General features: G+C 70.5%; 703 protein-coding genes, 2 tRNA genes, 3 pseudogenes and 1 riboswitch (2 of these 709 cut by a window edge). Of the genes and pseudogenes, 376 read left to right on the forward strand and 332 right to left on the reverse strand.

What is annotated here, in order from left to right; all coding sequences use genetic code 11:
• From VZQ01_RS02345 to VZQ01_RS02425, 17 genes are all read left to right on the forward strand, one after another.
• Positions 1–156 carry the 3' portion of an AMP-binding protein gene (locus VZQ01_RS02345; protein WP_426746828.1) on the forward strand. The gene continues 1,566 nt to the left of window position 1, outside the view, so 156 of the gene's 1,722 nt are visible here — the last part of the coding sequence; its start codon lies beyond the left edge, outside the window; it ends in the stop codon at positions 154–156.
• A gap of 183 nt (positions 157–339) precedes the next feature.
• Positions 340–726 carry a DUF4280 domain-containing protein gene (locus VZQ01_RS02350; RefSeq protein WP_223746858.1) on the forward strand — a complete coding sequence of 129 codons (387 nt, stop codon included), beginning with the start codon at positions 340–342 and terminating at the stop codon, positions 724–726.
• Positions 719–1,768, forward strand: a complete 1,050-nt coding sequence (locus tag VZQ01_RS02355) for a type VI secretion system protein IglI family protein (protein ID WP_267696676.1) — start codon at positions 719–721, stop codon at positions 1,766–1,768. Before VZQ01_RS02350 ends, VZQ01_RS02355 begins: the two co-directional genes overlap by 8 nt.
• A gap of 4 nt (positions 1,769–1,772) precedes the next feature.
• Positions 1,773–2,666, forward strand: a complete 894-nt coding sequence (locus tag VZQ01_RS02360; protein WP_223782948.1) for a type VI secretion system baseplate subunit TssG — start codon at positions 1,773–1,775, stop codon at positions 2,664–2,666.
• Between the two features lie 63 nt (positions 2,667–2,729).
• A complete protein-coding gene (tssB, locus tag VZQ01_RS02365; protein ID WP_141325432.1) occupies positions 2,730–3,320 on the forward strand; it encodes a type VI secretion system contractile sheath small subunit in 591 nt (196 codons plus the stop codon).
• A 46-nt stretch (positions 3,321–3,366) separates the two neighbouring features.
• Positions 3,367–4,857 carry a type VI secretion system contractile sheath large subunit gene (gene tssC / locus VZQ01_RS02370; RefSeq protein WP_141325434.1) on the forward strand — a complete coding sequence of 497 codons (1,491 nt, stop codon included), beginning with the start codon at positions 3,367–3,369 and terminating at the stop codon, positions 4,855–4,857.
• A 54-nt stretch (positions 4,858–4,911) separates the two neighbouring features.
• Positions 4,912–5,490, forward strand: a complete 579-nt coding sequence (locus tag VZQ01_RS02375; protein ID WP_248541569.1) for a hypothetical protein — start codon at positions 4,912–4,914, stop codon at positions 5,488–5,490.
• 23 nt (positions 5,491–5,513) lie between these two features.
• Positions 5,514–6,764 carry a type VI secretion system baseplate subunit TssK gene (gene tssK / locus VZQ01_RS02380; RefSeq protein ID WP_141325437.1) on the forward strand — a complete coding sequence of 417 codons (1,251 nt, stop codon included), beginning with the start codon at positions 5,514–5,516 and terminating at the stop codon, positions 6,762–6,764.
• Between the two features lies 1 nt (position 6,765).
• On the forward strand, positions 6,766–7,167 hold the full coding sequence (gene tssE / locus VZQ01_RS02385) for a type VI secretion system baseplate subunit TssE (protein WP_141325439.1): 402 nt from the start codon (positions 6,766–6,768) through the stop codon (positions 7,165–7,167).
• Positions 7,164–8,813: a hypothetical protein gene (locus VZQ01_RS02390; protein ID WP_426746829.1), complete on the forward strand. Its 1,650-nt coding sequence runs from the start codon at positions 7,164–7,166 to the stop codon at positions 8,811–8,813. The genes tssE and VZQ01_RS02390 overlap by 4 nt, the downstream gene beginning before the upstream one ends.
• Before the next feature lie 24 nt (positions 8,814–8,837).
• Positions 8,838–9,440, forward strand: coding sequence for a hypothetical protein (locus tag VZQ01_RS02395; RefSeq protein ID WP_223746851.1), 603 nt, complete (start codon positions 8,838–8,840; stop codon positions 9,438–9,440).
• Between the two features lie 13 nt (positions 9,441–9,453).
• A complete protein-coding gene (locus VZQ01_RS02400) occupies positions 9,454–11,100 on the forward strand; it encodes a type VI secretion system baseplate subunit TssF (protein WP_141325443.1) in 1,647 nt (548 codons plus the stop codon).
• Between the two features lie 5 nt (positions 11,101–11,105).
• Complete coding sequence (locus VZQ01_RS02405) at positions 11,106–11,738, forward strand: DotU family type IV/VI secretion system protein (protein ID WP_223746849.1); 633 nt, start codon at positions 11,106–11,108, stop codon at positions 11,736–11,738.
• Positions 11,739–11,745: 7 nt separating this feature from the next.
• The gene (locus VZQ01_RS02410; protein ID WP_223746848.1) at positions 11,746–12,054 is read left to right on the forward strand and encodes a hypothetical protein; all 309 of its coding nucleotides are present in this window, start codon (positions 11,746–11,748) and stop codon (positions 12,052–12,054) included.
• A 4-nt stretch (positions 12,055–12,058) separates the two neighbouring features.
• Positions 12,059–15,934: a type VI secretion IcmF C-terminal domain-containing protein gene (locus VZQ01_RS02415; RefSeq protein ID WP_223746847.1), complete on the forward strand. Its 3,876-nt coding sequence runs from the start codon at positions 12,059–12,061 to the stop codon at positions 15,932–15,934.
• Complete coding sequence (locus VZQ01_RS02420; protein WP_408890807.1) at positions 15,931–16,452, forward strand: hypothetical protein; 522 nt, start codon at positions 15,931–15,933, stop codon at positions 16,450–16,452. Before VZQ01_RS02415 ends, VZQ01_RS02420 begins: the two co-directional genes overlap by 4 nt.
• Positions 16,453–16,554: 102 nt before the next feature.
• On the forward strand, positions 16,555–17,808 hold the full coding sequence (locus tag VZQ01_RS02425; RefSeq protein ID WP_223746846.1) for a hypothetical protein: 1,254 nt from the start codon (positions 16,555–16,557) through the stop codon (positions 17,806–17,808).
• Between the two features lie 47 nt (positions 17,809–17,855).
• On the opposite strand, the gene VZQ01_RS02430 is transcribed toward VZQ01_RS02425, so the two are convergent.
• Both VZQ01_RS02430 and VZQ01_RS02435 read right to left on the reverse strand, forming a co-directional pair.
• Positions 17,856–19,463 carry a phage tail family protein gene (locus VZQ01_RS02430; RefSeq protein WP_426746830.1) on the reverse strand — a complete coding sequence of 536 codons (1,608 nt, stop codon included), beginning with the start codon at positions 19,461–19,463 and terminating at the stop codon, positions 17,856–17,858.
• Between the two features lie 46 nt (positions 19,464–19,509).
• Entirely contained in the window at positions 19,510–21,444 is a 1,935-nt protein-coding gene (locus VZQ01_RS02435; RefSeq protein WP_223746844.1) for a hypothetical protein, read from the reverse strand.
• Between the two features lie 286 nt (positions 21,445–21,730).
• Here VZQ01_RS02435 and VZQ01_RS02440 point away from each other — a divergent pair, with 286 nt between their 5' ends.
• Both VZQ01_RS02440 and VZQ01_RS02445 read left to right on the forward strand, forming a co-directional pair.
• Complete coding sequence (locus VZQ01_RS02440) at positions 21,731–23,119, forward strand: OmpA family protein (RefSeq protein WP_223746843.1); 1,389 nt, start codon at positions 21,731–21,733, stop codon at positions 23,117–23,119.
• Positions 23,116–31,035: an Ig-like domain-containing protein gene (locus VZQ01_RS02445; protein WP_426746831.1), complete on the forward strand. Its 7,920-nt coding sequence runs from the start codon at positions 23,116–23,118 to the stop codon at positions 31,033–31,035. Before VZQ01_RS02440 ends, VZQ01_RS02445 begins: the two co-directional genes overlap by 4 nt.
• Before the next feature lie 56 nt (positions 31,036–31,091).
• Here the strand turns inward: VZQ01_RS02445 and VZQ01_RS02450 are convergent, their stop codons facing one another.
• The 8 genes from VZQ01_RS02450 to VZQ01_RS02485 form a co-directional block, all read right to left on the reverse strand.
• Complete coding sequence (locus VZQ01_RS02450) at positions 31,092–31,727, reverse strand: hypothetical protein (RefSeq protein ID WP_223746841.1); 636 nt, start codon at positions 31,725–31,727, stop codon at positions 31,092–31,094.
• Between the two features lie 156 nt (positions 31,728–31,883).
• The gene (locus VZQ01_RS02455) at positions 31,884–32,306 is read right to left on the reverse strand and encodes a hypothetical protein (RefSeq protein WP_223746840.1); all 423 of its coding nucleotides are present in this window, start codon (positions 32,304–32,306) and stop codon (positions 31,884–31,886) included.
• Between the two features lie 30 nt (positions 32,307–32,336).
• Positions 32,337–33,008 (reverse strand): STAS domain-containing protein, encoded by a 672-nt coding sequence (locus VZQ01_RS02460; protein ID WP_426746832.1) that lies wholly within the window; start codon positions 33,006–33,008, stop codon positions 32,337–32,339.
• A 21-nt stretch (positions 33,009–33,029) separates the two neighbouring features.
• Positions 33,030–33,518, reverse strand: a complete 489-nt coding sequence (locus VZQ01_RS02465; protein WP_223782960.1) for an STAS domain-containing protein — start codon at positions 33,516–33,518, stop codon at positions 33,030–33,032.
• The gene (locus tag VZQ01_RS02470) at positions 33,515–34,090 is read right to left on the reverse strand and encodes a SpoIIE family protein phosphatase (protein ID WP_426746833.1); all 576 of its coding nucleotides are present in this window, start codon (positions 34,088–34,090) and stop codon (positions 33,515–33,517) included. Before VZQ01_RS02470 ends, VZQ01_RS02465 begins: the two co-directional genes overlap by 4 nt.
• Entirely contained in the window at positions 34,081–34,770 is a 690-nt protein-coding gene (locus VZQ01_RS02475; RefSeq protein ID WP_426748920.1) for an ATP-binding protein, read from the reverse strand. The genes VZQ01_RS02470 and VZQ01_RS02475 overlap by 10 nt, the downstream gene beginning before the upstream one ends.
• Positions 34,767–35,225 carry an ATP-binding protein gene (locus VZQ01_RS02480; protein ID WP_223782962.1) on the reverse strand — a complete coding sequence of 153 codons (459 nt, stop codon included), beginning with the start codon at positions 35,223–35,225 and terminating at the stop codon, positions 34,767–34,769. Before VZQ01_RS02480 ends, VZQ01_RS02475 begins: the two co-directional genes overlap by 4 nt.
• Positions 35,226–35,496: 271 nt before the next feature.
• Positions 35,497–36,333, reverse strand: a complete 837-nt coding sequence (locus VZQ01_RS02485) for a class II glutamine amidotransferase (RefSeq protein ID WP_426746834.1) — start codon at positions 36,331–36,333, stop codon at positions 35,497–35,499.
• Positions 36,334–36,533: 200 nt separating this feature from the next.
• On the opposite strand from VZQ01_RS02485, the gene dnaK reads away from it, so the two are divergent.
• The 3 genes from dnaK to VZQ01_RS02500 all read left to right on the forward strand — a co-directional run bounded on the left by dnaK (position 36,534) and on the right by VZQ01_RS02500 (position 41,111).
• Positions 36,534–38,141: a molecular chaperone DnaK gene (dnaK, locus tag VZQ01_RS02490; protein ID WP_046712988.1), complete on the forward strand. Its 1,608-nt coding sequence runs from the start codon at positions 36,534–36,536 to the stop codon at positions 38,139–38,141.
• Positions 38,142–39,560: 1,419 nt separating this feature from the next.
• Complete coding sequence (locus VZQ01_RS02495) at positions 39,561–40,322, forward strand: J domain-containing protein (protein WP_426746836.1); 762 nt, start codon at positions 39,561–39,563, stop codon at positions 40,320–40,322.
• Positions 40,323–40,343: 21 nt separating this feature from the next.
• Entirely contained in the window at positions 40,344–41,111 is a 768-nt protein-coding gene (locus VZQ01_RS02500; RefSeq protein WP_267696685.1) for a CvpA family protein, read from the forward strand.
• Here the strand turns inward: VZQ01_RS02500 and clpX are convergent.
• On the reverse strand, positions 41,101–42,177 hold the full coding sequence (clpX, locus tag VZQ01_RS02505) for an ATP-dependent Clp protease ATP-binding subunit ClpX (RefSeq protein ID WP_046712986.1): 1,077 nt from the start codon (positions 42,175–42,177) through the stop codon (positions 41,101–41,103). The two genes, VZQ01_RS02500 and clpX, sit on opposite strands and share 11 nt — an antisense overlap.
• A 227-nt stretch (positions 42,178–42,404) precedes the next feature.
• On the opposite strand from clpX, the gene speA reads away from it, so the two are divergent.
• Positions 42,405–44,411 (forward strand): biosynthetic arginine decarboxylase, encoded by a 2,007-nt coding sequence (gene speA / locus VZQ01_RS02510; RefSeq protein WP_046712985.1) that lies wholly within the window; start codon positions 42,405–42,407, stop codon positions 44,409–44,411.
• 78 nt (positions 44,412–44,489) lie between these two features.
• Here the strand turns inward: speA and VZQ01_RS02515 are convergent, their stop codons facing one another.
• The 4 genes from VZQ01_RS02515 to VZQ01_RS02530 all read right to left on the reverse strand — a co-directional run bounded on the left by VZQ01_RS02515 (position 44,490) and on the right by VZQ01_RS02530 (position 46,401).
• Positions 44,490–45,017: a hypothetical protein gene (locus VZQ01_RS02515; protein ID WP_223746832.1), complete on the reverse strand. Its 528-nt coding sequence runs from the start codon at positions 45,015–45,017 to the stop codon at positions 44,490–44,492.
• Between the two features lie 105 nt (positions 45,018–45,122).
• Positions 45,123–45,557, reverse strand: a complete 435-nt coding sequence (locus VZQ01_RS02520; RefSeq protein WP_223746831.1) for an OsmC family protein — start codon at positions 45,555–45,557, stop codon at positions 45,123–45,125.
• Positions 45,558–45,648: 91 nt separating this feature from the next.
• On the reverse strand, positions 45,649–45,918 hold the full coding sequence (locus VZQ01_RS02525) for a hypothetical protein (RefSeq protein ID WP_426746837.1): 270 nt from the start codon (positions 45,916–45,918) through the stop codon (positions 45,649–45,651).
• Positions 45,919–45,930: 12 nt separating this feature from the next.
• A complete protein-coding gene (locus VZQ01_RS02530) occupies positions 45,931–46,401 on the reverse strand; it encodes an RrF2 family transcriptional regulator (protein ID WP_223746829.1) in 471 nt (156 codons plus the stop codon).
• An 82-nt stretch (positions 46,402–46,483) separates the two neighbouring features.
• Between VZQ01_RS02530 and VZQ01_RS02535 the strand changes: the two genes are divergently transcribed.
• From VZQ01_RS02535 to VZQ01_RS02545, 3 genes are all read left to right on the forward strand, one after another.
• Positions 46,484–47,302: a PHP domain-containing protein gene (locus VZQ01_RS02535; protein WP_426746838.1), complete on the forward strand. Its 819-nt coding sequence runs from the start codon at positions 46,484–46,486 to the stop codon at positions 47,300–47,302.
• A 133-nt stretch (positions 47,303–47,435) separates the two neighbouring features.
• The gene (locus tag VZQ01_RS02540; RefSeq protein ID WP_426746839.1) at positions 47,436–49,109 is read left to right on the forward strand and encodes an arylsulfatase; all 1,674 of its coding nucleotides are present in this window, start codon (positions 47,436–47,438) and stop codon (positions 49,107–49,109) included.
• 122 nt (positions 49,110–49,231) lie between these two features.
• Positions 49,232–49,456, forward strand: coding sequence for an amphi-Trp domain-containing protein (locus VZQ01_RS02545; RefSeq protein ID WP_426746840.1), 225 nt, complete (start codon positions 49,232–49,234; stop codon positions 49,454–49,456).
• A 3-nt stretch (positions 49,457–49,459) separates the two neighbouring features.
• On the opposite strand, the gene VZQ01_RS02550 is transcribed toward VZQ01_RS02545, so the two are convergent.
• The gene (locus VZQ01_RS02550) at positions 49,460–51,025 is read right to left on the reverse strand and encodes a methyl-accepting chemotaxis protein (RefSeq protein ID WP_223782967.1); all 1,566 of its coding nucleotides are present in this window, start codon (positions 51,023–51,025) and stop codon (positions 49,460–49,462) included.
• Between the two features lie 248 nt (positions 51,026–51,273).
• On the opposite strand from VZQ01_RS02550, the gene VZQ01_RS02555 reads away from it, so the two are divergent.
• Positions 51,274–51,645 (forward strand): NADH-quinone oxidoreductase subunit A, encoded by a 372-nt coding sequence (locus VZQ01_RS02555; protein WP_046712976.1) that lies wholly within the window; start codon positions 51,274–51,276, stop codon positions 51,643–51,645.
• A gap of 6 nt (positions 51,646–51,651) precedes the next feature.
• Complete coding sequence (locus VZQ01_RS02560; protein WP_046712975.1) at positions 51,652–52,215, forward strand: NADH-quinone oxidoreductase subunit B; 564 nt, start codon at positions 51,652–51,654, stop codon at positions 52,213–52,215.
• Positions 52,216–52,298: 83 nt separating this feature from the next.
• On the opposite strand, the gene VZQ01_RS02565 is transcribed toward VZQ01_RS02560, so the two are convergent.
• Together VZQ01_RS02565 and VZQ01_RS02570 are read right to left on the reverse strand one after the other, a co-directional pair.
• A complete protein-coding gene (locus VZQ01_RS02565; protein ID WP_141326249.1) occupies positions 52,299–52,775 on the reverse strand; it encodes a PaaI family thioesterase in 477 nt (158 codons plus the stop codon).
• Positions 52,657–54,795: a sulfatase-like hydrolase/transferase gene (locus VZQ01_RS02570; protein WP_426746841.1), complete on the reverse strand. Its 2,139-nt coding sequence runs from the start codon at positions 54,793–54,795 to the stop codon at positions 52,657–52,659. Before VZQ01_RS02570 ends, VZQ01_RS02565 begins: the two co-directional genes overlap by 119 nt.
• Before the next feature lie 124 nt (positions 54,796–54,919).
• On the opposite strand from VZQ01_RS02570, the gene VZQ01_RS02575 reads away from it, so the two are divergent.
• The 7 genes from VZQ01_RS02575 to VZQ01_RS02605 all read left to right on the forward strand — a co-directional run bounded on the left by VZQ01_RS02575 (position 54,920) and on the right by VZQ01_RS02605 (position 62,852).
• Complete coding sequence (locus VZQ01_RS02575) at positions 54,920–56,146, forward strand: adenylate/guanylate cyclase domain-containing protein (protein ID WP_426746842.1); 1,227 nt, start codon at positions 54,920–54,922, stop codon at positions 56,144–56,146.
• 180 nt (positions 56,147–56,326) lie between these two features.
• A complete protein-coding gene (locus VZQ01_RS02580) occupies positions 56,327–56,845 on the forward strand; it encodes an NADH-quinone oxidoreductase subunit C (RefSeq protein WP_223746920.1) in 519 nt (172 codons plus the stop codon).
• Between the two features lie 10 nt (positions 56,846–56,855).
• Positions 56,856–58,115 (forward strand): NADH dehydrogenase (quinone) subunit D, encoded by a 1,260-nt coding sequence (gene nuoD, locus VZQ01_RS02585; RefSeq protein ID WP_223746825.1) that lies wholly within the window; start codon positions 56,856–56,858, stop codon positions 58,113–58,115.
• On the forward strand, positions 58,112–59,998 hold the full coding sequence (locus tag VZQ01_RS02590) for an NADH-quinone oxidoreductase subunit G (RefSeq protein ID WP_223746824.1): 1,887 nt from the start codon (positions 58,112–58,114) through the stop codon (positions 59,996–59,998). Before nuoD ends, VZQ01_RS02590 begins: the two co-directional genes overlap by 4 nt.
• Before the next feature lie 2 nt (positions 59,999–60,000).
• Positions 60,001–61,425: a complex I subunit 1/NuoH family protein gene (locus tag VZQ01_RS02595; protein ID WP_223746823.1), complete on the forward strand. Its 1,425-nt coding sequence runs from the start codon at positions 60,001–60,003 to the stop codon at positions 61,423–61,425.
• A 29-nt stretch (positions 61,426–61,454) separates the two neighbouring features.
• Positions 61,455–62,234, forward strand: coding sequence for a NuoI/complex I 23 kDa subunit family protein (locus tag VZQ01_RS02600; protein WP_141326255.1), 780 nt, complete (start codon positions 61,455–61,457; stop codon positions 62,232–62,234).
• Between the two features lie 249 nt (positions 62,235–62,483).
• Positions 62,484–62,852, forward strand: coding sequence for a (2Fe-2S) ferredoxin domain-containing protein (locus tag VZQ01_RS02605; protein WP_223746821.1), 369 nt, complete (start codon positions 62,484–62,486; stop codon positions 62,850–62,852).
• Between the two features lie 15 nt (positions 62,853–62,867).
• Here the strand turns inward: VZQ01_RS02605 and VZQ01_RS02610 are convergent, their stop codons facing one another.
• On the reverse strand, positions 62,868–65,405 hold the full coding sequence (locus tag VZQ01_RS02610) for a CHASE2 domain-containing protein (protein ID WP_426748921.1): 2,538 nt from the start codon (positions 65,403–65,405) through the stop codon (positions 62,868–62,870).
• 167 nt (positions 65,406–65,572) lie between these two features.
• On the opposite strand from VZQ01_RS02610, the gene VZQ01_RS02615 reads away from it, so the two are divergent.
• Complete coding sequence (locus tag VZQ01_RS02615) at positions 65,573–66,442, forward strand: hypothetical protein (RefSeq protein ID WP_223782968.1); 870 nt, start codon at positions 65,573–65,575, stop codon at positions 66,440–66,442.
• Between the two features lie 7 nt (positions 66,443–66,449).
• Here VZQ01_RS02615 and VZQ01_RS02620 read toward each other — a convergent pair whose 3' ends face one another.
• From VZQ01_RS02620 to VZQ01_RS02655, 8 genes are all read right to left on the reverse strand, one after another.
• On the reverse strand, positions 66,450–67,343 hold the full coding sequence (locus VZQ01_RS02620) for a hypothetical protein (protein ID WP_141326256.1): 894 nt from the start codon (positions 67,341–67,343) through the stop codon (positions 66,450–66,452).
• Positions 67,344–67,490: 147 nt separating this feature from the next.
• On the reverse strand, positions 67,491–67,784 hold the full coding sequence (locus VZQ01_RS02625) for a YtxH domain-containing protein (protein ID WP_223746819.1): 294 nt from the start codon (positions 67,782–67,784) through the stop codon (positions 67,491–67,493).
• Between the two features lie 46 nt (positions 67,785–67,830).
• Entirely contained in the window at positions 67,831–68,283 is a 453-nt protein-coding gene (locus VZQ01_RS02630) for a hypothetical protein (protein WP_046712965.1), read from the reverse strand.
• Positions 68,284–68,318: 35 nt separating this feature from the next.
• Positions 68,319–68,519, reverse strand: coding sequence for a hypothetical protein (locus VZQ01_RS02635; RefSeq protein WP_046712964.1), 201 nt, complete (start codon positions 68,517–68,519; stop codon positions 68,319–68,321).
• A gap of 62 nt (positions 68,520–68,581) precedes the next feature.
• A complete protein-coding gene (locus VZQ01_RS02640) occupies positions 68,582–68,803 on the reverse strand; it encodes a DUF3618 domain-containing protein (RefSeq protein ID WP_046712963.1) in 222 nt (73 codons plus the stop codon).
• A complete protein-coding gene (locus tag VZQ01_RS02645; protein ID WP_223746816.1) occupies positions 68,793–69,254 on the reverse strand; it encodes a phage holin family protein in 462 nt (153 codons plus the stop codon). Before VZQ01_RS02645 ends, VZQ01_RS02640 begins: the two co-directional genes overlap by 11 nt.
• A 140-nt stretch (positions 69,255–69,394) precedes the next feature.
• Positions 69,395–70,162, reverse strand: coding sequence for an endonuclease/exonuclease/phosphatase family protein (locus tag VZQ01_RS02650; protein WP_223746815.1), 768 nt, complete (start codon positions 70,160–70,162; stop codon positions 69,395–69,397).
• 10 nt (positions 70,163–70,172) lie between these two features.
• The gene (locus VZQ01_RS02655; protein WP_141326261.1) at positions 70,173–70,718 is read right to left on the reverse strand and encodes a hypothetical protein; all 546 of its coding nucleotides are present in this window, start codon (positions 70,716–70,718) and stop codon (positions 70,173–70,175) included.
• A 306-nt stretch (positions 70,719–71,024) separates the two neighbouring features.
• Here VZQ01_RS02655 and VZQ01_RS02660 point away from each other — a divergent pair, with 306 nt between their 5' ends.
• A complete protein-coding gene (locus VZQ01_RS02660; RefSeq protein WP_426746843.1) occupies positions 71,025–72,014 on the forward strand; it encodes a M23 family metallopeptidase in 990 nt (329 codons plus the stop codon).
• Between the two features lie 10 nt (positions 72,015–72,024).
• Here the strand turns inward: VZQ01_RS02660 and VZQ01_RS02665 are convergent, their stop codons facing one another.
• From VZQ01_RS02665 to VZQ01_RS02715, 11 genes are all read right to left on the reverse strand, one after another.
• Positions 72,025–72,819, reverse strand: coding sequence for an enoyl-CoA hydratase/isomerase family protein (locus VZQ01_RS02665; RefSeq protein ID WP_223782973.1), 795 nt, complete (start codon positions 72,817–72,819; stop codon positions 72,025–72,027).
• The gene (locus VZQ01_RS02670) at positions 72,756–73,469 is read right to left on the reverse strand and encodes a TetR/AcrR family transcriptional regulator (protein WP_223746813.1); all 714 of its coding nucleotides are present in this window, start codon (positions 73,467–73,469) and stop codon (positions 72,756–72,758) included. The genes VZQ01_RS02665 and VZQ01_RS02670 overlap by 64 nt, the downstream gene beginning before the upstream one ends.
• 107 nt (positions 73,470–73,576) lie before the next feature.
• Complete coding sequence (locus tag VZQ01_RS02675; protein ID WP_228557133.1) at positions 73,577–75,028, reverse strand: hypothetical protein; 1,452 nt, start codon at positions 75,026–75,028, stop codon at positions 73,577–73,579.
• Between the two features lie 245 nt (positions 75,029–75,273).
• Positions 75,274–75,624 carry a helix-turn-helix domain-containing protein gene (locus tag VZQ01_RS02680; RefSeq protein WP_141329836.1) on the reverse strand — a complete coding sequence of 117 codons (351 nt, stop codon included), beginning with the start codon at positions 75,622–75,624 and terminating at the stop codon, positions 75,274–75,276.
• Between the two features lie 58 nt (positions 75,625–75,682).
• A complete protein-coding gene (locus VZQ01_RS02685; RefSeq protein WP_426746844.1) occupies positions 75,683–78,340 on the reverse strand; it encodes an LPS-assembly protein LptD in 2,658 nt (885 codons plus the stop codon).
• 46 nt (positions 78,341–78,386) lie between these two features.
• Positions 78,387–79,760, reverse strand: coding sequence for an AMIN domain-containing protein (locus VZQ01_RS02690; protein WP_426746845.1), 1,374 nt, complete (start codon positions 79,758–79,760; stop codon positions 78,387–78,389).
• 90 nt (positions 79,761–79,850) lie between these two features.
• Positions 79,851–81,125, reverse strand: coding sequence for an alpha/beta hydrolase (locus VZQ01_RS02695; RefSeq protein ID WP_141329830.1), 1,275 nt, complete (start codon positions 81,123–81,125; stop codon positions 79,851–79,853).
• Positions 81,126–81,299: 174 nt separating this feature from the next.
• Positions 81,300–82,583: a bifunctional folylpolyglutamate synthase/dihydrofolate synthase gene (locus VZQ01_RS02700; RefSeq protein ID WP_426746846.1), complete on the reverse strand. Its 1,284-nt coding sequence runs from the start codon at positions 82,581–82,583 to the stop codon at positions 81,300–81,302.
• Between the two features lie 25 nt (positions 82,584–82,608).
• Positions 82,609–83,460 (reverse strand): acetyl-CoA carboxylase, carboxyltransferase subunit beta, encoded by an 852-nt coding sequence (accD, locus tag VZQ01_RS02705; protein ID WP_223782975.1) that lies wholly within the window; start codon positions 83,458–83,460, stop codon positions 82,609–82,611.
• An 81-nt stretch (positions 83,461–83,541) separates the two neighbouring features.
• The gene (locus VZQ01_RS02710; RefSeq protein ID WP_141329826.1) at positions 83,542–84,297 is read right to left on the reverse strand and encodes an MBL fold metallo-hydrolase; all 756 of its coding nucleotides are present in this window, start codon (positions 84,295–84,297) and stop codon (positions 83,542–83,544) included.
• A 1-nt stretch (position 84,298) separates the two neighbouring features.
• Positions 84,299–84,955: a Crp/Fnr family transcriptional regulator gene (locus tag VZQ01_RS02715; protein ID WP_426748922.1), complete on the reverse strand. Its 657-nt coding sequence runs from the start codon at positions 84,953–84,955 to the stop codon at positions 84,299–84,301.
• Between the two features lie 152 nt (positions 84,956–85,107).
• On the opposite strand from VZQ01_RS02715, the gene purM reads away from it, so the two are divergent.
• The 3 genes from purM to VZQ01_RS02730 are packed head-to-tail and all read left to right on the forward strand — an operon-like array spanning position 85,108 to position 87,427.
• A complete protein-coding gene (gene purM / locus VZQ01_RS02720) occupies positions 85,108–86,145 on the forward strand; it encodes a phosphoribosylformylglycinamidine cyclo-ligase (RefSeq protein WP_426746847.1) in 1,038 nt (345 codons plus the stop codon).
• Positions 86,142–86,807 (forward strand): phosphoribosylglycinamide formyltransferase, encoded by a 666-nt coding sequence (gene purN, locus VZQ01_RS02725; RefSeq protein ID WP_223782977.1) that lies wholly within the window; start codon positions 86,142–86,144, stop codon positions 86,805–86,807. Before purM ends, purN begins: the two co-directional genes overlap by 4 nt.
• Positions 86,804–87,427 (forward strand): 2-thiouracil desulfurase family protein, encoded by a 624-nt coding sequence (locus tag VZQ01_RS02730; RefSeq protein WP_223782978.1) that lies wholly within the window; start codon positions 86,804–86,806, stop codon positions 87,425–87,427. Before purN ends, VZQ01_RS02730 begins: the two co-directional genes overlap by 4 nt.
• A gap of 230 nt (positions 87,428–87,657) precedes the next feature.
• On the opposite strand, the gene VZQ01_RS02735 is transcribed toward VZQ01_RS02730, so the two are convergent.
• Positions 87,658–88,131, reverse strand: coding sequence for a MarR family winged helix-turn-helix transcriptional regulator (locus VZQ01_RS02735; RefSeq protein WP_223746804.1), 474 nt, complete (start codon positions 88,129–88,131; stop codon positions 87,658–87,660).
• Between the two features lie 95 nt (positions 88,132–88,226).
• On the opposite strand from VZQ01_RS02735, the gene VZQ01_RS02740 reads away from it, so the two are divergent.
• Positions 88,227–89,036, forward strand: coding sequence for an alpha/beta fold hydrolase (locus VZQ01_RS02740; protein ID WP_426746848.1), 810 nt, complete (start codon positions 88,227–88,229; stop codon positions 89,034–89,036).
• 4 nt (positions 89,037–89,040) lie between these two features.
• Here the strand turns inward: VZQ01_RS02740 and VZQ01_RS02745 are convergent, their stop codons facing one another.
• The gene (locus tag VZQ01_RS02745) at positions 89,041–90,120 is read right to left on the reverse strand and encodes an enoyl-CoA hydratase/isomerase family protein (protein ID WP_408890820.1); all 1,080 of its coding nucleotides are present in this window, start codon (positions 90,118–90,120) and stop codon (positions 89,041–89,043) included.
• 85 nt (positions 90,121–90,205) lie between these two features.
• On the opposite strand from VZQ01_RS02745, the gene VZQ01_RS02750 reads away from it, so the two are divergent.
• The 6 genes from VZQ01_RS02750 to VZQ01_RS02775 all read left to right on the forward strand — a co-directional run bounded on the left by VZQ01_RS02750 (position 90,206) and on the right by VZQ01_RS02775 (position 96,129).
• Complete coding sequence (locus tag VZQ01_RS02750) at positions 90,206–90,892, forward strand: HAD family hydrolase (protein ID WP_267696703.1); 687 nt, start codon at positions 90,206–90,208, stop codon at positions 90,890–90,892.
• Between the two features lie 76 nt (positions 90,893–90,968).
• On the forward strand, positions 90,969–92,492 hold the full coding sequence (locus VZQ01_RS02755; protein WP_267696704.1) for a phytoene desaturase family protein: 1,524 nt from the start codon (positions 90,969–90,971) through the stop codon (positions 92,490–92,492).
• Positions 92,493–92,597: 105 nt separating this feature from the next.
• Positions 92,598–92,789, forward strand: coding sequence for a 50S ribosomal protein L28 (gene rpmB / locus VZQ01_RS02760; protein WP_043403428.1), 192 nt, complete (start codon positions 92,598–92,600; stop codon positions 92,787–92,789).
• Between the two features lie 16 nt (positions 92,790–92,805).
• On the forward strand, positions 92,806–93,780 hold the full coding sequence (locus VZQ01_RS02765; protein ID WP_426746849.1) for an N-acetylmuramic acid 6-phosphate etherase: 975 nt from the start codon (positions 92,806–92,808) through the stop codon (positions 93,778–93,780).
• Between the two features lie 10 nt (positions 93,781–93,790).
• Positions 93,791–94,945: an anhydro-N-acetylmuramic acid kinase gene (locus VZQ01_RS02770; RefSeq protein ID WP_223782983.1), complete on the forward strand. Its 1,155-nt coding sequence runs from the start codon at positions 93,791–93,793 to the stop codon at positions 94,943–94,945.
• Positions 94,942–96,129, forward strand: coding sequence for a GTP-binding protein (locus VZQ01_RS02775; RefSeq protein WP_426746850.1), 1,188 nt, complete (start codon positions 94,942–94,944; stop codon positions 96,127–96,129). Before VZQ01_RS02770 ends, VZQ01_RS02775 begins: the two co-directional genes overlap by 4 nt.
• Positions 96,130–96,141: 12 nt before the next feature.
• Here the strand turns inward: VZQ01_RS02775 and VZQ01_RS02780 are convergent, their stop codons facing one another.
• Positions 96,142–97,227, reverse strand: a complete 1,086-nt coding sequence (locus VZQ01_RS02780) for a DUF4388 domain-containing protein (protein WP_141332905.1) — start codon at positions 97,225–97,227, stop codon at positions 96,142–96,144.
• A gap of 32 nt (positions 97,228–97,259) precedes the next feature.
• Here VZQ01_RS02780 and VZQ01_RS02785 point away from each other — a divergent pair, with 32 nt between their 5' ends.
• The 3 genes from VZQ01_RS02785 (at position 97,260) to VZQ01_RS02795 (ending at position 101,144) form a co-directional block, all read left to right on the forward strand.
• Positions 97,260–98,195, forward strand: coding sequence for an alkaline phosphatase family protein (locus VZQ01_RS02785; protein ID WP_223746796.1), 936 nt, complete (start codon positions 97,260–97,262; stop codon positions 98,193–98,195).
• A 20-nt stretch (positions 98,196–98,215) separates the two neighbouring features.
• Complete coding sequence (locus tag VZQ01_RS02790; RefSeq protein WP_426746851.1) at positions 98,216–99,142, forward strand: hypothetical protein; 927 nt, start codon at positions 98,216–98,218, stop codon at positions 99,140–99,142.
• 145 nt (positions 99,143–99,287) lie between these two features.
• Complete coding sequence (locus tag VZQ01_RS02795) at positions 99,288–101,144, forward strand: hybrid sensor histidine kinase/response regulator (protein ID WP_426746852.1); 1,857 nt, start codon at positions 99,288–99,290, stop codon at positions 101,142–101,144.
• Positions 101,145–101,155: 11 nt separating this feature from the next.
• Here VZQ01_RS02795 and VZQ01_RS02800 read toward each other — a convergent pair whose 3' ends face one another.
• From VZQ01_RS02800 to VZQ01_RS02815, 4 genes are all read right to left on the reverse strand, one after another.
• A complete protein-coding gene (locus VZQ01_RS02800) occupies positions 101,156–102,085 on the reverse strand; it encodes an OmpA family protein (protein WP_426746853.1) in 930 nt (309 codons plus the stop codon).
• A gap of 117 nt (positions 102,086–102,202) precedes the next feature.
• Positions 102,203–103,888: a TldD/PmbA family protein gene (locus tag VZQ01_RS02805; protein WP_426746855.1), complete on the reverse strand. Its 1,686-nt coding sequence runs from the start codon at positions 103,886–103,888 to the stop codon at positions 102,203–102,205.
• Positions 103,889–104,062: 174 nt separating this feature from the next.
• On the reverse strand, positions 104,063–105,382 hold the full coding sequence (locus tag VZQ01_RS02810; protein ID WP_305070650.1) for a nucleotide sugar dehydrogenase: 1,320 nt from the start codon (positions 105,380–105,382) through the stop codon (positions 104,063–104,065).
• A 67-nt stretch (positions 105,383–105,449) separates the two neighbouring features.
• On the reverse strand, positions 105,450–107,525 hold the full coding sequence (locus VZQ01_RS02815) for a heparinase II/III domain-containing protein (RefSeq protein ID WP_426746856.1): 2,076 nt from the start codon (positions 107,523–107,525) through the stop codon (positions 105,450–105,452).
• A 204-nt stretch (positions 107,526–107,729) separates the two neighbouring features.
• Here VZQ01_RS02815 and VZQ01_RS02820 point away from each other — a divergent pair, with 204 nt between their 5' ends.
• Positions 107,730–108,740, forward strand: coding sequence for a histidine kinase dimerization/phospho-acceptor domain-containing protein (locus VZQ01_RS02820; RefSeq protein ID WP_426746857.1), 1,011 nt, complete (start codon positions 107,730–107,732; stop codon positions 108,738–108,740).
• A 195-nt stretch (positions 108,741–108,935) separates the two neighbouring features.
• On the opposite strand, the gene VZQ01_RS02825 is transcribed toward VZQ01_RS02820, so the two are convergent.
• Genes VZQ01_RS02825 through VZQ01_RS02850 form a run of 6 tightly spaced genes read right to left on the reverse strand, consistent with a single transcriptional unit; the run spans position 108,936 to position 116,109 of the window.
• Positions 108,936–111,482: a hybrid sensor histidine kinase/response regulator gene (locus VZQ01_RS02825; protein WP_223746789.1), complete on the reverse strand. Its 2,547-nt coding sequence runs from the start codon at positions 111,480–111,482 to the stop codon at positions 108,936–108,938.
• 9 nt (positions 111,483–111,491) lie between these two features.
• Entirely contained in the window at positions 111,492–112,052 is a 561-nt protein-coding gene (locus tag VZQ01_RS02830; protein ID WP_141323265.1) for a chemotaxis protein CheW, read from the reverse strand.
• Positions 112,053–112,059: 7 nt separating this feature from the next.
• Positions 112,060–112,467 carry a response regulator gene (locus tag VZQ01_RS02835; RefSeq protein ID WP_141323264.1) on the reverse strand — a complete coding sequence of 136 codons (408 nt, stop codon included), beginning with the start codon at positions 112,465–112,467 and terminating at the stop codon, positions 112,060–112,062.
• On the reverse strand, positions 112,464–114,068 hold the full coding sequence (locus VZQ01_RS02840) for a methyl-accepting chemotaxis protein (protein ID WP_370640331.1): 1,605 nt from the start codon (positions 114,066–114,068) through the stop codon (positions 112,464–112,466). Before VZQ01_RS02840 ends, VZQ01_RS02835 begins: the two co-directional genes overlap by 4 nt.
• A 29-nt stretch (positions 114,069–114,097) precedes the next feature.
• Positions 114,098–115,549: a CheR family methyltransferase gene (locus VZQ01_RS02845; protein ID WP_426746858.1), complete on the reverse strand. Its 1,452-nt coding sequence runs from the start codon at positions 115,547–115,549 to the stop codon at positions 114,098–114,100.
• Positions 115,546–116,109 carry a chemotaxis protein CheW gene (locus tag VZQ01_RS02850; protein ID WP_074957366.1) on the reverse strand — a complete coding sequence of 188 codons (564 nt, stop codon included), beginning with the start codon at positions 116,107–116,109 and terminating at the stop codon, positions 115,546–115,548. Before VZQ01_RS02850 ends, VZQ01_RS02845 begins: the two co-directional genes overlap by 4 nt.
• Before the next feature lie 246 nt (positions 116,110–116,355).
• Between VZQ01_RS02850 and VZQ01_RS02855 the strand changes: the two genes are divergently transcribed.
• Entirely contained in the window at positions 116,356–118,398 is a 2,043-nt protein-coding gene (locus tag VZQ01_RS02855) for a protein kinase domain-containing protein (protein WP_223746787.1), read from the forward strand.
• A gap of 74 nt (positions 118,399–118,472) precedes the next feature.
• Here the strand turns inward: VZQ01_RS02855 and VZQ01_RS02860 are convergent, their stop codons facing one another.
• The 3 genes from VZQ01_RS02860 to VZQ01_RS02870 are packed head-to-tail and all read right to left on the reverse strand — an operon-like array spanning position 118,473 to position 120,837.
• Positions 118,473–119,378 carry a myxosortase-dependent metalloprotease, MXAN_2677/MXAN_2678 family gene (locus VZQ01_RS02860; RefSeq protein WP_408890830.1) on the reverse strand — a complete coding sequence of 302 codons (906 nt, stop codon included), beginning with the start codon at positions 119,376–119,378 and terminating at the stop codon, positions 118,473–118,475.
• Complete coding sequence (locus tag VZQ01_RS02865; RefSeq protein WP_426746859.1) at positions 119,375–120,274, reverse strand: myxosortase-dependent metalloprotease, MXAN_2677/MXAN_2678 family; 900 nt, start codon at positions 120,272–120,274, stop codon at positions 119,375–119,377. The genes VZQ01_RS02860 and VZQ01_RS02865 overlap by 4 nt, the downstream gene beginning before the upstream one ends.
• Positions 120,271–120,837, reverse strand: a complete 567-nt coding sequence (locus tag VZQ01_RS02870) for a hypothetical protein (RefSeq protein ID WP_223746784.1) — start codon at positions 120,835–120,837, stop codon at positions 120,271–120,273. Before VZQ01_RS02870 ends, VZQ01_RS02865 begins: the two co-directional genes overlap by 4 nt.
• 89 nt (positions 120,838–120,926) lie before the next feature.
• On the opposite strand from VZQ01_RS02870, the gene gltX reads away from it, so the two are divergent.
• The 5 genes from gltX to VZQ01_RS02895 all read left to right on the forward strand — a co-directional run bounded on the left by gltX (position 120,927) and on the right by VZQ01_RS02895 (position 123,899).
• Entirely contained in the window at positions 120,927–122,366 is a 1,440-nt protein-coding gene (gene gltX / locus VZQ01_RS02875) for a glutamate--tRNA ligase (RefSeq protein WP_408890832.1), read from the forward strand.
• Positions 122,367–122,443: 77 nt separating this feature from the next.
• Entirely contained in the window at positions 122,444–122,830 is a 387-nt protein-coding gene (locus VZQ01_RS02880) for a hypothetical protein (RefSeq protein WP_223746782.1), read from the forward strand.
• Positions 122,831–122,906: 76 nt separating this feature from the next.
• Positions 122,907–122,977, forward strand: a tRNA-Gln gene (locus tag VZQ01_RS02885).
• Positions 122,978–123,087: 110 nt separating this feature from the next.
• A tRNA-Glu gene (locus VZQ01_RS02890) sits at positions 123,088–123,159 on the forward strand.
• Between the two features lie 59 nt (positions 123,160–123,218).
• Positions 123,219–123,899 (forward strand): DUF2625 family protein, encoded by a 681-nt coding sequence (locus VZQ01_RS02895; protein ID WP_426746861.1) that lies wholly within the window; start codon positions 123,219–123,221, stop codon positions 123,897–123,899.
• Positions 123,900–123,908: 9 nt separating this feature from the next.
• Here VZQ01_RS02895 and VZQ01_RS02900 read toward each other — a convergent pair whose 3' ends face one another.
• Positions 123,909–124,880, reverse strand: coding sequence for a response regulator (locus VZQ01_RS02900; RefSeq protein WP_194869019.1), 972 nt, complete (start codon positions 124,878–124,880; stop codon positions 123,909–123,911).
• Between the two features lie 58 nt (positions 124,881–124,938).
• Between VZQ01_RS02900 and VZQ01_RS02905 the strand changes: the two genes are divergently transcribed.
• A complete protein-coding gene (locus tag VZQ01_RS02905) occupies positions 124,939–125,535 on the forward strand; it encodes a hypothetical protein (protein ID WP_141323249.1) in 597 nt (198 codons plus the stop codon).
• Here VZQ01_RS02905 and VZQ01_RS02910 read toward each other — a convergent pair.
• A complete protein-coding gene (locus tag VZQ01_RS02910) occupies positions 125,507–126,664 on the reverse strand; it encodes a sensor histidine kinase (RefSeq protein WP_141323248.1) in 1,158 nt (385 codons plus the stop codon). The genes VZQ01_RS02905 and VZQ01_RS02910 overlap by 29 nt on opposite strands.
• Positions 126,665–126,902: 238 nt before the next feature.
• Complete coding sequence (locus VZQ01_RS02915) at positions 126,903–127,205, reverse strand: DUF2795 domain-containing protein (protein ID WP_223746780.1); 303 nt, start codon at positions 127,203–127,205, stop codon at positions 126,903–126,905.
• 178 nt (positions 127,206–127,383) lie between these two features.
• Between VZQ01_RS02915 and VZQ01_RS02920 the strand changes: the two genes are divergently transcribed.
• Positions 127,384–127,629, forward strand: a complete 246-nt coding sequence (locus VZQ01_RS02920) for a hypothetical protein (protein ID WP_408890836.1) — start codon at positions 127,384–127,386, stop codon at positions 127,627–127,629.
• Between the two features lie 70 nt (positions 127,630–127,699).
• Here VZQ01_RS02920 and VZQ01_RS02925 read toward each other — a convergent pair whose 3' ends face one another.
• The 7 genes from VZQ01_RS02925 to VZQ01_RS02955 form a co-directional block, all read right to left on the reverse strand.
• On the reverse strand, positions 127,700–129,325 hold the full coding sequence (locus VZQ01_RS02925) for a pyruvate dehydrogenase complex dihydrolipoamide acetyltransferase (RefSeq protein ID WP_267696720.1): 1,626 nt from the start codon (positions 129,323–129,325) through the stop codon (positions 127,700–127,702).
• A gap of 5 nt (positions 129,326–129,330) precedes the next feature.
• The gene (locus VZQ01_RS02930) at positions 129,331–130,317 is read right to left on the reverse strand and encodes a pyruvate dehydrogenase complex E1 component subunit beta (protein WP_046712917.1); all 987 of its coding nucleotides are present in this window, start codon (positions 130,315–130,317) and stop codon (positions 129,331–129,333) included.
• Between the two features lie 51 nt (positions 130,318–130,368).
• Positions 130,369–131,493, reverse strand: coding sequence for a pyruvate dehydrogenase (acetyl-transferring) E1 component subunit alpha (gene pdhA / locus VZQ01_RS02935; RefSeq protein WP_223746916.1), 1,125 nt, complete (start codon positions 131,491–131,493; stop codon positions 130,369–130,371).
• Positions 131,494–131,627: 134 nt separating this feature from the next.
• Positions 131,628–132,374 carry an HAD family hydrolase gene (locus tag VZQ01_RS02940; protein WP_267696721.1) on the reverse strand — a complete coding sequence of 249 codons (747 nt, stop codon included), beginning with the start codon at positions 132,372–132,374 and terminating at the stop codon, positions 131,628–131,630.
• Positions 132,375–132,429: 55 nt separating this feature from the next.
• The gene (locus VZQ01_RS02945) at positions 132,430–133,995 is read right to left on the reverse strand and encodes a hypothetical protein (RefSeq protein ID WP_141323242.1); all 1,566 of its coding nucleotides are present in this window, start codon (positions 133,993–133,995) and stop codon (positions 132,430–132,432) included.
• Between the two features lie 72 nt (positions 133,996–134,067).
• A complete protein-coding gene (locus VZQ01_RS02950; protein ID WP_223746776.1) occupies positions 134,068–135,528 on the reverse strand; it encodes an MFS transporter in 1,461 nt (486 codons plus the stop codon).
• Positions 135,529–135,603: 75 nt separating this feature from the next.
• Positions 135,604–136,284 carry an NUDIX hydrolase gene (locus VZQ01_RS02955; protein WP_141323239.1) on the reverse strand — a complete coding sequence of 227 codons (681 nt, stop codon included), beginning with the start codon at positions 136,282–136,284 and terminating at the stop codon, positions 135,604–135,606.
• Between the two features lie 141 nt (positions 136,285–136,425).
• On the opposite strand from VZQ01_RS02955, the gene VZQ01_RS02960 reads away from it, so the two are divergent.
• The 3 genes from VZQ01_RS02960 to VZQ01_RS02970 all read left to right on the forward strand — a co-directional run bounded on the left by VZQ01_RS02960 (position 136,426) and on the right by VZQ01_RS02970 (position 142,554).
• Complete coding sequence (locus VZQ01_RS02960) at positions 136,426–138,939, forward strand: bifunctional metallophosphatase/5'-nucleotidase (protein WP_426746862.1); 2,514 nt, start codon at positions 136,426–136,428, stop codon at positions 138,937–138,939.
• Entirely contained in the window at positions 138,936–140,942 is a 2,007-nt protein-coding gene (locus tag VZQ01_RS02965; protein WP_426746863.1) for a hypothetical protein, read from the forward strand. The genes VZQ01_RS02960 and VZQ01_RS02965 overlap by 4 nt, the downstream gene beginning before the upstream one ends.
• 79 nt (positions 140,943–141,021) lie before the next feature.
• Positions 141,022–142,554 (forward strand): hypothetical protein, encoded by a 1,533-nt coding sequence (locus tag VZQ01_RS02970; protein WP_141323235.1) that lies wholly within the window; start codon positions 141,022–141,024, stop codon positions 142,552–142,554.
• 251 nt (positions 142,555–142,805) lie between these two features.
• Here VZQ01_RS02970 and VZQ01_RS02975 read toward each other — a convergent pair.
• Positions 142,806–143,152 (reverse strand): annotated as a pseudogene (locus tag VZQ01_RS02975) (IS30 family transposase); the annotation flags it as partial.
• Between the two features lie 899 nt (positions 143,153–144,051).
• Positions 144,052–151,155, reverse strand: a complete 7,104-nt coding sequence (locus VZQ01_RS02980) for a polymorphic toxin-type HINT domain-containing protein (protein WP_426746864.1) — start codon at positions 151,153–151,155, stop codon at positions 144,052–144,054.
• Positions 151,156–152,691: 1,536 nt separating this feature from the next.
• Between VZQ01_RS02980 and VZQ01_RS02985 the strand changes: the two genes are divergently transcribed.
• Entirely contained in the window at positions 152,692–154,137 is a 1,446-nt protein-coding gene (locus VZQ01_RS02985; protein WP_426746865.1) for a DUF7481 family protein, read from the forward strand.
• 52 nt (positions 154,138–154,189) lie between these two features.
• On the opposite strand, the gene VZQ01_RS02990 is transcribed toward VZQ01_RS02985, so the two are convergent.
• The 7 genes from VZQ01_RS02990 to VZQ01_RS03020 all read right to left on the reverse strand — a co-directional run bounded on the left by VZQ01_RS02990 (position 154,190) and on the right by VZQ01_RS03020 (position 162,216).
• Entirely contained in the window at positions 154,190–156,034 is a 1,845-nt protein-coding gene (locus VZQ01_RS02990) for a GspE/PulE family protein (protein WP_426746866.1), read from the reverse strand.
• Positions 156,019–157,815, reverse strand: a complete 1,797-nt coding sequence (locus tag VZQ01_RS02995; protein WP_426746867.1) for a zinc metalloprotease — start codon at positions 157,813–157,815, stop codon at positions 156,019–156,021. The genes VZQ01_RS02990 and VZQ01_RS02995 overlap by 16 nt, the downstream gene beginning before the upstream one ends.
• Before the next feature lie 118 nt (positions 157,816–157,933).
• On the reverse strand, positions 157,934–158,668 hold the full coding sequence (locus VZQ01_RS03000; protein WP_426746868.1) for a uroporphyrinogen-III synthase: 735 nt from the start codon (positions 158,666–158,668) through the stop codon (positions 157,934–157,936).
• Positions 158,669–158,710: 42 nt separating this feature from the next.
• Positions 158,711–159,652, reverse strand: coding sequence for a hydroxymethylbilane synthase (gene hemC, locus VZQ01_RS03005; protein ID WP_141323224.1), 942 nt, complete (start codon positions 159,650–159,652; stop codon positions 158,711–158,713).
• Complete coding sequence (gene hemA / locus VZQ01_RS03010; protein ID WP_223746766.1) at positions 159,649–160,983, reverse strand: glutamyl-tRNA reductase; 1,335 nt, start codon at positions 160,981–160,983, stop codon at positions 159,649–159,651. Before hemA ends, hemC begins: the two co-directional genes overlap by 4 nt.
• A 2-nt stretch (positions 160,984–160,985) precedes the next feature.
• Entirely contained in the window at positions 160,986–161,801 is an 816-nt protein-coding gene (locus VZQ01_RS03015; protein WP_141323221.1) for a cytochrome C assembly family protein, read from the reverse strand.
• 34 nt (positions 161,802–161,835) lie between these two features.
• On the reverse strand, positions 161,836–162,216 hold the full coding sequence (locus VZQ01_RS03020) for a hypothetical protein (RefSeq protein ID WP_194869015.1): 381 nt from the start codon (positions 162,214–162,216) through the stop codon (positions 161,836–161,838).
• Positions 162,217–162,395: 179 nt separating this feature from the next.
• Here VZQ01_RS03020 and trxA (VZQ01_RS03025) point away from each other — a divergent pair, with 179 nt between their 5' ends.
• Both trxA (VZQ01_RS03025) and VZQ01_RS03030 read left to right on the forward strand, forming a co-directional pair.
• On the forward strand, positions 162,396–162,725 hold the full coding sequence (trxA, locus tag VZQ01_RS03025; RefSeq protein WP_223746765.1) for a thioredoxin: 330 nt from the start codon (positions 162,396–162,398) through the stop codon (positions 162,723–162,725).
• 471 nt (positions 162,726–163,196) lie between these two features.
• On the forward strand, positions 163,197–163,526 hold the full coding sequence (locus tag VZQ01_RS03030; protein ID WP_046712903.1) for a hypothetical protein: 330 nt from the start codon (positions 163,197–163,199) through the stop codon (positions 163,524–163,526).
• A 116-nt stretch (positions 163,527–163,642) separates the two neighbouring features.
• Here VZQ01_RS03030 and VZQ01_RS03035 read toward each other — a convergent pair whose 3' ends face one another.
• From VZQ01_RS03035 to mreC, 5 genes are all read right to left on the reverse strand, one after another.
• Positions 163,643–164,329: a PilZ domain-containing protein gene (locus VZQ01_RS03035; protein ID WP_408890842.1), complete on the reverse strand. Its 687-nt coding sequence runs from the start codon at positions 164,327–164,329 to the stop codon at positions 163,643–163,645.
• Positions 164,330–164,466: 137 nt separating this feature from the next.
• Positions 164,467–165,618 carry a rod shape-determining protein RodA gene (gene rodA, locus VZQ01_RS03040; protein WP_223746763.1) on the reverse strand — a complete coding sequence of 384 codons (1,152 nt, stop codon included), beginning with the start codon at positions 165,616–165,618 and terminating at the stop codon, positions 164,467–164,469.
• Positions 165,602–167,641 (reverse strand): penicillin-binding protein 2, encoded by a 2,040-nt coding sequence (mrdA, locus tag VZQ01_RS03045; protein ID WP_223746762.1) that lies wholly within the window; start codon positions 167,639–167,641, stop codon positions 165,602–165,604. The genes rodA and mrdA overlap by 17 nt, the downstream gene beginning before the upstream one ends.
• Positions 167,638–168,138 (reverse strand): hypothetical protein, encoded by a 501-nt coding sequence (locus VZQ01_RS03050; protein ID WP_046712899.1) that lies wholly within the window; start codon positions 168,136–168,138, stop codon positions 167,638–167,640. Before VZQ01_RS03050 ends, mrdA begins: the two co-directional genes overlap by 4 nt.
• Positions 168,135–168,995 (reverse strand): rod shape-determining protein MreC, encoded by an 861-nt coding sequence (gene mreC, locus VZQ01_RS03055; protein WP_141323211.1) that lies wholly within the window; start codon positions 168,993–168,995, stop codon positions 168,135–168,137. The genes VZQ01_RS03050 and mreC overlap by 4 nt, the downstream gene beginning before the upstream one ends.
• 218 nt (positions 168,996–169,213) lie before the next feature.
• On the opposite strand from mreC, the gene VZQ01_RS03060 reads away from it, so the two are divergent.
• A complete protein-coding gene (locus VZQ01_RS03060) occupies positions 169,214–170,782 on the forward strand; it encodes a peptidylprolyl isomerase (protein WP_174816718.1) in 1,569 nt (522 codons plus the stop codon).
• A gap of 83 nt (positions 170,783–170,865) precedes the next feature.
• On the opposite strand, the gene VZQ01_RS03065 is transcribed toward VZQ01_RS03060, so the two are convergent.
• On the reverse strand, positions 170,866–171,960 hold the full coding sequence (locus VZQ01_RS03065) for a sensor domain-containing diguanylate cyclase (protein ID WP_141323208.1): 1,095 nt from the start codon (positions 171,958–171,960) through the stop codon (positions 170,866–170,868).
• A 50-nt stretch (positions 171,961–172,010) separates the two neighbouring features.
• Here VZQ01_RS03065 and VZQ01_RS03070 point away from each other — a divergent pair, with 50 nt between their 5' ends.
• Both VZQ01_RS03070 and VZQ01_RS03075 read left to right on the forward strand, forming a co-directional pair.
• On the forward strand, positions 172,011–172,610 hold the full coding sequence (locus VZQ01_RS03070; protein ID WP_223746760.1) for a Maf family protein: 600 nt from the start codon (positions 172,011–172,013) through the stop codon (positions 172,608–172,610).
• A complete protein-coding gene (locus tag VZQ01_RS03075; protein ID WP_426746869.1) occupies positions 172,607–173,278 on the forward strand; it encodes a YggS family pyridoxal phosphate-dependent enzyme in 672 nt (223 codons plus the stop codon). The genes VZQ01_RS03070 and VZQ01_RS03075 overlap by 4 nt, the downstream gene beginning before the upstream one ends.
• Positions 173,279–173,293: 15 nt before the next feature.
• Here VZQ01_RS03075 and VZQ01_RS03080 read toward each other — a convergent pair whose 3' ends face one another.
• Entirely contained in the window at positions 173,294–173,503 is a 210-nt protein-coding gene (locus VZQ01_RS03080) for a hypothetical protein (protein WP_141323204.1), read from the reverse strand.
• A 330-nt stretch (positions 173,504–173,833) separates the two neighbouring features.
• Between VZQ01_RS03080 and VZQ01_RS03085 the strand changes: the two genes are divergently transcribed.
• The 6 genes from VZQ01_RS03085 to VZQ01_RS03110 all read left to right on the forward strand — a co-directional run bounded on the left by VZQ01_RS03085 (position 173,834) and on the right by VZQ01_RS03110 (position 181,416).
• Complete coding sequence (locus VZQ01_RS03085) at positions 173,834–174,640, forward strand: DUF3108 domain-containing protein (RefSeq protein ID WP_223746759.1); 807 nt, start codon at positions 173,834–173,836, stop codon at positions 174,638–174,640.
• A gap of 25 nt (positions 174,641–174,665) precedes the next feature.
• On the forward strand, positions 174,666–176,357 hold the full coding sequence (locus VZQ01_RS03090) for a DUF4091 domain-containing protein (protein WP_426746870.1): 1,692 nt from the start codon (positions 174,666–174,668) through the stop codon (positions 176,355–176,357).
• Between the two features lie 22 nt (positions 176,358–176,379).
• Complete coding sequence (locus VZQ01_RS03095; RefSeq protein WP_223783017.1) at positions 176,380–177,294, forward strand: DUF3108 domain-containing protein; 915 nt, start codon at positions 176,380–176,382, stop codon at positions 177,292–177,294.
• Between the two features lie 136 nt (positions 177,295–177,430).
• A complete protein-coding gene (locus tag VZQ01_RS03100; protein WP_408890848.1) occupies positions 177,431–178,903 on the forward strand; it encodes a hypothetical protein in 1,473 nt (490 codons plus the stop codon).
• A gap of 44 nt (positions 178,904–178,947) precedes the next feature.
• Complete coding sequence (locus VZQ01_RS03105) at positions 178,948–180,051, forward strand: imelysin family protein (RefSeq protein ID WP_223746755.1); 1,104 nt, start codon at positions 178,948–178,950, stop codon at positions 180,049–180,051.
• A gap of 27 nt (positions 180,052–180,078) precedes the next feature.
• Entirely contained in the window at positions 180,079–181,416 is a 1,338-nt protein-coding gene (locus tag VZQ01_RS03110; protein ID WP_408890851.1) for a di-heme oxidoreductase family protein, read from the forward strand.
• 32 nt (positions 181,417–181,448) lie between these two features.
• On the opposite strand, the gene VZQ01_RS03115 is transcribed toward VZQ01_RS03110, so the two are convergent.
• Positions 181,449–182,342 (reverse strand): LysR family transcriptional regulator, encoded by an 894-nt coding sequence (locus VZQ01_RS03115; RefSeq protein WP_223783020.1) that lies wholly within the window; start codon positions 182,340–182,342, stop codon positions 181,449–181,451.
• Positions 182,343–182,450: 108 nt separating this feature from the next.
• On the opposite strand from VZQ01_RS03115, the gene VZQ01_RS03120 reads away from it, so the two are divergent.
• Both VZQ01_RS03120 and VZQ01_RS03125 read left to right on the forward strand, forming a co-directional pair.
• Complete coding sequence (locus VZQ01_RS03120; RefSeq protein WP_223783021.1) at positions 182,451–183,350, forward strand: SDR family oxidoreductase; 900 nt, start codon at positions 182,451–182,453, stop codon at positions 183,348–183,350.
• A gap of 64 nt (positions 183,351–183,414) precedes the next feature.
• Positions 183,415–183,777 carry a hypothetical protein gene (locus VZQ01_RS03125; RefSeq protein WP_426746871.1) on the forward strand — a complete coding sequence of 121 codons (363 nt, stop codon included), beginning with the start codon at positions 183,415–183,417 and terminating at the stop codon, positions 183,775–183,777.
• A gap of 153 nt (positions 183,778–183,930) precedes the next feature.
• On the opposite strand, the gene VZQ01_RS03130 is transcribed toward VZQ01_RS03125, so the two are convergent.
• From VZQ01_RS03130 to cysS, 6 genes are all read right to left on the reverse strand, one after another.
• Complete coding sequence (locus VZQ01_RS03130; RefSeq protein ID WP_426746872.1) at positions 183,931–185,418, reverse strand: hypothetical protein; 1,488 nt, start codon at positions 185,416–185,418, stop codon at positions 183,931–183,933.
• 71 nt (positions 185,419–185,489) lie between these two features.
• Positions 185,490–186,008 (reverse strand): DUF507 family protein, encoded by a 519-nt coding sequence (locus VZQ01_RS03135; protein ID WP_046712884.1) that lies wholly within the window; start codon positions 186,006–186,008, stop codon positions 185,490–185,492.
• A 136-nt stretch (positions 186,009–186,144) separates the two neighbouring features.
• Complete coding sequence (uvrC, locus tag VZQ01_RS03140) at positions 186,145–188,085, reverse strand: excinuclease ABC subunit UvrC (RefSeq protein ID WP_141325214.1); 1,941 nt, start codon at positions 188,083–188,085, stop codon at positions 186,145–186,147.
• Positions 188,086–188,097: 12 nt separating this feature from the next.
• Positions 188,098–190,200, reverse strand: a complete 2,103-nt coding sequence (gene uvrB, locus VZQ01_RS03145; RefSeq protein ID WP_223746748.1) for an excinuclease ABC subunit UvrB — start codon at positions 190,198–190,200, stop codon at positions 188,098–188,100.
• Between the two features lie 84 nt (positions 190,201–190,284).
• Positions 190,285–191,982, reverse strand: a complete 1,698-nt coding sequence (locus VZQ01_RS03150; RefSeq protein ID WP_223746747.1) for a M28 family peptidase — start codon at positions 191,980–191,982, stop codon at positions 190,285–190,287.
• Positions 191,983–192,026: 44 nt separating this feature from the next.
• Positions 192,027–193,463, reverse strand: a complete 1,437-nt coding sequence (gene cysS / locus VZQ01_RS03155) for a cysteine--tRNA ligase (RefSeq protein WP_426748923.1) — start codon at positions 193,461–193,463, stop codon at positions 192,027–192,029.
• A 228-nt stretch (positions 193,464–193,691) separates the two neighbouring features.
• Between cysS and VZQ01_RS03160 the strand changes: the two genes are divergently transcribed.
• Complete coding sequence (locus VZQ01_RS03160; protein WP_426746873.1) at positions 193,692–195,527, forward strand: FHA domain-containing protein; 1,836 nt, start codon at positions 193,692–193,694, stop codon at positions 195,525–195,527.
• Here the strand turns inward: VZQ01_RS03160 and VZQ01_RS03165 are convergent.
• Positions 195,490–196,155, reverse strand: a complete 666-nt coding sequence (locus tag VZQ01_RS03165; protein ID WP_426746874.1) for a hypothetical protein — start codon at positions 196,153–196,155, stop codon at positions 195,490–195,492. The genes VZQ01_RS03160 and VZQ01_RS03165 overlap by 38 nt on opposite strands.
• Before the next feature lie 72 nt (positions 196,156–196,227).
• Positions 196,228–196,722 (reverse strand): CarD family transcriptional regulator, encoded by a 495-nt coding sequence (locus tag VZQ01_RS03170; RefSeq protein ID WP_013939202.1) that lies wholly within the window; start codon positions 196,720–196,722, stop codon positions 196,228–196,230.
• 191 nt (positions 196,723–196,913) lie between these two features.
• On the opposite strand from VZQ01_RS03170, the gene VZQ01_RS03175 reads away from it, so the two are divergent.
• Together VZQ01_RS03175 and VZQ01_RS03180 are read left to right on the forward strand one after the other, a co-directional pair.
• Entirely contained in the window at positions 196,914–199,373 is a 2,460-nt protein-coding gene (locus VZQ01_RS03175) for a DNA internalization-related competence protein ComEC/Rec2 (RefSeq protein WP_426746875.1), read from the forward strand.
• Between the two features lie 4 nt (positions 199,374–199,377).
• On the forward strand, positions 199,378–199,632 hold the full coding sequence (locus tag VZQ01_RS03180) for a hypothetical protein (RefSeq protein WP_426746876.1): 255 nt from the start codon (positions 199,378–199,380) through the stop codon (positions 199,630–199,632).
• Positions 199,633–199,650: 18 nt separating this feature from the next.
• Here the strand turns inward: VZQ01_RS03180 and VZQ01_RS03185 are convergent, their stop codons facing one another.
• The gene (locus VZQ01_RS03185; protein WP_426746877.1) at positions 199,651–200,847 is read right to left on the reverse strand and encodes a carbohydrate-binding family 9-like protein; all 1,197 of its coding nucleotides are present in this window, start codon (positions 200,845–200,847) and stop codon (positions 199,651–199,653) included.
• 152 nt (positions 200,848–200,999) lie between these two features.
• Here VZQ01_RS03185 and VZQ01_RS03190 point away from each other — a divergent pair, with 152 nt between their 5' ends.
• From VZQ01_RS03190 to VZQ01_RS03205, 4 genes are all read left to right on the forward strand, one after another.
• Positions 201,000–201,608: an LppP/LprE family lipoprotein gene (locus VZQ01_RS03190; protein ID WP_426746878.1), complete on the forward strand. Its 609-nt coding sequence runs from the start codon at positions 201,000–201,002 to the stop codon at positions 201,606–201,608.
• Between the two features lie 19 nt (positions 201,609–201,627).
• Positions 201,628–202,341, forward strand: a complete 714-nt coding sequence (locus tag VZQ01_RS03195; RefSeq protein ID WP_426746879.1) for a hypothetical protein — start codon at positions 201,628–201,630, stop codon at positions 202,339–202,341.
• A 64-nt stretch (positions 202,342–202,405) separates the two neighbouring features.
• Positions 202,406–203,161 (forward strand): YqjF family protein, encoded by a 756-nt coding sequence (locus VZQ01_RS03200; RefSeq protein WP_426746880.1) that lies wholly within the window; start codon positions 202,406–202,408, stop codon positions 203,159–203,161.
• Between the two features lie 110 nt (positions 203,162–203,271).
• Positions 203,272–204,096 (forward strand): FHA domain-containing protein, encoded by an 825-nt coding sequence (locus VZQ01_RS03205; RefSeq protein ID WP_223746738.1) that lies wholly within the window; start codon positions 203,272–203,274, stop codon positions 204,094–204,096.
• Positions 204,097–204,100: 4 nt separating this feature from the next.
• Here VZQ01_RS03205 and VZQ01_RS03210 read toward each other — a convergent pair whose 3' ends face one another.
• The 7 genes from VZQ01_RS03210 to VZQ01_RS03240 form a co-directional block, all read right to left on the reverse strand.
• Entirely contained in the window at positions 204,101–204,532 is a 432-nt protein-coding gene (locus tag VZQ01_RS03210) for a PH domain-containing protein (protein WP_141325203.1), read from the reverse strand.
• 63 nt (positions 204,533–204,595) lie between these two features.
• Positions 204,596–206,221, reverse strand: coding sequence for a tetratricopeptide repeat protein (locus tag VZQ01_RS03215; RefSeq protein WP_426748924.1), 1,626 nt, complete (start codon positions 206,219–206,221; stop codon positions 204,596–204,598).
• A 104-nt stretch (positions 206,222–206,325) separates the two neighbouring features.
• The gene (locus VZQ01_RS03220) at positions 206,326–207,636 is read right to left on the reverse strand and encodes an adenylosuccinate synthase (protein ID WP_046712872.1); all 1,311 of its coding nucleotides are present in this window, start codon (positions 207,634–207,636) and stop codon (positions 206,326–206,328) included.
• A gap of 12 nt (positions 207,637–207,648) precedes the next feature.
• The gene (locus VZQ01_RS03225) at positions 207,649–211,314 is read right to left on the reverse strand and encodes a UvrD-helicase domain-containing protein (RefSeq protein WP_426746881.1); all 3,666 of its coding nucleotides are present in this window, start codon (positions 211,312–211,314) and stop codon (positions 207,649–207,651) included.
• A complete protein-coding gene (locus VZQ01_RS03230) occupies positions 211,311–214,550 on the reverse strand; it encodes a PD-(D/E)XK nuclease family protein (RefSeq protein ID WP_223783036.1) in 3,240 nt (1,079 codons plus the stop codon). The genes VZQ01_RS03225 and VZQ01_RS03230 overlap by 4 nt, the downstream gene beginning before the upstream one ends.
• A gap of 195 nt (positions 214,551–214,745) precedes the next feature.
• A complete protein-coding gene (locus tag VZQ01_RS03235) occupies positions 214,746–215,549 on the reverse strand; it encodes a GNAT family N-acetyltransferase (protein ID WP_223746734.1) in 804 nt (267 codons plus the stop codon).
• Positions 215,550–215,581: 32 nt separating this feature from the next.
• Positions 215,582–216,577, reverse strand: coding sequence for a LysR family transcriptional regulator (locus VZQ01_RS03240; RefSeq protein ID WP_223783037.1), 996 nt, complete (start codon positions 216,575–216,577; stop codon positions 215,582–215,584).
• Positions 216,578–216,685: 108 nt separating this feature from the next.
• On the opposite strand from VZQ01_RS03240, the gene VZQ01_RS03245 reads away from it, so the two are divergent.
• Positions 216,686–217,747 (forward strand): SMP-30/gluconolactonase/LRE family protein, encoded by a 1,062-nt coding sequence (locus tag VZQ01_RS03245; RefSeq protein ID WP_426746882.1) that lies wholly within the window; start codon positions 216,686–216,688, stop codon positions 217,745–217,747.
• Between the two features lie 47 nt (positions 217,748–217,794).
• Here VZQ01_RS03245 and VZQ01_RS03250 read toward each other — a convergent pair whose 3' ends face one another.
• Both VZQ01_RS03250 and trxA (VZQ01_RS03255) read right to left on the reverse strand, forming a co-directional pair.
• Entirely contained in the window at positions 217,795–219,387 is a 1,593-nt protein-coding gene (locus VZQ01_RS03250; RefSeq protein ID WP_223783039.1) for an FHA domain-containing protein, read from the reverse strand.
• A gap of 3 nt (positions 219,388–219,390) precedes the next feature.
• Positions 219,391–221,697 (reverse strand): thioredoxin, encoded by a 2,307-nt coding sequence (gene trxA, locus VZQ01_RS03255; protein ID WP_267696753.1) that lies wholly within the window; start codon positions 221,695–221,697, stop codon positions 219,391–219,393.
• 72 nt (positions 221,698–221,769) lie between these two features.
• On the opposite strand from trxA (VZQ01_RS03255), the gene VZQ01_RS03260 reads away from it, so the two are divergent.
• Both VZQ01_RS03260 and VZQ01_RS03265 read left to right on the forward strand, forming a co-directional pair.
• Positions 221,770–222,687, forward strand: a complete 918-nt coding sequence (locus VZQ01_RS03260) for a phosphatase PAP2 family protein (protein WP_223746728.1) — start codon at positions 221,770–221,772, stop codon at positions 222,685–222,687.
• Between the two features lie 44 nt (positions 222,688–222,731).
• A complete protein-coding gene (locus VZQ01_RS03265; RefSeq protein ID WP_223746727.1) occupies positions 222,732–223,910 on the forward strand; it encodes a dienelactone hydrolase family protein in 1,179 nt (392 codons plus the stop codon).
• 6 nt (positions 223,911–223,916) lie between these two features.
• Here the strand turns inward: VZQ01_RS03265 and VZQ01_RS03270 are convergent, their stop codons facing one another.
• The 3 genes from VZQ01_RS03270 to VZQ01_RS03280 all read right to left on the reverse strand — a co-directional run bounded on the left by VZQ01_RS03270 (position 223,917) and on the right by VZQ01_RS03280 (position 229,149).
• The gene (locus tag VZQ01_RS03270) at positions 223,917–224,828 is read right to left on the reverse strand and encodes a metallophosphoesterase (RefSeq protein WP_426748925.1); all 912 of its coding nucleotides are present in this window, start codon (positions 224,826–224,828) and stop codon (positions 223,917–223,919) included.
• Between the two features lie 194 nt (positions 224,829–225,022).
• Entirely contained in the window at positions 225,023–227,968 is a 2,946-nt protein-coding gene (locus tag VZQ01_RS03275; protein WP_426746883.1) for a choice-of-anchor D domain-containing protein, read from the reverse strand.
• A 275-nt stretch (positions 227,969–228,243) separates the two neighbouring features.
• Positions 228,244–229,149 (reverse strand): DMT family transporter, encoded by a 906-nt coding sequence (locus VZQ01_RS03280; RefSeq protein WP_426746884.1) that lies wholly within the window; start codon positions 229,147–229,149, stop codon positions 228,244–228,246.
• 181 nt (positions 229,150–229,330) lie between these two features.
• On the opposite strand from VZQ01_RS03280, the gene uvrA (VZQ01_RS03285) reads away from it, so the two are divergent.
• On the forward strand, positions 229,331–232,231 hold the full coding sequence (gene uvrA, locus VZQ01_RS03285) for an excinuclease ABC subunit UvrA (RefSeq protein ID WP_223746725.1): 2,901 nt from the start codon (positions 229,331–229,333) through the stop codon (positions 232,229–232,231).
• 474 nt (positions 232,232–232,705) lie between these two features.
• Positions 232,706–234,154, forward strand: coding sequence for a POT family MFS transporter (locus VZQ01_RS03290; protein WP_223746724.1), 1,449 nt, complete (start codon positions 232,706–232,708; stop codon positions 234,152–234,154).
• Positions 234,155–234,272: 118 nt separating this feature from the next.
• Here the strand turns inward: VZQ01_RS03290 and VZQ01_RS03295 are convergent, their stop codons facing one another.
• The 4 genes from VZQ01_RS03295 to VZQ01_RS03310 form a co-directional block, all read right to left on the reverse strand.
• Positions 234,273–235,667, reverse strand: a complete 1,395-nt coding sequence (locus VZQ01_RS03295; RefSeq protein WP_223746723.1) for a peptide MFS transporter — start codon at positions 235,665–235,667, stop codon at positions 234,273–234,275.
• 177 nt (positions 235,668–235,844) lie between these two features.
• Entirely contained in the window at positions 235,845–238,763 is a 2,919-nt protein-coding gene (locus VZQ01_RS03300; RefSeq protein ID WP_426746885.1) for an ATP-binding protein, read from the reverse strand.
• On the reverse strand, positions 238,760–239,548 hold the full coding sequence (locus VZQ01_RS03305) for a methyltransferase domain-containing protein (RefSeq protein WP_194869298.1): 789 nt from the start codon (positions 239,546–239,548) through the stop codon (positions 238,760–238,762). The genes VZQ01_RS03300 and VZQ01_RS03305 overlap by 4 nt, the downstream gene beginning before the upstream one ends.
• Positions 239,539–241,962, reverse strand: a complete 2,424-nt coding sequence (locus VZQ01_RS03310) for a PilZ domain-containing protein (protein ID WP_426746887.1) — start codon at positions 241,960–241,962, stop codon at positions 239,539–239,541. The genes VZQ01_RS03305 and VZQ01_RS03310 overlap by 10 nt, the downstream gene beginning before the upstream one ends.
• A gap of 369 nt (positions 241,963–242,331) precedes the next feature.
• On the opposite strand from VZQ01_RS03310, the gene nadA reads away from it, so the two are divergent.
• The 3 genes from nadA (at position 242,332) to VZQ01_RS03325 (ending at position 244,761) form a co-directional block, all read left to right on the forward strand.
• Positions 242,332–243,264 carry a quinolinate synthase NadA gene (gene nadA, locus VZQ01_RS03315; protein WP_046712852.1) on the forward strand — a complete coding sequence of 311 codons (933 nt, stop codon included), beginning with the start codon at positions 242,332–242,334 and terminating at the stop codon, positions 243,262–243,264.
• Positions 243,265–243,341: 77 nt separating this feature from the next.
• Positions 243,342–243,941 carry a zinc ribbon domain-containing protein gene (locus VZQ01_RS03320; RefSeq protein ID WP_046712851.1) on the forward strand — a complete coding sequence of 200 codons (600 nt, stop codon included), beginning with the start codon at positions 243,342–243,344 and terminating at the stop codon, positions 243,939–243,941.
• Positions 243,942–243,948: 7 nt separating this feature from the next.
• Positions 243,949–244,761: a class I SAM-dependent methyltransferase gene (locus tag VZQ01_RS03325; RefSeq protein ID WP_223746721.1), complete on the forward strand. Its 813-nt coding sequence runs from the start codon at positions 243,949–243,951 to the stop codon at positions 244,759–244,761.
• Here VZQ01_RS03325 and VZQ01_RS03330 read toward each other — a convergent pair.
• The gene (locus VZQ01_RS03330) at positions 244,754–245,140 is read right to left on the reverse strand and encodes a metallothionein (RefSeq protein WP_223783045.1); all 387 of its coding nucleotides are present in this window, start codon (positions 245,138–245,140) and stop codon (positions 244,754–244,756) included. The genes VZQ01_RS03325 and VZQ01_RS03330 overlap by 8 nt on opposite strands.
• A gap of 202 nt (positions 245,141–245,342) precedes the next feature.
• Between VZQ01_RS03330 and VZQ01_RS03335 the strand changes: the two genes are divergently transcribed.
• Together VZQ01_RS03335 and VZQ01_RS03340 are read left to right on the forward strand one after the other, a co-directional pair.
• Positions 245,343–246,878: a hypothetical protein gene (locus VZQ01_RS03335; protein ID WP_426746888.1), complete on the forward strand. Its 1,536-nt coding sequence runs from the start codon at positions 245,343–245,345 to the stop codon at positions 246,876–246,878.
• Positions 246,879–247,338: 460 nt separating this feature from the next.
• Positions 247,339–248,562, forward strand: a complete 1,224-nt coding sequence (locus VZQ01_RS03340; protein WP_223746718.1) for a hypothetical protein — start codon at positions 247,339–247,341, stop codon at positions 248,560–248,562.
• A 22-nt stretch (positions 248,563–248,584) separates the two neighbouring features.
• Here the strand turns inward: VZQ01_RS03340 and VZQ01_RS03345 are convergent, their stop codons facing one another.
• From VZQ01_RS03345 to VZQ01_RS03355, 3 genes are all read right to left on the reverse strand, one after another.
• Positions 248,585–249,391, reverse strand: a complete 807-nt coding sequence (locus VZQ01_RS03345) for a hypothetical protein (RefSeq protein ID WP_141332795.1) — start codon at positions 249,389–249,391, stop codon at positions 248,585–248,587.
• 156 nt (positions 249,392–249,547) lie between these two features.
• Positions 249,548–252,286, reverse strand: a complete 2,739-nt coding sequence (locus tag VZQ01_RS03350) for a serine/threonine-protein kinase (protein WP_426746889.1) — start codon at positions 252,284–252,286, stop codon at positions 249,548–249,550.
• A 204-nt stretch (positions 252,287–252,490) separates the two neighbouring features.
• Positions 252,491–253,363: a hypothetical protein gene (locus VZQ01_RS03355; protein ID WP_426746890.1), complete on the reverse strand. Its 873-nt coding sequence runs from the start codon at positions 253,361–253,363 to the stop codon at positions 252,491–252,493.
• A 357-nt stretch (positions 253,364–253,720) separates the two neighbouring features.
• On the opposite strand from VZQ01_RS03355, the gene VZQ01_RS03360 reads away from it, so the two are divergent.
• From VZQ01_RS03360 to VZQ01_RS03370, 3 genes are read left to right on the forward strand one after another with little or no spacing between them, the layout of a single operon-like run.
• Positions 253,721–254,539 carry a glycerophosphodiester phosphodiesterase family protein gene (locus VZQ01_RS03360; RefSeq protein WP_223783048.1) on the forward strand — a complete coding sequence of 273 codons (819 nt, stop codon included), beginning with the start codon at positions 253,721–253,723 and terminating at the stop codon, positions 254,537–254,539.
• A gap of 11 nt (positions 254,540–254,550) precedes the next feature.
• Positions 254,551–255,309 carry a deoxynucleoside kinase gene (locus VZQ01_RS03365; RefSeq protein WP_426746891.1) on the forward strand — a complete coding sequence of 253 codons (759 nt, stop codon included), beginning with the start codon at positions 254,551–254,553 and terminating at the stop codon, positions 255,307–255,309.
• A 55-nt stretch (positions 255,310–255,364) separates the two neighbouring features.
• On the forward strand, positions 255,365–255,883 hold the full coding sequence (locus tag VZQ01_RS03370; RefSeq protein ID WP_046712842.1) for an acyl-CoA thioesterase: 519 nt from the start codon (positions 255,365–255,367) through the stop codon (positions 255,881–255,883).
• 87 nt (positions 255,884–255,970) lie between these two features.
• Here the strand turns inward: VZQ01_RS03370 and VZQ01_RS03375 are convergent, their stop codons facing one another.
• Positions 255,971–256,360: a HesB/IscA family protein gene (locus VZQ01_RS03375; RefSeq protein WP_223746714.1), complete on the reverse strand. Its 390-nt coding sequence runs from the start codon at positions 256,358–256,360 to the stop codon at positions 255,971–255,973.
• Between the two features lie 134 nt (positions 256,361–256,494).
• On the opposite strand from VZQ01_RS03375, the gene moeB reads away from it, so the two are divergent.
• On the forward strand, positions 256,495–257,655 hold the full coding sequence (gene moeB / locus VZQ01_RS03380) for a molybdopterin-synthase adenylyltransferase MoeB (protein WP_426746892.1): 1,161 nt from the start codon (positions 256,495–256,497) through the stop codon (positions 257,653–257,655).
• An 8-nt stretch (positions 257,656–257,663) separates the two neighbouring features.
• Positions 257,664–257,996, forward strand: a complete 333-nt coding sequence (locus tag VZQ01_RS03385) for a rhodanese-like domain-containing protein (protein WP_223746712.1) — start codon at positions 257,664–257,666, stop codon at positions 257,994–257,996.
• Positions 257,997–258,023: 27 nt separating this feature from the next.
• Here VZQ01_RS03385 and VZQ01_RS03390 read toward each other — a convergent pair whose 3' ends face one another.
• Complete coding sequence (locus VZQ01_RS03390) at positions 258,024–260,354, reverse strand: serine/threonine-protein kinase (RefSeq protein ID WP_223746711.1); 2,331 nt, start codon at positions 260,352–260,354, stop codon at positions 258,024–258,026.
• 91 nt (positions 260,355–260,445) lie between these two features.
• Between VZQ01_RS03390 and VZQ01_RS03395 the strand changes: the two genes are divergently transcribed.
• The 14 genes from VZQ01_RS03395 (at position 260,446) to VZQ01_RS03460 (ending at position 276,101) form a co-directional block, all read left to right on the forward strand.
• The gene (locus tag VZQ01_RS03395) at positions 260,446–261,087 is read left to right on the forward strand and encodes a hypothetical protein (RefSeq protein ID WP_426746893.1); all 642 of its coding nucleotides are present in this window, start codon (positions 260,446–260,448) and stop codon (positions 261,085–261,087) included.
• Between the two features lie 312 nt (positions 261,088–261,399).
• Positions 261,400–262,629 (forward strand): putative porin, encoded by a 1,230-nt coding sequence (locus VZQ01_RS03400; RefSeq protein ID WP_420715314.1) that lies wholly within the window; start codon positions 261,400–261,402, stop codon positions 262,627–262,629.
• 15 nt (positions 262,630–262,644) lie between these two features.
• Positions 262,645–263,358 (forward strand): VTC domain-containing protein, encoded by a 714-nt coding sequence (locus VZQ01_RS03405; RefSeq protein WP_267696766.1) that lies wholly within the window; start codon positions 262,645–262,647, stop codon positions 263,356–263,358.
• 5 nt (positions 263,359–263,363) lie between these two features.
• A complete protein-coding gene (gene tmk / locus VZQ01_RS03410; protein ID WP_426746894.1) occupies positions 263,364–265,076 on the forward strand; it encodes a dTMP kinase in 1,713 nt (570 codons plus the stop codon).
• Positions 265,077–265,091: 15 nt separating this feature from the next.
• Complete coding sequence (locus tag VZQ01_RS03415; protein ID WP_223746706.1) at positions 265,092–265,796, forward strand: DUF4956 domain-containing protein; 705 nt, start codon at positions 265,092–265,094, stop codon at positions 265,794–265,796.
• Positions 265,793–266,575 (forward strand): hypothetical protein, encoded by a 783-nt coding sequence (locus VZQ01_RS03420; RefSeq protein ID WP_223746705.1) that lies wholly within the window; start codon positions 265,793–265,795, stop codon positions 266,573–266,575. Before VZQ01_RS03415 ends, VZQ01_RS03420 begins: the two co-directional genes overlap by 4 nt.
• Positions 266,576–266,707: 132 nt before the next feature.
• Positions 266,708–268,333, forward strand: a complete 1,626-nt coding sequence (locus VZQ01_RS03425; RefSeq protein WP_426746895.1) for a metallophosphoesterase — start codon at positions 266,708–266,710, stop codon at positions 268,331–268,333.
• 133 nt (positions 268,334–268,466) lie between these two features.
• On the forward strand, positions 268,467–269,900 hold the full coding sequence (locus VZQ01_RS03430; RefSeq protein WP_426746896.1) for an RsmB/NOP family class I SAM-dependent RNA methyltransferase: 1,434 nt from the start codon (positions 268,467–268,469) through the stop codon (positions 269,898–269,900).
• Between the two features lie 25 nt (positions 269,901–269,925).
• A complete protein-coding gene (locus VZQ01_RS03435) occupies positions 269,926–271,704 on the forward strand; it encodes a M61 family metallopeptidase (protein ID WP_426746897.1) in 1,779 nt (592 codons plus the stop codon).
• Positions 271,705–271,812: 108 nt separating this feature from the next.
• On the forward strand, positions 271,813–273,168 hold the full coding sequence (locus VZQ01_RS03440; protein ID WP_426746898.1) for a tetratricopeptide repeat protein: 1,356 nt from the start codon (positions 271,813–271,815) through the stop codon (positions 273,166–273,168).
• Between the two features lie 89 nt (positions 273,169–273,257).
• Positions 273,258–273,602 (forward strand): carboxypeptidase-like regulatory domain-containing protein, encoded by a 345-nt coding sequence (locus tag VZQ01_RS03445; RefSeq protein ID WP_408890881.1) that lies wholly within the window; start codon positions 273,258–273,260, stop codon positions 273,600–273,602.
• A gap of 282 nt (positions 273,603–273,884) precedes the next feature.
• On the forward strand, positions 273,885–274,769 hold the full coding sequence (rnhB, locus tag VZQ01_RS03450) for a ribonuclease HII (RefSeq protein ID WP_223746699.1): 885 nt from the start codon (positions 273,885–273,887) through the stop codon (positions 274,767–274,769).
• Positions 274,766–275,401 carry a hypothetical protein gene (locus VZQ01_RS03455; protein ID WP_141326561.1) on the forward strand — a complete coding sequence of 212 codons (636 nt, stop codon included), beginning with the start codon at positions 274,766–274,768 and terminating at the stop codon, positions 275,399–275,401. Before rnhB ends, VZQ01_RS03455 begins: the two co-directional genes overlap by 4 nt.
• Positions 275,402–275,462: 61 nt before the next feature.
• The gene (locus VZQ01_RS03460; protein WP_223783054.1) at positions 275,463–276,101 is read left to right on the forward strand and encodes a histidine phosphatase family protein; all 639 of its coding nucleotides are present in this window, start codon (positions 275,463–275,465) and stop codon (positions 276,099–276,101) included.
• A gap of 268 nt (positions 276,102–276,369) precedes the next feature.
• On the opposite strand, the gene VZQ01_RS03465 is transcribed toward VZQ01_RS03460, so the two are convergent.
• From VZQ01_RS03465 to VZQ01_RS03475, 3 genes are all read right to left on the reverse strand, one after another.
• A complete protein-coding gene (locus VZQ01_RS03465; protein ID WP_223746697.1) occupies positions 276,370–277,725 on the reverse strand; it encodes an aminotransferase class I/II-fold pyridoxal phosphate-dependent enzyme in 1,356 nt (451 codons plus the stop codon).
• 274 nt (positions 277,726–277,999) lie between these two features.
• Positions 278,000–279,955 carry an acetate--CoA ligase gene (acs, locus tag VZQ01_RS03470; RefSeq protein ID WP_426746900.1) on the reverse strand — a complete coding sequence of 652 codons (1,956 nt, stop codon included), beginning with the start codon at positions 279,953–279,955 and terminating at the stop codon, positions 278,000–278,002.
• Between the two features lie 67 nt (positions 279,956–280,022).
• Entirely contained in the window at positions 280,023–280,502 is a 480-nt protein-coding gene (locus VZQ01_RS03475) for a hypothetical protein (RefSeq protein ID WP_426746901.1), read from the reverse strand.
• 70 nt (positions 280,503–280,572) lie between these two features.
• On the opposite strand from VZQ01_RS03475, the gene VZQ01_RS03480 reads away from it, so the two are divergent.
• The 3 genes from VZQ01_RS03480 (at position 280,573) to VZQ01_RS03490 (ending at position 283,543) form a co-directional block, all read left to right on the forward strand.
• Positions 280,573–280,995, forward strand: coding sequence for an NUDIX domain-containing protein (locus VZQ01_RS03480; protein WP_223746694.1), 423 nt, complete (start codon positions 280,573–280,575; stop codon positions 280,993–280,995).
• A 15-nt stretch (positions 280,996–281,010) separates the two neighbouring features.
• Positions 281,011–282,729, forward strand: coding sequence for a M50 family metallopeptidase (locus VZQ01_RS03485; RefSeq protein WP_426746902.1), 1,719 nt, complete (start codon positions 281,011–281,013; stop codon positions 282,727–282,729).
• A gap of 145 nt (positions 282,730–282,874) precedes the next feature.
• The gene (locus tag VZQ01_RS03490) at positions 282,875–283,543 is read left to right on the forward strand and encodes a hypothetical protein (protein WP_426746903.1); all 669 of its coding nucleotides are present in this window, start codon (positions 282,875–282,877) and stop codon (positions 283,541–283,543) included.
• 8 nt (positions 283,544–283,551) lie between these two features.
• Here the strand turns inward: VZQ01_RS03490 and moaD are convergent, their stop codons facing one another.
• From moaD to VZQ01_RS03545, 11 genes are all read right to left on the reverse strand, one after another.
• A complete protein-coding gene (gene moaD, locus VZQ01_RS03495; protein WP_426746904.1) occupies positions 283,552–284,226 on the reverse strand; it encodes a molybdopterin converting factor subunit 1 in 675 nt (224 codons plus the stop codon).
• Entirely contained in the window at positions 284,223–286,085 is a 1,863-nt protein-coding gene (locus tag VZQ01_RS03500) for a PKD domain-containing protein (RefSeq protein ID WP_223783058.1), read from the reverse strand. Before VZQ01_RS03500 ends, moaD begins: the two co-directional genes overlap by 4 nt.
• A gap of 6 nt (positions 286,086–286,091) precedes the next feature.
• Positions 286,092–286,820: an MXAN_2562 family outer membrane beta-barrel protein gene (locus VZQ01_RS03505; protein WP_223746690.1), complete on the reverse strand. Its 729-nt coding sequence runs from the start codon at positions 286,818–286,820 to the stop codon at positions 286,092–286,094.
• Positions 286,817–287,713, reverse strand: coding sequence for an MXAN_2561 family MXYO-CTERM-anchored protein (locus tag VZQ01_RS03510; RefSeq protein WP_426746905.1), 897 nt, complete (start codon positions 287,711–287,713; stop codon positions 286,817–286,819). The genes VZQ01_RS03505 and VZQ01_RS03510 overlap by 4 nt, the downstream gene beginning before the upstream one ends.
• Positions 287,714–287,838: 125 nt before the next feature.
• On the reverse strand, positions 287,839–288,867 hold the full coding sequence (locus VZQ01_RS03515) for an aspartate-semialdehyde dehydrogenase (protein ID WP_141326581.1): 1,029 nt from the start codon (positions 288,865–288,867) through the stop codon (positions 287,839–287,841).
• Between the two features lie 56 nt (positions 288,868–288,923).
• Positions 288,924–289,658, reverse strand: a complete 735-nt coding sequence (gene tsaB / locus VZQ01_RS03520) for a tRNA (adenosine(37)-N6)-threonylcarbamoyltransferase complex dimerization subunit type 1 TsaB (RefSeq protein WP_426746906.1) — start codon at positions 289,656–289,658, stop codon at positions 288,924–288,926.
• Positions 289,659–289,667: 9 nt separating this feature from the next.
• Entirely contained in the window at positions 289,668–290,159 is a 492-nt protein-coding gene (locus tag VZQ01_RS03525) for a septal ring lytic transglycosylase RlpA family protein (protein WP_141326585.1), read from the reverse strand.
• Between the two features lie 7 nt (positions 290,160–290,166).
• Positions 290,167–291,807 carry an RIP metalloprotease RseP gene (gene rseP, locus VZQ01_RS03530; RefSeq protein ID WP_141326587.1) on the reverse strand — a complete coding sequence of 547 codons (1,641 nt, stop codon included), beginning with the start codon at positions 291,805–291,807 and terminating at the stop codon, positions 290,167–290,169.
• 84 nt (positions 291,808–291,891) lie between these two features.
• Entirely contained in the window at positions 291,892–292,722 is an 831-nt protein-coding gene (locus VZQ01_RS03535) for a phosphatidate cytidylyltransferase (RefSeq protein WP_223746685.1), read from the reverse strand.
• Positions 292,719–293,510 carry an undecaprenyl pyrophosphate synthase gene (uppS, locus tag VZQ01_RS03540; RefSeq protein WP_223746684.1) on the reverse strand — a complete coding sequence of 264 codons (792 nt, stop codon included), beginning with the start codon at positions 293,508–293,510 and terminating at the stop codon, positions 292,719–292,721. Before uppS ends, VZQ01_RS03535 begins: the two co-directional genes overlap by 4 nt.
• Positions 293,511–293,664: 154 nt before the next feature.
• Positions 293,665–294,624, reverse strand: coding sequence for an SDR family oxidoreductase (locus VZQ01_RS03545; RefSeq protein WP_267696780.1), 960 nt, complete (start codon positions 294,622–294,624; stop codon positions 293,665–293,667).
• Positions 294,625–294,740: 116 nt separating this feature from the next.
• On the opposite strand from VZQ01_RS03545, the gene VZQ01_RS03550 reads away from it, so the two are divergent.
• The gene (locus VZQ01_RS03550; RefSeq protein ID WP_426746907.1) at positions 294,741–295,712 is read left to right on the forward strand and encodes a helix-turn-helix transcriptional regulator; all 972 of its coding nucleotides are present in this window, start codon (positions 294,741–294,743) and stop codon (positions 295,710–295,712) included.
• A 243-nt stretch (positions 295,713–295,955) separates the two neighbouring features.
• Entirely contained in the window at positions 295,956–296,561 is a 606-nt protein-coding gene (locus VZQ01_RS03555) for a putative metal-binding motif-containing protein (RefSeq protein ID WP_426746908.1), read from the forward strand.
• A 34-nt stretch (positions 296,562–296,595) separates the two neighbouring features.
• Here the strand turns inward: VZQ01_RS03555 and VZQ01_RS03560 are convergent, their stop codons facing one another.
• Positions 296,596–298,668, reverse strand: coding sequence for a serine/threonine protein kinase (locus tag VZQ01_RS03560; RefSeq protein ID WP_426746909.1), 2,073 nt, complete (start codon positions 298,666–298,668; stop codon positions 296,596–296,598).
• A gap of 130 nt (positions 298,669–298,798) precedes the next feature.
• On the opposite strand from VZQ01_RS03560, the gene VZQ01_RS03565 reads away from it, so the two are divergent.
• Positions 298,799–299,926 (forward strand): serine/threonine-protein kinase, encoded by a 1,128-nt coding sequence (locus VZQ01_RS03565; RefSeq protein WP_223746679.1) that lies wholly within the window; start codon positions 298,799–298,801, stop codon positions 299,924–299,926.
• Positions 299,923–300,897: an RluA family pseudouridine synthase gene (locus VZQ01_RS03570; protein ID WP_141332995.1), complete on the forward strand. Its 975-nt coding sequence runs from the start codon at positions 299,923–299,925 to the stop codon at positions 300,895–300,897. The genes VZQ01_RS03565 and VZQ01_RS03570 overlap by 4 nt, the downstream gene beginning before the upstream one ends.
• Here the strand turns inward: VZQ01_RS03570 and VZQ01_RS03575 are convergent.
• Positions 300,878–302,554, reverse strand: coding sequence for a serine/threonine-protein kinase (locus VZQ01_RS03575; RefSeq protein WP_408890889.1), 1,677 nt, complete (start codon positions 302,552–302,554; stop codon positions 300,878–300,880). The genes VZQ01_RS03570 and VZQ01_RS03575 overlap by 20 nt on opposite strands.
• Before the next feature lie 146 nt (positions 302,555–302,700).
• On the reverse strand, positions 302,701–303,114 hold the full coding sequence (locus VZQ01_RS03580) for a secondary thiamine-phosphate synthase enzyme YjbQ (protein ID WP_223746677.1): 414 nt from the start codon (positions 303,112–303,114) through the stop codon (positions 302,701–302,703).
• 275 nt (positions 303,115–303,389) lie between these two features.
• On the opposite strand from VZQ01_RS03580, the gene VZQ01_RS03585 reads away from it, so the two are divergent.
• On the forward strand, positions 303,390–303,986 hold the full coding sequence (locus VZQ01_RS03585; RefSeq protein ID WP_426746910.1) for a terpene synthase family protein: 597 nt from the start codon (positions 303,390–303,392) through the stop codon (positions 303,984–303,986).
• Positions 303,987–304,155: 169 nt separating this feature from the next.
• Here the strand turns inward: VZQ01_RS03585 and VZQ01_RS03590 are convergent, their stop codons facing one another.
• Both VZQ01_RS03590 and VZQ01_RS03595 read right to left on the reverse strand, forming a co-directional pair.
• Complete coding sequence (locus tag VZQ01_RS03590) at positions 304,156–304,452, reverse strand: hypothetical protein (RefSeq protein ID WP_223746675.1); 297 nt, start codon at positions 304,450–304,452, stop codon at positions 304,156–304,158.
• Between the two features lie 117 nt (positions 304,453–304,569).
• Positions 304,570–305,172, reverse strand: a complete 603-nt coding sequence (locus VZQ01_RS03595) for a hypothetical protein (protein WP_426746911.1) — start codon at positions 305,170–305,172, stop codon at positions 304,570–304,572.
• 458 nt (positions 305,173–305,630) lie between these two features.
• On the opposite strand from VZQ01_RS03595, the gene rpsD reads away from it, so the two are divergent.
• Positions 305,631–306,263, forward strand: a complete 633-nt coding sequence (gene rpsD / locus VZQ01_RS03600; protein ID WP_223746673.1) for a 30S ribosomal protein S4 — start codon at positions 305,631–305,633, stop codon at positions 306,261–306,263.
• A gap of 58 nt (positions 306,264–306,321) precedes the next feature.
• On the opposite strand, the gene VZQ01_RS03605 is transcribed toward rpsD, so the two are convergent.
• Together VZQ01_RS03605 and VZQ01_RS03610 are read right to left on the reverse strand one after the other, a co-directional pair.
• Positions 306,322–306,951 (reverse strand): HAD hydrolase-like protein, encoded by a 630-nt coding sequence (locus VZQ01_RS03605; protein ID WP_267696788.1) that lies wholly within the window; start codon positions 306,949–306,951, stop codon positions 306,322–306,324.
• A gap of 64 nt (positions 306,952–307,015) precedes the next feature.
• Positions 307,016–307,936, reverse strand: a complete 921-nt coding sequence (locus VZQ01_RS03610; protein ID WP_426746912.1) for a LysR family transcriptional regulator — start codon at positions 307,934–307,936, stop codon at positions 307,016–307,018.
• Between the two features lie 81 nt (positions 307,937–308,017).
• Here VZQ01_RS03610 and VZQ01_RS03615 point away from each other — a divergent pair, with 81 nt between their 5' ends.
• Together VZQ01_RS03615 and dinB are read left to right on the forward strand one after the other, a co-directional pair.
• Entirely contained in the window at positions 308,018–309,001 is a 984-nt protein-coding gene (locus tag VZQ01_RS03615; protein WP_223746670.1) for an aldo/keto reductase, read from the forward strand.
• Positions 309,002–309,059: 58 nt separating this feature from the next.
• Positions 309,060–310,268: a DNA polymerase IV gene (dinB, locus tag VZQ01_RS03620; RefSeq protein ID WP_223783067.1), complete on the forward strand. Its 1,209-nt coding sequence runs from the start codon at positions 309,060–309,062 to the stop codon at positions 310,266–310,268.
• Positions 310,269–310,277: 9 nt separating this feature from the next.
• Here dinB and VZQ01_RS03625 read toward each other — a convergent pair whose 3' ends face one another.
• The 8 genes from VZQ01_RS03625 to VZQ01_RS03660 all read right to left on the reverse strand — a co-directional run bounded on the left by VZQ01_RS03625 (position 310,278) and on the right by VZQ01_RS03660 (position 320,594).
• A complete protein-coding gene (locus VZQ01_RS03625; RefSeq protein WP_223746668.1) occupies positions 310,278–311,210 on the reverse strand; it encodes a DMT family transporter in 933 nt (310 codons plus the stop codon).
• On the reverse strand, positions 311,207–312,919 hold the full coding sequence (gene pcnB / locus VZQ01_RS03630) for a polynucleotide adenylyltransferase PcnB (RefSeq protein ID WP_426746913.1): 1,713 nt from the start codon (positions 312,917–312,919) through the stop codon (positions 311,207–311,209). The genes VZQ01_RS03625 and pcnB overlap by 4 nt, the downstream gene beginning before the upstream one ends.
• Positions 312,920–313,431: 512 nt before the next feature.
• Positions 313,432–314,481, reverse strand: coding sequence for a phosphatase domain-containing protein (locus tag VZQ01_RS03635; protein WP_046712794.1), 1,050 nt, complete (start codon positions 314,479–314,481; stop codon positions 313,432–313,434).
• On the reverse strand, positions 314,478–315,524 hold the full coding sequence (plsX, locus tag VZQ01_RS03640) for a phosphate acyltransferase PlsX (protein ID WP_194869621.1): 1,047 nt from the start codon (positions 315,522–315,524) through the stop codon (positions 314,478–314,480). Before plsX ends, VZQ01_RS03635 begins: the two co-directional genes overlap by 4 nt.
• A gap of 1 nt (position 315,525) precedes the next feature.
• Positions 315,526–316,806: an MFS transporter gene (locus VZQ01_RS03645; RefSeq protein WP_426746914.1), complete on the reverse strand. Its 1,281-nt coding sequence runs from the start codon at positions 316,804–316,806 to the stop codon at positions 315,526–315,528.
• A 115-nt stretch (positions 316,807–316,921) separates the two neighbouring features.
• The gene (gene gltC / locus VZQ01_RS03650; protein WP_426746915.1) at positions 316,922–318,994 is read right to left on the reverse strand and encodes an adventurous gliding motility protein GltC; all 2,073 of its coding nucleotides are present in this window, start codon (positions 318,992–318,994) and stop codon (positions 316,922–316,924) included.
• Complete coding sequence (locus tag VZQ01_RS03655; RefSeq protein ID WP_223746665.1) at positions 318,991–319,773, reverse strand: outer membrane beta-barrel domain-containing protein; 783 nt, start codon at positions 319,771–319,773, stop codon at positions 318,991–318,993. Before VZQ01_RS03655 ends, gltC begins: the two co-directional genes overlap by 4 nt.
• On the reverse strand, positions 319,770–320,594 hold the full coding sequence (locus VZQ01_RS03660) for an outer membrane beta-barrel domain-containing protein (protein WP_141333108.1): 825 nt from the start codon (positions 320,592–320,594) through the stop codon (positions 319,770–319,772). Before VZQ01_RS03660 ends, VZQ01_RS03655 begins: the two co-directional genes overlap by 4 nt.
• 263 nt (positions 320,595–320,857) lie before the next feature.
• Between VZQ01_RS03660 and cglC the strand changes: the two genes are divergently transcribed.
• Both cglC and VZQ01_RS03670 read left to right on the forward strand, forming a co-directional pair.
• Positions 320,858–321,391, forward strand: a complete 534-nt coding sequence (gene cglC, locus VZQ01_RS03665; RefSeq protein WP_141332137.1) for an adventurous gliding motility lipoprotein CglC — start codon at positions 320,858–320,860, stop codon at positions 321,389–321,391.
• Between the two features lie 86 nt (positions 321,392–321,477).
• Positions 321,478–322,893 (forward strand): vWA domain-containing protein, encoded by a 1,416-nt coding sequence (locus VZQ01_RS03670; RefSeq protein ID WP_426746916.1) that lies wholly within the window; start codon positions 321,478–321,480, stop codon positions 322,891–322,893.
• A gap of 92 nt (positions 322,894–322,985) precedes the next feature.
• On the opposite strand, the gene VZQ01_RS03675 is transcribed toward VZQ01_RS03670, so the two are convergent.
• On the reverse strand, positions 322,986–324,092 hold the full coding sequence (locus tag VZQ01_RS03675; protein WP_223783069.1) for a hypothetical protein: 1,107 nt from the start codon (positions 324,090–324,092) through the stop codon (positions 322,986–322,988).
• A 318-nt stretch (positions 324,093–324,410) separates the two neighbouring features.
• Here VZQ01_RS03675 and purE point away from each other — a divergent pair, with 318 nt between their 5' ends.
• The 3 genes from purE to ybaK are packed head-to-tail and all read left to right on the forward strand — an operon-like array spanning position 324,411 to position 326,528.
• Positions 324,411–324,908, forward strand: a complete 498-nt coding sequence (gene purE, locus VZQ01_RS03680) for a 5-(carboxyamino)imidazole ribonucleotide mutase (protein ID WP_046712787.1) — start codon at positions 324,411–324,413, stop codon at positions 324,906–324,908.
• On the forward strand, positions 324,905–326,047 hold the full coding sequence (gene purK, locus VZQ01_RS03685) for a 5-(carboxyamino)imidazole ribonucleotide synthase (protein ID WP_223783070.1): 1,143 nt from the start codon (positions 324,905–324,907) through the stop codon (positions 326,045–326,047). The genes purE and purK overlap by 4 nt, the downstream gene beginning before the upstream one ends.
• 4 nt (positions 326,048–326,051) lie before the next feature.
• Positions 326,052–326,528: a Cys-tRNA(Pro) deacylase gene (gene ybaK, locus VZQ01_RS03690; protein WP_223746661.1), complete on the forward strand. Its 477-nt coding sequence runs from the start codon at positions 326,052–326,054 to the stop codon at positions 326,526–326,528.
• A gap of 13 nt (positions 326,529–326,541) precedes the next feature.
• On the opposite strand, the gene VZQ01_RS03695 is transcribed toward ybaK, so the two are convergent.
• Positions 326,542–327,570: a zinc-binding dehydrogenase gene (locus VZQ01_RS03695; RefSeq protein WP_174816724.1), complete on the reverse strand. Its 1,029-nt coding sequence runs from the start codon at positions 327,568–327,570 to the stop codon at positions 326,542–326,544.
• 73 nt (positions 327,571–327,643) lie between these two features.
• Here VZQ01_RS03695 and VZQ01_RS03700 point away from each other — a divergent pair, with 73 nt between their 5' ends.
• Positions 327,644–328,849: a hypothetical protein gene (locus tag VZQ01_RS03700; protein ID WP_223746660.1), complete on the forward strand. Its 1,206-nt coding sequence runs from the start codon at positions 327,644–327,646 to the stop codon at positions 328,847–328,849.
• 135 nt (positions 328,850–328,984) lie between these two features.
• A complete protein-coding gene (locus VZQ01_RS03705; protein WP_426746917.1) occupies positions 328,985–330,187 on the forward strand; it encodes an EAL domain-containing protein in 1,203 nt (400 codons plus the stop codon).
• A 281-nt stretch (positions 330,188–330,468) separates the two neighbouring features.
• Here VZQ01_RS03705 and VZQ01_RS03710 read toward each other — a convergent pair whose 3' ends face one another.
• The 4 genes from VZQ01_RS03710 to plpQ all read right to left on the reverse strand — a co-directional run bounded on the left by VZQ01_RS03710 (position 330,469) and on the right by plpQ (position 335,635).
• A complete protein-coding gene (locus tag VZQ01_RS03710) occupies positions 330,469–332,139 on the reverse strand; it encodes an Aq_1262 family (lipo)protein (protein ID WP_426746918.1) in 1,671 nt (556 codons plus the stop codon).
• 30 nt (positions 332,140–332,169) lie between these two features.
• The gene (locus VZQ01_RS03715; protein WP_426746919.1) at positions 332,170–334,527 is read right to left on the reverse strand and encodes a PhoX family protein; all 2,358 of its coding nucleotides are present in this window, start codon (positions 334,525–334,527) and stop codon (positions 332,170–332,172) included.
• 155 nt (positions 334,528–334,682) lie between these two features.
• A complete protein-coding gene (locus VZQ01_RS03720; RefSeq protein WP_267696798.1) occupies positions 334,683–335,237 on the reverse strand; it encodes a DUF192 domain-containing protein in 555 nt (184 codons plus the stop codon).
• Complete coding sequence (gene plpQ / locus VZQ01_RS03725; protein WP_046712779.1) at positions 335,234–335,635, reverse strand: motility regulator PlpA; 402 nt, start codon at positions 335,633–335,635, stop codon at positions 335,234–335,236. The genes VZQ01_RS03720 and plpQ overlap by 4 nt, the downstream gene beginning before the upstream one ends.
• A 25-nt stretch (positions 335,636–335,660) precedes the next feature.
• On the opposite strand from plpQ, the gene VZQ01_RS03730 reads away from it, so the two are divergent.
• The 3 genes from VZQ01_RS03730 (at position 335,661) to VZQ01_RS03740 (ending at position 339,154) form a co-directional block, all read left to right on the forward strand.
• Entirely contained in the window at positions 335,661–338,021 is a 2,361-nt protein-coding gene (locus tag VZQ01_RS03730; protein WP_426746920.1) for a hypothetical protein, read from the forward strand.
• A gap of 65 nt (positions 338,022–338,086) precedes the next feature.
• The gene (locus VZQ01_RS03735) at positions 338,087–338,614 is read left to right on the forward strand and encodes a hypothetical protein (RefSeq protein ID WP_223746654.1); all 528 of its coding nucleotides are present in this window, start codon (positions 338,087–338,089) and stop codon (positions 338,612–338,614) included.
• Positions 338,615–338,686: 72 nt separating this feature from the next.
• Positions 338,687–339,154 (forward strand): nuclear transport factor 2 family protein, encoded by a 468-nt coding sequence (locus VZQ01_RS03740; RefSeq protein ID WP_223783075.1) that lies wholly within the window; start codon positions 338,687–338,689, stop codon positions 339,152–339,154.
• Positions 339,155–339,158: 4 nt separating this feature from the next.
• On the opposite strand, the gene VZQ01_RS03745 is transcribed toward VZQ01_RS03740, so the two are convergent.
• A complete protein-coding gene (locus VZQ01_RS03745; protein WP_426746921.1) occupies positions 339,159–340,130 on the reverse strand; it encodes a homoserine kinase in 972 nt (323 codons plus the stop codon).
• Positions 340,131–340,222: 92 nt separating this feature from the next.
• Here VZQ01_RS03745 and VZQ01_RS03750 point away from each other — a divergent pair, with 92 nt between their 5' ends.
• Positions 340,223–341,803 carry a tetratricopeptide repeat protein gene (locus VZQ01_RS03750; RefSeq protein WP_426746922.1) on the forward strand — a complete coding sequence of 527 codons (1,581 nt, stop codon included), beginning with the start codon at positions 340,223–340,225 and terminating at the stop codon, positions 341,801–341,803.
• A 241-nt stretch (positions 341,804–342,044) separates the two neighbouring features.
• Here VZQ01_RS03750 and VZQ01_RS03755 read toward each other — a convergent pair whose 3' ends face one another.
• From VZQ01_RS03755 to VZQ01_RS03765, 3 genes are read right to left on the reverse strand one after another with little or no spacing between them, the layout of a single operon-like run.
• Positions 342,045–342,539, reverse strand: coding sequence for a hypothetical protein (locus tag VZQ01_RS03755; protein ID WP_046712773.1), 495 nt, complete (start codon positions 342,537–342,539; stop codon positions 342,045–342,047).
• 7 nt (positions 342,540–342,546) lie between these two features.
• On the reverse strand, positions 342,547–343,878 hold the full coding sequence (locus VZQ01_RS03760) for a cyclic nucleotide-binding domain-containing protein (RefSeq protein WP_223746651.1): 1,332 nt from the start codon (positions 343,876–343,878) through the stop codon (positions 342,547–342,549).
• Positions 343,879–343,915: 37 nt separating this feature from the next.
• Positions 343,916–345,934: an FHA domain-containing protein gene (locus VZQ01_RS03765; protein WP_223746650.1), complete on the reverse strand. Its 2,019-nt coding sequence runs from the start codon at positions 345,932–345,934 to the stop codon at positions 343,916–343,918.
• A gap of 254 nt (positions 345,935–346,188) precedes the next feature.
• Here VZQ01_RS03765 and VZQ01_RS03770 point away from each other — a divergent pair, with 254 nt between their 5' ends.
• The 18 genes from VZQ01_RS03770 (at position 346,189) to VZQ01_RS03855 (ending at position 368,146) form a co-directional block, all read left to right on the forward strand.
• A complete protein-coding gene (locus VZQ01_RS03770; protein ID WP_426746923.1) occupies positions 346,189–347,667 on the forward strand; it encodes a TldD/PmbA family protein in 1,479 nt (492 codons plus the stop codon).
• An 18-nt stretch (positions 347,668–347,685) separates the two neighbouring features.
• Complete coding sequence (locus VZQ01_RS03775; RefSeq protein WP_426746924.1) at positions 347,686–349,032, forward strand: TldD/PmbA family protein; 1,347 nt, start codon at positions 347,686–347,688, stop codon at positions 349,030–349,032.
• Between the two features lie 125 nt (positions 349,033–349,157).
• Positions 349,158–350,168, forward strand: a complete 1,011-nt coding sequence (locus tag VZQ01_RS03780) for a ParB/RepB/Spo0J family partition protein (RefSeq protein ID WP_426746925.1) — start codon at positions 349,158–349,160, stop codon at positions 350,166–350,168.
• 33 nt (positions 350,169–350,201) lie between these two features.
• Positions 350,202–351,593 carry a sigma-54-dependent transcriptional regulator gene (locus tag VZQ01_RS03785; RefSeq protein WP_141323066.1) on the forward strand — a complete coding sequence of 464 codons (1,392 nt, stop codon included), beginning with the start codon at positions 350,202–350,204 and terminating at the stop codon, positions 351,591–351,593.
• Positions 351,594–351,788: 195 nt separating this feature from the next.
• Positions 351,789–352,691, forward strand: coding sequence for a type II secretion system protein GspC (gspC, locus tag VZQ01_RS03790; RefSeq protein ID WP_046712766.1), 903 nt, complete (start codon positions 351,789–351,791; stop codon positions 352,689–352,691).
• 24 nt (positions 352,692–352,715) lie between these two features.
• Positions 352,716–355,328: a type II secretion system secretin GspD gene (gene gspD, locus VZQ01_RS03795; RefSeq protein WP_223746646.1), complete on the forward strand. Its 2,613-nt coding sequence runs from the start codon at positions 352,716–352,718 to the stop codon at positions 355,326–355,328.
• A gap of 5 nt (positions 355,329–355,333) precedes the next feature.
• Positions 355,334–357,148: a type II secretion system ATPase GspE gene (gspE, locus tag VZQ01_RS03800; protein ID WP_223746645.1), complete on the forward strand. Its 1,815-nt coding sequence runs from the start codon at positions 355,334–355,336 to the stop codon at positions 357,146–357,148.
• A 40-nt stretch (positions 357,149–357,188) separates the two neighbouring features.
• On the forward strand, positions 357,189–358,445 hold the full coding sequence (gene gspF / locus VZQ01_RS03805; protein WP_223746644.1) for a type II secretion system inner membrane protein GspF: 1,257 nt from the start codon (positions 357,189–357,191) through the stop codon (positions 358,443–358,445).
• Positions 358,446–358,671: 226 nt separating this feature from the next.
• Positions 358,672–359,100 carry a type II secretion system major pseudopilin GspG gene (gene gspG, locus VZQ01_RS03810; RefSeq protein ID WP_223746643.1) on the forward strand — a complete coding sequence of 143 codons (429 nt, stop codon included), beginning with the start codon at positions 358,672–358,674 and terminating at the stop codon, positions 359,098–359,100.
• 37 nt (positions 359,101–359,137) lie between these two features.
• Entirely contained in the window at positions 359,138–359,584 is a 447-nt protein-coding gene (locus tag VZQ01_RS03815) for a type II secretion system protein GspG (protein WP_223783084.1), read from the forward strand.
• A complete protein-coding gene (locus VZQ01_RS03820) occupies positions 359,581–360,309 on the forward strand; it encodes a prepilin-type N-terminal cleavage/methylation domain-containing protein (protein ID WP_223783085.1) in 729 nt (242 codons plus the stop codon). The genes VZQ01_RS03815 and VZQ01_RS03820 overlap by 4 nt, the downstream gene beginning before the upstream one ends.
• Positions 360,306–361,220 carry a type IV pilus modification PilV family protein gene (locus tag VZQ01_RS03825; protein WP_223746640.1) on the forward strand — a complete coding sequence of 305 codons (915 nt, stop codon included), beginning with the start codon at positions 360,306–360,308 and terminating at the stop codon, positions 361,218–361,220. The genes VZQ01_RS03820 and VZQ01_RS03825 overlap by 4 nt, the downstream gene beginning before the upstream one ends.
• Positions 361,217–361,888 (forward strand): type II secretion system protein GspJ, encoded by a 672-nt coding sequence (locus tag VZQ01_RS03830; RefSeq protein WP_223746639.1) that lies wholly within the window; start codon positions 361,217–361,219, stop codon positions 361,886–361,888. The genes VZQ01_RS03825 and VZQ01_RS03830 overlap by 4 nt, the downstream gene beginning before the upstream one ends.
• Positions 361,888–363,273 (forward strand): type II secretion system minor pseudopilin, encoded by a 1,386-nt coding sequence (locus tag VZQ01_RS03835; RefSeq protein WP_223746638.1) that lies wholly within the window; start codon positions 361,888–361,890, stop codon positions 363,271–363,273. The genes VZQ01_RS03830 and VZQ01_RS03835 overlap by 1 nt, the downstream gene beginning before the upstream one ends.
• Position 363,274: 1 nt before the next feature.
• The gene (gene pilM / locus VZQ01_RS03840) at positions 363,275–364,879 is read left to right on the forward strand and encodes a pilus assembly protein PilM (protein ID WP_223783087.1); all 1,605 of its coding nucleotides are present in this window, start codon (positions 363,275–363,277) and stop codon (positions 364,877–364,879) included.
• A 2-nt stretch (positions 364,880–364,881) separates the two neighbouring features.
• Positions 364,882–365,436: a type II secretion system protein M gene (locus tag VZQ01_RS03845; protein WP_223746636.1), complete on the forward strand. Its 555-nt coding sequence runs from the start codon at positions 364,882–364,884 to the stop codon at positions 365,434–365,436.
• A 4-nt stretch (positions 365,437–365,440) separates the two neighbouring features.
• A complete protein-coding gene (gene gspN / locus VZQ01_RS03850) occupies positions 365,441–366,412 on the forward strand; it encodes a type II secretion system protein GspN (protein ID WP_046712754.1) in 972 nt (323 codons plus the stop codon).
• Between the two features lie 93 nt (positions 366,413–366,505).
• Positions 366,506–368,146: a sigma 54-interacting transcriptional regulator gene (locus VZQ01_RS03855; protein ID WP_426746926.1), complete on the forward strand. Its 1,641-nt coding sequence runs from the start codon at positions 366,506–366,508 to the stop codon at positions 368,144–368,146.
• 53 nt (positions 368,147–368,199) lie between these two features.
• On the opposite strand, the gene VZQ01_RS03860 is transcribed toward VZQ01_RS03855, so the two are convergent.
• Positions 368,200–368,646: a DUF7919 family protein gene (locus VZQ01_RS03860; protein WP_426746927.1), complete on the reverse strand. Its 447-nt coding sequence runs from the start codon at positions 368,644–368,646 to the stop codon at positions 368,200–368,202.
• A 135-nt stretch (positions 368,647–368,781) separates the two neighbouring features.
• Here VZQ01_RS03860 and VZQ01_RS03865 point away from each other — a divergent pair, with 135 nt between their 5' ends.
• Positions 368,782–369,291 carry an RNA polymerase sigma factor gene (locus VZQ01_RS03865; protein ID WP_141323075.1) on the forward strand — a complete coding sequence of 170 codons (510 nt, stop codon included), beginning with the start codon at positions 368,782–368,784 and terminating at the stop codon, positions 369,289–369,291.
• Positions 369,292–369,296: 5 nt separating this feature from the next.
• Here the strand turns inward: VZQ01_RS03865 and VZQ01_RS03870 are convergent, their stop codons facing one another.
• Both VZQ01_RS03870 and VZQ01_RS03875 read right to left on the reverse strand, forming a co-directional pair.
• Entirely contained in the window at positions 369,297–369,959 is a 663-nt protein-coding gene (locus VZQ01_RS03870) for a DUF8685 domain-containing protein (protein WP_426746928.1), read from the reverse strand.
• The gene (locus VZQ01_RS03875) at positions 369,959–372,136 is read right to left on the reverse strand and encodes a S46 family peptidase (protein WP_426746929.1); all 2,178 of its coding nucleotides are present in this window, start codon (positions 372,134–372,136) and stop codon (positions 369,959–369,961) included. Before VZQ01_RS03875 ends, VZQ01_RS03870 begins: the two co-directional genes overlap by 1 nt.
• A 140-nt stretch (positions 372,137–372,276) precedes the next feature.
• Between VZQ01_RS03875 and VZQ01_RS03880 the strand changes: the two genes are divergently transcribed.
• Together VZQ01_RS03880 and VZQ01_RS03885 are read left to right on the forward strand one after the other, a co-directional pair.
• Complete coding sequence (locus VZQ01_RS03880) at positions 372,277–373,014, forward strand: M50 family metallopeptidase (RefSeq protein ID WP_046712749.1); 738 nt, start codon at positions 372,277–372,279, stop codon at positions 373,012–373,014.
• Positions 373,015–373,605: 591 nt separating this feature from the next.
• The gene (locus VZQ01_RS03885; protein WP_223746631.1) at positions 373,606–374,328 is read left to right on the forward strand and encodes a hypothetical protein; all 723 of its coding nucleotides are present in this window, start codon (positions 373,606–373,608) and stop codon (positions 374,326–374,328) included.
• A gap of 67 nt (positions 374,329–374,395) precedes the next feature.
• On the opposite strand, the gene VZQ01_RS03890 is transcribed toward VZQ01_RS03885, so the two are convergent.
• On the reverse strand, positions 374,396–375,052 hold the full coding sequence (locus VZQ01_RS03890) for an MBL fold metallo-hydrolase (RefSeq protein ID WP_141323050.1): 657 nt from the start codon (positions 375,050–375,052) through the stop codon (positions 374,396–374,398).
• A 96-nt stretch (positions 375,053–375,148) separates the two neighbouring features.
• Here VZQ01_RS03890 and VZQ01_RS03895 point away from each other — a divergent pair, with 96 nt between their 5' ends.
• The 18 genes from VZQ01_RS03895 to VZQ01_RS03980 all read left to right on the forward strand — a co-directional run bounded on the left by VZQ01_RS03895 (position 375,149) and on the right by VZQ01_RS03980 (position 400,369).
• Positions 375,149–375,820: a hypothetical protein gene (locus tag VZQ01_RS03895; protein ID WP_223746630.1), complete on the forward strand. Its 672-nt coding sequence runs from the start codon at positions 375,149–375,151 to the stop codon at positions 375,818–375,820.
• 208 nt (positions 375,821–376,028) lie between these two features.
• On the forward strand, positions 376,029–376,544 hold the full coding sequence (locus VZQ01_RS03900) for a TlpA family protein disulfide reductase (RefSeq protein WP_426746930.1): 516 nt from the start codon (positions 376,029–376,031) through the stop codon (positions 376,542–376,544).
• A 35-nt stretch (positions 376,545–376,579) separates the two neighbouring features.
• Positions 376,580–376,885: a hypothetical protein gene (locus VZQ01_RS03905; protein WP_426746931.1), complete on the forward strand. Its 306-nt coding sequence runs from the start codon at positions 376,580–376,582 to the stop codon at positions 376,883–376,885.
• Positions 376,886–377,044: 159 nt separating this feature from the next.
• The gene (locus VZQ01_RS03910; protein ID WP_426746932.1) at positions 377,045–377,317 is read left to right on the forward strand and encodes a hypothetical protein; all 273 of its coding nucleotides are present in this window, start codon (positions 377,045–377,047) and stop codon (positions 377,315–377,317) included.
• Positions 377,318–378,862: an efflux RND transporter periplasmic adaptor subunit gene (locus VZQ01_RS03915; RefSeq protein ID WP_426746933.1), complete on the forward strand. Its 1,545-nt coding sequence runs from the start codon at positions 377,318–377,320 to the stop codon at positions 378,860–378,862.
• 3 nt (positions 378,863–378,865) lie between these two features.
• The gene (locus VZQ01_RS03920; RefSeq protein WP_426746935.1) at positions 378,866–382,000 is read left to right on the forward strand and encodes an efflux RND transporter permease subunit; all 3,135 of its coding nucleotides are present in this window, start codon (positions 378,866–378,868) and stop codon (positions 381,998–382,000) included.
• Between the two features lie 375 nt (positions 382,001–382,375).
• Positions 382,376–384,748, forward strand: coding sequence for a DNA gyrase/topoisomerase IV subunit A (locus VZQ01_RS03925; protein ID WP_223746624.1), 2,373 nt, complete (start codon positions 382,376–382,378; stop codon positions 384,746–384,748).
• Positions 384,749–384,760: 12 nt separating this feature from the next.
• The gene (locus VZQ01_RS03930) at positions 384,761–386,692 is read left to right on the forward strand and encodes a DNA gyrase/topoisomerase IV subunit B (RefSeq protein ID WP_223746623.1); all 1,932 of its coding nucleotides are present in this window, start codon (positions 384,761–384,763) and stop codon (positions 386,690–386,692) included.
• Between the two features lie 104 nt (positions 386,693–386,796).
• Positions 386,797–388,320 (forward strand): PEGA domain-containing protein, encoded by a 1,524-nt coding sequence (locus tag VZQ01_RS03935; protein ID WP_426746936.1) that lies wholly within the window; start codon positions 386,797–386,799, stop codon positions 388,318–388,320.
• Positions 388,321–388,376: 56 nt separating this feature from the next.
• On the forward strand, positions 388,377–389,588 hold the full coding sequence (locus tag VZQ01_RS03940) for a PEGA domain-containing protein (protein WP_267696829.1): 1,212 nt from the start codon (positions 388,377–388,379) through the stop codon (positions 389,586–389,588).
• Between the two features lie 48 nt (positions 389,589–389,636).
• Entirely contained in the window at positions 389,637–392,114 is a 2,478-nt protein-coding gene (gene sppA / locus VZQ01_RS03945; protein WP_426746937.1) for a signal peptide peptidase SppA, read from the forward strand.
• Between the two features lie 262 nt (positions 392,115–392,376).
• Positions 392,377–393,936 carry a transcription termination factor Rho gene (rho, locus tag VZQ01_RS03950; RefSeq protein ID WP_223746619.1) on the forward strand — a complete coding sequence of 520 codons (1,560 nt, stop codon included), beginning with the start codon at positions 392,377–392,379 and terminating at the stop codon, positions 393,934–393,936.
• A 51-nt stretch (positions 393,937–393,987) separates the two neighbouring features.
• Entirely contained in the window at positions 393,988–394,257 is a 270-nt protein-coding gene (locus VZQ01_RS03955; RefSeq protein WP_223746618.1) for a hypothetical protein, read from the forward strand.
• A 3-nt stretch (positions 394,258–394,260) separates the two neighbouring features.
• Positions 394,261–396,150, forward strand: coding sequence for a DUF4129 domain-containing protein (locus VZQ01_RS03960; RefSeq protein ID WP_223783096.1), 1,890 nt, complete (start codon positions 394,261–394,263; stop codon positions 396,148–396,150).
• Positions 396,151–396,239: 89 nt separating this feature from the next.
• Entirely contained in the window at positions 396,240–397,523 is a 1,284-nt protein-coding gene (locus VZQ01_RS03965) for a DUF4350 domain-containing protein (RefSeq protein WP_267696834.1), read from the forward strand.
• Positions 397,520–398,518 (forward strand): AAA family ATPase, encoded by a 999-nt coding sequence (locus VZQ01_RS03970; protein WP_046712731.1) that lies wholly within the window; start codon positions 397,520–397,522, stop codon positions 398,516–398,518. Before VZQ01_RS03965 ends, VZQ01_RS03970 begins: the two co-directional genes overlap by 4 nt.
• Positions 398,515–399,822 (forward strand): DUF58 domain-containing protein, encoded by a 1,308-nt coding sequence (locus VZQ01_RS03975; protein WP_223746615.1) that lies wholly within the window; start codon positions 398,515–398,517, stop codon positions 399,820–399,822. Before VZQ01_RS03970 ends, VZQ01_RS03975 begins: the two co-directional genes overlap by 4 nt.
• Positions 399,823–399,829: 7 nt before the next feature.
• A complete protein-coding gene (locus VZQ01_RS03980) occupies positions 399,830–400,369 on the forward strand; it encodes a GNAT family N-acetyltransferase (protein ID WP_223746614.1) in 540 nt (179 codons plus the stop codon).
• Here VZQ01_RS03980 and VZQ01_RS03985 read toward each other — a convergent pair.
• Both VZQ01_RS03985 and VZQ01_RS03990 read right to left on the reverse strand, forming a co-directional pair.
• Entirely contained in the window at positions 400,326–400,766 is a 441-nt protein-coding gene (locus VZQ01_RS03985) for an inorganic diphosphatase (protein ID WP_223746613.1), read from the reverse strand. The genes VZQ01_RS03980 and VZQ01_RS03985 overlap by 44 nt on opposite strands.
• Before the next feature lie 39 nt (positions 400,767–400,805).
• Entirely contained in the window at positions 400,806–401,822 is a 1,017-nt protein-coding gene (locus tag VZQ01_RS03990; RefSeq protein WP_223746612.1) for a stage II sporulation protein M, read from the reverse strand.
• A 132-nt stretch (positions 401,823–401,954) separates the two neighbouring features.
• Between VZQ01_RS03990 and VZQ01_RS03995 the strand changes: the two genes are divergently transcribed.
• Positions 401,955–403,406, forward strand: a complete 1,452-nt coding sequence (locus VZQ01_RS03995; RefSeq protein WP_223746611.1) for a hypothetical protein — start codon at positions 401,955–401,957, stop codon at positions 403,404–403,406.
• Between the two features lie 114 nt (positions 403,407–403,520).
• Here VZQ01_RS03995 and VZQ01_RS04000 read toward each other — a convergent pair whose 3' ends face one another.
• On the reverse strand, positions 403,521–405,080 hold the full coding sequence (locus VZQ01_RS04000; RefSeq protein WP_223746610.1) for a bifunctional metallophosphatase/5'-nucleotidase: 1,560 nt from the start codon (positions 405,078–405,080) through the stop codon (positions 403,521–403,523).
• Between the two features lie 204 nt (positions 405,081–405,284).
• Between VZQ01_RS04000 and VZQ01_RS04005 the strand changes: the two genes are divergently transcribed.
• Positions 405,285–407,249 carry a hypothetical protein gene (locus tag VZQ01_RS04005; protein WP_426746938.1) on the forward strand — a complete coding sequence of 655 codons (1,965 nt, stop codon included), beginning with the start codon at positions 405,285–405,287 and terminating at the stop codon, positions 407,247–407,249.
• A gap of 247 nt (positions 407,250–407,496) precedes the next feature.
• On the opposite strand, the gene VZQ01_RS04010 is transcribed toward VZQ01_RS04005, so the two are convergent.
• Positions 407,497–410,625 (reverse strand): cyclic nucleotide-binding domain-containing protein, encoded by a 3,129-nt coding sequence (locus VZQ01_RS04010; protein WP_426746939.1) that lies wholly within the window; start codon positions 410,623–410,625, stop codon positions 407,497–407,499.
• Positions 410,626–410,776: 151 nt separating this feature from the next.
• Here VZQ01_RS04010 and VZQ01_RS04015 point away from each other — a divergent pair, with 151 nt between their 5' ends.
• Positions 410,777–411,580, forward strand: a complete 804-nt coding sequence (locus VZQ01_RS04015) for an RDD family protein (protein WP_370640325.1) — start codon at positions 410,777–410,779, stop codon at positions 411,578–411,580.
• Here the strand turns inward: VZQ01_RS04015 and VZQ01_RS04020 are convergent.
• On the reverse strand, positions 411,577–412,095 hold the full coding sequence (locus tag VZQ01_RS04020) for an outer membrane beta-barrel protein (RefSeq protein WP_223746608.1): 519 nt from the start codon (positions 412,093–412,095) through the stop codon (positions 411,577–411,579). The two genes, VZQ01_RS04015 and VZQ01_RS04020, sit on opposite strands and share 4 nt — an antisense overlap.
• 100 nt (positions 412,096–412,195) lie before the next feature.
• Between VZQ01_RS04020 and VZQ01_RS04025 the strand changes: the two genes are divergently transcribed.
• Both VZQ01_RS04025 and VZQ01_RS04030 read left to right on the forward strand, forming a co-directional pair.
• Positions 412,196–413,257, forward strand: a complete 1,062-nt coding sequence (locus tag VZQ01_RS04025) for a tetratricopeptide repeat protein (protein ID WP_223746607.1) — start codon at positions 412,196–412,198, stop codon at positions 413,255–413,257.
• Positions 413,258–413,291: 34 nt separating this feature from the next.
• On the forward strand, positions 413,292–414,341 hold the full coding sequence (locus VZQ01_RS04030; protein WP_223746606.1) for an FHA domain-containing protein: 1,050 nt from the start codon (positions 413,292–413,294) through the stop codon (positions 414,339–414,341).
• A gap of 66 nt (positions 414,342–414,407) precedes the next feature.
• Here VZQ01_RS04030 and VZQ01_RS04035 read toward each other — a convergent pair whose 3' ends face one another.
• The 28 genes from VZQ01_RS04035 to VZQ01_RS04170 form a co-directional block, all read right to left on the reverse strand.
• Entirely contained in the window at positions 414,408–414,929 is a 522-nt protein-coding gene (locus tag VZQ01_RS04035; RefSeq protein WP_370640324.1) for a tetratricopeptide repeat protein, read from the reverse strand.
• 44 nt (positions 414,930–414,973) lie between these two features.
• Positions 414,974–416,056 carry a DUF1521 domain-containing protein gene (locus VZQ01_RS04040; RefSeq protein ID WP_223783100.1) on the reverse strand — a complete coding sequence of 361 codons (1,083 nt, stop codon included), beginning with the start codon at positions 416,054–416,056 and terminating at the stop codon, positions 414,974–414,976.
• Positions 416,057–416,218: 162 nt separating this feature from the next.
• Positions 416,219–418,342, reverse strand: coding sequence for a type III secretion system export apparatus subunit SctV (sctV, locus tag VZQ01_RS04045; RefSeq protein ID WP_223746603.1), 2,124 nt, complete (start codon positions 418,340–418,342; stop codon positions 416,219–416,221).
• Positions 418,343–418,440: 98 nt separating this feature from the next.
• Positions 418,441–418,923, reverse strand: coding sequence for a tetratricopeptide repeat protein (locus tag VZQ01_RS04050; RefSeq protein WP_223746602.1), 483 nt, complete (start codon positions 418,921–418,923; stop codon positions 418,441–418,443).
• An 88-nt stretch (positions 418,924–419,011) separates the two neighbouring features.
• Complete coding sequence (locus VZQ01_RS04055) at positions 419,012–419,470, reverse strand: hypothetical protein (protein WP_223746601.1); 459 nt, start codon at positions 419,468–419,470, stop codon at positions 419,012–419,014.
• Positions 419,471–419,634: 164 nt separating this feature from the next.
• The gene (locus VZQ01_RS04060) at positions 419,635–419,850 is read right to left on the reverse strand and encodes a hypothetical protein (protein ID WP_223746600.1); all 216 of its coding nucleotides are present in this window, start codon (positions 419,848–419,850) and stop codon (positions 419,635–419,637) included.
• 155 nt (positions 419,851–420,005) lie between these two features.
• Positions 420,006–420,599, reverse strand: a complete 594-nt coding sequence (locus tag VZQ01_RS04065) for a hypothetical protein (protein WP_223746599.1) — start codon at positions 420,597–420,599, stop codon at positions 420,006–420,008.
• Between the two features lie 122 nt (positions 420,600–420,721).
• On the reverse strand, positions 420,722–421,186 hold the full coding sequence (locus tag VZQ01_RS04070; RefSeq protein WP_074957228.1) for a SycD/LcrH family type III secretion system chaperone: 465 nt from the start codon (positions 421,184–421,186) through the stop codon (positions 420,722–420,724).
• 4 nt (positions 421,187–421,190) lie between these two features.
• Positions 421,191–421,670 (reverse strand): hypothetical protein, encoded by a 480-nt coding sequence (locus VZQ01_RS04075; RefSeq protein ID WP_141323022.1) that lies wholly within the window; start codon positions 421,668–421,670, stop codon positions 421,191–421,193.
• Between the two features lie 53 nt (positions 421,671–421,723).
• Complete coding sequence (locus tag VZQ01_RS04080) at positions 421,724–422,005, reverse strand: EscU/YscU/HrcU family type III secretion system export apparatus switch protein (RefSeq protein WP_141323021.1); 282 nt, start codon at positions 422,003–422,005, stop codon at positions 421,724–421,726.
• Positions 422,006–422,051: 46 nt separating this feature from the next.
• Positions 422,052–423,134 (reverse strand): type III secretion system export apparatus subunit SctU, encoded by a 1,083-nt coding sequence (gene sctU, locus VZQ01_RS04085; RefSeq protein ID WP_223746598.1) that lies wholly within the window; start codon positions 423,132–423,134, stop codon positions 422,052–422,054.
• Between the two features lie 22 nt (positions 423,135–423,156).
• Positions 423,157–423,975: a flagellar biosynthetic protein FliR gene (locus tag VZQ01_RS04090; protein ID WP_046712712.1), complete on the reverse strand. Its 819-nt coding sequence runs from the start codon at positions 423,973–423,975 to the stop codon at positions 423,157–423,159.
• Complete coding sequence (fliQ, locus tag VZQ01_RS04095) at positions 423,972–424,235, reverse strand: flagellar biosynthesis protein FliQ (RefSeq protein WP_223746596.1); 264 nt, start codon at positions 424,233–424,235, stop codon at positions 423,972–423,974. Before fliQ ends, VZQ01_RS04090 begins: the two co-directional genes overlap by 4 nt.
• Before the next feature lie 13 nt (positions 424,236–424,248).
• Positions 424,249–425,076 carry a type III secretion system export apparatus subunit SctR gene (gene sctR, locus VZQ01_RS04100; protein WP_223746595.1) on the reverse strand — a complete coding sequence of 276 codons (828 nt, stop codon included), beginning with the start codon at positions 425,074–425,076 and terminating at the stop codon, positions 424,249–424,251.
• 13 nt (positions 425,077–425,089) lie between these two features.
• Positions 425,090–425,743 (reverse strand): FliO/MopB family protein, encoded by a 654-nt coding sequence (locus tag VZQ01_RS04105; protein ID WP_223783101.1) that lies wholly within the window; start codon positions 425,741–425,743, stop codon positions 425,090–425,092.
• 87 nt (positions 425,744–425,830) lie between these two features.
• Positions 425,831–427,255, reverse strand: coding sequence for a type III secretion system cytoplasmic ring protein SctQ (gene sctQ, locus VZQ01_RS04110; protein ID WP_223746593.1), 1,425 nt, complete (start codon positions 427,253–427,255; stop codon positions 425,831–425,833).
• Positions 427,252–428,148, reverse strand: a complete 897-nt coding sequence (locus VZQ01_RS04115) for a flagellar hook-length control protein FliK (RefSeq protein WP_223746592.1) — start codon at positions 428,146–428,148, stop codon at positions 427,252–427,254. The genes sctQ and VZQ01_RS04115 overlap by 4 nt, the downstream gene beginning before the upstream one ends.
• A gap of 33 nt (positions 428,149–428,181) precedes the next feature.
• Entirely contained in the window at positions 428,182–428,670 is a 489-nt protein-coding gene (locus tag VZQ01_RS04120) for a flagellar assembly protein FliH (RefSeq protein ID WP_046712706.1), read from the reverse strand.
• 86 nt (positions 428,671–428,756) lie between these two features.
• Positions 428,757–430,070 carry a type III secretion system ATPase SctN gene (gene sctN / locus VZQ01_RS04125; RefSeq protein WP_141323014.1) on the reverse strand — a complete coding sequence of 438 codons (1,314 nt, stop codon included), beginning with the start codon at positions 430,068–430,070 and terminating at the stop codon, positions 428,757–428,759.
• Positions 430,071–430,095: 25 nt separating this feature from the next.
• Complete coding sequence (locus VZQ01_RS04130; RefSeq protein WP_141323013.1) at positions 430,096–430,770, reverse strand: FliH/SctL family protein; 675 nt, start codon at positions 430,768–430,770, stop codon at positions 430,096–430,098.
• A 24-nt stretch (positions 430,771–430,794) separates the two neighbouring features.
• Positions 430,795–433,173, reverse strand: a complete 2,379-nt coding sequence (locus VZQ01_RS04135) for a hypothetical protein (RefSeq protein WP_426746941.1) — start codon at positions 433,171–433,173, stop codon at positions 430,795–430,797.
• A 75-nt stretch (positions 433,174–433,248) separates the two neighbouring features.
• Positions 433,249–434,064, reverse strand: a complete 816-nt coding sequence (locus tag VZQ01_RS04140; RefSeq protein ID WP_141333049.1) for a type III secretion protein — start codon at positions 434,062–434,064, stop codon at positions 433,249–433,251.
• A gap of 103 nt (positions 434,065–434,167) precedes the next feature.
• Positions 434,168–434,719, reverse strand: a complete 552-nt coding sequence (locus VZQ01_RS04145; RefSeq protein ID WP_223746590.1) for an EscF/YscF/HrpA family type III secretion system needle major subunit — start codon at positions 434,717–434,719, stop codon at positions 434,168–434,170.
• Positions 434,601–435,437 carry a sigma-70 family RNA polymerase sigma factor gene (locus VZQ01_RS04150; RefSeq protein WP_223746589.1) on the reverse strand — a complete coding sequence of 279 codons (837 nt, stop codon included), beginning with the start codon at positions 435,435–435,437 and terminating at the stop codon, positions 434,601–434,603. Before VZQ01_RS04150 ends, VZQ01_RS04145 begins: the two co-directional genes overlap by 119 nt.
• Positions 435,438–435,444: 7 nt before the next feature.
• Positions 435,445–435,837 carry a hypothetical protein gene (locus tag VZQ01_RS04155; protein ID WP_223746588.1) on the reverse strand — a complete coding sequence of 131 codons (393 nt, stop codon included), beginning with the start codon at positions 435,835–435,837 and terminating at the stop codon, positions 435,445–435,447.
• A 19-nt stretch (positions 435,838–435,856) separates the two neighbouring features.
• Entirely contained in the window at positions 435,857–436,291 is a 435-nt protein-coding gene (locus VZQ01_RS04160; RefSeq protein ID WP_046712699.1) for a tetratricopeptide repeat protein, read from the reverse strand.
• Between the two features lie 92 nt (positions 436,292–436,383).
• Positions 436,384–436,953, reverse strand: coding sequence for a hypothetical protein (locus VZQ01_RS04165; RefSeq protein ID WP_223746587.1), 570 nt, complete (start codon positions 436,951–436,953; stop codon positions 436,384–436,386).
• A gap of 135 nt (positions 436,954–437,088) precedes the next feature.
• Positions 437,089–437,370, reverse strand: coding sequence for a hypothetical protein (locus VZQ01_RS04170; protein WP_426746942.1), 282 nt, complete (start codon positions 437,368–437,370; stop codon positions 437,089–437,091).
• Between the two features lie 275 nt (positions 437,371–437,645).
• Between VZQ01_RS04170 and VZQ01_RS04175 the strand changes: the two genes are divergently transcribed.
• From VZQ01_RS04175 to VZQ01_RS04210, 8 genes are all read left to right on the forward strand, one after another.
• Positions 437,646–438,278 carry a S1 domain-containing protein gene (locus VZQ01_RS04175; protein ID WP_223746586.1) on the forward strand — a complete coding sequence of 211 codons (633 nt, stop codon included), beginning with the start codon at positions 437,646–437,648 and terminating at the stop codon, positions 438,276–438,278.
• 234 nt (positions 438,279–438,512) lie between these two features.
• On the forward strand, positions 438,513–439,013 hold the full coding sequence (locus VZQ01_RS04180) for a GbsR/MarR family transcriptional regulator (RefSeq protein ID WP_223746585.1): 501 nt from the start codon (positions 438,513–438,515) through the stop codon (positions 439,011–439,013).
• On the forward strand, positions 439,010–439,759 hold the full coding sequence (locus VZQ01_RS04185) for an ABC transporter ATP-binding protein (protein WP_223783105.1): 750 nt from the start codon (positions 439,010–439,012) through the stop codon (positions 439,757–439,759). Before VZQ01_RS04180 ends, VZQ01_RS04185 begins: the two co-directional genes overlap by 4 nt.
• A 1-nt stretch (position 439,760) precedes the next feature.
• Positions 439,761–441,869, forward strand: a complete 2,109-nt coding sequence (locus tag VZQ01_RS04190) for an ABC transporter permease (protein ID WP_223746584.1) — start codon at positions 439,761–439,763, stop codon at positions 441,867–441,869.
• A 3-nt stretch (positions 441,870–441,872) separates the two neighbouring features.
• On the forward strand, positions 441,873–443,174 hold the full coding sequence (locus VZQ01_RS04195; protein WP_223746583.1) for an ABC transporter permease: 1,302 nt from the start codon (positions 441,873–441,875) through the stop codon (positions 443,172–443,174).
• A 5-nt stretch (positions 443,175–443,179) separates the two neighbouring features.
• Positions 443,180–443,962 carry an outer membrane lipoprotein-sorting protein gene (locus VZQ01_RS04200; RefSeq protein WP_141330679.1) on the forward strand — a complete coding sequence of 261 codons (783 nt, stop codon included), beginning with the start codon at positions 443,180–443,182 and terminating at the stop codon, positions 443,960–443,962.
• Entirely contained in the window at positions 443,959–445,602 is a 1,644-nt protein-coding gene (locus tag VZQ01_RS04205) for a hypothetical protein (RefSeq protein WP_223746582.1), read from the forward strand. Before VZQ01_RS04200 ends, VZQ01_RS04205 begins: the two co-directional genes overlap by 4 nt.
• 165 nt (positions 445,603–445,767) lie before the next feature.
• Positions 445,768–447,186 (forward strand): hypothetical protein, encoded by a 1,419-nt coding sequence (locus VZQ01_RS04210; protein ID WP_426746943.1) that lies wholly within the window; start codon positions 445,768–445,770, stop codon positions 447,184–447,186.
• Between the two features lie 71 nt (positions 447,187–447,257).
• Here the strand turns inward: VZQ01_RS04210 and VZQ01_RS04215 are convergent, their stop codons facing one another.
• Positions 447,258–448,724 (reverse strand): LVIVD repeat-containing protein, encoded by a 1,467-nt coding sequence (locus tag VZQ01_RS04215; protein WP_248541385.1) that lies wholly within the window; start codon positions 448,722–448,724, stop codon positions 447,258–447,260.
• A 188-nt stretch (positions 448,725–448,912) separates the two neighbouring features.
• Between VZQ01_RS04215 and VZQ01_RS04220 the strand changes: the two genes are divergently transcribed.
• Positions 448,913–452,464: a TolB family protein gene (locus tag VZQ01_RS04220; protein ID WP_426746945.1), complete on the forward strand. Its 3,552-nt coding sequence runs from the start codon at positions 448,913–448,915 to the stop codon at positions 452,462–452,464.
• A gap of 51 nt (positions 452,465–452,515) precedes the next feature.
• Here VZQ01_RS04220 and VZQ01_RS04225 read toward each other — a convergent pair whose 3' ends face one another.
• Positions 452,516–452,983 (reverse strand): YgaP family membrane protein, encoded by a 468-nt coding sequence (locus VZQ01_RS04225; protein ID WP_223746578.1) that lies wholly within the window; start codon positions 452,981–452,983, stop codon positions 452,516–452,518.
• A gap of 340 nt (positions 452,984–453,323) precedes the next feature.
• Here VZQ01_RS04225 and VZQ01_RS04230 point away from each other — a divergent pair, with 340 nt between their 5' ends.
• Entirely contained in the window at positions 453,324–455,111 is a 1,788-nt protein-coding gene (locus VZQ01_RS04230) for a CotH kinase family protein (protein WP_426746946.1), read from the forward strand.
• A gap of 24 nt (positions 455,112–455,135) precedes the next feature.
• Here VZQ01_RS04230 and pbpC read toward each other — a convergent pair whose 3' ends face one another.
• Together pbpC and VZQ01_RS04240 are read right to left on the reverse strand one after the other, a co-directional pair.
• Positions 455,136–457,508 carry a penicillin-binding protein 1C gene (gene pbpC, locus VZQ01_RS04235; RefSeq protein ID WP_426746947.1) on the reverse strand — a complete coding sequence of 791 codons (2,373 nt, stop codon included), beginning with the start codon at positions 457,506–457,508 and terminating at the stop codon, positions 455,136–455,138.
• Position 457,509: 1 nt separating this feature from the next.
• Positions 457,510–463,263, reverse strand: coding sequence for an alpha-2-macroglobulin family protein (locus tag VZQ01_RS04240; protein WP_426746948.1), 5,754 nt, complete (start codon positions 463,261–463,263; stop codon positions 457,510–457,512).
• Positions 463,264–463,514: 251 nt separating this feature from the next.
• Here VZQ01_RS04240 and VZQ01_RS04245 point away from each other — a divergent pair, with 251 nt between their 5' ends.
• Positions 463,515–464,228, forward strand: coding sequence for an RNA methyltransferase (locus VZQ01_RS04245; protein WP_141330634.1), 714 nt, complete (start codon positions 463,515–463,517; stop codon positions 464,226–464,228).
• Here VZQ01_RS04245 and VZQ01_RS04250 read toward each other — a convergent pair.
• Together VZQ01_RS04250 and VZQ01_RS04255 are read right to left on the reverse strand one after the other, a co-directional pair.
• Positions 464,225–464,467, reverse strand: a complete 243-nt coding sequence (locus VZQ01_RS04250; protein WP_426746949.1) for a hypothetical protein — start codon at positions 464,465–464,467, stop codon at positions 464,225–464,227. The genes VZQ01_RS04245 and VZQ01_RS04250 overlap by 4 nt on opposite strands.
• Before the next feature lie 116 nt (positions 464,468–464,583).
• Positions 464,584–465,567 (reverse strand): DUF1028 domain-containing protein, encoded by a 984-nt coding sequence (locus tag VZQ01_RS04255; protein ID WP_426746950.1) that lies wholly within the window; start codon positions 465,565–465,567, stop codon positions 464,584–464,586.
• Between the two features lie 480 nt (positions 465,568–466,047).
• Between VZQ01_RS04255 and VZQ01_RS04260 the strand changes: the two genes are divergently transcribed.
• The 6 genes and pseudogenes from VZQ01_RS04260 to VZQ01_RS04285 all read left to right on the forward strand — a co-directional run.
• Positions 466,048–466,698, forward strand: coding sequence for a hypothetical protein (locus VZQ01_RS04260; protein ID WP_426746951.1), 651 nt, complete (start codon positions 466,048–466,050; stop codon positions 466,696–466,698).
• A 32-nt stretch (positions 466,699–466,730) separates the two neighbouring features.
• A protein-coding gene (locus VZQ01_RS04265; protein ID WP_426746952.1) for an IS5 family transposase occupies positions 466,731–467,536 on the forward strand; the annotation gives its coding sequence in 2 pieces (ribosomal slippage) (positions 466,731–467,070 and positions 467,070–467,536; 807 coding nt in all).
• A gap of 101 nt (positions 467,537–467,637) precedes the next feature.
• Positions 467,638–468,552, forward strand: a complete 915-nt coding sequence (locus VZQ01_RS04270) for an ATP-binding protein (protein WP_426746953.1) — start codon at positions 467,638–467,640, stop codon at positions 468,550–468,552.
• Entirely contained in the window at positions 468,549–469,163 is a 615-nt protein-coding gene (locus tag VZQ01_RS04275) for a response regulator (RefSeq protein ID WP_426746954.1), read from the forward strand. The genes VZQ01_RS04270 and VZQ01_RS04275 overlap by 4 nt, the downstream gene beginning before the upstream one ends.
• A 15-nt stretch (positions 469,164–469,178) precedes the next feature.
• A protein-coding gene (locus tag VZQ01_RS04280) for an IS3 family transposase (protein ID WP_426746270.1) occupies positions 469,179–470,365 on the forward strand; the annotation gives its coding sequence in 2 pieces (ribosomal slippage) (positions 469,179–469,461 and positions 469,461–470,365; 1,188 coding nt in all).
• A gap of 44 nt (positions 470,366–470,409) precedes the next feature.
• A pseudogene (locus VZQ01_RS04285) lies at positions 470,410–470,610 on the forward strand (hypothetical protein); the annotation flags it as partial.
• 167 nt (positions 470,611–470,777) lie between these two features.
• Here VZQ01_RS04285 and VZQ01_RS04290 read toward each other — a convergent pair.
• The gene (locus VZQ01_RS04290; RefSeq protein ID WP_426746955.1) at positions 470,778–471,107 is read right to left on the reverse strand and encodes a YnfA family protein; all 330 of its coding nucleotides are present in this window, start codon (positions 471,105–471,107) and stop codon (positions 470,778–470,780) included.
• A gap of 114 nt (positions 471,108–471,221) precedes the next feature.
• Positions 471,222–472,226 carry an alpha/beta fold hydrolase gene (locus tag VZQ01_RS04295; protein ID WP_426746956.1) on the reverse strand — a complete coding sequence of 335 codons (1,005 nt, stop codon included), beginning with the start codon at positions 472,224–472,226 and terminating at the stop codon, positions 471,222–471,224.
• 98 nt (positions 472,227–472,324) lie between these two features.
• On the opposite strand from VZQ01_RS04295, the gene VZQ01_RS04300 reads away from it, so the two are divergent.
• From VZQ01_RS04300 to sthA, 4 genes are all read left to right on the forward strand, one after another.
• Complete coding sequence (locus VZQ01_RS04300) at positions 472,325–473,125, forward strand: pseudouridine synthase (protein ID WP_223746568.1); 801 nt, start codon at positions 472,325–472,327, stop codon at positions 473,123–473,125.
• A 48-nt stretch (positions 473,126–473,173) separates the two neighbouring features.
• Positions 473,174–475,003 (forward strand): right-handed parallel beta-helix repeat-containing protein, encoded by a 1,830-nt coding sequence (locus tag VZQ01_RS04305; RefSeq protein WP_426746957.1) that lies wholly within the window; start codon positions 473,174–473,176, stop codon positions 475,001–475,003.
• An 80-nt stretch (positions 475,004–475,083) separates the two neighbouring features.
• Positions 475,084–476,880, forward strand: coding sequence for an alpha/beta hydrolase family protein (locus tag VZQ01_RS04310; protein WP_426746958.1), 1,797 nt, complete (start codon positions 475,084–475,086; stop codon positions 476,878–476,880).
• 43 nt (positions 476,881–476,923) lie between these two features.
• Complete coding sequence (gene sthA / locus VZQ01_RS04315; RefSeq protein ID WP_223746565.1) at positions 476,924–478,330, forward strand: Si-specific NAD(P)(+) transhydrogenase; 1,407 nt, start codon at positions 476,924–476,926, stop codon at positions 478,328–478,330.
• Between the two features lie 6 nt (positions 478,331–478,336).
• On the opposite strand, the gene VZQ01_RS04320 is transcribed toward sthA, so the two are convergent.
• Complete coding sequence (locus VZQ01_RS04320; RefSeq protein WP_223746564.1) at positions 478,337–478,675, reverse strand: encapsulin nanocompartment cargo ferric reductase EncD; 339 nt, start codon at positions 478,673–478,675, stop codon at positions 478,337–478,339.
• A gap of 21 nt (positions 478,676–478,696) precedes the next feature.
• Positions 478,697–479,059, reverse strand: coding sequence for a nuclear transport factor 2 family protein (locus VZQ01_RS04325; protein WP_223783118.1), 363 nt, complete (start codon positions 479,057–479,059; stop codon positions 478,697–478,699).
• 213 nt (positions 479,060–479,272) lie between these two features.
• Here VZQ01_RS04325 and fusA point away from each other — a divergent pair, with 213 nt between their 5' ends.
• Together fusA and VZQ01_RS04335 are read left to right on the forward strand one after the other, a co-directional pair.
• Positions 479,273–481,387, forward strand: coding sequence for an elongation factor G (gene fusA, locus VZQ01_RS04330; RefSeq protein WP_223746562.1), 2,115 nt, complete (start codon positions 479,273–479,275; stop codon positions 481,385–481,387).
• A gap of 83 nt (positions 481,388–481,470) precedes the next feature.
• Complete coding sequence (locus VZQ01_RS04335) at positions 481,471–483,402, forward strand: ABC-F family ATP-binding cassette domain-containing protein (protein ID WP_426746959.1); 1,932 nt, start codon at positions 481,471–481,473, stop codon at positions 483,400–483,402.
• Positions 483,403–483,590: 188 nt separating this feature from the next.
• Here the strand turns inward: VZQ01_RS04335 and VZQ01_RS04340 are convergent, their stop codons facing one another.
• Positions 483,591–486,047: an ABC transporter permease gene (locus tag VZQ01_RS04340; RefSeq protein ID WP_426746960.1), complete on the reverse strand. Its 2,457-nt coding sequence runs from the start codon at positions 486,045–486,047 to the stop codon at positions 483,591–483,593.
• 297 nt (positions 486,048–486,344) lie between these two features.
• Between VZQ01_RS04340 and VZQ01_RS04345 the strand changes: the two genes are divergently transcribed.
• On the forward strand, positions 486,345–487,256 hold the full coding sequence (locus tag VZQ01_RS04345; RefSeq protein ID WP_426746961.1) for a flagellar motor protein MotB: 912 nt from the start codon (positions 486,345–486,347) through the stop codon (positions 487,254–487,256).
• A gap of 3 nt (positions 487,257–487,259) precedes the next feature.
• On the opposite strand, the gene VZQ01_RS04350 is transcribed toward VZQ01_RS04345, so the two are convergent.
• From VZQ01_RS04350 to VZQ01_RS04360, 3 genes are all read right to left on the reverse strand, one after another.
• The gene (locus tag VZQ01_RS04350) at positions 487,260–489,161 is read right to left on the reverse strand and encodes an OPT family oligopeptide transporter (protein ID WP_426746962.1); all 1,902 of its coding nucleotides are present in this window, start codon (positions 489,159–489,161) and stop codon (positions 487,260–487,262) included.
• Between the two features lie 126 nt (positions 489,162–489,287).
• Entirely contained in the window at positions 489,288–489,773 is a 486-nt protein-coding gene (locus VZQ01_RS04355; RefSeq protein ID WP_223746557.1) for an FKBP-type peptidyl-prolyl cis-trans isomerase, read from the reverse strand.
• Between the two features lie 67 nt (positions 489,774–489,840).
• Positions 489,841–491,118, reverse strand: a complete 1,278-nt coding sequence (locus tag VZQ01_RS04360) for a dicarboxylate/amino acid:cation symporter (protein ID WP_223783123.1) — start codon at positions 491,116–491,118, stop codon at positions 489,841–489,843.
• A 105-nt stretch (positions 491,119–491,223) separates the two neighbouring features.
• Between VZQ01_RS04360 and VZQ01_RS04365 the strand changes: the two genes are divergently transcribed.
• Positions 491,224–491,862 carry a hypothetical protein gene (locus VZQ01_RS04365; RefSeq protein ID WP_223746555.1) on the forward strand — a complete coding sequence of 213 codons (639 nt, stop codon included), beginning with the start codon at positions 491,224–491,226 and terminating at the stop codon, positions 491,860–491,862.
• A gap of 191 nt (positions 491,863–492,053) precedes the next feature.
• Here VZQ01_RS04365 and VZQ01_RS04370 read toward each other — a convergent pair whose 3' ends face one another.
• The 5 genes from VZQ01_RS04370 to VZQ01_RS04390 form a co-directional block, all read right to left on the reverse strand.
• Positions 492,054–492,836: a DNA-methyltransferase gene (locus VZQ01_RS04370; RefSeq protein ID WP_223746554.1), complete on the reverse strand. Its 783-nt coding sequence runs from the start codon at positions 492,834–492,836 to the stop codon at positions 492,054–492,056.
• A gap of 55 nt (positions 492,837–492,891) precedes the next feature.
• Positions 492,892–493,797, reverse strand: coding sequence for a DUF2381 family protein (locus VZQ01_RS04375; RefSeq protein ID WP_223746908.1), 906 nt, complete (start codon positions 493,795–493,797; stop codon positions 492,892–492,894).
• A gap of 10 nt (positions 493,798–493,807) precedes the next feature.
• The gene (locus VZQ01_RS04380; RefSeq protein WP_267701093.1) at positions 493,808–495,802 is read right to left on the reverse strand and encodes a serine/threonine protein kinase; all 1,995 of its coding nucleotides are present in this window, start codon (positions 495,800–495,802) and stop codon (positions 493,808–493,810) included.
• 800 nt (positions 495,803–496,602) lie between these two features.
• Entirely contained in the window at positions 496,603–497,760 is a 1,158-nt protein-coding gene (locus VZQ01_RS04385) for a TfuA-like protein (RefSeq protein WP_426746963.1), read from the reverse strand.
• Complete coding sequence (locus tag VZQ01_RS04390) at positions 497,757–498,866, reverse strand: YcaO-like family protein (RefSeq protein ID WP_426748926.1); 1,110 nt, start codon at positions 498,864–498,866, stop codon at positions 497,757–497,759. The genes VZQ01_RS04385 and VZQ01_RS04390 overlap by 4 nt, the downstream gene beginning before the upstream one ends.
• A gap of 255 nt (positions 498,867–499,121) precedes the next feature.
• On the opposite strand from VZQ01_RS04390, the gene VZQ01_RS04395 reads away from it, so the two are divergent.
• Complete coding sequence (locus tag VZQ01_RS04395) at positions 499,122–499,598, forward strand: peroxiredoxin (protein ID WP_141333400.1); 477 nt, start codon at positions 499,122–499,124, stop codon at positions 499,596–499,598.
• 1 nt (position 499,599) lies between these two features.
• Here the strand turns inward: VZQ01_RS04395 and VZQ01_RS04400 are convergent, their stop codons facing one another.
• Positions 499,600–500,178, reverse strand: a complete 579-nt coding sequence (locus VZQ01_RS04400; RefSeq protein WP_223783126.1) for a TIGR02265 family protein — start codon at positions 500,176–500,178, stop codon at positions 499,600–499,602.
• A gap of 175 nt (positions 500,179–500,353) precedes the next feature.
• Between VZQ01_RS04400 and VZQ01_RS04405 the strand changes: the two genes are divergently transcribed.
• The 5 genes from VZQ01_RS04405 to VZQ01_RS04425 all read left to right on the forward strand — a co-directional run bounded on the left by VZQ01_RS04405 (position 500,354) and on the right by VZQ01_RS04425 (position 503,981).
• Entirely contained in the window at positions 500,354–500,989 is a 636-nt protein-coding gene (locus VZQ01_RS04405) for an RNA polymerase sigma factor (RefSeq protein ID WP_223746550.1), read from the forward strand.
• Positions 500,989–501,519: a zf-HC2 domain-containing protein gene (locus VZQ01_RS04410; RefSeq protein ID WP_408890947.1), complete on the forward strand. Its 531-nt coding sequence runs from the start codon at positions 500,989–500,991 to the stop codon at positions 501,517–501,519. Before VZQ01_RS04405 ends, VZQ01_RS04410 begins: the two co-directional genes overlap by 1 nt.
• Positions 501,520–501,524: 5 nt before the next feature.
• A complete protein-coding gene (locus VZQ01_RS04415) occupies positions 501,525–502,034 on the forward strand; it encodes a hypothetical protein (RefSeq protein ID WP_255652834.1) in 510 nt (169 codons plus the stop codon).
• A gap of 117 nt (positions 502,035–502,151) precedes the next feature.
• Positions 502,152–502,733, forward strand: coding sequence for a DUF4136 domain-containing protein (locus VZQ01_RS04420; RefSeq protein WP_223746548.1), 582 nt, complete (start codon positions 502,152–502,154; stop codon positions 502,731–502,733).
• A 105-nt stretch (positions 502,734–502,838) separates the two neighbouring features.
• The gene (locus VZQ01_RS04425) at positions 502,839–503,981 is read left to right on the forward strand and encodes a chemotaxis protein (protein ID WP_223746547.1); all 1,143 of its coding nucleotides are present in this window, start codon (positions 502,839–502,841) and stop codon (positions 503,979–503,981) included.
• A 149-nt stretch (positions 503,982–504,130) separates the two neighbouring features.
• Here VZQ01_RS04425 and VZQ01_RS04430 read toward each other — a convergent pair whose 3' ends face one another.
• The 3 genes from VZQ01_RS04430 to uvrA (VZQ01_RS04440) all read right to left on the reverse strand — a co-directional run bounded on the left by VZQ01_RS04430 (position 504,131) and on the right by uvrA (VZQ01_RS04440) (position 511,298).
• The gene (locus tag VZQ01_RS04430) at positions 504,131–505,132 is read right to left on the reverse strand and encodes a DUF5996 family protein (protein ID WP_223746546.1); all 1,002 of its coding nucleotides are present in this window, start codon (positions 505,130–505,132) and stop codon (positions 504,131–504,133) included.
• A gap of 197 nt (positions 505,133–505,329) precedes the next feature.
• Positions 505,330–505,926, reverse strand: coding sequence for a glutathione peroxidase (locus VZQ01_RS04435; RefSeq protein ID WP_223783129.1), 597 nt, complete (start codon positions 505,924–505,926; stop codon positions 505,330–505,332).
• A gap of 62 nt (positions 505,927–505,988) precedes the next feature.
• The gene (gene uvrA / locus VZQ01_RS04440; RefSeq protein ID WP_426746964.1) at positions 505,989–511,298 is read right to left on the reverse strand and encodes an excinuclease ABC subunit UvrA; all 5,310 of its coding nucleotides are present in this window, start codon (positions 511,296–511,298) and stop codon (positions 505,989–505,991) included.
• Between the two features lie 182 nt (positions 511,299–511,480).
• Between uvrA (VZQ01_RS04440) and VZQ01_RS04445 the strand changes: the two genes are divergently transcribed.
• Positions 511,481–512,518 carry a S1 family peptidase gene (locus VZQ01_RS04445; protein WP_223746543.1) on the forward strand — a complete coding sequence of 346 codons (1,038 nt, stop codon included), beginning with the start codon at positions 511,481–511,483 and terminating at the stop codon, positions 512,516–512,518.
• Here VZQ01_RS04445 and VZQ01_RS04450 read toward each other — a convergent pair.
• Positions 512,511–513,134 carry a DUF2378 family protein gene (locus tag VZQ01_RS04450; RefSeq protein WP_426746966.1) on the reverse strand — a complete coding sequence of 208 codons (624 nt, stop codon included), beginning with the start codon at positions 513,132–513,134 and terminating at the stop codon, positions 512,511–512,513. The two genes, VZQ01_RS04445 and VZQ01_RS04450, sit on opposite strands and share 8 nt — an antisense overlap.
• 128 nt (positions 513,135–513,262) lie before the next feature.
• Between VZQ01_RS04450 and VZQ01_RS04455 the strand changes: the two genes are divergently transcribed.
• The 4 genes from VZQ01_RS04455 to mdoH all read left to right on the forward strand — a co-directional run bounded on the left by VZQ01_RS04455 (position 513,263) and on the right by mdoH (position 520,006).
• Positions 513,263–515,551: a PAS domain S-box protein gene (locus VZQ01_RS04455; protein WP_426746967.1), complete on the forward strand. Its 2,289-nt coding sequence runs from the start codon at positions 513,263–513,265 to the stop codon at positions 515,549–515,551.
• A gap of 360 nt (positions 515,552–515,911) precedes the next feature.
• Complete coding sequence (locus VZQ01_RS04460) at positions 515,912–517,468, forward strand: OpgD/OpgG family glucan biosynthesis protein (RefSeq protein ID WP_223783175.1); 1,557 nt, start codon at positions 515,912–515,914, stop codon at positions 517,466–517,468.
• The gene (locus tag VZQ01_RS04465) at positions 517,465–517,959 is read left to right on the forward strand and encodes a hypothetical protein (protein ID WP_223783132.1); all 495 of its coding nucleotides are present in this window, start codon (positions 517,465–517,467) and stop codon (positions 517,957–517,959) included. Before VZQ01_RS04460 ends, VZQ01_RS04465 begins: the two co-directional genes overlap by 4 nt.
• A 22-nt stretch (positions 517,960–517,981) precedes the next feature.
• Positions 517,982–520,006 (forward strand): glucans biosynthesis glucosyltransferase MdoH, encoded by a 2,025-nt coding sequence (gene mdoH / locus VZQ01_RS04470; RefSeq protein ID WP_426746968.1) that lies wholly within the window; start codon positions 517,982–517,984, stop codon positions 520,004–520,006.
• A 52-nt stretch (positions 520,007–520,058) separates the two neighbouring features.
• On the opposite strand, the gene VZQ01_RS04475 is transcribed toward mdoH, so the two are convergent.
• From VZQ01_RS04475 to VZQ01_RS04490, 4 genes are all read right to left on the reverse strand, one after another.
• Positions 520,059–520,343 (reverse strand): hypothetical protein, encoded by a 285-nt coding sequence (locus VZQ01_RS04475; protein WP_426746969.1) that lies wholly within the window; start codon positions 520,341–520,343, stop codon positions 520,059–520,061.
• Between the two features lie 378 nt (positions 520,344–520,721).
• Positions 520,722–521,699, reverse strand: a complete 978-nt coding sequence (locus VZQ01_RS04480; protein WP_426746970.1) for a spermidine synthase — start codon at positions 521,697–521,699, stop codon at positions 520,722–520,724.
• Between the two features lie 49 nt (positions 521,700–521,748).
• Positions 521,749–523,059 carry a M18 family aminopeptidase gene (locus VZQ01_RS04485; protein WP_426746971.1) on the reverse strand — a complete coding sequence of 437 codons (1,311 nt, stop codon included), beginning with the start codon at positions 523,057–523,059 and terminating at the stop codon, positions 521,749–521,751.
• A gap of 45 nt (positions 523,060–523,104) precedes the next feature.
• A complete protein-coding gene (locus tag VZQ01_RS04490; RefSeq protein WP_408890953.1) occupies positions 523,105–523,911 on the reverse strand; it encodes a hypothetical protein in 807 nt (268 codons plus the stop codon).
• A 197-nt stretch (positions 523,912–524,108) separates the two neighbouring features.
• On the opposite strand from VZQ01_RS04490, the gene VZQ01_RS04495 reads away from it, so the two are divergent.
• Positions 524,109–524,834: a hypothetical protein gene (locus VZQ01_RS04495; RefSeq protein ID WP_223746535.1), complete on the forward strand. Its 726-nt coding sequence runs from the start codon at positions 524,109–524,111 to the stop codon at positions 524,832–524,834.
• 299 nt (positions 524,835–525,133) lie between these two features.
• Positions 525,134–526,882: a mediator complex subunit 15 domain-containing protein gene (locus tag VZQ01_RS04500; protein ID WP_223783135.1), complete on the forward strand. Its 1,749-nt coding sequence runs from the start codon at positions 525,134–525,136 to the stop codon at positions 526,880–526,882.
• Between the two features lie 113 nt (positions 526,883–526,995).
• On the opposite strand, the gene VZQ01_RS04505 is transcribed toward VZQ01_RS04500, so the two are convergent.
• Complete coding sequence (locus VZQ01_RS04505) at positions 526,996–527,937, reverse strand: acyl-CoA dehydrogenase family protein (RefSeq protein WP_426746972.1); 942 nt, start codon at positions 527,935–527,937, stop codon at positions 526,996–526,998.
• Between VZQ01_RS04505 and VZQ01_RS04510 the strand changes: the two genes are divergently transcribed.
• From VZQ01_RS04510 to sitI6 (VZQ01_RS04530), 5 genes are all read left to right on the forward strand, one after another.
• Entirely contained in the window at positions 527,927–528,607 is a 681-nt protein-coding gene (locus VZQ01_RS04510; RefSeq protein ID WP_426746973.1) for a transposase, read from the forward strand. The genes VZQ01_RS04505 and VZQ01_RS04510 overlap by 11 nt on opposite strands.
• Positions 528,604–528,885: a hypothetical protein gene (locus VZQ01_RS04515; RefSeq protein WP_267696884.1), complete on the forward strand. Its 282-nt coding sequence runs from the start codon at positions 528,604–528,606 to the stop codon at positions 528,883–528,885. The genes VZQ01_RS04510 and VZQ01_RS04515 overlap by 4 nt, the downstream gene beginning before the upstream one ends.
• A 253-nt stretch (positions 528,886–529,138) precedes the next feature.
• Positions 529,139–529,372, forward strand: a complete 234-nt coding sequence (locus VZQ01_RS04520; RefSeq protein WP_426746974.1) for a hypothetical protein — start codon at positions 529,139–529,141, stop codon at positions 529,370–529,372.
• 874 nt (positions 529,373–530,246) lie between these two features.
• On the forward strand, positions 530,247–530,933 hold the full coding sequence (gene sitA6 / locus VZQ01_RS04525) for a SitA6 family polymorphic toxin lipoprotein (RefSeq protein ID WP_434223586.1): 687 nt from the start codon (positions 530,247–530,249) through the stop codon (positions 530,931–530,933).
• Positions 530,933–531,691 carry a SitI6 family double-CXXCG motif immunity protein gene (gene sitI6, locus VZQ01_RS04530; protein WP_426748927.1) on the forward strand — a complete coding sequence of 253 codons (759 nt, stop codon included), beginning with the start codon at positions 530,933–530,935 and terminating at the stop codon, positions 531,689–531,691. Before sitA6 (VZQ01_RS04525) ends, sitI6 (VZQ01_RS04530) begins: the two co-directional genes overlap by 1 nt.
• 306 nt (positions 531,692–531,997) lie before the next feature.
• Here the strand turns inward: sitI6 (VZQ01_RS04530) and VZQ01_RS04535 are convergent, their stop codons facing one another.
• Positions 531,998–532,645, reverse strand: a complete 648-nt coding sequence (locus VZQ01_RS04535) for an SET domain-containing protein (protein WP_408890958.1) — start codon at positions 532,643–532,645, stop codon at positions 531,998–532,000.
• A gap of 96 nt (positions 532,646–532,741) precedes the next feature.
• Between VZQ01_RS04535 and VZQ01_RS04540 the strand changes: the two genes are divergently transcribed.
• Positions 532,742–533,116, forward strand: a complete 375-nt coding sequence (locus tag VZQ01_RS04540) for a DUF423 domain-containing protein (protein WP_141326455.1) — start codon at positions 532,742–532,744, stop codon at positions 533,114–533,116.
• A 10-nt stretch (positions 533,117–533,126) separates the two neighbouring features.
• On the opposite strand, the gene VZQ01_RS04545 is transcribed toward VZQ01_RS04540, so the two are convergent.
• Positions 533,127–533,435 carry a hypothetical protein gene (locus VZQ01_RS04545; RefSeq protein WP_141326453.1) on the reverse strand — a complete coding sequence of 103 codons (309 nt, stop codon included), beginning with the start codon at positions 533,433–533,435 and terminating at the stop codon, positions 533,127–533,129.
• A gap of 165 nt (positions 533,436–533,600) precedes the next feature.
• On the opposite strand from VZQ01_RS04545, the gene VZQ01_RS04550 reads away from it, so the two are divergent.
• A complete protein-coding gene (locus VZQ01_RS04550) occupies positions 533,601–534,878 on the forward strand; it encodes a metal-dependent hydrolase family protein (protein WP_426746975.1) in 1,278 nt (425 codons plus the stop codon).
• Here VZQ01_RS04550 and VZQ01_RS04555 read toward each other — a convergent pair.
• Complete coding sequence (locus VZQ01_RS04555; protein ID WP_223783138.1) at positions 534,866–536,182, reverse strand: glycosyltransferase 87 family protein; 1,317 nt, start codon at positions 536,180–536,182, stop codon at positions 534,866–534,868. The genes VZQ01_RS04550 and VZQ01_RS04555 overlap by 13 nt on opposite strands.
• 91 nt (positions 536,183–536,273) lie before the next feature.
• Positions 536,274–537,221: a 1-phosphofructokinase family hexose kinase gene (locus VZQ01_RS04560; protein WP_223746528.1), complete on the reverse strand. Its 948-nt coding sequence runs from the start codon at positions 537,219–537,221 to the stop codon at positions 536,274–536,276.
• 127 nt (positions 537,222–537,348) lie between these two features.
• Between VZQ01_RS04560 and mug the strand changes: the two genes are divergently transcribed.
• From mug to sitI6 (VZQ01_RS04575), 3 genes are all read left to right on the forward strand, one after another.
• Entirely contained in the window at positions 537,349–537,906 is a 558-nt protein-coding gene (mug, locus tag VZQ01_RS04565) for a G/U mismatch-specific DNA glycosylase (protein WP_426746976.1), read from the forward strand.
• 144 nt (positions 537,907–538,050) lie between these two features.
• Positions 538,051–538,674 (forward strand): SitA6 family polymorphic toxin lipoprotein, encoded by a 624-nt coding sequence (gene sitA6 / locus VZQ01_RS04570; protein WP_434223587.1) that lies wholly within the window; start codon positions 538,051–538,053, stop codon positions 538,672–538,674.
• Positions 538,675–538,680: 6 nt separating this feature from the next.
• A complete protein-coding gene (gene sitI6 / locus VZQ01_RS04575; RefSeq protein ID WP_426746977.1) occupies positions 538,681–539,403 on the forward strand; it encodes a SitI6 family double-CXXCG motif immunity protein in 723 nt (240 codons plus the stop codon).
• Between the two features lie 47 nt (positions 539,404–539,450).
• On the opposite strand, the gene VZQ01_RS04580 is transcribed toward sitI6 (VZQ01_RS04575), so the two are convergent.
• Positions 539,451–540,284: a 3'(2'),5'-bisphosphate nucleotidase CysQ family protein gene (locus tag VZQ01_RS04580; RefSeq protein WP_426746978.1), complete on the reverse strand. Its 834-nt coding sequence runs from the start codon at positions 540,282–540,284 to the stop codon at positions 539,451–539,453.
• A gap of 199 nt (positions 540,285–540,483) precedes the next feature.
• Here VZQ01_RS04580 and VZQ01_RS04585 point away from each other — a divergent pair, with 199 nt between their 5' ends.
• Positions 540,484–540,981 carry a DUF3592 domain-containing protein gene (locus VZQ01_RS04585; RefSeq protein ID WP_223746525.1) on the forward strand — a complete coding sequence of 166 codons (498 nt, stop codon included), beginning with the start codon at positions 540,484–540,486 and terminating at the stop codon, positions 540,979–540,981.
• A gap of 63 nt (positions 540,982–541,044) precedes the next feature.
• Here VZQ01_RS04585 and VZQ01_RS04590 read toward each other — a convergent pair whose 3' ends face one another.
• Both VZQ01_RS04590 and VZQ01_RS04595 read right to left on the reverse strand, forming a co-directional pair.
• Entirely contained in the window at positions 541,045–541,611 is a 567-nt protein-coding gene (locus VZQ01_RS04590) for a hypothetical protein (RefSeq protein WP_223746524.1), read from the reverse strand.
• Positions 541,612–541,826: 215 nt separating this feature from the next.
• Complete coding sequence (locus tag VZQ01_RS04595; RefSeq protein ID WP_223746520.1) at positions 541,827–542,390, reverse strand: hypothetical protein; 564 nt, start codon at positions 542,388–542,390, stop codon at positions 541,827–541,829.
• Positions 542,391–542,718: 328 nt separating this feature from the next.
• Here VZQ01_RS04595 and VZQ01_RS04600 point away from each other — a divergent pair, with 328 nt between their 5' ends.
• Complete coding sequence (locus VZQ01_RS04600) at positions 542,719–543,201, forward strand: GNAT family N-acetyltransferase (protein ID WP_426746979.1); 483 nt, start codon at positions 542,719–542,721, stop codon at positions 543,199–543,201.
• Positions 543,202–543,213: 12 nt separating this feature from the next.
• Here VZQ01_RS04600 and VZQ01_RS04605 read toward each other — a convergent pair whose 3' ends face one another.
• Positions 543,214–543,846: a response regulator gene (locus VZQ01_RS04605; protein WP_223746518.1), complete on the reverse strand. Its 633-nt coding sequence runs from the start codon at positions 543,844–543,846 to the stop codon at positions 543,214–543,216.
• Positions 543,847–544,016: 170 nt separating this feature from the next.
• Here VZQ01_RS04605 and VZQ01_RS04610 point away from each other — a divergent pair, with 170 nt between their 5' ends.
• From VZQ01_RS04610 to VZQ01_RS04635, 6 genes are all read left to right on the forward strand, one after another.
• Positions 544,017–544,676, forward strand: a complete 660-nt coding sequence (locus VZQ01_RS04610; RefSeq protein ID WP_223746517.1) for a hydrolase — start codon at positions 544,017–544,019, stop codon at positions 544,674–544,676.
• Between the two features lie 103 nt (positions 544,677–544,779).
• Entirely contained in the window at positions 544,780–546,636 is a 1,857-nt protein-coding gene (locus tag VZQ01_RS04615) for an amidohydrolase (RefSeq protein WP_408890964.1), read from the forward strand.
• Complete coding sequence (locus VZQ01_RS04620; RefSeq protein ID WP_426746980.1) at positions 546,626–548,281, forward strand: MFS transporter; 1,656 nt, start codon at positions 546,626–546,628, stop codon at positions 548,279–548,281. Before VZQ01_RS04615 ends, VZQ01_RS04620 begins: the two co-directional genes overlap by 11 nt.
• The gene (locus VZQ01_RS04625; protein ID WP_046712631.1) at positions 548,278–548,505 is read left to right on the forward strand and encodes a DUF1427 family protein; all 228 of its coding nucleotides are present in this window, start codon (positions 548,278–548,280) and stop codon (positions 548,503–548,505) included. The genes VZQ01_RS04620 and VZQ01_RS04625 overlap by 4 nt, the downstream gene beginning before the upstream one ends.
• Positions 548,502–548,660 (forward strand): XapX domain-containing protein, encoded by a 159-nt coding sequence (locus VZQ01_RS04630; protein WP_046712630.1) that lies wholly within the window; start codon positions 548,502–548,504, stop codon positions 548,658–548,660. The genes VZQ01_RS04625 and VZQ01_RS04630 overlap by 4 nt, the downstream gene beginning before the upstream one ends.
• Before the next feature lie 108 nt (positions 548,661–548,768).
• On the forward strand, positions 548,769–549,365 hold the full coding sequence (locus tag VZQ01_RS04635) for a tRNA-uridine aminocarboxypropyltransferase (RefSeq protein ID WP_141327100.1): 597 nt from the start codon (positions 548,769–548,771) through the stop codon (positions 549,363–549,365).
• A 1-nt stretch (position 549,366) separates the two neighbouring features.
• On the opposite strand, the gene VZQ01_RS04640 is transcribed toward VZQ01_RS04635, so the two are convergent.
• Complete coding sequence (locus VZQ01_RS04640; protein ID WP_223746514.1) at positions 549,367–550,122, reverse strand: class I SAM-dependent methyltransferase; 756 nt, start codon at positions 550,120–550,122, stop codon at positions 549,367–549,369.
• An 82-nt stretch (positions 550,123–550,204) separates the two neighbouring features.
• Complete coding sequence (locus tag VZQ01_RS04645) at positions 550,205–550,795, reverse strand: DUF4291 domain-containing protein (RefSeq protein ID WP_426746981.1); 591 nt, start codon at positions 550,793–550,795, stop codon at positions 550,205–550,207.
• 386 nt (positions 550,796–551,181) lie between these two features.
• Between VZQ01_RS04645 and VZQ01_RS04650 the strand changes: the two genes are divergently transcribed.
• From VZQ01_RS04650 to VZQ01_RS04660, 3 genes are all read left to right on the forward strand, one after another.
• The gene (locus tag VZQ01_RS04650) at positions 551,182–553,362 is read left to right on the forward strand and encodes a M4 family metallopeptidase (RefSeq protein WP_426746982.1); all 2,181 of its coding nucleotides are present in this window, start codon (positions 551,182–551,184) and stop codon (positions 553,360–553,362) included.
• A gap of 115 nt (positions 553,363–553,477) precedes the next feature.
• Complete coding sequence (locus tag VZQ01_RS04655; RefSeq protein ID WP_223783148.1) at positions 553,478–553,696, forward strand: hypothetical protein; 219 nt, start codon at positions 553,478–553,480, stop codon at positions 553,694–553,696.
• Positions 553,697–553,720: 24 nt separating this feature from the next.
• The gene (locus VZQ01_RS04660) at positions 553,721–553,873 is read left to right on the forward strand and encodes a hypothetical protein (RefSeq protein WP_223783149.1); all 153 of its coding nucleotides are present in this window, start codon (positions 553,721–553,723) and stop codon (positions 553,871–553,873) included.
• A 15-nt stretch (positions 553,874–553,888) separates the two neighbouring features.
• On the opposite strand, the gene VZQ01_RS04665 is transcribed toward VZQ01_RS04660, so the two are convergent.
• Positions 553,889–555,571 carry a glutamine--tRNA ligase/YqeY domain fusion protein gene (locus tag VZQ01_RS04665; protein WP_426746984.1) on the reverse strand — a complete coding sequence of 561 codons (1,683 nt, stop codon included), beginning with the start codon at positions 555,569–555,571 and terminating at the stop codon, positions 553,889–553,891.
• Positions 555,572–555,621: 50 nt separating this feature from the next.
• A complete protein-coding gene (locus tag VZQ01_RS04670) occupies positions 555,622–556,725 on the reverse strand; it encodes a glycosyltransferase (protein ID WP_223746510.1) in 1,104 nt (367 codons plus the stop codon).
• A gap of 220 nt (positions 556,726–556,945) precedes the next feature.
• Between VZQ01_RS04670 and VZQ01_RS04675 the strand changes: the two genes are divergently transcribed.
• Positions 556,946–557,842: an alpha/beta hydrolase gene (locus VZQ01_RS04675; protein ID WP_426746985.1), complete on the forward strand. Its 897-nt coding sequence runs from the start codon at positions 556,946–556,948 to the stop codon at positions 557,840–557,842.
• A gap of 10 nt (positions 557,843–557,852) precedes the next feature.
• Here VZQ01_RS04675 and VZQ01_RS04680 read toward each other — a convergent pair whose 3' ends face one another.
• Positions 557,853–558,626, reverse strand: a complete 774-nt coding sequence (locus VZQ01_RS04680; protein WP_223746508.1) for an arginyltransferase — start codon at positions 558,624–558,626, stop codon at positions 557,853–557,855.
• Between the two features lie 192 nt (positions 558,627–558,818).
• Between VZQ01_RS04680 and VZQ01_RS04685 the strand changes: the two genes are divergently transcribed.
• From VZQ01_RS04685 to VZQ01_RS04695, 3 genes are all read left to right on the forward strand, one after another.
• Positions 558,819–559,073 (forward strand): hypothetical protein, encoded by a 255-nt coding sequence (locus VZQ01_RS04685; RefSeq protein ID WP_141327083.1) that lies wholly within the window; start codon positions 558,819–558,821, stop codon positions 559,071–559,073.
• A 148-nt stretch (positions 559,074–559,221) separates the two neighbouring features.
• Entirely contained in the window at positions 559,222–560,073 is an 852-nt protein-coding gene (locus tag VZQ01_RS04690) for a glycosyltransferase family 2 protein (RefSeq protein WP_223746507.1), read from the forward strand.
• Complete coding sequence (locus VZQ01_RS04695) at positions 560,070–561,518, forward strand: type III PLP-dependent enzyme domain-containing protein (protein WP_223783153.1); 1,449 nt, start codon at positions 560,070–560,072, stop codon at positions 561,516–561,518. Before VZQ01_RS04690 ends, VZQ01_RS04695 begins: the two co-directional genes overlap by 4 nt.
• 56 nt (positions 561,519–561,574) lie before the next feature.
• Here the strand turns inward: VZQ01_RS04695 and VZQ01_RS04700 are convergent, their stop codons facing one another.
• Together VZQ01_RS04700 and VZQ01_RS04705 are read right to left on the reverse strand one after the other, a co-directional pair.
• Positions 561,575–562,891, reverse strand: coding sequence for a carboxylate--amine ligase (locus VZQ01_RS04700; protein ID WP_223746505.1), 1,317 nt, complete (start codon positions 562,889–562,891; stop codon positions 561,575–561,577).
• Positions 562,892–563,024: 133 nt separating this feature from the next.
• Positions 563,025–563,843, reverse strand: coding sequence for a methylase (locus tag VZQ01_RS04705; RefSeq protein WP_426746986.1), 819 nt, complete (start codon positions 563,841–563,843; stop codon positions 563,025–563,027).
• Positions 563,844–564,036: 193 nt separating this feature from the next.
• Here VZQ01_RS04705 and VZQ01_RS04710 point away from each other — a divergent pair, with 193 nt between their 5' ends.
• The 4 genes from VZQ01_RS04710 (at position 564,037) to thrS (ending at position 568,993) form a co-directional block, all read left to right on the forward strand.
• A complete protein-coding gene (locus VZQ01_RS04710; RefSeq protein WP_426746988.1) occupies positions 564,037–565,047 on the forward strand; it encodes a hypothetical protein in 1,011 nt (336 codons plus the stop codon).
• Positions 565,048–565,098: 51 nt separating this feature from the next.
• Positions 565,099–566,961: an OPT/YSL family transporter gene (locus tag VZQ01_RS04715; protein WP_426746989.1), complete on the forward strand. Its 1,863-nt coding sequence runs from the start codon at positions 565,099–565,101 to the stop codon at positions 566,959–566,961.
• Positions 566,962–567,142: 181 nt separating this feature from the next.
• Positions 567,143–567,523, forward strand: a complete 381-nt coding sequence (locus VZQ01_RS04720; RefSeq protein WP_426746990.1) for a hypothetical protein — start codon at positions 567,143–567,145, stop codon at positions 567,521–567,523.
• 267 nt (positions 567,524–567,790) lie between these two features.
• Entirely contained in the window at positions 567,791–568,993 is a 1,203-nt protein-coding gene (thrS, locus tag VZQ01_RS04725) for a threonine--tRNA ligase (protein ID WP_426746991.1), read from the forward strand.
• A 61-nt stretch (positions 568,994–569,054) separates the two neighbouring features.
• Here the strand turns inward: thrS and VZQ01_RS04730 are convergent, their stop codons facing one another.
• Positions 569,055–569,471, reverse strand: coding sequence for a CBS domain-containing protein (locus VZQ01_RS04730; RefSeq protein WP_426746992.1), 417 nt, complete (start codon positions 569,469–569,471; stop codon positions 569,055–569,057).
• Positions 569,472–569,682: 211 nt separating this feature from the next.
• Between VZQ01_RS04730 and msrB the strand changes: the two genes are divergently transcribed.
• The gene (gene msrB, locus VZQ01_RS04735) at positions 569,683–570,105 is read left to right on the forward strand and encodes a peptide-methionine (R)-S-oxide reductase MsrB (protein WP_141327068.1); all 423 of its coding nucleotides are present in this window, start codon (positions 569,683–569,685) and stop codon (positions 570,103–570,105) included.
• Between the two features lie 146 nt (positions 570,106–570,251).
• Here msrB and purL read toward each other — a convergent pair whose 3' ends face one another.
• The 5 genes from purL to VZQ01_RS04760 all read right to left on the reverse strand — a co-directional run bounded on the left by purL (position 570,252) and on the right by VZQ01_RS04760 (position 579,166).
• Positions 570,252–574,163, reverse strand: a complete 3,912-nt coding sequence (gene purL / locus VZQ01_RS04740; protein WP_426746993.1) for a phosphoribosylformylglycinamidine synthase — start codon at positions 574,161–574,163, stop codon at positions 570,252–570,254.
• A gap of 163 nt (positions 574,164–574,326) precedes the next feature.
• Positions 574,327–575,184, reverse strand: coding sequence for a Rossmann-fold NAD(P)-binding domain-containing protein (locus VZQ01_RS04745; protein WP_426746994.1), 858 nt, complete (start codon positions 575,182–575,184; stop codon positions 574,327–574,329).
• 393 nt (positions 575,185–575,577) lie between these two features.
• Positions 575,578–576,837, reverse strand: coding sequence for a phospholipase C/P1 nuclease family protein (locus tag VZQ01_RS04750; RefSeq protein ID WP_426746995.1), 1,260 nt, complete (start codon positions 576,835–576,837; stop codon positions 575,578–575,580).
• A gap of 11 nt (positions 576,838–576,848) precedes the next feature.
• Positions 576,849–577,688: a metal-dependent hydrolase gene (locus VZQ01_RS04755; protein WP_141327062.1), complete on the reverse strand. Its 840-nt coding sequence runs from the start codon at positions 577,686–577,688 to the stop codon at positions 576,849–576,851.
• A gap of 38 nt (positions 577,689–577,726) precedes the next feature.
• Positions 577,727–579,166, reverse strand: coding sequence for a hypothetical protein (locus VZQ01_RS04760; protein ID WP_426746996.1), 1,440 nt, complete (start codon positions 579,164–579,166; stop codon positions 577,727–577,729).
• A gap of 881 nt (positions 579,167–580,047) precedes the next feature.
• Here VZQ01_RS04760 and VZQ01_RS04765 point away from each other — a divergent pair.
• From VZQ01_RS04765 to VZQ01_RS04790, 6 genes are all read left to right on the forward strand, one after another.
• Positions 580,048–581,313, forward strand: coding sequence for a hypothetical protein (locus VZQ01_RS04765; protein WP_141332117.1), 1,266 nt, complete (start codon positions 580,048–580,050; stop codon positions 581,311–581,313).
• 92 nt (positions 581,314–581,405) lie between these two features.
• Positions 581,406–582,233, forward strand: a complete 828-nt coding sequence (locus VZQ01_RS04770; protein ID WP_141332116.1) for a hypothetical protein — start codon at positions 581,406–581,408, stop codon at positions 582,231–582,233.
• Positions 582,234–582,322: 89 nt separating this feature from the next.
• Positions 582,323–582,655, forward strand: coding sequence for a hypothetical protein (locus VZQ01_RS04775; RefSeq protein WP_426746997.1), 333 nt, complete (start codon positions 582,323–582,325; stop codon positions 582,653–582,655).
• Positions 582,652–583,809, forward strand: a complete 1,158-nt coding sequence (locus VZQ01_RS04780; RefSeq protein ID WP_267696915.1) for a hypothetical protein — start codon at positions 582,652–582,654, stop codon at positions 583,807–583,809. Before VZQ01_RS04775 ends, VZQ01_RS04780 begins: the two co-directional genes overlap by 4 nt.
• A 161-nt stretch (positions 583,810–583,970) precedes the next feature.
• Positions 583,971–586,208 carry an RCC1 domain-containing protein gene (locus VZQ01_RS04785; protein ID WP_426746998.1) on the forward strand — a complete coding sequence of 746 codons (2,238 nt, stop codon included), beginning with the start codon at positions 583,971–583,973 and terminating at the stop codon, positions 586,206–586,208.
• A 62-nt stretch (positions 586,209–586,270) separates the two neighbouring features.
• A complete protein-coding gene (locus VZQ01_RS04790; protein WP_426746999.1) occupies positions 586,271–587,233 on the forward strand; it encodes a VWA domain-containing protein in 963 nt (320 codons plus the stop codon).
• 754 nt (positions 587,234–587,987) lie between these two features.
• Here VZQ01_RS04790 and VZQ01_RS04795 read toward each other — a convergent pair.
• A pseudogene (locus tag VZQ01_RS04795) lies at positions 587,988–588,377 on the reverse strand (vWA domain-containing protein); the annotation flags it as partial.
• 327 nt (positions 588,378–588,704) lie between these two features.
• Here VZQ01_RS04795 and VZQ01_RS04800 point away from each other — a divergent pair.
• Together VZQ01_RS04800 and VZQ01_RS04805 are read left to right on the forward strand one after the other, a co-directional pair.
• Entirely contained in the window at positions 588,705–589,265 is a 561-nt protein-coding gene (locus VZQ01_RS04800; RefSeq protein ID WP_223783162.1) for a DUF2378 family protein, read from the forward strand.
• Positions 589,266–589,286: 21 nt separating this feature from the next.
• The gene (locus tag VZQ01_RS04805; RefSeq protein WP_223746485.1) at positions 589,287–590,381 is read left to right on the forward strand and encodes a hypothetical protein; all 1,095 of its coding nucleotides are present in this window, start codon (positions 589,287–589,289) and stop codon (positions 590,379–590,381) included.
• Between the two features lie 6 nt (positions 590,382–590,387).
• On the opposite strand, the gene VZQ01_RS04810 is transcribed toward VZQ01_RS04805, so the two are convergent.
• Positions 590,388–591,080, reverse strand: a complete 693-nt coding sequence (locus VZQ01_RS04810; protein ID WP_223746904.1) for a hypothetical protein — start codon at positions 591,078–591,080, stop codon at positions 590,388–590,390.
• Positions 591,081–591,430: 350 nt separating this feature from the next.
• Complete coding sequence (locus VZQ01_RS04815) at positions 591,431–591,868, reverse strand: DUF2383 domain-containing protein (RefSeq protein ID WP_046712600.1); 438 nt, start codon at positions 591,866–591,868, stop codon at positions 591,431–591,433.
• A 270-nt stretch (positions 591,869–592,138) separates the two neighbouring features.
• On the opposite strand from VZQ01_RS04815, the gene VZQ01_RS04820 reads away from it, so the two are divergent.
• The 12 genes from VZQ01_RS04820 to cysI all read left to right on the forward strand — a co-directional run bounded on the left by VZQ01_RS04820 (position 592,139) and on the right by cysI (position 639,078).
• Positions 592,139–593,566 (forward strand): MFS transporter, encoded by a 1,428-nt coding sequence (locus VZQ01_RS04820; protein WP_267696922.1) that lies wholly within the window; start codon positions 592,139–592,141, stop codon positions 593,564–593,566.
• 49 nt (positions 593,567–593,615) lie between these two features.
• Positions 593,616–627,200 carry a non-ribosomal peptide synthase/polyketide synthase gene (locus tag VZQ01_RS04825; protein ID WP_426747001.1) on the forward strand — a complete coding sequence of 11,195 codons (33,585 nt, stop codon included), beginning with the start codon at positions 593,616–593,618 and terminating at the stop codon, positions 627,198–627,200.
• Between the two features lie 99 nt (positions 627,201–627,299).
• Complete coding sequence (locus VZQ01_RS04830; RefSeq protein ID WP_223751316.1) at positions 627,300–627,791, forward strand: Cif family virulence factor; 492 nt, start codon at positions 627,300–627,302, stop codon at positions 627,789–627,791.
• Between the two features lie 15 nt (positions 627,792–627,806).
• Positions 627,807–628,910: a serine hydrolase domain-containing protein gene (locus VZQ01_RS04835; RefSeq protein WP_223751315.1), complete on the forward strand. Its 1,104-nt coding sequence runs from the start codon at positions 627,807–627,809 to the stop codon at positions 628,908–628,910.
• A gap of 84 nt (positions 628,911–628,994) precedes the next feature.
• Positions 628,995–630,218, forward strand: coding sequence for an alpha-hydroxy acid oxidase (locus tag VZQ01_RS04840; RefSeq protein ID WP_426747002.1), 1,224 nt, complete (start codon positions 628,995–628,997; stop codon positions 630,216–630,218).
• 586 nt (positions 630,219–630,804) lie between these two features.
• On the forward strand, positions 630,805–631,443 hold the full coding sequence (locus VZQ01_RS04845) for a phosphoadenylyl-sulfate reductase (RefSeq protein ID WP_426747004.1): 639 nt from the start codon (positions 630,805–630,807) through the stop codon (positions 631,441–631,443).
• 14 nt (positions 631,444–631,457) lie between these two features.
• On the forward strand, positions 631,458–632,114 hold the full coding sequence (locus VZQ01_RS04850; protein WP_223751312.1) for a precorrin-2 dehydrogenase/sirohydrochlorin ferrochelatase family protein: 657 nt from the start codon (positions 631,458–631,460) through the stop codon (positions 632,112–632,114).
• Entirely contained in the window at positions 632,111–632,911 is an 801-nt protein-coding gene (cobA, locus tag VZQ01_RS04855; RefSeq protein ID WP_223751311.1) for a uroporphyrinogen-III C-methyltransferase, read from the forward strand. The genes VZQ01_RS04850 and cobA overlap by 4 nt, the downstream gene beginning before the upstream one ends.
• Positions 632,904–633,821: a sulfate adenylyltransferase subunit CysD gene (cysD, locus tag VZQ01_RS04860; protein ID WP_223751310.1), complete on the forward strand. Its 918-nt coding sequence runs from the start codon at positions 632,904–632,906 to the stop codon at positions 633,819–633,821. The genes cobA and cysD overlap by 8 nt, the downstream gene beginning before the upstream one ends.
• Positions 633,821–635,539 carry a GTP-binding protein gene (locus tag VZQ01_RS04865; protein ID WP_223751309.1) on the forward strand — a complete coding sequence of 573 codons (1,719 nt, stop codon included), beginning with the start codon at positions 633,821–633,823 and terminating at the stop codon, positions 635,537–635,539. The genes cysD and VZQ01_RS04865 overlap by 1 nt, the downstream gene beginning before the upstream one ends.
• Complete coding sequence (locus tag VZQ01_RS04870; RefSeq protein ID WP_426747005.1) at positions 635,536–637,371, forward strand: assimilatory sulfite reductase (NADPH) flavoprotein subunit; 1,836 nt, start codon at positions 635,536–635,538, stop codon at positions 637,369–637,371. Before VZQ01_RS04865 ends, VZQ01_RS04870 begins: the two co-directional genes overlap by 4 nt.
• 21 nt (positions 637,372–637,392) lie before the next feature.
• On the forward strand, positions 637,393–639,078 hold the full coding sequence (gene cysI / locus VZQ01_RS04875) for an assimilatory sulfite reductase (NADPH) hemoprotein subunit (RefSeq protein WP_426747006.1): 1,686 nt from the start codon (positions 637,393–637,395) through the stop codon (positions 639,076–639,078).
• A 3-nt stretch (positions 639,079–639,081) separates the two neighbouring features.
• Here the strand turns inward: cysI and VZQ01_RS04880 are convergent, their stop codons facing one another.
• From VZQ01_RS04880 to VZQ01_RS04890, 3 genes are all read right to left on the reverse strand, one after another.
• The gene (locus VZQ01_RS04880) at positions 639,082–639,660 is read right to left on the reverse strand and encodes an HD domain-containing protein (protein ID WP_223751306.1); all 579 of its coding nucleotides are present in this window, start codon (positions 639,658–639,660) and stop codon (positions 639,082–639,084) included.
• An 80-nt stretch (positions 639,661–639,740) separates the two neighbouring features.
• On the reverse strand, positions 639,741–640,799 hold the full coding sequence (locus VZQ01_RS04885) for an SDR family oxidoreductase (protein ID WP_426747007.1): 1,059 nt from the start codon (positions 640,797–640,799) through the stop codon (positions 639,741–639,743).
• Entirely contained in the window at positions 640,796–641,983 is a 1,188-nt protein-coding gene (locus VZQ01_RS04890; protein WP_426747009.1) for an MFS transporter, read from the reverse strand. Before VZQ01_RS04890 ends, VZQ01_RS04885 begins: the two co-directional genes overlap by 4 nt.
• A 106-nt stretch (positions 641,984–642,089) precedes the next feature.
• On the opposite strand from VZQ01_RS04890, the gene VZQ01_RS04895 reads away from it, so the two are divergent.
• On the forward strand, positions 642,090–642,995 hold the full coding sequence (locus VZQ01_RS04895) for a LysR family transcriptional regulator (RefSeq protein ID WP_267696935.1): 906 nt from the start codon (positions 642,090–642,092) through the stop codon (positions 642,993–642,995).
• Positions 642,996–643,004: 9 nt separating this feature from the next.
• Here VZQ01_RS04895 and VZQ01_RS04900 read toward each other — a convergent pair whose 3' ends face one another.
• A complete protein-coding gene (locus VZQ01_RS04900) occupies positions 643,005–643,868 on the reverse strand; it encodes an NAD-dependent protein deacetylase (RefSeq protein WP_426747010.1) in 864 nt (287 codons plus the stop codon).
• A gap of 406 nt (positions 643,869–644,274) precedes the next feature.
• On the opposite strand from VZQ01_RS04900, the gene VZQ01_RS04905 reads away from it, so the two are divergent.
• Positions 644,275–644,742, forward strand: a complete 468-nt coding sequence (locus tag VZQ01_RS04905; RefSeq protein ID WP_248544868.1) for a GNAT family N-acetyltransferase — start codon at positions 644,275–644,277, stop codon at positions 644,740–644,742.
• Between the two features lie 12 nt (positions 644,743–644,754).
• On the opposite strand, the gene VZQ01_RS04910 is transcribed toward VZQ01_RS04905, so the two are convergent.
• Positions 644,755–647,013, reverse strand: coding sequence for a zinc-dependent metalloprotease (locus VZQ01_RS04910; protein WP_426747011.1), 2,259 nt, complete (start codon positions 647,011–647,013; stop codon positions 644,755–644,757).
• 111 nt (positions 647,014–647,124) lie between these two features.
• Here VZQ01_RS04910 and VZQ01_RS04915 point away from each other — a divergent pair, with 111 nt between their 5' ends.
• Complete coding sequence (locus tag VZQ01_RS04915) at positions 647,125–648,693, forward strand: DUF1570 domain-containing protein (protein WP_426747012.1); 1,569 nt, start codon at positions 647,125–647,127, stop codon at positions 648,691–648,693.
• A gap of 3 nt (positions 648,694–648,696) precedes the next feature.
• On the opposite strand, the gene coaA is transcribed toward VZQ01_RS04915, so the two are convergent.
• Positions 648,697–649,647 (reverse strand): type I pantothenate kinase, encoded by a 951-nt coding sequence (coaA, locus tag VZQ01_RS04920; RefSeq protein ID WP_267696938.1) that lies wholly within the window; start codon positions 649,645–649,647, stop codon positions 648,697–648,699.
• A 67-nt stretch (positions 649,648–649,714) separates the two neighbouring features.
• Positions 649,715–650,446, reverse strand: coding sequence for a M90 family metallopeptidase (locus VZQ01_RS04925; protein ID WP_426747013.1), 732 nt, complete (start codon positions 650,444–650,446; stop codon positions 649,715–649,717).
• A gap of 175 nt (positions 650,447–650,621) precedes the next feature.
• Here VZQ01_RS04925 and VZQ01_RS04930 point away from each other — a divergent pair, with 175 nt between their 5' ends.
• The 3 genes from VZQ01_RS04930 (at position 650,622) to VZQ01_RS04940 (ending at position 656,240) form a co-directional block, all read left to right on the forward strand.
• The gene (locus VZQ01_RS04930; RefSeq protein ID WP_223751297.1) at positions 650,622–651,986 is read left to right on the forward strand and encodes a BamA/TamA family outer membrane protein; all 1,365 of its coding nucleotides are present in this window, start codon (positions 650,622–650,624) and stop codon (positions 651,984–651,986) included.
• A gap of 137 nt (positions 651,987–652,123) precedes the next feature.
• The gene (locus tag VZQ01_RS04935; RefSeq protein WP_426747014.1) at positions 652,124–655,222 is read left to right on the forward strand and encodes a poly(A) polymerase; all 3,099 of its coding nucleotides are present in this window, start codon (positions 652,124–652,126) and stop codon (positions 655,220–655,222) included.
• Positions 655,223–655,319: 97 nt separating this feature from the next.
• Positions 655,320–656,240 (forward strand): hypothetical protein, encoded by a 921-nt coding sequence (locus tag VZQ01_RS04940; RefSeq protein ID WP_223785109.1) that lies wholly within the window; start codon positions 655,320–655,322, stop codon positions 656,238–656,240.
• 9 nt (positions 656,241–656,249) lie between these two features.
• Here the strand turns inward: VZQ01_RS04940 and VZQ01_RS04945 are convergent, their stop codons facing one another.
• From VZQ01_RS04945 to VZQ01_RS04960, 4 genes are all read right to left on the reverse strand, one after another.
• Positions 656,250–657,032, reverse strand: coding sequence for a nucleotidyltransferase domain-containing protein (locus VZQ01_RS04945; protein WP_426747015.1), 783 nt, complete (start codon positions 657,030–657,032; stop codon positions 656,250–656,252).
• Complete coding sequence (locus VZQ01_RS04950) at positions 657,029–658,324, reverse strand: DNA polymerase beta superfamily protein (protein ID WP_267696943.1); 1,296 nt, start codon at positions 658,322–658,324, stop codon at positions 657,029–657,031. Before VZQ01_RS04950 ends, VZQ01_RS04945 begins: the two co-directional genes overlap by 4 nt.
• 64 nt (positions 658,325–658,388) lie before the next feature.
• Positions 658,389–661,172, reverse strand: a complete 2,784-nt coding sequence (locus VZQ01_RS04955; protein WP_426748929.1) for a PAS domain-containing hybrid sensor histidine kinase/response regulator — start codon at positions 661,170–661,172, stop codon at positions 658,389–658,391.
• Between the two features lie 136 nt (positions 661,173–661,308).
• Positions 661,309–661,929, reverse strand: a complete 621-nt coding sequence (locus VZQ01_RS04960) for an EF-hand domain-containing protein (RefSeq protein WP_223751291.1) — start codon at positions 661,927–661,929, stop codon at positions 661,309–661,311.
• Between the two features lie 469 nt (positions 661,930–662,398).
• On the opposite strand from VZQ01_RS04960, the gene VZQ01_RS04965 reads away from it, so the two are divergent.
• Positions 662,399–664,609: an RIO1 family regulatory kinase/ATPase domain-containing protein gene (locus VZQ01_RS04965; RefSeq protein ID WP_426747016.1), complete on the forward strand. Its 2,211-nt coding sequence runs from the start codon at positions 662,399–662,401 to the stop codon at positions 664,607–664,609.
• A gap of 64 nt (positions 664,610–664,673) precedes the next feature.
• On the opposite strand, the gene VZQ01_RS04970 is transcribed toward VZQ01_RS04965, so the two are convergent.
• On the reverse strand, positions 664,674–665,687 hold the full coding sequence (locus tag VZQ01_RS04970; protein ID WP_223751289.1) for a zinc-dependent alcohol dehydrogenase family protein: 1,014 nt from the start codon (positions 665,685–665,687) through the stop codon (positions 664,674–664,676).
• A gap of 157 nt (positions 665,688–665,844) precedes the next feature.
• Here VZQ01_RS04970 and VZQ01_RS04975 point away from each other — a divergent pair, with 157 nt between their 5' ends.
• Positions 665,845–666,762 (forward strand): multiheme c-type cytochrome, encoded by a 918-nt coding sequence (locus VZQ01_RS04975; protein WP_426747018.1) that lies wholly within the window; start codon positions 665,845–665,847, stop codon positions 666,760–666,762.
• Positions 666,759–668,285 (forward strand): NADase-type glycan-binding domain-containing protein, encoded by a 1,527-nt coding sequence (locus VZQ01_RS04980; RefSeq protein ID WP_267696947.1) that lies wholly within the window; start codon positions 666,759–666,761, stop codon positions 668,283–668,285. The genes VZQ01_RS04975 and VZQ01_RS04980 overlap by 4 nt, the downstream gene beginning before the upstream one ends.
• Here VZQ01_RS04980 and VZQ01_RS04985 read toward each other — a convergent pair.
• Positions 668,261–668,734 (reverse strand): putative toxin-antitoxin system toxin component, PIN family, encoded by a 474-nt coding sequence (locus VZQ01_RS04985; protein ID WP_223751286.1) that lies wholly within the window; start codon positions 668,732–668,734, stop codon positions 668,261–668,263. The genes VZQ01_RS04980 and VZQ01_RS04985 overlap by 25 nt on opposite strands.
• A gap of 53 nt (positions 668,735–668,787) precedes the next feature.
• Here VZQ01_RS04985 and VZQ01_RS04990 point away from each other — a divergent pair, with 53 nt between their 5' ends.
• The 5 genes from VZQ01_RS04990 (at position 668,788) to VZQ01_RS05010 (ending at position 674,503) form a co-directional block, all read left to right on the forward strand.
• Positions 668,788–669,807 carry a serine/threonine-protein kinase gene (locus VZQ01_RS04990; RefSeq protein ID WP_426747019.1) on the forward strand — a complete coding sequence of 340 codons (1,020 nt, stop codon included), beginning with the start codon at positions 668,788–668,790 and terminating at the stop codon, positions 669,805–669,807.
• Positions 669,808–669,846: 39 nt separating this feature from the next.
• Positions 669,847–670,839 carry a vWA domain-containing protein gene (locus VZQ01_RS04995; RefSeq protein WP_267696950.1) on the forward strand — a complete coding sequence of 331 codons (993 nt, stop codon included), beginning with the start codon at positions 669,847–669,849 and terminating at the stop codon, positions 670,837–670,839.
• Positions 670,836–672,230, forward strand: a complete 1,395-nt coding sequence (locus VZQ01_RS05000; protein ID WP_426747021.1) for an adenylosuccinate synthetase — start codon at positions 670,836–670,838, stop codon at positions 672,228–672,230. Before VZQ01_RS04995 ends, VZQ01_RS05000 begins: the two co-directional genes overlap by 4 nt.
• Before the next feature lie 97 nt (positions 672,231–672,327).
• On the forward strand, positions 672,328–673,194 hold the full coding sequence (locus VZQ01_RS05005; protein ID WP_223751282.1) for a VWA domain-containing protein: 867 nt from the start codon (positions 672,328–672,330) through the stop codon (positions 673,192–673,194).
• Between the two features lie 58 nt (positions 673,195–673,252).
• The gene (locus tag VZQ01_RS05010) at positions 673,253–674,503 is read left to right on the forward strand and encodes a DEAD/DEAH box helicase (RefSeq protein ID WP_223785101.1); all 1,251 of its coding nucleotides are present in this window, start codon (positions 673,253–673,255) and stop codon (positions 674,501–674,503) included.
• Between the two features lie 177 nt (positions 674,504–674,680).
• Here VZQ01_RS05010 and VZQ01_RS05015 read toward each other — a convergent pair whose 3' ends face one another.
• On the reverse strand, positions 674,681–675,559 hold the full coding sequence (locus VZQ01_RS05015; RefSeq protein WP_223751280.1) for an alpha-ketoglutarate-dependent dioxygenase AlkB: 879 nt from the start codon (positions 675,557–675,559) through the stop codon (positions 674,681–674,683).
• Between the two features lie 98 nt (positions 675,560–675,657).
• Between VZQ01_RS05015 and VZQ01_RS05020 the strand changes: the two genes are divergently transcribed.
• From VZQ01_RS05020 to VZQ01_RS05030, 3 genes are read left to right on the forward strand one after another with little or no spacing between them, the layout of a single operon-like run.
• Positions 675,658–676,143, forward strand: a complete 486-nt coding sequence (locus VZQ01_RS05020; RefSeq protein WP_141328153.1) for an RNA polymerase sigma factor — start codon at positions 675,658–675,660, stop codon at positions 676,141–676,143.
• Positions 676,140–676,889, forward strand: coding sequence for a hypothetical protein (locus tag VZQ01_RS05025; RefSeq protein ID WP_426747023.1), 750 nt, complete (start codon positions 676,140–676,142; stop codon positions 676,887–676,889). The genes VZQ01_RS05020 and VZQ01_RS05025 overlap by 4 nt, the downstream gene beginning before the upstream one ends.
• Entirely contained in the window at positions 676,889–678,703 is a 1,815-nt protein-coding gene (locus VZQ01_RS05030) for a caspase family protein (protein ID WP_267701099.1), read from the forward strand. Before VZQ01_RS05025 ends, VZQ01_RS05030 begins: the two co-directional genes overlap by 1 nt.
• Before the next feature lie 88 nt (positions 678,704–678,791).
• On the opposite strand, the gene VZQ01_RS05035 is transcribed toward VZQ01_RS05030, so the two are convergent.
• The 5 genes from VZQ01_RS05035 to VZQ01_RS05055 form a co-directional block, all read right to left on the reverse strand.
• A complete protein-coding gene (locus VZQ01_RS05035) occupies positions 678,792–680,369 on the reverse strand; it encodes a LysM peptidoglycan-binding domain-containing protein (protein WP_426747024.1) in 1,578 nt (525 codons plus the stop codon).
• 267 nt (positions 680,370–680,636) lie between these two features.
• Positions 680,637–681,362, reverse strand: coding sequence for a purine-nucleoside phosphorylase (gene deoD / locus VZQ01_RS05040; RefSeq protein ID WP_141328160.1), 726 nt, complete (start codon positions 681,360–681,362; stop codon positions 680,637–680,639).
• A 22-nt stretch (positions 681,363–681,384) separates the two neighbouring features.
• Positions 681,385–685,311, reverse strand: coding sequence for a coiled-coil domain-containing protein (locus VZQ01_RS05045; protein WP_223751277.1), 3,927 nt, complete (start codon positions 685,309–685,311; stop codon positions 681,385–681,387).
• 35 nt (positions 685,312–685,346) lie between these two features.
• Positions 685,347–685,748 carry a TonB family protein gene (locus VZQ01_RS05050; protein WP_046712560.1) on the reverse strand — a complete coding sequence of 134 codons (402 nt, stop codon included), beginning with the start codon at positions 685,746–685,748 and terminating at the stop codon, positions 685,347–685,349.
• Between the two features lie 313 nt (positions 685,749–686,061).
• Positions 686,062–686,973: a hypothetical protein gene (locus VZQ01_RS05055; RefSeq protein ID WP_426747025.1), complete on the reverse strand. Its 912-nt coding sequence runs from the start codon at positions 686,971–686,973 to the stop codon at positions 686,062–686,064.
• A gap of 253 nt (positions 686,974–687,226) precedes the next feature.
• Between VZQ01_RS05055 and VZQ01_RS05060 the strand changes: the two genes are divergently transcribed.
• Positions 687,227–687,898: an abortive infection system antitoxin AbiGi family protein gene (locus tag VZQ01_RS05060; RefSeq protein WP_223785097.1), complete on the forward strand. Its 672-nt coding sequence runs from the start codon at positions 687,227–687,229 to the stop codon at positions 687,896–687,898.
• 6 nt (positions 687,899–687,904) lie between these two features.
• Here VZQ01_RS05060 and VZQ01_RS05065 read toward each other — a convergent pair whose 3' ends face one another.
• Together VZQ01_RS05065 and VZQ01_RS05070 are read right to left on the reverse strand one after the other, a co-directional pair.
• Positions 687,905–689,206: a hypothetical protein gene (locus VZQ01_RS05065; protein ID WP_426747026.1), complete on the reverse strand. Its 1,302-nt coding sequence runs from the start codon at positions 689,204–689,206 to the stop codon at positions 687,905–687,907.
• 2 nt (positions 689,207–689,208) lie between these two features.
• Positions 689,209–691,968, reverse strand: a complete 2,760-nt coding sequence (locus tag VZQ01_RS05070; protein ID WP_426747027.1) for a TonB-dependent receptor domain-containing protein — start codon at positions 691,966–691,968, stop codon at positions 689,209–689,211.
• A gap of 371 nt (positions 691,969–692,339) precedes the next feature.
• Here VZQ01_RS05070 and VZQ01_RS05075 point away from each other — a divergent pair, with 371 nt between their 5' ends.
• Positions 692,340–694,319: a hypothetical protein gene (locus tag VZQ01_RS05075; RefSeq protein ID WP_426747028.1), complete on the forward strand. Its 1,980-nt coding sequence runs from the start codon at positions 692,340–692,342 to the stop codon at positions 694,317–694,319.
• Positions 694,320–694,494: 175 nt separating this feature from the next.
• Entirely contained in the window at positions 694,495–696,216 is a 1,722-nt protein-coding gene (locus tag VZQ01_RS05080; protein WP_426747029.1) for a CotH kinase family protein, read from the forward strand.
• Positions 696,217–696,240: 24 nt separating this feature from the next.
• On the opposite strand, the gene asnS is transcribed toward VZQ01_RS05080, so the two are convergent.
• Positions 696,241–697,641 (reverse strand): asparagine--tRNA ligase, encoded by a 1,401-nt coding sequence (gene asnS / locus VZQ01_RS05085; protein ID WP_223751270.1) that lies wholly within the window; start codon positions 697,639–697,641, stop codon positions 696,241–696,243.
• 262 nt (positions 697,642–697,903) lie between these two features.
• Here asnS and VZQ01_RS05090 point away from each other — a divergent pair, with 262 nt between their 5' ends.
• Complete coding sequence (locus tag VZQ01_RS05090) at positions 697,904–698,932, forward strand: coiled-coil domain-containing protein (RefSeq protein WP_223785091.1); 1,029 nt, start codon at positions 697,904–697,906, stop codon at positions 698,930–698,932.
• Between the two features lie 78 nt (positions 698,933–699,010).
• Here VZQ01_RS05090 and VZQ01_RS05095 read toward each other — a convergent pair whose 3' ends face one another.
• Entirely contained in the window at positions 699,011–702,277 is a 3,267-nt protein-coding gene (locus VZQ01_RS05095; RefSeq protein ID WP_426747030.1) for an RCC1 domain-containing protein, read from the reverse strand.
• A 141-nt stretch (positions 702,278–702,418) separates the two neighbouring features.
• Positions 702,419–702,850 (reverse strand): RCC1 domain-containing protein, encoded by a 432-nt coding sequence (locus VZQ01_RS05100; protein ID WP_426747031.1) that lies wholly within the window; start codon positions 702,848–702,850, stop codon positions 702,419–702,421.
• A 321-nt stretch (positions 702,851–703,171) separates the two neighbouring features.
• Between VZQ01_RS05100 and VZQ01_RS05105 the strand changes: the two genes are divergently transcribed.
• From VZQ01_RS05105 to VZQ01_RS05115, 3 genes are all read left to right on the forward strand, one after another.
• Positions 703,172–704,281, forward strand: a complete 1,110-nt coding sequence (locus VZQ01_RS05105; RefSeq protein WP_223751266.1) for a Kelch repeat-containing protein — start codon at positions 703,172–703,174, stop codon at positions 704,279–704,281.
• Positions 704,282–704,321: 40 nt separating this feature from the next.
• Entirely contained in the window at positions 704,322–705,131 is an 810-nt protein-coding gene (locus VZQ01_RS05110; protein WP_223751265.1) for an SAM-dependent methyltransferase, read from the forward strand.
• A 153-nt stretch (positions 705,132–705,284) separates the two neighbouring features.
• Positions 705,285–705,995, forward strand: coding sequence for a hypothetical protein (locus VZQ01_RS05115; protein WP_267696962.1), 711 nt, complete (start codon positions 705,285–705,287; stop codon positions 705,993–705,995).
• Positions 705,996–706,031: 36 nt separating this feature from the next.
• Here the strand turns inward: VZQ01_RS05115 and VZQ01_RS05120 are convergent, their stop codons facing one another.
• From VZQ01_RS05120 to VZQ01_RS05130, 3 genes are all read right to left on the reverse strand, one after another.
• Positions 706,032–707,486 (reverse strand): hypothetical protein, encoded by a 1,455-nt coding sequence (locus tag VZQ01_RS05120; protein ID WP_223751263.1) that lies wholly within the window; start codon positions 707,484–707,486, stop codon positions 706,032–706,034.
• Between the two features lie 216 nt (positions 707,487–707,702).
• Complete coding sequence (locus tag VZQ01_RS05125; protein ID WP_223751262.1) at positions 707,703–709,511, reverse strand: DUF4215 domain-containing protein; 1,809 nt, start codon at positions 709,509–709,511, stop codon at positions 707,703–707,705.
• 204 nt (positions 709,512–709,715) lie between these two features.
• Entirely contained in the window at positions 709,716–711,176 is a 1,461-nt protein-coding gene (locus VZQ01_RS05130) for a M20 family peptidase (RefSeq protein ID WP_426747032.1), read from the reverse strand.
• 199 nt (positions 711,177–711,375) lie between these two features.
• Here VZQ01_RS05130 and VZQ01_RS05135 point away from each other — a divergent pair, with 199 nt between their 5' ends.
• Entirely contained in the window at positions 711,376–713,136 is a 1,761-nt protein-coding gene (locus VZQ01_RS05135) for a glycosyl hydrolase family 18 protein (RefSeq protein ID WP_223751260.1), read from the forward strand.
• 55 nt (positions 713,137–713,191) lie between these two features.
• Here VZQ01_RS05135 and VZQ01_RS05140 read toward each other — a convergent pair whose 3' ends face one another.
• Entirely contained in the window at positions 713,192–715,408 is a 2,217-nt protein-coding gene (locus VZQ01_RS05140) for a M3 family metallopeptidase (RefSeq protein WP_223751259.1), read from the reverse strand.
• A 201-nt stretch (positions 715,409–715,609) separates the two neighbouring features.
• Here VZQ01_RS05140 and VZQ01_RS05145 point away from each other — a divergent pair, with 201 nt between their 5' ends.
• The 5 genes from VZQ01_RS05145 (at position 715,610) to VZQ01_RS05165 (ending at position 720,949) form a co-directional block, all read left to right on the forward strand.
• Entirely contained in the window at positions 715,610–716,680 is a 1,071-nt protein-coding gene (locus VZQ01_RS05145; RefSeq protein WP_223785082.1) for a hypothetical protein, read from the forward strand.
• Positions 716,681–716,755: 75 nt separating this feature from the next.
• Complete coding sequence (locus VZQ01_RS05150) at positions 716,756–718,285, forward strand: acetyl-CoA hydrolase/transferase C-terminal domain-containing protein (RefSeq protein ID WP_223751257.1); 1,530 nt, start codon at positions 716,756–716,758, stop codon at positions 718,283–718,285.
• Between the two features lie 107 nt (positions 718,286–718,392).
• The gene (locus tag VZQ01_RS05155; RefSeq protein WP_223751256.1) at positions 718,393–719,163 is read left to right on the forward strand and encodes a tetratricopeptide repeat protein; all 771 of its coding nucleotides are present in this window, start codon (positions 718,393–718,395) and stop codon (positions 719,161–719,163) included.
• Positions 719,164–719,377: 214 nt separating this feature from the next.
• Positions 719,378–720,433, forward strand: a complete 1,056-nt coding sequence (locus tag VZQ01_RS05160) for an isoprenoid biosynthesis enzyme family protein (protein WP_426747034.1) — start codon at positions 719,378–719,380, stop codon at positions 720,431–720,433.
• A gap of 123 nt (positions 720,434–720,556) precedes the next feature.
• Positions 720,557–720,949 carry a hypothetical protein gene (locus tag VZQ01_RS05165; protein WP_426747035.1) on the forward strand — a complete coding sequence of 131 codons (393 nt, stop codon included), beginning with the start codon at positions 720,557–720,559 and terminating at the stop codon, positions 720,947–720,949.
• Positions 720,950–721,009: 60 nt separating this feature from the next.
• Here the strand turns inward: VZQ01_RS05165 and VZQ01_RS05170 are convergent, their stop codons facing one another.
• Positions 721,010–722,596, reverse strand: a complete 1,587-nt coding sequence (locus VZQ01_RS05170) for an amidohydrolase family protein (protein ID WP_267696966.1) — start codon at positions 722,594–722,596, stop codon at positions 721,010–721,012.
• 252 nt (positions 722,597–722,848) lie between these two features.
• Between VZQ01_RS05170 and VZQ01_RS05175 the strand changes: the two genes are divergently transcribed.
• Positions 722,849–723,247: a GFA family protein gene (locus VZQ01_RS05175; protein WP_223751252.1), complete on the forward strand. Its 399-nt coding sequence runs from the start codon at positions 722,849–722,851 to the stop codon at positions 723,245–723,247.
• 78 nt (positions 723,248–723,325) lie between these two features.
• Here the strand turns inward: VZQ01_RS05175 and VZQ01_RS05180 are convergent, their stop codons facing one another.
• A complete protein-coding gene (locus VZQ01_RS05180) occupies positions 723,326–723,952 on the reverse strand; it encodes a hypothetical protein (RefSeq protein ID WP_426747036.1) in 627 nt (208 codons plus the stop codon).
• Positions 723,953–724,374: 422 nt separating this feature from the next.
• Here VZQ01_RS05180 and VZQ01_RS05185 point away from each other — a divergent pair, with 422 nt between their 5' ends.
• From VZQ01_RS05185 to VZQ01_RS05200, 4 genes are all read left to right on the forward strand, one after another.
• Positions 724,375–725,304: an arginase family protein gene (locus VZQ01_RS05185; protein ID WP_426747037.1), complete on the forward strand. Its 930-nt coding sequence runs from the start codon at positions 724,375–724,377 to the stop codon at positions 725,302–725,304.
• A 9-nt stretch (positions 725,305–725,313) separates the two neighbouring features.
• Positions 725,314–725,868 carry a CGNR zinc finger domain-containing protein gene (locus VZQ01_RS05190; protein ID WP_223751249.1) on the forward strand — a complete coding sequence of 185 codons (555 nt, stop codon included), beginning with the start codon at positions 725,314–725,316 and terminating at the stop codon, positions 725,866–725,868.
• Between the two features lie 152 nt (positions 725,869–726,020).
• Entirely contained in the window at positions 726,021–727,973 is a 1,953-nt protein-coding gene (locus tag VZQ01_RS05195; RefSeq protein ID WP_223785077.1) for a hypothetical protein, read from the forward strand.
• 175 nt (positions 727,974–728,148) lie between these two features.
• Positions 728,149–729,042: a Vgb family protein gene (locus VZQ01_RS05200; RefSeq protein WP_426747039.1), complete on the forward strand. Its 894-nt coding sequence runs from the start codon at positions 728,149–728,151 to the stop codon at positions 729,040–729,042.
• 183 nt (positions 729,043–729,225) lie between these two features.
• On the opposite strand, the gene dusA is transcribed toward VZQ01_RS05200, so the two are convergent.
• Positions 729,226–730,224 carry a tRNA dihydrouridine(20/20a) synthase DusA gene (gene dusA, locus VZQ01_RS05205; RefSeq protein ID WP_223751318.1) on the reverse strand — a complete coding sequence of 333 codons (999 nt, stop codon included), beginning with the start codon at positions 730,222–730,224 and terminating at the stop codon, positions 729,226–729,228.
• A 152-nt stretch (positions 730,225–730,376) separates the two neighbouring features.
• On the opposite strand from dusA, the gene VZQ01_RS05210 reads away from it, so the two are divergent.
• The 6 genes from VZQ01_RS05210 (at position 730,377) to thrA (ending at position 738,041) form a co-directional block, all read left to right on the forward strand.
• The gene (locus VZQ01_RS05210) at positions 730,377–731,279 is read left to right on the forward strand and encodes a LysR family transcriptional regulator (RefSeq protein WP_426748930.1); all 903 of its coding nucleotides are present in this window, start codon (positions 730,377–730,379) and stop codon (positions 731,277–731,279) included.
• A 124-nt stretch (positions 731,280–731,403) separates the two neighbouring features.
• Positions 731,404–731,730, forward strand: coding sequence for a thioredoxin (gene trxA, locus VZQ01_RS05215; RefSeq protein ID WP_141330114.1), 327 nt, complete (start codon positions 731,404–731,406; stop codon positions 731,728–731,730).
• A gap of 190 nt (positions 731,731–731,920) precedes the next feature.
• Positions 731,921–732,547 (forward strand): DUF47 domain-containing protein, encoded by a 627-nt coding sequence (locus tag VZQ01_RS05220; RefSeq protein WP_223751244.1) that lies wholly within the window; start codon positions 731,921–731,923, stop codon positions 732,545–732,547.
• Between the two features lies 1 nt (position 732,548).
• Complete coding sequence (locus VZQ01_RS05225; RefSeq protein WP_141330118.1) at positions 732,549–733,574, forward strand: inorganic phosphate transporter; 1,026 nt, start codon at positions 732,549–732,551, stop codon at positions 733,572–733,574.
• 76 nt (positions 733,575–733,650) lie between these two features.
• Positions 733,651–735,228: an adenylate/guanylate cyclase domain-containing protein gene (locus tag VZQ01_RS05230; protein WP_426747040.1), complete on the forward strand. Its 1,578-nt coding sequence runs from the start codon at positions 733,651–733,653 to the stop codon at positions 735,226–735,228.
• Between the two features lie 359 nt (positions 735,229–735,587).
• Positions 735,588–738,041 carry a bifunctional aspartate kinase/homoserine dehydrogenase I gene (gene thrA / locus VZQ01_RS05235; RefSeq protein WP_426747041.1) on the forward strand — a complete coding sequence of 818 codons (2,454 nt, stop codon included), beginning with the start codon at positions 735,588–735,590 and terminating at the stop codon, positions 738,039–738,041.
• Here the strand turns inward: thrA and VZQ01_RS05240 are convergent.
• A complete protein-coding gene (locus tag VZQ01_RS05240; RefSeq protein WP_426747042.1) occupies positions 737,963–740,089 on the reverse strand; it encodes a sensor histidine kinase in 2,127 nt (708 codons plus the stop codon). The genes thrA and VZQ01_RS05240 overlap by 79 nt on opposite strands.
• Positions 740,090–740,386: 297 nt before the next feature.
• On the opposite strand from VZQ01_RS05240, the gene VZQ01_RS05245 reads away from it, so the two are divergent.
• Both VZQ01_RS05245 and VZQ01_RS05250 read left to right on the forward strand, forming a co-directional pair.
• Positions 740,387–741,991: a hypothetical protein gene (locus tag VZQ01_RS05245; protein ID WP_223751240.1), complete on the forward strand. Its 1,605-nt coding sequence runs from the start codon at positions 740,387–740,389 to the stop codon at positions 741,989–741,991.
• 38 nt (positions 741,992–742,029) lie between these two features.
• A complete protein-coding gene (locus tag VZQ01_RS05250) occupies positions 742,030–742,536 on the forward strand; it encodes a hypothetical protein (RefSeq protein WP_223751239.1) in 507 nt (168 codons plus the stop codon).
• A gap of 413 nt (positions 742,537–742,949) precedes the next feature.
• Here the strand turns inward: VZQ01_RS05250 and rsgA are convergent, their stop codons facing one another.
• Positions 742,950–744,038, reverse strand: a complete 1,089-nt coding sequence (rsgA, locus tag VZQ01_RS05255) for a ribosome small subunit-dependent GTPase A (RefSeq protein WP_223751238.1) — start codon at positions 744,036–744,038, stop codon at positions 742,950–742,952.
• A 329-nt stretch (positions 744,039–744,367) separates the two neighbouring features.
• Between rsgA and VZQ01_RS05260 the strand changes: the two genes are divergently transcribed.
• Positions 744,368–748,411 (forward strand): serine/threonine protein kinase, encoded by a 4,044-nt coding sequence (locus tag VZQ01_RS05260; protein ID WP_426747043.1) that lies wholly within the window; start codon positions 744,368–744,370, stop codon positions 748,409–748,411.
• Between the two features lie 11 nt (positions 748,412–748,422).
• Here the strand turns inward: VZQ01_RS05260 and VZQ01_RS05265 are convergent, their stop codons facing one another.
• Both VZQ01_RS05265 and VZQ01_RS05270 read right to left on the reverse strand, forming a co-directional pair.
• On the reverse strand, positions 748,423–748,932 hold the full coding sequence (locus VZQ01_RS05265) for a hypothetical protein (protein WP_426747044.1): 510 nt from the start codon (positions 748,930–748,932) through the stop codon (positions 748,423–748,425).
• Positions 748,933–749,004: 72 nt separating this feature from the next.
• A complete protein-coding gene (locus tag VZQ01_RS05270; protein WP_426747045.1) occupies positions 749,005–750,570 on the reverse strand; it encodes a sigma 54-interacting transcriptional regulator in 1,566 nt (521 codons plus the stop codon).
• Positions 750,571–750,784: 214 nt separating this feature from the next.
• Here VZQ01_RS05270 and VZQ01_RS05275 point away from each other — a divergent pair, with 214 nt between their 5' ends.
• The gene (locus VZQ01_RS05275) at positions 750,785–751,552 is read left to right on the forward strand and encodes an RNA polymerase sigma factor (RefSeq protein ID WP_267696976.1); all 768 of its coding nucleotides are present in this window, start codon (positions 750,785–750,787) and stop codon (positions 751,550–751,552) included.
• On the opposite strand, the gene VZQ01_RS05280 is transcribed toward VZQ01_RS05275, so the two are convergent.
• Together VZQ01_RS05280 and VZQ01_RS05285 are read right to left on the reverse strand one after the other, a co-directional pair.
• Complete coding sequence (locus VZQ01_RS05280) at positions 751,488–752,849, reverse strand: TAXI family TRAP transporter solute-binding subunit (protein WP_223785068.1); 1,362 nt, start codon at positions 752,847–752,849, stop codon at positions 751,488–751,490. The two genes, VZQ01_RS05275 and VZQ01_RS05280, sit on opposite strands and share 65 nt — an antisense overlap.
• A 60-nt stretch (positions 752,850–752,909) precedes the next feature.
• Positions 752,910–754,352, reverse strand: a complete 1,443-nt coding sequence (locus tag VZQ01_RS05285; RefSeq protein WP_408891022.1) for a hypothetical protein — start codon at positions 754,350–754,352, stop codon at positions 752,910–752,912.
• A 395-nt stretch (positions 754,353–754,747) separates the two neighbouring features.
• On the opposite strand from VZQ01_RS05285, the gene VZQ01_RS05290 reads away from it, so the two are divergent.
• Positions 754,748–756,754 (forward strand): COG1470 family protein, encoded by a 2,007-nt coding sequence (locus tag VZQ01_RS05290; protein ID WP_223752213.1) that lies wholly within the window; start codon positions 754,748–754,750, stop codon positions 756,752–756,754.
• Positions 756,755–756,821: 67 nt separating this feature from the next.
• Here the strand turns inward: VZQ01_RS05290 and VZQ01_RS05295 are convergent, their stop codons facing one another.
• From VZQ01_RS05295 to VZQ01_RS05310, 4 genes are all read right to left on the reverse strand, one after another.
• Entirely contained in the window at positions 756,822–757,748 is a 927-nt protein-coding gene (locus VZQ01_RS05295; protein WP_426747047.1) for a TolB family protein, read from the reverse strand.
• A 147-nt stretch (positions 757,749–757,895) separates the two neighbouring features.
• Positions 757,896–758,708 (reverse strand): LytR/AlgR family response regulator transcription factor, encoded by an 813-nt coding sequence (locus VZQ01_RS05300; RefSeq protein WP_223785066.1) that lies wholly within the window; start codon positions 758,706–758,708, stop codon positions 757,896–757,898.
• 275 nt (positions 758,709–758,983) lie between these two features.
• The gene (locus VZQ01_RS05305) at positions 758,984–760,114 is read right to left on the reverse strand and encodes a sensor histidine kinase (protein WP_426748931.1); all 1,131 of its coding nucleotides are present in this window, start codon (positions 760,112–760,114) and stop codon (positions 758,984–758,986) included.
• Positions 760,115–760,277: 163 nt separating this feature from the next.
• Complete coding sequence (locus tag VZQ01_RS05310; protein WP_408891025.1) at positions 760,278–761,936, reverse strand: M14 family zinc carboxypeptidase; 1,659 nt, start codon at positions 761,934–761,936, stop codon at positions 760,278–760,280.
• Positions 761,937–762,015: 79 nt separating this feature from the next.
• Here VZQ01_RS05310 and VZQ01_RS05315 point away from each other — a divergent pair, with 79 nt between their 5' ends.
• Positions 762,016–762,474, forward strand: coding sequence for a YaiI/YqxD family protein (locus VZQ01_RS05315; protein WP_141325926.1), 459 nt, complete (start codon positions 762,016–762,018; stop codon positions 762,472–762,474).
• Between the two features lie 10 nt (positions 762,475–762,484).
• On the opposite strand, the gene VZQ01_RS05320 is transcribed toward VZQ01_RS05315, so the two are convergent.
• From VZQ01_RS05320 to VZQ01_RS05330, 3 genes are all read right to left on the reverse strand, one after another.
• Positions 762,485–763,942: a glycoside hydrolase family 6 protein gene (locus tag VZQ01_RS05320; protein ID WP_426747048.1), complete on the reverse strand. Its 1,458-nt coding sequence runs from the start codon at positions 763,940–763,942 to the stop codon at positions 762,485–762,487.
• 196 nt (positions 763,943–764,138) lie between these two features.
• Entirely contained in the window at positions 764,139–765,812 is a 1,674-nt protein-coding gene (locus tag VZQ01_RS05325) for an amidase (protein WP_426747049.1), read from the reverse strand.
• A 26-nt stretch (positions 765,813–765,838) separates the two neighbouring features.
• A complete protein-coding gene (locus VZQ01_RS05330; protein WP_426747050.1) occupies positions 765,839–766,576 on the reverse strand; it encodes a lysophospholipid acyltransferase family protein in 738 nt (245 codons plus the stop codon).
• 113 nt (positions 766,577–766,689) lie between these two features.
• Between VZQ01_RS05330 and VZQ01_RS05335 the strand changes: the two genes are divergently transcribed.
• From VZQ01_RS05335 to VZQ01_RS05345, 3 genes are all read left to right on the forward strand, one after another.
• A complete protein-coding gene (locus tag VZQ01_RS05335) occupies positions 766,690–767,586 on the forward strand; it encodes a PilZ domain-containing protein (protein ID WP_223752206.1) in 897 nt (298 codons plus the stop codon).
• A 57-nt stretch (positions 767,587–767,643) separates the two neighbouring features.
• A complete protein-coding gene (locus VZQ01_RS05340) occupies positions 767,644–769,425 on the forward strand; it encodes a leucine-rich repeat domain-containing protein (RefSeq protein ID WP_426747051.1) in 1,782 nt (593 codons plus the stop codon).
• A 223-nt stretch (positions 769,426–769,648) separates the two neighbouring features.
• Positions 769,649–770,476, forward strand: a complete 828-nt coding sequence (locus VZQ01_RS05345) for a mechanosensitive ion channel family protein (protein ID WP_426747052.1) — start codon at positions 769,649–769,651, stop codon at positions 770,474–770,476.
• 66 nt (positions 770,477–770,542) lie between these two features.
• Here VZQ01_RS05345 and VZQ01_RS05350 read toward each other — a convergent pair whose 3' ends face one another.
• Positions 770,543–771,484 carry a hypothetical protein gene (locus VZQ01_RS05350; protein WP_223752203.1) on the reverse strand — a complete coding sequence of 314 codons (942 nt, stop codon included), beginning with the start codon at positions 771,482–771,484 and terminating at the stop codon, positions 770,543–770,545.
• A 2,274-nt stretch (positions 771,485–773,758) separates the two neighbouring features.
• On the opposite strand from VZQ01_RS05350, the gene VZQ01_RS05355 reads away from it, so the two are divergent.
• From VZQ01_RS05355 to VZQ01_RS05365, 3 genes are read left to right on the forward strand one after another with little or no spacing between them, the layout of a single operon-like run.
• Positions 773,759–774,958: an HlyD family secretion protein gene (locus VZQ01_RS05355; protein ID WP_194869212.1), complete on the forward strand. Its 1,200-nt coding sequence runs from the start codon at positions 773,759–773,761 to the stop codon at positions 774,956–774,958.
• A gap of 3 nt (positions 774,959–774,961) precedes the next feature.
• Positions 774,962–777,658 carry an ATP-binding cassette domain-containing protein gene (locus VZQ01_RS05360; protein WP_426747053.1) on the forward strand — a complete coding sequence of 899 codons (2,697 nt, stop codon included), beginning with the start codon at positions 774,962–774,964 and terminating at the stop codon, positions 777,656–777,658.
• Complete coding sequence (locus VZQ01_RS05365; protein ID WP_426747054.1) at positions 777,655–779,844, forward strand: ATP-binding cassette domain-containing protein; 2,190 nt, start codon at positions 777,655–777,657, stop codon at positions 779,842–779,844. Before VZQ01_RS05360 ends, VZQ01_RS05365 begins: the two co-directional genes overlap by 4 nt.
• Positions 779,845–780,942: 1,098 nt before the next feature.
• Here VZQ01_RS05365 and VZQ01_RS05370 read toward each other — a convergent pair.
• Together VZQ01_RS05370 and VZQ01_RS05375 are read right to left on the reverse strand one after the other, a co-directional pair.
• Complete coding sequence (locus VZQ01_RS05370; protein WP_426747055.1) at positions 780,943–782,742, reverse strand: hypothetical protein; 1,800 nt, start codon at positions 782,740–782,742, stop codon at positions 780,943–780,945.
• 263 nt (positions 782,743–783,005) lie between these two features.
• Positions 783,006–784,526: a cytochrome-c peroxidase gene (locus VZQ01_RS05375; RefSeq protein ID WP_267696984.1), complete on the reverse strand. Its 1,521-nt coding sequence runs from the start codon at positions 784,524–784,526 to the stop codon at positions 783,006–783,008.
• A gap of 739 nt (positions 784,527–785,265) precedes the next feature.
• On the opposite strand from VZQ01_RS05375, the gene VZQ01_RS05380 reads away from it, so the two are divergent.
• Together VZQ01_RS05380 and VZQ01_RS05385 are read left to right on the forward strand one after the other, a co-directional pair.
• Positions 785,266–786,087, forward strand: coding sequence for a hypothetical protein (locus VZQ01_RS05380; protein WP_223751549.1), 822 nt, complete (start codon positions 785,266–785,268; stop codon positions 786,085–786,087).
• 102 nt (positions 786,088–786,189) lie between these two features.
• Positions 786,190–787,584, forward strand: coding sequence for a di-heme oxidoreductase family protein (locus VZQ01_RS05385; protein WP_426747056.1), 1,395 nt, complete (start codon positions 786,190–786,192; stop codon positions 787,582–787,584).
• Positions 787,585–787,718: 134 nt separating this feature from the next.
• Here VZQ01_RS05385 and VZQ01_RS05390 read toward each other — a convergent pair whose 3' ends face one another.
• Together VZQ01_RS05390 and VZQ01_RS05395 are read right to left on the reverse strand one after the other, a co-directional pair.
• The gene (locus VZQ01_RS05390; RefSeq protein ID WP_223751547.1) at positions 787,719–788,234 is read right to left on the reverse strand and encodes a hypothetical protein; all 516 of its coding nucleotides are present in this window, start codon (positions 788,232–788,234) and stop codon (positions 787,719–787,721) included.
• A gap of 4 nt (positions 788,235–788,238) precedes the next feature.
• Positions 788,239–788,826: a hypothetical protein gene (locus VZQ01_RS05395; RefSeq protein ID WP_267696987.1), complete on the reverse strand. Its 588-nt coding sequence runs from the start codon at positions 788,824–788,826 to the stop codon at positions 788,239–788,241.
• A 220-nt stretch (positions 788,827–789,046) separates the two neighbouring features.
• Here VZQ01_RS05395 and VZQ01_RS05400 point away from each other — a divergent pair, with 220 nt between their 5' ends.
• A complete protein-coding gene (locus tag VZQ01_RS05400) occupies positions 789,047–789,805 on the forward strand; it encodes an RNase H family protein (protein WP_223751545.1) in 759 nt (252 codons plus the stop codon).
• Here VZQ01_RS05400 and VZQ01_RS05405 read toward each other — a convergent pair.
• Positions 789,790–790,767: a class I SAM-dependent methyltransferase gene (locus tag VZQ01_RS05405; protein ID WP_267696989.1), complete on the reverse strand. Its 978-nt coding sequence runs from the start codon at positions 790,765–790,767 to the stop codon at positions 789,790–789,792. The two genes, VZQ01_RS05400 and VZQ01_RS05405, sit on opposite strands and share 16 nt — an antisense overlap.
• A 152-nt stretch (positions 790,768–790,919) precedes the next feature.
• Between VZQ01_RS05405 and VZQ01_RS05410 the strand changes: the two genes are divergently transcribed.
• Positions 790,920–791,783, forward strand: coding sequence for a hypothetical protein (locus VZQ01_RS05410; RefSeq protein ID WP_223751543.1), 864 nt, complete (start codon positions 790,920–790,922; stop codon positions 791,781–791,783).
• Between the two features lie 37 nt (positions 791,784–791,820).
• Here VZQ01_RS05410 and VZQ01_RS05415 read toward each other — a convergent pair whose 3' ends face one another.
• A complete protein-coding gene (locus VZQ01_RS05415) occupies positions 791,821–792,717 on the reverse strand; it encodes a DMT family transporter (protein ID WP_267696990.1) in 897 nt (298 codons plus the stop codon).
• Positions 792,718–792,841: 124 nt separating this feature from the next.
• On the opposite strand from VZQ01_RS05415, the gene VZQ01_RS05420 reads away from it, so the two are divergent.
• The 5 genes from VZQ01_RS05420 to VZQ01_RS05440 all read left to right on the forward strand — a co-directional run bounded on the left by VZQ01_RS05420 (position 792,842) and on the right by VZQ01_RS05440 (position 797,356).
• Positions 792,842–793,765: a LysR substrate-binding domain-containing protein gene (locus VZQ01_RS05420; RefSeq protein ID WP_223751541.1), complete on the forward strand. Its 924-nt coding sequence runs from the start codon at positions 792,842–792,844 to the stop codon at positions 793,763–793,765.
• Positions 793,766–793,780: 15 nt separating this feature from the next.
• The gene (amaB, locus tag VZQ01_RS05425) at positions 793,781–795,313 is read left to right on the forward strand and encodes an L-piperidine-6-carboxylate dehydrogenase (RefSeq protein ID WP_426747057.1); all 1,533 of its coding nucleotides are present in this window, start codon (positions 793,781–793,783) and stop codon (positions 795,311–795,313) included.
• A 64-nt stretch (positions 795,314–795,377) separates the two neighbouring features.
• Complete coding sequence (locus VZQ01_RS05430; RefSeq protein ID WP_223751539.1) at positions 795,378–795,992, forward strand: PH domain-containing protein; 615 nt, start codon at positions 795,378–795,380, stop codon at positions 795,990–795,992.
• A 270-nt stretch (positions 795,993–796,262) separates the two neighbouring features.
• Positions 796,263–796,481 carry a hypothetical protein gene (locus VZQ01_RS05435; protein WP_141331497.1) on the forward strand — a complete coding sequence of 73 codons (219 nt, stop codon included), beginning with the start codon at positions 796,263–796,265 and terminating at the stop codon, positions 796,479–796,481.
• Positions 796,478–797,356 (forward strand): hypothetical protein, encoded by an 879-nt coding sequence (locus tag VZQ01_RS05440; protein WP_223751538.1) that lies wholly within the window; start codon positions 796,478–796,480, stop codon positions 797,354–797,356. The genes VZQ01_RS05435 and VZQ01_RS05440 overlap by 4 nt, the downstream gene beginning before the upstream one ends.
• A 49-nt stretch (positions 797,357–797,405) precedes the next feature.
• On the opposite strand, the gene VZQ01_RS05445 is transcribed toward VZQ01_RS05440, so the two are convergent.
• The 4 genes from VZQ01_RS05445 to VZQ01_RS05460 form a co-directional block, all read right to left on the reverse strand.
• Positions 797,406–798,842 (reverse strand): glycoside hydrolase family 43 protein, encoded by a 1,437-nt coding sequence (locus tag VZQ01_RS05445; RefSeq protein ID WP_426747058.1) that lies wholly within the window; start codon positions 798,840–798,842, stop codon positions 797,406–797,408.
• A gap of 97 nt (positions 798,843–798,939) precedes the next feature.
• Complete coding sequence (locus tag VZQ01_RS05450) at positions 798,940–799,212, reverse strand: DUF2277 domain-containing protein (RefSeq protein WP_046717748.1); 273 nt, start codon at positions 799,210–799,212, stop codon at positions 798,940–798,942.
• Positions 799,213–799,361: 149 nt separating this feature from the next.
• Complete coding sequence (locus VZQ01_RS05455; RefSeq protein ID WP_426747059.1) at positions 799,362–800,633, reverse strand: RNA polymerase sigma factor; 1,272 nt, start codon at positions 800,631–800,633, stop codon at positions 799,362–799,364.
• 117 nt (positions 800,634–800,750) lie between these two features.
• Positions 800,751–802,085 (reverse strand): replication-associated recombination protein A, encoded by a 1,335-nt coding sequence (locus tag VZQ01_RS05460; protein WP_223785054.1) that lies wholly within the window; start codon positions 802,083–802,085, stop codon positions 800,751–800,753.
• A 234-nt stretch (positions 802,086–802,319) separates the two neighbouring features.
• Here VZQ01_RS05460 and VZQ01_RS05465 point away from each other — a divergent pair, with 234 nt between their 5' ends.
• Together VZQ01_RS05465 and poxB are read left to right on the forward strand one after the other, a co-directional pair.
• On the forward strand, positions 802,320–802,676 hold the full coding sequence (locus VZQ01_RS05465) for a YciI family protein (protein WP_223751534.1): 357 nt from the start codon (positions 802,320–802,322) through the stop codon (positions 802,674–802,676).
• Between the two features lie 115 nt (positions 802,677–802,791).
• The gene (gene poxB, locus VZQ01_RS05470; RefSeq protein WP_426747060.1) at positions 802,792–804,519 is read left to right on the forward strand and encodes a ubiquinone-dependent pyruvate dehydrogenase; all 1,728 of its coding nucleotides are present in this window, start codon (positions 802,792–802,794) and stop codon (positions 804,517–804,519) included.
• Between the two features lie 12 nt (positions 804,520–804,531).
• Here the strand turns inward: poxB and VZQ01_RS05475 are convergent, their stop codons facing one another.
• Positions 804,532–804,996, reverse strand: coding sequence for a cupin domain-containing protein (locus tag VZQ01_RS05475; protein WP_223785052.1), 465 nt, complete (start codon positions 804,994–804,996; stop codon positions 804,532–804,534).
• Between the two features lie 103 nt (positions 804,997–805,099).
• Between VZQ01_RS05475 and pdxR the strand changes: the two genes are divergently transcribed.
• Positions 805,100–806,527 carry a MocR-like pyridoxine biosynthesis transcription factor PdxR gene (gene pdxR, locus VZQ01_RS05480; RefSeq protein ID WP_223785051.1) on the forward strand — a complete coding sequence of 476 codons (1,428 nt, stop codon included), beginning with the start codon at positions 805,100–805,102 and terminating at the stop codon, positions 806,525–806,527.
• 6 nt (positions 806,528–806,533) lie between these two features.
• Here pdxR and VZQ01_RS05485 read toward each other — a convergent pair whose 3' ends face one another.
• Positions 806,534–806,917, reverse strand: a complete 384-nt coding sequence (locus tag VZQ01_RS05485) for a VOC family protein (RefSeq protein WP_426747062.1) — start codon at positions 806,915–806,917, stop codon at positions 806,534–806,536.
• 106 nt (positions 806,918–807,023) lie between these two features.
• On the opposite strand from VZQ01_RS05485, the gene VZQ01_RS05490 reads away from it, so the two are divergent.
• From VZQ01_RS05490 to VZQ01_RS05505, 4 genes are all read left to right on the forward strand, one after another.
• Entirely contained in the window at positions 807,024–807,623 is a 600-nt protein-coding gene (locus tag VZQ01_RS05490) for a DUF998 domain-containing protein (protein ID WP_426747063.1), read from the forward strand.
• A gap of 173 nt (positions 807,624–807,796) precedes the next feature.
• Positions 807,797–809,137 carry a hydroxymethylglutaryl-CoA reductase, degradative gene (locus tag VZQ01_RS05495; RefSeq protein ID WP_426747064.1) on the forward strand — a complete coding sequence of 447 codons (1,341 nt, stop codon included), beginning with the start codon at positions 807,797–807,799 and terminating at the stop codon, positions 809,135–809,137.
• Positions 809,134–811,365, forward strand: a complete 2,232-nt coding sequence (locus VZQ01_RS05500; RefSeq protein ID WP_426747065.1) for an MMPL family transporter — start codon at positions 809,134–809,136, stop codon at positions 811,363–811,365. The genes VZQ01_RS05495 and VZQ01_RS05500 overlap by 4 nt, the downstream gene beginning before the upstream one ends.
• Positions 811,362–812,561, forward strand: a complete 1,200-nt coding sequence (locus VZQ01_RS05505) for a glycosyltransferase family 2 protein (RefSeq protein ID WP_426747066.1) — start codon at positions 811,362–811,364, stop codon at positions 812,559–812,561. Before VZQ01_RS05500 ends, VZQ01_RS05505 begins: the two co-directional genes overlap by 4 nt.
• Here the strand turns inward: VZQ01_RS05505 and VZQ01_RS05510 are convergent.
• Positions 812,558–813,919, reverse strand: coding sequence for an FAD-dependent oxidoreductase (locus tag VZQ01_RS05510; RefSeq protein WP_223785047.1), 1,362 nt, complete (start codon positions 813,917–813,919; stop codon positions 812,558–812,560). The two genes, VZQ01_RS05505 and VZQ01_RS05510, sit on opposite strands and share 4 nt — an antisense overlap.
• Positions 813,920–813,965: 46 nt before the next feature.
• Between VZQ01_RS05510 and VZQ01_RS05515 the strand changes: the two genes are divergently transcribed.
• Both VZQ01_RS05515 and VZQ01_RS05520 read left to right on the forward strand, forming a co-directional pair.
• Positions 813,966–815,012 carry a phytoene/squalene synthase family protein gene (locus VZQ01_RS05515; RefSeq protein WP_426747067.1) on the forward strand — a complete coding sequence of 349 codons (1,047 nt, stop codon included), beginning with the start codon at positions 813,966–813,968 and terminating at the stop codon, positions 815,010–815,012.
• The gene (locus tag VZQ01_RS05520; protein WP_426747068.1) at positions 815,009–816,979 is read left to right on the forward strand and encodes a 2,3-oxidosqualene cyclase; all 1,971 of its coding nucleotides are present in this window, start codon (positions 815,009–815,011) and stop codon (positions 816,977–816,979) included. The genes VZQ01_RS05515 and VZQ01_RS05520 overlap by 4 nt, the downstream gene beginning before the upstream one ends.
• Before the next feature lies 1 nt (position 816,980).
• Here VZQ01_RS05520 and VZQ01_RS05525 read toward each other — a convergent pair whose 3' ends face one another.
• Complete coding sequence (locus tag VZQ01_RS05525; RefSeq protein WP_426747069.1) at positions 816,981–817,355, reverse strand: hypothetical protein; 375 nt, start codon at positions 817,353–817,355, stop codon at positions 816,981–816,983.
• Positions 817,356–817,534: 179 nt separating this feature from the next.
• Here VZQ01_RS05525 and VZQ01_RS05530 point away from each other — a divergent pair, with 179 nt between their 5' ends.
• Positions 817,535–824,560: an RHS repeat domain-containing protein gene (locus tag VZQ01_RS05530; RefSeq protein WP_426747070.1), complete on the forward strand. Its 7,026-nt coding sequence runs from the start codon at positions 817,535–817,537 to the stop codon at positions 824,558–824,560.
• A 33-nt stretch (positions 824,561–824,593) separates the two neighbouring features.
• Here VZQ01_RS05530 and VZQ01_RS05535 read toward each other — a convergent pair whose 3' ends face one another.
• Positions 824,594–826,636 carry a lipoxygenase family protein gene (locus VZQ01_RS05535; RefSeq protein WP_426747071.1) on the reverse strand — a complete coding sequence of 681 codons (2,043 nt, stop codon included), beginning with the start codon at positions 826,634–826,636 and terminating at the stop codon, positions 824,594–824,596.
• A gap of 230 nt (positions 826,637–826,866) precedes the next feature.
• Here VZQ01_RS05535 and VZQ01_RS05540 point away from each other — a divergent pair, with 230 nt between their 5' ends.
• The 4 genes from VZQ01_RS05540 (at position 826,867) to mxcH (ending at position 833,943) form a co-directional block, all read left to right on the forward strand.
• On the forward strand, positions 826,867–828,897 hold the full coding sequence (locus VZQ01_RS05540) for a lipoxygenase family protein (RefSeq protein ID WP_426747072.1): 2,031 nt from the start codon (positions 826,867–826,869) through the stop codon (positions 828,895–828,897).
• A 15-nt stretch (positions 828,898–828,912) separates the two neighbouring features.
• The gene (locus VZQ01_RS05545; protein ID WP_223751519.1) at positions 828,913–830,355 is read left to right on the forward strand and encodes a cytochrome P450; all 1,443 of its coding nucleotides are present in this window, start codon (positions 828,913–828,915) and stop codon (positions 830,353–830,355) included.
• On the forward strand, positions 830,352–831,197 hold the full coding sequence (locus tag VZQ01_RS05550; RefSeq protein WP_223751518.1) for a fatty acid desaturase family protein: 846 nt from the start codon (positions 830,352–830,354) through the stop codon (positions 831,195–831,197). The genes VZQ01_RS05545 and VZQ01_RS05550 overlap by 4 nt, the downstream gene beginning before the upstream one ends.
• A 229-nt stretch (positions 831,198–831,426) precedes the next feature.
• The gene (mxcH, locus tag VZQ01_RS05555; protein ID WP_426747073.1) at positions 831,427–833,943 is read left to right on the forward strand and encodes a TonB-dependent siderophore myxochelin receptor MxcH; all 2,517 of its coding nucleotides are present in this window, start codon (positions 831,427–831,429) and stop codon (positions 833,941–833,943) included.
• Positions 833,944–833,996: 53 nt separating this feature from the next.
• On the opposite strand, the gene VZQ01_RS05560 is transcribed toward mxcH, so the two are convergent.
• From VZQ01_RS05560 to VZQ01_RS05605, 10 genes are all read right to left on the reverse strand, one after another.
• The gene (locus VZQ01_RS05560; RefSeq protein ID WP_223751516.1) at positions 833,997–835,226 is read right to left on the reverse strand and encodes a DUF4374 domain-containing protein; all 1,230 of its coding nucleotides are present in this window, start codon (positions 835,224–835,226) and stop codon (positions 833,997–833,999) included.
• A gap of 36 nt (positions 835,227–835,262) precedes the next feature.
• Positions 835,263–836,813, reverse strand: coding sequence for a PepSY-associated TM helix domain-containing protein (locus VZQ01_RS05565; RefSeq protein WP_223751515.1), 1,551 nt, complete (start codon positions 836,811–836,813; stop codon positions 835,263–835,265).
• Positions 836,810–837,067, reverse strand: coding sequence for a hypothetical protein (locus tag VZQ01_RS05570; RefSeq protein WP_223751514.1), 258 nt, complete (start codon positions 837,065–837,067; stop codon positions 836,810–836,812). The genes VZQ01_RS05565 and VZQ01_RS05570 overlap by 4 nt, the downstream gene beginning before the upstream one ends.
• 2 nt (positions 837,068–837,069) lie before the next feature.
• Positions 837,070–837,246 carry a hypothetical protein gene (locus VZQ01_RS05575; protein WP_426747074.1) on the reverse strand — a complete coding sequence of 59 codons (177 nt, stop codon included), beginning with the start codon at positions 837,244–837,246 and terminating at the stop codon, positions 837,070–837,072.
• A 533-nt stretch (positions 837,247–837,779) separates the two neighbouring features.
• The gene (locus tag VZQ01_RS05580) at positions 837,780–839,066 is read right to left on the reverse strand and encodes a DUF2515 family protein (RefSeq protein ID WP_426747075.1); all 1,287 of its coding nucleotides are present in this window, start codon (positions 839,064–839,066) and stop codon (positions 837,780–837,782) included.
• Positions 839,067–839,161: 95 nt separating this feature from the next.
• Positions 839,162–841,252, reverse strand: coding sequence for an FUSC family protein (locus VZQ01_RS05585; protein ID WP_223785038.1), 2,091 nt, complete (start codon positions 841,250–841,252; stop codon positions 839,162–839,164).
• Between the two features lie 156 nt (positions 841,253–841,408).
• Positions 841,409–842,089 (reverse strand): leucine-rich repeat domain-containing protein, encoded by a 681-nt coding sequence (locus tag VZQ01_RS05590; RefSeq protein ID WP_426747076.1) that lies wholly within the window; start codon positions 842,087–842,089, stop codon positions 841,409–841,411.
• A 48-nt stretch (positions 842,090–842,137) separates the two neighbouring features.
• On the reverse strand, positions 842,138–842,710 hold the full coding sequence (locus VZQ01_RS05595) for a hypothetical protein (protein ID WP_141332636.1): 573 nt from the start codon (positions 842,708–842,710) through the stop codon (positions 842,138–842,140).
• Between the two features lie 90 nt (positions 842,711–842,800).
• Positions 842,801–844,615: a hypothetical protein gene (locus VZQ01_RS05600; protein WP_408891056.1), complete on the reverse strand. Its 1,815-nt coding sequence runs from the start codon at positions 844,613–844,615 to the stop codon at positions 842,801–842,803.
• Positions 844,616–844,711: 96 nt separating this feature from the next.
• Complete coding sequence (locus VZQ01_RS05605; RefSeq protein ID WP_426747077.1) at positions 844,712–846,253, reverse strand: ELWxxDGT repeat protein; 1,542 nt, start codon at positions 846,251–846,253, stop codon at positions 844,712–844,714.
• A gap of 211 nt (positions 846,254–846,464) precedes the next feature.
• On the opposite strand from VZQ01_RS05605, the gene VZQ01_RS05610 reads away from it, so the two are divergent.
• The 18 genes from VZQ01_RS05610 (at position 846,465) to VZQ01_RS05695 (ending at position 870,967) form a co-directional block, all read left to right on the forward strand.
• A complete protein-coding gene (locus tag VZQ01_RS05610) occupies positions 846,465–847,955 on the forward strand; it encodes a hypothetical protein (RefSeq protein WP_426747078.1) in 1,491 nt (496 codons plus the stop codon).
• Between the two features lie 436 nt (positions 847,956–848,391).
• Complete coding sequence (locus VZQ01_RS05615; protein ID WP_223785034.1) at positions 848,392–849,921, forward strand: phage tail sheath family protein; 1,530 nt, start codon at positions 848,392–848,394, stop codon at positions 849,919–849,921.
• 15 nt (positions 849,922–849,936) lie between these two features.
• A complete protein-coding gene (locus tag VZQ01_RS05620) occupies positions 849,937–850,464 on the forward strand; it encodes a phage tail protein (protein WP_046712457.1) in 528 nt (175 codons plus the stop codon).
• 14 nt (positions 850,465–850,478) lie between these two features.
• Positions 850,479–851,207, forward strand: coding sequence for a T4 family baseplate hub assembly chaperone (locus VZQ01_RS05625; protein WP_426747079.1), 729 nt, complete (start codon positions 850,479–850,481; stop codon positions 851,205–851,207).
• Between the two features lie 926 nt (positions 851,208–852,133).
• A complete protein-coding gene (locus VZQ01_RS05630; protein WP_408891058.1) occupies positions 852,134–852,550 on the forward strand; it encodes a hypothetical protein in 417 nt (138 codons plus the stop codon).
• 202 nt (positions 852,551–852,752) lie between these two features.
• Positions 852,753–853,955 carry a Pvc16 family protein gene (locus tag VZQ01_RS05635; protein ID WP_426747080.1) on the forward strand — a complete coding sequence of 401 codons (1,203 nt, stop codon included), beginning with the start codon at positions 852,753–852,755 and terminating at the stop codon, positions 853,953–853,955.
• Complete coding sequence (locus VZQ01_RS05640) at positions 853,952–855,934, forward strand: ATP-binding protein (protein ID WP_426747081.1); 1,983 nt, start codon at positions 853,952–853,954, stop codon at positions 855,932–855,934. The genes VZQ01_RS05635 and VZQ01_RS05640 overlap by 4 nt, the downstream gene beginning before the upstream one ends.
• A complete protein-coding gene (locus VZQ01_RS05645) occupies positions 855,931–856,203 on the forward strand; it encodes a hypothetical protein (RefSeq protein WP_141328751.1) in 273 nt (90 codons plus the stop codon). The genes VZQ01_RS05640 and VZQ01_RS05645 overlap by 4 nt, the downstream gene beginning before the upstream one ends.
• The gene (locus VZQ01_RS05650; RefSeq protein ID WP_223751502.1) at positions 856,200–856,841 is read left to right on the forward strand and encodes a hypothetical protein; all 642 of its coding nucleotides are present in this window, start codon (positions 856,200–856,202) and stop codon (positions 856,839–856,841) included. The genes VZQ01_RS05645 and VZQ01_RS05650 overlap by 4 nt, the downstream gene beginning before the upstream one ends.
• A 26-nt stretch (positions 856,842–856,867) precedes the next feature.
• Positions 856,868–857,158 carry a hypothetical protein gene (locus VZQ01_RS05655; protein WP_046712450.1) on the forward strand — a complete coding sequence of 97 codons (291 nt, stop codon included), beginning with the start codon at positions 856,868–856,870 and terminating at the stop codon, positions 857,156–857,158.
• Positions 857,159–857,165: 7 nt separating this feature from the next.
• Positions 857,166–858,308, forward strand: coding sequence for a hypothetical protein (locus tag VZQ01_RS05660; protein WP_426747083.1), 1,143 nt, complete (start codon positions 857,166–857,168; stop codon positions 858,306–858,308).
• The gene (locus tag VZQ01_RS05665; RefSeq protein WP_141328757.1) at positions 858,305–858,853 is read left to right on the forward strand and encodes a phage baseplate assembly protein V; all 549 of its coding nucleotides are present in this window, start codon (positions 858,305–858,307) and stop codon (positions 858,851–858,853) included. The genes VZQ01_RS05660 and VZQ01_RS05665 overlap by 4 nt, the downstream gene beginning before the upstream one ends.
• 2 nt (positions 858,854–858,855) lie before the next feature.
• Positions 858,856–859,179 (forward strand): hypothetical protein, encoded by a 324-nt coding sequence (locus VZQ01_RS05670; RefSeq protein ID WP_141328759.1) that lies wholly within the window; start codon positions 858,856–858,858, stop codon positions 859,177–859,179.
• 2 nt (positions 859,180–859,181) lie between these two features.
• Entirely contained in the window at positions 859,182–859,538 is a 357-nt protein-coding gene (locus tag VZQ01_RS05675) for a GPW/gp25 family protein (RefSeq protein ID WP_223751500.1), read from the forward strand.
• A 1-nt stretch (position 859,539) separates the two neighbouring features.
• Complete coding sequence (locus tag VZQ01_RS05680; protein ID WP_426747084.1) at positions 859,540–862,140, forward strand: putative baseplate assembly protein; 2,601 nt, start codon at positions 859,540–859,542, stop codon at positions 862,138–862,140.
• Positions 862,137–864,716, forward strand: coding sequence for a putative baseplate assembly protein (locus VZQ01_RS05685; RefSeq protein ID WP_426747085.1), 2,580 nt, complete (start codon positions 862,137–862,139; stop codon positions 864,714–864,716). The genes VZQ01_RS05680 and VZQ01_RS05685 overlap by 4 nt, the downstream gene beginning before the upstream one ends.
• On the forward strand, positions 864,713–866,902 hold the full coding sequence (locus VZQ01_RS05690; RefSeq protein ID WP_223751497.1) for a hypothetical protein: 2,190 nt from the start codon (positions 864,713–864,715) through the stop codon (positions 866,900–866,902). The genes VZQ01_RS05685 and VZQ01_RS05690 overlap by 4 nt, the downstream gene beginning before the upstream one ends.
• A gap of 9 nt (positions 866,903–866,911) precedes the next feature.
• Positions 866,912–870,967, forward strand: coding sequence for a DUF6519 domain-containing protein (locus VZQ01_RS05695; RefSeq protein ID WP_426747086.1), 4,056 nt, complete (start codon positions 866,912–866,914; stop codon positions 870,965–870,967).
• A gap of 57 nt (positions 870,968–871,024) precedes the next feature.
• Here VZQ01_RS05695 and VZQ01_RS05700 read toward each other — a convergent pair whose 3' ends face one another.
• Together VZQ01_RS05700 and VZQ01_RS05705 are read right to left on the reverse strand one after the other, a co-directional pair.
• A complete protein-coding gene (locus VZQ01_RS05700) occupies positions 871,025–872,392 on the reverse strand; it encodes a tail fiber domain-containing protein (RefSeq protein ID WP_426747087.1) in 1,368 nt (455 codons plus the stop codon).
• An 87-nt stretch (positions 872,393–872,479) separates the two neighbouring features.
• Positions 872,480–873,211: a hypothetical protein gene (locus tag VZQ01_RS05705; protein ID WP_426747088.1), complete on the reverse strand. Its 732-nt coding sequence runs from the start codon at positions 873,209–873,211 to the stop codon at positions 872,480–872,482.
• An 86-nt stretch (positions 873,212–873,297) separates the two neighbouring features.
• Between VZQ01_RS05705 and VZQ01_RS05710 the strand changes: the two genes are divergently transcribed.
• The 4 genes from VZQ01_RS05710 to VZQ01_RS05725 all read left to right on the forward strand — a co-directional run bounded on the left by VZQ01_RS05710 (position 873,298) and on the right by VZQ01_RS05725 (position 878,546).
• Positions 873,298–874,560 carry a GAF domain-containing sensor histidine kinase gene (locus tag VZQ01_RS05710; RefSeq protein ID WP_267697024.1) on the forward strand — a complete coding sequence of 421 codons (1,263 nt, stop codon included), beginning with the start codon at positions 873,298–873,300 and terminating at the stop codon, positions 874,558–874,560.
• Between the two features lie 31 nt (positions 874,561–874,591).
• Positions 874,592–875,971 (forward strand): hypothetical protein, encoded by a 1,380-nt coding sequence (locus VZQ01_RS05715; protein WP_426747089.1) that lies wholly within the window; start codon positions 874,592–874,594, stop codon positions 875,969–875,971.
• A 60-nt stretch (positions 875,972–876,031) separates the two neighbouring features.
• Complete coding sequence (locus VZQ01_RS05720) at positions 876,032–876,877, forward strand: head GIN domain-containing protein (RefSeq protein ID WP_267697026.1); 846 nt, start codon at positions 876,032–876,034, stop codon at positions 876,875–876,877.
• A gap of 85 nt (positions 876,878–876,962) precedes the next feature.
• Positions 876,963–878,546: an SDR family NAD(P)-dependent oxidoreductase gene (locus VZQ01_RS05725; protein ID WP_426747090.1), complete on the forward strand. Its 1,584-nt coding sequence runs from the start codon at positions 876,963–876,965 to the stop codon at positions 878,544–878,546.
• A gap of 9 nt (positions 878,547–878,555) precedes the next feature.
• On the opposite strand, the gene VZQ01_RS05730 is transcribed toward VZQ01_RS05725, so the two are convergent.
• The 3 genes from VZQ01_RS05730 to VZQ01_RS05740 all read right to left on the reverse strand — a co-directional run bounded on the left by VZQ01_RS05730 (position 878,556) and on the right by VZQ01_RS05740 (position 883,012).
• Positions 878,556–879,143, reverse strand: coding sequence for a prolyl hydroxylase family protein (locus VZQ01_RS05730; RefSeq protein ID WP_426747091.1), 588 nt, complete (start codon positions 879,141–879,143; stop codon positions 878,556–878,558).
• A 110-nt stretch (positions 879,144–879,253) separates the two neighbouring features.
• A complete protein-coding gene (locus VZQ01_RS05735; protein WP_426747092.1) occupies positions 879,254–880,819 on the reverse strand; it encodes a mucoidy inhibitor MuiA family protein in 1,566 nt (521 codons plus the stop codon).
• Positions 880,820–880,834: 15 nt separating this feature from the next.
• A complete protein-coding gene (locus tag VZQ01_RS05740) occupies positions 880,835–883,012 on the reverse strand; it encodes a mucoidy inhibitor MuiA family protein (RefSeq protein ID WP_223751487.1) in 2,178 nt (725 codons plus the stop codon).
• Positions 883,013–883,143: 131 nt separating this feature from the next.
• On the opposite strand from VZQ01_RS05740, the gene VZQ01_RS05745 reads away from it, so the two are divergent.
• Positions 883,144–883,971: a polyphosphate kinase 2 family protein gene (locus VZQ01_RS05745; protein ID WP_223751486.1), complete on the forward strand. Its 828-nt coding sequence runs from the start codon at positions 883,144–883,146 to the stop codon at positions 883,969–883,971.
• 247 nt (positions 883,972–884,218) lie between these two features.
• Complete coding sequence (locus VZQ01_RS05750; RefSeq protein WP_426747093.1) at positions 884,219–886,099, forward strand: EGF domain-containing protein; 1,881 nt, start codon at positions 884,219–884,221, stop codon at positions 886,097–886,099.
• A 108-nt stretch (positions 886,100–886,207) separates the two neighbouring features.
• Here VZQ01_RS05750 and VZQ01_RS05755 read toward each other — a convergent pair whose 3' ends face one another.
• From VZQ01_RS05755 to VZQ01_RS05765, 3 genes are all read right to left on the reverse strand, one after another.
• A complete protein-coding gene (locus tag VZQ01_RS05755; RefSeq protein WP_426747094.1) occupies positions 886,208–886,930 on the reverse strand; it encodes a hypothetical protein in 723 nt (240 codons plus the stop codon).
• Positions 886,931–886,942: 12 nt separating this feature from the next.
• Positions 886,943–889,600 (reverse strand): eCIS core domain-containing protein, encoded by a 2,658-nt coding sequence (locus VZQ01_RS05760; protein ID WP_426747095.1) that lies wholly within the window; start codon positions 889,598–889,600, stop codon positions 886,943–886,945.
• A 473-nt stretch (positions 889,601–890,073) separates the two neighbouring features.
• Positions 890,074–892,461: a sensor histidine kinase gene (locus VZQ01_RS05765; protein ID WP_426747096.1), complete on the reverse strand. Its 2,388-nt coding sequence runs from the start codon at positions 892,459–892,461 to the stop codon at positions 890,074–890,076.
• A 244-nt stretch (positions 892,462–892,705) separates the two neighbouring features.
• On the opposite strand from VZQ01_RS05765, the gene VZQ01_RS05770 reads away from it, so the two are divergent.
• The 3 genes from VZQ01_RS05770 to VZQ01_RS05780 all read left to right on the forward strand — a co-directional run bounded on the left by VZQ01_RS05770 (position 892,706) and on the right by VZQ01_RS05780 (position 897,124).
• The gene (locus VZQ01_RS05770) at positions 892,706–894,322 is read left to right on the forward strand and encodes an NADP-dependent glyceraldehyde-3-phosphate dehydrogenase (protein ID WP_223748970.1); all 1,617 of its coding nucleotides are present in this window, start codon (positions 892,706–892,708) and stop codon (positions 894,320–894,322) included.
• 207 nt (positions 894,323–894,529) lie between these two features.
• Positions 894,530–895,924 (forward strand): hypothetical protein, encoded by a 1,395-nt coding sequence (locus tag VZQ01_RS05775; RefSeq protein ID WP_248544747.1) that lies wholly within the window; start codon positions 894,530–894,532, stop codon positions 895,922–895,924.
• 198 nt (positions 895,925–896,122) lie between these two features.
• Entirely contained in the window at positions 896,123–897,124 is a 1,002-nt protein-coding gene (locus tag VZQ01_RS05780; RefSeq protein ID WP_223785016.1) for a hypothetical protein, read from the forward strand.
• 17 nt (positions 897,125–897,141) lie between these two features.
• On the opposite strand, the gene VZQ01_RS05785 is transcribed toward VZQ01_RS05780, so the two are convergent.
• Both VZQ01_RS05785 and VZQ01_RS05790 read right to left on the reverse strand, forming a co-directional pair.
• Complete coding sequence (locus tag VZQ01_RS05785; protein ID WP_223785015.1) at positions 897,142–897,804, reverse strand: lysoplasmalogenase; 663 nt, start codon at positions 897,802–897,804, stop codon at positions 897,142–897,144.
• Between the two features lie 48 nt (positions 897,805–897,852).
• Positions 897,853–899,502, reverse strand: coding sequence for an alpha-amylase family protein (locus tag VZQ01_RS05790; protein ID WP_426747097.1), 1,650 nt, complete (start codon positions 899,500–899,502; stop codon positions 897,853–897,855).
• Between the two features lie 133 nt (positions 899,503–899,635).
• On the opposite strand from VZQ01_RS05790, the gene VZQ01_RS05795 reads away from it, so the two are divergent.
• Complete coding sequence (locus VZQ01_RS05795; protein WP_426747098.1) at positions 899,636–900,607, forward strand: TIGR03885 family FMN-dependent LLM class oxidoreductase; 972 nt, start codon at positions 899,636–899,638, stop codon at positions 900,605–900,607.
• Between the two features lie 118 nt (positions 900,608–900,725).
• Here the strand turns inward: VZQ01_RS05795 and VZQ01_RS05800 are convergent, their stop codons facing one another.
• Positions 900,726–901,274 (reverse strand): outer membrane beta-barrel protein, encoded by a 549-nt coding sequence (locus tag VZQ01_RS05800; protein ID WP_426747099.1) that lies wholly within the window; start codon positions 901,272–901,274, stop codon positions 900,726–900,728.
• A gap of 199 nt (positions 901,275–901,473) precedes the next feature.
• Complete coding sequence (locus VZQ01_RS05805) at positions 901,474–903,930, reverse strand: helicase-related protein (protein ID WP_426747100.1); 2,457 nt, start codon at positions 903,928–903,930, stop codon at positions 901,474–901,476.
• A 162-nt stretch (positions 903,931–904,092) separates the two neighbouring features.
• On the opposite strand from VZQ01_RS05805, the gene VZQ01_RS05810 reads away from it, so the two are divergent.
• Positions 904,093–904,617 (forward strand): DinB family protein, encoded by a 525-nt coding sequence (locus VZQ01_RS05810; RefSeq protein WP_223748962.1) that lies wholly within the window; start codon positions 904,093–904,095, stop codon positions 904,615–904,617.
• Here VZQ01_RS05810 and VZQ01_RS05815 read toward each other — a convergent pair.
• The 4 genes from VZQ01_RS05815 to VZQ01_RS05830 all read right to left on the reverse strand — a co-directional run bounded on the left by VZQ01_RS05815 (position 904,610) and on the right by VZQ01_RS05830 (position 909,284).
• The gene (locus VZQ01_RS05815; protein WP_223748961.1) at positions 904,610–905,128 is read right to left on the reverse strand and encodes a DUF4334 domain-containing protein; all 519 of its coding nucleotides are present in this window, start codon (positions 905,126–905,128) and stop codon (positions 904,610–904,612) included. The two genes, VZQ01_RS05810 and VZQ01_RS05815, sit on opposite strands and share 8 nt — an antisense overlap.
• Positions 905,125–906,243 (reverse strand): NAD(P)-dependent alcohol dehydrogenase, encoded by a 1,119-nt coding sequence (locus tag VZQ01_RS05820; protein ID WP_223785012.1) that lies wholly within the window; start codon positions 906,241–906,243, stop codon positions 905,125–905,127. Before VZQ01_RS05820 ends, VZQ01_RS05815 begins: the two co-directional genes overlap by 4 nt.
• 53 nt (positions 906,244–906,296) lie before the next feature.
• Entirely contained in the window at positions 906,297–907,883 is a 1,587-nt protein-coding gene (locus VZQ01_RS05825; protein ID WP_426747101.1) for a hypothetical protein, read from the reverse strand.
• A 192-nt stretch (positions 907,884–908,075) separates the two neighbouring features.
• The gene (locus VZQ01_RS05830) at positions 908,076–909,284 is read right to left on the reverse strand and encodes a J domain-containing protein (RefSeq protein WP_426747103.1); all 1,209 of its coding nucleotides are present in this window, start codon (positions 909,282–909,284) and stop codon (positions 908,076–908,078) included.
• 278 nt (positions 909,285–909,562) lie between these two features.
• Between VZQ01_RS05830 and VZQ01_RS05835 the strand changes: the two genes are divergently transcribed.
• A complete protein-coding gene (locus VZQ01_RS05835) occupies positions 909,563–910,567 on the forward strand; it encodes a hypothetical protein (protein ID WP_223748957.1) in 1,005 nt (334 codons plus the stop codon).
• Between the two features lie 186 nt (positions 910,568–910,753).
• Here VZQ01_RS05835 and VZQ01_RS05840 read toward each other — a convergent pair whose 3' ends face one another.
• The 3 genes from VZQ01_RS05840 to VZQ01_RS05850 all read right to left on the reverse strand — a co-directional run bounded on the left by VZQ01_RS05840 (position 910,754) and on the right by VZQ01_RS05850 (position 915,843).
• Positions 910,754–912,049, reverse strand: coding sequence for a hypothetical protein (locus VZQ01_RS05840; protein WP_426747104.1), 1,296 nt, complete (start codon positions 912,047–912,049; stop codon positions 910,754–910,756).
• A gap of 61 nt (positions 912,050–912,110) precedes the next feature.
• Positions 912,111–915,386 (reverse strand): RCC1 domain-containing protein, encoded by a 3,276-nt coding sequence (locus VZQ01_RS05845; protein ID WP_426747105.1) that lies wholly within the window; start codon positions 915,384–915,386, stop codon positions 912,111–912,113.
• A gap of 154 nt (positions 915,387–915,540) precedes the next feature.
• A complete protein-coding gene (locus tag VZQ01_RS05850; protein ID WP_426747106.1) occupies positions 915,541–915,843 on the reverse strand; it encodes a hypothetical protein in 303 nt (100 codons plus the stop codon).
• 415 nt (positions 915,844–916,258) lie between these two features.
• Between VZQ01_RS05850 and VZQ01_RS05855 the strand changes: the two genes are divergently transcribed.
• Positions 916,259–916,591: a MazG nucleotide pyrophosphohydrolase domain-containing protein gene (locus VZQ01_RS05855; protein WP_046712414.1), complete on the forward strand. Its 333-nt coding sequence runs from the start codon at positions 916,259–916,261 to the stop codon at positions 916,589–916,591.
• A gap of 37 nt (positions 916,592–916,628) precedes the next feature.
• Here the strand turns inward: VZQ01_RS05855 and VZQ01_RS05860 are convergent, their stop codons facing one another.
• Positions 916,629–918,188, reverse strand: a complete 1,560-nt coding sequence (locus VZQ01_RS05860) for a M57 family metalloprotease (RefSeq protein WP_426748932.1) — start codon at positions 918,186–918,188, stop codon at positions 916,629–916,631.
• Positions 918,189–918,452: 264 nt separating this feature from the next.
• Here VZQ01_RS05860 and VZQ01_RS05865 point away from each other — a divergent pair, with 264 nt between their 5' ends.
• The 3 genes from VZQ01_RS05865 (at position 918,453) to ahcY (ending at position 922,474) form a co-directional block, all read left to right on the forward strand.
• On the forward strand, positions 918,453–920,084 hold the full coding sequence (locus VZQ01_RS05865) for a peptide-N4-asparagine amidase (RefSeq protein ID WP_426747107.1): 1,632 nt from the start codon (positions 918,453–918,455) through the stop codon (positions 920,082–920,084).
• Between the two features lie 80 nt (positions 920,085–920,164).
• Positions 920,165–920,701, forward strand: coding sequence for a hypothetical protein (locus VZQ01_RS05870; RefSeq protein WP_426747108.1), 537 nt, complete (start codon positions 920,165–920,167; stop codon positions 920,699–920,701).
• 184 nt (positions 920,702–920,885) lie between these two features.
• Positions 920,886–920,953: riboswitch (S-adenosyl-L-homocysteine riboswitch) on the forward strand.
• Positions 920,954–921,043: 90 nt separating this feature from the next.
• Positions 921,044–922,474, forward strand: coding sequence for an adenosylhomocysteinase (gene ahcY / locus VZQ01_RS05875; protein ID WP_267697058.1), 1,431 nt, complete (start codon positions 921,044–921,046; stop codon positions 922,472–922,474).
• Positions 922,475–922,540: 66 nt separating this feature from the next.
• On the opposite strand, the gene VZQ01_RS05880 is transcribed toward ahcY, so the two are convergent.
• Positions 922,541–922,746, reverse strand: partial view of a hypothetical protein gene (locus VZQ01_RS05880; RefSeq protein WP_426747110.1) — the 3' end only. 868 nt of this gene lie beyond the right edge of the window; 206 of the gene's 1,074 nt are visible here — the last part of the coding sequence; the start codon falls outside the window, past its right edge; the stop codon is at positions 922,541–922,543.

Genomic DNA, 922,746 nt, shown 5'->3' on the forward strand with positions numbered 1-922,746 from the left:
CGCATCGACGAGGCCTGGTGCCGCGCCCAGTACCTGATCGGCGCCCTCCATCAGAAGTCCACGGATCCGATGTTCCAGGCCCTCACCGCGCTGCGCGGCCGCCTGCGGGAGAGCGTCCGGGCCCCGGGCGAGGACGAGCGTACAGGCTCGCGGTAATCCACGCGTACGCGCCGGACGCGCCCGCGTTCGTCGACAACGCGCACCGCCAACGCGCCGCAGCCCCCGACGGGAATCCCCAGAGGGAAGCGCGGCTGTCCACTGGCTGGCACGACTCGCGCAATGGGGTGGCTCCGCGTCAGGCGCTCCATCCCGGAGCCCGGGACGCGCGCGAGGTGGACCATGGGTGCCCAGGTCGTCATGGGAGCGATGCTGCAATGCAGCTTCGGCGTCGCCCCCTCGTCGCTGGTGGTGCTGCCCGCCAACAAGGTGGTGGGCCCGACGCCCGCGGCCAACATCCTCGACAGCAAGCCCCTGGTGAACATCCTGCCCTTCGGGATGTGCCAGTCGCTGGCCAACCCCACGGTGGCGGCGGCGACGGCGGCGGCCCTGGGCGTGCTCACCCCCATGCCCTGCATCCCCGCCACCGCGGCGCCGTGGGTGCCCGGCTGCCCCAAGCTGCTGCTCGGCAGCGCCCCGGCGCTGGAGAGCAACTCGAAGCTGATGTGCTCGTACGGCGGCGTCATCCAAATCGTCTCCCCCGGACAGGTGAAGGTCATCGATGGCTGACGCGGCCCTCACCCTGGCGCCCTTCGACGGCACCCTCCTCGAGAAGCTCCTCGAGGGAGCTCCTCCCGCGCCCGCGCCGGACGGCGAGCCCGACGCCCGCGTCGAAGCCGTCACGGAGGCGGTCGCCAGCGGCGAATACGCCCAGGCCGCCCGCGGCGCGGAGGCGCTGCTGCGCGAGGGCCAGCGCGACACGCGGCTCGTCGGCATCTACCTCTTCGGCGGGTTCCAGGAGCGCGGCCTCCTGGCGATGCCGGGGATGTTCCACTCCATCCACCACCTGCTCACCGACAGCCTCCCCGCGTTCGGCCCGGAGTCCAAGCGCGACATCTTCCTGGAGAGCGGCCTGCGCTGGCTGTTGCGCTCCATCAACAAGCACCTGGCCCACCACGAGAAGAAGCAGGACGCCACGTGGCGGCGCTGGTGCGAGGCCGACATCCGCGCGCCGCTCGAGGAGGCGCTCGCACTGGGCGACGCCATCCTCACCGCCATCCCCGCCACGCTGCCCAAGAACGGCTGCGAGGAGCCCTTCCGCAACCTGACGCACTGGCTGCGCCGCCACATGGAGGCCCTGCCCCCGCCCGCGCCCGTCACGCTCGTGCCCCCGCCCGCTCCGGAGCCCGTGGCCGTCGCCGCGCAGCCCGTGGCCGTCGCGCCGCCGGCAGCCCCCACGCAGCCCGCGCCCGTCGCCGTCGCCGCGCAGCCCGTCGTCGCGCCGCCGCCCGGCGTGCCCATCTCTCCGCAGCTCGCGCTGCTCATCCGCAAGCTGGAGGCCTTCACCCTCCTGCTCGAGAAGGGCGAGCTGCCCAAGGCGGGCGTGGTGGCCTCGGACGTCATGGCCACGGTGGAGCGGTTCGACCCGCGCGTGTTCCTGCCGTCGCTCTTCACCCGCTTCTTCGCGGGCCTCAGCAGCCACGCGCACCAGCTGGAACCCTTCCTGCAAGAGGCCGACTCGCTGTCGATGCGAGCGCTCGAGCAGCTCTACCGCGTCGACCTGGACGCGTTCATCGCGCAGCAGCCGCCCGGCGGCGGAGAGGAGGACTGACGTCATGCAGCAGCACCCACCCCAGCCCCCCGTCCGCCTCGCCCCCGTCGAGGAGCGCATCCGCGAGCACGCCGGCGCGTTCGACATGCCGGCCCTGCTGGAGCTGCTCTCGAAAGAGGGCTACGGCCCGGACGACGTGGAGCTCAAGAGCCACCGCGGCACCGTGCACGCGCCCCGGCTCATCCAGTCCGTCGACTTCGCGCGCAACCCGCGCCGCGCCATCATCACCGTCCACCTGGGACTGCTCAGCGTCCAGTCGCCCCTGCCCTCCTTCTTCCTGAAGGCCATGGAGTCGCTAGAGCACGACGCCATGGAGAGCTTCCTGGGCTACTTCGACCACCTGCTGCTCAAGGCGCGCTTCGCCGGCCTGTTCCCCGAGCGCGACGGGGCGCTGCTCCCCGGCTGGGAGTCCGCCGCCGCGCACCGCCTGCGCCTCTTGCGCCCCGGCTGTCCCTCCACGCTGCACTGGCTGTTCTCCCAGGCATATCCGGAGGCGGAGGTCCGCGTGCGCCGCGCCACCCGCCGCCAGCGCATCGACACGCGCGGCATCCGCCTGGGCGGCGCGGCCCTGGGCGACGGCACCGCGATGGGCGGCTTCGCCACCGTGCCCACCGGCGGCCTGGAGGCGTGGCTCCACGTCAACGAGTCCTTCTGCGGCACCGGCGCCGCCTGGGCCGTGGAGGCGCGCCGCCGCCTGCGCTCGCGCGTGCTGCCGCACCTGGTGGACACGCCCGTGTTCCTCACCGTCGCGCTGGTCATCAGGGATCAGCACGGCCACGCGCGCGTCGAGGACACCAGTCACCTCGGCTACGAGCCCATCATCGGCGGCCCCGAGGAGGACCGGCAGGTCGTCCTGTTCTCCGGCGACACCGCCCCCAGAGCTTCACCCCCGCAGTGACGTGCAGCACCCCGGCACGTCGCCGGGCAAGAAAGGCCTTCAAACCGAGGGAGTAACGTAGCCATGTCAATCCAGGATCAGTTGCCCAAGTCACGAATCACGCTCACGTACCGCACCACCATCAACGGCGAGCAGGAGACGGTGAACCTGCCCCTGCGTCTGCTGATGCTGGGTGACTTCTCGCTCGGCTCCTCCGAGGACCGCAAGGTGGACCTCGAGGCGCGCAAGCTGCGCTCCGTCAATGGCAAGAACCTCGACGAGCTGATGAAGGACATGAAGATGTCCGTCAGCTTCCAGGTGCCCAACCGCATCAACCCGGATGTGGAGGCGGACCTGAACGTCGAGCTGCCCATCGACCGGATGAAGTCCTTCCACCCGGACGAGATCGTCAACCACGTGCCGAAGCTCAAGGCGCTGCGGCTGCTCAAGAAGCTCTTGCTGGAGATGCAGTCGAGCATCGACAACCAGAAGGCGCTGCGCAGCATGGTCTACGAGCTGTTCTCCAACAAGGACGCGCTCAAGGCCGTGCTCGCCGAGCTCAAGGACTACGAGTCGCTGCGTCTGCCGGGCAAGCCCGCGCTCTCCTCCGACGCGACGCCCGCCGCCGCCACCCAGCCGGCCACCGTCTCCGAGCCCGCCACCGTGAAGGCGTAAGGGCCCGCTTCCTCAACCCACCCTTTTCCATCTCAAGGTAACCGTCATGGCTGAAACCTCATATCTGCCTGGGTTGTTCAAGAGCGTGCGGCTGGAGCGTCCCACGGACGCCAAGCCGATGATCTCCGAGAAGTTCGTCCCCACGCTGGACGAGAAGGAAGTCACCATCGAGGCGCGCTTCATGTCCGCGCTCGCCGCCCTGGTGCAGAACGTCACGCCCGCGGAGACCGACTCGGGCGACGCGCTGCGCTTCGACAAGGGCAAGGTGCTCGACGTCGTCAGCCGCATCGACTCGATGATCGACGACCAGATGAACGAGATCCTCCACCACGAGCGCTTCCAGCAGATGGAGTCGGCGTGGCGCGGTCTGGACGACCTGGTCGCCAACACCAACTTCAAGGCGAACATCGCCATCGACCTCCTGGACGCCGCGCGCGACGAGCTGGGTCAGGACTTCGAGAACAACTCCGCGGACGTGTTCGCCGGGGCGCTGTTCGACAAGGTCTACATCCAGGAGTACGACCAGTACGGCGGCCGTCCCTTCGGCGCGATGATTGGCCTGTACGAGTTCTCCTCCTCGCCCGGCGACATCAAGTGGCTGCGCGCGATGGGCAAGGTGGCCAACGCCGCGCACTGCCCCTTCGTCGCCGCCGTGAGCCCCAAGTTCTTCGGCTGCGAGAAGGTCGAGGAGATGGAGGCCATCAAGGACCTGGAGGGCGCGCTCGCCCACCCGCGCTACGGCAAGTGGAACGAGCTGCGCGACAGCGAGGAGGCCGCGTACCTGGGCCTGACCTTCCCGCGCTACGTGCTGCGCCTGCCCTGGCACCCGGACAAGAACCCCTGCGACGACCTGCACTTCACTGAGAACGCGCAGGGCGACTCCAGCAAGTACCTGTGGGGCAACTCGTCCGTGCTCTTCGCCCGCAACATGGTGAAGGCGTTCGAGAACTCCGGCTGGTGCCAGTCCATCCGCGGCCCCAAGGGCGGCGGCCTCATCACCGGCCTGCCCGTGGACACGTTCTTCCTGCGCGGCCAGGAGGAGCTCAAGGCCCCGGTGGAGATCGCCATCCCGGACTACCGCGAGTTCGAGTTCGCGCGGTGCGGCTTCATGCCGCTGGTGTACCGCAAGGGCACCAGCGAGGCGACGTTCTTCAGCACCCAGTCCGCCAAGGTCTCCAAGCGGTTCAAGGACCCGAAGGACTCGGAGAACTCGCAGCTCGTCACGAACATGGCGTACACGTTCTCCATCACCCGCCTGGCGCACTACGTGAAGTGCATCATGCGCGACAACATCGGCTCCACGGCGGATGCGCCCTACATCCAGCGGCAGATCGACGCGTGGCTCGCCGGCTACGTCACCACGGTGGCCAGCCCCGACGACCTGACGGTGCGCCGCTTCCCGTTCAAGGCCACCAACGTGATGGTGGAGCAGCGCACCGGAGAGATCGGCTGGTACGACTGCAAGGTCGCCGTGCTGCCGCACATCCAGTTCGAGGGCCTCAACGTGGAGCTCATGCTGGAGTCCCGGCTCGGCTGAAGTCCCCCCGCTGCAAACCCACCAAGCAGTCCCACCCAAATGCAGGAGTGAGTCATGCCTCAGTTCGCCCGAGACCTGGATGTGTACCAGGGCTACAACTTCAAGAAGGACAAGCAGTCCCCCGTCGGCTACATCCTGTCCATCTCCATCGGCGGTGAAGCGCTGGTGGCGGACCAGGAGACGCTGAAGGACCCGGAGCAGCCGGACAAGGCCCTGGCCTCCAAGGCCGTGGCGGTGCTCAACAACTACCTGTGGGAGACGGGCGTCACCGACGCGCTGTACTTCTCCGGGCAGATCTCCACCGCCAACAAGCAGAAGATCTCCGAGATGCTGCTGGGCAGCTTCTCCAACATCGAAGTGGTCGTGAAGTACGTCATCTACGAGTACGACCCGCTCGCGAAGAAGTACTTCAAGTCCAACTTCGTGGACGCGGACCTCAACGGCCTGCTCGAGAAGAACGGCGACGCGCTGAACATCGCCGTGGCGGAGAACGAGTCGCGTGAGGTGCAGTCGCCCAAGAACTTCACGTTCCAGATCGGCGTGAAGCCCAAGACGCTGGAGCAGTCCATCAACGTCGCGGCGGCGTCCTCGAAGAACATCGTGAAGAAGTGGGGCGTCACGGAGACGGCCTAGTCGTCCTGCGGTAAGAAAGTCCCATGCCCCCCTTCAAGCTCGCCCGGGTCCGGTGGCACGTCGGTCAGACGCTGCTGCCGGAGCACTTCGAGGCCCAGGAAGAATCACTGGAGGCCCAGGTCCGCCTCCAGGCTTCGCTGTCCGGTACGCCGAGTCATGGCGTGGCGGCCATGGCCTGGAGCGAGCCACTGCTGGCGGGTGGAAGCCTGTCCATTGCCACGTTGACGGCGGTGACCCCCGCCGGCTTCGTGGTGGATGTGCCGGGCAACGCGGTGCTGCCGCCCTTCTCGCTCGAGGGGACCGGCCGCGCCGAGGCCACCGTCTACCTGCACGTGCTGGGGGGCAGCCAGGGCGCGGCGGGGGTGCGGCTGTACGCGGAGGACCCGCCGGTGGTGGAGCGGGTCATGCGTCGGCTGCGCCTGTCCGCGGAGCCCGTGCTGGACGGAGCCATCGACACGCTGCCGCTGGCCGTGTTCCGGCGGGACACCGAGGGCGTGTGGGGACTGACGGAGGACCTGGTGCCTCCGCTGCTGCTCGTCGGTCCCCACCCGTTCCTCTCGGCCCTCCTCGTCAGACTCGATGACCTGCTGGAGCAGGCGCGGCTGCAGCTCATCGCGCGCCTGTCCGACAGCTACCTGCGCTCGGACCGGCTCACCAACGCCCGCCGCGCGCTGTGCGAGGTGCAGCGGCTGCAGGCGCTGCGCGGCGACATGAGTCGCCACATCTCACCCCACCCGTACGTCTTCTTCGACGCGCTCCGGGACTTGTACTTCGAGTCCTGCTGCTACCTGGAGATGATGCCGGACGCGGACCTGCCCACGTACCAGCACGACAGCCCGGGCAAGGGCCTCATCCGCTGGGTGGAGCTGCTCACGCGCGCGCTCCAGCCGGAGTCCACGCGCGCCACCCATCGCTCGTTCACCGCGCGCGACGGGCAGTTCATCTTCTCGCCGCTGCCGCCCGAGGTGCTGGAGAGCGGCGAGCTGTACATGCTGGTGCAGCGCAAGCGGGCCGGAGAGCCTTTGGTCGTGGACGGCGTGAAGCTGGCGGGGCCCTCGCGCCTGGCCACGGTGCGGCGCATGGCCCTCAAGGGCATCCCGTTCCACCACGTCCCGCACCCCTCGTTCCCGCATGCGCTGGGACCCGAGATAGACTGGTACCAGCTCGTGCAGGGCGAGGAGTGGCAGTTCGCGCTGCGCGAGAATGGCCTGGCCTTCTACGCCACCCCGGCGTTGCAGGGAGCCCAGGTGTCCCTCTTCTGGCGCAGGGCGTGACATGGGCCGAGCCTCCTTCCTCGACAAGTTCGCCACCCGCGCCGACTCCGCTCGCGCGTCCGGCAAGAAGGGCCACAGCGAGCTGGAGCACGTGGTGCGCAACCTGGAGGCCGTGCTCAACACCAAGGAGGGCTACGGCTTCTTCCGCCGCGACTTCGGCCTGGGTGAGTACACGGAGAAGTACGGCACGCGGGAGCTGGTGGAGACGCTCACCCGCGAGCTGACCGAGGAGATTTCGCGCCACGAGCCGCGCCTGTCGGACGTGGAGTTGACGATGCGCGGGCGCGACGCGGGGCTGTGGCTGCACTTCGGCCTGGTCGGCACGGTGGGCCAGGAGCGCCGCAAGCTGCGCCTGCGCTTCGACACCCTCAGCGGCAACGTCCGCGTGGAGGAGGAGCCATGAAGGCCGACAGCTTCGCGGACCGGCTCAAGGTCGCCGTCACGCTCACCGCCGGCGGCACCGCGCACGTCATCCCTCCAGGGGACGTGAAGTCCTTCGCGCTGACCCTGCGCTCGTTCGGCTTCGAGGGCCGCGTGGCCTTCGACCTCGCGGACAACACGTCCGCGGGCGGCCTGGAGAAGGACCAGCTGAAGGCGGCGTTCCTGGAGCAGGACCTGATGGAGGTCCAGCTGGAGCTGACGGCGGTGCACACCGACGCGGCGCCCCAGCCCGCGCTCACGTCGCTGAAGGTGAAGGGCCTGGTGTCGGAGCGCTCGCTGGTGGAGATGCCCGGCGTGCCCCGTCCCGGCGCCCCGCTGCTGCACCGGCGCTACGAGGTGACGTTCCAGGACGCGGCGGCGCTGCTGTGGAGCCAGCACTTCCCCTGCGTGCTCTACACGCAGAAGACGATGAAGGACGTGCTGGACGCGCACAAGGGCACGCACATCCCGCTCGTCTACGACTGGAGCGCGGGGCTGGACGCCACCTGCCCGCAGCTGTTCCTGGGCCTGACGCCCGAGCACGGCGCCAGCTTCTACGACTTCCTGCTCTGGTACGTGGACACGCGCGACGGCGTGCTCGCGTACGACTACACGGCGGCGAAGTACAAGCTGTCCGCCGCGAAGGCCGCGGAGGGCACGCCCGTGAAGCTGTGGGGCCCGGACGTGGACCAGGTCACCGTGCGCTTCCCGGAGGTCCCCCGCCACGAGGTGACGGTGCTCAACGCGGTGGCCGAGGGCCCCGCCACCCGGCCCATCAACCAGCAGAGCGCCGTCACCGGCATCCGGCACGACGTGCTGCTGCGCACGCCCATCACCAACGAGGTGGACGCGCGGGTGACGCTGGAGACCGCCCGCCTCAAGGTCCGGGGCAAGGAGGTGGAGCTCGGCTGGAAGCGCTTCCCCGCCACCGCCCTGGTGCCCGGCTCGCTCGTCAAGCTGCCCACCACGGAGGCGTGGGCCGCGGCGGGGCTGGCCGGCGGCGAGACGTTCCGGGTGCGCACCCTGGCGTTGCGAGGGGACGCGCTCGCGTCCACCCCGGACGCGGAGCACCTGTCGAAGAACGGGGGCTTCGAGTTCCAGATGGCCACGCTCCTGGAGCCCCAGGCGGAGAAGTGGGTGGACCTGCCGCCCTACCTGGCGCCCACCTGGCCCCGGTACGTGGAGGGCCTCATCGTCAGCGAGATGGGGGACGAGCCCCACGAGACGTGGCAGGCCTACACCGACTCCAAGACGTCGCAGGACGGGTACAAGGTGAAGATTCCCCTCTGGGCGAATCAAATCGTCACCCTGCCCTTCAACCCGAACCTGCTGCCCGGCCACTTCTACTTCCCGGCCTACAAGGGGGAGCGCGTGCTGGTGGGGCTGGACTTCCAGAAGGCCTGGCTCAAGCGCTTCCTGGACTGGCGCGACACGGCGCGCATGCCGGCCGACGGCCAGGGGACGCATCTCTTGGTGGGCAAGACGCCGGAGAACGGCACGTCCATGAAGCACTCCTACGTGGACGGCAAGCCGGTCTTCCTCTTGCAGAGGACGAACGCCAAGGACACGGCCCGCATCGAAATCAAGGAGGGGACGCTGGTCATCCGCGTGAAGGAAGAGCCCGCTTAAGGCGGCTGGAGGCGTGAAGGAGCCATGGGAACGCTGGTCTGCACCATCGAGCTGGACAAAGTGAAGGGCATCACCGTCACGGTGGACAATGCCGACGCGAACATCGTCCAGACGGTGACGATGGACGGCACCGCCATCACCCTGAAGGTCGCCGGGCAGAGCGACACCAGCACCGTCGTGCAGAAGGCCGACAGCATCGTCGTCACCGTCAAGGACTTCAAGGTCGACGCCCAGACGATAACGCTCCTGTCCAAGGGCACCTCGGAGTGGACGAGCCAGGACACGCTGAAGGTGACGAGCACGAAGGACATGAGCCTCACCACCCAGGCGAAGCTCACCCAGACGGCCACCCAGGACGCGAGCATCAGCTCCTCGGCGAAGGTCAACGTGGAGGCCACCCAGGCGCTGGCGCTCAAGGGCCTGACGGCTTCCATGGAGGCCACCGGCGGCGAGGCCAAGATTGAAGGCCTGACGCTGAAGGCCGCGGGCAAGACGGACACGCAGGTGACGGGGCTGAATGTCAAGGTGGCGGGGCAAGCCGCGCTGGACCTGGAAGCCCAGGGAATGGCCAACCTCAAGGCATCCGGTATCACCAGCGTCTCGGGCGCGCTCGTGAAGTTGGGGTAAGGAGTCATTCAAGATGACCCGCCCGAAGGACCGGCTGCACCAGGACTTCCTCGAGGAGATGGCCTCCCTCGAGCGCTTCCGCCAACGCTTCCACGAGCGCTACCCCGCCGCCCCCCTGGAGCGGGAGGACCCGGACGTGCGCCGCCTCATCGAGGCGATGGCGTTCTTCTCCGTGCAGACGCGCCACGCGACGCTGCACAACCTGCGCTCCACGTGGCGCCGGCTGTTCGCCGGCTTCTTCGACTTCCTCCTGGAGCCCCTGCCCACGCGCGCGGTGGTGCAGGCGCAGCCCATGGGGAAGATGGGCGAGGCGGTGCTCCTGCCCCGCGGCACCGAGCTGCGGCTGTCGCCCGCCGAGGGTGAGCCCGGCGCCTTCCGCCTCCAGCGCGACCTGCGCGTGCTGCCCATCACCCTGGAGTCCACCGAGGTGCGCCCGCTGGTGAGGGGTGGCCACCGGCTGATGCTCCACTTCGAGTCGCGGCACGAGCGCGCGGACGCCATCGGCACGATGAGCCTGCACGTGCGCCACCTGGACGAGTACCTGCCGTCCCTGGCGGTGTTCCACGCGCTGCGCCAGCACCTGCGCGAGGTCAGCGTGGTGTACGGGCCGCCCGCGGACGAGCACGTCACGGGCGAGCGGTGCGAGGTGTCGTTCGACCGGGAGCCGCCGGCGCCGGACGACTCGGAGACCTTCACCCACCCGCTGCAGCGGCTGCGCTCGTTCTTCCTCTTCCCGGAGACGGAGCTCTTCCTCCACGTCGCGGTGCCGCCGTCGCGCGGCGGGTGGCGGCGCTTCAGCCTGTGCTTCGACCTGGCGCAGGCGTGGACGGTGGGCCGCTCCCACCGGCCCGACTTCCTGGTGCCCTTCGCGGTGCCGGTGGAGAACCTGCGCGCGGAGCCCGCACAGGTCATCACCACGGACGGCACCCGCTCCGAGCACCCCATCCGCAACATGAGCGCGGGGCGGGAGCTGGCGCTGCACTCGGTGACGGGCGTGTTCGAGATGACCAAGACGGGGCTCGCCCCGCTCAGGCCCGCGCACCTGCCCGGCAGCGGCCCCGGCTACGAGGTGGAGGAGGTGCCGTCGGAGAACGGCCCCTCCCCGCACCTGGTGCTGCGCATGCCGGAGGCCTTCACCACGCCGCGCAAGCTGGTGGTGGAGGCGCTGTGGCACCAGCCGCGCTTCGCCTCGGAGGCGTCGGGGCGGATGACGGTGAGCGTGCCGGCGCGCCACATCGAGGGCCTGGAGTGGCGGCTGGTCGGCCAGCTCCAGCCGGACCGGGAGAGCCCCCTGAGGGATGACCTGACGGCGCTCACCCAGCTGCTCGCCTGGAAGGCCCAGGCCACGCTGGGACTGGACGAGCTGCGCTCGGTGCTCCAGCACCTGGGCACGCCCTCCGAGGGCCCCTTCCGCCGGTGTCTGCCGCTGTTGCGGGAGATGAGCGTGTCGCGGGTGCCCGACAGCGCCATGAAGGGCTCCGGGCTGAGGAACGTGTACGAGGTGGTGCTGGAGCCCTTCGAGGAGGGCTTCGAGCCGCTGGTGGTGACGTTCCTGACGCGGGTCCGAGATTTGCTGGATGCGTGGAACCACGAGGCGACGGTGGAGCTGAAGGCGACCATCGCCGGCCAAGGTCCCCTCGCCATCCCTGGAGCCTCCTGATGAAGATGACGCACTGGAAAGCCATCCTCCTGGCCTACCGCCACGTGGAGGAGCTGCTCGAGCGGGAGCTGGGCACGGTGAATCTGGACCCCGCCCTGCGCGAGCACCTGTCCGAGGGCGCCCTGGACGCGATGTCCCGCACGCTGATGGCCGAGGTGGACGCCCTGCGCGCGGCGCTGGAGACCGACCTGCGCCACGACGACGTGGAGAAGGTGCTCCAGCCCTTCGCCTTCCTGGTGGACGAGAAGGTGCTCGCCCGCCTGTCGAACGAGGACGCGCAGCACTGGCCGCTCCTGCAGCTGCGTGCGTTCGGCGTGGACGCGGGCGGCGACCTGTTCTTCGAGCTGGCGGACACCGCGCTGAGGCGCCCGGACACGGCGCCGCTGCTCTTCGAGATGCTGCACTTCTGCCTCACCGCGGGCTTCATCGGCCGGCACGTGGGCCACCCGGCGCGGCTGCGCGACTACCGCGAGCAGCTGGCGGCCCGCATCCCCCGGCCGGAGACGCAGGTGGGCGAGGCGCACACGGAGGCCGCGCCCCCGCCTCCCACCCTGTACGACTTCCCCTGGCGCTACTACGCCGTGACGGTGTCCATCATCATCGCGGTGCCGGTGGTGCTCTGGCACCTGTCCAACTGAGGCCCGCGTGACGACTCCCCCCGGCGTCCGGAAGGACGCGAGTGCGTCCCGTCAGAACGTGGCCGAGCTGGTGGAGCGGCTCCAGAAGGCCCTGACCTCGTCGCTGGGGAGCCTGGCCGAGGGGACGGTGCCCCTCGTGGACGTGCTCCGCGAGGGGGCGAAGGCCCTGGAACCCGGCCCCGGAGGCAAGCGGTTGTCACCCAAGGAGCGGGAGGCATGGGGTGTGCAACTGGAGGCCACACTGGAGCGACTGGAGGACGTGATGGAAGGCCTCCAGCTCGCGGTCCGCGCGCAAGCGGGCGGGAAGAGGGACTAGAGCCATGGCGGGCGAGAAGAACCCCGTTGCCGCGGCCGCGAGCGCGGCGACGACGACAGCGGACGCGGCGCGACCCTATCTGACGTGGATATTGATAGGGCTCGGGGTGCTGCTCGCCTTGGCGCTCGTCGTCGGGCTGGTGTGGTGGTGGAGGAAGCGCCGGCGGGTGGCGCCGAAGGTGGAGACGCGCAAGCGGCTGGACACCGGCGCGCTGGTGCGCATCCGCAAGCAGTTCCTGAACGCGCTGCCGCTGCGCTACCGCGTGGCGGTGCTGGACTTCCCCACGGTGGTGGTGCTCGGGCCGGCGGGCGCGGGCAAGACGACGCTCATCGACCTGGAGGTGGACTGGCGGCGGCAGGAGCGGCAGTTCATGCCCAGCCACACCTCGGACCCGCTGCTCCAGATGTTCCTGGGGCCGGACAAGGTGGTCCACGAGGTGTCGGCGTCGCTGCTGGAGGACGACTCGCAGGAGGCGCGCCGCGCGCTCAGCCGGCTGTGGAAGTCGAGCTTCCGTCGGCAGAAGGGGCGCGTCGTGGTGGCGCTGGACGCGCGGTGGCTGGCGGAGACGCCGCCGGACGAGGTGCGCCGGGTCATCCAGCTGGTGCGCGGGAAGATCAACCTGCTGTCCGAGGCGAGCCGGGGCTCGGTGGAGACGCGCCTGTGCCTGACGCACATGGACTCGCTGGTGGGCTTCTCGGACTTCGCCCAGCTCTTGCGCAGCCATGGCATCCCCCTGCACTGGGACGTGCCGCCCTCGGGTGAGGAGGGCCGGCTGGCCGCGGGGCTGCAGCCCCTGGAGCAGTACTTCGCGCTGGGCCTGGTCTCGTTGTCGGTGGACGCCTTCGGACGGTTGGAGGAGTTCTACGCGCGCGGCGGTGAGTCCTTCGCGGCGCTCGCCAGGTTCGTGACGGGGCTGGTGGAGGGCGGCACGCTGTCCTACCGCCCGGAGCTGACGCGGGTGTACGTGTCGTCGCCGGCGGCGGACGCGCGCTCCGCGGGGGTGTTCGCCATCGCGGCGGAGAAGCGCAACGTGGAGCTGCGCGCGCGCTACCGCGGCAAGCACCTGCGCAGGTGCGCGGCGCTGCTCGCGCTGGGCGTGCTCCCGGTGGTGGCGGCGTACGGGAACTTCTACAACCGCCTGGCCGAGGCCCAGCGGCACATGGAGGACTTCGAGTCCACGGTGCAGCGGCTGGGGCAGCAGCACCTGACGGCGTCCGGCGAGGTGGTGGTGGACAAGGGCCAGGGCGCGATGCAGGCCATGGACGCCCTGCTCTCCGCGGCGCGCTACTTCCCGCTCCTGAGCAACAGCTTCCAGGACGAGCAGGAGGTGCTGCGCGCGCAGCTGTCCAACACGGTGCGCCTGTCCTATCTCAAGCCGCTGCTCGAGTCCTGCCAGGAGCAGTGCCAGCGCTGTGGCCCGCTCATCCCGGGCTGCGCCTCGACGGAGCTGGTGGGCAGCCGCTCGCTGTGGGCGGCGTCGCACGCGGAGGAGCGCTGCGAGCGCGAGACGCTCTGCCGTCCCGAGCAGATGCTGCACCTGATGGCGGTGGCGCGCGCCTCGCGCACCGACGACATGGGGCGCTTCATCCTGTCGTACCTGGATGGCCAGTACCGCAAGCGCTGGAACTGGGCGGCGGACGCGCTGAGCCTGCTGGGGACCCGCGCCACGGAGAAGGGCGGCGACTGGATGGAGGCCACGGGGCTGCGCGAGGAGGTGGTGGGCGACTACATCATCTCCAGCGACCAGGCGTGGCGCACGGGCCTGCAGACGCAAGGCCAGGTGCCGTGGATGCGCTGGCCCTACGAGTGGCTGTCCGAGGAGAGCTACCTGGGCCCGTGGAGAGACCACCTCATCAAGCTGCAGCTGGTGCTGAGCGCGCGGGAGATGGACCTGGAGCGGTGGCGCTCGCTGGCGAGCGAGCGGCAGCGGCTGAAGCTGACCTTGGCGCAGAGCATGGCGTACACGTCCGCGCACAAGGTGCTGGCGCTGCTGGACGCGTCCGGCGCGCCGGAGAGCCAGGCGACCCTCAAGGGCGTGGACAACACGCTCGTCGCGCTCGACTGGCTGCGCGAGCACGAGCCGATGCTGTCCGCGGTGCTGCGCATGGAGGATGAAATCGACGCGGGCCTGAAGGCCGCGGCGGAGATGTCCACCGCGGAGCTGCTCACGCGCACCGGTGGCCTCTTCGTGCCCGCCAACGGCGACGCGCGCCTGGAGGTCCGGGTGATGCAGCAGTCCTTCGAGTTCCGTCCGAAGGAGCTGTCGCGGTCCCTGCTGGACAAGCTGCTGCGGCAGATTGAGCAGGGCCAGCGGCCCTTCAGCCGGACCTCGATGGGGCTGCCGCCGGGCGCGGTGGCGTCCGCGGCCGAGGCCGGGCTGGGGCTGTCGATGGAGGACGCGCTGGACGTGGGCGCGGTGGACGCCCTGCCCTCGCGCCGCGGCGTGGAGTGGCTGACGTTCGAGACGGACATCAAGCCGCTGGTGGACGAGTTCACCCTGCGCATGGCGGACTCGAAGCTGTCGCGCGCGGAGGCCGCGCAGCGCCAGGGCTACGTGCTCAAGAAGGTGGCCAACTTCGGGCAGCGCTACCGGCAGGACCTGCTGGTGAAGTACCGCGACTACCGCTTCACGGCGCTGACGACGACGCTGGCCTCGGAGCTGTCCTCGGTGACGCAGCCGACCTCCGAGCTGGTGGCGATGCTGCGCGAGGTGGCCACGGGGGCGGGAATCGGCCCCATGGAGGGTCCCTACTACGAGCCGCTGCGCCAGGAGCTGTCGCTGTTCCGGCCCATCGTGCAGCTCATGACGCCGGACAAGGACGGACAGACGGCGCAGCTGGCGGCGTACCTGCTGCTGGTGTCGCAGCTGCACACGGAGGTGTCGGGGTTCAGCGCGCCGCCGGCGGCCGGGGCCGCGCGCACCATCGTCCCCGCGTCCCTGCGCTCGGGCGCGGAGGAGACGCCCGCATCGAACGAGGACGGCGGACGCCAGCTGACAGACCTGCTCTCCCCGCTGGGCCGCGTGGGCCTGTCCATGCTGCTCGACGAGGAGGGCTCGTACCTGCGCCGCGTGGACGAGTGGCTGGACAAGCAGGGCATCCTCGGCGAGCTGCGCCGGCCGTTCCGCGAGCCCTTCCTGATGACGCGGGAGCTGGGCCGGGCCGAGCTGGAGCGCGTGCTGGAGGAGCAGTGGGAGTGGCGCTTCCGCACGCTGCTGACGCCGCTCTTGCGTCGCTACCCGTTCGCGGTGGAGGCGAGCCAGGAGCTGGACCCGACGGAGCTGGAGGTGCTCAAGCGCAAGGACGGCGCCTTCTGGCAGTTCGTGGCGCAGGTGCTCTCGCCGGTGGTGGAGGAGCGCGGCACGGAGTGGATGCTGCGCCGGCCGCTGCGTCAGCAGCTCGCCGTCCCGCCGCGCATGCTGGTGATGCTCGGCCGGCTGTCGAAGCTGGCGAAGCTCTTGTGGACCGAGGAGGGCAAGCCGCAGCCGCTGCAGTTGCAGGTGCGCCCGCTGCCGCTGCCGCCGTCGGGTGAGAACGGCTTCGTCACCATGTCCTTCCTGAAGTGCGGCGAGGCGGCGGCGTTCGGCTTCAACCAGACGCCCGCGTGGCAGGACTTCGCGCTGGCGTGGTGGGAGCCGCGCTCGGCCTCCGTCGGCGTCGAGCTGCGCGTGCCGGGCCGAGAGGCCAAGCGCTACCGCTCCACGGAGCTGTCGCGCTCGTCGTGGAACTGCTTCCGCATCCTGGATGCCGCCACGTTCGACGCCGAGCAGAACGCCATCTGGCCGCTGCCGGGCCCGGATGGCTCACAACACTCGGAGATTCGCTTGCGCTTCGGCATGCGTGGCGGCCCCTGGACGCTGTTCCAGGAGGTGACGCGATGAGGTTCCCCTGGCTGTTGATGCTGGCGCTGGCCCTGGGGACGGTGGCGTGCGCGCCGACGCACCTGTCCATCCACGTGAACTCGCCCCAGGGGACGAACCAGGGGCGGCCGCTGCACATGGTGGTGCGCGCGGTGGACTCGCAGCGGTACATGACGGAGTTCTACGCCGACGTGGCCGAGCGCGTGGTGCACCCCGATGACTCGGTGGTGCAGACGCTCGTCATCTACCCGGGCGAGAAGACCCAGACGCGGGTGAAGATTCCGGAGGAGTCTCCGCTGGCCATCTCCTTCCTGTTCACCACGCCCGACGGCGCGTGGCAGGTGTTGCTCGACTCGCCCATCCCGGGGCGCGTGGACATCGAGCTGGAGGAGAGCCGCATCCGCACGGATGCGCCGTCGAAGCGCAAGAAGCCCAAGGGTGAGCCCAAGAAGGAGGAGCCACCCAAGTTCGAGCCGCCCAAGGTCGAGGGTCCGAAGGTCGAGGGTCCGAAGGTCGAGGCCCCCTCCGCCGGGAAGTAGCCGGGCCGCGCCAACGAACCACCAGCCCCCCTCCGGCGAGAGCCATGGCTCTCGCTGCTGGGAGACGTGTGTCGCACGCAGTCCCCTCCAGGAGCGGAGTCCATGCCCTACACTGACGTGCAGTTCATCGGCTACCACCACCAGCTTGGCTATGACGTGAAGAACGGAGGTGGTCCCCACCGCATCTGGGGAGGGGCGTATCACCTGCTCCCCGGAGGGGGCCCCGTCTTCACCCTCTGGCAGGGCAAGGGGACGCAGTCCTACAAGGGACACCCCAATGACCGCACGGACCTGACGCACCGCTGCTCCTTCGTCAAGTCGGCCATCATGAGGGCCTCCAACAGCCCGCACCTCGACGACAGGGACTCCACGCTCAAGGTGTTCTTGATGCCGGAGTTCTTCTTCCGGGGCGCGAAGGGCGGCTACCAGTTCGACCTCATCAGCCAGGTGCTCTCGGACTTCCGTCGGTGGACCTTCAACGCGCGCAATGATCGCTTCCGCGGCTGGGTGTTCGTGCTGGGGACCATCATCGGGTATCTGGACGAGTACGACGCCGTCGTCACGAATCGGAAGACCGGCGTGGAGGTCTTCAACATCGCCCTCATCCAGCAAGGCGGATACCTGAACTCCGACGGCAAGCATGATCGGCTCGTCTACAAGGAGCAGGTCTCCGGCATCGACTACATCAACGACAGCTGGATGCAGGTCGACGGACCGGGGAACGTGCTGGGCCGCGGCGACAACCGGGGCCGTATCCTCCTGGGCAACAAGAACAGGTACCGCCCCACGATTCCGACGCGGGGCTCGCATGATCCCATGTCCCAGGTGGCCACCCGGAGCGTGAACCGCAGCGAGTGGTCCACCAACCCGTTGCAGGGCGGATGCAACTTCCGTCTGGGCGCCCGTGGAGAGGCCATCAACGAGGTGAGCTTCGGCGTGGAGGTGTGCCTGGACCACCTGTCGGCCCGGATGAAGAACACGGACGAGGCCGAGACCATCGGAGAGATTGAGCCGATGATCCAGCTCATCCCCTCCGCGGGCATGGACATCAAGGACAACGCCGTCGCCGTGACGGACACGGGCTATGTCTTCAACGTCGACGGGCTGAGGACTCCCGGGAGCACGCCCCCCGCCATCGAGCTGAAGCGATGGGACGCGGGCACGAGCACCACGGCGGCGCTGGAGGGCCTGGGGAGCTTCGCTGTCCACAGCGTCCCCAACCCCGTGGTGGGTGGAGTGCCGCTCAACCCCCTCACCTACTTCGCGTCGGCGGGCAATCTGAAGATCTACCGCGCCCGCCCCATGCCGCCCCAGGTCACCGTCGAGAGCCCGCTCGCCGCCCTGTTCGGCCCCTGAGGTCCGCCCGAGCCCCCCGGTGTGCCGCGCCAGCGGGGCTCGGAGGCTCAGGCCTTCGACGGGCGCTTGAGGCCCGGCGCGGTGGCCGTCCTCGCGCCGAGCTCCGCCTCCGCGCGGCCCTCGGCCTCGGACTTCAGCGCGGCCTCGGACGTAGGAGCCCGGGCCTGGGCCTCCGCTTCGGCCTTCGCCTGGGTGGACTCGACCTGGGCCTTGGCCTCCGCCTCCGCCTTCGCCTGGGCGGACTCCGCCTGCGCCTTCGCGGACTCGACCTGGGCCCGCGCGGCCGCCTCGCCCGCGGCCAGCTTCTGCTCCACCGAGGACGCCGTCGGAATCGGCCGCGCCTCCAGCGCATCCAGCTCCGCGTTCACGCTGCTCGTCGTCGCGTCGACCTGGGACTTCAACGTCGCGCGCGTCGAGATGACCTGGTCCTCGGCCGAGGCTCGCGCGGTCTCCACCTGCGCCTGCGCGGCCTGCGCGCCCGCGTCCACCTGCTCCTGCAGCGTGGGCAGTTGGGACTTCACCTGCGTCTTCACCGCGTCCACGCGCGCGGCCATCTGGTCCTGCACCGTCGTCACCTGGGCGATGGCCTGGTCCTTCGCCGTGCCCACCTGGGTGACGGCGGCCGCGACGGCCTGGTCCATCTGCGCGCTGACGGGCTCGACCTGCTGGAGGACGGTCTGCTTGAGCGTGTCCACCTGCTGGACCAGCTGCTTCTGCACCGTCTCCACCTGCGCGAGCGCCTGCGTGCGCACCTGGTCCACCTGGGTGAGCACCTGGTCCTGGAGCGTGCCCATCTGCGTCGTCATCTGCGTGGAGAACGTGCCCAGCTGCGTGGTGATCTGCGTCACCACCTGCTGGATGGCCTGCACCGCGGGCGTCACCAGGGGCTTGGGCAGGTTCGCCGCGGGAATGGCATCCAGGAGCGTGTTCACCTTGGTGAGCAGCGCCTCCAGCGAACCAACGAGCGTCTGGTACAGCGTCTGGAGTTGCTCCAGCACCGCGGGCAGCGGCGTGAAGAGGGCCAGCACCTGCTCCTTGAGCGCGGCGAGCTTCTCCACGACGGCGTCCAGCGTCGCCATCGCCGTGTCCACCGCCATCTTCAGCGGCTCGCGGATGGCGGCGACCGAGGCCAGCGCGCCCGCGACCAGCGTCTCCAGCGCCTCGTTGGCCTGCTTGATGAGCGAGTCCACCTGCGCCTGCGCGGGGACGATGGCCTTCTCCACCGCCTCCACCTGCCCCGTCAGCGACTGCACCTGCGTGGACAACGTCGCCTCGAGCGCTCCCAGTGACGTCGCCGCGCCGTCCTTCGCGGACGTCAGCGAGCCCCCCGCCCCACCCTCCAGGCTCGCGAGGCTCGACGCCATCGACTGGGACGTGCCATCCACCCGGGAGCGCAGCGGCGCCAGCTGCTCGCGCATCCGCTCCGCCTCCGGATGCTTCGTCGCCGCGAGCTTCGCGTCGAGCGCGTCGATGCGCGCGAGCAGCCCCGTCAGCGGAGGCTCCAGCTCCGGACGAATCGAGGCGATGAGCGCGGTGACGCCCTCCGCCATGGACTCGATGGCCGAGCGTGCGTCACCGATGCGGGCCACGCCCCCCGAGCCCGTCGTCTCCAGGTCTCCCCGCAGCTCCGCCAGCGTGCCCAGCAGTGCCTTCACGACTCGACCCCCATTCCCGGAGAATCACCCCATCGCGCGAGTGTCGTCACTTGAGCTGCTCCAGCGCCGCGCGGGCCTCGGAGGCCGCGCGGGTGAGCGAGGACGTGCGTCCCTCCAGCCCGGAGAGCGCGCCCTTGAGCTCGGCCTTCGCCTCGGAGACCTTCGCGGAGACCTCGGCCTGCGCGGACTCGAGCGCCGCCTGCGTCTCGGACGACGCCCCGTCCAGCTTCGCCTGCGAGCTGCCCGAGGCCACCCGGTACGCGGCGGTCGTCTCCCCCATCGCGCCGCCGACCCCCGCCGAGAGGTCCGCGCGCGCGGTCTCCACCTGCGGCGAGACATCGAACGTGGGCGTGACGGACGCGGCGCCGGGCAGCTCCTTCGTCCGGAACATCATCGTGCCCTCGGCCATGCGCACCGTCTCGGTGTCCGGCCCCGAGGTGCGCTCCAGGTGCCACACGGGCTTCATGTCCTGGAAGTCGTGGACGATGGACGTCTGGCTGGTGTCGTTCTTCCCCAGGAGGATGCCGTCCCCCTGTCCGTCCTGCGGCAGTCGCGCCGCGTCCGCCCAGTCCAGGTGACGGTGGAGCTCCGCCCGGTCGAAGTGCAGCGCCACCAGCACGCGCGCGTTCTTGTACGGCGGGAAGTAGAAGTGGCCCGGGAAGAAGCCCGGCTCCGCCGGCACGCTCACGTCCTTGTTCCACAGCGGCACCGTCACGCGCCACGTGAGCACCGACGTCTTCTTGTCCTCGGACAGCAGGTAGATGCGGTCCTTCTCCCCGCCTCCGGGGCTGAGCACCTTGCCCTCGACGTGGATGGGATAGCGAGGCGCGTGGTGCGCGGGCAGCGACACCGTCGTGTCCGAAGCGCGCTCCGCCAACAGCGACATCTCCACCTCGAACCCCGTGTCCTTCAGCTGCAGCCCCGCGTGTGGCCCCTCATCGAGCGTCCGCGCCGACAAGGAGAGCTCCACCACGCGGAGGTCCTCGCCGCTCCCCACCACCGAGGCGCCCCACAGCGGCCCCTCCAACCGCAGCCCGGCCCACGGGCTCACCGGCACGGTGGGAAAGTGGCCGAACGTCATCCGGTACCTGCGCTGCGGGACGCGCAGCCGGTTGACCTCGAGCGCCTGGCGCTGCTCCACCACGGACACGATGGGCGTGCGCACCAGGTGGTCCTGATGGATGCCCGCGACGCCCGCGCCCTTGCTCGCGGGGACCTCCAGCGTGGAGGACTTGAGCGTGGAGGCGTTGAGCACCCGCGCCGCGTTGCGAGGGATGGCGGGGAGGACCACGTCCAGCCGCTCCACCTTCGTGCGCGACAGCGGCTTCGCGCCGCTCACCGGAGGCTTGCGTCCCCACAGCCCGTACTGGTCCTTCACGCAGTCATAGGCCCACACACCGCCCCGCGTGTCCGCGAGCCACGCGACGAAGTCGTACAGGCCCACGCCCGGCGCGTCCTCGCCCAGCGCCAGGCACACCAGGGGCCGCTTCTCGTCGAGCACGTCCCAGTCGAAGTCGAAGGTGAACGCCCCCGCGGTGTGCTCCGTCAACAGCGTCTTCAGCGCGAAGTCCGTGCGCAGCTCCGTGGGGCGGTGCTGGCGCCAGAGCACGCGCGCGGCGTCCTCGAACACCACGGTGTAGCGCCGGAAGCGCACCGGCGCGCCGCCCACCGGGCCATGGGTCCGGGCCTCCAGCGAGCGCTCCCGGGCCAGGCCATGGAGGATGAGCGGCTTGGGTGGGGGCTGGGGGACGGGGTAGCCGCCGGAGATGGACAGCTTCACGTCCAGGAGGTCCGGGGTGGCGAAGGCCGTGAAGAGCGGCCCGTCGTCCTTCTCCAGACCGGTCCAGAAGCTCACCTCCGCGGTGAACCCATGGGGCTGGAGGTCCACGGAGAAGGCCTCCACCTGCCCCCCCGGGATGACGAAGGACTGCCCGCCCAGGGTCAGGGTGAGGGACAGCGCGAGTCGTTCCTGGAAGGCCATGCGCCGGCCTGCACTTGCCCTTTCCGTGCCAGCGCTTCCCCTGGGGAGGACCCCGCCTGGCCGACGCTCCTGCGGTCCTCCCGGACGCAGCCGCGTTCCGCCGGTACGCAGCCCGGACCCTCCCCCGGGGTGCTCGCGACACGCCCCCTCCCGCGTGCCTCCTTGGTACGTGCCTTGCTCTCAGGCCGAGCCGGCGTGTGGCCGCGGGCTGTCTCCCGCATGAGCACCAATGTCGGTCATGCGCCATGGGACGCGGATGAGTGGGTGGTGCCTCACGTGGCAACGGATGGGGACGCTGGCGCTGCTGCTGCTGGCGCCCGGCGCGTTCGCCCAGGAGCCGGCGGCCCTGCCCGCCTTCTTGATGGAGCGGCTGGAGATCAACCCAGGTCCTGGCCCCCTCGCGACGGGCGGTGGCACCGTGCTGCGCGCGGCCGAGCTCCGGGTGCTCATCCTGGGGCACTACCAGCACGAGCCCATGACCCTCAACGCGAAGGGCGAGACGATGCCCATCCTGACGAGCCGCACGACGGGCGTGCTCGCGGTGGCGCTCGGCTTGAGCTCGCGGCTGCAGATCGACGCGCGAATCCCGGTGCTGACCCAGCGCGAGGGAGACGACCTGGCCTCGCAGGGGCTGCTGGGGCCCACGCGGCACGGCGTGGGCTCTCCGCGCGTGGGCGCGCGGGTGGGCCTGTTGCGCACGGAGGAGGACGACGCGGTGGACCTCGCCTCGGAGGTGAGCGTCTATCTGCCGTTCGGGACGCAGGGCGCGTTCGCGCGGGGCGCCGACACGAGCATCCTGGCGCGCGTCATGGTGGGCGGCATGCTGGGCTCCATCCTGGCGCCGTCGTTCGAGCTGGGCGTGCTGGTCCGGCGCGGAGTCACCATCGAGGTCCCCACGCTGGAGGCGCGCGAGCTGGGCAGCGAGCTGCGCCTGGGCGCGGGCCTGATGACCACGGGGGCGCCGCTGCGCGCGGAGGTGGCGATCAACGCGGCGCTCTCCTGGAAGCAGGCGCGGGGCGCGGTGGAGGTGCTGGGCGGCGCGCGCTATGCGCCGCGCGAGGGCGTGGAGCTGTTCGCGCTGGGGGGCCTGGGCTTCGGCTCGGAGCCGGGCATCCCGCTGTTCCGCCTGGTCGCCGGCGTGGCGTTCAACTCGCTGCTGGGCGAGGACACGCGGCCCGACAGTGACACGAGCATCGTGCACGAGTCCGTGCCGCTGCCCACGCCCGCGCCGAACCGGCGCGTGTCGGACATGCAGGGCTCGATGATTCCCAACCCCGGCGAGGCCTCGCCCGTCGCGAACGTGTCCCGGGACAAGTTCGTGCTCGACGGCCGCGTGTACTTCCGCGTCGGGAGCGCGGAGCTGCCCGAGTCCTCGCCGGACCTGGAGCGCGCCGTGGAGCTGATGCTGACCAACCCGTCGGTGAAGCTGATGACGGTGGATGGACACACGGACGACTCGGCCACGGAGACCTTCAACCCACGGCTGGGTCGCGCCCGCGCGGAGGCCGTGTGGCGCTACCTGGTGGAGCGTGGTGTCTCTCCCCAGAAGCTGCGATTGCGGAGCTATGGCCCGGAGCATCCCGCACAGAGCAACGGAACCGTCGAGGGGCGCGAGAAGAACCGCCGGGTCGAGCTCCTCCTCATGCTGCCGACGAACCTGGAAGCCACGCCATGAAATCACTGAGATGGTTGCACCTTCTGACCTGCGTCGTGGCGTTGGGCGCGCACTCCGCGTTCGCCGAAGCGGATGTCTTCGGCCTGGGCGAGGCGCGGGACGAGTCCCTCACGGTCCCCGCCAACTCGAGTCAGGTCGTCAATCACTACGCGGCGGTGACGGGCCCGGTGCGCAAGGGCGACCGCCAGCTGCGCGTGGAGACGCTCGAGGGCTTCGCCGCGGGCGACCTGGTGATGGTGTTGCAGAGCGCGGACGCGGGTCCCGTGGCCGCCCTGTCGCTCTCCACCTTCACGTACGGTCCGCGCGAGGAGAGCCCGCTGGGCCAGTGGGAGCTGGCGCGGGTGTCGCGCGCGAAGGACGGCGTGCTGCTGCTCGCGCGTCCGGTGCTCAATGACTTCGCCTTCCCGGGCACGCAGGTCATCCGCGTGCCGGAGTTCCAGGCCGTCACCATCCACCCCACGGGCGAAGTGAGGGCGCGCGCCTGGAATGGTTCGTCCGGCGGCGTGGTGGCCTTCCTCGTCGCGGACACGCTGCACAACAACGGCGTCATCACCGCGAGCGGCGCGGGCCCGCAGAGCGGCTCGACGAGCGGCGGCGGCGTGGTCTTCTTCCGCGCGCGCAAGCTCACGGGCGCGGGGCGCATCGAGGCCGACGCGCGGGCCTGGCCGTGGGAGCTGGAGGGGCTCACCCAGGGCGGCGCGGGCGGCAGCATCTCCGCGCGGCTGGTGGAGAGCGCGGACTGTGAGGCGCTGCTGGCGAGGAGCGCGGGCAGCGTGCTGCTGCAGGCCGCGAACCTCCGGGGCTGCCCGGTGTTCGTGGCGTCGGAGGTCTCGGGCGCCAAGGCCTCGGCGGCGCGCGCCGGGGAGGAAGGTGGCGCGACGCTTCTGGAGCACGGGCTCGTCATCCCCGCGCGTCCGGTCATCACCGCGCCGGGAGACGGCGCCAACGTGAAGGCCCAGTCCCCGCGCGTCACGGGCATCGCGGACCCGGGCGCCACCGTGCACGTGAAGCTGGGCAACACCGACCAGCCCACCACGCCCGAGCGCGAGCTGCCCGCCTCGGTGGTCAGCGAGTCCGGCGCGTTCTCCATCGAGGTGCCCGGCCGCCTGGAGGATGGCCTGTACGCCGTCACGGCGCACACGGAGCTGGAGGGGCTCGCGAGCCCCACGAGCGACCCGGTCTACTTCTCCGTGGAGGCGCTGCTCGCCCCCGCGGCGCCCGTCATCGAGGTGCCCCTGGCGAACGCGAAGGTGGGCGTGGCCGGCACGGGCTTCTCCGGCACCGCGGAGACGGACAGCACGGTGACCGTCACGATCGGCACGCTCGAGTGGCAGGCCCTCACGGGCGCGGATGGCCGGTGGTCGGTGCCGACGACGACGGACCTCGATGACGGCACGCACACCGCCTCCGTCACCGCCACGAACGAGGACAACGAGACGGGGCCGGCCGCGACCGTCACCTTCACCGTCGACACGACGCCGCCGGTCGTGCCCGTCATCTCCACCCCGGCCGCGAACGCCCAGGTGGGCACCGCCGGCACGGGCTTCTCCGGCACCGCCGAGGCGGGCAGCACGGTGAAGGTCACGGTCAATGGCATCACGTGGACCACCACGGCGGCCGTGGGTGGGGCCTGGTCCATCGCCGCCCAGACGACCATCGCGGAGGGCAGCCGCACCGCCTCCGTCACCGCCACCGACGCCACCGGCAACATCAGTCCGGCGGCGACGGTCACCTTCACCGTCGACCGGACGCCGCCAGGCGCGCCCGTCATCTCCACGCCGCTCGCGAACACCCAGGTGGGCACCGCGGGCACGGGCTTCTCCGGCACCGCCGAGCCGAACAGCACCGTGACGGTCACGGTCAATGGCACCTCGTGGACCGCCACGACGACCGCGGGCGGCACCTGGTCCGTGCCGACGAAGACGACCATCGCGGAGGGCAGCCGCACCGCCTCCGTCACCGCCAGGGACGCGGCGGGCAACACCAGCACCGCGGCGTCCGTCAGCTTCACCGTCGACACCACGGCTCCGGACAGGCCCGTCGTCACGACGCCCGCCGCGGGCTCCACCGTGGGCACGGCCGGCACGGGCTTCTCCGGCACCGCCGAGGCGGGCAGCACCGTGACGGTCACCGTCAGCGGAGAGTCGTGGACGGCCACCACCACGGCCGGTGGCGCCTGGTCCATCCCCACGCAGACGACCCTTCCGGCGGGCAGCCAGACCGCCTCCGTCACCGCCACCGACGCCGCGGGCAACGACAGCACCGCGAGGACGGTCACCTTCACCGTCGACAAGACGCCCCCCGCCGCGCCGGTCATCAGCGCGCCCGCCGAGGACGCCGTGGTCGGTCCGACGGGGCTGACCTTCTCGGGAACGGCCACCGCCACCCATCAGGTGCGGGTGAGCCTGGATGGAAACGCGGTCGACACCGTCACCGTGCCCGCCAACGGGCGCTGGAGCGTGCCGGCCAACAGCACGCCCGCCAACGGAAGCCACGTCGTCACCGCCACCGCCACCAACAACATCGGCAACACCAGCGCCACCACCACGCGCAACTTCACCGTCGATGCGACGCCTCCGGCGGCGCCCGTCGTCACCACGCCCACCGCGGGTCAGGTGGTGGGCACGGCCGGCACGGGCTTCTCCGGCACCGCCGAGGCAGGCAGCACGGTGACCGTCACGGTCAACGGCACCTCGTGGACGGCCACGGCCGCGGCCAACGGCGCCTGGTCCGTTCCGACGAAGACGACCATCGCGGAGGGCAGCCGCACCGCCTCCGTCACGGCCACGGACACGTTCGGCAACGTCAGCGTGGCGACGACGGTCGCCTTCACCGTCGACCTCACGGCGCCGGCGAGGCCCGTCGTCACGACGCCCGTGGAGGGCTCCACCGTGGGCATGGCCGGCACGGGCTTCTCCGGCACCGCCGAGGCGGGCAGCACGGTGACGGTCACGGTGGGCGCCCAGACGTGGACGGCCACGGCCGCCGTGGGGGGCGCCTGGTCCGTCCCCGTCCAGACGGACATCCCCGCGGGGTCCCGCGTCGCGTCCGTCACCGCCACCGACGCCGCGGGCAACGTCAGCGCCGCGAGGACGGTCAACTTCACCGTCAACAAGACGCCCGCCAGCGCGCCCACCATCACCACGCCCACCACCGCGACGCCCGTGGGTCCGGTGGGGCTGACCATCTCGGGGACGGCCACCGCCACCAACCGCGTGACGGTGAACCTGGACGGCAACCTGGTCGACACCGTCACCGCCGCGGCCAACGGGCTGTGGAGCGTGACGGTCAGCAGCACCCTCAGCGAGGGCCAGCACACCGTCACCGCCCTCTCCACCGATGGGATTGGCAACACCAGCTCCACCACCACGCGCACCTTCACCGTCGACGCGACGGCTCCCGCCGTGCCCGTCGTCACGACGCCCGCGCCGGGCACCCGCGCGGGCCGGAGCGGAATCAGCTTCTCCGGCACCGCGGAGGTGGGCAGTCAGGTGCGGGTCACCGTCGGCAGCGCGTCGTGGACGGCCACGGCCGCCGCCAACGGCGCCTGGTCCGTCCCCGCGCAGACGACCATCGCGGATGGCAGCCAAACCGCCTCCATCACCGCCACGGACACCGCCGGCAACGTCAGCGAGGCGACGACGGTCAACTTCATCATCGACACCACGCCTCCCGGAGTGCCCGTCGTCACGACGCCCGCGGAGGGCGCCGTGGTGGGCACCGCCGGCACGGGCTTCTCCGGCACCGCGGACGCCAACAGCACCGTGAGCGTCACGGTGGGCGCCCAGACGTGGACGGCCACGACCAGCGCCGGTGGCACCTGGTCCGTCCCGGTGAAGACGAACATCCCCGAGGGCGCGCAGAGCGCCTCCGTCACCGCCTCCGACAGCCTGGGCAACGTCAGCGCCGCGAGGACGGTCACCTTCACCGTCAACAAGACGCCCGCCGTCGCGCCCACCATCACCGCCCCCGCCAACAACGCCGTGGTGGGCCCGGCCGGCACCGCGTTCACGGGAGTGGCCACGCTGGGCAACCAGGTGACGGTCCACCTGGATGATGTGCTGCTCGGCACCGTCACCGCGGCGGCCAACGGGCAGTGGACGGTGAGCTTCAGCGGAACCCTCACGGAGGGAACGCACAAGGTCACCGCCGTCGCCACCAACGAGCTGGGCAACAGCAGCTCCACCACCACGTCGAACTTCACCGTCGACCTGACGCCTCCGCCCGCGCCAGTCATCGAGACGCCCGCCACGGGCGCCCGGGTGGGCACGGCCGGCACGGGCTTCTCCGGCACCGCGGTCGCGGGCACCCTCGTGAGGGTCTCCGTCGGCAGCGCCTCGTGGACGACCACCACGGCCGCCAACGGCCGCTGGTCCATCGCCGCGCAGACGAGCCTCCCCGATGGCAGCCGCACCGCCTCCGTCACCGCCACGGACCCCGCGGGCAACACCAGCGCGGCCACGACGGTGACGTTCATCGTCGACACGGTGCCTCCGGCCGCGCCGACCATCGAGACGCCCGCCGCGGGCGCCCGGGTAGGTCCGGCGGGCACGGGCTTCTCCGGCACCGCCGAGCTGGGCACCCTGGTGACGGTCAACGTCGGCGCGCTCGCCTGGACGGCCACGACGGGCGCGGATGGCCGCTGGAGCGTCGCGACGACGACGGCCATCCCGGATGGCGCGCAGACGGCCTCCGTCACCGCCACCGACGAGACCGGCAACGTCAGCGGAGCGACGGAGGTCCTCTTCAACGTCGACACCCAGAGGCCGGCGCTGCCCCTGGTGGAGATCCCCGCCGAGGGGGCCCACGTGGGCCCCGCGGGGACGGGCTTCTCCGGCACCGCCGAGGCGAACAGCACGGTGAAGGTCGTCGTGGGCGCGCTCGAGTGGACGACCACCGCGGCCGCCAACGGCCGCTGGTCCATCCCGACGAGGACGGACATCCCCGAGGGCGCTCGCACCGCGTCCGTCACCGCCACCGATGCCACCGGCAACGTCAGCGACGCGCGTGAGGTCCACTTCACCATCGACAAGACGGCGCCGAGCGAGCCGGTCATCGTGACGCCCGCCGCGGGCGCCCGGGTGGGCACGGCTGGCACGGGCTTCTCCGGCACCGCCGAGGCCGGCAGCACGGTGAAGGTCGTCGTGGGCGCGCTCAACTGGAGCACCACGACCAGCTCGGATGGCGAATGGGCCATCGCGCCGGTGACGACCCTCGCGGATGGAAACCGCACCGCGTCCGTCACCGCCACCGACGCCGCGGGCAACGTCAGCGCCGCCGTGACGCGCTCCTTCACCGTCGACACCACGCCGCCCGCCATCCCCGTCATCGAGACGCCCATCGGAGGCGCCCAGATTGGCGTCGCGGGCACGGGCTTCTCCGGCACGGCCGAGGCCGGCAGCACGGTGAAGGTCGTCGTGGGCGCGCTCAACTGGAGCACCACCGCGGGCCCTGACACCCGGTGGACCGTCTCCGTGCAGACGAACATCCCGGATGGCAGCCGCACCGCCTCCGTCACCGCCACCGACGCCACCGGCAACGTCAGCAGCGCCGCCCAGGTCACGTTCAACGTGGACACGACGAAGCCCGACGTGCCCGTCATCGTGACGCCCGCCAACGCGGCCCGGGTGGGCGTCGCCGGCACGGCCTTCAGCGGCACCGCCGAGCCGGCGAGCCGGGTGGACGTCGTCGTGGGCACGCTGTCGTGGACGACCACGACCGCCGCCGACGGGCAGTGGACGATCCCGACGAAGACCAACATCCCGGACGGCGAGCACACCGCGGTGGTCACCGCCACCGACGCGCTCAACAACAAGAGCGACCCGGCGACGCGCATCTTCTCCGTCGACACCACGCCTCCGGCGAAGCCCATCATCACCACCCCCAGGGCCGACACCGTCGTGGGGACCGCGGGCACGATCATCGAGGGAGAGGCGGAGGCCGGAAGCACGGTGGTCGTCACCATCAACGGTGTCGCGTCCCCCGCCGTCCAGGCCGGCGCCAGCCGCATCTGGACCCTGCCCACGCAGGTCTTCACCACCAGCGGCATCTACAACCTGAGCGTCACCGCCACCGACGCCACGGGGAACAAGAGCGACGCCACCGTCGACACGTTCCGGGTGGACGTCACCCCGCCGAACCCGCCCGTCATCCTGCTGCCGAACTCCGGCATCCTGGTGGGCAGCGCGGGCGTGGACTTCTCGGGGACGGCCGAGGCGGGAAGCACCGTGGAGCTCTTCATCGAGGGCAACCTCCGCGTCAACGCGCGGGTGGTGGCGGGCTCCAATGGGACGTGGATCATGACCAGGGTCACCACCATCCCCGGGGGCGAGCACACGGTGACGGCCAAGTCGACGGATGCCGCGGGCAACATCAGCGCCGCGTCCAATGGCATCGACCTGGAGGTCGACGTCACGCCCCCCAACCGCCCCACCATCACCTATCCCGTGGACGGGACGGCCATCACCTCCGCGCGCCCCACCATCACCGGCACGGGGGACGTGGGAACCACCATCATCCTCGCCATCGACGGTGACGAGCGCGGCAGCACGCTGACCACGACGGTGGGAGAGGGCGGGACCTGGTCCTTCACCTCGCCCTCGCTGTCGCAGGGCCCCCACGACCTCACCGCAAGGGCGCGGGACACGGCGGCGAACCTGAGCGAGCCGTCCCTCCCGGTCCGCTTCACGGTGGACTCCGGCTTCAACCCTCCGCTGGTCGTCGCGTCGCCCAAGGAGGGGGATGTCCTCACCCTGGCCAGGCCGCGCTTCATGGGGACCTCGGAGCCGAACAGCATCATCACCATCACCCTGGACGGCAAGCCGCTGCCGAGCGTCACCGCGGACGCCGCGAACAACTGGAGCTACGAGCCCCTGGAGCCCCTGGCCAACGGCGTCCACGAGTTCTCCGTGGAGGCGCGGGACGCGGCGGGCAACACGGCGCGGATGGCCGTGCGCAGGTTCACCCTGGACCTGGAGGACCCCACGCCTCCCGTGCTGCTGTCGCCGGCGCCGGGCGCGCTGCTGCGCTCCCGCCGGCCCTCGATTCGAGGCACCGCCCAGCCCCAGTGCCGGCTCACCGTCCACCTGAACGACCAACCCCAGACGCCCACCATCACCGTCAACGGCGCGGGTGAGTGGTCCTTCACCCCCACCGCCGACCTGACCGAGGGCGCGTACACCGTCACGGCGGACTGCCTGGATGCGTTCGACCGGCGCGGAGAGAAGGCCGAGGCGCGCACCTTCACGGTGGACGCCACCGCGCCGGGAGCGCCGCTCATCATCACGCCGACGGAGGGCAGCATCCTCGGCCGGAGCTTCGATACCGTCACCGGCACGGCCGAGGCGGGCACGACGCTCACCGCGGAGCTCAACGGCCTGGTGGTGGGCACCGCCATGGCCAATGATAGAGGCGAGTGGACGCTCGTCGTGGACAAGGCCACGGTGCACGGAGACCAGGCCCTGCGCGTGTACTCGGTGGATGCCGCGGGCAACACGGGCACCCGCTCCGACCCGCGCCTGTTCCGGTTGGACTTCATCCCCCCCGTGACGACGTTGACCGGCGGCCCCACGGGCACCAGCACGCTCGCCAACGTCACCTTCATCCTGGACACGTCCGAGGAGGTCGCCAGCTTCCGGTGCTCGGTGGATGGCAAGGACCCGGAGCCCTGCGCGAAGGAGCTCACGCTGCGCAACCTGGCGGAGGGAGACCACACGCTGGACGTCTGGGCGACGGACTTCGCGGGCAACGTGGAGGTGGCGCCCGCCCATCGCGCCTGGCACACCATCCGCCCCAGTCTGGTGGAGGGCGGCGGCGTGGGCTGCGCGTCGACGGGCGGCAGTCCCCTGGAGGTGTTCGGGTGGCTGTTGTGCGTCGCGGCGCCGGGCTTGGTGGCGATGTTCCGCCGCCGGCGCTGAACGGACGCGCGAGGCACGAGGCGCTCGCCCCAACGCACAGGGGCGAGCGCTTCACGTCACTGGATGACGAACGAGCCCACGTAGTCGTTCGTGTACCCCAGCGGGCCCTGGCCGCCGTTCATGTACCAGCCGTCGTTCAGGTAGATGCCGATGAACCAGTACGACGCGTAGACCAGGTAGGTGCCCGCCGACAGGCCGTACGTGTGGGTGACCTCCTGCTCGTGCGCGATGACGCAGTTGTCGTGCGAGTGGTGCGTCTGGTGCGTCTTCACCAGGTTGCCCAGCGTGTCGTAGATGTAGAAGTTCACCTTGGTGCTCGGCGCGACGACGCCGCTGAAGGTGAGCGAGCCACCCGGGCTCAGCGGGCTGGTGTAGCTCATCGAAACGTAGCTCGACTGCCGGCACCAGTCCCTGGGGCGCCCGTAGGCCAGCGGGTACAGGGGGATGTTGGCGTTGATGTAGACGGGCGGCGTGGTGTTCTGCACCGTGCTGATGGTGACGGGCGTGGAGCCTCCGCCGCAGCCACCGCAGCCACCTCCCCCCGGCTCCTCCTCTCCGGGGTCCGGGAGGGGCGGGAGCTCCTGCACGCTCGTGTCGAGCGAACCGGGCGCATCCTCCGGCGGGGGCTCTCCGCACGCGGTGAGCAGGGAGGCGAGGCACAGCGAGGCAAGGGCCGTACGCAACAGCTTCATGGGGTTCATCTCCGGGCTGACGCTGGCGCGCCTGTCGCGCCAGGACGCGGGACAGGCTCGGCGCCTTCGCGCCGCTCCCCCCTCGTTCACCTGGAGGTCGGCACCCGGGGATTTTCTTTGCATCGAGGGGTGACGATTTCTTCCCCCCTGCCCCGCTCAGGAGGCGCGGGAGACCGCCTGCGCCCGCGCGCGGAGGTCCGCCACCCAGGCGCGGGCCTGGTCCTCCGTGTCCACCATGCCGAACGGCGCGCTCCGCGTCCGCCCCAGCAGCAGGGAGGCGCGGCCCATCATGTTCGCCATGGTGCGCAGCGAGAAGCTCGCGCCGAAGATGACGGTGCCGGCGAAGGGCATCACCTCCGGCGTCTCGCTCAAGATGCGGCGCGCCTCGGAGGTGATGCTCGAGGTCCGCCGCGAGTCATTGATGAGATAGAGCGTGGGGTGCGTCCCGCGCAGCTCCTCGGCCACGCCGGCCAGGTCATGGATGAGCTTGACGTCGAACGGGCCCACGTTGACGAGCCGCACGATGTCCGGCGACTCGAGCCACACCTTGCTGTCACCGAACGTCCACATGCGAACCATGTCGTGTCTCCTCCAGCGGTCGCGAGGGCTTCAGCGGTGGGGGCCCGCGCCGCGGCCATTCAGGTGCAGGAAACAGTCGCGCAGGCCTTCCTTGAGGCTGCCGAGCGTCTTCACCTCCCGCAGGTCCACGCCAATCTGGACCAGCGTCTGCGCGATCGCCGGGCGGATGCCCGTCACCACGCAGTAGGCGCCGAGCAGCCGCGCCGAGCCCACCATCTTGATGAAGTGGTTGGCCGTCATCGTGTCCACCACCTCCACGCCGGTGATGTCGATGATGACGCAGCGGGCCTTGCCCTGGACCACGCGGTGCAGGAGCTGCTCGGTCATCTCCATGGCGCGCTGGGTGTCCACCACGCCGACGATGGGCAGCGTGAGGATGTCGTCCCACAGCTCGATGATGGGCGTGGACAAGTCCCGGATGGCGTCGCGCTGCCGGTCGATGGTGGACAGCTTCTCCTCCAGCTCGCGGTGGCTCGCCGCCAGGCGCGTGAGCGCCTCCTCGTGCTCGCGGCGGGTGGAGGCCAGCTCGCGCACGAAGATGTTGAGCGTCTCCTCCAGCGCCGCCAGCTCGTCCTGCTCGCGGATGTCGATGGTGGTGCGCGCGGAGGAGAACTCCCCCACCGAGATGAGCGACAGCACGTCGATGATGCGGCCGATGCGCTCGGGGGCGATGGACAGCGGAGCGGACGGGGTGTGGCTCATGGCGCCTCCTTCGGACGACGGTCAGACGACGGTGCGCGGGGACGCCGGGGCGACAAGGCCGAGCATCTCGTCGGCCAGCCGCTGCGCCTGCTCCCGCTCGGACTCCTCCGTGCGCGCGCCCACCGCCCGGACGCCGAGCAGCGCCAGGCCCTCCTCCAGCCCCAGCGCCGTCTCCACGCCGTCCAGCTGGATGCCCATGCTCTGCAGCGTGAGCGCCACGTCCGCGCCCATGCCGCACAGCACGGTGCGCGTGCCCATCAGCCGGGCCGAGCCCGCCAGCCGCGCCAGCACCGCGCACAGGTGGCTGTCCACCAGCCACAGGCCGGAGATGTCCACCACCATCCCCCTGGCGCCGGTGCGCTGGATGTCGCGCAGCACGTCCGAGCAGAGCTGCGCGGCCTGCGCGTCGGTGATGTCGCCCTGCAGGGGGACGATGAGCTGTCCCCACAGGGGGATGATGGGGATGCGCGACAGGTCACGCGAGGACAGGGGGGATTCGGGGTGGCTCATGAAGGCTCCACGTCCGCCACCAGCACGGTGGCGTCATCGGTGGCGCGGCCGAAGCGCTCCAGGAGCACCGCGCAGGCCGCGTCGGGGGGCTGGCCGCGGACCTGCTCCAGGTCCAGGCGGATGCTCAGCCCGTCTGAGAAGAGGACCAGCCGGTCCTTGGGCAACAGCGGCGTGGACACGGTGCGCAGCGTCCGGAACGACTGGCCCAGGATGCCCGGCGTGGGGAGCACCGGCACCCGCGTGCCCAGCGTGCGCAGCTCCACGTTGCCCACGCCGGCCGCGTGCAGGACGCTCCCGTCGAACAGGGCCAGCATCACCGCGGAGCCCCGGCCGTGCTTGAGCGCCACGTGCAGCGCGGCCACCAGCTCCTCCACCGAGGACGTCAGCGGCATCCGCGTCAGGCACTGCGTGGCGGCCGCCGTCGCCAGGGCCGCGGCGGGCCCGTGGCCCAGCGAGTCCACCACCGCGAGCAGCGTGACGCCCGACCCGGAGCGCACCACCACGCCGTCGCCGTTCTCCACCTCGCCCGGCTTGGGCCGCGTCAGGTGGGCGACGGCGAGCCTCACAGCCACACCTCGAACTCCACCTGCGTGCCGGCGGGGCCCGTCTTCACCTCGAACCTGTCCGCCAGCCGCTTGACGCCCAGGATGCCCAGGCCCATGCCCGTCTTGCTCCGGTAGGTGCCGGACAGCACGCGCTCCAGCTCGGGGATGCCCTTGCCCTGGTCCTCGGCGCGCACGCGCAGCAGCTTGCGCGGCGCCTGCACCGGGATGAGCTGGATGGTGCCGCCGCCGGCATAGGACACCTGGTTGCGCGCCAGCTCGCTCACCGCCGTCGCGACCTTCTGGCACTCGTAGCCGCGGCCGCCCATGGCCTCGCACAGGGCGCGCGCCGCGAGCCGCGCCTGGCTGGCGTCCGCCTCCGTGCGCACCTGATACGTCGTGGGCCGCGCCTCCACCGGAGCGCTGGACGTCGCCGAGGGCTGGCGCAGCCCCAGGCCGCTGGGCACGGTGGCCGTCGCCAGCAGCGCCTTGAGCCGCGCGGACAGGTCCGGCCGCCTCGACGGGTCCACGAAGTGCCGCGTGGCCGGCTCCAGCGCCTCGATGACCCGGGGCAGCTCCGCCGTGCCCAGCGTGTCCGCACTCAACCGCAGCGGCTCCAGCGTCCCCCTGAGCACGAGCCTCGCGGCAGTCTCCGACATGAAGTGCTGGAGGACACCGAGCAGCTGCGAACTGGTCCCACCACGACTCACCACGGCTTGCTTGCCTCCAGCTTCATGCGCTTTCGAGCGAACACTTCCAGGCCCCCGCCCTCGCGGTTGGACACACGGACCTCGTCCGTCAGTCGCCGCACCGCCGCGCCGCCCTCACCCAGGCTCTCTCCGGGCAGCGGCCCGGGCCGGCCCGCGCGCCCCAGGAAGAGCCGCTCCGGCTCCGCCATGCCCGGGCCCCTGTCGCGCGCGCGGATGCACAGCCAGCAGTCCTCGCGCCACAGCTCCACCGTGCCGCCCACCCGCGTGTGGCGCACCAGGTTGGTGGCCAGCTCGCTCACCACCACCGCCACCTCCGCGCTGGACGCCGCCGACAGCCCCGACTCGCGCGCGAAGCGCCGGCTCAAAGAGGCCGCCACCACCGCGTCCACGGGATGTCGGACGGTCACCGACAGGTGCGGGTCCAGCGAGGCGGAGGCAGGCAGAGGCGACGGCAAAGGGCTCGTTCCCGGAGTAAATCCCTTGGGATTACGCGGGTATGAGGCAACGAATCCCGAAGCCTTGTAAAGCGGTTCACAATCCACCCATGGATTGGGCTTCCGTTCTCTGGAAGAGGTGTCTAGAATCCAGGGTTTTGCTTTTTCGCTTCTGGGCTTCACCGGCTTCGGCCAGGAAGCGCTGGGATTTCCCCGCTCGGCCCCATCGCGACGGGGCGCGGAGGACCCACGCGCCCCGAGCGGGACTGCGAGCGGGAGGGCGACTCCGGGCTCAGTGGCCCTGGAGCAGGTGGACCTGCAGGTCCAGGCCCACGGCGAGCGTGGTGCCGCGAGGCAGCTCCACCCAGCTGCCGGGGCGCTGGAGGTGGCTCGCCACGATGACGGTGCGACGACGGCGGTGCGCGCCGACAGCGGGCTGGCTCTCCGGGGTGCTCGCCGTCACGCCGCAGGGCTCGCACTCCGCCCCGCCCTCCAGCCGCGAGTAGTAGAGCGGCTCCTCGCCGCAGCGGCTCGCCACGAGCAGGAGCCCGTTGGTGGCCACCAGGTTGAGCGTGGAGGCGCGGGGGATGCCCAGCTCCATGGAGCGCTTGACGACCTCGCGCGCGGTGTCCGCCAGGAGGCGTCCGGCGACCTGGGGCTCCAGGCGCGGATCATCCGTGCGGCCGACGTCGCGCAGCTGACGCAGGAAGAGCGCGAAGAGGACCTCGCTGTCGGTGCCGCCGCGCACCTGACGCTGGAGGTGCTCGGGGAGCGAGGCCATCAACGGCCCCCGGAGCTGCTCGAACCCGCTGATGGCGCCCTGATGGGCGAACAGCCACCGGCGCGAGCGGAAGGGTTGGGTGTTCTCCTCGAGCGACGCGCCCAGGGGCAGCCGGCCCGCGTGGAACAGGAGCGCTTCGGACTCGGTGGGTGGGGCGAGCGACTCCAGCGAGGGAACCTCCTCCACGTCGGCGAGCCGCCGCAGCAGGACCTCGTCCTGGGCATACGCGCCCACCCCCATCGCGTTCGCTCGAGGCTCCGTCTGGACGAGCACCTGCCCGGCGAGCCGGGAGAGCTCGCACCTCAGCAGGTTCGGGTCGGACGTGAGGGCGGCGAGGACGACGGACATGAGGGAGAACTCCTTTGCTTCATAGATAATGACGTCCCCTCCCCCCCTCAAGCCAGCGAGCCCGTCCCCTTAACAGCCCGCTAAGTGCCTGAAATGGCTGGGGTTTACATTGAACGAACATTGACACGTCGTTGGGAGGCTCCTAACCTCCGGGCGCTTCACCGACGGCCTCGGGCTTCGAGACCTTCACCGGAGATGGAATGTCGGACGACATCGCAATCGGCATCGACCTCGGCACGTCGTACTCGTGCGTGTCGGTGGTCCAGGACGGGCAGCCCATCGTCATCCCCAACGAGTGGGGTGAGACGACGCATGCCTCCTGCGTGTCCTTCCTCGAGGACGGCTCGGTGCTGGTGGGCAACGCCGCCAAGAAGAACATCATCACCAGCCCCGAGACGACGGTGTACTCGGCGAAGCGGCTCATCGGCCGGTACTACTTCTCCGATGAGGTGAAGAAGGCCCAGGCGGTGATGCCGTACCGTATCGTCGAGGGCGAGAACAACTCGGTGCGCATCGGGGTGCGCGAGCGCGCGTACTCGCTGCCGGAGATCTCCGCGCTGGTGCTCAAGGAGATGAAGGCCGTCGCGGAGACGTACCTGGGCCGCGAGGTGACGAAGGCCGTCGTCACGGTCCCCGCGTACTTCAACGACAACCAGCGCCAGGCGACCAAGGACGCGGGTCGCATCGCGGGGCTGGAGGTGCTGCGCATCCTCAACGAGCCCACCGCGGCGGCGCTCGCGTACGGCTTCGGCCGGGACGTCAACCAGCGCGTCGTCGTCTACGACCTGGGCGGCGGCACGTTCGACGTGTCCATCCTGGAGATCGGCAAGGACGTCTTCGAGGTGCTGGCGACGGCGGGTGACACGTACCTGGGCGGCGACGACTTCGACGACCGCATCATGACGTACCTGGCGGACGACTTCCTGAACAAGACGCGGCTGGACCTGAGGCAGAACAAGTTCTGCCTGCAGATGCTCAAGGAGGCCGCGGAGAAGGCGAAGATCGACGTGGGGCAGACGGGCTCGGCGGACATCCTCTGCCAGGGCATCTGCCAGGACGCGCAGGGCAACGTGATGGACCTGCGCAACACGCTCAACCAGGACCAGTTCAACAAGATGGTGATGGACCTGGTGCAGCGCACGTTCAAGGTCTGCGACGAGGCGCTGCAGAGCGCGCGGCTGACCGCGGCGGACATCGACGCGGTCATCCTGGTGGGCGGGCCCACGCGGCTGCCCATCATCCGCAACTCGGTGAAGCACTACTTCCAGAAGGCGCCGCTGGAGGGAATCAACCCGGACCAGGTCGTGGCGATGGGGGCCGCGCTCCAGTCGCACGCGCTGCTCGACAGCAAGACGGAGACGTTCCTGGTGGACGTCACGCCGCTGACGCTGCGCATCGGCACGGTGGGTGGGTACACGGAGAAGATCATCGACAAGAACACGCCGGTCCCCATCGACCGCTCGAAGGCGTTCACCACCAGCCGTGACGGGCAGGAGAAGGTGAAGATCCGCGTGTACCAGGGCGAGTCCAACCGGGCCGACGAGTGCGAGATGCTCGGCGAGTTCGAGTTCGCGGGCTTCCGCATCGGGTATCGCGGTGAGGTGAAGATCGAGGTCACCTTCGAGATCAACACCGACGGCCTGGTGAACGTGTCCGCGTGCGACACGGAGACGGGTCAGAAGACGTCGACGACGATCACGCTGTCCTCGGGCATGTCCGAGGCGGACATCCAGAAGTCCATCCAGGCGAACCGGAGCACGCGGCTGGCTGGGCACAACAACTCCGACCTGCCCGCCGTGGCCCAGTAGACGAGCGCGATGTCCGAGCCTACCGATCCCAGCTCCGGCAAGCCGCCGGGAAGCCCGCCCGGGACACCGGCGGCTCCCTCGCGACCGGCCATTCCACGGATGACGGCGGCCTCGCCGGTACCGCCCACGCCCGCCCCCGTGGCGAAGCCTCCGGCGGCGCCTGGCGCGCCGGTGCCCCCGGGTGCGAAGCCTCCGGGCGTCGCGGCGCCGGCCGTGCCCCAGGCCCAGCGGCCCACCGTGTCCATCCCCGCCGTCACCGCGCCGGTGCCCCAGCGGATGAGCGCCACGGGGATTCCCGCGGTGGGCGCGCCCGCGTCCACGACGTCCGCGGGTGCCCGGCCCACCGTGGCCGCGATCCCCGCCATCGGTGCGCAGCCCGCGCGCCCGGCCACGCCCCCTGCCCCCGGCGTCCCTCCACCGGCGCCCCGCGTCCCGGGTGTCGCGCCCATGACACCGGCGCCCGTGGCGCCACCTCGCGCGCCGGGAGCCGGCCCTGCCTCGGGTGCCGTGCCGACGGTGGCGCCCGCTGGCGTGCCCGGCCTCGGCACGTCTGCCGTGCCGACGGTGGCGCCCGCTGGCGTGCCCCGTGCTCCGACAGGCACTCCGCAGCCCCCCGCGCCCGTGGCTCCTCCTCGCGCGCCCGGCGTCGGGACGGGTGCCGTGCCGACGGTGGCGCCCGCGGGAGTGCCCCGTGCCGCGGTCGGCACACCGCCGACGCCCGCGCCCATCGTTCCTCCTCGCGCGCCTGGCATCACGGCCGGTGCCGTGCCGACGGTGGCGCCCGCGGGAGTGCCTCGTGCTCCGGTCGGCACTCCACCGACGCCCGCGCCCGTCGCGGCATTGATCCCTCCTCCTCCGCCCGTCCAGGCTGTTGCCTCGTCTCCCGGAGCCATCGTTCCGCCGCCTCCGCCCGTCGCAGCCGGAATGCCTCCGCCGCCGCCGGGCTCAGGCCCCGCGCCGAGGGCCACTCCGGTCGGACTGACGCCGCCGCCTCCTCCAGGCTCGGGTCCCGCTCCGAGGGGAACCCCTGTCGGGCTGACGCCTCCGCCGCCCCCCGATTCTGGCTCCGCGCCGCGAGGGACTCCCGTCGGACTGACGCCGCCGATGCCCCCCGGCTCGGGCCCCGCTCCGAGGGGAACTCCGGTCGGACCGACGCCGCCGACGCCAGCTCCCGTCGCGGGCGCACCTCGCGCGGCGCCCGCGAACCGTCCTCCCTCGGGAGCCGTTCCCGCCATCTCCCCGGTCGTTCCGCCCATCGCGCCGGCGGTGCCCTCCATCGCTCCGGCCACGGGCGCCCCGGCCGCGCCGCGCGGTCCGGCCCTGACGCCGCGCCCGCCTCCGACGCTCGCCGTCGGGCAGGTCGCCCCACCGCCGCCTCCACCCTCGGTCCCCGCGAATCGCCCCGGCGCCCGGCCCACCATGTCGCTGCCGGCCATCGCGCCGTCGGACCTCTCGCCGCGGCCTCCCGTCCCGGGCATCCCGCCGGTCACCGCGCCCCGCGTGCCCGCCGTCAGCCCTCTGGTCCCGTCCGTGGCGCCGATGACGCCGCCGCCCCCGCCACCGGGCGCGCTGTCACCGCCTCCTCCGCCGAGCGCCGCCAAGGGCCCGGGTCTCGACGCGCACCAGCTCGCGGACCTCGCGTCGCGCTGCGCGAAGCTGGAGCAGCTCGACTACTTCGAGGTGCTCCTGCTGGAGCGCACGGCCACGCCCGCGGACATCAAGAAGGCGTTCTACCGGGAGAGCCGCACCTACCACCCGGACCGCTTCTTCCACATCACGGACAAGCAGCTCAAGGAGCAGGTCCACGAGCTCTACAAGCGCGTCACCGAGGCCTACTACGTCCTGCGCGACGACACGAAGCGCAAGAAGTACGTCACCGACGTGACGGGCCCCGAGCGCGCCCAGAAGCTGCGCTTCACCGAGGCCTCCGAGGCGGAGACCAAGGCCGCCGCCAAGAAGGAGCAGGAAGAACAGATCGGCACCCACCCCAAGGGCCGCCAGTTCTACCAGCAGGCGCAGAAGGACATCGACGCGGGCAACTGGTCCGCCGCCGAGCGCAACCTCAAGATGGCCCTCACCTACGAGCCCTCCAACGCGCGCTACAAGGAGAACCTCGCGGAGGCCCAGAAGCGCCTCCAGGAAGAAGCCAAGGGCAAGGGCGACTCGTTCAAGATCCGCTGACGCCCCGCGCCCCGACTCGCCATGGTCATCGACCTCGTCATCCTGGGCCTGGTGCTGTTCTTCGGCATGATCGGCGCCTTCACCGGCGCCTCCCGCCAGGTCGCCAACTGGGTGGGGCTGGCGCTGGGCTACTTCGCGTCGCGCAAGCTGGGGCCCCTGCTCGCCCCCCGGTTCGCCGAGGCCGTGGACGGCCCGCTCGTCGTGGGCCTCGTGCTGGGCACCGCGCTCCTGTTCGTCTGCGTCTGGCTCACGGTGCGCTACGCCCTGGGCGCGCTGCTCGCGCGCTTCCTCGCCACCGGAAAGGACAACGAGGACCGGAGCATCGACCGCCTCCTGGGCTTCATCCTGGGCGCGGCCAAGACGGCCGCCTTCGCGTGGTTCGTCCTCAGCGCCATGTCCTTCTTCGAGCAGCACGTGGTCATCGCCGGCAAGCGCGTGGGCGTGTCCCCCAAGGACTCGCTCGCCGTGTCCGCCGCGCGCCGCTACAACCTCTTCGAGATGAGCCAGTTCGCCCCCATGGAGGACATGGTGGCGGTGGCCCGCGCCAGCACCGACCCGGAGCGCTCCCAGAAGCTCAAGAACGACCCGGCCTACAAGGCCCTGCGCAAGGACCCGCGCTTCCAGCGCCTGCTCCAGGATGACCAGGTGAAGCAGGCGCTCGCCCGGGGTGACACCGCCGCGCTGCTGCGCAACGACCTAGTCCTCCAGCTCATCCAGGACCCGGACATCGCCGCGAGGCTGGGCGCCGCCGCCCAGGCCTCGGAGCGTGACGCGGACGTCACACGTTGAGCTCCACGGCGTCCAGCGTCGCCAGCCTCGGGCGCACGTAGTCCGCGTCCACCTTCACCTGCCGACGCCGCCGCTCGGGGGCCTCGAACATGATGTCCGCCATCACGTGCTCCAGGATGGAGCGCAACCCGCGCGCCCCCAGCCCGCGCGCCACCGAGTAGTGCACCACCTCGCGCAGCGCCCCGTCGTCGAAGTCCAGCTCCAGCTCGTCCATGGCGAGCAGCTCGCGGAACTCGCGGATGATGGAGTCCGGCGGCTCGGTGAGCACGCGGATGAGGTCCGCCTCGCCCAACAAATCCAGCTGCACCACCACCGGCAGGCGCCCGAGGAACTCCGCCAGCATGCCGAACTCCACCAGCTGCTTGGTGCCGATGCGCTTCTTCGCGCGCCGGAAGCTCTCGTCCGCGCCGAAGCCCAGGGGCCGTCCCCCGCCGGGCTCGTCCCCGTAGTCATGCAAGTCACTGAACGTGCCCGCGCAGATGAAGAGGATGTCCCGGGTGTCCACCTGGACGAAGTCACTCTTGTTCCACGCCTGCGTGACGTTCAGGGGGACATAGACCTCGCGCCCCTCCAGGAGCTTGAGCAGGCCCTGCTGGACGCCCTCGCCGCCGATGTCGCGGCTGCCCGCGCCGTTGCGAGCCCCCTGCGAGCGCCGGGCGATCTTGTCCACCTCGTCCACGAAGATGATGCCCCGCTGCGTGTCCTCGACGGAGTGGTTCGCCTTGAGCAGCAGGTCGGAGATCATCACCTCCACGTCCTTCCCGTAGTAGCCGGCCTCCGTGTACTCGGTGGCGTCCACCGTGGTGAACGGAACGTGGAGGATTTCCGCCAGGTTGCGGGCGATGTGGGTCTTCCCGCTCCCCGTGGGGCCGATGAGCAGGATGTTGGATTTCTTGATGAGGGACTGACGGCGCAGGCGTCGGGCCTGCACCCGCTTGAGGTGGTTGTGGGCGGCGATGGCCACCGCGCGCTTGGCGGCGTCCTGGCCGATGACGTACCGGTCCAGTCGCTCGTAGATCTCCCGAGGGGTCAGCGGCGCTTCTTCCCTACGTGCGGACGACTCCATGTACCCTTCCCTTCTATCCACGCGTCCTCCCGACACTCCGGACAAAGGGTAGGAATCGGATGGAAGGTCCGCCCGCCAGGACAGGGGCCCCAGCGGGACGTCTGCCTGGCCGCTCGCTCCACTTTCAGGCGGCTGTTGAATGCCGGGGGGCTTTCCTATAGTTCCCGCGCCCCTCCACTGTTGACTGGAGTCCACCCTCTCTCTTCCCAGGGAGCCTCGAACCGCCGATGCCCGCAAACGCCCCTCCGCACCGCTGGACCCTCGCTGACGCGCACGAGCTCTATGGAATCCGGAACTGGGGCTCGCCCTACTTCGGCATCAACGACAAGGGTCACGTCTGCGTCCACCCGGACGGGCCCCAGGCCCCCAGCATGGACCTGAAGGACCTGGTGGACGAAGTGCGCCGCCGCGGCATCGGTCTGCCGCTGCTGCTGCGCTTCACGGACGTGCTGCGCCACCGCGTCGTCCACCTCAACGAGGCCTTCCGCAAGGCCATGGCCGACCAGGGCTTCAAGGGCGGCTACCGGGGCGTCTACCCCATCAAGGTGAACCAGCACCGCTACGTGGTGGAGACCATCATCGAGGCGGGCAAGGGCTACAACTACGGCCTGGAGGCCGGCAGCAAGCCCGAGCTGATGGCGGTGATGGCGCTGTTGGAGAACGAGGACGCGCTCGTCATCTGCAACGGCTACAAGGACGAGGAGTACATCGAGACGGCGCTGTTCTATTCGCGCCTGGGCCGCAACGTCATCCTCGTGGTGGAGAAGCCCAGCGAGCTGCCCCTCATCGCCGAGGTGGCGCGTCGCACGGGCATCACCCCGCGGCTGGGCATGCGCGTGAAGCTGTCCACGCGCGGCGCCGGCAAGTGGGAGGCCAGCGGCGGAGACCGCTCCAAGTTCGGCCTGTCCTCCTCCGAGCTGATGAGCTGCATCGCCTTCATGAAGGACACGGGCCTGTTGCCCGCGTTCGAGCTGTTGCACTTCCACCTGGGGAGCCAGATCTCCAACATCCGCAACGTGAAGAACGCGCTGCGCGAGGTGGGCTGCTTCTACGTGGAGGTGGCGCGGCAGGGCGCGCCGCTGAAGTACCTGGACGTGGGCGGCGGCCTGGGCGTGGACTACGACGGCTCCCAGACGAACTTCGCCTCCTCCATGAACTACACGACGGAGGAGTACGCCAACGACGTGGTGTTCGGCGTGATGGAGGCGTGTGACCGGGCCGGCGTGCCGCACCCGACGCTCGTCTCCGAGTCGGGCCGCGCCGTCGTCGCGCACCACGCGGTGCTGGTGGTGGACGTGCTGGGCACCAGCGAGTTCGACCCGGCGCAGCTGCCGGACAAGGTGGACGACAAGGCGCCCTCCGTCGTGCGCAACCTCCTGTCCACCTTCCGCGAGGTGACGAACAAGAACCTGCTGGAGGCGTGGCACGACGCGCAGGACGCCAAGGAGGAGAGCCTCACCCTCTTCTCGCTGGGGCACCTGTCGCTCGAGCAGCGCGTGGCGGCCGAGAACATCTACTGGGCCACCTGCCACAAGATCATGCGCATCGCGAAGGAGGCGGGCGAGATCCCGGAGGAGCTCGAGTCGCTGGAGAAGGCGCTGAGCGACACGTACTTCTGCAACTTCTCCGTGTTCCAGTCGCTGCCGGACTCGTGGGCCATCGACCAGCTGTTCCCGATGATGCCCATCCACCGTCTGGCGGAGAAGCCGACGCGCCGCGCGACGCTGGCGGACATCACCTGCGACTCCGATGGGAAGATCGAGCACTTCATCGACAAGCGCGAGGTGAAGGACGCGCTGGAGCTGCACGCGCTCAACGACGACGACTACTACCTGGGCATCTTCCTGGTGGGCGCGTACCAGGAGATCCTCGGCGACTTGCACAACCTCTTCGGTGACACGCACACCGTGCAGGTGTCGCTGGCGCCCAACGGGGGCTACCTCATCGACCACGTCGTCGCGGGCGACACGGTGACGGAGGTGCTCAACTACGTCAGCTACAACAAGGACGACCTGGTCGCCCGGCTGCGCAAGTTCACGGAGATGGCCCTGCGCCAGGGCCGCATCTCCCTGGACGAGTCGCGCACCCTGCTGCGCATGTACGAGGACGGCCTGTCCGGTTACACGTACCTGGAGCGCGGCGTGGACGCGAGCTTCGCGGGCAGCGCCAGCCAGCTGCGCCTGGTGCCGCAGCCGGACGCCACCCGGCCTCCGGTGTCGCCCTCGGGCACCTGACGCCCCTGCCGTGACAGGTGACTGAAGCCCCCACGCCCTCCGCCGCGAAAGCGCCGGGGGGCGTGGTGTCCGCGGCCCTCAGTAGCTGGCGATGGGCGTCTCGCCCGAGCCGAACGCCATGGGCTCGTCGGCGAAGGCCACGTCCGAGGCGCGGGCCCTCAGGCGCTGGAGCGCGGCCTTCTGCAGCTCGCCTCGGGCGATGAGCGACTCGAAGTCGAACGGCGCGAGCCGCGTGTCCTTCCGCTGGAGTCGCGCCAGCGTGGTCCACAGGGACAGCCGCCCCTCGGTGGCGGTGCACAGCCCCTCCAGCTCCACCAGCCGACTCAACGGCGAGTAGCGCACCCAGGAGCCGTTGAGCTTCAGCCGGGCGGCCTTCTCCACCACCCACGCGACGCGGGACTTGAGTGGATCTCTTCGCAGCTCCAGCGCGCCCATCACCGCCTCGAGCATGCGCTGGTCCTCGCGCAGCTCCGGGACGAGGGTGGCCAGGAAGTGGCCCACGAGGTTGCTGTGGTTCTCCGACTCGGTGCGCCGGGCCAGCTCGATGCCGGCCACGGAGCCCGCGTGGTGGTCGTTGAGGTAGATGCCCAGGCGCTTCGCGTCCATGCCCCTCTCCGGGTTGGGAGTGCCGTCGTGAAGACTCTTCACGACGAAGCCCCCTGGCAGCGAAGGCCAGGAGGCTCCCGTGTACACCGAGCGGGCGGGCGCTCTTCAGTCCGGGTAGCTGAACGTCATCGGCAGCTTCAGCTCGGGGTGGAGGCTGCGCGCCACCGGACACTCGCGGCCCACCTGCTCCAGCCGGGCGCGGTGCTCGGCGGACAGGCCCGCGGGCATCTGCAGGTCCACGACGAGCTCACCGATGCGACGCGGCGGCGGCGTCATGCGCTTCTCCACGCGGCCGCGAATCTCGCCCAGGGAGATGCCCTCTCGCGAGGCGAACAGGTGCATCGTCGTCACCGCGCAGGCCAGCAGCGCGGCGCCCACCAGGTCCGTGGGGGAGAAGCTGCCGCCGGTGCCGCCGTTGTCCCGGGGGGCCTCCGTCTGCAGCTCCGTGGTGGACGGGCCGTGGGTGAGCTTCGTCTTGAACTGGGGGTGGCTGACCAGGGTCATCACCACGCCGGTGGCGGGGGGCTGTTGCTGGCTCATGTCGGTCTCTCCTCGGGCCGGGTGACTTCGGGGGCGCTCCACTCACGGGGCGCTCCAGCAGCTTCATCATCCACGGCGCGAGGGGGCGCGCCTACTTGTTCCGCTTGCCGCGGCGCGCGGACTTCCGCGCGGGGGCGGGCGCGCTCAGCAGCCGCTCCCGCACGGCCTCCGGGGACAGGTCCCCGGTGTCCGCCACCACACAGGAGACGTACGCCAGCTCCGCGAGGGCCCGGCGGGCGCGCTCGCGCTCGGCGGAGTCCTTGGAGCCCAGCGCGTCCGAGGCCGCGGCCACGTAGCTGCTGGCGAGCGACTCGAAGAGGTACACCCGGTTCTCGATGCTCGACTCGGATTTCTTGGCCATGGGCCGGGCAGTCTAGGCCCGCGCGGCCAGGGACAGCGAGTCGGCGGGCGGCGAGCCCTTCAGCTCTGTCATCGCCAGACGGTCCAGCGTGGTGGAGCGGTACACCTCCAACATCCGCTGCTGGCCCAGCTTCCACACGCCGTACATGGTGCAGCTCCCGGTGGCCCGGCAGCCGTCATGCTGTGTGTCCTGGCAGACGTTGACGTTGACGGGGCCTTCCACCGCCTCGATGACGTCCAGGAAGGTCACCTCCCGTGCGGGGCGCGCCAGGGCGTAGCCACCGTGGGCGCCGCGGGTGGAGCGCACGAGCTTGCGCGAGAGGAGGACCTTGAGGATCTTGGCGAGGAAGTCCTCGGGCACGTCCATGCGCCGGGCAATCTCCCGGAAGGGGACCATGCGCTCCAGCGGCTGAGAGGCCAGGAAGGTCATGGCCCTCAGTCCGTATTCAATCTTCCGGGAGATCTGGAGTGGGTGCTGCGGCATCGCCCTTGACGTGGCTCGTGGTTTGAAGAAGAGCCTAGGTCGCGACAGTGCGGCTTTCAACCGCTCGCCTCTGGAGACCGATGTGATCGACCTGCACTCCCACACCACCGCCAGCGACGGGCAGTACACGCCCACGCAGTTGCTCGAGCGCGCCCGGGCCGCGGGCGTGACGGTGTTGTCGGTGACGGACCACGACACGGTCGCGGGGCTCGCCGAGGCGAAGGCCGCCGCGCTCGCGAACGGCGTGGAGCTGGTGCCCGGCATCGAGATCTCCGCCTTCGTGCTGGGCCGCGAGGTGCACATCCTCGGGCACTTCGTGAGGCCGGAGGACGAGGACCTCGCGCGCTTCGCGCAGCGGCTGCGTGGTGAGCGCGAGCAGCGGATGGAGGCGATGGTCGCGAGGATGCAGCAGCTGGGCTTCCCCGTCCGCATGGAGCACGTGCGCGCCATCGCCGGTGACGCGCAGCTGGGGCGGCCGCACCTGGCGCGCGTGTTGGTGGACCAGGGTTGGGCGGTGGACATGAAGGCCGCGTTCGACCGGTTCCTGGGGACGCGGGGCATGGCGTGGGTGGAGCGCTTCAAGCTGGACGGCGCGGACGCCATCAGCCTCATCCGCAAGGCGGGCGGGACGGCGACGCTGGCGCATCCGGGCTCGTCGAAGGTGGAGCGCATGGAGCTGCGCGAGCTGGTGAAGGCGGGCCTCGCGGGGCTGGAGGTGCTGCACGCGGACCACAACCCCGCGCTGAAGCAGAAGTACCTGGCGCTGGCGAAGGAGCACGACCTGGTGCCGACGTCGGGCAGCGACTTCCACGGCGAGGCGGTGTCGGCCGACCACAAGCTGGGCAGCGCCGCCATGCCGCCGGAGCTGTTCGCGAAGCTGCGCTCGCGCGCCACGGCCTGAGCCCTCGGGCTGAAGCGCCGCTCGCTCGCGCGCCTGGGCCAGCCCCGCGGACGACGTCGGCCTCCACCCTCCTCCTCACCTTTGCCACGGGCCGGACGGAGTCCACCGACGGCGGGCGATGGGGAGCAGGCACATGGCATCCAGCGGGAAATCCAAGAGCAACGGCAATGGCAACGGCAACGGGCACGGCAAGCAGCCGGCGCGCAAGCCCAACATCCTGGTCATCTGGGGCGATGACATCGGCCTGTGGAACATCAGCGCCTACAACCAGGGGATGATGGGCTACCGCACGCCCAACATCGACCGCATCGCCCGTGAGGGCGCGCTGATGACGGACTGCTACGGGCAGCAGAGCTGCACCGCGGGCCGGGCCGCCTTCATCACCGGCATGAACCCGCTGCGCACGGGCCTGACCACCATCGGCATGCCGGGCGCGGACTACGGCCTCCAGGACTCCGACCCGACCATCGCGGAGATGCTCAAGCCGCAAGGCTACGTGTGTGGCCAGTTCGGCAAGAACCACCTGGGGGACTCGAACCGCTACCTGCCCACGGTGCACGGCTTCGACGAGTTCCACGGCAACCTCTACCACCTCAACGCGGAGAACGAGCCCGAGTGCCCCGACTACCCGAAGGATCCGGCGTTCAAGGAGCGCTTCGGTCCGCGTGGCGTGCTGCACTGCTGGGCCACGGACCGCGATGACCCGACGGAGGACCCTCGCTGGGGCCGCGTGGGCCGCCAGAAGATCGAGGACACGGGCCCGCTCACCAAGAAGCGCATGGAGACAGTGGACGAGGAGTTCATGAAGTCGTCCCTGGCCTTCATGGAGCGCGCGGTGAAGGACGACAAGCCGTTCTTCATCTGGCACAACACCACGCGCACCCACGTGTGGACGTTCCTCCAGGAGAAGTACCGCAACAAGACGGGCAAGGGCCTGTACGCGGACGCGATGACGGAGCTGGACGACCACGTGGGCATGCTGCTCGCGAAGCTGGAGGAGCTGGGCATCGCGGACAACACCATCGTCGTGTTCTCCACCGACAACGGCGTGGAGAAGATGAGCTGGCCCGACGGCGGCAACGCGCCCTTCCGAGGCGAGAAGGGCTCCACGTGGGAGGGCGGCGTGCGCGTGCCCTGCGTGGTGCGCTGGCCGGGCGTCATCGAGCCGGGCACCGTCATCAACGACATCTTCGCCCACGAGGACTGGATGCCCACCTTCGTCGCGGCGGCGGGCGGCCCCGAGGACCTGGTGGAGAAGTGCAAGGCGGGTCACACGGTGGGCAAGAAGAAGTTCCGCGTCCACCTGGACGGGTATGACCAGCGCGGCCTGCTCGCGGGCAAGGAGCCGGGGCGGCGGCACGAGTTCATCTACGTGCTCGACAGCGGCAACCTCGCGGCGGTGCGCTACGACGACTGGAAGGTCATCTTCAGCTACCAGGACGGCCGGGGCCCGGACATGTGGTTCAGCGGCAAGCGCTTCAATCCGGCGTGGCCGTACCTCATCAACCTGCGCTCGGACCCGTTCGAGGAGGGGCTCTTCTCCGGCCTGTACACGAGCTGGTACGGCGAGCGCATGTTCCTCTTCGTCCCGGCACAGGTGCTGGTGAAGTGGTTCGCGGAGAGCCTCATCGACTACATCCCGAGCCAGGCCCCGGGCAGCCTCAGCGTCGGCAACTTGAAGGACCGGGTGAAGGAGAAGATCAAGGAGGCCCAGCGCGACGACCGCACCGAGGTCGGCGACCAGGTGATGTCGCTCGCCAACGAGGTCGAGCAGGCCCTGCACCGCTTCCAGCAGAGCCACGCCTGAGCGGACGCTCGCCATGAGGGCCCGTGAAGCCGCCGTGCTTCACGGGTCTTCCCGCGTCGCGAGCCCGCGTGCCGACAGGCCCGGAGTTCGACGGTGCGGGGTCTCGCTGGCAGGATGACGTGATGGCCAAACGACCCGAGCGAGACATCGAGAAGACGTACCCGCGCGCGCAGTTCGTCGCGAAGCTGCGCCGGCTGGCGGACGCGCTGGAGAAGGGCAAGGCGTTCAGCATCCAGGTGGCCGGCGAGCGGCTGCACGTGCCCGCCGACGCGCACTTCAGCGTCGAGCACGAGCGCGAGGGCGCCGTGGACGAGCTGGAGCTCCAGGTCCGCTGGAAGCGCGAGTAGCCCTCAGCCGCGCGTCGTCTTGAAGCGGGTGGTGACGGTGGTGAGCCCCTCCGCCACCGCCTGCAGGTCCTGGGCGATGCGGGTGGTGCGCCCGGTCGCGTCCACGCCCTGCTTCACCAGCTCCGCCACGTTGCGCGCGCCCTGCACGGCCTGCTCGCTGGACTGACGCTGCTGCCGCGTCGCGATGGTGATCTGGCGCGCGGCCTCGCTGGTGCCACGCGCCAGCTCGACGATGCGCTGGAACACCGAGGACGCCTGCTCCGCCACCTCGACGCCGCGATCACTCGTCGCCATGCCCACGCGGGCCTTCGACGCGGCCTCCTCGCCGGAGTCCTGCACCTTCTCGACGATGCGGCCGATGTCGCGCGCGGACGCGGACACGTTCTCCGCCAGCTTGCGCATCTCCGCGGCCACCAGCGAGAAGCCCCGCCCCACCTCGCCCGCCTTGGTGCCCTCCAGCGCCGCGTTGAGCGCGAGCAGGTCCGAGCGCTCCGCCACCTGGTTGATGACGTGGGCGATCTTCGACACCTGCTGCAGGTCCTGGTTGAGGCCGACGATGGCGTCCGCCACGCCCTTGGACTCGGTGCGGATGTCGTTGATGCCCGCCACCACCTGCGCGACCACGGCCATCGCCTCGGCCACCGCCTCGTGCGTGCGCCGGGCGCTCGACTCCACCACCTCCGTGGAGGAGGAGATCTGCTCGGCCGTGCGGCTCAGCTCCTCGAACGTCGCGGCGATCTGCTGCGCGTAGGCCGCCTGCTGGCTGATGACGTGCTCCTGGTCCGCGGATGCGCCCAACAGTCCCCGCGACGCACCGGAGAGCTGCTCGGTGCGCGACACCAGCTCCAGCACCGTGATTCGCAGCGTGCCGAGCATCTTGTTGAAGGACTCCGCCATCAGCCGGACCTCGCCCGTCGCGGGCACGTCCAGCTCCATGCGCGACACATCGCCCCGTGCCACGTCCCGCACCACCTCCGTCACCTGCGACACGGGGTCGACGATGGTCCTGCCGATGAGCACGGCCAACAGGAGCCCCAGGCCCAGCGCGCCCACCAGCCCCACCACCACGGAGCCCTTGAGCTCCGTGACGGACGCCGCCGCCTCGTCCAGCCCCAGGCCCACGACATAGGTCCGCTCGCCGCTCGCGCACCGCAGCGACACCTCGCGCAGGCCGATGAGCGACGTGACGCAGCCCTCGAGCACCCGGAGCGTCGGCCCCCGCGCGTGCTCCGGCAGCCGCGCCAGCGACGCGTACACGGGGCGACCGTCCGGACCGAGCAGTCCCTGGTAGCTCACCGTGAAGCCCGCGTCGCCGTCCGCGTCACGCGCCTCCACCCGCGCGAGCACCGTCTCCAGCCGCGCCTGCGCCTCCCGCGAGCCGTCCCACTGGAGCACCGCCGGATGCTGCGCCACCAGGGAGCCCAGCACCCGGGCGCGCTTCTGGAGCAACTCCAGCGACACCTCGCGCTGTCGGGCGGAGAAGTTCCAGATGCACAGGCCCATCACCGTGAGGCAAGGCACCAGCACCGCGATGGCCACCTGCATCCGCAAGCCGAGCCGGCCCCACATGCCCTCTTCCTCTCCCCAAGTGCAGCGCTGATCGCCCGCCTGCGCGGGCCGCACGACGGTAGGCGTCCGTCCCCGGGAGCGTCAAACGCGCCTCCCGCCAGGGCCACCCGAGGGGACATCCGCCAGCCCCCTGCCCGCCCCGGCGGGGACAAGCCGCGCTTTTCGTCGTCATCTCAAGGGGTTGCGGCGCCCAGCAGGGGACTTTCCCTTTGACATGCGTGAGCGGGTGTCATTAGGTTCCGCGCGCGATGACTCCCTCTCCCCTCTCGCCCTATCTGCCCCTGGCGGTGGTGCTGCTGCTGGCCGGCATCATGGGCGTCGCGATTCCTTTCATCACCTCGCTGCTGGGCCCCAAGCGCCCGAGCGCCATCAAGTCGACCGCCTTCGAGGCCGGCTCCGAGTCGAGCGGCCCGGCACGTCAGCGGTTCGCGGTGAAGTTCTACGTCGTCGCGCTGTTGTTCATCGTGTTCGACGTCGAAGCGGTGTTCATGTACCCCTGGGCGGTGAACTTCCAGGCGCTCGGTTGGTTCGGGTACATGGAGATGCTCGTCTTCGCGGTGACCCTCGTGGTGGGGCTCATCTACGTGTGGAAGAAGGGCGCCCTGGATTGGGAGAGCTGAACCATCATGGCTGATGCAGACATCGCTCCAGTACTGACGACCCGCCGCGACGAGGCCATGGGCTTCTTCCAGCGGATGGTCTCCAAGGGCCTGGGTTGGGCCCGCAAGTACTCGCTGTTCACCTACCCGTACGCCACCGCCTGCTGCGGCATGGAGTACATGTCCGTGGCGGCCAGCCGTCACGACATCGCGCGCTTCGGCGCGGAGTTCCCGCGCTTCTCGCCCCGGCAGGCGGACCTCCTGATGGTGGTGGGCACCATCAACCTGAAGCAGGCGCCCATCCTCAAGCGCGTCTACGAGCAGATGACCGAGCCCAAGTGGGTCGTGTCGTTCGGCGTGTGCGCGTCCTCGGGCGGCTTCTACGACAACTACGCGGTGCTCCAGGGCATCGACCGCATCCTCCCGGTGGACGTCTACATCCCCGGCTGCCCGCCCCGCCCGGAGCAGGTGCTGGACGGTCTCATGCTGCTCCAGGACAAGATCGCCAACCAGGTCCACCGCATCGCCGACCGCGAGCAGCCCAACCCCACCGCGGCCCGGCACGACCTGCTCATCTCCATGGGCAAGTAGTCCACCCGAAGCCCACGAAGTACCCCTGGGGCCCCGCGTGCCACCCTCTCGAAGGGCGGCGTCGGGGCCCCTGGTGTTTGCGCTCACCAGCGGTGGTACGCGGGGTGGCCCTCCTTCACCGCGACGAAGGTGCCCCGGCACAGCGCCGTCACCTTGCCGCCCGCGGTGAGGGTGCCCTCGATCACCGCGCGGTCGCCCTTGATCTCGACGGGCTTCGCCTCCAGCCGCACCGGCCCCGACATGGGCGTGGGGCGCTTGAGGGTGATGGTGTAGTCGGCGGTGACGGTGCACGGCGGAGACGCCGCGCCCTGCGCCTTCATCAGGTGGTACGCCGCCGTCCAGTTGCAGTGACAGTCCAGCAGCGCGCCGATGATTCCGCCGTTGAGCACGCCGGGGAAGGCCTGGTGATGCTCGGAGGGCGTCCACTCGGCGACGACGAGCTCACCCTCCGCGCGGCTGCGGATGCGCAGGCCCTGGGTGTTGGCCGGGCCGCAGCCGAAGCAGCTGTTGTGAGGGGCGTACTGTTCCTGAAGGGACGGGGTGTCTGGGGTCGTCGACATGGCCCGCCACCTTACGCGAGTCCCCCGCCCCCGTCCGTCCCTGCACCGCGTCCAGCCACGCCTCCAACGCCAGCGCGTCCAGCCCCTCACAGTCCCCCGTGCAGACGCGCAGCACGGAGCCATCCGCCCGAGGACGGTCCACCCACCAGCGCTGCCCGTCGTACGCGCCCCGGTCCTTCTCCAGCACCACCGCCGTGTGCGCCGTGTCGCTCAGCTCCACCACGCCATCCGGACGGATGCGGTACGCGTCGAACGCGCGCGGCGCCCCGGGCCAGTGCCCCTCGTCGAAGACCTCCGGCGATACGTGCGTGAAGCCCGTCTCCGCGTACAGCGCGAGCGGCGCCGCCGTCTCGCCACGGAGCAACGGCCCGAGCGACACGCCATCCGCGCCGCTCAGCGCGGGCAGGCCCGACAGCTCCAGCAGCGTGGGCCCCACGTCGACCAGACGCACCAGCGAATCGAGCGTGGCCGGCGTCGCGCCTCGACCTCCCGCGGGCTTCACCGCGAGCAGGATGCGGTTCTCCAGCTCCGACAGCCGGGCCCCGTGCACGGGCGTGGCGCCGGCGAGGTCCGGCCGGTCCTCGTGGAAGCTCTCGCCATGGTCCGACACCAGGACGATGAGCGCGTCGTCGTAGCGGCCCGAGCGGCGCAGCGCCTCCAGCATCAGCCCCACCTGCGCGTCCGCCTGGGCGATCAGCTCGTCGTAGAGCGCCTCCGCGCCCTCGCGGCTCCAGCCGCCCTTGGCCCCGGGCGACACGGGCGCGAAGTGCATGCGCAGCCGCCGCTCCAGCGGCTCGGACGCGGACACGAAGCGCCGATAGAACGGGTGCACCGGGTCCCCGGGGAAGTGCGCCGCGGTGGCGTGGAAGGCGAACAGCGTGGGCCCCTGCCCCGCCTCCTCGAGCAGCCGCGACGTCAGTCGCTCCGCGTAGCCCATGGGGTCGTGGATGCCCGCCAGCGCGCGGTTGTCGATGAACTCCGGCACCCACGCGGCGCCCAGCGCGTGGTCCGCGAACACACCCAGCGCCCGGTAGCGCAGCTTCTCGAGGAGGAAGTTCACCGCCCCGCGCGGCGGCTGCAACCGGGTGGCGAAACCGGAGGACGGCCCCTCGGCGTGGAAGCGCGAGCAGTCGGTGGCAAACACCGTGCGCCAGCCCGCGCGCGCGAAGGTCTCCGCGAAGGTGGGCTGCAGTTGCATCCGGGATTCCGCCGTCAGCGCGTAGCGGACCCCCGTCTCGTGCGGCCAGCGCGCGGTGAGCAGCGAGCGCCACGCGGGCTCCGTCTGCGCCACCGGCGTGTACGCCTTCGTGAACAACGTGGACTCCGCCACGAAGCGGTCCACATGCGGCGCCACCGCTCGCGTCCCGCCGAGGCTCGCGAGCCGGTCCGGCCGGAACGCATCGATGCCGATGAGCACCACCAACGGATGCTTGTCGCTGGCCACCCAGCCGCCCGCGCGCGTCGCCACGAACAGCACCACGCCACCCGCCAGCACCGCGCCGCCCAGCCGCGCCCTCCGCCGCCACGTGTCCTGCCGGTAGAGCCACACGCCGACGTGCAGCAGCGCGAGCAGCCCCGCCGCGAGCCTCGGGTGCCAGGGCTCGCCATGGTCCACCAGCCACGCCAGCACCGGCCTCACCGCCGGCAGGTCATCGAACAACGCGGGCCGGGCGATGGCGCGGTCCCACGCCAGCAGCAGCGCGAGCCCGAGCCACCCCGCCAGCGTGGCCAGGACGCCACCCCGGCCCAAGACGCGCGCGAGCGCCCAGGCCACCGCCGCGAGGCCCATGCCCGCCACGACGTAGACGGCCGCCACGCGCGCCAGGAGCCCCGGGAGCACGGGTCGCACCGCCGCCGACAGCGCCGCATACGGACCGTCCACTGGGATGTCCACGCCCACGAGGCCGGAGCGCAGAAGCCACCAGGTCTCCCCGGCGAACAGCGCGAGTCCCAGCCCCAGGCCCAGGGCGAGGCGCCAGACGAGCGGGCGGAGGGGGTGCGAGGAAGAGGACTCGACCATGCAGGGCGTGTATACCGCAATGAGAGAGGCCCGCGAGCCATGGCCCTTTCCGGCCCGGTAGGCGCAGCGCTCGCGGATGGGGGGAGCCCTGCGGCCCAACGCGCCAGAAGGCATCGAGGACTCGGTGAACCGCGCCCTCGACGGCGAGCGCCACCGCAACGCGCGCCAGCTCGCGTGGATCCGCTTCGTCGCCATCACGGTGATGTTCGGCATCTCCGCCACCCTGGGCCTCTTCGTGGGCAAGACCGACTGGGCCGAGTACCTGGCCCCCCTGAGCGTGTACTGGCTGTGCACCGCGGGCGTGCTCGTCGCGGTGGCCCGCTCGCCCCGGGCCGTGCGCTGGGCGGGCCTGTCCGTGGCCTTCATCGACGTGCCCGCGGTGTACTGGCTCCAGAGCCACGCCATCCCCGTGTCCCCCTCCCCCGGGGGCGTCGCCGGCTTCACGCTCGGCATCTACGCGGTGCTGGTGCTGCTGGCCGCCCTGTCCCTGCGCAATACGGTGACGCTCGTCGTCACCGCCTTCGCCGCCGTCGCCGAGACGGCCCTCCAACATCAGGCCGGCATCGGCATGGGCGCGCAGTTGGCCGCCGTCGTCATGCTCGCCGTGGCCGCCGCCGGCGCCCGCCACCTGCTCAACCGCATCCGCGCCCTGTCCGCCGCAGTCTCCGAGGAGGAGCTCAAGCGCGCCCGCCTGGGCCGCTACTTCGCCCCCGCCGTCGCCGAGCGCCTCCAGCGCCTCGCCTCCCCCGAGCTGCGCGAGGTCACCGTCCTCTTCGCCGACATCCGCGACTTCACCGCCATGAGCGAGCACCTGCCCCCGGGCGAAGTGGTGAAGCTCCTCAACGCCTACTACGGCCGCATGGTGGAGGTGGTGTTCCGCCACGGCGGAACGCTGGACAAGTTCATCGGGGACGCACTCATGGTGTACTTCGGCGCGCCCCTGGCCGACGCGGAGCACGCCTCCCGGGCGGTGCGGTGCGCGCTGGACATGGTGAGCGAGCTGGAGGGGTTCAACGCGGAGCGGGCCCTCCAGGGCGTCCCGGCCCTGCGCATGGGGGTGGGCATCCACACGGGCCCCGTGGTGCTGGGGAACATCGGCTCCACGGCCCGGCGCCTGGACTACACCGCCATCGGCGACACGGTGAACCTGGCCAGCCGCATCGAGGGGCTCACCAAGAAGGCCGGGGTGCCCGTCCTCGTGTCCCAGGCGACCCGGGAGCAGGCGGGAGCCCGGTTCGGCTGGGAGCCGGTGGGACAGGCCCTGGTGGCCGGCAAGAGCCAGCCGGTGGCCACCTTCGTCCCCCTGGCGGCGGGCCCCTCGCTGGCCCGGGGACCGGGCTCGGCGGCCTGATTTCCGCCCCGGCGGACGATCCGTGAGCCTCCCCGGACGCCGCGTGCGCAACGCTGGCTTCTGGGCTTCCTAAGTGGCCTACATGGTTGAGGGTTTACGTTGACGCCCCCCTTCTGGGCTCCTTATAAAGCCGCGGATTCTTCTCCCTCAGTCATTGGGTCCCCCTTGAGCACTTTCGCGTTGGACAGGGTCTCCGCCCACTTCCCCGAGGCGGTGGTGGAGCGCTACGTGGACCGGGCCGGTGGCGCCTGGGCCGTGATCCATGCCGACTCACTGCCGAAGGTCGCCGCGTTCCTGAAGAACGACGAGGAGCTGCAGTTCAAGCTGTTCGGCTCCGTCGACGCCGTGGACCGGTTGCACCTGGCGGAGAACGACCCGCGCTTCGAGGTCGTCTACTTCCTCTACTCCCTCAAGCGTCACGAGCACGTGCGGCTCAAGGTGCGCGTGAGCGAGCACCAGGCCGTGCTGCCCTCGCTGGTCCCGCTCTACCGCGGCGCCAACTGGTGGGAGCGCCTGGTCTGGGACTTCTACGGCATCCGCTTCGACGGGCACCCGGACCTGCGCCGCATCCTCCTGTACGAGGAGTTCCAGGGCCACCCGCTGCGCAAGGACTACGCGCTGAGGGACCGCCAGCCGCTCATCCCGGAGCGCCCCATCAAGGACATCTTCCGCGGTCCCGGCACCAGCGGGCACTCCTGAGGACGACACCATGGCCGACAGCCACAACGTTGAAGTGAAGGGCCACAATCCGGACACGGACGGCTCGCTGCCGCCCGAGGGCTCGGAGCTGGAGGCGCACCTCCAGGCCAAGCACATGGTCATCAACATGGGCCCGTCCCACCCCGCCACGCACGGCACCGTGCGGCTGAAGGTGGAGCTGGACGGCGAGACCATCGTCAAGATCGACCCGGAGATCGGCTTCCTCCACCGCGGCTTCCAGAAGAGCTGCGAGAACGTCACCTGGACGCAGTGCCTGCCGTACACGGACCGGCTCAACTACCTGTCCGCGATGATGAACAACTTCGGGTTCCTCAACGCCGTCGAGAAGCTCATCGGCCTGGAGATTCCGGAGCGCGCCCAGTACATCCGCGTCATCGGCAGCGAGCTGCACCGGCTGACGGACCACCTGACGTGCGTGGGCGCCACCGGCCTGGAGATGGGCGGCTTCGCGCCGTTCCTCTACGGCATGGAGGCCCGCGAGCTCATCCAGGACCGCGTCACGGAGCTGACCGGCGCGCGCCTCACCACCAGCTTCGGCCGCGTGGGCGGCATCAACCGCGACCTGCCGGACGGCTGGGCGGACAAGGTCCGCAAGACGCTCACCCGCACGGAGGAGCTCTTGGTGGAGATGGACGGGCTGCTCACGCGCAACCGCATCTTCGTCGACCGCACCAAGGGCACCGGCATCATCAGCGCCGACGACGCCATCGACTACGGCTGGACGGGCCCCGCCCTGCGCGCCTGCGGCGTGGACCACGACCTGCGCAAGGCGAAGCCGTACTGGGTCTACGACCGCTTCGACTTCGACATCCCGGTGGGCGAGCACGGCGACAACTACGACCGCTACCTCGTCCGCATGGAGGAGATGCGTCAGTCCATCCGCATCCTGCGCCAGGCGCTCGACACCATCCCGGCGGGTCCCATCATCGTGGATGACTGGCGCATCGCGCTGCCGCCCAAGCCCGAGGTGTACGGAACCATCGAGGGCGTGATGGCGCACTTCAAGCTCGTCATGGAGGGCATCCAGGTGCCCCCCGGCGAGGCCTATGACGCGACGGAGGCCTCGAACGGCGAGCTGGGCTGGTACCTGGTGAGCGACGGGCGCGGTCGCCCGTACAAGGTGCACGTGCGCGCGCCGGGCTTCCCGGTGCTCGCGGCGGTGCCCCACATCATCGAGGGGAAGATGCTGGCGGACCTCATCCCCACGTTTGACACCATCAACATGATTGGCGGCGAGGTCGAGCAGTGAGCGACAACGACACGAAGAAGCCGACCGGTGACGCGCAGCCGCCCCCCAAGGGCGCGCCCACGGACACCCCCGCGGCGAAGATCGGTCCCGAGCCCTCCAACCCTCCGGCCGGTCCGAAGATGGACACGCCCCCCGCGGCGGCCAGCAGCGTCACGCCGCCCCCCAAGGCCGCGGCGCCCGCGGGCCCGCCGCCCAAGCCCGCGCCGAAGAACCCGGGCTTCGTCACCTGCACCATCGACGGCAAGGAAGTCGTGGTGAAGCCGGGGACGAACATGATCGAGGCGGCCAAGACGGTCGGCTCGGACATCCCCTACTACTGCTACCACCCGCGCCTCTCCATCGCGGCCAACTGCCGCATCTGCCTCATCGAGGCGTCCAACGCGCCGAAGCTGGTGCCCGCGTGCCAGACGCCGCTGGCCGAGGGCGTGGCCGTCAAGACGACGACGCCCAAGGTGAAGGAGCAGCAGCGCGCGGTGATGGAGTTCCTGCTGCTCAACCACCCGGTCGACTGCTCCATCTGCGACCAGGCCGGTGAGTGCAAGCTGCAGGACTACTACATGAAGTACGACTACCGCCCCTCGCGGCTCGAGGGCGGCAAGACGCTGAAGAACAAGCGCAAGGTCCTGGGGCCCCGCGTGGTGCTGGACCAGGAGCGCTGCATCATGTGCACCCGCTGCGTGCGCGTGATGAACGAGATCGCCAAGGAGCCGCAGCTGGGCGTGTTCGGCCGCGGCAGCCACGAGCGCATCGACGTGTTCCCGGGCAACGAGCTGGACAGCGACTACTCGATGAACACCGTGGACGTCTGCCCGGTGGGCGCGCTGCTCAGCCGCGACTTCCGCTTCAAGGCGCGCGCGTGGTTCCTGTCCGCCACGCCGTCCATCTGCACCGGCTGCGCGAAGGGCTGCAACACGTACGTGGACTGGATGTCGCAGGACACCTACCGCATCCGTCCTCGCGAGAACGAGGAGATCAACAAGAGCTGGATGTGTGACCAGGGCCGGCTCATGTACAAGTCCTTCAACCTGGGCCGCGTGCTCCAGGCGAGGGTGGGCCGCGCGACGGGCCAGTCCGGCTCCGAGGCCGTGCCGGTGGTGACGCGCAAGGAGGCCGCTCAGGCCGCCGCCAAGGCGCTCAAGCCGCTGGTGGGCTCGGGCAAGCTCGCGGTGCTCGCCTCGCCGGTGTCCTCCAACGAGGAGCTCCTGGCGGGCCTCACGTTCGCCAAGGCGACCTTGGGCCTCACCACCGTCTACGTGGGCGGTCGTCCGGCGGGCAAGGCGGACCACTTCCTGAAGACGGCGGACAAGAACCCCAACCGCAAGGGCCTGGAGTGGATCGCCAAGGGCCTGGGCCTGAAGGTGGAGACCTACGAGTCGCTCACCCAGGCGCTCTCCAAGGGCCAGGTGAAGGGGCTGTACGCCATCGGCACCGAGGTGCCGGGTGACGTGGAGGCCTTCGCCAGCGCGGTGGCCTCACTGGACGTCTTCGTGGTCCAGGAGAAGAACGAGTCGCCCATCACGGCGCAGGCCACGGTGCTCCTGCCCGCGTCCATCCACGTGGAGGACGAGGGCTCGTTCACGCAGATGGACGGGATGACCCAGCGCTTCCGCAAGGCGTACCCGCCCAAGGGCGACGTCATCCCCGGCTGGAAGTGGGCCGCGGAGCTGACGCGCGAGCTGGGCGGCGAGGCGCCGACCTGGAGCAGCGCGCGGGACGTGTGGCGCGAGCTGTCCGGCAAGGTGGCCGAGTTCGCGGAGTTCAACTGGGACAAGGCGTCTCCGCCGGACCGGGAGAAGCCGGGTATCAATCCGCTGCCGACGGGCGCCGACGGGCGTCCTCCGGGCTACCGTGAGTTCGGTGCTCCCCGGGTGAGGGGTATCTAGCGATGAAGCGCGTTCTGACTGTCCTCTTCGCGATGGGCTTCATCGTCGCGACGCTCGCGGGAGTCTCGGCGGCGGCCTATGCGGTCGGAGGCCTGGCCGAGAAGTATTGGTTCGCGGGCGCCAGCCGCCTGTCGAACATCCTGTTCCTGATGCTCGTCTTCGTGATGATCATCGCGACGCTGCTCACCATCGCCGAGCGCAAGTGGAGCGCGCTCATGCAGGACCGCGTGGGCCCCAACCGCGCGCGCATCAACCTGCCCGGCATCCGCAACCGCTCCCTGGCCGGTCTCCCGCACATCCTCACGGACGTGCTGAAGATGCTGACCAAGGAGGACTTCATCCCGGGCACGGCGAACACGTTCATGTTCAAGCTGGGCCCCATCCTCGCGTTCGCGCCGGTGTTCGCGCTGTTCGCGGTGGTGCCCGCCGGCCCCTCCGTCAATGTGTTCGGCCACAACGTGGACATGGTGGTGGCGACGCCGGACTTCGGCGTGCTGTACCTGCTGGCCATCGCGTCGCTGGCCGTCTACGGCACGGCGCTCGCCGGCTGGGCCTCCAACAACAAGTTCGCGCTCCTGGGCGGCGTCCGCGCCTCCTCCCAGATGATCTCCTACGAGGTCGCGCTGGGCCTGTCGCTGGTCGGCCTGTTCATGGCGTTCTCCTCGCTGCAGCTGCCGACGCTGGTCGGCACGCTGGGGCTGGACGGCGCGCAGGCCACGGGCCAGGCGCAGTACCTGTGGCGCACCGAGGGCGGGTTCGACCTGGGCATCCCGGCGTGGGGCTTCCTCTTGCAGCCCATCGGGTTCATCGGCTTCTTCGCCGCGTCCTTCGCGGAGACCAAGCGCGCCCCGTTCGACGTGCCGGAAGGCGAGTCGGAGATCATCGGCTACTTCGTGGAGTACTCCGGCATGAAGTTCGGCCTGTTCATGATCTCCGAGTTCGTGGAGGTCGTGGTGCTGGCCGGCGTGACGACGGCGCTGTTCTTCGGCGGCCACCACCTGCCCTTCGGCAACGAGTGGCTGGCGAGCCAGCCGCTGATGCAGGAGCACGGGTGGCTGTACGGCACCATCCTGGGCACGGTGTTCTGGGTGAAGGTGGTCTTCCTCATCTGGATCCAGCTGGTCATCCGCTGGACGTTCCCCCGCTTCCGCTACGACCAGATCCAGACGCTGGGCTGGAAGATCCTCCTGCCGCTGGCGCTGGCCAACGTGTTCATCACGGGCGCGCTGGTGCTGTGGGATCCGTCCCTGCGGGCGCTGGCCATCTTCGGCATGCTGGAGATTGGCGTGTTCGTGGTGCTGACGATGACGAAGAAGGCAGACGCGGCGGAGGGTGGTGCGCACGGAGCGCACGGCGCCCACGGCCATGACCACGGGCACGACGCGCATGGGCTGCCGTCCCACGCCAGCGCGGCGTCCTCGCACTAGCTCCCGGCCCGACCAAGGTAGACACCATCATGGCCATCAAGGTTACGAAGGTCACCCAGGACCCCCGGACGGACATCCGCGAGCGGATGTACATCCCGGGGCTGCTGCACGGGTTGGCCATCACCACGAAGCACTTCTTCCGCAACCTCTTCGGCACGCGTGACACGAACACGCAGGTGCAGGACCGCACGGGCACCAGCCTGATGACGACGGTCGAGTACCCCGAGGAGAAGCCCATCTACCCGGAGGGCTACCGCGGTCTGCACCGGCTGGTTCCGCGCGAGGACGGCAAGCCGCGCTGCGTGGCCTGCTACATGTGCGCGACCATCTGCCCGGCGCAGTGCATCTACATCGAGGCGGGCGAGTACGAGGAGTCGGACGCGGACGGCGAGTCGCGCGTCATCGAGAAGTACCCGACCCAGTTCGTCATCGACGAGCTGCGCTGCATCGTGTGTGGCCTGTGCGTGGACGCGTGCCCGAAGGACGCCATCCGCATGGACACGTACATGCACACGCCCTCCGAGTACACGCGGCAGAACTTCGTCTACGACATCCCGAAGCTCTTGAAGGGCCCGGCGGTGTCGCACCCCTCGGACCCGTGGAACAAGCGCGACGGCTCCGAGGAGCCGCACCACGTGCACAAGGAGGCCCACACGCGCATCGGCGAGGGCCTGGTGCAGCTCAAGACGCCGCACCACCTGGGCGCGGGGCATGACCACCACGCGCCGCACGGCAAGGGCGCGGTGGCGCACGGGCAGACGGTGGTGACGCAGCAGGGTCCCATCCAGGTGACGAAGTTCCTGAAGTAGATCCATCCAGACGTCCCGCGCGTAGGGACTGGTAGCAAGCACGGCCCGCCTCCCGCTCCTCGAGCGGCAGGCGGGCCGGTGTCATTTCGGGGCGCGGGTGATGACGTTGCAGCTCTTCAGTGGACCTGGCGTCTGGCGTCCGGGCGGCCGTCCCGTGGGGCGGCGTGGAGTGCGTTCAGGCGCACAGAGGCGGGGGCTGGTGGCTATCGCCCGACGTGGGGCCTGCGTAGGGTGGGTGCTGTCTTGGCGATGAAGCGCTACCGCTTGTCGGTGTGCAAGGGGTCGACCTGCAAGGCCGGCGGCGCGGATGACGTGTACGCGACGGCCCGCGCGGAGCTGGGCGCCCAGGGACTGGTGCCACGCTGCGAGCTGTACCGGGGCGGCTGCTACGGCTTCTGCCACATGGGGCCCAACGTGGTGGTCCGCGAGGACACCGGCCGACGCAGGGACCCGCTGTCTCCCGAGGACTACCAGCTCATGGGGTGGGACGGAGAGGTGTACTACTCCGAGATGACGCCCGAGAAGATGCGCCGCGTGGTGAGCGAGCACATCGCGAAGGACGCGCCCGTCGTGGAGCTGTTCGGGCAACCGGACACGCCGGCGCCAGACGACGGCTGAGCGGCCCGCGCGGGCTCAGGCGGCGATGGCCGGCGCGTCCCCTTCCTCCAGGCCGTGCACGCCGTCCCACTCCGCGGGCGGCGGCGTGACGAGGAAGCGCGCGCAGCGGGCCGCGTACACGGCGGAGACGGAGTCCTTGAAGTCGGTGGCGGAGCGCTCGAACAGCGCATGCGCCTCCGGGAAGCGGCGCTGGTGGTACGCCGTCAGCGCGCGCTCGTAGACGGCGAGCTGCTCCTGCTGGGGCGTGGTGATTTCACCCTTGCGCCCCACCAGCTCGTGCACACGCAGCGGCTCCGCGCGGCCCTTGAGGCGCACCCGGTCCACCACGCGGAACACGTAGTTGTCCCCCGCGAGCGTCACCGTGCCGTCGCCCACGAGCACGTAGGTGCCGTACACCTTGTTGAGCGACTCCAGCCGCGCGGCCAGGCCCACCGCGTCACCCAGCACGGTGTAGTTGGACTTCAGCTCGCTGCCCATGTCTCCCACCACGACTTCGCCCGTGTCCACGCCGGCGCGGAAGCTCAGGCGGCGCCCGTACTTCTTCTCCCAGGCGTCCTGCCGCGCCGCGAGCACCTCGCGCATCTTGAGCGCGGCCTCACAGGCGAGGTGCGCATGGCGCTCGGTGCGCACCGGCGCGCCCCAGAACGCCATCACCGAGTCGCCGATGTACTTGTCCATCTGCCCCGCCGTGGAGCGCACCACCGCCGCCATCTCCAGCAGGTACTCGTTGAAGAGCCCCACCAGCTGCTCGGGCGTCATGCCCTCCGACAGCCGCGTGAAGCCCTCGATGTCGCAGATGTACACCGACATCCGCCGGCGCTCCGGGCGCATCAGGCTCAGGTCACGCGTCACCAGCCGCGCCACCTCCGGGCTCACGTACCGGCCGAGCGCCGCCTGCACGAAGTCGCGGATCTGCTGCTCGTTGCGGAAGGCGTAGACGGTGGTGACGGCGAACGCGCCCACCATCGCCAGCAGCGGCCCCGCCATGGCCACCCACAGCCGCTGCTCGATGAACACGTAGCTAGCCGCCGCCGTGTAGCCCGCCCCCGCGAGCCCCAGTCCGCTCACGTAGAGCAACGCGCCCCGCAGCGAGCGCAGCAGGAAGCTCAGCGACAGCGCGAGGAAGGCCCCCAGGAAGGCCAGCCCCATGGTGAGCGCCAGGTCGTGGTCCGCCGGGGCGCGGGAGATGCCCTCGGAGCGCAGGATGTTCGCCAGCGCCTGTCCCAGGATGGCGCCGCCCGGCGTCTCCGGACCGATGGGCGTGGCCCGCATGTGCCCGGACTCGCCCGCCGTCCGCGTGAGGACGACGGTGCGCCCCTCCAAATCGTTGTCGAACCGCGCGGGGCGCTCGTCCGCGACGTCGAACACGTTGAGCAGCACGTTCCACGCGCGGATGGAGCGGGACAACGAGCCGCGTGAGCCCCGCCCCGCCGTCGGCGCATCCCAGCGCATCAGGCTGAAACCCGAGTCATCCATGGGCACCGAGTACTCGTCCCCCACGTGCAGCCGCCCGTTCGCGTAGCGGAGCGTGCGCGTGTTGGCCAGGCGCATCGCGGCGGCGAGCGGCAGCGATGGCAGCACGTGGCGACCATCCCTCGCCGTGTAGACCACCAGGTGCGGGATGCCGCGCACCACTCCATCCGGGTCCGCCGTCAGCGTGACGGCGCCGTACCCCGCACCTCCACCCAACAGTGGCGCCACCGGGTGCTGGAGCTGGCGCACCTCCAGGAGCTTCGACGTGTCCAGCCCGTCGACCTGGACCTCCGCCAACGAGACGAACAGGTCCGTGGGGCCCACGCGGAACGTGTCGTCCGACGCGCGCCGCTCGGCGATGACGGCCCCGGGAGCGCCCAGCCGCGAGCCCAGCGACTTCGCGTCCGCCTCGTCCGTGGCGCCGCCCCAGACCTCCACCTGGTTGCCCGCGGGGATGACGAAGGCGGGCCGCTGCACCGCGAGCACCGTCTGCGTCCGCTCGCGGGCCTCACTGATGCCGGGGAACGTGCCCACCTTCACCCGGTACGGCCACAGGCGGCTGGCCGGCGGCAGCACGCGCGCGCCCTGGCTCTCCCAGGAGAACGACAGCAGCGCCTTGCCCGGGTCGCGCTCGAGGAACTCGCGGAAGGACGCGTCATCGCTCGACGTGGCGCCGAGCGACAGCTTCGGGTTGACGCAGGCGTTGGGACTCAGCTCCGGGAAGGGCAGGTCCAACAGCACCAGCAGGGCCCCCTCCTCCACCAGCCGGTGGGCCATGGCGCCGACGAGCTGCCGGGGCCAGGGCTGCGTGGCGACACCGGGACGGTCGTCCTGACGGGCCTCGGCGAGCGTCTCGTCGTCGATGGCCACCACCACGGCCTCGTCCGGCCGCTCCGAGCGCGCGCCGAGCTCCAGCACGCGCCAGTCGTAGGTGCGGCGCTCCAGCCCCTCCAGCCAGCCCTGCGCCGCCTCCACCGCGCCCGAGGGAACCCACGTGGGCGAGTCCTCGCGCGGCGCCGCCAGCTGGGGCGCCCGCAGGTACACGAGGATGCCCAGCACGCAGCCGAAGAAGACGGCCATCGCCAGTGAGAAGCCGAGCCGCTTGAAGAAACGCCAGCTCGCGAAGTGTACGCGGTGTGCTTGCACGGGTGCGCGGGAGGATACCCCGAGATTCCCCAGCGCGCGGGGTCTGTCACGAGCCCCTGCTATGCTCGCCGCCCCCGTCACACACCCCAGGAAGACTCCTGATGAAACGCATCCTCATGTCCGCCGCCGTCACCGCCCTCTTCCTCGCTCCCCTGGCGTGCGACCTGGAGAAGACGGGGGCCCAGCTCACCGCCGAGCACGTCATGGTGGGCACCCTGCTGGCCACGCCCGAGGTGGAGGTCTCGGCCCTGGCGCTCGCCGGCGTCGACGGAGGGGTCTTCGTCCCGGATGGGGGCGACAACATCGTGATTCCGGCCCAGACGGCCGCGCTCGTGTTCTTCGGCACGCGCTCCGGAGAGAACTCGCAGCCCTCGGGCGTGACGGGCGCCACCGCGACGCTCCAGCCCCAGGGTGGGCAGGCGACGGTGCTGAACGAGGACGGCTCGGGCAGCTACAGCCGCACCAACGTGGGCGGGAGTGACTCGGGGCTGACGTACGCCTCCGGCGCCACCTACCAGTTCATCGCCGCGCGCAACGGCACGCGCTACGTGGGCCAGGTGGACGACGCGCCCGTGCAGGAGGCCATCACCCGGTTCCATCCGCCCGAGGGCTTCGTGCGCCACACGTCCGGCACGGCGCTCAGCTTCGAGCGCGCCGCCGTCTCGGGCGGCAAGGAGCGCACGCTGGGCTTCGTCACCGTGGTGCCCCTGGGCTCGGACGGCTCCAAGGGCGAGCCCACGTACTCCAACGTGCCCACCACGCCAGTGGAGTTCCTCCAGCTGGTCGCGGTGCCGGGCTCGTACCGCGAGGCCCAGGTGACGATTCCGGGCTCGGCCTTCCCGCAGTCCAACAAGACGTACCTGGTCATCTTCCAGGCCGTGCGCCTGGGCGGCGCCGAGTCCGACAACCTGTTCATCGGCAGCGCCCTGCTCGCGGGCACCGCCGACGTGGGCGTCATCCGGACGAACTGAACGCGCTTCAGCCCGCTTCGATGTCCAGCTCGATGCGCCCCGACAGCTTGAGGCGCAGCAGGTGGCCGGCGAAGCGCTCCGACTCCTCTCGCGAGAGCACGTTGCGGAAGCTCGCGCCGTCCGCCACCTCGACCTCCAGCACCGCGCCCCGCTGGAGGAGCCGGAAGAAGTCCTCGTCGCCACCGGGTCGGGGGATGGACAGCGGCAGCATCCCCTTGAGCGGGAGGACCTCCTCGCCCGCGCGGACCCGTGACACCAGGGCCGCCGCGTCGGGCCGCACGTCGCCCGGGGCCACGCCCTCCTCGGGATAGAGCGGCGCGGGCGGCAGCGCCACGTCCTCCGTCGAGTCGTCGAGCAGGAAGCCGTACCGCGACGGAATCCGGCCGGTGAAGAGCATGCACAGCAGCACGGGTGTGTCGCCGGACACGCGCTCCAGGTGGAGGATGGAGCGCTCCGCGCCCACGCGACGCAGGAGCAACGTCAGCCGCGGGCGATGGACCGACAGGTGACGCAAGGCCCGGTCCTTCAGCGTCGCGCGGATCTCCGCGAAGGCGGACGCATAGCCCGCCTCCGTCTCTGCCTCGCGTGCGGACAGGGCCTCGCGCGTCCTCGCGAGCTTCTCCTCCGCGTCGCGCAGGAAGTCCCCCGCGGACGCGGGCGCGAGTCCCGGCTCCGACGAGGCCGAGGGTTCGAGCCCCGCGGCGCGCACCGCGCCCAGGAGGAACGAGCCTTGTTGCGTCAGCCGCTCGCGCTCCTCGCGGAACCGCGCGATGGACGCGGCGTGCTCCAGCTTCAGCTCCAACCACGCTTCGTATCCGGACTCGAGCGTCTCCAACGCGCGCAGCCGCGCCAGCGCCGCCTCCGGTCCCACCGCCCCGTCACCCTTTGCCAGGTCACTCACGAGGGCGGAGTCTACACCCGCTTCACGCCCGCCCCGCCGTCGCTCGGCCGCCGCCCTGCAACGACGAAGGCCCCCACCCGCCTTCGCGGATGAGGGCTCTCTCGTCGAGCACACCGTCCACGTGGCGCGAAGCCACGGGACACGGGCTCACGCCGTGCGAGACACGGACGACTGCGTGCCCTGCGCCGGAGCGCTCTCGCCGCGGTTCAGCTGGTTGGTCAGGTACTCCTGGCCGGTCTGCAGCTTCTGGCGCAGGTCGTCCCGCAGCTGGGTGCCCGGCTTGGGGGCCAGCAGCAGCCCCAGGCCCGCGCCCACCAGCAGGCCGGCCGCGAAGGCGCCGATCACCGGCAGCACGTCCTCCGCCGCGCTGCGACGGCTCTCCAGGCCGATGAGGTTGAGCAGGTCGTCCTTGTCCATCTTCTTCAGGGCGTTCAGGTTCATGCGCGACTCCAAAGGAAAGTGAAACGACGGGGGAATGAAGATAACCCTAGTAGGACGGAGGACGGGGCGTGCCCGCGACCGACGCATCCGCGGACGCGGCGCCAGGCTCCCGCGACACGGCGGAGCTCACCGCGCCGCGACCCGCCTGGTAGCCCTGGAACGCCGTCTCGGCCATGCCCAAGAGCTCGTCCTTCACGAAGGGCAGCGCCGCCAGCCGCACGCCCAACCGGAGCATGCGCGCCGTCAGCGGCGTGAACAGCCCCCCGCCCAGCACGTAGCCCACGCCCAGCGCGGCGGCGATCATCCCGTACGGGTTGCGCTCCACGCGCCCGCGCAGGTCCAGCGACTGGCCCAGGTCATCGACAGCGCCCCTGGCATCACTCCAGAGCTGCTGCGCCTCCGAGCCAATCTGGTCCACCCGCTGGCCGAACCCCGCGTCCGTGCCCGAGGGCCGCGACGAAGGGTTGCCATTGCCTGAAGCCCCTGGATAGTTCGTCATGAGTGTCCTCTCTCGTCTGCCGTCCCAGGACGGCTTCAGCGGCGGGAAGCGATGCGGCCGACCAGGAAGCCCACGGCCACCGCGCCCAACAGACACGTGCCGGGGTTGGCGCGGATGAAGCTCACCACGCGGTGGTTCATGTCCACCAGGTTCTGCCGGGCCTCGTCGAGCTGCGGCAACACCTGGTCCTGGAGCTGCCGGGCCCGGTCGGCCACCTGCTGCGGATTCATGTCCATGAACGTGCTCTCCTCGATTCGAAAAGTGGAACTGCGAAAGTCCGGGGGGCCCACGCGCGCCGTCAGCGACGCGAGCCCAGCAACATCCCCACCGCGAACGCCGCCCCCACGCACGCGTAGGGATGACGGCGCACCCACTCGCGCCAGTCGGCGGCGACCGCCACCTCCTCGCGCAGCGCGCTCACCGACGTGGCCAGCTCCGCGCGCGTCCGCTCGATGTCCTGACGGAGCATCGCGCTCGTGCGAGGCCCCATCGGCTTGGGATGTCCATTGCTAGCGCCCATGCGGGGGCTCCTTGAAGAGTTGACCGTCCCCGCCCTGGAGCGCGTTGCCCAGGGCCACGGGGGCCGGCGCGGTGAGCGCCGCCATGCTGCGCGACAGCTCGTCCGTGGTGTCGTCCATCATCCGTCGTGTCTTCAGCTTGTGCAGCGCCCAGGCCACGCCGCCACCACCCGCCACCAGGTTGAGCAGCGCCACCACGCCGAACGCTCCCGCCCACCCCAGCCAGGGGACCAGCACCGCCGCGAGCGCCGCGCACGCGAAGGCATAGCCCACCAGGATGAAGGGCACGAAGGCGGCGATCATCGCCACGTTCATGCTCGCGGACTTCAGGTCCTCCTCGAGCTCCAGGCGCGCCAGCTGCAGGTGCTGGGTCACCAGCCGACTGAAGCTGTCCGCCATGCGGCCGACGAGCGCGGTGAGCCCACGCTCCGTCTGTTCGCTCCCCACGTGCATTCACTCTCCGGCCGGCGCTCGCGTCCTCACAGAAGTGGCGCCAACCTAGGCACCCCTGCCCTTTGGGACAACCTCCCCGAGGCGTTTCTGTCCGGCGTTCACAAGCGTCAGCCACTCAACGTGACGCCGGCTCCCGCACGCTAACCGATGAGCTGCACCGGATGAGAGTCGGACGTGCGCGTCGAGAGAATGGGCGCCTGGAAGCGCAAGACGAGGGGAAGGTGGTCCGAGGCCACCCGGCTGAGTTCGGTGCGGTGCGGAAAGATCCGAAGCGGCCGGACGCCCGCGTCCACGTAGATGCGGTCCAGCCTCAGCATGGGCCACCGCGTGGGATAGGTGCGCGCGGGCGTGCCCAGCTCCAGCGCGGCGTCGTGGATGGCCTTGCGCACCAGCGAGGGCACCGCGCCGTTGCCCCAGTAGTTGAAGTCCCCGCACACCACGGCCGGGTCCTTGCGCACGGCGTCCCTCAGGATGTCCGAGCCGAGCAGCAGCGCCTCCTGCCGTCGCCGCTCCGACACCCGCAGGCCCAGATGGAGCGAGAACACGTGGAGCTGCTGACCCGCGCCGATGTCCAGGTCGCACCGCAGCGCGCCCCGGGGCTCGCGCCGCCTCACGCTCAAGTCGTAGTTCTTCGAGTGGAGGATGGGCAGCCGGGTGAGGATGGCGTTGCCGTAGCGGCGGCCGTTGCGCACGACGTTGGGGCCGAAGGCCATGTGCATGCCGAGCATGTCCGCCAGGTGCTCGGGCTGGTCATCGCGCGAGGTGCGGCCGCGGAAGTCGCCCACCTCCTGCAGGGCGACGATGTCCGCGCCCACCTCGCGCAGCACCTCACCCACGCGGCCCAGGTCGAACCGGCCGTCCGTCCCGATGCCGCTGTGGATGTTGTACGAGACGAGCGTCAGCTCCACGCGCGCGGGCTCAGCCGTGGAGGGGATTGAGGCGCCGCGCCGCCAGCCGCACCACCTCCAGCGGCAGCGCCGCCAGCCGGGCCACGGCCTTCGCCGCGTCCCCCAGTCCGCCCTTGAGCGTCTGGAGCTGCCGGCCCGCCTCGTCGAGCAGGTCCGGGAGCCGGCCACGAGGAGGCTGCTCGCGCGTGGGCGGCAGCGCGCCGATGGGCGTGGTGCTCCGGATGACGGGCTCCTCCGCCGCCTTGCGCTGCTGCGCCTTCTCACGCGAGGCGCGCTTCGTCGCGCGCTGCGCGGGCGCCGAGGTGCCGTGGGAGAACTTCCCGTCCGGCTCCAGGCGGGCCAGCTCCTGGAGCTGCGCCTCCATCTGCCGGGCGTTGTAGAGGTCCTCCGTCTCCGCGAAGGACTTGCCGTAGTGCACTCCCTCGCGCGCCGCCAGTTCCTCTGGCTGCGCACGGGACTGCGCCAGGTGCGCCTTGTCCCGTCGACGCAGGCTGCGGCTCTGCTTCGGCAGCGTCTTCGGAACCTGGAAATGGTCGAAGCTATAGGGACGAGGCATCCGCGAATCTCCGAAAAGTAATTGGGTCCGAGCAGAAGCTAGGAAGCCTGGAGGCGCGCCGGTACGGCTTGACGCCACGACGTGCAGCCGGCTGCCTGCCCTCCAGCCCGTCGGGCCGCGATTCCGCGCCCCTGCGTCGCTCAAGTGCCGACAAATCCAGGCGCGTCCCGCTGGCCCGGTGAGCAGCCGACGAGGCAGTGTTCAGCAGGCGACCCGCCGGGCGCTCCCGGGCAGAGAAGCAGGCATCCGACGCGCGGATTTCTCACCCTGGGAAGAGTCCGGCCATCCGTGGTGTAAAGAACGCCCATGGCTCCGCACCCCGCCCGCTGGTTTCATTCCGCGCCATCCCACCTGCTGCTCGCGCTGCTCGCCCTCGGTGCGAAGGCCCAGGCCTCCGAGCCGACGCCCACGTCCGCGGCCCTCTCCTCCTCCGCGTCGACGACGGCCCAGGTCCAGCCGCTGCTGTCGCTCCAGCCCGGCTCGGCGCGTCCGGGAGACCCCGTCATCGTGACGGTGCGGGGCATGGCGGGGATGCCCACGGGCACGCTCGCGGGACGTCCGCTGCGCTTCTTCGCGTGGGGAGACGGCTTCCTCGCGGTGACGGGCCTGCCGGTGGAGCTGACGCCGGGCACCGCTCCCGTGCTCGTGGTGGGCCCCGGCTCGGCCGAGGGCGCGCCGCTGGAGCTCACGGGCACGCTGGACATCGTCGAGCCGGGCTACCCCTCGCGCGAGCTGAAGGTGTCGGGCAAGTACGTGGCGCCGCCTGCCTCCGTGAAGGCGCGCATGGCCGCGGACCGACGCGCCTTCGCCGCCGCCTTCGCGCAGCCGTTCAGCGCGCCCCACTTCGCCCAGAACTTCGCGTGGCCCCGGCAGGACCGCATCACCGCGCCCTTCGGCGACCGGCGCACGTTCAACGGCAAGCTGTCCAGCCAGCACTTCGGCGTGGACATCGACGGAGACCCGGGCGCGCCCGTGCTGGCCAGCAACGAGGGCACCGTGGTGATGGCGCGCGACAACTACTCCGCCGGCAAGACGGTGCTGGTGCACCACGGCGGAGACCTCTTCACCGCGTACTTCCACCTGTCGCGCATCCAGGTGAAGCAGGGCGACAAGCTCCAGCAGGGTCAGCAGCTGGGACTGGTGGGCAGCACCGGCCGCGTCACCGGCCCCCACCTCCACTGGGGCGTGAAGGTGGACGGCATCTGGGTGGACGGCGAGTCGCTGCTGCGCCTGGACTTCTTCCCGCCCGCCCTCCCCGCCGTCGCCAGCGGGGAGACGCGGCTGGGCACGCCCTGACGTCGCGTGGCTAGCGGTCGTTCCACTTCGGCGGGCGCTTCTCCAGGAAGGCGGAGACGCCCTCGCCCGCGTCGTCCGCGAGCACGTTGAGCGACAGCTGGGACGCGAGGAACTCCAGCGCGGCCGGCAGCGGCAGGTCCTCCGCGGTGAAGAAGGCCCGGCGCCCCAGCGCGAGCACCGCCTGGCTCTTGCCGGCGAGCTTCCCCGCCAGCGTCGCCACCGCCCCGTCCAGCTCCGCGGCGGGCACCACGCGGTTGACCAGCCCCAGCGCGAGCGCCTCGCGCGCGGGCAGCTTGTCCCCGGTCAGCACCAGCTCCAGCGCGCGCTTGCGGCCCACGTGACGCTGCAGGAGCGCCATCATCATCATCGGGAACAGGCCCACGTCGATCTCGGGCGTGCCGAAGTCCGCGCCCTCCACCGCCACGGCGAGGTCACACGCGAGCACCAGCCCCAGCCCGCCCGCCAGCGCGTGCCCGTTGACGCGCGCCACGGTGGGCTTGTGCGCCTCCTGGAACCGGGCCAGCAGCTTCCCGTAGGAGCGGCGGCCATCGTGCGTGGCGAGGAAGCCGCCGTCGCCGGCCATCTGCCCCAGATCCCCGCCCGCGCAGAAGACCTTCTCGCCCGCGCCGGTGAGCACCACCACGCGCACGGCGGGGTCCGCGTCCGCGCGGTCCAGCCCGTCCATCAGCGCCTTCACCACCGTGGGCGACAAGGCATTGCGCGCCCGGGGCCGGTCGATGGTCAGGTGCGCTTGGGGACCTTGGACTTCGTAGCGGACTTCTCCGACGACTTCTCCGGCTTCCATGCAGGGGACTCCGCGCCTGGCGACGCGTCGGCCAGGACGCCGTGAAGGAAGGTTTCGGCGATCTGCGCCTTCGCGCGCTCCAAAGCCTGGGTGTCGCGCGCGTCGGCCAGCCCCGTGACGAAGGCCGTCAGCCCCATCTCGATGGCGCCGAAGAGCAGCGCGGACGACAGCAGCGGGTCCGTGTCCGAGCGCAGCTCCCCCGCCTCCTTCGCCCGGGTGAACAGCTCCGAGGAGAGGCGGATGGCGTCCACGAAGGCCGTCTGCCGGTTGATGCGGGAGCCCGCGGGGCTGCGGGCAATCTCCAGGATGAGGACCTTCACCGCGCGCGGGTCCACCCGGTACGCCTCGAAGGCCACGTCCACCACGCCGCGCACCTTCTGCGCCAGCGCCCCCTCGCCCTCCACCACCGCGCGCACGCGCGTGACGAAGCCGCTCCAGCCCGTGTCGAACACGGTCTCCAGCAGCTCATCCTTGTTCTTGAAGTAGTGGTACACGAGGCCGTAGGCGACGCCGGCCTCCTTGGCCACGTCCGCGATGCGGCACCCGTGATAGCCCTTGCGGGCGAACACATCGATGGCCGCCCGCAGGATGGTCCGGCGGCGTTCGCTCTCGCGGTTGCCGTTGTCCGCCGCCGACTTGCTCTGGCCCACGACGTCCTCCACCGGCCGGTTGATTCTTCAATCAGCCGAGGTGGACCCTACGGACGTGGGCTCCCGGGGTCAATGGGTACTTCACCGGGAGCCCGCGTCCACCGCGTCTAGAGCACGGTGCCCGTCACGGTGGGGGCGACGACCTGGACCTTGTGGCCGTCGAGCTGGGCGGCCGTGTACGTGCAGACCGCGTCCGACTTCCAGGGGATGGGCTGGGGGAACGGCCCCGGCTGAGGCTCCTGGGAGACGTCGTGCTTGTCCTTGATGAGGTAGCGCACGACGGCGTACGACGGGTAGGTCAGCGGGATGGCGCCGGTGATGGCCGGCTCGATCTCAATCGGGCCCTCCGCGCCGGAGTTGCAGCCGTCACCCTGCGAGTTCTGGGCGATCATGTTGAACCACGGGTCCGCCACCAGGAACGTGGCGCTGGCCGAGCCGAAGTGGTCGATGGCGACGTTGGTGGCCGGAGGCGGCGGGGAGATCTGACGCACCGTGTCCGGACGGTCCAGCGAGTGCGGCACGCCGGTCCAGAGGATGCGCTCCTGCACCCAGATGAGCGTGCTGGTGTCGTGGACGCCGTTCTTGCCATCCCAGCGGCCGTTGCCGTTGGTGTCGACGAAGCGCTCGCCCGCGTCCCAGGTGCCGTTGTCGTTGTTGTCGACGAAGGGCTCGGTCAGGTCCACGAAGGCCTCGCCCGTGTCCCACTGGCCGTTGTTGTTGTCGTCGCTGAAGGCCTCCTCGCCGGAGGTGACGGCGATGAGCGAGACCAGGTTGTCGCGCGGGTTGTTGATCTTGTTGGGGCGGATGGGGTCGGCGCGCTGGGGCTCCGGCCGGTTCGACTGCGGCTGCGGCGGGGTGCCGTGCGCGGCCAGCGGGTTCTGCTCCCACAGGAAGGGCTGCATCCACAGCGGCGCCAGATACTCACCCGTGTGGGTGGCGTCGTTGGTGGGGTTCCAGGTGAACTCACCCGGGTCCACGTCCTGCGGCAGGGGCAGCGAGGTCTTGTAGAGCACCTGCGCGTTGCCCACGACGTCCGTGAGAGACGTGGCGGTGGGGCCGATGGTGCCGGCCTCCGTCAGGAAGGACACCTGGGCGCCCTCGATGCCGTCGCCGTTGCGATCACCCACGTGGGCGATGCAGTTCACCTTCACGCCGGCGATGAGCGAGCGGGCCTCGTCCCACGCGCCGATGGCGTGGTGCAGACCGGAGGCCTCACCGGACCACGAACCACACTGGAAGGTGAGCTGGCGGGAGCTCGAGTTGGTGCCGGCGAAGCTGATGACCGGGGAGATGACCGACTTGGCCTCCGCTCCCTCACCCGCCGAGGCGACCACCACCACGGAGGTGACACGGCCTCCCGTGGCCGTCACCTGCATGGACACGATGCCGTCCCCGGGGTTGGTCGTCCCCTCGGCCGGCGACAGTTGGACCCCCGGCACCTCCGACTGCAGTGAGAACCGCACCTGCGTGCCGGCCTGCGGCATGCCACGCGAGTCCACCGCCCGGAAACGCAGGGTGGTGATCTCACCCAGACGCGGCCTGGCCGGATTCTGATCCACGAATTCAAGCGTGGCGGGAGCTGGCGAGGAACACGCCAACAACACCATGCTCGTGAGGGCCATCCACGAGGCAAGACCCGGACGCATCAGCGAAGACTCCTTGGACGAAGAAGGAAGCACGCTGTGCGCACGCGGCGCACAGCGCATTTCCGCCATCTTCCCGGTCTACCTACCGTCCAGTCAAGGACAGGACAGGAGGACCGAGGGGCCCCTTGCGTCCGGCCAGGGACCCCGAGGGGTGGGATTCAGGCGATGGTGCCGCTGAACATCACCCGGGCGACCCCGAGCAGGCGGTCCACGTCCCGTGCGGTGAGGCCCCGGGCGCGCGCGAAGTCAGACAGGGGACGCAGCAGGTCCTCCGTCTGGGCAAGGGTCTGCTCCGTTCCCGTGAACAACTCTCCCAGGCTGACGCCAAGGGCGTTGGCCAGGGCGGCGAGGGTCTCCACATGAGGGACACGCTCGCCGCGTTCGATCATGGAAAGGAAGGAGACGCTGATCTGAGCCCGCTCCGCGAGCTCTTCCTGCGTCCACCGCTCCGGCCTCTGCGTACGAAGCTCGCGGATGCGCTGGCCGATTCGTTTTCCGAGGTCCGACACGAAATACTTCTCCTGGCTGCTTGGGGGTTGTGGAACCACCATTCACCTTCGGTGATTCCTAGCCGCCCGAACCGAACGATCCCAACCCAGTGACGCTGAAATTCACACCGGAAAATTCCAGTCCGATATCACGTCTGAGGGTCACCACCCCTTCAATGCGCCAGCAATTACACGCTGGCCCATATGACACGCCCAGTGTCTGCTGGGCGAAGGGCTTCAACGCCTCTTGGTTTGTTGGATCCTGGTAGAGGGGCTGCACCAGGGCTTCGTACCGCACCCCGAGGCCAAATCCGAGCGTCAAACGCGTACCCGCGATGAGAGCCTGGGCCCGCTCGGCCGTGGGGAGGCCGGGCGTTTCTCGGGATACGCTGCCTACCAGGGCATCCAGGGGGCGGCGGATGGAATCCGGGCCCAGGGCGTTGGGGATTTCACCCCGGTCGATGGCCGCCTGGGCGGTGGTGAGGATGTCGTCGTAGCGCGCGTAGAGCGCCTGGCCCTTGCCGTTGTCGATGTTGAAGTCGCCGGTGATCTGGGTGACGCGCCCCGAGTTGGGGTCGAAGCGAACCATCCCACCGGCGGTGAGCATTCCCAGGCTCGTCGTCAGGCGCGCGAAGGTGTCACGGAGGATCGGCTCGGGATCTCCGAGCTTGTTCGCGGCGGGTGCGTAACGCGTCAGGTCGAACCCCTGGCCGATGCGCAGCCGCAGCGGCTCGCGGTAAGCGTTGCCCACCTTGACGCGCAGCGTCTGGTCCACGGCGAAGACGCCCTGGAGGAAGCCCCGCGTGCGGCCATCCAGGTCCAGGGGCACGGCGGCGTCGACCTCGTCGTAGGGTTGGGCGAACCCAGGCCCCCGCTGAGCGCCCGCGGACGGCACGTGGCCCCAGCCGCCCGGCACGTAGCGCAGCTCCAGCGAGGGCGCGAAGGAGTGCCGGTAGCGGTTCTTCTCCCCGTCCCACGTGCGCGTGAGCTGGGTGTCCACGAGCAGGCCCGCGATGGGGTAGCCGCGCTGCCACGTCCTGCCCGAGTACTCGCCGGCCCAGACGTCCTGGCGCACGCCCAGCGACGGCGTCACCCGCGCCACGTCGCCCAGGGGGATGGACGTGGCGAGCCGGGAGGTGAGGTCGATGCGATCTCTCGCCTCGCGGTCTCGTGTGTCGAAGAGGCCGTTGCCCTGCCCCGGGTCCACCGGGTACGTCGGGTCCGTGTAGTGGTAGCCCAGCGGGAGGTAGATGCCATCGCGGCGGAAGATGCCGTCGACGCCCTCGTCCCCGAACCCGCCCGTCATGGGGGCCAGGCGGGTGAACTCGGCGCGCAGCCCTCCGACGATGCCGCTGAACAGGGGGCGCTCCGGCAGCGCGTAGACGACGCCGGGCAGGCGCTGGAAGGTCACCGGCGAGGGCAGGTCCGGCCGCAGCGGGTCCACCTGGGACGGCACGCGGTTGTCCTGGAAGAAGCGATAGGGCCAGCGGATGTCCTGGCGCAGGGACACATCCAGACCCGCGTACGAGTCCTCCTGGCGGCGGAACACGGTGGCGGTGCTGCGCAGGTAGTCGAGGCCCTGGAGGATGACGTCGGCGGTGAGGTCGCGCGTGTAGTTGCCGTCCGACACGAACGACGCGTCCACCCGGTCGTACCAACCGGAGCCCAGGTCCTGGAAGTGCTGCCAGGACGCCTCGCCGCGCCAGCCCCGGGGCACGTCGACGTAGGTATAGGCGTCGGGCGCTCCTTCTGGGTACAGGTAGAAGTCACCAGTCCGAGGGTCTCGCAGAGGGCGGGAGTCGTGCAGCACGCCGAGCGACACCCGGCCTCGGGCCGTCTCGCTGGGCACATAACGGAACTCCGTGCGCAACCGCGGGCCCTTCACGCCAAACAGCCGAGGCTCCTTGGTTTCGAACCTGGCGCCCTCCGGCCCCCGCAGCACCGTCTGGTCCGACGAGCCGAAGAAGTAGCCCGGGGTGAAGGTCATGTCGTAGCTGCGCCCCAACGTGAGGAAGAACGGCTGCTCGAGGCTGAAGCCGCTCTGCCCCGAGAAGTTCGGGTTGGGGATGAGGAAGCCCGTGCGGCGCTCGGCCAGGGGCAGGTACACCCAGGGCAGCGCGAAGATGGGGACGGACTCCACGTACACCACGGGCCACGACAAGGTGGCGCGCTCGCCGAGGATGACGTTGGCGGACCGGGCCTCCATGCGCCAGGTGGGCTCCCCCGGGCCGCACTCGCACGGGGTGAAGGCCAGGTCGTCCACGGTGAAGGCGTTGGGCCCGGTACGGCGGATGCGGGTGCCGCTGAGGATGATGGGCGTCTCGCCCATGGAGCGCAGCTCCTCGGGCGTCTTCGCCGCGAGCATCGCCTCCTGGGTGACGCCCTTCTTCTGCATGAAGAGGCCGCCCTGGAGCGTGGCCTCGAAGGAGCGGATGTCCACCCTGACGTCATCCGCGACGGCCGCCATGCCGCCGGGGCCCACGAACATGACGTTGCCGGTGGCGGTGGCCACCTGGTTCGCCTCGTCGTAGGTCACCTCGTCCGAGCGCAGCAGCATCTCGCCGGTGCGCAGCTCGCAGTGGCCGCGCGCGGTGAGGACCTGCTTGTCGGCCTCGTAGGTGAGGAAGTCGGCGGCCAGCTCCACCGTCTCGCCGGAGGGGAGCTGGACCTGGGTGGCGAGCGGAATCTGCGCCGAGGAGACCAGCAGCGCGGCGGCGAGCGGAACGAGGAGGCTCATTCAGGGGTGCAAGGTATGCCGCGCCACGGCCGCGCGGGGGCCCTTATCACCGAGCGGTGCGCTGAAAATCCAACGAAATGACGTTCCCGTCCTGCTGAGCCTGCACCGGGGCCTGCTGCCGCAGCTGCACGGTGACGCGCACGTTGCGGCCTTCCGCGTCCGCGTCCACCCGGGTGACGGGCGAGTTGAAGTAGGACGTGTCCAGCGGCCGGGTGTTGTTGCTCAGGTCGATGCGGCTGTTCTCCAGCTCCAGCACCACCGCGTTGCCCGTCTCGCTCACGCTGTAGCGCACCGGCTCGTTGGTCCGGATGAAGACGCGCGACACCCCACCCTGCTGCTGGAAGCCCACCAGCGTCATCGTCTTGCGACGCGAGGACACCTCGGCCGAACCGCCGCTCGACACCTCGCGGCGCTCCCGGGGCTGGGCCATGGCGACGCGCTCCTGCTGGCGGCGCTCACGCTCGGCGCGGGCCTCCTCCTCGCGCTGACGGCGGGCCTCGGCCGCTTCCTCCTTCGCGGCCTGGGCGGCGGCGCGCTTCTCCTCGGCGGCCGTCTTCGCGGCGGCGCGAGCGTCCTCTTGTTGACGCTTCTTCTCGTCGGCGGCGGCCTGGGCGGTGGCGCGGCGCTCATCGGCGGCGGCCTCGGCGGCGGCACGGGCCTCCTCCTCCTGGCGCTTCCTGTCGTCGGCGGCGGCCTTCGCGGAGGCCTGGGCCTCGGCCTCCTGGCGCTTCCTGTCGTCGGCGGCGGCCTGGGCGGCGCGCTGCTCCTCCTCGCGCTGGGCCGCGGCGCGGGCCTCGGCCTCCTGCTGGCGCTGGCGCTCGGCGTCGGCGTCCTGCTGGGCGCGGGCCGTGGCCTCGGCGGCGGCCTTCTCCTGGGCCTGGCGCTCGGCCTCGGCGCGAGCGGCGGCCTCGGCGGCGGCCTTCTCCTGGGCCTGGCGCTCGGCCTCGGCACGAGCGGCGGCCTCGGCGGCGGAGCCATCCGTGGCGGGCTGGGCGGCAGGCTGGGTGGGCGCGGCCTGGGCCACGGCCTGACCCGCGCCTCCGACGACCTTGATGACGAGCTGGCTGTCGGTGGCCTGGATGTCGGTCTCCACCTCGCGCTCGAAGCCGATGAGCACGCGGGCGATGGAGGAGTCATCCGAGCCGTAGCTGGCGGTGCGGATGCCCGTCACCGTGCCATTGCCCACCTGCGTCTCCTCGGGGACTCCGTTGAAGACGGCCTCCGCGATGTCGATGACGAGCCGGGGCGGGTCGGTCATCGTGAAGGTGGTGAAGTTCGCCTTCTTCGAGCCGGAGATGGTCACCGTCCCGCCATTCACCTGCACGCTGGTGATGGTGTTCAGGTTCGCCGCCGGAGCCTGCGCGAGCGCCATGCAAGGCACGAGCACCACACCGAGCAGCCACACCGCTGAGGCCTTCATCGACCACTCCCCTTCACGTTGACAGTGGGCTCGGATGCTAGCACGCGCCCATCACCCTCCAACTTTCCAGCCACACCGCCGCGCGAAGGGCTAGCGCAGGCGAGGCAGGGACGGCGCGCGGTTGCGGTGCGTGCGCGCGTACTCGATGAGGTTCTTGATGTCGTAGCAGATCTGCCGGATGTCGTGCCCCATCGTCAGCTCGATGTGGCTGTTGCCCTTGACCGGCCGCCAGAGCAGGTACTCGCTCTTGGCCGCGCGGTACACGCTCCGGGTGGACTCCACCGAGGCGAGCGGATCCATGTCCCCGAAGATGATGGCCATGGGGATGTGGATCTTCTCGAAGCCGCGCTTGAAGTCGTAGCCGGTGCGGTAGCAGACCATCTCCCCGCGGCGGATCCACCGGGCGAACTGCTCGATGACCTTGCGAGGCTCGCGCTCGCCGCCCTCGCGCAGGAGCCACCGGATGTCGTCGGCGCCCACGCGCTCCGGGTTGATGAGCCGGTTGAGCCGCGTGGTGAGCTGTTGATACAGCGGCGAGTCCTCCGCCTTGCCAATCTGCCGCTCGACGAACTTGAGGATGAGGTCCACGGGCACCGCGTCGAAGCGCAGCTTGCGGCGCTCCTCCGGCACCAGCTTGCGGCCCAGCTTCGCGTTGAACGCGCCCACGCCGCGCGACAGGAGCTTCTTGCCCAGGCCGTTGACGTCCCCGCCCAGGTTCACCCCCGCGAGCGTCATGTCGATCATCCCCGCGAGCATGGGCGCGCCGTGCGCGAGCATGCGCAGCGCCATGAAGCCCCGCCCCAGGTCCGCGGGCGAGCCGATGGTGATGAGGCCCTCGAAGTCGTCGTGGATGCCCGTGTAGCCGTAGCCCAGCATCCCGCCCATGGAGTGGCCGCAGTAGAAGATGCGCTCGCGGCGGGTGATGCGCTTGACGCCCGACACGGCGGCCGGCAGGTCGTAGAGGAAATAGCTGTCCAGGTCCCAGCCGTAGTCCAGGTCCGGCGGCAGCGGGCGCTTGAAGCGCTCGGCGCGCTCCTTCTGGAAGGCGATGGAGCTCTTGCCGTGGCCGCGCAGCTCCAGGATGTGGATGTCCACGCCGAAGAAGAGCAGGTTCTTGACGAACTGGCCGCTCGTCCACGTGTGACGGTTCTGCGAGAAGCCATGCACCAGCAGCAGCGGCTCGCCGAACAGCGGCTGGGCGAACGGTTGCTTCACCGGACGGTAGCGCGTGATGACCAGCGACCAGCCGTCCGCCGTCTCCACCACGTACTTCGTCTTCGTGTAAAGCGCCCGGAAGTCGACTTCGTCGATGGACGGGATGGCGGGTCCCGTGGTGGTCGCGGCTCTCCAGTCCGGCAGGCGCATGCCTTGAATCTACGGCGGCTGATGCAACGCGCCAAGGATTCCCCCTCGGCCCGTGTGTCTTGCCCGTCCTGGACGCGAGGCCCATCCTGGAAGGTCACCCGCTGCAGGCGGGCCTCGGCGCGCCCTGCCCCGCTGCCCCAGGTCCCTGTCGGGAAGGTGGCGCGAGCCGACCCCTCAGGGAGTCCCCAGTCGCGCCCGCACCATGCCCACCAGGAACAGCGAGCCGGTGCACAGCACCAGTCCCTCCGGGCCCGCGCGCCGCCGGGCCTCCGCGAGCGCCGCGTCCACGTCCGGCCAGGCGGTGACGTCCGGCACCAGGGCGCGCGCCTCGTCGAGATAGGCCGTGGGTGGAAGCGAGCGGGACGTCTCCAGGGGCGTCAGCTGCACGGAGGCACACGCGGGGAAGAGGGCCCGCATCATCGGCCCCCGGTCCTTGTCCGCCACCACGCCGAAGACACAGTGGACCGGGCGCCCCGTGTACAGCGCGCGCAGGGACGCGAGCAGCACCTCCACCCCCGCCGGGTTGTGAGCGCCATCCAGGAGCACGACCGGTCGCTCGCCCACCTCCTCCAGCCGTCCAGGCCAGCGCGCCGAGCCGAGCCCCGCCTTCGCCTCCTCGCTCGAGACCGCCACGCCACGCGAGGACAGGCTCTCCAGGCAGGCCAGCGCCACCGCCGCGTTCTGGACCTGATGGGGGCCTCGAAGCGACACACGCAGCCGCTCCAGCCGCCACGCCACGCCCTGGTACGTGAGGCTCCCGTCAGGCTGCCGCCGCGCCTCGAAGTCCCGCCCCTCCACGACGAGGGGCACGCCGAGCACCCGCGCGCGGGCCTCGATGGCCTCCATCGCCTCGGGGGCCTGCCGGGCGACGACGCAGGGCACGCCGGGCTTGAGGATTCCGGCCTTCTCGCCGGCGATCGCGGCCAGGGTGTTGCCCAGGTACTCCATGTGGTCGAACGAGACGGGGGTGATGGCCGTCACGGTGGAGGGCGCGGCGGTGGTCGCGTCCAGCCGGCCGCCCAGCCCCGTCTCCAACACGACGACGTCCACGCCCACGCGCGCGAAGTGCCACAGCGCCACGACGGTGCCGAACTCGAAGTACGTCATCGGCTCGGCGACGGCGGACGGGTAGCGCTCCAGCACGTCGAGGATGGCGCGGCCGAAGTCCTCGTCGGAGATGTCCTCGCCGCCCACGCGGATGCGCTCGTTGACGCGCACCAGGTGCGGGGACGTGTAGAGGCCCACGCGGTGGCCCGCGGCCTGGAGCGCGGTGGCGGCGAAGGCGCAGGTGCTGCCCTTGCCGTTGGTGCCGGCGACGTGCAGCACCGGATAGCGGCGCTCGGGGTGCCCCAGGGCCTCGAGCGCCTCGCTCACCCGCTCCAGCCCCAGCTTGATGCCGGAGGGGTTGAGCCGCGAGAGGAAGGCGAGTGCTTCCTCCGGTGTCCTGGGCGCGCTCATGAGGGATGCCGATGAGCGCGCGGGCTCAGCCCAGCAGGCCGAGGATCTGCCCCAGCCGGACGCGCAGGTCCTTGCGGTTGACGATGTTGTCGATCATCCCGTGCTCCAGCAGGAACTCCGAGCGCTGGAAGCCCTCGGGCAGCTTCTGGCGGATGGTCTGCTCGATGACGCGCGGACCGGCGAAGCCGATGAGCGCCTTGGGCTCGGCGAGGATGACGTCCCCCAACCAGGAGAACGAGGCCGCCACGCCGCCCGTCGTCGGGTGCAGCAGCACGGAGATGTAGGGCTTGTTGCCGGTGCGGAAGCGGGCGATGGCCGCGGAGGTCTTCGCCATCTGCATCAGCGAGAAGATGCCCTCCTGCATGCGCGCGCCGCCGGACGCCGAGAAGATGAGCGCGGAGCACTTCAGGTCATGCGCGCGCTCGAAGGTCCTCGCCACCTTCTCGCCCACCACCGAGCCCATGGAGCCGCCCATGAACTCGAAGACGAACGCGCCCACGGACACCGGGTGCCCGCCGATGCGGCCCACGCCGGAGATGAACGCGTCGTTCTCCTCCAGGCTCTTGCGCGTGGTCTTCAGCCGGTCCTTGTACTTCTTCGAGTCACTGAACCCGAGCGGGTCCTGCGGCTCCAGCTCCTTGTCGAACTCCTCGAAGCTGTCCGGATCCAACAGCGTCGCCAGCCGCGCGCGCGCGTTCCAGGGGTGGTGGTGGTCGCAGTGCGGACACACCATCCAGTTCTTCTCCAGCTCCTGCCGGTAGATGATTTCGTCGCAGCTCTCGCACTTGGCCCACAGGCCCTCCATGCGAGACGGTCCGGGCTCGGGCTGCTGCTGGGTGTCGACGGCGATGCGCGGCTTCTTCGAAAACCAGGCCATGAGAACGGCGGGGGTTAATCCGCCCGTCCCCGCCCGTCAACCGTTCCGTGTGGCGCGATGCGTCGCCGCCCGGGGGACGGGCTAGAACTCGAACACGTCGTTGAGCTCCAGCACCTCCACCGGCATGCTCGCCAGTTCCTTCTTGAGCTGGGCCACGAAGGCCGGCTTGAGGTGGTAGAGCATCACCGAGGCCCCGTTGCGCTCGAACTTGCGCAGCTCCAGCCCCAGGGTGTGGGGCGTCAGGTGGCCGGAGATGTCGGCCAGCGACTGGAGGGCGTTGGGGAAGGAGGTCTCCAGGAGGAGGGCCTTGAGGTTCTTCGTCTCGTTCAGGGCCTTCCAGAGCTTGTCGGTGGGCCCGGTGTCCCCGCTCATGGCGAGCGTGCTCTTGCCGTTGGAGATGATGAAGCCGCAGGACTCCACGGGGTGGCTCACCGGGACGCTGCGCACGGTGTAGGGCCCCACCTGGAAGGTGCCGCCGGCGCGGAAGGTCTGGATGCGCAGGACGGGGTTGGCCTTGGTCGGGATGCGGGTGAAGTCCGGCCACAGGGCGTTGTTGAACATGTTCTCGCGCAGGGCCTTGGCACACTCGCGGGAGGCGTGGATGGTGACGGGCTTGTCCCGGCGACCGATGACCAGGTCCGCCATCAGCGGCAGGTCCTTCACGTGGTCGAAGTGGCTGTGGCCCACGAGCACGTGGTCCACCCGGCACAGCTCGTCCAACGAGAGCGTCCCCGTCAGGGCGCCCGCATCGAGCGCCAGCACGTCATCGACGAGGAAGCACGTGCTCTTGCACGTGGGGAGCTCGCCACCGTGGCAGCCGAGGACGCGGAGCTTCACGCTAGAGGTCTCCGAACTTCCACTTCATCTCCAGGTATTGGAGGAAGTCGTGGAGTCTGGCCGTGTCATACACGGTGATTCTGTCACCACTGCGTGAGATGAGGCCCGCGCGGACCAGCCGGTCCAGCACGTTGCGCACCGCGGGCTCGCCCACGCCAATCTGCCGGGGCATCTCGCGGACGACGAAGTCGATGTCCGTCCCCGTCCCCTCATCCGAGGGGCGGCCGCGCGACTGGGCGGTCTGGATGAGCTGGTGCACCACCCGGCTGGCCGGATCATTGTGCAGCAGGTTCTCGATCTGGGCGTCCGCCTCCGACAGCCGCTCGGCCAGCTTCTTGATCATCCGGACGGCGATCTCCGCGTTGCCGCGGATCATCGCCTCGAACGTCTTGGGGTCGATGACCAGCAGCCGGGCGTCCTCGTTGACCACCGCGGACGCGTTGCGCGGCTTGTTGGAGATGATGGCCATCTCCCCGAAGAACTCACCGGGCCCCAGCACGGCCAGGACCTTCTCCACGTCGCGCACGCGCTTGGAGATGGAGACCTTGCCCGCCTGGATGACGAACATCTCCCGGCCCGCCTCTCCCTCACGGAAGAGTTCGGTGCCCTTTGGGAATTCCTTGCCGAAACGTTGAAAGAGGGTTTCCTCGGCGCCCATCCTGCGAGGAGTCAATCAGCCCCTCCCCCCCTGGTCAAATTACCTTTTGTACGGACCGGTGGGACACACCGTGCGTCCGGGCTCGCCGCAAACCCGACACCGGGGTTTCGGAGTCCGAGACAACGGACGTCGGGGCCGATAGAAGGCCGCCCGTGGGAACGACCTACAAAGACTCCGGAGTGGACATCGAGGCCGGCGACGCGTTTGTCGACCGAATCAAGCCCTACGCCGCGCGCACGATGCGTCCGGAGGTCGTCGCGGGAGTCGGCGGCTTCGGGGGGTTGTTCGCGCTGCCGCCCGGCAAGTACCGCGAGCCGGTGCTGGTGGCGGGCACGGACGGGGTGGGCACCAAGCTGAAGGTGGCCTTCGCCGCGGGCCGGCACGGCACGGTGGGCATCGACCTGGTGGCCATGTCGGTGAACGACATCCTCACCTGTGGCGCGGAGCCGCTGTTCTTCCTGGACTACTTCGCCACGGGCCGCCTGGAGGTGGACGCGGCGGCGGAGGTGGTGAAGGGAATCGCCCAGGGCTGCGAGCAGGCCGGGTGCACGCTGCTCGGCGGCGAGACGGCGGAGATGCCGGGCTTCTACGCGCGGGGCGAGTACGACCTGGCGGGCTTCTGCGTCGGCGTGGTGGAGCGCTCGGCCATCATCGACGGCAAGGGCGTGAAGCCCGGGGACGCGCTCATCGGGCTGACGTCGTCGGGGCTGCACAGCAACGGCTACTCGCTGGCGCGCAAGGTGCTGCTGGAGGACGCGAAGCTCGCGCTGGACGCGACGCCCGAGGGGCTGGGGCGCTCGTTGGGTGACGCGCTGCTGGAGCCCACGCGCATCTACGTGAAGGACGCGCTGGCGCTGACGCAGGCGGTGAAGGTGAAGGGCATGGCGCACATCACCGGCAGCGGCATCCCGGGCAACCTGCCCCGGTGCCTGCCGGACGGGACGCGCGCGGTGCTGAGCGAGAAGTCCTGGGTGAAGCCGCCCATCTTCGACCTCATCGCGAAGCTGGGGAGCGTGGCGCGCGACGAGATGTTCAGCACGTTCAACATGGGCCTGGGCCTCATCGTGGTGGTGGCGAAGGAGGACGTGGCGCAGGCGCTCGAGGTGCTGCGCGCGCGCGGCGTGGAGGCGTCCGAGGTGGGCCGGGTGGAGGCGGGCTCGGGCGAGGCCACGGCGGTCATCGAGCCATGAGCACAGCGCGGGTCCGGCTGGGCGTGCTCGTCAGCGGCGGCGGGAGCAACCTGCAGGCGTTGCTCGACGCGTGCGCGCGCGAGGACTTCCCGGCCGAGGTGGCCTGCGTGGTGTCGAACGTGCCCACGGCCCATGCGCTGGAGCGGGCGCGGGCCGCGGGCGTCCCGGCGGTGGTGGTGGACCACAAGGCGCATGCGAGCAAGGCCGCGTTCGAGGCGGCGATTCTCGAGGCGCTGGGCGCGGCGGGCGTGCAGTGGGTGTGCCTGGCGGGGTTCATGCGGCTGCTCAGCGCGGACTTCCTGGGCCGGTTCGCCGGGAGGGTGCTGAACATCCACCCTTCCCTGCTGCCGTCGTTCCCCGGGCTGCATGCGCAGCGGCAGGCGCTGGAGCGGGGCGTGAAGGTGGCCGGGTGCACGGTGCACTTCGTGGACGCGGGCACGGACACGGGGCCCATCATCGGACAGGCCGCGGTGCCGGTGCTGCCGGACGATGACGAGAAGAGCCTGAGCGCGCGCATCCTCGTCGAGGAGCATCGGCTGTATCCGTTCGCCGTGCGGCTCGCGGTGACGGGACAGGTGACGCTGGATGGGGTGAGGACGCGGGTGGCCGCGGCGCCGACCATGGGCGAGCTGGCCCTGCGCAGCCCTGGGGCGACGAAGTGAAGCGTGAGGACGCGCGGGCCGGTACGCGCCTCGCTGCCTCGGTGGATGGTGACGCCGACGGTCCGCGCCAGGAACAGACGGACGGGGGCGGCGTGGCCCACTCCGCGAGCGCGGGCTGTCACGAACGTGCACGCGAGGTTCCGTCCCAGGAAGCGCGCCGCGCGGCCCTTCGCGAGGCCCCCGTGGTGATGGTGAGCGCGTGCCTCCTGGGCGAAGCGTGCCGCTATGACGGCCGCTCGCAGCGCTCGGAGCGAGTGCTCGCGGCCCTCGAGGGCAAGGCGGTCGTGCCCATCTGTCCCGAGGTCGCCTCGGGGCTCCCCATCCCTCGTCCTCCCGTCGACCTGCGAGGCGGCACGGGCGTCGACGTCTGGGCGGGACAGGCTCGCGCGGTGGAACGCGAGGCGAGAACGGACCGCACCGAGGACTTCCAGCGGGGAGCCCAGCTCGCGCTCGAGGCCGCGCGACGCTTCGACGTGACGGTCGCGCTGCTCAAGGAGAAGAGCCCCTCCTGCGGGAGCCAGCGCGTCTACGAGTCCGGAGTGCTGCGCTCGGGAGAAGGCATCACCACGGCCCTGCTTCGCGCCGAGGACATCACCGTCGTCAGCGACGAAGAGCTGTAGCCAGCAACCTCCGGAGGGCACCCACCGGCTTCACTGGCGAGGCTCGCGCCACCGAAGCCCGGCTGCGAGCCCTCACATCGCCTGACGAGGCGCGGCTGTCGGCTCCGTGCGCGCATCCCGACGCCGAGACTGGCCCAGCGGGTCCGCGCCACCGACGTCGGCAACGAGGCCCTCTCGTTCGCCGCCGCCAGGCATCACGGCCCCCATTCACGAGGAGCATGCCACGCGCCTCAATCCTGCGCCTTGAGCACCTCGAGCAGCCGGGTCAACAGCCCGTGCAGCTCCCGCGTCTCCTCCGCGCCCAGGCGCTTCGCCACGCGTCGGTCGATCTCCACCAGCTTCGTCGTCCCGTGCCGCATGGCCGCGATGCCCTTCTCCGTCAGGAGGACCCGCCTCGCGCGGGCGTCATCGGGGTCCGGTTCAATCCGCACCGCGCCGAACTCCGCGAGCTCCGCGATGACGGGCTGCACCGCCTGCTTCGTCACCCCCAGGCTGCGCGCGAGCTCGGTGATTCGCACGCCGTCCGGATTCTCCAGGTACGGGAGGATGCGCGCGTGCACCTCGCGCATCATGGGATAGCCGGCCTCGCTGTTGACCGCCTGCATCCCCAACTCGTTGAACAACTGCCCACATCGGATGAGCACGTAACCCAGGCTGCTGGCCTGAAGCTTCTTCACGTCCTCGAGCGCGTCCTTCCTCTTCATCCAGTCAAGTGTACTTGACTTTATTGGTCAAGAACCATTGACTATCTGCCATGCAAGTTCCCGCATGGGTCGACCGAGAGGCGTTTCCCTTCAGCGTGCGTGAGGTGGCAGGACTGTCCGTGGTGGACGTGGGCCAGGGGCCGCCCATCGTCTTCGTGCACGGAACGCCCACCTGGTCCTTCGAGTGGCGCGCGCTCATCCGCGCCTGCTCCGCCACGCACCGCTGCATCGCGGTGGACCACCTGGGCTTCGGCCTGTCGCCCCGACCTCCGGACGCGGACTACTCGCCCGAGGCCCACGCGCGCCGCTTCGCCGCGCTCATCGAGGCGCTGAACCTGCCCCGCTTCACCCTGGTGGCCCACGACTTCGGCGGCCCCATCTCGCTCGACTTCGCGCTCTCCCATCCGGAGCGCATCGAGCGCGTGGTGCTCATCAACACCATCGCCTGGCCCTTCATCGACGAGCCCTCGCTCGCCCGGGGCGCGCGAATGGCAGGGGGCGGGCTCTTCCGCTGGCTGTACCGGAACCTGAACCTGTCCTTCATCATCGCCAAGTCGGCCTGGGGCAAGGGCCCGCGTCCCGCGAAGGTGTGGAACCAGTACACCTCCGCGTTCCCGGACGCCGACTCGCGCGAGCGCGTGCTCTGGGCCCTCGCCAAGAGCCTCAGCGCCTCCACGCCCTTCTTCCAGTCCCTCTGGGAGCGGCGTGAGCGGTTCGCGAAGACGCCCATCCACTTCATCTGGGGCCTGCGTGACGCCGCCTTCCCGCCCGTGGTCCTGGAGCGGTTCCGGAAGGCCTGGCCTCACGCCACCGTGGACACGCTCCCTGACGCGGGCCACTGGCCCCACGAGGAGTCGCCGGAGGCCTGCATCGACTTCCTGAAGCAGGCCCTGGAGCGGGCTTGAGCGCTCAGCTTCGCGACAGCACCAGCTCATCCCCCTCCGGGGACGCGAAGCACGCCTCCACGTCCGCCTCGGAGACGTCGCCCAGCGTTCCCGGGTGCCAGCGCGGCTTGTGGTCCTTGTCCACCAGCACCGCGCGGATGCCCTCGCGGAAGTCGGCCCGCGCCGTCATGGCCTGGCTCAGCCGGTACTCCACCGACAGCATCTCGTCATAGTCGCGCGTGCGGCCCATGCGCAGCTGACGCAGCGTCACCTTCAGGCTCGTGGGGCACATGCGCACGAGCGTGGCCCACGTCTCCTGCGCCCACGCCGTCCCTTCCGCCTCCAGCGCCTGCTGGATGTCCTCCACCCGCTCCGCCGCGAAGCACCGGTCCATCGCCACGTGCTGCGTGGCCAGCACCGACGTCCCCGCGTCCGCGTGGAAGTCCTTCAGCACCCGCTCCACCACCGCGCTCGCCAGGCCCTCGCCCCACTGCGCGCCCACCAGCGCCTCCAGCACCGTCTCCAGCCGCGCCGACTCCACGAAGTGCGTCCCGTACCCGAGCCACATCGCGTCCGCCGCGCCGCACCGCGCGCCCGTCAGGCCCAGGTACGTCCCCGACTCGCCCGGGAAGCGCGGCAGGAACCAGCCGCCGCCCACGTCCGGGAACAGGCCAATCCCCGTCTCCGGCATCGCCAGCACCAGCTTCTCGGTGACGACGCGGTACGCCCCATGGATGGACAGGCCCAGCCCGCCACCCATGCAGATGCCGTCCACGAGCGAGATGTACGGCTTGCCGAAGTGGTGGATGAGGTGGTTCAGCGTGTACTCGGCGCGGAAGAACTCCCGCGACAATCGCTCCGCGCCGGCCGGTCGGGGCTCCGCCTGGGAAGCCGCCACGGCGCGCACGTCCCCACCCGCGCAGAAGGCCCGCCCGCCCGCTCCCCGGACGACCACGGCCTTCACCGCGGGGTCCGCACGCCAGGCCTCCAGCTGGGGCAGCAGCCGCCGGCACATCTCCAGATTCAACGCATTGAGCGCCTTGGGCCGGTCCAACGTCACCACCCCCACCGCGCCTCGCATCTCTGTCCGCACGCCGTCGCTCATGTGAGGCCCGAATATCAGTCCTCCCGAGCAGGCGCGCACGATTCGGCCGCTCACCGCTCCAAAGCCGCGCTATGGGTGGGAAACCATGACACCTTCCGACGCGCCCCTCCGAGCCGCCGTCTTCGACATGGACGGCACCCTCGTCGACAACATGGTGTTCCACAACCAGGCGTGGGTGGCGCTCGCGCGCAAGCTCGGCCTGTCGCTCACCGCCGAGGACTTCCAGACGCGCTTCGCGGGCCGGAAGAACGAAGAAATCCTCCCCGAGCTCCTCGGCCGCGCCCTGGACGCGGAGGAGCTCCAGCGCCTGGCCGACGAGAAGGAGGGCCACTACCGCACCCTCTACCGGCCCCACCTGCGGCTGCACCGCGGCGCGGAGGCGCTCCTGTCCCGACTGCGCGCGGCGGGCATCCCCATGGCCATCGCCACCGCCGCGCCGGAGGGCAACCGCGCGCTGGTCATCGACGGCCTGGGCCTGCGCCCCGTCTTCCAGCGCATCGTCGGCGCCGAGGAGGTCTCCCGGGGCAAGCCCTTCCCGGACATCTTCCTGGCCGCCGCGCGCGGGCTGGGCGTGGACCCTTCCGAGTGCCTCGCCTTCGAGGACGCCATCCTCGGCGTCATGTCCGCCCGGGACGCGGGCATGCCGGTGGTGGGCATCACCACCACGACGACGGCCGTCCAGCTGCGCCAGGCCGGCGCCCAGTGGACGCTCCCGGACTTCACCACCTTCCCGCCCGAGCTGGAGGCCCGCCTCTTCGGCGCGGGAGGCTGAGGGCTCCGAGCACCCACCCTCTTGCCTCGTCAAAAGGGAGCCAGCCGGGGGGACGTTGTGTAGTGTTGCGCGCCGCATGACGTCCGCAGCCAAACTCAAGCTTCCCTCGGGCCCGTCTCGGCACGTGTACGACGTCATCGTGCTGGGCAGCCAGCTCGGTGGCGCGCTCGCCGCGGCGCTGCTGGCCAAGCGCAGCCACCGCGTCCTCTGGGTCGAGCACGACGGCATGGGCCCGGGCTACGAGCACGGCGGCTACGTGCTCCCCTACGCGCCCTTCGTCGCGCCCCCGCTCAAGGCCATGCCCGCGGTGGAAGAGGCCCTCACCGAGCTGGGCCTCACCACCACCGTGCAGCGCGCGCTGCGCCCCCACACGCCCGAGCTCCAACTGGTCCTGCCCAGGAACCGCATGGACCTGCACGCCGACGCCGCCCGCCGCAAGGCCGAGGTGACGCGCGAGCTGGGCGAAGAGGGCGAGGCGCTCCTGGGCGCCCTGGCCGGAACCACCGCCCAGCACGAGGCGAGCGATGCCTTCTTCAAGGCCCAGCCCGCCCTGCCCCCGGACGGGTTCTTCGAGGGCTGGGGCCTCAAGAAGCTCATCAAGGCCCACCCCGGCCTGGAGAGCGCGCCCCGGCTGACCTCGGACACCCCCGCGGCCGCGTTGCTCCGCGGGCTGCGCCCCTTCATCAACCACCTGGACAAGCCCGAGTCGCCCCTGGCGCTCACCCGGCCCCTGTCCCAGGTGCTGTCGGCCCCCTCCTCCTTCCAGGGCGGCCACGACGGCCTGCGAGAGCTGCTCACGCGGCGCCTGGCGGAGCTGGGCGGAGACGTGCTCGGCCGAGACAGCCCCTCGGGCTTCATCGTCGATGAGCTGTCCTTCGACGGCAGCAAGTTCGCGGGCGTGAAGCTGGTGCGCTCGGACACGCTCTACCGCGCCTCCTGCCTCGTCGCCGCCACCGACTCCGGCGCGCTGCGCAGGCTGGTGACGGACAAGAAGCACCACCGCGGCCTGCTCGAGCACCTGGACCAGTCCACCACGAAGTCCCTGCTCTTCACCGTCAACTGGGTGGTGCCCGAGTCCGCGCTCCCCCGGGGCATGGGGGAGCTGACGCTCGTGGACACGCAGGACGCGGAGCTGGGCCCCATGCTGCTGCAGCTCCACCCGGCGCGCACCACCGCCTCGGGCGGCAAGGAGGGCAAGGACGTGGAGGGCGTGCGCGTGGTCTGCGCCGGCGTCTTCGTCCCCGCGTCCGCGCGGGAGCTGGGCGACGAGCACCTGCAGGGGCTGGCCGTGCGCATCGACGGGCAGCTCGACGCGCTCATGCCCTTCACCGCGCCCCATCGCCTGCTTCGCTCGGTCCCCTACCTGGACGCCAGCGGCTCCCGCGGGACGCGGCTGATGCCCCATCCCCTCTACAGCTTCGAGTCGGAAGCCTTCCTGGGCGTCACCGGTTTGCCCCAGCGCACCCCGGTGAAGAACCTGCTGCTCGCGGGCCGCGAGGTGCTCCCGGGCCTGGGCCTGGAGGGCGAGCTGCTCGCGGGCGTCCGGGCCGCCAGGCTCGTCCAGGACATGTTGAAGAAGAAGGATCCGCTCAAGGGCTGATCCAAAACGGCTGAAAGGCTGGATTTCCAAGCGGCTTTCTGGCAGGTTCCGCCGCTCTTTAATCGGCAGGCGTCCAACGCCCCAGTTTTCAAGGAGTTAGAGGTCATGGCGTGGAAGTGTGACATCTGTGGCAAGCGTCCGCTCGTCGGCAACAACGTCAGCCACGCGAACAACAAGACCAAGAAGCGGACCCTCCCGAACCTCCAGAAGATTCGGGCCAGCGTCGAGGGTCGCACGGAGCGCGTTCTGGCCTGCACCCGCTGCATCAAAGCGGGCAAGGTGACCAAGGCAGCTTGAAGTCTGGCGCTCGGGGGTGGGTTCCTCTCGCGCTTCATTCACGAAACTCCCTCCCACCGAGCGGCTTCACCCCCGCGCGGACGGCCTGGATCTGCTTTCTCTCGGGTCGGTCGTCCGCCGGTTACATGACGAGGACGTTGTCGCCGTCCGTGCGGTTCGCCCCGCGCTGCCCGCTGTCGCCCAAGCCGCGACGGCCGTGGTCGCCGCGTTGCGGGCGGGCGGACGGCTCCTCTACATCGGCGCGGGCACGAGTGGACGTCTCGGCGTCCTCGACGCCAGCGAGTGTCCTCCGACCTTCGGCAGCGCCCCCACCCAGGTCCAGGCCCGCATCGCGGGTGGACGCCGGGCGATGACGCATGCCGTGGAGGGCGCCGAGGACGACGTCGAGGCGGGCGTCCGGGACGTGGCGGACTTCGCCGCGAGCCCCCGGGATGTCGTCTGCGGCATCTCCGCGAGTGCTTCCACTCCCTATGTCCGCGGCGCGCTGCGCGAGGCGAAGCGGCGAGGTGCCCACACCGTGCTGGTGTGCTGCAACCCGCCTGGCACTCGCGCGGACGTGGACACGCTGGTGCTGGCGCGCACGGGGCCGGAGCTGGTGGCGGGCTCCACGCGGCTGAAGGCCGGCACTGCGACGAAGCTCCTCCTGAATGCCATCACCACCGCGGCCTTCGTGGCGCTGGGCCGGGTGTACCGGGGACGGATGGTGGGCATGCGCCCCGTCAACGCGAAGCTGCGGGCCCGCGCCGCGCGCATGGTGGCCGAGCTGACCGGGCTTCCCGGCGAGGACGCGGAGGCGCTGCTCGCGAAGGCCCGGGGCGAGGTGCGGGTCGCGGTGGCCATGGCCTTCACGGGCCTGGGCGCCCGGGAGGCCCGGAAGCGTCTGGCGGAGAACGGCTTGCGCGCGCTCGGCCGCTCCGGACGTAAGGGCGAGCACGCATCGGCCGCCCGCCCGCCCGCTCCCCGAAAGCGGCGTGTGGGGACCGGGCCTTAGACTTGGAGGCATGCGCCTTCCGCCTCCCCTCTCCGATTCCGAGCGCCCGCGCCTGTGCATCGGGCTTTTGTCCGGCACCAGCGCGGACGCGGTGGAGGCCGCGCTGTGCGAAGTGACTGGAACGGGCGGCGGCGCTCGGCTGCGGCTGTTGTCCCACGTCTCGGCGCCCTTCCCTCCGGACGTGGTGGCGCGGATGCTGGGGCCCCAGGACGCGCACTCGCTCAGCCGGCTCGACTTCGAGCTGGGGGAGTACTTCGCCCGCGCCGCGCTCCAGGTGATGGAGCAGGCGGGCGTGGCGCGCTCGGACGTGGCCGCCATCGGCTCCCACGGCCAGACGATGGCCCACCATCCCCCGGGCACCACCGAGGTGCCCTCCACCCTGCAGATCGGCGAGCCGTCCGTCATCGCCGAGCTGACGGGCCTGCCCGTCGTCAGCGACTTCCGCACCCGGGACGTGGCCGCCGGGGGCCACGGCGCGCCGCTGGTGCCCTACTTCGACTGGGTGGCCTTCCGCGGGCTCCAGGCCCCGCGCGCGCTCCAGAACCTGGGCGGCATCGCCAACGTGTCCGTCGTCGGGCCCCTCCTGGACGACACCTTCGCCTTCGACACCGGCCCCGGGAACATGGTGCTGGACGGCCTGGCCCGGCGCGCGACGCACAACCGGCTGGCGTGTGACCTGGACGGGACGCTCTCCGGCCAGGGCCGGGTGATTCCGGAGCTGCTCGAGGAGCTGCTCACCGACGACTTCCTCGCCCGACCGCCTCCGAAGAGCACGGGACGTGAGCGCTACGGAGATGCACTGGTGGAGCGGCTCTGGACGATTCACCCGGACCGGGCGAATGACCTGCTGGCCACCGCGTTGGAGCTCACCGTGGAGAGCACCGCGCGCGCCTACGAAACCTGGGTTTTTCCCCGAGCGCCGGACCTGGAGGCGATGTACGTCTCCGGAGGCGGTACACGGAATCCCCGGCTGATGGCGCGGCTCGAAGCGCGACTGGCTCCCCTCCCCGTGCGCCGGCTTGATAGCCTTGGATTTCCAGAAGGCGCGAAGGAAGCGGCCTTGTTCGCCCTGCTGGCCGCCGAGTACCTCGTGGGAACCCCCGCGAATGTCCCGTCCGCAACTGGCGCGAAGCGTCGAGTCGTTCTAGGAAAGCTGACACCGTGAGCAGCGTGAACCTGATGGCCCGCGAGGTGGCCGCCAAAATCGTCTTCTATGGACCTGGCTTGTCCGGGAAGACGACCTCGCTGCGGAAGATCTACGAAACCGTCCGGCCCGCGCACCGGGGCGAGATGATGTCCATCGCCACCGAGGGGGACCGGACCCTCTTCTTCGACTTCCTCCCCGTGAAGGTGGAGCGCGTCGGGGACTGCTCGGTGCGGCTGGCGCTGTACACCGTGCCCGGCCAGGTCTTCTACAACGCGACCCGGAAGCTGGTGCTCCAGGGCGCCGACGGCGTCGTCTTCGTGGCGGACTCGCAGCCGGAGGCCATGGACGCCAACCGCGAGTCGCTGGCGAACCTGGAGGAGAACCTCTTCGAGCACGGCATCCGGTTGGACCGCTTCCCGCTGGTGATGCAGTGGAACAAGCGCGACCTGGACCACGTGCTGCCCGTGGAGCAGCTGCGCCAGGAGCTCAACCCGCGCGGCGTGCCCGACTTCGAGACCGCGGCCACCAACGGCCGGGGCGTGCTCGACACGCTCAAGGCCATTACGCGGCTGGTCATCAAGGACCTGCGCGCCAAGCGCATCGTCCCGCCGCCCCGCCCCGTGGCGCCCGCCGGCGGCGCGCAGCCCGCGGGCCTGGAGGCCCAGCTCGCCCAGCACCTGCAGCACCGCCAGCCCCCCGTCGCGATGTCCGGCGGACACGCGCCCGCGATGGCGGTGGTGCCCAACACGCCCGTGCCTCATCGGCCGTCGGGCTCGTTCCCCGCCATCGCCCCGCCGCCCCGCGTGGAGCCGGTGACGCCGCCGCCCGTGGCGCCGGCCGTCTTGGCCCCCGCCGTGGTGGCCCAGCCCGCGGGCCCCAAGCTGCTGGGCGCCGCGAGCGCGCTGGCGCCGGGGGACTTGTTCGACCACGCGCGCGCCGCCGAGGCCGCGTTCATGGCGGGCAACTACTCCACCTGCGTCACCGCGTGCACGGACGCCATCCGGCGCGCGCTGGCGTACGCGGGTGAGGGCACGCTGGCGCAGCAGGCGTTCCTGTTGCGCATGGATGGCGCGGACCTGCTGCGCGTGCAGGGCCTCTCCACCCAGTCGCACCTGCGCGTGGACGACGCGGCCTTCGCGCTCTACGTGCTGATGCAGTCCTTCGCGCGGCTCAACGCGGTGGGCCTGCCCGCGTCGGAGTGACGCCTCCGCCCCTCAGCGAGGGGCGGTGAGCTGGAGCAGCCCCATCCGGAGCAGCTTCGCCAGCGTCTTGAGCGTCTCCAGCTCCCGCGAGGGGCTGGCCAGGACGATGGTGGACACATCCCACGTCCCGCTCACCAGGCCCGCGATCTGCCGCTCCTCGGGCTTGAGCAACGCCATGCCCTGAGGGTCGTGCACGACGACGGGAATCAGGAGCGGCGGCATGTCCGAGTAGAGCGCGGCCACGTGCTCGCGCTGCACCAGCCGGGCGAACTCGCGCACACGCCGGTCCGCGGGGTCGCTCGCGAGCAGGGACGCGCAGACGATGCCCGCCGCATCGTACTGGCCCTCGCGCATCAGCACCGCGCCCTTCTCCAGCATCTCCGCCACCGGGTCCGCCTCCACCTGCGGCGCGCCCTCCACCTCCACCAGCTTCGAGCGGAGCAGCTCGTACACCCGCCGCGTCACCGACGAGCGCGACACGCCCATCGACAGCCGCAGCCGCCCCAGGTTCTGCGGCGTGGCGCACAGCCCCAGGATGATTCGGTGCATCAGCGGCTGGCTGGGGCTCGGCGGCGCCAGCGCGCGCACGCTGAGCGCGTCGATGGGCAGCGCCTTGTCCACGTCCGGCTGCTCATCCACCCAGCGCAAGGACTCGAAGAGCAGCTCGCGGATGCCCATGTCCGACGGCACCCAGTCCTCGCCCGAGCGGTCCGCGTCCTCCGTCCAGTGGAACGTGCCGCGCCCTGCAATCGTCAAGTCCGTCATCGCCGCGAACAGCTCCTCGCGGCCGAGGTCGCGAATCCACCGGGCCTGGATGCCGTGCACATCGAAGGCGGCGTCCACGTCGGGCGTGCGCGACAGCTCATCGAAGGCGGCGAGCACCTTGGTGCCCGAGGCCAGCTTCGCCAGCGCGAGCAGCCGGGCCACGCGGCCGCGCAGCCCCTCGGAGGCGGTGGCCCCCACCTGGCCGGAGAGCAGGAAGAGCTTCCGCTCGCCGGCCTCCCAGGAGAGCTGGAGCGTGCCCGTCTTGCGGGAGCTGTCCAACCATTGAAGGAACTCGGGAAGCGGGTAGCTGAAGAGGTCGCCGTGGAGGGCCATGCGGTATGCGTTCGAGGATACAGTCACGAGCCGTGCGCGTCGCGCTCCTCTTCATCGATGGCGTGGGCATCGGCCGGAAGGACCCGGCCATCAACCCGCTCGCCCACCGCGAGCACCTGCTTTCCCGCTTCCAGGACGCCCCCAGCCCCCCGCTGCCCGACGGCGGCCTGTGTATCCCGGTGGACACGACCTTCGGTGTGTCGGGTCGGCCCCAGTCCGCTTCCAACCAGACGGCCATCCTCACCGGAGAGCCCGCGCCCGCGCTCCTCGGCCAGCACGTGCTGGGCTACCCCAACGCGGCCCTGCGCGCGCTGCTCGCCGAGCGCTCCATCGTCAAGCGCCTGCGCGTCGCCGGCCGTGAGGCCACGTTCGCCACCGCCTACCCCGCCGCGTACCTGGACGCGCTCGGGGTCCCCCGGCGCCCCACCACCTCGCCCCCGGAGTTCACCCCGCCCCCCGAGGCCCGCCGCCGCATGAAGCCCTCCGCCGCCAAGCTGGCCTTCGCCGCGGGCGACGTGCCGCTGCGCACGCTGGAGGACGCACGCGCGGCGGACGGCCTCACGCCCGACATCACCGGCGCCCACGCGCGCGCCTTCGGACTGCCCGCGCCCGAGCGCACGCCCGAGCAGGCCGCGGACATCTTCTGGCGCGTGGCGATGGGCGCGGACTTCACCTACTTCGAGCACTACCTCGCGGACGAGGCCGGACACGCCCAGGACTTCACCGCCGCCCACACCGCGCTGGACACCTTCGACGCCTTCCTGCGCGCCGTGCTCGCCACGCGCCCCGCCGACGCGCGCCTCATGGTGTGCAGCGACCACGGCAACGTGGAGGACCTGTCCACGCGCGGACACACGCTCCACCCCGTCCCCGTGCTCTACTTCGGGCCTCCATCGCCAGAGGTGGAGGCGCTCTCCACCGTCGCCGACGTGGGACGCACGGTGATGCGCTGGCTGGCAGTGGAGTGACGCTCGTGACGAGGGGATGGATGCGCGGACAGGGACGAGCGGGCCTCTTCGTCGTGGGGGCGGCCCTCATGGCCATGCTCGCCGGATGTCAGGCCCCGCGCCGCAGCACGGTGGACATCTCCCCCGCCGCCGCGCCGGGCGCCCTCGCGAAGACCACGGCCCTGCCCACCTCCAGCGGCGCGCGAATCACCCTCGAGTTCCAGCCGCGCGACACCGCCGCCGCGGACCAGGTGCGGCTGGCCGTCGAGCGCGCCCTGCCCCGGATGGCGCGCTGGGGCACGTTCGATGACTCGGTCTCCATCGTCATCCACCCGAACCACGCCGCCCTCGAGCGCGCCGCCAACCGCCCCAACCACGACTTCCTCAGGGCGTGGGCCCGCTACGAGCAGATTGAACTGCAGAGCCCGCGCACGTGGACGCTCCTGGGCGCCAGCCAATCCCAGGTGGACGAGCTGCTCCTGCACGAGCTCACCCACAGCCTGATGTACCAGGTTGCCTCGGACCGGCTGGGCTGGACGCGCAAGCGCATCCCCCTGTGGTTCCGCGAGGGCATGGCCTCGTACACCGCCGAGCAGGGCTACCGCACCGCGTCCCTGGAGGACCTGGCCCGCTACTACGGCCTCCATCCCCAGGCGGACCCGCTGGCCCAGGCGGACTCGCTCTACCGACGCGAGAGCGACATCGTCTACAGCGCCGCCCACCACGCCTTCACCTTCCTGGTCCGCCGCTACGGCGAGCCCGTGGCCCGGGGCATCCTGCGCGTCATGAGCCAGGGCCCCGACTTCCCGGAGGCCTTCGCCCAGGCCGTGGGCCTGTCCCAGGAGGCCTTCCTCCGGGACTTCCGCCGCTACGTCCAATGGCGCGGCTTCAAGGGCGGCCGGCTGCTCCGCCCCTACTCCTTCCCCACCCCGGACCACCTCACCCTCCCGCCCCCTCCCTCCCTCTGAGCCCGCATCACCACCTTTCGCCCGGTTGAAGTTTTCAAAACTGCACACTGGATGCAGATAACAAACCAGTGGCACTATTCCGGCGCGACTGAAATCCACGTGACGGGTTGGGGAAGCCCGTGCGGGGAGTGTGGAGGGGGTATCGATGACGGAGCAGCCGCGGAACAGCCCGGAGCTGTCCGCCGATGCAGCGGACTCGAAGACCTTGCTGGAGCGACTCCAGCGGTCCGCCGACGTCCTGGAGAACCTCAGCGGAGCGCGGGCCCCGGAGCTGTCCGAGGGCACGTCCGCGGCGTTGCGGCAGGAGGCCGCGGCGCTGCGGCGCATGCGTGGGGAGCTGGGGCTCTTGCTCAAGAGCTGGTCGCTGCTCACGGACACGTCCCAGAAGCTGCTCAACCTGCCTCCGGACGAGCTGGAGTCGGGGGTGCGCGCGGCGCTGGAGGTGCTGGGGCGGAACATCGACGCGCAGCGTGGCTACGTCACCCTGCTGTCGGATGACGGCGAGCACCTGTCGGAGGCGTATGAGTGGTTCTCGCCCGGCATGAAGGCCCATGGGCTCGCGCAGCACCGCGGGCGCTCGCTGGTGGGCTTCCCCTGGTCGCTGGATGAGCTGCGCGCGGGGCGCATGGTGACGGTGACGGACGCGGGCCGGCTGCCGCCCGAGTCCGTCGAGGAGAAGCGCGTCTGTGCGCTGCTGGGCGTGCGCTCGTACATCACCGCGCCGCTGCTGCTCGCCGGAAGGCTGCTCGGGTGGATGGGCTTCGACTCGGTGGACGCCGCGCGCGAGTGGACGCCCGAGGAGCGGCACCTGATGCGACTGACGGCCCACGTGGTGGTCAGCGCGGTGGACCGCAAGCGCCGGGACGCGCAGCTGTTGCAGGAGAAGGAGCGTGAGCAGCGCGCGCAGTCGCTGGGCATCCTCGCGGCGGGGCTGGCGCACGAGATCAACAACCCGCTGGCGTACGCGACGGGCAACCTGGAGTACCTGCGCGAGCGGCTGCCCGACGTCAGCGAGCCGACGGACGCGGAGTGCCTTCAAGTCCTGGACGAGGCGCTCGAGGGCACGCTGCGCATCCAGCGCATCGTCGCGGACCTCAAGGCGCTGTCCTCCACGCAGGTGGAGGCCACGGAGCCGGTGGACCTCAAGGCCGTCACCGAGAGCACGCTGCGGATGGCGGCCAACCAGCTCCGCCACAAGGCGCAGGTGGTGAGGGACTACGGCGAGGACGAGCCTCGGGTCCGGGGCACGTCGACGAAGCTGGGCCAGGTGCTGCTCAACCTGGTGCTCAACGCGGCGCACGCCATCCCCGAGGGCCACGTCTCCGAGCATCGCATCACCGTGAGCCTGCGCACCGACGCCACCGAGGTGCGGCTCGCCGTCTCCGACACGGGCTGCGGAATCGCTCCAGACGTCCTGCCGCGCATCTTCGACCCGCTTTTCACCACGCGCCGCGCGGGTGAGGGCATGGGCATGGGGCTGGCCATCTGCCGCGACATCGTCACGGTGCTGGGAGGACGCATCGACGTGCGCAGCGAGCCCGGGCGAGGCACCACGGTGGAGGTCACCCTGCCGCGCGCCGAGGCCCCCGTGCCGCTCGCCCCGAGCCTCCAGTCCCTCGCCCGCTCCGAGGGCCGACGGGTGCTGGTGGTGGACGATGAGCCGCGCGTGCTGGACCTGATGCGGCGCTTGTTGCGCGGCCACGAGCTGGTCACCGTGCCGGATGGACGCGCGGCACTGGCGCGACTGCGCGGGGACAGCGCCTTCGACGTCATCCTGTGTGACTTGATGATGCCGGAGCTGACGGGTGTGGACGTGTACCAGGCGGTCCGCGACTCCTGGCCGGGCCTGCACGAGCGCATCGTCTTCATCAGCGGCGGCGCCTTCACGCCGGAGACCAAGCGCTTCCTCCAGGAAGTGAAGAACCCGGTGCTCGCCAAGCCCTTCGATGCCCGGCACCTGCGCGACGCGGTGATGGCCGTGGCCCTCCCCCCTCGGGACTGAGGGCCTGGGCGTCAGGGCGGCGACGACTCCACGAGCAGTTCCACCCGGCGGCTGCGCGCCATGCACCCCGGGGTGCCGTCATTGCACGGAGGCAGGTCCGCGCCCTGGGTCTCCAGGACGAGCCGCGCACCCTCGATGCCAAGCGCCTGGAGCTTCGCGGCCACGGACTGCGCGCGGCCCAGGCCCAGCGAGGCGTTGACGGACTCGGGACCGAGGATGTCCGCGTGTCCGCGCAGCCGGACGCGCAGCCGCGGCCCCCGGTGGAGACACTCCGCCGCGCGCAGCAGCGAGGCCTCCCCTTCCGCCGAGAGCCGGGTGTCGAAGAAGGCGAAGAAGACGGGCTCGAGCTCGCACGTGACGGGCGGCCCGACGGGCTCCGAGATGGACGCGGTGGCGGGACGCTCGGGCGAGAGTCGACGCGCCTCCGCGAGCACCTCGTCGACGACGCGCGCGGCCACCTCGTCGGGGAGCGGCGTGTTCACCACAGGGCCGTACTCGATTCCGACGATGGCCTCCTGCGGCTGGCCCAGGAGCATGAAGGCCGGGCGCTGCTGCCACTGCACGGTGACTCCGTCGCGCTCGTAGGCCGTCGAGGTGACTCGCACCGTGTCCCCGGGACGCGCGTCGATGGTGACCCGGCCGCGCATCACGAAGCGGTACGCATCCACGTACGAGAAGACCGACGAGCGCCCCTCGTACACCACCGACACGTCGAGCCAGCGCAGCCCGAGCGGCAGCGAGTGACGAGGACCCGCGGCCCCCGTGGACGGCAAGGTCCGCCCATCCAGCGTGTAGTCCACGGAGACGAGCTCCCAGAATCCCTCCTGGCTGAGCCGATCATCGTGCGCCAGTTCCAGCCACGCATCGCCCGTCGCCACGGGCTCGGCCCCCGCGCTCCCCGATACGAGGCTGGCGAGCAGGAGGAGACACGTCGCGAGCACGCGAGCCCCTGAGCCCGGGTCCTCGAGATACCGGGCCCGTGACACCGGACTTCGCCTCTCGCGCAGCGGATTGCCCACGACGTGCCCCCCTTCTGGACCCTCGAACCGGAGCGTGCCTCAGGGTTTCTGGACAGGCGGCGGAGCCTGCTGCGCCGCGGGGCTCGGGAGGAGGGGCGGACGGTCCTTGCCCTCCACCGCGCGCTGCAGCTCGATCTCCTGCAGCAGCGCCGCCGGCGCCACCGTGGACACCGGCACGTTCCCGCTCTCCGCGCCGCAGAAGCCGTTGAAGATGCCGCGCTTCTGCCCCGTGGCGATGATGCGGTTCACCGCGGACAGCGGCGTGCCGACGATCTCCACGCCACGCACCAGCGTCTCCTTCCCTGTCTTCACGTCCACCCGGTACACCATGCGCGGCACGCCCTTGAAGGCCTGGTAGCCATAGCTGGACGTGTTCGTGTTGCCACCGGTGATGTCGCGGATGATGAGGCCGTACGGCTTGCCCTGCTTCTTCGCCTCGTCGATGAGCATCTGCTTGAGCTTCTCGTCGCTCACCTGACGCGTGCTCTCCACCATGAGGTTCGCCATGCGCGCCACCGGCTTGAGCGTGCCCTGGCTGCGACCGTGCCCGTTCGACCGGAGGAAGCCCTCCACCGGCCGGCGTCCCAGCAGGTAGTTGCGCAGCACGCCCTTCTCCACCAGCGTCACCCGCTGCCCCTTCACGCCCTCCTCGTCGTAGAGGTAGTAGCCGTTGAGCGGCTCCCCCGCGAGCGAGCGCTGCGAAGGGTCATCATGGATGGACAGGAATGAGGGCAGCACCAGCTTGCCCACCTGCCCCTTGAAGGTCTTCCCCTCGTTGTCGCCGTCCTGCCGGTCTCCCTCCAGCCGGTGGCCCACCGTCTCGTGGAAGAGCACGCCGGAGGCCTCGGGCGCGAGGATGGCGGGGCCCGTGTACGGGTCGATGGCCGGCGCCTGCCGCAGCGCCATCAGCTCCTCGATGACCTTCGCCGCGGACTGACGGATGCGCTCGTCGTCCGGCAGCCCCGCCTCCGTGGGCGCGTAGAAGTCCCGCGAGTCATCCAGCAGCTGTCCGTCCGGCGCCCGCGTCACCGCGGAGACGTGGAGCCCGTACAGCGTCTCCTCCGTCACCAGCCGCGTGCCCTCCGTGGACACGAACAGCCGCGTCACCTTGTCGGCGGTGATGCGCACCTCCGAGTCGAACAGCTCCGGATGCGCGTTGAACTGCGCGGACACCTCGCGCGCCACCTTCACCCAGCGCGCCCGGTCGAACGGACGGGCCACCGGCGGCTGGACGAAGGTGCTCGGCTTCTCCTTCGTGAAGGAGGCGGGCCGCTTCGGGTCCTCCACCGAGTACACGTCCTCGCCCTTCTTCTTCAGGAACTGGAAGAGCGCGGACTTGTACCTTTCGTCCGTGAGCAGCCACAGCGACGTGCGCAGCGCCAGGGGCGAGTCATCCAGCGGCCCCTCCTTGCGCGCCGTGTAGCTGGTGCCCTTGGTGGAGAAGGAGAACTCCAGCCCTTCCGCGACGGAGCTGTCGAAGGCGTAGTCGCCCACGCGGGCGTCGACGTACAGCCGCCGCTCCCGGTAGCCGTCGTCCATGAAGATGGCGCCAAAGCGCGCGGCCACGACCTCCTGCTCGTAGTCCTTGAGCTGGTAGCTCATGAAGTACGGTGGCTCGTGGCTCTGCAGCTTGAGCTGTTGTTGGTTGCGCGAAAGCTCGCTCGACATGGCGTCGAGGAGCACCTGGCGCGAGTCGGTCTGCGCGGGTGCCGCCGCCAGCAACATGGCCGAGGCCACCAGCAGGGGGAGAACGGGTCGGGTGAGGGCTGTCACGCCCCCCACTGTACCCAAACCACCCCGCAAGACGAGCAGGTCCGCTGACTCCAGGTGCCCCTCCCGACACCTGGAGTCGCGAACCCCTGCCCGGAGGGTCGACTTCCGGGCCCAGGCTCGTCTGCCTTACGCCTTCGTCACCTTCTCGCGGCCCTGGGGCACGCCCTTGGTGGCGTTGCGCGTGTCAATCACACACGTCGCGTTGGCCACCACGGCGGCGTAGTCGATGTTGGTGTGGTCCGTGAGGATGAGGACCGCGTCGTACTCGCCGAGCTTCTCCGGCTCGAGCGGGACGGACTTCATCTCCATGTTGAAGCCGTGGCCCTTGTGCAGCTCCGGCACGTACGGGTCGTGGTAGCTGAGCTCCGCGCCCTTCTCCGCCAGCAGCGTCATGATGCGCAGGGACGGACTCTCGCGCATGTCGTCGATGTCCTTCTTGTACGCCGCGCCCAGGCACAGCACCTTCGCGCCGTTGAGCGTCTTCTTCGCCTTGTTGAGCGCCTCCATGGTGCGCTGCACCACGTAGTACGGCATCTGCCAGTTCACCTCGCCGGCCAGCTCGATGAACTTGGTGTGGAACTCGTACTCGCGCGCCTTCCACGTCAGGTAGAACGGATCGATGGGGATGCAGTGACCGCCCAGACCCGGGCCCGGGTAGAACGGCTGGAAGCCGAAGGGCTTGGTGCTCGCGGCCTGGATGACCTCCCACACGTCCACGTTCATGCGGTCGCAGAGCATCTTCATCTCGTTGACCATGGCGATGTTGACGCAGCGGTAGATGTTCTCCAGCAGCTTGGCGAGCTCCGCCACGCGCGTGGAGGACACCGGCACCACTTCCTTCAGCGCGCTGCCGTACAGCGCCGCCGCGACCTCGGAGCACTCGGGCGAGTAGCCACCGACGATCTTCGGAATCGTCTTGGTGTTGAAGCTCTTGTTGCCCGGGTCCTCGCGCTCGGGGCTGAAGGCCAGGTGGAAGTCCACGCCCGCCTTGAGGCCGTTCTTCTCCAGGATCGGCTTGAGCACCTCCTCGGTGGTGCCCGGGTACGTGGTGGACTCCAGGATGAAGAGCTGACCGCGGCGCACGTGTGGCGCGAGCGACTCACCCGTCTGGATGATGTAGCTCATGTCCGGCTCACGCGAGGCCGTCAGCGGCGTGGGCACGCAGATGATGACGCAGTCCAGCTCCTTGGACCGGGAGAAGTCCCCGGTGGCCTTCAGCTTGCCCGCCTTCGTCAGCTCCGCCAGCGGCGCGCTGGGGATGTGCTTGATGTAGCTCTCGCCCTTCTCGATCTTGTCGAGCTTGCGCTTGTCGACATCGAGCCCCACGACCGGGAAGCCGGCCTCGGCGAACGCCATGCCCAGGGGAAGACCCACGTACCCCAGCCCCACCACACCGACCTTCGCCTCCCGCCGACGAATCCGCTCCAGCAGCGGGCTGCCCACCATCACCCTCATCGTCCTCACCTCTCCTGATGCGACGTGCCGCTGAGCGGTCACGCCCCGACCCGAACACTCACCTGAAGACAACCACCCACTTCAAACTCGACGGAGGCTTCACCTGCCCCCGGAACTCCACCGTCACCGCGGGCACCACCCGCCCATAGCCGGGCGAATAGCGCGAGGGCACCACCTGCGACTCCAGGCCCTCTTCCAGCAGAATCCATGCGAGCGGCGCCCCCTCCGGGCCCAGCTCCACCGCGACGGGCGAGAACACCAGCGGCTCCTCCGCCGCGCGCTGCGCCCGCGCGAGCACCTGCGCGTCCGGCGTCACCCGCCGGGCCTGCTCATCGGGAAGATGAAAGCGTCCAATGACCTCGTGAGACCCGGTGCCGATGAAGGAGTCCCGCCCCGCCAGCGAGCGCTCGCGCCGGTCCAACCGGAACGTGCGCTCGATGCCGACCGGTGCCGGCAGCAGGCGGTAACCATCATGGCGGACCCGCAATCTGTCCACGCTGGTGCCAGGAAGGAAGGCCACCACGCGCGCTTTGGCTTCCTCGGGCAGCGCGAACAGCCGGGCCTTGTCCAACGTGGCCTGCTCCGCGCCATCCACCTGCACGGTGTTGTGCGCGGCGGTGCCACGCAACGCGTTGCGCATCGCCGGGTCGCGCGTGTACGAGCCCGTGCCCGGGTCGACGATGACGGGACGGCCGCCCAGGTGCAGCTCGAAGGAGAGCTTGTCGTTGTGGCTGTGGCCGCCCACCCCGCGCTGGCCCTGCTTGCCCGCGCTCACGGTGACGACGGCGCCCGCGCCGCGCAGCACGTGGAAGCCGCCCTCCGGGAAGCTGATGGACTGCGGCGCCGCGCCGGGTGACAGGCGCTGGTAGCGCTCCAGGCCCACGTGCCCGAGCAGCCACGCGGCCTCGTCCGGGAGCTCGCCGCCCGCCAGGGCCGCGTCTCCGAAGAGCGCCGCGCCCAGGCCCACCAGGTAGCCCTGCTCCAGGTCGCCGCGGTCTCGCAGCGGGAAGACGCGGCCGGAGTCGTTGTCGCCAATCTGCGGCGCCAGGCCCGTCTCGGAGGACCACGCGCGCACCGCGTGGAACATGCGCTTGAGCCGCGTCTCGTAGGCCGTGCCCAGCGCCACGCCCGCGCCCCGCGCCACCAGCAGCGCCAGGGTGAACAGCTCCACCGAGAGACGGTGGTAGGGAATGGAGCCCTCGAAGGAGGTGCCCTCGACGTGGACCTGCGCGGACATCTGCTCGCACAGGCCGGCCACCGCCAGCGCCACCTGGCGCGAGGCACCGGGCAGCTCCGGGAACAGCAGGCCGACGACGAGCAGGCCCACGTGGTTGGAGACCAGGTGGTTGTTGGGCACCGCGCCCCGGTCCTCGAGGTGGGCCTCCACCCAGGACATGTGGTCCGCGAGCGAGCCGAGCAGCGGCACCAGGAACTCCGCGCGGCGCACCTCGGGCGCGTCGGCGAACATGGCCAGGGCCTGCGCCAGGTTGGCTCCACGCAGCGCCACCTCCATGGCACAGGACCACTGCACGCCCTGCCCCACGGGATTGGCCTGGAGGAAGTCGAGCACCTGCATCACGAAGGCGGAGGCCAGCCGCGAGCGCTCACGGCGAGAGGTCTCCACCCAGTAGCCCTGCGCCAGCGCGATGGCGCTGTCGAGCCGCCCCATCACCCAGGGGTACTTCGGGTCATTCCCCTTCGACAGGAGCGGCATCCGCTCCACCGGCGCCAGCGGATAGCGGTGGCCGCTGAGCACGTCGAGCGACCAGTCCACCGGCTTGCCCTCGCCGAAGACCACGCGCGTGCCGAAGACGTCCCACTCCTGACGGAGCGCGGCCTGGGCCCGGGCGAGGGCACGCTCACGCGCGCCTGGAATCGTGGAGAGCGCGGCGAGCACGGACTCGCGCTGGGACACCTCGCACCATGCGCGCGAGGTGCGGCTGTTGAGCGCCTTCTGGGCCAGCTCCTCCGCGCGAGTCACGCCGAACGCGCTCAACAGCCGCACCTCATCGGTGCGCTCACGCCGTCGGTATCGCGCCTGCCGTGCCACGCCCTGCACACGCCGCACGGCGCTGAGGGCCAAGGCCCCCGGAGCCAGTCTGGCGATTGCCGCGTAGTAGTCGAGAGTCCCCATCAGTCCCTTCCGCCGCCCGTCGCAGAGGCCGTTAGCAAGGGTCCGGCCAAGGGGGCTCTCCGAGGAGTTGAGCGGGTTTGGGCGATCATCCCGCCCCGCGGGACGGTAAAAAGTCGGGAGGTCGCCGAGGGGCATGGGTAAAGGATTGCCGGGTGGCGGCGCCTTGTTTGCCCACCCTGGGCAGTGTTGCGCCCTGGAGGTGCCGTGCCCATACCTCTGCGCGTGCAAGTGGGTGCTCGGAGTGGGCGGAGCGTCGACCCGGATGTCGACGCGGGGGTGGAACAGGCGCTCGTGGCGGTGGCCGAGCGGGCCCTGTGCCGTGGTGCCCACGCGGGCATGGAGCTGTTGCTGCGCGAGACGCTCCGATTGACGGGGGCCTCCGGCGCGGCGCTCTTCGATGGACGCGTCTGCGTGGCGCGCGCGGGCACGGGCATTCCGCTTCCCATGTCCGGTGGTGGACGGATGCTCAAGGTCTGGCCCGAGCGCGCGGACGGCGCAGTGCTCGAACGGCTGTCCGCCTTCGGGAGCGCGCTGCTCGCGGCGCGTGCGCGGGAGTCGGCCGCGAACGCACGTCATACGAAGCTGCTGGCCCAGCGCAGGGAGCTGGAGCGCGAGGTGGCCCGGTGGGAGCAGCGCCGCTCACACGCCGCCCATGACCTCAGGACCCCCTTGATGGTCATCAAGGGCTATCTGGACATGATGATGAAGGGCATCGCCGGGCCGATGAACCCGACGGTGCAGCGCTACCTGGACCGGATGATGCGCGCGGCGCAGGACCAGCGGGCGCTCATCGACCATCGACTGGGACGCGGAGCAGTCACGGACCTGCGGCCCTTCTTGCACACGGCCTTCGGTCCCGCGTCGCGACACGCGCAACGGTGCACGGTGACGATGGCGCTGCCGGAGCGTCCCCTGCTGGTGAAGGGAGCCCGCATCGAGGTGGAGACCTGGATGCGGGCGATGGCGCGCGGGCTCGCGTCGACGCGCGCCACCGCGATGGACCTCCAGGTCGAGGCGTTCGAGCCGACGAGCAGCTGGCGGGTGCTCGCGATGACTCGGGGCGGAGAGACTCCCTCGGCCAAGGCCCTCACACGGATGAGGGAGCTGACGCGCCGGCTCGGAGGAACCCTGGAGGTGCCGACCGACGAGGAGCCGCGCTGGGTCGCGCGACTTCCGGCGGAGCTCGGACCTCCCGGCGCCGCCGTCACGGGCTGAGCGATTCGCGGGCCCGCCCGCTCCCAGCATCGCGCCTCCACCCGACCATCTCGCGAGTCGCGCGTCGGGCCTGCCTGGAACGGCCGGGCGCGACGCCCCGGCCGCTGCTCGGCAAGAGCGTCTTTCCATTCCGACGCGGGGCTCACCGCCACGGGTCGGGACAGGCCACCGAAGCCGATTCCCCGACTCGAGCCGCTACGCCGCGTTCGCGGGCAGGAGCTGTCGCACCAGCTCCAGCAGCCTGCCGCGCTCCACCTCGCGCTTGACGAGGTAGCCATCCGCGCCCGCCTCGAGTCCCGCGGCGCGGTCCTCGGGGCTGTCGAGCGAGGTGACGAGGATGATGGGCGTGGAGTGCAGCGTCGGGTGTGACTTGATGCGCCGCGCGAGCCCGACACCATCCAGCCGAGGCATCTGCCAATCGCTCACCACGAGCTGGCACGACGTGCGCTCCAGGATGCCCCAGGCCTCCTCGCCGTCCGCCGCCGTCACCACCGGGAAGCCGGCGATCTCCAGCAGCGACTTCATCGCGAAGCGCGTCGTGAGCGCGTCGTCGCACACGAGGATGCGCGGACGACGCGACTCCGTCGCCATCGAGCGCGTCTCCGGCCTCGCCGCGCGCACGAGCTCCGGCGCGTTGAGCACCGGCACCACGCGTCCGTCATCCAGCACCGCCGCGCCAGCCAGATGCCGCACGCTCTGCAGATGCTTGCCCAGCGAGCGCACGACAATCTCCTGCTGCCCCACCACCTCGTCGATGGCGTACAGCACCTTGTCCCCACCCACGACGACCAGCGCCGCCGTCTGCACGCGGCCCGACTCGATGGCGAGCGGCAGCCGGGGCAGCCCGATGGCCTCCGCCAGCGGGAGGAACGTGAGCTGCGAGCCATCCACACGCGCCACCACGCGCCCGGCCACCGTGCCCACGTCGTCCGGCGTGAGGCGCATCACGCGCTCCACGCTGTCGGACGGAATCGCGGACACCGTCGTGCCCGTGCGCACCAGCAGCCCCAGCGCCGCGGCCAGCGTCAGCGGCAGGTCCACGGTGAAGCGCGTCCCCCGCCCGGCCCAGAACTCCACATCCACCGAACCCTGGAGCCGCGCCGCCGTGGCCTGCACCACGTCCAGCCCCACGCCCCGGCCCGACGTCGCCGTCACCTGCTCACGCGTGGAGAAGCCCGGCTGGAACACCAGCCGCGCGGCCTGCGCGTCGGACAGCTTCGCGGCCGCGTCCTCCGTCAACAGGCCCCGGCGCACGGCCGTGGCCCTCACGCGCTCGGGAGACAGCCCGTAACCATCGTCCTCCACCACCACGGCGATGCGCGCGCCCCGGGGCTCCACGCGCACCGTCAGCCGCCCCGTCTCGGACTTGCCCGCCTGGCGGCGCTCGTCCGGCGTCTCGAGCCCATGGTCGATGGCGTTGCGCACCAGGTGCAGCAGCGGGTCCTTGAGCGCATCCAGGATGCGCCGGTCCAACCGGACCTCGCCGCCCGCCAGCTCCAGCGCCACGTCCTTGTTCAGCCGCGCGGACACCTCGCGCACGGTGCGACGCAAGGGCTCCAGCAGCTGCGAGGCGGGCACCATGCGCAGGTCCCGCAGGTCATCGCGCGCCACCTGCGCCACCAGCGCGAGCTGCTCGCTGTCCCGGTGCGCCTCGCGCGACACCTCCAGCAAGCGCTTCTGCATGCTCCGCATCAACGTCACGCCCGAGCGCAGTGAATCCAGCGCCGCGCCACCGCCTCCCGCGAGCGTCAGCTCCGACGCGGCGCGCTCCAGTTGACGCAGCACCTCGTGCGTCCCATCCGACAACGCGCGGTAGCTCTCCGAGCGCCGCGCCTGCTGGGAGCGCCCCGCCACGAGCAGCTCCACCTGGAGCGCCAGCGAGTCCAGCGTCTTCACCGCCACGCGCACCGTGTGGTCCGTCGAGGCCCGGGCCTCCTGCTGCACGGGCGCCTGCTGCGCACCGGACGCGCCGTTCTCCACGGCCACCGGCGCCGCGCGCAACGTCTCCACCGCGCGCGCCACCGCTTGCGGCGGCCGCTCGTGCTCGAGCTGTCCGCGCAGGTCCACCAGCGTGCCCGCGACCTCGGAGGCCGCGAGACTCGCCGCGTCGCCTCCCGGCTCCATGCGCGCGAACCCCAGCGCGGCGGACTCGGACAGCGTGGCCAGCCGCGCGGAGCCGGCCTCCAGGGCCTGCACCTTCAGCCCGCGCGCCCGCTCCATCGCCTTGCGCACCACGGCCGCGCGGTCCGGCACGTCCGGCGAGCACAGCGCGCCGAGCGCGGCCTCCAGGAACTCCAGCGCCTCCAGCCCCTTCGCCGCGAGCCCGGACAGCACCGCGGCCGACTCGGGCAGCACCACGTCGCGGCCCAGCGACTTGAGCAGCCCGGCCAGGCCATCCACCTGGGGCGCCTGTCCCGCGTCGCCCCGGGCCATGGCGGCCTCGATGCCGGACAGGCCGCGCAGCATGGACTCCACCGCGTCGCGAGGAAGGCCGTCATCCGTGCGGATGTGGGCCAGCCCGTCCTCGATGGCGTGCACCACCTGCTCGATGTCGTCGAGCCCCAGGCTCGCCGCCGAGCCCTTGAGGCTGTGCACCAATCGCTTGAGCGAAGGCAGGAGGTCCGCCTCGCGCTCGTTCGAGGGGCCCTCCAACCCGAGCACCTTCGCTCCGATGGCTTGGATCTGCTCACGCGTCTCCGCGGAGAAGACCGGCCAGATGCTGCGCAAGAGCTGCGGATCCATGTCGCGCCCCTATTCCTGCGCCTGCCGTCCCGCGGCCGGGCCCCCGAGCTGCTCCAGCTCCAGCACCGTCAGCCGGTCCGGAGTCAGGTACAGGAAGGGTCCCGGCGGGGGCTGCGAGAGCTCCGACTTCGGCAACTCCTTACGCCCCTCCACCGTCTCCGCCGCCAGGCCGAAGCACTCCTCGTCCACCTCCACCACCACGATCTTGCCCAGGTCCGACATGCCGCCGCCCTCCAGCCCCAGCAGCTGGCGGAGGTCCAGCACCGGCACCACGCGCGAGCGGCTGGCCAGCGCGCCCAGCACGTGCCGCGGCGCCCCGGGCAGCGAGGAGATGCCACGCGCCTCGAGCACATGGTCCACGTGCTCGATTCGGACCGCGTAGCGCTCCCCGCCCACCTGGAAGGCGAGCACGGACAGCACCTCTTGATGCTCCTCGTGACGAGACTCGGCCAGGGCGCGCGCGCGCGCGCCGAGCACCTCGCGGCGCTTGTCCACGCTCACCCCGGTCGTCCCGAGCTGGGGCCTGGGCCCCGTGGAGTCCTTGCTCACCTTGACCTCGTCACCCGGCATGGGCTCGTCACTTCGTCGCGGGCAGCTTCAACATGTCACGCACCTTCGAGCGCAGGTCGTCCACCGACACCGGCTTGTTGAGGAAGGCGCTCGCACCCACCAGCTGTCCCTTCTTGCGACTCGCGTCGTCCTTCAGGGAGGTGAGCAGCATGAAGGGCGTGTCATGCAGGTTGGAGTCGGCGCGCACCGCCGCGCACAGGGCGAAGCCGTCCATCTCCGGCATCTGCACGTCGGAGATGATGAGGTCCGGCCTGTACTCGCGCGCCTTGTTCAGCCCCACCGCTCCGTTGGGGGCGTCGACAAACTCCAGGCCCCAGCCCATCAGGTAGACCTGGAGCAGATTGGTGATGGTCTTCGTGTCCTCCACGATGAGGACCTTCAAGGACTTTCGTTCCGTCGCCACATTCACATTCATAGCTGGTACCTACCCACCAGGTCCGAGAAGCGCTTCGAGAGATTGGTCAGGTTTCCAGCCACCTGTTCGATGCGTCGCGTCCCGATGACGGAGTCTCCCATGGCCGACGTCAGCTCGCCCATCGCCGCGGCGATCTGCTCCACGCCAATCGTCTGCTGCCGGGTATTGCCCGCGATCTGTCGCGCCGCACCGGACGATTCGCGAATGACTTCGGACAGTCCGAGGATGGCGTTGCCCGCGCCGCGCGCCAGCTCCATCGCCGCCTGCGCCCGGCGGCTGCCTTCTTCCGTGGCCGTGACGGCCGCGCGCGTTCCCTTCTGCACTTCGTTGAGAAGTCCGCGCACCTGCTCCGCGGCCAGCCGGGACTGCTCCGCCAGCGTGCGCATCTCCGTGGCCACCACCGCGAAGCCCCGCCCGTGCTCGCCCGCCTTCGCCGCCTCGATGGAGGCGTTGAGCGCCAGCAGGTTCGACTGCTCGGCCACGTCCTTCACCGTGCTGATGATGTCGCCAATCTGGAGCGTGCGCTCGTTCAAATCCGTGATGGAGAGCGCGATGGCCTTCACCTGCTCACCCAGCTTCTCCATGCCGGACACGCTCTCCGACACCACCTTCTGGCCTTCGGCGCTGAGCGTCTCCGACTTCTGCGTCTGGGAGATGACCGAGTCCGCGTAGGCCGTGGCCTGCTTGGATGTCTGGGCAATCTCCGCCACCGTGGTGCTCGTCTCGCTGATGGCGGACGCCTGCTGGTGCGCCATGGCGGACTGCTGCGAGGACGTCGTCAGCACACCCGCCGCCTCCTTCTCCATCTCCGCCGCCGCGCCCTTCAGGTCCTCGAGCAGGTGCGCGAGCCCCTCCGACATGGCCGCGAAGCTGCGCGACACCGCGCCAATCTCGTCGTTGGCCTCGGTGTCGAAGCGCTGGCGCAGGTTGCCCCCGGCGATTCCCGCCGCCGCGTGCGACAGTCGCTCCAGCGGCACGACGAGCAGCCCGGACAAGAACCACGACGCCACCAGGCACGCGGCCAGGATGAAGACGCCGAGCACCAACGTGAAGCGCGTGGTGCCTCGCAGCGCGTTGGTGAGCGCCTCCTCGTGGAGCGCCACCTGCACGGTGCCCACCCGGCGCGAGGCGCCTGCCTGCGGCGCCACCACGGGGGTGGAGGACTCCACCACCGCCTCGTCGTTGATGACCAGCCGGCGCTCCACCGCGGTGTCTCCCTCGGCGGACGGCTGATCCGCGCCCGCGAAGCGCTCCGCGGCGACCTCCGCGAGCAGCTCACCCTTCGCGTCGCGGACCAGCACGTAGGCCACGTCCGGGACATGGCGCAGGACACCGTGCGCCGTGGACTGCAGGCGGCTGGCGTCCGGGCTGGCCGACAGCATGGGCGTGAGCGTCTTCGCCAGCTCCTCGCTCACCGCGTGCGAGCGCCGGGACAAGTCCTCCCGCTGCGCGTTGCTCATCTGCATCCAGAAGGCGAGCACGAGGATGCCCGCCACGAGCACGCCCGTCACGCCCGTGACGGCGACAATCTTGAAGCGCAGGCTGAGGCGGCCCATCGCGAGCAGCCCTGGCAGCGTCAGCTTCGTCTTCTCGAGGTCCACGTTGACTCCCACGGGCGAAAGCGCGCGCGCTAGCGCGCGCCCTGCCATCCAGCCTGAGTTCTGGGTACCAGGGCCTGTCGCAGGCCGCCGGCGGTCATCGTCTCCACCCCACGCAGCGGGTGTTCATCATCCAGCCCGTCGAGCGAGCGCAGCGCGTTCTGTCGCGCGCGCTCCGCGTCCTCGGGCCGGTCCATGCGTCCGTAGAGCGCCACGAGCGTCGCGTGACCGAGCGCCAACCGGGGCTCCAGGTACAGCGCCTTGCGCACCGCCTCCACCGCGCCGTTCAAGTCCCCGCGCCCCTCCGCCACCATGGCCAGCAGCAGGTACGCCTCCGGCACCAACGCCTTCGCCGCCTCGCGCGCGAGCGCCTCGGCCTCCTCGAAGCGGCCCGAGCGGGCCGCGTCCAGCGCGCGCTCCATGGGCCCCGTGGCGCTCCCGCTCGAAGCGGGCACGGCCTGCGGGCCCCGCGCCTCTCCCGCGCCCTGGGGTTTGTGCGGGCCCGTGGCGACGGCGGACAGGCTCACGACGGGCGTCTCGGTCCCCGAGGGCGTGCGCGCCGGTTGGGTCGAGCCCCCCTCCCCCAGCGCCGAGGGACGCGCCGCGGCCCGCGCCGCCGTGCGAAGCAGCGCCTGGGCCGCGTCGCGCACGGCCCGGGGCGTGGGCGGCGCGGGCCGCGTCCAACCCGGAGGCGGCACCCTCAACGCCACGCTGCCCTCGGCATCCACCGTCTCCAGCCCCAGCCCGTTGGTGAGCGGCACCTCGGCGGGCGACACGAACAACAGCCCGCCCGGCGCGAGCACGGAGACGAAGTGCGTGAGCACCTGGCGCACCAGCTCGGGCGGGAAGTAGATGAGGACGTTGCGGCAGAAGATGGCGCTCGGCGCGCTCACGGGCGGCGGCTCGTTGGCCAGGTTGTGGCGGCGGAACTCCACCGAGCGGCGAACCTGCGCGACGACGGAGAGCTGCTCGCCCTGCGGCTCCAGGAAGCGGCGCTCCAGCTCCGGCTCGATGTGCCGCAGCGACCACGGGCCGTAGAGCCCCGCGCGCGCGCGGTCCAGCGCCCGGTTGGACACATCCGTGGCGAGCACCCGGAAGCGGCCCTCGGGTACGCCCGCCGCGAGCAACGCCATGGCGATGCTGTACGGCTCCTCGCCCGTGGCGCAGCCCGCGCTCCACACCTGGAAGAACGGCCCCGCCGGCGGCACGGCCAGCCGCGCCAGCGTGCGCAGGTGCTCGGGGTGACGGAAGAAGTACGTCTCGCCGATGACGGCGTGCTCGATGAAGGTCTCCACCGCCTGCGCGTCGCGGCGCAACAGCCCGCGCAGGAACGACGCGGGCGCAAGGCCCCGCGCCTCCGACGAGCGCGCGAGCGCCGTCTCCAACGTGCGCCGCAGGCTGTGCGCGAGCGTCAGGCCGCAGGCGGCCCGGAGGACCTCCTCCACCTGGATGAGCGTCGCGTCATCGAGGACGGCCTCGCTCACGCCCCCTCCGACCCCACCAACACCGCCGAGACGCGCAGCAACGGCCGCACCCCTTCGGGCGTCCGGCACAGGCCCGCCATCAACCCCGTCCGGTCCCACGGCAAAGTCACCGTGCCATCGGGAGTGCCCTCCACCAACGTGGGCGCCTCCACCAGATCCCTGACACGGTCCACCAGCACGGCCACCGGGCGCGCGCCCTTGCAGATGACCAGGTGCGCATCCAGCTCCGGCTGCCGCGTCACGCCCAGCAGCACCGCCAGGTCCACCGCGACGGCCGGGTTGCCTCGATAGATGAAGGTGCCCGCGACATGGGGCGGCGCCCCCGGCAGCGGCTCCAGTTCCACCAATCGCACCACCTCCTGCACGGCGTCCGCCGCGAGCAGCGCGCTGGTGCCCGCCGCGTCCAGGGTGAGGAAGAGCCCCGGCAGTCGCAGCTCTCCCGACAGGGAGATCAACTCCTGACGCAGCCGCGCCTGCTCGAGCTCCAGCGCACCCAGTCGCTCCTCGACGGAGGCCCGGCGCACCTGTGTGTCCACGGGGTTGTTGGGGGTGTCTGCCATGGGGACGGCCCCGCCCGCTTCAGCCCTGGCGCGCGGGTCGACTCACGCTAGTCCGGGCCAGGAATAACCGTCAATGCGGGGTCAAACTGACCGTCCCCCACAGGACGCGGCGGATGTGTGTCCTCAGCCGCCTCGACAGGTCGGGTGTCCACCAGGCGGGGAGTGCGTCCGGAAGTGAAGATATGGTTTGATGCGGACCCGGCACACTCCTGGAGAATCCATGTTGCTTGTTGTCAGGGGGTACGAATGATCAAGGGCGACTCGCCGAACCCCGAGACGCCTGGCGCGCCGGGCGCGGATCCGCTCATCGGTCGCACCCTGAACGGCCGCTTCAGCATCCTGGAGCCCCTGGGTGTCGGAGGAATGGGCAAGGTCTACCGCGCCCTGCAGGCCCCCCTGGAGCGAGTGGTCGCGCTCAAGGTGCTCAACCCCAGCTTCCCCAGCAGCAGGGATCCAGGCTTCCAGAAGCGCTTCCTGCGCGAGGCGTCGCTGACGTCGAAGCTGCGCCATCCCAACACCGTCACCGTCATCGACTATGGCCAGACGGACGACGGCATCTTCTACATCGCCATGGAGTACCTGGACGGTCGCACGCTGGCCCAGGTGCTCGGGCAGGTGGGGCCGCTGTCCTGGTCGCGCTCGGTGGCCATCGCGCAGCAGATCTGCCGCTCGCTGCGCGAGGCGCACAGCCTGGGCATCGTCCACCGCGACCTGAAGCCCGCCAACATCATGCTGCTCAACGAGCAGGATCAGGACCTGGTGAAGGTCCTGGACTTCGGGCTCGTGAAGTCGGTGGCGGCGCCGCAGGAGGGGCAGATCTCCCCGGAGATCACCCAGAACGGCACGTTCCTCGGCTCGCCGCAGTACATGGCGCCCGAGCAGGCGCGCAACGCGACGGACGCGCGCAGCGACGTGTACTCGCTGGGCATCGTCCTCTTCCAGATGCTGATGGGCCGGCCGCCGTTCATCGCGCGCGACCACATCGAGCTCATCTTCGCCCACTACAAGGAAGCCCCGCCCACCTTCCAGCAGCTGCGTCCGGACCTCGCGATTCCGCCCGAAATCGAGGGCGTGGTGCGCCGCTGCCTGGAGAAGGACCCGGCGCGCCGCTTCCAGACGATGGACGAGATGCTGGAGGGCCTGCGCGAGGCGAGCATGTCCGCGGGCGGCAACAGCGGCATCTTCAAGCGCCCCGGCGGCGCGACGACGACGGGCCCCTACCCCTCTCCGTTGTTCTCCAGCGTCGGCAGCGCGTCCACCGAGTCGGGTGACACCCTCGCCGTGGACATCAGCGTCGAGGTGCCGGTGGCGGTGCAGCGCGCCCGGCAGCGCACGCTGCTCATGGGCGGGCTCGGCGGCGTGGTGGTCGCCGGCCTCATCGCGGGCGGCGCGGTGCTCTTCATGGGCAACAAGGAGACACCCAAGCCCGCCGAGCCGACGCCCGCCGCCGTCGCGCAGGCGCCGGCGCAGGTGGCTCCCGCGGCGCAGGCGGCGCCCACGCCCGCGGGCAACCAGAAGGTCCGCTTCAAGCTGATGAGCCAGCCCAGCGGCGCGCGCGTGTTCTACCGGGGCAAGGAGCGCGGCGTGACGCCGTTCACCCTGGAGCTTCCGCCGGGCGAGGATGGCACCATCACCGTGGAGCTGACGTTCGCGCTCGAGGGCTACCAGATGGAGACCGTCGTCACGGGCGGCTCCGGTGACGTGGTGCTGTCGCAGAAGCTGCAGAAGCGCCGCGGCGGCCGGGGCGGCGGAGTGGAGGTGGCGACCGCCTCCTCGTCGTCCTCGGATGACGTCGACGTGCCCGAGCCCGTGGCCACGCCCGGGGGCATGTCCGCGCCGGTGATGCTCGCGCCCACGCAGGCGCCCTCGGAGCCGGCCGTTCCCCCCACGGCGGGCGCGGTGGGCGCGGCGGCGGCCACGCAGGCCAAGGGCGTGTCGGGCGGACTGACGGTGCCCGTGCTGCCCACGGCGGCGCTGGCCTCCGCGCGCGGCGACGTGCTGCCCTACAACGAGGACATGCCCCGGCCGGAGATGATCGACCAGAGCAAGGACCTCATCTACACGCGCGAGGCGATGGCGGCGAAGGCGGAGGGTGTGATGATCACCCGCTGCACCATCACCACCAAGGGCCGCGTGGAGAAGTGCCGCGTCATCAAGACGGTGCAGTACATGGAGAAGGCCGTGCTGGACTCGCTCCAGTCGCGCACCTACAAGCCCGTCATCTACCAGGGCCATCCGGTGAACGTGGACTACACCTTCAGCATGCGCCTGGTGGCTCCGCGCCGCTGAGGTCCGTCAGGCCCTTCGAGGACGTGAGCGCCGCCCCCGGCCTTCCGGCAAGGGCGGCGCTCCTGTCTCGGGCCTCAGCCGCGCCGCCGCCGTGTACGCACTAGCGCGAGCGCCGCCAGCCAGCCTCCGGCCACGACGGCGCCCGGAGCCGAGGCGCAGCCGGTGCCGCGCCCGTCTCCCAAGAGGGCCAGCCCCGTGTTCTTCATGATGCACTGATTGGGCGGCAGCCCCTTCGGGTAGATGGAGCAGAAGCCCTCGGCGGAGCCCGCGTCGATGATGCGCTTCTGCGTCTCACCGAGCGGCGCGGTGCGCTCCATCGTCGCCCCTGGATAGGGCACGTGGTCCAGCCCCACCACATGGCCAATCTCGTGCGTCATGGTGTTCTGCAGATCCATGGCCACGCAGTCGACGGACTCGGAGCCCTCCACGCACGGCGGAGCGTCCACCGTGGTGAAGAGGTACCCCGCCGCGTTGACCTCGATGTCCGCGTCCCACACCCGCCCGCTCTCGACGCCGTGGGAGGAGATGGTGATGGCCAGCGTGCGCGAGTCCTCGTCCCAGCACGCGTACTTGTTGCCGCAGGTCATCTCCGTCCAGCACGCGTCGTCTTCAGGGGCGACGTCGAAGCAGTACGTCTCACGGAAGGTGATGATGTTGTAGTTGAACGCGGGGTCCTCCTTCACGTACCCCACCTCCACCTTCCCCTCCCAATCCCTGCCCCGGCGGAACGTGTAGTCGCTGCACGTCGCGGCCACGCGCCGCCACGACTCGAAGGAGGCCTCGATGGCGGCCACCTCCGTGTCGCCCGGCGTGCGCGCGCTGCCGGCGGCATCCAGGTGGTAGACGTACTCGGGGGCGGGCCAGACCAGACACATGCGGCCGTTCCCGTTCGCCGTGGTGCGGCGGTAGGGATACGTGTCCTGAGCCACGGCGGGCGCGCTGGCGACGAGCGTCAGCGCGAGCACCAGGGGCCTTCTCACGGGCGGCCCTCCGCCGCGCCGCGCCTGCGCCGACGCAGCCACGCCCACGCGAGCAGCGCCGGCCCCATCGACGTCGCGGTGGCGCCCGTCGCGGAGCAGCCCTTGTCGCCCACGGGGCCGCCCACCAGCGTGTCCATCGCCGGGTGGAAGTCGGACTGGCTGGGCTTGCCCTTCGGATAGACGTCGCAGACGAAGTCGCGCGAGCCCGGGTCGATTTCGCGCTTGGACACCTCGCCCGGCGGCGCGCTCGGGAACATGGTCGAGCCCGTCACGCGCGTGTGGTCCAACCCGATGAAGTGGCCAATCTCGTGCGTGGCGGTGTTCTGCACGTCGGTGGCGACGCAGTTGCTCTGCCCCTGCGCCGTGCACGGAGGCCCGTCCACCGCGGTGAAGAAGTACCGGCTCGCGTTGAAGGAGATGTCCGAGTCGTAGATGATGCCCGAGCGCTTGTCGTACGTGGTGAGGGTGATGGCGAGCGTGCCGTCGTCGTCATCCCAGCAGTCGTGCTGGTTCGCGCACGTCTCCTCTTTCCAGCAGGGGTCGGTCGACTGCACCAGCCCGCTGCAGTTCTGGGTGCGGAAGAGCACCACGTTGTGGTTCGTCTTGCCGCGCAGGTAGCCCACCTCCCGCGAGTCCACCAGCGGCCCCTCCCGCAGCGACAGGTTGCCGCAGGAGGCGAAGATGTCCTGCCAGCTCTGGAAGGAGGCGCGGATGGCCTGGAACTCGGTCTCCCCCGGCGTGACGGGGTTGCCGTCGCGGTTCAGGCTCCAGGTGACGAGCGGCACCGTCCAGTACAGCGCCTGGGTGGATGGGTCTCCCGCCGTCACCCGGCTGCGCACGTACGGGTCGAACTGACCGACGGCCATCAGCGTGAGCAGCGTGGCCACGGGCATCACGGCGTGGACCCCTTCTTCAGCGCGGCGCGCACGGTGGCCTTCAGCTCCTCCAGCGTCCGGGGCTTCTGCGTGGCCGTCGTGGGCTTGCGCGTGACGGGGTCCAGGAGGAGCGCGTCGGAGTGCTCGGGGATGACCATGGCGGGCTTGCCGGCCTCGTCGCGGCGCACCTGGAACTTGCCCTGCGCCATGCCGGCGACGCGGAAGGCGGAGGCGCCGCGCTTGCGCAGGAAGACGACCACCTCCTCGTCCTTCTTGAAGGTCGCCAGGCCATGCACCGTCTGGCCGACGTCGCCCACCTCGCCTCCGGGCTGCGTGACGAGCACCGTGTTGCCCGGCTGGCCCTTGAGCGGGTCGGTCACCTGGACCTCGATGTCGGTGACGATGCGCCGACCATCCCCGCTCCAGCGGCTCTCCACGCGGCGCACGACGCCATGAACGACGGCATCCGCTTCCTGGGAGAGCTGCGTCACGTCCACGCGAAGCTGCGTGGTCGCGGACGCGGTCCATCCCCCCAGGAGCGCCACCGTCAACATTCCCAAGCGAAATCGCTGACGAATCGACATACGCGTTATCTCCCTCGGGGCGCACCATACCTCAGCGCGCCCATCCGCGTTGACCCCTCGACCGCCTCCCTGCTAATCCGCGCGCCCGTATGACTTCCGCCCCTCGCGTCCGCTTCGCTCCGTCTCCCACCGGATACCTCCACATCGGCGGTGCCCGGACGGCGTTGATGAACTACCTGCAGGCCCGCCGCTATGGCGGCACCTTCATCGTCCGCATGGAGGACACGGACCGCGTGCGCTCCACGGAGGCGTCGGTGCAGGCCATCCTCGACGGCCTCGAGTGGCTGGGCATCGACTGGGACGAGGGCCCCGGCAAGGAGGGCCCTCACGCGCCCTACTTCCAGACCCAGCGCCTGGACACCTACCGCGAGCACTCCCAGCGCCTCCTGGCCGAGGGCAAGGCCTACCGCTGCTACTGCACCCGGCAGGACCTGGAGGCGCAGCGCGAGGCGGCCGAGAAGGCCGGCGCCTTCTACAAGTACCCGGGCACGTGCCGTGAGCTGAAGGGCCCGCCCGAGGGCCGCCGCGAGGAGGAGGCCGTCATCCGCTTCAAGATGCCCTCCACCGAGGGCACCGTGTCGTTCGACGACAAGGCGCTGGGCGTCATCACCAAGCCCTACTCGGACCTGGACGACTGGGTCATGCTGCGCGCGGACGGCATCCCCCTCTACAACTTCGGCTGCGTCATCGACGACCACCTGATGGACATCACGCTGGTGGCGCGCGGGCAGGAGCACGTCAACTCCACCTTCCCCCAGCTGATGCTCTACATGGCGCTGGGCTGGAAGCCGCCCGAGTTCGCGCACCTGCCGCTCATCCTCGGACCGGACCGCGAGAAGCTCTCCAAGCGCAAGCACCCCGAGGCGGACGTGATGCTGCACAAGCGCACGGGCATCCTGCCGGAGGCGCTCAACAACTTCATCATCCGGTTGGGCTGGAGCCACGGCAACGACGAGGTCATCAGCCGCGAGCAGATGAAGGAGTGGTTCGACTTCTCCGGCGTCGGCACCACCTCCGGCGTGTGGAACCCGGAGAAGCTGCTGTGGCTCAACCAGCAGTGGATGAAGGAGCTGCCGGAGGCCACCGTCGCGGAGCGGCTGGTGCCCTTCCTCGAGGCCAAGGGCTTCCAGGTGAAGGGCGACTCGCGCCTGGTGCCGCTGGTGCACGCGCTCAAGGAGCGCTCGCGCACGCTGGAGGAGATGGCGACCACCGCGTCGCTCTACTTCCGCTCCGGCGTCACGCTGGACGAGAAGGCCGCGGCCAAGCACCTCACGGGGGACTCGCTGGGGCTCTTGCGCAAGGTGCGCGACGGCATCGCCGCGCTGCCGGAGTGGACGGTGGAGGCGCTGGACGGCGTGGTGAAGTCCGTCAGCGAGTCCTCCAGCGTGGGCATGGGCAAGGTGGCACAACCCGTGCGGGTCGCCATCACGGGCAACACCACGAGCCCGGGCATCGGCGAGACGCTGCTGCTCGCGGGTCGTGACGAGGCCCTGCGCCGCATCGACGCCGCCCTGGCGCGCGGCGCGTGACCTCCGCCTCACGAAGCGGTGGACGTTCCCCGCTTCGGCCCCTATCTTCGCGAGCCATGATGCGAGCGCTTGACACCATGAGACAGCGTTTTTATAAGGCGCGCCCGCTCGGCGCGTTGATGTGTGCGCTCTGGGCGGTGGTGGCGAGCGCCGAGGTGGTCAGTGGCGCCCAGCTCCCGGACGGCTCCCAGAAGGTGGGGGAGAATCGGTACCGGGCGCCGAAAGACTTCGAGGCGACGTTGGATTACTACCGCTCGGTCTACTCGACGAGCAGTTATCCTCGGAGGCAGATCGTCAACCAGCCGGGCGTGAAGGCGGTCCACATCACCAACCCCTCGGGGAAGAACTTCGCGGGGCTGAATATTTACGAGGCGAACGAGGAAGTTCGCATCTACATCGTCCCGACGCAGCAAGCGGCCAAGCCGGCGAAGAAGCCGGAGCCCAAGTCAGGGAAGAAGAAGTAGAGCAGTCAGCAGGAAACGCCCACCGAAGTTGTTGCAGTCGATGGGCGGTGTTGGTAGTAGAGGCAGCCGCAGTGATTGGGGAATCGTCTAACGGCAGGACAGCAGACTCTGACTCTGCTTATCTAGGTTCGAATCCTAGTTCCCCAGCTCGCAGCACCGCAGTCCGCAGCAAAAAAGCTCGAATCAAGATGGTTGACGAGAGCTGAAGCAGGATGTAGGAAGCAGCAGCAGAAACACGGTGGCTGCAGCGAAATGTCGGCCCTGTCGTCTAGCGGTTAGGACGGTGCCCTCTCACGGCACAAACTCGGGTTCGAATCCCGGCAGGGTCACTCAGACGCCGCCTTCTGAAAAGAAGGCGGCGTTTTGTTTTTCCGGAGTGGGGTGACGCATGCGGCCGCTCGAGGCGTTGCTCGAAACCGAGGACCCCGCGTGGCCGTTGGTGCGGGAGTGGTTGGGCTCGGCGAGCCACCCGGTCGAGGTCCTGCCTCGCGACGAAGCCGCCGCCGGAGCTGTGCTCCACCTGCTTCAGGTGACGACGCGCTCTCCCCTGGGCGCGGTGGCCTACGAGACAGGGGGCCTGCTCGTCGACGGGGGCTGGCTCCGAATCCTGGGCGGCGGAGGCCCGCGCATGCGCGGCAGTCTGGCGACGTGGAATGCGCTGGGCCCGCATCCCGCGGTGGCTGCGAGCCGGGGAATGCTGCTCGTGGCCCATGATGTCCTCGGCGGCTTCTTCGCGCTCGACGGCGGGGCACTCGGCGAAGGGCGAGGCGGCGCGTTCTACTTCGCGCCCGACACGCTCCGCTGGGAGGACCTGGGGCGCGGCTACTCGGACCTGCTGGCCTTCTTCCTCTCTGGAGACCTCGCCGGGTTCTATGGCGCGTACCGCGCGGCCGGCTGGAGCGAAGAGGCCTCGAGGCTCTCACCGGATCAGGGCTTCTCCCTCCACCCTCCCCTCTGGACGGCAGAAGGCAAGGACCTCACCCAGGTGTCTCGACGGGCTGTGCCCATGACGGAGCTGCTGGCGCTTCAGCTCGACCTCGCACGCCAGCTCGACGCCGGCGAGGCCTGAAGCACCGGCTCAAGCCGACGGCGCGAGGATGCTCTGGCGGAACGCGGAGAGCGCGGCGGCCAGTCGGTCCTGGGCTCGCTGGACACCCCGGCGCAACAGCAGCATCCGCACCTTCTCCGGCAGGACGCTGGCGCCCTGCGTGGTGCCGAAGCCCACCAGGTCCATGCGCAGGGTGATGGCCTCCAGCAGGTCACCCAGGTCCGCCTCGGGACTGGCCAGCAGCAGCACATCCGGCGGCCGGCTCTGCAGGCGCTCCGCCAGCGTTCGCCACTGAGGGTCCCCCGTCTCCACCACCACGACGTCCACCTCTTCGAGCTCCGGCGCGTACGGCGGCAGCTCCCGCACCTCGAACCCGGACTCGCGCAGCGACTCCAGTGCCTCGGCGCTGCCCACCACCGCCACGCGGCCCGCCTGGACCTGGCGTGACGACTCCTCGTAGGCCCGGAGCTCCTCCTCCAGCGCCACGTGCGCGGGCTCCGGCGCGTCCTGCCCGGCGGCCAGCAGCGCGGCGGCCTCCCGGGCCACCTCCCGCGCCTGCTCGCGGACTCGCGTCCCGGACGTGCGCCGCTCCAGCGCCGCGCGCACCTTGGCGCGCAGCACCCGCAGGTCATCGAAGGGCTTGAGGATGTAGTCGCTCGCCCCCGCCGCGAAGGCCGCGATGACGGACTCGCTGCTCGCGTAGGCGGTGATCATCAGCGCCTCCAGCGTGGGCTGCAGCGTCCGCGCCTGCGCGACGAGCTCCACCCCGCCCATGCCGGGCAGGTTCTTGTCCGTCACCAGCACGTCGATGCGCTGCTCACGCAGTATCGGCAGCGCCTCCTCCGCGCTCGCCGCCACCAGCACCACGAGGTCCGACTCGCGCTCCAACAAGCGGGCGCAGATGTCGAGCACGACGGGCTCGTCGTCCACCACCAACACCGTCGAGGCGAGCGTTCCCCCCTCCCCACCGTCGCCCTCACCGGTCTCGAACGGGAGATCCATGGCTTTGGAGATTCGCACAGCTTCACGCGGACTTCGAGGCTCGCATGCGGGGACCGGTATGCTTATGCCCGTGGCGAGCTTCGAGGACGCGTTGCAGGAGAATCGGGTGCCCCCGCTGTTGGGCGACGTGCGCCTGCGTTACGACGGGGGCCGGCTGGTGGGGGAATCCCGCCCGCCCCGGTGGGATGCGCGCATGCTGCCGGGCCTGTGTGTCGGTGTCGCCGTGGGCTGCGCCCTGGGCGCCGCCGTCCTGGTGGGACAGGAGAAGGGCTCGCTCCCGGCCGCCTCCGCCACCCTGGCCCTGGTGGCCGCGGCCCTGGTGGGAGCCGCCCTCCGGCTCGAGTCGAAGCTCGGCCGCCGCCGCTTCGTGCTCCACTTCCGCTCGGAGACCCTGCGAGTCGAGCGACTGGCGTGGACTCCCGGCGCCACCCGCACGGAGCTCATCCCCTTCGACGAGGTCCGCGCCGTGCACATCGTCGAGCGCACCGGCTCCGGCTACGCGCTGGTCGTGGAGTACGGCCCCCAGGGCGCCCAGGCCCGGCGCGCCGTGCTGGTGGAGAAGGTGCGCCACGCGGAGGGAGAGACGCTCCACCGCGTGTGGCGCATGCTCAGCAACGCCTTCGGCCTCAGAGGGGCGGGGCTCGCCGGAGGGTGATTTCGATGTCCGTGCCCTCGCCGGGCGTGGACGACAGCCGCAGGTTGCCTCCCGCCTGCGCCACCAGCTCGCGGCAGATGGACAGGCCCAGGCCCGTGCCGATTCCCACCGGCTTCGTCGTGAACAGCGGCTGGAACACGCGCTCCTGCAGGTCCACGGGGATGCCGCAGCCGTTGTCCGCCACCGTCAGCACCACGTCGTCGGGCCGCACCGCCCAGCGCACCTCGATGCGCCCCTGCCGCCCCGTGCCCGACATGGCCTGCGCGGCGTTCACCACGAGGTTGAGCAGCACCTGGCACAGCTTCACCGGCCCGAAGATGACGCGCACCGCCTCGCCGTTGCTCGTCAGCCGTGCCCTGTCCCGCACCTCCGCCCGCGCCAGCTTCACCGCGAAGGAGACCACCTCGGCCACGTCCGCGGTGGCCTCCATGTCCTCGCCGCGCGCCTGGGCCCTCAGGCCCAGCGCCACCTGACGCAGATGCTCGGCGCCGTCCGCCAGGTCCTTGATGAGCGCGGGCAGGTCCTCCACCGTCTCCGCCACCGACGGGTTCGGGTCCGAAGACAGGTGCTTGGACACGTACTGGATGACGCTCGTCAAATCCCGCTGCAGCGAGGACACGTTCTGCGACAGGTAGCCCACCGGGCCCATCAGCTCGTGCGCGATGCCCGCCGTCACCTGCCCCAGCGTGGCCAGACGCTCCGACTTCATCATCCGCCCTTCCACCTCGCGGATGCGCAGCTCCAGCCGGGCAATCTTCAGCGCGTCGTCCAGCGCCGCCTGCAGCTCCGAGCGGTCCCACGGCTTGACGAAGTAGCGCGTCACCTGGCCGCGGTTCACCGCGTCGATGACCGCCTGCATGTCCGCGTATGCCGTGACGAGCATGCGCTTGGCGTCGGGGGCAATCGAACGCGCGCGCTCCAGCAGCTCCACGCCCGTCATCCCCGGCATCCGCTGGTCGGAGAGGATGACGCCAATCTCGCCCTTGCGCTGCTCGAGCAACGCCAGCGCCTCGCTGGGAGACGCGCTGCGGAAGATGCGGAAGCGCTGTCCGAAGTTCGCGTCGAAGACCCGCAGGTTCAGCGCGTCATCGTCGACGTACAGCACCGCGGGTAGTTCAGACGGGTTCATGACGCTCCTCCTGGCCGGCTATCCCTCAAAGAGGCCAGGCTGGTGCCGCCTAGAATAGCGCCTCCTCCGACTCCCTTTCTGCTGGGTGCCGACGGAACCGTCCCCCCGGGACGTAATGCCTCGCGAACTCTAGACCAACCAGACAGGTTTGACCCCCAGGAAAATCCAGACGAGTGCCCGTCACCCTGCCCGTTCACCGGGCATGCCGGCGACGGGAGGGCGCAGGAGGAGTGAGGGTTCAGCGAGTGGAGGTGAGGACGGGCGCGGGTGTGTCCGGGGACGCCAGGGCATCACCGGTGTCCTGCTCCAGGGCCACGGCCACCGCGTCCACGGAGGCGAAGCGGCCCCTGGGGAGGGCGCCCAGCAGCGAGAGCACCGTGGGCGGGGCCTCGTTCTCACGAGCCACCCAGGTGAGCTCTTCCGCGGTGAGGGGGAACACCGCGCCGAGCAGGGCCTGGTGCAGCGACTGCGCGAGAGGCAGCGGCGGGCCCACCCGCTCCTCCAACTCCGACACACCCTGGACAAGCCGTTCGCGTGTCATGTCGTCGTTCATTTGGACGAAGTTAAGCAGCGAACCGATTCGGCTGCCGGCCTTTTTTTCGTGCCCGCCCAGCAACCGGGAGAGCGGGCCACGCAGCGGGCCCCGGGTGGCCACCTTCCGCGGGGCGCCCCACCGTTAATCGCGCAACTTCACACGCACCCTCAGGAGGGACTTCGTCATGGCGCACCAGGACAAGCCCGACGACAAGCCGCGCAAGGCGGGCAGTGACGCGGATTACGCCGAGCGCATCGACCACGTGGAGGCCACGCGCCCCGAGCCCTGGCCCGGAATCCGCGGACGCTCGCACGAGGATGAGCAGGAGCTCCCCACCGGCACGCCGCGCGAGCAGCAGGCCCGGGTGACGGAGGCGCAACGCAAGCTCGAGGAGGAAGAGGCGAGCGAGCGCGAGCCCACCCGCGAGTAGAAACGAGAGGGCCCGCTCCCAGCCGCTCCGGGGACGGAGCGAGGAAGCGGGCCACTCACCTGCAAGCAGCCTAGAAGAGCAGCCGCGTGGGGTGCTCCAGCAGGCCGCGCAGCTCGCGGAGGAACTCCGCGCCGATGGCACCGTCGACGATGCGGTGGTCGCACGACAGCGTGGCCGACATCATCTTGCGGATGACCATCTGCCCGTCGCGCACCACGACCTTGTCCGTCACCGCACCCACCGCGAGGATGGAGGCCTGCGGCGGGTTGATGATGGCGGCGAAGTTGTCGATGCCGTACATGCCCAGGTTGCTCACGGTGATGGAGCCGCCCGTGTACTCCTCGGGCTTGAGGGCCCGCTTGCGCGCGCGCTCCGCCAGCTCGCGAATCTCCGTGGACAGCGCCTGCAGCCCCTTGGTGTCCGCGTCGCGGACGATGGGGGTGATGAGGCCCTGCTCCAGCGCCACCGCGATGCCCACGTCCACCGAGCCGTGGTGGATGACCTGGTCACCCTGCAGCGACACGTTGACCTTCGGGTAGCGGCGCACGGCCATGGCCACGGCCTTCACGATGAGGTCGTTGACGGAGACCTTGAGGTCCATCGCCTTCGCCTCCTCGCGCACCTTCACCGCGGCGTCCATCTCCACCTCGATGGTGAGGTAGAAGTGCGGCACGCCGGGCTTCACCTCCGTCATCCGCTGCGCGATGACCTTGCGCATGGAGGACAGGGGCTCGGTGCGGGACTCCGCGCGCGCCACCGTCGGCGCCGAGGGGCCCTTCCTCGCGGCCGGCGCGGAGGGCGCCTGCGCGGGGGCCTTCGCTCCACCCTTGGCCAGCGCCTCCTCGATGTCGCGCTTCACCACGCGACCCGAGGGACCCGAGCCCTGCACCTGCGCGATGTCCAGCCCGCGCGCCTGGGCAATCTTCTTGGCGAGCGGACTGGCCCGGACCCGGCGTCCCCCACCGGACGCGGAAGGCGCCTGGGGAGCGGGAGCCTGGACCGGCTGCGCGGCGGGAGCGGCCTTGGGGGCCTCGGGCGCGGCGGCCTTCGGCGCGGGAGCGGCGGCGGCCGCCTTGCCCCCCTTGGGCGTGAGGTACGCGATGGGCGAGCCGACCGGGGCCGTCTGGTTCTCACCGACGACGATCTCCGCCAGTGTCCCGTCGTCGTAGGCCTCGATCTCCAGGTTGGACTTGTCCGTCTCCAGCTCGGCCAGGGCCTCGCCGGAGGAGACCTTGTCCCCCACCTTCTTCAACCACTTGACGATCTTCCCCTCCGTCATCGTCGGGGACAGGCTCGGCAGCTGGATGGCGATGCGGTCCCCACCACCGGACGCGGCGGGCGCGGCAGCGGGCTTGGGGGCCTCGGGCGCGGCGGCCTTCGGCGCGGGAGCGGCGGCGGGCGCGGGAGCCGGCGCGGCGGCCTTCGGCGCGGGCGCGCCTCCGGCGGCGACCTTCTCGCCCTTCGCGCCGACATAGGCGATGGGCGCGCCGACGGGGGCCGTCTGGTTCTCGCCGACGACGATCTCCAGCAGGTAGCCGTCGTCGTACGCCTCGATCTCCAGGTTGGACTTGTCCGTCTCCAGTTCGGCGATGGCCTCACCGGAGGAGACCTTGTCCCCCACCTTCTTCAGCCACTTGACGATCTTCCCCTCCGTCATCGTCGGGGACAGGCTCGGCATCTGAATGGGCGTGGCCATACGGGTCAGGCTCCCTCGCGGTACAGCACCTTCTTCACCGCCGCGATGATCTTGGGCGCGTCCGGCTGCGTCGCGTTCTCCAGGTTCGCCGCGTAGGACATGTTCACGTCGAGTCCCGTCACGCGCTCCACCGGCGCATCCAGGTCGTCGAACGCCTTGGACTGGATGATGTCCACCACCGAGGCGCCCACACCCGCCAGCGCCCAGCCCTCCTCCACGATGACGGCGCGGTTCGTCTTGCGCACGCTCGCGAGGATGGCCTCCTCATCCAGCGGCCTCAACGTGCGCAGGTCCAGGACCTCCGCGTTGATGCCCTCCTTCGCCAACTCCTCGGCCGCCTGCATGCAGAAGTAATACATGCGGCTCCAGGTGATGATGGTGACGTCCGTGCCCTCGCGCTTCACGTCCGCCTTGCCCAGCGGCACCACGTGCTCGCCCTCGGGCACCTCGCCCTTGAGCGCGTAGAGCCGCTCGCCCTCGAACATGATGACCGGGTTCTCGTCCCGGATGGCCGCCTTGAGCATGCCCTTGGCGTCCGCGGGCGTGGCCGGAGCAATCACCTTCAGGCCGGGGAAGTGCGCGTAGTTGGCCTCCAGCGCCTGGCTGTGCTGGCTGGACAGCCGGCCGCCGGCGCCGCCCGGGCCCCGGAACACGATGGGGCAGCGCAGCTGGCCGCCGGACATGTGGCGCAGCTTGGCCGCGTTGTTGACGATCTGGTCCATCGCCAGGATGGCGAAGTTCCACGTCATCATCTCCACCACCGGACGCAGGCCCACCATGGCCGCGCCCACGCTCATTCCACCGAAGCCCAGCTCGGAGATGGGCGCGTCGATGATGCGCGCGCTCCCGAACCGGTCCAGCAGTCCCTGCGACACCTTGAAGGCGCCGTTGTAGCGGCCCACCTCCTCGCCAATCAGGAAGACGTTGGCGTCGCGCTCCATCTCCTCGGCGAGCGCCTGGTTCAGGGCCTCGCGGTACATCAACTCGGGCATCGTCGGCTCCGACTCGAAATCAAAAAGGGTTGGGGTGTGACGGGCCGGGCACTAGTTGCTCAGGCCCGCCTTCTTGTCCGCGGCTTCCGCCTGCTCGCGCGGCTCCAGGTCCCAGGTGACCTTCAGCTCCTGGCCGCTCGGGTACTTCGGCCAGTTCGTCACCTTCACGCCCAGCACGCGCTCACGCGGGCGAACGTCCTCCTCGCCCGGCTCGACGATGGTGTCGCGCCACAGCTCCTCCAGGCTCGGCTCCGGGGACTCGTCCGCGAACTTCACCGCGGCGTCCACCTGCGCCTTCACCTCTTCCTCGATGCGCTCGAAGTCCGCGTCCGCCCCCAGGCCATTCTTGATGGCGTAGTCGCGCAGCTTGGGGATGGGGTCGTTCTTGCGCTCCTCCTCCACCTCCTGCTTGGTGCGGTAGTTGGCCGGGTCCGCCATCGAGTGGCCACGGAAGCGGTACGTGTTCGCCTCCAGCAGCACCGGGCCCTTGCCCGCGCGGCACCACGCGGCCGCGTCCTTCACGGCCTCGTACATCTTCAGCACGTCCATGCCGTCCACCGGCTCGCCGCGCATGTCGTACGCCGCGGCGCGCTTGTAGATCTCCGGCACCGCCGACGTGCGCGCGATGGCCGTGCCCATGCCGTAGCGGTTGTTCTCGCAGATGTAGATGACCGGCAGCTTCCACTTGGACGCCATGTTGAACGTCTCGTGGAGCGCGCCCTGGTTGGCCGCCGCGTCGCCGAAATAGCAGACCGTCACGCGGTCCTCGTTGCGATAGCGGCTGGCGAAGGCCATGCCGGCCGCGAGCGGAATCTGCCCGCCGACGATGCCGTAGCCCCCGTAGAAGTGGTGCTCGATGTCGAAGATGTGCATCGAGCCGCCCTTGCCCTTGCTGTAGCCGGAGCCCCGGCCGAACAGCTCCGCCATCACCATGCCCGCGTCGCTGCCGCGCGCCAGGGGCTGGCCGTGGTCGCGGTAGGCGCTGAGCATGTAGTCGTCCTGGCGGATGGCCTCCACGGGCCCCACCGCCACCGCCTCCTGCCCGATGTACAGGTGGCAGAAGCCGGCGATCTTCCCCAGCGTGTACTGCTGACCCGCGCGCTCCTCGAAACGGCGGATGAGGTACATCTTCCGGTACATCGTCAACAGCTGTTCTTTCGAGTACGGGCTGGCCACCGCGGGTGCCTCCATGCAGGCCGTCCCTCCTCACCCGGGGACGGCGAATGCCGTGCGCCTCATAGCGCGCGGACCTGGGACTTCAAAGCCTTTCAAACCCCGCGCCCTTCCCCCGAAAATTCAGGCGCGGTGCGTCAGGAAACGAGCGTGAAGTGCGGCACGCTGATGATGCCGTCCAGCAGCGTCACGGCCCGGCCGGAATGATCCGTGGCCAGATGAATGACGGTGGCGTCGGGGAAGCGGCGCCGGTAGTCGTTGGCGTGGGTGGGCTCGTTGTCGAAGGCGGCAACCACGGTCCCCAGCCGGCCCAGTTGCGCGTGGGCCTCGCGCTTGAACGCATCGTCGTCGTCGTAGGGCGCGGGCTTCATCACGAGCATCACCCGCTCCCCATCCGGCACGGCCATGCCGAGCCGGCGCATGCAGGCGACGGAGCCCCCGCGCATGCCCTCGTGACGGCCCGTGACGTAGACGAGCCGGGCGCCGGTGCCCACCACCGCGTGCGTGAAGGCCGCCGCGCCGTCGATGGCCTCGTCCACCGCGCAGTACTCGCTGGTGAAGAAGCGCTCGCCCCAGAAGTGGCGCGCGGGCTCGAAGTGCCGCTCCACCAGGGCCGCCTCCAGGCCGCACGCGCGCATCGCCTCGCGCATGTCCCAGCCGGAGTTCCAGTGGTGGGCCTTGCACGTGGACAGCGGCTCCACCGCGTGCGCCGTGCCGTATTCCCGGAGGATGCGCGCCTGGCGCTCCCGGTTGTCGAGCAGGGTGGAGTCCAGGTCGAACGCCAGCACCGCCTGCTCCCCGAGCGAGCGGGCCTTGGCCAGGATGGCGTGGAGGCTGTCGCGCCAGTCGTCGCGGATGCGCTTCTTGAAGTCTTCGTGGGCCATGAGCGCGGCGAACATTACCCGCGCGGGCCGCCGAGCGCCGCCGAAACCGCCCGACTCAGGCGGCCGACTGCCAGGGCATGGGGCCAGGGGGCGCCCCGGCCGCCGTGTCCGCGAAGCGCAGCATGCGCTGGATGCCGTTGCGGTCCAGCACCAGCCGCACCAGCTGCGTGCTCTCCTGGCGCCGGTCCGTCTCCTCCTCCTCGACGGTGAAGCGCAGCACGACGTCCACCGGATAACGCTTGGCGCCCCGGATGTGACCCACGGACAGGTCCGCCAGGTCCACGTACTCGAGCGCCAGCTCCGGCTCGTCCATGTCGCGCAGGAAGCGCTCCACGTTGAAGCGCAGGATGTCCGTCACGCCCGACAGGCCCCGCTCCGTGCGAGGCAGGAGCCGGGCGTCCAGGATGATGTGCTTCTGGTAGCGGATGACCGTCTCGGTCAGCTCGCCCTGGGACACGGTGAGGAAGTCGTCCTGGTGGCGCAGCGAGGCCACCGAGTCGGGGACCTTGGGCGCGTAGTCCACGCGCTCCTCGCACGTGCCGATGGTCCGCCCCGTCACCGGGTCCACCAGGTCCGCGGTGCGGTCCGACAGGTGCGTGGCCGCCACCCGGCTGAGCACCCGGCGCAGGCCCTCCTTGATGCGGTCCTTCATCATGTAGCCGACCACGGCGATGAGGAAGAAGTTGAGGCTCACCTGCGTGAAGCGGATCTGCGCCCACAGCGCCACCGCCGTCGCGAAGGCCATGGCGATGCCCGCCGCCAGCGCGAAGAGCACCTCCTCCCAGCCCTGCCGCTTCTGCCGCCGGCGCGAGGACAGGAAGAGCACGTTCATGCAGAACTTCTTCAGCATGCCCAGCCGCTGGATGTACTCCTCGTTGTCCCCCGTGGGGCTCAGCACGCTGCGAAGCCGGTGCTCCTTGCGGTAGGACTCCTCGCGCAGCACCGCCTCCATCAGCCCCTTGCGAAGCTGCAGCCACGGCTCCCCACGCGGAAGCGCCTTCATGTCCGCCACCGCGCGCCGGAAGCCGTTCTCCACCAGCAGGCTCACGTACTCGTCCACCAGCCGCAGCGACGCGCGCGAGCGCTCCTGCAGCCGCAGCTCCCCCACCGAGCGCAGCCACTGCCGGAAGCGCGCGAGCACCTCGCTCACCCCCGCCTGCATCGCCACCACGTCCGACTCCAGCGTCGCGCACGCCTCCGTGGGCAGCGCCACCGGCCCCTCGCAGCGCGTCTCCACGCCCGTGGCGAAGCGCCTGAGCGCCCCGCGCAGCACGCACGACAGGAGCTTCGCCTGGTAGACGATGTCCTTCTCCGAGCCCAGCCCCGTGCGCAGCCACGCCTCCAGCCGCACCAGCGGCGAGGCGTCCGACGTGAGCAGCTCCTGCACCGCCATCACCGGCGTCTTGAAGCGCACGTAGTTGTGGATGTCCGCGTAGAAGTCCGCGCGGGGGTACGTCTCCGCGTCGATGTTCAGGCTCCCCGGGAGGAACAGATGCGCCTCCACCAGGTAGCGCGTCTCGTCCGCCCCCGAGGGCTGGTACTCGAGCTTGATCTCGAACTGCTTCCGGTCGTGAACCTCGAAGCGGCTCTGCAGTGGCAGTGGGGCGGGTACCTGGGACACGTCCACACTCTACGTCACAACCCTGTCACGGGGGAGTGACGCCCCCGTGACGTCCTGCGGTCCACAGCGGCCTCAGCCTCCCGTACCGGTCTTGGGAGTCGCAACCGGCTGGGTGACCACCGAGGCCCCCCCGACGGGCGCCGTCTTCGGCTGCGGGCGGGCATTCCACACCCGCGTGGCCAACAGCAGGCCCGCGAAGGACAGGGGCAGCATGGCCAGGGGCCAGTTGCCCCAGTTGTTGGGGTCCTTGGCCACCTCCCCCGCCGGGAGGATGCGCCCCAGCAGGATGGATTGGAGGGCGGTGCCCGCGTACACGGCGCCGTCGATGATGCCCACCGCGAGGCCCGCGTTCTTCTTGCCGCCGAAGTCCATGCTCGCCGTGCCCGACAGCATGCCGTGCACGCCGATGACACACAGGGACATGAAGATGACCGTCCAGCCGAGCGCCGGGCTGTTGAGCAGGAACAGCGTGGCCACCGCGCCCAGGCTCATGCCCGCGTAGAGCACCGCCGACACCGGCCCGCGCCGCGAGTCGAACACGCGGTCGCTGATGACGCCGGCGAACATGCCGCCGGTGATGCCCGCGACACACAGCAGCATGCCCCAGTTGGCCGCGACGAACGCCTCCGACAGGCCCGTCGCCTTCGCGAACTTGGGGTACCACTGCATGATGGCGTTGCGCATGAAGCCGCTGCAGAACTCCACCATCAGGATGATGATGATGGTGCGGTTGCTGATCATCTTCTTGAACACTTCCCACACGCTGCTGGACGCCGCCTCGCCGCTGGACGCGTCCGCGGTGTCGAAGTCCGGGTGGCCCGTGTGGCTGGGCGTGTCGCGGATGACGAAGAAGTCCAGCACCACGAAGGCCGCGAGGATCGCCGCCGGCACGAAGAACACCCAGTACGTGGGCGCCGCCTTGGCGATGAAGCGGCTCCAGTCGTAGGCGAAGTAGACGCCCAGCGAGATGAGGATGCCGAAGACGCCGCCCAGCTGACCGCGCTCGCGCACATGGAACCAGGACGCGTTCACCTTGACGATGGAGACCGCGCCGAAGCTCTGGAAGTACATGTTGACGGCGTAGAGGAACGACAGCGTCCCCACGATGCCGCCCGGCGGCTGCCAGCCCTCGGTGAGGACCTTGTAGACCACCACGCCCATCAGCACGTTGGCCACCGACGAGCCCGCGGCCGACAAGAGGATGGTCTTGCGGCCCCCGAGCCTGTCGGTCAGCGGTCCGTTGAGCAGGAACGCGCAGCCGTAGACGAGCGTGCCCCAGAAGAAGATGGTGCCGAAGTCCGCGTTGGACGTGTGGCCCTTCATCGCGCTGGTGGCTTCGTTGAGGTTGTAGCGCCCCATGTAGAGGAACGCGTACGTCATCCCCAGCGGGAACCAGTTGAAGAAGCGGCGTCGGCGGAAGGCGTCCGTGTGGCCCAGTTCCACCTTGGGCAGCCGCGCGAGCACGAGCGCGATGGCTCCCAGCAGGATGAGAATGGGCAACAGGTTGGCCAGCCACGGGGGCAGCGACGACATGCAGCGACCTCGGCAGTGGAGTGCGAAAACGCCGCGCACCCTACCCCGGCCGCCGCCCCCGGAGAAACTCCGTGCTCATCCCAATCGGGCGAGCAACCTCGTGAGCGCCACCTCCGTCTTCGCGTCCGGGATGTCCCCGCGCCGGCACGCCTCCAGCACCTCCCCCAGCGGGCGCCAGTGCAGCTGCGTCCCCTCCTCCAGGGGCGAGCCGTCTCCCTCGGGCTCCTCCTGCGACACGTCCGTGACGTCCACCGCCGCGGGGAAGACCTTCTCCGACAGGATGCCCGGCGCCAGGAAGAACGAGCCGCCCAACAGCTGGATGTCCTCGGGCCGCACCGGATAGCCCGCCTCCTCGTGGACCTCCGCCGCCGCGCGCTTCTTGAGGCCCTCCTCGCCCTTGTCCTCGGGCTCGAGCAGGCCGGCGACGATCTCCTCCACCCGCAGGTAGCCCGTGCCCGGGTCCGGCACCGTCATCGCGTCGCGTTGATCCTTCCGGAAGTACGCCGCGGGCCGGAGGTTCATCCGCGTCAGGACCTCGAGTCCCGCCGCACCGCGTCGATAGACGAGCACGGCGACGGCATCCAACCGGGGCCGGTCCACCACGTCGACGCGGTACACGGACGACGAGGAGCCATCCGCGCGTCGGTTGCGACACCGCAGCCGCTTCACTCGGAGGAAGCCCTCGTCGCAGCGCGCCGTAGACGAGAAATCCTCGATGATCTCGATGTCAGTCACACTGGAATGACGCTGCCGCATGTCTGCTTGCTCTCCGTGAAGGGGGCCCTGAATGGGGGGACTGTACGAATGCCATGGCGGCGTTGCTTGCCCGCCCGTGTCCGATACCGTACCTTGCGCCCGCTTTACTCCCGACGTCCTACCGAAACACGGAATCTCCTGATGCGTCGCCTCCTGCTCGGCCTCTTCTGCGCCCTGGTCTCGGCCTCATGCATGCCAGTGATGGAAGGCCAGGACTACAACCTCGAGGGGCAGGAGGTGCGGCTGACGCTCCTTCATACCTCGGACATCCACTCACGCCTCATCCCCTACGACTTCGCGCCGCTGAAGACGGACCAGGACCTGGGACTCATCCCGGAGGCCGGCCCGTTCGGTGGCGCCACGCGCATGGCCGCGGTGCTCAAGCGCGAGCGCGCCAAGGGTGAGCGGGTGCTGCACGTCGACTCGGGCGACTGCTTCCAGGGCGCCCCCATCTTCAACCTCAACAACGGTGAAGTGGAGTTCCGCTTCCTGTCGCAGGCCCGGCTGGACGCCGCGGTCATCGGCAACCACGAGTTCGACGCGGGCGCGCTGAACTTCACCAACCAGGCCAAGCAGTTCGCGACGTTCCCGCTGCTCGCCGCCAACTACAACTGGAATGACTGGCGGCAGAACGGCAGCAACGAGACGGCGCTGGAGGCCGCGCCGTACACCATCCGCAACGTGAAGGGCCTGCGCGTCGCCATCATCGGCATGGCGAACATCTCCTCGCTCAACTCCATCGTCGAGGGTGGCAACAGCCTCCAGGTGACTCCTCTGGAGCAGAACGAGGTGGTGCGTGCGTACGTGGACCTGCTGCGGCCGGTCTCCGACCTCATCGTCATCGTCAGCCACCTGGGCCTCACCGAGGACCAGGACGTCATCCAGGGCTACGAGGCCTATTACGAGTACGGCCGCGCCCGCTCCTTCATCCGCCGCGAGAAGAACCCGTGGCAGGTGCTCGAGTGGTTCGGCCCCGAGGGCAACGACAAGTCCGTCGTTCGCGTCCAGATTCCGGGCGTCAGCGGCGTGGACGTGGTGATGGGCGGCCACCTGCACGTGGTGCTCAACCCGCCGCAGCTGCTCGCGGACCCCAGCGGCCGCAAGGTGGTGCTCTCGCACTCCGGCGCGTTCGCCAAGTACGTGGGCCGGCTGGAGCTGGTCGTGAAGATGCCGACGGAGCTCGGCGCCGGCGAGGGCGGCGAGGTCGTCAGCCAGGACTACCGCGTGTTCCCGCTCGACCGGCTCTGGTGCGACGAGGCCATGCGCAAGTACCGGTATGACCCGAACATCTTCTGGGAGGATGGCCAGTTCATCCAGACCCCCGAGGTCCGCGCGGCCATGGAGGCCTGCGAGGCGCAGGAGGACCGCCAGACGACGCATCTGCTGCAGCCCTACATCATCGGCATGGACATGCGGCTGCAGCTCACCAACATCTTCTCGTACGCGCCCACGGACGTGACGCGCCGGAACAACTCCACGGGTGGTGACTCGCCGCTGGGCAACATCGCCGCGGACTCGATGCGCAAGCGTCGCCGCGTCGACGCGCAGATGGCGCTCACCAACTCGCTGGGCATCCGCGACAACCTCTACGCGGGCGTCATCACCCAGGAGTCGATGTTCAACGTGTTCCCGTTCGAGAACACCATCAACATCATGTACCTCTCCGGCAAGGAGATGCAGGAGATGTTCAACTTCGTCGCCGAGCGCTCCGCGGAGCGCGGCTGCGTCAGTCAGGCGCAGATCTCCGGCGCGAAGTTCACCATGGACTGCGCCCAGGTGCAGATCAACGACCTGCGCACCCCCTGCAACCTGGCGCTGAAGGGCGCCGACTGCCCCGCCCAGGACCGCACGGGCCACGCGCCCTGGCAGTGCATCCAGGACGAGAGCAGCTCCTCGGACCGGGGCCGCTGCTACGCGAATCCCGGCACGGACATCTCGGTGGGCCCCGAGCCGCTCAACCCCTTCGGCACCTACCGCGTGGCGGTGAACGACTACATCGCGAAGGGCGGCTCGGGCTTCAACGTGCTCAAGCGCAACACCACGCGCCAGGAGACGGGCATCTCGCTGCGTGACTCGCTCATCGGCTACATGCAGGACTTCTGCACCTGCGACGACATCAACGCGGGCTACGAGACGCGAGGCAACAAGCAGGGTGCGCAGAGCTGCGGCAACCTCGTGAACGGCAAGTGGGTGGTCAACGACCGACTGCGCGCCGCGTGCCGCGAGATGCAGGACTACAAGAACGAGCTGGAGGTGCGCGTCGGAAGCTGCACGTGCGGTGACCTGCTGCGCAACGGGTTCGATCCGTCGGGCTGTGGCGTGGACACGGTGACCAACCCGGACCAGGCTCGCGCGGCCTGTATCTCCGGCAAGCAGGTGGGAACCTGCACCTGCGGAGACCTGGCCGCCCGCGGCTACAATCCCGCGGGCTGCAACATCCCCGACGTGGACGAGCCCGAAGAGGCCATGGCCGCCTGCGCGGTGTCGCCCGGTCCGTTCACCGGCCGGTGTGACTGCCGGGAGATCATCAGCGGCAGCAACCCTGTCTGCGGCACGGTGACCCAGCAGCTTCGCAACTTCTGTGACAACCCGACGGCGATGCCCATCGCCGACGCGGTGGATGACGGCCGCATCGGCCGGAGGGTGGAGCAATGAAGCGATTCGCGTTCCTGTCGGCGGTGGCCCTCGCCGCCGCGGGCTGTTACACCGACGAGACGCCCCAGCCCACCGGCCTCTCCTCGTTCAAGGTGACGGTGAAGGGTTTCTACGTCGCGGACTCAAACCCGCGCATGGCCGTGCCGGTGGTGGCGGAGTGTGCGACCGCGCACGGCGGAGGCAACCAGGCGGCGGTTCCCCTGGAGCTTCGCGGCACGAAGGACTGTCGGCTCTCCATGCCCCGCAGCGCGGTGGACGTGGACATCGACATCCAGGCGCTGGACGTGAAGGGCCAGCCCATGGAGTCGTTCAACGGCCCCGTGTCCTTCCGCACCGTCCCCGGCAACCTGACGGGCCCCTACCGCTACCGCTGGGTGCAGCTGACCAATGGCGTGGGCTCGGGCACCGTGCGCTCCTCCCAGCTCTACGGTGAAGCCCACGTGTGGGTCGAGGACGATCCGGTCGAGGTCGACTACGCGGACGGAGCCGTGGTCGACGGCGAGCTCCCGGTGGAGCCCGCCCAGCGCACCGCGGCAACGGGCCTGTCGCGCTCGGTGTTCTTCGAGGAGCCGACCATCTCCACGGTGCAGGTACCGCAGAACAGCGACCAGCTCACCGCGTACGCCGGCACGTTCATGCGCATCGGCCGCGCGCCGGAGGCGGGTGCTCCCCTCCTTCAGAACTGCGAGCCGGATGATCCGAACCACAACCAGCCGGTGACGCTGCTGGTGACGGGCATGGACCCCAGCGGCTTCTTCGTGACGGACCTGACGGCCTGCCGCGTGCGCGAGGGCAGCATCCCCGGCGCCAACACCCAGACGGCGGAGCCTTCCGGCTTCTTCCCGGGCCGCTTCAACTCCATCTACATCTACAACTACTCCTACCCCGAGGGCCTGGACACCGGTGACCTGCTCTGGTCCATCGCGGGCTCGGTGCAGGAGTTCACCGCCACCACGCAGCTCACCTTCCCCTCGTGGAGCATCCGCGAGAAGGTCCGCCTGCTGCCGCAGTCGGAGTGGAACAAGTACCTGGCCCTGGCGCCCCCGACGGAGATCAACGGCCGGCTGTGTGGTCTCAGCGGCTCGCCCTACATCTCGGACGTGATGTGCGGCTACAGCTACGGCAACTACAAGATGGAGGGCCTGGAGTCCTCGCTGGTGAAGGTGCGCCGGGTGAAGTTCCCCACGGTGTTCCGCAACTGCGACGCCAACGGCAACGGCACCGTGCCCTTCTTCTGCCCCGACGCCCGCAATGGCGTCTTCGGCGCCTGCGGCGCGGACACGCCCAATGATCCGGACGTCCCCGAGCGTCAGTGCAACGTCGACTGCACGCTGGGCATGGGCCAGTACCGCAACCAGGTCTGCGCGGAGAAGAACACGTACGACAGCTTCGGCCAGTTCGTGGTGGAGATGGTCCCCATGGGCGCTCCCGAGGCGGGGCTGGACGACTCCGTGCCCGGCCGGCTGCACACGATCAACGCCGCGCCGCCGGTGGCTCCCGCCACCGAGGCCTGGACGCGCTCGACCAACACCTACAGCATCGGCGTGACGCTCAACATCTGGTGTGACAAGGCGACGAACGTGCGCTTCGGCAGCACGAGCGCCCCGGGCCCCGCGAGCAACGTGGCGCTGCCCGCGGCCACCCGCCTGGAGCACCTGATGGGCGACAACCAGATGGTGGTGTGGGTCTCCGTCGCGGACCCTGCCAACGGCGCGGCCCGCTGCACGGTGAGCCAGAACCAGAAGGCTCGCATCAACCTGGTGACGAAGGACGCGGTCCCCGACCTGGTGGTCAACTGCAACGAGCAGGACCCGGACGCGGAGCTGGCTCGGCAGTGCAAGCTCTTGCACGAGGCCACCTTCGACATCGTGGGCCACATGCGCCACGTGAGCGCGGCGCGCCCCCGGTGGATCATCCTGCCTCGGAACCAGGACGACCTCTGCTGCTATCCCGGCCCAGGGCTGGAGTGCCCGAAGCCCATCAAGCCTTGCGTGAATCCTTAGACTTTTGACGAGCTCGTGCCCCGGTTCCACCGGGGCGCAGGGAGGAGCGTTCCAAGCGGGCGCTCCGTGGAGAGGGACATTGAAAACGCTGCAGAAGCTGGCCCTGTCGGGGCTTATCTCCTTGAGTGCGCCCGCCTGGGCCAGTGACTTCGTGGACACGCGTCTGTCGTTCGTCTTCGCGGACGACAACGTGCTTGCGGGTTCGGGTGAGACGACGCCCAACAGCCCCAATGCGCGGTTCGGCGCGGGCAATCAGAACACCCAGTTCTACGACAACTTCAACACCCGATTCTCCGGCTTCGAGTCGCTCTCGAACGTGGTGCTCTACAAGAAGGCGCCCGCCTTCTTCGAGGGCCTGACGACGGAGGCGGCCCTGACGCTGCTGGTGCTCGAGCGCCCCAGCGGTCAGGTGGCCATCCAGGACAACTCCAGCTACATCCGGCTCAACTACCAGCCGCCGGGCTGGGGTGAGAAGGAAGGCATCTCGCTGGTGGGATTCCCGGTGTCCGCGGATCGCTTCCGTCTGGGCTATGCGTACCGCATCTCCTGGGGTGGCAGCGGCGCGTTCACCACGCGCTCGGCGACCAACGGCGTGCCTGGCGCGAAGCTGCAGATCACGCGGGACCGGTGGTACGCGTACGTCGGCGGCAAGACGGCGCTGGTGCAGAACGAGCTCATCCTCGAAGAGGAGACGCTCTACGGTGTGATGGCGGGCGCGGGCTGGGACATCCTGGACACGCTGCGCATCGAGGCGGGCGGTGGCTACTTCCAGAAGGGCCTGGTGCCGGGTCTCGCCACGCTGGGCGTGGAGGCGCCGGTGAACGCGGCCGGCGTGTCCGGTCAGGTCGTCTACCACGTGGGCGTGCCGGTCGGCACGAGCGTGGACTTCCGGCTCTACAAGAACGACCCGGAGATCTACGAGCGGTTCTTCGCGCCCGAGCAGTACCCGGGTGGCCTGTCCTACTCCGTGTCGCTCGAGGGCAGCTACCTGTCCCAGACGCTGGAGAAGCCGGACACGTTCGGTGCGACGCAGCCGCAGGGCGCCACGGCGCTGGCGCTGCAGGCGCGCGCGAAGCTGGGCTTCCTGCGCATGAGCCTGCTGGGTCTGTACCGCAGCCTCTCGTTCATCCAGTTCGACGTGCCGGGCTTCCCCCCGTTCCAGGACTTCCCCGAGGGTACAAAGCTGAACCCGGAGATGTTCCTGGCGCTGGGCGCGGACTACCACCTGCCCGAGCTGCACTTCACGCCGGGCTTCATCGTGGGCGTGCAGCGGCCGGCGTCGTTCCGCAGCCCCACCCCGCTGCTGGGTGGCAACGACACGCCGCCGAGCCTGGCGGGGACGCGCACGGTGGTGGTGCGTGACGTGAACATGCTGAGCATCCTGCCGGAGACGTGCGGTGGCTCTGGCTCGTGCGAGGCGGAGCCCATCTACTCGGCGAAGGCGACGTTCCGCTGGGATCTGTCCGACTCCGTCGCGGCGGTCGGCGAGGTCTACTACACGTACGACACCAACCGGACCACGTTCCGTGACGACATCACGGGCGTTGCGCAGCCGACGTTCGAGAAGCCGCACGCGCTGGGCTTCAACACGCTGCTGCAGGCGCGGTTCTAGGACTCACTCGCGATGAAGACAGACAGCCCGGTTCCCTTCCCTGGGAGCCGGGCCGTTGTCGTTCCGGAGGATGGCGCGCGAGCACCGGCCTTAAGGGCTCCTGGGGCTGGGCCATTGGGTGCACTCTCTCGATCAGGGCACGGCAGCCCACTCTGCCAACATGAGTGCGACACGCCCCCCCCCGCAGGAGGTTTCCAGCTCCTAGCGAAAGTCAGGGATGGACTGGCCACAGGGAAGGACCATCTCAAGCGCCTGGCCAAGTCTGTGCCCTTGGGGAAGTACTGGCGCAACAGCCCATTGGTGTTCTCGTTCGTGCCGCGCTGCCAGGGACTGTTCAGGTCACAGAAGAAGACGGCAAGACCGGTGTCGCTACTCATCTGGGCATGCTGCGCTGTCTCGGTGCCCTGGTCCCAAGTCTGTGAGTGGCGAAGCTGTTCGGGCAGGGTGGTGATGGACGTTGCAATGGCGTTGCGACTGCCAAGGCGCAATGTCCAGCGAGCGCAGGGCCGTTCTTCACCCGCGGCTGCCCGTAGGTGCCCAAGCGGGGCAGATGCAGTTGCATCGTGAAGCGGGTGGTACGCTCCATCAGGGGACCAATGCCTAGGCCCGGTCCATCCTGCGACCGTACCCTCGGCCTTTCCAGCCCGCAGTCGGGCCCGGCACGTCCGCCCCGTCGGCGGCGCAGAGTGTGCCGGCGAGACCGTCCTGCAGGTGCCGACGCAGCATGTCATTCACCGCGAGTTTCTCTGGTTTCGGGCGTCGGGTGCGTCGGTCAGCGTGCCATTGAGCGGCAATGGCGAGGTATGGCATCGGCCCAGCCGAATTCGAGCGAGTGGCATCAACGAGTAGGCTTGCCGCATAACCGACCTGTCTACGGAACCCGGCCAGGCCCACATCTCGGACGCTCAAGGAGGCGGGTGACGCTCACTCAGCGGTGTTCGGATGCAATCTGTCATGCGGCGACTGCCACGGGCGGCACTCGCTGGGGGCGGGGCGGCGCCCAGGCGGAACGTGAGCATGCGCCCCATGGCGGGGCAATCCACCACGGGACGCAGCTGGGCGAGTGGCCCAGGTTCTACGTGTGCCCAGGCTGACACCTGGGCGCTGAGTTGGAAGGACGCCGCAACGCAGAGTCGACCTTCTCCTATCGAGCAAACTCCTCTGGAAGCTCCCAAACGAAAACAGCAACACACTCAGGATCGCGATTCACCACCACGCGATACCTGCCAGCAGGAAATTCTGCGACATCCCCAGTGGATAGCTGGGCGACCTGCGTGCCGAATTCAATCTGGCAGTGCCCAGCCAACACGTAGCACGTACCGGCTCGCAGTGTGCCAGCGACATCTGCCCCCGGCGAATATCGATCAACGCTCACCCGATGCTTCCTCGCGGGCAAGTGCAGAGCACGCACACTCTCTTCCGAGAGTGGTTTGCTGGAAAGTTCGGACCAGCGTCGCACCGTGAACTGTTTCGGTTCCATCATGCACCTCATGGCAATTACGGGGACGGGAAGGTGATGCCAATCTTGGCGAACGCATCCCGAGCATACATCACGCTCTCCTCAGTCGGCCTGAAATGACCGCTTGTGTTGTTGATCCTGAGGCCAAAGTACGTGTCGCCGCCACGAGCAATCATAGCCTCGCCCGCGGCAAGAACTGGGCGCCCACCGGATAGCACTGAGTGCTTGATCTCCACCCCCAGGTAAGTGTGAGGAGCGACGATGAGCTTACCAGCCGACGTCACTACGTACTTTATCACCTCACCACTGTCGACAAGCTCTTGGAAACCACGAGCGCCCGCCTCCATGATGGGGGCCTTCACTCTCTTCGCGTCTGCTATCTCCCTCGCGAGTGCACCGGGCATCGTATTTGGGAACACTCGACTCGAAATCATCGAGTTGTTGTGCACCCACGAAGAGAACGCGCCGACGAAGTACGTGTGCGCGCCACCAACCTCGAAGTTGTAGACGGTCTCCCGCCCTGGCACGGTCTGAAGTGAGGCCACCATGATGCGATTCCCCGTCGCGGTCTCGAACTCGTCTCCGGGCACAAGCCCCTGTGCCTCGACCCACCCCCGGCCAGAAACCCAGAACGGGTGCTCGGCGGTGACGCCCAGGACATCGATGGAGTCCGCCCCCTCTGAGGCGACCTCAACCATGAACACGGCGCGCATTGGACGAACGAAGGTTCGCGTCACCTGATGCCAGCCAGGTGCCTTCGTCTCCTCGTCCCACGCCCAAACCCAGTCACCCTCGCGTACTTCCTCGATGGGCGCCAGCCCGGCCAACGTGAGCACGGGAGTCCCCGCGACGAAGCACCCGCCACCAAGCAAGACACCTTCAAGCCCTCTCAGGGAGCTACGCCCCGCAGCCCGTACCGTCAACGCGCCATCGGTGATCGCCGCACGAAGCGCGACTCCCCCCACACGCGCCACGCCTCGCGTGAGCAAGTCAATGAGTACGAACTCCAGGCCCAAGACGAGCCCGTCACCCGCGAGGAGACGCCAGTGATTGAACTCGGCCATCTGCCGTTCATGCTCGGTGCCATAGAACACAGAAAGGGCGGGCGAAGCGGCGAGAGGCTGCACCGACCCCTTCGTGGCGCGCTCCATAACGAGTCGCTGGGTCTCGGCGCCCTGCGCTCTTGCCCTTGCCCCGTTCTGGTCGGCGGATTGAGACGCTTCGAGAGGCAACGTTCCCCACTGCGCGGCGCCAATGCCATCGTCCCCGAACATCGCGGCGGGCTCGTACCGAGGCGCGGTTACCACGGTCTCGCCACCCGAAACCGGGTCCGCAGCCCCCTCCGCCTCGAATCCTGTCGGATCGGTCCACTTCAGCGGGTTGTTCAGTGTGTACGCATACCGATTGTAGGACTGACCATCCTGCGGGAACTGAATGAACGGATCGGGCGTGAGGAACCGTGCGGTCTCCGGGTCGTAGATGCGCCCGCCCATGTTCACCAAGCCGAACTCGTCATCATCCTCGTGCCCGGTGAAGCCCTTCTTCACCATCCCGGTGGCCACGGAAGCAGCCACGGGCAACGCATGAGGCAGACGTCCATCCCCGAAGGGCTCGAACTTCATCCGCTCGCCATCGAGCACGTTCCCGAGGGCATCGACCACACGCTCGGTGGACCCCAGGTGGTCTCCCAGCAAATAGAGCGTCTGGTCGGCACCACCATCCGCCCAGTGGACCTGCGCCACAGGTCTCCCACCTCCTGTGACATGGAAGATGTGCTGCGCCTGCCCTCCTTGCTGGCGCTTCTCGTAGAGACTGCCAACGTAGGTCGTCACGCCACCGATGCTGCTTCGCTTGAGGACGCGGCTCTGCCCACCGTCGTACTTGAAGCTCACCTCCCGCCCAGGACCCGTGATTTGCCTGGGAAGAGCAAACGCTGTGTAGCTCACGGCCCGACCAGGCCCACTCACCTGGTTGCCACTGGCATCATAGGTGTAGCTCCCCGCCTGGGTCTGCTTCACCGCATGGGGGCCAGCCCCTGCTCCCGTGTAGATGCCCGTCGTTGCCGTTCCGCTGCCCTCCAGCACACGACGCTCCAGCAGGTTTCCCAGGTCGTCATAGCGATACTCCAACACGGACCTGCGGCAGTTCTGGAAGACGCTCCACTTCGTCAGGCGGTCCAGCGTGTCGTACTCGAAATCCTCAGTCGTCCGGGCAAGCGTGTCACCTCGGCTCTTGAGATTCCCCTCCAGGTCCCACTCGTAGGCCAATCCCTGCAGCACGGTGCCAGCACGGCGTGAATCGATGAAACGCAGGCGCCCCCGAAGGTCATGGCGGCGAGAGGTCACCACATCGTTGCCAAGCTGCTCGGACGTCAGCTGCCCGAAATCATCGTGCGCTTGCGCCACCCAGAACGCCTTCGTCGCGGAGGGCGCGCGGACGTCCTTCAGGAAACCGTAGTCCGTATAGGTGTGAACCAGGGAGAAGCGCCGCGTCCCGACCTGAGGATAGAGCAGCGTCGAAAGCCTTCCGTTCACGTCATAGGTTCGATTGACGGTGTACGCTGTCCCCTCAATGATCCACGTGCTCTGCTCCAACAGGCCCTGCCCATTGTAGAGGTGCGAGACTGTCACCCCATCCGGGCTGGTGGAACTCGTCAACGCGCCCTTCAGCTCCGTGTCCCACTCCAGGGTATACACTCCATCCTTCGTGGTCACTCGCAGCTGTCGCCCGAGCGCGTCGTACGTCTCGAAGACCGTCTGATGGCCATTGCCATCGGTCTCGACGCGCGGCTCACCGAAGGCGTTGTAACCGACGGTGGTCACCCCTGAGTCGGGGTCTGTCACCTTCGTGCGACGTCCTCGAACGTCATGTTCCAGTGAGATCACGTTGCCCTGGGAGTCCCTCACCCGGCGCAGGACGCCGAAGGGACCATACTCATAGGTCGTTCGGATCTCCCGACCACTCGCGTCGTAGGCACTGCTGAACACCAGCTGCCCTACCGCGTTGGCCACCTGCGTGGTCTTGTTCCCACGCTCGTCCAGGGTGGTAGTCGTCATCCCAGTGTAGGACTGAGTCACGTCTCCACCCTCGGGAGCGCTGAGCTTCAGGCGCCGGCCCAACAGGTCATGAGTCGCCACCAGATAACGTGGCGAAGCCTGGCCCGAGAAAGGACGCGACATCCGCGTCTTGTATCCCAGGTCGTCGTACTCGCTCAGCACCGTGATGACACGCCCGTCGAAGCCCCGCGTCTCCTGGCGAATCTCGCGTCCATAGTTGTCGACAGTCGTCGCGACCTCCTGCCCACCGACTGTGCGGGTGGTGACGCGCATCCATCCCAGCGCGTCCGCGCCGTAGCTGACGAGTTCGGTTTCCCCCGAGGGAGACACTGTGCCGCGAAGACGTCCAAAGCCGTCTCGCTGATGATGCGTCAGCAGCCCGTTGGCGTCCTCGACGACCAAGGGGGTGCCGAGCCCTGGATGGTAGGCGACACGACCACGATGCCCCGCGGCATTGAAGGTCGTCACCGCGAACATATGCTCGGTCGGCTCGAATTGGGTCGTCTCCACCCGCGTCGTCCCCGAACCCGATAGCTCCACTCGCTCGACGAGGCCAAACGCGTCGCGCCCATAAGAGGCCGTGAGCATCTCGTCGACGCTCCCCGAGGGCTCCTGGACGGTGCGGGTCAACAGGCCGCGGCTGTCGTAGTCATGCGTCTCGACCCTTGCCCGGGACAGTCCATCGGTCGTGGTGCTCGTCGTGACCACTCGACGAGGGAGCCCTATGAGCCAGGACGCCGCCAGGTTGTCGATGACCGGCACTTCCTTCCGGACAGACCACGTGCGTCCGGACACAACCCCGCTGACGACTTCGTCCTCGAGCGCCTCGGACACCGTGTCGTTGCCGTAGGCGTCATTCGTCCGTGTCTGTCGGCTTCGCCGGACCAGCGCGAGCGTCGTCCCGCTCCCCTCGCGATACTCGTCCGTCACCATGCTTGTGTAGAGAAAGGGGCGCTGCGCCGCGCTGGTGGAGACGGTGTACTGGAATGAGCGCCGGTGCTGGTGCTTCAGGCCTGACGCAAGAGTGACGTCCGTCGTCTCCGCCAATGGAAGTCCCCCGCGAAGGTAGAGGCCACCATCTCTCGTCTGGTTGTCGTAGGTGGTGACCGTCGTGGCGCTCGTCCGCGGGTTGATGACCGTGCGCTTGGCGAACCCCAGCCAGCCGAGGCCCTGCACGTCCGAGCGGGCTGCCTCGTAGGCGTAATAGAGCGTGTTGAAGAGGTTGCGTTGCGTCCCGTCATCGAGACCCGACTCGACGACGACCCACATGTTGTTCAGACACCGCTGTGGGTAGAGGCACGTTCCGGACGTATAGACAGCAGGCTGGCCAGCCTCCGCAGCCTGCTGAAGGAACTGCTGGTATCGCACCGTCACGGCCTTGCCATGCCTGCCCACCCGAACGCCGGTCAGCGCATCGGGAAGCTCACCCTGGCGGACATACAATTTGAGCAGGCCGTAGTTCCGGCGATTCGTACCTTGGAAGCTCGGGTCATCTTCCATCTGGATGATGTCCGCCAAGCCATCACCGTTCGCATCCAACACTTGGGTGAACCGCTGCCCATACCCATAGATCTCCGCCGTCGACGTTCCCCCCGTGGACTGTCCCACCGGGATGTCCAGTTCTCGAGGCTCGAAGTGGTCGTCGCGACTCAACAAGACCCACATCTTCGCGCGAGTCACGCCATTACCGTTGGTTTCCCCGGAGTCCGTCAACAAGAGGTCCTGCCGACCATCTCGGTCGAAATCGAGGATCCGCACCCCCGGATCGAGCCCTCGTTGCGTGGCAGAAATCCATGAAGGGCTGAGCTCATGCAGGTTGGCCAGGTCCTGCCACACGGGAGGAAGAAAGCCGTTGCCCGAGTTGATGGAGATACTCACGTCTCCCGGGTACTTCACCCCCTGATCTGTCTCGTTCTCACGCCGGGTACTCACCGCATCGGCAAGCCCATCCCCATTCACATCGAGGAACCAGGTCCGGGGGTAGATCTTCCTCGCCCCCATCGTCGGCCCACTGGTGATAGGCACCGCAGGAAGCGCCGTCGGCGAGATCCTGGACTCGCCAGGAGCGCTGAGCCCCACCGCGAGATACTGAGAGGAATACCCGTCGCTGGTGGGGTGTGCTCCCGCGCGAACCAAGACTTCGGTGGTGCCGTCACCATCGACATCGACGGCGTACCCGGCATGGTCGATTCCCGATGAGAGTGGGACCTGCGTATAGGATGAAAGAGACAGCCCACCGAGGTTCATCCGATACGCCCATGTAAAGGGCTGCGGGGCCTGTGTGGACCGAAAGAGTTCCGGCTGGCCGTCTCCATTGAGGTCCGCCACATGCATCACCGGAATGCGGGACCTTGAGCTGCTGAGAGCCTCCCACCAGAACTGCTGAATTTCCGGAGCCTCGATACCCGCCGGCACGAACTTCGTGCCATCGAAGGAGTAGAGCTGGAACTTGCCATTCTGACCTGTCCAGTCCACGCGCTCGACCGCGATGACCTCAGGGACCCCGTCCCCATTCATGTCGGCAATCCGGAGGTCGTCGTCGCTGTTTCCTACTTTGGAGACCGGCAACTTCGCCTCGGTCGCCGGCCCGTACATCGCCAAACCGATCGCCAGCCGGTAGTACCAGACCGAGTCGCCCAGTTCGATCCTCGAACCGTTCGCATCGGTCACTGGCCTCGCTGTGTCATTGCGACGATAGAGCAGGTCGTCACGCCCATCTCCATTGATGTCCAGGGTGTGCAGCGTCCAGAAGTCCTGGACGCCCTGGACGAGCCCGCCCAGCTCAGTGTGAACAGGATGTCCTCGGGTCTTCACATCACGGACCGGCACCAGCGTACTTCCCACCCACTCCACGGCGGTCTTCGGCTCGAAGTCCCGGAGCGACACGACCGGATCGTCGCAGTCATTGTCGGGATTTGCATGGCAGTCAAGGCCGTGCGTGTAGTCGAACTCGAAGGGATCCCGACAGACGCCCTGACCATCGCACTCGATGACTCGATCGAGCACGCTTCGACGGGTCACGCGTGCAGTGTGATAGTTCAGCCGGAAGGAGCGCAGCAGGACGTCGTCCACGGTGGACGGCGACGACGCGAGTCCTGGGCCATACATGTTGATGCGCGATAGACGCTGGGCCGATCGGAGCTTGAGCCCCGACACGTAGCGGACCTCGGCATCCGGGCGAGTGGTCGTGTCGTAGACGAAGCGGACACTGCGCCGCCTCATCGCCCCTGTGACGTCGCTTGTGTGGCCGGTGTAATCGATGCGATCCGGAACGTGCTCATAACCGGCGGTGGCGCTTCCACTCAGGAGGTAGCGGATCCGCAAATCGTTGCCAGCCCGGTCGCGAATCTCAGACAGCGCCCAGCCCAATCGGACCGGCGTCGCCTCCACACCTTGCGTGACGACTCCCGTCACGGGGTCCGCGCTAACACTCAGTCGTTGTCCTTCCAGCCGGGAATGCGTCTCCGCATACCGTCCGTAGGACATGATGCGCCCGTCCTTCTGGTGCGCCTCGAAGTAGTCCGGAGCCCCCGTGCCATCCAGGTAGGCCAGGACCTTGGTGAAGGACTCGATCTCCGTCCTGTACTCGATGAGGTTCGCGCTGCTGGAGATGACCACCAACCGCTGACCATCCAGACAGAAGGCATCCGTCGGGAGGAAGCGAACGGGCGCCGTCAGCCCATCCTGTGCGAAGGTCCTCCGGCAGCGAGAGATTCGGGAGAATCCCTTCAGCTCCCAGCCCACTCCGAGCAGGCCGTTGTCGGCACGGCTGTGATAGGCCAGCGAGAGCCGGGGCTCCACTCCGCCTCGCCCCGAAGGGCTCCAGAGCGGAATCGAATAGGTTGCCGCACCGTCCGAGGTCACCTCGAACTGGGCATCCACCATCATCGCTGTGGTACCCATCGACTTCTGCTCGGTGGGCAAGACGGACGAGGCGGGAATACTCAGGGGGGCATCACTGAGCTGGCGAGCGACCCGCGACGCGCGAGCGTCCTTCGGGTCCGACGACTCCGTCGGTGTTCCGCAACCACTCAGCCCCAGAACCAGGCAGAGACTCAAGACGAATGACGACGTGACGCGCTTCATGGCCAACGTCCTTGTGGGTCCGAAGACCCGGATTGAAGCTCGAAAGAGAGAGCGCCTCGGCATCCACTACCCGAGTGGGTGGAGACGCCGAGACCGCGGATTCAGGATGTCCGTCAGGGCGCGAAACTCGCGCCGCAGGGGCCGCAGTCGAGGGGCCCTCCGCATCCATTCGTGATGACGCCGCAGGTGACGGACTGCTGCGCGCAGGTCCTGGGAACGCACGCCCCGACACACACGTTGTTGTTGCAGAACTGCCCGGTCCCGCAGGTGCCACAGTTCAGCGTCGCGCCACAACCATCTGGAATGCTGCCGCAGCTCTTGCCCTGGGCCGCGCACGTGGTCGGCGCGCACGTGCACGCCCCTGAGTCCATGCGGCAGATTCCATTTTCGTCGATGGCGCCATCACAGTCGTCATCCAGGCCATTGCAGGCCTCCGCGGGAGCAGTGCAGACACCGGACCAGAAAACGGAGAGGCAAGCCTCCGTCGACCCCGGACAGGCGCCCCCAGGGCCCACACAGCTCCGAGTCAGAGTATAGGGCCCCTTGCCTGGCGCGTTGTTGATGATGCCGTCCTGGTTGTCGTCGCAGCCATTGCACCGCTCTTCGGTGGGCGTGTCGCGCGTGCACGGACCAGCCGTCCCATCCTCGGCGCACCACCGCCTCGCGGCATGCCCGTCACAGTCGTCTGAGCAGGAGAGGAACTGGGTGCCCACTTGCACCTTGCAGACCAACTGGCCGCCGACACAGTGCATCTTGCCGAAGCAGCCGTTCTGCTTGGCGTCACAGATGATGGTCGGGACGTAGTCCTCGTCGATCAAGCCGTCGCCATCGTCGTCGCAGCCATTGCAGTTGTTGTCCTGCGCCAAGTAGGCCGTGCAGGAGTTGGAGATCACGGAGCCTTCCGCAGTGCACCGGCGCGTTCCTGTACGTCCACAGACAGAACATGTTGCGGTGGAGGTGCCGTCGAACATCTCGCAGTCGCTCCAGTACAGGTCACAGGTCATCCTGCCGTTGCAGGAGTTCGCCGTGCAGGCCTTGGTGCCACCAGGAGGAGAGCATGCGCCTCTCGCATCCGACGCCAACACTCCGACGAGGAGCATGCCCAAACACGACAAGGCTTGAATGATGCGCTTTCCGATCCTGACGCCTCCTCTCCTCCGCGTGGTGGGCGCAATGGTTGGAGAGCCAATAGAGGACGTAACCGCGAGAGCTGTCGGAGCAGACATGATCGGTTTTCCGTCCTACAAGTTGAAACGCTCAAAAGTCAACATTTGCGGTCAGGCCGCCCTGGATTCCAAACGAGAGTTCAGTGCAGGCAAGCGTCAAGGCAGACTCTCAATCACAGTGCTCCCTGACGGAAAGTCACCCAGGGACACAGCGCCAACACGCTCCGGCGTCGTCCGAAGCCGTTCCATGAGTCGCCCGACCAGACTGTGCCCCTGGCCCCGTATAGGTCGCGGGCGCGCATCCGCGTCCCGGACGACCAGGGGCAGCGTGGGGGCTGTTCCAGGGTCGCGCCGCCTCGTGAGGAGTGTCATGCGTCGCGTCTGTGCAGGGTTGGTGGTGGTGATGTTGGGGGGAGTGGGCTGTGGGAATTCGACGGAGAGAGGTGCGGGTCCCAAGGAGGAATCGGACTTCACGTCTCAGGAGTCCTTCTTCAAGGGAGGCTCGCGCATCAAGGTCCAGCAGATGACGACGACCGAGGGCCTGCGCTGGGCGGAGGCCACCTACGACGCCGCACGCCTTCGTCCCTGCACCTGGCAGCCCGTGGCTCCCGACGGAGACCTCTACTGCCTGAGTGACAACCTCCACCGAATCACCCGGAACGAGACACCCTTCTACCTCGACGCGAGCTGCACCGAGGAAGGTGTCATTTCCGCCAACCCGCTGCCCGCGGGGACCATCCTCTCGAAGGAAGCACCGCCTCCCGCGGGCCTCCAGCAACTGTTCCATCTGGGCGCTCGTGTCACCGGCTCCGTCTACCTCCGTGACACGTCCGGGGGCTGCCACGCCCTCCCGGACAGCCCCTCGCGAGCGGCCTACCGTTTCGGAGGCGAGGTCACCGGCAACACGTTCGTGAAAGGCGTCTTGCGCCAGCACGTGTCCCAGGACGGCATCGCGGCCCACTTCGTCGAAGGCGAGGATGGCTCCTTCAGCCTCCATCATCTCGAAGCCACCGAACACGGCGTCACCTGCGCTGTTCAGCGGGCCCAGGACGCGTCACAGCGGTGCCTGCCCTCGGGGCAGGACGTCGCCATCGCGGCCCTCGGTGGACTGTCCTCGGACGCGAGCTGCAGCGAGCCCGTCTTCATGGCGGCCTCCTGCAATGCGCCCCGCTTCGCCGTCGAGCACCCCGCGAGCCGCTGCGAGACCGGAGTCAGCGTGTTCTCCACAGGCCCTGAGACGACGGAGCTGTATGCCAGGTCCGAGAACGGGACCTGCATGGAGTCATCCCTCGGCCCGAACGGCCCCTGCCTCCATCGCGCCGGACAGGAGATTCCCTCCACGAGCTGGCCTGAAGCCAACCCTGTCGACATGCAGACCCATGGCCGCCTCGTCGTGCGCGGAGCCCGAATGAATGACTCGCTCCATGTCCCGATGGGTTTGTTCGACACCCGGTTGGACGCGGCCTGCCACTTCGCGGCGGACACGAACGGGCAGTTGCGCTGCTTCCCTTCCACGCCCGCCTTCAACCTCGGGCTCTATGCCGATGCCTCGTGCACCCAGCCCCTGGCGCAGACCTACGAGGAGCACTGCTACACGGGCCCCTATGCCGTCGTCACGGCCACCACCGAAGGAGACGCGCACCGCGTCTTCCATCTGGGAGCCCCCCACCTGGGCCCCGCCTACGCGAAAATCACACTCACGGGTCAGCCGACCCGCTGCGCCGAGGTGGGCCCCCCCGTCACCAGCAAGCGCTGGTTCATCGGCGAGGAGCTCCCCGCCAGTGAGCTGGTCCCCGGCAGGGCCACCCTCGACTGAGGCCCGTTCGTCTCGTGGCCCAGGCGCACGGTGAAACACCGTGCGCCCGTCCTCACGCGGACGTCATCCGCACCACCTCATCGAACGCGGTGAGCCCCTGCGCGAGCTTCCGCACGGCGGCCTCGCGCAGCGTCCGCATCCCTCCGAGCCGAGCCACCTCCACGAGCTTCTCGTACGGAGCCTCTCGGGAGATTTGATCCCTCAGCTCCCTGCCCGTGGTGACGATTTCGAAGACACCCGTGCGGCCGATGTAGCCCGTGTTGCGGCAGCGTACGCAGCCCGCGCCCTTGAGCAATCGCACGCCCCCAGGCAACAGCGGCAGCGGCGCCTGGAGCGCCAGGAGCTCGTCGGGCGTCAACGACGTCTCCTCCGCGCAATGACTGCACACCCGCCGCAGCAGGCGCTGGGCCATCACCCCGAGCAGACTCTGCGCCAGCAGGAAGGACGGCACGCCCAGATCCCGCATGCGCGCCACCGCGCCGAGCGCGTCGTTGGTGTGCAGCGTGGACAGCACGAGGTGGCCGGTGAGCGCGGACTGGATGGCGTTCTCCGCCGTCTCCGCGTCGCGAATCTCGCCCACCATGATGACGTCCGGGTCCTGACGCAGGATGTGCCGCAGCGCCCCGGCGAAATCCAACCCCACCTTGGGCTGCACCTGCACCTGGTTGAACGCGTCCCACACCATTTCGATGGGGTCTTCAATCGTGGTGACGTTGACGTCCGGCCCCGCCAGCGCCTTGAGCGCGGAGTACAGCGTCGTCGTCTTCCCACTGCCTGTCGGCCCCGTCACCAGGATGAGCCCGTGCGGCTGGTCGATCCACGACTCGAAGCTGCCCTTCTCGTCCGGCTCGAAGCCGAGCTGGGCGATGTCCTGCACCAACGTCTCCGGGTCGAAGATGCGGATGACCACCTTCTCGCCGAAGGCCGTGGGCAACGTGCTGACGCGCAACTCCACCTCGCGCCCGTCCCGCTCCGTCTTGATGCGCCCGTCCTGCGGCCTGCGCTTCTCCGAGATGTCGATGCGCGAGAGCATCTTCACGCGCGACACGATCGGCGGATGCACCTGCGCCGGCAGCGAGTACACCGGATGCAACACACCATCGATGCGCAGCCGCACCACGCTCGTGGCGCGCTTGGGCTCGATGTGGATGTCCGAGGCGCGGTTGTCGAACGCGTAGCGCAACAGGTAGTCCACCGCCTGCACCACCGGCCGGTCCGACGCCTCCAGCTCCTGTGTCCCGCTGAGCGAGACGAGCTGCTCGAAGTTGGAGACCTGCGCCCCACCCGACGCCGCGCTGAAGTCATCCGCCGCCCGCGCGAGCGTCTTCTTGAAGCCGTAGATGTCGGAGATGGACTTGAGGATGTCCGCCTTCGAGCTGAGCACCGGCTCCACCGGCAGCCCCGTCAGCCGGTGGAAGCTCTCGAACAACTCCCGGTCGAACGGGTTCGCCACCGCGACCACCAGCCGCCCCTGCGGCGTGCGCTCCAGCGGCAGCAGCACGTGCTTCTGCGCATAGGGCCGCGACACCGTGCGCGTCGCAAGCCCCATGTCCAGCTTCAGCGGGTCGATCTTCCGGTACGTCAGCCCCGAGGCGCGCGCGGCCGCCTCGGTGACGCGGTCCTCGTCCAGCACGCCGCGGCCATTGGCCAACGGCACCTGGAACGCGGCCACCACCTCCACCGGGGACACGTCGTAGCGCGCGGCGTCCTTGCCGCTCGCCGCGGTCTGCGCCTTGAGCACACGCGCTCGCGCGGCGGGCTCCTTCGCGAGCACCTCCTGGGCCTGCTGGGGCGTCAACAGCCCCTGGCCGACGAGCGCCTCCAGCACGAAGAGCGTGGTGAAGTCCACCCGGCTCCTCACGGCAGACGCATTCGGGCCGCTCACGGCTTGTGCCACGTCCTTCTCCTTCCAGCCACCAGCAGCAACAGGACCAATCCACCCAGGAAGGCCGCCGCCGACACGGGCGCGCCCTGGCAGCCACAGCCGTCCGGACCACCCGGGCCCTTCGGCGGCCCCGCGTCCACGGGCGGCGGAGGCGGCGTGCCCGCGTCGTTACACAGCGTGCACGAGCCCGCGTCCGGCTTGGCCAGCGGATCGTAGCAGGTGCCCGCGGCCGAGCAGAGCATGGAGGGCGCGCAGTCCTTCTCCGTCCGGCAGACAGGCAGACAGGCGGAGCTGCCCTGCTCCACCGTGCCGCACCTCAGCGTCGCGTCACACGACGTCGCCGAGCAGGCCCGGACACACGCCCGCTCACCCTCCTTGTTCACCACCTGGCACGACGTCCCACCCGGGCACGCGCACGCCGCCACCGAGCACGGTTGCGCGCAGACGCCCTCCGTGCCTCCCTCCGCGAAGAGGCAGTACTGGTTGGTGCCGCACTGCGCATCCGCCGTGCACGCATCCCCCACCTGCCTGCCCGCCGTCTGCCGAGGCACGCAGACGCGGTCGCACGTCCTGCAAACGGAGTTGCTGTCGCAATCCGCATCACCATAGCAACCGGGGACGCAGAGGTTCCCCTCGGGGCGCGTCTCGCAGGTATAGCCGGGCCGACAGTCGCTCCCGCCGGGCGTACAGGTCTTCAGACAGATGGAGCCCTGGCCGGGGACGTCCGAGCACTCGGCGCCCGCGGGGCAGGAGCCCTCGCCGCTGCACGTCTCCGTGCAGTAGCCCAGGTCCCACCGGTCGAACTCCCCATTGCCCGAGGGCGGGTCCACCGGCGCGATGCAGACGCCGTTGGTGTTGCCACAGCTGCGCGGGCCCGGCGTGCACTCACGGCCTACGGGCGTGACACCGTCGGGCAGCGCCGGAAGACAGGCCTTCGTATAGCCATTCACCAACGAGGAGTCGCGGCAGACATAGGGCGCGGGGCACTCGCCGGAGGTGTTGCCGAAGCAGCCCTTCGCGCAGACCTTCAGGTCCTTGCCCGACACCGTGGACGGCGCGGTGACACACGTCAGGCCCGTGGTGCACGTGCCGCTCTCGCACGGGGAGCCGACCGCCCCCGTCTTCGGATAGAAGCGGCACAGCGCCGTCCTGTCGTAGTCCGCCAGCTGCCGCCGCGTCACGCCCGTGGGCAGGTCGAAGAACATCACCGCGCCAATGGCCTCGAAGCTGTCACCGAGCCCCAGGCAGTGGCCGATCTCGTGGGTCAGCACACTCTGGATGTCCATGCGTCCCGCCGGCGTGGGCGTCAGCGTGGACCAGGCGTAGTTCACCGCGTTGAGATAGACATCACACTGGTACACGTAGCCGCCGAAAGTCAGCGCCCTCGCGGCCGCGGGCCTGTCGCCTCCGTTGAGCGTGTCCTGAAAGTGAATATCGGTCGCGCTCGTCACCCAGATGGGAACGACGTTGAAGCGGTCCCCCGGGTCATCGACGTTCGCCATGGGCGAGCCCGTCGTCGCCACGCCGCCGTCCGCCGGGAAGGAGAACGTGGGCCACGCGCAGGTCGTCCCCTGCCAGGTCTCGAAAGCCGCGCGACTGGCCGCCGTCACCAGGGCCAGGTCATTGCCGGCGGGCTGGGCCGCACGCCCGTCCACGTAGAAGACGAAGGGGTCCGACGGCGTGCTGAGCACCCGGTACCCCAGGTCCCTGTATTCCAGCACCTGCTGCGCCGCCGCCGTGGCGGCCAACAACAGCCCAAGTACGACAGCGCTCCGCTGCGAACCCCGATTCATCGATGAGACCCCTCCCACGTCGCCTGACTCCCGGCATGCGGCCGGCAGGGCGATGGGACGGCCAGTCTACTCGCGAACGATTCGCCTCGTGGCACCCACGCCACTTTCCGCCAGGGACTCAGTTCCCCCGGACGGCGCGCACCGTGGCGTCCACCAGAGACTCGGGCGTGGGCCGCTCGGCGACGGCCGAGGCCGGCAGCCCCAGCTGCTCCAGCGCCGAGGCCGTCGTCGGACCGATGGCCACCACCCGCGCGGCGCCCAGCCGCTCGCGCCCCGCGGCCTCCAGGAAGGCCTCCGCCGTGCGCGGCGAGGCGAACACCGCCACGTCGGGCGGCGAGGCCCCCAGCAGCTCCAGCGCCTCCAGCGGCAGCTCCGCCGGCAGCGAGCGGTAGGCCGTCACCCGCGTGACGAGCACCCCGGCCTCCCGCAGCGCGTCCTCCAGCTCGCGCCGACCGTCCTCCGCCGCGGGCAGCAGCACCTCGTCTCCGGACTGCAGGCCGTCCTTGAGCATCTCGAACAGCGCCTGCCCCGTGCCCTCCTCGGGCTCCGCGGCCACGTCCAGCCCATAGCCCTTCACCGCGCGCGCGGTGCGAGGCCCCACCGCCGCCAGCTTCACGCGGGAGATCCTGTCGGCCGTGCCCGCCTCCCGGAGCGCGTCCAGCAGCGCGTCCACCGCGGACGGGCTGGCGAACACCACCCAGCGGTAGCGCTGGATGTGCTCCGCGGCCGACGCCAGCGGGCGCGGGTCCTCCGGAGGACGCAGCTCCAGCAGCGGGAGGCTGAGCACCTCCGCGCCCTCGTCCTCCAGGAGGAAGCACAGCTCTTCGGCCCGCTCACGCGGGCGCGTCACCAAGACTCGGATGCCTTCCAGTCGCCGTTCCACGCGCGCGGCAGTCTAGGGCCGCGCGCCCGGGCGGCGAGCGAAATCACGCAGGATGTCCGCCGCGCCACGCGACAGCAGGTCGTCCGCGAGCGCCTCGCCCAGCTCGGCCGCCTTCGCCACGGGGCCACGCACCTCGCCCCGCACCACGTGTGCGCCATCCGGCCGGCCCACGAGTCCTCGCAGGTGCACCTGGCCCTCCGACACCGTGGCATGCCCCGCCAGCGGCACCGTGCAGCCGCCCTCCAGCTTCGCCAGCAGCGCCCGCTCCGCCGTCACCGCCACCCGCGTCGTCGCGTGCTCCAGCGGCGCGAGCAGACCGCACACCCGCGCGTCCGCCCCGCGGCACTGGATGGCGAGCACCCCCTGCCCCACCGCTGGCAGGCTCACGTCGGTGGACAGCACCTCCGTGATGACGTGCTCCAGCCCCAGTCGCTTGAGCCCCGCGTGCGCCAACAGCGCGCCGGCGAGCCCCAGCTCCTTCGTCTTCGCCAGACGCGTCTGCACGTTGCCGCGCACGCTCACGATCTCGAGGTCCGGCCGACGCGAGCGCAGGATGCAGCTGCGGCGCAGCGAGGACGTCCCCACGCGCGCGCCCTGGGGCAGCGCGTCCACCGTCGTCTGGCCCGCGGTGCCGCAGAAGGCATCCCGCGGGTCCTCGCGCTCGGGCACGGCCGCGAGCACCAGCCCCTCGGGCAGCTCGGATGTCATGTCCTTCAGGCTGTGCACCGCGACGTCGGCGCGCCCGTCGATGAGCGCCTGCTCAATCTCCTTCACGAACAGGCCCTTGCCGCCCACCGAGGACAGGGGCGCGGACAGGAAGCGGTCCCCCTCGGTGGTCATCTCGACGAAGGACACCTCGAGGCCCGGGTGGTGGGACTTCAGGAGCGCGCCCACGTGTCGCGCCTGCCAGAGCGCCAGCGGGCTCTGCCGGGTGGCGATGCGCACGGACGTCATCGCTTCGCCCCCGTGGCCACCTGCGCCGGGCCCTGCGCGGACAGGGCCTGCGGCTGCTGCTCCGCCGCCTCCAGCTCTGCCTCGAGCAACCCGAACAGCTCCGCGGCCGCGCCCGCCAGCCGGTTGCCCTCGCCCTCCGGCCCCACCGCGCGCAGGCGCGAGGTCGGCTCGTGCAACAGCTTGTTGACGATGGCGCGCCCCATGGCCTCGATGCTCTTGCGCTGCTTGTCCGTCAACCCATCCCCCAGCGACGTCAACGTCCGCTCCACCTCGGCGCGGGCAATCCCCTCCGCGCGTTGCCGCAACCTCGCCAGCACCGGCATCCCCTCGCGCAGCGCGCGCTCCTTGACGAAGCGCGCCACCTCCTGCGCCACCAATACCCCGGCCTTGTGCGCCTCCTCGGCGCGCGCGGCCGCGTTGTCCGCGACGAACTTCTGGATGTCGTCCACGTCGTAGGCGTGCACCCAGTCCAGCGTGCCCACCCCGGGGTCGATGTCGCGCGGCACCGCCAGGTCCACCATGAACAGCGGGCGGCCACGGCGCGCCTTGCCCACCGCGCCCACATTGTCCCGCGTGAACAGCGGCACCGGCGACGCCGTGCTGCACACCACCACGTCCGCCGCCGTCAGCAGCGTGAAGAGCTCCTCGAAGGGCCGCGCCGTCCCGCCCACCTCGGCCGCCAGCGCCTCCGCGCGCGCCAGGGTGCGGTTGGTGATGAAGAGCTTCGTCGCGCCCGCCTGCTGCAGGTGCCGCGCCGCCAGCTCTCCCATCTCCCCCGCCCCCACCACCAGCACCGTCTTGCCCTTCAGCCCGTCGAACACCTTGCTCGCCAGCTGCACCGCCGCGGACGCCATGGACGTCGCCGCGCGGCCGATGGCCGTCTCGGTGCGCACCCGCTTGGCGCAGCCGAACGCCGCCGCGCACGCCCGCGTCAGCTCACCCCGCACCGCGCCCGCGCCCTGCCCGCGCTCGAACGCGTCCTTCACCTGGCCGAGGATCTGCGCCTCGCCCAGCACCATGGAGTCCAGGCTGGACGCCACGCGGAACAGGTGGATGAGCGCGGCCTCGCCCCGGTGCTCATACAGGTGCTCGGCCGCCTCGGGCCCGCCCAGCGCCTGCAGCTCCGACACGGCGCGCTCCCGGGCCACGCCCCCATCCGGCGCGGACAGATACACCTCCACCCGGTTGCAGGTGGAGACCCACAACACCTCCACCGGGGCCTGCGCCAGCTTCTGCAGCACCTCCACCTGACGCGCTTCGGACAAGGCCAGCCGCTCGCGCACCACCAGGGGCGCCGTGCGGTGGGACAGGCCAATGCAGACGAGCTCCATACTCAGGGAATCCTCATGACGGCGGCCGCGGTCGGCGTCGCGTCATACGAGGTGAGGAAGGACACCAGCACCAGGCAGAAGCCCGCCATGGTCAGCAATGCCACACGCCTCCCACGCCAGCCGGCGAAGATGCGCGCGTTGACCAGCGCCGCGAACACCGCCCACGCCACCACCGTGGCGATGGACTTGCCATCCCACTGCCAACCCACCGTGGTCGTCACGAAGAAGGCCCCCGTCGCCAGGGTGATCGACAGCGCGATGAAGCCCCACACCACCAATCGCCGGTTGAGGGTGTCCAGGAACTCCAGCGACGGCAGCCGCGCGAACAACAGCCCGAAGCGCTTGGCCCGCACCTGCCGCTCCATCAGCAGGTACATGACCCCCACCCCCGCGGCCACCGCGAACGCCGCCAGCCCCAACAGCGCCAGCGAGATGTGCAGCGGCAACAAGGGCTGGCGCACGCCGGGAGGCAACGGCGACTGGCCCCCGTGCAGCAGCAGGCCGGGCAGGAGCACCGTCACCGCCAGCGGCGTCAGGAACGCGCCGATGACGGGCCTGCGGTAGCGCACGTCCAGCGCCAGGAAGATGGCGAGCAGCAGGAAGGCCAGCGCGGAGAAGCCCTGCGCCAGGCCCACCGGACGGCCGCCCTGGGCGCCCAACAGCTCGAACAGGGCCACGCCGTGGAGCACCAGCCCCCCGCCCACCAGGACGCGACCGGCCATGGCCAGCCCTTCCGACTGGCGGACGAGGTAGGCGAGGTAGGCCACGGCGGCGATGCCGTAGGCGTGGCAGGCGAGCGATACGAGCGTGTGGCTCATGGAATCAGGCTCATAACCGCGGCAGACAGGCGAATCAGCCCATCTTGTTGAGGAGGAACGCCGCCAACAGGTCCGTCTCCGAATCGGGTTTCTTCCCCGCCGCCTCCGGCTTCGGAGCGCCGGAGGGGACCTCCGTCACATACCCTGGAACGACCTCGTAGGCGGACTCCCCCACCAGCACCGAGTCGGCCATCTGCTCGGCCCCCAGTCGGGAGAGCTGCTCCTCGGTCTTCACCTTGGCCACCAGGCCGTGGGTGTCCTCGCCCGACACCAGTTGCAGGAAATGCACGGCCGGTGAGACGGCGAAGGCCGTTCCACCCTCGGCCATGACCACCAGCCGGCCGTCACGCAGGTCCGCTTTGTCAGCCAGTGCCCACTCCTCGAGCTGGGCCTGGGGCAGGAAGAGCTTCGTCACGCCCGCCAGCCTACACCAGCGCCGCGCCCGGGGGGCGGATGATCCTTCCAGGTGAAACCCCGGGCTGCCGGCCGCATCATTGCGGGCGGACTGGCCCCGGCCCACCGGTTCTTGCAGCCCCACGAGGCGCGTACTAGACGACGCGCCATGCAGGCCACAGAGGGCCCCAAGGAGACATCATGGCAGGCGACAACGTGACGAATGTCGGAGATGGCGACTTCAAGCAGCAGGTGCTGGACTCCGAGCAGCCCGTGCTGGTGGATTTCTGGGCGACCTGGTGCGCGCCGTGCCGCGCCATCGCGCCCTCCATCGACGCGCTCGCCGAGCAGTACAAGGGCCAGGTGAAGTTCACCAAGCTCAACATCGACGACAACCAGGGCACGCCGCAGAACTACGGCATCCGGTCCATCCCCACGCTGCTCGTCTTCAAGGGCGGCCAGGTCGTGGAGCAGATCGTCGGCGCCGTCCCCAAGGCGCGCATCGAGGACGCCCTCAAGAAGGCGCTGTAGACCTCCGAGCGCCGGGCACGGGCCTGGCGGGTCGAGGCCAATGCCTCCCGCCCACGCCCTGTCCGGCGCTTCGTCGTACGGCCAGACGCCCCACCCCGTTTCGTTTCCGGGACGAATCAACCCGCGCTCCGCTCCTTCGCGTGACGCGCTTCGTCTCGCACCCAGCGTGAGTCCCTTGCGCGGCCCCGCCAATCCCACGCCACGCGCACGCAAACTTTTCGTGCCCTCTCAGCGATTTCTCAGACTTCGCGCCATTTTCACCCGCGCGGACAAATCCACCGCGATGCGCAAATCAGCACGCATGGCACGTGTGGAAAACACGTATCCCTTTGCAGTCGTGTCACCAATTTTTCGGGACGACTTGCGAGTCATGAGAGACCCCTCCCAGGCTGTATTGACAACGTTGACATCCACCGCCAAATAAGCGCATTGGGAGTCTTGCTTTGTTTGACTGTTTTCACGGGAGTTTTCATGGCACGACCACGTAAGGAGTTGTCGAAGGTCCCCCTGACCCCCGCCATGGTGAATTGGGCGGAGGCGCTGGGTGACGCGATTGGCCGAGGCGTCCTCCGAGCGATGAACCAGGGCATGCCGCTGTCGAGCGGCTCGGGGAGCAGCAATGCGCTGTCGGCGAGCCGTCGGCGCGGCCGTCCGCCCAAGGCCCTTGCGGGCAACATGGTGGCGGCGGACCGGCGTTGCACGATGCCGGATTGCACGCGCGAGCAGCGCTCGAAGGGGCTGTGTTCAGCCCATTACCAGGCGGAGCGGCGTCGCTTGTTGGCGGGTGGCAAGCCCGCCTGAGACACGGCGGTACGCGGTGGCGCCCACGGCCCTGGGCGAGCCACCCGCCGTCAATGCGTGTCAGGGGTGGGCATTCCCTCGCATGACGGGCAGGCTCGCGAGGGAGGGACGATGGGTCACTTCGCCTGCCAGGGGTCCGCTTCCGTGCTCGTCGCCTTGAGCAGCTCCCAGGCCGAAAGCACATCCACCACCCGCTCCAGCTCATTGGGCAGCGAGCGCGCCCGCTGCGAGCGCAGGTAGTCCTCCGCGAAGGCCCGCAGGCGGTTGCCCACGAAGAGCCGGGCCAGGGCCACCTCCGTCTGTCCACTGAAGTCGAGGAAGCGGATGCCGAAGCCGCTGCGGCCCCCGGGGCCGTCCTCGCGCTCCTCGCGGACGATTTCGGCCCGGGCCCGCACGGGCGCGGCGCCGGGCTCCAGCGAGAAGCTCACGCCCAGCACCGTCCCCAAGGGCAGGTAGAAGGTGCTCTCCAGGAAGGCGCCGCTGACGCTGACGTTGATGGACGCCAGGCTCGCCGCGAACCGGCGCCCGCCCTGGTCGTCATCCACCCAGACCTCGAAGCGTGTCGTCAGCTGCGCCCGGGGGAACTCCCGGTGCTCGGGCTCCCCCTGGTTCTTCTCGATGACGGGCAACAGCGCCGCCACGGGCGTGGGGGCCACCGAGGGAGGCCTGCGCGGCTCCTCCTTCACCGGAGCGCCCGGCCTGGCCACCACCGTCGCCGCCGGGGGCTTCACGTCCCTCGCCGCATGGGGAAGCTCCGCCACGCGGACACTCCCCGTCGCCTTCTGCCCACCCTTCCTCTGCATGCCTGACCTCCACCGGCCCGGGAGGGCTTCACCCTCCCCCCGGAATTGGTGGGTTGATTCATACACCACCCTGGGCCGGGCGCCGAGCGCTCGTGACGACCTCGTGAGTCTCCCGTCGTCGCGCGGCTCGCGATGTCTCAGAACATGTGACGACGCATGCTGATGTTCACCAGCAATCCAATGCTGAGCATCACGGACATCATGGAAGACCCGCCATAACTCATCAGCGGCAGGGTGATGCCCGTCACCGGCAGCAAGCCGATGACCATGCCGATGTTCTCGAACACCTGCCAGAAGAGCATGGCCACGACGCCCACGGCGACGAAGGCGCCGAACCTGTCTCGGGCGCTGAACCCCACCCCCAGGCCGAAGATGAAGATGGCGCCATAGAGCACCAGCAGGAGGGTGCACAGCACGAAGCCGTGCTCCTCCGCCCACACCGAGAAGATGAAGTCGGTGTGCTGCTCGGGCAGGAAGCGCAGGCCCGTCTGGGTGCCCTCGCGCCAGCCCTTGCCCGACACGCCGCCGCTGCCCACGGCGATCTTCGACTGCGCCGCGTGGTAGCCGCTGCCGCGCAGGTCCGCCTCCGGATCCAACCACCCGGAGATGCGCTGGCTCTGGTGCTTCTTCAGGTGGTGCCGGACGATGGTGGGCCGGGGCTCCGGCACCTCGCGGATGTAGTCGTTCCAGATGACGATGGCGCCCGCGAGCACCCCCGCCACCAACGTGGCCACCAGGTACCAGCGCACCTTGCCGAAGAGGATGACGGTGAGCGACGACAGGCCGATCATCAGCGCGGTGCCCAGGTCCGGCTGCACCAGCACGAGGATGAAGGGCACGCCCACCACCACCAGCGGCTTCCACAGCCGCACCAGGCCGTAGGACGGCTCATTGGGGCGGAAGTCGTCGTGGTAGACCTTGGCCAGCATCAGCACGACGCCAATCTTCATGAACTCCGCGGGCTGCAGGCGGAACGGGCCGATGGCGAACCAGCTCTCGGCGCCCTTGGCGGTGTGGCCGACGAAGCGCAGCGCGATGAGCGCCAGGATGTTGGCGACGTAGATGGGCATCGCCATGCGTTGGATCCAGCGGTAGTCCACCAGGCACACCACCAGCACCGCGACGATGCCCAGGCCCAGGTACAGGGCCTGGCTGGACCACACCGGCGCCAGCGGAGGGCGCGACGCGGAGGCCAGGTTCCAGATGCCCAGCAGGGCCACGGCCAGCACGCAGAAGATGAGCCCCCACGGCACGTGGGGCACCATCCGCCGCTCAATCCTGAGTTGCATGCCTGTCCTCGGACTCCTCGTCGCCCGGAAGCTGCGTGGGGGGGCGCACGCCCCGCGTCATGGCCGCCTCGTCGGGAGACGGCGGGCGGAACATCGACGGGGTGTAGGGCTGGTTGGGACGCGGCGGCGGCGCCGTGGCGTCCAGCTTCTTCAGGTCCAGGTACTTCTGGATGACGGCCAGCGCCGTGGGCGCCGCGTCCGAGCCGCCGTGGCCGCCGTGCTCGTTGAGCACCACCACCGCGATTTCAGGATGGTCCGCCGGGGCGAAGCCCGCGAACCAGGCATGGTCTCTCTCGAAGAAGCTCATCTGGTGCGTCTTCAGGCGGATGGCGCCCAGGCGCGCCACCTGCGCGGTGCCCGTCTTCGCCGCCACCTTCACGTCCAGGTCGCGCATGTACTTCAGGCGCGAGCGGTACGACGTGCCGCCCGGCTCATGGGCCACCTTCACCAGGCCGTCGATGACGGCCTTCAGGTGCGCGGGCGGCAGGTCCACCCGACGGACGACCTCCGGCTTGAACTCCTCGATGACCTGGCCGTCCAGGTTCTCCAGCCGCTGCACCATCTGCGGCTTGTACAGCGTGCCGCCGTTGGCGATGGCCGCGTACATCAGCGCGAGCTGCAGCGGCGTGACGTTGTTGTCACCCTGGCCGATGGCGCTGTTGAGCGCCATGCCCTTGGTGTAGCCGCCGGGCGAGGCTTTGTCGTGGTACGCGCTGGTCGGCATGATGCCGGGCACCTCCGCCACCACGTTGATGCCGGTGGGGCTGCCCAGGCCCAGCGACTTGCCCATCTCGCCAATCGGGTCCAGGCCGATGGTGTCCGCCACCTTGTAGAACCAGGTGTCGCAGGAGCTCTTCATCGCGTCCAGGCCGTCGACGTGGCCGTGGCCTCGGTCCAGGTGGCAGCGCCAGGTGCGCGCGCCCAGCCGGTAGCCGCCGGGGCAGTTCACCACCGTCTCCGGACGGAACGCGCCGGACTTGAACGCCGCCAGCGCGGTGACGACCTTGAACGTGGAGCCCGGGCTGTAGTGCTCGGCCGCCACGCGGTTGACCATGGGCTCCAGCGGATCGCGCGACAGCTGTGCCATCTGCGTGGGCGTCACGCGGCCCGTCAGGAGGTTGGGGTCGAAGCCGGGCCGGGACACCAGCGCGCGGATGAAGCCCGTGTGCACGTCGATGGCGACCACCGCGCCGGTGACACCGGGGAAGGCGCGCTCGGCCTCCTCCTGCAGGCGCATGTCGATGGAGAGCACCAGGTTGCTGCCCGCCTTGGGCTGCACCACGGCGTTGTCGCCCAGCTTGACGTTGAGCTCTTCAATCTTCTGGCCGCGCGCGTTCACCACTTCCTTGCGCACGCCGTCCTGGCCGCGCAGGCGCTGCTCGAAGTAGCGCTCCAGGCCGCGCCGGCCGATGTAGTCCCCCAGCGCGTAGCGCGCGCCGTCGCCGTTGAGCCGCTCGAGCTCGTCCTGGGTGATTTCGTTCATGTAGCCCAGCACGTGCGACAGCACCGTGTTGGTCCGGTAGAAGCGGTGCGGGACGGGCGCCACCTCCACGCCGTCCAGGATGTCCCGGCGCGCCGCCAGCCGATCATACTCGTCGCGCGTCAGGTCCACGCGCACCGGCACCGGCTGGAAGGGCGCGTTGCGGCGGCCCTGGCGCACCAGGTCCTCCACCTTCTTCGCCTGGTCCGCGTCCCACTGGAGCAGCTCCGCCAGCCGGGGGATGACCTGCGCGAAGCAGTCCGTGCAGAACGCGGGCGTGACGACGGCGTCGAAGGACGGGCGGCTGTCGACGAGGATGGTGCCGCGCGCGTCCTTGATGACGCCGCGGTCGGCGCGCAGCCGCACCTCCTTGACGAAGTTCGCCACGCTCTTGGCGGAGTACTCCTCGCCGCGGGTGATCTGCAGCCGGTAGAGCTGGATGGACAACAGGGCCAGGCCCGCCGTCATGGCCAGGCCCAGCCACAGGAAGCGCCGGCGCAGCTCGCGGCCCGGCGTCGTGTTGCCCAGCGTGGGGGGCGTCACCTCAGCAACCCCGCCGGACGGTCCTGCGCGGCCTCGAAGCGGCGCAGGAGCGGGAAGAGCGCCAGCGCCGCCAGCCCCGTGAGCGCCACCTGCAGCGGCAGCCCCGCGAGCGCCGGCGCCGTGCCGCCATCCTTCACCGTCAGCCAGGTGAAGAAGGCCGCGAGCAGGCCATGCCCCACGTCCGCGCCCATGGCGAACAGCGCGAACGACAGCCCGCCGCGCACGTCCACGAAGGTGGACACCAGCCGCCCGACGAGGAAGGTGAACACGGCAAGGAAGGTGAACAGCCCCGTGGGCTGGCCGCTCATCAGGTCCAGCAGGTAGCCCACCGCGAACGCGGAGAAGGCCCCTTCGAGCAGCGTGGCGCGCAGCGCGAGGAACGCCACCAGCACCACGGTGACGTCGATGCGGCCCAGCACGAGCCCCGCCTGCTTGACGACCACGGACTCCAACGTGAGCAGCGCCAGCGCGATGCCCACCGTCACCAGGAACTTCATTTCGACGCACCCTCCGCCGCGCTGCCCTGCGCCATCGCCTTGTAGGGACTGCCCACCACCAGCACCTCCTCCAGCTTGCTGGTGTCCACCGCCGGCACGATGTCCGCGCCCTGGAACATGCCGTGCTCCTTCTTCTCCAGGTTCGTCACCCGGCCCACCACCAGGCCCGGAGGATAGATGCCATCCGTGCCGGAGGTGATGATGAGGTCGCCGTTGTCCACGTCCTCGGTGCGCAACATGTTCTCCAGCTTGAGCGGCCCGCTGCCCGCCCCCGACGCCGTGCCCCGCGCCCGGGAGCGCTGCACCAGCACCGCCACCCGGCTCTGCGTGTCCGTCACCAGCGCCACGTCCGAATAGCTGGAGGTCGCCCGGATGACCTGCCCCACGATTCCGTCCGGCGTCACCACCGACATGCCCCGGAACACCCCGTCCTTCTCCCCGCCGCTGATGCGCACCGACAAGAGCTTCGCCACCGGGTTGACGCCCACCACCCGCGCCGGAATCTCCGGCCCCGGCGCCACCTCCGCGTACCCCAACAGCTTGCGCAGCCGCTCGTTCTCCGTGCGCGACTCCCCCAGGGCCTGCACCGAGGCGCGCAGCTGGAGGTTCTCCAGCCGCAGCGCGTCATTTTCCTGCCGGACCCCGCGCAGATCGAGGTAGTGGCGCACCGCGGACACCGAGCCCTCGATGGTGGCGGTGAGCGCCTGCTGCACGGGCGAGGTGATGGCGATGACCGCCCGGTCGATGGGGTTGGGGTCCCTGCCCTTGCGCCCGCTCAGCAGGAAGGCGACCAGCGGGTAGAGGAGCAGGACGCCGACAATCAGGGGACGCCGGTATCGCTTGAGGAGCGACAGCACAGAGGGGAATTCCGGGGTGGGAGGAGGAAGCGGAGGGAGGGGGTGCGGCTAAACTCTCTAAATCGCTTGCATTTTCTGGTGCAGTGTCCTAGGCAGTCAAGGCCCGCGAGGGGGGTGGTCGCTGGTCCGCCACCCTTCAGCCGGGCTACCAACAACACCGCGTCGCGAGTCCTTCCGCACGACTTTTCTCGGCGCGTTTGCTCTCCGAAGTGACGACAATGGACGGTCTGAACCCCCGGAAGGTCCTCTCCCTGCTGTTCATCATCGGCATCGCGGTGGTGTTCACGCTGCAATTCGGGCCGGGCAGCACCGGCTTCGGCGCCTCGGGTCCGGTGACGGCACCCGGCTCGGTGGCCACCGTGAACGGCAAGGAGATCCCGCTGCGCGACTTCGCCACGGCCTGGGCCCGGCAGATGAGCTTCCTGCGAGCGCAGGGCAGCCCCATCCCCGAGTCCGTGGCCCGCCAGTTCGGCATGCACAACCAGGTGCTCGACAGGCTGGTGAACACGGAGTTGCTCGCCCAGGCGGCCGAGCAGCGCGGCATCACCCCCTCTGATGAAGAGCTGCGCAAGCTCATCCATCAGAACACGGACTTCCACGCCAAGGAGGGCGGGTTCGACTTCGCGCGCTACCAGCAGGTGCTGCGCGACTTCTACCGGAAGACGCCGCCGGAGTTCGAGACGGAGCTGCGCCGGCAGCTGGCCGCGCAGAAGATGATGGAGGTCGTGCGCGCCAACGCCACCGTGTCCGACGACGAGGTGCGCGCGCGCTACGAGAAGGACGGCAACCAGGCCAAGGTCGTCTTCGCGCGCTTCCTCCCCACCATGTACGCGGACAAGGTCGCAGCCCCCACGCCCGCTCAGCTGACGGAGTGGAAGAAGGCGCACGAGAAGGAGATCAAGGACTACTTCGAGGCCAACCGCTTCGTGTACCAGCAGCCCGAGCGCATCCGCGCGCGCCAGGTGCTGGTGAAGCTGCCCCCGGAGGCGACCGCCGAGCAGAAGGCGGAGGCCCTCAAGAAGGCGGAGGCGCTGAAGAAGGAGATCGACGGCGGCAAGGACTTCGCGCAGGTGGCGCGTGACTCCAGCGAGGACCCGGGCAGCAAGGCGCGCGGTGGCGACCTGGGCTGGGTGGAGCGCGGCAGCTGGGAGCCGGTGCTGGCGGACGCGGCGTTCGCGCTCAAGGCGGGCGAGGTGACGGCGCCGGTGGAGACGAAGTTCGGCGTGCACCTGGTGAAGGTGGAGGAGAAGCAGGCGGCCCAGGACAAGAAGCTGGAGGAGGTCCAGGACGAGATCGCCACCACGCTCTTCAAGCAGGAGCGCGCCAAGGAGACGGCGAAGGCGGAGGCCCAGAAGGCGCTTGCCACGGTGCAGGGTGGCAAGACGCTCAAGGAGCTCTTCCCCGCGGAGAAGGAGCAGCCGGCGCTCCTGCGCTTCGAGACGGAGACCCGTCCGGAGGCGGTGGAGACCGACAGCTTCACGGCCGAGGGTGAGGCCGTGCCGCACCTGGGCCCCGCGCCCGCGCTGGTGAAGGCGGCCTTCGCGGTGAGCGCGCCCCAGGTGCTGGGCGAGGTCTTCCCGGTGGGCGAGGGCTTCGTGGTGGCGCAGGTGGTGGAGCGCCAGAAGCCGGACACCGCGGGCTTCGAGCAGAAGAAGGACGCGCTGCGCGTGCAGGCCCAGCAGGCCAAGCAGATTGAAGTGACGGAGTCCTTCCTCAAGGCGCTGAAGAAGGGCGGCAACGTGGTGACCAACCCCGAGGCCATCGACTCGGTGGTCGGCGCCGGGTAAGTCACCCGCTTCAGCTGACAGCACGTGAGGGCCGGGCCGAGGGACTTCCCTCCCCGGCCCTCTCGCTTTTGCAGGGCCCGTGTTCAGCGCACCGGGAAGTCGGAGCCGCCGGAGGGCGTGTCCGGGCCCGGAGGCTCCGCGACGCAGAGGGCATCCCGGCCCCGGGCCTTGGCGCCGTACATGGCGAAGTCCGCGGAGCGGATGAGGTCCAGCGCGGAGGTGGCGTGGTCCGGATAGGTGGCCACGCCGACGCTGGCGGTGACGCGCACGTCCAGGCCGTGCTCCTGGAGGAAGGAGCGCCCGCGGAAGGCCTCACAGACCTTCTGGCCGATGTGCGCGGCGCCGTCCTGGTCCGTCTCCACGAGGAGGATGGCGAACTCGTCGCCCCCGTAGCGGAACACGGCGTCCAGCCCGTTGCGCCCCAGGGACATGAGCAAATCGCCCACCTCCTTCAGCGTGGCGCTGCCCATGAGGTGGCCGAACCTGTCGTTGACGCTCTTGAAGTGGTCCAGGTCCAGGAACACGAGCGACAGCGGGTGGCGGAAGCGCGCCGAGCGCTTCACCTCCGTGTCCAGGAGCGCGCGCAGGTGCCGGGCGTTGTAGCAGCCGGTGTGCTCGTCGGTGATGGTGAGCTCCTGCACCCGGCGGAAGTTGCGCGCGTTCTCAATCGCGATGGCCGCGTAGTCCGCGATGGCCGTCAGCGTGGTGAGGTCGTCGTTGGAGAACGGGGGGTCCGTGGGGCCGTTGACCAGCTCGATGACGCCCAGCACGTGTCCACGCGACAGGAGCGGCACGGCGAGGATGGAGCGGGTGTGGAAGGCGGAGGCCTCGTCGAAGCGGGGCGCGAAGCTGGGGTCCCCGCCCACGTCGTGCACCAGCCGGGCGACCCCGGAGGAGAACACGGCCCCGGCGATGCCCTCACCGGGGTTGAGCTGCAGGCCCTTGAGGACGCCGGCGCCCTCGCCCACCGCGATTTCGAAGTAGAGCTTCCCGGTGCGCTCGTCCTGGAGGATGAGGGACCAGTTGCGAGGCAGCAGCAGGCTGCTGACCTTCTGCATGACGAGCGCGAGCACCTCGCGCAGCTCCAGCGTGGACGTCAACGCCTTCGCCATCTCGTTGTAGGCGGCCAGTTGCTCCACCGTCCGCTTCATGGCCGACAGGAGGTCCGCGGGATTCATCCGTAGAGTCCACTCCGAGGCGCAAGTCTGCTAAGGCCTGGAGCCGTAACATGCACACGCACGCTGATCAAACGTTGCTCGTCCTGGCCTCCGGTTCTCCCCGCCGTCGGGACTTCCTGTCGCAACTGGGGCTCACTTTTACCGTCTCCGCGGCGGACATCGACGAGACACCCCACCCAGGCGAGGAGGCGGCCGCCTACGTCCTGCGGCTGGCGCGAGAGAAGGCCCGCGTGGTGGCCGGGCGCTCCCCTGGCGCCTTCGTCCTCGCGGCGGACACCACGGTGGCGCTGGGCATGACGCTGTTGGGCAAGCCCCAGGACCCGGCCGAGGCTCGCGCCATGCTCACCCGCCTGTCCGGCAAGACACACGATGTGTACACGGGCGTCGCGCTCGCGGGGCGGCATGAAGAGGCGCTCGCGGTCCACACGCGCGTCACCTTCCGTGAGCTGAGCGCCGGAGAAATCGACTGGTACGTGGGCACGGGCGAGCCGGTGGACCGGGCGGGCGCCTACGCCATCCAGGGCAAGGGGGGCTTCCTCGTCGCGCGCATCGAGGGCAGCCCCACCAACGTCGTCGGCCTGCCGCTGGGCGAGACGCTCGCGCTGCTGACGCGCGCCGGCGTGCCCCTGGCCTGGAAGCCCGCGCCATGAGCACGGGCCTCGCGGAGCGGCTGGCGTCGGTGAAGGCGCGCATCGCGAAGGCGTGCGAGCGCGCGGGGCGTCCGGTGGAGTCGGTGACGCTGGTGGCCGTGTCCAAGCTCAAGCCGGCGGCGCTCATCCGCGAGGCATACGCCGCGGGTCAGCGCGACTTCGGGGAGAACTACGCGCAGGAGCTGCGCGACAAGGCCCAGGAGCTGTCGGACCTGGAGGGCCTGCGCTGGCACGCCATCGGTCCCCTGCAGACGAACAAGGTGAAGTACGTGGCGAAGGTGGCCAGCGCCTTCCATGCGTTGGACCGGCTGGAGGTGGCGCGCGAGCTGTCCAAGCGGCGCGAGGGCACCTCTCCCCTGCCCTGCTACGTCGAGGTCAACGTGGGCGGGGAGTCCACCAAGTCGGGCCTGGAGCCCGCCGCCCTGCCCGACTTCCTGGGCCAGGCGCGCGCGCTGCCGGGCCTCACGCTGGTGGGGCTGATGTCGCTGCCGCCGCCCACGGACGACGTGGCCCGCGCGCGCGGTTATTTCGACGCGCTGCGCGAGCTGTCGCGGACCCATGGCCTGCCCGGGCTGTCCATGGGCACCACCCACGACTTCGAGCTGGCCATCGAGGCGGGCGCCACGCTGGTGCGGGTGGGCACCGCCCTCTTCGGCGAGCGGGACTGAGGGCCGGCGCGCGGGTCAGATCTCCTTGAACTTCGCGCGGCCCTCCGCGCTGATCTTCACCTTGTACTCGCAGCCGCAGTAGTTGCAGCGCAGCTCGTCCCCATCCCCGAAGCCATCGTGCACGGGGTTGTTGGCGTCGCAGCCCGGACAGTCGAACTCCTTGAGGCGGCCGCCCTTGGTCGTCTCCTTGGCGTCGTCGTCGTCGAAATCGTAGTCACCGGCCATGTTCCCGCGTCTCCAGGGCAAGGGGGCGACCTCCAGCCGGGGCCGCCTTCTCTTCGGGAGGCTAGCAGCGGTGTCGGCCGGTGGACACGCCCGGCGCGCCGCAGGGCGGCCGGGTTCAGGGGGCCGGGAAGCGCCGTGGGGCCCCTCCGTGCGAGACTCATGTCCCCTTCCGCCCCTCAGGTCGCCCCCACGACGAGGGAGCGGGCGTCCATTGAATGCCCGCCGCATAGGCACGTCGATGGGAAATGTGGAGTGGCGGGAATGGTTCGGGGGCATGGCCTGGCGAGTAGCAGGCGGGCTACTTAACTTCCTTGCGATGGAGCTCACTCGATGCGTGCGCAGTCCAATTGGGGGTTCGCGGCGGTGGTTGCGGGCCTGGTCTGGTCGGCGGCTGCCCTGGGCCAGGAGTCTTCCGCGAACCCGGCGTTCGGCCCCGGTGAGCAGGCGCAGTATCGCGTGAAGTACCTGGGCATGACAGCGGGCACCGCGCAGGTGACGGTGGGCGCGCCCATGAAGCAGTGGGGCGAGGACGTGTGGCCCATCGTCGCGGTGGCGCGCTCGGACGCGCTCATCGGCGTGTGGCCCATCAAGGACAAGTTCGTCTCCTACTGGAAGGCGGACACCCAGCGCGTGGTGGGCAGTGACTTGCACGCGGACGAGAACGGCAAGCGCCGCCGCCAGCGCATCAAGCTGCAGCCGGATGGCAAGAGTGTCTTCGTCGTCAAGCAGAAGGAGGGCGAGGCGCCGCGCGAGTCCACCGCCGAGGTGGCCGAGGGCACGCTCGACGTGACGGGCGCGACGTTCGCGCTGCGCAACCGAGAGCTCGTCGTGGGCGGCGAGTACGCCTACCCGGTGTTCACCGGCAGCAAGAGCTTCACCATGCGCGCCAAGGTGGAGTCGCGCGAGACCTTGAAGACGGAGCTGGGGACGCAGGAGGTCTTCAAGACGCGGGTGCAGGCGGAGTTCGGCGGCAGCCTGACGTCGAAGCGGGACATGTTCGTCTACCTCACCACGGACGCGCGGCATGTCCCGGTGCGAATCGAGGCGGACTTCGCGCTCGGCACGGTGGTGGCGGAAATCACCGACTACCAGCCGGGGCGGACGATGGCGGTGGCGAGCGCGGAGAGCGGTGGGTAGCACCGCTGGAGAGTGAAGGGGGCGGATGGGCGCGGGATGGGCGTGGGTGGTGATGGCGGCGCTGGCCGCCACGCCGGAGCCGAGGGTGGTGTCTCCCCTGGTCAAGGTGCGCCCGGGCTCCGCCTTCGCGTCGCGCCCCGTGGCCCGCCTGAGCGTGGCCCGCGGCGAGTGCGAGGGCACGCAGGTGGTGCTGCCCGACTCGGCCCGTCGCCTGAAGGTGAAGCCGCTGCTGCTCGGCGGTCCGTCGGACGCGCTGCGCGCGGACATCTGGCGCGTGGGCTACCTGGATGTCGAGGTGCCCTCCAACTCGGAGGGGGACGTGGGCCCGTGGCCCGATGCCCTGTTGCCGCTCGGCGCGCCCGAGCGTGACGACGCCCCACCCCGCCCCGTCGTGCTCTACGTGGAGGTCTGCGCGAAGGAGGACCAGACGCCGGGCACCTATCAGGGTCGCCTGCGCGCGAGCTTCAACAAGCTGGAGCACGTGAGCGTCCCCTTCACGGTGGAGGTGCAGCCCTTCGCGCTGCCGGCGACGTCCTCGCTCGCCACCAGCTTCGGCATCTCCCTGTACAGCATCGCCCGGGGCCACGGGCTCACCCCCGAGTCACCGGAGGCCCGCGAGCTCTTGCGCGACTACGCGCGCGTGCTGCTGGAGCACCGCGTGAGCGCGCATGGCATGAGCATGACGCCGCCGTCCGTGCGCTTCGAGGGCGACACGCCCATCATCGACTGGAGCGACTACGACGCGGAGATGGCGCCCTTCCTCGACGGGAGCCTGCTGGCGTCGGGTGCGCGCTTCACCACGTCGGACGTGCGCGACAGCCGCAAGGCGGACACCGAGGAGCGCAAGGTCGCGTACTACCGCGCGTTCGCCGAGCACTACCGGACGAAGGGCTGGCCCGCGCAGCTCTTCTTCTACGCCAAGGACGAGCCGAAGCCGGAGGACGTGCCGCTCGTGCTCGCGCAGTCGCGCCGCGTGCGCGCCGCCGGGGGCAGCCGCGTGCTCATCACCACGCCCATGGAGGAGCCGCTCGCGAGCGCCGCCGACATCCTCGCGCCCACGCTCAACTGCTTCTTCCCTCGCCCCGGCCCCCAGACCTGCCGCGCCGTGCACACCATTGCCCAGATGCGCGAGCAGCTTCCCGAAGGCACCCGTATCTGGTGGTACCAGAGCTGCAACTCGCATGGCTGTGATGGGGGCCCGTCCCAGAAGCGTGCCCAGGAGAAGAGCTACAGCGGTTGGGCCTCGTACATGGTGGACCACCCCGCCGTGCTCAACCGCGCCATGGGCCTGCTCGCATTCACGAGCGGCGTGGACGGTGAGCTCTATTTCGACACCGTCTTCGCCTACAACACCAAGCACGACGTCTGGACCGACGTGTTCGAGTTCGGTGGCAACGGCGACGGCACCCTCTTCTACCCAGGCACGCCCGGCCGCCTGGGAGGTTTCCGACACCACCCCGTGGCGTCCCTGCGCCTCAAGCACCTGCGCGACGGACTGGAGGACTACGAGTACCTCCGGCTGCTCTCCGCGCTGGGGGACGAGGCCTTCGCGAAAGACGCGGCGCGCAAGCTCGTGAGGTCCGGTTGGGACATCCGCCGGGATGCGCGAGAATGGACGCAGGTCCGCCAGCTCGTGACGGCGAGGCTCCGGCAGCGGTGGTTGGCATCAGAATTCGCGAAGCGTCCGGGCCGTCACACGCCCAAGAGCACCCCGTAGTTTCTCTCTGGAAGGAAGAAGGATGAGCACCCTGCGCACCCTCCTGGCGACCTGCCTGATGCTGACCTCCGGCGGTGCCGCCTGGGCCCAGCTCCCCGACACCGAGGCCGACAAGCCCGAGGGTGAGAAGCCCGCCGAGGCCACCGAAGCCAAGCCCGACGAAGCCCCCATCACCGTGGAGCCCTGCGCGCAGGCGCTGCCCGCGCTGCGCATGCCGCTCACGTTCATGCCCGGCGAGGTGCTCGAGTTCGACCTGGACGCCATGGGCGCGCAGGCCGGCAAGATGACCCTGCGCGTCCAGAAGCCGCAGGACGGCCAGATTCCCGTGCTCGCGCAGGCGGAGACCAACTCCTTCTTCTCCAAGGTCCGCCGCGTGCGCGGCAGCGCCACCACCTGGCTCAACCCGCGCACGCTGCGCCCCAAGCGCTACGTCGAGGACGCCACCGAGAACGAGATGCGCCGCAAGGTGGAGGTCGCCTTCACCCACAAGGACCGCGCCATCAAGGTGGACTACCAGATCGGCCAGCGCCCCAAGGGCCAGTACAACTACACCTACGACAAGGACGGCCTGGACGTGGCCGGCTCCATCTACCTGCTGCGTCAGCTCCCGCTCGAGGAGAACCTCTCCGTCTGCTTCGACGTGTACGGCGTGCGCCGGCTGTGGCGCATGCAGGGCCAGGTGCTCAAGAAGGAGAAGGTCACCACGCCGCTGGGCCAGTTCGACGCCTGGCACCTGGTGGGCACCGCCGTCCGCCTGGACCGCCCCAAGCAGAAGCGCGAGGTGCACGTGTGGCTCTCCGACGACGCGCGCCGCCTGCCGCTCGCCGCCGTGGGCACGCTGGACCTGGGCGCCGTGCGCGCCACCCTCACCTCCGTCAGCCGCCCCGGCGAGAAGCGCCAGGAGGCCGGCCCCGGCAAGGAGGAGATGAAGTGGTGATGTCCAACTGCTGAGAAAAGAAGACACGGCTCGAGGAGAGGCCCGGTGGACGGAGTTCCCGGGCCTTTCTCTTTGAACCGAAATTGATTCTGGTTTGCAAAATCAAAATCATGAGCGTAGGGTGCGCGCCGCTCCGATGCGCCCACGCTCTTGTCTTGTCTCGTCGTCGTTCCTGCTCTGTTCCACCCTGCTGCTCTCCACGACGGTCGCCCGCGCCCAGGATTCGGCCGGTGCTCCGGTGGTCTCCGCCGCACCGCCGAGTGATTCGCCCGAGGGGCCCGTCGCCTCGGCTCCATCCGCCGAGCAGCCCGAGCAGCCCGCGCCGTCCCCCGCCGCCCAGGAGCCCGCGCCCGTCAGCGCGGCGCCCGCTCCCGCGGCCCTGAGTCGGGCGCGGCCGAACATCGACACGTTCGTCACCGCCTACGGCGAGCTGCTGTTCGGCTATCACAACTACGGGTTGAACCAGAACCGGACGGGTGGCGCGCAGCGCGACTCGCGGCTGGAGTTCGACACCACGCGCTTCGTGCTCGAGATGAAGGGCGCGCTGCCGGACTATGGGCTCGAGGTGGAAGTCGAGGTCGAGTTCGAGCACGGCGGCACCGGCACCGCGATGGAGCTCGAGTACGAGGAGTTCGGCGAGTTCGACCAGGAGCTCGACAAGGGTGGAGAGATCCTCGTCGAGGAGCTCTACATCTCGAAGAAGCTCGGCGACCACGCGGCGCTCGCGGTGGGCCGCTTCTACGTGGCGGTGGGCACGCTGAGCGAGTTCTCGCGCCCCACCGACTACCTGGGCACCCTCCGCGACGAGGCGGAGACGGGCATCATCCCCAACACGTGGGACGAGATGGGCCTGCGGCTGCGCTACAAGTTCCCCTGGGGCCTGCGGCTGACGGGACAGCTGGTCAACGGGCTGGACTCCACGGGCTTCAGCTCGCAGCTGTGGGCGGTGGGCGGCCACCAGCGCCGCTTCGAGGTGCAGCGCGCCACGGACATGGCCCTGGTGTTCCGCGCGGACGTCACCCACTTCGACGGGTTCATCTTCGGCGTGTCCGCCTACCACGGCGACACCACGCGCAACCGTCCCAAGGCGGACCTGGTGAAGAGCTGCGAGGAGGCGAATGATCGCGAGGTCGCCCCGTGCGGCTACGTGTCCGCGCCGCTGACGCTGCTGGACGTGCACCTGTCCGTGTCCAAGGGCCCGTGGAGCGCGAAGGGCATGGTGATGTACGGCCACCTGAAGAACGCGGAGCTCGTCTCGCAGCGCAACGCGCGCCTGTCGAACCTGCTGGGCGTGATGCGCACGCCGGTGTCCGACAACGCGTTGGCCGCGTGGGGAGAGCTCGGCTACGACATCGCGTCGGTGGTGGGCCTGAGCAACTCGCACCACCTGTTCCCGTTCGTCCGCTACGACTACGTGGACACGCAGTTCAAGCCGCGCGCGGAGCTGTACGACAACCCCCGCTTCCGCCGCACCGTCTACACGGTGGGCGTGGCCTACAACCTGCTGAACACGGTGTACGCGAAGCTCGACTTCGGGCACCGCCGCATGGGCTCCAACGCCTTCCGGCCGGAGAACACCCTGCGCCTCGCCACCGGCTTCAACTACTGACGCGGCCCTCCCCGTGTCCCCTCCCCCCCAACGAAAGGTCAGTCATGAAGCGTACGTCCCTGCCCCTGCGTCTGGCGCTCGCGCCCGCGCTCCTCACCGGCTCGCTGTTCCTCGCGGCCTGCGGCGATGATGATTCCGACACCCCCAACGAGGGCGACTCCAAGGTCACCTCGGAGCTGGTCGTCACGTTCGCGGACAAGGTCGTGGTGCCGACCTATGCGCGGCTGGCCACGCGGCTGACGGAGCTGGACGCGGCCTGCGTCGCGCTCGCGACGGCGCCCACGACGGAGAAGCTGACGGCGGCCAAGGCGGCCTGGCGCGCGGCGCGCATCCCCTGGGAGCAGAGCGAGGGCTTCCTCTTCGGCCCCGTGGACAGCTTCGGCTATGACCCGGCGCTGGACAGCTGGCCGGTGAGCCACACCGAGTTGGAGGCGGTGCTGGCCAACAACGCCGCCCTCACCCAGCAGTACGTGAGCAACCTCAAGAACGAGCAGAAGGGCTTCCACACGCTGGAGTACCTCATCTACGGCGATGGCGGCACCAAGACGGTCGAGCAGCTGACGCCCCGCGAGCTGGAGTACGTCACGGCCCTGTCCGCGGAGCTCAAGGCCGTGGGACAGCTGCTGCACGGCGCGTGGGCGCAGGCGCACGACGGCAACCCGCCGTTCCGTGACACGCTCGCGACGGCGGGTCAGTCCGGCAACACCGCGTATCCGTCCGTGGAGGCCGCCGCCCAGGAGATCGTCGGTGGCATCACCACCATCCTGGACGAGGTCGCCAACGGGAAGATCGCCGAGCCCTACGACACCAGGGACCCGGACGTGGTGGAGAGCCAGTTCGCGTACAACTCGCTGGAGGACTTCAGCAACAACATCCGCAGCGTGGAGAACGCGTACCTGGGTCACCTGCAGGGCGAGGCCAAGACGGGCATGTCGCTGCGTGACGTAGTGGGCGTGGACAGCGCGCTCGACGCGAAGATCCGCCAGCAGATCGCCGGCTCCATCAGCGCCCTGGCTGCCGTCCGCGAGCCGTTCCGCGACTCCATCCGTGACGAGACGGAGCGCCCGAAGATCGCCGCCGCGCAGGAGGCCATCCGCGCCCTGCACGACACCTTCCAGGGCGAGGTCCTGCCCCTGCTGTCGAAGTGATGTAGGAACTCGGGCCAGGTGAACGCCATGCGACGTGCGGTGATGCTGGGAGCCCTGCTGCTGTGGTCCGCCGGTTGTGGCGAGGAGGCGCCGATGGTGCCCCTGGAGCCACCGAGGGCGGGCGGGGCCACCACCGTCGACAACCGCACGTCGCAGGCGTTCGCGCAGCCGGCCGCGAACCTGCGTCCCGAGTACGACCGGCTGCACCGTGCGGGCGACGCGGCGTTCGCGGCCATCTTCGTCCCGGCGCCCTCGCGGGTGAACCCGGGGCTCGGGCCCACGTACAACAACGTCTCCTGCAACGGCTGTCACCTGCGCAACGGGCGCGGCATGCCGGTGATGGGGCCCACCGCGCAGCGCACCCAGCTCCTCGTGCGCGTGAGCCTGCCGGAGGGCGTGCCCGACCATCCCCACGGCGCGGTGCCCGTCCCCGGACTGGGGCTCCAGGTGCGTGACCAGTCCATCTACGGCCAGGTGCCGCCGGCCTCGCTCACGCTGTCGTGGGTGGAGCGCACCGGACAGTACCCGGATGGCACGCCGTACACGCTGCGCTCGCCGAGCGTGCGCATCGTCAAGTCGGATGGCTCGGCGCTGCCGGAGGACATGATGATGTCGCTGCGGCTTCCTCCGCCCGTCTTCGGACTGGGGCTGCTGGAGGCCGTTCCCATCGAGGCGCTGCGCGCGCTCGAGGACCCGGATGACCGGGACGGTGACGGCATCTCCGGACGGCTGAACGAGGTCTGGGACGTGGCGCTGCGCACGCTGTTGCCCGGGCGCTTCGGCTGGAAGGCGAACAGCCCGCACCTGCTGCAGCAGTCCGCGGAGGCGTACTTCAACGACATGGGCATCACGAGCCCGCTCTTCCCGGAGCCGGACGGGACGCACGAAATCACCGCCGACATCCTTCAGGCGGCCGTCTTCTATTCCGAGTCGCTCGGCGTCCCCGCGCGCACCGCGCTGGAGGACCCCGTCGTCCAACGCGGCGAGAAGCTGTTCCGCGCGCTGGGCTGCGAGTCCTGCCACCGCGAGACGCTGGAGACGGGCGAGGCCGCCTACGAGGAGCTCGCCTTCCAGCGCATCCATCCGTACACGGACATGCTGCTGCACGACATGGGGCCGGAGCTCGCGGACGGACGGCCGGATGGCGCGGCCACGGGCACGGAGTGGCGCACGCCCGCGCTGTGGGGCCTGGGCCTGACGCACACGGTGCTGCCCTACTCCGGCTTCCTGCACGACGGCCGGGCCCGGACCATCGAAGAGGCGGTGCTGTGGCACGGCGGCGAGGCGCGCACCGCGCGCGACGGCTTCCACCGCCTGTCCGCCGATGACCGCGCCGCGGTGCTCAAGTTCCTCGGCTCGCTCTGAGGTGAGCGCGGCGGGAGTGTCCGCTCCCGGCCTCACATCGGGAAGGAGCGCTGCTTCAGCGTCTCGAGGAGGAAGTCGCGGAAGGCGGCGACCTTGCGAGGCATGTGCCGCTCCGCGGTGGAGACGAACCACACGCTCCCCGCCGGCATGCTCCACTTCGGAAGCAGCGCGACGAGTCGCCCCTCGGCGACCTCCGGTTCCGCGAGCATCGTCGGCAGGAACCCGATGCCCGCGCCCTGACGAAGCACCTCCCGCATGAAGAACATGTCGTCGCAGACGATGGCGCCATCCTGCGGCATGACGAGCGTCTCGCCGGGCCCCACGAGCCGGAAGGGCATGGGGGAGCGGAAGGACACCCAGGTGTGGCTGGAGAGTTCGCGAGGATGGCGCGGCATGCTCCGGCGCGCGAGATACGCCGGCGACGCATAGAGCCGCAGGGAGAGCGTCCCGAGGCGGCGGGCGCGCAGCGACGAGTCCTTCAACGGGGCGATGGCCAGTCGCAGCGCGGCATCGAAGCCCTCCGCGACCAGGTCCACGACGCGATTGTCCAGGTGCAGGTCCACCTTCACCGCGGGGTAGCGCGCCACGAAGCGGGTGATGACCTCCGCGAGCACCGTGGTCCCCCAGTCCACCACCGACGTCAGCCGCAGCACGCCTGACGGCTCCTCCTCCAACTCCGGCAGCTCCCCCACGGACTTGCGCAGCGCGAGCAGCATCGGGGACACCCGCTCGTAGAGCGCCTGTCCCGCGGTGCTGAGCGACACCCGGCGCGTGGTGCGGTGGATGAGCTGCACACCGAGCGAGGACTCCAGGCGGGCGATGCCCCGACTCACCGACGACTTGGGCAGGCCCAGCTTCTTCGCCGCGCTGGAGAAGCTGGCGCCCTCGGCGACGGCGACGAAGAGGGTGAGCTGGTTCAGGTCCATTGTTCCTCCCGTGGAACAGTATGCTCCAGCGGGCCGCATTGTGCAGGACGCCGGGCGGCGCTACCCATGAGCCGGAGCCAATGTCGCTCCCTCGCTCTGGAGATTCACATGACGGCCACATCCCCCACCCTGCTCGTCACCGGCGCCTCCGGCCATCTGGGCCGCCGCGTCGTGGAGCTGCTCCTCGAGGCCAGGAAGGGGCCTCTCATCGTCACCACGCGCGAGCCGTCGAAGCTCGCGGACCTGGCGGCGCGCGGCGTCGTGGTGCGCAAGGCGGACTTCGATGACGCGTCGACGCTGGACGCGGCGTTCGCCGGCGCGGAGCGACTGTTGCTCGTCAGCACGGACTCGCTCGATGTTCCTGGCCGCCGAATCACCCAGCATCGCCATGCCGTGGAGGCCGCGCGGCGCGTGGGGGTGAAGCACGTCGTGTACACGTCGCTGACGCGGCCGGAGCCCGACTCGCCCATCACGCTCGCCAAGGACCACTGGGCCACGGAGCAGGCGCTGGCGGCGAGCGGACTGGGCTTCACCGTGCTGCGCAACAACGTCTACATGGAGATGCTCTTGCACAGCCTGCCCCAGGCCGTCGCGCAGGGGCGGCTCGTCACGGCGACCGGGACGGGGGCCACGGCGTATGTCACGCGCGAGGACTGCGCCCGGGCGGCGGTGGCGGCGCTCGCCTCCTCGTACGAGGGACAGCGCGTGCTGGAGATCACCGGGCCGTCGGCGGTGACGCAGGCGGAGCTGGCGCGGTTCGCGGGTGAGCTGTCGGGGCGCCCCGTCGAGTCCATCGCCGTGGACACCGCGAGCCTCGCCGCGGGCCTGGTGGCGCACGGGTTGCCCGCACCGATGGCGGAGGCCTACGCATCGTTCGACGCGGCCGTGGCACAGGGGCGCATGAGTGGAGTGAGCACGGCCATCGCCGACCTCACCGGGCACGCGCCCGTCGACATCCGCGACTTCCTGTCGGCCCATCGCGCGGTGTTCGCGGCGAAGGGACACTGAGGGGCGGAGGCCCCGCGGGGGTGGGAAAATTGACGGGGTGCTACGGGCCTGTAGCGTCGAGCCCATGCCCCCTCTCGCCCTCGCCGCCCCCGTGCTCTCGCGCCAGGCCGACCCGGTCCGAGTGGCGACCGAACGCCTCGCTCGCGCGCTCCCCGCTCGCACCGACGCGGCGGTGCTCGTCGACCTGCTGGAGGACGATTTGAGGGAAGGGCTGGACGCGCTCGGTGACGTCGAAGCGCACTTCTACGACGTGTTGAGCACGCTGCGCGGCGCGACGTTGTCACCGGGGAACCTCATCAACACCGGGGATGACCTTCGCGTCCTCGAGCGGCTCGACGAGCTGCACGACGTCGTCGTCCAGCTTCGCAAGCGATTGGCCCAGGCGGCCGCGATGGCGCATCAGGGCGCGCCCTCGCGGGTTCGCTGACCGCCGACACCATTCGCGCTGTCACGTCGACACCGGGCCGTCGCCCGCCTGCGCCGCGAGGCGGATGCACAGACGATGACGGCTCTCGCGGAGCGGCACCGCGAGCAACGAACGCTCGCGGCGCGCCCTCTCATGTCTCTACAGACCCGTGCCTCAATTCGCCGGAGCCGCGCCGCCGGGTGCTGACGTCGCGGGCACGGCGCTGGCCGGGGCAGGCGCCGCATTGGCCGGAGCAGGCGTCGCGGGCAGCGTCGTGGCGGACCCCGCGTTCAACGGCGTGGGAGACCCGAAGAGCGGCGGCGCGGGCGCGGCATTCAGTGGCGTGGGCGTTCCGAGCAGCCCCGGCGGCGGTGAGCCCGGCGCCGCATTGAGCGGCGGCGCCGTCGCGAGGATGCCCGGACTCACCTGCGACGTGCCCAGGAACGCATCGAAGCTCGGCGACGTCACCGAGGGCACCGGCACCGAGAACGACCCCGTGGTCGCCAGGCTCGACGTCGTCCCCGAGGAGCCGAAGAACCCAGGCGCCGTCCCCACCGGCGACGCGCCCGTCGTCAGCACCCCCTCCGCCGCGAGCGTCGGGCTCGTCGTCGGTGTCCCCAACGTCACCCCCGAGATGTTCACCGGCGGCTCCGCCACCACGCTCGTGGGGAAGCCGCCACTCACCACCGCGGGCGACTCGGGCGCCGTCACATCGGCCGTCCCCGTCCCCACCGTGGCGCCTCCCCGCACCACCGTGCCGCCCTGCCCCCCGCCCACGAACACCCGACTGCCCCCGGGCGTCCCCACCTCCGGCGCCGACACGGACGTTCCCGTCGCCAGGCCACTGCCACCCGTGGCCGTCGGCTGCGGAAGGATGGGCGGCAGGCCAGGCGCGACGTTCGCCGGCACGGGCGTCAGCCGCGTCGGGTCCACCGTCAGATTCCCCGTGTTCTCCACCACCGCCACCGAGCGCACCGGAACCCCGGCCACCTCGATGGCCACGTCCTCGAACACGAACTGCACGAAGCCCCGACGCTCGACGTCCGTCGGCAGGTTGTACGCGAGCACCACCAGCTCCGTGTCCCCCGCCCGCGCCTGACGCAGCATCCGGTGCGTCGAGTCATCCGCGAACGCCCCGGCGTCCAACGCCGCCACGTGGATGAGCGCCGTGTCCGTCAGCAACCGGCCATCACGCCACACGCTCCCCACTCCCCACACGGCCACCGCCGCATGGGAGCGGGTCATGACCGACCACCCCAGCCCGCTGTCCCCGTAGATGGGCACGTTCAGGAGCACGCCGCCGCCCACCGTGTGGCGGGGTGCCGGGGGCACGCTGGACGAGGCCTGGGAACGGGCCTGGGCGGGCGGGAAACCGGCCTGGGCGAGCTCCACCCGGTACTCGGTGTTCCCCAGCCGGAACGTCGCCTGGAAGGCCGCCTTGTCGCCGTACGTGGCCTGGGCCAGGTCCACCCGGTCCTCCACGGTGAGCTCGGCGCTCCCCGTGCCGGATTCGGCCAGGTCCGTGAAGGGCAAGGGTCCTTGGATGAAGAAGCCGTCCGGTCGCTCGGTCCCCGCGCTGGCCTCCCGGCCCTCGAACGTGAACCCGCCTGGCCCGGCGGCCAGTACTCCGGACAAAAGAAGCGTGGTGAGAGGTCCCGCCATCGACGCTGCCTCCTTGTGCAACAAGGTAGGCAGCGGAGCGGGGAACGACAGTCCCCTCTCTCCAAAGAAGACTAGATGAGGCCCCGCGCGCGGCGGATCTGCTCCACCGTCTTGTTGTACTCGATCTCGAAGCTGCTCGTTCCCTCCTGCAGGTGCTTCAGGCGGGAGCGCGCCTCCTTGTCGATGTCCTCGTCCACGTCCAGGTGCTTCTTCATCACCACGTGGATCTTTTGACGCAGCGAGTTATCCGCCGAGAAGACCTCTTCGACGTTCCGGCTGATGAGCAGGAACTCGATCATCTGGTTGATGACGTATTCGATGCCCTCGTCGCCCATCTTGAAGCCGCGGACGTCCGCCATCTCGCGCTTCACCTGGTTGAACTTGGAGGGGTCGTATCCGCGACGCTCCAGCGCCTCGCGCGTCGCCTGGTTCACACGCTCTTCGTTCGCGAGGTACTCACGCATGATGGCCGAAAGGTCCATCTCGGCGTCCGCCACGCGCATCGGCTCCACCTCGATGTCCCCATCCTGCATGAGCCGTTGAATCGTCTCTCGCGAAATGATCGGGATCACCTTCGGATACAGCCTCATGTCGGTCCCTCGCCCTCTTTGGAGCTGCTCGAATCGTCAACCGCTATAAATCAGCGCGGAGCCCAGTCGCAATTAAAAACCCCAGGAACGTCGCGGTTCCAGCGCGCTTCCCCCCGCAGTCTGCAGCGGAAATTAATCACGCCGCACCGGGTGGCGACCCTCCCCGTGATTTTTCGTGGGAGGGTTCGGTGGCGTCATCCAGGGAAGCCTCCCGGACGGGGTCCTCGGCCTCTTCGTCGGGGTGTCCATGAAGCCCCGCATGGACCCGCTCCGCCACCGCCGGACCGACGACTTCCGCCAGCTCCTCGATGCTCGCCTCACCCACGCGCTTGAGCGAGCCGAAGTGCTTGAGGAGCGCCTTGCGCCGCACCTCCCCCACCCCCGGGATGTCCTCCAGCGCCGAGCGCACCCGGCTCTTTCGCAGCACCTGTTTCTGGAAGGTGATGGCGAAGCGGTGCGCCTCGTCCCGCATGCGCGTCAGCATGAACATCTCCGCCGAGTTCTGCGCCAGCACGATGGGGTCCTTTCGCCCCACGACGAACACCCGCTCGGGGCTGCGAGCGCTCTCCGCGTCCCGGTCGAAAACCTCCAGGTCACGGCTCTTGGCCAGGCCCACCACGTCCACCGTGTCCACGCCCAAATCCTTCATGGCCGCGTGCGCGCTGGCGAGCTGGCCCTTGCCGCCGTCGATGACGAGCAGGTCCGGCAGGTCGCCGTCCTCCTGGCCGCGCTTGAGCCGGCGCGTGACGACCTCGTACATGCTGGCGAAGTCGTCCTGCTTCTCCAGCGTCTTGATCTTGTACTTCCGGTAGCGGGACTTGTCGGCCTCGCCATCCGTCACGGCCACCTGGGAGGCGACGATGGCGGAGCCCTGGAAGTGGGAGATGTCGAAGCACTCCATGCGGCGCGGGAAGTTGCGCAGGCCCAGCCGCTGCTGGAGGCGGGAGAGCACCTGGTCGGTCTCGTCCTTGGTGCGCCGGCGCTCGATGAAGGCCTGCTCGGCGTTCTTCTCCGCCATCTTCACCAGCTCGTGCTTCTCCCCTCGCTTGGGGACCATGACGCGCACGCGCTCGCCCTTCCGCTCGGTGAGCAGGCCCTCCAGCCCCGCCAGGCCGTCCTCCGGCTCCAGCGGCAGCAGGACCTCCTCCGGCACGAAGCTGCCCTGGTCGTAGTAGAGGTTCACGAACGAGGCGAGCAACTCCTCGTTGGGGAACTCCTGGCTGCCGAAGGGGAACGCCTGCCCGCCGTTGAGGCGGCCCTGCCGGACCCAGAGGACGTAGAACAGGATGCGGTCCCCCTCGCGGTAGAGGGCGAACACGTCCTGGTCCTTGAAGTCCGTGGTGGCGACCTTCTGACGCTCCAGGCTTCGTTCAATGGCGAGCAGTTGGTCGCGCACCCGCGCGGCCTCCTCGAACTTCAGGTCCTGCGCCGCGCGCTTCATGCGCAGCCGCAGGCCCTCCACCAGCTCGCTCGCCTTGCCCTCCAGGAACATGACGACCTCGTCCACGCTGCGACGGTAGTCGTCCTCGGGGACCGGGTAGACGCAAGGGGCCGGGCAGCGGCCGATCTGGAACAACAGACAGGGGCGCTTGCGGTTGGCCAGCACGTGGTCCGTGCAGGTGCGCAGCCGGAAGTAGCGGTTGATGATGCGCAGCGTCTCGCGGATGGCGCCGGCGCTGGAGTACGGGCCGAAGTAGCGCGCGCCGTCGCGCTCGTACTTTCGGACGACCTCCAGGCGCGGATACGCGTGGGTGCGGTCCAGGCGCAGCGAGATGAACTGCTTGTCGTCCTTGAGCAGGACGTTGAAGCGCGGGCGGTGCTTCTTGATGAGCTCGTTCTCGAGGAGCAGCGCCTCCTTCTCGTTGTGGACGAGCACCGTCTCCAGGTCGCCGAGCAGCTCGTCGAGCAGCGACACGAAGACGCGCGTGTCCCCCGTGCGCGTGAAGTACGAGCGCACGCGGCTGCGCAGGTTGATGGCCTTGCCCACGTAGATGATCTGCCCGCGGCGGTCCTTCATCAGGTACACGCCGGGCTCGGTGGGAAGGGCGTCGAGCTTCTCCTGGAGCTTCACGTCCATGACAGGCGCCTCCTAGCGGCGCGGCTTCGCCCGTGACGAACGACCCCGGCCCCGGCCCTTCTTCGGCGCGTCGTCCTCCTTGGCCTTCGCCGGGCCCTTGAGCAGCGAGCGCGACGCGGGCTTGAGGCCCAGGTCCATGTCCTTGAGCAGCTGCACCTTGTCCCGGTACTCGGCGGCCTTCTCGAACTCCATCGACTCGGCGGCCCGGTGCATGTCCTGTGTGAACTCCTCGATGAGGCGCTTGAGCTCCTTCGACTCGAGCACGTCGTCCTCGCCCTCGGCCGCCATGGGCAGCGCGCCCGCGGACTCGGCGTCGTAGAGGTGCTCGGACAGGTCCGTGATGTTGCTCTTGACGGAGCGCGGGGTGATGCCGTGCTCCTTGTTGTACTGGCGTTGGATCTCCCTGCGACGGGAGGTCTCCTCCAGCGCCTTCTTCATCGAGTCGGTGACGGAGTCCGCGTACATGATGACGCGGCCATTCAGGTTGCGCGCCGCGCGGCCGATGGTCTGGATGAGCGACACGTGGCTGCGCAGGAAGCCCTCCTTGTCCGCGTCGAGGATGGCCACCAGCGACACCTCGGGGATGTCCAGGCCCTCGCGCAAGAGGTTGATGCCCACCAGCACGTCGAACTCGCCCTTGCGCAGGTCGCGGATGATGGCCGTGCGCTCAATCGCGTCGATGTCCGAGTGCAGGTAGCGCACGCGCACGCCCACGTCCGCGTAGTACTCGGTGAGGTCCTCTGCCATGCGCTTGGTGAGCGTCGTCACCAGGACGCGCTCGTTGCGGCTGACGCGGACGCGCACCTCCTCGAGCAGGTCATCGACCTGGTTGCCGACAGGGCGCGTCTCCACCTCCGGGTCCGTCAGGCCCGTGGGGCGGATGATCTGCTCCACCACCACGCCCTGGGACTTCTGCAGCTCGTACTCGGACGGCGTCGCGGAGACGAAGACGGCCTGCGGCACCAGCTCCTCGAACTCGCCGAACTTCAGCGGCCGGTTGTCCAGCGCGCTGGGCATGCGGAAGCCGAAGTTGACCAGCGTCTCCTTGCGCGCGCGGTCTCCCCGGTACATGGCGCCAATCTGCGGCACCGTCTGGTGGCTCTCGTCGATGAGCACCAGGAGATTTCGCGGGAAGTAGTCGATGAGGCACGGCGGCGGCTCACCCGGGGCCCGCCCCGAGAAGTGCCGCGAGTAGTTCTCGATGCCGTTGCAGTAGCCGACCTGCTCCATCATCTCCAGGTCGAACATGGTGCGCTGCTCCAGCCGCTGCGCCTCCAGCAGCTTGCCCTCGCGCTTGAAGATGCCGAGCTGCTCGGCCAGCTCGTCGCGGATGGTCTGGATGGCGCGCCTGCGCGAGTCCTCGCCGGCGACGTAGTGGCTGGCGGGGAAGATGACGACCTTGTCCAGCACGCCGAGCGTCACGCCGCGCAGCGGGTCGAACTCGGTGATGCGCTCCACCTCGTCGCCGAAGAAGCTCACGCGGATGGCGCGCTCCTCCTCGTAGGCGGGGAACACCTCCACGGTGTCGCCGCGCGCGCGGAAGGTGCCGCGGTGGAAGTCCATGTCGTTGCGCTCGTACTGGGACTCGACGAGCCGGCGCATGAACGCGTCGCGCTCCATCTCCCCGCCCTGGTCCACCCGCACCGCCAGGTCCACGTAGCTGCGCGCCGTGCCCAGGCCGTAGATGCAGGAGACGCTGGCGACAATCACGACGTCGTCGCGCGTGCGCAGCGAGTGCGTGGCCGAGTGGCGCATGCGCTCGATGTTGTCGTTGATGGACGAGTCCTTCTCGATGAAGGTGTCCGTCGACGGGACGTAGGCCTCGGGCTGGTAGTAGTCGTAGTACGAGACGAAGTACTCGACGGCGTTGTTCGGGAAGAGCGACTTGAACTCGCCGTAGAGCTGGGCGGCCAGCGTCTTGTTGTGCGCGATGACCAGCGTGGGCCGCTGCACGTTGGCGATGATGTTCGCCATGGTGAACGTCTTGCCGGAACCGGTGACGCCCAGGAGCGTCTGGTAGCGGTCGCCCCGCTGCACGCCCTCCGTGAGCTCGCCAATGGCCCTCGGCTGGTCGCCCTCGGGCTGGTGGTCGCTGACGATCTGGAACTCAGGCATATCCGCGAGGTTTAACACCCTCGCGGAGGGAAACACTGCACATTTGTACCCGCCCGTCGACCGGCGGACGGAGCGCCCCCTGCCCTACTTCGAGGCGCCTTCCGACGGGGGCGTCCTGGGCGCCTCCAGCGCCTTCAAGGCCGCGAGGCGGGCCGCCTCGAACTCGTCGCCCTTGTTCCAGCGCGGCAGCTCCGGCACGCGGGCCACGTGGGCCCCCAAGAGGAAGAACAGCCGGGCGTCCTCCACCGCGCCGGACATGTCCCAGTCCGCGCGCAGCTCGTCGGAAGGCTGGTGGTAGTGCTTGGCCTCCCACGCCTCTCGCTGCTGGCGGCCCCAGCCCTCCGGCTTGCCGATGAAGTCCATGCCGCTGCCGAAGTATGCGGCGGGGATGCCCTGGCGCGCGAAGTTGAACTGGTCCGAGCGGTAGAAGAAGCCCCGGTCCGACAGCTGGTCCGCCTTCACCACGCGGCCCTGCGTCTTCGCCAGCGCCGTGATGACCGCGTCCAGGTTGGACTTGCCCAGGCCGATGACGGTGATGTCGCGCGTGCGTCCGTGGATGTTGGCGCCGTCGATGTTGACGTTGGCGGCGATGCGGCCCGCGGGCACGGGCGGGTGCTCGGCGAGGTACTGCGAGCCCAACAGCCCCTGCTCCTCCGCGGCCACCGCGGCGAAGAGGATGGAGCGGCGCGGGGCCTTGGGCAGCGAGCGGTAGGCACGCGCCACCGACAGCATCGCGGACACGCCCGCCGCGTTGTCGAGCGCGCCGTTGTAGATGGTGTCCTCGCCCGGCTTGCCGCCCTCCTTCCTGCCCAGGTGGTCGTGATGCGCGCTGTAGAGCACCACCTCGTTGGACAGCTTCGCGTCGCTGCCGGGCAGCAGCGCCAGCACGTTCGCGGTGGGCCTGCGGCGCACCTCGTTGGCGAAGCGCGTGGACACCGTCACGCCCAGCGGCACGGGCTGGAAGTCGCGCGACTGGGCGGCGGCGCGCAGCGTCTCCAGGTCGCGCCCCGCGAGCTGCAGCACCCGGCGCGTGGCGTCCTCCGTCGTCCACGCCTTCACCTGGAGGCGGGGGCCGGTGGTGGCGGGCAGCTCGAACTGCTCACCCGTCCACGACGACTGGACCACCTGCCACGGATAGCCGGCGCTCTGCGTGGTGTGCAGGATGATGGCGCCCGCCGCGCCCACCTTCGCCGCCTGCTCGTACTTGTAATCCCAGCGGCCGTACCACAGCCGCGTGCGGCCGCCGAAGATGCGCGGGTCATCCTCCGGGTCGCTGTTGAGGATGAGCAGCGTCTTGCCGCGCACGTCCATCCCCTTGAAGTCGTCCCACTCGTACTCGGGCGCCTGGATGCCGTAGCCCACGAAGACGAGCTCGGAGGCGTCCAGCCGCGCCTCGGGGCTCTGCACGCCCGACACCGCGATGAAGTCCTCGTGGAACTTCAGCTCCGCGCTGCCCAGGGGCGCGCGCACGGAGATCGCCTGGGGATGGCCGGTGACGCCCACCAGGTCGAAGGGCTGGAAGAACGTGCCGTCCGAGCCCGCGGGCTTCAGGCCCAGGGCCTCGAACTGCGAGGCGATGTACGCCTGTCCCAGCGCGTCGCCCCGGGTGCCGGGTCCGCGTCCCTCGAGCAGGTCGTGCGCGAGGAAGCGGATGTGCGCGCGCAGCACGTCCGGGTCGATGGTGCCCGCGGCCGTCTTCTCGGCGGGCGTGACGAGGGGCGCGCGCTGGGCGAGCGCGGGAGCGGAGGCCAGGGCCAGCAGCAGTGACAGCAGGTGCTTCATGGTGCCCCGAGCCCTAACACGAAGGCCCGGGGCACCGCAGCCCTTCAGCCCTGCGCGGCCGCCACCTTCCACGAGGTGCCGGCGGGCGTATCCATGATTTCCACGCCCTTCTCCTTCAGCGTGGTCCGCACCCGGTCCGCGGCGGCGAAGTCCTTGGCCGCCCGAGCGGCCGTCCGCTCACCGAGCAGCCGCTCCACCTCCGCCACGTCGATGCCCCGCTCGCGCACGGCGCGCTCACGCCGGCGCAAGAGCCACGCGCTCGAGTCGTCCTCGAACAGGCCGAGCACGCCGGACACCTTGCGCACGTCCTCGCGCAGCGCGCGCAGCGTGCGCCCGACGAGCGCCTTGTCCTTCACCGGCGGCTTGTCGGTCAGCTCGTTCATCAGGCCGAACAGCCCCGACAGCGCGCCCAGGCCGCCCGCGCTGTTGAAGTCGTCGTCCATGGCGCACTCGAACTCGGCGAGGAAGCGGTGCGGGTCGCCGTGCACCGGCCCGTCGCCGAAGTCCTTGCCGGCGAGCCGCTCGTCCACCTTGCGCAGGGTCTCGTAGAAGTACTCCATGCGCGCCTCCGCGTCGGCCAGGGCCTTGTCGGAGAAGCTGAGCGGGTGGCGGTAGTGCGTGGAGAGGAAGAAGAAGCGCAGGGCCTCCGCGTCCACGCGCTGGAGCGCGTCGCGCAGGCGCACCACGTTGCCCAGCGACTTGGACATCTTCGCGCCTTCCAGGTCCAGGAAGCCGCAGTGCATCCAGTACTTCGCGAACTCCACCCCGTTGGCGGACTCGCTCTGGGCGATTTCGTTCTCGTGGTGGGGGAAGATGAGGTCCAGCGCGCCGCCGTGGATGTCGAACGTCTCACCCAGGTACTTCGCGCTCATCGCCGAGCACTCGATGTGCCAGCCCGGACGCCCCGGGCCCCAGGGGCTCTCCCACGCGGGCTCGCCGGGCTTGGCCGCCTTCCACAGCGCGAAGTCGAGCGGCTCGCGCTTCTGGTCGCCGGGCTGCACGCGCTCGCCCACGCACAGGTCCTCCAGGTGGCGCTTGGACAGCTTCGCGTAGTCCTTGTCCGCGCTGACGGAGAAGTACACGTCGCCCTGGGACGCGTAGGCAAAGCCCTTGTCCACGAGCTTCTGGATGATGCCGATGATTTCCGGCAGGTGGTCGCTCACCTTGGGCGCCACGTCCGGCTCCAGCATGTGCAGCGCCTTGGCGTCCTCGCGGAAGAGCTCGACGTAGCGCGCCGCCAGCGCCACCGGGGCCTCGCCCGTCTCCTGGGCGGCCTTGATGATCTTGTCGTCCACGTCCGTGAAGTTCCGGACATAACGAACCTGGAGCCCCCGGTACCGGAGGTAGCGGACCACCACGTCGAACGACGTGAAGGTGCGAGCATTCCCGATATGGATGTAGCTGTAGACCGTGGGCCCACAGACATAGACCCCCACGCAGCCCGGGACAGAGGGCTGCAAGAGCTCCTTCTGCATGGTCATCGTGTTGAAGAGCCGGATGGTGGGGGGAGTCGTCACTTGCGCCATTCCTCCTGGAGGTCCGTCTTTGTGCGTGTGGCCGCCACTCTAGATTCCCGGTCCCTGTACAGGCCAGCATTCACGGGGTCTTGAATCCGGAAGGGCTGGGGGAAACCATCGGACCTGGACAACTTCGGACGCCCAGGGCCTGAGAACCTTCCAGCCGGTCCTCAATCAGCGAGAATGGTGTTCATGGCTCCACCGAATCCCAAGCGCCCGCCCCGCCCTCCCCGCCCGCCGGGTTCGCAGGCGCCGAAGGAACCCGAGGTGGAGCTGCCCTTCGACGACGACGAGGTGGCGCCCCTGCAGGCCGATGACCCGCGTCCCCAGCGCGTGCCCCAGTACCCGGCGGGCCCGCGCAAGGCGCCCCGTCAGGGCTCGGGCAAGGGCCGCGACAAGGCGGACCGGGAGCTGTCGGCCAGGTTCGACTGGGGCCGCGAGTACTCGAACCCCGGTCACCCGCCGGCCTTCCTGTACGTCGAGCGCGGCCCTGGCATCGGGCAGCTGGTGCCGGTGCAGCAGGGCTCGCTGGTGTTGGGGCGGTCCTCGTCCTCGGACCTGAGGCTGCAGCACCCGTCCATCAGCCGGCGGCACGCGCAGGTCATCCGCACCGGGGACCAGTTCCTCCTGAAGGACCTGGGCAGCCAGAACGGCACCTTCCTCAACCGCGTCCGCGTCACGGGCGAGGTCGAGGTGATGTCGGGCGACGAAATCACCCTGGGCAACGCGCTGCTGCGGCTGCGCGGCCCCGGAGGCACGCCCGCCGCGGGTCTGCCTGCCATCTCCCAGGCCCTGCCTCCGCCCGTGCCTCGCAAGCGAGGGCTGGGGCCGCTGGGCGTGGGGCTCGTCGCCGCGGGCGTGGGCTCCACCGTGGCCGCGCTGGTGACGGTGCTGGCCGTGGGGCTGAGCTCGAGTCGCGCGGTGAATCCCACCGAGGGCGCGACGACGAACGCGGGCGCGACGACGGCGAGCGGCGATACGAATGCCGAGCCGCCCCTGCTCGTGGACCCGGGCAATGCGCGCGCCGTGACGGGACGCGCGGTCGACGAGGGTCCTGGCGGAGAGCACGCTGGCACCGCGAAGGTCGAGCGGACCGCCTCGGACGAAGGCTCGGGCACGAAGCGCCCCTCGTCGCCGGCTGGACTCAGCGCCCGCGACATCGCCGGGAATGGCAACCGGGGCGCACAGCAGGACACCGGCTCGCGGGGTTCGCGGACCGATGACGTCTCGGACGGACAGGGCGCCGCCGGCTCCGCCAACACGGTCGCGGCCACCGGCATGAGCGCCCGGGACATCGCCTCGGGAGCGGGCCGCTCGCCGTCGAGCAACACGGTTGCGTCTCCAGCCCCGAGCGCCCGGGACATCGCCTCGGGTGCGAGCCGTGGCGCATCCCCGGGCAGCTCCGTTGCATCCTCGAGCCCGAGCGCCCGGGACATCGCCTCGGGCGCGAGCCGGGGCTCGCCGCCGGCCAGCACCGTTGCATCGCCGAGTCCGAGCGCTCGCGATATCGCCTCGGGCGCAGTCCGGCCGAGCAGTGCCAGCGCGGACGTGGAGGTGGCGGCCTTCCCCGAACCCACCGCCCCCAAGGCCGCGCCGTCGAAGCCCACGGGCCCCGTGACGGAGGCGGACGTCCTGCGCCTCTACGAAGCCAATGACCTGGCTGGCGCGATGGACCTGGCCAAGGGCGCCCGCCTCAACACGCTCCACGCCCAGCTCGTGCGCTTCGAGGCCACCAGCGCCGAGTCCCGCAAGGCGCTCGCGAAGGGCGACACGGCGCGCGCCATCTCCCAGCTCGCGCTGGCGACGCAGATCGACCAGGAGCTCTCCAAGGGCTGGAGCCTGCAGGGGCCGCAGCTGCGCAAGCAGCTCTCCATCCTGTACGTCCGCTCCGGCGTGGACCACGTGAAGGCCCACGACTCGAGCGCCGCGCGGGCCGCCTTCCAGCAGGCCCTCAAGTACGACTCGGGCAACCGCAGCGCCATCGAGGGCCTCAGGCGTCTGGAGACCACCGCCGAGTCAGCCCCCTGACCAGCAGCACCGCGTTCAACACCGCGAACGCGAGCAGCGCCAGGGCCACCAGCACCCGCCCCCGGTCCTCACCGGGGCGCTCCCCCTCGATGAGAAGCCACAGCCGGCCCTCGTGGGGCTGAAGCTCTCCCATGCCCTTCAACAACGCGAGCGCGTCCCGGTAGCGAGGCGCGTCCTCCTGCGCCAGGAGCCGCCCCCGGATGGCGAAGGGCCGCGAGTCCGGTGAAGGCGGAGGCCGGCCCTCCACCCAGTCCTCCCCAGGCAACGCGAGCCTGCGCACCACGAACGGAGACTCGCGCAGGCCCACCAGGACGAACGTCGCGCCGCCCTCGCGCTCGTAGGCGCCCCGCGCGGTGGGGATGCCATGCACCTGGGCGTAGCGGTTGGAGACCAGCGCGTCGAACCGGTAGTCCCCCTCCACGCCCAACGTGAGCGGAGCGGCCGGGGAGAAGACATACGCCAGCTCCCGACGCTGCATCGCCAGCAGCGCAAGGCTCACCATGATGCCCAGCACCGCGGCCAGCGGCCTGACGCCCACGCGACGGCGCGCGAGCCTCGCCTCCAGCTCGGCGATGCGAAGGTCCCGCTCGGCCCGCGCCGACGCGGAGGAGGATGACGGCTCAATCATGACGCACAAACACGAAGCCCCGAGCTCCCTGCGAGGGAACCCGGGGCGGGAGTGTCGGGCTGGAGGCCCGGCTCAGGCCAGGTTGAAGATCTTCTTCAGGTCCGACTCGATCTCTTCCTCGGAGCAGTCCTTCGCCAGCGACAGCTCCTTGATGAGCAGCGAGCGCGCGGTGTCGAGCATCTTGCGCTCGCCGAACGACAGGTCCTTGTCGCCCTTCAGGAGGTAGAGGTCACGCAGCACCTCGGCGATCTCGAAGACGGAGCCCGTCTTGATCTTCTCCATGTACTCCCGGTACCGACGGTTCCAGGTGGTGGAGTCGACCGAGATGTCCTTCTCCTTGAGGATGGAATAGACCTGCTTCACATCCTCCTCGCTGATGATCTCCCGGAGGCCGACCGACCCGACCTTGTTGATCGGGATCATGATCCGCATCCCGTTCTCCAGGATGCGCAGCACGTAGAACGACTGGCGCTGCCCGGCCACTTCGGTGTGCTCGATACCCATCACCTCACCGACGCCCTGGCCCGGATAAACCGCCTTGTCACCAGTCTTGAAGCTGGTCTGCACTAACTGCCTCCTTGAAAGACTCGCAACCGGCCTTCCATCAACAAGCCGGGCACTACTACCACAAACCACATCAACGGGCAACGATAACGCCTTGACCACCCAGAACGCGTCCGACTACGTTGTCGGTTTTCGTACGCGATGACGCTCGGTGTGCGAGCTGGCGTGACGGACGGTGCAGGTCGGGGTGGTGGGTGGAACGTTACGCTTGGCGCGACCTGGGGACGCGTCCCCTCTTCTTTCCTTCGTTGAGCCTGCTGCTGGGCGCTCTCTGGTCACCCGGAACGGATGGCTCGGCGGAGCTATTTCTGGTCTGCGGGGTTTTGCTGGGACTGGTCGGCCTGGCGCTCGCCCGGCTGCCTGGTGCTCACCTGGCGGTGTTGGGGGCACTCTGGATGGCGGGAGCCGGCCTGTCGCACTGGGAGGCCCGGGTGCGGGTGCCCGCGTCCCTCCAGGGCGGCGGCGAGGCGGTGCTGGAGGGCGAGGCGGAGCGGGTGGACGCCGTGGAGGGCGGCACGCGCGTGCGGCTCGTGGTGGCCCGGGCGGGACCCTCGGAGACGGCGCTCGAGCCGGCCCGGTTCAAGGTGAACCTGACGTTGCGCGGCGCGCCCGTGGAGTTGCTGCCGGGCCAGCGGCTCCGAGCGCGGACGCGGCTCACCCCGGACGCTCCGGCGGCCAATCCCGGTGAGAAGGACTTCTCCTCGGTCCGGCGGCGACAGGGCGTGGCCTTCACCGGGTCCACGAGCGCGGAGCGGGTGCTGGTGTTGTCGCTCGCGTCGACGTGGCGGTGGAGCCTGGAGGACACGCGCGAGCGGCTCGCGGAGCAGACGCACCGGGTGGCGCCGTCGCGGGACTCGGCGGCCCTCTTCCTGACGTTGGCGGCGGGACGCCGGGCGGAGCTGGCTGCAGGGTGGGAGGACGCGTTCTCACGCGCGGGCCTCGCGCACGTGCTCAGCGTGAGCGGGCTGCATGTCGCGGCGCTCGCGTTGATGACGCTCGCGGTGCTGCGGCGGTTGCTGGTGAGAGCGGGCGCGCGGTGGCGGATGGTGGATGCGCGTCGGGTGGCGGCTCCGGCGGCCGTGCCCTTCGTCTGGGCCTACGTGCTGTTCACCGGGAACCAGCCTCCGGCGGTGCGCTCGGCGGTGATGGCCACCGTGGTGCTGTTGGGGCTGGCGTGGTGGAAGCGCGCGGATGGACTCAACGGCCTCAGCGCCGCGGCCCTGGTGCTGGGCTTGTGGGCGCCCTCCAGCGTGGAGGACCTGTCCTTGCGGCTGTCGTTCCTGGCGGTCTTCGGCCTGGTCGTGCTCGTGCCCGCGCTGAGGCTGGCGCTCCCCCTGGCGCCCGCGGACCCTCGCGAGCCTCGCCGATGGGTGCGGTGGTGGCACCAGTCGCGCGAGGCCATGGCGCAGACGCTGTGCGCGAGCGGCGCGGCCACGCTCGCGGGGCTGCCCGTGGTGGCCTCGGCCTTCGGACGGGTGAGCCTGGCGGGGCTCCTGTCCAATGTCGTCGCCCTGCCCCTCTGTGGCCTGCTCACGGGGCTGGCGGCGGGAGGGGCGGCGCTGTTCGTCATCTCGCCCGTGGTGGCCACGCCCGTGCTGTGGGCGGGCGCGTGGGCGTCGGAGGCGCTGCTGTGGGTGACGCGCGTGTTCGCGGCCATGCCCCTGGCCGCGGTGGAGGTGCCGTCGCTGGGCCTCTGGGCCGCGCCGTATGCGCTGGGATTGCTGGTGTGGGCCCTGGGCGCGGGGCGGTGGAGACACGGCCTGTGGCTCACGCCCGCGGCGCTCGTCGCCACCGTGCTCGTGCCCCGGGTGATGCCGCAGCCGGGCCTGCGCGTCACCTTCCTCTCCGTGGGGCAAGGAGACGCCGTGGTGCTCAGCTCGCGGGGACACCATGCGCTGGTGGACGGCGGCGGCGCGCCCAACGGCGCGGACACGGGCACGCGCTTCGTGCTGCCCTACCTGCGCCACCAGGGTATCTCCGCGTTGGATTTGACGGTGCTGTCCCATCCGCACCCGGACCACGCGCTGGGATTGATATCGACCCTGGGACAGGTGCCCACCGCGCGCCTGTGGCTGCCCGCGGGTGACGAGGGCGGTCCCCTGTCACGGCAGGTGGTGAAGGCGGCGGGCAGCGCACGTGTCGAGGAGGTGGAGGCGGGCCATCCGCCGCTTCGCCTGGGAGACGCGACGGTGGAGGTGCTGGGGCCACCCGGCCCGACGGAGCGGGAGCTGCTGGAGGGCGTCAATGACCGCAGCGTGGTGCTGCGCGTGCGCCATGGCGACGTCACGGTGCTCCTGCCCGGCGACATGGAGCACGACGCGGAGGAGCTGCTGACGGAAGGCCTGGGCCCGGTGACGGTGATGAAGGCACCCCACCATGGCTCCCGGACGTCCTCCACCCAGGCGCTGCTGGAGCGGGTGCGCCCCCAGCACGTCGTCTTCTGCGTCGGCCGGCGCAACCGCTTCGGCTTCCCCCACCCGGAGGTCGAGGCGCGCTACCGCGCCCTGGGCAGCGAGTGTTGGCGGACGGACATCGACGGCGCCGTCACGGTGGAGAGTGATGGGCGGGAAGTCCGGCTGGTCCCTCACCTGACGCGCGAGCCGGAGCCCTCCGCGCCACGACTTGCCGCGGGGGAGCGTCATTCCCATCGTTGAGTCGATGATTCCCGAGGACATCGACCTGCGGCAGTTGACGGCGGACCTGAAGTCCAAGCTCGGCCCTGGAGAGCCCGTGGGCTACCTGCGCGGCAAGTCGCTCATGCGCGACCTGCTCGTGGACCTGAAGGGGTACTCGCAACAGGAGGCCGAGGAGCTCATCGACACGCTCGAGCTCCAGGGCTTCCTCCGCTTCCTGGGCGACACCTCCGAGCGCTCCGTCGCGGATGCCCAGTGGGACATCAGCCCGCACGCCTGAGCGCGGGGGCGCGGCCCCTCACTGGAACGTCAGCCACCCGAAGCGCGGCAGCGCGTGGAAGTCACCGACGAAGAGCGGTGAGAAGGCCTGGCCTTCCACCGTCTTCCGGCCGTGGTGCTCCAGCCGATAGAGATTGAAGCGCCACTTGTCCCCAGGTTGCGGCGGCACCCGGGGCACCTCCGCGAGCTTCGCGAAGGGGATGCGCATCTCCACGGACCAGCCCTCGTCCTTGTCGGAGGCGTCATCCAGCGTGCCGCGCACCTTCACGGCGGACGTCAGCCCCGAGTCCCACGACAGGTCCATGCCCTGCCGACGCGCGGGGAAGTACGCGTCGAACTGGACGTTGTGCGGTGACACCTGCAGCTCGTTGTACGTGCGCCCGTCCGCGTTGGCGTCGAGGAAGATCTCCACCACCTCCTGCTCGTAGATGGGGTCGTCGCGCTTGCGCAGCGTGCCCCAGACGTCCGGGTCCTCGCAGTCGAAGGCCACGTACAGGTACGCGTCGTCGTAGGCCAGGTGCGCCTCGGTGCGCAGCCGCACCGCGCGCCCGTCGAAGCTGCCCTTCAGCACCACCGGCGTCGCCGTCTTCCAGACCGCGTCATCGAGCACGCCGTCCAGCTTGGGCGCCGTCTCGGCCCGGCGCACGACGTACTCGGGGAGCGCCGGCGCGGCGCCGCCGAGCTGGGGCCCGAGCATCCGGTTCGCGCCGTCCTGGGCGGAGGCGTCGTCCACGGCCAGCCGCTCGTCGCCGCGCCAGAAGCCCAGCATGACCCGCGCGGGGGCGTTGGGCATGGGCACGACGTGGACATCCTCGATGACCTTGCCCACCGGCCACGTGGCCAACGGCGCGGCGCCGTCCTGGATTTCGTGGTCCGCGTTGACGACCATGCCGCCGCTCGCCACGTCCACCACGTGGACGAAGAAGCCGTAGCCCTGGGGCGGCTGCGCGCGCGCCTGGAAGTAGTGCGAGAGCTGGACCTGCTGCCCCGGGGCGGCGTTCGCGGGCGTCACCTTCGAGCCCAGGTACACCACCGAGCCGCCGGCGAACGTCGTGCCCGCGCGGAAGGTCAGGTCCGAGGGCGCGGCGTCCAGGATGCGGGCGCGGGCAGGCTCCGGCAGACGCTGCGTGCGCGGCTTGGGGCCCGCCTGTTCATCGCGGCACGCGGCCACGGAACACGAGAGGGTCAGGAAGAGGACGATGGAGGAAGTGCGCATCGGCGGCGGGCATCCTAGCGGCCTTCCCGCGGCGAGGTGGGCTCCATCGCGCCTGCGTTCGACCCGGGCGGCCCTCCGCTCACCTGCCCGCCCGCGCGTCCCACGTCCCATTCGCGCGCGACAGGGCCATCTTGCTTCCGGAGGTCTCGCCCATGTCGCGACGTCGAGTGCTCATCCCCGCCGTCCTGCTGCTCTGGGCGGCCCCCGCCCTGGCCGCGTCGCCCGCCGCGCCCCAGGCCAGCGGCTCCGCGTGGGTGGACAAGCAGCCCCTGGCGTCATGGAACGTGTCGGGGGCCACGCTGCCCAAGGCGCCTCGTGGCGATGGCCAGTCCCTGCGCACGGGCCCCTGCGCGAAGCTCGCGCGAAAGCCCACCACCGCGTCGGACCGGGCCGTGGTGAAGGCGGGCTGGACGCTGCTGGGCGCGCTGCAGGTCTACGACACGACGGAGGTCATCACCGCCGCGGCCGAGGGGGACGGCCAGTGCCGCGCCATGGGCTACCAGGTGTTCGTCTTCGTCGACGGCCGCTTCGCGGGCACATTGTCGCCGGAGCCCATGTCGGACCGGTTCGACGGAGCGCTCGGGGACGTGCGGCTGGTGGACGCGAAGAGCCTGTCGGGCGCGGTGCGCCGCTACTCGGACGAGGATCCGCTGTGCTGCCCCTCCCGACAGGCCTCCGTCGACTACGAAATCCGGCCCGGACCCAAGGGGCCCGTGGTGACGGCGACCTCGGCCACCACACAACCGACGTCCTCGCCGTGACAGGACCTGGAGGCCCCGCATGAGCACGTCATCCCCGGCTCCCCACGAGTTCCACAAGGAGCTCGCCGACGCCATCCTCCACCTGCGCCCCGCGCGCGAGCGCAGGCGTGAGTACATGGTGGAGCTGCTCGCCACCGTGCTGCTCGCGCTCGCCACCGTCGGCTCCGCGTGGAGCGCGTACCAGGCCACCCGCTGGAGCGGCGAGCAGTCCTACGAATACAGCAAGGCGAACGCGCTGCGCTCCGAGGCCGTCCGCGCCGCCAACGAGATGGCGCTGCTCGTCGAGGTGGACACGAGCACCTTCGGGAACTGGGCCGCCGCGTGGAGCGACGGCGACGAGAAGCGGGCGCGGTTCTTCGAGCAGCGCTTCCGCGAGGAGTTCCGCCCCGCCTTCGAGGCGTGGCGCGCGGAGGGACTCGAGCAAGGCGTCGCGCCGCCGGACACGCCCTTCACGCGGCCCGAATACTACCCGGCGCCTCGCGAGCGCAGCCGGCTGCTGAACGAAGAGGCGTCAGCGACCTTCGACAAGGCGCGGCAGGCCACCCAGAACGGCGACAACTTCACCTTCTGCGTCGTCCTCTTCGCCTCCGTCCTCTTCTTCGCGGGCGTGGCCACGAAGCTCGACCACCCGTCGCTGAAGCTCTCGCTGCTCGCCCTGGGTGTGGTGATGATGGTGGCCGCGAGCGCGTACATGTTCTCGCTCCCACAGAACATCGGCTTCCGACTCCGGTAAGGCGGAGTTCGGGGCCCGCGACGGCGGCCCGGACACGCGGGCCCGGCGCGGATTACGAAGGGACATGAGCCCCTTCCTGACAGCCACGTGGCGCTACCTCGTGATGCTCAACTACGAGGTGGACCCGAAGGTGCTCGCGCCGCTCGTCCCCCGAGGCACGGAGCTGGACACGTGGCGAGGCAAGGCCTTCGCCAGCATGGTGGGCTTCCGCTTCCTCGACACGCGCGTGCGCGGGCTCGCGGTGCCCTTCCATCGCGACTTCGACGAGGTCAACCTCCGCTACTACGTGCGCCACCGAGGACCCGAGGGATGGCGACGGGGCGTGGCCTTCGTGCGGGAGCTCGTCCCCCGGTGGGCCATCGCGACGGTGGCGCGCGTCGTCTACAACGAGCCGTACCTGGCGCTGCCCATGCGGCACCTCGTGGAGATGGACGGCGCCGAGCAGGGCGCACCGGGCCGCCTGGAGTACGGCTGGAAGCACGCGGGCCGCTGGCATCGGCTCGCGGCGCGCACGCGGGGCGCTCCCCTGCCCAGCGCTCCGGATTCGCAGGAGGAGTTCATCACCGAGCACTACTGGGGCTACACACCCCAGCGCGACGGAGGCAGCGCGGAGTACCGCGTGGAGCACCCGCGCTGGTCCGTGTGGCGCGCCGAGGACACCGTCTTCGAGTGCGACGTGGCGAAGCTGTACGGCGAGCGCTTCGTGCCCTTCCTGCGGGGCACGCCCGCCTCCGCGTTCGTCGCGGATGGCTCCGCGGTGGCCGTCCATCCTGGCGCGCGCGTGTCGGAAGTGGACACTTCACTCGACCCGGCCGCCTGAGCCGTCTCGCGGCGAGGACGGGCCGGGCCAGCGCCCGGGACGCACCCAAGCGCCAAGCACGCGAATCCCCGTGCGCCAGGGCGGTCCACCCGTTGCTCCAGCCCCGGGTCATGCGCTTCGAATTCCAGCACCTGGGCACCACCACGCCCTTCGAATTGCCCGAGGGCCATCACCTGCTGGGCGGCGGTCCCGAGGACCATGTCCGCCTGGAGGCCCTGCCGCCCCACCTCTTGTCCCTGCACATCGAGGGGCAGCGGCTCATGGTGGAGGCGACCCGGACCTTCGACGTCAACGGGGTGCTCGTGCCTCCGGGCGTGTCCAGGCTGGTGCTCCCCGGCGAGGTGGTGGGCCTGCCCGACACGATGCGCCTGAGTGTCCTCCCGGAGACACCCGAGCAGCGCGCCCAGGGCACTGTCGCCGTGCTCAAGGGGCTGCTCACGGGCCTGGACGCGGCCCCTTCCCGCGCGGCCACCCTCACCTGCCTGACGGGACTGGACGTGGGCCGGATGCACGCGCTCGCGGACGCCCGCACGGACCTCGGTCGGGGACAAGAAGCCACGCTGCGCCTTCGCGACAGGTCCGTGTCCCGCAATCACGCGCGCATCCACCACGAAGAAGGTGTGTTCGTCCTGGAGGACCTGGGCAGTCCCAACGGCGTCTACGTCAACGGGGAGCGCGTCCAGGAGCCCGTGACGCTGTGCGATGGCGACGTGCTGGAGCTGGGGCGCACGCTGCTGCGCTTCCAGGCGGCCCTGGACGAGGCGCCCGCGGAGCCGGCCGCCCCGGAATCCCCCGAACAGAGCCTCTCGGACACGGGGCCGGCGCAGACGGCGCCTCCTCGGCGGAAGGCTCGCGCGGAGTGGTGGTTCATCGGGCTGGGAGGCACCGCGGCGCTGGCGGGACTGCTCGTCACCTACCTCCTGATGACGACCTAGCGCGTCAACCCGGCAGCGGCGCCAGCCCAGCGCGTTCGACGAGAATCCGGGCGAGCTTCTGGTGATGCAGGAAGAAGCTGGTGAAGTGGACGAATCCCCACTGTCCCCGGATGGCGTAGACGGTGACGGGGCCCGGCAGCACGTCCACGTTGCGGATGTCCGAGAACGCGAAGCGCCGGGTGCGGACCATGCCCCGGTAGGTGATGCCCCGGGCGTCCACGACGATGAGCGTGCGCGCGTAGTACGCGAGCGAGACGCCGAAGAAGAGGATGAAGAAGCCCGCTGAGAGGAAGGTCTTCAGCGGCACCCCTTCGAACTTGAAGAGGTAGAGCAGCACCGCCACCCAGAGCAGACCCGCCGCCGCCATCGCAGCCGAGAGGCTACGACGAGGGCGAAAGACCTGCCGTCCGTTCATCTCCGCGTCGCGCCCGGTCATGCCTCCAAATTAATGCTTGGGGCTGACAGGATCCACCTGCCCCCCGGCCCGCCTGGCCGCCGGTCAACGCAGCTTCACGGCCTTCTGTCGAGATTCCTCCTGGAGCTGGGGACGGACGTCCGCGGCCGACGAGGCGGCATAGCGCTCGTAGAGCCCCCGTGCCTCCGCGTTGCGCCCCAGGGCACGGTAGGACTCGGCCAACCCGTACAGGGGGGACGCCGCCTGGGGCTCCAGCTCCATCGCGAACTGATAGTCCGCCGCGGCCTCCGCGTAGCGCCGCAGGCCGATGTTGGCGCTGCCGCGCGCGGTGTAGGCCACCGCGAGCATGGGCTCCAGCTGGATGGCCTGGGTCAGGTGCGTCAGCGCCGTGGCGAAGTCGCGCGAGCCGATGCGCTGCACGCCCTGCTCATAGACCCTCCGGGCCTGCGCCCGTGTCGTCTCCGCGACAGGTCCGGAGCCCGGGGCCTGTCCCGCCGCCTGCGGCGACGCGCCCGACTGCGCCATCTTCGTCCGCGCCCGCGCGATGTTGTCCTGCGCGCTCTGACGGATGGCCGCGTCCTTCGTGAGCTGGATGGCGGACTCCCACTTCTCCACCGCCTGCCCGTAGTAGCCGAGCACCGCCAACGCGTTGCCCAGCTTGAACAAGGCCTCCACATGGCCCTCGTCCGCGTGCGACGCATCCAGGAACGCGAAGGCCGCCTCGCGGTAGCGGCGCTCCTTCATCAGCGCGTCGCCGTCCCGGATGCGCGCCGCCGCCAGCGCGGGGTTCGGCGTGCGCGCCTGCGCGACCTCGGCCGAGGGCTTCGACGGGAAGGGCACCGGCTCCTGCGCCGAGGGCGTCGAAGCCGGCGAGGCCACGGCGGTGCCCGGGGGCGTCCCCTTCTCGCGCAGGTCCGCGCCGTCGGCCGTCGCCACAGCGGGAGGTGTCACTGGGGTGACGCCCGGGGTGCTCGTCGTCGTCGGCGCCTCGGCGACGCGCGGGAGCGGCTTCGGAGTCTCGGGCGAGGCGCCGAGGGTGCTCGTCGGAGGCGGCGCCTCGGCGACGCGGGGGAGCGGCTTCGGGGACTCGGGCGAGGCGCCGAGGGTGCTCGTCGGAGGCGTCGCCGCGACGCCGCGCGGGAGCGGCTTCGAAGACTCGGGCGGCAGGGGCGAGGCGCCGAGCGACTTCAGGTAGCCGCGCGCCTTCTGGACCCAGATCTGCTCCGAGGGCCGGTTCTCACGGGCGATGTAGCCCTGATACGCGGCGATGGCCTGGGCCTTGTCGCCGAGCCGGCGGTGGCTCTCCGCGAGGCCGTAGTAGCCGTCCGCGTCGTCCGGCTCGAGCTCGACATAGCGCCCGTAGGCGCGGGCGGCGGTGGCGGCGTCCCCGGCCTTGCGCGCGGCATAGCCCAGGTTGAAGTGCGCCATCTTGTGCAGCGGGTCCGCCTGCGTGGCCTCGCCGAAGCGCGCGATGGCGTCCTTCAGCTTGCCCTGGCGGAAGGCCACGCTGCCCAGGCCGTTGAGCGCGGGGGCATAGCCCGGAGTGGCGGCCAGTGCTTCGCGGTATGCGGCGGCCGCCTCGTCCAGACGGCCGGCGCCCAGGGCGGACTCGCCGCGAGCAAAGGCGGCCCGGGCGGGCTCGGAGGGCTCCGCGGCACCGAGCAGCAGCACCGCGGACAGGACGACGACGGACTTGCGCACCAGGTGCATGACGTCCCCCAAGGGGTTGCACCGGTTGCCGTAGCAGAAACCGGGGACGACGTCACGATGCGCCCACACCCCCGGTGGGAGTTTCTCCGAGGGTGTGGCCCGTCTCAGCTGCGGAAGGGGTTCTGCAGCAGCACCGTCTCGCCGCGGTCGGCGCCCACGGAGACGCACACCACGGGCACGCCGCTGACCTCTTCCACGCGGCGCACGTAGCGCTTCGCGTTCTCCGGCAGCTCGTCGAAGCTGCGCACGCCGGCGAGGTTCTCCTCCCAGCCGGGCAGCGTCTCGTAGATGGGCTTGACGCGCGCCAGGTCCTCGTAGTCGCCGGGCAGCTCGGTGATCTTCTCGCCGTCCAGGTCGTACGCGTTGCAGATCTGCAGCGACTTCAGGCCGCTGAGCACGTCGAGCTTGGTGAGCGCCATGCCCCACAGGCCGTTGACGCGCGCCGCGTAGCGCAGCACCACGCCGTCCAGCCAGCCGCAGCGGCGGGGACGACCGGTGGTGGCGCCGAACTCGTCACCCACCTTGCGCAGCTGGTCGCCGATGGCGTCGCTGAGCTCCGTGGGGAACGGACCGCCGCCGACGCGCGTGGTGTAGGCCTTGCTGATGCCCATCACCTTGTCGATGGCCGTCGGGCCCAGGCCCGAGCCCACCGCGGCGTTGCCCGCCACGCAGTTGGACGACGTGACGAAGGGATAGGTGCCGTGGTCCACGTCGAGCAGCGTGCCCTGCGCGCCCTCGAAGAGGATGCGCGCGCCGCGGCGCACCTGGCCGGCGAGGTACAGCGAGGCGTCGTGCACGTAGGGCTTGAGCCGCTCACCCAGCCCGGAGAACTCCGCGAGCACCTGGGGCACCTCGAGCTGGGGCACCGGCACGCCCGCCTTGCCGCACAGCTCCCGGAGCTCCTCGAGGGCCTGGGGCAGCCGCTCCTCGATGCGCTTGCGCAGGCGCTCGGGGTTGAGCAAGTCCCGCATGCGGATGCCCCGGCGCGCCACCTTGTCCTCGTAGGACGGGCCGATACCGCGGCCGGTGGTGCCGATGGCGCTGCCACCGCGGGCCTTCTCGCGGAAGCTGTCCAGCAGCTTGTGCCACGGGAAGATGACGTGGGCATTGTCGGAGATGATGAGCTGCGAGTCCTCCTTGAGGAAGCCGCGCGCCTTGAGCGCGTCGATCTCCCCCACGAGCACCGCCGGGTCCACCACCACTCCGTTGCCAATGACACACGTCTTGCCCTGGTGGAGGATGCCCGAGGGAATCAGGTGCAGGACCGTCTTCTGGCCCCCCACCACGAGCGTATGCCCCGCGTTGTTGCCGCCCTGGAAGCGGACGACCAACTGGGCATGCTCGGTGAGCAGGTCCACGACCTTGCCCTTCCCTTCATCTCCCCACTGCGCTCCGATGACGACGACGTTCGGCATGGTGCCCGCCGCTTAGCACGCGGGAGGGGCCGGGTGACAGTGTTCCGAGAAGCCACAATGCAGGGCCTGGCAGGTCGCCCTCTCTCGTCCCACCCAGGCGCCACGCACCTCCCCTCGGGCCAGGGCCCGCGTCGCGTCCGCGAGCCGCCTGGCGGCCTCCTCGGGGCGCGCCGCGTCCGCCCGCCACTCGGGCTCCGGGCGCTCCTCCCCCAGGAAGACGACGCCCACACGCACGGGGACGCCCGCTCGCACCATCCGTCGCGCCGCCAGCTCCAGCGCGTCCAGCTCGTGGGCGTACGCGGCCGCTCCCAACGGATGCCGTCCGCCCGACTTGTAGGTCACCACCACCGCCTCGCCGCGAGGTGACTCCCAGAGGACATCCATCTCACCCTCCAGGGAGATGCCCTCGTCCACCACCAGGCTGAAGGCCAGGCCCCGGTGCACGCCGCGCGGCGGGGACTCCGCCAGCATCCGGGCGAAGTCGGTGGCGAGCCAGCGCTCCGCCGTGCCCAGGACCGCCTCCATGCCCGGGTCCTCCGCCAACGCGCCCGCCTCGCGCAGCAAGGCCTCCAGGTGCGCGCGGCGCTCCGTGACGTCCACGTCACGGGCCGAGCACAGTCGCAAATCAGAGGTGCTCAGCAGATGGCGCACCAGCTCCGCGGGGCTGCGTTCAGGGAGCCAGCCCTCCGGCTCGACGACGAGCGGGGTCTCTCGCGGCGCCACCTCCCACGGCCACGGCGCGCCGCGCAGTCCCAGGCGGTGCACGTAGTGGAAGCGGCGTGGACAGGTGATGAAGTCCTGCACGGCGCTCACGGACGCGCTGAGGGACGCCGCGGACTCGGGCAGGTCCAGCGTGCCGCCGCGCACGCGCAGCAACGCGGCCTCGACACGGGCCTCCGCGCGCGCCAGCGCCTCGGGCCCCGGCGGCTCCGGGTCCCTGGGTGGAGGCAGCTCGTCCACGTCCACGTCCGTGACGAGCTCGCGCGTGGTGACGTCCTCCAGCCGGGCGTCGACGAGGTGCCACCACGAATCCTTGCCCGCACGTGGCTCTTCTCCACCGGAGAGCACCAGCAAGTCCCTGGCGCGGGTGAGCGCCACGTAGAGCAGGCGGCGATACTCGGCGTCCTCGCGGGCCTTGAGCTCCTGGCGCACCGCCTCGAAGCGGTTGGACGTATAGCCGTCCAGCGAGTCGGGCACCCAGGGGCGCAGGGCGATGCCGTGCGAGCGCTCGAAGTGCGCGCGGGCGGAGGTGCTCCGGCGTCGACCGCCCATGCCGGGCACGACGACGATGGGCCACTCCAGGCCCTTGGCGCGGTGGATGGTGAGCAGTTGCACCGCGCGCGGGTCTCCGGCGTCGAGCAGGTCCGCCTGGGCTTCGTTCGGGGAGGACTCGGCCAGCATGCGCAGCTCGCGGGCGAAGGCCACGCACCCGCCCGAGCCCCGCTCGTCGCGACGCGAGGCCAACGCGAGCAGCTTCTCCACGTTGGCGCTCGCCTGCTCCGCATAGGGAGAGCCCGCGAGCGCCTCGCGGTAGCCCGTCAGGTCCAGCGCGGAGAGCAACAGCTCCCTCACGCCCAACCGGTCCCGCTCCCGGCACAGCGCGGGCAAGGCCTCCAGGAAGGTCTTCAGGCGCTGACGTTCACGCTCCGGCAGGGTGGCGAGCACCTCGTCGTCCGTCAGTCGAGGTGACGCCAGCGACAACGGCTGCTCCCCGGCGAGCAGGAACAAGGTCGCGTCCGACAGGCCCACCAGCGGCGAGCGCAGCACGGCGGCGAAGGCGAGCGCGTCCTCCGTGTCCGCCAGCAGCGCCAGCAGCGAGGCCAGGTCGAGCACCTCCTGCGCGCCGTAGAACCCTCGTCCACGCAGCACCCGATGAGGCACACCGTGGCGGATGAGCGCCTGCCGGTACACCTCCAGGTGCGTGAAGGTCCGGAAGAGCATCGCCACATCGCCACCACGCGCGGGACGTGAGCCCTCTCCATCCTCGCGAGCCACCGTGGGGAGCGCACCGGGCGCGAGCAGGATGCGCAGCCTCCTCGCGGTGCAGTCCGCGTCCAGCCACCGCAGGTCTCCGGCGGTCTCCTGCTCCTCCAGGTGGAGTCGCTCCACCACGGGGGCCTCGGTGAGCGAGGCGCGCACGGGTGACAGGTCGTCCTCCTCGGGGACGTAGACGACCTCGAACGGACGGGGCGCGTGTGCATCCGCCGCCACCAGCACCCCGGCGAAGGCGTGGTTGAAGAAGGACAAAAGCCCTGGCACCGAGCGGCGGTTGTGCTGGAGGAAGCCGCGGGTGCCGCCCTCCTCCTCCACCTTCTTCGACAGCAGCGTGAAGACGGAGACGTCCGCGCCACGGAACTCGTAGATGGACTGCTTGCGATCTCCCACCGCGCAGAGGAACGCGGGCTCCAGCGTCAGCGCGGACGGCAGGTCCATCTCCGGCGTCAGCTCGCGAGGCCCACCCTCGCGCTTCTCCGCGAGCAGCAGCACCAGCTCCAACTGGAGCCGGTTGGTGTCCTGGAACTCGTCCACCAGGAGGGCGCCCACGCGCTCCTGCACCTGCCGACGGAACTCGGGATGGTCTCGCAGCAGGTCGCGCGCCTTGACGAGCAGCGAGGTGAAGTCGAACACGTTGCGGCGGGCGAACTCCGCGTCGTGCCGGGTCTCCACGCGCCCCAGCAGCTCGCGGAAGGTCTCCTCGAAGGGCGCGGTGTGCCACGCGGCCCACGCATCGACGAGCATGCGCACCGAGCCGTCCGTCTTGCCCTTGTAGATGCGCCAGTACAGCTCGCGCACCGGCCCCGCGGCGCCCTTGCTGAGCCGCGCGATGTTGCGCGTGTCCGTCGCGAAGCAGGCGCGCAGCCACGGGTAGCGGTCTCCCTTCTGGAAGTTCTCCGCCGTCATCCCGTTGAGCGCCTTCTCCAGCGCACCCACCAACTGGCTCCACTCGCCCTTGGCGTCCAGCGCTCGCACTTCCATGCACAGGCGCAGGCACTCCTTCAGCGCGTCGTCGAACTCCTCGCGGGCCTGCGCCACGTCGGCCACCGCCGCGGAGGCCGCGCGCAGCCCTTCCTCGCGCAGCTTGCCGTAGACCGACACCAGCGCGGCGACCAGACCATCCGAGAACCCGGAGCCGGAGAACCCCAGCTCCTGACACAGCTCACGCACGCGCGCGTCGCCCGCCTCCAGCGCATCGAGCACGACGCGCTCGCACACGTCCTGCACGAGACTGGACGCCTCGAGTTCGTCGAGCACCTCGAAGCTCGGGTCGATGCCCACCGCCGGTGGCGCGCGTCGCAGCAACTGACCGCAGAGCGAGTGGAACGTGCCCACCGTGGCCGCGCCCATCTCCTCGCGCAGCTGGCGCCACGCCTCGGGCAACGGGAACGGGCGGTCCAGCCGGGAGAGCGAGGCGCGCAGCTCCACCTCCTGGTCCAGCTTCGCCTCGCCCTGCGCCAGCCCGTCCAGACGCATCCTCAGGCGCGCGCGCATCTCCGCCGCGGCCTTGTCGGTGAAGGTCAGCATGCACAACCGCGCGGGGCGTAAGGGGCCCCCCGCCTCGCGCGCGCCCGCGAGCAGGTGCAGCGTCATCGTCACCAGGCTGTACGTCTTGCCCGCGCCGGCGCCCGCCATGAGCGCCAGGTTGCGCTCCAGCGCGAGGATGGAAGGGGCCGTGCTCAACTCCCCTCCTCCGTCATCCGCCGCTCGGTGATGCGGCACACGGCGCGGAAGCCGCAAGAGCCACAGTCCTGCGGCCGCGCGGCGAACTGGCCCTCGCGCAGCGTGCGCACCAGCGACTCCACGGCGTTGGGCAGGTTGCGCCCGCCTTCCTTCTCCGCCACCTTCGCGCGCACCTCGGGGTCCGTGGACAACAGCTCGTCCAGCTCCTGCGCGGGGACCACCTCCGACAGGTGGATGGTGTTGCCCGTGCGCAGCGAGAACCACGCGGCCTGGCTCGCGTTCTGGTGGCCGCTCTCGCGCGCGGCGAAGAGGTACAGCGGCAGCTGGAAGTCGGATGTGAGCAGCCGCTTCTTCAGCTCGTTCTTGTCCAGGCGCCCGGACTTGTAGTCGATGACACCCACCTCCGAGCCGGACACGTCGAGCCGGTCGATCTTCCCCTCGAAGACGATGGCGTCACCGTCGATGGGCAACATGACGTGGCGCCACCGGTCGTCCTCGGCGGCGGGGCCGAACTGGAGCTCGAAGCCCTCCGGCACCATCCGCTCGAAGGGCAGCCCGCGCCGCTCATCCACCAGGATTCGACGCGCCATCGCCCGCGCGCGCTCGTGCGCCAGCTTCCACAGCGCGGGGTGCCCCACGTGGTGGAACTTCTCGAAGTGCGCCACCGCGGACTGGAGCGCGGAGTCCAGCACCTCCTCGGGGATCTCCTCCGGAGCCTTGCCAAGCAGTTGGTGCTGCTTGAGCGATTGGAAGACCTCCTCCACGACGCGGTGCCAGAAGGTGCCGCGCCCGCGCGCGTCGAACTCCTCGCCCGGGCGGTCCGGCTCCGTCACCTTCAGGCCGTACGTGAGGAAGCCCTGGAAGCCGCAGTTGCCGAAGCGCGCGAGCGCGGACGCGGACAGGGGCCGCGTCAGGTCGAAGCGGAAGGCCTCGCGCAACGACGCGCGCATCGTGTTGGCATCCACCGAGCCCGTGTACTTCCCGGGCTTGCGGTCCGGCTCCCCGAAGAAGTGCAGCCGCTCCACCTCCACCAGCGATAGCTCATGTGCGCCCGAGTACCAGGCCTCCCGGTCGAAGCGATGCTTGAGCCGAGACGCCGCCGGGTCCGGCTCGGTGACGCGCAGCTTTGGATGCGCCAGGACCTCGAGCGCCACGCAGCGCCGCAGCTCCGACTCGGTAAGCACCTCGTCTAGCGGCGGGATGGGCGGCAACGAGCGCGGCGTCCACTTCAGCGCGGTGAGCCGGCGCACCTCCTCCAGGAACGAGGACGGCACCTGCTCCTGTCCACCCGCTCCCTCCACCGCGAAGGACAGGCTCAGCGTCTCCTCCGCCGCGGCGAGCGCGCTGGCGAACAACAGGCGGTCCTCGGTGAGCCGCCACGCCGCGCGGTCCTCGAACTCGCCGCCGGTCAGTCGGAACACGTCACGGCCCAGGTGCTGATTGAGCGCCGAGCGCTCCGCGTCCGCGAGCAACGGCGAGGGCACATCCCGTCCCGGGAAGCGTCCCTCGGTGAGCCCCGCGATGAAGAGATGACGGAAGGAGCGTCCAGGAACCTCCGCCGCCTCCAGCACCTCCACCGCAGCGCCCCTGGGGCCTCGCGCGGGCAGGTACGCCTCCGACATCGCATCGCGCAGCCATCGACCGAACGTGCGCCGACGCAGCACCGGGCCACCGCCCACCGCCTTCATCGTCCGCAGCAGTCCCTGGACGCGCTGCCGCAGCGCCTCGCGCGCGGCCTCGTCTCGCGACCGCGCATCCAGCGCCCGCTCCGCCAGTCCACCTTCCGCGCGGGACTCCAAGGGCCCCTCGGAGTCCATCAACCCCAACTGCTCCACCACGTGCCACCACGCGGCCAACTGTTCAGCAACGGGCGCCTTCTCGGGAATGCGCCGGCAGGCATTCAGCAACAGGCCGCAGCGTTCACGCAGCACCCGCACCGACTGGATGCGCGCGCTGCCGTCCTTCTTCTGTGCGCCCTGGAGCGCCTGGAGACGACGCGCGAGGCCTTCGAGGCGCACGTCGTAGGCACCGCGTCCTCGCAGCGCGCCCAGGCGGTCGTCCCGCACGGCGGCCAGCGCGAAGAGGCTCGCCGGCGACTCCGGACCTCCGCGCGACAGGAGGTGCGCGTAGCGACTGCCCACCAGCTCCGCCACGCGCTCGGCGGGGAAGCCGTCCTCCACCAGCAGCGGCAGGTCCAACGCCAGACGCACCGGCCCGGCCAACGAGAGCGGCTCGCCCCAGGGCAGTCGCACCGGCACGCCCAGCTCACCGAGCGACTCGGCGAGCCACCCCGCCTCCGCCCCCAGCTCACGGTATGCAATCGCGATGTCCGACGGCGCGGCCCCTTCCGCGATGAGCCGGCGCACGTCCCTGGCCACCAGTCGCGCCTCCTCGCGCGCCGTGGCCGCGCTCCACACGCGAGGCTGGGTCTTCGCGTCCTCGAGCACATTGCGCGGCGCCCGGGGCGAGAAGGCGAAGCGCCCCAGGTCGATGAACGGCCGGGACTCGAAGGTGACGTCCGCCTTGAAGAGGTCCACGTGCGGCATGGACTCGCCGCGGTTCTCGAAGGCGCGGAACAGCGAGGCCAGGGCCGCGTCCGCGACCGGCGAGCCACCCACCGGCGTCTCCACCCGGAGCGTCACGCGTCGCGACTCACACGCCGCCGCCAACGCCAGCAGGAGCTCCAGGCCGGACGGGCGCACGTCGTAGACCCCGTGCAGCACCAGCGTCCCCACGCCGTCCCAGCTCACCGGCCATGCACCCCGGCCCAGCGCCTCGCGAGCCCCGCGCAGCACGTCCTCGCGGTCCGCGAGCCCCAGCTCCGCCAGCTTCTGCTCGTACAGGTGATACAGCCGGGCGAGCACCCGCACGTGCTTCTGCCGCTCGGGCGGGAGGACCTCCACCGCGTCCTGGAGCTCCCGGGGTGACAGGCGCCCGGCCTTCAGGTCCAGCACCACCTCCAGCCCCGCGCGCGCGAAGGCCGGCTCCCGGACGTACTCTCCGAAGTGCGTGTTGCCCAGCTGCGGCCCCAGCGAGGACATCACCGCGCGCGCCAGCACCGCCGGGCACGGACGCCGGTTCAGCTCGCGAGCCCCGCCCAGCGCGACGAGCAGCTCCTCCCAGGTGAGCAGGTCCCGGCCCACCGCCAGCCCCCGGGCGTTCCCTTCCGCGCGCAACGCGGCCTGACGCCGGCCGGCGTCGGGGAACACATGGAGGGTACGGACGGGGCGGGCCATGGATGCGTGGAGTCTAGAACGACCGGACGGGTCGCTTTCATGCTCGATTCCTCACTCCGCGCCCAGTGTGTTCGTGAGCCCGCCTGCCTGCCCACCTGTTTCCCACGGTTGGCCCGCGAACCGGACCTCCTTGACCGGCTTACCCAGAAGCCCTGGAGCTTCCGGGTGGCCCTTGCGCCCTGGAGCGGGTGCGCGTCAGAAGGTGTGCGCCAGTTCGAGCTGCGAGAGCGCCGGGTAGGTGAAGCCCTCGCCCAGGAAGAAGCGGTCACACAGGCCCTCGGGGACGATGGCGCTCACCGCCAGGGGCTTGCCGGGATGCGCGGCGGCCAGGGCCCTCAGCAGCCTCCTCCCGGCGCCCTTTCCTCGGGCCGAGGGCTCCACCACCAGCGAGCGCAGACCGAGCGTGGGCGCGGCGACATCCGCCACCACCGCGAAGGCGGGACCGAGTCGGAAGGCCTTCGCCGGGGACGACAAGCCCATCACCGTCGCCGCGTCGAGCTGCCATGGCAGGCCCGCGGGCAGGAGCTTCGCACACTCGCGCGGGTCCACTTCCTCCAGCGCTCCGGGCTCAGGCGTCGGCGTCCCCGTGAAGCCCACCAGTCGCCGCATGCGTCGGAAGCCCAGGCGCTCGTAGAGCTTCACCGCGGGCGCGTTCTGCTCGATGACCTCCAGCACCATCCGCGCATCTCCGCGCGCTCGTGCGGAGTCCAGCAAGGGACGCAGCATCTCCCCGCCCAGTCCCTGCCCTCTCCGGCTGGGAACGATGCCCATGCCCGCGACCCGGCTGACGTTGCCCCGTCGCGCCATCAGCACGAGCCCCACCGCCTCACCACCCACGCGAGCGACCCGGCTCTCCGTCAACGAGATGTGCTCGCTTCGCACGCGCGCATCGAAGGCTTGCGGCGCATCGGGCACCGGGACGAAGTAGCCCTCGAAGGCGCGCGCGAACAGCGTGGACAGCGACAGGAAAGACCCCTCGGACGCGGGAACGAGGTCCATGGCAATCGGCTCCGAAGCCTGAGGCTCGCGATTCATTCCACGCCACGCTGCCGCAGCGACACCCCGCCGGCAACCCCTTGCTTCCGCGCCCGACGGGGCCTCTTTGCTCCCGAGCGCTCCCAGGGTTCACCCGCCAGTCGCTCCGCGAGGAAGTCGACGAACACACGCGCCTTGGGCGCCACCAGTCTGCTGGGAGGATGCACGGCGAACAGGCCCACCTCCGGCAGGGCCCAGTCCTCCAGCATGCGGATGAGCCGGCCCGTCCGCAGGTCCTCATCCACCAGGAACGTGGCGAGCGCCGCGACACCACAACCGCCGAGCGCGGCCAGCCGCAGCGCCTCCGCGTTGTCCGTGCGCAAGACGGGATGGATGCGCACGGTGGTCCGCTCCACGCCACGCACCAGGGTCCACGTCTCTCCGTCCTGGAAATGGGAGAACTGGAGACACGGATGCGACGCGAGGTCAGCGGGCTGGGCCAGCGCCTCGCGGCCCCTCGGATAGCGCGGAGCCGCCACCAGGAATCGACGAATCGTCGCCAGCCGTCGAGCCACGAGGCTCGAGTCCGGCAGCGCGCCAATCCGAATGGCCACATCGAACTCCTCCTCGACGAGGTTGACGTAGCGGTCCTGGAAGGAGAGCTCCAACGTGATGCGCGGATAGCGGCGCATGAAGTCCGGAACGAGCGGCGCGATTTGACGCTGACCGAAGAGATTGGGCACGGCCACGCGCAGTCGCCCTCTCGGCGCTCCTCCGTAGCCGGACACCAGGGCATCCGCCTCTTCGAGGCGCTGGAGGACATCCGTGCATCGCTCCAGATACAGGGCGCCCGCCTCCGTGAGGGAGACCCGGCGCGTCGTGCGTCTCAACAACGCGGCGCCGAGCGCGGCCTCCAACCGAGCGACCCGTCGACTCAGCGTGGACGCGCTCACCCGCAGCTCCCGCGCCGCGTCCGCGAAGCTCAGCGCGCGCGCCACGGCCGAAAAGGCCAGCATGTCCTCCAGCCGATCTCTCAACTCCAAGCGCTCCACGCCTCCCTCCGATTGTTGCATCTCGCGCACGAGTGTCGTGCCCGGCGCCCCGATGATGCCGGGTCGCTCGCGGGCTATGCACCACGCGTCCTCCTGGGAGTCCATCTCATGTGCCCACTGCCGCTCGCGAGTGTCTTGTCGACGCTGCTGCTCACCACCTCCCCCGCGACCCCGCCGCACTCGAAGGCCCGCGCTTCGGGTGCCGTGACACCCGCCTCCGCGAGCACCACGCCCGGCCCGCATGGCTTCGAGCGCATGTCGCTCCCCTCGGGCTTCACGGTGCCCAACGGCATCGCCGTGGATGACCAGGGGACGCTCTATGTCGGCTCCGTGGCGGATGGCCGGGTGCTCCGACGTGTCGCTGGCGGTGACTGGACGGAGTTCTTTCCGGGCTCCGAGCAGGTGTTCTCCGTGACGAGCCTCCGTCTGGACGCGCCTCGAAACCTGCTGTGGGGGACGTCTCCCGACGCCATGGGACTGCTGAGACCCCAGGGCGTCGCGGGTGGACGGGGGGCTCGCGTCTTCGCGCTCGACGCTCGCTCGGGCGCGCTGCTCAAGGTCATCCCGCTTCCCGCGGGCGCGCTCGGCAATGACCTCGCCGTGGCTCCGGATGGCGGCCTGTATGTCACGGATAGCCACCGCGCCGCCGTGCTGTACCTGCGGCCCGACAGCGAGGCGTGGGAGACATGGGTGATGGATCCACGCTTCAGCGCTCGCGGCCCCGGGATGAGTGCGGTGGGGCCAGCGGGGATCGCGCTCGCGCCCGATGGAAGCACGCTCGTCATCAACACCTTCGGCCCAGGTCGGCTCTTCGTGATTCGTCCTGGAGCCAGGGGACAGGGTCCGAGCGTCCGTGAAGTCTCGCTGCCGCGCCGCCTGGAGAATCCGGACGGCATGCGCTTCGCGCCAGACGGACGCCTGCTGCTCGTCGAGGGCGCGACACAGAGCGGCGACGGGCGGCTCGTCCGTATCGACGTCCTGGGCAAGTCCCGGGGCGCGAAGGTCCTGGAGGTGCTCGCATCGGGGATGGAGTCCCCGGTGAATCTCACCGTGTCCGCCGAGGGGACGGTCTGGGTCACCGAAGCGAGACTCCGCGACCGCATCCTTCGAGGTCCGGAGGCCGCATTGCCCCAGGTCTTCTGGGTCGCCTCGCTGCCCCTTCCCCGCTGACACCGCCTCCACGGACGTGACGTCCGTGGAGGCGGAGAGGGTCCGCGTTACGACTCGGTGGTCAGCGAGAAGGTGATGCGGATGCCGCCCAGCAGGTACTCCTCGCCATCGGAGACCTGACGGCGCGCGATGCGCGTGTTGTCGAACCAGGTGCCGTTCGAGGACTTGAGGTCCTCGATGAAGACCTCGTCGCCGTCGCGCAGGATCACCGCGTGCTCACGCGAGACCCTGGCGGACTTCACCATCAGGTCCGCGCTGGGACCCCGGCCGATGATGAACCGCTCGCGAGCGACCAGCACCGGCTCGCCATCGTCGAGCTTCACGTGCACCTTCAGCTCCGGCGGAGCCTGCACGATGATGGTCTTGTCCGGCTTGCCCGCCGGCGCCTTCGGCTCGGGCTTCGCCTCCGTCACCAGGTCGGAGGAGTCTTCGTCCACGAACGCTGGCTCGGCGGAAGCTGCTGCCGCCTTGCCGACGGCGGGCTTGCCGACCGCGGCCTTGCCTGCGATTGCATTGGCTGGGATTGGCTTGCCTGCCGCCGCCTTGCCTGCGGCCGGCTTCGCATCCTCGTCTGCATCGGAATCGTCGTCCGAATCCCCGTCCGCATCGGAATCGTCGTCCGAGTCCTCGTCGGAATCGTCGTCGCCGGAGTCCTTCTCATCCGCGTCGCCATCCGAGTCCTCGTCGGAATCGTCGTCGCCGGAGTCCTTCTCATCCGCGTCGCCATCCGAGTCCTCGTCATCGTCCGAGTCCTCATCGGAATCGTCGTCCGAGTCGTCATCGGAACCATCGTCCGAGTCCTCGTCGGCATCGTCATCGGAATCGTCGTCCGAGTCCTCGTCGGCATCGTCATCCGAGTCGTCATCGGGCTTCGCGTCGACGGGCTCGACCAGACGGTCGACGTCACCCACGATGTCTCGGACGCGCGCGGCGACAGCTTCGCGCAGTTCGGCCTCGTCGACCGTGGGCTCCTTCTCCGTGGCGGGCTCGTCCTCGGAGTCCTCGGAACCCTCCGCTTCCTCGTCGTCGGAGTCCTTGGCGCTTCCGGCGGCCTTCGCCTCGGCACCCTCCGCGTCGTCGGCCCCGGGAGTTCCTTCGTGCTCCCCGGTCTTGGACTCTTCTTCGTCGGTGTCCGCGAGCGCGACGACCGGAGGCGGCTGAACCTCCACCGACTGGTCCACGGCGCGCACTACTTCGCGAACACGCTCGGCGACCGCTTCGGACTCGGCGCCCTTCGGAGCCTCTACCTCAGCGGACTCATTGGCCACGTCCGCGACCTTCGCGGAGGCAGGTGCCTTCATCGGAGGCACCGTCGCGGGAGGTGTGGCCACCGGCTCCGCTGCCGCTGGAGCAGCAGTCACCGCGGGCACTGAGACGGGGGCGCTGACCGCGGGCGTCGCCACTGCCGCTGGCGTCGCCACGGGCGTCCGCGCGACCACAGGCGCGGCCACCACGGCCGGCGCGCTGCCCGTCTCGGTGAGGCTCACCTGCGTGGGCTGGATGAACCCGAACTGCCGCGCGAGCGAGAAGAGCGCCTGATTGACGAGGACATCGCGGTCCACGCCCATCTCGCGGCTCATCGTCTCCAGCGCCTTCCACAGCGGGTCGGCGATCTCGACCTGTCGAGGCGTGCGGTTCATGGCTCAGCTCCCCCTCAGGTTGTCCTGCCAGGGCGAAACGTTGTGGCTGTCCGTCAGCCAATAGAACATCGCCTGCATCTCCGCGTAGTGCTGCTCCGCGATGCCCAGGAGGTTCGGGTGCAGGGCGTCGATCTCCACGCCCGCGAACTCGAAGCCCGCCGCGCCCGACGCCTGCGCGCCACGGCCGCCCGTCACCTTGCGGTCCCGCACCCGCCAGTGACGCTGGCTCGACATGCCCGCCGCCTGTCCGAAGTCCGCCGGAGGCGCCACCTTCTTCGGCAGCACCACCTTCGACTCCCCACAGGCCCACAACAGCCACGTGAGCGCGTTCCAGTCTCCACGCGCCAGCCGGATGAGGTCCGGCAGGCCCATGCCCGCCACGCTCAGCGTCTCGTCGACGGAGACCGAGTCCTCCCCAATCTCCACCTCCTCCTCGGCCAGCTCCACCGGCCCCGCCGGCAACAGGGCGGACACGTCCGGCGGCATCCACGGCAGCACGGCGCCGGGCTTGAAGCGCCCCAGCAGCGCGGCGCGGACGAGCTGCAGCCGCGTGGCGTACTTCTGGACGATGCGCACGATGGCGTCGAGCGTCTGCGCGGGCTTCTCCGGCAGGTCCTCGTAGGTCGACACCGGCTTCTGCTTCGCCGGCCAGAAGTCGAACACCGGGAACAGCGCCCGCGCGTACGTCCCCAGGAACGTGGCCGTCCCCGGCTCCGCCTTCGCCAGCGCCTCCGCGTCCTTCAACGCGTGCGCGTCCATGCCCATGTTCAACAGGACCAGGCCTCGGGTGAAGAGGAACGCCGTGCGCTCCGGAGCGACCAGCAGCGCCGCGTTCACGAAGTCCAGCGCCGCCCTCGGCCGGTCCAGCTGGTCCAGCCGCACCGCATGGGCCCGCAGCAGCATGCCCGCGTCACCACCGCGCACCAGCGTCTCCGCCAGCGCCGAGCTGGAGTCCGCCGCGTTCTGCAGCGCCTCGCCCGCCGTGGCCTTCGCGTTGTCCGGCGTCCTTGGCAGCGCCACGCGCTCCATCAACTCGAGGAACGGCGCCACCTGCTGGTCCATCGCCACCGAGCGCGCCAGCGCCAGGAGCGCCTCGCGGTGCTTGCGCGCCGCCACGCACGTGGCCGCGTACTCACGCCAGGCCTCCGCGCTCCGGGGCACGTTGGAGAAGACCGGCGACGCCGACAGCTCCGCCTCCTCCTGCGCGACGCCCAGGTCCCGCGTCAACACCACCTGCCGGTCCGCGTCCAGCAGCGTCCACGTCCCACAGGCCACGTCCTGTTCGTACCGGCCCTCGTCGAACCTGACACGCGGGTCCAGGTACTCGTCCTTCGCCAGCGAGCGATAGGCGCCGTGGCGCTGCCCCTCGACGAACTCGCCCTCCCACAACAGCTGGCCGTCCTGGAGCCAGAAGCGCGCGAGCCCGTGGCGCTCGCCGTCGGTGTTCAGCTCGACGTGGGACCACTGGTTCAGGTCCTCGCGAAGCTCCGCCTCCAGCGGGATTCCCTCGGGACGGTCGGGGTACGGCTCGCCGGTGGACGGCACCACGCGGCGGTCCTGGCCGTCATAGTGCGTCACGCCGGTGACGCGGCCGTGCTCGTACACCATCACCGTCTTGCGAACGAGCGTGGAGACGCCGTTCTCGTGCATGCGCTCCGTGGTGAACTTCTCGGACGCGTACCAGGTGCGCGGCCCGTGAAGCTCCCCCTTCACGAAGTCGCCGTCCTGGGAGACCTCGCCGCTCTCGTGGAAGCGCTTGAAGGGGCCGTGGGGCTTGTCGTTCTCGAAGCTGCACTCGTTGCAGAGCGTGCCGTCCGCGCGCCAGTACTTGTAGGGCCCCTGCTTGCGCCCCTTGGGGTCCGTGGCGCCGTACACCCATTCGCTGTCGCCCTCGTCCCACGTCGCCTCGGGGTGCACGCCGGGCGGGACGATGCCCTGCTCGGTCAGCTTCTTGTTCTCCTCGGCCTGCTTCGCGTAGGCGACGTCCAGCGTCTTGAGCGACTTGACCAGCGCGTCCAGCCGGCCCGGCGACATGGCTCCACTGGAGCGGTGCACCACCGTGCCATCCTTGAACGCCATCAGCGTGGGGATGGACTGGATCTGGAACCGGCCCGACAGCTCCTGCTGCGCCTCCGTGTCCACCTTGCCGAACACGACGTCCGGGTGCTTCTCCGCGGTGGTGGCATAGGTCGGCGCGAAGTTGCGGCACGGGCCACACCACTCCGCCCAGAAGTCCACCAGGACCAACCCTGGCTTGCCAGTCATCTGTTCGAAGGTCTCGGCCGTCAGGTCGACGGGGTGCGTACTCACGATGAAGCCTCGGATGCGAATGGGAGTCGGACGCTTGTAGTCAAACCCTTCGCGCCGCGCCAGCGTCGCCCTATGCTGCGCGCCGTGCGCCCGTCCTTTCCCATTCTCGCACTCACTGCGATCCTCGCGCTCTTTCCGCTGACTCCGGCCCTGGCCCAGCCCGCGGAGGACGCCCCTCGTCTGCACGAGCTGAAGTTCGACTGGGCTCGCGACGGCGTCATCACCGGCTCGGCCGCCGTGCTCTGGATTTCGAGCGAGGTGCTCTTCAAGAGCGACCTGGCGCCCGCGACATGCCGCTGGTGTGACCGGGCGCCGGACGGGACGGACCGACTCAACCAATTGGACCGCTGGGGCCGGGGACTCGCGGGGAACACGGAGGCGTCCCGGCACCGCGCGGGGCACTGGAGCAACATCATCGGCTTCGGCGTGCTGCCCGCCGGGGTCATGGGTCTGCAGTACGCGGTGGGGCGAGGCTCGGACAGCCCGAACCGGTTCTTCGCGCAGGACGCGACCATCATCCTGGAGAGCGCCATGCTGGCGACGCTCGCGAACCAGACGGTGAAGTTCCTGGTCGGCCGTGAGCGCCCCTTCGTCCACGTGCTGCCCGAGGACCAGAAGCGCCTCACCGACCAACCCAGCGACAACAACCTGTCCTTCTACAGCGGGCACACCAACCTGGCCTTCTCGCTGGTGGTGTCCGCGGGCACGGTGGCCGCGCTGCGCGGCTACGAGAACCAGGCGTGGATCTGGGCCGTGGGACTGCCGCTCGCCACCTCCGTGGGACTGCTGCGCATGGGCGCCGACAAGCACTACCTCACCGACGTGGCCACGGGCGCCGTGATGGGCGCGGCCTTCGGCGTCGCGGTGCCCCTGCTGTTGCATGGCCGGACCGGCGGCGTGGAGTCCAGCGCCGCGCGCCGCTCCCCGACCGCCGCCCGGCTGATGCCCGTCGCCGGCGCGCGCATGGCTGGCTTCTCGGGCGTGTTCTGAGGCCCGCCATCCGCGGGCGTCTCGGGCGGGCGTGGCGCGCGGGCGTGCTGGCGCTGGTGCTCGTCGCCGGCTGCAACTCCGCGAGCCGCTTCGCGCCCAGCTACCTGCTCGTGCCGCCCCAACCCTTCATCACCGCGCCGCCCATCTGGGGCCCGGTGGAGGCGGGGCATTGGAGCGTCGGGATGCGCGTGCAGGCCATCGCCGCCACGCCGGAGGACCCCTCGGCGCTCCAGCTCACGGTCTGGTACCCGACGCGGGAGAGCGACGCGGCGACGCGCCTGCACTATCGCGACTACGTGGGCCTCATGGGCTTCGAGTCCGAACCCGAGACGCCTCGCGACGAGGCGCGCGCCACCCAGGCCGTCACCCTCTACGAGCAGCAGCTCATCGACCTGGGCGTGCCCGAGGAGAGCACCGCCGCGTGGCTCGACACGCCCATGACGGCCACGCCCCACGCGCCGCCCGCGCCGGGACGCTTCCCGCTCGTGCTGGTGGCGCAGGGCCGGCACCACTCCGCCCACCATCAGGCCGTGCTGGCCGAGTACCTGGCGAGCCACGGCTACGTGGTGGCCACCACGCCCTCGCCCACTCGCGCAGAGCCGCCCGGGCCGCTCGTCGACGTGCTCGCCACCGCGAGACGGCAGGCGCGGGAGCTGGAGCGCGCGCTGCGCGTGCTCCGCGCGGATGCGCGCATCGACACCTCGCGCGTGGCCGTCATCGGGCACAGCCTGGGTGCTCGCGCGGCCTTCCTGTTCGCGCTCGCGCATCCCGAGGCGGGCGCGCTGGTGAGCCTGGATGGGGGCATCGGGACCCGGCGCGGCAAGGGGTGGTTGAAGGGCCTGCCGGACTTCCAGCCGGAGCGGGTCCAGGTCCCCCTGCTGCACCTGTTCCAGGAGGACGACGCCGTGGTGGTGCCCGACTTCGAGCTGCTCGAGTCGCTGCGCGGCGCGCATCGGTGGATGGTTCGAATCCCCGGCATGCGCCACGTGGGCTTCACCAGCGTGGGCGCCGCCGCCACGCTGGCGCCGGGGGTGGTGTCGGCGGAGACGGCGAAGGCGGTGGCCCGGGGCTGGGCCACGACGGCGGACGTGACGCGCAGGTTCCTGGACGCCACCGTGCGACGCAGGCTCGTGCGGCCCACCGCGCCGCCTCCGTCCGCCAGCGCCCTGCTCACACCGGACGCGGACGCGCTGCTCGAGCACTGGGAGCCCGGCCAGCCCTGAGCCGCGCTACATCACGCCCGCGGGAGCCTCGTCGCCGTCGTGCCCTCCCTCCACGACGGGCAGCCGGGACAAATCCCAGCGGCGCCCCGGCTCCCAGGCGACGGCCCCGGACACCCCCCAGCCGACGCGCACGACCTCTCGGCCCTCGTACTCCAGCCAGAAGACGGACTCCTCGGGGCGCGTGGCCTGGTCCAGGCAGGCGATGCGCGTCGCGGGGCGGCCCGCGCCCTCCAGCGTCACCGCGAAGGCCTTGTGCGAGTGTCCACACAAGAGCCACTTCGGCTGCACCGTGTCCACCAGGCGGCGCGTCACGCCATTGCCAATCCAGTACGAGGGCAAGGGCCGGGGCGGCGAGGGGTTCTCCTCGCGCGCGCGCTGGACGATGCCCCGGGGCCACTCGTGCACGAGCATCAGGTCCACGTCCCTGAGCGACATCACCCGCTCCACCTCCGCGGTGCGGAAGTAGCCCGCCTGCTTCATCAGGTCCTGTGTGACGGGGCGCTTCAAGGGCTGGTCGATGAAGCGCGGCGCGTGGATGCCGGACAGGTAGCCCACGCGCAGCCCCGAAAGCTCGCGCACGCCGGCGCGGCCCAGGTAGGTGACGCCCGGCGCCAGCTCGCCCCCGTCCTGGAAGTCGTGCAGCGCCTCGAAGTCCTCGTTGTTGCCGCCGATGAAGTACAGCGGCCGCTTCACGCGGCGGACGCCGTCCGCGTACTCGGCGAACTCCGCGGGCATGGTCCGCTTGGCGGCCTTGCGCCGATGGTCATCCGCGCGGCGGAACGCCTCCACGTCCCCCACCGCGAGCACCATCGACACCGGCCGACCACGCGACTGCTCCAGCGCGTCCAACCACGTCTCCACGCGGTGGAAGCGACCGTGGACGTCACCCAGGGCGGCAACCAGGAGGGGCTCCGGCATCACCCCGGAAGGCTGCACCCGCGCATCCACCCTGTCGAGTCATCCCTGTCCCATGGGACGCAAGGCTGACAGAAAACCCACACTTCAGCTCAACGCAGCCATGAAGGAAGCACTCGCCAGAATCAATCACAGACAAACGCCGCGCCCCTCCGAGGAGAAGCGCGGCGCCGTCACACCTTGGACTCACGTGAGCGCTAGTTGCAGCCCAGCGGGTACGTCACCTCCACCAGCGAGCCCGGCGCGGGAGCGGAGTCCCGGTCGAAGATGATGCTGTTGGTGCGCGCGTCGTACTCCCAGCCCGACAGCACCTGCACGCCGTCCACGTGGACCACGATTCGCGTGGTGTCCGCGGGCTCCTCGGACAGGGGGAACTTGCGGTTGGGGCCGAAGGCGCTGTTGGAGAGCTTCTCCAGGGACGCGGCCCAGTTGGGCGTGCAGATGCTCTCCACCACGCCGCCCGTGGTGTTCGCCAGCTGGATGTAGCGGCTGCCGGCGCTGCTCGACGTGGGGCAGGTGGCCAGGTCCATGGGGCCGACAATCGCGTTGATGCTGAGCTTCGCCTTGTCGTTGCCCTTCAGCGCCAGGAAGTACGTCTCGTAGAAGGACACCGGCTGCGAGCTGAAGTCCTCCTCGTCCGACAGGAAGATGATGGCCAGCTTCGCGTCCTCGCGCAGGAACCCGCCGTTGCCGTCGTTGGGCAGCGGCGTGCGGGCGTCATCCAGGTTGTAGAGCAGCGGGTCCGACAGGGCGCGGTGCGCCGCGTCCAGGCCCTGCTCGTTCCAGTGACACACCCCCACGCGGGTGTTGTCCGCGAACACCGCGGCCGCGTTGGGCGTGTCCGGCGTGATGATGCGGGGGCGCGAGCCGTCCACGGGGAACAGGCGCCCGTTCTCACCGCCCTGCGCGCCGCCCGGGCACTCGGACCAGCCGCCCGGAGACTCGTCCAGGCCCGTCGTGGTGACGCCGATGCGGTAGTCCACCGCCGCCGCGCTCGCCGCGCTCAGGAAGGCCGCGAAGTTCTGCCCCAGGCTCTGCTGCTCCTCCATCATCGAGCCCGAGTTATCCACCACGAACAGCACGTCCACCTTCGCCTTCGACTCCTGGAAGAAGCGGTCCGTCTGCTCCGCCTTCGTCACGCCGCGGCCCAGCAGGCCCGCCGTGTACTCGCTCCCATCCTCCAGCCGGAAGCGCACCGCCGCCGCGTCGTCGCCGTCGTCCGTCGGCGTGTAGCGTGCCGTCAGCTTCACCCGTCCGCCCGCGGCAATCGAGGACGGGAAGGCGCTCGCCGACTCCACCGAGAACTCCTCGCCCGCCTGCTCCAGCGTCATGCCGGCCACCTTCACCGGGCCGATGCACTCGTTGATGGCGACCAGTTCCCGGGTGCGCGGTCCACACGACAGCTTGGTGACGCCGAAGTCCACCGTCGTCGGCTGCAGCGCGAAGCAGCCCTTCACGCCCTCGCCCACGAGCGACACCAGCGGGTGCCCCAGCGTCGGGTGGTTCACCCACGCCTCCGCGAGGCCCTCGAAGGGCCCCTCCTCCTCCGGCTTGAAGCGCACCACCAGCGTGGCCTTCTGGCCCGGCTCGAGCACGTGGTTGGGCACCGACTGCGCGAGGAAGGACGGGTCCGAGCCCGCCACCAGCTGCATGGACGCCAGGTAGCACGCCTCCGTGCCGGTGTTGCGCAACGTCACCCCCAGCCCCACCTCCGCGCCCACCGGCACCTTCCCGAACTTCAGCTGCTGCGGCAGCGAGTACTGGCACGGCTTGAAGGCGCGCCCCTCGCCCTTGAGCGTCACGCCCTCCGTGGACGTGGTGCTCCCGGCGCGCACGCTCACCGCGAGCTGCCCCTCGCTCCGACCCGCCGCGCCCACACGCGGGCTGAAGGTGATGCCCACGAAGGCGGACTGGCCCGCGGGCACCGTCACGCTGGCCGGCGCCTGCGCCAGGGTGAAGTAGCCGCCCTGCGCCGTCGTCAGGTTCAGGTTGTTGACGAGCACGCTGTCACGGCAGCGGTTGATGACCTCCACCGGCCGCGTCGCCGTCATGCCCTCGGCCACCACGCCGAAGTCCAAGTCACGCGGCTTCACCGCCACGCAGGACGTGCCGCCCTCGCCCGCGAGCGACACCTTGGGGCCCGGCGCCGAGGAGCCCTGCTCGCGCACGCCCACCTCCACGCGCCCCTCGCCCGCGCGCCCCAGCACCACCGGGGTGAAGGCCACGCGCACCTCCACGCTCGCGCCCGCCGCCAGGAGGCCGCCGCTGAGCACGGGCTCGCTCACCACGCGGTACACGCCGCCCGGGTTGAGCTGCAGCTCCACGCCGGACCAGCGCAGGGACTCGGTGCCCTGGTTGCGCACGGTGATGGACTGCTCCGCGCTGGCGCCCAGCGCCACGCGCCCGAAGTCCAGCCGCAGCGGCGTCACCTCCAGCTTGGACGCCACGCCCATGCCCTTGAGCGGCACCACCGCCGGCTCGCAGCCGTCGCACACGGCGATGTGCAGCTCCGCCGCGGCCGCGCCCAGCCGCCGGGGCGCGAAGGCCACCGACAGCACCCGCTCCTCGCCCGGCGCCAGCGTGGGCGCCTCGCCATGCTCCGCGGTGAACTGGTCCAGGTCCGCGCCCTGCACCGACACCGCCAGCGGCGTCTCCACGTCGGAGGGGTTCTTCACCGTCACCTGGCGCATCTCCACGAAGCCCATGGCCACGTTGCCGAAGTCCAGCTCCGTCAGCGGCACCTCCACGAAGGCCTTCACGCCCCGGCCCGACACCGGCACCTGCCCCTGGGCGTCCGCGTCCGTGATGAGCTCCAGCGAGCCCTGCACCGAGCCCTCGACCTCGGGCTTGAAGTGCACCTCGATTTCGCGCTCGGCGCCGGCGCCCAGCGTGAAGGGCTCGAACGGCGGCACCGTGACATTGGGGATGGTGGAGGTGGCGCCCTCCACGCGGTAGGACGCGCGGCCGCCGTTGGTCACCTTCAGCTTGAAGCTCTTGGTGCGGCCCAGCGCGGCGGGGCCGAAGTCGATGGTCTCGGGGCGCACCACGAAGGCGCTCTTCGCCCGCTGCGACGATGGGCGCTCACATCCCGTCCCCACCACCAACGCCACCGCCACCCACGCCACCCAGAACAGACGTCTCATCGTTGCTGCCTCCCCACGACTCCCGAGCCCGGATTCCGCACGGCCTCGCACCCGCGCGATTCCGGCGGAGGGGGCGCTTTGCAACCCAGGTGCCCGACGCATGGCGGCGACAGACGTCCACCGGCCAACGTGGCAACTCTTGGGCGTGGCTGGGAAAAGGGGTTCTCCGCCGTGGGAAGAACGTTTCCCTGGGGGCGGGTGGGACTGGAATTACTTCAGGAACGCCAGGTGACAGTCGGGACAAACCACCAGCCCGCCGTGGGCACCCGAGCGCCTCAGGGCGCGGGCTTCGACTGCGGGGCGCGCCAACGCTCCAGCACGCCCGTTCCCCAGAGGACGCCCACCATGCACACCAGGGCGCCCGTCACGGCCAGGGGCGAGACGGCCTCATCCAACAGCAGCGCCGCCAGCACCCACGAGAAGACCGGCGTCGACTGGGTGGCGACCCCGCCGGCCACCGCGGTGACGTAGCCCAGGGCATACGTGAAGGCCATCTGCGCCACCACGGAGGAAACCCCCACGCCCAACAGCGGAAGCACGACATCCCAGCCGAGCGGCCTCCAGTCCGCGAGCGCGAAGGGCAGGCTGAAGAGCAGGCCGAACAGACAGAAGGAGAGGAACACCGTGGCCGCGTCCGTCTCGTGCCTGAGCGCGCGGATGACCACCACGGCCGCGCCGCCCAGCACCGCCGACGCCATGCCCGCCCACGCGCCCAGCCCCAGGGTCAGCGACACGTCCTGGGCCACCGTGCTCCACATGACCAGCCCCGCGCCCGCCGTGGTGAGCACGAGGCCCGCCAGCAGCGCCCCCGTCACGCGCTCGCCCAGGAACATCCAACCGATGATGGCCGCGTAGATGGGCCAGCACGCGTTGAGCAGCACCGCGGGCCCCACCGACATCCGGTCCAGCGCCACGAAGTAGAGGTAGACGGCCGCGCCGCCGAAGATGCCGCGCAGCGCCCACAGGTGGACGCGCCCGAAGCGGGGCCTGCGCCGCATCAGCGGGAAGAACAGCGCGAGGAACAGCAGGCCGATGGCGAAGCGCCCGGACGCCACCTGCCCCGGGGACAGGCGGCCGGCCAGCAGGCGGGTGCACAGCGCCATGACCGCGAACAGCACGCTCGCGAACACGAGCAGCGGCGTGCCGCGGTAGCGCACGGGGAGGACCCAGCGAGAGGACATAGGAGGAGGCGCCCCTCTACCGGAATCCCGGTCGGGGCTCCAGCGGCCCCGGGTCGCCCGCTCGGGCGGCCGGCGCGGGTGGGAGTGGGCGCGCAACGCCACGCGTTGAGGACCATCCACCCTCCTCTCCAGGTTTTTCCACTACCGGAACACCTATTCAGTGGTAGATCGCCCGCCCATCATGTCCGAGCCCGACGTCATCTCCCTCCGAGGCGCCAAGGAGCACAACCTCAAGAACGTCTCCCTGGACATCCCCAAGAAGAAGCTGGTCGTCTTCACGGGGGTCTCCGGGTCCGGCAAGAGCTCGCTCGCCTTCGACACGCTCTACGCGGAAGGCCAGCGCCGCTACGTCGAGAGCCTCTCCGCCTACGCCCGTCAGTTCCTGGGGCAGATGGAGAAGCCCAAGTACGACACCATCCGGGGCCTGTCGCCCACCATCTCCATCGAGCAGAAGGCGGCCAGCAACAACCCCCGCTCGACGGTGGGCACCGTCACCGAGGTGCACGACTACCTGCGCGTGCTCTACGCCTCCATCGGCGTGCAGCACTGCCCCAACTGCGGCCGCAAGGTCGGCAAGCAGAGCGCGCAACAGATTGTCGACGAAATCCTGAAGATGCCCTCGGGCAGCAAGCTCCAGGTGCTGGCACCGCTGGTGACGAACCGCAAGGGCGAGCACAAGGACCTGCTCACCGAGGCGCAGAAGCGCGGCTTCTCCCGCGCGCGCATCGACGGGGCGCTCAAGAGCCTGGAGGAGCGCATCGAGCTGGACAAGAAGTCCAAGCACGACATCGAGCTGGTCATCGACCGGCTGGTGCTCAAGGCGGACATCAAGACGCGGCTGACGGACTCGGTGGAGACCGCGCTGCGCGAGGGCAAGGGCACGCTCATCATCACCAACGAGACGGGCGCGGCGAGCGCCGACCGGGTGATGAGCGAGCTCAACGCGTGCCCCGCCTGCGGCATCTCCTTCGGGGATTTGACGCCCGCGTCGTTCTCCTTCAACAACCCGCTGGGCATGTGCACGGACTGCAACGGCCTGGGCACCCGGCCGGAGATGGACCCGGACCTCATCGTGCCGGACCCGTCTCGCAGCATCCGCGACGGCGCCATCGAGCCCTGGGCCAACGGGATGAACCGCGGCGAGGGCTGGACGGCGGACTTCGTGGAGAGCCTGTCGAAGGCGTTCAAGATTGATCTGGACGTGCCCTACGGGAAGCTGTCGAAGCGCGAGCGCGACACGCTGATGAACGGCGCCAAGGGCAAGAGCTTCACCGTCGAGTGGGGCGACAACGGCAAGTACAAGATGGAGTGGGAGGGACTCGTCGAGCGCATGATGCGCAACTTCAAGACGACGACGTCCGAGGCCCGCCGCACCGAGCTGCAGAAGTACTTCAGCAACAAGCCCTGCCCCACCTGCAAGGGCGAGCGCCTGCGCCCCGAGAGCCGCGCGGTGAAGGTCCACGCGCACTCGATTGTCGAGCTGAGCCGGCTGACCATCGCGGACGCGCTCGCGTTCCTGGGCGCGCTGGCGCTGTCCGAGCACGAGCGGAAGATCGCCACCGAGCTGCTCAAGGAGATCCGCAGCCGCCTGTCGTTCCTGGTCGACGTGGGCCTGGGCTACCTGATGCTGGACCGCACCGCGTCCACGCTGTCGGGCGGCGAGAGCCAGCGCATCCGGCTGGCGTCGCAGATGGGCAGCGAGCTGACGGGCGTCATCTACATCCTGGACGAGCCCTCCATCGGCCTGCACCAGCGCGACAACGGCAAGCTGCTCACCACGCTCAAGCGCCTGAGGGATTTGGGCAACTCCGTCATCGTCGTGGAGCACGACGAGGAGACGATGGAGGACGCGGACTGGCTGGTGGACTTCGGCCCGGGCGCGGGGGAGCTGGGCGGCCAGGTGGTGTCCCAGGGCACGCCCAAGCAGGTGATGGCGGACGAGAACAGCCTCACCGGCGGCTACCTCTCCGGGCGGCTGGAGATTGAAATCCCCGAGCAGCGCCGCGCGCCCAATCCCAAGCACCAGCTGGTGATTCAAGGCGCGAAGGAGAACAACCTCCGGGACGTGGACGCGGTGATTCCGCTGGGCATCTTCACCGCCGTCACCGGCGTGTCCGGCGCGGGCAAGTCCACGCTCATCAACGAGATCCTCTACCCCGCCCTGGCCAGGCACCTGTACGACAGCCGCGAGTCGCCCGGGAAGCACAAGGCGGTGCTGGGCTTCGAGCACCTGGACAAGGTCATCGACATCGACCAGCGGCCCATCGGCCGCACGCCGCGCAGCAACCCCGCCACGTACACCAAGGTGTTCGACGCCATCCGCGAGGTGTTCGCGATGACGCCGGAGGCGCGCGCATTCGGCTACGGGCCGGGCCGCTTCAGCTTCAACATCAAGGGCGGCCGCTGCGAGTCGTGCGAGGGCGACGGCGTCAAGCTGGTGGAGATGCACTTCCTGGCGGACGTGTACGTGCCCTGCGAGGTCTGCAACGGCAAGCGCTTCAACGAGGCGACGCTGCGCGTGCGCTACAAGGGCAAGAACATCGCGGAGACGCTCGACATGAGCGTGCGCGAGGCCCAGGAGCACTTCGGCGCGCACAAGGACATCATGCGCGTGCTGCAGACGCTGGGCGACGTGGGCCTGGGCTACATCCGCCTGGGACAGCCCTCCCCCACCCTGTCCGGCGGCGAGGCCCAGCGCATCAAGCTGGCGCGCGAGCTGGCGCGCGTGGCCACCGGCCGCACGCTCTACATCCTGGACGAGCCCACCACGGGCCTGCACTTCGAGGACATCCGCAAGCTCTTGTCCGTGCTCAACCGGCTGGTGGCCGCCGGCAACAGCGTGCTCGTCATCGAGCACAACCTGGATGTCATCAAGAGCGCGGACTGGCTCATCGACATGGGCCCCGAGGGCGGCGCCGGCGGAGGCCAGGTGCTGGCCGTGGGCACCCCGGAGAGCGTGGCCAAGGTGCAGGCCAGCCACACCGGCCGCTACCTGGCGCACGTGCTGGGCAAGTCCCGGCGCGCCCGCGTGGGCAAGCGCGTGGCGGACACGAGGCCCGCGCAGCCCGGCGCGACGGGCTGATTACACACACCGGCCGCTTCCAGAACATGGAGCGGGGGGCGGGGGTGCCTTCATTCACCCCCTACCCCCCGTCCACCTTGGAGGAAGACTTCACAGGTGGGGTGTGAGACGCGAAATCAGTTTCAGCCGCGTGTCATATGATAGGGCCTCATCAATTCCTGTCAAACAGGCCCAGCCCGCTTAAGTTGCATCGATCAACACGCACTCGCATCGGAACGCGCGGGGCAAGCTCGCAGGAGAATTCCGGTGCGACTGCGCCGCGGGCGCGGGGCACGCGACGCACGCCGCATCGCGGCAGGGCAAGGCAGGCAGCCCGCGCCAAGGCCGCCCCACCGTGTGGGGAGGGGCCGCTCGGGGTGGCGGAGTGACGTGGGACGCGGGCCTTCGGTGGAGTCCGGCGCGCGCGTTGGGTAGGGTTGGGCCCCTTGCCTTCCAGGCGCCCCCACCTTTCGCCACCAGGGAGCACCCCGACTCATGGCTGAGAGTCCCGCGGTACCGCAGAACAACAAGTTCCCGCCGCAGATACCCTTCATCATCGGCAACGAGGCGTGTGAGCGCTTCAGCTTCTACGGGATGCGGAACATCCTCACGGTGTTCCTCATCGACTACCTGCTGCGCAACGCGGTGCCCGACACGGGGCTGCGCGAGGCCCAGGGCAAGAGCCTGATGCACACCTTCATGGCGGGGGTGTACTTCTTCCCGCTCATCGGTGGGTACCTGGCGGACCGCTTCTTCGGGAAGTACCGCACCATCCTCTGGCTGAGCATCGTCTACTGCATCGGCCACGCGCTGCTGGCCGTCTTCGAGAACAACGCCACGGGCTTCTACACGGGCCTGGCGCTGATCGCCGTGGGCAGCGGCGGCATCAAGCCGTGCGTCGCGGCGATGGCGGGAGATCAGTTCAACGAGTCCAACAGCCACCTGGTGAAGAAGCTCTTCGCCATCTTCTACTGGACCATCAACTTCGGCTCGTTCTTCGCGTCGCTGTTCATCCCGCTGTTGCTCAAGAACTTCGGCCCGTCGGTCGCCTTCGGAATCCCGGGCGTGCTGATGTTCATCGCGACGGTCATCTTCTGGGCGGGCCGGCGCCACTACGTGATGGTGCCGCCGACGGGGGCCAACCCGCACTCGTTCCTCAAGGTGGTGAGCAGCGCGCTGAAGAACCGGGGCCAGGGCGGCCACTGGCTGGACGGCGCCAAGTCCACGCACCCCGACGAGGCCGTGGAGGGCGCCAAGGCGGTGTTCCGGGTGAGCGGGCTGATGCTGCCCTTCGTGCCCTTCTTCTGGATGCTGTTCGACCAGAAGGCGTCCACGTGGGTGGTGCAGGCGCGCTCCATGGACCTGAACGTGGCCGGGTACGAGTTCCAGCCCAGCCAGATGCAGTTCGTCAACCCCATGCTGGTGATGCTGCTCATCCCCTTCCTGACGGCGGTGGTGTACCCGCTGTTCCAGCGCTCGGGGTGGGAGCTGACGCCGCTGCGGCGCATGCCGCTGGGGCTCGTCTTCGGCGCGGTGTCGTTCATCATCGCCGGCTTCTTCCAGGTGGCGATGGAGGGCGGCACGACGCTGAACATCGCGTGGCAGATTCTGCCGTACGTGGTGCTGACGCTCGGCGAAATCCTGATGTCCACCACGGGCCTGGAGTTCGCGTACACGCAGGCGCCCCGGCAGATGAAGGGCACCATCCAGAGCGTGTGGCTGGTGACGAACACGCTGGCCAACGTGGCGGTGGCCATCGCCGCGGCGCTCAACGTCTTCTCCGGCTCCGGCCAGTTCTTCTTCTACGCGGGCATGGCCCTGGTCGCCGCCGTGGGCATGGCGCTGGTGGCCCGCCGCTACGTGGTGCGCGACTGGTACCAGACGTCCGCGCCGCTCCCCACCGAGGAGCGCAGCGCGGCGGGAATCACGGCGAAGTCGGCCTGAGAAAAACAGCGACGCCGGAGCCCTCCACCTGAGAGGCGCTCCGGCGTCGGGTGCATCGTCGAAGCCAAGGGGCGCGCTTCTCCTTTCCAGGGAGGCGCGCCCCTCGTCGTTTCCGGACTCAGGCCGCGGCCACCGAGGAGCCGCCCTGGGCCTGCTCGTGGGTGGCGGAGGCGGGCTTCACCTCGTCGGTGCCGTGCATCATCTTCTTCAGCACCGGCGAGACGACCAGGAGGATGAGGCCGGCGATGCCCGTGCCGATGGAGATGTAGAGGAACACGTCGAACTCGCCCAGCTTCTCCGAGTAGCCGCCGATGACGCCGGACAGCTTGTTGGCCGCCGCGTTCGCCAGGAACCACACGCCCATCATCGCGGAGACGATGCGCTGGGGCGCGACCTTGGTCACCATGGAGAGGCCCACCGGGGACAGGCACAGCTCGCCCATGGTGTGGAACAGGTACGCCAGGATGACCCAGTACGCGGCCGCCTTGCCTGCGTCCGCGCTCTGGTTGGAGGCGCCCAGCATGAAGACGAAGCCGACGGAGAGGAACACCAGCCCCATGCCCATCTTCACCGGGATGCTCGGGTCCTTGCCGCGCGCGGCCAGCCACCCCCACAGCCCCGCGAACACCGGCGCCAGCGCGACGATGAAGAGCGAGTTGAAGTTCTGGAACCAGGTGGTGGGGACCTCGGCTCCGAACAGGTGACGGTCCACCTTCTCGTTCGTGTAGAGGTTCATCAGACCGCCGGCCTGCTCGAAGCCCGCCCAGAAGGCGACGACGAAGAGGGCGATGATGAAGATGACGATGATGCGGTCGATTTCATCGCGGCTGAAGCCCTTCTTCTCCCCGCCGCCCTGCGCCGCCTGCGCCTGCGGCGTGGGCTTCACGGGCGCCAGGCCCACGTCGCCCAGCAGCTTCTTCTGCAGCGCGAGGAAGGCGATGAGGCCCAGGAACATGCCCACGCCCGCGGAGCCGAAGCCCCAGTGCCAGCCGACCTTCTCACCCAGCGTGCCGCAGATGAAGTTGCCGAGCATCGCGCCCAGGTTGATGCCCATGTAGAAGATGGTGAAGGCACCATCCCGACGGCCGTCACCCGGCGCGTACAGCCCGCCCACCATGGTGGAGATGTTCGGCTTGAAGAAGCCGTTGCCGATGATGAGGAAGCCCAGGCCCACGTAGAACATCATCACGCTGGGGAGCGCGAGGACCAGGTGGCCTATCATCATCAACACGCCACCGAGCACCACCGCCCGGCGCTGCCCCATGAAGCGGTCCGCGATGAAGCCGCCGACGATGGGCGTCAGGTACACCAGGCCGGTGTACGTTCCGTAGAGGCTGAGCGCTTCGCTCTTGGTCCACCCGAAGCCCCCGTTGACCTGGCTCGTGAGGAATAGGACGAGCAGGCCGCGCATGCCGTAATACGACATGCGCTCCCACATTTCGGTGAAGAACAGGAGGTACAACCCTCGCGGGTGCCCCTGACGGGCAGCGCCCGCGGCTACGGTTCCTTGCATGCCGAGGTTTCCTTCGGTGGGTGGATGGGGGTGTGACGTAAAGAGCACTTGACTGTAGCAGACCCAACGACAGCCGTGCGTGAGTGGACAACGGGGACGGCCGAGAATTCCCCCGCCCCCCGCCCCGCCCTCCGGACGTCACGCCGCGCCGAGTCGAGCCTCCGCCCGTGAAGGGGCTCAGCCCAGCCGGCCCACGCGGGGCTCGGACTGTCCCTCGGCGCCGCCGTTCGACGAGGAGCGCCCCGGCGGACGCAGGGGCAGTCGCACCTCCACCTGGGTGCCCTTGCCCGGCGCGCTGCTCAAGTGGATGCGGCCGCCGTGGCGCACGACGATGCGCCGGCTCAGGGCCAGCCCCAGCCCCGTGCCCTCCCCCGCCGCGCGGGTGGAGAAGAAGGGCTGGAACAGCCGCTCCATGTCCTCCTGGCGGATGCCCACGCCGTTGTCGCTGATGGTGACGACGGCCTCGTCCCCCTGGCAGGCCGTGGCCACGCGCACCCGGCCGTGCTCGCCCACCGCGCGCAGCGCGTTGTCCAGCAGGTTGAGCCACACCTGGTTGAGCGAGCCCGGGTCGCCCTGCACCGGCAGCGTGCACTCGTAGGCGCGCTCCACCGTCACGCCCGAAGGCACGCGCCACATGAGCACGCCCAGCGTGGAGTCCAGCAGCGTGTCCAGGGACAGCATCACCGGCGTGTCGGTCGTGCGGGTGAAGGACAGCAGCGACTCGGCGAGGTGGCGGATGCGCTGGCCGCACTCCTCCATCACCTCCACCATGGCGCGGCTCATCTGCGCGTCCGGCGTGTCGGCCACCAGCACCTCTTTCAGCGGCGTCAGCGCGTTCATCAGCCCGTTGAGCGGGTTTCTGACCTCGTGCGCGAAGCCGGAGGTGAGCAGGCCGATGGCCGCCAGCCGCTCGTTCTCCGCGGAGCGGATGGCCGCCTCGCGCAGGCGCAGCTGCGTCTCGATTCGCGCCAGGAGCTCGCGCGGGCTGAAGGGCTTGCCCAGGTAGTCGTTGGCGCCCGTGCCCAGGGCCTCCACCTTCGCGGAGACCTCCTGGCGCGCGGTGAGGAGGATGACGGGGATGTCCACCGTCTGGGAATGCGAGCGCAGGGCCTCGAGCATCTGCAGCCCCGAGAGCACCGGCATCATCACGTCCGACACGATGAGCTCCGGCCGCTCGGCCAGCGCGCGCTGGCGGCCCTCCTCGCCGTTGACGGCCTCCATCACCCGGTAGTGCTGCTTGAGCAGCCCCGCGATGAAGCCGCGAATCTCCGCGTCGTCCTCCACCACCAGGATGCGGGGCGCGTCCGGCCCCGGCCCGGCGTGATCCCTGGCCGGCAGCGCGGAGGCGTTGCGCCCGTTGTCCGGCACGCCCGCGTCCAGCGAGGGGTACGAGCCCGAGATTCGCCGCTCGCGCCGCACCGGCATCTCCGCGCGGCGCCGCTCGCGCAGCTCCTCGCGGATGTGCGCTCTCCCCTTGGGCAGGCGCACGTGGAAGGTGGAGCCCTGGCCCAGCTCGCTCGTCACGTGGATGCCGCCCTCGTGCAGCTCCAGCGTCTCCTTCACCAGCGCCAGGCCGATGCCCGTGCCGCCGAAGCGGCGGGTGCCGCTGTTGTCCGCCTGGGCGAAGCGGTCGAAGATGACCTTCGTGTCCGGGGCGGAGATGCCCTGGCCGGTGTCCACCACGTCCACCCAGACGTCCTTCTCGTCCTCGTGCACGCGCACCGTCACCCCGCCGGCCTGGGTGAACTTCAGCGCGTTGGACAACAGGTTCTGGAAGACGATGTCCATGCGCTCGTGGTCCACCTCCACGGGCGTCACCGTCTGGCCCTCCAGCTTCAGCCACACGCCCTGCCGCTCCGCCATCGCGAGGAACGGGGGCAGCACGGTGCTCAGGAAGGCGTGCAGCTCCAGGGGCTGGTAGCGCAGCCGCGCCTTGCCCGACTCGAGCTGGGCCAGGTCCAGCAGGTTGTTGATGAGGCGCAAGAGGCGCTGCGCGCTGCGCTCCATGGTGGCCACGTGCTGCATGACCACCTCCGGGTTGTTCTCCTCGCCCCGGCGCTCCAGCGACTCGAGCGTCAGCAGGATGAGCGTGAGCGGCGTGCGCAGCTCGTGGCTGACGTTGTCGAAGAACTCGCTCTTGAGCCGGTCCAGCTCCTGCTGGCGCACCAGCGCGTCACCCAGCTTGCCGTTGGCCTCCTTCAGCTCCTGGGTGCGCTCGGCCACGCGGTCCTCGAGGGCCACGTTGGCGCGGAAGATCTCGTCGTAGCGCTGCTGCAGCTCCGACAGCGAGCCCATGATGGCCTGGTTCTGCGAGCGCAGCGCCTCGTCCTTGCCCTTCAGCTCGCGCCGCCCGTCCAGCCAGCCGCCCACCGCGAAGCCCGCCGTGGCGAGCGCCCCCACGCAGAACACCGGGTGGCCCAGCCCCACCGCCGTCGCGGCCAGGCCACACACCGTGCCCAGCACCAGGCCCAGGTGGTGCCCCCACAGCGACGGAGGGTCCGTCCACGTCAGGTGGTAGCGGCACGCGGACGCGCCGTGCACCTGGCACTCCAGCTCCCGCACCTCCGCGGGCGCCAGGCCCCAGATGGTGGGGAACGAGGCGAACTGGCCCATGCGCAGCTCGCAGATGTTGCGGTCCTGCTCGACGATGCTGCTGCGGTACGTCAGGTCCAGCCGCTCGCGCTCCAGCCGCTCCACGGTGAAGTGGCCCACGCGGTTGTAGCTGGGGGAGAACTCAATGGTCTGCCGGTAGCACATGCGCGGCGAGCCGACCGCGCGCAGCATGTAGAAGACGAAGCCGAGCGCCTGGGGCGACGCGGTGAACAGCCCCGCCTGCCGCATGAACTGCGGGTCCCCCGACTCCTGCTGGAGCATCGCCGCCACGCGCTCCAGGAAGCGCAGCGAGACGAAGTTCGTCGGCGTGCGCATGTACTCCAGCGGCAGGCCGAAGCCGTGGCGCGCCCAGGCGCGCTGGAGCCGCTCACCGCCGTAGCGCTGCTCGAAGTACAAGAGCAACGTGGAGGTGGCGCGGGTCCCCACCTCGGGCGCGTTGTCGGGCGTCTGCGCATCCTCCCGCTGTGGGGCACTGTCACTCAAGGCCGGGTTCCCTCCGTCACCAGCGTCACCGCATACTTGAGTCCGGCGGGGTCCGCCAACATGGCCAGGAAGTCGCGGCAGTGGGCCTGGTACGGCTCCAGGCCTCCGAAGGCGGGCGCGGCCACCGGGGCCAGCGCGGCGAAGCGCACCTCCCAGTCCCGCATCAGCCGGGCGTCCGCGGCCCCGGCCACCAGGTAGAACGGCAGCAGGTGCACCTTCACGTCCACGAGCCCCGCCTCGCGGAACTCCGAGAAGAGCTTGCGCCCGACGTGCAGATCGAACCCCCTCGTGGCCAGCGCGTCGACGATGCGCTGGGTGCCGTCACGCAGCGCGTCGGAGAAGGGCCAGTTCTGGAAGCCCAGCCCGTCGATGTCCGACACCACCACCTTGCCGCCCGGCCGGGTGACGCGCATCAGCTCCGCGAGCGCCACGGGCCGGTCCGGCAGGTACTCGAAGACGTACTGGCTCCAGACGTAGTCCACCGACGCGTCCGGCAGCCCGGTGCGGCGGATGTCCGCCTGATGGAAGCGCAGCCAGGGACGGTGGGCGTTGCGCAGGGAGGCCTCGCGCAGCCGGTCCTCGTTGAGGTCCACGCCCGTCACGTGGCCGGTGGGGCCGACCAGGTCCGCCATCGTCTCGGAGATACCGCCGGGGCCGCAGCCCGCGTCGAGCGCGCGCGCCCCGGTGCCAAGCCCCGTGGCGCCCAGGAGGGTCCGCATGTTGTCGGACGCGCCTTCCTGCGCGAGCAGCCGACGTCCCTCTTCCGTGGACTCCATCAAGTACATGAAGGGTCCTCGGGTGACGGCTGGGCGGAGGCGCGGCGCGGGCGGCTGAGCCGCTCGAAGAGCGAGCGCCACAAGTCACACCAGCGGCGGACCATGGAGCGGTGGAAGATCCACTCGCAGAAGCGCCCCTGCCCCACGAAGCCCATCGACGCGAGCAGCGGCGCGTCCTCGTCCGCCACCAGGCCCACCGCCGAGGGCCGGCCCCGCGCGCGGGCGTGGGCGATGCACCGGTGGACCAGGGCCTCCAGCGCCTGCCTCGCCAGCGGATGCGAGCGGTCCGCCACCTCCAGCCAGAAGCCGTTGGTGACCTCGATGTAGCTCAGGCCCGGGGAGGCCTCCTCCACCAGCGCCAGCGCCAGGGGGCCGTGCTCCCCGTCCACCACGAACATGCGCCGGTCCCGGTACAGCCCCGCGGCCGCGAAGCGCGCGCGCATCTGGTCCTCCGCGTCCGGCTCCGCCTGGAGGTCCTCCGCCAGCACGCGGACCACCTCGCCCCGGGCGCGCAGGTGCGCCTCCAGCCAGGCGCGGTCCGCCTGCGTCCCCTCGCGCACCGTCAGCGTCGTCGCCGGGGCCTGGGGCGCCAGCTCCAGGGGCAGCCGCATGTAGTGGAAGGCGCGCAGCATGCTGAAGCCGCGGTTCTCCATGACGCGGGCCAGCCACGTGCCCAGCCGGTTGGGCCACCGGTTGTCGCTGCGCCACATGTAGCGCAGGAACTCCACGTCCTCGATGGCCTCGCCCATCTCCACCGCGAGCGCCGTCAGGTCGTTGGCGATCTGCTCGTGCCGGTGGTAGCCGGGCCGCACCGCCAGGTGCTGCACCAGCCACGAGCGCGAGTGCATCCGCAAGCCGCCCACGTGGCCCATGATGGCGCCCGCGTCCGCGTAGAGGATGGAGCGGCCCAGGTCCTTGGCCTCCGCGAGCCGCCGGTGGGTGTGCTCCAGCGCGTCCAGGTAGCCCGCCTCGCCGCCGAAGGGGTAGTCCGGATGGAAGGTGTAGTGGGACTCCTCCATCATCTTCCAGATGTCCGCCAGCTTCTCCTGACCGCCGTCGCGCGAGGCCCCGCTGCGCGACGCCATGAAGGCGTCATGGATGGCGTCGCGAATCTTCGTCGGCACCTCGAGCAGCCGCACGCCGCAGCGGTACGGACGCAGGCTCCGGTCGAACCGGCTGTCGGTGTTGACCGCGTCCACCGAGCGGACCTCCGCGCGGCATGGCACCTCCGAGCCGTCCGGCAACAGGAGCGACACGTCCAGCTGGGAGCCGGCGGGCAGCACCTCGCAGGACGCGTCGAACGGGAACGCGAAGCCGCGGCCGCTCAAATCCAACACCGAGCGGGTGATGCGCTCGCCGTTGATGGGCGCGTGGAAGGTGACGAGGAAGCGGTGGTCGGGCCCCAGCCGGAAGCGCTGCAGGCCGCGGCGGTTCTGCAGCCCCACCGAGCGCGGCACGCTCAGCGCCACGTCGTTGTCGCCCCGGCGCAGCACGCTGGTGGCGCCCGAGTAGCTCTGTCCGCCGACCTCGAAGGAGAGCTGCAGCACGTCCCCCACATCCGCGGGGAACGCGCCATCATTGAAGCCGCGCAGCACCGCGCGTCCGTCCTGAAGCTCCACCACGGGCGCGTCCAGGCGGAAGTGCGAGGACGGGGTGTCCAGGTAGTGCAGCCAGATGGGCGTCTCGCGGCGCACCGCCTTGCGCAGGAGCGCCAGGACGATGACCGGGTCCCGCATGCGCGAGGACGGCGCCGTCACCGGCTCGTCCAGGCCCTCGCCCCAGGTGATGCCCAGGCGCAGGTAGGGCTGCTGGGTGGCGTGGACCTGCTGGGCGTGGCGGATGAACGCGCGCGGGACCTGGAGCACCGTCTTGCCGTGGCGCTCGAAGACCAGGTCCTCCAGCGCGGTGCCCTGGATGAACGCGCCGATGGACGCGGTGAGCGGCACGCGCAGCGCGGCGCCGAAGTTGCCCACGTCCAGGCAGCCGGCGGGGTACGTCACGCCGTTGAGCCGGAAGCGCACCGCCAGGGTGCTGGCGGGCGTCACCCGGGCCGAGGAGCGGTGCTGGAGGATGCTGGTGAGCCGGCGGCCCAGCTCCGACACGGTGAGGCTGTCATCCAGCGTATTGAAGACATGCCCTTCGGCCGCGGTCTCCACGAGCTCCTCGAGCCCCTGGCGGTCCGACTGCGAACAGACGAAGACGCGCACGGCCTCGGGCGCGGCCCGGTCGACATGTCTCAAGAAGCGCCGCGCGTTCTCCGGAGGAGCGATGATGAGGGTGGGCGCCGTGGACTCCATGCGCCGCGTGGCTTCCACCTGGGACTCCACCGCGACAACCCGGTGGACGCCCAGGACCTCGGCCAGCGCGGCGCGCCGGCCCTCGTTCGGATGCACAATCAGGACGTCCTGAGTGGGGACACTCATGCTCTCTCCTCGACGGGAAAGGCGTTCAAATGGAGAAGGGGCAGGGCCATTGCCTGCCCACGGCCACGGGTCCGGTGCCGCCCCCTCTCCACCAGCCGATCGCGTGTTCTCGACCCCGAATGTGTGGCTTGTCCAAGCTCGACAGCAAGGCGACTGCTCCCCCGGGCCGACCCGGAGGATTGCGCGCAGTCTACCCTCTCCGCGCCGTCAGGTGATGCGGGCATGCGCCTCGCTTGCACGAAGTGGGACGGTGGCAGAGTCGACCCAGGGAACGCCAGCGCCGGCCATCCGTCCGCCCGGCAGCCAACTTCCGACGATGTGGCCCAACCCCGCCGGGCGAGTTAAGTGTCGACCAGGCAAGGAGGTGCCATGGGCACCGAGGTGGATTACGCGCGGGAAATCGAGGAGCTCAAGCGTTCCATGAACGCTGTGATTCTTGCGCACTACTACCAGGAGAGCGAAGTCCAGGACGTGGCGGACTTCGTCGGGGACAGCCTCGCGTTGGCGCAGGCGGCGGAGCGCACCCAGGCGGACGTCATCGTCTTCTGTGGCGTGCACTTCATGGCGGAGACCGCGAAAATCCTGAATCCCTCGCGGCAGGTGCTGTTGCCGGACCTGAAGGCGGGCTGTTCGCTGTCGGACCGGTGTCCGCCGGCGGCCTTCAAGGTCTTCAAGGAGAAGCATCCGGGCGCCTTCGTGGTGAGCTACGTGAACAGCTCCGCCGCGGTGAAGGCGATGAGCGACGTCATCTGCACGTCCTCCAACGCGGTGAAAATCGTCAACCAGGTCCCCCGCGACCGGCAGATCCTCTTCGCGCCGGACCAGCACCTGGGCCGCCACGTCATGAAGCAGACGGGGCGGGACATGGTGCTGTGGCCGGGCAGCTGCATCGTCCACGAAATCTTCAGCGAAAAGAAGCTGGTGGAGCTGAAGGTCCTCCACCCGGACGCGGAGGTGGTGGCCCATCCGGAGTGCGAGGCGCCGGTGCTGCGGCACGCGGACTTCATCGGCTCGACGAAGGGCATCCTCGACCACGTCATCAAGAGCCCGAAAGAGAAGTTCATCGTCGTGACGGAGGCGGGCATCCTCCATCAGATGAAGAAGGGCGCGCCGCACAAGCACTTCATCCCCGCGCCGCCGGACAACGGCTGCGCGTGCAACGAGTGCCCGTACATGCGGCTCAACACGATGGAGAAGCTCTGGAAGTGCATGAAGGAGCGCACGCCGGAGCTGACGATGCCGGAGGACCTGCGGGAGGCGGCCCGCGCTCCGTTGCAGCTCATGCTGGAGTGGTCCAGATAGAGCGGAATCTGTCGTCACAGCGGACATTTGCCAACTCGCGTCTTGCGCCGGGAAGGCCAGGGTGCAATGGAGCATCCGTGGCCTTCCGATTTCTCGCAGTTCCGTCGCACCGACTGGTGGAGCATCCCCAGTCGCTGCCGGTCGATGAGCGCCTCGAGCCGGACCTGCCGCCGGTCCATGAGGCGGTGGAGCGCGCCCTGTCAGGCGCCGAGTTCCGTGACATGCGCGCGAAGGACCGCCTGCGCGCCCTGCTGCAGGGCGACAAGCCTCCGAAGCTGGGCGCGCCCGAGGCGGGGTTCGGCGCCTCGGCGGTGTTCGCGCAGCCTCCCCAGGATCTGCCGGCGCTCTTGCGTCTGGCGGATGAGCTGGAGGGCCTGGCGCGGCGCGAGGCCGGTGAGCGCGCGCTGGTGTGGAAGTGCGGCGACTGCGGCGCCCGGTACGCGGTGCCGGTGGCGCTGGTGCGCCAGGTGTCCATCCGCTGTGAGCGGTGCGGCACCCCGGTGGAGCTCAACGCCACGCGCAGCCTCGGCGAGGAGTCCCTCATCGACCCCTTCCAGGGCGCGGTGAACGACAGCCGCAGGGAGCTGGCCGCCTTCTTCCGCGAGGCGATGGCGCGGGGCTGGCCGGTGCTCGTGGCCGAGGACCGGCGCGTCACCCCTCCGCCGCCCCAGGCCTGACGTCCGGGTGCGGCACGCGCTCGTCCAGCTCCTTCGATGCCCCCGCTGTCGCAAGGGCGCGCTGCGTCCCGAGGCGCCCGCGCCGGTGTTGCTCTTCGGCCCGCTGCGTTGTCCGGAGTGCCGCACCAGCTACCCGGTGGCCGAGGGCGTCGCGGACCTGGTGCTGGAGCCTCCCGCCTCCGCCGGCCTGCAGCGCGGGCTGGAGAACCGCTGGGTGGCGCGCTCCTACGAGCGCTACGTGCGCCCCACCCTCCAACGCGCGCTCCTGCGTCAGCCGCTCGACGCGGACAGCGAGTACCTGCTCTATCGCAGCCTGCTGGGCACGCCCGACGGGCCGGTGCTGGATCTGGGCTGCGGCACGGGGCTGGTGGCGCGCAGGCTCGCGCGTGAGCCGGGCTTCCCGCCCGTCGCCGGACAGGACGTGAGCCCCGCGATGCTGGAGGAAGGCATGGCGCAGGCGCGCGAGGCGGGCGCGACGGTGGACTTCCTGCGAGCCCAGGCGCCCTACCTCCCCTTCCAGGACGGAGCGCTGGGGGCGGTGTTGATGGTGGACTCGCTCCACTACGTGGAGGACCTGGGCCGGCTGATGCTGGAGGTGGCGCGGGCGCTGCGGCCCGGGGGACGCTGGGTGGCGAGCACGTATGCGCCGCCGGGGTCCGCGTCGGGGCTGCTTCACCGTCGCGCGGGGCTCCACCCCAGGACCGAGGCCACGCTGCGCGCGGCGGCCGGGGCGGCGGGGCTGGTGCGCTTCGAGCGCGTGGCGCTGCCGCCGCTGCTGGTGCTCAAGGCGGAGAGGGCCTCCGCCGAGACGCTCAGATGAAGATGCCGGCGGACGCGTCGGTGCGGCGCGCCTCGTCCAGCTTCAGCTCCGCGGGCTGGCCGCGCAGCGCGTCCATCACCTGCCGCTTGGGCTTGCAGCGGGCGCACTCACACGTGCCCTTCTTGCACGTGCAGTCCGCCTTGCTGCCGCACTGACACTTCGCGGCCATCAGCGAGTCGAGCGCGTCGAGCGGCCGCTCCTGCTCGCCCGTGGCCGGACGGGCCTCGGCGGCCTTCGTGTCCGGGGCGGGCGTCCGGGCCTTCTCGGCCTTGGCTCGCGCGGCCTGGGCGTGGGCCTCGCAGGCGCTCGCCGCTCGGGGCGCGAGCATCAGCAGACCGCTGGCCAGCGCCGCAACCATCATCGTCGCGTTGCGTGTCATGTGCGCGCTCCTCGAGGGGCCCTCGCCCCCCGTGCTCCGGCGCCTATAGCGCAGGCCCCAACGACTGCCAAGGTCGACGGCCATACCTTTGTCTACCTCGCCGCGTCACGTCGAGCGTCTCTGTTGGCTGCTCGCCGGGCAGGGAAGCGGCGCGTACAGTCCTGCCCCTCTCGTGACGAACTCCAACGCTCGCTTTATTCACGTGACGGCCCTGGTGCTCGGCGCCCTGCCCCTGTGGGTGTCCCGCCACCTGCCCATGGTGGACCTGCCGCAGCACCTGTACCTCATCTCGGTGCTCCACCGGCTGGATGACCCGAGCACGCTGTACCCGCAGCTCTTCGAGGCGCGGCACGCGTTGACCCCGTACCTGGGGTACTACTACCTGGTCAGCGCGCTGAACTGGCTGCTGCCGCTGGATTTGGCCAACCGCGTCTTCCTCACCGCCTACGTGGTGGGCCTGCCGCTGAGCCTGGGCTTCCTGCTGCGCTCGCTGGGCAGGCCCACGTGGCCGTCGCTGCTCGCGCTGCCCTTCGCGTACGGAGACAGCTTCGGCTGGGGCTTCATCAACTACTGCGCCGCGCTGCCGCTGACGTTGCTGTGCTGTGGCTTCTTCGTGCGCGCGCTGGAGGACGCGCCCCGGCGCAGACGCTGGGCGGCGTGGCTGGCCGGGTGCCTGGTCGCGGTGCTGCTGTTCCATGTGCAGGCCTTCGGGTTCCTCGCCTTCGGGCTGCCCTGGCTGCTCGTCACCACGGCGGTGCCGGAGGACGCCACGGCGCGGGGACTCGTCGCGAGGCTGAAGCCCCGGGTGCCGGCGCTCCTGGGCGTGGTGCCCGGGGTCGCGCTGTTCCTCGGCTGGGTGGTGCTGCGCTTCGGTGAGCCGCCCGACATCCAGCCGGGGGCGCCGTGGAAGGCGTGGGGGCCGACGTTCTCGCCGCAGAACCTGGGGTGGAAGAGCTTCGCGCAGAACCGCGCGGAGCTGTTCGACGTGCTCGCCAACACCCTGCGGGATGGCTCGGACCGGTGGGCGATGTACGCGGTGGGCGCGGTGGCGCTCGTGGGTTGGGTGGCGGGGCTGGTGCGGCCGGAGGCTGGGAGCTCTCGGGGCTGGGTGACGCGCTCGCGGCTGCTGGGGTTGGGCGGGCTGGCGCTGGCCCTCTACTTCCTGCTGCCGTTCGACATCCGGGGATACGTCTACTACCTGAACACGCGCTATGCGCACCTGGCGGCCGCGCTGCTGGTGGCCACCGCGCCGGCGACGGTGGCGTCGTGGCGGGTGCCGCTGCGATGGGCCGCGGGGGCGTGCGCGCTGGTGCTGGCCGTCACGCTGGGCCGGGGCTTCCGCGCGTTCTCACGCGAGGCGGCGGAGTGGGAGGGGCTGGTGTCGGCGACGGCGTCGAAGCCCCGGGTCATGGGGCTCGTCTACGACCCGGGCTCGCGCGTGGTCCGCTTTCCGGTGTTCATCCACTCGGCGGCGGTGCTCGCGCGTGAGCGCGGGGGTGTGCCCAACTTCACGTTCGCGTCCACGCCGCACTCGCCGCTGAAGTATCGCGGCGAGGTGCCGCCCACCTTCCCTTCCGAGTGGCGGCCCCAGGACGTGGATTGGGACAGGCAGGGCGCCTGGTACGACACCTTCGTGGTGCGCGGCGCCCACCCGTCCCAGGTGTTCGGCGCGAGGCTCCAGTCGGAGTTCGCCATCGTCGGGCAGTCGGGCCGCAGCTGGCTGGTGCGCAGGCGCTGAGCGCGGGGTCCGAGGTGTTCGGCGCGAGGCTCCAGGTGAGGCGCGCCACCACCAGGTCGCGGCCCACAGGTGCGCTGGCGCGAAGCGCGGATTTCGAGTTGGTTGGCAGAGGGCTCCGCCTCGTGCTCACGCGCATCAGCTCGACGGGCCGCAGTCGGCGGGTGCGCAGATGCTGAGCATGGCTTCCCAGGTGGGTGGCAGAAGGCTCCGCCTGGCGCTCACGCGCATCAGCTCGACGGGCCGCAGTCGGCGGGTGCGCAGATGCTGAGCACGCCTTCCGAGGCGTTCAGAGCAAGGCTCCGCTCGACGCTCACCGACGTCGGCCCGGCGTCGGGCGTCGACACCACCACGACACTCGCACCCGAGCGCCGCGTCCCGCGCCGTCCCGAGTGTGGGCCAGTGGTCGCGCGCCCCGCACGGGCGATGCCCCGAGACACACGGCGCGCGGTACAAGGCCCCCATGAAATCCCCCGCCTCGGACCCTCGCTCCCTGCTGGACGCACTTCGCGCCGGCACCGCCCTGCCGGACCTCCCCGCCGACAAGGTGGAGGCCGCCCGCGCCCTCGCGCGCGAGGGCCACGTCGCCACGCCCGCCGAGGTGGAGGCCCTGCCCGAGCCCCTCGCCGCCGCCCTCCTCGAAGCCTCCGTGCTCGCAGGCCAGCCCGCGCTCGCGGAAGCCCTGTCCGCCTCCTCGGTGAAGCCGCTGGCCAAGCTCGCCAAGAAGGCCCTGTACCGCCTGCGCTCGCGCGGTGTCGCGGTGGCCGAGGCCCCGCGCGCCGCCCCCACCGAGTCCCCCACCCCCGCTCCCGCGAGCGACGCCCTCCCCGCCCTCGCCAGCATCATCACCGGCCGGGGCGAGCGGGCCCTCGTCCTGGGCCGCGCCATTCGCGGCGGCGGCATCGAGGTGGTGCAAGCCCTGCTCACCGACGAGCACGGCGTCATCCAGCTCCAGTTGGGCGAGAAGGGCCGGGGCGCGTGGCGCCGCGTCATCAAGGAGGGCCTGGAGCAGGGGGGCACCATGGAGCTGCCCGTGGATGAGGCCGCCGCCCTGCTCGCCGAGGCCGCCGGACTCAACCTGCGCACCCACACCCCGTTCCCCGAAGGCCTGGACGTCGCCTTGCGCCACTTCGGCGTCCAGCCGCAGCTCGAGCCCACCACCCTCCCCGCTCCCGAGCCCGACGATGTCCGCCGCTCGCGCGAGGGCGACCTCCTGCACGAGACGGCCGAGATGGCCGCGTGGCTTCCGCCCGAGCCCGTGGTGAAGCGCCTGCTGGCGAAGCTGGACGAAGTCGTCGTCAGCCCCCTGGCCCTCAGCGACGTGCAGCGACAGGACCAGCTCCAGTCCGCCGTGGCCTCCGTGGCGCGGGACTTCTTCTCCCCGGACATGGCCCGGCGCTACGCCCTGCGACTGTGGAGGATGGCGGACTTCTTCGAGCGCACCGAGCGGACCCGGGAGGCCGACGTGGCCCGGGGAGAGGCGCGGCGCCTGTTCCACGGCGCCGACCAGCCCTTCTCCCGCTTCGCCGAGCGCCTCTTCGAGAAGGTCGTCGGCCTGGTGGCGGCCGCGGGAGCCCGCGCCGAGACCGCCACCCAGCGAGCCCCCGGAGCCCGGGAGCCCACCGCGTCCGCCGAGGCCGCCCCCTCTCAGGAGCGGCGCAGTCCAGGCGGACTCATCCTCCCCTGAAGCCCCGGGGAGGCCCCGCGCCTCACTCCGGTGAGACGCGGGCGCGCAGCAGCAGGTCCAGGTTCTCCTGCTCCCAGGCCTGGGCCCGCGAGTAGTCGTGGAAGCGCTTCTCGTGCTCCATGAGCTCGGGCGGATGGATGCACCGCCGCCCGTCCTCACCCCGCCGGGTCCGGTAGATGTGGTGGAGCATCTCGTGGAAGACGATCCACTCCACGAAGTAGCGGGGCACCACCGGCTGGTCCAACGCCGGGTGGATGCGGATGACCTTCGAGTCCGCCGAGTAGGAGCCCATCTTGATGCTCTTGCGCGGCCCCTTCACCCGGGGCGCCGGCCCGTAGGTGATGGCCGCGTCGATGCGCCGGCCGAAGTACCGCTCGTTGAGCCGGTCGAAGATGCGCTCCAGATCGTGCGTCCGCCCCGTCGGCTCCAGCCGGATGCGCTTGCGCATCTGCGCCGGGGACAGCCGCCGGATGTAGCTGCGGTTGCGCTCGATGTAGCGGTCCAACAACGCGCTCGCCTCCGGGTCCCCCTTGCGCACGAAGCTGGCGAGCGCCTGCACCACGTCGTCGGGCGCCGCCAGGAACATGTGGTGCAGCCGAAGCCGCCACATCGCTCGCTGACGTTGGAAGGTCAGCATCGTGTGCGTGTTGTCGTGGACCTCCACCGCCACCTTCGCGCGCAGACGCGTGCGGAGGCGGCGTTCGAGCACGCGTCTCCAGACCTTCAAGAGCCGGTTCGGTTCCGGCGCGACAGGAAGCTGTCGCACTACCCGCCCGGCCGTGTAACTCCTCTTCGTCACGATGTTTTTCTGCTTCTTGAGGCGCGCCATGGAGCGCCGGATTCTACGGCCCCGTCTGACATGCGCAATGCGCTCGCCAAGCGGAAAACCTAGGAAATCCAACGACTTAATGGCACTCAAGCCCACCCGGTCCCACTTGTCCGCTCCTGGGGGAGGCCCGCCCATACGGGCAAATGCCCGTCCCGACTAGCGACGCGGTTTGCAGGGCACCGGGAGGACGAGCGGACCCGGGTTCGCCTGCTCGATGAGGTAGGATTTCGTCCCCCGTCCGGTCCTCCGGCCGGGGCAGTCAAAATCGACCCGGAGCGGGCCGGGGGGCAGGCTGACGAGCCGATTGACGGGCAGCCGCTCGCCCCCCTCCTGGCGCAGGACCGTCTTCGGGGGCCCCTCGAAGCGGACCTCCACCAGCGAAGGCGGTGCGGGCTCGACCTTCGCGGGGAGCTCGGGCGCGGCGGCGACGCCCGGTGTCGGGGCCGGCGCCTCGGGCGTCGAGGGCGCGGGGGCGATGCCCGCGGCGGGATGCGCGGTGACCACCGGGGCGGCGGCTACGGGCGGCGGATTCGCGGAGCGCACCGGCACCGTGACGGCCGACGGCTTCTCCTCGAGCGCCTTCTGGGAGAGGTCCCGCGGCGGGATGGACAGGGGCGTGGGGCCCTTGAGCCGGGTGTAGAGGCCCCAGCACACCAGGCTCAGCAGCACCAGCAGGAGCAGCCCGCCGACGACGACCAGCACCAGCCCTCGCGAGCCGGTGCGCGCGGGGGTCGCGCTCGTGTCGGAGTAGTCGTAGCCACCGCCGTACCCCATGGTGGACTCGTCGTCCTCGCCATCGCGCAGCGAGGCCGTGGGGCTGGTGAGCGCGCCCGACATGCTGGAGTCGGTGTGGAAGTGGTCGTCGTCGTCCCCCACGGCCACGGCCGAGGCGCGCGCCGCGGGCATCAGCGGCCGGGAGGCGGCGCGGTGGCTCACCGTCGCCGGGGTGATGGACACCGACGGCTCCAGCTCCACCGAGGACATGCGCCGCATGGGCGTCGTCAGCGACACCGACTCGGACGTCTCCACGTCCACCGAGGACATGCGCCGCATGGGCGTCGTCAGCGACACCGACTGCGAGGCCTCCTCGTCCAGGGGCGACAAGCGCCGCATGGGCGTGGTGAGCGACACCGAGGCCTCCGCGTCCACCACCGACTGACGGCGGATGGGCATCGTCATGTCGCCGGGGCCGTCCTCCAGGTCCCGCGGAACCGGCGTGGGCGAGCGGCGCGGCGGCGCGGCCACGGGCGGGGAGGACAGGCGACGCGCGCGCGCGTCCGTGGGCGTGCGGGGGACGGGCCCTTCCGCGAGCGCCGCCGCGCGCGGCGAGGGAGGAGGCTCCAGCGGCGCGACGGCGCGAGGCGGCGGCTCCACCGGCAGCGGCCCCGACGCCGCGCGCCTGGCGGGCGTGGGCGGCGCGGTGAGCGGCTCCGGGGTGATGGGGCCTCGCTGCGCGGAGGACACCTCCGAGTGCGTGCTGGAGCGCCGCGCGGGAGGAGGCGGCGTGCGGCCCCGGCTGCGCTGGGGAATGGTGGACTCGCCGTCACCGGCGTCCTCGTCCTCCTCGTCCCGGAGCTGCGACAGCACCGAGTACCCCGTGGGCGCCGTGCGCACGGCGGTGGACATCTCCGAGTCCACGTCCTCGTCCACGGGAGGCGCGCTCCGGGCGCCGCTCGGCAGCTCGCGCGGGCGCGCCATCTGCGTGGCCGGCTCGGGCTCGTCCCGGTAGCTGGCGGCGGGCAGCCCGTCCGCGGAGTTGCGGCGCGGCGTGGGGCGCGCGGTGAGCCCAGGCGCGGAAGCAGGCGCCGGCTCCGCCATGGGCGTGGTGGAGGACAGCGTGGGCCCGGTGACCTCCAGCGGCGGCAGGCGCTGGGGCATGGACGAATCCAGCACCCGGTTGCCCGCCATGTGCACGGTGGCGTTCATGCGGCCCGCGGGCTTGGACACCGGGATGTGGAGGATGGTGCGCTCCTCCTCCTCGCCCATCAGCCGCGCGATGTAGTCGGCCACGTCCAGGCTCTGCTGCAGCGAGCCCGACGCGAGGAACGCCTCCAGCTCCGCGTGCACCACTGACGCGCGCGGGTAGCGCTGGTTGCGGTCCTTCGTCAGGCACCGCATGACGATGCGCGACAGCTCCAGCGGATAGTCCGGGCGCAAGAGGTGCGGCGGCGTCGGGTCCTCGAAGCGGATGGCGTAGAGGATTCCCTCCGTCGTCGGCTTGGAGAAGGGCTGCTTGCCGGTGGTGATTTCGTACAGCATGGTCCCCAGCGCGAAGATGTCCGCGCGGTGATCCAACCGCTCCTGCGACACCTGCTCCGGCGCCAGGTAGAGGAACTTTCCCTTGATGACGCCCGGCTTGCTGCGCTCCATGAACGCGCCGGCCTTGGCGATGCCGAAGTCGACCAGCTTGACGCGCCCGTCGTAGCCGATCATCACGTTCTGCGGGCTGACGTCCCGGTGGATGAGCTCCAGCGGGCGGCCGTCCACGCCCCGGCTCTGGTGCGCGTAGTCCAGCCCCGACGCCACCAGCGAGCAGATGCGCGCCGCCACGCCGCACGGCACCGTCGCCCCGAACTTGAACTCCTCCAGCACCACGTGGCGGAGGTCCACGCCCTCCACGAACTCCATGGCGATGAAGATGTTGTCGCCCTCCTTCCCCAGCTCGTGCACCTGCACGATGTTGGGGTGGTGCAACTGGGCGGCGATGCGCGCCTCGTCCAGGAACATCTGGACGAACTCCGGCTCCTCCGACAGGTACGGGAGGATGCGCTTGAGGACCACGAGCTCCGGATCCGGCGGACGCTGCGCCAGGAACAGCTCCGCCATCCCACCCACGGCGAGCCGCTTGATCAGCAGGTACTTTCCGAACGGGATGGCCGTCTGGGGCGAGCTCACGGAGGGAACGAGGCGTCTGACAGGGTGGGACAGGTTGGACTTTTCCCGAGCTTACCCACAATCAAAGGGTTGGGGGAGCCGGGGGCCCACATCGACCGGTAGCGGACACCGTCCTGGGGCGCCCGTCCAAAAAGAAGCCGCCCCTCCCGGCACGGGCGAGGGGCGGCGACTGCGCGGATCATCCCCGGGGGGATGGGCCTGGAACTACGGCGCCGCGACGGTGCCGACCATGTCCGGGTCGCAGTTCATCGGGTACAGCACGTAGGTGAACTTGTTCTCCGTGCCGGGGATGACGCCGTCGCCGTAGTCGTTGCACGTGAAGCGGGTGCCGGCGTCGGTGGTGGTCGTGCCGCCGTCCACGCACGGGGTGTTGGTGAAGGTCTCCCAGACGCCGCGGATGCCGTTGGGGAACGTCACCGTGCCGCCGTCATCCGCGGACACGCGCAGGTCGCAGGTCTGGTAGGTCTTGTAGTTCGCCACCAGCACGCCGCCGGTCACCTCGAAGCCCAGGTAGTTGTCGTTCGTCGGATCATCCGGGTACTGACGGAAGGCCGGGGGACGGGCGTTGGTGATGGTGATGGGGCCCGGGATGTGGACGCGCGAGCCGGCGTACTCGGGGTTGGGCTGGGCGGTGCCGCCCTCGGCGTTGCCGAAGTTCGCGGGCGCCTCGTTGTCCGCCAGCACCTGGCCGGAGCCGCGCTTGTTGAAGGCGATCTTCCCGGTCGCGCCACTCACGTTGAGGCGGAAGTCGTTCTTGATGACCGGACGGTACGCGTCACGGCCGGCGGGCACGTTGTCGTCCCCGTCCGGGAGGAACTCACGGTACAGGCCCGTGATGTCCAGCACGTCGCCGACCACGGGCTCGTACTTGCCCGCGACGGTGGTCTCGTGGTCGGTGTAGTACTTGTCGACGTAGATGCCCTCCTTCGGGAAGCACGGACTCACCACCCAGAAGCGGGCGATGATGTCACCGGAGCTGCCCTTCGAGACGTTGCTCACCGCCGTCACCACCACGTTGTTCAGCGAGACCCGGTCGCCCCGCCCCGCGGTGGTGCGCAGCACGCCGATGGGGCCCATGCCATTGACCGGGGCCGGACACGAGGACGGGCCCGCGTCAGGGGGGCCCGCGTCAGGGGGGCCCGCGTCGCCACATGCCCCTGTGCAGCCAGGACCGGAGTCGGGCGTACCGTTGTCGTCATCGTCACGACCAGAGCAGCCCGCCACGGAGGCCAGTACAGCCGTGGCGACCAGCGCCGCCGCGCCAAGCGTCTTGCGCAGTTGCATTTCTCGTTTCTCCATTCTTGTCGCGGCGCCAGGGGTTGATGTCGACGCCGGTCGGTCCGAGGATGTCGGCCTTATACCGGCGCCCGGAGGGGGCCGGCAAGGAACCCCCTCCCCCGCAGGTGACACCCGCGTGAAATCAGGGAACAACCCATGAGAGCCCCGCCCGCTTTTCTCCGAGGACTGCGGCCCACGCTGCACATCTCGCACCGCGGCGGCGCGCTGCTCGCGCCCGAGAACACGTTGGAAGCCTTCCGTCAGGCCGTGGAACGGTTCCGCACGGACATGCTGGAATTGGATGTGCACGTGACGCGCGACGGCGAAATCGTCGTGGCGCATGACGACACATTGCAGCGCTGCACGGATGGCATCGGACAACTGGCCGCGCTCTCGCTCTCCGAGCTGAAGCGATTGGACGCGGGGTATGGCTTTACCCCGGATGAAGGCCAGACGTTCCCGTTCCGGGGCCGGGGCGTGCGCATCCCCACACTCAGGGAGGTGCTGCGGGCCTTCCCGGGCCTGCGCCTCAACGTGGAGCTCAAGCCGGACGTGCCCGGGCAGGAGGAGCTGCTCGCCCGGCTGCTCGAGGACGAGGGCGCCGTGGACCGCGTCTGCCTGGGCAGCGAGCAGGACGCCGTGGGGGAGCGGCTCGCGGCGCGGCTGCCGGACGCGTGTCACTTCTATCCGCGTGAAGCGCTGGCCGCGCTGGTCATCGGGATGCGGAGCGGCGAGCCGCCGCCGGAGGACCCGCGCTACACGGTGCTCGACATGCCGCTGTACTTCGGCGAGGTGCGGCTGGTGGACGCGCAATTCCTGCGCGAGTGCGCCGAGCGCGGCAAGTGGGTCAACGTCTGGACGGTGGACGATGCGGCGGAGATGACCCGCCTCATCGAAGAAGGGGTCGGCGGCATCATGACCGACCGGCCGGACCTGCTGAGGCAGCGAATGGACGCCACCACCAAGCCGGGTTAAGCCCCGGTTCCATGCCTCGTTCCAGCTCGCGCCCGTCCCCCTCCCCGGCCGCTGCCCCGAAGCCCTCCGCCCCCCCCGCCGAGACGTCCGCGCCGCGCGCGAGCAACGCGGTGAAGACGGCGGCGAAGACGAAGGTGAAGGCCCCCAAGGGGCGGCGCTTCGTGGCGCTCGCGGGCAACATCGGCGCGGGCAAGACGACGGCGGCGAAGATGCTCAGCCAGAGCTTCGGCTACGAGCTGTTCGACGAGCCCGTCATCGACAACCGCTTCCTGCGTGACTACTACGCGGACATGTCGCGCTGGTCCTTCACGCTCCAGCTCGAGTTCCTCATCCGCCGCGTGGAGCACCACGAGCTCATCCACTCGTACCGCCGCAGCTGCGTGCAGGACCGCACGCTGTACGAGGACCCCGAAATCTTCGCCAAGTACCTGCACGGCCTGGGGCACATGACGAACGCGGAGCTGGACCTGTACTACGAGTACTTCCAGCGGCTGTCGCGCCACATCATCCGCCCGGACAAGGTCATCTGCTTCGAGGTGGGCAGCGTGGACGTGCTGCTCGAGCGCATCCGCACCCGGGGCCGCGAGGAGGAGAAGGGCATCCGTCCGCAGTTCCTGCGAGGGCTCAACGGCTACTACGCCTCCTTCCCCCAGGTGCTGCAGGAGAAGTACGGCGTGGAGACCCTGGTGATGGATGTCTCACGCCAGGACATCCGCAAGGGCCGCGGGCGCGAGGAGTTCCTGGACCGCATCTCCACCTTCCTGGCATGAGACGCGGCGGGGCCTTCGTCATGGGCCCGTCGTCTCTGTCTGGAAGGTGTGAGTGATGTCGGATTTGACGCCCAAGCGAGCCAAGGACACCGAGGTGGTGATGACACAGCTCATCCTGCCTCCCGACGCCAACAACCTGAACGCCGCGTTCGGCGGGAAGGTGATGGAGTGGATCGACATCTGCGGCGCGGTGGCCGCCCAGCGCCACTGCCGGCAGGTGGTGGTGACGGCCTCCATGGATGACCTGCACTTCCACGCGCCCATCAAGGTGGGCTGGGTGGCGCTGCTGCACTCGCGCGTGCTGGCCGCCTTCCGCACGTCCATGGAGGTGGGCGTCACGGTGCACGCGGAGAACCCGCTCACCGGCGAGCGCACACTCACCACCAGCGCGCTGCTCACCTTCGTGGCCATCGACAAGGACGGCAAGCGCGTCCCCGTGCCGCCGCTCCTGATGGAGTCGGACACGGAGAAGGAGGCCTTCCGCGAGGCCGAGGCCCGCCGCGCGCAGCGGCTCGCGCGTCAGAAGGAGAACCAGTCCTGGTTGAAGGTGATGCAGCCCATCGCCGGGGCCTGAGGGCCCGCTCGGCGAAGCGGCGGACTCGACGAGGGCGGCGGTGCTGCCACCGCCCTCGCCGTGAGGCCGTCGAGCAACGGATGCGGCTCAGGTCGTGAACGACGTGCCGCAGCCGCAGGAGGACTTCGCGTTCGGGTTGTTGAACTTGAAGCCCGCGCCCGTGATCGCGGAGACGTAGTCGATCTCCGTGCCGGCCAGGTACTGGCTGCTCATGCCGTCGGTGGCGAGCTTCACGCCGTCCTGCTCCCAGACGCTGTCGCCGGCCTTGGTCTCCTTGACCAGGTTCAGGTCGTAGCCCAGGCCGCTGCAGCCGGCGGGGACGACGCGGATGGAGAAGAAGTAGCCCTCGAAGCCCTGGGCCTTGATGACCTCCTTCACCTGCCGGACGGCGGCCTCCGTCAAACGCACCGCCGTCGGGGGCGCGGACTGGGGGGCCGTCGAGGTGGCGGAAGCGGGGGTCGTGGTCGTCGTATCCATGTCGGAAAAATCTCCTCTCAAACCGACCTTTATAACGCCCGGGGCCGGAAAATCCATGGGAGCGGCCGCTCGTCCGCCCCGGGACACTTCATCCCGCACGGGCCCGCCCCCAGGCCTCGGGTTATACCGGCCCCATGGCGCCCACCTTCCGAGAGCTGCTGGCCGGAGTGAAACAGGAGATTCGCGAAGTCACCGTGGACGAGGTGAAGCGCCTCCTGGACGCCCGGGCCCCGGTGAAGCTCGTGGACGTGAGGGAGGCGGACGAGTACGCGGGCGGCCGGCTGCCGGGCGCGGTGCACATCCCCCGGGGCTACCTGGAGCTGCGCATCGAGGAGCGCGCGGGCCGGGACGAGGAGCTCATCGTCTACTGCGCGGGCGGCACCCGCTCGGCGCTGGCGGTGAGGACGCTCAAGGAGCTGGGCTACACGCGCGTGGCGTCGCTCGCGGGCGGCTACAACCGCTGGAGCGACGCGGCCCTGCCCGTGGAGAAGCCCTTCGTGCTCTCCGCTGAACAGAAGGAGCGCTACCGCCGCCACCTCATCCTCCCGGAGGTGGGCGAGGAGGGTCAGGCGCGCCTCTTGAAGTCCCGGGTGCTGCTGATGGGGGCGGGGGGCCTGGGCTCCCCGGCGGCGCTGTACCTGGCGGCCGCGGGCGTGGGGACCCTGGGCATCGTCGACTCGGACGTGGTGGACCTGAGCAACCTGCAGCGGCAGGTGCTGCACACCCAGGAGCGCCGGGGCCAGCCCAAGGTGGTCAGCGCCCGCGCCGCGATTGAAGCCCTCAACCCGGACGTGAAGGTGGTGCCCTTCCAGGAGCGCCTGACGTCGCAGAACGTGCTGCGCGTGCTGGACGGCTTCGACCTGGTCCTCGACGGCGGCGACAACTTCCCCACCCGCTACCTGCTCAACGACGCGTGCCTCATGCGCGGGCTGCCCAACATCCACGGCTCGGTGTTCCGCTTCGAGGGCCAGGTGACGACCTTCGTGCCGGGACAGGGCCCCTGCTACCGCTGCCTCTACCCCGCCCCGCCGCCGCCGGAGCTCGCGCCCTCGTGCGCGGAGGCGGGCGTGCTCGGCGTGTTGCCGGGCCTCATCGGCCTGCTCCAGGCCAACGAGGCCCTCAAGCTCATCCTCGGGAAGGGAGAGCCGCTCGTCGGCCGGCTGCTGACGTTCGACGCGCTGGGCACCCGCTTCCAGGAGCTCAAGCTGCGCCGCGACGCGCAGTGCCCCGTGTGCTCGCCCGGCGCGAAGGTGGAGCTCATCGACTACGAGCGCTTCTGCGCCACCGCCCACTGACACCCGCCATGCCCATCCCCGAAATCACCCCCGCCCGTCTCGCCCAGCTCCTCGAAGGCCCTGTCGAGACCCGCCCCGCCCTGCTGGACGTGCGCTTCCCGCATGAGCACGAGTACGTGGCGCTCCCCGACTCCGTGCTCATCCCGCTGCCGGAGCTGGACGAGCGCGCCGATGAGCTGGAGGCGCTGCGGGGCCGCCCCGTCGTCGTCTACTGCCACCACGGCGTGCGCAGCCTGGATGGCGCCGCGTACCTGCTGTCACGGGGACTGGAGGCGGTGTCGCTGCGCGGGGGCATCGACCTGTACTCGCTCCAGGTCGACCCTTCCCTGCCGCGCTACTGAAGTCCGGGGGCGCCCGCGAGCGAGCCGCTACCCGATGAAGGCCGACAGGTCCTGCGTCTCCTTCTGGACCGAGTTCGGCTTGATGTCGACCTCGAACAGGAAGGGCTCCTTGAGCGGCCCGCCGATGAGCTCGAGCTTGTGCTTGCCCTCCATGAGGTCGATCTTCAGGCCCTTGCCGCCGCCGCCCTGGTACAGGCCCACGTCCTGCCCCCGGCGGCGCACGGTGATGCCGCGCACCGTCTCGGGCTTGAGGAGCAGCTGCAGCGAGCCGCGGCGGAACTCCTGGGTGAGCACCTTGGCCTCGCCCGGCACGCCGAAGGCCAGCGTGTCCGTGTCCTCGGTGTAGATGCCCTGCTGCTCGTTCTCCAGGATGAGCGTGTCCTGCAGGTGCGCGCCCGACACCAGCGTCAGCGGCGTCAGGCCCAGCTCGGTGACGGGCTGCGAGCTGCCGCAGCGCTCCGTGTGCCGCACGGACACCTTCACCCGCTCGTTGGTGTTGACGGTGAGCCGCACACCCTGCCCGTCCGACGCCGTGGCGCTGAGCACCGCGAGGATGGGCTTGTGGAAGATGGCCACCACCGCGAGCATGCCCACGATGAAGCCCACCATGGCGATGTTGCGCCGGGCCACCGGCTGACCCGCGTGGCGGCGCGCGTCCTTCGCCAGCGCGCGGTCCACCTCGTCCTCCTCCCGCACCGCGGGCGCGGAGGCGAGCGAGACGCGGGAGCGTGACGGCGGCGGCGGCGAGGGCATCTCCGCGCGGCTGGAGGTGCGCCGACGCGGCGGGGCCTCCGGCGCGGACACCTGCGACTGCATCCCCGTGCGGCGGCGCGGCGGCGGCGAGGGCTCCGGCGGCGGCAGCATGGTCCGCTCGTCGTCGTCCTCGTCCTCCATCCGCGTGCGCTCGTCCAGGTCCAGCGACGCGGAGGTGCGCGAGCGGCGCGGCGCGGGCGGCTCCACGTCCACCACCGGCGCGGCGCGCGTCATGGAGCGGCGAGGCGGAGGCGGCGCGGGCTCGGGGGGCTCTCCCGGATTCGTCGTGGCGCTGCGCAGGTCCGAGCGCGAGCTGGTGCGGGCCACCTGCGTCACGTTGGCGCTGCTCGGCCGGCGCATCGAGTCCGACGTCCCACCCCGGCGGCGGTTCGGCGCCTCCATGACGCCGGACGGCGCATCCCACTCGCCCGGGTCCTCCTCCACCACCGGCTGCGGCACCGCGCCCGTGCGACGCGCGGGAGGCGGCGGCGCGGAGCGGGACGGCGCGGCGCGGCCCCGCTCGCGCGGAGAGGACGACTCACCCGGAGGCGCCTCCCAGCTCATGTCCGACGACGACGCGCGCCCCCGGCCCCGCTCCTGCTGCGGCGGGGGCGGCGCGGACGGGCCCGAGCTGCCGGACTCCTCGTCCGCCAGCACCACCTGGCCCTGGGCCTTCTCCTCGTTCAGGCGGTCCGCGAACAGCGTCTCCATCAGCTCGGAGATCTGCACCGAGCCCGCCACCCAGCGCTGGCCGACGAGGATCTCCTCGAGCGCCGTCTGGAACTGGCGCGCGTCCCGGTAGCGGTCATCCGAGCTCTTGGCGACGGCCCGCATCACCACCGGATCCATCTCCTCCGGCACGTCCGCCACCTGCGACGGCGGCTGGATGGCACACTCCATGGCGGCCTGGAGCGTGGCCAGCTCCGACTCCCGCTTCAGGGGACGCACGCCGGTGAGCAGTTCGTACAGCACCAGGCCGATGGCGAAGATGTCCGCGCGCCCGTCCAGGGGCTTTCCGGCCGCCTGCTCCGGCGCCATGTACGCGAACTTGCCCTTGATGGCGCCCGACTTGGTGAGCGACGCCTGATCCGCCGCCTTGGCGATGCCGAAGTCCACCAGCTTCACCGAGCCGTCGAAGCTGATGAGGATGTTCTGCGGCGAGATGTCCCGGTGCACCACGCGCAGCGGCCGGCCCGCGTCGTCCGTGCGGCTGTGCGCGTAGTGCAGGCCCTCGCACGCCGCGGCGACGATGCGGATGGCCAGGGGCCGGGCGATCCACTGCCCCGCGCTGGCCGCCTTGCGCATCACCCGGCCCAGGTCCTCGCCGTGGATGAACTCCATGGCGATGTAGTAGGTGCCGTTCGCCTCGCCGAACTCGTAGACCTGGGCGATGTTCGGATGGTTGAAGCGCGCCGCGATGAGCGCCTCGTTCCGGAACATCTCCACGAACTCACGGTCCTCCGCCAGGTGCGGGAGGATGCGCTTGACGACGAGGTTCTTGTGGAAGCCCTCGATGCCCGTCTGGCGCGCAAGCCACACCTCGGCCATGCCGCCGGTGGCAAGCTTCTTCAGGAGCTGATATTTCCCGAAAGATTGAGGGTTCATCCCGGGTCTCTGGCCGGGGGAGTTGGCTCAGGTGGAATGCGTCAGGGCTCGGCATCCTAGAGGACAGCGGTCGCCGAGGCAAAGGTGGCATGTGTGGAGATCGACTGGCGCGCTGATTGCCTGCCTGCTCACGACGGGTGCGGTCGCGGCCACTCCGGGTGCGGATCAACTCCGCACCGAGCGCCGCGGTGACGTCCTGGAGCTGCGCTGGGCGGACGCCGAGGAGCGGCTGCAGGGTACGCTTCACCCCGCCCTGCCCCGCGAGGGCGAGCCCGCGATGCTGTCCCTGCACGTGGGCGCCTTCCAGGGCGCGGAGTTCACCGGGCCGCTGACGCTGACCCTGCACCTGAAGGACTCCCCCTCGCAGCTGACGCGCACGCTGACATACGACGGGGTCAACTGGCACACGCCGCTGGAGTTCGACGAGCCGGGCCTCTACGAACTGGAGGTCCGCTACCAGAACACGCGGCTCAAGGTCCTCACGGGCCACATCACCGTGGCCTCCACGCCCCTGCCCCGCGGCCTGAGCTGGGCGCTGGTCTTCGGCGGCTCGGGCCTGGTGCTCGCGATGGGCGTGAGGGGCGCGCTCAAGCGCCTGCGGGGTACGCCCCCGCCCACCGGAACGTCCGACGTCGGCGCTCCGCCCGCCGTCATCCCGCCGGTGCAGGCGTCCTCGTCCACCGAGCCCCCCGACGCCACCGCACCGGCGCCGGATGCGGCGTCCAACCGGTAACTCCTTCCACCGGCTGATCGACATTCGTACAGGGATGGGTGCCCACGAAGTGGAACTTTCGTTCCCACCGAGGGCTTCGTAACGCCCGCGTCACGACGTTTTCGAGCCCTCTGACGGGCTTGCGTCGCCCACCGCCGTCCGCCACCCGACGTTGTCCAGTCGGGCACCGCTGTTGCACAAGCGCTCTGCCGGCTGCGACGGGGAGGCGGGGACATGGGTGGGTGGCGGTTGGATGATCTGGGGAGGCGGGGTCTCCTCGTCGCGGTCCTCGTGGGTGGACCGGCGTGGGCGACCCCGGCACCCGAGGGTGGCGTGGAGGCAGCGGCCTCCGGTTCCGCCGCCTCGGTGGACTCGCTCTCGGGCGGCGTGGTGGATGGCGTGGAGCCCGTGGACGCGGGGCCCCCCGAGGGCTCCGAGCCGCTGGAGCCAACGCCGGGCCTGACGGAGGGCGCGCTGGCGCAGGCGCTGCCGCCGCGCATCCAACCCGGTGACTCACCGGACGCGGCGCCCCCGACGCCGACCACGAGCGCGGCGCCCACCGTCGAGCCCGCCAAGACGGCGGCGGAGCAGAAGAAGAAAAAGAAGAGGAAGCCCGGCGCGCAGCAGGAGGACTCCATCGGCGAGGACGCCACCGCGCTGGACGACACGCCGGACGACGAAATCCAGACGGTGCGCGTGTTCGGCCGCGTCTATGCGCAGGCCAGCGCGGACCAGCGCGAGAAGTACGCGCGCACGCTGAGCATCAACTCGGCGCGCGTGGGCGTGGCGACGTCGCTGCCCAACCTGGAGGCCGAGGTGAGCGCGGACCTGGCCGACTCGAACATGCTCAAGGACGCCTTCGTGCGGCTGTCCGACGACAACAAGCGCTTCCGCCTCTATGGCGGCCAGTTCAAGTCGCCCTTCCTCCAGCGCCGGCTGGAGGGCGCGTGGAGCCTGCCCATCCAGGGGCGCGGACTCGTGGAGGACTACCTGGGGGACGTGCACGAGCTGGGCGGCCGTCGGCTGGGGCTGATGGGCGAGGTGCGCTTGAAGGGCCTGTGGGACCTGCGCGTCTCCGCGGGCGCGTTCCAGGGCTCGCGCGACGAGCTGGGCGTGCGCACCAAGGAGGACCTGGCCGGACGCATCACCGTGCGTCCGCTCAAGAAGATGCTCACCCTGGGCGTCAGCACGTACGTGGCGGAGGCGCTGGACCGCGCGCGCAGGCACGCGATGGCGGCCGACGCGGAGCTGAAGTTCGGCGCGTTCCACGTCACGGGTGAGGTCGTCACGGGCCGGCTGCCGGTGGGGCCGTTCACCGCGCAACTGCTGCTGGCGAGCTGGACGCTCCCGGTGACGACGGAGTGGGCCCTCCAGCCGGTGGTGGGCGCGGAGGGACTGCAGCTGCGGGGGGATGTGGAGGGCAGGGGCCACTCGTTGCTCGGGGGTCTCAACCTGTTGTTGGGGAGTCGGTTCCGGGGGCAGTTCCAGGTGGAGCGCGCGCTGCGGCCGGGGGACGAGGCGCCGGGCCTCGAGTACTCGCTGCAGCTCGCCACCCGCTTCTAATCACGGAGACACGCCATGCTCTCGTTCGCCGAGGGGGAAGTGACCAGGCTCCGGCGTGAGTTCAAGCTGGTGCTGGAGGAGGAGACGGCGCTCGCGCTGTGCGCGCGCCTGACGCGGGAGTTGAAGGGACAGGTGCCCGAGCCCACGCGCATCGTGTCCGTCTACTTCGACCGGCCGGGCTGCCCTTTGGCGTCGCGCGCGCTGCGCACGCCGGAGGACTGCCTCAAGGTCCGCACGAAGGAGTACTCACCGGACGTGGGCGCGGGGGGCGTGGAGCGCGTGGTGCTGGAGGTGAAGCGCGAGCGCCATGGACTCACACAGAAGCGGCGCGTCTGGGTGCCGCGCTCGGACCTGGGGCGCGTGCTCAGGGGCGGCGCGCGGCTGTTGCCGCTCATCACCGGAGGCAGCCTGCAGCCGGTGCTGGCGGTGACGTATCAGCGCCACGTGTATCAGGCGTCGCAGGCGTGGCGGGTGACGGTGGACCGGGACATCGGCTACCACCAGATTGCCCCGGAGCTGGCCATGTCCCAGCTTGCGCTGACGAGCGAGCGGCTGGGGCCGCCCTTCTTCCGCGAGGGCCGCGTGGTGGTGGAGGTGAAGCACCTGGGGGAGGAGCTGCCCGACTGGCTGTCGTCGCTCAATCCGGGCGGCGCGCCGACGTACAGCAAGTTCGCAGAGGGGATGGCGAGGGCACATGCCTTCGCCGTGGATGGGGTCGCGAGGGGATAGGCACCGTGTTCATCGACTTCGAGGGGATTGACGGCAGCGGCAAGACGACGCTCTCCAACCTGTTGGCCGGGAGGTTGAAGAAGCTCGGCTACCGGGTGGCGCACGCACGGGAAGGAGGCGAGCTGCGCTCGTCCACGGCCCGGCGCGTGCGGGAGCTGACGCGGGACGCTCGCCTGTTGGAGATGTCACCGCGCGCGGAGTTCTTCCTCAACCTGGCGCGCGACGCGCAGCAGTTGGAGGAGGTCGTGGCGCCCGCGCTGTCGCGGGGCGAGGTGTGCATCACGGACCGCTACCTGTACTCGCAGCTGGCGCTGAGCGGGGGAGGCCGGGGGCTGCCCATGTCGGAGCTCAGGCCCGCGTGCGAGCTGGCCTCGCAGGGCCTGTGGCCTGATTTGGTCATCCTGGTGGACGTGGACCCGGACCTGGCCCGCTGGCGCAAGCGGCTGGGCAAGGCGCTGACGAACAAGAGCGAGGCGGGCGACAGCCGCAAGGGCATGGTGGGCGCGGGCCTGGCGGTGCGCGTGCGCGAGTCCTTCCTCGCGCTGGCGAAGGAGGACCCGCGGCGCTGGCTCATCATCGAGAACAACGACGCGCCGCTGCACGTGCTGGAGCAGCGCCTGGTGGACGCGGTGGTGGCGCGGCTGGAGGGTCGGGACACGCCCGTGCAGCGCATCGTCCCCGCCCCCGCGTCGGTGCCCACGGGCCCCGTCGAGGTGGAGAACGTCGAGGCCCGCTTCTTCCAGGCGCTCGACACGGTGGAGCCGCGCGAGCCGGCGCTGGCGGTGTGGATGCTGGGCGGCCTGCCCGGGCTCGCCGCGCATCAGCGACGACTGGACTTCGTGGAGCGCTTCCCCGCCCTCACGGCGCGGGGCCTCCAGGGCCTGGATGACGCGCCCGCGTGGACGCTGCGCGAGGTGCTCGCGCCGCTGGCGCCGGCCCAGGTGGCGGCGAGCCTCCTGGGCCAGACGGGCGCCCGCGCGGCGATGCTGCGGGAGCGGCTGTATGCCCAGGCGCCCGCGGAGGCGCTGCAGGGCCTCAAGGGCGACAGCTCGCCCCAGGCGTGGAGCCTGCGCGAGCGCGGCGTGCGCGACGGGAAGCTGAGCGACGTGCTGCTGGGCCTCTCCGGCGTGGACGGCGAGGAGTCCTGGGTGGTGCGCGAGGCGGGCATGCAGCGGGGGCTGTACGCGGAGGTGGCCCGCAGCCTGGGGGGACTCTCCGACGCCCGCGCGGACGCGCTGCGCGAGGCGCTGCTGCCCCACGACAGGCTCGCGGTGCTGCGCGGGACGCAGGGACTGGACACGCCGGTGGCCCGCGGCCTGCGCGAGGCGCTGGCGGACAAGGCCACCAAGCTGGTGATGCGCTCCCTGACGGGGCTCTCCACCGAGGAGGCCTGGGCGCTGCGCGAGCGCGCCGCGCCGAAGACGAAGGAGGCGCTGGACTCGGTGGACGGGATGAACGACCCGCGGGCGTGGCGCCTGCGGGTGACGCACGCGAGCCGCTGGCCGGCCACCGTGCTCTCCTCGCTCAAGGGCCTGCCCGTGGGACCCGAGGCGCGCGTGCTCATCCAGCGCGTGCTGGAGGCCCATCCCCGGAAGCTGCCCGCGCTGCGCAACGCCTACGCCGTCATCGCCACCGCGGCGGCGCTCGATACCCGGGCCACGCAGGCCCGCGCGAGCCGCCCGGCGGTGGATGCACCCACGCAGCAGGTCGAGCTCTGAGGGAACACACACACCATGGAGGCCTCCATTCCGGCGTTCCTCGAGAGCGCCAAGTCGGAGCTGAACAGCCTGTCCATCACCGTGATGCTGCCGCGGATGCTCGCGGCGGCGCTCATCGGCACGGTGCTGTCGCTGCGGCCCTGGCGGCTGGTCATGCGCCGGGCCCTGCCGAAGGCGGACATGATTCAAGCGCAGGTGCTGCTGTGCGCGGCGGCGGCGGTCATCACCGCCGTCATCGGTGACAGCGTGGCCAAGGCCTTCGGCCTGGTGGGCCTGGGCGGCTTCGTGCGCTTCCGCTCCGGCCTCAAGGATCCGCGCGACGCGGCCATCCTGTTCCTGATGATTGGCCTGGGCATGGCGTGCGGCCACGGCAGCCTGGGGCTGGCGGGCGTGGGCACCGTGTTCGTGGCAGCGCTGCTGTTCGTGCTGGACCTGTTCAACCGCGAGGCGCCCTCGGCGCCGAAGCAGCGGCTGCTGGTGTCCGCCCAGGCCGATGACCTGGTGGGCGCGGAGGCGTCGCTGAGGAGCGCGCTCGGGGAGCGCAACGTGATGGTGAAGAGCTGCGCGCTCGACTTCGACGGGCGGCGGCTGGAGCTGGAAGTGGAGGAGCCCGTGCCCGGCTCGCTGACGGCGGCGCTGGGACGGACGGAGGGCATGCCCCTGCGGGGGCTGCGGTGGACGGCGGTAGGCCCCAAGGGGACACGGGAGGAGCTGACATGACGCGCAGGTGGGTGGTCGCGCTCGCGGCCGGATGGTTGCTCGTGGGATGTGGTGGTGGAGGGAGCCTGCCGGGCGCCGGCCCTGGTGCGTCCAACCCGGACGGAGACGTGGGCCTGCCGGGGGACTCGCAGAACCCCGACCCGTCGAACCCGGACCCGGCGGCCACCACGCTATGGCCGCTGTCGACGGGCTCCGTCTGGGTCTACGACATCCAGGACCCGGTGCACGGCAGGTTCCAGAAGCGGGTGGAGGTGCTCGGCCCGCGCGACGTGCCGGGCGCCCCGGCGGGGACGACGGGCGTGCTGGTGCACAGCCGGCAGGACCGCGTGGCCACGGGCATCCTCTACGAGGAGTACTCGTGGCAGCTCGAGCAGAGCAACGGCCTCGTCGTGCGCCTGCGCGAGGAGGACCACCGCGACGGCGTCCAGGTGCGCACCACCACGTGGAGCCCGGCGACGGTGAAGTCGCTGGCGCGCGCGCCCACGACGGTGCCCTGGGCCTACACCAGCGCCGTGCAGGAGTTCACGGTGCTGGGTGACGGCAGCAAGGACGACAGCGACCCGACCTACACGTGGCGCGTCCTGGAGGTGGGCGTGACGGTGCAGACGCGCGCCGGCACCTTCACCAACGCCGTGAAGGTCCGCCGCGACAAGCTCAACGACGCGGGCGAGGTGAAGGAGGGCAAGGAGCGCACGTACTGGCTGGTGCCGGGCATCGGCAAGGTGCGCGAGGAGGGCGAGCGCACCGAGGACCTGGCCTCCTACGACATCAAGAAGTAGCGCCTGTCCGCTGTCCCAGTGACGGGCGTGCGAGGGCTCGCCTCGCCGCCCGCTCCTTGGCGGGAAGGTTGGATGAAGGTCGCGGAGTGAACGGTTGGGCCTCCGTCCCGAGATGGTTCGGGAGGAGGCTGCATGCATCGGAAGAACCGCTTCACCCCACTTCCCCTCGCCGTGGCCCTGACGTTGGTGTCGGGCATGGCCTCCGCGGGCGTCCTCGCTCGCGACCCTTATCTGCAGAAAGTCGGTCCCGACACGGCCCTGGTGGCGTTCCGCCTGGCGGCCAACTGCTCGCCCGAGGTGCGCTACGGCGTGGGAGCGACCAATGAGGTCGCCCGCTCGAACGACTCGGGCAAGGCCCACGCGGTGGTGCTCACGGGGCTCAAGCCCGGCACCGAGTACACCTATGAGGTCAGCGCCTGCGGCCTGAAGACGCCGGCCAAGAGCTTCAGGACGGCGCCCGTGCCCGGCACGCGCCGCGTGCACTTCGCCGCCATGGGTGACTTCGGCACGGGCGGCTCGGACCAGCGGCGCGTGACGGCCCGGATGGTCCAGACGAAGCCCGAGCTCTTCGTCGCCCTGGGCGACAACGCCTACCCGGACGGCACCGAGGCCGACTTCCAGGAGCACCTCTTCGTGCCCATGGCGGAGCTGCTCTCGCAGGTGCCGCTGTTCGCCTCGCCCGGCAATCACGAGTACGTGACGAACCAGGGCCAGCCGTACCTGGACAACCTCTACATGCCCACCAACAACCCGGAGGGCACGGAGCGCTACTACTCGTTCGACTGGGGGCACGTGCACTTCGTGTCGCTCGACTCCAACTGCGCCATCGGCCTGTCGTCCGCGGAGCGCTGCTCGCTGGCCAGGCAGAAGGCGTGGCTGGAGACGGACCTGGCCGGCACCACGCAGCCGTGGAAGGTCGTCTTCTTCCACCACCCGCCCTGGTCCAGCGGCGAGCACGGCTCGCAGCTCACCATGCGCCGCCAGTTCGCCCCCCTGTTCGAGAAGTACGGCGTGGACCTGGTGCTCACCGGGCATGACCACAACTACGAGCGCAGCAAGCCGATGAAGGGCGACGACGTGGCGTCCTCGGGCGGCATCCCCTACCTGGTGGTGGGTGGCGGCGGCGCGACACTGCGCGCGTTCGACACCAGCCAGCCGGCCTGGAGCGCCATGCGCGACAACAAGGCGTATGGCTTCCTGGACGTGGAGGTGGTCGACGGGCTGCTCACCGCGAACCTCCTGACGACGGACGGCAAGGTGCTCGACAGCCTCACGCTGCGCAAGGACCTGCCGCCCGTGGAAGAGCCGCCCCCGGCGGACGCGCTGAGCGTCACCGTGGAGGGCGAGCGCGGCGTGGCCCCCCACCGCGCGCTCTTCCTGGCGACCACGACTCCGGACGTCCCGGTGAGCTGGGACTTCGGCGACGGCGGCTCGGCCCAGGGCCGCTCCGCGGAGCACACCTACGCCAAGGCGGGCCAGTACACCGTGACGGCCACCGCCACGTTCGGCGCGGTGACGCGCACCGCCACGTCCGTGGTGACCGTCACCTCCGCGTCCGGCGGCGGAGGCGGGGGCACCGACGCGGGCACGCCCGACGAGCGCCCCACGCCCACCCTGCCCGGCACGCCCGGCACCGAGGATGAGCCCGGCGGCGGCTCCGGAGGCTGCGCCGCGGGCCCCGCCGCCACCCTCCTCCCCCTGGCGGGGCTGCTGTTCGCCGGGCTGATGCGTCGGCGCCGGCCCGGCCGCTCCGACTGAAATCCCCCCGCCCTCCCCCCAGGCGCGGGCATCCCCGGGTGTGTCGGCGGGCGCGAAGGGCGTCCGGCGGCCACCCGGGTTTGCTTTCCCCGCTTGTCAACCCGCCCCGGGGATGCAAAGGCCCCTGCACGTCATGGCTCCCCCATCCAAGTCCCGCCGCTTCGCGCGGCCGTCCACGAAGAAGAAGTCCCCCTCCCCTTCGTCCGGAAAGAAGAAGCTCACGGCCGCCGAGCGCGAGCGCTCCACGCGTCCGCTGCGCGAGGACCTGGTGCTCCAGGCCTGCCTGGAGGCATACGCGCTGGTGCGCCACGAAGGCCGGCTGTCGGACCGGGCGTTGGACTTCACCCTGCGCCGCAAGGCCAACCTCTACTCGTCGGAGCGCCGCGCCGTCGCCGAGCGCGTCTATGCCCTGCTGCGCCGCCAGCGCACCGTGGACTTCCTCCTGTCGCGCGCCCACCCGCGCTTCGACTCGCTGGACGCGACGCGGCAGGACGTGCTGCGCCTGGCCACCTCGCGCGTGCTGCACGGCGAGCCCCTCGCCGACGTGGCGCGCACCTCCTCGCTGGCGCCCGGTGACGCACAGGCCCTCTCCGCCCTGCCCCAGGCCGCCGCGGCGCTGGAGGCCCTGCCGGAGAAGAAGCGCTTCCCCATCGCCGCGTCGCTGCCGGACTTCCTCGCCGAGCGCTTCCTCGCGCTGTACGGCAAGGACGCCGCCCGCGCCGCCGAGGCGATGAACGAGCGCGCCCCGCTCACCGTGCGCGCCAACCTCCTGAAGGAGGACCGGGACGCCTTGGCGAAGCGACTCGCCGCCGCGGAGGTGGAGTCGAAGCCCACGGCCCTGTCGCCCATGGGCCTGCACCTGGAGACGCGCCTCAACGTCTTCGCGCTGGAGAGCTTCCGCGAGGGCTTCCTGGAGATCCAGGACGAGGGCAGCCAGCTGCTCGGCATGCTGGTGGACGCGCCGCCCACGCGCGTCGTCGATGCGTGCGCGGGCGCGGGCGGCAAGACGCTCCAGCTGGCCGCGCAGATGAAGAACCGCGGTGACCTCCACGCGCTCGACATCGACGAGCGGCGGATGGAGGACCTCAAGAAGCGCGCGCGCCGCGCGGGGGTGCACAACGTGCGCGCCCAGCTCATCCCCGCGGAGGGGCCGGAGGTGGACACCGCGCTGGAGGCGCTGGTGGGCAAGGCGGACCGGGTGCTGGTGGACGCGCCCTGCAGCGGCACCGGGACGTTCCGCCGCAAGCCGGACGCGCGCTACCGCCTGACGCCGGAGGATTTGGAGACCCACGCCGCCCGGCAGAAGGCGCTGCTGGAGCGCTTCTCGCGGATGGTGAAACCCGGCGGCCGGCTCATCTACGGCACGTGCAGCGTGCTGCGCGAGGAGAACGAGGCCGTCGTCGAGGACTTCCTCGCCCGCCACCCCGAGTACAGCGTGCGCCCCGTCACGGAGCTGTTGGGCGCGGAGCTGGGAGCAAAGCTCGGCCCCGGCCCGTTCCTCAGGCTGGCGCCCCACACCCACGGCACCGACGGCTTCTTCGCGGCCGTCCTCGTCCGGGCGAAGTAGCCTGCCCGGGAAGAAAGGCCCGGCCATGTCCCCCACCGTCGTCCGCTACCGCGTCAGCCTGCCCAGGCCCCACACCCACCTGCTGGAGGTGGAGGCCACCTTTCCCGAGGCAGAGGCCACCCTCGACGCGCGGATGCCGGTGTGGACGCCCGGCAGCTACCTGGTGCGCGAGTTCGCGCGGCACGTCCAGGACGTCACCGCGTCGACGGGGGACGGGACGCCCCTGCCGGTGCGGCGGGTGGACAAGCAGACGTGGCGGGTGGACGCCCAGGGCCAGGCCATCACGCTGCGCTACCGCGTCTACTGCAACGAGCTGACGGTGCGCACCAGCCACGTGGACGGCACGCACGCGTACCTCAACGGCGCCTGCGTGTTCCTCTACACGGACGCGACGCGCGAGCTGGAGCACCACGTCACGGTGGAGGCGCCGGCGGGCTGGACGTCGTTCTGCGCCCTGGGCCAGCGCGACGGGGCCTTCGTGGCGAACGACTACGACACGCTGGTGGACAGCCCCATCGAGGTGGGCCCGCACACACCGCTGACCTTCACCGTGGCGGGCGTGTCCCACGAAGTCGTCGTCTGGGGCGACACGCCGGCGGACCCGGAGCGGTTGTGCTCGGACTTCCAGCGGCTGTGCGAGGTGCAGGCGCGGCTGTTCGGCGGGCTGCCCATGCCGCGCTACCTGTTCCTCCTGTACCTGACGGACAAGGGCCGCGGCGGCCTGGAGCACCAGGCCAGCACCGCCCTGCTCTTCCCGCGCACGGGCCTGTCCACGGGGCGCGGCTGGGAGGACCTGCTCACGCTGGCCGCGCACGAGTACTTCCACCTGTGGATGGTGAAGCGGGTGAAGCCCCGAGCGCTGGTGCCCTTCGACTACTCGAGGGAGAACTACACCGCGCTCCTGTGGGCCTTCGAGGGCACCACCGCGTACTACGACAACCTCATCGTCCGCCGCGCGGGGCTGATGTCCGCGCAGCGCTACCTCACGCGCCTGGGCGAGACGCTCACGGCGCTGCACTCCACGCCGGGCCGACGCACGCAGACGCTCGCGGAGGCGTCGCTGGTGAGCTGGGTGAAGCACTACCGGCCCGACGAGAACTCGCCCAACAGCGCCATCTCCTACTACCTGAAGGGCGAGGTGGTGTCGGCGCTGCTGGACCTGGAGATTCGCCGCGCCACCCGCGACGCGCGCGGGCTGGATGACGTGATGAGGCTGTTGTGGGAGCGCCACGGCGACGGCTCCGGAGTGGGCGAGGACGGCGTGGAGGCGGCCGCGAGCGAGGTGGCGGGCGTGGACCTGTCGACCTTCTTCGAGCGGGGGCTGCGCACGACGGAGGAGCTGGACTACTCGGTCCTCTCGCACGTGGGCCTGGAGGCGAACTTCCGCCCGCGAGAGTCCGCCAGTGACAGAGGCGGCACGCCGCCCAAGGGCAAGGCCACGGAGGCGCGCCCCAAGGGGTGGCTGGGCCTGACGCTCAAGGGGAGCGCCACGGTGGCCACGGTGCTGGACGGCTCACCGGCGCAGGACGCGGGGCTGTACGCGGAGGACGACGTGGTGGCGCTGGACGGCTGGAAGGCGGACGGCGCCGCGCTCGTCGCCCGGTGCGAGGACAAGCGCCCCGGCGAAACGGTGCACGTGACGGTGTTCCGCCGGGACAGGCTCCTGGAGGTGCCGGTGGTGCTGGGCGCCAAGCCCGCGGAGGCGGTGTGGCTGTCGCGCGTGGACAGGCCCACCGAGGCCCAGAAGGCCGCGTACCAGTCCTGGCTCGGCGCCCCCTGGGACGAGGCCCCCGGCGCGGCATAGGCTGCGGGGGACATGTCCTCCGCCTCCATCGCCTGTCGCCAACATCCCCGGGAGCTCGCCGGTTGGCAGTGCCAGTCCTGCGGCGCATCCCTGTGTCCGGAGTGCGCCGTGGGGCGCCGCGTCCAGACGGTGGAGCTGGTGGGGTGCGGCCTGTGCGGAGGCGACACGGAGGTGCTCCACCTCCACCGCGACGTGGTGCCCTTCACCCGTCGGCTGCGCAAGGCCTGGCGCTACCCCTTCTCCGCCGCGGGCCTGCAGCTGCTCGTCGCGCTGAGCATCTTCCTGGGCATGGTGGGGTGGCTGGCGGAGAACTCCTTCCTCGTCATGCGGCCGCCGCTCATCGCCTTCTATGGCGGCCTGTTCTGGGCGACCTTCTTCGGGCTCGTGCGCGAGACGGCGCGCGGCGACACGTCGCTCGACATCCCGGACTTCAGCGACATCTTCCGTGACGCGCTGCTGCCCGGCCTGCGCGGCCTGCTGGTGTTCCTGGTGGCCGGGTTGCCGTCGCTCGTCTACGGGCTGTGGGCGCACCCGGGTGGCAGCGCGAAGCTGGACATGTTCGCCTGGTTCATCCAGTGGCGGATGCCGCCGGGGCTGACGGCGGACCCCGTGTTCTGGCTGCTCGTGGGGGTGGGCGGTCTGTGGCTGCCCATGGGGCTGTTGCTCGCGGCGTCGGAGCACCCCGTCTCGCACATGCTCAACCCGGCCATGGTGCTGCGGCTGGCGCGCGGCCTGGGCTCCGACTACCTGGTGGCCTGCGCCGCGCTCGCGGGGCTGCTCGTCGTCCATGGCGCCGCGCACGTGCTCGCGGCGGCCGTGCGCGCGCTGGGCCTGGTCTTCATCTCCCGCTTCCTCGCGGAGGCCATCACGCTGGTGGTGCCCTTCCTGGCGGCGCACGTGCTGGGCCTCTTGCTGTACGTGCGCGGAGACCGCGTGGGCTACGGCGAGCCGAGCGACTACGTGGCGCCCGTGCTGGGGAACGCCCAGCCCACCCGGGGATCCGCCCCGCTGGGGGGAGCCGGCGTGCAGCGGGACACTCCCACGCGGGAAGCGGAGTCCCCCGGAGAGGAAACACCCGGCGCACCCGTGGGCGCCGACGAGCGGCTCGCCGCCCTCGCGCTGGCGGTGGGTGGGCGCGACGTGGCCCGGGCGCTGGAGCTGTATGCCGCGCTGGAGCAACTGCCCGCCGCGAGGGTGCCCTCCGAGCACCACCTGTTCATCGGCCAGGCCGCGGCGGTGGAAGGAAACTTCCCACTGGCTGTCACCGCGCTGGAACGCGCCGCGGACGTGGCACCGGATTCGCCCACCGCGCCCAGGGCGCTCGTCATGCTGGCGCGCGTGCTGGGTGAGCGGATGAATGACGCGGCGCGCGCGGAGGAGGTCTACCAGTACGTGCAACACCGCTATCCGGATACCCAGGCCGCGAGATTCGCGAGCGAGCGCAGCCGGCCCCGGCCTGATTGAACCGGGCATTGCCGCGCGCGGGCATCGGCATCACCTTCCCGTGCATGATTCGGGCGTGTGGATGGGTGGGTGGGCTCCTCGGACTCGGCATGTTGCTGTCCGGCTGTGACGACGCGCCTCGCATGTCGCGAGGCCATGACGAGTGCGAGACGACGCTGATGGCCGTGCGCGTGGCCGTCGTCTCCGCGGACGGCGCCCGCGTGCGCGGCGCCACCGTCACCGCCACCAACGTGGCCTCCAACGTCAGCATCTCCGGCGTCACCGGCTCCGACGGCGTCACCACCGCCGTCAACGAGACGCTGGCGCCCAGCCCGGTGCGAGTCACGGCCACCGCCGGCTCCAAGGTGTCCCCCGCCTCCCACGTGGAGTGGGTGTGTGACACCTGCAACTGCGTCCCCGAGCCGTCCGAATTGACCCTGGAGTTGAGCCCCTGACAGGCCCTCGGGCCTCCAACTTCCCGGACATCTCACGGATTTCCATGTGAGATGGCACCGCAGAGGTTGTGTTCGGCCGGTCCGATGCGGTACGGCTTGGAGCCATGCGTCAGACCCGCATGCTCGCCACCTCCCCCCTCTTCCTCGTCCTCGGAGCCTCCCAGCGTGCGGGCGCTCCCGTGTGTACGGCGGTGGGGACGTGTTGTGGCGGGAGCCGCGTTCCCCCCCTGGGGAGCCCCGCGTGGCGTCCTACCGTTCCGGTAGCTCTTCGGGTCCGCCAGCATGTCCATCGATAGCCGGGAGCAGTGGCTCCAGTGCGCGCTCGGCGAGCTGACCGAGCGCTTCGTCAACCAGGCACACCCCATCCCCTCGGGCCTGCTGGAGGCGCTGGACGCGGACCCGCGTCGAGGCGCCCAGTCCCTGGCGCGGCGCATCCGCGCGAGGCAGGAGCGCAACCGCTCGGAGGGCCAGCGGCTGCGGCACCTGCTGCGCTTCGAGACGGAGCTGTGGGAGCAGGGGCTCGTGCACGTGGCGGGGGTGGACGAGGCGGGCATGGCGCCGCTCGCGGGCCCCGTCGTGGCGGCCGCCGCGGTGCTGCCCAGGAGCTACCGGCTCAAGGGCCTGGACGACTCCAAGAAGGTGCTGGACGCGCAGAAGCGCGAGGCGCTGGCGGAGTCGCTCAAGCGCGACGTCGTCGCCTGGGCGGTGGGCCGGGCGGAGGTCGAGGAGATCGACCAGCTCAACATCTACCACGCGGGGCTGTTGGCCATGCGCCGCGCGGTGGAGGGGCTGGGGCTCAAGCCCGACTACGTGTTGGTGGATGCGCGGACGATTCCGCAGTGCCCGGCGCCGCAGCGAGGCATCATCAAGGGTGACTCGCTCTCGATGAGCATCGCCGCGGCGTCCATCCTGGCCAAGACGACGCGCGACCGGCTGATGGCGGAGCTGGACCAACGCTACCCGGGCTACGGCCTGGCCGACCACAAGGGTTACCCGACGGCGCGCCACGTCCAGGCGCTGCGGGAGAAGGGAGTGCTGCCCATCCACCGACGCAGCTTCGGTCCGGTGAAGGAGGTGCTCGGGCTGGTGGAGCCCGGTGAGCCGTCCCCTGCTCAGGCGGAGCTGTTCCGCGTGGAGCCCATCGCGACGACGAGGCGCAAGTCATGAGCACGGACCGAGACATCGACGGTTGGCTGTCGGAGCGGGGCATCACCCTCACGGACGCGAAGCTGCGCGCGCGAGCGGTGCTGGAGGAGGCGGGCCTCACCCGTCCCGGCAAGGCGCGGATGAGCGAGCCCAAGCTGCTCAAGGCGGCCCAGGTGCTGGACGGGCGGTTCTTCCCCGTGTGCTCGGATGGGGCGTGCGTGAAGGTGGCCCAGGCGAGCGGCCGGGAGCCCTTGCGCGTGGAGCCTCGCAGCCACTGCGCCAGGTGCGGGGGTTCGGCGAACCACCGGGCGGAGGTGGCCTTCGTGGAGACGTGTCACCGGCTCGGCGTGAGCAAGGTGGTGGTGGTGGGAGGCTCGCCCGCGGTGCGCGAGGAGCTGGAGTCGAAGCTCGGGCCGCACATCGACCTGCGCATGGTGGACGGCACGGAGCGGCGCACGTCGGACCGGGCCCGCAGTGACTTGGAGTGGGCGGACCTGGTGCTGGTGTGGGGCGCCACGGAGCTGCACCACAAGGTGAGCGGGCACTACACGCATGGAGGCCCGGCCTACAGTCGCAAGGTCGTCCACGTGGTGCGTCGGGGAGTGGCCGCGCTGCTCGAGGAGGGCATGACGCACCTGGAGCGGGCACGCTGATCCGCCAACAGTGCCGCACGGAGCCCTTGCCCCGTGCGGCCGGCGCCGTCAGTCTTCCGGGATGAAGACCGAGCTCATCCTGCTGCGGCACGGCGAGACGGAGTGGAACGCGAAGGGGCTCTTGCAGGGCCACCAGGACAGCCCGCTGAGCCCCGAGGGCGTGCGGCAGGCGGACGCGCTCGCGGCGCGGCTGGTGACGGTGTCCTTCAGCGCGCTGTATTGCAGTGATCTGGGCCGGGCGGTGCAGACGGCGAGGCGCATCGCCGCGCGCACGGGGCACGACGTGCGCCCGGATGCCCGGCTGCGCGAGCGGGGGCTGGGCGTCCTGGAGGGGCTCACCCGCGAGGAGGCGAGCCGCCGTCACCCGGAGGTCTTCGGCGCGTACGCCACCAACGCCCCGGACTTCGTCGTCCCCGGTGGGGAGAGCACGTCCCAGCGGCTGGGCCACGCGGTGGAGTGCCTGGGCGAGGTCGGCACCCGCCATGCGGGCGAGCGCGTGGTGGTGGTGATGCACGGCGGCGTGCTGAGCAGCTTCTTCCGCCACAGCCTGGGCATTCCGCCGGCCACGCCCCGCGCATTCTCGGTGCTCAACGCGTGTTGGAACCAGTTCGACTACCACCAGGGCGCGTTCCGCCTGGTGACGTGGGGCGACATCACCCACCTCAAGGAGCTGAGCGCGGACGACTCCTCCGCGCGCTGAGGAGAGGTCCCCACGCCACGGAGGTGTCGCGCGACCTGGCCGCCACGCGGCACCCGGACGCAGTGGAAGGCGCACGGCGCCTCATCAACACGGGGCCTCGCGCCCTCCACGCGCCAAGATGCGGGCGGTGGAAGGTGCGCTGCGCCTCATCAGCACGGGGGCTCGCGCCCTCCACACGCAACGACGCGGGCTCTCGACGAGGGGAGCGTCAGCCCAGGACCGCGCCCCGCGCCCTCCAACTGGAACGGCGCGGGGCCTCGTTGACGCGTCAGACCTCGGCGCGCTTGCCCGACTCGGCGCGCGCGGTGCGCAGGGGACTCTGCTGCGGCGCCTCCACGAACTCGCGCGCCTCCGCCACCGCGCGCAGCACCACCTCGGCGCCGAGCTTCATCTGCTCCACCGAGTGCGACGACATCACCTGCATGCGGAAGCGAGACTCGCGGATGCGCACCGCGGGGTACTCCACCATGTTGGGGAACACGCCGCGCTCGAACACGAGCCTGCCCGCGACCCTCGCGACCTTCGGGTCGCCCACCGGTACGGGCACCACGTTGGAGGGCTCCCCCAGACACTTCACCCCGCCCTCGGCGAACGCGGCGCGCAGCGCGAGGATGTTCTCCATCGCCTTCGCGCGCAGCACCTCGCCCTCGTCCGAGCGGACGATGCGCAATGACTCGAGCGCCACCGCCGCCTGCACCGGAAGGATGGCATTGGAGAAGATGTGCGGCCCGCCCATGACCCGCACGAACTGGCGCACCGCCGGCGAGCGCGTCGCCACGAAGCCACCGTTCGACGAGAACGTCTTGGAGAACGAGCCCACCACCAGGTCCACCTTCCCCAACAGCCCCTGCGCTCCCAGGCTGCCCGTGCCGCGAGGGCCCAGCGCGCCCAGATCATGCGCCACGTCCACCAGCAGCGTCGCGCCGAACTCGTGACAGAGGTTCTGCAGCTCCTCGATGCGAGGAATGTCCGAGTCCATGGAGAACAGGCCCTCGGTGACCACGAGGATGCCATTGGCCGTGTCGTGGGCGCGCAGCTCCTGGAGCTTGCGGCGCATCGCGCGGTTGCTCAGGTGCGGCACCCGGCTCACCTTCTGCGTCGCCGCGCTGGCGCCCTGCTGGAGGCTCGCGTGCGACAGCGCGTCCAGCACCACGTGGTCCTCCGGACGCACCAGCCCCGCGATGGCGCCGAAGCCCGCGCCCCACCCCGTCGCGAACAGCGCCACGTACGGCATCTCCAGATGCTCTCCGAGCGCCTGCTCCAGTTGGAGTCCCGGCGTCGTGTTGCCACCGAACATCCCGGAGCCGGCGCTGTGCACGCCGTAGTCCCGGATGGACCGATGCGCCGCCTCGACCACCGCTGGATGCGTGGACAATGACAGATAGTCCTGCGAGCCGAAGTTCACCCCGTGCCGCGCCACCCCACCCTCGCTGCGCACGCCACACTCAGCGGTCGGCGCGCCCTCCAGGCTGCGCGAGTACGGCCACAATCCTGTCTGTCGCCGTGACTCCTGCCATTGGAAGAACGCCTCCGTCCGAGCCAGCAGATCAGGGCCGGTCGGATGCGTGTAATTGGCGATGAAATGGGTGAACAACGGCGAATCGAGCTGATCGCGTAGATTCATGAACACATCCGAGGGGGAGGGGGAACGACGCTGGAACAGGACCTGGCACGTCGCGCTCGGGGGGGTGAGCGCGGCCTTTAATGCCCCTGCATCTTTCCAGTGTCAACAACTCCCCAACACCCGGATATTTCGAATTATGAGTGCGGACCAACCTTCATACGTTGGGTGAAATCCGATTGCGTTTCAAACCCTCGGAGTCCTGTCGTTGTAACACGACGTGACACATCCATCTTGAGAAGCGGAGGGCCCATGGGACCCTCCGCGCCTCCATGCGCTACTCGTCGTTCTGCTGGAGCGCCGCGAGGACATGGAGGTCCTCGAGCGTGGTGGTGTCTCCCGATGCCTGCTTGCCCGCGGCCACGTCGCGCAGGAGCCGCCGCATGATCTTCCCGGAGCGTGTCTTGGGTAGCGCCTCCGCGAAGCGGATCTCATCCGGCCGCGCGATGGCGCCAATCTCCTTGGAGACGTGCTGGGCCAATTCCTTCTTCAGCTCCGGTGAGGGCACGTTGCCCTGCTTGAGCGTGACGAAGGCCACGAGCGCGGTGCCCTTGAGGTCATCGGGGCGGCCCACGACGGCGGCCTCGGACACGAGCTTGTGGGCGACGAGCGCGCTCTCCACCTCGGCGGTGCCAAGCCGGTGGCCCGCGACATTGACGACGTCGTCCACGCGGCCCATCAGCCAGAAGTAGCCGTCCATGTCCGTGCGCGCGCCGTCGCCGGTGAAGTACTTGCCAGGCAGCTCGCTGAAGTACGTGCGCACGTAGCGGTCCGGGTCGCCGTACACGGTGCGCAGCATGGAGGGCCACGGCCTCGTGACGAAGAGCAGGCCGCCCTGCCCCTTCGGCACCGCGTTGCCCGCGCGGTCCAGGATCTCCGCGTGGATGCCGGGCAGCGGCAGCGTGGCCGAGCCCGGCTTGGTGGGCGTCGCGCCCGGCAGCGGCGAAATCATGATGCCGCCCGTCTCCGTCTGCCACCACGTGTCCACGACGGGGCAGCGGCCCTGACCGATGACGTCGCGGTACCACATCCACGCCTCGGGGTTGATGGGCTCGCCCACGCTGCCCAGCAGGCGCAGCGAGGACAGGTTCTTCTTGCGCGGGTGCTCGTCGCCCAATCGCATGAAGGCGCGGATGGCCGTGGGCGCGGTGTAGAGGATGGTGGCCCTGTAGCGCTCGATGATGTCCCAGAAGCGGTCCGGCCCCGGGTGCGTGGGCGCGCCCTCGTAGATGACGGTGGTGGCGCCGTTCATCAGCGGCCCGTAGACGACGTAGCTGTGGCCCGTCACCCAGCCCACGTCGGCGGTGCACCAGTAGACGTCATCCTCGCGCAAGTCGAACACCCAGCGCGTGGTGAGCGAGGCGACCACCGCGTAGCCCGCCGTGGTGTGCAGCACGCCCTTGGGCTTCCCGGTGGAGCCGGACGTGTAGAGGATGAACAGCGGGTGCTCGCTCTCCACCCACTCCGGCTCGCACGTGTCGGACTGGCCGTTGACCAGCACGTCCCACGCCACCATGCGCGGGTCGGTGAGCGCCAGCGCGTCTCCCGTGCGGCGCGCCACCACCACCTTCTCCACGCTGGGCATGTTCTCCAGCGCGGCCTCCACGTTCTTGAGCAGCGGCACCACCGCGCCCTTGCGCCAGCCGCCGTCCGCGGTGAGCACCACCTTGGCGCCCGCGTCCTTCATGCGCTCCTGGAGCGCCTCCGCGGAGAAGCCGCCGAACACCACCGAGTGCACCGCGCCGATGCGCGCGCACGCCAGCATCGCCACCGCGGCCTCGGGCACCATGGGCAGGTAGATGCCCACGCGGTCCCCCTTCTTGACGCCCAGGGACTTCAGCCCGTTGGCCAGCCGGTTCACCTCGACGGCGAGCTGCCCGTACGTGAGGGTGCGCCGGTCTCCGGGCTCACCCTCGAAGAGGATGGCGGGCTTGTCGCGGCGCGTGGCCAGGTGCCGGTCCAGACAGTTGTAGGCCAGGTTGGTGCGCCCCTCGACGAACCAGCGCGCGTGTGGCGGCTTCCAGTCGAGCACCGTCTGGAAGGGCTCCTTCCAGTAGAGCTCCTCGCGAGCGCGCTCGCCCCAGTACTTGTCCGGATCTCGAGCGGCCTCGTCCCACAGCCGCTGGTAGTCCTCCATGCTCTTCAGGTGAGCACGCTGGGAGAACTCCTGGGGCGGTGGGAAGACGCGGGTCTCGGTCAGGACCGAGGAGATTTCTTGCTGCGTTTCAGCCATGGGCTCCTCCGCAGAGTGGGCGACAACCCCTCTGTTCTAGGAACCCCGGAGGCCGGGCTCAAGCACGCTATTCGCAGCGGTTCGCTTCCTTGACGGCTTCAAAACGCATCCACAGCTCGCACGCGCACTCGGCGGGCCGCTGCTCGGAGGCGTAGCGCACCCGCATCGCCCCGTCGAAGCGCGTCTCGCACTGCGTCGTCGCGTCGATGTGGATGCTGGCTTCATCCAGCAGACAGCCCACCCCGCGCACGGGCGTGGCGGCGTTGATGGTGGTGCCGTCAATGGCGAAGTCGTCGCCCTCGGCGAGGAAGTAGCCGATGAGCTGCGTGTCGAGCAGCCCGAAGTTCAGGCGCACCACGCGGCCGGTGACCTGCAGGCTGCCGCGGAACAGGTCGCGGTTGGCGTCGTAGAGGCCGCAGTCGTCGCGGAAGATCTCCACGGGAGTGAACTCGTAGTCGCCCGCTTCCTGGACGAAGGGCAGGCAGCCCGACATGGCGCTCACGAGGAGGGCGGGCACGAGCAGGCGGAAGCGTCTCGGGGTGGACACGGGGCGCACCATACCCCACGAATGCATCGAGTGCAGTGCGCTCGTGGCGGTCGGGGTTAGAGTGGCCCCCATGCCCGAATACCGCAACCCCAAGCCCACCGTGGACTGCATCATCGAGCTGGCCGGTGGACGCATCGTCCTCATCCGCCGCGCGAACCCGCCCATCGGCTGGGCGCTGCCGGGGGGATTCGTGGACGAGGGCGAGCCCCTGGACGCGGCGGCCATCCGGGAGGTCAAGGAGGAGACGGGGCTGGAGGTGAAGCTGGTGGAGCAGTTCTTCACGTACTCGGACCCGAAGAGGGACCCGCGGCAGCACACGCTGTCGACGGTGTACATCGGCACGGCGGACGGTGAGCCGAAGGGCTCGGATGACGCGGCGGAGGCGCGCACGTTCGCGCTGGACGCGCTGCCGTCGGACCTGTGCTTCGACCACGGCACCATCCTCTCCGACTACCGGACGTACAAGCAGACCGGGCAGCGGCGGAAGCTGTAGGGAGCGCCGTCCAGGATGCACTACGCGCTCGTCCTGCTGGCCCTCGGAGGGCTGTTGGCCCTGCATGAGCTGGGGCACCTCGTCGCCGCGCGGCTGCTCGGGGTGCGGGTGCCCCGCTTCGTGTTCGGCTTCGGTCCGCCCATGGCGTCCTTCCGGTTGGGGGGGACGCAGTTCGTCGTGGGCGCGGTGCCGCTGGGCGCCACGGTGCACATCCAGGGGATGAATCCCCACCGCTCGGAGGTCGCGGAGGCCGCGAGCTTCCGGACGCTGGGGCCCCTGCGGCGCGCGCTCATCATCCTGGCGGGGCCGCTGTCCAACTACCTGTTCGCGCTGGGCGTGCTGTTCGCGCTCTACACGTCGGGCACCCACGTCGTGGTGCCGCTGACGGTGGGCACGGTGCGGCCGGGCTCGGAGGCGGCGCGGGCGCAGTTGCTGCCCGGGGACCGCATCGACTCGGTGAACGGTCAGGCGCTGCGCAGCTGGACGGAGTTCGTGGAGAAGGTGGCGGTGGGCGTGGGCAGCACGCTGGAGCTGCGGGTGGACCGGCACGGCGAGCAGCGCACGGTGACGGTGCGACCGCGCGCGGACGAGCGTGGCGAGGGACGCATCGGCGTGAGCCAGCAGTACGTGTACCGCACGCATGCGCCGGGCGAGGCGCTGAGGCACGCGACGGTGCACACGATGAACCTCGCGGCCGAGGGCGTGACGATGTTCACGCGGCTGGCGAAGGGAGAACAGGCGCGGGGTGGACCGACGGGCCCCGGGGCGCTGGTGCGGCAGGAGTCGTCCGATGCGGCGTCGTCGGGGCTGGACTCGGTGCTGCGAGCGCTGGTGGCCGCGTCGCTGGCGCTCGCGCTGCTGACCTTGCTGCCGATTCCGGGGCTGGATGGCGGGCGCGTCGTGCTGTTGCTGGTGGAGGCGGTGAGTGGTCGCAAGCTGCCGCCTCGCGTGGAGACGGTGGCGCAGACGGTGGGGTTCCTCGCGAGCGCGACGGTCATCGTCGCGGTGGCGTTCGCGGAGATTCGCGGGGCGCTCCCCGAGCGGTTCAGGTCGGAGTCCGCGTCACCCGCGACGACGGGACCCGGTGGCACCACGGCCGGAGCGCCCCCCACGACGGGAGCGAGTGCACCTCCCATCGGAGCGTCCTCGGGAGCGACGGCCCCCGGCGGCGGCGCACCCGCGGGAACGGCGCTTCCCACCACCGCGACACCGGGCGGCACGGGCCCTGGAGGACCTGTGGCTCCGCCTGTCGCCGGCTCGGGAGCAGCAGCTGCGACGGGAACCAAGGCAGCACCCGCTGCGCCAACGCCAGTGACAGGCGCACCGGCAGGAGTTGATTCGCGCGGCGTGACGGTCCCCGCCTCCGGAGCCGCGAGCGCGCTCAATCCAGCCGGGAGCAGCGGCGGGGGAGCATCCCCCACGACGAGCGCGCCGCCATCCACGGGCTCCGCGACGCCCACGAACGTGGGAGCCACGGCAACGCCCGCCACGGCAGCCGGGGCGACGGACGCACCCGCGAACAGCGCGGCGCCAGCAGGTGCGCCGTCGGGCCTTCCGACAACCACGCCTGCGCCACACGGCGCGGACACACAAACACCCGCGGCGAGCCCATCGTCCACGCCGCCTCCCGCGAGCGCTCCACCCGCGACGCCACCTCCGCCACCCGCCGAGTCCGGGACGAAGGACACCCCCTCATCCGGCGGTCCCTCGGTGATGGGCAGGACGACGGCCTGAAATCCCCTGCCCCGGAACCCGCGAGGGGAACCGCGAGCCTCCCCTGGTTGTCGGGCAAGCGGGCGGACGCTTCCTGTCCACCTGTGGGCTTCCGGCCCCGATGATGCGGCCGACAGGCGGCGGGACGCATATGCTTACGCGCGAGATGAGCACCAAGGCCAAGGCGGACGGCGGGCTGTACTTCGAGCTGTACTGGGGCGAGAACCTGGCCGAGGCCTGGAGCTACGGGCGCGAGCAGACGCGGGTCCACGCCGCGCCGGATGAGAAGGCGCCCCTGCCCCTCTACGGCTTCACCCTCCCGGAAGAGCCGTTCCTCATGGCCGAGCGCACCGAGCGCGGCTGGCGCATCCACCTGCCCCCCAAGGTCCAGGTCGAGCACAAGCAGCGCGGAGACGCCTTCGCCGCCCTCCCCGGCGCCCAGCTCGTCCAGGACCAGGGCCGCGCCTCCGTGACGCTCGCGGACGGCATGACGCTGCGCCTCACCGAGGGACAGCTGTCCCTGCTCGTCCAGGCCTCCGTCGTGAAGGAGCGCGTCGGCCCCCTCCAGTGGAAGGACATGGGCTGGCTCGCCATCGTCGGCCTGCTCTTCCTGAGCCTGCCCGTAGGCTTCCTCATCGCGGGCCCCACGCCCGAGCGCGCCGCCGAGTCCAACGCCCGCGCCCTCCAGCTCGCCGCCGAGAAGGAGGCCGCGCGTCGCAAGGCCATGGGCCTGGACACGCCCATGCGCCCCATCACCGACGCCGAGCGCGAGCAGCAGCAACCGGCGGACGCGGGCCCCGAGGTCAACATCCCCGCCAGCTTCCGGATGCGCTGACGCAGGCCTCACGGCCCCAGGCCGACCCACACCTCCCCATCCTCGAAGAACTCCTTCTTCCAGATGGGCACGTCTTGCTTGAGCCGCTCGATGGCGTGCTCACAGCCCCGGAAGGCCTCCTTGCGATGCGGCGCCGCGGCGGCGATGACCACCGCCAGCTCCCCCGGCACCAGCACGCCCACGCGGTGCACGATGGCCAGCCGCACGCCCGGCCATGACGTCGCGGCCTCCGCGCCAATCTCCGCCAGCTTCTTCTCGGCCATCGGCGCGTAGGCCTCGTACTCCAGCCGCAACACGCGCCGCCCCTTCGTCGCGTCGCGCACCGAGCCGCTGAAGGTGACGAGCCCGCCGTACGCCTCGCCCCCCACCGCCTCCACCACCTCCTCCAACCGCAGCGGCCGCTCCAACACGCGGAACAGCCCCGGCGAGCCACCCGCCACGGGAGGAATCAACGCCACCTCCGCGCCCGCCCGCACCGGCGCCTCCGCGCCCACGAACTCCTGGTCCACCGCCACGCGCAGGTGCGGCAGCAACGGAGCAAGCCCCGGATGCGCCGCCGAGAGCAGCTGGAGAACCACCTCCACCGTCGCGCCCTCGGGCACCTCCACGCGCTCCCGGGCCGTCCCCGCGCGCTCCCTCGCGGCGGCGAAGTACAGCACGGTGACAGCGCCGCCCGGGCTCACTTCCACTCCTGTCCCGCGCGAGCGTTCTCCCTCAATCGCAGACTCCCCTTCAGCCTCGCGCCGCCCTCGGCCAGCGAGAAGTCCAGGAAGCCCGAGTCCAGCGGCGTGAAGCCCTCCAGCACCGCCTTGATGAGCGCCTGCGCCGACGCCAGTCGCTCCGCGGGCACGCCCGGCAGCGACTCCTGCGCATCCAGCTCCGCGCGCAGCCGCCCCAGGTCCGCCATCACCGACAGGTGCCCCGCACCGAACGCCTCACCGCCGAAGCGCTCGCGCAGCGACTTGCCGACATCGCCGCGAGGACGCCCCTCCAAAGGCTCACCGGCGATCAACGTGGCGCGCTCGGGGCCGATGCGCAGCTGCACCGGCTGTCCCCACAGGAGCGTCTTGTAGAGCCGGCCGCCGGGAATCTTCTCCATCGCGAAGCGCAGCGACGAGCCCTGCGCGCGCTCATCGAGCAGCCGCAGCACCGGCTCCACGGAGGTGAGGCCCGCGTCGATGAGGACGGTGCCCCGAGGCTCGGGCCGCTGGTTGCGCACGAAGTTCCGCAGGAAGCCCGGTGCATCGAAGTACACCAGCATCGCGACGTCACCACGCAGCGCCTTCAACAGCGCCTCCGCGTCCAGTCCCCGCGCGCGCCACCGCTCCACCATCCGCTCGCGACGCGGCGAGCCCGGCGCACCGAACGCCAGCTTCGCCAGCTCCTCGGGGGGCACGGACAGCTGCGCGGCGGCCACCGGCCCCAACCCGCTCTCCGCCATCAGCGCGGAAGGAGGCGCGCTCGCCCCCTGCAACAGCGGCCGCGTGGACGACAGGAACCCATCCAGCGACACGTGCTCGGGGCGCACCGTCATCGAGGCGAAGAAGCCCCGCACCGGCCCCTCCTCCTCCCCCTCGTCGAGCCTCGGTGCGCCCGTGTACAGGTAGACATTCCCCTCGCCCACCTTGGGACGCAGCTCGTTGAGCAGCGCCACCTCGGACATCCCGGGCCCCGTCAGCTCCGTCACCGCCCGACGCACCAGCTGCACGTCCGCGACGGCCGGCCGCGGCGGCTCCACCGCGAGCACCTCCAGCGGCACGCCCTCCTCCCCCTCCTCGTCGTCCTCCGCCTCCGGCCCGTCGGGAATCGCCAGGTACAGGTAGCCCCGATCAACGAACAGCAGCATCGGCTCGCTGCCATCCTGCGGCACCACGCGCATGGCGCCATCATCGGTGGGCATCACCTGGTGGCCGGAGCTCTCCAGCTCGCTCGCCACCGCGGACATCGCCGCGTCGGGCTCCGTGATGCCCAGCACCGCCACCACGCCGTCGAACTCCGGCAGGATGAACAGGCCGAAGCCCTCCTCGGGGTCCACGACGCTCGAGCCCTGCGTCAGGCTCTGCAACACGAGCGACACCAGGGGTGCCTCGCGCAGCGCCTCCTCCGCCTCCTCGGGGCCGATGAGTCGCTCGTGGAAGTCCACCAGCGGCTCCACGTTGCCCTGGAGCCGGGGCATCCACAGCACCGTCTGCGCGTCTCCCGGCACCGCGCGCAGCAACGGGCGCGGCACCACGGTGAGCCGCACGCGCCCCACCTCCTGGCCCTCGTGCAGCGCGCGCACGGTGTACGCGCCGGGCCGGGCGAAGGCGTGCGACAGCTGGGCGCCCTGCTTCGTGGGAGTGCCGTCGCCGACATCCCAGGAGAGGGCCTGCGCGCCCTTCTCCCCGGAGCCCAGTGTCACGGGCACGCCCGCCTCCACCGTGCGGTCCTCACCCAGGTCCGCGCGCACCGCGCGCCGACAGCCGGGGCCCGACAGGCCCACGGCGGTCAACAGGAGGAACAGCGTGACGGACCGAAGGACGGAGCGCGGGGAGTGCGGCATGAGCCGCTAATAGTCCAGCGCGAGTCCGAACATCCAGCGCCGGCTGGACAAGTTCAGACCCTTCCCTCCGAAATCGTCCACATCCGCGTAGGTGTACTCAGCGAACAGGTAGCTGTGGTTCACCCCCAGCCCCGAGTCGAAGTCGCGAGCGAAGCGCGGCTGCAGCACGTCCAGCAGGAACGCCAGGCCCGCCGTACCGCCCCAGCCCCACTTGCCGCCCTTGCCGGTGACGCCGCCGGAGACCTCGGTGTCGCTGCCCTTCGTCACCCACCAGGGCGAATAGATGAGGCCCAGCTTGCCGTACGGCACCAGCGGGATGCCCCACTCGAAGGCCGCGTAGTCGAACTTGTAGAAGAGGTTGAACGCGAGCGGCACCACCTTGATGGCCGTTCGCTCCGCCGCGTCCCCACCGCCGTCCGCCAGCTTCGCCGCGCCGTACTTCTCGCCGTAGCCCGCCGACACGCCGACGCCCGCGGTGCCGATGCCCTGGTAGAAGTAGCGCTGGAACTCCAGCTCCACGAGCAGCAGCGACGAGTCACCGAAGGTGTCCTTGTAGGGCGTGCCGCCCAGGCCCTTCTCCTCGTCGATGAGCGGCTTGTAGCCCCCCAGGCGGAAGATGATGCCGCCGGTGCGGGGGGACTCGACCAGATCCGGAGACACCACGCCTGCGTCCTGCGCCCACGCGGGCAGCGCGGCGAACGCCACGGCCACACCCAGGCCCCATGCCCGACTCATGACTGCTTCCTCCTCGACACCGTCCAGAAGCCCAGGGCCGCCACCACGGCGCCCACGGCAAGTCCGCCACCTCCCGCCCCACACCCGCCCGTCTCCGCGCCCTGCGCACCCCGGTACGCCGCCCAGAAGCCGTTGCTCGCGATGGGAGTCCCCGTCGCCAGCGGCGACGACTCACTCTGGTTGCCCGCCTTGTCCAGCGCGAACACCCGCACGCCGTACTCCACGCCGTTCTCCAGGTTGTCCATGCGGAACAGCGTGTTCGACGACGTCTGCTCCTTGGAGCGCACCACGTCGCCCGGCGTGGCGCTGCCACCGTCCTCACCGGCCACCAGCTTCACCACCTCCACCTTCATCTGCGACGAGTCGCTCGGCGCCGTCACGTCCACGCTCAGCGCCGTGTCCAGGCCCGTCACCGTCGGCAGGATGGGCGCCGCGGGAGGCTTGGGGTCCAAGGTCAGGGTGATGGCGGGCGTGCCCACGCTCGTCGCGGTCGCCTCGCACGTCGTCCCCGTGCTGTTGAAGGGCCGCACGGACGCGCACAGCTTGAAGCTCTTGTTCTCTGTCTGGGCCTCGCACGTCTGGCCGGCCTTGGTGAGCGCCTCGCTGACGTTCAGGCTCACCGTGCCCGTCGTCACCGACGAGGAGCGCTCGATCTCCTCCAGCGTCACCTCGCTCGAGCTCGGCGTGTCCGAGCACGTGTCCGGGGACAGCCAGATGTAGAGCGTGTCGCACTGGTTGGTCGCCTGACGTTGCCAGGTGACCTGGGTGACCTTGGCGCAGTCGGCCTTGGAGACGACGATTTCGTTGCCCTGGCTTCCCGAGACCGAGAAGGTCACGGTCTGCCCCAGGGCGGTCGACGCGGAGAGCAAAAGCAAGGCGAGTGTGAGGCGCATGGGTAGCCGGACGCTAGCAAGCGGGGGGCCACACACAACGCCTTCCGACAGGCCCTTTTTCGGACGTTTCGAGCCAACCTGGCGCGCCAAACAGGCAGGACGGCCCCCGGGGCCGTGCCAATTTGTCAGACGGGACGCTCGACCAGCTTCAGGCCGGCCTCCACCAGGTTGAGGGCGGCGCCCCGGGTGGCGTTGTCCACCGCGGCGAAGAGCGTCACCCACTCGGGGGCCTGGGGGAAGGCGCGCACCCGGCCCACGTGGACCGTGGGGTCCGACGTGACGAGCATGGGCATGGGGTAGATGCGCTCGCCGGGGGCGTCCAGCACCTTGAGGGCCGGGGACGTCTTGAGCGCGGCGCGCACCTGCTCCACCGGGCCCGCCTTCTTGAGCTGCACGTGGAGCGACAGGCCGTGGCCGTAGAAGCTGGGCACCTGCACCGCGGTGCCGGCCAGCACCGGCGCCTCGCCCCGGGACGCGAACAGGCGCGCGGCCTCCAGCGTCCAGCCCGCCTCCTCCTCCGTCCAGGGCGAGTTCACCATGAAGCCGCCCACCTGCGGCACCAGGTTGAAGCCCACGCGGTGGGGGAACGCGTGCGGCTCCGGCTCGCGCCCGGACAACAGGTCCGCGGTCTGCTTCTCCAGCTCCGCCACGCCGCGCACGCCCGCGCTGGACACCCCCATCATCGCCGTCACCTGCGCGCGCACCACGCCGAAGGCCCGGCGCAAGGGCTCCACCACGTGCACCGCCGCGGTGGTGACGGCGCCCGGCAGGCACACCACCCGGCCCTTCGTCACCTGCGCCAGCGCCTCCGTGTTGAAGCCCGGCAGCACCAGGGGCACGTTGCCGTCGCTCCGGAACGCGGAGCTGATGTCCACCACCCACGCGCCGGAGGCCTGCGCCGCGGGCGCCAGCGTGCGAGACACCTCCGCGGGCGTGGCCAGCAGCACCAGCCCCACGCCGCGGAAGACGTCCGGCGCGGCGCGCTCCACCTCGATGGAGTCCTCGCCGTACTCCACCTCCAGGCCCTTCGAGCGCTCGGAGCCGAAGGCGCGCACCTGCTCGGCGGGCACGTCCCGCGCGTACAACGCGGCCAGCACCTCGCGGCCCACCACGCCGGTGGCACCCACCACGGCAATCTGCAAGTCGTTCTTCATGACGCGTCCTCGTGCGTGACTCCTCCAGGCGCAAGCCGCGTCCCGGAAGGAGGGCCTCAGTCGTCCTTCAGCCGCGCCGTGGGCACCGGCCCCGGCAGCGGAGGGAACTTCGGATTGCGCTCCGGCTCGGAGGCGCGCACGTAGTGCGGCTCCATGGAGAAGAGCGCCTCCAGCGAGAAGGTCTCCGGCATGCGGGCAAGCCGCACCAGCTCCACCGCCGACGGGAAGTCGTGCCCGGACAAGAGCCGCTCGGGCGCCACGCCGTGGGACTCAAGCGCCGCGCGGTAGTCCACCAGCGCGGGCCCCAGCGCCACCGCGCGGGGCTCGGCGGCCATGCGCTGGGCCACCTCCTGGGGCGACATGGCGGTCTCCGGCTCCAGCGCCTCCACCGTCCCGCCGCGCCGCACGTAGACGCCCAGGTACAGGTCATCCTTGCGCGCCACGGCCAGCACGTGGAGCGGCACATCCTCCGGCCCCTCCATCGCCACCGCCGCCAGCGACGACGCGCCCGCCACCTTGAGGCCCGCCGCGTACGCCAGCGACTTCACCGTGGCCAGGCCGATGCGCAGACCCGTGAACGAGCCGGGCCCCAGGCCCACCACCAGCCCCTCCAGCGCCGCGAGCTTCACGTCGTGCCGCGCGAGCAGCTCCCCCACCACGCCGGGCAGGGCCTCGCTCTGCTTGATGGGCGGACGCACCACATGGTGCTCCACGACGCGCACGCCGTCCGGCCCCTGCTCCACCAGGGCGAGCGACATCGTCAGCGTGGAGGTGTCCAGCGCGAGGAACATGGGCGCTCCCTACACCGGCGCGGCCCACATTGCTTGGGGAATCTCCGACACGGTGTCATCGGGGCAGCGATACAGCCGCACGCGCACCACGCCCTTGTCCAGCATCCCCAGCTTGGACGCGGCGGCCTTGGACACGTCGATGATGCGGCCCTCGACGTAGGGCCCCCGGTCGTTGATGCGCACCTGCACGGAGCGGCCGTTCTCCATGTTGACCACCTTCATGCAGGAGCCGAAGCGCGCCTTCTTGTGCGCGGCCGTGAGCGCGTTCTGGTTGAAGCGCTCCCCGCTCGCGGTGGGCCGGCCGTGCAGCCCGGGGCCGTAGAACGACGCCAGCCCCTCGCCCAGGTAGGAGCGCGGCATCTGCTCGCGCCGAGTCACGCCCGGAGTCGAACCGGAGCGCGTCCGGGTCTCCTCGTCGCGAGAGTCCGGCTTCGCCGCGCGCGAGGCGCACGCGGTGGAGAAGCCCAGCGCCAGCAGGAGGACGACGGTGCTCGCGCGCATGGGGCCTCTATCGGGTGATGTCGTTGGTGAAGACCAGCAGCATGAGCAGGAAGAGCAGCGCCAGGCCCACCATGTTCGCGGCCTCGCGGACCCGCGTGGGGATGGGGCGGCGGCGGATGCCCTCCCACGCCGCGGACAGCAGCGCGAAGCCATCCAGCACGGGGATGGGCAGCAGGTTCATCACGCCCAGGTTGATGGAGATGATGGCCATCAGGTGCAGGAACGAGTCGAGCCCCTGCTCGGCGCTCTTCGCCGCCAGCTGGTACATCATGATGGGACCGCCCACCGAGGACAGCGGCACGTCGCGCGTGAACAGCCCCGCGAGCACCTTCACCATCTGCCCGACAATCTTCGGCACCACGACGGCCGCCTGCTTGAACGCGGCGGCGGGCCCCAGGTGCACCGTCACCTCGTCCACCTTCGGCGCGTCCGCGTCCATCAGCGCCCAGCCGCGCGCCCCCAGCGCCAGCCGCGAGGTCTCCTGCCCCATCGCGTCCTCGCTCTTGAGCGGCGCCTGCGCCAGCTTCTCGGTGTGCTCGCCGCCCTTCGCGTCGCGCCACGTCAGCGTGAAGGGCTGGTCCTTCAGCTCGGTGAGCTCGTTCTCCATCATCCGCAGCGACTGCACGGGCTTGCCGTTGAACGCGACGATGAGGTCTCCGGGCGCAAGGCCCGCCTTCTGCGCCACGCTGCCAGGGGCCACCGTCGCGACGTACGTGTCCGCGGCCTCCGCGCCCACCGCCGCCAGGCCCACGCCCGGCTGCCGGGGCACCGTCACCTCGACGAGGGCGGGCACCTGGCCCGTCACCACGCCGGCCTCCACCGTGGACATGCGCCGCACCACCAGCTTCAGCGGCTCACCCTCCGGATGCCGGCCCAGCTCCTGGTACAGCCGCGCCTCGTCCGGCACGTGCACGCCGTTGACGCTCAGCACCCGGTCGAAGGTGCGCAGGCCCGCGGCCTCCGCCGGCGAGCCCGCTCGCACGCCCACCAAGGGCGGCTTGGACACCGGCGCCACGCCGATGAGGCCCCGCTCCACCGTGTCGATGGGCGACGTCTCCGTGCTCTTCTTCGGCGTCACCGTCAGCGTCACCGGCTGGCCGCCCCGGTCCACGACGATGGGGATGGGCCGCTCGAAGCGCCCCACGAAGGTCTCCCGCATGTCGTCGAAGGTGCGAACCGACTCGCCCTCCACCGACAGGACGCGGTCGCCGGGGCGCATGCCGGACAGCTCCGCCGGGCTGCCGGGCTCCACGAAGCCCACCAGGGTGGACGTGGCCTGGTGCGGGCCCAGGAAGACGAAGAAATAGACCAGCACCGGGAAGATGAGGTTGAAGGCCGGCCCCGCCAGGACGATGAGCCCCCGCTTCCAGGGCGGCTGTGCCAGGAAGCCCCGCTTCGCCTCGTCCGGGCTGAGCTCCTCGTGGGGCAGGTCCCCCGCCATCTTCACGTACCCGCCCAGCGGCAGGATGGCGATCTGATACTCCGTCTCACCCTTGATGAAGCCGATGAGCTTGGGCCCGAAGCCGATGGAGAACTTGAGGACCTTCACCCCGCAGGCCTTCGCCACGAGGAAATGGCCGAGCTCGTGCACTGTCACGAGCACGCCGAGCAGCAGGATGAAGAACCCCAGGTTCTGAAGTGAGGGCATGGCGGCAAGAGTAATCGTGTACCCCCGGACGGACAACGCACATCCGGGGCCGCCAGCCAGCCAGCCGAGCGAAATCTCACGCTTCTACGGCAGGAGCCCTCGCACGAACTGCACGTAGACGAACACCAGGGGTGCGTTGAAGAGCAAGGCGTCGATGCGGTCCAACACCCCGCCGTGCCCCGGGATGAGGAACCCCGAGTCCTTCACGCCGTACGCCCGCTTGAGCATGGACTCGCACAAGTCACCGACGGGGCCCAGCAGGCCTCCGGCGATGCCCAGGATGACGCAGTCCCACACCGTGAAGACGGGGAAGAAGAAGCCCCGGGCGATGAACATGCCACCCACCGAGCCGAGCATGCCGCCGAAGAAGCCCTCCCACGTCTTGTTCGGGCTCACCTCGGGGTAGAGCTTGTGGCGCCCCATGAAGCGGCCGAAGAAGTAGGCGGCGGTGTCGTTGGCCCAGGTGATCGTCAGCGCGCAGATGACCCACGCGAGGCCATGGTCGGGCAGCAGGCGCAGCGCCGACAGCGCGGTGAGGCCCACGGCGCCGTACAGGAAGCCGTTGACCAGGTGGGCCGTGCGCGTGGGGGCCTCGGCGAGCGGGCCCTTGAAGAGGTGGAAGATCCACGCGAAGAACGCGAAGACGATGGTGAGCCAGAAGGCCGTCTCACCCGTGCGCGCTGCGTCCCTCAGGGGCAGGAAGGGCAGCACCGCCGCGAAGGCCATGCCCACCCACGCGGCCGCGTTCAGCCGCTTCTGCACGATGAGGTAGTACTCGCCCACGCACGCGGCGGCGGCGAGGCCGAGCAGGCCCGCGCTCCACACACCGCCCAGGAAGAGCAGCACCAGCACCAACGGCAGGAGCGTCAGCGCCGTCACGATGCGGATGACGAGGTTCTTGTTCTTGTCGTTCACGCCTTGGCCCGCTGAGGGGGGTCTTCCCGCTTCACCTGCGCCGTCGTCAACCCGAAGCGCCGCTCACGCTGCTGGTACTGCGACACGCAGCGCAGGAACTCGTCGGTGCGGAAGTCCGGCCAGAGCGCGTCGGTGAAGCACAGCTCCGCGTACGCCATCTGCCAGAGCAGGAAGTTGGACACGCGCAGCTCGCCGCTGGTCCGCACCATCAGGTCCAGGGGCGGCAGGCCGTTGGTCCAGAGGAAGGACTCGAAGTCGGCCTCCTCGACGCGGTCCGCCGCCAGCTCCCCCCGGGTGATGGCCTGGGCCATCCGCTGGGCGGCGCGGAGGATCTCCTCCCGGCCGCCGTAGGACAGCGCCAGCGACAGCACCATCCCCGTGTTGTGGCGGGAGTCGGCGATGAGCCGCTCCAGCGGGTCCTTCACGAACCGGGGCAGCCGGTCCACGTCCCCCACCGCGTTGAGTCGGATGCCGTTGTCGAGGATCTCGGCGCGCTCGCGCTCCAGGTAGTCGCGCAGCAGGTCCATCAGGCCCGCGACCTCCTCGGCGGGGCGGGCCCAGTTCTGCGAGGAGAAGGCGTAGAGGGTCAGGGCCTGGATGCCCAGGCGGCGGGCGGTGCGGGTCACCTCACGCACACTGGCGCTACCCTCGCGGTGCCCCTCCAGTCGGTCCAGACCCCGCGACTCCGCCCACCGACCGTTGCCATCCATGATGATGCCCACGTGGCGCGGCATGGGCCGGGCCTTGACCTGATTTTCGAGGGCGGAAACCACTAGGGGGCGTTCCATTCGAGCCGCGCACCCTACCGGCGACACCGCGCCGCGTCCACGCCAGCGTGGTCCAACCGTCACCCCCGGCCCCTGGTCGGTCGCCCGGCCCCGGTGAGCGGCCTCGGGGCTCGCGCGCATGTGGGCACAGGTGCGCGAGCCCGGGGATGGGAGCTCAGGATTCGGGCCAGTTCGGGCGGAGGGCCTCGATGGGACTCTGTCCCCAGGTGGCGTACCGGGCCTCGTCGGCGACGGGGTAAGGCAGCCCGTGGGTGCGAGTGAAGTGATCCACCCAGTGCGGCTGGGAGCCGTCCACATCGGTGAAGCCGTACTCGCGGGCCAGGGCCCAGGAGCTGTGGACGCGGCCGGCCTTGGAGGCGACGTTGGGGTCGGCGGCGAGCGCGGCGACGGCGCGCCCCACGTAGGCGGGCGTCTCGGAGGCGATGAAGTCCGGGTCCACCTTCGTGCCGTCGCGCCAGTTGGCCTCGGTGACGCCGAAGTGCTCGAGCATCTCCTCGGAGCGCAGGAAGCCCGGCGTCACGGCGAGCGCGGTGAGGCCCGTGCGGCGCAAGTCCCGGGACATGGCGAAGGCGAGCCGGATGACGGCCATCTTCAGCACGTCATAGAGGACGTGGCCCCGGTAGGCGAAGTGGTCTCCGTCGGTGATTTCGACGATGAGCCCCTGGTTGCGCGGGAGCATGAGGGGGACGGCGTGGCGGCTGGTGATGACGTGCGTGAGCACGGCGCGCTCCAGCATGGTGCGTGCGTCCGGGATGGACTGCTTCCAGAAGGGCTGGCCGAAGTGGGTGAGCCGGTCGCAGCCCCAGATGTCGTTGACCAGGATGTCCAGGCGGCCCTGCTCCTGCTGGATGCGCTCGCACAGGGAGATGACCTCCTCCTCCACGGTGTGGTCGCAGCGCACGGGGATGCCGTGGCCACCGAGCGCCGTGACCTGCTCGGCGGTCTCCTCGAGGGTCTCCGGGCGGGAGTCTCCCGAGGCGGGTCGGCCCCGGACGCTGCGACCGGTGCAGTAGACGGTGGCGCCGGCCTCGCCCAGGCGGGTGGCGATTCCGCGTCCCGCGCCTCGGGTGGCGCCGGCGACCAGGGCGATGCGGCCTTCGAGTGGCTTCTTCATGGGGTGTCTCCTCACGGACCGACCGGGGTGGCCGGCGATGGGGCGCACCGTACGGGGGGTAATATGACAACCTCTGTCATGTTGGTTCCGTAACGTTCACGGCGGAGGTCTTTCCGATGCGCGCCGACCGACTCGTCAGCCTGATGATGCTGTTGCAGAGCCGCCCGAAGCTGACCGCGGGCGAGCTGGCGCGTGAGCTCCAGGTCTCCGCGCGGACCATCCACCGAGACCTCGACGCCCTGTCTGCCTCGGGCGTGCCCGTGTATGCGACGCGCGGCTCGGAGGGCGGAGTGGCGTTGCTCGAGGGGTGGAAGACGCAGCTGACGGGCCTGACGCGCGCGGAGCTGCACGCGCTGGCGGCGATGAGCGCGGCGCCGGGAGGGTTGGGGGACATCGGGTTGAGCGCGCCGCTGCGCAGCGGGTTGGTGAAGCTGGCGGCGGCGCTGCCCGCGTTGCAGCAGCCGGCGCTGGAGTACGCGCGGCAGCGGCTGCATGTGGACGCATCGGGTTGGTTCGCGGAGCGGGAGTCGGTGCCCCATCTGGAGGAGCTACGCGAGGCGGCGTGGGAGAACCGGCGGGTGTCGCTGAGGTACCGGGACTTCGATGGGAAGCGTGGCCGGCGACAGGTGGAGCCGTACGCGCTCGTGTTGAAGGCGGACCGTTGGTACCTGGTCGCGGGGACGGAGGCCGGTACTCGGGTGTACCGGGGCTCGCGCATCGACGGGGTGAAGGTGCGTGCGGAGACCTTCGAGCGCCCCGCGCGGTTCGACCTGCCCGCGTTCTGGAAGGAGTGGTGCGCGCGCTTCGCGCAGAAGCGGGCACAGTACGAGGTGACGCTGCGATTGACGCCGGAGGCGGAAGGCCTGCTGCGGCGGATGCGCCCTCCGGTGGATGGCGTCCGGTTCGACGCGGGGGATGCTACCCACGGACGAAAGACAGTCACCGTCGACTTCGAGCGTGAGGCCATCGCGATGGACCAGCTGTGCGCGGTGGGCCAGGGATTCGAGGTCATCGAGCCCCGGGCGCTCCGGGTGCGGTTCATTGCCTTGGCGAAGGCGGTCCTGGAAACCCATCAAGGCGAGGGATGAGGGCTGGGAGGCATGTTAGCCTCGCAGGGACATGAGCAGTCATTCGGGTCCAGGGGTACCTCCCTGGCATCGGTTGCGCGGGCCTCGCATGTGCCCTCGCGTGGGGAGTCTCACCCATCCTTCTGAACGTCACGAGGTCTCGCGGCCATGAGATGTGCATCCATCCTGTCCCTGTTGCTCGCCTCTTCCTGCTCCGCGCCGAGCCTTTCCGAACCCAACTCGGACTGCGACAGGAAGCCCGATGTGACCCGAGTGTTCGAGGTAGGCACCACCGAGGCGGTGCTGGGCGACGGCTCGGGTTGTCGGGTGGTGGCCGTCTCCACCGCGCTCCTCGGCTTCACGCCAGGCTGTCTGAGATTGCATGCGAGGGACGCCGCGAGTGACAAGGAGTTCATCGCGGATGTGACCGACCTCCGTGCGCGCCAGGCGAGGGACCTCCGCCTGGCGTTCCTCCCTCCTGACTCGTGGTCCTCCGACATCGGCGTCACGGTCCGCTCGTTCGAACAGCGCTGCGACGGAGTCCAGATCGGCGTCTTCCACCAGGGAGTCACCGTGCGACCCGGGCAGGTGGTCCCAGCGTCCATGACCCTCGATGGCCGGGATGCCGACAATGACGGGTTCGTCGCCAGGAACTTCGGAGGCTCCGACTGCCGGGACGACCTGGCCACCGTCTTCCCCGGCGCCCCCGAGCTGTGCAACGGCCAGGACGACAATTGCGACAGCGTCCAGGACGAGGGTTACCCCAACCTCGGCTCCGCGTGCCTGGATGCCAGCACCCAATGCGCGGGCACCTACCAATGCTCCCCGGAGCAGGACTCGACCGTCTGCGTCCCTTCGGGTTCGTGCTGACGGAGCGGCCCCAGGACCTCGAAGCGGCGTGAGCCTACTCCGCTTCGAAGTTGTGCTTGATGACCTTGGTCTCCCCTGCCCCCACCTCCACGGTGACATGTTGTGTCTTCTGGAGGTCGGGGTTGTGCAGCTTGATGCGGTGCTTTCCCGCCGGGACTTCCTTGGGGGCGAACGGCGTCGGCCCCAACTCCTGGTCATTCAGCGTGACGACGGCATAGGGCCGGATGCGGAACTCCAGTGTCCCCTTGCCCACGCGCACCGGAGGCTTCGCACGGGCCGCGGGCTTCGCTTCGAACACGGGAATCTGCGAGGGCTTCTGCCCCACGGGGCTCGCGGCCCCTTGCGCCGGCCGAGGAGCGACGGCGGCCGGCGGCTCCACGTTGGCGCCTCCCGCCTGAGCCACCCTGGGAGGCTTTGCCTGCGCCGGCTCCGTTCCCTTCACGACCTCCACCGGATTCCCAGCAGGCGCGCCGGAGGGCGGAGCGACGTGTGCACGCTCGGGCAGAACCTCCTGCCCATTGGGGGCCTGAACCACCGGGGCCGCCACCTCGGGTGACTTCGCGACCTGGGCCACGCCCTCGCGCACAGGCGCCGTCACCGACTCGCGCTTCGTCGCGACCGGCAGCGGCGGCGGGTTCACGAACTTCGGAGACTCCTCGCGCGTGGCCAGCACCAGACCGCCGCCCACCACGAGCACCACTCCCGCCGCCATGACTCCGAGCAACCACCCACGCCCCGGGCCCATGGGCGCGGAGACCTGCACCCCCGTGGAGATGTGGTCCTCATCCGACGCCCCCGCGTCCGTCCGCACGCGGTCATTCGCATCCCGCTCGGCCTCGGCGCCCTGGGCCACGTCCGTGGCTCCCGCGAGCGAAGCGGCCTTCCACCCGTCATCCGCCCCACGAACCTGCCCCGCCATCCCCGCCTGCGCCGGCAAGGCATGCCGCGAGCTCCCCCGCTTCCCCTTCTCCCGCGCCTCCACCGGAACAGGCCGGGCCTGCGCCACCTCGCCGCCCATCACCCCGCGCACCGACAGCGGCATGGGCGTGGTCGGCGACGTCGAATCCACCACCGCCGGCAGCGGCGTGGTCTTCATCGGCCGCTCCTCCACGGGCGCGGACATCGACCGGGGCGCGCTCGCGGGCTTCGGCGGCGTCATGCCCACGGGCGCCACCACCCCCGCGGCGGGCGTGCCCCCGACCTCCGCCATCACCTTCGCCACGAACTGCGAGAGCTGGTACGCCCCCACCGGCTCGCCCGACGACAGCAGATAGCGCTCCAGGTCCGACTGGAGCGCGCGGCAGTCCGGATAGCGCGCGTCGCGCTCCTTCATCAACGCCAGCTCGAGAATCCTGCGCAGCGGCTCGGGCACATCGGCCCGGCGCGCCTCCACCGGCACGAAGGGCTCGAACAGGATGGCCTGCATCGTGCTCGCCTCGGTGGTGGCCTCGAACGGGCGCTTGCCCGTGAGCAGCTCGTACAGCACCACCCCCAGCGCATACACATCCACGCGGCGGTCCAGGGGACTGGCGCGCAGCTGCTCCGGCGGCATGTACGCCACCTTCCCCTTCACCACGCCCGTCTGCGTGCGATGCCCCTGCCCCGCCACCTTCGCCACGCCGAAGTCCACCACCTTCACCGCGCCCTGCCGAGACACCAGGATGTTGTCCGGGCTCACGTCGCGGTGGATGAGCCCCAACGGCTCCCCCGTCGCCGCGTCACTGAACTCGTGCGCGAACGCCAGCCCCTCCGCCGCCTGCGCCACCAGCTTCGCGCACACCACCGGCGGCAACGGCTGCTCCGACGCGCGCTTCACCAGCCGCCGCAACGTGGGCCCGTCGATGAACTCCATCGCCAGGAAGTAGCTGCCGTCCGCCTCGCCGAAGTCGAAGATTTGAACGATGTTCGGGTGCTCGAGCTGCGCGGCCAGCCGCGCCTCGCCCAGGAACATCTCCACGAACGCGGGGTCCTCCGCCAGATGCGGGAGGATGCGCTTCAAGACGAGCGTCTTCTCGAACCCCATGGGGCCAGCGGCCTTCGCGAGGAAGACCTCCGCCATGCCCCCCGAGGCAAGCTTCCGGACGAGTTGATACTTCCCGACTTGCATTGAGCTGAAGGTTCTCCCAGGTTTTCCCGGAAAAGTGAAATCCCTCCGCGAGTGTTCTGCCCAGGACCATGCAGCCGAGCGTCAACGAGTTTGCCCTGGCGCGACCGGCTCCGTAGGATCCGCGCCACGCATGCCCCCGAAGCTCATCGGTCCCTACCGCGTCCTGGAGACGCTCGGCAGCGGCGGGGCTGGCACCGTGTACCGGGCCCTGGACCGCCGCAGCAACGACGAAGTCGCCCTGAAGCTGCTCTCGGCCGGCCCGACGCTGGACGAGCGCGCGGCGCGGCGGCTCGCGCGCGAATTCGAGACGCTGGCGGACCTGTCCCACCCCAACGTGGTGAAGGTCTTCGAGGCGGGGGTCCACCAGGGCTGGCCCTACCTGGCCATGGAGCTCATCGAGGGGCTCACGCTGCGCCACTACCTGGAGATTCGCGGGGACGACCTCTTGTCGCCCAGCAGCTCCAGCGCGCCCCGGAGCCTGTTGTCCGTGCGGCGCACGGCGGATGACGACTTCGGGGTGGGCAGCGACTCGGACCTGGACCTGCCGGGGGACTCGCGCTCGGGGCACGAGGGCCTGTTCAGCATGGACGCCTTCAACGAGGAGCCCCCGAGCGAGGATTTGCGCAGCTACGGCGCGGAGGACAACCAGGACGCGCTGGACTCGGACGACTCGCTGGAGGGATTTGACGTGCCCGCCCCCGCGCCCCGCAAGCCCGCGGACGACGCCCGGGCGCCGCGCGTGGAGGACCTCAACCGGCCCGAGCGCATGGGGCGGCTGAAGGACACCATGCTCCAGCTGTGCGAGGCGCTGGCGTACATCCACGGGCACGGCCTGGTGCACCGCGACCTCAAGCCCTCCAACGTCATGGTGGACGAGGACCGGCAGGTGCGGCTGATGGACTTCGGCCTGGCGAAGTTCCTCGCGGACGACGTGGCGATTACAGAGGCCGGCAAGATGGTGGGCACGTACCGCTACATGGCGCCGGAGCAGATTCTCGGAGAGCCGCTGGATGGACGCTCGGACCTGTACAGCCTGGGCGTCATCCTCTATGAGCTGCTGAGCGGGCGGCCCCCCTTCGACGCGAAGACGCCGCACGAGTTGTGGCGGCAGGTGTTGGAGACGGAGCCTCCGCCCGTATTGGCGTTGAACCTTCATGGGGACCCGCAGTTCGCGCGGGTGGCCCACCGCCTCATCCGCAAGGAGCCGGACGACCGGTTCCAGACGGCCGAGGAAGTCTACGAGGCACTTTCCGAGTGAGCACCTCCCAGCTTCACACCTTCACGGTGGCCGCCGACAAGGCGGGCCAGCGCGTGGACCTCTTCGTGGGCGAGGCGCTGAGCCTGTCGCGTGCCCGCCTCAAGCGACTCTTCGAGTCCGGCGCGGTGAAGGTGAACGGCCGCGCGGCGAAGAAGGGCCTGACGTTGGTGGAGGGCCAGGCCGTGGCCGTCGTCCTCGAGGAGGAGACGCGCGAGGCGGTGCCGGACCAGGACTTCCCGCTCACGGTGCTGCACGAGGACGCGGAGCTGGTGTTCGTGGACAAGCCCGCGGGCCGGCCCTCGCACCCGCTGCAGTCGGGGGAGACGGGCACGGTGGCCAACGCGCTCGTGGCGCGCTACCCCGAGTGCGCGCAGGCGTCGGTGGACCCGCGCGAGGGCGGGCTGTGCCACCGGCTGGACGTGGAGACGTCGGGCGTTGTGGTGGCGGCGCGCACGAGAGCGGCCTGGAACACGGTGCGCGAGGCGTTTGGTGAGCGCGCGGTGGACAAGCGCTATCTGGCGCTGGTGACGGGGCCGCTGGTGGACGAGGGCGACATCGAGCTGCCGCTGCGTCACCACCCGCGCCATCCGGACCGGGTGGAGCCCGCGCCGTACGGTGCCGAGGACGCGCGCGAGGCGGTGTCTCGCTTCCGGGTGCTGTCGCGCGCCGGAGAGCACAGCGTGGTGGAGGTGCGCATCCTCACGGGCGTGCTGCACCAGGTGCGCGCGCATCTGGCGGGCATCGGCGCGCCCATCGTCGGGGACACGCTGTATGGCGGGCGCGAGGCGCCGGAGCTGGGGCGCTTCTTCCTGCACGCGCGGGCGCTGGGGCTGTCGCATCCGGTGACGAAGAAGCCCCTGCATGTGACCAGTCCCCTGCCCCCGGAGCTGCGCGCGGAGCTGGAGCGGCTGGGATTGCCGCTGCCGCGTGGCGAGCACGGCGACGCGAGCGTCAGTTCCCCAGCGACTTGAGCATCGCCCTGACTTCATTGGCGGAGGCCCCGGAGGGCTCCAGCTTCAAGTACTGGTTGTAGGCCCGTGCCGCCTCGGAGTTCTTGCCGATGGACTGGTACGCCATGCCGAGCGACAGCCAGGCCCGGGCGTTCTTCTCGTCGTCCCGGACCACGTCCGCCAGCAGCTTCGTGGCCTCGCGGAAGGCGGACTCGGACTCGAAGCCGTTCGTCAGGGCGATTCCCAGTCCGGCCTTGGCCTCCGTGGAGTCGGGCTTGAGGCCCAGCGCCTTGCGGTAGCTCGCGGCCGCGGACTTGAAGCGATTGCCCACCGTGGCGCTCTTCGCCTGCTTGATGAGGTTGGCGTATTCGCCCTCCGAGTCCACGGAAGCCTGGGCGACCGCGGGGAGCGGCACCGCGGGCGCCTCCGCGACGGGGGCCTCCGTGGCCCGGGGCTTCACAGGACGAGCCTCCACGACGCGAATGGGCGCCGTCGGCGTCACCGGCATGGACGCTGGCGCTCGTTCGGACAGACGCCAGACCGCGAACCCGAGCCCTCCCAGGAGCAGACAGGCCGCGCCGAGCCCGATGCCCGACAGACGTCGGACACCCCGAGGAGCCTGGGTGGATGCCCCCGTCTCCATCAAGGCCTCCGGCGCGGTGTTGATGGCTCGCGGAGATGTGGGGCGGGCCAGCGCTTCGCTGAATGCGGCGGGAACCTGGGGCGGGCGCCCCTCCTCACGCAACTCCCGTGCGAACAGCGTCTGGACGAGCCACGCCACGGACATCGGGGAGAAGCGAGGTGTGGTGGCATAGAGAAAGCCGGAGAGCGCTTCCGCGAAGGCGTGCGCTGACTCGAAGCGCTCCTCACGATGCACCGCGAGGGCCTTCTGGAGGATCTCCTCCAACTCGACTGGCAGCTCCGGCCGCAGAGAGCGCGGCGACGGGAACCGGCCCTCCTGGAGCTGGTGCATGACGACGTACGAGGGCCCTTCGAGCGGAAGCCGACCGCACAGCAATTGATAGAGCACGACTCCGGTCGCCCAGACATCCGTGCGAGCGTCGACCTCCTCTCCGCGCGCCTGTTCCGGGGAGAAGAAGAGGTACTTGCCCTTCACGACGCCGGGCTCCGTGTTGAAGCCTCTCAGCTCCCGCGCCTTGGCGATACCGAAGTCGACGATCTTCACCTGCCCTTCGTAGCTGACCAGGATGTTCTCGGGAGAGATGTCGCGGTGCACCAGGTCCAGGCTGACGCCGCGATTGTCCACACGGGTGTGCGCGTAATGCAGCCCCCGACAGACCTCCAGCGTGATGAAGACAGCCTGGGCGATGGGGATGGACGCCAGTCCCGGCTGATGCGAACGCTTGAGGATCCGGTCGAGGGGCTGACCATCCACCAACTCCATCGCCAGGAAGTGCTCGCCGTCCGCCTGACCGAAGTCGAAGACCTGGGCGATGTTGCCATGAGAGAGCGAGGCGGAGATGCGCGCCTCGCTGATGAACATCTGGAGGAAACCCTCATCCTGCGCGTATTCGGGCAGCACCTTCTTGATGAGCACCGACTTCGTCACGCCGGCCTCGCCCACCAGACGCGCACGCCACGTCTCCGCCATGCCGCCCTTGCCCAATCTCGACACCAACGTATAGCGCCCCAACGCCTTGGCAGTCACGGAGTCCATGGGAAGGCAATGTAGTCGTTGAGCGCGCGTCCTCCCAGTCCCCGCAATGGAATACAGCTCAGAACGGAGACTCGCGGGAGCCGCGCGCCAAGAGGCATCTTCTCCGGGCTGCGCGACCGGATGCGCGACAACCAGGCCCACCCCCACTACTCGCCCATCACCTTGACGATGACGCGCTTGCGCCGCTGTCCATCGAACTCCGCGTAGAAGACCTGCTGCCACGGGCCCAGGTCCAGCTTGCCCGCGGTGACGGGGATGATGACCTGGTGGTGGACGAGCATCGACTTGAGGTGCGCGTCACCATTGTCCTCGCCCGTCCCGTGGTGGCGATAATCCGGTCCGAAGGGCGCGAGCTTCTGGAGCCACTCCCAGATGTCCTCGTGCAGCCCGGACTCGTCGTCGTTGACGAAGACTCCCGCCGTGATGTGCATGGCGGAGACCAGCACCATCCCCTCCTGGATGCCGCTCTTGCGCACCAGCGAAGCCACGGTGTCCGTCAGGCGCACCAGCTCCCGGCGCTGCTTCGTCTCGAACCACAGGTACTCGGTCAGGGTCTTCATGCGCCACACGATAGCCGAGCCTCCCAGGCCTCGCTGCGGGGAGCACCCCGGCCCGCAGCACGAAGCAGACTTCCCCGCAGCCTCCTCGCTCCGCCCGAGAAGCATGCAACACATTGCGAATCATTCAAACCATCCTCATACTGACGACACCCCGCCTCAAACCCTCCCTTTTCCAGGAACGCACGCGCGCCCCTTCCGCGTCCCTGCGAATGGGTCGCTGAAGCGGCCTGGAGGGCAAGCAGGGTCTGCGAAGCGGGACTCCAACAGTCCGTCCGTTGCGAGCACGGCTCGACCCAGAGCACTTCGAGCGCTTCGCTCACGGGATTCGGCTGTGGGGCTCCGCCGCAGGACTCCAGATTCCATGCAACCTCATGAAGGAGCCCTTGGCCCAACGCTCTTATGAGGCGCTCCGCCGATACGTCGGCGGCGTGTTGCCCTGCCTCGCCTTGTGCGATGCGGCGAACGCCGGGAAGGTCTCCGCCGCCGAGTACCATCAGTTCGGCGTCCAGCGACTCATCCACCACACCATCAACACCGTCATCTGGAACAATGACATCCACAGCATGGCCGTGGAGACGCTGCACCCAAGCCAGGTCCGGAACATGGTCAGCCTCCACGTTGCCCGAGGACATACGCTCCAGGAGGGCGTCGACTTCACCGCCCGAAAGGTCCGCGAGGAAATGCTTCTGTTCCAACAGCGGGCAAACCAGCTGGAGCAAGGGGCGAGCAGACAACTCCAGGGCTTCATCTCCGGCTTGCGCGATTGGCTCCACGGCTACAACGAATGGGCGGACGTCGACACCCAGCGCTATTCATTGCACCACGCGGAGCAGGACCCCGACGACAACGGCGTCCTGCTCGCGGCCCGCTGACACGCCGCTACGGGCTCAGAGACAATCGAACACGAGCGTATCGGGCAACAGCCTACCCCAGATGACGCTCGCCTTCATTCGACTCTCCAACAGGCTTCGGGTTGAGCAACACGACAACGGCCCGCCCAGGAATCACCGGACGGACCGCCTTCGACTCACACGCGCTTCCTCAGTCTTCCGGGATGCTGACCGGCGGGATGCAGGCATTCGTGGACTGGGAGTAGGTCGAGGTCGTGCCCCAGCTCGTCCAGGAGCCACAACCGCATCCCCGGTAGCCCACGATGCGCAAGCGCGTCGAGGAGGTGTAATAGACGGTCCCCGCCGACGTGATGCTGCAGTCGGGAACCAGGCCCTCACGTGACGTGGACTCCTGCTCCCCGAGGTCTTCCTCCAAGGGGCCACCACAACCCGCCAGCATCAACCCCACCGCAAGCAACGCACCGCTGACGAACCTTCCAGCCTGCATTCGTCCCTCCAGGGACTGTTTTTCGGGGGGTACGGCCCCTCTACCCTAACACACCCTGAGTGCGCCCTGCCCATGCGGGCCCACGGAGCCAGACACCCCGCGGGCCCACCGCCTGCGTCAGTAGGCGTAGTAGACGGGCGGCGTCGTGCTGGTGAAGTAGTTGTAGTACGTGGCCACGTAGTTGCTGCCGCTGCCCGTCTCCCCCGGGAGCGGGCCCGTCTTCGTCCCGTAGACCACCAGCGTGGCGCCGGCGTCCGTCTTGTCCAGGTTGCAGGCATTGACGTTGCCCGCGCCGAAGTTCACCACGATGGTGTCGTCGCGCACCTTCCCGAGCGTCGCCACGTCGATGTGATTGACGCGGCACTGCGTGTTGGCACTGCCGCTCGGGGAGCCCTTCGTCGAGTAGGCCGTCGCCAGCCCCACGCCCGTGCCCAGCACGGCGATGTGCGGCGTGTTGTAGGAGCGACCCAGCTCCACGCTGCCCGCCGCGTAGGGACACGTGCCGGACGCGGCGCGCGTCAGGGTGATGGCGTAGCGCGGAGGCAGCTCCCCGGGAATCACCGCCGAGGAGATGGTGAAGCTACAGCCCCCGAAGGAGCTGGTCGTCAGCGCGTCCTCACGCGCGCCCAACGACTCCTCGGGCGAGGACTGCTCGGGACCACCACAGGCGGACAGGGACACAACGGCGCAAGCCCAGACAAGCTTCTTGAAGACAGTCATTTCTTGAGTCTCTCCGGGAAAGGGAGGACCGCGACTCTATGCCCTTCCCGCAACCCCTCACAACACAGGCCGCTGCAACCCGTTCCGACACACCCGCGTCAAGAATGACCAACCCCACGCAAATCGCAAGACACGGTGTCTCGACGGACCACCCGTCCGCTGTCCTCGAAAACCTCTACAAAGGCAGACACGTCTCGCGGCAGCCCGCGTCAAGACCGGGTCAACCTCAACCACGGCGCCACCCGCCAACCTCGGCGAATCCGCCGGCACCACCGCCCAACCCGCCACGCCCCACGCCGCACGCCCTCCCCTCCACATCCTCCGCGAAGCGCCCACACACGGAGTCCACGCCCCCCCTTGACCCACGGACCGGTTTCACGGTACTGATCTTGATATTGATACTGATTATCAAAATCAACTGAGCCTGACAGCATCGGGCCGGACGTGGAGGACACGACGTGGCGCGTGACTTGGGACCAAGGGGCAAGATGTGCCGGCGACTGGGGATTCCCCTGTCGCGAATCACCGCGAAGGATCCGGACAAGGACCCGGTGCTGCGCAGGCCCTACCCGCCCGGCCAGCACGGCGCCACGGCGCGCATGGGCAACAGCGACTTCGCGCGCCGCCTGCGTGAGAAGCAGAAGCTGAAGCTCTACTACGGCCTCCTGGAGAAGCAGTGCCGGCGCGCGTTCATGGAGGCGCGCCGCTCGCCCGGCAACACGGGCACGGTGCTGCTGCAGCTGCTCGAGAGCCGGCTGGACTCGCTCATCCTGCGCGCGGGGCTGGCCACCAGCATCCGCCAGGCGCGCCAGTTCGTGCGCCACGGCTACTTCCAGGTCAACGGCGCCGCGACGGACATCCCCAGCTTCCGCGTCAAGCCGGGCAGCGAGGTGAAGTACCACGCCGCGCACCTGAAGCTGGCCATCGTCCGGGAGTCGTTCGAGCGCATGAAGGGCCGCAACGTGCCGCCCTACGTGCAGGTGCTCGGCGATGGCGAGGGCGTGCGCTACGTGCGCCTGCCCGAGCGCGAGGAGATCCCCGTCGACGTGAACGAGCCGTTCATCGTCGAGTTCTACGCGCAGCGCAGCTGACCGGCGCAATCCCCGAGCGGGGGGCGGGCCCCGCGGGCCGTCCCTCCGCCCGTGTGTTTCAGCCCAGGAGCGCGGCGCGCAGCTCGTCCAGGGTGCGGAACAGCCGGTCCGGCGAGTGCCGGGCCAGCGCCTCCGGCAGCGTGTAGCCCCACGCCACCGCCGCCGCGGGGATGCCCGCCTCCCGGGCCGCGTCGAGGTCGCGAATCTCGTCGCCCACGGAGAGGACCTCCCCGGGGCTGACCTTCACGCGCTTCACCATGCGACGGAACTTGGCGGCCTTCCCGAAGAGGGCGGCGCCACAGTCGAAGTGCGCCACGGCCCGGGTGCACTCCCCCAGCACCGCGCGCACGGAGGCCTCGCTGTCGGAGCTGATGATGGCCACCGTGACGCCCGCGGCCTTCAGGTCCGCGAGCAGCTCCGGCACCCCGGGGAACAGCGGCGTCGACGACGCGGCCGCCAGCTTCTCCTTGCGCATGTGGCTGACGATGGAGGGCAGCCGCCACAGGGGCACCTTCGCCTTCGCCAGGATGTCGTGGCCGGACAGCCCCCGGAGCGCCTCCAGCTCCTCGGGCGACAGGCGCTTGAACCCGAAGCGGTCGGCCACGTCGTTCAAGATGGAGCGGAACCACGGCAGCGAGTCCGCCAGGGTGCCGTCGAAGTCGAAGATGACCAGTCGAAAGGGCGTCATGCGGGGCGCTCCGTCGGTGGGCGGGGGTCCACCGGGGAGCGACGCGAAGTCATAGCAGAACCGCTCAGGTCGAGGGCCCCTGGCTCCGGGCAATCCGGACCACGTGTTCGCGGATGAAGCGCAGGGCCTCGTCGTCCTCGGACGTGACGCGCCAGAACAGCTCCAGGGGCGAGCCCTCCACCGAGAAGGGAAGCTTCACCGTCCGCAGCGCCGGGCGCAACGCCACCACCTGGCGCGCCACCCTCCCCGGCACCGTGGCCAGCAGCGCGCTCCCCTCCACCAGCTCCCCCACCCCGTGGAACGAGGGAATCGACACGCGCACCTTGCGCTGGAGTCCCAGCGCGTCCTCCACCACGCCGCGCAAGTCGCCGTTGTACGAGACGATGACGTGCTCGTGCTCCAGGTAGCGCTCCAGCGTGAAGCGCTTGCCGGGCCGAGCGTGGCGTGGGTCGTAGAGACAGACGAAGCCCTCGTGGAAGAGCTTCAGCCTGCGGATGTTCGGCGGCAGCTCGTCCGCCACCGTCATCGCCACGTCCACCGCGGACGTGCTCAACAGCGCCCCCACGTTCCGGAACTGCGCGGGCAGCACCACCAGCCGCATCCTCGGCGCCTCGCGCGCGAGGACCGCCAGCAGCCGGGGGAGCAGCCACGCCTCGCTCGCGTCGGAGAGCCCCAGGCGCACGGTGCGCTCGCTCGTGCCGGGGTCGAACGCCGCCGGGGATAAGGCCGCCTCCACCAGCGCCTCCAGGTGGGGCCTCGCCGTGGCGAGCAGCTTCCGGCCCCGCGCGCTCAACGCCAGTCCCCGTCCACTGCGCACGAACAAGGGAGCTCCCACGGCCTCCGTCAGCCGCCGGAGCGCCGCGCTCACCGCCGGCTGGGTGAGGTACAGCCGAGCGGCCGCCGCCGTGACACTGCCCGCCTCCGCCACCACGACGAAGACTCGGAGAAGGTTGAGGTCGATCGACTTCTCATAGAGGGCGTTCATGTGAGGAATCCATCCTATTGATTGGATTCAATCATGGCGATGCCTCACCTTTGCCGTGTCCCAACGAACCAGGAGGCGCACATGGACACGAAGCACACGGTGAAGCTGGGGAGCACGGGACCGGAGGTCTTCCGGCTCGGACTGGGCTGCATGGGCATGTCCGGGATGTACGGAGCGGCGGATGAAGCGGAGAGCCTCCGCACCATCCACGCGGCCCTGGAGCGCGGCGTGACGCTGCTCGACACCGGGGACTTCTACGGCATGGGCCACAACGAGCTGCTCGTGGGCCGCGCCATCGCCGGCCGCCGCGAGAAGGTGCAGCTCTCCGTCAAGTTCGGCGCGATGCGTGGACCGGACGGCAGCTGGGGCGGCATGGACCTGCGCCCCGTGGCCGTGAAGAACTTCGCCGCCTACTCACTCAAGCGCCTGGGCGTGGACGTCATCGACATCTACCGGCCCGCCCGCCTGGACCCGAACGTCCCCATCGAGGAGACCGTCGGCGCCATCGCCGAGCTGGTGAAGGCCGGCTACGTGCGGCACATCGCCCTGTCGGAGGTCGGCGCGGAGACGGTGCGGCGCGCCCAGCGCGTGCATCCCATCGTCGACGTGCAGCTCGAGTACTCGCTCGCCAGCCGAGGCCCGGAGGCGAACCTCTTCCCCGCGCTCAGGGAGCTGGGCGTGGGCGCCACGCTCTACGGCGTCCTCTCGCGCGGCCTGCTCACCGGCAGCAAGCCCACCGGCGCGGGAGACTTCCGCGCGCACCTGCCCCGCTTCAGCGGCGAGCACCGCGCGACGAACGAGGCCTCGGTGCAGGCGCTGCATCGCTTCGCCCAGGAGCGGGACCTGTCGCCCGCACAGCTCGCCATCGCCTGGGTCCTCGCGCGTCAGCCCGGCTTCGTCCCCATCATCGGCGCCCGGCGCGTCGCCCAGGTCGAGGACGCGCTCGCCGCCCTGGCACGTCCGCTGTCCCGTGAGGACGTCTCCGCCCTCGAGTCTCTGGTGGCTTTCACCGGCGAGCGGTATGGGGCCGAGCAGATGCACATGCTCGACAGCGAGCGCCCCTGACCTGGAGCGTCCTACGAGTCCGGAAACGTCAGACAGAGCCGGTAGAGTGGCTCCTGCAATGAGAGCCATCATCCACGTGGACATGGACGCTTTCTATGCGTCCGTGGAGCAGCGGGACAACCCGGCCCTGAAGGGCAAACCGCTCATCGTGGGCGGGCATGCGCAGCGGGGCGTCGTCGTCGCCGCGTCCTACGAAGTCAGGCCCTTCGGCGTGCGCAGCGCCATGCCCATGGCCCGCGCGGTGAAGGCCGCGCCGCACGCCATCGTGGTGAAGCCTCGCTTCCCCGCGTACGCGGAGGCCAGCGAGCAGGTCTTCGCCATCTTCGAGCGCTACACGCCGCTCATCGAGCCCTTGTCGCTGGACGAGGCCTTCCTGGACGTCACCGCCTCGGTGGGCCTGTTCGGCGCGCCCTCGGACATCGCGCGGCGCATCCGCAAGGACATCGCGGACGAGCTCCAGCTGCCCTCCTCCGCGGGCATCGCCACGGTGAAGTTCGTGGCGAAGATCGCCTCCGACCTGGCCAAGCCCAACGGCCAGCGGGAGGTGCGCGCCGAGGAGACGGTGGCCTTCCTCGCGGGGCTGCCGGTGTCGCGGCTGTGGGGCGTGGGGCCCAAGACGGAGGAGGCGCTCCAGCGCGCGGGGCTGAAGACCATCGGCGACGTGTCCACGAAGGACGTGGCCTGGCTGGAGCAGCGGCTGGGCACCAGCGGCCGGCACCTGTGGGAGCTGGCCCAGGGCATCGACGCGCGCGACGTCGTGCCGGACCGCGCCGCGAAGAGCGTGGGCGCCGAGGACACCTTCGAGGAGGACCTCGTCGGCGTGGAGGCCTTGAAGCCACACATCCACGCGCAGGCCCTGCGGGTGGCGCGGCGACTGAGGCGCGCGGGCGTGCAGGGGCGCGTGGTGCAGCTCAAGCTGAAGCTGTCCGACTTCACCCTGCTCACCCGCCGCACCACGCTGCGCGAGGTCACGGATGATGGACAGACGCTCTACCGCGCGGCGCTGGAGCTGCTGGAGCGCGCGCACGAGGGCAAGCCCATCCGCCTCACCGGGGTGAGCGTGCAGCTCGACGAGGCCCCACCGCAGCTGGGCCTCTTCCCGGCCGCGCCGCCGCGCACCGCCAAGCTCAACGCGGCGATGGACCGCATCGCGGAGCGCTTCGGCAGCAAGGCCATCACCATGGCGGACATCGCGGGCAGCGACGCCCCGAGCGACGACGCGCACCGCTCCGAGCGCCCCGTGGACAAGACGCCCCCGAAGCGCTGAGGCCTCGCCTCAGTCCGCCGCGGGCACCATGTCCGGAGGAGGCGGCTGCCGCGCGGCCTCGTCCCGCGACATCACCAGCACGCCCACCAGCGCGAGCCCTCCCCCCACGAGCTGCACCCAGTCCGGCGTCTCGCCGAGCAGCGGCACCGCCCACAGCGTGGACAGCACGGGCTCCCCCAGCGACGCCACCGCCACGAAGGGCGCGGACAGGTGGCGCACGGAGGCGTTGAGCAGCGAGTGGCCGATGAGCTGCGGCACCAGCGCCAGCCCCAGCAACACCCACCACGTGCGCGACGAGAAGCCCGTCAGCGGCGAGTCGACGAAGCCGTGCGCCAGCATCAGCGCCGCCGCCGCCACCGCGTAGACGACGCCCACGTACGTGCCCAGCGACATGGACTCGCGCACGCGGCGGCCCACGACGAAGTACACCGCCGCCAGGATGGCCCCGGCCACGGCGAGCAAATCCCCCCACAGCGCCGTGCCGCCGGCCGCGAAGTCCCGCGCGCCGATGAGCACGCTGCCCGACAGGCACAGCACCAGCGCCGCCACGCCCCGCGAGCCCACGCGCTCCGACAGCGCGAGCCACGCGAACAGCGTCACCCACACCGGCTGCGTGGTGACGAGCGCCACGGAGCTGGCCACGGTGGTGTACTGGAGCGACGCAATCCACGTCGCGAAGTGCAGCGCCAGCGCGAGCCCCGACACCAGGAGCCAGCCCCACGTGCGCACGGAGAAGGACGCCAGCTCCGAGCGCCCTCGCACCAACGCCAGCGCCAGGAGCGGCGCCGCGGCGAAGGTGAGGCGCCACGCGGAGATGGCCAGCGACGGGGCCTCGGCGAAGCGGATGAGCGGCGCGGCCCAGGACACGGCCACGACGCCCAGCACCAACCCGCCGTAGACGCGCGCACGGGAAACGTCCGCGCGCGGCGCCTGGATGCTCACGCCTCGCCGGCGCCCGAGCCGGAAGAACCCGCCGAGGCGGCCCCTTCACCGGAGGAACGACGGCGACGACGACGACGGCGGCGCTTGCGCTGACCACCAGGCTCCGAGCCACCCTCGCCCTCCGAGGACTCGGCGCGCGGCGGCGGCACCTCGCCGGCCTTCCACGCCTCCAGCTGCTCACGGCCCTCGCCGGTCGCCTCCACCGACATCTCGAACACGGTGAGCGCCTCGCCGAACAGCGGGTGCCGACGGAAGGCCGCGCTCTTGCGACGGCGCTCCCCCGACAGCGTGCGCTGGGCGAGCAGCAGCATGCGGCAGCGCTCGGCGATGCGGCGCGGCAGCCGGGCCGACTGCACGAAGCCCGCGAGCAGCTCCTCCACCACCTGCGACACCGACGGACGGCCCCCATCCTGCGGCTCGGCCGGAGGCCCGGAGTGGCTGATGGGCACCAGCAGCGCGGCCAGGAGGATGGCGTCGTCGAGCGGCTCGCCCGCGGCCACCCGGCGGTCCAGCGCCTGGGCGAAGGCGTAGAAGGTCTTCTCGCCCTCCTTGCCGTGCTGCTTGAGGTACGCGTTGACGGGCGGCAACAGCAGCTTCAGCGCGTCGAGCGCGTCCAGCAGCTTGAGCGCGGGCGCGGACACCCCGCCGCGGATGAGGCGGAAGGTCTCCTCCAACAGGCGCGCGGGCGCGCAGCGCGGCAGGTCCTCCACCGCGCCCTCCATCGCCGCGTACGTGCGCGACTCGATGTCCAGGTCCAGCTTCGCCGCGAAGCGCACGGCGCGGAGGATTCGCACCGGGTCCTCGCGCATGCGCACCTCGGGGTCGCCGATGGTGCGGATGAAGCGCTCGTCCAAATCACGCCGGCCGCGGACGTAGTCGATGACCCGCCCCTCGCTCACGTCGTAGAACAGGCCGTTGATGGTGAAGTCGCGGCGGCGCGCGTCCTGCTGCGCGGTGCCGAAGACGTTGTCGTGGGTGATGAGCAGGTCATCCCCGCCGTTGTCGCCCTCGTCCTCCGGCGCGGCCGGCGAGGCGGCCTCCAGCTCCGTGGGGTTCGCGCGGAAGGTGGAGACCTCGATGATCTTCCCACCCTTGAAGTAGACGTGCGCCAGCCGGAAGCGCCGGCCGATGAGCCGGCAGTTGCGGAAGATGGCGCGCACCTCGTTCGGGTGCGCGCTGGTGGCCACGTCGAAGTCCTTGGGCTTGCGGCCCAGGAGCAGGTCGCGCACGCAGCCGCCCACCAGGTACGCCTGGTGCCCGTGCTGATGCAGCCGCAGCACCACCTTGAGCGCGTCCGGGTCCAGTTCGTCCGGGTCGATCTCCGCCGGCTCGCCGGTGGAGCGCACGTGGGGCGCGTGCAGCTCGCGCTCGTAGGGGGTCGGCTCGGGCTCGGGCTCGAGCACGGTGGGCACCTGCTCCACCTCTTCGTCGGCGGCGGCCTCGGCCGCGTCCTGCGCCTCGGCGGCGGCGAGCACCTCCTCGACGGCGCCCAGGCCCGTGTCGTCGAGCGAGTCCGCCTCGTCGTCGTCATCCTCGTCGTCGTCCGCCTCGTCCTCCGACGGGGGCTCCGGCGCGCGGGCGGTGGGGGCCGACTGGGCCAGCAGGGGGGATGGGGACTCGACCTCGGAAGGGGCTGAAGCAGTGGCCTCGTTCTCGGGGGCGGTCGCCTGTTCCGAGGGGGCCGCCGTCAGCTCCAGATTGGAAGACATGTAGGAAACCTCTTGGTCGCCGCGCCTGGAGCCCACTGCCGCCTCGAAGGAGGCAACCTCGCGCGCGTCAAAATCGGGCGCAGGTGGCAGTGGACCGCCGGCAGGCGGCGGTTCAGTCAAAACTCGCGTCATCGCCTTGGACACCCCGCATGGGGCGCTTCAGGGGCAGCCGTCTATAGCGCATCCGCCCCGGGAGGGAGTAGCGCCCTTTCAGCGAGCCCACCGGGCAGGTGGAGTGACAGTGCCCCACCCTCCGCTCGTCCGGCGAGAAGGGGCTCATCCGCGCATTCGAAGCAGCGTCGAAGGACATCCGGTTCCAGTTCGCTCCAGGCCGTCAATAGGGTCCGCCACGAGTATCGACCTGGGAGCCGGACACCGGCCCCTGGCCCGAGGCCCGCCCACGGACTCTGCCTGGGTATCAACACTGGTACGGACCGAAACGTTCTGGAAACGTCCCAAGCACCGGGCGCCCGGCCCCCTGGACAGAGGGCGGGCGGGCAACCCGGGCGGCCCTACCCACCAGGTGAGGGCCGGGTGCGCCCCTTGTGGTTGCGGGGCAGCGCGTGGTGGATGAGGGACACGTAGTCCACCGCCTGCACCGGCGGCGGGGGCGGCGGGGTCCCCAGGGCGGCCAGCCGCTTGCTGAAGGCGGACAGGATGTCCGGCATCGGACGCATGGCGGCCAGGAGCTTGTTGGGCCCCTCCAGCGCCTGGGACAGCGCCACCGCCGCCTGCTGCAGCGGCAGGCCCCGGCGCAAGAGGTCCTGGAAGGAGTTGGAGAGGGTGATGATGTTGTGCCCGGCCGTCTGCACCATCTCCACGGCGATTTTCAGCACCTGGGGCGCGGACAGGTGGCCGTCCGCCAGCAGCACCAGGGCCGCCTGGAAGTAGTTGAAGATGGGCACCACGCGCGGCCCGTAGGGCGTGAAGTGCGCGGGCGGCGTCAGCTTGTCCAGGTGGATGAAGATGCGCCGCACCGGGTCCGCCACCGGAATCTGCTTCCACGCCGCGCGCACCCGCTCCGCGTCGTCCGGGTACACCCCGCCCGCCTCCAGCACCTGGGACAGCACCCGCTCGTCCACGCGCCCCGCGATGAGGTCCGCGAAGAGCGAGTAGATGAACGCGTCCGCCTCCGCGTCGTCCCCGAAGAGGACCTCCTCCGCCTCCGCGGGCGCCTTCACCCGGCTCTCGAGAATCGCCGGCAGCTTGTAGCCCACCTGCCCGCGCAGGGCCCGGAAGCGGCCGCGCAGGAGGTTGCCCACGTTGTCCTTGAGGACGAACTCGTCCCAGCGCACGCCGTCCAGCTTGAGCTTCTCCTCCAGCACCGCGCGCATCTGCTTGGGGCTGCCGGAGACGATGCACAGCCGCGAGTCGCCGCTCTCCGACAGCTCGCGGATGAGCGCGCTCGCCCCCGGGACGGCGACCTTCTCGTGCGCCTTCTGGAACGCGGTGCGCAGCAGGTCGCGGAGCGAGTCGAAGTCGGTCTGGAGGTACGTCTTGTCCAGGTCCCAGCGGTAGATGCGCCGCGGAGGCCGCGGATCGATACGGTCCGGCAGACTCACTTCTGGAGGCCTTCCCGGATGGCGTTGCCCAGGTTGTTGGCCACCACCTTGGCGGCCACCTTGCCCGCGTTGGCGATGGCGTGCGCCTTGGAGCGCCCGTGCGCCTTGATGAAGATGCGGTCGAACCCGAGGATGGGCGCGCCCCCGTACTGGTTCCAGTCGGTGATGTCCTTGATGCGCTGGATGCCGCTGGACAGCATGGCCAGGCCCGCGCGCCAGCGCAGGCTCTCCTTGTAGGCGTACTGGGCCAGCTCCACCACGGTCTCGTGCACGCCCTCCAGCATCTTCAGGCACACGTTGCCCACGAAGCCGTCCGTGACGATGACGTCCGCGGTGCCCTTCGGGATGTCGATGCCCTCCACGTTGCCGATGAAGTGGATGTCCTTCATCTCCGACAGCCGCGCGTGCGCCTCCACCACCCGGGGCGGGCCCTTCTGGGGCTCCACGCCGTTGGACAGGAGCGCCACCTTGGGCCGCTCGTTGCGGGAGATGATGCGCGCGTAGTTCGAGCCCATGACGGCGAACGTCACCAGGTCATCCGCGGTGGCCTCCACCGTCGCGCCCACGTCGAGGATGAGGGAGAACGGGTCCTCCTTCGCGCCGCGCACCGAGCGCGTGGGGTACACCGTGGCGAGCGCCGCGCGGCGCACCCCGGGGATGAGCTGGAAGTGACGCGCGCACGCGAGCACGCCCGCGCCCGTGTTGCCCGCGGACACCAGCGCCTGCGCCTCGCCCTCGGCGACGAGCCGGGCCGCCACCGCCACCGAGGCGTTGGGCTTGCGCGCCAGCGCCTCGCCGGGCTTCTCGTCCATGCCCACGAAGTCCGAGGCGTGCTGGACGGAGATGCGCTCGCCGTTGTGCTTCGTCTCCGCGAGCGCGTTGTCGATGAGGGTGCGGTCCCCCACCAGCAACGCATGGATGTGCGGTGAGTCCAGGGAGAGCTGCGCGGCGCCGCGCACCACCTCCGCGGGCCCATGGTCCGTCCCCATCACGTCGAAGGCAATCGTCACGGGCTGCGGCTGCTTGACCACCATGGCCTCCATCTTACGACCTTTGTTGGGCCCTCGCGCCTGCCATTCTTGCCTGCCCCACCAACGAGGCGGCCACCAGGGCCCCCACGACGAGCATTCCCGCCGCCGTGCCGTACGGCGCCCCGGGCCCCAAACGGGTGAAGAGCCACCCGCCCAGCGCCGGGCCCACGATTCTCCCCAGCGAGCCCGCCGCCTGGAAGCCCCCCAGGGCCGCGCCCAGCCGGTCCGCCGGCGCGTGGAGCGACACCAGCGCGGACAGGCACGGGTTCGTCAGGGCCGAGCCCACCGCCAACAGCCCCATCACGGGGAACAGCCACCCGTACGTGGGCGCCACCGGCAACAGCGCCAGCCCCATCGCCGTCACCGCGAAGCCCACCAGGGCCACCCGCGCCTCCCGCCCGGAGCCGCCCCCCTCCTTGCCCACCAGCCGGCGAACCACCCCACCCTGCACCAGCGCGCTCAGGATCCCCACCACGGCGAAGAGCCAGCCGGCGCGAAGGCTCGCCTCCCTCAGCACCGCCGCGTCCGTGCGCACCGCGTGCAGGAACAGCCCTCCCTCCTCCAGCGCCACCGGCCCCGAGGAGAGGAAGCGCGTCAGCAGGTAGACGGAGAAGGTGCCCTCCATCTGGGCGAAGGCCGTGGTGAACAGCAGCATCAGCACCAGGCACTTCGCGACGACGGGCAGCCGCAGCGCCTGGGAGACGCCCTTGAGCGTGCGCGCGTGGCCCTCCGGCCCGCCCGGCGCGCGCGACTCCGGCAGGAACAGGTACGTGCAGACCAGGTTCACGGCCACCAGCCCCGCGGCGAACAGGCCGATGGCCAGGTTGCCGCCCCACGCGCCCAGAAAGCCCCCGAGCGCGGGCCCCAGCACGAAGCCCAGCCCGAAGGCCGCGCCGATGACGCCCATCCCGCGCGCCCGCTCCTCCGGCCTGGTGATGTCCGCCACCACCGCCTGCGCCGTGGCGATGTTGCCGCCGGAGATGCCGTCGATGACGCGCGCCAGGAACAACAGCGGCAGCGAGTGCGCCACGGCGAACAGCAGGTAGCCCAGGAGCGAGCCCACCTGGCTGGCCAGGAGCACGGGCCTGCGGCCGTACCTGTCCGACAGCCGCCCGAGCACCGGCGCCGCGATGAGCTGCATCAACGAGAAGACGGAGATGAGCAGCCCCACCGTGAACGGCGACGCCCCGAACTTCACTCCGTACACGCCCAGCTGCGGAATCAGGATGCCGAACCCGATGAGGTCCAGCGACACGATTCCGAAGACGACGCGCAGTGACGCCGTCCGGCTCACCCGTAGCTCCCTTTGCCTGAAATGAAAAACCGCCGGAGCGCGGAAGATAGCGCTCCGGCGGTCGAAAAGGCGCTCCGTGCGAGCCCCCCGCGACGATTCGACGCGGGGCCTCCCGCTACTGGGCCTCCGCCGACTGGACGTTGCGGTTCGCCGAGTCGCGGTCGATGCAGCCCTTGGTCAGCGTGTACTGGTACGTGCCCAGCTCGTCGCGCCAGTACTCACCCTCGTACGGCCAGTAGAGCTGGTCGTCCGCCACCGCCACGGAGAAGCGGTACTTCTTGACGATGGCCGTGCGGCCGCCCGCCTTGAGCTGCTCCTCCAGGAACTCCTTCTCCTTCGTGGTGGTCTCGAACTTGATGCGCAGGCCGTTGGCGAGCAGCTGCTTGAGCGCCACGAGCTCCGTCTCCAGCTTGCCCTTGGCCATGATGCCGGCCTTGGAGATGAGGCTCAGGCGCTGCACCTTCAGCTCCTCCAGGAGCTGCTTGGACAGCTCGGAGTACTTGAAGGTGTCGCCGCGGCTGGCGAAGGCGTCCATCTCCCCCTCCAGCTCGAGGATGGAGTCGTTCGTCTTGCGCAGGTCCTGGTCCGTGAGGGCCAGGCGGAGGATGCGCTCCAGGATGAGGTCGGTGTCGTTCTTCTCCAGCCCCTCCTTGTTCTTCTTCTGCACGTCCGCCAGCACCGAGTAGTAGGCCGAGGCCTCCATGTCCTTCTTCACCAGGCCCTCGAGCTGGTCATGCACCGGCAGGTACGTGCGCTCGAAGTCCTGGAGGATGATGTTCGACTCGCGGTAGCGGCAGTTCTCGTAATAGATGACCGCCTTGAGGATGAGCGCCTCCGGGAAGTACTCCTCGCGGAAGAAGGGCGACGACAACGTAATCAGGTTGCCCAGCGCCTGCTCGTACTGGCCCACGCGGTAGTTGGCCCAGCTCGACTCGAAGAGCGACTCCAGCCACTGCGTGTTCCCGCGCTCCACCTTGCCCAGGTAGAACAGCGCGTAGCGGTTCTGCTGCATGCCGTAGTGCGTCCGGGCCAGCTGCATGAACGCCAGCTCGCGCAGGGACTTGTCCGCCTTGGCCTGGTCCGCGGACTTGCCGGCCACCGGGCGGGTGAGGCGCACCACCTCCTTCATCGCCTCCACCGACGCGAGCATCTCGCCGTTGCCGCGCTTGGACGCCGCGTCCTTCTGACGGCTGCCGTTGCGGAAACTGGCGATGCCGTCCAGGTAGCGCGCGCGGGGATAGAACGCGTCCGTCTTCGGGATGAGCAGCGTCAGCCGCTTCACCTCGGCGAAGCTCTTGTCCGCGTCCGCCGTCTGGCCCACCTGGTCCAGCGCGCGGCCGCGCACGAAGTGGTAGCGCGCCAGCAGGTACCGGAACTCGTTGCGGTACTTCTCCGGGAACTCCTGGTTCGCGTGCCGGGCAATCTCATCGAGGATGACCGTCTCGTTCTTCGTCTTGCGGCTGATGAAGAACAGCCACTCCAGGCTCGTCTTGAAGAACTTGGTCGAGGGCCCCAGCGAGAGGATCTTCGAGAACTCGCCGAGCGACGAGTGGTACATGCCCATGCGGTAGAGCGACTTGGCCAGCACGTAGCGCGCCTCGGTGTGCAGCCCCGCCAGCTTCGGGTCCGCCAGCAGCTCGTGGGCCGCCATGGAGGCCTTCTCGTACTCGTCGTTCTTGAAGAGGCTGACCGCCACGTCCAGGCGCTGACGGTCCGCCGTCTTGCCCGACACGTCCACCGCGTCGAACGACATGGTGGGCGCGGGCGTCTTGGGAGCCTCCTGCTGCGTCAGGTCCAGCCCGAAGCCACCGGCGCTGTCCTGCGCCGGGGGGGCCGCGGGGGTGGGCGCCGGAGGCGGCGTCGCGGGCGTGGAGGTCGTCGCGGCGGGCGTCGCCGCCGCCGGAGCCGTGACGGCCGAGGGAGCGGCCTCCACCGGCGCGGGGATCGGCTCGTCTTCGGGAGCCTCCACCAACGCGGGAGCGGTCTTGCCGCGCCCGTTCTTCTTCTTGCCCTTGGCGGACTTGGAGCCCTTGGCGGACTTGGAGGAGGTCGCGCCCTTCTTCTTCTTCTTGGACTTGGACTGACCGCCCAGGTCCAGACCCTCGAAGCTCTGGGCGTAGGATGGAGCCGTCCACGCGAGCGCGAGCCCGAGGACGGCGAGACGGATGAGCCTGAAGGAACGCATCATGACTCGGGGTTGGACGAGGGGAAGAAGAAGGACACACCCAGCTCGAACATCAGCTGGTTGCGCAGGTAGCTGTCGGAGGTGCGGCTCTTCTCCACGTAGATGAGGTCGCGCACCTCGGTGCGCAGCGACACCCAGCGGTTGAAGAAGAAGCGCAGGCCCACGCCCACGTTGCCGCCGGGCGTCAGGTAGTCCTTCGCCAAGAGGCCCGTGGTGTCATCCAGGTCCGGGCCCCGGTACTGGACGACGGACGCGCCGACGACGCCGTAGAGGTCGAAGTGGACGAACTTCTCGGCGAGCAGCGACAGCTTGCCGTAGATGGGCGCCCACTGGAGGTCCACGCCCCCCATGAGCTTGAGCTGCCCGGGCGCCTGACCGTCCAGGTCCTTCATCGTCGGAGACGAGCAGCCCCGCGTGGAGCCGTCCGTGCCGTCGGAGAAGGTGCAGATCTGCGCCGCGCCCGCCACCGACGTCAACGCGTAGCCCAGCCGCAGGCTGACGCCGAGCGTCTCCATGGGGTGGTAGGTGAGCGTGCCGCCGAAGATGTACTTGGTGAAGAAGGCGTCGCGCAGCGACACCGTCGCGGACGGGCTGAACTCGAAGCGCCCCTTCTTCAGGAACACGTGACCGGACACCGGACGCACCCGCTCACGCAGGGGCCCCAGGCGGTCCTTGTCCACTTCCGACACGTCGCCGGCCTCCTCCTCCTCGGAGGCCTGCGCGTGCGCGAGCACCGGCGCCGTCAGACACAGCGCGAGCAGCCAACGGAAGACGGGCTTCATTCCGCGTCCCTCCCCGTCGAACGGAAGGGCAGGAACAGCGAGATGCCGGCGTTGAGGGTCATGACGTTCTGCACGGCGCCCTTGGCGCTACCCAGGGGCTGATCCACGTAGGAGGTGTTGATGAGCGCCACGTTCACCGCGATCCAGTCCTGGGCGACGAAGCGCATGCCCAGGCCCAGGTCCGCGGCCGGGTTGAGCCCGCGGCCCGGCAGGGACGAGGTCTCCGTGTTCACCACGCCCGCGCCCGCCAGCAGGTAGCCGTCGAAGTGGAGGATGGAGTTGAGGAACGCCACCTTGCCGTACAGCGGGCTCCACTCCACGTCGCCCATGGCGGACCACTGGGGCACCGAGTTGTAGATCTTGCTGTTGAAGGTGCGCTTGGCGGTGCGCACGTCGTCGGACGGCACCACCTGCATCACCGAGCCGCGCGCGGAGATGGCCAGCGTGTCCGCCAGGTAGTACGCGCCTCGCACCGACGCGCCCACCTTCGAATAGAACGGATCGTTGACGGAGATGCTGATGAGCGGCGTCAGCTCGAACCGGCCCTTCTTCCGGTACACCTTGCGCTGGACGCTCTTCACCCGGTCCTCCTGGGTGATGTCCGTCAGCGGCATCAAGGCCTCGGGAGGCGGAGCCTCCTCCTCGACGGGGCGCGTGGCCGTGCTCGCGGGCGCGGCCTCCTCCGCCGGCGGTGGCGTGGTGGACTCTTCCGACTTGGGCTGGGTCTCTTCCGTGAGGTCGAGTCCCATGCCCTCCTGGCTCTGCGCGGATGCCAGACCAGGCACCAGGCACAGCGCGAGCAGCAACGTGTGGCGATTCAAACCGGGGGCTCCGTGGGGGAGGGGGGAAAGACTCCACCGGGGGGTTCAGCGCGACTCTTTCTGCTTCGCCATCCTATCGGTCGTATTCCCGAGCGGCAACCGCCCTTGTGATGCCTGTCTGCCCTGTATCTCTCCGGTATTCCTGCACAATTCCAGGGCGGACAGTGCGACTCGAGGGTCGTTGGCACGGGGAGGTGCTGTGCTACCCTGGGGAGCGCTGAGCGTGGCCCCTCCACGCCCCTCCCCCCTTTTGAAGAGGTCTCATGAAGATGTCCGTCCGAGCCGCGTTCCTCGCGACCACCGTGTTCGTGCTGGCGGGATGCAAGGTCAGCAGCGAAATCGGCAAGCCCTGCACCCTGGTGCGCAAGGCGGCCACGCCGCAGGAGGAGGCCGAGTATCCGACGGGTGCGGTGCCGGTCCTGGAGAGCGAGGTGGCGGATCGCCAGGACTTCATCTCCTTCGGCTCCGTGGAGTGCGAGGACCTCATCTGCGTGCGGGATCAGGAGTACCCGCGAGCCCGCACGGAGGAAGGTGAAGTGAACCTGACGGCGCCGGCGCGCGGCTACTGCAGCAAGCCCTGCATCGACGGGGCGAGCGCCAGCGCGTGTGAGGTGAAGGACACCACGGACGTGGAGCCCAACCTCCCCAAGCGCATGACGTGCCGCTCGCTGCTGCTGGACCAGGAGACGCTGGAGGCGCTGCGCTCCGCGGACGAGGACTTCTATCGGAACACCTTCGGCGAGAACAACTCGCCCTTCTTCTGCGCCGGGCGCCTGGGCACCTCGCAGGGTGGGTGACACTTTCCGGCGCGGGGGATAGACCTTTTCCCCGCGCTGGTTCGTAAAGGCAGGGCCCGCGTCCTCACGCCCAGGAGCCCTGCCACATGAATCGAACGGTCCTCTTCCTCTCCCTGGCCGGAGTCCTGGCCCTCACCGCGCTGGTGTTGGGCCTCCCCCAGGTGGGCGCTCCGAAGACGCAGCCCGTGGTGGTGGTGGAGCCGCCGCCCAGGCCCCCTCCCCTGACGGGCGCGCCCGGCTCGCTGACGATGACCAGCCGCCTGTCGCACCCGTACGTCCCCGCGGGCAGCTCGGAGCTGTTCGCCACGGTGGACCTGATGGGCGCGGAGGTGCCGGGGGCGAAGCGCAGCCCGGTGAACCTGGCGCTGGTCATCGACCGGTCGGGCTCCATGAGCGGCTACAAGCTGGCGCAGGCGAAGCAGGCCGCGCGGCACCTCATCGGGCTGATGCGGGAGGAGGACCGGCTGGCCATCGTCCACTACGGCTCGGACGTGAAGAGCCTGCCGGCGGCGCTCGCCACGCCCGCGCAGCGCGAGCGGATGCTCCAGTACGTGGACGGCATCTGGGATGACGGCGGCACCAACATCGCCGCGGGCCTGTCCGCGGGCCGCTTCCAGTTGTCCACCGCGCAGTCCTCGTTCCGCGTCAACCGCCTCATCCTGATGAGCGACGGGCAGCCCACGGAGGGAATCACCGACGACGAGGGCCTCGAGCGCCAGGTGCAGGAGCTGCGCGCGTCCGGAATCACGGTGAGCGCCGTCGGCGTGGGCACCGACTTCAACGAGGACCTGATGCAGGCCTTCGCCGAGTACGGCGCGGGCGCGTACGGCTTCCTCGAGGACGCAAGCCAGCTGGCCGCCCTCTTCCAGAAGGATTTGCAGCAGGCCTCCACGACGGTGGCGCGCGGCGTGACGCTCACCTTCACGCTGCCGTCCGGCACGTCGCTGGGCGAGGTGATGGGCTACAACGCGCGGCAGTCCGGCAACCAGGTGACGGTGTCGCTGCCGGACTTCTCCGCCGGCCAGCTGGAGCGCGTCGTCGTCAGGCTGGTGACGACGGGCCAGGCCGTGGGCAGCACCGTGCGCGTGACGGACGTGTCCCTGAGCTACTCGGACCTCATCCGCCAGGCGCCGGTGGAGGACAACGCCGCGCTGTCCGCGGTGGTGACGGACCGGCAGGAGGAGGTCCTCGCGCGCCAGGACAAGGACGCCACGGTGTACGCGGTGCGGGCACGCAGCGCGGCGAACCTCCAGAAGGCCGCCGAGGCCCTGCGTGACGGCCGCCGCGAGGAGGCCAAGGGCTACATCCAGCAGAACCAGGTGATGCTGCAGGAGGCCGGCGCGGTGGCCAGCCCCGCCGCGGTGGCCGCGGACCTGGCCGAGCAGCAGGCCACGCTGGACGAGTACAGCAGCGCCGGCAGCGAGGAGGAGCTGCGCTCGGCGGTGAAGAAGTCCAAGGTGAAGGCCCTGAAGGGCTTCGGCAAGGTGGGCTCCACGTACTGAAGGGCCCACGCATCGCCACCCGGGCAAGCACCCCACCCCGTCCCGCCGCGCGCACGTGGCGAGGCGGGGTGTGTCGCTTCAGGGCGATGGACTCAGTAGCAGAGGTACGAGTCCATCCAGTGGGCGTGCGGGTCCGCGCTCTCGTCGAAGGGCACGGAGATCTTGTTGGCGCAGCGGCCCATCGGCGACCAGACGAAGTTCAGGGCGGAGGTCGGCGGCAGGCAGAGGTAGTTGTCGTTCCACCCCGTCGCCACGCCCTCCCCGTTCATCCAGATGCGCGTGCAGCGCATGCCCGAGATGGGCCCGCCCAGGCTCCAGCGAATCCCGACGTCGCGCTGGGCGCACAGGTAGTTGTCGAGCCACGTGCCCGCCACGTCGGACGTCTCCGTGAGCGCCGTGCAGACCTTCCCCGGCATCTGCCCCGCGGAGGAGAACTCCAGGTTCACCGGCACCTCGTGGTAGCAGAGGTAGTTGTCGTCCCAGGTATAGGGGTCGTCCGCCTCCAGCAGCTGGGTGCACAGGCGCCCCGGCAGCGGGCCCGCCGACGAATAGGAGAACATCGCTTCCGCCTCCGGGGGCACGCACAGGTAGTTGTCGTGCCACGCGTTGTACGCCGGCTCCGCGGACTCGTGGATCTGGGTGCAGCGCATGCCGGGCAGCTCGCCGTTGATGCTCCAGCGCAGGCCGATGTCCTTGTTCGTGCACAGGTGGTTGTCCGTCCATCCTCCCGCGGCGTCGGCCGGCTCGTTCATCGACGTGCAGCTCATCCCCGCGATGGGGCCCGACGCGCTGAACGCCATCACCAGCGGCGCCTCCAGGCAGAGGTAGTTGTCGCTCCACCCGTAGGGGTCCTCGGGCTCGTGGAAGCGGATGCACTCCTTGCCCGGCAGCGGCCCCGTGCTCGACCAGGTCATGGTGAGCGGCGAGTCGTGGGGGACGCACAGGCGCTTGTCGAACCAAAGAGCGGGGTCCCCTCGCTCGGTCATCTCGATGCAACGCAGGTCCGGCCAGGGGAACGTCGTGTCCCCGTCGTACCAGAAGAACCCGAGGTCCGTCGGAGAGCACAGGTAGTTGTCGTCCCAGCCGTGCGGGTCGAAGGTCGCGGCGATGCGCAGGCAGTGCATCCCGGCGATGGGGCCACTCGCGCTGAAGACCACGCCGTGGAAGCTCGTGAACCCGGAGGTCAGGGGCGAGCCCACCGAGCGCTCTGCGGGCGCCGACGGCTCGGGTTCTCCACGCCCCGCCTGACACCCCGGGCCCAGCCAGACACAGAGAAGTCCGAGAGCGAACGCGCGATGAACCAGCACGCGATGCAAGGCTCTTTTCATCAGAATAATCTGACATGCCTGTATTACAGGTGGCCAGTCGGAGACTTGGGACGGAACGAAGCGAGCGAGCGCACCCACCGTGCGCACGGGCGTGGCCGGGTCAGTTCCAGGTTGACCGTCGGAATCGCCCGGCCCTATCTCCGCGTTCCTCCAGCCTTCGGCCGGAGAGCGCATGGAGGCGTGGACCGAATGGCGAGCGGCAACACCCCCTGGGTCGGGGTCATCATGGGCGGCAAGAGCGACCTGGAGTACCTGCAGCCGGGCATCGACGTGTTGAAGGAGCTGGGCATCCCCCACGAGGTGCGGGTGGTCTCCGCGCACCGCACGCCGGACTGGATGATGGAGTACGCGTCCACGGCCGAGTCACGCGGGCTGTCGCTCATCATCGCCGCCGCGGGGGGCGCGGCGCACCTGCCGGGCATGGTGTCCGCCAAGACGCTCCTGCCGGTCATCGGCGTGCCCATGCCCACCACGCTGCTCAACGGCATCGACGCGCTGCTCTCCATCGTGCAGATGCCCAAGGGCGTGCCGGTGGGGACGCAGGCCATCGGCAAGCCGGGCGCCGCCAACGCCGCGCTGCACGCCGCGTCCATCCTGGCGCTGAAGTACCCGGAGCTGCGCGAGCGGCTGGCCGCGTGGCGCAAGGCGCGCACCGACGAGGTGCTCGCGCACCGGGAGCTGTCATGAGCCCGCGCGTGGTGCTCCCTGGTGGGACGATTGGCATCCTCGGCGGAGGGCAGCTGGGGCGGATGATGGCGCTGGCCGCGCGCACGCTCGGCTTCCAGGTGCAGGCGTTGGACCCGGACCCGACGTGCCCCTCGCGCTCCGTGGTGGACCGCTGCCTCACCGCGTCCTTCGGGGACATCGCCGCCGCGGAGGAGCTGGCGAAGGGCTGCGACACGGTGACGCTCGAAATCGAGAAGGTGCCGCTCGCCACGCTGGAGGCGGTGGCGCGCCATGCGCCCATGCGGCCGGGCGCGTCCGTGCTGAACATCATCCAGCACCGCGGCCGGCAGAAGGGCTGGCTCGCCAGGGGCGGCTTCCCCGTGGGGCCGTGGCGCGAGGCGCACTCCGCCGAAGAGCTGGCCCAGGCCATCCAGGCGCTGGGCGGGCGGTGCTTCGTGAAGTCCAGCGAGGGCGGCTACGACGGGCGCGGGCAGGTGGAGGTGAAGACCGCGGGTGAGGCCGCCTCCGCGTGGCGTGAGCTGGGTGAGCGCTCCGTCGTCGTCGAGGCCGCGTTGGAATTGGAGTCGGAGCTGTCCGTGCTGGTGGCGCGCAGCCCCAAGGGTGAGCTCGCGGTGTACCCGCCGGCCTTCAACCACCACGAGGAGCGCATCCTCGCGTGGTCGCTGCTGCCGGGCCCCCTGCCGGAGAAGGTCTCCGCGAAGGCCACGGAGCTGGCGCGCGCCATCACCGACGCGCTGCAGGTGGAGGGCCTGTTGGTGCTGGAGCTGTTCCTGCTGCGCGACGGCACGGTGCTCGTCAACGAGCTGGCGCCCCGTCCGCACAACAGCTTCCACTCCACGGAGGTCGCGTGCCTCACCTCGCAGTTCGAGCAGGCGGTGCGCGCGGCGTGCAACCTGCCCCTGGGCTCGGTGGAGGTGGTGCGCCCGGCGGCCATCGTCAACCTGCTGGGCGACCTGTGGCTGCGCGAGGGCGGGCCGCGCTTCGAGGACGCGCTGGCGCTGCCCGGCGTGCGGCTGCACCTGTATGGAAAGCGCGAGGCGCGCAAGGGACGCAAGATGGGGCACCTGTCCGCGGTGGGCACCACGCCCGAGGATGCCCTCGCGCGGGTGAAGGCCGCGGCCGCCGTACTCGGGGTGTGACGCGATGAAGACGAACGCCGCCCGGCTGCTCGACTCGCTGGGCGTGAAGTACTCGCTGCGCGACTACGAGGTCGACCCGGAGGACCTCTCCGCGGAGACCGTGGCCGCCAAGGTGGGCATGCCCGCCGAGCAGGTCTTCAAGACGCTCGTCGCGAGAGGAGACCGCACCGGCGTGTTGATGGCGGTGGTGCCCGGCAACGCGGAGCTGGACCTGAAGGCGCTGGCCCGGCTGAGCGGGGACCGCAAGGTGGACACGGTGCCGCTCAAGGAGCTGCAGCCGCTCACCGGCTACGTGCGCGGCGGCTGTACGGCCATCGGCGGCAAGAAGGACTACCCGGTCTTCGTCGACGAGACGCTGGAGCTGTTCGACGAGGTGGCCGTCTCCGCGGGCGTGCGAGGCACGCAGCTCGTGCTGGCCCCGGCCGACTACCTGCGCGTGACCAAGGGCAAGGTCGGCCCCATCTCGCGCGACAAGGCCTGAGCGCGGGCCTTCGTCAGGTCAGCGAGCCCTGCGCGGGCATGAAGAGCACCTTGCCGGATGTCATGTCCGCGGAGGCAATCTTCACCGCCTCGCCCGCGGACTCGAGCGGCAGCCGCGCGCGCACGGGCGTCTCCAGCTCGCGGCCCACCAGCGCGGGCACGCCCATCAGCGCCTTGAGCTGCTCGCGGCCGAAGCCCCGGCGCGCCCACTCCGACAGCGCGAAGCCGTCCACCGTCTTGCGTCCGAAGATGACGTCGCCCGGGTCGAACCGGCACTCCTGCTCCGACAGCGCGCCGTACACCGTGACGTGCCCGCCCTCGGGCAACGCGCTCAGCAGTTGCCCCGTCAGTCGCCCCGCCACCGCGTCGAAGGCGAGCGTCACCTTGAGCTCGTGACACATGAGCCGCAGTCGCTCCTGGAACTCGGGCTCGTCGCTGCTCAGCACGTGCTCGACGCCCAGGCCGCGAAGGAGCTCCACCTGCTCCTTTCGCCGCACCACGTGCACCATGGCCACGTTCCGACGACGGGCCAGCGAGCCCAGCATCCGACCCACGCTGCTCGCCGCGCCCGTCTGCGCGAGCGCCACGTGGCCGCCCTCCTTCGCGCGCTCCATCAGCACCCACGCGGTGAAGGGGTTGACGAAGAGGCTGGCGCCCTGCTCCACGGAGATGTGGGCGCGCAGCGGGATGCACTGCTGCAACGGAACCACGGCGTACTCGGCCCACAGGCCATCCCCGCCCACCGGGGCCACGCACGCCACGCGGCGCCCCACCAGCAGCTGCCCCGCGAGGCTCCCCGCGGACACCACGGTGCCGCTGCCCTCGAAGCCCGGCACCACGGGCAGCGCGTTGCGCACGCCGTACTGGCCCCGCACGAACTGGAGGTCCGCGGGGTTGATGGGCGAGGCGGCCATGCGCACCAGCACCTGCCCCGCGGTGGGACGCGGCACGGCGCGGGTCTGGACCTGGAGGGACTCGGGGCGCCCGTCATAGGCGTGGAGGACCAGCGCGCGCATCGCCACGGGGACCGGGGGGGTTCTCATTGCGGCAGACCTTTTAATTCGGCCGTGCGTGAAAGGGGGAGCCCCTTGCCCTGCCCCCACGCTCGGAGTGTCGATGAACGCCACCATTTTGCAGTTGCACCACCGCGAAGCCTTCGAGCGGACCGTGACGAGGGCGCTGGCCGCGGGCGCGGGCGCGGGGCTGGTGCAGCTCGTCACGGCGAGGCTGGGGGTGCCGTTGCCGTTGGCGTGGCTGGTGCCGGCGGCCGTGGTGCTGGCGTGCGCGCAGGGCGACAAGTGGGACCGCGTGCTGTTGGGAGGACTGGGCGTGTTGCTGACGTCGGTGCCGTATGCGCTGGGGATGGCGCCCGCGTGGACGGTGGCCTGCAGCGCGGCGGCGGCAGGCTCGCTGCTGGTGCGTGCGCGGCTGAGCGAGAAGGGCGTGGAGGGACAGGTGGCGGAGGCGCGCCCCACCCTCGTGCACCTGGGCCTGGGGGCGCTGTTGGGCGCGGGGCTCACGCTCGCGGGCTCGGAGATTGCCCGGGTGTTCTCCGCGCGGCTGGCGGACCTGGCCACGCCCGCGCTGCTCGCGGCGGGGGCGACGGGAGCCATCCTGGGGCTCTTCGTGGGACTGAGCTCGGTGGCCGCGCACCTGGCGCTCACGGCGGACCCGGTGGAGGCGCGCGCGGAGGAGCTGATTCCTCGGCTCGCGGGGGACTTCCGGACGCAGTGCGAGCGGGCGCTCGCGCTGTATCGCCAGTGCGGGCAGTCGCTCGCGTTGTTGCCGCGAGAGCCCGCGCGCGAGGAGCTGGCCCGAACGCTGGCGCGCATCACCCGCGACGCGGTGGAGCTGGCCTCCGAGTGGGCGGGCGTGGAGTCCCAGCTCGAGGAGCGCGCGCAGGCGGAGCTGCGGGCCGAGCGTGAGGAGCTGGAGCGCGCCGCGCGCGCCACCACGGACGCGGTGGCCCGCAGGCAGCTGGAGGCGGCCGCCGCGTCGCTCGCGGAGGAGGTGGAGCGGCTGGGGGAGCTGAAGGTGCGGCGTGAGCGAATCCTCGCGAGGCTGCGCTCCGAAGTGGCGTTGCTGGAGCGCGCGCGCGTGGCGCTGTTGTCGCTGCGCAGCGGACAGGCGCAGCTCAAGGCCGCGGAGCTGTCATCTCTCGCGCGACGCTTCCGCGCGCTGTCCTCCGTGCAGTGGGAAGAGGGGCAGGGACTGGACGCCGTGGCCTCGCAGGCCACCCTCGCGCATGTCCCGGAACCCGTCCAACCTGTCGGGGAGGAGGCTCCTTCGGAGGCCCGAACCGCTCGGATTCGTACGTCCTGAGCGTGGAATTCCCGGATATCGAACACGGGTAGAGGGGGGAACGGGCGCTGTCTCGCACGCTGAGTGGTGGTTGTGGTGGTGGTTCGCAGGCATGAACTGTAGACGTGGGTAGCGTCAGGTAACATTTGCCCCGTCATGACCCACCCCCTCGTCCGACAGCCCGGTCTGATTCCCCTCTGGTTGTGGAACGGCACCGAGCCTGGGGTGACCTCCGCGTTCCAGCCCATCGTGGATCTGCGCACGGGAGAGGTCATCGGGTACGAGGTGCTGTCGCGCGGACAGGGCACGCTCGAGTCACCGCACGAGCTGTTCACGCACGCGCGGGTCTCCGGCTACACGTGGGAGCTGGAGCGCGCGTGCTGGACGTCGGCGCTGCGCTGCATCTCGAAGCTGCCGGAGGACCAGCGGCGCGCGCCGTTCTTCTTCAACGTGAGCCCGGATGTGTTGAGCGACCCGCGCTTCGGGGATGGCTCGACGCTGGCGCTGTTGGAGCGGCATGGGTTGGGGCCTCGGCATCTGGTGCTGGAGATCACCGAGAAGGCGGTCATCGAGGATGGCGCGCTGTTGCAGCGGCTGACGCGGGAGTGCGCGGCGCAGGGCTTCGGGCTCGCGCTGGATGACTTCGGCGCGGGGCACTCGGGGCTGGTGACGCTGGTGCACTGCGTACCGCGCTTCATCAAGCTGGACCAGGCGCTGGTGCGGGACATCCATCTGCACGCGTACCGGCAGCACCTGGTGAAGTCGCTGGTGGACTTCTCGTCGAGCGTGGACGCCATCCTCATCGCCGAGGGCGTGGAGACGTGGGAGGAGATGACGGTGCTGCTGCGGCTGGGCATCCGTCACGCGCAGGGCTACCTGCTCGCGCGTCCGACGCCGAGCCCCATGCGTCCGGCCGAGGCGTTCGAGTCGCGGCGGCGCGAGGCGATGCGCGCCCTGCTCCTGCGTGAGCGCGCGGATGACACGACGGTCGGAGGACTGGTCATCCGGCGCGCGACGGTGGATGTGTCCGCGACAGTGGACACGGTGAACGACGTGTTCCGCGATGCGCCGCAGGCGGACCATGTGGTGGTGCTCGAGGGCTCACGTCCCCGCGCGCTGGTGACGCGGCGCAACCTCGCGTCATGGGTTCCCGGCAGTGCGGTGCATGCGCCCTCGCTCATCATCGAAGACCAGGTCGCGGTGACGGCGCTCGTGGGGCTCGCGATGGCGCGGCCTCCGGAGGCGGTCTACGAGCCGGTGGTCGTCACGGATGCGCAGGGACAGTTCCTGGGCACCGTGACGATGAAGCAGTTGCTGCTGCGCGCTACGGAGCTCGCCGAGCGCCCCGCCGCGAAGTAGCAGCGGGACTGCGCGGACACATGGAGTCCGACGCGCCAAAGCCGCGACCGCGCGTCGCAGCGCGACAAGGCGACGCCGCTCGCGAGGCGTCACCACCTGAAACCAGATGCTCGACCCTCGGTAGCACCGGCGCGTGTTCGCGCCTCGGCGCGTCTTCGGAGTTCAGCGGTCACGAACTCGATGGAGCCCCTACGCTCCGCCGAGGTGAAGGACCTCCGTCCGCGTGAGCGTCACCCGCCTTCGCCGATGACGCTCACGCGTGAGGCCACGAGCCCCGCGACTTACTCCCACGCGAGGTGCAGCCGGCCGTCCTCGAAGATGAGGCCCGCGTCCTCGAGCCCCGTGGAGCCGTTCTCCACCGAGGGCAGCACGTTCGTCGGCGGCGACAGCAACGTGTCGCGCCCCTTCGTGAAGCCCTGCTCGCGAACCAGCGCCATGTACGCCCGCCCCAGCGCCAGCGCCCGCTCACGCGACGGCGTCAGCAGCCACGCCAGGTCCTTGTCTCCCCCCACCGAGGCCCGACGCACGGAGGTCTCATCCACCTTCCCGTCCGCGAAGAAGCGCGCGAGCAACTCCTCGTTGGCGCGGAACTCGTCGCCGCCCTTCACCCGCTCGAAGTACGTGATCACCTCCGGCTTCGCGTGCCCCGCCTGCGGCACGTCCGCGATGCCACGCAGGTCCTGGTGCCGCCACCCTTCCCTCCCCGGCACCTTGCGCGGGAAGCCGAAGGTCTGGTCCACCGTCACCCCCAGGTTCGTGTGACAGCCCATGCAGAACACGTGCTCCTCCATCGTCTGCACGCGCAGCCGGCCCTTCGCGTCCTCGATGAACCCCTGCAGTCTCCAGCCGAACTCGTTGATGAGCCCCAGCTCCGGCGTGCCCGGGAACGCGGGCAGCCGGTTGCGCATCTTCTTCTCCTGCTCCGCGCCGTAGAACGCCATCACCTGGTCGCCGGCGTACTCCTCGTCCTTGCGCGAGTAGCGGACCTCCTTCATCCGCGCGGACAACAGCGCGGGCGCATCCGGGTCCACGTACCGCACGGTGTGCAGGAACTCGACACCGCGCGGGTAGAAGTCGCGCCGCACCTTCACTTTCGCAGCGGCCCCCGCGTAGTGGGTCGGCAGTCCGCGCACCACCTCCACACCCCGGGCCAGCACTCCATCTCCATCCAGGTCCACCCCACCCGCGCGCTCGTCCACCGGCTCCACCCGGCGTCGTGACTTCGCCGCGTCCAGCAGCGCCGGGTCCACCGTCATCGCCGCCTCCAGGATGGCAAGGTTGAGCCGATACACCTCGCGCGACGGCTGTCCTCCCGCATCACGACGGAACGCCTCCGGGAGCCGGATGAACACATCATCCGTGCTGCCATTCGTCGGCCAGAACGTCCCGAGGAACGGCTTGTAGCGCACGGCCCTCCAGCCACTGCCGTCCTGGGCGAACCCCTCCGCGTCGAACCCACGCGAGAGGTCCAGGTCCGGCACCCAGCCCTTGAACCCGCCGGGCCGCCGCATCAACGCCTCGCGCAGCGGCGCGTAGTTGTCCTCGCGGATGTAGCGCAGCACCTCGTCGTCGGAGATGGCCTTCATCGCCCGCGAGCGGTCCATGAAGAGGTTGCTCCACTGGTTGAGCAACCCGACGTCGCTGAAGGCGTACTCGGCCTGCAGCGACTCGTCGTCCATCGTATTGAAGCCGACGCCGCCCGTGTGACACGTCCAGCACGGATTCGAGACGCCCTCCGTCTTCGTGTAGCACATGGACGGAATGGGAGCCTCGCGGTTGGCCACCGTGCTCCCGCTCGCCAGGGCTTGCGCGAGCGGGTCGAAGGGAGGCTCCCCCTGTGAAGGCGTGGACGTCTCCCGCTGACGCCACACCGCCGCGGACGCGAGCAGACTTCCCAGCGCGAGCAACAACCCCAAGGCGGCTCGCGCGCCTCCCTTCGACATGAGCGACATCGGTGGCGTCCCTCGTGGATTCCCGCGTGACTACGGCCAGACGCTGTAGCTGTCCTCGCCCGGGTGCTGGACGCTGACGAACAGCGTCTTCATGTCCGCGGTGAACGCGGGCCCGGTGGCCTCCGCGTCGCTCGGCATGGACAGCACGCGGAACGCGCGACGGAAGTGCGCGTTGCCCCGGTGTGCCGGCTTCTGGTTCAGGTAGTAGACACCGTCGGCCACCTTGTTGACGCCGAAGTTGCCGTCCGTGCCGAACCACACGCCGCCGTCACGGTCGATGACGAGGTTGTCCGGCTTGGCCGCGGAGAACTCCGGCGCCGCGCTGGTCGCCGCCGTCTCGCCCTTCCACACGCGGAAGTACGCGAAGGTCTTCGAGCCCCCTGGCGCCGCAGGGTTCGCCTCGCGGATGCCGAAGATGGAGCCCACACGGTCCACCGCTCGGTTGTCCGTGGCGGCGCGCGCCTTGGTCACCCACACCCCATCCTGCCCTCGCGTCGCGGTGGCGACCCGGCCCTGCTGGTCCAACGCCGTCGGGTCTCCGTGCTCGGTGAAGGCCACGTACAACAGCGGCGTGCCGCTCGGGTCCTTGGGGTTCCACTCCAGGTCCTCGGGACGGTTGAGCTCCATCACGCCGACCTTGTTCGCCGCCGTCCACAGCAGCTTGCGCACCTGGTCGTCATCCGTGAAGCCGCCAATCGCGTTGTAGCTGACGTCGCGCAGCGCGGCGCCCACCGTCATCGTGGGCACGCCGAGCGCCTCGCCGTTGGGCGTCAGGTCCGCGCTGTCCAGGCTCAGCTCCACCCAGCGCCCCTGCCCCGGCGCCTCCTCCGTCGGGATGGCGCCGCCCACCAGCGTGTCACCGGTGGCGTTGTTCAGGCCCGCGAAGTGCGCCGCGTAGACCTTGCCCTCGTCGAGCAGCGCGCGCGTCTGCGCCTTCGTCATCCCCGCCGTGTACGGGCGGCTCGAGACGAACTTGAAGATGCGGCCACCGCGGCGGTCATCACCGCCGTAGATGACGATGGGCTGCCCCTCCAGCAGCTTCCAGCTCGCGTCCACGACGAAGGCCGCGTTCTCCCAGCGCGCGCGCCCCATGACGCCCAGCTTGCGGTGCCCCGCGCCCGGCTTCGTCGCGTCCTTGCCGTACCAGAGGTCCGCGGGCTGGCCCGGGTCGATCTCCGTGAGGAAGCCGTGGCCGTCCTTGCGGTGCGTGGAGCGCGTGTCCGAGCTGACCATGTCGCCGGACGCGGGCGCCGAGAAGTCGGGCGCGAGCGGCGCTCCCGCCTGCATCCCGGGCGCGGTGGGGACCCAGTCGTTCTTCGACGTCCACAGGCCGCCCTCGGGGTCGCCGTAGACGCCCTGCACGTTCTCCTCCCCTGTGAAAATGGTGCCCCACGGCGTCTGCCCGCCCGAGCAGTTGGAGTGCGTGCCCGCCACCACGCCCTCGGCCAGGGGCGCGCCGGAGTCATCGGTGTCCACACCGGACAGCCGCAGGCCCACCACCTTCGCCAGCGTGGCGCTGGAGGCGTCGTAGCGCAGGTTCGCCGCGTTGCGGTCCACGGCCCACTCACCGGTGGACGGGTCCTGCACCACGCGAATCCAGGTGCCGCCGACCTGCTTCTTCCATTCCTTGTTGTAGGCGACGAGCGCGTCGTCCTGCCACGTGGTGCCGTCCGTCACCGTGTTGGACAACGTGCCGGTGCTGCGCAGGAAGCGCGCGAAGTCCAGGTGCTGGCCGATGGGCGCCGTGCCCACGCGCGGCTTCGTGCCGGAGATGTACTCGTGGTTGATCCACATCCATCCCGCCGCGCCGCTCCCGTTGAACTGGGGCGCGTTGTCCCCCGAGGCCCACCCATCCCCGAAGAACGCGATGTAGTCGACGTTCGCGCCGAAGCGCGCCCCCGCCTTGCTGAAGGTGATGGGGTCCATCCACTTGATGACCGTGGTGGAGTACAGGCCCGGCACCGTGCGCACCGTGTCCGTCGACGCGGGCGGCAGCGGGAACACCAGCGGCGAGGGCAGCGTGCCCGCCACCACCTGGTCCACGCGCGACTTCACGTACTCGGCCAGGTTCGTCGCGCCCGTGCCCAGGTCCCCCCGGAACGTCAGCGCGATAACCGAGGACAGCGGCGTACCGGATTCCACGCCGGGCGCCCGCGTCACCGCGCCGGGCCCTGGCTGCCCCTGCGAGCCCGGCCCCGCCGGCCCCTGCGGCCCCGCGGGTCCTGGAGCACCGTCACCCCCCGGGGCTCCATCCTCGCCGGGCGCGCCATCCTGACCATCCTGCCCGTTCGCGCCAGCGGGGCCCGTGTCCCCCTCACAGGCGACGAAGGACAACGAGCTGCCCAGAAGCACCGCACCGGTCGCGAGCCGCAACAGACGAGAAGACATGAGCCACTTCCTCCAGGGGTTCGCGTCGCGCTCGCATGCGGGCGAACGGACGCGAGCGCATCCTGAGGAGGCTGTGTGGCGACGGCTTGTTCAGTGCGTCACTTCTTCATCACGTCACGGCCCCATGACGTCACGCGCGAGCAACGTCGCGCGCGTCACGGGTCGATGCGGAGGTTGGACACGCCCTCGAACTCCACCGGCGAGCCCTTGCGCAAGCCGACCTTCTCCGCCCAGCCGCCCGGCACCTCCAGCACGTACTGGCTGGGCGCGCCCACCGAGCGCGTCTCCATCGACCTGGGCACCGCGCGCGACACGATGCCCGCGATGCGCAGGTCCGCGGTGATGAAGATGATGTCCAGCGGGATGAGCGTGTTGCGCATCCAGAAGCCCTGCATCGACTCCTGGGGGAACAGGAACAGCATCCCCTTGCCCTCGGCGAACTCCGTGCGCCACATCATCCCGCGCTCTCGCGAGTCGCGCGTGGCGGCCACCTCCACCTCCACCCGGTGCACGCCCCCGAAGGCGTCCTTGAGCCGCACGTGCGCGCGCGGCAGCGTGGGGCCCACGTAGTCCTTCGCGGTGACATCGGTGACGGGAGGCTTCACGGGCGCGGGGGGCGTGGACGAGGGCTGCCGGCCCTGCGCCTCCTGCTGACAGGCGCAGAGCGCGAGCGACAGGAGGACCAGGCCGAGCCGACGCGGGGTCTTCATGGGTGCTGGGGGTGCAGCGGCTTGTTGAGCAGCTTCTCGGTCAGCTCGGGCCCCAGGCTGTCGGACATGAGCCGCTCCACCACGGTCTCGAACTCCACCCGCTGCGTGTCGCTGCTGTAGATGAACCGGATGCCCATGCCCGGCTCGTCGCCGTCCGCCTTGGACCATACGACCTCGCCGAGCAGCTCGAACGGCGCCTCCCGGTGGGGCACCGTCAACTTGAAGAGGAAGCGCGTGCCGATGGGCAGCGGCTTCTTCGTCTTGATGAACGTGCCGCCCTTGCTGATGTTCTTCGTGTAGTCCGCGAAGAACGAGTTGAGCTTCTTGTAGTCGACCTTCAGCTCGATGGGCGCGCGCCCGTGCTGGCGGTGCTCGGGACCTGTCTTCTGTTCGGACATGCGGCCCGGGAGTATAGGGGAGGCCATGGAGCAAGTCCTCACCCGTGCCCGCGCCTTGATGCGTCGCCCGGCCGTCCTGGCCCCCCTGCTCCTCCTGGCGGGCGGAGGCTCGGCGCTCGTCCTCCTCCCCCTCTTCGGCGTCCCCGGCTTCGAGCTGGGCCTGGCCCTGTCCATCGCCGTGGGGCTGCTCGGCGGGGGGACGGGCGTGGCCGCCGCCGCCCAGGAGCGTCGGATCCTCCTCGGCCAGGAGCCCCGCCCCCCCGGCGCCCTCCGCCCGGACGCCCCCGGCACCGCCGTGACCCGCGCCCTGGGTGCGGCCCTGGTCCTCAACGTGGCGGCGCTGGTGCCCCCCTTCCTCACCTCCACCGTCTTCGCGTGGCTGCGCACCGCGTGTGATCCATTCGAGCTGGTGGGTTTCTATCCCATGCTCACCCTCCCCTCGGCCGTGCTGGCCTCGGCCTCGGGGGTGCTGTGCGGCCTGGGGGCCCGCCGTCCCTCCCGGGGCGTGGGGATGCATGTGCTCCTGGTCCTGCTGTCGTTGGTGCCCACGGTGTGGCCCATCGTCGCCGGGCCCCAGGTCTTCGCCTTCAACCACTACCTGGGACATCTCCCCGGCCCCCTCTACGACGAGGCCCTGGTGATGACGCCCGCGCTCGGCTGGTTCCGGCTGGAGACCCTCTTGTGGGCCTGGGTCCTCGCGGGCCTGGCCACCGCGTTCCTCAAGGTGGACTCGGGGCACCTGTCGCGAGCGGCCCCGCGCGTGGGCGTGCTCGTGGGACTCCTGCTGCCCGCCGTGGCCATCGGCTTCCTGGAGGTGAAGGGGCCCCAGCTGCGCACCCGGATGACGGACGCGTACCTGGCCGAGACGCTGGGCGGCGTGCGCGACACGGAGCACTTCCGGCTGCACTACCCCCGGGGCAAGTCGCGCGAGGACGTGGACCGGATGGCCCGCGACATGGAGTTCCGCTGGACGCAGGTCCAGCGCTTCCTGGGCGTGGCCCCCACCGAGCGCATCCGCGTGTGGCTGTATCGCAACGAGGAGGAGAAGCAGCGGCTGGTGGGCGCCGGCCGCACGCAGTACGCGAAGCCCTGGCGCCACGAGCTGCACATCCAGGACAAGCCCTTCCCCCACTCCACGCTGCACCACGAGCTGGCCCACGTCATGGCCGCGCCCGCTGGCAGCGGTCCCTTCCGCGTCACCACGCGCCTGGGCCTGTGGCCCCTCATGGGCGTCATCGAGGGGTTCGCCGTCGCCGCGGACGGCCCCGCGCAGGGGGACCTCACGCTGCACCAGTGGGCCGCGGGCATGCGACGCCAGAAGCTCGCGCCCGACATGCGCAAGCTGATGGGGCCGGAGGGCTTCTACCAATCCGCCCCCGCGCGCGCGTACACCGTGGCGGGCTCCTTCCTCCTGTACCTCGCGGACACCTATGGCTCGGACAGGCTGCGCGCGCTCTACGCGCACGCGGACTTCCAGGAGGCCTATGGGCGGCCCCTCGACGAGCTCGTCGGTGAGTGGGAGCGACATGTCGACGCCCTGCCCCTGGACGACGCCGCAGTGGCCCGCGCCTTCGCGCGCTTCCGCGCCGGCAGCCTCTTCAGCCGCGCCTGTGCGCGCGAGGTGGCCCGCCTCACCGAGCCCGCCCGCGCCTCGCTCGTGACGGACCCGTCGGACGCGCTGGAGCGCTACACCCGCGCCGCCACCCTCCAGCCCGAGGAGCCCGCCTACCGCCTGGGCGAGGCCGCCGCCCTCTCCGCGTTGGAGCGCTACGACGAGGCCACCACCGTGCTCACCACGCTCGCGGGCAAGGTGAAGGGCCAGACGGTCTCCGAGGCCGAGGTGGCCATGGCGCTGGCCGACGTGGAGACCCGGCGCGAGCGTCCCGAGCAGGCCCGCGCCCACCTGGACACGGTGCTGGCCCTGGACGCCACACCGGATTTGACGCGCACCGCCCAGGTGAAGCTCGCCGCGCTGGAGTCCACGGCGCGCCGCGCCGGCATCGACGCGTACTTCCTGGCGCCCAAGGAGGAGCTGCGGCTCTTGCTCCTGTCGCGCGCCCTGCAGGCCCTGCCCTCGGACCCGTACCTCAACTACCTGCTGGGCCGCAGGCTGCAGCAGGTGGGCTCCCCCGTCCTGGCCGGCGAGTCGCTGCAACGTGCGCTGTCGGACGATTCGCTGCCCCTGTCCCTGCGCCGCGAGGCCTTGCGCCTGAAGGTGGAGGCTTCCTATCTCTCGGGCGACTGCGGCGCGGTGCGCCACGAGGTGGGTGTCCTCCCGGACTTCGGCACGGCCTTCAAGGCCACCGCCCAGGAGTGGGTGGAGCGGTGTGATTTCGAGGAGAAGACCTTCCGGGGCGTGCTCGTGCCACGACAGGCTTTCCGCTAGCCGCGCTTTCCGCTAGGCAGGCAGCCCACACAGCGGCGACGAGCCAGGTCATCAGGAGGGAAGCGATGCGGTTCGAGACGAGGCAGCGAATCCAGGGGACGGTGGACGAGGTGGAGCGCGCGCTCCTCGACGAGCGGTACTTCGAGTTCCTGCTCAAGCACCATGGCGTGCTGCTGGAGCTCCAGCCGCTCGAGGTGAAGGCCGAGGGTGACGTGGTCCGCCGCCGGGTGCGCTACCGCCCCAAGCCCGTCATCGAGAGCATCGGCCCCAAGCGCGTGCCCCCCGAGTGGTTCGCCTTCATCGAGTCGTCCACCTACGACAAGCGCCGCAAGGAGCTCACGTTCACCAACGTGCCCACGTCCCACACCATCTCCAAGATGCTGGTGAACACGGGCACGCTGCGCTTCCGTGATTTGGGCGCGGGCCAGACGGAGCGCTCGCTGGACGGTGAGATCTCCCTCAAGCTGCCCTTCCTGATGAAGCCCCTGGCGCTCATCGGCGAGAAGGTCATCCAGGGCGAGGGCCTGAAGATCCTCGACAACGAGATTCCCGTCCTCAACCGCTTCATCTCCGAGGTCATCCGCAAGGGCTGAGGCACGCGAAGTGCAGGCGGGGCCGTGGGGAATGGGTTGACTTCCTCCGCATTGTCTTCGTAAGGCCCCGCCATGCTCTACCGCTTCCTCGCCATCTGCGCCCTGACCCTCCTGGCCGCCTGCGCTCCGAAGCGCATCCCCGGCACTGAAATCGACGACACCGACGAGACCCGCGCCATTTTGGCAGTGATGGAGGCCTATCGGTCTGCCATCGAGGCACGCGACGCCCACGCCATCCAGGCGCTGGTGTCGAAGGACTTCCGCGAGGACGCCGGCACGCCGAGTGATCCCGAGGACGACCTCACCGCGGCGAACCTGGGCCCGTACCTGGAGACGCTCTTCCCGCAGCTCCAGTCGCCCAAGGTGGAGATGGAGGTGCGCAAGGTCCAGGTGGGCAAGGACATCGCCACGGCCATCTACTACTGGAAGCTGAACTTCCGGATGCCCGGCCTCACCTCGCGCCCGCAGAAGGAGGCGGAGCTGGAGCAGATGGTGTTCCGGCTCGAGGGCAATCAGTGGAAGATCCTCACCGGCATCTGAGGCCTCACAGCCCCAGGAGCGCCGCGTAGCCCTGGGGCCCCATGGCCGTGAGCGCGCGGGCCCGGGTCAGGTAGGTGCGGTAGTCCTTGCGCACCAGCTTGTCCGCGGGCAGCGCGGACAGGTGGTAGTCCCGGATGCGGCTCGCGGTGAAGCGCACCGCCCCGAAGAGCGCGTGGCCGAAGAGGCTCTCGCGCTCCACCGGGGCCAGCGGGCGGACATCCTGGTAGCCGCGCACCAGCGCGCGACACAGCTCCGGCAGGTATTGCCCGCCGTCGAAGCACCAGGCGTTCAACGTGATGACCAGGTCCAGGCCATAGGCCTCGCGGCAGGCCATCTCGAAGTCGAAGAAGGCGCCCACGCTGTCGCCCAGCCACTTCACGTTGTCGGTGAAGAGGTCCGCGTGGATGACGCCGAGCGGCTCCAGGCCCTGTCGCCGTGACTCCGCGTGGGTGAGCATCCCCTCCAGCTCCCCTGAGAGCGATGACAGCGTCGGGTCCGGATGGCGCGCCAGCTCCACCAGCCACCCGCGCACCACCTGGGGAGAGTACGGGTTCTCGCGGCTGCCGCCGAAGGACTGGGTGTCGCGGTGCAGCTTGCCCAGCTCGGTGCCCAGCCGCTCCAGGTGCTCGGCGGTGAGGCCCGGGTGGCGCTTCTCCTCACCGGGGAGCCAGCGGAAGACGCTCACGCGGCCGCCCGCGAGCTCGACGAAGGTGGCGCCCTCGCGCGTGGTGAGCTGCACGGGCGAGGGGAAGTGGTGCGCGGCCAGGTGCGCGAGCAGGGCGGACTCGAAGCGCAGGTCGTCCGAGGAGCGCACCGTCGTGTGGCGGACGAAGTAGCGGCCGGTGTCGGTCTCCAACCGGTGGTTGGTGTTGATGGAGCCCTGGGGGATGGGCGTCACGCCGAGCACGTTTCCCAGCCCGAAGGTCTCTGCGATGCGCGTGAAGACGTCGGGGGACAGCACCGTGTGGACCGCCATTGCTCACTCCTCCCGTGCTCCGGGCTCCGTCCATTGACACCCGCGAGGGGCGTACCTAATAGCATCCAACTCCAGCGCGGGGAGACAGGTCCATGAGCACCGAAGGTCACGGCGACTGGAAGCGACGCGAGAGTTGGAAGAGCGCGCTGGCGCAGGTGGCGGTGGTGGCGGTGGTGCTCGCGGGCGCCGTGGCCTACTTCGTCCACCGGGGAACGGTGCGAAAGGAGACGGAGGAGCACCTGCGCGCGGCCCGCGCCGCCGCGCTGCGAGGCAATCCGTCCGACTTGACGCGCGCCATGGCGGAGCTGGAGAAGCTCTTCCAGTTGGACTCCGACGCCCGCGACGCGCAGGCGCTGGCCGCCGACATCCAGACGGTGCTGTGGCTGGAGCACCATCAGCCCGGCGCGGATGCGCGGGCCCGTGAGTATCTGGCCCGGGCCGAGGCGCTCGACTCGCGCTCCGGTGAACGGCATGGCGCCCGCGCGCTGCATCTGCTCGCGGAGGGCAAGACGGCCGAGGCGGAGAAGTACCTGGCGGACCTGCAGGCGCAAGGGGCCAACAGCCCCCGGCTCACGCTGGCGCAGGCGTTCACGCTGCAGGCGAAGGGGGACCTGCCCGGCGCGCGTCAGGCCTTCGCCCGCGCGGCGGAAAACGCGTATCGGGATCCGCGCTTCACCACGGCGTACGGGGAGGCGCTGCTGGACGAGGGACAGCCCGCCCAGGCGGTGGAGGCGTTCGAGAAGGCGACGAGCGTGAACCCGGACCACCTGATGGCGCGGCTGGGCATGGGGCTGGCGCACGCGTATCAGGGCAAGAAGCTGGAGGAGGCCGAGCGCGCGCTCGCCACGGCGCAGGAGAAGCAGGCGGAGCTGACGCCCGCGCTGACGTCACGCGCTGGGGCGCTGAAGGCGGAGCTCGCGCTGTCGCGTGGCGCCGCGGACCAGGCGCTCCAGGAGGCCGACTCGGCGCTGAAGGCCGTGCCGGATGACGTGCATGCCCTCTTCGCACGTGCGCGAGCGCTGGCCGCGCGCAAGGTGCCCGAGGCGCGGGGGGCGTTCGAGGCCGCGGTGGCGAAGCGCAAGACGGCGCCCCTGCTCTACCTGGACGGCGCTCGCAGCTTGCAGGCCTCGGGTGACACCACGGGCGCGCTGGCGCTGCTGGATGCGTATGAGGGCGCGTTCGGGGCCATCCAGGTTGCGTCCGCGGACGGGAAGAAGGTCCCGCTGCTGGAGCAGGACGGCCGCTACTGGCTGGCGCGCGGCGGGCTGCTGGAGGCGGCGGAGCGGCAGGACGACGCGCTCGTCGCCTACGACAAGGCCATCGCCGCCAAGGGCGTGGGGCTGGCAAAGGCGCAGTACGCCAAGGGTGCGCTGCTGGTGCGGCGCAAGGACTACGAGGGCGCCAAGGCGCTGCTCGCGGTGATCGCGCCGGACACGGGCGCGGGCTCACTGCCGGAGGCATACACCGCCATGGGCGACCTGCTCTTCGCGCAGAGCGCGTACGCGGCGGGCTGCCAGCACTACTACTTCGGGCTGGTGCGCGCGCGGGCGCAGGGCATGCCTCGCGAGGAGCTGGCCTCGCGCATCGACACAGTGAAGAAGGGCCTGGAGTCCGCGGGCCAGGGCGCCATGGCCAAGGCCTGGCTGAACGAGACGGGCGCCCTGCTCCAGTGAAGCGCCTGTGACTCGCGGGCGGAGGGCACGCCGAACAAGGCCCGCATGGTTCGATCATCGACGGGCCAAGGCACGATGGCCGTGGCCTGACTGAAAGAGACGGGCGCCCTGCTCCAGTGAAGCGCCCGCCGCACACGCGATGGCAGGGCTCGCCGCGCGACGAACTGGCCCCGCGCATCATCCCGGGGCTTGCGCTCGTGGAACCGGCGCCCTGTCTCGGTGAAACGTCCGCCGCGAGCGGCTACAGCAACTCCGTCGCCTCGAGCGGCCGGTACTTCGCGCGAACCACGCGCCACTCGCCGTCGGCTTCCTTCTCGAATGTCCCCTCGATGAGGTACGCGTTCAGCACGCTGTCGGCCGCCAGGTCCTTGACGCTCTCCGCCTGCGAGCGGCCGAAGATGAAGCGCGCCTGGAAGTCACCCTGCGTGGGCGAGACCTCGTGGACCTCCAGGTTCGTGGTGAAGATGCGGACCCACTGACCGCGCAGCACCTGCCCGGTGAGGATGCCGCGCACCTGCCGCGAGTCCATGCCGCCGTCCGTCTTGAAGCGCTCGGACACGCCCTCCATCACCTTGCTGATGTCCTTGGCCTCCGCGGCCCGCGTCATCGTGATGACCTGACGGGTGACGGCCTCCGGGACACCGGGCTCGTGGCGCGGCCAGAAATAGAGCACCGCTCCGGCCGCCACCAACGCCAGCGCCACGCCCACCACCCGCGAACGCGACAACGTCACCATGTGCTCCTCACGCCGCCTCGGGCTCGAGCACCAGCTCGTCCGCGTCGATGATCTCGGCGGGCCGCAGCGCCTCGCCAATCTGCTTCAGCCGCCGGTCCGAGAGCTGCTCCAGGTACGTCCGGATGTGCGGGAACGCCTGCACCAGCGCATGGAACGCGTTGCGCTCCAGGAACGCCGCCGCCGTCTTGCGCGTGGCCACCACCGTCGCCGAGGCGCGCAGCCCCGTCAGCAGCGAAATCTCCCCCGCCACATCACCCTCGCGCAGCACGCCCAGCGTCACCGTGCCGCCCGCCGGGTCCTCCTTCTGCACCACCAGCTCACCGGCCAGCACCAGGAACAGCCCCGGCGAGTGCTCGCCCTCCACCAGCACCTTCTCGTGCCCCTGCAGCGCGCGGAAGGTGAAGCGCTGCAGCAGCGCGCCCCGCTCCGACTCCGGCAGCGTCTGGAACATGGGCGAGGTGGCCATCAGGTTCCGCGCCATGCGCTGCTGCGCGAAGTCCGCCAACACCTGCGGCACCGCCGGGTGGCTCTTGGCCACCGCGTTGAGGTGCTCGCGGCGAATCTCGAAGACCTCCGTGTCGGACACCGCGGACACCGTCGCCGTCGGCGGCGCGCCCGTCAAAAGAGCAATCTCCCCGAAGATGGACCCGCCGCCGAGGAAGCCCAGCGTGCGCGCCTCACCCTCCATCTGCCGCGTCACCTCCGCCTTGCCGGCGACGAGCACGTAGAGGTGGTCGGCGGGCTCGCCCTCGCGGCTCACCACCTCCTCGGGACGCACCCGGCGCCACGCCATGCGGCCCACCAGGTCGATGAACGCGTCCCGGTCCAGGTCCGCGAACAGCGGCAGCGGAGGACGGCTGTTCGGATCCGCGGAGCCACCCGGATCCGGCGCGGCCAGCACCTCGATGGCGCGGTTGGAGAGCTCCTCTCCAGCCAGCCCCATCAGGTCCGTCTCCACCTTCCCGTCGTACAGCGTCTCGGGCGGCAGGGGCGGCGGCACCACGGCGCGACCCGGCGCGCTGCGCACCGCGCGCGAGTGGACGCGGATCAGCGTCTCCTTCAACCGCCGCTCGTTGGGCGCCAGGTCCAACCCCAGCTTGCACGCGGCCATCGCGGACAGCAGGTAGTCGCGACGCAAGAGGCCCTCGGCCGTCGCGTGGTACGACGTGACGGCGCGCTCGCGCTCACCCAGCTCGGCCAGACACCGGGACGCCATCATCCGGGAGCGGTGGTCGGCGGGAACCCGGCGCACCGCCTCCGCGAACACGGCGAGGGCGCGCTCGAACTGGCGCTCCTCGATGAGGTCCATCCCGAGCTCACGCAGCGACGACTCGCTCATCCCATCTCCCCACGTACGAACGTTGTTGGCGAGCGCCTCACGGCTGTATCTCGCTCAGGTACATCTCGGCCTTGCGCTTCGTATCCGAACCCTCGGCCGCCGTCTCGATGACGACCTTGAACTTCTCCGCGGCGGAGCGAGGGTCCCGGTCGCGCTCGATATACGCGCGCATGTACAGCTCCTCCACCTTCTTGCTCAGGTCGTCCAGGCCATCCCGCGCCCGACGATCTCCCGGGTTGAGGCGCAGGGCCTCGCGGAAGTTGCTGCCCGCCGCCGCCAGGTCGCCCTTCTTCAGCGCCGCCTGCCCCGCCGCCAGCGCCGCCGACGCGAGCTGCTCGTCCAGCGTGCGCCCCAGCGAGCCGTCGAAGCCGATCTGCCGGTACAGCTCCGCCGCGCGGCGCAGGGGCTTGGACGCGGACTCCAGCGCATTGGACGCGAGCTTCTTCTGCGCGTCGTCCAGCGCGCGCTGGAACTGGGGAATCAACGTCTTGAGCTGGCGCGAGCGGTCCTTCACGTCCTTGTCCGCCTTGTACTTCTCCACCACGCGGTCGCACTCGAGCACCGCGCGCTGGTAGTCGCCGCCGTTGAAGCGCCGCTCCACGTCCGTGAAGGCCTCCGCGATGAAGCGCTTGCGCTCCTCCTTGGCCCGCTCCTCGTTGCGCTCCCGGCTGGCCCTGTCCCGCACCGCGCTGTCCCGGGCCTCCTTGGCCAGCTCCGCCTGCAGGTCCTGCAGCTTCTGCGAGTACGCGGGCCGGTTGAGCTCCGGCACCTGCTCCAGCAGCGACTGGGCCGTGGCGACGTCACGCGCCGCGAGCGCCTCCTCCATCTTCTGGATGCGCCACAGCTCGTCCTTCGTCTTGACCTCCTGCTCCAGCTTGCGCCGCACGTCGTCCGTCTTGGCGGTGCCCTGGGGCGTCTCGGACAGCTTCTGGCGGGCCCCCTCGAAGTCGTTGGCGTCGATGAGCTCGCGCACGGCCTGGAAGGACTGCTGCACGAGCAGCTCCTTCGCCGCCGCCTTGCCCAGGCCTTCGTCGTCCGCGCCCGGGCGCAGCTTCTCCGCCTCCTCCACCAGCTTCACCGCGCCAGCGAAGTCGTCCGAGCGCACCGCCTCGCGCGCCTTCTGCATCAGGAGCTTCGAGCGCTCCACGTTGGGGTCCACCGGAGGCGGGGGCGGCGGTCCCGAGGGGATGAGCATCAGCCCCAGCATGAGCAGCACCACCACGCCACCGCCCACGCCGATGAGCAGCTTCGCCTTCGAGTTCCCTCCGCCGCCGGTGACGGCGCTGCGCGGAGGCGGACGCGGCCGGGGAATCGCGATGGCGCCCTTGCCCTTCTTCACGCCGCTGGCGTCGCGGTTCTTCTCCTTCAGCTCGTCCGGCATCCGGTAGTTGGCGTTGGTCGCCTCGTTGAGCCGCGGATCATTCGGGTCCACGTCGGTGCCCCGGGACGCACCCGCCGCCTTGCGCGCCTCGTCGCGGTCCTTCGCGGCCTCCTCGCGCTCGCGCTTCTCCTCCGCCTCGCGGGCCTCCGCCTGCGCGCGCAGCTCCTTGATCTGCTCCGCCTCGTCCACGAAGCGAAGGCGCGTCTTGCCGATGGCGATCTCATCCCCGTGCTTCAGGGTGCACTCGTCCACGCGCTGATCATTCACCTGGGTGCCGGAGATGCTGCCCAGGTCTCGCATCGCCACGCCGCCCTGGCCGTAGATGAGCTCCAGGTGCCGGCGCGACACGGACTGGTCATCCAGCACGAAGTCGCAGTCCTTGCCGCGCCCCACCACCATGCGCACGCCCTGGAAGCGCTTCTTGCGCCCGCGGTCCGGCCCCGCCAGCACCAGCATCTGCACCGGCGGCCCGGCGCGCGTGGCGTCCGCGTTGTCGTCCTCCTCCTCCTGGCGACGCCGGGACTCCTCGCGCACGTCGGACACCGAGGCCACCCGCGTCTCGTCCGTGCGCGAGCGCGGCGGCTCGGCGTCCCCGTAGAGCTCCGGGTTGGCGGGGCCGTCGGGCTGGCCCTCGTCTCCGGAGGGTGGCGCGGCGAAGTCCTCGTCGGAGGACACCTCGCGCGGAGGGCGGCCCCGGGATGAGGGCTTACCTCCGGCACCAGGGCGAGGGGGGGATGGAGGACGAGCAGGCATGGGGTCGGGTCCAGGTCTCCGAAACGTCCGGCATCTTAAAGCGGCGCCACCACGGTGGGAATGCGACAAGCCCGCCCTTGGGGAAAGAAGCGGGGCCATTGTCCGTTGCTCAGGACGTTTCCCCCTCCTATGTAGGTTCCCACACCCCCAACGATTCACCGAGGGAGTCCCGCAAAATGCCCCGAGTGTCCGCGCCGGCCCGGCGTGCCTCCACCTCCCAGCTCGCCCCCCTGGCGGCCCGCCTCGTCGCGCCCGCCCCCCTGCTGCCCCAGGCGCTGCTCGAGCGGCTGCTGGTCGTGGCCATGGAGCGCGGCGGAGACTTCGCCGAGGTCTACGTGGAGCGCACCCACAGCACCAGCGTCGTGCTGGAGGAGTCGCGCATCAAGAGCGCCCAGACGGGCCTCATCCAGGGCGTGGGCGTGCGGGTCATCTCCGGGGGCAAGGTGGGCTACGCCTTCTCCGACGACTGGGACGAGCCCGCGCTGCTGCGGGCCGCCTCCACCGCGGCGATGATCGCCCAGGGAACCGGCTCCGAGCGGGCCTTCCCCGTCTCACGCATCGCCGTGCCCAGCCACTACCGCGTCCCCACCCCGCTGGCCGACGTGGAGGTGTCCCTCAAGGCCTCCCTGCTGACCCGCGCGGACAAGGCCGCCCGCGCGTTCGACTCGCGGGTGACGCAGGTCAACGGCGCCTACGTGGACCAGACGCGCCGCATCGCCGTGGCCAACACAGAGGGCCGCTACACCGAGGACACCCAGGATTTGTGCCGCATGTCCATCCAGGTCGTGGCGCAGGGCAAGAAGAACGAGCGGCGCACGGGCTCGTACGGCGGCGGAGGCCGGGTGCCCTTCACCCACTGGGCGACGTTCCCTCCCGAGGACGTGGGCCGCGAGGCCGCGAGGCAGGCGGTGGCCACGCTGGGCGCGGTGGACTGCGCGGCGGGCCCGCAGACGGTGGTGCTGGCGCCGGGCTGGAGCGGAATCCTGCTGCACGAGGCGGTGGGCCATGGCCTGGAGGCGGACTTCATCCGCAAGGGCACGTCGCTGTTCGCCGGCAAGCTGGGACAGAAGGTCGCCTCGGAGTTGGTGACGGTCATCGACGACGGCACGGTGTCCAGCGGGCGCGGCTCCATCAACATCGACGACGAGGGCACGCCCGGTGAGCGCAAGGTCCTCATCGAGAACGGCGTGCTCAAGGGCTACCTCTACGACAGCCTCAACGCGAAGCTGATGGGCCAGCGCTCCACCGGCAGCGGGCGGCGCGAGTCCTTCAAGCACCTGCCCATTCCGCGCATGACGAACACCTTCCTCGCGCCGGGCAACCACCACCCCGAGGACATCCTCAAGGAGGTGAAGCGCGGGCTGTACTGCGCCACGTTCGGCGGCGGTCAGGTGGACATCAGCAACGGCAACTTCGTGTTCGAGGTGAGCGAGGCGTATCAAATCGAGGACGGCAAGCTGGGCCGTCCGGTGAAGAACGCCATCCTCATCGGCGTGGGGCCGGAGGCGCTCAAGAACGTGTCCCGCGTGGGGTGCGACCCGCAGCCGGACCCGGGCATGGGCGTGTGCGGAAAGAACGGCCAGTCGATGCCCGTGGGCGTGGGCCTGCCCACCGTGCGCATCGACAACGTCACCGTCGGCGGAACCCAGGTCTGAAGAGAGAGCACCGACACCATGGACTACCAGAAGCTCGCGAAGCGAATCGTCCAGCGCGCCACCAAGAAGGGCGCCCGCCAGGCCGAGGCCTTCATCGAGGTCAGCCGCCAGAGCACCGTGCGCGTGCGCGAAGGGCAGATCGAGGACCTCACCCAGTCCACCGCCAAGGGCGTGGGCCTGCGCGTGGTGACGAAGGACCGGCTCGGGTTCGCCTTCACGTCGGACTTCGAGCCCTCGGGCATCGACCTGCTCGTGGACCAGGCCCTGAAGCTGGCCGAGGCCGCCGCGCCCAACAAGCTCAACGGCCTGCCCGGCGCTCGGGACCTGGGCCGCTTCGGCGACACCGGCGCGCTGTACGACGAGGCCGTGGCGAACCTGCCCGGCGACTGGAAGGTGAAGGCCGCGCTGGAGATGGAGAAGGCGGGCCGCGCGGAGGACTCGCGCGTCAGCACCTTCAACGCGGTGGGCGCCGGGGACTTCGTGTCGGAGGTCTACGTCGCGTCGTCGGAAGGCATGGCCGGAGGCTACTCGGGCACGTACGTGTTCATGTACGCCATGCCCGTGGCGGCCGCGGACGGGCAGCTCCAGAAGGGCTACTGGCTCGACTACAAGCGCTTCCTGGGTGACCTGGAGTCGCCCGAGTCCATCGGCCGCGAGGCGACGCGTCGCGCGGTGCGGATGCTGGGCGCCAGGCGCGTGAAGACGCAGCAGGTGCCGGTGCTGTTCGACCCGCTCGTCACCGCGTCCTTCATGTCCGGCGTGGCCAAGGCCGCCAGCGGCAACGCCGTGCACCAGCAGGCCAGCATGCTGGCGTCGCTCAAGGGCAAGCGCCTGGCCTCCGAGCACGTCACGCTGGTGGACAACGGCCTGCTGCCCCGAGGCCTCGCCACCGCGCCCTTCGACGGTGAAGGCGTGCCCACGCGGCGCACGCCCATCATCGACCGGGGCGTCATGTCGAGCTTCCTCTACGACGCGTTCACCGCGCGCAAGGCGAAGGCGCGGCCCACGGGCAACGCCAAGCGCGGCTACAACGCGCTGCCGAGCATCGGCACCACCAACCTCTACCTGGAGGCGGGCACGGCCTCGCCCGAGGAGCTCATCCAGGGCGTGGACCGGGGCCTCTACGTCACGTCCCTGCTCGGCCACGGCGCCAACCCCGTCACGGGCGAGCTGTCCGCGGGAGCCAACGGCCTGTGGATTGAGAACGGCGAGCTGACGCACGCGGTGCAGGAGGTCACCGTGGCGGGCAACGTGTTGAAGATGCTCCAGGACCTGGACGGCGTGGGGAACGACCTCCAGTTCCGCGGAGGCACGGTGGGCGCGCCCACTGTCCGCTTCCGACAGCTCACCCTGTCGGGAGGGTAGCCCTACCTGCCGCGTCCCCCTAGCGTGGGCGACGCCGGAGCGCTCCTCCTCCCCCACTCGCTGGGGGAGGACGTGTCAGGGTCTCCTGCTACATCACTCGTCCGCAGCGCGAGGAGGACGCACCCATGGCAGCGAAGTCCGCACGCAAGAGCGCCGCAGCGAAGAAGCCCGCCGCCGCCCCCAGGAAGCCCCGCCGCAAGAAGGCGGAACCGAAGTCGCGCGGCCTGTCTCCCCAGGACGTGGCCAGCGACTCGGTGGAGTACCCCACGGAGATTCTCGAGGCGGTGCGCACCGACGGCGGCGAGGTGCTCGGCGTCTATCGCGACCCCTTGGGCGGACATCCGGTGGTGCTCGCGGTGCTGCCCATCGACAAGGTGGAGCCCACCCCGTACCAGCGTGATTTGTCCGAGCCCCACGTGAAGCGGCTCGCCAGCGCCATGGAGCGATTGGACCGCTTCCTGGATCCCGTCATCGCCGTGCGCAAGGAGGGCCGCTACTGGACGCCCAACGGCAACCACCGCCTGCACGCGAGCAAGCTGCTGGGCGCCAAGGCCATCGTCGCGCTGCTGCTGCCCGACGAGGACGTGGCCTATCAAATCCTCGCGCTCAACACGGAGAAGGCCCACAACCTCAAGGAGCGCTCGCTCGAGGTGGTGCGCATGTACCGGGGGCTCGTGGGCGCGGGCCGCGCGGGCAAGGAGTCCGCCTTCGCGCACCTGTTCGAGGAGCCCGCCTTCATCACGCTCGGCGCCGCGTACGAGAAGCGCCCCCGCTACTCCGCGGGCGCCTACCACCCCTTCGTCAAGGCGGTGGAGGACTTCATGGACGTGCCGCTGGAGGACGCGCTGAAGGTGCGCGACGCCCGCGCGGACCGCCTGCTGGAGCTCGATGACGCCGTCGTCGCCGTCGTCGACTCCCTCAAGGCCAAGGGACTGCAGAGCCCCTACCTCAAGAACTTCGTGGTCGCGCGCATCAACTTCCTGCGCTTCAAGAAGAACGGCGGCAAGCCCGACTTCGACGACACCGTGGACCGGATGCTCGCCAGCGCGCGCAAGTTCAACGTCGACTCCGTCAAGCGCGAGGACCTCGGCCGCATGGGCGGAGGCCCCGTGGAGGCGGACGAGGAGCACGCCTGACGGGAACGGGTATTGCATAGTGCGGCCCCCACCATGACCACCTCCACCGTCCTCGTCGTCGACGACGACCGCGCCAACCTCGACTCCGTGACGCGCATCTTCCAGCGGGAGAACATGGCCACGCTCTCCGCGGCCAACGGCACGGAGGCCCTGGAGCTTTTGCGCCGCCCCGAAGTCACGGTGATGGTGACGGACCTGATGATGCCCGGCATGGACGGGCAGGAGCTCTTGCGCGCCGCGCGCACCATCCGCCCCGACGTGGAGGTGGTGCTGATGACCGCCTACGGCACGGTGGAGACGGCCGTGGCGGCGATGAAGGACGGCGCCTACGACTTCATCACCAAGCCGCTCAAGCGCCACTCGCTGGTGAAGGCGGTGCAGAAGGCGCTGGAGAAGCGCGCGCTCGTCTCGGAGAACCAGACGCTCAAGGCGAAGCTGGCGGAGATGAGCGCCCAGGGCGGGCGCAGCATGGTGGGCCAGTCCCCCGCCTTCCGCGCCATGCTGGACACCATCCGCCAGGCCGCGCCCTCCACCGCCACGGTGCTGCTGCTGGGTGAGTCGGGCACGGGCAAGGAGCTGGCGGCGCGCTCGGTGCACGAGTACTCCAGCCGGGCCAAGGGCGCGTTCGTCGCCGTCAACTGCGGCGCGCTGCCGGAGAACATCCTGGAGGCGGAGCTGTTCGGCGTGGAGCGCGGCGCCTTCACCGGCGCGGTGGCCCGGCGCGAGGGCCGCTTCGAGCGCGCCCACGGCGGCACCCTCTTCCTGGACGAAGTCGGCGAGATGCCGCTGCCCGCGCAGGTGAAGCTCCTGCGCGCGCTGGCCGAGGGCGAAATCGAGCGGCTGGGCGGCACCCAGACGGTGAAGGTGGACGTGCGGCTGGTGGCCGCCACCAACAAGGATTTGCAGAAGGAGGTGGCCGAGGGCCGCTTCCGCGAGGACCTCTACTACCGGCTCAACGTGGTGGAGATCCGCGTGCCCGCGCTCGCCTCGCGCCGCGAGGACATCCCGCTCTTGGCGGACGCGTTCCTGCGCCGCTTCGCCGCGAAGAACGGCAAGGCGCTGCGCGGCTTCTCGCCGGAGGCGCTGCAGACGCTGGAGAACTACGCCTGGCCCGGCAACGTGCGGGAGCTGGAGCACGCCGTCGAGCGCGCGGTGGTGCTGGCGCGCGGCGAGGTGCTGGAGGCCAGCGACCTGCCCGAGTCGGTGCGCAAGGGCCCGCTCGGCGCCGCCACCCAGCTGGTCATCCCCATCGGCACGCCCATGGAGGAGGTGGAGCGCCGGGTGATCCACGAGACGCTGCGCCACACCAAGGGCGACAAGACGCTGGCCGCCCGGCTGCTGGGCATCGCCGCCCGCACCATCTACCGCAAGCTGGAGCGCGAGCAGTCCTCCGGCGGCGAGCCCTCCGCCGGAAGCGACGACTGACAGGCCGTCACAAAGGCCCCCACCCTGCTTTGACAATTTGTCCCAAGCCCTGGAGCAGCCCGCTCCCCTGCCTGGGGTGCCCGCCCTTTTCGGAATAATTACGCGTGCTTGGCCGTCCCCTTGGGATGGCCCGTCTGACCCGAGGGTGGCACCTGCCTTGCTCTTCCCGGGTCCGGCTTTCTTCTCGGAAGCGTGATGGAACTCTTCTTTCGCAAATACTTCTGGACGGTGAACCTGCTGTTCATCCTCCTCGTCGCGCTGCTGGCGGCGAAGACGGTGAACCTGTTCGTCGAATCCTCCATCTCCCCCGTGCCGTCCTCGGGGGCCACCGCGCGTGCGCCGACGAACCGGCCCGCGCAGGCGGCGCTCGCGCTGCCGGACATGGAGGGCCTGTCGCGGGTGACGGGCATCAAGATTCCCGAGCCGGAAGTCGCGGTGAGGGAGCCCACGACGCCGGAGGTGGACCCCAACGCCGCCCCGGTGAAGAGCGGCCTCAGGGTGAAGCTGCTCGGCACGCTCGTCGCGAGCAACCCGGACTGGTCCTTCGCGTCGGTCCAGGACATGGTGACGCAGCGCTCGCAGACGTACATGGTGGGCAACGCCCTGCAGGGCGCCACCGTGCTCGAAATCGAGCGTGAGCGCGTCATCATCCTCAACGGGGGCCGCAAGGAGTTCATCGACGGCAACCCGGGTGACGGCGCCCAGGCCTTCACCCCGCCGACGCCTCCGGTGGCGCAGACCAACACCGCGTCCCCCAGCGGCATCCGCGCCGTCAGCGACAACGAGTACGAAGTGCCGCGCGCGGAGATCGACAAGACGCTCAACAACCTCAACGACGTGGCCATGCAGGCGCGCATCGTTCCGGCCTTCAAGGACGGTCAGGCGGTGGGGTTCAAGCTCTTCTCCATCCGCCCGGATTCCATCTACTCGAAGATCGGCGTCCAGAACGGCGACGTCATCCGCCGCATCAACGGGTTCGACCTCAACAGCCCCGAGAAGGCGCTCGAGGTCTACTCGAAGATGAAGGACTCCTCCCGCATCGAAATCGAGATCGAGCGCAACGGCGCGCCGATCCGCAAGTCCTACAACGTCCGTTAAACCCCACGTCGCGCCCGCTCCTCCATGAAGACGCTCCCGTCCTGGATGCTCTGCCTGTGCCTCGCGCTCGCCGTCCCCGCGCAGGCCCAGCGCCGCCCCACCCCGCCCGGCACCTCCGCGCCTTCCGCGCCCGGTGAGCGGACCATCACGCCCCAGTCCCCCGGCGCCGCCGAGGAGGCCAATCAAGGGCCCCGCCGTACGCCCACGTGCGAGGAGGCCCGGCGCAACGCGCGCTACGGCATCTACTTCGACAAGGTGGAGATCGAGAAGCTGGTGCAGACGGTGGCGGACGCCACCTGCCGCACGTTCATCCTCCCGGAGAACGTGCGCGGGAAGATCTCCATCATCGGCCCGGAGAACGGCCGCGTGGAGGTGGACGCGGACGCGTTCTACTCCGCGTTCCTCGCCTCGCTCGACGCCAACGGCCTGGCCGTCTACCAGTACGGCCGCTTCATGAAGATCGTCGACAAGCGCTCGGCGAAGCAGAACCCCATCCCCACCATCGTCGAGGACGGCCAGCCGTACACCACCAACGAGCAGATGGTGACCAAGCTGTTCCGCATCCGCAACGTGGAGGTGGAGCCGCTGCGCGGCGTGCTGCAGCAGCTGGTGTCCAAGGACGGCGACACCATCCCGTACCCGCCCGACACCATCATCGTCAACGACGTGGGCTCCAACATCCACCGCCTGGAGCGGCTCATCAACCAGCTGGACTCGCGCGCCGCCAGCGACGAGCTGCGCGTCATCCAGGTGCAGTACGCGAGCGCCCAGGACGTGGCCGGCACGGTGCAGAAGCTGTTCGAGAGCAAGGGCGCGCGCCCCGGCGCCACCCGCCCCGGCAACTTCACCCAGGGCGTGCCGCCCGCGGGTCAGCCCGGCGGTGAGATTGTCGCCCAGCCCTCCCAGGGCGGCGAGTCCGCCGGTGGCCCGGTGACGCTGTCGCAGATCATCCCGGACGAGCGCACCAACAAGCTCATCATCGTGGCGAGCCCCGCCGCGTTCGAGCGCATCCAGGAGATCGTCACCCAGCTCGACATCCCGTCCGGCACGGGCGGCCGCATCAACGTCTACTACCTGGAGAACGCCAACGCGGAGGAGCTGGCGAGCACGCTGCAGTCGCTGGCGCAGGGCACGGCCAACCGTCCCCGCACGCCGGGCGCCCCCAACCTCCCCCCGGGCATGCCGCGCGGCAACGCACCCACGCAGGCCGCGGAGCTTTTCAGCGGCGAGGTGAAGATCTCCGCCGACAAGGGCACCAACTCGCTCGTCATCGTCGCCAGCCAGTCGGACTACAAGAACATCGTCCAGGTCATCCAGCAGCTCGACACGCCCCGTCGCCAGGTGTTCGTCGAGGCCGTCATCATGGAGGTGAACCTGGACCGCAATGCCGAGTACGGCGTCAACCTGCACAGCGGCTTCTCGCTGCAGACGGATGACGGCGCGGTGCCCGGCCTCATCGGCACCAACAACACCGGCTCGGGCCTGCCCCCGTCGCTGAGCCTGGCGAACCTGGCGTCCTTCGGCGGCTTCCTCGCGGGCCTGCAGGGCCCCGTCATCCCCGCGCTGGAGAAGCTGGGCCTGGACATCCCCGCCTTCGGCGTGGTGCTGCACGCGATGCAGCAGAGCTCCGACGTGAACGTGCTGTCCACGCCGCACATCCTCACCAGCGACAACGAGGAGGCGGAGATCACCGTGGGCCAGAACGTGCCCTTCCAGTCCGGCTTCTCGCCCTCGTCGCTGGGCACGGGCGTGGGCACCGGCACCGCCGGCGGCGCGGGCGGCCTGAACACGTCGCTGCTCGGCGCGCTGGGCGGCCTGGGCTCGCTGTACGCGCCCATCCAGCGTCAGAACGTGGAGCTGAAGCTGACGGTGAAGCCGCAGATCAACGAGAGCGACTACATCCGCATGGTCATCACCGAGCAGACGGAGGAGATCGCCTCCAACGACGCGGTGCTCGGCCCGACCACCAGCAAGCGCAGCGCGAAGACGACCGTCATCGCCAAGGACCAGGAGACGGTGGTGCTGGGCGGCATCATGCAGGACCGCACCATCGAGTCCGTCACCAAGGTCCCGGTGCTGGGCGACATCCCCATCATCGGCAACTTCTTCCGCGAGACGACGCGCAAGAAGACGAAGACGAACCTGCTCCTGTTCCTGACGCCCTACATCATCCGGGGCCCCGAGGACTTCCGCGTCATCTTCGAGCGCAAGATGAAGGAGCGTCAGCAGTTCGTGGAGCAGTTCTACGGCCAGGTGCCCGGCTACGACGTGGCGGTGGACTTCAGCCGCAAGCCCGGCCCGCTGTCCAAGATGAACCAGGCCGTCTTGCGCGAGCGCCAGCGCGCGGAGAATGGCGGCCCGGGCGTGTCGGGTGAGCGCGTCATCTCGCCGAACTCGTCGGCGCCGTCCCGCTCCAACACCCCGCCGGCCGGCCGCTCGAACAGCGTGCCGCCCGCGCGGGGCCCGGCCCCCGTGTCGCCCGAGCCCGAGGTGCGGGAAGCGCCGCTGCCTCCCGCCGGTTCCGAAGAGTCAGCCCCCGCGACTCCGGCGCCGCAGACGCCCGAAGCGCCGGCTCCGGAGTCCACCGGAGACGCGTCGCCCGAGCGCCTGCGCATCCAGCCCGAGACCGGGGAATAGAGCCCATGAACGTGACCGCAGACCCCACTCTCGCCACCGCCGCGTCCGGCGCGGCCCCTGCCCGGAACGACTCCACCCAGGTCGTCTCCCACGGCCAGGCCTTCCTGTGCGGCAGGCCTCTGGGGGAGATCCTCCGCGCGCTCGTCCCCTCGCTCACCGAGGAGAAGCTGCGCGAGGCGCTCGCCCTCCAGGAGGAGAAGGGCGGACGCATCGGTGAGGTCCTGGTGGGGCTCAAGGCGGTCAGCGCCGAGGACGTCGCCAAGGCGCTGGGACACCAGCTGGACCTGCCCTACCTGGCGCGCATCTTCACCGAAGAGGTGGACGCGGAGCTGGTCAAGCGCATCCCCATCAACTTCGCCAAGCAGGCGCACATCCTCCCGCTGTCGCTGGAGAACGACAGCGTGGTCCTGGCGGTGGCGGACCCGCTGGACACGTCCGCGCTGGACCACGCGCGGCTGCTGCTGGGCCAGAGCATCAGCCCCCGGCTGGCGCTCGACACCACCATCACCGACGCCATCAACAGCGTCTATGACCGATCCATCAACGAGGCCGAGCAGCTGGTCGACGAGATGGAGACGCAGGACCTGGACGCCATCGCCCACGAGCTGGACGAGCCGCAGGACCTGCTGGACACGGACGACGAGGCCCCGGTCATCCGGCTGGTGAACTCGGTGCTCTTCCGCGCCGCCAAGGAGCGCGCGAGCGACATCCACATCGAGCCCATGGAGCGCGAGCTGCTCGTGCGCTTCCGCGTGGACGGCGTGCTGCAGGAGGTCATCAAGCCGCCCAAGCGCTACCAGAACGCCATCGTCAGCCGCGTGAAGGTGATGGGGCAGCTCAACATCGCCGAGAAGCGCCTGCCGCAGGACGGCCGCATCCGCATCAAGCTGGCCGGCCGCGACATCGACATCCGTCTGTCCACCATCCCCACCACCAACGGGGAGCGCATCGTCATGCGTCTGCTGGACAAGACGGCGACGCTGCTGGACCTGGCGGAGATCGGCATGAGCCAGGTGACGCTCCACGCCATGGAAGCCGTCATCAAGCGCTCGCACGGCATCATCCTCGTCACCGGCCCCACGGGCTCCGGCAAGACGACGACGCTCTACGGCGCGCTGTCGAAGATCAACACCCCGGACCTCAACATCCTCACCGTCGAGGACCCGGTGGAGTACCAGCTCAAGGGGATTGGCCAGATGGCCATCAACCCCAAGATCGGCCTCACCTTCGCCCAAGGCCTGCGCTCCTTCCTGCGCCAGGACCCGGACGTCATCATGGTCGGTGAGATCCGCGACAAGGAGACGGCGGAGATCGCCATCCAGGCCTCGCTCACGGGCCATCTGGTGCTCTCCACGGTCCACACCAATGACGCGGCCGGCGCCGTCACCCGTCTGGTGGACATGGGCGTGGAGCCGTTCCTCGTGGCGTCGTCGCTCACGGGCATCCTCGCCCAGCGCCTGGTGCGCCGCGTGTGCCCGGACTGCCGCGCGCCCTACCAGCCCACGGACGCGGAGCTGAAGGAGATCGGCCACTCGCGCGCCTCCTTCAAGGAGCGCTACGGCACCGAGCGCATCTACAAGGCCGTCGGCTGCCCCACCTGCAACCGCAACGGCTACCGAGGCCGCACGGGCATCTACGAGTTCCTGCCCGTGGACGACGACGTGCGCCAGCTCGTACTGAAGAACGTGGACGCCTCCACCATCAAGAAGTCCGCCACCTCCAAGGGGATGATCACCCTGCTCGAGGACGGCGCGCGCAAGATTGCGCTGGGGGAGACGACCATCGCCGAGGTGCTGAGCATCACCCAGGAGGACATGTAACCGACAGCTCCTCCCTGGGAGGGGCCGGGGTCATCGAGCCATGCCGGTCTTCGAGTACAGAGGTCTCAACTCCGCGGGCAAGCAGATCAAGGGCCTGCTGGAAGCCGACTCGCCCAAGACGCTGCGCTCCAAGCTGCGCGCCGACGGCATCTTCCTCACGGACGTGCTCGCCCAGGCGGAGGGCAGCCGGGGCGCGGTGTCCAAGGGCGCCAACGCCGCGCAGGTGGCGCGCGACATCGACCTGCGCAAGCTGGGCCGGGGCCGCGTCAACACCGACGACGTGGCCATCTTCACCCGGCAGCTGTCCACGCTGCTGGGCGCCGGCGTCACGCTGGTCGAGTCGCTCACCGCCCTGGTGGACCAGGTGGAGAAGGAGCGCTTCAAGCGCGCCCTCTCCGACATCAAGCAGCGCGTCAACGAGGGCTCGTCCCTGGCGGACGCGCTGGGACAGCACCCCAAGATCTTCCCCAGCATCTACGTGAACATGGTGCGCGCGGGCGAGGCGTCCGGCGCCCTGGACGCGGTGCTCACGCGCCTGGCCGACTTCACGGAGAACCAGGCCCGGCTGCAGCAGAAGATCCTGAGCACCATGCTCTACCCCGCCATCATGATGGTGGTGGGCGGCGGCATCCTGGTGGCGCTGATGGTGTTCGTCGTCCCGAAGGTGACGAAGATCTTCGAGACGATGAAGGCCACGCTGCCGTTGAGCACGCGGATGCTCATCGCCACGAGCAACTTCTTCCAGGACTGGTGGTTCATCGCCGTCCCGGTGATGGTGCTGTGCGGCTGGCTGTTCATGCGCTGGACGGTGAGCCCCAAGGGCAAGCCCAAGTGGGACCGCTTCACGCTCAAGGCGCCCGTCGTGGGCAACCTGGTGCGGCTGCTCTCCATCTCCCGCTTCGCCCGCACGCTGTCCACGCTGCTCAAGAGCGGCGTCCCGCTCCTGGCGGCCATGGACATCGTCAAGGCGGTGATGACGAACACCGTGCTGGCGGAGGTGGTGGAGAAGGCCCGCGACTCCATCCGCGAGGGCGAGAGCATCGCCAACCCGCTCAAGCGCTCCGGGGAGTTCCCGCCGCTCGTCTACCACATGGTCGCCATCGGCGAGCGCTCCGGTCAGCTCGAGGAGATGCTCACCAACGTGGCGGACAACTACGAGACGCAGGTGAACGTGCGCATCGGCGCCCTCACCTCGCTGCTCGAGCCCCTGCTCATCGTGGTGATGGGCGCGGTGATTGCATTCGTCGCGCTCTCCATCCTGATGCCGATCCTCCAGGTGAACTCGGCCATCCGGTGAGGTGCGACGCCCATGACGAATGAGACGTTAGACCGTTGGATTCAGCGTGTGACGCTGGCGGCGATGATCGCCGTCGCCGCGGCGCTGGTGACGGTGGGGGCCCGGCTGTACGGCCCCCGGGCCGCCGTGCCCCCTCCCGGAGTGGTGGACGTCCCCCGGGTCCCCTGACAGGAAGTCCAGAACACGAAGCGGTGGCTTGCCAGAAAGTCACCCCGAGGTGAGAGACATGAACAAGACGAACCAGAACACCCAGCAGCAGCGCCGCCGCCGCAACCGCCGGGGCATGACGCTCATCGAAATCATGGTGGTCATCACCATCCTCGGCCTCATCGCCGCCGCCGTCGGCGTGGCGGTGATTCCCCAGCTCGAGGCGGCCCGAAGGGACCGGGCGGCCCTGGACATCAAGAACATCCAGGGTGCGCTGAAGCTCTACTACACGAAGAAGGGCAAGTACCCGGACACGTCGGCGGGCCTCAACGCGCTGGTGGAGACGCAGTCGCTGGAGTCGATGCCGAAGGACCCGTGGAACAACGACTACGTGTACCTCAACGAGGGCGGCAAGCCCGTCATCATCTCCTACGGCGCGGACGGCACGGCCGGCGGTGAGGGCAACGACGCGGACATCTCGTCCGCGGACGGGGCCGCCACCAAGTGAAGAACCGGCGCGCCTCGTGTGTTGACAGGACTTGGGTATGAACGAGCAGAACGCAGTGACATCCCCGACGTCCTCACCCGCGGGGGGCGCCCGTCCGAACCGGTCGGGCCAGCTCATCCTGGGCGGCATCTTCCTGGTGGCCACGGTGCTGGCGTTCGCCCTCGTCTACGCGACGGAGGACCGCACGCTGGCGCCCGAGCAGCGGCGCGCCCGGACGGAGATCCGCAAGCTGGAGGGCATGTTCAAGGCGCACCACCGGCTGATGGGCCACTTCCCCTCCAAGGAGGAGGGCTTCACCCCGCTCATCGAGGCGAAGCTCATCGAGGGCGTGCCCAGTGATCCATGGGGCCACCCGTACGTCTACTGGATGGACGGCAGGAGCGGCGCCGTCATCTCGCTTGGCGCGGACGGCAAGCAGGGCGGCGCGGGGCTGGACGCGGACCTGAGCAGCGGAGGCGTGCTGGCGGACTGGGGGCAGCCATGACGCGGAGCACGGCGACACGGCGGCGCCAGGAGCGCGGCCTGACGCTCATCGAGATCTCCATCGCCATCATCATCGTCGCGATGCTGTTCTCCGCGGCGGTGATGGGCATCGGCTCGCTCACCGGCGCCAAGGCCAAGGGCGCGGCCGGCGAGCTGGCCGGCACCATCCGCTCGCTCTACGACTCGGCGGCGCTGCGCGGCAAGACGTGCCGGCTGGTGTTCGAGATTCCGGAGGCCAAGGAGGAGAAGGCCACGCGCTACCACGCCGAGTGCGCGGAGAGCGGCGTGACGACGGCGAGGGACCGCGACACCGCCCTGCGCGACGAGAACTCCGAGAGGGATCGGGCCCGGCGCTCCAACCGGAGCGGCTCCGGCAACGGGCAGGAGCGGCGCAGCTACGTGGCCTCGGCCGGGGAGACGGTCAGCGCGCAGGACCTGATGGAGGCGGAGAAGCAGCGCGTGGAGAGCCAGTCGCGCTTCTCGTCCTTCACGTCGGAGGAGATTCCTCCGCGCGAGCTGCCCTCGGACGTGCGCGTATCGGTGTGGACGCGCCAGCAGCGAGAGGCCGTGGACAGCGGCGTCGCGTATCTCTACTTCTTCCCGCAGGGCTACACGGAGAAGGCCTACGTCTACCTGAGCCAGGGCGACAACATCTGGACGCTGGACGTGTCCCCGCTCACCGGCAAGGTGAACATCGTGGGCGAGGCGCTGGAGGTGCCGCGATGAGACAGGCCCGGGGCTTCACGCTGCTGGAGGTCGTGGTGGCGCTGGCCATCCTCGGCCTCGCGCTGATGGCCATCTTCGACCTCAACGCGGGCGCGGTGGCCAACCACGTCTACACCAAGCGCCTCACGGTGGCCTCGCTGTTGGCGCGCTCGAAGATGACGGACGTGGAGCAGCAGCTCTACGACGACGGCTTCACGCCCGACGACGACGAGGAGTCCGGCGACTTCTCCGACGAGGGCTGGCCCCAGTTCAAGTGGAAGGCGCGCATCATCGCGCCCAAGCTGGACGGTGTGTCACCCGACCAGCTCATCGGCGCGCTCTTCAACCTGCCCATCGGCGGGGACTCGAGCGACCCGATGAGCGGCATCGCCAGCCTCTTCGGCGGCGGTGGCGGCGGCGACAAGGATGGCAAGGGCGGCTCCAGCGGACCGCAGCCCGCGGGCGGCGGCCTGGGCGGCGCGGCCATGGGCATGGCGCAGCCCATGTTCACGCAGATGGTGCAGCAGCTCACCCAGACGGTGCGCGAGGTGCACCTCACGGTGTACTGGCAGGAGGGCACCCAGCTGGAGAGCATCGACCTGGTGACGCACGTGGTGTCGCTCGGGCCGGGCTCGGACAGGAACGGCGGCTTCACGCCCAACGCCGGTGGCCAGACGCCGGGCGCGGACAACCAGTGGGTGGACCCCGACAGCCCCGGGATGATCGTCCAGAACCCCATCCCCGGCCCCAACGGCGTCATGCTGCATCCGCAGACGCGCAAGCCGCTGATGCGCCGCTCGGAGTGGCTCAACCGCGCCAACGGCGGCCAGCAGGGCGGCCGTGGCGCGGGAGGCATCCTCCCGCCCGGCATGGGCGGCGGGCGTCCGCAGATTCCGAACCTGGGCGGCGGCCTGATGAGGAACGACCGATGACCCGGCGCGCGCGCGGCTTCACGCTGATGGAGGTCATGGTGGCGGTGGCCATCACCGCCCTGATGGGCACGGTGGTGGCCATGGCCTTCCAGACGGGCCTGACGGCGAAGGAGACGGTGGAGGCGGACGCGGACCGCTACCGGCAGCTGCGGGTGGCGATGAACCGCATGTCGCGGGAGATCGGCTCCGCGTACGTCAGTGACCGGTTCGACCTGAAGCGCTTCCGGGACCAGCAGGACCGGCCCAGCAACTTCGTCGGGGAGAGCGACCGGCTCCTGTTCACCACGTTCGCGCACCAGCGGCTGTACACGGACGTGAAGGAGTCCGACCAGGCGGTGGTGGAGTACTTCGTGGACGCGTCCGAGGACAAGACGGCGCGCGGGCGGCAGGACCTCAAGCGCCGGGTCAACCCGAACGTGGACGACCGCATGGACCGGGGCGGCACGACGGACGTGCTGCTGGAGGGCGTGAAGAAGCTGGAGTTCGAGTACTGGAACTCCGAGAAGAAGGAGTGGGATGACGAGTGGGACACCCGGCGCCCCGAGCAGAAGAGCATCCTGCCCACGCGCGTGCGGGTGACGGTGACGGCGGTGGACGAGACGGGCAAGGAAGCGCGCTACAGCACCCAGACGCGCATCATGTTGAACACGGAGCTGCCGAGGTACTGATGCCCCTGCCCTTCCCCAAGCAGACGTCCCGGCGACGTCCCAGGCCCGCCCCGCGCTCGGCGGCCGCGAACGAGCGGCGCTCGCGCGGCGTGGCGCTCATCATCGCGGTGGTGTCCATCGCGCTGCTCACCATCATCGCCACCGAGTTCGCCTACAACAGCCGCGTGGACCTGCAGCTCGCCGCCAACCAGCGCGACGAGGTCCGCGCGTACTACATGGCGCGCTCGGGCGTGGCGCTGTCGCGGCTGCTTCTGCGCTTCCAGAAGCAGGTGGACGCGACGCCCATCCCCAACCCCGCGTCGCTGCTCAGCGGCTTTCTGGGCGGCAACGTGGGCGCGCAGGGCAACACGCCCCAGCCCTCCAGCCTGAACCTCCAGCTGTGGCGGATGGCGCGCGTGGACTGCCACATGCTCAAGGGCCTGGTGAAGAGCGAGGGCCTGGAGAACGGCAAGGAGGACGCGCCGCCCCTGGACCCGGTGGACGAGGACGACGGGAACTTCCGCATGGACGGCGAGGAGGACCCGGCGTCGAAGGAGATGTCGGCGCAGATGACGCGCCGCTCGTTCGGCGGCTTCGAGGGCTGCTTCCTGTCCACCATCTCCGACGAGGAGGAGAAGCTCAACGTCCACCGGCTGATGGCGGGCGCCGGCGACGCGCTGCCCACCGCGCTGCGCATGCTGGACATGCTCGAGGACAAGCGCTTCGAGTTCCTGTGGGAGCGCGACGACGCGAACAAGGTCCGCAGCAATCCGCAGGACGTGATGCTGGCCATCAAGGACTACGCGGACGACGATGAGACGGGCTCGGCCATCAACCGCAATGACCCGGTCAACCCCATGCCGTCCGGCTTCTCCGACGAGGGCTCGCCCTACAGCCGGTACGAGCCGAGCTACGAGCCGAAGAACGCGCGGTTCGACAGCGTCGACGAGCTGTACCGGGTGCACGGGGTGAATGACCAGTTCATGTCGGCCTTCCGTGACAGGCTCACGGTGTATCCGGACATCAACTCACGGCCCAACATCAACACGGATGACCCGGTGATGATGGGGCTGGCCATCATGTCGGTGGCGGACCCGGCCCGGCCGGACCCGCGCTTGAGGGACCCGGTGTTCCTCAACGAGCTCATCACCCGCATCCGCTCGGCGCGCATGTTCAGCTTCTTCGGCATGGCGGTGCAGGACTTCGTGGCGGTGGTGGAGAGCGCCGGCATCGTGGTGAATCCGGCCGTGAAGTCCAACGTGGCGGGCAACCGCCTCATCGGCGACAAGAGTCAGACGTTCACCATCAAATCCGTGGGAGAGGCGGGCAGCGTGCAGAAGACGCTGACCGCGGTGGTCCGGCTGGACGACACGCTGGGCAAGCTCCTGTACTGGAGAGAGGAATAGCATGGCCCGCATTCTTGGCCTCGATTTGGGCAGCCACGCCGTGAAGGGCGTGGTGCTGGAGGCGCGGACGAAGGGACACGCCACCCGGAGCTACGTGGAGGTGCGCCGTGCTCAGGAAGGCGAGCGCGCCGACACGCTGCGCGCCGCGGTGACGGAGCTGCTCGGCAAGCTGCCGCCGGGCCACGCCGACCAGGTGGTGGTGTCCCTGCCCGGCCCCGCGCTCATCACCCACACGCTGACCTTGCCGTTCTCTGACAGCAAGCGCATCGACGCGACGCTGCCGTTCGAAATCGGCAGCCAGCTCCCGTTCGACATCTCCGAGGTCGTCTACGACTACCAGGTCGTCGGCCACAAGGACCTGGAGGGCAAGGAGAAGGCGAGCGACCTGCTCGTCGGCGTGGTGCGCACCGAGGAGCTCAAGGCGCTGCTGGAGGTGCTCGCGGAGCTGAAGGTGGACCCGCGCGTCGTCACGCACCCCGGCCTCGCCTACCAGAACCTGCTCCAGCAGGCGGCGGGGCTCTTCGAGGGCGCGAACGAGGGCGGCGCGGTGGCCATCGTGGACCTGGGCCACGAGCGCACGTCGGTGGCCATCGGCACGCCGGGCACGGGCGTCCGCTTCGCGCGCACGTTCGCCGGCGGTGGCAAGGATTTGAGCAAGGCCCTGGCCACGGAGTTCCAGACGTCGCTGGCGGAGGCGCACCACTGGAAGGAACAGCACGGGGCGCTGGCCAGCGCGGCGAAGGGGCCGGACGCGGAGCGCGCGGCGGCGGCCTTCACCCGGGGGCTCCAGCCGGTCCTGCGCGAGCTGCGGCCCACGCTGAAGTCCTTCACCGCGCGCACCCGCCAGCAGGTGGGCGCGCTGGTGCTGTGTGGCGGCACCGCGCGCATGCCGGGGCTCGCGGAGCAGCTCTCGCGGGACTTGAACCTGCCGGTGCGCGTGCTGGCGCTGCCCGCGGACACGACGGAGGCGATCGCCGCCGACGACCAGCCGACGGCGGCGCAGGCGTACGCGCTCGCGCTGCGAGGCAACGCGACGGGCGCGCGCGCGCCGCGCTTCAACTACCGCCGGGGCGAGCTCGCCTTCAAGGGCGACTTCGACTACGTGAAGGACAAGCTGGGCCTCCTGGCGTCCTTCGCGGCGACGCTGCTCTTGCTGCTCATCGCGTTCGGCGTGGTGCGCAACTCGGTGCTGTCGCGGCGCGAGGCGCAGGTGGACGCGGCGCTGTGCGAGACGACGCAGCGGATCCTGGGGCGGTGCGAGAAGGACTACAACCGCGCGCTCAACATGCTCAAGGGCGTGGAGAGCCCCGCGGCGGCGCTGCCGCGCATGTCCGCGGTCAACCTCCTGGCGGAGGTCACCGAGCACGTCCCCAAGGAAATCCCGGTGAAGTTCGACCGCATCCAGATTGATACCGAGCGCGTCATCCTCCAGGGGGAGACGGACTCCTCCAAGCAGGTGGACACGCTGTCCAACGCGCTCAGGAACCACGCCTGCTTCAAGGAAGTGAAGCAGGGCAAGGTGGAGCGCACGCGGGACGGACAGAAGGTGACGTTCCGTCTGGACGTCCAGGTGCAGTGCCCCGGGGCGGAAGGCGGGGAGAGCTAGTCATGGCCAGACTTCAGGAAGCACTCGCGCCGTTGCAGACGTGGTTCGAGCGGCTGAGCGAGCGTGAGCGGCGCATGGTGGCCATCGCCGGCACGGCGGTGGCGGTGTTCGTGGTGTTCGTGGTGCTGATGACGTTCGCCAACAGCGCGTCCGGCTACCGCAAGCGCACCGAGGACAAGCTGGGCAAGCTCCAGGAGGTGCAGGCGCTGGCGGCCAGCTATCGCGAGGCCCAGGCGTCGCGGCAGGCCGTGGAGACGCAGCTGACGTCCAGCAACGTGCAGCTGATCACCTACATCGAGGACAAGGCCACGGCGGCCGGGCTGCAGGTGCCCAACATGACGCCCAAGGGCGACGTGGGCATCGGCGACGGGAAGATCATGGAGAGCTCGGTGGAGCTGACGTTCTCCGACGTGGACCTGCGCAAGCTGACGGACTTCATGCGCACGGTGGAGAGCGGGCCGGGCGTGGTGAAGGTGAAGTACCTGCGCATCGAACCGAGGCCCAACGACACGCTGACGGCGTGGACGACGGTGGCCACCTACCGGATGAAGCAATAACCCTATGTCCTCTGACTCCAAGCCCGCTCGTTGGAAGGTCATCCTGGGCTACGGCGCGTTCGCGCTCGTGGCCTTCATCCTCTGCCTGCTGCTCACCTTCCCGTACGAGACGGTGCGCGCGCGCATCATCAACGAGGCGGCGCAGGCGGGGCTGGCGGTGCGCATCGGCTCGCTGCGGCCGGGGCTGTCCGGCGTCACGGCCACCAACGTGCGGGTGAGCAAGCCGCCCCAGCCGTTGAGCGCGGACCTGCTCGGCAAGCTCATCAGCGGCGAGGGCCTGCCGGGCGCGGCGGAGCTGGGCGAGGCGGTCATCATCGACAGCCTGGCGGTGCGCCCCACCCTCTTCCCTCCGGGCGTGGCGGTGCGCGCCAACGCGATGGGCGGGACGGTGACGGCGTCGGTGGGGTTGCTGGGTGACTCGAAGGTGCGCGCGGACATCGACGGGCTCAAGGTCAGCGGCGGCAACCTGCCGGGCTTCCTCGGCGTGGACCTGGACGGCGTCATCAACGGCACGCTGGCCCTGACGCTGCCCAAGGGGAAGAGCCCGGAGCCGGACCTGTCCCTGGCGAACGGGGAGCTGCTGCTCGACACGCAGGGGCTCATCATCAAGGGTGGCAAGGCCTCCATTCCGATGGGCGGTGGCAACTCCATGCCCATGGACCTGCCGCAGGTGGCGCTCGGCGCGCTGGTGGGCCGTATCGACTTCGACAAGGGCCTGGGCACGGTGAAGGAGCTCAAGCTCAAGGGCGAGGACATCGAGGCGCTGGCCACGGGCACGCTGAAGCTGGGCAAGCGGCTGGAGTACAGCGAGCCGGCGATGGATGTGAACCTGCGGTTGGACCCGGAGGCGCAGAAGCGCCTGGGCCTGCTGGCGGCGGGCATCACCATCTTCCCTCCGGACAAGAAGGACCCGAGCTTCAGGGCGGCCAGGCTCGGCGGGTTCCTGAACCGGCCGACGTTCCTGCCCCGGCGGTAGCGGGCGACGGCTCGGGTGCGCCCTTCCCGGGGCGTGGTGGTTGAAGTCAGCGCGCCGGGACGTGTAAAGCGCGGGCGCACAGGAGGGCCGTGGATGCCGGAGCTGGTGTTTTTCCGTCGTGGCGAGGAGGTGTTGAGGGTGGGGGTGGACCGGGCGAGGTTGGTGCTCGGTCGCGGCGAGCAGAGCGACGTCGCCATCCCGGACCCGGAGGTGAGCCGTCAGCAGGTGGCGCTGCTGTGGGACGGCGTGGAGTGCCGGGTGCAGGACCTGTCGGGCAAGGGCACCACGGTGTCCGGCACGTCCATCACCGAGGCGGCGTTGCCGGACGGCGCGGACCTGGCGCTGGGCCAGTGGCGCGCGGTGTTCCGGCTGAGCGGCGGCGGCGAGGGCGCGGAGGTGGCCACCGAGGTGGGGCACACCACGTCCATCCAGGCGCGTGACGCGCAGTCGCTGCGCTGGCAGCCGGCGCAGGTGCGCGTGAAGCAGGGCCCCAACGAGACGGTGCACCGGTTCTCGGGGGACAGCTTCACGGCGGGCAAGGACGCGGGATGTGACCTGGTGCTCCAGGACCGGTTCGCGTCCAGCAAGCACCTGAAGGTGACGCGGCGGGACGGGACGTTCCACGTCGTGGACCTGCGCTCGACGAACGGCACGTGGCTGGGGCCGGTGCGCGTGTTCGAGGCGGAGGTGTCGTTGCCCACCACGCTGAGGGTGGGCGAGACGGAGCTGGTGCTCGAGGCGGCGGCGACGGGCAACCGCAAGGAGCCGACGTCGTTCCACGGCATCATCGGCAGCGACAACGCGGTGAAGGGGCTGTCGGACCTCATCGAGCGGGTGGCGCCCTCCACGGCGGCGGTGACGATTCTCGGCGAGTCCGGCACGGGCAAGGAGCTGGTGGCGCGGGCCATCCACCAGTGCTCGCAGCGGGCCAACCGGCCGCTCATCCCCGTCAACTGCGCGGCCATCTCCAAGGAGCTCATCGAGAGCGAGCTGTTCGGACACGAGAAGGGCTCGTTCACGGGCGCGGCGAACGCGCGCAAGGGCGCCTTCGAGGAGGCGGACGGCGGCACGTTGTTCCTGGATGAGATTGGCGAGCTGCCGCTGGACTTGCAGGCGAAGCTGCTGCGTGCGCTGGAGAGCGGCGAAATCAAGCGGGTGGGCGCCAGCCGGCCGATGCACGTGGACGTGCGGGTGGTGGCGGCGACGAACCTGGACCTGCTGGCGGCGGCGCGCGAGGGCAAGTTCCGCGAGGACCTGTACTACCGCCTCTGCGTGATTCCGTTGCACCTGCCGCCCCTGCGCAGCCGCAAGGGGGACCTGCCGGCGCTGGCGGACCACTTCGTGAAGCTGTACTCGCCGCGAGGGCAGACGGTGAAGCTGTCCGCGTCCGCGATGGACCGGCTCCAGAACCACACGTGGCCGGGCAACATCCGCGAGCTGCGCAACGTGGTGCACCGGGCGCTGCTGTTGCGCAAGGGACCGGTCATCGACGCGAACGATTTGACGTTCGACCAGGAGATGAACAAGGAGACGGGCATCGCGGTGCCCGAGCTGCCTCCGGGGATGACGCTGGAGCAGATGTTGGAGAAGCTCGAGCGGCAGATCGTCGAGGCGGCGCTGCGCCGGTACAACAACAACCGCGAGCGCGTGGCCCGCGAGCTGGGCGTGGCCCGCTCCACCCTGTTCAAGCGCCTGAAGGACTGGGGCCTGACGAAACAGGACGAGCAGGAGTAGGCGTCCCCTCCTCCGTGCCTCGCGGACCTCGCGCGGGGCACGGGGAGCCCGCCTCACCTCCGGAACGAGAGTCCGCTCTCCTTGAGCGCCCGAAGGTACGGCATCGAGCGCATCGGAGGACACCGCAGCACCGCCTCCTGGAACTCGCGTGGAGGCGTGTACCCGTGCGCATCGAGGTAGTGCAGCACCGTCGTGGGCGCGACGAAGACACGCGTCCCATCCGGGACGAAGACGTTCGCGCTGCCGAGTGACACCGTCAGGGAGTCATACGAAAGGGCCCCAGGCCCACCCGAGAAACGGCACAACGAGCACGCGTGCCGCCCGGCGAAGACCACGGGCTGCCACGGCTCCACGCACAGGCGGACGAGCGCCGCGAAGAAGTCCGCGTCCACTTCACCTCGCGGGAAGGGATGCTCGCGCTCCAGCCACCCCACCGCCACCAGCCGGTCGTCCCCGCCTGGAAAATACGCGCACGGCGAGAGGTCCTCGAAATGGGCCATGGTGCCACCCTGCCCTGAAGGGCGAGGTTCGTCGCGTCCGGTGAGAAAAAACCGTCACACAGGCGCGTAGACCCTTTTCGCGGGTGGTTCGTTCCAAGGGAGGTCCCCGCTGGGGTGCCCAGGAGCCCACCCGTGATGCACGCCGCCGCCATCGACCTTCCGCCCCTCACGCAGCTCTACAACGAGCACCGCGCCCGCGCGCTCGCCATCGCCCGCCGTATCGTCGGTGACGCGGATGACGCCGAGGACGTAGTGCAGGACGTCTTCGCCCGGCTCGCATGGAAGTCGCCCGGCTACGGCGGGCGCGCCGCGTGGACCACGTGGCTCCACCGCGTCATGGTCAACAGCAGCATCAACTGGCTGCGCGCACGCAAGCGCCGCGAGCGCCTGAGCCACGAGCCCGCCGAGCCCCTCTCTCCCGAGCGGCAGGCCATGGGCACGCAGATGGAGCGTCACTTCACCGCCGCGCTCGAGGACATCAACGAGCAGCAGCGCCAGGTCCTCTACCTGCGCGAGGTCCGCGGCCTGACGTACCCCGAAATCGCGCGCCTGCTGCGCATCCCCGAGGGCACCGTGAAGAGCACCCTCCACCGCGCCCGGCAGCGCACCTTCGAGCTGCTCGAGGAGCGCGGCCAGCGCCCCTGAGGCACCTACTCGTCGCCCTTGGCGCCGACGAACTGGTCGCCCTTGTCCTTGAAGAGGACGTTGAAGCTGGTGAGCGAGCCGTACACGCGGGTGATGTAGCTCTGCATCTCCACCTTCTCCGCGTCGGACAGCTTCGGGTGCGCGTTGAGCTTCTGCTCGAGCACGCGCAGCCGGTCGCGCACCATGACGACCTTGTGGAACAGGTTGTCGATGGGCAGGTCCTTCGCCTGCAGCTCCGGGTTGCCGGGGACCAGGCGCACCGTGCCGCCCTCCCACTTGCCCGCGAGCGGCGGCGCATCCGTGAGGCCCGATGCCTCCCGGAAGATGTCCATCAGCTCTTCACGCGTCATGTTCAGCCCATCCAGGTCGATGACTTCGTTGGGGTCCGCCACCCGGCGGCGAATCACCACCGGCGCCACGCTCCGGGCAGTGCGCTCGCGCGAGGGGGACTGCGCCGCCGGGGCCACGGCCGTGCCCCGGGGCGCGTACTTGTCACAGATGGGGGCGGACGGCGGGAACATCCCCCGAGACGACTGGAGCCGGCAGGGCCCCACCCACCCCCGGCGCTCATCCACCGAGTGAGGGCTCCACAGCTTGCAGTTGCCACACACCTGCTCTTCCGGCCGGAAGACAGGCAGTGCCAACGAGGTGTCCGCCGGCTCGGTCATCAGCGCGTCTCCCCCGCCACCGGCGGGCCCTTGCGCACGCCCAGCTCCCGCAGCAGGGCGTCCGCGTTCTCCACCTGGTCCAACATCCACAGCACGTAGCGCACGTCCACGTTGACGTTGCGCGCCACCTCCGGGTTGTAGCCGAAATCGTTGGCCACGTTCTCCCAGACGCGGTCGAAGTTCACGCCCACCAGCTGTCCCCAGCCGTTCACCGTGGGGCTTCCCGAGTTGCCACCCGTGGTGTCCGCGTCCGACAGGAAGTTCACCGGCACGTCCTTGAGCTTCTTGTCCGCCCACGCACCATGGCGCTTCGCCTCGGCCACCTTCGAGACGCGCTCGGGCACGTCGAAGGGCTCCTCGCCGGTGTGCTTGGCCAGCATGCCCGACAGTGTCGTCTGCGGCGTGTACACCGCGCCATCCCGCGGCGAGTAGCCCTGCACCTTGGCGAACGTCACCCGCAGCGTCCCGTTGGCGTCCGGCGCCACGGGCTTGCCCGCATGCGCCAGCACCGCCTTGCGCCAGTCGGGCCGCAGCCGCGACGACGCGCCGTCGCGACGGTCCTGCGCCTCGTCGAGCGCCTCCTGCTCACGCGCCAGGTCCAGGCCGAACGCCAGGAGCGGGTCCTTGCGAGCCTGAAGCTGCGCGAGCGTCTCCGTGCCCATCTTCATCCGCTCGGCCAGCGTGAGCACCTGCGTGCCCGCGTACATCGCGTCCACCTTCGCCGCCACATCCTTCTCCACGAACGTCTTGCCGAAGTGCTTGTCCACCGCGGCGATGCGCTCGTCCGCGCCCAGCGCCTGCGCGCGCCGCACGAAGGCCGTCAGGAGCCGCTTCTCCGCGGGCAGGAACACGTTCTTCTGCTCGCGCTCCAGGCGGTCCTTGATGCGCACCTGCTCGCGCTCCATGTACGCCGGGCGGCGCTCCAAATCGGGCTTCGCGCGCTCGGTGGCCAGCCGCGCCAGCGTCACCGCCAGCGACGGCCCCCGGGCGAGCCGGCCCGTGGCGCCGAGCAGGAACTCGCGCTCGAACACCTTCGAGGTGGCCTTCTGCTCGGCGAGCAGGGCCTCGCGGGCCTTCAGCGCCCCACCCCACTTCGCGCTGTTCTTCGTCGCCCAGGCCGCCACGGCCGCCTCGGCCTCGCGCTGCTTCTCCACGATGCGCCCGCGCTTGAGCCCCGCCAGTTGCCCGCCCGCGTTCTTGTGCACGTTGTGCAGGCCCTTGAGCGTGGAGGCCACGGCGATCTTCCCGGCCGGGTCCTTCTCTCCCTCCTCCTCGAGGATGCGGATGGCCTCGCCGAACACGTCGCGCATGCGCGGGTAGAGCCGCGACTGGCGCTCCGCCATCTCCTCCGCGAGCAGCGCGCGGTAGGTGCGGCCCGGGTAGCCCAGCACCATCACGAAGTCACCGGGCTTCACGCCCTCGGGGGACAGCGGGAAGAAGAACTCCGCCTTGTAGGGCACGTTCTTCTCGCTGTACGCCGCCGACGTCCCGTCCGGCGCGGTGTACGCCCGGAGGATGGCGAAGTCGCCGGTGTGGCGCGGCCACATCCAGTTGTCCTCCTCGCCGCCATACTCGCCCACCGCGCGCGGCGGGGCATAGACGAGCCGCGAGTCCTGCAGCTCCACCGCATCCACCAGCGTGTAGTTCACGCCGCCGTCGAAGGTGGACACCTGGCAGCGGGTGGCGGGGCGCTTCTCGCACTCGGCCACCAGTTCCTTCTGCTTGCGCTCGATGGCCTTGAAGCGCGCCGTGTCATCCGCGCCCTCGGGCACCGCCGCCAGCACCTGCGCCGTCACGTCCGTGAAGCTGCGGGGGACCTGCACCCGGGCGCCCTTGCCGGGCAATTCGTCCTTGCGCTCCGTGGCCAGGAAGCCCTGGGTGATGAGGTCACGCTGGGGGGTGCTGTGCTCCTGGATGATGCCGAAGGCACAGTGGTGGTTGGTGATGACCAGGCCCGTGTCGGAGATGAAGGCGCCGGTGCACCCGCCCACATTCACCGCGCCCGCGAGCAGGCCGGTGCCGCGCTTGGGGTCCCACAGCTTCTTGGGGGGCACCTGGAGGCCCTGGGCGCGCAGCCAGGCCGGGTCCAGTTCCAGGACCTGCTGGGGGGTCCACTTCCCTTCCCCGGCGAGCGCCGGGGCAGCCACGAGCGAGAGCAGGAGGAGCGTCTTCTTCATGCCCCATCCCTACCCCGTCCGGCGCCCGCAGGCGACATCCGCCTGAGGTCACGACGCCCCGCGGCAAGCCAGGAGTTTCCCGGGAAGAGGGACCCGACTTAAGTGTTGGGGTGTCCCATGGTGGGGAGGCCCCGGTACCGATGAAGACCGCCAGCGGTGCACAGCTCGATTTCGGCCGCCTGGCCCTCCTGCTCGTCATGCTGGGGGTCGGCTGGTACTTCTGGTACTCGCCCGTCTTCTGGCCCCTGAAGTTGCTGGTGGTGATGATGCACGAGAGCGGGCACGCGCTCGCCACCCTGTTGGTGGGGGGCTCGGTGGACCGCATCCACCTCGCGGCCGACGAGTCGGGCTCCTGCCTGTCGCGCCTGCCGCCGGGCATGCTACGGCAGATCGCCGTGTACTCGGGCGGCTACCTGGGCAGCGCGGTGGCCGGCGCGGGCCTCCTGCTCGCCACCTTCCGCTTCCGGCTGCGTCGGTGGGTGCTGGGGGCCGCGTGTGTGTGGCTGGTCGTGATGGGCCTGCTCTACGCGGGGGACGCCTTCACCCTGGCCTTCTGCGTGGGCACCGCCGCGGTCATGGGCATCGGCGCGAAGTGGCTGCCGGACGGCGCGGTGGACTTCGTCAACCTGTTCATCGCCGCCTTCACCGCGCTGTACGCCGTGTTCGACTTGCGCGACGACCTGTGGAACAGCGCCGTGCGCTCGCGCAGCGACGCGGCCCTGCTCGCGGACCTCACCTACGTGCCCGCCGTCGTCTGGGCCGCCCTGTGGACGCTGCTCGCGGTGGGCCTGCTCTCCATCGCCGCCTACCGCTCGCTCCACGCAAGGCCCCAGGGCCTGCAGATGCCCCCCGTGGGCTCCCGGGCCCGGAGGGCGTGACGGAGCGGCCCTCCCCGACGACCTGACGTCGACGCAGCGCTACCCCACCCTCATCCACCTCAACGGAATGGGAGAACTGGGACGGGCGACGACGGAGTCGGAGCTGTTCACCATCACCACGAAGTGGCGGCCATCGCCCCGTTCGCCACCAGCATCGGCGCACCGCGTGACACGCTCACCTCGTCCTGACGGGCAGCGCGCACACCGGCGGGTCCCAGTCGTACGGCACGCAGGCGTTCTGGGACTGGATGCCCGCCCAGCAACGGATGTAACCGGTTACAGGCCCGCAGCTCCCATGAGGCAAGACAGGCTGGATTCTTCCATCTCCGCCTGAATCGACCCTGGGAGCGACGGGCCTCCCCTTCCAACACGACAGGCATTCTCCAGACGCGCACGGGCACGTGTCGCGCCGACGCGGATGTACGCGCTCGGCGCCGCGACAGCCGCGCCCCAGGTCCAGCGGAACGTGAGTCACGAATTAACCGCTAAACAAAAATTCACTGATTTGTCTGCCACAAAACAGACACGCTATGAGTGCGGGCGACGCGGCCGGGATGGGCCGCGGTCATCCCCACACCCCAGGAGCAGGCAATGAATCTCAAGTCAGTGATGGGTTCACTGGTGTTGGCGTCGCTGCTGTCGACGGGCGCGGCGTTCGCGCAGAACATCGAGCCGGTGCCCGAGCACAACACGGGCGACCTCCCCAACAAGGAAGGTGAGCTGGCGCGCATCCCGTTGAGCAAGGTCCTGCGGGACGCGCCGCGTGAGGACATCGAGCAGGCGCCGGTCGAGGGCTTCCTGCCGGAGCTGCCCATCCTGGTCGACGGCGTGCGCTACACGGCGCAGCAGCTCCAGGAGCGGGACATCCACCTGTCCCACTACGTGCTCGACGGCAACTCCGCGGCGATGGCCGTGGTGCAGGGCTTCCGCACCACCGCGGACCTGACGAAGTACTTCCAGCAGACCCACCAGTTCCCCTCCGAGCAGCCCACCACGGGCATGGCGCCGTGCAACCCCTGGTCGGTCTTCTTCGAGCACTCGTGGTACGGCGGGGCGGCGTTCTCCGTCTACCCGGGCTGGGGCTACAACACGCTGGGCTGGTGGAATGACCGCATCTCCTCCATGTGGAGCACCCAGTGCGGCCGCTGGACGCTGATGACGGAGCACTCCTACTTCGGCGGCCACGTGCTGTGGGTCGGCCGTGCGTGGGCCATCGGCAACATGGGCAGCTACGGCTGGTACACGGGCTTCTGGCCGTTCCGCCGCTGGCACTCGTGGAACGACCGCGTCTCGTCGGTCGCCGTCTACTGGTAGTCCCGTCGTGACGTGAGCGGGCCGGAGGCGTGTCCTCGCGCCTCCGGTCCCGCGTCGACCCAGGCGCTCACTTCCTCGGGCGCATGCGGAACGCGACGAACGAGGCGACGTCCGGGAAGGAGAAGTACGGGTTCTTCTGGCGCACCTCGCCCAGCGCCGCCACCGGGACATCCGCGTAGTCGTGCCCCGGCCACAGGCGCGTGGAGTCCGGGACCTTCAACAGCACCTGCGACAAGGAGCGGTACATCGCCTCCGGGTCGCCGCCGTTCATGTCGCACCGCCCGCACCCGTTGATGAACAGCGTGTCCCCGGACACGAGCGCGTCTCCGGCGAGCAGGCAGTGCGAGCCCGGGGTGTGTCCGGGCGTGTGCAGCGCATGGAACGTCTCGGCGCCCACCGGCACCGCGTCTCCGGGCCCGAGCAGGCGCAGCGCGCCCGACAGCTCGCGCAGCTCCGCGGAGAACTCCACCTCCGCCCGCTGCGCGTAGACAGGCACGTCGTGTCGGGAGAGCAGGTCCGGCAGGCCGTTGATGTGGTCGAAGTGGCAGTGCGAGACGAACGCGCCCGCCAGGCGCTTGCCGTCCTCTTCCACTGCCCGTTCAATCGCATCCACGTCCCACGCCGGGTCCACCACCACGACGTCGGGCGAGTCCGCCGCGCCGACGAGGTAGACGAAGTTGTCCATGGGGCCCAACTTGAGCTGACGTACGTAGGGATTCCGCATCTCTCACACCTCCCGGGGAGACTCTAACGCCCAAGACTTGAAGGCACGGGCGCTTCCCACTTGAATGGACGTCTTTTCCCTGGAGGTCCACACCCCGTGAAGCGCTCTCTGCCGTTGCTCGCCTGTACCCTCCTCGCCGGCTCGAGCGTCGTCGCCAAGGAACGGTCCACTTTCAAGTACACCGCGCCTCCGGACGGCGAGCGTCCGGTCATCGTCGACGCCGTCATCGCGCCCCAGGGCAGCGACTTCGCCATGCGCCTGCGCTTCGACAAGGAGCCGTGGGGCGAGGAATGCAAGAACCGCTGTGCCAACGCCACGCTGCTCATCGACGCGGACTCCAGCAAACAGACGGGCCTGAAGCTCGCGGCGGGGGCGCCGGGCAACGGCGCCGACCTGGCCGTCATCATCCAGGGCGTGCGGGAGTACGCGACGGAGAGCGGCAAGGGCGCCAAGAACTGGCTGCGCGTCAAGGTGCGCCTGCTCAACAACGAGGCGAGCAGCGTGGACGACGGCGAGCTGCTCGCCGAGCTGAGCCACAAGCACGACACCGACCGCATCCAGTCCGATGGGAAGACCGTCTACCTGCTCATCGACAGCACCCACCCGTCCATCCCCGCCGGCCGCAAGGCGCGCGTCGTCTACCAGCCGCCCGGTGGCAAGCCCATCCAGGCCAACGTGACGGGCCTGATTGGCGGAGGCGGCTCCAAGGGCAACGTGAAGATCTTCAAGGACGGCAACTGGGGCAAGGCGCCCAAGGCCGACCCCTGACGTTCCCGTCCCCACACGTGTCGCGTCCTCGGGCCCGCGATGGGCTCGCAGGGCGCGTGCGTCGGGGCCCGTCCGGGGGTGGGGCCATCGAGCGGCGGGTGCCGGGGGGCCATCACGTCATCGCCTCCGGAGGTGCGCGGTGAAGGTGCTCGCGCGAGGCTCCCAGTACTCGCGGCTTCACACGGGTCCGTCGCACCTTCGAGTTCGGGTGCGCGGCTCCCGCTTCGGTGCCGGTGTCGCCGCACTGCTCCTCTTGTCGCCGCTGACAGCCTGTCGGACCGAGCCGCCTCCTCCGAGCTATCTCCGCGTCGATGGGCCGGCCCCGCGGCTCGCGGAGGTCCCCGACTCGCGAGCCCTGCTGGTCGTCTTCTGGGCCACGTGGTGTCCGCCCTGCCGCACGGAGACGCCGCAGCTCGTGTCGCTGGCCGAAGCGCCTCCTGACGCGCTGCGTGTCGTCGTCTTCAGCCACGACACGGACACGAGGGCGGTGGAGACCTTCCTCGAAGGGCCGCCATCCGCCGCGCTCCACCTGCGTCTGGACGAGGGACACCAGGTCGCCCGCGCGTTCGGCGTGGACACCCTGCCCCAGAGCATCCTGGTGGTGGACGGGCGCCTGGTCGCTCGATTCCCGGGGCCTCGCGAGTGGGATTCCCGAGCCATGCGCCGCCTGCTGGAGAAGTTGATCCGCGAGCACCCACCTCGCGCGTCGACCCCGTCGCGTTGACTCTCCGCGAAGACCTCCAGTAAGCCTTCGGGTCGATGCGGTTCCTCCTGCGCACCCTCGCGCTCCTCCTCGTGCTGATGACGGGTGGCGTCTTCCAGACGCTCGCCTTCGCATCGGACACGCACGCGGACTGCGAAGAGGAAGCCGAGGAAGGGGACTGCTCGGACTGCGCCGCGGATTGCGCGCTGTGCCTCTGCTGTCCGCTGAGGGCCGCGCCCGCGCCCCTGCCCTTCGTGAGCCAGGTGGAGGAGCCGCTCGTCCGGCCCCCCATCCACGTCCACCCTGACGTGCTGCTCCCAAAAGGCGTGGGACGCGACATCTTCCAGCCTCCCAGAGGGTGATTCCGCCCCTCACGGGAGACGTGTGTCCAGCGAGTCCCCTTCCCGGGTCTCGCGCGGACGCGCACGTCACCGTGCTGCCCCGCTGAAGCTGAAGCCACCCTCCGCGCACTCCCGCGCGGACATACGCCGCCGGGGTACCGCCCTGGCCGGAGTCATGTCATGCGTTCCCTCCAGACCTTCGTGCTCGTCGTGTCCCTCGTGTCCTTCCCCGTCCTCGCTGCGTCGGCCGAGGAGCCCAAGCCCGCGCAGCAGTCGCAGGCCGCCGAGAAGCCCAAGTGTGAGCACGGCGTGCAGAAGTCGCTGTGCACGCGCTGCAATCCGAAGCTCGCGGCCGTCTTCAAGGCCAAGAACGACTGGTGCGTCGAGCACGAGCGCCCCGAGTCCCAGTGCTCGCTCTGCCATCCGGACCTCGCCAAGAAGGGCGTGAAGTAGATGGGCCCCCGCATCGGTCTCCTGGCGCTGGCGGGGCTGCTCTGTCTCGGCTCCTCGTGCACGAAGTCCTCCCCGCCCGAGGCCGCGAAGAGCACCACCTCCGATGCGGGGCCCTCGTCCCCCGAGGCTCGCGCCGTCACGCTGTGCGAGCACGGCGTGCCCGCGGAGCTGTGCACGAAGTGCGACCCCGACCTCGTCGATGTCTACAAGGCCCAGGACGACTGGTGCGACGAACACGGGCTGCCCGAGTCCCACTGCCGTCAATGCAACCCGTCGCTCACCTTCACCGCCCCGGCCACGCCCGCCGACTGGTGCAAGGAGCACGCGGTGCCCGAATCGAAGTGCACCCAATGCAACCCGAAGCTGGTGGCCGGCTTCATCGCGGCGGGTGACTACTGCCGCGAGCACGGCTTCCCGGAGTCCGTGTGTCCCTACTGTCACCCGGAGCGGGTGAAGGCCGCGGGCGCGGAGATGCCGCTGTTCCCCACGCCCGGCACACGCATCCGACTGGCCTCCGCCGACACCGCGCGGGAGGCGGGGCTCCAGACACATCGACTCCAACGCAGGCACTTCGCGCGCTCGCTGGAGGTGGTGGGCCAGCTCACCTTCAACCAGAACCGCCTGGCGCGACTGTCCGCGCGAGGCGACGCGCTGGTGAGCGAGGTGCGCGTGGACGAGGGCGACGACGTCAAGGCGGGCCAGCCCCTGCTCGCGCTCACCTCTCCTTCCGTCGGACAGGACAAGGGGCGGCTGTCCGCGGCCCTCGCGCGACTGGAGACGGCACGCGCGGCGCTCGCGCGAGAGCAGGAGCTGGTGGAGCGCGGCATCAGCCCTCGCAAGGACTTGGAGCAGGCCCGGGCCGAGCTCGCCGCGGCCGAGGGCGAGCGTGAAGCGGCGCGCGCGTCCCTCAGCGCGGCGGGCGCGTCACAGGGGAGCAGCGAGGGTCTCTACAATCTCTCCGCGCCCTTCGCCGGGACGGTGGTGGCTCGCGACGCGGTGTCCGGCCGACATGTCGCCGCGGGACAGACGTTGCTCGAGGTCGCCGACCTCTCCACGCTCTGGGCCCTGCTCGAGATTCCCGAGGCGGACTCGGCCCAGGTGCGCGCGGGGCAGAAGGTCACCCTGAGCCTCGAGGGTCTTCCCGGAGAGGTCCGTGAGGCCACGCTCACCCGCGTGGGTGCCTCCGTGGACCGCGCCACCCGCACGGTGCGCGCCCGCGTCGAGCTGCCCAACCCCGACCGCGCCCTCAAGACCGGCATGTTCCTGCGCGCGCGGATTCAAGTGGCCGAGGAGCACGAGGCGTTGATGGTGCCCCACTCCGCCATCCAGCGCGCCAAGGGACAGGTGCTCGTCTTCGTGAAGAAGGACGAGGCACTCTACGAGCCTGTCCCCGTGGAGCTGGGCGCGGGCACGCGTGACGAGGTCGAGGTGGTCAAGGGCCTGCGGCCCGGCATGGAGGTCGTCACCACGGGCGCCTTCCTGCTGAAGACCGAGGTGCTCAAGGACTCCATCGGCGCGGGCTGCTGCGAGGAAGGAGGCCCGTAGCCCATGCTCACGCGCATCATCGATGGGTCACTGGAGCACCGTGGCGCGGTGCTGCTGGGCACCGTGGCGCTCGTCATCTCGGGGCTGCTCGCGTTCCGGGCCCTGCCGCTCGATGCCTTCCCCGACACGACCCCCACGCAGGTGCAGGTCAACACGGTGGCGCCCGCGCTCTCGCCCGTCGAGGTGGAGCGGCAGCTCACCATTCCGCTCGAGCAGCAGCTCGCGGGACTGCCGCAGCTGGAAGAACTGCGCTCCATCTCCAAGTTCGGGCTGTCGCAGGTGACGCTCCAGTTCCGCGACGGCACGGATGTGTGGTTCGCGCGGCAGCAGGTCTCGGAGCGGATGGGCCGCGTGAAGATGCCTCCGGGAATCGAGGCACCCACGCTCGGGCCCGTGGCGACGGGGCTGGGCGAGGTCTTCCACTACCTGGTCAAGAGCAGGAGCCGGAGCCTGGAGGAGCTGCGCACGCTGCACGACCAGGTCATCGCGCCCCAGCTCCGCGCGGTGCCCGGTGTGGCCGAGGTGAATGCCTGGGGAGGCCGCGAGAAGCAGTGGCACGTGGTGGTGGAGCCGCAGCGACTCCGACAGTTCGACCTGTCCCTGGGCGACCTGTACCGGGCCCTGGAGGCGAACAACGCGAACGTGGGCGGCGGCATGGTGGAGCGCGGTGGTGGAGCGAGCCTCGTGCTCGGCATCGGTGTGCTGGAGGATGGCCGGGCCGTGGGCGACGTGGTGGTGGCCGCGCGAGACGGCGTGCCCGTGCGCGTGCGCGACGTGGCCCAGGTGGAGGTGGGGCACGAGATTCGTCGAGGCGCGACCACCGCGGACGGCGAGGGTGAGGTCGTCCTGGGCCTGGGCTTCATGCTCATGGGCGAGAGCTCGCACGTGGTGACGCGGGCGCTCGCTCGGCGCATGGACGAGGTGAAGCAGCGCCTGCCCGACGATGTGCAGGTGGACGTCGTCTACGAGCGCACGGAGCTGGTGGACCTGGTGCTGCGCACGGTGCGCACCAACCTGCTCGAAGGCGCGCTGCTGGTCATCGCCGTCCTCTTCCTCTTCCTGGGCAACTGGCGCGCGGGGCTCATCGTCGCCTCCGCCATTCCCCTGTCCCTGCTGTTCGCCTTCAGCGGCATGCTGCGCTTCGGCATCGCCGGCACCCTCATGTCCCTGGGCGCCATCGACTTCGGGCTGGTGGTGGACTCGTCCGTCATCCTCGTGGAGAACGCGGAGCGGCACCTGGCCGGCGCCCGCGATGGACGGAGCCTGAAGCAGGTGGTGCGGGACGCGGCCGTGGAGGTCCGCAAGCCCACGCTCTTCGGTGAGCTCATCATCATGGTGGTGTACCTGCCCGTGCTCGCACTGGAGGGCGTGGAGGGGCGGCTGTTCCGTCCCATGGCGCTCACCGTCATCCTGGCCCTGCTGGGCAGCGTGCTGCTGTCCATGACGTTGATGCCGGTGCTCGCGTCGTTCGCGTTGGAGCGAGGCAGGCGAGGACACCCCGAGCCGCGCCTCGTGCGCTGGCTGCAGCGGGGCTACCGGCCGCTGCTGGAGTGGAGCGTGTCCCATGCGCGCACGGTCCTCATCGTGGCGGGGCTGCTGGTGGTGGGCACGGGGCTGGCGGCCACGGGGCTCGGTCGCGAGTTCGTCCCGAGGCTGTCCGAGGGAACCCTCGTCATCAACACCGTGCGCCTGGCCGAGGTGTCCCTCACCGAGTCGGTGCGCTACGGCGGGCAGGTGGAGAAGGTGCTCCGGAGCCGGTTCCCCGACGAGGTGGCGCGCGTGTGGACGCGCACCGGGACGGCCGAGGTGGCGACGGACCCGATGGGCATCGAGCTGTCCGACGTGTTCGTCACGCTCCATCCCCGCGAGCAGTGGAAGCGCGCCGCGACGCAGGAGGAGCTGGTGGCGGAGATGAAGGCGGAGCTGGCGGACCTGCCCGGCATGCGCATGGCGTTCCTCCAGCCCATCGAGATGCGCGTCAACGAGATGATCGCCGGCGTGCGCGGGGACGTGGGCATCAAGCTGTTCGGCGATGACCTGGACGTGCTCAAGGCCAAGGCGCGCGAGCTGGAGGCGCTGGTGCGCGCGGTCCCCGGCGCCACGGACGTGACGCTGGAGCAGCTCACGGGTCAGCCCGTGCTGGAGGTCACCGTGGACCGGGTCGCCATCGCGCGGCATGGCATCGCCGCGCGCGAGGTGCTCGACGTGGTGGAGGCGGTGGGCACACGCGTGGTGGGCGAGGTCCGTGAGGGCGAGCGCCGCTTCGACCTGGCGGTGCGGCTGGCCGAGGCGTACCGCAATGAGCCCACGAGGCTGGCCACCGTGCCCATCACAGCGCCCGGAGGTGAGCGTGTGCCCCTGGGTCGGCTGGCGACGATTCGCGAGGTGTCCGGCCCCACCACCCTGCAGCGCGAGTGGGGCCAGCGGCGCATCGTCATCCAGGCCAATGTGAGCGACGGCGACCTGGGCGGCTTCGTCACCCACGTGCGCGCCGCGCTGGCGAAGGTGGAGCTGCCGCCGGGCTACCACCTCCGCTACGGCGGCCAGTTCCAGAACCTGGAGCGGGCCCAGGCGCGGCTGGCCCTCGTGGTGCCCATCGCGCTGGGACTCATCCTCCTGCTGCTCCACCTCACGTACCGCCGCTGGGTGGACACGCTGCGAATCTTCGCGGGCGTCCCCTTCGCGCTGATGGGCGGCGTGCTGGCGCTGCTCGCGCGCGGGCTGCCGTTCTCCATCTCCGCCGCAGTGGGCTTCATCGCCGTCAGCGGCGTGTCCGTGCTCGGGGACATGGTGCTGGTGTCCCGGCTGCGGCAGCTGCTCGGCCAGGGCCGCGCGCTCCCCGAAGCCCTCCGCGAGGCCGCCGTCTCCCGCCTGCGTCCGGTGCTGATGACGGCCTCGGTGGCGGCGCTCGGCTTCCTCCCCATGGCACTCAACACGGGCATCGGCGCGGAGGTCCAACGACCGCTGGCCACCGTGGTGGTGGGCGGCGTCCTGTCCTCCACCCTGCTGACGCTGCTGGTGCTCCCGGCGCTCTACTCGGTGCTCGGCGCGGGCCGGGGAAGCAGCCACGGAGGCGAGCGGACGCCCTCCGCCGAGCACCTTCCGAACCCGGAAGAACAGGGCCGCGCCGCGTCCTGACGAAGGCCCGTGACACGGCGCATCAGGAGGCAGCCGGGCGGCCGAACGATCCCTGGTCCCCCTACCCCACGGGGTCCAAAGCGTCCCTCGCCGGCCCATCCTACCCGCACCCACCGTCCCGCCCGCTGGGGAGTCTCGCGTGCCCCGGCCGCCGGAATTTCAGGGGGTTACAGAGATGTTCCACTCGGAGGCGGGCCTGGACGGAGATTCAGGTGGGATGCCTCGGAGTACGTGCAACCCCCCGAATTCGTTCCCTTTGTCAGGGGGGCATGGTAGTCCCGCCGCTTTGTTGAAGATTTCAGAGTCCATGGCGCGGAGTGCGCGAGTCACGCACCGCGTTCGGGTACGAGACGTTCTCACCTGGGTTCGAAGAGCATGCGCGCAGAAGCCGAATTGAAGACGCGAAAGAAGCAGGGGGGCTCGGGCGGCGGGGGTGGTGCCGCGGGCTCCGGTGGTGGGGGTGATGGGTTCGTCCCGGCCTCGCTGGCCGACGAGGCGCGTCGCCGGTACATCAACTACGCGCTGTCGGTCATCACCTCGCGCGCCCTGCCGGACGTGCGCGACGGCCTCAAGCCCGTGCAGCGCCGCATCCTGTACGGCATGTGGAACGACCTGAACCTGTCGTTCGACACGAAGTACCAGAAGTGCGCCCAGGTCGTCGGCGCCATCATGGGTCGCTACCACCCGCACGGCGACGCCTCCATCTACGACGCGCTCGTGCGCATGGCGCAGGACTTCTCCCTGCGCTACCCGCTGGTGGACGGCCACGGCAACTTCGGCTCGCTGGACGGCGACTCCGCCGCCGCCTACCGCTACACCGAGTGCCGCCTGGACAAGCTCGCCACCGAGATGCTCGGGGAGCTCGAGCGCAAGACGGTGGACTTCCGGCCCACCTACGACGGCACCCGCAACGAGCCCATCGTCATCCCCGCACGCGTGCCCCAGCTGCTGATGAACGGCACCACGGGCATCGCCGTGGGCATGGCGACCAACATCCCGCCCCACCACCTGGGCGAGCTGGTGGACGCGCTCGTGGCCCTCATCGAGACCCCGACGCTGCTCACCAAGGACCTGCTCAAGTGGGTCAAGGGACCGGACTTCCCCACCGGCGGGCAGATCCTCAACGACAAGAAGGAGCTGCGGGAGATCTACGAGACGGGCCAGGGCAGCGTCCGCATCCGTGGCGAGTGGGACACCGAGGAGCTCAAGCGCGGCGGGACGCAGATCATCATCACGTCCATCCCGTACACGGTGAACAAGTCCACCCTGGTCTCGAAGATCGGCGACCTGGTGCGCGAGCGGAAGCTGCCGCTCATCGTGGACGTGCGCGACGAGTCCACCAAGGACGTGCGCATCGTCCTGGAGCTCAAGAAGGACGCCAACGCCGAGCTGGTGATGGCGTACCTCTACAAGCACACGCCGCTGCAGACGACGTTCGGCGTGAACCTGACGTGTCTGGTCCCCAGCGAGGACAACCCGGAGGTCGGCACGCCGCGTCGGCTGAACCTCAAGGACATCCTCCAGCACTTCCTGGACTTCCGCTTCGCCGTCGTCACGCGCCGCTTCCAGCACGAGCTGGGCGAGCTGCAGAAGCGCGTGCACCTGCTCGAGGGCTTCGAGAAGGCCTACGACGCGCTGGATGAGATCATCCGCATCATCCGCCAGTCCGAGGGCAAGCAGGACGCGGCCCAGAAGCTGATGAAGCGCTTCCAGCTGGACGAGCTCCAGGTGGACGCCATCCTGGAGATGAAGCTCTACAAGCTGGCCCGCCTGGAGATCCTGGTCGTCCAGAAGGAGCTCAAGGAGAAGCGCGCGGAGATCAAGCGCATCGAGGGCATCCTCAAGGACAAGAAGAAGGTCTGGTCCACCGTCAAGGACGAGCTCGGGGAGATCAAGGGCCAGTACAACGACAAGCGCCGCACGAAGATCGGCGGCGCGGGCTCCGAGGAGGTGGAGTTCAACGCGGACGCGTTCATCGCGGACGAGGACGCCCACGTGGTCCTCACCCGCGACGGCTGGGTCAAGCGCGTGCGCGAGGTGAAGGACCCGTCCTCCACCCGTCTGCGCGAGGGCGACGCGGTGATGGCGGTGCTGGCCGGCAGCCTCAAGGCCAACCTGGTGCTGTTCAGCAACTTCGGCACCGCGTACGTCACCCGCTTCAACGACATCCCGGCGTCCACCGGCTACGGCGACCCGGTGCAGAAGCTGTTCAAGTTCGACGACGGCGAGCGCGTGGTGGCCGCCTGGTCGCTGGACGCCCGGCTCGAGGCCCCGGCGAAGCTGGTCGGCGTGACGAAGCAGGGCATGGGCATGCGCTTCCTCCTGGAGCCGCACCTGGAGGTCTCCACGCGCGCCGGCCGTCGCTACGCGAAGACGGGCGAGGGCGATGAGATCATCGGCGTGCGCGAGGCGGGCGAGAAGGACCTGCTCGCGGTGCTGACCAAGAAGACCAACGCCCTGGTGTGCAAGGTGGCGGAGGTCAACGAGCTGGCCGGCCCCGGCAAGGGCGTCACCGTCATCAAGGTGGATGACGACGACCAGGTGGTGGAGTTCCTGGTCAGCGCGCCCAACCAGAAGGACGCGAAGATCGATTTCGACACGCAGAAGGGCCGCAAGCTGCAGCTCGCTCCCGCCAAGTACGGGGTGACGGGCCGCGGCGGCAAGGGCCACGAGATGTCCAAGCGCGACGCGGTGGAGGACGTGGCCCGGCCCGTCGTCTTCATCCCGTTGCCCGAGAAGAAGGATTAGCCAGAGGACGCCATGGCGACGAAGAAGGAAAGCTACACAGGCGCGGACATCCAGGTCCTCGAGGGCCTGGAGCCGGTGCGCAAGCGCCCGGCCATGTACATCGGCGGCACCGACAGCACCGGTTATCACCACCTGCTGTGGGAGATCCTCGACAACTCGGTGGACGAGGTCATCAACAGCCACGCCACCACCGTCGAGGTCGTGCTCCACAAGGATGGCCGCAGCATCACCGTGGTGGACAACGGGCGCGGCATCCCCGTGGACATCATGCCCAAGCTCAAGAAGCCCGCCGTGGAGGTCATCCTCACGACGCTGCACGCAGGCGGCAAGTTCGAGCAGGGCAACTACATCCACTCCGGCGGTCTGCACGGCGTGGGCAGCTCGGTGGTCAACGCGCTCGCGCGCAAGCTGACGATTGAAATCAAGCGCGACGGCAAGAAGTACGTCCAGACGTACGCGCGCGGCAAGGCCACCAGCCAGCTGAAGGTGGACGGCGCCGCCCGCGGCACCGGCACCTCCATCACCTTCGAGCCGGACCCGGAGATCTTCGGCGAGAAGCTGAAGTTCGACGCGGAGCTGGTGCGCGAGCGGCTGGAGGCCAAGAGCTACCTGCACAAGGGGATGACGGTCATCTGGAAGGATGAGACCGCCAGCCCCGCGACGTCCGTCACGTACAAGCACGACGGCGGCATCGCCGAGTACCTCACCAAGGTGGTGGCCGAGCGGCAGAAGCCCCTGGTGCCGGCGGGCAGCGCCACGTTCTACCACTCGCGCGACAACGGCGTGCGGCTGGAGGCGTCGCTGGGCTGGACGGAGGCCACCGACGAGCACATCCGCTCGTACGTCAACGGCATCCCCACCAACATGGGCGGCACCCACGAGGCGGGCCTGCGCGGCGCCGTCGTCAAGGCGGTGCGCAACTACATCGAGACGCACGACCTGACGCCCAAGGGCGTGTCGCTCACCGCGGAGGACATCCGCGAGGGAATCACCGCGATTCTGTCCGTCTACGTGGTGGAGCCGCAGTTCCAGGGGCAGACGAAGTCGCGTCTGAACAACCCCGAGGTGACGGCCCAGGTGGACGGCGTGCTGCGCCCCGCCCTGGAGAAGTGGCTCAACGACAACAAGAGCGTCGCCGAGGCGGTGGTGGCCCGCATCATCCTGGCCGCCCGCGCCCGCGAGGCCAGCCGCGCCGCGTCCCAGGCCGTCAGCCGCAAGACGGCCGTCAGCCACCGGCTCAACCTGCCGGGCAAGCTGGCGGACTGCTCGTCCACGGACCCCAACGTCAGCGAGCTGTTCCTGGTGGAGGGTGACTCCGCAGGCGGCTCCGCCAAGCAGGGCCGGGACAGGCGCACCCAGGCCATCCTCCCCTTGCGCGGCAAGGTGCTCAACGCGGAGCAGGCGTCCACGGACAAGGTCGCCGGCAACAAGGAGCTCCAGGACATCGTCAGCGCGCTGGGCTGCGGCATCGGCGCGGACTTCGACATCTCCAAGCTGAGATACGGCCGCGTGTTCCTGCTGATGGACGCCGACAGCGACGGCCACCACATCGCCACGCTGCTGCTCACCTTCTTCTACCGCCACCTGCGCCCGCTCATCGAGAGCGGCGCCATCCACATCGCCCAGCCGCCCCTGTTCCGCGTGGACATCGGCAAGGAGACGTACTGGGCGCTGGACGAGGCGGACCGCGACCGCATCATCCGCGAGAAGGTCAAGGGCAACGCCAAGCCCAACATCATGCGGTTCAAGGGTCTGGGCGAGATGACGGCCGACGAACTCAAGCAGACCACCCTGGACGTGAAGAACCGGATGAGCCTGCGGGTCACCATCGACAACCCCATCGAGACGGACCGCGTCATCAATGACCTGATGGGCCGGGACGTGAGCGCCCGCTTCCGGTTCATCATGGAGCGCGCCGGCGAGGTCGAGGCGCTGGACGTCTAGCCATCCGTCATCCTGCCGCGAGTCCCCGCCACCCCGGGTGTTGCCCCGAGGGCCGAGGCGGGGGCTCGTGACGGCCCTTTCTAGCTCGGCTAGATTCCGACGCCGTGAACACCTTTCGCCGACTCGCCCTGCTGCTCACGCTGCTGTTGGCCGTCCTCCCCGCCCACGCCCAGACGACGCGCAAGAAGGCCGCGCGCAAGAAGGCCACCCCTTCCAGCAAGGTGGTGAAGGCGAAGAAGAAGAAGCCCGGCATCAAGGGCCAGAAGAGCCCGGTCACCGCCGAGCCGACGGACGTCCAGGACGTCGAGTCGCCGCAGCCGCTCGTCTTCGGTGAGCCCGAGCAGCCCACGCCCCCGGCGAAGCCCGTCGGCACGGACAAGCCCACGGTGGCCACGCCCGTGCCGCCTCCGGCGACGAAGCCCCACGAGCCCGTCAATCCCAACGCGCGGCCCTCGCTGGCGAACACCCCCGCGGTGGCGTCCGGCACGGTGGCGCTGTTCTCGGTGGCCCGCACGCCGGCCGCCTCCGACGCCGCTGCCCGCCTGGAGGGGGAGCTGACGAGGCACCTGCAGCGCGGCGGGGACATCCCGTTCGTGGACCTGGGCACGGCCTTCCCTCCCCCGGAGCCGACGCCGCTGACGCAGGCGGATGGCCTCTACGAGGAGGGCCGGGCCGCGTACGACAACCTGGACCCGGAGGCCGCGGAGACGAAGTTCCGCGCCGCCGCGGAGGCGTACGAGAAGTCCCCCGGCGACTTCCGCCCGGAGCGGCTGGGTGAGACGTACCTCTTCCTGGGCGCCGCCAGGCTGCTCAACGGCGACGCCGCGGGCGCGAAGGCGGCCTTCGTGCGCGCCGCGGTGGCCGAGCCCTCCACCCGTCCGGACAAGGCGCTCTTCGGCCAGGACGTGCAGAAGGCCTTCGAGGACGCCCGCGCGGAGGTGGGCGCGCGCCCCGCCGGCACGCTGGTGGTGGAGTCCAAGCCCGCGGGCGCCAAGGTGAGCGTGCGGGGCCAGGAACTGGGAGTGACGCCGCTGAGGGGCGTGACGGTCCCCGCCGGCCACCACGCCGTGGTGGTGACGCTGCCGGGCCACACGCCCCACGCCGAGTACACGGAGGTGAAGTCCGGCGCGAGCGCGCAGGTGAAGGCGGAGCTCAGCCCCGGGCCGGGACTGACGGCCATCCGCGACGCCTCCGTGCGCGCAGGTTCCCAGGCCGCCTTCGACAGCGAGACCTTGCCGCCGGACACCGCCGCCATCGCCGACCGGCTGGATGCGCGCTACGTGGTGGTGGCCGCCGTGTCGCAGGACAAGAAGGGCCGGCTCAAGGCGGAGCTCCAGGCGTGGGACGTGCGCACCCAGGCGCGGCTGCGCGGCGTGGACATCGACCTGTCGGGCCGCGAGCGCGACCAGAGCCCGGAGGCCGCCGCCCAGCAGGCGCGCGACTTCATCCAGGGCGCCATCTCCCCGCGCGTCGCCGAGAGCGGCGCGTCCGGCCAGTCCCTGCTCAAGCGGCCCTGGTTCTGGGCCGTCGTCGGAGGCGCCGCGGCCGTCACGGCGGGCGCCGTCTTCGTGGCGACCCAGGACAAGGGCCGCCCGTTCAACCCCATCACCGGAGGAACAGGCTTCTGAGCTCCGGGTTGAATGACGGTTCGCCCGCTCGCGTCGCTCGTTTCTGAGGTTACCCCATGAGAGCCCTCGTCCTCGCCCTGCTTCCCTCGCTCGCCCTGGCGGCGTCCCCCGCACCCGCGCGGCGCGCCACCAGCCTCCTCATCCCCATGGACCCCGCGGCCGAGTCCGGCAGCGTGAAGATGGAGGGCTACATGAACGAGGCGCTGGGGAACTTCGCCGGGTTCACCGTCCGCAAGTCCGAGGAGATCTTCGGCCTGCCCGCCGACCCCAACGCCCAGTCCGCGATGGAGCGCGCGCGCAAGGGCTACTCGGAGAGCGCCGCCGCCTTCGACAAGAAGGAGTACGACGACGCGGAGACGAAGGTCCGCGCCACGCTCAAGGAGCTGCAGAACGCTCCGGCGGCCATGCGCGGCTGCTCGCCTCTGTGCGAGTCGCTGGCGCTGTACGCGGCGCTGTTGCACCTGCGCGGTGACGTGGAGGAGGCGAAGCTGGTCCTCATCGACCTCATCGCCGTGTCCCCCACCTTCGAGCTCAACCCCAAGCGCTTCAGCCGGGACTTCATCGCCCTGCGCGTGCAGGTGGCCACCGGGCGCACGTCCCAGCTGCGCGGCAGCGCCACGGTGAAGTCGCGCCCCGCCGGCGCCCGCGTCTACGTGGACGGGGAGATGGCCGGCTACACGCCGGTGACGATTCCCGCGCTGACGGTGGGCAAGCACCTGCTGCGCGTCGAGCGGCCCGGCTTCCGCCAGTACGGCCAGCTCATGGAGGTGACGCCGGATGACGTGGAGGTGAGCACGGAGCTGGTGCCCACGGCCGCGTACAAGGCCTATGACGCGCAGCTGGACCGGGTGGCCAGCGAGGTGTCGCGCGGCATCAGCCAGGCCAACGGCGTCGCGGGGCTGGGCAAGTCGCTGGGCCTGGAGCGGGCCATGGTGGGCACGGTGAGGAGCCACGGCGAGGGCACCGAGCTCATCCTGGGCTACTACGACCTGCGCAACGGCCGGAAGCTGGGCGGCCGGCGCGTGGTGCTCCAGGGCGACGAGTTCGGTCAGCTCAAGTCGGAGATGGAGCGCATGGTGAATCAGCTGGTGAACACCAGCGAGGGCGGCGGGGAGAAGGTGGTGCGCAGCTCGGATCCGCTCGACAACCGGGGCGGCACCGAGGACTGGGGCGCCGAGGACCGCGGCGGCCGGACGCGCAAGCAGGAGAAGACGAAGAAGCCCGGGGATGATCCGCTCGACGGGGTGTCTGGAACCGAGGACTGGTGACACGAGGCGCTTGTCCCCGGACGGGCGATGCCTAGAGTCCGGGGCTCTATGCGCCTGCTCGCCCTCCTGCTGCTCCCGTCGCTCGCGCTCGCCCAGACGAGCTCCATCGTCCAGGCCCCCCTGCCCTCACGGGGGCTGACGTTGCCACCCACCGGCGCCGCGCTGGTGGACGAAGCCACGGCCCTGTCGCTCAACCCCGCGGGCCTGGGCTTCGTGCGCTCCGGTCAATTGTTCTACCTGCACGAGCGCAACCTCGAGCAGGACAGCACCGCCGACGGCGTCTTCCTGGGCGCGAAGCTGTTGGGCCTGGGCCTGGGCGCGTCGATGGAGTGGATGCGCCCCCGCCACGGGCCGGACTACCGGCGCACGTCACTGGGACTGTCCCTGGGTGCCCCCACGCTGCAGCTGGGCGCGTCCTGGCACACGTTCGGCTCGGACGACGAGGACGTGGACTCGCTGGACACCTTCGACGTGGGCCTCACCGCCCGGCCCGCCCGCTACCTGTCGCTGGCGGCGGTGGCCAGGAACCTCAACGCCCCACGGGAGGGCGCCTTCAAGATCGAGCGCGCGTACGACTTCGGCCTGGGCCTGCGCCCGCTGGGCGAGCGCTTCACCCTGGGCGTGGACTGGCTCTTCTCGGAGGGGGCCTTCCGCCAGGGGCAGGCCACGTACACGCTGCAGGCGGAGGTGATTCCGGGCCTGCGGCTGGGCGGCGGCGTGTCCCACGGCTTCGTCGACGCGGTGCCCCTGGCGCTCCAGCTGGCCGTCACGGTGGACACCGGCCACCTGGGCCTCACCTACGCGGCGGGCGGCGGGGAGAACGGCACGGACCACGTGGCGCAGGTGCGCCTGTCCACGGAGAACTACCGCTCGCTGCGGCCGCCCGGCGGCGTGGTGACGATGCTGGACCTCAACGACGTGCTGGCGGGCGGCGGCAGTCCGCTGCTGTCGCTCTTGGGCGTGAGCGAGGCGGACCCGTTCCTCCGGCTGTCGCGGTGGCTGGACCTGGCGGCGAAGGACGAGCGGCTGTCGGGCGTGGTGCTGAAGATGGAGGGCCTGCCCGGCGTGGACTGGGGCAAGGCGGAGGAGCTGCGCCAGGCGGTGCTGCGGCTGCGCGCGTCCGGCAAGCGGGTGATGGCGGTGCTGCTGTCGGCGGATGACCTGGGCTACTTCGTGGCGTCCGCCGCCGAGCGCGTCTACGCGCTCCCCGAGTCGTCGCTGCCCATCAACGGCCTGGCCGCCAGCCTGCAGACGTACGGCGGGACGATGCAGAAGCTGGGCGTGACGTGGGACGTGGCGCGGGTGGGCAAGTACAAGACGGCGCCCGAGCAGCTCACCCTCACCGAGCCGAGCGAGGCCTCGCGCGAGGTGGTGAACGCCTACCTGGACAACGAGGTGGCCTGGTACGAGCGCGCCGTCACCCAGGCTCGCAACGTGCCGGTGGAGAAGCTGCACGAGCTGTGGGCCGCGGGGCTGGCCACGCCGCAGCTGGCGCTGAAGCTGGGCTTCCTGGACGGCCTCATCCTTCCCTCGGAGCTGGACGCCAAGGTGCGCGAGCTGGTGCCGGGCGGGCGCTTCAGCGCCACGTACGCGCCGCGCGACGAGCGCGAGGGCCGCTGGGGCACGCGCCGCCGCGTCGCGGTGGTGCCGGTGCTGGGGACGATTGCCGGCGGCAAGAGCCGCGAGGACCCGCTGGGCTTCAGCCGCATCGCCGGGGCGGAGACGGTGGTGCGGGCGCTGGAGGCGGCGAAGTCGGACCCGTCCGTGGTGGCCATCGTGCTGCGCGTGGACTCGGGCGGCGGCGAGGTGCTGGCCTCGTACCTGATGTACCAGGCGGTGGTGGACGCGGCGAAGGTGAAGCCCGTCATCGCCTCCATGGGCGACGCGGCGGCCTCCGGCGGCTACTACGCGGCCATGGGCGCCACGGAGGTGCTCGCGCTGCCCACGACGATCACCGGCAGCATCGGCGTCTTCTACTTCAAGCCCGCGCTGGAGGGCCTGTTGGGCGAGAAGCTCGGCGTGAGCCAGCAGACCCTCTCGCGCTCGCCCATGGCGGACGTCTTCGGCATGTGGAAGGCGTGGACGCCCGAGCAGCAGGCCGCGGTGCAGCAGTGGGTGGACACGTCCTATGACATGTTCATCACCGAGGTCGCCAAGGTGCGCAAGAAGGACAAGGCGGAGGTGGACGCGGTGGCGCGCGGCCGGGTGTGGAGCGGCAACGACGCCCTGGCGCGCGGGCTGGTGGACCGGCTGGGCGGCCTGCAGGAGGCGGTGGAGTCGGCCCGCCGGCACGCGGGCGTCCCCGCGTCGGAGGAGCTGGACCTGGTGCTGATGGGCGAGGCGCGCGGCTTCTTCTCCAGCCTGGGTGGGGAGCCGGGCGTGCAGGCGGCGCTCGCCCTGCTGCCCGCTCCGGTGGAGCCCTTCCCGTCCGCCCTGCGGGAGCTGGCGCGGCAGGCGGGCGTGGACCTGGAGATGCTGCGCCCGGGGATGAAGGCGATGATGCCCTTCACCCTCACCGTCCGCTGAGCAACCCCCAGGCGGGCCGCGGGGTCGGCCCGCCAACACCGGGTGAAAAAACCGGGAGCGCCGCGAGGCTCCTCTGTTAGTGTTGTCTCCGCACCCCGGTCGGCCTTGGGCCACCAGGGTGTTCCAGGGACCGGCGGTTCGGCCTTTCGCGTAACTCGAAGGCCCCGCGCCCGGCTTCCTGTCCCACAGCCTGAGTCACCCTGCGTCCCCCCGCCCTCCCCTCGGGATGGCCCGTGAGGGGCGCACACGGTCTGGAAACCTCATGAGCGAAAACTCCGATAACCGCGACCCCCGTGATGCCACCCCGCCGCCCGCGGCTGCCCGTCCCGTCCCTCCTCCCGAGGCGGATGACGACGGCGACGAAGGCGACGACGAGGGTGGCGACGAGGGCGAAGGCGGAGGCGCCTCCGCGTCGGGCGGCCAGCCCGGCCAGCCCGGTCAGCCCGGGGGACGCCGCCGCCGTCGGCGCCGTCGTCGTCGTGGCGCGCAGGTGCTCTTCACCCCGGAGGGTCAGGCGTACCGCATGACGGCGGGCCCGGACGGCCAGCAGGTCCAGGTCTTCCTGACGCCGCAGGAGCTGGAGCAGTACAAGCAGCGCCAGGCGCAGCAGCAACAGCAGGGCCAGCAGCAGCCCCAGCAACAGCAGCAGCATCAGGGCCACGGCGGCGGCCAGCAGCATCAGCGCCAGCACCACGGCGGCCAGGGTCAGGCGCAGCAGCAGTCCAACCTGGCGCCGGTGGAGGGCGTGCTGGACACCGAGGTCAAGGGGCCCAACGCGTTCCTGCGCCAGCTCAAGCGCAACCTGCTGGCGGCGCCGGACGACCCGGAGCTGCCCAAGAACCTGGTGCAGAAGCTGCGGCTGCGTCAGGGCCAGTACCTGACGGCCTTCGCGCAGATGCGCGGCAACAAGGGCATCATCCAGAAGGTGGACACGGTGGACGGCCGCCCGCTGGAGGGCGTGTCCCGGCTGCCGCACTTCGCGGACCTGACGTCGGTGGACCCCACCGAGCGGCTCAAGCTGGAGAACGGTCACAAGGAGATGGTGACCCGGGTGCTGGACCTCATCTCGCCCATCGGCAAGGGACAGCGCGCGCTCATCGTCGCGCCCCCGAAGACGGGCAAGACCATCATGCTCCAGCGCATCGCCCAGGCGGTCATCTCCAACCACCCGGAGGCGCACGTCATGGTGGTGCTCATCGACGAGCGGCCCGAGGAAGTGACGGACATGCGCCGCAGCATCAAGGCGGAGGTGCTCGCGTCCAGCTCGGACCGGCCCACCGGGGACCACCTCAAGGTGGCGGAGCTGGCGCTGGAGCGCGCCCGGCGCCTGGTGGAGACGGGCAAGGACGTGGTCATCCTGCTGGACTCGATTACACGGCTGGCGCGCGCCTTCAACAAGGAGGTCGACAACTCCGGCCGCACCATGTCCGGCGGCGTGGACAGCCGCGCGCTGGAGCGCCCCAAGCGCATCTTCGGCGCCGCGCGGGCGACCGAGGAGGCGGGCTCGCTCACCATCATCGGCACGGCGCTCATCGACACCGGCAGCCGCATGGACGAGGTCATCTTCGAGGAGTTCAAGGGCACGGGTAACTCCGAGGTCACCCTGGACCGCCTGCTCGCCGAGAAGCGCGTCTTCCCCGCGGTCAACATCGCCCAGTCCGGCACGCGCAAGGAGGAGAAGCTCTTCACCCAGCGCGAGTACGAGAAGGTGAAGAAGCTGCGGCAGATGCTCTTCGCGGTGAAGCCCGTGGAGGCGATGGAGGCCCTGGTGAAGCGGCTGTCGCGCTACACCTACAACGACGAGTTCCTCGACGAGCTCTGAGCCGCGCGCTGGGGGTGGTGTGGCGGGCCCGGCTCTGCTTAAGGTGGCGGCATGATTCAGGGCTCGGGCCGCTGCCACTACCACCCGGAGCGCGCCGGCCTCGGTGTCTGCGTGGAGTGCCGGCGGGTCATCTGCCGGGAGTGCACCACGCAGTTCGAGGGCATCAACCGCTGCGCGAGCTGCCTGGGGCGACGCCTCCAGGCGCTCGAGGGCCCCGCCGAGCGACGCGAGTGGACGGTCGGCAGCGGCCTGCTCGCCGTGGCGGGCCTGGGCATCGTCTGGGGGGCGGTCTACATGACGCTCCACCTGGTGATGGGCTGAGCCATGGCCGTCTCCGCGCTCGAGTTGCGGCCCCGGAACGCCATCGCGGTGATGGACGCGGCGCTGCGCCTGTGCGCCCGGAGCACGGGCGTCTGGGCCCTCACGCTGCCGGGGGGAGCCGCCGTCATCGCGTCCGTGCTGTACCTGGCGGAGGCGGCGCGGATGGGGCACTCGCTGGTGCTGCCGTCGCTGGCGTTCACCCTCGCGTGGTTCGCGCGGGGCGTGGGCCAGAGCGCGGCCGCGCACCATGTGCAGGCGGTGTTGCTGGGCCCGGCGGAGCCCACCACGTGGGCCTCGCTGAAGGCGGTGCTGGCAAGGCTGCCCTCGATCTTCGTCGCGGTGGCGTACCTCTTCGTCTTCAACTGGCTGCTGTTCAACCTGACGCTGGGCATCGCGTTCTTCGTCGTGTCGGCGCAGAGCGTGGGCTACGCGGCCGTGATGGAGGGGCGCGGCTCGGTGCTGCGGCTGTACGGGCAGTGCTCGCGGCTCCTGGGCCCGGCGCGAGGCACGGCGCTGAAGGTGCGCTTCCTCATGTCCGTGCAGGTGCTGGTGTTCTTCAACCTGCACATCGGCCTGAACTTCCTGCTCATGATGGCGCGCAAGCTGTTGGGCGTGGACCTGACGTTCGCGGAGCGCTACGCCTCGCTGGACAACATGCCGTGGCTGCTGTTCCTGGCCGCCCTCACCTTCACGCTGTTCGAGCCCGTGCGCGCCGCGACGGCCACGCTGCTGCTCGTCGACGGGCGCGTGCGCCAGGAGGGGTTGGACCTGCTGGCCGCGGCGCAGCAGCTGCCCCCGCGCTCCACGGGCAAGCCCCTGGGACAGCGGAGCGCGGCGATGCTCGCGGTGGTGTTGGGGCTGGGGCTGCTGACGGGCACGCCGGCGCGGGCGCAGGAGGACGCGCCTCGCGCGCCGGTGACGTCGAGCCGCGAGGCCGTGCGTCGGCTGGGCCAGGTGGCCACGGTGTGCGAGGGCGCGGGTCCGGAGGAGGACGCGCGCTTCGAGAAGCTGGGGGCGCTGGGGACGGGTGAGCGCGGCAAGCTGGACCGGCTGGTGCGCGCGGTGGAGCGGCAGGCCTACGACGACGAGGACTGTGACTCGGCGCTCGGCACGCTGGAGCAGGGGCTGGAGCAGGGCTCGCGGACGGTGCAGGCGCAGGCGGCCGTGGATGCGCGACAGGCCTCGGCGCGGGCGCGGGACATCCTGGCGCGGCCGGAGTTCGCGGTGGCGCCGCCGGTGGAGAAGGCCGCCGAGGAGCCCCCGGAGCCAACCCAGCCTCCCGACTGGTGGCGCCGCTTCACGACCTGGCTGGGGGAGTTCCTCAAGAAGCTCTTCGAGCGGGACGAGGCGCCGCCCACGCGGAACTTCACGCCGCCCGTCGTGTCCGGTGGCGCCGTGGCCAACACGCTGGTGGTGGTCATCGCGACGCTGACGGTGGCGGTGCTGCTGTATGTGCTCTGGAGCGCGCTGAAGAAGAACGTGCGCCGCAAGGCGGGCGAGGGGCTGGAGGTGTCCACCCTGGACGCCTCGACGCTCGCGGGGGACGCGGGCCATGCGCTGTCGCGTCCGCCGGAGGGCTGGGCGCAGCTCGCGGACGAGCTGGCCGCGAAGGGCGAGTATCGCGAGGCGGTGCGCAGCCTCTACCTGGCACTGCTGTCCCGACTGCACCGCGACGGCGCGATCCTCTACGACGTGACGCTGTCCAACTGGGACTACCTGAGCCAGTTCAAGGGGCGCATGGAGTGGAAGCCCCGCTTCCGGGAGCTGACGCTGCGCTTCGACTTCGCGTGGTACGGCAACACGCCGGTGGGCAGCAGCGGCTACCAGGAGTTCCGCGCCCTCAGCGCGCCGATGCTCGCCGCCCCCACGCCCCAGGAGGCCGCCGGTGCGTGACCGCCGCCTCGAGCTGATGGTGGGCCATGGGGTGCTCGCCGTGGTCAGTACGTCGATGCGCACCGCGCGCCCTCGCCGGGAGGCCGCCGGTGCGTGACCGCCTCCCATTGCTCGCGGTGGGAGGCCTGGTGCTCACCGTGGTGCTCGGTTCGATGCTGATCTCGAGCGCGCGTCGTGGCGAGTTCGCCGACACGCTGTCCACCTACCGCGCGCAGGAAGATGGCGCGCGCGCGCTGTACCTCCTGGCGGAGGAGAGCGGCCTGCCGGTGACTCGCCGCATGGCGGACCTGCGCATCGGCACGACGGGCTCGACGACACCGGTGCTGCTCGCGGTGGAGGTGCAGGGCGCTCGCGAGGATGACCTGGAGCAGACGCAGCTCGCCGCCGAGCCGGACGCCGGTCTGGGTGACGAGGACGTGCCGCGCACGGGCTTCAACACCTTCCGCGCCAGCGCACTCGACGACCGCGAGGTGACGGAGCTGCTCACGCACGTGTCCGCGGGCGGCTCCGCCGTCTACGTCCCCTGGGGCTCGCGGGAGAACCCGCTGCTCGACGCCTTGAGCGTGAAGCTCATCAAGGCCGACACGACGCTGCCCATGCGCACGCTGGTGCCCCCCTTCCCCTCCCCCTACACGCTCGGCGTGGAGCGGGTGGAGGTGAAGGTGCAGGCGTACCTGGAGCTGCCGACGACCGCGGTGCCGGTCCTCGAGGACGAGCGCCTGGGACGCATGGTGGCGGCGGTAGTGCCTCACGGCCAGGGCCGGGTGCTGGTGCTGGGCGCACCGGAGCTGGCGATGAACGTGGCGCTGTCGCGCGCGGACAACGCGCAGTTCTGGCTCTCCGCCCTGGCGGCGCTGGGCCCCGGCCCGTACGAGTTCGACGAGTTCCACCACGGCTTCACCAACGAGCGCTCCGTCGTCGACTTCGCGCGCCGCTACGGCCTGCACTTCGCGGTGCTCCAGCTGCTCGCGGGCGTGGCGCTGTGGTCCGTGGCGCTCAAGCGCTTCGGCCGCCCCCGCCCTCCGCCCGAGTCCGTGCGCGTGGGCGCCACCGATGCCCTGTTCGCCATGGCGCGGCTGTACCGCGAGGGGCGCCACCACGGCTTCGCGGCGAAGCTGGTCGCCCGAGGGCTCACCCAGGAGTTCGCGCTGCACGCGGGCCTGCCCGCGCACGCGGCGCCCAAGGCCGTCTCGGAGGCGCTGCAGGAGCGCGGCCGGGAGGACCTCGCGCGCGGCCTGCGCGAAGTGGTCGGCCGGGCCGACACGGTGAACAACGACTCCGACCTCCAGCAGCTCACCGCGCGAGCGGCCACGCTGCGGCAAGGTCTCCACCCCGCCGGCCAGGTCCGGCGCAGCACTTCCGGTACCCCATGAACGCGAACGACCCCGCCTCCCCGCTCGTCCAGACCGGCTCCGCCGTGCAGGCCGCCCATGCCATCCGCGAGGGCGTGCTGCGCGAGGTGCGCAAGGCCGTGGTGGGCCAGGACGAGGTGCTGGAGCTGATGCTCTGCGGCCTCATCGCCGGCGGCCACGTGCTGCTGGAGGGCGTGCCCGGCGTGGCCAAGACGCTGATGGCCAAGGCGCTCGCGCGCAGCATCGGCTCCGACTTCAAGCGCATCCAGTTCACCCCGGACCTGATGCCCGCGGACATCCTGGGCACCAGCGTGTTCGACTTGAAGTCCCAGGGCTTCGTGCTCGTGAAGGGCCCCATCTTCACGGACCTGCTGCTGGCCGATGAAATCAACCGCGCCCCGGCCAAGACGCAGTCCGCGCTGCTGGAGGCCATGCAGGAGCGCGGCGTCTCGCTCGAGGGCCGAAACCTGCCGCTGTCCCCCCTCTTCACGGTGTTCGCCACGCAGAACCCAGTGGAGTCGGAGGGCACATACCCGCTGCCCGAGGCGCAGCTGGACCGCTTCCTCCTGAAGATCGACGTGGGCTACCCCGCGCCCGAGGAGGAGGACGCCATCCTCGCCTCCGTGCACCGCGGCTTCGACGCCGGCGACCTGGCGCGCGCGGGGGTGCGCCCGGCGGTGACGAAGGAGGGCCTCCTGGGTGCGCGCGCCGCGCTCAACGAGGTCAACGTGGAGCCGCCGGTGCTGGGCTACATCCGCAAGCTGGTGGCGGCGACGCGGACCTCCAGTCGCATCCGCCTGGGCGCGGGTCCTCGCGCGGGCGTGCACCTCTTGCTCGCGTCCAAGGCCCTGGCCGCCCTGCGCGGGCGCAACTTCGTCACGCCGGACGACGTGCGCTTCCTGGCGGGCCCCGTGCTGAAGCACCGGCTGCTGCTGTCGCCGGACGCGGAGCTGGACGGAGCCACGCCGTCGGACGTGCTGCGCGAGGTGGTGCAGGCGGTGGAGGTCCCCCGGTGATTCCGACCGGGCGCCTCTGGGCGCTGTTCGCGCTGCTGGCCGTGCCCATGATGGCCGCGGGGTTCTTCCCCGGCCTGGGCGGCGCCGTGCTGGCGTTGGACGCGCTGGCCCTGGCGCTCGCCGTGCTGGACTTCCTGTGGGCGCGCGCGGTGCGGCTGGAGGCGCGGCGCGTGTTGCCGCAGCGGCTCAACGTGGGCGTGCCCAACAAGGTGGAGCTGCGGCTGGTGCACCGGGGCGGCCGGACGGCCCGGGTGCGCGTCAAGGACGGCGTGCCGGAGTCCTTCACCGCCGTGCCCGACGAGGCCACGCTGGAGCTGCCCCCGGACAGCGAGACGCGCTGGGTGTACCGGGTGACGCCCGCGAGGCGAGGCCGCTTCGACTTCACGGAGGTGACCGCGCGCGTGTCGGGCCCGCTGGGGCTCGTCCTCCACGAGCGCGTGTTCCCCACCACGCAGACCCTCTCGGTGTACCCGGACCTGCGAGGCGCCAGCCGACTGCTCCTGTCCGGCGCCGCGCTGGACCTGGTGAACCTGGGTCTGCGGCAACTTCGCCGTGACGGACGCGGCAGTGAGTTCGCGCGACTGCGCGACTACGCGCAGGGAGACAGCGCGCGCGACGTGGACTGGAAGGCCACGGCCCGTCGCGGACGGCCGGTGACGCGGGTGCTGGAGTCGGAGCGCTCGCAGTCCATCCTCATCTGCGTGGACGCGGGCCGCTCCATGGCCGCGCAGGTGGACGGGCTCACCAAGCTGGACCACGCGGTGAACGCCGCGCTCTTCCTGGCCTTCGTCGCCGTGCGCAACGGAGACCGGGTGGGGCTCGCCGTCTTCGCGGATGGCGTGAAGACGTACCTGCCTCCCGCGGCGGGGCGCACGCAGTACCGGAAGATGGTGGACGCGCTCTACTCCACGACGCCCAGCCTCACGTACGTGGACTACCTCGCCCTCTTCAAGGAGCTGAACGTCCGCCTCACGCGGCGCAGCCTGCTGTGCGTCTTCACGGACTTCCTCGACGAGGAGCAGGCGTCCACCATGGTGGCCCCGCTCCACCGGCTCGCGCGGCGGCACGTGCCCCTGTGCCTGTCGGTCAAGGACACCGCGCTGCAGAAGCTCCTGCGCACACCGCCTCCGGGCCCCGAGGAGTCTTTCCAGCACGCGGTGGCCTCGGAGCTGCTCACGGACCGCGAGGTGCTCAAGGCGCGGGTGAGCCAGGGTGGCGTGCAGATGCTCGACGTGCAGCCGGATGACCTGAGCCTCGCGGCCGTCAACCGCTACCTCGACATCAAGGCCCGGGGCGTCCTCTAACCCCGCCATGCACCCGCTCTTTCAATCCGGCGACGTCGCCGCGCACCGCATCGGCGACGCCGAGGCCGAGCGCTTCCAGCCGCTGATGGAGCGCTGCGAGGACTTCTTCCGTCTGTGCTACGGCCGCCCCGCGCGTGCGGACGAGGCCCTTCGACTCACCCTGGAGCGTCCTCCTGGCGTGACGCCCGAGGAGGGGCACCTGCTCGCCCTCGTGGACCCGACGGGCGCGTGGGTGGGCCTCTTCGAGGGGCTCCAGGACTTCCCGACGCGAGGCGAGGCGTACCTCGGCCTGCTGCTCCTGGAGCCCGGGGCGCGGGGACACGGGCTGGGCGCGGGGTTGCTCGCGGGCTACGAGGACTGGCTGCGCGCCTCGGGCCAGCACGTGCTGCGCGTGGGCGTGGCCGAGCCCAACCCGGCGGCGCTGCGCTTCTGGACGCGCGAGGGCTTCCAGCCGGAGACGTGGGTGGGGCCGATGGCGCTGGGCGAGCTGAGCTACCGCGTCCTCAGGATGCGGAAGACACTGACGGAACCGGCAGCCACCCCGTGAAGCGGGTGTCGGTGTCGTTGCCGCGCACCAGGTGCAGGCCCCGCTTGAAGAGCGCGTAGACGCGGAAGAAGGACTCCAGTCCCGCGCGCTCGGCGGCGCTCATCGGGGCCGCGCCGCAAATCACCTTCGGGTCGCCCCGCCCCGAGTCGACGAAGCCGAGCACACCCACCACCGGCAGCCGCACCCGCTGCCCGCGAGCGAGCCGCGCGCCCAGCACCACCGCGTCGAGCGGGTCCCCATCATCCGCCACGAGCCCCGGGATGCTGCCGTAGTTGTACGGACACGGCACCGGCGACACGAAGTCCACCGAGCCATCCGCCCGCCGCTTCACGAACGAGAAGCGGGGGCACTCGATGAGGACCTCGGGCAGGGGCGGCAGCGGGGGCAGGAGCAGCACCCGCCCCGTGTAGCACGGCCCCGTCGCCCACGATGCCCGTCAGGACGCCGGGGGAGCGTCCGGGCCCGGCCCGGCCGGGTGGGAGTCTCGGAGCCAGTCCGAGAACAGGTACGCATAGACGCCCGAGCCCACCACCAGGGCGAACGTCACCTTGAAGGCCACCGACAGCCTGGGCGGATGGATCTGCGACACGGTGCCCTCGATGAAGCCCGCGAGCACGAACAGCGCGAGCGTCCCGAACAGCAGCTTCACCGCCGTCACCGCCTCCAGGCGCAGCGCCTGTCCCCGGGTGAGACCCTTGGGGGCCACCAGCCCGCGCGCGATGACGAGCCCCGCCGCGCCCGCGATGCAGATGGCCGTCACCTCGGGGATGCCGTGCGGGAGGATCCACGCCCAGAACCAGCCGGCCATGCCCTTCGCCGCGTACACCTGCGCCAGCGCCCCCAGGAACAGTCCATTGACGAACAGCATGATGGCCGTGCCCAACCCCAGCGTCACGCCCAGGGCGAAGGCCAGGAAGGCCACCTGGATGTTGTGCGTGAAGAGGTACGATGAGAAATGGGCCTGCTGGTCGGCCGTCATCCCCTCGCCCTTCGCCTCGTCGGCGGCGCGCTGGACGGGGTCCAGGTCCAGGTGCTCGGCGGGCACCAGGTAGTGCGCCGCCTCCGGGTCCACCAGCATCCCCAGGTAGCCGAAGCCCCCGCCCGCGAGGAACAGCAGCACCGCGGCGAGGTACATGCGCACCTCGCGGTGGAAGAGCGCCGGGAAGCCCCGGGCCACGAAGCCCCACACGTCCGCGAACCGGGGACGCCGCCCCGGGTAGGTCAGCGCATAGGCCCGGCCCACCAAATCATTGAGGTACGCGCTCACGTCCGCCGAACCGCTGCGCGCCCGGACCCAGAGCAGGTCGCTCGACACGGCGCGGTAGAGCTTCCCCAGCGTCCGCGCGTCCTCCAGGCTCAGGCCCCGGAGGCCCCGGGTCTCCGACTGGTCCAGCAGCCGTTCGAGCTTCTCCCAGCGAGGCCGGCGCGACGCGATGAACTCCGCCATCTCCATGACGACACTCTAGCCCAGCGAGGAGGGATGCCCACCCTGCCCTACGGGCGTCAGTTGTGGGAAAACAGGAACATGACGTGTCGGCTGGCGTTGCTGGGGTGCCTTCTGGCCTGTGTGACGGGGTGCAGCTCCATGCGAGCACTGTGCCCCCTCGAGGGCGGCCGCCCCTGGGTGGAGGTGAAGAGCCCGCACTTCACCGTCCGCACGAACCTGGACGCGGAGACGTCCGCCGAGGCCGCGCGGGAGCTGGAGCTGATGCGCCAGGGCCTGCTGCAGGCCTGGGGCGGCAGCTTCGACCCGCCGGGCACGGTGGAGGTCATCGTCCTGCGCAACCGCCGGGAGCTCTCCGAGTTCACCCAGGTCAGCATCGAGGGCTTCTCCGCGACGATGGCCGAGGGCCCCGTGCTGGTGATGGCGGGCCACAGCTACGCGCTCAGCGAGGAGGGCGCGGACATCTCCACGCAGGCCCACGAGCTGACGCACTACCTCTCCCAGTTCGCGCTGGTGCGTCAGCCCCGCTGGCTGTCCGAGGGGCTGGCCACCTACCTGGAGACCATCGCCCTCAAGCCGGAGAAGCAGGAGGTGGTGCTGGGGGCGAAGCACGGCCCCTTCCTGGACATCGCCCGGCGCCAGGGCTGGCGCACGCTGGACGAGCTGTGGGAGTGGGACCGCCGCGGGCCGATGAGCAGCGCCGAGTCCCAGCAGTACTACGTGTCCGCGTGGCTCTGGGTGCACTTCTTCATCAGCCAGCACGCCGAGCGCTTCGAGCGCTTCCAGAAGCGGCTGATGGGCGGGGAGGACCCGCGCGTCGCCTGGGATGCGGCGTTCCACGGCGTGAAGGACCTGGCCGGACAGGTCCACGCCTACGCCCTGGGCACGGTGCCCATGCGCTCCCCGACCATCACCGCGCCGCTGCTGCCCGTCTCCGGGGACATCGACATCCGGCCCCTGGAGCCCGCGGAGGTGCACGCCATCCGCGCGCGCCTCTTCCTGATGACGCCGGGAGGTGCCACCCCCGAGGAGCGGCTGGAGAAGGCCGAGTTCGAGATGGCCCAGGCGCTGAAGGAGGACCCGGGCAACCTCACCGTGGCCCTGCTGCGCATCCGCAACACGGCCGAGCCGGAGGAGCAACTGGAGCTCGCGAGGGAGCTGGTGGGCCGCAGGCCCGAGAGCGGCAGGGCGTGGGACGCGCTCGCCCAGGCGCTGGATGCCGCGGGCTACGCGACGGAGGAACAGGAGGCCGCGAGGCTGCGCGCGGTGGAGTTGATTCCCGACAACGTCGCCGCGCAGGAGGGGCTCGCCCGCTACTACGCGCGCACGGCCCAGCCCGAGCGGGGACTGGCGGCGGCGCAGCGGGCCCTCGCCCTGGCGCCGGGGAACGCGAGCGTGCTGGACACGTACTCCACCATCCTCTTCCAGCTCGGCCGGTGCCAGGAGGCGCTCGCCACGCAGCAGCTCGCGGTGGAGGTCCTCTACGAGGGCACGCCGGTGCGGCTGAGCCAGACGGTGCACGACACGCTGGCCCGCTATGAGGCCGTGTGCGGCGCCGCGCCTTCGGCGACCTCGCCCATCGGCGGCGAGTAGCCGCGCAGCCCAGGCCCGCGGGGCCACGTCCCCTGGGGCCCGCAACGACGAAGCGCCGGAGGAGCCCAGGTGGGAGCTCGTCCGGCGCCTCGTGAAGCCGCGCGTGGGCGCGGGTTACTTCAGCTGCTTCTCCAGCGGCTTCTTCTCGTTGGAGTCGAGCTGCTTGGTCCAGTCCACCACGGGCGTCTGCCACGCCATGCCCGTCTCGGTGGGCTCGGGGGCCAGCTTCTCGAACTCGAAGCCGTCACCGCCGAAGTACAGGTATTCGACGGTCGCGACCGTGTACTCCTTCGCGGGGTCCAGCGCCTTGCCCTTGGCGTCCTTGAACTTGCCCTTGCCCGCGGCGGTGAAGCCGGAGATGAGCGCGTTGGGGTTGGCCAGCTGCTTGGCCAGGTCCTCGCCCTTGAGCTTCACGACGAGCAGCGAGTTCTCGAACGGCATCACCGTGTAGATGCTGCCGCGAGTCACCGGGCCCGCCGGCAGGTCGCCGCGGATGCCGCCCTTGTTGAGGATGGCCGCGTCGGTGCCGAGCGACTCGCGCACCGCGCCCGCGACCCACTTCGCCATCTGCGGCGAGGCCTGGGGGATGCCCGTCTTGGTGAAGCCGATCTGCTGGCCCAGCACCTCGTCGAGCTGCGCCTTCCACTTGGCGACCAGCTGCGCGGTCTCGGCGTCGGGCGTGCCACCGGCCACGTCGACGAGCTTGCCCTCGAACTGGGTGACCTTCTCGCCCGCGGGCTTCGCCGGGTCGAAGGTGATGTGCGCGCGCAGGTACTTGGAGAAGCCGCGGTCCAGCGACGCGAAGATGGTGCCGTTCTCCTTCGAGTACACCTGCGCGGGGCAGCGGCCGCCGGCCACGAGCGCAAGCTTCCACTCGGGGTGCTTGGCGACCACCGGCTGAAGCTCGGTGACGCACGTGTCGGCCACGACGACGACGGTGTCCGCGCCGGCCTTGCGGGCCTCGGGGACGGCGCTGGCGAGCGCCTCCTCGTAACCGGTGACCTCGAGCCCGTCGGCGCGGCCGGCCATCGCCGTGCGCACGGTCTTCTCGGAGGCCAGGCCCACCACGCCGATCTTCAGGCCGCGACGGTCGAACACCTGGAACGCGGGCAGGGACATGTCACCCGCGAGCGCCGGGTCCTTCACGCGCAGGTTGGCGGCGAGGAAGGGGAAGCCGCCGGAGGCGCGGTTCTTGAGGAAGGCCTCCTTGCCGAACGCCAGCTCGTGGTTGCCCATGGCGGAGGCGGCGTAGCCCATGCGGCCCATGACCTCGGCCGTGGGGGCACCCAGGAAGAAGGACGACAGGGCGGGCCCGTTCCAGTGGTCACCGGTGGCGAGCGCCAGGGTGCCCGAGTCCGCGCACGTGGCCTGGCCATCCTTCACGGGGCCCGGACAGTGCTTCTCGTTGTTCACCCATTGCCCGAGCAGCTCGGCGGCGCCGCCCTTGCCCTCGACGGGCTGGAGCTGGCCGAAGGTGCCGCCGGTGACCAGCAGCGTGACCTCACTGGGCACCGCGGGCTTCGCGGGAGCGGCGTCCGGCTGTTCGGTGGCGGGCGCGGCGGGGGGAGGACTGCTCTTCTCGCAGCCGGCCAGAGCGCCGAGCGCGAGGACCAGCACGCCAGACAGGCGCGACTGGCGGGAGGGACGGAAGCGATAGCAGGGGGTCGAGTTCACAGCAGCGCCGTTTAGCACAACTCCGGACGTGATACGGTGGCCGGCGTGTCGGATCATTCGGCCCCTGAAGCCCCACCCTCACGCCGAGGAGAGCAGAGTCAGGACGCGGCGCGCGGGGAGAACCCTTCCGGTCGTACCTCGACCCAGCATTTCTGGGAAGAACTGCAAAAGGGAGCCACCCACTTCCAGGAGCATGGCTCCGGTGTGGGCCAGCAGGGTCGGCTGAGGCAGTTCGCGCATGGGATGAGCCTGCCGTTCCACATCGCCCGGGCCTTGTTGGCGGACTCCGCCGCGCGCTCCCGGTACCTGCGTGTGGGGATGATGCAGACGATGGTCGCCCTGGCGCTCGCGCTGACGTGCATGGGGTCGGCGAAGAAGGCCGCGAACGCGGTGGACGAGCGACGGGACGCGGCCGTCGAGGCGGAGGTCTCCCGGGTCATCCAGGCGGCCGCGCACGCCATGGCGGAGGACAAGGCGAAGGACGTCGACCCGGAGGTGATGGAGCGCCTGCGCGAGCGGCGCCGACGACGCATCGCCGCCCGGGAGCGTGAGAAGCAGGAGGCCTCCGCGGGCCCCCAGGCCGGGGAGGAGACCTCCGTGGCGCGGGGCACGGCCGTCGCAGAGGTCGAGGCCGCCGAGCAGGGCGACGGGGATGAGCCCGCGGAAGCGCAGGCGGCGCCGGGTGACGAAGAGGCGGCCGCTGAACAGGAGCAAGGCTCCGGGACGGTGGCGCCAACGCACTTCGCGAAGAAGCCTGGCTCGATGTCCTCAGCTGGAACGACCGAGACCGCGTCGGCAGAGAAGTCCGCGAAGCCAGGAGACGAAACCCGTGGAGGGGAGCGCCAGGCACCGGCCTCCGAGAAGCACGCGGCCCCTCAAGCCACGAAGCCGGACGAACCCCCGGCCTCCGAGAACAAGGCTCGACCTTCCGAGAAACTCGCGGCAGCGGCGGAGCCGGCGGATGAGCGTCCGGCCTCCGAGAACTCGGCGCGAGATTCCCAGGCCCCTGCGGGGGCAGGGCTCGCGGAGACCGCCATCCCGGGCGCGCGTCCGATGGGGTCAGGAGCCATCGCGGACGACACCCTCAAGGCCCCGGCGAGCACCGAGGCCGTGCTGGATGACGTGGACTCTCTGCCCCCCGACGTGCGCGAGAGCCTCAAGGCCGCGAGCGCCGCCATGCAGCAGGCCCTGGAGGCCGAGGCCGCGCGCGACAAGGCCCTCGAGCAGCGGGTTCGCGACGTCGAGGCCGCGGCGAACGGACAGGGCGACGGGGGACCGTCTCTCGCGAGTGCGCTGGGAGCGCTCATCGCCGAGGCGATCACGACGGAGGTCCAGCAGGGCGGCGCCGAGGCCCCCTCTGACGGCGGCGTCGCGGGAGCCCCCTCGTCGAGCGAGCCCCGGAAGAAGGTCCATCCCCCTCCGCCGGAGGAGGACGCCCTGCCCTTCCTCTCGTACAAGGGCTTCTCGTTGCTCAGCCTGCCGTTCTGGATCGCCCTGTTCGCGGCGATGCAGCTCGCGCAGTGGGTCATCATCGCGCTCTCACGCGACTACCACGACGTCATCTCGCGCGACGCGAGCCTGCTCACGCGCATCGAGCCGGAGGACGAGGCCTTCACGCCGCACGTCCGGCTGAACGTGCAGTGGCTGCGCAAGAAGGTCCAGCGTCGGGTGCGCGCGATGCTCCTGTTCGCGGTGGGAGTCCCGGCCGCGGTCTTCGTCGCCTCGCCCTTGTTCTGCACGGGCCTGAGCGGCCCGTTGCTCACGGCGATCACCTCGCTGTGGGGCATGTGGTGGCTGATGGTGTTCACCGCCGCCAAGAGCTGCCGCGCCTGGGATGAGGTGGCGGGCCAGCGGCCTCCTTGGTTCCTGCGCGCGTGGACGACGCTCACCACCCGCGTGCCGGGCCTGCGGTGGGGGATTCTCCAGCGCTACGGCGCCATGTGGACCCAGCGCACGAGCGAGGTCTACGCGCCCGTCGCCTCGGTGGAGCGCCACCCCTGGGCGTATGCGGGGCTGTCGCTGGTCCGCTTCGTGGGCTCCTTCGCTCCGCTGAAGTTCTTCGTGCGGCCGCTCATCCCGGTGGCCTCCGCACACATCCTCCAGCACGAGCGTGCCCGCCGGCTCACCGCCACCAGCCCGGACCAGGACCACCCCGCCAAGGACTCCTGAGAGCGCGCGCCTCGTCACGGGGCTCTACGAACGACGCCGCCACTCAGGCATCACCCTCACGGGCAGCCGCACGAAGCAGTCGGCACCTGGTCCCAGGGAAGCCGGAGCGCGGCGAGCCACTCAGGTGTCGCCGCCCCGGGAGCATGTCTACGTCATCGGCCCCAAGCCCTCGGACACTGCCCCCCGCGGGCAGCGACACGAACCCGTCGGCTCGAAGCCCTCGGTCAACCCGAGCACGCCGAGCCGCTCAGGCGTCTCCACCCCGGGTGCGCTTCTCTGTCGGCGGCGGCTCCGAGCCCTCGGGCGCGGGGCCCGTGGGCAGCGGCGGCGCGGTGGGAGCCGCGGGCGCGGTCATCTCCAGCCGCTCGCCCGTCTCGCGCGAGTCCGGCAGCGCGATGAGCGCCTGGAGCTGCAGGCTCACCGCGCGGAAGAACCCCGTGAGCAGTTCGGGCCGGTCCGCGAGCAGGTCCAGGAAGTCACGCCGGTCGATGATGAGCACCCGCGTGTCCACCGCGGCCACCATGTCCGTGGGACGCGGCGCGCCATCCAGCAGGCTCACCTCGCCGAAGGCCTGCTTGCCCTGGAAGCGCAGCACGTGCTCGCCGTCGTGGAACGCGTCGATGGCGCCGTCGACGATGACGTAGAGCGCGTCCCCCGGGTCGCCCTGCGCATAGATGCGCTCACCGGCGCGGAAGAAGCCCTCGCGGGCCACCGCGGCGATGGCCGCGATGTCATCCACGTCGCTCTGGGAGAAGACGCTCACGCCCTCCAGCTCGAACATCCGTTGGACAATGCGGTCGCTCAATTCACCCTCCTGCGGGAGCACGTCCAGCCCGTTCACCCGCGCGATGTGGCGGGCGCACGCGCGCAGCACCACGTCCTCGCTCTGCACCAGCGCCGCCAGCCTGCGCCACAGCCGCCCCGACGCCCCGGGAGGCAGCTCCCGGTGGTGCGCCTCCACCTGCTCCATCACCAGCTCCCGGTCCTCCTCGGAGAGCAGGTTGTCCAACAACTCCAACGCCAGCGCCCGCCGCCGCGCATCCTGCCCCACCAGGTTGTAGTGGATGCCGCGCATGCGGTGCGACGAGTCCAACAACCCCAGCAGGAAGAACGACAGCTCGAGCGCCTGGTCCAGCCGGTCGCCCACCGCGCGGGTGAGCAACGAGCCATCTCCCAACGCCGCGCGCACGTCGCGATAGGCCCCCACCAGCGCCCGATACGTGTCCCGCCGGCGGCCCAGCGCCTCGCGCACGCGGTCCACGTCCACCGGATGCTCGGGGTGCTCGTCGCGAAGCCGCGACAGCTGCGCGCCGATGCGGAAGTGCAGCGAGGCATCATCCCGCACGTTGGAGAACAGCAGCGCATCCAGCGCCGCGGGCGTACCGATGCCCCGCAGCACGCGAGGCAGTTGCAGCCGCATCGCCAGCGGCGCCTTCTTGTTGTTGAGGTGCTCCTCCACCAGCGGCGTCACCGCGTCGCCCAGCGCGATGAGCGCCTCGCGGGCCGTCTTGCGCTCCTCGCGCCACGTCAGGAAGGGCAACAGCCGGGGCGCGAGCTCCACGTAGCCGCCCTCCCCCACCGCGGCCAGCGTCACGCGCCGCACGGTGGTGTCCCCATCATCCAGATACCGGGCGAGCGGCCCCGCGAAGCGCGCGTCCTGGAGCCGCCCCAGCAGCTTCGCCACCTCACGGCGCTCCATCACCGGAGCCCCTTCACCGCGCGCGAGCAGCTCCTCCAGCGACGCGAGCGCCGCCGCGCTCCCCGTCGACTTCACCAGGGCGCCGATGGCCGCGCACCGCAGCCCCACGTCCGGGTGGTTGAGCAGCGCCGGCAATAGCCGCTCCGCCCGCTCCGGAGACAGCCGCGCCAGCGCCCACACGGCCTGGTCCCGAGGCCGACGAGGCCCCTCCTCCACCAATCGCTCCAGCACCGGCGCCAGCTCGCGAGCCTCCAGCTCCAGCGCCAGGGCCACGCCCCGCTCCAGCACGCGCTCATGCGGATGTCGCAGCAACGCCGGCAGGTGCTGCCGCAGCGACACCTCCGCCTGCTCCATCAAATCCACGGCGCGCAGCACGCGGTCCGGCATGGGGGCCGACAACGCCTCCGTCAACAGGCGCTGCTCCTCCTCCCCCTCCAGCTCCACCTCCTCTTCCTCGTGCGCGCCCACCTGCTCACCCAGCGCCGCGACGTAGGCGGGCTTGAGCCGCACCAGGAGCAACCCGAGCGCCGCGCACATGGCCACCACGGCCACCGCCATCGACATGCCCGTGGCCGCGCGCCCCGCGCCGATGAGCAGCAGACCGGCCACCACCACGCCGCTCTTGCGCAAGAGCCCATCCACCGCCGCGCGCAGCCCCTCGCGCTGGTCATCCGGCACCGCCGCGTAGAGCAGTTGGATGCCCACCGGCAGGATGGAGTAGCTCACCGCCGTCTCCACCAGCCGCAACAGGTGCACCGGCCACAGGTCGGGCGTCACCAGCGTCGCCCCCGCCAACGGCGCGAGCACCAGCGGCACCAGCGCCACGTAGCGCAGGAGCCCCAGGCGCTTGAGCAGCCGCTGCGTCAACAACAGCTGGAACGCGACGCAGAACAGTCCAATCCACAGCTGCAGCGAGCCGAAGAGCGCCGCCAGCGCGTCCTCGCTGAGCTGGCCCTCCAGCCGGATGCGGAACAGGTAGTCGACGAAGGACGACAGCACCGCGAACGAGATGCCCAGCGCCGCGAGCACCTGCGCGTAGGGGCTCTCCGCCAGGTAGCTGAACGCCATGAACGACGTGGGCGCCGGACGCCCCCGGGGCGGAGGCGGCGGCTCACCGCGATACAGGTGGTGGAAGATGGCGCCCGCGGCCAAGAGCCCCAGGCCGCCGCTCACCACCATGGCCGGCGTGCCCAGCCGCTCCGCCAGCCCCTGGACCAGCAGACCTCCGACGATGCCGCCGCCCATGGCGAAGCCATTGAGCGCGGTGAAGGCGCGCCGGGCCTCGCGCGCATCGAAGGCGGACGCCATACGCGCCCAGAACCGGAATGACACGAACGTCGAGAACGTGTCCGCGAACAGGTACAGCGCCAGCGCCGACGTGCTCACGCCCACCGACAGCGCCACCGCCAGCCCCATCGACACCACACCGCCCAGCCCCGTCAGCACGCCCGGCGACTCGAACGGCGAGCCAGGCTTGAAGCGCGGCAGCACCGTCAGCGCCGCGGTGATGAGGGCGCCCAACAGGTACAGGTAGGGCAGCGCCTGCGAGTCGAAACGCGACAACACCAGCGCGTTGGCCGCCGTCTTGAGCTGCGTCACCCCAGCGATGAGCGCGAACTGAAAGGCGGCCGCCGGCAAGAGGCGGCGGTTCCAGGATGAGGTGGCGGAGGGGGGCACGTTGCGCGAGGGGCGGCGAGGCTACCCCACCACCCCGACAGCCATGATTAACACAGACGCCCGTCCGCCCGCGCCCCCCACGGGGCACTCGCCGGGTGGTCGGCCAGGCAGGGCCCCCGAAGGGCTCACCTGGGAATACCCGCGGCCCCCCATGCTCCCCCGCATGCCCGGAGAGCCGGCTACACTGCCCGCCGTGACGACGGCCACCGACACCTTGCTGGACGGCACCCACACGGTGCTCACACCGGAGTACGTGGAGTTCCGCTTCACGCTCGCGGGCCTGTACTCGCGCTTCCTGGCGTGGCTCCTGGATTCGGTCATCGTCGTGGTCATCAGCCTCGCCGTCATCCTGGGGCTGAGCCTGGTCATGGCCGCCTTCCCCGGCGTCGCGAGCGCGCTGGGCATCGTCGTGTACTTCCTGGTGGACTGGGGCTACGGCATCACCCTGGAGACGCTCTGGAGCGGCCAGACGGTGGGCAAGCGCGCCCTGTCCCTGCGGGTCATCCAGGAGAGCGGCGTGCGCATCGGCTTCTACCACGCGGCGCTGCGCAACCTGGCCCGTCCCGTGGACCGGCTCCCCCTGCTGTACCTGGTGGGTGGCGTGACGGCGCTCGTCTCCGGCTCGCAGCAGCGGCTGGGGGACATGCTCGCCGGCACCATCGTCGTGCGGGAGCGGCGGCTGAAGGTGCCCTCCGCCATCAACGCCTCCGGCGAGGAGGGCCTGCTGGCGGATCCGCTCTTCGTCTCACGCGTGAAGCGGCTGTCCACGGAGGAGCGGGAGCTGGTGCTCACCGCCGTCCTCCGCCGGGACGAGCTGCGCATGGAGGCCCGCCTGCGCCTGTTCGCCGCGCTCGGCGCGCGGCTGCAGGACGCGCTGGCGATGGAGAAGCCCGCCCACCTCTCCGACGAGAAATGGACGCTGCTCGTCGCCGCGGCCCTCCTGCCCAAGCGCTAGAAGTACGCCGCCACGCCCGCCGACAACGTCAGCGAGTTCTGCGTCTTCTCGTTGAGCGCGATGTAGAAGTTGTACTGCGCCCTGAGCCCCACGCTCACCGAATCCGACATGAAGAAGTCCACGCCGGCATTGGGCCCGATGCCGACGAAGTTGCTCATGCTCTCCTTGAAGACGATGAGGTAGCTGATGTCGGAGCCGAGGTAGGGGCGGATGCTCTCCTCCATCAGCAGGTAGCGGATGCCCAGCGACGGGGCCAGGCCCACCACGCGCTTGCGCGCCGGGTCCGTCGTGTCGCGGGGGAAGGCCACCTTCGACAGGGACACCAGCTCGAAGCCGTTCTCGATGTAGAGGCTCGCGTCGATGCCCAGGAAGAAGGCGTCGTCCAACCCCTTGGTGCGGTTGAAGTCCATGTAACCCAGCGACAACCCGAGGCTGCGATTGGCGAACTGGGCGTGAGCCGGGGCCGCCCCGAGCAGGGCCAGCGCGAAGGTGAAAGCACAGAGCAAGGTACGCATGGGCGGCCACTCTAATCGTGCAACCCACCGAAATCAGCCCGGATTCAGGCCCCGCCGAGGCGTTGCGCCAAAGGAGGCGCTCTCCTACACTCGGTCGGCCATGCGTCTTGCCCGTCTCGTCACCGCGCTTTCCCTGGTCTGCACGCTTCCGCTCGCCGGCTGTCTGTCCACGCCGCCGCCGCATGAGCGCGCGCTCATCAACAACGAGCTCTGCGCCCAGGAGCTGCACGCCCAGAACCTGGTGAAGGCGGAGGTCTACTGCGACCTGGGCCTGGAGTTCTCGCCGCAGTACGCGGACCTGTGGGCCAACAAGGGCATCATCGCGATGATGGCCGGCCGCAAGGAGGACGCGAAGAAGCACTTCATCAAGGCCCTGCGCTACAACCAGGAGCACCTCCAGTCCTACCAGAACCTGGGCTACCTCTACGCGGAGGAGGGAGCCTACGGGAAGGCGCACGACAACTACCGGCGCGCCCTGAAGGTGAACCCGGACAACCTGGACACGCGCTACAGCCTCGCCGTCACGATGATGAAGATGAAGAAGTACACGGAGGCGAAGAAGGAGTTCCGCACCCTGCTCGCCATCAATCCGAACCTGGCCGCCGCCCACCACTCGCTGGGCATCATCGCCTTCGAGGAGGACCAGTACGAAGAGGCCGCCGAGCACATGGCCCAGTCCGCCGCGACGGACCCGAACAACCCCGACGTCTGGCACGACTACGGCAACACGCTGATGGAGCTGGGCCGCTTCGTCGACGCGCGCGAGGCCTTCGCCAACTGCATCCAGCTGGACGCCAAGCTGACCAGCTGCGTCAACAACCTCGCCCTGGCCCAGCGCAAGGCGGCGCTCACGGACGCGGGCCTGCGTGAGGTCAAGGACACCCAGCAGGCGGAGAACTCCGCCCCCGCGCTCTTCACCCTCGCCCGCACCTTCCGCGAGAAGGGGCTTCTGGCCGAGGAGGAGACCACCTACAAGAAGTGCGTGAAGCTGGATGGGAAGTACGCCCCCTGCCACTTCGGACTCTTCGAGCTCTTCCAGGACGCCAACAAGCACGAGCACGCCGAGGTGGCCTGCAAGAACTTCCTGAAGTATGCGACTTCCGAAGAGTTCCCCACCGAGTATCAGACGTGCGAGAAGTACCTGAGCAACGCGACGTTCTGATGCCCCGCAGTTCCCTGCAAGCACCACCCCCTCGATGAGCGTCCGTCTCACCGTCACGCAGCGCAGCGAGGCCGGAGCCAAGGGCACCGAGCACGTCCTCACCGAATCGGTCATCACGCTGGGGCGAGACAAGTCCTGCCAGGTGGTGCTGGCCCAGCAGGCGGTGTCGCGCAACCACGCGCGCATCTGCCAGGAGGGCACGCTCTTCTTCCTGGAGGACCTGGGCAGCGCCTATGGCACCCAGGTCAACGGCAAGCCCCTGCCCAAGGGCGAGAAGCGCCTCTTGCGCAACGGCGACGTCATCGCCATCGCGCAGTACGACGTGCGCTTCGACAAGGTGACGGAGCTCATCAACGGGGACGCCACGTCGGAGAAGACGTCCTTCATCGCGCGCGACAACCTGAAGGACGTGATGCGCGGACTGTCCTCCTCGGAGGAGCGCTACCTGCGCATCATGAACGGCCCCCGCGAGGGCGAGCGCATCGAAATCGCGGACGCGTCCGAGCTGGTCATCGGCCGGGACGAGAAGGAGGTGGACATCGTCCTCAAGGACGACCTCACCTCGCGCAAGCACGCGAAGATCCGCCGCGACTGGTCCGGAACCCACGTGGAGGACCTGGGCAGCCGCAACGGCATCAAGGTCAACAAGAAGCGGGTGAACCGCAAGGCGCTCAAGGACAACGACGAGGTGGAGGTGGGCGGCACGCGCTTCCTCTACGTCGACCCGGCCGAGCCCGCCGAGGAGCCCGTCCAGCTCGCCACCGACGTGAAGAAGGCCCCGCCTCCGTCGCCCTCGCGCCCCGCGCCGGTGCGCAAGGAGAAGCCTCCGGAGCCGGAGCCCGAGCCCGCTCCCCCGGAGCCGGAGCCGGAGCCCGCGCCCCCGGAGCCGGAACCCGAGCCCGAGCCCGGCCCCATCGAGGAGCCCATCCAGTCCTCCCAGGAGAACTCCGTCCCGGACGAGGTCGCGCCGGGCGGCGCCATGGCGATGCTCAAGGACAAGCAGAAGCTCGTCCCGCTCGTCGTCATGGGCGTGGTGGGGCTGGTGTTCCTGGTGCTGCTCATCGCCGTGGTCGCCGGCGCCTGAGGGGGCACGGGAGGCGCGGGCGCGACATGCGCGCCCGCACGCACTCACCGCGGGGACGGCGTCACGTCAGCGCTTCGGCCGGGCGGCCTTGAGCGTCTCGGCCTGCTTCTTCAGCGCGAGCAGCGTGCCCTTGGCGCGCTGGGTGGAGCGCTTCTTCAGGCCCGGGTCCAGCTCGATGGCCCGACTCAGGTCCTTGAGGCCCTCCGGGACGTTGCCCCGGCGCAGCAGGATTTCGCCGCGGCCCACCAGCGCGTCGCCGTGCGAGCCATCCAACGCGAGCGCGCGCTGGTAGGCGTCGAACGCGGCGTCCACGCGCTCCATCGTCAGCAGCGTGGCGGCCAGCTGGGTGTGGAAGGCGGGCTCCTGCGGCGCGGCCGCCGTCAGGCCCTGGAAGATGTCCAGCGCCAGCCGGGTGCGGCCGGCCTGGAGCATCTTGTGGCCCACGGCGGCGTACTCGAAGAGCCGCTCACGTGTCATTCCCAGGAACTGGCCCAGCTGGAGCTCGCCCTTGACGAGCTTGTCCACCAGGGCCTTCGGAATCCGCACGTCCGGCGTTCCACCGCTCTCCGGTTTGCCGCTCAAGACCACCTCGCGAGAGGCCCCTCGGACAGGGCCCCTCTTGTTGCCATGGGTCAGATGAAGATGTTGCTGCGCGGCTTGACCATATCATTCAGCGAGTTGATCTCATCCAGCGCCTTGAACATGTCGGCGACGGACTTGAAGCGGTCCTCGAGGGGCTGCTCCTTCTCGGACTCCTTCGGCTTGCCCAGCACGGCGATGGCCTGGGTGATGTGGTCGTTCACCTTCTGCATCAGCGCGTCGCGCTGCTGGGTGACGTCCCCCGCCTTGGACGTGTCCTTCTTGTCCTTGGCCGGCTCGGGCAGCAGGTTGAGCACCGAGGGGGTGTCCTTGTACTGGAACTCCAGGTCCTTGCCGTGCTTGAAGGTGGCGCCGCCGCCCTCGTCGCCCAGGACTTCCTTGCCCTGGTTGGCCCAGTCGTCGGAGTCCTTGCCCATGACGAGCAGGTCCCGGCTGTTGTTCTGGAAGGTGTCGTTCCACTGGAAGGCGACGGTCGTCTCGTAGCCGTCCTTGGTCAGCTCACCGACCTTGCCCTTGCCCTTGTCGATGTCCGTGACGGCGATGTGGTCCGCGCCGTTGGTGATGTCCAGCTTGCCCGTCACCGTCATCCCGTTGTTGCCCCAGGGCACGGTGGTGCAGTTGATCTCCGTCCCGTCCGGCAGCTGGAACGTGGTGTTGCGCTTGAAGTCGAACTTGCCGCCGTCGCTCTCGTCGACGTGCGGGTCGCCCCAGATGCGGGTGCTCTTGCCGTCCGGACCGGAGATCTTCCACTCGAACTGGCCCAGCTGCTCGATCTTGTAGCCGCCCGGCGTGGTGATGGTGCCCTTGTCGTCCACCTTCAGCTTGTCCGCCGGGCGGAAGGTGTTCTCGTCGATGAGCGGCTTCTCCGTGGGGAACACGTTCCCGGAGTCCACCGTCGCGGTCAGGTCGCTCACCCGGACCGGCTCGGTCGAGAACGAGTTCTCGCTGAGCTGGTTGAGCGCCTTCACCGCGGACTCGATGTCCGCGAACGCGCTCTCCACCGTCTTCTCGATGAGACCGAGGTTCTTCGTCAGCTCCGCATCGCTCAGCCCGACCTTCGTGCTGCCAGTGCTGAGGGTGCGGGAAGCGTTGCCGGCCTGATTGACACTCGTCATGACTTCCTCCCGAATCTCGGGGAATCCGCGCTGGAGAGCACGCACTCCCGCCTTCCTTCCATTGTCGGTGTCCGGCCTCGCGAGTTGCGTTGAAACGCGAGGATTCCGATCACGACGGCGGGGGTCGGAAGTGACGCCCCCGCGCCCTGCCCTGCCCCGGGACTACCGGGTGGAGATGCGGGCCACCGGCTGGATGTTCAGCTCGGGGGACAGCTCCTGGTAGCTCAGCACGGAGAACGAGGGGTTGAACTCGTACTCCAGCAGCTTGCGCACGTAGCGCCGGATGTCCATGGCGGTGAGGATGACGGGGCGCTGGGCGGACGGGGGCAGGTGGCCACACTCCGAGCGCACGGCCTGGACGATCTCCTGCGCCAGCTCCGGCTCGAGCGCCAGGTGCGCGCCCGCCGAGGTGCGCTTGATGGAGCCGCGGATGGCCTCCTCGATGTTGGGGTCCAGCAGGTAGACCACCAGCGTGCCGCTGCCGCGCGCGTACTTGTGGGAGATGTAGCGGCGCTGCGAGGCGCGGACGTGCTCGGTGAGCATCACGTTGTCCGCCTCCACCTGGCCGTACTCCGACAGGGCCTGGAGGATGCCGCGCAGGTCACGGATGGAGATCTCCTCCTCCACCAGGCGCTGGAGGATGTCCGTGAGCTTCAGGACGTTGACGACCTTGGGGATGACCTCCTTGACGATGGCGGGGAAGGCCTTCTCCAGCTGCTCCAGCATCGTCTGCGTCTCCTGCACGCCGACGAACTCCCGCGCGTTGCGCCGGAGGATGGCCGCCACGTGGAGGATGATGTAGCCGGGCACGTCCCACGTCGTCAGGCCCGCGGCCTCCAGCGTGTCGCGGTGCTGCTCGGGCACCCACGCGGCCGGCTGGCGGGTGGCGGGGTTGATGGCCTCGAAGCCCTGGATGTTCATCAGGCGCAGGCGGTCCACCGTGTCGTTGACGAGCACGTGGCCCAGCGTGGCCTGCCCGGTGACGACGGGCACCTCGTTGATTTGAATCTGGTACGCCCCCGGCGGCAGCGACGAGTTGCCGCGCGCGCGCACGCCCGGGAAGCGGACTCCCAGCTCCACGAAGAGGCCATCGCGCATGAACGGGATGAGCTCGAAGAGGAACTTGCCGTTGTCCTGACGCGAGTCCACGTACGGCACCAGCGCGTCGGAGACCTCCAGGACGATGGGCGTGACGACGGGGATGAAGAGCTCGGAGTCCGGGTTCATCGGCTCCTTGGGCGCCGGCTCCGACGACATCGGCGTGCCCAGGTCCGACTCCATGGCCGGCCCGGCCTCCTCCACCATCTGCGCTTCCTTCTGCTTCTTGAGCATCGTCCACGCGCCGAAGCCCGCGCCGAAGCCCAACAGGAAGAAGGGAATCTTCGGCAGACCCGGCACCAGGCCCAGGATGATGAGCATGCCCGCGGCGATGGCGATGGCCTTCGGGTAGGCGGTGAGCTGGCTGCCCATGTCCTTGCCCAGGTGGGCCCCCTCCTCCTCGCCGCCGACGCGCGTCACGATGATGCCGGCGCAGGTGGAGATGAGGATGGCGGGAATCATGCCGACCAGGCCGTCACCGATGGTGAGCAGCGTGTACTTCTGGGCCGCGTCGGCCGCGGACATGCCCTTCTGCGTCACGCCGATGATGAGGCCGCCGACGATGTTGACGACGGTGATGATGATGCTGGCGATGGCGTCGCCCTTGACGAACTTCATGGCGCCGTCCATGGCGCCGAACAGCTGGCTCTCGCGCTCCAGGTCGCGGCGCTTCTTCTTGCCCTGGTCCTGGTCGATGGAGCCCGCGCGCAGGTCCGCGTCGATGGACATCTGCTTGCCCGGCATCGCGTCCAGGGTGAAGCGCGCGGCCACTTCGGCGACGCGCTCCGAGCCCTTGGAGATGACGATGAAGTTCACGATGACCAGGATGAGGAACAGGATGGCGCCGACGACGAAGTTGCCCTGCACCACGAAGTTTCCGAAGGCGACCACCACCTCACCCGGATCTCCCGTCAGCAGGATGAGCCGCGTGGTGGAGATGGTCAGCGACAGCCGGAACATCGTGGTGATGAGCAGGAGCGTCGGGAACACCGACAGGTGCAGCGCCGCTGGCACGTAGAGGGACACCAGCAGCAGCACCACCGAGATGCTGATGTTCAGCGTCAGCAGCACGTCCAGCAGCAGCGGCGGCAGCGGGACGATCATCATCCCGACGATGGCCACCACGACAACAGCCAGGACGATGTCGGAGTACTTCGAGAGGAAGCTGTTCGGATTGGAGGCGGACATCAGAGGATACCCATCCTAGTCCGCGCCCGGCCCCGGGCCCAAGGGGGGCCTCACGAGCCGGGCGGGGGTGTTCCGTCCAGGGGGGAGACGGGGGGACTTCAGGGACGCTCGGAGCCGGAGTCGCGCTCGGGGGCGCCGGACTGGGCCTCCTCCACGCTCTCCAGGGCGGCGGCCGCCAGCATCCGCGCGCGAGCGCTCAAGGGGTCCTTGCCCTCGGGGTCCAGGGACACCGCGTGGTTGAAGTCACGCGCCGCCTCCATCACCTTGCCCTGGCGCAGATGGACCTCACCCCGGTTGACGAACGGCGTCAGGTCCGAGGGGTCCAGCTCGATGGCCCGGTTGAAGAAGGCCTCCGCCTGGTCCAGGTTCTCCAGCGCCAGGTGGCAGGCGCCGAGGGCGGTCTGGAAGTACGCCTCCGAGCCATCCATCGCGGCCAGCTCCTCGAAGAGGGCCAGCGACTCCTGGAAGCGGCCTTCCTGGAACAGGTCGAAGCCCTGCGTGGCCCGCTCCAGCAGCGCCGGACCGGACAGCGGCTTCACATCATTCTCGGAGACCGGCGCCTTGGCTTGGGTCGTCGTCATCTGGACTCATTCCCGGGGCGGAACATGGAGGCGGCCTGGAGTCTAGCCCGCCTCCAGCAGGCCCACCAGTCAGGAGACGCCGAGCGAGCTAATCGTCGAAGCCGTCGCGCGTCTTCTGCAACTGCTTCTTCAGGTTGGCGATGGCCATGTCCACGCCCTTCTGGGCCACCACCGCGCTGAACATCTGCGCCTTGAAGCGGTCGTCGACGTGCTTGTCGATGTCCTTCAGGGACGCGTTGGGGTTCTGCTTCATGAAGCTGGCGACGTCCTCGTCCAGCTTCTTGGCGATGGTCTCCGACACGGAGTCGGGGAAGAAGCCGAGGAACGCCTTGTTCTCCAGGATCTTGTCCGTGCCCAGGGCGCTCGCGTAGTTGTCGCGGTCCGCGCCGGTCAGCTTGCTCGGGTCCTTCTTGCGGATTCCATCCATGGTGGCCTGCTGCTTGGCCCGCTCCGCGGCCGGATCCGACGGCGTCTGGGTGGAAGACTCGGACGCGGTCTTCTGCGTCGAGGAGGTATAGCGGGGACCGCCATTGACGGGAGCGACCATGGATTTCTCCAAAAGGTAGGGTTGAAGGAATTCTCGTGGAGCGGCGCGGAAAGTTTCGGACGCTCGAGGGCCGCGTGTCCACCGGCGGCCAGAAATGAACCGGCCCCGCAGCAGCTCGGAGAGCTGTTGCGAGGCCAGGGTGCTGCGACCAGCGCTGAACCGAATTAGCGCATGTTGCTGGTGATGGCGCTCTGCATCTTCTCGATGGCCTTCATCGAGTTGGAGATGAGCTCCACCAGCTTCGCCTCGCGCTGCATCTGCTCCTGCGCGCGGAGGAACGGCTGCTGATCCTTCGGGGCCGCCGCGATCATGTCGTTGGAGGCCTTGGAACCGGCCAGGATGCTGCTCGCAGCGGCGTTGAAGTTGGCAGAGATGCTCATGGACGTTCTCCTGTGATTAATTCGTGAGTGCTGCGAGGTGAAGTGCAGCGGCGGCTACAAAAAGATTATCGGGGGAGGGGGCCAGAAGTTTCCTGCGAATTATCCGGATCATTTCCGGCTTATCCGCCCGTCCCGGGTCCCCTCCGGAAACAGGCCTAACCCTTGATCTTTCCAAGGCTCGGGTTCTTCATCCAGGCCTTGAAACCCTCCAGCTTCTGCTGCTCCTGCTTCGGGTCCGCCGCGGGCGGAGGGGGGTTGGCCTCGGGGTCCAGCGCCAGGGCCCGGCGAGAAGAGCCGCTCTCGAAGCCATCCTTGGCGGCGGGGGCGCGGGCCGCGGCGGCCGGAGCCGCCGGTGCGGGGGCCGGCTGGGCGCTCGGAGGCGTGAACGCGAGCTTCGCGTGCATCTCCGGGTTCGCCTCCTTGACGGCGTTCTGGATGGTCATCCCGTAGGTGTTCAGGCGCTCCGACAGGTACGTCACCACCATGCCCAACGCGGGAGGCACCGGGAGGATGGGGTCGGCCATGAAGCGCTCGAGCGCGCTGGACACGTCGCCGTAGAGGCGCTCGTCGAACGGGGCGCCCGGCGTGGTGGACGACACCAGCATCTTCATGGTGCGGACGACCTGGAGGAAGGTGCCCTGGGCCGTCTTCGACTGCGTCTCCAGCTCCGCCAGCAGCTTCTCGCGCTTCTCCACCAGCGCCGCGGGCTCTGGCGGCAGCGCGCCCATCTTCGCCTTCTGCGTGCTCATCGAATGACTCTCCACCTCTCCACAAAGAGGGTTGGGGTGAGTGAACCCGGCGAGCCTAGCAGACTGTTCCAGGCTCACCTACCCGGCGTCTGGCCGAAGCCGGACGCCGGAGCGTGCTGGACTCAACGTCGGGTGAGCGCCGTCACCATGGCGCCGGCCTTGCGCACCACGGGATCATCCTGGGGCGTCATCGCCGCGGCGCGGCGAAGGTCCTCCAGCGCCTGCTGCTTCTGACCCAGGGCCAGCTTCACCTCGGCGCGGCCCACGTAGACGGAGGGGTCCTGCGGGGACAGCTTGGCGGCCACGTCGAAGGCGGCCAGGGCGCCCTGCCCGTTCCCGGCGGCCATCTCCACCACGCCCAGGGCCTTGGCGAAGTAGCCGTCCGTGGGGTTGACGGCGTACAGGCCCTGGAAGAGCGTGCGCGCCTCGTTGATGCGCCCCTGGTAGAAGAAGAAGTACGCCGTCTTGGCGATGGCGTAGAGCTCGTCGTTGGAGTAGCCGCGCACCTCGCGCAGCGTGGACTTGCCGTCCGCCCAACGCTGCAGCCGTGCCGCCAGCTGCGCCTCGTCCTGAGGGTCCTCCGGCATGGCGCTAGTAACCCTCGTCCTTCTGCTCCGCCCACATCCGGCGGATGATCTCCTTGGTCTCCTCGTTCACCTGGTCCACCAGGGTGAGCATGGAGGCCTCGCGCTGGAGCAGGGCCTTGAGGCGCTCCAGGCGGTCCGGCGAGGCGTTGATGCGCGACAGGCCGCGCTCCAGCAGGTGGCGCGACTCGTCGCTCCCCCGCCCCGCCACGCTGGCCAGGTGGGGCCTGTCACTGAAGCCCTCCAGGTCCGCCTCGTGTCCGCCGGGGTGCGGCGGCAGGGGCAGGCGGAGCTCCTCCGAGGAGTGCGCCGGACCGATGAAGTCCAGCAGCGCCGCGGACGCGAGCGCCGGGTTCTTGGGGTTGCCCGTCTTGCGCAGCTTCTTGCGGTCGACCTGGGACGGGTCGACCAGCCGCTCACGGACGCTGCGGGGTCCCCCCCAGGGCCACTGGGGTCCACCGGGGGGCTGATTGTTGATTCTGGCCATCGTCGATTCCGGAGCACACCCCAGACAGGGGGGGGCCGTCCAGCCCCCCTCGCCTACCTGCCGCCCGAGGCGGCCTGTTCCCGCTGGAGCTCGTAGATGAAGTTGAGGACCTCGGCCACCGCGTCGTACAGCTCCTCGGGCACCTCCTGGCCCACGTCCACCCGGTACAGCGCGTTGGCCAGGGGGATGTTGCGCATCACGGGGATGCCGTGCTCCTTGGCGATGGCGCGAATCTTCTCCGCCTTGAGCCGCAGGCCCTTGGCCACCACGCGCGGAGCGCCGTCCTTCTCCTTGTCGTACTTCAGCGCGATGGCGATTTCGGCGTCGTCACTCATGGGCAGCTCCGCGAAGTCCCGGCGATTGTAGCCCCACCCCACCCCGTCATGCGCGGGCCGCGGGGGCCTGGGGGGCGCCGTTCTTCAGCTCGTAGACGAAGTTGAGGACCTCGGCGACCGCGTCGTACAGCTCCTCCGGGACCTCGTGGCCCACCTCCACCCGCAGGAGCGCGTGCGCCAGCGGCACGTTGCGCAGCGTGGGGACCTCCTGCTCGCGGGCGATGCCCTTGATGCGCTCGGCCTTGTGGTCCACGCCCTTGGCGAGCACGCGAGGGGCGCCGTCCTTCTCCCGGTCGTACTTGAGGGCGACGGCCACGTGGTCGGGGTTGGTGACGATGACGTCCGCGTCCCGCACGGCCTCCATCTGCTGGCCCTCCATGATCTCCTGGTGGAACTCCTTGCGCTTGGCCTTGTGATGCGGGTCGCCCTCGCTCTCCTTGTACTCCTTCTTCACATCGTCCTTGGACATCATCATGTCCTTCATGAAGGACTTGCGCTGCCACCAGACGTCGAAGATGGCGAAGATGACGAAGAGCAGCGCCACGCGCGCGGCCACGCGTGTCACCAGCTCCCCCATGATGACCATGATGGTGTGCGTGTCCTGGCGCACCGTCTCCAGCACCATGGGCATCGCGTCGCGCACCACGCCGTAGACGACGTAGGCGGTGACGGAAATCTTGATGAGGTTCTTGAGCAGCTCCACCAGCGACTTCTTGCTGAACATGTTCTTCAACCCGGCCAGCGGGTTGAGCTTGTCCAGCTTGGGCATCAGCGGGTCCATGGTGAACAGGGAGCCCACCTGCAGGAACTCCATCAGCCCGCCAATCACCGCCCCCCCCAGGAGCACCGGCAGCGTCACCAGCAGCAGCGCCCGCACGCCCAGGTAGAGCAGTTGGCCCGTCGCGTCGGCCAGGTCTCCGCCCCGCGCCACGTGGTCGAAGCTGAAGAGGAAGAGACTGGAGATCTCCTTCTCGAGGTTGTCCCAGGTCGCCTTCACGGCGGCCAGGCCCACCACGAGCACCGCCACGCCGCTCAGGTCCTTGCTCTTCCAGACCTGCCCCTTCTTGCGAGAGTCGTCGAGCTTCTTCTGCGACGGCTCCTCTGTCTTGTCTCCACTATCGTCCGACATGGGCGCGAGGTTCCCGTGGGCGCTAGGCCAGCAGCCGAAGGGCGTCGTGGAGCACCTTCAGCATGTGGGCCAGCTCGTCCTGGATGCGGCCGATCAACGTCCCCAACACCAGGAAGGTGATGAGCACGCCGACGAGCGGCTTGATGGCCATGGAGATGAAGAACACCTGGATCTGCGGCGCCACGCGGTTGATGGCGCCCAGCGCCACGTCGGTGAGGAACGCGGCCAGCGTGGCGGGGGCCGCCAGGGCCAGGCTGACGCGCAGCATGTCCGCGAAGACGCGGATGAGCACGTCGAAGAAGGTCCACGAGCCCTGGCTGAAGCGCGGGAAGCCATCCAGCGGCACCGTGGTGAGGCTGTCCGCCAGGGCACGGATGACCAGGTGGTGGCCGTCCAGGGTGAGGAAGAGCACCACGGACAGCTGCACCTTCAGGTTGGAGAAGAGCGAGACCTGCTGCCCCAGCTGCGGCACGTAGAGCTGGGCGTTGTTGCTGCCGGACATGGTGTCCGCGAGCGTGCCGGCGATGCGCGCGGCCTCGAACACGCCGTTGACGACGAAGGCCATGGAGAAGCCGATGAAGATCTCCTTGGCCATCAGCGCGATGTACGGCAGCGCGCTCAGGGGGATGGTCGTCACCGAGTGCGCGATGGACGGATACAGGACGATGGCCAGCGTCAGGCCGATGCCCATCTTCATCTCCGTGGGCACCACCTCACCGCCCAGGAACGGACTGAAGATGAGCACGGGCATCACCCGGCACATGAGCAGGGCGACCGTGAAGATGGCGGCGGAGAAGTTGGTCCGGGCAGCCAGCTCGGACACGAGTTCCGCGGCGTTCATTTGATGAGGGCGGGGAACCGGTCGAAGACGTGGAACGTGAAGCGCACCAGCTGGCCGCCGATCCACGGGCCCGTCATGGCGAGCACCCCGAAGACGATGATGACCTTGGGGGCGAAGGTGAGCGTCTGCTCCTGGATCTGCGTGGTCGCCTGGAACAGGGAGATCATGAAGCCCACCAACAGGCTCATCAACACCGGCGGGGCCGAGACCACGAGCACCAGGAACAGCGCTTCCTGGGTGATGAACGTGAGCTGGTTCATGGGTGCCTTCCTCTTACAGGTAGCCGACGACCAGGCCCTTGGCGATGAGGTACCAGCCGTCCACGAGCACGAACAGGAGCAGCTTGAAGGGCATGGAGATGGTGGTCGGCGACAGCATGTGCATGCCGAGCGCCAGCAGGATGTTGGCCACCACCATGTCGATGACGATGAACGGGACGAAGAGCAGGAAGCCAATCTGGAAGGCCTCCTTCAGTTCGGACACGACGAAGGCGGGGATGATGACCATGAAGTCCTCGCTCTTCACCGAGTCGCGGTCCTCACCCGTGCGCATCTTCTTGGCGAGGTTGTAGAAGAGCGAGCGGTCCTTCACGGTGACCTTCTTCATCAGCCACGCGCGCAGGGGCTCCTTGGCGCGGTCGGCGCCCTCCAGGAGCGTGCCCACCTTGGCGGAGGAGAAGTTGCCCGCGCCGCCGGTGTCCCAGATGTCCACCTCGGAGGCCCGGTACATGGAGGTGCCCACCGGGGCCATGATGTAGACGGTGAGGATGACGGCCAGGCCCGTAATCACCTGGGTGGGCGGAATCTGCTGGGTGCCCAGCGCCGAGCGGACGATGGAGAGGACGACGGAGATCTTCACGAAGCTCGTCACCATCATCAGCGCGAAGGGCACCAGGCCCATGGCGGCGAGCGCGAGGATGAGGACGAGGGGGCGCGAGGTGAAGGTGTCGGCGCTCACCGCTTCGTTGGCGACGGAGTCGGGGATGCCGCCCGGGCGCTTCTTCTGCGCGAGCGCGATGAAGGGATGCAGCGACACCACGGCCGCGAACAGCCAGGGCGCGACGCGCGGAAGACGAGGGAGGGCGGGTGTCAGGGCGTTCACGGGAAGGGGGCCATCAGGCGCCAGGGGGCTCGGACGACGAGCCCCCGGAGCGACGGGAAAGGAGCTTCTGGAGGAAAGGGCTGAGGGGAACCACGTTCGTCTGCGGGCGCTGTGCCCGGATGCGCTCGACGGCTTCCGCATCCAGCTTCGACAGCAACTGCAGGCCCGCCTCGCCGCCGCCCACCAACAGGTATTCGTCCGCGGCCTTCACCACGAAGAGCGCGCGCTTGGGGTCCAGGGGGAGCCGCTCCACCACGGAGACCACCGTCTGCCGCCCCGTCGAGGTGGACTGCAGGCCCATCAGCCGGCGAAGGCCCACGTTCAACGTCAGGTAGATGGACGCCACCACCGCGCCCAGGACCATCAGGGTGCGCACGAGCATCCAGCCCATGCTCTCCGGCTCCGCCTCCGCAGCCGCGGCGGCGTTGATGGACGGGTCCTCCCAGACGGGGGACGAGGCAGGAGAAGGCGCGGCAGGAGGAGGCGCGGCCGGGGCGCCCTGCCCTGCCTGTGGCGGCGCCACGGCGTCCCCGACCGCGGCCCCAGTGGGCGCGGCGGGAACGGGCGAGGGGCTCGGCGCGGGCGCCTGCGCCCACACGGACGCGGGCGCGAGCAGCAGCGTGACGCCCAGGGTCAGGCGCGGGAGGGGGTTGCGGAGGACTGCCATGGCTGGGGGCGAGGCTAGTTCAAAGGCCGGAGGACCGCCACGGGCCCCGTCTGGCAGCCCGCTTGCTTCCAGTCCTCGCGAAGGTGCTCAGCTCGCCAACGTGGTGACGCGGACGCCGAGCTGGCCTTCCATCTCCACCAGCTCACCGCGGGCCACCACCTTGCCGTTGATGGACAGCTCCACCGGCTCGCCGGGGCCCCGGCTCAGCTCGATGACCTGACCGGCCCGCATGCCCACCACCTGCTCGGCGGTGACCGGGATGCGCGCCAGCTCCACGGCGATCTGCAGCGGCACGTCGCCCAGCAGGTCGCTTCCGTCCGGCTTGTTCACGTCGTCCAAGGGCGCCCCTTCGAGCTCCGGAGGAACGTCCAGCTCCGGGTTGGTGAAATCCTCTTCCTCGTCCCGCCCCCCACCCTCCTCGGTGGCCGAGCGCGGGTTCCCCGACTCCCCGGGGATGATGCGGGTGATGCGCGCCTGGTAGCGCCCGTCCTCGACGAAGACCTCGGCCTCGGCGTGCCCCGAGCGCCCCGCGCCCAGCCGCAGCTGCGCCGTACCCGGCTCGCCCCGGTCCGGCCGCGCCGACAGCACGTCCACCAGGACCACGTCCTTGACGCGCAGGCTCGCCAGGTCCTGGCCGGTCAGCTCCGCCGTGCCAATCTCCGCCCGCAGCCACCCGCGCACCGCCGACAGCCGGCCCGCGTTCGCCGCCAGGTCCGCCTTGACGCGGGCGCGCCGCTGGGCGCTCTCCACCGCGGGCTCGGCCGCCTCCAGCACCGCCGCCGGCACCACCAGCCGCACCATGCCGCCGTGCGGTCCCAGCGTGGCGTTCAGGTGCACCGTCAACATCGGCCCGTCGTCCCCCAGGCGCGCGGACACCTCGTCAACGCCCCGGGCGACCCCGTCCAGCCTCGGGCGAGGCACGCCGGCCTGGAGCGCGGGCACCAGCACCCGCAGCGCCTCCAGGATGACGTAGCCCATCACGCCCTCCTCGATGTCCGTCAGGGGCCTCAAGCCCACCGTCTCGCCCGCGCCGCCCAACAGCAGGTCCACCGCCGTGTGCGCCAGCGCCAGCTCCACCTCGAGCACCGCCCGCCCCGGCAGCGCCCCGGGCGCCAGCACCGCAAGAAAGGTCGGGTCCCCCAGGAAGCGGCGCAGCTCCGCCATGGGCCGCACCTGCACGGACTCCAGCGACAGGCCGACCTCCGCGTCGAAGAGCCCCTTGAGCCGGGCGGACACGCCCGTCAGCGTCCCCTCGTTGGGCGTCAGCCAGCGCAGCCGCTCGGCGAGCTGCCCCTGGGCGCGCGACACCTTCTCCAGCCCCTTGAACGTGAAGGGACGCCAGGCGCTCCGCGCGACCTTCTCCGGCCGCTCGGCCTTCTCGGGACGCGGCTCCGCATTCTCCGGCGCGCCGGCCTTCTCGGGAGGAGGACGGACGGGCTTGAGGTTGCGCAGGTCCACGAGCATCGTGCGCTCGTGCACGCCCGGAGACTCGTCCTCCGGCTCCACGCTCATGTCTTCGCCTCGAAGCGGACCGTCTCGAGCTTCAGGCCCCGGCCCCCGAGCGCGGTGCGAAGCCCGTCGCTCTGCTCCTCGAGCATCTTCAGCACGTCACGGTTGGTGCCGCTGAAGGTGGCGGAGATCTTCCCGTTGCGCGCGCTGACCTTGATGGACAGGCCGTTGAGCACGTCCCCGCGCAGATCAATCTGGAACTCGGCCAGGCCCGCGGCGTTCGTCCCCACGCGCACGCGGTCGACGATCTTCTGCGCGATTTCGCTCGCCATGGCGCGCAGCCGCTCGGAGCCCGCGGTGTCCTTGGGCTTGGCCACCGGCACCGGCGCCATCAGCGCGGGGTTGAAGCGGAAGCCCGCCCCCATCTCCGTGCCACCGCCGCCCTTCTTGTCCTCCTTGCCACCGCCGCCGCTGCCCTTGCCGCCCGCGTCCGCGTCCGCGCGGATGGCCGCGCCGCGCTCGGAGCTGACCTGCCCCAGGGCCGAGTCGGCCTTGTCCAGGTCCTTCTCCCGCCCCTCGGAGGTGCGCTGGGTCTCCTTGGCGTCCGAGGCGCGCGAGCCGGAGCGGGCCTCCGAGGTGTTCGTGTCCGCCCGACGCTGCGTCTGGGCCAGCGTGGAGGCGGGGTTGCCGCCCATCTGGGGCGGCTGCTGGAGGGCCTCGCCGAAGGTCTTCCCCTGCTGGGTCGCCTTGGCCAGCACCTGACGGGCCAGGCCTCCCGGCGTCTGCGGCGTCTGGGTGGGGGCCGTCGCCTGGGGCTGCGCCTGCGGCTGCATCAGCTTCTGGAAGGCGGACGTGCCCTCCTGGCGCTTCTTGGCCTGGCCCTCGGCGAGCTTCTTCTCCTGCATGATGCGCTCGGCCAGGCGCGCTGCTTCACGGTCGTCGTCGACACGGCTCATGACATCTTTCCCGAGGGATGGGGTGGCGGCAGGTTACTTGCGCTGCCGAGCCAGGAACAAGGCGTTGCCAATCTCCTCCTGGCTCAACTCCTCGCGCTGCTGGCGCTCATGCTTCACCTGCTTCTGCCAGGTCTCCTTGTGCTTCTCGATGGCCTTGAGCTCCTTGGCCGCCTCGGCCATCTCCCGGCGCCGCTGCTCGACCAGGCGCTCGGCCACCTTCACCGCCTCACGCTGACGCTCGACCTCCAGCGCCACCTGCGCCTCCTCGTCCTTCAGGCGCTCCTCGAAGCGGCCCATCATGTTCATGCCGTTGATGCCGGCACCCTTGGCCATGATCTCCTTGAGGTAGGCGGCGACCTTCTCCTTGCGCTCGCGCTTGCGCCGCTCCAGCTCGTCCATCAGACGCTGGAGCTCCACCTTCTCGCGCTCCAGGGCCTTGATGGCGTCGGAGAAGGCCTGCTCGGCCTCCTCCTTGGCCCGGGTCCGCATGTCCAGCAGGGTCTGCAACCGGTACGGGGGCATGGTGTCCCCATCCTACCCCGGTTTCCCGGAGGTGCACCCCCGTCCAGTGGACCAGGGGGCCCCAAGCCCACCCTCCTGGGTGGACCTCACTCGTCGAACAGCCCCACCAGCTGGCCCACCGTGTCCTCGAAGTCCGAGTTCGAGTGGGTGTCCTGCTTGAGGAAGTCGATGATGGAGTCGTACTTGTCGATGGCGTAGTCCGTGCGGGGGTCCGTGCCGTACTGGTAGGCCCCCAGCAGGATGAGGTCGCGCTGCTTCTCGTACGTGGAGAGCGTCTCGCGCAGCTTGCCCGCGGCCTTCTTGTGCTCCTTCGAGACGATGCCGCTCATCACGCGGCTGAGGCTGGCGAGCACGTCCATGGCGGGCCACTGGTTTCGCTCGCCCAGGGCGCGGTTGAGGATGAAGTGGCCGTCGAGAATACCGCGGACCTCGTCCGCGATGGGCTCCTCCATGTCACCGCCGGCCACCAGGCACGTGTAGATGGCGGTGCACTTGCCCTTCTGCGAGTTGCCCGTGCGCTCCAGGATGCGCGGCAGCATGGAGAACACGCTCGGCGGATAGCCCTGACGCGCCGGGGGCTCGCCCACCGCGAGGCCAATCTCACGCTGGGCTCGCGCCAGACGCGTCACCGTGTCGAGCATGAAGAGCACGTTGCCCCCGCGCTCGCGGAAGTACTCGGCGATGGCCGTGGCCACGTAGGCGGCGCGCAGACGCACCAGGCTGGGCTGGTCGGACGTGGCGCACACGAGCACGGAGCGCTTCATGCCCTCCTCGCCCATGGCGTCCTCGATGAACTCGCGCACCTCGCGACCACGCTCGCCGATGAGGGCGACGACGCAGAGGTCGGCCTTGGTGTTGCGCGCGATCTGCCCCATCAACGTCGACTTGCCGACGCCGGAGCCGGCGAAGAGACCCACGCGCTGGCCCTCGCCCACGGTGAGCAGTCCGTCGATGCAGCGCACGCCCAGGGGCAGCGGCCGCTCGATGCGCTGACGCGTGAAGGGGTCCGGACAGTCGCGGTCCACGGACCAGTCGATGAGCCCCTCGTCCGGCAGGGGGCTGCCGTCCATCGGCTCGCCGATGCCGTTGAGCACGCGGCCCAGGAGCGCCTCGCCGCACTTGATGCTCAGCGGCTTGCCGGTGGGAATCACCTCGCTGTCCGGACCGATGCCGTACAGCTCACCCAGGGGCATGAGCATGACCTCGTCGCCCTGGAAGCCGACGACCTCGGCCTTCACGGCGCCGCGCGCGCGGCTCTTGATGAGCACCAGCTCGCCCACGCGGACGTTGGGGACGCTCGCCTTGATGATGAGGCCCGTCAGCTCGGTGACGCGGCCGCGGACGCGGACCGTCTGGGCGTCCTTGATGAGGTCGAGATAACGAGAGAGGTCGATGGCCATGGACGTGGGCTCCTTCCCGTCCCGGCTACGCCGGGCCTTCCTTCGGGCCGTTCTGGTCGGGCAAGAGCACGCTCTGGAGCATCTCCAACTGCGTGGGCAGCTGCGCGTCCACCGTGCCGAACTCCGTCTGGACGATGCAGCCCACCGGGGCCACCTCGGGGTCCTCCTTGATGGCCAGGTCCACCGCGCGACCGATGAGCTCCATCAACACCGGCTTCTTCGCGCGCAGCACCGCCGCCGTCTTGGGATGAACCCGCAGCACCATGGAGCGGGCGCTGCGCAGGTTGTCGATGGCCGCCGCGCACAGCTCCAGCATCAGGTCCGGGTCCTTCTCCAGGCTCCGGCCGATGATCTTCTCCCCGACGCGCAGCCCCAGCGCGATGACGTCCTGCTCGTAGGTGGCCAGGATCTCCCCCGCCTGCATCTTCGCCCGGAGGATGATCTCCGTGGCCTGGGCGAGCCCCTCCTGACGTCCCTCCTCGCGCGTCTTCACGAGGAGCGCCTCACGCTCCCGCTGCGCCTCCGCGAGGATGCGCTCCTTCTCGCGCTGCGCCTCCTCGAGGATGCCCTGGGCGCCCTGGCGCGCCTCGAAGACCTCGGCGTTCATCACCCCCGCGCGCGGAGGCCGCAACACCGGCCGCTCCGACACGACGGACGGCTCGGCCGTCCCGTCTCCCTTGATCACCTTGCCGATCGCCATGCGCCGCTCCTTGCGGGCCGGATGCTAGCGCGTTCCGCCGCGAGGTCCACGCCCGCCCGAGCCCGAGGACGAAGAGTCGTCCGTCCCGGACGGTGAACGTGGCCTGCGCTGCACGGACGTCCCCTCCTGCCCGCCCGCGGGCGCCTGCCCCGCGGAGGTGCCAGCCCGCCCGACCAGCACCCGAGGAGGCCGCTCCGCCCCACCCTCACGGGGGGGCTCGGGGCGCACCGCCGCGATGGAGACCGACGAGCGCGAGCGGAACACGCGCGAGACCTCCTGGGCCTCGGGGGCTTCGGGGCGAGGCCGCACGCGGGACCCTGCCTCGGGGGGGCGCTGGATGCGCGAGCCGCCGGCCGCGGGCGCCACGCGTGAGCCATCGCTCGCGGGCGCTACCCGGGAGCCCCCAGCGGCGGGCCCCACTCGCGAGCCATCACCGGCAGGCGCCACCCGCGAGCCCCCGACGGGCCCGATACGAGAGCCATCACCCGCGGGGCCCACTCGCGAGCCATCACCGGCAGGCGCCACGCGCGAGCCCCCGGCGGGCCCGATACGAGAGCCATCACCCGCGGGCCCGACTCGCGAGCCATCACCGGCAGGCGCCACGCGCGAGCCCCCGACAGGCGCCACCCGCGAGCCCCCGGCGGCTGGCCCCACACGGGAACCATCACCGGCGGGCGCCACCCGCGAGCCATCCCCCGCGGGCGCCACCCGCGAGCCCTCGGCGTCGGGCGCCACACGGGAACGCTCTCGGGCACCGGGAGGCAGGGGCTCACCAGCGGCCGCGCTCGAGGGGCGAGGGCCTCCCAGGCGCGACGGAGGCGGTCCGATGCGAGCACGCGCCGGGGCCTCGGGCGAGCCCGCGGCAGCGCTCGACGGACGAGGACGAGCCCCACCCTGTCCCAGGCGCGACGGAGGCGGTCCGATGCGGGCACCCTCCGGATCCACCCTTCCAGGTCGAGCGGACCGGGGGTCGGCTCCGGACGGCTCCCTGCGGGCCACCGGGGCCGAGGGGTCTCGCCGGGCTTCCCGGTGGTCCCCGGTGGCCTCCGGGGAGGCCCCAGGGTCACGGCGCGGCGGAATCCGATGCATCGCCGAGCCATCCGAGGCCCCGTCCTTGGGGCGCGCGACACGCGAGCCCTCGCGGCTGGACATGGCGCCCGCGTTCCTCGCGGCGCGCTCGGCCATGAAGTCGCGACGGACGGCGGGCGCCGCGCCAGGAGGACGACGAGAGACCGTCCCACCCTGTCCGGGCGCGGCCTTGGGAGCCCCCGGAGCGGGGCGCGCGGCGGCGGGCTCGCGGGGCGGAGGACTCGCACCCTCCCGCCCCGCGGGAGGCGCGGCATCCCGCCCCGAGGACGGCGCGGCGGGACGTGCGGCAGCGGCGGCAGCGGCGGCCTTGCGCGCGCCGGGCGGAGGCGGCAGCACCGCGGACTGACGCGGCGGGGGCGGCGTGGCCAGGCGCACCGGGCGCTCGATGAGCCCGCGCGAGGCGAGCCGCTCCAGGTCCATGACGATGTCCGTGCGGCCACCATCGCCCCGCGCCGGCTGCCGGTTTCGCTCCTCGCGCAGCCACTTCGCGATGAGCCCGCCGAACTCGCCCCGGTACTTCTCCACCATGCGCGCGGCGAACTCCGCGGACTGGGCCACGCACGCGCGCACCAGGCGCTGCACGCCCGCGCTGCGGATGGAGCCCGCCGGATTCCTCAGCGCATCGTGCTGCTCCAGCTGCGCGCGAGCGTCCTCCTCGGGCAGCTTGCGCGGCGCGTTCGCCGCCACCGACTTGGAGGCGAGCAGCTTCAGGTCCGGAGGCAGCGGCTCGAACAGGGCCTCGCGCTCCGCGTCGGGAAGCCCCGCCAGCGCCGGCCCCAGCACGCGCGCGCCCAACCGGTCGCACACCGTGAACAGCTCGCGCTGCGTCAGCAGGAGCACGTCGGAGAACTTGAAGCCCGCGGACTGCGAGTCGCCCGTCTCGCGCGCCAGCGCCTCCTCGAGCTTCCACCGGACGATGTCCAGCACCTGGGGCCGCACCTCGCGGGTCAGCTTCACCCGAGGCGGCGGCAGGTGGCCTCGCACGGCCTCCGCCAGGGGCGCGGGCAGCGCGCGCAGGACGATCTCCACCAGCGCCCCGCGCTCGCGCTGCAGCAGCGCCGCCAGCCGCTCCGGCTCCGCGGTCCACAGCTGCCCGCGGCGGTCCTTCACCAGCCGCTTGATCTCCTGGACCAGCGCCGGGATGCGCTTGTCGCGAGGAATCTGGAGGATCTCCTGCGCGCGGTGGCGCAAGAGCTCACCTTCCTCCGTCGGGAGGTGCTCCATCGCGCCCAGGCTCTCCTGCCCGCCGAACGTCACGGCGGTCAGCAGCAGCATGCTCTGGCGCTTGTTGAGCGAGGTGAAGAACGAGTCCAAACGTCACCTCGCGGGCCCCACCGACGCCCGCTGGGAGGAAAGAAGGCGCCCCCTCGAAGGGGGGCGCGGAACCGGTCAGGCCTCGGGCGGGCGGACCCGGGGGCGGGGGCCACGCGCCGTGGGGGCGTTGCCGCCGCCCCCGCGCATGATGGACCACGCCGTGACGCCCATCATCCCCAGGATGAGCGCGAAGGCTCCGGCGATCATCACCTTGAACTGGCTGGCGCTGGAGGCCGTCATGCGCAGACCCAGCACGTCCTGCTGCCGGTTCTCGTCGGTCTTCTCCGCCTTGGGTCCCAGCGCGGGCGTCATCAGCACCGTCACCGCGTCCGGCTTCATCTCCGGCACCGCCGTGGCGACGAACGCCTTCACCGCGTTGACGTCGATGGGCGGCTTGCCCTCCGCGCCGGGCCGGAACTTGATGAACACCGACGCGGACGGCATCGGCTTGTTCTCCGGCTGCGTCAGGTCGTTGTTCTCCGGGACGCTCACGATCGCGCGCGCCTCCAGCACGCCGTCGATCTGGTTGAGCGCGTTGGAGACCTCGCCGCCCATCGCCTTGAGGAGCATGGCGCGCTCCTCCGTGGCGGTGGGCACCATGCTTCCCTTGGCGAAGTGGGACAGGCCCTTCTCCACCGGACGCGGAAGCGAGTTGAGCTTGAGCAGTTCCGCGGCCTCGGCGGCATCCGTCTTGGGCACGGTGATCATGAACCGGACCTCGTTGCCGCCCTCCTCCTTCTCCTTCTTCGCGTTGATGCCGTTCTTGCTGAGCAGGACGTAGATTTCGTTGGCGTCCGCCTCACTCAGCTCGTGCTGGAGCTCGATGTGACAGCCCGTCACGAGCACGAGGGCGAGGAGCGGGGCGACAAACGCTTGCGGTCGGCGAATCATGGGCACGGGGAGCTTACTAGGGCCTCGGAAAACGCGGAAGGGCGCCCCCTCCAACCAGGAGGAGCCGCCCTTCGTCAAGCGCCACCAAGGACGGTGGACGGACTCAGACCTGCGTCTTGACGACGTCCTTGAGACCGGTGGTCGCCTTCTCCACCACCTTGCTCGTCAGGTCCAGCTGCTGGGTGTACTGATACATGGACGCCTGAAGGGAGAGCAGCTCCGCGTTGGAGAACTGCTTGCCGCTGGCGGCCTGGGAGATGATCTTCTCCAGGTTGCCCTGGCCCTTCTCCAGGTCACCGAGCACCTGCTCCATCATGTCGGTGGCCTTGGCCGTCTTGCCGGTCTCCGTCTTCGCGGCGACGGGCTCGGCCGCCTTCGCGGACACGGGCTGGGCGGCGTTGGCGTTGACCTTGTTCAGGCCCGCCTTCTCCGTCTTGTTGACCGTCTCCACCTGACGGACCATGTCCGTCTTCTGCGTCGCCTGGGCCTTGTTCACGCCCTGCGCGGCGTCCACCTGACCGGCGCCCTGCGCCTTGTCAGCGAGAACTCCGTCGAACTTCGACGCGCCCTGCTTCGTCGTCTGCTGAGCGCCCTGATCCTGCAGCTTTTGCTGCGCCACCTGCGCCGCGGAGATGCCCGCCATCGGACCCGCCATGTGACAGCCTCCTTGCATCCGTCGAGGTCGGAGGAAGTTCCTCCTCCTCGTTCAAGAGTTCCTTGAGCCGGTCGATGGCGCGCGCATGAAGCCGAGACGCCCAACTCTTCGACTGCCCGATTTCCGCCCCCGCCTCTTCCAGCGTCCTGCCCTGGAAGTAGTACCCCTGAAGGAGCTTTCGCTCCTTCTCCGGGAGCTTCTCGATCGCCGCCCGCACCCGCGTCTTCAGCTGCTCCTGCTCCAGCCGGATGTCCACCGGCAGGGACTCGTCGGTGTAGCCCGCGCTGTCCGCACCCTCGAGGCTGGAGGCGAACACCATCGCCAGCCCCTGCACAGCATCCGAGATGTCACTGACATCATCGTCGAATGAGCTGCCGCGGTTGCTTGAGCCCGACTCGCGGTCCGACAAATTCCCCAAATAGGCCGCCGCCCGCTCCCCGACATACGCCGTCCGGGCGTCCGAGCCCCGCAGGACGCCCATCTTCCGAAGACCGTCGAAGATGGCGCCCTTGATGCGGTAGTGGGCGAAGGTGAGGAAGTTGGCGCCCACCTTCGGGTCGAAGCGCTCGGCGGCCTCCAGCAGGCCTATCTGTCCGTACGCCACCAGCTCGTCCAGCTCCAGCTGGGCGTTGAACTGCTTGCGCACGGTCGCCGCGAGGGACCGAACGTAGGGGCCGTACTTCGTGAGGATGGCCTGTCTGTCGTCGCCCAGTGGCAAGCGCTGCTCACTCGGCCTTGGACCACAGCCGCTCGAGAACCTGGTTCAGCCGCGGGTCATCCTGCAGTGCGTCCGCAATCTTCGTGGTGAGGGAGGAGGACTTCATGCGCAGCTTCTCCTTCAGGACCTCGGCGACCAACGCCCGGGTCGCCTCTTCCTTGCTCTTGAAGCCCCCGTTCTTCAGCCCGCGGGCAATCGCCATCGCCTGCGCGGCGACCGGGTCCGCGGCCTGGGGGCCCTGGACGTTGCTGGAGCCTACCAGACCGGAGACTCCGACGAGAGACTCGGCCTTGTCCACCCGGGCGCCGAAAGCCCCACCCGCGGGCGCCGCGGACGACGGCCCCTTCGCGCCACCGGCGCGCCCCTTCCCTCCACCGCGTCCAACGCCACCGACAGCCATGGGTGAACCTCCCCTGCCCCTACTTCTTCGCGGGAGGCAGGACTCCCGCATCCTTCGCCTGGAGGAGCGCCTGCGCAAGACGCGCCCCGTCACCTTCCGGCTCCAGGTCGATGGCCGCCTTGAGCTCCTTGAGCGCCTCCGGCACCTTGCCCAGGAACAGGAGCGCCTCGCCCACATGCGCGCGCGGCAGCGACGCCTGCGGGGCCAGCCGCTGCGCGGAGCGGTAGGCCTGGAGCGCCTTGTCGTGACGGCCCTGCGCGAACTCCACGGCGCCCAGCCCCAGCTGCGGCACCTCGCTCTTGGGCATCAGCGCCGCGGCCCCGGCGAAGATCTCCTTCGCCTTGTCGAACTGTCCCATGTCCAGCCACAGGTAGCCGGCCTCCAGCAACACCATGGCCTGCTGGCGCCCCAGGGGGACCAGGCTGTTCGAGATCTCCGAGACGCTCTCCGCCATGGACTTCGCTCTTCCTTTCCGCGCGCGGCCAGGAGGGAAGCGGCGCCGCTCCCCTCCCCGCCGTGCTTCGGCCCGACCCAGGCCCTACGGGCCTAGCGGACGTTGCTGATGGAGTTCTTGATGCAATCGTGCCGCGACTTCATCACGTTGGAAATCGCCGTGAACGTCTGCGACTCCTGCTGGATGGCCGCCTGCAGGTTGAGCAGCTTGGAGTTCTCCGCCGCCATCTGGTTCAGGGAGAAGTTGCCGCCCACGGTGTCCGACGTGCTGGTGCCCAGCGCGCCCGTGCCCGGACCGGCCACGCCGCCGCCGATGCCACCGGCCACGCCGCTGATGCCCACCGCCGCGCCGCCCACGGAGGCGCCGCCGACGACACCGCCGCCGCCCGCGCCCACCGCGGTGCTCATCACACCGGCGTAGGGGCCAGCGCCCGAGCCGCTCGTGTTGGACAGCGTGTGCACGGAGGAGACCGCCGCGGAGACGATCTGCCCGCCAGGAATCATGCCGGCCACCGCGCCGACGCCCGTGCCCACCGCGCCCGCCGCGCTGTTCAGCCCGTTGTGGAGCCGAGCGCCGAAGCCCGTCTCAGGGGTCTGGCGCGCCGTCGTGACGTGGGTGGAGAGCCGGATGCTGGGGCCCTGCATGCTGTTGATGTTCGCCATTTCATCCTCCAGGCGCTGCGAGAAGAAGAAGACAGAGCTCCCGGATGATCCAGTGCTCTTTCTCCCATTATCGTCCCGGCGCTCCGCCAGTTGCCTGCCCGGAGCCAAAAACCGTGACGAACGGGTAAAAGCCCGTCATTTCCGACCCTTGGCCCCCTTGGCCTCGGCGATCAGCCGCTCGCGGGTGTCCACCAGCAGCTCCAGCAGCTGCTCGGCGTGGTCCAGCGCGACCTGGGCCTTCTTGCCCACCTCCACCTTGGGGCCCTTGAGGCCGGCCAGGCCCTCCTTCACCGGGGCGAACAGCGCCCGGACGTCCTCCGCGGGGGTCGCCTCGAGCAGCGACTCGATTGCGGGGTACGACGGCGCCGGCAGCTCCTGCGGCGGGGGGGCGGACGACGGCTTGGCGGACGGGGGCATCGCGGAGGGGGTCTCCTGTCGGGCCCACGGCACCAGGGCCGCGGGACGCTTGCTGGCTGGACGGTAGGGGAAAAGCGGCCCCTGCTTCAAGCCGCCTCCCATCCTGCCCCGTGGGATTGGCTGGCCCCAGGCCCACCGGCAGGGGAGGAACCGGGCACGCGCCAGCCTTGCCCCCCCAGCCCTGTCCCCTTCCACATCCGCACCTAGCTTTTGGAACAGCGGGGGATGACGCACCACACAACGCCCCCCGTCGCACTCACACAGGAGACTCTCCCATGAAGAAGCTGATCGGGATTTTCGCGGCGCTGGCGCTGGTCGGTTCCGGAACGGCCCTGGCGGGCGACGACAAGAACAAGCCCCAGACGGACACCTCGGCGCAGGGCGGCTCGGGCACCTCAGGTAGCACCAGCATGCCCCAGGACAGCACGATGCAGCCCGGCAGCCCCGTGGGCGGCTCGGGCTCCACCATGGGCTCCAGCGCCATGGGCCAGAAGGAGCTGAGCGGCAAGGTGGTGAAGACCGAGAGCAGCAAGGTCTTCGTGCAGGACGCGCAGGGCGCGGTGGTGCCGCTCGACATCGACAAGAGCACCATGTTCACCGACCCGACCCTGAAGAAGGCCAAGGACCTCAAGGAGGGCCAGGAGATCCGCGCCAGCTTCGAGGTGAAGGAGACCAAGAACATGGCCAAGAGCATCTCGCTGTCGGGCACCGGCGGCGCGGGCACGGACGTCATGACGCCGGACTCCTCCATCAACCAGGGCACGCCGCCGCAGGACAACGGCACCCTGGACCCCGGCGGCACCCTGGATGAGCCCGGCACCGGCGGCTCCGGCATGGACTCCAGCAAGAACCGGGACATGGGTGGCGACACCAGCGGTGACAAGAGCACCAGCCCCGACACGTACTAGCGCCCCGGGCACACGCCCGCATGACGCCCTCTTCCCAGAGGGAATCCCAGGCCCACGGCCCCACCTGGCCGTGGGCCTTCGCTTCACCCGCCCCACCTGACGCCTCGGGGCGGTCCATTCACTTCATTCAGTATTGACTGAATGGCCTGAACGAACTAGATGCCGGGCGCCACCCTGGGCCCCGGCGGAAGCGCGTCGCGCGCGGCCCCCACGCGGGTGGGACGGAGGCCGTGCATGAAGGAGCTGGGCGTCGCGGAGCAGCGCTTCATCGAATCGATGGGGCTGTACTTCGAGCGACAGGGCGGCACGCGCATCGGCGGGCGCATCCACGCGCTGCTGATGCTGACGGACGAACCTTTGTCGCTGCAGCAGCTCGCGCGCGTGCTCAAGGTGAGCGCGGCCTCCGTGTCCACCAACATCCGCGCCAGCATGGCGATTGGTCTGGTGGAGCCCGTCAGCGTGCCGGGAGACCGGCAGCACTACTACGTCGTCAACAGCAATGGCTGGGAGAGCCGGCTTCGCACCGCCGAGGACAGCGTCAAGGCGTTCGTCCGCGTGTGCCAGGAGGCCCTCTCCGTGCCGCAGCTCGCGAACAAGCACCACCTGCGCGAGGCGGCGGACTTCTGTGACTTCTACCTGGCCGAGATGGCCGGTATCGCCGAGCGGTGGCGAGCCTCGCGCGCCGCCCGCCCCACACCCCGCACTTCCAAGGCCTCGAAAGGACGCACCGCATGAATGGCGCTGTCGCGCAGTCTCCCATCGTCTCCATCACCCAGGTGACCAAGGACTACACCCTGGGCAAGGTGGTGGTCCCCGCGTTGAGGGGCGTGGACCTGCAGGTGCACCCCGGGGAGTTCATCTCCATCGCCGGCCCGTCCGGCAGCGGCAAGACGACGCTGCTCAACCTCATCGGCTGCGTGGACACCGCGACCTCGGGCGTGGTGAGCGTCGCGGGTCAGGACACCAAGCAGTTGAGTGAGCGTCAGCTCACGCACCTGCGCCTGCACACCATCGGCTTCATCTTCCAGTCGTTCAACCTGGTGTCGGTGCTCAGCGTCTTCCAGAACGTGGAGTTCCCGCTGCTCCTGCAGCGCAAGCTGGACAAGAACCAGCGCAAGGAGCGGGTGATGCAGCTGCTCGAGCAGGTGGGCCTCGCCGACCATGCGAAGCACCGCCCCAACGAGCTGTCCGGCGGCCAGCGTCAGCGCGTGGCGGTGGCGCGCGCGCTCGTCACCCGGCCGCAGCTGGTGCTCGCCGACGAGCCCACGGCGAACCTGGACTCGGTGACGGGCCAGCACATCATCGACCTGATGAAGGAGCTCAACCAGAAGGAGGGCACCACCTTCATCTTCTCCACGCACGACGCCAAGGTGATGAACCACGCGAACGCGGTGGTGCGCCTGGCGGACGGGAAGATTCTCGACCGGCTCACCCCCGCCGAGGCGAAGCGGGCCATGGCCGCGGGCGCGGAGGGTCACTGACATGGGGCAGCTCCGGTTGCTGTTGCAGGTGGCGTTGCGCAACCTGTTCACCAGCAAGATCAACATCCTCATCGGCGGCATCATCTTCTTCGGCACCCTGCTGGTGGTCGTGGGCGGCGCGCTGCTCGACAGCATGGACAGCGCGATGAGCCGCAGCATCATCGGCAGCGTCGCGGGCCACATCCAGGTCTACTCGGATGACTCCAAGGACGAGCTGAGCCTGTACGGCGGCATGAGCGGCGAGCCGGACCTGGCGGTGGTGGACGACTTCAGCCGCATCAAGCCCGTGCTGGAGAAGCACCCCAACGTGAAGACGGTGGTGCCCATGGGCACCAGCGGCGCGCTCATCACCTCCGGCAACACGGTGGACCTGACGCTCGCGCGGCTGCGCGACCTGTACAAGAAGCGCCAGACGGAGGGTGAGTCCCCTGCCCTTCGCGAGAACATCGACAGCGTGAAGGGCCACGTGCGGCAGATGGTGGCGCTGATGGAGGAGCAGCGGGCCAAGAGCCGCGAGCTGCTCACCGAGGCCGCCCAGGACCCCGTGGAGGTGGAGGCGCTGGCGCGCGCCCGCACCGACGCGTTCTGGAGCGCCTTCGAGGAGGACCCGTTCGGCTCGCTCGAGTTCCTGGAGAACCGCATCGCCCCGCAGCTGCCGGACGGCGACCTGCTGGACTTCCGCTACGTGGGAACGGACCTGGACGCGTTCCAGAAGTCGTTCGACCGCATGGAGGTCGTGGACGGACAGGCGGTGCCCGCGGGCAAGCGCGGCATGCTGATGTCCAAGTTCTATTACGAGAACTTCCTCAAGCTGAAGTCCGCGCTGCGCCTGGACAACATCAAGCAGGAGCGGGACGTCAACCAGAAGCGCATCGACACCGACCCGACCCTGCAGCGCTGGGTGAAGGAGAACCAGACCCAGACGCGGGAAATCCTCTTCCAGCTGGACCCGGTGAAGACGCGCCAGGCGGTGGAGCGGCTGCAGAAGGTGCTCGGCAGCCAGGAGCCGTCGCTGGAGAAGCTCCTGTCGGAGTTCTTCACCACCACCGACGACAACTTCGACACGCGCTACCAGCAGTTCTACGCGGAGCTGGCGCCGCTGCTGGATTTGTACCGGCTGCGCATGGGGGACTCGCTCACCATCACCGCCTTCACGCGCACCGGCTACGTGCAGAGCATCAACGTGAAGGTCTACGGCACCTACCAGTTCAAGGGCCTGGAGAAGTCCTTCATGGCGGGCGCCATCAACCTGATGGACCTGATGACCTTCCGCGACCTCTACGGCTACCTGAGCCCGGAGCGCAAGGCGGAGATCACCGAGCTGCAGAAGGGCAGCGGCCTGAAGGAGCTGGACCGGGGCAGCGCGGAGGAGGCGCTCTTCGGCGAGGACAGCGGCAACACGCTGGTGGCGGACGCCACGCCCGGGCTCATCGAGGAGTCCAAGGTGTTCGAGGGCGGGCTGGGCGCGCTGGCCCGAGAGGACCTGGTGGCGCGCGTCTACTCGCAGCAGGAGATCGAACAGGGCGAGGCGCTCAGCGCGGCGGTCATCCTGAAGGACCCGGAGCAGCTGGACCGGACGATGGAGGAGCTGCGCGAGTCGACCCAGGCCGCGGGGCTCAAGCTGCGCGTGGTGTCCTGGCAGCAGGCCGCGGGCATCATCGGCCAGTTCGTGCTGATGGCGAAGCTGGTGCTGTACTTCGCGGTGTTCATCATCTTCGTGGTGGCGCTGGTCATCATCAACAACGCGATGATGATGGCGACGCTGCAGCGGGTGCGCGAGGTGGGGACGATGCGGGCCATCGGCGCGCAGCGCTCCTTCGTCTTGAGCATGGTGCTCATCGAGACGGTGCTGCTCGGGGCGGTGTTCGGCCTGGGCGGGGCGCTGGTGGGCAGCGGCATCATGAGCGCGCTGGGCAGCGCGGGCATCCCCGCCGGCAACGAGGCGCTGTACTTCTTCTTCTCCGGTCCCCGCCTCTACCCGACGTTGAGCGCCGGCAACCTCGTCGCGGCGTTCGTCATCGTCCTGTTGGTCTCCGCCATCTCCACCCTCTACCCCGCGTTCCTCGCGACGCGCGTCTCGCCCCTCCAGGCGATGCAGACGGACGAGTGACCCATGTTCCAGCTCTTCCTCATCGCATTCCGAAACCTCGGCACCCACCGGCGGCGCACGCTGCTGCTCGGCGGGGCCATCGCGGGTGTCACCGCGCTGCTCGTCATCCTCATGGGCCTGTCCACGGGCATGAAGGAGACGCTGCTGCGCTCGGCCACCATCCTGTCCACCGGCCACGTCAACGTGGGCGGCTTCTACAAGGTCACCGCCGGCCAGGCCGCGCCCGTGGTGACGTCCTACCCGAAGGTCATGGAGCTGGTCCGGAAGGAGATTCCGGAGCTCGACTACGCCGTCCAGCGCGGGCGCGGCTGGGCGAAGATCGTCAGCGAGAAGAGTTCCATGCAGGTGGGCATCGGCGGCGTCGACGTGAAGAACGAGCCAGGCCTCCACAAGGTCCTCCAGATTCGCGAGGGCTCGCTCGACGGGCTGTCGGAGTCCGGCACGGCGCTGCTGTTCGAGAAGCAGGCCAAGCGGCTGGAGGTGAAGGTGGGCGACACCATCACCATCTCCGCGCCCACCATGCGCGGCACCAACAACACGGTGGACGTGCGCGTGGCGGCCATCGCCGGTGACATGGGCATGATGAGCGACTTCAACATCTACGTCGAAGCCTCCACCCTGCGCTCGCTCTACCAACTGCGCGAGGACACCACCGGCGCGCTCTACCTGTACCTGAAGGACGTCTCGCAGGTGCCGCAGGTCCAGGCGCGGCTGCGCGAGGTGCTGGCCAAGGCCGGCTTCACCGTGATGGACAACGACCCGCGCGCGTTCTGGTTCAAGTTCGACGTCGTCAACCGCGAGGCGTGGACGGGCCAGAAGCTGGACATCACCAACTGGGAGGACGAGCTGTCCTTCATCACCTGGACGCTCACGGCGCTCAACGGGCTGACGGGCGTGCTCATCTTCGTGCTGCTGGTCATCATCGGCGTGGGCATCATGAACACGCTGTGGATCGCCATCCGCGAGCGCACCCGCGAGATTGGCACGCTGCGCGCGATTGGCATGCAGAGGACGCGCGTGGTGGCGATGTTCCTCTTCGAGGCGATGACGCTCGGGGCGCTGGGCACGCTGGTGGGGGCGCTGCTGGGCCTGGCGGTGTGCCTGGGCGTGACGGCCGCGAACGTGAGCGTCCCCGAGGTGGTGGCGATGTTCATCATGTCCGAGCGGCTGAACCTGGTGGTGGACGCGGGCGCGGTGGTGGGCGCCATGGTGTTCATCACGACCTGCACCACGCTCATCTCGTTGATTCCCTCCTTCCTCGCCGCGCGGCTCAAGCCGGTGACGGCGATGCACCACATCGGGTGATTTCCATGAGCCTCAAGAGCCTGCTGTCCGCCGCGGTCGTCACCGCGGCCCTGCTGTCCGCGCCCGTGGCCCTGGCCCTGGAGCCGGCCGTCATGACGCAGATGCTGGCGACCATCGATGATCGCCAGCGCAATGGTGGCGACTACAAGGCGCTCATCTATCTGGAGCAGAAGGAGAAGGACAAGACGGACAACGTGCGCGAGGCGTTCGTGTACCGACGCGACGCGGACGACAAGCTGATGATCCTCTTCAGCAAGCCCAAGACGGAGGCCGGCAAGGGCTACCTCCGCATGGACAAGAACCTCTGGAGCTACGACCCCAACGTGGGCAAGTGGGAGCGTCGCACGGAGCGCGAACGCATCGCCGGCACCGACAGCCGCCGCGCCGACTTCGACGAGTCCCGCCTGGCCGAGGAGTTCGACCCGACGTACGAGGGCGAGGCCAAGCTGGGCAAGTACACCGCGCACAAGCTGTCGCTCAAGGTGAAGCCCAACGTCGACGTGGCCTACCCCGTCGTGAAGCTGTGGGTGGACAAGGACTCCACCAACATCCTCAAGCGCGAGGAGTACGCGCTGTCCGGCCGGCTGATGCGCACCGCGCTCTACCCGCGCTGGAAGAAGATCTTCAGCGAGTCCAAGGGCGCCGACGTCTGGTTCCCCGAGGAGATCCGCATCTACGACGAGGTGGAGAAGGCCAACTCCACCATCATCCTCATCAAGTCGGTGGACCTGCGCTCGCTGGAGGCCAACCTCTTCACCAAGGCCTGGCTCGAGAGCAAGAGCCGATGAGCCCCCGCGCCCTCACCCTGGCCACGGCGCTGTCCGTGGCCCTCGTTGCTCCCGCCGCGCTGGGCCAGTCGGCGCAGCGGGACGACGATGCCTTGTTCGGCGGAGGGGACGACCCGCCCGCGCGAGCGGACCCGTCCTCGACGCCTCCCTCGGAGGCTCCGTCATCGGAGCGTCCGAGCGAGGATGCCCTGTTCGGCGGGGACTCGGAGCCCTCGGCGGACGCGGATGCCAGCAACACGGGCGACGCGACGGAGCGACAGCGGCCGCTGACGGAGGCGCCGCCGGAGCCTGGAGACCGGGACTCACGCTCGCTTTCGGGGCCGGCGACGCGCAGCGCGTTCGACTCCGAGGAGGCGGTGGATGATCCGCTGAAGATTGGCGGACAGTTCTACCTGCGCGGCTTCGCGGCCGCGACGCAGGGCACGTCCTTCGGCGACACGGCGTTCTCCGCGCCCACGCTGGTGGACGGGTACTTCGACGCGCGGCCCATGGACCGCCTGCGCGGCTTCGTGGTGGGCCGGTTGAGCTACGACCCCACCGTGTCCACGCAGTCGGGGACCGCGGGCGCCCTGGCGAATCCTCGCGTCCTCCTGGACCAGGCCTGGCTGCGCTTCGACATCGAGCGGACGGTGTTCCTCACCGTCGGCAAGCAGCACGTGAAGTGGGGCACGGGGCAGATCTGGAACCCCACCGACTTCCTGTCCCCGCAGCGGCGCAACCCGCTGGCCTTCGTCGACCTGCGCACCGGTGTGTCGATGCTGAAGGTCCATGTCCCCTGGGAGGCTCGGGGCTGGAACTTCTATGCGCTCGCGGTGATGGATGACCTGGGCACCGATACGGGCGTGCTCACGGACAACACCGGCGGCGTGCCTCGCGCGGGGGTGTCCGAGCCCGTCAACAGCCTGAGCCGCATCGGTGGCGCGCTGCGCGCCGAGGTGGTGCTGGGGCCCGCGGAGGTGGGCTTGAGCACGGTGGCCCAGCGGGGGCGCAAGCCCCGCTTCGGACTGGATGTGTCCTCCGCGCTGGGGCCCATCGATGTGTATGGCGAGGTGGCGCTGAAGAAGAGCACGGAGCAGCCGCTGTACCGCGTTCCTCCGGGGACCACGGCGGAGGATGTGCTCGCCAATCCCGACATCGTCGAGGCCTACTTCCCCTCGGGTCTCACGCCCCAGGTGACGACTGGCGCGAACTACAGCTTCGCGTACGGTGAGAACGACATCGCCGTGTTGGGCGTGGAGTACTTCTACAACTCGACGGGCTACACGAGCTCGTTCGGCTATCCGTTCCTGCTCTTCAAGCAGGCCTTCCAGCCGCTGTACACGGGGCGCCACTACGGCTCCGCGTACCTCTTCCTGGACCGCCCCGGCTCGCTCGAGCGGACGTCGTTCAACCTGTTCACGTTGAGCAACCTCTCGGACAAGTCGTACATCAGCCGGCTCAACGTCACCCACCGCGCGCTGAGCTATCTGACGGTGGAGGCGTACGGCGCGGTCCACTACGGCCACAAGGGTGGCGAGTTCCGCTTCGGCGGGTTCACGCTTCCTGGTGCGCCGGCGGGCGAAGGCGAGCCGCCCAATCCGCCGATCACCATCAACTACCCCACCTTCGAGCTGGGCGCGGGCCTGCGCATCAGCATCTGAGGCGGTGGTCAGCGGAGGGATTCGAGGGGCCGTGTTCCCGAGTGGGGACACGGCCCTTCGACTTCTCCCAGCGGGCGGCGGGGTGGTCGCACGTCGGGCATGCGAGCGAGGGGAAAGCGGGCCGCCGAGGTGCCGGAGAATTCGAGCAGTGAACACTCTGGCGACATGAACCTGTGGATCGCCCTCGCCGCGGGGTTGAGCGTCGCTCAGGGACAGAGCCAGACGCCCTACCCCTCTCCCATGGACCCGAACGTCCGCGACCCGGCCGCGGAGGCCCTGCGCGACGCGAACGAGCAGGCCGCCGAGGAGGCGGATGGCGCGTGGCTCCCCCCGAACTACGTCATCCAGCAGCCCACCGCGGACGGGACGACGCCGTACAGCGGCTATGTGGTGACGCCCGCCCTCCCCGATGGGACGGCACCGGCGACGCCGAGCGAGATCGCCGTCGACGAGACCTATCAGACCTATGTGCCCATCCCCGCGCAGGTGCAGGAGGGCACGGGCGGGAGCGGTACGGAGCAGACGGAGAGCGCCGGTTCGACCGTGTCCGATACGGACCTGGGCGTCGGCGGTTCGGGTGATGTGGGCGATGAAGGGGGCGATGCTCGGGTGAATCAACCCGGAGGCTCGAATACGTCCGCGCTCTCACAGCCCGCCCCCGCTCCGCTGGGCGGACAGGATGTGACTGGCGCCTCGGGGAACGACGGCGCCGAGGCTCCGCAAGGCTCGGATGTGAGTGGACAGGTCGACGGTACGGGTGGCTCGGGTACGACCCCGCAGACCTCCGTTCCGAACGACTCGAGTGGCGTCGGGACTGGCACGACGACTCAGCCCTCGACGCAATCGGGCACGGGCGGCTCGGGCGCGCAGCCCGAGCCTCAAGACTCGCTGGGCGGCTTCGGTCCCACCGAGGCCGAGCAAGGCGGTGGCCAGGGCACCACGGGCACGTCGCCCGTCTCCCCGAACGGCACCGGTGGCTCGGGCTCGAACACCGTGCCTCAATCCACCGACACGCAGGGCACCTCCGTGCCGCAGAACAACAACGCCCCCTCCGGACAACAGCAGACCTCCGCGACCTCGAATCCCCCCGCTTCGAACGACACGGAGGTCGCGCAACTGCGCGCCCGACTCGACGAGCTCGAGGAAGAGCTCCGGGCTCGCGACGACCAGATTGAACAGAACGCCGTCGCCACCCAGCAGCAGGTCGACACGTTCGGCGAGCGCGCCGTCGAGACCGAGCAATCACGCCAGCAGCGGCTCTCCGCGCTCCAGAGCGCCGGCGAATGGATGATGGCCGCCGACGCCGCCATCCAGCAGGGCGCGGATGACGTCGACGATGCCCTGGACATCGCCGACAGCGCCTTCGCGGAGATTCGCCAGAGCGCCGCTGCGTTCGGTCAGGGCAACGTCATCGTCCATGCGGACCGTGCCCGAGCGCTGCTCAACCTCGCTCGTGACGCGGCGGGACGCAGCGACGGATACGCCGCGCGGCTCGCGCTCCAGGAGGCCGGCATCGAGCTCAACCTCGCACGCGGCGCCAGCCTCGGCAGGAGCGGAACGGGCAACTCGCTGCTGTCGCCCTAGACTCCGACCCAGCACCACGACCGCGTGAGGCGCCTCCAGCATGAGGCGCCTCACCGGAAGTCACGCCAGACTCAGGGCGCCGGCGTCTCGCGGAAGATGAGCAGCCCCCGCGACGACTCCGTCGTGTAGATGTACCCGTCACCCGGGACCGCGATGGCGTTGAGCCCCTCGAAGAACGACAGGCCGCGGCCCGCGTCCGTCTCGCGGTAGGTGTTGAAGTACGCCACCTGCCGAGGGGCGCTGGGGTTGCTCACGTCCGCCACGCGCAGACCGTCCTGGTAGTGCGCGACGTAGAGCTTCGTCCCCGACAGCGCCATCGCGCGCACGGAGACCTCCGGCCGGACCCGGAACTCGCCCACCTGGAGCGTGCTCGCCGGATTGGACACGTCCAGCACGCTGACGAACGCCCCCCAGTCCTCGCCACCCGAGAACACCAACGGACGCTCATTCACCGAGCCCACCGCCAACGAACGGGACGCGCTACCTCCGAAGCGCCCCAACAGCTTCGGCGCCGAGGGCGTCGTGATGTCCGACACCGTGACGCCGAACGTCCAGTTGCTCACGTAGAGCCGGTTCCCCACTGACACCACGTCGAAAGGCACCTCCCCGCTCAAAGGCTCGGCGCCCTCGATGAAGTAGCGCTTCAGCAGCTTCGGTTGCAGCGGCGTCGTCACGTCGAAGATCAACACCTCTCCATTCGGCGCGGGCGACGCGGCGAACAGCAGGTTGCCGTTCAACGCCAACGCCCCGACCTCCACCGACGGGTCCGTCAACGAGCGCAGCAGCACGGGCTTCTCCGGGTCCGCCACGTCGTAGATGACCAGACCGCTCTTCTGGCTGGCCACGTACGCCAGCGTGCCGTGCACGACCAGGTCATTGTAGACATCACTCGACGGCTTGCCCGAGTAGAGCTTCCGCGTCTCCGACGGGACGCTCACGTCGTAGATGGCGAGGCCATCCTTGCCGAGCGCGAGGTAGGCACGTCCGCCCACCACGGTCAGCTCCTTGGCGACCACGAGCTCTCCGGCGGAGGGGTCCTGGAGGGCGACCTCGCGCACCAACTCCACCCCTGAGCCCTCGACCTCGTCCGCCTTGCGCTGCAGGCGCGCCGCCTCGAACGTGCCCTGCAGGTCCAGCTCTCCGTCCACGCAACGACGGAAGGTGCCCTTCATGCGGCTGGGCGAGCTCGCCTCGCAGCCGGCGAAGGCGTAGCGCACCGTGCGCTCGAACGGGTCGACCACGTCCGCGGCCAGGTAGTACGAGTCCTCCGTGTGCTGCTGCTCCGTCACGGTGAAGCCCAGCACCTTCGCGCCGTCCGCACCCGACAGACGCAGCGCGCCCGCCGAACCCGAGCCATCGTTCAGTTCGACATTGACGTTCCACACGCCCGCGGGTTGCAGGGCCGCGAGGCTTGAACGCTGACAGGACGACAGGTTGATGGCGGCAAGGTGACACTCCGCCTTGTTCTTGGAGTCCCCGTCCTTGCCGCAACCCAGGGCAAGGACCAGCGTGCTGCTCAGTACGAAGAGGCGTCTCATGACCCGTATGCATACCGGGCCATGCCACACAACGAAAGCCCCTCCCTCACTCTCCCCAAGGGATGCGGGACGCCCACCGTCGGGCAAGTAAACGGAAAGAAATAAACGAGGCCCTTGTATAGGCTCACTCCTGAGAGCGAGCCTCCCAGGAAGCCCTGTCTCGCCAGTACCCCACCCATGAGGTGTTCGTGAACCCCCGTCTCCTCGCTGCCGCCGCGCTGGCCCTGCTCCTGCCGGAGCTGGCGCTGGCCCAGGTCTTCGTCGTGCCTCGCCGCCCGGGCAAGACGCCGGTGAACAGCTACGAGTTCGAGTGGCGGCACGTCGACATCCTCGTCGGCCCCCAGGCCACGGGCGAAGAGGCCAGGCCTCCGGACAGGACGGCGCATGACCAGCCCCCCGGCGTCCAGGGTGGCGCCAACCCGGACGCCCCCACCGCCAACGCGGAGGCCGGAGACACGAAATCCCCGCCCTCCGGCGCGGCCGCGCCCACCGAGCCGTCCACCACGCTGTCGCCCAGCCCCACACCCGAGCTCGTCCAGACCGAGGATGCCGGCACCCCGCCCCCTCCGGGCGCTGTCGCCTCCAACGAGGACGGCGGCACGCCCCTGAGCACCGCCGCGCTCGGCGCCCCCGACGGAGGCATCGCGCTGGGCGACCCCGACGGAGGCCCCGCGCTGGGCGCGCCCGCGTTGGGAGGCCCCGCGCTGGGCGGCTCACCGGATGGAGGCTTCAACTACACCTACGCCAGGTCGCTGGGGGCGAAGGCCGGCGGGGTGCGCTTCTACTTCTACGAGCGTGAGCGCATCGTCGCCGAGCGCGCCGCGCCGCTCATCGAGGAGGCCTACCGCTACTTGGTGGACACGTTCCAGTACGTCCCCACGGAGACCTTCCCGTACATCCTCTACAGCAGCTACCAGGAGTTCCTGCAGACCAACCTCTTCCCGCTGTCCGAGGGCACCCTGGGTGTCACCAGCACCGAGGGTGACCTGAAGCTCACCCTGCCGTACCTGGGTGACCACCGGCTCTTCGAGGAGGTCAGCACGCACGAGCTCGCGCACCAGTTCACCATCCAGAAGGTGCGCACCGTGACGGAGCAGGCCAAGGTGTTCGGCGAGCCGCTCCAGGCCATCCCCCTGTGGTTCATCGAAGGCCTCGCGGAGTTCTACGCCAAGCGGGGCATGGACCCCGAGGCGGAGATGCTGGTCCGGGACCTGCTCGTGAACCCGGACCTCTACAAGGGCTACGCGTTCCTCGACTTCTTCTCCCCCGGGCCCTACGGCTACCTGTGGATCTACAAGGTCGGCCAGGTGCGCGTGGCCTTCCTCGAGGAGGAGTACGGCAAGGGCTTCATCCAGCGCGTGCTGGAGGAGTCGCCCCGGCTGGTGGGCGGCGCCAAGGACACGCCGTCGCTGAAGTTCGAGGAGCTGCTGGAGCGGCTGACGGGCGATGACCCGAAGCGGCTGTCGGCGCGGTTCGAGAACTGGCTGAAGCGGCGCGCGTACAAGACGTACCTGGGCTCGGAGCAGTCCGCGCCCGCGTTGGACCTGCTCGACAAGGCGCCCGGCTACATCACCGCGTTCACCAGCTCCCCGGACGGCTCGGTGCTGGCCATGCGCACCATCGTCCCGGAGACGGGCGAGAGCCGGCTGTACATGATGGACCCGCGCGCGCCGGACAAGAACGTGCGGGTGGCCAGCGACGGCATGCCGGGCGTGGAGTCGCTGCACCCCATCTCCGGCCGCAACTTCGCGCTGTCGAAGGACAAGCTGGCGTTCGTCGCGGAAATCACCGGGCGCGACGTCATCTACGTGCAGGACTACAAGCACACCGTGGAGAAGCGCTCCCAGGACGTGCTGGTGCGCCGCAACCCCATCCGCACCGGCATCGACCGGGAGGTGGGCACGTCGGTGAACCTGGAGCTGGGGGACCGCAAGACGTACCGCATCGACAAGCACGGGCTGCTCGCCGCGTATTCGCCGGCCATCTCCCCGGACGGCCGCTGGGTGGCCTTCATCGGCATCCAGGACGAGGGCCTGCGCGACGTGTACGTCATCGACCTGAACGCCAGCCCCGACGCCAAGCCGCTGCGGCTCACCGACGACGTGTTCTCCGAGCGCCAGGTGACGTGGGGCCCCGCGGGCATCGTCTTCACGTCGGATGCGACGTCTCACCGCAAGTTCAACCTCTTCCGCGTGAAGGTGGACGCGCCCCGCCAGGTGGAGCGGCTGACGAGCGAGGACCGCGACCACGCGGACCCGGTGGCGCTGGCGGACGGGCGCGTGTTCTTCACCGCCTTCAACAACAGCAGCTCCGACCTGCACGAGCTGATGGCGGACGGCCGCATCGTGCGGCGCACGGACCTGACCACGGGCGTGTTCGAGCCGGGTCCCGGCCCCGAGGGCAGCCTGTGGATGCTCTTCCACGTCTCCGGTGAGCGCAAGCCCGCGGTGCTCCGGCCGCCGCGCATGCTCGCGCTCGACGTGCCGCCCGAGCCGCCGCCCGAGCCGCCCAACCCGCTCGCGGTGCGCCCGCTCACGGACGCCACGCCCTACCGGCCCTTCGCCCGACAGAACCTGGAGTTCGGCCCCATCTTCGGCTTCGCGGGCGCGGGCGGCGGCGGCTTCGTCGGTCAGCTCTTCGCCGCGGCGAGCGACCGCATGCGCGACCACCAGTTCATCCTGACGCTGGCGGTGTACGGCAGCTTCGACCTCACCGACGGCTACATGCTCTACATCAACGACGAGCGCCGCACGACGTGGGGCGGCGGCCTCTTCCAGTCGCTGCGCTTCCGCGTGGACCAGACGTTCGACGACCTGCCCGTCTTCTTCACGTCGGCGGAGCGCTACTTCGGCGCGCTCGGCAGCCTGCGCTACCCGCTGAGCACCTTCCTGTTCATCCAGGGTGACCTGAGCGTGGGTGGCACCAAGTACTTCCTCGACGACGACACGGAGTTCCGCCTCTTCTTCCCGGACCGCAACGAGGCCAACCGGGAGCTCTTGTCGCTGTGGAACCAGAAGAACGGCTCCATCCGCTTCCAGACGGAGCTGAGCGGGCAGATCGGCTACGACAGCCTGAAGTACCACTACGCCACGGGCCCGCTGTCGGGCAGCTCCGCGCTGCTCGAGACGACGGTGGGTGTGCAGCCGTTCAACTCCGAGGCCTACGGCAACGTGCGCGTCGACGCCGAGCGCTACTTCCCCATCTACGGCCGCACGCACCTGTTCCTGCGCGGCGGCGCGGGCACCACGCTGGGCGGACGCTACGCGCGCTCCTACTTCCTGTCCTCGTTCGACACCCTGCGCGGCGTGAACTTCGGCGACGAGCGGTGGCTCTTGGGCCGCAACTTCGTCTACTCCACGCTGGAGCTGCAGCTGCCGCTCAACGACATCATCCGGGTGGCCTTCCTCAACGACCTGGAGGCGGTGGCTGGCGTCGACGTGGGCGGCGTGGGCAACAGCTCACGGGACCTGTGGGACCACCGCGTGCTGAACGCCGCCATCGGCTTCAACGTGTCGCTGGGGCCGCTGCTGATGCGCCTGCACTTCGCCCGGCCGCTCGACATCAACGCGGCCGCGGGCAAGCCGGACTCGGGCTGGGTGACGAACTTCTCGCTGGGCATCGCCGGCCTCAACGGCTTCTTCGACACGGCCGACACGGGCGCCAAGAACGGCGCGCCGCAGCCGTCCTCGCCCGCGCTGATGCCGGCGCTGGGTGGCGGCTACACCTCGCCCCGGCACTGAGAATCATCCAGGCCCCCGCTCGCGTGCTTTCGTGAGCGGGGGCAGGACAGGTCAGGACTGCGCGGCCACCAGCGCCGCGTTGGCGCGGGCCATGGGGCCGCCGTCATTGGGGATGCGCTCGAAGTCACCGCGCAGCGCCTTGATGGCGAACTTCTCCAGATCGATCTCCCGGCGCGTGCGGATGCCCAGCGCGCGCAAGGGAGCGGACAGGGGACCGAAGCCCAGGACCCCATGCTGGAGGAGCACGCCGGCGGCCACCGCGCTGAGCCACCGCCAGCCGCCGCCGTCCCGCCTGCCCAGCAGGAGGCCCAGCGCGCCGGCCACGGCGGTGCCCACCATGACGGCGCGGTTGAGGTCCCACTCGCGCTCCAGCGTCTGGAGGTAGCGGCTCATCTCCGGGCGGTCGGCGTGGGTCGCCATGTGCCGCACGCACGCCTCCACGTGCTCGTCGATACGACGGTTCACCATCAGCGGCGTGTGGCTGCGGGCGGAATCAGACGACTGGTTCCAGGTCTCCATCGCGTCTCCCTGTCGCGGCGCTCCCCTCTTCTCGATGAAGCTAGGGGCGCCACGGCGCGTCGGGAACAGCGACGGGTGGGAAGAGAAGTGGCTTCCCTGACTGCCTGCCTGCCCCGCCAGAGGGCCCGCTTCCGGGGGGGCCGCTCCCGCTCCGCCCCAGGAGACGACACGCGGCGCGACGGGTCCTCAGCCCTCCAGGGTGGGGCGATTGACCGGACCAGGATGGGAAATCCCTTTCATCGACTTCCCACCCCATGGCCCCAAGGCGCAGTGGATTCGTCCACTACCGGGCAGCGCACCTTGGCCTCCATGAGGCACGCGCCTTGCTCAACCCCGGTCGATGACTCGCTCACGACTCTTGCTCTGTCTTCCATTGATGTGGATGTGGGCTTGTGGTTCCGAGGCCCCGTCTCCGCCGACGCAGGCGCCACCCGTCATCGAGGACCCGACGCCGTCGAATCCGACGCCCGTGGACCCGACGCCGAATCCGACGCCCGAGGACCCGGGGCCGGTGGACCCGCCGCCTCCTCCTCCACCACCGCCACCTCCGACGCCCGAGGCCCAGCGGCCCTACGTCATGCCGAAGCTGCAGACGAGCGTGCCCGAGTACGAGCTCATCATCCCTCCGGAGGCGATGAAGAAGTTCGCCGAGGACGTGTGGACGCCCGAGCAGGACGCCGTCTTCAAGGCCAAGGGGATGACGTACCCGGTGAAGGTGCGGCTGCGCGGCGCGTCCGCGCGGTTCTTCGACAAGAAGAGCTGGAACGTGAGCTTCGCGGACGGCACCCGCTTCGAGGGCCGCACATCGCTCAACCTGGTGGCCGAGTTCGCCGACGCGTCCCTGCTGGCGGAGAAGATGGCCTTCGACCTGCTGGAGGCGATGCGCGTGCCCGCGTCCAAGGCGACGTACGTGCTCCTGACGGTCAACGGCAAGAACGAGGGCGTGTTCCTGGAGATAGAGCAGGTGAACAAGGCCTTCCTCAAGGCCCACGCCTTCGCGGATGACGACGCGACCATCTACCGATGCGGGTGGAAGGACTGCGAGATGAAGACGTGGAAGGTGCCCTACCAGGGCAACTGGACGAAGAAGACGAACGAGCGGCAGCCCGACGACGCGCTCGTCGCGATGCTGGACGTCATCAACCACTCGCCGGAGCCCGAGTTCGCCGAGAGGCTGGGCAAGCATCTCCAGCTGGAGCACTACCTGCGCTCCATGGTGATGGACGCGCTGATGTCCAACAACTTCGTCGAGGACTCGGAGAGCTACTTCATCTACGACCGGGCCGTGGCGAAGTGGTCCTATGTGCCGTGGGACCTCAACAACGTGGACGCGCGCTGGTGGTACCTGAACCCGGTGCCCGACATGGCCACGAGCACCAACAGCATGCGCCACCCGCTGTTCAACTTCACGCTGTCCGACGCGTGGACGGAGAAGATGTACCTGCAGCGCAAGAATGAGTCGCAGTCCTACCCGGGCTACCTGCCCGTGTTCTCCAACCTGGCCACGCGCGTGCTGATGAACCCGGAGCTGCGCGGGCGGCTGGACGAGCGGCTGGAGAAGGCGCTGGACGAGCTGTTCAAGCCCGAGGTGCTCAACCCGTACATCGACGCGGTGCACGCGCTCATCGACTCGCACATGCGGACGGCCCCGTACATCGACTACGCGCGCTTCCACGCCAGCCGCGACTACATGAAACGCTACGTCCGGGAGCGCCGGGCCTTCGTGGAGAAGGACTGGGCGCGGCTCAAGGCGCAGCGCTCGACGCTGGTGTTCGACGCGTTCGACCCGGTGGAGGGCTGGGTGGACGTGGCCAACCACGGCACCACGGCCGTGTCGCTCCAGGGCATGGTGCTGACCACCAACCTGCGGGTGAGCCTGGCGCAGAGCGACCATGCGCCCACGCAGGTGCGCGCGCCCATGGGCGCGGTGCTCCCGGCGCTCACCGTGGCCCCGGGCGCGAAGGTGCGGCTGAAGGCGTCCGAGCTGGGCATCCAGCTGCCCCCCAAGGGCGAGCTGGGCCTGTTCGACGGCAAGTCCGTGGTGGGCGTGAAGGACTTCCTCTTCTACGGCGCGCTGCCCTCGGGCCAGCAGTACCAGCGCGGCGAGGCGGGCTGGGAGGCCCGCTGAGAGCAGCGCCCTCGCGGCCGGGGCCTACCGCCGCTCGCGGACGACGAGCGTGCGGCGGGCGGTGAGGCCCCGGTCATCGGTGACGAGGATTTCGTGCGAGCCCACCGACGGCGTCCACCAGACCCGCTCGTCCGCGCGCGCCGAGCCGAGCAGCGCGCCGTCCACGAACCAGGTGAGCGCGCGCTCGTGCGAGGCCTCCGCCTCCAGCGGCACCTCCTGCTGGTTGGCGGGCACGCCCGGAATCAGCAGCGCGACGTGGCCGGGGGCCGGTGAGACGATGGAGGGCGCCGCCCGGGCGCCGCCGGGCTCACACCCCGGAGCGGGCGCGGGGGGCTCGGGCAGCCGGCGGTGCTGCTCCTCCAGCCAGCGGCGAATCGTCGCCGGCCACGTGACGAAGACACGCGACTCCGTCTTGCGCCCCGTGCTGCACGTGGGGCCCACGGACAGGCCCGTGGCCACGTCCACCTCCACGCGCTGGTGATACGGACACACCGCGGTGGGCACGGCCGAGCGGCGCGCGTGGACGTGCTTGCGCTGGGTGCACGCCTCCGTCGGCAGGTGCCCCGAGTACGCGCAGACCTCCACCCGCATCAGGTCCTCCGGCACCACCGTGTCGTCCTCGGGCAGCGAGCGGCCCCGGGGCCCCACGCCCTCGAGGATGTCGAACAGCACCGGGCCCGCCGCGTCCGCGCCCACCAGGTGCACGCTCGGCGCGTGGTTGAAGTTGCCCAGCCACACGACGGCGGTGTGCCGGGGGCCGGAGCCCGCGGCCCACGCGTCGCGGTGGCCGAAGCTCGTGCCCGTCTTCCAGTGCACCCGCGCGGGCAGGCCCGTCAGCCGCCGCCGCTCCGGGAAGTCCGGCCGGTCCCTCAGCGCCAGCGCCTTGCGCGTCAGCCACGCGGCGCCAGGGGACATGACCTCCACCGGAGCCTCCGGCGGCTGGCCCTCTTCCAGGAGACGCAGCGGACGGGCGCGGCCATCACCCGCGATGGCCACGTAGAGCCCGGCGACCTCCAGGGGCGTCAGCTCGATGCCGCCCACGGCCGCGGACAGGCCATAGTGGCCCGGGTCCGGCACCAGGCTGGTGACACCCGAGGTCCTCAGCGCCGACAGGAAGCGCTCCACGCCCACGCGCTCGAGCAGCCGCACGAAGGGCATGTTGAGGGACTGGGACAGCGCGTACTCCAGGCGCACGAGCCCCAGGAAGCGGCCGTCGAAGTTGCGCGGCGCATAGCCGCCGTACGTCGTGGGGATGTCCGCCACGAGCTGCTCGGGGCCGGTGAGGCCCTGGTCGATGCCCATGGCGTACAGCAGCGGCTTGAGCGCCGAGCCCGGCGAGCGCGGCGTGGCGAAGCCGACAATCTGCCCGCCGTGCTCCGCGTCGAAGAAGTCGAAGTTGCCCACCAGCGCGAGCACCGCGCCCTGCTCCCGCTCCACCACCACCGCCGTGCCGTTGTGGATGCCCTTGGCCTTCAGCTCCCGGGCCGCGTCGCGCATCACCCGCTCCACCAGGCGCTGCGTGCCCCCATCCAGCGTGGTGGACAGCCGCGTCTGGCCGGGGCGCTGGGCCCTGAGCCACACGGCCACGTGGGGTGCCTCGCGCGGGAAGGCCTTGAGCCCGCCCGGCACGTCCGAGGCGCGCACGTCGGCGAGCACCTGCTCGGCGGGCACCCTCGCCTCCTCCGGTCCACGCGGAAGGGCCTCCGCCTCCAGCAGCCTGCGGGCCACGTCGTCGCGCGCCGCGCGCAGCCGCTCGCGGTTCTCCGGCGTGGGGAAGCGGCGGTTGGGGTTCTGCGGCACCGCCAGCAGCGTGGCGATTTCGGCCGGGCTCAGGTGCGCCGCGGTGTGGCCGAAGTACGCCAGGGCCGCGGCCTCCACGCCCTCCACGTTGCGCCCGTAGGGGACGAACTGGAGATAGGCCGCGAGCACCTCCTGCTTCGTCAGGCGCAGCTCCAGCTGCACCGCTCGCAGGGACTCCACGAGCTTCGAGGTGAAGGTGCGCGGCCGGGGCTCCAGCATGCGCACCAGCTGCATCGTCAGCGTGGAGGCCCCCGACACCCGGCGCCCCCGCGCCACGTTGAGCGCGGCGGCGCGCGCCACGGCGAGCGGGTCCACGCCGGGGTGTGAGGAGAAGCGCTTGTCCTCCAGCGCGAACAACGCCCGGAGGTAGGCCGGGTCGATGCGCTCGACGGGCGCGGCGATGCGCCAGCGCTCGTCGGGCGCGAGGAAGACGTGGGCCGGGGTGCCGTCGCGGTACTCCATCACCACCGAGGGTGGTGCGGAGAGCCGCGACGGCAGCGGCACGGACCACGCCGCCGCCACTCCCACCGCCGCGAGGAGCAAGAGCCCCGCGGCGGTCCAGAGGAGCTTCTTCAGGAGTGGACGGACGCGGCGCATGTCAGAGGAGGTTGTCCTTCCACGGGCCGGACACCTGCACCGTGCCACCCGCCTCGCGGGCCCACAGGCGAGGGTCGTACATCGCCTCGGCCTCCGCCGTGGGCAGCGTGAAGGCCCCCGCCGTCACCGCGCGCACCGCGTAGACAATCTTCTTCGACTCGCGAGCCCCCAATGCGCCGAAGACCTCCATGCGGTCATCCCGGATGTTGACGTAGTCCGGGGTCCACAGCGCGTCCGCCTGCACCCAGTCCACCGAGCCGCCCCGGCCCAGCCGCGCGTTCTCGATCTCCCAGCCCGCGGGCAGCCGGTCGACCAGCGCGATGTTCTGCACCCGCTCGGCCGTGGTGTTGGTCAGCTCCAGCTCCACGTAGACCAACTGCGCGAGCGCCACCGGCGCGCTCTTCAGGTCCACCTCCGAGCCATCCTGGCCGCGGTACTTGCGGCTGAGCTTCAGCCCCTCGCCGCCCACGCGCGGCGGGCCCTCCGAGCGCACGCCCTCGCTGCTCAGCACGAGGAACAGCGTGCCCGCGGACTTCTCCTTCAGGTCGAGCTGGAGGCTCTTGCGCTCGCTCGCGCGGGCCAGCGCCCAGGTGCGGTCCGAGGCGCGCGCGTCCTTGGCCTGCTTCGCCGCCACCTCCTTGCCATCCACCGTCAGCGTCGGAGGGGTGAAGCTCGTGGCCGCGCCCTTGAGGCGCTTGCCCAGGCCGGTGATGCCCCAGACCAGCTCCTGCGTCGTGTACCAGGAGCTGGGGCTCGAGCTCAGCGCGCTGGCGACCATGGCGGCCAGGGGCTCACCCGCGGCGTCGGTGCCGAAGAGGTCCTGGTAGGTGCTCAGCATGAAGCCGCGCCGGCGTCGGTCCGAGTAGAAGGACCAGCTGTTGCTCCGCTCCTCGGTGACGGGCGACAGGTCCGGGCTGCGCAGCTCCTTCTCATAGCGGCGGTCTCCGGCGAGCCACAGCGCCGCCTTGAGCATGTAGTCCTCCTCCCGCTGTTCGCCCTTGAGCGGGGCCTTCTTCGCGCTCTCCGCGAGGGCGTCCACCAGCTTCTGCACACGCGCCTTGCGGCCCTTGCCGGACAGCGCCAGCACGTAGTGCATGTAGGCCTCCGAGCTGCCGTGGTAGTCCCGGACGTTCGCGTTGCCCTCCAGGGTGTTGAGCGTGTTGCCCATCCACAGGAGCGCGTCGTCCAGCCGGTCCTGCGGGACGGGGAACTTCTGCTTCTGCGCGTCCAGGAGCATGTGCGTCGCGTACGCGGTGCCCCACAGCTGCGGCTCCGTCGCGCCCGGCCAGTAGCCGAAGCCTCCCGACGGCGTCTGCATGGACAGCACGCGGTTGATGCCCGAGAGCACCATGTCTCCCACGTCCCCGTGCTTCTTCAGCGTGGGGTCCACCTGGTCCACCAGCTCCGACACGAACAGCAGCGGCCGCGTGGAGGACGTCGTCTGCTCGATGCAGCCGTACGGGTACTGCACCAGGTACGACAGGTGCTGGAGCGACTGCGCATAGGGATTGGCCGTCACCCACAGCGTCGAGCGCTCCGTGGTGGGCACCCACCCCTGCAGGTGCTTGGAGACATCCGTCACGCCCTGCGCCAGCTCGATGCGCTGCACACGGCGCTCGCGAGGACCGGACGGCGACAGCGGCACGTCCAGCGTCTCCTTCGACGTGTAGCCGCCGCCCTCCACCACCACGCTCAGCCGCGCGGCGCCCACCGACTGCACCGCGCGGGCCTGGAAGACGAACGTGGTGGACTTTCCGTTCTCCACGCGCGCGCGGCCCTCGCTCTTGCCAAGCAGTTGCAGCGGCGACGCCGTGTCCGCGGGCAGGGTGAGCCCGGGCACCGGCAGTGACTCCGCGGCCAGCGTCACCTTCACGTCCTGCGCCTTGCCGGACAGGTTGGTGACGAAGACGGGCACCTGGATCTCGTCGTTCTGCGTGAGGAAGCGCGGCAGCGTCGTCTGGAGCACCAGCGGGTCCCTGACCAGCACCTGCGCGCTGGCGCGGCCCATGCGCTTGGGCCCCGCCGTCACCGCCATCACCCGCACCGCGCCCCGGTACTGCGGGAGCTGGAACGGCAGGCGCAGCTTGCCGTTGGCCGGCACCGGCACCACGCCGCTCCACAGGGCCACGGGCTTGACGGGCTGCACGCGGCCCGCGGCGTCCCCTTCCGCGTCACCACCGGTGGAGCGCGAGCTGCCGCCCGGGGGGACCAGCAGCGTCCAGCCGATGGTCTCGAAGGTGTCCACGCCCAGGGCGCGCTTGGTGAAGATGTCCTTGAGCGGGTCCGGGCTCTGGAAGCGCGTGAGGGAGAGGATGCCCTCGTCCACCACGGCCACGGTGGCGAAGGTGGCGCCCTCGAGCGCGCCCAGGTCCAGGTCCACGGTGAGCGTGTCGTTGGAGCGGACCTCCTTGGGCACGTTCAGCGTGACTTGCTGCGTGTAGTCCACCGGCTCCAGCACGACGCTGGCCACGCCGAAGGCGCGGTCGGGCATGAAGGCCTCGGCGGACTCGAGGTGCGGGTCCTTCACCAGGAAGGTGCTCACGTAGACGTTGGGCGCGAACTGCTTGGGCGTGAAGCTCCACGTCACCTCGCCCGGCTCCACGGCCTTCCACTCGGTGGCGAGGACGCGGTCGGTCTCCGCGGTGAAGAGGATGCGGCCCTTGTACGGCGCCTTGAGCTTCACGTTGATGGGCTTGCCGACGACGGCCTTCGCGGGCACGGCCACGTCCAGCGACGTGGGCTTGAGCGGACGCGGCGTCTGGTCGACGCGCGAGCCCTCGCCCCACCAGTAGTAGCGGCCCTCTCCCTCCAGCTCCAGGTCCGTCTGCGCGTTGCCGGAGCGCACGCGCACCAGGTAGCCCGCGGCGTCCGCGCCCGGCGTGACGGTGAGGTTGAAGCGGCCGTCCACCACCTTCACCGTGGCGCTGCCCTCGCGCAGCGGCCTCAGGTAGCGCTGGTAGCGGTCATAGCCCTCGCCCTCGTCGTAGTAGTAGCCGTACTCCTCCTCCAGCCGCACGTACTCTACCTGCACGGTGGCCGGCGCCAGCGACGAGGACGCGACGAGCTTCCCGTCCCAGTCCACCACCACGCCGTTCACCGTGAAGGGCTTGCCCGCCTTCACCTTGCCCACGCTGGCCTGCAGACCCACGTAGTAGCGCTCCGGGTGCACGGGCACGCTGGCCTCGTTCACCGTGGAGCGGCCGCTGCCGGACTCGAACACGCTCGCGAGCGCGCTCAGTCGCGCGGCCCCGCGCAGCCCGCCCATGGCCGCCAGCGCCGGGCAGTGGATGAGCGCCTGGCCCTTCGCGTCCAGCGCGCCCTTCGCCTGGCCCAGCGTCACGGGGCGCGGCTCCTTGCCGTCCTGGCGCCACAGGCCGTAGGTGAACTGCGCGTTCTGCTTCGGCTTGAAGTCGGACGGCACCAGCCGGCAGTTGAGCTCCACGGGGCTGCCCTCGGCCGAGCCGCCGAACAGGTACGCGGCCTCCACGGCGACGGGAATCTCCACGCCCTGCACGTAGCCGGGGGCCTCCGCGGTGGCCGTCACCTTCATGCGCTCGGGGACGAACTCCTCCACGTTGAGGCCGTAGGAGGCCACCTCGCGGTCGGCGACCTTCAGCGTGACGCGGTAGTGGCCCGTGTCCTGGAACGCCTCGAAGGGCACGTCGAGCGAGACCAGGCCCGCGTCGTTCGTCTTGAGCGGCACCTTCTTGAGCTCACGCTCGCGCGGGTCCACCACCACCAGCTCCACCGGCATGCCCGTGGGCGGCGCCAGGTCATCCTGGCCGCGCAGCACGCCCGCGATGTGCGCGGTGTCGCCGGGGCGGTACACGCCGCGGTCGGACCAGAGCGAGGCGCGGTAGGCCTTCTCGGAGCGGTACGGCTCGCCCTGCACGTCGGAGTTGGCGATCTCCGTCTTGAGCTCGTTGTACTTGAGGTACGTCATCTCGTCGCCCTGGCGCGCGATGAGCGCGAAGGGCTGGCTGTCATCCACGCCGCCCGGGGGCACGTTGAGCACGCACCCGTCCGCGCCCTTGGTGACGCAGCGGCTGACGGCCTGGCCGCTCTTCTTCACCAGCGAGACCTCCACGCCGGACACCGGGTCGGTGCTCTCGATGCCGAGCGCCCAGACCCACACCTCGCCCGCGTCCTTCGAGCCCGGCGCGGGCCCGCCCCGCTTGGCCACGAGGCTCAGGTCGGTGAGCAGCACGCGCGTGGCGGCCGACAAGTCGTTGCGCCGGACGGAGACCTCCACCAGGCCCCGCGTCGACGCGGGCACCAGGCTCGCGACGTCCAGGTACGTGGTGGTGAGCGTGTCCGAGGCCGACTGGAGCGGCAGCGTCTTCTTCACCACGAGGTTGGACGTGCGCTCGTCCGCCGTCTCGCGCTGGTCATCGCTCATCCAGAAGATGAGGTTCTCCGGCGGGACGTTGCGGACGGTGAGCTCCACGGCGTCCAGGTTCAGGTGCTGCAGGGGCAGGTTGCGCCACGCGCCGCGCGGCAGGTAGCGCCCCGCGGAGGTGAAGGAGAGCTGCGACTGGCGCGCGGGGATGGACAGCTCCTGCTCGAAGTCCGCCAGCAGCGTGCCGCCGCCCACGGACGTGGTGCCCGCGTCGATGCGCAGCGTGTACGTGCCGCGCTTGAAGTCGCCGAAGATGCGGAAGCCCTGCCGCGTGGGCGCCACGGAGACCTTCACCGGGGGCGTCACGTGGATGGAGGCCTCCGCCGTGGCGTCGTCCAGCACGCAGCCCTTGTTGCCCGACTCCCAGTAGTACGAGTCGTACTCCTGATAGTAGCGGGGGCTGGCCGGCGCCTCCGCGGCCACGTCACGGCAGGCCACCTCGAGGTAGTGCCCGCTGCTACCCTCCTTCCGGTTGACGCCGGTGATGTCCATGCGCTGGCCGCCGTGCAGGACGAAGGTGGCCTCGGCCGAGGGGGCGAGCGCCTTCGCGTCGGACGCGGCGGCGAGGCCCTGCTTGAGGGTGAAGCGCAGCGCGGCGGAGGGCTTGAGGCCGGGGCTCGCGAGCTCCGCGGTGACGGCGTTCGACATGCCGGCGACCGAGCGCCACTTCACGTCGGAGATGGGCTGGGTGCCCACCAGGAACGTGCCCTTGCCGCGCATGGCGCTGGGGGACACCGGACCGGAGAAGACGACGTCCACCTCGATGCGGCTCTTGGCCAGGTCCAGCTGCTTGGGCTGGATGCGGAGGAACTGGAAGGTGGGCGTCTTGAAGACGTGCTTCCAGGCGTCGTCGGAGGGCGCCTTCACCACGCCCGCGTCGGTCTCCAGCGAGACGACCTTGACGGTGTACTCGGTGCCGAAGGCGAAGGCCTGACCGGACGAGGTGTTGAACGTCAGCGTGGAGGGCCCGCTCCAGGTCAGGTTCCCGGCCACCTGCGGCGAGATGGAGACGACGGTGCCCGGCTTCACCTCGTGGTCATCGGGGCGCAGCGGCCGCGCCAGCTCGATGACGATGGACTGGGGCAGCACGCCCACCGCGCCCTGGGGGCGGATGATGGGGGTGACGGCCTCCGGCTTGGGCGGCACCTTCACGACGGCGGCGGTCGTCCCCGCGTCACCGCCGGAGACCGCGGGCGGCGCCGTGGTGGTGTCCGGGGTGCTCGGCGAGGAGGTGGCGGGCTGCTGCTCGTCCTTCTTGCAGCCGGAGATGGAGATGCCCAGGAGCAGCGCGGCGACGAGCCAGCTGGCGCGTCTGGCGCGCGGTGGCGGATTGGAGACGACGGACTGCGGACCCATGTTTCCTCCGGAAGGTGCCTGCTGTTCTTCATGCGACGTGCCGACGGCGCACACGCCAGGAAGCTTGGGGAGTGCGGTCGAACGCCCACGGCCCGCACGCGTCCCCCACGCGTCCTCGGGCCCACAGGGTGTACGCGGAGCCACACTCCCGGTGGCCTCCGAGCACGCACCCAGCGGTCGATGGCGCCACGCTATAGGAGGGCCACGCATCGGGGTCAACGCCCCCAGGGAAGCGGGTATGGTGGTCCGGCATGGTGCTGCCCGTCCGTTTCGTCCTGATGCGTCCGCGCAACGCGGAGAACCTGGGTGCCGCTGCTCGGGCGCTGAAGAACTGCGGCCTGTCGGATTGGGTCTGGGTGACGCCCGAGGTGGAGGATTTGACGCCCGCGCGCCGGCTGGCGGTCCATGCCGAGGACGTTCTCGACGGCGCGCGTCGCGCGGACACGCTGGAGGAGGCCATCTCCGACTGCGTGTGGGTGGTGGGGACGAGCTCCCGCAAGGTGGAGGGCAAGCGGCGCCTGGCCCCGCGCGCGGTGGCGGAGGAGTGGGTGTCGCGCTCGACGCAGGGCACGGTGGCCGTGGTCTTCGGGGATGAGCGCAGCGGGCTCACCAACGCGGAGGTGGAGCGGTGTCATGACCTGTCCGCGGTGCCCACCGCGCCGGAGCAGCCCTCCATCAACCTGGCGCAGGCGGTGCTGCTGTATGCCTACGAGGTCCGCGTGGCCACGCTGGAGGCGCACGCCCCGCCGCCCGGACCCCTGCCGGTGGCGGCGACGGACACGGAGCTGGCGCAGGTGGAGTCGACGTTGGAGGGCGTGCTGAAGTCGGGCGGGTTCCTCATCGACGAGCAGCCGGGGCGCACGGGCCTGCGGGACCTGTTCGCGCCGCTGCGGCGCTCACGGCTGACGCGCAAGGAGGCGCGGCTGTGGCTGGCCGCGCTGCACACGCTGCGCAAGCGAGGCTAGACGGAGCGGCGGTAGCGAGGGGTGGCGCGCGGGGACCTGGGGGGCGGCGTCTTGCGCTTGCGGGCGAGCGCCACGGCGACCCACGCGAACACGGCCGCGGCCAGCACGAGCAGCGCCACCCAGTACCAGTAGCTGTGTCCCGTGGCGCCCTCGGGAGAGACGGACACCTCCTGCGGCACCTGCGCCAGCGCGAAGAGCGGGACGGTCAATGCGGCAAGTGGAGCCTGGGCGTCACTCATGGGCATCCTCGTCCAGGTAACCTCTCCATCCTCGCGGGCCGCTACAAGCCATGGGGCTCGCCGGGTCCGCGAGGTGGCGTGCCCACCGCTCGGGTCCCTGCTCGGTGGGCGCGGGGCTACTTCGCGTTCTTCAAGCGCGCGAGGAGCTTGGGGTCATCGGGGAGCAGGCCGGCGGCGGGCAGGCGGGTGAGGAGCTCGCGCCAGCGCGGGTCGGCGGCGTAGGCGCGCTGGAGCAGCGGTAGGGCCTGGTCCACGCGGCCCACGCCCACGAGGGAGATGGCGTGCCAGAAGGTCATCTCCGCGTTGCCCGGCGCGAGCTTCTCCGCGGAGGAGTACGCGGCGAGGGCGGCGTCGGTGTCCTTGTGCTCCAGGGCGAGGTCACCTTCGTTCATGAAGTTGTAGGCGCGCTGGAGGGTGACGAGGCGGCGGAGCTCCTTGAGGGGCTCGGGGTGGTCGTCGACGCGCAGGTCGAAGCGCCGGTCCATCCAGGGGCGACCCGAGGGCTTCGCGGAGACGATGATGAGGGCGGCGGATTGCTTGCCGCGGAGGTCTCCGCCCTGGGTTTCGGCGGCCTCGAGCGCGGCGAGCATGCGCTCGGCGAGGTCGCCCTTGGAGGCGCGATAGGCCTTGGCCATGGCGGGCCAGACGGTGTCCTTCTGCATCATGTTGGCCTGGACGGAGAAGCCCTCGCCCACGAGGTGTCCGGCGGCGGCGATGCAGCTCGAGCCCGTGTGCGCGGAGACGCGGCCCTGGGCATCCACCATGGCGACCTGGCGCACCTGGCTGGCGGAGTCGGCGGCGAGCAGGCCCCTGAGCGCATCAGGGGCCGAGCGGCCCGCGCGCATGAGGTCCAGGCCGAGACGGCCGTAGGACGGGTCGACGAAGGACTGGGTGGCGACGGCGCCCACGCCGGCCTCGGCCCAGGGGACGGTGGCGCCCACGGAGAACCAGTGGGATTGCACGGCGACGCCCAGGTCTCCTGTCGCCGGGTCCCGGGCGACGATGGAGTAGGTGTTCACGGGGCGGCGCGGCACGGCGGGGGGCTCGGCGGCCGCTGTGTGGAGGGACAGGAGCGCGAGGCAGAGGGCGAGTCGGGACATGCGGGGACTCCCACGGAGGAGGGGCGCAGGCTGAGCGAGGGGGCGTGCGACCGCAAGGCCCGACGCGGCATGGGGCGCGACGGTGGCCTTACCTTCGAGGAAGTCCTGAACCCGCGAGAGGAGGACGCAGCATGGACCACATGCCTTATGAGTCGATGGAGGTTGGTGACGAGGAGCCGGGACAGAATGGCCGGCGGCGGAGCGCTCCCGAGGAGGAGGCACCGGGACGTACGCCCAAGTCGGCGGAGGGGGGTGGGCTCGAGGAGGAGCGCCGGATGCCTCAGGAGGAGCCCGGGAAGACACCTGGGAGCGCCGAGGGCGAGGACCCGGCTCCGCGGAGGTAGCAAGGAGGGTGTTCTCTTCGTCGGGTAGTTCCGACCGAGGCTCCGTGGAACATCTAAGCGCGCGCCATGTCACGACGCTTGGCCGCGCAGCCAAGGGTTCCTATGCTCCCGCGCTCCTACGCGGGGGCTGTGTGAGATGCAGTTCTTGGAGCAACTCACGACATATCTTCGGCAAACTGAGAACCCAGTTGCTCGAGGCCAAACCATCGGACCCTCGCGAGTTGAGCCAGCCTGGGCAAGGAACCAGTTGCTACATGCTCTCGAGAAACTCGAAAGCAAAGAATCCGAACCACGGAACCCCATTGAGGCTCCATTTGGATTTGGCCCTCATTCGCGTCTCGCCTGGCTCCACGACAAGTGGCTAAAGCGAGATGCGGTCGTCCGGTTTTCCCAGCAACTGGAGCGACTCCTCACAGAGAGCTTTGCCAGAGGGTTTTCAGCACAGCAAACCGAGGCGCTCATTGGCGTTGCCATAGAACGCCAAGTGGGGCTTTCCTCCGAGCTACAGAGTAAAGTCCGCACGCTCGAACTCGATCGACTCGCCAAAGTCGCATCTTCGCGAGTATTCAACGATGCGTATCGACACCTCGAACTCGACGTCCCTGCGTACGCGGAGCAGATACGCGCGGTCCGCGTAACAGAGAACACCACATCCCTGACACAGATCGGGCAGGTCTATCTTGAGTTAAAAGGGTTCGAAGCTGTCCGCTGGCTCACTCTGATTGAGACCATTCAGTCCCAGGGAGTTCGAGATCCGTGGAGGCTTAGAGGTCCTAACAAAACCTAGCCACTTGGCGGGAGCGTGCCCACCTTCCAGGCATGCCCCGCCGCGAACTGGTCCCGGACGCTTTCTGGCGACGCATCCAGCCGCTGATTCCTGCCCGCCCGCCCAAGCCCAAGGGTGGACGTCCTCCAGCAGACGATAGAGCGTGCTTGCGCGGCATCATCTTCGTGCTGACGACGGGTATCCAGTGGGAGCAACTGCCTCGCGAGGTGTTCGGTGTCAGCGGCATGACGTGCTGGCGCCGGCTGCGCGACTGGTACCAGGCAGGAGTATGGCAGGCGCTCCAGAGGGAACTGCTAGCCGAATTGCGCCGGAAAGGACGCCTCGACCTGCGCCGTGCCTCTGCCGACTCCTCCAGCGTGCGCGCCCTCAAAAGGGGGCTGCAACGGGGCCCAACCCGACGGACCGAGCGAAGGCGGGTAGCAAGCATCATCTTCTCGTCGACCGCCGAGGCCGTCCGCTCGCGGTGCGCCTGACCGCGGCCAATCGTCCCGATGTGCGCGAATTGCTTCCCCTGGTCGACGCGGTGCCGCCCATACGTGGGCGCCGAGGCCGGCCTCGACGACGGCCGACCAAGGTGCACGGCGACAAGGGCTACGCGTCGACAGCGAATCGCCGAGGCCTGCGTGAGCGCGGCATCATTCCTCGTATTGCTCGGCCCGGAATCGACTCCTCCGAGCGGCTGGGGCGCTACCGCTGGGTGGTAGAGCAGCGCTTGGCCATCCTCCACCGGTTCCGCCGCCTTCGCATGCGAGATGAGCGACGAGCCGACATTCACGAAGCGTTCCTCCTGCTCGCTTGCGACCTCATGCTGTTACGGTCGCTGGTCCGGTTTTGTTAGGACCTCTTAGTCCCAAAGCAGCGGAAGGACTCCTTGAGCTTTCGGACGTAGAGCTATTTTTTGAGCTGGATGATCCGTACTTTCACTTCGACTGGAGGACATTGTATCGCCTCAGCGAGTTCGGACTACTGACCGTAGACACGCTTGAGCCCAACCGAATAATCATCCATGTAGGCCCATCCGGCCACAAACTTCTAAACGAAATCACCAAGAACATTGAGACTCCCTTATCCGTTCTTGCCAACTCACTCGTTGCCGACATTTCATCTCTATCGATAGAATGGATGGAGGGTTCGAACCGGACCCTCACCACAAGCAGCGTCCGAACAAGCACCGCAGCAGAAGCAACAGCTCGCCAAGCACGAATGGTTGCACATGAGGTTCGCAATACATTGGTCCCCGTCAAGACGGCGCTGAATGCTATGTATCGCGAGCTTCTGGTCGGAGCACCGAGCGAAGTTCTCGCCCGAAGACGCGACCGCATCGACCGCGGGATGGACGCAACGTTTCGATTCATCGAACAACTGGTGGACCTCTCGAATCTCGCGGCAACACCAGTCCAGCCCTTTGAACCACTGACTGCGATTCGAGATGTCCTCACCAGTCTCGAACAGGAGACCGGCTATGGCTTCAACGCTTCGTTGAGCCCATCCCTCCCCCCAGTCTCCGGGCATCGCGCACGAATGGTGATGGCGCTCACGAACATCCTACGAAACGCGACCCAGGCCACGCTCAAGGGCGCAGCGGTCATCCAGGTCCACGCCGAAACCGTCGACGCGGCAAAGGCCATCCGCATCACCGTCGAGGACAACGGCCCTGGTGTCCCGGAACACATGCGACGGGCCATCTTCGATGAGGGAGTCTCCCTCCGCCCCGGGGGCAGCGGACTGGGCCTTGCTCTCGTGCGCGAGGTGTTCGAAAAGGAGATGAAGGGGCTGGTTGCCTGTGACGCGTCGCCACTTGGTGGGGCACGCTTCATCGTCCGCATCCCCGTCACTGGCGCGGAGCCCCTATGAAACCGTCCGGAAGAATCCTCATCGTCGACGACTCGCCGGATTTCCTCGACACGTACAGGACCATCCTGGACACGGAGGGGCACACCGTCGTCACCGTCGAGGACGCGAAGTCCGCGCTCGTCAAGCTCGACGAGCGAGGCTGGGACCTCGTCCTCCTCGACCGGAAGCTCCAGGGGCGCTCGGGCCCGGATACGGGCCTGGACCTCATGCGCGACATCCAGGCGCGAGCCCCCAGCGCCAAGGTCATCCTCGTCACGGGCGTCGCGGACGCGGAGTCCGTCGAGCGCGCCTTCTCCAGTGGCGCCTACGACTACCTGGAGAAGAACGCGTACCTGGAGGCCATCCTCAAGATCAAGGTGCGCAATGCCCTGGAAGGCGCCCGCGAGCGACGCATGGCCGCCCTCGCCAATGGGAAGCGAGAAGAGGCCATCCGGGAACTCTGGCGAAGCGTCCAGACCGAGGCAGACCCTCACCGGAAGGGGCAACAACTCGAGGACCTCGTGGCCCTGCTCTTCAAGTCGATTCCCGGCTTCGAGCGCACGGAGACGAACCGCAAGAGCCTAGACGAGCAGATTGAGTCTGCCCCAGTTCCGTGGACACCCGAGATGTGATGAAGGGGACCAAGGATGTCCACGGATACGAAGCAGAGAAGGAAGCGCCGCAGTTTCACCGCCGAGTTCAAGGTGGAGGCTGTCCGGCTGGTGCTGGAGGAGGGCAAGACGGTGGGCCAGGTGGCGCGAGACCTGGACCTCACCGAGACGGCCCTTCGCACCTGGGTGGAGCGAGCCCGGGCGGACCGGGGCCAGGGCAAGGCGGGAGCGCTGACGACAGCCGAGCGTGAGGAACTGGCGCGGCTGCGTAAGGAGAACCGCCAGTTGCAGATGGAGCGTGACTTCCTAAAAAAAGCAGCGGCCTTCTTCGCGAAGGAGGGCTCGAAGTGAAGTTCGAGCTCATCGAAGCGCAGAAGGCCCACTTCCCCATCGAGCTGATGTGTCAGCAGCTGGGGGTGGCCCGCTCGGGCTACTACGCGTGGCAGAAGCGACCGGAGTCCGAGCGGCAGAAGGCGAACCGGGCCTTGGCGGCGGAGGTGGCGGCCGTGCACCAGAAGAGCCGCGGCACCTACGGCAGCCCCCGGGTGCACGCGGAGCTGCGAGCCGCAGGCCGGTACGTCAGCCGCAAACGCGTCGCGCGCCTCATGTGCCAGCAGGGACTGGCCGCGCGCAAGAAGCGTCGCTTCGTGTGCACCACGGACTCACGCCACTGCCAGCCGGTGGCGCCCAACGTGCTCGCGCGGAACTTCTCTGCCGACCAGCCCAACTGCACCTGGGTGACGGACATCACCTACGTCTGGACGAGGCAGGGCTGGCTCTTCCTGGCCGTGGTGCTCGACCTCTTCTCGCGCCGAGTCGTCGGCTGGGCCATGAGCGAGTTCATCGACCGCCACCTGGTTCTGGGCGCGCTCGATATGGCGCTCAAGGGCCGCCAGCCTCCGCGAGGGCTGCTGCACCACTCGGACCGTGGTAGCCAGTACGCCAGCGAGGACTACCAGCAGGCACTGGCCTCCCGTGGCATCGAGTGCAGCATGAGCCGCAAGGGCAATTGCTGGGACAACGCCGTGGCCGAGAGCTTCTTCAGCACCTTGAAGATGGAACTCGTCCACGATGCGGACTTCGCGACGCGCGACCAGGCCCGCTCCGCGCTCTTCGAATACATCGAGGTCTTCTACAACCGGCAGCGCCGCCACTCCTCGCTGGGCTACGTGAGCCCGGTGGAGTATGAGCGGACGGCCTCATCGATAGCTCAGGCAGCATAACCACGCTGTCCACGGAGCCGGGGCAAGCTCAGATCGACATCCTCATCCCCAACGACTCGGCGGATCCGTTCTGGCAGCAGTCCCAGTCCCAGTACTTCCTGGGGGAGTGCAAGCACTGGGCGAAGCCCGTCGGCCCGACCGAGCTCGACTCCTTCCGCCTCGACATCAAGCGCCGCTTCGGCCGTTGCAAGCTGGGGTTCTTCATCGCCATCGGCGGCTTCACCGATGGGTTCAAGACCCGGCTCGCGGCGTCACGCGAGGACGATGCGCTCATCGTGACACTCGACGCGGCGCAGCTTGGCGAGCTGGTGGAAACCCGGGACCGCAACGCGAAGCTCAAGGATCTACACACCCGCGCGCTCATGGCCAGCACCCGGGACACCTGAGCCAACGAAGCGCGCCACCCTGCCCCTCAACGTCGAGGGGCCAGGATGATGATGGCCATGCCAGCGATGGCGACGAGCGCGCCCACAACATCCCATGGGGTGGGCCGCTCCCCCTCGACGAGCCAGAGCCACGCGAGCGCCACGGCGATGTAGACGCCTCCATAGGCGGCGTAGGTCCGCGCGGCGCCTGTCGGATGCAGCGTCAGCAGCCACGCGAAGAGCGCGAGGTTCGCGGCCGCGGGGACCAGCCACCACACGGAGCGCCCCTGCCGCAGCCAGAGATAGGGCAGATAGCAGCCCACAATCTCGGCCAGCGCCGTCAGGATGAAGAGTCCGAGTGCATGTGCAAACGGCATGAGGAAGAGTCCCTGAAGGAAGGCCCGGGACACCTACCACGCCCCCGAGCTGAGCCGCCGTTGTCCCCAATATCCAGCGTGGACGCATGCGCGAGAGGAGCGTTCCTCGCCAGCTCACACCCCCGAGCGATGCACCGCGTCCCGGATGGCGCCCCGGAGCGCGGCACCCGACGTAATCACCGCGGAGATGTGTCCCGCGTCCACGATGCGCAGCTCACTTCCAGGCCAGTGCGCATGGAGCGCGCGTGCTTCCGCCAAGGGAACGAAGGCATCCCTCGCGCAAGCCAGGATGACGGCGGCGCTCGGCTTCACGGGCGGCGGCAACAGGCGCGCGCTCGCCGCATCCAGGATGGTCGCGAGCCGCGCCCTCGCCTCCGTGTCGTCCGGCGAGCCCGCCAGCCTCCTGAAGTCGATGGAGCGCGAGTGCACGCCCTTCGTGAACACCGGCGCCGGCGAGGCCCCCGCCGCGAGCGCCGCGACGCCCACCGGCTCCGGAATCGTCGCCGCCGTCAACGCCGCCATGTACCCACCCATGCTGTAGCCCGCGACCGCGACGCGCTCGTAGCCCTCGCGCCGCGCATGAGCCACCAGCGCCCTCGCCTCCTCGATGGACGCGATGTTCATCTGGAGCTGCTCGCTCACCGTGCGGATGTGCGGCCCCTTCTGCCCCAGCGCCCGCCGCGTCCCGTAATAGGGGTTCTCCAGCAGGAACAAATCCACCCCCTCCTCCACCAACGGCGCGAACAACCAGCTCCGCAGCCGGAACCCCTCGTCCCGCGACGCCGCGAGCACCACACACGCGTCGCGCCCCCGCCCCCGCTCGGACGTCATCCATCGCACCGAGCCCAACCGCACCTCTGACGGCAACGCCACCCACGGCGAATCGAACGCCCCATCCCGGAACCTTCGACGCCCCGCCGCCTGCTCCGCGCCCCAGCGGACCTCCAGCGGCAACACCGTCGCCGCGAGCCGCCCCGACAACGGAGCCCCCGCGAAGGTCTCCTCATCCCCCCAGCCATCACAGAACAGCCGACGACTGGCCAGGGCGGCCATGAACGCATCCAACGGATGCATCCGTGATTCATCCCCGACAGACGGATTCCCGGCACGAGCGGTCATGTCCCCGACTCTACGCGGGCCAACGGCGTCACGGAGGCGCCACGCGCTCCAGGTGACGATGATATGACGCCCGACTCCATCGTCCCCTCTGGAAGCCCATGCCGCGCAAGCCCGACAAGACCAAGCCCCCGCAGCACCAACGATGGGAGGGCAAGGAGAAGCCGGACTGGCTGTCTCGCGCCCTCGCACGCGCGGGCGTGTTCCCCCAGAAGGAGGCCGAGGACGCCATCACCGCCGGACGCGTCACCATCAACGGCCGCGTCGCCAAGATGGCCCTCACCCCCGTCCCCCCCGGCGCCACCGTGCGCGTCGACGGAAGAGTCGTCCCGCTGTCCGCCCCCGCCACCCGGGTGCTCGCGTTCCACAAGCCCGCGGGCGTGCTGTCCTCCACCGTGTCGCAGCACCGCACCGGCACCGTGTTCGAAATCCTCCTCCGACAGCTCCCTCCCGAGCTCGCCGGCTACACGTGGCACGCGGTGGGCCGGCTCGACGTGGACTCCACGGGCCTGCTGCTCTTCACCAATGACGACAAGCTCGTCGCCCACGCCACGTCACCGGACACGCACCTGCCCAAGCGCTACGTGGCCACCGTCTTCAGCACCGCGGATGACGAGCGCGTGGAGCCGCTCCGCAAGGGCATGGTCCTCGACGACGGCCCCGCCCGCCCCGCCACCGTCCGCGTGCGCGACGAGAAGACCGTGGAGGTCACCCTCACCGAGGGCCGTCACCACCAGGTGAAGCGGATGCTCGGCGTCGTCGGCCTCCCCGTGCGCGCCCTCCACCGGGAAGCCGTGGGCGGCATCGAGCTCGACATCCCCGAGGGCACCTTCCGGCTCCTCACCGATGACGAGGTCCGCGAGGGCCTGCGCTACACGGGACGTACCGAGTCACCAGAATAGACACGCCCGAGCTCGCGGGATGTCTGCCCCTCGGCGCACAATCCGCGCATGAGCCCTCGCATCCTCCGGACGTGGTGTGGTGCCGCCGCGCTGCTGCTCAGCGTGGCCTGCGGTGACAGCGGTCACGACGACACCCGAGCCGACGCGGGGACGCATCCCCCCGACGGCTCCGTGCCCACCCCGGACGCTGGCGCACCCGACAGCGGCACACCCGAAGAGGACGGCGGCACGAGTACCTCCCCGGATGGAGGCCCGAGCGGAGGCCCCGACGCCACCGTCCCCGGCGCCGTCACCCTCCCCTTCCCGACGCTGCAACACCTGACGGTGGAGTGGGCCTTCACCGGCGACGCCAACGCCAACGGCACCGTCACCGTGCGCTTCCGTCCCGCGGGCTCCAGCACCTGGCGCAAGGCCCTGCCCCTGCGCCGCATCCCCGCAGGGAGCAACGAGGGCTTCTCCTGGGCCCAGCGACACTCCGGCAGCATCTTCGGGCTCCAGCCCGCGACGCAGTACGAGTTGGAGCTCACGCTCGCCGACCCGGACGGCGGCGGCGCCGTGCACACCGCGACAGCCACCACGCGCGCGGTCCCGGCGCCCATGGCGAACGCTCCCGTCAAGGCCGTGACGCCCGCCACCTTCGCCAGCGTCGCCGCGAGCGCCCAGCCCGGAGACCTGCTCGAGCTCGGCAGCGGGACGTACAGCGGCTTCGACTGGTCGCGCAGCGGCACGGAGGGCAAGCCCATCGTCCTGCGAGGCACGTCGGGCACCGTCATCAACGGCCCCGTCAACCTGTTCCATCAGAACCACGTGCACTTCGACCGGCTCACCATCAACGGCCGCCTGCGCTTCAACGGGACGAAGAACTTCTCCCTCACCCGCTCCACCATCAACGCCACCTCCGCGAACGGCGGCGATGCGGTCGTCACCTTCCTGCGCGCGGAGAACGCGTACATCGCCGACAACGTCGTGACTGGCATCACCCCGTGGGCGGAGTCCTCGCTCGGCGTCAATGGCAACAACCAGGGCGAGGGCATCTGCGTCACGGGGCCTGGACACGTCATCCAGAACAACCGCGTCACCGGCTTCCGCGACGGCATCTCCTTCATGGAGGACGACGCCGCGGTGGACCAGTACAGCATCGACGTGCTCGACAACGACCTCATCGGCAACGCGGACGACGGCGTCGAGGCGGACTTCTGCGCCCACAACTGCCGCATCGTCGGCAACCGCCTCACCAACAACTTCATCGCGCTGTCGTCCCAGCCGAGCCTGGGCGGGCCGACGTACTTCGTCCGCAACGCCGTCTACAACGCGGTGCACATCGCCTTCAAACTCTACCGGGGCAGCTCGGGCGACGTGCTCCTGCACAACACCGTGGTGAAGCACGGTGACGGCTTCGGCATCACCGCGACCACACCCGTGGCCCGGCTCCACGCTCGCAACAACCTGTTCATCGGCGGGCCCGGAGGAACTTTCAACGGCTACAGCAGCGGCAGCGCCCAGGGCAGCGTCCTCCACCTCCCCTCGCTCACCACGGCGAACGCCGACCTGGACCACGATGGCTATGGCTCCACCTCCGGCACCTTCAACGCCAACTGGGGCGGCACGCGCATCACCTCCCTGAACGACCTGCGCGCAAAAACCACCGAGAAGCACGCCGTCCAGGTGGACCTCGGGGTCTTCGCGGCGACGGTCGCCTACCCCGCGTCCCCCATGACGCTTTATGCCGCGCCCGACCTGCGTCCTCGCGCGGGCTCCACCGTGGAGAACGCCGGCACGCCGCTCGAGAACATCACGGACGGCTACTCCGGCTCGGCCCCGGACCTCGGCGCCCTCGAGGTCGGCGCCCCCATCCCCACCTACGGCCCACGCCCCTGAGGACTTGCGCTCGCGCCAGGAGCGCTCAGACTCGCGAGGGCCCCACCCTTCACGGGGCCCTCTCACAGTCGAGGCGTTCCATGTCCGGGTCTCGCCCCTCGTCGTGGTGTCAGCGCGTCCTCCTGCTGGCCCTCTTCATCACGCTCCCCGTCGCGGCCGCGCCCGTGCCGGAGCCGGCCACGCTGCTCGCCGAGCTGCGCGAGGTGACGAAGCATGACGCCACCGCGCCGCTCGACGTGAAGAAGGTCCGCGAGCAGAAGCGCGGAGACGTCACGGTGACGGAGCTGACCTATGCCAGCCCCAAGGGCGGACGCGTCCCCGCCTTCCTCGTCACCCCACCGGGCCCAGGTCCCTTCGCGGGGCTCGTGTTCCTGCACTGGGGTCAGGGCTCGAAGAACGAGTTCCTCGACGAGGCGCTCTCCCTCGCGCGCTCCGGCGTGGTGTCGCTGCTCGTCGATGCGCCGCACGTGCGGCCCGAGCCCTGGCGCGGCTCGCTCCGGGGCGCGGCGCTGTACCCCACGCACCTCCAGACGCTGCTCGACATGCGGCGCGGCGTGGACCTGCTCGTCAGCCGTCCCGAGGTCGACGCGAACCGGCTCGGCTTCGTGGGCCACAGCATGGGCGCCATGGTGGGTGGAGCGCTGGCCGGCGTCGAAACTCGCGTGCGCGCCTTCGTGCTGATGAACGGCGTGGGCGACTACTCCAAGAGCATCCTCACGCTGGAGCGCGAGAACGAGAAGAAGCTCGCCGACGCGATGTCCGAGCAGGACTTCGCCGTGTTCGCCCGGAAGATGGCGGCCCTCGACGGCGTGGTCGGTGTCGGCGCCGCGAGTCCCCGCGCCCTGCTCTTCCAGTACGGCCGCTCGGACCCGTGGGTCACGCCCGAGCAGGTCCGCGCCTTCATCGACGCGGGCACCGAGCCCAAGCTCGCCCGGTTCTACGAAGGCGCGCATGAGCTGGGTGACGCCGCGCGAAGGGACCGCGCCCAGTGGCTGCGCATGCACCTGGGCTTCGGCGAGGTGCCCTCCTACGGCCCGCCCATGTTCTTTGCGCCCGCGCTGCCCGCGTCCCTGGACACGCCGGTGCCCGAGTGGGCCAAGGCCCGCCCCGTCCTCACCATCCCCGGCATGGAGGAGGTCCAGGTGCGCCGGGGACTGACGTACACGCGCATGGGCAACCGCGACTACAAGCTGGACCTCTACATCCCGGATGCCATCTCCCAGGGCCCCGTCCCCGTGGTCGTGCTGGCCCACGGGATGATGCACCCGGGCCTCACGCCCTTCGTGAGGGACCTGCCCGCCTTCGCCGGACAGGCGCGCTGGGTGGCCGCGCACGGCTACGCGGTGGCGCTGGTGGAGCTCGGCTCACCGGCCACCGGCGCGGAGCCCGCCCAGTGGTACACGCGCGTCGCGGACCTCCAGAAGCGCCTCGACTCGGCGCTGGCCTTCGTGCGCAAGCAGGCCACCACCGAGAAGCTCGACGCGAGCCGCGTCTGCCTGATGACAATGTCCGCGGGCGGGCTCTGGGGCCTGTCGCCCGCGCTGCGCAAGGAGCCTCCCGCCTGGCTGCGCTGCGCGGTGGCGTGGTACCCCTTGCTCGACGCTCCGGGCGTGAGCCCCTCGCCGCTCTCTGCCCTGAAGGCCACCCACGCGAAGAAGGTGCCGCCCCTGCTCGTGCTGCGCGCGGGCCAGGATGCGCCGGCGCTCAACGCCGCGCTCGATGACTTCGTGAAGGAGGCCCGGACGCGAGGTGCGCCCCTCACACTGCTGGCGCTGCCCGAGGGCCACCACGGCTTCGAGCTCACGGACGACGTCGAGAGCGCTCGGGAGCTGATGCGGCAGACCGCCCTCTTCCTCGAGGAGCACCTGACACGGTGAGTTCGCTTCAAAGGGTGCGTGGGGTCGCGTAGTTTGGGGTCCTATGAGGGACTTCGACCTGGTGGTGATTGGCTCCGGCCCGGCCGGTGAGTGGGGGGCGGTGCAGGCGGCGCTGGCGGGCAAGCGCGTGGCGGTGGTGGAGCGTGAGCCCGTGCTGGGTGGAACCGCGGCCAACACCGGGACGCTGCCGTCCAAGACGCTGCGCGAGACGTCGCTGCACCTGTCCGGCCTCAAGGCGCGAGGCCTCTACAGCGTGGAGACGACGCTGCGCCACGAGGCCACCGTCTCCGACTTCCTCTACCGCGAGCGCCGCGTGAAGGGCATGGAGCGCGAGCGCATCGCCCACAACCTGGAGCGCCACGGCATCCAGGTGTTCCAGGGCAACGGCACGCTCCTGGACGAGCACACCGTCGTGGTGCGCCGCGCGGGCGCCGACGACGTGCGCCTCACGGGCGCCTTCATCCTCGTCGCAACCGGCTCCAAGCCCTACCGGCCTCCGCTGTACCCCTTCGGCGACGTGCGCGTGCACGACTCGGACGAGGTGCTGGAGATCGGCCAGCTGCCCAAATCCCTCGTCGTGGTGGGCGGCGGCGTCATCGGCTGTGAGTACGCGTGCATGTTCGCCGCGCTCGGCATCCCCGTGACGCTGGTGGAGGTGAAGCAGGAGCTCCTGTCCTTCCTCGACGACGAGTTCTCCGCGCTGCTCGCCCAGCGCATGGAGGCGCTCGGCATCCGCCTGCGCTTCGGCCAGACGGTGGAGAAGGTGGACGTGCCCGCCGCGTGCGAGGTCCCCATCCGCCTGACGCTGTCCTCGGGTGAAGAGGTCTCCGCGGACCAGGTGCTGGTGGCCTCGGGCCGCTCGGCGAACACGGACGGCCTGGGGCTCTCCGAGCTGGGCGTGAAGCTGGGCTCCCGGGGACAGGTGGAGGTGGGCCCGGGCTTCCAGACCGCGGTGCCGCACATCTACGCGGTGGGAGACGTCATCGGCTTCCCCGCCCTGGCCTCCACCTCCATGGACCAGGCGCGCGTCGCGGTGGAGCACGCCTTCTGCCTGGGGGGCCCCCTGGCCATCGCCACCGTGCTGCCCTACGGCATCTACACCATCCCCGAGGTCTCCACGGCGGGCGAGACGGAGGAGGGCCTGCGCGCCAAGGGCATCCCCTACGTGGCCGGCCGCGCGCGCTTCGCCACCAACCCGCGCGGGCAGATCATCGGCGAGACGCACGGCCTCCTGAAGCTGCTCTTCCACCGCGAGAGCCTCAAGCTGCTGGGCGTGCACGTGCTCGGCGAGCAGGCCTCGGAGCTGGTGCACATCGGCCTGGTGGCCATGCTCACCGGCTCCACCGCGCGGCTCTTCCTGGAGACGTGCTTCAACTACCCGACGCTGTCGGAGGCCTACAAGTCGGCCACCTTCGACGCGATGGACCGCCTCAAGCGCGGCCTCGTCTGAGCGCGCTCAGCGGCGCTGGGACTTCGGCGCCGCGCCAGCCCCCTTCAGGCTGCCCACGGTGAGCCCCGACGGGCCCGGCGCCGCGCGGTGGACGTCATCCGCCGAGGCCCGGGCCAGCGAGGACTCGGGGGACTCGCCCGCGGCGGAGCGCCCGCCGCCCTTGCCGCTGGCGCCGCGCAGCAGCTCCCGCGCGCGCTCCCAGCGGACCTTCTCCTCCGCCATCAGTCGCGTCAGCTCCTCGCGGGCCTGGGGGTCCTCGAGGCCCGCCGCCGCGGCGGCCACCTTGTCCAGGAACGGGAGCAGGTAGCCGAAGTCCTTGTCGAAGGCGCTGGGGTTCGTCGCCATGGGGGCACCCTATCCCGGTCTTCAGCCGTGGTACACGCGCGAGGCGACGATGCGTCCACCCTTCACCTCCAGCACCTCCGCCACCGGCATGGGCTCCTCGCCGGGCGCGTGCCGCAGGTACTCCATGAAGACGCGCTCGCCGTCCGCCGTCAGCGCCGTCTCCTCGTAGCGCAGGCCAGGCAGCCGGGCGATGGCCTCCCGCCACCACTTCGCCAGGGCCGGCCGGCCCACCAGCTTCCCGCCCGTCTCCGGGTGCAGGACCCTGATCTTGGGCGAGGTGTGCGTGCAGGCCTCGGCGTACAGCGCCACCAGCCCCTCCACGTCATGCGCGTTGAAGGCGGCCAGCCAGGCCCGGGCCACGGAGAAGTTTTCGCTCGCGCTCATGGTTCAGAAACCCTCGGAAGAATTCGGTGACAGTCTCTCGACAGCGAGAGTCCAAGCCGCCTCTTATATAAGGTAGGGCCCAGATTGTAGGACAAGGTAGGAGTATTGGACTCCACCGTCATGCGGATTTGGCTGGAAACCAAGTCCCGTGGGAAGTAAGGGCCCCGCCTGCTCTGTTCCGTCAGGCACATTCAAGAAAAGAAGGACCGGATCGTGGCCGCCAACGCACCCATCGAGAAGATTCGTAACATCGGTATCTCCGCCCACATCGACTCGGGCAAGACGACGCTCTCCGAGCGCATCCTGTTCTATACGGGCAAGATCCATGAGATCCACGAGGTCCGCGGCAAGGACGGCGTGGGCGCGATCATGGACTCGATGGACCTGGAGCGTGAGAAGGGCATCACCATCCAGTCGGCCGCGACGTACGCGATGTGGGGCGACTTCAACATCAACCTCATCGACACGCCGGGACACGTGGACTTCACCATCGAGGTGGAGCGCTCCCTGCGCGTGCTGGACGGCGCCATCCTGGTGCTCTGCTCGGTGTCCGGCGTGCAGTCGCAGTCGATCACGGTCGACCGGCAGATGAAGCGCTACCGCGTTCCGCGCATCGCGTTCGTCAACAAGATGGACCGCGCCGGCGCGAACTATGACCGCGTGGCCGCGCAGCTGAAGGAGAAGCTGTCGCACCACCCCGTCAAGCTGCAGATGCCCATCGGCGGCGAGGACCGCTTCGAGGGTCTGATCGACCTCATCCAGATGAAGGCGTTCTACTTCGACGGTGAGAACGGCGAGAAGATCCGCGAGGAGGAGATCCCCGCGAACATGCTGGAGGACGCGAAGGAGCGCCGCCAGCAGATGATCGAGGGCGTGGCCGAGGTCGACGACCAGCTGGGCGAGCTGTTCCTGTCGGACGCCGCCATCCCGAACGACGCCATCATCGCCGCCGTCCGCCGGGCCACCATCGGCCTGAAGATGACGCCCGTGATGTGTGGCTCCGCCTACAAGAACAAGGGCGTGCAGCTGCTGCTCAACGCCGTGTGTAACTTCCTCCCGAACCCCAAGGAGGCGACCAACAAGGCGCTGGACCAGAAGAACAACGAGGCGGAGGTCATCCTCGAGTCGGACCCGGAGAAGCCCTTCGTCGGTCTGGCGTTCAAGCTGGAGGACGGCCGCTACGGGCAGCTGACGTACATGCGCGTCTACCAGGGCCGCGTCACCAAGGGCGACTTCATCGTCAACCAGGTGAACCAGAAGAAGGTCAAGGTGCCGCGCATCGTGCGCATGCACTCCAGCCAGATGAACGACATCAACGACGCGACGGCCGGCGACATCGTCGCGCTGTTCGGCATCGAGTGCGCCTCCGGCGACACGTTCACCGACGGCTCGGTGAACTACACGATGACGTCCATGCACGTCCCGGACGCGGTGATTTCGCTCGCCGTGGAGCCCAAGGACCGCTCGGCGCTGCAGAACTTCTCCAAGGCGCTCAACCGCTTCACGAAGGAAGACCCCACCTTCCGCGTGCACCGCGATGAGGAGTCCGGGCAGACCATCATCCGCGGCATGGGTGAGCTGCACCTGGAGATCTACATCGAGCGCATGAAGCGCGAGTACCAGTGCGAGGTGAAGGCCGGTAAGCCGCAGGTGGCGTACCGCGAGACCATCAGCCAGAAGGGCGAGTTCGCCTACACGCACAAGAAGCAGACCGGTGGTTCCGGTCAGTTCGCGCGCGTGTGCGGCTACATCGAGCCCCTGCCCTCGGACGCGGTGCAGCAGTACGAGTTCGTGGATGACATCGTCGGTGGCTCGATTCCGCGCGAGTTCATCCCCGCGTGCGACAAGGGCTTCGCCGAGGCCGTCAAGAAGGGCAGCCTCATCGGCTTCCCCGTCGTCGGGGTGCGCGTGGTCATCAACGACGGCGCGTTCCACGCGGTCGACTCGTCCGAAATGGCGTTCAAGACGGCCGCCATCATGGGCTTCCGCGAGGGCTACGCCGCCGCCAAGCCCATCATCCTCGAGCCGATGATGAAGGTGGAGGTCACGGCGCCCGAGGACTTCCAGGGCTCCGTCGTCGGCCAGCTCAACCAGCGCCGCGGCACCATCCTCTCCACGGAGACCGCCGAGGGCTACGTGACGGCGGTGGCCGAGGTTCCGCTGAACACGATGTTCGGCTACTCCACGGACCTTCGCTCCGCGACGCAGGGCAAGGGCGAGTTCACGATGGAGTTCGCCAAGTACACGCCGGTGCCGCGCAACGAGTCCGAGGCCCTGATGGCCGCGTACAAGGAGAAGCTCGCGGCCGAGCAGGCGGCGCGCAAGTAGTCCGCGCCTCCCAGGCGTCCAGGTTGTAAGGAAGGCGCTCCTCTTCAGTGAGGGGCGCCTTTCGCCTTTTCGGGAGACTCACCGTGACGCTGCTCCGTGCCGCCAACGTCCAGCTCAGCTTCGGCAGCCGCACCGTGTTCGAAGGGCTCACCGTCACCATCGAAGAGGGTGAGCGGGTGGGCCTGGTCGGCGTCAACGGCTCGGGCAAGACGTCGCTGATGAAGATATTGGCGGGCGCGGCCAGGCCGGACACGGGGGAGCTGCAGCTGCGCCGTGGAGCCCGGGTCACCTACCTGCCCCAGGAGCCGGAGTTCGCGGAGGGCGCCACGGTGGCCTCCGAGCTGTCCGTGGCCCAGGGGCCGCTGCGCGAGGCGCTGGCGGCCCAGGCGGAGCTGGCGAAGAAGCTGGAGTCCTCGCCCCCGGAGGCCCACGAGAAGCTGATGGAGCAGCTGGCGGCGCTGTCGGACCGCATCGAGCAGCTGGGCGGCTGGGACACCGAGCACCACGCGAAGACGCTGCTGGACCGGCTGGGCGTGAAGGACTGGGACCGGCCCGTGGCGCAGCTGTCGGGCGGTCTTCGCAAGCGCGTGGCCATCGCCCGGGCGCTGCTCACGCGGCCGGACATGCTGCTGCTCGACGAGCCCACCAACCACCTGGACGCGGACACGGTGGACTGGCTGGAGGAGGAGCTGGACAAGCTGCCCGGGGCGCTGCTGCTCGTCACGCACGACCGCTACTTCCTGGACGGGCTGGTGGACCGCATCGTCGAGATCCAGCCGGGCGCGGGCGTCACGTCGTATCCGGGCAACTACCAGGCGTACCTGGAGCAGAAGCTGGTGGCGCAGGAGAACGCCGAGGTCGCCCAGCACAAGCGCGAGCGGTGGATTGCGCAGGAAGTAGCGTGGCTGCGTCGCGGGCCCGAGGCGCGGCGCACCAAGAGCAAGGCGCGCATCGAGCGGGCACAGAAGCTGATGGCGGAGAAGGGCTTCCAGCGCCCCAAGGTGGCGGACCTGCGGGTCATCGCCGCGCCCCGGCTGGGCCACACCGTCATCGAGTCCGAGGGGCTGACGAAGGCCTTCGGCGCGCGCAAGGTGCTCGACGGCGTGGACTTCCGGCTGCAGCGCGGCGAGCGCGTGGGCCTGGTCGGCCCCAACGGCGTGGGCAAGACGACCTTCCTGCGCGTGCTGTTGGGCGAGCTGCCCCCGGACGGCGGCAAGCTCGTCATCGGGAAGAACACGAAGGTGGCGTACTACGACCAGAACCGGGCGCAGCTGGATCCGGAGATGACGGTGTACGACGCGGCCTCGCAGGGCGAGGACTGGGTGGACCTGGGAGACCAGAAGGTCGCGCTGCGCGACTACCTGGACGACCTGCTCTTCCCGGTGCCCATGCAGCGGATGCGGGTGAAGGCGCTGTCGGGCGGCGAGCGCAACCGGTTGCTGCTGGCGCGGCTGTTCCTGGAGGGCGCCAACGTGCTGGTGCTGGACGAGCCGACGAACGATCTGGACATCGTCACGCTCAACGTCCTGGAGCGGCTGCTGCTGGACTTCGGGGGCAGCACGCTGCTCGTGACGCACGACCGGTACTTCCTCGACAAGGTGGCCACGAGCATCGTGACGTTCGACGGCAACGGCCGCGTCACGCGCTACGAGGGCAACTACACGATGTACCGGCGGCTCAAGGAGCAGTCGGACGCCATGGCCGCCGCGGAGGCCGCCAAGGCCGCGCCGAAGAAGGTCGAGCCCGTCTCCCCCGCCCCCGCGCCGAAGGCCGCGAAGAAGCCGGGCAAGCTCTCCTACAAGGACCAGCGCGAGCTGGACGGCATGGAGGCCGCGATTGAAGCGGCCGAGACGCGCAAGGCGGAGCTGGAGGCGCAGCTGGCCGACCCGACCATCTACAGCAAGAGCGGCAAGGTGGCGGAGGTCCAGAAGGAGCTGGACGCCGCCGTCGCCGAGGTCGACCGGCTCTACACCCGGTGGCAGGTCCTCCAGGACCTCGCGGGCACTGGGGCCTAGTCACCCCATCTGCCGGCGCGCGAAGTCCACCCTTGAATCCAGGGGCTCCCGTGCGGAGCCATTCCTTCCCTCCCAGGGAGTCCCTGACATGTCATTCATTCATTTCGTGCCGCCCGGTGTGCCGGGTGTTGTCACCGTTGTGTCTGCTGTTGGCGTGGGGCTGTCGTCCGGAGGAGGGCCCTGCCGGCTCAGTCGTACCGGAGCGCGATGATGGGGTCCACGCGCGAGGCCCTGCGCGCGGGCAGCCACGTGGCGACGAGGCCCACGGCGAGCAGCGCCAGGGGCGCGAGGAGGAAGGCCCACGGGTCCAACGCGCTCACCCCGTGCACCAGCCCGGACACCACCCGCGTCAGCGCCAGCGCGCCCACGAAGCCCAGGCCCACGCCCGCGCCCACCGAGCCCAGGCCCTGGAGGAACACCAGCCGCACCACCTCGCCGCGCGTGGCCCCCAGCGCCAGGCGCACGCCCATCTCCCGCGTGCGCTGGCTCACCAGGTACGACAGCACGCCGTAGATGCCCACGGCCGCCAGCCCCAGCGCCAGCGCCGCCATCAACCCCAGCAGCACCATGTTGAAGCGCTCGGAGCCCAGCGTGCGCGCCACGTGCGCGTCCAGCATCAGCGTCTCCGACACGGGCTGCCGCGGGTCCACCGCCCACAGCTCCTCCTGCACGGACGCCACCACCGCCGCGTGGCTCCCGGGCGACTTCACCACCAGGTTGCGCGGCAACATCCGCACGAGCAGCTCGTTGAGCCTGCGCGTCACCTGCCCCGTCGGCACGTACAGCACCGCGGGCGCCTCCTGGTCCAACCCCCGCTCACGCACGTCGCGCACCACGCCCACCACCCGGCGCGGCGTGTCGTCCCGGAGCGACGGCACCGAGTGCGCCACCCGGATGGACTTGCCCACGGGGTCCTCGCCCGGCCAGTACTTGCGCGCGGCCGCCTCGTTGATGACCACCACCGGCGCCGAGCGCGACGTGTCCGTCTCCTCCAGCCACCGCCCTCCCATCAGCCCCAGCCCCAACGTGCGCGCGTAGCCCGGCGACACCGGCCGGTACTGGCCGAAGCCCACCCCGGGGCCGTCCTCGCGGCCCTCGTACTTGCCCTCGATGGCGAAGCCCATGCTGGAGCCCATCTCCATCGGCAGCGTGGGCGTGGAGCCCACCTCCACCACGCCGGGCAGCGCGCGCACCCGCTCCTCCACCTGGCGCAGGAAGCGCTCCACCGCCTCCGGCTCGCCGTAGCGGCCCTCCGGCAAGGACAGCCGCAGCACGTGCACGTCCGTCGCGTCGAAGCCGGGCTTGACCTCCTGCAGCGCACCGAAGCTCCGGATGAGCAGCCCCGCCCCCACCAGCAGCACCACCGCGAGCGCCACCTGCCCCACCACCAGCACCTTGCGCGTGCGCCCCGCCCCCGCCCCCGCCGTCGCCCGCTGGGCCCCCTCGCGCAGCGCGTCCTGGAGCCTGGGCCGCGAGGCCTGCCACGCCGGGAGCAGCCCGAAGAGCAGCCCCGTCACCACCGACAGCCCCAGGGAGAACAGCAGCACCGTGCCCTCCAGCTCCACCTGCGTCCCCGGCGTGAGCAGCTCCGGCGGCGCCAGCGACAGGAGCGCGGGCAGCGCGCTCGACGCCAGGAGCACGCCCAACCCGCCGCCCACCAGCGACAAGAGCAGGCTCTCCGTCAGCAACTGCCGCACCAGCCGCCGGGGCGCCGCGCCGAGCGCCGCGCGCACCACCAGCTCCCGCTGCCTCGCCGCGGAGCGCGCGAGCTGGAGGTTGGCCAGGTTGACACACGCGATGAGCAGCACCAGCCCCACCGCGCCCAGCAGCACCCAGAGCGCCAGGCGCAAATCCCCCGCGAGCGCCGCCCGCAGGTCCACCGCGCCGAAGAACTCGTGGGCGCGCATCAGGTGCGGCTTCTGCGCCGTCAGGCGCGCGCTCAGCGTCTTCAACGCGGCCTCCACGCCCTGGGGCGACAGCCCGTCACGCACCCGCCCGGTGACGAACAGGAAGTTGGAGGCCTCGTTGTTCGTCATGTCCAGCTGCAGCGGCGTCCACAGCTGCGCCTCCGCCGGGAAGCGGAACGACTCCGCCGCCACGCCCACCACGGTGTAGGGCTCGTCGTTGAGCGTGAGCGTGCGCCCCACCACGTCCGGCGCCCCACCGAAGCGGCGCTTCCACAGCCCCTGGCCGAGCACCACCACGCGCGGCCCCCCCGGGACGTCCTCCTCCGGCAGGAAGCCGCGCCCCAGCTGAGGCCTCACGCCGAACGTCTCGAAGAAGTTCCCCGTCACCCGGACCCCCGCCAGCCGCTCCGGCAGCCCGTCCCCCACGAGGTTGAAGCCCGAGGGCAACATCTCCGACGCGGAGACCTGGGAGAAGGGCGAGCCCTCCGACGTCAGCCAGGCGTAGTGGGCGATCGCCAACGTCGTGTTGGGCCCGTCCGCGTCCCGCGCGTCCACCCGCACCAGCTGCTCGGAGCGGGGATAGGGCAGCGGCCGCAGCAGCACCCCGTGCACGACGCTGAAGATGGCCGTGTTCGCGCCGATGGCCAGCGCGAGCGTCAGCAGCGAGACGGCGGTGAACCCCCGATTCTTGAAGAGCAACCGGACGGCGTAGCGGAGATCCTCGAGAAGGACGGCCACGGATGACTCCTTGGGCGGGAATGAGAAATCCTACGCCCGGCCGGCGCCTGCGATTGCACGGTGTTTTGCTTTCCCATGATTGGGATACGCGTGCGCGGGATTGGGACTTCACGGCAAGCCCCGGAGAATCGGGACGAATCGCGCGTCAAGTCGTTCCACGCGGAAGCTCAGGGATACTTTCCCGGGATGAGGCACCTGGGCGTGAGCTTGCGCATCCCCTCGGCGCCATGCGACTCGTTCGTCTTTGGAGCTCACGGCTCACGTGTGAGCTGTCATTCCATCCTTCAAGGAGTCGTCGTGTCGTTCCGGCCCGCGTTCGCGTTGCTGTCGGCGCTGTTCACCCTCGCCCTGGTGCTCCCCTCCGCCGCCTCCGCCCAGGCGAAGACGCTGCCGACCTTCAATCTGCAGCGGATGGAGCTGGACCCGGCGGGGCTCGGCTCGCTGGTGGTGAGCACCGGTCGCACGCTGCCCGCGGGCCTGGTGCGCGTGGGCGTCCAGGGTCACTACGAGCAATTGCCCCTCCACTTCCAGACGCGCTGGGAGCCGGGCGGTGGCATGGGCCTGGTGGAGAACAAGTTCACCATGGACCTCACCGCGGCCATCGGCGTGACGGACTGGCTCCAGGTGGACGCGGAGGTGCCCTTCATCGTCACGCAGGGCGGCTCGAAGCACCTGAACGTGAACGCCCCCGAGGGCCAGGGCCTGGGCTCGCCGTGGGTGGGCGCGCGCGCGGCGCTCCTGCGGCCGGACTTCGGCTTCCAGGTGGCGCTGGATGTGTCCGCGGCGATTCCGGTGGGCAGCAAGGCGCTGCTCGCCAGGGACCGGTACGCGGTGCACCCCAGCCTCCAGCTCGGCTTCCTGGCGGAGACGTGGCAGCTGGGCCTGGAGACCGGCCTCCTGCTGCGAGACAAGCAGGACCTGGGCCCGCTGTCGGGCACCAGCGTGGACGTGGTGGGCAACGAGCTGCGGCTGGGCGGCACCGTGACGTCGCGCGCCGGAGACCTCACGCGCGGGGAGATCAGCATGCTCGTCGGCGTGCCGCTGCAGGGCGGTCAGGCGGGCGCGGAGCTGCTGGTGGCCATCCGCCGCCACACCACGTCCTGGATGGACCTGTTCGTGATGGGCGGCCCGGGCGTGGGCGCGGGCCTGGACACGCCCACCTTCCGCTTCGTGGCCGGCGCGTCGTTCGCCACCGGACGCGTGGACTGACGCCTACTTGGGCATCACGCCGAAGGCCTTCGCCATGGCGATGGCGATGCCCAGCAGGCTCTCACCCGCGATGAAGCCCGAGGAGACGGGGAGCACCATGTCCTCGGCCAGCTTGGGCTTCTTGCGGCGCAGCACCTCGGCGATGGCCGAGCCCAGGAAGAAGGCGATGGAGCTGGAGGCCGGGATGACGATGGCCAGCCCGAAGCCCGCCGGCGAGGGGATGTAGCCCTTCAGCTTCGCGGGCGCCCAGCGCTCCAGCAGCACCAGGCAGATGCCCAGCGTCGCGCCGCACAGCGCCCCCCAGCGCGCGGTGACGGGCATCGCGGAGACGCCCGTGGCCAAGAGCTTGGACACGCCCGCCCACACCATGGTGGCCGGCGCGGGGAACTCCTCGGTGCCCAGCGCCTCCGCGTTGGGAATCAGCAGGTTGAACACCGGCACCACCACCGCCGCGCCCGCCACCACGCCGAACAGCTGCGCGACGAACTGCTGACGCGGGTTGGCACCCAACAGCCACCCGGACTTCAGGTCCGTGAGCAGGTCCGCCGAGTGCAGACCCACGCCGCCGGTGGCGTTGGCGCTCATCACGTTGGCGGGGATGTTCCCCGGCGCAAGGCCTCCGAAGATGAGCTGCGTGACGGGGCCGAGCGCCTTGGTGGGCGTGGTGTCCGTCTCGCCGGTGACGCGGCTGGCGACCACGCCCATCACCACCGCCAGCGGCATGGCCAGCACGCCCGCCCACCACGGAATCTGGAACAGGTACGCCATCAGGAAGATGGCGACGGGCCCCAGCACCGCGAAGCCCAGCGGGAACCACGACGGCGGACACTCGATGCCGGCCAGCGGGTCCGTCTCCTCCTGCTGCGCGCCCTTGCCCCGGAACAGCCCCGACAGCGCCTTGAACGAGCGCGCCACGCTGCGCCACTGGAAGGCGAACGCCAGCAGGCCCGACGACACCAGCAGCGCCGAGCCCGTCCACACCATCCAGCTGTTGATGGCCTTGTAGGTGATTTCAGGGATGGAGCCCTGCGTCACCATGGCCGGGGCCAAGAAGCCGTACGACAGCACCGCGCCCAGGAACATGGACCAGCCGGTGCGGAAGCTCACCAGCGCGCCCGCGCCCACCAGCAGCAGGCTGAAGTCGAGCGACATCGTCCACGCCGAGGCCTTCTTGCCCAGCATCGTGAAGGGCAGGCTCACCTTCTCCGGGATGTTGGTCAGCCACGGGAAGCGCGCGTCACGCACCAGCACCAGCAGCGCGCCGACGACGCCCGCGCCCGTGAGCAGCCGCGACTTGCGCCGCGCCACTTCACCGTGGCCGTGCAGCGCGCGGATGGTCTCCGCGGTGGCGGTGCCGGTGGGGAACGGCAGCGCCTCGATGTTGATGAGCTGGCGCTTGATGGGGATGGCCGCGAAGACACCCAGCGCGGAGATGACCGCGAACCACACCACCAGCCAGCCCGCGGGCGGCAGCGTGCCGGTGAGCATCAGCAGCGCGGGCACCGCGGCCATGTTGCCGCCGCCCGTCATGTACCCGGCCGCCGAGGCCACCGAGCCCATGGCGTTGTTCTCCAGGTCCGTGAAGTCGTTCTTCAGCACGCGCAGCGAGCGCAGCGTGCTGAACACGGCGAAGGCCAGGATGCAGGCGGTGATGGTGACGCCCAGGCTCCAGCCCGTCTTGAGGATGACGTACAGGTTGGACAGACACATCACCGCGCCAATCAACATGCCCGCGATGACGGCGCGCACGGTGAGCTGCCGCGAGCCACCCTGGTAGACGTGTTTGAGCCAGTACAGCTCCGGGTCCTTCTCCGCGGACGCCCCGGGCTCGTCGGCGTTGGCGTCGGTGGGCTGGAGGCGGAGCCCCGTGGGGCTCGGAGTCTGTTGGGACGGGGACTGGCTCATTGGGGGCGAAAAGATAGTGCACGGCCCCCGCTGTCACGAAGCACGGACTCCAGCAGGCAAGCAAAAGGGGCGGGGTACTCCTGCCCCGCCCCTTCGCTCGTCGCCGCAGGGCGTCACGCCCTGGGGTCAGCCGTGGTCGTGCCCGCCCGGCCCGTGGACGTGGCCGTGGGAGAGCTCCTCGTTGGAGGCCTGGCGGACCTCCTTCACGGTGACGTCGAAGTGCAGCGTCTTGCCGGCGAGCGGGTGGTTCAGGTCGATGACCACGTCCTCGCCCCGGACCTCGGAGATGCGCAGGGGGATGTCACCCTGGTCCGTCTGCGCCATCAGCGTCTGGCCAGGCTGGGGCACGAAGCCCGCGGGGAGCATGGCGCGAGGCACCACGCGCACGCCCTCGGGATCATGCTCGCCGTAGCCCTGTGCGGGCTGCACCACCACCTGCTTGCTGTCGCCGGTGGACAGGCCCTCCAGCGCGCCCTCCAGGCCGGGGACGATTTGACGGTGCCCGTGCAGATAGGCGAGCGGCTGGCCGGGCTCGCTCTGGTCGATGACCTGTCCATCACCGAGGTGCAGCCGGTACTCGAGCGAGACGATTGAATCCTTGGCGACCCTCATGCGGGCTCCTTGGGTGCGACGGTGGGACGACTCCGCGGAGAAGGATGGGGATGGGTTCATCCCGATGTCAGGAGGTGGAAGGCCCCGCTGCCCGCTCCACGTCCGTGCGAGCGGGCGGCTCTCCGCGCGCCACGTACACGGCGGCGGCCAGGTCCCCGGTGACGTTGAGCGTGGTGCGGCACATGTCCAGGAAGCGGTCCACGCCCAGCACCAGGCCCAGCCCCTCCACCGGAATCTTGAACATGGTGAGGATCATCGCGATGACGGGGATGGAGCCCGCGGGCACGCCCGCCGTCCCGATTCCCGCCAGGATGCAGATGAACATGATGAGCGCCTGCTGCGACAAATCCAGCGGCACCTCATAGACCTGCGCGAGGAAGAGCACGGTGACGCCCTCGAACAGCGCGGTGCCGTTCTGGTTCATCGCCGAGCCGGCCGTCAGCACGAAGCGCGACACGTTGGGGGGCAGCTTGAGGTTCTCCTCGGCGACCTTGAGCGCGGTGGGCAGCGTGGCGCTGGAGGAGGACGTGGAGAACGCGGTGACGATGGCCAGCCGGCAGTCGCGGAAGAACTCGATGGGATTGCGCCCTCCCAGGAAGCGCACCGACAGCGAGTACACGATGAACATGTGGACCGACAGCGCCAGCAGCACCGTGCCCACGTAGGCCGCCAGCTGCTGGAGGATGCCCAGCCCCAGCCTGGCCGTCATGGCGAACAGCAGCGCGCCGACGCCGTAGGGGGCAAGCCGCAGCACGCCGTCGATGAGCTTCATCATCACGTCGTAGAGGCCCTGGAGGGTCTCCTTCAGGCGCTGCACGCCCTCGGTGGGCGTGAGGGCCACGCCCAGGCCGAAGATGAGCGAGAAGACGATGAGGCCGATCATGTCCCCGTCCGCCGCGGCCTTGAGCGGGTTGGTGGGCACCATGGACATGAGCACGGCGCCGAAGGACGTCTCGGACGGAGGGGGCGCGGCCTTCACCTGGGTGCCGCCCCGGGCGAGCGCGCGGGCCTCCTCGCTCAGGCCGTGGCCGGGCTGGATGACGTTGACGAGCACCAGGCCGATGAGCACGGAGATGGCGGAGAACACCACGGTGTAGCCCAGCGTGCGCGCGCCCAGGCGGCCCACCTGCCGCAGGTCCAGCTCCGCCACGCCCATGACGAGGGCCGCGAACAGCAGCGGCACCACGAGCATGAGGAGCAGGCGGATGAAGATCTGCCCCACGGGGGAGGCCACGTTGTTGACGGCCCAGTCCAGCCAGGGTGCACCGCCCGCGAGGGCATTCGCGCCGAGCCCCGCCACCGTGCCGGTGACGATGCCGATGAGCATCTTGTGGTGAGCCTTCATCGCGCAATCTCCGCGTCCTCCCGGCGGGAGGGCAATGGGGCGCGCAGCCTACTGGCAAAGGAAGGTGGCGCCCACCCTCCGCATGAGACAAAGCTGCGCCTCGCCGTGGAAACCCTCGTCCAGCTCACCGAAGCCGCCGTGCCCCCCGCCCTCTTCCGCCGGCTGCTGCGGCGCCTGGGAGTCCTCGGCCGCGAGCGGCTGAAGGACACGTACCAGACGACGTTCTGGTACGACTTCGGCCCGCCGACGAACGTCGTGGAGGACATCGTCACCGCGCTGCGTCCGGCCATCGCCGGCCGGCGGCGCATCGCGGGCGTGGAGTGGTGGCTGTCGCGCATGTACCCGACGGACGTGCGCGTGGACTTCCATCAGGACCGGGACGAGAAGCTGGCGCTGCGCACGGGGAAGCTGGTGCACCCGCGCATCGGCTCGGTGCTCTTCCTCAACCGCGTGCGCGGCGGCGCGCTGGTGGTGACGCGCGAGAAGCCGGACGAGTCCAACCCGTCCCTCGCGCCGTCGCGGCTGGACACCGCGGACCTGGTGACGCCCAGGCCCAACCGGCTGGTGGTGTTCGACGGCTCGCTCACGCACGGCGTGCTGGACGCGCGGAACCAGGTGCCGGACGGGAAGCTGCCGGGGCGCTCGCGGCTGCGCCGCACGCTGGTGATGAACTGGTGGGGACACCGTCCCACCGACGTGCCCCGCTGGTCGGAGACGAAGCTCTACCGGGCACTCGGGGGCTGACGGCGCGTGAGCAGAGGACGCGCCGACCTCGGCGATTCGAGACGCGACGCTGCCGGGCGCTGCGGCGCGTGATGCGGAGGACGCGCCGCTCCTCGCGGCATGCCCCGAGGGCTCGAGGCGCGACGCGACCGGGTGACGAGTCGCGTGATGAACATGGGCCGCGCCAGGCCCCGAGGATTCGAGTCGCGGCGCTACCTGCCGCTCGGGGGCTGAGGGTACGCGGCGACCGTCTCACGCAGGCGGTGGGTGACGCGCTCGGCCCACTCGGGCTCGATTTCGAGGCACGCCGTCTGTCGGCCCAGGCGCAGCGCGGCGGCGGGCAGCGAGCCGCTGCCGGCGAACGGGTCCAGCACGGTGTCACCGGGTCGGCTGTACGTGCGCACCAGCGGCTCGACCACGGAGAACGGCTTGTGGTGGGGATGACTGCCCCAGCGCGCGGCGTCGCCGTCATCGTCATAGCCGCCGACGACGGCCCAGACGGTGGGCAGGTCCCCGGGCGCGAGCACCGGCTCGGGCGTCCGGGCGATGACGAGCGCGACCTCGTAGACGCGCAGGGTCTGCTCGTTCGCGTTCTTGTCCGTGGTGCGCTTGCCCCAGGTGAACTCGCCGCGCAGGTGGGGATAGCCCAGCGCGCGCGCGGCGGTGAGGATGGGCTCCTTGCCGAGCAGGTTCGTCCAGATGACCAGCGGCGCGTCGGGCGTCAGGTGTGCCAGGGCGCGCGTGAGCCAGGCCTCGGAGAACGCCCGGTAGTCGCGCACCGTCTCGAAGCGGACGATGGGGTTCTGGTCGATCTTCTTGTGCGCGCGCGGGTCCCTCAGGTCCCCGCCCTTGCGACGCCGCGTGAGCAGACAGTACGGCGGGTCGGTGAGCAGCAGCGAGGCGCGGCGCTCGCCCAGGGCTTCGCGGTAGCCCGAGGGCTCGCGGGAGTCGGCGCGGATGCAGCGCGGGGCATCGGAAGGAAGCGGAGGGGTCATCGTCCGGGGCGGCACCCTACACGGTGGGCCACGAGGCTCAAGGCCCCTCGCGCCGTCACTTCACCACCAGTCGGTCCACCGTCAACGTCCGGCCCCGTACATCCCAGAGCTTGAGCGTGTAGCGCCCGGGTGTCAGGGCGGCCTCGTCAGCCAGGAGGACGACCACATCTTGCTCCTCCTCCGCGCGCAGCGGCGTTGATTGCCAGGGAGGCTTCAGCTCCAGCACCTGCCCGGAGTCCCTGGTGAGCGAGCCGCCGCTCGCCACCCACCCCAGGCCCTCCGACTCAGCGGAGATGCCCAGCACCAGGGCACTCCAATGTGAATGGAGGGCCACGTGGCGAATCGCCTTGGCGTACAGGTCAGGCCCCTGTGGGGAGGCGGACTCGAGCACCTGGACGTAGAGCGACCTCGAGGACCGCCCCAGCATCGCGACCAATTCCTCCAACGAGCTCGAGGCGCGCCCCGTGGACTGGAGTCGCTCGAGTTCGGAGCGAGCCTGCGCCAGCCGCGCCCTGAGCTCCTCGACCTCCCGCCGATAGGACTCCGCGGTGCGGACGCGACGGAAGACCTCGACCTGCGGTTCACCGCGCATCGGGTCCACCACCAACCAGACCACCAGCTGCTCCGGAGCCGCCCCATCGAGGAAGCGGACCTCGAGGCGCAGCCGCTCCCCCTGGCGGAACGTGGTCGACGGCACGAGCACCAGGTGGTCATCCGCCAGGCCCACGCGATGGAAACGCTCACGCCCCTCCAGCAGGACCTCTTCGGTCCGGATGCGGGCGTCGAAGAAGAGGGTCGTGGCGCGCCCTGGGGAGATGCGGATGTCGAGGGACGGCGCGGCCACTTCGCCGCCCACCTCGAGCCGACGCACAGGGGGCAGACTCGAGGAAGGGGTGGGCCCAGGGCGCTCCGCACCCGAGCTCAGCAGAACGCCCCAGGTGAGCGCGAGGACCGGGAACACGGCGAGCAAGTCACGGCCTTCCGAAGTAGTCGGTAGAGGTGAGCCCCACGATCGTGCTGATCATCTTCTGCTCAGGTGTGCTGTTGACACTGTCGTAGGTCATGCCCACCTGCACGCGCTCGCCGAGATTGGCCACCGACACCTGGAGACAGACCGCCATGCGCTTGCCATTGGGAGTCTCCGCTTCGGACACCCAGATGTAGTACCTCTTCTGTCCGTGAAAGAGCCTCCCGTGGAACTTCGTCCCGCGCGGGAACGCTTCGACGAGGGCTGGATCCGGCAGGTTGCGGTAGAGGTAGATGGAGATGGGACCTTCGGGAGGAAGCGGAATCACCGACACATACCGCTCGCCGGGGGCCTGCAGTGAGAAGTCCGTCCGCGACAGCTGCGAGCTCGGGGAGTAGCCCAGCGCATTCAGACGCTCGATGGAACCCGCCGGGCACTCCCCCTCGGGCGACGTCAGGCGTGTCTGGGGTGAGCCGCCCGCGCAGGCTCCGGCCAGGCACGCCACCGCCGCCGTCTTCCCCAAGGTGCCGCTCACCGAGCCACGCTTCCGCGAAGGGGGCGACTCAGGAGTTGGCGCGTCCGAGGGAGCGGGGGCCGCGGAAGCCCACCGGGTGGGAGCCTCCGCGGGCTCGGCGGACGGTGAAGAGGGACGGGCTGTGTCGGGGGGCGCGAGGGGACGACTCGTCACGACAGGACTTCCTTTCTCTGCAGGAGGTGGGAGGGGGACGACCGCCTGCGTGGAGCTCGAAGCGGGCGACTCGCGACGCGAGACACCCAGGGCCACCGCGCCCAGGACGAACAGCACCAGCACGCCCACCGCGACACCGCGCGTCCAGGAAGGCTCGCGGGACGGCGACGTGGGAGCGGGCGGCGGCGGAGAGGACGGGAGCGCGTCCGCCGGCGCGGCGACGGCCTCCGGTGCGAGGGGATGCGAAGGTGTGTTCTCGGCGTCGGAGTCCTGCTCCGCGTCCGACGCGGAGGGCTCGGGCATGCGCACGAGCTCCGGCACCATGCGCACCCGGGGCGTGTTCGAGTCCACGTCACGCGGGGACTCGGGCTCGGGAGGAAGGTCCAGCGACAGCCTCCATGCGGGCTGACGCTTCTCCTTGGCGACCTCCCACAGGGCCTGCAGCAGCGCCTCGGTGTTCGGGTAGCGGTCCTCGGGGCGCTTGGCGAGCAGCCGCAGCGCGAGGTCTCCCAGCGCGGGAGGCACCTTGGGGTTGACCAGGTGGGGCGCGCGCGGCGTCACCGTCTCGATGGCGGGCAGCAGCCTGTCGTAGGGCAGCCTGGGGTCGAAGGCGTACCCGTCCGTGAGCGCTTCGTAGAGCAGCGCGCCCAGCGCGTAGAGGTCTCCGGGGATGCCCGCGTCGAAGCGCGCGCCCTGCTCCCAGAGGCCCTCGCGCAGGAAGGCCACGCACTCGGGGGGCAACAGATGCGGAGAGGCTGGAGCCACGCCCACCGTCAGCGTCGTCGCGCCCGGCATGCGCACGGTGCCCAGGTCGATGAGGAACGGGCGCTCGTCATCGCGGCGGATGAGGAGGTTGTCGCCCTTCAGGTCGCGGTGGTGCAGGCCTCGGCGGTGGAGGTCCGAGACGGCGCGCACCACCTCGGTGAAGACGGACAGCAGGTGCGCCGCGGAGGGCTTCACGCGCCAGCGCCACTCGTGGAAGGTCTCTCCGTCGATGAAGTCGGTGACGAAGAACAGGTAGCCCTCGGGGGGCTCCGGCCAGCGGTCCACGGCGTGGAGGCGCGGGAGGTTCGGGTGCGGCGCGCAGGCGAGCAGCGCGGCCACCTCGTGCGACAGCCGACCGTTGACGTCCTCCTCCTCGGAGACCTGGGGACCGGCGGGACGCAGCGCCATCTTCATCGTGAAGAAGCGCCCTCCCCGCTCGACCTTGAAGACGCGGCCGAAACCTCCCGCGCCCAGCGACGCCACCACGCGCCACGGGCCCACTTCGCTGCCGGGAACGAGCTGGTCCGGATGGAACGGCGCCGACATCACGGCGGAGAGCCCTCTTGTCGCGAGACCATGCCTTCCCGGCAAAGCACGAGCGCATCCGCGCGGAGGCATGGGACGGCCTCAATGCCAATGCGGGCACGTGAGTCTGGCGCGAGGGGCGCTGTGACCACCCAGGAAACGGGGCCGTACAAGGGTAACCTCCAGGGTTGACCCTAGCCTCGATTCAAGGCCTGTCACGAATTTTCCCCACCCGTCAGGTGGGTCACATCGGGTCCGGGAGACCCAACGTCCTCCGTAGCCTCGTGGAGCGGGAGGCCCCGACCGAGCACGGCGCCCCGGGGGGGCCCGTGGCCAGGAGGCGTCCGGCTCACGCCCCACCGCCTCATGCGCCGGTGAGGGACGGCGCGCGGGCTGGCGGACTCGCCGCTCGAGGCACGCTCGGCGCGTCAGTCGACAGACGCGTCGCCGCACGAGGCACGCATGGCTCCCTCAGGCGATGGGCGCTTCGTCGCGAGAGGCGTCTGGAGGATTCGCCGCTCGAAGCCTGCTCGGCACGTCAGTCGATGGGTTGTTCATCGCTCGCGGCGGTCGAAGGACTCGCTGCTCGAAGCCTGCTCGCACGTCAGGCGACGTGCTCGTCGCAGCTCGAAGCCTGCTCGGCACGTCAGTCGATGGGTTCTTCATCGCTCGCGGCGGTCGAAGGACTCGCTGCTCGAAGCCTGCTCGCACGTCAGGCGACGTGCTCGTCGCCACTCGAAACATGCTCAGTGCATCAGTCGATGGGTTCTTCATCGCTCGCGGCGGTCGAAGGACTCGCCGCTCGAAACATGCTCAGTGCATCAGTCGACGGGCTCTTCATCGCTCGCGGCGATGTCGAGCGCGGCTTCTGCCCAGCGTCCACGCAACCTCGCCTCGGCGGCGAGCGCTTCATCCCAGGACGGGCCATCCGGCAGCAGCCGTGTCGAATGCGCAAGCACGAGTCGCTCCAGCGCCCGCTCTTCACACAGCGCGCGCAGTCCCTCCGGGTCCAGCCCGCTCGCGGACAGGAAGGCATCGCGCTTGCGCGCGGGGACACGGCGCTCGCGCCACCACGCCTCCTGCTCACGCGCCACCTCCTCCTCGGTGACGGACAACCCCATCGTCCTCGCCCAGCCCGCGAGCAACGCGCGACGCAGGCCCGCTTCGGCCAGCTCGCGCGCGTCGGGCGCCTGGCTCAACACCTCGAGCACGTGCCCCGAGGGAACCCGCGCCTCAGGCACGCGGGTCACGTCCTCCACGAGTCGCCGCCGCCGTACCAGCGAGGAGGGAACCCGACGCGCCCCTTGGCTCGACGGCGCCCCCGAAGCCACCCACTCCTGTGCCGTGCGGATGCAGGCCACCGCGTCGGCGCGCTTCAGGTCCTCCACGCCACGGGAGAACCACTGCGCCCACGCGCGTCGCGTGTCCTCGGGCCAGCGCACACGCTCGCTCATCCGAGCCCAGGTGCGCTCCTGGTAGAACATCTCCGCCGCGACCGACACCAGCTCGCGGGCCCGTGGCGCGCTCAGCACACCGGCCTCACGCGCGAGTTCGGCCACGTGACGGACGTTGACCAGCGGCACCGTGAGGGGGCGCCAGCCGTTCTCGGCATCCGCATGCAGCAGCGCCACCTCCGCGTCGTCCGCCACGACCCCATCGCGGTACCAGCCGAAGATGCGCCCCACACCCACCATGCCGTGCGGAGCCAGCTCCGCCGCGCGCAGCGCACCCATGCTGGAGCCGCCGAAGACCGCCACGCCCGCCTCCAACGCGGCCAGCAGCTCGTGGTGCCACACCGAGGGCTGTGCCTCGAAGACACCGTCCACCAACGCGATGGCCCGGGGCCTCGCCCCCAGCGCTCGCCACACGTCGCCCTGTCGCGCCGGAGGCAGCACCACGCACGGTCCCAGCCGCTTTGCCTCTTCGGCCGGCAGCGACGGGCCCAGGAAGACCACCACGTCCTCGGCTCGCCGCTTCACAGGAGCTCCGAGACGCGCATGCCGGGCACCACCACCCGCCGCACATGAAGGCCCGGCACCGGCGCATCCAGCTCCACCGAGGCCACCTGCGTGAATCCCGCCCGCTTCAGCCGCGCCAGCACCCGTCGCACCTGGACCTCCGCGTCCTCTTCCGCCACCGCGCCCAGGTCCGGAAGCTCCGTCACCCGCCGCCGCGCCTTCACCCCCGCGCACGCCTCCGCGAACCCCCGCGCCGCCTCCCGGTCCGTCGAACCCACGTCCTCCCTGGCCCCATGGATGTCCGTCAGCCGCGACTGCGCCGCCTCGAGCAGCGCCTTCAAGAGCGCCACGTCCCGCTCCAGCGCGCACGCGTAGCCCGCCGTGAGCGGCACCGGCCCCTCCTCCAGGTCCACCAACACCGCCGCGCCCACGGGCAGCCCCACCGCCCCCGCGGTCCGCGCGGACGGCGTCGCATCGAAGAGGTACACCCCGAAGCCACGCTCCCGCAGACGCTCCGCCAACGCGGCCGTCCTCGGCGCCGAGCGCGCCAGCTCCGCGCCACGCAGCAGCCGCCCCCGCACCGCCTCCTCCGTCCACCCCTCGGGGAACACCCGCGCCAGCTGGTCCCGCTCCGTGGCCTCCAGCAACGCATGCAGCAGCGCCCGCGCCGGCTCCGGATGCGCGCCCGAGCCATTGCTGGTCCACGCCACCGACACCGGCCCCAGCGACACGCCCCCCGGAGGCGTCACGTGCACCCCCTGCGCGGGCACCCAGACGCTCCGCCCCGAACCCAATTCCGTGGCCTCGCGCCACGCACACCGGACACCCTCACCCCACAACCTCGGCTCCACCAGCGCGCCCGCCGAGCCCAGGGCCTGCGCCCCCCACAACGTCCCCAGCCGTCCCTCCAGCTCCGCGAAGGAGCCCCAGGCGAGCCGCCCCGGCGCCACCGTCTCCGCCGCCCACAGCTCCGCCGTCTCGAACAGCGCGCCCCAGGCCGCCTCGTCCGCCGTGAGCCCCTTGCCGTTGCACACCTGGAGCACATGGCCCCCTGGACGCACCGCGCAGGCCACCTCCACGCCCGTGCGGTCCAACCCGGTGACCCGCGCCACCCGCGTCACGCCCATGGCCCGGGCCAGCCCGGACGAACTCACTCGCTCGCTCGACACGCCCGGGCGGATAGCACTCCTCAACAGTTCTTAACACCCCGGCGACATCAACCATGCGATGCAGGACGCGGCCCTCCCTGGGACTCGGGAAGGACACAGTCGCCCCGTCCTGGGGCGAACGCGGCGGGAGCTGGCGAGCAATCGTCACCCAGCCCCGCACCGAAGACGTGGTACCGGTGGACCGTCGCGGCCACCAGAAAGGGAGCTGCCGGAATGCTCGCCATCGGAGACCTCGCGCCTGACTTCGTCGCCATCGACTGTCATGGCGTGCCCCTGAGCCTGTCCGCGCTGCGAGGACGCCGCGTCGTCCTCTTCTTCTTCCCCAAGGCCTTCACGCTCGGCTGCACCATCGAGAACCGGGCGTTCCGCGACAACCACCTGCACTTGCAGGAGCTGGGCGCCGAGCTGGTCGGCGTCTCCGTGGACACCCAGGCCACCCAGTGCGCGTTCGCCGAGAAGGAGGACATCCACTTCTCGCTGCTCGGAGACCCGGACCGCGTCATCAGCCGCGCCTACGACGTCCTCTGGCCCGTGCTCCGCGTGGACCGCCGCGTCACCTTCATCATCGGCCCGGAAGGCCGCATCGAGGACATCATCCGTCACGAGGTGCGCGTGTACCGCCATCTGGACGACGTGCTCGCCTACCTCGAGTCCCACCCCATGACGGCCGCGTACGACTCGGCCGCCTGAGTCACTCCCAGGCGCAGTGGTACTCGCAGTGGGCCGCGCCCCGCGCCCGGCACATCGGATGCGTGACGCGCGGCGACAGCCCGCCCGACAGCTCGATGGCCCGCTCGTGCCAGCCGATGATGGTGAGACAGTCCGCCTCCGTGACGTTCTCGGCGCTGAAGGTGCGCAGGATGGCGGAGCGAGGCCCCGTGGACTCGTACGTGCGCGAGCCCACCGCGTAATAGAAGCGGTAGATGCGCGGCGCCTGGCTCAACAGGAAGTGCGGCTCTCCGCGCCGGATGAACGCGCTCTGCTCCCCGTGCAGCGCCTCGTCCGCGGACGAGCGGCCCATGTCGATGAAGGCCCGTCCCTCGTCCTCCGGCGACAGCACCTCCGCGATGGCCGAGTCCAACCGCAGGTTCAGCTCCAGCGGATACCAGGCCACCGGGAGGATGGCCTGGCGCAACACGGCCTGGTCCACCGGGGGCAGCCGCCCCAGGACCTCGTCCACCCGAACCTGCCCGCCCACCCGGCGCAGCATGTTCAGGCGCGCGATGAGCACGCCCCCCTTGATGCGAGAGCCCGAGCCTTCCAGAACCATGAGAAGTCCGTGGGTTGCACCAACCTCACGCATTGTGACAGCCGGGTGGCGGAGGCGGCAACCATCCCCCTGCCCGGCCGTCCCTCAACACGCTGTTATTTCTAGGGAAACATGATTTCAGATTCACCGCGGCCGTGAAAAATAACCTGGGGGGGTGCTGGGGGTTGAGGCAGTCGTGAGCATCAGGGAGACAGGCGGCCAGGTGGTGGCGATGCCGTCTCGCCGGCTGGCCCTGGAGGGGGCACCGGACGAGGTGCTGTGCCGCGCCTTCCTGGACGGGGAGACGGCGGCGTTCGAGGTGCTGGTGCTGCGGCACCGGGCGCTCATCTTCTCGCTGGTGCGCCGCTACACGACGCGGCCCGAGGACGCCGCGGACCTGACGCAGGGCGCGTTCCTGCGCGCGCTGGAGGCCTCGCGCCGGGTGTTCTCGCGCTTCACGCCGACGGGGCCGGCGCCGTTCCGGGCGTGGCTGGTGCGAATCGCGCTCAACCTGGCGAAGAACCACGCGCGCCAGGGGCAGCGGTGGCGGCCGGTGCTGGTGGAGGCCCCCCGCGAGGACGTGGCCGAGGCGCCCGGGGAATCCGCGCAGGACGGGTTGGAGCGGGCCGAGCGGGCGCGGAAGGTTCGCGAGGAGGTCCTCACCCTGCCCCGTCGTCAGCGCGAGGTGCTGACGCTGCGCGTGGACGCGGGCCTGGCGTTCAAGGATATCGCGCAGACGCTCGGCATCACCGAGAACAATGCGAAGGTTCAGTTCCACCATGCGGTGAAGCGCCTGAAGGCGCGGGTGGGTGAGCCGGAGGAGAAGCACTGATGGCCGCATGCCCGGACATGGAAGCCCGACTGGACCTGCACGCCGCGGGGGCCCTGGAGCCCGAGGAGTCGGTGCCGCTGTTGCGGCACGTGGAGGCGTGCGCGGGGTGCCGCGAGGCGCTCGCGCAGTCGATGGAGGTGCTGTCGCTGGTGGCGCTGCCCGCGCCGACGGCCGCGGAGAAGGCCGCGCAGGACACCGTCCCCCAGCGCGCGCTGGAGACGTGGAGGCGCGAGCGCATGAGCCAGACGCTGCGACGGCGCACGGTGGGCTCGCTGCTGGCCGCGGCGGCGGTGGTCGCGGCGATGGTGCTGATGCCGGGCCTGCCGCGTCCGTGGACGACGCAGGGGGCCTCCCCCACCGAGTCCGCCGATGTCCGCGCCGAGGAGCGCGCGGTGGAGGCGCAGACGCTCGCGGACTTCGAGGCCTGGGCGGGGCTGGAGCCGCTGGAGGGCGGGGCGACGTGGGAAGACGAGGAGTCCTTCGAGGACCTCGAGAGCTGGGACGACGACCTGCTGGGAGAGACGTTGTGAAGACGATGACGCGCACGTCGTGGGTGATGCTGTCCGTGGTGCTCGTGCCCTGGCTGGCGCTGGCGAAGCCCGGTGACAAGGGCGAGGAGCGCTCCGCGCGCGTGACCGAGCGGATGGAGCGCCTGGAGAAGCGGCTGCGGCTGCGGCAGGTGCTGGCGCTGTCGGAGGCGCTGGAGCTGGACAACCAGCAGGCGCTGAAGATGGAGCAGACGCTGCGCCAGTTCGACGAGAAGCGCAGGCCGCTGCGCGAGCAGGTGCGGGAGGCCGCGCGCACGCTGCACCAGGCGGCCCGGGGTGACAGCGCGGCGCTGGCGCAGGTGGACGCGGCCGCGCAGCGCGCCTTCGAGGCCCGTGAGCGCATCACCGTGCTGGACCGGGAGATGTACCAGGCGCTGGCGAAGGAGCTGCCCGCGGACAAGCGGGCGAAGCTGGCGCTCACCCTGGCCAGGGACGGCGGCCGGATGAAGCGGCCCTGGAGGGGCGAGGGGCCGGGCGACGCGGGCGCGGACGACTGAGCGCGGGTGCGCCCCGGGTCCGGGACAAACAGGCATCCAACCCGGAGTGCGGCGCGGGGGCATGACTACCGTCAGGGAGCCGACGGCGCGTGTCGCGCCGTCACCGAGGAGGCTTCCATGCGTCCGCTGATTCGACTCGCGCCCCTGTTGATGGCGTGTGCCCTCACGGCCTGCGCCGGCATCGACGTGAGCACGAACTACGACCCGAGCGCCGTCCAGCAGCTCGACGGCTACAAGACCTACGCGTGGCTGCCGCAGCCCCAGGGCAGCGACAAGCGCGTGTACAACCCCATCGTCGGCGGTGAGGTGGAGCGGGCGGCGGACGCCTATCTCCAGTCGCACGGCTACCAGAAGGTGGAGGCCAATCCGGACTTCCTCCTCGGCTGGCACGGGGCCATCGACAACAAGCTGGAGGCGGACACCGTCAACGCGTACTACGGCTATCCGTACGACCCGATGTGGGATCCGTTCTATGGGGGCGGCCCGGTGGCCATGTCGGCGCCGGAGACGGTGGTGCGCGAGTACGAGCAGGGGACGCTGATCATCGACGTGGTCGACGCCCAGTCGAAGAAGCTGGTGTGGCGCGGCCAGGCCCAGTCGGAGATCGACGACAGCGCCAAGGCGGAGAAGCAGCAGTCGCGCATCAACAAGTCGGTGGAGGAGATCCTCGAGCGCTTCCCACCCCGGGGTGGGAAGTAGCCAGGTGCGCGTGTCCGGCGCCGGGGCGTCGGACGCCGGACACGCCCGCTGTCCTGGAGGTCCGGTCGTGACGTGGCGGGGACGTGAGCAGCTTGAGCCGGCTCCATGTCCCCTCCGCGCCGACTCGTTGGATGCGTCCTGCTGCTCCTCTGGGTGAGCGGCTGCTCCGTCGCGGCGCCCCGCTCGGAGCTGGTGCGGCGGGTGGGACGTTCGGACCTGTCCGTCGAGGCGCTGCGCGTCCGCGTGCGGGACATGGCCCGGCGCTTCTCGGGGTTGTTGGAGGCCTCCGCGGATGAAATCGCGGCGGAGTCCGGCTCCGAGGAGGTGCGCGCGGCGATGACGCGGTTCAAGATCAACGCGGTGCCCGCGATGCAGGCGGCCCTGCTCCAGCCGGACCCCGTGGCGGCGCTGGTGGATGCGTGGGCGCTGCTCGCGCAGCTCGAGCTCGCCCTGCCCCCGCGGGCGACGGGCGCGGGCGCGTCACCGGAGCTCGTGGCCCGGGCGGAGCGGATGTTGCGCCAGCAGGAGGCGGAGGTGGAGGCGCTCTGGAAGGACGTCTGCGGACGTCAGGACGTGGAGGGCGCGCGGGCGCGGGTCCATGAGTGGGCCGCGGAGCACCCGCTGGTGGGCCCGCTCGTCACGCGGGTGTCCACGGTGTCGTTGCTCGCGGAGGTGACCTCGATGTCCGGCATGGGGGCCCTGGGGACGGCGGGGGTGCTGGTGGAGGATGTCCGGGACCTGACGGCGCGCGTGGACCTGTATGCGGCGTCACTGCCGCGGCAGGCGCGCTGGCAGGCGGAGTCGATGGCGCAGGATGCGCTGAAGGCGGTGCCCACGCGCGAGGTGCTGGCGGACCTGGGGCGCGCCGTGGACACGCTGGAGCAGTTCGGAGCGCTGGCGGCGGGGACGTCCGCGCTGGTGGCGCGGGAGCGGAGCGCGATGCTGTCCGCGCTCACCTCGGAGCGCGAGGCGCTGCAGCGCTTCGTCGAGCAGGAGCGACGGGCCTTGATGGTGGAGGTGGCGGGCGAGCGACAGGCCGTGCTCTCCGCGCTCCACACGGAGCGGGTGGAGACCCTTCAGCAGGGCGAGCGCATCGGCCTCGGGATGGTGGACCTGACCTTCCAGCGCGCGACGCTGCTGGTCGACCGGGTGTTCCTGTGGCTGCTCGGGATGACGCTCGTGGGCGTGCTGGGGGGGCTGGGCCTCGCGGTGCTGCTGCTGCGCGCGTGGAGGCGCAAGGCGGGTTGAGTCGCGCGACCTCCCGCCGGGCGCGGAAGCCACGCCCCCGTCCGCTCCCGCCCCCCATCCGCCGCTTGCGGCCACCTGCTGAGCGCGGAGCCACGCGGCCTCGTTCGAACAACCTCCCACGAGGCCACGCGGACCGCCACCAGTTCCACTCAGGGACTCGCGTCGGCGGGAGGCTGCTCGGGCAGCGTGACGCTCCTCCACGCGCCCTTCACGCTCTCGGGGATGATGAGGGGCCGCTCGCAACGGGCGCGGTCCCACTTCCCCAGGTCCGCGCACGCGTCGTACGTGGACTGGAAGAAGTCGAGCAGGAAGGCCCTCGGGTCCTTCGCGCGCCGCACGGCTTCGTACGGCAGCAGGAACTCCTTCAGGTTCGCGTCGTACCCCGCCCCCGAGGGCTTCACGCTCGCTTCAGCGAACCCCTTCGGCTCGGGCGCCGCGTAGCAATAGAACGCCGCGCCACCGAGCACCTCCGTGCCGGGCCAGAAGCCCACGCTGCACACCTCCTCGCAATACGCCTCCGCCGTCACCGCGTCAGCGCCCGGCCGCGCCGGAGCGGGCCGCCCGCCGAAGCGCGTCACCGCCAGGTCGAAGCTCCCCCAGAAGAACTGCACGGGGCTGCACTTGCCCGTGAAGCCCGCGCGGAACGCCTTCATCGCGATGTGGGCCTGCAACAACGCCCGCCACCAGTTGCGCACGTGCCCGGGCACATACGTCGCGTGGTGCGTGTCCTGGCTGAAGGGCGTCGTGTCATCGGGAATCTCCACCGGCTGCTCCCAGATGCGCACCTCCACGCCCAGCTCGCGCAACGTCGACATGACGTCCCGATAGAACTCGGCCACCGAGCGCGCCGTCAGCTCCATGACGCGCACGTCTCCACGGCTCGTCAGGAAGCGCAGCTCGCTGGCCAGGAAGTCGAAGTCCACCTCGAAGCTCCCATTCCCATAGGGAATCAGCCCCGTGGTGAGCCCGCGAGACGTCACGCGGAACGACACGTTCCACCAGTGGTTCTCCGGCGGCGTCAGCGCCAACCGCACCTTGCCGAGCACCTGGGTGTAACGGTGCAGCGTGGCATAGGTGTCCTTCCACTCCGCGAAGGGCAGCGCGGGCCACGCCTCCTCCCGCGTCCCGAATCCGGATGTCGACAGGGCCATGCGGCTCCCTCCTCAAGGGCCACGTCCACCTGGGACGGTGACCCCAGGGACACGCCCGCGCCACACGAGCCCCCAGGCCCGCATGCCGTGAGGGCGGAGGAAGGAGCGCCGGCCCACGAGGACACCCAGTCCCTCACGAACGACGCATCACCCGCCCGGGCGGCTGTCCCCACCCGGGCCGGCGAACAAGGCCCCGCTCAGGGCTGGGCGAGCGCGGCGTCGACGGCCTTGCGCAGCTCGTCGCTCTCCGGCGTCACCTTGCTCGGGAAGCCCGCGCGCACCTGGCCGTCCTTACCCACCACGTACTTGTGGAAGTTCCACTTCGGCGCGTCGTGGTCCTTCGACAGGAAGGCGTAGACAGGCGACTGGCCCTCGCCCTTCGTCTTCACCTTCTCGAACATGGGGAACGTCACCTTGAAGCGCAGCTCACAGAACTTCGCGATCTGCTCCGAGCTGCCCGGCTCCTGTCCACCGAAGTCGTTGGACGGGAAGCCCAGCACCACGACGCCCTTGTCCTTGTAGTCCTGGTAGAGCTTCTCCAGGCCCGCGTACTGCGGCGTGTAACCACACTCGGACGCGGTGTTCACGATGACCAGGACCTTGCCCTGGTAGTCGGAGAGGTTCGCGGGCTTGCCATCGAGGCGGTTGGCGGACAACGCGTGCAGGGACATGGGCTTCTTCTCGCTGGAGGGCTGGGACTTCGCGGGAGTGGACGGCTTCGTCGCCACATCACCGGCCAGGGCCGGGGTGACGGCGAGCGCCGAGGCGACGCACAGGACATGAAGGGTTCGCATGCGGCCGGAAGGATGCCGAAGCCCCGGCCCCGTTTCACGCCCTTCTGTCCTGTCCGTGACAATCACCGCCGCCCCCCCGACGCGCCACGTCGCGATGACGGGGCCTCCTCGCCCGTGAAGAGCGAGCGCAGCACCCGGCCCGTCGCCGTCTTCAGCTTCGCCACCTCGCGAGGCGTGCCCGCCGCGACGATGTGGCCACCCTCCTCGCCGCCCTCGGGCCCCAGCTCCACCAGGTGGTCCGCCGCGCCGATGACCGACGGGTGGTGCTCGATGACCACCAGCGTGTCGCCGCGGTCCACCAGCCGGCCCATGAAGGTGATGAGCTTCTCCACGTCGCCCACGTGCAGGCCCGTGGTGGGCTCGTCCAGCACGTAGAGCGTGGGCTCGTGCCGCGAGGACGCCGTCAGCTCGGCCGCCAGCTTCAACCGCTGCGCCTCACCGCCGGACAGCGTGTTGGAGCCCTGGCCCAGCTGGAGGTAGCCCACGCCCAGGTCCGCGAGGCACTGCAGCGGCGCCGCCACCTTGGGCAGGTTCTGGAAGACGTCCTTCGCCTCGTCCGCGGACAGCCGCAGCACGTCGCCGATGGACAGCCCGTGGTAGCGCACCTCCAGCGTCGCCGCGTCGAAGCGCGCGCCCCCACAGGCCTCGCACGGCGTCACCACGTCCGGGAGGAAGGACATCTCGTGGGAGATGGAGCCCTGGCCCTCGCACGCGGTGCACCGTCCACCGCTCGCCGTGTTGAAGGAGAAGCGCGCGGCGGAGAAGCCGCGAATCTTCGCCTCGGGGGTCGCCGCGAAGGCCCGACGCAGCTCGTCCCAGATGCCCAGGAACGTCGCGGGCACCGAGCGCGGCGTGCGGCCGATGGGAGACTGGTCCACCGACATCACCCGCTTCACCGCCTCCACGCCCTTGAGCGAGTCGAACGGTCCGGGCCGCGAGGACACCAGCTCCAGCGCCTCTCGCAGCGCCGGGTACAGCACCTGCCGAATCAGCGTGCTCTTGCCCGAGCCGGACACGCCGCTGACGACGTTGAGCCGGCCCACCGGCAGCCGCAGGTCCACGCGCTTCAGGTTGTTGGCCCGCGCGCCCTTCAGCTCCAGCCACTGCTTCGGCTCCCCGCGTCCTGAGGGAGGCCGCACCTGGGACGCCCGCAGCGCGAGCGCCGTGGGGGACTCGCCCTGGAGCACCACGTCCGGAGGTCCCTCCGCGAGGATGCGCCCACCGCCGCGTCCGCCCGTCGGGCCCAGATCCAGCAGGTGGTCCGCCGCGCGGATGGTGTCCGAGTCATGCTCCACCACCAGCACCGTGGAGCCGGTGTTCACCAGCGCGCGCAGGTTGTCGAGCAGCCGGTGCGTGTCGCGCGGGTGCAGGCCGATGGTCGGCTCGTCGAGCACGTACATCGCGCCGGTGAGCCCCGCGCCCAGTTGCGCCGACAGCCGCAGGCGCTGCATCTCCCCACCCGACAGCGTGGCCGCGTTGCGGTCCAGGGACAGGTAGCCCAGGCCCACCCGCTCCAGGAACTCCATGCGCCGCAGCAACTCCTGCCGCGACGGCTCGCCGAGCAGCGCCCGATCTCCCTTGAACTTCCAGCCCCGCACCCGCGCCAGCGAGGCCGCCACGGACTGCTGCACCACCTCGTGGTAGCGCGCTCCTTCCAGGCGCACGCCCCGAGGCACCGGCGCCAGTCGACTGCCGCCGCACTCACGGCACGGCGCCGTCTCGCCCTCGGCCTGCGCTTCGGGGCCACCCTTCACACCCGTGCCCTCGCACGACTCGCAGCGGCCCTGCTTGGTGTTGAACGAGAACCAGCGCGGGTCCAGCTCCGGCACCGCCGTGCCGCACTTGGGGCACGTGCGCTCGGTGGACAGGAGCGTCTCGCCCTTCGACGTGCGAACCTTGAGCGCGCCCTGCCCCCAGCCCAGCGCCTTGTCGAACACGTCCCGGGGCAGCTTCGACAGCTTGCCCTCGTGCATCACCAGGTCGATGTCGTGCTCGCGCGTCTTCGCCAGGCGCGGCGGGTCGTCCGTGGAGGACAGCTGTCCGTCGACGATGGCCGTGGTGATGCCCGCGCGCGCCGCGGCGGCGAAGACATCCAGGTACGTGCCCTTGCGCGAGCGCACCGCCGGCGCCAGCACCGTCCCATCCCCCTTCAGTTGGGAGAGCTGCGCGAACAACACCTCCGGCGACGTGGAGGTGATGGGCGTGTCGTCGTTGGGGCAGTGCGGCTCGCCCAGCTTGGCGAACAAGAGCCGCAGGTAGTGGGCCACCTCGGTGACGGTGGCCACCGTGCTGGTGCCGCCCGCGCGCGAGGTGCGCTGCTCCAGCGCCACGCTCGGCGGAATGGAGCTGACGCGCTCCACGTCCGGCCGGGGCATGGTGGGCAGGAACTGGCGCGCGTACGGGCTGAGCGTCTCCAGGAAGCGCCGCTGCCCTTCCGCGAACACCACGTCGAACGCGAGCGAGCTCTTGCCCGAGCCGCTCGGCCCCGTGACGACAGTCATCTTCCCCAGGGGAATCTTGCAGGACACGTCCTGGAGGTTGTGCTCGCGCGCGTGCTCCACCTCGATGGCGGGCGCCGCGTCCTTGCCCGGCCGCCGCGCCTTCACCACGCGGCCCAGGGGCTTGCGCTCGCCCCGGAGCGCCACCGCCGTCGCGCCCTCGCCGCGCGCCACCGACTCCGGCGTGCCCTCGGCCACCAGCCGCCCGCCGTCCTTGCCGCCCACCGGCCCCAGGTCGATGACCCAGTCCGACGCCTTCATCACCGCGACGTCATGGTCCACCACGATGACGCTCGCGCCCTTGTCCACCAGCGCGTGCAGCGCGTCGATGACGTGACGCACGTCCCCCGCGTGCAGGCCCGCACTCGGCTCGTCGATGAGGAACAGCGCGCCCTTCGCCTCGCTGGCCAGCGCCCGCGCCAGCTTCAACCGCTGCGCCTCGCCGCCCGACAGCGTGGACAGAGGCTGTCCCAACGGCAGGTAGCCCAGGCCCAACCGCGCCACCGGCCCCAGCGCGCGCTGCAGGGCCGCGTCGCTCCCGAAGTGCTGGAGCACCTCCGCCACCGTCATCTCCAGCACCTGCGCCACGCTGAAGCCCTGGTGTCGGACGGCGAGCACCTCCTCCTTGAAGCGCCGGCCCCGGCACACCGCGCACAACAGGGCAACGTCCGCGAGGAACTGCATCTCCACCGTCTCGTAGCCCTCGCCCGAGCACGCCTCGCAGCGCCCCTTGTCCACGTTGAAGGAGAAGTGCGCCGGCGTCAGGCCGCGCACCTCGGCGTCCGGCTCCGCGGCGAAGCGCTCGCGCAGCCGGTCCCACGCCTTGGTGTACGTGGCCGCGTTGCCACGCGAGGTGCGCCCCAGCGGAGACTGGTCCACGAAGGTGATGGCCTTCACCGCGTCGGCCCCCTCCAGCGCGTCCACCGCGCCCGGGGCCTCCACGTCCTTCACGCCCAGCCGCCGCGCCAGGTGCCGGTAGAGCACCTCGTCCACCAACGTGCTCTTGCCCGAGCCGCTCGGCCCCGTCACCGCGCACAGCACGCCCAGCGGCACCTTCACCGACAGCGCCTTGAGGTTGTGCTCGCGCGCGCCCTTCACCACCAGCTCACCGGTCCGCTCGCGCGGCGCCCGCTTCGTCTCGGCTCCACCCGCGAGCAGCCGGCCCGTGGGCAGGTCCTTGCGCTTCGCCAGCGCCTCGGGAGGACCGTCGAAGCACAGCTCGCCGCCCTCGCGGCCCGCGCCCGGCCCCAGCTCCAGCACGCGGTGCGCGGAGCGGATGACCAGCGGGTCATGCTCGATGACGAGCGCAATGTTGCCGCGCTCCGCCAGCTCCGCGATGGCCTCCGTCAGCGGCGGCACGTCGCCCGGGTGCAGCCCCACGGTGGGCTCATCCAGCACGAAGAGCGAGCCGGTGAGCGAGGTGCCCAGCGCGGCCGTCAGCGACACGCGCTGCGCCTCGCCACCGGACAGCGTGCGCGCCTGCCGGTCCAGCGTCAGGTAGCCCAGCCCCACGCGCTGCAGGTAGCGCAGGCGTCCGGCCAGCTCGCGCCGCGCCAGCTCCCCCTGCCCCGTCGTCGTGCCCAGCGCGTCCAGCCGCGCCAGCGCCTGCGTCAGCTCCAGCCCGTGCCACCCCGGCAGGTCCAACCCGCCCACGCGGTAGGCCCGCGCCTGCTCGTTGAGCCGCGCGCCGCCGCAGTCCTTGCACAGCGAATACGCCCGGTAGCGCGCCAGCAGCACGCGCACGTGCATCTTGTACGTGCGCCCCTCCATCCACCGGAACCACGCGCGCACGCCCGGATACGCGCGGCCGTCGTCGTAGTCCCCCGCGCCCTCCAGCACCGACTCGCGCTGCGCCGGCGTCAGCGAGGACCAGGGCGCATCCAGGGGAATCTTCTTCTCGCGGCACCAGCGCTGGAGCATGCCGCGCTCCCACTCCGTCGACGCGCCGGACCACGGACGGATGGCGCCCTGCGACAGGCTCAGCGCCGGGTTGGGAATCACCTTGTCCCAGTCGATGCCGATGGTGCGGCCAAAGCCCCGGCACGCCGCGCACGCGCCCACGGGCGACTGGTAGCTGAACAGGCCCGGCCGCGCCGCCTCGAACTCGCGCGCGCACTTCGGACACACCAGGCCCCGGCGCACCCGCTTCGCTTCCGCGCCGGGCAACAGCACCACCGCCTCGCCCTCGGCGCGGTTCCACGCGTCCTCCAGCGCCTGCGTCACCCGCCCCACCTGCGACGACGACAGCTTCACCCGGTCCACCAGCACGCGGGCGATGCCCGCCGGATCCGTGGCCTCCGAGGGCTTGAGCGACTCCAGCTCCCGCACCTCGCCCTGCACCACCAGCCGGTGGTAGCCGTCCTTCAACAGGCGCGCGCGCACGTCCAGGAACGACGCCGTGTCGGGGATGCGCAGCGGGAAGGCGATGAGCGCCGCGGCGTCCGGGGACTCGGCCACCAGCGCGCGGGCCGCCACGCCCGCGTCGGTGCGCACCGCCTCCACCCCGCATGCGGGACACACGGGCATCGCCTCGCGCGTGAAGAGCGCGGACAGGTACGGCTCCACGTCCGCCAGCGTCGCCACCGTGGAGCGCGAGCTCTTCACCGGCGCCCGACGGTCCACCGCCACGCCCGCCGCCACCGGCTCCAGCGCCTCCATGGGCGGCCGCTCCAGCCGCTCGAGGAACTGCCGGGCATACGGGCTGAAGCTCTCCACGAAGCGCCGTTGTCCCTCGGCGTACAGCGTGTCGAGCGCCAGGCTCGACTTGCCCGCGCCCGAGACTCCGGTGATGCAGACCAGCTCCCCCTCCGCCAGGTCGACGGAGAGGTCCTTGAGGTTGTGGGTGCGCGCGCCTACGAGGTGGGTCTTGTGCATTTCGGGTCGGAGGTTTAACGACCCGACACTCCAACGCCACAGACAAGTGAAGCTGTTTACCGATGCGAGCCCTCCCCGGTTGGGTGGAGGCCGAGCGGCTTGATACAACGGGGGTACAATCGAGCGCGCGAGGGCGGCACCCGGCCCGGTGCCCATCCCAGCCTCGCGACGCAGGAGGCCTTATGGCCGAGGGAGTCGTCGACAAATCCCCCCCCCGTGACGCGCTGTTCTCCGCCTCGCCCTCCCTGGTGTTGCTGGAAGTCGATGGACGCCCCGCCTCGGGCTTCGTCGCCACCGGGCAGGGACACCTCGTCACCAGCCTCCACGCCGTCGCCGGCGCCCGCGAGATTCACGCGGTGATGGCGGACGGCACGCGCACGGAGGTGGTCCAGGTCGTCGCCATGGATGACCGCCGCGACCTGGCCGTGCTGCGACTGCCCGTCCCCGAGCTCGCCCCGCCGCTCGACCTGGCTCCCGTCTGCCTGCCCGGCGAGGGGGACACCGTCTATGTCCTGCGGGCCACCGCCAGCCCCGCACCGGAGGTCCGCTCGCAGGAGGTCCGGGCCGTCCAGGTGCTCGGCGACTGGCTCACCCTGCTGGAGCTCACCCGCACGCTCCCCGACGACTTCTCCGGCGGTCCGGTGCTCGACCTGCGAGGCGGCGTGGTGGGCGTGGCCACCGCGGCGCTCGCCAACGGCCGCTCGCTGGGCCTGGTCATCCCCACCCGCTACCTGCTGCCGCTCCTGCAGGGCGCCGGAAGCCTGCCCCTGTCCGCGCTGGAGACGCCGCGCCGCCGCGCCAGCCGCGTGCGCCAGGTGCCACGCCACCCGCTGAGCCTGCTGGAAGGCGCCAACACCGACGCGCTCGAGTCCATCGCCACCACGCTCGGCCACGCCATCAACGCCGGCGCGCCCGCGTACAACCGCGGCGACGTGGACGGCTGCTACCGGCTCTATGCGCGCACCGCCGAGAAGCTCATCGCCACGTGCGAGGCCTTCCCCGGCGCCCAGCGCGCCCTGCGCGACGGCCTGTCACGCTGCGCCGGCCTGCAGGACTCCGACGACCGCGCCTGGGCCCTGCGCGACGCCTTCGACGGGCTGCTGGACGTCATCGGCCGCTGGCTCCAGGTCCGGCCCACGTCGCCGCGCCCCTCGCCCAAGTCCAGCCCGGGCACCCCCAGCCTCGTGGTGGCGCCCGCGACCAAGCGCTACCTCAACTAGTCGCGCGCGGCTCCTCCCACCAGACCCGCAGCGCGTAGCCCGCCGGGGCGCGCTCCAGCACCTCCACCCGCGCCGTCACCCGGGTGCGCAGGAGCACGCCCTCCACCACGCCCGCCACGAAGTCCGGCAGCGGGTCCGCGTCCACCACCCGCACGCACCACTCGCGCTCGCGCACGGGCGCAAGCTCCATGCGCATGTCCTCGCGGCCCGCCTTCAGGTACGTGGGCAGCCGCGTCAGGCACCGCTCCGTGCCCAGCAGCGGCGCCGCCGTGGCGAAGATGCGCCCCACCAGCGTCTGCGCGAAGCCCTCCACGTAGGACAGCCCCAGGGCCCGGTTCGCCGCCTCCGGCGTCTGCCCCGCGCACACGAAGCGCCGCGCCACCCCTAGCGCGGCGCGCCACACGGTGAGCGGATAGGACTCCTGCAGGTCCTCTTCGTCGTAGCCGATGTCCTTGAGGGACTGGGCGAACGCCCCGGACGGCTTCAGCGCGTGCACGAACAGCCCCTCGAAGTTGCGCCGCGGCACGCAGACGGCCACCTGCGCCCTGCGCCCCACCGTCACCACGTCCTGTGAGCCCCGCCGTTCCATGACCACCCCCCCGTGCTTCGAATCCACCCGTCGTCCCGCAGTCTAACAGCCCGCCGGGCGCGAGGCTTTGGTTGCCCTGGAAAACTAGACCCTCGGCGCACTTTTACAACCGGAGGGCTCGTGCAACGATGGCCGTTTGCAATGCGAGGAGTCCCATGCGGGTCCTGATAGTCGCTCAGGGAGGGGCGGACCTGTCGCCACTGGAAACCCTGCTGGAAGAGCGGGGCATGACGGTGGTCCACGTCTCCAGGGACGTGGATGTGCCAGCGGCATGGCGCGCCGGCCCCTGCCCACTGGTGGTGCTGGATGCACGCGAGAGTGGCTCGCGCATGCCGCTCGTGCGGGCCCTGCGCAGCCTGCCCGGCGGCGCGTCCGCCGTGGTGCTGCTCGTGGGACGCCGCGGCGCGCTGCGGGCCCTGGAGCCGGCGCTGGAGGACGGCGCCGACGAGGTGCTGGCCTGGCCCCCGGACCTGGAGGAGCTGCGGGTGCGGCTGGACATGGCCGAGCGCAGGTACGCGCGGCGCGAGTCCCGGATGGGGGTGCCCTTCGGGGACGAGCTGCGCGACACCATGCTCGCCGTCAGCCCCGTGCCCACCTCCATCACCACGCTGGGCGAGGGCAAGGTCGTCGCCGCCAATGACGCGTACTTCCGCGCCTTCGGATACACGCGCGAGGAGATGCTGGGCAAGACGACGGTGGACCTGCACCTGTGGGAGCGCCCCATCGACCGCGCGCAGGTGATGGAGCGGCTGCGCCGGCACGGCTCGGTGCGCGGGGTGGACGCCCAGTACCACACGCGCACGGGCGAGGTGCGCCACACGCTGCTCTTCATGGGCCTGGTGCCCTACGCGGGCGAGCCGCACGTCATCTCGTTCTTCCCCGACATCACGCCGATAAAACAGGCGGAGGAGGAGGTGCGCCGCTCCGAGGTGAGCTTCCGCACCCTCATCCAGAGCCTGCCGGACCTGGTCGCCGTGTTCGACCGCAACGCGCGCGTGCGCTACGCCAACCTCAAGGTGGCGCGCGCGCTGGGCTACTCGGACGTGAAGGAGCTGGTCGGCAAGCACATCTCCGACATGATTCCCCCCGAGGACTTCGCCTCCGCGGACGCGCGCATGCACGAGGCCCTGCGCACCGGCCGCAACGCCCTGCAAGAAAGGCGCATGGTGCGCCGCGACGGCGGCATCCTCCACGTGGAGTCCACCACCTTCCCGCTGCACTTCGACGGCGAGGACTCCATCGTCTCCGTGGCGCATGATTTGACGGAGCGCCACCAGATGCAGGCCCGGCTGATGCTCGCCGAGCGCATGGCGTCGGTGGGCACGCTCGCCGCGGGCGTGGCGCACGAAATCAACAACCCGCTGGCGTACCTCACCGCCAACCTCGCCTTCGCGCGCGAGGAGCTCTCGCGCGTGCCCGCCCCCGGCGTGGACGCGTCCTTGTCGGAGGCGCTGTCGGACGCGCAGGCCGCGCTCTCCGAGGCCCAGCAGGGCGCCGAGCGCGTGCGCACCATCGTCCGCGACCTGAAGACCTTCAGCCGGGTGGACTCGGTGGAGGACTCCGTCGTGGACGTGCGCGCGGTGCTGGAGTCCACGCTGAACCTGGCCACCACGGAGATCCGCCACCGCGCGCGGCTGGTGAAGCTCTTCGAGGACGTGCCCCCCGTGCGCGCCAACGAGTCGCGGCTGGGCCAGGTGTTCCTCAACCTGCTGGTCAACGCCGCGCAGGCCATCCCCGAGGGCGCGCCGGACCGCCACGAGATTCGCGTGGGCGCGCGCCTGGGCGAGGGCGGCCGCGTGCTGGTGGAGGTGACGGACACGGGCGTGGGCATCGCCACCGAGCACCTGCCGCGCCTGTTCGACCCGTTCTTCACCACCAAGGCCCCCGGCGTGGGCACCGGCCTGGGCCTGTCCATCTGCCACAACCTGGTGACGGCGCTCGGCGGCGAGATCCAGGTCCGCAGCGCTCCCGGCCGGGGCTCCACCTTCCGCGTGCTGCTGCCCTCCGCGGAGCCCGTGCGCGTCGAGCCCGCCCCGCCCGCGCCGCGGCCCGAGCCCGCCGCGCCGGTGGAGAAGCGCGGCCGGCTGCTCGTCGTCGACGACGAGCCCCTGGTCTGCACCGCCCTGGGCCGCACCCTGCGCCCCCACCACGATGTCACCCTGGCGACACGCGCACAGGACGCGCTGGAGCGCATCGAGGCCGGCGAGTCCTACGACGTCGTCTTCTGCGACTTGATGATGCCCGGCATGAGCGGGATGGACTTCTACTCCACCCTCATGAAGCGCCATCCGGAGCAGGCCCGCCGCGTCATCTTCCTCACCGGCGGTGCGGTGACCCCCCAGGCCCGCGCCTTCCTCGAAACCGTCACCAGTCCCCACATCGAAAAGCCCTTCGCGGGACGCGAACTGCTGTCCTTGGTGCAGGAACGACTGGCCCGCGCCTGATCCGGGTCACTGTCCACCTGTGGAAGAATCGGACAGGCTCACTCGCCGGCTGTCCTTCAATTCCCCAGCGACTCTCCGGGCCTCCCCACCCGGTGTCCAAGAAGGCCATCACAAGCCCCCAGTTTCATTGAGCTCAAACGAATCCCTCCGAGGAAGACCTTGGGATTCCTGAAGAATTTCCAGCATCCAGGCCCTCTGACGTGGGCTGGTACGCGGGTTGCTCCAGGACTGACGCGCCGCACCGAGGAGGCCTCTCGGAGCGGCGGAACCGGGTGAGCTCCAAGCAGTCTGAGGCTCGCCCGCCCCCTCGGTCTCCTGGAGGCAGCAGGCGTGACGTCGGACAGCAACAGGCAGGGCGGGATGCGCGCGGTGTGCGTGCGGTGGCTGGGCGCGGCGATGGTGGCCACGGCGGGCACGGCGTGCGCGGCGACTCCAGCCTCCGCGGCCCAGACGCGCGGCGCCCAGACGTTCTCCGCGGACACGGTGGTGGAGCTGGCCCGGCAGAAGGCGGCGCGGCCGTACGAGGCGCCGGTGTCGACGTTGCCGGAGTCCTACAAGTCGCTCGACTACGACGCGTACCGGGACATCCGCTACCGCCCGGAGAAGGCGCGCTGGCGTGACGCGAAGCTGCCCTTCCAGGCGCAGTTCTTCCACCCGGGCCGCTCGTTCCAGTTCCCGGTGGTGATGCACGAGGTGGCCGAGGGCAAGGCCCGGCCGCTCGCCTTCTCCCCGGAGCTGTTCACCTACGGCCCGCTGGTGAAGCCCGGTCCGCTGAAGAAGGCGGATGGCTTCGCGGGCATGCGCCTGTCGCATCCGCTCAACCGCGAGGACGTGTTCGACGAGCTGGTGGTGTTCCAGGGCGCCAGCTACTTCCGCGCGCTCGGCCGGGGCAGCCTGTATGGCCTGTCCGCGCGCGGGCTCGCCATCGACACCGCGACGTCGCGCCCCGAGGAGTTCCCCGACTTCAGGGAGCTGTGGCTGGAGAAGCCCGCGCCCGGCGCGGACCGCGTGGTGGTGCACGCGCTGATGGACAGCCCCAGCGTCACGGGCGCCTACCGCTTCACCATCATCCCTGGGGCGAACACGGTGATGGAGGTGGAGGCCACCGTCTTCGCGCGCAAGGCCGTGGCGGAGCTGGGCGTGGCGCCGCTGACGAGCATGTACCTGTTCGGCGAGAACGACCGCGGCGACTACGACGACTTCCGCCCGGAGGTGCACGACTCGGACGGCCTCTTCGTCTGGACGCGCGCGGGCGAGCAGCTCTGGCGGCCCCTGCAGAACCCCGAGCGCATCAACGTCTCCAGCTTCCAGGTGGAGAGCCCGCGCGCCTTCGGCGTCCTGCAGCGCGACACCACGTTCGCCCACTATGAGGACCTGGAGGCGCACTACGAGCGCCGGCCCTCCGCGTGGGTGGAGCCCGTGGGCGACTGGGGTCCGGGCGTGGTGCGGCTGGTGGAGCTGCCGACGCCGGACGAGACGAACGACAACATCGTCGCCTTCTGGGTCCCGAGGAAGACGCTGGGCCCCGGGGACTCGCTGAAGGTCGCGTACAAGCTGCACTGGGGCGCGCACTCGCCCTGGCCGGTGACGGGCTCCACGGTGGTCGCCACGCGCGTGGACGCGGGCGACTCGTGGAAGGGCGCCCGGCTCAAGGACGCGCGCCCCATGCGCCGCTTCATCATCGACTTCGCGGCGCTGCCCGACTTCGCGGAGGACGACGTCCCGGTGGAGCTGGTCGTCAGCGCCTCCTCGGGCAAGGTCCTGCGCCCCATCGCCACGCGCCACACGCCCACCGGCGGCTGGCGCGCCACCTTCGAGCTGCACCCCACCACCCCCGTCCCCACCGAGCTGCGCGCGTTCCTCAAGCGCGGCCCGGAGACCCTCACCGAGACCTGGAGCTACCTGTGGATTCCGTGACGACACTGACCACCTGCCCTTCCGTCCCGACCACCGTGTGGGCCGGCCCGCGCGCTCGCGCGGCGCTCGACACCTTCTTCAAGGGCTTCGGCTTCACCGCCGAGGCGGACCTCTCCACGCTGGCCGCGTGGGTGCTGGATGGCTTCGGCGCGCACGGGGCCCAGCCCCAGGCGGCGGTGGCGCTGGCCCGGGCCCGGATGGAGACGTGGCTGTCGGGCGTGCTGGGGCTGGAGCACTCGGGCCCGGGGCTGCTGTCGCGGGGCCGGGCGGCGTTCGTGCTGTGCGACGGCGCGAGCCGGGGCGCGCGGCTGCTCACCCGTCCCGCGGCGCCGGAGGACTTCGTCCGGGCGGTGCGCGCGGCGGTGCCGGTGCCGGCGCCCGCGCAGGTCAGCTCGGTGATGCCCGAGCAGCAGCTGGTGCTCAACCCGTTCGGGGAGATGCTGCGCCGCTGGTGGCGTGGCGCCACGGCGGGCATGTCCACCTCGCCCTGAGGCGGGCCTGGGGAGCCTCGCGATGCAAGCCCACTCGTTTTCGCCCGAGAGCGCCGGCTACCGGCGCGCCGGAGTGCTGGGACTGGCGGCCGTCACCACCGTGGTGGGGACGTGCGAGATGCACCGCCTGCTGAGCGCTCAAGGGACGTCGGTGCCGGAAGGGGTGCTGGTGGGGCTCTTCGCGCTGTGCTTCGGCTGGATTGCCCTGTCGTTCTTCACGGCGGTGGCGGGCTTCCTCCAACTGGCCCTCGCCTCGCGGATGCCCGGGCTGCGCTACCCCACGGCGGAGGAGGAGTCTCAGCCGCTGGGGTCGCGCACCTCGGTGGTGATGCCCATCCACAACGAGGACCCCGCGGCCGTCTTCGCCAACGTGCAGGCCACGTACGAGTCGGTGGCCGCGACGGGGCACCTGGACGCGTTCGATTTCTACGTGCTGAGCGACTCCACGCGCGCCGAGTCGTGGGTGGCCGAGGAGCTGGCGTGGTCGGACTTGTGCCGTCGGGTGGGCGGACAGGGCCGCATCTTCTACCGGCGGCGCACGGACAACACGGGCAAGAAGGCCGGCAACCTGGGTGACTTCTGTGAGCGGTGGGGACGCCGCTACGACTTCACGGTGGTGCTGGACGCCGACAGCCTGATGGAGGGCCGCACGCTGGTGAAGATGGCGCGGCTGATGGAGCTCAACCCGCGCGCGGGCATCCTCCAGGCGCCGCCCCTGAACGTGGGTCGCACCACGCTGTTCGCCCGGCTGCAGCAGTTCGCCGGCCGGGTGTACGGCCCCGTCGTGGCGGCGGGCGCGGCGGCGTGGCAGCTGGGCGAGTCCAACTACTGGGGCCACAACGCCATCATCCGCACGGAGGCGTTCATCAACCACTGCGGGCTGCCGGTGCTCCCGGGCAAGCAGCCCTTCGGCGGCCACATCCTCAGCCACGACTTCGTCGAGGCGGCGCTGATGCGGCGCGCGGGCTACACGGTGTGGCTGGTGCCGGAATTGGGCGGCAGCTACGAGCAGCCCCCGCCGAACCTGCTGGCGTACGCGCAGCGGGACCGGCGCTGGTGCCAGGGAAACCTGCAGCACCTGAGCCTGGTGATGGCGGGGGGCTGGCATCCGCTCAGCCGGGGCCACTTCCTGATGGGCGTCATGTCGTACGCGGCCTCGCCCTTGTGGTTGTTGTTCCTGACCGCGGGCCTGGTGGCCGCGCTGCACGACCGCTTCCTCCTGGACGTGTCCACGCTGGAGTCCCCCGCGCTCGCGTTCGACGCGCCGGGCGCGCTGCGCCTGTTCGCGGTGTCGATGGGGATGCTGTTCGCGCCCAAGTTCCTGGGGCTGACGCTGGCGCTCTTCAAGAAGGGCGAGGCGGCGCGGATGGGCGGAAGGTGGAAGCTCATCCTCAGCGTGCTCGCGGAGAGCGTGCTCGCGTCGCTGCTGGCGCCGGTGATGATGCTGTTCCAGTCGCACTTCGTGTTCGGCACGCTGCTGGGCTACCGGGTGAACTGGTCCAGCCAGCAGCGCGAGGACGCGGACCTGCCCTGGTCCGAGGCGACGCGGCGGCACGTGGCGCACATGGCGGTGGGCGTGGCGATGGTGGCGGTGGCGGCGCTGGTGTCCACGGCGCTGGTGGCGTGGCTGATGCCGGTGGTGGTGGGGCTCCTGCTCGCCGTGCCCCTCACGGTGCTGACGGCCCGCGCGTCGCTGGGGTTGTGGGCGGCGCGTCGAGGGCTGTTCCTGATGCCCGAGGAGACCGAGCCGCCCGAGGTGGTGGAGCGCGCGCAGGCCATCACCGAGGAGCACGGGGTGGAGCCGGTGCCGGACGCCATCGAGCGGGTGCTCACCGACGCGAAGACCCACGCGCTGCACGTGGCGCTGCTGGAGTCGCAGCCGGGGCTCGCGGAGACGACGACGCCCGCGGCGCTGGAGTCCGCGCGGCGCAAGCTCCTGGGTGACAACGCCGAGCCCCTCTCCGCGCAGGAGAAGGTGGCGGCGCTGCTGGATGTCACCACGTTGAGCGAGGCCCGCGAGCAGCGGCTGACGCGCACGCTGTCGTGAGCCTGGAGCGGGCACCCGCGTCACGCGGATGCCCGGGCGCCTGGGAGCCGTGTCAGTAACACTCGGCGCAGTTCGAGGTGATGACGCTGCCCAGGTACATGCCTCCGCCCGGCGTGTAGCAGTAGTAGCGCATCTGGTTGCCCCAGCGGCCACCACACTCGTCGAGCGACAGGCACTCCCAGACGGGATAGCCGGTGTCTCCGGGGGCGCAGCCGTCATAGAGGGCCTGCTGCTGGCTCTCGGGGGCCACCTCCGCCGGTGCCTCCGCTTCGACGCCACCGCAGCCCACCGTGAAGAGACTCATCATCAGCGCTGCCGACACTCCGTGGACTCGCATGGACCACTCCAGTTGTGAGGGGGTTGAGACGGCACTGCGACGAACGGCGGTGAGAGACTCAGCCAACTGCCCGAGCACTGTCCAGACGGCCAATTCGGACCCTGATGTGTCGTTCCCGACCCGTGACGTCTCGCAGGGGCGAGCGACTGCAATGTTTCACTTCAGGCGGCTCGCCATCCGCGAGACACGACGTGTCCTCGCCCGCGGACCTCGGGCGCTCGATTGAATGCGACACCGTAGACGACTCGCTCCCGCTGACGGATGACCGCCGGCTCCGGCTCGCGACCGCGCACGGAGGGCCGCCAACCCGGTCTCGCGACACGAGGCCTGAGTCCGCACTCGCGGGCCTCGGGCCTATCGACGACCAGGCCTCGCCGTCTACTCGTCCGAGTCGCGCAGGATGCCCGCCGTCAGCGGCCACGGCAGGCCCTGCTCCGCGGTGCGACGGACCTCGCGGTCCTCGAGCCTGCGAGTCATCAGCCCGCGCAGGTTGAAGCGCGCCGCCCGCGCCAGAGGGCCCGCGCGAGCCTTCAACGCGCCACGCGAGACCTTGCGCGAGGTGGTCAGCCCCACGAACACACGGTTCGCCGTGGTGCGCGCATCGAAGGCATGCAGCTGCTCGAAGCTCGCGCGCCACGTCTGGAGCATGGCGGGATAGAGCGGATTGGGCGAGCGGTGCACGTTGCTCACCACCGCGCCATCGGCCGTCAGTCGCGCGCGCACGGCCCGGAGGAACTCCCACGTCGCCAGCGAGCGAGGCACACCCCGGGGGCCGAAGGCATCCAGGAGGATGACGTCATACGCGGGCCCAGGCTTCTCGATGAACCGCCTCCCCTCCTCCAGGTGCAGCCGCAGCTGGGCGTCCTCGCGCAGACCGAAGAATCGCCGGGCCACGTCGAGCACCTCCGCGTCACAGTCCACCGCGTCGATGTGGACCTGGGGCAGCGCCGCGCGCAGGAACATCGGCAGCGAGCCCGCGCCCACGCCCACCATGAGGATGCGCCGGGGCTGGGCCACGAAGGCCACGCCGGCCACCATGCCTTGCGTGTACTCGAGCTCCAGCTGCAGCGGGAAGCCCTGCCCCGTGACGCTCTGGTAGGCGCTGTCCCAGCCGAACTGGAGGTAGCGCCGGCCCTCCGTGTCCTGGCTGACGATGCAGCGGTAGGAGCCGGGCTGCCCCACGTACAGCACGGTGCGCGGGACGTTGAGCCAGCGGAAGACACGGGCCAGGGTGCGTCGGGTGCGTGCCGGGCGGGCCCCCGGCGACGTCAGGCCGAGCGCGGCCCCGGAGCGCGAGAGGACCCGCGTCCAGGGCGCTTGTCTCCACCAGGGACCTCGTGCGCGCGGCCAGGTCACGAGGGCAGGTCTATCACCTTCCGTGGCCGTCGCTGGTGGGCATGCTCCGTCACGCGAAGAACCGGCGCAGCACGGCCACCATCGCCGCCACGTCGCTGGCGCACGCCATCTCCCGGATGGAGTGCATGGACAGCATGGGATTGCCCACGTCCACCGTGCGGATGCCGAGCTGCCCGGCGGTGATGGGTCCAATCGTGCTGCCACAGCCCAGGTCCGTGCGTGTCACGAAGTGCTGCGCCGTCACGCCCGCCTCGCGGCACAGCGCGGCGAAGTGCGCCCACGACTCGCCATCCGTCGCGTACGACTGGTTCACGTTGGACTTGATGACCGGGCCCAGGCCCATCTGCGGCTGGTGCTTGGGCTCGTGCAGCGAGGCGTAGTTGGGGTGCACCGCGTGCGCCATGTCCGCGCTGACCAGGAAGGACTGGGCGATGGCGCGGTGGAACGCGTCGGGCTTGCCGTCCGAGTGCGCCAGGGTGATGCGCTCCAGCAGCGTGCGCAGGAAGGGGGACGCGGCGCCCTGCGCGCTGCGGCTGCCCACCTCCTCGTGGTCGAACAGGATGACGCCGCTGGTGGACTCGCGCGAGGGCGGGGCCGTCAACAGCGCCGTCAGGCTCGAGTGACAGCTGGCGAGGTTGTCCAGGCGCGCGGCATGGAGGAACTCGTCGTGCGCGCCCGAGCGCGTGGACGGCTGCAAATCATAGAGGCACAGGTCGTAGCCGAGGATGTCCGCGGGCTCGGCCTTCACCCCACCCTTCGCCAGCTCCTGCACGAGCAGCCCGCGCAGGTCCACCGCGCCGCCGCTCTCCAGCCCCAGCACCGGCACCATGTGCTCCTGGGCGTTGAGCTTCAGGCCGTCCGAGTTGACGGTGCGGTTGAGGTGGATGGCCAGGTTGGGCACGCGCAACAGCGGCCGGCGGAAGTCCACCAGGTGGCCCCTGGGCTTGCCGCCCTCCATCACCACGACGCGGCCGGCGAGCGACAGGTCGCGGTCCGTCCACGTGTGCAGGAGGACGCCGCCGTAGATTTCGACGCCGAGCTGCTGGTAGCCGTTCTTCGACACCTGCGCGTTCGGCTTGAGCCGCAGGTTGGGCGAGTCCGTGTGCGAGCCGACCAGCCGGAAGCCCGAGCGGTCCACCGGCGCCGTGCCCAGCTGGAAGGCGGCGATGCTGGTGTCGCCGCGGGTGACGTAGACGCGCTCGCCCGGCTTCAGCGTCCAGGACTCGCGCTCGTCCAGCGCGCGATAGCCGGCCTTCTCCAGGCGGCGGGCCGTCTCGCGCACCGCGTGGTACGGCGTCGGCGAGGCGTCGATGTACGCGAGCAAGTCATTGGCCAGGGCATCGGTATCGGTCGGGCTCATGTCGGCCCGAAGCTAACCCCTGGCGGGCGTCGCGCCACGTCCGAATCACGCCACCCGGACGGGGGAGCGGCCCCCGGGCTGTCCCGGGGGAACCACCACGGAGGCCGGCCGGGCCTTGGGCGCCGCGTCCAGGAACGTGCCCAGCAGCACCCAGCGCCGCGCCTCCCCTTCCGCGCCGCGCCGCGCCACCACCGGCGTCGTGTAGTGCCAGAAGGGCAGCCGGTACACGGTCAGCCCTCCCACGGTGCTCACCTTCGCCATCTCCGACAGGTGATGGTCCTTCTCGTAGACCAGGTACTGGTGCTCGACGCCGGGCATGGTGAGGCTCAGGTGCATGTCCACGTAGCCGTCGCGGGCCTCGGCCTCCTCGGGGTGGTGGTCATTGTGCGGCCCGGAGTAGTCCCCGGGGCCGTAGCACAGCACCTGGATGCCCCAGTTGCGGCGCAGCACGCGGCCACTGACGGCGGCGGCGAAGCCCGCGAACGTGTCCGAGCGCAGCATCCCCGTCAGCCCCACCGCCTCCGCCGCCTTCCAGGAGCGCGAGCGCCGGTTCTCCAGGAGCGCGGTGCGCACCCGCACCGTCTTGGGCAAGAGCTCCATGTAGTTCATCGTCATCCCGGAGATGGAGTCCACGGGGATGGGGTCCTCCATGGGCACCACCAGGTCGCGCAGCGCCGCGTCGAGCGCGTCGCGGCACGCGGTGGCCTTCGCCACGTCCACCACGCCCTGCAGCGCCACGAAGCGCCGCGCGGGGTCCAGCAGCGCGCCCGCCACCGCCTTGTCCTTGCCCTCCAGGATGCGGCGGCCCTTGGGGGTGAGCAGGTCTGCGAACTGGCTGGGGAATCGCTTCATGCCGCCCCGAATACGGCTTCACGCGCCGGTTGTCGTGCGGAATGCGCGAGCCGACCTGCCCGGTGTGTCCGGGGACCCACGACATCTCGACGCTCTGCGTCACACATGGCGTCCGGGTGAAGTTTCGCTGGGCGGAAACCTTTACCGGACTCCTGCGATAACCTCCCAATCGTCGAACTCCGGAGACTCCCCCAGGCATGGACCCCATCCGCAGCCGTCCCCGCGTCGTCACCTCGAACCCCTCCACGTCGCTCCAGCCGCAGGCGGAGGCGCGTCCGACGGCCGCTCCCGCGCGGGCCAACGCGGTGGGGCACACGCAGCTGAGCTCCTTCGAGACGAAGCTGGTGGCGCCGGCGCAGGCCCAGGCCGCGCAGCCCACGCCGGGCGCGTGGCGTGGCGGGCCGGACACCGAGGTGGGCAAGGCCGTGAAGGCCATCTGGGACCGGATGCAGACCATGCCGGGCGCGGACGTCACCATCAAGGGTGACACGCCCGCGTCGCTGCTCGGCCGCGCCATCCTGGACGGCAAGAAGGTCACGAACGAGCAGATCATCGCGATGTCGAAGGTGACGCTGGAGCAGCTCGCGACGGATCCGAAGGACCGCGAGAAGGTGCTCAAGAAGGTGCCGAACGCGCGCGAGCTGCCGGTGCACAAGTTCACGGTGGCGATGCTGTCGGCGGCCACGGGGATTGATCCGCAGAAGCTGTCCGAGGCCTGCCCGGACCTGGGCCTGACGGGCGCTCCGGGCACCCCGCTGCTGTTCGCGGCGGACGGCGCGGGCCTGCAGCGCTCCACGGCGCTGCACGACTTCACGGACTACCTGCGCGGCGCGGGCATCAAGGGCCTGAACAAGGCCGTCTGGGGCGTCGAGGGCCGCATCCTCTCCGCCATCGTCTCCGCGGTGGGCGGCGGGCGGTACTGAAGCACCGGCCACGCGCCGATCCTGGCACCTGGGCCGTGTTCCTCGAGGGGAACACGGCCCTTCGTGTTTCCAGGGGTCCAGGTGTCCCGCGGATCACCGCGTGCTGATGACTGGAGCCAGTCCCCTGATGTCTGCAGTCATCGGCTGGGGGGCCGAGTGGGAGGCATCGGCTCAGTGAAGTCGCGGGGTTGCGAGGCCGGAAGGGCTGGCATCCGCGCTGCAATGAGGGAGAGCACGGGCGAGACGACGAACTCCTCGCCGCAGCGGTCCCCCATCGCTGTCCTGAAACAGGTGCTCTCATGGTCAAGCTCAAGGTCCCGTCGTTCTCCTCCCCGAAGCTGAACAAGAACCCGGCCGACTCGATCAGCCCGCCGAAGAAGACGCCCACCCCGGCCCCCGCGCCGCAGGACACGAAGTTCCGCAACCCCACGAACTCGCCCGGAGCGTCGGACCCGAAGTTCCGCAACCCCACGAACTCGCCCGGGGCGTCGGACCCGAAGTTCCGCAACCCCACCAACTCGCCCGGACAGTCGCAGCGGCCGACGGACGGGTTCGAGGGCAAGAACCCCTTGGGCGGCCGGGGCACCCGGGCGATGGATGCGCTGTCGAACATCTCGGGGGTCGCCGCGCCCGCGATGGAGACGCTCGCGAACGTGTCGGGGGCGGCCCTGCCGGCGATGCAGGCGCTCTCGCCCATGATGGCCGGCGGGATTCCCGGGGCGGCGCAACTGTCGCCCATGATGGCCGGCGGACTGCCCGGGGCGGCGCAGCTCTCCCCGATGATGGCCGGCGGACTGCCCGCGATGGACACCCTGGCGCCGATGCAGCAGGGCCTGCCCGCGATGGACGGCTTCTCGCCGATGCAGCAGGGCCTGCCCGCGATGGGCGGCTTCTCGCCGATGCAGCAGGGCCTGCCGGCGATGGACACCCTGGCGCCGACGCAGCAGGGCCTGCCCGCGATGGGCGGCTTCTCGCCGATGCAGCAGGGGCTGCCGGCGATGGACACCCTGGCGCCCATGAACGCGCCGATGCAGAGGGGGATGCCCTCGCTGGACGCGCTCCCGCCGGAGCTTGGGCTCCCGATGGCGCCGCCGATGATGACGCCGAACATGCTGGAGGGCCTGCGGGTGCCGTCGCTGCCGGGGCCGGCCGAGTTCGGGCCTCGCGGGATGCCCCCGGAGGCCCAGAACCTCTCTCCGACGCTCCCCCACGAGACCGCCAACCCCGCGCCGCGCGGGCTGCCCCCGCAGCTGCGGGACATGATTCCGGCCCGTGAGACCACGCCGCGCGTCACGCAGCAGGCCGAGCCGGAGTCCTCGGGCATCCCGAGCGCCAATGACAAGCGTCCGGCCGGGGACAAGCGCTCGGCGGCGCAGATCGTCGACGACTCGCCGGCGCTGAAGAACCTGGGCCGTCAGAAGGACATCAAGTTCGACCTGCTCTGCAAGCAGACGGGCATCGACCCGAAGCTGGACCTGAAGGACGCGAAGCAGAACCCGGACGCGGTGTTCCGCCTGGCCAAGGTGCTGGAGTTCATCGACAGCGCGAAGGCGGCCAACGGTGGGGACCGGGACAACAAGGTGAAGAACGGCAAGGGCGACGGCAACATCGAGGGCATCACCAAGGACGGTGATGCGCGCCACGGCACCGAGGCCGGCATGGTGAAGGACTTCGCGGAGAAGGGCTACTCGTTCCTGGGCGAGCAGAAGCTGCCGGAGACGAAGGACACGCACGTCAAGGCGGACGGCAGCAACAAGGACAACTTCCAGTGGGCCGCGGGTGAGGCGGGCAAGCACCTGTGGTTCCTGCCGGGAGTGAGCAACGTGCTGACGGGCATCGGCAACTCGGAGGGTGGCGTGAAGGGCGTGTTCGAGGGCGCGGCCAAGGGCTATGTCAACACGCTGAAGGGCGCGGCCGAGGGTGTGCTCGGCGCCGTCACCACGGGCCGCATCAACCCGGCCTCGCTCATCCTGGGTGGCGCGGCGGGCGCGCTGGCCAACACGGAGGCCGCGCCGCAGCCGGTGAAGGACATCGCCAGCATGCTGTGAGCTTGAAGTGAGTCGTGACGCGAGCGGGGGATCTGCTCGGTAGAGGGGCCCTCGGAGCAACCTTGCGGCGGCAGGGAAGCTCCGAGGGTCTTTCTATTTCAAGCGCCGGGGCGTCAGACGTCGGGTGTCGGCGCACCACCGGCGAGCTTCACGCGAGCGGCCTCCAGGCGCTTGGCGCGGACCTTCCCCGCGACACCGAGCAGACGCCGGTCACGCTCCCATCGCTCACGGGTGGGAGCATCGACCTGGGCCCACAAGGGCTCGATGGAGGTCAGCGCCCGATTCACCAGCGCCAGTCCACCGCCGAGCGCCACATGCGTCGAGGCCGCCGTCGGATCCGCCTGAGCGAGGCCCCGCATCATCAACGAGAGAGAGAGCAACTCCTCGCGCACGACCTCCGGCCAGCCACAGCGCCGCGCCAGTTGGATGAGCCAGCCGAGGAGCGCGAGTTGGACGTGACAGTCCTCCACGGTGCGGAACGGCTTCAGATAGCGCGTGTAGCCATCGCCCGGGAGCACCTCGCCGTCGGCCACCGCGACGCCTTCGAGCCGCAGCTCGGCGTGTGGCACCTCGGGCACGAAGGGGAGCTCGGGCAGCTCGCTGACGACGATGCCCGCGCGCTTCGCGTCGACCGTCACCATGCGAAGCCGGTTGCGCCCCTGCGCATCCTGTCCTTCCGTCGCGACGACGAGCAGCACCTCCGCGCGCGTGCCCAGCGTGACGAAAGCCTTCTCACCCGTGAGGGAGAAGCCGGACGCGGTGGACTCGAGGCGCGTCTGGATGGCGTTGGGATGGCCGCCCATGGGCTCGGTGGCGCAGAGCGCGACGGGCTTGTCCGCGGGGAGCGAGGGGAACAGGAAGCGGTGCGCGGCGTGGTACCCGGAGGCAAACGCATAGCCGAGCCGGTCCGCGCGGAACCCGCCCGCGAGCGCCAGGTCCGCAGGCTCGGGGAAGCGGGACACCAGCTCCACATGCCGGCGCCACCACGTCTCGACGGAATCGAGCACGACGGGCTCGGACGACTCGGTGAGAAGGAAGTTCAAGATGGAGTTCACGTGGACATCGTACGTCAACATCACCTCAGCCCCGTCCAGGTTGCCCTATAGGAGGAAGGGCAGAGCCATCCAGCTCAAGACCGCCCACATCAGACCCGAGTCGCGAGGAGGCTTTTCCACCAAGTTCCACCTCACCTGCGAGCGACACCGCCATGTCCTCTCCATTGCACTGACGGCGGGACAGGCCAGCGACCTGGTGGGCGTCCTTCCTGCCTTGGAAGGCGTCCGAGTCCAAGGGCGCCGAAGGCGTCCACGTCAGCGCCCGCGCGTGCTGGTAGGCGACAGGGGCTACAGCTTCGGCCCCGTACGTCGGTGGGCGAGAGCTCACTACATGCGGGCTGTCCTGCCCAGCCGCGCAGACCCGCCTCGCTTCAATGCACGGTGTCGGGCGCGATTCGACCCGGCCCTCTATCGCCAGAGCAACGTCATCGAGCGCGCCGTCGGCCACCTCAAGGACAAGCGTGCCGTTGGCACTCGTTACGACAAGTTCGCCGTCAACGACCTCGCCATGGTGCAGGTGGCGCGCATCCGCTCCTACTTGCGCCACCTGCATCCGTCAGACAGGGCCTGGCGCTGGGTGACGTGCGTCGTCGAGGATGGGCGCCCCGTTCGCTTCGAGGCGACAGTGACGCCCCCTTCGATTCGACGCAGCCAGCGAGGTGGGCGATGACCTGCATCGCCGGAGTGGGCCCCCATGGGAAGGTCGTCATCGGCGGGGACAGTGCGGAGGTCGGCGGGTACGACCCCACCGTGAGGGCAGACGTGAAGGTGGTCGTCAACGGCCCGTTCATCATCGGGTTCACCTCCTCGCTCCGCATGGGTCAGTTGATCGAGCATTCCTTCAAACCGCTCCCGGTGCCGAAGAAGCCCGGGTCCCTCGTTCGGTACATGGTGGTGGACTTCATCGACGCCGTGCACGCGCTCCTCAAAGACAAGGGCTGCGTATAGAGGCACTTCGACCAGGAGTCGGGCGTGACGTTCCTCGTGGAGATGTCCGGCCACCGCTGTCGCGTCGACAGTGATTACTAGGTGGGCGAGTCCCGCGACGGGTTCGACGCGGTTGGGTGCGGGTCTGGGGCGGCGCATAGAGCCCTCTTCGAAGCCCGGCACCTCACGCCTGAGGCGCGGGTGTGAATCGCGCTCCGCGCGGCAGAACGTTGATGTGCAGGTGTCCGTGGGCCCTTTCTCATCCAGTCCACAGGTGAAGGACAGCCTCAAGGCGAAGGGGTTTACGGATAAAATTCCACCTCTCCTTGGCAGTTGGCGGGAGAGCCTTCCGAACACGACACTACGCGTTGAGGGAGCATCGGCCAACGAGGTCGCTAGGCGATTCAAGGAGGCGATGCCGGTGGATGCACTCTCATTCAAGTACGGCTCGCCTCTCAAGAGGCTCTTCGTGGTGGAGGACGGAGGCGACTACTACATCGGCGAGTAGGCCCCCTACTCATTGGGCGGCCACTCGCCTTCCCAACGGGTAGTCGTTCGCGCAGGCAACGCATGAGCATGTCGAGGACGGACGGGCTGGGGAGTCGCTCGCAAGGTCGCGCAAGGGGCGCGCCCATTCAATGGAATCAACTGTGGCCCGGAAGAAGGCCGTCGCGGTCGAAGGCATCAAGGCTCGGGATTGGTGGATTGATTTGCCTGCCAAGCCCTCCCGGCGTGCATTGCCCAATCGGATGTGATTGCGGCGGCCCCTCAGTCGTTCAAGACCGTTGCCGAACTCGCATACAAGCTGGATGCCGCAAAGGCCCTGGCAAGGGATGCGTGGCGGACTCCGTAGCCAGTTGCCTGACACGACTTTGGTGGTGGAGGGCACGTCTGTCGAGGCCGTGATGGAGGAGTTCAAGGACTTGGCTGAGTCGGTGTCCCAGACCGAGGACGTGGTCGAGCGTGTGATTGTGATTACGCTGGGCGTCTACGTCATCACTGCCGAATCGGTGGACTAATACGACTTGGGCACATCCGTGAAGGCAGCTCAGGCGGAGTTCTGGGTCTGATGGCCCTTGGAGTTACACCGGTCTCCTGGCTCTCCCGAGGGGCTCCACACAATGTGAGGGAGAGCCACGAGCCCGACGCAACTCCACTCGGCACGGATGTCGCGGCGGCGGACTTGCTCGGGAGTCGGGGCGGGCGATAGCGGCGCATGAGGGCCTCCTCACACGAGAAGGGGCGCCTGAAGTGCCCGATGGTGGTTCGCCGCTGGTGTCCTGCTCAATGATTGACGCCTACCACTCCCTGGCGATGGCCCATGTCTGCATTCCATGCTCTCCTTTGAAACCGGGGGCTGCATGAACGCAATCTGGAAGCGGATGTGGGTGGCAGCCGCATGGCTGCTCATCGGTTGCGCTACGACCGACTCTGGCCATGTGGCACTGCTCGGCGACGAGGCCGGGCCGTCCGCCTCGGAGTGCGCGGCGGAGGCCGACGAGGCTGGCTGCACCGTCGTCGCGTGCGAAAGCGAGACGTGTGGCCTCTACAGATGCGAGGACGTGGCCTCACCGCCGCTGGCGCTGCGCGGGAGTGCCCCCGCGAGGGCCGCGCGAGCCCCGCAGCGCAACTGGCTCCCCTCGATGCCCATGGCCGGCCGGGAGCCGGTCATGGTCTTCAAGTGGAATCGCGCCGAGGAATTGCCCAGTCAGGCCCGGCTGCGGAAGGCCTATTCGGAGTGGGCATCCCGTCCGAAAGAGAAGCACCACATCTTCCCACGGGCGCTAGAGGGGTACTTCGCGGAGCGCGGCATCAACATCCACGAGTACGCCCTCGCCATCGACGTGGCCCACCACAAGCGAATCCATGAGGGCCAGTACGGTGGCCCCTGGAACAGGGATTGGCGCGAGTTCATCGCGAGGGTCGAAGAAGACGGGAGCCCCGCGAAGAGGTGGGAGTTGATGGAGCAGGCGGGCTACATGGTGCAAAAGTACGGGCTCGTGGGCATGCCCATGTCGTACTGGCAGAAGCTCGGTGACTGGAGCCTCGCAGGAGACGGAGGGAAGTGATGCGCTTCTTTCGGCTAAGGACGTCCCTCGCGGGCACGAAGCACCAGGGCAGCTACATCGCGAAGCGGCGATGGCGCCTTCCCGGCGCGGTCTGCCCGACGTGTGCTGGCGAGTACGCGTCCTTGGGGGTGGATGCCCCGACAGTGGACCTATCGGCCCACCCCGGAGAGAAGGAGTACCGCAAGGCTCGGCAGGTGCCCTGGGCGGAGTACGTGAGGCTCCGTGATGGCGTGCTGCCGTACCTGCCAGAGGGCACCGTGGTTAAGCCCGGAATGGGCCTGGGGCCCCTCGTGGGGAGGGCAAGCGGCAGTCTCCCGCCGCTCGTTCTGCAGGACCCGTGGACGCTGCTGGTCCACGGCGATGTGCTCGAGCAGATGACCGCGGCGGGACTCACGGGGCTCAATCCCTCGGAGAGCCGCATCGCTGGGAACAAGCGCGGGCCGCTCTATGAGTTGGGGCTCGCCCACCAGGGCGCACTGGGCGCAGGGTGCCAGCGCGTCTACCACGGCGAGCCGTGCGTCACGTGCGGTCAGGCCGAGTACAACACCCCCAAGCCGTGGTGGCTCGACGAGAGCACCGTGCCGACGCTCGACGTGGCCCGGTTCTCCGTGATGCCGATGGTCATCCTCGTGAGCGAGCGCTTCGCCGAATTCGTCGCGCGGCTCGCCGAGAGCGGCGTCACGGTCGAGGATGTGATGGGCCCGCCTGCGCCGAAGCCGGCGCGCAAGGGTGCGCCGCCGGAGCCTCTGGTCATGTGAGGACGAGTGGCCGCTCCCCTGAATGGACGCGGCCCACCCTCCTGCCCCGTGGAGGTGGCGCTGGTCACCGCGCTCGTGCGAGTTCCCGCGCATCCACCAAGTCCGGCGCTGCGAGTGCGCCGAGGACTCGGTCACGCGGATGGCAAGGGTGCCCACATCGCATACCTCGTAGTCCGTCTGCGCAACTCCGGCCAATTCGGACTCATCGTCTCAGCAGTTATCCGCGCTGGGGACGCGGTCGATGGGTTCCTCCATGAACCTGGGCGAGACCCGACGACACCGTTGCCGGGCCTCAGCCACCACGCCTCACCCCGCCAGGCGCTTGCGACCACCCGCGGACTTCTTCCCCTTCGTCGACTTCGCTGGCTTCGACGTCTTGCCCTTCACGGGCTTCTTCGCCGAGCGCGTCTTGGACACGGACTTCGCGCCCTTCTTCGCGCCGGACTTCTTCTTCACGGACTTCTTCTTCGCGGGAGCGGGCTTCACCGGGGCGAGGATGGTCCCCCGGCACTTGGGCGAGCCACAGCGGCACACGTACAGCGCCTCGGACTCCGCATCCATCTCCGGGGTGCGCTCGTAGGCGTAGTCGTAGACCAGCTCCTCCCCGACGGCGATGTCGCGCAGGGCGAAGATGTAGATGCGCTTCTTGTCGATGAGCGCCTCGCAGTTCGGATCACACGAGTGGTTGATGTAGCGCGACTCGTTGTGGAGCGTGCCGGCGTCGAGCACCGTCTTGCTGTCCAGGTTGAACAGGAAGGTGTGGTGGCGGCCCATCGCCTCGTCGTCGTAGCGGCGGTCGGCCTCCGCCTGGTTGATGCGCTCACCGACGTACTCGATGAGGCGCTCATCCTTGCGGATGCGACGCGTGGCGAAGGCGCCCGTGCCCTGGATGGACGACGGACGCAGCTCGAAGGGGAGAGGCTTGGAGGAAGGAACGAAATTGGGGGATGTCATGCGGAGTATGAGCGGCCCGGAGTTCACGTCGGCCGGGACGCTCCATCAACTGCCGGTGTAGCGTGCACCAGTCGGACTCTCGATGAAAGGCGCACGATGATGCGGTGGTGGCTCGTCCTGGGTGCTGTGAACGCGTTCCTGTCCGTGGCGGCGGGAGCTTTCGGGGCCCATGGCCTCAAGTCCCGGCTCTCCCCGGACCTGCTCGTCATCTTCGAGACCGGCGCGCGCTACCACATGTACCACGCGCTCGGCCTCGTCGCCGTCGGCCTGCTGGGCACCCTGCGCCCCGCGCCCCTGCTCAATGGTGCGGGCTGGGCCATGCTCGTGGGCATCCTCCTGTTCTCCGGAAGCCTCTACGCGCTCGCGCTCTCCGGCGTGCGCGCCCTGGGCGCCATCACCCCCCTGGGCGGCCTGGGCTTCCTCGCCGGCTGGGCCCTGCTCGCTGTCGCCGCCTGGCGCTCCACGCCCTGAGCCGCCCGAGTCATTCGCGAACCAGCGGCGGCATCGGGTACATCAGGTCCAGCTCCCGGTTGTTCCGGATGCCGCACGCCTCGCGCTGCACCATGAGGTTCCACCGCTGGACCTCCGCCTCCTTGCGGACCTCCCGGTAGCGCGCATGGCGCGCCGCACGCGCCGTCCCCTGGGAACTCAGCAGCTCCCGCTCCGCGAGGGCCAGCGCCGCGAGCGCCTTCTCCAGCTTCTCGCCGGTGCGCCTGAGCGCGGACGCCTTCTCCTTCTGGAACTCGACCTCGACCGGCAACAACGCGTTGACGTTCTCGTTTCGGGCCATGCCCTCCCTCTAACCATCCGCGCGCCCACCGGCAGCGCCGTCGATGAGCCCCGCTGAAGCGGCCCCTCAGCCCCGCTTGTCCCCACCCCCCCCGGGCGGCGAAGTGGCCCCTCTCCTGGTGGCGCGTCATCATCCCCTCCCCCACACCCACTCCCCGGCACCGCCATGCGCGCCCTCCTCCTCGCCCTCGTCGTCACCACGGCCTCGGCCCAGCAGCCCGCGAGCCCCACGCCGCCCAAGAGCTACGTGCTCCGCCCCACGAGCGTCTTCGACGGCGTCACCGCGAAGCCCCACGCGGGCTGGGTGGTGGTCGTCACCGGTGAGCGCATCACCGCCGCCGGCCCCGCTGGCCAGGTCCAGGTCCCCGAGGGCGCCGAGGGGGTCGACCTCGCCGGCGCCACGCTCCTGCCCGGCTTCATCGAGGGCCACTCCCACCTCTTCCTCCACCCGTACAACGAGGCGAACTGGAACGACCAGGTCCTGAAGGAGGCCCTGGCCCTGCGCGTGGCCCGCGCCACCCAGCACGCGAACGCCACGCTGCTCGCGGGCTTCACCACCGCGCGCGACCTGGGCACCGAGGGCGCGGGTGACGCGGACGTCGGCCTCAAGCAGGCCATCCAGCAGGGCATCATCCCCGGCCCCCGCCTGCTCGTGGCCACGCGCGCGCTGGTGGCCAGCGGCACCTACGGCCCCAAGGGCTTCGCCCCCGAGTGGCACGTCCCCCAGGGCGCCGAGGAGGCCGACGGCGAGGACACGCTGGTGCGCGCGGTGCGCGAACAGATGGGCCGGGGCGCGGACTGGGTGAAGGTCTACGGCGACTACCGCTGGGGCCCCGGTGGCGAGGCGCGCCCCACGTACTCGCTCGAGGAGCTGAAGCGCATCGTCGACACCGCGCGCGACGGCGGCCGCCCCGTCTCCGTGCACGCCAGCACACCCGAGGGCATGCGCCGCGCGGTGCTCGCCGGCGCGGAGAGCATCGAGCACGGCGACGGCGGCACGACGGAGGTCTTCCGCCTCATGGCCCAGCGGGGCGTCTTCTTCTGCCCCACGCTCGCGGCCGGCGACGCGCTCTACCGCTACCACGGCTGGAAGAAGGGGGTGGACCCGGAGCCCGCCGCCATCCAGGCCAAGAAGGTCAGCTTCCGCGCGGCGCTCGCGGCCGGGGTCCCCATGTGCGTGGGCGGGGACTCGGGCGTCTTCGTGCACGGAGAGAACGGGCGCGAGCTGGAGCTGATGGTGGAGTACGGCATGACGCCGGTGCAGGTGCTCCGGGCGGCCACGTCCGGCAACGCGCGGATGCTGCACCGCGAGGACTCGCTCGGGCAGGTGAAGCCCGGGCTCCTCGCGGACCTGGTCGCCGTGGACGGAGAGCCCACGAAGGACATCTCCGCCGTGCGCCGCGTGCGCTGGGTGATGAAGGGCGGCGTGCCCTACCGTCGCTGAGCGGCGAGCCCCACGCTCGCGGGGTCCACCGGCTCCGTTGCCGCGGGGATGAAGTCCACCGACGGCACGGAGGCGTCCGGCGCGGAGGCGCTCACCGAGGCCCGGCGCCACGCATCACGCACGAGCAGCACCGCCGCGGCCATCAACAGCCCGTTGCGCGTGAGCAGGAGCAGCGTCTGCGGGATGCCCAGCCCATGCTTGTACGTGGGGCCCACGAAGACGCCTCGCGACAGGATGGCCGCCACCAGGACGAGCACCGCCACCGAGCGCGAGCCGGACAGGAGCGACAGCGCCGCGGCGCCCATCAGCCACGTGAGGAACTGGGGACTGAGCACCGGGTTCAGGATGATGAAGGCCACCAGCGGCCCCAGCGCCAGCCGGGCCAGGTCCTCCACCCGCTCCGGCATCTTGCGGCGCACCGACCACATGCCCAGCGCGGCCATGCCCAGCGAGCCGGCCACCCACAGCCAGCGCGTCGTCGCCCTCACGCCCTCGGCCACGGCGCCGTGCAGCTCGTACGCCGCCGGCGCGTGCACCCAGAGCACCCCCTTCACGAGCCCCAGGTGGTGCGCCGCCCACAGGAGGGACGCACCCAGCGACTCCACCTGCAGGCCCCGGTCGACGTGGAACGACGCGAAGCCCCACCACGGCCACACGAAGCTCAGCGGCACCAGCGGCGCCACGCCCAGCGTCAATCCCATCACCAGCTTGCCCAGCGTGCCGCGCTTCCAGCACACCGCCACCGCGAGCGGCACCAGCACCACGGGGTAGAGCTTCGTCACGATGCCCACCGCGAGCGCCAGGCCCGCGAGCGCGTCCCGCCGCCGGGCCAGCGCCACCAGCGCGCCCAGCGTCAGCACCGCGGGGATGAGGTCGTAGCGCTTGAGGTAGTAGAGCGCCGCCGCCCACGACGTCACCGAGTACGCCAGGCACGGGACGACGGAGCGCCACTCGCGGCCCCAGCGCCGCGCGCCCTCGCGCAGGAGCGTCCACTTGATGAGCCCGTCCATGATGGCCAGCTGCAGGCCGAACACGGGGACGAACTCCCACTGCGTGGAGCGCAGCCACGCGGCCGGCACGAACCAGAGCAGCGCGTAGGGCGGATACTCGAAGCGGAAGTCCTGGTTGGGCGTGGCCCCGGTGAGGAACGCGCGCGCCGTCCGGAAGTAGAGGTCCAGGTCACCGACGCGCGGCGAGAACGCGTACACCACGAGCGGCGTCACGCCGACGAGGAGCGCGACCCAATGCCAGGGGCCGAGGCGGACACGGGAATCAGCGGGGAGCGGCGGAGTGGGGGCGGACACGCGAGCGCACTCTGTCCAATCCCGGCCATCCTTGTCGAGACATGCCGCCGCCCCGCCCGGCGGGCGTGCGAGGAGGCAAGGCCCACCCGGGTTACGAACGCGCCACGGGCAGCGCCTTCACCAGCGTGAACAAACGCTCGACGTCGGCCCGGGCGCACAGGTCGGTCCCCTGGGACAGGAGCGCCGCGGTGCCGGAGGCGATGCCCCAGCGCAGGGCCTCCTCCAGGGACTGTCCCCGGGCGAGCGCCAGGGTCACCCCGGCCACGAAGCTGTCCCCGGCTCCGACGGAGCTGTGGGTCTCCACCGGAGGCGGCGAGGCGCGGAGCTGGACGTCGCGGGTGGTGAGCAGCGCGCCATCGGCGCCCATGGACACGGCGAGCACCTCCGCGCGGCCCCGGGCGACCAGCTCCCGGGCGGCCGAGGCCTGGGCGTCCAGGTCCTCCACCTGCATGCCCGTCAGCTCCCGCAGCTCGCGGCGGTTGGGTTTGGCGAGGAACACCCCCTCCTCCAGGGCGGCGGCGAGCGCCTTGCCGCTGGTGTCCACCACGCAGCGCACGCCCAGCTTCTTGGCGAGTCGCGCGACGCGCGCGTAGAAGTCCTCGGGGACGCCCTGGGGCAGGCTGCCGCTGGCGACGATGAAGGCGGCGCCCTGGGACACCTCGCCCACGGCGTCCAGGCAGCGCTGCCATTCGCGCTCGGTGAGGACGGGGCCGGGGAGGATGAAGCGGTACTCGCGGGCGCTGTTGCCCTCGGCGACGGTGAAGCTCTCGCGGGTGGAGCCCTCCACGGGGATGGAGCGGCGAAGGAGGCCCTTCTCCTCCAGCAGCTCCTCGAGCAGCAGCCCCGTCGCGCCGCCGCGGGTGTAGACGGCGATGGACTCACCGCCGAGCTCGCGCACCACGCGGGCCACGTTGATGCCGCCGCCGCCCGGGTCCCTGCGCACCGAGCCGCAGCGCAGCTTGTGCTCCGGCGTGACTTCCGGCACGGACGTCGCGACGTCGATGGCGGGGTTGAGCGTCAGCGTCACGATGTGAGCCATGTGCGGGGTCTCCAGCAATCAGAAGGGGACGTCCCCACGGGGACGCATCGCGACAGAGTGCCCCAGCGGACGCGTCGGGCGCCAGCGAAGCGTTGTCACGGCGTGCGAGGGGTGCGAGAAGCGCCCCATGCCCGCATCACGGCGACCCACGCGCGAGGAGCTCGATGCCGCCATGGGCCACACCATGCCGGACCTCATCGGCCCGGGGTTGCGCGTGCTGTTCTGCGGCATCAATCCCAGCCTGTACTCGGTGGTGGTGGGGTACCACTTCGCGCGCCCGGGTAATCGCTTCTGGCCGACGATGCACCAGTCGGGCTTCACGCCCCGGCAGTTGTCGCCGTCGGAGCAGAGGGAGCTGTTGGACTTCGGGTTGGGCATCACCAACGTGGTCGACCGGGCCACGGCGACGGCGGACCAGCTCGACGACTCGGAGCTGAGGGCAGGCGCGAAGTCCCTGGAGGCCAAGGTCCGTCGCCATCGGCCGCGCTTCCTCGCGGTGCTGGGCGTGGGGGCGTACCGCACGGCCTTCGCGAGGCCCAAGGCGAAGCTCGGGCTCCAGCCGGAGACGCTCGGCGCCACGCGCCTGTGGGTGTTGCCGAATCCCAGCGGGCTCAACGCCCACTACCAGCTTCCAGACCTGGCCAGACTCTTCGCGCAGCTCCGCCACGCGGCGGAGGAAGCCTGACGGCAAGGTCCGCCGGGTCCTCGACGCATCAGGTTCTTGATGGATATTCCCTGATTGGCCAATGCTGGCGCGGGGGTCTTCATGCAAACAGTTGTCTGTCGGAACTGGCGCTCTTGGTGTCTATCGATTCTCGCATTGGCGTGGATGGCCTGTGCCGCGACACCGCCACCTCCCATGCAGGAGGCATGGGAGTCCGCGGAGCTCGAGTGCGAAGCGCCGCACGAGGACCAGTGCGTCACGCTGTTGTGTCTCGGCGATCGCTGCGGCTTCTATCGCTGCGAGGACCGCTTCGAGGGAGTGATTGAGCCGGCGCGGTTCCCACCGTCCCGTCCACCCGCCGCGGCAGCAGCTCCGGGAAGTGGGCCTCGTCGGAATTGGGGAGATGCCCAGAGGCTGCCGGGCGAACCCATCATGACGTTCCCCAACTGGAATGGCGCGGAGCAGGTCGTTCCGCCATCGCACCGACTCCCGCCTGGGCGATGGGAGAAGCACCACATCTTCCCCCAGGAGGAAGGGCTCGCGAGATGGTTCAGGCGCCAGGGCGTCAAGATCCACAGCTACACGCTGCCGATTCCCTATGAGGTTCATCGGAGGATCCACAGTGGAGGCAATCGCGGCGGAGAGTGGAACGAAGCCTGGCGACAGTTCCAACGGGACAATGGCGAAGCGTCGCCGGAGGCGATTTTCAGGCACGCGGGTGAGCTCATCTATCGCTTCCAGCTACTGGGTGGCCCCATCCAGTCGTACTATTCACAGCCTGGGACGTGAGGGTGAATGCGACGATTTTTCTGGGTGGACGAAGACCGCGTCGCGGCGACCCGGCGAGGTGGGCTGGTGGACGCGTCCCACAAGTGGGGACTGCCGGGCCTGCGGACATGCCCCGCCTGCGCGGTCACCTGGAGTAGCGCGGGGCACCATCTGCCCGGTGTCGACTTGTCGCGACTGGCGGAGAGCGAGTCCTTCGAGGAGGCTCGACCCGAGCCCTACGAAGAGTTCATGCGGCTGCGCGACCTTGTCCGCCCGCTCGTGCCGCCCGAGACTCAACTCCCCCCAGGGACTGAGTTCGGACCCCTCGTCGGTCGAGTGACTGGGAAGGTCCCGGACTTCGCGTGGTCGGCGACCGCCCTGCTGATTCAGAACGAGCCCTTTCAACGCCTTCAGGAACAGGCGGTGAACGGCCTCCGTGGCTTCCCAACCGAGCTGCGGTTCCGTCAGAAGCAGGCCCCCTTGCTCCTGGAGCTTGAAATCCCACTCCGGGGGCACCTGCATCGAGACTGCATGCCGCCAGACCATCCGGGGCCGTGCACGACCTGCGGGCGAATGGGGCTGAAGCGTCCCGACGACCCGATTCTGGACGCAGCCTCTTTGCCAACCGAGGTGGACCTGTTCCGGCTCGGCAACCTCGCGACGATGGTCATCGGCACCGAACGATTCAAGGACGCCGTGCGCCTCCTCGGACTCGAGGGGCTCACGTTCCGCGAGGTGCCGACACGCTGAAGGGCTGTCCGCCCGAGGATGAATGCCCCTTGAACAGGTGCGCCTGTTCAGTCGAGCAGCCCCGCCTCGCGCGCGAACTGGGTGACCACGGGCTGAACGTGAGGGAAGGCCGCGGCGTTGCAGGCCAGGAGGCCGCGCACGTTCTGAAGCTCCGCGGTGTTGTAGCGATACGGCGTGCCGCCCAGGTCCGTAAGGATTCCGCCCGCGGAGCGCAGCACCGCCTCCGGCGCGCAGTTGTCCCAGCGGTAGCTCTTGGAGCTGACATGCAGATAGAGGTCCGCGATGGACTCCGCGAGCAGACCGCACTTGATGCCCACGGAGCCGGACTCCTGCTCGCGGGTGATTCCCAGCCGCGCCACCACCTGGTTCGTCAGCTTCGAGCGATGCGAGCGCGACACCACCAGGCGCAACGCCGAGGGCTCCGCCACGTCCGACACCCGCAGGGCCCGGCGCGCGCCCGCCTCCTCCACGAAGCCGCCCTCCCCCACCACGCCCGAGTAGAGCTTGTCGCCCACCGGCCGGTAGACGACGCCCAGCCGCGCCTCGCCGCCGATGGCCAGACCGATGTGGATGGCGAACTCACCGTTGCGATGGACGAACTCCTGGGTGCCATCGAGCGGGTCCACGAACCAGCACCGCTCGAAGCGGGTCGCCACCGCGTCGTTCTCCGACTCCTCCGCCACCACGCCGTCCTTCGGGAAGGCCCGGTGCAGCGCGTCCACGATGAGCGCGTTGGCGCGGGTGTCCGCCTCGGTGACGGGCCCCTGCCCGCCCGCCTTGTCCTCCACCGCGAAGGGTGTGGCGTAGACCTGGAGCAGCACGGCGCCTGCTTCACGGGCGATTCGACGGGCGGTTTCCAGCTCGGTGTCGAGGGAGGGCATGGTCCTCACAGTCTGCCCCCGTTGACGCGTTCCGGGGAGCCCCAAGCGAACGGGCATGGGGCGAACCGCCCCACGCGGGGCGAATTGCCCCATCGCCGGATGATGGCCCCCGAGGAGAGATGCTGGCGCGGCTTCTGCACTGCAGGAAGCGAACCGTGAGCCCTGGGGCCTCCCCGGGCCAGCGCGAGGACAGGCCGAGATGATGAAGGGATTGATGACGGGGTTGATGCTGCTGTTCGGCGTGATGCTGGCCTACGGAGGCGGGCGCCTGCTGTACCGCGCGCATGCGAGCGAGCAGTGGCCCACCACCGAGGGCACCGTCGTCTCCTCGTCCGTGCAGACGATGCACGACCGGCGCAACACCCGCTTCCACCCCGAGGTGCGCTACGAGTACACGGTGGGCGGCAGCCACTACACGTCCGACACCGTCTCCTTCGGCGGCAACGACACGGGCGCGCTGCCGGACGCGCAGCGGCTGACGCGCCGGTATGCCTCCGGCACGAAGATGGCTGTCCACTACGCGCCGGACGACCCGGCCATCGCGTGCGTCGAATGCGGTGGCGCGGGCGTGTCCAGCTACGTCGTGATGTTCGGCGGCCTCGCCGTCGCCGGCGTCGCGGGGACGAGCATGGTGGACATGATCAGCGCCGACGCCCGCGAGCGTCGGCGCAACAAGGGCAGGCAGCTCTCCGCCTGACTCACGGACCTTTTGGTCACAGGGCGGGACGCGGGGCCACCGGCGCTTCGTCCCCCAAGAGACCTACAGCACCTTCGTGAGCACCAGGGTCTGGTTGCCGCTCATCCTGGGAAGGCCCTCAGGGGAACGGCACGCGTCCAGGTCCGTGGAGGCGAAGGTGACGGTGTTGACGGCCTGCGCGCCCTCGAACTTCCCCGACAGCACCGTCCCCGACTGCACCACCACGAGCAACGGTCCGTCCACGCGCGCCGAAATCTGCGTCAGTCGGAACGTCGAGACCTCGCCCGTGTTCCAGACGACCTGCCCCGCCGGCACCGGTAGGATGCCCAGCAGGTCCGCGCAGCTATAGCCCTGCCGGATGCCGTCCGTCCCGGACGTCCCGGACGTCACGCGCTCTCCCAGCACCGTGACGCAGTTGCTGAACACACTCTCACCATTGGTACGGACATCCTGAGGGAAGTCCCGCAGCGGCGGGGTGTAGCGGATCTGGATACCGCCCACCGGACACGTCACCACCGCCAGCGTCAGGACCTCACGCGGCGAGGCCCCTCCCTCAACGCTCGGCTCCGCGGACACCTGGCCACTCACGAGCAACAGCGACATCATCAGGCACGAAGCAATCTCACGCATGTCACACACCCCTCCGATGACAGAGGTCCCAGGGCTCTCCGGTTCCATCCGCATCGACGCAATCAGGAACAGCGCCTAACAACAGGACACAAGACACACTCATCTCACCGCGCTACGAACAGACAGCCATTGCTCCACCAGGCAATCGCCGGCGGCAATCCCGACAGACAGCATCGTCCCTTCGAACGATGGACGTGCTGCCTCCGCCCGGCGACTCAGAGCACCCGGGTCATCACGAGCGTCTGGGTGGCGCTCATGCCACGGAGCCCCTCGGGACTGCGGCACGCATCGAGGTCCGTGGAGGTGAAGGTGACGTTCATGACCACCGTGGCTCCCTCGAACTTCCCCGACAGCACCGTCCCCGTCTGAACCAGCACCAGCAGGGGCCCATCCGCCCGCGCCGTCACCTGCGTCAGACGGAACGTCGAGACCTCTCCCGTGTTCCAGGTGAGCTGAATCGTCACCGGGAGGATCTCCAGCAGGTCAAAACAGTCGTAGTTCGGCCTGACGAAGTCCGTGGCACTCACCGACGATGTCACCCGCTCACCCAGGAGCGTGTAGCAGTTGCTGAATCCGCCCTCCCCCTGGATGCGTACATCTTGAGGGGTCTCCCGCAGCGGCGGCGTGAACGTGGTCCGAAAGGCCCCCACGGGACAGGTCACCACCGCCAGGGGCAGGAGCTCCTCCTGGGCGCGGTCCACCTCGCCTCGCGGCTCGGCCCACGACGGACTCCCCAGGAGCATCATGAGCCCCAGCAGACACGAAGCCATTCCGCGCATGTCACCCACCTCCGGCGTCGAATATCGTCGGCCTCCCCAGCGCCGACGCGGCATCCACACCGGAACAATCACTAACACCAACTCCCAAGAACAAGCGAATCCCGACGGATTCCCATCCCACAAACCAGACAACAGCCTTGTCCCTTCCGACAATGGACGCACCAACCGCGTCAGGGCAGCATCTGTCATTATCCTTCCAGACAATGGACGCGGTGGACATCGCCCCCGTCCACCACCCCACAGAGATGACGAGAGGGGTGCACGCGCCTCGGGCCTGTGTGAGGCTCGCCGCCCCGCGCCTCTCGCGCGGCCCGCAGAGGAGCCCCGCATGACCATCACCCTCCGTCCCGCACAGCCCTCGGATGAACCCGCCCTGGGCCGCATGGGCGCGGCGCTCGCCCAGCTCCACCACGACTTCGACAACCAGCGCTTCATGATGCCCGACGACGTCGAGGCCGGTTACCGCTGGTGGCTGGGACGCGAAGCGAAGAAGCCGGACGCCGTCGTCATCGTCGCGGAGATGGATGGCGAGGTCGTGGGCTACGCCTACGGCCGCGTCGAGCCCGTGGACTGGAACGCCCTGCTGGACCGCTCCGGAGGCTTCCATGACCTCTGGGTGGACGCCAAGGTGCGCAAGGCGGGCGTGGGCGCCCAGCTCGCCGAGGAGCTGATGCGTCGGCTCACCGCCCTGGGCGTGCCGCGCGTCGTGCTGCACACGGCCGCGAAGAACGAGGCCGCCCAGCGCATGTTCGCCCGCCTGGGCTGGCGCCCCACCATGGTGGAGATGACCCGCGAGGCCACCAAGCCCTGAGCCCGGCTCACCTCACAGGTCGATGATGCCCCGGCGCATCGCCACCACCACGGCGTGCGTCCGGTCCCGCGCGGAGAGCTTCGTCAGCACGTTCTTCATGTGCGTCTTCACGGTCTCCTCGGAGATGCCCATCTGCGCGGCGACCTCCTTGTTCGCGTTGCCCGCGGCCACGCGGATCAGCACCTCCCGCTCGCGCGCCGTCAGCTCGTCATCCGCCACGTGCTCCGCCAGCTCCGACGCGATGTCCGCGGCGATGCGGCGACGGCCGGCATGCACGCTGCGGATGGTCTCCACCAGCTCCTTGCGCAGCATGCTCTTGAGCAGGTAGCCGGACGCCCCCGCCTTGATGGCGCGCAGCGCCTGCGCATCTCCCTTGTACGTCGTCAGCACGATGATGCGCGCCGCGGGGAACTCCGCGCGGATGGCCGTGATGGCATCGATGCCGTTCATCCCCGGCATCTGCACGTCCATCAGCGTGATGTCCGGCGTGTGCGCCCGGTACGCCCGCAGCGCCTGCTCGCCCGTCTCCGCCTCCGCCACGAGCGTCATGTCCGGCTGACCGGCAATCATCCCGCAGAGCCCTTCACGCAACATCGGATGGTCGTCGACCACCAGGATGCGGATGTTCGCGTCCTTCGAAGTCATGCGTCGCAAGGTACCCCCGTCGTCGCCCCGTGAAAAGACTCACATCCGCGAGGCTGCCCATCGAAACGGCGCATCCCCCATTCGGGTGATGCCGACACGGGCCTCCCCGTGTTTCATGACAATGACTGAAATCAATTCCCTGACACCCCCGAAGCCCCGCGAGACGCCCCATGCCCAACGCCTCCCCCACGCCCGGCAAGAGCCTGCTCACCCCGGACAACCACGCGCTCATCCTGGTGGACCACCAGTCCCAGATGGCCTTCGCCACCCACAGCATCGAGCTGCCGCTGCTGCGCAACAACACCGCGCTCGTCTGCAAGGCCGCCGCGGGCTTCCGCGTCCCCACGCTGCTCACCACCGTCGCGGAGAAGAGCTTCTCCGGCCCCCTGTTCCCCGAAATCAAGGAGGTCTTCCCCGAGGCGAAGGTCATCGACCGCACCACGATGAACTGCTGGGAGGACCCGAACGTCACCGAACAGGTCAACCGCTTCGACAAGGCGCGCGTCGTGTTCGCCGGCCTCTGGACGGGCGTGTGCATCGTCGGCCCGGTGCTGTCCGCCATCGACCAGGGCTTCCAGGTGTATGTCATCACCGACGCCAGCGGTGACGTGTCCCAGGAGGCCCACGAGCGCGCCGTGCAGCGCATGGTGCAGGCCGGCGCCATCCCCATGACCAGCCTCCAGTACCTGCTGGAGCTCCAGCGCGACTGGGCGCGCGGCGCCACCTACGCCATGACCACGGGCGTCGCGGTCGCCCACGGCGGCGGCTACGGCCTGGGCGTGCAGTACGCCAAGAGCATGTTCAACGCCTCCGAGGGCGGCGGTCACTGACGTCCGCCGTGCTCCCTTCGTACCCCGGCGGCGGACTCGAAGTCCCCTCTCGAGCGCTCCGCCGGGCCGTCGTCCCGCCTCCCCCTCAGCACGAGCTCCCCTCATGGCCGACCTGATTGTCCGCAACGCCCGCGTCACCACCCTGGACCGGGACCTCCCCCAGGCCCAAGCCCTGGCCGTCACCGACGGCGTCGTGGAGGCCGTGGGAGACGAGCGAGACATCATGGCGCTCGCGACAGCCTCCACCCGGGTCATCGACGCGGGCGGGCGCAGGCTCATCCCCGGCCTCAATGACAGCCACATCCACCTGATTCGCGGCGGGCTCAACTACAACCTGGAGCTGCGGTGGGACGGCGTGCGCTCGCTCGCGGACGCCATGGCGATGCTGCGCGAGCAGGCGGCCCGCACGCCCGCGCCCCAGTGGGTCCGCGTGGTGGGCGGCTTCAGCGAGCACCAGTTCGTCGAGAAGCGCCTGCCCACGCTCGCCGAGCTCAACGCCGCGGCGCCCGAGACACCGGTCTTCATCCTCCACCTGTATGACCGGGCCCTGCTCAACGGCGCCGCCCTGCGCGCGGTGGGCTACGGCAAGGACACGCCCGAGCCGCCCGGGGGCCGCATCGAGCGCGACGCGCGCGGCAACCCCACCGGCCTGCTGCTGGCCAGCCCCAACGCCCTCATCCTCTATGCCACGCTCGCGCTGGGCCCCAAGCTGCCGCCGGAGTACCAGCTCAACTCCACGCGCCACTTCATGCGCGAGCTCAACCGGCTGGGCGTCACCTCCGTCATCGACGCGGGCGGCGGCTTCCAGAACTACCCGGAGGACTACGACATCATCCAGAAGCTGCACGCCGACGGCGAGCTGACGGTGCGCATCGCGTACAACCTCTTCACCCAGAAGAAGGGCTCCGAGCAGGCGGACTTCGAGCGCTGGACCCGCATGCTCTCGCCCCGGCAGGGCGACGACATGATGCGCCACAACGGCGCGGGCGAGATGCTGGTGTTCTCCGCGGCGGACTTCGAGGACTTCCGCGTGCCCCGCCCGGAGCTGCCCGCGGGCATGGAGGGTGAGCTGGAGTCCGTCGTCCACCTGCTCGCCAGCAAGCGCTGGCCCTTCCGCATCCACGCCACCTACGACGAGAGCATCAGCCGGGTGCTGGACGTCTACGAGAAGGTGAACCGCGAGGTGCCGCTGGACGGCCTGCACTGGTTCATCGACCACGCGGAGACCATCTCCGAGCGCAACCTCGAGCGGGTGCGCGCGCTCAGCGGCGGCATCGCCGTGCAGCACCGCATGGTCTACCAGGGCGAGTACTTCCAGGAGCGCTACGGCCAGGACGCCCTGCGCCGCACGCCGCCCGTCCGGAAGATGCTGGAATCGGGCGTGCCGGTGGGCGCGGGCACGGACGCCACGCGCGTGGCCAGCTACAACCCCTGGGTGGCGCTGTACTGGCTCGTCACGGGCCGCACGCTGGGCGGCCTGTCCATGTACGGCGAGGACAACCTGCTCGAGCGCGAGGAGGCCCTGCGCCTGTGGACGCACGGCAGCGCGTGGTTCTCCCACGAGCAGGAGAAGAAGGGACTGCTCAAGCGGGGCTACCTCGCGGACTTCACCGTGCTGTCCTCGGACTACTTCCAGGTGCCCGAGGAGTCCATCCAGCACATCACCAGCGTGCTGACGGTGGTGGGCGGCCGGGTGGTGCACGGCACGGGAGACTTCGAGCCGCTGGCGCCCGAGCTGCCCCGGCCCATGCCGGACTGGTCCCCGGTGAATCGCTTCGGCGGCTACCAGGGCGGCACGCTGGCCCAGGCCCGCGAGGCCCTCGCCAACGCGTCACACGCCCACGGCGACGCCTGCGCCGTGCACGGCCACGGGAGGACACACGCGTCGCGCCACGAGGTGCCCACCTCCGACGCGACGGGCTTCTGGGGAGCGCTGGGGTGCCTCTGCTATGCCTTCTGAAGCGAACGTCGCGGCGGGCCCCGCCCCCGTGGCCCAGGAGGTGGGGGCCCTGGCGCCCCTGCGTCACGCCACGTTCCGCACGCTGTGGCTCGCGGTGCTGGCCAGCCACATCGGCACCTGGGTGCACGACGTGGCCGCGGCGTGGTTCATGTCGGAGCGCACCGGCTCGCCGCTGATGGTGGCCGCGGTGCAGTCGGCCACCACGATGCCCGTCGTCGTGTTCGCGCTGGTAGCGGGCACGCTGGCGGACATCGTCGACCGGCGGCGCTACCTCATCACCATCCAGGTGTGGATGCTGGTCATGGCCACGCTGCTCGCGTGGGCCTCCATGGTGGGGGAGATGACGGAGTGGACGCTGCTGGGGCTGACGTTCGCCCTGGGCATGGGCGCGGCCATGGCCATGCCGGCGCAGGCGGCCACCACCGCGGAGCTGGTCCCCAGGCCCCTGCTCGCGCCCGCCGTGGCGCTGAGCTCCATCGGGATGAACATCGCGCGCTCGGTGGGCCCCGCGCTCGGTGGGCTCATCGTCGCGCGCTTCGGCGTGGGGTGGGCCTTCTCCATCGACGCCGTCTCCTATCTGGGCGTGCTGCTGGCGCTCGTGTCCTGGCGGCGGGCGAAGGCGGAGTCCACGCTCCCGTCGGAGCCCTTCGGCGCCGCGCTGCGCGGAGGGCTGCGGTATGCGGCGCGCTCGGGAGACCTGCGCTCGGTGCTGCTCAAGTCGGCCTGCTTCTACGCCTTCGCCAGCGCGCTGCCCGCGCAGCTCGCCATCGTCGTGCGCAAGGAGCTGGGCGCGGGCGCGGGCACGTACGGGCTCTTGCTCACGTGCATCGGCGCGGGCGCGGTGGCGGGCGCCGTCGTGCTGCCCCGCATGCGGGCGCGGTGGGGCGTGGACCGGTGGGTGCTGGGGGCGACGCTGCTCTACGCGCTCACCATGGTGACGGTGGCCTTCGTGCGCAGCCTGCCGGTCTTGGGCGTGGCCATGGTGGCCAACGGGCTGGCGTGGATCAGCGTGCTGTCCTCGCTCCAGACGGCCACGCACCTGTCGGTGCCCACCTGGGTTCGCGCCCGCGCGCTGTCGCTCTACATCGTGGTGTTCTCCGCGGGAATGGCCGGCGGCGGCCTGGTGTGGGGCTCGGTGGCCCAGCGCTTCGGCGTGCCCGTGTCGCTGACGGTGGCGGCGGGCGCGGCGGTGCTCGCGGGTTTCTTCTCGCTGCGCTTCCGCCTGGGCCAGGCCATGGCTCGCGACACCGCGCCGTCCGCCCACTGGCCCACGCCCCAGGTCTCCGAGGACGTCGAGAAGGACCAGGGCCCGGTCCTCGTGACGGTGGAGTACCGCGTCGCCCCCACGGGTCGCGCGGCGTTCCTCCCCCTGGTGCACCAGCTGGGCGACACGCGACGGCGCGACGGCGCGGTGCAGTGGGGCGTCATGGAGGACACGGCGGAGCCCGGGCGGTTCCTCGAGTACTTCGTGCTCGGCTCCTGGATGGAGCACCTGCGCCAGCACGAGCGCGTCACCCGCGAGGAGAAGGCGCTGCAGGAGCAGCTGCGCGCGCTGCACCAGGGCGCGCATCCCCCCGTGGTCCATCACTACGTCGGCGCCGCGCCGATGGTCCCCCGCCGCACCCCCTTGGAGAACGACGCGTGAACTGGAAACTGTGTGTGGGACTGCTGCTGGGCCTGGGCATCGGCTTCGGCTGTCGCTGGCTGGGGGTGCCCGTGCCCGCGCCGCCGGCGCTCGTCGGCGCGCTGCTCGTCGTCACCATGACGACGGGCTACACGCTCACGGACCGGCTGCTCGCCTCGCGCCCGTCGCGCAATCACATCCACTGCGGTGGGCCCACCGGGGAGACCCAGGAGAGCAGGTCATGACCCTGGCCCTCGTCGGCGTCGCCCTGGCGCTGCTCATCGGCGCGGGATGCCGGCTGCTCGACATCCCCCTGCCCGCCCCCCCGAAGCTCCAGGGCGCCCTGCTCGTGGTGGCCATGACGGTGGGGTTCCTCCTGGGGGAGCGGCTGCTGGGCTGAGCCCTCCGGCCTGTATCAATCACACCGGGGGAGCGGGCCGGGCCCCACCTCCCGGCGGGGCGAAACAACGCTTCTCTTCCGGGGAGCCACGGAACAGGATGTCGGAGGATGTCTTCGCGCGTTGCCCTCCGCCCCCGATGTGACCGCTGCTATCTCCCGTCGCACCTGTGTCTGTGCGCGGAGATTCCCCGCGTGCAGACGCGCACGCGGTTCCTCCTGGTGCAGCACGCGCTGGAGATCCGCAAGAAGAGCAACACCGGCCGGGTGGCCGCGCTCGCCCTCACCAACGCCACCCTGCTCACCCACGGCTCGCCCGCCGACGTCCTGGACAGCTCCCTGTTCGCCGAGCCCGGCACGTGGCTGCTCTTCCCGGACGGGCCCGAGCTCCCCGAGGACACCCCGCCGCCCCGGCAGGTGGTGGTGCTGGATGGCAGCTGGTCCCAGGCGCGGCGGATGAGCCAGCGGCTCCCCACGCTGCGCCTGCTCCCCCGGCTCGTGCTGCCACCGCCGCCCCCGGGAATGCTCCACCTGCGCGAGCCGAGCCACCCTGCGGGCATGTCCACCCTGGACGCGATAGCCCGCGCGGTGGAGCTGCTGGAGGGGCCCCAGACGGCGGCCCCCCTGGCGCGCCTCGCCCAGCTGCGCGTCCAGCGCATCGCCGAGTGCGGCTCGCTCAACCGCGAGGCGATGGGCCCCAGCCGCTGAGTCACGGCCTCGGGATGAGCACCATGTCCTCGTCCTGCTCCAGCTGGTAGGTGCCGTCCGGACGCAGGCAGGCCTCCGCGTGCAGGCGCAGCTTCCGGTCCATCTCCCGCGACGCCTCCGGCCCCATCGCCGCGAGCTGCTCGGCCGTGAAGCACCCCTCCAGCACGAAGAAGCGGCAGAGGGTGAACATCTCCTCGAAGGTGCGCGCGGTGAAGCCGCTCATCGCCGGGAGGACCTCGTGCGAGAGCGACATGCGCCCCAGGGTGTCCAGGAGCAGCTGCCCGAAGTTCAGCGTGTCGGCGAAGTCGCGGCACAGCTCGAACGTGGGCCCGCGCCCCGCCGCCATGATGATGAGGGCGTGGCCTCCGGGACGCACGAACGACAGGAGCCGGTCGATGAAGCCCGGCCAGTCCGAGGGCGGCACGTGGTACAGGACGTGGGAGCACAGGACCAGGTCGAAGCGCTCGGACGAATCGAACCGCTCGAAGGGCTCGATGAGCACCTTCGCCTTCTCCAGCCGCAGCCCCGCCACCTGCTCCGGGTTGGGTTCGAGCAACGTGAGCGAGCCGAAGCGCGGCGCCAGCGCCTGGGCCACCTTGCCGGAGCCCGCGCCCACGTCCAGGAGCGACGGCGCCTGGGACATGCGCGCAGACAAGCGCTCCTCGACGAGCCGCGCGATGTTCTCCGGATGGCGCGCGGTGGATGCGAGCAGACGGAACGCGGTGGCGTACTCCCGCGGGGACAGCGTGATTCCCATCGTCAGACCCCCAGCTCCAGTTGAACGGCCCCTCCCCATCCAGGGAAGGTGCCCCGAGCGTACAGCGGACGCTGCCCGCCGTTCACATCCCCAGTCGGCGCACCAGCTCCCGCGGCACCGGATAGACGGCCTCGCGGGGCAACAGCCGGGTGGCCTGCTCCGCGCGCCCTTCGTCCAGGTGCTTGCGCAGCTTGTGCACCAGCGGCGTCACGTCCGTGATGCAGACCACCCAATCCTCCACATAGCGCTGGATGATGGCGCGCCCCAGCCCCACCTGGATGCTGTCGTGCGGCAGCCCCGCGCCACGCAACGAGCGCTCCGGGTCCCACTGGACGTGGACGGGCGCCGCCTCGAAGGCCTTCCTCCAGGCCTCCGGTGAGCCGTGGGCGCCGGGCTCGTACGCGGTGAGCACGCCCACCGCCAGCGCCGCCTCCCACCCCGCGCGGTGGATGCGCACCGCCAGGGTCCGCTCCTGCCCGCTCTTGCGCCCCCAGTTGGAGCGGTGCATCAGCCACAGGAAGCTGGGCTTGATCCAGGTCATCCGCCCCACGGAGAACGGCGGCCCGAAGCGCTGCGTCGCCACCGCCACGTCCGCGATGGCGTCCGGATAGGCCTGATACATCACGATGGAGCCCCGGTCGAAGTCCGCGCGAACCTCCCGCCGCGCGCTCATGACACCCGCCTCCACCCACATCCTCGTCGCATGACGCGCACCGTAGCAGCTTCGCGTCCTTTCATTCCCTGAGAATCCCAGACATGGCGGACCCTGTCCTGGAGTCCCAGACGAGCGGGTGATGGAACACGCGTCCCCAGGTCTTCCGGACACCGCGAGCGACCAACATCAGGCAACGGACGCTGTCGCGGAGGGAGGTGTTCAGGACAAGCAAACTCCGACGGGGAGGGAGAGGGCACTGCCGGGGCCTCGCGATAGATTGCGATGGGGTTGCCAGTACCGAATTCTCCTTCGGGTTGTGATTGCACAGGCTGGCGACTTCATCTCTCGCTGGGGGGTAGTGCATGTTTGTGAAACGGGGACGCGGTGTCCTGGGTGCCACGCTGTTGAGCCTGACACTGGGCGCCTGCACCGATGCCGACACACCGAAGGACCTACACGACGACGCCGCCACCCAGGCAGCAGCGGCCCTCGCCCAGGGCCATGAAGTCCTCTCCGCGGACCCGGACCAGGTCCCCACCTTCCTCCGAGGCAGGTTCGGTGAGGTCCCCACCGGCAAGCTCGCCCTCAAGGGACTTCAGACCCACTCCCTCGCGCCGGTGCTCGCCCGGGTGGCGCCGCTCTTCAAGCTCGACACCGAGCAGCTCTTCTTGAAGAAGGCCTACGTCGGCTCCGACGGGGACACGCACTACCGCTTCGGCGTGCGCTACCACGGCGTGGAGGTGCTGGGCGCGGAGCTGCGGCTGCACGCGCGCGACGGCCAGGTCTTCGCCATCAACGGCAACGCGCGAGGAGGCCTTGCCGCCCTCCAGAGCGACCCCATCGGCGTGGACCTGGCGAAGGCCAACGCCCTGGCGGACAAGGGTTCGGTGCCGGGCCTCGTCGTCCGCAAGGCGCCCGCGCTCGTCTACTGGAGGGACCAGGACCAGCTCATCCTCTCCTGGCGGGTGCTGGTGACGGGCGCGAAGCAGGACGGCACGCCCGTGAAGGAGTCGGTGCTCGTCAACGCCCGCTCCGGCGAGGTGTTCGAGCGCTTCAACCACATCCACTCCGCGCTCGACCGCATCGTCTACGACGGCCAGAACACCAACGACCTGCCGGGGACGGTGGCGCGCCGGGAGGGAGAAGCGCCGCACGCGGACCCCGTCGTCAACGCGGCGTACGACAACACGGGCGCCGTCTGGCGCTGCTACAAGGAGCTGTTCGACCGCGACTCCTACGACGACCTCGGCGCGACGCTCCACTCCACCGTCCACCACCGCGTCAACTACGTGAACGCGTACTGGGACGGCGAGCAGATGGTCTTCGGCGACGGTGACGGCACCACCGCCATCAACCTGGCCTACGGCCTGGACGTCATCGCCCACGAGCTGACGCACGCGGTGACGGAAGTCGACTCGGACCTCATCTATTCGGGTGAGTCCGGCGGCCTCAACGAGTCCATCTCCGACATCTTCGGCGCCGTCTGCGAGTGGCACAGCGAGGGCAGGGTCATCAACGAGGGCACCTACCTGGTGGGCGAGGACGTGTGGACGCCCGAAGTCCCCGGCGATGCGCTGCGCTACATGAACAACCCCACCCAGGATGGGGACTCGCTGGACGACTACCACAACTACAGCAACGGCGTGGACGTCCACTACAGCTCGGGCATCTCCAACCTGGCCTTCTACCTGCTGGCCCAGGGCGGCACGCACCCGCGCTTCCCCACGCGCCCGGCCGTGACGGGCATCGGCATCGAGATGGCGGGCCGCATCTTCTACAAGGCCAACCGGGACCTGCTGATGCCCAACTCCACCTTCGACGCCGCGAGGATCGCCACCGAGCAGGCCGCCGTCCAGCTGGGCTACGACGCGTCCGTCGTCGCCTCCGTCGCCGCGGCCTGGAAGGCCGTGAACGTGGGCGTGGTGTTCGAGCCGACCGACCCCTTCGAGCTGGAGCGCAACGTGCCCGTCGTCCTCTCCGGCACGGCGAGCGGCGCCAAGGAGTACGGCTGGGCCGAGGTGCCCGAGGGCGCCACCAACCTGCGCTTCACCCTGTCCGGCACCACGGGCGACCCGGACCTGTACATCCGCCAGGGCAACTACCCCACGACGGGCCTCTATGACTGCCGGCCCTACCGCTCCGGCGCCAACGAGGAGTGCGTCTTCCCCACGCCCACCGCCGGCAAGTGGTACGCGATGGTCAACACCTATACGCCCTACACCAACGCCTCGCTGGTGATGAAGTTCGACGGCGGCTTCTTCCCGCTCGAGCCCAACGTGGTGGTGAGCGGACTGTCCGCCCCCGCCAATGGCAGCCATGGCTACATCGTGCAGGTGCCGGCGCGCGCGAACGGGAAGCCGCGCAGCGTCACCGTGCAGTTGCTGGGCGGCACGGGCAACGCGGACCTCTACGTGCGCATGGGGGCCATCCCCAACCATTACGAGTACGACTGCCGCGGCATGAAGGAGACCAACGCCGAGAAGTGCGTCATCCCCCAGGTCACCTCCGGCAAGCTGTATGTCTGGGTCGTCGGCGCGAAGGGCGGCTATCAGAACACCGCCATCCTCGTGTCCTATCCTCCCTGACACGTGACACCCGCCCTCGCGGCCTCCACCTCCGCCCGGACCGACGGGCGGCGGGGACGGCCGCGCGGGGCCCCACGTGTGTCCGCGCCCGGAGCGGGGCTACACTGCCGGGGTCATGCTCCCGCTGAACGACAGGTCTGGGTTGTCCCCCGAGGAGCGCTCGGCGCTGGAGCGGGAGCTTGGGCCGCTCACCCTGCTCCAGGACGTGGTGCGGTGGGGCTTCGCGAGCACGCCGCCGCGCGACGTGACCGAGGTCGTCGTCCAGGACGAGTTCACCCACGACGTGGTGCTGCCCTGGAAGGACGGGGGCTACCTCGTCTTCGACACCACCTGACTGGGCGGTGTGAATGCGGTCTCCGTGTGGGACCGTCGACCCAGCGCGGATGAGCTCCTGGACGCCCGGCTCCAGGCGGGCTGGACGCCCACGCCCACGAGCACCGTCGACGGGGACGTCATCCTGGGTCACGCCGCGTGCAGGGTGCCGCCCGGCAAGGGCCCGGCGACACCCTGAGCGTCCCGTCCGTGACTACTTGCCCTTCTCCTTCACCCACGAGTCCTTCAAGGACACGGTGCGGTTGAAGACGGGCTTGCCGGGCTGCGAGTCCTTCGGGTCCGCGAAGAAGTAGCCCAGCCGCTCGAACTGGAAGCGCGACTCCGGCGCCGCGTTGGCGAGCAGCGGCTCCACGCGCGCCGAGCGCAGCACCTCCAGGCTGTGCGGGTTCAGGAACGTGGTGAAGTCCGTCGCGTCGTCCGAGTCCGGGCTCTCCACGGAGAAGAGCCGGTCGTACAGGCGCACCTCCGCGGTGGGCGCGTTGCCCGGCACCCAGTGCAGGGTGCCCTTCACCTTGCGGCCATCCGGCGAGTCCCCGCCGCGCGTGGCCGGGTCATAGGTGCAGCGCAGCTCCACCACCTTGCCGTCCGCGTCCTTGATGACCTCCTTGCAGGTGATGAAGTACGCCGAGCGCAGGCGCACCTCCTTGCCCGGCGCCAGCCGGAAGAAGCCCTTGGCGGGGACCTCCATGAAGTCGTCCGCCTCGATGTAGAGCTCGCGCATGAACGGCACCTGGCGCGTGCCCATCTCCGGCTTCTGCGGGTGGTTCTGCACCTCCAGCATCTCCACCTGGCCTTCGGGGTAGTTCTCCACCACCACCTTGAGCGGCCGCAGCACCGCCATGGCCCGGGGCGCCGTCTCGTTCAGGTCCTCCCGGATGCACAGCTCCAGCACGCCCATGTCGATGAGCTGCTGCGTCTTGCTGACGCCCGCGCGCGTGGCGAAGTCGCGGATGGACGCGGGCGTGAAGCCCCGGCGGCGCAGGCCGCTGAGGGTCATCATCCGCGGGTCGTCCCAGCCGGAGACGTACTTCTCCGTGACGAGCTTGAGCAGCTTGCGCTTGCTCATCACCGTGTAGTTGAGGTTCAGCCGGTTGAACTCGTACTGGTACGGCCGGTCCCCTTTGATGAGGCTGTCGACGATCCAGTCGTACAGCACCCGCCGGTTCTCGAACTCCAGCGTGCAGACGGAGTGCGTGATTCCCTCAATCGCGTCCGACAGGCAGTGCGCGAAGTCGTAGAGCGGGTAGATGGGCCACGCCTCGCCGGTGCGGTGATGGTGCGCGTGGCGGATGCGGTAGATGGGCGGGTCGCGCAGCACGGGGTTGGGCGACGCCATGTCGATTTTGGCGCGCAGCGTGTGCTTGCCGTCGGGGAACTCCCCGCCGCGCATGCGCGAGAACAGGTCCAGGTTCTCCTCCACGGAGCGGGTGCGGTACGGGCTGTCACGACCCGGCGTGGTGAAGTCGCCGCGGTACTCGCGAATCTCCTCCGGCGACAGGCTGCACACGTACGCCTTGCCCTGCTTGATGAGCTGCACGGCGAAGTCGTAGAGCTTCGGGAAGTAGTCGGAGGCGTAGAACTTGCGGTCCGCCCAGTCGAAGCCGAGCCACTTCACGTCGCGCTGGATGGCCTCGACGTAGTCGGTGTCCTCGGTGACGGGGTTGGTGTCGTCGAAGCGCAGGTTGCACAGCCCCTCGTATTGCTTCGCCAGCCCGAAGTTGAGGCAGATGGACTTGGCGTGGCCGATGTGGAGGTAGCCGTTGGGCTCGGGCGGGAAGCGGGTGTGCACGCGTCCCGCGTGCTTTCCCGTGCGCCGGTCTTCCTCGATGATCTCCTGGAGGAAGTTCAGGCCCTGCGTTTCGTTCGTCGTCGTCATGATGGGGGCGAATCCTCGTGAAGCCGCCCGGGGCCGGCAAGGGATTCCTTTCAGAGCGAGTCCAGGAGCGCCTCCCAGGCCCCCAGCGCCTTGGCCGAGGACAGTTCCTCCGCGCGGGCCCGGGCCTTCCGGGCCAGGTCCTTGCGGTGCACCTCGTCCAAGACGGCTCGGGCCAGCGCCTGGGCCAGCGCCGGGGCGTCCTCCACTGGAACCAGCACGCCGTGCCGCCCATTCTCCAGCACCTCCGCGGGGCCGGACGGGCAGTCGGTGCTCACCACCGGGCACCCCAGGGCGAGCGCCTCCAGGAGCACCATGGGCAGCCCCTCGAACCGGGAGGACAGCGCGAACACCGCCGCGCGGCGCATCAGCGCGTGCGGATTGGACGCGAAGCCCGGCATGAACACGCTCGACTCCACCCCCAGCGAGCGCGCCAGCGCCTTCAGTTCGGCCTCCAGCGAACCCACCCCCAGGATGAGCAGGTGGTGGTCCACGCCCTCCTGGCGCGCCAGGGCATGGGCGCGGATGAGCACGTCGAAGCCCTTCTGGGGCTCCAGCCGGCCCACGGCGATGACCACCGGGCGCTCGAAGACGGGGCCCGCCCAGTCCGGCACCGGCCCGTCCGCGGCGGCGCGCACCACCTCCCCGTCCACGAAGTTGGGGATGACCTGCAGCCGCTCCTCGGGCACGGGGACCAGGGACTGGAAGGAGCGCGCCGTGTCATGGCCACACGCGACGATGCGCTGCATGCGCGGGTAGAGCAGCCGCAGGCCCCAGAGCTGGCGGCGCGGCTGCTCGCGGTGGAAGGCGCCCCAGTCGAAGTGGATCATCCCCACCACGGGCTTGCCGAGCAGCTTCCCGGCCAGGCAGGCCAACAGCGCCGCGCGCCCCTCCTGCCCCGCGACGATGACGTCCGCCTCGCGGGCATGGCGCAACAGGTGCCACAGGTACAGGGGCAGGTTCTGCCGGTGGTAGTCGTAGGAGTCGGTGGCCCAGGAGACCTCGGTGTTCGCGGGCAGCCGGTCCTCGCGCCCCGGTGGAGGTCGGTGGTGGAAGAACAGCCGGGTGGCGAAGCGCCGGGGGTCCAGCCCCGCGAGGACGTTGCACACCGAGCGCTCGATGCCGCCTCCGCCCAGGAACACGAGCGTGAACAGCACTCGCTTCCTCCCAGGGTCTTTCGAGGCGTCTCGTGGCACCGGCACCAGCATCCAGCCCCCCACTCCCTGAAGGCGGGTGCACCGTAACCCAAGGGTGTCACGGCCGCCAACAAGACGGACGGCTGCAACGTCTCCTGGCGACACATCGCGCGCATCCCGGCGTACGCTCTGCCGGCGCCCGGGCAGACCGCCGGGCTCTCCCGTCCTGTCACGCTCCGTGATGACCGCGCTCCGTCCACGACTCCTCGTCCCCCTGGTCCTGCTCCTCGGCGTGCTCGCGTCCGTGGGGCTGCTCGTCGTGAAGGGGCACCGCATCGGCCAGGGCCTGCTGCACCCGCCCCACGTGCCGGTGACGCGGCCGTCCGCCGCGCCGGAGCTGGACGCGATGCGGGACGTCGCCTTCACCAACGCGGACGGCCTGACGCTGCGCGGCTGGTACGTGCCCTCGCAGAACCGCGCCGCGGTGGTGCTGGTGCATGGCTTCGCGGACAACCGCGCGCAGCTGCTCTTCGAGGCCCGCGCGCTGGCCCGGGCCGGCTACGGCGTGCTGCTGTTCGACCTGCGCGCCCATGGGGAGAGCGGCGGAGACCGCGTGACGTGGGGAGACCTGGAGCGCCGCGACGTGACGGCCGCGCTGGACTTCGTGGCGGCGCGGCCGGACGTGGACCCCGCCAGGCTGGGGCTCTTCGGCTTCTCCATGGGCGGCACCACCGCGCTGCTGGTGGCCGAGCACGACGCGCGCGTGAAGGCGGTGGCCGCCGCGGGCGCGTACCCCGCCCTGGAGGCGGACGTGTACTCGGGCTACGGCAGGTGGGGCGCCTTGAGCGCGGAGCCGGTGCTGTGGACGCTGCGCCGCGCGGGCGTGGACGTGGAGGCGGTGCGCCCCATCGACGGCATGTGCCAGCTGAAGGGCCGCCCGCTCCTGCTCGTCAACGGCGACGTGGACCCGGACGCGCCCGCCAAGCTCCAGGCCAGCCTGTTCCGCGCGGCCTGCGAGCCCAAGACGCTGTGGGTCGTCGAGGGCGCGGGCCATGGCGAGTACGCCCGCGTGGCCCCGGAGGAGTACGCGCGCCGGCTCCGCGAGCACTTCGACCGGGCGCTGTTGGGCGCGGGCTGACCCACGCGGCTCAGGGCCCGGCGCCGGACTCCGGCTCCGGCGCGTCCGACGCGGGCACCCAGGTGGGCTCGGCGTCCAGCGCGGGCCGCCCCTCGAGCAGCTCGTGCGGACGGAAGCCGCCCTTGTAGCGCAGCGACGCGCACGCCTGGACGCGGAAGCCCAGGTACACGTGGGGGATGCCCCGCGCCTTCGCCAGCTCCACCTGGAACACCACGTTGGCCGTGCCCGGGGACAGCCGCGCGTAGTCCGGGTCGTAGAAGAAGTACACCGCGCTCCACGCGTGCGGCGTCTCGTCGCAGATGCCCAGCGCCACCAGCCGGGGGCCGCCCTCCGCCGCGTCGTCGTACCAGGCCACCTCGCGCGCGGAGGGGTGCGGGAAGGAGAACTGGAGCGAGTACTCGCGCACCGTGAGCGGCGAGGGCTCCCACTCCCGCGCGGCCTCGCGCTCCGCGTGCCAGGCCCGGTAGAGCGCCAGCCGCTCCTCGTCGGCCCTGGGGACGCCCACCTCCACCCGCAGGTGGGCGCACGCGGCCCGGGCGCGGCGCTGGCTGCGGTTGGGCCGGAAGCCCTCCACCGGGACGCGCAGCGACACGCACTCCTGGCAGTCCGCGCAGGCGGGCCGGAAGTACACCGGCCCGAAGCGCCGCCAGCCGCGCACCAGCAGGTGCTCGTACTCCTCCGGCGACACGTCCCGCAGCACCAGGTTCTCCAGCGAGGCCTGCCGCTCGGGCAGGTAGCTGCAGGGGCGCGGGGGCTCGACGTCGTGTGCCAGCAGGAGGGCCATTTGCGTCCATGTTCCTGTCCGGCCCTCGGTCCGGCGTCAAGTCGCCGGAGGGCTCCCGGACGCCCACCGTGGCCGGCGGGCCGCGCCCCGCACGCCCTCCTGTCACGCGTCCGACGGCCCCCCGCCCTACCAGGTCCATGGCATGACGACTGCAACCGCTCCCCGTCAACCCCCACGCGAAGGCGGAAGCACATGGCGAGAGACTGCCTGCAGCCCTGGATGGACCGGCTGGCCCATGTCGACGTGGAGGTCCAGGACACCTCGCCCCGCGCCCGGCTGGGGGGCCGCGAGTGGGATGGCCAGGGCCTGGCGATGCGGCGCCCCCGAGTGGAGGCCCGCCTCGCGGAGCAGGACATCGTTGCCCCACGGACGGCGATTTCCCGGCAGGTCGAGCAGGACCCCGGGTGGGATTCCGACGACTTCGATTTCGCGGTGGCGAGCTACTGACGCCCGCGCCGCTTCTCAAGCTCATCCATTTTGAGAACGCACGTTCCCGCAACCCTTGCGCGTGGAGCAGGCGTGCGCGCAAGCCTGGCGGCGGCGCCAACCCGGAGGCGTCTTCTCAGGCCCCGGCGCGAACGCATATAAGCCTGACATGTCCGCAATCGATGTCTCGGTGGTGATGCCCACCCACCGACGAGAGAAGGAAGTGGTGGAGGCCATCCGCTCGGTGCTCCGCCAGGAGGGGGTCCACGTCGAGGTCATCGTGTTGGATGACACGCCGGAGGGCACCGCCCGGGCGTCGGTGGAGGGGCTGGGCGACTCTCGCGTGCGCTACGTGGTGAACGACCCGCCGTCCAAGGGGCGCCCCGCTGTGGTGCGGAACCACGGCGTGACGCTCGCCCGGGGCCGCTACCTGCACTTCCTGGACGACGACGACATGCTCGCCGACGGCGCACTGCACGCCATGGTGAGCGCGCTGGACGCGCGGCCCGACGCGGGCGTGGCGGTGGGCTGGGTGGTGCCGTTCGGTGACGACGCGGACTGGCTCAAGGACAAGAGCGAGTACTTCCAGTGGGCGGCCAAGGTGGGCGCCAGCACGCCCAACAGCGCGTGGACGGTGGCGCACATCCTGTTCCGCGGGACGCTGTACGTGAACTCCGCGTGCATGGTGCGCCGCGAGCACTTCGCGACGCTGGGCGGCTTCGACGCGTCCATCCCCGTCTACGAGGACGTGGACTTCTACCTGCGCGGCATCCGCGCCTTCGGCCACGTCTACGTGGACCGCCCCATCCTGCACTACCGCACCGGCCGGCCCTCGCTGATGCACAACCTGGGCAAGGACGGCACGCTGGTGATGCAGTCCAACGAGATGATCCACGGCAAGTACCGCAAGACGAACGGCGCGCTGGAGTACCGCGCGCTGCAGCTGCTCATGCGGACCCTGCCGTTCGACATCGCCAAGAAGCTGCCCTTGTGGCTGCCCAAGCAGGGCCGGGTCTCATGAGCTTGAAGAGTCGGTTCGTCGGCACGGCCAAGCGTCAGGTGAAGCAGACGCTCAGGCCCGTGCTCCAGCGGGCCATGGCGCCCGCGCGCACGCAGATTCCCGCGTCGTACTGGGGGCTGCAGCACGTCCCCGGCCAGGGGCTGAGCCTGGAGGGCGTGGCGCTCAAGTCGCTGGTGCAACGCTTCGGCTCGCCGCTGCACGTGGTGCACCTGGCGGCGCTCCAGCGCAACGTGGAGCGCTTCCTCGCGGTGCCCCCGGGGCGCGCGGGCGGGTGCGAGGTGTTCTACTCGTACAAGACGAACCCGATCCCCGGCGTGCTGGAGGTGCTGCACGGGATGGGCGTGGGCGCCGAAATCATCTCCGCCTACGAGCTGTGGCTGGCGCTGCGGCTGGGCGTCGCGCCCGAGCGCATCGTCTACAACGGCCCGGTGAAGTCGGAGGCCTCGGTGCGCGAGGCCATCGGCCGGGGCATCCAGCTGCTCGCCGCGAACCACGCGGAGGAGCTGGGCCTGTTCGCGCGCGTCGCGGCGGAGCTGGACCAGCGTCCGCGCGTGGCGGTGCGGGTGAGCACGGACAGCGGCTGGGCGGCGCAGTTCGGCACGCCCATCGCGGGCGGCGCGGCGCTCCGGGCGTATGCGCAGGCGCGGGCGTCGTCGCACCTGGACGTGGTGGGCCTGCACGCGCACCGGGGCGCCACCATCCGCACCGAGGGCGAGCTGACGGGCTTCGTGGAGGCGGTGCTCGGCTTCACGGACACGCTGCACCAGGAGCTGGGGCTGGACCTGGAGGTGCTGGATCTGGGCGGCAGCCTCTGCACGCCGTCGGTGGAGCACATCGCCGAGCGCGACTGGCGCCTCAACCTCACCTTCTTCCGGGACGTGCCGGCGCCGGACCCGGCGGCATCGCTGGACATCTCGCGCTACGTGGCGCTCGTGGTGGAGATGGTGGAGTCGCACTACGCGAGGAAGGGGCGCGCGCGACCGCGCATCTTCCTGGAGCCGGGCCGCGCCATGACGGGCGACACGCAGCTCTTGCTCGGCAGCGTGCACACGCTCAAGGCGGGCGAGGACCGGACGTGGGCGGTGCTCGACGCGGGCGTGAACCATGCCGAGTGCGTGCGCAACGAGTACCACCAGCTCTTCCACGTGGACCGGCCAGACGCGCCCGCCGAGCGCGTCTACACGGTGGTGGGCCCCATCTGCACGCCGGGCGACACGCTGTACCACGCCAAGCGACTGCCCCAGCTGGTCGAGGGTGACACGCTGGCCATCATGGACGCGGGCGCGTACTTCGTGCCGTTCGCGACGTCCTTCTCGTATCCGCAGCCGGCCATCATCGCGCTGGACGGCGGCGAGGCGCGGCTGTTGCGCCGGGCGGAGACGTTCGAGGACCAGGTGGCGCTCGACACGGTGGCGAAGAGCCCGGGCAAGCCCGAGGCGGCCTGAGCGCTTCGTCGAGGTCCGCCGCCCGTGCGCGCTGACACACGGGCGGCGAAGGCCTGCTAGCGGTTGAGCACCATCATCCGCAGGAAGGCGCGCGGGTGGCGCGCGGAGCCGTAGAGGATCTGCGCCACCTCCACCGCGGACGGCATCGGGTCATCCGAGTCGATGAGCGGGTCCACCGCCACCTGACGGTGCGTCTGCAGCCAGCGTCGCCACTGCTTCGCCTCGTCGGCGGGCAGCGCGCCGGACAGCCGCTGGAGGTTGAGCAGCATCTCCAGGGCGATGCGGTTGCAGAACACCTCGCCGCGTCCCGTCCATGCGCGCGCCGACTGCCCCACGCGCGCCAGCGCGTCAACGTCACCCAGCGCCGCGTGATAGGCCATGAGCGGCAGCGGCAGCCCGCGCGCGATGTCGAAGCCCATCTGCCCGTAGTAGCGCGGGTTGAAGTCGATGAGCAGGAAGTCGTCCTTCGTCTGGATGAACTCCACCTCGAAGACGCCGTGGTAGCCCAGCTTCGCGCACAGCTTGCGCAGGCCGTCGGCCAGGTCCTGGCGCACCGGCGCGGACTCGAAGCACACGCCCACGCCCAGGCGGCGCGGACGCTGGAGCACCTTCATGGCGCCGCGCACCTCGAACAGCGCGCCCGTGCGGTCCACGAAGCCCGACAGGCTGTAGATGCCCTGGGCCGCCTCGGGGTGGAACTCCTGCACCATGGGCCGCGCCACGGCCGGGTCGAACTTCACCAGCATGGGCGCGTAGCCGTCGCGCGCGAAGGCGCGGTACTCCTCCACGAGCTGCGAGGGCTCCGCGACGGGCAGGCCCTTGCGGTGCGTGGAGTAGAGGATCTGCGTCGTCGGCTTGATGAGGACGGGGAAGCGCGCCTCGCGGGAGATGCTCTCCAGGTCCGCCTCGGACTCGGGGAACCAGGTGCGCGGCAGCGTCAGCCCCACCGACTGGCCCGCCTCGAAGAGCTTGCGCTTGTTGAGCAGCCCGTAGACGGCGTCGATGCCGGGGTCGTAGAGGTGGAAGTAGCGCGACAGCTCCTGGGCGTGCACGGACACCAGCCACGCCAGCTCGTCGCTCGTCGGATACAGCACGTGGCTCATGGGCGCCCGGGCTCCGAAGTCGAGGAGCCACGCGAGGAACGCCTCGGGCTGGGACTCGGGAGGGCACTGCACGCGCTGTCCGACGAAGCGCGACCAGCTCGCGGGGCCCAGCCGTCCGGGGTCCGCCACGGTGACGCGGATGCCATTGCGCCCGAAGCACCGCGCGGCGGCGAGCGTCCCATAGAAGCCAGCGGAGAAGAGCAGCGCGGCCGGCCGCTCTCCCACGCGCTCTGTCGCCGACTGCTGCACCTTCACGTCTTCTGCCTGCACCTGTGCTGTCTCCCGTTGGAGGGCCCCACACCATATCCGCCCCCTCCGCCATTTGCCCCTCCCTCTTCGCGGCGCTTGATTGGAGGGCGAATCATCTGGGGTGGATGGGGATGGGGTTGCCCGGCCCCATGCGTCAGGACGCCACACCTGTCGGCGGCCGCCATAGCAGGTAACCGGAGTCGAGCAGCCATGAGTCCGTGGAGACGCCGTCCACCTGATGACACAAACGTGAGACAGACTCGCGGAAGGCATCCGCGGGCGCGGAGTGGCCGGCGTCGCGAGCCTGTTTCCACGCGTCGACCCAGGACATGAAGAAGGCGTGGATGGGCTCACCGGGACGCACGCGGCGGCGCAAGTCACGCGGCAGCCAGTCGCGGAACAAGAGCGGCGCGAAGCCCTGGCGGAAGTCGGTGTGGAAGAGCAGGGCCTCGCGAGCGGGCGGCGACTCGGGAGCGCTGTCGGAGCGACGCAGCAGGTGCGCGGTGAGAACGGAACCCTCCGGGTCCGAGCTGCCCTCCACGAGCAGCCCCGCGGGGAGCAGGAAGCGGCTGAGCGCGTGGTGCACCTCGGCGACGCGCTCCACGGGTCCCTGTCGCAGGAGGTTCATGGCCCGCACGAGGCGGGCGGGCTCCTCCGGGGACAGCGGCAGCGCGAAGCCGCCTTGACGGAAGTAAGTGCGAGGCCCCGCGTGGGCCTGGGCCGCGAGGGCCCGCGCGTCATCGAGCTCCACGCCGATGACGACGAGCTCGGGGTGGAGCGCGCGAAAGGCGCTGGCGCTCTCGAGCGTCGTCCACGGATGTTCGCCGAAGCCCACGTCCACGAAGACGGCATGGGCCCACGGACCGTCGACGCGTGACAGCAAAGTGGGCTCGAAGCGGCACAGGAAGGCATCGAGCGCGCGCAGCCTTCCGGGTGCGGTGCGCCCCCGCGTCTTCGCGTCGAGCGTGGACATGCCCTGGTCTTCGATGAGGCGGCCCCATCGCGTCAAGCACCCCGCTTCCGCCCGGGCATGCGCTCATGCACCGGACCGTGCGCTTTGACGAGGCCCCCACCGCCCACGCGATTCAATGGGCCGCCTGCATGGTCGAAGGGCCCCTGTTTTCGTCTGGAGCGCGGAGGCTTTAGGCTCCACCTTCGTGCGCCCCGTGTCCGCCCTCACCTGCCCCGGCTGTCAGGCGCCCCGAGTGCAGGGGGCCGAGTGTCCTCGCTGCGGCATCATCTACGCCCGCGCCGAGGCCCGCGCCGCGCGCAAGGCCGAGGAGGAGCGCGTCCAGCGCGAGGCCACCGAGCAGGCTCCCACGCCCTTCGAGGTCGACCCCCCGTGGCTGGCGCCTCCGGAACTGCGCTCCGAGGTGCTGCCACCGAGCACGCCTTCTCTCGACGCGAGCGAGGAGGACGCCGTCCATGAGCTGCGCCTGCGCCTCGTCGTCGTGCCCCTGGCCTTGCTGGTGGGCTATCTGGTGGCCACCGGCTCCGCGCGCTTCATCGTGCGGCTGCTCACCATGTACGTCCACGAGGTCGGGCACGCGGTCACCGCGTGGCTGTGCGGCATCCCCGCCATCCCGGCCCCGTGGGTCACGCCCACGGGCTCCGAACGCTGGTACTCGCTGGCTGCGATGCTCGCGGGAGCCCTCGGCTTCTGGGCGTGGCGTGGCTGGAAGCTGCGCCGCTGGGACTGGCTGGCCTGGAGCACGGTGCTGCTCGTCACCCAGGCCTTCTGCACGCTGGTCATCCCCCTGTGGCGCACCGAGGTGTTCATCGTCTTCGGCGGAGACGCGGGGATGCTGATTCTGGGCACGCTCCTGGTCGCGTCCTTCCACGCCCGGCCCGGCGGCCACCTCCACGCGAGAGGCCTGCGCTGGGGCTTCGTCTTCATCGGCGCGCTCGCCTTCTGGGACGGCTTCCACACCTGGTGGCGAGCGCGGACCGACGCCGAGGAGATCCCCTTCGGCCGCATGGAGGGCGTGGGCCTGAGCGACCCGAGCCGACTGGTCGAGGACCACGGCTGGTCCGAGGGTGACCTCATCCGTCGCTACGTCACGCTCGGCATCGCCTGCCTCGTGACCCTGGCCGTCTTCCACGGCCTCCAAATCTGGAAGGAGCGGGCCCGGCTTCGCGCCGCCCTGCGAGCGCTCCCCTTCTTGAATGGGCGATGAAACGTCCCGGGTTGTGACAGCGGCGTGGAACGCCGGTAGCCTCCCGGCCCAATGGCATCTCCCGTCCAGCCGCTCCCCCACCCGGAGCCCCCCTCGTCCTCGACGCCCCCCGACTCCGACAACCTCCAGCCACGCTTCGGCTGGCTGCCTCCCGTCGGGACCTGGAAGTACCACCTGCTCCTGAGCGCGGTGGCCCTGTTCATCCTCGGGCCCCTGGGTGGCATCGCCGCGTCGTACATGAACTTCAGCGTGGGCTTCTTCGTCGGAGGCCAGGTGCTCGCCGGCATCCTCGGCAGCGCCGTCACGTACGGCTACGGCGCGGAGGGCAAGCACGGCGCCAACTACATGCAGACGATGGCCGCGTCGGTGGCCTCGCTGTGCGCCATGTCGGTGCTCATCCAGGCCATGGTGTGGCTGGGCATGGAGATGCCCCCCGCCTGGCACCTGATGCTCTTCGTCGGCTGCGTGGGAATGTTCGCCGTCGGCGTGGGCATGCTCTACACGCCGCTGCTCGTGGACCGACTGCAGCTCGACTACCCGTCGGGCTTCGCGGTGGCCAACATCCTGCGCGCGCTGACCGACAAGCGGCTGCTCAAGGCCTCCATCTCCAAGCTGGGCGGCGGCACGCTGCTGGGCGCCATCGCCGCGTGGATGACGGAGAAGATCGCCGTCGTGGCCGCCATCGGCACCAGCGCCGCCACGCTGGGCGCGGGCATGATTGTCGGCAGCCGCATCACCATCCCCGCGGTGTTGATGGCCGTCATCGGCGCATGGCAGGTGCCGCACCTGCGTGAAATCGGCTGGCTCGGCCCCGAGGACCCCTTCCGCAAGATTGGCTTCCTCATCGGCCTGGCGATGATCTGCGGCGCGGCGGTGGTGGACCTGTCGCTGCTCGCGGTGCAGGCGGTGGCGCGCGTGCAGGCCCAGGCCGACGCGCCGAAGGACGAGGAGCCCGCGTGGAAGAAGGTCAACCTGCCCCGGCTCTTGGCCTGGGTCCTCGGCTGGGGCGCGGCGACGTTGGTGGTGGGCACCGCGGTGCTGGGTCAGCCCCTGGGCTGGCTGCTCTTCGGCCTCGCGCTGGCGCTGCTGTTCGTGCTCATCAACGGCATCTCCTACGGCATCACCGACCAGAACCCCATCTCCAGCGCGTTCGTCATCTCCATCATGATGATGTCGCTGCTGGGCCTGAAGAACCCGCTGGTGGCGCTGATGGCCGCGACCATCCTGCTCATCTCCACCTCCGTGGGCTGCGACATGCAGCAGGACCGCTCCACCGGGTGGCGCCTGGGCACCAACCGCGTCATCCAGTTCCGCTACCAGGTGATGGGCGTCATCATGGGCGCCCTGCTGTGCGTGGGCCTGGCGCGCGTGTTCATGACCGCCTACCCCGCGCTCGCCATCAACCAGCTCGACAACCCCAACGCCGAGGTGGGCCAGTGGGGCTCGGCGATGACGTACAAGCTGGTGGGCGCCATCCGCGACCTGGGCTCGCTGTCGGACACCAAGGTGAAGGCGATGCTGCTCGGCCTGGGGCTGGGCTTCGGCATCCAGGCGCTGCGCAAGGTGCTGCACGCCAACCCGGGCTACCAGCGCTACATCAAGGGCTCGCGCGCGGGCTTCGCGGTGGGCTGGACCATGGACTCGCTGCTCTTGGCCAGCCCCTATGCGTCCTCCTTCGGCGGCTTCGTGGCCTTCCCGGTGGCGCTGTGGTTCGGCGCGGGCGGGGTCATCGCGTCCGTGTGGAACACCGTCACGAAGAAGCGCGCGCCGGCCTCCGCGGGCAGCCCCGCACAGGGCGAGGCGCTCCCCGAGGACATGAGCACCATGTCCCTGGCGGGCGGAGGCCTCATCGCGGGCGAGTCGCTCTTCTTCCTCATCGCCGGGATGATTGGCCTCGCGTCGCTGCTGGCGTGAGTCGAAGTCACGGGCGCTGGGGGCTCGAAGCTCCCGGCGCCGCTGGCTGTGGACAGACGTCCGTTCGCGAGCACTTCACCGCGGGACACCGCTCACATCAATACGAGTTCTCATGGGAAAACGAGGAACCGACCCACATGGGTCGCAGGTGGTTCCACGTCGTTCTTCCGCGGGAGTTCTCATGAAGCGCGCATTCGTGATGCTGGTGGCGATTCTTGGTGTCTCGTTGCTGGCCTGTGGTGGCGAGGCGCTCGAGGTGCAAGTCGATGAAGGCCCGGCGGACGTCGAGTTGGCGCAAACCCGCCAGGAGCTCGTCACCTGTACGACGGCCTGCGCGAACGGGACGTTCATCTCCTGCACGGGAAGTACCTGCAGCACCCTCGAAGGCCGGAGCGTGACGTGTGACGGGGTCAGGAAGCTCTGCCCGCCGGCGGTGTGTCCGGGCGACTATCGCTCGTGCTCGGCGATGGACGGACAGAACTGCCGGGCCGGCACGCAGCCGTGCTGCCGTGGCGATGTCGAGGGCTATTGTTACTGCATCGCCGGCCGCTACGACTGCTGAGTCCCCTGACCCGTGAGGGGTTGCCCGCGGGTCTGGTTGACAATTTCCAGACCCGCTTGCATCTTGTTCCGCGTGAGCATCGTCAACGTCACCACGACCACCCGCACCACGACTCGCTACGGCGAGGTGTGGAGCGGTGCGCGTCGTGAAGTGAGCTGACGACCGCACGGCTTCTCGCCCCGCCTTCACCGGCCGGGGCAACCGTGTGTTCGCTCAGCGCTCCGTCCGGCAAGGCCTTCCCAAACCTTCCGTACCGGAGACGAAGCAATGCTCGACGAAAACGACCACCGCGCCCTCGGCCAACGCCTGGACCTCTTCCACCTGCAGGAGGAGGCCGCGGGAATGGTCTTCTGGCATCCCCGAGGGCTCTTGTTGTTCCGCCTGCTGGAGGAGCACATCCGCCAGCGCATGCAGCGCGAGGGCTACCTCGAAGTCCGTACGCCGCAGCTCTACGCGCAGCCCCTGTGGGAGCGCAGCGGCCACTGGGAGAACTTCCGCGAGAACATGTACCTCGTGGAGGACGGCGGGCGGCCGCTCGCGCTCAAGCCGGTGAGCTGCCCGGGCCACATCGAGCTGGTGCGGCGCATGTCCCTGAGTTACCGCGACCTGCCCCTGCGCATGAGTGAGTTCGGACTGGTCCACCGCAGCGAGCCGGGCGGCGCGCTGCATGGCCTGTTCCGGCTGCGTCAGTTCACGCAGGACGACGGGCACATCTTCTGTGCCCCCGAGCAAGTGGTGGAAGAGGTCGTGAACTTCGCGCGCTCGCTGCGCGAGTTCTACGCGGGCCTGGGCTTCCACGACGTCCAGGTGGCCTTCTCCGGGCGTCCCGCCTCCCGCGCGGGGAGTGACGCCGTCTGGGACCAGGCCGAGGCATGGCTCTCGGACGCGGCGAGCCAGGCGGGCCTGGAGTGCAAATACCAACCGGGTCAGGGGGCCTTCTACGGCCCCAAGCTGGAGTTCGTCTTGAAAGACAGGCTGGGGCGCGAGTGGCAGTGCGGGACGATTCAGCTCGACCTCGTGCTGCCCGAGCGCTTCGACCTGCGCTACCAGGACTCCCAGGGCCTGCGGGTCCGTCCGGTGATGCTTCACCGCGCGCTCCTGGGGAGCCTGGAGCGGTTCATCGGCGTGCTGCTCGAGCACCACCAGGGCGCCCTGCCCGCGTGGCTCGCGCCCGAGCAGGTGGTGGTGGCGCCCGTGGGTGACGCCGCGCAGGACTACGCGCGCGACGTCGCCTTCAGCCTGCGGCGGGCGGGCTGCCGCGTCCGCGTGGACGCGCGGCAGGAGTCGCTGTCGCGCAAGGTGCTGGACTCGCACCAGGGAGGTGTCCCCTGGCTCGTGGTGGTGGGTGCGCGCGAGGTGCAGGCGAAGGGCCTGCGCCTGCGACAGCGGGATGGCGCCCAGCGGGACGTGTCGTGGGACGCGGGCCTGGCGGAGCTGGTGTCCGCGTGTGTCCCCGGAGTCCCGGCGTGATGAAGCCCCGAGGGGCGCGAGGCCCGTCTGCTCCTCGCGCCCCTCGGTTCCTGGAGGACGGCTACGCGTGTTGCAGGTGCTCGAGCACCACGCCGGCGCGCAGCACCTCCGCGGGCACGGTGGCCAGGTCATCCAGGCTCAGGATGCCCAGCGGGCGACGGGCCTCGTCCACCACGACGAGCCGGCGCACCATCTTGTCCTCCATCATCTGCTCGGCCACATCGAGCCCCGCGTCCGGCTCGCAGGTGATGAGGGCTGTCGTCATCACCTCACGCACGCGCGTGGTGTTGGGATCCTGGCCCAGGGCGGTGGAGCGCACGGTGATGTCTCGGTCCGTCAGCATGCCCACCAGTTGTCCGCCCTCGGTGACGGGGAGCGCGCCGATGTTGCATTCGCGCATCCGCAGGGCGGCGACTCGCAGCGACTCGTCCGCCTCGATGGTCTCCACGTTCCGGGTCATCAGCTCGAAAATCCGCATGGCGCCTCCGCTGACGGGTTGAGGGTAGGACTGCGTCTCCAACCATGAGGTCGGCGCGGCCCTCCGGCAGGAAGGCACCCGGGCTCGGCGGAGCAGCGGGCGGGCACACGGCCGCCGTCATTCCAGGTTGGCCAGCGAGCGCGACGATTGGGCAGGATGCGCATCTGACTGAAGCTCCCGGGCGTGGACCCGGGCAAAGGAGCGTGACGGCATGGTCGACAAGCTCACCCTCAGCGATGCGCAGTGGCGCGAGCGCCTGACGCCCGAGGAGTACGACGTCCTGCGCAGGCACGGCACGGAGCGTCCGGGCTCGGGGTGCTTCCTGGGCACGAAGACGCCGGGCACCTATGTGTGCGCCGGCTGTGGCAATCCGCTGTTCAAGTCGGGCACCAAGTTCGAGTCCGGCACCGGCTGGCCGTCCTTCACCCAGGCGGTGGGACCGGACGCGGTGACGCAGATCGATGACCGCTCGTACGGAATGGTCCGCACCGAGGTGCGCTGTGCCCGCTGCGACGGCCACCTGGGGCACGTCTTCCCCGACGGCCCCCCGCCCACCGGCCTGCGCTACTGCATGAACTCGGTGGCGATGAAGCACGTGCCCGAGGGCCAGCCGCTGGAGCTGGTCCGGGCGTAAGCGCTGCAAGCCCCCGGCCCCGCTCGGTTCATCGAGCCCGGGCCGGGTGTTCGTCGCGAGCGCGGAGCAGGAGCGGGGACGACCTGACACCTGCCGAAACCTCGGCCCTGGCTCGCGGCATCGAGCCGGGACCTTCTGACAGCGCCTCAGCCCAGCCAGGCGCGGGCGTTGCGGAACATGCGCATCCACGGGCCGTCATCGCCCGTCCACTCGCGGGGCCGCCACGAGTGCTGCACCAGCCGGTGGACGCGCTCGGGGTGCGGCATCGTCACGGTGAAGCGGCCGTCCTTCGTGGTGACGCCCGCGATTCCGTGCGGCGAGCCGTTCGGGTTGGCCGGGTACGTCGACGTCACCTGGCCGTGGTTGTCCACCCAGCGCGTGGTGATGAAGCCCGAGCCGTTGACGCGCGCGGCCTCCGCGTCGTCGGAGAACTCCGCGCGCCCCTCGCCGTGCGCCACGGCGATGAGCATCCGGCTGCCCTCCATGCCCTGGTAGAAGAGCGACGGCGTGCGGGCAATCTCCACCAGCCCCAGCCGCGCCTCGTACTGCTCCGAGGCGTTGCGCACGAAGCGCGGGAAGTGCTCCGCGCCGGGGATGATGTCCTTGAGCCCGGACATCATCTGGCAGCCGTTGCAGATGCCCAGCCCGAAGCTGTCCGGCCGCGCGAAGAAGCCGGCGAACTCGTCGCGGGCGCGCGGGTTGAACAGGATGGACTTGGCCCAGCCGCCCCCCGCGCCCAGCACGTCCCCGTAGGAGAAGCCGCCGCACGCCAGCACGCCGTGGAAGTCCTTCAGCGACACCCGGCCCGCGAGGATGTCGCTCATGTGCACGTCCACCGCGAGGAAGCCCGCGCGGGTGAACGCCGCCGCCATCTCCTGCTGGCTGTTGACGCCCTGCTCGCGCAGCACCGCCACGCGGGGACGCGCGCCCTTGCCCACGAAGGGCGCGGCCACGTCCTTGGACACGTCGAACGTCAACAGCGGCGACAGGCCCGGGTTGGACGCGTCGCACTTGGCCGCGTACTCCTGCTCCGCGCACAGCGGGTTGTCGCGCAGCTTCTGCAGCTCGTAGCTGACGCGCGACCAGACGCGGCGCAGGTCCATGGTGCCCTCGGACAGGAGCACCCGCTCACCGTGCCGGACACGGACCTCCAGCTTCGGCGTGGGCCGCCCCAGCTCGTGGCAGTGCACCCCCAGCCCGTGCTGCTCCAGCACCTCGCACACGCGCGCCACGTCGCCCGCGCGCACCTGGACCACGGCGCCCAGCTCCTCGTTGAAGAGCGCCGCCACCGCGTCGGGCCCCAGCTTCGAGAGGTCCACGTCCACGCCGCAGCGGCCCGCGAAGGCCATCTCGCACAGCGTGGCCCACAGGCCGCCGTCGGAGCGGTCGTGATAGGCGAGCAGCCGCCCCTCGGAGCTCAGCGCCTGCACCGCCGAGAAGAAGCCCGCGAGCAGCGCGGGGTCCTCCACGTCGGGGACCTTGGGGCCCACCTGCGCGTGCGTCTGCGCGAGGATGGAGCCGCCCAGCCGCTGCTGCCCGCGCGCCAGGTCCACGAAGACCAGCCGCGTGTCCAGCTCCACGTCCACCAGCTGCGGCGTGAGCGACTTGCGCACGTCCAGCACCGGCGCGAAGGCGGAGATGATGAGCGACACCGGGGACGTCACGGTCTTCTTCTCGCCGCCGTCCTGCCACACGGTGCGCATGGACATCGAGTCCTTGCCCACGGGGATGGTGAGCCCCAGCGCCGGACACAGCTCCATGCCCACCGCGTTCACCGCGGCGTAGAGCTGCGCGTCCTCACCCGGGCTGCCCGCCGCCGCCATCCAGTTGGCGGACAGCTTCACGTCGGACAGCTTGCCGATGCGCGCCGCGGCGATGTTGGTGAGCGCCTCGCCCACCGCCATGCGCGCGGAGGCCGCCGCGTCCACCACGGCCAGCGGCGTGCGCTCGCCCATGGACATCGCCTCGCCCGTGGTGCTCGTCACCGTGGACAGCGTCACCGCGCAGTCGGCCACCGGCACCTGCCACGGGCCGACCATCTGGTCCCGGGCCACCTGCCCCGACACCGAGCGGTCGCCGATGGTGATGAGGAACGACTTGTCCGCCACCGTCGGGTGGCTCAGCACGCGCTCGGCCATGGACTTCAAGTCCGAGGGCAGCGACAGCGGGGCGTGCTCCAGCGCGCGCGTGGTCGCGTCGCGATGCATGCGCGGCGCCTTGCCGAACAACACGTCCATCGGCAGGTCGATGGGCGGCGTGCCCAGCCGCTCGTCGGACAGCTTCAGCACCTGGGACTCGGTCGCCTCGCCCAGCACCGAGAAGGGCGCGCGCTCGCGCTCGCAGAACGCGGTGAAGCGCGCCAGGTCCTCCGGCGCCACGCCCAGCACGTAGCGCTCCTGGGCCTCGTTGCACCAGATTTCGAGCGGCGACATGCCCGGCTCCGCGTTGGGCACCGCGCGCAGCTCCAGCCTCCCGCCCAGCGCGTTGTCGTGCGCCAGCTCCGGCAGCGCGTTGGACAGGCCGCCCGCGCCCACGTCGTGGATGGAGCGGATGGGGTTCTTCTCGCCCAGCGCGCAGCACTGGTCGATGACCTGCTGACACCGCCGCTCCATCTCCGCGTTGTCCCGCTGCACGGAGGCGAAGTCGAGGTCCGCCGCGCTCGCGCCCTGCGCCATGGAGGACGCCGCGCCGCCGCCCAGGCCGATGAGCATCGCCGGGCCGCCCAGCACGATGAGCTTGTCACCGGGCTGCAGCTGGCCCTTCTTCACGTGCTCGGCGCGGATGTTGCCCAGGCCGCCGGCGATCATGATGGGCTTGTGGTAGCCGCGCACCTCCACGCCCTCGGGCGTGGACACCTGCGCCTCGAAGCTGCGGAAGTAGCCCGCGAGGTTGGGCCGGCCGAACTCGTTGTTGAACGCGGCCCCGCCCAGGGGGCCATCAATCATGATGTCCAGCGCGGAGACGATGCGGTCCGGCTTGCCGTAGGGCTGCTCCCACGGCCGCTCGTGGCCGGGGATGCGCAGGTGGCTGACGGTGAAGCCCGTCAGGCCCGCCTTCGGCTTCGCGCCGCGACCGGTGGCGCCCTCGTCGCGAATCTCTCCGCCCGCGCCGGTCGCCGCGCCCGGGTACGGCGAAATCGCCGTCGGGTGATTGTGCGTCTCCACCTTCACCATGATGTGGGACGGCTCGCGCACCGTGCCCCACTCGCCCGTGTCCGCGTCCGGGAAGAAGCGGTCCACCGTGAAGCCCTCGATGACGGCCGCGTTGTCCTTGTAGGCGGACAGCACGCCTTCCTGGTGCTGGGCGTAGGTGTTCTTGATGGCCTGGAAGAGCGAGCGCTCCTGCGGCTTGCCGTCCAGCGTCCAGCTGGCGTTGAAGATCTTGTGCCGGCAGTGCTCGCTGTTGGCCTGCGCGAACATCATCAGCTCGACGTCCGTGGGGTTGCGCGAGAGCTCCGTGAAGCGCGCCACCAGGTAGTCGATTTCATCGTCCGCGAGCGCCAGCCCCAGCTCGCGGTTGGCCCGGTCCAACGCGCCCTTGCCGCCGCCCAGGATGTCCACCGTGGTGAGCGGCCGGGGCTCGTGCGTGGAGAACAGCACGGCCGCGTCCTCCATCCGCGTGAGCACCGCCTGCGTCATCCGGTCGTGCAGCACCGGCGCGAGCGCCTCCACCTGCTCGCGCTCCAGCGGACGTCCCTGGGGACCCGCCACGAAGTACGCGAGGCCGCGCTCCAGCCGGCGCACCTTCGCGCCCAGGCCGCAGTTGTGGACGATGTCCGTCGCCTTCGAGGACCAGGGAGAGATGGTGCCAGGACGCGGCACGACGAGCAGCAGGCTGCCCGCGCGCTCGCCCGAGGGGACCCTGGGGCCATACTCGAGGAGCCGGCCGAGCATCGCCTGCTCGTCACCGGACAGGGGCTCCGGGGCGTCGAGGAAGTGCACGTGCTCCGCGTAGACGGACGACACGGAGGGCACCTGCTCGCGGCACTGCGCGAGCAGCTTGGCGAGCCGGAATTCGGAGAGGACGGGAGCGCCGCGCAGGAAGTGCATGCTGGACATGGGAAAGGGTAGGCCCTGGGTAACAGCCGGGGCGTCCTTATCACCGTGTGTCGCGAGGGCGAGCACAGACTTCGTGCCAGCCCGCTCGCTGCCCGGACGGACAGGGGGCACGGTGGGTGCCCCTCACACGTCAGCGCTGGCGCGGCACGTAGGAGAGCCGGAATTACCCGCCCTTGCCGGAAGCTGCGGGCACGGGCTTCGGCGCCTCCTGGGCCTTGCGCCACAGCGCGAGCAGCTCCGCTTCACGCTCCCGTGGCAGGCCCGCGCGCGGCTTGTCGCGCCGCTCCTGTGGCAGGCCCTTGAAGTACGCCAGCGTGTCGCGGACGGTGACGTCCACGGGGCGGAACGTGAGCTCGGCCTTCACCGCCTTCGCGTTGGAGCGCAGGTGCGTGCCCGCGCTGGTGCCGGTGGGCGGCATGTAGATGGGCAGCCGCACATCGCCGGTCTCGCCCTGCTTCTCCAGGAACTCCGCGGGCACCCACGTCACCTTCGTGTCCTTGCCCGTCACCTTCCGACAGGTGTCGAGCATGGCGCCCATCGACCACGCCTCCGCGGGCCCCACGGCGTTGAACACGCCGTTCACCTGGCCCTCGATGAGCAGCACCAGCCACTCGGCCAGGTCGCGCACGTCGATGATCTGCAGCGGGTCCTTCGGCGTGCCGGGCGCCAGCATCTCCCCGCCCTGGTCGAAGCGCACGGGCCAGTACGTGAAGCGGTCCGAGCGGTCATCCGGTCCGACGATGTAGCCCGGGCGGATGTTGGCCACGCGCCCCGGCAGCGCCGCCTCGGCGGCCTCCTCGCACGCGCGCTTGAGCCCGCCGTAGAACTCGTAGTCCTTGCCCATCGTCTCCACGTTGGGGTCCGCGAGCGTCGCGGTGGGGCCACGCTCGTCCTCGCCCGGCGTCCTGTCGCTGGCGTACGCGGAGACGCTGGAGATGAAGACATACTGTTTCACGTTCGGCGCCAGCAGCGCCGCCGACGCGCGGACCATGCGCGGGTAGTACCCGGACGTGTCCACCACCGCGTCCCACTTGCGGCCCTTCAGCGCCTTCAGGCCCTCGTCCTTGTCGGGGTCTCTATCGCCGCGCAGCTTCTCCACGTCGGGGAAGAGCTCCGGGCGCGTCCTGCCGCGGTTGAAGAGTGTCAGCGAGTGGCCTCGCACCCGCGCGGCCTCCACCACCGCGGGCCCCAGGAAGCCCGTGCCTCCCAGGATGAGGATGCGCTTCTTCACCGACATCTTCGACGCGGCCAGCGACTCGGGCCCGAGCGCGAGCAGCGACGCACCCGTGGCGGAATACACCAGGAACTTCCTACGCGAGGTCTTCATGACGACGGCTCCAGGGGCCGTGGTGTGCTCGGGGGGACGCGCCGGACAACGCGAGCCCGCCTGTTTCATTCCCGGGCAAGCGTCGGGTCAGCGGTCTCCCAGCGCCACGCCCCATCCCAGCGTCCACACGAACCCATGGGTCCAGTCGTCGGTGAGCGGGCGCAGGCCCTGGTAGCGCGCCTCCGCGCTCGCGATGAACAACGCCCCCAGCGTCGCCTGCGCCCGCAGGCCCACGGGCACCCCGAAGCGCGAGCCTCCCTCCCACGAGAACACGCCCGCCCCCAGCGAGGCCCGCACGTCCACGCCCACCGCGTACGTCGGCCGCCACGCCCACAAGGGTGGCGACGACAACGACAGGCTGAAGCCTCCCGTCGCCAGGGGACGACGTCCCAGCCCCACGCCGCGCATCCACTCGAAGGACAACCGCGACGCGTACGGAAGTGGCAGCCCCGCGCGAAACCCGGCGACGGGTGCGCCGCCTCGCGCGTCGCGTGTCATGCCTCCCAGCAACTGGAAGGACAGCTCCGGCGCGGGGCTGTAGTCGCCAGTCGAAACCCAGACGGCGCCGGGCTCGGCGACCTCCTGGAAGCGCTGAGCCGCCCAGGTGAGGAATGACTGGGTATAGGCAATCGCCGCGGCGGCCCGGTCCGCCATGAACACATCAAAGGCCTCCGGCGAGACACCCTCCGTCTGTCCAAAGACCTTCCCAGACGCGCCATACCCACCGAACGCACCCTGCAGCGCCGCGTCCGGCTCCACCCAGAACGCACGCCAGGCCATCCGCGTCCCATCCTCGGCGCGCAGCGATTGCGTGCGCACCACCTCCAGGGTCTCCCGCGCCAGCGCCAGCTGCGCGTCGGACCCGGACATCGGCGCCACCTCGCGCGTGGGGAGCTGCTCCAGCACGCCGCGCAGGCCCCAGCCCTCGAACCCGTCCGAGAAGCCATGGCTCACCGGCACCACGTGCGGCGGCGAGGCCACGTCCTGGATGTGGTGCGCCAGGTGTCCGGCCCTGTCCCACGCGCGCGCCAGGTCTCCTCCACGCGCCGCGTCCAGCGCCTCCTCCCACAGCTTGCGCACCCGCGCCGCCGAGCCCTCGCGCGGCCCCGAGTCCACCCTCCCCTCCGGCCGGAAGTAGTGGTGCCACCCGGTCCACTTCACGTGGAGGTTGAGGTCCTCCGCCGTCGCACCGTGCAGGACCGCGTCACGGTGCTTCTCCAGGCCCGGCGACGCCTGGGTCGCCCGCTCGATGGCGACCCGCGTCAGGGCCTCGTGGTCCTTCACCCAGAAGGCCCCCGCCCCCATCGGCGCCAACAAGGCCGCGAGGACGGCGAGCCGCGGCGCCACGACACGTCCGCTCAGGCGGCCTCCGCCCTGGGCACGTCGAGCGAGTCCAGGTGGGCGCGCGCGATGTGCAGGTTGTCGTTGTCCAGGGGGTGGAACGACGGCCGCAGGTACTCCTTGAGCCCACGCCAGAGCACCCGCACCAGCACCGGGTCCTTCTGGTGCGCGCGCCGCAGCTCCCGCCAGATGCCACCCCACCCCAGCCCCGGCTCCTGCTTCAGCAGCGTGACGGTGGCCGCGAACCACAGGCCGTACAGCGCGATGATGCCCGCGAACATCCCCGTCACGCGCAGGCCGTAGCCCGGCGCCACCTTGCGCAGCACGTCGAAGGCCACGGCCTTGTGTTCAATCTCCTCGGCGGCGTGCCACTCGATGAGCTGGCGCATCGCGGGGTGGCCGTCCTTGAACACGCCGAGCGTCAGCGTGTTCTCCCCCATGATGGCCGTGTAGTGCTCCAGCGCGGCGGTGATGGAGAGCCGCAGGGAGGCCGGGAAGTACTTGTCGATGAAGCCCCAGACGATGCGCTGGTACGCCCTCATGAAGCCGGTGATGACGTAGCCCTGTGACTCCAGCAGCTCGATGTAGTCCTGGTGCTCGCGGGCGTGCTGGCCCTCCTGGGCGAAGAACGCCTTCACCTGCGCGCGCAGCTCCGGGACGTCGGCCAGCGCGGGGAGGTAGTGGTTGACGCTGCGCACGAAGAAGCGCTCGCCCTGGGGGAAGAGCAGGTTGAGTCCGTTCCACAGGTGCGTCGAGCCCAGGCCGTTGTGGTGCCAGACCCGGGGGAAGGTGGCATCGAAGTGGAACTTCAGGTGCGGCCTGGGGACGATGCGGCCGGGGTCGGGGGGATTGACCATGAGTGGGGGATTCTCGTGCGCCGGAGGGGGACGGCGGGTCAGAAGGAAGGGGGCGTGACGGAACGCACCCTTCGGGGGAATTCGCGCTCGAGCTCGGTTCGGAAGGCGATGAGCCGCTCCCGGGCGGTGAAGGGACCGCTGCCAGCGATAGCGCCGAAGAAGCGCTTGCGCACGCCTTTACGCGTCACGCAGAGCACCTCCGTGACGCACAGTGCCACCCCGCCGCCCACGGCGGGCAGCGGCCGCATGGTGTTGAAGTGGATGGGCGCGTGCCGCTCCAGCGCGGCCTCGTCCTCCACCTCCAGGGTGATCTTCGACAGGAGCGCGTTGCCGCACAGCGCGGAGGCCACCTGCCGCAGCCCCGGCGTGTAGGCGAAGCCGTGCGTGGTGAGCGACGGCATCCACCAGGGCAGCGACGGCGAGTACAGGGTGGAGAAGATGTCCTCCAGCACGCCGCCCTCCGTCCGGGTGTGCTCGAGCAGGTGGGAGACCCGCGCGGGCGTCACCGGGCCGTCTCGGGTGAGGGAGGGAATCACCGCGATGCGGATGCGCCGCCAGGGCCTTGGCACCGACGTGGGCGCGTCCGGCAACACCGGCACCAGCATCGTCGGGTTGTCCGTGCGCAACAGCCCCCCGTGGGAGCGCCCCAGCGCCCCCAGCACCGCGCACGCCAGGTTGCGGAAGTCGAGCTGCTCGGGCAGCGCCACGCGCAGCAACGGAGAAGGGTCCGAAGGCCCCGTCAGCCACTCCCCGCCGTCGGCGCCCCGGAGCCCGCGAGGCAGCCCCGCGGCAATCGCCCGCGACACCTCCATCATCGCCGTGCCGTCCATCACCAGGTGGTCGAACGCCAGCTCCAGCGAGCCCGTGGTCCGCTCCACCCGCGCCCCCAGCCAGGCGCTCGACGTCAGCAGATGGGACGTCCAGGCGCTGTCGCCGTGGCCCGCGGCGTCCACCACCACCTGGGGATGCAGCCCGTCGCGGCGCGCTTCGGAGAGCGAGCAGGGGGCGCGGGACTCGAGGAGCGCCGCCACCGCCTCGGAGGTGAGCGACGCGCCCACCAGGGGGAGCCGGGCCACCCGGAAGCCGCCTCCGGGCACGGTGACGGCCACGGTGAGCACCCCGTCATCCGCGACGCGCTGACGGGCATCCAGGCCCATGCGCCCCAGCCCCGCCAGCCAGACATCCGTGGGCTGGTTGTGCCGACGGCCCCGCGTGCCCACGTGCCAGCGGGCCACCTGCGCGAGCAGCGCGGACACCCACCCTCCCCCCCGGGTGTCGATGCCCAGCGGCTGCACCGTCATCATGACGCGGCGCGAGCGCGGCTCGGTGGACAGGAAGCGCTCCCACGACGTCAGCTCCGGCACCACGTCCGACACCCGGCTCGCCGGGAAGGTCCGCTGCCAGCCGTCGCATGCCCCCACCAGCACCGACAGCGCCTGACGCGCCACCGGCACGAAGTGCGGGAACTTGTGCGCCATCGACTCCCGCACGCGTGAGCGGGTGTCCCCGGCACGGTGAACAGCGAACGAAGGAAAGGAACCAGAGCCGTCCATGGCACGTGTCCCGCGCAAGCGCACCGGCGAGGTGACCCACTGCATTGGCCGTGGAGTGTACCGGACACTTCCCGCCAACGGGATTCTGTCGCACGTCCTCATGTCGAGACACACCCCGCATTCATACGGGTGGTGAAGGACTCACGCCCTCATCCCCGTTTCATCGCCGGCAGGGAACCGCGACCAGCACCTCACCGAGTCCCAGCCCGCCACACGCACAGCGCGGGCCGCCCCCAAGGTCTCCAGCCGGGCGCAGCGGGACGGGACACTTCCGCTCCCAGCGGCCCGCGTGGACCGTCCACCCGGACGCCCTCCCACGTCCCTGCCAGGAAGGCTCCGGGTCCGTCTTTCGCGCCGCGCACGGGTGTGTCACCCGCCGCGCCAGGACACGACGCACACCGACGTGCGGTTTCCACGCAGACATCCCATCCAAGCACTTGCATCAGAACGACAGGCTTCACGCGCGTGTGACGTGTCGCCCCCGAGGCTCGCGCCGACCCCTCGGGAAACCCAAACAAAATCAAACTAGATTTCACTGACAAAACAACATTGAACGACAAAGTCGCTTTAACCCAACCCGCACTGGCAGTCACACCCGCAATCGGTAGGATGGGTTTGTCCAGGAAGAAGCACCCCGTCTGGACAGAGGGGGGAATCCAGCCACACAGCACCTGGCCCGGCTTCGGTGCCTGCTCGGTGACGGGCGGGTGACCGCGACGCCAGCACGCGGCTTGCGCGCCCATGGCACGCAGGCACGGGACGGGTGCGCCCTCTATTCCTCACGCCACGCAAAAGGAATGCAATCCATGAAGAAGCTTCTCGCTACCACCGCGGCCGCGGCGCTCTCGCTCACCGCGACGCAGGCGCTCGCGGCGCCCATGTCCCCGTCCGCCAAGCCCATGGCGCAGTACTTCTCCCCCACGGTCCAGGACGCGTTCACCCTGCTGGGTGACACGGACAACAACAACCTCGTCTACTACGTCCCGCGCCGCGGCGGCGTGGCCGTGCAGTCGCCCCAGACGACCAACCCCATCCCCCGCTTCCAGATCACCTCCTTCATCCCCATCTTCGGCTACTTCGCGGGCCTGGAGCTGGCGAACCTGGGTGGCTCGTTCTCCACCACCAGTGACCTGGGCGCGCTGAACCGGCTGTCCACGGAGGCCGCCGCGCTGGGCTTCCAGATCGCCCCGGCCCCGGCCAACCGCTCCACCACGCAGTTCGTGCTGTCCGGTTACGCGCCCGTCAACGGTCGCGTGGAGGTCGACTGCGACTTCGAGATCCTCGTCGTCAACGGCCGTGAGGTGCGCGTCCCCGTGTGCTTCACGCACCTGGACCCGTCCCAGCCGTACGACATCAACACCAACGTGATGTACAAGTTCAACACGCTGCCCGCCGTCAGCGGCAGCGTCGTGGCGCAGGACATCGCCTTCCAGGCGACCACCCTGCCCGGCTGGACGCCGCAGCTGCGCGCGCTGATGGCCACCGGCGCCCAGTGGGACAACATCATGACGGCGCAGATCGACTGGGACATCAAGACGCACAACCTCACCCGTCAGGCGCGCTTCACGGTGAACTGGCGCTCGCTGTTCGAGCAGGCCAGCGCGTTCGCGGCCTTCCACCTGAGCTCCTGCGTGGACATCGAGGTTCGCGCCTTCTTCGAGCGCCTGGTGACGTGTTCCGCGGAGAACGCCTGCGGCATCCGCATCGAGTACCTCGGCAGCAACGGCCAGTGGGGCCCCACCGCGCCCAATGACGCCAACTTCATCAACGTCGTGAACGCCGTCCAGGCCCGCCTCCAGGACGAGCTGTTCAACGAGGTGCGCCGCTACACCACGCCGGTCAACGGCCAGGTCTCCAACCAGACCAACTCCATCTTCACCATGCGCGCCAACTACGAGAAGCTCATCCTGGAGCGCAACGAGGTCGTCTACATCCAGTACAACCCGGGTCCCACGGACTTCACCGTCAAGACCAACCTCAACGTCACCTGCCTCATGGATGGCTTCGAGATGGGCCGCGTGAACTGGAACATGAACGACGCGGGCTGCCGCGCGCTGCTGGGCCAGCCGTAATCCGTCGCTGGCGCTGATTCGACTCCGGGGCGGAGGCCACCTTCCTGGCGGCTTCCGCCCCCCTTTCCATCCTCACCCCAGGCCCTGCACCCATGCGATTGCTCTCGCTCTGTCTCACGCTCGCCCTGTGTCTGGCGGCTGCCCCCGCCCAGGCCCAGACGGACACGCCCCCGCTCGACTACGCGCGCACCCTTCGCGAGTCGGAGATGGTGTTCATCCCGTACATGGGCATGAACCGCGGTCCCATCTTCTATACGCAGTACGCCCAGGTCGCGACGGACTCCGTGGCCACGGTGGGCGGCATGCGGCGGCTGTTCGTGAACCTGCACCCCACCGCCCATACGCTCAACCTGTACAACGGCTTCATCAGCCGTCACGGCATCACCGACGCGCGCCTGCTGCCCACCTTCCCCGCCACCGGTTGCCAGCCGACGCAGGCCATCATCGACCTGCTCCCCGGCATCCCCGCCAGCTACAAGCCGAAGGCCGTGGGCGGCAACTACCCGCTCGTGTGTGGCATCAGCGTCCACTTCCTGCCGGCGGACGAGGCCATGGTGCGCGCCCACATCGCCGCCAACCCCGTCATCACCCTGCGCGTCAACGTGCCGCTGTGCGCGCCCTCCAGCCCGCTGCTCAACGTGCCGGGCATCAACCAGGTGCTGGTGACCAACGGCGCGCTCCAGTCGCAGCCCACCGGGGGCGTGACGGGCAACAGCTGGGACGTGCTCTTCGAGTCCGCGAAGCTCGCGCAGACCAATCCCTCGCTCTTCGTCACCGCGGACCCTCAGGTGGGCTGGGAGACGTATGTGAAGGCCTTCACGCTGGACCTCGCCGCCCAGACGGCGACGATGACACCCGCGGTGGCCGGGAGCTCCTCGGCCATCTGCACGCCCGCGCCGCTGGCGCTCGAGCACGGCTGAGACGCCGCGCCCGGACATTCGAACCCTCACATCGGCAGCCGGGGGCGGACATGGCGTGGGCCATGACGCTCCCGGCTCGGGAGCTTTTCATGAAGACACGATGGGTCTGGGTCCTGATGGGACTCGTGGGCGGCATGGCGTGCTCGGGCAAGGACGCCCCCGACGAGGGCGAGACGCCGCGGCAACGCCGCGCGAAGCTCCAGCGCTGCATCGTCACCCGGCTGCCCCGGCCCACGGGCTCCGTGGAGCCCACGTGGTCCGTGTCCGGCTTCGCCTTGGTGGGCGCCTACCGGGCCTGTGAGCCGGACGCGGAGCGCGCCACGGCCTCGGACTTCGGCCAGGTGGTGGAGGACATCGCGCGATGGGAGTCCGAGGACGTCTCGCGCGTGAGGCTCACGCAGCCGGCGGAGCTGGCGCCGTGAGGCGGCTGGCCGTGCTCGCGCTGGTGCTGCTCGCGGGGATGGCGTCCGCGTCCGCGCGAGGCGGGGTGGCCCAGGAGTGCACCGGGTGCCACACGTCCCAGCGCACCGAGCCCCAGACGCGCTTCGCCAACGGCCTGGGCCGGTGGACCGACAGCCAGTGCTACGGCTGCCACGCGGAGATCAACGACGTGGCCCGCAAGCGCCAGAAGCGCGAGCCGGACCCGCGCTACTTCGCGGTGCCGGTGCGCGAGGAGAAGCTCGCCCACCTGGCCACCACGCCGCTGTCGTACATGAACGCGCCGGAGCTGCTCGAGGAGCCCGGACACGCGGTGCCGCGCATCTCCGCGCGGGGCCTCGCGGCGTTCCTCAGGCGGCCGAGCACGCTCTCGCAGAAGGAGGGCAGCCGCGCCCCCCGGATGATGGCCTACCCCGCGCTCCGCCCGGGCGACGTCCAGGACATCGCCGCGCTGCTGGCCGTGCGCCTGCCGGCGAAGGAGGCGCCGCTGGCCAGGTTGACGCCGCACGAGCGCCCCGCCGCCGACGCGCTGTGGAAGGCGCGCTGCGCCGCGTGCCACACCGGCCCCCGTCCGCTCTCCGGACGCGACGGCGTGTCGCTGGGGCTCTACACGCCCGAGTGGACGTACGAGTACTGCCGCGAGCCCTCGCCCCACGCTCGCCAGGGGCGGCAGATGCCGGAGGTGCCGCTCACGCTCGACGAGGCGAAGCTGCTGCATCGCCTGTTCGACGAGCAGCGACGCGAGAAGGAGCGCGAGCTGGATGCACGCGTCACGGGCCTCGCGGTGAAGCAGGCCGCCGCGCCGGGCCCGGTGCCTCCGACGATGCTCGCGTACCTCTGGGGCCCGTTCTTCCGGGACGCCACGTGCGTGCACTGCCACGCGACGAGCCCTCGCGCCGCCAGTGCCTTCACGGCGGATGCACAGGGGCTGAAGAGCTATCTGAAGAAGAAGTCCGGCGAGGAGTTCTGGCGGCGGCTGGAGACGCGCGCGCTGGAGGCCGAGCACGGCCTGGTGGCCGCCTCGCCCGGCATGCCCATGGCGGGCGTGGAGCTGCCGCCGGAGCTGCGGGCGCTCGTCGCTCGGTGGGTGGTGGACGGCTGCAAGGACACCGAAGGCAAGTCCTGGTGCCGTCGCTGACGGCCTTTGTGGGGGAGGTTCGCGCAGGTTCCGCGACACCGCATGGCGCGCCCCTCGGAGCTGCGGGCGCTCGTCGCTCGGTGGGGGGTGGAGGGTTGAAGGAGTTTCCGCAAGCAGGTCCTGTTGCCGTCGCTGACGGCCTTTGTCGGGGAGGTTCGCGCATGTTCCGCAACGCGACGTGGAGCAGTTCCGTCCGGTGGTGCGCCGTCCTGGCGCTGTGGCTCCTCGCGGGCTGCGGCGAGTGGGCGATGGCGCCGGCCCCCGCGCTGAGCCAGGTGCGCGTGCCGCTCGCCGGCCGGAGCTCCGCGTCGCGCCTGTCGCTGGGCCAATACCACTCGGTGGGCGTGCACTCGGACGGCACCGTGTGGGCCTGGGGCTACAACCGCCAGGGACAGCTGGGCAACGGCCAGCTCACCGACAGCCCGACGCCGGTGCAGGTGAGCCAGCTCACGGACGCGGTGGCGGTGGCCTCGGGGGACTACCACTCGCTGGCGCTGCGCTCGGACGGCACCGTCTGGGGCTGGGGCGACAACTACTCCGGACAGCTCGGCACGGGGACGACCAGCGCGAGCGTGCAGCCGGTGCGGGTCCAGTCCCTGACGGGTGTGCTCTCGGTGGGCTCGGGCTTCTCGCACTCCGTGGCGCTGCGCTCGGACGGCACCGTCTGGGCCTGGGGTGACAACCGCTACAAGCAGGTCGGTCCCCACTCGGCGACGAGCAACTCGCTGCCCATCCAGGTCCCCGGCCTGCGCGAGGTCATCGCGGTGGCGGCCGGCGGCAACACTTCGCTGGCGCTGCGCGCGGACGGCACCGTGTGGGCCTGGGGCGACAACCGCAGCGGTCAGCTCGGCGACGGCACGGTGACGACGCGCGGCCAGCCCGCCCAGGTGCTCGGCCTGACGGGCGTGGCGACGGTGTCCGCGGGCGCGTCACACTGCGTGGCCTTGCGCTCGGACGGCACGGCGTGGGCCTGGGGACTCAACGCCACCGGGCAGCTGGGAGACGGCACGGTGAGCAACCGCACCGCGCCCGTCCAGGTGCCGCTGACGGAGGTGATGGCGGTGGTGGCCGGCAACTACCACTCGCTGGCGGTGCGCTCGGACGGCGCGGTGTGGGCCTGGGGCGACAACCGCTACCGGCAGCTCGGCAACGGGACGCTGACGAGCAGCCGGGTGCCCATCCTCGCGGGGCTCACGGGCGGCGTCACGCTGGTGGCGGGCTTCAAGCACTCGCTGACGCTGCGCGCGGACGGCACCGTGTGGGCCTGGGGCGACAACGCGTTCGGCCAGCTGGGTGACAGCACCTTCCAGCCGCGCATGTCGCCGGTGCGCGTGGGGACGACGCAGACGCTGGGCAACCCGGGTGTCACGTCGGGCCAGCTGCACTCCGTCTACCTGGACGCGTCCGGGAATGTCTGGAGCTGGGGCGACAACGAGAGCGGCCAGCTGGGCAACGGCACGGGCGCGGACCGGCTGACGCCCGCCCTCATGGGGCTGTCAGGCGCGGTGTCCGTGGCCGCGGGCGACAAGCACACCGTGGTGCTCAAGGCAGACACCACCGTGTGGGCCTGGGGAGTCAACAGCCGGGGCGAGGTGGGCGACGGCAGCAACGTGGACCGCTCGCAGCCCGTGCGGGTCTCCAACCTCACGGGCATCTCCGCCATCTCCTCCGGGGCCCTGCACTCGCTGGCGCTGCGCAACGACGGCACGGTGTGGGCGTGGGGCTTCAACCGCTACGGACAGCTGGGGGATGGCTCCACGGCGGACCGCAACGTGCCCGTGCGGGTGACGGGGCTGACGGGCGTGACGGCCATCGCCGCGGGCCACAGCCACTCCATGGCACTGCGCTCGGACGGCACCGTGTGGGCGTGGGGCTACAACTTCGACGGACAGATTGGCAGCGGGACGAACGCTTGGCACATCGTCCCGGTGCAGGTGGTGGGGCTCACCGGGGTGACGAGCATCATCGCGGGGGGCTACCACTCGCTGGCGCTGCGCTCGGACGGCACGGTGTGGTCCTGGGGCTACAACGGCTCGGGGCAGCTGGGGAATGGCTCGACCCTGAACCTCAACGCGCCCGGGCCGGTGTCGAACCTGACGGGCGTCGTCTCCATCGCGGCGGGGAACTTCCACTCGCTGGCGCTGCGCTCGGACGGCACGGTGCGCGCGTGGGGGTTCAACTTCGACGGCCAGCTGGGAGATGGGCTGCTGGAGAACCGCCACGTGCCGGTGATGGTGGCGGGGATGAGCAACGCGGTGGCCATCATCGCGGGGGACCACCATTCGATGGCGCTGCGCTCGGACGGGACGGCGTGGGCGTGGGGATACAACGGCGAGGGCCAATTGGGGGACGGCACGCGGGATGACCGCCTCATTCCCACGCAGGTGGAGATGTTCTGAGGCGCCACGCTTCACGGGACGGCCGTTGGGTCCCTTCCGCAGCACCCGACAAGGAGACACCCATGTTGCCTCGAAGACTGAACGGGCGGGCGCCTGGAGCGCTCGCGGCCAGCGGACTCGCCCTGGTGTTGCTGGGCGGCGCCGACGCGCGGGCCTTCACCGAGGAGCACGTCATCATCCTCATCGACCGCAGCGGCTCCATGCTCACGACGCGCGCCTCGGGCCAGACGCGCTTCGTGGAGGCCGTGACGCGGGGACGCGACTTCGTGCAGACGCCCAATGTCCTGCCGCGCCGCTTCGCCGTGTGGACGTTCGAGGGGGCCACCTACCGCCGTGAGCAGGGCTTCATGGACGGGGCGTCGACGGTGACGACGCTGAACAACCTGACCTCGGGCCTGGGGGCCACGCCGCTGGCGGTGACCGTCTGCGACGCGGCGGACGAGCTGCTCCAGTTCGAGCCCGGCGTGGACGCACGCAAGGTGGTCCACCTCATCTCCGACGGAGAGGAGAACAGCACGCCCGAAGACTCGCTGTGCTACGGGCCGTCCAGCAACAAGCGCTACCCGGACCTGGAGGAGGGCTCGTGGCAGTGGAAGGTCCGCAACATGCTCAAGACGGGCGACCCGCTGCGCGACAGCCCGAATCCCTTCCAGCTCGTGTTCGACGCGGACGTCTTCTACAACCACCTCAACCTGTCGCCCTTCGCGGACCCGCTCGAATCCCCCTTCCTCGTCCTGCTCCGGGGGTTGTCGCGCGACTCGGGCGGTCAATACATGCCCATCGAGGACTCACGACCACTTCCCATCCCGGGTGACACGGATGGCAACGGGTGCATCGACTCGAAGGACTACTACCTCATGCTCGCAAACTACGGGCTGAGCATCCCCCCTGGAGACCCCAAGGCCGACTTCAACGGAGACAAGGTCGTGGACTTCACCGACTACAGCATCGTCCTGGGCAATCTGGGCCGAGGCTGCACGGCCGGACCGCAGCCCTGGGTCCCCATGCGCGTGTGGCGGGAGTAGCCGACCCTGGCGTGGACCCGGCCTGAGACAGCTTGCCGGGCCCACGCCCCAAGGATTCACGTCAGAAGGTCACGTTGCACCGACCGCCCATCCCCCACTGAGCGATGACCATGGAGTAGTCGTTGTAGTCGACGATGAAGTCACCGTTGATGTCGGCCCGCTTGTCCCCAGGCGGAACGGTGTTCCCGAAGTTGGCGAGCACCAGGTCCAGGTCCACGTTGTTGACACAGCCGTTCCGGTCGACGTCGCCGAGCGCGGGAACCGGCTGGTTGTCCTCGACGACCGTGAGCCGCCCACCGGACTCCTCGGCGATGGTGCGCAGGTACCTGACGAACGGGCCGCCAGTGGGAGCGGGAATGCTCGCATCCGCGACAAGCCTCCCGTCCCGCGAGACCTCCGGGACCACCTCCGAGCCGCCATCCCGAAGAGTCAGGAAGCTCCCGAAGAAGGTGATATGAGAAACAATCTCATAGCCGGTCGGAGGCACGTTGGTGTTCTGGGCATTTCCGGTCCGCAGCTTGTTCCTCACCTTCCACTGCCAGGACTGGGGGTCCATCGCGGGGCTGTCCGAGCCCTGGCACTCGGAGCCAATGGGACTGTCATTCTCCTGGCCGTCGGAGCTCAGCTCGATTCGCTTCTGCGCGAAGACATTCGTACGAAACCCTCTCAGCTTGTTCACCGCCTCGCAGGCCGAGTAGGCCAGCGGGGTCGTCCCACTTCCCGCCTGCAAGGCGCTCAAGGCATTGAAGATGAGCTGGGGCTCCGTCGTGAAATCCTGATGCACCTGATATGAATTATTCTCGAACGACCAGACCGCCATGTATCGCGGCAGCGACGAACCCGCCTCCACGGCCTCCCTGGCCATCTGCATGCCCACCGCGAACCGCTGCCGGTTGTCCAGCGAGCGCACGGTCTGCATCGACCCGCTGCGGTCAATCAGGAAGACCACGTGCACCTCCTTGAAGGGAGGGAGCGGCTGCGCCATCACCACGCCTGGGCTGGCGAACACCAGCAGTCCCAGGAGCATGGCCCAACGAACGACGGCATCGTGTTTCGTCACGGGGGCATCCTTTCGTGAGGGAGGGGGGACGACCCGACTCGAAGTCCACGACTGAGCGGAATCCGTCCCCAGAACGCCAGACATTCGAGCGCTCGAACCCTGTATGCCATACAGTTTCAACCCGACCAATAAGGGGAATCACATAACATCCAAACCACACCACGGACGCCCATCCAGGACTCCATCGGACAGACACACCTTGCGATGGCGTGACACACTTTCGATGACGCCCTCCGTCACATCCAGGAGCGTCGCCGGGGCGCGATCACCTGTCCCGAGGCCCGTCGCGGTCTGCCCCCTCCTCGGAGCCCCACCGTGCGGGGCACGTCCGACAGGACTGGCCTTGGGAGGTCGGCTCCGGAGAGAATGCGCGCGCGCCGGTGGGTGGCCGGCGACCTTGGGGGAAAGCGCATGAGCCAGGAGCGCGTCATCTTCGGCAACACGGTGGACAGCCTGTATCTGAAGACCCTCGACAAGGACTTGTCCTACGACCTTCGCAACGAGCTGCGGGAGATGGGCATGGACCTGGACGGCCCGCTCCAGGCCGCCTATCCCCACGCCGTCTGGGTGCGCTGCCTGGACACGGTGGCCCGCGCGCTCCATCCGGACCGGACGCTCGAGGAGGCGCGCCGGCTGCTCGCGCGGCGCATGATTGAAGGCTACGCGCAGACCGTCATGGGCGCGGCGGTGCTCACCCTGGCGCGCGTGCTGGGCCCCATGCGCTCGCTGGGCCGGATGACGCACAACTTCAGGAGCGGCAACAACTTCACCGAGACCCGCGTCACGGTGGTGAACCCCACCACCGCGGACCTCTGGTTCAACGAGCCCGCGGCCACCGAGGGCTTCGTCGAGGGTGTGCTGGAGGAGGGGCTGCATCGCATCGGTGTCCGGGGGCTGACCATTTCCCGCACCCGTCACGACGAGGACTCCTGTACCTATCGGCTCGAGTGGTACGACCCCTCCGCTCGCTGACCTCCTTCCCCGAGCTCCTCGATGCCCCGCCTCCTCGACTCCCTCCCCGAGCTCTACCGCGAGCTGCTCCCCGGCTTCTTCCGCCAGGACGTCCCCGAGGAGACCAAGGCCACCTGTTCGAACTGCGCCATGTGCGAGGGCTCCGCCCAGGGCAGCGTGGAGGCCGTGGACGGCGTCAGCCGCCTGTTCCGCCCCGACACCAAGTGCTGCACCTACTTCCCGCGCCTGCCCAACTACCTGGTGGGCGCGCTCCTGTCGGACGAGCGGCCGGAGCTGTCCGAGGGCCGCTCGCGCATGGAGGCGCGCATCGCCGCGCGCATCGGCGTGACGCCGCAGTGGGTGAAGCCCCCGGCCAAGTTCAACTTCCTCTACAAGAACGGCACCCAGTTCTTCGGCCGGGCCGCGTCGCTGCGCTGCCCCTACTACGCGCAACACAGCGGCGGCTGCACCATCTGGCCCTACCGCGAGGCGGTGTGCTCCACGTTCTTCTGCAAGTACGTGGCGGGCGCGGACGGCCGCAGGTTCTACATGTCCCTCAAGACGTACCTGACGCTGACGGAGATCCAGCTGTCGCGCTGGACGACGCTCCAGCTGCTGCCCGACTACATCCTGTCCGGCAAGGACCGCCCGGAGCTGCAGCCCTCACCGCTCGCCGTCGAGGACCTGGACGACGCGCCACCTCCCGCGCGCGCCTACGCGGACCTGTGGAAGGGCTACGTGGGCCTGGAGGTGGACTACTACCGCGAGTGCCACCGGCTGGTGCGCGGGCTGGACGCCGCGGGGCTCGACAAGCTGCTCGGCCTGGACGGCCTCATCGAGCTCAAGGCGCTGGAGGCGCACCTGGGCACCGCCGTGTCCTCCCAGCTGCCGCGCACGCTCAAGTTCAACGCGGACGCCACCGTGCAGTGGATGCCCGACGGCAGCGTGGCCCTGGGCGCGTACAGCGACTTCGACGCCGTGGCCCTGCCCGGCGAGGCCTACGGACTGCTCGTGGAGTTCACCGGGCGACAGAGCGTGGAGGCCGTGCGCCACCACCTGCGCGAGCACAAGCAGGCGGACCTGTCCGAGGACGTGCTGCTGGAGCTCTACCGGCACCGCATCCTCGTGGAGGTCTAGGCTCGGCTACGGAGGGCCGGACAGCGCGCCCAGCTCCTGCAACAGGCGGCTGGACGCGTGCGCCTCCCGCCACGCGGGCACCGACGCCGACAGGTGCTCGGCCAGCCACGCGCAGAAGCCCGGGTCTCCAGCACCGAGCCACTCCGCCGACTCGGTCAGCTCCGCCTGCGCGGCCTCCCACGCCCGGCGGTAGGCGCTCGCCGAGGACATCACCTGCGTCACCGCGTGCGTGAAGGCATCCAGCGACGCCCTCAGCTCCAGCGCCGCCGAGGGCTCCTTGCCGCGCGACTCGCGCAGCCGTCCCAGGTGCAACAGCAGCCCCTGCTCCAGCGCCGCGGTGGTGCCCAGCCGCGCCTGCGCCCCGCGCAAGAGCAGCTGCAGGTCCTCGTTCAGCTCGCGCAGCAGCTCCTCCGTCGAGCGCGCCACCGGGCGGCCCAGCCGCGTGCAGACGGCCTGCCAGAGGTTGCTGTACGCGAGCAGCTCGCTGACCCCGCGGCGGACGTGAGGAGGGATGCGGTCCAGGAACTCCAGCGCGGCGCCACGCGCCTCGACGGCCAGCGCGCCGGAGCCCTTGGCCAGCTGCAGCAGCTTCCAGGCCCACGGAAGGGCCTGCTCGGTGGAGCGGAACAGCGCCTCGCAGCTCGCGCTCAGCGCGCCCGCGTGGCTGCCCTCCTTCGGCACCGCGGGGGCCTGGGCCATCTTCAAGGGCTCCGGTTCCTGGGGCTCATGCTGAACACTTCCTTCGTGCTCGCGCCGCGCGCCTTCCGACGAGGAATGTTCGCGTTCCGAAGAGCTGTCGTCCAGCCACATGCATCTCCTCCGGCCTCGTCGGCGGACCCCCGGTTATCGCACGCCCCGTCGGCAACCTCCAAGAGCCTCGCGACCCGGCATGAAGGACACCCGACGTGCGTCCCGGACGTCGACGTCCGTGGCCGTTCGGGCATTCAAAAGGTCACAGGCATTCCCGAAAGTTGAGAGCCCCAACAAAAGCGGGCCCGGACCCGCGACGCGCGCAGGCCCGGGCCCAGGTGAGGGGGGCGCCCCAGGCCTCAGTGCAGGGTGTGCTTCAGGTGGCTGAGCTTCTTGTGCGTGCTCTTCTGCTTGGGCAACAGCTCCATGCGCACGAAGCGGCGCAAGTCGCCGTGGACCTTGCCCGCGTTCTGCTCGTAGTCGCGAAGGCCCTTGTCCTCGCCCTCCTCCAGGGCGGAGATGGCCTTGTCCTCGCCCAGGAGGTCCGCGCCGCCCTGGACCACCTTCGCGAAGACGCCCCACACGCCCGAGCCCTCCGCGGGCTCTCCGTCGAGCTGCCGGATGCGCTCCTTGAGCGCCTCCACGCGCTGCTCGTGGTCCTTCAGGCACTCCTCGAGCGTGCGCCGCCGCACGTCGTGCTCGATGTGCCCCATCGCCTGGCGGTAGGTCTCCACCGCTGAAATCTCGCCCCGCAAGAAGGAATTGAGTGTCTCGACATCCTTGCCAGCCTGAGCCATCGACGGCCTCCTGGTGAGGGTGAACGGATTGCTGTTCCAAGAAGTTGAGGCGCGGCCGGCGGCTCGCAACGAGGGCCCCCTCCCCCGCCACCTCCCCCGGGCCACACGCACCGTCCGTGTTTCCACGCGGGCCGGCGCGACTGTCCGGGTAGTCTGTTTGCAAGAATGCGTCAGGGCTGTGAAGCTGATCCCAGAGTACCCCGGTTCCTGTGCCGTGCCCCTGGCCCGTGGGAAGCTGGCCAGGCAACCCAGCTCGCTCCTCCTCGACGAATGACCGCCCCGTCGCCTGCTTCACCGTCGCGCCCGCTGCTCACGTTCGCCCTGGTCTGGCTGGGTCAGTTCGTCTCCCTGTTCGGCTCCGGGCTGACAGCGTTCGCGCTGGGCGCGTACGTCTACCAGCTCACCGGCTCCACGACGCGCTTCGTGCTCATCTCGTTCTGCGCGACGCTGCCGTTGGCGGTGTTGTCGCCGTTCGCGGGCGTGCTGGTGGACCGGTGGGACCGGCGCAAGGCGATGCTCTGGAGCGACGTGGGCTCGGGCGTCACCACGGGGCTCATCTGGACGCTGCTGGTGGCGGACAACGCCGGCTGGCTGAAGTTCCAGAGCTGGTACATGTACCCCATCGTCCTGCTGGGCGGTTGTTGCACGGCGTTCCGGTGGCCCGCGTGGCAGGCGACGACGCCGCTGCTCATCCCCAAGCGGCACCTGGGGCGCGCCAGCGGACTGGCGGAGCTGGGCGCGGCCATCAGCCAGATTGCCTCGCCGGTGTTCGCGGGCGTGCTGGTGGGCAGCATCGGCCTGCACGGCGTGCTCTTCATGGACGTGCTGAGCTTCCTGTTCGCCGCGAGCGTGCTCGTCGCGGTGCGCTTCCCGTCACCACCGCCGAGCGCGGCGCGGGCTCCGGGCCAGCGCTCGATGCGCGCGGAGCTCGCCGAGGCGTGGCGCTTCGTGCGCGAGCGGCGGGGGCTGACGTACCTGCTGTGTTTCACCACGTTCACCAACGCGAGCATGGCGCTGGTGCTGCTGCTCATCACGCCGCTGGTGCTGAGCTTCACGGACGTGAAGAACCTGGGCGTCATCGGCTCCGTGTCCGGCCTGGGCATGCTGGCCGGGGGCGTGCTCACCAGCGTGTGGGGCGGCCCCAAGCAGCGCATGCGGGGCGTGGCGGGCTTCCCGCTCATCGCCGCGACGATGTTGCTGCTGGCCGCGCTGCCCCCCAGCGTTGCGTTGCTCGCCACGGCGGCGATGCTGTTCCTGTTCTCCATGCCGCTCACCGCGGCCAACTCGCAGGTGCTCTGGCAGACGAAGGTGCCGCTGGAGATCCAGGGCCGGGTGGCCGCGCTGCGAAAGACGGTGGGCCAGTCCGCGGTGCTGCTGGTCACGCTGGTGGCGGGTCCGCTGGCCGACCGCGTCTTCGAGCCGTGGATGGCTCCGGGCGGCGCGCTGGCGGACAGCATGGGGCGCCTTCTGGGCACCGGCCCCGGCCGCGGCATCGCGCTCCTCTTCGTCGTCATCGGCCTCACGGTGTTGTGCGCCGTGGGCCTGCTGCTTTCGTCCCCTCGCGCGCGGCGCGTCCAGGAAGAGCTTCCGGACGTGATTCCCTCCCATCCGCTCGCCTCGACGCTTCCTTCCGAACCGCCCGCGGCCAACGCCGTGCCCGAGAACAGGCTCTCGGCGACGGGGAACACCCCGTCTTGAGCACGTCGCGGTTCTGGCCGTCCGCGCCCATGTATCCACTGGAGTATCCGTGAGCACGCGCATCGACTCTCCGACGTCCGTCGGCCCCGTCACCCCATCCGACGCCCCCGTGGCCGCCTCCGGCTCGCCGCTGGTGGTCCTGCGCGCCGGTGACGAGAAGACTCCGCCGCTCTACCTCGTGCATCCGCTGGACGGCCGGCTGGACTGCTACGCCGCGCTCGCCGGGCACGCGCCCGCGTCCCAGCCCGTGCTGGGCTTCCAGGCGCGAGGCCTCACCGACGGCCGCGCCCCGCTGGAGTCGCTGGAGGCGATGGCCGTCTTCTACGTGGAGGCGCTGCGCGCCGAGCGGCCCGAGGGGCCCTACCACCTCGCGGGCTGGGCGCTGGGCGCCGTCATCGCGTGGGAGATGGCACGCCTGCTCCAGCGCGACGGGCACGCCGCGCGGCTCACGCTGCTCGAGCCGCCCCCCGCGGTACCCGACCGGAGCGTGTCCGCCACCGCGCTCGCGGCCCACGCGGCCCTGTTCGCGAGGGACCTGGCGCTCCAGGGGGGATTGGCTCCGCTGGAGCTGCCCGCGGCGCTCACCACGGGAAAGGACCCGGAGCCCCTGCTCGCGCACCTGCATGGCGCGGGGCTGCTGCCCGAGGGCACGCCCATCGAGTCCCTGCGCGCGCGCTTCAAGGTGTTCTCCGCTCACCTGCGCGCCGCCCGCCGCTACGTCCCGGAGCCCTTCCCCGGCTCCGCGCTCGTGGTCCGCGCCGCGGAGGCCACCGGGGCCAGCGACACCGAGCAGGACCGGGGTTGGGCGGTGCTGGCGGAGGAGGGCTCACGGCTCGAGGTGACGCCGGGTGACGGCTACACGCTGCTGCGCGAGCCGCACGCGAAGGCGCTCGCCGCCCGGCTCTTCGACGCCGCGCGCGCGGGCGAGGGGCCCATCCCCACGGGGCATGGCGACGGCGCGCCGCTGTCCTACGCGCAGCAGCGACTGTGGTTCCTGGACCAGCTCCAGCCGGGCAGCCCCGCGTACAACATGTTCTACGGCCTGCGCTTCACCGGGCCGCTGGAGCACGCGCTGCTGGAGCGCGCCTTCACGGAGCTGACGCGGCGCCACCAGACGCTGCGCACCACGTTCCGTGCGTTGCCGGAAGGCCCCGTGCAGGCGGTCTCCGAGCCCGCGCCGTTCAGCATCCCGGTGGTGGACCTGCGCGCGCTGTCGCCGGAGGAGCGCGACGCCCAGGCCCAGCGCCTGGCGGACCAGGCGGCGCGCACGCCCTTCGACCTGGCGTCGGGACCGCTCTTGCGCGCGACGCTCTTGAAGCTGGACGCACACGAGCACGTGCTGCTCATGGTCATCCACCACATCATCTCGGATGGGTGGTCCATCGGCGTGCTCACGCAGGAGGTCCCCGCGCTCTACCTGGCCTTCGCGCGGGGACAGCCAACGCCGCTGCCCGAGCTGCCCGTGCAGTACGCGGACTTCTCCGTGTGGCAGCGCGGGTGGCTGACGGGGGACGTGCTCGAGTCGCAGCTGGCGTACTGGCGCACGCAGCTGGCCGACGCGCCGCACGCGCTGGAGCTGCCCACCGACAGGCCCCGCCCGCCCATCCAGACCCTGCGCGGCGACATGCTGCGCGTGGACATCCCGGAGAAGCTGGCGCCGGCCGTCTACGCGCTGTGCCGCGAGGAGGGCGTCACGCCCTTCATGGTGCTGCTGGCCACGTTCCAGACGCTGCTGGCGCGCTACTCCGGCCAGGACGACATCATCGTCGGCTCGCCCATCGCCAACCGCACGCGCGCGGACCTGGAAGGGCTCATCGGCTTCTTCGCCAACACGCTCGCGCTGCGCGCCCGCTTCAAGCCGGGCATGACGTTCCGCGAGCTGCTCCTCCAGGTGCGCGAGACGACGCTGGGCGCGTACGCGCACCAGGACGTCCCGTTCGAGAAGCTGGTGGACGAGCTGCGTCCGGAGCGGGACCAGAGCCGCACGCCGCTGTTCCAGGTGATGCTCGCCCTGCTCAACACGCCGAAGGCGGTGGGCCAGGACGACGGGAGCTCCGCGCTGAAGGTCCGCCCGCTGGACGCCATCAGCGGCACGTCGAAGTTCGACCTGACGCTGCTGATGTCCGATGACGGCACCGCCTTCCACGCGGTGTTCGAGTACAACCTGGACCTCTTCGACACGGCCACCATCCAGCGGATGGCCACGCGGCTGGTGCGCCTGCTGGAGGCCGCCGTCCGCGAGCCGGGCCAGTCCGTCTTCCGGCTGCCCCTGCTCGAGGACGCCGAGCGCCACCAGCTGCTCGTCGGCTGGAACGACACGTCGAAAGGCGACTTCACGCCCTCGCCCATCCACGTCCCCGTGGAGGCGCAGGCCCGACGCACGCCCGACGCCGTCGCCATCACGGACGGCACCCACGCGCTCACGTACGCGGAGCTGGACACGCGGGCCAACCAGCTCGCCTGGCACCTGCGCGCGCGCGGCGTCGCGACCGGGAGCACCGTCGGCATCTGCCTGGAGAAGTCGCTCGACATGGCCATCGCCGTCCTGGCCACGCTCAAGGCCGGGGCCAACTACCTGGCGCTGGACCCGACCTACCCCTCCGAGCGGCTGGCCTACATGCTCGCGGACACGCTCGCGCCCGTGGTCCTCACGCACTCGAGCCTGAAGTCCGCCCTGCCCTTCCTGGAGTCCACCCGCGTCATCACGCTGGATGACGAGGCGGACGCGCTCGGACGGCAGCCGCGCCACGCGCCCGGCATCGACGTCCCGGTGGATGCCACCGTCTACGTCATCTACACCTCCGGCAGCACGGGCCTGCCCAAGGGCATCGTCATGCCCCACCGCGCGCTGAGCTCGCTGCTGACGTGGCAGGTGGGCCAGTCCGCGCTGCCCGGGGCCACGACGCTCCAGTTCGCCTCGCTCAACTTCGATGTCTCCGTGCAGGAGCTCTTCTCCACCTGGTGGACGGGCGGCACCGTCGTGCTGCCCACCGGGGCGCTGCGCCAGGACATCCCCGCGCTGCTCGACTTCATGCACCAGCAGGGCGTCGCGCGACTCTTCCTCCCGTTCGTCGCGCTGCAGGCCATGGCGGACGCCGTCGCGCACGGGGCCACGCTTCCCACCGCGCTGCGCGAGGTGGTCACCGCCGGCGAGCAGCTGCAGGTGAGCGCCAGCGTCGTGGCCTTCTTCGAGAAGCTCCCGGGCTGCTCCCTGGAGAACCAGTACGGCCCCTCCGAGGCCCACGTCGTCACCGCGTTCCGCCTGCGCGGCGAGCCCGCGGCCTGGCCTCCCCTGCCGTCCGTCGGAAGCGCCGTGGGCCACACGCGCATCTACCTGTTGGACGCGCTGGGACAGCCGGTGCCCGTGGGCGTCGCCGGTGAGGTGTACGTCGGCGGTGAGCACCTGGCGCATGGCTACCAGCGCAAGGCGGACGTCACCGCGCGCAGCTTCGTGCCGGACCCGTTCTCGCGGACGCCGGGCGCGCGGCTGTACCGCACCGGTGACGCCGCTCGCTGGCGCGCGGACGGGACGCTCGACTTCCTGGGCCGCCTGGACTCGCAGGTGAAGCTGCGCGGCTTCCGCATCGAGCTGGGCGAGGTGGAGACGGTGCTGCGCTCCGCGCCGGGGCTGCGTGACGCGGCCGTGGTGGTGCGCGAGGACGTCCCGGGGGACCGGCGGCTCGTCGGCTACGTCGTCTCCGCCTCGGACGCGGCGCCGGACGTCGAGGCCCTCCGCGTCTTCCTGCAGGAGCGGCTGCCCGAGTACATGGTGCCCAACGCGTTCGTCGCGCTGGAGGCGCTCCCGCTCACGCCCAGCGGAAAGCTCGCGCGCAAGCGGCTGCCCGCTCCGGACGCGGAGAGCCTGCGCGGCGGCGCCTTCGCCCCGCCGCGCACGCCGCTGGAGGAGAAGCTCGCGACGCTCTTCGCGGACGTGTTGCACGTGCCGCGCGTGAGCGTCACCGACAACTTCTTCGCGCTCGGGGGGCACTCCCTGCTCGCCACGCAGGTGGTGTCGCGCGTGCGCTCCGCGCTCGGCGTGGAGCTGCCGCTTCGCACCGTCTTCGGCGCGCCCACCGTCGCGGCGCTCGCGGCGCAGATCGACACGATGCTGCTGATGTCGGGCAAGCGGCAGCCGCCTCCGCTCGTCCCCGTGCCGCGCTCCGGGCCCCTGCCGCTGTCCTTCGCGCAGCAGCGCCTGTGGTTCCTCGACCAGCTCCAGCCCGGTACCGCGACGTACAACATGCCGTCGTTCGTCCGGCTGGACGGACCGCTGGACCGCGCCGCGCTCCAGCGCGCCTTCGACGAGCTGGTGCGGCGTCACGAGGCGCTGCGCACCACGTTCCTCCAGCAGAACGACGAGCCCTACCAGCTCATCGCACCGCAGGGCGAGCTGCCCGTGACGCACGTGGACCTGAAGGCCCTGGAGGCCGAGGCGAAGCAGCGGGAGGTGGAGCGCCTGCTCCACGAGGAGTACCTGCGCCCCTTCAACCTCTCCACCGGGCCGCTGGTGCGCGCGCTGGTGCTGGAGCTGACCCCGACGGAGCGCATCCTCGCGCTCAACATGCACCACATCGTCTCCGACGGTTGGTCCATGGGCGTGCTCGTCCAGGAGGTCGGCGCGCTCTACGGCGCGTTCGCGATGGGGCTGCCGTCGCCGCTGCCCCCGCTGGCCCTCCAGTACGCCGACTACGCCGTGTGGCAGCGCGACTGGCTCAAGGGTGAGGTGCTGGAGCAGCAGCTCGCGTGGTGGCGGGGACGGCTGGGCGGAGTGCCGCCGCTGGAGCTGCCCATCGACAAGCCCCGGCCTCCGGTGCAGACGTTCAACGGAAGCCAGGCGCCCATCACCTTGAAGCCGGAGGTCTCCCGGCGGCTGAAGACGCTGTGCAACCGCGAGGGGACCACGCCGTTCATGGCGCTGCTCGCCGCGTGGCAGCTGCTGCTCTCGCGGCACACGGGCCAGGACGACATCGCCGTCGGCTCGCCCATCGCGGGCCGGCAGCGCGCGGAGCTCGAGGGCCTCATCGGCTTCTTCGTCAACACGCTGGTCTTCCGCGCGCGCGTGGATGCGCGGGCGTCCTTCCTGACGCTGCTCCGGCAGGTGAAGGAGAACGCGCTCGGCGCCTACGCGCACCAGGACGTCCCCTTCGAGCGGCTGGTCGAAGAGCTCCAGGTCCGCCGGGACCTGAGCCGCAGCCCGCTGTTCCAGGTCCTCTTCGCGCTCCAGAACACGCCCGGCACCTCCGCCCAGAAGCAGGACACGGCGCTCGAGCCCGTGGAGGTGAAGGACACCGTCATCAAGTTCGAGCTGGAGCTGAACTTCGTGGACGGGCCCGAGGGGTTCCTCGGCGCGCTGACCTACAACACGGACCTGTTCGAGCACGCCACCATCGCGCGCATGGCGCGGCACTTCGAGGTGCTCGTCGAGGCCGTCGTCGCCCGGCCCGACGCGCCCCTGGCCACGCTCTCCATGCTGCCGGAGGAGGAGTCCCGTCAGCTCCTCGTCGACTGGGCCTCCACGCCCGCCCGCGTCCCGGTGGACGTCACGCTGCCGGAGGTCTTCTCCCGCGTGGCGGCCGAGCGGCCCGACGCCACCGCGCTCCTCTTCGGCGACACCACCGTCACCTACCGGCAGCTCGACGAGCGCTCGAACCAGCTCGCCCGGCACCTGCGCTCGCTCGGCGTCACCACCGACTGCCGCGTCGCCGTCTCGCTGGAGCGCTCGCCCGAGCTCATCGTCGCCCTGGTCGCCATCCTCAAGGCCGGCGCGGCCTACGTCCCGCTCGACACGTCCTATCCGCGGGAGCGGCTGGTCTTGATGCTCGAGGACTCGAGCCCCGACGCGCTCGTCACCACGGGCGCGCTGCGCTCCCTGCTCCCCGCGGACGGGCTCACGTGCGTGCTGCTCGAGGAGGCCCCGCTGGACGGCCTCGCCTCCACGCCGCTCGCGCCCGCCGCGCACCCGCATTCGCTGGCCTACATCGACTTCACGTCCGGCTCCACGGGCAGGCCCAAGGGTGTCGCCTGCACCCATCGCGGCGTCATCCACACGCTGGTCGGCATCGACTACACCCGCTTCGGGCCCGAGCAGACGCACCTGATGCTCGCGCCCATCTCCTTCGACGCCTCCACGTTCGAAGTCTGGGGCGCGCTGCTGCACGGCGCGCGGCTGGCCCTCCTGCCGCCGAGGACGCCGTCGCTCGAGGAGCTGTTCCAGACTGTCGCCCGCCACGGCGTCACCACGCTCTGGGCCACCAGCGGTCTGTTCTCGCAGCTCGTCGAGAGCCGCCTCCCCGTGCCCGCCTGCCTTCAGCGCCTCCTCACCGGTGGCGACGTCGTCTCCGCGCTGAACGCGCGCCGCGCCGTGGCGGACTGGGGCATCCAGGTCACCAACTGCTACGGCCCCACCGAAATCACCGTCGTCGCCACGACCTTCACCGTCGCGAGCCCCGACGACGTCGGCGTCTCCGTCCCCATCGGCCGTCCGACGAACGGAACGCACCTGCGCGTCCTCGACGCGTCGCTGCAGCCCGTGCCCGTCGGCGTGACGGGGGAGCTGTTCATCGGCGGTGACGGCCTCGCGCGAGGCTACGTCGGCCAGCCCACCTTCACCGCGGAGCGCTTCGTCCCGGACCCGTTCTCCACCGTGCCCGGGGCGCGCCTCTACCGCTCCGGCGACCTGGTGCGCTGGAGGCAGGACGGCGCGCTGGACTTCGTCGGCCGCGCGGATGCGCAGGTCAAGGTCCGCGGCTTCCGCATCGAGCTGTCCGAAGTCGAGGCGGGGCTGCTCTCCCATGCCTCCGTGCGCGAGGCCGTGGCCATCGCCCGCGAGGACGTCCCCGGCGACAAGCGCCTCGTCGGTTACTTCGTCTCGGACGAGCTCGACGCCGTCACCCTCCGGGCCTTCCTCAAGTCGCGACTGCCCGAGTTCATGGTGCCGTCGTCCCTGCTGCGGCTCGAGGCGTTCCCGCTCACCGCGAACGGGAAGGTGGACCGCAAGGCGCTGCCTCCGCCCGAGGCCGTCCTCACGCCGACGTCCTCCGCCGAGCTCGTCCCGCCGCGGACGCTCACCGAGGAGCGGCTCGCCACACTCTGGATGCAGATCCTCCGCGTCCCGCGCATCGGCGTCACCGACGACTTCTTCGCGCTGGGAGGACACTCCCTGCTGGCCACGCAGCTCGTGTCGCGCATCCGCACGGCCTTCCAGGCGGAGCTCGCGCTGAGGGAGCTGTTCGAGGCGCCCACCATCGAGACCCTGGCCGCCCGGCTCGACGCGATGGCGCTCGCGGGCAGGGGGCCGGTGCGTCCGCCGCTGCTCCTGGTGCCGCGCGATGGCGCCCCGCTGCCGCTGTCCTTCGCGCAGCAGCGCCTGTGGTTCCTGGACCGGTTCCAGCCCGACAGCCCGTTCTACAACGTGCCGTCCGCGCTCCCCCTTGACGGAGCGTTGGACCTGCACGCGCTGGAGAAGGGCATCCAGGCGCTCGTGCAACGACACGAGGCCCTGCGCACCAGCTTCCACGTGCAGCCGGACGGAGTGCCCTTCCAGCGCATCCACGAGCACGCGGAGCTCCGCCTCCCCATCGTCGACCTGAGCACGCTTCCGGAAGCGGAGCGCGAGGCCCGGGCGTTCGAGCTGGCCGCGGCCGAGGCCCAGAAGCCCTTCGACCTGGGACAGGCTCCTCTCCTCCGCGCCTCCGTGCTGCGCCTGTCCGACGAGCGCCACGTGCTGCTCGTCACCCAGCACCACATCATCTCCGACGCGTGGTCCAACGGCATCATCTCGCGCGAGATTGGCGTGCTCTACGACGCCTTCGCGCGCGGGCAGCCCTCTCCGCTGCCGCCGCTGACGTACCAGTACGCGGACTACGCCGTGTGGCAGCGAGGCTGGCTGCAGGGCGAGGAGCTCGCGCGGCAGGTCGGGTGGTGGAGGACGCAGCTGGAGGGCGCGCCGCGGGTGCTGGAGCTGCCCACGGACAGGCCCCGGCCGCCCGTGCAGACGGCGAACGGCTCGACGCTCAACGTGCGCCTCGGACGCGAGCTCACCGCGCGGCTCCAGGCGATGTGCAAGCGCGAGGGCGTCACGCCGTTCATGGCGCTGCTGGCCTCCTTCCAGGTGCTGCTCGCCCGCTACTCCGGTCAGGACGACATCGTCGTCGGCTCGCCCATCGCCAACCGGCACCAGTCCGAGGTGGAGGGAATCGTCGGGTTCTTCGTCAACACGCTCGCCCTGCGCGCCCGGCTCACGCCCGGCCTGAGCTTCCGTGAGCTGCTGAAGCAGGTGCGTGACACGACGCTGGGGGCCTATGCCCATCAGGACGTGCCCTTCGAGAAGCTGGTGGAGGAGCTGCGGCCCGAGCGCGACCTGAGCCGCTCACCGCTCTTCCAGGCCCTGCTCGCGCTCCAGACCTACGAGCGCACCGGCGGCGACGGCGGCGACTCCGACACGCTGGACGTGGACAGCGGCACCGCCAAGTTCGACGTGTCCCTGCTCCTGTTCGACTCCGGCAACGACATCGGAGGCATGCTCGAGTTCAACACGGACCTGTTCGACCGGAGCACGGCGGAGCGGATGCGGTCGCACTGGACGCGGCTGCTCACGTCCGTCGTGGACGCCCCCGAGCAGTCCATCTGGAGCGCCCCGCTGTTGGCCGAGGAGGAGCGCGGCAGGCTCCTGGTTGACTGGAACAGCACCGCGAAGGGACCGCACACCGCCACGCCCATCCACGAGCCCGTGAGCGCGCGCGCCAGGCTCACGCCGGACGTCATCGCGGTCACCGATGGGACGCGCGCGCTCACCTACGCGCAGCTCGAAGGCCGCGCCAACCAGCTCGCGCATCGGCTGCTCGCGCTCGGCGTCGAGGCGGGTGTGGCTGTGGGCATCTGCCTGGACAAGTCGTTGGACATGACCGTCGCCGTGCTGGCGTCGCTCAAGGCCGGCGCGTCCTACCTCCCGTTGGACCCGAACTACCCCGCCGAGCGCCTGGCCTTCATGCTCGAGGACTCGGCGACGCCCGTCGTCCTGTCGCACTCCACGCTGCGCGCCTCGGTGCCCGCGTCACGCGCGAGGCTCGTGCTGCTGGATGAGGAGGCACAGGACCTGGCCACCCGGTCCACGCACGCCCCGGAGGTCTTCGTCTCGCCGGAGTCCCCCGCCTACGTCATCTACACGTCGGGCTCCACGGGCAGGCCCAAGGGCGTCGCGCTGCCGCACCGCGCGCTGAGCCACCTGCTGACGTGGCAGCTGAGCCAGTCGCCAGTGCCCTCGGCGACCACGCTCCAGTTCGCGTCGCTCAGCTTCGACGTCTCCTGCCAGGAGCTGTTCTCCACGTGGTGGGCCGGCGGCACGCTGGTGCTCCCCACGGGAGGACTGCGTCAGGACATCCCCGCGCTGCTCGACTTCATGCACCGGCAGGGCGTCGCGCGGCTCTTCCTCCCCTTCGTCGCGCTCCAGGCCATCTCGGACGCCGTCGCGCACGGCGCCACGCTGCCGGTCGCGCTGCGCGAAGTCGTCACCGCCGGTGAGCAGCTCCAGGTGACGCCCGCGCTGGTGGCGTTCTTCGAGCGGCTCCCGGGCTGCATCCTGGAGAACCAGTACGGCCCATCGGAGACGCACGTCGTCTCGGCGTTCCGACTCCAGGGCCCTCCCGCGTCCTGGCCCCGGCTGCCGTCCATCGGCGGCCCGTTGCCGCACACGCAGCTCTACGTGCTGGACGCGCTCGGACAGCCGACGCCCGTGGGCGTTCCCGGCGAGCTGTTCATCGGCGGCGCCCACCTCGCGCTGGGGTACGCGGGCCGCCCCGAGCTGACGGCGGAGAAGTTCGTCCCCCATCCGTTCAGTCCCACGCCGGGCGCGCGGCTCTATCGCACGGGCGACTCCGCGCGGTGGAAGGCGGACGGCACCGTCGAGTTCCTCGGCCGCCTGGATGGTCAGGTGAAGCTGCGTGGCTTCCGCGTGGAGCTGGGCGAGGTCGAATCCGCGCTGCGCGCCCTCCCGGGCATCCGCGATGCGGCCGCCACGGTCCGCGAGGACGTCCCCGGCCTCAAGCGCCTCGTGGGGTATCTGGTGCCCACGGCCGAGTCCGCGTCGCCGGGCCTCGAAGCCCTGAGGGCCGCGCTCCTCCAGCGCCTGCCCGAGTACATGGTGCCCTCCGCGTTCGTCACGCTGGAGGCGCTCCCCCTCACGCCGAGCGGCAAGGTGGCGCGCCGCCAGCTGCCCGCGCCGGAGGTGAGCGAGCAGGAGCGCGAGGCGCCGTTCATCGCGCCCCGGACGCCCCGGGAGGAGAAGCTCGCGGAGATCTTCTCCAACGTGCTGCACGTGCCGAAGGTGAGCATCACCGACAACTTCTTCGCGCTCGGTGGGCACTCGCTGCTGGCCACGCAGGTCATCTCGCGCGTCCGCTCGGCGTTCGAGCTGGAGCTGCCGTTGCGCGCGCTCTTCGAGGCGCCGACGGTGGCCGCCCTCGCCGCCCGCATCGAGGACGAGACACCTGGAGCCGGCCGCGCGCCTCCCCTCGTCGCCGTGCCGCGCGACGGCGCGGTGCCGCTGTCCTTCGCCCAGCTGCGCCTCTGGTTCATCGACCAGTTCCAGCCCGGCGGCGCCGCGTACCACATGCCGTCGTTCGTCCGACTGGAGGGACCGCTCGACACGGCGGCGCTCCAGCGCGCCTTCGACGAGCTGGTGCGGCGTCATGAGGCGCTGCGCACCACGTTCTTCCAGCAGGACGACCAGCCCTTCCAGCGCATCGCGCCGCACGGCGAGCTGCCGCTGGCCCGAGTGGACCTCCAGTCCCAGGAGTCCACACAGGCCCACGCGGAGGTGAAGCGCCTGCTCCTCGAGGAGCTCGCCCGCCCCTTCAACCTGTCCACCGGGCCGCTCATCCGCGCCCAGCTCCTGGCCCTGTCACCCACCGAGCACGTGCTCGCGCTCAACATGCACCACATCGTCTCCGACGGTTGGTCCATGGGCGTGCTCGTCCAGGAGGTCGCCGCCCTCTACGACGCCTTCGCGCACGGAAAGCCGTCACCGCTGCCGCCGCTGACGCTCCAGTATGCCGACTACGCCATCTGGCAGCGCGCCTGGCTCCAGGGTGACGTGCTGGAGGGACAGCTCTCCTACTGGCGCCGTCAGCTCGCCGGCGTCACGGCCCTGGACCTGCCCACGGACAAGTCGCGGCCGCTGGTCATGTCCTCGCGCGGTGGCAATGTCGGCGTCTTCCTGCCGGCCACCACGGCGAGGAAGCTCGCGGAGCTGTGCCAGCGCGAGGGCGCCACGCCGTTCATGGTGCTGCTCGCCGCGTGGCAGGTGCTGCTGTCGCGCTACTCGGGGCAGGACGACGTCACCGTCGGTTCTCCCATCGCGGGCCGTCAGCGCTCGGAGCTCGAGGGCCTCATCGGCTTCTTCGTCAACACGCTCGTCTTCCGCGCGCGCATCGATGGGCAGGCGTCGTTCCAGCACCTGCTCAAGCAGGTGAAGGAGTCCGCGCTCGGCGCCTACGCGCATCAGGACGTGCCGTTCGAGCGTCTGGTGGAGGTGCTCCAGCCCGCACGTGACTTGAGCCGCAGCCCGCTGTTCCAGGTCCTGTTCTCGCTCCAGAACACGCCGGCCTCGGCCATCCAGAAGCAGGAGCTGACGCTCAGCCCCGTCGACATCGACGACACCACGTCCAAGTTCGAGCTCAACCTCAACCTCGTGGAGCTGCCGGACGGATATGCCGGCTCGCTCGGCTACAACTCCGACCTGTTCGAGCACGCCACCATCGAGCGGCTCGCGCTCCACTTCACCCAGCTGGTCGAGTCCCTCGTCTCGCGCCCCGACGCCCCCATCGCCGGCCATGCGCTGCTCACCGCGCACGAGCAGCAGAAGGTCCTGGTCGACTGGAACGACACGCGTTGGGACATCCCCACGGAGCCCTTCGTCCACCGGCTCGTGGAACAGCAGGCGCGGCTCACGCCCGAGGCCGTCGCGGTCCTCTCCGATGACGGAGCGCTCACGTACCGTCAGCTCGAGGCGCGCGCGAACCAGCTCGCGCGGCTTTTGGTCTCCCGTGGCGTGAAGCCGGGGGACTTCGTCGCCCTCCTCTCGCACCGCACGCTCCAGCTCCCCGTCTGCCTGCTCGCCATCCTCAAGGCGGGCGCCGCGTACCTCCCGCTCTCGCCCGACTATCCGCGCGAGCGCCTGGCCTTCATGCTCCGCGACAGCGGCGCGCGGTTGGTGCTCACCCAGGAGTCCCTGCTCGACCTGCTGCCCGAAGGTGTCACGGCCGAGCGGCTGGACTCCGCGGAGCACCAGGAGGCCCTCGCGCGCGAATCCACCGAGCCGCTCTCCGCGCGTCACGAGCTCGAGGCGCCGGCGTATGTCATCTACACGTCCGGCTCCACGGGTCAGCCCAAGGGCGTGCTCATCCCGCATCGAGCCCTCGCCAACCACATGGCGTGGTTCCTCGAGGCCTTCCCGCTCACGGCCCAGGACAAGGTCCTCCTCAAGACGCCGCTGGCCTTCGACGCCTCCGTCTGGGAGTGCTGGGCGCCGCTGCTCGTCGGCGCGCCGCTGGTCCTCGCGCCACGGGATGCACACCGCGACGCCGCGCTGCTGCTCGACTCCGTCATCCGGCACGGCATCACCGTGCTCCAGCTGGTTCCGTCGCTGCTCCGATTCGCGCTGGATGAGCCCTCGCTGTCGCGTGTCACGTCGCTGAAGTGGCTGTTCTGCGGAGGCGAGGCGCTGTCCACGTCGCTCGCATCGAGGGTCCGTGAGCAGCTCGTGGGCACCCGGTTCGTCAACCTCTACGGCCCCACGGAAGTCACCATCGATTCGACGTCCACCGTCGTGGGCGAGGCCGTGGCAGGAAGCTCCATCCCCATCGGCCGCCCGGTCGCCAACACGCGTGCCTACGTCCTGGACGGCGCGCTGCACCCCGTGCCCGCGGGCGTGCCGGGCGAGCTGTATCTGGGCGGCGCGCAGGTGGCACTCGGGTACCTCGGCAGGCCCGCGCTCACCGCGGAGCGCTTCATCCCCGACCCGTTCTCCTCCACGCCCGGGGCGCGGCTCTATCGCACGGGGGACCGGGCGAGGTGGCTCGCCGAGGGACAGCTCGAGTACCTCGGCCGCACCGACTTCCAGGTGAAGCTGCGCGGCCTGCGCATCGAACTGGGGGAGATCGAGACCGCGCTCCGCACTCAACCGGGCATTCGCGACGCCGTGGTCCTGGTGCGTGAGGACGCGCCCGGCCAGCACCGGCTCGTCGCCTACCTCGTGTCCGGACCGGTCGACACCGTGGCCCTGGTGGCCGCGCTGCGCGAGCACCTGCCCGAGTACATGCTGCCCACGGTCTTCGTGCCCCTGGAGGCCCTGCCGCTGACGCCCAACGGCAAGGTCGACCGGCAGGCCCTGCCCGTTCCGGAGCAGAGCGCCGAGGACACGCTCTTCGTCGCGCCGCGTGACGCGCTCGAGACGGCCCTCGCCGGCATCTGGGCCGAGGTCCTCCAGCTCGACCGGGTCAGCGTCACCGCCAACTTCTTCTCCCTGGGCGGACATTCGCTGCTGGCCACGCAGGTGGTCTCCCGCGTGCGCAGGACGCTCGACCTGGAGCTGCCGCTGCGCGCGCTCTTCGAGTCGCCCACCGTCGCCACGCTCGCCGCTCGACTCGCGCAGACCTCCGGCACGTCCGCGGGCACGAAGACACCCGCGCTGGTGCCGGTGCCACGCTCGGGAGAGCTGCCGCTGTCCTTCGCCCAGCAGCGCCTGTGGCTCATCGACCAGTTGGAGCCGGGCAGCTCGACGTACAACATCCCGCTCGCGCTGCTCCTTCAGGGGCCGCTCGACGTGGTGGCGCTCCAGGGTGCCTTCACGGCGCTCGTCGACCGACACGAGGCCCTCCGCACCACGTTCGTGACGCACGAGGGCGCTCCGCGTCAGCACATCCACGCCTCCTCTCCGGTCCACCTGGCCGTGGTGGATCTCCAGTCGCATCCCGAGGTGACTCGGCTCGACGAGGCTCACCGACGGGTGAGCGAGGAGGCCTCGCGCCCGTTCGACCTGGAGCGCGGCCCGGTGCTGCGCGTGCTCCTGCTGAAGCTGGAGGCCGAGCGGCACGTGCTCGTGGGGACGGTGCACCACATCGCGTCGGATGGTTGGTCCATGGGCGTGCTGCTCCGTGAGCTGGCGGAGCTCTACTCCGCGAAGCTCAACGGACGGGCTTCGCAGTTGGAGCCCCTGCCCATCCAATACGCGGACTTCGCCGCGTGGCAGCGTGCGTGGCTGCGTGACGAGGCGTTGGAGCGGCAGCTCTCGTATTGGAGGCAGCAGCTCGCGGACGCCCCGCCGTTCCTGGAGCTGCCCACGGACAAGCCCAGGCCTCCCGTGCAGACGAACCGGGGGGCCACGGTCCCCGTGCGTCTGCCTCGCTCCGTGGCGGAGCGACTCGCGGCCTTCTGCCAGCAAGAGGGCATCACGCCGTTCATGGCGCTTCTCGCCGTGTGGCAGGTGGTGCTGTCCCGCTACTCGGGGCAGGACGACATCGCCGTGGGCTCACCCATCGCGGGCCGCACGCGCGCGGAGACCGAGGGACTCATCGGCTTCTTCGTCAACACACTGGTCCTGCGCACGCAGGTCCCCGCGTCGCTGCGCTTCCGTGAGCTGCTCGCGCGGGTGAAGCGCACCACGCTGTCCGCCTATGAGCACCAGGATGTGCCCTTCGAGAAGCTCGTCGAGGAGCTCAACCCCCACCGCACGCTCAGCCACTCGCCGCTGTTCCAGGTGATGCTCGTCCTGCAGAACGCGCCGACGACGAGCATGGAGGTGCGTGGAAGCACGGAGGTCAAGGCACCCTTGCGCCTGGAGGCGTTCGACTCGGGCGCCCCGAGCGCGAAGTTCGACCTCACCCTGACGCTGGGCGAGGGACTCGAAGGCGGACTGGGCTACCGCACGGACCTGTTCGAGGAGGCCACCATCATCCGGATGGTGGAGCACTTCGGAACGCTGCTCGAGGCCGCGCTCGGTTCGCCGGACTCACGGCTGAGCGAGCTGGAGATGTTGTCCGCCGAGGAGCGCCGCCGCGTGCTCGTCGATTGGAATTCGACGCGCCGGGAGATGCCCTGGAAGGGTGCCTTCCACGAGTTCTTCGAGGCCCAGGCCGCCCTCACGCCTGACTCGCTCGCCGTCCTCGACGACTCCGCCTCCCTCTCCTTCTCTGCCCTCAACCAGCGCGCCAATCGGCTCGCGCACCTGCTTCGCGCTCGCGGCGTCGGGCCCGAAGTCCGGGTCGCCTTCTGCCTCGAGCGCTCCGTCGACTCCCTCGTCGCCCTCCTCGCCATCCTCAAGGCCGGCGCCGCCTACGTCCCCCTCGACTCCGCCTACCCTCGCGAGCGCCTCGCCTTCATGCTCCAGGACTCCGGCGCTCCCTTCGTCCTCACCCACTCCCACCTCCTGCCTCGTCTCGACACTGGCGTCTCCACGCCTCTGTGCCTCGACGACTCGGCCCTGCTCGACTCCCTCGCCGCGCTCCCGGACTCCAATCCGCACCGCGTCTCGCTTCCCTCCCACGCCGCCTACGTCATCTACACCTCCGGCTCCACCGGCAGGCCCAAGGGCGTCCTCATCCACCACTCCTCCGTGGTGAATCTCCTCCACGCCCTCTCCTCCTCCATCTACTCCGACGTCCAGCGCCCGCTGCGCATCTCCCTCAACGCGCCCCTCTCCTTCGACGCCTCCGTCAAGCAGCTCGTCTTCCTCGCCCTCGGACACGCCCTCTGCTTCGTCCCCCAGGCCGCTCGCGAAGACGTCCCCCTGCTTCTCTCGTGGCTGTCCCGTCACCAGCTCGACGTCCTCGACTGCGCCCCCTCTCACCTCCGCCTCCTCCTCGACGAGGGCCTCGCTTCTTCTTCTCGGCCCCTTCGCGTCCTCATCGGCGGTGAGGCCATCGACGACTCCCTCTGGACGACGCTCTCCTCCTCGCCTTCCCTGCGCGCCTTCAACGTCTACGGCCCCACCGAAACCACCGTCGACGCCACCGCGCTCCCCATTACCTCCGCCTCTCGGCCTGCTCTCGGCCCTCCTCTCCCCAACGTCTCCACCTTCATCCTCGACGCCTCCCTCCAGCCCGCTCCCATCGGCGTGCCTGGAGAGCTCTTCGTCGGTGGTGACGGTGTCGCGCGTGGCTACCTCGCCCGGCCGGACCTCACCGCTGAGCGCTTCATCCCCAATCCGTTCTCGGACATCCCCGGCTCGCGCCTCTACCGCACCGGTGACAAGGCCCGCTGGCTGCCTCACGGCCACCTCGAGTACCTCGGCCGCATCGACTTCCAGGTGAAGCTGCGCGGCTTCCGCATCGAGTTGGGTGAAGTCGAGGCCGCTCTCGAAGCCCTTCCTCCCGTCCACCACGCCGCCGCTCTCGTCCGCGAGGACGTCCCGGGACTCAAGCGCCTCGTCGCCTACGTCACCCCCTCGGACGTCGACACCTCCGCACTCCGCACCGAGCTGCTTCGCAACCTCCCCGAGTACATGGTGCCCTCGGCCTTCGTCGCCCTGGACTCCCTGCCTCTCAACACCCACGGCAAGCTCGACAGGAAGGCCCTCCCCGCCCCCGACTCCGGGCCCACTGACTCCTTCCTCGCTCCTCGCAACCCCACCGAGACGCTCCTCGCCTCCATCTGGGCAGAGGTCCTCCACCTCGACGCCGTCAGCGTCTCCGACGACTTCTTCTCCTTGGGTGGCCACTCCCTCCTCGCCACCCAGGTCGTCTCCCGCATCCGCAAGGCCTTCCAGGTCGAGCTGCCCCTGCGTGCGCTCTTCGAGGCGCCCACGGTGGCATCGCTCGCGGCGCGCATCGAGGTCGAGAAGCAGTCAGGGCTTGCGAACGAGAAGCCGGCGCTCGTGGTGGTGCCTCGCACGGGACCGCTGCCGCTGTCCTTCGCGCAGCAGCGACTGTGGTTCCTGGATCGACTCCAGCCGGGTAGCCCCTTCTACAACATCCCCTCGGCCATCCAGCTCCACGGCGGAGTGAACCTCGATGCGCTGGAGCGTGCGCTGCGCACGCTCGTCCAGCGACACGAGGCCCTGCGCACCTCCTTCCACGTCCAGGCGGATGGCGAGGCCGTGCAGCACATCCACACGGATGTGACGCTGTCCGTCCCCGTCGTGGACCTGCGGCACGTGCCCGAGTCCCAGCGGGAAGCCGAGGCCCTGCGACAGGCCCAGGCCGAGGCGCAGAAACCGTTCGACCTGGCCCACGCGCCGCTGCTCCGAGCCTCCGTGCTCCAGCTGTCCGAGCAGCGCCACATCCTGCTCGTCACCGTCCACCACATCGTCTCGGATGGTTGGTCCAACGGCATCCTCACGCGCGAGGTCGGAGCGCTCTACGGCGCGTTCGCGCAGGGCCTGCCGTCACCGCTCGCTCCACTGGAGTTGCAGTACGCGGACTACGCCGCATGGCAGCGTGGCTGGCTGAAGGACGAGGCGCTGTCCCAGCAGGTCGGTTGGTGGAGACAACAGCTCTCCGGCGCACCGCATGCGCTGGAGCTGCCCACGGACAGGCCCAGGCCGCCGGTCCAGACGTCCAATGGGTCCACGCTTCCCATCGCGCTGGGAGCCCAGCTCTCGGCCGAGCTGCGTGCCCTGTGCCTGCGAGAGGGCGTCACGCCGTTCATGGCGCTGCTGTCCGCGTTCCAGGTGTTGCTCGCGCGCTACTCGGGACAGGACGACATCGTCGTCGGCTCGCCCATCGCCAACCGGCAGCAGGCGGAGATCGAAGGCATCGTCGGGTTCTTCGTCAACACGCTCGCCCTGCGTGCGCGGCTGTCCGTCGGGATGACCTTCCGCGAGCTGCTGAGCCAGGTGAAGGAGACGACGCTCGGTGCCTACGCGCACCAGGACGTGCCGTTCGAGAAGCTCGTCGACGAGCTGAAGCCCGAACGTGACCTGAGTCGCTCGCCGCTGTTCCAGGTGATGTTCGCCCTGCAGAACACGCAGCGGACAACTGGACCGAAGGACGGTGAGGACGCGGGCGCCATCCAGCCGATGCATGTGGACAGCGGCACCGCCAAGTTCGACCTGTCCCTGCTCTGCGGCGACTTCGGCGACGACATCGGCGGCCTGCTCGAGTTCAACACGGACCTGTTCGACCGGAGCACCGCGGAGCGACTCGGCGCGCATCTGCTGAACCTCTTGCGCGCAGCCGTGAGCGAGCCGGGCCAGTCCATCTGGAAGCTCCCGCTCCTCGGCATCGAGGAGCGCCAGCGCACGCTGGTCGCCTGGAACGACACCTCACGCCACGACCACGCGGCCACGACGATGCATGGGCCGGTGGAGGCCCAGGTGCGTCGCACGCCTGACGCCATCGCGCTGTCTGACGGTACGCGCTCGCTCTCCTACGCCGCGCTCGACGCTCGCTCCAATCAGCTCGCGCACCACCTGCTCGCCCTCGGGGTCTCTCCTGGCAGTGCCGTCGGCATCTGCCTCGACAAGTCCCTCGATATGGCCGTCGCCGTCCTCGCCACCCTCAAGGCCGGCGCCTTCTACGTCGCCCTCGACCCCAACTACCCCGCTGAGCGCCTGGCCTTCATGCTCGCGGACACCCGCGCGCCCGTCGTCCTCACCCACTCCTCCCTCTCCTCCGTCCTCCCCGCCTCCTCCTCCGCTCGACGCATCCTCGTCGACTCCGAGGCCGACGCGGTGGCTCTGCGCCCCTCGGTGGCGCCCGCCATCCACGTCTCCCCCGAGGACATCGCCTACGTCATCTACACCTCCGGCAGCACCGGCATCCCCAAGGGCATCGTCATGCCCCACAGGGCCCTCAGCTTCCTGCTCGCCTGGCAAATCCGGCAGTCACCCAACCCCCTCGCGGTGACGCTCCAGTTCGCCTCCCTCAACTTCGACGTCTCCATCCAGGAGTTCTTCGCCTCCTGGTGGGTGGGCGCCCACGTCGTCCTCCCTCTCGGGGGCCTTCGCCAGGACATCCCAGCCCTCCTCGACTTCATGCACGCGCAGAAGGTCGAGCGGCTCTTCCTCCCCTTCGTCGCACTCCAAGCCATGGCCGACTCCGTCTCCCATGGCGCCACGTTGCCCAGTGCGTTGAGGGAAGTCGTCACAGCCGGTGAGCAGCTTCAGGTCAACTCCACCCTCACCGCCTTCTTCGAGAAGCTCCCCGGCAGCGTCCTCGAGAACCAGTACGGCCCCTCCGAGGCCCACGTCGTCTCCGCCTTCCGTCTCGACGGTGCGCCCTCCGCTTGGCCTCGCCTGCCTTCCATCGGCAGCCCCGTTGGCCACACGCAGCTCTACGTCCTCGACTCCCTCGGCCAGCCCGTCCCCATCGGCGTCGCCGGTGAAGTCTTCGTCGGTGGCACCCACCTCGCTCACGGCTACCTGGCTCGGCCGGACACCACCGCCGCGGCCTTCGTGCCGAATCCGTTCAGTGGCATCCCCGGCTCTCGTCTCTACCGCACCGGTGACTCCGCTCGCTGGAAGGTCGACGGCACCCTCGAGTTCCTCGGCCGCCTCGACTTCCAGGTGAAGGTGCGTGGCTTCCGTGTCGAGTTGGGCGAAGTCGAGTCCGTCCTCCGCATGGCTCCCGGCCTGCGCGACGCCGCCGCTGTCGTCCGCGAAGACGTCCCGGGCGACAAGCGCCTCATCGGCTACGTCGTCCTTGGCACTGACTCACCTCTCGACTCCGAGGCCCTTCGCGCCTTCCTCCTCCAGCGCCTCCCCGAGTACATGGTGCCCTCCGCCTTCGTCTCCCTGGCGGCACTGCCCCTGACTCCCTCCGGGAAGCTCGCTCGCAACCGTCTCCCTGCTCCGGACGTCGACGCCTTGCGTGGCGACTCCTCCTTCGTCGCTCCTCGCAATCCCGCCGAGGAGAAGCTCGCTTCCATCTTCTCCTCCGTCCTTCGCCTGGAGCGCGTTGGCGTCACCGACAACTTCTTCTCCCTCGGTGGCCACTCCCTGCTCGCCACCCAGGTCATCTCTCGCATCCGCTCCTCCTTCGGCGTCGAGCTGCCTCTACGGGCCCTCTTCGAGGCCCCCACCGTCGCCTCTCTCGCCTCGCGAATCCTTTCCGCTTCTCGCGAAGCCGCCGGCGCCCAGCCGCCTCCCATTCTCCCCGTCCCTCGCACCGGGCCCCTCCCCCTCTCCTTCGCCCAGCAGCGCCTCTGGTTCATCGACCAGCTCCAGCCCGGCTCCTCCACCTACAACATGCCTTCCTTCGTGCGCCTCTCAGGCCCACTCGATTCGAAGGCCCTCCAGCTCAGCTTCGACTCCCTCGTCTCCCGTCACGAAGCGCTGCGCACCTCCTTCATCCAGAAGGATGACCAGCCGTTGCAGGTGATCGCTCCGCACGCGGAGCTACCGGTGACACACGTGAACCTCCGGGATCTCGCGCCCGAGGTCCGCAGCGCCGAGGTCGAGCGCCTGCTGCGCGAGGAGTACCAGCGGCCCTTCAACCTCTCCACGGGTCCGCTCATCCGCGCTCAGCTCCTGGAGCTCAGCGACACCGAGCACGTCCTCGCGCTCAACATGCACCACATCGTCTCCGACGGTTGGTCCATGGGTGTCCTCATCCAGGAGGTCGCCGCCCTCTACGACGCCTTCTCCCACGGCAGGCCTTCTCCCCTCGCGCCCCTCTCCATCCAGTACGCCGACTTCTCCGTCTGGCAGCGCTCCTGGCTCCAGGGCCCTGTCCTCGACGCACAGATCGACTACTGGCGTCACCAGCTCGCGGACCTCACGACGCTCGAGCTGCCCTTGGACAAGCCGCGTCCTGCCGTCCAGACGTCCGCGGGCGATGTGGCGCTCATCACCCTTCCGCTCGCGACCACGGAGAAGCTCAAGAGCCTGTGCCAGCAGGAAGGGGCGACGCCCTTCATGGCCCTGCTCGCCGTGTGGCAGCTCCTGCTCTCCCGCTACTCGGGCCAGGATGACATCGCCGTCGGCTCCCCCATCGCGGGTCGTCACCGCTCGGAGCTCGAGGGGCTCATCGGCTTCTTCGTCAACACGCTCGTCCTGCGCTCCCGCGTCGACGCGCACGCGTCCTTCCCGCACCTGCTGCGACAGGTGAAGGAGGCGGCGCTCGGGGCCTACGCGCACCAGGACATCCCCTTCGAGCGTCTCGTCGAGGAGCTGCAGCCCACGCGCGACATGAGTCGCAGCCCGCTGTTCCAGGTCCTCTTCGTCCTCCAGAACACGCCGGCCTCGGCTGTCCAGACGCATGAGCTCTCCCTGAGCCCGGTGGACATCAGCGGCGGGACCTCGAAGTTCGAGCTCCAGCTCAGCCTCGTCGAGTCCCCCGAGGGATTCTTCGGAGGCCTCAGCTTCAACACCGACCTGTTCGAGCGCGCCACCGCCGAGCGCATGGCGCGTCACTTCGAGCGCCTCGTCGAAGCCATCGTCAACAACCTCGACGCGCCGGTCTCCGCGCACGCCATGCTCACGGAGGACGAGCGCCGGCAGGTCCTCGTCGACTGGGCCTCGGCGCCGCTGAGCGCCCCCGTCGACTCCACGATTCCCGAGGCCTTCGCCCGCGCCGTGGCGCTCGCGCCCGACGCCCCCGCCCTGGTCTTCGGCGAAACGGCGCTCACCTACCGGCAGCTCGACGAGCGCTCCAACCAGCTCGCCCGGCTCCTGCGCCACCACGGCGTCACCACCGATGACCGCGTCGCGCTCTCCCTGGAGCGCTCCTTCGAGCTGGTCATCGCGCTCGTCGCCATCGTCAAGGCGGGCGCGGCCTACGTGCCGCTCGACGCGTCCTATCCGTCGCACCGGCTCCTCGCCATGATGGAGGACACCCAGCCGCGCCTGCTCCTCACGTCACGCGCGCTGGTCTCCAAGCTGCCGACCGAAGGCGTCACCACGCTGGTCCTCGAGGAGGTCGACACCTCCGCCCAGCCCGCTGGACCGCTGCCCTCCCTGGCCCTCCCCGAGTCGCTCGCCTACGTCGACTTCACCTCCGGCTCCACCGGCAGGCCCAAGGGCGTGGGGACACTTCACGCTGGCGTGCTGCGGACGCTCGTCGGCGCGACGTACACGCGCTTCGGCCCCGAGCAGACCCATGTCCTGCTCGCGCCCATCTCGTTCGACGCCTCGACGTTCGAAATCTGGGGCGCGCTGCTGCACGGCGCTCGGCTCGTGGTGCCGCCGGCCCACACGCTGTCGCTGGAGGAGATCGAACTCACCGTCTCGCGGCACGGCGTGTCCACGCTGTGGGCCACCAGCGGTCTGTTCTCGCAGCTCGCGGACGCGGTGCTCCCGGGGCTGAGCACGGTACAGCACGTCCTCACCGGCGGCGACGTGGTCTCGCCGGTCCACGCCCGCAAGGCGCTGACGGCCTGGGGCGCGCAGGTCACCAACGCCTACGGCCCCACCGAGTCCACCGTCTTCGCCACCACCTTCGCCATCACACGCGCCGAGGACATCGGCGCCACGCTGCCCATCGGTCGGCCCATCCAGGGAACGCGGCTCCTCGTCCTCGACGCCTCGCTCCAACCCGTGGCTCCGGGGGTCACCGGAGAACTCTTCATCGGTGGCGAGGGACTCGCTCGCGGCTACCTGCTCCGCCCGGACCTCACGGCCGAGCGGTTCGTCCCCGACCCTTTCTCCGCGTCGCCGGGTGCGCGCCTCTACCGCACGGGCGACCTGGTCCGCTGGCGCGCGGATGGCACCCTCGACTTCCTGGGCCGCGCCGACTCGCAGGTGAAGCTGCGTGGCTTCCGCATCGAGCTGGCTGAGATCGAAGCCGCGCTGCGTGAGTACTCGTCCATCACGAGAGCCCTCGCGCTCGTCCGAGAGGACGTGCCCGGGGACAAGCGCCTCACCGCGTACTTCACGGCGTCCTCGCCCGTCGACCCGGCCTCCCTGCGCGCCTTCCTCAAGCAGCGGCTGCCCGAGTTCATGCTCCCGTCGTTCCTCATCCCGCTGGCGGCCTTCCCGCTGACCGCCAACGCGAAGCTCGACAGGAAGGCCCTGCCGGCGCCCGACACCCTCGCCTCGTCCGCCTTCGTCGCGCCACGAAACCCCACCGAGGAGCTGCTCGCGGCCATCTGGGCGGACGTCCTGCGACTCGACAAGGTGAGCGTCGCCGACGACTTCTTCGAGCTGGGTGGACACTCGCTGCTCGCGACGCAGGTGGTCTCGCGCGTCCGGAGGGCCTTCGAGGTCGAGCTGCCCTTGCGCGCCCTGTTCGAGGCATCGTCCATCTCCGCCCTGGCCACGCGAATCCTGGCCGTGAGGGGAGAGACCGGGACGCAGGCGCCGCCGTTGGTGCCAGCGCCTCGCACGGGAGAGCTGCCGCTGTCCTTCGCGCAGCAGCGGCTGTGGCTGGTGGACCAGTTGGAGCCCGGCAGCTCCGCGTACAACATCCCCTCGGCGCTGAGGCTCCGCGGCACGCTGAACGTCGCGGCGCTGGAGCGCGCCTTCACCGCGCTCGTCGAGCGTCACGAGTCCCTGCGCACCACGTTCCTCGCGCGCGACGGGGAGCCCATCCAGGTCATCCATCCGGCGCGGGCGTTCGTGCTGCCCGTCGTGGCGCTGGGCATCCTGCCCACCGAGGAGCGCGAGGAGCGCGCCGTGCGCCTCGCCACCGAGGAGGCCCAGCGTCCGTTCGACCTGGCGCGAGGGCCGGTGCTGCGCGCCATGTTGCTGCGCCTCGCCGCCGAGGAGCACGTGCTGCTGGTCACCCTGCACCACGCCGTCTCGGACGGTTGGTCGATGGGTGTGCTCATCCAGGAGCTCGCGTCCCTGTACGAGGCGTTCTCCACGGGCGTCGAGGCGCGGCTCTCGCCGCTGCCCATCCAGTACGCGGACTTCGCCGCGTGGCAGCGCTCGTGGTTGAAGGGCGACGTGCTGGAGCAGCAGCTCGCCTATTGGAGGAAGCAGCTCGGTGAGTTGCCGCCGCTGCTGGAGCTGCCGACGGACAAGCCGCGTCCGCCTGTCCGCAATCCGCGCGGAGCCTCGCGTCCCGTTCGGTTGTCGCGGGAGCTGACCGAGCGACTGGCCATCCTCTGCCGCCAGGAGGGCGCCACGCCGTTCATGGCGCTGCTCGCCGTGTGGCAGGTCCTCCTCTCGCGCTACTCGGGGCAGGACGACATCGCCGTGGGTTCGCCCATCGCGGGCCGCACGCGGACGGAGACCGAGGGGCTCATCGGCTTCTTCGTGAACACCCTCGTGTTGCGCACCCGGGTCCGTCCGGGACTGCGATTCCGTGAGCTGCTCGCCCAGGTCCGGGCCACGACGCTCGCGGCCTACGAGCATCAGGATGTGCCCTTCGAGAAGCTCGTCGAGGAGCTGAAGCCCCAGCGCAGCCTGAGCCACACGCCGCTCTTCCAGGTGATGCTGTCGCTCCAGAACATCCCCGTCGCGAGCCGCACCGTGGCGAGCGCGACCGAGGACAGTCCGCCGCTGCATCTGGAGCCGTTCGCGCAGGACCACCAGACGACGAAGTTCGACCTCACGCTCACGTTGTCACAGACGCCGGACGGGCTGGCCGGTGGGCTCAGCTACCGGGTGGACCTGTTCGACGACGCGACCATCGAGCGTTGGGTGGGGCATCTGCACACGCTGCTGGAGGCGGCCATCAACGCCCCCGACACGCTCGTGGGCGAGCTGCCGATGTTGTCCGCCGAGGAGCGCCGCCGCGTGCTCGTCGATTGGAATTCGACGCGCCGGGAGATGCCCTGGAAGGGTGCCTTCCACGAGCTCTTCGAGGCCCAGGCCGCCCTCACGCCTGACTCGCTCGCCGTCCTCGACGACTCCGCCTCCCTCTCCTTCTCTGTCCTCAACCGGCGCGCCAATCGGCTCGCGCACCTGCTTCGCGCTCGCGGCGTCGGGCCCGAAGTCCGGGTCGCCTTCTGCCTCGAGCGCTCCGTCGACTCCCTCGTCGCCCTCCTCGCCATCCTCAAGGCCGGCGCCGCCTACGTCCCCCTCGACTCCGCCTACCCTCGCGAGCGCCTCGTCTTCATGCTCCAGGACTCCGGCGCTCCCTTCGTCCTCACCCACTCCCACCTCCTGCCTCGTCTCGACACCAGCGTCTCCACGCCTCTGTGCCTCGACGACTCGGCCCTGCTCGACTCCCTCGCCGCGCTCCCGGACTCCAATCCGCACCGCGTCTCGCTTCCCTCCCACGCCGCCTACGTCATCTACACCTCCGGCTCCACCGGCAGGCCCAAGGGCGTCCTCATCCACCACTCCTCCGTGGTGAATCTCCTCCACGCCCTCTCCTCCTCCATCTACTCCGACGTCCAGCGCCCTCTTCGCATCTCCCTCAACGCGCCCCTCTCCTTCGACGCCTCCGTCAAGCAGCTCGTCTTCCTCGCCCTCGGACACGCCCTCTGCTTCGTCCCCCAGGCCGCTCGCGAAGACGTCCCCCTGCTTCTCTCCTGGCTGTCTCGTCACCAGCTCGACGTCCTCGACTGCGCCCCCTCCCACCTCCGCCTCCTCCTCGACGAGGGCCTCGCTTCTTCTTCTCGGCCCCTTCGCGTCCTCATCGGCGGTGAGGCCATCGACGACTCCCTCTGGACGACGCTCTCCTCCTCGCCTTCCCTGCGCGCCTTCAACGTCTACGGCCCCACCGAAACCACCGTCGACGCCACCGCGCTCCCCATTACCTCCGCCTCTCGGCCTGCTCTCGGCCCTCCTCTCCCCAACGTCTCCACCTTCATCCTCGACGCCTCCCTCCAGCCCGCTCCCATCGGCGTGCCTGGAGAGCTCTTCGTCGGTGGTGACGGTGTCGCGCGTGGCTACCTCGCCCGGCCGGACCTCACCGCTGAGCGCTTCATCCCCAATCCGTTCTCGGACATCCCCGGCTCGCGCCTCTACCGCACCGGTGACAAGGCCCGCTGGCTGCCTCACGGCCACCTCGAGTACCTCGGCCGCATCGACTTCCAGGTGAAGCTGCGCGGCTTCCGCATCGAGTTGGGTGAAGTCGAGGCCGCTCTCGAAGCCCTTCCTTCCGTCCACCACGCCGCCGCTCTCGTCCGCGAGGACGTCCCGGGACTCAAGCGCCTCGTCGCCTACGTCACCCCCTCGGACGTCGACACCTCCGCACTCCGCACCGAGCTGCTTCGCAACCTCCCCGAGTACATGGTGCCCTCGGCCTTCGTTGCCCTGGACTCCCTGCCTCTCAACACCCACGGCAAGCTCGACAGGAAGGCCCTCCCCGCCCCCGACTCCGGGCCCACTGACTCCTTCCTCGCTCCTCGCAACCCCACCGAGACGCTCCTCGCCTCCATCTGGGCAGAGGTCCTCCACCTCGACGCCGTCAGCGTCTCCGACGACTTCTTCTCCTTGGGTGGCCACTCCCTCCTCGCCACCCAGGTCGTCTCCCGCATCCGCAAGGCCTTCCAGGTCGAGCTGCCCCTGCGTGCGCTCATCGAAGCGCCGACCATCTGGGAGCTCGCGCAGCGGGTCGAGGCAGCACTGAGTGAGGGCCCGTCCAACACACGGCCTCCGCTGGTGGCGGCGCCTCGTACCGGGCCGCTGCCGCTGTCCTTCGCTCAGCAGCGACTGTGGTTCCTCGACAGGCTGGAACCCAACAACGCCTCCTACAACATCCACTCGGGCAAGGTGCTCGATGGCCACCTGGATACGGCCGCGCTGGAGCGGGCGATCCAGGAGCTGGTGCAGCGACACGAGGCGCTGCGCACCTCGTTCCACGTGCAGAAGGACGGCACCGCGGTCCAGGTCATCCATCCGCACGCCGAGCTGTCGGTCCCCGTCATCGACCTGCGACATTTGACGGGTCCCGCGCTGGACGCGGAGGTGGGGCGGTTGACCTCCGAGGAGTCCGGCAAGCCGTTCAACCTGACGAGCTCGCCCCTGCTGCGTGCGTCCCTGTTGCGCGTGACGGAAGAGACCCACGTACTCCTCGTCACGGTGCACCACATCGTCTCTGATGGCTGGTCCAATGGAATCCTGCTGCGCGAAGTGGGCGCGCTCTACGAGGCGTTCTCGCAGGGACGTCCGTCTCCGCTCGCGCCGCTGGAGTTCCAGTACGCGGACTACGCGCTGTGGCAGCGCGGCTGGCTGAAGGACGAGGCACTGGAACAGCAGCTCTCTTGGTGGAGACAGCAGCTCGCCAGCGCTCCACATGCGCTGGAACTTCCGACCGACCGACCGCGACCGCCCGTGCAGACGCATGTCGGCGCAACGCTGCCCGTTCACCTGAGCACCGAGCTGACCGAGTCACTCCGTGCGCTGTGCAAGCGCGAAGGCGTCACGCCCTTCATGGTGCTGCTCGCCGCGTTCCACATCTTGATGGCGAGGTACTCGGGGCAGGACGATATCGTCGTCGGCTCGCCCATCGCCAACCGGCAGCAGACGGAGCTGGAGGGCATCGTCGGGTTCTTCGCCAACACGCTCGCCCTGCGTGCGCGGCTGACCGGGACGATGTCGTTCCGCGAGCTGCTCGCTCAGCTCAAGGAGACGACGCTCGGCGCCTATGCGCACCAGGACGTGCCGTTCGAGAAGCTCGTCGATGAGCTGAAGCCCGAGCGTGACCTGAGCCGTTCGCCGCTGTTCCAGGTGATGCTCGCGTTGCAGAACACGCCGCGTCAGGCTCGTGGTGAGCCCCGTCGTGAGGAGCCGGCCCCCGCGCCGGGCCCCATGACCGTCACCCACGGCAGCGCCAAGTTCGACCTGTCATTGCTGCTCGCGGACCACGGCGACGACATCAGCGGTCTGCTCGAGTTCAACACCGACCTGTTCACGCCGGCCACGGCCATGCGGATGGGCGCGCACTTGCAGCGACTGTTGCAGTCCGCCGTCCGCGACCCCAGCCAGTCCATCTGGCGACTGCCGATGCTCGATGCACAGGAGCGCCAGCAGATCCTCGTCACCTGGAATGACACGTCGGGCGAGTCGCATGTCGTCACGACGATGCATGGGCCGGTGGAGGCCCAGGTGCGCCGTACGCCTGACGCCATCGCGCTCTCCGACGGTACGCGCTCGCTCTCCTACGCCGCGCTCGACGCTCGCTCCAATCAGCTCGCCCACCACCTGCTCGCCCTCGGGGTCTCTCCGGGCAGTGCCGTCGGCATCTGCCTCGACAAGTCCCTCGACATGGCCGTCGCCGTCCTCGCCACCCTCAAGGCCGGCGCCTTCTACGTCGCCCTCGACCCCAACTACCCCGCTGAGCGTCTGGCCTTCATGCTCGCGGACACCCGCGCGCCCGTCGTCCTCACCCACTCCTCCCTCTCCTCCGTCCTCCCCGCCTCCTCCTCCGCTCGACGCATCCTCGTCGACTCCGAGGCCGACGCGGTGGCTCTGCGCCCCTCGGTGGCGCCCGCCATCCACGTCTCGCCCGAGGACATCGCCTACGTCATCTACACCTCCGGCAGCACCGGCATCCCCAAGGGCATCGTCATGCCCCACAGGGCCCTCAGCTTCCTGCTCGCCTGGCAAATCCGGCAGTCACCCAACCCCCTCGCGGTGACGCTCCAGTTCGCCTCCCTCAACTTCGACGTCTCCATCCAGGAGTTCTTCGCCTCCTGGTGGGTGGGCGCCCACGTCGTCCTCCCTCTCGGGGGCCTTCGCCAGGACATCCCAGCCCTCCTCGACTTCATGCACGCGCAGAAGGTCGAGCGGCTCTTCCTCCCCTTCGTCGCACTCCAAGCCATGGCCGACTCCGTCTCCCATGGCGCCACGTTGCCCAGTGCGTTGAGGGAAGTCGTCACAGCCGGTGAGCAGCTTCAGGTCAACTCCACCCTCACCGCCTTCTTCGAGAAGCTCCCCGGCAGCGTCCTCGAGAACCAGTACGGCCCCTCCGAGGCCCACGTCGTCTCCGCCTTCCGTCTCGACGGTGCGCCCTCCGCTTGGCCTCGCCTGCCTTCCATCGGCAGCCCCGTTGGCCACACGCAGCTCTACGTCCTCGACTCCCTCGGCCAGCCCGTCCCCATCGGCGTCGCCGGTGAAGTCTTCGTCGGTGGCACCCACCTCGCTCACGGCTATCTGGCTCGGCCGGACACCACCGCCGCCGCCTTTGTGCCGAATCCGTTCAGTGGCATCCCCGGCTCTCGTCTCTACCGCACCGGTGACTCCGCTCGCTGGAAGGCCGACGGCACCCTCGAGTTCCTCGGCCGCCTCGACTTCCAGGTGAAGGTGCGTGGCTTCCGTGTCGAGTTGGGCGAAGTCGAGTCCGTCCTCCGCATGGCTCCGGGCCTGCGTGACGCCGCAGCCGTCGTCCGCGAGGACGTCCCGGGCGACAAGCGCCTCATCGGCTACGTCGTCCTCGGCACTGACACTCCGCTTGACGCAGAGGCCCTCCGTGCCTTCCTCCTCCAGCGCCTCCCCGAGTACATGGTGCCCTCCGCCTTCGTCTCCCTGGCGGCCCTGCCCCTGACTCCCTCCGGGAAGCTCGCTCGCAACCGTCTCCCTGCTCCGGACGTCGACGCCTTGCGTGGCGACTCCTCCTTCGTCGCTCCTCGCAATCCCGCCGAGGAGAAGCTCGCTTCCATCTTCTCCTCCGTCCTTCGCCTGGAGCGCGTTGGCGTCACCGACAACTTCTTCTCCCTCGGTGGCCACTCGCTCCTCGCCACCCAGGTCATCTCTCGCATCCGCTCTTCCTTCGGCGTCGAGCTGCCTCTGCGGGCCCTCTTCGAGGCCCCCACCGTCGCCTCTCTCGCCTCGCGCATCTCCTCCGCTTCTCGCGAGGCCCTCGGCGCTCAGCCTCCTCCCATCCTCCCTGTTCCTCGCACCGGGCCTCTCCCCCTCTCCTTCGCCCAGCAGCGCCTCTGGTTCATCGACCAGCTCCAGCCCGGCTCTTCCACCTACAACATGCCTTCCTTCGTGCGCCTCTCAGGCCCACTCGATTCGAAGGCCCTCCAGCTCAGCTTCGACTCCCTCGTCTCTCGCCACGAAGCGCTGCGCACGACCGTCTTCGAGCACGACGGTCAGCCCTTCCAGCGCGTCAGTCCGAACGGAGAGCTACCGCTGACGCGGGTCGACCTGCGGGGACTCGACGAAGAGTCCTCACGCACGGAGATCCAGCGAAGGTTGCGTGAGGAGTACCAGCGGCCCTTCGACCTCTCCACGGGTCCGCTCATCCGCGCTCAGCTCCTGGAGCTCAGCGACACCGAGCACGTCCTCGCCCTCAACATGCACCACATCGTCTCCGACGGTTGGTCCATGGGTGTCCTCATCCAGGAGGTCGCCGCCCTCTACGACGCCTTCTCCCACGGCAGGCCTTCTCCCCTCGCCCCTCTCTCCATCCAGTACGCCGACTTCTCCGTCTGGCAGCGCTCCTGGCTCCAGGGCCCTGTCCTTGACGCTCAGATCGACTACTGGCGGCACCAGCTCACGGGCATCCAGCCCCTGGCGATGCCCATCGACAAGGCCCGGCCTCCGCTCCAGACCTTCCGAGGCGCCACGCAACCCGTCCTCATTCCCCAGGCCGTCACCGCGAAGCTCAAGGCGCTCTGCCAGCGTGAAGGCTCCACGCCCTTCATGGCGCTGCTCGCGGCGTGGCAGCTGCTGCTCTCGCGGCACAGCGGACAGGACGACATCGCCGTCGGCTCGCCCATCGCCGGCCGTCACCGCTCCGAGGTCGAAGGCCTCATCGGCTTCTTCGTCAACACGCTCGTCTTCCGTGCCCGCATCGCTCCACGCGCTTCGTTCGTCGAGCTGTTGCGTCAGGTGCGTGAGACCGCGCTCGGCGCCTACGCGCACCAGGACATCCCCTTCGAGCGACTCGTCGAGGAGCTGCATCCCGCGCGCGACCTGAGCCGCAGCCCCCTGTTCCAGGCCCTGTTCGTCCTCCAGAACACGCCCGAGTCCTCCATCCAGAAGACCGAGCTGACGCTGAGCCCGGTCGACGTGGGCTCCGTGGTCGCCACCGCCAAGTTCGAGCTTCAGCTGAACCTGACGGAGACCCCGGACGGCGTCTTCGGAGGACTCGGCTACAACACGGACCTGTTCGAGCGAGCCACCATCGAGCGCCTGGCCCGGCACTTCGAGCAGCTCGTCGAGGCCATCACCCAGCGCCCCGAGGCCGCCCTCTCCGAGCACGCCATGCTCACGGAGGACGAGCGCCGCGACGTCCTCGGCACCTGGGCCCTCGCGCCCGCGAGAGTGTCCACGGACTCCACGCTCCCGGAGGTCTTCGGCCGCGTCGTGGCCCAGACTCCCGATGCCGTCGCGCTCATCCACGGCGATACGAGCCTCACGTACCGACAGCTCGACGAACGCTCGAACCAGCTCGCCCGACACCTGCGCGCCCTCGGCATCTCCACGGACTCCCGCGTCGCGCTCGCCCTCGAGCGGTCACCCGAGCTCGTCATCACCCTGGTCGCCATCCTCAAGGCCGGCGCCGCCTACGTCCCGCTCGACACGTCCTATCCGCGGGAGCGTCTGGTCTCCATGCTCGAGGACTCGCGGCCCGGAGCCCTCATCACCACGAGGGCTCTGCTCCCCAACCTCCCCGCGGAGGGCCTCACCACGGTCCTCCTGGACGAGGTCTCACTGGCGCACCAGTCCATCGACGCCGTGCCGCACGCCGCCCTCCCGGATTCGCTCGCCTACGTCGACTTCACGTCCGGCTCCACGGGCAGGCCCAAGGGCGTTGGCAGCACCCATCGCAACGTCATCCGCACGCTCATTGGCACCGACTACACGCGGTTCGGTCCCGAGCAGACGCACCTGCTGCTCGCGCCCATCTCCTTCGACGCCTCGACGTTCGAAATCTGGGGCGCGCTGCTGCACGGCGCGCGACTGGTCATCCTCCCGCCGCACGCGCCCTCGCTCGAGGAGCTCTTTCAGGCCATCGCCCGCCACGGCGTCACCACGCTCTGGGCGACCAGTGGTCTGTTCGCGCAGCTCGTCGAGGCCCGTCTGCCCGCGCCCGCCTCGCTCCAGCGCGTCCTCACGGGCGGCGACGTCGTCTCGCCGCTCCACGTCCGCCGCGCGCTGACGGAGTGGGGAGTGCCCGTGGGCCACGCCTACGGCCCCACCGAGACCACGGTCTTCGCCACGATGTTCACCATCGAGGGCGTGGAGGACATCGGGACCACGCTGCCCATCGGCCGCCCCATCCTCGGCACGAGCGTCCGGGTCCTGGACGCGTCGCTTCAGCCCGTCCCCGTCGGTGTCACGGGCGAGCTGTTCATCGGCGGCGAGGGCCTCGCGCGGGGCTACGTCGGCCAGCCTTCGCTCACCGCGGAGCGCTTCATCCCCGACCCGTTCTCCTCCGAGCCCGGCGCTCGCCTCTACCGCACCGGCGACCTCGTTCGCTGGCGGCATGACGGCCTGCTGGACTTCGTCGGCCGCGCGGACGCGCAGGTCAAGGTCCGAGGCTTCCGCATCGAGCTGTCCGAGGTCGAGTCGGCCCTGCTCGCGCATCCCGCCATCCGGGAGGCCGTGGCCATCGCGCGCGAGGACGTCCCTGGTGACAAGCGCCTCGTCGGCTACTTCGTGGGTGACGACGTGGACACGACGTCGCTGCGCGCCTTCCTCAAGTCGCGGCTACCCGAGTTCATGGTGCCGTCGTCCCTGCTGCGGCTCGCCGCGCTCCCGCTCACCGCGAACGCGAAGCTGGACCGCAAGGCGCTGCCGGCTCCCGAGTCCGTCCTCGGCGCACCGTCCGAGACGTACGTCGCGCCGCGCACGCCTACCGAGGAGCTGCTCGCGTCCATCTGGGTGGACGTCCTCCGAGTCCCCCAGGTCGGCATCTCGGATGACTTCTTCGAGCTGGGCGGCCACTCGCTGCTCGCCATCCGCTTGATGGCGCGGATTCGCGAGCGGACGGGCATCTCGCTCCCCGTCACCGCGCTCTTCCAGGGCTCCAGCATCGAGCGACTGGCCTCCGTGCTCGAAGCGCAGCAAGCCGGAGTGCGCGCCCTGCCGAACCTCGTGCGACTCGACGCGGGCACGTCCACCGAGCGCCCGCTGTTCCTCGTCCATGGCGGCGGCGGCAGCGCGCTGGGCTACACGGAGCTGGTGCGCGGGCTCACGCCGAGCCGTCCCATCCACGGCTTCTCCGCCAGCGGGCTCGACGGGGGAGAGCTGCCTCCGGCCTCGGTCGAGGTCCTCGCGCGCGACTACCTGTCGCAGCTTCGCGTCGTGCAGCCCAAGGGGCCGTACCTGCTCGCGGGCTGGTCCTTCGGCGGGCTCGTCGCGCACGAGATGGCGCGTCGACTCCAGGCGCAGGGTGAGCAGGTGGAGCTGCTGGTCTTGGTCGACAGCCACGCGCCCAAGCCGGAGCCGCGCCCGGCCCCCGAGGCGCTCACGCAGCTGGTCTCGTTCGCACACATCCTGGGGCTGCCGTGGCGGGAGCTGCCGGTGGACCGGGAGCGACTGACGCGGCTCGAGGGGCGCGAGCGACTGGCGTATCTGCTGGAGCAGGCGCGGGTCGTCTCCCCGGGGTTGGCGTTGGACCTCGACACGGCGGAGCGGCTCTTCGCCCTCTATCAGCGGATGAGCGCCGCACAGCGGGCCTACGTCCCCACGGGCGCGCCGTACGAAGGGCCCAGCGTGCTCATCCGGGCCAGCACGCCGCTCGAAGGCGTGACGGTGACGCCGGACCTCGGCTGGGGTGCGTGGCTCGCGACCGCGCCCACGGTGCACGAGGTCCCGGGAGACCACTACACGATGCTGCGCGCGCCGCATGTCGACACGCTCGCGGCGCTGTTCGAGCAGCTCCTCGCGGCGCTGAAGCGGGACGCGGCCTGACGTCTCCCGTCAGGCGCGACACGACGGAATAAGCGCGGCGGCCCTGGGTTTCCAGGTCCGCCGCGCGAACACACCCCGCCGTCCTGTCACGGAGCCCGCGTGAAGCTGTCTCTCCTGCTGCTCTCCTGTCTCGTGTCGCTGCCCGCCTTCGCGCAAGCAACAGCCAAGGACACCACCGCGGCGCGTCAGCAGATCACCGCCGTGGTCGACGACTTCCGCGACGCCATCCTCCAGAAGGACAAGAAGAAGTTCCTCGGCTTGTTCCTGCGCGAGGACATCACCTGGCAGTCCGTCGATGGCGACGAGCTCATGAAGCGCCGTCGTCAGAAGAACCCCCAGGCGACCCGAATCAATCTGACGGCACGCGAGACTCCGACGCGGTTCATCGACGGAATCGTGGCGGACAAGGGGCGTAGCGAGGAGAAGTTCATCAACGTCCGCATCGACACGGACGGAACCATCGCCTCGGTCTCCTTCGAGTTCACCTTCCTCTTCGATGACCGCGTCATCAACCGAGGACAGGAGAGCTGGCACCTGGTGAACACGGACTCGGGCTGGAAGATCGCCTCCGTCATCTGGTCCAACAACTAGGGCGGGTGAAACGACATGGCCCTCCTCTCTGTCCTCGCCCTCGCGTCCTTCTGCTTGGGGGCCGCGCCCCAGGACCCCGTCGCCGCGAAACTCGACGCCCACCTCCGGACCTATGTCGACAAGGAGGGTTTTCGCGGCGCGGTGCTCGTCGCGAAGGACGGGAAGGTGATTCATCGTGCCGCGTACGGACTGGCGGACGAGAAGGGCAAGCGCCCCAATCAGGTGGACTCCCAGTTCCTCATCGGCTCTCTCACCAAGTCCTTCACCGCCGTGACGGTGATGCAGTTGGTGGAGGATGGCACCCTGGACCTCCAGACGCCCATTTCGCGCTACCTCCCGAAGCTGCGCGCCGACCTGGGCAACAGCCTGACGCTCCACCTGCTGCTCAAGCAGCAGTCCGGACTGCCCACGCACCTGGACTCCCTGGTGGAGCGCGAGTCCAAGACGGATGTCTCCTCCGAGGAGATATTGCGGCTCATCAACACCGCGCGACTCTCGTTCAAGCCTGGAACGAAGTACGAGTACTCCAATCTGAACTACCACCTCGCGGCCCTCGTCATCGAAGCCGTCACGGGGAGGTCCCATGCGCAGGTGCTCCAGGCGAAGACCTTCGGTCCGCTCGCGATGTCGGACTCGGGCATCGAGCGCGCCACGAACGTCCCGCCCAAGCGGTCATTCGGCTACGCCAAGGGCTTGCTGGGCGTTTCACGCGACGAGAACAACGTCTCCTATGCCCTGGGCTCGGGCGACATCTACGCGACGGTCGATGACCTGTACACCTGGGCCCAGGCGCTCTTCGGAGTGAAGTGGCTCTCCGCGGAGAGCAGGACGCGGCTGTTCACAGGAGGGACGCGCGAGCAGGGCTACTACGGCTATGGCTTCCGGATTCAGCCCTACCAGCGAGGCCCCGGCGTCCAGGAGCGCGGCGTACTGGTGCGGCACGGAGGCTCGATGGATGGCTTCCTCTCCAATCTCCACCACTACACCGAGGACCGACTGACCGTGATTGTCCTCGGGAACGTGCGGCCCTTCCCCATCCGCGAGCTGACGTTCGAGCTGAAGGAGCTGGCTCTGGGGTTCGAGCCCGGGAGCCGCTCGCGCGCGGAGCTTGACGAGTAACCCCGCGGCTCGTCGCCTGGGTGACGCAGTCCAAGCCAGGGCTGCTATCCTCGGAAGCGTCGTCGCTTCCCGGGAGCCCGCATCGTGAGCGTCAGCATCGAGGACCTGCGTCAGCGCGCGCGGCGGCGGCTGCCCCGGACCGTCTTCGACTATGTCGAGGGCGCCTCGGACGACGGCTTCACCGCCGACGCGAATCGACGGAGCTTCGAGCGCTATCTCTTCCGTGCCCGCTCGCTCGTGGACGTGAGCGTCATCGACCACTCCGTCACGCTCCTGGGTGAGCGGCTCGCCACGCCCATCATCCTCGGCCCCACGGGGCTCGCGGGCCTGCTCGCACCCCGTGGAGAAGAGCTGGCCGCCAGGGCCGCAGCGAGCCGCGGCGCCGTCTTCACCCTCAGCACCATGTCCATCGGGACGATTGAAGAGGTCGCCGCCGAGTCCTCCGCGCCCCTCTGGTTCCAGCTCTATGTCTGGAAGGACCGGAGCGTCACGCAGTCCCTCGTGGAGCGCGCGAAGGCCGCGGGCTACCGCGCGCTGTGCCTCACCGTGGACGTGCCCGTCATGGGCAACCGCGAGCAGGACCGGCGCAACGGCTTCACCGTCCCGCCGCGCCTGCACTTCTCCAACGTGATGGACGTGCTGCGCCACCTCGGCTGGGTGCTGCGCATGACCTCCAGCCCGCGCGCCACCTTCGGCAACTTCGTGGACCACCCCGCGCTCACCCAGGCGAACGCCGTGGGCGTGGCGCGCTTCACCAACAGCCAGTTCGACCCCGCCGTCACGTGGAAGGACGTCGAGTGGCTGCGCTCCATCTGGCCCGGCCCCCTCGTGCTCAAGGGCATCTCGTGCGCGGAGGACGCGCGCAAGGCCGTGTCGCTCGGAGTCGAGGCGCTCGTCGTGTCGAACCACGGCGGACGACAGCTCGACTTCCTCCCCGCCGCCATCGACGTGCTTCCCGAGGTCGTGGACGCCGTGGAGGGCCGCTCCGAGGTCATCCTCGATGGCGGCATCCGCCGGGGCTCGGACATCGTGAAGGCCATCGCCCTGGGCGCTCGCGCCTGCATGGTGGGCCGCCCCTTCCTCTACGGTCTGGCCGCGAACGGACAGGCCGGCGTGGAGCAGGCGTTGGACCTCCTCACCTCCGAGGTCGACCGCACGCTCGCGCTGCTGGGCCGCCCGCGGCTCTCGGAGCTGGACCGCTCGGCGCTGCGACTCGACGCCCCCGCGTCCCTGGAGCACGCCACGACGTCCACCCACCTGGGGCCACATGCCCTGCCACGACGCACGGGTGGGGCTCACGAGTCGTGAAGCGGAGCGTGGGTTGACGGCTCACCATGTCAGCCGTTAGCTTGCGCTTCGTGCTGATGCCTTCCACCTCGATGGCCGCGCCGTTCCGCCGCTGCTGTCAGGGGTGTGCCTGTTGTGCCCGCTCGGGCCTGGGCTGTTGAAGCGCGCGTCGGACGCTCCCTGAGTCCTCGTGCCTCGCCCAGCGCCACCTCGCCCCGAGGTCCGGCGCTCCCCTTCCGCACACCGCTGTTCCCCCTTCGTCGCTCCTCCATGCGCCTTGCCTTCCTCCAGCCCTCCGCCATGTCGCCGGCCCTCCAGCGGGCCCGCGCGTCCGCGTGCGCTGACGTGAAGGCCGCCTGTCGCTGTCTGGCGTGTGCGTGCGTGGTGTGTCCGCCTCCGGGCGGCCCACGAGCCTCGAGGAGTGGATAGCCGTCCCATCCATCCCCTGACCTGCTCGCGCGGCCCGCCCTCGAAAGAGGCGCGGGCCTTTTGTTTTCCCCAGGAGCCCACCGTGTCTTCCGCGCAGTCCACCTCACCCGCAATCCCCCCGCTGCTCTCGGAGGCGACCGCCCTCGGGGAAGCTACCGCGCAGACGCTCCTCGAATGGGTGGAGCAGCGGCTCGGCTCACGCGCGGCCATCGCCTCCAGCTTCGGCGCGGAGGACATGGTCCTCATCGACCTGGCGCGCAAGCACGCGCCCGACGTGCGCGTCTTCACGCTCGACACCGGGCGGCTGCCTCCCGAGACCTACGAGCTCATCGAGGTCGTCCGCAGGCGCTACGGCATCGAGGTGGAGACGTACTTCCCCGAGCGCGCCCAGGTGGAGGCGCTCGAGTCCGCGCGGGGCTACTTCTCCTTCCGCCAGGACCTGGCCTCACGCAAGGAGTGCTGCGCCATCCGCAAGGTCGCGCCCCTGCGTCGCGCGCTGCATGGCAGGGAGGCGTGGCTGACGGGCCTGCGCCGCGAGCAGTCCCTCAACCGCACGGACGTCTCCGTCGTCGAGCTCGATTCGGCGCATGGCGGGCTGCTCAAGCTCAACCCCCTGGCGGCGTGGAGCCGGCAGCAGGTCTGGGCCTACATCCAGGAGAACGGCGTCCCCTACAACGCGCTCCATGACCGGGGCTACCCCTCCATCGGCTGCGCGCCCTGCACCCGCGCCGTGAAGCCGTACGAAGACGAACGCGCGGGCCGCTGGTGGTGGGAGGCACGCGAGCACAGCGAATGCGGCCTCCACCCCGTCCGATGAACCGAGGCCACACCATGACGACCGCCATTCCTGTCGACTATCCCATCTGCCTCCGCTTGGAGCGCCGCCGCGTCCTGCTCGTCGGAGGTGGTGCCGTCGCCGAGGGTCGCGCCCTGGCCCTCCTCGAGGCGGGCGCACGCCTCCAGCTCGTGGCGCCCACCGTCACGCAGACGCTCGCGAAGCTGGCCGGAGAAGGCCGGCTGGACTGGGTGCCACGCACCTATGAAGACGGAGACACGCGGGGCCACACGCTGGTGCTGACGGCCACCGATGACGCCTCGGTGAACCAGCGCATCGTCACCGAGGCGCGGGCGCGAGGGCTCTGGGTCAACACGGCGGACGAGCCGGAGCTGTGTGACTTCACGCTGCCCTCGGTGGAGCGCCGTGGTCCCATCACCGTGGCCGTGTCCACCGCCGGGCAGGCCCCCGCGCTGGCGAGGCACCTGCGCCGCGTCCTCGCCGCGCACATCGCGCCCCACCACGTGCTGCTCGCGAGGCTGAGCGGGTGGCTGAGGCGGCAGCTTCCCAGGGGCCCTCGTCGCCAGCTGCTGCTCAAGCGACTGGCGGAGGGAGACCTGGGCGTGCTGCTCGCGCGCGGGGAGCAGGCGCGGGCCTTCGCGCGGCTGCGCACGGAATTGAAGCACTGGAAGTCGTCGGGGGAGCCCACATGAAGGAGTCATCGAGAGGTCGCGTGTACCTGGTGGGCGCGGGCCCGGGAGACCCGGAGCTGCTCACGCTGCGCGCCGCGCGCCTGCTGCGCGAAGCGGACACGGTGGTGCATGACCGGCTCATCCACCCCGGAGTCCTGGAGCACGCGCGTCCCCATGCGCGGCTCATCTACGTGGGCAAGGAGGGCGGAGGCGACTCCGTCCGACAGGAGGACATCCACGCCGTGCTCATCGCGCAGGCCCGGCTGGGTCGCGCCGTGGTGCGGCTCAAGGGCGGAGACCCGTTCGTCTTCGGGCGAGGCGCGGAGGAGGCGCTCGCGCTGGAGGACGCCGGCATCCCCTACGAGGTGGTGCCCGGCCTCTCCGCGGGCATCGCCGTCCCCGCCTCCGCGGCCATCCCCGTCACCCATCGGGACCTGTCCGGCGAGGTGACGTTCGCCACCGCCTTCCGCGCGGGAGGCGCGCCGGACTGGTCCTTCCTCGCACGCGCCCAGACACTGGTGCTGTTCATGGCCGGGCAGCGGCTGGAGGAGACGACCACAGCGCTCATCACCGCGGGCCGCGCGTCGACGACCCCCGCCGCGCTGGTGGAGGCAGGCACCTGGGAGCATCAACGCGTGGTGGAGGCCACGCTGGGAGACGTGGCCCGACAGGCACGGCAAGCGGGCCTCGGCTCCCCGGCGCTCCTGGTCGTGGGCGAGGTGGTCTCGCTGCGTGCGCGGCTCGCCTCACTCACCGCGCGCCGTGACTCGGCGCCGGAACAACCCCTTCCTCGTCGGGCGGAGGCCGGACATGACTGACACGACACACGCTCGCGCCACACACCTGGAGGAGCTGGAGGCGGAGAGCATCCACATCCTCCGGGAGACGGTGGCCGAGTTCGCCAACCCGGTGATGCTCTACAGCATCGGCAAGGACTCGCAGGTGCTGCTGCACCTGGCGCGCAAGGCCTTCCATCCCGCGCCCCTGCCCTTCCCCCTGCTGCACGTGGACACCACGTGGAAGTTCCGGGACATGTACACGTTCCGGGACAGCTTCGTGGCACGGCACGGGCTGAAGCTCCTGGTGCACCAGAACCGCAAGGCGCTCGCCGAGGGCATCAACCCGTTCGACCACGGCAGCCAGAAGTACACGCACGCGATGAAGACGCAGGCGCTGCTGGAGGCGCTCGCGCTGCACGGCTTCGATGCCGCCTTCGGTGGGGCCCGCCGCGACGAGGAGAAGTCCCGCGCCAAGGAGCGGGTGTTCTCGTTCCGGGACAAGCACGGCCAGTGGGACCCGCGCCGTCAGCGTCCGGAGCTGTGGAACCTCTACAACGGCCGCGTCGACGCGGGCGAGAGCATGCGCGTCTTCCCCCTGTCCAACTGGACGGAGCTGGACGTGTGGCACTACGTGCTGCGCGAGCGAATCCCCGTGGTGCCGCTCTACTTCGCCGCCGAGCGGCCCATCATCGAGCGCAACGGCACCCTGCTGATGGTGGACGACGAGCGCATGCGCCTGCGCCCCGGCGAGAAGCCCACGCCGCGCAAGGTGCGCTTCAGGACGCTGGGTTGCTACCCGCTCAGCGGCGCCATCGAGTCCTCGGCCACCACCGTGGAGGCCGTCATCCACGAGATGGTCCACGCCCGACAGTCCGAGCGCCAGGGCCGGCTCATCGACCACGACGAAGAAGGCTCCATGGAGCTGAAGAAGCGCGAGGGGTACTTCTGATGGACACCGCACTCCAGGCTCCACGCGAGCCCGACCTCCAGCGCCTGCTCGACGAGCACGCCCACCGTGCCCTGCTGCGCCTCGCGGTGGTGGGCTCGGTGGACGATGGGAAGTCCACGCTCATCGGCCGGCTCCTGTACGAATGCGATGGGCTGTTCGAGGACCAGATCTCCGCCGTGCGAAAGGCCAGCGCGAAGCGGGCCGCCGCCGCGCGCACCGAGGCACTGGCCCAGGGACTCAAGGCCGCCGCCGGCGGGGGGGACGAGGAGGAGCTGGACTTCTCCCTCTTCACCGATGGCCTGCGCGCCGAGCGTGAGCAGGGCATCACCATCGACGTCGCCTACCGCTACCTGTCCACGGCGCGCCGGAAGATCATCATCGCGGACACGCCGGGACACCTGCAGTACACGCGCAACATGGCCACGGGGGCCTCCACCGCGGACGCGGGGGTCATCCTGGTGGACGCGCGCCTGGGCGTGCTGCCGCAGACGCGGCGACATGCGTACATCGCCTCGCTGCTGGGCATCCCCTACCTCGCGGTGGCGGTGAACAAGATGGACCTGGTGGGCTACGAGCGCGCCACCTTCGAGCGCATCGGCAGCGAGCTGGCGGACTTCGCGCGCACCCTGGGCTTCGAGGGCGTGCGGCTGTTCCCCGTCAGCGCGAGCCGGGGCGACAACATCACCCGCCCCAGCGCGCACACGCCCTGGCACGAGGGCGGCACGCTCTTGAGCTGGCTGGAGTCCCTGCCGCATCAGCGCCGGCTGGACGGCGCGCCGTTCCGCTTCCCCGTGCAGTACGTGATTCGACCGCACCAGGACTATCGAGGGCTGGCGGGACAGGTCGCCTCGGGCACGGTGCGCGTGGGGGACGAGGTGCAGGTGCTCCCCTCGGGACGCAGGACCCGGGTGGAGGCCATCGACACGTTCGACGGTCCGCGCGAGGACGCCTCGGCGACCGCGTCCGTCACGCTGCGCCTCTCGGACGACGTGGACGTGAGCCGGGGCGACGTGCTCTCCCACGTGGACCAGCCGCCGCTGTCCCTGCAGCACCTGGACGCCATGCTGGTGTGGTTCGGTGAGCAGCCGCTGGATGCAACGCGCCGCTACCTGGTGAAGCAGGGCACCCGCACCACCCCCGCGCAAGTCGAGCGCGTGCTGTGGCGCAAGGAGCTGGAGGACCTGTCGGAGGCGCCCGTGGAGGCGCTCGCGCTCAACGACATCGGCCGCGTGCGACTGGTGTGCCGCCGCCCGCTCCTGTGCGACGCGTACCAGGAGAACCGTCGCACGGGCGCCTTCATCGTCATCGACGCCCTCACCCACGACACGGTGGGCGCGGGGATGGTGCTGGGCCCGGCCGAGTCCGTGTCCCGCACGGGCACGTCGCTGGTGTCCCAGGTCGAGCGTGAGCGGCGGCTGGGACAGGCCGGCGCCATCGTCCTGCTTCCCCCGACACCGGAGGCCGCGGGTCGCGCCTTCGCGCTGGAGCGCAGGCTGTTCGACCTCGGCCGCGTCGTGGCGACCGTCGCGGGCGATGTGGAGGTCGCGCTCGCCCTGTCACGCGCGGGGCTGGTGGCGCTGGTCCACGCGGACGCGCCCCAGCTTCGCCGGGTGCTGCGCGAGGAGGCCCAGGAGGCGCGGACGCAGTGGCGGGAGCTGGACGACACCGAGACCTTGGAGCAATGGGTGGAGCGCCTGACGTCGGAGGTCGGGTCATGAGCGTCTCGTCTCCAGGGAGCCTGACTCCGACCCCGCCCTTCGTCGACGCGCTGCTCGGCGCGGAGCGGGGCACGCAGCTGCTGCGGCTGGTGGAGGGGTTGGATGCCTCGGCCCTGCACTGGCTGAGTGGCTACGCCGCGGGGCTCGCGACACGCGCGCCCAGCGTGCAACCGGTGACTCACGCCGCGCCACCGGCGGAACCCTCCGTCGCGCCGCTCACCATCGTCTACGGGACGCAGACGGGGAACAGCCGCCTGCTCGCGGAGCGCTTCAAGCAGCAGACGGAGCGCGCCGGGTTGCCGGTGCGCCTGGTGAGAGCCAGCGAGTATCCGGTGCGGGAGCTGGCCCGGGAGAAGCTGCTCGTGGTGGTCATCAGCACGCAGGGCGATGGAGACCCGCCCGACGACGCGCGCGGATTCTGCGAGCACCTCCTGGGCAAGCGGGCGCCCCGGTTGGAAGGGCTGCGCTACGCGGTGCTCGGGCTGGGTGACTCCAGCTATCCGAAGTTCTGCGAGGTGGGACGACAGCTCGACGAGCGACTGGCGGAGTTGGGCGCTTCACGGCTGGCGGCGCGCGCCGACTGCGACCTGGACTTCGAGCCCGTGGCCTCCGGCTGGCTGGACCAGACCCTGGAGCGCGCACGGGAAGCGCTGGAGCCTCACACGCCCGTCGTCGCCACCGTCGTTCCCTTGCGAGGCAGCTCCACGGCCCCCGTCGTCAGCAAGCAGGCTCCGTTCGCAGCGCCCGTGCTGGCCAACCAGCGAATCACGGGGCGCGGCGCGCTCAAGGACGTGCGCCACGTGGAGCTGTCGTTGGAGGGTTCGGGCCTCGAGTACACCCCGGGCGACGCGCTCGGGGTGTGGGCACCGAATGGTCCCGAGTTGGTGGAGGCGGTGCTGACCACGCTGCGCCTCGATGGCTCGGAGCCGGTGACGCGCGATGGGAAGACCTGGCCGCTCGGCCACTGGCTGACGGAGGAGTTGGAGCTGACACGGCTGAGCCGTCCATTCCTGGAGCGACAGGCCGCGCTCGGCGGCAGCGAGGAGCTCGGCGCGTTGCTGTCTCCGGGGGGCTCGGAGTCCTTCCGTGCACTGCTCCGTTCGCACCAGGTCATCGATGTGCTCCGTCAGCACCCCGCCCCCTGGAGCGCGTCGGAGCTGGTGCTCGCGTTGAGGAAGCAGACGCCTCGGCTCTACTCGATTGCGTCGAGTCCCAAGCGCGTGGGCGCGGAGGCGCACCTGACGGTGGCGGTGGTCGACTACACGGCCTTCGGCGCGCGGCACCTGGGCACGGCGTCCCACCACCTGGCCACGCGTGTGGACGGGACGGACACGGTCCGCGTCTTCGTCGAGCGCAACGAGCGCTTCCGGCTCCCGGAGGACGGCGCGCGGGACGTGGTGATGATTGGTCCGGGCACGGGAGTGGCGCCGTTCCGGGGCTTCGTCCAGGAGCGCGCGGAGACCGGCGCGAAGGGCCGCAACTGGCTCTTCTTCGGCGAGCAGCACTTCCGCACCCAGTTCCTGTACCAGACGGAGTGGTTGGAGGCGTTGAAGAAGAAGACGCTGCACCGGCTGTCGGTGGCCTTCTCGCGCGACACCGCGGAGAAGGTCTATGTGCAGCAGCGCCTGCGCGAGTCGGGCAAGGAGCTCTACGCCTGGCTGGAGGGAGGCGCGGCCATCTACGTGTGCGGCGATGCCCAGCGCATGGCGCCGGATGTCCATCAGGCACTCGTGGACATCGTCGTCGAGCACGGCGCTCGCGGCCGCGAGGACGCCGAGGACTGGTTGAAATCCCTGCGGGACGAGCGGCGCTACCTGCGTGACGTCTACTGAAGCCCGATTGCGAGCGAAGACATGAGCCCTCAGCCCAAGCCCCTCTCGGAAGTCGAACACATCAAGGCGAACAGCCGCCTGTTGCGCGGCACGCTGGCGGAGAGCCTGGCCGACCCGGTGACGGGCGCCATCGCCCCCGCCGACACCAGCGTCATCAAGTTCCATGGCAGCTATCAGCAGGACGACCGGGACGCTCGCGAGGAGCGTCGGCAGCAGAAGCTGGAGCCGGACTACAGCTTCATGTTGCGCACCCGATTGCCCGGCGGCGTGTGCACGGCGTCGCAGTGGTTGGTGATGGACGGGCTCGCGCGTGAGCACGCCAACGGGACGCTGCGCATCACCACCCGGCAGGCCTTCCAGCTGCACGGCATCCTCAAGGGAGACCTCAAGCCGACCATCGCGCGCATCAACGCGGCCCTCATCGACACGCTGGCCGCCTGCGGTGACGTCAACCGCAATGTGCTGTGCAACCCCAACCCGGTGGACACCCGGGTGCACGAGGTCGTCCACGACTGGGCGGTGCGCCTGTCCGAGCACCTGCTGCCCAAGACGCGCGCGTACCATGAGCTGTGGCTCGGAGAGGAGAAGGTGGGCGGAGGCGAGGACGAGCCGCTCTACGGCGCGACGTATCTGCCACGGAAGTTCAAGGCGGCGGTGGCGGTACCGCCGGAGAACGACGTGGACCTCTTCGCCCAGGACCTGGGCTACATCGCCATCCTCGAGGACGGAGCCTTGAAGGGCTTCAACTTCACGGTGGGCGGCGGCCTGGGGGCCACGCATGGAGACGCGAGCACGTTCCCCCGGCTCGCGGATGTCATCGGCTTCGTGGTGCCTGAGCAGATGTTGATCGTGGCGGAGGAGGTGCTGAAGATCCACCGCGACTTCGGGGACCGGGGCAATCGCAAGCGCGCGCGGCTCAAGTATGTCCTCGAAGACAAGGGTGTCGCGTGGTTCAGGGAGGAACTGGAGCGCAGGCTGGGGTTCGCGCTGGAGCCCGCGCGGCCCTTCACCTTCGAGCACAACGGGGACCGCTTCGGCTGGCGTGAGGGCCATGATGGGCGGTGGCACCTGACGCTGCACCTGGACAGCGGGCGCGTGGCGGACCGGCCTGGGGCGCCGCACCTCACGGGGCTGCGGGAGATTGCTCGCATCCACTCGGGTGACTTCCGGCTGACGCCGAACCAGAACCTCATCATCGCGGGGATTCCGCCGGAGTCGCGGGAGCGCATCGAGGCGCTCGTCCGGGCGCATGGGCTGGAGGGCTTCCGGACGGCGAGCCCGCTGAGGCGCAACGCGCTCGCGTGCGTGGCGCTGCCCACGTGTGGACTGGCGATGGCGGAGGCCGAGCGCTACCTGCCGACGTTCGTGGAGCGGGTGGAGGCGCGGTTGAAGACGCATGGCCTCCAGGACGCGAACATCCTGCTGCGAATCACCGGCTGTCCGAATGGGTGCGCGCGGCCGTACCTCGCGGAGATTGGACTCGTGGGCAAGGCACCGGGCCGTTACAACCTGCACCTGGGTGGCGACAGTCGGGGGCAGCGGCTCAATCGGCTGTACCGGGAGAACATCGACGAGGCGGCCATCCTCGACACGCTCGAGCCGCTGTTCGCCGCGTATGCGCGCGAGCGGCAACCCGGGGAGGGCTTCGGGGACTACGTGGTGCGAGCGGGACACGTGTCCGCGCCCCGAAGTCCCCAGGCCGCGTGAGACTCAGGCGCCGAACCAGCCGCGCTGGCGTGCGTCCTCGAGCCGGCCTTCCAGATAGGTCCACAGGGCGGGGCAACCCGCCTGGATGGGCGGAGCGATGCGAGCCACCACGCGGGCGTGACTGACGCCGTTCTCTCGCCAGCTCTGCCCTTCATTGGACAGGTTCAGGAGGACGGGCATGGCGCGGTCCACGGCGTTCGCATATCGGGACTCGGCGGATTCTCCCTGTTCGAACTCGCGCCACAGGGCCAGGAAGAGCGGGCCCTGGGATTCGGGCAGGATTCCGAAGATGCGCTCCACGGCCGCGAGCTCGGCCGCCTTGCGCTCCTTCCAGCCGCCCTCGACGAAGGCCAGCGTGTCACCGGTGTCGATCTCTCCCACGTCGTGCACGAGCAGCATGCGCACCACCCGGTCCATGTCGGTGCCCGCGGGTGCATAGGCGGAGAGCGAGAGGGCCAGCATCGCGAGCTGCCAGCTATGCTCCGCGGAGTTCTCGTACCGCGACAGCCCCAGCGGCTTGACCTTGCGAGTCACGCCCTTGAGCTTGTCCAGCTCCAGGATGAAATCGATAATTTGTTGCATCGGATTCTCGCCCACTGTCGTGCCTCCCGAGGCGCTCGAGTCGTCTCGGGGATTCCATCACACGTGTCGACGGTGCGCGCCTACGGGATGACCTTCATGCGTCGCAGTTCGTCGAAGAGGCGAAAGAACATGGCCTGGGTGTCGACGAATTCGTGGAAACCAAAGCGGCGCGCCTTCGTCCCGTCGGCGAACATGTCGTAGTCCCACGAGAAGACGAAGTCACCGAAGCGCCACGACGACACGTCCTGGTACGAATGCCCCGCCAGCCCGTGCTTCGCCGTCATCGCGTCCCAGAGCGGCCCCTTGTCCGCCATCACCACGTCCAGCGACATGGGCAACCCCGGCGCCGCCTCCAACCCGAAGTAGCGCGCGATGCTCGGCCACAGCTCGCTCCACCGGAACAGGTCTCCGTTGTTGATGTTGAACGCCTGATTCGCACACCGCGGCTCCGTCGCCGCCCACACCGTGGCCTTCGCGAGCAGGCCCGCGTCCGTCATCTCCAACAGCGCATGGTACGCCCCCGGCTTCCCCGGGAACCTCAAGGGCAACCCCAGCTCCTTCGAGATGGACGCATACACCGCGAGCACCAACGCCAGGTTCATCGGATTGCCCAGCGCCACGCCTCCCACCACCGATGGACGGATGGCCGACCACGTCCACGCCTTGCCCCGCTGACGCTGCTCCAGGAAGCGCTGCTGGTCCACGTTGAACTCCGGAGGCATGTGCTCCGGGTCCGTCTCCCGCGCCGGCGTCTTGAACGGCCCCAGGTGCGCGCCATACACCTTGTAGCCCTGCATCAGGCTGACATGACGCAGCCCCGGGGCCACCGGCTCGATGGCCTCCACGACATTCACGAGCATCGCCAGGTTCGGCGCCACCAGCTCCGCCCACGTCGGCCGGTCCTGATACGCGGCATAGAAGACGTGCGTCACCCGCCCCAGCTCCGCCAGCTTCACCCGGCAGTCCTCCGCGTCGAGCAGGTCCACCTTCACGTGCCGCACCCGCCCCGCCGACTCGCCCCCGCGTCTCGACAGGCCGATGACCTCCCAGTCTCCCAGCGACGCCAGGTGCTCGATGAGGTTCTTCCCGATGACACCCTGCGCCCCCACCACGAGCGCCACCTTGTCCTGTGCATTCATTGCAGGCTCCCATGCAGCACCGCGCCGGAGCGCGGCTCACGCGACTCCATCCACAGCGCCACCAGCACGACGAGAATCGCGGACACCGGCACCAGCGCGGACACCCAGGTGATGGCTCCCAAACCCGGTCCGTCGTCGATGACGACCCCGCCGAACCACGCCCCCAGCGCATTGCCCAGATTGAACGCGCCGATGTTGAGACTCGACGCGAGGCTCTGCCCCGCCCCTCGCGCCTTCTCCAGCACCCACATCTGGAGCGGCGGCACCGTGGCGAAGGCCGCCGCGCCGAACACCCCCACCGCGATGACGGTGAGCACGCGGTCCTCCCAGACGAACGTCATCCCGAAGAGCACCACCGCCAGCACCGCGAGCGTCCCGAGAATCGACGGCACCAGCCTCCGGTCCGCCAGCTTCCCGCCCACCAGGTTCCCCACCACCAACCCGCCCCCGAAGACCAGCAGGATGGGTGACACCGCCGACGCCGAGAACCCACCCAGCCGCGTCAGCAACGGCGCGATGAAGGTGAACACGGCGAACACCCCGGCGAAGCCGAGCACCGTCGTCAACAACCCCAGCAACACCGGCCGCCGCCCCAGGGCTCTCAAGTCCGCGCGCCAATCCCCCGGCTCCTCCGGCGCGCCCTCTTTCGGCACGTACACCGCAATCACCGCCACCGCGACGAGCCCGATGAGCGCCACCGCCCAGAACGTCGCGCGCCAGCCAGATGCCTGCCCCAGCCACGTCCCCAGCGGCACGCCGAGGATGTTCGCCACCGTCAGGCCGGTGAACATGATGGCGATGGCGGACGCACGCCGGTCCACCGGCACCAACCCCGTCGCCACCACGGAGCCCACGCCGAAGAACGTCCCATGCGACAGCGCCGTCAGCACCCGGGCCGCCATCAGCGTGCCGTACGTGGGCGCCAGCGCGCAGAGCACGTTGCCCACCGTGAAGATGACCATCAATCCCAGCAGCACGTGCTTTCTGGACCAGCGTCCCGTCAGCACCGTGAGCACGGGCGCCCCGGCCACCACCCCCAGCGCGTAGCCGGAGATGAGCAGCCCCGCCGTGGAGATGGAGACGCCCAGGTCAGCGCCCACCTCCATCAACAACCCCATGATGACGAACTCCGTGACGCCGATTCCAAAGGCGCCCACGGTCAATGCGAACAAGGCCAGCGGCATGGCTTCGTGGCCCTCCGATGAAGAAGTGGATGGGCCCTTGTATGGACGGCACGATTTCCGTGCGGTAGAGCGCCGTGCGGAACAGGACTTGTGACTTCGGCTCACCATGGCTCGACTCGACGTCAATCGCTTCGGAGAGATGGAGGTCTTCGTGAAGGTGGTGGAGCTGGGCGGCTTCTCCGCCGCGGCCCGCGCCTTCCGGATGACGCCCTCGGCGGTGAGCAAGCTGGTGGCCCGCCTGGAGCAGCGACTGGGAGCCCGCCTGGTCAACCGCTCCACCCGCGCGCTCCAGCTCACCCCGGAGGGCTGCGGCTTCTATGAGCGCAGCGTGCGCATCCTCGCCGAGCTGGAGGAGGCCGAGCGCGGCGCCGCCACGAGCGACGAGCCTCGAGGCCGCCTGCGCGTCAACACCAACGCCGCCTTCGGCCGCGTGCTGCTCATCCCCCTGCTGCCTGGCTTCCTCGCCCGTCACCCCGGCGTGTCGGTGGAATTGGTTCTGACGGACCAGCTCATCGACCTGCTCGACGAGCGCACCGACGTGGCCATCCGCCACGGCCAGCTCAAGAGCTCCCAGCTCACCTCGCGCCGCCTGGGCGAGACGCGGATGGTCATCGTCGCCTCACCGGACTACGTGAAGCGTCACGGCCTGCCCCAGTCGCCCGAGGAGCTCGGCGCCCACAACCGGCTGGGCTTCAGCTACGCGCGCGCCATCGAGGGCTGGCCCCTGAAGGAAGAGGACACGCAGCTCGCCGTGCCGCCCATCGGCAACGTCCAGGCGAGTGACGGCGAGGCGCTGCGACAGCTCGCCCTGGCCGGCGTCGGGCTGGCGCGGCTGGCGCGCTTCCAGGTGCAGGACGACCTGGACAAGGGACACCTCGTGCCCGTGCTCGAGGCGCACAACCCCGGCGACACCGAGGCCATCCACATCCTCTTCATGAGCCAGGGAGGCCACCTGCCCTCGCGCGTGCGAGCCTTCGTGGACCACCTCACCGCCCACGTGCGCATCCCCTGACGCGCGACCTCAGGCCCGCGTCAGTCGCGAGGCGAGCCGGGGCAGCACGTCCCCCGCGCTCGCTTCGATACACAGGTCCGCCAGCTCCACGCCGCGACACTCGCCCAGGTTGAGGATGGCGATGGGCACCTGTCGCTCGGAGGCGCGCACGAGGAAGCGATAGCCGGAGTAGATGGCCAGCGACGAGCCCACCACCAGCAGCGCGTCCCCCTCCTCCAGCAACCCGAACGCATCCGCCACCGTGGGCGCGGGCACGTTGTCCCCGAAGAACACCACGTCCGGCTTCAGCGTCCCGCCGCAGCGCAGGCACGCGGGCACCCGGAAGGACTGGAGCGCCTCCGAGCTCAGCTCCGCGTCACCGTCCGGCCGCAGCTCCAGCACCTGGTGGGTGAAGTCCGGATTGAGCGACAAGAGACGCTCCTGCAGGTCGACGCGAGCCTCCTGCGCCCCGCAGTCCAGGCAGCGCACGCGGGCCAGCGCGCCGTGCAGCTCGATGATGCGCGAGCTGCCCGCGGCGTGGTGCAGCCGGTCCACGTTCTGGGTGATGAGCCCTCGGACATGGCCGCCCTGCTCCAGCGCGGCCAGCGCCTGGTGCGCGGCGTTGGGACGGGCGGCGGCGAAGCGGGGCCAGCCGAGCAGGCTGCGCGCCCAGTAGCGGGCCCGCACCTCGGGGCGCTGGAGGAACTCGCGGTGCTGGATGGGGTTGCGCGCGCGGGCGCGGGTGCCCGGGCCGCGATAGTCGGGGATGCCCGACTCCGTGCTGCACCCGGCGCCGGTGAGCACCACCGTGCGGCGTCCTCGCAGCAACGAGGCCAGCGCCTCCACGTCCTCGGCGGCTCCAGGCACGGGTGACGTCAGCGGCGATTGGCTCATGGCGGCCTACGTATAATGGCCACCCCGCCAACTTGCCCAGCCTCCCTGCCCGCCCTCCCCGCCCCAGGAGCGGGACTCCGCCCCGCCGGCCAGGCTGGCGAGCGGGCCGCCGCCCGATGAGGCCTGGAGTCCCCCAGCCGTTGCCGTGGCGAGCGAGCATCAGCTCGCCGACGTCGCCGAGTCGTTGCGATGCAGCGCGTCGGCGACACCCACGCGGTCCGCCTCGCCAGGGGCGATGAGTCGCTGCCGCCGCGCTGGCCACGCCCACACGGGTCAGCTCACCGTTGGCGCCAGGTCGACTCCAGGGTCCCCGGCCACACCCGAGCGCATCGCGGGGACACCTCCGAAGAAGGCAACGCCCGGTCGACGCCGCTCCACGGGGGCCATCCGTGATAGACGCCCGCCCATGCCCAGCTGGCAATGGAAGGCGTTCGCGGAGCTGACGCTCGAGGAGCTGTACGCGGTGCTCGCGCTGCGGCAGGAGGTCTTCGTGGTGGAGCAGCGCTCCATCTACCAGGACGTCGATGGCCTGGACCCGAGCTCGCTGCACCTGCTCGCCCACGAGGGAGAGGGCCCGGAGCGATTGCTCTGTGCGTACCTGCGCATCCTCCCGCCCGACGTGAAGTTCCCCGGCGCCGCGAGCCTGGGCCGCGTGGTGACCTCGCCGCGCGCCCGGGGACGCGGCCTGGGCAGGGAGCTGACCGAGCGCGGCCTCGCGCGACTCGAGGCCCTGTACCCCGACGCCACCATCCGCATCTCCGCCCAGGACTACCTGCGCGCCTTCTACACGAGCCTCGGCTTCGTCGCGGAGGGCGAGGTCTACGACGAGGACGGCATCCCGCACATCGAGATGTCCCGCCGCCCCCGTCGCTGAGCCCCGCGCGGGCTAGTTGTTGAAGTACGGCGAGGTCGCCTGGCGAAGGAGCGCGGCCAGGTCCTCCGCCTCGAGCAGCTGCCGCCCGGAGAGGCCCGGCAGCTGCGCCTCCACCGCGAGCCGCCCCTCCCGGAGGATGGCGTAGGCCTCGAACGTCTGGACCTGCTTGAGAATCCTCACCATCACCTTCCGCGTGGCGAAGGCGCGCACGCCATCCACGTTGAGCAGGTTGGCGCGCAGCTGCGCGAGAATCAGGGGGGTCACCACCGTGTCCGTCCGGGGGGCGTTCCTCACGTAGCCACGCAGCGGCGACGCATCCAGGTAGAGCCGCTGGAACACCACGCGCGTCATGGCATCCGCCCTCGCGCCGTAGCCCGGGTCCGCCGCCAGCACCTCCGGAGCAATGGGCGCCTCCAGCCCCTGCATGGCGAGGTTCCAGGCCCGGACACGCTGGGCGGAGAGGCGGGAGGCCCTCAGGTACTGGAGGACACCGTTGAGGAGGGCGTCATCGGGACCGCGGCCACTTCCCGCCAGGTGCGCCTCCAGCGCTTGTCGATAGGCGGGACCGTAGAACAGCTCCAGCGGCGCGGGCGTCGCATCGTACCGGGTGCAGTCCGGGTCCGTGAACGAGTCCTCGTCCGTGCAGAACGGCTCCGTCGGCGGTGAGGAGGACAGGCCATACAGGAAGCGGACGGCGGCGACGTCATAGGGGCCGACCGCCTCGCCCCGCAGGTCCTGCTCCGGCGCGAACGTGTACTCCATCACCGAGTTGGACGGCTTCGCGAACGAGCCCTTGAAGTTGTGCCGCAAGCCCAGCGTGTGCCCCACCTCGTGCATCACCACGACGGTGAAGAAGCGCTCCACCCGCTCCTCGGGCGAAGGCACGGGGAGCTCGTCGAGCGCGGCCCCCTGCGCCCGGAGCGGACCGGAGAGGCTCGCCGCCGCGTCCGCCAGGTGCAGCTCGCACAGGTGGGAGGGCGCCATGCCGTTCCACGACAGCTGGAGGGCCTTCTCGGGCCGAGGCCTCATGGCCACCGCGGGCGCGGCCCCGGTCGGCAACGAGCCGATGACCTCGATGGCGTGGTCCAACCACGCGCTGCTGAGATACACGCTCGCGCCCAGCGTCTCGCCGGTGTTCGGGTTCGTGCGCCAGTTCGCGAACGCCGTCTCGTAGGACGGGTCCGGGTCGAAGAGGATGAAGTTCTTGTCGTCGTCCCCGAAGGACTCTCCGGGCTCGGCCATGCGCACGGTGAAGACCGTGAAGCCGAAGGCCTGGTTCCAGGACTCCACGCCCTTCTTCACCGCGCCGATGATGTCGTAGGGCAGGTAGCGAGGGTCCGCCTGGGACGTGCGCAACGTGTCGCTGATCACCCAGGTGATGGGCTTCATCCCGGGCCGGATGTTCCACTTGCCCACCAGCGTCTCGACGAGGCCACGGGTGTTGGGGACGATGCGGCTGGCGCTCTCGTAGAAGTACGCCGGCGTCGGGGGCGTCTGCATGGGCGTGAAGCCCTGGCCCTCCTGATAGCGGCGCAGCGCGACGCCCACCGTCGCGGTGACGCGGAACGTCTCGTCGGGTGAGGCCTCGAAGTCCGCGTAGCCATACGCGCGTCCGGTGATGACCTTCTGGAAGGAGACCCCGTCCTTCAGCGCGCGGAAGCGCTGCGCGAACGCCAGCTCCACCGAGAACGGCGGCCCGTAGAAGGTGCGGGTGAACGCATCCATGCCCATCACCCGGTCCAGGCCCGCGGCCGGGTCGAAGAGCACGTACTGGTCCGAGCCCCGCAGGCGCGAGAAGCCCGGATGGTCCTCGATGACGGGCCACGCCTCGACGATCTCCTCGGGCTTGAAGAGCGTGCTGCGCACCTTCGTGTCGTCCACGTCGAACGCATACAACCGGCCGTTCTGCTCCTGGAAGGACACCACGCGCACGCCCAAGGAGGTGGCGCTGCTGCCGTAGAGGCTCTCCGGGGTGTGCTGCTCCAGATAGACAGACATGAACCAGCGCTTGCCCAGCTCACTTCTGCGCAGCGCCAGGTAGAAGGTGCCGGGCGAGTCGTCCTGAAGGCCCGTGGCCGCCGAGCCCAGCCCCGAGCGCAGCCGCTCGATGGAGCCCGGCTCCAGCGTCCTCGGAATGGCGACGATGGGTCCTTCCAGCGTCACCTGGGGCACCTCGGGATGGACTGCGTCAGAACATCCGGACGACACCATCCAGAGCGCGCACACCCACCCCATCAGCCCGCATCCGCGGACCTGTGTTCGAGTCGTCATGTCGCCTTCCTTTCCGGGAGACCTTCGAGGAAACGAGAGCAATCCCCACGCATATCGAAGCGCGCTACGCTGTCGGGACTTCAACCTCCAGCCCGACGAGTGTGTGTCTTCGTGTACGAGCGCTTGCGACTGTCCCTGCTGATGCTGGCGCTGTGGCTGGGCGCCTCGGGCTGCGTCATCGGCCCGCGCTTCACGCGCTGCCCCGGCGAGGGAGGGCGCGGCTGGGTGGAGCTGGACAGCGAGCACTACACGCTGCGCACGGACCTGCCTCCCGAGCAGGCTCGCGAGGCGATGGGAGAGCTGGAGCGCATGCGCATGGTGCTGCTCGCGGGCATGTGGCCCTCCGCGCTCCGACAGCCAATGGCGAAGCTGTCCGTCTACGTGCTCGCGGATTGGAAGGAGTTCAAGGGTCTCTACCCGCGCCGCGTGCAGGCGCTCTACCACCGCTCGGAGACCGAGGCGCTCATCGTCCTGTCCGGCCCACCCTCGGCGTGGGCGCGTCGCTACTCCGCCCTGTCCATGGACGCCTCCTCGCGGCTCAACCACGAGCTGGCGCACTACCTGAGCTCCTACGTCCTGCTGCGCCAGCCCCTGTGGCTCTCCGAGGGGCTCGCCGAGTACCTGGAGACCGCGCAGCTCACGGCGGACGGCAGGAGCGCCGTGCTGGGCGTCCCCAACAAAGATGCCACCTATGTGGCGGCCCGGATGCTGCGCGAATCGGTGGACAGCGCCCAGGGCGGTGGCGTGGTTCCAGGCACCCTCGCCTGGGAGCCGGGGCTGAACTTCGAGGAGCAGGACCGCGAGCTCTCCTCCATGTACGCGGGGAGCTGGGCGCTGGTGCACTGGCTCATCCACGAGCGCGCCGAGCGCTTCGCTGAATTCCAGACGCGGCTGTCCCAAGGGATGGCGCCCGACGAGGCCCTCCGCGGGGCACTGCCGGAGCTGGCGCAGGGCACGATGGACCAGACGCTCTGGGAATACCTCCGAGGGCGCCCTCCCCCGCCACGGCAGGTGGTGGTGCCACCCACGGACCTGGCCTTCGTCGAGCGAACCCTGGAGGACGCGGAGGTGCACGCCACGCGCTCGAAGCTGGCCGCGCTGGGGGCGTCGATGGCCCGGCAGGCGGCGCTCGTGAAGAACCGCCAGGTGCTGGCCCGCAAGGAGCTGGACGAGGCCCTGCGCATCGACCCCCAGGGACTCCCGGCCCTGGCGGTGAAGTCCGCCGAGGCCTCGCGCGAGGAGAGGCTCGCGCTCGCGAGGACCGCGGTGCGCGCCCACCCCGATGACAGCGGCGCGTGGCTGCTGCTCGGCGCCGCGCTGGAGTCGGACGAGGCCGCCCAGGAGGAGCGCGAGGCCGCCTACAAGAAGGCCCTCTCGCTGGAGCCGCGGAGCATCCCCGCCACGAAGGGGCTGGCGTGGCTGTACGTCACCCAGGGCCGCTCCGCGGAGGCGCTGCCCTTGGCCCAGTGGGCCGTGTCGCTGGCGCCGTGGAGCCCCTCCGCGCTGGACACCCTGGCGCTGGCGCTCGCGGGACAGGGGCGCTGCGAGGAGGCCATCCAACTGGAGCACCGCGCGCTGGGACACCTGCGCGAGCAGCGCAGCACGGAGCAGGAGCACGTCCTGCGCGAGCGCCTGGCGAAGCTCGCCGACGGCTCCTTGTGCAAGCCCTCGCCGCCGTGACGGCTACAGCTTGCGCAGCCGCACGCGCTTGACCTTGTGGTCCGGCCCCTTGAGCAGGATGAGCCGGGCGCGCGAGCGCGTGGGCGCGATGTTCTGCGCCAGGTTGGGGCCGTTGATGTCGCCCCAGATGTTCTCCGCCATGGCCGTCGCCTGCTCGGGCGTCAGGTCCGAGAAGCGCCGGAAGTAGCTGCGCTCGTCGCGGAAGGCCGTCTGCTGCAGGCGCAGGAAGCGGTCCACGTACCAGCGGCGGATGTCCTGCTCGCTGGCGTCCACGTAGATGGAGAAGTCGAAGAAGTCCGACAGGAAGGTGTGCGGGATGCGCTGCCCGACGACGCCGGACTGCAGGACGTTGAGGCCCTCCAGGATGAGGATGTCGGGCTGGCGGATGACCTTCGCCTCCTCGGGCACCACGTCGTAGACGAGGTGCGAGTACACGGGCGCCGTCACCTCCGCGCGTCCCGCCTTGAGCTCCGCGAGCAGCCGCACCAGCGCGCGCCGGTCATAGCTCTCCGGGAAGCCCTTGCGGTTCATCAGGCCGCGCTCGGTGAGGACGCGGTTGGGGAAGAGGAAGCCGTCCGTGGTGACCAGCTCCACCCGCGGGTGGTCCGGCCAGCGCGCCAAGAGCGCCTGGAGGATGCGGGCCGTGGTGCTCTTGCCCACCGCGACGCTGCCGGCGATGGCGATGATGAACGGCACCTTCTGCGTGGTGCCCCCCAGGAAGGCCTGCTGCTCGGCCCACAGCCGCTGCGCGGCCGCCACCTGGAGGTTGAGCAGCCGGGACAGCGGCAGGTAGACGTCCGAGACCTCCTCCAGGTCCAGGTGCTCTCCCAGCCCTCGCAGCCCGTCCAGGTCCTCCGTCGTGAGCGTCAGCGGCGTGGAGGCGCGCAACGCCCGCCAGGCCTCGCGCTCCAGCTCGACGAACATGGACACCGAGGGCACGGCGGCTGCGGTCATGGAGAGGCTCTTTTCCGGAGGCTGCTGGATACCGCGCCTACCACAGCGCGGCGCTCGGTGCGCGGGCTCAAGTGCCGGAGGCGGGGTCCCACCCGTAGAAACGCTTCAGCTCTTCATACAAGTCGGGGGTCTTCCTGCGCATCCGCTCGGGCCGCTCGAAGAAGTTCTCGCTGGCCACGGCGAAGAACTCCGCCTCGTTGAGGGCGCCGTAGTCATCCAGCACCTGGCGCTCGCGGGGGCGGCCCTGCTGGAGCGCGTGGAAGTGCTCGCTCATCACCGAGGCCCAGGTGCGGTAGTGCGAGTAGCTGCGCAGCCTCGGCGTGCCGTCGAAGGCGCCGTCGGCCCGGTCCAGCACGTGGGCGAACTCGTGGGTGGCGGTGTCGTGGCCGTCGTCGGGGTTCTTCAACCCGCCGAGCACCGCGGCCCAGGACAGGATGACCGAGCCCCAGTGCTTCGCCTCCCCCAGCACCACGCCGGTGCGGTCCGGCAGCAGGAAGGCGTCCGGGTACACGATGACTTCGCGCAGCCGGTCGTAATACGACAGGTCCAGGTGCACGACGAGCTGCACGGCGGTGGCGGCCACGACGACGCGAATCTCGTCGGTGATGGCCAGGCCCCCCGCGCCGATGAACTCCTTCTCCCAGGCGAAGACCTTCAGCTTCGCGAGGAAGTCCTCGCGCAGGGCGGGCGACAGCCGGGAGAAGAACGGGACATGGGCCTCCAGGTGGCCCAGCCACTCGGAGGGGAACGGCCGCCGCAGCAGACGTCGGCGTCGGAGCTGGCGAAACAGACCGGTCATCGGGACACGACCCCGGGGACGTCCCGGAGCTTCCTCGGGGGCAGGCATAGCAAATGTTCCACTGTCGTGCCTTCCCGTCACTCCGCAATCCCGATGGACCGGCGGTGGCGGTAGGGTGCGGCCCGGAGGGCTTGAGGCCGGTAGCCCCGACGCGGTCATGGATGTGCGACGAGTCATGAGCGGACGAGTGGTGAAGTGGTGCGCGATGCTGGGACTCGCCCTGGGGGCGGGGCAGGCGGGCGCGCAGGAGCCGGGACAGGTGGTGGACGAGGTGGTGGTGCGCGGTCCGGAGAAGACGCGCCCGGAGACGGTGCAGGCGTACTCGCGCATCGACGCGGGGGACGAGCTCACCTTCGAGCAGCTGGACAAGGTGGAGCGACGGCTGCTCGCCACCGGTCTGTTCCAGGAGGTGACGGTGCGCACCGAGCCCACGGGCCCGGGCCGCGTCCGCCTCATCCTGGAGGTGGAGGAGAAGGCCTCGTGGGTGGTGGCGCCCACCTTCGCGTTGTCGTCGGACAACGTGGGCGGCGGCGTGCTGTACGCGGAGAACAACCTGTGGGGCCGCAGCAAGAAGTTCGCGACCGCCGCGCAGGTGAGCACCGCGGAGAGCGGCCTGTTCGTCGGCTACCTGGACCAGAACGTCTTCGGGTTGCCGCAGCTGCGCTTCAGTCTGGAGGGCCAGCTCCGAAGCGACCGCATGGACGAGTACCAGCCGGGGGCGGGCCAGGAGGACCCGGAGGTGGTGCGCCGCACGCGCCTCAACTCGGCCTCGCTCGCCGGGGAGTTCGGCGTGATGCTCTTCGAGCGCGTGCGCGCCGCGGTGAAGTACCGGTTGATGAGCATCGACGCGAAGTCGCCGGACGCGAAGGAGGAGGTCACCACGCCCGCGTTCTCCACCGGCCCCGCGCAGCAGGACGCGTCGGTGCGGTTGATGGTGGGAATCGACACGCGGCAGAACCTGCACGCGGTGATGGAGGGCATCAACCTGGAGGCCTCCTACGAGGTGTCCAATCCCGAGGTGGGCAGCGACTTCCGCTACCGGCGCTTCGGGCTGCTGTACCGCCATGGCCTGCGCCTGTTCGAGGAGCACAACGTGGTGCTGCGCGGCGAGGCGGCCGCGGGCGTGGACCTGCCCTTCCACCAGGAGCTGGTGATGGGCGGCAACTCGCTGCGCGGCTTCGTCCACCGGCAGTTCCGCGGCGACACGCGCCTGTCGTTCACCGCCGAGTACCACTTCCCGCTCTTCACCATCCGCCAGCTGTCCTTCCGGGGCGTGGGCTTCTCCGACACGGGGCTGATGGTGTGGAGGGACTTGCCCGCCGACGGTGAGCTGCGGGACGTGAACGGGCGCGTGGTGCGCGGCTACCTGCCCGACAGCAAGAGTGGCCTGAAGGGCTCCACCTTCGCGCAGGGCGTGGGCGCGGGCCTGCGGCTGTACCTGCGCAACATCGTCCTGCCGCTGGTGGGCGTGGACGCGGCCTACGGCGTCAACTCGGGGGAGTTCCGTTTCTACCTGGTGGCGGGCGTCAGTCCGTCCTGAAGCGGACTGTCAGCCGGGTGAGTCCCGCGGCGTCCGGTGCGGCGCGCGGGACGTCCCCCTTCGAGCGGTCAGCGCGACTACGCTCGCGGGAAGCCAGCGGCTCGCCGTCCCTCCTCTTCTCCCCGTGGGTGCTCACCATGTCCCAGGAACGCTTCACGACGAGCCGGGAGGTGTACCACCGCATCCGGTGGGACCCTCGGCTGGAGGCCCGTGAGTTCGTCATCGGCTACGACACCCACGGCGAGCGCCTGGAGGAGATGCCGTTCGAGGCCTTCGTGCCGGACGGCGAAATCCCCTGGCACCGCGTCTGGTACTTCAAGCGCGGGCGCGAGGTGGTGTGGGACCGCAAGGAGCGCATCGACCGGCTGAATCACCTCGTCGAGCCACCCGCCGAGGCTCCCGCCCCCACCCCGCCCCGTCCTCGCGAGGTCCCCGGCTTCGCGCGCCTGCATGTCCATCGCTACGACGCGCGGGCCGGGGATTGGATGAAGTCCCCATCCTCGGCGCCGGGGGACGCGCGCCTGGCGCCGGAGCGACTCACCGTCGCCACCTTCAACGTCCTCTTCGACCTGTACGACCGGGAGAAGCTCGCCACCGAGCACCGCACGCCCGCGGCCCTGGCGCTGCTGCGCGAGACCGACGCGGACGTCATCGTCCTTCAAGAAGTCACCGCGCCCTTCCTGCGGGCCCTGCTCGCGGAGGGCTGGGTGCGCGAGCGCTACCACGTGTCGGACGGTCCCGAGGCGAACACCGTCGTCCCCTACGGGCAGGTGCTCCTGTCGCGCGAGCCCCTCGCCTCGGTGTGGCAGCGGGTCTTCTCGCGCGACAAGCGCCTCATCGTGGGCGAGCTGCGACTGGCGGGCGGCCCGCTGTGGGTGGCCACGCCGCACCTGACGAGCAACCGCGAGGCCACCGGCGCCGCGGCCCGGGCCACCCAGGTCCAGGCGCTGCTGGAGGAGCTCCCGACACTCACGGGCGACGACGACGCGGGCGCGCCCGACGTCGTGCTGGCCGGGGACTTCAACTTCGGCGACGGTGACGCGGAGGTGGAGTCCTTCCGCCGCGCGGGCTTCGTGGATGCATGGCCCACGCTGCGCCCGTCCGAGCAGGGGGAGACGTACAATCCTCGGCTCAACTCGCTGGCCGCCATCACCACCGTGTCCGGACGGCTCCAGCGGTTGGACCGCGTGCTGGTGGCCTCGCCCTCGGGGCGACTCTCGCCGGAGTCCATCGAGCTGTTCGGCGAAGCCCCGCTGAAGGGCGCGCGTGCTCCGTCCGGCGAGCCGCTGTTCGCGTCGGACCACTTCGGCATCCGCTGCGTCCTGCGCCGCGACACCCGCGCGGCCTCCTCCGTGACGGGCGCCGCGGCGGCCCGGCTCGTCCACCACACCGCCGTGGTGCTCATCCCCCCCGAGTCCGTGTGGCCGCCCATCCAGGCGCTGCGCAAGAAGCACGACGCGAAGTTCGAGCGGTGGATGCCCCACGTCACCCTGCTCTACCCCTTCCTCCCCGAGGAGGACTTCGACGCGGTGGCGGCGCTGCTCGGCGAGGCCGCGCGGAGCATCGAGCCCTTCCAGGTGACGCTCTCCGACTTCGACCACTTCGACCACCGCGCCAGCGCGACGGCGTGGTTGAGGCCCGAGGACGCGCCCCGAGGTGCCCTGGCGCGACTGCACGCGAAGCTCGTCTCCGTGGTGCCCGAGTGCGCGCCCCCGGCCCATGGGTTCCACCCGCATCTGTCCGTGGGGCAGGTGCCCCACTCGGACGACGTGGACGTGGAGCGCACCGTCGCCACGTGGGCACGGGGCTGGCGTCCGCTGAGCTTCGAGGTCCGCGAGGTCTGCATCATCCGCCGCCAGGGCAACACGCCGTTCGAGGTCGTCCGACGCATTCCGCTGGGTGTCGCGCGCGCGGAGGCCACGACAGCGGGCACCGGTGACGACGCGCTGCGCTCCGCGCTCGGGAACGTGGGCGCCGTCGAGAGCGCTCCCGAGACACGGGCGAAGCGCGACGAGGCCGTGGAGCGGCTGCGGGTGCTGTGCGCTCGCGTGGGCGCCTCGCTGCATCCGTATGGCTCCTATCTGCTCGGGACCGATGGCGCGGGCAGTGACGTGGACGCGGTGGCGCTCGGCCCCGCGGGCCAGTCACGGGAGGACTTCGCGCGGGAGCTGTTGGGGGAGCTGGCGAGGTCGGAGCCCGAGAGCCGCGCGGCCTCGCGCTTCGTCGCCGATGCGGCCATCCCGCTGGTGAAGGCGGTGCTGGGCGGCGTGAGCTTCGAGGTGTCCCACGCCAGTCGGCCCGAGGGCGCCGGGTCCCTGGACCCGCTGGAGCTGCTCGCGCGACACGCGGACGCGTTCGACCCCGCGGGCCTGCGCTCGGTGCTGGGGCTCGCGGACATGAAGGGCGTGCTGGAGGCGCTCGGTCCGGACGAGGACACCCACGCGAGGTTCAGGCGCCTGCTGCGTGCCGTGAAGGCCTGGGCCCGGGCTCGGGGGCTCTACTCACATGCGCTCGGCTATCTCGGGGGCCTGTCGTGGACGGTGCTCGCGGCCTGGGCCACCACGCGCGCGGCGCCCGAGGCGGTGAAGTCCGACGTGGACCTGCTCGCGCACTTCTTCGACACCTTCGCCACGTGGCCCTGGCCCCAGCCCGTGGCCCTGACGATGGAGACGGCGCGCTACCGGCCGGATGGCAAGCGGGACCTGCTGCCCATCATCGCCCCCGTGGCGCCGCTGAGGAACACCACACGCAACGTGTCGCGCTCCACCTCCCGCATCCTTCGCGAGGAGTGGGCGCGCGCGAGGGAGCTCGTGGCCCAGGCGCGCAGGACGGGGACGCCCGGAGCGTGGTCCCTGTTGTTCGAGCCGCTCGATTCGACCAGCCAACCGTCGACCCGACTGCGGCTGAGCGCCGACGCGAAGACCCCTGAGGGGCGCGAGGTCGCCCAGGGGTGGCTGCTCGGGCACATCACGGCCCTGGCGTACCGCCTGGAGAGTGATCGCCGCCTGACGGTGCGTCCCCTCCAGGCGCCGGGAGCCGGGGGCTCGCTGCTCATCGGCCTGGAGGCCCGGGACCCGAGCGCGCTCGCGTGGAGGCCGGGCACGCCGCTCGTCGAGGCGGTGGAGTCCTTCCGCGCGTCGTTCCTCGAATGGGCCCACCGTCCCGACGGGGCCACCCTCCAGGTGGAGCTGTCACGCGCGAGCGCCTCGGGCCTCCCCGGGGAAACAGACCCGTAAGGACAGACACCCCGCTCCAGCCCTGGCGCGTCCCATGAACATCCTCCCTGGGTGAGATAGGCTTCACCCGAAGTCATTCACACCGAGGGGGGTCGTCGTGTCCCAGAGCCATCGTGTCGCGAAGCTGCCCATCCGCATGCGGGGCTTCGTCCAGCCCGACACCCAGTCTCAGTTCGAGGGCTACGTCGAGGCGGGCACCTACTTCGTGCTGGAGGAGAAGCCGGGCAGCCCGACGCCGGACACCGACTTCGTGCGCCTGGAGGTCCCCACGCTGGGCGCGCTGGACACCTGGGTCTGCACGCGCTGGCGCACGCAGCACTACGTGAGCGTGACGAACCAGGCGCAGCCTCCGCCCGCCGTGCGGCTGCCCTTCGATGACGACCCGCTGGCCATCGCCGAGAGCCAGCTCGTCACGTTGCTCCAGGGCCTGAAGGACTTCCGCTACGACCTGGACCAGGCGTACTACCCCTGGGACCTCCCGGGCATCCGCGTGCCTCGCGCGCCGCCCCTGTTCAACAACTGCTGCACCTTCGTCGAGGCGCTCACGGTGAAGGCCTTCGCGGACGCCCACGGCGCGAACTTCGCGTGGGACTCGCGGCGCCACCGGCAGATGATGATTGCCTCCACGGAGGACTTCTTCTCCCCCGTCACCGCCGCCGTCGAGAGCGGCATGGCCATCCCCGCGCCCTCGGCCGATGCCCACCCGCATCCGTGGACGCTCATCCAGGGCTGGCGCAACCCGTGGCGCTCCGGCCACACCTTCCTCGTGGTGGACCACCACCCCGCCACCGACAAGGCCCTGGTGCTGGAGTCCAACAGCGCCAACGGCCTCGACGGCGTCGGCTACCGGGGCATCGGCAACCTGAGGGACATCGGCCTCGAGCCGCCCGAGGGCTGGTGGAACCTGCCGGACGTGTGGACGTGGCGGAAGCTCTGCTCCACGTATCTCTTCCGCCAGCAGGCCTGGCTCAAGGTCAAGGACCGCTCCTTGTCCAGGCTGTCCGCCACCTCGCCCTGAACGCGCGACTCAGAAGCGCCGGCGCCGCAGCTCCAGCATCCAGGCCTCCAGCGCGTCCACGGCGTTGGAGGGCGGCGCCTCGGGCAGCACCGACACCGCCAGCGCCGCGTCGAGCACCTCGAACGAGCGGGCCACCCGGACGCGCCACGCTTCGCTCAGCGCCTCCGGCAGCTCGCTCTTCTCCCCGCGCCGCTTCTGCTCCACCAGCTCGCGGGCCTCGGGGAAGCCGTGGGCGTCCAAGAGCTCGGTGACGTCCGTCTCCACGACCCCGGTGCGCAGCAGGTGCGTGCCCGTCAGCGTGGTGCGCAGCACGTAGAGCAGCTTCTTGGCGGAGCGAAAGCCGCTCTTCTCCCACTCACGCAGCTGGCCGTGGGCGAAGCCGTTGTAGTGACGGAACACCCGCCGCGACAGCACCTCGCGCGCCAGCGGCTGGAGCGAGGCGAGGTCCGGAGAGGCCCGCAGGGTGATGGCGCCCAGGATGCGCTCCAGGTAGTTGCCATTGCCCTGCAACAGTCCCTGGAGGACGGATGCGAGCTCATTGGACGAGTAGTCCACCTCCACGCCATCCACCACCTCCAGGTGCTCGGCGTTGAGCTGCCGGGGGCTGAGCCCCAGGAGCATGGCGGTGGGCGCCACGTGGATGGACTTCAGGTCCAGGTCACTGTCGGGCGAGGGGAAACCGTAGGCATGCGCCCCCGTCAGCGACACCACCAGGTGCTCGCGTCGCGCGGACTCCTCGTCGAGCACGCGGTCCGCCACCGTCTTCTCGTGCTCCGTCAGCGTGCCCTTCATTCCGAATCCCTCCACTCCATCCGCGGGGCCTCGGGCGCCTCGCGTCCCCAGGGCCCCGGCGCCTTCGTCACCCAGCGCCGCGCCACCTCATCCCCCACCCGCCGCAGCAGCCGGTCCGCTCGCGCGTAGTCGGGCTGCTCCGGCAGACGGCTCTCCCGCCGCGCCGCCTCCAGCTCCGGTGCCATCGCCTCCGCGTCGCGCAGCACGTCCTCGAGCGGGACCTGCCCCGCCTTGATGTCCAACAGCCGAGCCTTCAGGGCACCCGTCGCCTCGAAGACGGGCTCGCCGTGGCGCAGCCAGCCCGTGGCCGTGGCGATCAACCGCAGCAGGTTGTACGCGTTCTTCGGTCGCAGCTCCCGCGCCGACGGAGGACGCTGTCCCCCTCCACGCGCGTAGGCGGTGAGCGCCGCGAAGTCGTTGGCGGCGAGCAGGCCCTGGTCCGACAGCGAGCGATAGAGCTGCTTGACGTAGGTCTTCGCCGCCAGCAGCGCGTCCTCGGGCGTGGGCGCGCCGCGCGGGGAGATGTCCGCCAGTCGCCGGGCCACTTCGTCCAGGTCCGGCGTGGGGTCCTCGCACAGCCACTCCAGCAGCAGGTCCCGGTGCTCGGCGAGCCGCTGGCTGCGCGTGAGCTTGTCGAGCTGGCTCATGGCGTAGCGACCGAAGCTGCCGAAGATGGACTGCGAGACGAAGGCCTCGCGCTCCGCGAGGAACCACTCGCCCAGCTCATCCAGCGCCCGGGCGCCCGGGACGAACAGCGTCTCCAGCGTGTTCGGGTCCGCGCGCAGGGCCTGCTCCACCGTCTTGCGCGCCTCCCAATAGGTCGTGCTGCCGTCGGCGCTCACCAGGTCCTGCGGCGCCTCCACCAGGCCGAAGCTCCACGAGAGCGGCAGGGCGAACACCCCTCGCACGTCCACGTCCGACTGCGCGTTCGCCAGTCCCCAGGCATGGCTGCCCACGCGCGTCTCCAGCACCACGCACGGCCCCAGCGCGTTCCAGGCGGCCTCGCGCCGCTGGGCGAACTGGACCTGTCCCGGACGCCGGGGCACCAGCTCGTCGCGCGCGAACCACACCTCGCCCACGCCGACGATCTGGATGTCGAGCCCGCCGTCCTTCGCCCGCACCACGCGCCCCACCACGCCCTGGGGGATGCGCCGCCCGCCGGAGGTCATCCGCTCCACGCGCGTCGTCACCTCGGTGCCATGCGGCAGCGGCACCGACAGCCGGTCCACCTCTTCCAGGCCTCGGATGCGCGCGGCGCCCGGGTGGGAGGAGTCCTTGGGAGAGTCACTCATCGTTCACCTCGAAGTGCGCGGCCGCGCGAGGGACGCCCGAGCCCCCGGAGGGCTGACCGGGACCTCAGCGGCGCGCCGTGGGCAGGGCGATGCTCTCACGAAGGCGAGACAGCAGTCCGCGCGTCGTGGACAGCTCCGCCCGGCACCGGTCCAGCCGCTCGCGCAGGGAGTCGACGTCATCGCCCGCGTCCGCGCTCAGCTCCAGCTCCCGACTCAGCGTCTCCAGGGCCGACGCGCCGAACCAGGCCGCGTTGGACTTGAGCGTGTGCGCCGCGCGGCTGAGGTCGTCGAGCAGCCCCTGCCCCAGCGCCGTGTACGCGTCGTCGAGCAGCGCGGGCATGCTCTGCAGCGCGGTGTCGATGAGCTCCGGGAGGATGTTCCCCGCCTGCGAGCCCAGCTCCCGCCACAGCCGGGCCAGCGCCGCGGGCTGCAGGCCGGGGATGCGCGCGGCCTCGGGCACCAGGTCGTCGGAGAGCCCCTGCTCCGCGATGACGACGCGCTCCGGCCGCGTGCGGGTGCCGCCGACGGGCCGCGGCGTCTGGCAGCGCACCAGCGCGGCGGTGAGTGCCTCCACGCGGATGGGCTTGGACAGGAAGTCGTCCATCCCCGCCTCGAAGCACTGCTCCCGGTCGGAGTCCATCGCGTTGGCCGTCATCGCGATGACCCACGGCTGCACCGTGGGCGGCAGCTCCTTGCGGATGCGCCGCGTGGCCTCCAGGCCGTCCATCTCCGGCATCTGCAGGTCCATGAAGACCACGTCGAAGCGCTGGCGCAGGGACCACTCCAGCGCCTCGCGCCCGTTGGACGCCGCCTGCACCTGATAGCCGAGCCGGTCCAGCATCAGGCTGGCCAGCCGCTGGTTGGTGAGGTTGTCCTCCACCAGCAGGATGCGCAAGGGGACGCGGTCTCCGGGCCTGTCACGCGGCGCGGGAGCCCCCGTCGGCGCGGGCTCCACGCGCACCCGGGGCACGTCCTTGGAGAAGCAGGACATCAGCGTGTCGTGGAGCTGCGAGGCCTTCATCGGGCGCGACAGCACCCCGGAGAACAGGCCCGGCGGAGGCGCGGCGCGGCGTCCCGGTGAGGTCAGCAGGAACAGCGGCAGCGCCCGCAGGTCGTCGCGCTCGCGGATCCGCGCCGCCAGCGAGGGACCGTCCAGTCCCGGCATCTGGTGGTCGATGAGCGCCAGGTCGAACCCGGAGCCGCCCGACTGGAGCTTGGAGAGCGCCTCCATGCCGGAGCCCGCCTCCACCGGCTCGGCGCCCCACGCCTGGAGCTGTCGTCCCAGGAGCCGGCGGTTGATGGCGTTGTCGTCGACGATGAGCACGCGCCGGCCGCGCAGCAGCGGCTCGTCCGAGCGCAGGTAGCCCGCCGTCGTCTGCGGCGCGGCCTGCACGGTGAGCGCGAAGAAGAACGTGGTGCCTCGGCCGGGCATGCCCTCGCTCTCCACCCAGATGCGCCCGCCCATCGCCTCCACCAGCCGCTTGGAGATGGCGAGCCCCAGGCCCGTGCCGCCGAAGCGCCGCGCCACCGACACGTCGAGCTGGTTGAACGGCTGGAACAGGCCCTGGCGCTTCTCCTCGGGGATGCCCGGCCCCGTGTCCTGCACGGAGAAGGTGAGCTCCCACGGCGCGTCGGTCGCCTCGGCGCGGCGGACCCCGTCCACGGAGACGACGGCGCCGCCCGACTCGGTGAACTTCAGCGCGTTGCCCACCAGGTTGAGCAGCACCTGGCGCAGGCGTGAGGCGTCCCCCATCACCACCTGGGGCACGTCGGGCGAGATGTCCGCGCCCAGGTCCAAGCCCTTCTCGCTGGCGCGCACCGCGAGCAGGTCCAGCACCGACTCCACGCACTGACGCAGGTCGAACGGGTGGCGGTCCGTCTCGAAGCGGCCGGCTTCGATCTTGGAGAAGTCCAGCACGTCGTTGAGCAGCGTGAGCAGCGCCTCGCTGCTCTGGCGGATGGTGGAGATGAACTCGCGCTGCTCGCCCGTCAGGTGCGTGTCCAGCATCAGCCCCGTCATGCCGATGATGGCGTTCATCGGCGTGCGGATTTCGTGGCTCATCGTCGCCAGGAACAGGCTCTTGGCCTGGTTGGCGGACTCGGCCGCCTGGCGCGCGCGCTGGAGGTCGGTGATGTCGTGGTAGATGGCGATGAAGCCCAGCTGCCGGCCGCCCACCGACACCGGCAGCGCCAACAGCTCCACGTCCACCATCGTGTGGTCCTTGCGCAGCCGCCGCGTGACGGAGTGCACGCGCCCGCGCTGGGTGACGTCGCGCTGGGCCTTCTTCGCCTCGGGCAGGACGCTGTCCTCGGTGGCCACCAGGTCGAAGATGTGTTTGCCCAGCGCCTCCTGCGGCGTGTACCCGAAGAGCCGCTCGGCGGCGGGGTTCCACGACAGGACGATGAACTGGCGGGTGATGGTGACGATGGCGACGGGGCTGTTGCGCACCACCGCCTCGAAGAACTCCTTCTGCTGACGGATGGAGGCCTCGACCTCCAGGCTGCCGCGCATGTCCTGGAGCTGGAGCACCCAGCCCAGCGCGTTTCCGGCCGCGTCGAACTGGGCCAGCGTCTGCACGCGCAGGTAGTACGCGGGCCCGGCACCGCCCGGCCGCTGTCCGGCCAGCTCCGTCTCGTGCGGCGTGTCCGGCGAGCCGCGCGTGTCCGGCGGACGCCACCCCGACAACAGGCGCGTCACCGCCATGCCCACCAGCTCACCGCGCGGGCCGAAGATGCGCTCGGCGGCGCGGTTGACCTGCTGGATGAGCTGGGCAGCGTCGAGCACGAGCACCGCGTCGCGCGCGTGCTCGAAGACGGTGGTATGGGCTCTGGACGCCAGGTCGGACACCACTCCCCCTACCCTCCCGAGTGTAGGTCAGCTCCGCCCCCGCTCCTATTTTCGAGACCACGCGAGCAGGCCAGGGCCCAGGGGCCCGCCCACGACGGGCACGGGCCCCTGCCCAGCGTGCTGGTGGCGCGCGCTTTCAGCGGCTGCGCCACCACGCCTTGAACTCCATCCAGGAGATCCTCCCCGTGCGGTCCGCGTCGACGATGTCGAGGGCGATCTCCAGCTCCTCGTCCGTGACGTCCTGCCCGAGCGCCTCCAGCAGCCGCGCGAACTCGGCGCGCTCGATGGCACCGGTGCGGTTGCGGTCGTAGCGCTGGAAGATGTCGAGCAGTTCGTTGCCGGAGCTGGTGAGTTCGTCCACCGCCGCGTGCTCGGGCGCCAGCGGGAGGATGCCGGCGGAGGACGTCTCCACCTGCTCCACGGAGGCGAGGCTGGGGGCGGGGCGCTCGTCCGGGACGGCGGGGAGCGGCGTCTCGGGCACGTCCCGCGAGACGACCAGGCGCGGTGACAGGGGCGCCGTGGCGGGCGCGGACTTCCTGCCTCCACGGGAGGGCCTCCGGGTCGAGCCCTTCTTCGCGGCGCGCTTCTTCGTGACGGCCTTCTTGGCGGTGCTCTTGCGAGCCGCGCCCTTCTTCGCGGCGCTCTTCTTCGCGGTGGCCTTCCGGGCCGTGGGCTTCTTCGTCGCGGCCTTCTTCGTCGTGGAGGCGCGCCGGGATGACTTCTTCGCAGCACTCGACTTGCGCTTCTTCGTCGCCATGGGTGAGCCCCTCCTGGGCGGCGCGCATCGTAGCGCTCTCCTGGTGCGGGTCGGCAGCCCCTGGGTGCAGGTCCCCGGCCGGCGTCTCCCCGGCGGAGCCCACCGGCGGCCCCTCCGCTCGCCCGCACACCGAGTGTCGACTCGTCGGTGCCTGGCCCCTGTCCGGCCCCACGGCCCGGCGCTCGCATGGACGTCTGGAGGGCGGTGGTCCGGCATCCGGACTTTTCTCCAGGGATTCCAAGGTCTTGGTCAACTTTGACCCAGCCGGGCTGGAGCGCATCGATGGCCTGGAACCCTGGCGGACAAACTGTTAGCAGGCCGGGCGTTGGTTCACCTGATTGCTCCTGGCGTCATGCTGGTAGCAAGAGGGCCCCGCGAGATGTTCACATGCCGCCGCGCGCTGCGAGCAGGGCCGCCCCGCGCGCATTGGAATGCCCCCGCCCGCCCCCCATTGGACTTCCGCCTCTGAATGAATGACTCGCTAGAGACCCTCCTCGCCGATGGAATCATCGAGGCCGTTCTCGGCCAACTGAAGACGGGCAAGGAGGCGGAGGTGTGGCTCGTCCAGCACGCCGGGCAGGTGGTGGCGGCCAAGCTGTACAAGGAGCGCCACGAGCGTAACTTCCGCAACAACGTGGGCTACCGGGAGGGGCGTGAGGTGCGCAATTCGCGCACGCGTCGCGCCATGGAGAAGGGCAGCAAGTTCGGGCAGGCCGCCGCGGAGGAAGCCTGGAAGAGCGCGGAGTCGGACTCGCTCTACAAGCTGCACGCGCAGGGCGTCCGGGTGCCCACGCCGGTGTTGTTCTACGAGGGCATCCTCCTGATGGAGGTGGTCATCGACGCGCAGGGTCATCCGGCCCCGCGCCTGGTCGAGGCGCCTCCGACCACGCCCGAGGAGGCGCTGGCGATGTACGTGGACCTGCGGGCGCAGGTCATCAGCATGCTGTGCGCGGACCTCATCCACGGCGATCTGTCGCCGTACAACATCCTGATGGGGTACGCGGGGCCGGTCATCATCGACTTCCCGCAGACCATCGCCGCGGCGCGCAACAACCGCGCGGAGTTCTACTTCCGCCGCGACCTGGACAACGTGCGCGAGTTCCTCGCGACGTACGCGCCCGCGCTGTACGGCATGGCGGGGGACACGGGCGAAATCTGGAGCGCCTATGTGCGGCGCGAGCTCACGCCGGACTTCGTGCCCTCGGGAGGCTTCCGTGAGGGGGCTCGCCGTGGGGGCCAGGGCAAGGGCCGTCCGGACACGCGCTTCGGGGGCGGCCATCCGCGACTGGAGCAGCGCGCGCCGCAGGTCGAGGTCGCGCCCGCTCCGCCCAAGCCGGCGATGACGCCCGAGGAGGCCGCCGAGGCGGAGCTGCTCGAGCTGGAGGCGCTGGTGCTGAGGCAGGGGGGTGGCGAGCGAGGCAAGCCGCCCGCCGCTCCGGCGCAGCGAGGAGGCCGCAGGGGTCCGGGGCGAGGACCGCCGCGCTCGGGCAACAACCGTCCGAACCCGCCCGCGTCGCAGCAGGCGCGTCCGGCGGGTGGTGGTGGTGCTCGGCCGCCGCAGGCGAATGGCGCGCGGCCGCCGCAGGGAGAGCAGCGCAATGGAGGTCCTCGAGGATTCCAGGGCGGCGCGTACAACGGCAACGGCGAGGCAGCGCGCAACGGTGACTCGCGCAACGGCGCGCATCGGCCGCAGGGCGGCGCGGGAGAGTCGCGCGGTGGTGGACCTCGCGGCTTCCAGGGCAACTCAGGTCAAGGCGCTGGAGACTCGCGCGGGGCTCCTCGTGGCTTCCAGGGCGAGCGCCGCAACGGTAATGGGGCGCAAGGCGCTGGGGATTCGCGCGGTGAGCCTCGTGGGTTCCAGGGCGAGCGCCGTAACGGTGATGCCGCGCAGGGCTCGGGCGACTCGCGTGGCGGTCCTCGCGGCTTCCAGGGCGAGCGCCGTAACGGTGATGCCGCGCAGGGCCCGGGCGACTCGCGCGGCGGTCCTCGCGGCTTCTCGGGCGAGGCTCGCGGCGCGGGCGATTCACGCGGCGGAGGTCCTCGAGGCTTCCAGGGCGAGCGTCGCGACGCGGCGGCACCGGGCTCCGGTGATTCACGTGGCCGTGGCCCTCGCGGTGCCCAGGGTGAGCGTCGCAATGGAGGCCCCAGGGACTTCCAGGGTGAAGCTCGCAACGGCCAGGACGCGCACGCGTCCGTCGCCCCTGCGTTCGAGGGCGGGGACACGCGTGGCGCGGAGGCTTCACGCAACGGTGGCCCGCGGGGTCCCGGCGACTTCCGCAATGGAAACCGCCGCGGAGACCCGTCCGAGCCCCGCAACGGCCACGCCAACTCACGGCCCCCGATGAACGGACGCGGCAACCGCGACGAGCGTCAGCCCCTGGTCGAGCACCGGGGACAGGGCAACGAGGTCCAGGCAGGCGCGAGCAACACCTTCGCCGGCAATGACGCGCGGCCTCCCCGTGGCGAGCGTCGCGGAGGTCCCAATCGGCCCTCGCAGCCCGCCGTGGAGACCCGTCCGCCGACCGGCCCGGGGGGCAACACGCTGCGCGAGGCGCGCCAGCAGCGCCCCAACTCGAACCGGGGCAACGCCCCTCGCGGTCCCCGAGGCGGTCCCCAGGTGAGCTACGTCGCGCGCAACAACAACCCGTCCGACTCGGGCCCCACCGAGACCGGCTCCTGAGGCCCCAGGGCCCGGTGGACGCCAGTCGTCACCGGGCCCTTCCCCACTTCGACACGGCGTCACGTCATCCCACGCGGATGACGACCTTGCCGAAGTGGGCCCCGCTCTTCAGGTGATGGAACGCCGCCACCGCCTCGTCGAAGGGGAACACGCGGTCCACCACCGGGCGGACGGAGTGCTGCGAGAACGCACGCAGCAGCGCCTCGAAGCTCTGCCGATGTCCGACGAGGATGCCCTGCACCCGCAGGTTCTGCATCAGGATGGACGTCAACGGCACCGCCCCCGCGACCCCGCTCAGCACGCCGATGACGGACACCGTGCCGCCGGGCCGCACCGCGCGCAGCGACTTCTCGAACGTCCCCGCCCCACCCACCTCCACGACGTGGTCCACACCCGCGTTGCCCGTGAGCGCACGCGCCGCCTTGTCCCAGTCCGGCGTCGTCACGTAGTTGATGCCGTCGTGCGCCCCCAGTCCTCGCGCGCGCTCCAGCTTGTCGTCGCGGCTCGAGGTGATGAGGACGCGCGCCCCCATCATCCGCGCAATCTGCAGCGCGAAGATGGAGACGCCTCCCGTCCCCTGGAGCAACACCACGTCCCCCGCCTTGAGCGCGCCATGCGTCACCAGCGCGCTCCACGCCGTGAGGGCCGCGCAGGGCAGCGTCGCGGCCTCCTCGTCGGTGAGGTAGTCGGGCGTGGGCACCACCCCGTCCTCGCGCAGCACCATCGTGTCCGCGAGCGCGCCATCCAGCGGCCCACCCAGCGTGGACTGCTGCGCCAGGCGCGTCGGCTCACCGGCGGCCCACGCCTGCGCGAAGAGCCCGATGACCCGCTCTCCGACCTTCACCCGCGTGACACCCGGCCCCACCGCGTCCACCACTCCCGCGCCATCCGAGTTGGGGACCAGCGGCAGCTTCTGCCGCGGGTTGTAGCGCCCCTCCACCATCATCAGGTCGCGGTAGTTCAGGCTCGTCGCCTTCACCCGCACGCGCACCTGGAACGGGCCCGGCGTGGGGTCCGGCCGCTCGCACGACACCAGCTTCTCCAACCCGAATCCGTCCCGAATCTCGTAGGCCTTCATGGGTCCGGTTCTACCGCTCCCGCACGCCCCGGGGGAGGTGCGTCCGCGAGTCCCATGCGAATACACTCCACGTTCAACAGTGCACGCGCTCCTCCTCCTCACCTGCTCGCTCCTCGCCTCCGCGCCGAGTGCCCGCTTCCCACAGGGAACCGCGCGCATGGAGGTGGGCCCGGCGCCACACGGGCTGCCGGACTGGAGCCTCCAGCGCTGCGCCGAGTGTCACGCGCCCGAGGTCGACGCCTGGAGGAACAGCGGCCATGCCTCGGCGCGCACGGATGACGTCTTCCAGGTCGCCATCACCGAGGACCGTCCGGGCTGGTGCGTCCAGTGTCACGCGCCCCTCGCGCGGAACCTGGAGCGCGGGGCGCTGCCCGCGAACAGTCCCCCCGAGGAGCACGGCGTCACCTGCGCGGCCTGTCACGCGCGCATCGACAAGGCCCAGGCCGCCCCGGGCGTGCCCTGCGCGGGCTGCCACCAGTTCGGCTTCCCCGTCCTGAACATCGATGGCCAGCGCGTGCGCCTCTCCAAGACGCAGTGGCAACAGGACACCGTGGGCGAGTGGACCGCCTGGCGCAAGGCCACCGGAGACACGCGACACTGCACCGACTGCCACATGCCCCGGGGTGACCACGGCCTCGGCGGAACCCGGCGCACCGAGGCGCTCAAGGCGGCGCTCGTCGTGGAGCCGCGCGATGGCGGGCTCGTGCTGTCCACGCGCGAGGTGGGCCATGGTTTCCCCTCCGGCGACGTCATGCGCTGGGTGAGCGTGGAGGTCGCCGACAATCCGCTCTTCGAGTCCGCCACCACCGTGGCCACGCTGGGCCGCCGCCTGGAGGTCCGCCCGTGGGCCCCGGAGCCGCTGGCCCACCTGGGCGCCATCGAGGACACCCGCCTCGTCCCGGGCCGCCCCCTGAGCGTCCGGCTCCCGTCCACGGCCCGCTACGCGCGCGTCGTCTACCACCTGGTGTCCCGCGAGCAGGAAGACTCGGGACTCTACCCCGCGGGCCTCTCACGGCTCGTCCTGTGGGCCGCACCCCTTCCGCCACCCCGCCACACCCTGGAGCGCAAGCCATGATCCTCCTGTCGCTCATCCTCGCCGCAGCCCCCCCCGTCCTGCTCGAGCCCGACGCGGGCGGCGCGCACCGGCTGCATCCGCGCCGCGTGACGGCGTCCACGTTCCTGGAGAACGGCTGGAACAAGCACGCGCAGAACTACCTGCCGCTCTACGTCGCGGACGACGACCCGGCCACCGCGTGGGTGGAGGGCGCGAAGGGGCGCGGCGAGGGAGAGGCCCTGGAGTGGTGGGGACCGTCCCTCACGCGCGCCAAGGTGTTCCGCGTCTTCGTGCGCAACGGCTACCAGAAGTCCGAGAAGCTCTACCGCGCCAACGCACGTCCCCGGAAGGTGAAGCTGGAGCCGCTGGTCCAGGGCGAGACGGGCCCGCAGACGACGGGCGCGCCGGTGGAGGCGGAGCTGCGCGACGTGCTCGGCTGGCAGGAGGTCCGCGTGCCCGTGCCGGAGCGCGTGGGCGGCGTGCGGCTCACGCTCGTGTCCACCTATCCGGGCGCGACGTATGACGACACGTGCCTGAGTGACTTGCGCGTGTACGTGGAGGGCGAGGACCCGTACAAGGCCGAGGCGGAGACGGCGGCCTTCGAGCAGGTGCGCGCCTACGCGTACGAGCGGAAGATGGCCGCCGCGCGCAACGACACGAAGGCGAAGGTGGAGTGGGCGCCGCGCTACAAGGTGGAGACGCTCTTCGAGAAGGACTTCACGGAGAAGGAGATGCTCTCGCGCCCCGGTGGGGTGATGAGCGTCGCCGCCTCCGACTTCCTGGCCACCGTGCCGGAGAAGCCCGCGTACAAGGCCGCGCTCGCTCGCGCCCGGCAGATGGCCGCGGAGTTCGACCGCGTCGACCTGAACCGCGCGGGCACCGACTCCGAGGCCCGTGGAACGTGGACCCGCGTGAAGCCCGCGCAGCTGCGCCCCCAGAAGGCCGCGGCGAGCGCGGCGCTGTCCGCGATGGAGGACCCGGGCCTGGTGCGCGTGGCCGGGCTGCTCCACCTGGCGGACACCACCTTCTTCGAGGCCGACACCACCCAGGCGCAGATGAAGGCGCGAATCCAGAAGGCGCTCGCCCAGGAGGGCCGCGAGCTCGTCGCGTGCGAGAAGCGGTGCGAGAAGGAGCGCCGCGAGGCCCCCGCCGAATCGGACTTCACCTGCGAGGAGGAGTGCTCGGGCGTCTTCTCGGAGCTGTCGGGCTCCAAGAGCGAGCTGCTGGAGCACCGGGCCTCGGGCGGCGAGTTCCTCCAGGGGCCGCTCGACAAGCCCACCGCGTTCCTGCGCGGCACCTCCGAGGCCTCCGGCAATCGCGAGGTGTGGCTCACCTTCCGCCAGACGCTCATCACCTACAAGGACCAGCGGGCCGACTCGGTGGTCGTCTACGGCAACATGCAGGGCTCGGACGACCCGGTCTTCTTCTACGTGCTCGAGTGGAGCGAGAAGGCGGGCAAGTCGCGCCTGGAGAGCATCACCGCCATCGTGGTGAACGCCCAGGCCGCGCGCGTGCTGCGCTACCGCCCCGCCTCCAGCGCCTGAGCGGACAGTCGCGCCACCGCCTGCCGGGGCGTGAGGATGAGGAAGGGCATCCCGTGCCGGTCCGCCATGGACAGCACGCGCTTGTCCTTGCTCACCAGCCACGACGCCCCGGCCCGCGCGGCCAGGACGAGGAACTTCTGGTCGTCGCGGTCCTTGCATCGGGGGAGCTCCAGCGCCGGGTTCCCCTCCCCCGCCGGCAGTACCCGCGCGTGCTCGCGATAGCGCGCCAGCGCCGTGCTCCGCGTGTCCTGGGCCCGGCCCGGCAGGAAGTGGCGCGAGGCGAGCACATAGCCCAGCTCCGCCAGCGTCGCGTCCTCGGCCCAGGCCACCAGGCGTCCGTCCCGCAGGGCCTGGTGCAGCTCACGCAGGGCCGGGTCCTCGAACACGTAGAGGTCCAGGACGACATTGGTGTCGAGCACCACGGGCAGCACGGGGGCAACGGGAGTCATTCGGGTTTCCTGCGGGCACGGTATGCTGCCCCCGCATCGCATGAGGGGGTCGGATGGAGCTACAACTTCTGAAGTGTCCGGGCTGCGGCGCGAACCTACCGCCCCCCGCCTCGGCGAACGGCATCCTCACCTGCGCCTACTGCGGCGCGATGGTGTCCGCCAAGGGCGTGGCCGTCTGGCCCAAGCCCGCGCGTCCCGCGGATGACCCGCCCTTCGCTCCGGACCGGCCTCGCGTCACCGTGGCGGGCACGCGCTACGTGCTGCTCGGCCGCCTGGGCCAGGGGGACAGCTGCGACGTGTTCCTCGCGCGGCGCGACGCGCGCATCACGGAGATGGTGGTGCTGAAGGTCGCCCGCGCGCTGTCGGATGGAGACCTGGTCGCGCGGGAGTACGAAATCCTCGAGGAGCTCCAGGGCTCCAGCGCCCAGGGCGCCGAGCACTTCACGCGGCTGCTCCCCCAGCCCGTGGCGCGGGGCAAGGTGAAGGACCCGGTGGGCACCGCGCGCCCGGCGGCCGTGTATCGCTGGATGAGCGGCTTCCAGCACTCGCTGACGGAGCTGCGTCAGGTGTCTCCGGAGGGCATCGACCCGCGCGCGGCGGTGTGGATGTGGAAGCGCGCGCTGGAGGTGCTCGGCTTCGTGCACCGCGCGGGCTACGTCCACGGCGCGGTGCTGCCGCCCCACCTGCTCGTGCACCCCAGGGACCATGGCGTGATGCTGGTGGGCTGGTCCAATGCCACGCGGTACCACTCGACCCTGGCCCTGCCTTCCGCCAGCGTGGCCCACCCGGACTTCTACCCGGAGGCGCTGCTGGACGGCGCGACGCCCTCGCCCGCCACGGACCTGGCCATGCTCGCGCGCTGCCTCGCCTGGGTGCTCGGTGGGACGGCGGCGACGGGCCTGGCGCCATCGAAGGTGCCGGCGCCGCTCGTCGCGCTGCTGCGCGACCAGGCCCGGCTCCAGCGCGGCGCGAGCATCGATGCGTGGAGCGTGAAGGAAGAGGTGTCACGGGCGGCGCTCGAGGCCTTCGGTCCTCCGCGCTTCGTTCCCTTCACCCTGCCCGGGTGGCGTTGAGCGCGGCGGAACGCCGTGGCGTGGAAGGAGAGTCGAGCGATGGGTTACGGGAGCTACAGCAGCCAGGCGCACGAGGCGCTCATCCAGACCCGGGCGACCTTGTCCCGGCAGGTCCTCTTCCGGCAGGAGCGCTGCCATCCGTTGATGGACCCGCGCGGGGTGGACTGGCGCGAGAGTCGGGACAGCGAGGAGCATCCCCTCTCGCTGGGCATCGTCTTCGCGCTCGACGTGACGGGCTCCATGGGTGACATCCCGGAGCTGCTGGCGCGGCGCGGGCTGCCCAGCTTCATGCGGGCGCTGCTGGACGTGGGCGTGACGGACTCACAGGTGCTCTTCATGGCGGTGGGCGACGCGAACAGCGACCGCGCCCCGCTGCAGGTGGGCCAGTTCGAGTCCAACGAGCGACAGATGGACCAGTGGCTCACCTCGTCCTTCCTGGAAGGCGGCGGAGGCACGCCGGGCCACGAGTCGTATGAGCTGGCGATGTACTTCGCCGCGCGCCACACGGACCTGGACTGCTTCCGCAAGCGCAACCGCCGGGGCTACTTCTTCATGACGGGTGACGAGCGGCCCTACCCGTTCGTCTCGCACACGCAGGTGGCTTCGCTCATGGGGGACGGACTGGAGAAGGACCTGCCCGTGCAGCAGGTGGTGGACGAGCTCCAGCGCGCCTTCGAGCCCTTCTTCCTCATCCCCGGTCTGGCCCGCCGCCGCAACTGCGAGCGGTACTGGCGGGAGCTGCTCGGGGACCGCGTCATCTGTCTGGAGGAGCCCGGAGACTGCGTGGACGTGACCTCCAGTCTCGTCGGCCTGTGCGAGGGCGCCATCGCCGACATCGACGCGCTGGCCCGCCACCTGGAGCGCGAGGGCAGGGACCGCTCCCGACGCGGCGCCGTCATCCGCGCGCTCACGCCCTTCGCGGCCACGCTGGGACGCGACGGCACGCCTCAGCCGCGGCTGGAGGATGAGCACCTGCCCGTCGACGACGCCAGCTCCGGCCACCGGCGCATCGTCCCTCGCGACGGGCGATGAGCGCCTCGCGCGCGGCCCACATCGTCGTCGACCTGGGCTTCGGCGACGCGGGCAAGGGCACCCTCACGGACTGGCTGACGCGTCGGCATGACGCGCGGCTCGTGGTGCGCTTCAACGGCGGCGCGCAGGCGGGGCACAACGTCGTCACCGAGGACGGCCGACACCACACCTTCTCCCAGTTCGGCGCGGGCACCTTCGTGCCTGGCGTGTGGACGCACCTGGCGCACTCCACCGTCTTCCATCCGCTGGCCCTGCGCGTGGAGACCCGCTACCTCGCCGAGCGCGGTGTGCCGGAGGCCCTGTCGCGCGTGACGGTGAGCGAGCGGGCCCGCGTCATCACGCCGTTCCATCAAGCGGCGGGGCGGCTGCGGGAGCTGGCTCGGGGCGATGCGCGACATGGCACCTGCGGCGTGGGCGTGGGCGAGACGGTGCGCGATGCGCTCGCGCACCCCGAGGACACCGTGCTCGCGGGCGACCTGAGGGACGCGAGCGGACTCGTGCGCAAGGCCCGCGCGGCGCAGGAGCGCTTGCGAGGGGCGCTGGAGGAAGTGCTGCGCCTCACCGAGGGACTCTCCGACGCCGCGCCGGAGCGGGCCCTGTTGGAGGACTCCGGCGTGAGTGCCCGCTGGGCGGAGGCCGTGCGGAGCATCGAGCCTCTTCAGCGCGTCGTCGACGACGCATGGCTCGGGGCCCGGCTTCGCGCGGGCACCACGCTCTTCGAGGGCGCGCAGGGCGTGCTGCTGGACGAGTGGCGCGGCTTCCATCCCCACACCACCTGGAGCACGTGCACCTTCGAGCCCGCGCTGGCCCTGCTGCGCGAGCATGGCTTCGATGGCGAGGTGCACCGGCTGGGCGTGCTGCGCGCGTATGCCACGCGCCACGGAGAGGGCCCGTTCCCCACCGAGGACGCGAGCCTCGCGCCCTCTCTCCCCGAGCCGCACAATGGCGCCGACGGCTGGCAGGGTGGCTTTCGCGTGGGCGCCTTCGACGCGGTGCTCGGCCGCTATGCGCTCGAGGTCTGCGGTGGGGTGGATGCGCTCGCGGTGACGCACCTGGACCGGCTGACCTCGCGCTGGCCGGTGTGCGACGCATATCGCGCCGCGCCCGGGCAGGTCGGCTCCGGCGAGGACTCGACCCTGGTGCGTGAAGCGCCGGGTTCCGAGCGCATCACCGCGCTGCGTCCCAGTGACTCCGAGCGGGACCTCGACTGGCAGGCGCGCCTGACGCGGGCCCTGGCGCGCTGCGTGCCCGAGCGGAGGCCCCTGGAGCTGGGTGGGGCCCCGGAGGCTCGCGTCGAGCGCTTCCTCGGCTGGGTGGAAGCCGCCCTGGGCGCGCGCGTCACCGTGGCGTCCCGGGGGCCGACGGCCGGGGACAAGCAGCCCCGAGGCTGACGCCACCCTTGCCTCCGCGCTAGCGTCGCGGTGTCTCGAACGAGGGGGTCAAGCCAACATGGGGTACGGGTCCTACAGTCACGAAGCGCACAGGGCGATGACGGAGGCTCGCAGCGAGCTGCCGCCGCAAGAGGTGTTCAAGCAGCGCGCGTGTCATCCCAGGATGGACCCGTTCGGGGTGAAGTTCCGCGAGAGCCGGGACAGCGCGGCCCACCCGAACTCGCTCGCCGTCGTCATGTCGCTCGACGTGACGGGCTCCATGGGCAACATCCCCGAAATCCTGGCGCGCAAGACGTTCCCCTCGTTCATGAAGGACCTGATGGACGCGGGCATCGCGGACCCGCAGGTGCTCTTCATGGCCGTGGGTGACGCGGACTACGACAGGGCCCCGCTCCAGGTCGGCCAGTTCGAGTCCTCCGAGCAGCAGATGGACCAGTGGCTCACGTGGATGTTCCTGGAGCGCGGTGGCGGCGCGAACCCCTCCGAGTCCTACGAGCTGGGCATGTACTTCGCCGCCGAGCACACCGCGATGGACTGCTTCGAGAAGCGCGGCAAGAAGGGATACTTCTTCATGACGGGCGACGAGCCGCCCTCCGAGGAGGTGGCGGCGCGCCACGTGACGAAGCTCATCGGCGACTCGATGAAGGACAACCAGCCCATCTACCAGACGGTGAAGCGGCTGGAGCGGACGTTCCATCCGTTCTTCCTCATCCCGGACCAGCGCCGCCGAGGCTCTTGCGAGGAGATCTGGCGCATCGTCCTGGAGGACCGGGTCATCTGCATGGACGACGCCGCGGACACCTGCGACGTGGCCGCCGCGCTGGTGGCCCTCACCGAGCGCGCCGTGCCGCACCTGGACGCGCTGGGCAGGCGGCTCAGGGACGCCGGCAAGCCCGCCGAGCGGGTGAAGAGCGTCCTGCGGGCCGTGGAGCCCTGGGCCCAGAAGCTGCGCGACACGCCATAGGACAGTGCCGGCGTCAGGCCCTTTCCCACGGGGCCCGACGCCGTGATACCCCCAGGCCGTGAGTGATTCCTTCGAACGGCTCGGGTTGTCTCCGGACACGCTCGGCGCGCTGCGCCGGGTGCGCTTCACCCAGCCCACCCCCATCCAGGTCCAGGCCATCCCTCCCGCGCTCGCGGGCAAGGACGTCATCGGCTGCGCGGCCACGGGCACCGGCAAGACGGCCGCCTATGTGCTTCCCCTCGTCGAGCGCTTCGCGGGCCGGAAGGGCACGCTGGGGCTGGTGCTCGCCCCCACGCGGGAGCTGGTGCGGCAGATTGCCGAGCCGCTGGGCGTCTTCGCCGAGGCGCGCGGCCTGACGCACACCGTGGTCATCGGCGGCGAGGACATGTCCGCGCAGGTGGAGGCGCTGAAGGCCCATCCCACCTTCGTGCTCGCCACGCCGGGCCGGCTGGTGGACCTGCTGGAGACGGGCTCGGTGAGCCTGTACCGGATGGAGGGGCTGGTGCTCGACGAGGCGGACCGGATGCTCGACATGGGCTTCCTGCCCCAGCTGGAGCGCATCCTCGCCGCGCTGCCTCGCAAGCGGCAGACGCTGTTGTTCTCCGCGACGCTCGGCCCCGACGTGGGCAGGTTCGCGCGGGAGCGGCTGCACAAGCCGGTGCGCGTGGAGGTGACCCGCAGCGGGACTCCCGCCGAGCGGGCCGAGCAGCGGCTCTACATCGTGAAGCCGGAGGAGAAGTCGGCGCTGCTGCTCACGTTGCTCGCGGAGAGCGACTCGACGGCGCTCGTCTTCGCCAAGTCGAAGGAGCGCGCGGACAAGGTGCTGCGGCTGCTCCAGCGCGAGGGCCACAAGAGCGCGGTGCTGCACGCGGACCGGACGCAGAACCAGCGGCGCCAGGCGCTCGAGGGCTTCCGCGAGGGGACCTACCGGTGCCTGGTGGCGACGGACATCGCCGCGCGCGGCCTGGACGTGGAGGACGTGGGACAGGTCATCAACTACGACCTGCCGCACTCGCCCGAGGACTACGTGCACCGCATCGGCCGCACGGCGCGCGCGCAGGCCAGCGGCGTCGCGTCCACCTTCGCCACGTCGCGGGACAAGCACGTGGTGGCGGAGATCGAACGCATCATGCGCGGACAGATTCCCCGCGTCCCCGTGCCGCGCGAGGACCCCGTGTTCCAGGAGGCGTGGACGCGCTTCCTCGCGTCCCAGAAGGACCCCGGTCCTCCGCAGAAGGACTCGGGAGCGTCCCCCGGCAAGGAGCAGGGTCGCCACGCCCGGACCCACGGCAAGCGCAGGCCCCGCTGAGCGGCACCACCGCTCGAGCGTGCCCCCATCCGCCGCTCCGTCGCAGGAGGCCCTCGGAGTCCCCGGGCGCGCCTGCGTGGCGCTCGCCCTCCGCCGCGGGTGGCCCTCGGAGTCCCCGGGCGCGCCTGCGTGGCGCTCGCCCTGCCGCGCACGCGCGGCTTCGACGGCGCACGGCCTTCAGGGCGTGGCGGTCTGCTCCCGCGCCAGCTCCGCGCGGAAGAACGCGCTGCCCTCTGCCAGGGTGCGCATGTAGCCGCGCACGTCCTCGCGCGCCTCGGGCGACAGCTTGAAGAACGGCGTCACGTGCTCGTCGGGCACGTAGCGGAACGTCAGGTTGATGCGGCGCGTGCGGAAGTCCGGCAGCTTCGGCGCCAGGTCATGCCCCGCGCGCGTGTCCACCCGCTGCACCCGATGGAACGTCTCCTCCTTCCACCGCGTCCCGCCGAACAGCTCCAGCGCCCCGTCGTCCAGCCACTGCTCCAGCACCACCGCGTCCCGCTCACCGGGCCGAGAGGACGTCACGAACTGGATGAGCGCCCGCTCGCCGAAGGACAGCGACGCCACCGGGCCGGGCTCGAAGTCCTTGTGCTCGCCCACCCGCGCCGTGTCCACCCAGCGGTCCTCCTCCAGCCGGTTGCCGTAGAAGTTCACCAGACACGTATTGAGGTGCCAGCCCTTGGGCATGTCCGGCCCCCGGAACATGCGCCGCGCCAGCTCCTCGATCTTGGTCACCTGCCGCTGGAGCACCTCCGGGAACGGCTCCGCCTTCACGCACCGGTTCCAGACGCCCTTGGGCGGCCGGTAGTAGTCCAGGCACGCGAACTGCCAGTTGCCCAGCCAGTACACCGGTCGGAGCAGGCGCCGCTGCTGCTGCCCCGGCGGCGGCGGGAAGTGCTTCGAGAAGCGCTCCTCCCACAGCGGGTGCAGCCCTCCCAGCCAGGTCAGGATGGCCTCCTTGTCCAGGGCGGACAGGAAGCTCGCGTTGTAGTGGTGGCCGGGTGTGCGCTGGCGGGCCTTGTGCGCCAGCGAGGGGCCTCGACGGGGGGGGAGGGCCATGGGCGACCCCGTGGTACCACACCGGCCGCGTCCGGAGGGGCCCTTGCGCAATCCGCCCACCCCCGGTGTTGGTAGGGAGGCCGGATCGCGAAACCACCATGTCCGAAGACCGTCTCCACACGCTGTACCGCACCTACGGGCCCTCCCTGTACGCCCGCTGTCGCCAGATCCTGGGCGATGACGCCGCTGCGGCCGATGCGGCGCAGGAGACCTTCCTCCGGCTGCACCGCCAGCTGGACCGCGCCCCGGATGCCCAGCACGCCCTCGCGTGGATCTACCGCGTGGCCACCAACTACTGCCTCAACCAGGCCCGAGACAGGCGCCGCCGCGCGGTGCCCGTGGAGGAGCTGCCCGACGTGCCCGGCGTCGACAGCGAGCGCCTGCTGGAAGACCGGGACCTCGCCCGCCGCCTCATCACCACCGCGCCCCCCAAGGTGGCCGAGGTCGCCTGGCTCCACCTCGCCGACGGGATGACGCAGGAAGAGGTGGCCCAGCTCCTCGGAATCTCCCGTCGCACCGTCGTCAACCGGCTCGCAGACTTCCACCGGCACGCCCACGCGCTCGCCGGGAGGCCCCCCTCATGAACGCCCCCCCTCACGTCTCCAGCCTCAAGCTGGAGGCCCTCGCGATGGACGCGCTTCCCCCTCCGGAGCGCGCCACCACGCAGGCCCACCTGGACACCTGTCTCACCTGTCGCGCCCGCTCCGAGGAGCTCGCCTCCCACCGCCGGCACTTCACCGCCCACGTGCTCCCCCGCGCCCAGCTCCCCTCCCCGCGCGGGATGCCCTGGAGCGACTGGCGCTGGTGGGCTCCCGCGCTCGCGCTGGCCTCGGCGGTGGTGCTGCTGTTCGCGCTGGTCGCGGTGCCCTCGCCCCAGGAGCCCGAGCTCGCGGTGAAGGGCGGCGCGATGCTCCAGCTCTTCGCCCACCGGGGCGAGCGGACGTGGAAGGTGGAGGAAGGCGAGGCCCTGGCCCCAGGGGACCAGGTGCGCTTCGTCGTGGAGGGGCTGGGCCTGCCCTACGTGCTGGTGGTGTCGGTGGATGGCGCCGGACAGGTGAACACCTACTACCCCTTCGGTGGACATGAGAGCGTGCAGTTGCCGTCGCGGGGGTTGCCGGTGGAGATTCCGGGGAGCGTGGTGCTCGACAACGCCCCGGGACCCGAGCGACTGTTCGCGCTGTTCTCCCGCCAGCCCTTGTCGTTCGAGTCGGTCGCGCCGGCGCTGCGCGAGCTCTCCACCGGAGGCGCGGAAGTCATCCGGGACCGCAGGCGGTTGCCGGTCGCCGCGGGAGCACAAGCCACCTTCCTCTTCGAGAAGACCCAGCCGTGATGACCTCTCTGCGCTGCCTCGTCGTCGCCGCGGTGCTGTGCGCGTCCCTGCCCGTCGAGGCGGGGACCCGACGCATCGCCGTGTTGGTGGGCCACAACGTGGGCAGCGGGGAGCGGCCGCCCCTGCGCTACGCGGAGGCCGACGCCACGAAGCTCGCGGGCGTGCTGTCGGAGCTGGGGGACGTGGCGCCCTCGGACCTCATCATCCTGAAGGGTCAGGGGCTGGCGCCGGTGCGGTACGCGCTGGACGAGGCGGCTCGCAAGGTCGAGGCCCTGCGCCGTCAGCCGGACACGCGCGTGGTGCTGTTGTTCTATTTCTCCGGACACTCGGACGGCGTGGCGCTGGAGCTGGGCACGGAGCGACTGCTGTACTCGGAGCTGCGGCGCTGGCTGGACGCGACGCGCGCGGACGTGCGCCTGGCCATCGTCGACAGCTGCCGCAGCGGCGCCCTGCTGCGCTTCAAGGGAGGCCGCCCGGGTCCCTCGTTCGAGCTGCGGCTGACGGATGAGGTGCACAGCACCGGGCACGCGCTGCTGACGTCCAGCGCGGAGGACGAGCTGGCGCTGGAGTCGCGGGAGGTGGGCGGCTCGCTCTTCACGCACCATCTGGTGTCGGGGCTGCGCGGCGCGGCGGACTCGTCCGGAGACGGGCTGGTGACGTTGGCGGAGGCGTATCAATACGCGTATGCGCACACCGTCTCGTCCACCGCGGACGTGCTGACGGGCGCGCAGCATCCGGCGTACGACTACCGGCTGACGGGCAAGGGGGAGCTGGTGCTCACGCAGCTTCCGAGCCCGGGCACGGCGCTGGAGCTGCCGTCGGACTTCGAGCGCGCGCTGCTGTTGAAGCCGGGGCGAGGACAGGTGCTCGCGGAGCTGGGGCCGGGCGCGGTGCCTCGGCTCGCCGTGCCTCCGGGCGAGTACGAGCTGCGAGCGTGGCGAGCGGGACGGCAGCACGTGGGCGCGGTGAACGCCGCGGCCGGACAGGTCAGCAAGGTGCGCTGGGACGACCTGAAGCTGGCGCCGCCATCGCCCACCCTCGCCGGCCTCAAGGGGAGCCATCCGGTGCCCATCTCGCGCAAGGTGGTCATCGCGTCACCGGAGGAGTGGCAGTGGCTGGAGCCGACGCCTGAGGAGACACAGGCCCCACCCGAGGAGGCACCGCCACCGGAGCCGGACCCGACCCAGGAGCCGAGGCCCTGGGGCTCGGTGGAGCAACGTGTCGCCGCCGCCGCGCTGACCGAGAATCAGAACGCCCCCGAGCCCCTCGTGGCCCGCTCTCCCGAGCCGGTCACCGAGGGGCGCACGCTTGATTCGGCCCGCGCGTCTGCGCCGCTGGAGATCTCGCCGTATGTGCCCGCGACGCCCGGGGACCGGGAGCTGACGTTGACGGCGGGGATGCGCCACACGGTGGTGGACCCCGCGGGCGCGCTGCTGGCGTTCCGCGCGGAGCTGTCCAAGGCGCTGCAGGGACTGACGTTCGCGCTGGAGGTGGGCCAGGGGCCGCACGAGGAGAACCGTGAGTTCACCACGGGCCTGACGGTGGGCTATGCGCTCAAGAAGCGCTACCGCTACACGGAGCTGGCGCTGGGCGTCGAGGCGGGGTTGCAGGTGGTGGTGCAGACGGGGGACGGAGACTCGGGCTGGACGATGGGCCCGTCGGCCGCGCCCGTCGCGTCGTTCGCGCTGTACGTGGTGCCGCAGATGGCCGTGACGGTGGGCGGGCGCCTGCCGGTGGTCGTCGTCCGGCTGGATGAGCGGACCCAGTGGAAGTTCATCCCCGCCGCGGACGTGGGGCTGCGGATTCCGTTCTAGCGGAGACTGTCGGTCGCGAGTTGGCGACTCGAGCAGGGCTCACGTGGGGCCACCGCACTGGCCCCACGTCGAGGCACCTCGAACCGGCTCAGCGTCCGTGCGTGATTCCCACGGACGCACCTTCGGACGGCTCGCGCGCGGACGAAGGCATCACCGTCGGCCTCGGAGCGGCGGCGCCCGCGGGGGCCACCACGGCCCGAGCCGGCTCGACCGAGGCCGCGTTCATCGGCGTGACACCGGCCTGCACGGCGGCGGCGCTGTTCACGGACTCGGCACCCGCCTGCACCGCGGCGCTCGCCGGCGTGCCCGCCACCTGGCCCGCGGCGGCGTTCACCGACGTGCCCACCACCTGCACGGCGGCATTGCTCACGGACGCGGCACCGGCCTGCACGGCGGCGGCATTGCTCACGGACGCGGCACCGGCCTGCACGGCGGCGGCAGCGTTCATCGACTCGGCGCCCACCGCGGCGGGCTGCGCGGACGCGGTGGACTTCGCCACCTGCGTGCCCGGCGCCGGAGCCGGCACGGGCTTCGCGCAATCCGTCACGGCCTTCGCCTCGGTCGCCGCCACCGCGCCCACCGACGCGACCAGCGGGGCCTTCGGCTCGGGCGGCAGCATGCGCGGCGGCAACACGAAGGGCGGCGGCACGGGGCAGTGCGTGCACGGCCCTCGCAGCGGCACCGCCAGGCGCTGACCGGCGCGCAGGAAGCTGCCCTTCATCCGGTTCGCCTTGCGAATCAGCGCCACCGACGAGTTGTACCGAAGCGCGATGCCACCCAACGTGTCACCCGAGCGGATCCGGTGCGTCGTCACGTTGTGCTCGGGCTGCAGCGACAGCAACGGCTGCACCCGGCGCCCCAGTTCCTGCGCCTTCGGGTTGTGGAAGCGCAGGTGGAAATGGTCCCGGTGCCGACGCGCGTGCCGGATGATGCCCGCCGGGTGGAACAACGAATCCAGCCACGCCTTGTCCTCGCCCGCCGACAGCGCGTAGTCGTACAGGACCTTCTGCACGCGCTTGTCCACGAGGATGAGCTGGATGTCCGTCTTCGTCACCACCGCGCGGATGAACGCCCAGTTGAGCGGCACGTTGATGTACTTCTCGCGCTCGCGCTCACGGATGGGGTCCACCGTCGGGTAGTAGAAGCCGACGTCCACGTCGCGGCCGTTCTGGTGGCTCTTGTGGGGGCGCTTGTAGCCACCCTCCTTGTTGCTGATGCCGTTGACGCGGATGGGCGGCGCCTCCGGGAAGCGCGAGCGCACCTCCCGAATCGCGGTGATGAGGTAGTCGATGCTCTCCTGCGTGCCCCACGCGATCTCGGGCTGCACCACGAGCCAGTCGGCGCCCTCCCCCTTCGGGAACTGCACCGAGTTCACCAGCCGGCCACTGTGCGCGAAGCCCACCGCCATGGAGCCCAGCGACGCGATGTCGTCCTTCCAGCGCCGCGCCAGCTCCTCGTCGGAGATGTCCGCCGTGTACAGCGGCCCCGTGGGCACCTCGCCGCCCACCACCGGCGTCTCACCCTCGCCGTCGTCGCCCTCCCCCTCGCCGGCCTCCGCCGTCTCGTCCTCGCCCTCCAGGTCCTCCTCGGACAAGGAGCAGCCCTCGGCCGGAGCCTCCGCGGCGACAGGCACGGCGGCTGTCTCGACGGCGACCGGCGACGGCACGACCGCCGGCGGTGCCTCCTGACTCCCCTGCGTCAGTCCTTCTGAACGCACGGAGGCCAGGGCGGACTCGCCGCCAGAGTGGGGAACCACGCGCCCGGCACAGCCGGCGCAGACCAGAAGGAGCCAAAGGGGGTAACGCACCGGGGCGAAGGATTGCCCGAGATTCGTTCGAGCACAAAGCCCCTCCCCGGATTTTTTGGCGCCCTCCCGGCCCAGGGGGCCACCTGGAGTGGCCCCCACCACACTTGCCGAGCAGGAAGGGAGGCGTCAGGGGGCCGGCGGCGGGACCTTGAGCGCGACGTCAAGCGCCAGTTCGATCATCTCGTCGAACGTCGTCTGCCGGTCCTGGGGCGACAGGTGCTCCCCGGTCTGCAGGTGGTCCGACACCGTCAGCAGGCCCAGCGCGCGCGCACCGAACTCGGCCGCCACGCCGTACAGGCCCGCGACCTCCATCTCGATGGCGAGCACACCCATGCGCACCAGCGCGGCGTTGAGCTGCTCCTGGGGGTGGTAGAACAGGTCGGAGGTGAAGACGGAGCCCGCACGCACCGGCTTGTTGCGACGCTCGGCCGCCTCCACGGCCCAGCGGGCGAGCTCGAAGTCCGCCACGGCCGCGAAGTCATGGTCCAACAGCCGCATCCGGTTCACCTTGGAGTCGGTGCCCGCGCCGGTGGCCACGATGACGTCGCGCAGCTTCACGTCCGGACGCAGCGCGCCGCAGCTGCCCACGCGGATGAGCGTGCGGGCGCCGTACACCTTGATGAGCTCCGTGGCGTAGATGGAGATGGAGGGCACCCCCATGCCGTGCCCCATCACCGACAGGCGACGGCCCTGATAGGTGCCCGTGAAGCCGAACATGTTGCGCACGGAGGTGACGCCCCGGGCGTCCTCCAGGAAGCGCTCGGAGATGTAGCGAGCCCGGAGGGGGTCACCGGGCATCAGCACCACGTCGGCGAAGTCGCCGGGTGCGGCGGAGATATGAGGAGTTGCCATGGGCGCGCACCATAGCCCGGGATTACCAACTTGAGCTGCCGAAACCCGAGCCGCTCCCCGAAGAGCCGCCTCCGTAGGAAGAGCTGGAGAAGCCGGAGCCGCTGCTCGACGAGGAGGACGACGAGGACGAGGACCACGACGAAGAGGACGAGGAGGACGAGGACCACGACGATGCGCGGGAGCGCTCCTCCTCGCGGCGGCGCTCCTCCTCCGCCTCCACGATGGCGTCGGACGCGGCGCGGGAGGCCCTGCCCGCGGACTGCTCGGCCTCGACGTACAGGCCCCGGTCCAGCGAGCGCCGGGCCTCGTCGAGGTAGGAGCCTCCGGGCCGCCCCCGCCACGAGCTCGCCTGGAGCACCAGTTCGGCGGCGCCCGAGATGGCGTTGGCGGCCTGCTCGGCGGAGCGCAGCTCTCCGCGCAGGTCCGCCGTCCTGCGGGCCGCGTCGGCGGCGATGCGTCCGGCCAGCGTGTCGACCGCCGCCCAGTCGTTGTGGGGCTTGCCGAACTCCGCCTGGGCCTTGGACAGGTCCTTGCCCAGGGACAGGAGGGCATTGACCGCCACCACCGTCGCCCGGCTGTCGGCGATGCCGTCGTTGGCGGCCTGGCGGATCCACACGTCCGCCGAGGACACGGCCCGCTCCGCCGACGCCAGGCTGTCCTGGGCCTGCGCGTGCTGGGCCCTGTCCCGGGCGACGGACTGGCGCACCTGCTCCAATGACAGACACGCGGCGGCGAGCTTCTCTCCGGCGGCGAACGGGTCCGCGGGCCGCGCCTCCGTGGTCTGCACGGCCGCCTGGAGGAGCCCCTGGGCCGCGTCCCGAGCCTTCACGGTGGACCGCTTCACCCGGGCGTCGGAGACATCGGCGGTGCAGGCCGCGAGCAGGCCCCGGGCGGCCAGCAGGACGCCCGCGTTGTGCTCCTCCGCGGCCTGGAGTCGTCGCGCCTTCTCATCGACCTCCAGCAGACGGGCATGGCTGAGCGCGTGGAGGCGCTCCACCTGGCCCAGCAGGTCCGCGGAGGCGAGCAGCCGCGCCTCGGCGAAGGCCAGCTCCGCGGCCTTGAGCTTGCTCGCGGCGTCGAGGCGGTGCCGGACGACCTCCGTCAGGTTGTCCTGGACGGTGCCGTTGGCCTCGGGGTGCACGGGGTCCTCGGGGCGAAGGCGCAGCGCGGTGGGCCGGTAGCGCTTCAGCAGCGACTCGAGCAGCACGGTGCCCTCCGCCACCCGCGTCTCCAGTCGCCGGGCCTCTTCGCGACAGGCGTCCCGTCGGGAGGCGAAGGTCTTCCGGGCCTCGCGACTGCTCGCGATGATGGCGCGCACCTCGTCCACGCGGGCGAGCACGGCGTCCAGCGCCTCGCGCGCCGTCTCCAGCCGGCCCTCGGCGAGCGCCTCGCGCCCCGTGGCCAGCAGGTTCGTGCCGACCGAGTGCCGGTCCGTCGGGTTCGACTCCGGCTCGTTCAAGAGCGCCGACGCGGGCTTGTCCAGCTCACGCCCCAGCGCCTCGCGCGCCGACGCCGTCTCCTTCTGCGCGCGGCCGAGCTCGTCCTGTGCGCGCGCCGCGAGCGTCACCAGCTCGGAGGTCTCCGCCGCCTGGCCGGCCAGGGCCGTGAAGGACCGCGCCAGCACCGCGACCGAGTCCCCCGCGGGAGCCTGGAGCAGCGCCTGCGCCACCTCCTCCGTCGCCTCGCCCCGAGCCGCGAGCGCATCCTCCAGCCACCGACGCGACAGGCCCGCCTTCACCAGCGCCGCCCCCGCGCGCTCCACCGCGGGAGCCACCTGCCCCACGGCCGCCTCCATCACCGCCACGAGCGCCTCGGCGTCCTCCAGACGCCGTCCGCCCTCCGTCAGCGGTCCCTCCACCGCGGCCATCGGGTCCTTGGCCAGCAGCGGGCGCGCGGCCGCGACGAGCGTCTCCAGCGACGGCGCCACGAGCGCGACCACCTGCTTCACCCGGAGCACCTCCGCCCCGGGCGTCAGCGAGCGCAGCCGGGCGCAGAACGTCTCCAGCGCGTTCACCGCGTCCAGCGCGACCTGGGGGACACTCTCGAGGGCCTCCACGAGCCGCAGCCCCCGCTCCGCGTGGGAGTTGAACGCCTCCAGCAGGTCCAGGAACGAGAGCGAGAACGGCTGATAGCTCTTCACGTCTCCGATGAGTCGCTGGGCGTGCGAGCGCGGCCCGCGCAGGACGCCTTCCACGCCTTCATCCGGGTGGAAGACGATGGGCGCGTCGCGCAGCAGCTCGGTGACCTTCTCGTAGCGCGAGGTGCCCAGGTGCGCGCCCAGCCCGTGCAACGGGCCCGAGCCCGCGAGCAGGTCCTCGGCCCGGTGCAGCACCCGCGCGGCGGCCGTCACCAGCAGGAAGAGCTCGTCCACATTGGACGCGAGCTGCTGTCCCCGCTCGCGCGTGAGCCCCTCGAAGCGCCGCGCGATGTCGTCGCGGGACTTGCCCGCCACCAGGTGCGTGCGCTCCAGCAGGTCGAACAGCGCCTGGGTCTTCTCGTCGACGACGGTGCGGAAGCGCTCGTGTTGTTCGATGGCCGTGCGTCGGCTCGCGTTGCGACGACGGCGCGCCAGCACGCCCGCGAGCAGCAGCCCCGCGCCACCCGCCGTGGCCCCCGTGTCCCGCATCCGCCGGGCCTTCCGCGCCTTCTGGGTCTCCCGCTCCGCCCGCCGGAGCGCCTCTTCGCTCTCGTCCATCGCGTGGCGATGCAGCTGCGAGCGGGACTCGAACGTCTCGCGAGCCTTCTTCTGCGCGGCCCTCGCCCTCGTGAGCGCGTCCTGGACGGCCTCCGCGGTCGGCAGCGCCTCGAGGGCCTTGAGCGCCTCGTCGATCTCCACGAGCCGGCGCTCGTCCTTCTCGGCGGACGTCAGGGCCTCGGCGACCTTCACGCGAGCGGACTCGGCGGCGACGAGCGCGTCGCGATGGGACGGCGACATGTCGCGGACCGCGGCGTTGGCATTCTCCACCGCCGTGTCCAGCGCCTCCAGCTGCGGCTTCGCGAAGCCCGCGTAGCGGTGCCCGGGCAGGCTCTCCAGCGCGGCCTCCAGGACCTTCAATCGGTCGCTCGCGAGCCGATGGGACTCCATCGCCGCGCGCAGCCCCTCCAGGTCCGCGCGCAGCCCGTCATACAGGGACGTCGCCCTGGCGAGGTCCGCCTTCTCCGGCGGCGTGAGCAGCGCGAGCGCCTGGAGGAGCGTCTTGCCCGCGGCCTGGAGGTCGACGGCTGCCGCGGACAATCCCGGCGGTATCGCCGACCTGAAGACCGAGGCGCGACGCTCCTCGAGCCCGGGGAGCTCCTTCTGGAGCGCCACGAGACTCGCCCTCAGCGCCTCGATGCGACGGGTCCGCTCGAGCTCCTCCCTGTCCAGGGCGGCGCGCAGTTGGGTCTCGATGGAGTCGACGGTGTTCTTCACCGCGTCGATGAGGCGGCCGCCGTTGCGCATGGCCTCGACGGCGCGGGCGTCCAGCGAGCCTGCCCAGCGGTCCTCGCCCAGCCGGCGTTGGTCCTTGGTCTCCGAGGCGAAGTACGACAAGCGGCGCTCCGCCAGGGAGATCAACAGCACGGTGCCATCGGGCTCCCTCGTCCGGGGGTTCTTCAGCGCGCCGAAGCCCGTCCGGTTCGACAGGCCCTTGCCCAGCGCGTGCAGCGCGGCGTCGATGTCGCGGAAGGTCGTCCCCTCGGCGTCGACGTAGCGCTCCCCTTCCGCGTCCGACATCAACACCACGGTCCAGCGCGGCGCTTCCTCCGTGAGCCACGCCTCCAGGTCCTCGAGCTGGTCGTCGGTGACGCCGACGTCGCCCTTCACGTAGAGGTGCTGGGACTCCTTCCAGACGCCGATGACGCTGGTCGCGCTCGTGACGCGTCGAGGCGCACGGGCCGCCTCGACAGGCGGCGCGGCCAACAGGAACAGGACGACCACGAGGGCGAAGCGCGGCAACCCGAGGGTCATCGATGGCTCCGAAGCGATGCGACGTGGCTGGATGTTCAAGGAGAGGCGGTCCACTCGACGTGGAAGTGGGCATCCAACGTCGGCAGGACATAGTCCGCCGGCAGCGGCGCGAAAGGCGCTGCCTTCTGAACGGCCGACAGCGCGGCGGCGTCCCAGGCCTTGGAGCCGGACTCCACGCCCACGACCGCCGAGACGAGCTTGCCGTCCCGTCCAATCACCGCCTGGACCACCGCCTTGCGCCCCACGGCGGGCACGCTCTTGCGTCCTGGCTGCTTCCACTTGCCGGCGACCTGCGCATAGACCTTCTGCTGGTAGGCGACGTTCGTGAGGTCGGGCTGGAAGAAGGCCTGCAACCGGGGACCCGCGGCGGCGAGCGCCAGGGGCGCGACGACCAGCGTGAACAGGGCCACCAGAGACAGCGAGCGGGAGCGGAGCATGGCGGACCATCGTAGTCGCCACCGAGCGTCGCCGCACAAGGGGCTTCCTCCGGGACTCCGCGACTCGCCCGGGCTCCTTCTGGGATGGCGAGTCAGGGCAGGCTCATCGGTGCCGCGCCCGGTCATCGACGGAGGTGCCATGGCGAGCCCGCCTCGCGGAGCAAGCGCCGCGCCTCACCCGGCATCAGCGTGGGCGCCGGAGCTGGCCTCTCCGCCGAGGCGCCGAACCGCATCCGCCCCTCGACGTCGCCACCGAGTCTTCCTCGCGGCGGCGGACTCATCCCCCGCGCGACGCGAGGACGAAGCCCGTGAGTCAACGCCAGCGCTTCAGGGTGAGCGCGGTGAGCATGAGCGCGCCGCCCGCCCCCGCGACGACGGCGAGCGGCCGACGCAGGTGCTCCGACAACGCGGAGAGCACGCCCAGCGTCACGTCCCGGCTCGCGGCCCGTAGCGCGGAGCCCGGGTGTGCATCCCGCACCACCCCGCCCTGCCGCCGCAGCTCCTCCGACGCACCTCTCACCGTCGCCGCCGCCGTGCGCTCGGCCATCGCCGCCACGGCTCCGCCCAGATCCGTCCCCTCCCGCCGGGCCTTCAGCTCCAGCTCCAACTGCTCCACCACCGAGTGGACGAACCGCCGGCCCGCTCGCTCCAGCACCTCGTCGAGCCGCTCGGACCGTGCCTCCAACGCCTGGCTCAATCCCTCGATGAGCCCCTGCCCCGCGCGTGACGCCAGCTGCGCGGCCATGGGAGCCACCAGGTCCATGTCGTGCTCCAGCTCCTTCACCGCGCCCCGCACCGCCCCCGTCGCCATCGTCCGGGCCCGGGCGCCAGGCTTGCGCAGCTCCCTGCGGCGCAGCGCCTCCGTCTCCGCGGTGCGCTCGAGCCACCCGTTCATCCGCTCCACCAGCTCACGCGACAGCAGGTCCACGCCCGGCATCGAGCGCCGCAGCTCCTCCACCGCGCCCCGGACCGCGCTCTCCGCGAGCGTGTGCGTCCAGGCACCTGGCGCATGCTCGTTCGCCTCGTGCACCGTGCGAGCCAGCAGGAGCACCGTGTCCTGGATGAGCTCCTTCAGGGTGCCGTCGAGCGCCGGCAGCTCTTCCTGCAGCCCCTCGGTGGCGCCGCTCACCGCGCCGCTCGCCAGCCCGTGGGCGGCCAGCCGCTCCAGCGACAACGCGAGACGCCGCACCCGCTCCACTGGCGACAACCATCCTCCGTTGCGCATCGCTCGCTCTCCCGCTGACCGCTCCGTCGGCCACGTGCCTGGGAACGATTGCGACGCGCGCCGCTGCCCGACACCCCGAGCAGGCGACGAGGGCGGCGCACGGCGGTCCCCACCCATCGCGCATCGCCGGCAGGAGGGCAGACAGGCATCTGGGAGACATCTGCACTCGGGTTGCGCGCCCCACCCCGCTCCGGAACAGTACCGCGGGGGTAGGACGATGCTGGGCTATCAGGCGAATGCACAATGGCGGGACATGTCTGACTTCGTGGTGCACTTCACGAAGCCGGGCGCGCCATTCCATGACGCCTACCAGAACATGATGAACATCCTGGGCACGCGCACGCTCATCCCCGGAGCCCAGGGCTTCGGGCTCGCGCGCAAGGAGCCCCAGGTCGCGGAGCGTCACCGCGCGGTGTGCTTCAGCGAAATCCCCCTGGACCAGCTCGCCCGGCTCGTCCAGCGCCGCAGCCTGTACGGCATCGGCTTCCGCAAGAGCTTCATCCTCTCCCAGGGCGGAGGGCCCGTCTGGTACGTCCAGTACGCGTCGCCCGCGCACCTGTCCCTCAAGCACCAGGTGGACCAGGCCCTGGCGGCGCCGGACTCCAGGGCGCATCCCCTGTGGTCCATGACGCCCTTCGTGGACATCCAGGGTGACTCCCACAACGCGCCCTACAACTACCGCTTCGACTGGGAGCGGGAGTGGCGCGTCCCGGGCCTGTTGCGCTTCACCGAGTACGACGTGGCGGTGCTCTTCCTCCCGGAGGAGCTGCACGCGACGGCGCGCGGCTTCTTCGAGTGGGCCGTGCGCGAGAAGGCGGGCCCGGGCTACTTCTGCCCGTGCCTGGACCCGCTGTGGAACGCGCCGCGAATCGCCGAGGCGCTGGAGAAGCACGCGGAGGACTCCGCGCGCCTGCGTGCTGGCTAGGCCCGGCTATTCGAACACGGACAGCTCGCCCAGGGCCTGTATCTCTCCGGAGACCTGCGCCTCACCCGCGTGGTCGAAGCCCGCCGGTCGCAGCCGGACGTAGCGCACCGGTCCCACCGGCTCCAGCGGGCCCTCCAGGAAGTGCGGTCCCTGGGACCAGGAGAACCGCCCGTCGAAGGGGCTGTCCCACTGCGTCTGTTCGTTGTAGGCGCGCGGCCCCCTGCGGTTCAGGGGCGGCGGGACATAGTCCTTCGCGAAGTTGCGCAGCACGCCCATCCGCGTCCACTGCTCGGCGTCCAGGCTCCCCTCCACCACGAAGCCCAGGAAGTTGCCTTCCGCGCCGCGCACCACCGCGTGACGCAGGCTCCGAGGCTCCTCGAGCGTGAGCGTCAAGGCATCCACCGGCTTGAGGCCCAGCGCGACGCGCTCCAGCCTCCCGTCCGTCCAGGGACAGGCGCCCCTCGAAGGAGCGGGCTGGCACGTCGCGCCGCGGCTCACGGGCCGGAGCCCCGCGGGCGGCAGCGGAAGCTCCTCCGTCCGCCAGTCCACCCGGAAGACCAGCGGGCTGTGCTTGCCTCCCAGCGGGTAGAACATGAACTCGCCCAGGGAGTGGGCCCGCAGCATGACGGCGGGCTGGGCGAAGTCCTCCAGCACGAAGCGATTGGCGACCCACCCGGACGACGCCGCCCACACCCGGAACAGGGGCTGGCCGCCATCGACGATGAAGAGCGCGGGCTCCGGTGTGGTGGGCAGGTTCGGGATGACGTTTTGATTCTCGTCCGACGTCATGGCGTACTCGCCGGTGAGCGGCGGCACCGGCACCGGAGGAAGCGCGCCGAAGCTCACGACGGAGCCCTCCGCGCCCGACGAGACGGCGAGCTGTGAATCCCAGATGCGCAGCGTGGGCAGCTCCACGTCGTCATGGAAGATGAAGGACGCGAAGACACCCGCGCCCGTCTCGTCCCGCCACTGCGCCCGGAAGCGGAAGGGCTGGTGCAGGTCCGGGTCCGGCGAGTTGGCCGACTGCACGTCGCCGTAGCGCATCTCCAGGAAGAAGTCGCCGTAGCCGTCGGTGACGCCTTCTCCGGAGTGGATGAAGTCCGGCATGACGTACTCCACGTTCGCCTCGCCACGCGGCTCGTAGTGGGCCGTCCTCGCATAGGGCACCACGCCATCGGTGACGGACGAGCCGTCGCGCCGCTCCAATCGGCCGTACACGAAGATGGGGTCGTCCTGGAAGCGATCACACCCCGGCGCGAGCAGCAGCAGCACGGCGGACAACCCCAGACTCGGAAGAGATGGGCGCATCTTCAGTAGCTCCCCTTCAGGCCGAACATCGGCAGGATGACGGGCAACCCCATCGCGTTGCGTTGCAGCTTGCCGGCCTTCCGCTTGTATTCGTAGGCGAACACCTCCTGCTGCAGCGAGAGGTTGAGGATGTCCAGGTACGCCTCGACGTTGAACTCCTCGTAGGCCCAGGCCTTGGCGACGCGGAAGTCCACGCGGAAGAACGCGGGCAGTCGCTCCACGCGGTCGGCGTCCTGACGCACCCACAGCCGATAACCATCGTGCGTGCGCGACTCGCGCTGGGTGACGGAGGAGACCTCGCCGGACTCGGGCCTGCCCGTGTTGAAGTGCAGCACCGAGCCCACCGTCCAGTTGTCGCCGAACTTGTAGCTGACGGCGGCGTTGAAGACGTGGGCCTGCTCGAAGGCGAAGGGCAGCTCTCCCTCCGCGACCTCCCGGATGCTGTTGTCATCGTTGTAGCGCGCGAAGCGGCGGTGGCGCTTGCTCTGCAGGAAGCTGTACGTCACCCAGCCGAACCAGTCGCGGCCCAGCGGGTGGCGGACCATCAGGTCCAACCCATACGCGTACCCACGCGCCTTCGGGTCCGCGTACGGCTGGCCCCGGCGCTTGCGGTTCTCGAGGACGTCCATCACCTCGAACTCCACCGTGCGGAACAGCGGGTTGAAGTAGACGTCCCCCGACAGCTCCAGCCCCGAGCCGAGCTTCCACTCCGCGCCCACGTCGAACTGGGCGCCCTCCTGGACGCCGTGGTTCAGGCCCGACACGTCCATGGCCGGCAGGTGGAGCAGCACGGTGGGCGGCTGGTGGTAGAGCCCGGCGCCGCCCTTGAGGGTGAACGTGGACGTCAGCGTGTGGCGCACGGCCAGGCGCGGCTCGATGACGAAGTGCTGGATGCCGGGGACCAGGTGATAGCCATCCACGCGCAGGCCGGGTGACACCAGCCACTTCTCCGCGGGACGCCACGTGGCGCCGGCGAACACGCCCGTGAAGGTGGCGAGCGCGGAGGGCTGCTTGAGCGGATGGGCATCATCCTGGGGACGCCAGCCCGGGGGTCTTGCGGAGCCGGTGATGCCGGTGGCCACGCGGCGGTGCTCCACGTCCGCGCCCACGTGGACCGCGAGGGACGTGGACAGCTCGCGCTTCCAGCCGGTGCGCGCGGAGAACGTGAGCTGGTCCAGGCCGTAGCGGCCGGCGAGGACCTCCTCCGGCCCCCGCTCCTCGCGGAGGATGATGCGCCGGTAGCCGAGCAGGGCCACCTCGTCGAGGCCCACCGTGAAGCCGAGCTCCGCCTCGCCGCCCGCGAGGGGATGGGTGCCGCGCAGGTCCACGCGATGGAAGCGCGAGACGATGGTGGCGCCCATGCTGTCCTCGTAGCCGGCGGTGGCCTCGCCCGCGTCGTCGGAGCTGCCCAGCGCGAGCAGGCGCAGCCGTCCGGCGCCGACCTTCTGTTCGATGCGGGCCTGGTAGTCCCAGAAGGCCGCGTGGATGGGGTTGTCCTCCTCGTCGTTGAAGATGGCGTAGGCCAGGGGGATGAGCAGCCCGGTGTAGCTGTAGCGGCCCGACACGGTGAGGGAGGTGCCGGTGCTGTCGAAGGGGACCTCGACGAAGCCGCCCGCGTTGAGGAGGTCCGCGTACGCGGCGAAGTGCGGACGGTCCTCGCGCGGCTTGCTCAGCCGGCCCTCCACCGCGCCCCCCAGGAGCCGTCCGTACTGGACGGGCGGTGTGCCGGGATGGAAGTCGATGGTGTCGATGAACTCGGGGTGCACCACCGCGGGGCCGAGCAGCAGGTGGTACAGCATGGGCACGCGCACGCCGTCGATGTAGTAGCCGGTGGCGGCGGGCTGACCGCCTCGCACCACGGGATAGCCCAGGCCGGAGGCGACGCTGGCCACGCCCGGCATGAGCATGATGACCTTGAACGGGTCGCCTTGCGTGCCGGGCACCTCGCGCAGTTCCTGCTCCTGCAAGGTGATGCGGGAGACCTCGGTGCGCGGGCGCGTGTCACGCACCACCGTCTCGTACGGGCTCACGCGGGCGGGCTGGAGGCGGTAGATGACGTCGAGCGTCTGGCCCGACGTGAGGGACTCCTCGAAGGTACCGAGCTGATGGCCGGGGGCGCGCACGCGGAGCGAGTGGGTGCCCGGGGGCAGCTCGAGTTCGAAGCGGCCTTCCAGGTCCGTGATGGCGACGGGCTCCTCGCCGTCCGCGAGGAACAGGGCGGCGTCCACGAGCGGCTCGCGGGTGCCTCGGGCGCGGACCTCGCCGCGCAGGCGGGACTGGGTGAAGCGCAGCGGGGCTGGAGGCTCGAAGTGGTAGGCGTATGGCAGACGCACCGACACGGCGCGGTCGCCGAGGGTGGCCGGGGTGAAGCGCAGACCTCTCGCGGCCCGGATGGCGGCCTCGTTGAGCTGGGGGTGCGTGGCGGGCTTCTCCACGGTGACCTCGGCCACGGCGCCCTGCTCGTCGATGCGCAGGAGCAGGCCGACGTCACTGGGGGCACCCTGCAGCCCTTCGGGCCAGGAGACGGGAGACTCGGTCAGGAGCCGAGGCGTCAGCAGGGCGACGACACCGCCATCCGGAGTCAGGCCCAGGCGCGTGGCGTCCTCCGAGGCGATGGTGGTCCCCGCGTCCGTGGCCTGGACATCGATTTCGACGGCGCGGGCCTCGCCACCGGCGGTGGGGAGCGCTTGAGCCCAGGAGGCCAGCGGCACCCAGAGGATGCAGAGCAACAGGGCGAGGGAGGGACGGGGGGAGTCCTTCATGGGAGGGATACGTGGGCAGCCCCCTGCCCTGGCTGGAAGATTTCCACGCCGCGGCACATTCATGCCTCGGTGAAACTGTCCACCTCGTACCGGTGTCGGAATCGGGGGCCGGCCCACGGCGCAATCATCTCCAGGCGCTCCTGAAAGCGCCTTGACATGCGATTCCACGATTTCTCAACCGCCACCCCAATCCCTTCCTGTATGGTTTTGGCAGTGGGCCGGACACAACCGTTGTCGGAGAGGTGAAGCCTCTCCTCGGAGACAGCCCCTTGTCCCCATCATCACGAAGCGTCTTGCCGTGGCTCGGCGCCTTGTTCCTTGCTGCTTGTGGAAGCGATTCCGTCGAGCCGCTCTCGAGCCCCCCAGACCCGGTGTCCACCCAGTACTCCCGTCTGTATGAGGATGACCATGGGGATGCGCCGAGCGAAGCCACCCCGGTCCTCCCGCATACCCTCATCACAGGCACCCTGGACTTCCGCGCCGACGAGGATGTCTTCTCCTTCACTGCCCAGGCGCAGCGCTACTACCGGTTCGACTGCGTCGTCGATTCACCCGCCACGGGTTGGGTCTTCTACTACTACAATGCACAGCAGGTGCCCAGCGGCACCGCCGTGGTCTTCGACCCTCCAGGACATGGGTTGTATTTCAAGGCCAGGGCCACGGAGACCGCCTATGTCAGCATTCGCTCTCCCATGCCCGAAATCGTCGGTCCCTACTCCTGCCAGATCACCGAACTGGGGATGGATGACCATGCGGATACCGCGACCTCGGCCTCTGCCTGGGCTCCTGGAAACGTGGCCACGGGGACCATCGAGTACGGCATCGACACCGACGTCTTCTCCCTTCCCTTGCAACGCGGAGCCTTCTACCGGGTGCGCTGCGAGTCCGCGGTGCCCAACGAGTGCCAGGTGAGGGTCACCAGTCCGGTGGGGACCATCACCCCGCCGGGCATGCCCACCCAGACCGCGTCCTTCAATGCCATCCATTCGGGGACGTACCTCGTGGAGGTCACCATGAACTGGACGAGCACCCCGGTGCTCCAGACTGCCTACACACTCCACCTGGACCTGCTGGAGACCGATGACCATGCGGACACGCTGGAGCACGCCACGGCGCTGACGCCCTCTTCCACCTCCTTCACGGGAAAGCTGTCGGGGGCCTTGGACCAGGATGTCTTCACCTTCACCGCGACGCAGGGGCGCGTGTACCGCTTCGCCTGCGACGTGCTCCAGGGCAGGACATCGGGACCTTCGCTGCTGCTGCGAAACGCCGGGGGCACCATCGTCGACGGCTCCAGTTCCAGCCAGAACCGGGGCACCACGGTCTCCGTCGAGACGCCCGTGACGGGCGCCTACTTCGTCGAGCTCTCCCATGGCAGCTACGATGGCCCCTATTCCTGCGCCCTCGAGGACCTGGGGTTCGATGACCATGGGGACTCGGCGATGGCGGCGACCCCGGTGTCTCTCCCCACGGTGCTCACGGGCCACCTGGAGACTCGCGCGGACGTGGATGCATTCGCCTTCGAGGTCCAGGCGGGTCGCATCTACCACTTCGAGCGGACAAGCAGCACGGCCAGCTCCATCCTCCTCCAGCTCAGGAATGCCCAGGGGCAGCTCGTCCAGACCGGAGGCTACGGGGCGCTGATCTACGAGGCCCCCGAGAGCGCGGTGTACACGTTCGAGGTACGACTCGACAGTTCCACTCGCGAACCCGGAACGTTCGTCATCCAGGCCGTCGACAGGGGACCGGATGACCATGGCAACACGCCCGCCTCCGCGACCCTCCTGGTCCCCGGACAGCCGGCCTCCGGCTGGCGGCATCGCAGCGAGGACAAGGATGTCTTCGTCTTCCAGGCCCAGGAGCAGACGCTCTACCAGCTGTACTGCACCGGGTGCGAAGTCACCTTGGAGTCCCCCACGGGGTGGGTGCGCCGTCTCCACCTCGCCAATCCCGCTCGCATCTTCATCGACCCTCTCTCCACGGGCCCCATCTACGTCACCGTCAATCAGGGCTTCACCTACGAAGTCCTCCTGGAGATTGTCGGCGTCGATGACCATGGGGATGACGTGGGACATGCCACGCCCATCACCTATCCGCTGCGGCTGATGGGCATGCTGGAGTCACTCCACGACGTGGATGTCTTCGCGGTCGCGCTCCCCGCGGGTCAGCCACGTCGGACGAATTCACCGGGCTCCCCGCAGGCCATCCAGGTCCTGGACCCCACGGGCCAGCCAGTTCCCATCGACTTCAGCGGTGGCTTCACGCCCCAGGTCTCGGGCGTCCATCACCTCTTGATGAGGCTGGATGGCGGTCCTCACCTGGCCGTCCCCTATCAGTTGATCCTCGACTGACAAGCGGCCACTTCGACCTTCATCGAACCACCCCGGCCCGACGCACACCGGGCCGGAGATGAGGCCCCCCGTCCACCGGACGACACACGTCCGTGGCAGGGGGCCTGTCAGCGCTCCTCCGGATGCCTATTCCTTCGAGTCCGACGGGGTTGGCGGGAGGCGGAGGAGCAACACGGTGGCCCGGAAAAGCGTGTCGAGCGTCGTACTGGCGTGTGTCGTGAGTCTGCTGGTGGCCTGCGGGGGCGACAGTCCCCCCGGTCCCGAGGGTCAGCCGCCCGACCGGGCGCCCTCGGGTGACCCCGATGCGGGTCCCCCCACCGGACAGCCCGGCCCGGATGCGGGCATCCCCGACGCCGGCGAGCCTCCTGCTCCCGACGCGGGCACACCCGACGCCGGCCCCGCGCCCACCGTCTGCGCCCCCACCGCGGGCGAGGCGAAGTGGGTCACCGAGGGACAACAGGTCACCGCCACCGTGACGTGCTCCACCGGCCACACCGGGGCCGCCGTGCGCTTCACCGTGGACAACCTGCCCACCGGCGCCACCTTCGACGAGGCCACCGCCACCCTGCGCTGGACGACCGGCAAGGACCAGGCGGCCGTGTGGAACCTCGTGCTGCGCGAGCGCTCCACCAACGAGACGGGCACCCTCAAGGTCGGCGTCGCCGAGAACAACGGCGGCCCGGGCAACGTGGCCATCGTCGACCCCTCGAAGTACACCGAGGAGTACGGCCTGCCCGTCTTCCACCTCACCTACGAGCCGCCCCTCACCTCGGGCAGCTACAAGGGCGCCAGGCTCATCTACCGGGGCCGCACCTACCAGGTGGAGGCCAAGTACCGCGGCGCCACCTCCGGCGCCTTCCCCAAGCGCAGCTTCACCTTCAAGTTCCCCGACGAGGACCTCTTCGATGAGACCGTCTACGGCGACGGCTTCGTCGACAAGAAGCGCATCGCGCTCGTCACCACCTTCAATGACAACTCGTACGTGCGCACCCGGCTCGCGTTCGACCTGTGGAGCCGCATCTCTCCCGACAACATCCGCGTGCGCACCTACAGCGCCGTGCTGTACGCCAACAACCGCTACCTCGGCCTCTACACCGTGGCGGACCTGCCCCACAAACGGCTGATGGCCGACCACGGCCTGGACAAGGACTCCGACCTGTTCAAGGCCGTGGAGAACGACGCCAACTTCTCCCGCGTCCGCCGCGACGGCACGCCCAAGGCCTCCCTGCGCGAGGGCTTCGAGAAGAAGGTCGGCGAGCCGGAGATGGGCCAGCCCCACGCCTGGGACACCCTGGAGGCCTTCATCGGCTTCGTCGCGGACTCCGATGACGCCACCTTCCGCGCCCAGTTCCCCCAGCGCGCCAGCCTGAGGGACTACGAGAACTGGTGGATCTTCAACACGCTCATCCACGGCACGGACTCGCACTCGAAGAACGCCTATCACGCGTATGACCCGAACACGCAGGGCCCCTGGCGCTTCATCCCGTGGGATCTGGACGCGAGCTTCGGGCAGAACTTCGACACCACGCGCACGTCGCCGACCACGCGCTCCAACTTCGCCAACACCAACCGCATCTTCGCGCGCCTGCTCGCGGACCCCACGTTCTCCGGGCCCATGCGCGAGCGCTACCGCGCCCTCCTGAAGAACGAGGTGAAGCTGGAGACGGTGCTCGCCCTCATCGACGTCTACGAGCGCGAGACCTCCGCGGTGGCGAAGCGCGACTGGGCCAAGTGGGAGCTGGAGTACCGGGCCCTGGGCGCGCCCGGCACCGTGGGCGAGGGCAACTTCCCCAACTGGTACCAGCGCACCGACTTCAACACCTACGAGCAGGAGCTGGAGTACGTGCGCCAGTGGGTCCGCACCCGCTGGCCCGCCCTCCAGTCCCAGCTCCCCTGACACCCGTGCTCGGGCCGGCGCGGCCTAGAACTGCGCCGAGCCCGGCACGCGCGGGTACGGAATGGCGTCGCGGATGTTCTGCAGGCCGCACATGTAGACGATGAGCCGCTCGAACCCGAGCCCGAAGCCCGCGTGCGGCACCGTGCCGTAGCGGCGCAAGTCGCGGTACCACTCGTAGTGCGACGGCTCCAGGCCGAAGCGCTTCATGCGCGCATCCAGCACGTCCAGCCGCTCCTCGCGCTGGCTGCCGCCGATGATTTCGCCGATGCCCGGGGCCAGCACGTCCATGGCCGCCACCGTCTTCCCGTCCTCGTTGATGCGCATGTAGAAGGCCTTGATGGCCTCCGGGTAGTTCATCACGACGACGGGCCGGCCCACATGCTCCTCGGACAGGTAGCGCTCGTGCTCCGTCTGCAGGTCCTTGCCCCACTCCGGCGCGTACTCGAACTTCTTCTTCGCCTTCTTGAGGATCTCAATCGCGTCCGTGTAGTCGATGCGCTCGAAGCTCGAGTGGATGAACTTCTCCAGCCGCTCCGTGACGCCCTTCTGCACGCGCTCCTCGAAGAACTTGAAGTCCGGGCCGCAGTCCTCCAGCACCGCCTTGAAGACATACTTGAGGAAGCGCTCGGCCAGGTCCGCGTCCGCGTTGAGGTCCGCGAAGGCGATCTCCGGCTCGATCATCCAGAACTCGGCCAGGTGGCGCGTGGTGTTGGAGTTCTCCGCGCGGAACGTGGGGCCGAAGGTGTACACCTTCGACATGGCCATGGCGTAGGCCTCCACGTTGAGCTGGCCGGAGACGGTGAGGTACGCCTCCTTGCCGAAGAAGTCCTTGTGCCAGTCGATCTTCCCCTCGGGCGTGCGCGGCGGGTTGACGGCGTCCAGCGTGGACACGCGGAACATCTGCCCGGCGCCCTCCGCGTCGCTCGCGGTGATGATGGGCGTGTTGACCCAGAAGAAGCCCTCCTGGTCGAAGAAGCGGTGCACCGCCTGCGCCGCGCGGTGACGCACGCGCGTAATCGAGCTGAACGTGTTGGTGCGAACGCGCAGGTGCGCCACTTCGCGCAGGAACTCCAGCGTGTGCTGCTTGGGCTGGATGGGGTACGTGTCCGGGTCGTCCACCAGGCCCAGCACCTGGACCTCGTCCGCCTGGACCTCGAAGGCCTGCCCCTTGCCCTGGGACTTCACCAGCGTGCCGCGGCAGACGACGGAGGCGCCCGCGGTGAGGCGGAGGACCTCCTTCTCGTAGTTGGGCAGCGAATTGGGGGCGACCACCTGGAGGGGGTCGAACACCGAGCCATCGCTCACGTTGACGAAGCTGATGCCCGCCTTCGAGTCGCGCCGGGTGCGCACCCAGCCACGGACCTCCACCTTCGTCCCTGCCTCCACCGCGCCGGCGAGGACCTGCTTCACACTGACGACCTGCATTGACGCTCTCCCTTGAGCGGAGTCTGGGCCGGGAGTTAGCCGGCCCCCGGCCCCGACCACAAGCCCGGCGTGGCTTCTTGGGGCTCCCAGGAGCCCTTTCCCGGCCCCCGGAAGCACGCCTGGAACCCGGCCAGCCGTGTCAGACCCTCCAGGTACTCTTTTCACATGGTCGCCCGAGAAGGGGACCAGAAACCCCACGAAACCCTCACGCCATTCGCGAGCCAACGCGGCCCGCCTGGCCGTGCCCTACCTGGAGAGTCACATGGCTTCCACCCAGTCCAAGTCCCGCAAGTCCGCCTCCCGCAACCGCTCCTCGGAGTCCACCAAGGCGGCCTTCGAGGACCTGGCTCGCAAGGCGCGCAACAAGCCCGTCGTCCCGGCCAAGGAGCAGGAGGCCCGTGACGCGCACGCGCGCGGCGTGCTCGCGGACGTGTCCAACCTGTCGGCCGAGTCCGCGGTGAAGAAGGTCACCGAGGCGGGGCTCACCATCGGCAAGACGCTGGCGGGCATCAACGAGCAGGTCATCGCGCTGGTGGAGGAGATGAAGCAGCTGGACGAGGCCATCCGCCTGAAGACGGAGGAGCTGACGGAGCTGCATGGCAAGGACGTGGCGGCCAGCGCCGTGGACGTGCTGGTGGCCGAGTACGACGTGCGCAAGGCGAAGCTCCAGGAGGAGATGGAGCAGCTCCAGAAGGACATCGCGGAGACGCGCGAGCGGGCGGCCTCGGAGCTGGCCACGGAGAAGGCGGCGGCGGAGCTTTCGCGCACGCGCGCCGAGGAGCAGTACGCCTACGACGTGCAGGTGCAGCGCAAGAAGGAGCAGGACGCGTTCGCCGAAGGGCTGCGCGTGCAGGCCGCCTCGGAGAGGGACCGCAAGGAGAAGCTGGAGAAGGACTGGGCCGGCCGCGAGGAGCAGCTGAAGCTGCGGGAGAAGGAGCTGGAGGACCTGCGCAAGCAGGTGGCCGAGTTCCCCGCGCAGCTGAAGAAGGAGGCGGACACGGCCGCGGCGATTGCCGGCAACCGCGTCAAGGCGGACTGGGAGCTGAAGCTGACGCTCGCCAACAAGGACGCGGAGACGGCGCAGAAGGTGGCCAGCATGGAGATTGCGTCCCTCAAGGAGACCAGCACGAAGCAGGCCCAGGCCCTCCAGACGCTCCAGACGGAGCTGGCCGAGGCCAAGCGCCAGGTGCAGGCCATCGCGGAGAAGGCGCTCGAGTCCGCCTCCGGCGCTCGCGCCCTCGCCGAGGTGCAGGGCGTCATCGCCAGCCGCGAGTTCGGCAAGGCGAAGTAGTCCCGCCCCGCTCCCGCGTCCCACCCGGCCCGCTCGCGATGGACTCACGCGAGCGGGCCGCCGTCCGCGAGGGGGGAGCTACCAGACCTGCACGGGCGCCTCGCGGAAGCCCGCCATGCCGGTGCCCAGCTGGCCCTGGCCGCCGTTGCCCCAGGCCCAGACGCCGCGGTCCGCGAGCACGGCGAGCGAGTGCTCCCCGCCGCCCGACACCGCCACCGCGCCGGTGAGCCCGAGCACCTGCGCGGGCAGCTTCTGCCAGTTCGACTTCACGCCGTTGCCCACCTGGCCATGCTGGTTGCGGCCCCAGCCCCAGACCTTGCCGCCGGTGGTCACCGCGAGGCTGTGGTGCTCGCCGGCGCCCACCGCGGTGACGCCCGTCAGGGTGTTCACCAGGATGGGCGCGAGCCGCCGCGTCTGGGTGTTGTCCCCCAGCTCGCCATAGGTATTGGAGCCCCACGCCCAGAGCGTCGCGTCCGCCTTGAGCGCGAGCGCGTGCGTGCGCCCGGCCGCCACCGCGGTGACGCCCGTGAGGCCGGTGAGTTCCACCGGCTCCAGCCTGCGCTGGGTGGAGTTGTCCCCCAGCTGTCCCAGGCCATTGGCGCCCCAGGACCACACCGTGCCGTCGTGCTTGAGCGCCAGCGAGAAGCCCTCGCCGGCGGCGATGGCCGCCACGCCCGACAGGTTCAGCACGCGCACGGGGAGCCGCCGGGACACCGTCGTCCCATCGCCGAGCTGGCCCTGGAGGTTGGAGCCCCAGGCCACCACCGTGCCGTCGCCATGCAGCGCCAGCGAGTGACGGCCGCCCACCGCGATGGACAGCACGCCCGCGAGCGACGGCAGCTGCGCGGCCTGCATGCGGGGCGTCGTCGTGCCATCCCCCAATTCGCCCTCCAGGTTCGCGCCCCAGGCGTAGACGTGGCCATCGGTCTTCAGCGCGAGCGCGTGCCCCGGGCCCGCGGCGATGGCCCGGACCTCCGTCAGCCCCATCGCGGCCACGGGGTCCGCGCGCGTCAGCAGGCTGCCGTCACCCAGCTGCCCGGAGTCGTTGGCGCCGGTGCCCTGCACGCTGCCATCCAGCGCGACGACCAGCGAGTGGCGGGACGCGGCGGCCACGCCTCGCGAGGCCACCAGCCCCGAGCGGGTCGGCGTCAGCTGCCAGTCCACCGCGCCGATGCCCAGCTGCCCGTCGCCATTGCCGCCCCAGGCCCAGAGCGTGCCGTCCTCCTTGAGCGCCAGGGTGTGCGAGGCCCCCGAGGACAGCGTCCTCACGCCCGCCAGCGAGGGCACCTGCACGGGCGCCACGCGCGGAGCGGACAGGCCCGCGCCCAGCTGGCCCAGGGGATTGCTCCCCCACCCCCACACGCCGCCGTCCTGCTTGAGCACCAGCGCCTGGCGCGGCCCCACGGCGAGCGACACCACGCCGGTGAGCCCCGTCACCTGGGCGGGCGTCATCCGCGCGAGGAGCCCCCCATCCCCCAGCTGCCCCTGGTCATTGCTCCCCCAGGCCCAGACAGTGCCATCCGCGCGCAGCGCCATCGAGTGACAGAGCCCCGCGCCCACCGCCACCACGTCCGTCAGCCCCGGCACCTGGCGCGGCGCGCGCACCGCCAGCGCCTCGCCCCCCGGGTCCTCGCACGTGTCCTGCCGGCCCCAGACCCAGACGGTGCCGTCCGACTTCAAGGCGAGCGAGTGCTCCAGGCCCGCGGCCACGGAGACGACGCCGTCCAGGTCCGGCACGCGGGTGGGCGTGGTCCGCGTCGGCGTGACGTCGCTGCCGTCGCCCAGCTGCCCCACGCTGTTGTCCCCCCACGCGAAGACGGTTCCATCCACGCCCAGCGCCAGCGAGTGGTACGCCCCCGCCGCCACCGCCGAGGCCACCAGGGTGCCCTGCCCCACCCGCACCGGCTGCGAGCGATTGACGAGGCTCCCGTCCCCGACGGCGCCCCAGCCGTTCGCGCCCCAGCCGAACACCGCGCCGTCCTCCTTCAGCGCCAGCGAGTGGAACGCCCCGGCGGCGACGGACGCCACCTGCGTGAGCGTCCCCACGCGCACCGGCAACCGACGCGACACATTCGTCCCGTCGCCGAGCTGGGCCTGGGTGTTGTTCCCCCATCCCCACGCGGTGCCATCCCCCTTGACGGCGAGCGAGTAGCCCTCCCCCGCGGACGCGCCCGCGCGCTCCAGCAGCCCGCGCGCCAGCGTGGGCACCAGCTTCATCAGGTACGTCCCATCACCGCACTGCCCATCGGAGTTGGAGCCCCACGTCCACACCTCGCCGCTCGCCTTCACCGCCACCGAGTGCTGCCCTCCGCCCGCGGACACGCCCAGCACGCCCGTCAGCCCCGGCACCTGGAACGGCGACAGCCGCTGCGTCTGCGTCCCATCCCCCAGCTGCGCGCGGATGTTGCTGCCCCACGCCCACACCGTCCCGTCCGCCTTCAGCGCCACCGAGTGCTGCCCGCCCCCCACCACCGCGGCCACGCTCGTGAGGCCCGGCACCTGCACCGGAACCAGGCTCGCGGTGGTGTTCCCCAGGCCCAGCTGGCCATCGTCGTTCTTCCCCCAGCCCCACACGGTGCCGTCCGTCTTCAGCACCATCGAGTGTGAGCCTCCACCCGACAGCCCGGACACCATGCCCGTCATGCTCGCCAGCGCGCCCGGGAGCGAGCGGGGCGTCTGGTTGCCCGTGCCGAGCTGCCCGTCGGCGTTGCCACCCCACGTCCACAGCCGCCCATCCGCCGTCAGCGCCAGCGAGTGCACGTTGCCCGCGGCGATGGCCACCGCGCCCGGCAGCCCCTGCACCTGCACGGGCGACAGCTTGCGCACCGTCGTTCCATCGCCGAGCTGCCCCGTCGCGTTGAGCCCCCACGCCCACACGGTGCCGTCCGACTTGAGCACCATCGAGTGGGTGAAGCCGGCGGCGATGGCCACCACGTTCGTCAGGTTCGGGATTCGCGCGGGCACCGAGCGCGACGTCGTCGTGCCGTCGCCCAGCTGGCCGTTATTGTTCCAGCCCCAGGACCACACCGTGCCGTCCACGCCCAGCGCGAGCGAGTGCTGCTCCCCCACGCCAATGGCGCGGATGCTCGACAGGCGCCAGACGCGCGAGGGCATCGGGTTGGGGCGGGTCGAGTTGTTGCCGAGCTGGCCGAAGGTGTTGCCACCCCATGCCCACACGGTGCCGTCCGTCCTCAACACCAGCGTGTGATGCCGTCCCGCCAGCACCGAGCCCTGACGGGAGGCACCCTCCCTGGCGCGCACGGTGCCCAGCTCGCCGGTGAAGGACGACGCCCCGGGCTCGACACAGCCCGCCCACCACAACAGGCACAGCAGCAACCCAGACACACGCCTCGCGACACGTTCCATGGGACACCCCCGTTTCAGACTGCCCGACGACGTACTCGCTGCATCCGGGCCCACCGGGGCGCGGAGTTCTCGAGGGAGGGCGCATAGGACGCCCTCCCGTTTCGCGTGAGGCGCGGCGCGCTACCAGACCTTCACGGGGGAGGCCCGAACCGTCGACAGACCCGTGCCCAGCTGTCCCTGGGCGCTGTCGCCCCAGGCCCACACACCTCCCGCGCGCAGCGAGTGCGCATGGCCCGCCGCGAGCGCGCCCACCTGCGTCAGCCCCACCGCATGCACCGGCGCCCACCGCGACGCCGTCGTGCCGTCACCCAGCTGACTGGCGCCGTTGTCTCCCCAGCCCCACGCCGTGCCATCCGCGCGCATCGCCAGCGTGTGATGCCGCCCCGCCAGCACCGTCCCCTGTCGGGCCACCCCCTCCACCGCCTGGGCACCGGCGCCCAGGCGCCCCTCCTCGCTCGCGGCCCCCCGCTCCGAGCAGGCGCCCAGCAGCTCCACGCACAGCAAGGCGCACCCCGCCAGCAGCCCCGACACACGTCTCCCGATGAGTTGCATGACTCCCCCTTTTCCAGACGACGTCTCACGCAATGCCTGTCATGGGCCCCGTCCCGACATGGACGCGCCCCGCCAGGGCAAGACGGGCTCGGCGGAATCTCGTGGCGCACGGCGCATGTTTCCCCCCTCGGAACGATGCGGGCCCCAGAGAATCACCAGACACGCATGCGGAACAAGCCATTGCCCAGGACACCCTCGTCCCGGCCGCCCTCCCAGGTTGTCATTCCCAGGGCCGGGCCCCCGGACGGCGACTGTCTCCAGGTCACCGTGGACCTCCCCGGTGGCAGGCGCGGCGCGGCGCGGACGGCGTACGATGGCGCCATGACCGGCAGCCCTCCGTCCCCGGCGACTCGACGTGTTCCCGCCCCCGGGCTCTGGCTGGAGGGCTTCGGCCTGACGCCCGTGGCCGGCGGCGCGCTGCTCACCGGCGGACAGGGCTGGCACGCAGAAGGGGGCGGCTCCACGCCCAGGACCTCCGCCAGCGCCTTCCTCTGGGACACCCTCCGTCAGGAATGGCGGGAGGCAGCGCCCCTGCCGGAGCCCCGGCACGACCACGCGGCGGTGGCGCTCCCGGACGGGCGCGTGCTGCTCGTGGGCGGCCGCGACAATGCCCACCCGGACCTGGCCAGCACCGTGGTCTGGGAGCCGGACGCGCTGCGCTTCGTCCCCGGTCCTTCCATGCGGGCTTCGCGCTCACACCCCGTCGCGCTGGTGCTCGAGGACGGGGCGGTGCTGGTGCTGGGCTCGGACCACGACGACGACCTCGAGCGCGGAACGCGCGCGGAGCTGCTGCGGCCCGGCGCGGCGGAGTGGGAGCCCGCGGGCCAGACGGTCCGCATCTTCCACATCGGCCCGGTCTGCGTGAGCCGGGGCCGCGTCGTCATCGCCGGGGGGCGCGACAACGGCTTCGGCTTCGCCATCATCGAGGGACAGCACCTGGCCCCGCCGCTCGACATGAGCACCGAGGTCTACGAGCCGGCCACCCGCACCTGGAGGACCGCGCCCCATCCGCTCACCGCGTCGCGCGACGACGCCGCCGGCGTCACGCTCGCCGACGGCCGCATCCTCGTGGTGGGCGGCTGGCACCAGGGCACGCTGCTCACGAGCGCCGAGCTCTTCGACCCCGCCACCGAGCAGTGGAGCGCCACGGCGCCGCTCGCCCTGGGCCGCTCCAGCTTCGCGCTCACCGCGCTGCCGGACGGTCGCGCCGCCGTGTCCGGAGGCCTGGAGTCGACGACGTACGGCGCCACCCCCGACGTGGAGCTGTGGAACCCGGCCACGGGCCTGTGGAGCCCGGGGACACCGCTGGCCCTCGGCCGCGCGGGCCACCGCGTCGCGCCCCTGGGCGACGGCGCCTACCTGGTGGTGGGCACCACCCGCGCCGCGCCGGACAGCCCGCCGGAGACGACCTCCGAGGTCTGGCGCCCCTGAGAGCCGCGCAACCCCCTACCCCACGAGGAGCGAGCGAAGGATGGACAACCAGGAGCTCTCCCGCATCCCGGGCGTCAACCCCCACGTGCCCGACGCGGCCCGCATCTACGACTACACGCTGGGCGGCACCCACCACTTCGAGGTGGACCGACAGGCCGCCGAGTTCATGTTCTCGCTGGTGCCCTCCACCCGGAAGTGGCTGCGCATGCTCCGAAGCTGCCTGCGCACCGCCGCGCTGCGCCTGTCCGCGGACGGCTTCGACCACTGGGTGGACTTCGCTTCGGGCCTGCCGACGAGCGACCACATCCACTCGGTGCTGCCCGACGCCAAGGTGCTCTACACCGACATCAACCCGCTCACCATCGCCACCGGCAAGCACCTGCTCGGCGACAATCCGCGCACGCGCTACATGGAATGCGACATCCGCTCCGCGGGCGACTTCCTGCGGCGGCCCGACGTGCGCGCGTTCCTGGATGGCGAGCGGCGCGTGGCCTTCGGCGCCAATGGCATCACCGTGTTCCTCTCCTCGGAGGAGAACCGGAGGTTCTTCAAGGATTTGTATGACTGGGCCGCGCCCGGCTCGAAGCTCTTCGCCACCTTCGAGACGAAGGCGCCCGGGCTGAGCACGCCGAAGTGGGAGCAGTTCGTCGGCATGTTCCAGAAGATGGGCGAGTCCTTCCAGCTCTACTCGCTGCGCGAGTACCTGGACCTGTGCGGCCCCTGGTCTCCCGGGCCCGGCGGGGTGATGACGGTGCGGGAGTTCCTGGGCCTGCCCGTGGGCCACATCACCGAGGAGGACCGCGAGGGCGTGGGCATCGAGTTCTACGCCGTCATCCTCGAGAAGCACTGAGCAGGCGGCCACACCAGCCGCCCTCCTCCACGCCCGCCCCCCGAGCGGGCGCGTCAAGGCCAGCGTCGGGTGTCGCACCGTGCCTCCTGCCTCGCCGTCGCCGAGTGCCTACCGTGTCGAGCAAGCGACGATACGCACGGTCAGGAGGAATTCATGTTCCAGTCGACGAGGAAGCATCGGGTTCTGGCGGGAGTGGTGTTGGGGACGGCGCTGGTGCTCGGCGGGTGCAGCTCATCCAAGTCCGCGAAGAAGCAGGTGGACGAGTCCTGGCTGGCGCGCGTCCCCGAGAGCCAGCTCGGCGACGTCCGCAACGCCCAGTCCGAGCGCACCAAGGCCCAGGACGAGGTCACCCGCGCCGACGTGGCGGTGAAGGACGCCGAGCGCGCGGTGGAGGTCTCCCGGCGCAACGAGGAGGCGGCCAAGCTCTCCCACGAGGCGAACCAGACGGCGCTCGAGGCCGCCCGCGCCACCGGTCAGCAAGCCAACATCACCCAGGCCCAGAAGGACCTGAGGACCACCGAGGCGAAGCTCCAGGCGGCCCGCGCCCAGACGGCGTGGCGCCAGCGCGCCGTGGAGACGCAGAAGGCCCGCAAGGACTTGCGCCAGGCGGAGCTGGAGCTGTCCGAGGCCCAGCTGCGCCAGGCGGAGCTGCAGGCGCTGAAGAACAGCGATGACGTGCGCGCCAAGGAGATGTCCGACGCCGAGTTCACCCGCGCGGTGGCCGACGCCCAGCGCAAGACGGAGGAGGCCCAGCGCCAGGTGGACGTGCGCCTGGGTGAGGAGCGCCAGGCCCGCGCCGACTTCGAGAAGGCCCGCGGCTCCTCGCAGGGCTACGGCGGCAGCGGCATGAACGACGACGAGTGAGTGGCGCCCTGATTCCAGGCCCGCGTCTTCCGGCGGCTACTTCGGCGGCCGGAAGACGTACTGGAAGATGGGCTCGTCCTTCGCGGGCGGGTACTGCGCGTCCAGGAAGGCGAAGTAGGCGTGGCCGGCGACGAGCGGGTCCTCCAGGCTGTCGTAGAGGACCTTCACCTGCGTGGCCTTGCCCGTCTCGTCCACCTGCACCTGGAGCTTCAGGTTGCCCTTGAGCTCCGGTGACTCCTTGAGCCGCTCCATGTAGATGGCGACCAGGCCCAGGGACACGCGGGCGTAGATTTTATCCGGCACCCCCTTGGCGGGCGTCGCGGGCAGCCGGAAGCGCCTCACCAGCTCGGCCGTCTCCGCCTCGGCCTCGGCCACCTTGCGCTCCGGCGCGGCGAGCGCGGCGCGGTAGGACACCAGGGCCTCCCGCCAGCGCTCCTGCTTGAGACACAGCCGCGCGCGGCGCACGTGGATGTCCGAGCGCGCCGGCGCCCGCTCCGAGGCGCTCACCAGGAAGGCCTCGCTCGCGGCCGCATCCCCGCGCGCTTCGGCCAGCTCGGACAGCCGCAGCAGGGGCTCGGGGTCCTTGAGCTCCGCCTCGATGAGCCGCGCGAGCGCCTTCTCCTCGTCCGCCGCGCGCCCCAGCTCCGCGTACACGTGCGCGCGCAGCGCCAGGGGCGCCACGTCCGCGCCGCCCAGCTCCACGTAGCGCTCCAGCGAGCGCGCGGCCTTGTCCTTCTCCGACGCGGACAGCCACAGCTCCGCCTGGAGCCGGTGCGCCTCGCGGTCCGCGGGCTTGAGCGCGACCAGCTTCTCGCCCGCCGCCGCGGCGGCGCGCACGTCCTTGGCCGCCTGGGCCAGCGAGGCGAGCTTGCGCAGGGCCTCGGGCTGCTCCGGCCACGCCTCCACCGAGCGCGTCAGCTCCGCGCGGGCCTCTGCCTCGCGCCCCGGGCTCGCGGCCAGCAGCAGCCCCAGCGCCGTGCGGGCCTGGGGCGCGTCCAGCCTGGAGAGCGACTCGCGCAGCCGCGCCTCGGCCTCGGCGGGCTTGCCCTCCGCCTGGAGCAGCAGCCCCTCCCCCCACAGGGCGGGCGCGAAGTCGGGGGACACGCGCCGGGCGGCGGCCAGCGGCGCGCGCGCCTCCGACAGGAGCCCCCAGCGGATGTAGATGAGCCCCATGCCCAGGTGCGGCCAGGGGTTCTCCGGCTCCAGCGAGGACAGGGCCTTGAGCTCGTTCCAGCTGGTGTCCGCGGGGAACGCGAGCCAGGCGCGGTACACGCGCGGCATCACGCTCCTGGGCTGGGCGCGCGTCAGCTCCTCGAACTCGCTGTCGAGCACGCGCAGCGTCCCACGCACCCGCGCCGTCTCCACCCGCCGCAGCACGCCCATCACCTCGTCGGCGGGAGGTGGTGTGCTCCGCGCGCTCGCGGCCCCGGCCGGGACGGCCAGCACCAGCGACAGCAGCAGCGACAGACGGAAGAGGACGGAGGGCGCCATGAAGTCGGGCGCGAAGATACCAGACGGCCTCGCGTGAGCATCCCACTTGGGAGCACGGGCCTGCCTGCTTCCCCACCGGGCGGCGCGGTCATCCCGGCCCCAGGGCCTTGGGGACGACTCGCCCCCGGCGACAGCCGCCTCGCGGGAGCTTCTTCCGCGAGGCGGTGAGCCGCTCCGGGGCACTCGCGCCCGGAGCGGCCCGTCACGTCGGACGACTCAGCCGATCTCCGACTTGCACGTGGCGCTGCAGCCGTCGCCGCTGGTGGTGTTGCCGTCGTCGCACTCCTCGTTGGCCGGAGGCGCCGTCTGCGGGATGCCGTCGCCGCAGCGCGGACCCCAGACGCAGCCGGGCGCGCACTTGCCGTAGCCACCGGCGTTGACGAAGTCGTCGCACTCCTCGCCCTCGTCCACCTCGCCGTTGCCGCACGTGGCGTTGCACACCGTGCGACGGGTCTCGAAGTTGTTGAGCGTCAGCCGGTACGACGAGCCGGAGGTGTGGCGCTCGGCCTGGAACACCACGACCTCGTAGATGCCACCCACCGTCAGGCCCAGGGCCGCGGCCTGCTGCGACACCGTGACGGTGCCGTTCTCCGGACCGTGGACGCCGCCCAGGTCCAGCGCGAGCTTGCCGTTGATGAAGACCCACACGTCGTCGTCACCGCGGAACAGCAGCACCTCGGTGCCCTTGTACTGGAACCAGTACCGGACCTCGCTCGTGAAGCTGAAGTTGTGCTGCTGGGAGGGCTGTCCGTTGTCGCCGCGCAGCGGCTCCTTGCCCGCGGCCACCCAGCTGTCCGGGTGGTTCGTCAGCGGGAAGAACCGGTCGCTGTCGAACACGTACGAGCCACCCGCCTGGCGGTTGAGCTTGAGCGTCCCGACGATGGTCTTGTTGATGTTCGCGTGGTCCGTGTACCACTGGTGGAAGGCGGTCGCGCCGTGGGTGGTGGCGGACGACTGCCCCGTCTTGGCGTACTCCGGCTTGCCACCCGGGAACGTCTTGCCCGGGATGCCCTCCAGCGTCGTGGCCAGCTGCGCCTTCACGATGCCGCGCTCGCCGGCGTTCCCGTTCTCGAAGTCGATGTGGCCGCGCGGCAGCGCGCCATCCGCCGGCAGGTCATACCCGCGGAAGTCGCGGAAGACGGCGGACAGGTCGAGCGAGGCCGGGGGATCCGTCTGGACCACCTGGCACACGTAGCCCGTCTCCAGCTTGCACGTGGCCGAGCAGCCGTCGCCCGAGCGGGCGTTGCCGTCGTCGCACTCCTCGGAGGTGTCGTTGGGCAGGATGATGCCGTCGCCGCACGTCGCCTGGCACTGGCCGTTCTGGCACCGCGGCTCGCGCTTGCACGCCGCCGAGCAGCCATCGCCCATGTCCTTGTTGCCGTCGTCGCACTCCTCGGTGCCCTCGACGATGTTGTCGCCGCAGGTCGTCTTCGAGCAGGCCGCGCCCACGGTCGGGCACTTCCAGCCCTCCTCCAGGCGGCACTCCGCGGTGCAACCATCACCGTTATTGGTGTTGCCGTCCTCGCACTCCTCCTCGCCCACCTTGAAGCCGTCGTTGCACTGCGCGGCGTGGCAGCGGCCACCCGCCGACGGGCAGTTCCAGCCCTGCTCCACGGTGCACGTCTCGCTGCAGCCGTCGCCGCTGGACACGTTGCGGTCGTCACACTGCTCGCCCGCCTCCACCTTGCCGTTGCCGCACCCGACCACCTTCACGCACGGCTCGCCCGGCGTGTTGCACGCCCAGCCCTCCTCGAGGGTGCACGTGGCCGAGCACCCGTCGCCGCTCACCTGGTTGCGGTCGTCGCACGTCTCCCCGGACTGGAGGGTGCCGTTGCCGCAGTTCTCGACGGGACACGTGCCTCCGTCACACGGCTGGGTGGGGCCGGCATCGTCATTGCCCCCACCGCCGCCATCCGGCTTGCCATCACCACCACCGCCTCCACATGAGGATGCGATCAACGAGAAGAGAAGAGAGGCGAGTACGAGACCCGCGAGGCGCTTTCCAGCAGAGGGGACGGTCACCATGACCCCCGATGCTGGAAGTGCGCGCGGTGCGTGTCAACGCGGTTGCGATTTCTCACTCCCGCACAGCGCGTGAAAATGCAGGAATTGCGCAGATGTGCAGGAAGAGCGGACTGAATCGCCTGATTTCGTGTCTCGGACACACATCCGCGTCCATGTCGCGATACAGGCCCCCATCGAGGGGAGGGCCCCTGTCTCAGCCATGTCTCAGCGCGCGGCGTTGCGGAGGTATTGCGCGTAGAAGCGGACGGCCTGGGCATGCGCCGTCACGGCGATGCGCTCGTCCTTGCCATGCACGCGCGCCAGGTCCTCGGCGCGCAGGTGCACGGGGAAGAAGCGGAAGACGTTGTCGCTCAAGCCCACGTAGTGGCGCGAGTCGGTGGCGGCGACGTTGAGGTAGGAGGACACCACCACCTCCGGGAACACCTGCCGCAGCGTGCGCTCCAGGTGGCCGAAGGCCTCCGTGTCCGTGCGCGACACGGGGGACGGCTCGCTCTGGAACGCCAGCGTGCCCAGCTCCACGCGCGAGTCATCCACCACCGAGCGCACGTGCGCGAGCACCCCGTCCACGCTGTCGCCGGGCAGGATGCGGAAGTTCACCACCGCGCGGGCGCTGGCGGGCAGCACGTTGTCGCGCACGCCGCCCTGGAACAGCGTCACCGCGGTGGTGGTGCGCACCGCGGCGTTGGTGGTGGGCTTCTGGGTGAGCTGGCGCACCACGAGCGGCTCGGTGAGCCACAGGTTGGCGAAGAGCAGCCGCATGCCGAAGGGCATCTCCGGGCCCACGCGCAGGAACAGCTCGCGGCTGCCACCCTCGAGCCGGGCGGGCATGGGCGAGTCCTCCACCTTCGCCACCGCGCGGGCCAACACCCCCACGGCGCTGCGCGGCGGCGGCATGGACGAGTGCCCTCCCTCCCCCTTCACCTTCAGCTCCACGCTGGTGAAGCCCTTCTCGGACGTGCCCACCAGCGCCACCGGGGCGCTCACCCCAGGCACCGTCCCGGACATGATGACGCCGCCCTCGTCGAGCACGGACTCCAGCCGCACGCCCCGCTCCTTCAAGAGCGCCGCGATGGCCACAGCGCCCTTCAGGCCCCCCACCTCCTCGTCCCCGCCGAACGCGAACATCACCGTGCGCCGGGGCTTCTCCCCCGCGGCGAGCAGCGCCTCCACCGCCTCCAACTGCGCCAGCACGCTGCTCTTGTCATCCAGCGCGCCGCGCCCCCACACGAACCCGTCCGCCACCACGCCGGCGAACGGCGGGTGCGCCCAGGACTCCTCCGTCCCGGGGGCCACCGGCACCACGTCCAGGTGCCCCACGAGCAACAGGGGCGACAGCGACGCGTCCGTCCCCGGCCACGTGTAGAGCAGCGAGTGCGTCCCCACCGGCTCGCGCTTCAGCTCCGCGTGCACGCGCGGGAAGTGCTCGGCCAGGTAGGCATGCAGCCCCGCGAAGGCCTCATCCTCCGCGGGCACGCCCTCCGACGCCGCCACCGTCTTGAGCCGCAGCGCTCCGGCCAGGCGCGCCGCCGCGGCGTCCGCGTCCACCGTCAGGGGTTCCATCGCCGCCGGCGCCACCTGCCGCGAGGTGAAGGACAGCGTCCGCACCACCAGCACCAGGACGAGGACACTGGCCGCGAGGGCCATGGACAGGAGCAGTCGTTTCATGGATGGAAGCGGCCACCGTAGCAAAGGCCGCCTCCAACGACGCGGGAACGGCCCGCACCCTCCCTAGCGTTTTCCCAGAACCCGAGACAGACGCGACCACCTTGTCGCTCGTCGAGCAGATGCAGTATTGCCACACTATTTCAACACAGGGATGTCGGACTTCCCCGTATTATCTGTGCCAGTTCGAAGAGGTGCGCAGGTGAAGACTCGACTCGTGACGCAGTGGTGGTGCCTGCTGGTGGCGGGGGTGCTGCTCGGGGGATGCGGAAAGGGTGAGGAGGGGCCGGGGCTTCCCGGGGCGCCCTCGGACGTGGAGGCGCAGGCGGCGGACGCCCAGGCGCTGGTGACGTGGACGCCTCCGACGAGCGATGGCGGCCACCCCCTGCTGTACTACGTGGTGCGGTGCGACCCGGCCTGCGGCGGCGCCATCGTCAGCGCGAGCGAGCGCCAGGCCACGGTGCTGGGGCTCAACAACGGCTTCAAGTACCTGTTCAAGGTCTCCGGGGTGAACGCGCGGGGCGAGGGCGACGCGTCCTTGCCGTCGGTGCCGGTGGTGCCCCAGCCGGGCATGTCCATCCCCAACCCCACGACGCCGGGTCAGCCGCGCTCGGTGAGGGCGACGCCGGGCAACGGCGCGGTGTTCGTCAGCTGGCTGGCGCCGGCGAGCTTCGGCGGACGCGCGCTCAAGCACTACCTCGTCACCGCCGAGCCCGGGGGACACTCGGTGACGGTGGACGTCAAGGCCGGGAGCGCGAACGTCCCGGGGCTGCCCAACGGCAAGCCGCACACCGTCACGGTGAGGGCCGTCAACGACGTGGGCGAGGGTCCGGGTGCGCAGGTCGGTCCGGTGACGCCCAAGCCCGGCGGCGCGCCGGCGAGCTGGGTGTCCGGCTACTACGTGGGCTACCAGCACCGCGCCTACCCGCCCGACGCGGTGGACTTCTCGGGGATGACGCACATCATGGTGGGCCGCGTGCGCCCCCGCTTCGACGGGACGCTGTTCACGGACTTCGACGTCTCCGACCTGGAGGGCCCCGCCATCGCCCGGACGCTGTCCGCCCGGGCGAAGGCCGCGGGGAAGATACCGCTGCTCATGATTGGCGGCTTCGGCGAGCACGACGGCTTCGTGCTGGCGTCCACGGGTGAGAGCCGCATCGTCTTCGTGCGCGAGCTGCTCAAGACGATGGATGAGCTGGGCTACATGGGGCTGGACCTGGACTGGGAGCCCATCAACCTGCCGCCCGCGGGCAACGACGGGGAGCTCTTGCTGGCGCTCATCGACGAGCTGCGCGCGGCCCGTCCGGACATCATCCTCACGGTGCCGGTGAACTGGCTCAACTCCAACTTCGGGATGCCGGAGCACGAGGCGAAGTTCATGAAGGAGCTGGGCTCGCGCGTCGACCAGCTCAACATCATGTCCTACAAGATGAGCGGCCACTGGGGCGGCTGGGAGAGCTGGCACTCCAGCCCCCTCTGGGACGAGGCGCAGAACCGCCCCAGCTCCGTCGCCAACTCCGTGGCGGGCTACATCCGGGCGGGCGTGCCGCGCGGACGGCTGGGCGTGGGCATCGGCTTCTTCGGCACGTGCTGGCAGGGCGTGACCCAGCCGCGCATCCCCCTGGACGGCCGGCCCGACGTCAACGAGGGCCAGAGCGACAACGCCATGAGCTACGCCAACATCGTGGACAAGTACCTCCAGGACCCGCTGATGAAGCGGCACTGGGACGAGCGCGCGGCCTCGCCCTACCTGTCAGCCTCCGACGTCACCGGCGCGGGCCACTGCAACTACGTCTCGTACGAGGACGGGCAGTCGGTCGCGGTGAAGGGCCAGTGGGCGCGCGACGAGGGACTGGGCGGCACCATCATCTGGACCATCAACCAGGGCCACCGCCCCCTGCAGCCCGCGGGCAAGAAGGATGAGCTGCTGCTCGAGGTGAAGCGCGCCTTCCTGGACCCGTGAGCCCCCAGGTGCGCGAGGCGTCGTCCCCCCCGCGCACCCGGACGTCACGCGCCGCCTACGGCGTGGACTTGGACTGCTTCGCCTGCGCGGGCACCGGGAAGCCCCGCTTGCGCATCAGCGCGTTGATGCCGGCGTCGCGGCCGCGGAAGGCGCGGTAGCCCTCGGCCGGGTCCACCGTGTTGCCCACGGAGAACACGCTCTTGCGCAGCTTCTCCGCCACGGCCTTGTCGTAGGCGCCCTTGCCCTCGGTGAAGGTCTCGTACGCGTCCGCCGTCAGCGTGTCGGACCACAGGTAGCTGTAGTAGCCCGCCGAGTAGCCGTCGCCCGCGAACACGTGGCCGAACTGCGGCGTGCGGTGACGCATCACGATCTCCTTCGGCATGCCCAGCGCCTTGAGCGTGTCGCGCTCGAAGGCGTCCGGGTCGATGCTCGCGTCGCCGGCCAGGTGCAGCTTCATGTCGATGAGCGCGGAGGACAGGTACTCCACCGTGCCGAAGCCCTGGTTGAAGGTCGCCGCCTTCTCGATGCGCGCCACCAGCGCCGGGGGGATGGGCTTGCCCGTCTGGTAGTGCAGCGCGAAGGTGTTGAGCACCTCGGGCGTGGACAGCCAGTGCTCCAAGAGCTGCGACGGGAACTCCACGTAGTCCCGCGCCACGGCGGTGCCGGACAGCGACGGGTACGTCACCGACGAGCTCAGGCCGTGCAGCGCGTGGCCGAACTCGTGGAACAGCGTGCTCGCGTCCTCCCACGAGATGAGCACCGCCTCTCCGGGCGCCGCCTTCACGAAGTTGGAGTTGTTGGAGACGATGGTCGTCACCTCACCCCGGAAGCGCTCCTGGCCGCGGTACGCGTTCATCCACGCGCCCGAGCGCTTGCCCTTGCGCGCGTACGGGTCGAAGTACCACAGGCCCACGTGCTTGCCGCTCGTCTTGTCCTTCACCTCCCACACCCGCACGTCGGCGTGGAAGACGGGCACGTCCGTCACCTGCTCGAAGCTGAAGCCGAACAGCTCGCCGGCCACCCAGAACATGCCCTCGCGCAGCTTCTCCAACTGGAGGTAGGGCTTCACCTCGTTCTGGTCCAGGTCGTACTTCGCCTTGCGGACCTTCTCCGCGTAGTAGCGGTAGTCCCACGGTTCGATCTTGAGCTTCGCGCGCTCCTTGTCGGCCACCTTCTGCATGTCCGCGACCTCCTCGCGGACGCGGGCCACGGCGGGCTTCCACACCGCCTCCATCAGCTCCATCGCGCGCTCGGGCGTGCGGGCCATGGCGTTCTCCAGCCGCCAGTGCGCGTGCGTGGCGTAGCCGAGCAGCTTCGCGCGCTCGGCGCGCAGCTTGAGCACCTCCGAGATGATGGCGTTGTTGTCGCGCTCGTCGCCGTTGTCGCCGCGGTTGACGTAGTTGCGCCAGACCTTCTCGCGCAAATCCCGGCGGGACGAGTACGTGAGGAACGGCTCCATGGAGGAGCGCGTGTTGGTGATGACCCACTTGCCCTTCTGGCCCCGGGCCTCGGCCGCGGCGGCGGCGCCCGCGCGCACGGAGTCGGGCAGGCCCGCCAGGTCCGCCTCGGACTCCAGGACGACGGTGTAGGCCTCCTCGTCGCCGAGCACGTGCTGGCTGAAGGCCGTGTAGAGCGAGGCCAGGCGCTGGTTGATGGCGCCCAGGCGCTGCTTGGCGGCGCCGTCCAGCTTGGCGCCGGAGCGCACGAAGCGCGTGTGGTGCAGCCACGCGAGCCGCTGCTGCTCGGGCGTCAGCTTCGCCTTGTCGGGCGAGTTGTAGACGGCCTCGATGCGGCGGAAGAGGGCCTCGTTCTGGAAGATCTCATCCTCGAACGCGGCGAACTTCGGCGCGAGCTCGCGCTCCACGGCCTGGTACTCGGGGCTGCTCAAGGACGAGCCCCAGATGCCGTAGAGCGTCTCCACGTTGCTCAAGCCGCGGCCGGCGTCCTCCAGCGCGGCGAGCGTGTTCTCGAAGGTGGGGGCCTCCGGGTTCGACGCGATGGTCGCCAGCTCCTTGCGGAAGGTGTCCATGGCCGCCTCGATGGCGGGCTTGAACAGCTCCACCTTCACCTGGTCGAACGGGGGCACGCCGCCATGGGGGCCGCTCCACTTCGCCAGCAGGGGGTTGGCGGGAGCCACGGGGGCCTCGGGGGCAGGGGCGGCGGGGGCCGCGGTGGAGGTGGCGGCGTCCTCGGGACGGGCGTCCTTGGAGGTCGCGCATCCGGTGGAGGCGAGCGCGGCCACGCCCGCGCTGACGATGAGGAGGTTGCGCATGAAAGTGTAGGTCTCCCGAGGATGGGGTGGGTTGTGCACCAAAGCACGGAATCGCGGCGCCCAACACGTCCACCCGTCCACCTGTTCCCTTCTCGCGACAAACACCTGGCGGGTCGGATGAGGACGGGGCCCCGGGCCGGATAGAGGAGGCGTGCAGGCCTCCGTCCTCGAGGGCCTTCGTCGCCAGGAGACACCCGCCGGATGCGAACCGTCCTCGCCCAGCCCAGGGGCCGTGCCTCGCGGGGCCTCGCGCTGGCGCTCCTCTTCGCGGCGGGCGGGGCCCGGGCGGACTGGAAGGTGGAGTACAACACCCCCGCCCCGCTCTTCCTGGACCGCAGCTACATCTTCGGCTCGCCCAACCGCATCCGCCGGCAGGGAGATCCCGACTCCCCGGCGCCGCTCCTGTTCGAGGCGCAGCTTGCCCCGAACCTCTTCCTGCCCCAGCTGCACACGGGCCGATTCCGGAGCGAGCACGGCGAGTGGTTCCTCACCGCGGTGCTCACGCCGTACATCCGGCTGCGGATGCTGAACACGGACAGCAGCCCCGTCATCCCGCCGTCGTACGTCCCGAAAATCACGCTCCAGGTGGCGCACCTGCGCGTGCTGCCGGGCTCGCTGGCGGAGGACCGTCCGATGCGGGGGCTCGCGCTCGCGGCGAACCTCACGGTGGGCCACTACTCCAATGGCCAGGACGGCTGCTTCTTCGCGAACCAGGAGGGCACGGACCCCGACTGCGCGCCGGCCCAGGGGGAGCTGCCGCTCAACGAGCTGACCGGCAGCTTCTCCACCAACTTCGTGCGCGGGGAGCTGCACGCGCGCGTGGCGTTCGGCGTGGACCCGGACCTGGACAGCGCGTGGCTGGTGGGCGGCGGCTCGTTCCTGGAGCTGAACACGGCCATCGGCTCGGGCGGCATCACCGAGGACCAGAGGCGCGTCTACGGCAAGGGAAACTGGGGCGTGAGCGCGCTGGGCGAGCGCATCTGGCACCAGCACCGCTTCCGGCTCGAGGGGACGGTGTCCGCGCCCTTCGGCGAGACGCCCCACCGGCGCGCGACGGTGAGCGGCGCGCTCGCCGCGCTGCCCTACTGGGGCGCGGGCTTCGGCGTCTTCACCCGCTACGTGTACGGCCAGGACTCGTACAACATCCTCTTCCTGGAGCGGCTGAGCCAGTGGCAGTTCGGGCTCGTCTTCGAGCTCTCACCCGGCGCCAGGCTCAAGGCCGAGGAGGCGCCCGGGGACACCGGGACGCGGCGTCCGCCGGGCTTCCGCTAGGGATGGCAGGACGTCCCGGGTGTGACATCTTCGACCGCGGACCCGCCGCCTTCCGCGGGGGTTCCCGACTTGAACATGACCGCTCCGAGCACGCTGAAGGACCGCATCCAGAACGCCGACCTCCTGGCCCGGGTCGTCCCCGTCGAGGAGGCCGTGAAGCACGTCACCGACGGGAACACGGTGGCCATCAGCGGCTTCACCAAGTCGGGCGAGCCCAAGACGTTCTTCCCCGCGCTGGCCTTCCACCTGTCGCGCACCGCGCCCCAGACGCGGCTCACGCTGTTGTCCGGGGCGTCGCTGTCCGAGGACGTGGAGGGCCCCATGGCGCCCTTCATCCGCAAGCGCGGGCCGTACATGTCCTCGTCCGCGTCGCGTCGGCGCATCCACGCCGGGGAGATGGACTTCACGGACGTGCACCTGTCCGCCTTCGCGCGCAACCTGATGTACGGGTTCTACGGCGACATCGACGTGGCGGTGGTGGAGGTGTCGCGCATCCGCCCCAACGGCAGCGTCATCCTGACGTCCTCGGTGGGCATCAGCGCGGAGGCGCTGGCGAAGGCGAAGAAAGTCATCCTCGAGGTGAACACGTCCGCGCCGGACTACACGGGCTTCCACGACATCGTCGTGCCCACGGTGCATCCGCACGTGGGCTGGCCGCTGCCGCTGTTGAACGTGAGAGACCGCATCGGCACGCCGTACGTGGAGTTCGACCTGGGCAAGGTGGTGGCGGTGGTGGAGTCGAGGACGCCGGACCACCCGGTGCCCTTCAAGGCGGCGGACGACACGGACAAGCGCATCGCGCGCAACGTGGTGGACTTCCTGTTGAGCTGCCGCGAGGAGTTCGGGTGGGGCAAGCGGCTGCCGCCCATCCAGTCCGGCGTGGGCAACGTGGCCAACGCCATCATCGGGGAGCTGTACGAGTCACCGTTCCAGAAGATCCGCTTCTGGACCGAGGTGTTCCAGGACGGGATGCTGCGCTACGTGGAGGACGACGCGAAGTTCGAGTACGCGTCCGCCACGGCGGTGTCCTTCTCCGCCGAGGGGCGCCAGCGGTTCCAGCAGCTGTTCGAGCGGTGCAAGGAGCGGCTGGTGCTGCGGCCGATGTGGCTGTCGAACAGCCCTGAAATCATCTCGCGGCTGTTCGTCATCGCGATGAACACGCCCATCGAGGTGGACATCTACGGGCACGTGAACTCGACGCACATCGACGGCTCGCGCATCGTCAACGGGCTGGGCGGCTCCGGGGACTTCTTCCGCAACGCGTACCTGAGCATCGTGCACACGCCGTCGGTGCGGAAGCTCAAGGACGGGCGGACGGTGAGCTGCGTGATGCCGTACGTGCGGCACATCGACCACACGGAGCACGACATCAAGTGCGTCGTCACCGAGCACGGCTACGCGCGCAACATGGACATCCGCTCGCCCCGGCGCCGGGCCACGGACATCATCGACCACTGCGCCCACCCCTACTTCCGGCCGCTGTTGCACGCGTACCTGGACATGGCGGGCCCGGGGGACGAGCCGCGCGCCACGGACATGAAGGTGCTCGAGGCCTGGTGGCGCGACTACGACGCCGCCTGCCGCGCCTTCCCCCAGGGAGGCTGAGCACCGGCATGGCGGGGCGGGACGACAGAGACGACGCGCCAAGGGGAACGCCCGGGCCAGGGAGCCCCGCGACGACGCCCCCCCCCTCCGAGGGGCGCGCCTCCCGCATGCCTGCGGAGGCCTCCACGGCCGTCGACGCGGCGAGAACCGGAGGCACCGCGAGGAACGGGCGGGAGCCCTGCCCTCCCGAGGTGGCGGAGCAGCTCCGACAGGTCGACCGGCTGCGACGGACGGGCCGGTACACCTCCGCGCTCGCGCAGGTGCGCGCGCTCGCCGAAGCGCACCCGAGGCTGGGCATCGTCCTGATGGAGCTGGCGATGACGCTCGGCATCTGGGGCGGCGCTCCGGCCGAGGCGCTCCCCTGGTTCGAGCGCGTCCTGGAGCTGGCCCCCGGACACCGGACGACCCGGCTGCACCGCGCGCTGTGCCTCGCCCGGCTGGGTCGCCATGCGGAGGCCGTGGCGGACTTCGACGCGCTGGTGGATGGCGGCTATCGCAAGGCGCTGGTGCTGCACATGAAGCGCGCCGAGTCCCTGGAGGCGCTCGGACAGGACACCCGCGCGGAGCAGGACTGGACGCTCGCGCTGGCCGAGGACCAGGACAACCCCTGGCTGCTCCAGCAACGAGCCGCCGTGCGCGCGCGCCTGGGAATGCACACGGAGGCGCTGGAGGACCTGTCCGCCGCGCTCGCCCTGCAACAGGGCGCTGACGTGGACCCGGAGCTGCTCCACGAGCGCGGCCTGCTCCGCGTGCGGCTCGGCGACGTCGGCGGCGCGCGCGCGGACTTCCAGGCCGGGCTCGCAGCCTTGCGCCGGGGAGACCCGGACTGGCTGCCGGACGCGCTGCGCTCGGCAGTCCAGGCACTCGACGTGCCCTGAAACACGCTCCCGCCGCGGCCTTTCGCCTCGGGCCCGCAGTCGAGCCCGCAGGACGAAGGGCCCCCCTGCACTCCTGCATCCGAGGGCGATGTCACTGATGCGGACTGAACATGCCCACGCGGCCAATCACAACCCAAGGGCCCCGCGGCTGCCGCCCGCCGCGACCGCATTAGCTTGAACATCCACACCCGACACCCGGACGTGGGGGCCGCACATGCTCGAGCTCGAACTCAATCCCAGACTGGAACAGATCAGACACCAGGGCTTTCGCGAAGAGGCGGAGAACGTCCTCCGCTCGGGGGAGCTGCGCAAGCTGATACGCCTCATCGGCCCCGTCCCGGGGGATTCCCGCGAGAGGAACATCCCCGTCTTCGAGCCCGCGGTCGACCTGGCGGAGGTCGAGCGGGAGACCCGCTTCATCCGACAGGAAGCCTTGGCCCGTGGCCTGGACATGGATGAGGAGTTCATCCAGACCATGACATACATGCGCCACATCACGATTCCCATCCAGGACCCCAGGCTGGGGCGGGCCATCAGTCGCGTCTGGAGCCTGGTGCTGTGGTTCGACCCCGACAAGGAATACAACCCGGAGAAGCACTTCCTGTCCCTCAAGCATGCGAGCGCGGTGGCCCACCCGCCCTCCGCGCTCATGGACTACGTCGACTTCTCCTTCGAGGAGCTGGGTCACTCTTGCGACTCGGACTTCCTGGGTCTCTACAAGAACCTGTTCTTCCAATACCACCTTGGAACCCTGCTCGAGGTGCTGGTGGCCCGGCACGGCGCCCAGCGCACCACGCACAGCGTCCGGTACATCCGCGACCACAACGGCTCCTCGGAGTTCTGGTACCTGTCCCTCCAGTTCATCGACGCGCGGCTGAGCTTCGCGCGCGACCCGCTGTTCTGGGTGGACACCCTGGAGGCGGCGCGGGACTTCATCGCATTCACCAACGACGTCTTCTCCTTCTACAAGGAGGCGAAGTCCCAGCTCGACTTCGAGAACTGCTACCTGTTCAAGCAATCCCAGACGCAGAAGCGCCCTTACCTGGAGGTGTACCGGGAGACGCTCGCCACGACGGTGAGGAACTACCACGCCATCCTGGAGTCCGCGTCCTCGCGCGCCCCGGAGCTGAGGGCTCACGTGGAGCACTACCTCAAGAGCTTCATCTACTGGCACTTCCGCAGCCGGCGCTATCTGTTGCAGGAGGTCTACCCCCAGCTGCGCTACTGGGAGGACCTGCTCTCGCCGCCTTCGCCCGGGCGGGTGGGCTGACCCAACCTCCGCCACATTTAATCGCGCTTAATCCCGGTTAATCAGGGAGGAACGTAGGGTGGCCTCCACTCGCCGACGGGGAGGTCCCGGCCACGGCGGGCTGACAATCCACGAGGTCAATCCATGTTGAAGCAAGTCATGCGGCCGTTGTTCCTGGGAGCGCTGTGCATGGGCATGATCGCCTGTGGTGGCACGCCGATGGACGAGGTGGCTCCGGAGACGGAGGACCTGGGCCAGGTGGAGCAGAACGCGTGCAGCGTCGGGACGTACCAGGGCGCGTGTCGCGACTACGGCAGCGGCGGATGGGTGGACGGGAGCTGTCCGGCCGCGACGCCGTACAAGTGGAGCTTCTGGAACTGCTCCCAGTACATGGCGGGCTCCGGTCCGACGGCCCAGTACTACCGCCAGTACTGTTATGACCTGCAGCTCTACACCTGCCACAGCAGCATCAGCACGCCGCCCGCCGGCAGCCCGCCGCCCGTCGGCCCGCCGCCTCCCTGCAAGCAGAACTGCTGAGCCCCGCCTGAGATGAGCCGTGGTCGCGCCAACTGCTCGCGCGCGACCACGGCTCCGGCATCAGTTCGCGAAGCGCGCCTCGAAGTTCGTGAACTGCGCCTCCAGGCGCCACTGCAGCGCCGCGCGCTTGTTGGCCCCCAGGAAGGTCTGACACGACGCGGACGGGCCCGCCTCGCCCGCGTCGTCCTGGGCGCAGGCCGCCACCCGGGCCGTGAAGACATCCCGCTGGGCCCACAGGCTGTCCCCCTCCACGAAGGCGTGCTCCAGGCTGGCGCGCGCCAGCTGCTTGAGCGTCTTGTAGTCGAGCCCCTGGACGGTGGCCGCCGCGACGTACTCCTGGGTGATGTCCCCCCGGAGGATGCCGGAGTCATCCGTCGCCAGCGTCACCGGCACCTTCTCCACCAGGTACGCGGAGAGCGGATGGTCCGTGCCCTTGACGCCCAGCAGGACGTTGTTCGAGGACAGGCAGATCTCCACCAGCACGCCTGCCTCGCGCATGTCGCGCAGGAGCGCGTCGACGCCCTCCCCGTCCGTTTCGCCCAACACGTCCACCCCGTGGCCGATGCGCTCCGCGTGCGCCAGCTTCACGGCGTTGCGGATGTGGAAGCGCAGGTGCCCCTGGTCCTCGGGCTTGAGCACCTCGGGGATCAGCTCGCCCGCGTGCAGGGAGACGTGCACCGTCTTGCGGCCGGGCGTGGTGTCGTTGTGGTCATCCAGCGTGCCCAGCGCGAACATCTCGTCGTTGTAGTACGCGAGCGAGTTCGGGTGCTCCTCGGGTGACACCAGGTTGACGCCGACAATCTGGGGCACGCGCTGGGCCAGCTCGAAGGCATACACCCACTGGCCGAAGACGTTGGCCCGCTCCGCCGTGCGGTTGGCCGACACCAGCAGCCGCACCTCCACGTCGCAGCCCGGGTCCGCCTGGGGCGTGCCACAGGCCATCACCTGCCGGCTCCCCACCAGGAAGCTGGCAATGCTCTCCGCCTGACGGGTCAGCGCCGTCTGGAAGTCCGGCAGGGCGATGAGCTGCTCGCGCTTGGCCAACAGCGTCGGCGCGTCCCAGGGGTCCGTGGGCGAGAACAGCGGCGCGGCGAGCCGTCCCCCCGTGCTCGCGCCGAAGCCCTGCATCAGCTCCACGTAGACCTGGTTGTGCTGGCCCGCGCGGGAGAGGATGTCCGCGTAGATGTCGTCCCCCCGGGCCTCCGTCTGCACCGCGCCGTACTTGGCGAAGGCATCGAAGAAGTGCTGGTGCGCCTCCAGCAGCGGACCGGTGAAGCCCTCCATCGACCAGGCGCCCATCACCGCGTCATAGAGGGCCCGGTCCGACGCCGTGTTGGACAGGGGCGTCGCGCCCTGCTCACAGGGGTTGCTCGCCACGTAGGTGGTGGGGTTGACGCAGGCGCCGTCCTCGGAGCCCCATTGGATGAGCTTCTCCATGGTGATGGCGCCGGAGGTGTGGCTGTGGAGGTCGCCGCCCTTGGGCATGTCGCGCAGGAAGGCGGAGAGCGCGATGGGGTTGGAGCGAAGGGTCTCCATGTGCTCCTGCGTCAGGTCCTCGGGGGGACGCGGAGTGGGAGGCTCCGGCTCCTCCCTGCAGGCACTCAGGCCCAGCGTCATCGTGACGACGACCAGCGAAAGCTTGCTCATGTGGGGACCTCACGGCGGGGGTGTCCGAGGAGCGTCTTGTCCGCGGGGCGGCGAACACCAGTCGGCGCGGGCGCCATGCGTTCCCTGCCGCGCATCGGGCTGCGCCAAGAGGGACTTTTCAACCATGACCCACGCCCTCGCGCCGCCCCTCGACGGTCTTGACGTGCTGGCGCGCCGTCCGGAAGGTTGCACTTGTCTGTCCGCGGCTGAAGCCGCAGGCTCCCCGCCCCCACCCTTCGGACGAGGTCATCCATGCATCGGGGTTCCTGTTTGTGCGGCGCGGTCCGCTTCACCGTGGAGGGCGAGCTTCCCGCCCCCGACGCCTGTCATTGCACGAAGTGCCGCAAGCACTCGGGGCACTACTTCGTGTCGACGGACGTGCCCCGCTCGGCCGTCACCCTCGAGGGACAGGACCAGGTCCGCTGGTTCCAGTCCTCGGAGAAGGCGCGGCGCGGGTTCTGCTCGGTCTGCGGCGCGTCGCTGTTCTGGGACCCGCTCCAGCGCGACTGGATTGGAATCGCCATGGGCGCGTTCGACACGCCCACGCGGACGCGCGTGGCGCTCCACGTCCACCTGGCCAACAAGGGCGACTACTACGAACTGGAGGAAGGGACGCCCCGGTTCGACACCATTCCGCCCAGGCCCCACTGAGGACGGGAACAACGGCCCAAGCACCCAGTTCGGGTGCCCGGGCGGGACCGACTCACGCCGCCGTGAGCCGGCCTGAGGTCACTCCTCGACCAGCTCGGTGAGCGCCGGGCAGTAGGTGGCGTACCCATGCCCGGTGAATGCGCCGTCCTCCATGACGGCATCCACGTCGAACGCCACGAAGTGTGACGCGGGGAACTCGCCGGTCTTGGCGCAGGTGGCGCAGAGGGAGGCCGCCACGGGCGTGAAGGTGAAGCTCGAGCTGTGGTCGAACCAGTTGAGGCTGAGCGAGCCATCGAAGTCGACCAGCGTCGCTCGCGGCTCCCCCTCCGTGGTCGTACCGCTCTGCGGCGTCGCGTCCACGGGCACCTTCACGTCGTAGACGTTGACGAGCTGAGCCGGCACCGACGAATCCGGCGAGGGGCACTCGCCCGGGGTCCCGTTGTTCAGCTCGATCCAAAGGGTCCACGACCCGTCCGGGCTCTCCGGCTCGGTGTAGCCGAAGTACGCGTTGGTCAGGACGCGCGAGTTGTCGCCCATGCGGATGGTGGCCGAGGTCTCACGGCAGGCCCCCTCGCAGGTGGTGAACGGGTCAGGCGTCACGCCCGCATCGGGCTCCGTGCCAGCGTCGGGCTCCGTGCCGGCATCGGGCTCCGTGCCGGCGTCGGGCTCGAGGCCCGCGTCGGGTTCCGAGCCCGAATCGGGCACGGTGCCGGCATCCGGCGGGGTCCCCGCGTCGTCGCCCACTTCGGGCGCCGACGGCTTGTCATCAGAATCACAAGCAGAGAGTGCGGCAACAGCAACGAGGGAGACAAACATCCAGGAGAGAATCGAGCGTTGCAGGGTCATGTATCAGGATTGTTACGGTCCTCTCCGAGAGAAGCGAGCAAACTCAACGCCCCGCGTCACAATGTTTCAGTCTCACTCCCGAGCGCCCCCGTCGAGCGTCTCGATTCCACCGAGGCTGGACGATCTTTGCGCAGAAGCCGACGAATTCGGGGAATAAACATGCATCCGAGCTGAAACCCCCTATCGCAATTTGGCGGTTGCAACTGCGCCACCTCCGCCCTAGCTTCACTGAAACCATTAAAATACATTTGATGGTTTCCGGCCATCAACAGGGAGCGCCCATGTCATCGCCCATCGCCCTCGTCGCCGTGCCCTCCGGTCTGGGTCTGAGCCGTCCGGACGGGCGGATTCCCCGTGTGGACCTGCTTCCCGAGGCCCTGATGGAGGCGGGCCTGGGACTCAAGCTCCAGGCGAAGGTGGAGCACACCGTGACGCCCCGGCCCTATGTGGAGCAGCGCGACGCCCGGACGCACATCCTCAACCCCCATGGCATCGCCGAGCTGAGCCTCCAGCTCGCGGACGCCGTCGAGGCCATCGTGCGCGCCCGGCGCTTCCCGCTCGTCCTGGGCGGTGACTGCAGCATCCTGCTCGGGTGCCTCCTGGGACTGAAGCGCACCGGCGCGCACTCGGGGCTCGCCTTCATGGATGGACACACCGACTTCTGGCCGCCGGAGGCCTCCGAGCTCGGCGGCGCCGCGGGCATGGACCTCTGGCTCTCCACCGGCCGGGGCCCCGCCCTGCTGTCGAACCTGGAGGGCCGAGGTCCCCTCGTCCTCGACGAGGACGTGGCCGTGCTCGGCGTCAGGGACCCGGAGCGCCAGGGAGAGAAGGTCGGCGCGGAGGACGCGCGCGACACGGGCATGGCCTGGCTGGACCTGGACGTCCTGCGCGCGCAGGGAATCGCCGCCGGAGCGAAGCGCGCCCTCACCCGCTTCAAGGAGCGCGGCGTGCGCGGCTTCTGGATGCACCTGGACGCGGACGTCATGGACGACGCGGTGATGCCCGCCGTCGACTCGCGCCAGCCCGACGGCCTGCGCGTGGCGGAGCTCGGGGAGCTGGTCGCCCGGCTCGTCGACTCGGGCCTGGCCGTGGGCCTGGACGTCACCATCTACGACCCGAGCCTGGACCCCCGGCGCGACGCGGCCCGGGCCCTCGTCGAGGCGCTCACCCGCGGCCTGGGGGCCCTGGTGCCCACGCCCAGGACACGATAGGCCCACCGCATGGCCGATGCGCGCAGCCCCGGACTTCCCACGGACGTCGTCCTGCTCCTCGAGTTCGTCAACACGCTCGACGTGGAGAAGCTCGTCGACGCCGTGCCCACCCCGGCCGCGCTCGACGCCTGGTGCCGCGCACGGGGCCTGGTGGCGGCCTCGGACACCTTCTCCCCGGACGCCTTCCGCGCCGCCATCGACGCCCGCGAGGCCCTGCGCGCCGTGCTCCTCTCCCACACCGGCGAGCCCCTGGCCGCCTCGGATTTGAAGACGCTGGAGCGCGTCGCCGCCTCCAGCCCCCTCACCGTGGGCTTCGGCCAGGACGGCGTGTCGCTGCGCCCCGCGGCCACCGGCGGCTGGAAGGCCCTGGGCGCCCTGTTCGCCGCCATCGTCTCCACCCAGCGCGATGGACACTGGCCCCGGATGAAGGTGTGCGCCGCGGGCGCGTGCCAGGAGGCCTTCTACGACACCTCCAAGAACCGCTCCGGCCGGTGGTGCTCCATGGCCGTGTGTGGCAACCGCACCAAGCTCCAGCGCTTCCGCGCCAGCCCGCCCCGACGCTGAAGCACCTCCACATCCGCACGGGATGAGCGCCAGGGCTTCACTCCCGGGCCGAATCTCGCGGGTAACACCCGGAAACTCCTCGCCATCCGCAACCCGGCGCGTCGACTCCCGAGAATTGGGAATCTCGTACGGCAGCTAGGAGCCCACACCCCATGGGAACTGGACGCGTTGGTGACGGTGGAGCAGCAGAGGCGGCACGCAGGGCGGCGGAGGCCGCGCGCAGGGCCGCGGAAGAGGCGGCGCGCAGGGCGGCGGAGGCGGCTCGGCAGGCTGCCGCGGAGGCCGCGAAGAAGGCCGCGGAGGCGGCCAAGAAGCTGGCCGCGCAGAAGAAGGACGTGTCCACCTTCGAGCCCGCGGGCGCGAAGAACAAGCTGAAGCTGGATGGCCAGGGGGCCCCCTCGACGTCGCTGTTCACGGAAGACAGCAAGGACGCCAAGGTCAACTGCCTGGACAAGGCCGCGGACTTCATCAACAAGTCCTCGCCGGAGCTGCAGGGTCGCTCGGACCTGGTGTTCCTGAAGGACTCGCGCGCGGGCGCCGAGGGCCAGTCGGGCCACGTCGTCGTGCGCCAGGGCGAGCGCGTGTTGGACCCCAGCAACGGCAAGAGCTGGGACGACATGAAGTCGTACCTCCAGGGCAACTCGCACTACAGCGAGGCGGGCTCCCTCCCCGGCACCACCGCGGCCAAGGTGTTCGGCACCGAGGCGGGCTCGCCCGAGCGCGCCCAGGCGCTGGCGGACGCGAACGTGTCCCCCGAGCTGCAGCAGATGATGGTGGCCGACTACCCGGCGGACGTGGGCAGCGTGCCGGACGCGGCCAACGTGCAGCCGCACGAGACCACCATCCCGGGCCAGGCGGGCCCCGTGTCCGTGGAGTTCAGCGACACGCTCGAGAAGGACGTGAAGAAGGAGGACGGCTTCGTCACCGTGTCCATCAACGCGGAGACGTCCGTGTCCGCGTCGGGCTCAGTGGAGTTCAAGAAGGCCAAGGTCGGCGTGGGCGCGTCCGTGGAGGGCAGCGTCGAGGCCGGCAAGAGCATGACGTACGAAGTGAAGATGACGGAGGCGGACTTCGAGAAGCTCAAGCGCGGTGAAATCGCGCCGCCGCACCCGCTCAACCCGGAGACGATTCCGGATGGCACGTCCATCAAGATGGAGCAGAGCCAGTTCACCGGCTACGGGCTGGACGTGGGCCTGTCCTACCACGCGGTGGAGCTGGGCATCTCCGGCGACGTCAAGAGCGGCAAGGGCATGTCCATCGAGGTGAGCCGCGCGGGCGACAAGCTGTCGATGACGACGGGCCCCACGGAGTTCATCGAGAACAACGGCAAGGTGACGCTGGGCGCCGGCCCCGTCTCCGTGAGCATGGGCCGCGAGGACACGCTCAAGGAGTACAAGCTGCGCACCGCCGAGTTCGACCTGGGCAACCCCGAGGGCCAGAAGGCCTTCGAGGCCTTCGCCAAGGACGGCCGGATGCCGGAGAAGGAAGGCCCGGGCGTGTCCAACACGCTGCGCTTCGACAAGATCAACTACGAGTCGACGGGCGGCAAGGTGGGCATCGACGTGGGGCCCTTCAGCATCGAGACCGACGGCACCACCAACACCGGCGACTACCTCATCACGCACCACCCGGATGGGACGAAGTCGCTGACGTCCGACATCACCTACGGCGGTGACCACCCGGACATCACCCTCGAGCAGAAGTACGACAAGGACGGCAAGCTCGTCCCCGGCTCGGAGAAGTTCGCGATGAAGTTCGACACCAAGGACGACAACGCGCGCGAGCTGCTCGTGTACTCGTTCACCGGTGACGCCGACAAGGCGAAGGCCGCGCGCGAGCACGACAAGCCGATCACCCTCAACCTGACGGCCGACGACATCGAGGAGATGCAGCGCCGCTCCGGCATCCAGGCGCAGAACGGCGGGCACATGGGCATCAACGTCCTGCTCACCGACTACGACGGCAAGCCCAATGACCCGCTGATGGCGGTGCGCAACATGGCGTGCTCGCCGGCGTACAACGAGTACAAGCTGGCGCAGAGCTACTTCGGGCTCTTCATGGACGAGGGCAAGAAGCCCCTGTCGGGCGAGCTCGTCATCGGCTGAGCCAGCACGGTTTCACCCCCGCGAGCCCGGGTCCTCGAGGTGAGGGCCCGGGCTTCGTCGTGTCTGTCGTGGAGGGAACACGCGCTCGCGCGGGGCGAGGTGACGCTGGACGAGGTATCACGTCCGGGCGAGGGTCCAGGCCTCCACCTCGCGCTCGACCTCCGGGAGACATCCGATGACGCAGGCCCCTGGACGCATCACGGAGTACCCGCTCACGGCGGCTGGAACCGGGCCCTATGGAATCTGCGCCGGGCCTGACGGCGCGCTCTGGTTCACGGAGGTGCACGCGGGCCGCGTGGGACGCATCGAACTGGACGGCGCGGTGACGACCTTCGCGCTGCCGACGCCGGACTCGGGGCCCTCCGTCATCACCGCGGGGCCCGACGGCGCGCTCTGGTTCACGCAGCAGAAGGCGAACCGCATCGGCCGGGTGACGACGCGCGGCGAGGTGCGTGAGTTCCCGCTGCCGACAGAGGGGGCTGGCCCGTTCGGGCTCTGCGCGGGGCCCGACGGCGCGCTCTGGTTCACGCAGCTGTCGACGCATCGGCTGGGGCGAATCACCGTGGAGGGCGCCGTCACCGAGTTCGCGCTCGAGGCCGGCAGCTACCCGTCGTTCATCACCTCCGGACCGGATGGGGCGCTCTGGTTCACGCAGAACGCGAGCAATCGCATCGGGCGAATCACGGTGGACGGGCAGGTCTCCGGGTTCGCGCTGCCCACGCCGAAGGCGGGCCCCGTGGGAATCACGCGGGGGCCGGATGAGGCGCTGTGGTTCGTGGAGCTCCTCGCGGACCGCATCGGGCGCATCGGGCTCGACGGGGGCATCACCGAGCATCCGTTGCTTCGGACCGGCGCGAAGCCTCACGCCATCGTCACGGGCGCCGACGGCGCGCTCTGGTTCACCCAGTGGGGAAGCAATCACCTCGGACGGATGACGACCTCGGGCGAAGTCACGGAGTACGCCATCCCCACCGCGAAGGCGGAGCCGCATGGAATCTGCTCCGGGCCGGATGGCGCGCTGTGGTTCGCGCAGGAGGTGGGGAAGATAGGGCAACTGGCGCCGCGCTGAGGGCTCGGCGCGAGCAGCCCAAACCCCGCGGGGGGACACGTCGCGAGAGCCGCCATGGCGGCGTCGCGTTCAAGACGTCCCTCGGCGAGCCTCCGCCAGAAGTCCCTCCGTGCATGCGCCTTTACGGGACGATACGGCGACGGCAGGCACGCAGCGCACCGCGCCCTTTCGGGTCCGCGCCGCTCAGGCCGCGACGACCGCGTCGGGCTCGCGGCGCACCTTGGCGAGCGCGGCCACCACCACCTCGGGCCCGGCGCCGGCCTTGTGCGCGTTCTCGCTCAGGTGCCGTCGCCACGCGCGCGCGCCCGGCAGGCCCTGAAACAGGCCCAGCATGTGCCGCGTCACCGCGCTCAGCGGCGCGCCCTGCTGCCGGCGGCGCTCGATGTACGGGAGCATCGCCTCCACCACCTCATGGCGCTCGCGCGGCGCCTGAGTCGCGCCGAAGAAGCGGCGGTCCGCCTCCGCCAGGAGGTACGGGTTCTCGTAGACGGCGCGGCCAATCATCACCCCGTCCACGTGCTTCAGGTGCTCGGCCGCCGCGTCCAGCGTCTTGATGCCGCCGTTGATGCTGATGTCCAGGTGCGGCAGCTCCTGCTTGAGCCGGTGCACCAGGTCGTAGCGCAGCGGCGGCACGTCGCGGTTCTCCTTGGGGCTCAGTCCCTGGAGCCACGCCTTGCGCGCATGCACGATGAAGCGCGTGCACCCTTCCGCCGCAATCAGCCGCACGAAGCGCTCCAGCGTGGGCCACTCCTCCAGCTCGTCGATGGCGATGCGCGACTTCACCGTCACCGGGATGCTCACCGCCGAGCGCATCGCGCCCACCAGACGCGCCACCAGCTCCGGCTCCGCCATCAGACACGCGCCGAAGCGGCCTGACTGCACCCTGTCGCTGGGGCAGCCCACGTTCAGGTTCACCTCGTCGTAGCCCCACGACTCGGCGATGCGCGCCGCCTCCGCCAACGCCTCCGGCTCCGAGCCCCCCAGCTGGATGGCCACCGGGTGCTCGGCCGCCTCGTAGCCCAGCAGCCGCTCGCGGTCGCCGTGGAGCACGGCGCCCGTGGTCAACATCTCCGTGTACAGGAGCGTGTGCTGGCTGATCTGGCGGTGGAAGTACCGGCAGTTCCGGTCCGTCCAGTCCATCATCGGCGCGACACACAACGGCATGGGGCTTGAGGGCATCATGGGCAGGACCTGGGAAACGTCCTGCATCTACCCGGCTTTTCCTCCCCTGCCCACCCCCCAGTGACGCCCGGAGGCCCGAAGAGCGAGGAGCCGGACGACCTCCCCGGCTAGGCTCCACCTCCGTGCCTCCGAGCCCGCCCCTGCTGGACGACATGCTGCTCTTCACCGAGGTGGTCACCTCCGGAGGGCTCACCGCCGCGGCCCTGCGGCTGGGACTGCGCAAGTCCACCGTGAGCCGCCGCCTCTCCGCGCTCGAGGCGCGGCTCGGGGTCCGCCTGCTGGAGCGCAACGCGCGCCACCTGCGCCTCACCGAGGCGGGGCGCGACTACCATGTCCACTGCGCGCGGCTGGTCTCCGAGGCCCGCGAGGTGAACCGCGCCCTGGGCGAGTCGCGCGCCACGCCCCAGGGCACCCTGCGCATCGCCACCCTCTCGCTGCTGGGCGAGCTGCTCACCCCGCTCATCGCGGAGCTGCTCCTGCACCACCCGCTGCTGCGCGTGGAGCTGGCGCTCGCCGAGGCCCACGTCGACCTCATCGCCGAGGAGTACGACGTGGCGCTGCGCACCGGCCCGCTCGCCGACTCGTCGCTGGTGGCCAGGAAGCTCGGGCGGCTGCGCACCGGCTACTACGCCAGCCCCGCGTACCTCGCCCGCCAGGGCACACCCCGCACCCCCGCCGACCTCCAGGGCCATGCCTGCGTCGTGCTCGCCGAGCCCGGCACCGACGAGGTCTGGTTCTTCGGTGAGGGCCGCGAGGCCTCAAGCCACCCCGTCACCGGACGCCTCCGCGTCCCCAGCGTGCGCGCGGGACAGGCCGCCGCCCGCGCGGGCCTGGGCGTGGTCCGCCTGCCCGCCTCCCTCGTCGTCGACGACGTGCGAAGCGGCCTGCTCGTCCCCGTCCTGGAGGCGGCGACGCCGCCGGGCCTCCCCGTGTTCGCCGTCTACCCGAGCAGCCGCCAGCTCCCACCCAAGCTGCGCGCCTTCCTCGCGCTGCTCTCGGAGCGCGGCGCGTCGCTGCCCTGGGAGACGGAGGCGCCCCCTCCCCGGAGGCGTTGAGGGCCCTTCACGCAACCTCGCGTTCCGTGAGGGATGCTCGTCTCCGAGCCCCCCGGCCACTACATGTCCTGCTCGAACCGAGGCACGGCCCCGACGCCGCGCCTCCAACGCAGGAGGACAGGACATGGCCACGGACGTCATCGAGCTGGGCGACGCGCGGTTCCACCAGGAGGTGCTCGAGTCGAAGGAGCCGGTGCTGGTGGACTTCACCGCCGCCTGGTGCCCGCCGTGCCGCGCCATCGCCCCCACCGTGGCCGCGCTCGCCACCGAGTACCGGGGCCGCCTGAAGGTGGCGAAGCTGGACGTGGACGCGAACCAGGAGACGGCCCAGCGCTACAACATCCGCTCCGTCCCCGCCCTGCTGCTCTTCAAGGACGGCCAGGTCGTCCAGCAACTCCTGGGCGCCATGCCCCGGGCGAAGCTGGAACAGGCGCTGCTTCCCCACCTGTAGACCTGGGGGCCCCTCCCTCTGGCGGGCTAATGGCTCGATACAGCGAGACTCGGGGCTCCTGAGCCCGGCATTCCGTTGCAAGTCAAAAAGGAAGGCTGGCGATTCTCTCCAGGTGAGGTAGTCACGGGCCGCCTCGGCTGTGTCACACGAAGGTGACACCCGGGGCATGCCCCCATCCGGGAGGGAAGCGATGCTCGAAAGGCTGATGCCCAAGTCGGACGAGTTCTTCGACGACTTCGACAAACAGTGCGCCGCCACAGTGCAGGGCGCGAAGATGCTTCACGAACTGCTCAGCGACTACACGGACGTGCCCAGGCGGGTCCAGGCGCTCAAGGACGTGGAGCACCAGGGTGACGAGGTCACCCATACCGCCTTCAACCGTCTGCACAAGCAGTTCATCACCCCGTTCGACCGAGGGCAGATCCACTCGCTGCTGTCGCGCATCGACGACGTGCTGGACCTGGCGAACGCGGCCGCGTCACGGCTGCACTACTACGAAATCCAGAGCAGCCTGCCGGACGCGACGGAGCTGGCGCGGCTCCTGGTGCTGTCCGCCGAGAAGGTGCAGGAGGTGGTGGCGGCGCTGCGGCTCATCAAGAAGCCGGAGCAGATCCTCGCCGGCTGCAAGGAGATCAAGCGCCTGGAGACGCAGGCGGACGAAGTGCTTCGCTCGGGCCTGGGCCGGCTGTTCAAGAGCGGGGTCGACACTCTGACCATCATCAAGTGGAAGGAGATCTACGACCTCATCGAGACCGCCACGGACAAGTGTCAGGGCGTGGCGAACGTCATCGAAGGCGTGGTGCTGGAGCACTCCTGAGATGCTACTCGCGGCCGTCATCGTCATCGTCGGAGTGGCGCTCATCTTCGATTTCATCAACGGCTTCCACGACGCGGCGAACTCCATCGCCACCGTGGTGTCCACCCGGGTGTTGTCACCGAACCTGGCCGTGGCGTGGGCCGCCTTCTTCAACTTCGTGGCCGCCTTCGGCGGCGGTGTCCATGTCGCCAACACCATGGGCAAGGGCATCATCAACTTCGAGATGCTGCGCGCCACGGGCCCCACCGCGGTGCTGTCGGTCATCTTCGCGGCGCTGATGGGCGCCATCGCCTGGAACCTGCTCACGTGGTGGTGGGGGCTGCCGTCGTCGTCCTCGCACGCGCTGGCGGGCGGCATGATTGGCGCGACGCTGCCGGTGCTGGGGCTCAAGGGCCTGATGGGCGCGGGCATCGCGAAGATCGCCGCCTTCATCGTGCTCTCGCCGCTCATCGGCACCACGCTGGGCATGACGCTGATGCTGGTGAGCACCTGGGTGGTGCACAAGCAGACGCCGCGCGTGGTGGACGTCTGGTTCCGCCGGCTCCAGCTCGTCTCGTCCGCCATCTTCTCCTACAGCCACGGCACCAACGACGCGCAGAAGGTGATGGGCATCATCGCCGTGGTGCTCTTCGGCACCATCTGGGCGGACCGTCCGTTCCACATCGACTGGTGGATGATCATCTCCTGTCACGCGGCCATCGCGCTGGGGACGTTCTTCGGCGGCTGGCGCATCATCCGCACCATGGGCCACAGCCTGACGAAGCTGGCGCCCATCGGCGGGTTCAGCGCGGAGACCGGCGGCGGCGTCACCATCATCGCGCTGGCGGAGCTGGGCATCCCCGTGTCCACCACCCACACCATCACCGGCGCCATCGTCGGCGTGGGCTCCACGCGCGGCTGGCGCGCGGTGAAGTGGGGCGTGGCGGGCCGCATCATCTGGGCCTGGGTGTTCACCATCCCCGCGTCCGCGCTGATGGCGCTGCTCATCTACGGGATGACCCAGGTCGTCGTCCGCCTGGTGGGCTGAGGGCCCGCCACCCTCCCCGCCCGCGCCGGCCACTTCCTTCGGGAGGCCCGCGGGCGGGTGTAGCATCCCGGGCGCCATGCGCCTCATCCTCAACCCTGGGCGGGAGGGCGAGCAGGAGCTGCTGCTCCCCGAGGGCGTCACCACCATCGGCAGGACGGAGGAGAGCTCCGTCTGCGTGCTCCACAAGAGCCTGTCGCGCAGGCACGCGCGCCTGGAGCGCGAGGGCTCGCGCGTGGTGCTGGTGGACCAGGGCAGCAAGAACGGCACCTTCGTCGGCGAGCAGCGCGTGGAGCGCCATGAGCTCGACGCGGGCCAGGCCTTCCGCTGCGGCGAGGTGTGGTTCCAGCTCCTCGCGGCGGACCCCGACCTGGACGCGGGGCTGAGCCCGCTGCACACGCGCACCCTGGACACGCGCTTCTCGCCCGCGCCCGGTGAGCTGTCCCTGGACGCACCGCGCCTGCGGGTGCGCCCGGAGCCGGAGGCGGACGCGACGCGCGAGCGGCTCCAGGTGCTGCTCGCGGTGGCGCAGCTGTTGTCGTCGCCCGGCTCGCTCGACTCGCTGCTGGAGCGCATCCTCCAGCTCGTCTTCCGCGTGCTCGGCGTGGACCGGGCCGCGCTGCTGCTCATGGACGAGGCCACCGGCGAGCTGCGTCCCCGCGTGGCGCGCGCCGCCACCGGCGAGGTGCTCTCCGAGCGCTTCCACAGCCAGCACATCGTCGACTCCGTGCGCAAGCACGGCCTGGCGGCGCTCTTCGCCAACGCCCAGCAGGACGTGCGACTGGACAGCTCCGTCTCCATCCGCGCGCAGTCCATCCACTCCGCCATGTGCGTGCCGCTCAAGTCCCGGGACACGTGGCTGGGCGTGCTGTACGTGGACAACCGCTCGCACGGGGGCCTGTTCACGGAGGCGGATTTGGAGTTCCTCACCGCCTTCGCCCACCAGGCGGCGGTGGCGCTGGACAACGCGCGGCTGACGCGGCGCCTGGAGGAGGAGGCGGTGCTGCGCAACACGTACCTGCGCTTCTTCCCGCCCGCCGTCGTGCGCAGGCTGCATGCCTCGCCCGGCACGGCGCTGGAGGTGGTGGAGACGGAGGTGACGGTGCTCTTCGCGGACATCTCCGACTTCACGCCCCTGTCCTCCTCGCGCGGCCCCCGGGACGTGGTGGACATGCTCAACGCGTACTTCCCGGTGATGGCGGACGTGGTCTTCCGTCACGAGGGGACGCTGGAGAAGTACATCGGCGACGCGCTGATGGCGGTGTGGGGCGCGCCCTTCTCGCGCGAGGACGACGCGGACCGGGCCGTGCGCGCGGCGGTGGACATGCAGCGCGAGCTTGCGGGGCTCAACGCGCGCTTCCGGGCCCGGGGACAGCCGGAGCTGCGCATCCACGTGGGCCTCAACAGCGGCCCGGCCGCCGCCGGCAACATCGGCTCCGAGCACTACCTCCAGTACGCCACGCTCGGGGACGTCACCAACGTGGCCAGTCGGGTGTGCGGCGTGGCGAAGGCGGGCCAGGTGGTGCTCTCCGAGGCCACGCGCGTGAGGCTGCGCGAGTCGCGCTGGCCCTTGACGACGCTGCCCCCCACCCACGTGAAGGGCAAGCAGGAGGCGCTGACGCTGCACCGCGTGGAGTGGGACGTGGCGGGTGGGTGAGCCGTCGTCCCCCCGTCCGGGAGGGCGGCTTGACTCGCACCGGGCTCATCGGTCAGCGTTCGGGTTCGTGAACGGCATCGGCCTCGACCTCGCGTGGACCTCGGGATGGACGTCCCGGACCTCCGCGCGCGCGGCGACCTTCACCTCCACGACGACGACGACGACGCACACGACGACCCGCGGAGCGCGGGCGGTCTAGCTCGGAATCGCTGTCCTTCCGACCAGGCCCCGCGCTCCCCGGCGCGGGGCTTTTTTCGTTTCCCTCCACCCACCAGGAACCCCATGCAGACCCAGACCCCGACGACGACGCCCCGCCCGCCCGTGTCCCTCGGCCGCCTGCTCCCGAGCGAGGTGCCGTCATGCGGGTGATGAAGTTCGGCGGCACCAGCGTGGGCGGCACCGCGCAGATGCGGCGCGTGGTGGACCTGGTCGCCCGGGCACGTCAGGAGACACGCGTGTGCGTGGTGGCCTCGGCCGTCTGTGGCATCACCAACCTCCTGGTGGACACGGCCCGGCTCGCGCAGGAGGGCCACTCGGTGGAGGAGCCCCTGTCGCGCTTCGAGCAGACGCACCTGGGCATCGCCCGGGAGCTGGGCGGAGAGCTGGAGGCGCTGGCCCCGCTGGAGCTGGGGCTCGCCGCCATCTCCACCGAGCTGCGCGGGCTCTTGCAGGGCGTGGGGCTGCTGCGCGAGTGCTCGCCGTCGGTGCTCGCGCACCTGTCGGGCCTGGGCGAGCGCGCCTCGTGCCTGGTGCTGGAGGCGCTCCTGTCCGCGCGCAAGCTGTCGCCCCACCTGGTGGACCCCAGGCAGGTGCTCATCTGCGCGGGGGACCCGCTGCAGGCCACGCCGCGCATGGACGAGATTCGCGCCAGGTTCGCCCCGCTGCGCGACGCCCAGGGGCCGGGGCTCCTGCTGATGCCGGGCTTCTTCGGCGGTGACGCGCGCGGCAAGACGATGTCCCTGGGACGCGGCGGCTCGGACTACTCGGCGGCGCTGGCGGCGGCGGCGCTGGACGCGGCGCTGCTGGAGATCTGGACGGACGTGGACGGCATCTACAGCGCCGACCCGCGCCTGGTCCCCGAGGCCTTCCCGCTGGCGGAGGTGAGCTTCGAGGAGGCGATGGAGCTGGCCTACTTCGGCGCCAAGGTGCTGCACCCCAAGACGATTGCCCCCGCGCGCGAGCGCGGCATCCCCGTGCGCGTGTGCAACAGCTTCAAGCCCGAGCACCCCGGCACCCTCGTCACCGACAGGGCCGCCCCACCCGAGCACCCGGTGCGGGGCCTGTCGTTCCTCAAGGACGTGGCGCTGGTCAACATCGCCGGCGCGGGGCTCAAGGGCGTGCCCGGCACCGCCGCGCGCGTCTTCGAGTCCATGGCCCGCGCGGGCATCTCCGTGGTGCTCATCACCCAGGGCTCCAGCGAGTGCTCCATCAGCTTCTGCGTGCAGCAGTCGGAGGCCGACGCCGCCGTGCGGGCGCTGGAGTCGGAGTTCGAGGTGGAGCGCGAGGCCGGCAAGGTCGACACCATCGAGCGCCAGGGCCGGCTGGCCGTGCTCAGCATCGTCGGCGACGGCATGCGCCACCGCGTGGGCGTGGCGGGCACCTTCTTCAGCGGCCTGGCCGACGTGGGCTGCAGCATCGCCGCGATTGCGCAGGGCTCCAGCGAGCGGAGCATCTCCGCCGTCATCACCGAGGCGGACGGCCCGCGCGCCATGGCGCACGTGCACCACCGCTACTTCGGCACCACGGAGGTGGTGGAGCTCTTCGTGGCGGGCGTGGGCAGCGTGGGCGCGGAGCTGATGCGGCAGGTGCGCCAGCAGGCCCCCCACCTGCGCGCGCAGGGCGTGGACCTGCGCGTGTGCGCCATCGCCAACAGCCGGCACGCGCTCATCGAGCCGGGCGGCGTCCCCCTGGGCGAGTGGAAGGAGCGCCTGGAGGCAAGCCGCGCCCCCGCGTCGCTGGAGTCCTTCCGCGAGCAGGTGCGGGCCAAGCGGCCCGGCCGTCCCATCTTCGTGGACTGCACCAGCAGCGAGGACGTGGCGCTCGCCTACCCGTCCCTCCTGGCCGCGGGGCTGCACGTCGTCACCGCGAACAAGAAGGCCAACGCGGGGCGCATGGCCCACCACCGCGCCATCCGCGAGACGGCGTCGCGGCACCAGCGCCGCTTCCTGTACGAGACGAACGTGGGCGCCGCCCTGCCCGTCATCGACACGCTCAAGAACATGCTGCGCACTGGCGACCAGGTGCACCGCATCGACGGCATCCTCTCCGGCTCGCTGTCGTACATCCTCGGCCTGCTGGAGGAAGGCGTGCCGCTGTCGCGCGCGGTGGGCTCCGCCATGGAGAAGCGCTTCACGGAGCCGGACCCGCGCGACGACGTGCAGGGCACGGACGTGGCGCGCAAGGTGCTCATCCTCGCGCGCGAGCTGGGCCGCCCCGTGGAGCTGGAGGAAGTGGCGCTCCAGTCGCTCCTGCCCGAGGACTTCGACGCGTCCGGTCCGCTCGACGCGTTCCTCGCGCGGCTGCCGTCGCTCGACGAGGGCTTCCAGCGCCGGGTGGAGGCGCTGCGCACGGAAGGCAAGGTGCTCCGGTACGTGGGCAGCGTCGGCCCCGAGGGCTGCTCGGTGGGGCTCAAGGCCGTGCCGCTCGCCAATCCCCTGGCCGCGGTGAAGGGCGGAGAGAACGCGCTGAGCTTCCTGTCGGAGCGCTACAGCCCCACGCCGCTGGTCATCCGGGGCTATGGCGCGGGCGCGGCGGTGACGGCGTCCGGCGTGTTGGCGGACGTGCTGCGGCTGGTGGAAGGTCCGCTGCCGTGAGTCCAGCGGGGCAGCTCGACGACGAAGCGGGCGCCCCGCCCCGGCTCGCTCTCCACCCAGACCTCTCCGCCGTGGGCCTGGGCGATTTGACGGGTGATGAAGAGGCCCAGGCCCAGGCCGCCGTAGTTGGGTGAGGCGGCGCGCTCGAAGCGCTCGAAGATGCGCCCCTGCGACTCGCGGGGGATGCCCATCCCGTGGTCCTCCACGCTCAGCCACACCCGCTCGTCGTGGTGGGCGGACAGCCGCAGTTGGATGGGCCGGCCCGCGCCGTACTTCACCGCGTTCGTCAGGAGGTTCATCAGCACCTGCTCCAGCCGCAGCCGGTCCCACCGGCCCGGCAGGGACCCGGGGGTGTCCAGCACCAGCTCGCAGCCCGCCTTCTCCAACTGCTCACGCAGGTGGCCCACCACGTCGCGCGTGACGGCGACCAGGTCCATGTCTTCCAGGCGCAAGGACAGCCGCGACTCGTTGATGCGCGAGACATCCAGCAGGTGCTCCACCAGCCGGGACAGCCGCGACAGCTGGCTCTCGCACACGTTCAGCATGCCGGACAGCCGCGCGCGCAGGCCCGAGTCCGCCCGGGGCCGCGACAAGAGGGCGCCCATCTGCTGCATGCGCAGCTTCATGGACGTCAGCGGCGTCTTCAGCTCGTGCGAAGCGATGGAGAGGAACTCGTCGCGCACGCGGATGGCCTCCTGGGACTCGCGGTAGAGCTGCGCGTTGTCGATGGCGTACCCCGCGCGCCGCCCGAGCTCCTCCGCCAGCGCCACCTCGTCCGCGCCGAAGGCCCGCGCCCCCTGTCGCGACACGAGCGTCAGCACGCCCAGCCCCCGCCCGCGCGCCTGCAGGGGCACGCTGAGCGAAGGCTTGCCGCCCCACGCGCGCACGTGGCGCCACCGCGGTGAGCCCAGCCCTCCGTCTCGCAGGATTCCATGGGGCACCGGCGAGCACTCCGAGCGCCCCGACGCCATGACCCCCACCGGGCCGTACGTCACGCCGGGGACCAGCGGATGCGCCTCGAGCAGCTCCCGCACCTCGCGCTCCACCTCGGGCGAGCGCGCCGCCACCGCCACCGGGTGCAGCCCGCGACTGCCGTCGGGCATGAAGACGATGCACACGTCCCCCAGGCGGGGCACCGTCAGCTCCGCGACGCGCTGGAGCGTCGTCTCGTAGTCGAGCGACGTGCCCAGCTCCCGCCCCGCCTCCGCGAGGAAGCGCTGGGACTCCTCCAGGCGCTTGCGCTCGGTGATGTCGGTGGAGATGCCGCAGACGGCGTAGGGCACACCCGACGCGTCCAGGAGCGGGAACTTCTGGGTGATGTGCGTGTGGACGCCGTCCTCTTGCGGGACGCGCTCCTCGCGCACCACGGGCAGCCGCTGCTCCAGCACCTGCTCGCTCAGCGCCTGGAACTCTCTCGCGCTGTCCTCCGGGAAGATGTCGTGCACCGTCTTGCCGAAGACCTCCTCGCGCGTGCGGTGGAACATCAGCTCCCACTGGCGGTTCACGAAGATGTAGCGCCCGTGGGTGTCGAGCAGGAAGAAGACGGAGGTGGCGTTGTCCAGGATGGCGCGCAGCTGCCGCTCGCTCTGCTGGAGCGCCTCCTCGGCGCGCTTGCGCTCGGTGACGTCCAGCAGCACCGCCAGGGAGCGCACGCAGGCGCCCGAGGCGTCGCGCTCCATGATGGCGGACAGCAGCACGTCCAGCCGCGTCCCGTCCTTCTTCACCAGCTGGTACGGCACGTCCTTGCAGCGGCCCGTCCTGTGGAAGGCCGGCAGCACCTCCTCGCGCGCCCGCCGGGCCGACTCCTCGGTGAGGAACTCCGTGGAGTCGCGGCCGAGCACCTCCTCGCGCGTGTAGCCCAGCGTGGCCAGCCAGCAGTCGCTGACACTCACCAGCCGGCCCGCCCGGTCGATGGAGTGCATCATCACCGGCGTGTTGTTGTAGAGCGTGCGGTACTTCTCCTCGCTCTCGCGCAGGGCCCGCTCGACGCCGGCGAGGTCCCGGGACGCCTCGGGAGGTGACGCGGGGCTGTCGGACGGGTGGGGCATGGCGAGGAGGCGATGGGCCGTGGGGTCGCCCGCCCTCCGCGCGTGACGCCCTCCTCAATGATTGGCGCGCCCCCGGGCCCCGCCAACCCGGCCTCCGCGCCACCCCCAGGTCGGCCAACCCACCGAGCCCCGGAAGACGGGCACGCCCGCCAGGATGCTGTCCCGCACCCGGCCCTCACGACGGACAAGCCTCATCCCACGGCCTTCTCCGGGTCCTCCGTGTTTGAAGTTCCCGGACGTCCCGTCGAGAATGGCCCGCCACCCATCTCAGGCGACGAAAGGAAGGGGGAGGACGGAATGTACGTATCTCGCAAATCAGCGTGGGCCCGCACAGGCGCGACGCTGGCACTCGCGCTCGGTCTCACCGTGCTCGGTTGTTCCGACAAGGAGGGTGACGACGACAAGGACGAGGGGACGCCCGTCACGGCCACCCTCACGGGCCGGGTGACGTTCGACTCCGTCCCGGCCGTCTACACGCCGACGACGCGCCAGGGCTCGCTCGCCTTCAACCAGGTGAGCGTCAAGCCCGTGCGCAACGCCACCGTGCAGGTGCTCCGGGGCAGCACGGTGCTCGCCTCGGCGACCACCGACGACGACGGCCGCTACCAGCTCACCTTCACGGCCGGCGACCAGGCCGACGTGACGCTGGCCACGCTCGCCAAGACGACCACGCCGGACATCCAGGTGGAGGACAACACCGACGGCAACGCCATCTGGGCGGTGGTGACGCAAATCAAGGGCGGCACCACGAGCAAGGACCTGCACGCGGGCCACGGCTGGAACGGCTCCAGCTACACCGCCAACCAGCGCGTCGCGGCGCCCTTCGCCATCCTGGACGCCATGTACACCGCGTCCCACGCCTTCCTGGCGGAGCGCCCCGTGCCCTTCCCGCCGCTCAAGGTGAACTGGAGCCCGAACAACGCCCCGCAGAACGGCGACAAGGCCCGGGGCCAGATTGGCACCTCGCACTTCTCCCCCAACGAGAACGAGGTCTACGTGCTGGGCCTCGCGGGCGCGGACACCGACGAGTTCGACAGCCACGTCATCGTCCACGAGTGGGGGCACTTCTTCGAGGCCAACCTGTCGCGCGCCGACAACCCCGGTGGCCCGCACTCCTCCGGCGACGTGCTGGACCCGCGCATCGCCTTCGGCGAGGGCTACGGCAACGCGCTGTCCGGCATGCTCCTGCCCAGCTCCATCTACGTGGACACGCTCTGGAGCGGCACCCGGCTGGGCGCGTTCGGCTTCGACCTGGAGACGCCGCCGACGACCACGGACGACCCGAACCCGGGCGTCTTCTCCGAGTTCAGCATCATGCGCTTCCTCTACGACCTGCACGACGAGTCGACGCTGTCGGAGACCCCGTTCGACCAGGTGTCCCTGAGCCTGGGCACGCTCTATGACGTGCTGGTGGGGCCGCAGCGCACCACGGAGGCGGTGACCACCGTCGGCTCCTTCATCCACGGCCTCAAGGCCCAGCCGGGCGTGGACGCCGCCGCGGTGGACCGGCTCGCGGCGCACTACAACATCGGCGCCATCCGCTCGGAGTGGGGCGAGGGGGACACGGACCTGTATGGCATGTACAAGTTCGTGACGGTGCCCTTCTCGGAGAACAACTTCTTCACCCGAGGCGAGCCCTTCAACCAGCGGCAGCAGAACCGGTACTACGTCTTCACCGGCAATGGCCGCAGGATGACCGTCACCGCCGACTCCACGGAGGACGTGAGCATCCTCGCCCTGCAGCAGGGCGCCACGGCGGGTGAGGCCGACCGCTTCACCACCGGCAAGGAGACCTTCGACTTCAACAGCCAGACCGACCGGCGCTACGTCCTGGTCACGACGGGCTGGGCCGACGAGGGCTCGGGCAACTACAACTACACCCTCTCCATCAGCAGCCAATGAGCGGACCTCTCACTCCTCCCGCGTTCCCAGGAGCACCCATGAATCGCATTGCCTCCGCGGTCCTCTCCGGCCTCCTGGCGCTGATGGCGCCCGTGGCCTGCACCTCTCCGGCGAAGAGCAGCACCCCGGCGGACAGCGCCGACCACCCGGGCTCCACCGCCAAGCTCAGCGCGCCCGTGGACGTGGGCGCCAAGGTGTCCGACACCAGCGCCACCGTCTCGCTGCGCTTCCAGGTCCCCGGCGAGGATGTCCGGGTGGAGGTCTCCGGCGTCGACGGGCTCCAGGTGACCAGCAGCACCTCGCCCGTGACGGGCGTGAGCGTGGAGAAGGCGGCCGTCACGAACCTGGACGTGGCCTTCGCGCCGGGCGCCGGACGCTCCCACCTGGTGGTGACGGTGAGCGGCATCTTCCAGGGCGTGCCCCTGACGAAGGTGGCCAGCTTCGCCGTCGGTCAGCCCACCGAGCAGCAGAAGGCGGACGGCTCCGTGGTGACGGATGACCAGGGCCAGCGCATCAAGATGATGCCCTCGTCGGACACGAAGTAGTCCACGACGCGGGCGGGTCCGAAGAAGGACCCTGAAAAGAACCGCGGGGAGCGCGCCCCCTCGACGCGCTCCCCGCCGTATGAAGGACTGCGAGAATTCGTACCTCCGGTCCAGCGTGAGCGCGCCCCTCGGCGCACCCTCCGGAAGCCACGCCCCTCCCCAGGGGCGCCCCCTCAAAAGGTCCGAGGCGAGCCCCCCGGCGCGCCTCTTCCCCCCTCGAACGTCGGACGTTCGAAAACCCGAGTGCCGGTGATTCCCCCGGACACTCCCCCCACCCACCTGCCCGGACGCTCAGCGCCCGAAGCCCTCGGACATCCAGGCTCTGCCCGGGTGTCCCCACCTTTCGAAATATCCAAACGCGGCCCGTCGGAATCCTTGAGCGGAGGATTTACGGCGAATTTTCGGTCCGGGTTTCAGTCCCGTCGGCGCTTGGCGCGGGTGATTTCCCAGCCCTGCACGGAGCGGCTCTTGTCGATGCGCCGCTGCTCCTTCTGCAGCGCGGTGCTCGACTGACGCGCCTGGAAGGCCTTCTCCTTTTGCAGCTTCTCGAAGCTCGAGAGGCGCTCTTCGGGGAGGGCCCCGGACTGGACGGCGGCGCGGACGGCGCAGCCGGGCTCACGCTGGTGCGTGCAGTCGCGGAAGCGGCAGCCCTCGGCGAGCTCGAGGATGTCGGTGAAGGCCTGCTCAATCGCCTTCTCCTCCTCGCCGAGCAGCCCCAGCTCGCGCATTCCGGGTCCGTCGATGAGCAGCCCCCCGTGGGGGAGGCGGAACAGCTCGCGGTGGGTCGTGGTGTGACGCCCCTTGTCGTCCTCGTAGCGCACCTCCTGCGTGGCCAGGCGCGACTCACCCAGCAGGCGGTTGACGAGGGTGGACTTGCCCACGCCGGAGGAGCCCAGCAGGGCCCCGGTGCGGTGCTCGGGGATGAGGGCCCGCACGGCGTCCAGCCCCTCGCCGGTCCTGGAGCTCAGGGCCAGCACGGGGACGCCGGGGGCCAGCGCGGAGACCTCCTCGACGACGGCGTCGGCGTCGTCATGGAGGTCCGCCTTGGTGAGCAGCACCGCGGGGGAGGCGCCGCTCGTCCAGGCCAGGGTGAGGGCGCGCTCGATGCGGCGGGGGTTGAAGTTCCCGTCCAGGCCGGCGACCAGGAGCACCACGTCCAGGTTGGCGGCGATGAGCTGCACCTCCCTCTCGCGTCCCACCTCGCGGCGCGCGAGCAGGCTCTTGCGGGGGAGCACGGCGTGGAGCATCCCCTCCCCTTCGCCTGGAGGAAGCTGGAGGGCCACCCAGTCACCCACGGTGGGCAGGGACTCGGCGCTGGAGGATTGGTGGAGCAGCCGGCCGGCGGTGCGCGCCAGCAGGGTGCGCTCCGCGGTCTGGACGGTGAGCAGCCCTCGGGCCTGGCGCACCACGCGGCCGGGGACGAGGGGAAGAGGGGACGACTCGACGAGGAGGGAGAAAGCCTGGGCCAGCTGGGGCCCCCAACCAAAAGTTTCGAGAGACACTGAGAAGGACTCCGGACAAGGCGGTGCCTGCGGCGCACCTGGATTCGTCAGGGCACCCGGAGCGAGGACCGCGCTGTGACGGACCTTCACGTCGGCCTGTTCAGGCCGACGTCCTCCGGGCGAACGGGACTCCCACCGCGGCAAGATCAATATCGGCGTACATGGGGCCCTCCGGGACCGGGCGGGGCGGCGTCCATCGCCGTCCGGCGCTCCCTGCATATCAATCCAGCCCGGCGCCTGCACGGGATGTCGTCGGGGGCGGGGTGGTACAACCCTCCCCGCACGGCGTTCCGGCGGGGCCCGGACGCGCGCGCGCCCGGGGACCACCGATGCGCGAGGACGACGAGGCGGAGCTGCGAGCGGTGCTCCTCGAGGGCCTGCTGGCCGACGACGAGGTGGAGTCCCTGCGGGCGGCCGTCGAGCGCGAGCAGAAAGGCCCCCTGGACCTGCTCCATGCCCGGGGGCGACTGTCCGAGGCCACCCTCGCCTCCCTCCGGAGCGCCTCGCGGGCCGCCCTCCAGGAAGCGCTCGTGGGCCCGCCCACGGTCCAGGTCGGGGCGCCCCGCCCGCTGGAGCCCGAGGCCCTGGAGGCCGAGCCCCCCTTCCCCGTGCCGGGCTGGGAGCGTTATGCGCCCATCCGCTTCCTGGGCCAGGGCGGCATGGGGCGCGTCTTCCTGGTGCAGGACCTGGTGCTGCGGCGGCTCGTGGCGCTCAAGTTCGTGAAGGACGACGAGCCCGGGCGGGTGAGGCACTTCGTGGCGGAGGCGCAGGCCCAGGCGCGCGTGGAGCACGAGCGCGTGTGCAAGGTCTACGAGGTGGGCCAGGTCCAGGGGCGCGCGTACATCGCGATGCAGTACGTGGACGGCCTGCCGCTCCACCAGGTCGCGAGCCAGCTCTCCGTCGAGCAGAAGGCGCTGCTGCTGGCGCAGGCCGCCGAGGGCGTACACGCGGCGCACCGGGCCGGCCTCATCCACCGCGACATCAAGCCGTCCAACATCCTGGTGGAGCGCACGGCCGACGGACAGTGGAAGCCCTACGTCCTGGACTTCGGGCTGGCGCGGGCGCCGGGCGAAGGCGTCACCGCCACGGGGGCCATCCTGGGCACGCCGCACTACATGGCGCCCGAGCAGGCGCGCGGCGAGGTGAGCCAGCTGGACCGTCGCGTGGATGTGTACGCGCTGGGCGCCACGCTCTACGCGCTCCTGGTGGGCCAGGCGCCCGTGCCCGGGAGCAACGCGCTGGAGGTGCTCAGCCGCATCCCCACGGAGGAGCCCCGGCCTCCGCGCGCGCTGGCGCCCGAGGTGCCCGCGGACCTGGAGGCCATCGTCCTCAAGTGCCTGGAGAAGGAGCGTGGGGGCCGGTACGACTCGGCGCGGGCGCTGGTGGAGGACCTGCGGCGCTTCCTCGATGGGGCGCCGGTGCTCGCGCGCTCGACGGGGCCGGGCTACCGGATGGCGCGGCTGGCGCGCAGGTACTGGCGGGGGCTGACGCTGGCGGCGGTGGTGGGGCTGGTGTTGCTGCTCGCGGGGGTGCAGGCGGTGCTCGCCCGACGCGAGGCGGACGTGCGCGAACATCTTGCGCGCCGCTTCTCCGAGCTCGCCGAGCACGTGGAGGCCCGCGCCCGGTACACCGCCCTGGCGCGGCTGCACGACACGCGGGAGGAGCGGCGCACGCTGGAGGCGCGCCTGGAGGACATCGCTCGGGAGATGCGCGCGGGAGGCGAGCGCGCGCTGGGGCCGGGCAACGAGGCGCTGGGACGGGGCTGGTTGGCGATGGGGGAGCCCGGGCGCGCGAAGGAGGCGCTGGAGGCCGCGTGGCACCACGGGACGCGGACGCCTCGCGTCGCGTGCGCGCTGGCGCTCGCGCTGGGGCAGCTCTACCAGGAGCAGCTGCGCGCGTCCGAGCACCTGCCCGCGATGGAGCGGCAGGGGCGACGCAAGGCGCTGGTGGCGCAGTATCGGGAGCCGGCGCTGGAGTGGTTGAGGAAGGGCGGCGACGTGGACCTGCCCCCCGCCGAGTACGTCGCGGCGCTGCTCGCGTACCACGAGGAGCGCTACGCGGACGCGTTGGAGCGGCTGGATGCGTTGGGTGAGCGGCTGCCCTGGTTCTTCGAGGCGCCGCTGCTGCGGGGGGACGTGCTGGTGGCGCGCGCCACGAGTCATTGGGATGCGGGGCGGCGCGAGTCCGCGCAGGAGGACCTGGACGCGGCGCGACGGGCGCATGCCCGGGCCGCGTCGCTCGCGGAGAGTCTGCCGGAGGCGCACCTGGCGCTCGCGGGTGTGGAGCAGGTGGCGCTGCGCATGGGGCTGTATGGCCAGGGGGACGTGACGCCCCACCTGGAGCGGGCCTTGGAGGCGTTGGAGCGCGGGCTCACGGCCTCGCCTCGGCATGTGCCGTCGTTGGTCCGCAAGGCCATGCTGCATCGCAGGCTCGCGGAGTATCGCGGCAGACAGGGTGGGGATGTGCGGGCGCCACTGGAGGCCGCGTTGAAGGCGGCGCGCGCGGCGCTCGAGGTGGAGCCGAATCGCAGCGAGGCGCGGCAGGCGCTCGGGTTGGTGCTCTGGCAGGAGGCGCGGCTGCGGCAGGCGCGCAGCGAGGACCCTCGCGCGCTGCTGCGTCAGTCCATCGAGGCGTTCGAAGGGGTGGCGCCGCGGGAGCGCGGCTACGACTATCACGCCAACCTGGGGCTCATCTTCAAGGTCTGGGCGGACCATGAGGACGCGGTGGGCGAGGACTCGCTCGGCAACCGGCAGCGCGCCATCGAGGCGTACCGCACCGCCATCGGCATCGACGAGTCGCTGCCGGATGCGTGGATCAACCTGGGCAGCGCCTGGTTCAAGCGCGCGTCGAATCCGCGCAGCACCACGGCGGATGAGGATCTGGAGCGCGCCCGGGAGGCGCTGGAGAAGGCGCGGAGCCTCAACCCGCGCAACCTGGTCAGCCACTTCTACGAAGCGCAGGTGCATGCGCTCCGCGCGGCGCGCGCGCGTGACTCGGGCAAGGATGCACGGTCCGCGCTGGACGCGGCGCTCGGTTCGTATCGAAGCGCGCTCGCGCTCAACGCCGAGGTGCCGCAGCTCCACGGTGGCGTGGGGCTGGTGCACCTGGAGCGTGCTCGCGATGCGTGGCAGCGAGGAGAATCCCCCTTCCCTGCTGTCGACGAGGCCCGTGAGGCCTTCGTCCGGGCTCGCGCGCTCGCGCCGAAACAGGGGCTGACGTACAGCAACCTGTCGGAGGCGCTGGCGGCTCGCGCGGCGTATCGGCTGGAGCTCGGGGAGGACCCGCGCGAGGACGCCCAGGCCGCGAAGCGCGAGGCCCAGGCGGCGCTCGCGCTCCAGCCGGAGCTGTCGACCGCGTGGGCCAACCTGGGCCACGCCGAGCTGCTGCTCGCGACGTACGCGTGGGAGCGCGGCCTGGGGTTCAGCCACGCACGCGTGGCCCCCCTGCGCGACGTGGTAACGCGCGCTCCACGCGATGCCTCTGCGGTAAACCACGCGCGCGAAGATGCGGTGCAAGGCGCGGCAACGCGCGCTCCACGCGAGGCCCCTGCGGTAAACCACGCGCGCGAAGATGCCTTGCAAAGCGCGGCAACGCGCGCTCCACGCGAGGCCTCTGCGGTAAACCACGCGCGCGAAGATGCGGTGCAAGGCGCGGCAACGCGCGCTCCACGCGATGAGCATGCTGCGAACCACCCGGGCGAAGATGCGGTGCAAGGCGCGGCAACGCGCGCTCCACGCGATGAGCATGCTGCGAACCACTCGCCCGAGGCTGCTGCTCGCGACGCGGCCCAGCGCAATCCGCGGGACGCCCTTGAGGTGGTCCACCCGCTCGAAGCCGCCGAGCTCGCGCTGCGCGAAGCGGTCACGCGCAATCCCCGCGATGAGGAAGCCCTGCGCTATGTGGCGAAGGCCCGACGCCTGAGGGCGCTCGTATGGCGAGGGACACGAGGCACAGCCCCCCTCATCGCGAGCCCTCCGCCCTCCGGCCTCCCGCGGGAACAAGAGGCGGTCTTCACCGAGGCGGCGCAGGCGCACGAAGCCGTGCTCGCCCTCAGCGCGCGTCCCCATGACGACCGGCTCGCGCTCGCGCGACTCCTCATGGACCACGCCCTCGCCCGACATCTCGCCGATGCCTCACCAGGCGACGCGCTGGAGAGAGGCCGCGCGCATGCATCCGCGGTGCTGAAGGTGCGCCCCGATGACCTCGAGGCGCGCGCACTGCATGCGGCGCTGGAACTCCTGCGCGTGCGCTCATCGCCCACGCAGCCCCTCGATGAACAAGCGCGGGCCCGTGAGGCCCTGTCGCGCGCGCTGGTGGCCCGCCCTCGACTCGGGCGGACCTGGGTGCCCCTGCTCACGACCTCACCGCGTTGAGCAAGCGGTCCTCACCCCTCCTCGGGCTCGCCTGGATCCCTCACCACCTCCAGCTCTCCAGGCTGGCCCTCTCCCGTGCCCGAGGACACCCGGAAGGGATAGTCCATCCACCACGCCTTGGCCGAGACCTTTGCGCACCACGAAGGCCTGTACCAGGAGTCCAGCTTGACGATGTCCGACGGCTCCCCCTCGAACAGGTGACCCGAGGGGTCACCGTCGAAGTGGATGGTGGCGTGCGACACGTCCTCAGCCAGCCGGAGCTTGAGCCACTGCCTCCGATGGATGCAGGAGAAGGCGGGCGTCACCGGCTCCGGCCCCCGTCCGATGGTGATGGTGCACACCTCGTCCGGCGCGATCTTCGGACACAGTCCGTGCACCAAGGTGCAAGACACCTCCCGCAGCTTGGAACACTCGACGTCCTGCGCCTGCGCCCCCGTCTCGAGGACCTCCTCGGGCGCGGCCTGCTCCGGAGCACACCCCATTCCCAGCCACATCACGACTGCCATCCCATGCAACTTCATCACGCGAGCCTCCTCACGTCGTTCGACTGAATGGAGCGTGGCCGCGAGAGCCCGCCACGCCGGATGACGCCATCACTCGGCGGGCCCGAGCCCCAGCTCACGGACCCGCCGCTGGAGCGCGCGCCGGGAGACCTCCAGCCGTCGCACCATCGCGTCCAGGTCCCCCGCGCACTCGTGGAAGCAGCGAGAGATCTCCTCCGCGCTCACGTCCTTCACCGTGCGGATGTGTGGGCTGCGGTCCACCAGGTTGTAGAGCGACGCCCGGGTGATGCCGAGCCGCTCCGCCGTGCCCTTCAAATCCCACGAGCACTCCCGCAGCGCCTCCAGGAGCTCCCGCTCCGACACCTCCGCCGGCTTGCGGCGCGTCAGCGCCACGGGCTCCTCGCGCCTGCCGGAGCCCAGCTCCGCCTCCAGCGACGCATCCACCTGGAGCCGAGGCTGCCCCCGACTGCTGATGACCAGCTGCCGGACCACGTTGCGAAGCTGGCGCACGTTGCCGGGCCACTCGAAGTCCAACAGCCGCGTCGCCAGCGACGCGGGCAGCCACGGCTCCGCGTAGGGGTCCTCGGGCTCCAGCCGCCACGCCTCGCCCAGCGACTCCAGCTCCAGCCGTGCGAAGTGATGGAAGAGCAGCGCGATGTCCTCACGCCGCTCCCGCAGCGCCGGCATCTGGAGCGTGTAACCGGAGAGCCGATGCAACAGTGGTGCGCGAAACCGCCCCTGCTCGATGAGCTCCTCCAAGGGCGCGTCCGTCGCGGCGACCAGCCGCACGTCCGTGACGACGGGCGTATGTGACCCCACCGGGAACACCTCCCCCGTCTCCAGCACGCGCAAGAGCGCCACCTGCACCTCCGGCGGAGCATCCCCCACCTCGTCCAGGAAGAGCGTGCCGCCATGGGCCGCGCGGAAGAACCCCTCGCGACTCTGCGACGCACCTGTGTAGGCCCCGCGCTGCGCGCCGAACAACTCCGAGGCCGCCAGCTCGCGTGCCAGCGTGCCCAGGTTGACGCTGATGAACGGCCCCCTGCGACGAGGACTCCGCTGATGGAGCGCCCGGGCGACCAGCTCCTTCCCCGTGCCCGTCTCCCCCCGCACGAGCACCGGCACCTCCAGGTCCGCCACCTGCCGCACGCGGGTGCGCACGCGGCCCAGGGCCAGGCTCTGCCCCACCATGCCCAGGGTGTCCGCCGAGCGCTCCGCGTCCAGCGCCACGCGATGCAGCAGCACCACCACCCGCCCGCCCAGCTCCAGCGTCACCCCCGCCGCGAGCACCTCCGGCCGGAAATCCCACGCCCCCCCGGGCACACCTCCGACCACCACGGACGTGCCCTCCGCGTCCACCTCCAGCCGGAGCCCGCCCTCCGGACGCGGCAGGAAGCGCAGCGGACGTCGGCTCAGGAACGGGTCCGCCAGCGGTCGCCCCACCCCCTCCCCCACGCGCGTGAAGAGCGGCTCGTTGCGCGACAGGGCCACCTCACACCCCGCGAGCAAAGCCTCCATCACGTAGCGCTCCCCCACCCTCGACGCGAGCGGATGGGAGACCAGCGTCAGCGCCGGCGCCAGGGGCGCGGACTGGGAGTCGCCGCCACGCCGCGGGGGGCTGGCGGTGGAGACATCATCGAGGAATCGCTGCGACATGAGGGGGACGCTCGGCGCCGGAGCCGGGGTTCTCCTCCAGGCTACACCGAGGAGGCCCGGGTCGAGTCTGACGCCAGCCTCCCCGGGCCTTCGGCTGACATGTCAGCGCCCGACGCTGACATGCCAGTCCACGCCTCCGGGCGCCGCCGTCCGAGGGACAGGCGTGGGCATGGCCGTTGCTCAAGGGGGCCTCACACGCAGGGGTGAGCCCACGGTGAAGACTCTCAACGAAACGACGTCGACCCGCTTCTGGGAGCTGTGGCGGCAGCACCAACCGAGGCTCCTCGCCAGGAGCGTGCGCCAGCTCGGAGGCAACCACGCCGACGCGGAGGACGCGCTGGGCGCCGCGATGCTCCGGGCCGCGGAGGCCTGGCCCCGCGAGTCCCACCGCCTCCACAACCCCGAGGCCTGGCTGACGCGCATCCTCCACAACACCTGTGTGGACCAGCACCGCGCACGGGCCCGCCGCGCGGACGACCTCACCGACGACACGTGCACCGAGGCCACGGCCCCCCTCCACGCCCCCTCGCCCGAGCACCTCCTGCTCGAGCGCGAGCGGGCCCGGCTCCTGTGGCGCCACGTCTCCCAGTTGCCGGAAGCCCTGCGCCAGGCCTGCGTCATGCGCTTCGAGCGGGACCTGGATGGACGCACCATGGCCGCACAGCTCGGGCTCACCCACGTGAACACGCGGCGGCGCCTGATGCGCGCCTGTCAGGTGCTGCGCGTGGCCATGACGGGAGGCGTCGACCGAAGCACGCAGAGGGGGCCAGTCCCCCGTGCCCCCGTTACGCGCGTGACGGGCGCGGGGCTGTCGCCGGCGCCGGGCGGGTGGAGCCCCGAGCCGGGGCCGACACCTCGCGCCCCCACGACCCCGGGCGTGGCGCCCACGCGAGCGCCCCGCGCGAGGTCCGAGCCGACTACGCGCTGGCGGAGTGCGCGTGCGCGTCCGCCCCGTCCCGCCCACCGGAGAGCCGACGGATGAGGCGACGGCGCACCACCTCGATGTGCTCGCGGAAGAAGTAGAGGTTCTCCGCGTACGCCAGCGGCATGGGGATGCGATTGACCTCGCGCTCCGCCTCCTCCAGGCGCTTGAGCATGTCCTCGAGCATCTGCTGCCCGGGGTTCTCATCGAGCTGGATTTCAATCTCCTTCAGTCGCGCATACCAACGCACGATGCGCGAGCGCATGCGCCACTGGTACACCGCCGGCACCGCCCGGAACAGCGGCACCACCACCGCGATGATGGGCACCAGCATCACCCACAGCCGGTCCACCAGGTTGGCGGCCCAGAACGGCAGGTAGCGCTGCAGCAGGGGGACCCCCGCCTCGTAGTAGCGCTTCGCCTCATCGCTGAGCGGGAAGCCCGTCTCGCGGGGCGCGGGGAACTCGGCCGCGCCGTCCAATAGGCCCGCCTTGCCGTGGACCTCGCTGGCCGCGCGCATCAGCAGATACGCCAGCGCCGGGTGCAGCGAGTCGCGCGCCACCAGGTTCGCCGTGGGCGCGATGACCACCACGTCCTCGGCCGGCACGTCCGAGGCCAGGTTGAACACACCCCGGGGCAACACCAGCCGCGACAGGTACGGGAAGCGCCGCGCGTACGCCGCGCCCCGCGTGAAGCTCAACAGCCGGATGCCGGGCACCGCCGCCAGCCGGTGGATGGCGGGCGACTCGGCCGGAGAGATGAGGAAGATGGCGTCCACCGTCCCCTGCTTGAGCTGCTCGATGGCGGCCTCGCGCTCCAGCGGCATCAGCTCCGTGGGCGCCTCGTCGATGCCGTTGGCCTTCAAGAGCGTGACGGCGAGCGCGCGCGTGCCGCTGCCCTCCGGCCCCACCGCCACCTTGCGGCCCTTGAGCTGGCGCACGTCCTCCAGGGGCTCACCCCGGTAGAACACCCACAGGGGCACGTAGGACAGACTGCCCAGCGACACCACGTTCCCCGCGGCCTCCCCCGCCACCGTGCCGCTCTGCACGAAGGCCACGTCCACGCCCGAGGACTCGTCCGCCAGCAGCGCCACGTTCTCGATGGAGCCCTTCGTCGAGCGCAGCTCCAGCTTGATGTCGTGCCTGGCCAGGAAGTCCTGGTACTTCCGCGCGTAGTAGCGGAAGCCGCCCTCGTCCTGGGACATGGCCAGCACCAGCGTCTTGGGCGGCGCGGGCTTGATGAAGTGGAACGCGGCGGCGAAGGCGACGCCGATGAGGAGCAGCGCGGGGGTGAGCGTCAGCCACAAATCCCGCCGGAGCGTGCGCCGCAGGTGCTGCTTGAGGGAGTCCGCCGTCATGGTGGGCGCGGAGTATAGACATGCCTCCGCGCCCACATCCGAACCTTGGTGGACCGAGGACTACGGGCAGTCAGCCGGGCAGACGGTGGTCGTCTCCCACGGCTGGCACGTGGCATCCCCGCACGAGGCGTTCAGGAACGTCTCCAGCACCGCCTTGCGGTGGGGCAGGAAGACGTTGGTGAGCGCCGGGGAGATGCGGTAGCGCGGGCCGAACACCCCCGAAAGCGGGTCGAACTGCTCACCCACGTGCACGAAGCCGCCCGACGGAGGCCAGACGAGCCCGCCGCCCAGGTTCGCGCCGTTGCTGTTCTCGTGGCAGCCGGCGCACGACAGCGCCATGGAGCGCGCCACCACCTGCTGCGGCGTCAGCGTGCTGCCCGCCGCGGCAATCGCCGCCTGGACGTTGGTGTGGAAGGGGCTGGGGCCGGGGCCGAACTGCGCGACGTACTGGTTCTCGAACACCCCCACGTGGCTCTGCCCGCTGTTGAACGCGTCCGGGATGGTGTTGTTGAACAGGTTGATGTCATTGACGGCCAGCGCGGGCACCTGTCCGGGGAACAGCGAGCCCTGGAACGTGGGCGCGAGCGCGTGGCCGGACGCCGGGTTGAACAGCGTCCCACCCGGGTTGACCTTCACCGTCACCGGGACGAAGCGCAGCTGGCAGGGGGTGGCGCCGCACATCGTCCGGCGCACGCTGAACTCACGCAGCGTCCACGGCCGCCCGATGAACTGGTTGGTGCGCACCTGCCCCGTCGCCACGCTCCCGGAGCGGTTGCCGTAGTTGTCGATGTGCACCACCGGCATGACGCCCGCGCCCGGCAGGCCGTTGAAGTAGAAGCCCTGCAGCGCGGCGATGCGGGACGACAGCGTGGTCATCCCCGTCAGCGAGGCCCAGAAGTTGGCGACCGGCTGACAGCCATTGAGACCCGCGGCGGGGTTGGGGTTGGGCAGCACCGCCTCGAAGATGAGCAGGTTGCGATTGCCGCCGCCCGGGATGCCCGAGCGCTTGCCGAAGACGATGCGGTACTCACCGCAGTCGCTGCCCGACACCGGCGCCAGGTCGAAGCGGTTGACCAGCGCCAGCGGGATGTACTCGTCGGGGTTGGTGCCCGGGTTGATGAAGGGGTTGACGAACGCCTGGTTCGACTCCGGCCGCGGACACTCGAAGGGGAAGGTGTTGAAGACGGGCAGACAGCCCGGGGGCGCCTGCGTGCTCCACCAGTCCTGGAAGAGCGCCAGCGGCGTCAGGCCCGCGACCCCCGACTGCGTCACCAGCTGCGTCATCACCCGCAGCAGCGTGAAGTTCCTCACGATGGCGTCCTCGGTGACGATGAGCGACGCCCGAGGGTCCACCGTGATGGCCATCGCCGACGGCCCGCTCGGCAACGGCAACATGCCGATGCCACGACGCTCCGGATGACGCGCCGGGTCCGCCTCCACCACCTCGGGCACCGGTGACTCGGGCTCCACCGCCGCGTCCCCACACGCCGAACCCAAGGCCAACAGCGCGCACACCACTCCCACGCGCCAGCTTCCCTGGCGCATTTCAAACATGCGTTGCATTCGCGTTCTCACACCCGCGCGGACGGCCGCGCCCCCTGCCAGGGATGAGCAACTCCGGCCCCCGCCGGAATCACGACTTGGCAAGATATGCCGTGATTACACGTTTATACATTGTTCATTGGCATAAATCCACGCCAACCCGCACACGGGGTGACGCGGGAGCAGTGCCATCCCGAAGACGTGAAACACCTCCAAGGTGGGACGGGCGACAGACGCGCGGGCGGGTCGTGCGGGCTCTGGGCGGGGGAGATGCACAGCATGATGCGGGGTGCCGGAGACACCAGCACTCGCGCGGAGAGGGGACGCCGCGCCGGGTCATCGAGGGGGGAACATTCATGGACACGACACGACGCGCCGTGCGCGTCCGCGCGAGCTTTCATCTGGCCATCCTGATGACCTGTCTCGTCGGCTGCGGCGGCCACCTGGAGTCACCCGACACATCCGGGGGGGAGGCCGTGGACCAGCGCGTGGAGTGGGCCTATCAGGACTACTACCGCGTGGACCTCGGCCCCTCGGGCGCGCTGGCCAGCAGCCGGCTCAGCCATGGGACGGTGTTCGTCCCCATGCTGCGCCCGGGGACGCACGCCCCTGTCCTGGGGCTGGATGGAACACCGCTGCGCTACACGTGTGGTGTCACGTTCATCTCACCGCGCCGGGCCATCACCGCGGCGCATTGCGTGGATGCCACGAACGTGTGGTCCCCCGCGAACCAGCTGCTCGAGGTCCGCATGTATGACCCCATGCGCAGCGACGAGGTGGGCTGGGAGGCCACTGCGCGGAGCCTGTCGGGCACCTTCCCGCGCTATCGCAAGACACCGCTGGGGCCGGGCTACAGCACGACGTCCTACGGCTGCCGCGTGGTGGCGCGCTGCGGAGGGCCGTATGGCGACTACCGCTGCCCCGCGGCCTTCCCCCGCGCGGACACCGCGCTGCTCGACTGCGGAGATTCGAGCCCCGGCTGTCGCTATGACTACCTGGGCGTGGCCGGGTCCGAGGGCGAGGGCCTCCCCGTCTCGATGTCGTGGACCCACGAGGTCTACACCATCCCCGCGGACCGGGGCTCCGACCTCTGGCGCCACTACACGCGCTACGCCGGCCACGAGCCCACGCTCAACTACCACTACTACGACGCCCACCAGCTGCTGCCGCTGCGCTCCACGCCGTGGTCCCCCTCCGGCCGCCCCCGCGTCTCGCTGGGCGTGACGTCGACGGGCACGGACGCTCGCCTCACCGAGCTGCATGGCTGCCACGGCTCTTCGGGCGCGGGCATCACCCAGCGCAACACGGCGCTGGGCACCGAGGAGCTGCTCGGGCCCGTGGCCGTGTGGGATTCGTGGGTGTTCCTGGCGCACGACTACGACTTCCTCTGCGAGGACCCCGAGCGCACCGCGCGCGGCCCGGGAGACGCGGGGCTGGGCTACGCGCGGCTGGCCTTCACGCGCAAGCTCGTGGAGTCGAGGAGCGCCTCGGATGTCTGCGATGCCCAATCGCCCGGCCTGTTCCCCAACCTCCACCTGTGGCTGGAGCACGATGTCTGGCTATTGCGCCGCGCCCCGCTCACGCCGCAGGCTTTCCCCAAGCCCTGGCCCTGCGTCGAGGCCACGTGCTCCGCCTGGGAGCGCGTGCGCTTCCCCAACGAGCCGCTGGTGCCCGTCGGGCGGAGCAGCCCCCTCTCGCTGCCGCCCGCGCGGGTGGTCTCCGGCATGAGCTATCGCGTGTCGGTCCGCGTCCGCGCGCTGGAGGCCACGCCGCCGCGAGTCACCCTCACCCTGGGCGGCCAGACGCTCCTGCGCGGAGCCAGGCCCCAGAGCCGTCCGGGCGAGGCCGCGGGGCTCGTCGCCACCACCTTCGTCGCGACCAGCGGAGGCACGCAGACGCTGAAGCTCTCGCTGGAGGCGGACTCCGGCGCCGCCGCGGTGACGGAGTGGGTCGTCGTCTCCGACACGCTGGCCCAGGGCTTCGAGTACCGCTCGCAGCGCGTGGGGGTGGGCATCCTGGAGCCCGGAGCGTCCGTGCCGGTGCCGGCCACGTGGACCCGGGGTGAGACCTCGCGCTTCGCGTCGCTGCTTCGCGGCGGACAGCGGTGGGTGGCGACGCGGCAGGCGCTCGTGCCGGGGCGCGGCTGGGCCGTGGCCTTCGACACGTCGCGCGCCACGCGGGGGATGATGTGCGGCTTCATCACCGCCGACGGGCGGGAGCCACGCATGCCGTGTGACGCGGTGGCGAAGCGGGTGCGCGCCAACTTCCAGCTGGGCACCGCGCAGCCCGTCGCGTTCTTCGTCGACCTGCCCGAGGGCCACCCCGACGTGGCCCTGGACAACCTGCGCCTGCAGTCGCGCTGAGATGCTCGCGCGGGGCCCTTCCGCCCGGAAGAGGGATGACTCCGGGCGGAGGCGCTCACGCGGTGGCTCAGTGGCTCACGTCGCAGGTGCCGTCGTCGGACAGCAGCCCGCCGACGCGGACGTGGTAGAGCTCCCCGGGGACGAACGGCTCGTACTGGTGGCGCACGAAGTAGAGCGTGCGCTGGTCCGGCGAGAGCGTCGGGTGGTACTCGTCCAGGTCCGTGTTCACCGTCGGCCCCAGGTTGCGCGCCGGCTGCCAGCCACGCCACGTCTTGCGGGCGACGTAGAGGTCACCGTAGCCGTGGCCATCCGGGCGGGCGATGGACGCGAACAGCAGCGTCCTGCCGTCCGCGAGGACGTTGGGGTTGAACTCCCAGGACTCGGTGTTGATGGCGGGCCCCAGGTTCTCCGCGGGGCCGTAGGAGCCGTCGTGACGCGGGCGCGAGCGGTAGATGTCCCAGCCGCCGTAGCCGCCCTCGCGGTCCGAGCCGAAGTACAGCGTGCCCTCGGCGTCCACGCTCGGGTAGAGCTCGTCGGCGGTGCTGTGGACCGCGGCGCCCAGGTGGCGCGGCTCGCCCCAGCCGCCATCGCGGCGACGCTCCACCACCCACATCTCCACGTCCGCGCGCGGCTGGCCGTTGACGGGACGGATGGAGGAGAAGAAGAGGCGGCGGCCGTCGGGGGAGACGAACGGGTCGATGTCCGAGTGCACCCCGGAGAAGGACGCGGGGCGGGGCTGCGTCCAGCGGCCGTTGCGCCACTCGGAGAAGACGATGGTGGCCTGACGCGTCTCGGGGAAGAAGCCGGCGCTCACGCCCCAGAACGCGGTGCGCCCGTCCGGCGTGAAGGCGATGCGCCACTCCTCCTGCTCGGGCAGGGAGATGAAGCCGGGGGAGAGCACCTCCGGCGTGCTGGGCGCGGAGGCGGAGGCGGACGTCACGACGGACAGCGCGAGCGTCGCGAGCAGCGTGGGGATGCGACGGGACGACGACATGGTGAGCTCCTCTCGGGTGTGGCGAAAGGAGCCGGGCTCGCTCTCGCCATGGCCGTAGAGGTACAGGGTGCCCGCTCACCTGTCCGGGAAGCGGGGATGAAGCGAGGGGGGCGCGGGATGGATGGCGCGCCACCAGGGACGGCGCCTTCAGCGGGCGCTGTCGCTTCCCAATCCCAGCGCGGCCTCGACGCGCGCGCGGTGACTGCGACCGGTGCGCACGGCGGTACCGCTCGAGCCGAGCACCAGCAGGTACTCCCCCTGGGACAGCGGCTCCGCCTCGCGCACCTGGTCCAGGTTCACGAGCACGGAGCGGTGCACGCGCAGGAAGCGCCGTGTGTCCAGGCGCTCCTCCAGGTGCGTCAGCGTCTCGCGCAGCACGTGCTGCTCCGCGCCCACGTGCACGCGCACGTAGTTGGCCTCGGACTCGACGTGGGAGATGGCGGAGCAGTCGACGAAGCGGATGCGACCGTCCACCTTGACGGGCAGACGCCGCAGCGGGGCCTCCGCCAGCGCGAGCCCGGACAGGAGCGCCTCCTGCCGAGCCACCGCCTCGCCTCGACGCACCAGCCGCACCTGCTGGCGCGCGCGGGCGAGCGCGGCGCGGAAGCGCTCCTTGTCATAGGGCTTGAGCAGGAAGTCCAACGCCTGGGCCTCGAAAGCGCGCACGGCGTGCTGCTGCCACGCGGTGACGAAGACGACCACGGGCAGCGACTCGGGCGGCAGCGCGCGGAGGACCTCGAAGCCGTCTCCCGCTGGCATCTCGACGTCCAGCAGCAGCACGTCCGGCGAGGACTGGAGCACGCCGCGCACGGCCTCCGCGCCGCTGGCGGCCTCGGAGACGAGCTCGACATGCGGCTCCGCGGCGAGCAATGCGCGCAGGCGCGAACGGGCGAGCGGCTCGTCATCCGCGAGCGCCACGCGAAGCACGGACGGCTCCACCGCTTCACCACCGCCCATCATCACCCAGCCCTCCCGGACGCGCGCTCCATCACGACACGCCGACGCGCGGCTCTCATGCGGCCACCCGCTCCGGCGAGCGCCACGCGAAGCACCGACGGCTCCACGACCTCATTACCGCCCATCATCACCCTGCCCCCTCCACGCGCGGCCCTCCTGCCGCCACCCGCTCCGGCGAGCGCCACGCGAAGCACCGACGGCTCCACGACCTCTTTGCCGCCCATCATCACCCTGCCCCCGGAGGCGGGCTCCATCACGCCCCCCCCCACGCGCGGCGCTCATGCGGCCACCCGCTCCGCGCCGGGCGCGTCATCGAGCGGAACCCGCAGCTCCACCACCGCGCCGCGAGGCGTCCCCGCGCGCAGCTCCAGCACGGCACGAGGCCCGTACAGCGTCGCCAGCCGGGCGCGCAGGTTCGACAGCCCCACCCCGCCACCTCGCGGAGGGCCGCTCACGGGGGGGCCCATCCCGTCATCGCTCACGCACAGGCGCAGCAGGTCGCCCTCCCGCTCAGCGGAGATCTCGATGCGCCCGGGCTCCGCGCGCGGCGCCAGCCCATGACGGATGGCGTTCTCCACCAACGGCTGCAACGCCAGATACGGCACGCGCGCATCCAGCACGTCGGGCCCCAGCCTCCAGGCGACCTCCAGTCGCGGCCCGAAGCGCGTCTGCTCGATGTCCAGATACGGCGCCAGCGCCTGCTGCTCCTCGCGCAGCGTCACCTCCTGCCGCGCATGGGACTCCAGGCTGTGGCGCAGCAAGTCCCCCAGGCGCGCCAGCATCTTCTCGGCGGCGTCCGGGTCCACGTGGACCAGCGAGGACACGGCGTTGAGCGCGTTGAAGAGGAAGTGGGGGCGCAGCTGCGACGCCAGGGCCTGCAGCCGCGCCTGCGCGAGCTGCGCCTGGAGCTGGTCGGCGCGACGCTGACGCACGTGCGCGCGGCGCGCCAGCCCCAGCGCATGCGCGCCCGCCGTCAGCAACACGAAGGGCAGCAGGTTGTTGACGACGCTCTGCGCGAGCACGTCGAGCACCTGCGGCGTGCGCTCGTACCAGCCGATGAGCTCCTGCGTGAGCACGACGAAAGTCGCCCGCCCCAGCACGACGACGAGCAGCGCCCCTCCGTGGAAGCCCAGCGCCCGCCGCAGGGGCCCCCGCGACAGGGGCACCCGCTCGGACAGGCGCAGACACATCACCGTGATCGGCACCCACAGCAGGGAGCTGGCCAGCGACATCCGCCACAGCGCCCCCTCCACGACCTTCAGCTCGCCGATGCGCTGCAGCAGCTGCGTCTGGCTCACGGAGATGAGCGCATCCGCGAGCCACCACCCCAACGCCCCGAGCCACACGGCCCAGGACGGCAGGGGCTCCACCTCATCCACTCGGGGACGAACCGGCTCCGCGTCGCGCATGCGCACGGAGGCTAGCCATCTCCCGGGACCGCTTCCACGTGCCCTGGGATGAACCGCGCCACCTCAGGGATGAACGGCGTGCCCCCCGTCAGGCGGGCACTCCAGCGTCGCGGTGACGTTGCCACCCTGCTGGACCCCGACCCGCGTCAGGGCCCTTGGGGCCTCACTCCGCCTTCTTCGGCGCGGGAGCGGGGCTCACCACGCGGTGCACGGGATAGTAACCGCCCACCTCCAACAAGGTGTCCAGGAACTGCCACCGGCAGAAGCCATCATCGGAGTGCGGCTCCAGCAGGTAGACGGCCAGCGTGCCCGCGCGCTGCGCGGTGGGGACGCGGAGCGTGCCCTGGGCGAACTCGCGCTCGCCGCGCTCGGGCGACACCGTCAGCACCGTCTCGAAGCGCACCGGCTTGGGCTTCTGGCTCAGCGGCACCTCCGCCTGCCCCGGCGGCGGCACATTGGCGGCCACGTCCGGGCTGAAGGTCTCCTCGCGCCGGGCGATGCGGTAGCTGTCCACCAGGAAGCGCTGCGCCTTGGGGAGCACCTCGAAGCGGATGCCCTGCGACTCCAGCCGGGGCGCCAGCTCCGCGGGCACCAGGTACGCCTCCGGCGTGCTCACCGACTGCGTCGGGATGAAGGTGCGGAAGTGCGGCACGCGGTAGACCTTGCGCTTCTTGCCCGGGAAGCGCCGCTCCGCGACGCTCTTCTCGTCGAACGCCTGGATGCGCGCCAGGTCTCCGGGCTTCACGTAGGCCGGGTAGTCGAACGTCAGCTTCCCCTCCCCGTCCCGCGTGGCCACGCCGTAGTTGATGCCCACCAGCGTCTGCGGATCCGGCGTGGTGCCCCGGGCGATGATGGCCTCTTCCTGCGCCTGGGTGAGCGCGCGGTACGTCTTCGCGCTCCGGGCCGCCTCGCGAATCAGCTCCAGCAGCCACGCGTACATCACCGCGCAGCGGCGCGGGAAGTCGATGTAGCTGTACGTCTCCAGCAGCACGTCCAGCCGGCCGAGCAGTCCCCGGTAGTGGCTGCCGAAGCGCGGCAGCGCCGGGTACGTATGCCAGCCCGAGCTGGGCACGCCCTCCTCGCGGTAGTTGCCGTACCAGAAGCTGTCGAAGCCGTGGCGCTTCTGCACCGCCTGGGCGACGCGGTCCAGCATCTGCCGGTTGTAGTCGCGCAGCTCCTGGAACAGCGGCTCGTTGGAGTGCGACGTGTCGTAGGTCAGGTCGAAGTCGTGGATGCTGCCGTCGGTGGTGTGGCAGTCGATGAACAGCTCCGGCCACCACGTCTGGTGCAGCTTCGCCATGGCGCGCGTCTCCGGCGCCTCCTGCTTGGTGCTGTCGCGGTTGAGGTTCCAGCCCTCGCCGGTGTAGCGCGTGCCCACGCCGCCCGCCGGGTTGACCTGCCCCTCCAGGTCCTGGAGGTTCAGCTTGCGGTTGTTGGGGCTGATGCGGTCATTGCCGTCCGGGTTGAAGTTCGGCACCAGCACGAGCACCAGCTTGTCGAGCAGCTTCTGGCCCAGCCTGGTGAGCGTCAAATCCCGCGCGAGCGCGAGCACCGACTCCTTGCCCTCCACCTCGCCGGCGTGGATGTTGGCCTCCACCATCACCACGACCTTCTTCTGCTTGCGCGCCAGCTCCGGCGTGAAGCAGTTGCGGTCGCTCACCACCAGCGACACCAGGGGCTGGCCCTCGCCGCTGGTGCCGAAGTCCACCCGTCGGGCGAGCTTCGTGCGGCGGCAGAGCTCGTCGATGAAGGCGAGCACGTCGGAATGACGCGAGGTTTCAGCGTGATTCGAGGCTTCGGCGCGGGTGAGCAGCTCGGACATGGGCGCGCATCCGAGCGCCACGCATGGGCGGCGTCAAGCACTTCATCTTCGCGCCTGTCCACGCGAGGATGCGAGCGCCATGCGAATCTGGGTCGACGCCGATGCCTGCCCCACGCCCGTCCGCGACATCCTCCTGCGCGCCTCACAGCGCCTGAAGGTGCCGCTCGTCTTCGTGGCCAACAAGTCCCTGTCCCTGCCCCGCTCGGAGCTCGTCTCCACCGTGCAGGTGGGCGCGGGGCTGGACGTGGCGGACCAGCACATCGCCACCTCCGCCCAGAAGGGGGACCTGGCCGTCACCCAGGACATCCCCCTGGCGGCGCTGCTGGTGCCGCGGGGCGTGGTGACCCTGGACCCGCGCGGCGAGCTGTTCTCCGAGGAGAACATCGCCGAGCGGCTGTCCGTGCGGAACTTCATGCAGGAGCTGCGCGAGAGCGGCGTCGTGACGGGCGGCCCCAGCGGCTTCAACGCCCAGGACCGCCAGCGCTTCGCCGCCACGCTGGACCGCGAGCTGGCCCGGCTCCTGCCCAAGCGAGGCTGAGCCCCGCCCGTCAGGTGCCGTCGATGAGCCGGAGGGCCAGGTCGGGGCTGAACGTGCCCGCGGGCGTGTTCGGCGCGATGCCGCAGTTGCCGTCGGAGTCCCCTGGCACCTTCACCCACAGGAGCAGCTCCGCGCCACCGCCCACCTGGGACGTCACGCCCAGCCGGCGGCCGCCGGGGTTGCACCACTCGCCGTTGTGCCCGTTGCCATTGCGGCTGGTGTCCACGACGAAGGGCTTCGTGTAGCCGTAGCGCGAGGTGAGCGCGGTGTTGACGTGGGTGCCGTACGTCGTCGACTGCGCCGTCGTGTAGAAGTTCGACACGTTGAGCGCGAAGCCGCGGATGTTGCGCACGCCCGCGGACTCCAGCCGCTGCGCCATGGTGTCCGCGCCAATCCAGTTCGCGTTGCCGCCGTCCAGGTAGGCCCAGGTGTTGGGCGCCCTGTCGCGCAGCTGCTCCGTCGCGTAGCGCAGCAGGGCCAGGCGCGTCTGGCGCTCGGGGTCGCTGGGCAGACAATCCAGCTGCGCGACGGCATCCGGCTCGATGATGACGATGGCGGGGCGGCTGCCCAGGCCGGTGACGAAGGCGGAGATCCACGCGCGATAGGCCTCCGGGCTGCCCGCGCCGCCGCCGGAGTGGCTGCCGCAGTCACGCCCGGGGATGTTGTACGCCACGAGCACCGGCAGCTTGTCGGCCGTGTCCGCCGCGCCCACGAAGCCGGACACCGCGGCCGTGATGTCGCCGCTCCAGTTGCCGAACCAGCGCGCCCCCGGCTTGCTCGCGATGGACGTCTGGATGCGCGAGGCGCGCGAGTCCCCGCCGTTGTCGCGCACCCAGACGGCCGGGTTGGAGTGGGGGTCCACGTAGAAGCCGCTCGTCATCGCCACCGGCCCGCCGCCGCCCGGATTGCCTCCGCCCGACGTGGTGAGCGAGACGTTGTCCAGGAACAGCGAGAAGGCGCCCCGCCCGCCCACCTGGAACGTCACCTGCCCCGCCGCCGTCGCGAGATTCGAAGTGAAGGGGAACGTGAACGTGCGCGCCGTGCCATCCAGCGTGATGTTCTGGTCCAGCGGCGCGGTGTACGGCGCCGCGCCCAGCTGCACCGTGGCCCGCACCGTCACGTTCGCCGTCGCGGAGGCGGTGAAGGTCAGCGTGTACGCCTGCCCGTTCGCGAGCGCGATGTGGTCCTGCCCCATGGGCGCGTCCCACGGATTCGCCGTGCCACCCGTGACGTTGACGCGCAGCCGGCCGTTCTCCACCACCGACTGAGTGTTCGGTCCGCTCCACCAGGGCGCGGTCTGCCCGTTGCTGAAATCTCCGTTGACCACCAGCTCCACCAACTCCGCGGCCCGCACGCCTGTCGACTCCGGCGTTGGCGCGGGCGTCTCCGACGAGGACGGACCACATGCCGCCACCAGCGACGCCGCGAGGACGAACGGCACCCAACCCACCTGCGGACGCAGTTGCATGAAACAATTCCTCCTGCCCGGAACCGGATGCCAGGAATTGACGTCCAGCGAATCACGGGCCTGTGGCAGCCTGGAGAGTCCACGCTGCCGCGCCGAGGGAATATGGGCGGGTCTTTCTGGTTTTGCCAGCGTTAATACACACAAGCCCACCAGGAACGATGGGCTTGGCAAATTCCAGGATGTCTTTGAATCGTGCTCAGCGCAGGGCGGTGACATGCACGGCGGGCGTGCGAGCGGCCGTGGCGCGCTCCACGACGCGGCCCAGGCGCAGCAGCAGGTGCTCCTCGTAGGGGCGCCCCATGAGCTGCAGGCCCACGGGCAGCCCCGCGCTGTCGTGGCCGGCCGGGACGGACAGGGCGGGGAAGCCCGTCAGGTTCCCCTCGCGCACGAAGCGCATCAGCGCGTCGACGACGGGCAGGTTCGACTCGCCGTCGGGCAGCGTGCCCTCGGGGATGAGGGGCGCGGTGGTGGCCGTCGACGGGGTGACGAGGACATCCACGCCCGCCATGACGGCGAGCAGCTCGCGCGTCAGCCGGTGGCGATGCCGCAGGGCGTGCACCAGGTCCGTGGCCCGGAAGTGCCTGCCGATGGCCAGGTTGGTGCGCGAGTCGAGCCCGAAGTCCGAGGCGTGCTCGCGCGAGTGCGGCAGCATCGACTCGGCCATCTCGCTGAGGATGATGCAGCTGTGCGTCCAGAGCACGGTGTTCAAATCCGGCGCGGGCACCTCCACCACGGTGGCGCCCGCGGCCGTCAGCGCGCGCACCGCCTCCTTGCAGCGCGCCACCACGTCCGGGGACGCGTCCTCGAAGTAGGGCCAGCAGATGCCCAGCCTCACGCCCGTCAGGTCCGCGCGCTCGTAACCGGACAGGTGATGCGGGGGCTGGCCCTGGGAGACCAGGTCCTTGCGGTCAGGTCCGGCGAGCAGCGCATACGCCGCCGCGACGTCGTCCACCGTGAGGCCCAGGGGCCCCACGTGCCCCACGTTCCAGCACAGGGGCGGCACGCCCGTCTCGGGGATGCGGCCCCACGTCGCCTTGAGGCCGACGATGCCGCACAGGGCCGCCGGGATGCGGATGGAGCCACCGCCGTCCGCGCCGATGCTCAGCGGACACAGGCCCGCGGCGACGACGGCGGCCGAGCCGCTGGAGCTGCCTCCGGTGATGTGGCCCCGGTTCCACGGGTTGCGCGCGACGCCGTGGTGCGGATTCAACCCGATGGGGTTGATGCCAATCTCGTTCATGTTGGCCTTGCCCAGGATGAGCGCGCCCGCGGCCTTGAGGCGCGCGGCCACCGTCGAGTCCACCGAGGCCACCTGGTGGCGGAAGCGCGTGCCCAGCGTGGTGGGGAAGCCCGCCAGGTCCACCTCGTCCTTGAGCACCACCGGCACGCCGTCCAGCACGCTCAGCGCGCGGCCCTCGCGATGGCGCCCGGCGGAGGCCTCGGCGGCGCGGAGCACCTCGTCGGGCTTGCGCGCGATGAACCACCCCATGCGCGCCTCGCCGCGCTCCAGCCGGTCGATGGCCTCGTTCAGGCGACGGGCCACGGAGACCGGGTCCGCGCCGCCCTCGCGGTAGGCCCGGACATACGCGCCCACCGTCTCGCGCTCCGGCGTCACGGGCTGCGCCAGGATGGCGCGCGAGGCCTGCTCCGTGGGGGACTGGGGCTCGGTGGCGGGCGCGCCCGGAGGCAGCGGGTACTGGAGCGGGGGCGCATCACCGGCGGACAGCTCCCGCCACCGGTCGATGCCGCTGTCGCGCACCAGCTTCTCCAGCACGGGTGAGCCGACGGCGCTCTCCAGGGTGTTGACGAACGCCTTGAGCGCCAGCCCCGACACGCGTGGCGCCTTCACCGGGTTGCGTTGGTAGGACATGCCCTGGAGCCTACCCCCGGGCGGGGCTATTCCAAGCCCCGCTCCCGGGCGAGGGCGCGCAGCCGCTCCACGAGCGCGTCCCGGTCCTCGTAGCGCAGGCCCTCGGTGGGGATGGCGGGCAACAGCTCCACGCGCACCCGCCCCGGCCTGACGCGCCACTCCCCGAAGGGCAGCACGTCCCGCGCGCCGTGGAACACCATGGGGACCAGGGCGGCGGCGGAGCGGATGGCGAGCACCGCCGCGCCCTTGCGGTAGGGATTGAGCCGGCCGTCCTCGCTGCGTCGGCCCTCGATGGACATGTAATAGCTGGCGCCCTCGCGCAGGGCCTGGGCGGCGCGGTCCACGGCGCGGCGCGCCTGCGCGCTCCACTGGCGCACCACCACCGTGGAGCCCTGGGCCCAGGGCACCCAGCCCGCGAAGGGCAGCGCCGCATACTCGATGTTCATGAAGATGCGCACGGGCCGGGGCAGCGCCGGGGGCGTCACGAACGTCTCGCTCAAGCTCGTCTGGTTCAGCTGCAGGAACAGGTACGAGGACGCGTCGTAGCGGCCCTCGTTGTGGTCCACCACCTCCACGTCCACGCCGAAGACGCGCCGGGCCCACAGACACCACGTCCGCATCAGCGCGTCCGAGGCCCCGGGGCTGACGGGCCCCAGCAGGAGCGCGGGCGTGAGCAGGGGCGGCATCGCCGCGCACGCCACACCCCAGCGCAGCAGGCTCGACAGCAGGCCCGGGCGGGTGGGAAGCGAGGGAGGGACGTCCATGCGCTGGCCTATACCAGGGTGTATGCATGAGGACAGGGTGGAAGTGGACCTCTCGCGCCAGTCCGTGAGGACATGGCAGGCTGGGAGGCGCGAAAGGCAGGCAGGGGGGCATCATGGGAAGTCCACGCGCCAACGCGCTCGAGGAATACAAGACGCTGCTGGAGCGACAGCGCACGGCGCCGCTCGGCCCCGACGAAGCGCAGCGTCTGGAGTTGCTCCGGGACGTGCTGCTGGAATTGGGAGCGCTGCCCCCCGAGGGCAGCCCCCTGCCCGCGCGTCCCGCTCGCGCGGACGCGGTGTTGGAGCTGACGTTCGCCACGCAGGATGACGTGGTGCGCGCGTACAGCAGGAACATCGGCACGGGAGGGCTCGCCATCCGCACCCCGCGCGCGCTGCCGGTGGGGAGCACGCTGGAGCTGCGCATCACCCTCCCCGACTCGGCCCAGGCGCTGCGGGCCTTCGGTCAGGTGGCGTGGTCGCGCGAGGACGGCATGGGCGTGGCCTTCACGCAGCTGGCACCCGACGGTGAGCAGCGATTGAAGGCGTTCGTGGCCCAGGACGCCTCGCTGCTCCAGCGCGTGCGGGGCGTGCTGAAGACGGATGTGATGGAGCTCTTGAAGAAGGACGTGAGGGAGCTGGGCAAGGGGCCCGCGCCCCAGGCCGCCAACGCGGTGGAGCTGGACACGCGGGAGCCGGTGCTGGTGCGCCTGTCGGACGCGCGCTTGATGGCGCTCATCACCGAGCTGTTCGAGCAGAAGGGTTTGCGCGTCGTGACGGACAGCGACAAGCCCGCGCGCATCATCATCGTGGACACGGGCTCCGCGCTGGATGTGCTCAGCACGGCGGCGCGCCCCGGCTCGCGCATCGTCATGGTGAACGTGAGCGGACCGGACTCGCTGATGGGCCGCCTGTCCAACCTCAGCCCCGCCGCCTTCGTCAAGCACCCGGCCAGCGCGGCCGCCGTGCTCGTCGCCGTGGAGAGGCTCCTGTCGGCGACGAAGTCCTCCTGAGCCGGGAGGGGAACCGCTACGCTCGGCCCGATGAGACCTGGGACGTGGCGGCTCCTCGTGGGATTCCTGATGGGCTGCGCCACCACGCCGCCTGTCGCCCCTCCTGCTCCTCCTCCGCGCGTCGAGCCACCTCCCGCGCTGCTCACCGCCTACCGCGTGCTTCCCGAAGGAGGGCTCGAGCGCTGGCGCCCCCTGACGACGGACGCGACCGGCTTCCAGCCCCCCACCGGGGGCACGTGGTGCGCGGAGCCGCTCGGCGCGCTCGTGACGGAGGAGGAGGCACGTCAGCGGGCCACCGCTTTGAAGGCGCATCAGGTGCCCGAGCTCTGCTTCGACTCGGCGCCCCTGCCCGCCCCGTCGCTCCTCGCGCGGCTGCTGCGCGACTCGGGCGCGGTGGGCCTGCGCGCCTCGGGCACCCCGCTGGGCGACGCGCACCTGGAGGCCCTGCGGGAGTTCACATCCCTGGAGGCCCTGCACCTCGACGGCACCCGGGTGACCGACGGGGGGCTCGCGCACGTGAGGGAGATGCGGAGGCTGGCCGTCGTGCGTCTGGATGAGACGGCCATCTCCGACGCGGGCCTCGGCTTCCTCTCCGGGCTGACGACGCTGCGGCGCCTCACCCTCGCGAGCACCGCCATCAGCCCGCGTGCGCTGTCGGCCCTCGCCGCCCAGTCGGAGCTCGAGTGGCTGGACCTCTCCGACACCGCGGTGGACGACACCGTCCTCGCCTGGGTGCCCGGAGCGCGCCTGCACACGCTGGTGCTGAGCGGGACGCACGTGACGGACGCGGGCCTCGCGCGGCTGCGGGAGCTGCCGGGCCTCACGTGGCTGGGCCTCGCGCGCACCGGGCTCACCGACACGGGCCTCGCGCACCTCGGCACGCTGCGGAACCTGGAGGCGCTGCACCTGGGTCACACCCGCATCACCGACCTGGGCCTTGGCCACCTCTCCGGCCTGAAGGCGCTGCGCGCCCTGGTCCTCACGAAGACCCACCTGCGGGGCCCGGGGCTCCGGCACCTCGCGGCACTGAGCGCGCTGGAGCTGCTCCACCTCGACGACACCCGCGTGGACGACGCGGCCCTGCGACAGGTGCGAGGACTCGTGGCCCTGCGGGAGCTGAAGCTGTCGAGGACCGCCGTCGCGGCGGGGGGACTCGACGTGCTCGCGGGCTTCATCGCGCTGGAGCGGCTGGGCCTGTCCGGCCTGGCCGTGACGGATGACTCGCTCGCCGCGCTTCGAGGGCTGGAGCGATTGGTTCGGCTCGACCTGAGCGCCACGCCCATGGGCCCCCAGGCCCTGGGGCATCTGCACGCGGCCCTGCGCGAGCTGGACGTGAGCCGGACCGCCTTCAACGACGAGTGGCTGCCCGCGCTGCGCGCCCTGCCCCACCTCCAGTCCCTGCGCGCCGAGCGCACCCTGCTCACCGACCTGGGGCTGGGGCAGCTGGCCGAGCTGGCCGGCCTGGAGTCGATTCACGTCGCGGGCACGCCCATCAGCGGCTCCGGACTGGTGGCCCTCCAGCGACTGCCGCGCCTGACGCGACTGGACCTGGGCGCCACGTGGCTCAACGACGAGAGCCTCCAGGCCCTGAGGGGCTTCCCCCAGCTCACCTGGCTCAGCCTCGCCCGGGCGCGCATCGGCGATGCGTCCCTGGGACATCTGCCCAGGACGCTGCACACGCTCCACCTGCCCCGCACCGGTGTCACCGACGCGGGCCTGGCCGCGCTGCGCGCCCTGCCCCAGTTGCGCGTGCTGGATGTACGAGGAACCTCGGTGTCGGACGAGGCCCTCGGGGCGCTGGTCCGGGAGCGAGGGCTGCGGCTCGTCACCGCGCCCTGAAGGGCCCACGCCGCCGCGTCGAGGCCCCCCTGACGCGTCAACGTTCGCGGCTGACGTGTCCAGGCTGGGGAGGACCTCCCCGCGTCGCTTGTGACCTCGGCATGAGGAAGCCGGGCATTCGCGGACTTACGTGAGGCCGCCGGGATGGCCCGTGCCCTGCACACGCGGCCGGACCGGAGCAGGCCCGCCACGTCCGTGGACTCTCGGCCGCTTCAGGAGCGTCATGGACGCGGTCATCGAACAGTTGAAGACGTTGGCTCTCGCGGAGGCCTTCCCGTTCCTGCTCAAGGCAATGGGCGCCCTCGTGTTGTGGTTCGTGGGACGTGCAATCATCAGCACCTTCCGGCGCGTGTTGAACCTGACGCTGCAGAAGCGGCAGTTCGACGCCACGCTCATCCGGTACATCGAGTCGCTGTTCGCGGGCTCCCTCACCATCCTGTTGCTGCTGGGCATCCTGGGGATGATGGGGTTCGAGACCACCTCGTTCGCCGCGCTGCTGGCCGCCGCGGGCATCGCCATCGGCACGGCGTGGTCCGGGCTGCTCTCCAACTTCGCCGCGGGCATCTTCCTGCTGGTGCTGCGGCCCTTCCGCGTGGGCGACGAAATCTCCGCCGCCGGCGTCACGGGCCTGGTGCAGGAGATCGGCCTGTTCGCCACCACCATCGACACGGGCGACAACCTGCGCATCTCCGTCGGCAACAACCGCCTCTTCAGCGACAACATCATCAACTTCAGCCACCACTCCCACCGCCGCATCGTGGTGAAGGTGCCGCTGACGCACGGCGGGGACATCCATGGGCTGATGAAGGCCTTCCGCGAGCGCGTCGTGGTGGTGCCCGGCGTCCAGGCGGCGCCCGTGCCCAGCGTCGACGTGGCGGAGTTCACCGCGCAGGGGCCCGTCATCGCCATCGGCGTGAATTGCAAGCCCACCCAGGCGGGCGCCGTGCAGGGCGCCGTCTCGCTCGCCGTGGAGGAGACGCTCATCGCCACCGGCTACGTCGTCCTCGCGCCGTCGGCCCTGCCGCCGCCACAGCTGGCCCGGGCCGGCTGAAGCAAGGCGCCTTCCCGGGGCGCCCCTTGGAGCCGAGAGGGGCGCTCCCAGGTCCGGCGGAGGCGCTCAGCGCGCGTTCACCGCGGCGTTGCACGCGGCGTTGGCCGCGTCGGCCCAGCGCTTCCCGATGGCCGCGTACCCCGGCGCCTGGACGAACGGCGGCAGCATGTCCTCCGACGTGCGCTCGTTGTGCATGTTGAGCGGCCAGATGTCCTGGGCGGCGCAGGCCAGCCGGACGGCCCTCCAGGACAGCCCCGCCGCCTCCATCACCCGCAGGTAGTCGTCCCGCTCCAGGCTCCTGGCCGCGTTCTCGAAGATTTGTGGCCGCATGGCGCGCGTCGCCGGCTGCACGGGCCACCAGTCCTTGCTGCGCCGGCGGTACTCCTTCACGTCCGCCTCCCGCAGGGCCGCCAGTCGCGTCTGGAAGCTCGCCTCCGTGTCCGTCAGCAGCTCCAGCGCCTTCTGCCCCATGGCCGCGTAGAACACGTCGCTCGAGTGGTCCTTGCGAGCCTGAGGCCCCACGAACGCGACGTACTCCCGCGTCGCCGCGAGCAGCTCCCGCTCCGCGTCCTCCACCGAGGGCACCGCCGCCGAGCGCGTCTCCGGCACCTCGCGAAAGCCGTCCTCCTGCGACACGGCGGACTGGGCCTGGGGGCCCGGCCACGGGAAGAAGTAGCGGTACCAGACCACCCGGTCCGGGAACACCAGCGCCAGCTCCGGCAACCGGGGCGGGGAGTCGGGCGGATCGTACAGCACCCAGATCGAAGGGTCGGAGACGCGGAGCGAGCGGATGGCCAGGAGCCCCCGCGCCTTCATCCGCTCGAACCACCGGTCGAACGACGGCTCGAAGCCCCCGTCCACCTCGAAGCCCAGGAAGGTCTCCGGGCTCCGCGCGAAGGAGCCCGCCCACGGGTCCTCGAGCATCAGCGCGCGCACCGGGCGACCCTCCAGCCGCGCGTTGCCGACGATGGCCGCCTGCCAGGCATACACATGAACCGGGTTGATCATCCCGGGGACTCTAGCGCGCCCTCCCCACGACAGGGATTCGCGCGAGCCTCACCGGGGCCCGCAATGACAGCCGCCAGAGGGCGAGGAACTCCGCCCCCTGGCGACTCGCGTCTTGGACAGGCACTCTACGTGCCCGAGCAAGGACTACAGCGCGTAGGCGTCCAGCACGGGCTGCGTGGGCAGCGGGAGAGAGCCACCACAGCCACGGGGACCACCACGAACCTTGGTCTTGATCTGCATGACGAGCTCCTATCGAGAACAGCCTGGGTTGGACTCAGTCTGGAAGACTGACGACTACGGGATCTGCGTGAGGACGCCGCCCGTGGTGCGCACGGGAATCGCAACACCACCGCCACAGCCACGGGGACCGCCACGAACCTTGGTCTTGATCTGCATGATGGACTCCTCGGAATCAGGTGTGAGTGAAGTCAGCTCGGGATGCTGACGGAGGACTACGGGATGGCCGCGAGCGCGTCGGAACGCACCGCGATGATCACGCCACCACCGCAACCACGGGGACCGCCACGAACCTTGGTCTTGATCTGCATGATGAGCTCCTTGGTGAGGATGACTCCATCGCTGGAGTCGGGTGAGGATGATCCAGCGCCGACTACGGCAGCTGGGTGCGGACCGTGCCGGTCAGCACGGGCAGGGAACCGCCGCAACCACGGGGACCGCCACGAACCTTGGTCTTGATCTGCATGATGAACTCCTGGTGAGGATGACTCCATCGCTGGAGTCGGATGGATGAAGCGGTGATGCCAGTCGACTACGGCAGCTGCGTGCGGACCTGGTTGGTCAGCACCACGCCACCACCGCAACCACGGGGACCGCCACGAACCTTGGTCTTGATCTGCATGGTACGCTCCTGGATGTACTGCGTTGACACCAGACACCCAACCCCGGGGATTGGATGGCTGGAAGGCGTTGATGAAAAGCTCTTGAGTCTACGGACGACGACACCTTCTGGTTCTTCCGGTGCCAGCCAATCTATACACACCCCTCTGACACGCGAGCTCCAAGGTCACCCGCGGTCCCGCCGCCCCTCGGCCGGCGCTGCTCCCGGCCCCTCCACAACCCGCGCTACCCGCCCCTATTCCCCGTCCATCCAGCCATTACGCGGCTCCCGAGTCGCCATTGCGTGCGATTCACCGTTCCCGGTCCGCATCGGAAGTAGAATCATTAAAGGCGGGTGTAATCGGCCAGTCAAGTGACCACGCAAAGAATGCGGCGAAAGTCTTTGTAACCTCTCACGCCACAGCCAATCTCAGACTTCGCGAATCGGAAGAAAATACAGGCGACCTCGCGAAGGCATGAAAAAATCGCCAGCGAGCGATGTTCCGCTCACTGGCGATTTCGAGCTTCGTCCGAGCGAATCACCGCCCGGGGACGAAACTACGGGAGCTGCTGGGCGACGTCGAGGTCGTACCAGATGCTGATGCCGCCGGGGCCGCAACCACGGGGACCGCCACGAACCTTGGTCTTGATCTTCATGTGTCTGCTCCTGGTGATTGAGTCACTACGGTGAAACAACGACGTCTGGACGACTACGCCAGAACGGTGTCGTACCAGATGCTGATGCCGCCCGGGCCACAGCCGCGGGGACCGCCACGAACCTTGGTCTTGATCTTCATGATGTCGCTCCTGGGTTGAACCACGTTCGCTCCAGGCGACACTGTTGCCCATGCACACCCGGAGTAGAATCATTAAAAATCGATGAAAATTGGGAGTCAAGCCTTCAACTGAAAAACCCGTCAATCCAAATAGATCCGGGGACTTGGACAAATGGCGCAATTTATCGAAACCTGAGAGACCCCCAGGTCATGAATCCACCTGGAGCCGGAGCCGGTGTGCCCGAACCGGTTACAAGGGGCCGGCGCCGCACGCGGCGGAGGGGCGCCGCCTCGGTGATACGTGGAGACCGCATCACGCCCCGCGTCGCAATGTCCTGAAAACATGTTTTAGCCATTTTATGAGCCCTATCTTCGAGATAGGACTGACCCGGACAACCCTTGACATATCGGCCGGCTGCGTTCCGGGCGCCGCGCGGCTCCGGGCCTGGATGGATTGTCCATTCACGAAGGCGCGGAGAAGACAATCGCGGACGGGGCGCGTGCGGCGTGGGGAGGTGACGCCCCTGGCTTTGCCGCGCGTCAGTCCGCCGGGCGAGGATGGGCGCCGACCTCCGGGAGCGTCCCGGGTGGAAGGTCTGGCGGGGAGTCCGTCTGTTCCACGGTGATGAGGTAGGCTTCGCTCATGAGAGTTGGTGAAGGAATGTTCCCGCGCACCGTGCGCGCGCTGCTGCGGGGGCGAGGGCGCTCGGCGCTCTGGTTGTTGCCGGTGGGGCTGTTCGCCGTCTGGGGCGTGTGGTTCCTGCGAGCGAGCATCACCGTCTACGAGCCCAGCGTGCAGGCGCGGCTGGAGGTCCACCGCGAGGTGTACGCCGTGGATGCGCCGGTGGACGGGCGGCTGGTGAAGACGCGGGTGGAGCTGCACCGGCAGGTGCGCGCGGGCGAGGTGCTCTTCGAGCTCGCCCACGAGCAGGAGGCGCGGCAGCTGGCGGAGGCGGAGGCCCAGCTTCGGGGCCTGGGGCCGCAGCTGACGGCGGCGCGCGCGGAGCTCGAGGTGGAGCAGGGCGCGCTCGTGGCCCAGCAGGAGCGCGGCGCTGCGGGCGTGGAGGAGGCCAAGGCCCGGCTGGTGGAGGCCGAGGCGCTGGCGCGCCGGGCGCTCGAGGAGAAGGCGAGCGCGGAGCAGCTGCACTCGCGCCAGTTGATCAGCGAGTCCGAGTGGAGCCGCGTGCGCACCGAGCTGGAGCGCGCCCAGGCCTCCGAGCAGGCCTCCCGCGCGGCGCTCGCGCGCGTGAAGATGGATGGGACGATGCTGGCCACCGAGCGGCGCATCCGGGCCGCGGCGCTCAAGCGGGACATCGCGGAGCTGGAGGCCGCCGAGAGCGTGGCGCAGGCCTCCGTGGAGCGTCTGCGTGAAGAGCTGGAGCGGCGCGTGGTGAAGGCGCCCGCCGACGGCATCCTCGGCGAGACGAGCCCGGTGCGCGTGGGCACACAGGTGAGGGCCGGGGACCGCATGGCCACCGTCGTCGCGGGGGGCGACGTGCGCATCGTCGCGCAGCTGTCCCCCGCCACGGCGCTGGGCCGGGTGCGCGCGGGCCAGCCGGCGCGCATGAAGCTGGAGGGCTTCGCCTGGACGGAGTTCGGCATGGTGCGCGCCACCGTGGTGGCGGTGGCGAGCGAGGCGCGCGACGGCCTGGTGCGCGTGGAGCTGTCCGTGGACGAGATGCCGGTGGGCATCCCCCTGGAGCACGGCCTGCCGGGCACCGTGGACATCGCGGTGGAGGACTCCACGCCGCTCAAGCTGGTGCTGCGCGCGCTGGGGCGGGGGCTGGAGGCGCCGGCGCGCTCGCGCCCACTGCCGCCGCGCTCGTCGGGGGATCTGGAGATGTCGCGGGGCGGGAGCTGAGCCATGGCGGGCACACGAAGGCTGCTCATCCCCGAAGTCATCCAGACCTCCGCCATGGACTGCGGTCCGGCGGCCCTCAAGGCGCTCTTCGACGGCTTCGGCGTGTCCGTCAGCTACGGCCGGCTGCGCGAGGCCTGCCAGACGGACATCGACGGGACGTCCGTGGACGTGCTGGAGGAGCTGGCCGGCAAGCTGGGCCTGGAGGCCACCCAGGTCGTCCTGCCTCGCGACCAGGTGCTGATGCCGGAGACGAAGACGCTGCCGGCCATCATGGTGGTGCGTCTGGCGGACAGCAACCTGCACTTCATCGTCGTCTGGCGCCGCATCGGTGACCGGGTGCAGATCATGGACCCCGCGCTGGGACGGCGCTGGGTGTCGGTGGCGGAGCTGATGGACCGGCTCTACGTCCACGCCCTGCCCGTCCCGGCCGAGGCCTTCCGCGACTGGGCCGGCACGGACGAGTTCCTCGCCGGGATGCGCCTGAGGCTGCAGGCGCTCGTGGACAAGGCGCTCGCGGCGAGGCTGCTCGACGAGGCCCTGGCCGACGCGAGCTGGAAGGGCGTGGCGTGCCTGGACGCGACGACGCGCATGGTCCAGACGCTGGTGGACGGCGGCGGCGTGGAGCACGGCGAGGGGTCCGCGCGCTTCCTGGAGCAGCTGTTGAAGGAGGTGCACGTGGCCCTGGAGGAGGGCCGCGCCGAGCAGGTCATCCCCGCCACCTACTGGACGGCGGTGGGCGCTCCGGACGGCGAGGAGGTGACGTTGCGCGGCGTGGTCTGCATCCTCGCCCGGGGCCTGCGCCAGACGCGGGAGGAGGACGAGGAGCCCCTGTCCGCGGACCTCAAGGCGGCGCTCCTGGAGCCCCCCACCCGTCCGCTGCGCGAGCTCATCGGGCTGATGCGCCGCGACGGCCTGTTGGCCCCCTCCATCCTCGCGGCCATCGCCCTGACGGCCGCGGTGGGAGGCTTCCTGGAGGCGCTGCTGCTGCGCGGCATCATCGACGCGGGCCGCTACCTCACCACCCAGGAGCAGCGGCTGGCGGGCATCGTGACGCTGCTGGTGCTGATGGGCGTGCTGTTCACGCTGGAGCTGCCCCTGGCCATGGGGACGCTGAAGCTGGGCCGCCGCCTGGAGGTCCGGCTGCGGCTGGCGTTCCTCGACAAGATTCCCCGGCTGGGGGACCGCTACTTCAAGAGCCGGCTCGTCTCCGACATGGCGCAGCGCTGCCACGGCATCCACCAGGTGCGCAGCGTGCCCACGCTCGGCGTCGGCGTGCTGCGCGCCACCTCGGAGATGCTGGTGACGCTGGGAGGGCTGGTGTGGCTTGCCCCCGGCAGCGCGCCGCTCATCGTGCTGGGCGGGGCCATGGCGCTGGCGGTGCCGCTGCTCGCCCAGCGCTCGCTGCTGGAGGCGGACCGGCGCATGCGCGACTTCGACGGCGTGCTGTCGCGCTTCTACCTGGACGCCATGCGGGGCGCCGTGGCGCTGCGCGCGCACCGCGCGGAGCTGACCCTGCGGCGCGCGCACGAGGAGCCCCTGCACGAGTACGTGGGCGCCGCGCGCACGCTGCTGGGCCGGGGCATCCTCACCGACACCCTGTCCATGCTGGCGGCCACCGGAGGCTCGGTGGCCATCGTGCTGCACGCCGTGTCCCAGGGCATCCAGCCCGGGGCGGTGCTGCTGCTGGTGTACTGGGCCCTGGCGCTGGCCACGGTGGGCAAGCAGCTGGCGGACGCGCTGCGGCAGTACCCCGCCGCGTCGTCGCTCACCGGCCGGCTGATCGAGCCGCTCTTGGCCCCCGACGAGGTGGGCGCGGGCCTGGAGGCGGTGGAGGAGCCGTCCCCCGCGGCGCTCGCGAGCCAGCCCCGCGGCGTGGGCTTCACGCTCGAGCAGGTGGAGGTCAAGGCGGCGGGCTTCACGGTGCTGCAGGGCATCGACATGACGGTGCGGCCCGGCGAGCACGTGGCCATCGTCGGCCCGTCGGGCGCGGGCAAGTCGTCGCTCGTGGGCATCCTGCTGGGCTGGCACCGCCCGTCCTCCGGGCAGGTGACGGTGGACGGCGAGCCGCTCAAGGGCCAGACGCTGGCGCGCCTGCGCCGGCAGACGGCGTGGGTGGAGCCCGAGGTGACGCTGTGGAACAAGTCGCTGGTGGACAACCTGGCCTACGGGGTGGAGACGGGCGAGGTGCTGCCGCGCGTGGGGCAGGCGCTCAGGTCCGCGGACCTCATCGAGTTCCTGGACAAGCTGCCCCAGGGGCTCCAGACGCGCCTGGGCGAGGGCGGCAGCCTGCTGTCCGGCGGCCAGGGGCAGCGCGTGCGCCTGGGCCGGGCGCTCTTGAGGCCCGGGGTGCGGCTGGCCATCTTCGACGAGCCCTTCCGCGGCCTGGAGCGGGACCGGCGCGCGGCGCTGCTGGAGCGCTCCCGGCAGGAGCTGGAGGGGGCGACGATGCTGTGCATCATGCATGACATCGCGGAGACGCTGACGTTCGACCGGGTGCTGGTCATCAAGGGCGGCCAGCTGGTCGAGGACGCCAACCCGCGCGAGCTCGCGAAGCAGGAGGACTCCGTGTACCGCTCGCTGCTGGACGAGGAGGAGCAGATGCGGCGGGCCCTGGGCGGCCAGGGCGGCTGGAGGCGGATGATGCTGGACCAGGGACAGCTCGCCGAGCAGCCCCCGGAGTCGAAGCGGGGTGCGGCATGACGCGCGCCTCGGAGGCGAGGGGGACCCGGCCCGCGGAGCCCCTGGCGGGGCTGGTGTGGCCCATGGCGCGCGGCGCGGAGGCGCTGGAGGCGCTGGCGCGCTCGGCGGGCCTGCCGCTGCCCCGGACGCGGGCGAAGGTCGTCGGGCAGGCGCCCACGGACCCGAACCGGCTGGGCGAGTGGCTGGACGCCGCCGCCCAGTCGCAGGGGCTGGAGCTGGACCTGGCGTACACGCGCCATGGCGAGGTGGAGAAGGCGCTCCTGCGCGCCTCCCCCGCCCTCCTGGACGTCGTCACCAGCGAGGGCGTCCAGGTGGCGGCGCTGCTGCGCGTGTCCGCCTCCGGCCGCACCGCGCGCGTCATCGCGCCGGACGAGACGGAGCGCGACGTGCCCCTGGCCTGGCTCACGTCCGGGGTGCAGGCCCTGGTCGAGGGCACCCAGGCCTCCACGGTGGACCGGGTGCTGTCGCGCGCGGCGATGCCGGAGCCTCAGCGGCTGCTCGCCCGGCGCGCGCTGCTGGGCGCGCAGCTGGCCAACACGCACCTGGTGGCGTCGCGCACGCTGCGGCTGCCGCCGGGCGCCCGGCTGGTCCACCACCTCAAGGCCCTGTCCACCGCGCCGCGGCTGGCGCTGGTGCTGGTGCTGGCGGTGCTCATCCAGGTGTGCGTGCTCAGCGCGTGGTGGCTGATTGGCCGGGGCGCGTTCGAGGGGCAGTTGGACCACGGCTGGCTGTGGGCGTGGGCGCTGATGGGGCTGACGGCGGTGCCGCTGCAGGCGGCGCTGGCGTGGACGCAGGGCTCGCTGGCGTTGGATTTGTCCGCGCTGCTCAGGCGCAGGCTTCTCGCCGGCGCGCTGGCCATGCCGGTGGACGAGGCGAAGCGCGGCGGCATCGGCGAGTACGTGGGGAGGACCTTCGAGAGCGCGGGCATGGAGCAGATGGCGCTCGCCGGCAGCTTCACCAGCCTGCTCGCGGTGGTGGACCTGACCCTGGCCGGCAGCGTGACGCTGTCGGGCCCCGCGGGCACGCTGGGGCTCGCGGCGCTGGGCGGCTACTGCGTCCTGCTGGGCGTGCTCGTGGCGCGCCAATCGCTGCTGTTCCGGGGCTGGACGGAGGCGCGCGTGGTGATGACCCACGCGCTCATCGAGCGGATGCTCGGCCACCGCACGCGGCTGGCGCAGGAGCAGCCCTCGCGCTGGCACGAGGAGGAGGACCAGGAGCTGGCGCGCTACTCGGACGCCTCCGAGCGCTGGGACGCGGGCACCGCGCGGGTGACGACGCTCGCGCGCCGGGGCCTGTTGCCGGTGGCCATCATCGCCATCCTCCCCGGCGTGCTGGCCGGGGCGGACACGGCGAGCATCGCGGTGGGCGTGGGCGCGGCCCTGCTGGGTGCCCGCGCGGTGATGTCGCTGGCGGTGGGCGCGCTGGCGCTCATCGGCTCACGGGTGCTGTTCTCCGCGGTGCGCCCCATGCTCGACGCGGCCCGGCTCTCCGGCGCCGTGGGCGGGGGCAAGGACGGCGAGGACGCCGCGCCCCAGGTGACGCCGCTCGCGGCCACCGAGGCGCCGTCCAAGAGCCAGGCGCTGCTCGAGGTGCGCGACGTGTACTTCAAGCACCCCGCCTCGCCGCGCGCGGTGCTCGAGGGCGCGTCCGTGGTCATCCATCCCGGAGAGCGCGTGCTGCTGGAGGGCGCGTCCGGCTCCGGCAAGTCCACGCTCGCCTCCATCCTCACGGGCCTCAGGCGCCAGGGCTCCGGCGTGGTGCTGCTGCGCGGCCTGGACATGTCCACCTGGACGCAGGACGGCTGGGGCGCGCAGATCGCCGGCGCGCCGCAGTTCCACGAGAACCACATCATCTCCGGCACGCTGGCGATGAACCTGCTGCTGGGCCGCGCCTGGCCCCACACCCAGGACGACGTGAAGCTGGCGCGCGAGCTGTGCGAGGAGCTGGGCCTGGGCGAGCTGCTCCAGCGCATGCCCGCCGGAATCCTGCAGATGGTGGGCGAGCGCGGCTGGCAGCTGTCCCACGGCGAGCAGAGCCGCATCTTCGTCGCGCGCGCCCTGCTCCAGCGCGTCCAGGTCGTGGTGCTCGACGAGGCCTTCGGCGCGCTGGACCCGGTGACGATGCGCAAGGTGATGGCGTGCGTCGAGGCGCGCGCGCCCACGCTCATCGTCATCGCGCACCCCTGAAGGGATTGGGAGCGCCGCCCGCGGGGCCCGGCCACGGCCCTCGGGCGGTGTAACCCCTCCGGCGCGCGCCCCACGTCACCGACGAGGCGCTGGAAACACGACGGCCGCCAGCAGGCACGAAGCCCACTGACGGCCGAAGGACTGACTCCGGGTCTGAATCAGACCTCGTCGTACCAGATGCTGATGCCACCCGGGCCGCAACCACGGGGACCGCCACGAACCTTGGTCTTGATCTTCATGGTGTTTGCTCCTGAGGTGCGAGGGTGGAATTACAGCTCGTAGTAGATGCTGATGCCGCCGGGACCACAGCCACGGGGACCGCCACGAACCTTGGTCTTGATCTTCATGGTGTTTGCTCCTGAGGTGCGAGGCTGGAATTACAGCTCGTAGTAGATGCTGATGCCGCCGGGACCACAGCCACGGGGACCGCCACGAACCTTGGTCTTGATCTTCATGGTGCTTGCTCCTGGTGTGTGATGCGTGAACGACGACTCCGGGCGACGACTACTCCAGCACTTCGTAGCTGATGCCACCGGGGCCACAGCCGCGAGGGCCACCACGAACCTTGGTCTTGATCTTCATCTGGATTGCTCCTGGTGAAAGAGAGAACGGGTTCAGCGGTTCAGCGACAACACAGCTCAGACAGCGATGACGCCGCCACAGCCACGGGGACCGCCACGGACCTTGGTCTTGATCTGCATGTGCTTGCTCCTGGTGAGAGGTTGAGGACCTCAGCTACTGCACAGCTCAGACAGCCTTGACGAGAACGCCGCCACCACAGCTACGGGGACCGCCACGAACCTTGGTCTTGATCTGCATGTGCATGCTCCTGGTGAGAGGTGAGAACCTCAGCGACAGAACGACTCAGACAGCGATGACGACCCCACCACCACAGCTACGGGGACCGCCACGAACCTTCGTCTTGATCTGCATGGGGCTTCCTCCAGGACTCCGAGGCATCAGCACCAATCGCGACAGTTCAGCTAACTGACGTTTTTGGCTACTCCGATATAAGTCGGTGAAACATGTGAGTCAAGCTTCCCGGGCCTGAAACATTCCATCATGGCTCCAGGCCCGGGAGTGAAACACCGCGTCATCTCACGCGGCCACGGCGCGGGGGTTGCCCTGGGTGATGGTGACGGACGCGACGTCGTCCTGGATGGTCAGCCCGAGCTCCTCGCGGAACACCTCCATCAGGTAGGGCAGCACGCCGATGGTGGCGAACCGCAGCCGGTGGTGGATGGAGAGGTCCAGGTTGGTGAAGTGGCGCTGGGGGTGCTCGCGCTTGAGCAGCTTGTTGACCTCACGCTGCACGTTGTCCAGCGTGCCCACCGCGGAGCGCTCGATGGTGATGTAGTCGGCGAGCACGTCCGCCAGCCGGTCCGTCAGCTCGGGGTTGGCGCCCACGGGCGCCGGGGCCCGCTCGCGGAACAGCGCGCGCAGCTGCTGGACCGTCTCCTCGTGCACGGCGTCCTTGGCCGGCGAGAACACGTCGGAGATGTGCTGCAGCTTGTCCTCGGAGAAGCCGCGCAGGCCGCGCTGGGCGCGGTCGTACATCTCCACGTAGCGCGCCTTGGCCCAGGCGCGCTGGACCTCGGTGTGCTGACGGGTGGGCTGGATGATCTTCCAGTCCTTCTCCAGCCGCTCGCGCAGCCGACCCCAGCCGGTCGTCTTGGGGGCCTCGGCCTGGAGGATGATGTCGCGCAGCCGCTCGTAGGTGTGACACATGTGCGCCCAGAGCGTGAACTGGAGCGAGTACAGCTGCAGGCCGCGCAGGCCATAGTCGAACGCGGCGGGAATCTCCTCCAGCCACGTCGGCGGGGGCAGCGGCTCGCCCGCCAGGGGCTTTCCGTCCAGCATGGTCGCGAAGAACTCCTCGACCATGTGCGGCGGGCCGGCGCACACGCCGCGCGTGGACAGGAAGTGGTTGTCGCGCTCCGTCAGGTGCAGCAGCGAGGCCGGGTTGATGGGCGTCTCGTACGGCATGGGCTGCTCGGGCAGGAACATCAGGTAGATGCTCACCATGCGCACGCCGTCGGTGACGCGGAACACCGACGACAGCAGCGGGTCCAGCGTCCCGTTGGGGACGGGGTTCTCCCCCCGGAGCAGCATCATCGACGGCAGCGCGAGCACCGCGCAGCTGAACGCGTGCAGGTCGCCGATGCGCCACTGGCCGTCGGGCAAGAGCGGGTAGCGCTTGAGGAACTCGTCGCGCAGGATGAGCATCGCCTGCAGCGAGGGCTTCCAGACCTTGGTCATGGACTTGAGCGCCGTGACGTTCATCAGCGCGTCGTCGCGGAAGCGGCTGCCCGGGTACGGGCACATGCGCCACTCGGTCTCCATGCGCATGCGCATCGAGTCCGGGAAGACGTTGTTCTCGCCGATGTGCCGCCCTTCCGCGTCCAGCGCCGCGTGCGCCGCGCGGTGCACCGGCAGCATCGCCTCCAGGAAGCCGAACTCCATGGGCCGGCCCACCAGCTGCTTGAGCACGCCCTCCGTGTCGGGGTTCCACCACAGGGGGGACTCGGGCGCGGGGCGCTTGGCCTCCGCCGCCATGATCATCTTGTGGTAGTCGGTCTCCGCCGCGAGCTTCGGCGCCTCGCGCGACAGGATGTTCTCCGACAGCAGGTGCTCGAGCAGCTCCTTCACCCGCTCCCACGGCAGCGGCTCACCGGTGGACCAGCGCGTGGCCACGCCCGCCATGAAGCTGTCCTGCTTGAGCAGGTTCTCGCCGAAGGCGTGCAGCTCGGGCTCCTCGATGCTGATCTCCTTGAGCCCGTAGTAGATGCGCAGCTCGGTGGTGCCCTCTTCCGTCTGCACGTACTCACTCATGAACCGGCGCCGCATGGGCAGGTACAGCGTCTCATGCGGGTCGATGGGCACGGCTTGCTGACTCATGCGACTGCTCCTGGGGAGAAACCCGTTGTTCAGACCTGACGCAAAGGTCAGGAACTCTTCCACGAGGCCCCCGGAGCATCAAGCGAGCCCCGGGAGTCGAGACAGCGCCCATTTTGACATGAGCCCTGACATCCGCGTTCCCGCCGGGTAGCCAGGGCCTCCCGCGCAAACCTTGCGTCCGGGAGTGCCAGAAAGGGCGAGGCCACCCAGGGGACTCAAGTCTCCCGTGGGTGGCCTGGCGTGTTACGGGAGGTGGCCTCGCGTCAGTTGCAGACGCCGAGCCCGGCGCGGCCCGTGACGGGCAGCGTCTCGCGGTTGGGGAACGTCAGCTCCGGGTGGTCGAACGGGGCGCGGTAGGTCTTGACGCGGCAGTCCGTGAGGGCGTTGCGCAGGAAGTCCACCAGCGCGGAGCGCTCGCTCGCGGTGAAGGTGCGCGGGACGATGTCCAGCGACTTCTCCGGGTTGGCGAAGTCACCGCCGCGCTCGTAGAAGTCCACCACGTCCTCGAGCGTGGGGTAGCCGCCGTTGTGGAAGTACGGCGGGTTGAGGCCCACGTTGCGCAGGGTGGGCGTCTTGAACGCGCCCATGTCGAACGGGGAGAGGCTGACGGAGTTGGGCACGCCGCCGAAGACGCCCAGGTCGCCGCGCGCCAGGTCGTCCTCGGTGGGACGCACGCCGATGTTGTGGAAGCCCGTGTCGCCGCCGTCGCGGTTGAGCGGGCCGGCGATCTCGTACCAGGACACCGTGGCGTCGGTCAGCATGGCGCCGGTGTGGCAGTTGATGCACTCGCCCTTGCCCACGAACACGGACAGGCCCTTGAGCTGCTTGGGCGTGAGCGCGGAGAGGTTGCCGCCCAGGAAGCGGTCGAACGGCGTCTGGTCCGGGATGAGCGTGGCCTGGTAGGCCTGGAGCGCCTCGCCCCAGAAGAGCGAGAAGGCGTTCTCGCCGAGGTTCGCCAGCGCGTCGCCGAACGCGTCGCGAATCATCCGGTCGTACGTGCACGGCGCGCCGTTGCACAAGAGGCCCGGGCCGTCCGGGTTCGCCATGGCGCCCAGCACGCTGTCGTTGACGGACACGCGCTGGTGGCGCAGCGGCTGACGCGGAATCAGCTTCGTGCCCAGGCTGTCGGGGCCGAGAATCTGACGGCCCGAGCAGCCCTGCTCGCTGAAGTTCGTCACGGGGCCGGTGGCCTGCGACGCCAGCGACGCGCCCTCGATGCGCACCAGGAAGCCCTGGCCGTTGTTGCCCGAGTCACCCCAGATGTTCACGCCGTTGAAGAGGACGTTCGCCTCGCCGCCCCAGAACTGGTTGCGGTAGAAGCCGGAGCCCACCACGGTCGGCGTGTGGCGCGGGCCCACCAGCCGGAACTCGTTGAACGGTGCGTCCGGCACCACCACGCACTGGTCCGCCGGGTTGTCCAGGTTGTCCATGTCCAGGCCGAGGAACGCGGCGCGGAACGGGCCCTGCGAGCCCACGCGGTCATCGCTGGTGATCTTCGCCAGCGTGAAGTCCTGGCCGGGACCCGCGATGCTGTCGAACGTGTTGTCGAAGCCCGGGTGGATGGTGTTGTTCTTGCGGTCATCCGCGCCCGCGGCGAAGTGACAGCTGGCGCACGCCGTCTCGCCGTCACCGCTCGACTGGATGTCCCAGAAGAAGGCCTTGCCCAACCGGATGGCCGCGGCCTTGTTGATGATGCGGCTGCCCACCGGCTGCGGCACCGGCTCATGAGACAGCGGACGCAGCGAGAACACGGCCATGCTGTCCAGCAGGGCCTTCGCATCCACCGCCACTTCCTCATTCTCGGCGGGGGAGGGCTTGGGAGGCTCGACCTGTCCGGCCGGCTCACACGCCGACAAGGAAACCGCCAGAGCAGACGAGAAAAGGCCGCGGTTCAACCAACCACTCACTCCGCGGGACCACGACGAACGAGCCATAGAGAATGCCCCCTTCTCAGAGCGTCAGGACTTGTATGAGGTTGGCGGAATCACCAGTGTCTCCAGTCTGACGGACAGTTTTATACCGGTTCCGCATTATTCCTGTCCAGGCGGCCCCGACCCAGGGTGCACTTCCAGCCTCAGCGTAATATCCGGGTAGTAATCGCTCGCGGATTGGAACGACCTCACTGGGTGGACGCGCTAAACCCGATGACGCGCCCTGTCGAGGGTGCCCGGTTCCACGGCCCTGACAGCCCTTCTAGGAATGCGAGCCATTCGCATGACCAGACATGGAGCGAATGCCCATCACCCTGGGTGAATGCCTCATCCGGTGAGAATCGTGGGTGTGTAGCAAGCCGCGATACATGGCGCCCGTCGCCTGTGACGGTGGGCGCTACAGAGGGGCGGGCCGCGGAGGTGCAAAGGCTTGCTGATACAGAGGAGGTGAAACACGGCCGGGGGCGTTGGCGTGCGGGGTGCAATGGACAGGAGCGCCGCCGGAGGGTGGCATCCGGGCAGGGCCGGCACCGGATGCGGAAGGCCACTGGCGGAGCAGCGCATTCCCCCTATTGAAGAGGTAGGTCATTCCATGCAGCTGAAGATGATGAGCCGTCTGATGGCGGCCGCGCTCCTGAGTGTTTTGTCGGGCTGCCAGGGCGAGGAGCCCACGTCCACCGAGGGAGAGGTCGCCGCCCAGGAGGCCGGTGCGAAGACGCAGTGCATGACGCGTTTCGACGGCATCACGAGCTGCGCGCTGGGCAACGCGCAGCTGTCCGCGACGGACAAGGGCCTGAACGTGACGGGCCTGCGCAGCGCCCGCACGGACGGCGTGTCGAGCAGCTTCGGCCGCGCGGCCCGCTGGTCGCAGACGACGTCGGTGGCGCTGGGCTCCACGGGCCAGCTGCAGCTGGAGGCGCGCTCGGGTGACCAGGTGGTCAGCACGCTGCGCGTGACGCCGGGCCGCGACGTGGACTCGGCCTTCGTGACGCCGACGTTCACCGGTTCGCCGGGCGGATCCGGCTTCCGCATGAACATCTACCGCGAGGGCGTGCTGCAGGGCACGTCCACCCACAGCCCGAACGCGATGATCGTCTTCACCAACTGGCGGGACTTCTTCCGCTGGCTGGTGGCGGTCGCCGACTTCTACGAGCTGGACATCATCTGGACCAAGACGGGTGAGGCCACGGCCGAGAGCAACGTGGGCGCCTGCGGCTGGCAGATGACCACGCCGGGCAACACGTTCTCCGTGACGCTGGCGGACGGCAAGGTGGTCACCGGTGACTCCTTCGAGTTCGTCGAGGAGATCGGCGACGGCCACTATCCGTACAACGGCTTCACGGGCATGGACGTGAAGGCGACGGGCAAGGGGCTGAGCATCCTGAGCGAGACCTTCGTCCCGGCCGCGAAGTAGTTCCGGGTCCCATGCCGCGCAAGGCATGGGGCTGGCGCCGGGCGGCGCGTGGCAGCACCTTCGCCGCCCGGCGTCTTCATCGATGTTCCTGGAGAGCTCGCGATGAGACGGCGGCTGTACCTGCTGGGCATCCCCCTTGGAGCGATGATGCTCACGGCCGTGTGGGCCCGGGCAGGCCGGCCTCCGCCGCCCCCTCCCCTCGTGCTCGGCGAGCTGCCGCTCGTGTCGGTGCCCGGCGAGGAGCTGTCCGGTGGCGGCGCGACGGTGAAGGACACGGGGCGCAACGCCTTCGGTCGCTCGCCGCCGAACCTGGACCGCGCGCGCTGGCCCCAGTTCCACATCGGCAAGCGGGTGTTCGACCGCGACTGGAGCGACCCTGCGCACGGACCGGGGTTGGGGCCGCTGTTCAGCGCCAGCTCGTGCATGACGTGCCACGTGAAGGACGGGCGCGGGCGTCCACCCGAGTCCCCTTCCGAGCCCGTCGTGTCCATCGCGTTCCAGCTGGGCTCGCCTGACGGTCCGGGACCGCATCCCGTGTATGGAGAGCAGCTCGACCTGCACCGGTTGGGCGGGCTCCGGGGCGAGGGCACCGTGGTGGTGCGCCACGAGGAGTTCTCCGGCCGATTCTCCTCCGGTGAGCCCTACGTGCTCGCGCGGCCCATCTACCAGTTCGAGCACCTGGCCCAGGGGCCGCTGGGTGAAGGCACGCCCTTCTCGCCTCGCGTGGCGCCGGCGAACTTCGGGCTGGGGCTGCTGGAGGCCCTCCCCGAGGAGACGCTGCTCGTCCGGGAGGATGCCGAGGACCGCGATCAGGATGGCATCTCCGGACGCGCCAACCGGGTCGAGGATGTGCGGACGCGCGGCACACGCATGGGGCGGTTCGGGTGGAAGGCGAATCAGCCCACCCTGCTCCAGCAGGTGGCGCATGCGCTGGTGGCGGACATGGGGCTGACGAACGAGCTCTATCCGCGCGCGCAGGAGGCGGAGGCGGGAGCGGCGCCGGAGGCCGTCGACGTGCGGGCCTACGACCTGGAGCAGCTGATGTTCTACACGCGCCTGCTCGCGGTGCCGAAGCGACGGGACTGGGATGCGCCCGCGGTGCTGCGTGGCAAGGCGGTGTTCCGCGCCATCGGGTGTGCCGCGTGTCATGTCGACGAGCCGATGGAGACGGGGGACGTGCCTGGCTTCCCGGAGCTGTCGCGGCAGGTCATCTACCCGTACTCGGACCTGCTGCTGCACGACATGGGCGAGGCGCTGGCGGATGGTCGACCGGACGGACTGGCCACCGGCCAGGAGTGGCGCACGCCGCCCCTGTGGGGCATCGGCCTGACGGAGACGGTGAACGGCCACACGCGCTTCCTGCATGACGGACGCGCGAGGAACCTCGAGGAGGCCGTGCTGTGGCACGGCGGCGAGGCGGCCCCCGCGCAGACCCGCTACACGCGGCTGCTCCGTGAGGACCGTGAGGCGCTGCTCGCGTTCCTCGGCTCGCTCTGAGCGGGAGCGGCATGGCGCGTGGGCTTACGGCCCACGTCGCATGAGCCGGCCATGCCCCCGTCCGCGATGGAGCGCGACTCAACGCGAAGGCGACGTCTCCCAAGTCGCCGCGTGGGACGTCCGCGGCCCGCGAGTCAGGCGGGCTGCCGCGCCGGCTCGTGACTCGCGCAGCGCTTGCGCCCCAGCGCGTACGAGACGCCCAGCGCTGGCAACGCGAGCAGGTCCGTCACGTCCATCGTGTGCGCCACCGGCGCCACGGCGGGGACCGCGCGACTGGAGAGCACCGCCCACGCCGCTCGCACGGGCCACTGCAACCCACCGAGCCCCCAGCGCCAGGCCTCGGCCGCGGGCTCCCAGACCTTGATGGCGGTGAACACGCACGCCGTCAGCACCACGCACGCCGTCAGCACCGCGAGCGACGGCCGGAAGCCGCCCCGCGCGCTTCGTCCCCGCGCCTGCTCCCAGAGTCCCTGCAGGAGCAGCGGGAACATCGCCAGCCCCGCCACGTCCGACAGCTTGCCCGTCCACCATGACGGCCAGCGCGCCTTGAACACATGGTCGTTCAGCACGAGCACCAGCACCGCGCAGAACACCAGCGGATGCAGCAGCGTGTCACCCGGCACGCACGCGGTGGCACGCGAGGTCCTCACGCGGTCAGCGAGGCCCCACGGTGAACTCGAGCCCCTGCGGCTCCTCGTCCACCGTCTCGTCGAAGCTCACCTCCCCCACCATCTTCCAGTCCACCTCCACCACGCCGTGGACCGGCGAGCCCTCCGCGAACGCCACGTCGAGCGTCGCCTCCCACTCGCACGGCTGCTGGAGCCGGCAGACATCCCCGTCCGATTCCGCGTCGAACGTCACCGCCGCCCCCTCCGACACCCCCAGCTCCTGCGTCCTCGGCTTGAGCGGATGGGGCCCGAAGCGCAGCGTCGCCGTGAGACTCGGCGCCGTCCGTGAGCCCCCCTCGTCGTGCGTCCAACGGGCGGAGAGCGGCGCGCGCATCGTGGCCCATACCGTCTGCGTGGAGCCGTTCGGCACCGCCAGCCGCACCGGCAACACCACGCTGGCCGAGGGCGCGTCCGCCGTCAGCCTCAGCACGCCCGGCGCCGACTCCTCGACGCGGGGGCTCGGCGCGCTGCGCGACGTGGCCACCGAGGCGGCCGCCGCCACCAGCAGCGCGAGCCTGGCGGCCCACGCCCTGCCGCGCGAGGAGACGGGCCTGGAATCGCTCTGGGAGGACATGGAGTGCTCGGTCGACATGGTGGTGTGGATGGCTTTCCCTCGGGCACCGGCGCTCCCGCCCGAGCCCTCGCGGCTTGAGCAAGCCACGTACCACGCTCACGCCTCCAGGTGAGGAGGACTCGGGCTCCCGGTGGAATCACGACTTTCATGTCAGCCCGAGGACGCCCGTGTCGCGAGTCGTCCTGGCCGCCCCGCCCCGAGGCCGCCTAGGGTGCGCCGCATGAAGAGCCACGCCACGGTCGTCTTCGCCGACGGAGCCTGCTCCGGCAACCCGGGCCCCGGGGGCTGGGGCGTCATCATCGCCACGCCCGACGGACAGGTGACGGAGCTGGGCGGCCACGAGCGGGAGACCACCAACAACCGGATGGAGCTCACAGCCGTGGGCATGGCGCTGCGCCACCTGGAGGCCACGGCGGGCCCGCTGCGCATCCACACCGACTCCACCTATGTGATTCAGGGAATCACGAAGTGGGCGTTCGGCTGGAGCAAGCGCGGCTGGAAGACGGCCGAGGGCAAGGAGGTGGCCAACGCCCCTTACTGGAGGCGGCTGATGGCGCTGCTCGCCCAGCGCAAGCAGACCCACTCCGGCGAGGCCGCCGCCGTCGAGTGGCACTACGTGCGCGGCCACGTGGGCGTGCCCGGCAACGAGCGGGTCGATGAAATCGCCGTGGGCTACTCGCGCGGCAAGGGCGTGCGGCTCTACTCGGGCGCGCTGTCCACGTACGACGTGGACGTCTACGACGTCCCCGAGGACACCTCGCTCCCCGAGGAGAAGCCCCGACAGCCCGCGGCCAAGGCGCACTCGTACCTGAGCCAGGTGGGCCGCAGCGTGAAGCGCCACGCCACGTGGGCCGCGTGCGAGCGCCGCGTCAAGGGCGTCTCCGACGCGCGCTTCAAGAAGACCAAGAGCCCCGAGGACGAGGCCCAGGTGCTCGCGGACTGGGGCGTCAAGCCCGGGGACGTTCAGTCGGAGGACTGAGCCCCGCCGCGCACCGCCGTGAGCAGCAGGTCGAACTTCCCGCCGAGGAACGTGCGGAAGCCGTGCTGGTGCAGGTAGCGGCGGTAGAACGACAGGTCCTTCACGAGCAGGGACAGGTCCGACTCGCGCAGGTTGCGCACGCGGGCACCGTAGACGACCTCGCCGTCGCGGAAGCGCGAGTTGGGAAAGCCGAGCACGAGCGTCGCCTCGGACTCCAGATGCTCCTGGACCAGCGTCCGCAACAACGCGTGGTCATCCACCCCGGGGCTCTGCAACGTGCCCACGGACACCACCAGGTGGAAGCGCCCCAGCGCGGCGGGCAGCGCGTTGAGGTCCGCCACGTGGAAGGCGTGACGCGCGTCCGGGAAGCGGGCGCGCGCCTGGGCAATCGCGGAGGCGCTGTGGTCCACGCCCACGAAGGAGACGTCGGGCACCTCGTCCAGCCAGGAGAACGCGTCCAGTTCGTCCCCGCGATTGACGCCCAGGTCCAACACCCTCGCGCCCGCGGGCAACCTCACGCGCCCCAGCGCCTCCAACCACGGCAACAGGAAGCCCGCGTCCTCCAGCTTGCGCACGCGCGCGAAGGCGGAGTCCGCCCCATATCGCTCCTCCGCGGGCACCGCCGCCTCCGTCCTCGCGCTCCCCGCGTGCCACGAGGCCTCCGCGCCCAGGGACTCGAAGGTCAGCGACACGTGCGTCGCCTCCACGCCGCGCGGCGTGCGCAGCCGGCAGCCCAGCCCCTCCGCCAGATCACACCAGTGGCGCAGCGGACGGTGCACCAGGCCCCCCTCCGGCCCCACCCGCTCGCCCGGATAGCGCCCGGCCCCGAGGTCCGGGTCCGGCACCTCGATGCGCACCCGGCCCGCCTCCGTGAGCCCCGCCTTCAGGTGGCGGAGGATGAGGATGAGCGGCTCGTCGTGGAAGCGGCGCGCGGGGAGCAGGGCATCGGGGTGGCGGGACATCGCGCCGGCAGCGTACCTCGACGCGGCACCTCAGGACGCGGTGCGTTGGCACCCGTCCCTTTGACCGGGGCTCAACATCCCTCGCTCGCCCTCCGGCCTCTCGACGAGGCTCGCGTTGACGGGTCCGCGCTGGTCGCTTTCTCATATTAAGCATGAAAATCACGACCATCTCGATTGCATCCCTCGGATTGCTCGTCACCGCGTGTGGAGGGGGCCTCGAGCCCGACGACGGCGCGCTCCAGACGCGCGAGCAGGCGGCCTTCTCCGGCGTCAACGGCGAGTACTGTCTGGTGAGCGCGTACAACTGCAAGCTGCAGGTGAGCGGGGGCAACCGCGTCCCCACCAACGACCCGGCGGACGACAACTGGGGGCTGGTGACGGGCGTGCCCATCCGCGACGGCAACGGCACCGTGGTGGGCACCAACACGCGCTCGAGCGCCGCCTTCAACCACGGCCAGACGCGCACGTTCGCCGGGGAGCTGCACGCCTTCGCCGTCTCCACGTCCAATTCGAGCGCGGGGTGGCTGCCCATCTCCAGCATCCTGGGGCGCACGTCCTTCGAGCAGAAGGTGGGCCATGTCTCCGCCCTGGGCGCGGGGCTGGCGAAGCTGGGCTGCTACGCCGTGCGCAACACGCATGACCCGGTGCTCGAGTTCAAGAAGGTCGTCTACGACAGCGACGCCACCCACGAGCGCGCCGGAGACTACCTGCCGCTGGTGCGCGCCAACGGGCAGCGCTCCGTCAACCTGGTCTTCAACGTGCCCGGCATGGCGCTGGGCGGCCCCGCGGTGGACCACTTCCCCGCGGGCACCAAGTTCCAGCGCCTGGACGTGCCCACCGAGCACGGCGTGCCCTCCATCGACATCCCCCTCTGGGTCCAGGACAGCGCGGGCCGCTACCGCCAGCAGTCGGGGGAGATGAAGTTCCTCTACGGCTACGTCATCGCGGCCACCGGCACCAAGCGCAACGGCTGGATGGCCTACGACGCGCTCCAGGTCAGCTCCGGCTGTCCTTGAGAGCCGTTGGCGCCCCGGCGGCGGTCCGCGCGCACGCTCACGCGGACTGCCGCTGGCTCAGCGCGACGCTGCCCAGGATGAGCGCGCCGGCGACCGCCATGGATAGCGTCACCGGCTCGCCGAGCAGGAGCCACGCCCAGGCCACGCCGAACAGGGGCAACAGGTAGGTGACGGTGACGGCGCGGGAAGCGCCGATGCGCTGGATGAGCCGGTAGTACATGGCGTAGCCCAGCCCCGTGCAGAGCATCCCCAGCGCCGCGGCCGACAGCCAGGACACGCCGCGGATGGGCTGCACGGGCCAGGTCGCGATGGCGAACGGCAGCGTCAGGAGCGCCGCGCAGCCCAGCGTGGCCGCCGCGACGGCGCCCGCCGGCACACCCTGCAGGTGCCTGCGCACCAGGTTCGCCGAGATGCCGTAGAAGAAGGCGGCCGTCAGCGCCGCGGCCACCCCCAGCCCGGGGCTGGCGCCCTCGATCTTCCCGCTGGCGAGCACCACCACGCCCGCGAAGCCCACCACCAGCGCCACCCCACGACGCGAGCCGATGCGCTCGCCGTAGAAGAGGAAGGCCACCAGCGCGGTGAAGAGCACGGTCATGCTGTTGCTGATGGCGCTGATGCCCGCGGGCACGCGCTGCGCCGCCCAGGCGAAGAGCGCGAAGGGCACCGCCGCGTTGAGCGTCCCCACCAGCGCGAGCTTGGGCCAGTGCGCCGGGGTGATGGAGGCGCGCGCGCGCAGCAGCAGGGGCAGCAGCACCAGCGAGCCGAGCACCAGCCGCACCACCACGAGCGGCAGGGGCCCGAAGTCCGGCGCCGCGATGCGCATGAACATGAAGGACGAGCCCCACAGGGCCCCCAGGAGCCCCAGCTCCAGGAAGGTCAGCCAGGCACCGGACAACGTCGGGACGACGGGACGGACAAGCGAGGGAGTGGTCATGGGCGGTTCACCAGGTGGAGCGAGGCACGAATCTGACTCCGGTCGCTCCCTTATCTGCGCCTCTGGCACGGGAGTCACAACCGCATGGTTTTGCGGTCAGCCACGCGTATGATTTGAGGCTCCCATGACTCTTCCCACGGCGTGGCTGCCGGCCCTGGCGGCCTTCGAGGCGGCCGCGCGACACCAGAACTTCGCCCGCGCGGGCCAGGAGCTGCACCTGACGGCCAGCGCCGTCAGCCACCACGTGCGCAAGCTGGAGGGGATGCTCGGCGTCACCCTCTTCCAGCGCCACGCGCGCGGCGTGGAGCTCACCGTCGAGGGGCGCCAGCTGGCGGACGCGGCGAGCGGCGCGCTGACGGACATCCATGACGTGGTGCGCGAGCTCTCGGATGCCCGGAGCGAGCGCCACCTGGTGCGCGTGACCACCATGCACTCCCTGGCGCACACGTGGGTGGTGCCCCGGCTGGCGGACTTCAACGCCCAGCATCCCCGCCTGCGCGTGCGCATCGACTCGGAGACGGCGCTGTCGCGCTTCGAGGAGGGCGGCCCGGACCTGGGCATCCGCTACGGCCTGGGCCACTGGCCCGGGATGACCGCCCACGCGCTGATGCCCGACGCCATGTTCCCGGTGGCCTCCCCTCGCCTGCCCGGCGTCGACGCGGTGCGCACGCCGGCGGACATCCCCCGGCTGCCGCTGGTCGAGGACCTGGCGCGACAGTCGTGGCCGGACTGGCTGCGCGCCGCGGACGTCCATGGTGCCACGCTGGACGTGCGCCACAGCTTCAGCGACACCACCAACGCGATGCAGGCCGCCGTGTGGGGCCTGGGCGCGGCGCTCGCCCGGGAGCGCGTCTGCGAGACCTTCCTCGCCGACGGCAGCCTCCTGCGACTGCCCGGCCCCGCGCTGCCCACCCGCTACTCCTACTTCGTCGTGTACCCCTCCCACCGCCGACTGCGCACCGCGGCACGCGCCTTCATGGACTGGCTGCTGACCCAGCCCGGACGCCCCGCCCCGACGCGGGTCGCCACGAAGCCCCCGACGTTGTAAGCACCCCCGAACGCCATGCTCCATCCCATTCTCGACGCGCTCGGCCTCGGCGAGCACAACCCCGGCAGCTACCTCGGCGACGGCGAGTGGGCGGACTCCCGCTCCGAGCCCTTGCTGGAGGTCTTCAATCCCTCCAACGGACAGCAGCTCGCCACCGTGTCGTCGGCGACGGCGGACGAGTACGAGCGGATGATGCACGCCGCGGCCCAGGCCTTCGTCGCGTGGAGGGCCCTGCCCGCGCCGCGTCGGGGCGAGGCCATCCGCCTGTGCGGCGAGGCGCTGCGCCGCCACAAGGACGCGCTCGGCTCGCTCGTGTCGCTGGAGATGGGCAAGGTGAAGGCCGAGGGCGACGGCGAGGTGCAGGAGATGATCGACATCGCCGACTTCGCCGTCGGCCAGTCGCGCATGCTCTACGGCCTGACGATGCACTCCGAGCGCCCCGGCCACCGGATGTACGAGCAGTGGCATCCGCTGGGCCTCGTCGGCATCATCAGCGCCTTCAACTTCCCGGTGGCCGTCTGGTCCTGGAACGCGTTCATCGCCGCGGTGTGCGGCGACGTGTCCATCTGGAAGCCCTCCCCCAAGACGCCGCTGACGTCCATCGCCGCCACGCGCATCTGCAACGCGGCGCTGAAGGCCGGCGGCTTCCCGGAGGTGTTCTTCCTGCTCAACGCCGCGGGCACCGCGCGCGCCGAGCGGCTGGTGGACGATTCGCGCGTCGCGCTGGTGAGCTTCACCGGCTCGTCCGCCGTCGGGCGTCAGGTGGGCGTGCGCGTCGCGCAGCGACTGGGCCGCAGCCTGCTGGAGCTGGGTGGCAACAACGCCATCATCGTGGACGCCACCGCGGACCTGAAGCTGGCCATCCCCGCCATCGTCTTCGGCGCGGTGGGCACCGCGGGCCAGCGCTGCACCACCACCCGCCGGCTCATCGTCCACGAGTCCATCGTCGACGACGTGCTGAACAAGCTCGCCAGCGCCTACGCCCAGGTGGAGAAGCGCATCGGAGACCCGCTGGAGGCCGGCACGCTGATGGGCCCGCTCATCGACCGGGCCGCGGTGCAGCGCTTCGAGGCCACGCTCGAGAAGGCGCGCGCCGCGGGGGCCCGCGTGGTGAGCGGCGGCAAGGCGCTGGAGCGCCCCGGCCACTACGTGCAGCCCACGCTGGTCACCGACGTGGAGCCCACCGACGCGTGGGTCCAGGAGGAGACCTTCGCGCCCATCCTCTACGTCATGCCCTACCGCACGCTCGAGGACGCCATCGTCATCCAGAACGGCGTGCCCCAGGGCCTGTCGTCATCGGTGTTCACCAAGGACCTGCAGGTCGCCGAGCGCTTCCTGTCCGCCTCCGGCTCCGACTGCGGCATCGCCAACGTCAACATCGGCACGTCCGGCGCGGAGATTGGCGGCGCCTTCGGGGGTGAAAAGGACACCGGCGGCGGCCGCGAGTCCGGCTCCGATGCGTGGAAGGCCTATATGCGGCGGCAGACCAACACGCTGAACTACTCGGACGCGCTGCCGCTGGCGCAAGGGATTCGCTTCGACCTGTGAGGGGCTCTCCCCTATGCTCCCGCCGGGCCTTGGGGGCCCGGCGGTACACACAGGGAGACACAGCATGTTCGGGAAGCTCGCCGCGGACGCACTCGGCCTCAGTGACGTCGGCTCGGTCATCGCTCCGGCCGACTACGACAAGGTCGACGCGGATGACTATGTGAATCACGAGGACCAGGAGAAGATCTACTTCCTCATCAAGTCCAAGTCCGACGAGTACTGTTTCACGAACCGGGCGCTCATCCACCTGGACGGCACCAGCGCCGCCAGCAAGAAGCGCATGCTGCGTCGCTTCACGTACGCCGCCAATCCCATCTCCAACGTCATGCTGGAGACGGCCGGCACCATCGACATGGACGTGGAGATCAAGTTCCGCCTGGGCAACCGCGACTACTCCATCGACGTGCACAAGAAGCAGCTGGAGCAGGTGAAGGACCTCTACAAGGCCCTGTTCCGCATCTCGGAGATGCAGCACGAGAACGAGCTGTCGCTCGCCCACGCCAAGACGAGCCTGGACGTCGCCTCCACCACGCTCGGCCGCGGCTCGTCCGGCGGCGCGCCCGTCGTCGAGTCCTTCAAGGAGCTCAACCAGGCCGCCTTCGCCTGGCTCACCGGCGCCCAGCAGAAGTACTGGGTGAAGGACTTCGGCGCCGTGTTCGAGCGCTACATCAAGGCCTGATACCCGTTGGATGACGCCCGCCGCCGGCGCACCTGCTCGCCCGGCGGCCGGGCATGCTGCACGCCGCGTCAGCGGCCCCTACACCTGTCGTGGCGACAAAGACAGGGCCTCCCGGAATTCCTTGCGGAACGAGCGGCAATCGACGCGGGGGACGGACGGGCCTCTCGTATGTCTTGAGAAATCGCTCTAGCGTGTACCTCCCCAACAGGAGTGTTCGCGATTCTGAACCCGTCCTCCCAGACCGCCCCCGCCGGCTGGCACGACATCCTCGTGCGTCACCTCGAACCCCTGCTCGGAGGCTTCACCGCCAAGATGGCCATCCATACGGCCGCGTTGCGCGCCCTCAAGCGTCCGCCCGAGCAGGTCACCCCCCAGGACCTCCCGCAACTGCTCGAAGGCCTCAAGCCGATGCTCAACACCTTCATTGGCGCGCTGCACGCCAAGGTCATCCTCGCGGAAATCGCCACGTCGCTGGAGAAGGCGCGATGACGGCGTCCTCGCGTTCCTCGTCCGTGGCGCCCTGGTTCGGCGCCGTCGTGGTGCTCCAGGCCGCGCACCTGTTCGCGGTGGCCAGCTCCGAGCCCGCGAAGCTGGGGCTGGTGCACGACGTGGCCGGCTGGTTGAGCGGGCTGCTCGCCGTGGGCGGCACGCTCGCGGCGGCCAGCGCGTTCGTCTCCGGCGACTACCTGCGCAAGGTCTGGGGCGGGCTCACGGCGGGGGCCGTGCTGTCGCTGGTCAGCGCGGCGATGCGCAGCTACTGGCTGCACACCGTGCCGGACGTCCCCTTCACGGCGTCCCCCCTGCTGCCGTACCGGATGGTCGTCGTCGTGCTGGCCAACATCGCCACCACGTACGCGCTCGTGCTCCTGGCCATGACCTATCAGCAGTCCGGGCTGCAGCCTCCGTCCAGCCCGCGCTCGCGCGCGCTGTGGGCGGTGACGGCGCTGGCGGCGCTGGCCGTCGGCGTGCCGTCGCTGGTCACCGAGGTGCGCAACCTGCTGTCCGGCCAGAGCCCGGCGCCGTCGGTCGTCATCAGCCTGGCCTCCACGCTGGCGGACATGACGACCATCTTCCTGGTCGCCCCCATCCTGCGCGTCGCGTACATGCTGCGCGGCGGCAGGCTCGCCTGGGTGTGGTGGGCCATGGGCCTGTCGGGCGCCACGTGGCTGCTCTACGACGCGCGCGTGTGGCTGGCGGCGCTCCTGCCCGGTGACGAGGCGCTGGGCGCGGAGCTCTTGCGCACGCTGCGCACGTCCGGGCTCGTGCTGCTGGGGCTCGCCGGCTGGTTCCAGCGCTCCGCCCTGGGGCCGCAGAAGTTCGAGGCGCCGGAGCCCTCGCTCCAGGCGTCCACCGGAACGCCCTGACGTCCCCCAGGGGCACGGACAGACCCCGTGCCCCCGAGGACCTCACGCGCTACGGCCGGGGACGCGAGCCGGCCGAGGGCGCCTCCGGCACCGCGGGCCACCCGTTGGGCCACGTGATGGCGTCCACCAGCATGACCCGCGCGGTGTGGGCGCTGTTCCAGGCGTGGTAGACCATGTACGTGTCTCCGCCCGGCCCGTTGACCACCGAGTTGTGGCCCGGCCCCACCCAGCCTCCGCCCGTCGCGAGAATCGGCGCGCCCGCCTTGGTGTACGGCCCCAGGGGGCTCGTGGCCCGCGCCACTCCGACAGCGTAGGTGCTGTTGTAGTACGCGTTACCACTGTAGAAGAGGTAGTAGTAGCCGCCGCGCGCGACGACCCACGGCGCCTCCACCACGCCGCCCTCCCAGCCCAGGTTGTTGGTGATGAGCGTGCGGCGCGTGCCCACCAGCGACAGGCCGTCCGCGGAGAGCGCCTGCCCGTAGATGGGCGTGGGCTGGCCCACCGCGTTGCCGTCCGCCTTCCACACCAGGTAGCCCGTCCCCGCGGCGTCCGCGAAGAACGTCGCGTCGATCATCCCCATGCCCGAATCCAGGATGAGGGGGCGGCCCAGGTCGGTGAAGGGACCGAGCGCGCTCGTGGCCGTGGCGGCGCCGATGGCCAGCTTCCCGCTGGAGTGCCGCGCCGTGTAGTACGCGACGAAGCGGCCGCCCACGCGGTGGATTTCGGGCGCCCAGAAGTCACCGGTGGCCCAGGACGGTCGCGTACCGGAGGGGAAGATGGAGCCGGCGCTCGTCCACGTCACCAGGTCCGTGGAGACGCGCAGCGGGAAGGCGCTGGCCGCGCCGCCGGAGGTGCACGCCGCCACGTAGCGCGTGCCGTCGTGGATGACGCCCGGGTCCGCGCAGTCCGTGGGGACGACGGGGTTCTGGTAGAGCCCGCCGCAGCCCGTGTAGCGGAAGGACATGCCGCAGGCGTTGGTGCCCGTGAAGTACGGCCCCCAGCCGTTCGACAGCACCGCGTACGAGTTGGGCGACGCATTCACGCAGGCGCGGTCCCAGAACACGCGCCCGCCGGTGTCATCGTGCTGGGCGGGGTGGTTCGCGGGGTGGATCCACGCCGGGCCGTAGGTGACGCGCGTCGCACACGCGGAGGCGCCGGGACAGTCCGTGTCCAGCGCGAGCACGCAGGCGTTGTTGCCAGTGAAGTACGGCTTCCAGCCGTTGGAGAGCAGGGCGTAGGAGTTGGAGCCCTCGTTGACGCAGGCGCCGTCCCACGTCACCAGGTCCGAGGCCACGTCGTATTGGTTGGGATGGTTGGCGGGGTGGATCCACCGGTCGCCGTAGGTGATGCGCGTGGAGCAGGCCAGGGCCGCGCGGGATTGCTCCGGGGCCTGGGCGTCCTGGGGCGCTTCGGCGCCACAGCCCGCGCCGAAGGACAGGACGAAGCAGAGACAGCCAACGACGGACCACCACGGGGACCGCTTCATCGGACGACCTCCAGGGCACGACGGGCCACCTCGGCACCGCGCGCCGTGTGTGCACTGCGTGGGAACAGTCGGTCAGCGCTTCGGGGCGCCCGGGGCCTCAGCCCGCGTCGGCGGCCTTCTTGTAGCGCAGGCGCTTGAGTGCCTCGAACCGCACCCTGTCTCTGGGGGGCGTCGTGGCCACCAGCCCGTCCAGCATCCGCTTCGAGCTCTGGTAGATCTCCTCGACGGCGACGTCGAACGCGTCCGTGTTCTGCTTCGACGGCTTGCGGGTCCCGGCGATCTTCCGGACGAACTGGAGCGCCGCCGCGCGGATGTCGTCATCCGTGGCGGGCGGGGTGAAGTTGAAGAGGGGCTTGATGTTCCGGCACATGCGCCCAGGGTAGACCATCCCGGTGCGGGTCCACCCCGCACGCGTGCTCCAGGACGGCCTCCATCCCTCGCGGCGAGCACGGACGCTCGCTGGTCGACGCTTGCGCTGCATGGAGCGCGGAAGATTCCCGCGGGACTGCCACCCCACGCTCACGCCCTGCGGCGGGAGCAGTCCTGGGCGCGCTCCAGGAGCAGCGCCTGCTCGCGGGCATTCCGGGTCAGCGAGGCCGCCCGCTCGAACTCCTTGCGCGCCTCGTCGAAGCGCCCCAGCTTGCGCAGCAGGTCTCCGCGCACGCTCGGCAGCAGGTGGTAGTTCGCGAGCGTGGGCTCCGACGTCAGCGTGTCGACCACGGCCAGGCCCGCCGCGGGGCCATAGGCCATGGACAGGGCCACCGCGCGGTTGAGCTCCACCACCGGCGAGGGCGACAGCCGCACCAGCACGCCATACAGCGACGCGATGCGCGCCCAGTCCGTCTCCTCCGCCGTGCGTGCCCGCGCGTGACAGGCGGCGAGCGCGGCCTGCAGCGCGTACGGGCCCTGCGCGCCGCCCAGCTTCTCCGCCCGCTCCAGCGCCGCGAGCCCGCGGCGAATCAGCAGCTGGTCCCACAGGCCCCGGTTCTGCTCGAGCAGCAGCACCGGCTCCCCGGAGGGGCCCACGCGCGCCCGCGAGCGCGACGCCTGGATCTCCATCAGCGCGACCAGGCCGTGCACCTCCGGCTCCAGGGGCGCCAGCTCGGCGAGGATGCGCCCCAGCCGCAGCGCGTCCGCGCACAGCTCCGGCCGCATCCAGTCATCGCCCGCCGTCGCCGAGTAGCCCTCGTTGAAGATGAGGTAGATGACCTCCAGGACCGACGACAGCCGCGCCGCTAGCGCCTCGCCGTGGGGCAGCTCGAAGGGCACCTTCTCCTCGGACAGCGTGCGCTTGGCGCGCACGATGCGCTGCGCGACGGTGGGCCCGGGGACCAGGAACGCGCGGGCGATCTCCTCCGTCGTCAACCCACCGAGCAGCCGGAGCGTGAGCGCGACGCGCGCCTCCGTGGAGAGGATGGGGTGGCAGGCGATGAACATCAGCCGCAGCAGGTCATCGCCCACGTCGTTGTCGAGCGCCGTGTCCAGGTCCGGCTGCCCGTGGGCCTGGTCGGACTCGAGCTCGTGTCCCAGCTCCTCGTGCTTGCACTCGACGCGCTTGCCCCGGCGCAGCTCGTCGATGGCGCGGCGCTTGGCGGTCGCCATCAGCCACGCGCCCGGGTTGTCCGGGATGCCGCTGTCGGGCCAGCGCTCCATCGCCGCGACCAGGGCATCCTGCGCGAGCTCCTCCGCGAGCCCGACGTCGCGCACCATGCGCGTCAGGCCCGCGATGAGGCGCGCGGATTCAATCCGCCACACGGCTTCGATGGCGCGGTGTCTCTCGGGGGACGTCACGGCGCCGGACTAGAGCACCCCCGCTTCACGATGCAAGGTCGACGCGCACGTCGCGTGTCGGCCGACGACGAGGATGTCGCCTGGGTGGAGGGGGAGGCCCACATGGGCCGGAGCGCCCTACTCGCCCTTGCTCGCCTTGTCCTCGCGCCACCAGTGCGTCATGCGCTCGTGGACCTCCGCCTCGTAGCCCTCCTTGCTCGGGCGGTAGAACACGGCGCGCTCCAGCGGCGGGGGCAGGTACGTCTGTCCCGGCGCGTAGTGGTCCTTGAAGTCCCACGGCGGCTGGTAGCCCTTGCCGTGCCCCAGCTCCTTGAGCAGGTCCGTGGGCGCGTTGCGCAGGTTCAACGGCGGCCCGACGTTGGGGTTCGCCTCCAGCGCCTCCAGCGCCGCGTTCATCGCGGCATAGGCGCGGTTGCTCTTGCGCGCCGTGGCCAGGGTGATGACGGCGTGCGCGACGAACAGCCGGCCCTCCGGCATGCCCGTGGAGTGGAAGCCCTCCTCGCACGCGCGGACGATGGTGATGGCCTCCGGCATGGCCATGCCCACGTCCTCCACCGCGATGACCTTGAGCCTGCGCCACAGCGACACCACGTCGCCGGTCTGCAAGAGCTTCGCCGCCCAGAAGATGGCGCCCTGCGCGTTGGAGCCCCGACAGGACTTCTGCAGCGCGCTGAGCAGGTCGAAGTGCTGGTCCCCGTCCTTGTCGTGGCGCGACAGGCCCACGCCCACCGACTCGCGCGCGACGTCCACGGTGATTTCGCCGCCGTCGGCCGTCAGCCCCGCCGCCATCTCCAGCGCGCCCAGCGCCTTGCGCACGTCCCCCGCGCCGCCCCGCGCGAGCAGCGCCAGGGCCTCCTCCCCCACCGTCAGCCGGCGCTTGCCCAGCCCGCGCTTCTCGTCGGTGAGCGCCCGGCGCAGCGCGCCCTGGATGTCCGCGAGCGTCAGCTCCTGGAGCTGGAAGACGCGACACCGGCTGACGAGCGCGGGCCGCACCTCGAAGCTGACGTTCTCCGTCGTGGCGCCCAGCAGGATGAACAGCCCGCTCTCCACGTGGGGCAGCGCCTGCTCCTGGACGTTCTTCGCCCAGCGGTGGATTTCGTCCACGAAGAGCACCGTGCGGCGCGAGTACTGGTTGCGCGCGCGCTCGGCCTCGGCCACCACCTCGCGGATGCGCGGGATTCCGTCCGACACGGCCGACAGGATGACCAGCTCCGCGTCGACGTTGGCCGCCAGCATCCGCGCCAGCGTCGTCTTGCCCACCCCGGGCGGGCCCCAGAAGAGGGAGGACACCAGCTGCTTGCGCTCCATCAGCCCGCGCAGCGGACCTCCGGGGCCCAGCAGGTGCGCCTGCCCGATGAACTCGTCGGGCGTGCGCGGCCGCATCCGCTCGGCGAGCGGCGCGAAGCGGTTCACATCCACGGAGGCGGAGAACAGGTCGGGGCCGGCGCTCATCGCACCGCAAGCTCCCCTCTCCGAAGCGCGCGGTCAACCCTCACCCATGGTGCGGAGCGCATTCCACACCCGTCGGAAAGCGGACACGCCGCGCGCGCCCGTCCATCCGCGCGGAAATCACACCGTGGCGTTGGCTCGCGAGCGACCAGGACCGAGCAACTCCCACCCGGGCCCCCTCGACGGCGTGTCACGGCCGCGTCGTAGTATCGCCGTCCCCAAAAAGGAGGGAGCGCGATGTCTTTCATGCTGCTGATGATGGAGGCACCCGGGAAGCGACAGGAGCGGCCGCTCGAGGAGGGCCAGAAGGCCTACGCACGGATGATGGCCTTCCAGAAGACGCTCCAGGACAAGGGCGTGCTCGTCGCCGGAGAGGCCCTCAAGCCGGACGACAACGCCATCCGCATCGAGAGCATCAATGGGCGGCGGACCGTGAGCGATGGCCCCTTCACCGAGTCGAAGGAGATCATCGGCGGCTTCTTCCTGCTCAACTGCAAGAGCCGCGACGAGGCGCTCGAATATGCCCACATGTGTCCCATGAGCGACTGGGGCATCGTCGAGCTGCGCGAGATCGCGAACAGCTGTTTCGAGTAGCCCCCCGCGTCACCGGCGAGAGGGAGCACGCTCCCACGCCCCACACCCACGGGAGCGCCCGTCACCCCGCTCCCCTGGGTTGTCCCCCGCTGTCACCCCGCCCAGCTTTGAGCCCATGAGCTCTCTCACCGTGGCGGAAGCGCTCGTTCGTGTGCTCATCGAGGCGGGGGCCGAGCGCATCTACGGCGTCGTGGGCGACAGCCTCAACCCCATCACCGACGCCGTGCGGCGCAGCGACGGAAAGCTGCGGTGGGTCCACGTGCGCCACGAGGAGGCGGGGGCCTTCGCCGCGTCCGCCGAGGCGCAGCTGAGCGGCAAGCTGGCGGTGTGCGCGGGCAGCTGCGGCCCGGGCCACCTGCACCTCATCAATGGCCTCTACGACGCGCACCGCAGCTACGCGCCCGTGCTCGCGCTCGTCTCGCACATCCCCAGCGAGCAGATCGGCACGTCCTACTTCCAGGAGACGCACCCGGAGCTGCTCTTCCGCGAGTGCAGCCACTTCTGCGAGATGGTGGCCAACCCCAAGCAGGCCCCGCGCCTGTTCCGGCTCGCCGCGCAGACGGCGCTCGCGAAGGGCGGCGTGTCCGCGGTGGTGGTGCCCGGGGACGTGGCCGCGCTCGAGGCCGGCGAGGACGTGCCCTCCACCTTCGCCACCGAGCGCCCCGTGGTGCGCCCGGCCGACGCGGAGCTGGACCGGCTCGCCGAGCTGCTCAACTCCGCCTCGCGCGTGACGGTGTTCTGCGGCAGCGGCTGCCGGGGCGCCCACGCGGAGGTGCTCGCGCTGGCGAAGCGGCTCCAGTCGCCCGTGGGCCACGCGTACCGGGGCAAGGAGTGGGTGGCCTACGACAACCCCTACGACGTGGGCATGACGGGCCTGCTCGGCTTCGGCGCCGCGTACGAGGCCATGCACGCCTGCGACGTCCTGCTGCTGCTGGGCACCGACTTCCCCTACGACGCGTTCATGCCCGTCAAACCCCAGATTGCCCAGGTCGACGTGCGGCCGGAGCACCTGGGGCGCCGCTCGCGGTTGGACCTGGGCGTCTGCGGCGACGTGCGCGAGACGCTGCGCGCGCTGCTGCCCCGCCTGGAGCAGAAGGAGGACCGGCGGCATCTCGAGGGCGCGCTGGAGGAGCTGGCCAAGGCGCGGCGCAAGCTGGACACGCACGTGCGCAACGTCGGCTCGCACCGCCCGCTGCATCCGGAGCTGGTGGCGTCGGTGCTGGACGAGGTGGCCGCCAAGGACGCCGTCTTCACCGTGGACACGGGCATGTGCAACGTGTGGTCGGCGCGCTACCTCCACGCCACGGCCGAGCGGCGCATCATCGGCTCCTTCACCCACGGCTCCATGGCCAACGCGCTGCCCCAGGCCATCGGCGCGCAGCTCCTGTACCCGGGCCGGCAGGTCATCTCCATGTCCGGCGACGGCGGCTTCGCGATGCTGATGGGGGACTTCCTCACGCTGGCGCAGTACGAGCTGCCGGTGAAGGTCGTCATCTTCAACAACAGCTCGCTGGGCATGGTGAAGCTGGAGATGCAGGTGTCGGGCTACCCGGACACGCAGACGGACCTGGTGAACCCCAACTTCGCGAAGCTGGCGGAGGCGGTGGGCGTCATGGGCCAGCGCGTGGAGGCGCCCGAGGACCTCCGGGGCGCCTTCGAGCGCGCGCTCGCCCACCCGGGGCCCGCGCTGGTCGACGTGGTCACGGACCCGCACGCGCTCTCGCTCCCGCCTCGCGTCACCATCAAGCAGGCGGCGGGCTTCGCGCTGGCCATGACGAAGCTCGTCTTCAACGGCGACGGCGGCGAGGTGGTGGACACGGTGCAGGCCCACCTGCGGCACTGACAGGGCCCCCCGTCACTCCAGGGTGGCCAGGAACGGCTGGCCGTTCGCCTCGCACCACTGGCGGTAGGACTCCAGCCGGTCCGCGGGCGTGACGTGCCGCGAGACCTGGCCGTCCGCCGTCAGGTACTCCACGCCGCCGCGCGTGTGGATGAGCAGCACGAGCGGCTCGGGGCCCGTCACCCGCCAGCTGTCGACGTTGCCGGCCGGCTCGTAGACGTAGCCCCCCGGGCCAATCACCTCGCCCGTGTCCAGCAGCTCGCGGGAGCCGGAGAGGTTGAAGGCGTGCGACTCGCCGGTGTGGCGGTGCGGGGGAATGACGGTGCCGGGCTCCAGGCGAAAGAGGTACATCCAGCCCGCACCGTCCTTGAAGAAGCGCAGCGGCTTGAAGGAGAGGCCCGGGGAGGTCATGGGAATCCAGGGCATGCGCTCGGCGTGGACCGGCTGCGAGGCGTACGAGGACGAAGGCGTGGGGCTCATGCGGTCTCCTTGAGGAAGTGCCGACAGGGTGCCCCGTCCCTGGCCCTCTCACGGTGCCAGGACCGACGAATCTCGTTGGGCCAATCCGTGGTAGGTCTGGGCCATGGACCTGCATGTCGACCTGACGGAGCGCAGGGACCTCGCGGGGCAGGTCTACCGGGGCCTGCGAGCGCGGGTCCTCGACGGACGGCTGCGGGACGGTGAGCAGGTGCCCCCCTCGCGGGAGCTGGCCCGGCGGCTGGGCATCTCCCGCAACACGGTGAGCGTGGCCTACGAGTGGTTGATGGCGGAGGGCCTGCTCGTGAGCCGGGGTCGCGCCGGGAGCTTCATCCAGAACGCACCTCGGGAGCGCGGCGCGCGCGCGAGGGCCTCCCAGGGCGTGGAGTTGCGGCCTCGCGCGGTCTGGCGCGGGCTGCCCGCGCCCCCCGTGCCCGTCCCCGAGACGCCGTACGACTTCCGGGTGGGCTATCCGGATGCGTCGCTGTTCCCCTTCGACGCCTGGCGCCGGCTCATGGCCCGACAGTGGCGCGCCTCCGCGGCGGGCCCCGCGTACGCGGACCCGGCCGGCCATCCGGAGCTGCGCGAGGCGGTGGCCCGCCACGTGGGTGTCTCGCGAGGCGTCACCGCGGACGCGTCCGACGTGCTCATCACCCACGGCGCGCAGCAGGCCCTGGACCTGGTCGGCCGGGTGCTGCTCGAGCCCGGGGATTGCGTCGCCATGGAGGAGCCCGGCTATCCGCCCGCGCGCGCGTTGTTCCAGTCGCTCGGCGCGAGCGTGGTGCCGGTGCCCGTGGACGCGGAGGGGCTCGACGTGAGCCGCCTGCCGGACGACACGCGCGCCGTCTACGTCACCCCGTCCCACCAGTTCCCGCTGGGCATCGTCATGTCCCCGGCGCGTCGCAAGGCGCTGCTCGACTGGGCCCGGCGCCGCGACGCGGTGGTCATCGAGGATGACTACGACAGCGAGTTCCGCTTCGGCGGCCGTCCGCTGGAGACGCTCCACGGCCTGGACCGCTCGGGCCGGGTGCTCTACGTCGGCTCGTTCTCCAAGGTGCTGCTGCCCTCGCTGCGGCTGGGCTTCCTCGTCGCGCCGCCCTCGCTCCGGCGGGAGCTGCGGCTGGCCAAGCAGGTGACGGACTGGCACAGCCAGCTCCCCGCGCAGGGGGCGCTCGCGCGCTTCATCGACACGGGCGCGCTGGCAAGGCACCTGCGCAAGACGCGGCGCGAGTACGAGCAGCGACACACCCGACTGGCCGAGGGCCTCGCGCGCCACTTCGCGGACACGCTCGAGCTGCTCCCCTCCGTCGCCGGTCTGCACCTGTGCGCCACCTTCACGCGGGGCGGCGCGCGGCTGGAGAAGGAGCTCACCGCCAGGGCTCACGCGGCGGGCGTCGGCGTCGAGTCGCTCTCGCGCTACTTCATGGGAGCCCCCACCCGCCATGGCTGGGTGCTGGGCTACGGCGGCGTGACGGTGGAGCGCATCGACGAGGGGCTCCGGCGCCTCCGGGCGCGGCTCCACGAAGGACGCTAGCCCGCCTCACTTCCAGACGGTCGGCGGCGGACCTTCGTCGGGTTTGTCCATCTTCACGATGCAGAAGCGATGGCCCGTGGGCGCCTCCATGACCCACCAGCGCTTCACCCAGCCGATGCGCCTCGCTCCCAAGGCCTCCAGGCGCGCGGCCTCGGCGTCCTGGTCATCCGCCTCGATGTCCAGGTGGACACGGGAGGGGTGGGTGACCCGCTGCAGCCCGACGCTCAGCCCCGCGGCAGTGCCCTCGAGGCCCACGTACTCGGAGGTCTCCCCGACTTCGTGCCCCCCCACCGGGAGCCCCAGCGCCTGGCTCCAGAAGGTGGCGGCGGAGAGCAGCTCCCCCGTCTCGCAATCGATGATGAGGCCCGAGAGACGACTGCGGTGCGCCATGACGCCCTCCGCTCGATGAGGTTCCCGCGCAATCTGACAACGCCCCAGGCACCGGTCTACCCCCGCCGGCTTTCGTCCGGGACGCCGCCGCCTTGATACTCCTTCAATGGTCCCGTGGATTCTCCCCAGCGCGTTGCTCGTCGTGGCTCTCGGCGTCCTGCCGCCCTTCTGGTTCGCGCGGAACAGGCCCGGCTACAGCCACGTGAGGAACACCCTCAGCGAGCTGGGTGAGACGGGCGCCCCGGGGGCCGCCCGCGCGGGGTGGCTCGGCTTCGCGCCCGCGGGCCTGGCCGTCCTGGGTTTCTGCGCCCTGCTCCACGCGTACCTCACCGCCCAGGGCGAGGGGGGCACCGGGGCCGTGCTGCTGTCGCTGCTGGGCGTCAGCTACGTGGGCGCCGCCGTGTTCCCTTGTGACGCGGGCGCGCCGTTCTGGGGCACGTGGAAGAACCAGATGCACAACCTGGTAGCGGGCCTGGGCTACTTCGGCGCGGGCGGCGGCCTCATCGAAATGGAGCGCGTGTTCGAGGACGTGCCGGCGCTCACCTCGCTCTCCCCGGTGACGGGCGCGCTGGGCAAGCTCGTGCTGCTCGGCATGGTGGGCCTGTCCTTCGACTCCCCGGTGCGAGGGCTCCTCCAGCGCGCGGTGGAGGCGCTCGTGTTCGGATGGATGGTGGCCGTGGGAGTGTGGCTGATGCTCGCCCACTGAGCACGGCCATCGCCCCATGAGGAGGGGCAGGCGGGCGACGGGCGCGGCATCGCCCTTGCCACGCAAGTCCACTGCCGGATTCCACGCGGCCCCAAGGACTGGGTGCCCTGCCCAACCGCTCCGGTCGTCACCAGTTCCCATGGTGCTCGATGGCCGGAGCCACAGGGGGGGGCATGGGGGAAGTCAACGACGAGTCGGTGCAGGTGCCATCGGCGACGCGGTCTTCTCGCCTGCCGGGCTTCCACCAACGCAGCATGGAGGAGCGCTGGCGCGAGCTGGCGCTGCGCGGAGACCTCACGCCCGAGGAGCTGCGCGTGCTGTGCGCGCTGGACGCGCCGCACCTCGACGTCGTCAACCAGATGATCGAGAACGCCGTCGGCGTGTTCGCCCTGCCCCTGGGCCTGGGGCTGAACCTCACCGTCAACGGGCGCGACCACCTGGTGCCCATGGTCGTGGAGGAGCCGTCCGTCATCGCCGCGGTATCCCTCGCCTCGAAGCTGGTGCGCGACGCAGGCGGGTTCCTCGCCGAGGCGAACACCTCGATGATGATTGGCCAGGTGCAGCTGACCGGCTACGGCGACCCGGAGCTCGCTCGCGCCCGGCTGCTCGCGGGGAGGGAGCAGCTGCTCGCGCTCGCCAACAGCTTCCATCCCTCGCTCGTGAAGCGCGGCGGTGGCGCGTGTGACCTGCAGGTCCGCATCCTCCCCGCGCCCGAGGGCCCCCACGCGGAGCCGCTCCTCATCGTCCACCTGCTGGTGGACACCCAGGAGGCCATGGGCGCCAACCTCATCAACACCATGGCGGAGGGCATCGCGCCGCTCGTCGAGCAGCTCACGGGGGGACGGGTGTATCTGCGCATCCTCTCCAACCTCGCCGACCAGCGACTGGCGCGGGCCTCCTGCCGCCTCCCCGTGGCGTCGCTGTCGGGGCTGGGCATGTCCGGCGAGGACATCGCGGAGGGCATCCTCCAGGCGGGTCGCTTCGCCCGGGCCGACCCCTACCGCGCCGCGACGCACAACAAGGGCGTGATGAACGGCATCGACGCGGTGGCCATCGCCACGGGGCAGGACTGGCGCGCCATCGAAGCCGGTGCGCACGCCTATGCATGCCGGGAGGGCCACTACGGCCCCCTGACGAACTGGACGATGGAGGATGGGCACCTGGTGGGCCGCATCGAGCTGCCGCTGGCGCTGGGCCTGGTGGGGGGCCCCATCAAGTTGCACCCCGGCGCGCAGCTGGGGCTGAAGCTGCTGGGCGTGAGCACCGTGCGCGAACTGGCCATGGTGTTCGCGGCGGTGGGCCTGGCACAGAACCTGGCGGCGGTGCGCGCGCTGGGCTCGGTGGGCATCCAGAAGGGCCACATGGCCATGCACGCCCGGTGCGTCGCGGTGACGGCGGGCGCTCGCGGCGCGGACGTGGAGAAGGTGGTCCGGCTACTGATGGAGCGCGGCAACATCAAGGTGGAGACGGCGCGCGAAATCCTCGCCTCCCTCCAGGCCCCCTCGCCCCCATGAGCGCGGAGACGACGTCCCCCTCCCTGTTCGCCCGGCTCGCCCTGGGCGTGCATCGGCACCGGCGGGCGGTGCTGGTGGGCGCTGTCGTGTTCCTGCTCGCGGCCATCGGGGTGCTGAGCCGAGGCGGTCACCTCACCACCGGCACCATCGACGGCATCGAGGCCGCGCGCGCCGAGGCCCTGGCCCGGCCCGCCACGGCGGGCTCCACGGACCAGACGCTGGCCGTCATCTTCCACCACGACACCTGGACGGCGAAGCAGCCGCGCTTCACCCAGGCGATGACGGACGTGCTCGAGCGCGTGCGGCGGCTGCCGGAGGTGGAGTCGGTGGTGTCCCCGGTGGGCGCGCCCGAGGCGCTGGGCGCGCGCTTCGTGTCGGCCACGGGGCACGACGTGCTGGCGCTGGTGCGCTTGAAGGGCGGGGAGCGCGAGGCCGTGGCCGCGTTCCCCGCCGTGCGCGCGGCCCTGGATGACCCGCGGCTGGAGACGACGCTGACGGGCAAGGTGGCCTTCCTCGCCGCGCTCAACCAACTGCTGGAGCACGACCTGCTGCGCGCGGAGCTCATCTCGTTCCCGCTGGCGCTGCTGGTGCTCCTGTGGGTGTTCCGCACGGTGGTGGCCGCGATGCTGCCGCTGGTGGTGGGCGGGCTCGCGGTGCTCTGCGGCGTGGCGGGGGTGCTGCTGCTCTCGCGCGTCACGAACATGGCGCAGTACACGCTCAACGTGGTGTCGCTCATCGGGCTGGGCGTGGCCATCGACTACTCGCTCTTCATCGTGAGCCGCTTCCGGGGCGAGCTCGCCGAGGGCCTGTCGACGGAGGCCGCGCTGGTGCGCACGCTGGACACGGCCGGGCGCGCGGTGGCGTTCTCGGGCCTGGCCGTCACGGTGGGCCTTTCGGGGCTGCTCTTCTTCCACGGCTCGTACCTGAGCGCCATGGGCCTGGGCGGCGCGCTCGTCGTGGCCTTCGCGGTGCTCTTCGCGCTCACCGTGCTGCCCGCGCTCTTGTCCTGGCTGGGGCCCCGGGTGGACAAGGGGCGGCTGCCCTTCGGGCGCGGCACGGGGCCCGTCGGCGTGTGGCACGCGCTGGCCACCTGGGTGATGAAGCATCCGTGGCTGGTGCTGCTGCCCACGCTCGCGCTGCTGCTCGCCATGGGGTTGCCCTTCCGACGTCTGGAGCTGGCCGCGACGGACATCACCGCGCTGCCTCCTGGCACCGAGGCCCGGCAGGGCGCGCAGACGCTGGCGCGGCTGTTCCCACGCGAGGCCGCCACGCGCGTGCTGGTGGCGGTGGAGTTCCCTTCCGGGGATGCGCTCACGGCCGAGCGAAGCGCCGCCCTCTTCGACGCGAGCCGGCGCATGGCCGCGCTGCCCGGCGTGGTGGGCGTGGAGAGCGCGGTGGACCTGTCGCCCGGCCTGGACAAGGCCACCTATCAGCAGATGGCCGCCGCGCCCCCGGAGCTGCTGCCCGCCGAGGTGCGCGCCGCTCGCGAGGCGTACCGCGCGGGCAGCGTCGCCGTGCTCCAGGTGCTCACGTCCGCGCCGCCCAGCAGCCACCAGGCGCGGGAGCTGGTCCGGGCGCTGCGCCAGGAGCGCACGGTGGGGGACGGGACGCTCCTCGTGGGCGGACAGACGGCCACGGACGTGGACGCGACGGAGTTCCTCAAGGAGAACACGCCGGCCGCGGTGGGCTTCGTGATGGGGATGACGTGCATCGTGCTCTACGTGCTGCTGCGCTCCGTCGTGCTGCCGCTCAAGGCGCTGCTGATGAACCTGCTGTCGCTGGCGGGCTCGTTCGGCGCGCTGGTGTGGATATTCCAGGAGGGGCACCTGCACCGGCTCCTGCGCTTCGAGCCCGGGCCCATCGAGCCGTCGCTGCCCATCCTGTTGTTCTGCGCCTTGTTCGGGCTGTCCATGGACTACGAGGTGCTGCTGCTCAGCCGCATCCGCGAGGAGTGGCTGCGCACGGGTGACAACACCCACGCGGTGGCCGAGGGCCTGGAGCGCACCGGTGGGCTCATCACCAGCGCGGCGGCCATCATGGTGGCCGTCTTCGCGGCGTTCGCGCTGGCCTCGGTGGTGGTGGTGAAGGCGATGGGGTTGGGCATGGCCATCGCCGTGGCGCTGGATGCCACGCTGGTCCGGGTGCTCATCGTCCCCGCGATGATGCGGCTGATGGGGGACTGGAACTGGTGGGCGCCCGGAGCGAGGGGACGGGGGGAGAGGCGATGAGCGCACGGGACATCGCGTGGGTGGCGGCGGGAGCGGCGGCGCTGGGCGTGCTGGCCCACGGACACCGGGGACTGATGGCGGGCGTGCGACGGCGCCGCGCGCCCCCCACCGCCCCCTTCGAGCCACCGTCGGTGACGCTCATCCGTCCCATCCGGGGACTGGATGTGGAGGCGCGCGAGAACGTCCGCGCGTTGCTCGCCCTGGACTACCCCGGCGAGTGGGAGGTGCTCCTCGTCTTCGACAGCGCCGAGGACCCCGCCTTCGCCATCACCCAGGACGAGCTGGGTCGTCATCCGACGCGCGCGAAGCGGGTGGAGCTGCTCGTGGCGGGAGAGCCGCCGCCGGGGATGACGGGGAAGCTCAACGCCATGCAGCTGGGCGTGTCACGCGCCCGGGGCACGCTCTTGGCCTTCAGCGACTCCGACACGCGGCCCGAGCCGGGCGTGCTCACGGCGCTGGTGGGCGCGCTGCTGGAGGACGCGCGCACGGGCGCCACGTTCGCGCCCGTGTACGCGGCGGCCAGGGCGCCCCTCGCGGGGGACGTGGGCTACGGGCTGCTGGTGAATGCCTGGTACGGCGCGTCCGTGGCGCGCGCGGCGGAGCCCGACGGCGCCCTGCCCTTCATCATGGGCCAGCTGATGGTGTTCCGTCGGGAGGCGCTCCAGGACATCGGCGGCGTGGGCTCGGCCGCCGGCCAGTTCGTGGATGACATGTACCTGGGGCGCAGGCTCCACGAGGCGGGGTGGAAGAACCGCGTCATCCACGCGCCCCTGCGCATCGTCACGGGGAACCTGGAGCTGAAGGCCTTCCTGCGCATCTTCCGGCGCTGGGTGCTCTTCTCGGAGGCGGGGCTCCCCTGGAGCTTCGCGCGCCCCAACTGGGTGCGCGGGGTGATGGGTTGGCTTTCGTGGGGGGGCCTGGCGGCGGCCGTCGGTCGTCGGGCCTGGGGACACGCGGCCGCGGCGGCGCTGCCCATCGGCTTCTCCGTGTGGAGCCAGCTGCGGCTGCAGCGGGCCTGCCATGGGCCGCGCGTCTCCCCCCGACACTACTGGGTGCCGGCGGTGCTGCCGCTGCTGGGCGCGGGCGTGGCGCTGTCCGCGCGCGTGTCACGCGACGTGGACTGGCGGGGCCGGAGCTACCGGTTGGATGCGCGGGCGGCCCTGGGTGACGCGCTGCCCGCGCGGACGAGCCCCTAGGCGGAACGGCGGACGCGGCGATGCCACCAACTTCCCACCTGCTCCAACGTACTCGCCACGGCGCCCCGCAGCGGTGGCCCGGCGGAGCGAAGCAGCGGCACGGCCGCGCGTGCACGGACGTCCCGCCGCCGCCCCGGCCGCAACGTCACCAGCGCGTGGCCGACGACGCAGAGGTATTCGCGCGCGAGCACCCGCATGCGCGACTCCTCGGACGAAAGCAGGGACATGGAGACGCGGGCGCCTCGCGGGCTGTGCTCCCAGTAGCGCAGGAGCCCTCGCCGCAGGGCCCGCATGCCCGCGTCCTGCCCCGCGCAGGCGTCGTAGAGCGACGCGGCGAGCTGGACGCGGGTGCGCTGCGCGGGCCGCCGCTCGCAGGCATAGCGCTCCAGGGCCCGGGGGATGTCCTCGGGGTGGTGGCGCAGCGCCCGCTGGAGCGCTCGCGCGTCATCGAAGCACGAGGCCATGCCGCTCCCGGTGAGCGGGTGGCAGCAGGACGCGGCGTCGCCCACGAGCACGGCGCTCCCCTTCCACACCGTCCGCGACAACCGGTCGTCGTTGGAGGCCATGCGGGGTGTCGCGCTCGCGTCCAGCGCCCGTCGGACCTCCGCGCTCAGCGCGGATGGCAACGTGGCCAGCCATTCCGGGCGCTCCCGCAGCGTCTGGGCGGTGCTGCCCAGGGGGAGGTCCACCATCACCCGCGCCACGTCCGGCTGGATGGCATAGGCCAGCGCGTACAGCGGCCCTCCGACGAACTGATGTCCATGGTCGGGGCGCGGCAGGCAGGCGCTGTCCACGGTGAGCCCCAGCATGGTGGAGATGCGCGTGAAGCGCTCGGAGATGCCCAGCATCCGCCGCACGGGCGACGCGCGCCCGTCCGCGGCCACCAGCATCCGGGCGCCCACCGCGTGCTCGACGCCTTCGTGGAGGAAGCGCAGCCGGACACCGCGCGCGTCGTTGTGCTCCACCGACGTCACGCGGGAGCGGGCCTGGACGGTGACGCCCGGCCGCCGGGCCACGGCCCGCAGCAGCGGCTCGGTGAGCTCGGCGTGCTCGAGCGACATGCCCGTGGCGCCTCGCGCATAGGGCAGGACGACGGTGCGGGCGGGCGCGGCGAAGAAGACGGCGAAGCCTCGCACGGGGCGCGACGTCCAGCCTTCGACGACGTCACCGAAGCCCAGCTCCCGCAGCGCGCTCACGGCGGTGGGGTGCAAGAGCTCCCCCGACAGTTGTCGGTGCCGGTCCACGCCCGCGTCCACCAGCAGGACGGACCGCCCCAGTTCGGCGAGCGCCGCCGCCGCCGCGCACCCCGCGGGGCCGCCGCCCACCACCACCACATCGAAGTCCCAAGGGCCTCCCATGACGCAACAACTGCGCATGGCCCCGGCCCGACGCAGAGGAGCAACCATGGTCGCCCATGAAGAGTCGTTCTGCCGAGCGGTGCTGCCCCGGGTCTCCCGGACGTTCGCGCTGAACATCCCCTTGCTACCTCCTCCCCTGGACCTCGTCGTCACGGTGGCCTACCTGCTCACCCGCATCGCGGACACGGTGGAGGATGAAATCCAACGGCCCCGGCAGGAGGAGCTGTTCGCCGCGCTGGCGGACCTGGTGCGCCTGGAGCCGGGCTGGGAGGCTCGCGCCCAGGCCTTCGCCCGCCTGGCGGGAGACGAGTTCCTGCCCGACGCGCCCGAAGCGGAGGTGGAGCTCATCGCGGGGACCTTCTCCGTGCTGAAGACCCTGGCCTCGCTCCCTCCCTGGGCCCAGGCCCCCCTGCGCCGCTGCGTGCGCATCATGACCCACGGGATGAGCCAGGTTCAGCGCAGGCACGGCGGCGGCGAGTCGGTGCTGGGGTTGCCCGACCTCCAGACGACGCTCGCCTACTGCTACTACGTGGCGGGCGTGGTGGGCGAGATGCTGACGGAGCTCTTCATCGCGCACGCCCCCACCCTCGACGAGCGCGCGCGGGCGCAGCTGCGCTCCAGGGCCATCATGTTCGGCGAGGCGCTGCAGCTCACCAACATCCTGAAGGACGTGCGCGAGGACCTGGACCAGGGGCGTTGCTGGCTGCCGCTGGACCGGATGGCGCTGCACGGCCTGGAGCCCGCGACGCTGGCCCGCCCCGAGCTGCGCGCCCAGGCGATGGCGCTGCACTCGGAGCTGGTGGTGATAGCGCGCAGGGCGTTGGACGAGGCGCTCGAGTACACGCTGGCGCTCCCGCAGAGCGAGCCGGGCCTCCGGCTGTTCTGCCTCTATCCCCTGTTCTTCGCGGTGACGACGCTCAACCTCGTGGATGGCAACCCCGCGGTGTTCGACACCACGCCCTTGAAGCTCAGCCGGGAGGTGGTGCTGCGGCTCATGCTGCTCACGCAGGAGCGGGTGGCCTCGGACTCGGCGCTGCGGGCGCTCTTCGCGGAGTGCTCGCGCGTGCCCTCGGAGGTGGAGGCGGCGAGATGACGCGACAGGCGCGCGAGGTGCTGATGCGGACCCAGGAGGCGGATGGCTCCTGGAAGGGTGACTACAGCGGCCCGCTGTTCCTGAGCCCGCTGTACATCATCGGCCTATACGCGATGGAGCGGGCGCCCGACGCGCCGCTGGCAGACGGGCTGCTCTCCTACTTCCGAGCCCACCAGAACGAGGACGGTGGCTGGGGGCTCTCGCCGGAATCTCCGAGCCGGGTCTTCACGACGGTGCTCACCTACGTGGCGCAGCGACTGCTCGGCGTCGAAGCCGACGACCCGGACCTCGTGCGCGCGCGGGCCTGGCTCCTGCCTCGCGGCGGACCGCTGGGCAGCGGCTCCTGGGGCAAGGCCATCCTCGCGCTGCTGGGCCTCTACGAATACGAGGGGCTCACCCCCACCCCACCGGAGCTGTGGCTGCTGCCCAAGGCGCTGCCGTTCCATCCCTCCAGGATGTGGTGCCACTGCCGCATGGTGTACCTGCCCATGGGCTGGCTCTATGGACGCAAGGCGCGCGTGCGGCAGACGCCCCTGCTGGCCGAGCTCAAGCGCGAGCTGTACCCGGTGCCCTACGAGTCCGTGGACTGGAAGGCGGCGCGCCAGCGGGTGGCCGACACCGACGCGTACACCCCGCGCAGTCCCTGGCTGCGCGCCGCGAGCCGCGTGCTCGGGCTCTATGAGCGGCTGCACTCCAAGCGCCTGAGGGCCCGCGCGCTGGAGGAGTCGCTCGAGCAGATTCGCGGCGAGGACCTGGCCACGCACTTCATCTGCATCGGCCCCATCAACAAGGTGCTCGACGCCGTGGTCTGGCACCTGGCCCGCCCCGGCGGTCCGGAGGTCCACGCCCACCTCGAGCGCCTGCCGGACTATCTCCAGTGCACACCGGAGGGCGTCACGTTCAACGGCTACAACTCCTCCCAGCTCTGGGACACCGCGTTCGCCATCCAGGCGCTGGTGGCCTCGGGCGCGGACCGCGCGCTGGACACGCTCGCGCGCGCGAGCCACTTCGTGGAGTCGCAGCAACTGCTGGAGGACTCACCCCGGCCCGAGCGCTTCTACCGCCACCCGAGCCGTGGCGCCTGGCCCTTCAGCACGCGCGAGCACGGCTGGCCCATCAGCGACTGCACCGCGGAGGCCGTCAAGGCGTGTCTCTTGCTGGAGCCACTGGGACTCAACCGCGTGCCGCGCGAGCGACTGGCCCAGGCCGTGGAGTTCATCCGCTCCTTGCAGAACCGCGACGGTGGCTGGGCCACCTATGAGCCGACACGGGCGCCGCGATGGCTCGAGCGCATCAACGCCTCGGACGTGTTCGCCAACACGATGGTGGACCTCAGTCACGTCGAGTGCACCTCCGCCTGTGTCCAGGCCCTCGTCGCCTGGAGGAAGGTCCAGCCCGAGGCCCCCGTGGAGGAGGCCATCACCCGGGGGCTGGAGTTCCTGCGGCGCACGCAGCGCGAGGACGGGAGCTGGGAGGGCGCGTGGGGCGTGTGCTTCAGCTATGGCACGTGGTTCGGCGTGACGGGGCTCGTGGCCGCGGGGGCCTCCCGAGAGGATCCAGCGCTGCGCCGGGCGGTGCGCTTCCTGGAGGAGCACCAGCGCGAGGACGGCTCCTGGAGTGAGACCCTCCAGGGCTGCCGGGAGCGGCGCTGGGTGGACGGCCCCACCGGACACGCGGTGACGACGTCGTGGGCCCTGCTGGCGCTCTTCGCCTGCGGCGAGGCCGATTCGAGGGCCACGCGCCGGGGCGTGGCGTGGCTGCGCGCGCGCCAGGGCGCCGATGGCCGCTGGCCCCGGGAGCCGCTGGCGGGCGTCTTCAACCGCACCGGCGGCATCCACTACGACACCTATCTGCGCACCTTCCCGCTGTGGGCCCTGTCGCTCGCGGAGCGCGCGCAGCGCCGCGCCTTCCCGCCCATCCAGGTTCTCACGCTGCCGCCCCTGGAGCCGGGGAGCCTGTCGCCCTAGCTCACAGCGGCTGGGCCTCGATGCCGGCGTCGTTCATCGAGTGGACGACGAAGAGCGTCAGGCCCGGGTTGAGGAACAGGTTGCGGAACTCATCGGACGACAGGGAGTGCACCGCCCAGCGCACGGCCGACTCGGCGTACCCGAGCGCCCGCGGCGAGGGGACGAACCGGAGCGCGTCGGTCGCGGACTCGCGGGTCTGGAACACGGGGATGCCGCCCTTGGGCCCGGTCATCCACAACCCGGCGCGCTCCCCCGCGTCGTTCTGCGCCTCGAGGACGTGGTACGCCTGCCCTTCGGGAGGCAGGACGGACTCCACCCGCTTGAGCCGGTCCACGATGGTCTCGGCGGCTTCCTTCTTCGGCGCGTCTCCAGACATGGCGTCTCATCCTCACTGAGTTCATCGAGGCAGGGCTGTCGGCCCCTGCGTGCAGGGACCCTACACCACCTGGATGACAGCGGAGCGACGCGGGCGGGTGAGGGAGTCCGCCCTCCTTCCGCGTCATCTCCACACCCCCCACCTCCCGGGGGGCTGGAGACTTCGGAATGAGACACCCCTTGTTGCTATTACCCGTGCTCCTGGCCGTCGGAGCGGCCAGCGCCAACAGCCCGGATGGCCACCTGAGTCAGACGGCCCCCACGGGCAACACCGGCGGAGCCCTCGCCGTGACGGCGACAGGCCAGGCCGTGACCTCGATTCCCCTCCAGGTCCCTCCCGGCATCGGGGCCCTGTCCCCCTCCCTCAGCGTCAGCTACAGCAGCCACACCGAGAGCGGAGAGCTCGGCGTGGGGTTCTCGCTCGCCGCCACCTCGAGCATCAAGCGCTGTGGCCGCATCATGAGCGACGACGCCACGCTCCACCCCATCACCTTCCGGGACGAGGCGAACGAGAACCCACCCCAGTTCCCGGCGGACTGGCTCTGCCTGGATGGCATGCGGCTCATCGGACTGGAGAACAGCCTGAAGGTGGGCCGCGTCTACCGCAAGTACAACGACGACGGCAGCCGCGTCATCGCGAAGACCTCGTCCGATGGCCTGCCCGGCTTCGAGTTGCAACTGCCGGACGGCTCCAGCCACCTCTACGGCACGGACGACCCGAGCCGCGTCTACAGCTTCGACATGGACCCCTCGGGGGCCCCCATCAAGCTGCCCTATGAATGGAAGCAGACCCAGGCCCGGGACGCCCACGGCAACGTGATGACGTACCACTATGCCTTCACCGACAACTTCACCGACCCGCTGGGCACGCACTCGCGCCTGGACCACCGGTTGACTGAAATCCGGTACGTCAACAACACCCGCCGCGTCACCTTCCAGTACGAGCGCCTGCCGGAGCACGAGGTCTTCAACGGCTTCTTCTCGATGACCCGCTACCGGCACTCCTACCGGCTCAAGAGCATCTCGACCTTCGCCCCGTCGGCCGTCGCGACCGCGGGCCAGCGACTGGTGCGGCAGTATGTCTTCACCTACGCCAACAACACGTCGACGACGAAGCGCTCGCTGCTCCAGAGCCTCCAGGAGTGCGTCCAGGAGAACGGCGCCGCGGTGTGCAAGCGCGCCACCGAGTTCACCTGGCAGGCCGGGGGCTACTCCGGCAACATCCTCCTCGACGACAAGGACGCGGACTTCGCCTTCGACCAGAAGCTCTTCCCCGTGCACGGCATCCCCGAGGAGGACCACGAGGCCGTCTTCCAGTTGCTCCAGCTCGATGGCAACCAGGACGGGACCACGGACATCCTGGTGGCCCCCTGGTGGGAGGGCGGCAACCAGCCCCAGAACTGGAGCTTCTGGGCCATCCGTCCGTCGCCTCAGGAGTCGAGCATCGTCGACACCGGCATCCCCGTGAGGGCGCCGCAGCCGATTCCGCAGACCCCGGTCGAGGTCTGCGACCGCGAGAGGAAATGCCACACCTACCTGCTGCCCGGGGACGCGCTCTCCAGCGCGACCTTCGAGCTGGACGGCGACGACCGCACGGACGTCCTGGTGCCCCAGGGGGAGTACGCGGACCTCCCGATGATGTGGGGCTTCGCCCAGGGGTTCCAGGTCCTGCAGCAGACCCCGGGACTGCCCCAGGGCTTCACCGTCGCGGACACGTACATCCCCTCTCCACGCACCGCCTTGCTGGTCGCCCCGGGTGACTTCAACGGCGACGGGCTGTCGGACCTGATGGTGTGCGTCGAGAACGACGACCGCGGCCGCTACTTCGACGCGCAGAACGGCTCCGGGACGCTGCCCCCGGGGCTGGAGGGCTCGACGCTGTACCAGGGCCACTGGGTCTATCTGGAGAACAGGAGCTACCTCAATCCGTACACCTTCACGCCGGTGACGCTGACGGCCCACCCCTGCTCCGCCCTGGACAAGATCCACGTCATGGACTTCGACGGCGACGGCACGGACAACCTGCTGACCATCCGAGGCTACGACGGCAGCGGAAGCCACGCCGCCTCCCCGCCGGGCCACTGGCCTCCGCTGTGGGAGAACGGCTCCTGGTTCAGCCCCGCGCAGCTGCGCGGCAGGAACTACCAGGCCCTGGTCTTCCACACCCCGCTCGGCCAGCACACCACGGAGTTGGACTTCTACACCCGGAACACGGGCCTGCCGTTCGACTACTACCAGCGCCTGCACGCGGGCAACGGCGCCAACCGCGCCTGCCTGGACCAGTACGGCGCGCTGTGCCGGGGCAATGGCTTCGGCGCGGACAAGGTCGGTGACGTCAACGGCGACGGGTTCCCGGACGTGGTCCGCTACGAGTCCGAGGCCACGCTCGAGTCCAACGGCCTGAGCCCCTTCGTGAAGCCGGAGGGCGGCGCGCTGCTCCCCGACGTGGGCGTGGCGTGGGCGGGGCGCATCGAGGTGTGGCTCAACATCGGCGGTTTCTTCGTGCGCAGCCATGACTGGCTGCAGACGCTGGGCGCCACGTCGTTCCATGGACAGTTCCTGTCCGCGCACCTCGTCGACTGGGACCGCGACGGCAGCGACGAGCTCCTGATTCGCAACGGCGTCCCCTCGGACAGCAACGCCCAGCCCATGGTCATCGAGTATCCGCGTCAGGGCGGAGGCACGCTCGAGTGGAGCATGACGACCCTGCCGCCGCTGCCGTGGGTCCTGGACGAGCGCGCCCTGTCGCTCGGCGACTACAACGCCGACGGCTTGCTCGACGTTCTCGTGCGCACCCGCAACCCCGACAACGACAGCGACCCGTCCAACGACCCCTGGCTGCTCGACTTCCACGTCCGCCAGGGCGACGTGCCGGACTTGATGCAGCGCCTCACCAACGGCAACGGCGCGAGCTGGACGGCGCTCTACAAGCCCATGTCCGACCCGCACGTCTACCGCGAGGCCTTCGTCGCGTTCCCCGGCCTGGAGGATGCGGTGGCGAGCCGACGCGTCTTCGACACCCGCCCCCTGGTCTCCAGCCTGCTCTCACCCACGGGCATCTCCCCGACGGTCGGCTCGCGCAAGACCGACTACTTCTACAAGAACGCGCAGCAGCTGCTCCAGGGACACCAGTTCCTGGGCTTCGAGCATCGCAACATCAAGAACGACGCGGCCACGGGCCCGGACGCGCCGCCCCTGGACTTCCTGGACCTGCGCCTCGAGACGTATTCGACGCGCACCGCGAACATCAATCACAACGGCCGGGTCGCGCCCCACGCCGGCAAGCTGCTCCAATCCCTCTCCCTGCGCAAACAGATAGACAGCCAGGACGGCGCGCTCGCCGTCCTCACGGAGAACCAATACACGTTCGTCCCCAGGGCGGACTTCCATGGCGACCCGGACTGGCAGGTCAACCCCAACTGGTTCGGCCCCTGCGGCTACCAGTACGACCAGAGCCTGTGCGCGTCCTACTTCTTCTCCTCCCTGACGCGCGCCACCGAGGTGCGGGCCTTCGAGCAGTTCAACTCCTGGCTCCTGACGTATGGCGGGCTGTCCTGGACTGCGCTGACGCCCGCGCAGTTCGCGGACATCGCCCACGCGGATGCGCAGCAAGGCATCCTCCCGCTCAAGCACACCCGGCGGGGATACTCCACGTTCCCCGATGCCCAGAACCCGAACTACCACCACGACTACGACGAACTGGGCTTCCCGACGCGCTTCTACTCCGAGGACGTGGGCTCCGGCGCGCGCTATGAGACTGACTTGAAGTACGACCACCGGCTCGGCGTGTGGCAGCTGGGCCTGGTGCTCGAGGAGAAGGTCACCCATCGGCTCCCCGGCACCACGCCGGCGTCCAAGACGCGTACGGTCCAGACCACGTACACGGCCCTGGGAGATCCCGACGTCGTCACGGTGGAGCCCACCCTGGCGGAGTACCGCTACACCACGCGCCATGGGTACGACAGCTTCGGCAACGAGACGGCCCTCCAGGTGTCGGACGCCGAGGGCAATGACCGCAACCTCACCCTCCAGTACGGCACGGACGGCGTCTTCCCCATCTCCTTCACGAACGGGCTGGGGCACACCGCCACGCGCCGCTGGGAGCCGGGCATGGGGCTGGTCCTCTCCTCCACCTCACCGGACGGCGTGAAGTCCATCAGCGACTTCGACGGCTTCGGGCGTCCGACGTTCAGCCAGGTCTGGAGCCAGAACACGGCGATGACGCCGGGCACGTCCATCACCTATGAGCCCCTGCCCTTCATGCCCCCGAGGGTCATCGTCGAGGCCCCCGGCCTGGGCATTTCGGAGACCACCTTCGACACGCTGGGCCGTCCGGTCCAGTCCGTCAGCAAGGGCTTCAAGGGCCAGTACGAAATCTTCAATTATGCCCAGTACGACGACCGGGGCCGCCTGGTGCGCGTGTCCCAGCCGGCGAAGACGGGCGAGTCACCCTTGTGGACCCACCTGACCTATGACGTCCGCGACCGCCTCGTCGAGCGCGCCACGCCCGGCGACATCGAGGGGGTCATCAAGACGCGCTGGGTTCACGAGGGCCTGAAGACGACGCAGATCGACCCCGACGGCAACCAGACGTGGCTGTTGTCCGACACGCGCGGCAACGTCGTGCGCTCGGCGGATGGCCACAAGGCGGACGCCCCGGGCACCGCGACGCAGATGTGCTACCGCTACGGCCACTTCGAGGGCCTGAACCGGATGGAGCCCTGCACGCCGACGGCGCTGCGCGCGCCGACGCAGTTCAAGCTGGACCTCTACAACCGGCGGCTGGCGCTGACCGAGAAGCAGACGGGGTTGCAGACCTTCGACTACGACCCGCTCGGGCAGCTGCGCAGCTCGGTCGATGCGAAGGGCCAGACGCTGGTCTACGAGTACGACGACCTGGGCCGCCCCATCTCCATCCTGGATTCGAAGGGAGGGAGCACGACGTGGGCCTACGACGTGAGCCGCCCAGGCTTCCTGCACCAGTCCGTCTCCCGTGACGGACACTCGAAGACGCATGTGTACGACGGGTTCGGCAGGCCGACCGCCACGGACTGGACCCTCAACGGCGAGGTCTTCCGACTCCAGACGGCCTACGACACGTTCGGCCGGCCCCAGAGCCTGCGCTACCCGACGGACCTCGTCGTGACGATGCAGTACGACGACTTCGGCAACCTGCTGCGCCTCAAGGGCTTCGACGACCCCTCCGTGGGCTTCGACCTGTGGGAGCAGCTCCGCGCGGACCCGTATGGTGGCGTTCATGAGGCGCTCTTCGGCAATGGCGTCGTCTCCACGCGCACCTTCGATGCGAACACGGGGCGGCTCGAGTCGATCCGCTCGGTCTTCCAACCCCAGGGCGCCGCCACCACGGTGCAGGACCTGCGACTGGAGTGGACGAAGGCCATGGACCTGCGCAAGCGGCTCGACGCCATCAACAACCAGAGCGAGACCTTCCGCTACGACGCGAAGCACCAACTGCTCGGCACCCAGGCCAAGAAGGGCGCCGTCACCCAGGATGCGACGTTCGTCTATGACGCCTTCGGCAACCTGCAGGAGCGCCCGGACGTCGGCGCGTACACCTATCAGGACGAGCGCCTCCAGACCGCCGGGGCCACCGCGTTCTGGTACGACGACAACGGCGCGATGATTGCCCGTTCGGTCAATGGCATCAACACGGCCTTGACGCACGACCCCCTCGGCCGTGTGACGTCCATCTTCAGCCTGCCCACCTACGAGCTGAAGTTCGGCTACGACGCGGATGGAGACCGGGTGCGCCGCTTCGACGCCCAGAGCGGGCTCGAGACGCTGACGCTCGGCGGGTGGTACCGCCGCGAGCGGAACGTGAACACGCCGCTGACGCCGGCGCGGCACACGCACCTGGTCAAGGTCGGCGGAGACACCATCGCGGAGCTGGAGCGGACCTACAACAGCCAGGGCAACATCGTCACCTCCGCCAACCGCTTCCTGCTGCCGGACGAGCTGGGGTCGACGGCGCTCGTGACGAACCACGCGGGGGCGGTGGTGGAGCGGCGCAGCTACACCGCCTGGGGCCAGCCCAGGGATCCACTCGACTGGACGCAGACCACGCTGTTCAGCACCGCCTCCCTGGTCACCCGGGGGTTCACGGGCCATGAGGGCCGCGATGACGGCGGCTTCACGTTCATGCGCGGGCGGATGTACGACGCGTCGGTGGGGCGCTTCATCAGCCCCGACCCCATCGTCCAGGCGCCCTTCAAGCTCGCGGACCTCAACCGCTACAGCTACGCCTGGAACAACCCGGTGAGCGTGACCGACCCCACCGGCCTCTGCGAGGAGGGCGCTTGGAGTGGCCCCGGCACCGTCGGAACGGGCGGTGGGCTGTCCGTCCGCGTCCCCGGAGGGTGTGGCGGGGGCTCGGGCAACGGGAGCAGCGACCCGCTCATCCCCGAGCACGGTGGTGACGACGGGCCCGGCTCCGGCGGCGGAGGTGGCGGCAACGGCTCTCCCTCGCTCACGCCGGGCAACCCCGAGCACGAGTATGCCCAGTCGAACCCGAGCGTCGATTCGGTCCCGGTGCCCTCCGGCGAGGCGGCGGCGGGGCCCATCCAGGTCCAGCGCGACACGACCTCCTTGTCCAAGCGCCAGCGCAGGGCCTCCGCCGCGCTGGCGCTGGCCCGACGGTCGTATGAGCTGACCCGGGATGCGTATGACCAGGCCAGGAAGCTGGCACCGCTGGAGCACGCCATGCGTGGGCTCACGCTCGACATCGAGCGATTCGACGAGCGCGCGCTCCAGATAGGGCGAGCGCTGAATGGCCTCTTCACCAGGGCGCAGAAGGAGCTGGAGGAGCGCGCCATCCGGCAGCAGGAGGCGGCCCGGGAGCGCCGGCGGTTCAATCGCAAGTTCGCACACGGGGCACGCTGGGTGGGCCTGGGCCTGGCCATCGCCTCCGGTGGCGCCGGCGGAGGGCTCCTGGCGTTCGGCTTGGGGTTCGCGGGCGTGGAGTTGAGCGTCTTCACACAGCTCATCACCGAAGACAGCAGCCACCCCTCCACCGCGTCGACCCTTGGCGGCGCGGCCGGGACCGCCGCCGACGGGGTCGCCGATGCCATGAGTCCCCTCTCCCGATTCGGAGGGATGCTCAAGAACTTCGGCGCCCGCATGTCCATCTACGGCTACGTCCAGTTCGTGACCGATGAGACCATGGAGTGGCTCACCCCCGAGGAGTGAGCCGGGCTGGCCACCCGCCCCGTCGGCGCCCGCTCAGATGTTGATGCGGGAGCTGACGGTGCGGATGTCCAGGCCCAGCGCGGCGAAGTCGGCGGCGTGCGCGCGCAACAGCTCCACGAAGCGCGGATGCACGTCCGCCTCCTCGTTCGACAGCAGGTAGCCGTAGCTCGTCTTGGACAGCATCCACGAAATCCACAGCATCTCCGTGGCCTCCTCGGGAGGCGGCGCCACGTCGTGGTCCGCCTCCGTCGACAGCGCGCCGTCCCTGCCCCAGCGCAGGCCCAGGCACGCGTAGAGCACCTCGCCCGCGTCGTCCCACTGGAGGTTGTTGGCCCACGCGTGGCGGAAGGTCGCGAAGAAGATGACGTAGCGGCACAGCTGCTGGAGCGCCTCCAGCTCGCCGGACTGGGGCGTGTCCGTGAGCGTCACCGGGCTGACGGCCTTCGCCACGGGCTCCGTGACCTTCGCGTCCAGGTCCATGCGCTCGGAGCGCACGAACCACGGCGCGCTCTTGCCCGGCACCGTCGCGCGCAGGTAGCGGCACACGAAGGCGGGAGCCGAGTGCGCCACCAGGTCGTCCGAGAAGCGCCGCACCTCGAGCCACTCGGCCGCGAGCGCCTGGGCATGCTCCGCGAAGAAGGCGCTCACGTGCTCGCCCAGCAAGCGCCAGAACAGGTTCGCCGCGCGGGCGTAGCGGTGTGACTCGCAGATGGGCGGCGCGGGCGCGAAGCCCTTCCAGTCATAGCTGCCCATCAGGTGCAAGAGCCGCGTCTCCACGCTCCGCTCGGTGAGCGCGCTGGCGCGGGTGATGTAACCCCGGGGCCCCACGAGGAAGCCGTTGGCGGAGTGGTTGATGAGCACCACCTCCCGCAGGTGCGGCATCAGGAGCCAGCGCAGCGGGCTGCGCCGCAGGTTGCGATGCGCGGCGATGGCGTACTGCTCCACGTTGAAGTGGCACTGGCCCAGGTGGTTGCCCAGCTCCGTCTCCAGCGTCGCGCTCACCCGCGCCATCCGCTTCGCGGCCTCCCAGCCCGGGCCATCCGCGGGCGTGTAGCTCCGCCGCGTCACCGGCGCGCCCGCCTGCTTCACGCCCGGCTCACGCATGCCCAGGATGATGCGCGTGGGCAGAAGCCGCCCCTCCTCCAATCGCAGACGCACGTCCACGTCGGGGAGGCAGTGCTCGCCATCCTGCTCGTAGGCGTTCCATGGGAAGTACAGCCGGAAGGCCGCCTTGTCCCCCGGCGCCTCCGGGTCTCCATCCATGAGCGTGGAGAACATGCCGTTGAGCAATCGCTCACCGAAGAACGCATCCGTGCGCGTGGAGCCCGGCGACTCGCGCTCCATCCGCACCGTCATCGCCTCCGGGTAGTCCGCCTGGATTTTGTCCAGCCCCGGCGCCTGTCCCAGCTTCCCCTGGAGCAGGTGGCGTCGCTTGACGAGCTCGATGGGCGCCACCGCCTTGAGCATCGCCAGCGCGCGGCCCGGCGCGTACGCCGTGGGCGGCGTGCCCTCCTCCGTGACGAGCAGCCGCGCCAGCGGCGTGGAGGTGTCGTATTCCCAGTACGGCAGCTTCAGCGTGCCGAAGTCGTGGTGGAGCCCACCATGGTCATCCGGCCCTTTCTCCGAGCCGATGCGCCGCCACGTCTCCACCACCTGCCCATCCGGACGGAAGCTGTGCTGGGGCTCGAAGAAACGCACCTCCAGGTCCGGCAGGTCCCCTTCGCCCGCGTCGGCCGGGTCATAACGCACACGGAAATACCCCTCCGGGTCCGTGAAGCCCTCGCCCAGGAAGTCATCCGGCGAGCCGAAGTCCCGATCCCACAGCTCCACCTTGATGTGGTGCAGGGCCTTGGGACCGCCGGGCCCCTCCTGCTCGAACACCAGACGCCCCACGGCGACCGCCGGGAGCGCGGCCTCATCCCGCGCGGGACGGCTCGCGCGCACGCGCGGGCCCAGCTCCCGGCTGATGGCCAGACGCTCCTCGATCGCCAGCCCCGCGTACCACCGGGACAGCTCCTGGGCGTCGAGCACTTCGTTGCGTGGGCTCTCGCGTCCCTTGAATCCGAGAGAACCCATCCATCGGCGCAGCACCGCGAACATCATCCCCATCCCCATGTCACGGGCCCACGAGGCCACGTGTCTGTCATCAGCCCGACCGCTCCGGGAGTCGCTCGCACGCCCACTCGCCACACGCCCAGGCCCATCCGTGCGCTGCGCGACGCCGGTTTCGTTCTCCAGGGAGGGTACCACTGCTTGAGCTCCTGCTTTACGCGTCCTACGGTCCTACCCGTTCCATAGGGGAGTTCATGACTGTCGAGTACAAGCTCAGGATTCGGACGAGCACGAAGCTCGGCGCGGGAACCGATGCGAACATCTCCGTCGCCCTGGTGGGCACGCGAGGTGAGAGTGGCCCGCACGTGCTGGACAAGCCCTTCCACAACGACTTCGAGGCGGGCGCGGAGGATGTCTATTCCGTGCAGGCCCCGGACGACGTGGGGGAGCTCGTGCTGCTGCGCTTCGGCAACACCGGAGGCATCGCGGCGGACTGGCTCTTGGACCACGCGTGGGTGACGGCCGGGGAGCGGCAGTGGAGCTTCCCCTTCTTCCGTTGGGTGCGGGGTGGGGCCACGGTGGACGTGCTGGAGGGCACCGCGAAGCTCGCGCGCCATGCGGGCTGTGAGCGGGAGACCGCTGCGAGGCGGGAGCTGCTGGAGGCGCGCAGGCGCATGTACCCGTGGCGTCCGGCGGAGGCGACCGAGGGGCTTCCGGGCGCGCTGGACCTCAGCGAGTCACGGCCCCTGCCGAAGGACGAGCTGTACCGGGGGCTGACGGAGGGCAGCTACGAGGTGGTCATCGCCAGGACGCTGGCCGCCATCAAGCTGCACCTGCCCCTGCTGTCCAAGGCCTGGAACGGGCTGGTGGACATCTTCGACTTCTTCAAGGGCCTGGAGGTGCCCCGGCTCGCCCCGCGCTGGCAGGACGACCTGGAGTTCGCGCGTCAGGCCGTGCAGGGCATCAACCCGCTCCACATCACCCTCATCCCCCAGCTGCCCCCGGGCATGCCGCTGACGGACGAGGACGTGAAGGGCATCCTGTCCCCCGACACCACGCTGGCCCGGGCGCTGGATTCCAAGCGCATCTTCCTGCTCGACTTCGACATCCTCGAGGACATCCCGATGTACCGGAAGGTCGACGAGGACGGCGTGGAGGAGCGCCGGTGGGCGCCCGCGGCGCGGTGCCTCTTGTACCTGGATGACCTGCGGCAGCTCAGGCCCCTGGCCATCCAGCTGGGGCGCGACGGCGGGAGGGACCCCGTCTTCACGCCGAACGACGACACGTACGACTGGCTCGCGGCGAAGATCTACCTGCGCTGCAGCGAGGGCAACACGCACCAGATGGTGGCGCACGCCCTGCGCACGCACTTCGTGGCGGAGCCCTTCGTGATGGCGACGATGCGCAACCTCCCGGACCCGCACCCCGTCTACAAGCTCCTGCGCCGGCACTTCCGCTACACGCTCGCCATCAACGAGGGCGCACGAAAGGGGCTGCTCGCCGCGGGCGGGGTGTTCGACGACTTCATCGCCACGGGCGGCCCCGACAAGGGACACCTGCAGCTGGGCAAGAAGGGCTACCAGCGCTGGAAGCTCACGGACAACCGGCCCCGTCAGGACCTCGAGCGCCGGGGTGTGCTGGACCCGGCGGTGCTCCCGTACTACCCCTACCGCGACGACGCGCTGCCCTTGTGGGATGCTCTGGAGGAATACGTCGGTGGGGTCCTCCGGTACTTCTACCCGACCGACGCCGACCTCGAGGGCGACACCGAGATGCAGCACTGGTGGAAGGACCTCACCGAGCACGGGCTGCCGGTGGACAAGCTGCCGTGCCGGGAGCTGTCGCGCGTCGACGACCTGGTCGACATCCTCACCACCGTCGTCTTCACCGTCAGCGTTCAGCACGCGGCGGTGAACTACCTGCAATACGAACACTACGCCTTCGTACCCAACGCGCCCCTGTGCATGCGCAGGGAGCCTCCCCGACAGAAGGGGACGCTGCGCGCCGAGGACATCCCCGAGATGATTCCCTCCAAGTCCCAGACGCTCTGGCAGGTCGCCATCGGCCGGGCGCTGTCCAGCTTCGGCGACGACGAGGAGTACCTGCTCCACGAAGGAGGCTGGCGGGAGGAGTACTTCCAGGAGCCCGAGGTGAAGGCCCTGCGCGAGCGGTTCGAGCAGCGCCTGCGCACCCAGCGCGACGTGGTGGCGGCGCGCAACGCGGGCGCCCAGGTGCCCTACACCGTGCTGAGTCCCGACCGGATTCCCTGCGGCATCACCGTTTGAGCCCTGGAGACGCGCGTGCCCAACCTGCTCTCCCGAGGTCTCTTCAACCTGTTCTTCGGCGGCCGCCGCGCGCCCCTGGCGAGCCTGCCCGGGCCGACGCCGGGCCTCCTGGGCAACCTCGGTGACTTCCTCGGCACCCAGCCCTGGGAGGTCTGCGCCCGCTACGCGCGCGAGTACGGCCCCGTCACCGTGGCGTGGTTGGGGCCGTCCCCCGCGCTCATCCTCAACGACGCGGACGTCATCCACGAGGTGATGGAGACGCGGCGGCTGGAGTTCGAGAAGGGCAACATCGGCGAGCAGATCCGCCACTCCACCACGGACGACACGCCCTTCATCGCCGAGCAGGGTGACGACTGGTCACGCAAGCACGCCATGGACCCGCTGGCGCAGCCCTGGACGCCCGCGTGGCAGGCGGCCCAGGTGGAGCCGCTGCGCCGGGCGCTGCTCGAATCGGTGGAGGCCTGCTTCGCGCACCCGTCCGTCGACCTGACGCCCACGCTGCGCAAGATGACGTTCGACGCGTTCTGCGTGGCGACGGTGGGCGAGAAGCTGCCGGCGTCGTACTACGACGACTTCATGCTGCTGGCGGCGGGCGCGGACGCGCGCATCCAGGCGAAGCTGCCGCTGCGGTTCGTCTCGGCGCCCAAGGGCTTCGAGGCCGCCAAGGAGCGCTTCTACGGCGTGTTCGCCCGGAAGATCCACGAGGCCAGGCAGGCGCGCTCCTCCACCGCCGTGGATTTGATGTCGTGGACCTTGCGGGAGATGCCCCGACTCGACGACCAGGTGCACGCCCACCTGCTCGGCGGGTTCTTCTTCGGGGGTGTGTTCTCCTCGAGCACGACGCTCGTGGGTGCCTTCCATCAACTCAACAAGTACCCCGCCACCCTGGAACGGCTGGCGCTGGAGTCCGACGCGCTGGCCCAAGGCCCCTTGAGCCTGTCGCGGCTGGTGGCCGAGGCCCCGTGGGGCGAGGCCGTGGCGTACGAGGCCCTGCGCATCCTGCCCGCGGTGCGCGTCTTCATGCGCCGCTCGCCGCTGACGCCCTCGCGGCTGGCGGGCGTCACGCTGCCGCCGGGCACCACGCTCATGGTGTCCAACCAGCACCTGCACCGCGACCCGAGCCACTGGGCGAGCCCGGAGACGTTCGACCCGGAGCGCTGGCTCCACGGGGGCGCGGCGAGAGACCCGCTCGGCAGCGGGCACTTCTTCCCCTTCGGCCGGGGCCCCCGGGCCTGCGTGGCCGGGGACTTCGCCATGGTGTACCTGCGCACGGCGCTGGCCACCTTGAGCGCCCGCGCGCGCATCCACGTCGATTCGACGGAGCCCTTCGAGGAGGGTTTCTTCTTCGGCGTGGTGCGTCCCCAGGGCGTCACGGGCAGAATCATCCCGCGAGAGCGGTCCACCCTTCACCCCGCTTCCCTGGAAGCCCCCCTCCCCCCGGCAGTGGAATCCGCATGACCTTGTTCCGACATCCCCGAGACCGCATCCCCGTCCTGTTGTTCACCCTGATGTTCGCCCTGGACCTGACGGTCTTCTTCACGGCGACGAGCTGGTGGTTGCCCATCCTCTGGCTCGGCCTCGGAGTCATCCCCAAGGGGTGGATCAGCGCCTGGAACCACCACCACCAGCACGTGACGATGTTCCGTCACGCGCTGCCCAACCGGCTGTTGGAGATCATGTTCGGTTTCCAGACGGGCGTGACGTCCCACGCGTGGTTCCTGCACCACGTGGTGGGCCACCACCGCAACTACCTGGACCAGACCAAGGACGAGGCCGGGTGGAAGCGCGCCGACGGCACCACCATGGGTGAGGTGGAGTTCTCCGTCCTCAACTGGCTCATGGCGTATCCGCGCGCGTACCGCGTGGGCCTGTCCCATCCGAAGGCGCTGCGCGTGTTCCTGGGCATGGGCGCGCTGCAGGTGGCGCTGCTGGGCGTGCTGTTCTGGCACAACTGGTACAACGCCCTCTTCGTGTTCCTGCTGCCGATGGCGGTGTCGCTCTACGTCACCGTCTGGGCCACCTACTTCCACCACGTGGGGCTGGACGTCACGGAGCACTCGCAGGCCTCGTACAACATCCTCCACAAGGGCTACAACCTGATGACCGGCAACCTGGGCTACCACACCGCGCACCACACCAAGCACGGGTTGCACTGGTCCCAGCTGCCCGAGCTCCACGCGCAGCTGGCCAAGGACATCCCGGCCACGCTCTACCGTCAGCCGGGCATCCCGTTCGTGTGGAGCGGCACCGAGGCGAAGATCGACCCGGCGGAGTCGGAGCTGGGCGCCATCGCGCAGTGACGACGTGCCGGGCCTCGGGCGAGGCCCCGAGGCTCCCCGCCGTGCCCGCTCCCTGCACAGGGGGGCGGGCATCCCGCGCAACCGCCAGCATCGCGACGGCTTGCGGCTGCCGAGCCTGGGGCTTCTGCCTTCTCCGCCGCGCGCCTTGACCGCCCCACCCCATATCCCTGATACCGGCTCCGGCGCTCGTTGAGATTGCGTCGCAGAACCAACTAGTCCGGGATTGCGGATGTTCTTGCCGGTCACCCCTCTCGCGCTGTTGCTCTCGGTGGCCTCGCCGCCTCCGGCCTCGTCTGCCTCACCGGAACAGGCGCCCGCCAGCGCCGAGGCGACTCAGGAAGCACCGCCCACGGACGAGGTCCAGGTCCCCCGCCGCATCGACAGCGTGGTGGTGCCCTATCCCCAGGCGGAGCAGGCGGCGCGGCGCGAGGGGGAGGTGGTGCTGCGGCTGACGCTGGATGAGACCGGCGTCGTCACCGACTCGGAGGTCGTCCGCTCGGCGGGCCCCGCCTTCGACGAGGCCGTGCGCACCGCGAGCCTCTCCTTCCGCTTCGAGCCCGCGCGCGTGCGCGGCGAGCCCGTGGCCTGTCAGATCGAGCTGGTCCACACCTTCCAGCTCGACACGCCGCCACCCGTCGCCACTCCGGAGACACCGACGGAGGCGCCCACCGCGGCCGCCGAGGCCACGGCCACCGCGCCCGAGGAGAAGAAGCGGGAGACCACCGTGTCCGGACGCTCGGACGCGGAGCGCCAGCGGCAATCCGCCGAGGCGGTGAAGGTCGTGAGCGTGCAGCGCGCGCGTGCCCGCTCGGTGGACATGGGCCAGGTGCTGGCCGCGCAGGAGGGCGTCGAGGTGCGCCGCACGGGCGGGCTGGGCAGCTCCGCCTCCTTCACGCTCAACGGCCTCACCGACGACCAGGTCCGCTTCTTCCTCGACGGCGTGCCGCTGGACCTGTCCGGCTATCCGTTCGGCATCGCCAACGTCCCCGTCAACCTGGTGGACTCCATCCAGCTCTACCGGGGCGTCGTCCCCATCCGCTACGGCGCGGACGCGCTGGGCGGCGCGGTGAACCTCACCTCCACGCCGCTGGAGCCCGGCGCGCATGGCGCGGTGTCACTCCAGGGCGGCGCCTTCGGGACGCTCCGGCTCACGCTGGGCGGCGGCTACAAGCCCGCGCCGACGGGCTTCTACGCCCGCGCGCACTTCTTCGCCGATACGACGAAGAACAACTACGCCATCGACGTCGAGGCCGCGGATGACCGGGGCAACCTCCGCCCCGTCACCGTCAAGCGCTTCCACGACGGCTACGAAGCGCTCGGCGGCGGCGTCGAGGTGGGCTTCACCGAGCTGTCCTGGGCGGACCGTGTCGTCCTGCGCGCCTTCGGCTCCCGCAACGACAAGCAGCTGCAACACAACCTGGTGATGGCCGCGCCGTACGGTGAAGCCACGTACGACGCCGACTCCCTGGGCGCGCAGCTGCTCTACGCGAAGACGCTCTCGCCCACGGTGCGCCTGGACGCGCTGGCCGGCTACGCGTGGCAGGCCACCCGCCTGGTCGACATCGCCGAGTGGAGCTACGACTGGTTCGGCAACCGCGTCTTCCCGCGCGAGCTGCCCGGCGAGATTGGCGGCGGCGCCATCGACCAGACCGTCTGGCAGCAGACCGCCTATGGCCGCGTCAACGTGGGCTGGGACGTGGCGGCGTCACACACGCTGCGGCTCGCGCTCGCGCCCACCGTCACGACGCGCACGGGCGAGGAGCGCCGCCGGGCCAGCCCCAGCGACCCGGACAGCCTGGCGCCCCGGCGCACCCAGCTCACCTTCGTCACCGGGCTCGAGTACCAGGTCGACCTGCTCGACGACGCGCTGGAGGTCATCGTCTTCGGCAAGGACTACCTCTACCAGGGGCGCGCCCGGCAGCCCCTGGCCGTGGGCGGCTGGCTGGACAAGGACAAGGGCCTCCACCACCTGGGCGGCGGCGCGTCGATGCGCCTGCGCCTGGGCACCCCGCTCTACCTCAAGGCGAGCTACGAGCGCGCCACCCGGCTGCCGCGCGCGGACGAGGTCTTCGGCAATGGCGTGCTCGTGCTGGAGAACCTGGACCTGGAGCCCGAGCACAGCCACAACCTCAACCTGAGCCTCTCCACCGTGCCGCTGCGCACCCGCGCGGGCAGCTTCCGGGGCGAGGTCAACGGCTTCGCGCGCTTCGCCGACAACCTCATCCTGCTCACGGGGCGGGACCGAGACTGGAGCTACCAGAACGTGTACGGCGCCCGCATCCTCGGCGTCGAGCTGTCCGCGGGCTGGACTTCACCGGGCGGCCTCTTCAGCGTGGACGCCAACGCCACCGCGCAGGACCCGCGCAACGCGTCCAGCGAGGGGACGTTCGGCGACTTCGACGGCCGGCGCCTGCCGAACAGGCCCTGGCTCTTCGCCAACGCCACGGCCCGCCTGTCGCTGCGCGGCCTGGCGCTCGCGGAGGACGAGCTGTCGCCCTTCTGGAGCACGCGCTACGTGCACGGCTTCTTCCGCAACTGGGAGGGCCTGGGGCTGGAGTCCACGAAGGACGACCTGGACGCGCAGTTCGTCCAGGCGGCGGGCGTGGGCTACCGCGTGCGCCGGGGCAAGCTCACCGTGGGGCTCACGGCGGAACTGGAGAACCTCACCGACGCGAAGGTGTTCGACTACTACGGCGTCGAGCGGCCCGGCCGCGCGGGCTGGCTCAAGGGCACGCTCGAGTACTGATGGAAGTCACCCTCGCGCCCGCATGCACCCGGGCGCGAGGAGGAAGCGACGCCTCAGCGCACCTGGAGGAACTGGTAGGCCCAGCCCTGCACCTCGAAGCGCTTCACCGGGGTGCCGCTGACGCCCAGCTCCCACACGGCCGTGCGGGCGTAGTCGGCGGTGGGCAGCAGCAGGAAGGTGCGGCCCTCGAGGGTGAAGGCGTAGTAGCCGCCCGCGATGAAGCCCAGCTCGTCGATGGGCGTCGCGGTGTTGCTCGCCAGGTTCACGCGCCAGAGCTTCCAGTGCAGGCCGCCGGTGATGACCCCGGGCGCCGTCGTCGGGGTGATGTCCACGTTCTCATGGTGGAAGACGGCGACCACGCCCACGTCGTTGCCCAGGTAGCGGAACGCCGCCGTCTGACGGCCGCCCACCAGCGAGGACAGCGAGCGCGTCCACGCGGCGTCGAGCTCCGTTTCGCCCGCCTTGATGCGCACCACGCACGTATCGGGCGCGCCGTCCTTGAGCAGGGGCGCCGCGCTGCTGAACACCCAGTTGCTGAAGTAGAGGTTGCCGGCCTCGTCCTGCGTCGCCACGTCGAGCCCCGGGCAGGGCGCGTCCAGCAGCTTCACCAGGCTGTCGTTCGCCTTCGAGTAGACGGCGATTTGAGACGTGGGCAGGAAGTCGAAGTAGTTGCCGTCGGTCCAGTAGAACGCCTGGAACACGTCGTTGCCGCGCGTGACGCGGGCGCGGTCGAAGCCGGTCTTCACCACCAGGCCCTCGCGCTCGCGCACCAGGCCCGGCGCGTCGGCGGTGCCGGAGATCTGCATCGTCGTGGGGTTCCACACCACGCGGCGCGACTCCTCCAGCGACATGTACGCGCGCGTCGAGTCCACGAACTGGTTCAGGTACAGCGGCGCCGAGGCGGTGAAGCCGTAGTTGGCGAAGCTGATGCGGCCCGCGGCCACCAGCGAGCCGTCATCGCCGACGGTGAAGCGGGAGATCTCCGGCTTCTCGCCGTCGCCCACGAAGAGCTGGCCCTCGACGGCGCCGATGGTGGCGTAGCCGGAGTGTTCGCTGGCCTTGGTGAGGTCCAGGCTGGTGATGTCCAGCGAGTCGAAGAGGCTCACGTACGTCACGGCGCCGTTCGTCTGGGAGACGGTCGTGGCCAGGCTGTAGGCGGGCTTCTCCGTGGGCGTCGGGTCCGGCGGCGTCTTGTCGTCGTCGTCACCGCAGCCCACCAGGGCGGAGGAGAGCAGCAGCGAGGTGGCGGCCGAGGCCGTGGCGAAACGGCGGAACGTACTCATGGGGACAACTCCGTCTTCGGGGGGGAGGGGTGAAGCTCAGGTCGGCACGGGGGCGGGGGCCTCCGGTTCGACCGGTGCGGTGGAAGGAAGGACCGGGGGCCGCTGGAGGCGGCGGATGACGCCCGCGGCGCCCACGAGCACCAGGACCAGGGCGAACAGGCCCAGCTCCGTCGCCAGCAGGTGCGCGGAGCCGGAGGCGAAGGGCAGCCGCCCGGTCCGCGCCGCGTCGAGGAGGGGGACGAGGAACAGCAGCACGCTCGCGCCCCAGAGCAGCCGGCGCGCGTGCCTCGCGGGCGAGGCGTCCAGCCAGGCACTGGCGATGGACAGGGCCCACGTGGCCAGGAAGACGGTGTGCTCCCAGAAGGGCCGCTCGGGCAGGTCCGCGGGCAGCAGCTGGTTGGCCACGAAGACGCCGCCCACCGCGAGCGCGAGCCCCGCGCAGAAGCCCGAGGTGAGCTTCGCGAGCGCGGTGTCGAAGCGGCCCTGCCCCTTCGCGCGCCGGCGCTCCAGCCACAAGAGGTTGCCCGCGAGGATGCCGAACGCGGAGACGAAGGCCAGCAGCGCGTAGAGCACCTTGGCGGGGAAGCGGGCCCAGGTGGCGAAGTGCAGGCCGTACAGGGGGTCCATCACCTGCGAGTACAGGGTCCCGCCCCCGGTCTCGCGCGCCCAGAGCAGCTCCCCCGTGCGGGCCACGCGCACGTGGGTGAAGGCGTGGAGCGTGCCCTCGCGCTCACCCGGCAGGTGGACGGTGCCGTTCTCGTCCCCCAGGTGGTCGAAGAAGAAATGGCTGTGCTCGGACTGGGGGAAGCGCTGCTTCGCCACGGCCAGCGCATGCGCCAGGTCCGGCGCGCCGGCATCGCGCCCCACGGCGGCGGGCGGCGTGGGCCAGTCCACGATGCGCTCACGCGCCTTCAGGTCGCCGTCCAGCGACGTCTTCACCACGGCGGGTTCGAACCAGTCGTCCAGCCAGAGGACGCCGCCGGTCACCGCGAAGACGAGCAGGAAGGGCGCGGTGATGACGCCAATCACCTTGTGCGCGTCCGACCAGATGACCCGCCGCGCGCCCTTGGGGCGGAACTGGACGAGCTCTCGCAGCATGCGGCCCAGTTGGAGCAGCAGCCCGGTGCCGATGAGCAGCACCAGCACCGCGGACGCGATGCCCGTCAGGTGCGCGCCGCCGGGGATGGGCTCCAGGAAGTGCATCGCGTTGAGGAACTCGCCCAGGTCGCTTCGCTCTCCGAGCTGACGCCCGGACACCGGGTCCACCCAGAGCGGCTTGATGGCCCCGTCCGGAGACATGCGCCACAGCCGCAGCCAGGGCTCCTCGGAGGTGGGCAGGGAGATGCCGAACCAGACGGGATGCGCCCGGGTCTCCGCCTCGGCCAGCTGCTGCGCCAGCTCCACGGCCCGCGCCTCCGTCACGGCCACGGGCGCGCGGAACGTGGGCTCCTGCCAGGGCGACAGCTCCTCCGCGAACAGGGCGAACGCGCCCAGGAAGAACGTCACGAACAGCACCAGCGACGACAGCACGCCCGCCCAGGCGTGCGCGTCCCAGAGGATCTCGTAGGCCCGGGGCGACAGCTTCACGTGAGCACCAACACGAGCGACGACAGCGCGCAGACCAGCGCGCAGCCGCCCCACGCGCGCGCGCCGCTCCGGGAGAGCAACGCCAGACACACGCCGGTGGCCACCGCGGGCAGGACGACGAGCAGCGCGAGCAACAACCGGACGTCCTCCGCCACGGGCAGCACCGCCGGCAGCGCCAGGCTCGCCAGCACGGCGGCGGCGGGGGCCGCGGTGACGGCGGCGGAGATTCGCGCGGCTCCGTGCTGGTGCGCCATCCTCAGGCGCCTCCCAGCCACAGGCCCGCGAGCCCCAGCGCGCACACCGGCCAGACGAAGCGCGTCGCCCGGGGCCACAGCGGCACCGCCAGCGCCAGCACCGGCGCCACCAGCATGGCCAGCACCACCGCGCACGTCAGCCCCACGCCCCACCCCTGCGCCCTCACCGCGAACGCCACGGACGCCGTTATGCACAGCGCGCCCAGCGCCCTCGCTCGGTGGCGATGGAGTCCGTCCGGAAGCGCGACGCCACGGAGCACGGCGAGGCCCAGCACCATCAGCAGGGTCGATGTCGCCATGTCCTCCTCGGGGGCACGCGGAAACTTGAGAATGATTCGCAGTTGCGAATCGCGCGCAGTTCAACTGCACCCGGGAAGGGATGTCAAGGCGCGTCGGGGAGCCGTCCTGGAGGGTCTCCGTCTATGCCTGGAACACGGGTTTCCGGCGCTGGGATTGGACGCTGGACGCCTGGAATCCAGGGGTCATCCGGAGCAGAGGACCAGGCTCGGCCGCGCGCATCCGGCCACGCGTCTTGCGCCAACCCGGAGCGTTGCTGGAGCGTCCCCCTGCGAGAAGACGCGTCGCCCCCGGCACAGCCCGTGACGACGAGGACGACGCCGAGGAGCCAGAGGCCAGGACGCATTCCACACCTCCACGCCTTCCAGGGTGGAAGGCACGTGGCGGGAATGCTGTCACTGGCGTCTGACGCGCCTCAGGGCGCGTTGAAGAGGCTCGGGTCGCTCTGGCGGGAGCGGAACAGGTCGACGATGTAGTTCATGCGCTGGTCGAACTTCGACCAGTCATTGGCCGACGAGCCCCTCAGCGAGTTGGGCGTCTTGTCGTACTGGCCCAGCAGCCGGTTGAGGTCGCCGCTCTCAATCGTGCGCAGGTGCTCGGGGAAGGCGCCCTGGTTGCCCGGCGTGATGTCATCCCCCAGGCTGAGCGAGCCATTGGGCAGGCCAATCTTCATCATGTGCTCGGTCGCGAACTGGCGGAACTGGCCGGCCAGCGCGTCCACCACGCCGTCGATGGCCTTGTCCACCAGGCCCGTCGCCTCCGCGCCCTTGTAGGCGAGGTTGCCGGGGAACGGCAGCGCGTTGCCGAACCCATCCACGATGCCCTCGGCGATGGGGCGGAAGGTCTCCTTGAGCGGCGCGTTGAGCGCGCGGTCCACCTCGCCCTGGATGAGCGACTGCTCGTGCACGCCCACGCGGTTGTTGGCGGCCAGCATCAGCTCCGCCTTCTTGTTCGGGTCGCTCTCGAACATCGCCTTGGCGTAGTCGGCGAAGGCCGCCTTGAGGTTCTCCTTCCCGGGCGGGAAGGCCGCCAGGTACTTCTCCACCTTCGCCGCGTCGTACTTCGTGTCGCCCTTGAAGGTCTCCGTGAAGCGCTGGAACTCCGGGGCGATGTCCTGGAACAGCTTCTTGTTGCCGTCCGCGATGGCGTCACTGACGCGGTTGAGCGCGTCCCGGATGGGGACCTTCAGCCCCTCCACCAGCAGCGGCGCCACGGGGCTGAGCACCGACAGCGCGCCCGCCGTCAGGCCACTGGCCCAGGCGTTGCTGTTCTTGAGCTGGTCCATGAAGACCTTGGGCAGGTCCTCCTGCCGGATGCTCACCCCGGCCTGCTTGGATGCCCAGACACCGAAGGTGGCCCAGTTGGCGTTCTCCTTGCCGAGCAGCCCCGCCATGTCATTGGACAGCTGGAAGTAGCCCTCCGTGATGGCCTGGTTGCGCGCCACCGGGTCCGTCATGTTGGAGATGGCCTCGATGTCCAGCCGGCCGCCCCGGGGCGGCGTCGCGGGGCTCTCCGCCAACGTCCGCTGCGGGTTGAGCTCCAGCCGAGGCTTCGCGCCCGGCGCCTCGAACAGGGACTCGTCCCGCAGCACGCGGTTCGGCGCGGCCGGCTTCGCCTGGGCGGGCGTCTTCTCCGCCGGCGGCGGCTCCGGCGGACGGACGACGGGCTGGCGACGGCGGTTCAGTTCGTTGATGGGGCTCATGTCTGGATTATCGGAGGCCGAGAACCCGGGTTGCCACCGAACCGTCCCTCACGCCCCACCGGAAACAATCACTGGCGGAAACCCCTTACGCGGAATCATCCGACAGTGAGCTTCTCCACCGCGCCATGGAGGATTTCCAACTGCCGAGGCACCCGCTCCACCAGCTTCCCCGACACCGGGTCATTCGCGATGCGTCGCAAGGGGAGCTCGGGCATCGGCGGCGGCGTCTGTCCCTTGCGCAGGGACTCCGCCAGCACATCCAGCGTGCCGCTCGCCCTGTGCGCGACCACGTCCAGCACCTCCGAGGAGGCAATCACGCCCTTCTGCTCCCCCAACGCCGTCACCGAGGCGGCCAGCCTGCGCGAGTACGTCAACAGCGCCATCGCGGGCTCCAGCCGGTGCGCGGGGCCCCGGTACTCGGCCATCAGCCGCTCGAACGAGGCCTCCGCGTCGAGCAGCGCCAGGCCCAAATCCCTCCGCGCCGCGCTCACCCGGGGCTCGCGTCCATCGCGGCTCGCCGCCACCTGGCGGAAGTAGTTCCCATCCGCGAGCAGCACCGTCGCCGCCGCGTCCGGGAAGCGCCGCCGCTCCGGGTAGGGCCACAAGAGCCACACCCCCGCCAAGGCCAGCACACACGCCAGCAGCACCCCGAGCGCGCGGTTCTCCGCCACCGTCCAGTCCCCCGCGCTCAGCGTCGCGAGCAGGAGGAAGTCCGGGGTGAGCAGAATCTGGAAGGCGCCGAAGTTGAGGGGCAACAGCGACACGGAGGTGGCCGTCAGCACCCCAATCACCACGATGAGCACCAGCGGCGAGCCCACCTGCGTGGCAATCACCGCCGCGAGCGTCCCGCCCAATAGCGTGCCCGTGACGCGCTGGAGCGCGCGCTCCTCCGTGTTCGCCGAGTAGGGCTGCAGGATGCCGATGGTGGAGAGCACCACCCAGTACGCCTCGCCCAGCCCCAACGCGCGCGTGAGCATCAGCGCCACGGCGGCCACCGTCCCCGCGCGCAGCGCATGGCGCAGCACCACCGAGCGCGAGTGCAGGTTCGCGCGCAAGGGCTGCAGCAGCGGCCGTCGCTCGTCGGAGGGCAGCAGCGACCGGGCGTTCTCCAGCGACACCGGGTCCCCGCGCCGCATGGCCATGGCCGCCCGCTGCGCCGCCACACAGTGGCCCCGCAGGCGCGCGAGCAACTCCGTCACCGAGACGGGGACCACCCGCAGCCACGAATCGTGTCGCCCCAGCTCCTCGCTGTTGGTGGGGAACAGGGGCCAGTAGACGGCCGCCGCCTCCGGGGAGAGCGACACCTTGGCCACCCGCTCCGAGATGTCCGCGGACCAGTCACACACCCGCGCCACCTCCTCGCGCACCGGCCCCAGCCCGCGCTCGGGGCTCGCCACCTCCATCGCCTGCTCCAGGGCGAACAGCACGCCGAGCAGCTGCTCGCTCAGCTCCAACAGCACGAGCAGGTGCTCACCGCGCAGCGTCTCGTCCGCGCGCCCCACCCGCGTGGTCGCCAGCGTCTGGCGCGCCTTCTCGATCTTCGCGCGCAGGGGCAGGTGCCGCGCCGTGGCCACCGCCCACGTGTCCGCCGAGGCGCCCTCACGCGACAGCGTCGCCAGGTCCCTCGCTCCCGCCGCCAGCGACAGGTACACGTCCGCGATGGCCCGGCGCGAGGGGCGGTACGGATGCACCGGCCACAGCACCAGCGACTGGAGCATCGCCCAGCCGCCGCCCAACAGCAGCGCGCCTCCGCGCGTCAGCGCCGCGTCCAGCTCCACCGCGTGCGCCCCCAGCGACGCCACGAAGATGACCGCGAGCTTCTCCCCCACCGAGCCCGCCGTGTCGCCGTAGCACCGCGCGAAGGTCATCACGAAGACGCCCACGAGAATCAGCGTGGCGTCCAGCCACAACCGCCCGCCCGCCAGCGCCGCCACGGTGCCCACCAGCGCGCCGAGCATCGCCACGGCCCCCATCACCCTCGCCCGCCCCTGGTACGCGCCGCCCGGGTTCGCCAGCGTCACCAGCAATCCCGTGAGCCCCGTCCATCCGGCGTCCTTGAGGCCCAGCAACGTGGCGAGCGAGTACGGAATCGTCACGGCCAGCGCCGCGCGAATCCCCAACGCCCAAGCGGGCCGGCCCGGCTGGAGACGAAAGAATCTCCGGAGGTGACGCCACAGACGGTGCATCCCCACGACCTCCCCAGTCAGCGGTGAATGTCCTCATGTGGCCATGACCCGCCGCGTCGGTAAGCGTCGCGGGCGCGCGGGGACGCCCGACAGGTGTCGGGCGCCCGGGATGCCCGCGGGCGACCTCATGCCTCCTCGCACGCCACCAGGGGCGCCTCAGTACCCCACGTGCAGGCGCCCTGGTGGCAGCGCGGCCTCCAGTCGACGCACCTCGGACTCGGGCGCCTTGTCCATGCCCAGCTTGAACTGCTTGAGACGGGCGAGCGGCGACAGGTCCTCCGGCAGCTGCCCCAGCTCGCCTTGCAGGAACCCCGCGTGGGTGAGCCTGGGCATGCGGCCCAGGCCGTCGACGAGGGCGCGCAGCTTCTCCGGCGGCGTGCCGAAGAAGCGCCACCACCAGAGCTTCTTGAGCTTCGGCAGCCGGGTGAGCACCTCGGGGAAGGTCTCCAGCCCCTTCGCGTCGAGGTACAGCTCCTCCAGGGACTCCAGGCCGGCGAACGACTCCGGCAGGCGCGTGAGGTGCTTGCAGTAGCGCAGGCTGAGCTTTCTGAGGGCGGTCAGCTGGCCCAGCTCCTCGGGCAGGGACGTCACCGGCAGGTCCTCGAGGCTGAGCGAGCGCAGCGCCTTGAGCTCACCGATGCGCGGTGGCACGACGTCGATGGGGTTGAAGTCCAGCGTGAGCCCCTCGAGCGCGGTGAGGGAGAAGACCTCGTCGGGAATCACCTTCAGCTTCTTCTGCGCGAGCGAGAGCCTGGGCGCCTTCTCCCCGCGCGCCACCTTCTCCCGCACGGCCGCGAGCGCCTTCTCCACCGGCCCGAGCTTCGTGTCGGCCAGCACGGGCTGCCCCGCGCGCAACATCGCCCGCAGGCGATGACCGCGGTGTCTTCAGTCCGGCGAGGCGGTGAGTCGTGGGAGACTTCCCAGCTTGAAGAGCTGGAAGGCGGCGAGCACCCCCGCGAGCAGGACGGCGGCCCCGACGAGCGCATTGCCTCCCCCGAACAGCTGAAGCAGCCCCATGCCGAGGTCGATGACACACAGCACCCAGCCCACCGTGGCACTGCGAGACCTCGCGAACAGCAAGGTGAGGGCGATGATGGGCGACATCAGACACAGGCTGCCCAACAGCATCACGCCACGGGGCGCACCCAGCGCGAGGGACGTGCTGAACAGGGCCTCGAGGATGAGGATGGCGATGACGCCCACCTGCACCCGGGTCAGGTCTCGAAGGAGCGCCGTCCGGACAGCCTCTGGCGCCTTGTCGCGGGCAAGGCAGTCCGCGCAGTGCGTCCGCTCCACCACGAGCAAGTCCGGCAGACAGGCTTCGCAGAAGAACCCGCCGCAGCGAGGACAGGGCTGGGCATCCTCCACCTCGGGGTGCCGCGGGCAGCGAGGGCCATCCAGCGCCGGCAACGGCTCTTGGGGTGACTCCACGCGGTCTGTCGGAACAGTCTTCTCCATGCTCGACAGACAACAGCACCCGGGCGCGGAATGCCACGGACAAACAACCCCTGTCGAGAGGGAGTGTCCCGTTCGCGCATGCGGGCAAGGCTATTTGTGGCCCTTGCCCCTGCCCTTCTTCCCCTGCTGCTTCTTCGGCGCCTTGGCCTTGCCCTTCTTGGATTTGCTCTTCGAGGCAGGCTCGTCCTCGCCGGAATCCAGCTGCGCGCCCTCGTCCTCCACGGACCTGGAGCCCTCGACGAGCCTGGCCAGGAAGGCCCTCGCGGCCGCCGCGCCCTCCACCGCGCCCTGGTCCTTTCCCGCGACTCCCGCGTCGGGCTCCTCGCCCATCGACGGCACCGAGACGGGCCTCGGCGCCTTGGGCGCCTCCGGATAATCGAATCGCTCCCAATCGCCTTCTTCGGACAGCGTGTCCTCGTAGGCCTGCGTCCACGCATGAGGGTAGGACTTCAGGAACTGGTCGATGTAGTCGATGCGCGCACGCGCGTCCCCGCGGCCCTCCGCCCGGGCCTGCGCCACATTCAGGTCCGAGCGCGCCTGCAGCTGCGTGAAGTGGTCCTGTGGCGACGGGATGTGCTCCGGCTCGGGCGCGGGCTCCTGGAATCCTGTCGCCTCCTCGACCAAGGCTTCATAGGCCTCCCGATAGTGGGGCGCATACAGGCGGCGGAACTCCTGGTCATACGCCTCGCGTGACGGAACGTCCTTCAACCTCGTCACGGCCTCCCGAGGGATTCCCGCCAGCACGATCTCCCGGTTGCGCAGGACGGTCTCGTTCGCGCGGTCGACCTCCCACCTCAAGGCACCCGGGACGTGGTCCTTCCCGAGCAGGCCCGCCAGCGCCCCCGCATCGAAGCCGCCTTCGGCGTAGTGGTGGAAGATCCACTCGGGGGGGACGCGGGCGAGGTCTATCGTCACTTCACCGAACCCGGAGAACCCCTTGCCCGCGTTGGACGTGATGGGCTTCTTCGTGGACCTGGCGGACAGCAACTTCCCCACCCCCTTGCGCGTCTGGAGGAAGGACAACAACTGCTCGTCGTCCTCGAAGGACTCCAGCTCGTCGTTGAAGTGGCTTTGGGCCCACTCCAGGTCCGTCTGCCGCTCCTTGTCGTCGTCCCCGGGTTGAGGCTTGCGAGAACGCTCCTTCGCCACTCCGGACTCCTTGAACGTGTAGCCCATCTGTCCCTGCACGCGCGCGTCAGGTCCGTCGTTGAGCGGCCGCAGCGCCTCACCCTCCTGATAGGCCTTGCGCTCCGGAGGCGTGATTCCACGGTAGGCCATGCGTCGCAGATAGGCGCCATGGACCCTCACGTAATCCTTCCCGCTCAGCCCCTCCAGGGTGTGCTTCTTGTAGACGGGTTGCGCGAGCCCCTCTTCTTCGACCTCCTCATAGGCGTCATCCCCCGTGAGCAGGCTCGCCACGGCGATGCCCCCATGAGAGATGAGCCCGTCCTCGCCGCGAGTGAAGCCCTCGCCGAGCGCGCCCATCAGCCCGTCGGAGGTCAGCTCCGCGGCCGCCAGCGCCTGGCTGTAGACGGTCTGCGCCCCGTGGTCGCCTTCGTGCCCGGTGAAGGCGGCCCGCGCCATCTGCTTCTGGTTGCGGACCTGCTCCTTGTAGGCCGCATAGGCGGCGGTGAGCCTGACGAGCCCTTCCGAGCCGTCGGCGCCTTCCGCGGGACGAAGCCCGAACTTCGGCCCGCCCACCCGCTGGATGGGGGCGGACGCATCACGCCCCGACAGGCTCGCGGACAACTTTGCCTGCGCCACCACGCGCGGCGACTGGTTGAGCCGGGCCTCCATCCGTTGGAGCGCGGCCTCGCGGGAGGTCGGCGCCGCGGGGACAGGGGCGACTCGACCCTCTGTCTTTTCAGATGAGAGCACCGCGCGCCGCGACTCGAAGCTCTTCATGAGGCACTCCTCGCGTCAGGCCTTGGAGCGTAGCCACCGGCCCTGACGTGTCCCACGCCCCCAACCTGGCGCGAGGAGTGACTGCGTTCCGCGAGCCTACGGCTGGGATTGCGGCGCGAAGCACGCGTCGGTCAGCTGCGTGGACCAGAGCTGTCCCGCCTCGGTGTCGTCATACGCGCTGAAGTACACCCGCGAGCCCAGCCGGAAGTACTCACGAGGGTAGGACGAGGTCGAGAGGGCCGTGTTCGCGATGTCCCGCAGCTTGCGCGTGCCGGACGGCGTGCCGTTGCTCACCCACGGCTCGATGCCACCTCCGTCGGCCTCGTAGGCGCTGAAGAAGACCAGGTCGTCCGACACGGCATACACGGGCGAGGCGTACTCGTCCGAGAGGCTCAGCGGCCGGCGCAGCCGCACCGTTCCGCCCGCGGTGCCATCCGTCACCCAGAGCTGCGAGTCGCGCGGCGCGGGGCCATTGCTGCCGATGATGACGGAGAAGAACAGCTTCGAGCCTCCCGGGGGGATGCTGACGCTGTCGATGGAGGGGAACGCCTCGCCCAGCGAGGTGTAGTCATTGGGCAGGCTGACCACGGACGTCGGGGTGCCGCCCGCCAGAGGCACCTGGTAGAGGACCATGTACTGCGTCGTCAGGGACGTGGTGGTGACATAGACGGTCGACCCCAGCGCGCCCAGCAGGCGCACGTCCCGGGTGGCGCCGAAGGACGCCAGGCGCAGCGTGCCGCCCGACGTGCCGTCCGTCTTCCACAGCTCCTGGAGCCCCGAGTCCTGACGCAGGATGAAGAGCGTGAGCCCATCCTGGGTCCGCGCGTCCTTGATGAAGGCATTGGGCCCCGACGTGAGCCGCTTGACCTGGACGGTGCCCGCCGACGTGCCGTCCGTCTTCCAGAGGCTGGTGCCGCCGGACAAGTCCCGCACGAAGAAGCGCAGCGTGTTGTTCGACGCGCCAGACAGGTAGCTCACCTCCGCGTCGGCGCCGAAGTCACGCACGCGTGACGTGCCGCCGGCCGAGCCATCCGACGCCCACAGCTCGTAGCGCACGCGCGTGGAGCCCGACTCGTAGCGCTCCAGGAAGAACACCACCGAGCCGCTGCCGGTGGCCGTCATGTGCGTCGGATACGAGCTGGCCGTCCCCGGCGTCAGGTCCTCCACCATGCGGGTGCCGCCCGAGGTGCCGTCGCTCACCCACAGCTCCGTGCCGTGCACGACGTCCGCCGCCCGGAAGAACAGCAGGGACGAGGTGGGCGTGAGCCCCCCGAGCGGCGGCGTGAAGTTCCCCTCCGTCGCGGGGAGGCTCTTGATTTCAGTGGTCCCCGCCGCGGCGCCGTTGCTGCGCCACAGCGCCCGCTTCCCATCCTCGTAGTTCACCGCGAAGTGCAGCTGGCCCTTGAAGCGCACGAAGTCACTGGGGCTCGCCGCGTAGCGCGGAATCCCGATGTCCGAGGGCGGGAGGATGGTCTTCACACGCTGGGTGGAATCCTCCGTCGGCAGGCAATAGGAACCATCCAACCGCTCCTCTGCCTCCTCGGCGGGGGCGGGCACCTCCTCCCCGGGAAGCGCACCGCCACAACCCGCCCCCAACACCAGCAACGACGACACCATCCACCCACCGCGCCACGACATGCTGCCCCCTACTGAAGAGACTGGGAGGGAGGGTGTGTCGTGTCATTCCCCGTGCAAAGTGCCCCCAGGACCTACCCTGCTCGGCTGCCTGGACTGACAAGGCGTGTGGTGGGACATGTGCACCAGTTCGGTCTCGTGAGATGTGCCAGGGCGTTCAGCGCATCCCGCGGCCTCTCTAAGCTCGTGGCTCCGTCCAGGGAGCGTGATGCCCATGAAGGTCCACGAGCGGCCGCGCAACACCACGCACCACGCCGAAGCACACAAGCCTCGCGCCACCGCTGGCGACAGCCTGGAGTCTGCCTCGGGCGCACGCCAACGCACGCTGCAGCGGATGTTGGACCACCGGCCCGCGGTCCAGTCGCTGCTCCAGCGACAGCGCGACGCGGACCAGGGCGCGCGCGCGAGGACGTCGACCGCGCGGCCCGGCGGCGTGGTCCAGCGCTTCACCGAGGAGGCGGGCTATCGCATCTCCGCGAACCGCGCGTTCGCGCTGCCCGCCGAGAACGAGACGCAGCGGTTCTTCGCCACGCCCGCCCTCATCGAGCGGTCCAACCGCATCCTCGAGGCGATGGGCTCGCGCGTGAGGCTCCTCGCTGGAGACGACGCCCCCGAAGCACTGGCGGGAATGCAGTCCGTGACGCCCAGGGCGGTCGTCGCCGAGCAGCCCCTCTTCGACGTCCACGAGTGCATCGATGTGGCGGACCGCGTGACGAACTCGGGGCAGACCCACGCCCTCTACCAGGGCCCCGATGACGCCGACCTGGCCTTGCGCAGACAGAACCCCTACCCGGGGGCCGTCGGGGAGCTCAACCTCATCGCCCGGGAACTGACGAACCAGGAGGCGCCCACCCCTCAGGGTGTCGTCGCCGCCCAGGAAGCGCGCTTCGGAGAGGACGACTTGGAATCATTCCGCTTCACCTACGGGGACGGCCTCGAGGTCGAGACCAGCTCGCTGCAAGAGGCCTCCACGCTGCTGGAGGACGCCATCCCCAGCCAACCGCTGCGCCGGGCCTTGCTCAAGAACATCATGAAGGACCGGTATGAGTACCAGCCAGGCTTCCAGCAGTTCGCCGTGGAGGTGCTCACCCCGCTCATCCAGGCGGGCCATGTCGGGGAGGAGCTCGAGACCCAGGCGGGCTGGGCCACCCGGCTCGCCCAGCACCTCGATGCCCGCTTGGCGGACGACAGGAACGCCACGACGACGGCCTACCGGGAACTGCCCGAGCAGACGATGAGCGAGAGGAGCCGACGGATTGGCGTCAACGCCCACGCACGTCCCGAGGTCGGAGAGTCCTACGCCATCGTCGGCACCCGCGAGCGCACCGCCGAGGACCCACAGCAACTCTGGAGCTTCCACTTCGCGGCGGTGATCGCACGCGACGGCGAGGACAGCCTCACGCTCGAGAACTTCAACCGGGAGGATGACGCCGAGGGAACCTCACGGTGGTACTTCGACATGCAGGGCCCCGAGGCCCAGTCCTTCCACGCGAAGCACCAGGCCACCGTCGCGGGCGCGCTCACGCTGCGGATGGGCGCCCCCGCGACCGAGGAGCTCCGAGCGCAGGCCCTGGACCGACTCCCCGAAGGCACCTCCGAGGAGCTCACCGCGCGAATCCAGGAGGCCCGCACGCGCGCGGGGCTCGCCGCCCTCCTCGCGGACGCGACAGGCACAGCGGACTCGGACGCCACCGACGAAACGTGACGCACCACCTCGTCACCGCTGAAACGGGTTTCGAAGGAATCTCTCCGCCGTCGTTCGTACAACGGTGGCCATGAATGAAGCCGTGTAACACACCGCATCCAATGTCTTGGATTGGTCCGGCGCACCCGACCCGTGACACATCCAAGCACCATAAGTAGAAACCACTACGACGGAATGAATGACTTTCCGTCGTGTTTCTGGCAGAGTTCCGAGACGTCGCCGAGCAGTGAGCCAGGATTCCGAGACCAGGGGGGTCGCGCGGTTTTCACGCGATAGGAATTGCCACGACGGCATGGATTGCCGCAACCCCTCCAGCTGAATGTGTCACCCGACGTGCGGGGTGCTCCCTGGGGACTGGGAGCACGCCGCGCGTAGCAGGGCTCTTGCCTCGTGAGTCGGGGCGGAGTCGACGAACCCGCAGAGGGAGGAGTCGTCCATGCCGGCAGCTCTCAGTTATCCGGGCGTCTATATCGAGGAGATTCCCAGTGGGGTCCGCACCATCACCGGGGTGCCCACGTCGATTACCGCCTTCGTCGGACGCGCGCTGCGCGGGCCGGTGAACGAGCCGGTGGTCTGCAACGGCTACGGTGACTTCGAGCGGAGCTTCGGAGGTCTGTGGGAGGACGGAGCGATGAGCTTCGCCGTCCGCGACTTCTTCCTCAATGGAGGCGGCCAGGCCGTCGTGGTCCGCCTGGACAACGGCTCGGAGACCGCGGACCTGAGCATCACCACCACCGAAGGCCCGCTGGTGCTGGAGGCGGCGAGCCCCGGCGCCTGGGGCGGCAAGCTCAGCGTGGTGGTGGACCACAACACCAAGAAGACGGGCGTTCCGGCCGTCGACGACCTGCTCTTCAACCTGACCGTCACCGACACGGGCACCCAGGTGACGGAGAAGTTCATCAACCTCTCCATCGACGCGGCCAGCGCGCGCTACTACCCGACGGTGCTCGCGCAGGGCTCCACGCTCCTGCGAGTGAGGACCCTGCCCGCCACCGCGGCCCGGCCTCCGGCGGGCACCTACACGCCCGCCGCGGCCGACGCGGGCACCAACGGCAGCGCGCTCACCCGCACCCACTTCACCCAGGCCGCGGGCCTGCGCGCGGACAAGAAGGGGCTGTTCGCGCTGGAGAAGGTGGATGTCTTCAACCTGCTGTGCATCGCGCCCCACACGCTGGGCGGCGACATCGAGCCGGAGCTGGCCACGGACGCGGCGGCCTACTGCGAGGAGCGCCGCGCCATCTTCATCGCCGACCCGCCGGCGGCCTGGGACAGCGTGGCGGACGCCGTCTCCGGCTTCAACGCCAGCAGCCTGCGCAGCAAGAACGCGGCGCTCTACTTCCCCCGGCTGGTGCAGGCCAACCCCCTGCGGGAGGGCCAGCTGGACACCTTCGCGCCCTGCGGCGCGGTGGCCGGCGTCATCGCCCGCACGGACACCCAGCGCGGCGTGTGGAAGGCGCCCGCGGGCCTGGACGCGCTGCTCACCGGCGTGCCCAAGCTGAGCGTGCCGCTCACGGACCCGGAGAACGGCCAGCTCAACCCGCTGGGCGTCAACTGCCTGCGCTCGCTGCCGGCCGCGGGCCGGGTGGTGTGGGGCGCGCGCACCACGCGCGGCAACGATTTGCTCGCCGACGAGTGGAAGTACCTGCCGGTGCGCCGGCTGGCGCTCAACATCGAGGAGAGCCTCTTCCGGGGCCTCCAGTGGGTGGTGTTCGAGCCCAACGACGAGCCGTTGTGGGCGCAGATCCGCCTCAACGTGGGCGCCTTCATGCAGAACCTCTTCCGGCAGGGCGCCTTCCAGGGCCAGACGCCGCGGGACGCGTACTTCGTCAAGTGCGACAAGGAGACGACGACGCAGAACGACATCAACCTCGGCGTGGTGAACATCGTCGTGGGCTTCGCGCCGCTCAAGCCGGCCGAGTTCGTGGTCCTCAAGCTCCAGCAGATGGCCGGCCAGGTCGCGGCGTAAAGGGAGACCCATTCCATGGCTCAGTTCAGCGTCAACGCGCAGCGTTTCGACCCGTACAAGAACTTCAAGTTCCGGGTGAAGTGGGATGGCCGCTACGTGGCGGGCATCAGCAAGGTGGGCGCGCTCAAGCGCACCACGGAGGTGGTGAAGCACCGCGAGGGCGGCGACCCCAGCAGCAGCCGCAAGTCCCCGGGCCGCAGCGAGTACGAGGCCATTACGCTGGAGCGCGGCGTCACCCACGACACCGAGTTCGAGCGCTGGGCGAACAAGGTCTGGAACTACGGCTCCGGGCTGGGCGCCGAGGTGTCCCTCAAGGACTTCAGGAAGGACATCATCCTGGAGGTCTACAACGAGGCCGGACAGCTGGCCATCTCCTACAAGCTCTACCGCTGCTGGGTGTCGGAGTACCAGGCGATGCCGGACCTGGACGCCAACGCCAACGCGGTGGCCATCCAGACGCTGAAGCTGGAGAACGAGGGCTGGGAGCGTGACTACGACGTCACCGAGCCCACCGAGCCCACCTTCAACGAGCCCAATCCCTGACGCACCGAGGCCCCATGCGCTCGCTGACGGCTCCGGAGCTGCTGGGCGCGTGGGAGGCGGGCTACCCGCACCCGTCCGCGGGGCGCGCGCTCGCGCTGCTGGGCGCGGCCTTCCCGGAGCGGAGCCTGGGCGAGCTGGCGCGGCTGCCGGTGGGGGCCCGGGACGCGCTGCTGCTGTCGTTGCGGGAGGGGACGTTCGGCGGGGCCATCCGGGGGCTGGTGGCGTGTCCGCGGTGCGCAGAGCAGGTGGAGCTGGCGTTCGAGGTGGGGGACATCCGCGTCCCCACGGCGGCGGCGCCGGAGGTGCTGGAGGTGGAGCGGGCGGGCCACGTGGTGCGGTTCCGGCTTCCGGACAGTCGGGACCTGGCGGCGCTGGCGGCGGGGCGGGAGCCGGCGGGGCCCGGGCAGATGCTGGCGCGGTGCGTGGTGGAGGCCCGTCGAGAGGGGGCGCACGTGGAGGTGCGGGAGCTGCCGGAGGACGTGGTGGGTGCCGTCAGCTCGGCGATGGAGGCCGCGGATCCGCAGGCCCGAGTGGAGCTGGCCACGACGTGTCCCGGCTGTGGCCATGGCTGGGCGGCGGGGTTCGACATCGCGGAGTTCCTGTGGCGCGAGGTGGAGGCGTGGGCGCAGCGGCTGCTGCGTGACGTGCACACGCTGGCGAGCCTGTATGGCTGGTCCGAGGAGCACATCCTCGCGATGAGCCCCTGGAAGCGGCAGCGCTACCTGGAGCTGGTGGGGCGATGAGCGACTACTTGAGCCATCTGGTGGCCCGGCAGGTCCGCCCCACGGAGGGAGTCCGGCCTCGGAGTGCGTCGTACTTCGCGCCCGAGGCGCGGGGCGTGGTGAGGGAGTTGGAGGAGACGTCAGGTGAAGCATCGCGTGCCCCGCTCGGCCAGGTCCGGCCTCACCGCGAACCTTGGAGCGCGGTGGGCCAGGTGCTCGCCGAGCCCCTGGGCACGCAGGCCCCCAGGTCCGGAGAGGCTCGGGACGGGGTGGGTCCGCTGCTCGGCGAGCCTCGGAGCCGTGGAGGCCCTGGCGTCGGTGAGGGGCACTTCGGACGCGGGCCCGAATCGACGGAGGCCGCGTCGAGGGGTGAGAGCTCCCGTGAGCGCGCGGAGGCCCTGGTGAGCGAGGGCCCCGCGCGACACCCCGGTCCGCGCGTGTCGACGGCTTCGGCCCTGGGCCCGCGCGCCGATGAGGGACGGGCCTCGGATTCGAGGGACCGCGACACCGCGACGGGACTCGGGCAGTCGTCATGGAGCGCGGCGGGCACGCCACACGAGGGGCGCAAAGACGAGGCTCGGCATCAGCCGGGGTCCGCGTGGAACAGCGCGGACGGTGCCTTCACGCGTGAGCCTCGTACGAGGACACCGGGTGCCGAGGGCGCCTTCACGCACGCACGCACGTCAGGGGAGGCGGGCGTCGCCCCGCGTGCAGGGACGTATGGGGAGTCAGGCGTCGTCCCGCGTGCGAGGACGTCGGGGCACGGGGGCCTTGCCTCGCGTGCGAGGTCGGCGCCGGGCGCGGAGGAGACCGACGCCGGGTCACCGTTCGCCCACTCGACGGAGCATTCCGACGGTTCGGCGGCGTCCCCGTCTCGTCACGCGCGGCGAGCCGGGGAGCTCACGCCTCGCACGGAGCACGAGTCCTCGCGCGGCGAGGGGAGCATCATGCCTCGGGATGAGCCACTTCGCGCGGCACCTGGCGCGCACGAGGCGACTCGCGGGGGCATCACGGCCCTGGGGTTGTCCGTCGCGCTGGAGACGACGCGGGGCCTGGCGCGCGATTCGCTCGCGGAGGAGCAGGACCGCACGATGCGCCCCGCCTCGCCCGTTCGTCAGGCGCGCGCGCTCGCCGCGGCGCTCGAATCGGGCGAGGGCGACAGGGCGCGAGGCGGACAGGAGCCCCGCGCCGCACCGCCCTCCGTGACGCAGGCACCGGAGGCCCCGGTCATCAACGTCACCATCGGTCGCATCGAGGTGCGCGCGGTGGCGCCCGCCGCGCCTCCTCGGGGCGTACCCGCGCGCCCCTCTGCGTCTCCGTCGCTGGAGGACTACCTCGCGCGCCGCAACGGAGGGGGCCGATGAACCGCCTCCCTCGCCGGACGATGGCCGCGCGCCACGCATTGTGCCTCGCACCGCGACGGGCGGCCTCACGCTGCGCGCACCCGACCTCATCCACGCGTCATGCATCACGGGGGTCGTCCGGGCAGGCGAAGAGTCATCTCCTACGACCCGGGATGGCCGCACGCCATGCATCACGCCTCGCGCCTCGCCTGGGAGGTGGACGATGAGCAACTCGCTCTCCATCGCGACGGTGACGGCGACGCTGCGCACCCTCCTGTTCAACCACCTCCAGGTGGACACGCCGGACGTCACCGTCACCACGCTGCCTCCGGACAAGGCCCGCGCCCGGGACGCCACGCACCACCAGCTCAACCTCTTCCTCTTCCAGGTCGGTCACGACGCCGCGCTCCGCAACACGACCTTCCCGCCCCACGTGAAGCCCGGCGAGTCGGGCCTCCCGCCCCTCGCGCTGCGGCTCACGTACCTGCTCACGCCCTACGCCCCGTCCGATGACGACGTGGAGAGCCACAAGCTGCTCGGCAAGGCGATGAACGTCCTCCACGACCACCCGCTGCTCGGGGCCGAGGAGCTCCGCGTCGCCGTCCCCGGCAATGACCTCTACCGCCAGGCCGAGCGCGTGCGCATCACCTCGGAGCCGCTCTCCCTGGAGGAGCTCTCCAAGCTCTGGACCATGTTCCAGACGCAGTACCGCGTCTCCGTCGTCTACCAGGTCTCCGTCGTCCTCATCGAGAGCACCCGCCCGCGCGCGACGCCGCTCCCCGTGCTGCGCCCCGTCCTCTCCGTCCACCCGGACACCCTGCCCCCCTTCCCCCTGCTCGAGGCCATCACGCCTCCACAGCAGCAGGCCAGCGCGCGCCTGGGGGACGTGCTCGTGCTCACCGGCCACCACCTCGCGGGCAACACCGTGGGCGTGCGCTTCCAGCATCCGCTCTGGACCACGCCAGTGACACGTCCCGCCGCCGACGTCACCGCCGCGCGGCTCACCACCTCCATCCCGAATGACGCGGTCAACTGGCCCGCGGGCACCTACGCCGTGTCCGTCGTCGTCACCGACACGAACGGCGTCGAGCACGCCTCCCCCGCCCTGCCGCTCACGCTCGCCCCGCGCATCCTCTCGCTCGCGCCCTCTCCCGTGCCGCGCGGCCCCGATGGCGAAATCACGCTCACCGCCACCTTCGGCCCGCGCGTCCGTCCGGACCAGCGCGTGTCCCTGCTCCTCGGTGGCCAGGAACTCCCCGCGCCCGAGCGCGTCGCCGCCGTGGACAACCTCACCTTCACCGGACGCGGGTTCAACGCGGGCGACCACCACGTCCGGCTGCGCGTGGACGGCGTGGACTCGCTCCTCATCGACCGGAGCCAGACCCCGCCCGTGTTCGACCCCACCCAGCGGGTGAGCGTCACATGAGCACCTCCGCGACGACCACCTGGCAGGAGGCCAACCAGCGTCAGCTCACCGCGGCGCTCGCGGTGGTGCGCGCGCGGCTGCTCCAGCAGGTGCGCGCGACGGGCGATGAGTCCCTCCCCGCCGAGGGCAGCGACGTCGACGCCGCCCTGGCCGCGCTCGCGCAGGCGGGCTCCGCGATGCCGGCCCCGTCCGCGCTGGAGAACCTGTGCGAGACCTTCCAGCTCTCCCCCTTCGAGCGCGACATCCTGCTGTGCTGCGCGAGCGTGGAGCTGGGCACCGGCTTCGGGGCGCTGTTCGCCGCCGTGAACCGGGACCCGCGGCGCCCCTGGCCCACGTTCGGCCTGGCCCTGGCGATGTTGCCGGACGCGCACTGGAGCGCCCTCACCCCCGTGGCCGCCCTGCGCCGCTGGGAGCTGCTCACCCTCGCGCCGGAAGACGGCCTCACCACCAGCCCCCTGCGCATCGACGAGCGCATCCTCCACTACCTCACCGGCCTGTCGTACCTGGACCGCCGGCTCCAGGAGCTCGTCTCGCCCGTCCCCGCGCAGGCCCCGCCGCCGCCCTCGCACCAGGAGCTCGCCGAGCGGATGTACCGACTCTGGGAGCGCGAGGCGAGCGCCGCCGTCATCCAGCTGTGCGGCGTGGAGTCCGAAGGCGCGCGCGCCATCGCCAGCACGGCCTGCGCGGCCCTGGGGCTGCAGCTCCACGTCGCGCGCGCGAGCCAGCTCCCCCTCGGCGCCGAGGAGCGAGGGATGCTCGCCCGGCTCTGGGAGCGCGAGGCCCTGCTGATTGGCAGCGGCCTGCTCATCGAGTGTGACGACGGCACCAGCGCCGAGTCGCTCCGCGCCGCGAGCGCCTTCGCCGAGCAGGTGCAGGGCATGGTCATCCTCGCCGCGCGCGAGCCCATGCGCCTGAGAGGCCGCGCGTCGCTGCCGCTGGAGGTGAAGCGGCCCACGCGGGTCGAACAGCAGGCGCTGTGGACCGGAGCGCTCGGCCCCGAGGGTGTCCTGCTCAACGGCGCGCTGGAGCGAATCACCCAGCAGTTCGACCTGCCCCTGCACGCCATCCGCGCCGCCAGCCTGGAGGTGCGCGAGCAAGGGCCCTTCGACGACGAGGGCGCGCTGGGCGCGGCCCTCTGGAACGCCTGCCGCGTGCAGTCGCGTCCCCGGCTGGAGGACCTGGCGCGCCGGCTGGAGCCGACCGCGGGCTGGGAGGACCTGGTGCTCCCGCCGGACAAGAAGGCCATCCTCAAGGAGATCGCCGCCGCCGTGCGCCAGCGCACGCGCGTGTACGAGGCGTGGGGCTTCGCCTCCAAGGGCGCGCGCGGCCTGGGCATCAGCGCCCTGTTCGCCGGCGCCAGCGGCACCGGCAAGACGATGGCCGCGGAGGTGCTCGCGCTGGAGCTGGGCCTGGACGTCTACCGCATCGACCTGAGCCAGGTGGTCAGCAAGTACATCGGCGAGACGGAGAAGAACCTGCGCCGCGTGTTCGACGCCGCGCAGGAGGGCGGCGCCATCCTCCTGTTCGACGAGGCCGACGCCCTGTTCGGCAAGCGCTCGGAGGTCCGCGACAGCCACGACCGCTACGCCAACATCGAGGTGAGCTACCTGCTCCAGCAGATGGAGTCGTACGGGGGCCTGGCCATCCTCACCACCAACATGAAGGACGCGCTGGACACGGCCTTCCTGCGCCGGCTGCGCTTCGTGTTGCAGTTCCCCTTCCCGGACGCCGCCCAGCGCGCGGACATCTGGCGGCGCATGTTCCCCGCCGCCACGCCGACGGAAGGCCTGGACGTCGCGCGCCTGGCCCGGCTCAGCGTCACCGGCGGCAACATCCGCACCATCGCCCTCAACGCCGCGTTCCTGGCCGCCGACGCCAACGAGCCGGTGCGGATGGCCCACCTCCAGCGCGCGGTGCGCTCGGAGTTCAGCAAGCTCGACAAGCCCTTGGCGGAGGCCGAGGTCTCGGGGTGGACATGACGACGCCACGACACATCTGCCTGCACATCGACGAGCTGGTGCTCCACGGCGTCCCCGCCTCCCACCGCGAGCAGGTGGGCGAGGCCGTGCGCGTGGAGCTGACGCGCCTGCTCACCGAGCGGGGCCTGCCCCAGGGCCTGTCCGGCGCCGTGCCGCGCGTGGACGCGGGCGCCATCCACACCCGGCCCCACGCCGCGCCCCAGTCGCTGGGCGTCCAGGTGGCGCAGGCGGTGTACGCGGGCCTGGGCCAGGGAGGACCGACGCGATGAGCTCGTTCCCTCGCACCCCGCGCACGCAGCGCGGCGCCATCGTCGGGTTGGACCCGTTCAACCCCGTCGCGAGCCTGGTGGTGTTCCAATACAACCCGGACACCATGACGCGCACGCTGACGCCCCAGATGTCGGGCGAAGGCGGGGACCGCACGGAGGCGCTCAGGCTCAAGGGCGCGCCCGTGGAGAACATCCGCGTGGAGGTGGAGATAGACGCCACGGACCAGCTCGCCCAGGGGGACGCGCTGGCCGGCAGCGTGGGCATCTACCCGCAGCTGTCCTCGCTGGAGATGCTCGTCTACCCCAAGTCCGCGCAGGTCATCCTCAACGCCGTGCTGATGCAGGTGGGCACGCTGGAGGTCGTCCCCGCCACCGCGCCCTTGACGCTCTTCGTCTGGGGCCCCAAGCGCGTGCTGCCGGTGAAGCTCACCGAGTTCACCATCACCGAGGAAGCCTTCGACCCGAACCTCAACCCCATCCGCGCCAAGGTGTCCCTGGGGCTGCGCGTGCTCTCGTACAACGATTTGCCCCTCACGCACCCCGGCTACGCCCTCTTCCTCACGCACCAGGTCGTCAAGGAGGCCCTGGCCGTCGTCGGCAGCGTCTCCGGCGTGGCCAACGCCTCGCTGCCTCGCTGAAGCCCCTTCGTCACCCGGGAGTCACCATGCTCGACCCCACCAGCCGCTACGCGAATCTCGAGACCGCCACCCTCACGCTGCCCGACGGGCGCGTGGCGGCCTACAAGCGCCGCCGCTTCATCCCCGCGGGCAACGCGCTCAAGGTCCTGGCCGAGGTCACCGTCACCGAGGGAGACCGGCTGGACCTGCTCACCCACCGGACGCTGGGAGACCCGGAGCACTTCTGGCGCGTGTGCGACGCCAACGACACGCTCAACCCCTTCGAGCTGATGCGGGAGACGGGCTCCGTGGTGCGTATCGCCATGCCGGAGTTCTGAGCGCGCGATGAGCCTGCTGGGAATCCATCTCACCTTGCTGGTGGGCCCCACGGTGGCGGTGCCCGCGCCCGCGTCGTTCATGGAGGCCCTCCAGAACGTGGAGGTCACCCACAACGACGAGGGCCGCTCGGGCTTCCAGCTCACCTTCGGCGTGGGCCGCGCGGGGGCCATGGACCTGCTCGACTACGGGTTGGTGGGCCACCCGCTGCTCAGGCCCATGAACCGGGTGGTGCTGCTGGTGACGTTCAACGTGGTGCCGCAGGTGCTCTTCGACGGCATCATCACCCACCGCACGCTCACGCCCTCCCATCAGCCGGGCGCCTCCACGCTCACCCTCACCGGCGAGGACATCAGCGTGGCCATGGACCTGGAGCAGAAGGTCCACGAGCACCCCGCGCAGGTGGAGCCCATCATCATCGCGCAGTTGGTGCTGGGCTACGCGCAGTACGGCCTGGTGCCGGTCATCATCCCGCCGCCCACGCTGGACGTGCCGCTGCCCATCTACCGCACGCCCGTCTTCCGAGGCACCGACTACGCCTACCTGCAGGAGATGGCCAGCCGCTACGGCTACGTCTTCCACGTCACCCCCGGCCCCGCGCCGCTGATGAACACCGCGTACTGGGGCCCGCCCAACCGGCTGGGCATCCCCCAGCGGGCGCTCTCGGTGAACCTGGGCGCGCAGACCAACGTGGACTCGCTCGACTTCCAGTACAACGCGCTGGCGCCCACCACGGTGAAGGGCCAGGCCATCGTCTTCGGCCGCGCGCTGCCGGTGCAGACCTTCGCCAGCCTCCGCGTCCCGCCGCTGGCGAGCCAGCCCGCGCTGCTCACCCAGTCCAGCGTGCGCACGTCGCTGCTGGAGGACGTACCGGACGGCGCGGGCTACCTCGCCGCGTTCGCCCGGGCGCAGGGGCAGACGGACGCCTCCACGGACCAGGTGCTCACGGGCTCCGGGGAGCTGGACGCCACGCGCTACGGCGACGTGCTGCGTCCCCGGGGCCTGGTCGGCGTGCGCGGCGCGGGCTTCCAGCACGACGGCTTCTTCTACGTGCGCAACGTCACCCACTCCATCCGCCCCGGTGAGTACAAGCAGCGCTTCACCCTCACGCGCGAGGGTGCCGGGGCGCTCACTCCGGTGGTGCCGCCATGAGCTCCTACTTCGGGAAGTACCGCGGCGAGGTCGTCAACAACATCGACCCCCTGATGATGGGCCGCGTGCAGGTGAAGGTGCCCACCGTCCTGGGCGACAGCCAGCTGGGCTGGGCCATGCCGTGCATGCCGTACGGCGGCAGCGGCAAGGGCTTCTTCGCGGTGCCCGCGGTGGGCGCCAAGGTCTGGGTGGAGTTCGAGCGCGGGGACTTGAACTACCCCATCGTCGCCGGCTGCTTCTGGGGCGAGGGCGAGGCGCCCGCCACGCCGGGCCTTCCCACCACCAAGGTGTGGAAGACGGACGCCGTCACCGTAAAGCTCGATGACCTGCCGGGCGCGGGGGGCTTGAGCATCGAGGTGAGCCCGCCCGCGGTGCCCATGCCGCTGAAGGCGACCTTCACCGCGGCCGGCATCGAAATCAACCACGGGGGCACGGCCAAGGTGGTGCTCAGCGCCACCGGCATCGAGCTGTCGTTCGGCGCCGCCAACATCAAGCTCGGCCCCACGGGCGTCAACGTCAACAACGGCGCGCTGGAGGTCATCTAGCCATGGGAGCCTTCGTCGTCCACGTCGGAGCCACGGTGATGTGTCCGCACGGGGGCCAGGTGCAGACGATGCCCGGCAACCCGCGCGTGAAGGTGGGCGGGCAGTTCGTCGCCACCATGGCGGACCAGTACCTGGTGACGGGCTGCACCTTCCCGCCACAGAGCGGAGGGCCGTGCGTGCAGGTGAAGTGGATGGTGCCCTCGGTGCGCGTGCGCGTGGGGGGCCAGTTCGTCATCCTGCAGAACAGCGTGGGGATGTCCCTGGGGGCCGCGCCCCTGGGGCCGCCGCAGGTGGTGATGACGCAGGTCCGCGTGAGGGGGACCTGACCATGCACATCGCCTTCCCCTATCGCCTGGATGGACGGGGCCGCACGGCGGACGCGGACCTGGACACGCACGTGCGGCACCTCATCGAGCAGGTGCTCTTCACCTCGCCCGGTGAGCGCGTCAACCGGCCCACCTTCGGCACGGGCCTGGGGCAGCTCGTCTTCGCGCCCAACAGCTCGGAGCTGGCCACCGCCACGCAGTTCCTGGTGCAGGGCGCGCTCCAGCAGTGGCTGGGGGACCTCATCCAGGTGGAGGCGGTGGAGACGCACAGCGAGGAGGCCGCCCTCCAGGTGACGGTGCGCTACGTGGTGCGCCGCACCCAGCAGCGCCAGACGGCGCAGTTCTCACGGGAGCTCTGACATGGGCGCGCGCTACGTCTGCCAGAGCGAGCAGCGACGCCGGTTGGTGGAGGCCCACCCCACCTTCAACGGCATCGACTACCTGGAGGTCCTGGACGAGGAGGCCGCCACCCTCGAGCTGGAGCGCCAGCGCACGCTGTGGGTGCGCTGCTACAAGCCGCTGCCCGTCACCATCAGCGCGGACAACGTGGGAATCACCGGCGGCGTGCGCCTGAAGGACATCGGCGTCGCGCTCGCGTTCCGCATGGACCAGCCGCCGCCGGACCCGCTCACCACCCAGGCCGAGCGCGATGAGTACGCGCGGCGCGTGGCGCTGGACGTGGAGAACGGCACGACGGAGACGCAGCAGACGCTGGTGGTGCGCACCACGTCCTCCGGCGACTTCTCCACGTACACGCTCGCGCTCCTGCGGGGCTTCCTGGACACGGTGCCCCTGGAGGGCTTCGACGCCCTGTTGTCGCGCGTGGACTTCACCTTCAAGGTGGAGTGCCCGAGCGAGTTCGACTGCGCCCCGCCGAAGTCCGCCGTCACGCCGGACGGCGTGGACCCGACCCTCGACTACCTCACGCGCGACTACGCCAGCTTCCGGCGGCTGCTCCTCGACCGGCTGTCGGAGGTGGCGCCGCAGTGGAAGGAGCGCAACCCCGCGGACCTGGGCGTGACGCTGGTGGAGCTGATGGCCTACTCGGCCGACTACCTCAGCTACTACCAGGACGCGGTGGCCACCGAGGCGTACCTGGGCACCGCGCGCAAGCGCACCTCCGTGCGCCGCCACGCGCGGCTGCTCGACTACCCCATGCACGACGGCGGCAACGCCCGCGCGTGGGTGACGGTGAGCCTCACGCCCGATGCCGAGGGCACGACGCTGGCCGGCCCCACCGAGGTGACGCCCGGCACGCTGTTCCTCACCACCGTGGACGCGCCCCGCGTGGTGGACGCCCGGCAGCTCCAGGCCGCCATCGTCTCCGGCGCGGAGGTGTTCGAGTCGCTCCACCCCACCACGCTCTACTCGGGCCACGGCCGCATCACCTTCCACACCTGGGGTGAGGACCGCTGCTGCCTTCCCCGGGGCGCCACGGCGGCCACGCTGCTCAACCCGCCCTCGCCCGCGGACCCGACGAAGAAGACCTTCACGCCGGAGAACTTCTCCGAGGGCAAGGTGCTCATCCTGGAGGAGGCGCGCGGCTCTCAGACGGGGCGCGCCGTGGACGCGGACCCGTCCCGCCGCCACGCGGTGCGGCTGACGCAGGTGGCCTTCGGCGAGGACCCGCTGCTCGGCGTGGACGTGGTGGAGGTGTCCTGGCACACCGAGGACGCGCTGCCCTTCGAGCTGTGCCTGTGGACCGTCACCGTCCCCCACGACTCCACCGGGGAGAAGGAGGACGTGCCCGGCCAGCCCGCGCCGGTGAGCGTGGCGCGCGGCAACGTGGTGCTGGTGGACCATGGGCGCACGCTGACGGAGGAACTGCCCGCCGTGCCCGGGACAGGGGGCTACCGTCCCCGACTGTCGCGTGGCCCGCTCACCCAGGTGTCGCGGGTGGAGGGCGGCCGCGCGGTGGACCCCACCGCGTCCGCCACCGCCGCGCTGCGCTCCGCGCCGGAGGAGTCCCTGCCCGCGCTCTGGCTGCGCGAGGCGGAGAGCGGCCGCGTCTGGGTGCCGCGCCGCACGCTGCTCAACAGCGGCCGCTTCAGCCGGGAGCTGGTGGCCGAGGTGGAGGACGACGGCCGGGCCCGCCTGCGCTTCGGCGACAACGTGCTCGGCGAGCGCCCCGGCGCCGGCGTGGGGATGACGGCCACGTACCGCATCGGCAACGGCGTCGCGGGCAACGTGGGCGCGGAGTCGATTTCGCATGTGTACTCGCCCGTGGGCGGCGCGTGGCGCGACGGCATCCTCCGCGTGCGCAACCCCCTGCCGGCGCAGGGCGGCGTGGAGCCGGAGGCCGTGGAGCGGGTGCGCATCGACGCGCCGGAGGCCTTCCGCATCCAGCAGCGCGCGGTGACGGAGGAGGACTACGCGGAGGTGGCCCAGCGCCACCCCGAGGTGCAGCGCGCGGTGGGCAGCCTGCGGTGGACGGGGAGCTGGCACACCATGTTCATCACCGTGGACCGACGCGGCGGCTTCCCGGTGGACGCGGACTTCTCCGAGCGGCTCACCACCTTCCTGGAGCGCTTCCGGCTGGCCGGGTACGACCTGCGCGTCGACGCGCCCCTCTTCGTCCCGCTGGACATCGCCATGACGGTCTGCGTGCTGCCGGGCTACCTGGCCGCCAACGTGAAGGCCGCGCTGCTGGAGGTCTTCGGCAACGGGGAGCTTCCCGATGGCCGTCGCGCGTTCTTCCACCCGGACAACTTCACCTTCGGCGAGCCGGTGTACCTGAGCCAGCTGGTGGCCACGGCGATGAAGGTCCCCGGCGTGGCGTGGGTGGAGACGGAGGACGCGCCGGGCAAGCCGCAGCGCTTCCGGCGCTTCGGGCAGGTGCCTCGCGACGAGTGGAAGAACGGGCTCATCGCCATGGACCGGCTGGAGATTGCCCGGCTCGACAATGACCCGAGCCAGCCGGAGAACGGCAAGCTCGACTTCTACATGCAGGGGGGCCTGTGAGCACGTCCATCAAGGGCTCTGGGGACTGCGACGCGTGCGAGGCGCAAGGCGCGGCGGAGGCGGCGCCGCTGTACAACCGCCCCGGCCAGCCCGCGCTCGCGTACCGCATCGGCACGCACTCCAGCTTCTTCCAGCGCATGCTCGCGCGCCTGCCGCGGGAGTTCCTGCCGGACGGGGAGTTCGCCGGCACCCGGCCGCTGGCGGCGCTGTCCACGCGCGGCACCGAGGATTTGTCCATCGCGATGCTGGACGCGTGGGCCACGGCCGCCGACGTGCTGACCTTCTACCAGGAGCGCATCGCCAACGAGGGCTTCCTGCGCACCGCCACGGAGCGGCGCTCGGTGCTGGAGCTGGCGCGGCAGCTCGGCTACGAGCTCAAGCCCGGCGTCGCCGCGAGCACGTACCTGGTCTTCACCGTGGAGACGGCGCCCGGCGCGCCCTCGCGCGTCCAGGTGCCGGTGGGCGTGCAGGTGCTCAGCATCCCCGGCCAGGACGCGCGGCCCCAGACGTTCGAGACCACCGAGGCGCTGGAGGCGCGCGCGGAGTGGAACCTGCTCCGGGTGCCCAGGACGCAAGCCCAGCCGCTGATGCGCGGGGAGAGCACGCTGTACCTGCGCGGCCTGCAGCCCGGCATCCAGCCCGGCGACGCGCTGCTGCTCGTGGGCGAGGAGCGCGAGCGCCAGCCGGGCAGCGAGCAGTGGGACCTGCGCTGGGTGAAGACCGTCACCCAGGTGCCGAACCCGAAGGAGCCCGAGCTCAACCACACCGTGGTGACGTGGGAGCCGGGGCTGGGCAGCGAGTCGCCGCGCATGGACCCGGCGGACCACCCGCGCGCCTTCGTGCTGCGGCTGCGCGGCAACCTGTTCGGCTACAACGCGCCGTCCTTCAAGGCGATGCCGGACGAAATCAAGCAGCGCTACAACCCGGACTACCGCCCCGGCGACGGGCGCTTCACCCAGTGGCCCCAGTTCGAGAACACCACCGCGGTGCAGGGAATCGTGGACCTGGACCGCGAGTACCCCACGCTGGTGCACGGCAGCTGGGTGGCGCTCTGGAAGTCGCGCTACGTGGAGCTCTACCGCATCACCGACATCCAGCCCTGGGCACGTGAAGACTTCACGATGACCGCCAAGGTGACGCGGCTGACGTTCGACACCAACGAGCACCTGTCCTACTTCCCGCTGCGCAGCACCGTCGTGCTCGCGCAGAGCGAGGAGCTGCCCATCGGCGAGATGCCGCGGACGGACGCGGTGCAGGGCGACTCCATCGAGCTGGACCGCGCGGTGGCGGGCCTGGAGCCCCAGCACGTGCTGCTCATCGAGGGCAGGACGCTCGTGGACGGGCAGTCGGGCGAGTGGCTGCGGCAGGTGGTGGCGTTGGACCGCGCGGAGGCGCTCCCGGACGGACGCACGCGGCTGGTGCTCCAGGAGCCCCTGGCCGCGCCGCTCGTGCGCGACACGGTGCTCATCCACGGCAACGTGGCGCCCTCCACGCACGGCGAGACGGTGCGCGAGGTGCTGGGCGGCGGTGACGGCTCGCGCACGCATCAGCGCTTCGTGCTGCGCAAGCCGCCGCTCACCTACGTGGCGGCGCCCACCGACACCGGCGGAGAGAGCACGCTGGAGATTCGGGTGAACGGCGTGCTGTGGAAGGAGGTGCCCACGCTCTTCGGCCAGGACGAGCGCGCCGAGGTCTACATGGTGCGCCTGCAGGACGACGGCACGGTGGTGGTGACGTTCGGCGACGGCGTGTCCGGCGCGCGCCTGCCCACGGGTCAGGAGAACATCACCGCGGTGTACCGCTCCGGCATCGGTCCGGAGGGCGAGGTGGACTCCGGGCAGCTCGCGCTCCTCAAGGTGCGCCCGCTGGGCATCCGCGAGGTGGGCAACCCGCTGCCCGCCACGGGGGCGGCCGCGCCGGAGTCGCGGGACGAGGCGCGCGACAACGCCCCCGCGTCGGTGCTGACGCTGCGCCGCGTGGTGTCGCTGCAGGACTACGAGGACTTCGCCTCCACCTTCGCGGGCATCGGCAAGGCCCAGGCCGCGGACCTCACCAACGGCGAGCGCATCCTCGTGCACGTCACCGTGGCCGCGAACAACGGCGAGCCGGTGGAGCCGGGGACCCAGCTGCACGAGAGCCTGGAGGAGGCCCTGCGCTCGCACCACGACCCGGTGCGCCAGTTCGCGCTCTCCTCCTACGAGCGGCTCTACTTCGCCGTGGAGGCCCGGCTGCGGCTGGACACACGCTACCTGCCCGAGGACGTGCTCGCCCGGGCGGAGGCCGCGCTGCGCGAGGCGTTCTCCTTCGAGCGGCGCCAGTTCGCCCAGGCGGTGAGCGGCGCGGAGGTCATCCGCGTCCTCCAGGACGTGCCGGGCGTGGTGATGGTGGACCTGGAGCGGCTGCACCCGACGACGCCCTTCATCCCGGAGCAGAAGCTGTTCTCGGTGATTCGCGCGCGCGGCGCCCGCTGGGAGCGCACGCTCCTGCGGCCCGCGCAGCTGCTCCTGCTGGACCCGTCGCTCCAGGGTGAGCGGCGGGGCGTGACGCTGGTGCACGACCTGGAGGTGAGCCCGTGACGCCCTCGCCCAGGGACAGGCTGTACAAGCTGCTGCCCGCCATCCACCGCGCCAAGGACACGCTGCAGGGCGAGCCGTTGCGCGCGCTCCTGGCCATCATGGAGCACGAGCTGCTGGCGCTCGAGGAGGACATCGGCCAGCTGCATGACAACTGGTTCATCGAGACGTGCCAGGAGTGGGTGGTGCCGTACATCGGCGACCTGCTCAAGGTGCGCGACCTGGTGCCCGTGGACCCGGGCCTCTTCAGCCAGCGCGCCTACGTGGCCAACACCCTGGCGTACCGGCGCCGCAAGGGCACCGCGGCCATGCTGGAGCAGCTCGCGCGCGACGTGACGGGCTGGCCCGCGCGCGCCGTGGAGTTCTTCCAGCGCGTGGGCACGACGCAGTACCTCAACCACCCGCGCCTGACGAGCCTGCGCACGCCGGACCTGCGGGACGCCAACGCGCTGGAGCTGGTGGGCACCCCGTTCGAGAACGCCACCCGCACCGTCGACGTGCGCCACATCGACAACCAGCGCGGCCAGCACAACCTGCCCAACGTGGGCCTCTTCCTGTGGCGGCTGGAGTCCTATCCCGTCGTGCTCGCGCCCGCGTACCCGGTGCTCCCGGCCTCCGAGCCCGGCGCCACCGAGGAGGGGCTCTTCCGCTTCGACGCGCTCGGCTGCGACACGCACCTGTTCAACCTGCCGCAGTCGGAGACGACGCTCAGCTCGCTGGCCGGGGAGCTCAACGTGCCGACGCCGCTGCGCCGCCGGCCGCTGTATGACGAGCTGGAGGCCCGCCGCGCCGCGCTCGCCCGGGGCCAGACGCCCGAGCAGCGCTACTTCGGCGCCACCCCGCCCTTCACGCTCCACCTGGACGCGGGGCCCGGCGCGTTCGAGGCCATCTCCCCGGACGAGGTCCTCATCTGTGACCTGTCCACCTGGCACCGCCCGCCCGCCACGCTGCCCTACCCGCCGCTGGACCCGAGCCTGCCGCCGGTGAACCGGAGCATCCGCGTCGCGGTGGACCCGGTGAACGGGCGGCTCGCCTTCGCCGAGGGGCTGCCGGTGCCCACGGCGCTGTCGGTCAGCTACGCGTATGGCTTCAGCAGCGAGGTGGGCGGCGGCTTCTATGACCGCCAGGAGACGCTGCTCCCGCTGGAGCAGCGCGGCGCCTGGCGCGTCGACACGCGCGTGGGCCCCTACACCACGCTCGCCTCGGCCTTGAGCGCGAGCAGCGCCAGCGGGGACGCGCTGGTGGAGGTGCTCGACAGCGAGCGCTATCCGCTGGCCACGCTGGACGTGGCGGTGGGCTCGCGGCTGGAGCTGCGGGCCGCCAACCTCCAGCGCCCCGTCATCGACCTGCAGGGCGGCCGGGGGCTGATACGACTGGGAGAGGGCGCCACGCTGGTGCTCAGCGGACTGCTCGTGCGCGGCGGCGTGCTGGAGGTGCAGGCCGCGGACAACGCCACGCTGGACTTGCGCCACTGCACGCTCGTGCCCGGACAGGACCTGCTGCCGGACGGCCAGCCGCGCACCACCGAGCCGAGCCTGGTGGTGAAGGGCGAGAAGGACGGCGACTGCACCGTGCTCCTGCATCGCTGCATCACCGGCCCCGTGCGCACGGGCCGCGCCACCGTGCTGCGGCTGGAGGACTGCATCGTGGACGGGCTGGGAGGCCCCGCGCTCCAGGGACTGCCCACACCTCCGGGGCCGCTGCTCCCCGAGGAGGAGGACCTGGAGGCGGAGGGCCTCACGGGCACGCTCCACGTGCTCGCCAGCACGGTGCTCGGCACCGTGGAGACCACGGTGCTGGAGCTGGCCAGCGACAGCCTCTTCACGGGCCGGGTGAACGTGGTGCAGCGGCAGAAGGGCTGCATGCGCTTCTGCTACGTGCCGCCCGGCTCGCACGTGCCCCAGCGCTTCCGCTGCCAGCCCGCGTACGCGGAAGGGACGCCCGAGGACGTGCGGCTGGAGCTCGAGCGCCGCGTGAAGCCCGTCTTCACGTCGGACCGCTACCTGGAGCCGGGCTACTGCCAGCTCCGCGACGACACCGATTCGGGCATCCGCCGGGGTGCCAGTGACGAGGGGGAGATGGGCGTGTTCCACCACCTCCAACAACCGCAGCGCGAGGCCAACCTGCGCGCCAGCCTGACCGACTACCTGCGCTTCGGACTCGAGGCCGGGTTCTTCTTCGTGACCTGAGGAGACGCCATGAAGGGCGATTTCAGCCGGAACACCTTCCGGCCCGCGAAGCACTACTCCACCGTGCGGATGCAGCAGGGACGCGTCCAGCTGGACGCCGACTGGAACGAGCACGTCGACCTCCAGCAGTACCTGGACCAGACGACGCGCCGGGACGTCATCGGCCACAGCGGGACACCCCAGGAGCCCGGCACGCCCGCCGAGCAGACGGGGTTCGCCCTCTTCACGCAGGGCACCCGCCCCTTCGTGCGCGCCGGGCACTACTACGTGGAGGGCATCCTCTGCGAGAACGAGCAGGCGGTGGCGCTGGACGCGCAGCCGGACCTGCCCGGCTTCACGCTGCCGGTGGCGAACGGGCGCTACCTGGCCTTCCTCGACGTGTGGCAGCGCCACGTCACCGCGCTGGAGGACCCGGAGCTGCGCGAGGTGGCGCTGGGCGGCCCGGACTCCGCCACGCGCACCCGCACGGTGTGGCAGGTGCGGCTGCTGCGGCTCACGGGAACGAACGCCTCGGGGCCCATCGAGGGGGTGCCCTGCCACACCTTCGGCACCCCGGAGTGGCTGCCCGACGAGCTGACCAGCACCGGCACGCTCGCGGCGCGCGGCGAGCCCGAGCAGGCCAGCGACAACCCGTGCATCGTCGCGGCCGAGGCGGGCTACCGCCGGCTGGAGAACCAGCTCTACCGGGTGGAGGTGCACCGCGGCAACACTGGCGGCGGCACGGCCACCTTCAAGTGGTCGCGCGACAACGGCATCCTCTTCACCCAGGTGGAGTCGGTGGATGTCCTCAACCGGCGCATGGTGGTGACCGAGCCGGGCAAGGACGGCTACCGGCGCTTCCAGCCCAACCAGTGGCTGGAGCTGACCACCGAGGAGCGCGTGCTGCGCGGCGAGCCCGGTGAGCTCATCCGCGTGGAGGCGATGACGGGCAACCGCATCACCATCGACGCGGCGACGTGGCCGGCCACGCTGCCCTCCGGCGCGCTCACCGTGCGCGGCTGGGACAACGTGGGTCCCGCGGGCGCGCTGGACATCGTCCCCGCTCCGGCGGACCCGTCCTTGGGGTGGACCTCGCTGGAGAGCGGCGTGCAGGTGCGCTTCACCGCGGGCCGCTACCGCACGGGCGACTACTGGCTCATCCCCGCGCGCACGGTGACGCGCAACGTGCTGTGGCCCCAGGACGGAGGGCTGCCCGCCTCCGAGCCCGCCCACGGCATCCGTCACCACTACTGCGCGCTGGCCGTGCTGGAGCGCAACTCCGACGGCTGGCACGTGCACGACTGCCGCAACCTGTTCCCCCCGCTCACCGAGCACAAGACGCTGGTGTACGCGGGCGGCGACGGCCAGGAGGTGCTGCCCGCCCGTCCGCCCGCGCCGCCCAGCCGGCTCGCCAGGCCCCTGCGCGCGGGCGTGTTCAACGGGCGGCTTCCCGTGGTGGGCGCGCGCGTCCAGTTCAGCGTGGTGCTGTCCGAGGGCCAGGGCACCGTCGCGGACGTCCACCTGCCGGACGACGCGCAGACGACGATTGTCGTCTACACCGATGCCAGCGGCATCGCGGAGGTCTTCTGGACGCCGGCCATCGACGGCTGGCAGACGGTGAACGACCCCCGGAACAGCCAGGTGGTCGAGGCCCGGCTGCTGGACCACGGGAACGAGGCCATCCACGCGCCGCTGCGCTACTTCGCGAGCCTCAGCGTCGCATCCAAGGTGGCGTACGACCCGGACGACGCGCAGGAGATCCTCAACGACACGCACACCGTCCAGGAGGCGCTGGATACGCTGAGCCGGCAACGGGTGCTCACGTACGAGGGCGGTGACGGCCAGGAGGTGCTCCCCGGCGAGCGGCTGCCGCACCCGCTGCGCGTGGGCGTGGCCCGTCACCAGCGCCGCGCGGCGAACCAGTCGGTCCGCTTCCGGGTGCTCAGCGGCGCCGGCGGCCAGTACACCGGCGTGCGACTGGCCGGCTCGAGCAACCCGTGGACGGAGAGCATCGTCGTCACCACCGGCGACGACGGCCTCGCCCTGGTGGAGTGGCTGCCCAACCCCAACGACGTCACCCAGCAGGTGGAGGCGCGGCTCCTGGTGTCCGAGGGCGGCCCGCTCGTCGAGGCCCACCTGCCCCTGGTGTTCACCGCGCGCCTGAGCCTGGCGAACCGGGTGGCCTACCAGTCCGGCGGGTGCCAGACGCTGCTGAACGCGGACACGGTGCAGGAGGCGCTGGACACGCTGTGCCGCCAGCGCACGTTCCTGTACCTGGGCGGAGACGGCCAGGAGGGCGCGCCGCTGCAGGAGCTGCCCACGCCGCTCATGGTGGCGGTGATGCAGGGCGAAAACCCGGTCGCCAACGCGCTCGTGCACTTCCGCATCCTCCAGGTCGCCGATGGCGCCAGCCTCCGCCCCGCCGAGGGAACAGGCACGCCCGGCGCGTCGCTGCTGGTGCGCACCAACACACAGGGCATCGCCGCCGCGCTCTGGACGCTGTCGAACGCGCCGACGCAGCGGGTGTCCGCCCAGCTGGTGGAGGACGCCCAGACGCCCACGCGGGTGCCGCCCATCCTGTTCAACGCGCGCTCCACCGTCTCCGTCGCGGCCGAGCCCTCGGTCAAGGTCACCCGCGTGGAGATGGCCACCAACGCCCAACTCGCCATCGAGAACGACAGCGTCGTGGAGTTCGAGCCCTTCGTCACGCTGGCCCAGGGCATCCGCATCATCTGCTCCGAGGAGCTGGCGCCGCTCATGTCGCCCGCGGGTGCGCCGCTGCCGCTCCCCCGCCCCGTCGTGTCGTTGTCGGTGGAGATCAACTACCCGCTGACCACCCACGACTCGACGTGGTGGCGCGAGCAGATGGGCCGGCTGGTGGGCATCGTCGGTCATCAGACCTTCGAGCTGCGCGGCGAGGCGCGCATCTTCGGCTCGGACATCGTCTGGATTCCCTCGCTGGAGTCCTACCGGTGGCTGGGTCATCTGCGCAACTACGACACCGAGGACCGCGCCAATCCCCGCCTGCTCGTGAAGCTGCGCATCCGGGGCGGATACGTCCACTCGCGCGACGGCAGCCGCGTCCTGGATGGCGAGGTGATTTCGCGCTCGCTGGCGCAGCGCTTCGCCGCCGGCCTCCCCAACCGGGGTGACGGCCGGCAGGGCGGAGACTTCGAGCTGTGGTTCTGGATTCGCAGCTTCACCTTCTCGCCGCCGGGCATCGCCCCGGGGACGCTCGGCCCGCGCACGCTCATCGCGTCCAGCACCGTGACGTCCGCGCTGGAGCAGCCGTGGGGGCTGGCGCGGGACGCGAAGCGGCAGGAGCTGCTCGTGGCGGACACCGGCGCCAACGCCGTGGCGCGCCTGAGCCTGGAGAACCACGCCGCGGTGGGGAAGCTCGAGGAGGGCCTGGAGCAGCCCACGGCCCTGGTGCTGGACGCGCGGCGCGACGAACTCTACGTCGCCAACGCGGGCGGCGACTCGGTGGACGTCTTCCGCCATGACGACCAGGGCGGCTTCCAGCCCGCGCGCGTGCTCGCCGGGAAGAAGACGGGGCTGAGCGGTCCGCTGGGCCTGGCGCTCGACGCGGAGCACCAGCGCCTCTTCGTCGCCGGCTCGGGCAAAGGCCAGGCGACGGGGCTGACGACCGGGCCCAAGGGAGGACGCGGCGCGTACCTCGCCCTCTTCGACGCGCAGGCCCAGGGCGACACGGCGCCGCGCGCGCGGTGGACGGGCGAGCAGCTCAAGCTCAACCGGGCCGCGGGGCTCGCGTGGGACGCGGTCCACGAGGAGCTCTACGTCGCGGATTACGGCGCGGACGCGGTGGCCGTGTACTCACTGGCGTCGCTGCTGGACACCAAGGCGACCGCCGTGAAGCCCCTGCGCGTGCTCCAGGGCAAGGCGACGGGGCTGTCCCAGCCCACGGGCGTCTCGCTGGATGCCTCCGGCGAGGAGCTGTGGGTGGCCAACGCGCGCACCAACAGCATCACCGTGTACGCGCGGGACGCGGCCGGGAACACGGCGCCGCTGCGCACGGTGGAGGCGCCCTCGGAGTCGGGCAAGAGCCTGCGGGCCGTGCTGCCCTGAACGCGAGAAGGGCCCGGAGCCGAGTCCCCGGGCCCTTCGTGACGACGGAGCGTCGCCTCAGCGCGCGCGGGGCATCGCGGCCTTCAGCTCGGCGAGGCCTCGGCGCAGCTCCGCCAGCTCCGCCTTCAGCGCGTCCACCTCCGCGTCGCGCTCGCGCAGCTGCCGGGTGCGCCGCTCCAGCGCCTGGATGGCGACCATGTTGACGCCGTCGATGTCGAGCATGCCGATGCTGGTGTCATCCGTGCCCAGCCCGAAGGCGGCGCGGAAGTCCTGCGCCACCGGCCCCACGTGCCGCACGCCGCTCGCCTCTTCCTTGTAGCGCCAGCTCTCCACGGGGAGCCGCGCCACCTTCTCCAGGAGCAGCTCGCCGTCCACCGTGCGGAAGTCCTCCTTCTGGTTCCGGTCGGAGGTGCAGGAGAACACGCCGGAGCCCGCGGGCAGGTTGCACCCCGTGCTCGCCGTGGCGTTGGTGCGCAACTGGATGCCACCGGAGGCACGCACCAGGAACTGGTGCTCGGCGGTGTTGGAGATGACGTTGGTAGACGACTGGTCCGCCCAGATGAACGAGCCCTTGAAGCCTCCCGACGAGGCCCGCTGTCCCATGGCCGTGCTGTAGTCCGCGTTCGCGTCGACGCGGTACCCCAGCGCGACGGAGCCCTGCCCCGTCGCGTTGTTGGTGTAGCCCATCGCCACCGAGGTGAAGCCGCTCGCCGTGGTCGCCGCGCCGCTGGCGAAGCTCGCCGAGCCCGTCGCCTGGTTCGACGAGCCGAAGCACGTCGCGACCACACCGGAGGCGACACACACATCACCGAACGCGAAGGAGCCATACGCGCTCGCGCGGCTGTTGGCCCCGCCCGCCCAGGAGTACACCCCCACGTTGCTGTCGTCCCACTCCGCGGCGGTCGCCGTGCCCGCGCGGAACGCGCCCTTCGAGGGAGCCCACATCAGGCGCAGGCCCTTTCCACTCGCGGGGAACGCGCCCTGCTCCAGCTCGCCCCGCGCCACCAGCCCACCGGCCGAGTCGACGGAGAAGAGCGGCAACGCGGTCCAGGCCGGCGTGGTGCTCGTGTTCGTCACGCGCAAGAGCGGCACGGGCGCGGCGACGGCCGCCGCCGCGTCGACGAAGTGTCCCGCCGTCGTGGTGGCGCTGCCCGTCAGCGACAGCGAGGCCTGCTGCGGCTCGGTCCCGTTCTGGATGTAGCTGGTGCTCCCGGGCAGCGGCGCGCGCGCGTCCGTGAGCCGCGAGTCATTGCCCTCCGTCACCGTGCCCGGCCCCGCGCCGTACACCACGCTGACGACGTCACCGTCGTCCAGCCGCAACCCCGAGCCCACCTCCCAGCTCTTCGCGGGCGGCGCATCGTCCCCACAGCCCACGGCGCTCAACGCCAGGGCTCCCAGCGTGGCACACAGCATTCGCGTCTTCATGTCGTCTCCTGGCTCACGGCGGCTGGCCGGCGGCTGAACGCGCTCGGCCTGAAGCCTTCGCCAGGGTGTCACTTTTTCCCGGCGCGCTCACCGGGCGACCGGACGCACCGGCGGCACGCAGCGGTTCACGCTGTACGGCCGGACCCGGGCGCACCACTCGGGCTGTCCCGATGAATTCCAGGAGATATCGAGGTCCGATGAATCACCGTTTTCAACCTCACCGGCCCAGGTCTCCAGCAGCTTCGCGCCCTCCTTCGGGCTCCAGCGATACAGCTCGATGGGCGCCTCACCGCGCGTCCCCGACACGATGAACGCCAGCGAGTCACCCGGGCCACAGGACAGCCGGGGCACGGCCCGGAGCCCCCGGTGCAACACGGCGCGCTGGACGGCCGCGCCCTCCGCGAACCACACGGCCTCCAGCGTGGTGCCCAGCAAGCCCTGGGAGCTTCCGAAGTCCGCCAGGGGCGAGGACACCACCAGCCTGGAGTCACCACACCACTCGCGCTTCGAGGTGTGCGGCGGGAGGCGGAGCATGACGTCCCCGGAGCGCAGGTCCACCAGGGCGCTGGAGCCAGCCAGTTGCACGACGAGGGCCCGCGTGGCGCTGGGGTTCGCCTCGACGAAGGTAACCTGCTCGAAGCGGATCTCGCCCGCGCGCAGCACGGAGTCCGCGCGACAGGAGTTGTTCTCCCAGTCGAGCCACTCGCACGAGCGCTGGTGCGTGAGCTCCGCGGGGCCCACCTTCTCGATGCGTGGGGCTTCCTGGCGCCGACAAGCGCCCATCGTCAGGAGCAACAGCACGAACAGCGCGGAGCGCATATGGCCTCGAGGAGCCCGGAGAGCAAAGGAGTCTAGCAGGCCCTCGCCCGCCCTCGCCCCCGAGGCTCCCACCTCGAAGAGAGAGGATGACGCGCCGGGTCCTCCGCGTTGCCTACTTCATGCGCGTCCATGAAGACACCCCGCAGCCCGCCTCCAGCCAGCCGTCTCCAGCGAGCGGTGTCACCCCGGACGTCCAGGCCATCGCTCGAATCGACGCCGTCAAGACGGTCCTGCGAGTGCTCCTTCAGACCACCGGCCTGCGGCTGGCCGTCGTGGCCCGCGTCACCGCGCAGGAGTGGCGCTGCTGCGCGGTGCTGGACGAGATGAGCTTCGGCCTCAAGCCGGGCGACACGCTCGCCATCTCGACGACGTTCTGCAACACGGTGCGCACCTCGGCCACCCCGCTGCTCGTCAACCACGCCAGCCAGGAGCCCCGCTTCGCGGGCCACCCCGCGCCCAGGCTCTATGGCGTGGAGAGCTACATCGCCGTGCCGCTGTACCGCAGGGATGGGGCCTTCTTCGGCGTCATGTGCGCGCTGGACTCCAACCCGGCCGCGCTCCCCCAGGACAAGCTGGAGGTCTTCCGACACCTGGGCGACCTCATCGGCCATCAGCTCGAGAACCAGGACGCGCTGGACCGCAGCGCGGCCCAGCTCTTCGACGAGAAGGAGGCGGCCCTGCTGCGCGAGCAGCTCATCGGCATCGTCAGCCACGACCTGCGCAACCCCCTCAACGCCATCCTCATGTCCGCCGCGACGCTGGTGCGCCGCACGGACCTGGACGAGCGGGCGCGCCGGGCGGTGCGGCGCATCGTCGACTCGGCGGACCGCGCGCAGCGGCTCATCCGGGACCTGCTCGACTTCACCCAGGCGCGCATGGGCCAGGTGCTGCCCGTCGACCGTCAGCCCATGGACCTGCACGAGCTGACCTGTCAGGTCGTCGAGGAGGTCCAGGCCGTCGCGCCGGAGCGCGTGCTGGAGGTCCGGACGAAGGGCCACGGCCAGGGGACCTGGGACGCGGACCGCATCGCCCAGGTGCTGCACAACCTGCTCGCCAACGCCATGCAGTACAGCCCCTCGGGCGCGCGCATCCAGGTGTCGAGCGAGGCGCATGACGGGGAGCTGGTCCTGCGGGTGCACAACGACGGGCCCCCCATCCCGCAGGAGGTGCTCCCCACCCTCTTCGAGCCCATGAAGCGCGGCACCACGAACGGCGCGGAGCGGCGCAGCGTGGGCCTGGGCCTGTTCATCGTGGACCAGATTGCCCGGGCCCATGGAGGGAGCGTCGAGGTGGCGTCCACGCAAGCGGAGGGCACGACCTTCAGCGTCCATCTTCCGCGGCGCGGATGACGGCGCGCGCGCGTGGAGTATAAGTCGCCGGATGGACGGCCTCCCGTCTCCCACCGCGCGCGACTGCGTCGACCCCTGGCGTCTTCCCCTCTTCTGCCTGGCCGCCGCCGTGGTGCTGGCGCTGACGCTCCAGCTCAGCAACGGCACGCTGCTGGACACGTCCCTGCGAGGCCTCACGCTGGCGCTGGGCCTGGCGCTGCTGGCCGTCGTCGGCCCCGGCGGCTCGCGCCCGTGGACGTGGGGTGAGGCGGCGCTCGCGCTGGGCCTGGGCGTCGGGCTGCTCCTGCAGCTCCAGGTGCTCCTCACCGACTACCCGTCGTCCGCGCTCAGGCTCCAGGGGCCCTGGCCCTTCGCGCTCTTCCACGAGCGGCTGGCGGCCGCGGCGCTCATCAGTGGCGCGCTGCTCGCGGGTCCGGACTGGCTGCGCAAGGTCGGCGTGCCCGCGCTCCTCGGGGTGTACCTGCTCTTGGGGCTCTGGATTCTTCGCCACGCGCCCTCGCCCCACATCGACGTGCTCGTGTTCCAGGTGCAGGGCGCGGACGAGCTCCTGCGCGGCCAGAACCCGTACGCGATGACGTTCCCCAACATCTACGGCCATGGACACTGGTACGGCGAGGGGCTCGTGCGGGACGGACGGCTGCTGTTCGGCTTCCCCTACCCGCCCCTGAGCCTGATGTTCGCCACCCTGGGCCGCGCGCTGGCGACGGACCCGCGCCACGCGCAGCTCGTGGCCACCGCGCTCGCCGCCGGCCTCATGGCCTGGACGCGGGGTGGTCGTCTGGGCGCGGGCGCCGCGGCGCTGTACCTGCTCACGCCGCGCGGCTTCTTCGTGCTGGAGCAGTCCTGGACGGAGCCCTTCCTCGTGCTGCTGCTGTCGGCCACGGTCTTCTGCGCCGTGCGCTTCCCTCGCGCGCTGCCGTACGTCTTCGGCCTGACGCTCGCCATCAAGCAGCACACGGTGTTCCTGCTGCCGCTGGCGCTGCTGCTCCTGCCCGAGCCTCGCCAGCAGCTCTGGGGCTTCTTGTGGCGTGCCGCCGCCACCGCGCTGGCCGTCAGCCTCCCCATCGCCCTGCCGGACCCGAAGGCGTTCTTCCACAGCGTGGTGGCGCTGCACATCCACCAGCCGTTCCGCGTCGACTCGCTGAGCTACCTGGCCGCGTGGGTGGCCAAGGGTCATCCCACCCCACCCCTCTGGATTCCCTTCGCCGCCGTGGCCGCCGCGCTGGGCTTGAGCCTGTGGCGCGCGCCCCGCACCCCCGCGGGCTTCGCCGCCGCCACCGCGCTCACCTACGCCACCTTCTTCGCCTTCAACAAACAGGCGTTCTGCAACTACTACTACTTCGTCGTGGCCACCCTCTGTCTGGCGGTGGCCGCCACGCGCCTGCCCTCGGCCCCCACGCCCGCCCGGTGACAGTTTCCCACGCGGCCGGTGTTCCAGGCCCCGGACGCGGGCCCCAGGCCCGGGGGAGACATGGACATGTGGATGCGCGCGGCGGTGGTGCTGCTCATGGCGGGCTGGGTGACGGGGTGTGACGTCCACGAGCGCGGCAACGGCGACACCGTGACGGAGGCCCGGAGCGCCGAGGGCTTCGAGGCCGTGGCGTACGAGGGCCACCTGGACGTGCGCGTGCGCGAGGGCGCCACCTCCTCCGTGGAGGTGACGCTGGACTCCAACCTCCAGGACAACGTGCGCGCCTTCGTCCAGTCCGACGGGACGCTGCGCATCGAGACGGACGGCCACCTGGACCCCCAGGGCCCCGCGCATGTGGACGTCACCCTGCCGCGCCTGACCGGCGCCTCGCTCTCCGGCTCCGGCCAGGTGCGGGTGGACGGCTTCGTGGGCCAGCAGTCCGAGCACGTGCGCCTGCGCGCCCAGGGCTCCGGAAGGCTCAGCTACTGCGGCGCGGCCCGCGTGCTGGAGGCCCACCTGGACGGCTCCGGGGAGCTGAAGGTGTGCATGCCGGAGTCGGGGGTCGCCCAGTCGGTGGCGCTGCACCTGTCCGGCTCCGGGGCCCTGTCCTGGTCGGGCGCCGCCGACACCGTGCGGGTGACGAGCGAGGGCTCCGGGAAGACGCGGCTTTCGGGCCATGCCGAGCGGCTGGACATCCGCCTGTCGGGCAGCGGCGACCTGGAGGCCCGGGCCCTCGGGGCCGTCCACCTGGATGTCCGGCTGGAGGGCTCCGGGGACGTGGAGGCCCGCGTCGAGGGGGGCAGCGTGAAGGTCTCCCTCGAGGGCTCCGGGGACGTGGAGCTCTGGGGGAGCGCCTCCCTGCGGGACATCGACGTGGACGGCGGCGGTCGGGTCATCTGGCACTGACGCCCGGCCGTCCCCCCTCCATCCAGGGAGGGCCCGCGAGCGGTCCTTTCTTCGAGGCCCCCTGCCGGGATATGCACCGACGGCCATGAAGGACGCTGAGACAACCTCGCCCGCGCTCGACGCCGCCCCGCCCCCCGAAGCCCCCGCCTCGCTCGACGAGGTCCGTCGGTGCACCCGCCTCCTGGAGGCCATGGCCGAGGACCGCATCCTCCTGGCCAGGCTGCCCGAGGAGGACAAGCGCGCCCTGCTCATCGCCGCCGGCCGCATCGTCATGCCGGACCGCACCGCGAAGTCCCGCCTGGAGAAGGCCCTGCGGCGCGAGAAGCGCCACGACAAGCAGACCAAGGACCGGGAGGTGCGCGCCAGCACCCGCATCCGCACGATGCGCCGCGCCCCCGTCTTCAACGCGCCCCTGCTTCCGGCCGGCGAGGTCCCCGTCGAGGAGGGCCCCGAGCGGCTCCTGGAGACGCCGCGCAAGTGCTACGTGTGCAAGGCGGAGTACCGCAAGCTGCACTTCTTCTACGACGCGATGTGCATCGAGTGCGCGGACTTCAACTACGCCAAGCGCACCCAACGCGCGCCCTTGTCCGGCAAGGTCGCGCTCATCACCGGCGCGCGGGTGAAGATTGGCTTCCAGGCGTCGCTGATGCTGCTGCGCTCGGGCGCCACCGTCATCGCCACCACGCGCTTCCCCCAGGACTCGGCGCGGCGCTACATGCTGGAGCCGGACTTCGCGGAGTGGTCCCACCGGCTGCACATCCACGGGCTGGATCTGCGCCACGCGCCCAGCGTGGAGATTTTCGCCCGGCACATCGAGCAGACGCACTCGCGGCTGGACATCCTCATCAACAACGCGGCGCAGACGGTGCGCCGGCCGCCGGGCTTCTACGCCCACCTGCTCGACGGGGAGCTGCGCCGGTTCGAGGAGCTGCCCGAGGCGGCCCGCCCGCTGCTCGCCAGCCACCGGGCCTGCCTCACCGAGCTGAACCCCGTCCTGGGCGCGGGCGGCACGGAGCCCTCCGCGATGACCACCTCGTGGAGCAGCAACGACCCGGCGCTGGGCATCCACTCCTCCGCCGCGCTGTCGCTCCTGCCGTACGCGCTGGAGAACGAGGGTGACACCAGCGCCCTGTTCCCCCAGGGCCGGTTGGACGCGGACGAGCAGCAGGTGGACCTGCGCGACATGAACTCGTGGCGGATGAAGCTCGCGGATGTGTCCACGGCGGAGATGCTGGAGGTGCACCTGGTGAACGCGGTGGCGCCCTTCATCCTCTGCGGCAAGCTCAAGCCGCTGATGACCCGCGACCGCACCACGCCGGGCCACATCGTCAACGTGTCCGCCATGGAGGGCAGCTTCTCGCGCGGGACGAAGACGGACCGCCACCCGCACACCAACATGGCCAAGGCCGCGCTGAACATGATGACGCTGACGTCCGCGGCGGACTACGCCAAGGACCGCATCTACATGAACGCGGTGGACACCGGCTGGGTCACCGACGAGGACCCGGCCGTGTTCTCCCAGCGCAAGGTGGAGGACCTGGACTTCCAGCCGCCCCTGGACATCGTCGACGGCGCGGCGCGCATCATCGACCCCATCACCACCGCCGAGAACACCGGCGACTACTCCTGGGGCAACTTCTTCAAGGACTACCGCCTCACCAACTGGTGAGGCGGGTCCTCAGGGCAGCGCGCGGCGGTACATCAGGTCCGTGCGCACCACGTACTTGAGGCCGCCCGTCACCGTCGCGCCCTCGTGGTACAGGTGGTGGTTGAAGACGAGCCCCATCCCCCGACGGGGCGTCACCGAGCGCCCCAGGTCCAGGAAGTTCGTCGCGCCGCCCTCGGCCCCGTCGTTCAGGTACACCAGGTACGTCAGCAGGCTGCGCTCGTTCCTGTCGCGCACGAAGGCGCCGTCGTAGTGCGGCGCGAAGTACTCCCCCGCCTCGTAGCGGTAGCAGCGCAGCCGCTCGTTGGCGCCGCACAGCTCCCAGGTGCGCTCCAGCCTGCGCGGCACGCGGGTGAGGACGCGCTGGTGCAGCAGGTCCGCCAGCGCCGGGTCATCGAACATCACCCGGGAGTTGTTGCGGAGGTCGGGGCGCATCACCATGCCCTGCGACGTGGTGACGGGCGCGGCCGAGGGCCCCAGCGCCTCGATTCGCTCCACCAGCTCCTGGCACTCGTGCTCGTTGAGGAGGTCCTCGAGGGTGAGGACCAGCGGATTGGCTTCCCCCAGCGCACGGTCCGGGTCCGGCAGCAGCGGCGACATGCCCGCCATCCAAGCGCCCTTCCCACGCGTTGACCAGGGAAACGAGGCGCCGGAACAACCCCGCCCGCGGAGGAGCCACACTCCCCAGGATGACTCCTCCGCGAGCGTCCCTACAGCCCTCCGCTGACGTAGCTGGAGGGCGCGTCCACGTGGAAGACGAGCTCCAAGGTCCTCGTCTCCGCGGGCGCGAGCGCCACCTGCCAGGTGGCGATGCCGTCGTCCTTCGTCAGTGCCAGGCCCGCCGTCGACTCCGGCGCCACCTCCACCTTCACGTCGTCCAGCTCGGAGACGGGGATGTGCTCGGACAGCACCACCTTCTCCTCGCGCTGACGCAGGTTGGTGAGCTGGAAGCGGTAGGCGTAGCGGAAGCGCTGCTTGCCCCCGAAGAGCCCCCGCGGGCGCTTCACCTCCTCCACCGTCGTGCGTGTCACGCGAAGGGCCTCCTCGATGCCGAAGGTGAGCTCGAAGGGGAGCCCGCTCGCCACGCGCTCCAGCCGCTGACGTCCCAGGAAGCCCGTGCCCCGGAAGAGGCTGACCTCACCCGGCAACAGCGGGAAGGACGTGGTGTTGGCCAGCCGCGCCACGCGGAAGACCACCGGGTGCAGCTTGGGCACCGTGCGCCACGAGAACTCCGCGGGCAGGCGGTGACGCCCCAGCACCACGCGCACCGCCACGCCGTCCCCAGGCACCCGCGCCGCCTCCTCGGCCTCCCACTGCACGGACACGCCTTGGGACACCGCCCGCGGGCCCTCGCCGGAGGCCGCCTCCCCCTCGACGCCGCCCTCCACGGATTGCCGCGCCTCCTGACGCGCCGTCAGCACCTGGCGCTCCTTGGGCTGCTTCAGCGCCCGGACGAGCAGCGGCGCCACCTCCGGCGGCGTGGCGTTCTTGCGAGGCAGCGCCGTGGAGAGCACGAGCTTCGCGCCCGACCAGTCCTCGCCCGTCTGCTGGCGCACCGTGGCGAGCGCCGTCAGCTCCACCGTGCCCGAGGCCTCATCCGCGCGCGCCTCGTAGCTCGGCTCCCAGGAGCTGCCGCCCACCAGATACGTCAGCGACACCCGGGCCTTCTTCCCCTCGGGACACGACAGGCGCACCTCCACCCGGTACTCGGCGCGGGCGGCCTCGGTGCTCAGCCGCGAGAGCTGCGCGGAGACCTCGTCGCGGCGCTGCTTCAGCGCGCGGCGCTTCTCCGCCAGCTCCCACGACTCCCTCACCGCGCGCATCCGCACCGACAACGCCGCGTCGAACGCCGAGGCCCACGCGCGCGTGTCCGGCTTGCGGCCCGTCAGCTCCCGCGTGACGTGGTCCACGGCCACGTCCGTGTAGCCCTCCGACAGCCGCTCCAGCCCCGTCACCCGCGCGAGCGCCGCGTCCAGCGTGAGCTCCTCCTGGGTCAGCGCGTCCCACCGCGCCCTCCACTCGCGGCGCTCCGCGGAGAGCTGCTGCTCGAGCGTCTGGCGCTCGGCGGTGAGGCCCTCCAGGTCCGCGCCAGGGGCCCGCGCCCGGAAGCTCTCGCGCGAGGCGGCCTCCGGCACCTGCTCGAAGACGGCGGTGGTGGGGCCACGGCACGTCACGTCCTGGGTGCGCGTGACGTGGGCCCGGTCCGGATAGACGACGACGGAGGACACCTGGGGCGCGGCGGCGAGCACCAGGAGGGACAAGGGGAACAAGGTCATGGTGGCTCCTCGCGGCTACTGGGTGAGCTTCCAGTTCTGGGGGCGCTTCAGGCGGTACTCGAAGGTGAGCGTCTTCTTGCTGGAGGCGGGAATCACCACGTCCCAGCGCAGCACCCCCGTCTTGGGGTCCTGGCTCGCCACGGGCTCGGTGCGCACGAGCGTCGCCTCCACGTCGCCACCCCAGCCCAGGGGCCACTGGTCCACCACGTGCGTCTGCATCGCGAAGGGATAGGGGTTGGAGACCTCCAGCGTGACTTCGTACGTGTTGAGGTCGTCCTTGGAGATGAAGCCCTCCTTTGATTGCACCAGCCGGACGTCGCGCGCGGTGCGCACGGCCGGGTCCATGCCCAGGGGCAGCGTGAAGGGCTCGCCCGGGACGATGAGCGGCAGCGACGCGGTGCCGGACGGGTCGTCTCCCACGAAGAGCGAGGCGGTGCCTCCGGGCAGCGCGCTTCGCGACGGACTCTTCAGCCGCGCCACCAGGTACGCCTCCGACGCCAGCGCGGGGAAGACGCGGCGCTCCACCTGCACGGGCCATGACTCCAGGAGCAGCGGGATGGTGCGCTCGCCCTGCCCGCTGGGCACCGTCTCCGAGCGCGGCGCGGTGAAGGCCAGGTCGTGGCCTCCCGCGAGCGACGCCGGCAGCTGCGAGTCCAGCGCCGGACGACGCCAGCCCGGAGGCGGCGCCAGCCCCACGTAGCGGTCCACGACGGGCTCCGGCCGCCAGTTGGACATGGGCGCGCCATGCAGCGAGAAGCCCACCCCGGTGTGGGTGCTGCCCACGTCGACGGTGGGCGGCGCGCCCACGATTTCGACGACCTCGCCCAGGCTCTCCGGGAGCAGCTCCACGTTCATCCGGACGGTGCGCTGCATCCACACCTGGATGTCCGCGCGCGCGTACGGCTTGAACTGCTCCTTCTCGAACCGGAGCGTGTAGACGCCGGGCGGCAGGGGCGGGAGCCGGTAGTTCCCCTGCGCGTCGGTCACGGTGGTCTCCTCCCCCGGCAGGCTCGGCGAGGTGGCGGTGACGACGACGTCGCCCACGGGAGTTCGCGACTGGGCATCGATGACGTTGCCCAGGACGAAGGCATCACCGCCCGGTGCGACGCGCGCGGTCGGCGAAGGACGGGAAGACTCCGGCTCCGGGCTCCGGGACTCGGTCGGCGTCGGCGCCGGCCTCGACGCCTGGGCCACCTGCTGCGGGGCACGCGGCGCGCCCTTCCCCTGGGCTCGCGTCTCGAGCTCGCGGCGCAGCAGCGCCACCACGTCCAGCGGGGCCACGGGCCGGGGCAGCGGCGGCGGCTCGCTCGGGAGCTCGTCGGTCCTGCGCGCCGTGGGGATGAAGCGCTCGGCGGTGCCCAGCCTCCACGTGGTCAGCTTCGGCAGCGCGGTGAAGGTGGACGGCAGCGCGGTGCTGAGCGTGAGGCGGGCCTGGGTCCAGTCCTCGCCCGTCTCCTGGCTGACGCGTCCGGAGAAGGCCACCTGCACCCGCTGCTGCGCCGGGTTCAGCTGGAGCTCGTAGCGCGGGTACCAGCGCGCCTGCTGGAGCACCACATAGGACAGGCGCACCTTCGCGGCGCCCGAGCCGGTGAGGGCCACCCGCACCTCGAAGCCCCGGGGCGAGGGCAGCGCCCCCAGGCGGCCCGCCTCCACCTGCCGGGCGTCCAGCTCGTTTCGCAGGACCTGCATGCGCGCCTCCAGCTCCCGCATCCGCACCTCGCGCTTCGTGCGCAGGTCGACGAGGAACGCGGCGGCCTGGCTCCAGCCCCCGGGCGCCAGCGCTCCGCTCGCGTCGTCGGCGTCCGCACCCGGCCCCTTCGGCTGGATGCGGCCGAGCGCGGCGACCTGGCGCTGGTTGGCCACGTGCTCCGCGTTGACGCGGGAGAGCTCGTCCCCCAGCCGGTCCAACGTCGAAAGCAACGCGGTGGCCTCCGCGACGGGGAACGGCGCCGGCTGGGCCGCGCGCACCTCCACGGACGCGACGCGGGCCCCTTCCGCCTCCACCTGGATGGAGTCCGGGTCCACCGCCTCCGGCAACAGGGGCAGCTCCAGCCGCTCGGTGCCGGAGACCTGGAGGGAGGCGGTCCGCACCACCCGCGCCCGGTCGCTGTAGACGGTGACGTCGGTGATGGGAGCCTCGGTGGAGGCGTGCAGCAGCTGACTGACGGCCCAACCCAGTCCAAGAAGGAGCATGCGGCCAAGGTACGTGTCCGGCTGTGCTCACATCTTCACGAAGTCATCACGGCGCCCGCACGATTGTCTCAGCCCCGGACGCCTCGGGTGGCACGCTGGCCTCCGGACCGACGCCTCATCGAAAGGAAGTCATGCAGCTCATCACCAGCGCGAGTCAGGGAGCCAAGGTGCGGTTGGAGAAGCTCTCCACCACGCCTCCGAAGCACGAACAGAAGGTCGACGCGAAGGCGGAGTTCGAGGCCCTGGGCGAGGAGCTGTTCGACCTCCAGGACCTGATGTGGGGCTCGCGGCTCAACTCGGTGCTCATCGTCCTGCAGGGCCGCGACACCGCGGGCAAGGACGGCACCATCAAGCACGTGGTGGGCAGCCTCAACCCCCGGGGCGTCTCCGTCGCGTCGTTCGCGGCGCCCACGCTGGAGGAGCGCGAGCACGACTTCCTCTGGCGCATTCACCGCCACACCCCGCGCCTGGGCGAGTTCTCCATCTTCAACCGCTCCCACTACGAGGACGTGCTCGCCGTGCGCGTGCACGAGCTGGCGCCCCCGTCCCTCTGGAAGGAGCGCTACGGCCACATCCAGGACTTCGAGGAGATGCTCGCCGAGCACGGCACCATCGTCCTGAAGTTCTTCCTCCACATCAGCCAGCAGGAGCAGGAGCAGCGCCTGATGGACCGGGAGAAGGAGCCGCGCAAGGCGTGGAAGATCAGCGCCGGTGACTGGGAGGACCGCAAGCTCTGGGCGGACTACACCCGGGCCTACCAGGACGTCTTCGCGCGCACCTCCACGAAGCAGGCGCCCTGGTGCATCGTCCCCTCCGACGCCAAGTGGTACCGCAACCTCGTCGTGGCCCGCGCCGTGGTGGCCGCGCTCAAGCCACACCGCGAGCGCTGGCAGGCGCGGCTGGACGCGCTGGGCGCGGAGAAGAAGGCCGAGCTCAAGGCGTGGCGCCGCAAGCGCTGAAGCCCCGCTGGGAGGCCCGCACGGCCACGCACGCCACGTCGCCTCGCCGGGCCGCTCCGATGTCCGCCGCCACGCGACACCGCGACACTCAACGACACGCCTGTCACCTGGTTCACGGGTCGGGTGCGACAAGCCCCCTTGCTCCAGGCGCCAGACCGACATCGTGCCTTCCATGCGCTCCGACGGCTTCCGCCCAGGGGACATCCCCCGGGAAGCCCGTCGGTGAGCGATTGGAATGGAGCGAGACATGGAGTTCAGTCGAAGGGCCACGACGTGGCGCGCGCTGGGCGCGGTGTTGCTGTGCACCGTCCTCGGTGCTTGTGGTGCGAATCCCCAGGACGAAGAGACGCTGGAAGGCGAGTCGGAGACGCCACTCGAGGACGCCCAGTCCGAAGAGAGCGCGGAGCTGGCGGTGGTGGACCCGTACGCGGACGCGGCCACGCCCAGCGGCCTCAACGTCGTCCTCAACCCCAACAACGCCGTGGGCGCCCCCGACGGCCAGCGCGCCACCGTGCTCTCCATCCTCGGCGGCTCGCTGCTCCTGGACATGGGCCAGGGTGAGGAGGGCCGCGGGCCCCTGCGCATCCACTACGGCGGCCTGACGCTGACCGTGCTGTTCACGGTGGACTTCCTGAGCGCCGACCGCACCGTCATCGCCACCGGTCAGGCGAACCTCATCCAACTGGGCGTGGGCCGCTTCTCCGTGGACGTCCCCTACTCCAATGCCACCCCGTACCGCTACGTGCGCCTCAACCGCGCCCTGGCGGGCCTCTACCTCATCGACGCCGTCGAGACGACCGGCCCCCTGTGCGGCGATGGCCGCGTGGGCACCGGCGAGTCATGTGACGACGGCAACCGCACGGCGAACGACGGCTGTAGCACCATCTGTCAGGTGGAGCCCGGCTACACCTGCCAGGGCAGCCCCAGCGTCTGCACCGACGTCAACGAGTGCACCAACGGCACCTCGCAGTGCTCCGTCAACGCCACCTGCACCAACACGCCCGGCAGCTACACCTGCACGTGCAAGGCGGGCTACTCCGGCAACGGCCGCACCTGCAACGACGTCAACGAGTGCACCAACGGCACCTCGCAGTGCTCCCCCAACGCCACCTGCACCAACACGCCCGGCAGCTACACCTGCGCATGCAAGGCGGGCTACTCCGGCAACGGCCGCACCTGCAACGACATCAACGAGTGCACCAACGGCACCTCGCAGTGCTCCGTCAACGCCACCTGCTCCAACACCCAGGGCAGCTACAACTGCACCTGCAAGGCGGGCTACTCCGGCAACGGCCGCACCTGCAATGACATCAACGAGTGCACCAACGGCACCTCGCAGTGCTCCGTCAACGCCACCTGCTCCAACACCCAGGGCAGCTACAACTGCACCTGCAAGGCGGGCTACTCCGGCAACGGCCGCACCTGCAACGACATCAACGAGTGCACCAACGGCACCTCGCAGTGCTCCCCCAACGCCACCTGCTCCAACACCCAGGGCAGCTACAACTGCACCTGCAAGGCGGGCTACTCCGGCAACGGCCGCACCTGCACGGACATCAACGAGTGCACCAACGGCACGCACACGTGCACGCCCGGGCAGCGGTGCGTGAACCAGCCGGGCGGCTTCGACTGCATCCCGGGCAGCTGCCCGCCGCCGCAGGTGAAGTGCGGCTCCTCGTGCGTGAACGCGAACACCGACCCGACGAACTGCGGCTGCTGCGGCAACACGTGCGGCGCGGGGAAGACGTGCACCAACGGCGTCTGTGGGGCCCGCGCGCCCCTCGGCACGCCCCTGGGCGTCACGGCGAGCTGGGAGCGGGCGCAGGACCAGGACCTCATCGTCCGCACGCCCAACGGCGAGCTGCTCGCGTACGGTCCCGCCAAGGCGGGCGCGCTGGCCCCGTCCGGCCCGGAGGGCACGCCCCCGAGCGGCACCTACTTCATCTGCCTGAAGAGCACGAGCTTCGAGGCGTCCCCCACGGACGACACGCCCGTGCCCTACTCGCTCACCGTGAAGCGCCAGGGCCAGGCCGACCACGTGCTGCGCGGCGTGTTCCTCGGCGCCGACGCGGATTCCCTGTGCGGCGCGGACCACCCGTCCCTCATCGAGGCCATCACCTACCCCTGAGGCCGTGCCGGGATGACCTCCGGGCGCGCGGGCCGACAGCTCGCCGCGCGCCCGGTGACTCGAGGCCCCGTCACCCGTCGTGACAGGGCCTCGCGAGCGCCCGGTGGCTCATCGCCGCCGGGCCTCGCGGAACACCTCGGTGAGGCGCTGCATCTCCGCCTCCACCGCCGGAGTGGTGGCCTCCCCGAGCCGGGGCGTGGTGACGACGAACAGGCCCTTGCCGCCGTCCACCCACTCCACGCGCTCCGGTGGCAGCCGCGCGAGCACCGCGCGGTCGAACTGCTCCACGTGCCCCCGGCCCAGGAAATTCGCCCAGAAGACGCCCGCGAACAGGGGCCGCAGCGTCACCGCGGAGTCGTACTCGCCGGTCTCCAGCGCCTCGTAGCGCGCCAGAGGATGGATGGCGGCGAACTCCGTGGTGTCGGGCGAGTGGGCCGCGTGGAAGGCGGCGAGCAGCAGCGCGGAGCCCGCCTCGTCCTCGTACGCCGCGCCGTCGAACTGGAAGACGAAGGTGTTGAGCCCCGCCACCCGCCCCTCGTCGGCGACGAAGCGCGAGATGCCCACCGTGAGCGTCCACGGCGAAGGCGTGCTCCCCCAGGCCTTGAGGAACGGGTGCTTCTCCTTCTTCGGAATCTCCGCCATCACCCGCGCGCCCACGCCAGGCCCCTGGAGCTTCACCGCGCGGCGCGTGGCGTCCTCGTCCCAGCCGCACACCCCCTCCACCGTCCCCACCAGCCCCGCCTCGGCGAGCGCGTCGATGAAGGCCGCCGGCGCGCGCCGGTCATTCCAGTCATGGTGCTGCGAGCTGGCGGTCCACTTCACCTCGGCCATGGCGTGTCCTCGCTAGAGCTTCGTCAGCACGTTGGGCTGCTTCACATACCAGACGGTGATGCCGCGCGCCTTGAGCGCCGAGTTCAGCTTCGCGGCCTCCTCGGTCGGGAACAGGTAGTTCAGCGACTTCACCTCGGCGCCGGAGCTGTTGCCCTTCGTGCCGAGGAAGGAGAGGTAGTCGTCCACCTGGCCGGGCGGCACCTTGTCGGTGAGCTGGTGCTTGACCTCCCACAGCTCGCCCTTGTCCGCGAAGAAGCGGTCCGCGGTGCGGCGCTTGCCTCCGGGGACGGTGAAGGTCTCGCGCGTGAAGGCCTTGCCGGCGAACTCCTGCAGGTGGGTGCGCGCGAAGGCCTCGAACATGGGGCCCTTGAGGGCGGCGCCCTGGCGCGGGTCCGCCTTCACCACCGCCTCCACGATTTTGTTGAACGCGCCGATGTCTCCACCCGTCTTCGACGGCACCACCAGCGTGAGGTAGCGGGTGAACGTCTGATACGCCGTCTTCGGGTTGAGCTTGTCCGCGTCGGTCATGAAGTCGACCAGCTTCGCCAGGTCCAGGTCCGTCAGGTCCGCCTTGCGGATGAGCTCCATCAGCGCCGGGTACTCGTCGAGGTACTTCTTGATCTTCCCGATGTTCAAATCCTTGGGCAGCGCGACGAGCACGCTCTCCGGCGTGGTGAGCTTCTTCGCGCCGGTGGCGCCCTTGGCGGCCAGCTCCGCCAGGTACTTCTGGATGGCGCCCAGGTCCACCTTGCACGGCGAGGCGCAGCCAAGCACGCGCGCCTTGGCCACGTCGCTCAGCTCGCTGAAGCGCTCGATGGCCCACTGGGGCAGCCGCTTGAGCCGCTCGAGCGCCTCCGCGGAGAGGTTCTGCAGGAGGTGGCCGGGCACCTTGAGCACCCGCACGGCCCAGTCGCGCGCCGTGGTGAGCGCCTTCATGCCCTTGCGCAGGGACTCGGCCTCCTTGAGCCCCTTGGCGGCCTCTCCGGCCTTCTCCAGGAACTTCGCCGCGCGCGGCATCTTGGCGAGGAACTGGGCGAACTTGCCCGCCTTGCCCGCGCCCTTGAGCGCCGTGAGCGCGCCGCCGCTGAAGAACAGCATCACGATCTCCGCCAGCGCGTAGCCGGTAATCCAGCCCCGGAAGTGCCAGCGCTTGAGGAGGCTCGGGTCGTTCCACTTCTTGTCCAGCGCGTCGAGCCCCGCGGACACCAGCTGCTTGAAGTCGAGCTTGGACAGGTCGCTGAAGAAGCCCCGGATGTCGGAGAGCAGGTTGCCGGTGACCAGGCTCCACACCAGCTTGCCCGCGAGCTTCGCCAGGTCCACCAGGCCCACCAGCGTGTCCCAGAGCGACTCGAGCACGCCGTGCAGCAGCCCCGCCACGAAGGCGATGGAGCCGGCCAGGAACTCACCGATGGCGGTGATGACGTTCTTGACCTTCTGGTAGGCCTCGTAGGTGATGGAGCCCGAGGAGACCTGGCCCTTGAGCGTCTTGGCGAACTCGACGCCCGGTATCCATATCTGCGAGCCCGCGTGCGTCTGGGTGGTGTCCCAGTCCCCCTCCGGGTCCGGCTTGAAGATGCCCTTGCGGCCGCGCTCCGCGTTGACGAACACCAGCACGTTGACGAAGAAGCGCTCGTCCTGGCCCCACTTCGTCGCGTCGGACTTGTAGAAGCGTTTGACGATGTCGAGCGCCGTCTCGCCGGACGCGATGCGGTACAGCCTCGCCTCCGGGTCGGGCATGTCCACGGTGACATGCGACTTGGCCACGTAGCCGAAGCGGCCATCCACCAGCATCACGAAGTACCAGCCGCCGGACTGCTCGCGGCTGACGAACATGCGGGTGTTCTGCGGGAGCCGCTCCAGCGGGGCCGAGCCGGTGTCGGGCGAGGCGCGCAGGTTGACGCCCTCCTCGGCGGCGACGAGCCCGTTCTTGTTGACGGGGGTGCCCGACTGGGTCGGCGGCACGTCCGACGTCGTCTGGGTGGGCGGAGGCGTGGGAGGCGCCGGCGGTGAGGGCACCGTGTACTTCGACGCGGGCGCGGGAGAGAAATCCCGGGCCACGCCCAGGCGGTGGCGCCCGGGCTCGCGCGTCGCGCCGTCCGCCATCACCGCGTCCGCCATGGACTCGGCCTCGCGCTCGGAGGCGTCCCCTGGGGAGGTCACCGACAGCCCCCCGGTGGCGAAGCGGGCCAGCCGGGCGCCGGAGGTGGCGCGGCCTCCGGTCTGCTGCAGCACGTGCGTCAGCTCATGCGCGAGCAGCCGACGTCCCGCTTGGGTGGAAGGTGAGTACGCGCCCTCCTGGAAGGCGATGTCGCTGCCCACCGTGTACGCGCGAGCCTGGAGCGCGCGCGCCGAGTCCGCCGCCCTCGCGTCGATGTGGATGCGCACGCCCCCCAGGTCCTGGCCGAAGCGCGGCTCGAAGAAGGCGCGCGCGGACGACTCCAGGGGCTGCCCGGAGCCAAGCCCGCGGGCGACGTGCGCGGACACATTCTCGGAAGGCCCCGCGCTGGAGACACCGGGCTGCGCGGCCCGGGCCACCTCCTCCTTCTTCTTGTCGCAGGACGAGCAGGAGCAGGAGCCCCCCGCGCACGCGACGCGCTGCACGCTGGGGGTGAGCGGGAGCCGGCTGAAGTCGAACCGGACGCCCGGCGCCGTGGCTCCGGGCTCGGCCACGGCGTCGGCCGAGACCGCCTGCCTCGCGACCGACGCGAGCGGACGCGACGCGGGGGTGGCGCCCCGTGTCTCGGACGAATGACTCGCATGAACCCGAGCCGCACTGCGTCGCATGGCTCCCCCCTGGTCTGGAGGCGCGAGTGTACGCGAGGGCGCGTCACATCGACGAGGGACACAGCGGGCTACATCTGGACCTCCGCGTCGCATCGGCGCGGGACGTCAAGAATGGCCTCGACGTCTACATTCACCCACGGTCCGCATTTCTTTGAGCGCACGTGCGGGTTCATGGTCGGCTCCCGCGCGCAAACCTCATCCAAGGAGTGGTCGACCATGAAGCGCATCCTGACGCTCGTGCGCGCCGTCTTCGCCCTGGGCTGCTCGGGGTCCGTGGGCGAGCGGTTCTGCAAGCCCAATACCCAGGCGTGCAATTGAGGTCGGCCGCGTAGCACGCGGCAACCCCAGTCATCGCGGCCTCAGGGCCCCCGGCGGCGCGGCAGCCACACCTTGAAGCAGGTGCCGCGCTCGTTGGAGAACACCTCGATGCTGCCGCCATGTCCCAGGACGATCTGCCGGGAGATGTAGAGGCCCAGGCCGATGCTGCCCTGGCCGGCGCGCGCCTCCGGCCCGCGGCGATAGGGCTCGAACAGCGTGGGCAGCAGCCCCGCCGCGATGGGCCTGCCCACGTTGTGGACCTCCAGGAGCACACCGTCCCCGGCCTCGCGCAGGTGGACGCGGACACACGAGTCCGGAGCGCTGTGCTGGAGCGCGTTGCCCACCAGGTTGGAGACCACCTGGGCCAGCCGGTCCGCGTCCGCCTCCAGCCGCCCGTCCCCCCGCAGCTCCACCTGGATGTCGCGCCGCGGGTGCGCGAGCAGCACCTCGTCCACCACCTTGCGCGCCAGCACATGCAGGTCCATGGCGCACGGCCGGATGGGGATGCGCTCCCCCGCTCTCGCCTGGGTGAAGTCCAGCAGGTCTCGAATCAAGCGCGAGGCCCGCTGCGTCGCCTCCATGATGCGCTCCAGCCCCTTCACGCCCCCCTCCGGCAGGGTGCCCTTGCGCAACAACGACGTCGCCGTCAGCTGGATGGCATGCAAGGGGTTGCGCAAGTCATGGCTGACGATGGCCACCACGTCCTCGCGCACGCGCACCGCGTCCCGGGCCTCGCGGTACAGCCGCGCGTTCTCGATGGCCACCGCCGCGCGGTCCGCCACGCCCCGGGCCAGCTCCACCAGCGCCTCCATCTCCAGCGAGTCATGCGGCCGCGTCCACACCAGGTGGATGAGCCCGAGCGCGCGCCCGCGTGACACCACGGGCACCAGCGCCGCGGAGCGCGCCCCCAGCGCCTCCAGCAAGGCCCGGTGCGCCGCGTCGCTGGAGACCGAGTCGAGGAACCGGGAGGTCACCTCCGGCACGACGATGGGCTGCGCCAACGCCAGCGCTCGCGCCAGCGGGCCGTCCTCCTCCGTCCGGGGCGCGAACGCCAGGAGCTTCCGGATGAGGTCCTGTCGCTCGGGCTCCCTCGCGGCCGCCTCCTGTCGGACGAGCCGGCCGCTCGCCTCCAGCAGGTCCACCACGCAGTAGTCGGAGACGTGCTCCACGACCAGGCCCGCGAAGGCGCCCAGCGTGGTCTCCAGGTCCAACGAGCCCGCGAGCACCCGCCCCGCCTCCAGCAGGAAGTCCCTCGCCGTCTCGCTCTGCTTCTTCGCGGTGATGTCGCGCGCCACGTTGGCGAACCCGCGCAAGCGGCCCGCCTCGTCGCGCACGGCGGCGATGTCCAGGTCCGCCCAGAAGCACGAGCCGTCCCGCCGCTTTCGTCGCAGCTCTCCCCGGAAGTGACCGCCGTCCGCCACTTCGCGCAGCAGCCGCTGGGGCTCTCCCCGGGTCACCTGCTCCTCGGGCGCGAAGAGCGCGTAGTGCCGCCCGAGCACCTCCTGCTCCTGCCATCCGGTGAGCCGCTCGGCGCCCGCGTTCCAGCTCACCACGCGGCCCTCCGGGTCCAGCAGGAGGATGGCGTAGTCCTCCACCGCGTCCATCAACAGGCGGAAGCGCTCCTCGCTCTCGCGCAGCGCCTCGTGGGTGCGGCGCGCGTCGGTGATGTCCGTGGAGATGCCGCAGATGATGGGCCCCTCCGCGCCCACGGTGGGCAGCGGGAACTTCATCGCGAACCAGGTGCGCACGCCCTGGACGCCGGGGATGTGCTCATCCTCCGTCACGGGCCGAAGCGACTGTCGCACCCGCTCGTCGTGCTCCCGGTTGCGCCGCGCCACGGCGGCGGGGAACAGGTCGAAGTCCGTCTTGCCGAGCACGCTGGAGCGCGACCTCCCCAGCGCCTCCTCGAAGCTCCGGTTGACCAGCACGAAGCGCCCTTGCGCGTCCTTGGCGAAGATGACCGGAGGCGCGTGGTCGATGATGGCCTGCAGCCACCCCTCGCTCCTCGAGGCCACCGAGCTCGACGCCAGGCGCCCCACCGCGTCCGTGCTCGCCGCATGGAAGACCGCGGCCAGCATGCGCTGCTGTCGCGGCGTGGCCGTCACCCCCGCCTCCTCCATCAACTCGAGCAGGCAGTCGTGCAGCAGGCCGTACTCCTGGACGACCCCGCAGGCCTCCAGGCCGTGGCAGGCATGCCAGCGCTCCGCCTGTCCGGCTCGCAAGTACCGGAGCACCTCGGCCGAGGGAGGGAGCGCGTCGTCCTGGAGCGCCCGGGCGAGCGCCGCCAGGAGCACCGGCAGCACCTCCTCGAGCCCGCTCTGGACGAGCCCGGCTCGCTCGCGTCGAAGCCCATGACGCGTCCGCAGGACGGGCCCCCACCGCGCCAGCAAGCCTCCCCATGAGAGGGAGACATCCTCCTCGAGCGCCAAGGCTCGGCTCCTTTCCGGCCGACGGACGCGGACGGTGACGCCCCGGGCAGCCCCTCGTTCCGCTCACGCGCCCCACGTCGCGTCTGCCTCCCGGTTTGACGGTGGGGCTCGTCACGACTCCGCGCATGGGCGGCAAGGTACTCCTCCCGGGTGGGCCGACTGGCCGGTCCCACTGCCGGGTCCTGCGTCCAACCCTTCACGGGAAGAGGTGCCAGGAGAGAGGCGCCTCGTTAAGAAGGCCGCCATGACGCCACTCGCCGACCTCTTCCCGACCGAAGCGCAGCTCCCCTCCAGCGTGCGGCTCCCGCCCTATCTCGAGCAGCGGGAGTACCTGGTGGGTGGCGAGCTGAAGACCTGGGAGGGAGACCTCAGCCCCGTGCGCAGCCCCGTCTTCCTCCGCACGCCCGAGGGGCTCCAGCAGCGTGTGCTCGGGGCCACGCCGCAGCTCACCTCGAAAGAGTCGCTCGCCGCACTCGCCGCGGCGGTGAAGGCGTACGACTCGGGCCGGGGCGTCTGGCCGACGATGAAGGTGGCGGAGCGCATCGAGGCGGTGGAGCGCTTCCTCGTGGCCATGCGCGCCCAGCGCGCCACGGTGGTCAACCTGTTGATGTGGGAGATTGGCAAGACGCAGCCGGACTCGGAGAAGGAGTTCGACCGCACCGTCGACCTCATCGTGGAGACGGTGCGCGCGCTGAAGGAGCTGGACCGCACCTCGTCCCGCTTCGTGCAGGACCAGGGCATCATGGCGCAGATTCGCCGGGCCCCCATGGGGGTGGCGCTGTGCATGGGGCCATACAACTACCCGCTCAACGAGACCTTCAGCACGCTGTTCCCCGCGCTGCTGATGGGCAACACGGTGGTCTTCAAGCCGGCGAAGTTCGGCGTGCTGCTCATCCGGCCGCTGCTGGAGGCGTTCCGCGACTGCTTCCCTCCGGGCGTCATCAACATCATCTACGGCAAGGGCCGCGAGACGGTGGGCGCGCTGATGGAGAGCGGGCAGGTGGACCTGTTCGCCTTCATCGGCACCCACCGGGGCGCCAGCGAGCTGAAGCGGATGCATCCCCGGCCGCACCGGCTCAAGTCGGTGCTCGGGCTGGACGCGAAGAACCCGGCCATCATCCTGGAGGACGCGGACCTGGATAACGCGGTGAAGGAGTGCATCATCGGCGCGCTCTCCTTCAACGGCCAGCGCTGCACGGCGCTCAAGCTGCTCGTGGTGCACCGGAGCATCGCGGAGGTGTTCCTGAAGAAGCTCACCGCCGCGGTGGACGCGCTCAAGCCCGGCATGCCGTGGGAGCCGGGCGTGGCCATCACCCCCCTGCCGGAGCCCGGCAAGGCGGACTACCTGCAAGGCCTGGTGGACGACGCCGTGGCCAAGGGCGCGCGCGTGGTGAACGCCACCGGAGGTCAGTCGTCGCACTCGTTCTTCGCGCCCGCGGTGGTGTACCCGGTGACCAGGGACATGCGGCTGTCGAGCGAGGAGCAGTTCGGCCCGGTGGTGCCGGTGATGGTGTTCGACCGGGACGAGGAGGTCATCCAGCTCGTGGTGGAGTCCCAGTTCGGCCAGCAGCTCAGCCTGTTCGGCCAGGACCCGGCGCGCATCGGCCGGTTCATCGACGCGTTCTCGAACCAGGTGGGCCGCATCAACCTCAACTGCCAGTGCCAGCGAGGGCCGGACACGTTCCCCTTCAACGGCCGCAAGGACTCCGCCGAGGGCACGCTGTCCGTCGCGGACGCGCTGCGCGTGTTCTCCATCCGCACGCTCGTCGCCACCAAGACGACGCCGGCCAACACCCACCTGGTGCAATCCATCCTCACCCGGCGCGAGTCGGACTTCCTGACGACGGACTTCCTGTTCTGACCCTGGGGTTTCCCCTGGGTCTGGTTGAACTCGTTGCCCACCCGCGCGCGTCATCGTTCGACGCAAGCGCGTCTCGAAGCAACGCCCGAGGCCCAGGGGATGTGGCGGGGCCCACCTCTTCCGGGCGGTTGGCACCTCTCCCCTCCCCGGGCCCCTGCCTTGCAATAGCCTCGCGCGCCTTCGTCTCCTCACACCCCGAGGTGATTCATGCGCGTCGTGTCTGCCTTCGCTGGGAAGCTGCTGGTGGGCGGTGTGCTGGCCTCTGCGGCCATCATCGCCTGTGCGACCTCCTCTCCCAATCCGGGCCCCATCGGGTCCACGGATGCCCCGCCGCTGCCCCAGGCGTGCAACCCGGACCCCACCTGTCCCGGCTCGACGTGCGCCACCGCCATCACGCCCGCGCTCGCCGTCGTCCCCGCCAACGCGTGTCCCCGCTTCGGTGAATTCCAATCCGACGTGGATGTCTATTCGTGGAACACCTTCATCGCGCTCAACTGGCCCGCGAATCCCTCCTCGTGCACGGCCAATACCCAGAGCAGCATCCTCAGCGGCCAGGGGCCCACCGTCTGGGAGACCTACCCGGATGACCTGGACATGTTCGTGCCACCGGGGAGCAAGCCCGGCGCGTGGTGCAGCTTCAACACACCCGCGGCCTTCGAGACGAAGCTGCGTCAGCGCACGAAGCTGCTGGAGACCGGTCGCCTCCAGGCGCTGAACACCGGCGTGCACAAGCTGCTGCTCAGCACCTCCAAGGCCTCGGCCGCCATCGGAGAGAAGCTCCCGGACATCGAGCAGGCCGTCGGGGGTCCGCTGACGGACCAGAACGGGCGCTTCGTGCGCTACGAGAAGCGCCTCAACCAGGACGAGTACAACTACCTCATCACCAACAACCTCTGGAACGCAGCCGGACAGAAGGGCGTCACCATCTCCTTCCCCACCGGCGCCAACCAGAGTCCGGGGCCGTGCAATGGCAAGCCGTGCGGCCCGGTGGGCGCCATGGAGGTGAAGGCATCGTGGAAGGTGCTCTCCGCGCAGGAGATTTCGGGCAAGCGCTTCTTCATGCGTCAGGCCTGGGTCTTCAACGATGACGCCGGAGACCCGAGCCCCGGCGCCAACCCCGTCACCGTGGGCCTGGTCGGCCTGCACATCATCCACAAGACGGACACGCAGCAGACCTGGTTCTGGTCCACGTTCGAGCACGTGGACAACACGACGTCCTCGTTCTTCAACCCGCACTGCACGGGGGACTGCACGCCCAATACCCAGACGGCGAAGGAGCCCTACACGGAGCTCGCGCCCGACGGCGGGCCGCTCAACGCCCCGGTCCAGGTGACGCGCACCACGCCCATCCAGGCAGACCCCGGCCTCAATGCGTACTACCGCGCGCTGCTCAAGGGCTCCGTCTGGGAGAACTACCAGCTCATCAGCACCCAGTGGGCCACCGGAGGCGCGCCGCAGGGCACCCCGCCCGTGCTCGCCAACACCACGATGGAGACCTACATCCAATCCACCGCGAGCTGCCTGGGCTGCCACGGCCAGGCCCCCAAGGCCAGCGGTGACGGCTCCGCGGACTTCAGCTTCCTGTTGATGGAGGCGCAGTAGCGCGATCTCGTCAATCGAGCCCTGGGTCCAGCGCGAAGCCCCCGGCCGTGCTTGGATGTCATTCACTTCCAGGAGCTGGAGCCACACATGGGTCTCTCATCGGGTGTCGCGCGTCGTGTCTTCTCAGGGATGAAGTGGGCCTTGCTGCTTGGGGGAGCGGGCTGCGGGGCTCCCCTGGAGCCAGGGGTTGAGGATTCGATGGAGACCCAGTCGCGGCCCCTGACCTATCCCAGTGGCGGGGCGAGGACGGTGGTGTCCCGGCGTGTCGTCTACAAGAATGGCTCGGGCGCCTACCTGGCAGCGGCGGGCTTCGAGCAGTTCCGCGCGGCGGGCGCCCCTGACCTCGTGCTTCACAACATCCGCATCGCGGAGGTGGATGCTCCCGGTCCGCGCGAGGCGCTGGTGGTCATGTCAGCGGGGCAGAAGATTTCGAGCAGCGGGCACTCGAGTGGTGTCACGGGGCAGTCGTCCAATTGGGACGCATCCTGTGACAGCGTCTCGTGCCCCAACGTCACGTTGGATGGCCGCTCGCTGGCGATGAAGCTGGACACCCTGGGGTGGTTTCCTCGGGGCAGGACGTACCTGTCCGTGGTCAACGACAACAACTTCGACCACTTGTTCGACAGCGACACGAAGCAGCGAATCGTCAATGGCTTCTCAGGCTGGCTCCAGGCGCAGGTCCGTCCGGAGACACGCTCCATCTACCTGGCGGGCAGTTCGCGAGGCGGCTGCCTGATGATGCGGCTGGCCCAGGCGCTTCGCGCGAACGGGGCACTGGATGGAATCGACCTCTACGTGTCGTCGTTCGACGGCGTGTGTCGCAACAGCCAGGGGGAGTTGGGCACCCACGACACCAAGATCGACAATCCCGTGCGGCCCTGGGGCACGTTCTATGGCGCGTGGGCCACGGACCTGAGTGCCCAGTTCCCCCGGCGGCAGCGGCTCCATCTCTTCCAGGTGGTGGGCGGCCAGGAGGTGGCTCCGGCCACGGGCATTCGCGCGTTCTCCGGCTACGCGGGTGCCTCGCCACCCTCGACGGGGACGAATCTCGACTGGGGTTGGTACAAGCAGACGTGGGTGAAGTGGAAGCACAAGGAGATTGGAAATCCATACACCGACCCCAGCGCCTCCGAGCAGGCGCAGGCCGTGGCGGACACCCTCGACGCACACCTGACGTGGCTCGACGCCCGACTCCCCTGAGGCCTTGAGTACGGGAGTCACGCCTCGGCCGGGGCGCGATGCGCGGAACGGGCGATGCACAGCTGCGCCGCCCAGTACGTCAGCATCACGACGTAGCTGCCTCCCGTCACCGGCGTCACGAACAGCTTCACCGCGAGCACCCCGTCGCTGAGGGCGAACAGCAGCGCCCCCGCGAACGCGAACCCCTGCTCCCGTCGCGTCAGTCCGGACGCGCCCAGCAGCGCCGCCGCGCGCCAGGTCATCGTGCAGATGACCACGACATACGCCGTCACCGGCCCGGCCATGGCGCCCAGGTGGGGGCCCAGCACGACGCTGGCCCCCACCGCCAGCACCAGGAACGGCAGCGCCCTCCCCCACCGGAGCTCGCGCGTCGCACAGAGGTACGCGGCCGTGTAGCTCACATGGGCCAGCAGGAACGCCCCCAGCCCCGGCAGGAACAGCGCCTTGCTGGCATCCAGCAGCACGTCCCCCAGCAGCGACAGCCCCAGCCCCGCGAAAATCAATCGCGCATAGCGTCCCCGCGGCGGCCACAGCCACAGCAGCAGGCAGAGCATCGGCAGCGACTTGGTCACCAGGCGGACCTCGACCGGGCCCGTGTCCAGGCACAGGAGGAACCCCGCCGCGCCCAGGACACCCACTCCCGCGAGAATCCTCGTCCCCACCGTCGAAGCACCACGCATGCGGCCACCTTACCCTGGCGGCTCGCGGGGACGACGCCTGTCCCGACCTCAATCCGTGGCGGGCGGCGCGAGTCGCTGCTCCATCCGGTACCACCGGTAACCGTACCCCTCCAGCGTCACGCGGTGGCGTCCCGTCTTGCCGGGCGACGAGTGGTCCTCCGAGAGCAGGTGGACGAGCCGCGCCGGAGGCCCTCCCGGTGAGAAGCTCACCTCGCAGGCCTTGCCGGACAGGTTGTGCAGCGTCACCAGTGTCTCGCCCTTCCAGTCGTACCGCAGCGCGAGCACGTTCTTGTTCCTCACGCTCAACAACCGCCACGCGCCCCACCCCAGCTCCGGACACTCCTTGCGCATGCGCACCATGCGCTCCATCCAGTTGAGCAGCGAGCCCGGGTCCCTGCGCTGGTGCTCGACGTTCACCTGCCGGTAGCCGTGGGGCGCCCGCTCCACCACGGGCCGGAAGGGCTCCTCGGCGCGCGTGAAGCCACCGTGCGGCTCGTCGGCCCATTGCATGGGCGTGCGCACGCTCTGGCGCTCATGCAGCGACAGGTCCTCGCCCATGCCCAGCTCGTCGCCATACCAGAGCACCGGCGTCCCCGGCAGCGACAGCATCAGGCTGAACGACACGTCCAGCCGCCGCCGGTCCCCCGCCAGCATGGGCGCGAGCCGCCGCCGCAGGCCGCGCTCGTACAGCTGCATCCTCGGCTCCGGGCCCAGCTCCGCGAAGACGCGCTTGCGAGCCTTCGCGGGCAGGCGCCCCAGGTCCAGCTCGTCATGGTTGCGCAGGAAGTTCGCCCACTGCGCCAGGTGCGGCAGCCTGGGCGCCGAGCGCAGCGACTCCACGAGCGGCGTCGCGTCCTCCGTCACCAGCGACAGGAAGTAGCTCTGGTTCGCGGCGAAGTTGAAGACCATCTGCATCCGGTCTCCCTCCTTGCCGAAGAAGTTCATCACCTCGTCCATGGTGACGTTGGCCTCGGCCAGGAGGATGGCGTCCCCGCTCCTCCACGAGAGGAACTCGCGCATCCGGTCCAGCAGCTCGTACGGGTCCTCGATGCCGTGGCTGCGCAGGCCCTTGAGCTCCACCAGGAAGGGCACCGCGTCCACCCGGAAGCCGGACACGCCCAGCTGCAGCCAGTACCCCATCACCTTGAGCAGCTCCTCGCGCACCGCGGGGTGGGCGATGTTCAGCTCGGGCTGGAAGGGGAAGAAGCGGTGGAAGTACCAGCGCTTCACGCCGGGCGCGTACGTCCACGTGGTGTGCTGCGAGCCCGGGAACACCATGCCCTTGTGCGCATCCTTGGGCTTCTTGTCGGACCACACGTAGAAGTCGTGGAAGCGGCTGTTCCGGTCCTTGCTCGCGGCCTGGAACCAGGGGTGCTGGTCGCTCGTGTGGTTGAGGACCAGGTCGATGATGACGCGCAGGCCGCGCTGCTTCGCCTGGTGGGTGAACTCCACGAAGTCCCCCAGGCTCCCCAGCCTCGGGTCCACGCCGTAGTGGTCCGTGATGTCATACCCGTTGTCGCGATTGGGCGAGGGGTGGAACGGCGTCAACCACAGGCACGTCACGCCCAGGCCCGCCAGGTAGTCGAGCCGGCGTTGGAGCCCGCCGAAGTCGCCCACGCCATCGCCGTTGCCGTCCATGAACGTCTCGACGTCCAGGCAGTAGATGACCGCGTTCTTGTACCAGAGGTCCTGAATCATCCGTCTCCCCTGGGGCGAAGGTGGAGATGCTGGACGAAGGACGCACCCGGGGGCGCGTCATGCGTGCGACAGCGCACAGTCATGGACACGAGGGACTCGCGACGGCACGCGGGCGGCACCAACGTGCGCGCGCATGCTCACGCTCGGTTATCACGCCTCCCATGAGCAGTTTCCTCCCAGTGAGTTGTTGCGCCTGGTGCGCCGGGCCGACGCCGCGGGCTTCACGGCCGCGCTCAACTCGGACCACTTCCACCCCTGGAGCGAATCGCAGGGACACAGCGGCTTCGCGTGGAGCTGGATGGGCGCGGCGCTCGCCACCACGCGGCTGTCCAGTCTGGGCGTGGTGAACGCTCCCGGACAGCGTTATCACCCGGCCCTCATCGCGCAAGCCCTGGGCACGCTCGCGGAGATGTTCCCGGGTCGCGCCTGGGCCGCCCTGGGCAGCGGGCAGTTCGTCAACGAGGGCATCACCGGGGAGCCCTGGCCCCCGAAGGACCTGCGCAACGCGCGCCTGCGCGAGTGCGTGGACATCATGCGCGCGCTCTTTCGCGGGGAGACGGTGACGCACCGGGGCCTGGTCCGGGTGGAGGAGGCGAAGCTCTACTCGCGGCCCGCCCAGGCGCCCCTGCTGGTGGGCGCGGCGATAACGCCCCAGACGGCCGAATGGGTGGGCGGCTGGGCGGACGCGCTCATCACCGTGAGCAAGCCCCCGGACGAGCTGCGGAAGATGGTGGAGGCCTTCCACCGGGGTGGCGGCGAGGGCAAGCCGATGTTCCTCAAGGTGCAGCTCTCCTGGGCGGAGGACGAGCAGGCCGCGCTCCAGGGCGCGATGGTGCAGTGGGCGACGAACATCTTCGCCAGCTCCGTGCTCACGGACCTGCGCTCGCCCGCGCAGTTCCAGGAGCTGGCGCGCACCGTCCAGCCCAAGGACCTGGAGGGACACGTGCGGGTGTCCTCCAGTTTCCAGCGCCACGTCGACTGGCTCGCCGAGGACGTGAAGCTCGGCTTCAGCCATCTGTACCTGCACAACGTCAACCGCGGACAGGAGCGCTTCATCGACGCGTTCGCGGAGCACGTGCTCCCCGCCCTGCGCACGGCGCGCTGAAGCGGGGCCCGCACGTGGGGATGACACCCATGTCATCCCGCCACGGCGCGAGGAGGTTGTTCGCGACAGGCCTGTCAGCCGCCCCCCGGAATTCGGGGCCGCTCACGCGATGCGTGGCTCACCAGAGCAGCCGCCAGCCGATACCCAGGCTGAGGTAGTCCGCCTTCCTGTTGGTCTCGTAGGTGTAGTTGTGGAGGTTCTTGTGGAGCCGGCCCTCCAGGGCGAGCGGCAGCCACGGCGTGGGACGGAACTCCAGCTCCGCGCCCACCGAGTAGCCCAGGTTGCTGACGGTGCCCTTGTTCCAGCCCGCGCCGAAGAGCACCGCGGGCCGGACGCCGCCCAGGTCCACGCCCAGCCGTGCCACGCCTCCGAGCTGGAGGAGCGCCCGGTTCCGCAGGTCATAGTGGTGCTGCGAGCCATCGAAGGTGATGTCCATCCGGGAGCCCGCCCTCGCGTACACGGCGAGCTCCGGACCGATGGAGAAGAAGCGCCCCAGGTGCTTGAGCAGATGCAGCCGGACGCCAGGCCCGCCATGCGTCTCCCCTTCCAGGTCCTTGCCTCGGGCGTAGCCCACGCCCACGCCCAGCTCCGCCCCCGTGAGACGGGCCTCGTCCTGTGCCCAGGCGCCCGTCGACAGCAACAACGCTCCCGCGACCACTGCCTTCATGTCCAAGCCTTCCGCGTGTCCCGGCCCCCCGACGACTGTGCGGTCTTCAAGATCCGGGCCCGACGCGTCCTTCACGAAGTGGGTGGGCGCGGTTCGCGATGACGCGGCTCGACGTCGGCCCACGGAGCAGCCGCGACGACCACGCCGGTGTCCATCCGCCCCGGATGACTCCCGCGCGCCGCGAGGCGAGCCACCGACGTCAGTCCGACTTGGGCGTTCCCTGTGCGCCGCGAGACTCCGGGCCATCGCGACGGGGGACCGGGCGCGTCCCCGTGTGTGCGGACGGGCCATGCGTGCCCGCCTTGTCCGGGGCCATCGAGGGCGCCTTCCCTCGTCGTCGGCGACGCCGCCGCTTCGACGCGGTCCCCGGAGGCGCGCCCCCCAGCTCGCGCAGCACCAGGGCCCGCGCACCACCCTCCAGGCGCAGCTCGCGCGTCAACGCCTGCACCTCTGCGGCACCGCGAGGATGGCGCAGCGCCTCGCCCAGCCGCTCGACCAGGTCGATTCTCAGCGCCACCGGCCCCAGCAGTTCGTAGCCGAAGGCTCGCGCGTCGCGCACATTCCATCCGGCCGCGTCGAGCACGGGCTCACGGGGCACCCCGCGCGGCGCGGGCTTCTGGAGGAACAGCGCCGTCAGCATGCACCGGCGCTCCAGCGCCTGCGGAGCGAGCGCGCCGGCCACGTAGACGAAGCGGCGGCCTTCGCGTACGCCCACGGCCTTGAGCCGCTCGCGCGACTCCTCGTCCAACAGCGCCCACTGCTCGCGCGCCTCGCCCACGGTAATCAGCCCCACCCCCTCGGCCAGCCGATACGCCAGCCCGCGCGTCGGCGGCGAGCGGCCCGCGCCCGTGAGCGACTCCGCCGGGAACCCGCCCATCGCCTCCGTGACCAGGTCGCGGGCCAGCGCATGGAGCCGCCGCTCGAGCCGCCGCCTCGCGCCGCCCGTCCACACCTCCGGCTCCGCGAGCGCGACCTGCGGCGAGCGCCGGTCCGTGCCGCGCACCAGCCGCCCCAGGGGCTGGCTCTCGAAGGAGATGTTCCCGGACGCATCCACCTCGAAGACCTCGTGCGTCGCGTCCACCACGCGTTGCACGAACTGCTCCTCGGTCATCAGTCCCTCCGCGGAGCCGGTCTCGCCCAACAGCGCGCCGAGCTTCGCGAACGGGTTGTCCGAGCTCGCCGCGGGCGTGGCGGAGGCCCGCACGAAGCGCCGGGCGCTCCTGCGCGCGGCCCGCTGGACGAAGCGCTCCACCAGGCGCTCGTGCAGCGCATCCCCCAGCGCGTCCTCGATGTGCCGCGTGCGCTCCTGCCACTGCTCCGCGTCGCGCAGCCAGCTGGAGCGGTGGCTGATGTACGTCCAGATGCGGATGGCGGCCAGCCGGTCCATCAGCGTGTGGATGTCCCCGGAGACGTCGTCGAGCGGCGACACCTGCTTGGACAACCACGTCGCGTCCAGCACCCCGTCCCCCGCGGTGAGCTGGAGGAACGTCTCCCGCAGCAGGCTGACGTGCTGGCCGAACAGCCCCTTGCGGAAGTCGGGAATCTGGCAGACCTGCCACAGCAGCTCCACGCCCGCGCGGTCCGTGACGACGTCGCGGACGGCCGGGAGGTGCGAGAGGTCCTTCAGCGCGTCGAAGTCATCGGCGCGCTCCACCCGGACGAAGGCGTTGTGACGCGGGGCCCGCGACAGCGAGTCCAACAGCGCCTCGGGGCTCGCGAAGTCGAGCTCCGCGTTGCGCCAGATGAGGCTGCGCACCGCGGGGAAGCGATGCGTCTCGATGGCGGTGACGACCCGGGGCGGCAGCTCCTCCAGCGTGTTCAGCGTGCCGAACGTCCCGTCGTTCAGATGGCGCCCCGCGCGGCCGGCGATCTGCGCCAGCTCGTCCGGGAACAGCTCCCGCTGCTCGGCGCCGTCGAACTTGGAGAGCGAGGCGAAGGCCACGTGGCCCAGGTCCAGGTTCAGCCCCATGCCGATGGCATCCGTCGCCACCAGGTACTGCACCTCCCCGGACTGGTACATCGCCACCTGGGCGTTGCGCGTCCGGGGCGACAGCGCGCCCAGCACCACGGCCACCCCACCGCGCAGCCGGCGCAGCGCCTCGGCCAGCTCATAGACGCGGTCCGCGGAGAACGCGACCACCGCGGAGCGCGGCGGCAGGCTCTTCAACGAGCGCCGGCCCGCGTAGCGAAGCTGGGACAGGCGCGTGGCCCGCTTGAGCGAGACGTGCGGGATGAGCGACTGCACCATCGGCCGCATCGTCTCCGCGCCCAAAAACCACGTCTCCTTGCGGCCTCGCGCGTGGAGCAGCCGGTCCGTGAAGACATGTCCCCGCTCGCGATGCGCGGCGAGCTGGATTTCGTCCACCGCCAGGAAGTCGACGACGCGGTCCAACGGCATCGCCTCCACCGTGCATATCCAGTAGTCGGGGCGCGGCGGCAGGCGCTTCTCCTCGCCCGTCATCAGCGCCACGCGCCCCTCGCCCACCCGGGCGGTCACCCGGTCGTAGACCTCGCGGGCGAGCAGGCGCAGCGGCAGCCCCATCATGCCCGTGTCGTGCTCGAGCATCCGCTCGATGGCCCGGTGGGTCTTTCCAGTGTTCGTGGGCCCCAGCTCCGCCACGACGACGGACGAACGGCCGGATGCGCTGGAGTTCATTACGGAGAGTCTAACCTCGCGCCCGGCCTCGCGCCCTGCGACGGCTTTCCAACCCATCCTCGGCTGCCTCCTGGGCTGGGCACGCACGCGCGGGCGCGCCGCGTCCTGACCTGGGCCCCCTGGAATGGACGGCCCCGGCAAAGCCCCCTAGGGTCGCGCCCCATGGCGAACCCCGTCCGAGACACGCTCCTGGGCCAGCTCGACATCGCGTGGGCCCTCACCCGCTACCACCTGGAGGGGCTCACCACGGAGGACTGCCTGCGGCGCCCCGCGTCGGTGGGCCTGCACGTGACGCAGGACGCGCAGGGACACTGGCGCGCCCAATGGCCCGAGCACGAGGGCTATGACCTGGGCCCCGCGAGTGTGGCCTGGCTGACGTGGCACCTGGGCTTCTGGTGGTCCATGGTGCACAACCACTCGTTCGGCGACGGCACCCTGACGCGGGAGGCCGTCGTCTGGCCCGGCTCCGCGGACGCGGTGCGCGCGTGGATTGTCGGCCTGCACGACACGTGGCGCGAGGCCATCACCCGCCTCACCGACGAGGACCTGCGGTCGAGCGCGCGCACGCGCTGGCCGCTCACGGGCAAGCCCTTCGGCGACATCGTCGCCTGGGCCAACGTGGAGCTGATGAAGAACGCGGCGGAGCTGGGCTACGCGCGCTTCGTGCTGGCCGTGCCCCCTACTTGAGCGCCGGCGCGTTCGCGTCCCGCCGCAGCACGAAGAAGTACGGCGACGGCATGCCGCGCGCGTCCATCAGGCCCAGGAGCGTGTTCTCGTCGGCCTGGCGGAACACGTCGAGCGTGGGCCAGTCGTCGTAGATCATCGTCGCGCTGAGCTGGCCCCGGTACTCCACCTTGCGCAGGCGCGCCTTGAACTTCGACGTCTCCACGTCGGCGCGATGCGGCCCCACGGGGCCACGAATCGTCGGGGACGGCCACTTCCGCGGGTCCACCGGGAACACCGCCGCGCGGTCCTCCGTGTAGAACAGCAGCGGGTGCACGCTCTCGGCGTCGAGGAACTGCTTGCCGTACCAGCCCGTGGCGCCCAGCATCCCGTCCATCGGGTGTCCGGTGCGCAGCTCACTGCCCTTCCACGTGCCCACCAGGGACTCAAGCTCCACCGGCCCCAGGCTGTCGAACAGCGCGAGCGCCTCCGCCTGGCTCAGCGTCCCCGCCTTCACCACCTCGTCGAAGCTCATCGTGCCGCTCCTGTGTGCATGCGCAGCACGGGCTTGATGGCCGTGCGCGACTCCATGTCGTGGACCGCGTCGTTGATGGCCTCGAAGTCGTACGAGCGGCTGAGCTTCTCGATGGGGAAGCGTCCTTCCGCGTGCAGCGACACCAGGCGGGGGATGAAGCGCTTCGGGTCGGCGTCGCCCTCGAGCATCCCCACCAGCCGCTTGCCGAACAGCAGCGCCGTCATCGGGATGGAGACCTGTGCGTCCGCGCCCGGCAGGCCGAGCAACGCGCACGTCCCCAAGGGACGCGTCACGTCGAACGCCTGTCGCAGCACCTTCGGAGAGCCGACGCACTCCAGCGCGAAGTCCACCCCGCCCCGCGTCTTCTTGAGCACCGTGCGCGTCAGCTCCGGCTCGTCCGCGAGGAAGGTGTCGGTGGCGCCCAGCTCCCGCGCCAGCTCCAGCCGCCGGGCGTCCAGGTCCACCGCGAAGATGCTCGCCGCGCCCGCCACGCGCGCCGCCATCACCGCCGCCAGCCCCACCGCGCCCACGCCGAAGACGGCCAGCCGCTGTCCGGGCTGCAGCCGGAACGACTCCAGCACCGCGCCCGCGCCCGTCTGGAAGCCGCAGCCCAGGGGCGCCAGCAGCTCCAACGGCGCGCCTCTCGCCACCTTCACCGCGTTGTGCTGGTGCGCCAGCACGTGCGTGGCGAAGGACGACTGGTGGAAGAAGCCCGAGCGGATGGGCTCGCCGCGCCAGCGCATCGGGTACGTGCCGTCCGGCCGCGCCCCCGAGAAGTTCCCCGCGTAGCCCTGCTCACAGTACGCGGGCTGTCCGCGCGCGCAGGTGCCGCACGCGCGGCAGGAGTAGTAGCTGAGCACCACCGCGTCCCCAGGCTCGAAGCCCGCGACGCCCTCACCCACCGACTCCACCACCCCCGCGCCCTCGTGGCCCAGCACCGCGGGGAACGCGAAGCGCCCCTGCCCCGCCCGGTAGCTCAAGTCCGTGTGACAGATGCCACTGGCGTGCACCCGGACCCGGAGCTCCCCCTGGCGGGGCGCGTCCAGCTCCACCTCCTCCAGGACGAAGGGCGCATTCACTTCCCGCAGCACCGCGGCACGGACCGGAAGCGTCATGTCCGGAATTATTGGCAGACCGCCAACAAAATCACCAGGGCTCCGAGGCCCGGTCAGAACGCGTCGCCGGGCCCCAGATTGAGCAGGAAGGTGTCGGTGGCGTCGGGGACGAGGGAGCCCGTCCCGAAGTCCTCGGTGTGGGAGAAGTGGCCGAACAGCAGCGTGCTGCCGTTCCCCTCGCCGGAGGGCACGGCGCTCACCACCTGCTCGGAGAAGAGGTTGGACGGACCTCCGGAGCGAAGGAAGAAGCGGTTCCACAACTCGCGGCCCTCCAGGTTGAAGCGGCGCGCGAACAGCTGCGGGTTCTGCGCGGGGTCGCTCGCGCCCGGCGCGGGGTGCGGGAAGTCGCGCGACAGGCCGCTCGCCACCACGCGTCCGGCGGGCTCCACGGCGATGACGACCTTCTCCGAGCGGCCCAGGCTCTTCACCCAGCGCGGTGTGCCCGCGGCCTCCGCCACCAGGAGGAAGGAGAGCCTGTCGCGCAGCGTCTGCGAGCCCCAGCGCAGTTCGCCGGCCTCCATGCTCCCCGCCGCGACCAGCGTGCCCTTCGCGGTGGTGCCGAGGCTCGTCACCCAGCCGTTGGCGCGGGGAAAGGCGTTGAACCAGGTCAGCTGTCCCTCCCGGGAGAACGTGGCCAGGAAGGGAGACTGGCCCAGGGCGGTGAAGGTCCCCTTCGCCGTGCGGACCGTGCCGAAGTAGGAGCCGCCCAGCGCCACACCGCCGTCGGGCAGCACCGCGAGGCTCACCGCCTCCGCGCGGTAGTTGCCGCACTCCGGCTCGGAGACGCGCTGACGCCACACGACGGTGCCCGAGGCGCTGATGCGATAGAGCGCGTTCTCCGTCGGAGCGCACCGCAGCGCCTCCGAGTACGGATGGGAGGCGCGCACGCTCACGTAGGCGCCATCGTCCCGGCTGGCCACGAGCGCGAGTCCCACCTCATTGAGCCCCTGCAGCGGCAGGGACCACTCCCCGCGCCCCTCCGGGTTGAAGCGGGACAGGGCCAGGCCGCTGAGCGGCTGGCTCGGCGTGTCCATCGACACGGTGCCATGGCGGACATCCGTCATCAGATAGAGCCGGCCCGTGGACGACACGCTCATGGCGACCGTCCCCGAGACATCCATCGGAGATTCGCCGTCAAAAGGATGCAGCGCGAAGGAGCGCGTCCACACGCGGGCGCCATCGGGCGTGTAGCGCTTCAGCTCGAGATGGGACGAGGCGCCGTCAGCGCGCCCGAACGAGGTCGACGACCCCTGGATGGAGGCCGTGTAGATGGACGCCCCATCCCAGGTGGTGCCGACGCTCGCGGCCATGTCGTGGAGGGGTTGGCGCTCATGGTTCAGCCAGAGTGTCTTGCCGGGTGTGCCGGGCTGCGGCGCGGTGCCACCGTCCTCGGGCGGGACGGTGCCGCCGTCCGACTCACCGGGAGCGCCGCCACCGTCGGGAGCACCTCCGCCGTCCGGAGTCCCCGCGTCTGGTACGCCCGCATCCGGAGTGCCCGCGTCGGGAGGGACTCCCGGAGCCGGCTCGCAGGAGGCGGTGGCCTCACAAGAAGCCACGGGAGGCGATGAATCATCTCCATCACAGCCGGCCATCCCCAGACACAACACGAGCCATGCGCCAAAGCCACGCCAGTCAGCCACGGTGTCTCCCTCCCGAAACACACCCGGGCGACAGGTTGGACATGGTGCACGGAGCCGCCAAGACACGAGGCTCCAGCCCGCCTGCCTCCTCTCCATGCGTGCGGTGCACACCACGCCCAGGGCCACGCGGCTCGAGCCCCTCACATGTCGGGCTGGCGTTCGCGCTGAACAACCCGCGGGCGAGCGCGACCGTCAACCGCTGGGGCGCGAGTGCTTCCGGATGTGCTCCCACGCCTCGATGATGCGGCGCGTCTCCTCCTGCGCCAGCGCCTGGAGCTTCGGTCCGAGTTGCGCCACCTTGTCGGGGTGGTACTGGGCGACGAGCGCGAGATAGGCGCGCTTCACGTCCGCCAGCGGCGCGCCTCGGACGACGCCCAGCACCTCCCACGGTGACGGAGGTGGAGCCTGGGGCCGCGGCGCGGGCTCCTCCTCACGCCTGGGCTCCTCGGAAGCCTCCGCTTCCTCCTCCTCGGAGTCCTCGTCCTCCTCCGCCTCGGAGGGCTCCGGTTCGGGTTCCTCGGCAGCGCGCGTGTCGGCCACGGGCTCGGCGCCCTCGCCACAGGTCGAGCACAACAGCCGCTCCCGCGACTCACCTCCGGACGCGGTGACGACGACGTCACAGCACTCACCGCACACCACGTGCTGACACTGCTCGCAGCGCGCGGCGGAGGCGGCTTCGTCCAGGCCCACGCCACACCGGGGACACGCGTCGGGGAGCGGAGCCTCCTCACCGCACCGCACGCAGAACGCCCAGCCCCGGTCCACCTGGACCTCGCAGGCCTCGCACTCCAGCGCCCCGGGATGCTCCCAGTGCTTCTCCTCGCCGCACCACGGACAGAACGGCATCAGCCACGCGAGCTTCCCCGCGCAGTCCTCCGCGTCACAGTCGAAGTCGAGCCGGTATCCGCGGGCGACGGACTGGGGGACGTTCTGCTCGTCGAACGACTCCCCGCAGTTCCAGCAGCAGTTGAAGAACCGATGTGACGGCGCGCCGCAGGCCTCGCACGCGGGGTTGCCGTGCTCGCTCTTCCAGACCACCTCGTCGCCACAGGTGGGGCAGAAACCCATGCAGGCCTTCACCTCGGCATGCGTACAGGTCTCCCGAGCGGCGCGGCGCGCGCGCTCACGTTGCCCGCGAGGGGCGGCGAAAGAAGGTGTGCGCCCCGCCTCCACCAGCGCCTCCCACAGGCACGAGCGGCACACCCGCCCCTTCACCTTCCTGGACCCCGCCTCGGAGGCGCCCGCGCGCTTCTGGAACACCGCCGCCGCGAGCGACTCGACGCTCAGGCACGACTGGCAGACGGCGTCGCCACACGCCTCGCAGTGGCCCGCGAGGCGCCGGCTCCCGAAGCCCAGCAGACCTGGCGTCAGCGTCTCCAGGCAGCACGGACAGGCTCGCATGCACTTCCTTCGCCGGGTGGGGCCGCCAGAGCGAATCCCCGAGGTGGAGCCCTCCGGCATGCCCGACTCCCACCCGGAGGTCCAGAAACCCACCGCACGTCACGATTCGGTGTCATCCACCGGGCCGGAGTCGCGCGCTGGTGACACTTTTCTTGTCATCACAAAATTTCATCTGTCTCACGGATTGCCTGCTACCCGAGGGCCTGGGTAAGGGAGCACCTCCCTCGCTGTCCCCACGGGTGTCCTCGATGCGTCGTCTCGGCTCAGCCCTTCTCTCCATGAGTCTGCTGGTTGGCTGTGGTCCCACCGAATCCGCTCCGCCGGCCGAGCCCTCCGCGCCGGCCGACACGGTCCAGAACGAGCAGGCGCCGCTCACCACGACGGACGTCGACGTGGCGCCGGAGTGTGAAGGCATCCTGCAGTTCGCGAACACGGCGAGCTTCTTCAAGCTGGACCGGTATCTGCCCAGCGACGCGGCCAACAACATCATCGCGGCTCGCACGGTGGCGCCCTTCACGACGCTGGCGCGGCTCTCCGGTGTCTCGGAGATGGGCCCGGTGCGGCTGAAGCAGTTGGAGCACGGCGCGCGTGCCGAGGAGTACATCGACCAGAGCTGCCTGGGCATCTACGACGAGCTGGCGCTGTCGCAGTCGGACGCCGCGGCCATCGTCACGCTGGTGAACACGGCGAGCACGAACACGCTCTACGCCGTGCTGCCGTACGCGTGGAACGGGGCGACGAGCCTCATCAACCTGCGTCCGTTCACGAGCGTGCTGGGCATCTCCGACGCGTTCGGCATCGGCGCGGTGAGCCTGCGCAACCTGCGCAACGCGGCCACCATCGGCTACTCGCTGGACATGCTGGTGTCCGCGGTGAACGCGCTGCCGGAAGACGAGTGGGAGGTGAAGATGAGCACGGGGTTCAACATCGAGACCATCCTGGACGGGGCCTACGGCACGGACCGGCTCGCCTCGGCGGACTGCTTCGGCATCGACCTGACGGGCCGCTCGGGACAGTTCGAGGACCGAGGCTACCTGGCGGACGCCACCGAGGTGCGCAACTACGTCCACAGCGCGGTGAGCACGGCGAACCGGTACAACGCGATTGACGCCGACATCGTCACGGACGGCAAGGCGGACCTGGCCGCGCGCACCGCGGGCCGCACGTTCAAGGGCTGCCACATGCACTACGAGAACGGCCCGTGGGCGGGCGTGCAGGTGCACTTCTTCGTCGACACCGCGTCGGACTTCCGCATCCTGACGGTCCAGCACTGGGTGGAGTGATTCACGGCTGAGCTGCACCCACGGCGGCGACTTCCCAGGTGGAGGTCGCCGCTGTTTCGTTGGCAGCAGCAACAGCTAATGAAGCACCAACCCGAGACAAGAGAACCAACCGCATCCGCCGTGCAATGAGGACCAGGCTCTTCGGACGTATACCATCATGCCCGACAGCGGCTCACCAACAAGCCCTCAGTTAGAGGGGCCAGTGATGGCTGTAATCGTTAATGTAACTCCATTGCGCGACCTCAATGGGCCCGCCACGATATAGCTGGCTCCAACGTTGAATCGGTCCATGAGCCGGAGTCCCGCCGTGAGCGTCGTTACAAAAAATTCCTTCATGTCGACGTACTGATTGAAATTTGGGCCGACCCCAACCCCCCATCCAGACCACACATCAACATACAACCCCATGGAATCATCGAATCCCTTGGCCTGAAGATAACCCCTGAATCCAGGAAAAACAGCAAAAGACGCATCCTCTATCGTCGACCCCAGTGCAGGTATCGCCGTGACCAAACGAGGATGGAATTCCAAAAGGAAAAAACCCGGCGTATTGGTTCGCTTTTCAGCAAACACCAGGGGGAGCCGATACGACAAAGCAATGTCACCACCATTGTCGACCAACTTCTGAAGATTGTCCTTCTTGGAATCATCCTCATCAGCAAGCGCGGGCTCACCTCCCGATGAATTACTGCCTGCAAAAGCCGCCGACAGGGCAAGCCGGCCATACCCGATTCTGTCGGCAATAACCTCAGTTGTCACAGCAACTCTATCCCCCCACCCCGAAACCCTGATTTCATTAAAAAACTGAAGCTCCTCCGCCCCAAAGAATGCCTTGGACGTATATTCATCTCGAACAGGCAAAAAACTCTTAAAACCTCGCGTACGCGCCTGCTCCAACACGAAATCGTCTACATTCTTCTTGAAAGCATGAAGCACATCGTCCGCAACACGCACACCGGATGAACCTAAAAGAATCGAGCGCTCCGGATGAATCGTCGTCGCCACCAGATGAATGTCTTTCTCCACGGCCTCACTGAATACACTGGTGTCATACCGCTTGACGCCAAGCGCATGAGGGATAGCTGTGCCATCACAGCTATCGTCGCCCAGGAGATACCAGTTTGACTCTGGCGGGTCCGGCAAAAAACCAGTCCATCTCCAAGAAGAGTGCTCCGAACTCTTTACCAGTAAGCACTGAGCCAGAATCTTCTCACGCAACACCATGGCCGCAGCGGTCGCAAATGCCCAGCTTCCCGCTCTCGCAACCGCCGCAGCGCCAGCATTACCCTCTTCCTCCAACGCCTTCCGTGCATCGAAAGACTGCGGATCGAACTCCTCCGGGCGTTTAACCCAGTTAGAAGCATGTGCAGCAGAGTTAGCCATCAACACCGCAGCCACCACCACCGTGGCAAAACGTTTGACGCAGTCCATTAGCCCCCCAGCAATTATTTCGACCATACCACATTCTTTGATGAAGTGCACACGCATGGACCTCCGTGCATCCGCGTGCCGCGTTCGCTCCGCGCGAAGCCACCCCACCGACTCACCAGACCTGCACGGGAGCCGCCCGGACCAGGGACAGCCCGGAGCCAAGCTGTCCGTAACTACTGCCCCCCCAGGACCAGAGGCTCCGGTCCGCGAGGATGGCGTGGGAATGGTCCCCACCCGCGGCAACCGCCACGGCGGTCCCCAGCGAGCTCACCCGCGCGGGCTGGAGCGTCGCCGCGGACGGAGCTCCGTCTCCGAGCTGTCCCCGCTCATCGCGCCCCCAGGCCCAGACCAGCCCTCCCACCGTGATGGCGAGGTTGTGATTCACCCCCGCGGCAATGGACGTCACCCCCGTCAACACGCGCGTCTGGACGGGTACGAGCTTGTTGACCGTCGTCCCATCCCCCACCTCGCCGTAGGCGTTGGCCCCCCACGCCCAGACCGTGCCGTCGGCCTTCAAGGCCAGCCCATGGCCGTTCCCCGCCGCCACGGCGGTGACGCCCGTGAGCCCCGGCACCTGGCCTGGCACCGAGCGCGACACCGTCGAGTTGTTGCCCAATCTGCCGCTCATGTTGCTCCCCCAGGACCACACGGTGCCGTTCGCCCTCAAGGCCAGCGAGAACGAGTTCCCCGCGGAGATGGCAATCACTTGCGTCAGCCCCTGCACCTGGACCGGCGACGAGCGAAGGGTCTGCGTTCCATCCCCGACCTCTCCATGCATGTTCCCGCCCCAGCCCCACACCGTCCCATCCTCCGCCAGCCCCAGGCTGTGAGCCGAGCCCGTGGAGATGGCCTGGAACCGGAGGGCGGACGCGACCTGCACGGGAGTGAAGCGCTGCATCCGCGTCCCGTCTCCCAACACGCCCCCGGAGTTGGCCCCCCAGCCCCACACCGTCCCGTCTGACTTCAGCGCCAACGCATGGTCATACGCCATGGAGACCGCCATCATCCCCGTCAACCCGGCCACCTCGCCGGGCTCCGGCCGGGTGATGCGGGTTCCGTCTCCCAACTGACCCCACGTGTTCGCGCCCCAGGTCTGGACCTTGCCCTCGGGAGTCACACCCATCGAGACATTCGAGGCCGCGGCCACCCCACGCGCGCGCGTCACCAGGGACGCAACGGGGAACGCCGTCAGGTCCTGCGCCCCATCGCCAATCTGACCGGAGTAGTTGTTCCCCCAGGCCCACAGCGTCCCGTCGTCCTTGACCACCAGGGAGTGCGCCTGTCCCGCCCCCAGGAACCGGACCGTGGAGAGACTCGCGACCTGCGCGGGCAGCGCGCGCGACAGCGAGATTCCTCCGCCGAGTTGCCCCGAGGAGTTCGCGCCCCACGTCCACACCGTCCCATCCGCCTTCAGCGCGCTGGAGTACAGGCCGTTCGCGGCCACGGCGACCACGCCCGACAGCCCCACCACCTGCGCCGGCGTCATCCGCGACGTGAAGGTGCCGTCTCCCAGCTGCCCCGAATCGTTGTTGCCCCAGGCCCAGACCGTTCCGTCCGACTTGAGCGCCAGCGAGTGGCTGTTGCCACCCGCCACCCCCACCACCTCCGAGAGCCCCGCCATCTGCAGCGGAGACACGAGCCCCGGCGGAGGTGGATCATCGGGGTCCAGCTCCATCCAGGACGGGCTGTGGTGTCCCCACGTCCAGACCGTGCCGTCGGCCTTCAAGGCCAACGAATGCGCCTCGCCCGCGGCAATCGAGACGACACCCGACAATCCCGGGACTTGCGTGGGCAAGAGCCGGGTGAGCACCGTCCCGTCTCCCAGTTGTCCGATGGAGTTCCAGCCCCAGGCCCACACCGTCCCATCCGCCTTCAAGGCCAGCGAATGACGGACTCCGGTGGCGACGGCCGTGGCCACCAACGCCCCCTGCACCTGGACCGGCGTTGGCCGCGAGGTCGTCGTCCCATCTCCGATGGAGCCGTAGCCATTGGCGCCCCAGGCCCACACCGTGCCGTCCTCCCGGAGGACCATCGAGTGCACGCCTCCGGCGGCGACCGAGCCCGCCAGGGAGGCCCCCGGAAGCGTGACCCGGAGCGGACTCCAGGACGACACCGTCGACCCATTGCCCAACTGCCCGCTCTGGTTGTTGCCCCAGGCCCAGACGGCGCCATCCGCTTTCACGGCCAGGGAGTGCCCCACCCCCGCGGAGGCCTCGGCCCGCTCGAGCCACGCGCGCGTCGCCACGGGCATCGACTTCATCAGGTACGACCCATCACCCACCTGGCCGTCGCTGTTGGAACCCCAGGCCCAGACCTCGCCGCTCGCCTTCACCGCCACCGAGTGTTGTCCGCCGCCCGCCGACACACCCCGCACCTGTGTGAGCCCTGGCACCTGCACGGGAGACAGCCGCGGGAGCATCGTCCCGTCTCCCAGTTGGGAGCGCGCGTTGCTGCCCCACGCCCACACCGTCCCATCGCCCTTCAGCGCCACGGTGTGCTGCCCGCCGCCGACCACCGCCTCGACGCCGCCGTACGCGGGAATCTGCGTGGGGACCAGCGTCACCGCCGTGGAGCCCAGCCCGAGCTGTCCGTCATCGTTCTTGCCCCAGCTCCACACCGTGCCATCCACCCGCAGCGCCACCGTGTGCGAGCCACCGCCCGACACCGACGTCACGCCCGTCAGGCCCGGGAGCACCGCGGGCAGCGAGCGGCCCACGAGGTCTCCGGTCCCCAACTGCCCATCCGCGTTGCCGCCCCAGGACCACACCCGACCATCCGCCGTCAGCGCCAGCGAGTGGACGTTGCCCGCGGAGATGGCCATGACACCGGAGAGGCCCTGCACCTGGACCGGGGACACGCGCCGCGTCGTCGTCCCGTCGCCGAGCTGCCCCGCCGCGTTGTTGCCCCAGGCCCACACCGTCCCATCCGACTTCAGGACCAGCGAGTGGGAGAAGCCCGCGGCGATGGCCACGCCGTTCGTCAACCCAGACACCGGCACGGGGACGGGGCGTGACGTCGTGCTCCCATCTCCGAGCTGTCCATTCAGGTTGTTGCCCCAGGCCCACACCGTCCCGTCCGACTTCAGCGCCAGCGAATGCAGCTCCCCCGCGCCGAGCGAGCGGATGTCGAACAAGCGCCACACCCGGCCAGGGTGAGGACGCGAGCGCGTCGTGCCATTGCCCAGCTGTCCGAAGGTGTTGCCGCCCCAGGACCACACCGTCCCATCCGAGCGCAGGGCCAGTGAGTGATTGCGCCCCGCCAGCACCGTTCCCTGACGGGAGAACCCCTCCGCGGCGCGCGAGGTGCCGAGCTCGGGTGACGCCTCGTCGGGCGCGCTCCCCGAGCAGCCCGCCATCCACAACACGCACAACAACGCGATGCCAGACATCCGTCTCGTGCCACGACTCATGAGTGTGTCCCCCTCTTCAAAACGGTCGGGAAACAAGCACTCGTCAGGACGAAGAACAAGACCCCGAGCGTCATTCACGGCCGGCGTGCAAGTCGATGCCGCCGCCAGGCGCGGTGCGGCAGCGCCCCCGGGCTCAGGAGTTCATCGCACCGCGAATGGCCCTTTCGTTATCGCGCACGGTCGCCTCCAGATGCTGCAGCGCCCAGCGTTCCCGTCCACGCAGCCCTCGCATGAAATCGTCCTCGCCTCGCGGCCAGTTCCCGGCCGCGAGTCCGACCACGCGCTGCTGGATGCCCTGCGGCAGCGTGCTGAACTCGAGCGCGGCCTCGTTCCGCGGCGTCCATGGCGCCGGAACCACCTCTTGCCGCACCACGAACGAGCCGGGCTCTCCTTGCCCGGAGTCTCGAACCACCAACCGCGTGAACTCGGGGTTCATCTGCCGCAAAGCGTCCTGCCGCGCCCGGGTCGCATCCCCTTCCACCGATTGCGCTCGACCAAGGGCTCCGGCCCCGCCCCCAGGTCCTGTGTCGCGACGTACTGCAGGAGACTGACTCCCTGGGGCAGCAAGACCAGCAACTCCGTCTCACTTTGAGACAAATCGGTCGAGCCGGGATAAGGGACTGCCAGTGTGGCGGCGCGCCCGCCGCGAAGACAGTAGCAGGCAGGTCACCTCACCCGGCCGGACCCTCGGACGCGGAACTCCAACGCGTCCACGCACCGCCAGGCCCCGCCGCGCCAGGTGTTGTGCCCCAGGGGTACGAAGGCGTCCGCGAATCTTCCCGCGGCATTTCGACGCGGACCCCTCCCTCCCAGGGGTTGACGCCCGCCGCCCGGTGATTGAAGACGGGGGGATGATTGAACTTCCCCCCGGCGCTTCCATGAAGGACTACCAGCGCTACATCCACGAGCTGGAAGCGATGCATGGCTGGCTGAAGCTGGACCTGGTCCACAACTGCTTCCTCATGGGCGAGGAGGTCGGCGAGGTGTTCAAGGCCGTCCGCCGCCACGAGAAGCTCTACGACGAGGGAAAGGGCACGCCGACCGAGGCGGCGCGCGCCCAGGTCGGCGAAGAGCTGGTCGACGTCTTCAACTACCTCGTCGCCATCGCCAACCGCGTCGGCGTGGACCTGGAGGAGGCCTTCCGCCAGAAGAACGAGCGCAACCAGCAACGCACCTGGACCTGAGGACGCTCCCTGAGCGCCCCCAGGTCCGGTGGGACGCTCAGGGCTTGCCCAGGTTCGTCCAGGTGTTCGACACCGGGTCGTACCGCTCGATGGTGTCGTCCAGGTTCTGCGCGAGCAGGTAGCCGTTGGAGCTGAAGATCCTGCTCGCCGCGCCGTGGATGGAGTTCCACGCCGAGCCCGCGTACTTCATGATGAACGAGCCATCCGGACGCAGGCCGTACACGTCATTGCCCACGGCCACGAAGCTGCGGCCCGAGTAGCCGATGCTCGTCCACGTCGAGCCCCCGTCATGGCGCTGGATGAACGCCTTGTCGTTGGTGAGCCGGTACATCTTCGTCCCACCGCCCACCAGCTCGCTGGCGCCGCCACCCACCACGCTCCACGAGGAGCCCGCGCCGCTGTAGAGCGCCGTGTAGTCGTCCTGCCACGGCCCCAGGCCGAACACCTGCGTCGTCGTGGCCGCGAAGCGCGAGCCGGGCCCGCCGATGGTCGTCCACACCCCGGTGGCCGCGTTGTAGCGGGCCACGTTGCCCGTCAGCTTGTCCGTGGCGCACAGCGCCCCCGCGCAGGCGAAGATCTGCCCCGCGGGTCCGCCGATGCCCACCCAGCTCGAGCCCAGGAACTGCACCGGAGAGCCGCCGCCCGGCGTCTGGCCATACAGCGTGTTGCCCACCGCGACGAACGCCTGGCCAGGGCCACCCACCAACGTCCACACGAGCGCGTCGCGCCGGTAGAGGTCACCCGTCGAGCGCTTGCGCGCGTACACCGTGCCGCTGGACGTGCTCAGCACGTTGGTCGGCGCCTCATAGAGCGCCTGCGAGCCCTCCACGTCCCGCTGCGAGATGAAGTTCAGCGTGCGCGACGGATCCAACCACCCCGGCATCGACGGGTAGTGCATGGCGCCCCGGCCGTCGTAGCACGTCAGCGGCCGGTAGCTGCCCGTCATCACCATGCCGCAGCCCGACGCGGTGTCGTGCTCGTGCACGAAGCCCAGCGCGTGGCCGAACTCGTGCGTCAGCACGGCGATGAGCTCCGCATCCGTCCACGTCGACGTGGGCCCCAGCTCCAGGAAGCGCGTGGGCCGCGAGTACGTGGGGAACCCCATGCCCGCCGACAGGCCCGTGAAGGCGAAGTTGCGCTCGACGTTGTACTTCACCAGGTTGTTGTTGCGATTGCAGGTGGACGAGTCCAGCGCCTTCAGGTGCACGAACTTCACGTTGGCCGCGCCCTCCCAGCCGGAGGCGGCGCGGTGCATGAACTCCACCACGCGGTCGTAGTCCGCGCCGAAGTCCGTGGGACGGATGCAGTAGGTGATGGCCTCGCGGTCCGCGCGGCTCCAGGCCGCGTCCGCCCCGCCCACCCGGAAGACAGACAGCGCGTTGGGATTGTTCGTGAAGCTCTCCCAGTACCGGCGGACCTCCGCCAGGTCCAGCATCCGCATGTCCCCCTCGACCAGGAAGTGCCCCTCCTCCGTCGCGACGACGTTCTTCGCGCTCCAGGCCTCGAAGGCCGCCGTGGTCGCCGCCCCCGTGTCCGTGAGCGGCTCCTCCTGGGGCACGGGCGCCTCGGGCCCGCAGGCTCCCACCAACAGGGCCATCGTCGTCACGGCGAGCGTGGTCGTCCGCCAACCACGTTGGCGGGTGTGAGTCATTGTCTGCATATGGATTCCCCTGCGCTCCGGGACCGGCCCCCGGGTGTGTGGTGATGTCGCGGTGTCATCCTTCGCACCGCGAGCACTCAACGAACGCCGCGCGCGTTCTTCCCGCGTTCCTTCAACGAACCACGTCCGCGCAGCCGCGCATTGCCCATGTCAGGGCAAACTCCTACTATTCAAGAATTACATACTTGGAGAGGACAAGCCGTGAAGCCATTCCCTGGCAGTCTCGTCGCGGTGTTCCTGGTGGTGGGCGCCGCGTTGCCGGCGTGGGCCGTGGAGCCTCCGCCCGAGTTCGGCACGGACTGGGACGACCCGCGCACCGCGGCGCCGCCCGTGGCGCGGCCGCCGACGCCGTCCTGCACCGTGCGCATCGTCGATGAGCGGTTCGACGACTTCACGCCCTTCACCGGCACCTTCACGCCGCCCGCGGAGTGCCCGGGCCCCTGGAGCAAGGTGGTGCTGCGCCTGGAGGGCAAGGTGCAGGGCGTCCAGTACGACCGGCTGGGCCACCTGGAGGTGGGCGGCGTGACGATATTCAAGACGTCCACGCCCGAGCCCTCGCGCGAGGGCATCGCCTGGTCGGTGGAGAAGGACGTCACCGCCTATGCGTCGCTCCTCGCGCGGTCCCAGCCGGTGTGGATGCTCATCGGCAACGTGGTGAACGAGACGTACACGGGCGTGCTGGACGTGCAGGTGTACCTGACGTTCTACCCGGCCCAGGGGGGCCACGCGCCCGCCGCGAACCTGGCGAGCGACGTGCTCCCGCTCACCCAGCCGCGCCGCGAGGGCAGCGCGCTCGTCGGCGAGGTGACGGTGCCCCGCAACACCGCGCGCCTGGTCGCGGAGGTCTACGCCACGGGCTCCGGCGGCGGGTGCGAGGAGTTCTGGTACATCACCGCGCCCATCGTCGTGCCCTACTCGTGCCCCGCCGACGACGGCCCCTACCGCGAGGTCGTCATCGAGGTGGACGGCCGGGTGGCCGGCATCGCGATGCCCTTCCCCCACGTCTACACCGGTGGCTGGTCCAATCCCTTCCTCTGGTACGTGCTCCCCGCGCCCCGCGCCTTCAACATCCGCCCCATCCAGTACGACCTCACCCCGTTCGTGGGCCTGCTGACGGACGGTCAGCCGCACCAGCTCACCGTGCGCGTGCTCGGCGTGCCCGAGGGACGGCCGGGGTGGGACCTGCCCACCAACGTGCTCGTGTGGCGGGACACGGGCACCGCGCGCGTCACCGGCGGGCTCGTCCAGCACCAGTTGGGGACGCTGTCGAACGACTCCACGTACGCGCTGGTGGACGGCTGGCACCAGGTGGACACGCAGGGCGGCCACCACCTGAGGGTGTCCGGCTACCTGCGCACCTCGCGCGGCTGGGAGCTGACCACCGTGGAGCAGGACGTCTCCAACACCAGCATGCACCGCTGGGTGGGGGACCTGGAGAACCCGGACGAACTCGTCGCCACGTGGCGGGACACGAGCACCGTCACCGTCGTCGGCCGGGACGTGTTCCCCACGGTGAGCCGCTCCGACAAGCAGTTCGTGCTGGACGGGCACATCGACGTGACGCCGGCCAACCGGCTCACCACCCGCATCACCGTGCGCGACGCGGAGAGGGCGCTCGGCGTCCGGGGGCTCCAGACGTGGGAGCACCGCGAGCTCGACGACGTCTTCACGGGCGAGGCCGCGTACAACCTGGGCGTGCCCCGCGCGCAGCGCAACGCGGTGGGGACCTCCACCCACCACTACCGGCTCGAGGGCCACCCCGGGGTGTGCCACGACCGGCGCATCTCCACCCGGAACGGATACATCACCCAGGACGTCCAGGGCTGCGACTGAAAGCCCGGGGGCCCCCTGGACACCATGCGTGAGCGGAGGGCAGCATCCGGCCTTGCCCTCCAACCCCCGAAGGGGACTTCATGCCGTCGAAGAACGCTGGTGCCTCTCTGAAGGAAATCAACGACAACATCCGGAAGGCCTTTGCGCGGCGCGAGCGCTGGGCGCAGCTGTCCTCCCAGGTCTCCGACGCCCTGAAGGCCGCCGTCCAGAGGGCGAACGGCGAGGCCGGCCCCGCGTCCGACGGCGCCCTGTCCCTGTCCCTGGAGCAGGTGCCGCACTGGGATGACTCGCGCGCGTTCGAGGTCCGCTTCTCCGGCAAGGACATCGGCTTGGTGAAGAGCAACGGCGCGCCCGCGGGCCCCGTGCACGCGCACGGCGCCTCGCTGCGCATCGCCCCCCTGGTCAACGGCCTGGTGGGCGCCAGCTACACCCCCGGCTGGCTGACGCTGGGCGAGGAGCAGTACGGCGAGAAGCCGGAGCTGGCGCTGCTCGGCGTCTTCGAGCCCGAGGAGATCGCCAAGGCGGACCTGCTCGAGGACCTGCTCGCGCAGACCCTCACGCGCGCCGCCACGGACCACTGGGCCAGCGGCGGCTCGGTGCGCGCGTCGGGCAAGTAGTCCCTCCCGAGCGCGCGGGCGCGCGTCGGCCCTTGGCGCCGGCGCCGCCCCGCTCGGTCCCGGGGAGGGGCTCCCACCGCTGGCCACCCTGTAGGCCGGGTGTCGGGTGGAGCCCGCATGCATGCCCTCCGGGGCGGCAACTTCCCTTTGAAATTCGCCGGGCCTTCTCGTAGTTTGCCCCGGACTTCGAGGAGTGTTGCGAGGCCCCTGGCCCCAGGCTCGAAGGGAATGACCCAACGGCACTCACCTGTACGCGTGGCTTGCGAGGGTGGGTCCGTTTCCAGCGGCTCGGCCAGGACCTCGCCAGCACACGCGACGCAACCTGAACTCAGGAGACACGCCATGACCGCCGCCACGCAGACGCAGAAGCAGGACTACGCCATCGCCGACCTCGGCCTCGCCGGATGGGGCCGCCGGGAGATCAAGATCGCCGAGAGCGAGATGCCCGCGCTGATGGCCATCCGCGAGGAGTACGCCAAGCAGCAGCCGCTCAAGGGCGCTCGCGTCACCGGCTCGTTGCACATGACCATCCAGACGGCCGTGCTGGTGGAGACGCTCCAGGCGCTGGGCGCCGAGGTGCGTTGGGCGTCGTGCAACATCTTCTCCACGCAGGACCACGCCGCCGCCGCGCTGGTGGCCGCGGGCACGCCGGTGTTCGCGCACAAGGGCGAGTCCCTGAAGGAGTACTGGGACTTCACCCACCGCATCTTCGACTTCGGCCCCGCGGGCAGCGACCACGAGGGTCCGAACATGATTCTGGACGACGGGGGTGACGCGACGCTGCTGATGCACCTGGGCAAGCGCGCGGAGAAGGACCCCAGCGTCCTGGCCAACCCCCAGAGCGAGGAGGAGCGGGAGCTGTACGCGTCCATCAAGGCGAAGCTGGCCCAGGACGCGACGTGGTACTCGCGCAAGGCGGCGAAGATCCTCGGCGTCACCGAGGAGACGACCACGGGCGTGCACCGCCTGCAGGAGATGTCCGCCAAGGGCACGCTCCTGTTCCGCGCCATCAACGTCAACGACAGCGTCACCAAGAGCAAGTTCGACAACCTGTACGGCTGCCGCGAGTCGCTGGTGGACGGCATCAAGCGCGCGACGGACGTGATGGTGGCGGGCAAGATCGCCGTCGTCGCGGGCTATGGCGATGTCGGCAAGGGCTCCGCGCAGGCGCTGCGCGCGCTGTCGGCCCAGGTGTGGGTGACGGAGATCGACCCCATCTGCGCGCTGCAGGCGGCGATGGAGGGCTACCGCGTCGTCACCATGGACTACGCGGCGGACAAGGCGGACATCTTCGTCACGGCCACGGGCAACAAGAGCGTCATCACCCACGACCACATGGCGAAGATGAAGGACCAGGCCATCGTGTGCAACATCGGCCACTTCGACAATGAGATCGAGGTCGCCTCCCTGGAGAAGTACCAGTGGGAGGAGATCAAGCCGCAGGTGGACCACATCATCTTCCCGGACGGCAAGCGCATCATCATGCTGGCCAAGGGCCGGTTGGTGAACCTGGGCTGCGGCACGGGTCACCCCAGCTACGTGATGTCCAGCTCGTTCGCGAACCAGACCATCGCGCAGATCGAGCTGTACTCGCACAGCGACAAGTACCAGGTGGGCAAGGTGTACGTGCTGCCCAAGCACCTGGATGAGAAGGTCGCCCGGCTGCAGCTCAAGAAGCTCAACGCGCAGCTCACCGAGCTGACGCCGGACCAGGCCGCGTACATCGGCGTCACGGTGTCCGGGCCGTTCAAGCAGGACACCTACCGCTACTAGTTCCCGGTCAGGTCGATGCCCGCGGGTGGCTGTCGTGGCCCCCGCGGGCGTCCCGACCGGAGGTGCTCAGCGCACCGCTTGATCCACCATCGTCCCGACGGTGAACCCATCCACCAGCGTCCCGTTGGTGGCCTGGGTCCTCAGCCAACACAAGGGCGAGCCGGTGGGCGTCGTCCACGTGTACGACACGGAGCAGGACGTGGGCGCGGGGCTCGCCGCGCAGGTGTCCACGTCGCGCACCACCGTGCCGCACGTCGTCTCCAGCGTCGCCG

Origin of the sequence: Myxococcus faecalis, from assembly GCF_050039385.1 — a bacterium.
Lineage (GTDB): Bacteria > Myxococcota > Myxococcia > Myxococcales > Myxococcaceae > Myxococcus > Myxococcus fulvus.

Excerpts from the sequence above, each read along its gene's own strand:
- VZQ01_RS04865 (WP_223751309.1), top strand. The coding sequence starts at position 633,821 with ATGGACACCGCACTCCAGGCTCCACGCGAGCCCGACCTCCAGCGCCTG.
- VZQ01_RS04595 (WP_223746520.1), bottom strand. The coding sequence starts at position 542,390 with ATGCGCGGAATGGCTTCGTGTCTGCTGGGGCTCATGATGCTCCTGGGG.
- VZQ01_RS04460 (WP_223783175.1), top strand. The coding sequence starts at position 515,912 with ATGCGCGCGGTGTGCGTGCGGTGGCTGGGCGCGGCGATGGTGGCCACG.
- sitA6 (WP_434223586.1), top strand. The coding sequence starts at position 530,247 with ATGTGGGTGGCAGCCGCATGGCTGCTCATCGGTTGCGCTACGACCGAC.
- VZQ01_RS05475 (WP_223785052.1), bottom strand. The coding sequence starts at position 804,996 with ATGAGCCCCACGCCTTCGTCCTCGTACGCCTCGCAGCCGGTCCACGCC.
- tssK (WP_141325437.1), top strand. The coding sequence starts at position 5,514 with ATGCCCCCCTTCAAGCTCGCCCGGGTCCGGTGGCACGTCGGTCAGACG.
- cglC (WP_141332137.1), top strand. The coding sequence starts at position 320,858 with ATGAAGATGTCCGTCCGAGCCGCGTTCCTCGCGACCACCGTGTTCGTG.
- VZQ01_RS02435 (WP_223746844.1), bottom strand. The coding sequence starts at position 21,444 with ATGGCCTTCCAGGAACGACTCGCGCTGTCCCTCACCCTGACCCTGGGC.
- VZQ01_RS04515 (WP_267696884.1), top strand. The coding sequence starts at position 528,604 with ATGACCTGCATCGCCGGAGTGGGCCCCCATGGGAAGGTCGTCATCGGC.
- ybaK (WP_223746661.1), top strand. The coding sequence starts at position 326,052 with ATGAAGACGAACGCCGCCCGGCTGCTCGACTCGCTGGGCGTGAAGTAC.
- VZQ01_RS04930 (WP_223751297.1), top strand. The coding sequence starts at position 650,622 with ATGAGCGGACGAGTGGTGAAGTGGTGCGCGATGCTGGGACTCGCCCTG.
- VZQ01_RS02415 (WP_223746847.1), top strand. The coding sequence starts at position 12,059 with ATGGCGGGCGAGAAGAACCCCGTTGCCGCGGCCGCGAGCGCGGCGACG.
- VZQ01_RS05645 (WP_141328751.1), top strand. The coding sequence starts at position 855,931 with ATGACGACGCCACGACACATCTGCCTGCACATCGACGAGCTGGTGCTC.
- VZQ01_RS03550 (WP_426746907.1), top strand. The coding sequence starts at position 294,741 with ATGCGCGCCGACCGACTCGTCAGCCTGATGATGCTGTTGCAGAGCCGC.
- VZQ01_RS03215 (WP_426748924.1), bottom strand. The coding sequence starts at position 206,221 with ATGCACCTGGTGCGCAAGTCCGTCGTCGTCCTGTCCGCGGTGCTGCTG.
- VZQ01_RS03615 (WP_223746670.1), top strand. The coding sequence starts at position 308,018 with ATGGACACGAAGCACACGGTGAAGCTGGGGAGCACGGGACCGGAGGTC.
- VZQ01_RS05835 (WP_223748957.1), top strand. The coding sequence starts at position 909,563 with ATGAGTCTGCTGGTTGGCTGTGGTCCCACCGAATCCGCTCCGCCGGCC.
- VZQ01_RS04715 (WP_426746989.1), top strand. The coding sequence starts at position 565,099 with ATGGCATCTCCCGTCCAGCCGCTCCCCCACCCGGAGCCCCCCTCGTCC.
- VZQ01_RS02420 (WP_408890807.1), top strand. The coding sequence starts at position 15,931 with ATGAGGTTCCCCTGGCTGTTGATGCTGGCGCTGGCCCTGGGGACGGTG.
- VZQ01_RS05175 (WP_223751252.1), top strand. The coding sequence starts at position 722,849 with ATGCATCGGGGTTCCTGTTTGTGCGGCGCGGTCCGCTTCACCGTGGAG.
- VZQ01_RS02530 (WP_223746829.1), bottom strand. The coding sequence starts at position 46,401 with ATGCCGCAGCACCCACTCCAGATCTCCCGGAAGATTGAATACGGACTG.
- VZQ01_RS04695 (WP_223783153.1), top strand. The coding sequence starts at position 560,070 with ATGAGCTTGAAGAGTCGGTTCGTCGGCACGGCCAAGCGTCAGGTGAAG.
- dusA (WP_223751318.1), bottom strand. The coding sequence starts at position 730,224 with ATGATGCCCTCAAGCCCCATGCCGTTGTGTGTCGCGCCGATGATGGAC.
- uvrA (WP_426746964.1), bottom strand. The coding sequence starts at position 511,298 with ATGCACAAGACCCACCTCGTAGGCGCGCGCACCCACAACCTCAAGGAC.
- VZQ01_RS05770 (WP_223748970.1), top strand. The coding sequence starts at position 892,706 with ATGACGCCACTCGCCGACCTCTTCCCGACCGAAGCGCAGCTCCCCTCC.
- VZQ01_RS02850 (WP_074957366.1), bottom strand. The coding sequence starts at position 116,109 with ATGGCAGACACCCCCAACAACCCCGTGGACACACAGGTGCGCCGGGCC.
- VZQ01_RS05200 (WP_426747039.1), top strand. The coding sequence starts at position 728,149 with ATGACGCAGGCCCCTGGACGCATCACGGAGTACCCGCTCACGGCGGCT.
- VZQ01_RS05025 (WP_426747023.1), top strand. The coding sequence starts at position 676,140 with ATGAACGCCCCCCCTCACGTCTCCAGCCTCAAGCTGGAGGCCCTCGCG.
- deoD (WP_141328160.1), bottom strand. The coding sequence starts at position 681,362 with ATGGCAACTCCTCATATCTCCGCCGCACCCGGCGACTTCGCCGACGTG.
- VZQ01_RS04175 (WP_223746586.1), top strand. The coding sequence starts at position 437,646 with ATGAAGAAGCTGATCGGGATTTTCGCGGCGCTGGCGCTGGTCGGTTCC.
- cysS (WP_426748923.1), bottom strand. The coding sequence starts at position 193,463 with ATGACCATGCAGAAGGAGCTCTTGCAGCCCTCTGTCCCGGGCTGCGTG.
- VZQ01_RS03370 (WP_046712842.1), top strand. The coding sequence starts at position 255,365 with ATGTCGGATTTGACGCCCAAGCGAGCCAAGGACACCGAGGTGGTGATG.
- VZQ01_RS04590 (WP_223746524.1), bottom strand. The coding sequence starts at position 541,611 with ATGCGTGAGATTGCTTCGTGCCTGATGATGTCGCTGTTGCTCGTGAGT.
- VZQ01_RS04805 (WP_223746485.1), top strand. The coding sequence starts at position 589,287 with ATGCCCCGCCTCCTCGACTCCCTCCCCGAGCTCTACCGCGAGCTGCTC.
- VZQ01_RS02955 (WP_141323239.1), bottom strand. The coding sequence starts at position 136,284 with ATGCGGCAGCGTCATTCCAGTGTGACTGACATCGAGATCATCGAGGAT.
- VZQ01_RS03990 (WP_223746612.1), bottom strand. The coding sequence starts at position 401,822 with ATGGAGATGGCGGAGTTCATCGCGTCGCGCCGGCCTCGCTGGGAGAAG.
- VZQ01_RS04070 (WP_074957228.1), bottom strand. The coding sequence starts at position 421,186 with ATGCCGGAGGACCCTCAGGACGAGGCGCAGCTGGCGGCACGGCTGCAG.
- VZQ01_RS05850 (WP_426747106.1), bottom strand. The coding sequence starts at position 915,843 with ATGAACCCCGAGTTCACGCGGTTGGTGGTTCGAGACTCCGGGCAAGGA.
- VZQ01_RS03930 (WP_223746623.1), top strand. The coding sequence starts at position 384,761 with ATGGCGACGAAGAAGGAAAGCTACACAGGCGCGGACATCCAGGTCCTC.
- VZQ01_RS03910 (WP_426746932.1), top strand. The coding sequence starts at position 377,045 with ATGCGTTCCCTCCAGACCTTCGTGCTCGTCGTGTCCCTCGTGTCCTTC.
- VZQ01_RS03835 (WP_223746638.1), top strand. The coding sequence starts at position 361,888 with ATGCCCCTGCCCTTCCCCAAGCAGACGTCCCGGCGACGTCCCAGGCCC.
- VZQ01_RS02835 (WP_141323264.1), bottom strand. The coding sequence starts at position 112,467 with ATGAATGTGAATGTGGCGACGGAACGAAAGTCCTTGAAGGTCCTCATC.
- VZQ01_RS04705 (WP_426746986.1), bottom strand. The coding sequence starts at position 563,843 with ATGTCCACGCTCGACGCGAAGACGCGGGGGCGCACCGCACCCGGAAGG.
- VZQ01_RS04655 (WP_223783148.1), top strand. The coding sequence starts at position 553,478 with ATGCTCCCGCTGAACGACAGGTCTGGGTTGTCCCCCGAGGAGCGCTCG.
- VZQ01_RS03925 (WP_223746624.1), top strand. The coding sequence starts at position 382,376 with ATGCGCGCAGAAGCCGAATTGAAGACGCGAAAGAAGCAGGGGGGCTCG.
- VZQ01_RS04415 (WP_255652834.1), top strand. The coding sequence starts at position 501,525 with ATGACGCGCACGTCGTGGGTGATGCTGTCCGTGGTGCTCGTGCCCTGG.
- VZQ01_RS04295 (WP_426746956.1), bottom strand. The coding sequence starts at position 472,226 with ATGACCGCTCGTGCCGGGAATCCGTCTGTCGGGGATGAATCACGGATG.
- VZQ01_RS05360 (WP_426747053.1), top strand. The coding sequence starts at position 774,962 with ATGGCGGGCACACGAAGGCTGCTCATCCCCGAAGTCATCCAGACCTCC.
- VZQ01_RS03200 (WP_426746880.1), top strand. The coding sequence starts at position 202,406 with ATGAGCCCCTTCCTGACAGCCACGTGGCGCTACCTCGTGATGCTCAAC.
- purK (WP_223783070.1), top strand. The coding sequence starts at position 324,905 with ATGAGCCCGCGCGTGGTGCTCCCTGGTGGGACGATTGGCATCCTCGGC.
- VZQ01_RS02950 (WP_223746776.1), bottom strand. The coding sequence starts at position 135,528 with ATGTCGTCGCTGCCCCCGTGGCTGGCCAACCTGTTGCCCATTCTCATC.
- VZQ01_RS03220 (WP_046712872.1), bottom strand. The coding sequence starts at position 207,636 with ATGCCGAACGTCGTCGTCATCGGAGCGCAGTGGGGAGATGAAGGGAAG.
- VZQ01_RS04420 (WP_223746548.1), top strand. The coding sequence starts at position 502,152 with ATGCGTCCGCTGATTCGACTCGCGCCCCTGTTGATGGCGTGTGCCCTC.
- VZQ01_RS02460 (WP_426746832.1), bottom strand. The coding sequence starts at position 33,008 with ATGAGCCACACCCCGTCCGCTCCGCTGTCCATCGCCCCCGAGCGCATC.
- VZQ01_RS04165 (WP_223746587.1), bottom strand. The coding sequence starts at position 436,953 with ATGGCGAACATCAACAGCATGCAGGGCCCCAGCATCCGGCTCTCCACC.
- VZQ01_RS04430 (WP_223746546.1), bottom strand. The coding sequence starts at position 505,132 with ATGGCCCTGTCGACATCCGGATTCGGGACGCGGGAGGAGGCGTGGCCC.
- VZQ01_RS04160 (WP_046712699.1), bottom strand. The coding sequence starts at position 436,291 with ATGGCGGAGAGCGTCTCGGAGATCTCGAACAGCCTGGTCCCCCTGGGG.
- VZQ01_RS03330 (WP_223783045.1), bottom strand. The coding sequence starts at position 245,140 with ATGACACGCAACGCGACGATGATGGTTGCGGCGCTGGCCAGCGGTCTG.
- VZQ01_RS05110 (WP_223751265.1), top strand. The coding sequence starts at position 704,322 with ATGGACAACCAGGAGCTCTCCCGCATCCCGGGCGTCAACCCCCACGTG.
- VZQ01_RS02795 (WP_426746852.1), top strand. The coding sequence starts at position 99,288 with ATGACGGAGCAGCCGCGGAACAGCCCGGAGCTGTCCGCCGATGCAGCG.
- nadA (WP_046712852.1), top strand. The coding sequence starts at position 242,332 with ATGGGCACCGAGGTGGATTACGCGCGGGAAATCGAGGAGCTCAAGCGT.
- rseP (WP_141326587.1), bottom strand. The coding sequence starts at position 291,807 with ATGCCCTCACTTCAGAACCTGGGGTTCTTCATCCTGCTGCTCGGCGTG.
- fliQ (WP_223746596.1), bottom strand. The coding sequence starts at position 424,235 with ATGAACCAGCTCACGTTCATCACCCAGGAAGCGCTGTTCCTGGTGCTC.
- VZQ01_RS04885 (WP_426747007.1), bottom strand. The coding sequence starts at position 640,799 with ATGAATGCACAGGACAAGGTGGCGCTCGTGGTGGGGGCGCAGGGTGTC.
- VZQ01_RS04425 (WP_223746547.1), top strand. The coding sequence starts at position 502,839 with ATGTCCCCTCCGCGCCGACTCGTTGGATGCGTCCTGCTGCTCCTCTGG.
- VZQ01_RS05260 (WP_426747043.1), top strand. The coding sequence starts at position 744,368 with ATGCGCGAGGACGACGAGGCGGAGCTGCGAGCGGTGCTCCTCGAGGGC.
- rnhB (WP_223746699.1), top strand. The coding sequence starts at position 273,885 with ATGTCCATCGATAGCCGGGAGCAGTGGCTCCAGTGCGCGCTCGGCGAG.
- VZQ01_RS02500 (WP_267696685.1), top strand. The coding sequence starts at position 40,344 with ATGGTCATCGACCTCGTCATCCTGGGCCTGGTGCTGTTCTTCGGCATG.
- VZQ01_RS02495 (WP_426746836.1), top strand. The coding sequence starts at position 39,561 with ATGTCGCTGCCGGCCATCGCGCCGTCGGACCTCTCGCCGCGGCCTCCC.
- VZQ01_RS04730 (WP_426746992.1), bottom strand. The coding sequence starts at position 569,471 with ATGCGGATTTTCGAGCTGATGACCCGGAACGTGGAGACCATCGAGGCG.
- VZQ01_RS03115 (WP_223783020.1), bottom strand. The coding sequence starts at position 182,342 with ATGGACCTGAACCAGCTCACCCTCTTCGTCGCCGTCGCCGAGGGCGCC.
- VZQ01_RS03385 (WP_223746712.1), top strand. The coding sequence starts at position 257,664 with ATGCCCATCCCCGAAATCACCCCCGCCCGTCTCGCCCAGCTCCTCGAA.
- VZQ01_RS03260 (WP_223746728.1), top strand. The coding sequence starts at position 221,770 with ATGCTGCGCGCCGTGCGCCCGTCCTTTCCCATTCTCGCACTCACTGCG.
- VZQ01_RS05195 (WP_223785077.1), top strand. The coding sequence starts at position 726,021 with ATGGGAACTGGACGCGTTGGTGACGGTGGAGCAGCAGAGGCGGCACGC.
- VZQ01_RS04925 (WP_426747013.1), bottom strand. The coding sequence starts at position 650,446 with ATGACCGGTCTGTTTCGCCAGCTCCGACGCCGACGTCTGCTGCGGCGG.
- VZQ01_RS02350 (WP_223746858.1), top strand. The coding sequence starts at position 340 with ATGGGTGCCCAGGTCGTCATGGGAGCGATGCTGCAATGCAGCTTCGGC.
- VZQ01_RS05790 (WP_426747097.1), bottom strand. The coding sequence starts at position 899,502 with ATGATTCAGGACCTCTGGTACAAGAACGCGGTCATCTACTGCCTGGAC.
- VZQ01_RS03845 (WP_223746636.1), top strand. The coding sequence starts at position 364,882 with ATGGCCAGACTTCAGGAAGCACTCGCGCCGTTGCAGACGTGGTTCGAG.
- VZQ01_RS02770 (WP_223782983.1), top strand. The coding sequence starts at position 93,791 with ATGCGCCTTCCGCCTCCCCTCTCCGATTCCGAGCGCCCGCGCCTGTGC.
- VZQ01_RS02630 (WP_046712965.1), bottom strand. The coding sequence starts at position 68,283 with ATGACGAACTATCCAGGGGCTTCAGGCAATGGCAACCCTTCGTCGCGG.
- VZQ01_RS03875 (WP_426746929.1), bottom strand. The coding sequence starts at position 372,136 with ATGAAGAAGACGCTCCTCCTGCTCTCGCTCGTGGCTGCCCCGGCGCTC.
- VZQ01_RS03360 (WP_223783048.1), top strand. The coding sequence starts at position 253,721 with ATGAGAGCCCCGCCCGCTTTTCTCCGAGGACTGCGGCCCACGCTGCAC.
- VZQ01_RS02615 (WP_223782968.1), top strand. The coding sequence starts at position 65,573 with ATGAAACGCATCCTCATGTCCGCCGCCGTCACCGCCCTCTTCCTCGCT.
- VZQ01_RS05490 (WP_426747063.1), top strand. The coding sequence starts at position 807,024 with ATGGTCCCGTGGATTCTCCCCAGCGCGTTGCTCGTCGTGGCTCTCGGC.
- VZQ01_RS05415 (WP_267696990.1), bottom strand. The coding sequence starts at position 792,717 with ATGACCACTCCCTCGCTTGTCCGTCCCGTCGTCCCGACGTTGTCCGGT.
- pdxR (WP_223785051.1), top strand. The coding sequence starts at position 805,100 with ATGGACCTGCATGTCGACCTGACGGAGCGCAGGGACCTCGCGGGGCAG.
- VZQ01_RS03130 (WP_426746872.1), bottom strand. The coding sequence starts at position 185,418 with ATGGCGGGACCTCTCACCACGCTTCTTTTGTCCGGAGTACTGGCCGCC.
- VZQ01_RS03815 (WP_223783084.1), top strand. The coding sequence starts at position 359,138 with ATGAACGAGCAGAACGCAGTGACATCCCCGACGTCCTCACCCGCGGGG.
- VZQ01_RS03960 (WP_223783096.1), top strand. The coding sequence starts at position 394,261 with ATGGCCGTCTCCGCGCTCGAGTTGCGGCCCCGGAACGCCATCGCGGTG.
- dinB (WP_223783067.1), top strand. The coding sequence starts at position 309,060 with ATGAGAGCCATCATCCACGTGGACATGGACGCTTTCTATGCGTCCGTG.
- gspG (WP_223746643.1), top strand. The coding sequence starts at position 358,672 with ATGAACAAGACGAACCAGAACACCCAGCAGCAGCGCCGCCGCCGCAAC.
- VZQ01_RS04605 (WP_223746518.1), bottom strand. The coding sequence starts at position 543,846 with ATGACTTCGAAGGACGCGAACATCCGCATCCTGGTGGTCGACGACCAT.
- VZQ01_RS04105 (WP_223783101.1), bottom strand. The coding sequence starts at position 425,743 with ATGGCAGTCCTCCGCAACCCCCTCCCGCGCCTGACCCTGGGCGTCACG.
- rodA (WP_223746763.1), bottom strand. The coding sequence starts at position 165,618 with ATGCAACTCAGGATTGAGCGGCGGATGGTGCCCCACGTGCCGTGGGGG.
- VZQ01_RS04640 (WP_223746514.1), bottom strand. The coding sequence starts at position 550,122 with ATGGGAATCACGCTGTCCCCGCGGGAGTACGCCACCGCGTTCCGTCTG.
- VZQ01_RS03120 (WP_223783021.1), top strand. The coding sequence starts at position 182,451 with ATGACGGCCACATCCCCCACCCTGCTCGTCACCGGCGCCTCCGGCCAT.
- VZQ01_RS04025 (WP_223746607.1), top strand. The coding sequence starts at position 412,196 with ATGCGTCTTGCCCGTCTCGTCACCGCGCTTTCCCTGGTCTGCACGCTT.
- VZQ01_RS03135 (WP_046712884.1), bottom strand. The coding sequence starts at position 186,008 with ATGAGGCTGTATCCGAAGGTGATCCCGATCATTTCGCGAGAGACGATT.
- tssB (WP_141325432.1), top strand. The coding sequence starts at position 2,730 with ATGTCAATCCAGGATCAGTTGCCCAAGTCACGAATCACGCTCACGTAC.
- VZQ01_RS02655 (WP_141326261.1), bottom strand. The coding sequence starts at position 70,718 with ATGCCTCGTCCCTATAGCTTCGACCATTTCCAGGTTCCGAAGACGCTG.
- VZQ01_RS05090 (WP_223785091.1), top strand. The coding sequence starts at position 697,904 with ATGGCTTCCACCCAGTCCAAGTCCCGCAAGTCCGCCTCCCGCAACCGC.
- VZQ01_RS04370 (WP_223746554.1), bottom strand. The coding sequence starts at position 492,836 with ATGACCCCTCCGCTTCCTTCCGATGCCCCGCGCTGCATCCGCGCCGAC.
- VZQ01_RS05495 (WP_426747064.1), top strand. The coding sequence starts at position 807,797 with ATGGGGGAAGTCAACGACGAGTCGGTGCAGGTGCCATCGGCGACGCGG.
- VZQ01_RS04090 (WP_046712712.1), bottom strand. The coding sequence starts at position 423,975 with ATGAACGCCGCGGAACTCGTGTCCGAGCTGGCTGCCCGGACCAACTTC.
- VZQ01_RS02700 (WP_426746846.1), bottom strand. The coding sequence starts at position 82,583 with ATGAGCGCGCCCAGGACACCGGAGGAAGCACTCGCCTTCCTCTCGCGG.
- VZQ01_RS05570 (WP_223751514.1), bottom strand. The coding sequence starts at position 837,067 with ATGGCGCACCAGCACGGAGCCGCGCGAATCTCCGCCGCCGTCACCGCG.
- VZQ01_RS05265 (WP_426747044.1), bottom strand. The coding sequence starts at position 748,932 with ATGAAGTTGCATGGGATGGCAGTCGTGATGTGGCTGGGAATGGGGTGT.
- VZQ01_RS05380 (WP_223751549.1), top strand. The coding sequence starts at position 785,266 with ATGCAGCTGAAGATGATGAGCCGTCTGATGGCGGCCGCGCTCCTGAGT.
- VZQ01_RS05520 (WP_426747068.1), top strand. The coding sequence starts at position 815,009 with ATGACGCGACAGGCGCGCGAGGTGCTGATGCGGACCCAGGAGGCGGAT.
- VZQ01_RS04950 (WP_267696943.1), bottom strand. The coding sequence starts at position 658,324 with ATGAGTGACTCTCCCAAGGACTCCTCCCACCCGGGCGCCGCGCGCATC.
- VZQ01_RS04765 (WP_141332117.1), top strand. The coding sequence starts at position 580,048 with ATGAAGAAGCTTCTCGCTACCACCGCGGCCGCGGCGCTCTCGCTCACC.
- VZQ01_RS05060 (WP_223785097.1), top strand. The coding sequence starts at position 687,227 with ATGTCTGACTTCGTGGTGCACTTCACGAAGCCGGGCGCGCCATTCCAT.
- VZQ01_RS05030 (WP_267701099.1), top strand. The coding sequence starts at position 676,889 with ATGACCTCTCTGCGCTGCCTCGTCGTCGCCGCGGTGCTGTGCGCGTCC.
- msrB (WP_141327068.1), top strand. The coding sequence starts at position 569,683 with ATGGTCGACAAGCTCACCCTCAGCGATGCGCAGTGGCGCGAGCGCCTG.
- VZQ01_RS03110 (WP_408890851.1), top strand. The coding sequence starts at position 180,079 with ATGCGACGTGCGGTGATGCTGGGAGCCCTGCTGCTGTGGTCCGCCGGT.
- VZQ01_RS04760 (WP_426746996.1), bottom strand. The coding sequence starts at position 579,166 with ATGGCGCACAAGTTCCCGCACTTCGTGCCGGTGGCGCGTCAGGCGCTG.
- VZQ01_RS03355 (WP_426746890.1), bottom strand. The coding sequence starts at position 253,363 with ATGGGCCCCATCGGCGTGCTGCGCACCACCGCGGGGCGGGGCGACCGG.
- VZQ01_RS05005 (WP_223751282.1), top strand. The coding sequence starts at position 672,328 with ATGACGGAGGCTCGCAGCGAGCTGCCGCCGCAAGAGGTGTTCAAGCAG.
- VZQ01_RS03705 (WP_426746917.1), top strand. The coding sequence starts at position 328,985 with ATGACCCACCCCCTCGTCCGACAGCCCGGTCTGATTCCCCTCTGGTTG.
- purN (WP_223782977.1), top strand. The coding sequence starts at position 86,142 with ATGAGCACAGCGCGGGTCCGGCTGGGCGTGCTCGTCAGCGGCGGCGGG.
- VZQ01_RS03505 (WP_223746690.1), bottom strand. The coding sequence starts at position 286,820 with ATGAGTCGGGCATGGGGCCTGGGTGTGGCCGTGGCGTTCGCCGCGCTG.
- VZQ01_RS02525 (WP_426746837.1), bottom strand. The coding sequence starts at position 45,918 with ATGGCCAAGAAATCCGAGTCGAGCATCGAGAACCGGGTGTACCTCTTC.
- VZQ01_RS02600 (WP_141326255.1), top strand. The coding sequence starts at position 61,455 with ATGGCCATCAAGGTTACGAAGGTCACCCAGGACCCCCGGACGGACATC.
- VZQ01_RS02465 (WP_223782960.1), bottom strand. The coding sequence starts at position 33,518 with ATGAGCCACCCCGAATCCCCCCTGTCCTCGCGTGACCTGTCGCGCATC.
- VZQ01_RS03770 (WP_426746923.1), top strand. The coding sequence starts at position 346,189 with ATGCCCCGAGTGTCCGCGCCGGCCCGGCGTGCCTCCACCTCCCAGCTC.
- VZQ01_RS05370 (WP_426747055.1), bottom strand. The coding sequence starts at position 782,742 with ATGAGTCAGCAAGCCGTGCCCATCGACCCGCATGAGACGCTGTACCTG.
- VZQ01_RS03880 (WP_046712749.1), top strand. The coding sequence starts at position 372,277 with ATGAAGACCGCCAGCGGTGCACAGCTCGATTTCGGCCGCCTGGCCCTC.
- VZQ01_RS04500 (WP_223783135.1), top strand. The coding sequence starts at position 525,134 with ATGGTCAAGCTCAAGGTCCCGTCGTTCTCCTCCCCGAAGCTGAACAAG.
- VZQ01_RS02440 (WP_223746843.1), top strand. The coding sequence starts at position 21,731 with ATGGGGACGCTGGCGCTGCTGCTGCTGGCGCCCGGCGCGTTCGCCCAG.
- VZQ01_RS03490 (WP_426746903.1), top strand. The coding sequence starts at position 282,875 with ATGAGCACCAAGGCCAAGGCGGACGGCGGGCTGTACTTCGAGCTGTAC.
- VZQ01_RS03230 (WP_223783036.1), bottom strand. The coding sequence starts at position 214,550 with ATGGCCCGCCCCGTCCGTACCCTCCATGTGTTCCCCGACGCCGGCCGG.
- VZQ01_RS03940 (WP_267696829.1), top strand. The coding sequence starts at position 388,377 with ATGAGAGCCCTCGTCCTCGCCCTGCTTCCCTCGCTCGCCCTGGCGGCG.
- VZQ01_RS05330 (WP_426747050.1), bottom strand. The coding sequence starts at position 766,576 with ATGGACGTCCCTCCCTCGCTTCCCACCCGCCCGGGCCTGCTGTCGAGC.
- VZQ01_RS04680 (WP_223746508.1), bottom strand. The coding sequence starts at position 558,626 with ATGGCCCTCCTGCTGGCACACGACGTCGAGCCCCCGCGCCCCTGCAGC.
- VZQ01_RS03820 (WP_223783085.1), top strand. The coding sequence starts at position 359,581 with ATGACGCGGAGCACGGCGACACGGCGGCGCCAGGAGCGCGGCCTGACG.
- VZQ01_RS04055 (WP_223746601.1), bottom strand. The coding sequence starts at position 419,470 with ATGGTCGCTCCCGTCAATGGCGGTCCCCGCTATACCTCCTCGACGCAG.
- VZQ01_RS05615 (WP_223785034.1), top strand. The coding sequence starts at position 848,392 with ATGCCGGCAGCTCTCAGTTATCCGGGCGTCTATATCGAGGAGATTCCC.
- VZQ01_RS05675 (WP_223751500.1), top strand. The coding sequence starts at position 859,182 with ATGCACATCGCCTTCCCCTATCGCCTGGATGGACGGGGCCGCACGGCG.
- VZQ01_RS05155 (WP_223751256.1), top strand. The coding sequence starts at position 718,393 with ATGCCTGCGGAGGCCTCCACGGCCGTCGACGCGGCGAGAACCGGAGGC.
- trxA (WP_141330114.1), top strand. The coding sequence starts at position 731,404 with ATGGCCACGGACGTCATCGAGCTGGGCGACGCGCGGTTCCACCAGGAG.
- VZQ01_RS04215 (WP_248541385.1), bottom strand. The coding sequence starts at position 448,724 with ATGAGACGCCTCTTCGTACTGAGCAGCACGCTGGTCCTTGCCCTGGGT.
- gltX (WP_408890832.1), top strand. The coding sequence starts at position 120,927 with ATGACTTCCGCCCCTCGCGTCCGCTTCGCTCCGTCTCCCACCGGATAC.
- VZQ01_RS05300 (WP_223785066.1), bottom strand. The coding sequence starts at position 758,708 with ATGATGGGCGGTGGTGAAGCGGTGGAGCCGTCCGTGCTTCGCGTGGCG.
- VZQ01_RS04890 (WP_426747009.1), bottom strand. The coding sequence starts at position 641,983 with ATGCCGCTGGCCTTGTTCGCATTGACCGTGGGCGCCTTTGGAATCGGC.
- VZQ01_RS04255 (WP_426746950.1), bottom strand. The coding sequence starts at position 465,567 with ATGTCCCGACTCGCCCTCTGCCTCGCGCTCCTGTCCCTCCACACAGCG.
- VZQ01_RS05500 (WP_426747065.1), top strand. The coding sequence starts at position 809,134 with ATGAGCGCGGAGACGACGTCCCCCTCCCTGTTCGCCCGGCTCGCCCTG.
- VZQ01_RS02595 (WP_223746823.1), top strand. The coding sequence starts at position 60,001 with ATGAAGCGCGTTCTGACTGTCCTCTTCGCGATGGGCTTCATCGTCGCG.
- VZQ01_RS02995 (WP_426746867.1), bottom strand. The coding sequence starts at position 157,815 with ATGAATCGGGGTTCGCAGCGGAGCGCTGTCGTACTTGGGCTGTTGTTG.
- VZQ01_RS03760 (WP_223746651.1), bottom strand. The coding sequence starts at position 343,878 with ATGAGCGAGTCGTCGCTGCGTGAGCTCGGGATGGACCTCATCGAGGAG.
- VZQ01_RS05465 (WP_223751534.1), top strand. The coding sequence starts at position 802,320 with ATGTCTTTCATGCTGCTGATGATGGAGGCACCCGGGAAGCGACAGGAG.
- VZQ01_RS05120 (WP_223751263.1), bottom strand. The coding sequence starts at position 707,486 with ATGGCGCCCTCCGTCCTCTTCCGTCTGTCGCTGCTGCTGTCGCTGGTG.
- poxB (WP_426747060.1), top strand. The coding sequence starts at position 802,792 with ATGAGCTCTCTCACCGTGGCGGAAGCGCTCGTTCGTGTGCTCATCGAG.
- VZQ01_RS03710 (WP_426746918.1), bottom strand. The coding sequence starts at position 332,139 with ATGTCGCTCATGTCGAAGGGAGGCGCGCGAGCCGCCTTGGGGTTGTTG.
- VZQ01_RS05345 (WP_426747052.1), top strand. The coding sequence starts at position 769,649 with ATGGACGCGGTCATCGAACAGTTGAAGACGTTGGCTCTCGCGGAGGCC.
- VZQ01_RS05065 (WP_426747026.1), bottom strand. The coding sequence starts at position 689,206 with ATGCGCCCATCTCTTCCGAGTCTGGGGTTGTCCGCCGTGCTGCTGCTG.
- VZQ01_RS02395 (WP_223746851.1), top strand. The coding sequence starts at position 8,838 with ATGGGAACGCTGGTCTGCACCATCGAGCTGGACAAAGTGAAGGGCATC.
- VZQ01_RS02915 (WP_223746780.1), bottom strand. The coding sequence starts at position 127,205 with ATGACACGCGAACGGCTTGTCCAGGGTGTGTCGGAGTTGGAGGAGCGG.
- VZQ01_RS05605 (WP_426747077.1), bottom strand. The coding sequence starts at position 846,253 with ATGTCGTGGCGCGGTGGGTGGATGGTGTCGTCGTTGCTGGTGTTGGGG.
- VZQ01_RS04485 (WP_426746971.1), bottom strand. The coding sequence starts at position 523,059 with ATGAGCCCGACCGATACCGATGCCCTGGCCAATGACTTGCTCGCGTAC.
- uppS (WP_223746684.1), bottom strand. The coding sequence starts at position 293,510 with ATGGAACGCCCCCTAGTGGTTTCCGCCCTCGAAAATCAGGTCAAGGCC.
- VZQ01_RS05730 (WP_426747091.1), bottom strand. The coding sequence starts at position 879,143 with ATGTCGCCGCTGCTGCCGGACCCGGACCGTGCGCTGGGGGAAGCCAAT.
- VZQ01_RS05430 (WP_223751539.1), top strand. The coding sequence starts at position 795,378 with ATGTTCGGGAAGCTCGCCGCGGACGCACTCGGCCTCAGTGACGTCGGC.
- VZQ01_RS05750 (WP_426747093.1), top strand. The coding sequence starts at position 884,219 with ATGGAGTTCAGTCGAAGGGCCACGACGTGGCGCGCGCTGGGCGCGGTG.
- sctV (WP_223746603.1), bottom strand. The coding sequence starts at position 418,342 with ATGTCCGCCTCCAATCCGAACAGCTTCCTCTCGAAGTACTCCGACATC.
- VZQ01_RS04610 (WP_223746517.1), top strand. The coding sequence starts at position 544,017 with ATGCCCAACGCCTCCCCCACGCCCGGCAAGAGCCTGCTCACCCCGGAC.
- VZQ01_RS04190 (WP_223746584.1), top strand. The coding sequence starts at position 439,761 with ATGGGGCAGCTCCGGTTGCTGTTGCAGGTGGCGTTGCGCAACCTGTTC.
- uvrB (WP_223746748.1), bottom strand. The coding sequence starts at position 190,200 with ATGCCTGAGTTCCAGATCGTCAGCGACCACCAGCCCGAGGGCGACCAG.
- VZQ01_RS04205 (WP_223746582.1), top strand. The coding sequence starts at position 443,959 with ATGAGCCCCCGCGCCCTCACCCTGGCCACGGCGCTGTCCGTGGCCCTC.
- VZQ01_RS03750 (WP_426746922.1), top strand. The coding sequence starts at position 340,223 with ATGAGCACCGAAGGTCACGGCGACTGGAAGCGACGCGAGAGTTGGAAG.
- VZQ01_RS02645 (WP_223746816.1), bottom strand. The coding sequence starts at position 69,254 with ATGCACGTGGGGAGCGAACAGACGGAGCGTGGGCTCACCGCGCTCGTC.
- VZQ01_RS04115 (WP_223746592.1), bottom strand. The coding sequence starts at position 428,148 with ATGAGCCGTGTCGACGACGACCGTGAAGCAGCGCGCCTGGCCGAGCGC.
- VZQ01_RS05515 (WP_426747067.1), top strand. The coding sequence starts at position 813,966 with ATGGTCGCCCATGAAGAGTCGTTCTGCCGAGCGGTGCTGCCCCGGGTC.
- sitI6 (WP_426746977.1), top strand. The coding sequence starts at position 538,681 with ATGCGACGATTTTTCTGGGTGGACGAAGACCGCGTCGCGGCGACCCGG.
- VZQ01_RS05795 (WP_426747098.1), top strand. The coding sequence starts at position 899,636 with ATGCTCACGCTCGGTTATCACGCCTCCCATGAGCAGTTTCCTCCCAGT.
- VZQ01_RS02755 (WP_267696704.1), top strand. The coding sequence starts at position 90,969 with ATGACGTCCGCAGCCAAACTCAAGCTTCCCTCGGGCCCGTCTCGGCAC.
- VZQ01_RS05745 (WP_223751486.1), top strand. The coding sequence starts at position 883,144 with ATGCAGCTCATCACCAGCGCGAGTCAGGGAGCCAAGGTGCGGTTGGAG.
- VZQ01_RS05620 (WP_046712457.1), top strand. The coding sequence starts at position 849,937 with ATGGCTCAGTTCAGCGTCAACGCGCAGCGTTTCGACCCGTACAAGAAC.
- VZQ01_RS05445 (WP_426747058.1), bottom strand. The coding sequence starts at position 798,842 with ATGAAGCGGTCCCCGTGGTGGTCCGTCGTTGGCTGTCTCTGCTTCGTC.
- VZQ01_RS05845 (WP_426747105.1), bottom strand. The coding sequence starts at position 915,386 with ATGTCTGGCATCGCGTTGTTGTGCGTGTTGTGGATGGCGGGCTGCTCG.
- VZQ01_RS02880 (WP_223746782.1), top strand. The coding sequence starts at position 122,444 with ATGAGACAGCGTTTTTATAAGGCGCGCCCGCTCGGCGCGTTGATGTGT.
- VZQ01_RS05290 (WP_223752213.1), top strand. The coding sequence starts at position 754,748 with ATGGACACGACACGACGCGCCGTGCGCGTCCGCGCGAGCTTTCATCTG.
- VZQ01_RS03100 (WP_408890848.1), top strand. The coding sequence starts at position 177,431 with ATGCGCCCACGCTCTTGTCTTGTCTCGTCGTCGTTCCTGCTCTGTTCC.
- VZQ01_RS05130 (WP_426747032.1), bottom strand. The coding sequence starts at position 711,176 with ATGAAACGACTGCTCCTGTCCATGGCCCTCGCGGCCAGTGTCCTCGTC.
- VZQ01_RS04785 (WP_426746998.1), top strand. The coding sequence starts at position 583,971 with ATGTTCCGCAACGCGACGTGGAGCAGTTCCGTCCGGTGGTGCGCCGTC.
- VZQ01_RS05350 (WP_223752203.1), bottom strand. The coding sequence starts at position 771,484 with ATGATCAACCCGGTTCATGTGTATGCCTGGCAGGCGGCCATCGTCGGC.
- VZQ01_RS02610 (WP_426748921.1), bottom strand. The coding sequence starts at position 65,405 with ATGGCCGTCTTCTTCGGCTGCGTGCTGGGCATCCTCGTGTACCTGCGG.
- VZQ01_RS05670 (WP_141328759.1), top strand. The coding sequence starts at position 858,856 with ATGGGAGCCTTCGTCGTCCACGTCGGAGCCACGGTGATGTGTCCGCAC.
- VZQ01_RS04535 (WP_408890958.1), bottom strand. The coding sequence starts at position 532,645 with ATGACATCCCCCAATTTCGTTCCTTCCTCCAAGCCTCTCCCCTTCGAG.
- VZQ01_RS03075 (WP_426746869.1), top strand. The coding sequence starts at position 172,607 with ATGAGCACGGGCCTCGCGGAGCGGCTGGCGTCGGTGAAGGCGCGCATC.
- VZQ01_RS05125 (WP_223751262.1), bottom strand. The coding sequence starts at position 709,511 with ATGGTGACCGTCCCCTCTGCTGGAAAGCGCCTCGCGGGTCTCGTACTC.
- VZQ01_RS05805 (WP_426747100.1), bottom strand. The coding sequence starts at position 903,930 with ATGAACTCCAGCGCATCCGGCCGTTCGTCCGTCGTCGTGGCGGAGCTG.
- VZQ01_RS05680 (WP_426747084.1), top strand. The coding sequence starts at position 859,540 with ATGGGCGCGCGCTACGTCTGCCAGAGCGAGCAGCGACGCCGGTTGGTG.
- gspC (WP_046712766.1), top strand. The coding sequence starts at position 351,789 with ATGGAACTCTTCTTTCGCAAATACTTCTGGACGGTGAACCTGCTGTTC.
- VZQ01_RS04935 (WP_426747014.1), top strand. The coding sequence starts at position 652,124 with ATGTCCCAGGAACGCTTCACGACGAGCCGGGAGGTGTACCACCGCATC.
- VZQ01_RS05525 (WP_426747069.1), bottom strand. The coding sequence starts at position 817,355 with ATGTCTGGAGACGCGCCGAAGAAGGAAGCCGCCGAGACCATCGTGGAC.
- VZQ01_RS04130 (WP_141323013.1), bottom strand. The coding sequence starts at position 430,770 with ATGGCGATCGGCAAGGTGATCAAGGGAGACGGGACGGCCGAGCCGTCC.
- VZQ01_RS02910 (WP_141323248.1), bottom strand. The coding sequence starts at position 126,664 with ATGAACCCGTCTGAACTACCCGCGGTGCTGTACGTCGACGATGACGCG.
- VZQ01_RS02980 (WP_426746864.1), bottom strand. The coding sequence starts at position 151,155 with ATGAAGCGCGTCACGTCGTCATTCGTCTTGAGTCTCTGCCTGGTTCTG.
- VZQ01_RS05870 (WP_426747108.1), top strand. The coding sequence starts at position 920,165 with ATGCCGTCGAAGAACGCTGGTGCCTCTCTGAAGGAAATCAACGACAAC.
- VZQ01_RS04775 (WP_426746997.1), top strand. The coding sequence starts at position 582,323 with ATGAAGACACGATGGGTCTGGGTCCTGATGGGACTCGTGGGCGGCATG.
- VZQ01_RS05000 (WP_426747021.1), top strand. The coding sequence starts at position 670,836 with ATGAGCGCCTCGCGCGCGGCCCACATCGTCGTCGACCTGGGCTTCGGC.
- VZQ01_RS03590 (WP_223746675.1), bottom strand. The coding sequence starts at position 304,452 with ATGCAGGCTGGAAGGTTCGTCAGCGGTGCGTTGCTTGCGGTGGGGTTG.
- VZQ01_RS05705 (WP_426747088.1), bottom strand. The coding sequence starts at position 873,211 with ATGCGCTCCGCGCTGTTCGTGCTGTTGCTCCTGACGATGGGCGCTTGT.
- VZQ01_RS04065 (WP_223746599.1), bottom strand. The coding sequence starts at position 420,599 with ATGAGCACGCAGAAGGCGAAGATGGGCGCGCTGCCGCCAGAGCCCGCG.
- VZQ01_RS04490 (WP_408890953.1), bottom strand. The coding sequence starts at position 523,911 with ATGAAGCGATTCCCCAGCCAGTTCGCAGACCTGCTCACCCCCAAGGGC.
- VZQ01_RS03465 (WP_223746697.1), bottom strand. The coding sequence starts at position 277,725 with ATGAATCTACGCGATCAGCTCGATTCGCCGTTGTTCACCCATTTCATC.
- VZQ01_RS03785 (WP_141323066.1), top strand. The coding sequence starts at position 350,202 with ATGACCACCTCCACCGTCCTCGTCGTCGACGACGACCGCGCCAACCTC.
- VZQ01_RS02745 (WP_408890820.1), bottom strand. The coding sequence starts at position 90,120 with ATGAGCGACGGCGTGCGGACAGAGATGCGAGGCGCGGTGGGGGTGGTG.
- VZQ01_RS03670 (WP_426746916.1), top strand. The coding sequence starts at position 321,478 with ATGAATCGAACGGTCCTCTTCCTCTCCCTGGCCGGAGTCCTGGCCCTC.
- purL (WP_426746993.1), bottom strand. The coding sequence starts at position 574,163 with ATGTCCAGCATGCACTTCCTGCGCGGCGCTCCCGTCCTCTCCGAATTC.
- VZQ01_RS04210 (WP_426746943.1), top strand. The coding sequence starts at position 445,768 with ATGAACCTGTGGATCGCCCTCGCCGCGGGGTTGAGCGTCGCTCAGGGA.
- VZQ01_RS03775 (WP_426746924.1), top strand. The coding sequence starts at position 347,686 with ATGGACTACCAGAAGCTCGCGAAGCGAATCGTCCAGCGCGCCACCAAG.
- VZQ01_RS05165 (WP_426747035.1), top strand. The coding sequence starts at position 720,557 with ATGTTGAAGCAAGTCATGCGGCCGTTGTTCCTGGGAGCGCTGTGCATG.
- VZQ01_RS04970 (WP_223751289.1), bottom strand. The coding sequence starts at position 665,687 with ATGAAGGCCTACGAGATTCGGGACGGATTCGGGTTGGAGAAGCTGGTG.
- VZQ01_RS03210 (WP_141325203.1), bottom strand. The coding sequence starts at position 204,532 with ATGACCGGGCGCGACGCGGAGATGAACGGACGGCAGGTCTTTCGCCCT.
- VZQ01_RS02695 (WP_141329830.1), bottom strand. The coding sequence starts at position 81,125 with ATGCGCCTGCCGGACTGGAGAGCCGCGACCACCACGGGACCCGCCATC.
- VZQ01_RS05280 (WP_223785068.1), bottom strand. The coding sequence starts at position 752,849 with ATGACGGCGGACTCCCTCAAGCAGCACCTGCGGCGCACGCTCCGGCGG.
- VZQ01_RS04540 (WP_141326455.1), top strand. The coding sequence starts at position 532,742 with ATGATGCGGTGGTGGCTCGTCCTGGGTGCTGTGAACGCGTTCCTGTCC.
- VZQ01_RS03070 (WP_223746760.1), top strand. The coding sequence starts at position 172,011 with ATGCACACGCACGCTGATCAAACGTTGCTCGTCCTGGCCTCCGGTTCT.
- VZQ01_RS03235 (WP_223746734.1), bottom strand. The coding sequence starts at position 215,549 with ATGGACCTCGTTCCCGCGTCCGAGGGGTCTTTCCTGTCGCTGTCCACG.
- VZQ01_RS03865 (WP_141323075.1), top strand. The coding sequence starts at position 368,782 with ATGCACGCCGCCGCCATCGACCTTCCGCCCCTCACGCAGCTCTACAAC.
- VZQ01_RS04995 (WP_267696950.1), top strand. The coding sequence starts at position 669,847 with ATGGGTTACGGGAGCTACAGCAGCCAGGCGCACGAGGCGCTCATCCAG.
- VZQ01_RS02895 (WP_426746861.1), top strand. The coding sequence starts at position 123,219 with ATGCGGCCGCTCGAGGCGTTGCTCGAAACCGAGGACCCCGCGTGGCCG.
- VZQ01_RS05450 (WP_046717748.1), bottom strand. The coding sequence starts at position 799,212 with ATGTGCCGGAACATCAAGCCCCTCTTCAACTTCACCCCGCCCGCCACG.
- cysI (WP_426747006.1), top strand. The coding sequence starts at position 637,393 with ATGAGCCCTCAGCCCAAGCCCCTCTCGGAAGTCGAACACATCAAGGCG.
- VZQ01_RS03015 (WP_141323221.1), bottom strand. The coding sequence starts at position 161,801 with ATGAGCCACACGCTCGTATCGCTCGCCTGCCACGCCTACGGCATCGCC.
- VZQ01_RS04475 (WP_426746969.1), bottom strand. The coding sequence starts at position 520,343 with ATGCGAGTCCACGGAGTGTCGGCAGCGCTGATGATGAGTCTCTTCACG.
- VZQ01_RS05640 (WP_426747081.1), top strand. The coding sequence starts at position 853,952 with ATGAGCACCTCCGCGACGACCACCTGGCAGGAGGCCAACCAGCGTCAG.
- VZQ01_RS04080 (WP_141323021.1), bottom strand. The coding sequence starts at position 422,005 with ATGAGTGACGACGCCGAAATCGCCATCGCGCTGAAGTACGACAAGGAG.
- VZQ01_RS02455 (WP_223746840.1), bottom strand. The coding sequence starts at position 32,306 with ATGGTTCGCATGTGGACGTTCGGTGACAGCAAGGTGTGGCTCGAGTCG.
- VZQ01_RS04325 (WP_223783118.1), bottom strand. The coding sequence starts at position 479,059 with ATGAGCGCGAGCGAAAACTTCTCCGTGGCCCGGGCCTGGCTGGCCGCC.
- VZQ01_RS03545 (WP_267696780.1), bottom strand. The coding sequence starts at position 294,624 with ATGAAGAAGCCACTCGAAGGCCGCATCGCCCTGGTCGCCGGCGCCACC.
- VZQ01_RS02520 (WP_223746831.1), bottom strand. The coding sequence starts at position 45,557 with ATGAGCCAGCAACAGCCCCCCGCCACCGGCGTGGTGATGACCCTGGTC.
- VZQ01_RS02815 (WP_426746856.1), bottom strand. The coding sequence starts at position 107,525 with ATGGGGACTCTCGACTACTACGCGGCAATCGCCAGACTGGCTCCGGGG.
- VZQ01_RS05715 (WP_426747089.1), top strand. The coding sequence starts at position 874,592 with ATGGACGGCCTCCCGTCTCCCACCGCGCGCGACTGCGTCGACCCCTGG.
- VZQ01_RS03460 (WP_223783054.1), top strand. The coding sequence starts at position 275,463 with ATGAAGACCGAGCTCATCCTGCTGCGGCACGGCGAGACGGAGTGGAAC.
- VZQ01_RS03480 (WP_223746694.1), top strand. The coding sequence starts at position 280,573 with ATGCCCGAATACCGCAACCCCAAGCCCACCGTGGACTGCATCATCGAG.
- VZQ01_RS02855 (WP_223746787.1), top strand. The coding sequence starts at position 116,356 with ATGATCAAGGGCGACTCGCCGAACCCCGAGACGCCTGGCGCGCCGGGC.
- VZQ01_RS03275 (WP_426746883.1), bottom strand. The coding sequence starts at position 227,968 with ATGAGACGTCTGTTCTGGGTGGCGTGGGTGGCGGTGGCGTTGGTGGTG.
- ahcY (WP_267697058.1), top strand. The coding sequence starts at position 921,044 with ATGACCGCCGCCACGCAGACGCAGAAGCAGGACTACGCCATCGCCGAC.
- VZQ01_RS02515 (WP_223746832.1), bottom strand. The coding sequence starts at position 45,017 with ATGGACGCGAAGCGCCTGGGCATCTACCTCAACGACCACCACGCGGGC.
- VZQ01_RS04290 (WP_426746955.1), bottom strand. The coding sequence starts at position 471,107 with ATGCCGTTTGCACATGCACTCGGACTCTTCATCCTGACGGCGCTGGCC.
- VZQ01_RS04225 (WP_223746578.1), bottom strand. The coding sequence starts at position 452,983 with ATGGAGACCTGGAACCAGTCGTCTGATTCCGCCCGCAGCCACACGCCG.
- VZQ01_RS04905 (WP_248544868.1), top strand. The coding sequence starts at position 644,275 with ATGCCCAGCTGGCAATGGAAGGCGTTCGCGGAGCTGACGCTCGAGGAG.
- VZQ01_RS02960 (WP_426746862.1), top strand. The coding sequence starts at position 136,426 with ATGCGTCGCCTCCTGCTCGGCCTCTTCTGCGCCCTGGTCTCGGCCTCA.
- accD (WP_223782975.1), bottom strand. The coding sequence starts at position 83,460 with ATGGCCTGGTTTTCGAAGAAGCCGCGCATCGCCGTCGACACCCAGCAG.
- VZQ01_RS03565 (WP_223746679.1), top strand. The coding sequence starts at position 298,799 with ATGCCCCCGAAGCTCATCGGTCCCTACCGCGTCCTGGAGACGCTCGGC.
- VZQ01_RS03720 (WP_267696798.1), bottom strand. The coding sequence starts at position 335,237 with ATGAAGACCCCGCGTCGGCTCGGCCTGGTCCTCCTGTCGCTCGCGCTC.
- VZQ01_RS05400 (WP_223751545.1), top strand. The coding sequence starts at position 789,047 with ATGAAGAGCCACGCCACGGTCGTCTTCGCCGACGGAGCCTGCTCCGGC.
- VZQ01_RS05660 (WP_426747083.1), top strand. The coding sequence starts at position 857,166 with ATGAGCCTGCTGGGAATCCATCTCACCTTGCTGGTGGGCCCCACGGTG.
- VZQ01_RS03270 (WP_426748925.1), bottom strand. The coding sequence starts at position 224,828 with ATGCCGGAGCCCCTCCTGGTTGCCGCCCTGGGTGACGTCCACGGTCGC.
- VZQ01_RS04880 (WP_223751306.1), bottom strand. The coding sequence starts at position 639,660 with ATGCAACAAATTATCGATTTCATCCTGGAGCTGGACAAGCTCAAGGGC.
- VZQ01_RS05735 (WP_426747092.1), bottom strand. The coding sequence starts at position 880,819 with ATGACCTTGTTCCCCTTGTCCCTCCTGGTGCTCGCCGCCGCGCCCCAG.
- VZQ01_RS05405 (WP_267696989.1), bottom strand. The coding sequence starts at position 790,767 with ATGTCCCGCCACCCCGATGCCCTGCTCCCCGCGCGCCGCTTCCACGAC.
- VZQ01_RS03280 (WP_426746884.1), bottom strand. The coding sequence starts at position 229,149 with ATGTCCTCTCGCTGGGTCCTCCCCGTGCGCTACCGCGGCACGCCGCTG.
- VZQ01_RS04870 (WP_426747005.1), top strand. The coding sequence starts at position 635,536 with ATGAGCGTCTCGTCTCCAGGGAGCCTGACTCCGACCCCGCCCTTCGTC.
- VZQ01_RS02450 (WP_223746841.1), bottom strand. The coding sequence starts at position 31,727 with ATGAAGCTGTTGCGTACGGCCCTTGCCTCGCTGTGCCTCGCCTCCCTG.
- VZQ01_RS03295 (WP_223746723.1), bottom strand. The coding sequence starts at position 235,667 with ATGCAAGGAACCGTAGCCGCGGGCGCTGCCCGTCAGGGGCACCCGCGA.
- VZQ01_RS04455 (WP_426746967.1), top strand. The coding sequence starts at position 513,263 with ATGCGGGTCCTGATAGTCGCTCAGGGAGGGGCGGACCTGTCGCCACTG.
- VZQ01_RS03970 (WP_046712731.1), top strand. The coding sequence starts at position 397,520 with ATGAACGCGAACGACCCCGCCTCCCCGCTCGTCCAGACCGGCTCCGCC.
- VZQ01_RS05720 (WP_267697026.1), top strand. The coding sequence starts at position 876,032 with ATGGACATGTGGATGCGCGCGGCGGTGGTGCTGCTCATGGCGGGCTGG.
- purE (WP_046712787.1), top strand. The coding sequence starts at position 324,411 with ATGGCGAGCGGCAACACCCCCTGGGTCGGGGTCATCATGGGCGGCAAG.
- VZQ01_RS04040 (WP_223783100.1), bottom strand. The coding sequence starts at position 416,056 with ATGACGAGTGTCAATCAGGCCGGCAACGCTTCCCGCACCCTCAGCACT.
- VZQ01_RS04435 (WP_223783129.1), bottom strand. The coding sequence starts at position 505,926 with ATGCGAACCCTTCATGTCCTGTGCGTCGCCTCGGCGCTCGCCGTCACC.
- thrS (WP_426746991.1), top strand. The coding sequence starts at position 567,791 with ATGCTCGACGAAAACGACCACCGCGCCCTCGGCCAACGCCTGGACCTC.
- VZQ01_RS04410 (WP_408890947.1), top strand. The coding sequence starts at position 500,989 with ATGGCCGCATGCCCGGACATGGAAGCCCGACTGGACCTGCACGCCGCG.
- VZQ01_RS05410 (WP_223751543.1), top strand. The coding sequence starts at position 790,920 with ATGAAAATCACGACCATCTCGATTGCATCCCTCGGATTGCTCGTCACC.
- moeB (WP_426746892.1), top strand. The coding sequence starts at position 256,495 with ATGGCGCCCACCTTCCGAGAGCTGCTGGCCGGAGTGAAACAGGAGATT.
- VZQ01_RS02715 (WP_426748922.1), bottom strand. The coding sequence starts at position 84,955 with ATGGGCGCCGAGGAAACCCTCTTTCAACGTTTCGGCAAGGAATTCCCA.
- VZQ01_RS04585 (WP_223746525.1), top strand. The coding sequence starts at position 540,484 with ATGATGAAGGGATTGATGACGGGGTTGATGCTGCTGTTCGGCGTGATG.
- VZQ01_RS03125 (WP_426746871.1), top strand. The coding sequence starts at position 183,415 with ATGCCCCCTCTCGCCCTCGCCGCCCCCGTGCTCTCGCGCCAGGCCGAC.
- hemC (WP_141323224.1), bottom strand. The coding sequence starts at position 159,652 with ATGACGTCCGTGCGCATCGCCACCCGGCAGAGCCCGCTGGCGCTCTGG.
- VZQ01_RS04230 (WP_426746946.1), top strand. The coding sequence starts at position 453,324 with ATGACTCGCTCACGACTCTTGCTCTGTCTTCCATTGATGTGGATGTGG.
- VZQ01_RS03165 (WP_426746874.1), bottom strand. The coding sequence starts at position 196,155 with ATGATTGAGCCGTCATCCTCCTCCGCGTCGGCGCGGGCCGAGCGGGAC.
- VZQ01_RS03980 (WP_223746614.1), top strand. The coding sequence starts at position 399,830 with ATGCACCCGCTCTTTCAATCCGGCGACGTCGCCGCGCACCGCATCGGC.
- VZQ01_RS03090 (WP_426746870.1), top strand. The coding sequence starts at position 174,666 with ATGGGCGCGGGATGGGCGTGGGTGGTGATGGCGGCGCTGGCCGCCACG.
- VZQ01_RS02360 (WP_223782948.1), top strand. The coding sequence starts at position 1,773 with ATGCAGCAGCACCCACCCCAGCCCCCCGTCCGCCTCGCCCCCGTCGAG.
- VZQ01_RS03745 (WP_426746921.1), bottom strand. The coding sequence starts at position 340,130 with ATGGCGGTCCACACGGTGCTGTCCCCCGACGTCTTCACGCGCATCGCA.
- VZQ01_RS05395 (WP_267696987.1), bottom strand. The coding sequence starts at position 788,826 with ATGTCCTCCCAGAGCGATTCCAGGCCCGTCTCCTCGCGCGGCAGGGCG.
- VZQ01_RS04665 (WP_426746984.1), bottom strand. The coding sequence starts at position 555,571 with ATGACGACGACGAACGAAACGCAGGGCCTGAACTTCCTCCAGGAGATC.
- plpQ (WP_046712779.1), bottom strand. The coding sequence starts at position 335,635 with ATGTCCGAACAGAAGACAGGTCCCGAGCACCGCCAGCACGGGCGCGCG.
- VZQ01_RS05020 (WP_141328153.1), top strand. The coding sequence starts at position 675,658 with ATGTCCGAAGACCGTCTCCACACGCTGTACCGCACCTACGGGCCCTCC.
- gspF (WP_223746644.1), top strand. The coding sequence starts at position 357,189 with ATGCCGGTCTTCGAGTACAGAGGTCTCAACTCCGCGGGCAAGCAGATC.
- VZQ01_RS03855 (WP_426746926.1), top strand. The coding sequence starts at position 366,506 with ATGCCGGAGCTGGTGTTTTTCCGTCGTGGCGAGGAGGTGTTGAGGGTG.
- VZQ01_RS03455 (WP_141326561.1), top strand. The coding sequence starts at position 274,766 with ATGAGCACGGACCGAGACATCGACGGTTGGCTGTCGGAGCGGGGCATC.
- VZQ01_RS05600 (WP_408891056.1), bottom strand. The coding sequence starts at position 844,615 with ATGAAGAGCTTCGAGTCGCGGCGCGCGGTGCTCTCATCTGAAAAGACA.
- VZQ01_RS03525 (WP_141326585.1), bottom strand. The coding sequence starts at position 290,159 with ATGCGCGCGAGCACCGTCGTCCTCCTGCTGGCGCTGGGCTTCTCCACC.
- VZQ01_RS05225 (WP_141330118.1), top strand. The coding sequence starts at position 732,549 with ATGCTACTCGCGGCCGTCATCGTCATCGTCGGAGTGGCGCTCATCTTC.
- VZQ01_RS05115 (WP_267696962.1), top strand. The coding sequence starts at position 705,285 with ATGTTCCAGTCGACGAGGAAGCATCGGGTTCTGGCGGGAGTGGTGTTG.
- VZQ01_RS04990 (WP_426747019.1), top strand. The coding sequence starts at position 668,788 with ATGGAGCTACAACTTCTGAAGTGTCCGGGCTGCGGCGCGAACCTACCG.
- VZQ01_RS03780 (WP_426746925.1), top strand. The coding sequence starts at position 349,158 with ATGGCAGCGAAGTCCGCACGCAAGAGCGCCGCAGCGAAGAAGCCCGCC.
- VZQ01_RS05855 (WP_046712414.1), top strand. The coding sequence starts at position 916,259 with ATGATTGAACTTCCCCCCGGCGCTTCCATGAAGGACTACCAGCGCTAC.
- VZQ01_RS04965 (WP_426747016.1), top strand. The coding sequence starts at position 662,399 with ATGAATGACTCGCTAGAGACCCTCCTCGCCGATGGAATCATCGAGGCC.
- VZQ01_RS04020 (WP_223746608.1), bottom strand. The coding sequence starts at position 412,095 with ATGCGTACCTTGCTCTGTGCTTTCACCTTCGCGCTGGCCCTGCTCGGG.
- VZQ01_RS04360 (WP_223783123.1), bottom strand. The coding sequence starts at position 491,118 with ATGAAGGCTCACCACAAGATGCTCATCGGCATCGTCACCGGCACGGTG.
- VZQ01_RS02485 (WP_426746834.1), bottom strand. The coding sequence starts at position 36,333 with ATGTCCGTCGTCCTCGCCGCCCTCACGTCCGACCCGAACCTGCTGAGG.
- VZQ01_RS05580 (WP_426747075.1), bottom strand. The coding sequence starts at position 839,066 with ATGAGCCCCATCAACGAACTGAACCGCCGTCGCCAGCCCGTCGTCCGT.
- nuoD (WP_223746825.1), top strand. The coding sequence starts at position 56,856 with ATGGCCGACAGCCACAACGTTGAAGTGAAGGGCCACAATCCGGACACG.
- VZQ01_RS03655 (WP_223746665.1), bottom strand. The coding sequence starts at position 319,773 with ATGAAGCCCGTCTTCCGTTGGCTGCTCGCGCTGTGTCTGACGGCGCCG.
- VZQ01_RS05460 (WP_223785054.1), bottom strand. The coding sequence starts at position 802,085 with ATGAGCGCCGGCCCCGACCTGTTCTCCGCCTCCGTGGATGTGAACCGC.
- VZQ01_RS03160 (WP_426746873.1), top strand. The coding sequence starts at position 193,692 with ATGGCTCCACCGAATCCCAAGCGCCCGCCCCGCCCTCCCCGCCCGCCG.
- VZQ01_RS05365 (WP_426747054.1), top strand. The coding sequence starts at position 777,655 with ATGACGCGCGCCTCGGAGGCGAGGGGGACCCGGCCCGCGGAGCCCCTG.
- VZQ01_RS05550 (WP_223751518.1), top strand. The coding sequence starts at position 830,352 with ATGACCTTGTTCCGACATCCCCGAGACCGCATCCCCGTCCTGTTGTTC.
- VZQ01_RS05820 (WP_223785012.1), bottom strand. The coding sequence starts at position 906,243 with ATGACGCTTCCGGTCCGTGCCGCGGTGCTGCGGGAAGTGAATGCGCCC.
- VZQ01_RS03190 (WP_426746878.1), top strand. The coding sequence starts at position 201,000 with ATGTCGCGACGTCGAGTGCTCATCCCCGCCGTCCTGCTGCTCTGGGCG.
- VZQ01_RS05220 (WP_223751244.1), top strand. The coding sequence starts at position 731,921 with ATGCTCGAAAGGCTGATGCCCAAGTCGGACGAGTTCTTCGACGACTTC.
- VZQ01_RS04980 (WP_267696947.1), top strand. The coding sequence starts at position 666,759 with ATGATCCTCCTGTCGCTCATCCTCGCCGCAGCCCCCCCCGTCCTGCTC.
- VZQ01_RS03560 (WP_426746909.1), bottom strand. The coding sequence starts at position 298,668 with ATGCAAGTCGGGAAGTATCAACTCGTCCGGAAGCTTGCCTCGGGGGGC.
- VZQ01_RS05230 (WP_426747040.1), top strand. The coding sequence starts at position 733,651 with ATGCGCCTCATCCTCAACCCTGGGCGGGAGGGCGAGCAGGAGCTGCTG.
- VZQ01_RS03365 (WP_426746891.1), top strand. The coding sequence starts at position 254,551 with ATGCCTCGTTCCAGCTCGCGCCCGTCCCCCTCCCCGGCCGCTGCCCCG.
- trxA (WP_223746765.1), top strand. The coding sequence starts at position 162,396 with ATGGCAGGCGACAACGTGACGAATGTCGGAGATGGCGACTTCAAGCAG.
- VZQ01_RS05270 (WP_426747045.1), bottom strand. The coding sequence starts at position 750,570 with ATGTCGCAGCGATTCCTCGATGATGTCTCCACCGCCAGCCCCCCGCGG.
- VZQ01_RS03885 (WP_223746631.1), top strand. The coding sequence starts at position 373,606 with ATGAATCTCAAGTCAGTGATGGGTTCACTGGTGTTGGCGTCGCTGCTG.
- VZQ01_RS04895 (WP_267696935.1), top strand. The coding sequence starts at position 642,090 with ATGGCTCGACTCGACGTCAATCGCTTCGGAGAGATGGAGGTCTTCGTG.
- VZQ01_RS05190 (WP_223751249.1), top strand. The coding sequence starts at position 725,314 with ATGGCCGATGCGCGCAGCCCCGGACTTCCCACGGACGTCGTCCTGCTC.
- sppA (WP_426746937.1), top strand. The coding sequence starts at position 389,637 with ATGCGCCTGCTCGCCCTCCTGCTGCTCCCGTCGCTCGCGCTCGCCCAG.
- VZQ01_RS03905 (WP_426746931.1), top strand. The coding sequence starts at position 376,580 with ATGCGGTTCCTCCTGCGCACCCTCGCGCTCCTCCTCGTGCTGATGACG.
- sthA (WP_223746565.1), top strand. The coding sequence starts at position 476,924 with ATGAGGGACTTCGACCTGGTGGTGATTGGCTCCGGCCCGGCCGGTGAG.
- sctU (WP_223746598.1), bottom strand. The coding sequence starts at position 423,134 with ATGTCGGACGATAGTGGAGACAAGACAGAGGAGCCGTCGCAGAAGAAG.
- VZQ01_RS04495 (WP_223746535.1), top strand. The coding sequence starts at position 524,109 with ATGGACCCCATCCGCAGCCGTCCCCGCGTCGTCACCTCGAACCCCTCC.
- amaB (WP_426747057.1), top strand. The coding sequence starts at position 793,781 with ATGCTCCATCCCATTCTCGACGCGCTCGGCCTCGGCGAGCACAACCCC.
- VZQ01_RS03420 (WP_223746705.1), top strand. The coding sequence starts at position 265,793 with ATGACGCGCAGGTGGGTGGTCGCGCTCGCGGCCGGATGGTTGCTCGTG.
- VZQ01_RS05510 (WP_223785047.1), bottom strand. The coding sequence starts at position 813,919 with ATGGGAGGCCCTTGGGACTTCGATGTGGTGGTGGTGGGCGGCGGCCCC.
- VZQ01_RS04185 (WP_223783105.1), top strand. The coding sequence starts at position 439,010 with ATGAATGGCGCTGTCGCGCAGTCTCCCATCGTCTCCATCACCCAGGTG.
- VZQ01_RS05535 (WP_426747071.1), bottom strand. The coding sequence starts at position 826,636 with ATGGGTTCTCTCGGATTCAAGGGACGCGAGAGCCCACGCAACGAAGTG.
- VZQ01_RS03060 (WP_174816718.1), top strand. The coding sequence starts at position 169,214 with ATGGACGGTCTGAACCCCCGGAAGGTCCTCTCCCTGCTGTTCATCATC.
- VZQ01_RS05320 (WP_426747048.1), bottom strand. The coding sequence starts at position 763,942 with ATGCAACTGCGTCCGCAGGTGGGTTGGGTGCCGTTCGTCCTCGCGGCG.
- pbpC (WP_426746947.1), bottom strand. The coding sequence starts at position 457,508 with ATGCGCCGCGTCCGTCCACTCCTGAAGAAGCTCCTCTGGACCGCCGCG.
- tssE (WP_141325439.1), top strand. The coding sequence starts at position 6,766 with ATGGGCCGAGCCTCCTTCCTCGACAAGTTCGCCACCCGCGCCGACTCC.
- VZQ01_RS04635 (WP_141327100.1), top strand. The coding sequence starts at position 548,769 with ATGTCTTCGCGCGTTGCCCTCCGCCCCCGATGTGACCGCTGCTATCTC.
- acs (WP_426746900.1), bottom strand. The coding sequence starts at position 279,955 with ATGGCTGAAACGCAGCAAGAAATCTCCTCGGTCCTGACCGAGACCCGC.
- VZQ01_RS03150 (WP_223746747.1), bottom strand. The coding sequence starts at position 191,982 with ATGAAGCACCTGCTGTCACTGCTGCTGGCCCTGGCCTCCGCTCCCGCG.
- VZQ01_RS04945 (WP_426747015.1), bottom strand. The coding sequence starts at position 657,032 with ATGAAGGGCACGCTGACGGAGCACGAGAAGACGGTGGCGGACCGCGTG.
- VZQ01_RS05355 (WP_194869212.1), top strand. The coding sequence starts at position 773,759 with ATGTTCCCGCGCACCGTGCGCGCGCTGCTGCGGGGGCGAGGGCGCTCG.
- VZQ01_RS03575 (WP_408890889.1), bottom strand. The coding sequence starts at position 302,554 with ATGGACTCCGTGACTGCCAAGGCGTTGGGGCGCTATACGTTGGTGTCG.
- VZQ01_RS03345 (WP_141332795.1), bottom strand. The coding sequence starts at position 249,391 with ATGGCGCGCCTCAAGAAGCAGAAAAACATCGTGACGAAGAGGAGTTAC.
- VZQ01_RS02560 (WP_046712975.1), top strand. The coding sequence starts at position 51,652 with ATGGCTGATGCAGACATCGCTCCAGTACTGACGACCCGCCGCGACGAG.
- VZQ01_RS04820 (WP_267696922.1), top strand. The coding sequence starts at position 592,139 with ATGACCGCCCCGTCGCCTGCTTCACCGTCGCGCCCGCTGCTCACGTTC.
- VZQ01_RS04620 (WP_426746980.1), top strand. The coding sequence starts at position 546,626 with ATGCCTTCTGAAGCGAACGTCGCGGCGGGCCCCGCCCCCGTGGCCCAG.
- VZQ01_RS03390 (WP_223746711.1), bottom strand. The coding sequence starts at position 260,354 with ATGAACCCTCAATCTTTCGGGAAATATCAGCTCCTGAAGAAGCTTGCC.
- VZQ01_RS05635 (WP_426747080.1), top strand. The coding sequence starts at position 852,753 with ATGAGCAACTCGCTCTCCATCGCGACGGTGACGGCGACGCTGCGCACC.
- sitI6 (WP_426748927.1), top strand. The coding sequence starts at position 530,933 with ATGCGCTTCTTTCGGCTAAGGACGTCCCTCGCGGGCACGAAGCACCAG.
- VZQ01_RS04810 (WP_223746904.1), bottom strand. The coding sequence starts at position 591,080 with ATGGCCCAGGCCCCCGCGGTGCCGAAGGAGGGCAGCCACGCGGGCGCG.
- VZQ01_RS03610 (WP_426746912.1), bottom strand. The coding sequence starts at position 307,936 with ATGAACGCCCTCTATGAGAAGTCGATCGACCTCAACCTTCTCCGAGTC.
- VZQ01_RS02930 (WP_046712917.1), bottom strand. The coding sequence starts at position 130,317 with ATGCCCGAGTTGATGTACCGCGAGGCCCTGAACCAGGCGCTCGCCGAG.
- VZQ01_RS04380 (WP_267701093.1), bottom strand. The coding sequence starts at position 495,802 with ATGTCGGCGCCGTTCCATCCGGACCAGCTCGTTCCCGGCAGCGAAGTG.
- VZQ01_RS03605 (WP_267696788.1), bottom strand. The coding sequence starts at position 306,951 with ATGACGCCCTTTCGACTGGTCATCTTCGACTTCGACGGCACCCTGGCG.
- VZQ01_RS02920 (WP_408890836.1), top strand. The coding sequence starts at position 127,384 with ATGGCGCACCAGGACAAGCCCGACGACAAGCCGCGCAAGGCGGGCAGT.
- VZQ01_RS03340 (WP_223746718.1), top strand. The coding sequence starts at position 247,339 with ATGAAATCCCCCGCCTCGGACCCTCGCTCCCTGCTGGACGCACTTCGC.
- sctN (WP_141323014.1), bottom strand. The coding sequence starts at position 430,070 with ATGGCCATCGACCTCTCTCGTTATCTCGACCTCATCAAGGACGCCCAG.
- VZQ01_RS02405 (WP_223746849.1), top strand. The coding sequence starts at position 11,106 with ATGACGCACTGGAAAGCCATCCTCCTGGCCTACCGCCACGTGGAGGAG.
- VZQ01_RS03870 (WP_426746928.1), bottom strand. The coding sequence starts at position 369,959 with ATGACCGAGCCGGCGGACACCTCGTTGGCACTGCCTGTCTTCCGGCCG.
- VZQ01_RS02830 (WP_141323265.1), bottom strand. The coding sequence starts at position 112,052 with ATGCCGGGTGACGAGGTCAAGGTGAGCAAGGACTCCACGGGGCCCAGG.
- VZQ01_RS04240 (WP_426746948.1), bottom strand. The coding sequence starts at position 463,263 with ATGGGTCCGCAGTCCGTCGTCTCCAATCCGCCACCGCGCGCCAGACGC.
- VZQ01_RS04900 (WP_426747010.1), bottom strand. The coding sequence starts at position 643,868 with ATGAGCCAATCGCCGCTGACGTCACCCGTGCCTGGAGCCGCCGAGGAC.
- VZQ01_RS02570 (WP_426746841.1), bottom strand. The coding sequence starts at position 54,795 with ATGGTCGAGTCCTCTTCCTCGCACCCCCTCCGCCCGCTCGTCTGGCGC.
- gltC (WP_426746915.1), bottom strand. The coding sequence starts at position 318,994 with ATGATGCGTTCCTTCAGGCTCATCCGTCTCGCCGTCCTCGGGCTCGCG.
- VZQ01_RS05710 (WP_267697024.1), top strand. The coding sequence starts at position 873,298 with ATGACGCGCCGGGTCCTCCGCGTTGCCTACTTCATGCGCGTCCATGAA.
- VZQ01_RS02565 (WP_141326249.1), bottom strand. The coding sequence starts at position 52,775 with ATGTCGACGACCCCAGACACCCCGTCCCTTCAGGAACAGTACGCCCCT.
- VZQ01_RS02690 (WP_426746845.1), bottom strand. The coding sequence starts at position 79,760 with ATGAAGGCCTCAGCGGTGTGGCTGCTCGGTGTGGTGCTCGTGCCTTGC.
- VZQ01_RS05145 (WP_223785082.1), top strand. The coding sequence starts at position 715,610 with ATGCGAACCGTCCTCGCCCAGCCCAGGGGCCGTGCCTCGCGGGGCCTC.
- VZQ01_RS05185 (WP_426747037.1), top strand. The coding sequence starts at position 724,375 with ATGTCATCGCCCATCGCCCTCGTCGCCGTGCCCTCCGGTCTGGGTCTG.
- VZQ01_RS03245 (WP_426746882.1), top strand. The coding sequence starts at position 216,686 with ATGTGCCCACTGCCGCTCGCGAGTGTCTTGTCGACGCTGCTGCTCACC.
- VZQ01_RS05755 (WP_426747094.1), bottom strand. The coding sequence starts at position 886,930 with ATGGCCGAGGTGAAGTGGACCGCCAGCTCGCAGCACCATGACTGGAAT.
- VZQ01_RS04400 (WP_223783126.1), bottom strand. The coding sequence starts at position 500,178 with ATGGTTCTGGAAGGCTCGGGCTCTCGCATCAAGGGGGGCGTGCTCATC.
- VZQ01_RS04600 (WP_426746979.1), top strand. The coding sequence starts at position 542,719 with ATGACCATCACCCTCCGTCCCGCACAGCCCTCGGATGAACCCGCCCTG.
- rho (WP_223746619.1), top strand. The coding sequence starts at position 392,377 with ATGAGCGAAAACTCCGATAACCGCGACCCCCGTGATGCCACCCCGCCG.
- VZQ01_RS05210 (WP_426748930.1), top strand. The coding sequence starts at position 730,377 with ATGCTGCTCTTCACCGAGGTGGTCACCTCCGGAGGGCTCACCGCCGCG.
- VZQ01_RS03860 (WP_426746927.1), bottom strand. The coding sequence starts at position 368,646 with ATGGCCCATTTCGAGGACCTCTCGCCGTGCGCGTATTTTCCAGGCGGG.
- VZQ01_RS04550 (WP_426746975.1), top strand. The coding sequence starts at position 533,601 with ATGCGCGCCCTCCTCCTCGCCCTCGTCGTCACCACGGCCTCGGCCCAG.
- VZQ01_RS03740 (WP_223783075.1), top strand. The coding sequence starts at position 338,687 with ATGCTCTACCGCTTCCTCGCCATCTGCGCCCTGACCCTCCTGGCCGCC.
- VZQ01_RS04560 (WP_223746528.1), bottom strand. The coding sequence starts at position 537,221 with ATGGCTCACATCGTGACGCTGACGCTCAACCCCGCCATCGACGTCGCG.
- VZQ01_RS04770 (WP_141332116.1), top strand. The coding sequence starts at position 581,406 with ATGCGATTGCTCTCGCTCTGTCTCACGCTCGCCCTGTGTCTGGCGGCT.
- VZQ01_RS04445 (WP_223746543.1), top strand. The coding sequence starts at position 511,481 with ATGGCCGAGGGAGTCGTCGACAAATCCCCCCCCCGTGACGCGCTGTTC.
- gspN (WP_046712754.1), top strand. The coding sequence starts at position 365,441 with ATGTCCTCTGACTCCAAGCCCGCTCGTTGGAAGGTCATCCTGGGCTAC.
- VZQ01_RS03515 (WP_141326581.1), bottom strand. The coding sequence starts at position 288,867 with ATGAAGAACGACTTGCAGATTGCCGTGGTGGGTGCCACCGGCGTGGTG.
- VZQ01_RS05740 (WP_223751487.1), bottom strand. The coding sequence starts at position 883,012 with ATGCTCCTTCTTGGACTGGGTTGGGCCGTCAGTCAGCTGCTGCACGCC.
- VZQ01_RS03435 (WP_426746897.1), top strand. The coding sequence starts at position 269,926 with ATGTCCCCCACCGTCGTCCGCTACCGCGTCAGCCTGCCCAGGCCCCAC.
- VZQ01_RS05700 (WP_426747087.1), bottom strand. The coding sequence starts at position 872,392 with ATGAAGACGCGAATGCTGTGTGCCACGCTGGGAGCCCTGGCGTTGAGC.
- VZQ01_RS02665 (WP_223782973.1), bottom strand. The coding sequence starts at position 72,819 with ATGGAAGCCGGAGAAGTCGTCGGAGAAGTCCGCTACGAAGTCCAAGGT.
- VZQ01_RS02805 (WP_426746855.1), bottom strand. The coding sequence starts at position 103,888 with ATGTTGCTGGCGGCGGCACCCGCGCAGACCGACTCGCGCCAGGTGCTC.
- VZQ01_RS03580 (WP_223746677.1), bottom strand. The coding sequence starts at position 303,114 with ATGAAGACCCTGACCGAGTACCTGTGGTTCGAGACGAAGCAGCGCCGG.
- VZQ01_RS04960 (WP_223751291.1), bottom strand. The coding sequence starts at position 661,929 with ATGGCGACGAAGAAGCGCAAGTCGAGTGCTGCGAAGAAGTCATCCCGG.
- VZQ01_RS04275 (WP_426746954.1), top strand. The coding sequence starts at position 468,549 with ATGAAACCGTCCGGAAGAATCCTCATCGTCGACGACTCGCCGGATTTC.
- VZQ01_RS03700 (WP_223746660.1), top strand. The coding sequence starts at position 327,644 with ATGAACGCCACCATTTTGCAGTTGCACCACCGCGAAGCCTTCGAGCGG.
- VZQ01_RS05315 (WP_141325926.1), top strand. The coding sequence starts at position 762,016 with ATGCGAATCTGGGTCGACGCCGATGCCTGCCCCACGCCCGTCCGCGAC.
- VZQ01_RS04200 (WP_141330679.1), top strand. The coding sequence starts at position 443,180 with ATGAGCCTCAAGAGCCTGCTGTCCGCCGCGGTCGTCACCGCGGCCCTG.
- VZQ01_RS05385 (WP_426747056.1), top strand. The coding sequence starts at position 786,190 with ATGAGACGGCGGCTGTACCTGCTGGGCATCCCCCTTGGAGCGATGATG.
- VZQ01_RS03830 (WP_223746639.1), top strand. The coding sequence starts at position 361,217 with ATGACCCGGCGCGCGCGCGGCTTCACGCTGATGGAGGTCATGGTGGCG.
- VZQ01_RS05540 (WP_426747072.1), top strand. The coding sequence starts at position 826,867 with ATGACTGTCGAGTACAAGCTCAGGATTCGGACGAGCACGAAGCTCGGC.
- VZQ01_RS05440 (WP_223751538.1), top strand. The coding sequence starts at position 796,478 with ATGACGGCGTCCTCGCGTTCCTCGTCCGTGGCGCCCTGGTTCGGCGCC.
- VZQ01_RS02685 (WP_426746844.1), bottom strand. The coding sequence starts at position 78,340 with ATGAGCCTCCTCGTTCCGCTCGCCGCCGCGCTGCTGGTCTCCTCGGCG.
- VZQ01_RS02965 (WP_426746863.1), top strand. The coding sequence starts at position 138,936 with ATGAAGCGATTCGCGTTCCTGTCGGCGGTGGCCCTCGCCGCCGCGGGC.
- VZQ01_RS04050 (WP_223746602.1), bottom strand. The coding sequence starts at position 418,923 with ATGACGACGACCCAAGCCAAGGCGCCGGTCTCCGAGAATGATGTGAAG.
- VZQ01_RS05665 (WP_141328757.1), top strand. The coding sequence starts at position 858,305 with ATGAGCTCCTACTTCGGGAAGTACCGCGGCGAGGTCGTCAACAACATC.
- VZQ01_RS05485 (WP_426747062.1), bottom strand. The coding sequence starts at position 806,917 with ATGGCGCACCGCAGTCGTCTCTCGGGCCTCATCATCGATTGCGAGACG.
- VZQ01_RS05055 (WP_426747025.1), bottom strand. The coding sequence starts at position 686,973 with ATGCGCAACGGAGGATGGTTGTCGCCAGTGGAGCGGGTGCGGCGTCTC.
- VZQ01_RS04395 (WP_141333400.1), top strand. The coding sequence starts at position 499,122 with ATGCTCGCCATCGGAGACCTCGCGCCTGACTTCGTCGCCATCGACTGT.
- VZQ01_RS04030 (WP_223746606.1), top strand. The coding sequence starts at position 413,292 with ATGAGCGTCCGTCTCACCGTCACGCAGCGCAGCGAGGCCGGAGCCAAG.
- VZQ01_RS05245 (WP_223751240.1), top strand. The coding sequence starts at position 740,387 with ATGTACGTATCTCGCAAATCAGCGTGGGCCCGCACAGGCGCGACGCTG.
- VZQ01_RS02660 (WP_426746843.1), top strand. The coding sequence starts at position 71,025 with ATGGCTCCGCACCCCGCCCGCTGGTTTCATTCCGCGCCATCCCACCTG.
- VZQ01_RS05775 (WP_248544747.1), top strand. The coding sequence starts at position 894,530 with ATGCGCGTCGTGTCTGCCTTCGCTGGGAAGCTGCTGGTGGGCGGTGTG.
- VZQ01_RS03185 (WP_426746877.1), bottom strand. The coding sequence starts at position 200,847 with ATGCGCACTTCCTCCATCGTCCTCTTCCTGACCCTCTCGTGTTCCGTG.
- VZQ01_RS04615 (WP_408890964.1), top strand. The coding sequence starts at position 544,780 with ATGGCCGACCTGATTGTCCGCAACGCCCGCGTCACCACCCTGGACCGG.
- VZQ01_RS03195 (WP_426746879.1), top strand. The coding sequence starts at position 201,628 with ATGAGCACGTCATCCCCGGCTCCCCACGAGTTCCACAAGGAGCTCGCC.
- VZQ01_RS03180 (WP_426746876.1), top strand. The coding sequence starts at position 199,378 with ATGATTCCCGAGGACATCGACCTGCGGCAGTTGACGGCGGACCTGAAG.
- VZQ01_RS02925 (WP_267696720.1), bottom strand. The coding sequence starts at position 129,325 with ATGGCCACGCCCATTCAGATGCCGAGCCTGTCCCCGACGATGACGGAG.
- VZQ01_RS05785 (WP_223785015.1), bottom strand. The coding sequence starts at position 897,804 with ATGCGTGGTGCTTCGACGGTGGGGACGAGGATTCTCGCGGGAGTGGGT.
- VZQ01_RS05585 (WP_223785038.1), bottom strand. The coding sequence starts at position 841,252 with ATGCACCGTCTGTGGCGTCACCTCCGGAGATTCTTTCGTCTCCAGCCG.
- VZQ01_RS02635 (WP_046712964.1), bottom strand. The coding sequence starts at position 68,519 with ATGGACATGAATCCGCAGCAGGTGGCCGACCGGGCCCGGCAGCTCCAG.
- VZQ01_RS02900 (WP_194869019.1), bottom strand. The coding sequence starts at position 124,880 with ATGGATCTCCCGTTCGAGACCGGTGAGGGCGACGGTGGGGAGGGGGGA.
- VZQ01_RS02390 (WP_426746829.1), top strand. The coding sequence starts at position 7,164 with ATGAAGGCCGACAGCTTCGCGGACCGGCTCAAGGTCGCCGTCACGCTC.
- VZQ01_RS03915 (WP_426746933.1), top strand. The coding sequence starts at position 377,318 with ATGGGCCCCCGCATCGGTCTCCTGGCGCTGGCGGGGCTGCTCTGTCTC.
- coaA (WP_267696938.1), bottom strand. The coding sequence starts at position 649,647 with ATGACCGCAGCCGCCGTGCCCTCGGTGTCCATGTTCGTCGAGCTGGAG.
- VZQ01_RS05070 (WP_426747027.1), bottom strand. The coding sequence starts at position 691,968 with ATGAAGGACTCCCCCCGTCCCTCCCTCGCCCTGTTGCTCTGCATCCTC.
- VZQ01_RS03425 (WP_426746895.1), top strand. The coding sequence starts at position 266,708 with ATGCATCGGAAGAACCGCTTCACCCCACTTCCCCTCGCCGTGGCCCTG.
- speA (WP_046712985.1), top strand. The coding sequence starts at position 42,405 with ATGCCCGCAAACGCCCCTCCGCACCGCTGGACCCTCGCTGACGCGCAC.
- dnaK (WP_046712988.1), top strand. The coding sequence starts at position 36,534 with ATGTCGGACGACATCGCAATCGGCATCGACCTCGGCACGTCGTACTCG.
- VZQ01_RS02445 (WP_426746831.1), top strand. The coding sequence starts at position 23,116 with ATGAAATCACTGAGATGGTTGCACCTTCTGACCTGCGTCGTGGCGTTG.
- VZQ01_RS02355 (WP_267696676.1), top strand. The coding sequence starts at position 719 with ATGGCTGACGCGGCCCTCACCCTGGCGCCCTTCGACGGCACCCTCCTC.
- VZQ01_RS05860 (WP_426748932.1), bottom strand. The coding sequence starts at position 918,188 with ATGGCCCTGTTGGTGGGAGCCTGCGGGCCCGAGGCGCCCGTGCCCCAG.
- VZQ01_RS04720 (WP_426746990.1), top strand. The coding sequence starts at position 567,143 with ATGAAGCGCGCATTCGTGATGCTGGTGGCGATTCTTGGTGTCTCGTTG.
- VZQ01_RS05140 (WP_223751259.1), bottom strand. The coding sequence starts at position 715,408 with ATGCGCAACCTCCTCATCGTCAGCGCGGGCGTGGCCGCGCTCGCCTCC.
- VZQ01_RS04800 (WP_223783162.1), top strand. The coding sequence starts at position 588,705 with ATGAGCCAGGAGCGCGTCATCTTCGGCAACACGGTGGACAGCCTGTAT.
- VZQ01_RS04510 (WP_426746973.1), top strand. The coding sequence starts at position 527,927 with ATGGAGTTCACGTGGACATCGTACGTCAACATCACCTCAGCCCCGTCC.
- VZQ01_RS04675 (WP_426746985.1), top strand. The coding sequence starts at position 556,946 with ATGACCGCGCTCCGTCCACGACTCCTCGTCCCCCTGGTCCTGCTCCTC.
- VZQ01_RS05695 (WP_426747086.1), top strand. The coding sequence starts at position 866,912 with ATGAAGGGCGATTTCAGCCGGAACACCTTCCGGCCCGCGAAGCACTAC.
- VZQ01_RS03995 (WP_223746611.1), top strand. The coding sequence starts at position 401,955 with ATGCGAGCACTGTGCCCCCTCGAGGGCGGCCGCCCCTGGGTGGAGGTG.
- VZQ01_RS05240 (WP_426747042.1), bottom strand. The coding sequence starts at position 740,089 with ATGCCCCACCCGTCCGACAGCCCCGCGTCACCTCCCGAGGCGTCCCGG.
- VZQ01_RS04755 (WP_141327062.1), bottom strand. The coding sequence starts at position 577,688 with ATGGTCAATCCCCCCGACCCCGGCCGCATCGTCCCCAGGCCGCACCTG.
- VZQ01_RS02905 (WP_141323249.1), top strand. The coding sequence starts at position 124,939 with ATGCTTATGCCCGTGGCGAGCTTCGAGGACGCGTTGCAGGAGAATCGG.
- VZQ01_RS03920 (WP_426746935.1), top strand. The coding sequence starts at position 378,866 with ATGCTCACGCGCATCATCGATGGGTCACTGGAGCACCGTGGCGCGGTG.
- VZQ01_RS05560 (WP_223751516.1), bottom strand. The coding sequence starts at position 835,226 with ATGAGTACGTTCCGCCGTTTCGCCACGGCCTCGGCCGCCACCTCGCTG.
- VZQ01_RS03595 (WP_426746911.1), bottom strand. The coding sequence starts at position 305,172 with ATGACTGTCTTCAAGAAGCTTGTCTGGGCTTGCGCCGTTGTGTCCCTG.
- VZQ01_RS03755 (WP_046712773.1), bottom strand. The coding sequence starts at position 342,539 with ATGGTGACGTTGTCGCGTTCGCGGGTGGTGGGCGTGGCGCTGGCGTTG.
- VZQ01_RS02540 (WP_426746839.1), top strand. The coding sequence starts at position 47,436 with ATGGCATCCAGCGGGAAATCCAAGAGCAACGGCAATGGCAACGGCAAC.
- VZQ01_RS03500 (WP_223783058.1), bottom strand. The coding sequence starts at position 286,085 with ATGCCGCACTCCCCGCGCTCCGTCCTTCGGTCCGTCACGCTGTTCCTC.
- VZQ01_RS05045 (WP_223751277.1), bottom strand. The coding sequence starts at position 685,311 with ATGACCCTCGGGTTGCCGCGCTTCGCCCTCGTGGTCGTCCTGTTCCTG.
- VZQ01_RS03095 (WP_223783017.1), top strand. The coding sequence starts at position 176,380 with ATGAGCACCCTGCGCACCCTCCTGGCGACCTGCCTGATGCTGACCTCC.
- VZQ01_RS02625 (WP_223746819.1), bottom strand. The coding sequence starts at position 67,784 with ATGAACCTGAACGCCCTGAAGAAGATGGACAAGGACGACCTGCTCAAC.
- mdoH (WP_426746968.1), top strand. The coding sequence starts at position 517,982 with ATGCAAGCCCACTCGTTTTCGCCCGAGAGCGCCGGCTACCGGCGCGCC.
- VZQ01_RS05625 (WP_426747079.1), top strand. The coding sequence starts at position 850,479 with ATGCGCTCGCTGACGGCTCCGGAGCTGCTGGGCGCGTGGGAGGCGGGC.
- VZQ01_RS03105 (WP_223746755.1), top strand. The coding sequence starts at position 178,948 with ATGAAGCGTACGTCCCTGCCCCTGCGTCTGGCGCTCGCGCCCGCGCTC.
- VZQ01_RS04075 (WP_141323022.1), bottom strand. The coding sequence starts at position 421,670 with ATGGCCAGAATCAACAATCAGCCCCCCGGTGGACCCCAGTGGCCCTGG.
- mug (WP_426746976.1), top strand. The coding sequence starts at position 537,349 with ATGCCCGCATCACGGCGACCCACGCGCGAGGAGCTCGATGCCGCCATG.
- VZQ01_RS05595 (WP_141332636.1), bottom strand. The coding sequence starts at position 842,710 with ATGGAGAAGACTGTTCCGACAGACCGCGTGGAGTCACCCCAAGAGCCG.
- hemA (WP_223746766.1), bottom strand. The coding sequence starts at position 160,983 with ATGGAGCTCGTCTGCATTGGCCTGTCCCACCGCACGGCGCCCCTGGTG.
- VZQ01_RS04545 (WP_141326453.1), bottom strand. The coding sequence starts at position 533,435 with ATGGCCCGAAACGAGAACGTCAACGCGTTGTTGCCGGTCGAGGTCGAG.
- VZQ01_RS02985 (WP_426746865.1), top strand. The coding sequence starts at position 152,692 with ATGCGTCGCGTCTGTGCAGGGTTGGTGGTGGTGATGTTGGGGGGAGTG.
- VZQ01_RS04180 (WP_223746585.1), top strand. The coding sequence starts at position 438,513 with ATGAAGGAGCTGGGCGTCGCGGAGCAGCGCTTCATCGAATCGATGGGG.
- VZQ01_RS02375 (WP_248541569.1), top strand. The coding sequence starts at position 4,912 with ATGCCTCAGTTCGCCCGAGACCTGGATGTGTACCAGGGCTACAACTTC.
- uvrC (WP_141325214.1), bottom strand. The coding sequence starts at position 188,085 with ATGGACGTGAAGCTCCAGGAGAAGCTCGACGCCCTTCCCACCGAGCCC.
- VZQ01_RS04685 (WP_141327083.1), top strand. The coding sequence starts at position 558,819 with ATGGCGAGAGACTGCCTGCAGCCCTGGATGGACCGGCTGGCCCATGTC.
- VZQ01_RS03405 (WP_267696766.1), top strand. The coding sequence starts at position 262,645 with ATGCTCTCGTTCGCCGAGGGGGAAGTGACCAGGCTCCGGCGTGAGTTC.
- VZQ01_RS04690 (WP_223746507.1), top strand. The coding sequence starts at position 559,222 with ATGTCCGCAATCGATGTCTCGGTGGTGATGCCCACCCACCGACGAGAG.
- VZQ01_RS04320 (WP_223746564.1), bottom strand. The coding sequence starts at position 478,675 with ATGGCGACGAACCCCAGCGCCTTCGACAAGGACTTCGGCTACCTGCTC.
- VZQ01_RS04170 (WP_426746942.1), bottom strand. The coding sequence starts at position 437,370 with ATGCCCCCGTCCGCCAAGCCGTCGTCCGCCCCCCCGCCGCAGGAGCTG.
- VZQ01_RS05305 (WP_426748931.1), bottom strand. The coding sequence starts at position 760,114 with ATGCGCGACGCGGAGCCGGTTCGTCCCCGAGTGGATGAGGTGGAGCCC.
- cysD (WP_223751310.1), top strand. The coding sequence starts at position 632,904 with ATGACTGACACGACACACGCTCGCGCCACACACCTGGAGGAGCTGGAG.
- VZQ01_RS05295 (WP_426747047.1), bottom strand. The coding sequence starts at position 757,748 with ATGTCGTCGTCCCGTCGCATCCCCACGCTGCTCGCGACGCTCGCGCTG.
- VZQ01_RS05655 (WP_046712450.1), top strand. The coding sequence starts at position 856,868 with ATGCTCGACCCCACCAGCCGCTACGCGAATCTCGAGACCGCCACCCTC.
- VZQ01_RS05725 (WP_426747090.1), top strand. The coding sequence starts at position 876,963 with ATGAAGGACGCTGAGACAACCTCGCCCGCGCTCGACGCCGCCCCGCCC.
- VZQ01_RS03730 (WP_426746920.1), top strand. The coding sequence starts at position 335,661 with ATGGAGCAAGTCCTCACCCGTGCCCGCGCCTTGATGCGTCGCCCGGCC.
- VZQ01_RS03715 (WP_426746919.1), bottom strand. The coding sequence starts at position 334,527 with ATGTCTTCTCGTCTGTTGCGGCTCGCGACCGGTGCGGTGCTTCTGGGC.
- VZQ01_RS03430 (WP_426746896.1), top strand. The coding sequence starts at position 268,467 with ATGGCTCCCCCATCCAAGTCCCGCCGCTTCGCGCGGCCGTCCACGAAG.
- uvrA (WP_223746725.1), top strand. The coding sequence starts at position 229,331 with ATGTCCGAGCCCGACGTCATCTCCCTCCGAGGCGCCAAGGAGCACAAC.
- VZQ01_RS02425 (WP_223746846.1), top strand. The coding sequence starts at position 16,555 with ATGCCCTACACTGACGTGCAGTTCATCGGCTACCACCACCAGCTTGGC.
- VZQ01_RS03695 (WP_174816724.1), bottom strand. The coding sequence starts at position 327,570 with ATGAGAACCCCCCCGGTCCCCGTGGCGATGCGCGCGCTGGTCCTCCAC.
- VZQ01_RS05105 (WP_223751266.1), top strand. The coding sequence starts at position 703,172 with ATGACCGGCAGCCCTCCGTCCCCGGCGACTCGACGTGTTCCCGCCCCC.
- VZQ01_RS04815 (WP_046712600.1), bottom strand. The coding sequence starts at position 591,868 with ATGGCTCAGGCTGGCAAGGATGTCGAGACACTCAATTCCTTCTTGCGG.
- VZQ01_RS04850 (WP_223751312.1), top strand. The coding sequence starts at position 631,458 with ATGACGACCGCCATTCCTGTCGACTATCCCATCTGCCTCCGCTTGGAG.
- VZQ01_RS05335 (WP_223752206.1), top strand. The coding sequence starts at position 766,690 with ATGGGAAGTCCACGCGCCAACGCGCTCGAGGAATACAAGACGCTGCTG.
- VZQ01_RS02825 (WP_223746789.1), bottom strand. The coding sequence starts at position 111,482 with ATGGATCCGCAGCTCTTGCGCAGCATCTGGCCGGTCTTCTCCGCGGAG.
- VZQ01_RS03035 (WP_408890842.1), bottom strand. The coding sequence starts at position 164,329 with ATGCAGAGGAAGGGTGGGCAGAAGGCGACGGGGAGTGTCCGCGTGGCG.
- VZQ01_RS04910 (WP_426747011.1), bottom strand. The coding sequence starts at position 647,013 with ATGACGACTCGAACACAGGTCCGCGGATGCGGGCTGATGGGGTGGGTG.
- VZQ01_RS03510 (WP_426746905.1), bottom strand. The coding sequence starts at position 287,713 with ATGCGCCTCACACTCGCCTTGCTTTTGCTCTCCGCGTCGACCGCCCTG.
- asnS (WP_223751270.1), bottom strand. The coding sequence starts at position 697,641 with ATGCAGGTCGTCAGTGTGAAGCAGGTCCTCGCCGGCGCGGTGGAGGCA.
- VZQ01_RS03250 (WP_223783039.1), bottom strand. The coding sequence starts at position 219,387 with ATGAACCGCACGCCTCGACAGGTCGAGATCGCCGACCCGCTGTGGAAG.
- VZQ01_RS03065 (WP_141323208.1), bottom strand. The coding sequence starts at position 171,960 with ATGAATCCCGCGGACCTCCTGTCGGCCATGAAGCGGACGGTGGAGCAA.
- VZQ01_RS04250 (WP_426746949.1), bottom strand. The coding sequence starts at position 464,467 with ATGAGTGACGCCCAGGCTCCACTTGCCGCATTGACCGTCCCGCTCTTC.
- plsX (WP_194869621.1), bottom strand. The coding sequence starts at position 315,524 with ATGGAGGCCATGGTGGTCAAGCAGCCGCAGCCCGTGACGATTGCCTTC.
- VZQ01_RS05310 (WP_408891025.1), bottom strand. The coding sequence starts at position 761,936 with ATGTCCGAGCTGCTCACCCGCGCCGAAGCCTCGAATCACGCTGAAACC.
- VZQ01_RS05050 (WP_046712560.1), bottom strand. The coding sequence starts at position 685,748 with ATGCTCCGCTCCCGCTCGCTGTCTCTGGTGGCCCTGTTCACGCTGGTC.
- VZQ01_RS04985 (WP_223751286.1), bottom strand. The coding sequence starts at position 668,734 with ATGACTCCCGTTGCCCCCGTGCTGCCCGTGGTGCTCGACACCAATGTC.
- VZQ01_RS04260 (WP_426746951.1), top strand. The coding sequence starts at position 466,048 with ATGCAGTTCTTGGAGCAACTCACGACATATCTTCGGCAAACTGAGAAC.
- VZQ01_RS03485 (WP_426746902.1), top strand. The coding sequence starts at position 281,011 with ATGCACTACGCGCTCGTCCTGCTGGCCCTCGGAGGGCTGTTGGCCCTG.
- VZQ01_RS02735 (WP_223746804.1), bottom strand. The coding sequence starts at position 88,131 with ATGAAGAGGAAGGACGCGCTCGAGGACGTGAAGAAGCTTCAGGCCAGC.
- VZQ01_RS02870 (WP_223746784.1), bottom strand. The coding sequence starts at position 120,837 with ATGTCGATTCGTCAGCGATTTCGCTTGGGAATGTTGACGGTGGCGCTC.
- gspD (WP_223746646.1), top strand. The coding sequence starts at position 352,716 with ATGAAGACGCTCCCGTCCTGGATGCTCTGCCTGTGCCTCGCGCTCGCC.
- VZQ01_RS04350 (WP_426746962.1), bottom strand. The coding sequence starts at position 489,161 with ATGAGCCAGTCCCCGTCCCAACAGACTCCGAGCCCCACGGGGCTCCGC.
- VZQ01_RS05650 (WP_223751502.1), top strand. The coding sequence starts at position 856,200 with ATGAGCTCGTTCCCTCGCACCCCGCGCACGCAGCGCGGCGCCATCGTC.
- VZQ01_RS02780 (WP_141332905.1), bottom strand. The coding sequence starts at position 97,227 with ATGGCCCTCCACGGCGACCTCTTCAGCTACCCGCTTCCCGAGTTCCTT.
- sitA6 (WP_434223587.1), top strand. The coding sequence starts at position 538,051 with ATGGCCTGTGCCGCGACACCGCCACCTCCCATGCAGGAGGCATGGGAG.
- VZQ01_RS05630 (WP_408891058.1), top strand. The coding sequence starts at position 852,134 with ATGCCTCGGGATGAGCCACTTCGCGCGGCACCTGGCGCGCACGAGGCG.
- VZQ01_RS03955 (WP_223746618.1), top strand. The coding sequence starts at position 393,988 with ATGATTCAGGGCTCGGGCCGCTGCCACTACCACCCGGAGCGCGCCGGC.
- VZQ01_RS03305 (WP_194869298.1), bottom strand. The coding sequence starts at position 239,548 with ATGTACTTGATGGAGTCCACGGAAGAGGGACGTCGGCTGCTCGCGCAG.
- VZQ01_RS03735 (WP_223746654.1), top strand. The coding sequence starts at position 338,087 with ATGCGGTTCGAGACGAGGCAGCGAATCCAGGGGACGGTGGACGAGGTG.
- VZQ01_RS04145 (WP_223746590.1), bottom strand. The coding sequence starts at position 434,719 with ATGGCGGGTCCGATGGCGGGCATCTCCGCGGCGCAGGTGGCGCAGCAA.
- VZQ01_RS05170 (WP_267696966.1), bottom strand. The coding sequence starts at position 722,596 with ATGAGCAAGCTTTCGCTGGTCGTCGTCACGATGACGCTGGGCCTGAGT.
- VZQ01_RS02810 (WP_305070650.1), bottom strand. The coding sequence starts at position 105,382 with ATGGTGGGCAGCCCGCTGCTGGAGCGGATTCGTCGGCGGGAGGCGAAG.
- VZQ01_RS03890 (WP_141323050.1), bottom strand. The coding sequence starts at position 375,052 with ATGCGGAATCCCTACGTACGTCAGCTCAAGTTGGGCCCCATGGACAAC.
- VZQ01_RS05815 (WP_223748961.1), bottom strand. The coding sequence starts at position 905,128 with ATGAGCTTCGACGAGGTGGTGAAGGCGGGGACGCTGAGCCAGGCGGAG.
- rpmB (WP_043403428.1), top strand. The coding sequence starts at position 92,598 with ATGGCGTGGAAGTGTGACATCTGTGGCAAGCGTCCGCTCGTCGGCAAC.
- VZQ01_RS04310 (WP_426746958.1), top strand. The coding sequence starts at position 475,084 with ATGTCCGGGTCTCGCCCCTCGTCGTGGTGTCAGCGCGTCCTCCTGCTG.
- VZQ01_RS05100 (WP_426747031.1), bottom strand. The coding sequence starts at position 702,850 with ATGCAACTCATCGGGAGACGTGTGTCGGGGCTGCTGGCGGGGTGCGCC.
- VZQ01_RS05830 (WP_426747103.1), bottom strand. The coding sequence starts at position 909,284 with ATGCGAGCCTGTCCGTGCTGCCTGGAGACGCTGACGCCAGGTCTGCTG.
- VZQ01_RS05325 (WP_426747049.1), bottom strand. The coding sequence starts at position 765,812 with ATGTCCTACCAACGCAACCCGGTGAAGGCGCCACGCGTGTCGGGGCTG.
- VZQ01_RS04060 (WP_223746600.1), bottom strand. The coding sequence starts at position 419,850 with ATGAGCATCTCTGCCAACTTCAACGCCGCTGCGAGCAGCATCCTGGCC.
- mxcH (WP_426747073.1), top strand. The coding sequence starts at position 831,427 with ATGTTCTTGCCGGTCACCCCTCTCGCGCTGTTGCTCTCGGTGGCCTCG.
- pilM (WP_223783087.1), top strand. The coding sequence starts at position 363,275 with ATGGCCCGCATTCTTGGCCTCGATTTGGGCAGCCACGCCGTGAAGGGC.
- tsaB (WP_426746906.1), bottom strand. The coding sequence starts at position 289,658 with ATGTTCCTCGCGCTGGACACCTCCACGCTGACGATGTCGCTCGCCCTG.
- VZQ01_RS04305 (WP_426746957.1), top strand. The coding sequence starts at position 473,174 with ATGAGCCCTCGCATCCTCCGGACGTGGTGTGGTGCCGCCGCGCTGCTG.
- VZQ01_RS03290 (WP_223746724.1), top strand. The coding sequence starts at position 232,706 with ATGGCTGAGAGTCCCGCGGTACCGCAGAACAACAAGTTCCCGCCGCAG.
- VZQ01_RS02550 (WP_223782967.1), bottom strand. The coding sequence starts at position 51,025 with ATGTGGGGCCGGCTCGGCTTGCGGATGCAGGTGGCCATCGCGGTGCTG.
- VZQ01_RS03825 (WP_223746640.1), top strand. The coding sequence starts at position 360,306 with ATGAGACAGGCCCGGGGCTTCACGCTGCTGGAGGTCGTGGTGGCGCTG.
- VZQ01_RS04195 (WP_223746583.1), top strand. The coding sequence starts at position 441,873 with ATGTTCCAGCTCTTCCTCATCGCATTCCGAAACCTCGGCACCCACCGG.
- VZQ01_RS04975 (WP_426747018.1), top strand. The coding sequence starts at position 665,845 with ATGGAGGTGGGCCCGGCGCCACACGGGCTGCCGGACTGGAGCCTCCAG.
- VZQ01_RS03030 (WP_046712903.1), top strand. The coding sequence starts at position 163,197 with ATGGCACGACCACGTAAGGAGTTGTCGAAGGTCCCCCTGACCCCCGCC.
- VZQ01_RS02605 (WP_223746821.1), top strand. The coding sequence starts at position 62,484 with ATGAAGCGCTACCGCTTGTCGGTGTGCAAGGGGTCGACCTGCAAGGCC.
- VZQ01_RS04245 (WP_141330634.1), top strand. The coding sequence starts at position 463,515 with ATGGTGCTGCCCGTCCGTTTCGTCCTGATGCGTCCGCGCAACGCGGAG.
- VZQ01_RS02640 (WP_046712963.1), bottom strand. The coding sequence starts at position 68,803 with ATGGGCGCTAGCAATGGACATCCCAAGCCGATGGGGCCTCGCACGAGC.
- VZQ01_RS02790 (WP_426746851.1), top strand. The coding sequence starts at position 98,216 with ATGCGCGGACAGGGACGAGCGGGCCTCTTCGTCGTGGGGGCGGCCCTC.
- VZQ01_RS03050 (WP_046712899.1), bottom strand. The coding sequence starts at position 168,138 with ATGAAGTTCCTGGTGACGGTGGGCATCGCGCTGGCGCTGCTCACGTTG.
- sctQ (WP_223746593.1), bottom strand. The coding sequence starts at position 427,255 with ATGAGCGTGGAGCCGGAGGACGAGTCTCCGGGCGTGCACGAGCGCACG.
- pcnB (WP_426746913.1), bottom strand. The coding sequence starts at position 312,919 with ATGTCTTCCAATCTGGAGCTGACGGCGGCCCCCTCGGAACAGGCGACC.
- VZQ01_RS04140 (WP_141333049.1), bottom strand. The coding sequence starts at position 434,064 with ATGATTCGCCGACCGCAAGCGTTTGTCGCCCCGCTCCTCGCCCTCGTG.
- VZQ01_RS05420 (WP_223751541.1), top strand. The coding sequence starts at position 792,842 with ATGACTCTTCCCACGGCGTGGCTGCCGGCCCTGGCGGCCTTCGAGGCG.
- VZQ01_RS03445 (WP_408890881.1), top strand. The coding sequence starts at position 273,258 with ATGTTGCTGTCCGGCTGTGACGACGCGCCTCGCATGTCGCGAGGCCAT.
- VZQ01_RS04300 (WP_223746568.1), top strand. The coding sequence starts at position 472,325 with ATGCCGCGCAAGCCCGACAAGACCAAGCCCCCGCAGCACCAACGATGG.
- VZQ01_RS02940 (WP_267696721.1), bottom strand. The coding sequence starts at position 132,374 with ATGGCCCACGAAGACTTCAAGAAGCGCATCCGCGACGACTGGCGCGAC.
- VZQ01_RS05250 (WP_223751239.1), top strand. The coding sequence starts at position 742,030 with ATGAATCGCATTGCCTCCGCGGTCCTCTCCGGCCTCCTGGCGCTGATG.
- tssC (WP_141325434.1), top strand. The coding sequence starts at position 3,367 with ATGGCTGAAACCTCATATCTGCCTGGGTTGTTCAAGAGCGTGCGGCTG.
- VZQ01_RS04645 (WP_426746981.1), bottom strand. The coding sequence starts at position 550,795 with ATGAGCGCGCGGCGGGAGGTTCGCGCGGACTTCGACCGGGGCTCCATC.
- VZQ01_RS05015 (WP_223751280.1), bottom strand. The coding sequence starts at position 675,559 with ATGGCCCTCCCCCCCCGTCGAGGCCCCTCGCTGGCGCACAAGGCCCGC.
- VZQ01_RS04015 (WP_370640325.1), top strand. The coding sequence starts at position 410,777 with ATGCTCCCCCGCATGCCCGGAGAGCCGGCTACACTGCCCGCCGTGACG.
- VZQ01_RS05780 (WP_223785016.1), top strand. The coding sequence starts at position 896,123 with ATGGAGACCCAGTCGCGGCCCCTGACCTATCCCAGTGGCGGGGCGAGG.
- VZQ01_RS02555 (WP_046712976.1), top strand. The coding sequence starts at position 51,274 with ATGACTCCCTCTCCCCTCTCGCCCTATCTGCCCCTGGCGGTGGTGCTG.
- VZQ01_RS04790 (WP_426746999.1), top strand. The coding sequence starts at position 586,271 with ATGTTGCCTCGAAGACTGAACGGGCGGGCGCCTGGAGCGCTCGCGGCC.
- VZQ01_RS04835 (WP_223751315.1), top strand. The coding sequence starts at position 627,807 with ATGGCCCTCCTCTCTGTCCTCGCCCTCGCGTCCTTCTGCTTGGGGGCC.
- VZQ01_RS02400 (WP_141325443.1), top strand. The coding sequence starts at position 9,454 with ATGACCCGCCCGAAGGACCGGCTGCACCAGGACTTCCTCGAGGAGATG.
- VZQ01_RS05505 (WP_426747066.1), top strand. The coding sequence starts at position 811,362 with ATGAGCGCACGGGACATCGCGTGGGTGGCGGCGGGAGCGGCGGCGCTG.
- VZQ01_RS02545 (WP_426746840.1), top strand. The coding sequence starts at position 49,232 with ATGGCCAAACGACCCGAGCGAGACATCGAGAAGACGTACCCGCGCGCG.
- VZQ01_RS03310 (WP_426746887.1), bottom strand. The coding sequence starts at position 241,962 with ATGAGTGTCCCCACTCAGGACGTCCTGATTGTGCATCCGAACGAGGGC.
- VZQ01_RS04155 (WP_223746588.1), bottom strand. The coding sequence starts at position 435,837 with ATGGCTGTCGGTGGCGTTGGACGCGGTGGAGGGAAGGGGCGCGCCGGT.
- VZQ01_RS04630 (WP_046712630.1), top strand. The coding sequence starts at position 548,502 with ATGACCCTGGCCCTCGTCGGCGTCGCCCTGGCGCTGCTCATCGGCGCG.
- VZQ01_RS04355 (WP_223746557.1), bottom strand. The coding sequence starts at position 489,773 with ATGAGGGTCGCCAAGGATTCAATCGTCTCGCTCGAGTACCGGCTGCAC.
- VZQ01_RS03375 (WP_223746714.1), bottom strand. The coding sequence starts at position 256,360 with ATGGATACGACGACCACGACCCCCGCTTCCGCCACCTCGACGGCCCCC.
- thrA (WP_426747041.1), top strand. The coding sequence starts at position 735,588 with ATGCGGGTGATGAAGTTCGGCGGCACCAGCGTGGGCGGCACCGCGCAG.
- VZQ01_RS04120 (WP_046712706.1), bottom strand. The coding sequence starts at position 428,670 with ATGCCCCCGTACCGGTTGCAGACCCTGCTGGACATGCGGACCCGGGCC.
- VZQ01_RS05810 (WP_223748962.1), top strand. The coding sequence starts at position 904,093 with ATGGCGAACCCCGTCCGAGACACGCTCCTGGGCCAGCTCGACATCGCG.
- VZQ01_RS05150 (WP_223751257.1), top strand. The coding sequence starts at position 716,756 with ATGACCGCTCCGAGCACGCTGAAGGACCGCATCCAGAACGCCGACCTC.
- VZQ01_RS03415 (WP_223746706.1), top strand. The coding sequence starts at position 265,092 with ATGGAGGCCTCCATTCCGGCGTTCCTCGAGAGCGCCAAGTCGGAGCTG.
- cobA (WP_223751311.1), top strand. The coding sequence starts at position 632,111 with ATGAAGGAGTCATCGAGAGGTCGCGTGTACCTGGTGGGCGCGGGCCCG.
- VZQ01_RS03205 (WP_223746738.1), top strand. The coding sequence starts at position 203,272 with ATGCGCTTCGAATTCCAGCACCTGGGCACCACCACGCCCTTCGAATTG.
- VZQ01_RS03080 (WP_141323204.1), bottom strand. The coding sequence starts at position 173,503 with ATGGCCGGTGACTACGATTTCGACGACGACGACGCCAAGGAGACGACC.
- clpX (WP_046712986.1), bottom strand. The coding sequence starts at position 42,177 with ATGGAGTCGTCCGCACGTAGGGAAGAAGCGCCGCTGACCCCTCGGGAG.
- VZQ01_RS04390 (WP_426748926.1), bottom strand. The coding sequence starts at position 498,866 with ATGGGCGTGACGCGGGTGGCGCGGGTCACCGGGTTGGACCGCACGGGC.
- VZQ01_RS03085 (WP_223746759.1), top strand. The coding sequence starts at position 173,834 with ATGCGTGCGCAGTCCAATTGGGGGTTCGCGGCGGTGGTTGCGGGCCTG.
- VZQ01_RS05610 (WP_426747078.1), top strand. The coding sequence starts at position 846,465 with ATGAAGGTCCACGAGCGGCCGCGCAACACCACGCACCACGCCGAAGCA.
- VZQ01_RS04580 (WP_426746978.1), bottom strand. The coding sequence starts at position 540,284 with ATGCCCTCCCTCGACACCGAGCTGGAAACCGCCCGTCGAATCGCCCGT.
- gspE (WP_223746645.1), top strand. The coding sequence starts at position 355,334 with ATGAACGTGACCGCAGACCCCACTCTCGCCACCGCCGCGTCCGGCGCG.
- VZQ01_RS05160 (WP_426747034.1), top strand. The coding sequence starts at position 719,378 with ATGCTCGAGCTCGAACTCAATCCCAGACTGGAACAGATCAGACACCAG.
- VZQ01_RS02750 (WP_267696703.1), top strand. The coding sequence starts at position 90,206 with ATGACACCTTCCGACGCGCCCCTCCGAGCCGCCGTCTTCGACATGGAC.
- VZQ01_RS05800 (WP_426747099.1), bottom strand. The coding sequence starts at position 901,274 with ATGAAGGCAGTGGTCGCGGGAGCGTTGTTGCTGTCGACGGGCGCCTGG.